This is a genomic window from Pseudarthrobacter sp. efr-133-R2A-89 (assembly GCF_030209315.1).
GTDB lineage: Bacteria > Actinomycetota > Actinomycetes > Actinomycetales > Micrococcaceae > Arthrobacter.
Genome location: NZ_JARVSE010000002.1, coordinates 1 through 740,083, shown reverse-complemented (window position 1 = coordinate 740,083; position 740,083 = coordinate 1). Strand labels below are relative to the sequence as shown.

The 740,083-nt window shown below is 66.2% G+C and carries 685 protein-coding genes, 4 tRNA genes, 8 pseudogenes and 1 riboswitch; of the genes and pseudogenes, 350 read left to right on the top strand and 347 right to left on the bottom strand.

Features of this window, described 5'->3' with window-relative positions:
* The first annotated feature begins 92 nt into the window (after positions 1-92).
* The 4 genes from gcvH to QRM95_RS06190 all read left to right on the top strand — a co-directional run bounded on the left by gcvH (position 93) and on the right by QRM95_RS06190 (position 4,267).
* Entirely contained in the window at positions 93-476 is a 384-nt protein-coding gene (gene gcvH / locus QRM95_RS06205) for a glycine cleavage system protein GcvH (protein WP_018763959.1), read from the top strand.
* Positions 473-1,795, top strand: coding sequence for a serine hydroxymethyltransferase (glyA, locus tag QRM95_RS06200; protein WP_285246924.1), 1,323 nt, complete (start codon positions 473-475; stop codon positions 1,793-1,795). Before gcvH ends, glyA begins: the two co-directional genes overlap by 4 nt.
* Positions 1,796-1,873: 78 nt before the next feature.
* On the top strand, positions 1,874-2,887 hold the full coding sequence (gene lipA, locus QRM95_RS06195) for a lipoyl synthase (protein ID WP_285246923.1): 1,014 nt from the start codon (positions 1,874-1,876) through the stop codon (positions 2,885-2,887).
* A gap of 69 nt (positions 2,888-2,956) precedes the next feature.
* The gene (locus tag QRM95_RS06190) at positions 2,957-4,267 is read left to right on the top strand and encodes an MFS transporter (protein ID WP_285246922.1); all 1,311 of its coding nucleotides are present in this window, start codon (positions 2,957-2,959) and stop codon (positions 4,265-4,267) included.
* A 57-nt stretch (positions 4,268-4,324) separates the two neighbouring features.
* Here the strand turns inward: QRM95_RS06190 and QRM95_RS06185 are convergent, their stop codons facing one another.
* From QRM95_RS06185 to QRM95_RS06175, 3 genes are all read right to left on the bottom strand, one after another.
* On the bottom strand, positions 4,325-6,670 hold the full coding sequence (locus tag QRM95_RS06185) for a glycoside hydrolase family 65 protein (protein WP_285246921.1): 2,346 nt from the start codon (positions 6,668-6,670) through the stop codon (positions 4,325-4,327).
* 153 nt (positions 6,671-6,823) lie between these two features.
* Positions 6,824-7,561 carry an HAD family hydrolase gene (locus QRM95_RS06180; protein WP_285246920.1) on the bottom strand — a complete coding sequence of 246 codons (738 nt, stop codon included), beginning with the start codon at positions 7,559-7,561 and terminating at the stop codon, positions 6,824-6,826.
* A gap of 194 nt (positions 7,562-7,755) precedes the next feature.
* Positions 7,756-8,373 carry an alpha/beta hydrolase gene (locus tag QRM95_RS06175; protein WP_285246919.1) on the bottom strand — a complete coding sequence of 206 codons (618 nt, stop codon included), beginning with the start codon at positions 8,371-8,373 and terminating at the stop codon, positions 7,756-7,758.
* Between the two features lie 173 nt (positions 8,374-8,546).
* Between QRM95_RS06175 and QRM95_RS06170 the strand changes: the two genes are divergently transcribed.
* The 5 genes from QRM95_RS06170 to QRM95_RS06150 all read left to right on the top strand — a co-directional run bounded on the left by QRM95_RS06170 (position 8,547) and on the right by QRM95_RS06150 (position 13,301).
* A complete protein-coding gene (locus QRM95_RS06170) occupies positions 8,547-8,804 on the top strand; it encodes a DUF6458 family protein (protein WP_285246918.1) in 258 nt (85 codons plus the stop codon).
* A 226-nt stretch (positions 8,805-9,030) separates the two neighbouring features.
* Positions 9,031-9,837 (top strand): DeoR/GlpR family DNA-binding transcription regulator, encoded by an 807-nt coding sequence (locus tag QRM95_RS06165; protein WP_285246917.1) that lies wholly within the window; start codon positions 9,031-9,033, stop codon positions 9,835-9,837.
* Positions 9,834-10,856, top strand: a complete 1,023-nt coding sequence (locus QRM95_RS06160) for a 1-phosphofructokinase family hexose kinase (RefSeq protein WP_285246916.1) — start codon at positions 9,834-9,836, stop codon at positions 10,854-10,856. The genes QRM95_RS06165 and QRM95_RS06160 overlap by 4 nt, the downstream gene beginning before the upstream one ends.
* A gap of 2 nt (positions 10,857-10,858) precedes the next feature.
* Positions 10,859-12,955: a PTS fructose transporter subunit IIABC gene (locus QRM95_RS06155; RefSeq protein WP_285246915.1), complete on the top strand. Its 2,097-nt coding sequence runs from the start codon at positions 10,859-10,861 to the stop codon at positions 12,953-12,955.
* 67 nt (positions 12,956-13,022) lie between these two features.
* Positions 13,023-13,301 carry an HPr family phosphocarrier protein gene (locus QRM95_RS06150; protein WP_285246914.1) on the top strand — a complete coding sequence of 93 codons (279 nt, stop codon included), beginning with the start codon at positions 13,023-13,025 and terminating at the stop codon, positions 13,299-13,301.
* Positions 13,302-13,473: 172 nt separating this feature from the next.
* On the opposite strand, the gene QRM95_RS06145 is transcribed toward QRM95_RS06150, so the two are convergent.
* From QRM95_RS06145 to ku, 3 genes are all read right to left on the bottom strand, one after another.
* The gene (locus tag QRM95_RS06145) at positions 13,474-13,905 is read right to left on the bottom strand and encodes an SRPBCC domain-containing protein (protein WP_285246913.1); all 432 of its coding nucleotides are present in this window, start codon (positions 13,903-13,905) and stop codon (positions 13,474-13,476) included.
* Positions 13,906-13,907: 2 nt separating this feature from the next.
* The gene (locus tag QRM95_RS06140) at positions 13,908-14,747 is read right to left on the bottom strand and encodes a class I SAM-dependent methyltransferase (protein ID WP_285246912.1); all 840 of its coding nucleotides are present in this window, start codon (positions 14,745-14,747) and stop codon (positions 13,908-13,910) included.
* A gap of 149 nt (positions 14,748-14,896) precedes the next feature.
* Positions 14,897-15,997 carry a non-homologous end joining protein Ku gene (ku, locus tag QRM95_RS06135; RefSeq protein WP_285246911.1) on the bottom strand — a complete coding sequence of 367 codons (1,101 nt, stop codon included), beginning with the start codon at positions 15,995-15,997 and terminating at the stop codon, positions 14,897-14,899.
* A gap of 40 nt (positions 15,998-16,037) precedes the next feature.
* Here ku and QRM95_RS06130 point away from each other — a divergent pair, with 40 nt between their 5' ends.
* Complete coding sequence (locus QRM95_RS06130) at positions 16,038-18,539, top strand: ATP-dependent DNA ligase (protein ID WP_285246910.1); 2,502 nt, start codon at positions 16,038-16,040, stop codon at positions 18,537-18,539.
* Positions 18,540-18,657: 118 nt separating this feature from the next.
* On the opposite strand, the gene QRM95_RS06125 is transcribed toward QRM95_RS06130, so the two are convergent.
* On the bottom strand, positions 18,658-18,915 hold the full coding sequence (locus tag QRM95_RS06125; protein ID WP_285246909.1) for a hypothetical protein: 258 nt from the start codon (positions 18,913-18,915) through the stop codon (positions 18,658-18,660).
* Between the two features lie 434 nt (positions 18,916-19,349).
* Between QRM95_RS06125 and QRM95_RS06120 the strand changes: the two genes are divergently transcribed.
* A complete protein-coding gene (locus QRM95_RS06120; protein WP_285246908.1) occupies positions 19,350-20,936 on the top strand; it encodes an MFS transporter in 1,587 nt (528 codons plus the stop codon).
* Positions 20,937-21,156: 220 nt separating this feature from the next.
* Entirely contained in the window at positions 21,157-22,299 is a 1,143-nt protein-coding gene (locus QRM95_RS06115; protein ID WP_285246907.1) for an FUSC family protein, read from the top strand.
* Here QRM95_RS06115 and QRM95_RS06110 read toward each other — a convergent pair.
* Positions 22,249-23,040: an SDR family NAD(P)-dependent oxidoreductase gene (locus QRM95_RS06110; RefSeq protein WP_285246906.1), complete on the bottom strand. Its 792-nt coding sequence runs from the start codon at positions 23,038-23,040 to the stop codon at positions 22,249-22,251. The genes QRM95_RS06115 and QRM95_RS06110 overlap by 51 nt on opposite strands.
* An 87-nt stretch (positions 23,041-23,127) precedes the next feature.
* On the opposite strand from QRM95_RS06110, the gene QRM95_RS06105 reads away from it, so the two are divergent.
* Both QRM95_RS06105 and QRM95_RS06100 read left to right on the top strand, forming a co-directional pair.
* On the top strand, positions 23,128-23,478 hold the full coding sequence (locus QRM95_RS06105; protein WP_285246905.1) for a hypothetical protein: 351 nt from the start codon (positions 23,128-23,130) through the stop codon (positions 23,476-23,478).
* 126 nt (positions 23,479-23,604) lie between these two features.
* Entirely contained in the window at positions 23,605-23,925 is a 321-nt protein-coding gene (locus QRM95_RS06100) for a hypothetical protein (protein ID WP_285246904.1), read from the top strand.
* 69 nt (positions 23,926-23,994) lie between these two features.
* Here the strand turns inward: QRM95_RS06100 and QRM95_RS06095 are convergent, their stop codons facing one another.
* The 7 genes and pseudogenes from QRM95_RS06095 to QRM95_RS06065 all read right to left on the bottom strand — a co-directional run bounded on the left by QRM95_RS06095 (position 23,995) and on the right by QRM95_RS06065 (position 31,128).
* A complete protein-coding gene (locus QRM95_RS06095; RefSeq protein WP_285246903.1) occupies positions 23,995-24,324 on the bottom strand; it encodes a GNAT family N-acetyltransferase in 330 nt (109 codons plus the stop codon).
* 15 nt (positions 24,325-24,339) lie between these two features.
* A complete protein-coding gene (locus tag QRM95_RS06090; RefSeq protein ID WP_285246902.1) occupies positions 24,340-25,707 on the bottom strand; it encodes an acyltransferase family protein in 1,368 nt (455 codons plus the stop codon).
* A gap of 85 nt (positions 25,708-25,792) precedes the next feature.
* A complete protein-coding gene (locus tag QRM95_RS06085; protein WP_285246901.1) occupies positions 25,793-26,191 on the bottom strand; it encodes a DUF1304 domain-containing protein in 399 nt (132 codons plus the stop codon).
* A gap of 36 nt (positions 26,192-26,227) precedes the next feature.
* The gene (locus QRM95_RS06080) at positions 26,228-27,079 is read right to left on the bottom strand and encodes a class II fructose-bisphosphate aldolase (RefSeq protein WP_285246900.1); all 852 of its coding nucleotides are present in this window, start codon (positions 27,077-27,079) and stop codon (positions 26,228-26,230) included.
* Entirely contained in the window at positions 27,079-28,545 is a 1,467-nt protein-coding gene (locus QRM95_RS06075; protein ID WP_285246899.1) for a GntP family transporter, read from the bottom strand. The genes QRM95_RS06080 and QRM95_RS06075 overlap by 1 nt, the downstream gene beginning before the upstream one ends.
* Positions 28,546-28,704: 159 nt before the next feature.
* Positions 28,705-29,598, bottom strand: a pseudogene (locus tag QRM95_RS06070) (NAD(P)-dependent oxidoreductase); the annotation flags it as partial.
* 30 nt (positions 29,599-29,628) lie between these two features.
* The gene (locus tag QRM95_RS06065; RefSeq protein ID WP_285246897.1) at positions 29,629-31,128 is read right to left on the bottom strand and encodes a four-carbon acid sugar kinase family protein; all 1,500 of its coding nucleotides are present in this window, start codon (positions 31,126-31,128) and stop codon (positions 29,629-29,631) included.
* Positions 31,129-31,300: 172 nt separating this feature from the next.
* Here QRM95_RS06065 and QRM95_RS06060 point away from each other — a divergent pair, with 172 nt between their 5' ends.
* Both QRM95_RS06060 and QRM95_RS06055 read left to right on the top strand, forming a co-directional pair.
* Positions 31,301-32,005, top strand: coding sequence for a FadR/GntR family transcriptional regulator (locus tag QRM95_RS06060; RefSeq protein WP_285246896.1), 705 nt, complete (start codon positions 31,301-31,303; stop codon positions 32,003-32,005).
* A 115-nt stretch (positions 32,006-32,120) separates the two neighbouring features.
* A complete protein-coding gene (locus QRM95_RS06055; protein WP_018763734.1) occupies positions 32,121-32,333 on the top strand; it encodes a dodecin in 213 nt (70 codons plus the stop codon).
* 84 nt (positions 32,334-32,417) lie between these two features.
* Here the strand turns inward: QRM95_RS06055 and QRM95_RS06050 are convergent, their stop codons facing one another.
* Positions 32,418-32,624: a hypothetical protein gene (locus QRM95_RS06050; RefSeq protein ID WP_018763735.1), complete on the bottom strand. Its 207-nt coding sequence runs from the start codon at positions 32,622-32,624 to the stop codon at positions 32,418-32,420.
* Between the two features lie 150 nt (positions 32,625-32,774).
* Complete coding sequence (locus tag QRM95_RS06045) at positions 32,775-33,689, bottom strand: helix-turn-helix domain-containing protein (protein WP_285246895.1); 915 nt, start codon at positions 33,687-33,689, stop codon at positions 32,775-32,777.
* Positions 33,690-33,886: 197 nt separating this feature from the next.
* On the opposite strand from QRM95_RS06045, the gene QRM95_RS06040 reads away from it, so the two are divergent.
* The 10 genes from QRM95_RS06040 (at position 33,887) to QRM95_RS05995 (ending at position 43,577) form a co-directional block, all read left to right on the top strand.
* Entirely contained in the window at positions 33,887-34,708 is an 822-nt protein-coding gene (locus QRM95_RS06040) for an aldo/keto reductase (RefSeq protein ID WP_285246894.1), read from the top strand.
* Between the two features lie 54 nt (positions 34,709-34,762).
* The gene (locus tag QRM95_RS06035; protein ID WP_285246893.1) at positions 34,763-35,734 is read left to right on the top strand and encodes an aldo/keto reductase; all 972 of its coding nucleotides are present in this window, start codon (positions 34,763-34,765) and stop codon (positions 35,732-35,734) included.
* Positions 35,728-36,750: an NAD-dependent epimerase/dehydratase family protein gene (locus tag QRM95_RS06030; RefSeq protein WP_285246892.1), complete on the top strand. Its 1,023-nt coding sequence runs from the start codon at positions 35,728-35,730 to the stop codon at positions 36,748-36,750. Before QRM95_RS06035 ends, QRM95_RS06030 begins: the two co-directional genes overlap by 7 nt.
* An 81-nt stretch (positions 36,751-36,831) precedes the next feature.
* Positions 36,832-37,554 (top strand): TetR/AcrR family transcriptional regulator, encoded by a 723-nt coding sequence (locus QRM95_RS06025; protein ID WP_285246891.1) that lies wholly within the window; start codon positions 36,832-36,834, stop codon positions 37,552-37,554.
* Positions 37,555-37,682: 128 nt separating this feature from the next.
* Positions 37,683-38,939, top strand: a complete 1,257-nt coding sequence (locus QRM95_RS06020; protein WP_285246890.1) for an acyl-CoA dehydrogenase family protein — start codon at positions 37,683-37,685, stop codon at positions 38,937-38,939.
* 48 nt (positions 38,940-38,987) lie between these two features.
* On the top strand, positions 38,988-40,184 hold the full coding sequence (locus QRM95_RS06015; protein ID WP_285246889.1) for an acetyl-CoA C-acetyltransferase: 1,197 nt from the start codon (positions 38,988-38,990) through the stop codon (positions 40,182-40,184).
* A gap of 40 nt (positions 40,185-40,224) precedes the next feature.
* Positions 40,225-41,781 carry a long-chain-fatty-acid--CoA ligase gene (locus QRM95_RS06010; RefSeq protein ID WP_285246888.1) on the top strand — a complete coding sequence of 519 codons (1,557 nt, stop codon included), beginning with the start codon at positions 40,225-40,227 and terminating at the stop codon, positions 41,779-41,781.
* 48 nt (positions 41,782-41,829) lie between these two features.
* Positions 41,830-42,663, top strand: a complete 834-nt coding sequence (locus tag QRM95_RS06005; RefSeq protein ID WP_285246887.1) for an aldo/keto reductase — start codon at positions 41,830-41,832, stop codon at positions 42,661-42,663.
* Positions 42,664-42,792: 129 nt separating this feature from the next.
* A complete protein-coding gene (locus tag QRM95_RS06000; RefSeq protein WP_018763745.1) occupies positions 42,793-43,056 on the top strand; it encodes a GlsB/YeaQ/YmgE family stress response membrane protein in 264 nt (87 codons plus the stop codon).
* Positions 43,057-43,181: 125 nt separating this feature from the next.
* Positions 43,182-43,577, top strand: a complete 396-nt coding sequence (locus QRM95_RS05995) for a YtxH domain-containing protein (RefSeq protein WP_285246886.1) — start codon at positions 43,182-43,184, stop codon at positions 43,575-43,577.
* A gap of 186 nt (positions 43,578-43,763) precedes the next feature.
* Here QRM95_RS05995 and QRM95_RS05990 read toward each other — a convergent pair whose 3' ends face one another.
* Together QRM95_RS05990 and malQ are read right to left on the bottom strand one after the other, a co-directional pair.
* Positions 43,764-44,606, bottom strand: a complete 843-nt coding sequence (locus QRM95_RS05990) for a putative protein N(5)-glutamine methyltransferase (RefSeq protein WP_285246885.1) — start codon at positions 44,604-44,606, stop codon at positions 43,764-43,766.
* A 65-nt stretch (positions 44,607-44,671) separates the two neighbouring features.
* Entirely contained in the window at positions 44,672-46,891 is a 2,220-nt protein-coding gene (gene malQ, locus QRM95_RS05985) for a 4-alpha-glucanotransferase (protein WP_285246884.1), read from the bottom strand.
* A 285-nt stretch (positions 46,892-47,176) separates the two neighbouring features.
* Here malQ and QRM95_RS05980 point away from each other — a divergent pair, with 285 nt between their 5' ends.
* Positions 47,177-48,223, top strand: coding sequence for an aldo/keto reductase (locus tag QRM95_RS05980; RefSeq protein ID WP_285246883.1), 1,047 nt, complete (start codon positions 47,177-47,179; stop codon positions 48,221-48,223).
* Between the two features lie 167 nt (positions 48,224-48,390).
* Positions 48,391-48,687: a DUF3040 domain-containing protein gene (locus QRM95_RS05975; RefSeq protein ID WP_081624215.1), complete on the top strand. Its 297-nt coding sequence runs from the start codon at positions 48,391-48,393 to the stop codon at positions 48,685-48,687.
* Here the strand turns inward: QRM95_RS05975 and QRM95_RS05970 are convergent.
* The 10 genes from QRM95_RS05970 to QRM95_RS05925 all read right to left on the bottom strand — a co-directional run bounded on the left by QRM95_RS05970 (position 48,598) and on the right by QRM95_RS05925 (position 57,115).
* Complete coding sequence (locus QRM95_RS05970; RefSeq protein WP_285246882.1) at positions 48,598-49,644, bottom strand: DMT family transporter; 1,047 nt, start codon at positions 49,642-49,644, stop codon at positions 48,598-48,600. The two genes, QRM95_RS05975 and QRM95_RS05970, sit on opposite strands and share 90 nt — an antisense overlap.
* Entirely contained in the window at positions 49,641-50,237 is a 597-nt protein-coding gene (locus QRM95_RS05965) for a TetR/AcrR family transcriptional regulator (protein WP_285246881.1), read from the bottom strand. The genes QRM95_RS05970 and QRM95_RS05965 overlap by 4 nt, the downstream gene beginning before the upstream one ends.
* A gap of 73 nt (positions 50,238-50,310) precedes the next feature.
* A complete protein-coding gene (locus QRM95_RS05960; protein WP_285246880.1) occupies positions 50,311-50,853 on the bottom strand; it encodes a gluconokinase in 543 nt (180 codons plus the stop codon).
* Positions 50,850-51,941, bottom strand: coding sequence for an L-idonate 5-dehydrogenase (locus QRM95_RS05955; protein WP_285246879.1), 1,092 nt, complete (start codon positions 51,939-51,941; stop codon positions 50,850-50,852). The genes QRM95_RS05960 and QRM95_RS05955 overlap by 4 nt, the downstream gene beginning before the upstream one ends.
* Positions 51,941-52,711, bottom strand: coding sequence for an SDR family oxidoreductase (locus QRM95_RS05950; protein WP_285246878.1), 771 nt, complete (start codon positions 52,709-52,711; stop codon positions 51,941-51,943). The genes QRM95_RS05955 and QRM95_RS05950 overlap by 1 nt, the downstream gene beginning before the upstream one ends.
* The gene (locus QRM95_RS05945) at positions 52,708-53,649 is read right to left on the bottom strand and encodes a 2-hydroxyacid dehydrogenase (protein ID WP_285246877.1); all 942 of its coding nucleotides are present in this window, start codon (positions 53,647-53,649) and stop codon (positions 52,708-52,710) included. The genes QRM95_RS05950 and QRM95_RS05945 overlap by 4 nt, the downstream gene beginning before the upstream one ends.
* A gap of 45 nt (positions 53,650-53,694) precedes the next feature.
* Entirely contained in the window at positions 53,695-54,450 is a 756-nt protein-coding gene (locus QRM95_RS05940; RefSeq protein ID WP_018763292.1) for an SDR family oxidoreductase, read from the bottom strand.
* A gap of 135 nt (positions 54,451-54,585) precedes the next feature.
* Positions 54,586-55,599, bottom strand: coding sequence for a 5-oxoprolinase subunit C family protein (locus QRM95_RS05935; RefSeq protein ID WP_285246876.1), 1,014 nt, complete (start codon positions 55,597-55,599; stop codon positions 54,586-54,588).
* Complete coding sequence (locus tag QRM95_RS05930) at positions 55,596-56,327, bottom strand: 5-oxoprolinase subunit B family protein (RefSeq protein ID WP_285246875.1); 732 nt, start codon at positions 56,325-56,327, stop codon at positions 55,596-55,598. The genes QRM95_RS05935 and QRM95_RS05930 overlap by 4 nt, the downstream gene beginning before the upstream one ends.
* Positions 56,328-56,329: 2 nt before the next feature.
* Entirely contained in the window at positions 56,330-57,115 is a 786-nt protein-coding gene (locus QRM95_RS05925; protein WP_285246874.1) for a LamB/YcsF family protein, read from the bottom strand.
* Positions 57,116-57,508: 393 nt separating this feature from the next.
* Here QRM95_RS05925 and nac point away from each other — a divergent pair, with 393 nt between their 5' ends.
* Both nac and QRM95_RS05915 read left to right on the top strand, forming a co-directional pair.
* Positions 57,509-58,471: a nitrogen assimilation transcriptional regulator NAC gene (gene nac, locus QRM95_RS05920; protein WP_285246873.1), complete on the top strand. Its 963-nt coding sequence runs from the start codon at positions 57,509-57,511 to the stop codon at positions 58,469-58,471.
* 123 nt (positions 58,472-58,594) lie between these two features.
* Entirely contained in the window at positions 58,595-58,837 is a 243-nt protein-coding gene (locus QRM95_RS05915; RefSeq protein WP_056388231.1) for a hypothetical protein, read from the top strand.
* A gap of 97 nt (positions 58,838-58,934) precedes the next feature.
* Here the strand turns inward: QRM95_RS05915 and QRM95_RS05910 are convergent, their stop codons facing one another.
* Positions 58,935-59,630: a 4-carboxy-4-hydroxy-2-oxoadipate aldolase/oxaloacetate decarboxylase gene (locus tag QRM95_RS05910; RefSeq protein WP_285246872.1), complete on the bottom strand. Its 696-nt coding sequence runs from the start codon at positions 59,628-59,630 to the stop codon at positions 58,935-58,937.
* A 46-nt stretch (positions 59,631-59,676) separates the two neighbouring features.
* Positions 59,677-60,885: an aspartate transaminase gene (locus tag QRM95_RS05905; RefSeq protein ID WP_285246871.1), complete on the bottom strand. Its 1,209-nt coding sequence runs from the start codon at positions 60,883-60,885 to the stop codon at positions 59,677-59,679.
* Positions 60,886-61,284: 399 nt separating this feature from the next.
* On the opposite strand from QRM95_RS05905, the gene QRM95_RS05900 reads away from it, so the two are divergent.
* The 5 genes from QRM95_RS05900 (at position 61,285) to QRM95_RS05880 (ending at position 66,214) form a co-directional block, all read left to right on the top strand.
* The gene (locus QRM95_RS05900) at positions 61,285-61,779 is read left to right on the top strand and encodes a hypothetical protein (protein WP_285246870.1); all 495 of its coding nucleotides are present in this window, start codon (positions 61,285-61,287) and stop codon (positions 61,777-61,779) included.
* Between the two features lie 313 nt (positions 61,780-62,092).
* On the top strand, positions 62,093-63,472 hold the full coding sequence (locus tag QRM95_RS05895) for an MFS transporter (protein WP_285246869.1): 1,380 nt from the start codon (positions 62,093-62,095) through the stop codon (positions 63,470-63,472).
* Positions 63,473-63,734: 262 nt separating this feature from the next.
* Complete coding sequence (locus tag QRM95_RS05890; protein WP_285246868.1) at positions 63,735-64,595, top strand: SDR family NAD(P)-dependent oxidoreductase; 861 nt, start codon at positions 63,735-63,737, stop codon at positions 64,593-64,595.
* Between the two features lie 123 nt (positions 64,596-64,718).
* Positions 64,719-65,018 (top strand): DUF4193 domain-containing protein, encoded by a 300-nt coding sequence (locus tag QRM95_RS05885; protein WP_018763281.1) that lies wholly within the window; start codon positions 64,719-64,721, stop codon positions 65,016-65,018.
* A gap of 125 nt (positions 65,019-65,143) precedes the next feature.
* Positions 65,144-66,214 (top strand): quercetin 2,3-dioxygenase, encoded by a 1,071-nt coding sequence (locus QRM95_RS05880; RefSeq protein WP_285246867.1) that lies wholly within the window; start codon positions 65,144-65,146, stop codon positions 66,212-66,214.
* 53 nt (positions 66,215-66,267) lie between these two features.
* Here the strand turns inward: QRM95_RS05880 and QRM95_RS05875 are convergent, their stop codons facing one another.
* From QRM95_RS05875 to QRM95_RS05825, 11 genes and pseudogenes are all read right to left on the bottom strand, one after another.
* On the bottom strand, positions 66,268-67,503 hold the full coding sequence (locus tag QRM95_RS05875) for a DUF3500 domain-containing protein (RefSeq protein WP_285246866.1): 1,236 nt from the start codon (positions 67,501-67,503) through the stop codon (positions 66,268-66,270).
* A complete protein-coding gene (locus QRM95_RS05870) occupies positions 67,481-69,214 on the bottom strand; it encodes an FAD-dependent monooxygenase (protein ID WP_285246865.1) in 1,734 nt (577 codons plus the stop codon). The genes QRM95_RS05875 and QRM95_RS05870 overlap by 23 nt, the downstream gene beginning before the upstream one ends.
* Positions 69,214-70,095 (bottom strand): fumarylacetoacetate hydrolase family protein, encoded by an 882-nt coding sequence (locus tag QRM95_RS05865; protein ID WP_285246864.1) that lies wholly within the window; start codon positions 70,093-70,095, stop codon positions 69,214-69,216. The genes QRM95_RS05870 and QRM95_RS05865 overlap by 1 nt, the downstream gene beginning before the upstream one ends.
* Before the next feature lie 61 nt (positions 70,096-70,156).
* The gene (locus QRM95_RS05860) at positions 70,157-71,128 is read right to left on the bottom strand and encodes an alpha/beta hydrolase fold domain-containing protein (protein ID WP_350223878.1); all 972 of its coding nucleotides are present in this window, start codon (positions 71,126-71,128) and stop codon (positions 70,157-70,159) included.
* A 135-nt stretch (positions 71,129-71,263) separates the two neighbouring features.
* A complete protein-coding gene (locus QRM95_RS05855) occupies positions 71,264-72,277 on the bottom strand; it encodes a bile acid:sodium symporter family protein (protein ID WP_285246862.1) in 1,014 nt (337 codons plus the stop codon).
* A gap of 92 nt (positions 72,278-72,369) precedes the next feature.
* A pseudogene (locus QRM95_RS05850) lies at positions 72,370-73,933 on the bottom strand (acyl-CoA synthetase).
* A 7-nt stretch (positions 73,934-73,940) separates the two neighbouring features.
* Positions 73,941-75,269: an MFS transporter gene (locus QRM95_RS05845; protein ID WP_285246861.1), complete on the bottom strand. Its 1,329-nt coding sequence runs from the start codon at positions 75,267-75,269 to the stop codon at positions 73,941-73,943.
* Between the two features lie 107 nt (positions 75,270-75,376).
* Positions 75,377-75,832 (bottom strand): MaoC family dehydratase, encoded by a 456-nt coding sequence (locus tag QRM95_RS05840; RefSeq protein ID WP_018763272.1) that lies wholly within the window; start codon positions 75,830-75,832, stop codon positions 75,377-75,379.
* A 43-nt stretch (positions 75,833-75,875) separates the two neighbouring features.
* Entirely contained in the window at positions 75,876-77,090 is a 1,215-nt protein-coding gene (locus QRM95_RS05835; RefSeq protein WP_285246860.1) for an acyl-CoA dehydrogenase family protein, read from the bottom strand.
* Position 77,091: 1 nt separating this feature from the next.
* The gene (locus tag QRM95_RS05830; RefSeq protein WP_285246859.1) at positions 77,092-77,985 is read right to left on the bottom strand and encodes an amidohydrolase family protein; all 894 of its coding nucleotides are present in this window, start codon (positions 77,983-77,985) and stop codon (positions 77,092-77,094) included.
* Positions 77,986-77,987: 2 nt separating this feature from the next.
* Positions 77,988-78,926 carry an SDR family NAD(P)-dependent oxidoreductase gene (locus QRM95_RS05825; protein WP_285246858.1) on the bottom strand — a complete coding sequence of 313 codons (939 nt, stop codon included), beginning with the start codon at positions 78,924-78,926 and terminating at the stop codon, positions 77,988-77,990.
* Positions 78,927-79,056: 130 nt separating this feature from the next.
* Here QRM95_RS05825 and QRM95_RS05820 point away from each other — a divergent pair, with 130 nt between their 5' ends.
* Entirely contained in the window at positions 79,057-79,524 is a 468-nt protein-coding gene (locus QRM95_RS05820) for a MarR family winged helix-turn-helix transcriptional regulator (RefSeq protein WP_018763268.1), read from the top strand.
* Positions 79,525-79,738: 214 nt separating this feature from the next.
* On the opposite strand, the gene QRM95_RS05815 is transcribed toward QRM95_RS05820, so the two are convergent.
* Positions 79,739-80,311 (bottom strand): hypothetical protein, encoded by a 573-nt coding sequence (locus QRM95_RS05815; RefSeq protein ID WP_285246857.1) that lies wholly within the window; start codon positions 80,309-80,311, stop codon positions 79,739-79,741.
* Positions 80,312-81,296: 985 nt separating this feature from the next.
* Here QRM95_RS05815 and QRM95_RS05810 point away from each other — a divergent pair.
* Positions 81,297-81,671 (top strand): hypothetical protein, encoded by a 375-nt coding sequence (locus QRM95_RS05810; RefSeq protein ID WP_285246856.1) that lies wholly within the window; start codon positions 81,297-81,299, stop codon positions 81,669-81,671.
* Between the two features lie 36 nt (positions 81,672-81,707).
* On the opposite strand, the gene QRM95_RS05805 is transcribed toward QRM95_RS05810, so the two are convergent.
* Positions 81,708-82,151 carry a hypothetical protein gene (locus QRM95_RS05805; RefSeq protein WP_109863678.1) on the bottom strand — a complete coding sequence of 148 codons (444 nt, stop codon included), beginning with the start codon at positions 82,149-82,151 and terminating at the stop codon, positions 81,708-81,710.
* A gap of 330 nt (positions 82,152-82,481) precedes the next feature.
* Between QRM95_RS05805 and QRM95_RS05800 the strand changes: the two genes are divergently transcribed.
* Positions 82,482-83,054 carry a suppressor of fused domain protein gene (locus QRM95_RS05800; RefSeq protein ID WP_109863679.1) on the top strand — a complete coding sequence of 191 codons (573 nt, stop codon included), beginning with the start codon at positions 82,482-82,484 and terminating at the stop codon, positions 83,052-83,054.
* A gap of 690 nt (positions 83,055-83,744) precedes the next feature.
* On the opposite strand, the gene QRM95_RS05795 is transcribed toward QRM95_RS05800, so the two are convergent.
* From QRM95_RS05795 to QRM95_RS05785, 3 genes are all read right to left on the bottom strand, one after another.
* Complete coding sequence (locus QRM95_RS05795) at positions 83,745-84,113, bottom strand: hypothetical protein (protein ID WP_285246855.1); 369 nt, start codon at positions 84,111-84,113, stop codon at positions 83,745-83,747.
* Positions 84,114-84,237: 124 nt separating this feature from the next.
* A complete protein-coding gene (locus QRM95_RS05790) occupies positions 84,238-84,573 on the bottom strand; it encodes a hypothetical protein (protein WP_285246854.1) in 336 nt (111 codons plus the stop codon).
* A 108-nt stretch (positions 84,574-84,681) separates the two neighbouring features.
* Entirely contained in the window at positions 84,682-85,389 is a 708-nt protein-coding gene (locus QRM95_RS05785; protein WP_285246853.1) for a hypothetical protein, read from the bottom strand.
* 528 nt (positions 85,390-85,917) lie between these two features.
* Between QRM95_RS05785 and QRM95_RS05780 the strand changes: the two genes are divergently transcribed.
* From QRM95_RS05780 to QRM95_RS05770, 3 genes are all read left to right on the top strand, one after another.
* A complete protein-coding gene (locus tag QRM95_RS05780; RefSeq protein WP_285246852.1) occupies positions 85,918-86,139 on the top strand; it encodes a hypothetical protein in 222 nt (73 codons plus the stop codon).
* Between the two features lie 1,400 nt (positions 86,140-87,539).
* Positions 87,540-88,250, top strand: a complete 711-nt coding sequence (locus QRM95_RS05775) for a DUF2625 family protein (protein WP_285246851.1) — start codon at positions 87,540-87,542, stop codon at positions 88,248-88,250.
* Between the two features lie 73 nt (positions 88,251-88,323).
* Positions 88,324-89,010, top strand: coding sequence for a DUF4304 domain-containing protein (locus QRM95_RS05770; RefSeq protein ID WP_285246850.1), 687 nt, complete (start codon positions 88,324-88,326; stop codon positions 89,008-89,010).
* Between the two features lie 90 nt (positions 89,011-89,100).
* Here QRM95_RS05770 and QRM95_RS05765 read toward each other — a convergent pair whose 3' ends face one another.
* Positions 89,101-89,508 carry a hypothetical protein gene (locus QRM95_RS05765; protein ID WP_285246849.1) on the bottom strand — a complete coding sequence of 136 codons (408 nt, stop codon included), beginning with the start codon at positions 89,506-89,508 and terminating at the stop codon, positions 89,101-89,103.
* Positions 89,509-89,908: 400 nt separating this feature from the next.
* Here QRM95_RS05765 and QRM95_RS05760 point away from each other — a divergent pair, with 400 nt between their 5' ends.
* The gene (locus QRM95_RS05760) at positions 89,909-90,235 is read left to right on the top strand and encodes a hypothetical protein (protein WP_285246848.1); all 327 of its coding nucleotides are present in this window, start codon (positions 89,909-89,911) and stop codon (positions 90,233-90,235) included.
* A gap of 59 nt (positions 90,236-90,294) precedes the next feature.
* Here QRM95_RS05760 and QRM95_RS05755 read toward each other — a convergent pair whose 3' ends face one another.
* Positions 90,295-90,591 (bottom strand): hypothetical protein, encoded by a 297-nt coding sequence (locus QRM95_RS05755; RefSeq protein ID WP_285246847.1) that lies wholly within the window; start codon positions 90,589-90,591, stop codon positions 90,295-90,297.
* Positions 90,592-90,837: 246 nt separating this feature from the next.
* Here QRM95_RS05755 and QRM95_RS05750 point away from each other — a divergent pair.
* Together QRM95_RS05750 and QRM95_RS21085 are read left to right on the top strand one after the other, a co-directional pair.
* Positions 90,838-91,235, top strand: a pseudogene (locus QRM95_RS05750) (recombinase family protein); the annotation flags it as partial.
* Positions 91,236-91,581: 346 nt separating this feature from the next.
* Positions 91,582-91,842 carry a PaaX family transcriptional regulator C-terminal domain-containing protein gene (locus QRM95_RS21085; RefSeq protein WP_109044224.1) on the top strand — a complete coding sequence of 87 codons (261 nt, stop codon included), beginning with the start codon at positions 91,582-91,584 and terminating at the stop codon, positions 91,840-91,842.
* Here the strand turns inward: QRM95_RS21085 and QRM95_RS05745 are convergent.
* The 3 genes from QRM95_RS05745 to QRM95_RS05735 are packed head-to-tail and all read right to left on the bottom strand — an operon-like array spanning position 91,760 to position 96,443.
* Positions 91,760-92,728 (bottom strand): alpha/beta hydrolase, encoded by a 969-nt coding sequence (locus QRM95_RS05745; RefSeq protein ID WP_285246846.1) that lies wholly within the window; start codon positions 92,726-92,728, stop codon positions 91,760-91,762. The two genes, QRM95_RS21085 and QRM95_RS05745, sit on opposite strands and share 83 nt — an antisense overlap.
* A complete protein-coding gene (locus QRM95_RS05740) occupies positions 92,725-93,717 on the bottom strand; it encodes an alpha/beta hydrolase (protein ID WP_285246845.1) in 993 nt (330 codons plus the stop codon). Before QRM95_RS05740 ends, QRM95_RS05745 begins: the two co-directional genes overlap by 4 nt.
* A complete protein-coding gene (locus tag QRM95_RS05735) occupies positions 93,714-96,443 on the bottom strand; it encodes an alpha-L-rhamnosidase (protein ID WP_285246844.1) in 2,730 nt (909 codons plus the stop codon). Before QRM95_RS05735 ends, QRM95_RS05740 begins: the two co-directional genes overlap by 4 nt.
* Positions 96,444-96,591: 148 nt before the next feature.
* Between QRM95_RS05735 and QRM95_RS05730 the strand changes: the two genes are divergently transcribed.
* Positions 96,592-97,422 carry an IclR family transcriptional regulator gene (locus tag QRM95_RS05730; RefSeq protein ID WP_285246843.1) on the top strand — a complete coding sequence of 277 codons (831 nt, stop codon included), beginning with the start codon at positions 96,592-96,594 and terminating at the stop codon, positions 97,420-97,422.
* 103 nt (positions 97,423-97,525) lie between these two features.
* A complete protein-coding gene (locus QRM95_RS05725) occupies positions 97,526-98,182 on the top strand; it encodes an MBL fold metallo-hydrolase (RefSeq protein WP_285246842.1) in 657 nt (218 codons plus the stop codon).
* Positions 98,183-98,204: 22 nt separating this feature from the next.
* Here the strand turns inward: QRM95_RS05725 and QRM95_RS05720 are convergent, their stop codons facing one another.
* From QRM95_RS05720 to QRM95_RS05675, 10 genes and pseudogenes are all read right to left on the bottom strand, one after another.
* Complete coding sequence (locus tag QRM95_RS05720) at positions 98,205-99,704, bottom strand: glycoside hydrolase family 43 protein (protein WP_285246841.1); 1,500 nt, start codon at positions 99,702-99,704, stop codon at positions 98,205-98,207.
* Positions 99,705-99,789: 85 nt separating this feature from the next.
* Positions 99,790-102,144 carry a glycoside hydrolase family 95 protein gene (locus tag QRM95_RS05715; RefSeq protein WP_285246840.1) on the bottom strand — a complete coding sequence of 785 codons (2,355 nt, stop codon included), beginning with the start codon at positions 102,142-102,144 and terminating at the stop codon, positions 99,790-99,792.
* 68 nt (positions 102,145-102,212) lie between these two features.
* Positions 102,213-102,677 carry a DUF8821 family protein gene (locus tag QRM95_RS05710; RefSeq protein WP_285246948.1) on the bottom strand — a complete coding sequence of 155 codons (465 nt, stop codon included), beginning with the start codon at positions 102,675-102,677 and terminating at the stop codon, positions 102,213-102,215.
* 213 nt (positions 102,678-102,890) lie between these two features.
* Positions 102,891-103,400 (bottom strand): annotated as a pseudogene (locus QRM95_RS05705) (family 43 glycosylhydrolase); the annotation flags it as partial.
* A gap of 50 nt (positions 103,401-103,450) precedes the next feature.
* On the bottom strand, positions 103,451-105,742 hold the full coding sequence (locus QRM95_RS05700) for a family 78 glycoside hydrolase catalytic domain (protein ID WP_285246839.1): 2,292 nt from the start codon (positions 105,740-105,742) through the stop codon (positions 103,451-103,453).
* 65 nt (positions 105,743-105,807) lie between these two features.
* Positions 105,808-106,728 (bottom strand): MBL fold metallo-hydrolase, encoded by a 921-nt coding sequence (locus tag QRM95_RS05695; protein ID WP_285246838.1) that lies wholly within the window; start codon positions 106,726-106,728, stop codon positions 105,808-105,810.
* Positions 106,729-106,799: 71 nt separating this feature from the next.
* A complete protein-coding gene (locus tag QRM95_RS05690; protein ID WP_285246837.1) occupies positions 106,800-107,807 on the bottom strand; it encodes an oligopeptide/dipeptide ABC transporter ATP-binding protein in 1,008 nt (335 codons plus the stop codon).
* Complete coding sequence (locus QRM95_RS05685; RefSeq protein WP_285246836.1) at positions 107,804-109,906, bottom strand: dipeptide/oligopeptide/nickel ABC transporter permease/ATP-binding protein; 2,103 nt, start codon at positions 109,904-109,906, stop codon at positions 107,804-107,806. Before QRM95_RS05685 ends, QRM95_RS05690 begins: the two co-directional genes overlap by 4 nt.
* Positions 109,903-110,856 carry an ABC transporter permease gene (locus QRM95_RS05680; RefSeq protein WP_350223877.1) on the bottom strand — a complete coding sequence of 318 codons (954 nt, stop codon included), beginning with the start codon at positions 110,854-110,856 and terminating at the stop codon, positions 109,903-109,905. The genes QRM95_RS05685 and QRM95_RS05680 overlap by 4 nt, the downstream gene beginning before the upstream one ends.
* Positions 110,857-110,921: 65 nt before the next feature.
* A complete protein-coding gene (locus tag QRM95_RS05675) occupies positions 110,922-112,478 on the bottom strand; it encodes an ABC transporter substrate-binding protein (protein ID WP_285246834.1) in 1,557 nt (518 codons plus the stop codon).
* Between the two features lie 218 nt (positions 112,479-112,696).
* On the opposite strand from QRM95_RS05675, the gene QRM95_RS05670 reads away from it, so the two are divergent.
* Complete coding sequence (locus QRM95_RS05670; protein WP_285246833.1) at positions 112,697-113,956, top strand: glycoside hydrolase family 1 protein; 1,260 nt, start codon at positions 112,697-112,699, stop codon at positions 113,954-113,956.
* 111 nt (positions 113,957-114,067) lie between these two features.
* Positions 114,068-115,033, top strand: a complete 966-nt coding sequence (locus QRM95_RS05665; RefSeq protein WP_502934936.1) for a methyltransferase family protein — start codon at positions 114,068-114,070, stop codon at positions 115,031-115,033.
* Here the strand turns inward: QRM95_RS05665 and QRM95_RS05660 are convergent.
* Together QRM95_RS05660 and QRM95_RS05655 are read right to left on the bottom strand one after the other, a co-directional pair.
* Entirely contained in the window at positions 115,008-115,445 is a 438-nt protein-coding gene (locus tag QRM95_RS05660; protein WP_285246831.1) for a universal stress protein, read from the bottom strand. The two genes, QRM95_RS05665 and QRM95_RS05660, sit on opposite strands and share 26 nt — an antisense overlap.
* 146 nt (positions 115,446-115,591) lie before the next feature.
* Complete coding sequence (locus QRM95_RS05655; protein ID WP_285246830.1) at positions 115,592-116,314, bottom strand: AAA family ATPase; 723 nt, start codon at positions 116,312-116,314, stop codon at positions 115,592-115,594.
* Positions 116,315-116,419: 105 nt separating this feature from the next.
* On the opposite strand from QRM95_RS05655, the gene QRM95_RS05650 reads away from it, so the two are divergent.
* Positions 116,420-116,716 (top strand): hypothetical protein, encoded by a 297-nt coding sequence (locus QRM95_RS05650; protein ID WP_285246829.1) that lies wholly within the window; start codon positions 116,420-116,422, stop codon positions 116,714-116,716.
* 51 nt (positions 116,717-116,767) lie between these two features.
* Positions 116,768-118,315, top strand: coding sequence for a carboxylesterase/lipase family protein (locus tag QRM95_RS05645; protein WP_285246828.1), 1,548 nt, complete (start codon positions 116,768-116,770; stop codon positions 118,313-118,315).
* On the opposite strand, the gene QRM95_RS05640 is transcribed toward QRM95_RS05645, so the two are convergent.
* The 5 genes from QRM95_RS05640 to QRM95_RS05620 form a co-directional block, all read right to left on the bottom strand.
* Complete coding sequence (locus tag QRM95_RS05640) at positions 118,293-118,733, bottom strand: SRPBCC family protein (RefSeq protein ID WP_133831267.1); 441 nt, start codon at positions 118,731-118,733, stop codon at positions 118,293-118,295. The two genes, QRM95_RS05645 and QRM95_RS05640, sit on opposite strands and share 23 nt — an antisense overlap.
* A gap of 80 nt (positions 118,734-118,813) precedes the next feature.
* Positions 118,814-119,305: an RpiB/LacA/LacB family sugar-phosphate isomerase gene (locus QRM95_RS05635; RefSeq protein WP_285246827.1), complete on the bottom strand. Its 492-nt coding sequence runs from the start codon at positions 119,303-119,305 to the stop codon at positions 118,814-118,816.
* Positions 119,302-121,071, bottom strand: coding sequence for a dihydroxyacetone kinase family protein (locus QRM95_RS05630; RefSeq protein WP_285246826.1), 1,770 nt, complete (start codon positions 121,069-121,071; stop codon positions 119,302-119,304). Before QRM95_RS05630 ends, QRM95_RS05635 begins: the two co-directional genes overlap by 4 nt.
* Before the next feature lie 34 nt (positions 121,072-121,105).
* Positions 121,106-121,879, bottom strand: a complete 774-nt coding sequence (locus QRM95_RS05625; protein ID WP_285246825.1) for an SDR family NAD(P)-dependent oxidoreductase — start codon at positions 121,877-121,879, stop codon at positions 121,106-121,108.
* A gap of 25 nt (positions 121,880-121,904) precedes the next feature.
* Positions 121,905-122,729, bottom strand: coding sequence for a sugar phosphate isomerase/epimerase family protein (locus QRM95_RS05620; RefSeq protein WP_285246824.1), 825 nt, complete (start codon positions 122,727-122,729; stop codon positions 121,905-121,907).
* Between the two features lie 186 nt (positions 122,730-122,915).
* Between QRM95_RS05620 and QRM95_RS05615 the strand changes: the two genes are divergently transcribed.
* The 5 genes from QRM95_RS05615 (at position 122,916) to QRM95_RS05595 (ending at position 127,550) form a co-directional block, all read left to right on the top strand.
* Positions 122,916-124,253: an MFS transporter gene (locus QRM95_RS05615; RefSeq protein WP_285246823.1), complete on the top strand. Its 1,338-nt coding sequence runs from the start codon at positions 122,916-122,918 to the stop codon at positions 124,251-124,253.
* Between the two features lie 36 nt (positions 124,254-124,289).
* The gene (locus QRM95_RS05610; protein WP_285246822.1) at positions 124,290-125,198 is read left to right on the top strand and encodes a transketolase; all 909 of its coding nucleotides are present in this window, start codon (positions 124,290-124,292) and stop codon (positions 125,196-125,198) included.
* Positions 125,195-126,205 carry a transketolase family protein gene (locus QRM95_RS05605; protein ID WP_285246821.1) on the top strand — a complete coding sequence of 337 codons (1,011 nt, stop codon included), beginning with the start codon at positions 125,195-125,197 and terminating at the stop codon, positions 126,203-126,205. Before QRM95_RS05610 ends, QRM95_RS05605 begins: the two co-directional genes overlap by 4 nt.
* Positions 126,206-126,328: 123 nt before the next feature.
* Positions 126,329-126,988, top strand: a complete 660-nt coding sequence (locus tag QRM95_RS05600; RefSeq protein ID WP_285246947.1) for a GntR family transcriptional regulator — start codon at positions 126,329-126,331, stop codon at positions 126,986-126,988.
* A gap of 112 nt (positions 126,989-127,100) precedes the next feature.
* Positions 127,101-127,550, top strand: a complete 450-nt coding sequence (locus tag QRM95_RS05595; RefSeq protein ID WP_285246820.1) for a transferase — start codon at positions 127,101-127,103, stop codon at positions 127,548-127,550.
* A gap of 34 nt (positions 127,551-127,584) precedes the next feature.
* Here the strand turns inward: QRM95_RS05595 and QRM95_RS05590 are convergent, their stop codons facing one another.
* On the bottom strand, positions 127,585-128,637 hold the full coding sequence (locus QRM95_RS05590) for a LacI family DNA-binding transcriptional regulator (protein ID WP_285246819.1): 1,053 nt from the start codon (positions 128,635-128,637) through the stop codon (positions 127,585-127,587).
* Between the two features lie 161 nt (positions 128,638-128,798).
* Between QRM95_RS05590 and QRM95_RS05585 the strand changes: the two genes are divergently transcribed.
* Entirely contained in the window at positions 128,799-130,727 is a 1,929-nt protein-coding gene (locus tag QRM95_RS05585; protein WP_502934932.1) for a pectate lyase-like domain-containing protein, read from the top strand.
* A gap of 65 nt (positions 130,728-130,792) precedes the next feature.
* Here QRM95_RS05585 and QRM95_RS05580 read toward each other — a convergent pair whose 3' ends face one another.
* The 11 genes from QRM95_RS05580 to arfA all read right to left on the bottom strand — a co-directional run bounded on the left by QRM95_RS05580 (position 130,793) and on the right by arfA (position 140,416).
* Positions 130,793-131,830, bottom strand: a complete 1,038-nt coding sequence (locus tag QRM95_RS05580; protein ID WP_285246818.1) for a HoxN/HupN/NixA family nickel/cobalt transporter — start codon at positions 131,828-131,830, stop codon at positions 130,793-130,795.
* Positions 131,830-132,660: an urease accessory protein UreD gene (locus tag QRM95_RS05575; protein ID WP_285246945.1), complete on the bottom strand. Its 831-nt coding sequence runs from the start codon at positions 132,658-132,660 to the stop codon at positions 131,830-131,832. The genes QRM95_RS05580 and QRM95_RS05575 overlap by 1 nt, the downstream gene beginning before the upstream one ends.
* A gap of 122 nt (positions 132,661-132,782) precedes the next feature.
* Complete coding sequence (gene ureG / locus QRM95_RS05570; protein WP_285246817.1) at positions 132,783-133,400, bottom strand: urease accessory protein UreG; 618 nt, start codon at positions 133,398-133,400, stop codon at positions 132,783-132,785.
* A 42-nt stretch (positions 133,401-133,442) separates the two neighbouring features.
* Complete coding sequence (locus tag QRM95_RS05565; protein ID WP_285246816.1) at positions 133,443-134,111, bottom strand: urease accessory protein UreF; 669 nt, start codon at positions 134,109-134,111, stop codon at positions 133,443-133,445.
* A 150-nt stretch (positions 134,112-134,261) separates the two neighbouring features.
* Positions 134,262-134,741, bottom strand: a complete 480-nt coding sequence (ureE, locus tag QRM95_RS05560; protein ID WP_285246815.1) for an urease accessory protein UreE — start codon at positions 134,739-134,741, stop codon at positions 134,262-134,264.
* Between the two features lie 17 nt (positions 134,742-134,758).
* The gene (ureC, locus tag QRM95_RS05555) at positions 134,759-136,501 is read right to left on the bottom strand and encodes an urease subunit alpha (RefSeq protein ID WP_285246814.1); all 1,743 of its coding nucleotides are present in this window, start codon (positions 136,499-136,501) and stop codon (positions 134,759-134,761) included.
* On the bottom strand, positions 136,498-136,836 hold the full coding sequence (locus QRM95_RS05550; protein WP_285246813.1) for an urease subunit beta: 339 nt from the start codon (positions 136,834-136,836) through the stop codon (positions 136,498-136,500). The genes ureC and QRM95_RS05550 overlap by 4 nt, the downstream gene beginning before the upstream one ends.
* An 11-nt stretch (positions 136,837-136,847) precedes the next feature.
* Positions 136,848-137,150 (bottom strand): urease subunit gamma, encoded by a 303-nt coding sequence (locus tag QRM95_RS05545; RefSeq protein WP_285246812.1) that lies wholly within the window; start codon positions 137,148-137,150, stop codon positions 136,848-136,850.
* A gap of 88 nt (positions 137,151-137,238) precedes the next feature.
* Positions 137,239-138,243, bottom strand: coding sequence for a LacI family DNA-binding transcriptional regulator (locus QRM95_RS05540; protein ID WP_285246811.1), 1,005 nt, complete (start codon positions 138,241-138,243; stop codon positions 137,239-137,241).
* The gene (locus tag QRM95_RS05535) at positions 138,243-138,830 is read right to left on the bottom strand and encodes an HhH-GPD-type base excision DNA repair protein (protein ID WP_285246810.1); all 588 of its coding nucleotides are present in this window, start codon (positions 138,828-138,830) and stop codon (positions 138,243-138,245) included. The genes QRM95_RS05540 and QRM95_RS05535 overlap by 1 nt, the downstream gene beginning before the upstream one ends.
* A 59-nt stretch (positions 138,831-138,889) precedes the next feature.
* Positions 138,890-140,416 (bottom strand): arabinosylfuranosidase ArfA, encoded by a 1,527-nt coding sequence (gene arfA, locus QRM95_RS05530; protein WP_285246809.1) that lies wholly within the window; start codon positions 140,414-140,416, stop codon positions 138,890-138,892.
* A gap of 311 nt (positions 140,417-140,727) precedes the next feature.
* Between arfA and QRM95_RS05525 the strand changes: the two genes are divergently transcribed.
* A complete protein-coding gene (locus QRM95_RS05525; RefSeq protein WP_285246808.1) occupies positions 140,728-141,669 on the top strand; it encodes a GAF and ANTAR domain-containing protein in 942 nt (313 codons plus the stop codon).
* A gap of 55 nt (positions 141,670-141,724) precedes the next feature.
* On the opposite strand, the gene QRM95_RS05520 is transcribed toward QRM95_RS05525, so the two are convergent.
* Complete coding sequence (locus QRM95_RS05520) at positions 141,725-142,738, bottom strand: LacI family DNA-binding transcriptional regulator (RefSeq protein WP_285246807.1); 1,014 nt, start codon at positions 142,736-142,738, stop codon at positions 141,725-141,727.
* Positions 142,739-142,870: 132 nt separating this feature from the next.
* On the opposite strand from QRM95_RS05520, the gene QRM95_RS05515 reads away from it, so the two are divergent.
* Positions 142,871-143,212 carry a YciI family protein gene (locus QRM95_RS05515; RefSeq protein WP_109044036.1) on the top strand — a complete coding sequence of 114 codons (342 nt, stop codon included), beginning with the start codon at positions 142,871-142,873 and terminating at the stop codon, positions 143,210-143,212.
* Positions 143,213-143,376: 164 nt separating this feature from the next.
* Here the strand turns inward: QRM95_RS05515 and QRM95_RS05510 are convergent.
* Positions 143,377-143,449, bottom strand: a tRNA-Lys gene (locus QRM95_RS05510).
* Between the two features lie 210 nt (positions 143,450-143,659).
* Between QRM95_RS05510 and QRM95_RS05505 the strand changes: the two genes are divergently transcribed.
* The 3 genes from QRM95_RS05505 to QRM95_RS05495 all read left to right on the top strand — a co-directional run bounded on the left by QRM95_RS05505 (position 143,660) and on the right by QRM95_RS05495 (position 146,251).
* The gene (locus tag QRM95_RS05505; protein ID WP_285246806.1) at positions 143,660-144,319 is read left to right on the top strand and encodes a hypothetical protein; all 660 of its coding nucleotides are present in this window, start codon (positions 143,660-143,662) and stop codon (positions 144,317-144,319) included.
* Between the two features lie 302 nt (positions 144,320-144,621).
* Positions 144,622-145,239, top strand: a complete 618-nt coding sequence (locus tag QRM95_RS05500; RefSeq protein ID WP_026264994.1) for a DUF47 domain-containing protein — start codon at positions 144,622-144,624, stop codon at positions 145,237-145,239.
* A 1-nt stretch (position 145,240) separates the two neighbouring features.
* The gene (locus tag QRM95_RS05495) at positions 145,241-146,251 is read left to right on the top strand and encodes an inorganic phosphate transporter (protein WP_285246805.1); all 1,011 of its coding nucleotides are present in this window, start codon (positions 145,241-145,243) and stop codon (positions 146,249-146,251) included.
* Positions 146,252-146,276: 25 nt separating this feature from the next.
* On the opposite strand, the gene QRM95_RS05490 is transcribed toward QRM95_RS05495, so the two are convergent.
* From QRM95_RS05490 to pstS, 5 genes are all read right to left on the bottom strand, one after another.
* Complete coding sequence (locus QRM95_RS05490; RefSeq protein WP_285246804.1) at positions 146,277-146,672, bottom strand: hypothetical protein; 396 nt, start codon at positions 146,670-146,672, stop codon at positions 146,277-146,279.
* 94 nt (positions 146,673-146,766) lie between these two features.
* Positions 146,767-147,546, bottom strand: a complete 780-nt coding sequence (gene pstB / locus QRM95_RS05485; RefSeq protein ID WP_018763202.1) for a phosphate ABC transporter ATP-binding protein PstB — start codon at positions 147,544-147,546, stop codon at positions 146,767-146,769.
* Between the two features lie 79 nt (positions 147,547-147,625).
* The gene (gene pstA, locus QRM95_RS05480; protein WP_285246803.1) at positions 147,626-148,738 is read right to left on the bottom strand and encodes a phosphate ABC transporter permease PstA; all 1,113 of its coding nucleotides are present in this window, start codon (positions 148,736-148,738) and stop codon (positions 147,626-147,628) included.
* Positions 148,739-149,671, bottom strand: a complete 933-nt coding sequence (gene pstC / locus QRM95_RS05475; protein ID WP_285246802.1) for a phosphate ABC transporter permease subunit PstC — start codon at positions 149,669-149,671, stop codon at positions 148,739-148,741.
* A 104-nt stretch (positions 149,672-149,775) separates the two neighbouring features.
* Positions 149,776-150,897: a phosphate ABC transporter substrate-binding protein PstS gene (gene pstS / locus QRM95_RS05470; protein WP_285246801.1), complete on the bottom strand. Its 1,122-nt coding sequence runs from the start codon at positions 150,895-150,897 to the stop codon at positions 149,776-149,778.
* 251 nt (positions 150,898-151,148) lie between these two features.
* On the opposite strand from pstS, the gene QRM95_RS05465 reads away from it, so the two are divergent.
* From QRM95_RS05465 to QRM95_RS05455, 3 genes are all read left to right on the top strand, one after another.
* Positions 151,149-152,276 (top strand): FUSC family protein, encoded by a 1,128-nt coding sequence (locus tag QRM95_RS05465; RefSeq protein ID WP_285246800.1) that lies wholly within the window; start codon positions 151,149-151,151, stop codon positions 152,274-152,276.
* Between the two features lie 110 nt (positions 152,277-152,386).
* Positions 152,387-153,760 carry a DNA repair protein RadA gene (gene radA, locus QRM95_RS05460; protein ID WP_285246799.1) on the top strand — a complete coding sequence of 458 codons (1,374 nt, stop codon included), beginning with the start codon at positions 152,387-152,389 and terminating at the stop codon, positions 153,758-153,760.
* Between the two features lie 111 nt (positions 153,761-153,871).
* Positions 153,872-155,560 (top strand): sensor histidine kinase, encoded by a 1,689-nt coding sequence (locus QRM95_RS05455; protein WP_285246798.1) that lies wholly within the window; start codon positions 153,872-153,874, stop codon positions 155,558-155,560.
* A 17-nt stretch (positions 155,561-155,577) separates the two neighbouring features.
* Here QRM95_RS05455 and QRM95_RS05450 read toward each other — a convergent pair whose 3' ends face one another.
* Entirely contained in the window at positions 155,578-155,817 is a 240-nt protein-coding gene (locus QRM95_RS05450) for a hypothetical protein (protein ID WP_285246797.1), read from the bottom strand.
* A gap of 116 nt (positions 155,818-155,933) precedes the next feature.
* Between QRM95_RS05450 and QRM95_RS05445 the strand changes: the two genes are divergently transcribed.
* From QRM95_RS05445 to QRM95_RS05430, 4 genes are all read left to right on the top strand, one after another.
* Positions 155,934-156,422 (top strand): NUDIX hydrolase, encoded by a 489-nt coding sequence (locus QRM95_RS05445; protein WP_285246796.1) that lies wholly within the window; start codon positions 155,934-155,936, stop codon positions 156,420-156,422.
* 105 nt (positions 156,423-156,527) lie between these two features.
* The gene (locus tag QRM95_RS05440) at positions 156,528-157,412 is read left to right on the top strand and encodes a LysR family transcriptional regulator (RefSeq protein ID WP_285246795.1); all 885 of its coding nucleotides are present in this window, start codon (positions 156,528-156,530) and stop codon (positions 157,410-157,412) included.
* Positions 157,413-157,564: 152 nt separating this feature from the next.
* Entirely contained in the window at positions 157,565-158,479 is a 915-nt protein-coding gene (gene kdgD / locus QRM95_RS05435) for a 5-dehydro-4-deoxyglucarate dehydratase (RefSeq protein WP_285246794.1), read from the top strand.
* 38 nt (positions 158,480-158,517) lie between these two features.
* Positions 158,518-160,131: an aldehyde dehydrogenase (NADP(+)) gene (locus QRM95_RS05430; RefSeq protein ID WP_285246793.1), complete on the top strand. Its 1,614-nt coding sequence runs from the start codon at positions 158,518-158,520 to the stop codon at positions 160,129-160,131.
* Position 160,132: 1 nt separating this feature from the next.
* Here the strand turns inward: QRM95_RS05430 and QRM95_RS05425 are convergent, their stop codons facing one another.
* Together QRM95_RS05425 and QRM95_RS05420 are read right to left on the bottom strand one after the other, a co-directional pair.
* Positions 160,133-161,359 (bottom strand): beta-ketoacyl-[acyl-carrier-protein] synthase family protein, encoded by a 1,227-nt coding sequence (locus tag QRM95_RS05425; RefSeq protein WP_285246792.1) that lies wholly within the window; start codon positions 161,357-161,359, stop codon positions 160,133-160,135.
* Between the two features lie 19 nt (positions 161,360-161,378).
* Positions 161,379-162,992 (bottom strand): peptide chain release factor 3, encoded by a 1,614-nt coding sequence (locus QRM95_RS05420; protein ID WP_285246791.1) that lies wholly within the window; start codon positions 162,990-162,992, stop codon positions 161,379-161,381.
* 195 nt (positions 162,993-163,187) lie between these two features.
* On the opposite strand from QRM95_RS05420, the gene QRM95_RS05415 reads away from it, so the two are divergent.
* From QRM95_RS05415 to disA, 3 genes are all read left to right on the top strand, one after another.
* Positions 163,188-163,430: a hypothetical protein gene (locus tag QRM95_RS05415; protein WP_285246790.1), complete on the top strand. Its 243-nt coding sequence runs from the start codon at positions 163,188-163,190 to the stop codon at positions 163,428-163,430.
* Between the two features lie 40 nt (positions 163,431-163,470).
* A complete protein-coding gene (locus QRM95_RS05410) occupies positions 163,471-163,974 on the top strand; it encodes a 2'-5' RNA ligase family protein (RefSeq protein ID WP_285246789.1) in 504 nt (167 codons plus the stop codon).
* 244 nt (positions 163,975-164,218) lie between these two features.
* Positions 164,219-165,295 carry a DNA integrity scanning diadenylate cyclase DisA gene (gene disA / locus QRM95_RS05405; protein ID WP_018763186.1) on the top strand — a complete coding sequence of 359 codons (1,077 nt, stop codon included), beginning with the start codon at positions 164,219-164,221 and terminating at the stop codon, positions 165,293-165,295.
* Between the two features lie 58 nt (positions 165,296-165,353).
* On the opposite strand, the gene QRM95_RS05400 is transcribed toward disA, so the two are convergent.
* On the bottom strand, positions 165,354-166,037 hold the full coding sequence (locus QRM95_RS05400) for a hypothetical protein (protein WP_285246788.1): 684 nt from the start codon (positions 166,035-166,037) through the stop codon (positions 165,354-165,356).
* 148 nt (positions 166,038-166,185) lie between these two features.
* Here QRM95_RS05400 and QRM95_RS05395 point away from each other — a divergent pair, with 148 nt between their 5' ends.
* The 3 genes from QRM95_RS05395 (at position 166,186) to QRM95_RS05385 (ending at position 168,183) form a co-directional block, all read left to right on the top strand.
* The gene (locus tag QRM95_RS05395) at positions 166,186-167,130 is read left to right on the top strand and encodes an iron-sulfur binding domain-containing protein (protein WP_285246787.1); all 945 of its coding nucleotides are present in this window, start codon (positions 166,186-166,188) and stop codon (positions 167,128-167,130) included.
* Between the two features lie 60 nt (positions 167,131-167,190).
* Positions 167,191-167,622, top strand: coding sequence for a DUF3592 domain-containing protein (locus QRM95_RS05390; protein WP_285246786.1), 432 nt, complete (start codon positions 167,191-167,193; stop codon positions 167,620-167,622).
* Between the two features lie 78 nt (positions 167,623-167,700).
* Positions 167,701-168,183 (top strand): hypothetical protein, encoded by a 483-nt coding sequence (locus QRM95_RS05385; protein WP_285246785.1) that lies wholly within the window; start codon positions 167,701-167,703, stop codon positions 168,181-168,183.
* Positions 168,184-168,189: 6 nt separating this feature from the next.
* Here the strand turns inward: QRM95_RS05385 and QRM95_RS05380 are convergent, their stop codons facing one another.
* From QRM95_RS05380 to lysS, 10 genes are all read right to left on the bottom strand, one after another.
* Entirely contained in the window at positions 168,190-168,363 is a 174-nt protein-coding gene (locus QRM95_RS05380) for a hypothetical protein (protein ID WP_285246784.1), read from the bottom strand.
* Positions 168,364-168,432: 69 nt separating this feature from the next.
* On the bottom strand, positions 168,433-169,125 hold the full coding sequence (gene dhaM, locus QRM95_RS05375; protein WP_285246783.1) for a dihydroxyacetone kinase phosphoryl donor subunit DhaM: 693 nt from the start codon (positions 169,123-169,125) through the stop codon (positions 168,433-168,435).
* The gene (dhaL, locus tag QRM95_RS05370; RefSeq protein WP_285246782.1) at positions 169,122-169,754 is read right to left on the bottom strand and encodes a dihydroxyacetone kinase subunit DhaL; all 633 of its coding nucleotides are present in this window, start codon (positions 169,752-169,754) and stop codon (positions 169,122-169,124) included. Before dhaL ends, dhaM begins: the two co-directional genes overlap by 4 nt.
* A 2-nt stretch (positions 169,755-169,756) precedes the next feature.
* Positions 169,757-170,758: a dihydroxyacetone kinase subunit DhaK gene (gene dhaK, locus QRM95_RS05365; protein WP_285246781.1), complete on the bottom strand. Its 1,002-nt coding sequence runs from the start codon at positions 170,756-170,758 to the stop codon at positions 169,757-169,759.
* 238 nt (positions 170,759-170,996) lie between these two features.
* Positions 170,997-171,506, bottom strand: coding sequence for an amino-acid N-acetyltransferase (locus QRM95_RS05360; RefSeq protein ID WP_018763177.1), 510 nt, complete (start codon positions 171,504-171,506; stop codon positions 170,997-170,999).
* Between the two features lie 113 nt (positions 171,507-171,619).
* Positions 171,620-173,746 (bottom strand): S9 family peptidase, encoded by a 2,127-nt coding sequence (locus QRM95_RS05355; RefSeq protein ID WP_285246780.1) that lies wholly within the window; start codon positions 173,744-173,746, stop codon positions 171,620-171,622.
* Positions 173,747-173,833: 87 nt separating this feature from the next.
* On the bottom strand, positions 173,834-176,326 hold the full coding sequence (locus QRM95_RS05350; RefSeq protein WP_285246779.1) for an ATP-dependent Clp protease ATP-binding subunit: 2,493 nt from the start codon (positions 176,324-176,326) through the stop codon (positions 173,834-173,836).
* Positions 176,327-176,670: 344 nt separating this feature from the next.
* Complete coding sequence (locus tag QRM95_RS05345) at positions 176,671-177,003, bottom strand: histone-like nucleoid-structuring protein Lsr2 (RefSeq protein WP_285246778.1); 333 nt, start codon at positions 177,001-177,003, stop codon at positions 176,671-176,673.
* 144 nt (positions 177,004-177,147) lie between these two features.
* Positions 177,148-177,324, bottom strand: a complete 177-nt coding sequence (locus tag QRM95_RS05340) for a hypothetical protein (protein ID WP_285246777.1) — start codon at positions 177,322-177,324, stop codon at positions 177,148-177,150.
* Positions 177,325-177,326: 2 nt separating this feature from the next.
* Positions 177,327-178,865, bottom strand: coding sequence for a lysine--tRNA ligase (gene lysS / locus QRM95_RS05335; RefSeq protein WP_285246776.1), 1,539 nt, complete (start codon positions 178,863-178,865; stop codon positions 177,327-177,329).
* A 68-nt stretch (positions 178,866-178,933) separates the two neighbouring features.
* Here lysS and QRM95_RS05330 point away from each other — a divergent pair, with 68 nt between their 5' ends.
* The gene (locus QRM95_RS05330) at positions 178,934-179,848 is read left to right on the top strand and encodes an alpha/beta fold hydrolase (RefSeq protein ID WP_285246775.1); all 915 of its coding nucleotides are present in this window, start codon (positions 178,934-178,936) and stop codon (positions 179,846-179,848) included.
* Here the strand turns inward: QRM95_RS05330 and atzF are convergent.
* The 5 genes from atzF to QRM95_RS05305 are packed head-to-tail and all read right to left on the bottom strand — an operon-like array spanning position 179,826 to position 188,519.
* Complete coding sequence (atzF, locus tag QRM95_RS05325; protein ID WP_285246774.1) at positions 179,826-181,688, bottom strand: allophanate hydrolase; 1,863 nt, start codon at positions 181,686-181,688, stop codon at positions 179,826-179,828. The genes QRM95_RS05330 and atzF overlap by 23 nt on opposite strands.
* Positions 181,685-185,431: an urea carboxylase gene (uca, locus tag QRM95_RS05320; RefSeq protein ID WP_285246773.1), complete on the bottom strand. Its 3,747-nt coding sequence runs from the start codon at positions 185,429-185,431 to the stop codon at positions 181,685-181,687. Before uca ends, atzF begins: the two co-directional genes overlap by 4 nt.
* Positions 185,428-186,099: an urea amidolyase associated protein UAAP2 gene (locus tag QRM95_RS05315; RefSeq protein WP_285246772.1), complete on the bottom strand. Its 672-nt coding sequence runs from the start codon at positions 186,097-186,099 to the stop codon at positions 185,428-185,430. Before QRM95_RS05315 ends, uca begins: the two co-directional genes overlap by 4 nt.
* Positions 186,096-186,971: an urea amidolyase associated protein UAAP1 gene (locus QRM95_RS05310; RefSeq protein WP_285246771.1), complete on the bottom strand. Its 876-nt coding sequence runs from the start codon at positions 186,969-186,971 to the stop codon at positions 186,096-186,098. Before QRM95_RS05310 ends, QRM95_RS05315 begins: the two co-directional genes overlap by 4 nt.
* A gap of 45 nt (positions 186,972-187,016) precedes the next feature.
* Complete coding sequence (locus QRM95_RS05305; RefSeq protein WP_285246770.1) at positions 187,017-188,519, bottom strand: amino acid permease; 1,503 nt, start codon at positions 188,517-188,519, stop codon at positions 187,017-187,019.
* Between the two features lie 229 nt (positions 188,520-188,748).
* Between QRM95_RS05305 and QRM95_RS05300 the strand changes: the two genes are divergently transcribed.
* Positions 188,749-189,420 (top strand): TetR/AcrR family transcriptional regulator, encoded by a 672-nt coding sequence (locus QRM95_RS05300; RefSeq protein ID WP_285246769.1) that lies wholly within the window; start codon positions 188,749-188,751, stop codon positions 189,418-189,420.
* Between the two features lie 56 nt (positions 189,421-189,476).
* The gene (locus tag QRM95_RS05295; protein ID WP_285246768.1) at positions 189,477-190,313 is read left to right on the top strand and encodes an alpha/beta fold hydrolase; all 837 of its coding nucleotides are present in this window, start codon (positions 189,477-189,479) and stop codon (positions 190,311-190,313) included.
* 16 nt (positions 190,314-190,329) lie between these two features.
* On the opposite strand, the gene QRM95_RS05290 is transcribed toward QRM95_RS05295, so the two are convergent.
* Together QRM95_RS05290 and QRM95_RS05285 are read right to left on the bottom strand one after the other, a co-directional pair.
* Positions 190,330-191,829 (bottom strand): DHA2 family efflux MFS transporter permease subunit, encoded by a 1,500-nt coding sequence (locus tag QRM95_RS05290; protein WP_285246767.1) that lies wholly within the window; start codon positions 191,827-191,829, stop codon positions 190,330-190,332.
* Positions 191,830-191,956: 127 nt separating this feature from the next.
* Positions 191,957-192,523 carry a type 1 glutamine amidotransferase domain-containing protein gene (locus tag QRM95_RS05285; protein WP_285246766.1) on the bottom strand — a complete coding sequence of 189 codons (567 nt, stop codon included), beginning with the start codon at positions 192,521-192,523 and terminating at the stop codon, positions 191,957-191,959.
* A gap of 308 nt (positions 192,524-192,831) precedes the next feature.
* Between QRM95_RS05285 and QRM95_RS05280 the strand changes: the two genes are divergently transcribed.
* Positions 192,832-193,098: a hypothetical protein gene (locus QRM95_RS05280; protein WP_285246765.1), complete on the top strand. Its 267-nt coding sequence runs from the start codon at positions 192,832-192,834 to the stop codon at positions 193,096-193,098.
* 36 nt (positions 193,099-193,134) lie between these two features.
* Here QRM95_RS05280 and QRM95_RS05275 read toward each other — a convergent pair whose 3' ends face one another.
* The 15 genes from QRM95_RS05275 to dacB form a co-directional block, all read right to left on the bottom strand.
* The gene (locus tag QRM95_RS05275; protein WP_285246764.1) at positions 193,135-194,061 is read right to left on the bottom strand and encodes a 4-phosphopantoate--beta-alanine ligase; all 927 of its coding nucleotides are present in this window, start codon (positions 194,059-194,061) and stop codon (positions 193,135-193,137) included.
* Positions 194,062-194,955 (bottom strand): Rossmann-like and DUF2520 domain-containing protein, encoded by an 894-nt coding sequence (locus QRM95_RS05270; RefSeq protein WP_285246763.1) that lies wholly within the window; start codon positions 194,953-194,955, stop codon positions 194,062-194,064.
* On the bottom strand, positions 194,948-196,507 hold the full coding sequence (locus tag QRM95_RS05265; protein ID WP_502934931.1) for a PH domain-containing protein: 1,560 nt from the start codon (positions 196,505-196,507) through the stop codon (positions 194,948-194,950). The genes QRM95_RS05270 and QRM95_RS05265 overlap by 8 nt, the downstream gene beginning before the upstream one ends.
* On the bottom strand, positions 196,504-197,016 hold the full coding sequence (locus tag QRM95_RS05260; protein WP_285246762.1) for a PH domain-containing protein: 513 nt from the start codon (positions 197,014-197,016) through the stop codon (positions 196,504-196,506). Before QRM95_RS05260 ends, QRM95_RS05265 begins: the two co-directional genes overlap by 4 nt.
* Positions 196,997-197,542, bottom strand: coding sequence for a DUF3180 domain-containing protein (locus QRM95_RS05255; protein WP_109044065.1), 546 nt, complete (start codon positions 197,540-197,542; stop codon positions 196,997-196,999). Before QRM95_RS05255 ends, QRM95_RS05260 begins: the two co-directional genes overlap by 20 nt.
* Positions 197,539-198,084 (bottom strand): 2-amino-4-hydroxy-6-hydroxymethyldihydropteridine diphosphokinase, encoded by a 546-nt coding sequence (gene folK / locus QRM95_RS05250; protein ID WP_285246761.1) that lies wholly within the window; start codon positions 198,082-198,084, stop codon positions 197,539-197,541. The genes QRM95_RS05255 and folK overlap by 4 nt, the downstream gene beginning before the upstream one ends.
* Entirely contained in the window at positions 198,081-198,473 is a 393-nt protein-coding gene (gene folB, locus QRM95_RS05245; protein ID WP_285246760.1) for a dihydroneopterin aldolase, read from the bottom strand. Before folB ends, folK begins: the two co-directional genes overlap by 4 nt.
* Before the next feature lie 14 nt (positions 198,474-198,487).
* On the bottom strand, positions 198,488-199,426 hold the full coding sequence (gene folP, locus QRM95_RS05240) for a dihydropteroate synthase (RefSeq protein ID WP_285246759.1): 939 nt from the start codon (positions 199,424-199,426) through the stop codon (positions 198,488-198,490).
* Between the two features lie 6 nt (positions 199,427-199,432).
* Complete coding sequence (gene folE, locus QRM95_RS05235; RefSeq protein WP_285246758.1) at positions 199,433-200,077, bottom strand: GTP cyclohydrolase I FolE; 645 nt, start codon at positions 200,075-200,077, stop codon at positions 199,433-199,435.
* A 9-nt stretch (positions 200,078-200,086) separates the two neighbouring features.
* Entirely contained in the window at positions 200,087-202,150 is a 2,064-nt protein-coding gene (ftsH, locus tag QRM95_RS05230; protein WP_285246757.1) for an ATP-dependent zinc metalloprotease FtsH, read from the bottom strand.
* A 172-nt stretch (positions 202,151-202,322) separates the two neighbouring features.
* Positions 202,323-203,396: a LacI family DNA-binding transcriptional regulator gene (locus QRM95_RS05225; protein WP_285246756.1), complete on the bottom strand. Its 1,074-nt coding sequence runs from the start codon at positions 203,394-203,396 to the stop codon at positions 202,323-202,325.
* 41 nt (positions 203,397-203,437) lie between these two features.
* On the bottom strand, positions 203,438-203,989 hold the full coding sequence (gene hpt, locus QRM95_RS05220) for a hypoxanthine phosphoribosyltransferase (protein ID WP_018762659.1): 552 nt from the start codon (positions 203,987-203,989) through the stop codon (positions 203,438-203,440).
* A gap of 30 nt (positions 203,990-204,019) precedes the next feature.
* Positions 204,020-205,084, bottom strand: coding sequence for a tRNA lysidine(34) synthetase TilS (gene tilS, locus QRM95_RS05215; protein WP_285246943.1), 1,065 nt, complete (start codon positions 205,082-205,084; stop codon positions 204,020-204,022).
* A 123-nt stretch (positions 205,085-205,207) separates the two neighbouring features.
* Positions 205,208-206,338: an Rv3626c family coenzyme F420 biosynthesis-associated protein gene (locus QRM95_RS05210; RefSeq protein WP_285246755.1), complete on the bottom strand. Its 1,131-nt coding sequence runs from the start codon at positions 206,336-206,338 to the stop codon at positions 205,208-205,210.
* Positions 206,339-206,602: 264 nt separating this feature from the next.
* Complete coding sequence (dacB, locus tag QRM95_RS05205; RefSeq protein ID WP_285246754.1) at positions 206,603-208,120, bottom strand: D-alanyl-D-alanine carboxypeptidase/D-alanyl-D-alanine endopeptidase; 1,518 nt, start codon at positions 208,118-208,120, stop codon at positions 206,603-206,605.
* Between the two features lie 154 nt (positions 208,121-208,274).
* Between dacB and QRM95_RS05200 the strand changes: the two genes are divergently transcribed.
* From QRM95_RS05200 to QRM95_RS05185, 4 genes are all read left to right on the top strand, one after another.
* Complete coding sequence (locus tag QRM95_RS05200; protein WP_159823766.1) at positions 208,275-208,763, top strand: inorganic diphosphatase; 489 nt, start codon at positions 208,275-208,277, stop codon at positions 208,761-208,763.
* A gap of 143 nt (positions 208,764-208,906) precedes the next feature.
* A complete protein-coding gene (locus QRM95_RS05195) occupies positions 208,907-210,250 on the top strand; it encodes a carboxylesterase family protein (RefSeq protein ID WP_285246753.1) in 1,344 nt (447 codons plus the stop codon).
* Positions 210,251-210,257: 7 nt separating this feature from the next.
* On the top strand, positions 210,258-211,031 hold the full coding sequence (locus QRM95_RS05190) for a DUF429 domain-containing protein (RefSeq protein WP_285246752.1): 774 nt from the start codon (positions 210,258-210,260) through the stop codon (positions 211,029-211,031).
* A 119-nt stretch (positions 211,032-211,150) separates the two neighbouring features.
* Complete coding sequence (locus QRM95_RS05185) at positions 211,151-211,750, top strand: hypothetical protein (protein ID WP_018762667.1); 600 nt, start codon at positions 211,151-211,153, stop codon at positions 211,748-211,750.
* 99 nt (positions 211,751-211,849) lie between these two features.
* Here the strand turns inward: QRM95_RS05185 and QRM95_RS05180 are convergent, their stop codons facing one another.
* The 4 genes from QRM95_RS05180 to serS all read right to left on the bottom strand — a co-directional run bounded on the left by QRM95_RS05180 (position 211,850) and on the right by serS (position 216,012).
* Positions 211,850-212,434: a histidine phosphatase family protein gene (locus QRM95_RS05180; RefSeq protein WP_285246751.1), complete on the bottom strand. Its 585-nt coding sequence runs from the start codon at positions 212,432-212,434 to the stop codon at positions 211,850-211,852.
* Between the two features lie 60 nt (positions 212,435-212,494).
* Positions 212,495-213,379, bottom strand: a complete 885-nt coding sequence (locus QRM95_RS05175) for an HAD family hydrolase (protein WP_285246750.1) — start codon at positions 213,377-213,379, stop codon at positions 212,495-212,497.
* A gap of 204 nt (positions 213,380-213,583) precedes the next feature.
* Positions 213,584-214,588: a hypothetical protein gene (locus tag QRM95_RS05170; RefSeq protein WP_285246749.1), complete on the bottom strand. Its 1,005-nt coding sequence runs from the start codon at positions 214,586-214,588 to the stop codon at positions 213,584-213,586.
* A gap of 143 nt (positions 214,589-214,731) precedes the next feature.
* On the bottom strand, positions 214,732-216,012 hold the full coding sequence (serS, locus tag QRM95_RS05165; protein ID WP_285246748.1) for a serine--tRNA ligase: 1,281 nt from the start codon (positions 216,010-216,012) through the stop codon (positions 214,732-214,734).
* An 88-nt stretch (positions 216,013-216,100) separates the two neighbouring features.
* Here serS and QRM95_RS05160 point away from each other — a divergent pair, with 88 nt between their 5' ends.
* Positions 216,101-217,189: a diacylglycerol/lipid kinase family protein gene (locus QRM95_RS05160; RefSeq protein WP_285246747.1), complete on the top strand. Its 1,089-nt coding sequence runs from the start codon at positions 216,101-216,103 to the stop codon at positions 217,187-217,189.
* Positions 217,190-217,254: 65 nt separating this feature from the next.
* Here QRM95_RS05160 and QRM95_RS05155 read toward each other — a convergent pair whose 3' ends face one another.
* From QRM95_RS05155 to QRM95_RS05145, 3 genes are all read right to left on the bottom strand, one after another.
* A complete protein-coding gene (locus QRM95_RS05155) occupies positions 217,255-217,461 on the bottom strand; it encodes a hypothetical protein (RefSeq protein WP_285246746.1) in 207 nt (68 codons plus the stop codon).
* 94 nt (positions 217,462-217,555) lie between these two features.
* A complete protein-coding gene (pheA, locus tag QRM95_RS05150; protein ID WP_285246745.1) occupies positions 217,556-218,536 on the bottom strand; it encodes a prephenate dehydratase in 981 nt (326 codons plus the stop codon).
* Positions 218,536-218,862 carry a rhodanese-like domain-containing protein gene (locus QRM95_RS05145; RefSeq protein ID WP_018762675.1) on the bottom strand — a complete coding sequence of 109 codons (327 nt, stop codon included), beginning with the start codon at positions 218,860-218,862 and terminating at the stop codon, positions 218,536-218,538. Before QRM95_RS05145 ends, pheA begins: the two co-directional genes overlap by 1 nt.
* Before the next feature lie 215 nt (positions 218,863-219,077).
* Here QRM95_RS05145 and QRM95_RS05140 point away from each other — a divergent pair, with 215 nt between their 5' ends.
* From QRM95_RS05140 to QRM95_RS05130, 3 genes are all read left to right on the top strand, one after another.
* A complete protein-coding gene (locus QRM95_RS05140) occupies positions 219,078-220,484 on the top strand; it encodes an amidase (protein ID WP_285246744.1) in 1,407 nt (468 codons plus the stop codon).
* A 136-nt stretch (positions 220,485-220,620) separates the two neighbouring features.
* Positions 220,621-220,848, top strand: a complete 228-nt coding sequence (locus QRM95_RS05135; RefSeq protein ID WP_285246743.1) for a hypothetical protein — start codon at positions 220,621-220,623, stop codon at positions 220,846-220,848.
* 483 nt (positions 220,849-221,331) lie between these two features.
* Positions 221,332-221,802 carry a LapA family protein gene (locus QRM95_RS05130; RefSeq protein ID WP_285246742.1) on the top strand — a complete coding sequence of 157 codons (471 nt, stop codon included), beginning with the start codon at positions 221,332-221,334 and terminating at the stop codon, positions 221,800-221,802.
* Between the two features lie 60 nt (positions 221,803-221,862).
* Here the strand turns inward: QRM95_RS05130 and QRM95_RS05125 are convergent, their stop codons facing one another.
* Genes QRM95_RS05125 through QRM95_RS05115 form a run of 3 tightly spaced genes read right to left on the bottom strand, consistent with a single transcriptional unit; the run spans position 221,863 to position 226,025 of the window.
* The gene (locus QRM95_RS05125) at positions 221,863-223,389 is read right to left on the bottom strand and encodes a carboxyl transferase domain-containing protein (protein WP_285246741.1); all 1,527 of its coding nucleotides are present in this window, start codon (positions 223,387-223,389) and stop codon (positions 221,863-221,865) included.
* A 1-nt stretch (position 223,390) separates the two neighbouring features.
* Positions 223,391-224,605: a CaiB/BaiF CoA transferase family protein gene (locus QRM95_RS05120; protein ID WP_285246740.1), complete on the bottom strand. Its 1,215-nt coding sequence runs from the start codon at positions 224,603-224,605 to the stop codon at positions 223,391-223,393.
* 52 nt (positions 224,606-224,657) lie between these two features.
* On the bottom strand, positions 224,658-226,025 hold the full coding sequence (locus QRM95_RS05115; protein WP_285246739.1) for an SLC13 family permease: 1,368 nt from the start codon (positions 226,023-226,025) through the stop codon (positions 224,658-224,660).
* 129 nt (positions 226,026-226,154) lie between these two features.
* Between QRM95_RS05115 and QRM95_RS05110 the strand changes: the two genes are divergently transcribed.
* Positions 226,155-226,853, top strand: a complete 699-nt coding sequence (locus tag QRM95_RS05110; RefSeq protein ID WP_018762683.1) for a FadR/GntR family transcriptional regulator — start codon at positions 226,155-226,157, stop codon at positions 226,851-226,853.
* Between the two features lie 136 nt (positions 226,854-226,989).
* Here QRM95_RS05110 and QRM95_RS05105 read toward each other — a convergent pair whose 3' ends face one another.
* The gene (locus tag QRM95_RS05105; protein WP_285246738.1) at positions 226,990-227,508 is read right to left on the bottom strand and encodes a DUF4190 domain-containing protein; all 519 of its coding nucleotides are present in this window, start codon (positions 227,506-227,508) and stop codon (positions 226,990-226,992) included.
* Between the two features lie 34 nt (positions 227,509-227,542).
* On the bottom strand, positions 227,543-228,139 hold the full coding sequence (locus QRM95_RS05100) for a LysE/ArgO family amino acid transporter (RefSeq protein WP_285246737.1): 597 nt from the start codon (positions 228,137-228,139) through the stop codon (positions 227,543-227,545).
* A gap of 71 nt (positions 228,140-228,210) precedes the next feature.
* Between QRM95_RS05100 and QRM95_RS05095 the strand changes: the two genes are divergently transcribed.
* On the top strand, positions 228,211-229,134 hold the full coding sequence (locus tag QRM95_RS05095) for a LysR family transcriptional regulator ArgP (RefSeq protein WP_285246736.1): 924 nt from the start codon (positions 228,211-228,213) through the stop codon (positions 229,132-229,134).
* On the opposite strand, the gene QRM95_RS05090 is transcribed toward QRM95_RS05095, so the two are convergent.
* Positions 229,094-230,002 (bottom strand): nuclease-related domain-containing protein, encoded by a 909-nt coding sequence (locus QRM95_RS05090; protein ID WP_285246735.1) that lies wholly within the window; start codon positions 230,000-230,002, stop codon positions 229,094-229,096. The genes QRM95_RS05095 and QRM95_RS05090 overlap by 41 nt on opposite strands.
* Before the next feature lie 240 nt (positions 230,003-230,242).
* On the opposite strand from QRM95_RS05090, the gene pgm reads away from it, so the two are divergent.
* Positions 230,243-231,904: a phosphoglucomutase (alpha-D-glucose-1,6-bisphosphate-dependent) gene (gene pgm / locus QRM95_RS05085; RefSeq protein ID WP_285246734.1), complete on the top strand. Its 1,662-nt coding sequence runs from the start codon at positions 230,243-230,245 to the stop codon at positions 231,902-231,904.
* Between the two features lie 84 nt (positions 231,905-231,988).
* Here pgm and QRM95_RS05080 read toward each other — a convergent pair whose 3' ends face one another.
* Positions 231,989-232,594, bottom strand: a complete 606-nt coding sequence (locus QRM95_RS05080) for a malonic semialdehyde reductase (RefSeq protein WP_285246733.1) — start codon at positions 232,592-232,594, stop codon at positions 231,989-231,991.
* Positions 232,595-232,793: 199 nt separating this feature from the next.
* On the opposite strand from QRM95_RS05080, the gene QRM95_RS05075 reads away from it, so the two are divergent.
* Positions 232,794-234,146 (top strand): uracil-xanthine permease family protein, encoded by a 1,353-nt coding sequence (locus QRM95_RS05075; RefSeq protein WP_285246732.1) that lies wholly within the window; start codon positions 232,794-232,796, stop codon positions 234,144-234,146.
* A 12-nt stretch (positions 234,147-234,158) separates the two neighbouring features.
* On the opposite strand, the gene QRM95_RS05070 is transcribed toward QRM95_RS05075, so the two are convergent.
* Positions 234,159-235,076: an SGNH/GDSL hydrolase family protein gene (locus QRM95_RS05070; RefSeq protein ID WP_285246731.1), complete on the bottom strand. Its 918-nt coding sequence runs from the start codon at positions 235,074-235,076 to the stop codon at positions 234,159-234,161.
* Positions 235,073-235,960: a GAF domain-containing protein gene (locus QRM95_RS05065; protein ID WP_285246730.1), complete on the bottom strand. Its 888-nt coding sequence runs from the start codon at positions 235,958-235,960 to the stop codon at positions 235,073-235,075. Before QRM95_RS05065 ends, QRM95_RS05070 begins: the two co-directional genes overlap by 4 nt.
* 350 nt (positions 235,961-236,310) lie before the next feature.
* Between QRM95_RS05065 and treS the strand changes: the two genes are divergently transcribed.
* Positions 236,311-238,587, top strand: a complete 2,277-nt coding sequence (treS, locus tag QRM95_RS05060) for a maltose alpha-D-glucosyltransferase (protein WP_285246729.1) — start codon at positions 236,311-236,313, stop codon at positions 238,585-238,587.
* 60 nt (positions 238,588-238,647) lie between these two features.
* On the opposite strand, the gene QRM95_RS05055 is transcribed toward treS, so the two are convergent.
* Positions 238,648-239,868, bottom strand: coding sequence for an ROK family transcriptional regulator (locus QRM95_RS05055; protein WP_285246728.1), 1,221 nt, complete (start codon positions 239,866-239,868; stop codon positions 238,648-238,650).
* A 226-nt stretch (positions 239,869-240,094) separates the two neighbouring features.
* On the opposite strand from QRM95_RS05055, the gene QRM95_RS05050 reads away from it, so the two are divergent.
* The 11 genes from QRM95_RS05050 (at position 240,095) to QRM95_RS05000 (ending at position 250,812) form a co-directional block, all read left to right on the top strand.
* The gene (locus QRM95_RS05050) at positions 240,095-241,159 is read left to right on the top strand and encodes a Gfo/Idh/MocA family protein (RefSeq protein ID WP_502934935.1); all 1,065 of its coding nucleotides are present in this window, start codon (positions 240,095-240,097) and stop codon (positions 241,157-241,159) included.
* The gene (locus QRM95_RS05045) at positions 241,156-241,986 is read left to right on the top strand and encodes a hypothetical protein (protein WP_285246726.1); all 831 of its coding nucleotides are present in this window, start codon (positions 241,156-241,158) and stop codon (positions 241,984-241,986) included. Before QRM95_RS05050 ends, QRM95_RS05045 begins: the two co-directional genes overlap by 4 nt.
* A gap of 113 nt (positions 241,987-242,099) precedes the next feature.
* On the top strand, positions 242,100-243,425 hold the full coding sequence (locus QRM95_RS05040) for an ABC transporter substrate-binding protein (protein ID WP_018762697.1): 1,326 nt from the start codon (positions 242,100-242,102) through the stop codon (positions 243,423-243,425).
* Between the two features lie 9 nt (positions 243,426-243,434).
* Entirely contained in the window at positions 243,435-244,397 is a 963-nt protein-coding gene (locus tag QRM95_RS05035; RefSeq protein WP_285246725.1) for a carbohydrate ABC transporter permease, read from the top strand.
* Positions 244,397-245,290, top strand: a complete 894-nt coding sequence (locus QRM95_RS05030) for a carbohydrate ABC transporter permease (protein WP_285246724.1) — start codon at positions 244,397-244,399, stop codon at positions 245,288-245,290. The genes QRM95_RS05035 and QRM95_RS05030 overlap by 1 nt, the downstream gene beginning before the upstream one ends.
* A 46-nt stretch (positions 245,291-245,336) precedes the next feature.
* Entirely contained in the window at positions 245,337-246,089 is a 753-nt protein-coding gene (locus QRM95_RS05025; protein WP_285246723.1) for a sugar phosphate isomerase/epimerase family protein, read from the top strand.
* On the top strand, positions 246,086-247,213 hold the full coding sequence (locus tag QRM95_RS05020) for a Gfo/Idh/MocA family protein (RefSeq protein ID WP_285246722.1): 1,128 nt from the start codon (positions 246,086-246,088) through the stop codon (positions 247,211-247,213). Before QRM95_RS05025 ends, QRM95_RS05020 begins: the two co-directional genes overlap by 4 nt.
* Before the next feature lie 19 nt (positions 247,214-247,232).
* A complete protein-coding gene (locus QRM95_RS05015) occupies positions 247,233-248,411 on the top strand; it encodes a Gfo/Idh/MocA family protein (RefSeq protein ID WP_285246721.1) in 1,179 nt (392 codons plus the stop codon).
* A gap of 23 nt (positions 248,412-248,434) precedes the next feature.
* Positions 248,435-249,436: a sugar phosphate isomerase/epimerase family protein gene (locus QRM95_RS05010; protein WP_285246720.1), complete on the top strand. Its 1,002-nt coding sequence runs from the start codon at positions 248,435-248,437 to the stop codon at positions 249,434-249,436.
* Between the two features lie 6 nt (positions 249,437-249,442).
* Positions 249,443-250,333, top strand: coding sequence for a TolB family protein (locus tag QRM95_RS05005; RefSeq protein WP_285246719.1), 891 nt, complete (start codon positions 249,443-249,445; stop codon positions 250,331-250,333).
* Positions 250,330-250,812: a heme-degrading domain-containing protein gene (locus QRM95_RS05000; RefSeq protein ID WP_285246718.1), complete on the top strand. Its 483-nt coding sequence runs from the start codon at positions 250,330-250,332 to the stop codon at positions 250,810-250,812. The genes QRM95_RS05005 and QRM95_RS05000 overlap by 4 nt, the downstream gene beginning before the upstream one ends.
* Positions 250,813-250,838: 26 nt before the next feature.
* On the opposite strand, the gene QRM95_RS04995 is transcribed toward QRM95_RS05000, so the two are convergent.
* Entirely contained in the window at positions 250,839-251,192 is a 354-nt protein-coding gene (locus QRM95_RS04995; protein ID WP_285246717.1) for a hypothetical protein, read from the bottom strand.
* Positions 251,193-251,333: 141 nt separating this feature from the next.
* On the opposite strand from QRM95_RS04995, the gene QRM95_RS04990 reads away from it, so the two are divergent.
* Positions 251,334-251,858, top strand: a complete 525-nt coding sequence (locus tag QRM95_RS04990) for a DUF6328 family protein (protein ID WP_285246716.1) — start codon at positions 251,334-251,336, stop codon at positions 251,856-251,858.
* Positions 251,859-251,890: 32 nt separating this feature from the next.
* Here QRM95_RS04990 and QRM95_RS04985 read toward each other — a convergent pair whose 3' ends face one another.
* The 3 genes from QRM95_RS04985 to QRM95_RS04975 form a co-directional block, all read right to left on the bottom strand.
* The gene (locus QRM95_RS04985) at positions 251,891-253,015 is read right to left on the bottom strand and encodes a glycerate kinase (protein ID WP_285246715.1); all 1,125 of its coding nucleotides are present in this window, start codon (positions 253,013-253,015) and stop codon (positions 251,891-251,893) included.
* Between the two features lie 99 nt (positions 253,016-253,114).
* Positions 253,115-253,579, bottom strand: coding sequence for a hypothetical protein (locus QRM95_RS04980; RefSeq protein WP_285246714.1), 465 nt, complete (start codon positions 253,577-253,579; stop codon positions 253,115-253,117).
* Positions 253,580-253,734: 155 nt separating this feature from the next.
* On the bottom strand, positions 253,735-254,511 hold the full coding sequence (locus tag QRM95_RS04975) for a class I SAM-dependent methyltransferase (protein ID WP_285246942.1): 777 nt from the start codon (positions 254,509-254,511) through the stop codon (positions 253,735-253,737).
* A gap of 208 nt (positions 254,512-254,719) precedes the next feature.
* On the opposite strand from QRM95_RS04975, the gene QRM95_RS04970 reads away from it, so the two are divergent.
* From QRM95_RS04970 to QRM95_RS04960, 3 genes are all read left to right on the top strand, one after another.
* On the top strand, positions 254,720-256,363 hold the full coding sequence (locus QRM95_RS04970) for a sensor histidine kinase (protein ID WP_285246713.1): 1,644 nt from the start codon (positions 254,720-254,722) through the stop codon (positions 256,361-256,363).
* Positions 256,364-256,382: 19 nt separating this feature from the next.
* Positions 256,383-257,933 carry a putative bifunctional diguanylate cyclase/phosphodiesterase gene (locus QRM95_RS04965; RefSeq protein WP_285246712.1) on the top strand — a complete coding sequence of 517 codons (1,551 nt, stop codon included), beginning with the start codon at positions 256,383-256,385 and terminating at the stop codon, positions 257,931-257,933.
* Positions 257,934-258,108: 175 nt separating this feature from the next.
* A complete protein-coding gene (locus tag QRM95_RS04960; protein WP_285246711.1) occupies positions 258,109-259,140 on the top strand; it encodes an EAL domain-containing protein in 1,032 nt (343 codons plus the stop codon).
* Between the two features lie 12 nt (positions 259,141-259,152).
* Here QRM95_RS04960 and QRM95_RS04955 read toward each other — a convergent pair whose 3' ends face one another.
* From QRM95_RS04955 to QRM95_RS04945, 3 genes are all read right to left on the bottom strand, one after another.
* On the bottom strand, positions 259,153-259,968 hold the full coding sequence (locus QRM95_RS04955; protein ID WP_285246710.1) for a glycerophosphodiester phosphodiesterase family protein: 816 nt from the start codon (positions 259,966-259,968) through the stop codon (positions 259,153-259,155).
* Positions 259,969-259,996: 28 nt separating this feature from the next.
* Entirely contained in the window at positions 259,997-260,260 is a 264-nt protein-coding gene (locus QRM95_RS04950; protein ID WP_285246709.1) for a hypothetical protein, read from the bottom strand.
* 106 nt (positions 260,261-260,366) lie between these two features.
* Positions 260,367-261,185: an HAD family hydrolase gene (locus tag QRM95_RS04945; protein WP_285246708.1), complete on the bottom strand. Its 819-nt coding sequence runs from the start codon at positions 261,183-261,185 to the stop codon at positions 260,367-260,369.
* An 89-nt stretch (positions 261,186-261,274) separates the two neighbouring features.
* Here QRM95_RS04945 and QRM95_RS04940 point away from each other — a divergent pair, with 89 nt between their 5' ends.
* Together QRM95_RS04940 and QRM95_RS04935 are read left to right on the top strand one after the other, a co-directional pair.
* A complete protein-coding gene (locus QRM95_RS04940) occupies positions 261,275-261,706 on the top strand; it encodes a LexA family protein (RefSeq protein WP_285246707.1) in 432 nt (143 codons plus the stop codon).
* Positions 261,707-261,732: 26 nt separating this feature from the next.
* A complete protein-coding gene (locus QRM95_RS04935; RefSeq protein WP_285246941.1) occupies positions 261,733-263,013 on the top strand; it encodes a Y-family DNA polymerase in 1,281 nt (426 codons plus the stop codon).
* A 55-nt stretch (positions 263,014-263,068) separates the two neighbouring features.
* Here the strand turns inward: QRM95_RS04935 and QRM95_RS04930 are convergent, their stop codons facing one another.
* The 4 genes from QRM95_RS04930 to QRM95_RS04915 form a co-directional block, all read right to left on the bottom strand.
* Positions 263,069-263,215, bottom strand: a complete 147-nt coding sequence (locus QRM95_RS04930) for a lmo0937 family membrane protein (RefSeq protein ID WP_109044233.1) — start codon at positions 263,213-263,215, stop codon at positions 263,069-263,071.
* 322 nt (positions 263,216-263,537) lie between these two features.
* Complete coding sequence (locus QRM95_RS04925; protein WP_285246706.1) at positions 263,538-264,146, bottom strand: maleylpyruvate isomerase family mycothiol-dependent enzyme; 609 nt, start codon at positions 264,144-264,146, stop codon at positions 263,538-263,540.
* 17 nt (positions 264,147-264,163) lie between these two features.
* Positions 264,164-264,607 (bottom strand): SRPBCC family protein, encoded by a 444-nt coding sequence (locus tag QRM95_RS04920; RefSeq protein WP_285246705.1) that lies wholly within the window; start codon positions 264,605-264,607, stop codon positions 264,164-264,166.
* Positions 264,600-264,956, bottom strand: coding sequence for an ArsR/SmtB family transcription factor (locus QRM95_RS04915; RefSeq protein ID WP_285246704.1), 357 nt, complete (start codon positions 264,954-264,956; stop codon positions 264,600-264,602). Before QRM95_RS04915 ends, QRM95_RS04920 begins: the two co-directional genes overlap by 8 nt.
* A gap of 257 nt (positions 264,957-265,213) precedes the next feature.
* On the opposite strand from QRM95_RS04915, the gene QRM95_RS04910 reads away from it, so the two are divergent.
* From QRM95_RS04910 to QRM95_RS04875, 8 genes are all read left to right on the top strand, one after another.
* Entirely contained in the window at positions 265,214-266,392 is a 1,179-nt protein-coding gene (locus QRM95_RS04910) for an ABC transporter substrate-binding protein (RefSeq protein ID WP_285246703.1), read from the top strand.
* 341 nt (positions 266,393-266,733) lie between these two features.
* Entirely contained in the window at positions 266,734-267,753 is a 1,020-nt protein-coding gene (locus tag QRM95_RS04905) for a VOC family protein (RefSeq protein ID WP_285246702.1), read from the top strand.
* Between the two features lie 7 nt (positions 267,754-267,760).
* Positions 267,761-268,723 (top strand): fumarylacetoacetate hydrolase family protein, encoded by a 963-nt coding sequence (locus tag QRM95_RS04900; protein WP_285246701.1) that lies wholly within the window; start codon positions 267,761-267,763, stop codon positions 268,721-268,723.
* Positions 268,720-269,751, top strand: a complete 1,032-nt coding sequence (locus tag QRM95_RS04895; RefSeq protein WP_285246700.1) for a cyclase family protein — start codon at positions 268,720-268,722, stop codon at positions 269,749-269,751. Before QRM95_RS04900 ends, QRM95_RS04895 begins: the two co-directional genes overlap by 4 nt.
* Before the next feature lie 54 nt (positions 269,752-269,805).
* Positions 269,806-270,930: an FAD-dependent oxidoreductase gene (locus QRM95_RS04890; RefSeq protein WP_285246699.1), complete on the top strand. Its 1,125-nt coding sequence runs from the start codon at positions 269,806-269,808 to the stop codon at positions 270,928-270,930.
* A complete protein-coding gene (locus tag QRM95_RS04885; RefSeq protein ID WP_285246698.1) occupies positions 270,927-272,000 on the top strand; it encodes an amidohydrolase family protein in 1,074 nt (357 codons plus the stop codon). The genes QRM95_RS04890 and QRM95_RS04885 overlap by 4 nt, the downstream gene beginning before the upstream one ends.
* Before the next feature lie 11 nt (positions 272,001-272,011).
* Positions 272,012-273,013, top strand: a complete 1,002-nt coding sequence (locus QRM95_RS04880) for a fumarylacetoacetate hydrolase family protein (protein ID WP_285246697.1) — start codon at positions 272,012-272,014, stop codon at positions 273,011-273,013.
* A gap of 13 nt (positions 273,014-273,026) precedes the next feature.
* Positions 273,027-274,145, top strand: coding sequence for a Gfo/Idh/MocA family protein (locus QRM95_RS04875; protein ID WP_285246696.1), 1,119 nt, complete (start codon positions 273,027-273,029; stop codon positions 274,143-274,145).
* Here QRM95_RS04875 and QRM95_RS04870 read toward each other — a convergent pair.
* The 6 genes from QRM95_RS04870 to QRM95_RS04845 all read right to left on the bottom strand — a co-directional run bounded on the left by QRM95_RS04870 (position 274,085) and on the right by QRM95_RS04845 (position 281,040).
* The gene (locus QRM95_RS04870; protein ID WP_285246695.1) at positions 274,085-274,867 is read right to left on the bottom strand and encodes an SDR family NAD(P)-dependent oxidoreductase; all 783 of its coding nucleotides are present in this window, start codon (positions 274,865-274,867) and stop codon (positions 274,085-274,087) included. The genes QRM95_RS04875 and QRM95_RS04870 overlap by 61 nt on opposite strands.
* 71 nt (positions 274,868-274,938) lie before the next feature.
* The gene (locus tag QRM95_RS04865; RefSeq protein ID WP_285246694.1) at positions 274,939-275,901 is read right to left on the bottom strand and encodes a LysR family transcriptional regulator; all 963 of its coding nucleotides are present in this window, start codon (positions 275,899-275,901) and stop codon (positions 274,939-274,941) included.
* Between the two features lie 55 nt (positions 275,902-275,956).
* Positions 275,957-277,525: a GMC oxidoreductase gene (locus tag QRM95_RS04860; RefSeq protein WP_285246693.1), complete on the bottom strand. Its 1,569-nt coding sequence runs from the start codon at positions 277,523-277,525 to the stop codon at positions 275,957-275,959.
* 16 nt (positions 277,526-277,541) lie between these two features.
* Positions 277,542-279,035 carry an MFS transporter gene (locus tag QRM95_RS04855; protein ID WP_285246692.1) on the bottom strand — a complete coding sequence of 498 codons (1,494 nt, stop codon included), beginning with the start codon at positions 279,033-279,035 and terminating at the stop codon, positions 277,542-277,544.
* Between the two features lie 158 nt (positions 279,036-279,193).
* Positions 279,194-280,003 (bottom strand): hypothetical protein, encoded by an 810-nt coding sequence (locus QRM95_RS04850; RefSeq protein ID WP_285246691.1) that lies wholly within the window; start codon positions 280,001-280,003, stop codon positions 279,194-279,196.
* On the bottom strand, positions 280,000-281,040 hold the full coding sequence (locus tag QRM95_RS04845) for a Gfo/Idh/MocA family protein (RefSeq protein ID WP_285246690.1): 1,041 nt from the start codon (positions 281,038-281,040) through the stop codon (positions 280,000-280,002). The genes QRM95_RS04850 and QRM95_RS04845 overlap by 4 nt, the downstream gene beginning before the upstream one ends.
* A gap of 106 nt (positions 281,041-281,146) precedes the next feature.
* Between QRM95_RS04845 and QRM95_RS04840 the strand changes: the two genes are divergently transcribed.
* Positions 281,147-282,409: an ROK family protein gene (locus QRM95_RS04840; protein WP_285246689.1), complete on the top strand. Its 1,263-nt coding sequence runs from the start codon at positions 281,147-281,149 to the stop codon at positions 282,407-282,409.
* Between the two features lie 27 nt (positions 282,410-282,436).
* On the opposite strand, the gene QRM95_RS04835 is transcribed toward QRM95_RS04840, so the two are convergent.
* Positions 282,437-282,850 (bottom strand): C-glycoside deglycosidase beta subunit domain-containing protein, encoded by a 414-nt coding sequence (locus QRM95_RS04835; RefSeq protein ID WP_285246688.1) that lies wholly within the window; start codon positions 282,848-282,850, stop codon positions 282,437-282,439.
* A 70-nt stretch (positions 282,851-282,920) separates the two neighbouring features.
* Between QRM95_RS04835 and QRM95_RS04830 the strand changes: the two genes are divergently transcribed.
* Entirely contained in the window at positions 282,921-283,910 is a 990-nt protein-coding gene (locus QRM95_RS04830; protein WP_285246687.1) for a restriction endonuclease subunit R, read from the top strand.
* A gap of 63 nt (positions 283,911-283,973) precedes the next feature.
* On the opposite strand, the gene QRM95_RS04825 is transcribed toward QRM95_RS04830, so the two are convergent.
* The 15 genes from QRM95_RS04825 to QRM95_RS04755 form a co-directional block, all read right to left on the bottom strand.
* Positions 283,974-284,978 (bottom strand): sugar phosphate isomerase/epimerase family protein, encoded by a 1,005-nt coding sequence (locus tag QRM95_RS04825; protein ID WP_285246686.1) that lies wholly within the window; start codon positions 284,976-284,978, stop codon positions 283,974-283,976.
* A 13-nt stretch (positions 284,979-284,991) separates the two neighbouring features.
* Positions 284,992-286,179, bottom strand: a complete 1,188-nt coding sequence (locus tag QRM95_RS04820) for a Gfo/Idh/MocA family protein (RefSeq protein ID WP_285246685.1) — start codon at positions 286,177-286,179, stop codon at positions 284,992-284,994.
* Positions 286,176-286,574, bottom strand: a complete 399-nt coding sequence (locus QRM95_RS04815; RefSeq protein ID WP_285246684.1) for a C-glycoside deglycosidase beta subunit domain-containing protein — start codon at positions 286,572-286,574, stop codon at positions 286,176-286,178. Before QRM95_RS04815 ends, QRM95_RS04820 begins: the two co-directional genes overlap by 4 nt.
* A gap of 9 nt (positions 286,575-286,583) precedes the next feature.
* Entirely contained in the window at positions 286,584-287,648 is a 1,065-nt protein-coding gene (locus tag QRM95_RS04810; RefSeq protein ID WP_285246683.1) for a sugar phosphate isomerase/epimerase family protein, read from the bottom strand.
* Positions 287,649-287,668: 20 nt separating this feature from the next.
* The gene (locus QRM95_RS04805) at positions 287,669-288,772 is read right to left on the bottom strand and encodes a sugar phosphate isomerase/epimerase family protein (RefSeq protein WP_285246682.1); all 1,104 of its coding nucleotides are present in this window, start codon (positions 288,770-288,772) and stop codon (positions 287,669-287,671) included.
* A complete protein-coding gene (locus QRM95_RS04800; protein WP_285246681.1) occupies positions 288,769-289,164 on the bottom strand; it encodes a C-glycoside deglycosidase beta subunit domain-containing protein in 396 nt (131 codons plus the stop codon). The genes QRM95_RS04805 and QRM95_RS04800 overlap by 4 nt, the downstream gene beginning before the upstream one ends.
* Before the next feature lie 64 nt (positions 289,165-289,228).
* Complete coding sequence (gene carA, locus QRM95_RS04795) at positions 289,229-290,788, bottom strand: c-glycoside 3-oxidase CarA (protein WP_285246680.1); 1,560 nt, start codon at positions 290,786-290,788, stop codon at positions 289,229-289,231.
* Entirely contained in the window at positions 290,785-291,561 is a 777-nt protein-coding gene (locus QRM95_RS04790; RefSeq protein ID WP_285246679.1) for a TIM barrel protein, read from the bottom strand. Before QRM95_RS04790 ends, carA begins: the two co-directional genes overlap by 4 nt.
* A 32-nt stretch (positions 291,562-291,593) precedes the next feature.
* Positions 291,594-291,965, bottom strand: a complete 372-nt coding sequence (locus QRM95_RS04785) for a nuclear transport factor 2 family protein (protein ID WP_285246678.1) — start codon at positions 291,963-291,965, stop codon at positions 291,594-291,596.
* 5 nt (positions 291,966-291,970) lie between these two features.
* Positions 291,971-292,807 (bottom strand): carbohydrate ABC transporter permease, encoded by an 837-nt coding sequence (locus QRM95_RS04780; RefSeq protein ID WP_285246677.1) that lies wholly within the window; start codon positions 292,805-292,807, stop codon positions 291,971-291,973.
* Positions 292,808-292,810: 3 nt separating this feature from the next.
* On the bottom strand, positions 292,811-293,770 hold the full coding sequence (locus tag QRM95_RS04775) for a carbohydrate ABC transporter permease (RefSeq protein WP_285246676.1): 960 nt from the start codon (positions 293,768-293,770) through the stop codon (positions 292,811-292,813).
* A gap of 54 nt (positions 293,771-293,824) precedes the next feature.
* Positions 293,825-295,123: an ABC transporter substrate-binding protein gene (locus QRM95_RS04770; RefSeq protein ID WP_285246675.1), complete on the bottom strand. Its 1,299-nt coding sequence runs from the start codon at positions 295,121-295,123 to the stop codon at positions 293,825-293,827.
* Between the two features lie 229 nt (positions 295,124-295,352).
* Complete coding sequence (locus QRM95_RS04765) at positions 295,353-296,567, bottom strand: sensor histidine kinase (protein WP_285246674.1); 1,215 nt, start codon at positions 296,565-296,567, stop codon at positions 295,353-295,355.
* 139 nt (positions 296,568-296,706) lie between these two features.
* Positions 296,707-298,206 carry a C-glycoside deglycosidase beta subunit domain-containing protein gene (locus QRM95_RS04760; protein ID WP_285246673.1) on the bottom strand — a complete coding sequence of 500 codons (1,500 nt, stop codon included), beginning with the start codon at positions 298,204-298,206 and terminating at the stop codon, positions 296,707-296,709.
* A 30-nt stretch (positions 298,207-298,236) separates the two neighbouring features.
* Positions 298,237-299,529, bottom strand: coding sequence for a C-glycoside deglycosidase beta subunit domain-containing protein (locus QRM95_RS04755; RefSeq protein WP_285246672.1), 1,293 nt, complete (start codon positions 299,527-299,529; stop codon positions 298,237-298,239).
* Between the two features lie 118 nt (positions 299,530-299,647).
* Here QRM95_RS04755 and QRM95_RS04750 point away from each other — a divergent pair, with 118 nt between their 5' ends.
* Positions 299,648-300,517: a ThuA domain-containing protein gene (locus QRM95_RS04750; protein WP_285246671.1), complete on the top strand. Its 870-nt coding sequence runs from the start codon at positions 299,648-299,650 to the stop codon at positions 300,515-300,517.
* 3 nt (positions 300,518-300,520) lie between these two features.
* Here the strand turns inward: QRM95_RS04750 and QRM95_RS04745 are convergent, their stop codons facing one another.
* Both QRM95_RS04745 and QRM95_RS04740 read right to left on the bottom strand, forming a co-directional pair.
* Positions 300,521-301,456: a carbohydrate kinase family protein gene (locus QRM95_RS04745; protein WP_285246670.1), complete on the bottom strand. Its 936-nt coding sequence runs from the start codon at positions 301,454-301,456 to the stop codon at positions 300,521-300,523.
* A gap of 42 nt (positions 301,457-301,498) precedes the next feature.
* Positions 301,499-302,284 carry an alpha/beta hydrolase gene (locus tag QRM95_RS04740; protein WP_285246669.1) on the bottom strand — a complete coding sequence of 262 codons (786 nt, stop codon included), beginning with the start codon at positions 302,282-302,284 and terminating at the stop codon, positions 301,499-301,501.
* 179 nt (positions 302,285-302,463) lie between these two features.
* Here QRM95_RS04740 and QRM95_RS04735 point away from each other — a divergent pair, with 179 nt between their 5' ends.
* Complete coding sequence (locus QRM95_RS04735; protein ID WP_285246668.1) at positions 302,464-303,492, top strand: hypothetical protein; 1,029 nt, start codon at positions 302,464-302,466, stop codon at positions 303,490-303,492.
* Positions 303,493-303,580: 88 nt separating this feature from the next.
* Positions 303,581-304,798 (top strand): DUF320 domain-containing protein, encoded by a 1,218-nt coding sequence (locus QRM95_RS04730; RefSeq protein WP_285246667.1) that lies wholly within the window; start codon positions 303,581-303,583, stop codon positions 304,796-304,798.
* A 134-nt stretch (positions 304,799-304,932) separates the two neighbouring features.
* Here QRM95_RS04730 and QRM95_RS04725 read toward each other — a convergent pair whose 3' ends face one another.
* Complete coding sequence (locus QRM95_RS04725) at positions 304,933-305,592, bottom strand: GntR family transcriptional regulator (RefSeq protein ID WP_285246666.1); 660 nt, start codon at positions 305,590-305,592, stop codon at positions 304,933-304,935.
* A gap of 214 nt (positions 305,593-305,806) precedes the next feature.
* Here QRM95_RS04725 and QRM95_RS04720 point away from each other — a divergent pair, with 214 nt between their 5' ends.
* From QRM95_RS04720 to QRM95_RS04665, 12 genes are all read left to right on the top strand, one after another.
* The gene (locus QRM95_RS04720; protein ID WP_285246665.1) at positions 305,807-307,021 is read left to right on the top strand and encodes a 4-oxalomesaconate tautomerase; all 1,215 of its coding nucleotides are present in this window, start codon (positions 305,807-305,809) and stop codon (positions 307,019-307,021) included.
* Positions 307,018-308,043, top strand: a complete 1,026-nt coding sequence (locus tag QRM95_RS04715; RefSeq protein WP_285246664.1) for an amidohydrolase family protein — start codon at positions 307,018-307,020, stop codon at positions 308,041-308,043. Before QRM95_RS04720 ends, QRM95_RS04715 begins: the two co-directional genes overlap by 4 nt.
* Positions 308,044-308,062: 19 nt before the next feature.
* Positions 308,063-308,746, top strand: a complete 684-nt coding sequence (gene ligK / locus QRM95_RS04710; RefSeq protein WP_285246663.1) for a 4-carboxy-4-hydroxy-2-oxoadipate aldolase/oxaloacetate decarboxylase — start codon at positions 308,063-308,065, stop codon at positions 308,744-308,746.
* Positions 308,747-308,792: 46 nt separating this feature from the next.
* The gene (locus QRM95_RS04705) at positions 308,793-309,713 is read left to right on the top strand and encodes an amidohydrolase family protein (RefSeq protein ID WP_285246662.1); all 921 of its coding nucleotides are present in this window, start codon (positions 308,793-308,795) and stop codon (positions 309,711-309,713) included.
* 41 nt (positions 309,714-309,754) lie between these two features.
* Positions 309,755-311,161 (top strand): MFS transporter, encoded by a 1,407-nt coding sequence (locus tag QRM95_RS04700; protein ID WP_285246661.1) that lies wholly within the window; start codon positions 309,755-309,757, stop codon positions 311,159-311,161.
* A gap of 157 nt (positions 311,162-311,318) precedes the next feature.
* The gene (locus QRM95_RS04695; protein ID WP_018762744.1) at positions 311,319-312,662 is read left to right on the top strand and encodes an ABC transporter substrate-binding protein; all 1,344 of its coding nucleotides are present in this window, start codon (positions 311,319-311,321) and stop codon (positions 312,660-312,662) included.
* On the top strand, positions 312,662-313,555 hold the full coding sequence (locus QRM95_RS04690; protein WP_018762745.1) for a carbohydrate ABC transporter permease: 894 nt from the start codon (positions 312,662-312,664) through the stop codon (positions 313,553-313,555). Before QRM95_RS04695 ends, QRM95_RS04690 begins: the two co-directional genes overlap by 1 nt.
* A complete protein-coding gene (locus QRM95_RS04685) occupies positions 313,552-314,391 on the top strand; it encodes a carbohydrate ABC transporter permease (protein WP_285246660.1) in 840 nt (279 codons plus the stop codon). Before QRM95_RS04690 ends, QRM95_RS04685 begins: the two co-directional genes overlap by 4 nt.
* A gap of 40 nt (positions 314,392-314,431) precedes the next feature.
* Complete coding sequence (locus QRM95_RS04680; RefSeq protein WP_018762747.1) at positions 314,432-315,514, top strand: ABC transporter ATP-binding protein; 1,083 nt, start codon at positions 314,432-314,434, stop codon at positions 315,512-315,514.
* The gene (gene ggh, locus QRM95_RS04675; protein ID WP_285246659.1) at positions 315,511-316,869 is read left to right on the top strand and encodes a glucosylglycerate hydrolase; all 1,359 of its coding nucleotides are present in this window, start codon (positions 315,511-315,513) and stop codon (positions 316,867-316,869) included. Before QRM95_RS04680 ends, ggh begins: the two co-directional genes overlap by 4 nt.
* Positions 316,870-316,896: 27 nt before the next feature.
* Positions 316,897-318,075, top strand: a complete 1,179-nt coding sequence (locus tag QRM95_RS04670) for an ROK family transcriptional regulator (protein WP_285246658.1) — start codon at positions 316,897-316,899, stop codon at positions 318,073-318,075.
* Positions 318,076-318,119: 44 nt separating this feature from the next.
* Positions 318,120-318,860 (top strand): SDR family NAD(P)-dependent oxidoreductase, encoded by a 741-nt coding sequence (locus QRM95_RS04665; RefSeq protein ID WP_285246657.1) that lies wholly within the window; start codon positions 318,120-318,122, stop codon positions 318,858-318,860.
* A gap of 5 nt (positions 318,861-318,865) precedes the next feature.
* Here QRM95_RS04665 and QRM95_RS04660 read toward each other — a convergent pair whose 3' ends face one another.
* The gene (locus tag QRM95_RS04660; protein WP_285246656.1) at positions 318,866-320,419 is read right to left on the bottom strand and encodes a glycoside hydrolase family 32 protein; all 1,554 of its coding nucleotides are present in this window, start codon (positions 320,417-320,419) and stop codon (positions 318,866-318,868) included.
* Between the two features lie 276 nt (positions 320,420-320,695).
* Here QRM95_RS04660 and QRM95_RS04655 point away from each other — a divergent pair, with 276 nt between their 5' ends.
* From QRM95_RS04655 to QRM95_RS04635, 5 genes are all read left to right on the top strand, one after another.
* Complete coding sequence (locus QRM95_RS04655; RefSeq protein WP_285246655.1) at positions 320,696-322,132, top strand: glycoside hydrolase family protein; 1,437 nt, start codon at positions 320,696-320,698, stop codon at positions 322,130-322,132.
* Between the two features lie 65 nt (positions 322,133-322,197).
* Positions 322,198-323,532: an ABC transporter substrate-binding protein gene (locus tag QRM95_RS04650; protein ID WP_109044155.1), complete on the top strand. Its 1,335-nt coding sequence runs from the start codon at positions 322,198-322,200 to the stop codon at positions 323,530-323,532.
* Between the two features lie 9 nt (positions 323,533-323,541).
* Positions 323,542-324,423 carry a carbohydrate ABC transporter permease gene (locus tag QRM95_RS04645; protein WP_285246654.1) on the top strand — a complete coding sequence of 294 codons (882 nt, stop codon included), beginning with the start codon at positions 323,542-323,544 and terminating at the stop codon, positions 324,421-324,423.
* Positions 324,420-325,325 carry a carbohydrate ABC transporter permease gene (locus tag QRM95_RS04640; protein ID WP_285246653.1) on the top strand — a complete coding sequence of 302 codons (906 nt, stop codon included), beginning with the start codon at positions 324,420-324,422 and terminating at the stop codon, positions 325,323-325,325. Before QRM95_RS04645 ends, QRM95_RS04640 begins: the two co-directional genes overlap by 4 nt.
* 47 nt (positions 325,326-325,372) lie before the next feature.
* Positions 325,373-326,443 carry a LacI family DNA-binding transcriptional regulator gene (locus QRM95_RS04635; protein WP_285246940.1) on the top strand — a complete coding sequence of 357 codons (1,071 nt, stop codon included), beginning with the start codon at positions 325,373-325,375 and terminating at the stop codon, positions 326,441-326,443.
* A 19-nt stretch (positions 326,444-326,462) separates the two neighbouring features.
* Here the strand turns inward: QRM95_RS04635 and QRM95_RS04630 are convergent, their stop codons facing one another.
* The 3 genes from QRM95_RS04630 to uriH are packed head-to-tail and all read right to left on the bottom strand — an operon-like array spanning position 326,463 to position 329,929.
* Positions 326,463-327,431, bottom strand: coding sequence for a ribokinase (locus QRM95_RS04630; protein WP_285246652.1), 969 nt, complete (start codon positions 327,429-327,431; stop codon positions 326,463-326,465).
* Positions 327,428-328,855: a uridine transporter UriT gene (gene uriT, locus QRM95_RS04625; RefSeq protein WP_285246651.1), complete on the bottom strand. Its 1,428-nt coding sequence runs from the start codon at positions 328,853-328,855 to the stop codon at positions 327,428-327,430. Before uriT ends, QRM95_RS04630 begins: the two co-directional genes overlap by 4 nt.
* Entirely contained in the window at positions 328,856-329,929 is a 1,074-nt protein-coding gene (uriH, locus tag QRM95_RS04620; protein WP_285246650.1) for a uridine-preferring nucleoside hydrolase UriH, read from the bottom strand. It abuts the gene before it with no gap.
* A gap of 218 nt (positions 329,930-330,147) precedes the next feature.
* Between uriH and QRM95_RS04615 the strand changes: the two genes are divergently transcribed.
* Both QRM95_RS04615 and QRM95_RS04610 read left to right on the top strand, forming a co-directional pair.
* Complete coding sequence (locus tag QRM95_RS04615) at positions 330,148-331,137, top strand: LacI family DNA-binding transcriptional regulator (protein WP_502934934.1); 990 nt, start codon at positions 330,148-330,150, stop codon at positions 331,135-331,137.
* A 45-nt stretch (positions 331,138-331,182) separates the two neighbouring features.
* Positions 331,183-332,289, top strand: coding sequence for a GTP pyrophosphokinase (locus QRM95_RS04610; protein ID WP_285246648.1), 1,107 nt, complete (start codon positions 331,183-331,185; stop codon positions 332,287-332,289).
* Positions 332,290-332,347: 58 nt separating this feature from the next.
* On the opposite strand, the gene QRM95_RS04605 is transcribed toward QRM95_RS04610, so the two are convergent.
* Positions 332,348-332,689, bottom strand: a complete 342-nt coding sequence (locus tag QRM95_RS04605; RefSeq protein WP_285246647.1) for a YegP family protein — start codon at positions 332,687-332,689, stop codon at positions 332,348-332,350.
* Between the two features lie 38 nt (positions 332,690-332,727).
* Between QRM95_RS04605 and QRM95_RS04600 the strand changes: the two genes are divergently transcribed.
* From QRM95_RS04600 to QRM95_RS21140, 4 genes and pseudogenes are all read left to right on the top strand, one after another.
* Positions 332,728-333,297 carry a 2-oxo acid dehydrogenase subunit E2 gene (locus QRM95_RS04600; protein ID WP_285246646.1) on the top strand — a complete coding sequence of 190 codons (570 nt, stop codon included), beginning with the start codon at positions 332,728-332,730 and terminating at the stop codon, positions 333,295-333,297.
* Positions 333,298-333,327: 30 nt separating this feature from the next.
* Positions 333,328-334,821: an NAD-dependent succinate-semialdehyde dehydrogenase gene (locus QRM95_RS04595; protein WP_285246645.1), complete on the top strand. Its 1,494-nt coding sequence runs from the start codon at positions 333,328-333,330 to the stop codon at positions 334,819-334,821.
* 84 nt (positions 334,822-334,905) lie between these two features.
* A pseudogene (locus QRM95_RS04590) lies at positions 334,906-335,388 on the top strand (GntR family transcriptional regulator); the annotation flags it as partial.
* Between the two features lie 27 nt (positions 335,389-335,415).
* Entirely contained in the window at positions 335,416-335,625 is a 210-nt protein-coding gene (locus QRM95_RS21140) for a TetR family transcriptional regulator C-terminal domain-containing protein (protein ID WP_502934933.1), read from the top strand.
* A gap of 153 nt (positions 335,626-335,778) precedes the next feature.
* On the opposite strand, the gene QRM95_RS04585 is transcribed toward QRM95_RS21140, so the two are convergent.
* The 15 genes from QRM95_RS04585 to QRM95_RS04515 form a co-directional block, all read right to left on the bottom strand.
* Entirely contained in the window at positions 335,779-336,042 is a 264-nt protein-coding gene (locus QRM95_RS04585) for a hypothetical protein (RefSeq protein ID WP_285246644.1), read from the bottom strand.
* Positions 336,043-336,170: 128 nt separating this feature from the next.
* The gene (locus QRM95_RS04580; RefSeq protein ID WP_285246643.1) at positions 336,171-337,208 is read right to left on the bottom strand and encodes an SDR family NAD(P)-dependent oxidoreductase; all 1,038 of its coding nucleotides are present in this window, start codon (positions 337,206-337,208) and stop codon (positions 336,171-336,173) included.
* The gene (gene uidA / locus QRM95_RS04575; RefSeq protein ID WP_285246642.1) at positions 337,205-339,061 is read right to left on the bottom strand and encodes a beta-glucuronidase; all 1,857 of its coding nucleotides are present in this window, start codon (positions 339,059-339,061) and stop codon (positions 337,205-337,207) included. The genes QRM95_RS04580 and uidA overlap by 4 nt, the downstream gene beginning before the upstream one ends.
* Positions 339,062-339,134: 73 nt before the next feature.
* On the bottom strand, positions 339,135-340,175 hold the full coding sequence (locus QRM95_RS04570) for a Gfo/Idh/MocA family protein (protein WP_285246641.1): 1,041 nt from the start codon (positions 340,173-340,175) through the stop codon (positions 339,135-339,137).
* A 78-nt stretch (positions 340,176-340,253) separates the two neighbouring features.
* A complete protein-coding gene (locus tag QRM95_RS04565; protein ID WP_285246640.1) occupies positions 340,254-341,735 on the bottom strand; it encodes a glycoside hydrolase family 43 protein in 1,482 nt (493 codons plus the stop codon).
* Positions 341,735-342,595: an ATP-binding cassette domain-containing protein gene (locus tag QRM95_RS04560; protein WP_285246639.1), complete on the bottom strand. Its 861-nt coding sequence runs from the start codon at positions 342,593-342,595 to the stop codon at positions 341,735-341,737. The genes QRM95_RS04565 and QRM95_RS04560 overlap by 1 nt, the downstream gene beginning before the upstream one ends.
* A complete protein-coding gene (locus tag QRM95_RS04555; protein ID WP_285246638.1) occupies positions 342,592-344,376 on the bottom strand; it encodes a dipeptide/oligopeptide/nickel ABC transporter permease/ATP-binding protein in 1,785 nt (594 codons plus the stop codon). The genes QRM95_RS04560 and QRM95_RS04555 overlap by 4 nt, the downstream gene beginning before the upstream one ends.
* Positions 344,373-345,314 (bottom strand): ABC transporter permease, encoded by a 942-nt coding sequence (locus QRM95_RS04550; protein WP_285246637.1) that lies wholly within the window; start codon positions 345,312-345,314, stop codon positions 344,373-344,375. Before QRM95_RS04550 ends, QRM95_RS04555 begins: the two co-directional genes overlap by 4 nt.
* Positions 345,315-345,428: 114 nt before the next feature.
* Positions 345,429-346,988, bottom strand: a complete 1,560-nt coding sequence (locus QRM95_RS04545) for an ABC transporter substrate-binding protein (protein WP_285246636.1) — start codon at positions 346,986-346,988, stop codon at positions 345,429-345,431.
* A gap of 331 nt (positions 346,989-347,319) precedes the next feature.
* Positions 347,320-347,970 (bottom strand): TetR/AcrR family transcriptional regulator, encoded by a 651-nt coding sequence (locus QRM95_RS04540; protein ID WP_285246635.1) that lies wholly within the window; start codon positions 347,968-347,970, stop codon positions 347,320-347,322.
* Positions 347,971-348,152: 182 nt separating this feature from the next.
* Positions 348,153-349,199 (bottom strand): LacI family DNA-binding transcriptional regulator, encoded by a 1,047-nt coding sequence (locus QRM95_RS04535; protein ID WP_285246634.1) that lies wholly within the window; start codon positions 349,197-349,199, stop codon positions 348,153-348,155.
* Between the two features lie 118 nt (positions 349,200-349,317).
* Entirely contained in the window at positions 349,318-350,139 is an 822-nt protein-coding gene (locus QRM95_RS04530) for an SDR family NAD(P)-dependent oxidoreductase (RefSeq protein WP_285246633.1), read from the bottom strand.
* Complete coding sequence (locus QRM95_RS04525) at positions 350,136-351,368, bottom strand: glycoside hydrolase family 1 protein (protein ID WP_285246632.1); 1,233 nt, start codon at positions 351,366-351,368, stop codon at positions 350,136-350,138. The genes QRM95_RS04530 and QRM95_RS04525 overlap by 4 nt, the downstream gene beginning before the upstream one ends.
* A gap of 46 nt (positions 351,369-351,414) precedes the next feature.
* Positions 351,415-354,087 carry an alpha-L-rhamnosidase gene (locus tag QRM95_RS04520; protein WP_285246631.1) on the bottom strand — a complete coding sequence of 891 codons (2,673 nt, stop codon included), beginning with the start codon at positions 354,085-354,087 and terminating at the stop codon, positions 351,415-351,417.
* Between the two features lie 31 nt (positions 354,088-354,118).
* Positions 354,119-355,474, bottom strand: coding sequence for an MFS transporter (locus QRM95_RS04515; RefSeq protein WP_285246630.1), 1,356 nt, complete (start codon positions 355,472-355,474; stop codon positions 354,119-354,121).
* 183 nt (positions 355,475-355,657) lie between these two features.
* Between QRM95_RS04515 and QRM95_RS04510 the strand changes: the two genes are divergently transcribed.
* From QRM95_RS04510 to QRM95_RS04500, 3 genes are all read left to right on the top strand, one after another.
* Positions 355,658-356,299 carry a TetR/AcrR family transcriptional regulator gene (locus tag QRM95_RS04510; protein WP_285246629.1) on the top strand — a complete coding sequence of 214 codons (642 nt, stop codon included), beginning with the start codon at positions 355,658-355,660 and terminating at the stop codon, positions 356,297-356,299.
* Between the two features lie 147 nt (positions 356,300-356,446).
* Positions 356,447-357,697, top strand: a complete 1,251-nt coding sequence (locus QRM95_RS04505) for an IS256 family transposase (RefSeq protein ID WP_285246939.1) — start codon at positions 356,447-356,449, stop codon at positions 357,695-357,697.
* A 569-nt stretch (positions 357,698-358,266) separates the two neighbouring features.
* Positions 358,267-358,533 carry a hypothetical protein gene (locus QRM95_RS04500; protein ID WP_285246628.1) on the top strand — a complete coding sequence of 89 codons (267 nt, stop codon included), beginning with the start codon at positions 358,267-358,269 and terminating at the stop codon, positions 358,531-358,533.
* Positions 358,534-358,692: 159 nt separating this feature from the next.
* On the opposite strand, the gene QRM95_RS04495 is transcribed toward QRM95_RS04500, so the two are convergent.
* The 8 genes from QRM95_RS04495 to QRM95_RS04460 form a co-directional block, all read right to left on the bottom strand.
* A complete protein-coding gene (locus QRM95_RS04495) occupies positions 358,693-359,598 on the bottom strand; it encodes an acyl-CoA thioesterase (RefSeq protein WP_285246627.1) in 906 nt (301 codons plus the stop codon).
* 401 nt (positions 359,599-359,999) lie between these two features.
* Entirely contained in the window at positions 360,000-363,467 is a 3,468-nt protein-coding gene (locus QRM95_RS04490; RefSeq protein ID WP_285246626.1) for an NAD-glutamate dehydrogenase domain-containing protein, read from the bottom strand.
* Positions 363,468-363,497: 30 nt separating this feature from the next.
* Positions 363,498-364,550 (bottom strand): DUF4392 domain-containing protein, encoded by a 1,053-nt coding sequence (locus QRM95_RS04485; RefSeq protein ID WP_285246625.1) that lies wholly within the window; start codon positions 364,548-364,550, stop codon positions 363,498-363,500.
* 5 nt (positions 364,551-364,555) lie between these two features.
* Positions 364,556-365,842 carry an aminotransferase class I/II-fold pyridoxal phosphate-dependent enzyme gene (locus QRM95_RS04480; RefSeq protein WP_134164248.1) on the bottom strand — a complete coding sequence of 429 codons (1,287 nt, stop codon included), beginning with the start codon at positions 365,840-365,842 and terminating at the stop codon, positions 364,556-364,558.
* Complete coding sequence (locus QRM95_RS04475; protein ID WP_285246624.1) at positions 365,832-366,953, bottom strand: glutamate cyclase domain-containing protein; 1,122 nt, start codon at positions 366,951-366,953, stop codon at positions 365,832-365,834. Before QRM95_RS04475 ends, QRM95_RS04480 begins: the two co-directional genes overlap by 11 nt.
* 3 nt (positions 366,954-366,956) lie before the next feature.
* Positions 366,957-368,270 (bottom strand): MFS transporter, encoded by a 1,314-nt coding sequence (locus QRM95_RS04470; RefSeq protein WP_134164250.1) that lies wholly within the window; start codon positions 368,268-368,270, stop codon positions 366,957-366,959.
* A 143-nt stretch (positions 368,271-368,413) separates the two neighbouring features.
* Positions 368,414-369,886 (bottom strand): aldehyde dehydrogenase family protein, encoded by a 1,473-nt coding sequence (locus QRM95_RS04465; protein ID WP_134164251.1) that lies wholly within the window; start codon positions 369,884-369,886, stop codon positions 368,414-368,416.
* Positions 369,883-370,785 carry an NAD(P)-dependent oxidoreductase gene (locus tag QRM95_RS04460; RefSeq protein ID WP_285246623.1) on the bottom strand — a complete coding sequence of 301 codons (903 nt, stop codon included), beginning with the start codon at positions 370,783-370,785 and terminating at the stop codon, positions 369,883-369,885. Before QRM95_RS04460 ends, QRM95_RS04465 begins: the two co-directional genes overlap by 4 nt.
* Positions 370,786-371,175: 390 nt before the next feature.
* Between QRM95_RS04460 and QRM95_RS04455 the strand changes: the two genes are divergently transcribed.
* A complete protein-coding gene (locus QRM95_RS04455) occupies positions 371,176-372,120 on the top strand; it encodes a LysR family transcriptional regulator (protein WP_134164253.1) in 945 nt (314 codons plus the stop codon).
* Positions 372,121-372,470: 350 nt separating this feature from the next.
* Here the strand turns inward: QRM95_RS04455 and QRM95_RS04450 are convergent, their stop codons facing one another.
* From QRM95_RS04450 to QRM95_RS04435, 4 genes are all read right to left on the bottom strand, one after another.
* Entirely contained in the window at positions 372,471-373,016 is a 546-nt protein-coding gene (locus QRM95_RS04450; protein WP_285246622.1) for a LacI family DNA-binding transcriptional regulator, read from the bottom strand.
* Positions 373,017-373,110: 94 nt separating this feature from the next.
* Complete coding sequence (locus QRM95_RS04445; RefSeq protein WP_134164255.1) at positions 373,111-373,938, bottom strand: DUF6807 family protein; 828 nt, start codon at positions 373,936-373,938, stop codon at positions 373,111-373,113.
* Positions 373,935-374,930 carry a LacI family DNA-binding transcriptional regulator gene (locus QRM95_RS04440; protein WP_285246621.1) on the bottom strand — a complete coding sequence of 332 codons (996 nt, stop codon included), beginning with the start codon at positions 374,928-374,930 and terminating at the stop codon, positions 373,935-373,937. The genes QRM95_RS04445 and QRM95_RS04440 overlap by 4 nt, the downstream gene beginning before the upstream one ends.
* 7 nt (positions 374,931-374,937) lie before the next feature.
* Positions 374,938-376,716 carry a glycoside hydrolase family 43 protein gene (locus QRM95_RS04435; protein WP_285246620.1) on the bottom strand — a complete coding sequence of 593 codons (1,779 nt, stop codon included), beginning with the start codon at positions 376,714-376,716 and terminating at the stop codon, positions 374,938-374,940.
* Here QRM95_RS04435 and QRM95_RS04430 point away from each other — a divergent pair.
* A complete protein-coding gene (locus QRM95_RS04430; RefSeq protein ID WP_285246619.1) occupies positions 376,600-378,162 on the top strand; it encodes a pectinesterase family protein in 1,563 nt (520 codons plus the stop codon). The two genes, QRM95_RS04435 and QRM95_RS04430, sit on opposite strands and share 117 nt — an antisense overlap.
* A 47-nt stretch (positions 378,163-378,209) precedes the next feature.
* Here QRM95_RS04430 and QRM95_RS04425 read toward each other — a convergent pair whose 3' ends face one another.
* From QRM95_RS04425 to QRM95_RS04410, 4 genes are all read right to left on the bottom strand, one after another.
* Complete coding sequence (locus QRM95_RS04425) at positions 378,210-378,953, bottom strand: sialate O-acetylesterase (RefSeq protein ID WP_285246938.1); 744 nt, start codon at positions 378,951-378,953, stop codon at positions 378,210-378,212.
* 280 nt (positions 378,954-379,233) lie between these two features.
* Complete coding sequence (locus tag QRM95_RS04420) at positions 379,234-380,106, bottom strand: carbohydrate ABC transporter permease (RefSeq protein ID WP_285246618.1); 873 nt, start codon at positions 380,104-380,106, stop codon at positions 379,234-379,236.
* Positions 380,107-380,137: 31 nt separating this feature from the next.
* Positions 380,138-381,094: a carbohydrate ABC transporter permease gene (locus QRM95_RS04415; RefSeq protein ID WP_285246617.1), complete on the bottom strand. Its 957-nt coding sequence runs from the start codon at positions 381,092-381,094 to the stop codon at positions 380,138-380,140.
* Between the two features lie 66 nt (positions 381,095-381,160).
* Positions 381,161-382,468, bottom strand: coding sequence for an ABC transporter substrate-binding protein (locus tag QRM95_RS04410; protein ID WP_285246616.1), 1,308 nt, complete (start codon positions 382,466-382,468; stop codon positions 381,161-381,163).
* A 196-nt stretch (positions 382,469-382,664) separates the two neighbouring features.
* On the opposite strand from QRM95_RS04410, the gene QRM95_RS04405 reads away from it, so the two are divergent.
* Positions 382,665-383,423, top strand: a complete 759-nt coding sequence (locus QRM95_RS04405) for an alpha/beta fold hydrolase (protein WP_285246615.1) — start codon at positions 382,665-382,667, stop codon at positions 383,421-383,423.
* A complete protein-coding gene (locus QRM95_RS04400; RefSeq protein ID WP_285246614.1) occupies positions 383,420-385,765 on the top strand; it encodes a glycoside hydrolase family 95 protein in 2,346 nt (781 codons plus the stop codon). The genes QRM95_RS04405 and QRM95_RS04400 overlap by 4 nt, the downstream gene beginning before the upstream one ends.
* 110 nt (positions 385,766-385,875) lie before the next feature.
* Here QRM95_RS04400 and QRM95_RS04395 read toward each other — a convergent pair whose 3' ends face one another.
* Positions 385,876-386,613: a FadR/GntR family transcriptional regulator gene (locus tag QRM95_RS04395; RefSeq protein ID WP_285246613.1), complete on the bottom strand. Its 738-nt coding sequence runs from the start codon at positions 386,611-386,613 to the stop codon at positions 385,876-385,878.
* A 171-nt stretch (positions 386,614-386,784) separates the two neighbouring features.
* Here QRM95_RS04395 and QRM95_RS04390 point away from each other — a divergent pair, with 171 nt between their 5' ends.
* The 7 genes and pseudogenes from QRM95_RS04390 to QRM95_RS21135 all read left to right on the top strand — a co-directional run.
* Positions 386,785-388,170: an L-fuconate dehydratase gene (locus QRM95_RS04390; RefSeq protein WP_285246612.1), complete on the top strand. Its 1,386-nt coding sequence runs from the start codon at positions 386,785-386,787 to the stop codon at positions 388,168-388,170.
* A 29-nt stretch (positions 388,171-388,199) separates the two neighbouring features.
* Positions 388,200-388,454: an RbsD/FucU domain-containing protein gene (locus tag QRM95_RS04385; protein WP_350223875.1), complete on the top strand. Its 255-nt coding sequence runs from the start codon at positions 388,200-388,202 to the stop codon at positions 388,452-388,454.
* Between the two features lie 14 nt (positions 388,455-388,468).
* Positions 388,469-389,347, top strand: coding sequence for an amidohydrolase family protein (locus QRM95_RS04380; RefSeq protein ID WP_285246611.1), 879 nt, complete (start codon positions 388,469-388,471; stop codon positions 389,345-389,347).
* Positions 389,348-389,367: 20 nt separating this feature from the next.
* The gene (locus QRM95_RS04375; protein ID WP_285246610.1) at positions 389,368-390,321 is read left to right on the top strand and encodes an aldo/keto reductase; all 954 of its coding nucleotides are present in this window, start codon (positions 389,368-389,370) and stop codon (positions 390,319-390,321) included.
* 36 nt (positions 390,322-390,357) lie between these two features.
* Positions 390,358-391,203 carry a fumarylacetoacetate hydrolase family protein gene (locus tag QRM95_RS04370; RefSeq protein ID WP_285246609.1) on the top strand — a complete coding sequence of 282 codons (846 nt, stop codon included), beginning with the start codon at positions 390,358-390,360 and terminating at the stop codon, positions 391,201-391,203.
* Positions 391,204-391,221: 18 nt separating this feature from the next.
* Positions 391,222-392,031 (top strand): SDR family NAD(P)-dependent oxidoreductase, encoded by an 810-nt coding sequence (locus QRM95_RS04365; protein ID WP_285246608.1) that lies wholly within the window; start codon positions 391,222-391,224, stop codon positions 392,029-392,031.
* Between the two features lie 498 nt (positions 392,032-392,529).
* Positions 392,530-392,622 (top strand): annotated as a pseudogene (locus tag QRM95_RS21135) (NucA/NucB deoxyribonuclease domain-containing protein); the annotation flags it as partial.
* Between the two features lie 30 nt (positions 392,623-392,652).
* On the opposite strand, the gene QRM95_RS04360 reads toward QRM95_RS21135, so the two are convergent.
* A complete protein-coding gene (locus tag QRM95_RS04360; RefSeq protein ID WP_285246607.1) occupies positions 392,653-393,477 on the bottom strand; it encodes a fumarylacetoacetate hydrolase family protein in 825 nt (274 codons plus the stop codon).
* A gap of 1 nt (position 393,478) precedes the next feature.
* Positions 393,479-394,360, bottom strand: a complete 882-nt coding sequence (locus QRM95_RS04355) for an IclR family transcriptional regulator (protein WP_285246606.1) — start codon at positions 394,358-394,360, stop codon at positions 393,479-393,481.
* 130 nt (positions 394,361-394,490) lie between these two features.
* Here QRM95_RS04355 and QRM95_RS04350 point away from each other — a divergent pair, with 130 nt between their 5' ends.
* The 11 genes from QRM95_RS04350 to QRM95_RS04300 all read left to right on the top strand — a co-directional run bounded on the left by QRM95_RS04350 (position 394,491) and on the right by QRM95_RS04300 (position 404,813).
* Positions 394,491-395,213, top strand: coding sequence for an RraA family protein (locus QRM95_RS04350; RefSeq protein ID WP_285246605.1), 723 nt, complete (start codon positions 394,491-394,493; stop codon positions 395,211-395,213).
* Positions 395,210-395,701, top strand: coding sequence for a nuclear transport factor 2 family protein (locus QRM95_RS04345; RefSeq protein WP_285246604.1), 492 nt, complete (start codon positions 395,210-395,212; stop codon positions 395,699-395,701). Before QRM95_RS04350 ends, QRM95_RS04345 begins: the two co-directional genes overlap by 4 nt.
* Positions 395,702-395,752: 51 nt before the next feature.
* Positions 395,753-396,964 (top strand): ABC transporter substrate-binding protein, encoded by a 1,212-nt coding sequence (locus QRM95_RS04340; RefSeq protein ID WP_285246603.1) that lies wholly within the window; start codon positions 395,753-395,755, stop codon positions 396,962-396,964.
* A 33-nt stretch (positions 396,965-396,997) separates the two neighbouring features.
* Positions 396,998-398,134, top strand: coding sequence for an ABC transporter ATP-binding protein (locus QRM95_RS04335; protein ID WP_285246602.1), 1,137 nt, complete (start codon positions 396,998-397,000; stop codon positions 398,132-398,134).
* Positions 398,131-399,042, top strand: a complete 912-nt coding sequence (locus tag QRM95_RS04330) for an ABC transporter permease (RefSeq protein WP_208324239.1) — start codon at positions 398,131-398,133, stop codon at positions 399,040-399,042. Before QRM95_RS04335 ends, QRM95_RS04330 begins: the two co-directional genes overlap by 4 nt.
* A 2-nt stretch (positions 399,043-399,044) precedes the next feature.
* Positions 399,045-399,941: an ABC transporter permease gene (locus QRM95_RS04325; RefSeq protein WP_134164272.1), complete on the top strand. Its 897-nt coding sequence runs from the start codon at positions 399,045-399,047 to the stop codon at positions 399,939-399,941.
* The gene (locus QRM95_RS04320; RefSeq protein ID WP_134164273.1) at positions 399,934-401,106 is read left to right on the top strand and encodes a mandelate racemase/muconate lactonizing enzyme family protein; all 1,173 of its coding nucleotides are present in this window, start codon (positions 399,934-399,936) and stop codon (positions 401,104-401,106) included. Before QRM95_RS04325 ends, QRM95_RS04320 begins: the two co-directional genes overlap by 8 nt.
* 10 nt (positions 401,107-401,116) lie before the next feature.
* Positions 401,117-402,007, top strand: a complete 891-nt coding sequence (locus tag QRM95_RS04315; RefSeq protein WP_285246601.1) for an SDR family NAD(P)-dependent oxidoreductase — start codon at positions 401,117-401,119, stop codon at positions 402,005-402,007.
* Positions 402,008-402,037: 30 nt separating this feature from the next.
* Positions 402,038-403,561, top strand: a complete 1,524-nt coding sequence (locus QRM95_RS04310) for an aldehyde dehydrogenase (NADP(+)) (protein ID WP_285246600.1) — start codon at positions 402,038-402,040, stop codon at positions 403,559-403,561.
* Positions 403,562-403,670: 109 nt separating this feature from the next.
* The gene (locus QRM95_RS04305; protein ID WP_285246599.1) at positions 403,671-404,522 is read left to right on the top strand and encodes an aldose 1-epimerase family protein; all 852 of its coding nucleotides are present in this window, start codon (positions 403,671-403,673) and stop codon (positions 404,520-404,522) included.
* A gap of 81 nt (positions 404,523-404,603) precedes the next feature.
* Complete coding sequence (locus QRM95_RS04300) at positions 404,604-404,813, top strand: hypothetical protein (RefSeq protein ID WP_285246598.1); 210 nt, start codon at positions 404,604-404,606, stop codon at positions 404,811-404,813.
* A 64-nt stretch (positions 404,814-404,877) separates the two neighbouring features.
* Here QRM95_RS04300 and QRM95_RS04295 read toward each other — a convergent pair whose 3' ends face one another.
* From QRM95_RS04295 to QRM95_RS04285, 3 genes are all read right to left on the bottom strand, one after another.
* A complete protein-coding gene (locus tag QRM95_RS04295) occupies positions 404,878-405,648 on the bottom strand; it encodes an IclR family transcriptional regulator (RefSeq protein WP_285246597.1) in 771 nt (256 codons plus the stop codon).
* Positions 405,649-405,978: 330 nt separating this feature from the next.
* Positions 405,979-407,373: a sugar porter family MFS transporter gene (locus QRM95_RS04290; protein ID WP_285246596.1), complete on the bottom strand. Its 1,395-nt coding sequence runs from the start codon at positions 407,371-407,373 to the stop codon at positions 405,979-405,981.
* A gap of 1,001 nt (positions 407,374-408,374) precedes the next feature.
* Positions 408,375-408,965 (bottom strand): TetR/AcrR family transcriptional regulator, encoded by a 591-nt coding sequence (locus tag QRM95_RS04285; RefSeq protein ID WP_285246595.1) that lies wholly within the window; start codon positions 408,963-408,965, stop codon positions 408,375-408,377.
* Positions 408,966-409,083: 118 nt separating this feature from the next.
* On the opposite strand from QRM95_RS04285, the gene QRM95_RS04280 reads away from it, so the two are divergent.
* A complete protein-coding gene (locus QRM95_RS04280; RefSeq protein WP_285246594.1) occupies positions 409,084-410,193 on the top strand; it encodes an ABC transporter permease in 1,110 nt (369 codons plus the stop codon).
* A 131-nt stretch (positions 410,194-410,324) separates the two neighbouring features.
* Here QRM95_RS04280 and QRM95_RS04275 read toward each other — a convergent pair whose 3' ends face one another.
* The gene (locus tag QRM95_RS04275; protein WP_285246593.1) at positions 410,325-410,504 is read right to left on the bottom strand and encodes a hypothetical protein; all 180 of its coding nucleotides are present in this window, start codon (positions 410,502-410,504) and stop codon (positions 410,325-410,327) included.
* 372 nt (positions 410,505-410,876) lie between these two features.
* On the opposite strand from QRM95_RS04275, the gene QRM95_RS04270 reads away from it, so the two are divergent.
* From QRM95_RS04270 to QRM95_RS04260, 3 genes are all read left to right on the top strand, one after another.
* Positions 410,877-411,281, top strand: a complete 405-nt coding sequence (locus tag QRM95_RS04270) for a hypothetical protein (protein WP_285246592.1) — start codon at positions 410,877-410,879, stop codon at positions 411,279-411,281.
* A 157-nt stretch (positions 411,282-411,438) separates the two neighbouring features.
* Complete coding sequence (locus QRM95_RS04265; RefSeq protein ID WP_285246591.1) at positions 411,439-412,188, top strand: hypothetical protein; 750 nt, start codon at positions 411,439-411,441, stop codon at positions 412,186-412,188.
* Positions 412,189-412,221: 33 nt separating this feature from the next.
* Entirely contained in the window at positions 412,222-412,944 is a 723-nt protein-coding gene (locus tag QRM95_RS04260) for a class F sortase (RefSeq protein ID WP_285246590.1), read from the top strand.
* Here the strand turns inward: QRM95_RS04260 and QRM95_RS04255 are convergent.
* Entirely contained in the window at positions 412,919-413,269 is a 351-nt protein-coding gene (locus QRM95_RS04255) for a hypothetical protein (RefSeq protein ID WP_285246589.1), read from the bottom strand. The two genes, QRM95_RS04260 and QRM95_RS04255, sit on opposite strands and share 26 nt — an antisense overlap.
* On the opposite strand from QRM95_RS04255, the gene QRM95_RS04250 reads away from it, so the two are divergent.
* Both QRM95_RS04250 and QRM95_RS04245 read left to right on the top strand, forming a co-directional pair.
* Positions 413,256-413,495, top strand: a complete 240-nt coding sequence (locus QRM95_RS04250; protein WP_285246588.1) for a cupredoxin domain-containing protein — start codon at positions 413,256-413,258, stop codon at positions 413,493-413,495. The two genes, QRM95_RS04255 and QRM95_RS04250, sit on opposite strands and share 14 nt — an antisense overlap.
* Positions 413,496-413,568: 73 nt before the next feature.
* Complete coding sequence (locus QRM95_RS04245; RefSeq protein ID WP_285246587.1) at positions 413,569-414,099, top strand: YbhB/YbcL family Raf kinase inhibitor-like protein; 531 nt, start codon at positions 413,569-413,571, stop codon at positions 414,097-414,099.
* 25 nt (positions 414,100-414,124) lie between these two features.
* Here the strand turns inward: QRM95_RS04245 and QRM95_RS04240 are convergent, their stop codons facing one another.
* The 6 genes from QRM95_RS04240 to QRM95_RS04215 form a co-directional block, all read right to left on the bottom strand.
* Positions 414,125-415,012, bottom strand: a complete 888-nt coding sequence (locus QRM95_RS04240; RefSeq protein ID WP_285246586.1) for an SDR family oxidoreductase — start codon at positions 415,010-415,012, stop codon at positions 414,125-414,127.
* A gap of 87 nt (positions 415,013-415,099) precedes the next feature.
* Positions 415,100-415,987 carry a helix-turn-helix domain-containing protein gene (locus QRM95_RS04235; protein ID WP_285246585.1) on the bottom strand — a complete coding sequence of 296 codons (888 nt, stop codon included), beginning with the start codon at positions 415,985-415,987 and terminating at the stop codon, positions 415,100-415,102.
* Positions 415,988-415,999: 12 nt separating this feature from the next.
* Positions 416,000-418,354, bottom strand: coding sequence for a beta-galactosidase (locus QRM95_RS04230; RefSeq protein WP_285246584.1), 2,355 nt, complete (start codon positions 418,352-418,354; stop codon positions 416,000-416,002).
* An 11-nt stretch (positions 418,355-418,365) separates the two neighbouring features.
* Entirely contained in the window at positions 418,366-419,682 is a 1,317-nt protein-coding gene (locus tag QRM95_RS04225) for a cellulase-like family protein (RefSeq protein ID WP_285246583.1), read from the bottom strand.
* Positions 419,679-422,987 (bottom strand): DUF5107 domain-containing protein, encoded by a 3,309-nt coding sequence (locus QRM95_RS04220; protein ID WP_285246582.1) that lies wholly within the window; start codon positions 422,985-422,987, stop codon positions 419,679-419,681. Before QRM95_RS04220 ends, QRM95_RS04225 begins: the two co-directional genes overlap by 4 nt.
* Before the next feature lie 85 nt (positions 422,988-423,072).
* Positions 423,073-423,459, bottom strand: coding sequence for a CBU_0592 family membrane protein (locus tag QRM95_RS04215; protein ID WP_285246581.1), 387 nt, complete (start codon positions 423,457-423,459; stop codon positions 423,073-423,075).
* A 258-nt stretch (positions 423,460-423,717) separates the two neighbouring features.
* On the opposite strand from QRM95_RS04215, the gene QRM95_RS04210 reads away from it, so the two are divergent.
* From QRM95_RS04210 to QRM95_RS04200, 3 genes are all read left to right on the top strand, one after another.
* Positions 423,718-424,167 (top strand): helix-turn-helix transcriptional regulator, encoded by a 450-nt coding sequence (locus tag QRM95_RS04210; RefSeq protein WP_133831393.1) that lies wholly within the window; start codon positions 423,718-423,720, stop codon positions 424,165-424,167.
* Entirely contained in the window at positions 424,164-424,583 is a 420-nt protein-coding gene (locus QRM95_RS04205; RefSeq protein WP_285246580.1) for a VOC family protein, read from the top strand. The genes QRM95_RS04210 and QRM95_RS04205 overlap by 4 nt, the downstream gene beginning before the upstream one ends.
* A gap of 92 nt (positions 424,584-424,675) precedes the next feature.
* Positions 424,676-427,066, top strand: coding sequence for an ATP-binding cassette domain-containing protein (locus QRM95_RS04200; protein WP_502934930.1), 2,391 nt, complete (start codon positions 424,676-424,678; stop codon positions 427,064-427,066).
* Between the two features lie 34 nt (positions 427,067-427,100).
* Here the strand turns inward: QRM95_RS04200 and QRM95_RS04195 are convergent, their stop codons facing one another.
* A complete protein-coding gene (locus QRM95_RS04195) occupies positions 427,101-428,072 on the bottom strand; it encodes an alpha/beta hydrolase (RefSeq protein ID WP_285246579.1) in 972 nt (323 codons plus the stop codon).
* A 56-nt stretch (positions 428,073-428,128) separates the two neighbouring features.
* Between QRM95_RS04195 and QRM95_RS04190 the strand changes: the two genes are divergently transcribed.
* Complete coding sequence (locus QRM95_RS04190; RefSeq protein ID WP_285246578.1) at positions 428,129-428,701, top strand: MOSC domain-containing protein; 573 nt, start codon at positions 428,129-428,131, stop codon at positions 428,699-428,701.
* A gap of 125 nt (positions 428,702-428,826) precedes the next feature.
* Here QRM95_RS04190 and QRM95_RS04185 read toward each other — a convergent pair whose 3' ends face one another.
* The 3 genes from QRM95_RS04185 to QRM95_RS04175 all read right to left on the bottom strand — a co-directional run bounded on the left by QRM95_RS04185 (position 428,827) and on the right by QRM95_RS04175 (position 431,595).
* Positions 428,827-430,185 (bottom strand): MFS transporter, encoded by a 1,359-nt coding sequence (locus QRM95_RS04185; protein ID WP_285246577.1) that lies wholly within the window; start codon positions 430,183-430,185, stop codon positions 428,827-428,829.
* Between the two features lie 199 nt (positions 430,186-430,384).
* Positions 430,385-431,257 carry an NAD(P)-dependent oxidoreductase gene (locus QRM95_RS04180; RefSeq protein ID WP_285246576.1) on the bottom strand — a complete coding sequence of 291 codons (873 nt, stop codon included), beginning with the start codon at positions 431,255-431,257 and terminating at the stop codon, positions 430,385-430,387.
* Between the two features lie 134 nt (positions 431,258-431,391).
* Positions 431,392-431,595, bottom strand: a complete 204-nt coding sequence (locus QRM95_RS04175; RefSeq protein WP_285243371.1) for a hypothetical protein — start codon at positions 431,593-431,595, stop codon at positions 431,392-431,394.
* 305 nt (positions 431,596-431,900) lie between these two features.
* Here QRM95_RS04175 and QRM95_RS04170 point away from each other — a divergent pair, with 305 nt between their 5' ends.
* Positions 431,901-433,244: a glycosyltransferase family 87 protein gene (locus QRM95_RS04170; RefSeq protein WP_502934929.1), complete on the top strand. Its 1,344-nt coding sequence runs from the start codon at positions 431,901-431,903 to the stop codon at positions 433,242-433,244.
* Between the two features lie 28 nt (positions 433,245-433,272).
* On the top strand, positions 433,273-434,529 hold the full coding sequence (locus QRM95_RS04165) for a glycosyltransferase 87 family protein (protein ID WP_285246575.1): 1,257 nt from the start codon (positions 433,273-433,275) through the stop codon (positions 434,527-434,529).
* Here QRM95_RS04165 and mptB read toward each other — a convergent pair.
* Both mptB and QRM95_RS04155 read right to left on the bottom strand, forming a co-directional pair.
* On the bottom strand, positions 434,526-436,142 hold the full coding sequence (gene mptB / locus QRM95_RS04160; protein ID WP_285246574.1) for a polyprenol phosphomannose-dependent alpha 1,6 mannosyltransferase MptB: 1,617 nt from the start codon (positions 436,140-436,142) through the stop codon (positions 434,526-434,528). The two genes, QRM95_RS04165 and mptB, sit on opposite strands and share 4 nt — an antisense overlap.
* Positions 436,143-436,228: 86 nt before the next feature.
* The gene (locus QRM95_RS04155; protein WP_018763353.1) at positions 436,229-436,651 is read right to left on the bottom strand and encodes a MerR family transcriptional regulator; all 423 of its coding nucleotides are present in this window, start codon (positions 436,649-436,651) and stop codon (positions 436,229-436,231) included.
* Between the two features lie 184 nt (positions 436,652-436,835).
* On the opposite strand from QRM95_RS04155, the gene QRM95_RS04150 reads away from it, so the two are divergent.
* Both QRM95_RS04150 and QRM95_RS04145 read left to right on the top strand, forming a co-directional pair.
* Entirely contained in the window at positions 436,836-438,335 is a 1,500-nt protein-coding gene (locus tag QRM95_RS04150) for a SulP family inorganic anion transporter (protein WP_285246573.1), read from the top strand.
* Between the two features lie 48 nt (positions 438,336-438,383).
* The gene (locus QRM95_RS04145) at positions 438,384-438,788 is read left to right on the top strand and encodes a DUF1003 domain-containing protein (RefSeq protein ID WP_018763361.1); all 405 of its coding nucleotides are present in this window, start codon (positions 438,384-438,386) and stop codon (positions 438,786-438,788) included.
* Positions 438,789-438,797: 9 nt separating this feature from the next.
* Here the strand turns inward: QRM95_RS04145 and QRM95_RS04140 are convergent, their stop codons facing one another.
* Entirely contained in the window at positions 438,798-439,541 is a 744-nt protein-coding gene (locus tag QRM95_RS04140; protein WP_285246572.1) for a FadR/GntR family transcriptional regulator, read from the bottom strand.
* A gap of 228 nt (positions 439,542-439,769) precedes the next feature.
* Between QRM95_RS04140 and QRM95_RS04135 the strand changes: the two genes are divergently transcribed.
* From QRM95_RS04135 to QRM95_RS04110, 6 genes are all read left to right on the top strand, one after another.
* Positions 439,770-441,134, top strand: a complete 1,365-nt coding sequence (locus QRM95_RS04135) for an MFS transporter (RefSeq protein ID WP_133831404.1) — start codon at positions 439,770-439,772, stop codon at positions 441,132-441,134.
* Positions 441,135-441,232: 98 nt separating this feature from the next.
* Positions 441,233-442,975, top strand: coding sequence for a dihydroxyacetone kinase family protein (locus tag QRM95_RS04130; protein WP_285246571.1), 1,743 nt, complete (start codon positions 441,233-441,235; stop codon positions 442,973-442,975).
* Positions 442,972-443,442, top strand: a complete 471-nt coding sequence (locus QRM95_RS04125; protein WP_018763365.1) for a ribose-5-phosphate isomerase — start codon at positions 442,972-442,974, stop codon at positions 443,440-443,442. The genes QRM95_RS04130 and QRM95_RS04125 overlap by 4 nt, the downstream gene beginning before the upstream one ends.
* Positions 443,426-444,238, top strand: coding sequence for a triose-phosphate isomerase family protein (locus QRM95_RS04120; protein WP_285246570.1), 813 nt, complete (start codon positions 443,426-443,428; stop codon positions 444,236-444,238). The genes QRM95_RS04125 and QRM95_RS04120 overlap by 17 nt, the downstream gene beginning before the upstream one ends.
* Positions 444,235-445,035 (top strand): sugar phosphate isomerase/epimerase family protein, encoded by an 801-nt coding sequence (locus QRM95_RS04115; RefSeq protein ID WP_285246569.1) that lies wholly within the window; start codon positions 444,235-444,237, stop codon positions 445,033-445,035. Before QRM95_RS04120 ends, QRM95_RS04115 begins: the two co-directional genes overlap by 4 nt.
* Before the next feature lies 1 nt (position 445,036).
* A complete protein-coding gene (locus QRM95_RS04110; protein ID WP_285246568.1) occupies positions 445,037-445,897 on the top strand; it encodes a phosphogluconate dehydrogenase C-terminal domain-containing protein in 861 nt (286 codons plus the stop codon).
* A gap of 99 nt (positions 445,898-445,996) precedes the next feature.
* Here QRM95_RS04110 and QRM95_RS04105 read toward each other — a convergent pair whose 3' ends face one another.
* Positions 445,997-447,037: a LacI family DNA-binding transcriptional regulator gene (locus QRM95_RS04105; protein WP_285246567.1), complete on the bottom strand. Its 1,041-nt coding sequence runs from the start codon at positions 447,035-447,037 to the stop codon at positions 445,997-445,999.
* Between the two features lie 295 nt (positions 447,038-447,332).
* Between QRM95_RS04105 and QRM95_RS04100 the strand changes: the two genes are divergently transcribed.
* Genes QRM95_RS04100 through QRM95_RS04070 form a run of 7 tightly spaced genes read left to right on the top strand, consistent with a single transcriptional unit; the run spans position 447,333 to position 454,559 of the window.
* Positions 447,333-448,652 carry an extracellular solute-binding protein gene (locus QRM95_RS04100; RefSeq protein ID WP_285246566.1) on the top strand — a complete coding sequence of 440 codons (1,320 nt, stop codon included), beginning with the start codon at positions 447,333-447,335 and terminating at the stop codon, positions 448,650-448,652.
* Positions 448,653-448,658: 6 nt separating this feature from the next.
* Complete coding sequence (locus tag QRM95_RS04095; protein WP_285246565.1) at positions 448,659-449,561, top strand: carbohydrate ABC transporter permease; 903 nt, start codon at positions 448,659-448,661, stop codon at positions 449,559-449,561.
* Positions 449,561-450,466, top strand: coding sequence for a carbohydrate ABC transporter permease (locus tag QRM95_RS04090; protein ID WP_285246564.1), 906 nt, complete (start codon positions 449,561-449,563; stop codon positions 450,464-450,466). Before QRM95_RS04095 ends, QRM95_RS04090 begins: the two co-directional genes overlap by 1 nt.
* 14 nt (positions 450,467-450,480) lie before the next feature.
* Entirely contained in the window at positions 450,481-451,671 is a 1,191-nt protein-coding gene (locus QRM95_RS04085) for a Gfo/Idh/MocA family protein (protein ID WP_285246563.1), read from the top strand.
* 35 nt (positions 451,672-451,706) lie between these two features.
* Positions 451,707-452,711, top strand: coding sequence for a sugar phosphate isomerase/epimerase family protein (locus QRM95_RS04080; protein ID WP_285246562.1), 1,005 nt, complete (start codon positions 451,707-451,709; stop codon positions 452,709-452,711).
* Positions 452,712-452,760: 49 nt separating this feature from the next.
* Positions 452,761-453,459: a ThuA domain-containing protein gene (locus QRM95_RS04075; protein ID WP_285246561.1), complete on the top strand. Its 699-nt coding sequence runs from the start codon at positions 452,761-452,763 to the stop codon at positions 453,457-453,459.
* Entirely contained in the window at positions 453,444-454,559 is a 1,116-nt protein-coding gene (locus QRM95_RS04070) for a Gfo/Idh/MocA family protein (RefSeq protein WP_285246560.1), read from the top strand. The genes QRM95_RS04075 and QRM95_RS04070 overlap by 16 nt, the downstream gene beginning before the upstream one ends.
* 24 nt (positions 454,560-454,583) lie before the next feature.
* Here the strand turns inward: QRM95_RS04070 and QRM95_RS04065 are convergent, their stop codons facing one another.
* The gene (locus QRM95_RS04065; protein ID WP_285246559.1) at positions 454,584-455,735 is read right to left on the bottom strand and encodes a GGDEF domain-containing protein; all 1,152 of its coding nucleotides are present in this window, start codon (positions 455,733-455,735) and stop codon (positions 454,584-454,586) included.
* A gap of 246 nt (positions 455,736-455,981) precedes the next feature.
* On the opposite strand from QRM95_RS04065, the gene QRM95_RS04060 reads away from it, so the two are divergent.
* The 9 genes and pseudogenes from QRM95_RS04060 to QRM95_RS04020 all read left to right on the top strand — a co-directional run bounded on the left by QRM95_RS04060 (position 455,982) and on the right by QRM95_RS04020 (position 465,732).
* Positions 455,982-457,343, top strand: a complete 1,362-nt coding sequence (locus tag QRM95_RS04060) for a hemolysin family protein (RefSeq protein WP_285246558.1) — start codon at positions 455,982-455,984, stop codon at positions 457,341-457,343.
* A complete protein-coding gene (locus QRM95_RS04055) occupies positions 457,336-458,376 on the top strand; it encodes a hemolysin family protein (RefSeq protein WP_285246557.1) in 1,041 nt (346 codons plus the stop codon). The genes QRM95_RS04060 and QRM95_RS04055 overlap by 8 nt, the downstream gene beginning before the upstream one ends.
* A gap of 287 nt (positions 458,377-458,663) precedes the next feature.
* Complete coding sequence (rsgA, locus tag QRM95_RS04050; RefSeq protein WP_285246556.1) at positions 458,664-459,827, top strand: ribosome small subunit-dependent GTPase A; 1,164 nt, start codon at positions 458,664-458,666, stop codon at positions 459,825-459,827.
* A 23-nt stretch (positions 459,828-459,850) separates the two neighbouring features.
* A pseudogene (locus QRM95_RS04045) lies at positions 459,851-460,129 on the top strand (alpha/beta fold hydrolase); the annotation flags it as partial.
* 49 nt (positions 460,130-460,178) lie between these two features.
* Positions 460,179-461,276, top strand: coding sequence for an agmatine deiminase family protein (locus QRM95_RS04040; protein ID WP_285246555.1), 1,098 nt, complete (start codon positions 460,179-460,181; stop codon positions 461,274-461,276).
* Complete coding sequence (locus QRM95_RS04035; RefSeq protein WP_285246554.1) at positions 461,273-463,045, top strand: amidase; 1,773 nt, start codon at positions 461,273-461,275, stop codon at positions 463,043-463,045. The genes QRM95_RS04040 and QRM95_RS04035 overlap by 4 nt, the downstream gene beginning before the upstream one ends.
* A gap of 180 nt (positions 463,046-463,225) precedes the next feature.
* On the top strand, positions 463,226-464,074 hold the full coding sequence (locus tag QRM95_RS04030; protein ID WP_285246553.1) for a pentapeptide repeat-containing protein: 849 nt from the start codon (positions 463,226-463,228) through the stop codon (positions 464,072-464,074).
* A 59-nt stretch (positions 464,075-464,133) separates the two neighbouring features.
* Positions 464,134-465,384, top strand: a complete 1,251-nt coding sequence (locus QRM95_RS04025; protein ID WP_285246935.1) for a D-arabinono-1,4-lactone oxidase — start codon at positions 464,134-464,136, stop codon at positions 465,382-465,384.
* Between the two features lie 9 nt (positions 465,385-465,393).
* Positions 465,394-465,732, top strand: coding sequence for a hypothetical protein (locus QRM95_RS04020; protein WP_285246552.1), 339 nt, complete (start codon positions 465,394-465,396; stop codon positions 465,730-465,732).
* A 47-nt stretch (positions 465,733-465,779) separates the two neighbouring features.
* Here the strand turns inward: QRM95_RS04020 and QRM95_RS04015 are convergent, their stop codons facing one another.
* On the bottom strand, positions 465,780-466,313 hold the full coding sequence (locus QRM95_RS04015; RefSeq protein ID WP_285246551.1) for a MarR family winged helix-turn-helix transcriptional regulator: 534 nt from the start codon (positions 466,311-466,313) through the stop codon (positions 465,780-465,782).
* A 128-nt stretch (positions 466,314-466,441) separates the two neighbouring features.
* The gene (locus QRM95_RS04010; protein ID WP_285246550.1) at positions 466,442-467,263 is read right to left on the bottom strand and encodes a LysR substrate-binding domain-containing protein; all 822 of its coding nucleotides are present in this window, start codon (positions 467,261-467,263) and stop codon (positions 466,442-466,444) included.
* On the opposite strand from QRM95_RS04010, the gene QRM95_RS04005 reads away from it, so the two are divergent.
* Entirely contained in the window at positions 467,226-467,630 is a 405-nt protein-coding gene (locus tag QRM95_RS04005; protein ID WP_026265045.1) for a DUF5997 family protein, read from the top strand. The genes QRM95_RS04010 and QRM95_RS04005 overlap by 38 nt on opposite strands.
* A gap of 3 nt (positions 467,631-467,633) precedes the next feature.
* Here QRM95_RS04005 and QRM95_RS04000 read toward each other — a convergent pair whose 3' ends face one another.
* Complete coding sequence (locus QRM95_RS04000) at positions 467,634-468,014, bottom strand: VOC family protein (RefSeq protein WP_285246549.1); 381 nt, start codon at positions 468,012-468,014, stop codon at positions 467,634-467,636.
* Positions 468,015-468,168: 154 nt separating this feature from the next.
* On the opposite strand from QRM95_RS04000, the gene QRM95_RS03995 reads away from it, so the two are divergent.
* Both QRM95_RS03995 and QRM95_RS03990 read left to right on the top strand, forming a co-directional pair.
* The gene (locus QRM95_RS03995) at positions 468,169-468,792 is read left to right on the top strand and encodes a hypothetical protein (protein WP_285246548.1); all 624 of its coding nucleotides are present in this window, start codon (positions 468,169-468,171) and stop codon (positions 468,790-468,792) included.
* A gap of 54 nt (positions 468,793-468,846) precedes the next feature.
* Positions 468,847-469,455, top strand: coding sequence for a DUF6919 domain-containing protein (locus QRM95_RS03990; RefSeq protein ID WP_285246547.1), 609 nt, complete (start codon positions 468,847-468,849; stop codon positions 469,453-469,455).
* 21 nt (positions 469,456-469,476) lie between these two features.
* Here the strand turns inward: QRM95_RS03990 and QRM95_RS03985 are convergent, their stop codons facing one another.
* Together QRM95_RS03985 and QRM95_RS03980 are read right to left on the bottom strand one after the other, a co-directional pair.
* Positions 469,477-469,959, bottom strand: coding sequence for a pyridoxamine 5'-phosphate oxidase family protein (locus QRM95_RS03985; protein ID WP_285246546.1), 483 nt, complete (start codon positions 469,957-469,959; stop codon positions 469,477-469,479).
* A gap of 66 nt (positions 469,960-470,025) precedes the next feature.
* A complete protein-coding gene (locus QRM95_RS03980; RefSeq protein ID WP_285246545.1) occupies positions 470,026-471,417 on the bottom strand; it encodes a flavin monoamine oxidase family protein in 1,392 nt (463 codons plus the stop codon).
* A 108-nt stretch (positions 471,418-471,525) separates the two neighbouring features.
* Here QRM95_RS03980 and QRM95_RS03975 point away from each other — a divergent pair, with 108 nt between their 5' ends.
* Entirely contained in the window at positions 471,526-472,266 is a 741-nt protein-coding gene (locus QRM95_RS03975) for a TetR/AcrR family transcriptional regulator (protein ID WP_285246544.1), read from the top strand.
* Positions 472,267-472,281: 15 nt separating this feature from the next.
* On the opposite strand, the gene QRM95_RS03970 is transcribed toward QRM95_RS03975, so the two are convergent.
* Complete coding sequence (locus QRM95_RS03970) at positions 472,282-473,211, bottom strand: NADP-dependent oxidoreductase (protein WP_285246543.1); 930 nt, start codon at positions 473,209-473,211, stop codon at positions 472,282-472,284.
* A gap of 118 nt (positions 473,212-473,329) precedes the next feature.
* Here QRM95_RS03970 and QRM95_RS03965 point away from each other — a divergent pair, with 118 nt between their 5' ends.
* Entirely contained in the window at positions 473,330-474,061 is a 732-nt protein-coding gene (locus QRM95_RS03965; RefSeq protein ID WP_285246542.1) for a FadR/GntR family transcriptional regulator, read from the top strand.
* 107 nt (positions 474,062-474,168) lie between these two features.
* Here the strand turns inward: QRM95_RS03965 and QRM95_RS03960 are convergent.
* A tRNA-Leu gene (locus tag QRM95_RS03960) sits at positions 474,169-474,251 on the bottom strand.
* 396 nt (positions 474,252-474,647) lie between these two features.
* Between QRM95_RS03960 and QRM95_RS03955 the strand changes: the two genes are divergently transcribed.
* From QRM95_RS03955 to pknB, 7 genes are read left to right on the top strand one after another with little or no spacing between them, the layout of a single operon-like run.
* Complete coding sequence (locus QRM95_RS03955; protein ID WP_285246541.1) at positions 474,648-475,397, top strand: FHA domain-containing protein; 750 nt, start codon at positions 474,648-474,650, stop codon at positions 475,395-475,397.
* Positions 475,394-475,876 carry an FHA domain-containing protein FhaB/FipA gene (locus tag QRM95_RS03950; RefSeq protein ID WP_285243413.1) on the top strand — a complete coding sequence of 161 codons (483 nt, stop codon included), beginning with the start codon at positions 475,394-475,396 and terminating at the stop codon, positions 475,874-475,876. The genes QRM95_RS03955 and QRM95_RS03950 overlap by 4 nt, the downstream gene beginning before the upstream one ends.
* 2 nt (positions 475,877-475,878) lie before the next feature.
* Positions 475,879-477,582: a PP2C family protein-serine/threonine phosphatase gene (locus tag QRM95_RS03945; protein WP_502934928.1), complete on the top strand. Its 1,704-nt coding sequence runs from the start codon at positions 475,879-475,881 to the stop codon at positions 477,580-477,582.
* Positions 477,579-478,967, top strand: a complete 1,389-nt coding sequence (locus QRM95_RS03940) for an FtsW/RodA/SpoVE family cell cycle protein (protein ID WP_285246540.1) — start codon at positions 477,579-477,581, stop codon at positions 478,965-478,967. Before QRM95_RS03945 ends, QRM95_RS03940 begins: the two co-directional genes overlap by 4 nt.
* Positions 478,964-480,424 carry a peptidoglycan D,D-transpeptidase FtsI family protein gene (locus tag QRM95_RS03935; protein ID WP_285246539.1) on the top strand — a complete coding sequence of 487 codons (1,461 nt, stop codon included), beginning with the start codon at positions 478,964-478,966 and terminating at the stop codon, positions 480,422-480,424. The genes QRM95_RS03940 and QRM95_RS03935 overlap by 4 nt, the downstream gene beginning before the upstream one ends.
* Entirely contained in the window at positions 480,421-482,136 is a 1,716-nt protein-coding gene (locus QRM95_RS03930) for a serine/threonine-protein kinase (RefSeq protein ID WP_285246538.1), read from the top strand. Before QRM95_RS03935 ends, QRM95_RS03930 begins: the two co-directional genes overlap by 4 nt.
* A 15-nt stretch (positions 482,137-482,151) precedes the next feature.
* Positions 482,152-484,098 (top strand): Stk1 family PASTA domain-containing Ser/Thr kinase, encoded by a 1,947-nt coding sequence (gene pknB / locus QRM95_RS03925; RefSeq protein WP_285246537.1) that lies wholly within the window; start codon positions 482,152-482,154, stop codon positions 484,096-484,098.
* Positions 484,099-484,118: 20 nt separating this feature from the next.
* Here pknB and QRM95_RS03920 read toward each other — a convergent pair whose 3' ends face one another.
* The 3 genes from QRM95_RS03920 to QRM95_RS03910 are packed head-to-tail and all read right to left on the bottom strand — an operon-like array spanning position 484,119 to position 485,724.
* On the bottom strand, positions 484,119-484,760 hold the full coding sequence (locus tag QRM95_RS03920) for an aminodeoxychorismate/anthranilate synthase component II (protein ID WP_285246536.1): 642 nt from the start codon (positions 484,758-484,760) through the stop codon (positions 484,119-484,121).
* A complete protein-coding gene (locus tag QRM95_RS03915; RefSeq protein ID WP_018762796.1) occupies positions 484,757-484,927 on the bottom strand; it encodes a hypothetical protein in 171 nt (56 codons plus the stop codon). The genes QRM95_RS03920 and QRM95_RS03915 overlap by 4 nt, the downstream gene beginning before the upstream one ends.
* Before the next feature lie 2 nt (positions 484,928-484,929).
* Complete coding sequence (locus tag QRM95_RS03910) at positions 484,930-485,724, bottom strand: class E sortase (RefSeq protein WP_285246535.1); 795 nt, start codon at positions 485,722-485,724, stop codon at positions 484,930-484,932.
* Between the two features lie 173 nt (positions 485,725-485,897).
* Between QRM95_RS03910 and QRM95_RS03905 the strand changes: the two genes are divergently transcribed.
* Together QRM95_RS03905 and QRM95_RS03900 are read left to right on the top strand one after the other, a co-directional pair.
* Positions 485,898-486,149 carry a cell division protein CrgA gene (locus tag QRM95_RS03905; RefSeq protein WP_285246534.1) on the top strand — a complete coding sequence of 84 codons (252 nt, stop codon included), beginning with the start codon at positions 485,898-485,900 and terminating at the stop codon, positions 486,147-486,149.
* A gap of 34 nt (positions 486,150-486,183) precedes the next feature.
* Positions 486,184-486,789 (top strand): DNA-3-methyladenine glycosylase I, encoded by a 606-nt coding sequence (locus tag QRM95_RS03900; protein WP_285246933.1) that lies wholly within the window; start codon positions 486,184-486,186, stop codon positions 486,787-486,789.
* A 185-nt stretch (positions 486,790-486,974) separates the two neighbouring features.
* Here the strand turns inward: QRM95_RS03900 and QRM95_RS03895 are convergent, their stop codons facing one another.
* From QRM95_RS03895 to QRM95_RS03885, 3 genes are all read right to left on the bottom strand, one after another.
* On the bottom strand, positions 486,975-487,442 hold the full coding sequence (locus QRM95_RS03895) for a carboxymuconolactone decarboxylase family protein (RefSeq protein ID WP_285246533.1): 468 nt from the start codon (positions 487,440-487,442) through the stop codon (positions 486,975-486,977).
* 539 nt (positions 487,443-487,981) lie between these two features.
* Positions 487,982-488,860, bottom strand: coding sequence for a rhomboid family intramembrane serine protease (locus QRM95_RS03890; RefSeq protein ID WP_285246532.1), 879 nt, complete (start codon positions 488,858-488,860; stop codon positions 487,982-487,984).
* A 9-nt stretch (positions 488,861-488,869) separates the two neighbouring features.
* Positions 488,870-489,415: a peptidylprolyl isomerase gene (locus tag QRM95_RS03885; protein WP_018762802.1), complete on the bottom strand. Its 546-nt coding sequence runs from the start codon at positions 489,413-489,415 to the stop codon at positions 488,870-488,872.
* Between the two features lie 155 nt (positions 489,416-489,570).
* Here QRM95_RS03885 and QRM95_RS03880 point away from each other — a divergent pair, with 155 nt between their 5' ends.
* Together QRM95_RS03880 and QRM95_RS03875 are read left to right on the top strand one after the other, a co-directional pair.
* The gene (locus QRM95_RS03880; RefSeq protein ID WP_285246531.1) at positions 489,571-490,557 is read left to right on the top strand and encodes a hypothetical protein; all 987 of its coding nucleotides are present in this window, start codon (positions 489,571-489,573) and stop codon (positions 490,555-490,557) included.
* A 113-nt stretch (positions 490,558-490,670) separates the two neighbouring features.
* The gene (locus tag QRM95_RS03875; RefSeq protein WP_285246530.1) at positions 490,671-491,546 is read left to right on the top strand and encodes a glycosyltransferase family 2 protein; all 876 of its coding nucleotides are present in this window, start codon (positions 490,671-490,673) and stop codon (positions 491,544-491,546) included.
* Positions 491,547-491,570: 24 nt separating this feature from the next.
* On the opposite strand, the gene QRM95_RS03870 is transcribed toward QRM95_RS03875, so the two are convergent.
* The 12 genes from QRM95_RS03870 to dnaA all read right to left on the bottom strand — a co-directional run bounded on the left by QRM95_RS03870 (position 491,571) and on the right by dnaA (position 504,825).
* The gene (locus QRM95_RS03870) at positions 491,571-492,512 is read right to left on the bottom strand and encodes a DMT family transporter (protein WP_285246529.1); all 942 of its coding nucleotides are present in this window, start codon (positions 492,510-492,512) and stop codon (positions 491,571-491,573) included.
* Positions 492,513-492,594: 82 nt separating this feature from the next.
* Positions 492,595-492,670: transfer RNA gene (locus tag QRM95_RS03865), tRNA-Ala, on the bottom strand.
* A 71-nt stretch (positions 492,671-492,741) separates the two neighbouring features.
* The gene (locus QRM95_RS03860) at positions 492,742-492,858 is read right to left on the bottom strand and encodes a DLW-39 family protein (protein WP_240617712.1); all 117 of its coding nucleotides are present in this window, start codon (positions 492,856-492,858) and stop codon (positions 492,742-492,744) included.
* Positions 492,859-492,929: 71 nt separating this feature from the next.
* Positions 492,930-493,003, bottom strand: a tRNA-Ile gene (locus QRM95_RS03855).
* A 97-nt stretch (positions 493,004-493,100) separates the two neighbouring features.
* Positions 493,101-493,763: a DUF3566 domain-containing protein gene (locus tag QRM95_RS03850; RefSeq protein ID WP_026264877.1), complete on the bottom strand. Its 663-nt coding sequence runs from the start codon at positions 493,761-493,763 to the stop codon at positions 493,101-493,103.
* Complete coding sequence (gyrA, locus tag QRM95_RS03845) at positions 493,756-496,434, bottom strand: DNA gyrase subunit A (RefSeq protein ID WP_109044851.1); 2,679 nt, start codon at positions 496,432-496,434, stop codon at positions 493,756-493,758. The genes QRM95_RS03850 and gyrA overlap by 8 nt, the downstream gene beginning before the upstream one ends.
* Before the next feature lie 55 nt (positions 496,435-496,489).
* Positions 496,490-498,577, bottom strand: a complete 2,088-nt coding sequence (gene gyrB, locus QRM95_RS03840) for a DNA topoisomerase (ATP-hydrolyzing) subunit B (RefSeq protein ID WP_285246528.1) — start codon at positions 498,575-498,577, stop codon at positions 496,490-496,492.
* A 378-nt stretch (positions 498,578-498,955) separates the two neighbouring features.
* Positions 498,956-499,510: a DciA family protein gene (locus QRM95_RS03835; RefSeq protein ID WP_285246527.1), complete on the bottom strand. Its 555-nt coding sequence runs from the start codon at positions 499,508-499,510 to the stop codon at positions 498,956-498,958.
* The gene (gene recF, locus QRM95_RS03830) at positions 499,500-500,705 is read right to left on the bottom strand and encodes a DNA replication/repair protein RecF (RefSeq protein WP_285246526.1); all 1,206 of its coding nucleotides are present in this window, start codon (positions 500,703-500,705) and stop codon (positions 499,500-499,502) included. The genes QRM95_RS03835 and recF overlap by 11 nt, the downstream gene beginning before the upstream one ends.
* Before the next feature lie 45 nt (positions 500,706-500,750).
* Complete coding sequence (gene gnd, locus QRM95_RS03825; protein ID WP_285246525.1) at positions 500,751-501,635, bottom strand: phosphogluconate dehydrogenase (NAD(+)-dependent, decarboxylating); 885 nt, start codon at positions 501,633-501,635, stop codon at positions 500,751-500,753.
* 106 nt (positions 501,636-501,741) lie between these two features.
* A complete protein-coding gene (dnaN, locus tag QRM95_RS03820) occupies positions 501,742-502,866 on the bottom strand; it encodes a DNA polymerase III subunit beta (RefSeq protein WP_018762813.1) in 1,125 nt (374 codons plus the stop codon).
* Positions 502,867-503,403: 537 nt separating this feature from the next.
* On the bottom strand, positions 503,404-504,825 hold the full coding sequence (gene dnaA, locus QRM95_RS03815; protein ID WP_018762814.1) for a chromosomal replication initiator protein DnaA: 1,422 nt from the start codon (positions 504,823-504,825) through the stop codon (positions 503,404-503,406).
* Between the two features lie 466 nt (positions 504,826-505,291).
* Here dnaA and rpmH point away from each other — a divergent pair, with 466 nt between their 5' ends.
* From rpmH to QRM95_RS03775, 8 genes are all read left to right on the top strand, one after another.
* On the top strand, positions 505,292-505,429 hold the full coding sequence (gene rpmH / locus QRM95_RS03810) for a 50S ribosomal protein L34 (protein WP_003800212.1): 138 nt from the start codon (positions 505,292-505,294) through the stop codon (positions 505,427-505,429).
* A gap of 40 nt (positions 505,430-505,469) precedes the next feature.
* Positions 505,470-505,880, top strand: a complete 411-nt coding sequence (gene rnpA, locus QRM95_RS03805) for a ribonuclease P protein component (RefSeq protein ID WP_081624186.1) — start codon at positions 505,470-505,472, stop codon at positions 505,878-505,880.
* A complete protein-coding gene (gene yidD, locus QRM95_RS03800) occupies positions 505,873-506,265 on the top strand; it encodes a membrane protein insertion efficiency factor YidD (RefSeq protein WP_285246524.1) in 393 nt (130 codons plus the stop codon). The genes rnpA and yidD overlap by 8 nt, the downstream gene beginning before the upstream one ends.
* 15 nt (positions 506,266-506,280) lie before the next feature.
* Entirely contained in the window at positions 506,281-507,246 is a 966-nt protein-coding gene (yidC, locus tag QRM95_RS03795; protein ID WP_285246523.1) for a membrane protein insertase YidC, read from the top strand.
* Positions 507,246-507,809, top strand: a complete 564-nt coding sequence (locus QRM95_RS03790; protein WP_285246522.1) for a Jag family protein — start codon at positions 507,246-507,248, stop codon at positions 507,807-507,809. The genes yidC and QRM95_RS03790 overlap by 1 nt, the downstream gene beginning before the upstream one ends.
* A 20-nt stretch (positions 507,810-507,829) precedes the next feature.
* Positions 507,830-508,480: a 16S rRNA (guanine(527)-N(7))-methyltransferase RsmG gene (gene rsmG / locus QRM95_RS03785; protein ID WP_285246521.1), complete on the top strand. Its 651-nt coding sequence runs from the start codon at positions 507,830-507,832 to the stop codon at positions 508,478-508,480.
* Between the two features lie 89 nt (positions 508,481-508,569).
* The gene (locus QRM95_RS03780; RefSeq protein WP_285246520.1) at positions 508,570-509,649 is read left to right on the top strand and encodes a ParA family protein; all 1,080 of its coding nucleotides are present in this window, start codon (positions 508,570-508,572) and stop codon (positions 509,647-509,649) included.
* Between the two features lie 66 nt (positions 509,650-509,715).
* The gene (locus tag QRM95_RS03775) at positions 509,716-510,996 is read left to right on the top strand and encodes a ParB/RepB/Spo0J family partition protein (RefSeq protein ID WP_285246519.1); all 1,281 of its coding nucleotides are present in this window, start codon (positions 509,716-509,718) and stop codon (positions 510,994-510,996) included.
* Positions 510,997-515,596: 4,600 nt separating this feature from the next.
* Here QRM95_RS03775 and trxA read toward each other — a convergent pair.
* The 5 genes from trxA to QRM95_RS03750 all read right to left on the bottom strand — a co-directional run bounded on the left by trxA (position 515,597) and on the right by QRM95_RS03750 (position 521,605).
* Positions 515,597-515,923 (bottom strand): thioredoxin, encoded by a 327-nt coding sequence (gene trxA, locus QRM95_RS03770; RefSeq protein WP_018762822.1) that lies wholly within the window; start codon positions 515,921-515,923, stop codon positions 515,597-515,599.
* 36 nt (positions 515,924-515,959) lie between these two features.
* Positions 515,960-516,916, bottom strand: a complete 957-nt coding sequence (gene trxB / locus QRM95_RS03765; RefSeq protein WP_285246518.1) for a thioredoxin-disulfide reductase — start codon at positions 516,914-516,916, stop codon at positions 515,960-515,962.
* A gap of 211 nt (positions 516,917-517,127) precedes the next feature.
* Complete coding sequence (locus tag QRM95_RS03760) at positions 517,128-518,747, bottom strand: ABC transporter substrate-binding protein (protein ID WP_285246517.1); 1,620 nt, start codon at positions 518,745-518,747, stop codon at positions 517,128-517,130.
* A 164-nt stretch (positions 518,748-518,911) separates the two neighbouring features.
* Complete coding sequence (gene murJ / locus QRM95_RS03755) at positions 518,912-521,044, bottom strand: murein biosynthesis integral membrane protein MurJ (protein WP_285246516.1); 2,133 nt, start codon at positions 521,042-521,044, stop codon at positions 518,912-518,914.
* A gap of 60 nt (positions 521,045-521,104) precedes the next feature.
* The gene (locus tag QRM95_RS03750) at positions 521,105-521,605 is read right to left on the bottom strand and encodes an NUDIX hydrolase (RefSeq protein WP_018762826.1); all 501 of its coding nucleotides are present in this window, start codon (positions 521,603-521,605) and stop codon (positions 521,105-521,107) included.
* Positions 521,606-521,813: 208 nt separating this feature from the next.
* Here QRM95_RS03750 and QRM95_RS03745 point away from each other — a divergent pair, with 208 nt between their 5' ends.
* The 16 genes from QRM95_RS03745 (at position 521,814) to QRM95_RS03670 (ending at position 547,781) form a co-directional block, all read left to right on the top strand.
* Positions 521,814-523,322, top strand: a complete 1,509-nt coding sequence (locus QRM95_RS03745) for a CCA tRNA nucleotidyltransferase (RefSeq protein ID WP_285246515.1) — start codon at positions 521,814-521,816, stop codon at positions 523,320-523,322.
* Positions 523,319-523,903, top strand: coding sequence for a histidine phosphatase family protein (locus QRM95_RS03740; RefSeq protein WP_285246514.1), 585 nt, complete (start codon positions 523,319-523,321; stop codon positions 523,901-523,903). Before QRM95_RS03745 ends, QRM95_RS03740 begins: the two co-directional genes overlap by 4 nt.
* Positions 523,904-524,533: 630 nt before the next feature.
* Positions 524,534-524,665 carry a hypothetical protein gene (locus QRM95_RS03735; RefSeq protein ID WP_285246513.1) on the top strand — a complete coding sequence of 44 codons (132 nt, stop codon included), beginning with the start codon at positions 524,534-524,536 and terminating at the stop codon, positions 524,663-524,665.
* A 48-nt stretch (positions 524,666-524,713) separates the two neighbouring features.
* Positions 524,714-526,177: a glycosyltransferase family 87 protein gene (locus QRM95_RS03730; protein ID WP_285246512.1), complete on the top strand. Its 1,464-nt coding sequence runs from the start codon at positions 524,714-524,716 to the stop codon at positions 526,175-526,177.
* Positions 526,170-527,612 (top strand): phytoene desaturase family protein, encoded by a 1,443-nt coding sequence (locus QRM95_RS03725; RefSeq protein WP_285246511.1) that lies wholly within the window; start codon positions 526,170-526,172, stop codon positions 527,610-527,612. The genes QRM95_RS03730 and QRM95_RS03725 overlap by 8 nt, the downstream gene beginning before the upstream one ends.
* Positions 527,613-527,698: 86 nt before the next feature.
* Positions 527,699-529,687, top strand: a complete 1,989-nt coding sequence (locus QRM95_RS03720; RefSeq protein WP_285246510.1) for a penicillin-binding transpeptidase domain-containing protein — start codon at positions 527,699-527,701, stop codon at positions 529,685-529,687.
* A gap of 25 nt (positions 529,688-529,712) precedes the next feature.
* Positions 529,713-531,395: an ATP-binding cassette domain-containing protein gene (locus QRM95_RS03715; RefSeq protein WP_285246509.1), complete on the top strand. Its 1,683-nt coding sequence runs from the start codon at positions 529,713-529,715 to the stop codon at positions 531,393-531,395.
* A gap of 54 nt (positions 531,396-531,449) precedes the next feature.
* Positions 531,450-532,223 carry a DeoR/GlpR family DNA-binding transcription regulator gene (locus tag QRM95_RS03710; protein WP_285246508.1) on the top strand — a complete coding sequence of 258 codons (774 nt, stop codon included), beginning with the start codon at positions 531,450-531,452 and terminating at the stop codon, positions 532,221-532,223.
* Entirely contained in the window at positions 532,220-533,428 is a 1,209-nt protein-coding gene (locus QRM95_RS03705) for an MFS transporter (protein ID WP_285246507.1), read from the top strand. Before QRM95_RS03710 ends, QRM95_RS03705 begins: the two co-directional genes overlap by 4 nt.
* Before the next feature lie 69 nt (positions 533,429-533,497).
* On the top strand, positions 533,498-534,994 hold the full coding sequence (locus QRM95_RS03700; RefSeq protein ID WP_285246506.1) for a bifunctional phosphatase PAP2/diacylglycerol kinase family protein: 1,497 nt from the start codon (positions 533,498-533,500) through the stop codon (positions 534,992-534,994).
* 149 nt (positions 534,995-535,143) lie between these two features.
* On the top strand, positions 535,144-536,067 hold the full coding sequence (locus QRM95_RS03695; RefSeq protein ID WP_285246505.1) for an ABC transporter ATP-binding protein: 924 nt from the start codon (positions 535,144-535,146) through the stop codon (positions 536,065-536,067).
* A complete protein-coding gene (locus QRM95_RS03690; RefSeq protein ID WP_502934927.1) occupies positions 536,067-536,957 on the top strand; it encodes an ABC transporter permease in 891 nt (296 codons plus the stop codon). Before QRM95_RS03695 ends, QRM95_RS03690 begins: the two co-directional genes overlap by 1 nt.
* A gap of 273 nt (positions 536,958-537,230) precedes the next feature.
* Complete coding sequence (locus QRM95_RS03685) at positions 537,231-538,634, top strand: amino acid permease (protein ID WP_285246503.1); 1,404 nt, start codon at positions 537,231-537,233, stop codon at positions 538,632-538,634.
* A gap of 20 nt (positions 538,635-538,654) precedes the next feature.
* Positions 538,655-539,956 (top strand): M18 family aminopeptidase, encoded by a 1,302-nt coding sequence (locus QRM95_RS03680; RefSeq protein WP_285246502.1) that lies wholly within the window; start codon positions 538,655-538,657, stop codon positions 539,954-539,956.
* Positions 539,957-540,248: 292 nt separating this feature from the next.
* Positions 540,249-542,978, top strand: a complete 2,730-nt coding sequence (locus QRM95_RS03675) for a WecB/TagA/CpsF family glycosyltransferase (RefSeq protein WP_285246501.1) — start codon at positions 540,249-540,251, stop codon at positions 542,976-542,978.
* Positions 542,979-543,167: 189 nt separating this feature from the next.
* Positions 543,168-547,781 carry a DUF4082 domain-containing protein gene (locus QRM95_RS03670; RefSeq protein WP_285246500.1) on the top strand — a complete coding sequence of 1,538 codons (4,614 nt, stop codon included), beginning with the start codon at positions 543,168-543,170 and terminating at the stop codon, positions 547,779-547,781.
* A 157-nt stretch (positions 547,782-547,938) separates the two neighbouring features.
* Here the strand turns inward: QRM95_RS03670 and QRM95_RS03665 are convergent, their stop codons facing one another.
* Positions 547,939-549,126, bottom strand: a complete 1,188-nt coding sequence (locus tag QRM95_RS03665; protein ID WP_285246499.1) for a hypothetical protein — start codon at positions 549,124-549,126, stop codon at positions 547,939-547,941.
* A 440-nt stretch (positions 549,127-549,566) separates the two neighbouring features.
* Here QRM95_RS03665 and QRM95_RS03660 point away from each other — a divergent pair, with 440 nt between their 5' ends.
* The 3 genes from QRM95_RS03660 to QRM95_RS03650 are packed head-to-tail and all read left to right on the top strand — an operon-like array spanning position 549,567 to position 552,947.
* A complete protein-coding gene (locus QRM95_RS03660; protein WP_285246498.1) occupies positions 549,567-550,865 on the top strand; it encodes an O-antigen ligase family protein in 1,299 nt (432 codons plus the stop codon).
* Positions 550,862-551,758 (top strand): Wzz/FepE/Etk N-terminal domain-containing protein, encoded by an 897-nt coding sequence (locus QRM95_RS03655; RefSeq protein ID WP_285246497.1) that lies wholly within the window; start codon positions 550,862-550,864, stop codon positions 551,756-551,758. Before QRM95_RS03660 ends, QRM95_RS03655 begins: the two co-directional genes overlap by 4 nt.
* A complete protein-coding gene (locus QRM95_RS03650) occupies positions 551,739-552,947 on the top strand; it encodes a glycosyltransferase (protein ID WP_285246496.1) in 1,209 nt (402 codons plus the stop codon). Before QRM95_RS03655 ends, QRM95_RS03650 begins: the two co-directional genes overlap by 20 nt.
* Here the strand turns inward: QRM95_RS03650 and QRM95_RS03645 are convergent.
* The 10 genes from QRM95_RS03645 to QRM95_RS03600 all read right to left on the bottom strand — a co-directional run bounded on the left by QRM95_RS03645 (position 552,931) and on the right by QRM95_RS03600 (position 568,086).
* A complete protein-coding gene (locus tag QRM95_RS03645; protein WP_285246495.1) occupies positions 552,931-554,517 on the bottom strand; it encodes a glycosyltransferase family protein in 1,587 nt (528 codons plus the stop codon). The two genes, QRM95_RS03650 and QRM95_RS03645, sit on opposite strands and share 17 nt — an antisense overlap.
* Positions 554,498-555,997 carry a lipopolysaccharide biosynthesis protein gene (locus QRM95_RS03640; protein ID WP_285246494.1) on the bottom strand — a complete coding sequence of 500 codons (1,500 nt, stop codon included), beginning with the start codon at positions 555,995-555,997 and terminating at the stop codon, positions 554,498-554,500. The genes QRM95_RS03645 and QRM95_RS03640 overlap by 20 nt, the downstream gene beginning before the upstream one ends.
* A 30-nt stretch (positions 555,998-556,027) precedes the next feature.
* Positions 556,028-557,152 (bottom strand): DegT/DnrJ/EryC1/StrS family aminotransferase, encoded by a 1,125-nt coding sequence (locus QRM95_RS03635; protein WP_285246493.1) that lies wholly within the window; start codon positions 557,150-557,152, stop codon positions 556,028-556,030.
* Positions 557,149-557,808, bottom strand: a complete 660-nt coding sequence (locus QRM95_RS03630) for an acetyltransferase (protein WP_285246492.1) — start codon at positions 557,806-557,808, stop codon at positions 557,149-557,151. The genes QRM95_RS03635 and QRM95_RS03630 overlap by 4 nt, the downstream gene beginning before the upstream one ends.
* Positions 557,801-558,970, bottom strand: coding sequence for a DegT/DnrJ/EryC1/StrS family aminotransferase (locus tag QRM95_RS03625; protein ID WP_285246491.1), 1,170 nt, complete (start codon positions 558,968-558,970; stop codon positions 557,801-557,803). The genes QRM95_RS03630 and QRM95_RS03625 overlap by 8 nt, the downstream gene beginning before the upstream one ends.
* Positions 558,970-559,962 (bottom strand): NAD-dependent epimerase/dehydratase family protein, encoded by a 993-nt coding sequence (locus QRM95_RS03620; RefSeq protein ID WP_285246490.1) that lies wholly within the window; start codon positions 559,960-559,962, stop codon positions 558,970-558,972. Before QRM95_RS03620 ends, QRM95_RS03625 begins: the two co-directional genes overlap by 1 nt.
* Entirely contained in the window at positions 559,959-561,083 is a 1,125-nt protein-coding gene (locus QRM95_RS03615; protein WP_285246489.1) for a Gfo/Idh/MocA family protein, read from the bottom strand. Before QRM95_RS03615 ends, QRM95_RS03620 begins: the two co-directional genes overlap by 4 nt.
* Positions 561,084-561,111: 28 nt before the next feature.
* A complete protein-coding gene (locus QRM95_RS03610; protein WP_285246488.1) occupies positions 561,112-562,704 on the bottom strand; it encodes a sugar transferase in 1,593 nt (530 codons plus the stop codon).
* A 150-nt stretch (positions 562,705-562,854) separates the two neighbouring features.
* The gene (locus tag QRM95_RS03605; RefSeq protein WP_285246487.1) at positions 562,855-565,542 is read right to left on the bottom strand and encodes a helix-turn-helix transcriptional regulator; all 2,688 of its coding nucleotides are present in this window, start codon (positions 565,540-565,542) and stop codon (positions 562,855-562,857) included.
* A 303-nt stretch (positions 565,543-565,845) separates the two neighbouring features.
* Positions 565,846-568,086, bottom strand: a complete 2,241-nt coding sequence (locus tag QRM95_RS03600) for a PKD domain-containing protein (RefSeq protein WP_285246486.1) — start codon at positions 568,084-568,086, stop codon at positions 565,846-565,848.
* A 431-nt stretch (positions 568,087-568,517) separates the two neighbouring features.
* On the opposite strand from QRM95_RS03600, the gene QRM95_RS03595 reads away from it, so the two are divergent.
* From QRM95_RS03595 to QRM95_RS03565, 7 genes are all read left to right on the top strand, one after another.
* Positions 568,518-569,387, top strand: coding sequence for a glycosyltransferase family 2 protein (locus QRM95_RS03595; RefSeq protein WP_350223874.1), 870 nt, complete (start codon positions 568,518-568,520; stop codon positions 569,385-569,387).
* A 4-nt stretch (positions 569,388-569,391) separates the two neighbouring features.
* Positions 569,392-570,384 (top strand): glycosyltransferase family 2 protein, encoded by a 993-nt coding sequence (locus tag QRM95_RS03590; RefSeq protein ID WP_285246484.1) that lies wholly within the window; start codon positions 569,392-569,394, stop codon positions 570,382-570,384.
* Positions 570,381-571,676 carry a glycosyltransferase family 2 protein gene (locus QRM95_RS03585; protein ID WP_285246483.1) on the top strand — a complete coding sequence of 432 codons (1,296 nt, stop codon included), beginning with the start codon at positions 570,381-570,383 and terminating at the stop codon, positions 571,674-571,676. The genes QRM95_RS03590 and QRM95_RS03585 overlap by 4 nt, the downstream gene beginning before the upstream one ends.
* A gap of 72 nt (positions 571,677-571,748) precedes the next feature.
* Positions 571,749-573,962 (top strand): hypothetical protein, encoded by a 2,214-nt coding sequence (locus tag QRM95_RS03580; RefSeq protein WP_285246482.1) that lies wholly within the window; start codon positions 571,749-571,751, stop codon positions 573,960-573,962.
* Positions 573,943-574,773, top strand: a complete 831-nt coding sequence (locus QRM95_RS03575) for a glycoside hydrolase family 16 protein (RefSeq protein ID WP_285246481.1) — start codon at positions 573,943-573,945, stop codon at positions 574,771-574,773. Before QRM95_RS03580 ends, QRM95_RS03575 begins: the two co-directional genes overlap by 20 nt.
* A gap of 72 nt (positions 574,774-574,845) precedes the next feature.
* Positions 574,846-576,780 carry a hypothetical protein gene (locus QRM95_RS03570; protein ID WP_285246480.1) on the top strand — a complete coding sequence of 645 codons (1,935 nt, stop codon included), beginning with the start codon at positions 574,846-574,848 and terminating at the stop codon, positions 576,778-576,780.
* Positions 576,777-577,784 carry an aminoglycoside phosphotransferase family protein gene (locus QRM95_RS03565; protein WP_285246479.1) on the top strand — a complete coding sequence of 336 codons (1,008 nt, stop codon included), beginning with the start codon at positions 576,777-576,779 and terminating at the stop codon, positions 577,782-577,784. The genes QRM95_RS03570 and QRM95_RS03565 overlap by 4 nt, the downstream gene beginning before the upstream one ends.
* An 18-nt stretch (positions 577,785-577,802) precedes the next feature.
* Here QRM95_RS03565 and QRM95_RS03560 read toward each other — a convergent pair whose 3' ends face one another.
* The 3 genes from QRM95_RS03560 to QRM95_RS03550 all read right to left on the bottom strand — a co-directional run bounded on the left by QRM95_RS03560 (position 577,803) and on the right by QRM95_RS03550 (position 581,604).
* The gene (locus tag QRM95_RS03560; protein ID WP_285246478.1) at positions 577,803-579,290 is read right to left on the bottom strand and encodes an oligosaccharide flippase family protein; all 1,488 of its coding nucleotides are present in this window, start codon (positions 579,288-579,290) and stop codon (positions 577,803-577,805) included.
* The gene (locus QRM95_RS03555) at positions 579,287-580,477 is read right to left on the bottom strand and encodes a glycosyltransferase (protein ID WP_285246477.1); all 1,191 of its coding nucleotides are present in this window, start codon (positions 580,475-580,477) and stop codon (positions 579,287-579,289) included. Before QRM95_RS03555 ends, QRM95_RS03560 begins: the two co-directional genes overlap by 4 nt.
* 131 nt (positions 580,478-580,608) lie before the next feature.
* Positions 580,609-581,604: a glycoside hydrolase family 16 protein gene (locus QRM95_RS03550; RefSeq protein ID WP_285246476.1), complete on the bottom strand. Its 996-nt coding sequence runs from the start codon at positions 581,602-581,604 to the stop codon at positions 580,609-580,611.
* Positions 581,605-581,715: 111 nt separating this feature from the next.
* Positions 581,716-581,868, bottom strand: a riboswitch (cyclic di-AMP (ydaO/yuaA leader).
* A 389-nt stretch (positions 581,869-582,257) separates the two neighbouring features.
* On the opposite strand from QRM95_RS03550, the gene rpsF reads away from it, so the two are divergent.
* The 7 genes from rpsF to QRM95_RS03515 all read left to right on the top strand — a co-directional run bounded on the left by rpsF (position 582,258) and on the right by QRM95_RS03515 (position 586,821).
* Positions 582,258-582,563 carry a 30S ribosomal protein S6 gene (gene rpsF / locus QRM95_RS03545; RefSeq protein ID WP_013602900.1) on the top strand — a complete coding sequence of 102 codons (306 nt, stop codon included), beginning with the start codon at positions 582,258-582,260 and terminating at the stop codon, positions 582,561-582,563.
* A 71-nt stretch (positions 582,564-582,634) separates the two neighbouring features.
* Positions 582,635-583,210: a single-stranded DNA-binding protein gene (locus tag QRM95_RS03540; RefSeq protein ID WP_018762866.1), complete on the top strand. Its 576-nt coding sequence runs from the start codon at positions 582,635-582,637 to the stop codon at positions 583,208-583,210.
* 126 nt (positions 583,211-583,336) lie between these two features.
* Complete coding sequence (rpsR, locus tag QRM95_RS03535; protein WP_005273147.1) at positions 583,337-583,576, top strand: 30S ribosomal protein S18; 240 nt, start codon at positions 583,337-583,339, stop codon at positions 583,574-583,576.
* A gap of 17 nt (positions 583,577-583,593) precedes the next feature.
* Positions 583,594-584,046 (top strand): 50S ribosomal protein L9, encoded by a 453-nt coding sequence (gene rplI, locus QRM95_RS03530; RefSeq protein WP_018762867.1) that lies wholly within the window; start codon positions 583,594-583,596, stop codon positions 584,044-584,046.
* 173 nt (positions 584,047-584,219) lie between these two features.
* A complete protein-coding gene (locus QRM95_RS03525) occupies positions 584,220-585,215 on the top strand; it encodes a YdcF family protein (protein WP_285246475.1) in 996 nt (331 codons plus the stop codon).
* Positions 585,216-585,251: 36 nt separating this feature from the next.
* Positions 585,252-586,100 carry a PhzF family phenazine biosynthesis protein gene (locus QRM95_RS03520; RefSeq protein ID WP_285246474.1) on the top strand — a complete coding sequence of 283 codons (849 nt, stop codon included), beginning with the start codon at positions 585,252-585,254 and terminating at the stop codon, positions 586,098-586,100.
* Between the two features lie 94 nt (positions 586,101-586,194).
* Complete coding sequence (locus QRM95_RS03515) at positions 586,195-586,821, top strand: FMN reductase (RefSeq protein ID WP_285246932.1); 627 nt, start codon at positions 586,195-586,197, stop codon at positions 586,819-586,821.
* On the opposite strand, the gene QRM95_RS03510 is transcribed toward QRM95_RS03515, so the two are convergent.
* Positions 586,818-587,393 (bottom strand): hypothetical protein, encoded by a 576-nt coding sequence (locus tag QRM95_RS03510; protein WP_285246473.1) that lies wholly within the window; start codon positions 587,391-587,393, stop codon positions 586,818-586,820. The genes QRM95_RS03515 and QRM95_RS03510 overlap by 4 nt on opposite strands.
* A gap of 717 nt (positions 587,394-588,110) precedes the next feature.
* Here QRM95_RS03510 and dnaB point away from each other — a divergent pair.
* Entirely contained in the window at positions 588,111-589,493 is a 1,383-nt protein-coding gene (gene dnaB / locus QRM95_RS03505) for a replicative DNA helicase (protein ID WP_109044819.1), read from the top strand.
* On the opposite strand, the gene QRM95_RS03500 is transcribed toward dnaB, so the two are convergent.
* Both QRM95_RS03500 and QRM95_RS03495 read right to left on the bottom strand, forming a co-directional pair.
* The gene (locus QRM95_RS03500) at positions 589,490-590,491 is read right to left on the bottom strand and encodes an acyl-CoA thioesterase (RefSeq protein WP_285246472.1); all 1,002 of its coding nucleotides are present in this window, start codon (positions 590,489-590,491) and stop codon (positions 589,490-589,492) included. The two genes, dnaB and QRM95_RS03500, sit on opposite strands and share 4 nt — an antisense overlap.
* Positions 590,492-590,647: 156 nt before the next feature.
* Entirely contained in the window at positions 590,648-591,082 is a 435-nt protein-coding gene (locus QRM95_RS03495) for a DoxX family protein (protein WP_285243489.1), read from the bottom strand.
* A 107-nt stretch (positions 591,083-591,189) separates the two neighbouring features.
* Here QRM95_RS03495 and QRM95_RS03490 point away from each other — a divergent pair, with 107 nt between their 5' ends.
* From QRM95_RS03490 to QRM95_RS03475, 4 genes are all read left to right on the top strand, one after another.
* The gene (locus tag QRM95_RS03490) at positions 591,190-592,542 is read left to right on the top strand and encodes an MATE family efflux transporter (RefSeq protein WP_285246471.1); all 1,353 of its coding nucleotides are present in this window, start codon (positions 591,190-591,192) and stop codon (positions 592,540-592,542) included.
* A 57-nt stretch (positions 592,543-592,599) separates the two neighbouring features.
* Positions 592,600-593,190, top strand: a complete 591-nt coding sequence (locus tag QRM95_RS03485) for a hypothetical protein (RefSeq protein ID WP_285246470.1) — start codon at positions 592,600-592,602, stop codon at positions 593,188-593,190.
* Positions 593,191-593,290: 100 nt separating this feature from the next.
* Complete coding sequence (locus QRM95_RS03480) at positions 593,291-593,641, top strand: hypothetical protein (protein ID WP_285246469.1); 351 nt, start codon at positions 593,291-593,293, stop codon at positions 593,639-593,641.
* 1,155 nt (positions 593,642-594,796) lie between these two features.
* The gene (locus tag QRM95_RS03475) at positions 594,797-595,648 is read left to right on the top strand and encodes a hypothetical protein (RefSeq protein ID WP_285246468.1); all 852 of its coding nucleotides are present in this window, start codon (positions 594,797-594,799) and stop codon (positions 595,646-595,648) included.
* A 678-nt stretch (positions 595,649-596,326) separates the two neighbouring features.
* Here the strand turns inward: QRM95_RS03475 and QRM95_RS03470 are convergent.
* Positions 596,327-596,872 carry a CGNR zinc finger domain-containing protein gene (locus QRM95_RS03470; RefSeq protein WP_285246467.1) on the bottom strand — a complete coding sequence of 182 codons (546 nt, stop codon included), beginning with the start codon at positions 596,870-596,872 and terminating at the stop codon, positions 596,327-596,329.
* Between the two features lie 71 nt (positions 596,873-596,943).
* Here QRM95_RS03470 and QRM95_RS03465 point away from each other — a divergent pair, with 71 nt between their 5' ends.
* Positions 596,944-597,984, top strand: a complete 1,041-nt coding sequence (locus QRM95_RS03465; RefSeq protein ID WP_285246466.1) for an EamA family transporter — start codon at positions 596,944-596,946, stop codon at positions 597,982-597,984.
* A 96-nt stretch (positions 597,985-598,080) separates the two neighbouring features.
* Here the strand turns inward: QRM95_RS03465 and QRM95_RS03460 are convergent, their stop codons facing one another.
* Positions 598,081-598,347 (bottom strand): WXG100 family type VII secretion target, encoded by a 267-nt coding sequence (locus QRM95_RS03460; protein ID WP_285246465.1) that lies wholly within the window; start codon positions 598,345-598,347, stop codon positions 598,081-598,083.
* Between the two features lie 212 nt (positions 598,348-598,559).
* Here QRM95_RS03460 and QRM95_RS03455 point away from each other — a divergent pair, with 212 nt between their 5' ends.
* The gene (locus tag QRM95_RS03455; protein ID WP_285246464.1) at positions 598,560-598,832 is read left to right on the top strand and encodes a DUF2277 domain-containing protein; all 273 of its coding nucleotides are present in this window, start codon (positions 598,560-598,562) and stop codon (positions 598,830-598,832) included.
* Positions 598,833-598,835: 3 nt separating this feature from the next.
* Here the strand turns inward: QRM95_RS03455 and QRM95_RS03450 are convergent, their stop codons facing one another.
* The 6 genes from QRM95_RS03450 to QRM95_RS03425 all read right to left on the bottom strand — a co-directional run bounded on the left by QRM95_RS03450 (position 598,836) and on the right by QRM95_RS03425 (position 604,257).
* Entirely contained in the window at positions 598,836-601,103 is a 2,268-nt protein-coding gene (locus QRM95_RS03450) for a heavy metal translocating P-type ATPase (RefSeq protein WP_285246463.1), read from the bottom strand.
* A 25-nt stretch (positions 601,104-601,128) separates the two neighbouring features.
* Entirely contained in the window at positions 601,129-601,368 is a 240-nt protein-coding gene (locus QRM95_RS03445) for a heavy-metal-associated domain-containing protein (RefSeq protein ID WP_285246462.1), read from the bottom strand.
* 49 nt (positions 601,369-601,417) lie between these two features.
* A complete protein-coding gene (locus tag QRM95_RS03440; RefSeq protein ID WP_285246461.1) occupies positions 601,418-601,777 on the bottom strand; it encodes a metal-sensitive transcriptional regulator in 360 nt (119 codons plus the stop codon).
* A 297-nt stretch (positions 601,778-602,074) separates the two neighbouring features.
* Positions 602,075-602,587, bottom strand: coding sequence for a universal stress protein (locus QRM95_RS03435; protein ID WP_285246460.1), 513 nt, complete (start codon positions 602,585-602,587; stop codon positions 602,075-602,077).
* A gap of 94 nt (positions 602,588-602,681) precedes the next feature.
* The gene (locus QRM95_RS03430) at positions 602,682-603,437 is read right to left on the bottom strand and encodes a class F sortase (protein ID WP_285246459.1); all 756 of its coding nucleotides are present in this window, start codon (positions 603,435-603,437) and stop codon (positions 602,682-602,684) included.
* 103 nt (positions 603,438-603,540) lie between these two features.
* Positions 603,541-604,257, bottom strand: coding sequence for a hypothetical protein (locus QRM95_RS03425; protein ID WP_285246458.1), 717 nt, complete (start codon positions 604,255-604,257; stop codon positions 603,541-603,543).
* 277 nt (positions 604,258-604,534) lie between these two features.
* On the opposite strand from QRM95_RS03425, the gene QRM95_RS03420 reads away from it, so the two are divergent.
* Genes QRM95_RS03420 through QRM95_RS03410 form a run of 3 tightly spaced genes read left to right on the top strand, consistent with a single transcriptional unit; the run spans position 604,535 to position 606,172 of the window.
* A complete protein-coding gene (locus QRM95_RS03420; RefSeq protein WP_018762888.1) occupies positions 604,535-604,735 on the top strand; it encodes a hypothetical protein in 201 nt (66 codons plus the stop codon).
* A 50-nt stretch (positions 604,736-604,785) separates the two neighbouring features.
* The gene (locus QRM95_RS03415; protein ID WP_285246457.1) at positions 604,786-605,892 is read left to right on the top strand and encodes a WD40/YVTN/BNR-like repeat-containing protein; all 1,107 of its coding nucleotides are present in this window, start codon (positions 604,786-604,788) and stop codon (positions 605,890-605,892) included.
* Positions 605,885-606,172 carry a MoaD/ThiS family protein gene (locus QRM95_RS03410; protein WP_285246456.1) on the top strand — a complete coding sequence of 96 codons (288 nt, stop codon included), beginning with the start codon at positions 605,885-605,887 and terminating at the stop codon, positions 606,170-606,172. The genes QRM95_RS03415 and QRM95_RS03410 overlap by 8 nt, the downstream gene beginning before the upstream one ends.
* 69 nt (positions 606,173-606,241) lie before the next feature.
* Here the strand turns inward: QRM95_RS03410 and QRM95_RS03405 are convergent, their stop codons facing one another.
* The gene (locus tag QRM95_RS03405; RefSeq protein ID WP_018762891.1) at positions 606,242-606,478 is read right to left on the bottom strand and encodes a hypothetical protein; all 237 of its coding nucleotides are present in this window, start codon (positions 606,476-606,478) and stop codon (positions 606,242-606,244) included.
* 123 nt (positions 606,479-606,601) lie between these two features.
* Complete coding sequence (locus QRM95_RS03400) at positions 606,602-607,828, bottom strand: pyridoxal phosphate-dependent aminotransferase (RefSeq protein ID WP_285246455.1); 1,227 nt, start codon at positions 607,826-607,828, stop codon at positions 606,602-606,604.
* A gap of 155 nt (positions 607,829-607,983) precedes the next feature.
* On the opposite strand from QRM95_RS03400, the gene QRM95_RS03395 reads away from it, so the two are divergent.
* Complete coding sequence (locus QRM95_RS03395) at positions 607,984-608,907, top strand: AEC family transporter (RefSeq protein WP_285246454.1); 924 nt, start codon at positions 607,984-607,986, stop codon at positions 608,905-608,907.
* 50 nt (positions 608,908-608,957) lie between these two features.
* Positions 608,958-610,046 (top strand): ATP-dependent DNA ligase, encoded by a 1,089-nt coding sequence (locus QRM95_RS03390; RefSeq protein WP_285246453.1) that lies wholly within the window; start codon positions 608,958-608,960, stop codon positions 610,044-610,046.
* A gap of 106 nt (positions 610,047-610,152) precedes the next feature.
* Here QRM95_RS03390 and QRM95_RS03385 read toward each other — a convergent pair whose 3' ends face one another.
* A complete protein-coding gene (locus tag QRM95_RS03385) occupies positions 610,153-611,472 on the bottom strand; it encodes an MFS transporter (RefSeq protein ID WP_285246452.1) in 1,320 nt (439 codons plus the stop codon).
* 230 nt (positions 611,473-611,702) lie between these two features.
* Here QRM95_RS03385 and QRM95_RS03380 point away from each other — a divergent pair, with 230 nt between their 5' ends.
* The 12 genes from QRM95_RS03380 (at position 611,703) to QRM95_RS03325 (ending at position 623,171) form a co-directional block, all read left to right on the top strand.
* Positions 611,703-612,578: an IclR family transcriptional regulator gene (locus QRM95_RS03380; protein ID WP_285246451.1), complete on the top strand. Its 876-nt coding sequence runs from the start codon at positions 611,703-611,705 to the stop codon at positions 612,576-612,578.
* Between the two features lie 164 nt (positions 612,579-612,742).
* On the top strand, positions 612,743-613,624 hold the full coding sequence (locus tag QRM95_RS03375) for a shikimate dehydrogenase (RefSeq protein ID WP_285246450.1): 882 nt from the start codon (positions 612,743-612,745) through the stop codon (positions 613,622-613,624).
* Positions 613,624-615,492 carry a bifunctional sugar phosphate isomerase/epimerase/4-hydroxyphenylpyruvate dioxygenase family protein gene (locus tag QRM95_RS03370; RefSeq protein ID WP_285246449.1) on the top strand — a complete coding sequence of 623 codons (1,869 nt, stop codon included), beginning with the start codon at positions 613,624-613,626 and terminating at the stop codon, positions 615,490-615,492. Before QRM95_RS03375 ends, QRM95_RS03370 begins: the two co-directional genes overlap by 1 nt.
* A gap of 53 nt (positions 615,493-615,545) precedes the next feature.
* Positions 615,546-616,418, top strand: coding sequence for a protocatechuate 3,4-dioxygenase subunit beta (pcaH, locus tag QRM95_RS03365; RefSeq protein WP_285246448.1), 873 nt, complete (start codon positions 615,546-615,548; stop codon positions 616,416-616,418).
* A gap of 4 nt (positions 616,419-616,422) precedes the next feature.
* On the top strand, positions 616,423-616,980 hold the full coding sequence (pcaG, locus tag QRM95_RS03360; protein WP_285246447.1) for a protocatechuate 3,4-dioxygenase subunit alpha: 558 nt from the start codon (positions 616,423-616,425) through the stop codon (positions 616,978-616,980).
* The gene (locus QRM95_RS03355; RefSeq protein WP_285246446.1) at positions 616,977-618,452 is read left to right on the top strand and encodes a lyase family protein; all 1,476 of its coding nucleotides are present in this window, start codon (positions 616,977-616,979) and stop codon (positions 618,450-618,452) included. The genes pcaG and QRM95_RS03355 overlap by 4 nt, the downstream gene beginning before the upstream one ends.
* Positions 618,445-619,263 carry an alpha/beta fold hydrolase gene (locus QRM95_RS03350; RefSeq protein WP_285246445.1) on the top strand — a complete coding sequence of 273 codons (819 nt, stop codon included), beginning with the start codon at positions 618,445-618,447 and terminating at the stop codon, positions 619,261-619,263. The genes QRM95_RS03355 and QRM95_RS03350 overlap by 8 nt, the downstream gene beginning before the upstream one ends.
* Positions 619,260-619,700, top strand: a complete 441-nt coding sequence (pcaC, locus tag QRM95_RS03345) for a 4-carboxymuconolactone decarboxylase (RefSeq protein WP_285246444.1) — start codon at positions 619,260-619,262, stop codon at positions 619,698-619,700. Before QRM95_RS03350 ends, pcaC begins: the two co-directional genes overlap by 4 nt.
* Positions 619,697-620,911 (top strand): thiolase family protein, encoded by a 1,215-nt coding sequence (locus QRM95_RS03340; RefSeq protein ID WP_285246443.1) that lies wholly within the window; start codon positions 619,697-619,699, stop codon positions 620,909-620,911. The genes pcaC and QRM95_RS03340 overlap by 4 nt, the downstream gene beginning before the upstream one ends.
* A gap of 4 nt (positions 620,912-620,915) precedes the next feature.
* Complete coding sequence (locus tag QRM95_RS03335; protein WP_285246442.1) at positions 620,916-621,605, top strand: 3-oxoacid CoA-transferase subunit A; 690 nt, start codon at positions 620,916-620,918, stop codon at positions 621,603-621,605.
* A gap of 1 nt (position 621,606) precedes the next feature.
* The gene (locus QRM95_RS03330) at positions 621,607-622,287 is read left to right on the top strand and encodes a 3-oxoacid CoA-transferase subunit B (RefSeq protein WP_285246441.1); all 681 of its coding nucleotides are present in this window, start codon (positions 621,607-621,609) and stop codon (positions 622,285-622,287) included.
* Positions 622,288-622,358: 71 nt separating this feature from the next.
* Positions 622,359-623,171: an IclR family transcriptional regulator domain-containing protein gene (locus tag QRM95_RS03325; protein WP_285246440.1), complete on the top strand. Its 813-nt coding sequence runs from the start codon at positions 622,359-622,361 to the stop codon at positions 623,169-623,171.
* Between the two features lie 7 nt (positions 623,172-623,178).
* Here the strand turns inward: QRM95_RS03325 and QRM95_RS03320 are convergent, their stop codons facing one another.
* Complete coding sequence (locus tag QRM95_RS03320) at positions 623,179-623,613, bottom strand: hypothetical protein (protein ID WP_285246439.1); 435 nt, start codon at positions 623,611-623,613, stop codon at positions 623,179-623,181.
* Positions 623,614-623,914: 301 nt separating this feature from the next.
* Here QRM95_RS03320 and QRM95_RS03315 point away from each other — a divergent pair, with 301 nt between their 5' ends.
* The 4 genes from QRM95_RS03315 to QRM95_RS03300 are packed head-to-tail and all read left to right on the top strand — an operon-like array spanning position 623,915 to position 627,840.
* Positions 623,915-625,447: an efflux RND transporter periplasmic adaptor subunit gene (locus QRM95_RS03315; RefSeq protein WP_285246438.1), complete on the top strand. Its 1,533-nt coding sequence runs from the start codon at positions 623,915-623,917 to the stop codon at positions 625,445-625,447.
* A complete protein-coding gene (locus tag QRM95_RS03310; protein ID WP_285246437.1) occupies positions 625,444-626,169 on the top strand; it encodes an ABC transporter ATP-binding protein in 726 nt (241 codons plus the stop codon). The genes QRM95_RS03315 and QRM95_RS03310 overlap by 4 nt, the downstream gene beginning before the upstream one ends.
* Complete coding sequence (locus QRM95_RS03305; protein WP_285246436.1) at positions 626,166-627,407, top strand: ABC transporter permease; 1,242 nt, start codon at positions 626,166-626,168, stop codon at positions 627,405-627,407. The genes QRM95_RS03310 and QRM95_RS03305 overlap by 4 nt, the downstream gene beginning before the upstream one ends.
* A 7-nt stretch (positions 627,408-627,414) precedes the next feature.
* The gene (locus tag QRM95_RS03300) at positions 627,415-627,840 is read left to right on the top strand and encodes a hypothetical protein (RefSeq protein WP_285246435.1); all 426 of its coding nucleotides are present in this window, start codon (positions 627,415-627,417) and stop codon (positions 627,838-627,840) included.
* Between the two features lie 89 nt (positions 627,841-627,929).
* On the opposite strand, the gene QRM95_RS03295 is transcribed toward QRM95_RS03300, so the two are convergent.
* The gene (locus tag QRM95_RS03295) at positions 627,930-629,267 is read right to left on the bottom strand and encodes an MFS transporter (protein ID WP_285246434.1); all 1,338 of its coding nucleotides are present in this window, start codon (positions 629,265-629,267) and stop codon (positions 627,930-627,932) included.
* A 135-nt stretch (positions 629,268-629,402) separates the two neighbouring features.
* Between QRM95_RS03295 and QRM95_RS03290 the strand changes: the two genes are divergently transcribed.
* From QRM95_RS03290 to QRM95_RS03265, 6 genes are all read left to right on the top strand, one after another.
* Positions 629,403-630,242, top strand: a complete 840-nt coding sequence (locus QRM95_RS03290; RefSeq protein ID WP_285246433.1) for a shikimate dehydrogenase family protein — start codon at positions 629,403-629,405, stop codon at positions 630,240-630,242.
* A 90-nt stretch (positions 630,243-630,332) separates the two neighbouring features.
* Positions 630,333-631,115, top strand: coding sequence for an IclR family transcriptional regulator domain-containing protein (locus QRM95_RS03285; protein WP_285246432.1), 783 nt, complete (start codon positions 630,333-630,335; stop codon positions 631,113-631,115).
* Between the two features lie 116 nt (positions 631,116-631,231).
* Positions 631,232-632,413 (top strand): Re/Si-specific NAD(P)(+) transhydrogenase subunit alpha, encoded by a 1,182-nt coding sequence (locus tag QRM95_RS03280; protein WP_285246431.1) that lies wholly within the window; start codon positions 631,232-631,234, stop codon positions 632,411-632,413.
* Positions 632,413-632,721, top strand: a complete 309-nt coding sequence (locus QRM95_RS03275) for an NAD(P) transhydrogenase subunit alpha part 2 (RefSeq protein WP_018762915.1) — start codon at positions 632,413-632,415, stop codon at positions 632,719-632,721. The genes QRM95_RS03280 and QRM95_RS03275 overlap by 1 nt, the downstream gene beginning before the upstream one ends.
* A complete protein-coding gene (locus tag QRM95_RS03270; protein ID WP_285246430.1) occupies positions 632,718-634,091 on the top strand; it encodes an NAD(P)(+) transhydrogenase (Re/Si-specific) subunit beta in 1,374 nt (457 codons plus the stop codon). The genes QRM95_RS03275 and QRM95_RS03270 overlap by 4 nt, the downstream gene beginning before the upstream one ends.
* Positions 634,092-634,165: 74 nt before the next feature.
* Entirely contained in the window at positions 634,166-635,086 is a 921-nt protein-coding gene (locus tag QRM95_RS03265; RefSeq protein WP_018762917.1) for a diacylglycerol/lipid kinase family protein, read from the top strand.
* Positions 635,087-635,107: 21 nt separating this feature from the next.
* Here the strand turns inward: QRM95_RS03265 and QRM95_RS03260 are convergent, their stop codons facing one another.
* The 6 genes from QRM95_RS03260 to QRM95_RS03235 all read right to left on the bottom strand — a co-directional run bounded on the left by QRM95_RS03260 (position 635,108) and on the right by QRM95_RS03235 (position 641,217).
* The gene (locus QRM95_RS03260; RefSeq protein WP_285246429.1) at positions 635,108-635,833 is read right to left on the bottom strand and encodes a maleate cis-trans isomerase family protein; all 726 of its coding nucleotides are present in this window, start codon (positions 635,831-635,833) and stop codon (positions 635,108-635,110) included.
* Positions 635,834-635,841: 8 nt separating this feature from the next.
* The gene (locus tag QRM95_RS03255; protein WP_285246428.1) at positions 635,842-637,266 is read right to left on the bottom strand and encodes an amidohydrolase family protein; all 1,425 of its coding nucleotides are present in this window, start codon (positions 637,264-637,266) and stop codon (positions 635,842-635,844) included.
* Positions 637,267-637,301: 35 nt separating this feature from the next.
* Positions 637,302-638,090, bottom strand: a complete 789-nt coding sequence (locus tag QRM95_RS03250) for an aspartate/glutamate racemase family protein (RefSeq protein ID WP_285246427.1) — start codon at positions 638,088-638,090, stop codon at positions 637,302-637,304.
* The gene (locus QRM95_RS03245) at positions 638,087-638,770 is read right to left on the bottom strand and encodes a GntR family transcriptional regulator (RefSeq protein WP_109044792.1); all 684 of its coding nucleotides are present in this window, start codon (positions 638,768-638,770) and stop codon (positions 638,087-638,089) included. Before QRM95_RS03245 ends, QRM95_RS03250 begins: the two co-directional genes overlap by 4 nt.
* A gap of 81 nt (positions 638,771-638,851) precedes the next feature.
* Positions 638,852-640,207, bottom strand: coding sequence for an MFS transporter (locus QRM95_RS03240; protein WP_285246426.1), 1,356 nt, complete (start codon positions 640,205-640,207; stop codon positions 638,852-638,854).
* A gap of 176 nt (positions 640,208-640,383) precedes the next feature.
* Positions 640,384-641,217, bottom strand: a complete 834-nt coding sequence (locus QRM95_RS03235) for an ACT domain-containing protein (protein WP_285246425.1) — start codon at positions 641,215-641,217, stop codon at positions 640,384-640,386.
* Positions 641,218-641,374: 157 nt separating this feature from the next.
* Between QRM95_RS03235 and QRM95_RS03230 the strand changes: the two genes are divergently transcribed.
* From QRM95_RS03230 to QRM95_RS03220, 3 genes are all read left to right on the top strand, one after another.
* Entirely contained in the window at positions 641,375-642,439 is a 1,065-nt protein-coding gene (locus QRM95_RS03230) for an FUSC family protein (protein WP_285246424.1), read from the top strand.
* Positions 642,440-642,507: 68 nt separating this feature from the next.
* Positions 642,508-643,251 carry an IclR family transcriptional regulator gene (locus tag QRM95_RS03225; protein ID WP_285246423.1) on the top strand — a complete coding sequence of 248 codons (744 nt, stop codon included), beginning with the start codon at positions 642,508-642,510 and terminating at the stop codon, positions 643,249-643,251.
* Positions 643,252-643,373: 122 nt separating this feature from the next.
* Positions 643,374-644,561, top strand: coding sequence for a 4-hydroxybenzoate 3-monooxygenase (locus QRM95_RS03220; protein WP_285246422.1), 1,188 nt, complete (start codon positions 643,374-643,376; stop codon positions 644,559-644,561).
* Positions 644,562-644,598: 37 nt separating this feature from the next.
* On the opposite strand, the gene QRM95_RS03215 is transcribed toward QRM95_RS03220, so the two are convergent.
* Positions 644,599-645,138, bottom strand: coding sequence for a TetR/AcrR family transcriptional regulator (locus QRM95_RS03215; protein WP_285246421.1), 540 nt, complete (start codon positions 645,136-645,138; stop codon positions 644,599-644,601).
* Between the two features lie 55 nt (positions 645,139-645,193).
* Between QRM95_RS03215 and QRM95_RS03210 the strand changes: the two genes are divergently transcribed.
* Entirely contained in the window at positions 645,194-646,234 is a 1,041-nt protein-coding gene (locus tag QRM95_RS03210) for an FAD-dependent monooxygenase (protein WP_285246420.1), read from the top strand.
* On the opposite strand, the gene QRM95_RS03205 is transcribed toward QRM95_RS03210, so the two are convergent.
* Positions 646,209-646,643 carry an acyl-CoA thioesterase gene (locus tag QRM95_RS03205; protein WP_285246419.1) on the bottom strand — a complete coding sequence of 145 codons (435 nt, stop codon included), beginning with the start codon at positions 646,641-646,643 and terminating at the stop codon, positions 646,209-646,211. The genes QRM95_RS03210 and QRM95_RS03205 overlap by 26 nt on opposite strands.
* 66 nt (positions 646,644-646,709) lie before the next feature.
* Positions 646,710-647,213, bottom strand: coding sequence for a GNAT family N-acetyltransferase (locus tag QRM95_RS03200; protein WP_285246418.1), 504 nt, complete (start codon positions 647,211-647,213; stop codon positions 646,710-646,712).
* 155 nt (positions 647,214-647,368) lie between these two features.
* Here QRM95_RS03200 and QRM95_RS03195 point away from each other — a divergent pair, with 155 nt between their 5' ends.
* The 3 genes from QRM95_RS03195 (at position 647,369) to QRM95_RS03185 (ending at position 649,232) form a co-directional block, all read left to right on the top strand.
* The gene (locus QRM95_RS03195) at positions 647,369-647,884 is read left to right on the top strand and encodes a MarR family winged helix-turn-helix transcriptional regulator (protein WP_285246417.1); all 516 of its coding nucleotides are present in this window, start codon (positions 647,369-647,371) and stop codon (positions 647,882-647,884) included.
* A gap of 71 nt (positions 647,885-647,955) precedes the next feature.
* Entirely contained in the window at positions 647,956-648,303 is a 348-nt protein-coding gene (locus QRM95_RS03190) for a hypothetical protein (protein ID WP_285246416.1), read from the top strand.
* The gene (locus QRM95_RS03185; RefSeq protein ID WP_285246415.1) at positions 648,300-649,232 is read left to right on the top strand and encodes a serine/threonine-protein kinase; all 933 of its coding nucleotides are present in this window, start codon (positions 648,300-648,302) and stop codon (positions 649,230-649,232) included. Before QRM95_RS03190 ends, QRM95_RS03185 begins: the two co-directional genes overlap by 4 nt.
* Here QRM95_RS03185 and QRM95_RS03180 read toward each other — a convergent pair.
* Both QRM95_RS03180 and purB read right to left on the bottom strand, forming a co-directional pair.
* Positions 649,229-649,906: a histidine phosphatase family protein gene (locus tag QRM95_RS03180; RefSeq protein ID WP_285246414.1), complete on the bottom strand. Its 678-nt coding sequence runs from the start codon at positions 649,904-649,906 to the stop codon at positions 649,229-649,231. The genes QRM95_RS03185 and QRM95_RS03180 overlap by 4 nt on opposite strands.
* Before the next feature lie 140 nt (positions 649,907-650,046).
* A complete protein-coding gene (gene purB, locus QRM95_RS03175; protein WP_285246413.1) occupies positions 650,047-651,489 on the bottom strand; it encodes an adenylosuccinate lyase in 1,443 nt (480 codons plus the stop codon).
* 167 nt (positions 651,490-651,656) lie between these two features.
* Here purB and QRM95_RS03170 point away from each other — a divergent pair, with 167 nt between their 5' ends.
* Positions 651,657-651,962, top strand: a complete 306-nt coding sequence (locus tag QRM95_RS03170) for a hypothetical protein (RefSeq protein WP_285246412.1) — start codon at positions 651,657-651,659, stop codon at positions 651,960-651,962.
* On the top strand, positions 651,959-653,332 hold the full coding sequence (locus QRM95_RS03165; protein WP_285246411.1) for a hypothetical protein: 1,374 nt from the start codon (positions 651,959-651,961) through the stop codon (positions 653,330-653,332). The genes QRM95_RS03170 and QRM95_RS03165 overlap by 4 nt, the downstream gene beginning before the upstream one ends.
* A 1-nt stretch (position 653,333) precedes the next feature.
* Here QRM95_RS03165 and QRM95_RS03160 read toward each other — a convergent pair whose 3' ends face one another.
* On the bottom strand, positions 653,334-654,239 hold the full coding sequence (locus QRM95_RS03160; RefSeq protein ID WP_285246410.1) for a glycoside hydrolase family 25 domain-containing protein: 906 nt from the start codon (positions 654,237-654,239) through the stop codon (positions 653,334-653,336).
* 195 nt (positions 654,240-654,434) lie between these two features.
* On the bottom strand, positions 654,435-654,860 hold the full coding sequence (locus QRM95_RS03155; protein WP_285246409.1) for a phage holin family protein: 426 nt from the start codon (positions 654,858-654,860) through the stop codon (positions 654,435-654,437).
* A 104-nt stretch (positions 654,861-654,964) separates the two neighbouring features.
* Between QRM95_RS03155 and QRM95_RS03150 the strand changes: the two genes are divergently transcribed.
* The 5 genes from QRM95_RS03150 to QRM95_RS03130 all read left to right on the top strand — a co-directional run bounded on the left by QRM95_RS03150 (position 654,965) and on the right by QRM95_RS03130 (position 660,534).
* The gene (locus QRM95_RS03150; RefSeq protein WP_285246408.1) at positions 654,965-656,083 is read left to right on the top strand and encodes a histidinol-phosphate transaminase; all 1,119 of its coding nucleotides are present in this window, start codon (positions 654,965-654,967) and stop codon (positions 656,081-656,083) included.
* A 150-nt stretch (positions 656,084-656,233) separates the two neighbouring features.
* The gene (pdhA, locus tag QRM95_RS03145) at positions 656,234-657,466 is read left to right on the top strand and encodes a pyruvate dehydrogenase (acetyl-transferring) E1 component subunit alpha (protein ID WP_285246407.1); all 1,233 of its coding nucleotides are present in this window, start codon (positions 656,234-656,236) and stop codon (positions 657,464-657,466) included.
* Entirely contained in the window at positions 657,466-658,446 is a 981-nt protein-coding gene (locus QRM95_RS03140) for an alpha-ketoacid dehydrogenase subunit beta (protein ID WP_285246406.1), read from the top strand. The genes pdhA and QRM95_RS03140 overlap by 1 nt, the downstream gene beginning before the upstream one ends.
* Before the next feature lie 6 nt (positions 658,447-658,452).
* Complete coding sequence (locus tag QRM95_RS03135; RefSeq protein ID WP_285246405.1) at positions 658,453-659,913, top strand: dihydrolipoamide acetyltransferase family protein; 1,461 nt, start codon at positions 658,453-658,455, stop codon at positions 659,911-659,913.
* Between the two features lie 3 nt (positions 659,914-659,916).
* Positions 659,917-660,534 carry a phosphatase PAP2 family protein gene (locus QRM95_RS03130; RefSeq protein ID WP_285246404.1) on the top strand — a complete coding sequence of 206 codons (618 nt, stop codon included), beginning with the start codon at positions 659,917-659,919 and terminating at the stop codon, positions 660,532-660,534.
* Positions 660,535-660,571: 37 nt separating this feature from the next.
* Here QRM95_RS03130 and QRM95_RS03125 read toward each other — a convergent pair whose 3' ends face one another.
* The 4 genes from QRM95_RS03125 to QRM95_RS03110 form a co-directional block, all read right to left on the bottom strand.
* Positions 660,572-660,907: a hypothetical protein gene (locus QRM95_RS03125; protein WP_285246403.1), complete on the bottom strand. Its 336-nt coding sequence runs from the start codon at positions 660,905-660,907 to the stop codon at positions 660,572-660,574.
* Between the two features lie 156 nt (positions 660,908-661,063).
* Positions 661,064-661,492, bottom strand: a complete 429-nt coding sequence (locus tag QRM95_RS03120; protein ID WP_285246931.1) for a universal stress protein — start codon at positions 661,490-661,492, stop codon at positions 661,064-661,066.
* Positions 661,493-661,536: 44 nt separating this feature from the next.
* Entirely contained in the window at positions 661,537-662,829 is a 1,293-nt protein-coding gene (locus tag QRM95_RS03115; RefSeq protein ID WP_285246402.1) for an aminotransferase-like domain-containing protein, read from the bottom strand.
* Between the two features lie 143 nt (positions 662,830-662,972).
* Positions 662,973-663,530, bottom strand: coding sequence for an NAD(P)H-dependent oxidoreductase (locus QRM95_RS03110; protein WP_285246401.1), 558 nt, complete (start codon positions 663,528-663,530; stop codon positions 662,973-662,975).
* 120 nt (positions 663,531-663,650) lie between these two features.
* Here QRM95_RS03110 and QRM95_RS03105 point away from each other — a divergent pair, with 120 nt between their 5' ends.
* The 6 genes from QRM95_RS03105 to QRM95_RS03080 all read left to right on the top strand — a co-directional run bounded on the left by QRM95_RS03105 (position 663,651) and on the right by QRM95_RS03080 (position 671,750).
* Positions 663,651-664,262: a TetR/AcrR family transcriptional regulator gene (locus QRM95_RS03105; RefSeq protein ID WP_502934926.1), complete on the top strand. Its 612-nt coding sequence runs from the start codon at positions 663,651-663,653 to the stop codon at positions 664,260-664,262.
* A 356-nt stretch (positions 664,263-664,618) separates the two neighbouring features.
* A complete protein-coding gene (locus QRM95_RS03100; RefSeq protein ID WP_018763683.1) occupies positions 664,619-665,602 on the top strand; it encodes an ABC transporter permease in 984 nt (327 codons plus the stop codon).
* A gap of 2 nt (positions 665,603-665,604) precedes the next feature.
* Positions 665,605-666,594, top strand: a complete 990-nt coding sequence (locus QRM95_RS03095; RefSeq protein WP_285246400.1) for an ABC transporter permease — start codon at positions 665,605-665,607, stop codon at positions 666,592-666,594.
* Positions 666,591-668,828 (top strand): ABC transporter ATP-binding protein, encoded by a 2,238-nt coding sequence (locus QRM95_RS03090; RefSeq protein ID WP_285246399.1) that lies wholly within the window; start codon positions 666,591-666,593, stop codon positions 668,826-668,828. The genes QRM95_RS03095 and QRM95_RS03090 overlap by 4 nt, the downstream gene beginning before the upstream one ends.
* Positions 668,829-668,879: 51 nt before the next feature.
* Positions 668,880-670,595 (top strand): ABC transporter family substrate-binding protein, encoded by a 1,716-nt coding sequence (locus QRM95_RS03085; protein ID WP_285246398.1) that lies wholly within the window; start codon positions 668,880-668,882, stop codon positions 670,593-670,595.
* Between the two features lie 93 nt (positions 670,596-670,688).
* Positions 670,689-671,750 (top strand): Gfo/Idh/MocA family protein, encoded by a 1,062-nt coding sequence (locus QRM95_RS03080; RefSeq protein ID WP_285246397.1) that lies wholly within the window; start codon positions 670,689-670,691, stop codon positions 671,748-671,750.
* A 71-nt stretch (positions 671,751-671,821) separates the two neighbouring features.
* On the opposite strand, the gene ald is transcribed toward QRM95_RS03080, so the two are convergent.
* Complete coding sequence (ald, locus tag QRM95_RS03075; RefSeq protein ID WP_285246929.1) at positions 671,822-672,940, bottom strand: alanine dehydrogenase; 1,119 nt, start codon at positions 672,938-672,940, stop codon at positions 671,822-671,824.
* Positions 672,941-673,174: 234 nt separating this feature from the next.
* On the opposite strand from ald, the gene QRM95_RS03070 reads away from it, so the two are divergent.
* The gene (locus tag QRM95_RS03070) at positions 673,175-674,395 is read left to right on the top strand and encodes a PucR family transcriptional regulator (RefSeq protein ID WP_285246396.1); all 1,221 of its coding nucleotides are present in this window, start codon (positions 673,175-673,177) and stop codon (positions 674,393-674,395) included.
* Positions 674,396-674,411: 16 nt separating this feature from the next.
* Here QRM95_RS03070 and QRM95_RS03065 read toward each other — a convergent pair whose 3' ends face one another.
* From QRM95_RS03065 to ptsP, 3 genes are all read right to left on the bottom strand, one after another.
* A complete protein-coding gene (locus QRM95_RS03065; RefSeq protein WP_285246928.1) occupies positions 674,412-675,146 on the bottom strand; it encodes an alpha/beta fold hydrolase in 735 nt (244 codons plus the stop codon).
* 83 nt (positions 675,147-675,229) lie between these two features.
* Positions 675,230-675,652, bottom strand: a complete 423-nt coding sequence (locus QRM95_RS03060) for a helix-turn-helix domain-containing protein (protein WP_285246395.1) — start codon at positions 675,650-675,652, stop codon at positions 675,230-675,232.
* 54 nt (positions 675,653-675,706) lie between these two features.
* Positions 675,707-677,392, bottom strand: a complete 1,686-nt coding sequence (gene ptsP / locus QRM95_RS03055; protein ID WP_285246394.1) for a phosphoenolpyruvate--protein phosphotransferase — start codon at positions 677,390-677,392, stop codon at positions 675,707-675,709.
* 160 nt (positions 677,393-677,552) lie between these two features.
* On the opposite strand from ptsP, the gene QRM95_RS03050 reads away from it, so the two are divergent.
* The 6 genes and pseudogenes from QRM95_RS03050 to QRM95_RS03025 all read left to right on the top strand — a co-directional run bounded on the left by QRM95_RS03050 (position 677,553) and on the right by QRM95_RS03025 (position 684,017).
* Positions 677,553-678,281 (top strand): TetR/AcrR family transcriptional regulator, encoded by a 729-nt coding sequence (locus QRM95_RS03050; protein ID WP_285246393.1) that lies wholly within the window; start codon positions 677,553-677,555, stop codon positions 678,279-678,281.
* 88 nt (positions 678,282-678,369) lie between these two features.
* The gene (locus tag QRM95_RS03045) at positions 678,370-680,421 is read left to right on the top strand and encodes a PTS mannitol transporter subunit IICBA (protein WP_285246392.1); all 2,052 of its coding nucleotides are present in this window, start codon (positions 678,370-678,372) and stop codon (positions 680,419-680,421) included.
* The gene (locus tag QRM95_RS03040; RefSeq protein WP_285246391.1) at positions 680,421-681,584 is read left to right on the top strand and encodes a mannitol-1-phosphate 5-dehydrogenase; all 1,164 of its coding nucleotides are present in this window, start codon (positions 680,421-680,423) and stop codon (positions 681,582-681,584) included. Before QRM95_RS03045 ends, QRM95_RS03040 begins: the two co-directional genes overlap by 1 nt.
* Positions 681,585-681,795: 211 nt before the next feature.
* A pseudogene (locus QRM95_RS03035) lies at positions 681,796-682,283 on the top strand (GNAT family N-acetyltransferase).
* 41 nt (positions 682,284-682,324) lie between these two features.
* Positions 682,325-682,762, top strand: coding sequence for a MarR family winged helix-turn-helix transcriptional regulator (locus QRM95_RS03030; protein ID WP_285246390.1), 438 nt, complete (start codon positions 682,325-682,327; stop codon positions 682,760-682,762).
* Positions 682,763-682,790: 28 nt separating this feature from the next.
* Positions 682,791-684,017 (top strand): MFS transporter, encoded by a 1,227-nt coding sequence (locus QRM95_RS03025; RefSeq protein WP_285246927.1) that lies wholly within the window; start codon positions 682,791-682,793, stop codon positions 684,015-684,017.
* 78 nt (positions 684,018-684,095) lie between these two features.
* Here the strand turns inward: QRM95_RS03025 and QRM95_RS03020 are convergent, their stop codons facing one another.
* The 3 genes from QRM95_RS03020 to rraA form a co-directional block, all read right to left on the bottom strand.
* On the bottom strand, positions 684,096-685,538 hold the full coding sequence (locus tag QRM95_RS03020; RefSeq protein WP_285246389.1) for a sugar porter family MFS transporter: 1,443 nt from the start codon (positions 685,536-685,538) through the stop codon (positions 684,096-684,098).
* A 199-nt stretch (positions 685,539-685,737) separates the two neighbouring features.
* Positions 685,738-687,402 carry an MDR family MFS transporter gene (locus QRM95_RS03015; protein ID WP_285246388.1) on the bottom strand — a complete coding sequence of 555 codons (1,665 nt, stop codon included), beginning with the start codon at positions 687,400-687,402 and terminating at the stop codon, positions 685,738-685,740.
* 126 nt (positions 687,403-687,528) lie between these two features.
* Complete coding sequence (rraA, locus tag QRM95_RS03010; protein ID WP_285246387.1) at positions 687,529-688,023, bottom strand: ribonuclease E activity regulator RraA; 495 nt, start codon at positions 688,021-688,023, stop codon at positions 687,529-687,531.
* A 116-nt stretch (positions 688,024-688,139) separates the two neighbouring features.
* Between rraA and QRM95_RS03005 the strand changes: the two genes are divergently transcribed.
* The 5 genes from QRM95_RS03005 (at position 688,140) to QRM95_RS02985 (ending at position 693,275) form a co-directional block, all read left to right on the top strand.
* Positions 688,140-689,423, top strand: a complete 1,284-nt coding sequence (locus QRM95_RS03005) for an MFS transporter (RefSeq protein ID WP_285246386.1) — start codon at positions 688,140-688,142, stop codon at positions 689,421-689,423.
* 137 nt (positions 689,424-689,560) lie between these two features.
* Complete coding sequence (locus QRM95_RS03000; protein ID WP_285246385.1) at positions 689,561-690,169, top strand: TetR/AcrR family transcriptional regulator; 609 nt, start codon at positions 689,561-689,563, stop codon at positions 690,167-690,169.
* A gap of 287 nt (positions 690,170-690,456) precedes the next feature.
* Complete coding sequence (locus tag QRM95_RS02995; RefSeq protein WP_285246384.1) at positions 690,457-691,656, top strand: NAD(P)-dependent malic enzyme; 1,200 nt, start codon at positions 690,457-690,459, stop codon at positions 691,654-691,656.
* A gap of 95 nt (positions 691,657-691,751) precedes the next feature.
* Positions 691,752-692,255, top strand: a complete 504-nt coding sequence (locus QRM95_RS02990) for a DUF456 domain-containing protein (protein WP_285246383.1) — start codon at positions 691,752-691,754, stop codon at positions 692,253-692,255.
* 42 nt (positions 692,256-692,297) lie between these two features.
* Positions 692,298-693,275, top strand: a complete 978-nt coding sequence (locus QRM95_RS02985; protein ID WP_285246382.1) for a tetratricopeptide repeat protein — start codon at positions 692,298-692,300, stop codon at positions 693,273-693,275.
* Here QRM95_RS02985 and QRM95_RS02980 read toward each other — a convergent pair.
* Positions 693,272-693,913, bottom strand: a complete 642-nt coding sequence (locus QRM95_RS02980) for a LysE family translocator (RefSeq protein ID WP_285246381.1) — start codon at positions 693,911-693,913, stop codon at positions 693,272-693,274. The genes QRM95_RS02985 and QRM95_RS02980 overlap by 4 nt on opposite strands.
* A gap of 106 nt (positions 693,914-694,019) precedes the next feature.
* Here QRM95_RS02980 and QRM95_RS02975 point away from each other — a divergent pair, with 106 nt between their 5' ends.
* Positions 694,020-694,475, top strand: coding sequence for an Lrp/AsnC family transcriptional regulator (locus tag QRM95_RS02975; RefSeq protein WP_285245686.1), 456 nt, complete (start codon positions 694,020-694,022; stop codon positions 694,473-694,475).
* 5 nt (positions 694,476-694,480) lie between these two features.
* Here QRM95_RS02975 and QRM95_RS02970 read toward each other — a convergent pair whose 3' ends face one another.
* The 3 genes from QRM95_RS02970 to QRM95_RS02960 all read right to left on the bottom strand — a co-directional run bounded on the left by QRM95_RS02970 (position 694,481) and on the right by QRM95_RS02960 (position 697,176).
* Positions 694,481-695,146, bottom strand: coding sequence for a hypothetical protein (locus tag QRM95_RS02970; protein WP_285246380.1), 666 nt, complete (start codon positions 695,144-695,146; stop codon positions 694,481-694,483).
* Positions 695,143-696,624, bottom strand: coding sequence for a WXG100 family type VII secretion target (locus tag QRM95_RS02965; RefSeq protein ID WP_285246379.1), 1,482 nt, complete (start codon positions 696,622-696,624; stop codon positions 695,143-695,145). The genes QRM95_RS02970 and QRM95_RS02965 overlap by 4 nt, the downstream gene beginning before the upstream one ends.
* Positions 696,625-696,708: 84 nt before the next feature.
* Positions 696,709-697,176, bottom strand: coding sequence for an Lrp/AsnC family transcriptional regulator (locus QRM95_RS02960; protein WP_285246378.1), 468 nt, complete (start codon positions 697,174-697,176; stop codon positions 696,709-696,711).
* Between the two features lie 328 nt (positions 697,177-697,504).
* Here QRM95_RS02960 and gluQRS point away from each other — a divergent pair, with 328 nt between their 5' ends.
* Positions 697,505-698,401 (top strand): tRNA glutamyl-Q(34) synthetase GluQRS, encoded by an 897-nt coding sequence (gluQRS, locus tag QRM95_RS02955; protein ID WP_285246377.1) that lies wholly within the window; start codon positions 697,505-697,507, stop codon positions 698,399-698,401.
* Between the two features lie 9 nt (positions 698,402-698,410).
* On the top strand, positions 698,411-699,028 hold the full coding sequence (locus QRM95_RS02950) for a phosphohydrolase (protein WP_285246376.1): 618 nt from the start codon (positions 698,411-698,413) through the stop codon (positions 699,026-699,028).
* Here QRM95_RS02950 and QRM95_RS02945 read toward each other — a convergent pair.
* Both QRM95_RS02945 and QRM95_RS02940 read right to left on the bottom strand, forming a co-directional pair.
* Positions 699,025-700,341, bottom strand: coding sequence for an ATP-binding protein (locus tag QRM95_RS02945; RefSeq protein WP_285246375.1), 1,317 nt, complete (start codon positions 700,339-700,341; stop codon positions 699,025-699,027). The genes QRM95_RS02950 and QRM95_RS02945 overlap by 4 nt on opposite strands.
* Before the next feature lie 125 nt (positions 700,342-700,466).
* Positions 700,467-701,417 carry an L-lactate dehydrogenase gene (locus QRM95_RS02940; RefSeq protein ID WP_285246374.1) on the bottom strand — a complete coding sequence of 317 codons (951 nt, stop codon included), beginning with the start codon at positions 701,415-701,417 and terminating at the stop codon, positions 700,467-700,469.
* An 87-nt stretch (positions 701,418-701,504) separates the two neighbouring features.
* On the opposite strand from QRM95_RS02940, the gene ggt reads away from it, so the two are divergent.
* Positions 701,505-703,349 carry a gamma-glutamyltransferase gene (gene ggt, locus QRM95_RS02935; protein ID WP_285246373.1) on the top strand — a complete coding sequence of 615 codons (1,845 nt, stop codon included), beginning with the start codon at positions 701,505-701,507 and terminating at the stop codon, positions 703,347-703,349.
* 92 nt (positions 703,350-703,441) lie between these two features.
* Here the strand turns inward: ggt and QRM95_RS02930 are convergent, their stop codons facing one another.
* From QRM95_RS02930 to QRM95_RS02910, 5 genes are all read right to left on the bottom strand, one after another.
* Positions 703,442-704,956 carry an amino acid permease gene (locus tag QRM95_RS02930; protein ID WP_285246372.1) on the bottom strand — a complete coding sequence of 505 codons (1,515 nt, stop codon included), beginning with the start codon at positions 704,954-704,956 and terminating at the stop codon, positions 703,442-703,444.
* An 81-nt stretch (positions 704,957-705,037) separates the two neighbouring features.
* Complete coding sequence (locus tag QRM95_RS02925; RefSeq protein WP_285246371.1) at positions 705,038-706,450, bottom strand: aspartate ammonia-lyase; 1,413 nt, start codon at positions 706,448-706,450, stop codon at positions 705,038-705,040.
* Between the two features lie 7 nt (positions 706,451-706,457).
* Positions 706,458-707,534, bottom strand: a complete 1,077-nt coding sequence (locus QRM95_RS02920) for an asparaginase (protein WP_285246370.1) — start codon at positions 707,532-707,534, stop codon at positions 706,458-706,460.
* Positions 707,535-707,564: 30 nt separating this feature from the next.
* Positions 707,565-708,272, bottom strand: coding sequence for a FadR/GntR family transcriptional regulator (locus QRM95_RS02915; RefSeq protein WP_285246369.1), 708 nt, complete (start codon positions 708,270-708,272; stop codon positions 707,565-707,567).
* A gap of 42 nt (positions 708,273-708,314) precedes the next feature.
* Positions 708,315-708,950, bottom strand: a complete 636-nt coding sequence (locus QRM95_RS02910) for a DedA family protein (RefSeq protein ID WP_285246368.1) — start codon at positions 708,948-708,950, stop codon at positions 708,315-708,317.
* A 308-nt stretch (positions 708,951-709,258) separates the two neighbouring features.
* Here QRM95_RS02910 and QRM95_RS02905 point away from each other — a divergent pair, with 308 nt between their 5' ends.
* Positions 709,259-709,528, top strand: a complete 270-nt coding sequence (locus tag QRM95_RS02905) for a type II toxin-antitoxin system Y4mF family antitoxin (RefSeq protein WP_285246367.1) — start codon at positions 709,259-709,261, stop codon at positions 709,526-709,528.
* 8 nt (positions 709,529-709,536) lie between these two features.
* Positions 709,537-710,772: a type II toxin-antitoxin system HipA family toxin gene (locus QRM95_RS02900; RefSeq protein ID WP_285246366.1), complete on the top strand. Its 1,236-nt coding sequence runs from the start codon at positions 709,537-709,539 to the stop codon at positions 710,770-710,772.
* A gap of 21 nt (positions 710,773-710,793) precedes the next feature.
* Here QRM95_RS02900 and QRM95_RS02895 read toward each other — a convergent pair whose 3' ends face one another.
* Positions 710,794-711,411: a uracil-DNA glycosylase family protein gene (locus tag QRM95_RS02895; protein WP_018763916.1), complete on the bottom strand. Its 618-nt coding sequence runs from the start codon at positions 711,409-711,411 to the stop codon at positions 710,794-710,796.
* Between the two features lie 103 nt (positions 711,412-711,514).
* Complete coding sequence (locus QRM95_RS02890) at positions 711,515-712,396, bottom strand: cytochrome c oxidase assembly protein (RefSeq protein ID WP_285246365.1); 882 nt, start codon at positions 712,394-712,396, stop codon at positions 711,515-711,517.
* Between the two features lie 86 nt (positions 712,397-712,482).
* Here QRM95_RS02890 and QRM95_RS02885 point away from each other — a divergent pair, with 86 nt between their 5' ends.
* On the top strand, positions 712,483-712,989 hold the full coding sequence (locus QRM95_RS02885; RefSeq protein ID WP_285246364.1) for a hypothetical protein: 507 nt from the start codon (positions 712,483-712,485) through the stop codon (positions 712,987-712,989).
* A 15-nt stretch (positions 712,990-713,004) separates the two neighbouring features.
* On the opposite strand, the gene QRM95_RS02880 is transcribed toward QRM95_RS02885, so the two are convergent.
* From QRM95_RS02880 to QRM95_RS02860, 5 genes are all read right to left on the bottom strand, one after another.
* Positions 713,005-713,388 (bottom strand): RNA-binding S4 domain-containing protein, encoded by a 384-nt coding sequence (locus QRM95_RS02880; RefSeq protein ID WP_285246363.1) that lies wholly within the window; start codon positions 713,386-713,388, stop codon positions 713,005-713,007.
* A 35-nt stretch (positions 713,389-713,423) separates the two neighbouring features.
* Positions 713,424-714,536, bottom strand: a complete 1,113-nt coding sequence (locus QRM95_RS02875; protein ID WP_285246362.1) for a sulfite oxidase — start codon at positions 714,534-714,536, stop codon at positions 713,424-713,426.
* Positions 714,537-714,644: 108 nt separating this feature from the next.
* On the bottom strand, positions 714,645-715,505 hold the full coding sequence (locus QRM95_RS02870; RefSeq protein ID WP_285246361.1) for an SDR family oxidoreductase: 861 nt from the start codon (positions 715,503-715,505) through the stop codon (positions 714,645-714,647).
* Positions 715,506-716,510, bottom strand: coding sequence for an aldo/keto reductase family protein (locus QRM95_RS02865; protein ID WP_285246360.1), 1,005 nt, complete (start codon positions 716,508-716,510; stop codon positions 715,506-715,508). It lies immediately after the preceding gene.
* Between the two features lie 40 nt (positions 716,511-716,550).
* Positions 716,551-717,198 carry a hypothetical protein gene (locus QRM95_RS02860; RefSeq protein WP_285246359.1) on the bottom strand — a complete coding sequence of 216 codons (648 nt, stop codon included), beginning with the start codon at positions 717,196-717,198 and terminating at the stop codon, positions 716,551-716,553.
* Between the two features lie 163 nt (positions 717,199-717,361).
* Here QRM95_RS02860 and QRM95_RS02855 point away from each other — a divergent pair, with 163 nt between their 5' ends.
* Complete coding sequence (locus QRM95_RS02855) at positions 717,362-717,763, top strand: YchJ family protein (RefSeq protein ID WP_285246358.1); 402 nt, start codon at positions 717,362-717,364, stop codon at positions 717,761-717,763.
* Positions 717,764-717,784: 21 nt separating this feature from the next.
* Here the strand turns inward: QRM95_RS02855 and QRM95_RS02850 are convergent, their stop codons facing one another.
* The 3 genes from QRM95_RS02850 to QRM95_RS02840 all read right to left on the bottom strand — a co-directional run bounded on the left by QRM95_RS02850 (position 717,785) and on the right by QRM95_RS02840 (position 721,051).
* Positions 717,785-718,621 carry a TIGR04086 family membrane protein gene (locus QRM95_RS02850; RefSeq protein ID WP_285246357.1) on the bottom strand — a complete coding sequence of 279 codons (837 nt, stop codon included), beginning with the start codon at positions 718,619-718,621 and terminating at the stop codon, positions 717,785-717,787.
* A 64-nt stretch (positions 718,622-718,685) separates the two neighbouring features.
* The gene (locus QRM95_RS02845; protein ID WP_285246356.1) at positions 718,686-720,686 is read right to left on the bottom strand and encodes an acyl-CoA dehydrogenase family protein; all 2,001 of its coding nucleotides are present in this window, start codon (positions 720,684-720,686) and stop codon (positions 718,686-718,688) included.
* A 62-nt stretch (positions 720,687-720,748) separates the two neighbouring features.
* The gene (locus QRM95_RS02840; RefSeq protein ID WP_285246355.1) at positions 720,749-721,051 is read right to left on the bottom strand and encodes a hypothetical protein; all 303 of its coding nucleotides are present in this window, start codon (positions 721,049-721,051) and stop codon (positions 720,749-720,751) included.
* 246 nt (positions 721,052-721,297) lie between these two features.
* On the opposite strand from QRM95_RS02840, the gene QRM95_RS02835 reads away from it, so the two are divergent.
* Genes QRM95_RS02835 through QRM95_RS02825 form a run of 3 tightly spaced genes read left to right on the top strand, consistent with a single transcriptional unit; the run spans position 721,298 to position 727,138 of the window.
* Positions 721,298-722,755, top strand: a complete 1,458-nt coding sequence (locus tag QRM95_RS02835) for a DUF3375 family protein (RefSeq protein WP_285246354.1) — start codon at positions 721,298-721,300, stop codon at positions 722,753-722,755.
* Positions 722,748-723,662: a DUF4194 domain-containing protein gene (locus tag QRM95_RS02830; RefSeq protein ID WP_285246353.1), complete on the top strand. Its 915-nt coding sequence runs from the start codon at positions 722,748-722,750 to the stop codon at positions 723,660-723,662. The genes QRM95_RS02835 and QRM95_RS02830 overlap by 8 nt, the downstream gene beginning before the upstream one ends.
* The gene (locus QRM95_RS02825; protein WP_285246352.1) at positions 723,659-727,138 is read left to right on the top strand and encodes an ATP-binding protein; all 3,480 of its coding nucleotides are present in this window, start codon (positions 723,659-723,661) and stop codon (positions 727,136-727,138) included. Before QRM95_RS02830 ends, QRM95_RS02825 begins: the two co-directional genes overlap by 4 nt.
* A gap of 24 nt (positions 727,139-727,162) precedes the next feature.
* Here the strand turns inward: QRM95_RS02825 and QRM95_RS02820 are convergent, their stop codons facing one another.
* The gene (locus QRM95_RS02820) at positions 727,163-727,657 is read right to left on the bottom strand and encodes an FBP domain-containing protein (protein WP_285246351.1); all 495 of its coding nucleotides are present in this window, start codon (positions 727,655-727,657) and stop codon (positions 727,163-727,165) included.
* 353 nt (positions 727,658-728,010) lie between these two features.
* Here QRM95_RS02820 and QRM95_RS02815 point away from each other — a divergent pair, with 353 nt between their 5' ends.
* The 6 genes from QRM95_RS02815 to QRM95_RS02790 all read left to right on the top strand — a co-directional run bounded on the left by QRM95_RS02815 (position 728,011) and on the right by QRM95_RS02790 (position 734,122).
* The gene (locus QRM95_RS02815; RefSeq protein ID WP_285246350.1) at positions 728,011-729,099 is read left to right on the top strand and encodes an iron-siderophore ABC transporter substrate-binding protein; all 1,089 of its coding nucleotides are present in this window, start codon (positions 728,011-728,013) and stop codon (positions 729,097-729,099) included.
* Between the two features lie 10 nt (positions 729,100-729,109).
* On the top strand, positions 729,110-730,192 hold the full coding sequence (locus tag QRM95_RS02810) for a FecCD family ABC transporter permease (protein WP_285246349.1): 1,083 nt from the start codon (positions 729,110-729,112) through the stop codon (positions 730,190-730,192).
* Between the two features lie 41 nt (positions 730,193-730,233).
* Positions 730,234-731,208 carry a FecCD family ABC transporter permease gene (locus tag QRM95_RS02805; protein WP_285246926.1) on the top strand — a complete coding sequence of 325 codons (975 nt, stop codon included), beginning with the start codon at positions 730,234-730,236 and terminating at the stop codon, positions 731,206-731,208.
* A gap of 1 nt (position 731,209) precedes the next feature.
* A complete protein-coding gene (locus QRM95_RS02800) occupies positions 731,210-732,025 on the top strand; it encodes an ABC transporter ATP-binding protein (RefSeq protein ID WP_285246348.1) in 816 nt (271 codons plus the stop codon).
* Positions 732,022-733,074, top strand: coding sequence for a siderophore-interacting protein (locus QRM95_RS02795; protein WP_285246347.1), 1,053 nt, complete (start codon positions 732,022-732,024; stop codon positions 733,072-733,074). Before QRM95_RS02800 ends, QRM95_RS02795 begins: the two co-directional genes overlap by 4 nt.
* A 205-nt stretch (positions 733,075-733,279) precedes the next feature.
* On the top strand, positions 733,280-734,122 hold the full coding sequence (locus QRM95_RS02790) for an SGNH/GDSL hydrolase family protein (protein WP_285246346.1): 843 nt from the start codon (positions 733,280-733,282) through the stop codon (positions 734,120-734,122).
* On the opposite strand, the gene QRM95_RS02785 is transcribed toward QRM95_RS02790, so the two are convergent.
* Entirely contained in the window at positions 734,119-734,424 is a 306-nt protein-coding gene (locus QRM95_RS02785; protein WP_285246345.1) for a YciI family protein, read from the bottom strand. The genes QRM95_RS02790 and QRM95_RS02785 overlap by 4 nt on opposite strands.
* A 59-nt stretch (positions 734,425-734,483) precedes the next feature.
* Here QRM95_RS02785 and QRM95_RS02780 point away from each other — a divergent pair, with 59 nt between their 5' ends.
* Both QRM95_RS02780 and QRM95_RS02775 read left to right on the top strand, forming a co-directional pair.
* Entirely contained in the window at positions 734,484-734,969 is a 486-nt protein-coding gene (locus QRM95_RS02780) for a MarR family winged helix-turn-helix transcriptional regulator (RefSeq protein WP_285244374.1), read from the top strand.
* 44 nt (positions 734,970-735,013) lie between these two features.
* Positions 735,014-735,775, top strand: coding sequence for an SGNH/GDSL hydrolase family protein (locus tag QRM95_RS02775; RefSeq protein WP_285246344.1), 762 nt, complete (start codon positions 735,014-735,016; stop codon positions 735,773-735,775).
* Positions 735,776-735,799: 24 nt separating this feature from the next.
* Here QRM95_RS02775 and QRM95_RS02770 read toward each other — a convergent pair whose 3' ends face one another.
* Genes QRM95_RS02770 through QRM95_RS02760 form a run of 3 tightly spaced genes read right to left on the bottom strand, consistent with a single transcriptional unit; the run spans position 735,800 to position 738,610 of the window.
* Positions 735,800-736,621 (bottom strand): FAD:protein FMN transferase, encoded by an 822-nt coding sequence (locus QRM95_RS02770; protein ID WP_502934925.1) that lies wholly within the window; start codon positions 736,619-736,621, stop codon positions 735,800-735,802.
* Complete coding sequence (locus QRM95_RS02765) at positions 736,605-737,141, bottom strand: FMN-binding protein (RefSeq protein ID WP_285246343.1); 537 nt, start codon at positions 737,139-737,141, stop codon at positions 736,605-736,607. The genes QRM95_RS02770 and QRM95_RS02765 overlap by 17 nt, the downstream gene beginning before the upstream one ends.
* On the bottom strand, positions 737,138-738,610 hold the full coding sequence (locus tag QRM95_RS02760) for a ferredoxin reductase family protein (RefSeq protein ID WP_285246342.1): 1,473 nt from the start codon (positions 738,608-738,610) through the stop codon (positions 737,138-737,140). The genes QRM95_RS02765 and QRM95_RS02760 overlap by 4 nt, the downstream gene beginning before the upstream one ends.
* A gap of 317 nt (positions 738,611-738,927) precedes the next feature.
* On the opposite strand from QRM95_RS02760, the gene rpmB reads away from it, so the two are divergent.
* Genes rpmB through rpsN form a run of 3 tightly spaced genes read left to right on the top strand, consistent with a single transcriptional unit; the run spans position 738,928 to position 739,639 of the window.
* A complete protein-coding gene (gene rpmB / locus QRM95_RS02755) occupies positions 738,928-739,164 on the top strand; it encodes a 50S ribosomal protein L28 (protein ID WP_018763944.1) in 237 nt (78 codons plus the stop codon).
* Entirely contained in the window at positions 739,164-739,331 is a 168-nt protein-coding gene (gene rpmG, locus QRM95_RS02750; protein ID WP_013602737.1) for a 50S ribosomal protein L33, read from the top strand. Before rpmB ends, rpmG begins: the two co-directional genes overlap by 1 nt.
* A 2-nt stretch (positions 739,332-739,333) precedes the next feature.
* On the top strand, positions 739,334-739,639 hold the full coding sequence (gene rpsN, locus QRM95_RS02745) for a 30S ribosomal protein S14 (RefSeq protein WP_015938870.1): 306 nt from the start codon (positions 739,334-739,336) through the stop codon (positions 739,637-739,639).
* 249 nt (positions 739,640-739,888) lie between these two features.
* Here the strand turns inward: rpsN and QRM95_RS02740 are convergent.
* Positions 739,889-740,083 (bottom strand): hypothetical protein (locus tag QRM95_RS02740; RefSeq protein WP_285246341.1); only part of this gene is annotated, 195 nt, incomplete at its 5' end.

Here is a 740,083-nt window from a genome sequence, read left to right as displayed (position 1 = left end):
TCTTGCGGGTACCAACCCAACGCCCGCTCACTTCTTGCGGGTACCAACCCAACGCTTTCTCACTTTCTAAACACGAACCCAAGGAAACACACATGGCAAAAGTTGTAGCTGAACTGAAGTACTCCGCCGAGCACGAATGGGTGGCCGTTGACGGGTCCGGGCCCGCGGGGATCGGGATATCCGCCGTGGCTGCCGATGCGCTGGGCGACATCGTGTACGTGGACCTGCCCGAGGTCGGTTCCATCGTCACGGCCGGCGAAACCTGCGGCGAGGTGGAATCCACCAAGTCCGTCTCCGACCTCTACGCCCCGGTCACCGGCGAGGTCACCGAGATCAACGATGGCGTGGTCTCGGACCCTGCCCTGATCAACAGCGATCCCTATGGTGCCGGCTGGCTCTTCAAGGTGTCCGTCACCGAGGAAGGCCCGCTCATGTCCGCCGAGGAATACGCAGCAGCAAACGGCGGCGAGCTGTGAGCGCCCCGGCAGAAGTGGACGCCTTCGAGCAGGTGGCCTCACCCAGCCTGAACGCCGATCTGTCCATGCTGGACCCGGAGATCGCCGCGAAGATCGACGCCGAGCTGGGCCGCCAGCGCGACGGCCTGGAAATGATCGCTTCCGAGAACCACACGGCCGCCGCCGTCATGCAGGCGCAGGGCTCCGTGCTGACCAACAAGTACGCGGAAGGCTACCCGGGCAAGCGCTACTACGGCGGCTGCGAACACGTCGACGTGATCGAGCAGCTGGCGATCGACCGGGTGAAGGCCCTGTTCGGCGCGGAATACGCCAACGTCCAGCCGCACTCCGGAGCCCAAGCCAACGCCTCCGTGATGCACGCCCTGATCAAGCCTGGCGACACCATCATGGGCCTGAACCTGGCGCACGGCGGCCACCTCACGCACGGCATGCGCATCAACTTCTCCGGCAAGCTCTACAACGTGGTGCCGTACCAGGTCCGGGAAGACACCCACACCATTGACATGGCCGAGGTGGAGCGCCTGGCCCAGGAGCACAAGCCGCAGCTCATCGTCGCCGGCTGGTCCGCCTACGCCCGGCAGCTGGATTTCGCCGAGTTCCGCCGGATTGCCGAGTCCGTGGGCGCGTACCTGATGGTGGACATGGCCCACTTCGCCGGGTTGGTGGCCGCCGGGCTGCACCCGAGCCCGGTTCCGCACGCGCACGTCACCACCTCCACCACGCACAAGACCCTCGCCGGTCCGCGCGGCGGGATCATCCTGAGCAACGACGCCGACATCGCCAAGAAGATCAACTCGGCAGTGTTCCCGGGACAGCAGGGCGGCCCGCTGGAACACGTCATCGCCGGCAAGGCCGTGGCCTTCAAGATCGCCGCCACCGAAGAGTTCCGCGAACGCCAGGAACGTGTGCTCGCCGGCGCGCGCCTGCTGGCAGAACGCCTGGTCCAGCCGGACGTCGCCGCAAAGGGCATCAGTGTGGTCTCCGGCGGCACCGACGTTCACCTGGTCCTTGTCGACCTGCGCAACTGCGAACTTGACGGACAGCAGGCCGAGGACCGGCTGGCTGCGATCGACATCACCGTCAACCGGAATGCCGTGCCCTTCGACCCGCGCCCGCCCATGGTCACCTCAGGCCTGCGCATCGGCACCCCGGCGCTGGCCACCCGCGGGTTCGGCGAGGACGCCTTCCGGGAGGTTGCGGACATCATCGCCGAGGCATTGACGGCCGACGCCGGCGCGGACCTTTCCGGGCTCCGTCACCGCGTCGAGGCCCTGGCCAAAGCCCACCCGCTCTACCCAGGCATCGCGCCCCTGTCCTGACCCTGGTTCCGGCAGGCTCAACGAACGGTCGTTGAGCCTGCCGGGCCCCCTCCCTTTCGAGAAAACAAAGGAACAACGATGACACTGGCACCTGAAGGCCGGAAGATGCTGCGGATCGAGCAGCGCAATGCTGCCGTTCCGGTGGAGCGGAAGCCGGAATGGATCAAGGCCAAGGTCCAGATGGGCCCGGAGTTCGTCGGGTTGAAGAACCTGGTCAAAAAAGAAGGCCTCCACACCGTCTGTGAAGAAGCCGGCTGCCCCAACATCTTCGAATGCTGGGAAGACAAGGAAGCGACGTTCCTGATCGGCGGCTCCGAATGCACCCGCCGCTGCGACTTCTGCCAGATCGACACCGGCAAACCCTCCCCCGTGGACATGTTCGAACCCACCAAGGTGGCCCGCTCCGTCCAGTCCATGCAACTGCGCTACGCCACCGTCACCGGTGTGGCCCGCGACGACCTCGAAGACGAAGGCGTCTGGCTCTACGCCGAAACCGTCCGCAAGATCCACGAACTGAACCCCGGCACCGGCGTGGAACTGCTCATCCCCGACTTCTCCGGCAACCCCGACCACATCAAAGCGATCTGCGACTCCGCCCCCGAAGTCTTCGCCCACAACGTCGAAACCGTGCCCCGGATCTTCAAACGGATCCGCCCCGCGTTCCGCTACGACCGCTCCCTGGACGTCATCACCCAGGGCCGCAACCTGGGCATGGTCACCAAATCCAACCTCATCCTGGGCATGGGCGAAACCCGCGAGGAAATCTCCGAAGCCCTCCGCGACCTCCACGAAGCCGGCTGCGACCTGATCACCATCACCCAATACCTCCGCCCCTCCGAACGCCACCTCCCCGTGGACCGCTGGGTCAAACCCCAGGAATTCGTGGACCTCCAGCACGAAGCCCAGGAAATCGGCTTCCTCGGCGTCATGTCCGGCCCCCTGGTCCGCTCCTCCTACCGCGCCGGCCGCCTCTGGGCCACCGCCATGCGCAAAAAAGGCCGCGACATCCCCGCCGAACTCGCCCACATCGCCGACAGCATCCAAGACTCCGGCACCACCCGCCAAGAAGCCAGCACCCTCCTGGCGGGTTGATCCGGAGCGGGGTTCCGGGCGGCCCAACCAGGGTGGTTGAGCCGGCCGGAACGCCCCTAAACTTGGCCTATGCCCACGCCCAAAGCTTTGCGGCCCTTTGCCCATCGCGAGTACCGTGTGCTGATCGCGGCCCTGGCCATCTCGATTTTCGGGTCCGGCATGTGGGCCGTGGCCATGGTTTACCAAGTGATCCACCTGGGTGGCGGCCCCTTGGACCTCTCCCTGGTGGCAGCGGCGGGCAGCGTTGGCCTGGTGGCCTTCGTCCTGGCCGGCGGGATCGCGGCCGACCGGGTCCCCCAACGCCGCCTCATCATCGCCGTGGAAGGCGCCAACCTCGCCGTGATCGCCGCTGTCAGCGGGCTGGCGATGGCGGGCTGGCTGGAATTGTGGCACGTGGCAGTGGGCGCGTTCGTGCTGGGGGTGGGCGCGGCGTTCTTCTTCCCGGCGTACTCGGCCATCCTGCCGCGCATCCTTCCGCCGGAGGACCTGCTCGCGGCCAACGGCATGGAAGGGTCCATGCGGCCGGTCCTGCAACAGGCGGCCGGGCCCGCAGCGGCCGGCGTCCTGGTGGCAGCGCTCTCGCCGTCGCACGCAGTGACCGCGGTTGCCGGCTGCCACTTTGCGGCGTTCGTCATCCTGAACTTCCTGCGCCCCCAGGAACGCCCGGACACCCACGGCGAAGGCGGGGAAGCGGCGGAAGGCACGGAACGCCGTCGGCAATCCTTTATCCGGGACTTGCGTGAGGGCGTCAGCTACACCGTGCGCACCCCTTGGCTCCTGTGGACACTCCTGTGGGCCTGCATCTCGGTGCTGTTCCTGATCGGCCCCATCGAGGTGCTGCTCCCGTTTGTGGTCCGCGACCAGCTCGGCGGGGATTCAAGCGCGTTCGGGTTCCTGCTCGCCATCATGGGCGTCGGCGCTGCCCTGGGCTCGCTGCTCACCGCGTCCTTCCGGCTGCCGCGGCGGTACCTCACGGTCATGATGGTGTCCTGGGGTGCCGGCAGCCTTCCCCTGGCCGCGATCGGCGTGATGGACAACTTCTGGGCGGTCGGCGCAGCCCTGTTCGTGTTCGGTGCCACCGGCAGCGTCGGCATGGTCATCTGGGGCACCCTGCTCCAGAGACGCGTGCCGCCGCACCTGCTGGGAAGGATTTCCAGCTTGGACTTTTTTGTGTCGCTGGCCCTGATGCCGGTCTCCATGGCGCTGGCAGGACCGGCGGCGGAGGTACTGCCCATCTGGCTGATCTTCCTCGTGGCCGGCGGCGTGTGCCCCGTCGTGGCGGTGGTGGCCATGGCGGCCGCCAACATGTCCCGCGATGAACGCGCGCATCCGCTGGACGCGGCACTCCAGGTGGAACGGGCGGCGACGGCAGGAGACTAGGGCGGCCGGCGCACCGCCGTCTCCTCCCGCCGTCGGACCCGGGTGCCCGGCAGGGGCCTAGCTGTTGCCGCGTACTATCGGGATGCTCGCCGTCGGAAGGCCGCTCGGGAAGACCGTCGGTTCAGGAACTGCCACCGGTTCCAGCGGTACCTGCACGCCCTGCGGGGACGCGAGGACCCGCTGGCCCCGGACGTCAATTTCCAGGGGGTCACCTTCCTGCACGGTGAGGGTGATGGAACCGGACGCGAGCCGGACCAGCAGCAGCCGGCCCCTGACCTTCAGGTGGAAGGCCAGCGAATCCCACTCCGCCGGCAGGCGCGGGTCGAAGAACGGGACCGGCCCTTGGTCCCGCATGCCTGCGAAGCCGCACACCAGGGAGGACCACACGCCGCCGGTGGAGGCGATGTGGACGCCGTCGATCGTGTTGCCGTGGGTGTCGTCCAGGTCGATGAACGCGGCACTGGTGAAGTGGTCCAGGGCTTCCTTCGAATACCCCACCTCGGCGGCCATGATCCCCTGCACGCAGGCGGACAGGGTGGAGTCGCCGGTGGTGATGGGATCGTAGAAGTCGAAGGCCCTCTGCTTCTCCCGTGCCGTGAAGTCCTGCCACTGGAGGAACATGGCCAGGACCGTGTCCGCCTGCTTGAGGACCTGGTGGCGGTAGATCACCAGCGGGTGGAAGTGCAGCAGCAGGGGGTACTTGGACCGTGGGGTGGTCCAGTCCCAGGCTTCCAGGGTCATGAAGTCGTTGTCCTGGGAGTGCACCTGCAGGTCCTCATCGAAGGGCAGTTGCATCCGGTTGGCGGCCTGCTCCCAGAGATCCCGCTCGGCGTCGTCGATCGCCGGGTGGTCCAGCGCCGCGGCGACCCGCAGGTTGAAACGGGCCATTACGTTCGTATAGAGGTTGTCGTTCACCACGGCCGTGTATTCGTCGGGGCCGGTGACGCCGTGGATGTGGAAGAGGCCGTCCTTGCCGAAGAAGCCCAGCGAAATCCACATCCTGGCCGTCTCGATGAGCAGTTGGGCGCCCATTCCATCCCGGAAGGCGGCATCGCCGGTGGCCCAGAGGTACCTGTTGGTGGCGAAGGCGATCGCGGCCGCGATGTGGAACTGGGCCGTTCCGGCAGCGTAATAGGCACTTGCTTCGAGTCCGTTGATGGTGCGCCACGGGAAGAGTGCACCGTCCACGCTCAGTTCCTTGGCACGGATCTTTGCCTCGGGCAGCATGCCGTGGCGGAACTCCAAAACCTGCCGCGCGCCGTCGGGGTTGGTGTAGGTGAGGTAGGGCAGCAGGTACACCTCCTGGTCCCAGAAGTAGTGCCCCTCGTAGCCGGAGCCGGTAACTCCCTTGGCGGGAATGCCGGCAACATCGGCGCGGGCCGTCGCCTGGGCAAGCTGGAAGAGGTTCCACCGGATGGCCTGCTGCAGCCCCGGGCTGCCGCCGCCCACCACAATGTCGGACGTGGCCCAGTAGCCGCGGTAGTGGGCCATGCTCTCGGCGAAGATCTCGTTCACCGGGCGGAGGGCTTCCTCGGCCACCGCGGCTGCATCGACGTTCGGGTCCTGGACGCGGCGGCCGGCGGCGTAGCTGACGCTCTTTTCCAGCCGGAAGGGCTCGTCCGGCTCTACTGCCAGGACATACCGGACGCTGCTGTCGTCCTGGTCCACCAGGGTTTCGAAGGGCTGGTGCCCCGCAGAGGTCCAGTGGTCCACCGCCAGGCCCACACGTTGCTTTGATTCTGCGGCCTCCCACGAGAGGCGCAGCGAACCGTCGCCGCCGTCAAGGCCTACGGGCAGCAGCACCCGCCCGGCGTGGCGGCCGGACCGGCGCGGATCATGCACGGAATGGTCCTCCACCGGCTGGTCCTGCCGGTTGATGACCTGGGAGGTGACGTCCAGCGAAACCTGACGGTCCGCGGCCACTTCCAGCGAGATGCCGAGGCAGCCGCGGGACTCGAAGCCGACAGCGCGCCGTTCAGTGGTTGTTACCGTCGCCCCGGACCGGCACTGCCAGGTGATGCGGCATTCGTAGATTCCGGTTGAAAAGTCCACGGCGCGCCGGTAGTCCAGGACCTCGGACTCGGCGAGGCTGAGGCTTTCGCCGTCCACCACCACCGCGAAGTTGTTGGCATCCGGAACGTAGATGATGCGTTGCCCGGTCCGGGCAAACCCAAAGGCGTTTTCCGCGTGCTTGATGTCCCAAATTTCATGCAGCCCGTTGATGAAGCTGCCGGGCAGGCCGCCATCCGCCGCAGCCCAGTGGGCGCCGCGGATGCCCAAGTGCCCGTTTCCCAGGGCAAACAGTGTTTCAAGGGTTCCGGCGCCACCTGCCTCGTGGCGGGTTTCGACGAGTTGCCAGGGGGTGTCGGGGAACCGTTCGCGGTCCGCGGTAATGACTGCCATGGTGGGGATCCTTTTGGCCTTGCTGGGTGCCGCGGGGGGCGGGCACGAGGTATTCGGGGGAAATGCGCTGCTCGGTTGGGTGCCGCTGGGGGGGGTAGCGGCACCCTTATCCCGGTGGGGACTCGGTAGCCCGGTGGATCGGGCCTCACCGGTTTAGGGGATGAGTTCCTGAAGGTCATTGACCACCAAGGTGGCACCGGCGTCCAGGAGCGTCTGCCGGCCGGCACCCCGGTCCACCCCAATGACGGAGTGGAACGATCCGGCCCGTCCCGCCTGCACGCCGGACACGGCGTCTTCCACCACCACGCACTCGGCGCTGGAGAGGTCCAGCAGTTTCGCGGCGTATTCGTAGGTGGCAGGGCTCGGCTTGCCGGGCAGGCCCTGTTCCGCGGCAACCACACCGTCCACCACGACGGGGAAGTGGTGGCTGAGCCCCGCCGCCTGCAGGACGGCGGGCGCGTTCCGGGAGGACGAGACGACGGCGACTTTGAGTCCCCGCGCCAGCACCGCTTCGAGGAACCGCACCGAGCCGTCGAAAGGTTCGACGCCGGCGCTGACGATGTCGTTGAAGATCCGGTTCTTCCGGTTGCCCAGGCCCTGGACCGTTTCGTGGGCGGGGTCGTCGTCGAGCGAGCCTTCGGGCAGGGTGATACCGCGGGACGAAAGGAAGTCCCGCACCCCGTCGAAACGGGGCTTGCCGTCAATATGGTCGAAGTAGTCGCTTTCGCGGTACCCGGGAACGTCCGGACGCGAGGCCAGGTAGTCGTCGAACAACTCCTGCCACGCGCGCTCATGCACTGTGGCTGTGGGCGTCAGTACTCCGTCGAGGTCGAACAGGATTGCGGCGGCGCCGGTCCAGTCGGTGGTCCCGGGTGACGTGAGGTGTGTCATCAGCGGTGCGGTGTCCTTTCAGTCTGCGGACAGCCGGCCCCGCCGGTGCGGCCACAGGAGGCTCCCGTGCGCACGCGCACAGCAGCATCTCCGTGTCCGCCCACTGCAGGACCGATCATGGCCACAGACGAGTGTAAGCGCTTGCAAATTTGACTGGCAACTGTTTTTTCGGGCCCGGCAGCACCGGGCGGAGTTCAGCGAAGCACGTAGTGGCGCAGGAAGGCGCTGACGTCCACCATCTCGGCTTTGGACATGGCGTGCCCCATGCCCGGGTAGGTCCGGGCCGTCAGCAGGGTGTTCGCAGCCAGCCATTCGGCGGTGTAGGCGGTGGCATCCTCATTGATCACCAGGTCCGCTTTGTCCCGCCCCCAGAAGAACGGCGGCTTGGTGTCGAAGGAGTCCATCGTGGACAGGAGTTCGTTGTTGAGCACGAAGCCGGACAGCCCCACCACGGCCTTGTAGTCATCGGGGTGCAGCCGCAGGAGCGTGCTCGCCATCGCCATTCCTTGGGAATACCCCATCAGGGTGACGCTGCTGTGCTGGTCCTTGACCGATCCGATCCAGGCCCGCACGGAGGTTGCCGCGGAGATGACGTCCGCGAAGTCGTTGGCCAGGAAGTAGTCCAGCAGGAACCACCCCCAGTGGTCGCCGATGGGCATGGGAGCGCGCAGCGCGGCGAAGGTGAACTCCTGGGGCAGGTACTCGAAGAGGCGCACCATCCGGGACTCGTCCGTGCCGTAGCCGTGCATCATCACCAGCAAGGGGGTGCCGGCACGCGACTCTTCCGGCCTGGACCACACAACTGTTTCCACCGGACCAGCCTAGCGAGGCATGCACGCCGCCCCGGCGCGGTGATTGAATCCGGAATCGCGGGGAGGTAGCGTGTCGCCTGACAGACAGCATGCTTATCAGTGGCACCATACGCACCACCATCACCGCAATGCCCTACCAGCGCCGCACAGGACGCGGCTATAAGGAGCACGTCATGAGAATTGGCTCGTCTATCTTCCTCATCGCCCTCGGCGCCATTCTTGCCTGGGCCGTGGCTCCAGGGCTGATCCCGTTCGTGGACCAGCAGCTGGTGGGCTACATCCTGATCGCCGTGGGCGTGATTGGCTTGATCGCCTCGCTGATCCTGGCCTCCCCGGGCCGGAGCCGCCGCGTCAGCGAGTCCCGCTCGGTCGTCGATCCCAACACGGGCGAGCGCATCACCCGGCACGAAACCCGCGACGGCGGCATCTAGCCACAGCGGATCCCGGAACGAGAGTCCGGAGCAAGCCATGAACCCGGAAAGCCGGGCTGGACCACCATAGGTCCGGCCCGGCTTTCCCGCGTCCAAAGGGGTTCTTCCCACCCGATTTTGTTTCGTGTGGGTTTCCATTGACAAACCAACATAAGCAAAGATAAAGTCAAGTAACTCAACATCAATGTGATGCCAGTCACGCAAGAACCTACGCAACGGAGGGTACGTGTTCGCCGAAGAGCGCCAGCAAAAGATTGCCGAGCTTGTCGCCGGCAACGGCCGGGTCAGCGTGACCCTGCTGGCAGAGCGCTTCCGCATCACCACCGAAACCGTACGCAGGGACCTTGCCGCCCTGGAGAACGCGGGGACTGTCCGCCGGGTCCACGGCGGCGCCGTGGCCGCCGACCGCTTCAGCACCACCGAAGAAAGCGTCACCGAGCGTGCCATCCAGCGGCCGGACCAGAAAATCCGCATCGCGGAGGCCGCACTGGCCCTCATTCCACGGAACTCGCCGGCCAGCGTCCTCGTGGACGGCGGCACCACCACCGAGGTCCTGGCGGACCTGCTGGCGCGCCGTACCGCCGTCGAACCGTCCGACGGCTCCGGCCCGCACCACGAACTGGTGGTCATCACCCACGCTGTCCCTATCGCCAGCAAACTCTCCAACGTTCCGGGCGTAGCCCTGCAGATCCTGGGTGGACGGGTCCGCGGCATTACCCAGGTGGCCGTGGGGCAGGCGACGGTGGACGCCGCCGCCCGCATCCGCCCGGACATAGCGTTCATTGGCACCAACGGCATCCACGCCACCTTTGGCGTCAGCACTCCCGATCCTGAAGAAGCGGCCGTCAAGGCAGCCTTCGTCCAGTCGGCACGCCGCATTGTGGTGTTGGCCGACTCCTCCAAGCTGGACACGGAAACCCTGGTCCAGTTCGCCTCCCTGAAAGACCTGGACACCTTGATCACAGACAGTGAACCCGGGCCGGAACTCGCGGCCGCCCTGGAAGACGCCGGCGTCGACGTGGTGATCGCATGATCGTCACCTTCACGGCCAACCCCAGCCTTGACCGGACCGTCGCCCTGCCCGGCCCACTGGCCCGCGGTGAGGTGCAGCGCGCCGTCTCCGTCCGCCAGGAGTCCGGCGGCAAGGGAGTCAACGTCTCCCGCGCCCTGGTGGCGTCCGGCCTCGATTCCCTGGCGGTCCTGCCCGGAGCGGACGGCGATCCCGTCCTGGCCGGACTGCGCGAGCAGGGGGTGCCTTTCGTCTCCCTGCCCATCGACGAGCCGCTGCGGACCAATGTGGCGCTCACCGAACCCGGCGGCGTCACCACGAAGGTCAACGAACCCGGGCCGATCCTGGCCGCCGACCAGCAGGAAGCGCTCATCAAGTTGCTGCTGGAAAGCTCACGCGGCGCCAGCTGGGTGGTCCTGGCCGGCTCGCTGCCGCCCGGATTCCCGGACAACTTCTACGCCATGGTGGCCCGGCGGATCAGGGAGGCGGGCAATGGCACTGCGCCCCTGATCGCCGTCGACTCCTCCGGCGCGCCCCTGGCCGCTTCCCTGACCGACGCCGGAAGCTCCGACGACGGCACGGGCAGCGGCGCAACAACCCCAGGTTCCGGGAAACCGGACCTCCTCAAACCCAACGCCGAAGAACTGGCTGAGCTGGCCGCAGCCGCCGGTTTTCCCCCGGCCACCGGAGACGAGCTGGAAGCGGACCCGGCTGCTGCCGCAGCCGCCGCGGCCGCCGTCGTTCGTTCCGGTGTGGGTGCTGTGCTGGCAACTCTCGGTTCCAAGGGAGCTGTCCTTGTAACGGCCGACGGCGCGTGGCTGGCCACGCACCCGCCGGTCGCCGCAGTGAGCACGGTGGGCGCGGGCGACTCCGCGCTGGCCGGCTACCTGCTCGCCCACGGCCGGGGATCCGCCCCGGCCGACTGCCTTCGTCAGGCGGTGGCCCACGGTGCCGCCGCTGCCTCCCTGCCGGGTTCCACTGTTCCGGCAGTACACCAAACAACCCCGGATGCCGTAACCATCACGGCCCTTCGAAAGGATTGACAGTGACTCAGCTCATCACCACGGAACTGGTCGAGCTCGACCAGAACCTGGGTAACGCGCCCGAAGCGGTGATCCGGCATCTGGCAAGCAAGGTAGCTGCCACCGGACGTGCCTCCGAAGTCGAGGGCCTCTTCGCCGACGCCTTCGCCCGCGAGCAGAAGACCGCCACCGGCATCCCCGGCGGCATCGCCATCCCGCACTGCCGCTCGGCCGCCGTCACGGTACCCACCCTGGCCATGGCCCGGCTGAACCCCAAGGTGGACTTCGGCGCCAAGGACGGCCCGGCGGACCTCGTGTTCTTCATCGCCGCCCCGGACGGCGCGGACCAGGAGCACCTGAAACTGCTCTCCAAACTGGCCCGCTCCCTGATCAAGAAGGACTTCACCGCAGCGCTGCGCAACGCCTCCTCGGAGGCCGAGATCGTGGAACTCGTTGAAGGGGCCCTGGCGGACAAGCCCGCCGCGCACGCTGCCACCGCCCCCGCGGATGCGGTACCGGTGGGTGCCAGCGTTGGCGCAGGTGCCGCTGGCTCCGCTGCCGGCGCCCCCGCCGCCGGTGCGGCCGGGTCCGGCGGACGCGGCCCCAAGCGCCTGGTAGCCGTCACGGCCTGCCCCACCGGCATCGCGCACACCTACATGGCGGCCGATTCGCTCGTTGCGGCCGCCCGGGAAGTGGGCGTAGACCTGCAGGTGGAAACCCAGGGCTCATCCGGCGCCAAGGCACTGGACCCCGCCGTCATCGCCGCCGCGGACGCCGTCATCTTCGCGGTGGACGTGGATGTGCGCGGCAAGGAGCGCTTTGCCGGCAAGCCCGTGATCAACGCCCCCGTGAAGCGCGGCATCGACGAGCCGGACAAGATGGTCCAGGAAGCACTCGCCGCAGCCGACAACCCCCACGCCCGCCGCGTACCGCACTTCGGTGCCGAGGAGCAGGCCGAGCACGAGGCTGAGGAGAAGGGCGAGCATATCGGGCAGAAGCTCAAGAAGGCCCTGCTCACCGGTGTCAGCTACATGATCCCGTTCGTGGCAGGTGGCGGCCTCCTGATCGCCCTCGGCTTCCTCATGGGCGGCTACCTGATCACCAAGTACGCGGACAACATCGTTGTCCAGAACAGCCTGTTCAACCTGCCCACCGAGTTCCCTGACAACGCGTGGGGTCCGCTGGGCGCCTACCTGGGTGCGGTGCTCTTCAAGATCGGCGCGCTCTCGCTGGGCTTCCTGGTCCCGGCGCTGGCCGGCTACATCGCCTACGCGATCGCCGACCGTCCGGGCATCGCCCCCGGCTTCGTCGCCGGTGCCGTGGCCGGATTCATGGGAGCCGGCTTCCTCGGCGGCATCGTCGGCGGCCTGCTCGCCGGTTACATCGCCCACGTGGTGGGCCGCCTGCAGGTAGCCCGCTGGCTGCGTGGCCTGATGCCCGTGGTGATCATCCCGCTGCTTGCATCGCTGGTGGCCTCCGGCCTGATGTTCCTGATCCTGGGCGGCCCGATCGTGGCCATCACCAAGGGCCTGAATGCCTGGCTGTCCGGCCTGACCGGTGCCGGCGCCATCGCGCTCGGCGTGATCCTGGGCCTGATGATGTGCTTCGACCTCGGCGGTCCCGTCAACAAGGTTGCCTACTCCTTCGCCGTCGCCGGCCTGGGGGCAGCAACCATCGACAACCAGGCACCCTGGCAGATCATGGCCGCGGTCATGGCCTCCGGCATGGTTCCCCCGCTGGCCATGGCGTTGGCCTCCACCGTCCTGAACAAGAAGCTGTTCAGCCTCGCAGAGCAGGAAAACGGCAAGGCTGCCTGGCTGCTGGGAGCGTCCTTCATCTCCGAAGGCGCCATCCCGTTCGCCGCTGCAGACCCCCTGCGCGTCATCCCCGCCAGCATGCTCGGCGGCGCGGTGACCGGCGCCATCTCGATGGCGGCGGGCGTCGGATCCAAGGCACCGCACGGCGGCATCTTCGTCTTCTTCGCCATCGACAACTTCCTGATGTTCGTCGTCTCGATCGTGGTCGGTACGGTAGTTACGGCCCTGTCCGTGATCGCCCTCAAACGCTGGGCAGTCAAGAAGACCGTTGATACGGTTGAACCGGTTCCCGTAACCGTCTAAGCCGGCCCCGACCCACCTATCCTCCCGGCGCTGAAACGTCAGCACGCCGAACGACAAAGGAGCAACAATGCCAGAACGCACCGCAACCGTCGCCAGCCGAGTGGGCCTGCACGCACGCCCCGCCGCCATCTTCGCTGAGGCGGCAGGCGAGTTCGACCTGGAGATCACCATCGCCCGTGAGGGAGAGCCGGCAGAGGAAGCAATGGATGCCGCCAGCATCCTGTCCCTCATGAGCCTGGGCGCCTCGCACGGTGACGTGGTGGTCCTCCGCGCCGAGGGCGCGGGTGCGGACGACGCCCTGGAGCGCCTGGTGCAGATCCTGGAAACGGATCACGACGCCGAGTAGCAGCCACGCTGCCTGGCAGCACACAGCCGGCGGCCGCCGTCGGGCTCCCCCCAGCGAGGGGTGCCCGACGGCGGCCGCTTGGCTTTAAGCGCCACCCCACCCAAGCAGGTCGCAGTTGTTGTCGTTTTGAACGCCCAAAACGACAACAACTGCGACCCAGTGGGGCCCGGAGTCAGCCGCGTTCGGCGATGGCCTTCACGTCCGCCACCAGCTTGTCCCACATCGCCTGGGAGTGGGCGGCAGCTTCCTCGCTGGGGTTGTTGTCCTGGGCCAAGGCCAGCCGGGTGGTGCCGTCCTGGTCCTCCAGGGTCCATTCGAGCGTGTGGTAGTTTTCGGGCTCGTCCGGCTGGCCGGACAGCGGACTGAAGTGGGTGTGGACCAATTTCCGCCCAGGTTCCACGGCCAGGATCTCGCCCTTGTCCTGGTACGGTTTCCCTTCCCACTCGCCCTGCCAAATGATGGGGCTGCCAACTTTCCAGTCCGTCTGCAGGGTGGCTCCGAACATGAACTCCTTCACCGCCGCGGGGTCGGTGATCACCTCCCATACACGGTCCGGCGGGGCGTCGATAATGGTGACTGACGTTGCCACGTGGTTTCCGGCCATGCTCAATCCTTCCTCGCGGTGAAGACCAGGTATTCCCAGTCCATTTGGAACGGGATGTCGCCGTGCGCATCCCCGTAGGAGTCCGCCAGGTCCGTGAGCGCCCGGTCCAGGGCTTTGACCTTGTCCGGGTCATCGGCCAGCGATTTGTATACGGAGATCATGGGGCCATAATGCGACTTGAAGTACCTGACGAAGTCCGCCGGCTGGTGGAAGCTCCGGACGGCCAGGTTCTGCTTCCGGGTGCGGATACCGGCGGCCCTGTCCCCCAGGAGTTCGCGGAGGTGTTCCTCGCTCCCCCACAGCGTGGCGGGCTGCGCACCGGGCGCGGGCGGCGGCGCGAAGGGTCCCAAGGCGGCAAACAGTTCCCCGATGAACCCTTCCGGCGTCCAGCAGAGCAGCCCGATGGTGCCACCCCGCTTGCAGACGCGAAGCAGTTCATCGGCGGCGGCCTGGTGGTGCGGCGCGAACATCACACCGATGCAGCTCATCACGGTGTCGAACTCCTCATCGGCAAAGGGCAGGGCTTCGGCGTCGGCCTCCCTCCAGTCGAGGGTGACGCCCCGGTTCGCCGCCTCCTTGCGGCCAGCGTCAAAGAGTTCCGGAGTGAGGTCACTGGCCACTACCTTGGCGCCCATCATGGCAGCCGGAATGGCAGCGTTGCCGGTCCCTGCCGCAACATCGAGGACGCGCTGCCGCGGCTTGATGCCGCATGCCTCCACCAGCACGGCACCCAGTTCCAGGAGCATTTCGTCCGCGAGCGCCGGGTAGTCCCCCGACGCCCACATGGCCCGGTGCTTTGCCTTGAGTTGCCGGTCCGCCTCCGCCGCTGCCTGGTCGTTCATGTCCGCGCCCCTTTACGGGTCCGTTCCCACGGGTCCGTTCCCAATGGGTGACAGCACGCTGTTGGCACAGCGGAGGCTGCGATGCGACTCATTGTGGACGCCATGGCAGCCCCTGTAAAGGCGCAGGAACAGTTCCGGCGGGGGCGGGATCAGGCAGGCTTGCGGGCCCTGGTGCTGGTCTTCGCAGCCGTCTTGCCGTCGGCTGCGCCGGTGGATTTGGTAGCGGCGGACTTAGCGCCCGAGGTCTTGGCGGCGGTTTTGGCCGCCGGCTTCGCGGCAGCCTTCGTGGCAGTGGCCTTGCCGGCCTGCCCCTCGGTGGCGGGCTTTGCGTCATCGGTACCTGTCTTGGCAGCGGCTGTCCTGGTGCCGGATGCTTTGGTGCCGGCGGCCTTGCGTGCCGGCTTGGCAGGTTCCTCGTCCCCCGCGTCCGCGCCGCCGTCTGAATCCCCGCCGGCAGCAGCACCGCCGCGCTTCCGGTCCAAGCTTCTTTTCAGGGCTTCCATCAGGTCGATGACCTCGCCCTTGCCGCCCTCACCGGACTCGACGCCGAAGGTCTCCTCCGTATCCAGCGATTCACCCTGTTCGAGTTTCGCCTCGATGAGCTGGCGGAGCTGCACCTGGTACTCGTCGGTGAAGGAGGTGGGGTCGAAATCAGCGGCCATGGACTCCACCAGGGCCGCGGACATGTCCCGTTCCTGCGCCGAGATCCTGATGTCGGCTTCGAGGGACGGGAAGCTGGCCTCCCGCACCTCGTCCGGCCAGAGGAGGGACTGCAGCACCAGCACATCGTCCTTGATCCGCAGGGCCCCCAGCCGGGTCTTCTCCCGCAACGCGAATTGGACCACCGCCACCCGGTCGGTATCCTCCAGGGCCCGCCGCAGCAGGACGTACGCCTTGGGCGACTTGGAATCCGGTTCCAGGTAGTAGCTCTTCTCGAACATCATGGGCTCAAGCTGCTCGGACGGCACGAACTGCACCACTTCGATCTCGTGGCTGTTCTCGGCCGGAATGGACTTGAGTTCCTCCTTGGACAGCACCACGGTCCGGCCGTCCTCCTCGAACGCCTTCTCAATGTCCGAGTAGTCCACCACCTCCCCGCAGACCTCGCACCGGCGCTGGTAGCGGATCCTTCCGCCGTCGGCGTTGTGGACCTGGTGCAAACTGATGTCATGATCCTCAGTGGCGCTGTAGACCTTCACGGGCACGTTGACCAGCCCGAACGCGATGGCACCCTTCCAGATGGCTCTCATTCCTACAGTCAACATCAGAGCGGGCCGGAGGTGAAGACCTGTGGCCGGCACTAGGGAACGTGTCCGGGTGGCGGGACGCGAATTGACGCTCACCAACCTGGACAAAATCATCTATCCGGAGACCGGCACCACCAAGGCTGACGTGCTGGCTTACTACGCCGCCGTGGCCCACGTCCTGATCCCCGCCGCGGCCAACCGGCCGGCCACCCGCAAGCGGTGGGTCAACGGCGTGGGCACAGCAGGCAAGCCCGGTGAGGTGTTTTTCCAAAAGGACCTGGAGGACTCGGCCCCCGGCTGGCTGCCGCGGGCCGCGATCACCCACAAGGACCGGACCATCCACTACCCCCTGGTCAATGACGTCGCCACGCTGGCCTGGTTCGGACAGATCAACTCACTCGAAATCCACGTGCCGCAGTGGCGGGTGGACGCGCACGGCAACCAGCTGAACCCGGACCGGCTGGTACTGGACCTTGACCCGGGCGAAGGCGCGGGCCTGACGGAATGCCGCGAGGTGGCACTGCTGGCGCGGTCCATTCTGGAGGACGTTGGCCTGGAACCCGTGCCGGTGACCAGCGGCAGCAAGGGCATCCACCTGTATGCCGCGCTGGACGGGGCCCAGACCTCCGAACAGATCTCGGCGTTTGCCCGGGAACTGGCACGGGCGCTCGAGGCGGACCACCCGGACCTCGCCGTCAGCGACATGAAGAAGACGCTCCGCAGGGGCAAGGTGCTGGTGGACTGGAGCCAGAACAACGCGGCGAAAACCACGGTGGTCCCCTACTCGCTGCGCGGCCGGCCCACGCCCATGGTGGCCGCGCCGCGGACGTGGCGGGAAATCGGGTCTCCACGGCTGAAGCAGCTGGACTACCGGGAGGTGCTGCGCCGGGTGCGGGACGGCAACGACCCGTTCGCCGTCGTCGTCAGTGCTGCGGCCCGCGGGCAGCAACTGGAGGACGGGCACGACGACGACCCCCGCCTGGGCGCGTACCGCTCCATGCGGGATCCCAAGGCCACGCCGGAGCCTTTCGCGGGCATCCCGACGGGCGGGAACGCGTTCGTCATCCAGGAACACCACGCCAGCCGGCTGCACTGGGACCTGCGCTTGGAGCACGAGGGCGTCATGGTGTCCTGGGCGTTGCCCAAGGGGGTCCCCGAAACCGGTGGCAAGAACCACCTGGCCGTCCAGACCGAGGACCATCCCATGGACTACCTCACCTTCCACGGGACCATCCCCAAGGGACAGTACGGGGCGGGTGAGATGACCATTTGGGACACCGGCACCTACGAGCTGCACAAGTGGATCAATGGCAAGGAAGTCATCGTCACCCTGACCGGATGGGAGGGTGGCGGCCTGGGAGGACCCACGAAACTGGCGCTCATCCACACCGGCCGCGGCCAGGACAAGGACGGGGAGAAGCAGTGGCTCATCCACCTCATGGACCCGGAACGCCCAAGCGGAAGCCCTCGGCACGCAACGCAGGGAGCAGCAAAGCCGTCGGCGGAACGGGGCGAAGCCGGCGCAGGTGGCGAGGCGGCTGCCGCAGAACCTGCCCGGACCGCGGCCACCGCACCGGATCCGTCCCCGGACCCTGGCGAATACCGCCCCATGATGGCCACGGCGGGCACCGAACCCGACCTGCGCGGCAGCACGTGGCAATTTGAACTTAAATGGGACGGGGTCCGGGCAATCCTGGTGGCCGACAGGGAAAAGATCCGGATCTTGAGCCGCAACGGCAACGACGTCACCAAGACCTACCCGGAGCTTGCGGACCGCGCCTGCTGGCCGGAGCAGCCGTTCGTGGCCGATGGCGAGATCATCGCCGTCGGGCCCGGCGGCAGGCCCGACTTTGGGCTCCTGCAGGGCCGGATGAAACTCACCAGGGCTGCCGACGTCGCCAAGGCCCGCACCGCCATCCCGGTGCAACTGATGCTGTTCGACCTCCTCTTCGACGACGGGAAGGACCTCCGGCGCCTGCCGCTCAGCACCCGGCGGAGGCGTCTCGAGGAGTTCGTCCGCCCCTCGAACTGTCCGGTTCACCTGTCCGTGGTGCTCGACGACCCCGTGGGGTTGCTCTTGGAAAGCGCGCGCGAGCTTGGCCTGGAAGGAATCATGGCCAAACGGACGGACAGCCGGTACGTCAGCGGCCAACGGACCCGGACGTGGATCAAACTCAAGCTTGAGCAAACCCAGGAAGTGGTGGTGGGCGGTTGGCGGCCGGGGAAGGGCGGCCGGGAGGAAACGGTGGGCTCGCTGCTGGTGGGGATTCCCGACGGCGACAAGCTGCAGTACGTGGGCCGGGTGGGCAGTGGCTTCAGCATGCGCGAACTCACGGAACTGCGGCAAACCGTGGAACGGCTGGGCCGGAAGGCATCCCCGTTCCACGAGGTCCCCCGGTTGGACGCAGCAGACGCCCATTGGGTGGCCCCTGAACTGGTGGGCGAGGTGACCTACAGCGAATGGACCGGGCCGGGCAGGCTGCGGCACCCGCGGTGGCGGGGCTGGCGCGTGGACAAGGACCCGGCGGGAGTGGTCCGGGAATGACGCCCCGGTTTGCAACGTACCGGGGAGGCGGCGAGACGGAAATTACCTGGCGCCCACGACATTTCCCGGCCGCCAGGTAATTTGCGTTTCGATCGGTGCGGTGGCCTTCGCCAGGCGGCTACGAGGAGTGCGGCATCTGCGGCCGGCCGGTCCGGTGGACGGCGGTTACTGCCGCCTCGTGGCCCATGCGGCCGTGGCCGGCAGCCCGGTCCTTCAGATGCCGGCGTTTGCCGCCACCGTCCGGCCATGCATTCTGCGCGGCCAGCGGGACAGCCCCCGTTGCTGCAGGTCCCGGCGTGACCGGGGCATCCATGGCTGCAGCAAGGTGGTCCGCCACCTCCGGCCTGATGTGGAACTGGTTGGACTCTTCACCCATGTGTTTCTTCCCTTCTTTCCGTCGTTCTTCGTTGAAACGAGGCGCCGGCTGGGGCGCCCGGGCGTGCGCGGGCGCTCAGCCGAAAAGAAGTGTGTTCATCGCTCTACCATAGGCACCCCGGAGGCTCCTGTGAACCCCTCCGGAGGCCGTGACCGCGCTCACTTCCGCGCCCGCGATCACCCAGGAAAGCGGCTTGAACCAGTTCCCGGCAGAAAATTTTTGGCAACGGAGCCGTTGATCAGCCTGCTTCCCAGTAGTAGCGCGGGAATCCGCGGCGAAAAAAGGTACCGAATGCGGCGTTGCAGGGGTAGAAAAAGGAGCATGCTACGCCATTGAACCGAGCAAACGCCACAGACATCCCGTAAAATTGAAGGCCTGCCCGGAGCGGGGCAGCTACAAGTCGCAAGCAAATGACCTCCACAGGAGTTGCCCAAATGCCCACAGACCGAAGCAGTAACCACTCTCCAGCAGGCGCCAAAAGCGCCCGCGGAACCGACCCGGCGGCCCCCACGGCTGCCAAGAAGCCCAGGCTGCTGCCACGCCGCCGGCTCAAGGAATCCGACGTCAACGTGGTTGACCAGCCCATGCTCAAAAAAGCACTCGGCGGCACCATCGTTGGAAACACGATGGAATGGTACGACGTCGGCGTTTTCGGCTACCTCATCACCACCATGGGGCCGGTGTTCCTGCCGGAATCCGATCCCACGACGCAAAACCTCTTCCTGCTGGGCACGTTCGCGGCGACCTTTATCGCCCGCCCGCTCGGTGGCGTCATCTTCGGCTGGCTCGGCGACAAAGTGGGCCGGCAAAAGATCCTGGCCACCACCCTGATGATCATGGCGGCCAGCACGTTCGCCGTCGGCCTGCTGCCCGGATACGCCCAGATTGGATTGTGGGCGGCAGCGCTGCTGGTGCTCCTCAAGGTCATCCAGGGTTTCTCCACCGGCGGTGAGTACGCCGGTGCCACCACGTTCGTCAGCGAGTATGCCGCGGACAAGCGGCGTGGCTTCTTTGCCAGCTTCCTGGACCTGGGCAGCTACATGGGCTTCGCCATCGGCGCGGCCTTGGTCTCGGTCCTGCAGTTGACCCTGGGCCAAGCCACCATGGAGGACTGGGGCTGGCGCATCCCGTTCCTGATCGCGGGTCCGCTGGGCCTGATCGCCGTGTACTTCCGGAGCAAGATCGAGGAGTCGCCGCAGTTCCAGGCCACCCTGGACGCCCAGGAGGAAAACGCCAAGAACGCCTCCGAAGGCACCGCTACGGCCAAGGGACCTGTCGGCATCGTCAAGGCCTACTGGCGTCCGATCATCGTGGCCATGGTTGTGGTTGCGGCCGCCAACACGGCTGGTTACGCCCTGACCTCCTACATGCCCACCTACTTGACCGACGCAAAGGGGTACGACGAGCTCCACGGCACGCTGTTGACCATCCCCGTGCTGGTGGTCATGAGCCTTTGCATCCCGCTGACCGGCAAGCTGTCTGACCGGATCGGCCGCCGCCCCGTGTTGTGGATCGGTGCCGTGAGCACCATCGTCCTGGCCGTCCCGGCGTTCCTGCTGATCGGTATCGGTGCCGTTTGGTCCACCCTGGCAGGCCTGGCCCTGGTGGCCTTCCCCGTCACCTTCTACGTGGCCAACCTCGCCTCGGCCCTGCCGGCACAGTTCCCCACGTCCAGCCGCTACGGAGCCATGGGTATTGCCTACAACTTCGCGGTGGCGATCTTCGGCGGAACCACCCCCTTCATCGTGGAGCTGCTGATCAAGTCGACCGGCAACGACATGATGCCGGCGTACTACCTGATGGCAACTTCCCTGGTTGGTGCCGTGGCCATCTACTTCCTGAAGGAATCCGCCAACCGCCCCCTTCCGGGATCAATGCCCAGCGTTGACACCCAGGAGGAGGCCAAGGAACTGGTGGAAACCCAGGACCAGAACCCGCTGATCAACCTGGACGAACTGCCGTTCGACACCCAGGACGGGACGGATCCGCACTCCCACCGCGGTGTTCCGGCGGGAGCGTAAGCTTCCGCCTGCCGCCCGGGCATTCTTGTAGCCCACGCTCACAGGCCCGCTCCTGTGCTTCCTGCGGGAAGTACGGAAGCGGGCCTTCGCGTGCCTGCCGGATGTCCTGGTGTGTCACGAGCCCAGCCGGCAACATATGGCTCTGCGGGATGCCTGGTGATACGTTCCCAAGGGCCGTATCAGGCGCCGGCATGGCAATAGCAGGGAATGGATTCGGGATATGAAGCGGGTAGTGGACCAGGTGCGCGCGCTGCACCACCTGGAACCGGCCACCAACGACCATCTTGCGGCGCTCCGGGTTGCCCTTGGCGTCGCAGCCCCCTCCCTGGTCCTGTTGGCCTTGGGCCGGACTGACCTGATCATCTACGCCGTGTTCGGGGCCCTCACCGGGATGTACGGCCGCTCGGAGCCCCACCAGTTGCGGCTCCGGCACCAGGGCCAGGGCGCCTTGGTACTGCTCAGCGGAGTGGCCGTGGGAATCACGCTGTCCAGCAACCACCTCCACTCCTGGTGGCTGGTGGCCGTGGAAGCCATCCTTGCCGGGGTGGGCTCGGTCTACTCGGACCGGGTGCGGCTGAAACCCAACGGACCCTTCTTCGGCATCCTGGCGCTCGGAGCCTGCGCTTCCGTTCCTGTCGCCGTCCCCTGGTATGTGGCGATGCTCATCGCCGGCGGATCGGCCGTGTTCTCCATTGCGGTGGGCTTCAGCGGCTGGATCCGGCGCAGGTCCTGGGAACCCGGCGCCACCAGGGCCGTCCCCTCCCCCACACCGGCGGGGCGGCGTGAACTGTTGGTCCACGCCGCACGGTATGTGCTGGCCGTGGGCGCCGCCGGAACAGTGGGCGTCCTCAGCGGCAGCGGCCACCCGCACTGGGCCATGGCCGCCGCGGCAGTGCCGCTGGCCGGCGCGGACCTTCCCAGCCGTGTCCGGCGCGGCATCCACCGCATCGTGGGGACGTTCCTGGGCCTGGCCGTGACCGCCGTCGTCCTCCTTCCGGCACCATGGACACTGGCCGGGCTGTACCCCGCGTTCCAGGAGCCTGCGCGCCATGCCCAGGTGCTGGCCCTCCTGGTGATCCTGTTCCAGTTCGCCACCGAGCTGTTCATGACCAGGCACTACGGCTTGGCCATGGTCTGGTTTACCCCGGTGATCCTGCTCATCACCCAACTGGCCTCGCCGGCCGAACCAGGGGTCCTGATTCTGGAGCGGGCCGTGGAAACGTTGGTGGGCGCGTTGCTGGGGATCCTGGTGGTGGTGGCCGTCCGCCGCTCCGGGCCGCACTCAGGCACCAGCTTCGAAGGCCCGGTGCAGCTACCCGGGGTTGCGCGCCGGCTTGGGTTTGCGCGCCGGTCCCGCCATTAGCCGCGCAGGCGCCAGCTTAGCGACGGCCGCCACCGCCTTGTAGCGCCTGGAAGGTACGGACACCGCCTTGCCGCGCTCGTTGTCCGCGAGCCCTTCCCGCACCACCCGCTCCGCGCGCAGCCACGTCCAGGACGGAGCCACGGACTTGTCCATGCCCATCCGGTCGTGGAATTCGGTGTGCGTGAAACCCGGACACACCGCGGTGACCTTGATCCCGCGCGAGCGGTACGCCAGGTTGGCCCACCGGCTGAAACTGACCAGCCAGGCTTTCGCTGCCGAGTAGGTGCCGCGGGGAAGGAAGGCGGCCACGCTGGCCACGTTGATGATCCTGCCCTCCCCGCGTTCGAGCATTCCGCCGAGCGCCGCGTGGGTGAGTACCATGGCCGTTTCCCCGTGCAGCTTCAGGTGGTCTTTTTCCACGCTGATCGGGTTGTCTTCGAAGTTGTGCAGCAGCCCGATTCCGGCGTTGTTCACCAGGATTCCCACCGGCCGCGCGGGGTCCTGGAGACGTTCGACGACGGCGGCGACGTCGGCGTCCACAGTGAGGTCAGCGGGCAGCACCTCAGCCGTAATCCCGTAGCGCCGGTGCAGGTCCGCCGCTGTTTCCTCCAGGCGGGAGGCGTTGCGGGCCACCAGGACAAGGTTGTTCCCCTGGGCCGCGAGCTGCTTGGCGAATTCGTGTCCCAGCCCGGCGCTGGCTCCGGTGACAAGTGCTGTGGTTCGGGTGCTGGTTGGCGTCATGCTGCAAGCCTAGCCAGCGGGAGCATGTTGTGGGCCGCTAGGCTGGTACCGCCGGCAGCCGGCCGGGCTGCTGCCTGAGGGGGAAACATGGAACAGCAACACTCCGGGGCGCTCGGATTCCGCGAAGTGGACAGGCACGGACAACCCGTAGCGCCTGAAGCAGACGGTGCTGAGCCGGCAGGGACGCCAAGGTCATGGCCGGCGCCCAACCCGTTCATCGTGGCGCTGTGGCTGCTGTGCGCCGCAATGATTGCCGGCGGAGCGTCGGCGCTGCTGAACAACCCCATGTCCGTGTCCATGGGAGACCGGGCCACGTTCGACTATCTCGTGTTCGCCTTTGCCCCGCAGGGGATTTCCGGCGGCACTGCCGTCCTGATTGCCCTGCTGTTCTGGCACGCCTGGACTTGGCAGCGCCGGCGGGGCTTGAACCGGAGATGAGGGCCCTGACTTGTGCATCAATTAGTAAGCATGCTTTTCTTGTGGGGTAGATGAACCTCCGCAAGCAGTTCGCGGCGGGACTGCCGGCCATGGCGGTTCCGTGAAAGAAGCCCAAGGAAGAACATAATGACCACCGCAATGGATGAGCAGCTGATGGCGTTTGGGGAGCGCCGCGAACCGGCTGAGCAGTTTCTGGCCACCACGGTACCTGTCGACGCAGGACTGCTGGTGACCCTCAATTCGCGCATGCACTGCCGCACGCCGATGCAGCTTGTCGACCACGGGGAACTGCCGGTCCGGCAGCCCGTTTACGTTGACGGAACCTCCGTGGTGGCACTGCGGCCGCAGGCGGCCGAAACCGTCACCACCTACCGCTGCGCCTGCGGCTTCACCATCGACGACCCCGGGACCGCCTGGGCGGTCAGCGATTCGGCCCTGGCCAGCTGACTCTGCTCCGAGCGCGGGCGCCGGCCAGCGGTCAGCGCATGCAATCAGCGTGCGGGGCCGGCGGGCGGGTCAGCGCTCGGGCCAGTCCACGAACTGTTCGTAGCCCTCGTGCTTGCGGAGGTAGCTGGACATAAACGGGCAGTGCGGGATGATGCGTTTGCCGGTGGCCACCACGTCATCCAGGGCAAAATGCGCCAGCACCTTGCCCAGCCCCTGCCCCTCGAAGTCCTGGCCCGTTTCGGTATGGGTGAAGTCGATATGTCCCGGCAGATCGCGGAAGAAGGCCTGGACCGCGAGCCTGCCGTCCACCAGGAGTTCATACCGGTGGTCCGCGTCATTGCGCCGCAGGGTGACGTTGGGGGTGAACTTATCCTCTGTGGACATGGTGTTCTCGGTCATGGTTTGACACTGGCACTACTTCACCCCGCTGGCAATGCCCTTTCGGCCCCGCCGCCGGCGGGGTGCGGTCCCGGCCGCCGGCCCTCGCGCCGGCCCTCGCGGGGGCCTCGTCCCGCCCAATGGCCGGCGCCGCAGCGAAACCCCGCCCAGCAAAAGGATCGCCGCGGAAAAGCACAGCGTGCCGGCAACCAGCAGCCCCAGTGACAATCCGCTGAGGGCGGCGTCTGCCGCGGGAAGGAAGACCACGACGACTGCGGCCGCCGCCAGGGCGGGCCGGCTGCGGTAGGCGTATGGCGCCGTCACCCGGTCCTCAAGGCGGCCGAAGGCGGCAGCGACGGGGAGCAGCAGGAGGACCAAGGCCAGGACCACCACGGGCCGCGACCACCACCATGCGGCGGTGCCGGCGCCGGGCTTGGGGAACGGCACCAGGAGGAGCAGCCCTGACATCGCGCCCAGCAACGGCAGATGCCACAGGTACACCGTCAGGGACCGGCTGCCCGCGACGCCCACGAGGCGGCCAATCCAGCGGACCTCGGCGAGCGACGCGAGGACCGGCCGCGCCAGCTCCATCACGGCCAGTTGGGAAACGCCCAAGAGGACCAGGGTGAGGTTGGGTGGATTGAGGTTCACCAGCATGTTGCTGGTGTACAGGCCCAGCCCCGTCACCAGGCCCAACGCAAGGTTTGCTGCCAGCGCGATGGCCAGCAGCCCGGAACGGGACAGCCGGGACGTCCAGCCGTCTGCCGCCAGGAAGCCCAGTTGCTGCACTGCGCACCACACGAACACCAGGTTCGCGTAGGCAAGGTTCGGCAGCGCCTCGCGGAGGCAATCCACGGCGACCACCAGGCCGAGGAGCAGGCCCAGCGCCAGCCAGGGGGAACGCGCATGGAGCGCCGCCAGGACCGGAATGTTCAACTGCGCCGCGAGGTAGGCGGCGAGGAACCACAGCGGCATGCCGGCGCCGGTGGCCATGAGCTGGACCACCTGAGGGTCCACCCCGAGGGCACGGGCCAACGACAGTCCCAGGACCATCGCCGCAAGCAGCGCGGTGGCCGGACGGACCAGGCGCAGGAGCCGTGCCCGGATGAACTGGGCCGCCGTCCCGCCCCGCGCCTTCAGCCGGCGCCAGGACTGCAGGCCGGTCACACCCCCGGTAACGAAGAACAGGGGCATCACCATGAAGATCCAGATGACGGGGACAAACCAGTCCTGGTCGCCAAGGGTGTTCTCCGTTGTCACGGTCCCGTCCGGGTGCAGGACCGGACTGACCATCATGGAATGGCCCACCACTACCAATGCCAGGCAGACGAAGCGGACAAGGTCGATCGCCGGATCACGGCCTGCCGTGTCCGAGTGCTTTTCGTTCCCTTGACCCCGCCGCACCGCGTGGCCTTACAGCGTCCCGGCCCTGTTCACAGCACCATTCTGCGCCTGTTGCCGGTGGTGTAGAAGGGGCAGCGGTGCCGGACTAGAGCACCGCCAGCAGGCCCAGGACGACGGCGAGCAGCGGCGTTGCGCCCTGGGTGGCGGCCGCACGGAGGTACTTGCGGCCGCTGAGGGCCAGGACCACGGCCGCCAGGAGCATGGAGCCGCAGCTTGAAAACACCAGGGTCCAGCCCGCCACGTGCTGCGCCGGGCCGGCCCCGAACACCACCAGGCCGATTCCAATCAGGGCGCCCACCGCCAGGAACAGGTTGTAAAACCCTTGGTTGTACGCCAGTGGCCTGGTGATCTCCGCATGATCCTGGGATGCGATGCTGAAGCGTTTCCAGGTGGCGGGCCGGGTCCAGGTCACGGATTCCATGGTGAAGATGAAAACGTGCAGCGCCGCGGCGAGGAAGGCAAAAAAGAGGGAGGCCAGGATCATGGCTTGATCCTAGCCTCCCCCGGAGTGGAGCCTTTCCTACCGTGCCAGCGTGGCCAGGGTTGCGGTGGCGAATTCCTTGGCCGAGTGGTTCCACCGGGCCAGCAGGCCCTGCAGGTTTTCGCCGTCCGCACGGTGGGCGGGCAGCTGGTCCTGGAGGGTGGCCAGCACGCCGGACCGCAGCTCGGTGTTGAAGTTGACCTTGCCTACGTTCATGGCCGCGGCTTTCACCAGTTCGCCGGCGGGGATGCCGGAAGCGCCGTGCAGCACCAGCGGAATGTGGACCCGGGCCGCAATGTCCTGGAGTACGTCCCAGCGCAGCCGCGGCTCACCTTTGTACTTGCCGTGGACATTGCCCACGGCAACGGCGAGCAGTTCCGCGCCGGTGCGGGACACGAAATCCTCCACCTGCGCGGAGTCGGTCAGGCCCGCAACGTCGGCGCCGGACTGGTCTGCACCGAAGGCGCGGTCTTCGTCGCCGGCCAGGCCGCCAAGTTCCGCTTCAAGCACCACGTCGGGGCCCAGCAGGGCGCGGGCCGACTTGACCAGGGCAATGTTGTCCTCGTAGGGAAGGGACGAACCGTCGGCGAGGACCGAATCCGCCCCTGCTGCGACGGCGTCGGCCATCACCTTCAAGTCGCTGGCGTGGTCAAGCTGCACGGCCACCGGAACCGCGGCCGCGTCAGCCAGGGTGCGGAGCGCCGCGATGAGCCTGAGTCCGTTCGTGGTGGCGGCGGTCTTGGGTGCCACCAGCAGGATGGCGCCGCGTCCTGATTCCTCTGCGGCACCCACCACGGCCAGTGCGGTGGTGAAGTCGTAGCAGGTGAAAGCCGGCACGGCGGAACCCTGCTGCAGGGCGGAGGTGACCAGGTGGTCCAGTCGGGTACGCATCAGGCTCCCAGGCCTCCCACCAGGATCCAGGCCACGAAGGTCAGCGCGAAGCCGGCCAGGCCCAGGATGGTGGTCAGGACGGTCCACGTCTTCAGGCCGTCCGAGACGGTCAGTCCGTAGTAGCGCACCACCACCCAGAAGCCGGCGTCCGTCACGTGGGACAGGCCCAAGGCGCCGAAGCCGATGGCGATCACGATCACAGCGATCTGGGCCGGGCTGTAGCCGCCGCCGCTGACCGCTGCGGACAACAGGCCGGTGGTGGTCACGATGGCCACGGTGGCCGAACCCTGGGCGGCACGAAGTGCCAGGGAAATGATGAAGCCGAGCAGCAGCAGCGGCACGCCGAGCGTGTCCAGGGTCTTGGAAAGCGCCCCGCCGATGCCGGAGACCTGCAGGACGTTGCCGAACACGCCGCCGGCGGCCACCACCATCAGGATGGAGGCGATGGGAGGCAGGGCCCCTTCGAAGATTTCACCGGTCTCCTTGAAGGACCAGCCGCGGCGGACCGCCAGCAGGAAGAAGGACAGCGCCACAGCCACCAGCAGGGCCAGGAACGGGTTGCCGATGAAGGCTGCCAGGCCGTAGAGGGGATCGCTCTTGGGGAGGATGAGGGTGCCGGCGGTACCCAGGAGGATCTGCACGATCGGTGCGGCGATCAGGAAGATGATCAGGCCCGGGCGAGGGGGTGCGATGGCGGCGGCACCGGGGCCGTCGTGGCCCACCTTGACCAGCGAGTCGGAACCGAACTCCTCCACCTGGGTCTTCACGGCCGGCAGCAGCTCGTAGTCCTTGCGGTTCATGATGGACGCCACCCAGTAGGACAGGAAGCCGAGCGGAATGCAGATGAGCAGTGAGATCAGGGCGATCAGCCCGATGTCGGCACCCAGCACGCCGGCGCCGGCAACGATTCCCGGGTGCGGCGGAACGGCCACGTGGATGGCAAGCATGATGCCGGCCATGGGCAGGCCGAACTTAACCGGGTGGACCTTGGCGATCTTGGCGAAGGCGTAGACAATGGGCACCAGCACGATGATGCCCACTTCGAAGAACACGGGGATGGCCACCAGGAAGCCGACGGCGGTCAGCGCCACGGCCACCCGGCGTGCGCCGAGCTTGCGGGTGAAGTGGTCGGCCAGCGACTGGACACCGCCGGAAACCTCGATCATGCGGCCCAGCACGGCACCGAGCGCGATCAGGATGGCCACCTTGCCCATGGTGCTGCCCACGCCGCCGGACACCACGGTGAAGATGTCCTGGAGCGGGATCGTGGCGGCCACGGCGACCAGGATGCTGACGGTCAGCAGGGCCACGAACGCCTGGATCTTGAAGCGGATGATCATCACCAGCAGGATGGCGATGCCAACGGCGGCGATGGTGAGCAGCAGCGGGGTGCCCAGCTCCACGGCGGGCTTGATGGCCGGAGCATCGGCCGCCCGCTGTATCAGCGGGCTCATCAGGTGGTTCACGGGAAATGTCTCCTTTGACGTGCCGGTCCGGGGCAGACGGGCATCAGGTATCACGGCGGGGATGGAACGCTGCGGAACAAAGCCGCAACGCTGGGAGGTACGACGACGGCGGAGGGGGGACCGCCGTCGTCGTACCGTTTGGGGGGAAGGCGCTTACTTGGTCCGCTTGGCCGGGGCGACCACCTTGATGACGGCGGAGTCATCGGCGGCGGCGAGGCCCTGGGCCTGGCCCAGCAGGTAGAGCTGCTCGGCGGCGGCGGCAACGGGGGCTGCCAGCCCGGCGGCGCGGGTGGCTTTGCCCACGATGCCCATGTCCTTGACGAAGATGTCCAGGCGGGACAGGACCTCGGCGCCTTCTTCGTTGTAGGCCTCCAGGATGCGGGGGCCGCGGTTGGAGAGCATGAAGGAACCGGCAGCGCCGGCTTCGAGGGCGGCGAGGGTCTTGGCCTGGTCCAGTCCCAGCGCGTCGGCCAGGGCCAGGGCCTCGGCGGCCGCGGCGATGTGGACGCCGCACAGGAGCTGGTTGACGGTCTTCAGGGCCTGGCCGTCGCCGGGGTTGTCACCCACCACGGTGAGCGTGGAGGCCAGCAGGTCCAGGGCCGGCGCGGCCTTTTCGCGGGCTTCGGGGGACGCGCCGACGACGATCAGCAGGTCGCCTTCGCCGGCGCGCTTGGGGCCGCCGGACAGCGGGGCGTCCACCAGGTCCACGCCGTATTCGGCCAGCTTGGCCACGGTGGCGGGGATGGCGTCGGTGCCCACCGTGCTGCCGAGGATGACGACGGCGCCCGGCTCCAGGACGGAGGCCACGCCGTTTTCGCCGAAGAGGACGTCGTTGAGCTGCTCGCCGTTGCGGACGGCCAGGAGGACGGCGTCCGCGCCCTTGGCGGCTTCGCGGGCGGTGGTGAAGGTGGCAATGCCGGATTCTTCGGCGAGCTTGAGGCGGGGCTCGGCGATGTCGAAGCCGTGGACAGTCAGCTGGGAGGCCAGGCGGGTGGCCATGGGCAGGCCCATGGCGCCGAGGCCCAGGACGGTGACGGTGTAGTTGCTGGTCATGGTGTTCTCCGTTGAATTTGTTCGGAACTCTTAGAACTTGTTGCTGAGCTTGCGGGTGACCTGGGCCAGGGAGTCGTCGTCGCCCACGTTGCCGGCGAACACGATGTACGGGATGCCCTTGGCGGGGCCGTCCACCGGTTCCCAGAGGCTGACGATGCCCGGGAGCATGGGACCGCGGACAATGCCGTGCCGGATTTCCAGGCCGTGGGCGGCGACGTCGGAGGACGTGATCCCGCCCTTGGCGATGACGAACCGCGGCGGGAAGGTCTTCAGGGTGCGGTTGACCACGTCCACGACGGCGGCGGAGACCGTGCGGGCGATCCGCAGGCTTTCGGCGGGGTCGTCCGTCTTGATCAGCAGGCGGCTGGTGTGGACGATCACGTCACCGGCGTGAAGGGCCTCGACCACGGCGTCCACCGTGCGGTCCAGGTGCTCCATGGCGTCGGGGTCGGCCGTTCCAGTTTCGGCGGCGAGGAGCTTCTCGACGTCGATCTCGATGATGTGCGCCGAGCTGTGTTCGGCGGTGAGGACGTTGAGCTGGCGGGTGGTCAGGCCGACGTGCGAGCCCACCACGATCAGGCCGCCCGCCTCCGACGGGGTGTTGCCCGCGTAGGCCTCTTCGGAAGTCAGTGCGGTGCGGACTTCCTGGCCGATGCGGCCGCGGACGAACGGCGGGCCCACTCGGTACAGGAGCTTCTTGCCGCGGCGTTCGGCCTCTTCCAGGCCCAGCGCCAGGGCACGGAAGTCGTTCTCCGTGACGATGTCCGCCACGATGGGCGTGGAGTCCGTTGCGGGCTCGATGGCGTCCGCGATCGCCTTGGCGGAGATGGCCGGGTCCTGGGCGGCGGCGCCGGCACGGATGATGTTCAGGTCCAGGACGACCACTGAGTCCGCGGGGAACCTGCCCTGGGATTTCTCGGCGACATAGTCGGCCATGACGGAGGTGCTGAAGCCGAAGGACGCATCCCTGGCGAATTCGGTCTCGGAGACGGGGAGCACAGCGCCCTTGGCGTCACCGGTGCCGCGCATGTAGTGGACGCCGCCGATGGTGAGCCGGCCGGCGTCGGGGAATGCGGGGACCAGGACCACGCCGTCGGTCTTCTCTCCGCTGACCTCCGCAACGGTGGCCGCGATGACGTCAGGCTCCAGCGGGTAGTGGCCGCGGAGGGTGGAGTCGCTGCGGCTGACGAATCCCAGCCGCAGGGCGTCGGGCGATCCTGCTGCGGTGAGGGCGTTGCGGACCACTTCCTCATTGCGGGCTGCCGCTTCGGCGGGGTCGAGGGACCGGGTGTTGGTGAGGACGTAGACCGCGGGTTTCCCCTGCGCAAAAGCCCAGGTGAAGTCCTCCACGTCCCACTTGGTGAGCACGGGGAGGTTTGCCACGGACTGGGTGCCGGTGGGGTCGTCGTCGAGCACCACCAGGACGCGGGAAACCTCTGCGTTGGAAGCGGCCAGGGTGCCGGCAACGAGTCCTGCGGGGATCTCGAGGTCTGCCGGATAGGCGGCCAGAAGGTCTGCTTCAAGCGTCAACGTGCACTCCATTGTGTAGCGATCCGGGACCCGGATACTGATGTAAAGGTAACTGTAAGATGTCTGACATCTTGCATTTGAATGTTAGTGTGGCACACGGCATAAAGACGCGCAAGTAGACTTGTCTGACATATCCGCCGGGCGTGGGCCGGAAGCAGGAAGCGGGGGAACCATGGCAAGGAAATCGCTGGTCGGCATCGTGGCCGATGAGCTGCTGGACCGCATCATCGAAGGCGAGTTTCCGCCCGGCGCCACGGTTCCCGGCGAACTGGAACTCAGCGCCCGCCATGAAGTCAGCCGCATGACGGTCCGTGAAGCCATGAAGACGCTCCAGGCCCAGCAGATCCTCAGCGTCGAACGCGGGCGGGGGACGTTCGTCAACCCCCTGAGCCGGTGGACATCGCTGGAAGCGGTGCTGCGGGCGGCATCGGAGGGCAAGAACGACGCCGACGCCTCCATCCAGCTCATCGAGCTCCGCCGGATGCTGGAAACCGGAGCCTGCGAACTTGCCGCCGGACGCATCTCGGAGGAGGACATTGCCTCCTTGTTCGCCTACGTTTCCGCCATGAAGGCCGCCAACAGCATCAACGACGTCGCAGCGTTCGTCGAGGCCGATCTCGGCTTCCACGACGTCATCCTGCGCGCCTCGGGGAATGTCTTCGTCTCGGTCCTGTTCGAGCCGCTGCACCGCGTCCTGGAAAAGCGCCGCGCCGAGACTTCGGCGGTACCGGCCATCCAGGAACACGCCATCGGGCATCACCAGAACATCGCCGTGGCCCTCGAGTCCCGCGACCCGGCCCGCTCCCGCACCGCCATGGACGCCCACATGCAGCAGACCCTGGACGACCTGCGGAACCTGGTCCTGCCCGCGAAGTGAGTCCGCGGGCGGCCTGTATGAAGGGGTTCCGCCCCTCTGGTCAACGCTCTCGCAGTGCCACTAGGCTTCAGGAACGGCCCGCAACCGGGAGCAACGATGATCACGAGGAGCGAAGTTGTCCAACCACACGTACAGCATTTCTGAAATTGTCGGCACCTCCACCGAAGGCGTGGACGACGCGGTCCGGAACGGGATCGCCAAAGCCTCCCAGACCCTCCGGAACCTCGACTGGTTTGAGGTGAAGGAAATCCGCGGCCACCTGGAGGAAGGCAAGGTCGCTGACTGGCAGGTAACCATCAAACTCGGCTTCCGGCTGGAAGATCACTGAGCACTCCAGCCTTAACGCCGGGAGGTCGTGAAGCACTGGCTTCACGACCTCCCGATTTCAAGCTTGGTGCCCCGGGCTCGTGCCTTAGTTGGCTGTTCCCGGGCTGCGGCGCCGCCAGACTGTTGGAACGCCGTCGAACGCGGGGAAAACCTGGCCTTCGAAGAAGGACAGGACGGTGCGGGAATCGGAGTCCGGGCTCCAGAGTCCGGAGGCCGGGCAGTGCGAACCCGTGGCTGTGGACGTGGCGCCGGCGGAAGCCTGGCGTTCCTTCAGCAGTGCGATGCGTTTCATCGTTGAGACCATCCTGGGGTGATAAGAACCGGGCGGGAAAGCTTGCTCTTCAACCCTAGGAAACAGCCGGCCGAAGCCCAATGGGCGGCTGGCCAGAATCGGTGCCATTCGCTGGACGAATGTACAGTTACCGCGCCCTTGCCGCCCCGCTTAGTCCGCCGGGCCGCCGTCGGCCACCGTGGCTGCGTCCCGCAGCGTGCTTGCATCCCCCGCACCAGGAGCACTGGGCGCACCCAGGCTGCCAAGCAGGGCCAACGCGTCCGACGACGGCGAGCCCGGACGGGCCGAATACACCCGCAGCATCTGGTCGGGATCCTCCGGCAGGACCAGGTTCTCAAAGTTCAGTTCCAGGTCGCCCACCGCCGGATGGTGCAGCCGGACAGTTCCCGCCGCCCTGGTGGCCACCCGGTGCCCGGCCCACCACTGGCGGAAATGCTCGCTGTTCACGGCCAGCTCCCCCACCAGGTGGTTGGCCTGGGGATCGTTGGGATGCCGGCCCACGTCGAGCCGAAGGGACCCGGCGGCTTCGGCAGCCACTGTCTTCCAGTCCCTGAAAAGCTCCCGCGCCGCTGGATCAAGGATGGTCCAGCGGGTGAGGTTCCGCTCCGCCGGAGGCAGTGCCGGAAAATCGGTGAACAGCAGGAACGCCATCCGGTTGCCGGCCAGGACATCGCTGCGCCGGCCCAGTACCAGGGCGGGAACCTCCCCCACCGCGTCGAGGAGCTGGCGCAGCGCGGGCCGGACACCCTGCGCAGCCGCCGTGCCGGCCTCGCGCGGACCACCGGCGCAGTTCTCCAGCAGGTCCAGCATGTGCGCGTGCTCGCTGCTGTCCAGCCGCAGCGCCCTTGCCACGGCGTCCAGGACGGTACGTGAGGGGTGGATGTTGCGCCCCTGCTCCAGCCGGACGTAGTAGTCGGTGCTGACCCCGGCCAGCCGCGCCACTTCCTCCCGCCGCAGGCCCGGAACCCTGCGGGCACCGGTGCTGGGACCCGTTCCGGCAACCTCCGGACTCAGCCGGGACCGCATGGCTTTGAGGAATTTTCCGAACTCGGCGCTTTGACCCATGCAGACCATTCTGCCCGGGAAGGGTGCCCCGCTCCACCCAAAGGGTAGGACTGGGAATCCTAGGACAAACAGGAACAGCCTTGCCTGCTGACTTGTCAGGCAAAAGTGCATAGGCTCAAGAGTGAGCCAGCGGAAACCGCTTTCTTCGTCGAGCAGCCGGCACCGATCCACCTCACCATCGTCCCAGGAGCACACCCATGTCAGAGCTGACACTCAACAACGGCGTCACCATCCCGCAACTTGGCTTCGGCGTTTTCCAGGTTCCGCCGGAAGACACCCAGCGCACCGTGGAGGACGCCCTCGAGGCCGGCTATCGCCACATCGATACCGCCGCCGCCTACCGCAACGAGGCCGGAGTGGGTGCGGCGCTGGCCGCCACCGGCATCGCCCGCGACGAGATCTTCGTGACCACCAAGCTGCGCAACGGCGAGCAGGGCCGCGCGCAGGAGGCGTTCCAAAACAGCCGCAAAGCACTGGGCCTGGACTTCGTCGACCTCTACCTCATCCACTGGCCGGTCCCCTCACAGGGATTGTTCGTCCAGGCGTGGAAGGAGATGGAGCGGCTCTACCAGAACAAGGAAATCCGCGCGATCGGGGTCTCGAACTTCTTGTCCGACCACCTGGACACCCTGCTGGAGTCCGCCGAAACCGTCCCCGCCGTCAACCAGATCGAACTGCACCCCAGCTACCAGCAGGCGGACCTCGCCGCAAAGTGCCGGGACCTGGGCATCGCCGTGGAGGCATACAGCCCGCTGGGCCAGGGCGGGGACCTGAACGGAAACGCCGTCACCGCGATCGCCGGCGCCCACGATGCCACCACCGCCCAAGTGGTACTCGCCTGGCACCTGGCCCAGGGAAACATCGTCATCCCCAAGTCGGCCAACCCCGGCCGGATCCGGGAAAACTTCGCGGCATCATCGCTCACGCTCTCCACCGACGAACTGGCCGCCATTACGGCACTTGAGTCCGGTGCCCGCATCGGGTCCGATCCCGCCGTCGCGGCCTTTACCCAGATGTAGGTTTCGACAAGCCCAACCACCGGGCCGACTAGCTCCACACCGAAAGGATCTTCCGTGCAGTACACCCACTTGGGCCGCTCCGGCCTGAAAGTTTCCCGCCTCTGCCTTGGCACCATGAACTTCGGGCCGCAGACGGAGGAAGCGGACGCCCACAGCATCATGGACTCCGCCCACGCGTCCGGCATCAACTTCTTCGACACCGCCAACGTGTATGGCGGGGCAGACCACCGCGGCTGGACCGAGGAAATCATTGGGCGCTGGTTCGCCAAGGGCGGCGAGCGCCGGGAGAACACCGTCCTGGCCACCAAGCTCTACGGCACCATGACGGACCGGCCCAACGAGTCCAAGCTCTCGGCACTGAACATCCGCAGGGCCCTGGACGCGAGCCTCAAGCGGCTGCAGACGGACTACATCGATGTGTACCAGTTCCACCACATCGACCGTGACACACCGTGGGACGAGATCTGGCAGGCCATCGAGGTGGCGGTGCAGCAGGGCAAGATCCTGTACTCCGGCAGCAGCAACTTCGCCGGCTGGCACATCGCCCAGGCCCAGGAGGCGGCGCGGCGCCGGAATTACACCGGGCTGGTCAGCGAACAGTCCATCTATAACCTGTTCATGCGGCAGGTGGAGCTGGAAGTCATCCCGGCGGCGCAGCAGTACGGCCTGGGCCTGATCCCTTGGTCTCCGCTGCAGGGCGGCCTGTTGGGCGGCGTGCTGAAGAAGGAGCGCCAGGGCGTGCGGCGTACCGAAGGCCGTGCCGCCGAGACGCTGAAGAAGCATGAAGACCAGATCCGCCAGTACGAGGACTTCGCCGACGAACTGGGGCACGAACCGGGCGACGTCGCACTGGCGTGGCTGCTGCACCAGCCCGCCGTGACCGCCCCGATCGTGGGCCCGCGCACGCAGGAACAACTGGATGCTGCCATCCGCGCCCTGGACGTCACTCTCGACGCAGACGCGCTCAAGCGGCTCGACGACATCTTCCCCGGCCACCGCACGGCACCGGAAGACTACGCGTGGTAAATCCCCTTGCGGCCGGCACGGTGGCGCCAAGGAACCTCCTCTTCGTCGGCGGCACCGGGGTCATCAGCGCGGCGGCGGCAGAACACGCCGTCGCGCTGGGCCACCGGCTGACCATCCTGAACCGGGGCCAATCCACCAGGCCGGTTCCGGACGGTGCCGAAGTGCTGCACGCGGACGTCCGTGATGCGGCCGCCGTCCGTGAGGTGCTGGGCGGCAGGGAGTTCGACGCCGTGGCGGACTTCATCGCCTATACCCCGGACCAGGCGCAAACCAGCATGGAACTGTTCCGGGACCGGGTGGGCCAGTACGTCTTCATCAGCTCCGCCTCCGCCTACCAGAAGCCGCCCACCAGGCTGCCCATCCTGGAGTCCACGCCGTTGAAGAATCCCTTCTGGCAGTACTCCCGGGACAAGATCGCGTGCGAGGAGCTGTTGTTCCGGGCTTACCGGGAAGAGGACTTTCCGCTGACCGTGGTCCGGCCGTCGCACACTTACGACCGCACCAAAATCGCCATGGTGGGCGGCTGGACGGACATCCACCGGATGCGGAGCGGGCTTCCGGTCATGGTGCATGGCGATGGCACCTCACTGTGGACGCTGACGCACAGCAAAGACTTCGCCAAGGCGTTTGTTGGCCTGCTCGGAAGGCCCCAGGCGGTGGGCGAAAGCTACACCATCACCTCCGACGAATACCTGCCGTGGAACCAGATCTACCGGCTGTTCGCCCGGGCGGTCGGCGTCCATGAACCCGAGCTGGTGCACGTGGCATCCCAGACCATCGCCGCGCACGACCAGGAACTGGGGTCCAACCTGCTGGGCGACCGGTCCCACTCGGTGGTCTTCGACAACACCAAGATCAAATCCCTGGTCCCGGACTACGCGGCCACCATCCCGTTTGCGGACGGAGCCCGGGAAATTGTCCAGTGGTACGACGCCCACCCGGAGCTGCAGCAGGTCAACGAGGCCTATATGCAGCTTTCGGACAAGCTCACGGGCTGGGCCCGGCAGGGCGCCTGATCCGTACCTGCCGTCGTGGCCGGCCCTCCGCACCATCCCGCGGCAGGCCGGCCACATTGCCGCTGTGCTAGATTTCGGCGCATGACCTCACCCCCTCCCAGCCATCCTGCCGACGGGCCTGTTGCCGCCGCCATCGAACTCCTGGCGAAGCAGGGTTTCGATGCAACGTCTGTTGAGGAACTCGCGGAAGCCTCGGGCATGAGCCGCAGCACGTTCTTCCGGAGGTTCGGGTCCAAGGAGGATGTGGTCTTCGCTGACCATGAGCGCATCCTGCAGCAGGTGAACAACCGGCTGGCGGACTCGCGGCTGGAGCCCTTGGCGGCCGTGGCGGACGCGGCACTCCTGGTGTTCGACCACCACGTGCGGAACCGCGTAACATCCCTGGCCCGGTACGGGCTCCTGCAGGCGGTGCCGGCCCTCCGGGACCGGGAACTGGTCACCTCCCACCGGTATGAGCGGGCGTTCCTGCGGTACCTCAATGCCAACCTGCCCAAGGACGGCCGACGCGAGTACGCGGCCGTTGCCTTCGCCGCAGCCGTGGTGGCCGTGCATAACGCCTTCCTCCGGCAATGGCTTCGCGCGTCCCCCGCGCCCGGGGAATCCGGGCAGCCTGACAGGGCGCGGGCGGCAGCCCTGGCCAGTGAACTCGCAGCGCTGGCCGAAACGTTCCGGCCAGCCCTCCTCGGTCCTGGCGCCACTGTTGACACGACGGAGCAAAAGGCGGCCACCGTCGTCGTCACCGTGCTCGCCGGCCCGGCGGACAAAGATGCCATCGCCCAGGCGGTCCGCGATGCCTTGCCCTGACGCCCGGACGCGCATTTGGTACGGAGTTTCTTGACGTGGAACTGCGTTTCAGTGCATTCTTAGTCGATGCGGCGTGAGCCACATCACCCGGGCGGCCCGCAGCCGCCGCTGAACCAGAGGATGCAGACATGACGACGACGTCGCCCAGCCCAGCACCCACCGTCACCGGCGGTGCGCCGGACTTCCCTGCCGGGACGGTGGAACCCGAGTACCTTCTCACCGATGCCCTCGGCACCGATCCCGCCTCGGTCTTTGCCGGCATCGACACCGAAGACCGGAAGTACTGGGACCGCGCTCGCCGCTTCGTCCAGGAGGAAGTCCTCCCTGTCATCGACGGCTACTGGGAGCGCGGTGAGTACCCGCTGCACCTCCTCCACCGCCTCGGTGAGCTGGACCTGCTCCGCGACGGCATCGCCGTAGACGGCTTCGAACCGATGAGCAGCATGGCCGCCGGACTCGTGAACATGGAAATCAGCCGCGGGAACGGATCCGTGGCCACCATGATCGCGGTCCAGGGCGGCCTCGCCCTGCGATCCGTCGCGGAGTGCGGATCCGAGGAGCAGATGGAACGCTGGCTCCCGGCGATCGCCCGCGGAACCGAGTACGCAGCCTTTGCCCTCACGGAGCCCACCCATGGATCCGACTCCGTAGCCCTGGAAACCACGGCGACCCGCACTGACGGCGGCTTCCTGCTCAATGGCGAAAAGAAGTGGATCGGCAACGGCTCCATCGGCGGCGTCAGCGTTGTCTGGGCGCGCGGCGATGACGGACAGGTGCACGGCTACCTGGTCCCCCAGGATTCCCCCGGCTACGCCGCCACCAGGATCGAGGGCAAGCTGGCCCTTCGCGCCATCTGGCAGGCCCACATCCGGCTGGAGAACGTCTTCGTGCCCGAAAGCAACGTCCTGCCGGGCGCACGCACGTTCAAGGACACGGCCCGCGTCCTGTTGGCGACCCGGCTCGGTGTGGCCTGGTCCGCCGTCGGGCATGCCACCGCCTGCTACGAGACGGCCGTCCAGTACGCCAAGCAGCGCAAGCAGTTCGGCCGGCCCCTGGCCGCCTCCCAGATCATCCAGGAGCGCCTGGCGCGGATGCTCAGCGAACTGGCCACCATGCAGCTCATGGTGGTGCAGATGACCCGGCTCGACGAAGCCGGAACGCTGACCCCGGAGCAGGCCTCGCTGGTCAAGTACACCTGCACCCGGACGGCCCGCGGGATCGCCTCCAATGCCCGCGACCTGTTGGGCGGCAACGGTATCCTGCTGGCCAACCGGGTGGCCCGGCACCTGGCCGATATCGAAGCGATCCATACCTACGAAGGCACCGAAACCGTGCAGGCCTTGATCATCGGCCGCGGCATCACAGGCGTCTCCGCCTTCGCCTGACCCCTGCCGGCCGACCTTGGCCGCCCCATCGTCCCGAAAGGACTGTTCTTGAACCAGAACGCCAATATCCCCGTCATCCTCGGCGGCGCCCGGACTCCCTTCGGCAGGTTCCGCGGCGGCCTCACCCCCTTCTCCTCGAGCGAGCTGGGCGCCCACGCGATCCGGGCCGCGCTGGAACGGACGGGCGTGGCCCCGGAACTCATCGGAGCCGTCATCGTGGGGCAGGTCATCCAGGCCGGGGCCGGCCAAGGCCCGGCGCGGCAGGCCAGCCTGGCCGCCGGCATCGGCTGGGACGTTCCCACAATCACCATCAACAAGCTCTGCCTGTCCGGCCTGACGGCAGTCATTGATGCCGCCCGGATGATCCGCACCGGAGAAGCCGACTTCATTGTCGCCGCAGGCCAGGAATCGATGACCAACGCCCCGCACCTTGTGCCCGGGCTTCGCGCCGGCGTCGTCATCGGCGATGCCCCCATGCTGGACTCACTGAACCACGATGGGCTCCAGGACCCGGTGAGCGGCAAACTGATGGGCGAGGCAACCGACGCCGGAAACGTCGAACGCGGGATCACCCGTGCCGAGCAGGACGCCGTGGCCGCCCGCTCCCACCAGCGCGCCGAAGCGGCGCGCGCTTCCGGTGTCCTCGCGGAGGAAATCGCGCCGATCCAGGTACCGCAGCGCAAAGGCCCCGCCGTGACCCTTGAGCACGACGAGGGCATCCGGCCGGACACCACCGCCGAATCGCTGGCGCAGCTCCGGCCTGCCTTCTCAAAGGATGCCGCAGCCACCATCACCGCCGGCTCGGCGTCGCCCCTGTCCGACGGTGCGGCGGCGCTGGTGATTGCCAGCAAGTCCGCCGCCATCGCCGCGGGGCTGGAATGGATCGCCGAGATCGGCGCGCACGGCCAGACTGCCGGCCCGGACGGATCGCTGCACTCCCAGCCCGCCCGGGCCATCGAGCGGGCCCTCAAGGTCGAGGGCCTCAGCACGCAGGACCTCGACTTGGTGGAAATCAACGAGGCCTTCGCCTCGGTCCTGATCCAGTCCGCGAACGATCTTGGCATCGACGCCGAAACGGTAAACGCCGAAGGCGGGGCGATTGCCCTGGGCCACCCTGTCGGCGCCTCGGGCGCCCGCCTGGTGCTGCACCAGGCGCTGGCGTTGAAACGGCGCGGCGGCGGCACCGGCGTCGTAGCCCTCTGCGGGGGCGGCGGCCAAGGCGACGCCCTCATCCTCAAAGCCTGACCCTCCCACCAGCGCGCCACTCCCACCAAAGAAGCAGGCCATGAACACCAACAACTCCGCTGACGGTTTCGCCACCATCTCTGTCGCCGCCATCCTGGCCGAATCGGCACACCGGACCCCGGACAGCATTGCCCTCGTCGTCGGTGAGGACCGGGTCAGCTACCGGGACCTGTGGAGCCATACCCGCGCCTATGCCGGCGCGTTGCGGGCCCGCGGCATAGGTCCGGGAGACGCCGTCGCCGTCCTGATCCCCAACGTTCCGGACTTCGCACGGGTCTACTACGCCATCCTGTCGCTGGGCGCCATCGTGGTCCCTGTGCACGCCCTGCTCAAGGCCCGCGAGATCGAATATGTCCTGCAGGACAGCGGGGCCGGGCTGCTGATCTGCGCTGCCCCGCTCCTGGCCGAGGGCTCGGCGGGCGCTGCTGCCAGCGGAGTGGACGTGGTGACGGTGTTGGCGCCGGACGACGACGGGTTCCCCCGGCTGGAGACGGAGGCCGCGGCCGCCGAACCCATCCGGACCTATGAACCCTGCCGCCCCTCGGACACGGCCACCATCCTTTACACCTCAGGCACCACGGGCAAACCGAAGGGAGCGCTGGGCACTCACTTCGCCCTGGTGGAACAGACAAGCGTCCTGCTCACCAGCGTGATGGATTTCCGCCCCGGCGACGTCCTGTTCGGCGGACTGCCGCTCTTCCACACCTTTGGCCAGACCGTTGTCCTCAACACGGGACTTCGTGCCGGCGCCACGATCGTCCTGATGCCGCGATTCACCGGTGCAGATGCCCTGCAGCTGCTGGCAAAGCACGACGTGAACATCTTCCTCGGCGTGCCCACCATGTACGTGGCTCTCCTGGAAGCCGCCAAGTCAGCGCCTGAACGGCCGAAGGCCCTGCGGTACGGCATCTCCGGCGGGGCCTCCCTTCCGCTGGCCGTGATGGACCGGTTCCGCGACGTCTTTGGAGTGGAAATCCATGAAGGCTACGGCCTCACCGAGACCTCCCCGGTGGCTGCGTTCAACCATGTGGGCACTCCTCCGCGGCCGGGAACCATTGGGGTCCCGATCTGGGGCGTGGACATCGAGATCGCCCGTCCCCAGACGGTGGAAAGCATTGAACTGCTGCCCAACGGGGAACTGGGCGAGCTCGTGATCCGCGGACACCTGCTGATGAAGGGCTACCTCAACCGCCCGGAGGCAACGGCGGAAGCCGTGGTGGACGGCTGGTTCCGCAGCGGTGACCTTGGGACAAAGGACGACGACGGCTACCTCACCATCGTGGACCGCAAGAAGGACATGATCATCCGCAACGGATACAACGTCTATCCGCGGGAGGTGGAGGAAGTCCTGCTGACGCACCCGGCCGTTGTCAGCGCCGCCGTTTACGGAATTCCGCACGAGGTGCATGGGCAGGAGATCGCGGCCGCAATCGTGCTGGACCCGGGAGCCACCGTGAGCGAATCCGAACTGATCGAGTTCGCCAGCACCCGGCTGGCGGCCTACAAGTACCCGCGGGTGGTCAGGATCCTCTCCGAATTGCCCCTGGGACCAAGTGGAAAGATCCTCAAACGGAAACTGGCCGAGGACGCCGGCTAAGCCTGCGGCACCCGGGCGGCCGTGCACGATATGGGAGAGACTGGTGGAATGACACTTGCACCGCTCATCCCCCTCAATGACGGCAACAGCATTCCCCAAATGGGTCTTGGCACTTGGCCGCTGGACGACGACCAGGTGGCTGCCGCCGTCGTACAGGCCGTGGAAGCCGGGTACCGGCACATCGATACCGCGGTGAAGTACGGGAACGAACGCGGCGTGGGCAACGGCATCCGGGCGAGCGGCCTGGACCGCAGCGAGCTGTTCATCACCACCAAGCTTGACGGTGAGTTCCAGGGCCACGACCGCGCCGTTGCGGGGCTGGAAGGCTCGCTGAAGCGCCTGGGCCTGGATTATGTGGACCTGCTGCTGATCCACTGGCCCCTCCCGGGCAGGGACCAATACATTTCCACCTGGCAGACGTTCGAGCGGCTGCAGGCGGAGGGGAAGGTCAAGTCCATTGGGGTGTCCAACTTCAAGCCGCCGCACCTGGAGCGCCTGATGGCGGAGACGGACGTGGTGCCTGCGGTCAACCAGGTCCAGCTCAGCCCTGCAATTACCCGGACCGCTGAGCGCGAATTCCATGCCAGCCACGGCATCGCCACGGAATCCTACAGCCCGTTGGGTGGATCCGGAGCGGGTTTGCTGGGTGCCCCCATTCTGGCGCAGCTGGCCGAAAAACACGGGAAAACACCGGGCCAGCTGGTCCTGCGATGGCACATACAAAACGGATTGGTAACGATTCCCAAGACCTCTTCCCCGGAGCGGATGCGGGAGAATCTGGACGTGTTCGATTTCGCCCTGGATCCGCAGGATCTAGCGGAACTTTCGGTCCTGGACGAGGGTCCCGGCGCCGGCAACGATTCCGACAAAACCGGGCACTAGAAACAGCCTGGACAGCACTTTTCCCAAAACAGGTTGGCAAATAGATAGTAAGCATGATTACTATTGAGCCAGAAGGATGAAGTGCCTCCGGGACCCGGAGGCCTCCTCTACCTAGGAAGAGAGCAACAAATGGGATTTATTGCATTTCTGATTCTCGGACTTATCGCTGGTGCGATCGCTAAGGCGATCCTCCCGGGCAGGCAGGGTGGCGGCTGGGTCGTCACGCTGATCCTGGGCGTTGTTGGTGCGCTCCTCGGCGGCTGGCTGGGCGGAATGATCTTCGGCAGTGGACTGCAGGAGTTCTTCTCCATCCAGACGTGGCTGCTGGCGATCGTCGGCTCGCTGATCGTCCTTGCCATTTACGGCATGGTCACTCGGCGCAGCGCCCGCTAACAGCTCGGGCAAGCCAGGAAGCCGGCTTGGGGACATCCTCCCCAGGCCGGCTTTCATTTTCTCCGGCAACGGGTGCCCCCGCGTATGCCGGAACTGACAACCCTCTCGCAGAGCAGGAGTTCATCGTGAAAAACAAGCTTCTTTTGGGTGTGGGCGTGGCTGTCGGCTACGTTCTCGGCTCACGGTCCGGCCGTGCAGCGTACGACAAACTGAAGGCGCGCGCGGCCGGCATCTGGGACAGCAAGCCGGTCCAGGACAAGGTCGCCGCAGCCACGGAGGCCGTCAAGGATAAGGCCCCTGAAGTGGCCGACCAGCTCGGCGAAGCCGCCCGCAGGGCAGGCACCGTGATCGGCTCCGCAATTCACCGCGACGCTGCGTCCGACGGGAGCCGGACCTCCGCCACCGTTCCCGGCACCTCTCCGACTGACAGCGCGGCGGGGCTGGGTGAAGACCACATTCCCGCCCACAGCACCCACCCGGAGACCACCAACCTTGGCACCTCGGACGCGACCGGACGTTAGGCCTGACTCCAGGTCTTCGCCATAATTCAGTGCTGCAGCCGTGTGACAAGCACAGCCGGCCAGTGTTGTGCTACAACTGAATCGCCTTGCTGGCCGTCGCGATCCTTGGGGGACGCGGCGGCCGGCATTGTTTTAAGCGCGGCGGGGTCATTTCCAAAGGGCAGAATTCCTGCGCCGCGGCGGTACTTAGCCCCTGCCGGTCCCGGTCAGGGCGCGCCCTGCCACCACCGTCGCGTCCAGGTCCTCCGAGCGGACCGTCTGCGTCCGGAAACCGCTCCCGGACAGGATGGCAGCTGTGCCGGCCGCTTGGCGATCACTGGTTTCGATCAGCACGTGTCCTCCGGGTGCGAGCCACTCGATGGAGCCGGCGGCAACGCGTCGGTGGAAGTCCAGCCCGTCCTCGCCGCCGTCCAGTGAAGCCACCGGCTCGTAGAGCCGGGCTTCGGGCGGCATGGTCCTGATGGCCCCGGTGGGCACATAGGGCGCGTTGACGGCCAACAGCCCGACCCGGCCGTGCAGCGAGGAAGGGAGTGCCTCGAACAGATCGCCCCGGTGGACGCGACCGCCAAGGGGCCCGATGTTTCGCATCGCACACCGGGTAGCGGTGGCGTCGATGTCAGCCGCGTGCAGCTCCACACGGGGCAACGCGTAAAGAATGGCCGCCCCCACGGCGCCGGACCCGCAGCACAGGTCAACGACCACCGGAGGTACCGCCAAGGACCAGCCGGACAACAGTGCCACAGCGTGGTTGGCCAGCAGCTCAGTGCGGCGCCGGGGTACGAAAACCCCGGCCTCAACACCAATGCGGCGGCCCGCGAACTCCGCCCAGCCCAGCACGTACTCCAGAGGCACCCCCTCGACGCGCCGCTGCACATTCCGCGCGAGCTCCGCCGGCCCGGACGCTTCCGCCAGCAGCAGCCGGGCCTCCTCCTCGGCGAAAACGCAACCGGCCGAGCGCAGGAGGGTGACGATGTGGTCGAAGGCCCGGGTGGGGTGGCCGGCAACAGCGCTTGATTCAGGAACTGGCATATCGACGCCTCTCAGGTGAATCAGCAGGGAAACCCGCGGCGGGGCCCTTCGTCAATGAAGACCAGTCAGGACCCGTGCAGGGCCCCCTCCACCACCGCGAGCAGCGAATTGAACCTCTTGTTGGCCGGGAGGTCGTCCAGGAAGACCGGTTTGCCGTCGGGGCCGCCCAAGGGCACCTGCCAGTTGGGGTACAGCGCTTCGGTGGTCCCGGGCTGGTTCTGGACCCGCCGCTCCCCCACCGCATCCACCAGGGCCACGCCGAGCAGTACCGAGGGCGCCTGGGCCAGCAGCAGGTGCAGCGCCTCGATGGTGTTCTCCTCGGCACCGGGTTCGCCCGGTCCGGTGGCATTCGCCTCGGTGAGATAGCCGCGTTCGCGCAGCAGGGCGAACATCTTTTCCAGCGACGCGTTGTGTTCGGCCCGCTCGTCCTCCTCGGAGCGCTCCAGCAGGCCAAGACGGCTCCGCAACGCCACATGGTCCCCGGCGAGGTAGCCGGCGGTGGGCGGGAGGTCGTGGGTGTTGACGCTGGCGAGTGCCTGCGTACGGTACTTTTCGGGCGCCAGCGGAGAGTCGCCGTCGTACTCGAACCACAGGATGGACGTGCCAAGGATGCCGCGGGCAGCGAGGTAGTCACGCACCCACGGTTCAAAGGTTCCCAGGTCCTCCCCGATCACCACGGCACCGGCGCGGTGCGCTTCGAGGGCGAGGATACCGATCAGGGCCTCATGGTCGTACCGGACGTAGGCGCCGTCCCCCGGCGCGTTGCCTGCGGGGATCCACCACAACCGGAACAGTCCCAGGATGTGGTCAACGCGGATACCGCCGGCGTGCCTGAGCACGGTGGCCAGCATGTTGCGGAACGGCTCGTAGCCGGTTTCGGCAAGCCGGGTGGGGTGCCATGGCGGCTGGCCCCAATCCTGGCCCTGCTGGTTGTACATGTCCGGCGGCGCGCCCACGCTGGTGGCCGGCGCCAGCACGCCGCGCAGCGTCCACGCGTCGGCACTGCTGTGGTCCACCCCCACGGCGAGGTCGTGCACCACTCCCAGCCGCATGCCGGAGCGCAAGGCTGCCTGCTGGGCTTCTTCCAACTGTTCGTCGCAGATCCACTGCAGCCAGCGGTGGAAACCGATCCGGTCAGCCAACTTCTCCCGCAGCGCCTCCGCCTCGCGTGTTCCGATGGCGCAGGCCGGATCTGTCCAGAGCGGATCGTCCGGCGCGAGGTCCTCCCTGATGGCGGACCAGAGGGCAAAGTCGTCCAGGCCGCTGCCGGAGATACGGCAGAACTCGTCGAACGCCGCCTGCCGGGCCGGCGAGCGCCGGGTGTGGTACAGCATTTCCAGCGCCTGCAGCTTCGCCGCGTAGACGGCATCGCGGTGCAGCCGGGCCCCGTCCCTGTTCAGCCCGGCGACTTCCTCGTGCAGCTTTTCCAGCGCCGCCCGTTTGCGCGGCCGCAGGTAGGCAAGCTCGGGGACCGCCTCAATGCGGATGTACAGCGGGTTGAAGAACCGCCGCGTGGACGGTGAGTAGGGCGAGGGCTGGACGGGCGGAACCGGCTCCGCCGCATGCAGGGGATTGACCAGCACATAATCGGCGCCGCGCCCGCCACTGATCGCCGCCAGGTCCGCCAGGTCCGCGAAATCGCCGATGCCCCACGAACGCTTGGACCGGACCGAATATAACTGCGTGGCCAAGCCCCAGCCGCGCCGCTCCATCAGGGGCGCCGCCGTGTCCAGGCGCGCCGGCGTCACCACCAGCGTGGCGGTGGCCGTGGCGCCGTCGGAGTCGGCGTGTAGGGTATGCCAGCCCAGCGGGAGGTCCGGCGGCAGGGAAAAGGTGGCGCGTCCGGTGGGGATGCCGTCGACGTCCCGGGGCTGGACCCAGACGTCCTGCTGGGCCGCCTCCAGTGAGCCTGCGCCGCCTTCGAGGGTGACCATCAGCCGCGCCGTTGCGCCGTCCCAGACATGGACCGGAACCTGGGCGGCCTCACCCTGCTTGATGACGACGGCGGGCGGCAGCATCCGCCGCCATGGCGCCAGTTCCGCTTCCGCCAGGGCAGCTTCGATGTGCTGGTTCGTATGGGCCTGCACACCCAGGGCGGCGAGCACCTTGATCAGCGTTGCCGCGGCGACGGAGTGCGGGAGCCCGTCCCAGCCTTGGAAGGACGTGCCCACCCCGTGCGCATCCGCCAACTGCTGGAGCAGGTGCGGATCCACCGGCGCCTGGGCGGCGGGCGGGTCTGCGGGCATGTTTGGCCGTGGTGCGTGCTGCTGGTCTGAAGCCGTCATGGGTGTCCGCCTCGTCTGTGATGGTCCCGAACTTACAGTGCTGCCTGTTGCCCCGGGAGCTGACACCCCAGTGCACAACCGTTGGTTCAGATTATTGCAGGGGACGGCCGGGGAGAAACCCGGGTTCCGGGTGGTGGCGGCCGCCATAAAACGTCATCCTGCGGCGCTCCGGTTACTCCATGCGACGAAAAGAGAAGCACTAAGGCGGAATTCTGCGGCCGCCCGCGGAATCTGTGTAGCGTCATGACGATCCACGGCGCGGCAACTATATGGAGGAGACCGGAGATGAGCCTTAGCGAACTGCGGGTGTTCGGACGGTCAGGCACCCCCATCAGCCCGCTCACCCTTGGCACCATGAACTTTGGCGAAGGACCCGGCGGGCCGCCGGGCGCCCCCACCGGCGCGGATGAGGCCATCCGCATCATCCACGCGGCGCTTGATGCCGGCATCACGGCGGTTGATACCGCGGATGTCTATTCCCAGGGCGAGTCCGAGCAGGTGGTGGGCAGGGCCCTGCGCGGCCGGCGGGATGACGTCTTCCTGGCCACCAAGTTCCACGGCCAGATGAGCCCCAATCCGGCGCACTCGGGGAACTCCCGCCGATGGATCACCCAGGCCGTCGAGGGCAGCCTCCGCCGGCTGCAAACGGACCGCATCGACCTGTACCAGGCGCACCGGCCGGACTACAACACCGACGTCCTGGAAACCATCACCACCCTCAACGACCTCATCCGCCAGGGCAAGATCCTCTACTACGGCACCTCGGTGTTTACGCCGGCGCAGCTCGTCGAAGCGCAGTGGCTGGCCACCACCAACCACCTGATTCCGCCGCTGGGCAACCAGGTTCCCTACTCGATGCTGGTCCGCGGCAACGAACGCGACGTGCTGCCCATCGCCCAGCAGTACGGGCTGGGCGTGCTGGCATACGGACCCTTGGCGGGCGGCTGGCTTTCCGGCAGCTTCGTCCTTGACTCGGGGAAGCCGCCCACCCGGGTGCACACGCTGCCGGGGCGGTACGACATTTCCGGGCCCTCCAGCGAGCGGAAGCTGCTGGCAGCGGATTCCCTGGCCCGGCTGGCGGACAAGCTGGAGACGCCCCTGGTGGACCTGGCCGTCGGCTTCGCCCTGACCCACCCCGCGATCAGCAGCGTGATCATCGGCCCGCGCAGCGAGGAACACCTCCAGGCGTACCTCCGCGCCGCGGATGTCCAGTTGGGCGAGACGGTCCTGGACGCCATCGACGATCTGGTTCCGCCGGGGACCAACTTCGTGGAGCGGGACGCCGGGGCAATTGTCCCGTCCATCGAGTTCGCCGAATTACGACGCCGGTAGCGGGCTCATGGGGACGGCAGCACCGTCCGCGTCCGGCAGCACCGTCACGGCCCGGCGTCGAACGACGCCGGCGGGCGGGGCGGGCCGCCGGGGAAACTATTGACTAAGCGGTAGAAGACTTCTACGGTCGATAGCGAAACCGCCTCCCAGGGAATACAGGGGCTGCCATGCCAATGTCCGATGAGGAGCGACGCCTGCTCAAGGAGCTGGAACTGGGGCTGATCGCGGACGATCCCCATCTGGCCATGGAACTGCTGTCCGGCTATCCAGCGCGCCGTTTCCCCACAGCCCTCCTCCCGGGATTGGCGGTGGCGGTCATCGGCCTGGTGTTGATCCTGGCGGGGGCAGGCCTGCCGGCGCCGGGCGCGGTGGTGCTAGGAATCCTGCTGCTGGGGCTGGGCGCCTGCCTGTTGCTGGGCCCCATCGGGTTGAACAGGAGCGCGCGGCGGCAGCCCACCGCCTGACGGCGCCGCTGGTGAACGCGGACCCGGGATCGCTGCCGGCCCTGGTACGGCCCGGGTGCGCGGCGCCAGGATGTACAGGCTGGCCAGGACCGCGGCGGCGCCAAGCCAGCCGAGCGCCGGAAGCCGTTCACCCACTACAAATACCGCCAGTACGGCGGCAACCACCGTCTCGAGCAGCGAGATGCCGGTGGCCGTGCTCGCCCCCACCCGGGCAAGGCCCCAGCCGAACAGGAGATAGCCGGCGAACATCGGCACCACCGCCATGTAGGCGCCGACGCCGATGGTGGTCCAGGACGCCAGGAGTGGGCCGCCCGTGAGGGCAAGGACCGGCATCAGGAAGAGCCCGCCCAGGCCAAAGACCGTGCCCATCGCCGCCCTGGGTGTGACACCGCCCCCGATCAGGCGGTGGGCTGCCCAGGAATACAGGGCGTACGTGCTGCCGGCCAGCAGTCCCAGGGCCACTCCCGCCGTGGTGGTCCAGGAATCCGGGGCGGCGGACCGGGCCGGGCCATGTCCGGCAAAGGAAAGCAGCGCCGCTCCGCCCACTCCCAGCAGCGCGCCGGCAATCCACCGCCGGCGCAGCGGGTGGCTGTCCGCTGCCCGCTCGATGAGGGCCGCCGCAATGGGGGCCGAGCCGATGGAGACCACCGTTCCCACGGCCACGCCGGAGAGGTGCATTGAGCTGTAGAAGGCCAAAGGATAGACAGCCACCGCCAACGCGCCCAACAACACCAGTCGCCACCGCCGGAACAGGCCGGCTGGCTGGCTGGCAATGTGCCGTGCGGCGTACAGCGCCTGCAGCAACCCTCCGGCCCCCATGGCCACCGCGCCGATGGCCAGGGGACTTACATCCGGTGCGAAGGTGGCGGCCGTCCCGGTGGTCCCCCAGAGGACGGACGCCGCCACCACGGACAACGCTCCCCAGGGCAACGCAGGGCGGCGTGGAGTGGAGTTCACAGCGCGTCCAACAGTTGCGCGGCGATGGCCCGGGCTTGCCGCAGCGGCGCGTCGCCGCCCTCCAGGCCTGCCCTGGCCATGGCACCTTCGAGGAGGAAGGCCAAGTGGGCGGCAACGGCGGGCGCTTGCCCCTCCCTCCCGGGCAACAGCGCCGTGACGTGCCGGGCCAGGAGTTCCTCTACTTCCTCCTTGTGGAGCCGCACTGCAGTCCGCCCGGGGTCCCCTGCGGGCAGTTCAGCCGCCGCGTTCAGCAGCCCGCAGCCGCGGAATCCGTGCTGGTAGGCGGCATTTGCGTGGTCCAGGTAGGCGTCGTAGACCGCCAGTGCCTGCTCCGCCGGGGTCCCGGCCTTTTCCAGCCGCGTCCGGTAAAGGCCCAGCCACTCCTCATGCCGTGCTTCCAGGTAGGCGGCCACGAGGTCCGCTTTGGACGCGAAGTTGTTGTAGAGGCTCTTTTTGGCCACGCCCGCCTCCGCAGTGATCGTGTCGATCCCGGTGGCCGCAACGCCGCGGTCGTAGAAGAGGCGGGCGGCGGCGTCGAGCAGCAGTTCCCGGGCGGGACGCCGGCTGGTCGCCGAGGCGTGTGACACAGGCATGGGGCTCCTTGCGGTGGCAGTAGGTAGACCAGTCTACCTACTGCCACCGCCACGCGGAATACCCGTTTGTGGATCAGGCGGTGCGAACCGCCCGTGCGGACAGGCCTTGGAGCTCCGTGGCCAGCCGTTCCACCAGGAGTTCCGGGGGTTCGGTGATATCGGCCAGCACGTGGGCCTCATCCTGGTCCAGTTCCTCCAAGGCTGCGAACTGGGATTCCAGCAGGGTCCGCGGCATGAACTCATGGGCGCGGGCTTCCATCCGCGCGCCAATGGTGTCTGTGCTTCCGGTCAGGTGGATGAACACAACATCCGGCGCTGCGCTGCGCAGCCGGTCCCGGTAGCGGCGCTTCAACGCTGAGCAGGCGACGATCGGCGGGACTGTCGTGACGCCGTCGGCCTTTCCTGCGAGCAACTCCCCCAGCGTGCCAAGCCAGGGCTCCCTGTCAGCGTCCGTGAGCGGTATGCCGGCGCCCATTTTCTGCTTGTTGGCGGCCGGATGGAAATCGTCGCCATCGAAGAACGGCATGTCCAGGCGCAGTCCCAGCAGGGAGCCCATGGTGGATTTCCCCGAGCCGGACACGCCCATCACCACCAGGGGCGGCAACGGGGCGCTCACCGCCCCTCCCCTTTCCCGTCGAAGCTGAGGAGGACTTTGCCGGAGCTGGTGGAGTCTTTGGCCATTTCGAAGGCGTGCAGGGCGTCCTCGACCGGGTATTGGTGGGTGATGACGGGGTCGATGTGCAGTGACCTGTCGGCAAGCGCCGCGATGACCTGGTCGATTTCGTCGTTGAAGCGGAAGGAGCCTTTGAGGTCCAGTTCGCGGGTGATGGCCAGCGAGATGGGTAGCGGCTGCATGCCGGTGGGCAGCAGCCCCACCATGACCACGGTCCCGCCGCGGACCGCGCCGCGGATGGCGGAGGCCAGGCCGTGGTGGTTGCCGGAGGATTCGATCACGACATCGGCCTCCACGGCGGCGATCGCTTCGGTGTCTGCGGCGTTGATGACCTGGTCCGCGCCGACAGCCATGGCGATCTCCAGCGGTTTGGGATGGAGGTCCACAGCGGTGATGTGCGCGGCTCCAGCGCGTTTGAGGACCGCGACGGCGAGGGCACCGATGGGGCCCGAGCCGATCACCAGCGCGGTCTTCCCGGCCACGTCCCCAGCCCGGGAGACCGCGTGCCAGGCCACGGACGCGGGCTCGACCAGGGCGGCCGTGCGCAGGTCGATGCCCTCGGGCAGGGCCCGCAGCATCCGGACGGGCAGGTTCACGTACCGGCTGAAGGCGCCGTCCGTGTGCGGGTAGCGGGCGGCGCTGCCCAGGTACGTGCACCCGGGTGAGAGGTTGGGCCGGTCCGCAGGGTACCGGGCCGCGCCCGGGCCCGGGGTGGCGGGGTGGACGGCGACGGCGGTTCCGGGCTGCGGGCCCTGGCCGTTGGCCGCGGCGCGGACCACCACACCGGAAATCTCATGGCCCAGCACCAGGGGCGCCTTCAGGATGGATTCCCCGGCCGCGCCGTGCAGCCAGTAATGCAGGTCCGACCCACAGATCCCGCCATACAAGACCTCAACGACGGCCTGGTCATCCGCCGGCCGGGCCAGCGGGACCTCATCGACCCGGAGGTCCCCCGCGGCGTGCGCCACCACGGCCGGCCCGGAAACGGGCAACATCTGGGCCCCTGCCTGGACAGGTGTGTTCGCGGGCATCAGACCACCACCGTCATTCCGCCGTCGATAAAAATGGTCTGCCCGTTCACGAAATCCGACCCGTCCGAAGCCAACCACACCACCGGCCCGGCCAGATCCTCCGGCATGCCCCAGCGATGGGCCGGAGTCCGGCCCAGGATCCAGGCATTGAACTGCTCGTCATCCACCAGGTTCTGCGTCATCTCCGTATGGATATACCCCGGCGCGATCCCGTTCACCTGCAGACCGGAAGCGGCCCACTCGGCCGTCATGGCCCGGGTCAGGTTCCGCAGCCCACCCTTGGCCGCAACATACGGGGCAATCGTCGGGCGGGCCAGGTCCGTCTGCACGGAGCAGATATTGATGATCTTGCCCCGGCCCCGCGGAATCATGTGCCGGGCCGCTTCCCGACCCACCAGGAACGCACTGGTCAGGTCCGTGGAAATCACCCGCTCCCAATCCGCCACCTCAAGATCCAGCATCGGCACCCGGTGCTGGATCCCGGCATTGTTCACCAGGATCTCCAACGGACCCACATGCTCTTCGATCCACGCGATACCGCGGGCTGCCGCCTCACCATCGGTAACGTCAAACGCGACACTCGCAATGCGGCCGGCCGGAAAGTCGGCAGCCATCGCCGCTTCGGCTTTCTTAAGCCGCTCCGGGTTGACGCCGTTCAGCACAACCGTGGCACCGGCATCGGCCAAAGCCCGGGCGAGCGAGGAACCAATCCCCCGGCTCGAGCCCGTCACCAACGCAACCCGACCGGTCAGGTCGAACAGGGAGCTCATGCGAACGGTCCCTGCTGCACCAGGTTGACCGGGGTTTCGCCGGCTGCGAGGGCCTCAAGCTGCCGTTTCAGGAGTTTGAGGATCCGCGGCTCGAACGCTGACGCGTTGCCGCCAACATGCGGAGTGATGAGGGCGTTCTCCGACGACCAGAGCGGGTGGCCGGCGGGCAGCGGTTCGGGATCGACGACGTCGATGGCGCAGTGCAGGCGGCCGGACACCACTTCAGCCGTCAGGGCGTCGGTGTCGATCACGGCGCCGCGGCCCACGTTGACCACCAAGGCTCCGTCCGGCAGGGCGGCCAGGACCTTGGCTCCCACCAGGTGGTGGCTCGCCTCGGTGAGGGGAAGGACGGAGACCAGGATGTCGTGGCTGGCGGCGAGCCCTACGAGTTCATCCGGACCGTGGACCTGACCATCCGCATCGGTACGGGCGGCGCTTCCCACCCGGGTCAGTGTGACTTCAAAGGGCTCCAGACGGCGGGCCAACTCCTTCCCGATTCCGCCGATGCCCAGCAGCAGGACCTTCCGGTCGGCCAGCGACTGGCGGCGTTGCGGGTTCCAGCGTTCGGCCTGCTGGTCTCGGACAGCCTGGTCAATGCCGCGCAGTTTGGCGAGGATGAGGCCAACGGCCAGCTCCGCGGTGGCAGCTGCATGGACGCCCGAGGCGTTTGCCACCCCGGCGGCCGGACCTGCTGCCTCGCGGACGCCGTCGAACCCTGTTGACTGTGTTTGCACGAACTTCAGGTCCGGGACGCTGCCAAGGGAACCCAGCACGGCGCCGGCGTCGATGTAGGGGAGGATGACGCCGTCGATCCCGCCCAGGTGGGCGCCCGGTGCTTCCGTCATGTCCCACACCACCCCGCGGAGGCTGCCCGGAAGTGGCGACAGCTGGGCCAGGAGCTCGGAATCGGGAAAACTGACGGTTTGCACGTGCTGCATCGTTGAAGGCCTATCGGTTGGTGGGAAGGTGCTGCGGGCGGATCGTTATGCGTCGCGGCGGTCGAAGGTCAGTCCGCCGGGGACCTGGAAGGTGGGCATGAGCTCGAGCATGCCCACATTCACATGCCGCGGGGTTTCGATGGCGTAATCAAGGGCATTGACGATGTCGTCCGTGGTGAGCGATTCGTAGCCCTCGTAGTAGGTCTGCCAGGCTTCTTCCATGGCCTCGGGGCTGCCGCCCAGGTTGCGGCCGAAGATTTCGGTCTCCACGCGGCCGGGGCAGATTTCGGTGACGCGGATGCGCTTGCCGACCGTGTCGTTGCGCAACTGCCGGGAGATCTGGTGCACGGCGGCCTTGGTGGCGTGGTACGCGGTGTGGCCGTAGAAGTTGTAGAGCCCGGCGATTGAACTGATGTTGACCACGTGGCCCAGGTCCCGCTCCACCATGCCGGGCAGTACCAGCCGGGTGAGCTGCAGCAGGCCGCGGAGGTTGACGTCGATGAGTTCGTCGATGTCCTGCTCGGAGGAGTCCAGGATGTTGCCGGTCCGGGAGACCCCGGCGCAGTTCACCAGGACGTCCACCTTGAGGTCGCGGACGACGCCGGCCAGGGCGGCGGTGTCGGTCAGGTCCACCACATGCGGGACTGCTCCCGTGCGGTCGGCCAGTTCGGCGAGGCGTTCCTCGTTGCGGGCCACCGCGTGCACGGTCAGTCCGCGCTTGGCAAGACGTTCGGCGATGGCCGCTCCCATGCCGGTGGACGCTCCGGTGACGAGGGCTGTGGTGTAGTCGGAAAAAGGCACAGGGACTCCAATAAGTGGTAAGTGGCGGGCTCTTAGGTCCGGCAACGGGCTTGGCGTAGTGGTTGGCAGGGGGTTAGGGATCGCGCGGCAGTTTGTGGGTGCGGTCCCGGGCGTCTGGACGGGCATTCATGATGTTCAGGCTCCTGACGCCGGGCTGAGTTCGTGCCAGCGCTGGCCGGCGCCGACGCCGAGGAGTCCGAAGACCGTGTTCACGGTGTTCCGGAGCCTGTCCAGGTCCAGGCAGGCTGCGCGGTGCATGGCTGTTGCTTCAGCCACGGTTGTCTTTCTGAAGGTGACGGTGTGTCCAGGCCTGGATTGCGCCAGGACATCCAGGGAGCGGCTCGTGACGACCCCCAGGACCGGATAGCCCGCCGTAACGCCGCGTCCCCGGTGCAGGACCAGCAGTTCGTCCCGGGACGGAACCTCGATGGCCCCCACCGGGACACCGCGGGAGAGGACCTCGGAGGTGAGCTGGCGTTCGGGCAGTGCGCCGCCGAGCCGGAGCCCGATGTGGTTGCTTCGGGGGCTCACGGTGTACTGCGTGGTGAAAAGCAGGCCTGCGGTGTCGCCGAATTCGGCTACGTCCGGCCCGTCGGTGACGTCGATGACCGGGTGGGTGGTGAATTCCGGCTTTGCCAGCCCCAACCGGAACAGGGGCAGGCCGAAGTGTGGCTGGGTGATCGGTGCGGTGGTCTTTTGCGTTGCAAGCCGGGTGCCCTCTACAAGTTTCAGTCCGAAGCCCACCACCGTGTCCGGTGCGCAACTGCCCAGCAGGGTGGGGACGGTGAAGGAACCGCGGACGGCGATGTAGGCCCGGAGACCGGTGCGGATTCCGCGGACCGTCACTGTTTCGCCGGCCCGGACGGAGACGGGCTCCCACTGGGGGCAGCCGCGGCCGCCCACAGAGAGGTCCAGCGGCGCGCCGGTCACGGCGATCAGCAGGTCCGTGGTGGCGCGCATCCTGAAGTCCAGGGCGGTGAGTTCCAGCAGCGGATCGTTGTCCCCGTTGCCGGCCAGGATGTTCGCGGCCTTGGCCGAAAACTGGTCCAGGGCGCCGTTGACGGGAAGTCCGAATGCAGGACCCTTCGTCCGGCCAAGGTCGGTGACGACGGAGTGTCCAGGTTGGAGGACGATAAGTGACCCGGTCATGGCCGGGCCTCCAGGAACTGCCCCTCGTACTTTCCGAAGTCCTCCGGGGGAATGCGGTAGAAGCGCAGTTCATCGCCGGGGACGTAGGGCACCAGGGGTTCGCGTGCTGCGTCCAGGACCGTCAGGGGGGTCTGGCCGATGACGCACCAGCCGCCTGGTGCGACGGCGGGCGCGATCACGGCTTGGCGTCCGGCCACGGATACTGCACCGGCGGGTACGGACAGCCGCGGGTCCTTGAGCCTGGGGACGGGGACCGGGAAGTCTGGTCCGTCCATCATGGGCGAGCCTGCCGGCGCTCCGAGGCAGCGGATGACGTAGGTCTTGGCCGTGTGCCGGGCGATCACGTCCTGGACATCCAGGCCCTGGTGTTCTGCCACGCTTTCCAGGTCCGGCCCGTAGCTGCCGCCGTACACGACGGGTACCTCGAAGCGGCGCGGCTCGCGCAGGGTGGTGCCCACAAAGTCCAGCTGGCGCATCCCCAGGAGGATGAACGCCCTGACCTGTCGGGCGGAGGTGAGGTAGGGGTCGAATTCGACCAGGACGGAGTCGTAGGTGGGAACGGCGCCGTGGATGCCGTCGACGCCGACGGTCGCCAGCCAGCCGGCCAGGGAGTGGACGGTGGCCCAGTTGGCTTCTGCGTCACCGGACTGTGCCACCACGCGCAGGGCGGCGTCGCCCGACTCGTAGATCTCCAGCATTGTCCGGCTGGTTGTCGTTGGGGCGGCCATGGTCAGGAAACCTTTTGCTTTGCGGCGAGCACTTGTGCCAACGGGGCAATGGTGACGCCCGCGGCGACCAGTTCGCTGCGAACCAGGCGGGCAAGTTCGACGGCGCCCGGATTGTCGCCGTGGAGCAGCACCGTGTCGGCATGGACGGCGATGTCGCTGCCGGAGACTGTTTCGATGAGTCCTTCGGTCACCATCCGCACAGTGCGCCGGACAATGACGGAGGGGTCGTGGATCACGGCGCCGGGCCGGCTGCGCGGCACCAGAGTCCCGTCATCCTGGTAGGCGCGGTCCGCGATGCCAACGATGGCCACCCGCAGGCCGCGCTCCGCCGCCGCAGTGGCGAGTTCACCGTCCTGCGCCAGGATGATCAGTTTCGGGTCCACCCGGGCGGCGGCATCGGCTACGGCTCGGGCGTAGTCCGCGCGGGTGGCCACCAGGTTGCCCAGGCGGCCGTGGGGAGCCAGGTGGGAGACGGTCCCCCCGTGGTAGGCGGCAAACGCCGACAGGGCACCCACCTGGTAGATGACGTCGTTGCGGACTTCGTCAGCCGTGAGGTCCATGGCCCGGCGGCCGAAGCCGCGAAGATCCGGGAAGCTCGGATGGGCGCCGATGCCGACTCCCGTCCTGACACATTCAGCCACGGTGGCGTCCATGATGTCAGGGTCCCCTGCATGGAAGCCGCAGGCGATGTTGGCGCTGGACACGATGTCCAGGAGGGCGTTGTCGTCGCCGATCGAGTAGGCGCCAAAACCTTCACCAAGATCCGCTACGAGATCAACTGTGGGCATTGCGGGCCTTCCTCTGCTGGTGCTGCGGGTGTAAATCAGTGTGGCATCGGGATTGGAGCCACACAAAGACGAATGCGGTATCACGCTATAGGGAACAGTTATGACCTTTGGAGGCCGCTATTGGCGACCTAAAAACGCAAGCGGTCCTTATTTCGTGACGACAAGAATGGGCCTTTCCAACAAACTATTTCCCTGCTTATGCACAAAACTTATGCCGGCATCAAAACCGGCGATGGCTTGGGTCGGGATAGAATGCTCTGGTCATTGGAAAGTCATCTGCAATTAACCTATGCCCGAGACTCGGATCACACAAAGACGTATTGCCTGTCCCGCCATAGCGCCAACGTATGACCCCGCAGGCTGTGCCGTCCCCGGCTGGAAAAGAGGAGCGCTATGGACACCCGAAAGCTGGCGTACTTCGTGAAGATCGTCGACTCAGGAAGCATCACGAAGGCGGCCGCCGCCCTCCACGTCGCCCAGCCGGCGCTGAGCCAGCAGGTGTCGGCCCTGGAAACGGAACTGAAGCAGCGGCTCCTGATCAGGAGCAAGCAGGGCGTGGAGCCCACGGCGGCGGGCCATACCCTCTACCGGCACGCCCAGACCATCCTGCGCCAAGTGGAGCAGGCGAGGATCGATGTGGCAGCTTCAGGGGCAGCACCTTCCGGGCGCGTCTCCATAGCCATCGCCCCCTACAGCATGGCCTCAAGCCTTACCCCTCGGATTATCCGCGAAGTAGGGCGGCGCTACCCCGACATCGTGCTGCACCTGACCGAGATATATGGCGGCGTACTCAGCGAGGCCATCAAGAACGGGCGGCTGGACATGGCCCTCATCTATGAACCGGGGCCCATCCGGGGTGTGCAATTCACTACCCTCATCGTCGAGGACCTGTACCTGGTGGTCAACGCCGCGCGGGAGCTTCCGGTGGATCCCGGGGCCGGCACGATCGCCCTGGAAGCGGCGGCCACACTGGGCCTGTTCCTGCCCGAACGGATCCACACCCTCCGCCAGGTGGTGGAGTCGGGCTTCGACAGCAAGGGCCTCACGCTGCATCTGGTGGGGGAAGTGGAATCGGTGCCGTCCCTGACCAGGCTGCTGCGCAGCGACCTGGGCGCCACCATCCTGCCCAAGTCGGCCGCGGATGCCCTGTTCCATGAGGAGGACTTCCGGGTCCTCCGGATCACCGGACCTTCACTGCAGTGCAAGATCGCGCTGTGCACTCCGGACCACGAACCGCTCTCCGAGGCCGGTTCCGCCGTCCTGCTGGTACTGAAGGAAATGCTCCAGGAAATGCTGCGCAGCAAATACCAGCCGCTTTCCAGCGGAACACCCTCCGCTGGCGCGGATGCATCATAAGCGGCCCTTATCAGGTCACGCTCCATTAGTCTTATCCATAGATTTTGCTGCGTCCTAGGATAAAAGCCATAAAGGTTCGCCAACGGCGTTTACCCGGCACAAATGATTCCCTTGGAGCCCAGCATGAAAAAGATCACCAGCCTGCAATACCGGAAATCCTCGGAACGAAGGATCCAGCTTAAGGCCAGCACCGGGTCGCATTGCCCCACCAATGGTTTCTGGCGGGCCGAGGACGGCGCTGCCTCGGATCCGGTGTTTGTCTTCGAGGGCAGCATGATGCCGCCGGGCAAGCGCGGATCCACCATGTGGTACCTGGACGACTCCCAGGTGGGGCCGCCTGCGTACCTTCTTCCCGGGATGAACTGAGGTGGCTTGAACCACCGCACCGCCGGCGGCCAACAGAAGGCCCGGAGTTCCAAAAGGAACTCCGGGCCTCTGTGGTTTAAACCCCATCGGCGTGAAGCTACAGCGCGGGCTCCAATTCGGCGTCTTCCACCAGCAGCCCCTTGGACTTCAGGACCTCGGTCAGCTTGCACAACTCGATGGTGGTGCCACCCTCCTTGTAGCGGCGGATGAGGTCGTCCTCAGCGTCCACGCGTGCCTGCGACAGCTTGATGACTTCCTCGATCTCATCCTTGCGGACCACCACCACACCGTCGGCATCACCCAGCAGGACATCGCCCGGATAGACAATTTCGTCGCCGAACACCAAGGGATGGTTGATCGGGCCAATGGTTTCCTTGACGGTCCCCTTGATGCAGACACTGCCGGAGAACACCGGCAATCCGAGTTCAATCAGGTCCTTGGTGTCGCGGACACCTGAATCCGTGACCATACCCGCCAGGCCTTTCGCCTTCATGGCGTTGCCCAGCACGTCGCCGAATGTCCCGGCTTCCTCGTACTCACCGGCTGCCACAAGGACAACGTCGCCCTTCCGGGCGTAGTGGATGGCCACCTGAAGCATCAGGTTGTCCCGCGGTGCACAGACCACGGTGACGGCGGGGCCGCAGAAGGACATGCTGCGGTCAATCGGCTTGATCTTCGAACTCAGGGCACCTTTGCGGCCCTGTGCTTCATGCACTGTGGCAGAGGAGAACTTGGAAAGTCGCTGAACGGCGTCTTCGGAAGGGCGGTCGAATTTCGTTTTGACATGGATCATGAGGTGCTCCTGTTTTGTAGAAAGCGTGGGCAGGGTAGTGGTTGGGTCAGGCAAGCGCCCTGACGGCCTTTTCGATGGCAGCGATGGCATCCTCGATCACCGGCAGCCCGGTGGCATAGGAAATCCGGAAGTAGGGGCTTAGTCCGTACGCCGATCCCTGGATGACGGCAACTGACGCCGCTTCCAGCAGGTACAGCGTGAAGTCCTCGTCGTTGCTGATCTGCCTGCCATCGGGCGTCGTCTTGCCGATGACCCCGGCGCAGTTGACGTACGCGTAAAAGGCGCCTTCCGGCGTCGCGCACTGCAGGCCATTGACCGCGTTAAGCCCGGAGACTGCCGCATCACGCCGTTCGCGGTACACCTCCACGCTTTCGCGGACGAAAGCATGGTCTCCGGTGAGTGCCGCGGCGGCAGCCGCCTGGCTGATCGAGGACGGGCAGGAGGACATTTGGGACTGAAGCTTGTTGATGGCAGCCACCAGGGGCGCCGGACCGCCGGCGTAACCCAGCCGCCATCCGGTCATCGCGTAGGCCTTGGACACCCCGTTGGTGACCAGCACGCGGTCCTTAAGCTCAGGGGCAACGGCCACGAGACCCGTAATGGGCTCTTCGCCGAAGTGGATCTCGTCGTAGATCTCGTCAGTGAGGACATAAACGCCAGGGTGGTCCTTGAGGACGGCGGCCAGGCCTGCCAGTTCTTCGCGGGAGTACACCGCTCCTGTGGGGTTGGAGGGCGTGTTGAGAATGACCCACTTGGTGCGCTCCGTCAGTGCGCCTGCCAGTGCCTCAGGGGTTAGTTTGAAACCGGTGTCCTCACCACAGGAAACGATGACGGGGGTGCCTTCGTTGGCGAGCACCATGTCCGGGTAGGAGACCCAGTACGGTGCGGGAATGACAACCTCGTCGCCCGGGTCGAGGGTGGCCATGAACGCGGTGAAGATGACCTGCTTGCCACCTCCCCCGATGGTGATTTCGACGGCGGTGTAGTGCTGCCCGGTTTTGCGGTGCAGTGTCTGCAGGATGGCCTTTTGCAGTTCGGGCGTCCCGGTGACCGAGGTGTACTTGGTTTCACCACGGTCGATGGCTGCGACGGCAGCGTCCTTGATGTGCTGGGGCGTGTCGAAATCCGGCTCGCCGACCGTCAGGTCCAGGATCCGGCGGCCCTCGGCCTTGAGCTCCCGGACACGGGCCGCCGCGGCAACGCTGGGTGAGGATTTGATACGGGTTACGCGTGATGCGGGCACGAATTCAGGCATGGTGTCTTCCAGGCTTCCGGTACGGATGGGGGTGGTTCATTCGAGCCTAGGGAAGGAGCCGCCCCCTTGGATAAGACCTAAAGTGCGTGGACAGATAAGCAGCCCTTATGACGGAGCACCTAGAACTTTCGCCTATTACTCCACGCACTTTCGGTATTGCCCTGCCGGCTTGCCCGGGGCGTAACCTGCAGGGTGGATCACGGGCCCACTGAAGGCACACCGCCGGCCCCCGCGACGCCTCCAAGGCCGACGGGCCGAACCGCAGGAGGGGTACGCCTGCCGGCGGGGAGCCGCGCGGGCATGGAACACCAACGGAGACAAGGAGCAGAGGTGCCCGGCAGAAAAACTCACGATCGGATACCCCCGCGTTCAGCCAGCGCCGGAAAGGCCTCGGCCGGCGTGGCAGCGTACCGGTACCGCGGCGTCCCGAAGCCGGACCCCGCCACCGCCCGAGCCCAACAAGCCCTGGCCATGCTGGCCCAGCTGCGGACGACCCTGGCACTTCGGTCCAGCAGGGTACGCGCCCTCACCATCGAGTTGGGTGATTGCCTTGCCCAGGCCGTGTGCGATGGCGTGAAAGTTGCCGCGGTCGCGAAGGCCGCCGGACAGCCCGCAGCCTGTATCCGGTCTGCCGCGCTGGCACGCGGCGAGCTGCACCCGTCCGGCCAATCCCGGAGCGGCCATCTTCACCTCATTGCGGGATTGGCTTCGGAGCTGGCGGCAGCCGAAGGCGCCCGGAGTGACGCGGAAGAACAACGAACGCAGGTACTGGCCCGGGCCAGGAAATCCCGGCTCCTTGACGACTACCAACTTGCCGGGGCAAGCGGGCTTAAGTCCGACGAAATCCGCAAAATGACCAGGGGCGTCGGCTTGCGTGTGGCCCAGCCGCAATAATCGTCCCGGCTGATCCCATGCCGGCGGCCCTCCGCTCTCCCATCCCCGTTCCACGGCGAGCTTCCTGTCGTCCAACGTCTACAGGTTCGTCGACTCCAAGCCATAACAAATCGCTATGTAGGTACATAAAAGCCGACTTTGTGTGACCCATACCGCAAACGTTAACTTGATGTTTGAGGCCGGTCCGCAAAGCCGTAAACACGATTTGCGAGAGAGCTCACAGCAGGACCCACAGGACATTCCATTCAAGATCTCTTTCCGAGAGCCCAGGTTTAGCGGCAACCGGTGTTCACCCATCACCCACGGAGACGAAATGACAGAAACCACACTTCCCAGGAAAACCCCGGTCAAGGCCGCAATCGCGGCCTGGATCGGTACGACGTTGGAGTACTACGACTTCGCGGTGTACGGCACCTCGTCGGCGTTGGTTCTGAACGTGCTCTTCTTTTCACCTGAGCTTCCCCAGGGCCTCAGCGTGCTGCTCGCCATGATCACCTTCGCGGTCGGCTACGCGGTGCGCCCCCTCGGCTCCCTCATCCTGGGGCCGCTGGGCGATCGTCGCGGCCGCAAGTTCGTCATGATGATCACGCTGTTCGGCATCGGCGGCTGCACCTTCCTGATCGGGTGCCTCCCCACATACGCCCAGATCGGTCCTCTTGCTCCAGTCTTGCTCGTGCTGATCCGCGTCATCCAGGGACTGTGCCTTTCCGGTGAGCAGCCCAGTGCCATCACCATGAGCCTGGAGCATGCTTCCGAAGGCCGGCGCGGGTTCCTGGCGAGCTTCACCACCTTGGGTTCCTCCTCCGGCACGCTGCTTACCCTGCTGGTCTTCATCCCGATCGCCGCCATGCCCTCGGAGCAGTTGCTGAGCTGGGGTTGGCGGCTGCCGTTCTGGGCCTCCGCCCTCGTCGTCGTCGCTGCCTACCTGATCCGCCGCCACATCGAGGAGCCGCCGGAGTTCGTAAAGGCCCAGGCCGGCAAGGTGAACGTTGCTCCCCTCCGGCACCTTCTGCGCTTCCACTGGCGTGCGGTGCTGCGGATCGTGTTCTGTGCCCTCATCGCGGGTACGAGCTACATGATGCAGACCTTCTCGGTGGCATTCGGTACCGCCGGATACAAGCTGGATAAGCCGACCATGCTCCTGACGACTACCGTCTCGGCCGTGATCGCGCTCGGCATCACGCCCCTCGCAGGATTCCTTGTGGACAAGATCGGCCGCAAGACGATGTTCCTCATCGCAACGGGCGGCGTGGGCGTCACGATGGTCCCCTACCTGTGGTCAATCACGACCGGGAACTGGTCGCTGATCTTCCTGTTCGGCATCATCAACTACTCCCTCTTCTACTCAATGGTGAACGCGTCCTGGCCGTCATTCTTCGCGGAGATGTTCCCCGGCCGCCTGCGCGTCTCCGGACTCGCCCTTGGCACCCAGGTCGGCTTCGCCATCTCGGGCGTCATCGGCCCCGTTCTCTCGACAGCACTCGCTGGCCCCGACCTGAAGGATTGGGTCGGACCGTCCATGGTGGCGCTCGGGTTCATGGTCCTGGCCGGAGCCTCAGCCCTGACCGCCAAGGAGACCAAGAAGTACACCCTCAAGGAGCTCGACGAGGTGCAGCAGAGCGAACGGGAAACGTCCGTCCTCACGGCCGCGGCCATGTCCCCAAGTTCAGCTGCCCGCGGCCTCGCCGGTTAGACCGAAAAGCAGGATGCCGGGATATCTCCCTTGAGATGATCACGGGCTCGCTGAACGTCCCACAACGTTGATTCCGTTGTGAACAGTGAAGACCTCTTAGTGACGGCACCAACAGCCAACCACTAAGAGGTCTTCCTGTTGCCAGGGCCACCGCACCACCAACACACGCGTACCCTGGTTCCAGTCCGGAAGACCCTGGCCCGCCGCCACAATAAGTGCTGGGATAGTGCCTTCAACTGCTGGCGATGTGGAGGCGATGGCGATGGCACGGTTGGACGGGCGGATTGCGGTAGTGACCGGGGCAGCCGGCGGCATTGGACGGGCGGTTGCTGCCGGCCTTGCCCGCGAAGGGGCCGCCGTCGTGGTGGTGGCCCGCAGCCAGGCCCGCGCCCTGGCGGCCATGGCGGATATCCGGACCCGCGTCCCGGCCGCGGAGCTGGAGCCCCTGGCCTGTGACCTGTCGCTGCAATCGTCCATCCGTGAGGCCATGGCCGAACTCCTTTCCCGTCACGGCCGGGTGGACGTCCTGGTGAACACCGCCGGCGTATTCCGGAAGGAACGCCAGGAAACCGCGGAAGGGCTGGAGCTCACCTTTGCCACGAACGTGATGTCCTATTTCCTGGTGACCGGGCTCCTCCTGGATGCCCTCAAGAAGGGTGCCACGGCCGCCCTGCCGTCACGCATCATCAATATCGCCTCCAAATACGGCAACGTCAGGCTCCCTTTCGATGACCTGCAGACCGCCACGGGCAAATACAGCTTCCTCCGTTCCACGCCACCCACCATGCTGGCCCGGATCCTGCTGACGCAGGAGTTCGCCGAACGGCTGCGCGGCACGGGCGTGGTGGCCAATGCGGTGCACCCGGGACTGGTGCGGAATACGGGGCTGCTGCAGGACGTGGGCGGTCCGTTGCGCCGGCTGACCAACACGCTGGGCAAGACGGCGGAACGGGCCGCGGACACGCCGCTGTGGCTGGCAACCTCGCCCGAGGCTGCAGCCGTGACCGGCAGGCTGTGGGCGAAGCGGAAACAACTTCCCACCCCGGGCATGGGCTCGGACCCGGAAGCCAGGCGGCAGTTGTGGGAGGCGTGCGTGCGCCTGGCCGGTACGGATTTCGCGTGAGCGGCTGCCGCCCGGCAACGGACGGGCCGGAGTACCGGGCAGGGAATTTGTTGACGCGCCCCTGCGTTGTCGATCTGTCCAGAACAATCTGGACAATTGCAGCTCGACAGGAGAAAACACCACATGTCAGTTGACTACGACGCTCCGCGGGTTACTCCCGAGGAAGAGCCGAACGTCGCTTTGGAGGAGCTGAAGTCCGATAAGTCCGGCCGCCGGGAGGCCAGTCCCGACATGGACGAGACGGACCTGGCGGACAGCTTCGAGCTGCCCGGCGCGGATCTTTCCAACGAGGAACTCCTTATCCAGGTGGTCCCGGTGCAGGCCGATGAGTTCACCTGCATGTCCTGCTTCCTGGTCCACCACCGCAGCCAGCTGGCCCGGGAGAAGGACGGCAAGAAGTACTGCAAGGAATGTGAGGGATAGCCGGCAGGCAGGCCGGCCAGGTTCGGATTCCAACCATTGGAATCCGGGCTCGTGGACGGAGCGTGTGGAAGCCATGATGTAGGTCACGCTCCGGCAAGGGCCGGCCGACTGGAAAGAAGGAAACCATGTCCCTCAGCGTTGAGGAAATGAACAAGCAACTCCCGGTGGCCAACGCGCTGCCCGGCGAGGCAGTCCCGTATTACATGGCGTCCGGTGAGGGCGCACGCTACGAGATCAACGGCCAGCTGGTGACGGTCATCGCCCGCGCCGCCGATACGGGAGGGATCTTCAGCGCAGCCTACGTTTCCGGCGGCATGGGAGCCGAATCCCCCTTTGTCAGCCACAGCATCGAGCATAAGACGCTCTATGTGTTCGATGGAATCCTGCACGTCTGGCTGCCTGGCGAGAGCCGGATCCTCACGCCGGGCGACTCGGTGGTCATCCCCCCGAACACTCCGCACGCCTACCGGATGGCGAGCCACTACAACCGGTTCCTGAACTGGATGACTCCCGGCGGCGGCGAAGCCTACTACGAGCGGATCGGCACCCCCATCGATTCGCACGTCCCGCCGGCCAGGCCCGGGCACAAGGCCAGCCTGCAGGAGCAGGCCGAGGTGGGCGCCGAGTTCGGCATCACGTTCCCGGACGTTGAGCGCGTGGCGCCGTCGTTCAAGCACGACGCCGGCCTGCCGCCCACGCAGAGCCCCTACTTCCTGAGCGCCGGCGAGGGTGAGCGGCTGGCCAGCTACCAGACGATGTTCACCTACCTGTCCCGGCCCGCCAACACCGGCTCCAACTACTTCGCCGTGCACACCAAGGGCGCCAAATCCCCCTACATTCCGCTGCACTTCCACTCGCAGCACACGGAGAACTTCCTCTGCACCGAAGGCCGGATGTGGCTCTACGCCAACGGCCGCGAGATGCTCCTGACCAAGGGCGACTTTGTGCATGCCCCCGCCGGAACCGTCCACTCGTTCGCGCTCGATGCCCACAACACCCAGATGGTGGGTTTCCTGACGCCCTCGGTGTTCAACGGGTTCTTTGAGTACTTCAACAAGCCCACGGAGGACTACATCTACACGGAGGGCGGCGAACCGTACATGGACATGGAAGGCTTCGGCCGCGCCCAGGCCGAGATGGACCTGACCGTGGTGGGTCCCCCGCCGCAGCGCCGCGCAGCCCTGGACATCCCCTAAGCCGCTCCACAGAAGGCCCGGACTTCCGAAAGGAAATCCGGGCCTTCCCTGTGTTACCGGGTGGTTTGCCTGACGAGTTCCCGGCCGTAGTCATTGCCGTTGGGCGTGCGCACTACGGTGTGCATGTGGAACGGGGCAGGCTCCTCGTTGCTGAGGAACACGCCGGTGTGGTGGTCCAGCTCCAGGACCAGCACGGGGCTCTGCAGCCGGAAATAGAACGCCTCCCCGCCTTCCCAGCCGCCGATCCAGCTGAAGTATGTCTCGCCGTAGTGCTCGCGGATTTCGCGGCGGCGGGCTGCTCGCGGGCCTTCCGGGAGGTAGGCGGTGAAATCGTCCACCACCGCGTCCAGCAAGGCGCGCGCCCCGGAGGGCATGGCAGCAACCCGGATGCCCTCGTACGGGATCACCCGGTTGTCCTGGAAACAGCCGCCCAGGTGCCGTTCGTCCCCGGGGTGGAGGCGGCCTTCCGGCATGGCCGGGTCCACCATGGACCCGTACACAACGGCGCCGGAGCGCAGCTCCGCGGGCAGGGCGCGCATCAGTTCCCGGGCCAGGGCGATGCGCTCCTTGAAGACCTTCACGCCCCGGTGCGGGCCGGCGTCGATCACGTCCGGCTCGGCGCCCATGAACACCGGCGAGATGACCAGCTGGGTGCCTGCGACCAGGCAGTTCAGCGCCGCATGGTGGCCAAAGAGCTGCCACCCCCACGGTTCGGTTTCTGACGGCCCACCGTAGAGGGCGAAGTTGTAGCTGAACTCGTTCATCAGCAGCGGCAGCTCCACCAGGTCACCCAGGAAGCCGTTGATGCGCATCAGGTTCCGCACCAGTTCGAACCCTTCGGCGCTCAGGCTGGCTTCCACCACGCCAAGCACGGCGTCGCGCACCGCGGGTTCCAGTTCATCGAGCCGGAGGCCGGTGTCGTGCTGCATGAACTCCGGGTTGGCCCAGCTCTGCCATTCGGGGGCGTCCACGGCGTGGCTGAGCTTCCGGGCCCGGTCAGCGTCCAAGGTGCCCAGGAGCTTGCGGGCTGCCGCCACCATCTGCGCGGTGGGCGCTTCTTCGCCGGGCCGCGCCGGTGCGAGCGGGTACAGGCCTTCCCGCCGGACGCCGTCGCTGGTGATCCCGGTGAAGGGCTGCGGGTAGAGCTGCTGCCACCCTTCGATCATGGGCCCGGCGAACGAATCGGTCTTGGCGGCTTTCGCGTACGCGCGGGCGTCCAGTCCGCGGATCCCAGCGACGCGCGGGTGGTCCGGGGAGAACAGGTAGTCACGGAAGGACGGCGTCTGCACGGATGCTCCTGGTGGTCTCGAGGGAAGTGGGCGACCAGCCGGCCGCCACGGACAAGGCGGCGCCTGCGGCCGCGGCGGAATTGCCCCGCCACGCCACGTGCTGGTCCGGGCGGACCAGCAGGGTGCCGGCACCCCATACCTGCGAAAGGTGCGTGCCGTCGTCGGCTGGTCCGACGACGGCGATGGTCACCGGGCAGCCGGTGCGGGCAGCCGCCGCCAGCACCGGCTGGAAGGCTTCCGCCGCCGGCCCCCCGGCCAGCGCGCCGGCGTCGGCCAGGAGCGTGAAGCCGGTTCCCAGATGGCTGTACAGGGAGGTGCCGTCCGCCAGCCAGGCGTGCGGCAGCAGGGCGCCGGGGGTGGCTGAGGGAAGGTAGTGGATGGGGTCCTCGGCGGGGGCGGGCAGGGCGTCCGGCACCACCAGGGTTGAGTCCGCGTACGAATAGCCGAGCACCAGGCCCAGGGAGTCGAACTCGCTCTGCTTCACGGCGAGCGCCGCGTTGGCGGCCCGCCGGGCCGCGTCGCCCCGTGCTCCTGGCGCCGCGAGGTGGGTGTCCGCGAAGTGGTAGGCCAGGGCCTTGCCGTTTTCGGCGGCGTCCCGGATGGTGCGGGCAGCCACCGGGCGGCGCTCCTCCCCATAACTGGGCAGGAGTCCGGGGCCGGCCCATCCGTTGATGGTAGCGGCGAGCTTCCAGGCCAGGTTGGCGGCGTCGCCAATGCAGGTGTTGAAGCCGTGGCCGCCCCACGGCGGGTTCAGGTGTGCGGCATCGCCCACCAGGAAGATGCTGCCGTGGCTGTACTGCGGAGCCAGCAGCATCCGTGCGGTCCACGGGTCGGTGGCCACCACGTCAATGTCCACCTCCGCACCCACGAGGGAGCGGACCATCCCGGCGGCGTCTTCCGTGGTGACGTTGACGCCGGGATCCACTCCCTGGACGATCGCCCACCAGGTGCCTTCCAGGTCCATGGGCCCCACCATGCCGGAGGTTTCGGACCCCACCACCCAGTACTGGACGGCCGGGTCCAGTGCGATTGCCGATGCCAGTGACTGCGAGCGGAACAGGATGCTGACGTTGGACAAGGCCGCGGAGCCGCCCTCCAGCCGCAGCCCCAGGCTGCGGCGGACGGTGGAGGACCCGCCGTCGGCTCCGATCAGGTACTGTGCCCACAGCGTGCGGAAGGTTCCTACGGCATCGGTGACGACGACGGCGTGCGGCCCGGTGGCATCGCCGCCCGCAGGGCTGGCATCGGTGACGGTCCACCCGGTGACGAAGGTGACCAGGGGGTTGTCCGTTGCGGCCTTGCGGAGGACTTCCTCGAGGACCGGCTGCGGCACCTGCTGGCCGCACTCGGGTTGCGGGCCGTACCGGCCGGGGACCAGTTGGAAGGCGTTGCGGAACCGGCGCAGTTCGTGGGCGGCGGGGCCGGTGAGCCCGGTGCAGAAGATCACGTCCTGCCCGTAGTCCACCGGCAGCGGCGCCGCGACCCGGAGCGCGTCCGCGAGCCCCAGCCGGCGCAGGTGGGTCATGGTGCGGGCGTTGGTGGTCTTGGCCCGCGGCCGGGTGTGGTCCACGGCGGTCCGGGGTTCGATGACGGTGCTGGCGATGCCGCGGGAGGCGAGGTCCAATGCCAGGAAAAGCCCGCTTGGGCCTCCGCCGGCGATGAGGACCTGCGCCTCCGCCGGAAGGCCTGCAGCGTGATGGGATGCGGTCATCAGGCACGGCTCCGCAGGGAAAGGTCCCCCACCGGCGTGGTCAGTGTGCCGAGCTTCTCGATCTCCACTTCCACGGTGTCGCCGGGCTGGAGGAGCCACTGCGGGGTGCGGGCGTAGCCAACGCCCTCTGGGGTGCCGGTGGCGATGACGTCGCCGGGGTGCAGCGTGAACGTCTGGCTGATGAGGGCAATGATGGCGGGGACGGAGAAGATCATGTCCCGGGTGTTGCCGTTCTGGGCCTCGATGCCGTTGACGCGGGTGCGGACCTGCAGGCCTTCGCGGAGGTCCCCCACCTCATCGCGGCTGACCAGGGGACCCAGCGGCCCGCTGAAATCGCCGTTCTTGCCCAGGGTCCACTGCGAGGTGAGCTTCTGGGCCCTGCGCGAGGTTATGTCGTTGAACGTGGAGTAGCCAAAGACGGCGTCGCCGGCGGCGGATTCGTCCACTGACTCGACCCGGCGGCCGATGTATGCCGCCACTTCGCCTTCCCAGTCCAGGCCGTCTTCACCGGCGGGGACGGGGACCGGGACGTTGCCCACCGACAGGGACGCCGTCCAGCGGGCGAACAGGGTGGGGTACGGGGGTAGTTCCTGGTCCTTGAAGCTGCCTTCGGCAACGTGTGCCTTGTAGTTCAGCCCGACGCAGATAATCCGGGCCGAGGCGGGGACCAGCGGCACCTCGGTGACGCTGCGGCGCTCCAGCCAGGCGCCGGCGTCGGACGTTTCACTGCCTGCCGCGCCGGCAACCAGGCCCGCGGCCTTGTCCTGCCAGCCCTCGGCGTCGGCCCAGAATCCGGGGACGGGTACGAGCGGGAGGACGCGGGAACCGGCGAGGGCGGCTGCCCAGGGTTCGCCGTGGTGGGTGATGCCGATGAACTGCATTGGGGGGCCTTTCAGGTCCGGTTCCCGGAGTGCGCGTGCGCACCGGGCAAGGGTTGGGGAATCAGTGCAGGTCCGCCTGGCGGCGGAAGAACTCGATGGTGGCGGCGGTGGCCTGTTGCGCGGCCGTGGTGCTGCGGTCCGGGAGCTGCCACATGTGGTCCGCGTCCTCCAGCAGGAGGAGGTCGACGACGTTTCCGGCGGCTTCCAGTGCGGCGGCGAAGGCGGTGGACTGTTCCACGGGGACGAAGCGGTCGGCCGTGCCATGGATCAGCAGGAACGGCGGCGCGTCCGGGTGTACGTAGGTGGCGGGACTGGCGGCGCGTGCTTTGGCGGGGGCGTCCGCCGGCTGGGCGCCGATCAGGAGGGATTCGCGGGAGCCGGGGTCGTCCGCGCGTGCGACGGCGTCAGGCCGCGCCTGGGACCCCATGGTCGCAAGGTCAGTGGGCGGGTACCAGGCCACGACGCCGGCCACCTGGCTGTCCCCGTCAGCGTCGGGGCTACGGGCCGGGTCCACAAATTCCGCGCCTCCTGACGTCAGGCCGAGGAGGCTGGCCAGGTGGCCGCCGGCGGAGTCACCCCAGGCGTAGATCCGGTCCGGGTCCACCCCGTACCCGGCAGCGTTGGCCCGGAGCCAGCGGACGGCTGCTTTGGCGTCCAGCAGCTGCGCCGGGAAGGTGGCGGCGTCCGTCAGGCGGTAGTCGGCCGAGGCCACCACGAAGCCGGCGGCCGCGACCTGCTCAATGGGGCTGAGGCGGAAACCGTCCACGCCAGGGCCCAGGGAGGACCGCTCCCCCGTCCGCCAGCCGCCGCCGTGGAAATGGACGACGGCGGGCAGGCCGGCCTGGCGGCTGCCCCCGCCTCCCTGGGGCGCCGCCTCCGGAAGGTAAAGGTCCAGCAGCAGCGGGTCCGCGTTCTGTGGCCGGCCGAACTCGATCCCCCGGAGGATCCGCAGTGCCGTCATCGTTGACTCCATGTGTGCCGCGCCGTTTCTGTCCTGATGCCTCTGTCCCGGCGTTGCCGGGCGCCGGACCAAGGTGGTCCGCGTTCATGGACTCAACTGTGGGGCATGGGCGGGTCCGGATGCGCGGGCGGTTTCACTGAATGAAACTGGTTCGCTGAGGACCTAACGGTGACTGGCAGGAGCCCGGGGTGGACCCGGACGATTCGGTCAGCGTGTTTTCTGCGCCGGTGCCTGGTCCTTCAACGGACGCCTGGCCAGCCACGCCGCAACGATGGCGCCGGAGATGTTGTGCCACAAGGAGAAAACGGCGGACGGGAGTGCTGCGAGCGGGGTGAAGTGCGCGATGGCCAGCGTCGATGCAAGGCCGGAGTTCTGCATCCCCACTTCGAACGCCAGGGCACGGCGGGCCTTGTCGTCCAGGCGGCCCAGCTTGCCGGCCAGGTAGCCCAGGCCCAGGCCGAAACCGTTGTGGAGCACCACGGCAAGGAACACGATGGCACCGGCGTCGAGGATCTTGTTGGCGCTGCCGGCCATCACGATGGCCACGATCAGGGAGATCACCACGGCGGAGGCCCAAGGCAGCGCCGGCAGCACCTTCGCGACGAGCTTCTTGAGGAACAGCCGGGCCAGCAGTCCGGCGACCACGGGCAGGAGCACCGTCTTGACGATGTCCAGCACCATGCCGGCGGCGTCGATCTGCAGGTACGAGCCGGCCAGGAACAGGACCAGCAACGGCGTGACGATCGGGGCGATCAGGGTTGAAACGGAGGCGACGGCGACAGAGAGGGCAACGTCACCCTTGGCCAGGAACGCCATCACATTGGAAGCGGTTCCGGAGGGTGCGCAGCCCACCAGGATGACGCCGACGGCGAGTTCGGGGTTGAGGTTGAGGGCTCCGGCGATGAGCCAGCCGGCACCGGGCATGATGACATAGTGCGCCACGATTCCCAGCGCCACCGCCCACGGCCGCTTGGCCACCGCCGCGAAATCCGGCGGGGTCAGGGTCAGGCCCATGCAGAACATGATGATGCCCAGCAGGTAGGGCACGCCCTGTCCCATGGGCTTGAAGACTCCGGGGAGCAGGAAACCGGCGATGCCTGCGGCCACCACCAGGAGCGGGAATACCGTCACCGCGATGCGGGCGATCCGGCTTTCCGCTTCCAGCGCAGGGTTGGCGGGTGCCCCGTCCGGGGAATTCTGGGGTTTAGTTGCCTCAAGCATCCAATCATGGTGACACCGGCCGGCCGGGCTCCGCCAATTGATGACCGGGAAGGGTAACAACGGCGGGGCCGCACCGCGCCAGGACGTCCACGTCAGAGCTGTTTGCGGAGCTCCATCTTGCGGATCTTTCCGCTGGCTGTGCGGGGCATCTCGGCCACCACCACCAGGGACTTGGGGATCTTGTACCGGGCCAGCCGGCCGTCGAGGAAGCTCCGCAGCCCGTCCGCCGTCAGGGATTCGCCCTCGCGCAGGGTCACGATCGCCTGCGGCACCTCGCCCCATTTGTCATCCGGAACGCCGATAACGGCCACGCTCCCCACGGCGCTGTGCTCGGCGATGACAGCCTCCACCTCGGCCGGGTAGATGTTCTCCCCGCCGGAGATGATCATGTCCTTGAGCCGGTCGGAGACAAACAGGAAGCCTTCCCCGTCCCGGTAGCCCATGTCGCCGGAACGGAACCAGACCGAATCGGCGTAGCTTCCGGCCGTCGCCTCAGGCCGGTTCCAGTACTCCTTGATCACGTTGGGCCCGGAGATCTGGATCTCCCCCACCTCCCCGGGAGCCACGGCGCCGCCCATGGGATCGGCGATCCGGACGTCCGTGAAGAAGTGCGGCAGGCCCGCCGAACCGGCCTTCTCCCGTGACCGCGCCACGGGAAGCATGGTGACTCCCGGCGCTGTTTCGGTCATGCCGTAGCAGCTGGTGAACCCGATACCGCGGTCCTCGTACGCATCCAGGACCCGGCGGGGAATGGCGGAGCCGCCGCACGTGAGCTTGTCCAGGGAGCTGAGGTCCGCCCCCTCCCAGCCCGGGTGTTCGCAGAGCAGCTGGAACGTGGTGGGCACCCCGTTGAGGGTGGTCACCTTGTGCTGCTCGACCAGTTCCAGGACCCTGGCGGGATCGAACTTGGCCTCCAGCACCACGGTGGCGCCCTTCAGGAGCATCGGCAGCAGGCCCATGTCCAGCGATGCCACATGGAAAAGCGGTGAGATCATCAGTGCCACATCGTTGCGGTTCAGGTCCATGTCCACGATGGTGTTGATGCAGTTCCACGTGATGTTCCCGTGGGTCAGGAGCGCACCCTTGGGTTTCCCGGTGGTCCCCGAGGTGTAGAGGATCATTGCCCCCTTCATCGAGCCCCACCGGCACGTCGGGGTGGTCCGGCGCCCCCGCCTGCAGCGCCTCTTCGTAGTGTTCCACCGTGACGGAGTGTTCGACGCCGGCCCGTGGCTGGGCGCCGGAAGGTTCCGTCCCGCCGTCGGCCGCCATCACCAGGCGGTGGGTGACCCCTGTCCCCTCCACCGCGGCGGAAGCGGACGGTTCCAGGGCGGCCGCGTTGACCAGGAGCCGGGCCCCGGAATCCTCAAGCTGGAACTGAAGTTCAGGCGGAGCAAGCCGGGTGTTGAGCGGGACGAAGATGGCGCCCAGCAGGCCGCAGGCGAAGAAGGTCTCCACGAAGGACGGGTGGTTCTCCCCCAGGTACGCCACCCGGTCCCCCTTGGCCACTCCGCGGCCCCGGAGTGCGTTGGCCAGGCGGTCGGCCCGCTCGGCCAGTTCCTCATAGCCAAGGGTGCTGGTTCCGGAAATGAGGGCTGCCTTGGAACCTGATTTGTGCCGGCGGCGCTGCAGCCAGGATCCAACTCCGTTGTTGTCCATGGTTCTCCTAACGGACCGTGGTGAGGTCGTTGTTCTTAGATTCCCGCGTCAGGGCGATGAAGACAATCGAGACGAGGGCCATGACGGACAGGAACACCACCACCGGCAGGATGCTCTGGCCGGAATCCTTGTAGAGGCCGGCGATGATGCCCGGGGTGAAGCCTGCGCCGATGAGGGTGGCCAGCTGGTAGCCCACCGCGGCACCGGTGTAGCGGGACGTGGTGCCGAACTGTTCGGACACGAACGCTGCCAGCGGCCCGTACAGGGATGAGTGCAGGATCAGCGCAACGGTAAATGCTACGAAGACCAGGCCGACATTGCCGGAGCCCAGCATGCCGAACATGGGGAACAGGTAGGCGATGAACAGGGCCAGGCCGGCGATCATCACGGGCCGGCGGCCGAACCGGTCGGACAGGCGGCCGCCCAGGAGGACGAAGATGATGGAGATGGCCGAGGCCCCGGCGAACGCGTACAGCACACCTTGCTGCGGCGCTCCCTTGGAGACGGCATAGGTGACCGAGAAGGTGGGCAGCACCACCTGCAGGCCGAACCCGGCGGCGCCGGCGAACATGATCATGATCAGCGCTTTGGGCCGGCGCAGCACCTCAAGGAGCGGGATCTTGCGCTTGGTGCCGGCCTGGGCCTCCTCCTTGGCCACCGCTTCGGCGAAAATGGGGCTTTCCGAGACCCGCAGGCGGACGAACATGCCCACGATCAGGAGCACGAAGGACAGCAGGAACGGCACACGCCAGCCCCAGGCAAGGAAGGCGTCCTGCGGAAGGGCCGAGAAGGCACCCATCACCAAGGTGCCCAGCACGGCGCCGGTGGGGGCGCCGGCGTTGACGAAGGACGCCGCGAAGCCGCGCCGCTTGGGATCGGCGTGTTCCAGCGCCATGAGGGCGGCGCCGCCCCATTCACCGCCGACGGCGATGCCCTGGCAGACCCGCAGGAGCACCAGGATCACGGCGCCCCACGGCCCGATGACGCCGGCGCCCGGGATCAGGCCGATGAGGGTGGAGGCGATGCCCATCATGGCCATCGAGATGATCAGCATCCCCTTGCGGCCCACCTTGTCACCGAAGTGGCCGAAGATGATGCCGCCCAGCGGCCTGGCCACGTACCCGGCAGCGAAGGTGGCATAGGCCGCCACCACGCCCACCCATTCGTCCGTTCCGGCGAAGAAGACCTTGGGGAAGGCCACCGCTGCGGCCGTGGCGTACAACAGGAAGTCGTAGAACTCGATGGTGCTGCCCAGATAGCTGGACAGGATGACCGTGCGCGCTTCCTTGCGCTTGGCGGCCGTGCCCGCGGGTGCGAGCGTGGTGTGTCCGGACATGGCTGTTCCTAAAGACGGAGGAATGTGGGGTTTTTGGGGTTGCCTGAGGCGGCGGCGCCGGAGGGCGCAGCCTGGGTTTTGGAACTGCTGTTACTGGTTGAAGCGGCTTACTTGTAGAAGCGGGCCAGGAATTCGGCGACGACGGCGGGCCGTTCCTGGCCTTCGATCTCGATGGTGGCGTTGACCTTGATCTGGGCGCCGCCCTTGACCTCGGTGACGTCGGCGATGGTGGCCTGCATGCGGACCTTGGAGCCGACCTTCACCGGGGAGGTGAAGCGGACCTTGTCCAGGCCGTAGTTGACCTTGGTGGTGACGCCGTCGACGTCGAACAGCTCTCCCCAGAACGGGATGATCAGCGACAGGGTGAGGAAGCCGTGCGCGATGGGGGCGCCGAACGGGCCGTCTTTGGCGCGTTCGGGGTCGGTGTGGATCCACTGCTGGTCGTCGGTGGCGTCCGCGAACTGGTTGATCTGGTCCTGGGTGATCTGGCGGTAGTCGGTGGTGCCGAGGTCCTTGCCGGACAGGGTGAGCAGGGTGTCGAAATCGACGACGAGATTGGGCATCGTTGCCTCCTGGGAGTTGTTGGTTGGGTGGGGAAGAAGTGGTTCAGCGGGTGAAGGCGCTTTGGCCCGTGAGGGCGCGGCCGATGATGAGGGCGTTGATCTCGTGGGTGCCTTCGTAGGAGTACACGGCCTCGGCGTCGGCGTGGAAACGCGCGACGTCGGCGGCGAGGGTGATGCCGTTTCCGCCCACCACTTCCCGGGCCAGCGCTACGGTGTCGCGCATGAACAGGCAGGTCTGCATCTTGGCCAAGGCCGAGTCCTGGTCGCGGTAGGTGCCTTTGGTCTGCTGCTCGGTGAGCCTGACCACCAGGGACAGGCTGGCCGTGACGTTCCCCAGCATGCGGGCCAGTTTCTCCTGGACCAGCTGGAAGGACCCCAGGGTGCGTCCGAACTGACGGCGTTCGTTGACGTAGGCGAGGGCTGCCTCGAAGGCGCCGGCGGCAATTCCGGTGGCGATCCAGGCGACGTCCGAGCGCATGGCCCGGAGCATCGCCGCGACGTCCCTGAACGAGTCCACGTTGTGCAGCCGCATGGACTCGTGGACACGGACGCCTTCCAACGTGATGTGGGCGTTCTGCATCATCCGCAGGGCCGTCTTCCCGTGGATCTTCTCCAACGTGACCCCGTCGGCCTCCCGGTCCACGAGGAAGGCCTTGACCTGTCCGTCGGCGGTGTCCCGGGCAAAGACGGCCAGGACGTCCGCGGTGGCGGCGCCACCGATCCAGCGCTTGGCGCCGTCAAGGATCCAGCCGTCCCCTTCACGGCGTGCGGTGGTGGACAGTCCGCCGGCGATGTCCGATCCATGCTCGGGCTCGGTCAGGGAGAAGACGCCTTTGAGCGAGAAGTCGATGACCTTGGGCATCCATGCGGCCTGCTGCTCCTCAGAGGCGCCAACGCGGATGGCTGTCCGGAACAGGCCGGCCTGGGCGGTGTACCAGGTGGCCAGCGAGGCATCGGTGCGGGCAAGTTCGAAGATCCGGAAGCCCTGGTAGATCCCGCGCGCGGGCCCATCTTTGGTGAGCTCCGCAGGTTCCATCAGGTCCAGGTCGATCAGGGGGCGGGCGAGTTGCTCCGGGAATTCGCCGCGTTCCCAGTACTCGGCCAGCAGGGGTTTTGCTTCCCGGTCCAGGAAGTTCCGCAGCCGGGACAGGACCCGGCGCTCGTCTTGAGTGAGCAGGGACTCCGCGTCGTACCAGTCCGCCGCTTGGTAGAGCCGGGCACCCACGCCGGGTGCCGTCGTCGTGCTGCTGGTGCCCATCTCAGCCACCCAGCCCGAGGAGGCGCACCGCGTTGTCCTTGAGGATCTTGGGCCGGACCTCGTCCTTCAGGGGTAGGTCCGCGAAGGCACCGAGCCATTTCTGCGGGGTGATCAGCGGGAAGTCGGTGCCGAACAGCACCTTGTCCTGGAGGTAGGAGTTGGAGGCCTTCACCAGGGACTCCGGGAAGTACTTGGGCGACCAGCCGGAGAGGTCGATGAACACGTTGGCCTTGTGCGTGGCGATGGAGTTTGCCTCGTCCTGCCACGGCACCGAGGGGTGGGCCATGATGATCTGCAAGCCCGGGAAGTCCGCCGCCACGGCGTCCAGGAGGAGGGGGTTGGAGTAGGCGAGCTTGATGCCATAGCCGCCGGGCAGGCCCGCGCCCATGCCATTCTGGCCGGTGTGGAAGATGGCGGGCAACCCCAGTTCCTGGAGGGTCTCCCACAGCGGGTAGAAGCGTTCGTTGGACGGATCGAAACCCTGCAGGGAGGGGTGGAACTTGAAGCCGCGGGCGCCGAGTTGGATGGCCTGGTGCTTGGCCCCTGCGATGGCGTCCTCGCCGGTGCGCGGATCGACGCTGCCGAACGGGATCAGGACGTCGTTGTTCCGGGCGGCGCCGGCGATGAGTTCGGGGATGCTGTTGGGTTCGTGCTTGAGCTGGGTGCGGGCGTCCACGGTGAAGACGACGGCGGCCATGTTCAGTTCGCGGTACACCTCGGCGATGCGGTCAAGGGACGGGGTGCGGTCCTCGGCCTTGAAGTATTTGGCCGAGGCTTCCGTCAGTTCCTCCGGCAGGGAGCCGTGGCCGCAGCTGTCCACCTCGAGGTGGACGTGCATGTCGATGGCGTCGAGCTTGGTGGCGTCGACGCCCAGCTCGTAGCGGTCGGTAGCCATGATCAGCGGGCCTGGGCCGGTTCGGGCTGGAGGTCGGCTGGCAGCGGCAGGAATTCCTCGCCGTAACTTTGAAGCGTCTCCGGTGTGAACAACTGGCCGGCGCTTTCCAGCAGCGCCTCGTAACTCCAGCCACCTTCCCGGTATTCGGTAGTGGCTGCCTCCGGGTGGGTCCACACCTGCAGCCGGTCACCGCCTGCACCGATGGCCTGGCCGGTGATGGTGGCGGCCTCGTCGGAGGCGAGGAAGGCAACCAGCCCGGCGACGTCGTCGGCCGTTCCAAAACCCAGGTCGTGGCGGAAGAAGGACGGCATGGCCTCGCCGCGCTCGTCGGCTTCAACTGCCTTCTGGAAGTAGGGGACGGTCTTGGTCATGGCGGTGGCGGCGACCGGGATGACGGTGTTGACCGTGACGCCGGCCTTCTTCATTTCCAGCGCCCAGGTGCGGACCATGCCCACGATGCCGGCCTTGGCGGCGGCGTAGTTGGTCTGGCCGAAGTTGCCGCGCTGGCCCGTGGGGGAACCAATGGTGATGATGCGGCCCTGGATGTTGTTTTCCTTGAAATAGGCGAAGGCTTCGCGGACGCAGGTGAAGGTGCCCTTCAGGTGGACGTTGATCACCAGGTCGAAGTCCTCGTCCGTCATCTTCAGCAGGGACTTGTCACGCAGGATCCCGGCGTTCGTGACCAGGATGTCCAGCCGGCCGAAGGTGTCGACGGCTCCGGCCACCAGGGCCTTGGCGGCGTCGGTGGTTCCCACCGGAACCACCACCGCGGCGGCCCGGCCGCCGTCGGCCTCAATCTGCGCCACAGCTTGGGCGGCAGTCTCAGCGTTCACGTCATTGATGACGACGGCGGCGCCTTGGCGGGCCAGTTCCCGTGCGTAGGCAAGGCCGAGGCCCTGCCCGCTGCCGGTGACGATTGCAACCTTGCCGTTCAAGCTCATGGCCTGCTCCTTCGCATGCGCCGGCCGAAGCCGTTGGGGTGGTCCCACTGCGGTGTGAGATCCTTGTCGGGATCAATGAAATTACGGATCATTGAAAAAGTCAACGATTGTTTTTTACACCGGAGTTGTGATGGCCACCTTGGGCACCGAAGTTCAGACCCCCCGCCTTGCGGCAGCGAGGATCGGCAGTGATGTGGGTCTGCTGCTGGCCAAACTGCACGCCGCCGGCTCGGTGCTGAACAACAAGGCGCTGGCGGACTTTGGCCTGCGGGAGCGTTCCTTCTCGGTCCTGACGCTGGCGTGCAGCGGGCTGGAGCCGACGCAGCGGGAACTGGCGGACTTCCTCAGCCTGGACCCGAGCCAGGTGGTCACCCTGGTGGACGACCTGGAGCGCCGCGGGCTGGTGGAAAGGGCGCAGGGGAAGCAGGACCGTCGGGCCAAGATCATCGTCTCCACGGCCGAGGGCCGCAGGATGCATACCAAGGCCCGGGCAGCCCTGGACGCCGCGGAACTTCACCAGCTGGCCGGACTGACCGACGGTGAGTCCCAGGAACTGAAGCGGCTTTTGCGCAAGGCCCTGTGGGGCACGGCGGAGTAGGCGTCCGGCTGGATTTCTGTAATTCTCATCGTCCCGCTGTGGCTACCACGACCCCGACGTTTCTTCGACGAGGTTTCGGACGACCCAGAATCCCCTGACGCCTCCCGTCAAACGCCGGGTCCCCACGGCAGAGCCGCCTAGACACGGCCTATGCCGTACACGTCATCCGAGCGCCCGCTGAAGGATCCTTTACCGGGCACCCTGGGGGGATTACCTATCGGGGAAGGTCAATAGGCCCTGGTTCTGTTCGCGACGTCGCGGTTTCGGATGTCTGCCACGACCTGATGAACTCCGGAATGCTTTTGCCATGTTCTGACCGGGACGAAATAGTAATTGGCGGGGATACTGATTCTTTCCAGACCTGGACCAGGTGCTGCTCGGTCGGGGCGTCCACAACGAGGTCAAAAGCTGCATCGCGGCCGGTACTGTGGACCCTTGCACGGTAGCTGCCCTTTTCGTCACCGGTTACGTTGCCAATGTCCTTCATTTCCCAATCCGTGGGGGTATTGAAGTAGGCCCGCCCTTCCGGCAGTGTTAGGGACACTTCGTGGACGTCTTCCCACACAGGAGCCGCGGCTTCCGGACGTTCTTGCAAAACCTCGATCGCCAATTCGACTGGTCCCGAATGCACTCCGGTGAACACCAGAGGCACTCGAAGGGCTTCCGGTTCTTGGCCCCGTCTGGCAGCTTGCAGCGCCGCTATAGGGTCTAAAGGAGGGAACGGATCGACAACCAAATCCACGGCGTGGCCAACGGCGCGTATGACAAAGGCGGCTGACTCGATCACAACCTCAGCCTAGCGTCGGCTGCTTGTGCCGTAAGTGGATCCTTCAGCGGGCGCCGCCGACCCTGAGGTAGTTGTCCTCCGCCGAAAGTGAGTTTTGGTTTTTCAGCCAAGGCACCCAGCTAGATCGCGGTATAGAGCTGGTCAAGGGTAAGTGCTCCAATAACGAGGCTAGCCATGCCGACCATGCCCGATCCGATGGTGCAAAACTTTTTTGCACGGGTCCCAGGACGTAAGAAACTGGCGGCGGACAGACCTAGAGCTAGGACTCCGGCACCCCCAATGCATAGAACTGCAGAAAAAGGGTGGATGGGCAGTCCGTCAGCCAGGAACAAAGTGAGCGGAAACGCCAGAAGGACTAACGCCGCACCTACCACTGCTGTCAAGACCAGGGCGACCCGGCTCCATCGAAAAGCGCTTATCACCTTGCCCCCTAATTGGATTGGACTACCTCTATCTTCATCTCGCCGGTCGCCGCTGGCCACCCTCGACAAACTCTGTCCGCTGGGGGATCCCCACCGGACGCCGCTGCGGAGGATGAAAGAAAGGTCCGCCGACCGGGTAACGGTGCCTGATGTTGTCGGGCTGCCATTTCATGTCGGTCGCGATGTGGCATGGGAAGCTGGCGTGAGCCTGGCGAATCCGGATCCCGATGGACCGCCAATCGGCGCCCTAGCTTGGCCCGGACTTTTCTACATCACATCGCAGCGTCCCGCCGCCGGCACCATCGTCTATCGCTGGGATTCTGTGGCAGTCGAGGTTGTCGCGCACGGAAATGCGGAGTCCAACGCATGGCTGAAGCACCCTGATGCCCCGCCCGCGGGCTCTTCCCATGCCACGACTCCGCAGCCTGAGCAACGCGTCGATCTCACGGAGACGGAGCCTCCATTGGAGTGACCTGCAAGGCACTGAGCAGCGGATATGAATACCGGCAAGGTCGAGCAACGTCTTCAGTTCGGTTTCCCATGCGCCCTGTAAAGGATGGTGCATGGGCCACCTGCTCCCGACTTCGCGGCGTAGGCTCGGGCCTATGCGGATTGTGCGAGCTGCTCCAGATGACTCCGTCGGAGGTGGCGATCTACCGCCGAGCTACAGAGTGCGTTTTTGGTTTCCACCGCCGGCCATGAATTTCGCCTGGCTCGTTGATGAATGGGATATCACCGATGCCAGAGAAGTCACTGACGTTATAGCCTGGGCAAGAAGCAAAGCAGGAGGAAATCCCTTCGAGATTTTCCTCAGCTGGGAGGATCACCATACCTCCAAAAACGATCAGCCAGAGCCGTACTCCCGGTATGCACTGATCTACGGGAAGCCTGCCGTCGAAGACGCGACCACAGAGACCATCTCCTTCGAATCGAAGTAAACCGAGCGACGCTGGGGCGCCCACTTGGGGAACGGCTTACGGGCGCGTGACCGTACCCACAAGGACGTTACTGTGAATTTTGCGCCAGCCGTCTGATTCAAGAGAACGGGTATCGAAGCCGGTTGTCACCAGCTTTACAGTGGGCTGGCCGATGTGGCTAACGGTGACGATTTCACGGTCACCAGTAATCCCATCGCTACAGCCTGTGAACCACTGGTCGGGCTCGTCGACTGGGTAGACGGCAATGCACGCAGTGGCGTGGTCAGAGCTTTCGGCTGCGTAGTACTTCACGCCAGCGTCCTCGGTGAGAAACCGGAAGCCGGACGGCAGGTTGGGGTTTACACTGCCGATTTCGGCGGGAATATCGTCTTTGGCTTCTGCGGTCCTTTGGACGGCGGCGATTCCTGAGTAGCCGGAGCACCCGGTCAGAGAAAGCAGGGCAGAAACGGCGGAAACAGTCGTCAGTGTGCGGTATTTCAATGTTCCCCCAAACAGTTTGAAAACCCTACCCTACCCAAGACAGAAGCGGGACTGGTTCCCTGGTGGGCATAGTCCTCGATAAAGGCACCCACTAACCTGAGCTCCTGAATCAGCGCGGTGTCCGGTGAGGGATCCCTTACCGAACGCTCTGCAACTCGCGTCTTGGTGTAACGCTAGGAACGCTCAGTGACAAGGTGCTCCTTCCGGGCGAACAGCTTCCTTCTCAGTGGGGGGAGCTGGCGCGGATGCCCCACTGGATTTCCCGCTCGCGGCGCTCAAGTCCATGGACCGCAAAGCCATCGAACACTAAACCGTCGGTAGGGTTGGCCCATGGCACACCTTGTCGAGCACCTTGAACAGTATCTGGGGACCATTGCCGTGGGGTGGTCCAAGGATGCAGACGGCCACCCGCAGCATGCGCAGGTCATCAGGCTCGTTGACGGGCCGATAGAGGGTGTGACCTCGTATTCGACTCTGGGTCTCAGCCGGTACCCGCTGGCCGTGCCGGGTAAGGCGTCCGTCCGGATGGAGCTCCTGATAATGGTCCGAAGCGGCCACTTTGAGCGCTTCGTCCCGTCGATCTTGCAGCAGCTCGTGGATGGTGTGATCCACCAGGGGCGGGCGCCTCTGCGGGGTGAGGTCATCGGCCCGTGGGGGCCGCTGGATCCAGACACCGGCCTTGAAGCCTTCTACTTCGGTATCCCCGTCTACCAGCCGAAAGCGTTCGCGACATGTGAGGACCCCGAGGGGCCGATCGTCATCTCTTGGCTCATGCCGCTCTACCCTGCCGAAGCTGGCTTTGTTTCGACGCATGGCTGGCCGGCCTTGGAAGACCTCTTGGCCGAACACGACCCGGACCTGACGGACTGGCGCCGACCTTCGCTGCCAGTCCACACCATATAGATGGTCGCCGCGGCCGGTACAGAATCCTTCTACGGGCGCTCCGATTACTGCCCCGGCGTCCTCCGTCTAATTCTGCGAGTACATGCTCAATGGGGGGGTTGCTACCAAGAAAGACGGCTAGCGCTCCCGCTGAGATCAGCGCGATGAGCCCTGCCGTGACAAGCCCGAGCATCACCCCTGGCGGCGTGTAGCCTCTTTCGTTCAGCGCGATGAAAGCCACCGTTACGAGCGCGGCGAATACGAGCAGGCAGCCGATCACCGCGCCAATCCACCTTCGAATTGATGAGTCCGCTCTATTTCCGAGGGCGCGGCGGACCAGTTCCAGCCCAATCACGGCAATGACTTGCCAACACAGGACCGCGCAGACACCCCAGAGGATTGCCTGGCCAGCGAGAGAACCCACTTCAGGGAAAAGGGAGACCGTCCGCTCCACCGCCGCCGGCCAAACCCACACCTGCACCACGACGGACAAGAGAAGTAAGGCCACCAGCGCGACAACCAGTGCGAATAAGATTCCCCGGCTAAAAAACAGGCTCGGCTGAACGGTGCGTTCTTTAACGTTACCCATGGCCGAAGCGTAACCCTCCGCTTTGAGATGGCGCAGCCACTCGGAATAGGAATCAAATGATGCCACGCCGCCTTCCTCAACCGTCCCATAAGACGATCCCTTATCGGGCGGCGTATCGACGGTCAGGAGCAGATGTTGAGAAAGCCTGTGGCACCGGGAGGAGCAAGAAAGGTGACGATGTGGCCATTGTCGTCCCGGAATATAGCCTTTGAACCGGACACGGTCACGGCGCCGTCCTGATAGGGGTTTCCCCATCCCGGAGGTGGATTGCCCTGACCGTCGTCCAAGGGTGTTTCGGCAACGAAGAATGTGTCCTCCACGCGCAATTCCTTGATTCCGCAGTAGGTATAAAGCCGGCTTGGCATGCCCGAAGCAGCGGGGGTCAGTGTTTCCGGGGAGGCTTTGGTCATCGGCGCGGCAGGAACAGCGCACGCAACCAGGACGGCCGATAGCGCAAGGGCCAATGATGAGCGTCTGATTTTTTCGGTCATGCGACCGCCCCCAATTCCCGATCAGGCTCAAAGAGTATGCCGTGGGAAAGAGCGCGACAATGCTAGGGCTGGTCACATTTTCCTCACGGCCTCCGGTACTGGATCCTCAACCGCGCCGTTTGCGTCAGAGTTGAAAGGTCACTTCGGCGTTCTCGGATTTGAGGGTCAGCGGAGTGCCTAGATCGAACTGGCCATCTGACGGGAAGGCCAGGTAGAGGATTCCTCCGAAGGGGCCGTCTGAAAGCGAGTTGCTTTGCGCGGTCATTAGCGCCGTGCCGTGTCCATCTGTGAGCGTAAATCGCTCATGCACCGCTGCCAGAGTTGTTGCTGCCCTATGGCTGGATGGAATTCGGGCCTCTGATCGGAGGCGAATGAGGAGATGGGTCTCTGTGGTCTCCAAGGTCTGGACCGTGAGATCCATGCCGCTCTTACGGACGATGGTCAAGTTGGACGTGAACATGGTTGCATTCTAGGCACTGAGGAATGAGTGCGATATTGCTTGATGGGCGCTAAGTGTCCGGTGAAGGACCCCTCAGCGGACGCTCTCATGAGGGTTGCGGCCCGTAGATTACTCGATGGTGAGCTTTGCAGGGATGACTGTCCGAAGGTTCAAGGCGGCCAGAAAGGCCACTATTTGGTAATCGCCGGCAGGCAGGTTCTTGAGCTCGGGGTTATTGCGAAACACTGGAAGCATTGTTTCCCGCCCTGGTTGCAAGCTAGGTAACCGTGGGGTGCTTCCTGTGGCGTACCAGCCGTTTCCGATTTGCTCGCCGTGTTGATTCAGCACTAGGCCCTGGACATAGGAGGTGTCTTCCTCGGTGGGCGTCCACTCCCGCAATGATTCGTTTACGAGAACGACGTTGATCTCAGGCATAGATCCCATCGCCATTGAATAGGTTGCTTTTGCCCAGTCCAGACGCAGGCCAATCCGGCGTTCCTCCTTGATGGGAACCGGACCACAGCTGGAGAACGGTGCCGCAAACTGCCACCCGTTGTCGTCTCGGGACAGCTGAACGAGCACCCACCTATCGGGTTCCACCTCAGATGGGGCGCCCAGGATCACGGCCTCGTGGGCCCACTCCGGGTGGAAGGTGTGAACGATTCTCCAGCCATTAGACGGGAAGTCATCCGGAGCTCTCGGTGGAAGCCTGTTCTCAGCCGGCAACCAAGCGGAGACGATTTCGTCCCAAGCAGCCCCCGGCCCTTCCAGCAGCGAGAGCTTAACGTCCCAATTCCCGAGCTGAACTAGTCTTTGCGCCGCGTCGTCATTCCCCATGGTCTACATTCTGCCTCGTCACTACGAGGTACACCGACCGTAAGCCGATCCTTCAGCGGGCGCATTCGGCAAACGACGTGCTGGTTCAAAGGCGTGATGCAGAATAGGGCCAGCTCCAACCTGTGATCGTCCAGTCAACGTGTTGATGAATAATTCGATGTGGCAAGCTGGCGCACATGAGAATAGCCGCCCTAGTCGTAATGATCGGATCTCTGGTCGTGGCAGCAGGGCTCCCCGTGCTTTTCCTGATTAGACACCGCGGCAAGAAGATGGACGAGAATCCCTATAAGCATTGGCTGATAGGGACGTCGGTCGCAGTAGTGATCGGCCTAGCCGCGTTGGTTCTGTACGGAATTTCAGTTTGAGGACGCCAACTGTCGCATCCCGATAGTGGATCCCCCGTCGGCGCAGCTGATTTATTACGTAGCGACCTCTTGAGGGATTTGCCCAAAAACGTTCCCGTGCCTGCAGTTTTGTGAGTGACTATTCACAGGAAGAAGAGCTAACCATACTGCGGGCAGGTAGAGCATGAGCGAAGCATTAGTTTTCGCCGTCGTGGGGACGGTATGGCTCATTTTTAGAAAGCGTATCGCTCGCCGGCAGGCGCAGATCATCACGGTTCTTGTTGGAGGCAAAGAAGTGCCCGGTAGCCGCGTGAAGGGATTGGAACAGCTCGGGCTGGCTTTTTGCGTCTTGCTGTTGGTGGCCGCGGGAGTTATCACTTTCGTCACTCTGGCGGTCAGGACATGACCTGGGGGCCCGGTGTAACGGGGCCATTCTTTGTCATTATGGGCATCTTCCTGCTGCTGAGTGCAGTTGGTCTTTTTTTGATGCTGCGGTGGATGCTTGCCCGCTTCGACGTTTTGCCGCGGAAAGATCTCGCCCGAAGTGGAAGATCAGGAAGGGTTGGTTTCCAGTACAAGCACGTAGTAGCCTCGTCGGTTCTTGTGGGACTCTTGGGCGTCGCATGCCTGGTAATCGGAATCTTGAACCAATAGATCCCCCTGCGCGGGCCCGTAATCCGGTGGTTCAGCAGTCTCCCTGGCGCCCGGTAAAGGATCCCTTCACCGGCCGCCGTTGATGTAGTCAGTTCGGCGAGTCAGGCGTCTCGGTACGCGCAGTTGCGGTTTCGTCGGCTGATGGCTTTCTCCACCGCTGGATTTGGAAAACCAGCCATGCTGTGGCGGCAACCGGCACTAGCGGGAAGACGGGCCTCCCGCTGAATGCTGCTACGGCAAAGGCGATCCAAAGAACACCACTGAGGACCCTCATGGAGATCAATGATTTGCGGGTAACCCGGTAGGAAGGCAGTTCAATCCCTTCGGCGCGGAGCTGTCGGGCCTCCGAAGCTGCGGCCCGGATTAAAGGAACAAACATTGCAGCCAAAACGGCGGCTATAAGCGTGGATCGCCACGGTTCCGGAACGCCGAATGCCTCGAGGGCGGACCCCAGCAGTGATCCCAGGATAATGAACCAAAAAATTGCCCAACCGGCCAAGCGCCTCCGCTTAGGCGGCATTCCCTCTAGGGAATCCGGTGGCCATGACTGCCACTCGTATCTGTTGTCGCTCTTGCCTGCCCCCGTGGCCATGTCCACAGGATAGCCTGCACGGGGGCGCGGGGAGCGAGAGAGTCCACCGTTGAGATTACCTGGCCGGGACGTGCCCCTAAGCCGGTGGCTCAAAGGGCGCACATGTGCCCGATTGCGGATCCTTTACCGGGCGCTGCGCTCTGGTTAGACAAGATGGACTGCAATTATGCTGGCGTCATGGCATCCCGGCGGCTAGGCATATTTCTTCTCTGCGTGGGTGCGCTTAATGCGCTCATCGGGACCATGCTGGCCATCCAGGTCCCTTCGGAGCGAGTCGGCGGCTCGCCGTACGTAATCATTTTCTGCGGGCTCATCCTGATGTTTGCTGGTTATTACACAGGGAAGCGCAAAGCATGAAACCCACAGCTACCGATTAGGCCTTGCGATCAGCGGGAAATCTCCCGGTCCGCGCGAGTAAACACGGTGAACCTGGCTTTATCCGTCCGTTGAGGGATCCCGTTGCGGACACAGAAGGGACCGGCGCCGCCGGAAAGTCCGGGTGGCATTGCGTTCCTAGAGTCGCGGCAGCTGGGAAATCGGACCTATGACAGGATCTTTTTATGACTCCAACACGATCTGCTGACGAGCTTCTTGGCGTCGATTCTCCCGCGTGGCCGTGGCTGGAGGAGCTCTTGGCTGGCGCGGTGGTCGACTTCAAAGTGTTGGCAGCGGACGACGCGTCCAAAAGGAACGTTCTCTTCCGCCTGCAGGTGACAGCCGCGTCGACGCTGGGAGCAATTGCGTCGAACTGCGCGGCTATCGTCATCGACCACGGATGGGTCCGCATTCTCGGCGCTGGCGCCAATGGAATCGAGGACATCGCTACAGTAAACGCTTTAGGTGATCCCGATCCTCGTGCAGTGCCCCCAAGTCATCTCGTCATTGCTTACGACGTCCTGGGTGGCGTTTTCGCTATCAATCACGATGATCTTCGTGCCGAGCCCGGTGAAGTCTGCTACTGGGGTCCGGACACTCTGGAGTGGACGCCCCTCGGAGCCGGCCACACGGCATTCGTCGAGTGGCTCGTAGGGGGCGGAACAACGGAGTTCTACCGCGAACTGAGATGGCCGGGATGGGAAGAAGAGGTCGCAGCGCTGTCCCTCGACGAGGGCATAAGCGTCTACCCGTTCCTCTTCACGAAGGAGGGCCAGAACATCGCAACGGCGGCAAGAAAAACCGTTCCCTTCCATGAACTGCTCTATTTAAATGAACACATGGCCAACAGCCTCAGCGCGAATCAGAATGGAGGACCTCCGCCTGGCGTTCGGTGAGGATCCTCATAAGGACACGCTCAACAGGCTTCCGCGGGCAGGTTTGGGCGTGGACCGGCGATAGATTTGGCCGGTGACGGATTTGACTCCTGAATCTCAGCGAATGCGCGCAATCGTTGACAACCAAGCTCCGCTTTTGAAGGCGGCGGGGTTCAAGAAGCGTCGACACTGCTCCAACCGTCTCGCCAGCGATGGTCTCGTTCACGTGGTCTACTTCTGGATGGCGCCAAAGGAACCACCCGCATGGACGGAGGTCCCCGGCTTGCGCGAGCGTCTCTATGGGTCGTTCCGGCTCGACTTCGGGGTGCATGTGCCGGAGATGACCCGTACTCACACACCTCGACGTCCGTGGATCAATGACTACGACTGCCATCTAAGGCGGACTATCGGTCAACTGATCAGCGGGCAGGATGCGCGTGATAGCTGGTGGAAGCTCGACGACCCCAACGCGTCAGGGAATGCCGACAGTGCACTGCGCCAGGTCGGGCTACCGTGGCTTGATTCCTTTCCCGACGCGCTCAGCATCCCGGTCAGCCTTGACGAGGTCGGTCCGCTCCCATTGGGCCTCGGCCCAGCCGGGTCACTCGACATCGCAGATCTCTGCCGGACCCGGGGAGACGACGAGCGAGAGCGTCGAGTACTGATCGAATATGTCCAACGTCCCGTCCTGCAGTCGCACATTCGATACCTCACGAGCTACCTCGACCGTCACGGCCACCAAGACTTGATCCCAGAAATCAAGGGCCGTCCGCCGGCTTAATGCCAATATCCGAACGGAAGACCAAGTTCCCGTTCAAGGATCCTCAACCGGGCGCACTCGCTCCGGTGAAGATTCTAAGTGTGCAGCGACTCACATGGGGAACACGTTGAAGACGTCCTTCTTCCGCTTTACACCCCAGCGGCGCACTGATCCGTCCGCCCTCCTAACAGCCAAAGACTGTTGCACCTTCAAAATGTCCACGTCTTTTGGGTAGTCCTCGTTGGTGTGCGCGGAAAACTCTTCGGCGAATCGTTGGTTGATGAGGGGTGCAAGCTCCTTCCGCTTCCGCCATCCGTAGATGGAAAATGCCACGAACAGCGCGAATGGGATGAGCCCAAGGCTGAACCACGGAAGGTCCGGAAGATCAGAGCCCCCGAATGAATCGATGCCCCACAGAATCCAGAACACTAAGAAGGAAGCTGTGGCCAAGGTGCTGGCCGTCCTGGTTTTCTTAGCCTCGGGGAAGGCAACTGTAAAAGCGGTACTGCCTTCATCCATAAGACGCTCCCATATCGCAGAAAGAACTTGGCGACAGAGTAACGCGGTTAGAGGCGGAAATGCAGCACAGTTTTCATACGGCCAGCTTGACTTCGCCCGCTCAGGGATCGGCTATCGGGCGCTGCGTCAGGTAAAGACCTGCGTTTCTTGACAAGATCATGGCATGGACTCGATCTTCGTGAATGGAACCGTCGGCGTCGAAAAGTCAACGCTTGCGGATGCGCTAGGCGCGGCTGAACGGGGATGTCATACAGTCATCGATCTGGACGCAATTCGAAGGTTAAGCCCCGCGCCGAGTTCGGACCGGTTCAACCACGAGCTCGAGTTACTCAATCTGCGAAGCCTCGCACGTAACTATCGGACTGCCGTCCGCGACCCGCATCGTGGTGGTCAGTAGCCGATGACTCACCTCATTCGCCTCGAAGCCTGGTTCGCGGCACACCGCTACATCCTGGAACAGCACGGCCAAGTCACATTTATGCTCAGCCCACCGGACATGGATAACCCCTCAGCTCATCTCTTGGTTGCACTCTCCAAGGACTCTGATGTCGAGTTGTTGCTTTGGGAATCCGGGGATGCGGAATTTAATCGTGGACCTTTCACGGCCTCGGTTTTTGAGCACGTGGAACTGGAGTCCCCAGAGGAACTGAGGGATCTACTCACGCGATTCCTCGACACCGTGATTGCAAGCAACGTGTGTGATTCGGCGGATGGAAAAAACATCTAATGTCCAGGACAAGTGACGCACCGAGTCGATTGACACTCATCCGTCCAGCAAGGGATCCTCTAACGTTCAGCCGACTCGCCGTGTGATTTGCCAATGATGGGGCGAAAACCACGAAGGACTCCGATACCGCCTACGAGTGACACCAGGGCCCCCACGATCATGGCGATGCCAAGCACACCACTGCCGATTGCCAAGAAATAGACGCCGAATGCCACCAAAAGAGCAGACGCAGCAAAGCTGATTGAGACTCCGACGATCACGGTTGTCCGTAAACCACTCAAGTGCATTCTCCTGCGTTGTAGGGAAATCTGATTCTGGTTCCTCGTCTTCATCCGCTTGCTGAACGCAATCTTCACTGACACCTCGACTTGAGACAATGCTCCCTATGTACGGCTTTTGAAACTGAGCGCTGTTTCACAGGAATGGTCAAACCACCCCGGGTTACGAGACACCGAGCGCCCGTAAGCCGGTCGTCCACCGGACGTGCCGGCGCTGCCCATCGACTCGTTCCAAATCCGCGTGCATCCGCCAAGGCCGGATTCCCGTATACCCCGCCCGAATTAATGCCCGGTGAAGGGGCCTTATACGCTACAGCCCGAAGCATGCTCATCGGTAATGCCCGCTACTCGACCAGCAACCAGGACCTCACCGCCCAGCGTCATGCCCTCCACGGCCTGGGAGTCAACGACGACATGGTCCACGTCGACCACGGATTTACCGGCACTAAACGAGACCGGCCCGGCCTGAAAAAGGACCCGGCGGCGTGCCGCAACGGCGACACCTTCGTTGTCACCAAACTTGACCGGTTGGCAAGGTCCCTGCCGGACGCAAGGGATATTGCCGACGAACTCACACGCAAGGGCGTAATCCTCAACATCGGAGGCAGCATCTACTACCCCATGACCCGGTTGGAAAGCTGCTGTTCAACGTCCCTGGCATGGTCGCGGAATTTGAATCCGACCTTATTCGCGCCCGGACCCGTGAAGGCATGGCGGTGGCGAACGTGATCGCTTCCCGGCAGTGAGGGCACGGCCTTGGAGCTTTCGTGCAGAAGACTCTCGACCAAAGTGACGCCTCGTGCAGAGGACTTCGAACACTCCGATTCCCATACCCGTCTGCACACATCCGGCACTTTCGGGGCAGCGTGTGCAGACGACTTCGGAAAATGAAAGCCACTTTGATTGCCAGTCATCGAGAGGGATCGTGACTTTTTCGAAGCCGGCATAGTTGGCGTCAGCCTACGCTCTGGCGTCGCCACCCATCTTTAGATCTGGGCCCGCCGCTCTGCGCGGACGGCCGCTGCTTGAGGCGTGGGATCCTGACGACGTCCGCCGGCAGTACACGCCATACATCGATACCTACGGCCCGGTCCCCTGGACCCGCACCAGCTCAGCGGCGAAGAGGCCTTCTGGCTGCGGACCGGGGTCATTGACGCGTGGCGGGCGTTCCCCTGGGAGGACCCCGGCCTGCCGCCGGAACTCCTCACCCGCGAATTTTCCGGGTCAGGGCGTAGGACCCCACCGCCTATGCCGCCCGAACCGCCGCCAGTTCCGCCGCCAGGAAGTCCAGGGCGGGCTGCCCCTCGGGAAGCCCTGCCGTGTGGTTGAGGTGGCCGTGGACGGCACCCCGGGCCAGGAAGGAGGACACCGGAACCCCGGCCCGCTCCAACGAGGAAGCAAAAAGCTCGGTCGAGCCGCGGGCGTCGTCGTATTCGCAGGCCAGGAGCGCTGTGGGCGGAAGGCCGGCGGGATCGGCATACCCGGGCATCGCATAGGACGGCGCCATGCTGACAGGTCCGCCCACGTAGTTCTCCGCCGTGCGGATGCAGTCCTCCAGGGTGAACCGTAAATGCCGGGGCAGGCCGGCCATGACCGCCTCGTCGAGGCCGCCGGCCGGCGGCGGGAGTTCGGCATGAAGGAAGGGGTAGGCCAGCAGGAGCTTGGCCGGCAGCGGCTTGCCCGCGTCAACCAGGTAGAGCGCGGCGCCCACGGCAAGGTTGCCGCCGGCACCGGCACCGCCCAAACAGAGCAGGTCCGGATCCAGCCCCAGGGATGCGGCGTTCTTCCGCGCCCAGAACCATCCCGTCAGGGCATCGTCATGCGGAATGGGGTAGGAGACCCCGTCCCGTGCCAGCCGGTAGTCAACGGACAGCACCGGCGTCCCCCGGTCCGCAAGCACCCGGGCCAGGTAATCAGATTCGGGAATGTCCACGCTGCCGCTGACGAAGCCGCCGCCGTGCAGCCACACCAGGGCCGGGCTGCCGGTTCCGGATGCTTCGCCGTAGATCCGGAGCGACACCGGCCCGTGCCGCCCGTCCGCAGTGACCGTGTGGATGGGGACGTCGGGGCCAGGCGTCCGGACGGCGTCGGGATTCAGGAACCGCGGGCCTTCAGGGCTGGCAAGGTACTCGGCGAAACCGTCGGCGGTTCCCCCCGGGCCGCCGGCCGTGGGAGCCTCCGCGGCAACCGCCACTGGCTCTGTCCGTGGTGTCATGGCGTGCCCAGCTTCCTGGAGAAGTAGCGGACGGCAGAGTCGAGGATGTCCGCCATCCTGCCCTCCGCGCCGAAGAAGCAGTGGTCGGCGCCCTCGATGGTCACCACCTCATGCTCCACCCCCGCCTCGGCGAGCGCGGCGGCCAGCAGGTCGGTCTGCGAATGCGGTACCAGCCCGTCGGAGTCACCGTGGACCAGGAGGAACGGTGCGGCGCCGGCGTCCACGTAGCTGACCGGGCTGGCCGCAGCCAGCAGCTCCGGATCATCCGAGCCGCCCACCAGCATGTACTCAGGCTGCAGGGACATGCCAGGCGGCACCGCCGCGGTCAGGGCAGCGGGAAAGAAGCCCTCAGGCATGGACATGGGAGGGATGTCCACCAGCGAGGAAACACCGTAAAAGTCGACGACGGCGCTGACGCCACTGGAGTGCCCTTGCGCACCAAGTCCGCCTTCAAGGCCGCCGTGGTTGCCGGTCAGTCCAAGGAGGGCCACCAGGTGGCCGCCGGCGGATTCACCCCAGGCGCCGAACCGGTCCGGGTCGACGTTCAGCTCTGCGGCAAATTCGCGCAGGTACCGGACGGCGGCTTTGAGGTCGTGGAGCTGGGCGGGGAAGGGTGCCTCAAGGGAGTGCCGGTAGTCAGCCGTGGCACAGGCAATGCCGGCCTCGTTGAGCAGCCGGAACACCGAGTTGGGTGCGAATGTGGGCGGCAGTTCCCGGCGGTCGCCCAGCTGGAACGCGCCACCGTGCACCCAGAGCACCAGCGGTGTGGGGCCGGACGCCTGGCGCGGCAGCCAGATGTCCAGCTTCAGCGGCCGGAACCCGATGGCCCGGGCATACGTGATTTCCCGGTGCACGGCGGACACGTCCGAGACCTGCTCCGGTGTTCCGGGCGCGTCAAAGACGGGGAACGCCGGAACGTCCCTGCCGCCCGGCCGGGAAACGTCAGGACGGGCGGGGTCGAGAATGCCGGTAGCGTCTTCCACTGTCATAGTGTGCTCCTCATCAGTTCGGGTGTGGCAGCGTCCCCACCGGTGGCGGCAACGAAAGTATGGATTCCCGGCCCGACGACGACGGCCGGTTCGCCGGGCAGCAGCACCTCCGCGGTGGTGCCGGCGGGGATCGTGGCAGTGAGCGTCAGCCCGGCGTCGTGCTGTTTCCCCGGGGACGCTGCCCCCTCCGCCACGGCCCACTCCACCTGGATCAGGCCGCGCGGCCCCAGGTGGGAGGTGGAGGCGGAGGCCAGCCCGGCACCGGGGCGTGGCTCGATGATGATCCGTTCCCAGCCGGCGCTTCCCGGTGCCTGGCGCAGCCCGGCCGTATACCGGTGCAGGAAGGTCACCACCGCGCCCTTGCTGTAGTGGTTGAGGGACTGGTGTGCGGTGCCGGCGGCGTCGATGCCGTTCCACAGCTCCCACACGGTGGTGGCGCCGCGGTCCACCATGGCCAGCCAGGACGGTTCAGTGTCCTGCATGAGCAGCTGGTAGGCCAGGTCCAGTTCCCCGTTGTCGGCCAGGACGGGGAGCAGGTAGGGCGTGGCCAGGAAGCCGGTGCCCAGGTGCGTGCCGGCGTCCCGGATCAGCTCCGCCAGCTGCGCCGTCACGCCGGCGCAGCGGTCGGGGCCAACCAGGCCGAAGGCCAGGGCACGGACGCAGTTGGCCTGGCTCGGTTGGGTGACGCGGCCGTCCGGGCCGAGGTATTCCGTTTCCCAGGCGTCCCGGATCCGGCCCGAGAGTTCTGCCAGCCCTGCCGCCTCGTCATCGCGCCCCAAAACACTCGCGATGCGTGCCATCAGGTCCGTGGTGTGGCGGTAGTAGGCGGTGGCCACGATGCCGTTGTCGGCGCTGCGGGCGGCGAAGAGGTCCGGCTCGGGACCGGCCGGTTCCATCCATTCGCCGAAATGGAAGCCCGTGTCCCACAGGTACTGTTCGTGCGGTGCCGGGGTGGGGTGTGCGGCGGCCCTGGCGGGGTGCCGCCGGGTTTCGGCGGAGGTCTGGACGAAGCCGAGCCAGCGCTTCATCGCACCATAGTTTTCGGCCAGGATCGAGGCGTCACCGGTGGCCAGGTAGACCTCCCACGGCACCATGACGATCGCGTCGCCCCAGCCGGCGGACCCGTTGGTGAAGCCCATGAACTCGGCCGAGGTGACGGCGGGCCCGGCCGACGGTGAAATGTTGGCGATGACGCCGTTCTCCCATTGGTCCGCCCGGACGTCCCGCAGCCACTTGCGGGAGAACCCGGTGACGTCGTACAGGTAGGCGGCGGCGGGGACGAACAGCTGCCAGTCTCCGGTCCAGCCGGCTTTCTCGCGCTGGGGACAATCGGTGGGGACTTCGCAGGAGTTCCCCAGGAAGCTCCATTCCGCGATGTCGTGGAGCCTATTCAGCCGCTCGTCGCTGCACCGGAAGGTGCCGATGCGTTCCAGGTCCGTCCGGACCAGGCAGCCGGTGACGTCCCCGGGATCCAGGTCCCGGCGAAGGCCCTGCACGGACACGTACTGGAAGCCATGGGTGGTGTGGCGGGGTTCGAAGACCTCGCCGCGCGCGCCGGCGGAGATGACCGTGTCCACCTGGCCGGCGTCGAGGAACGCCCCAGGTGAGCGGAAATTGTGCGGGCGCAGGTGGTCCCGGGTGACGTCGCCGTCCGTGCCGAGCGCCTCGGCGTATTCCAGTGTGACGATGTCGCCCGGCGCCCCCAGTTGGGTGAGGCGGATCCAGCCGTGGATGTTCTGGCCGAAGTCCACCACCTGGTTGCCATTTGGAAGGCGGGTGATGGAAACGGGGGTGAGTTCCCGGGTGACCCGGGTGGGCGGGGCGAGGGGCCCGGCCAGTGCGTCCACACTGCCGGGACGGACGACGGCGGGACGGGGCCCAGGTGCCGTGCCGGCGGAAGGTGCGCGGCCGGCGTCGTCCGATCGAAAATCGACGCGCTGGCCTGCCATGAGGTCCGCGCTGGTGATCTCCGTGCCGGACACCTGCCAGGTCGCGTCCGTGCCGATGACCTGCCTGCCCGCCCCGGACTCCAGCTCAAGCTGCGCCAGGAAGGCCGTGTGCGTGCCGTACGTGTCGGCGTCGCGCGTGTAGCCGAAGCTGCCGCGGTACCAGCCGTCGGTGAGGATGGCGCGGATGGTGTTGACGCCCTCGCGGAGCAGGCCGGTGACGTCATGGGTTTGGACCTGGAGGGTGGTGTTGTAGCTGGTGGAGCCGGGGGTGAGCTGCTGGTCTCCGACGCGGCCGCCGTTGATGAAGAGCTCGTAGATGCCGTGGGCGGTTGCGTAGGCGCGGGCCTGCTCCGGAGCAGTCTGCAGGGTGAAGGTTTTTGTGAGGGCCCAGCCGGGCCGCTCCCCGGGGGCGGGGACGTCCTCCTCGCCGGGCCCGATCCACTGCGCCGTCCAGTCGGAGGCGTGCAGGAGGCCGAGCTCCACGGACATCGGTTCGGACCAGCCGCTGGCCGTTTCGGTGCCGGCGGGGTCGATGTTCCAGGTGCGGACCCGCCACTCGAACCGGCTGCGGGAGTCCAGCGCGGGGCCGCTGTAGGGGATGCCGCCGCTTTCAGCCGACTCCACCCTGCCGGTATCCCAGCCGTTGCCGGCCGTGATCCGGTACGCGGCCTGGCGGACGGTTCCGGCGGGCGGTGTCCAGCTGAGCCGGGGTTCGCGGATGGTCAGGCCCATCGCCTCGGACAGGTGTTCGGCCCGAAGCCGGGTGGGGACGGTCATGCGGCGGGACTCCTGGCGTGCGGTTGCTGGGAGTTCCAGCATCGTGTGCCGCCACCGGTCCCCCACAGGGTGCTTTCAATGGTTGGAATAGTATTGTGGTTCAGCTCACTGCGGGCCACCGCAACGATCCACGGCGCGAGGAACTGCCATGACTGCCACCCCGGAAACGGATACCCCGCCGGCCCGCGGCAAGCGGCCGAAACAGGGCGAACCGGTCATTGACCGGGCGCTGAGCCTGCTCGCCGTCTTCTCGGACCGGCGCCGGGCACTGACCCTGTCCGAGTTGGCCCGGTACGCGGAGATGCCGGCGCCCACGGCGCTGCGGCTGATCGCCCGGCTGGTGGCGTGGGGTGCATTGGAACGGCTGGACGACGGCCGCTACGTGGTGGGGGTCCGGCTGTGGGAGGTGGCGTCGCTGTCGCCGCGCGGGCATGGGGTGCGGGAGATCGCGCTCCCCTACCTGGAGGACCTCTTCGAGGTCACCCGGCACCACGTCCTGCTGGCGGTGCGGGACAACGAACAGGCGGTGCTGATCGAGCGGCTGTCCGCGAAGGACGCCACCGAGGTGGCGTACCGGGTGGGCGGCCGGGCACCGCTCCGGTCCACGGCCATCGGCCTGGTGCTCCTGGCCGGAGCGGACCAGCAGTTCCAGGAAACCATCCTGAAGCGGCCGCCGGAGATCGAACCCGGCGTATCCGAGATGCCCGAGGGCCAGCTGCGCCGGACCTTGTCCGATGTGCGGCGGACCGGCATCGCCATGATCCGCCGCAGCCTGCCCTCCCGGACCGTGTCCGTGGCATCGCCCATCTTCGACGCCCAGGGTGCCGTGGTGGCGTCCCTGTCCATCGTGGTTCCGGACGGCTCCACGCCGCCGAACGTCCTGGGCCCGGCGGTCCGCGCCGCCGCCAGGGCGGTGTCCCGCAACCTCGGCTTCCAGGCACAGGCAAGCGCGGACGTCAGGACGCACTCCCAGGGGTAGCGGCTGCCCGGTGCCGGCTCCGGCAGAGGGCACCTCCGCCAAGCCACCATCCGGACCTGGATCCCCGTTGACGTCGGCGGGACCTCGTCGCATCATGATCCCCATGGGCACATCAACCGGCATCTTGATCGTGCCGGCAATCCAGCAGGTTCACTTGCCCGCGGGCGTGGCCGCTCCGACGGAGCTGGACTTCGATGTGCGGTGCTTTCTTTTCGGGACTCCCGGCGGGCTGATCCTCGTTGATGCCGGGCTCGAGGGCAGTGGCGCCGAAATCAGCACGGCGCTGGAGCAAGCCGACGCCGCCTGGGATGACATCACCGATGTCATCCTCACCCATTCGCACCCCGACCACGTTGGCGGGCTCGGAGGGGTGATGGGAATGGTTCCACGCGCCGCCATCTGGTCCGGGGCGGAAGATCTTCGGGAGATTCCTGCGGACAAGCCGGTTAAGCCTCTTTCGGAGGGAGACTACGTCCGCGGGTTGCGCGTCATCTCCACCCCTGGCCATACCAGAGGCCATATCAGCCTGTTTCATGAGGCATCGGGCGCCTTGTTCGTTGGCGATGCGGTGGGCACGATTGGGGGCAAGATGGTGCGGCCTCCATCGCCGTTTACGGCGGATGCAGAGCAGGCTGAACTGTCCCTGCGCAAGCTTGACGAACTCCGCCCTGAAAGAATGCTCTTCTCCCATGGAGATGAAGTGACTGACCCTGCGGCCCAACTCCGGCACCTCCTGTTCCAACGCCCCGAGCCAGGGTGATGGGTAACAGCCGACGCAGCACTTATCCCTGGCCGCAATAGTCCAGGCGGCGAACCACGACGTCTCCTTCCACGGCGTAGGCGCCGAAGGCCCGCCCGGTAAACGCCTTGGCGGTTTCAAACGCCCAGTGCCTGCCGTCCAGTTCGGTGAGCAGCACCTCACTGGCACGGCCATCCGAGGCAGCGTCAGGCGCCGCAGGCCGGGCGAGGAGGCGTATCCTGTCGCCGCCCACGGCCCCGGCCGTGAAATCGGGCGACCGCGGCTCGGCCAGGATCGCCAATTCAACGTCACCGTGCGGGAGCGTTGCCTCCCAGGTACGGTCAAAGCCTGCGACGACGGCCCGCGCGGTGACCGTAACACCTGCGCTGCTGCTGCCGGCTTCAACGCCGAACCAGTTGTCCTCCGCATTGCGCACGGCGATGCCGCCGCTCCCGGCGGTGACGTCCAGGACGGCCCGCAATTCGATGCCGAGGTGGCGCTGACGCTGCCCGAGGAACGCGGGCCGGGGCGCGTCAAGGGTGTTCCCGTCTCCAGTGATGACCAGTCCGCCGTCCGTTGGCGTGGTGAAGTCCGCAGGTGTCCGCCGGACTCCAATCCAGTGCGGGTGGTCCAGGCCGGCACCCGCGGTGAAGTCATACCCGGCCCGTTCGGGCAGGACGGCGGACGGCACCGGCAGGCTTGCGTACGGCCAGCCGTCAACCCAGTCCACCGTGGTCAGGAAGGTTTCGCGGCCCAGCGGGGAGAACGCCTGGGTGAGGCCCACCGGACGGACGCCCAGCAGCACCATGGCGGTGCCGCCGTCGGGAAGCTCCACCAAGTCTGCGTGCCCGGTGTTCTGGATGGGCGAGCCCGTACCGGCTGCGGTGAGGATGGGATTGTGCGGCGCCGCCTCGAAGGGTCCGTCCGGGCGGCGCGAACGGGCCACCGTGACGGCGTGGCCCCTGTCCGTCCCACCCTCGGCCGCCAGCAGGTACCACCAGTCGCCGCGCCGGTAGAGGTGCGGACCCTCAGGCGAGTAGAGGCCGCTGCCCCGCCAGAGCGGCCTGGGCTCCTCCAGGGCTGTCCCGGTCTCCAGATCCACGCGGACCTGCTGGATCGCGTCCGGGTGCCGGGCGAAGGTCACGTACGCGGTTCCGTCCTCATCCCAGGCCAGGTCCGGGTCGATGCCGTCCACCGCGTCGATGACAATCCCGTCGCTCCAGGGGCCGGCGGGGTCTGTGGCAGTGAACAGCACGCAGCCGCGGCCCCCGAGGAAGACCGAGACGATCAGGTGGAACACGCCGTCGCGGTACCGGAGCGTCGGCGCCCAGACCCCTCCGGGCGTCGGGACGTTGGCAACGTGGACCTGCTCCTCACGTGTGGCCACGTGCCCGATCAGCTGCCAGCTTTGCAGGTCCTGGCTGTGATAAACCGGCAGTCCGGGGAGGTACTCGAACGATGATGTCACCACGTAGTAACCGTCCGGGGTGCTGACGATGGTCGGGTCCGGGTTGAAGCCGGGCAGGATGGGGTTGGAGTGCATCCAGCCATCCTTTCGCCTGGCCCGGCGCACCGTGTGGCCCTATTTCATTCGTTGGAACACGTTCCGGGGCCGGCGGCGCAGGCCGCTACGCGAAGCTGCCGCGGCGGAGCTCAACATCCTGGGTGCCGGACAGGCGCACGGTGGTCCGGTGGCCGTTCCAGAGGACCTCCCGGTGGACGGGCGCGGCAGACCGCAGCACGGCGCTGTGCAGGACGCCCCCGGACCAGCGGAGGTCCACCTCGATTCCGCCCACCGCCCGCAGGCCAGTGACCGATCCCTCGCGCCACGATTCCGGCAGGGCCGGCAATAACCGGATGGCGGCCGGGTCCGACTGGAGCAGCATCTCGGCGATGCCGGCGGTGGCACCGAAGTTCGCATCGATCTGGAACGGCGGGTGGGCGGTGAACAGGTTGGGGTAGACCCCGCCGCGCCCCTCGAAGCCCTCCCCCGCCACCCGGAGTGCCAGGTTCAGGCTCTCCTCAGCTTTTGCCGCGTTGCCAAGCCGCGCCCAGAGGGCGACGCGCCAGGCCATGGCCCAGCCTGTGGACTCGAGGCCGCGGAGTTCCAGGGTCCTGGCAGCGGCGGCGGCGAGCGCCGGCGTGGCCTCAGTGTTCCACTGCCGCAGCGGATAGACGGCCGCCAGGTGTGAGGTGTGCCGGTGGTCGGGTGCATGCTCAGTTGCGGGGAACGACCATTCCCGGATTTCTCCCCGGTCACCGGTGGCCGGCCCGGGGAGGGCGTGCACCTTGTCCGCGAGGTCCGCCAGCCAAGGTGGGTCTTCCGCCAAGGCTGCGGCGGCGTGCCGAGCCGTATCCAGGAGCCCGCGGAGGAGGGAAACATCCATGGTGGAGGACCGGCTCACCGACGCCGGCGCCCCGTCCGTGGCGACGTACTGGTTCTCGGGAGAGGTGGACGGCGACGTGTGCGTTCCGGTGTCCGTATCCCCGACGATCCAGTCCAGGGCGAAGAGGCATGCCCCTTCGATGGCCGGCCAGGAAGCGCGCAACCGGCCGGCATCCCCGGTGTAGGCGTAGTGCTGCCAGGCTGACTGGACCAGCCACGTGCCTCCCATGGCCCAGCTGGCCCACATGGAGTCGCCTTCACCGGCGCCGGCGGCAAACGGGTAGCCCCAGGGATCCGTATTGTGGTGGACCGCCCATCCCCGCGCCCCGTACAGGGCCGCAGCGGGCCGGCCGGTGCGGGCAAGCGTGTCCACCAGCTGCAGCAGCGGTTCGTGGCATTCGGCAAGGTTGGCGGGCAGTGCCGGCCAGTAGTTCATTTCCGTGTTGATGTTCACGGTGTAGTTGCTGCTCCACGGTGGCGGCAGTTCCTCGTTCCAGATGCCTTGGAGGTTGGCCGGGAACCCACCGGCGCGGGAGGAGGCAATCAACAGGTACCGGCCGTAGTGGAACAGGAGGGAGACCAGGGCGGTGTCGGTCTTGTCGTCTTCGAAGTCGCGGATGCGCTGGTCCGTTGGCTTACCCGGACCGGAGCCTGCGCCGGCGTCCGGGCCGAGATCCATTCGGACCCTGCCGTAAAGCCCGGCGTGGTCGGCAACGTGGCGTTCCAGCACCGCCTCCGCGGAGTCCTGGAGGGCCCGCGCCACACGGCCGGTGAGGAGTACGGCAAGGTCGTCAGGGGAACCGGCGGTGTTCGCGTGCCGGCCTGTGAGCGGATGCGCCAGGACCGTTCCGGTGGCAATGGCCAGCCGCACGGAACGTGCGCCCGTGACTGCGAGGACTCCCGCGGTGGCGTCCGTAGCCCCGTCGGTGGCGACGCCGGCATGGACTGCTCCGGCGCGCGAGTCGCCGTCGTAATGGATATGCTCGGCAGTCCGCTCAAAGGCGGGCGCCACGTCGCTGGGCAGCAGCAACCGCAGGCGCAGTTCGTTCCCCCACTCATGCTCTGCGACATCCTGTCCAAGGGGCCGGATGCCGTCGGGGTGCAACCCGATCCGCACGGTGATAGGAGCGTCGGCGGTGATCTCGTGGATGATCACGGCGTCCGGGTGGGAGGCGAAGGTCCGGTGCCTGACCTCGGCGCCGTCAACCACGTATCGGTGCTCCGCGATGCCGGTCCGGAGGTCGAGCCAGCGGGCGGGACCACCGTCAACAGCTGCCGCGGACCCGGCAACGTCCACTGCCAGGACAGCGAACGGCAGGTACGCCTGCGAATGCGTGCCCTGGAATGCCAGCAGCAGCTCCTCCGCCCGCCGCACATCCCCGGCATCCACCGCCGAACGGACAGCGTGGAGCGTTGCCGGCCCGGCGGATGGATCCAGTACCGGCGCGGACCGGCTGGTTGGCCCGGACCACGCCGAACCCTCATTGAGCTGGAGGCGCTCGCCACCCACCAGGCCGCGAACCGTGGCCCCTGCGAGTCCGTTGCCCACCGGCAGGGACTCGACGGACCGTTCCGCCTGGCCCCGGTACCAGAGCACGTGGGCGGGATCAGGGCCGGGCGCTCCAACCGGCCCCGCGGATCCAGGCGATGCCCCCGCTTCAGCGCTCAGTACTCGCCCTTAATGACGAAGTAGGAGCCGCGGATGGTGCCCGCAAGCTTGGACTTCTGGCGGGCGAACTTGAAGCTGGACGCCAGTTCCTCCGGAACGTCCATGCCGTCCGAGAGTTTGAACCCGACCGCCCGCTTGCCGCCTTCCGCAATGCCGTACATGACGTTGATGGACAGCCCGGACTCATAGAACACGTACGCCATCCGCAGCCCGTCCACCTCGAAAGAGGACACCTCAAGCGGCTTCGAGGAGATCACCAGGTTCCGCTCGGTGGAGAGGATGTTGTGGACATAGTCAACCGTTTCCGGCGCCTCGTCCGCGGGGACCACGGTGAAGTCGTGGTCGTATTTGTTCTTGTAGTAGCGTGCCTCGTTGGCCCGCAGCCCGGCCAGCGCGTCCGCAACCGGCGACGATTCCAAACCAACGGTGGACACGTTCTTGAAATCCACGGTGTACGGCATGAGTCCTCCTGGGAATGGTCTTTTGCCACATCGTTGCAGATCAGCGCCCCCGCCGCACCTCATCGAAGCAGGCGGAGGCCATTCCCGTCGATTCTTACACCTGTGAGCCGGACCCGTTCGTTCGGTGTGTCGTTCGGCCCCCGCCGGAGGTTCTGTGCCGTCCGGGAGACGAAGCGGCCTGGCCCAGGGGGCCGCGGAGGCCGTGAACAGCAGGACCGGCTCACCAACGGCGGCGCGAAGATCATGGGACAGGCGGACCGCGCACATGCGGCCGTCCGCGGTCCCCGGTTCCTCCCGCGTCCCTTCCGCCCCGCGGCTGTAGACCAGCCACCGGGCGCCGGCGTCGTCCACGTGGAGTGTTCCATCCAGGCAGGGCTGCGCGGCCGGGGTGACCGGTCCGTCGCTCCACGGCCGGTAAGGGCCGATCGCCGCATCGGCAACGAGCACCACAACGCCCCGCGGGCGCGACCGGGACGATGTTGCGAGCGTGGCAAACATGAAGAACCGCCCGTCCAGCGCGTACACCTCCGGAGCCCAGAACTGGGTGTCCGCCCAAAAATCCGCCGGCGGCCGGAAGGCGGCAAAGGGGCCGTCCCAATGTTCCAGGTCCTCGCTGGTGTAGCAGTCAAAGCCGGTGGCCGGTCCGCCCCACACATTTTCATCGCTGGTCCCGAAGAGGACGAACGGGCCGGGAGCGGACTCCAGGATGAACGGGTCCCGCATCCGGATCCCGTCGAGGCGCAGGGCAGGTTCCGCCCGGGCGGCGGCCCCCATCAGCGGGCCACCGACGGTTCCCGCACCGCAACAGGGCAGTCAAAGCGGCGCGTCCCGCCCTCCATGGCGTGCCGCGCGCCGTCCGGAAGCACGACGTCGGCCGCCACCCCGGCAGGGACGGTCGCCTCCAGGCGGAACGCACCGCCGTCGAGCGTCCATTCCACCCGGACCTCACCGTGCGGAGTCTTCAGGGAGGTTTTGGCCCAGCTGATCCCGTCCCCCGGCTGGGGGGCGATGAGCACCCGGGCGTAACCGGGTTCCAGCGGCCGGATGCCGCCGATGGCTTTGTGCATCCAGTCGGCCACCGCGCCCAGGGCGTAGTGGTTGAAGCTGGTCATTTCACCGGGGTTGATGGTGCCGTCCGGGAGCATGGAATCCCAGCGTTCCCAGACCGTGGTGGCGCCCATGGTTACCGGGTACAGCCAGGACGGGCAGCCCTCCTCCAGCAGCAGCCGGTAGGCCTCGTCCACGTGTCCGGTGTCGGTGAGCGCGTGGGTGATGAACGGCGTTCCCGCGAACCCGGTGGACACGCGGTAGTTGTTGTTCCGGACCAGTTCGGCCAGGCGGTTGCCAGCGAACTCGCGGAGTTCCGGGGTCGGCAGGACATCGAAGGCGATGGCCAGTGCGTAGACGGTAGTGCAGTCGCTGCGGATGGCGCCGTCCGCTGCCACGTAGTGTTCGGCAAAGGCGGTCCGCACCCGGGCGGCGAGCGCCTCGAAGGACGCTTCGTCGTCGTGCTTTCCCAGCAGCCCGGCAGCCTGCGCTGTGAGGCGCGCGGTGCGGTACATGCAGGCGGTGGCCACCACGCCGGTGTCCGCCTTGGCCGCCCATGGCTGGTCCGGCGCGGCGTCCGGGTCCAGCCAGTCGCCGAACTGGAAGCCGGAGTCCCACAGGCCTGTGGGCGAGAGCAGCCCCTCCACGCGCCGGGTGTGCGAGGCCATTGACTCGTACTGGTTCCGCAGCACGCTGATGTCCCCGTAGGCCTCCCAGAGTGCCCACGGCACCCACACGGAGGCTTCGCTCCAGAGCGCCGAGGATTCCGGGGCCGGGAATTCCGGCGGTTGCGGGCAGTACTTCAGGGCATCGGGCACGGTGATGGGTACCAGGCCGTTTGCCGCCTGCTGCTCGGCGGCGAGGTCCAGCAGCCAGTCCTGCAGGAAGCCCTTGACGTCGTACAGGTAGGCGGCGGTGGGGGCGAAGACCGCGATGTCGCCGGTCCAGCCGAGACGCTCATCGCGCTGCGGGCAGTCGGTGGGCAGGTCCAGGAAGTTCCCGCGGAGGCCCCAGACGATGTTGCGGTGCAGCTGGTTGACGAGCTCGTTGGAGCATTCGAAGGTGCCGGTGCGCTCAAGGTCTGAGTGGACCACCACGGCCTCGACGTCATCCGCGGTCAGCGTTCCCGGCCAGCCGGCGATTTCGGCGTAGCGGAAGCCGTGGAAGGTCTTGGTGGGTTCGAAGGCGTCTTCCCCGCCGGAGAGGATGAACGTGTCCGTGGCCTTCGCGGACCGCAGGGGCCGGACACCGAGTTCGCCGTTTTCCAGCACCTCGGCATGCCTGACGGTGATGGCCTGCCCGGCCTCGCCCCGAACGGTGAACCGGAGCCAGCCCACCAGGTTCTGGCCGAAGTCCACCAGTGTCCGGCCGCCGGGTGAGGTGAAGATTTCCACGGGACGGACGACGCCGGCGCGCACCACGGGCGGGCCGACAGGCTCAGCGAGCCGGCCGCCGTCGAACGCCAGTTCACGCACGCCCGTCCAGTCAGCGCCGGGCACATAGCCGGGCTCCGCCCAGCCCTGCTGATAAAGGCGGGCGTCGATGGTCTGCCCGTCGTAGAGGTCGTTGAAGGTGGTGGCGGAGGGGCCCGCCTGCCAGGTGGTGTCCGAGGCGATCGACTGGACGTGGCCGTCCTCGAACTCGATGTCCAGCTGGCCGAAGAACCCCAGCTCGCTGCCGTAGAGGTTGGACATGCCGTGCCAGGCCAGCCGGCCGCGGTACCAGCCGTTGCCCAGTTCCACCCCCAGCACGCTGGTGGGCGCCACCAGGGACGTGACGTCGTAGCTGCGGTAGCGGAGCCGCCACTCGTAGGAGCTCCAGCCTGGGCTCAGGACGTCATCCCCCACCGGTGAGCCGTTGATGAACGCCTCATAGACGCCGAAAGCGGTGGCCCGCAGCGTCGCCCTCACCACGCCGCCGTGGCTCTCCTCGAGCGCAAATTCCTTGCGGAGCAGCGGGGCGCCATCGAAGTCCTGCTCGGGCGAAATCATGGCAGCGAGCCAGGGAGTGGAAGTCATGGAAGAAGGGATCCGTTCTGAATAGCGGGTTTCAGGCGTGCAGGCAATGACAGCCCGGCGTTGGGCTAGAGGGGTATAACGTCCAGTGCATTCGGGGCGATGATTTCTCCCTCGTAGCCGACGGTTTCGGCCGCTGGAACCGCCATCGCAAGCCAGGTGGACGGCGGTTGCGCAACAGGCGTGTAGTGGCTGAAGACCAGCTTCTTGGCGTGCGCCGCATGGGCCACAGCAGGCAGGTCAAGGACGCTGGAGTGTGCCTCGAAGAGATGCTTTTTCAGCTCCTCTCCACGGGGGTGGGGAAGTTGGGCAGCGATGCGCTCAATGGCGCTGTTGTCCTGTGTTTCATGGACGAGCACATCACACCCCTTGGCGATGGCGGCAAGATTGGCGTCATGGGCGGCCGTGTCGCCCGAAAACACCACCACCTTGCCTGTGCCCTTGACCGTAAACCGGTAGGCGTAGGCGTTCGCCACTTCCGGGCCATGGAACACCCTGGTGCTATCTACACGGATGTTGGCGTCCTCCATGACGGGGACGATTGCCCGGTCCGGGGGCACCTCGATGTCATGACCATCAGGTGCCATGAAGGCACCGAAGCCGCCACCGGACTCGAAAAGGGCAATCTCGTCCTCGAAGCCGGCGAGGAGGTTCGTTGCTTTTTGCTTGGTTCCTGGTGGACCCCAGATATCCACCGGCGGCAGGGGCGGGCGTGCTGTCCACCCGTGCAGCAGGAGTCCCGGCAGCCCGGAGGTATGGTCCAGGTGGTGGTGCGTGATGAACACGTGGTGAATGCCCCCGAACCCCAGCCCGGCCCTGACGAGCTGTCTTGACGTATCAAGCCCGCAGTCCACCAGATACACCGCGTCATTGACCACCAGTGCCAAGGCGGGTTTGGCTTCGTCGGGACCCACGACGGGACCGCCGTTGACTCCCAGCATGACGATCCTGTCGTTGGATCCACCCGGCCGCTGTCGGTGCTCTGTCATCAGGGCTCCACTTCTGTGTTGAAGGTTGTCTTTGCAGCGATGGGGTGGCGTCCCCTTCGGTGACTAGAAGTTCAGGCGTAGTGGCAGGCGACGTCGGCCGTCCCCACCCGGCGCAGCGCCGGCCGCTCGGTGGCGCACAGGTCGGTGGCCAGGGGGCAGCGGAGCCGGAAGGGGCAGCCGCCGGGTGCGGGCACCGCAGCCGCCCCGGTGCGGACACCCAGTGATTCGCGCGCTTCGCGGCGCGCCGCCTGCTCCGCCGGACGCGGCACCGGGGAGGCCGCCACGAGCGCCTGGGTGAACGGGTGCCTGGGGTTCTCGGTGACGGCGGCGGCGGGGCCGCTTTCCATCACTTGGCCGCGGTACAGCACCACCACGCGCTGGGCCAGGAATTGCACCACGGCGATGTCATGGGCGATGAACAGGTAGCTCAGGCCCCGCTCGTCGCGGAGGTCGGCCAGCAGGTTGAGCACCTGCGCCTGGGTGGAAAGGTCCAGGGCACTGACGGCTTCGTCGCAGACCACCAGCCGGGGATCGCAGATGAGGGCACGTGCCACGGAAATGCGCTGGCGCTGGCCGCCGGAGAACTGGCTGGGGTACCGGTCCACGGCGTCCCGCGGCAGGCCCACGCGTTCCAGCATGTCCTCCGCTTTGGCACGCGCTTCCGCCGCCGACACCCCGCGGAGGCGCAGCGGTTCCGCCAGGGAGGTGCCCACCGTGTTGCGCGGGTTCAGCGAGGAGTTGGGGTCCTGGAAGACGGCCCGCAGTTCCCCGCCCAGGGCCCGGCGCTCCGCGGCGCTGGCGGAGGTGATGTCCTTGCCCTGGTAGGTGATGGTGCCGCCGGAGACTTTTTGCAGGCCAAGGATTGCCTTGCCGATGGTGGACTTTCCGGATCCGGACTCCCCCACCAGTCCCACGGTCTCCCCGGGGGCGATGCTGAAGCTGACATGGTCGACGGCGGCGGGGGCCGCGGCTGCCTTCCGGCCCCGGCCGTAGCGGACCACCAGGTCCTTGACCTCCAACATGGGGGTGGCGGCGGAAGGCGGCGTGGAATCGGGGCGTTCGGTGACTGCGGTGCTCATGCCAGGTCCTTTTCGACGATGGTCTGCAAACTGCGCAGATTCTGCGTGGGGGTGATCTCCAGGGCGCGGGCGGGTACGTCCGTGGCCAGCCAGTCCATGCCTTCGACGGCGAGCTGGTCCGCTTTGACGCACCGCACCACGCCTGTACCGGCGCCCGAGGACAGCAGCGGGACGGGTTCCAGGCAGGCGGAACCGGCGAACTGGCAGCGGGCGGCGAACCGGCATCCGGTAGGCCAGTCCTTGGGCTGGGGTACCTGCCCTTGAATCGTGGCGAGGCGCTCCGGCATGTCGTTTGCGTGGTTGGCGTGCGGGTCGGCGGCAAGCAGGGCCAGGGTGTAGGGGTGCCGGGGATTGGCCAGGATGCTGTCCGTCCTGCCGTTCTCCACCACCTGGCCGGCGTACATGACGGCAACCTGGTCGCAGATGTCCGCCACCACGCCGAGGTCGTGCGTCACCATCACCACGGACATGCCGGTCTCCCTCACCAGGACGCGCAGCAGGGACAGGATTTCGGCCTGCACCGTGACGTCCAGGGCGGTGGTTGGTTCGTCAGCCACCAGCAGTTTCGGCTGCCCGGCAAGCGCCAGGGCGATGGCCACGCGCTGGGCCATGCCGCCGCTGATCTGGTGCGGATAGGTCTTCAGGATGCGTGCAGCATCCACGATCCCCACCTTCTCCAGAAGGTTCCGTGCTTCCTCCCGGGCCTCCGCCTTGCCCATGCCGCGGAGCCGCCGGATGGTGACGGTGAGCTGGTAGCCCACCGTGAACATGGGATCCAGGGCGCGCATGGGTTCCTGGCTGATCAGGGCGATGTCCCGGCCCCGGACAGTTTCCATGGCTTTGTCGGTGGTGGCGGCAAGGTTCCTGCCGTTCCAAAGGATCTGGCCGCCCGTGACGGAGACCCCGGACGGCAGCAGCCCCAGGAGGGACAGCGCGGTCATCGTCTTCCCGCAGCCGGACTCCCCCACCAGCCCCAGGACCGTGCCTTGTTCGACGTCGAAGGAGACATCGGTGACCAGGCGGACGCCGCTGCCCGCACCGGTACTGTCGACGCCGACGGACAGGTTGCGGAGGCTGAGCGTCCCCTTCGCCACGCCATCATGCGTGACGGGAGCGGGGGCTGCTGAAGCGATGGCGGCAACTGCCTTGGCGCGCTGGCGCCGGGCGGCGGCGGAAGGCAGGTGTGAGGCGGTGGCGTTGGGCGCCTTGCCGAGGGCGTTGCCGATGGCGTTGGCCGACAGGACGGTCAGGGCAAGCATCGCACCGGTGGGCACCATCATCCAGGGTGCGTCATAGACGTGCTGGGAGGCGCCTTGGATCATTCCGCCCCAGCTGGGCTGCGGGATGGGCGGCCCGAATCCGATGAACGCCAGGCCTGCCTGGATGAGCATGCCGACGGCGAAGATCAGCGCCGCCTGGACGACGATGGTGTTGGTCAGGCCGGGCAGCACATGGCGCAGGCTGATGCCCGCGGTGCTGACACCGTCCACTTTGGCGGCGTCCACGTACAGCTGCGACTGAAGGGATTTGGCCTGCCCGAGCATCACCCGGTAGATGCCGGCCGAGATCAGCACGCCCAGGATTCCCATGATCATCGGAATATTGGTTCCCACGGCCCCGATCACGGCCAGGATGATCACGGTGCCGGGCAGCGACATCATGATCTCGGTGATGCGGCTGACGGCGTTCTCCACGCGATCGCCGGCGGCTGCGGCCAGCATCGCAAGGAGCGTCCCGAGTCCGACGGCGACAATCACCGTGATCATTGACGTTCCGAGGGTGCCGGCGGCGGAGGCGAAGATCCGGCTCAGGAGGTCACGGCCCAGTTCATCCGTGCCAAGCCAGTGCGCGCCAGTTGGGCCGGAAAGCACGGCGGTGAAGTCCTGGTCCTCGGTCTTGAACGGCAGCCACAGCGGGGCGGTCAGGGAGGCGGCCACGAGGACGGCCAGCCAGGCCACGCCCGCGATGCTCCCGGGCGAGCCGAACAGCTTGCTGCCGGTGAACTTCTTCGGCGCGCCTTGGCGACGTGTCTTGCGAAGGTCCGCGGCCGTCGTCGGCTGTGCTTGATCTGCGGGCGCGGGGGCAACGTTGGGAATCATGAGGCACGCAACTTCGGGTCGAGGAACTTGGTGGCGAGTTCCAGCACCAGGTTCACGGCGACCACCACCACGGTGGCGATCACCACCACGCCCTGCACGGACGGGGCGTCATGGGTGCTGACGGAGTTCTGGACGGCCTGGCCCAGGCCGGGCATGGCGAACAGTTGCTCCGCGATGACCGAACCGCCGAACAGTTGGATGAACTGCAGGGCGATGCCGGCCACAATCGGGAGGCTGGCGTAGCGCAGGGCATGGACGTAGAGGATTTTCCAGGTGGGTGTGGCCGTGGCCCGCAGCGTGCGGATGTGTTCCTGCTGCAGGGCCTCGAGCATGGAGGCACGGGTCTGGCGGGCGATGAATGCCGCTCCGCCCACCGCCAGGGTGATCACGGGCAACGCCAGGGACAGGGCCCAGTCCTGTGGGGAGGCGCCAAAGGGGACATAACCGGTCGCCGGGAAGACGGAGGACTGGACGGCCAGCAGGAACACGAAGATGATGCCGATCCAGAAGGCGGGCAGGGCAACGGCCATGCCTGCCACTCCGCCGATGATCCGGTCCACGACGCCGCCGCGGACCGCTGCGGTGACGCCCAGGCCGATGCCAAGGACCGCGCTGAGGATGGTGGCGCCGGCAGCCAGCGAGGCGGTGACGGGCAGCCGGCTGGCGAGGTCGGCGCTGACCGAGCGGCCGTCGATGAGCGAGACGCCCAGGTCGCCCTGGACCGCGGAACCGAGCCAGGTGAAGAACTGCGCCGGCAGCGGATCGTTCCAGCCCATCCGCTGGTTGACCTCGTCGATCGCCTGCTGGGAGGCGCCTGCGCCGAGGGACACGGCCCCGGGGCTGCCCGGCATTGCGTGCACCAGCAGGAATGCCAGGACCGCAACCACCAGCACGGTGGCCAGCGCCATCAGCAGCCGCTTGGTAATGAATAGTGCCATGGTGACCTCCATCGGTCAGGCCCTCCCCGGACGGCCCTTGCCCTGGTGGACAAGGGCCGCCCGGGACGGTGCGGGTATCAGCTGGCCGGCGTGTAGGACGAGAGGAGCGGGTAGGCGTTGGTGCCGGCGAACTTCACCTGCGCCACCTTCTTGGTGTTGTAGCCCTGGTTGGTCAAGGCCTCGTACAGCGGGATCATCCAACCGGATTCCACCAGCCGGGTGTTCAGCTTCGTAGCGGCGGCCTTCACGGCGGCGTCGTCCTTCGCTGCGGCCAGCTCGCCGGTGGCGGCGCTGAGCTGGTCATCGGTGGCCTTTTGGACGTTGGTGAATCCGTTGAGGATGGCGCCGTACATCACGCCGACGGGGTTGTCCCAGTTCAGTGGTGCGTAGCCCAGGGGCGTGGTGGCGACGGCGGCGAAGGCTTCGTCGGTGGATGCGGCCATCTTCACGTTCATGGTGATGCCGACTGCGGCGAGGTCCTTCTGGACTGCCTGCAGGTCCGTCTGGGTCTGTGCGCCGGCGATGATGGTGAACTCGAACCCGTTGGGGTAGCCGGCCTCGGCCAGCAGGCTCTTCGCCTTGTCCGGGTTGTACGCGAACTTGGTTTCGAGGTCCTTGGTGAAGCCGGCCGAATCCTTGGGGAGGGCATTCCAGGCGGGGATGTCACCCTTGTGCAGGGCGTCCACCAGGGCCTGGCGGTTGATGGCGTACTGGATGGCCTGGCGGACCTTCTCCTGTGCGAACGCCGGGGCGGTCTTGCCGATCTTGTCGAAGGAGATCATGGTGTTGACGGTGCCGCCGATCTGGGAAACGCCGACGCCCTTGGACTTCGCGAAGTCAACGGTGTTCGAGGTCAGCATGGCCACGTCGGCCTGGCCGGAAACCAGGGCGTTGGCGCGGGCCTGGGGGTCCAGGACAACGCTGAAGACCACCTTCTTGTAGGCGTACTTGGAAGCGTCAGCGCTCTTGTCGTTCTTCACCAGGACGTACTTGTTGCCCTTCACGGTGGAGGGGTCAAGGGTGTACGGGCCGGAACCGTCAGGGGTCGCAGCGAGGCTGGAGGTGTCGGCGACACCGTTCTTGCCCACGATCATGCCGGTGGTGGAGGCCAGGTTCTTCTCGAATCCGGGCTGCGGCTTGGCGAAGGTCAGGGCCACCTGGGTGGGGCTGACCACGTCCACGGAGGTGATTTCCTGGGCGCCGCCCTTGGCGACGGCGGAGTAGGCGCTCAGTGCGGGATCGGAGCGGCGGTCCAGGTTGGCCTTGACCAGGGCGGCATCCAGTTTGGAGCCGTCGGTGAACGTGACGTCGTCCTTGAGGTTCAGCGTCAGGACGGTGTTGTCCGCGTTGTAGCTGAAGTCCTTGGCCAGGCCCGGACCTGCGGAACCGTCCGGCTGAAGGGTCATCAGGCTGTCGTAGAGGCCTTCGAAGAACTGGCGCTGGGCTGCGGAGACGCGCAGCGGGTCGAAACCGAAGGAGGCTGAGTCGCTGTCGATGGCCAGGGTGAGGCTGCTGGTATCAGCCTTTGCGGCGGCTTGGCTGGACCCGCCGCCGCAGGCGGCCAGGGAACCCATCAGCAGGGCACCGGCCAGAACGGCGGAGCTCGCACGGGCAGTGGAGTTCGGAAGTTTCATGTAGTGCGCCTTTGCATTCTGATGTGATGACGGAGGAACGGTTGTGGGGGCTGGCTGCTCGCCGGCTCCCTTCAAGAATCAGCCGGGGCCACAGGCACCAAACATGACAATGTCATTGATTGAAAAGGTATTGTGGCGGCGGTCACGCCTGGCGGAAGGATGGGTGGAAGGCAGCGAAGCCTCGGACGCCCAAACGCGTCCATCACGAAAGGAACCCCATGACCAACCCGTTCCCCCGCGACTTCCTTTGGGGCGTGGCCACCGCCGGCCACCAGGTGGAAGGCAACAACGTCAACAGCGATACCTGGTTCCTGGAGCACCTTCCCGAAACGATTTTCGCGGAGCCGTCCGGGGATGCCGTGGACCATTACCACCGCTACCGCGAGGACATCGCACTGATCGCCGGCCTCGGTTTTACCAGCTACCGCTTCTCCGTGGAATGGGCCCGGATCGAACCGGAGGAAGGCAAGTTCTCGGTGGCAGCACTGGACCACTACAAGCGGGTGCTGGAAGCCTGCCACGACCATGGACTCACCCCGGTGGTCACGTTCCACCACTTCACGTCACCGCTGTGGCTCCTTCGGATCGGCGGTTGGGAGGGCAGCCGGACACCCGAACTCTTCGCACGCTACTGCGACCGGGTCATGGCCCACCTAGGTGACCTGATCGGCGTCGCCTGCACCCTGAACGAGCCCAACCTCCCTTGGCTGCTGGAGTCGTTCGGCATCGGCGGGGAAGCCCCCGAAAACCGCGGTTCGGTGCCCATCTGGGCCGCCGCCGCCGAGCGCCTGGGCGTGGCGGCTGCCACCCTCGCGCCGTTCCAGTTCTGCTCCACCGAAGCCGGTTTCGAGGTTAAGGTGGCCGCGCACCGGGCCGCCACCAAGGCCATCAAGGCCCGTCGCCCGGACCTCCAGGTGGGGTGGACCCTCGCAAACTCCGATATCCAGGCGCTGCCCGGTGGCGAAGGGATCGCGGACCGAGTGAGGCGGGACGTCAACGAGCGTTTCCTCGAGGCATCCCGTGGCGACGACTTCGTGGGCATCCAGACCTACGGGCGCACCGTGTACGGCCCGGAAGGCCATGCCCCGGCGCCGGAGGGCGTGCCCACCAACCAGATGGGCGAGGAAATCTATCCCCAGGCGCTGGAGGCCACCATCCGCGAGGCCCACAGGATCGCCGGCATCCCGGTGATCGTCACCGAGAACGGCCTGGCCACCGAGGCTGACACGCAGCGGGTGGCGTACCTGCGGACGGCCGTCGACGGCGTTGCTTCCTGCCTTGCGGACGGCATCGATGTCCGCGGGTACATCGCATGGACCGCGTTCGACAACTTCGAATGGATCTTCGGCTACGGGCCCAAGTTCGGCCTGATCGCCGTCGACCGCTCCACCCAGGAACGAACTCCCAAGGAGAGCGCGCGCTGGCTGGGGAACCTGGCCAGGGAGCACGCTGAGGCCGGGGCGCCGCTGCCCGCCTAGCGCCAACCTCGATGGTCCGGGTTTCCACGGGAAGCCCGGACCATGCCTGTTCCGCCGGAACCGGCGGCGCATTCGCTAGGCTGGGACATGCCGCAGACTGTCGCGGCGAGAATGGATTCGGGGGGATCTGTGCCGCAGTCAGGCCAGTGGGGCAGGGCGTACTTTGCCGTTCAAGCTGTCGCCGGGTGTTTGTGGTGGATTGCGGTCTTCCTGGACCCGGCGGTGCGCCGGGCAACCCTGGGAGGCTTGGACCCGTTCCTTGTTGCCGTGTTCGACATTCCGCTGTTTGTCCTTGCCTCTGCGGCCGCAGCCCGCGGCGTGCGGTCCGCAGCGGTTGCCGGCACGGTGTGGACCACCATTGTTACCGTTGCCTTGGCCGTCTATGCCACGGTAAGCGCCCAGGCGGGCCTCGGCGTGCTGGCCATGGGCGCCGCCACTGCGGGGTCGGTTACCGGACTGTGCCTGGTGCTGTTTGGCCGCATCCCCACGGCGTGGATTGTCCGTGGCCCGTTTGCGTTCCGTCCGGCCCGGAAACGCACGAACGCAGGAGCCCATGTGGCCGCCACGTTCGGACAGATTGTCGTGTTCTGGGGATTCTTCCTGGGGCTGGTCCCGGCCTGCCTGGCCGTTCTCGAACAGCGCTGGGGGTTGGGCCTGGACTTCCCGGCAGTTGCCGTCCCGGCCGGCGTCGCCATCCTCATCCTTGCGAGCGCCTTGGGGATCTGGTCTGCCGCCGTGATGTCCACCCTCGGAGACGGGACGCCGTTGCCGTCCGTGATGGCAAACCGCCTTGTGGTTGCCGGGCCGTACCGCTGGATCCGCAATCCGATGGCGGTGGCGGGCATTGTGCAGGGGGCCGCAGTGGGGCTCATCCTGCAGTCGTGGCTGGTGGTTGGCTATGCGGTGCTGGGCTCACTGGTGTGGAACTATGCGGTCAGGCCACTGGAAGAAGCAGACCTCTCGAAGCGTTTCGGCCAGGAATTCCAGCGCTACCACGAAACCGTCCGGTGCTGGATCCCGACTTTTCCCGGCAGCCGCCGTACCGGCACCGCTAATCAACGGCCGGTTCGCGGATAACCAGCACCGGGCAGTGTGCGTGGTGGATGGTCTGGTGCGAAACGGAGCCAAGCATCATGCCGGTGAATCCGCCGTGGCCGCGGGAGCCCACCACTATGAGGTTGGCATCTTTGGATGCCTCGATGAGCGCCGAAGCCGGGTTCCCCTCCACGATGCGGCCGGTGATGGCAACGTCCTGGTCCTTGACGCGTTCCAGCTCCGCCTCCAGGATCGCCTGCGCGTCCTTCTCGAAGATTTCATAGTCCCAGGCGGTGCCCAGGGCATCAGTGACATAGGGGAAGTTCCAGGCGGTTACGGCCTGCACTTCGCCGTGCCGCAGCCTGGCTTCCTGCACGGCCCAGTCCATGGCGGCCCGGGACTGCTCCGATCCGTCCGTTCCCACCACGATCTTGTACTTTCCGTCACCGGCCATGGCTCCCCTTTTCCGTCCCAGCATTTCAGACCGGGTCAGCCCCGGCCGGGCGCATTGGTCCCTGCCTCCTGATTGCTGCCTGTTCCGGCCCATCAAGTTGACCGCTGGGACCGTTTTCCTGCCTAGGGGCGAAGGTCCTCCGGCAGCTAGAGGTGGCGGAGGTAGCGTTCGGGCGAGTCCATGAACCCTTGCCAGTTCGCCACGAGCTCCAGCTCAGCCCAGGACCGGGACCGCAAACCCCAAGGCCCCGCTTCCAGGATGGTGGCGCCGGGCAATGCGGCCAGCAGCGGCGAATGGGTGGACATGATCACCTGGGATTGGCCGCCGGCCAAGAGGTCCTTCAGGACGGACAGGAGACTAAGGCATCCCGAAAAAGACAGTGCGGACTCCGGTTCGTCCAGGACCCAGAGTCCGGCTCCGCGGAACCGGTCGGCTGCCAACTGCAGGAAGGACTCGCCATGGGACATGTCATGGAACGGAATGTCCGGCGTGAACGTGCTGGGATTCTTTTCCAGGTAGGTGTACAGCCCGTGCATTGTCTCGGCCCGGAGAAAGTAGCCCCGCCGGGTGGCGCCCGGGTTCCGGACCAGCTGCAAATGGTCGCCGAGGACGGACTCGGTAGGCCGGGTGGTGTGCCTGGCGCCCGTGGACCCGCCCTCCGGGGACAGCCCGTAGGCGAGCGCGATGCCTTCCACCAGCGTGGATTTACCCGAGCCGTTCTCACCCACCAGGATGGTGGCCGGGCCCAGGTCGAGCCCCTGGTCGAGGACTTGGGCCACCGGCGGCAGGACGGCCGGCCAGCGTACGCGGTCAAGGACGTTCGAGGGGTCCTCTGCCAGGCGCCGGATCGGGTAGGAGCGCAGGGGCATGGGCCCATTCTTACAGGAAAAAAAATCTTCTCCACTTCACCCATCCATTCCGGGTTCCGCTCCGAAGTCCAGTGGAACAGGTGTAGCAAAGGCTAGGACGGGACAATGGATGCCGTGGACCAGCAAGCCCTGACGGGGGCCGTCATCAAGGAGCACCGGCTGGATATCTCGCAGCTGTGGCTCGAATTCGTGGGGCTCGGCGGCGACGCCTCGGAACAACTCATCCGTGCGTACTGCGCCGGCGAAGCCACCCTGTCGGCGAAGGAACGGGACGCACTGTCGTTGGCCGTCAATGAGCACTGCACTGCCAAGGGCCTGAGGCTCCGGGCACCACTGAGCAGTTCCGCCCTGATCCTCCGGCACACCCGGAAGGACTCCCCGTCGGGAGGCCCGCAAAGCTGAGCAGGTCCCCGCGGCCGCCGTGGGGCGCCCCCACGACGTAACCTGTCAACCATGACCCTTCTCTCCACCCCCGGTGGTTCCCTCCGCGGCACCTCCCTCGGAACTGACGGGACCACCGTCCACCGGTTCCTTGGCATCCCGTACGCCGGGCCGCCGTCGGGCGTGAACCGCTTCCGTCCGCCCGTGCCATTGGAGTCGTGGGACGGGGTGCTGGACTGCACCGCCGCCGGGCCTGCGGCACCGCAAAACCCCGAATCCCCGGCACCTCCAGGTGCCGTGCCGCGGAGGTGGAGCGAGGACGCCTGCCTGAACCTGAACGTCTGGACGCCGGATTCCGGCGGCCAGCCGCGGCCGGTGATGGTTTGGATCCACGGCGGCGCGTACGTGCTGGGCGCCAACAGCGACGCCATGTACGACGGCGCCAGGCTCGCCGCCGCGGCGGGCGCGGTGGTGGTGTCCATAAATTACAGGCTCGGCGCGCTGGGCTTCCTGCACCTGGCGGACCTGCTGGGGGACGGGTACGCCGAGTCGTCCAACGTTGCCTTGCTGGACCAGCTGGAGGCCCTTCGCTGGGTCCGCCGCAACATCGGCCCCTTCGGCGGCGACCCTGGGAACGTGACCATCTTTGGCGAGTCGGCGGGAGCCGCAGCGATTGGCACCCTGCTGGGGATGCCGGCGTCGGAAGGGCTGTTCCGCCGGGCCATCATGCAAAGCGGAACGGCCGAGCGGTACCGCCAACCGGAGGAGTCCGCCCGGATCAGCGCCGCGTTCCTTGACCTGTGCGGCCTGGCCCCCGCGTCCGCAGCGGAACTCCTCACCCTCCCGGTGGAGCAGCTGCTGGCAGCACAAAAGGGCCTGGAAAAGCGTTTCGCCGCGCAGTCCTACGCAGTCCCGCTCCCCTTCCAGCCGACAGTGGGGATGCCGTCATTGCCGGCGCCGCCGCTCGACTCGGTCCGGAACGGAGTGAACAGCGGCGTCGACCTGCTGATCGGAACCAACCTCAACGAGGGCTCGTTCGCGGTGGAGATGCGCCCGCCCTCTCCGGCCGACCCCGGCTACCCGGAGCGGGCCGCCGCAGTCCTGGCCGCGGCCGGGATTCCTGCCGCCCAAGCCGCCGGATACGCGGCCTCGCTGGAAGCGGTGCTGCAGCGTGAACCGGCAGGCAAGGAACTCCTGGAATCCGCCATTGCCGATTCCCTGTACCGGCAGCCCAGCAACCGGCTCCTGGCGGCCCGGCGCGCGGCGGGCGGCGCCGGGAAGAGCTTTGCCTACCTGTTCACGTGGCGCAGCCCGGCCATGGGCGGCAAGCTCGGGGCCTGCCATGCCCTGGAAATCCCGTTCGTCTTCCGGCACCTGGACGCACCGGCGGCGGCTTTCCTCACCCGCGGCAGCGCACCACGCCGGCTCAGCGACGCCATGAGCGGGGCCTGGGCATCCTTTGCGCGGACGGGGTCACCGGACACGGTTCAGATCGCGTGGCCCGAGTACGGGCACGCACGCAGCACCATGGTGTTCGACGACGAGACGCGCCTTGAGGCCGACCCGCGCGGTGCGCTTCGGGCGTTTTTTGAGGCCGTCAGCCCGCTGCCAGCGAGTTAAGGGTGTCCCGGATGCCGTTCAGGGCGGGGTCCCGCAGTGAGTTGAAGGCCGGTTTAAGCAGCGGCTGGATGATCTTGGCCGGCCCGTTGATGCTGAACTCGGCCGTGTACGTGACCACAGAACCTGTCCCGCTGGCGCGGACGTCGATGGAGTCGTACGAGGTGACGGTCTTGTTCTCGCCCCGGAGCTTGATGTGGTTTTCCGAGAGCTCGATGACCTCGTAGGTCAGGGCCTGGCGTTTGCCGCGAAACTCGGATTCGGCGTGGTACTTGTGCCCCACGGCCACCGGTCCCGGCGTGATCTTGTCCATGACAGGGGTGTTGGGGTCCCATTTGCTGGTGTTCTCGAACTCACTCAGGAAGGCAAAGGCCTTCTCCGCGGACAGGTTGGTTTCCACACTTCCGGTGACTGTGATCATCACCCCAGTGTAGGAGGACCAGGCCGTGGAGCGGCGGCCATTCTGCGCCGCGGCCCTGCCCAGCTCCGGGGCAGGGCCCGTCAGCAGGACTCGAAGTCGGTAAGCACCTTCACTTTGCCAGCCGAGGCCGACGCCGGATCGAACGTGTAGCCGATCCATTCCCTGGCGAGGCGGCGGGCGAGTTCGATGCCCACCACCCGCTGTCCCATGGTGAGGACCTGGCAGTCGTTGGACAGGATGGAGCGTTCCACGGAAAAGGAGTCGTGGGCGGCGGTGGCGCGGATGCCTTCGACCTTGTTGGCGGCGATGGCGACGCCGATTCCGGTGCCGCAGAACAGTATGGCCCGGTCAGCGGCGCCGTCCCGGATCATCTCGCCGGCGGCAATGCCCACGTAGGGGTAGGGCCGGGTGAAATCGTCCGGCGAGTCGCTCCGATTGACGCCGATGTCGATGACCTCGCTAACGCGCGGATCGTTCCGCAGGTCCGCGAGGACCTTGTCCTTGTAGTCCACGCCCGCTTCGTCCGCGCCGACAATGAGCCGCAGCCCCATGGTGTTTCCTTCCGTTGTCATGACTCAGCGGCCGTCGCCGCAATGGTGGTGGCGCCGGCTTCGGCCCCGGCGGCGCGGGTGAAGTGCGGCCCCATGACGGCGAAGACCATGGCCAGCGATGTGGCGCCGGGATCCGCCGTACCCAGGCTCTTTTCCGCCAGGGGCCGGGCCCGGCCCTTGAGTGGCAGGAGGTCCGCGGTTGCCTCCGCGGCGATGGCCGCCTCGCGTGCCGCGTCCTGCCATGCCCGGCCCGGTTCCACGCCGTAACCCACCGCCCGGCTGAACCCGGCAACAAACGGCAGCAGGGCGTCCACCATGGTCTTGTCCCCCGCTTCGGCTTTGCCCAGCTGGACAATCCGGTCCGCGAACGCCGTCACTGCTGCCGCCAGCGCACTGGGTGCGGGTGCGGAAGCATTGCCCACCGTCTCTCCGAAGGCCCGCAGCCCAGCACCCCACAGGACACCGGAGGTGCCGCCTGCCTTGTCCGCCCAGGCGTCGCCGGCGGCAGCCAGCACATCGCCGGCGCCGGCGCCGTTGCCCAGTGCGGCGGAGGCGGCTGCGGCGGCCGCGTCCACGCCGCGGACCATGCCCCGGCCGTGGTCGCCGTCACCGGCAATCGCATCCATGCGGCCCAGCCGCTCTTCGGCGTCGTGCAGCGACGCACGGGCGGCGTCGATGGCCGCTACGCAGGCCGCGGCATATCCGCGGGAGGACTCGGTGGCGACGAACTCAGAGACTCCCGCGCCGCCGTCGGCCGTTTCCTCGACGCCCCGGGCCCCGGCCTCCAGGGCAGCGTTGCCGCGGCGGTAGGCAGGCGTCTCCGCAGGGGCAACCCACAGCGGCTCAAGTTCCTCATCAAGCCAGGTGATGGTGAGCGAGACGCCGGCCATGTCCAGGCTGGTCACCAGCTCGCCCACCTCGGGCATCACCAGCGTGCAGCCGGCGGCACGCAGCAGCGGCGCCACGGTCCCCCAGAGGACGAAGAGCTCCTCATGCTTGGTGGAGCCGAGGCCATTGAGGATGACGGCGATGCGACTGCCGGCGTCCGGCGGGGTTTCGGCGAGCACCCGGGACACCAGTTCGTGGCCGAGGTCCTTGGCCGAAGGCAGGTCGGTGTCGTGCAGGCCGGGTTCGCCGTGGATGCCCAGGCCCAGGCCCATCTGCCCTTCGGGCAGGGTGAACAGGGGCGATTCGGCGCCCGGGAAGGTGCACCCGGCAAACGCGCTGCCGATGGTCCGCGTCAGGTCGTTGGCCTTGCGGCCCAGCCGGACCACCTCGGCGAGGTCCGCGCCGTTCTCGGCGGCGGCGCCCATGACCTTGAACACCGTGAAGTCACCGGCGATGCCGCGGCGTTTCGCTGATTCCGACGGCGGGGCGCTGGCGATGTCGTCAGTGACCAGGACGTTCTCCACGGCGATACCCTCGGCGGCCAGGCGCTCGCTGGCCATGCCGAAGTTCATCACGTCGCCGGCGTAGTTGCCGTAGGTGAAGACGACGCCGGCACCGGACTCGGCGGCCTTGGCCACCGAGTAGGCCTGCTGCGCCGACGGCGAGGTGAAGATGTTGCCCACCACCGCGCCATCGGCGAAGCCGGCACCGATCAGCCCGGCGAAGGCCGGGTAGTGGCCCGAGCCGCCGCCGGCCAGGACTGCCACCTTGGGCTGTGCCGGCCGGAAGCGGCGGACGGCACCGCCCGGAACCTGCCGGACCAGGTCCGAGTGGACGTCGCAGAACCCGGCGAGGGCTTCCTCGGCGAAGTCGGAAGGGTCGTTGAAGATCTTGGTCATGGAGGAGCTTTCTGGCTGGCGCCGGGGCCGGCTGCTAGTGGATGTGGCTGCCGCCGTTGATGTCAATGGTGGTGCCGGTGAGGTAGGCGGAGTCCTCGGAGGACAGGAAGGTGATCACGGAGGCCACTTCTTCGGTGGTGGCGTTGCGGCCCAGCGGGATGCCGGCGTTGATGGCTGCTTCCTGTTCCTCGGTGCTGCCCACGCGGATGTTGGTGTCCACCGCACCCGGGGTGATGGCATTGACGGTGACGCCGGTGGTGCCGAGTTCACGGGCCAGGGCCTTGGTGAAGCCCAGGATGGCGGCCTTGGCAGCGGAGTAGGGAACCTTGCCGAAGACGCCGCCGCCGCGCTGGGCGGAGACGGAGGACATGTTGACGATCCGGCCCCAGCCGTTATCGATCATGGCGGGCAGGAAGGCCTTGGTCACCAGGTAGGTGCCGGTGGCGTTGACGTCCATGACCTTGTGCCACAGCTCGAGGGTGGTCTCCAGGAATGGCACCGGGGAGGTGATGCCGGCGATGTTGGCCAGGGCGCCGACGGGCGGGAGGTTGCCGGCTGCCACTTCGGCGGCGACGGCGGCCTGGGCGGCGGTGACGGAGGCTTCGTTGGCGACGTCGATCTCGTGGCCGAACGCGGGGACATTGAATTCGTTGCCGATTTCGGCTGCGACCTTGGCGGACTTCTCGCCGTCGAGGTCCAGGATGGCGATGCCCCAGCCTTCACGGGCGTAACGGCGGGCGGTGGTGATGCCGATGCCCCGGTCCGAAGTTGCTCCGGTGAGGACGGCGGTGCGCTGGATGGTGGTCATGGTGGTGCTCCTTGGATTGTTCAGTTCAGATGAGGTCGGTGATGAAGCTTGCAGCCTTGGCGGCGGCGGCCGGGCGTTCGTCATGGGTGACGTCCCGGGTTTCCAGTTCGAGCGAGAAGTGGCCGGCGTAGCCGTCGGCGGCGAGGCGTATCAGGCCGCCGACGAAGTCGGCGTCACCGTTGCCGATGCTGAGGTTGATGTTCCCCGGCACGGCGTCGCGCAGGTGGACGTGGCTGATGCGGCCCTGGTGCCGGTCCAGGTAGGCCTGGATATCTTCGCCGGACGCCACAATGTGGCTGAAGTCCATGACGATTCCGACGCCGGAACCGGCCAGCCGGTCGGCCAGCAGTCCCGCACGTTCCAGGTTCCAGCAGAACCGCAGGAAGTGCAGGGACTCGGTCCAGAGTTCGACGCCGAAACCTGCAGCGCGCCGGGCCGCAGCCGCGAGCTGCCCGGCAATGAGGTCCAGGTCTTCCTCGACGCTCCGGACCGGGTTGTGATCGAGGGCGCCGCAGGGCAGCACCAGGGCGTTGGCCCCAATGTTGGCAGTGAGGGCGAGCAGGGCGTCAAGGTGGCACCGCCTGGCGTCCTGCCCATCGGCGTCGAGGACTGCGTTCAAGTCCCCGATGTCGCCGTTCACTGAGCGGACCCGCAGACCGGAAGCGACGACTTCCTGCGACACCGCAGCCACGGCGGCCTCGTCAAGTTCGTAGGGGACATGGTCGCAGACCCCGGGCAGGGCGCCCAGATCGATCTCTTCGAATCCCAGACCCTTCATGGTGCCCAGCGCAGTGCCCAGGTCCTGGTGCCGGAAGCTGATGGATGAGCACCCAAGTCTGGAATGGAACATCATTGATCCTTTGAATCGTGCCGAGCGGTAGTGATGGACACCACAGTACCGGCGTTAACTGTCAACAGTCAACTCTGAAAGTCGACTGTTGACAGTGAAGATGAGGTGCGTCACACTGGGTCTTACCAATTTGTTAACAGTCGACAGCGGCGAAACTTCTCAGCCGCTTTTCGAAAGGGAACCACCATGAGCAAAGATGCTCTGACCATGCGCGGCCCGGTCCACGGCACCAAGGACGCCCGCCGAGTTGCCATCGGATCCGGCGTGGGGGCCGTCATCGAGACGTATGACTTCATCGGCTTCGGCACCGCTGCCGCACTGTACTTCGGCACCGCCTTCTTCCCCGGCAGCGATCCCGTCACGGGGACCCTCGCCTCCTTCGCCACCTTGGGCGTCGGCTTTGCGGCCCGTCCGCTGGGCGGCATCATCGGCGGGCACCTGGGCGACAAGGTGGGCCGCAAGCCCGTCCTGGTCTCCTCGCTGATCCTGATGGGCCTGGCCACCTTCGCGATCGGCCTGCTCCCCACCTACGCCGCCGTCGGCCTGTTGGCTCCGGCACTGCTGGTCTTCGTCCGCATCGTCCAGGGCCTGGCCTTCGGCGCCGAATGGGGCGGCGCCATCCTGATGAGCTACGAGCATGCGCCGTGGAAGACCAAGGGCAAGTACACCGGCATCGTCCAGGCCGGTTTCCCCGTAGGCCTGCTGCTGGCCAACCTGACGTTCCTCGCGAGCGCCGGCCTCGGCGGTGAACTTGCCTGGCGCATCCCGTTCCTGGCCAGCATCGTGCTGGTCGCCGTCGGCCTGATCATCCGGTCCAAGGTTCCCGAGTCCCCCGTCTTCGACGAGGTCAAGGACAGCGGCACGATCGTCAAGGCACCCATCGTCGAGGTCCTCAAGACGGACTGGCGCAACATCGTCAAGGGCATCGGCCTGCGCATCGCCGAGACCGCCGGGTACGCCGTATCCATCACCTACATGATTTCCTACCTCAACAGCCAGCACTTGGCGGACAAGACCCAAACCCTTGTCGCCCTCTGCATCGCCTCTGCCATCGGCATCTTCGCCACCCAGGCCTGGGCAGCACTGACGGACCGCATCGGCCGCCGTCCCCTGTACATCTGGTCCACGGCCTTCGCCGCACTGTTCGCGATCCCGATGTTCCTGCTGGTCAACACCGGCCTGTTCGTCGCCATCATCCTCACCATCGCGATCTCCTACGCGGTCTGCCAGAACTCCCTGGCCGGCGCCCAGGGCGCCTGGTTCCCCGAACTCTTCCAGGCCAAGACCCGCGCCTCCGGTGCCAGCCTGGCCTACCAGATCTCCGCCATGGTTTCCGGCTTCACGCCGTTCATCACCACCTTGCTGTTCGTCAGCTTCGGCTGGATGGGCCCGGCGCTGCTCTTCGGCGCCTACGCCCTGATCGGCCTCTGGGCCGCGCTCGCCACTCGGGAAACCTGGGGCAAGCGGGAACGGCAGCTCGCTGACGAAGCCACCAAAAACACCCCCAACACGGTCAACGCCTGAATGACCACCACGCACCAGAGAATCACGGAGCACGCAATGCCTACAGAAACCATCCAGGGCGCCGCCCCGCAGGGGCAGACACAGGCCGGGGCGACCCCGGAGCGGGTGGACAGGATCAGCGCCGCCGCGTACCGCATCCGGCACCACGCCCTGAACATGGGCGAAGTCCAGGGCCAAGGCTACGTGGGGCAGGCCCTGGGGGCCGCGGACATGCTGGCCACCGTCTACGGGGACCAGCTGCGGTTCAAGGCAGAGGATCCGCACTGGGAGGCCCGCGACCGGTTCCTCCTCTCCACCGGCCACTACGCGATCGGCCACTACGCTGCCCTCGCCGAGGCCGGGATCGTCCCGGTCCAGGAGCTGGAAACCTATGGCTCCGATGATTCGCGGCTGCCGATGTCAGGGATGTCCACCTACACGCCCGGCATGGAAATCTCGGGCGGTTCGCTGGGGCACGGGCTGACCATCGCCGTCGGCATGGCTTTGGGCCTGCGATTCCAGGGCTCCAGCGCCCGGGTGTTCAACTTCCTCTCCGACGGCGAACTGGACGAGGGCTCCACCTGGGAGGCCGCCATGGGCGCGCACCACCACCAGCTGGGCAACCTCACCGCCATGGTGGACATCAACGCCCTGCAGGCCGACGGCAAGACCGACACCGTGCTCCGCACCGAGCCGGTCACCGAAAAGTGGGAAGCGTTCGGCTGGTACACCCAGCGGGTGGACGGGAACGACGTCGGCGCGCTGCTCGCGGCGTTCGACAACGCAGCCGCCCAGTCCGCCGCCGTCGGACGTCCCTCCGTGATCCTGTGCGACACCAAGGTGGGCCGCGGCGTCCCGCTGCTGGAGGAGCGCGAAAAAGCGCACTTCATGCGCATCGAAGAACACGAATGGCAGGTCTGCCGCGAGCAGCTCACCGCCGGTTATGAAGGAAAGGCTTCAGCATGAGCACCACCACGACGACGGCCACACCCGCCAAGCCCAAGCTGAAGACCTCGGCGATGATCGCCTCCTTCGCCGACCCGGGCCAGAAGACCTCTTCCGCGCCGTTCGGGCACGCCCTGGTCAAGGCTGCGCAGGAGAACGACAAGATCGTGGGCCTGACCGCCGACCTCGGCAAATACACGGACATGCACATCTTCGCCCAGGCCTTCCCGGAGCGGTTCTTCCAGATGGGCATGGCCGAGCAGCTGCTCTTCGGCGCCGCGGCCGGACTGGCCGAAACCGGGCTGGTCCCGTTCGCGTCCACCTACTCGGTGTTCGCGGCCCGCCGCGCCTACGACTTCCTGTGCCTGGACGCTGCCGAACCAAACCTGAACGTCAACATCGTGGGCGGCCTGCCGGGCCTCACCACCGGGTACGGTCCCAGCCACCAGGCCACCGAGGACATGGCGATCTTCCGCGGCATGCCCAACCTGACCATCGTGGACCCCTGCGACTCAGTGGACATCGAGCAGGCGGTGCCGCAGCTGGCAGCTTCGGAAGGCCCCACCTACCTGCGCCTGCTGCGCGGCAACGTGCCCACCGTCCTGGACGAGTACGGTTACACCTTCGAGCTCGGCAAAGCCAAAGTGCTGCGCGGCGGCAACGACGTCGTGTTCATCTCCTCCGGGCTGATGACCATGCGTGCCCTCCAGGCAGCCAAGGCGCTGGCGGCACACAACGTGGACGTCGCCGTCGTTCACACCCCCACGATCAAGCCGTTCGACGCCGAAACCGTCCTTGCGGAGCTCAATACCGACCGCCTCGCCGTCACGCTGGAAAACCACTCCGTAGTGGGCGGGCTGTTCGAAACCGTCGCCTCCGCCGTCGTCACCGCGGGGCTGGGCAAGCGCGTGGTGCCCGTGGCACTCCCGGACCAGTTCCTGGACGCCGGCGCCCTGCCCACCCTGCACGACCGCTACGGCCTGGCCACGGACCGCATCGTCGCCAAGGTCCTCGCCGAACTCGGCTAAGGCAAGGCACCCCATGGAGAATGCACGGCACCGGTCCCAAGCCGGTGCCGTGCATTCTGCCGTACTATCGAGAAACTACTCCCGACTGTAGACAGTCGACTTATGACATTGAGGACAGAAGCCATGGCCGGACTCACCGCCCCGTTGCTGGGACTGGAAAAGAAAAGCCTGCGCGAGCAGGCGCTCTCGGCGCTGCGGACCGCCATCACCAGCGGAGAACTGGAACCCGGCCGCCACCTGGTGGAAACCGAACTGTCCGAGATGCTGCAGATCAGCCGGGGCACCCTCCGCGAGGCGCTCCGCCAGCTGGAACAGGAGGGCCTGCTCTCCGCAGGCCCCCGCGGCAGGCTGTCCGTCCGGCACCTGGACGAAAAGGAAATCCGCGACATCTACTCCGTCCGCGCCGCCCTGGAATCGCTCGCCGCCCGGACCCTGTGCGAACTGCCTGACCGGCAGCAGGTCACCGACTCGCTGCACAAGGCCATTGACGCCATGGATGCCGCCGCCGGCGGCAGCCTGGAGGGACGGATCGAATCCGACCTCGAATTCCACCGCACGCTGTGCCGGCTCACCGGCAACGAAACACTGCTCCACTCCTGGGAATCCCTGGAGGGCTCCATCCGCATGTCCATCATGTTCGCCGGACTGGAAAAAGGCGTCAGCAACATGAGCGTGGACCGCCACAAGGACATTGTGGCCGCCATCGACACCGGCGATGCCGCGCTGGCCCGGAAGACCATCCTGGAACACATGGACACGGCCGCTGCCAACCTGGTGGCATAGTCCGCCGGCGGCACCAAAAACCGCGCCGCCTGTGCCTGTTTGGGAATCCTCGAAAGCTCCCGGCCGTTAACCTACTGTGCGGTAGAGTGCCGCAGCGTTAACGAGGGACGGTATGACCGCAAAGTTTGTGTCAGTTGAGGACGACGCCGGAAAGGTCACCCGGTATGCCCGCCACGACAACGGCGGCGGACTCATCGCTCCGGGAGCGAAGGTGGCCGAGAGCGCGCGGATCGGCCCCATGACCTACGTAGAGCACGGTGCGCAGGTGGGTTCAGGCTGCAGGATCGGGCACGGCAGCTGGATCGACCGTGACGCACGGATCGGTGACCGGACAGTGATCGGCGACGGCGTGCGCATCGGCCGCGGCACGGTCATCGGCAACCGGGTCCATATTGGCAGCCATTCCAGGATCGGCTCCGGCGTCCTGGTGGAGCACGGCGCCCACCTGGTCACGGACAGCACGGTGCCCGATGGCAGCGAAGTCCTCGCCGGGGCGCACTCGCGCCTGGCCGCCGCCGCGCACCGGCCGCACCGCAAAGCCAAGGGAAAACTCGCGGCGTAGGCCCCGGCCTGTCCTGGCCCGCGCACCGGCGCGGTCAGGGAACCGTACTGGCGCGCACCACCAATTCAGCCGGATAGACCACCGGGGCCACGTGCTCCCCGGGGGAGCCGATCGCGCTGACCAGGAGGTGTCCCGCCGCAGAAGCCATGTCCACCATGGGGTGCGCCACTGTAGTGAGTCCCAAGCCGTTTGATGCCTGGATGGCGTGGTTGTCAAAGCCAACCACCGCCACATCCTCCGGTACCCGCCGGCCCATGCCCCGAAGGGCATCCACGACGCCGAGGGCCATGAGGTCGGAGGCGGCGAACACCCCGTCCACCCCGGGCGCCAGGCCCAGCAGGCGCCCGGCCGCCGCGGCGCCGCCCGTCGTCGTAAAGTCCCCGTGGATGACGGGCCCGGGCTGCAGGCCCGCGTCCCTGAGTCCCTGGAGCCAGCCATCGAGGCGGTCGACGGCGGCCGTCATGTCGGTGGGGCCGGCAACAGTTGCCAGCGTGGTGCGGCCCAAGGACGCCAGGTGCCGGGCTGCCAGCCGGCCGCCCTCGAAGTTGTCCAGGTCCACGTAGGGAATTCCCGATCCCGTGTCCCATGGCCTGCCGATGAAGACGGTGGGCAGCCCCGTGGCACCCAGGGTCTCCACCCAGTCGTCCGTCCGGTGGTGGGACACCACGATGGCACCGTCCACGTGCCCGCCGCGCAGGTAGCGGAGGGTCCGGGCGGAGTCGTCCCCGGCCCGGGACATCAGCAGCACCAGCTGCAGGTCGGTGCCGCGCAGCGCTTCATTCACTCCGGTGATCACGGCGGCGAAGTAGGGGTCCATCATGACCCGGGCGTCAGGTTCAGGGATGACCAGCGCCACCGAACCGGCGCGCCGGGTGACAAGGCTCCGCGCAGCGCGGTTCGGTGTGTAGCCCAACGCCACGATTGCGGCATCGACGGCGGCCTGGGCCTTCGCGCTCACCTTGGACCCGCCGTTGATGGCGCGGGAGGCGGTGGAGCGGGATACCCCGGCGGCCGACGCCAGGTCCTCCAGCGTAGGACTGGCCTGCCCTCCTCGTGGCGTGCCCGGGCGGCTGGAGTTTGCGTTCATTCCAACGACAATACGACACCAAGGGTGCGTGGGAGCGCTCCCGAAAAGCCTTGCCGGGGCAAAAACGCAATGCTACGCTTCCCCGACGGGAGCGCTCCCACCACTCGGCCCGGCTGCCCCTGCCGCCCTGGCCGTCCACCCCATCACCGACAGGACCAGCAATGCCGCTAGCCCCACGCCCTGATACACCCCAGCCCCTACCGTCACCCCGCCTGCACCGGGCCGGAACAATTGCGGCCGCCACCGCCTTGCTCATGGGGCTCTTCGCCGCCGGCGGGGCAGCACCCGCCCAGGCCGCCGCACCAGCCCGGGGCCCTGCAGCCCAGGCACCGGCGTCGCCAATGCCCCAAGCCCCGGCTGCCGCTCCGGCAGCAGGGAATCCGTTCGGACCAAACACCTACGTTTTCGATCCCAGCATGCCGGTGTCCCGGATCAAGGCCACGGTGGATACCATTGCGGCGCAACAAGTGGACGACGAGATGGGGACCAAGCGCTACTCCCTGCTGTTCAAGCCCGGCACCTACGGCACGCCCCAGGAGCCGCTGATCATCCAGGTGGGGTATTCCACCGAGGTTGCTGGCCTGGGCGCTGCCCCCACCGACGTCACCATCAACGGGCACGTGGACGTCTACAACCGGTGCCTGGCCGCTGACAACTGCATCGCCCTCAACAACTTCTGGCGCTCTTTGTCCAACCTCACCATCAACGTCACCGGCCTGGAGGGCTGCCGGAGTTCCGCCAACTTCTGGGCTGCCTCCCAGGCCTCCCCCATGCGCCGGGTCAACATCACCGGCGGCAACCTCTCCCTGATGGACTACTGCACGGCCGGTCCGCAGTATGCCAGCGGCGGTTTCATCGCTGATTCAAAGACGGGCGCCGTCATCAATGGCTCCCAGCAGCAGTACCTGGTCCGCAACAGCAGCATCGGAAGCTGGTCCAATGGAGTCTGGAACCAGGTGTTCTCAGGGGTGAACGGTGCACCTGCCGATTCATTTCCGAACCCGCCGTACACCACCTTGGACAGCACTCCCGTCAGCCGCGAGAAGCCTTACCTGACCGTGGATCCGGCCGGCCAGTACAGCGTCTTCGTGCCGGCTGTCCGCCGGGACTCGGCCGGGACCACGTGGGAGAACGGCCCTACGGCCGGCCGCAGCATCCCCCTGGCAGACTTCTATGTCGCGACGCCCGCCGATTCAGCGCAGGCCATCAACTCCCAGCTGGCCCGCGGAAAGAACCTGCTCCTGACCCCCGGGGTCTACGACGTTGACCGGAGCATTGAGGTCAAGCGGGCCGGAACCGTGGTCCTGGGACTCGGCATGACAACCCTCACTGCCGGCAACGGCTCAGTTCCCCTGACGGTGGCAGATGTTCCCGGAGTGGACATCGCCGCCGTCACGGTGGACGCCGGCGAGGTGAATTCGCCCGCCCTGATGCGCATCGGCAAGGGCAATGGGAGCGGGCCGTCCGACTCATCCGTGCACAATGATCCGGCAAACCCCACCACGCTCCATGATGTGTTCTTCCGCGTCGGTGGACCGCACAGCGGCAAAGCCTCGGTCAGCCTGGAAGTCAACAGCGACAACGTCCTCCTGGACCACATCTGGGCCTGGCGCGCCGACCACGGGAACGGTGTCGGCTGGACCACCAACACCGGCGCGAACGGCGTGATCGTCAACGGCAACAACGTCACCGCCACGGGCCTGTTCGTGGAGCACTACCAGCAGTACAACGTCATCTGGAATGGAGAAGGCGGCAGGACGGTCTTCTTCCAGAACGAGCTGCCCTACGACGCCCCCAACCAGGCCGCGTGGCAGCATGACGGGGTCCTGGGCTGGGCAGGCTACAAGGTGGCAGACTCCGTCAAGGCCCACGAGCTCTGGGGCGGCGGCAGCTACGTTTACACCAACGTCGACCCCGGCATCCACGCAACGAGGGGCTTTGAGGTGCCGGTAACTCCGGGAGTGAAGCTGCACAGCCTTTTGACGGTGAACCTCGGCGCAGGCACGCTGGATCACGTGGTCAACGACACGGGGGCGCCAGTCTCAACCGACGCCGTGGGTGTTCCCAGCTACGTAGCCGATTTCGGCTGACCAGGCTGATTCCGTCCGGTAAGGTCCGGACCTGGCGGGCGCGGTGCCGGTGGTACCGCGCCCCGTCACTTGGTTCGGAATGCCTTGCCCTTCAGCGCTGCGCCGGCCCAGACGGCCAGCAGCAAGGCGACCAGCAGCAGGCCGGCGTCGCCCAGGTCGATCGATCCGAGCCACCCCGTCACAGGGTCGTCAAGGGACAACGCTGAGTGCAGGAATCCGCCCAGCGTGATCACGGCAATGAACAGGGCGGACACTGCCGAGATGCCCGTGACCACGGCGTTGAAACCGAGCTTCCGCCGGGGGTCGTCCAGCGCGGAGCGGTACATCCGCAGCATGGCCATGCCGTTCACGGAGTCGCAGAGGGTCATCGCGGCGGCAAAAGAGACCGGCAGCGCAAGCAAGGCGAACGGCGGCACTCCGGCCAGCGAGGCCGCCGTCGTCATCATCAGCAGCCCGATGGTGGTGGCAGTGTCAAAGCCCAGGCCGAACAGGAACCCGATCACGTAGATGTTCCGCGGCCGGCGCACCCTGGACAGCGGCCGGGCCAGCAGCCGCGCCACCGCGCCCTGCGGTTCAAGGTCCCCGGGCTCGACGGCGGCGCCGCTGCGGGCGCGGCGGTAGGCGCCGGCGGAGCGGACGAAAGCGGAACCGTTGAACAGTCCCATGGCCAGCAGGAACAGGCCGGACACGCCGCTGCCGATCAGGCCCAGGACCAGGTTGCCGGCCGAACCGTCCTGCATCAGTCCACCCACCAGCGATACTCCCGCGATGACCAGCACCCCGGCGAGGGCAACCACGGAGCTGTGCCCCAGGCTGAAGGCGAAGCCAACACTGACCGGGTCTTGACGCTGCGCCACGAACTTGCGGGTGGAGTTGTCGATGGCTGCCAGATGGTCCCAGTCGTAGCTGTGCTTCACGCCGGCCAGGTAGGCGGTGAGGAACAGGCCCCAGGTCAGCGGTTGCCCGCCGCCGTCGGCCGTGCCGGCGAGCAGGAGGACGACGGCGGCGGCGTGCAGGGCGGCCACCGCCCCGAAAGTGAACAGCGCGCGGGTCCGGAGCGGCAGGGAGTCCCGGTCCCGGTAGAGCGCGGCGATGCTGGTCATCAGTGCTTCCTCAGGTCCAGCGGGCCTTGGCCGAACCAGCGGCTGCGCAGGAAGTCGGTACAGGACCGGAGCAGCCGGTTCAGTTCGTCGGTGCTGTTGGAGAGGCTTCGCAGGACCAGCCCGGCAGTCCCCGCAACTGGGCGCGTCAGTGAGATACCCGTCAGCGCGTCGCGGCCGGCGGTAAGCCCGTGCAGGTCGTCGGCGAGCGCCTGGTCCACCCTCGCATCCACCACCACCAGGGACCCGAGGTGGCTGTGGCCTTCCATGAATCCGAGCCCCGTGACGTCGTGCAGCGGTGGCCGGATCAGCAGGTTGTCCAGGGCCAGCAAGTGGGTTCCGCCGTCGGTTTCGACGCGGATTTCGTTGCGCAGCCGCACTTCCCGGTATTGGAAAGCCGAACCGTCCGGCGACCAGCCGGGAGTGACCACCTCAGCCATGACCAGGGACGACGACGGCGGCAGAATCACGGAGGTCCGCTGCCGGTAGCTGGCCTCGCGGTAGGCGATGAGCTGGTCCGGCATGAATTCCAGCCGGGCCCCCTCCCCCAGCCGCACCGCCATCCGCTGCTCGGCAAAAGACCCGGGAGTCCGATAAACCTTGGTAGCGGACTGGGTGGTCAACAGCAGGTCAGCCCCCTCCCCGACCTCCACATCCAACACAAAGAGATCCGCCCCAAGATAAGCCCCACCAGGATTGACGACAACATAACAAACCTGCCCAGAGTCATCGAGGTAATGCGGCCGCAGAACCCGAAGGGCCCCCTCATGGAACTGATGTGAGGCAAGGGACCTCCGCCCGCGCACCTCGACGCCCAGCTCAAGCCGCCCCATAGGTGACGTACCCGCTGAGGCGGCGGAGCCGGATGTAAGGGGCCGCGGCGTGGTGGGCACCGCGAAGCGGGCACGGCCCCTTGCATCCGGTGAAGCCGCCGGTGGCGCTCCCGCCGTCGTGCTCATGAGGCCAAATCGAGCATCAGGACATCGTGCCGGATCCAGTCGATGACCTTGTCCAGGCCCTCGTCAGTTTTCAGGTTGGTGAAGCAGAACGGCTTGTTGCCGCGGAATTCCTTGGAGTCCCGCTCCATGATGGCCAGGTCAGCGCCGACGTGGGGTGCGAGGTCGGTTTTGTTGATAATGAAGAGGTCGGACTTGATCATGCCTTGGCCGGCTTTGCGGGGGATCTTTTCGCCTTGGGCCACGTCGATGATGTAGATGGAGAAGTCGACGAGTTCGGGGCTGAAGGTGGCGGAAAGGTTGTCGCCGCCGGATTCCACGAAGATGACCTGCAGGTCGGGGTGGCGGGTTTTGAGTTCCTCGATGGCGGCGGTGTTCATGGAGGTGTCTTCGCGGATGGCGGTGTGCGGGCAGCCGCCGGTTTCGACGCCTATGATGCGGTCCACGGGGAGGATGCCGTTGGCGGCAAGGATTTTGGCGTCCTCGATGGTGTAGATGTCGTTGGTGATGGCGGCCATGGAAATTTCCCCGCTCATGTGCCGGGTGAGCCGCTCCACGAGCTGCGTCTTTCCTGCTCCGACGGGTCCGCCGATGCCGATCTTGATGGGTTCAGACATGTGTCCTCCTTTGACTCAAAAGCACAGTATTTTCAAGCACGGTCAGCTCATGAACATGCGGGCACGTTGGCGTTCGTGCCTCATTTGCGATATTTCCAGGCCGGGGCTGACGGCCCCAAAGTCGTCCGGCGTGAGGTGCGCGATCCTGGCGATGGCGGCAGCGACGTCGTCGTGCGCTCCCCGCAGCACCCGCTGCCCGGCGTTTTGGCCCAGCGGAATGGCGCGCACGGCATTCTGCGTCAGCGACGTGACGGTGGCGAAAAGGTAGGCGGCGAGCGCCTCCTGGAGCGGAACGTCCAGGGAGCGGGCGACGACGGCGAACGCGAGCGGCTGGTGCCCTGCGGCCCGGCCGTCACCCACCAGGTCCCGGTACAGTTCGAGCGCAGGTGAGGGAAACACCTCAGCACCGATTTCCAGCAACCGGAGCCCCATTTTGCAGCTCGCCTCCCGCACCTGCCGGGGCAAGAGAGAAGCAGAAAGAAGAGAATCCAGCTCCCCCACATCGGCCCCCGCATAAAGAAGCCGAATCGCCAGCCCATCCGAGTAAGTCAGCTGCTGCGACACAAAAGCGGACAGCCACCTACCAAACGAAGCCTCATCTAAAACGAGCTCCCGCTCGATGTACGTCTCAAACCCAAAGGAGTGCGCAAAGGCCCCGGTAGGCAAAGCGGAATCCACCAACTGTTGAAGAGCAAGCTGGTATCTGCTCACCGCAGGCGCTCCCAAGGTGACGAGCCCAAGCGACGCGAGGGGTATGGGGCCGCGGCGTGGCGGGCACCGCGAAGCGGGCACGGCCCCATATCCCTCGCGGCGTCCCAACCCAGCGCACCAACTGGAGCGCGCAGCGCGGCGACAGGATTACTAGTGCGAGTGTTCAGCATGGCGGAAAGGCACAGGCATGACGCGTTCCTGGCGGGTGTAGGGCACTGAGTTGTGGCGGAGGTAGTCCTCGACAGTGTGGTCGTAGGCGCACACCATGACGTCGGCCCCGTATTCGGAGGACGAGTCGAAGAACTGTGCCTGGAGGTGCCTGTTGCCGAGGGAGTGTGCGGTGACGCCCATTTCGTGGATGGTGCGGGGCGCGATGACCAGGACGTCGGTGGGCAGCACCGAGACCACGATCATGTTGGAGTCTTCCACGTGGAGGATGTCGCCGTCGCGCAGGTCCCCGGACCCGGCGGGCAGGCGGATGCCGATCTCCTTGCCGTGGTCCGTGGTGGCGCGCTGGATGCGCTTGACCAGCTGGGCGCAGGGCAGCACCACCTTTTCCTGGTGCAGTCCGGCGTAGGCTCCGGGCTCGGGCAGTTCGTGCAGGTTGCCGAGGACTTTGTCGATGATCATGGGGTTTCTCCGGGGTGCTAGAACAGGAAGTAGCGCTGTGCCATGGGCAGGACGTCGGAGGGTTCGCAGGTGACGTCCTCGCCGTCGACCGTCACTTGGTAGGTTTCCGGGTCCACCTGGATGTCGGGGGTTGCGTCGTTGTATTTGAGGTCGGCTTTGGTGAGGTTGCGGATGCCTGAGACGGGCCGGATGACCTTCTCCAGCCCCAATTCCCCGGGCACGCCGGCGTCGATCGCTGCCTGGGACAGGAAGGTGATGGAGGACTGCTGCATCGCCTTGCCGAACGTGGCGAACATGGGCCGCATGGTGCGCGGCTGCGGTGTGGGAATGGACCCGTTGGAGTCCCCCATGAGGGCGTAGGCAATCTGGCCGCCCTTGAGCACCAGTTCTGGTTTGACGCCGAAGAAGGCCGGGTCCCAGAGCACGAGGTCGGCGAATTTGCCCACTTCCACGGAGCCCACCGAGTCCGCGATGCCCTGCGCGATGGCCGGGTTGATCGTGTACTTGGCCACGTAGCGTTTGAGCCGGAAGTTGTCGCTGCCGGGCGAGCCGTGGCTGCCCGGGCCGGTCCCGCCGTCGCCCTCGTCCAGGGCTCCGCGCTGCTTCTTCATCTTGTCCGCCACCTGCCAGGTGCGGGTGATGACTTCGCCCACCCGGCCCATGGCCTGGGAATCGGAGGAGGTGATGGAGAAAATGCCCAGGTCCTGCAGGACGTCCTCGGCGGCGATGGTCTCGGCGCGGATGCGGGAATCCGCGAAGGCCACGTCCTCGGGGATGTCCGGGTTGAGGTGGTGGCACACCATGAGCATGTCCAGGTGCTCTTCGATGGTGTTCCGCGTATAGGGCAGGGTGGGGTTGGTGGAGGCGGGCAGGACGTTGGGCATGCCGGCGATCTTGATGATGTCCGGCGCATGGCCGCCGCCGGCGCCTTCGGTGTGGAAGGTGTGGATCACGCGCCCGTTGATGGCCCGGATGGTGTCCTCCACGAAACCGCACTCGTTCAGGGTGTCGGTGTGGATGGCCACCTGGACGTCGTATTCGTCGGCGACGGTGAGCGAGGTGTCGATCGAGGAGGTGGTGGATCCCCAGTCCTCGTGGACTTTCAGTCCGATGGCGCCGGCACGGATCTGCTCGGCAAGGGGTTCGACGGCGGACGCGTGGCCTTTGCCGAACAGGCCGATGTTCATGGGCAGCCCTTCGGCTGCCTGCAGCATCCGCTGGATGTGCCACTTTCCGGGGGTCACGGTGGTGGCCTTGGTGCCTTCAGCCGGGCCGGTGCCGCCACCGATCATGGTGGTCACGCCGCTGGCCAGCGCGGTGGGCACCTGGTCCGGGGAGATGAAGTGGATGTGGGTGTCGATGCCGCCGGCGGTGAGGATCTTCCGCTCGCCGGCGATGATCTCGGTGCTCGCGCCGATCACGATGTCCACGTCGTCGGTGATCTGCGGGTTGCCCGCCTTGCCGATGCGGAAGATGTGGCCGTCCTTGAGTGCGATGTCGGCTTTGTAGATGCCGGTGTAGTCAAGGACGACGGCGTTGGTGATGACGGTGTCGGGGATGTCCTGGTCCCGGGTGGCCTGGCCGTTCTGGCCCATGCCGTCGCGGATGACCTTGCCGCCGCCGAACACCACTTCCTCGCCGTAGGCGGTGAAGTCTTTTTCGATCTCGAGGAACAGGTCGGTGTCCGCCAGGCGGATCTTGTCCCCAGCGGTGGGGCCGTAGAGGTCCGCGTACTGCCGGCGTGGAATCTCGAAGCTCACTTGGCGCCCCCGTCCAGGCGGGTGCCGCCGTCGAGCTTTCCGTTGACGGCGTTGCTGAGTCCGTAGACCTCGCGTGCGCCGGCCAGTTCGATCAGCCGCACGCTGCGGGAGTCGCCGGGTTCGAACCGGGCAGCTGTTCCGGCCGGAATGTCCAGGCGCCGGCCGTAGGCCGCCTCCCGGTCGAAGGACAGGGCGGCGTTGGCCTCGGCGAAGTGGAAGTGCGAGCCCACCTGGACGGGCCGGTCACCGGTGTTGGTCACCGCCACCTCAATCGCGTCCCTGCCGGCGTTCGCCGTCACGGGTTCGGGCCGGAGGATGTACTCGCCTGGAATCATTTCGGCGCTCCTTAGCGGATCGGGTTGTGGACGGTAACCAGCTTGGTGCCGTCGGGGAAGGTGGCCTCGATCTGCACGTCATGGATCATCTCCGGCACCCCTTCCATGACGTCGTCACGGCCCAGCAGGGTGGTGCCGTAGCTCATGAGCTCGGCCACGGTCCTGCCGTCCCGGGCACCTTCGATCAGTTCGTAGCTGATGATGGCCACCGCTTCGGGGTAGTTGAGCTTGAGTCCCCGCCCCTGGCGGCGGCGGGCGAGGTCGGCGGCCACCACGATCAGGAGCTTTTCCTGCTCACGCGGCATCAGATGCATGGGGTTCCCTTCGACGGCCTGGGGCGTGCTGCCAGCCTAGGCCGGTCACGTTTCCGCCACGTTTCAGGTCCATCATCCGGACGGAACGCTAGGGCGCGGATTCCCGGATCTTCAGCTCGAACCCCGATTCCATGTGCACGCCCTGCCCGGATGTTTCGCGCCCGCCGATCCGGTCCAACAGCAGGGTGATCGAACGCTCCGCGATCTCGTCCATGCCCGGGGAGACGGTGGTCAGGGACGGGGACGCGAAACGGGCTTCGTCAATGTCGTCAAAGCCGGCGACCGCCACGTCCGCCGGCACGTTGACGCCCTTGATCAACAGTTCGTGCATGGCGCCCAATGCCAGGACGTCGTTCAGGCCGAAGACGGCGTCGAACTGCACGCCTGAGGCCATCAGCCCGGCCACGGCGGCGGCACCTGTGTCGCGGCGCCATTCGGCGGGGGCCACCAGGCCGGCGTCGAACGGGACGCCGGCCTGGTCCAGCGCCTTCCGGTACCCGTTCATGCGAAGTCCCGCGGTCCCGGCGGACTCCCCCGGGTGGGCGCCGATCACTGCAATACGACGGCGGCCGGCCTGCAGCAGGTGCGTGGTCAGCGCAGCCGCGGCTTCCTCGTTCTTCATGGTGACCAGGTCGAAGCGGGGGTCCATGATGTGCTCGCCGAGCATCACCAGGGGTTTGGTGCCGGCGCGGGCGGCGATGGCGTCGGCGTCCAGCACCAGCGGGGTAAAGAGCAGCCCGTCGGTGAGCTGCCGGAACGTCCCGTGCAGGGCACTGAGTTCAACGGAGGCCTCAGCGCCGGACTGTTCCACCAGCACCCGGTAGCCATGCCGTGATGCGGCCTTCATGAGCCTGGACGCCAGTTCAGCGTAGTAGGGCGCCGAGAGGTCGGAGAGCACCAGGCCCAGCATGGACGTCTTGCCCGAGCGCAGGCTGCGGGCGGTGAGGTTGGCCTCATACCCCAGTTCAGCAATGGCGTCCTGCACACGCTGCTTGGTGGCCGGACGGATGAACTCGTAGTCGTTCAGGACGTTCGAGACCGTTTTGAGCGAAACGCCGGCCGCGCGGGCGACGTCGTTCATGGTGACTGCCATTAACGTTCTTTTCCTGCCTTCGCCGCCGCCTTGGCCGCTTGCTTGCTGGCCCGCACCTTAGCCAGGGATTCCGGGTCCACGATGTCCGCCACGGACAGGTAGGAGCCGTCTTCCCCGTAGTGGCCGGCCGCTTCCCGCCATCCGGGCGCGTCAAGGCCCCGCTGCTTGCCCAGGAGGGCCAGGAAGATCTTTGCTTTTTGCTCACCGAAGCCGGGCAGTGCCTTGAGCCGCTTCAACACCTCTGCACCGTCGGGTGAGCCTTTGGTCCAGATGGCTGCGGCGTCGCCGTCCCAGTCGTTCCGGACAGCCTCGGCGAGCGCCTGCACCCTGCCGGCCATGGATCCGGGGAAGCGGTGGACGGCGGGCCGTTCCTTGAAGATTTCCACGAAGTCTGCGGGGTCGTGCCCGGCGATGGCTTCGGGTGTCAGGGTGCCCATCCGGGTCCTGATCTTTTCCGGTCCGGCGAAGGCAGATTCCATGGTGACCTGCTGGTCCAGCAGCATGCCGGTCAGCAGGGCGAAGGCGTCCTCACTCAACAATTTGTCAGCGGCGGGATCGCCCGTGATGTGCAGTTCCATGCCGTCCATCCTCCCACCTGCGGGCCGTCGTCGTCATGGGGACGCCTCCGCCCTGGTACGCGGCCCGGTCAGGCCTCCACGGCGAGCCGGATCATGGACCAGGACACGGCCGGGAGCTCGGCCGTGAGGTGTCCGCCGTCGGCCGTGGCCGTGACGTTCTCCGCCGGCAGGACGGAGCTGGAATCGTCGGCCGTGGCCTGCCAGTAGGGGTCCTTGTTGGAGTAGGTCAGCGCCTCGATGACCCGGACGTTGCCCAGGCCCCCGACGGCGGCGTCCAGGGTGAGTGCCCCGGCGGCCGAGCGGTTGACGGCGAACACCACGGCCTCGCCCTTTGCCGCGTCATAGGTGGCGACGGCGGACAGGGCGGCGAAGTCGGCCGTCGTACCTCCGCTGACAAGGGGGGATTCGACGGCGAGCTGCAGGACCGTGCCGGACGCATGCCGGGAAGTCAGGGCGAACGGGTGGAAGGTGGTCTGCTTCCAGGACCGGCCGCCGGGTTCGGTCATGATGGGGGCGATGACGTTCACCAGTTGCGCCAGGCTTGCCGAGTGGACGCGGTCCGTGTTCCGGAGCAGCGTGACCAGCAGGTCCCCCACCACCACGGCGTCGGCCACCGTGTAGGTGTCTTCCAGCAGGACCGGGGCCACGGGCCAGTCGTTTCCGCTGGGGACTTTGGATTCGCCGCGGCTCATGTGCCAGACGTTCCATTCGTCGAAGGAGATGTTGACCTGTTTGGTGGACTTTCGGACGGACTTCACGTGGTCGATGTGGCTGACGATGTCCCGGATGAAGGCTTCCATCTTGTGCCCGGCGGCGAGGTGTTCCTGGAGGTCGCCGGAGTCTTCGAAGTACTGGTGTGCGGAGACCAGGTCCACCACGTCGTAGGTTTCGGTCAGGACCACACGCTCCCACTCGCCGAACGTGGGCATCGTGGGGCCGGAGCTGCCGCAGGCCACGAGTTCCAGGCCGGGATCGATCATGCGCATTCCGCGGGCGGTGTCCGCGGCCAGCCTGCCGTACTCCTGGGCGTTCTTGTGCCCGATCTGCCAGGGGCCGTCCATTTCGTTGCCCAGGCACCACATCCTGATGCCGTAGCCGTTGGCGGCACCGTTGGCGCGTCGCTGCTCGGAGAGGGCGGTGCCGCCGTCGATGTTGCAGTACTCCAGCAGGTCGAGGGCCTCCTGGACGCCGCGGGTGCCCAGGTTCACGGCCATCATGGGCTCCACGCCGGCCTTGGCGGACCACTTGGCGAACTCGTCCACGCCCACGGAGTTGGGGTCGGTGGAGTGCCAGGCCAAATCCAGCCGGACAGGCCGCTGGTCTACCGGTCCCACGCCGTCCTCCCAACGGTATCCGGAGACGAAGTTGCCGCCGGGATACCGGACCGTGGAGACGCCCAGTTCACGGGTGAGCTCAAGTACGTCCTTTCGGAAGCCGTCCTCGTCGGCCTCAGGGTGGTCCGGCTCGAAGATTCCGGTGTACACGCAGCGCCCGAGGTGCTCAACGAAGGCGCCGAAGGTGCGCCGCCGGACGGGCCCCACGGTGAAGGCGGGGTCGATGGTGATCGTTGCCGGGGTGGATTCTGCTGGGGTCACGAAAACATCCTTGTCTCAAATTTTTACAACGTTATAGAAGCATTGTTTGCGGTTCTGTCCGGCGAGTCAAGGAAACGGGGGTGTCCGTCGCGCTTGCCCTCTCCCGGCACCTTCGCCAGGCGGGCAGGAGCCCACCTGCGGCAACGGCCCAAAAGGCATCGCAGGAGCAGGATTCCAAGTACTGCCCCATCCCAAAAACAGGTACCAGCTACGCATTCACCAGGCGCTTCCCGGCCACTAAATTCTTCCCAGAGGCAATACCAATTCCGGCTTTCGGTACTTGACTCACTAGGGGGGGTGTGGGACTGGCAATGAATGCACCACACCCGCGTACAGGTTTCCCGGCCCGCAGGGCCCGGGTAGCAAGCGGGGCCGGCGACGAGGAGCTCTTTGAGACCAAGGGCTCTCCCCCAGCCGTCGCCGGCCCTCCAACCTCACGCGGCCCCAGCGGGGTTGCCGTCACCGCGCCTGCCTCGCCAGGACCGAAGGGCCGCCGTAATCCGCCCCTCCTGTTGGACCTGGTCAGCGGCGCCCAAACCCTCGCCGACTCCCTGGACCTGCTGGTGGCCGCGTCCGCCGGGCACGTCGCCAGGACGGCCGGGGTTGAGGTGGGTTGCGGCCTGGTGCTGCACCAGCCCAAGCGGAGCCCGGCGCTGTCCGGTACCTCCGAAGAGGTCCTCCGCCTGCTCGGCTGGGAACGCGGGTCCGCGGAGGGGCCGGTGACGGATGTCTTGTCCGGAGGCCATCCGGTGGCGGTGCTTCAACGGACCGGTGACTTCCGCTGGCGGCAGTACTCGGGGCGGTTGCAGTCCGCCGGATACGGCAGCGCCCTGGCAGTACGGCTCCAGCTGGACGCCGGAATTCCGGCGGCGGAGATACGTCCCGCAGAAGCCGACCCCGGCCGGTTGACCGCGGCGCTCGCCTTCTTCGCGCCGGATGCGAAAGCCTTTCCGCTGCAGGTCATCGCCGAGGCCCGCGGGTTCGCCGCCCTGGCGGCCAGGAGCCTTCGCCTGGCCATTGACCTGCACGCCACCCGCGCCCTCGCAACAGACCTGCAGTCGGCCTTGGACAGCAGGACGTCCATCAACGTTGCCTGCGGCGTGATCATGGCCCAGAACAGGTGCTCCTACGAGGAGGCGTTCGCCATCCTCGCGAAAGCGTCGAGCCACCGGAACATCAAGGTCCGCAAGGTGGCTGAGGGCATCCTGGAGCGGCTTCCGGAGGGGCCGCCGCCGCCGCACTTCGGCAACTAGCCGCTTCCGGAGGGCTGTGTTCCCCTGCCTTGAAAGCCGGTGCGGGGGCAGTTTGTTACGCCGGCGCGGCGGTGCTGGCCCGGAATACGAGCTCGGGCGGGACCACCGTGGAACTGACTGCTGCACCGGACTCGATTTCCTTGAGCATGATGTCCATGCAGCGCCGCCCGAGTTCCTCGAAGTCCTGCCGGACAGTGGTCAGCGGCGGCGTGAAGTACCCCGCTTCCGGCTGGTCGTCGAAGCCCACCACGGAGACGTCGTCGGGAACTTTGATGCCCGCTTCCGTGAAGGCGCGCAGCAGGCCCAAAGCCATCTGGTCGTTGCCTACGAAGATGGCCGTGGCTGTCATTCCTTTCGCCAGCCGGCGGCCGATGGCATAGCCGCTTCCCGCACTCCAGTCCCCTTCAACCAGCAGGGAACCGTCCAGGCCGGCATCCCGCAGCGCCGCCTGCCACCCTTCGGCGCGCTGGGCGGCGTCCGTCCATCCGGACGGCCCGGCCACGTGGCCGATCCGCTGGTGGCCTTCCTTGATGAGGTGTTCGACGGCGAGCCTGGCCCCGGCGCGCTGGTCCACCGTGGCGCCGCTGACCGAGTCGCTCCCGGCGGATCCAACTGCAACCACGGGAACGGGAAGGTTCATTTGCTCCAGCACCGCCAGGGTGTCCGCGTGCGGCACCAGCACGGCAATACCGTCCACGGACTGGTCCATGAAGTGGCTCACGGCGTTGGCAATGGAATCCGGGCCCACCTCGCGCAAGGCCGCGATGCTGACGAAGTAGCCTGCTTCGCGGGCAGCCTGTTCCACCCCAAGAAGCGTGTTGGCGGGGCCGTACTGGGAGAGCTCGCTGGCCAGGACCCCAATGGTCTGCGAGCGCCGGGTGACCAGGCTGCGCGCCGCAGTGTTGCGCCGGTAACCCAGTTCGGCGATGGCTGCCTCCACCTTTTCACGGGTCGCCTTGCTGACGTTGGGATGGTTGTTGACCACCCGGGAGACCGTCTGGTGGGAGACGCCCGCCCGCCCGGCCACGTCTTCCAGGCGCGGCATCCGGCCCTTGCTGGTTTTTGCCATGTGCCTATTGTGCCTTTCGGCCGCGGCGGCAGCCTGTTTTGCAGCGCCAGCGGTGGGAACAAATCCTTGCGCGGCCCCTAGGTGGTGGGAAGGATGAAGGTGATCCGCGTCTGCAAAGAAGGAGCCCGACCAATGACCAAGTACCTGATCTCGTTCCCCAGTGGCGTCATGGACATCCCCGACGGCGGGCTGCAGGAAGTTGCCGACGCGGCCCATGCGGTGGTCCAGGAGGCAAAGGAAGCCGGTGTCTGGGTGTTTGGCGGGGGCATCGACGAGAGCGTCCCTCCCGTGATGGTCAGCGGCGACGGAGCAGTGCGCGAGGGCACCTACCCCCAGACGGCGCAGATCGAGGGCGGCTACACAATACTGGAGTTGCCCACGTACGACGCCGCCCTCCACTGGGCCTCCAAGATCGCCACCGCCTGCCGCTGCGCCCAGGAAGTGCGGGCCTTCCAATACGATCCCGCCAGCTGAACGCCGAACACGGCAGGCACCGGGGCCCTGGAGCAGCGGTGGAGCTGGCGTTCCCAGCTCGTTCCGTGGCGGGATACCGCGCAACGGGATAGTCGATAAGTCTGAAACCCAGGCTTAAAAGGAAAAGGCCCGCCTCACAGCGGACCTTCAAAACCTTCTGCGGGTGGGCCCTGTGGGGCTCGAACCCACGACCCACGGATTAAAAGTCCGATGCTCTACCAACTGAGCTAAAGGCCCCTGCCGGTCGGTCAGACACGCTGTGTCGTTCCGCCCGGCCCAATCCATTTCTGGACGTTAATACTCTAACCCATGGTTCCGGCGTCCTCGCACACGTCCCCGCCGCCGCCGTCGGCCGCTTTTCCCGGCCCGCGCTTACCGCGTCCAGGCACCTCCGCCGGGCGCCGCGCATGCTCGATTTACCCCATGGCACAGGAGTAGCGTGGGGGCATGAGCGAGCAAGCAGGAACCAGTCCCTACGGCGGCAGCAACCGGCACCACAAGCCGAAGCCGTTCGCACCGATGGATTTCGAGCCATTCGCCGGCGGGGCCGATCCCGCCCGCGTCTCGGAGGCCGCGCACCTTGCCGCGCAGGCGCTGGTCCGCCACGGAAGGGACAGCGACGATCCCGTCATCACCGAACGCCTGGTGAAGCTCGCCGACGAGCAGGGCTTGGATGCCATTGCCGAGATGTGGGCCGAAAGCCCGGCACGGTCACTGCCCGGCGTGCTTTGGCGGCTCTACGCGCTCCGCGCCGCCACCGTCCGTGACCCCGAACGGATATCGGTCTACTTCCGGGCCGGCCGGGACACGGCGCAGGTGTCCAACGTGGTGGCCGGTGCCGCGGAGCCGCCGGGCGCTGATGAAATGCGCACCATGGCGGACGCCATCCTCTCCGGCGCGTTCGACGGCGATTTCGACGTTGCGCTGGAACGTTCGGCCGCTTTCTGCCGGGTGGTGGCCCTGGGCCAGGCCACGCTCGCGGATGGCGCCGAGCACGCCAATGAAGCCCATGCCAGCAAGCTGACCCGCAACTCGCACCAGTTGGTCAAAACCGCCGAAGACCTGGAACACGCCGCCAACGCATGGCGCCTGGGCGAACTCGATTAGGCGCCGCCCCAGGTTTTCCGCCCCCGCCAACGGCCGGCTGTCAAGATTGACTTGGGCGGGGCGAAGTAGAAGACTGAAGCCGGTGCCGAGCCGCGAAACCCCCGGGCTTCAACAATTAGCCGCCTAGAGCGGCCTACCGCCGAGAGGCGTATCCGGTTCGGCACCATTTTTCTGCCCTCGTCCCTGCAGCCAATTCAAGGCACACTCTTTCGGGCCGGTAGAGTAGGCGACAGTTGCGCGTCGGCGTCAAGTCACACGGCAGCAACGCCCGCCTTGAACAGTCCCCGGAGACCGGTAAACACGTGAAGCTGCGCCTTTTTCCCCAGGAGCCCGCAGGGCTGAACCTCCTATCGCAGATGGCACAACAGATCGTGCTGGCCAGTGCAACCCTGGCCGAAATCCTTGGCGTACCCGCTGACGAACACGGCAAGCTCGTCGATCACATGCACAACCTCGAGGCCAAGTCCGCCGAGCTGCATTTCGCGCTGCTGACGCATATGCGCAGCAGCTTCGTGAACCCCCTCCCCCGCGAGGACATGTACGCCCTGTCCCGCTACCTCAACGAGGCCATGGAGAAGATGGATGCGGCGGCGGAACTGGTGGCCCTGTACAAGCTGGACCGCCTGCCCAAGCGGGCGGCCGACCAGCTGGAGATCATCAGCCGGCAGGCGGAGCTGACGGTTGATGCCATGCGCCGGCTCAATGACCTGGATGACCTCGAGGATTACTGGATCGAGATCCTGCGCCTTGCCAAACGCGCCGAGCGCACGCACCGGGTGTGGGTTGCCGACATGATCGCCGACATGAAGTGGGCGCAGTATTCGCGCAACCGGGACATCGCCAACCAGCTGGTGGAGGTCACCAAGGACATGCGGCGGGTGGCCACCCAGGTAGGCAGCATCATCGTCAAGGAATCCTGACGTGGCGGCAGCCATCTTCGCTGCGGTGGTCCTGCTGGCCGCAGCGTTTGCCTTCCTGAACGGCTTCCGTGACGCCTCCACCTCGGTGGCCCTCGCCGTGCGGAACCGCGCCCTGACGCCCAGCGTTGCGGTGCTCCTGGCTGCGTTCTTCAACTTCGTGGGTGCCCTGCTGAGCGCGATGCTCGCCGTCGCCGCCAGCCGGACCTGGATCAACCTCCCGGCCGGGCCGGGCGGCCTCGCCATCCTGGCGGCCGGCCTGGCCAGCGCCTGCGCCTGGGGCCTGCTGATGTGGCGCCGCGGCATCCCCGCCTCCTCCACCCATGCCTTGGTGGGGGGACTTGCCGGGGCGGGGCTGGCCAGCCTTGCGGTGGGAGGCCCCGGGGTGGCGGGCGTCGACCAGTCGCTGCTGTTCCAGGTGGTCCTGCCGCTGGTGCTTTCCCCGCTCGTGGCCTACAGCGGATCCTTCCTGCTGGTCTATCCGGCCACCTGGGGAGCGCGCTACACCCAACCCAACGTGGTCAACCAGCGGTTCCGCAGGGCGCAGGCGATTGCCGCCGGCGCGGTGGCATTTGGCCACGGCTTGCAGGACGGGCAGCGGGTCAGTGCCGTGCTGTTGCTGGCCCTGCTCGCGGCGGGGTACGCCGACGGCGGGATCCCCATCTGGGTGGCCCTGCTGTCCGCGGTGATGATGACCGCCGGGACGTTGTTCGGAGGATGGCGGATCTCGTACACCATCGGCTACAAGATCACCCGGATCGATCCCCTGCGCGGCTCCGTGGCCCAGACCTTCAGCGCGCTGATGCTCTTTGTGGGCGCCATCGGGTTGCACTGGCCGCTGTCCACCACCCACACCGTCACGGCGGGCACACTGGGCGCCGGCGAGAACCAACACTTCTCCGTGACCAACCGGAAGCTGGTCATCAGGATCATCTGGCTCTGGGTCCTGACGCCGGTGGCCACCTGCGCCCTGGCCTTCGTGCTGGCACTGGCACTGTCACCGCTGGCCAGGTAGCCGGCAACCGCAGATAGCAGTGGCCCTAGATGGCAGTGGGCGCTGCGTCAGGGGCCACCAGGATCGCGGCCAATTCGTCGGCTGACAGGTTAGCCGCCGAGCAGAGCTCATCCCGGGCGGCACCCGCAGAAGAAGCCTTCCGGACCGCCTGGCGCAGCGCTTCCAGGGCGCTGTCCAACTCCCACTGCTTGCCTTCGAGGTAGGAACTGGTCCGCCATACCTCCGTGAGCACATCCTCCGCATCCCCGGCAGCCACGGCGGCCTCCGGATCAATTTGCGGGACGAGAGGCCCACCCCCAAGGGTGGCGGCAAGCCCGGCGGCCGCGTCGAAGTCCTGCACGTGCGCGGCGGGCGCCGGTGCGCCCGCCACGGGTACGGAAACCGTAAGCTGGGGGCCGGGGTTGCTGGCCGTCTGCGTCATGGCAAAACTCCTAAAGCTGGCTTACTACTAGTTTCAAAAGTATCTAGTTCAGCGTACTAAATGCCGTCGGGGTTCGCCAACAGGGAGCAGCCGTTTACCCGAAGCGTCCCGAGACGTAGTCTTCGGTGGCCTTCTGCACCGGGTTGCTGAAGATGGTGTGGGTGTCGCCGTACTCGATCAGCTTGCCCGGTTTTCCCGTGCCCGCGATGTTGAAGAAGGCCGTCTTATCGGAGACGCGGGCAGCCTGCTGCATGTTGTGGGTCACGATCACCACGGTGTACTGGTCCTTCAGCTCATTGATGAGGTCTTCAATGGCCAGCGTGGAAATCGGGTCCAGGGCGGAGCAGGGCTCGTCCATCAGGATCACCTGCGGCTCCACGGCGATGGCGCGGGCGATGCACAGCCGCTGCTGCTGGCCGCCGGAGAGGCCGGAACCGGGCTTCTCCAGCCGGTCCTTGACCTCGTTCCACAAGTTGGCGCCCTTGAGCGAGCGCTCCACCAGGACATCGGCCTCGCCCTTGGAGATCTTCTTGTTGTTCAGCTTGACGCCGGCCAGCACGTTGTCCCGGATGGACATGGTGGGGAACGGGTTGGGCCGCTGGAAAACCATGCCGATCTGGGAACGGACCGTCACAGGATCCACGCCCGGGCCGTAGAGGTTGTCGCCGTCCAGCAGCACCTCGCCTTCCACGCGGGCGCCGGGGATGACCTCGTGCATGCGGTTCAGGGTCCGCAGGAACGTGGACTTGCCACAGCCGGACGGGCCGATGAACGCGGTGACGGACTTGGCCTCGATGTTGATGCTGACGTCTTCCACGGCGAGGAAATCGCCGTAATACACGTTCAGGTCCTTGACGTCGATGCGCTTAGACATGGTGTTCCTTCACTTACTGGGTATGGGTTGAAGTCTAGGATCCGCCGCTGCGGGACGGAAGGCCGGGCCGGGGGCCTGGTTACCGGCCGGTCTTGGGAGCGAAGATCCTGGCGATCAGGCGGGCCACCAGGTTCAGGACCATGACCAGGATGATCAGCACCAGCGCCGCTCCCCAGGCACGCTGCGAGGACGGATCCGGGTTCGATGGCGAGGTGGGGTTCAGGATCTGGGTGTAGATGAAGGTGGGCAGTGATGCCATCCACCCGCCGAACACATTGGAGTTGATGCTCGTGGCAAAGCCCGCGGTGACCAGGATGGGCGCCGTCTCGCCGATGACCCGGGCGATCGCCAGGGTGACGCCGGACGCGATGCCGGAAATCGCGGTCGGGATGACCACTTTGAGGATGGTCCGCCACTTGCGCACGCCCAAAGCGTAGGCGGCCTCGCGCAGTTCGTTGGGGACGATCTTGAGCATTTCCTCGCTGGAGCGGACCACCACGGGGATCATCAGGACGGAAAGGGCGACGGCGGCCACCGCACCGGTCTTGGTGCCCGGGCCCACCACCACGAAGAAGAATGCGGCGGCGAAGAGGCCGGCCACGATGGATGGGATGCCGGTCATGACGTCCACGAAGAACGTGATGGCCTTGGCCAGGCGGCCGTCGTGGCCGTACTCCACCAGGTAGATGGCCGTGAGCAGCCCCACGGGTACGGAAATCACCGTGGCAAGCAGGGTGATCTGCACGGTGCCCAGGATCGCGTGGTAGATGCCGCCCATGACCGGGCCGCCGCTCTCCACGGCTTTGTTGTCGAACGCGCCCGTAACGCCGTTCATGGAAGTGGTGAGGAAGCCGGGGTCCACAAGTCCGGGAATGCCGTTCACCAGCACCGTCCAGATCACCGAAACCAGCGGCAGGAGAGCCACCAGGAACGAGCCAACCACCAGGCAGGTGGCCAGCTTGTCCTTGGCCCTGCGGGAACCTTCCACCGCTGCGCTCCAGGAGACCAGTCCGATGGCGAAGAGGATGGCCGAGACCACGCCCCAGCCGAACGCATTGAAGCCGATCAGGGCAAGGATGGCTGCGCCGACGATCAACGCCGCAGCAAGGACGGCGTATGGGGCGTACTTGGGCAGCTGGCCCTTGGTGAGCGCGGACCGCTTGCTGCGGACCGGGGTAAGGGTGGAGGTCATTTAGTTGGCTCCCGAGAATTCTTTGTGCCGGGTGATGACCCAGCGGGCGATCATGTTCACGGCCAGGGTGATGACGAACAGGACCAGGCCGGCGGCGATCAGGGTACTGACCTTGATGCCGCTGGCTTCCGGGAAGTTCAGGGCGATCTCGGCGGCGATGGTCTGGTTGCCGGACTGGATCAGGCTGGCGGTCAGGGCGCCGGAGGACAGGACCAGCGCAACGGCCATGGTTTCGCCCAGTGCGCGGCCCAGCCCCAGCATGACCGCGCTGATGATGCCCGGGCGGGCGAAGGGCAGCACGGCCATCTTGATCATTTCCCAGCGGGTGGCGCCGAGGGCGAGTGCGGCCTCCTCATGCAACTTGGGGGTCTGCAGGAAGATCTCGCGGGACAGCGAGGTGATGATCGGCAGGACCATGACCGCCAGGACGATGCCCGCGGTGAGGATGGTCTTGCCGGTGGTGGAGGCCGGGCCCTGGAAGATGGGGAGCCATCCCATGTTCTCCGCAAGCCACCCGTAGGCGGGCGAGATCTGCTTGGCCAGGAACGCTGCGCCCCAGGCGCCATAGACCACGGAAGGGATCGCTGCGAGCAGGTCCACGACGTAGCCGAGGCCCGAGGCCAGGCTGCGTGGCGCGAAGTGCGAGATGAACAGCGCCACTCCGATGGCGACGGGCGTGGCGATCACCAGCGCGATGACGGCGGCGATGAGGGTTCCGATCACAATGGGCCAGATGTAGGCGAAGAAGCCCTGTCCGCCCTGGATCTTGTCGGCGGGTGCGGTCAGCGCGGGAATTGCCTGGACCACCAGGAAGAGTGCGACGCCGAAGAGGACGGCAAGGATCAGGCAGCCGGCGGCCAGCGCGGCCCCGGAGAAGACTTTATCCCCGGTGCGTCCGGCGCCCTGTGAACTGGTCAGGGAGGTGGCGGTCATTCGACGGCCCTTCGATTCGTTGCTGGATTAAGGAAGCAGGGTGCAAAGCCAAGTTCCCCGCACTGCCTTCCGGCAGGCGGGGAACCCGGTTTTTGCGGCGCTGGTTAGGACTTGACCTTGATCGAGTCGATGGCCTTGACGGCCTTGGCTGCGAGGTCGGAGGACAGCGGAGCGGACTTGGCCGAGTCCGCGGCGGCCTTCTGGCCCTCAGCGGAAACTACGTAGTGCTCGAATGCCTTGACCAGGTCAACGGTCTCCTGCTTGTCGTACGTGGTGCACAGGACGTGGAAGGACACCAGGACGATCGGGTAGGCGCCGGCGATGGTGGTCTTGCGGTCCAGCTTGATGGAGAGGTCGTTGGCGGCGCGGCCGTCAACGGGCTTGCCGGCGTCCACTGCCTTGGCGGCGGCATCCGCGGAGATCTTGGTGAAGGAATCGCCCACCTTGATCTGGGCTACGCCCAGCTTGCCGCTCACGGCGGAGTCATCGGCGTAGGTCACGGCGCCGGGGGTGTCCGTGACGGTCTTGACCACGCCGGAAGTGCCCTTGGCGTTCTCGCCCTGGAGGCTGGCGGGCCAGACACCGGCGGCCTTGTCGGTCCAGACGTCGGAGGCTGCGGCGGACAGGTAGTCCGTGAAGTTCTGGGTGGTGCCGGAGTCATCGGAGCGGTTCACCGGGGTGACCTTGAGGTCGGGCAGCGAGACGCCCGCGTTCAGGGCGGCGATCGCGGGGTCGTTCCACTTGGCGATCTGGCCGCGGAAGATCTTGGCGACGGTGGTGGCGTCCAGCTTCAGGTCGGTGACACCGGGAACGTTGAAGGCCACGGCGATCGGGGAGATGTAGACCGGGACGTTGATGGCGCCGTCGGGGCCGCACACGGACTTGGAGGAGGCGTATTCGTCATCCTTCAGGTAGGCATCCGAACCGGCGAACTGGGCCGAGCCGTCGAGGATTGCCTTGCGGCCGGCACCGGAGCCGTCCGGGGAGTACTGCACGCTGGCGCCGGAGTTGGCGGAGGCGAAGTTCGTCTTCCATGCGTCCATGGCCGCACCTTGCGCGGAGGAGCCGATGCCGGTCAGCGTGCCGGTGACCTTGGGGCCGGAGGAAGCCTGGTTGCCTGCAGGCGCGGTGCCCGTGGCGTTGTCTGAACCGCAGGCGGACAGCGCGAGTGCGCCCGCAGCGATAACAGCGATAGCCGCGTGGCGGCCGAAGCGAAGTGCCTTCACTAGATGTACCCCTTCCAGGGTTATTCAGGTGCGGGACAGGGACGGAGAACCCTGCTGCGCGATGCGTACGTTGTGTACCTTCAAGAAAGTTATGGGCCGCAGGTAACGGGATGGGCTGTCCAAAGTGAACGGATGATTAACGACGGCGGGATATTGGCTGACAAATGCCGGGTCACCATTGCGCAGATCACACGCGCAGCCGTAGTGGAGCCGTGCCCGGCAGTGGACGGGCACTGAATAGACTTGTCCGCATGGCCATCCCAGCAGGACTCTCAGCAAGCCGGCGGTTCCTGCGCACCCGCATCCGGACCGGGCTGATCCGCAGCCGCAACTCCTTCGTGCCAGCCATCCAGATGACCGTCTGCGCCGTGGGCGCCTACGCTTTCGCGGAGTACGTGCTGGGCCATTCCGGCCCCCTGTTCGCCGCCACGTCCTCGCTGATCGCCCTGGGATTCTCGCGTGAGCCGCGGCTGCGCAGGGTGATGGAGGTGGGGCTTGGCTGCACCATCGGCATCGCCGTGGGCGATTTGCTCCTGCACTGGCTGGGCGGCGAAATCTGGGTGGCCGCCGTCGTGCTTCTCTTCTCCATCCTGCTGGCCCGGTTCCTGGACAGCGGAAACATCTTCACCACCCAGTTGGCACTCCAGTCGCTGCTGGTGGTGCTGCTGCCGGCGCCGTCCGGTGGCCCGTTCACCCGAAGTATCGACGCCGTGGTGGGGGGCTTGTGCGCGCTGCTGGTGACCATCCTGGTGCCCAAGGATCCCCGCCGTGAGCCGCGGCGTGACGTCCAGAAGCTGCTGCATGAACTGGCCGAAGTCCTGCGTGAATGCGCGGGTGCGCTGGTGAACAGCGATTCCACGCAGGCGTGGCACGCACTGATCCGCGGCAGGAACTGCCAGCCCCTGGTGGATGCCATGCGCCAGTCCCTGCGGGCGTCCGGGGAGGTGGCCACGCTGGCGCCGGCCTACCGGCGGCACCGCGACGAACTGGACCGGCTGAAGCAATCGCTGGACTTCATCGACCTGGCGCTGCGGAACAGCCGCGTCTTCGCGCGGCGGCTGACCAGTGCCATCAACCACACCGCGCTCTCGGACGAGGCCACGGACAGCATCGCAGGAGTGCTCCAGGAGACCGCTGCCGCGATTGACGAGCTCTCGCTGGGCCTGGCGGAAACGCACGACGGCGTCCGGCGCGCCCACCTGCGCACGGCCCGGCGAGACCTCAGTGAAATCGCGCTGCGGCTGCACCCGAAGCTGCTGGAGGTCCAGCGGCTGGAGGGCGAAACGGTGGTCATGCTGTTCCGCCCCCTCATGGTGGACCTGCTGGAGGCAACAGGAATGGACGCAGCGGAGGCCCGGGACATCCTGCCCGCGCTGTAAGAACCGGTGGTTGGGCCCGGGCCCACGGCCGGGCCTGCGGGGTCAGGGGGCGGGCGGGAACGAAACACGCGTTGACGCTGGTGTCAGTGCCCGCCACTAGGGTTGAACCCATGGCAACAAAGACTTCCCGGGCATCAAAAGCGCCCGCCTATAAATGCGCCGAATGCGGCTGGACCACCGCCAAATGGGTGGGCCGTTGCGGCGAGTGCCAGGCGTGGGGCACCGTTGAGGAAACCGGCACCGCGGTGGCCCGGACCACGGCCGCCACAACGGTGTTGGAGCCGGCGCGCCGCATCGCGGACGTGGACGCCACCACGGCGGCGTTCCTGCCCACCGGCGTGGACGAGCTGGACCGCGTCCTGGGCGGCGGACTGGTTCCCGGCGCCGTGATCCTGCTGGCGGGCGAACCCGGCGTGGGCAAGTCGACGCTGCTCCTGGACGTGGCCGCCAAGTTCGCCCGGACAGCCCAGGACGTCCTCTACGTCACCGGGGAAGAGTCGGCGGCGCAGGTGAAGCTGCGCGCGGAGCGGATCGACGCCGTCGCGGAATCCCTGTACCTGTCCGCGGAGACGGACTTGGGCCAGGCGCTGGGCCAGGTGGAACAAATTGAACCGCGGCTGCTGATCGTGGACTCCGTGCAGACTCTCAGCAGTGCAGACGTGGATGGCAGCGCCGGCGGCGTTTCCCAGGTGCGCGAGGTGGCGGCATCCATCATTGCCGCGGCCAAGCGGCGGAACATGACCACTTTGCTGGTGGGGCACGTCACCAAGGACGGTTCGATCGCCGGGCCGCGGCTCCTGGAACACCTGGTGGACGTGGTGTGCCAGTTCGAGGGCGAGCGGCACTCCCGGCTGCGGATGCTGCGCGCCGTGAAGAACCGGTATGGCCCCACCGATGACGTGGGCTGCTTCGACCTCAATGAAAATGGAATCGAGGGCCTCGCCGATCCCAGCGGGCTGTTCGTCAGCCGCACCAAGGACCCGGTTTCGGGCACCTGCATCACCGTCACCATGGAGGGGCGGCGCCCCCTGCTCGCCGAGGTTCAGTCACTCTTGGCCGAAAGTCCCAACTCGCAGCCGCGCCGGGCCACCAGCGGCTTGGACAGTTCACGGGTGTCAATGCTGCTGGCGGTACTGCAGCAGCGCGCCGGAACCATGCTGCACAAGGACGATTCCTACGTCGCCACCGTTGGCGGCGTCAAGCTCAGCGAACCGGCCACGGACCTCGCCGTGGCCCTCGCCGTAGCATCGGCGAAGGCCCGCAAACCGCTGCCCATCCGGCTGGTTGCTTTCGGCGAGGTGGGATTGGCAGGCGAGGTCCGTCCGGTACCGGGGATCAACCAGCGCATCCAGGAGGCCCACCGGCTGGGATTCACGCATGCTGTGGTGCCCGCCAGCCACACGGGGCCCGGTCCTGTGCCCGCCGGCTTCTCAGTCCGGGAAGTGGAACACCTGACGGAGGCGCTGAGCCTTTTGATCGGATGACCGCATGCCAATAAACCCGGCGCCCACCGTGAGAACCTGCATTCACCCGGGTACTGTTGCTGCAGGACCTTCTTGCAAACGGGGGCATAATATTTCTGTGCTGGGGGCAGCGTGGTGATCCGGGAAGCGCAGGGCACTACCGATGTGTTCGGCCAGGCGCGCAGTGCGCTGCCCGAACCAGTGGTGTCGGACCGGCTCGACGGGCTCTTCGGCGGCCTCAGCGCCCGCCAGCGGGTGATGGCCAGCCAACTGCCCGTCAGCCTGACCGTGGCACTGGTCGTGGTGGCGGCGGCCATGTTCAGCCCATGGACCTTGGCGGACAGCAGGTTCCTGAACGCATTGCTGTTCCACCTGGCGATCGCCGCAGCGTGCATCGCCGTCCCCTGGGGCCGGCTCCCGTCCGGGGCATTCGCCGTCATCCCGCTTCTTGACTGCCTGGCCATCGGCTTCACCCGCGAGGCGGGGGGCCCGTCCTTCAGCGTCCTGAGCATGACGCTGGTGTTCCCCGTCATCTGGCTATCGGCCCAGGTCCGGCCGTACATGCCCGCCCTCGCGATTGCCGGGACCGTCCTCAGCACCGTGGTCCCGGCCGCAGCGCTTGGGTCGCCGCCGGCTGCCGGCTCGATGATCCGTGTCCTCATCCTCCCCCTGGTCATGTCCGTCATGGCCGTAACCGCGCACGTGGTGGCCACCACCATCCGCCGGCACCGGACCAAGCTGATGGACAGCGAGTACCACCTGGGCCGGACGCTGGACGAAAGCGTCCGGCGCCAGAACCTGCTTGATGCAGTACTCGGCGCCGTGGGCGTGGGCGTGTGGGTGGTGGACCGCAACGGCAACACTGTGCTGACGAACAAGACCCTGCAGTCCGATCCTGCCCTGGCCGGCCTTGTTGAACCAGGAGGCGGGAATACCCAACTGCTGGCGGCAGACCGCACCACCTGCGTTCGGGCCGGGTCACGTCCTGCCGAGCGCGCGGCCGCCGGTGAGACTTTCATGGACGAGCTCTACTGGGCCGGACCCGAAGACAGCCAACGCGCGTACTCGGTAAGCTCGCACGGGTTTCCTGCCGCAGGCAGCCAGGAAGGCGGCGGGGTCATCACCTTCGCGGATGTGACCGACCTGATCAGCGCCCTGGCCGCCAAGGACGACTTCGTGGCCACCGTTTCGCACGAGCTGCGGACTCCCCTGACATCAATCCTCGGCTACCTGGAACTGGTCCTCGACGAGCCCGGCCACGACGATATCCGCGCAGAGTTGCTGGTGGTCCGGCGCAACGCTGACCATCTGATGGGCCTGGTGGACGACCTCATTGCCGTGGCCTCCGAGCGCGTGGAGCTGTGCCTGGAGGAGACGGACCTTGCCCAGCTGGTGACCCGTGCTGTGGACGCCGCACTGCCCCGCGCGGCGGGGAACGGCCTGAGCGTGAAGCTCGAGGTGGAACGGCCGCTCCCGGTGCGCGCCGATCCTGCCAGGATCAGCCAGGTCCTGCACAACCTGCTGTCCAACGCCGTCAAATACTCCCCGGACGGTGGGCTCATCACCGCCACCGCAGCCAGGACCGACGCCGGTCTGGTCTGTTCCATCACGGACACCGGCATGGGCATGAGCGACGAAGAGCAGGAACAGGCGTTTACCAAGTTCTTCCGCTCCGCACGCTCGCGGTCCACCGCCATACCGGGGGCAGGCCTGGGATTGCCGGTCAGCAAGACCATCGTGGAAGGCCACGGCGGATCGATCAGCCTGGCCAGCACACCCGGTGCCGGCACCAGCGCCACCTTCATCCTGCCGGAATCGTGAGCCGCCCGGGGCGGCGATCAGGAACCGGAGCCGGTCAACCAGTTCGAGACGTCACTGCGCAGCACCATAAGGGGCCCGCCGGTTGGGCTCACGTTGCCGTTTGCCACGTAGTAGCCGCGGCCCGATCCTGTTCCTCCGGCGGCGCGGTCCAGCGCCTCCACCAGGTGGCGCGGCAGGTGGCCTTGCGGACCAAGGCTGCGGAGTTCAGCAACTTCCTCCGGCGTAAGCCGTCCCAAAACCTCAGCAATATTGGCCATGACCGGGTCCCTTCGAGCAGAGTGCCTGAAGGAATAACCTAGGGCAGGGCCATGAATACCACGTTAACGGCGGACGGCGATTGAGCGTCATCAACAACAGCCGGGAAGGGACCCAAATGCCGGTTCGAAGTGCAGGCATCCTGCTGTACCAGCGGCATCAGGGCACCGCAGCCGGCCCCGGCGGTGGGCTGCAGGTGTGGATCGCCCACATGGGTGGCCCGTTCTGGAGCCGCAAGGACGCCCACGCCTGGTCCATCCCCAAAGGGGAGTACTCCGACGGCGAGGACGCCCTGTCCGCGGCGCTGCGCGAATTCGCCGAGGAAATGGGCGTCGCCGCCCCTGACGCCGGATACCGCCTGCTGGGTGAGTTCCGGCAGTCGTCGGGAAAAATCATTACCGTCTTCGCAGCCCAGGCCGGATTTGCACCTGAAGCCATCCGCAGCAACACCTTTCCCCTTGAATGGCCCAAGGGATCGGGAAAGATCCAGCACTACCCCGAGATCGACGACGCCCGCTGGTTCCCGGAGCAAGAGGCCCGGCTCAAACTCGTAAAAGGCCAGCTGCCCATCCTGGACGCGCTGCTCCGGGACCTTTCGCCGGCATAGGCGAGGGGGCTTAGAGCTGGTCCCTGGCCCAGCCCTGGTGGCGAGCGCAGACGCTGTGATGCCCGGCTAAGCTAAGTAGTCACCTTTTGATACCCGGAAGGCATCATGTTCACGTTCGACCAACTGGCCGGCTTCATCGCCGTAGCGGAGGAGCTGCACTTCGGCAGGGCAGCCGAGCGGCTGAACATGACGCAGCCACCCCTGAGCCGGCAGATCCAAAAGCTGGAGAAGATCGTCGGGGCAGAGCTGCTGGAGCGGGACAACCGCAAGGTGGAGCTCACCTCCGCCGGCCGGACGTTCCTGGACGAGGCCCGACGGCTCATGGCGCTGGCCGAACGCGCACCTGCAACGGCCCGCCGGATCGCTTCCGGCCGCTCGGGCGTGCTGCGGATCGGCTTCACGGCAGCCAGCGGCTTCAGCATTCTTGGCCCCGTGCTGGACGAGCTGTCACGCATCATCCCCGACGTCGATATCGAACTGCAGGAACTGGTCACCGGCGAGCAACTTGCGGGTCTGCTGACCGGCGAACTGGACCTGGGCCTCGGCCGCCCACCCTTCGACCAGGCCACCTTTGACTCGCGCCTGCTCTACCGGGAATCCATGGTGCTTGCCGTACCTGAAGGTCACCGGCTCTCACTCCTGGATCGGCCGGTCACCGCGGACGACCTCAACGACGAGCCGCTGATCATGCACTCCCCCACCCAGGCCCGATATTTCTACGACCTCGTGATCCGCATGTTCCCCGTCCGGCACGCCAACGTGGTGCATACGGTCAGCCAGATCCTCACCATGGTGTCCCTGGTGGCCGCAAAGCGCGGGCTGGCCTTCGTTCCGCACTCGGCCACCACGCTGGCCATAGACGGCGTCGGTTTCCTGCCACTGGCGGGCGGGAGCCGCGAGCCAGCGGAACTGCACGCCCTGTGGAACCGGCGGATCACCAACCCCGCGCTCTCCCGCCTGCTGCGGGACCTGGAATTCGCCGCGGAGTAACCTCCCGGGCCCGACGGAAGGCACTTGGCGTAAACTCACAATGCCTCAGAGGTATCAAAGCATCCAAAAAAGCACTTGGACAGGCATCAATAAGGGTCCCTAGGCTGGAGAAAACCATCCAGACCCGCCGCGGCAAAACACCGGAGGACCCCATGGCAAGGTACACACCCCAGGAACTGGCGGACACCCTCAAGGAAGGACTGCTGTCCTTTCCCGTCACCTCATTTGATGCAAACTTGGCGTTCGACGAGGAGAACTACCGCAAGCACCTCGCGTGGCAGGCAAGCTTCCCCGTGGCCGGTCTCTTCGCTGCGGGCGGCACCGGTGAAGGCTTCTCCCTCACCCCGGCCGAATCGGAACGTGTGGTGCGCACCGCCGTCGACGAAGTGGGAGCCCGGGTCCCCGTGCTGGCATCGGCCGGCGGGTCCACCGCCCAGGCCATCGAAAACGCCAAGGCGGCAGAAGCCGCCGGCGCAGAAGGCATCCTGCTGCTGCCGCCCTACCTGACCGAAGCGGACCAGGAAGGTCTGGCCGAGCACGTCAGTGCCGTCTGCCGCGCAACCTCGCTCGGCGTCATCATCTACAACCGCGCCAACGCCATCTACAAGGACACCACCGTGGCAACCCTGGCCGAACGGCACCAGAACCTGATCGGGTTCAAGGACGGTGTGGGAGACCTGGAACATGACGCCCGCGTCTACGCCAAGCTCGGTGACCGGCTCTTCTACCTGGGCGGCCTGCCCACCGCCGAAACCTTCGCCCTGCCCCTGCTGCAGCTGGGGATGAGCACCTACTCCAGTGCCATGTACAACTTCGTCCCGCAGTTCGCACTGGATTTCTACCAGGACGTCCGCAACAATGACCGCGCCGCCGTCAACAGGAAGCTCAACGAGTTCGTGATCCCCTACCTGGACATCCGCGACCGCGTGAAAGGCTACTCGGTGTCCATCGTGAAGGGCGGCCTGGACGCAATCGGCCGGTCGGCAGGGCCGGTGCGCACGCCGCTGCAGAACCTGGCTCCGCAGGACCTCGCGGACCTCAAAGCCCTGATCGCCACCGTTTCCTGAGAGACAAACAGCACCACTCCCACCACAGGAGGAAACCCATGAACCTCACCGGACATTCACTCATCGCCGGCAAGACGGTTGCCGGCGACGGCAAGACCACCAACGGCTTCGATCCCGCCACCAACCAGCCCCTGGAACCCGCCTATTCCCTGCTCACCGCGGATCAGCTCAAGGCCGCAACGGCAACAGCCGCCGAAGCGTTCCCGTCCTTTCGCGCCCTGGACCCGGAAACCCACGCCGCGTTCCTGGAAGCCGTCGCGGACAACATCGACGCCATCGGTGATGACCTCATCACCCGCGCCGGCCAGGAAACCGGGCTGCCCGCAGCCCGGCTCCAAGGCGAACGTGCCCGCACCACCGGCCAGCTGCGCCTGTTCGCCGGAGTGGTCCGCCAGGGCGACTTCCGTGGCGTCCGCATCGACCCCGCCATCCCGGACCGCACACCGCTCCCCCGCGCAGACATCCGCCAGCGGCAGATCCCGCTGGGTCCGGTGGCCGTGTTCGGCGCCAGCAACTTCCCGCTCGCCTTCTCGACGGCGGGCGGGGACACCGCTTCGGCCCTTGCCGCAGGATGCCCGGTCGTCTTCAAAGCCCACAACGCCCACCCCGGCACCAGCGAACTCGTCGGCCACGCCGTCACCAAAGCCGTCAAGGACCACGGCCTGCACCCCGGCGTGTTCTCGCTGATCTACGGCCCGGGCTCCAGCATCGGCCAGGCTCTTGTGGCAGACCCAGCCATCAAGGCCGTCGGGTTTACCGGATCCCAGTCCGCCGGCATCGCCCTGATGCGCACCGCCGCCGCCCGCCCGGAACCCATTCCGGTCTACGCGGAAATGTCGTCGCTGAACCCGGTCTTCGTGTTCGAGGGCGCCCTCGCCGGCAGCCCCGAAAGAGTCGACGCCCTGGCCCGGCAGTACGTCGCGTCCGTCACGGGCAGCTCAGGCCAGCTGTGCACCTCCCCCGGCCTGCTGTTCGCCCCCGCAGGCGAGCCGGGAGACAAACTCGCCGCCGCCGTCGGACGCGCCATCGCCACCAGCACCGGCCAGACCATGCTCACCGAAGGCATCGCCTCGTCCTGGAACACCGGAACCGAAGCGCTCAGCTCGGCCGCCGGCGTCGAACTCATCGGCCAGGGCACTCCCGGCCCCACCGAAAACGCTCCGGCACCGGCCATCTACGGCACCGGCGTGGACCAGTTCGCGGGCAACCCCATCCTGCACCAGGAAATCTTCGGCGCAGCGTCCCTGGTGATCCGCTACAAGAGCATCGAAGACCTGCTGCAGGCCGCCTCCCGGATAGAGGGCCAGCTCACCGCATCCCTGCAGCTCACCGAATCGGACTACCCGACGGCGGCACACCTGATCCCCGTCCTCGAACAAAAAGTGGGACGCATCATCGTCAACGGCTGGCCCACCGGAGTGGAAGTAGGCCACGCCATGGTCCACGGCGGCCCCTTCCCCGCCACGTCCGACACCCGCACCACCTCAGTGGGAACCCTGGCCATCAACCGCTTCCTGCGCCCGGTGGCCTACCAGGACCTGCCCCAGGAACTGCTCCCCGAGGCATTGCAGGACACCAACCCCTGGCACCTGAACCGGCGCATCAACGGCGAGGTCACCCCCGCCGAAGCGGCCGCCGCGCTGGGCGCGTAGCCTACGCGCCCGTTATCACCAGGGCCACGCTGTGGCCGCCAAATCCGAAGGCATTCACCAGCCCTGCCGGGGCAAATCCCGGCCGAAGGCGGTGGGTGCCTTCGGTGATGACGTTAAGGTCCACTTCGGGGTCCTGTTCCTCGACGTTCAGCGTTCCCGGCACCTGGCCGGTCCGCAGGGCTTCGAGGACCACAACGGCGGCCAGCGAGCCGGCACCGCCGAGCAGGTGGCCGGTGTGCCCCTTGGTGGAGGTGACCGGCACGTCGGCGCCGAAAACGGCATTGATGGCTTGGCCTTCCAGCCGGTCACCGACGGGCGTGGAGGTGGCATGCGCATGGATGAATCCGATGTCCGCCGGCTGCATCCCGGCGGAGTCAAGCGCCTTCTGCATGACCCGGCGCTGCATGGCCGGGTCCGCGGCCACGATGTCGTTGGCGTCCGAGGTCACGGCCCCGCCGGCAACGGCGCCCAGTACGGCGGCACCGCGCGCACGTGCGTGTGCCTCACTCTCCAGCACCACCACCGCGGCGCCTTCTGACAGCACAAAGCCGTCCCTGCCGCCGTCGAACGGGCGGGAGGCGCGCTGCGGATCGCCGGCTCGCGTGGACAGGGCACGGATCTGCGAAAAGCCGCTGATCACCAGATCGTTCACCGAAGCGTCCACCCCACCGGCAATCACGACGTCGGCCACACCCGAGCGGATCATTTCGGCGGCCTGCACAATCGCCTCAGCCCCTGAGGCGCAGGCGCTCACGGGCGTCCGGGCGCCGCCACGGGCGCCGAGGTCGATGGACACCCATGCGGCGGGGCCGTTGACCATGAGGCGGGTGAGGGTGTGCGGGGACACCTTGCGCGGGCCGGAGCGTCCCAGCGCGCGGTCCTGCTCAAGGGTGGAGCCAAGGCCGCCGTAGGCGGAGCCGATCACCACGGCGAACCGCTCCGGGTCCACGTCCGGGGTGCCCGCTTGGGTCCAGGCTTCCCGCGCCGCGACCAGAACCAGCTGGCCGCAGCGGTCCATCCGCTTCATTTCACGGGTGCCAAGGTGCTCCGAAAGGTCCGCCGTGACCTGCCCGGCGATCTTGACCGGCAACTGCTCCGCCCAGTCCTGGGTCAGCTCCGCAATCCCTGAGCGACCGTCCAGCAGGGCCTCCCAGGTTTCCTTCACGGTGGAACCGAGCGGGTTGATGGTTCCGGCGCCGGTGACCAGGACGCGTGGTTGTACAGGCATGTCAGGCAACGGAGCCGCCCTACTTCGCCGGGTTGTGCGTGCCGATGGGCACGAGCGTCAGGTCCGGATGGTTCTTCTCGATCCGCCGCAGCGCCCAAACGTCGTTGAACAAGGCGAGGTATTCGCCGTCGGACCGCAGAAGCACCTCCGCGCCCGGGACGTTGGCCAGGGCGGGCATGGCATCCGCCGTCGAAATCCGGGCCAGGGAGTACGGCAGGCGCTCCAGGCGCATGGGAGCGCTGAAGTCGTGCGCCATGCGGTCCTCCACCACCTCGAACTGCATCGGTCCGACGGCGGCGAGCACCGGCGCCTGGTCGCCGCGGAGGTCGGAGCGGAGGAGCTGGATGACGCCCTCGTGCTCGAGCTGTTCGATGCCGCGGCGGAACTGCTTGAACTTGCTGGGGTCCTTGGACCGTGCCACCTGGAAGTGTTCCGGGGCGAACAGCGGGATGGCCGGGTATTCCACCGCTTCCTCGAGGAACAGGCTGTCGCCCACCCGCAGCGAGGAAGCGTTGACCAGGCCAACCACGTCCCCGGGGTAAGCCTCGTCGATGACCTCGCGTTCGCGGCCGAAAACCTGCTGTGCGTACTTGGTGGCGAATGATTTTCCGGTGCGGGTCTGGGTGACCACCATCCCGCGCTCAAAGACGCCGGAACAGACGCGGATAAAGGCCACGTGGTCCCGGTGCGCCTTGTTCATGCCGGCCTGGACCTTGAACACGAAGCCGGAGAACGGCGCTTCCACCGCTCGGGGGTTGCCGTCGATGTCCGGCCGGGGAGCTGCGGGCGGGGCGAAATCCACCAGGGCGTCCAGCAGTTCCTTGACACCGAAGTTGAGTGCGGCCGAACTGAACAGGATGGGGGTGGCCTTGCCGGCGTGGAAGGCATCGACGTCGAACTCAAGGTTGGACTCGATGACCAGTCCGGCCTCATCCACGGCGTCGGACCAGTTGCTGCCCTGGTTTTCGGCGGCTTCCTCCGGCGTGAAGTATTCCGTGATGGCGATCTGGGCGCCGGCATTGTTCCGCTGGAACCGGGCAAAGCGGTCGTTGCGGAGGTCCCAGACGCCGCGGAAATCGCCCGAGATGCCCACGGCCCAGGTCAGCGGCATGGGCTGCAGGCCGGTGCGTTCGGTGATTTCATCCATCAGGGCCAGGGCGTCCAGGCCCGGGCGGTCCCACTTGTTGATGACGGTGATGATGGGCAGGTTGCGCTGCTTGCAGACCTCGAAGAGCTTCATGGTCTGGGTTTCCAGGCCCTTGGCGGCGTCCACCAGCATCACTGCACAGTCGACGGCGGCGAGCACCCGGTAGGTGTCCTCGGAGAAGTCGGCGTGGCCGGGGGTGTCCAGCAGGTTGATGACGGTGTCCCGGTAGGAGAACTGCAGCGCCGCAGAGCTGATGGAGATACCGCGGTCCTTTTCCATCTGCATCCAGTCCGAGACCGTTTCCCGGCGGTTGGCCTTGCCGCTTGAGGCGCCGGCCGTGCCGATCACCTTTGCGTGCAGGGCCAGCGCTTCAGTGAGCGTGGACTTACCGGCGTCCGGGTGGGAAATGACGGCGAAGGTCCTGCGGCGGCCCGCTTCCTTGTGAATCTCGGAGATCCGGGCGGGGGTCAGGACATCTTGGGACACGGTGCTACTTTCGCTGCGGTTGTGGCTGCCCAGGGGCCTGTCGGGTAGTGCGCTGCGACTCAAGGGCGGGGAATGTCATTGGCAAGCGGCCAAAGTACAAGTTTATCGCAGGGCCGCAAACGGGAGCCGTTCCGCTTAACGAGTGCGAAACCGGACGTTCAAGGCCACGAAATGCGTACCGGCTAGCTTGGGCGGATGATGCACGGTCCCACCTTCTCCGGCAACCTTTTCTTCGATCCGCTGGCAACAAACCTCGGCAACAACCTCGCGGCAGGCCTGGCCACCGCCGGAACTGCCGACCCGGCTCCCGCCAGGCACCCCGGGGCGTCGCGGAAGCGCGGGGTCCAGTCGGCCGCCGAACACAAGGCGCTCCGGGCAGCTTCCCTCTCCAAAGTCAGCCGTGACTTGGAGCGGATGCTCAGGGAGCGTAAACGCTGAAGTTCCCGCCATCGTGCCGCGGGAACGGCATGATGTGTTCATGCGCAGCATCGAGCTGGTCTTCGATGACCCCACCGATTCCCTGGTCAGGGCCGACTGGGCACGGCTTGCGGCCGCCGGCCTCCCCAGCCTGGCGGCGCACACCTCCCCCAGCAACAGCCCGCACATCACGCTGGCGGCAGGCGCAGGGCTGGAGGCCGGTCCGGATGGGCCCTGGGACCAGCTGCCCCTGGACGTGACGTTCTCCGGGGCGATCATTTTCCCTGCGGGTACGGGGAAGTACGTCCTGTCCCGCTCGGTCCTGCTGGATCCCGCCCTGCTGGACCTGCACCGCGCGCTGCACCGGGACGTGTCCGGGGCGCTTCCGCTGACGCGTCCGGGCGCCTGGACGCCGCACGTCACCATTGCCCGCCGCATCGCCGGTGCCCAGCTCGGAGCAGCGATGGACCTGCTGGACCTGCGGATCGAGGGCCGGTGCACCGGCGCCAGGTTATGGGACGGGAGTACCAGGACCGTGACGCCCTTGGCCGCCGGGTCCTCCTGAGCAGTGCCTGGAGCCCGGGCCAACGGAGGGGAAAGTGCCCTCCCTGGACCGGCTGCGGCGCCCACTTTCCCGGCTGTTCCGTGCACCCCCTAATGAGGCACTTTGGGGCTTGCCCGTGCGGAAGTGGCGTTTCTTACCCCTATCATTGAGCTTGCGGGAATCAGCGCACTTTTTGATCCTGCCGGCCAACTGCGGATGCCGGCATTCCCGCGGCCGGCGGTCCGCACCTTTGAAGGGAAACACCATGGCGCGGAGCCCCGAAGAATCGCTGCGGGCCACTCTGGGCAGGGTAGCCCCCGGAACGCCCCTCCGCGATGGCCTGGAACGCATCCTCCGCGGGCGTACCGGTGCGCTGATCGTCCTGGGCTCCGACCGGACCATCGACTCCATCTGCTCCGGCGGTTTCGATATCGGGATCGAGTTCTCGCCCACCCGGCTGCGGGAGCTGGCCAAGATGGACGGCGCCATCATCTGCGACAAGGACGCCGGCAACATCCTGCGGGCCGCCGTCCAGCTGGTCCCGGACTCAAGCATCGAGACGCAGGAATCCGGAACCCGCCACCGTACGGCCGAGCGGGTGGCCAAACAGACCGGCGTCCCGGTAATCTCCGTGAGCCAGTCCATGCAGATCATAGCCCTCTACGTCAATGGCCTCCGGCACGTCCTGGAAGGCTCCGAGAACGTCCTGGCCCGCGCCAACCAGGCCCTTGCCACCCTTGAGCGCTACCGAGCCCGGCTGGACCAAGTCACCAGCTCCCTTTCGGCCCTGGAAATCGAGGCGATGGTGACGGTGCGGGACGTGGCCGTGACCTTGCAGCGGCAGGAAATGGTCCGCCGCATCTCCGAGGAAATCTCCCAGTATGTCCTGGAACTCGGCGAGGACGGCCGGCTTCTTTCCCTTCAGCTCGACGAACTCACCGTGGGGCGGGGACCCGGCAGCGATGTGATCATCCGCGACTACGCCAGCCCCAACGCCTCCGCGGAGGACATCGAGAAGGCCGTCAGCGAACTGGTGAACCTGGGGCCAACGGAATTGATCGACCTGGGCAAGATTTCGGCGATCGTGGGATTCGCCGGCGGCGAGGCCAATCTCGATGCCGTCGTGCAGCCGCGCGGCTACCGGCTGCTGTCCGGCCTGAAGGCAGTTCCCAAGGCCGTGGCGGACCGCCTGGTGGACCATTTCGGTGGCCTGCAGTTCCTGATGGCCGCCACCATCGATGACCTGATGACCGTGGACGGCATCGGTGACCAGCGCGCCCGCACGGTCCGCGAAGGACTGAGCCGGATGGCCGAAGCAAGCCTCCTGGACCGCTTCCTCTAAACACCGCCCCAACTTCCCCGCACCGGGAAACTTCCCGGAGGTTTCCCCGTCGATGGGCTCAGTTCAGCTGGAACACGGCCTTCGGGCTGGCCCGCGAGCCCAGTTTCGCGGTGAAGATGTAGTACGCCCCGCCACCGCCGGGTGCTGCCGAGACGGGCTTGCAGCCATCGGCGCTGCGGTTCCGGCCCCAGGGGAAGTTGGCGGTTTCGCTGGCGCCGGGGGCAATGACTTTCTCCAGGTCCTCGCTTGACGCCTGGCAGTCCTTGGAGGAAAAGATCCGGTCCGAGCCGCTGGTCACCAGGAACTCCATTTGCGAGGTTCCGATGTTGACCTCGCAAGGCACGGTTCCGCCGTTGGTGACCTTCAGCGTGAGCATCGGGTTTTCACCGGGACCATAGGCGGCCTTGTCCGTGGACGCCGTCACGGTCACCAGGTTCTGGTTGCATGTGGGGGTGGCTGCGGCAGTGGGCGACGGCGTTGCGGAGGGCGTCGCGGACGGGGTGGCGGTCGGCGCCGGGGAAGCCGCCGGATCAGCGGTGGAAGGTTGCGTCGAGGAGGCCTGCTGCGAGCCGCCCTTGAAAGCCCCCGCCAGGGCGAGGCCGCCCAGCACCAGGGCAATCACCAGGAGCAGGGCACCACCGGCTGCCAGCCGGCGGCGACGGTACACGGCCGGGCTCGGCTTCCGGACGCCGCTGGAACCGGATGCCGTGCCGCGTGCTGATGAATTGCCTTGCCTGCCCATCCTCCTAGGCTATGGAACGCCTCAGGTTCTGCACCGCCACCACGCCGCCGGGCCGCCATCGCTCTGGTCACAACCGGTTTTCAGCGGGCCGGAAACGATCAACTACAGTGTTGGAATCGACACTCAAACCACCTCCACCACCCCGGCCGTGCCCGGCCCGGACCGCCTGCAGCTGCTCCATCACCGGATAAACGGCTGGTTCGCCGGCATCGCCCGCGACCTCCCCTGGCGCGAGCCTGACTGCTCCCCCTGGGGCGTACTGGTCAGCGAAATCATGCTGCAGCAGACCCCCGTGGTGCGGGTGCTTCCCGTCTGGCACGAATGGCTCAAGCGCTGGCCCACCCCGGCCGGCCTGGCCGGCGAACCGGCGGGCGAAGCCGTGCGGTCCTGGGGCCGGCTGGGTTACCCCAGGCGGGCACTCCGGCTGCACGCCGCGGCCACGGCCATTGTGCAGGACCATGGCGGCAAGGTCCCGGACACGTACGCGGCCCTGTTGGCACTTCCCGGGGTGGGCAGCTATACGGCGGCGGCGGTGGCCGCCTTCGCGTACGGCCGCCGGGAAACGGTGGTGGACACCAACATCCGCCGGGTGCACGCCCGGCTGATCTCCGGCGTCGCCCTTCCCGCCCCCGCGCTGACCGCGGCGGAGATGCGCCTGGCCGCGGCACTGCTGCCGGACGACGACGACACTTCCGTGCGCTGGAACGCTGCGGTCATGGAGCTGGGAGCGCTGGTTTGCACGGCCCGGGCACCCAAGTGTGCCGCGTGCCCGGTGAAGGACTCCTGTGCCTGGCTCGCGGCGGGTGAGCCGCCGCCGTCGTACGTGCCCAAAGGCCAGGCCTGGCACGGCACCGACCGGCAGGTCCGCGGCGCCGTCCTGGCCGTCCTGCGGCTGGCGGATGCGCCCGTGCCGCCGGAGATGTTCCAGCGCGAACCCGCCGACCTCGGCTTCGCCCCGGAAGGCATCGGCGTGCCGCTGGCCGCCCTGCACCGGCTCAACTCCGCGCCCGAACAGCTGGAACGGGCGCTTGCCGGGCTGCTCGCGGACGGCCTGGCGGAAATGCACGACGGCGGCTACCGGCTCCCGGCCTGAGCCGCCCGGAGTGCGGGACGGGGATGGCATACTTCTTGGTGACCGTAACCGGGGGAAGCCATGAAGATCATTCTGTACATCGTGTGGGCGCTGTTCGTTGCCGCCGCCATCGTCGCGCTGGTGCGCTCCGTGCGCAAAACCAGGCAGCAGGACCAGCGGACGGCGGCCTGGCCCAAGACGCAGGCCACAGTAACCGGCAGCACCACCGGCTGGACCAGTGGCGTGGGCGGCTCCAACCGGAACCTCCGCCACTACCCCACCTACCAGTTCACGGATCCGCAGGGCACCCTCTTCATGGGCAAGTCCGAGGTCTCCCTTGCCGAGCAGCCCGTCCCGGGATCCCTCGTGGAGGTGGCGTACAACCCGGCGAACCCCAACGAGTCGTTCCAGGTTTCCTCATCGTCCCGCGCCGCCCTCGGCTGCCTGATCCCGTTCTTCGCAGTCTTCGCCATCGCCCTGTTCTGGTTCATCGGAATCTTCCCGCTCGGGTGAGCGCGCGGCGCGTAACGATGTTGCCGCGAATCCGGCACGAACCGCCCTGTAACTCCGCCTCGGACGTAGCCTGAAAGCATGGCCAGGCCCGGACTCCTCTTGGTTTTGATCACCGCCGCGGTGTCACTGCCGGCGTGCGGATCCGCCCCCAGCGCGTGCCCGGCGATCGCGCAGGCCACCGCGGTCTCCGTCACGGTCAGCGCCGACTACGCTCCGCGGGTCAGCAGGCTGCATCTTCGCGCCTGCCAGGACGGCTCGTGCCGGGAAGGGGACCTCGAACTGCGCCCGGGCAGCGCATCCGTTGACCAAGGCTGCGCTGGTGCGATCTGTTCCGCCACGGCCTCGCCCGACGGCACCGCGGTGGGGATGCTCATGCTGGAAACCCTGACGGAATCGCCCATGGCCATCACGGCCTCCGGCGCCGCTCCAGACGGCTCCGCGCTGCCCGTGCGGACCCTGGAACTCCACCCGCAGGCGGCGTATCCCTTCGGCAAGCAGTGCGGCAAGGTCGTGTCAGCATCCGTCACGCTGGACAGCTCGGGGCTGCACCCGCGGACCTGAACCGGCCTAGAAGAGTGCCGGCTGGCTGAAAGGTTCGCCTCCCGACGTTCCGGGCACCACAGCGCCGTCCACCGGCTCAGCGGTCCACTCGAACCCGAGTTCCGCGAGCAGCTCCTCCACGGATATCTGGCCGTCCAGCACTTCAATATCCGGTGGGTTCTCTGCAGGCGGCCGTTCCATGGCATCGAGCTTATTCCCAGGAAAGCGCGCGGGCCTCCGGAACACACCGCGAAGCCACGGATTGGAACGTCACGGTTCACCGAAGCCGGACTGCACCAAGGCGCCCACGTAGCTTACGGCCCGTTCGGCATCCAGGCCCCAGGCCTCCACATGCAGGACTGAACCTTTGCCTGCGCCCAGGGTCATCAGGCCGGTCATGGAGGCGCCGTCCACCCCGTTGATGGTCACTTCCGCGTCGAGGGAGGACAGGCCGCCGGCCATTTTCGCGGCCGGCCGCGCGTGCATGCCGGCCTGGTTTACCAGTTCGAAGTCGCCGGTGCAGTCCGGTGGCGTGCCGGCGCCCGGGCCCTCATCGGCGGCCTGACCGGAACCCGGCGCCAGCCGGCGTGCCGGGCCCAACGCCGCCTCCGCAGCACGCTTGACTGCCTGCGCGTCAGCCCCGCCCTGCGCAGCCACCGCCGCGGCCACCAGGCCCTCCACCAGGGGCGCATCTGCGAGCAGGACGCCTTCGGGATCTCCCAGGAACTCGAGAGCCGATTCGGCGGTCATCACGGCCGACCCCAAATCCGTGAGGACCACTGTCCCGTCCCCGCCGGCCTGCTCCAGGGCGGCGAGGACTTTTTCCAGGCTGGTGCCGATCCTGCCGTCGTCGGTGCCTCCGGCAGCCAGGAGTACCACGTCAGGTGCCATCTGGGCGGCAATTTCCCTGGCGCCGTCGGCAATCTTTGCGCTGTGGGAGACCACCACGATGCTTACGGTCACGCGGCAGCCCCGACTGCCGCACGCAGGATCAAGGCGCTGGAAACAGCGCCGGGATCCCGGTGCCCGGCACTGCGTTCGCCGAGGTAGCTGGCTCGGCCCTTGCGGGCAATCAGCGGATCCGTGGCTACGGCACCGGCCTCGGCAGCTTCCGCCGCCGCCACGAGGACGCCTAGGAGGCCGGCGCTCCCGCCGTCCGCGGCGGCCCGCGCAGCGTCAACCGCAGGTGTCCACGCGTCCACCATCGTCTTGTCCCCGGGCTCCGCCTTCCCGCGCGCCACGATCCCGTCCCGGGCGGCTGCCAGCGAATCGGCCCAGGCGGAAGGATCGATCTCGGCAGCATCGCCCACCGCCGTGGCTGCACGCAGGAACGCGGTGCCGTAGAGCGGGCCCGCAGCACCGCCAACCTTGGACATCAGGGTCATTGCCGTCATCTTCAAGGCCGCACCGGGGGTCTCCGGCGTGGATTCGCCGAGCTTGGCCAGGACCGCCTGGAAGCCGCGGTCCATGTTCTCCCCGTGGTCCGAATCCCCGATGGCCCGGTCCAGTTCGATCAGTTCCACCCGGTGCTCGGCCATGGCCTGCGCGCAGAGGGTCAGCCACTTCACGGCCCAGTTCGCGTCCAGCCCCATGGCTACACGCCCCAGCGCAGGGCAGCGGTGTGGACGGGGGCGTCCCACAATTCCGTGAGCTCGTCATCGAGCCGGAGCACCGAGATGGAGCAGCCCTGCATCTCCAGGGCGGTGATGTAGTTGCCCACCAGGGAGCGTTCCACCGTGGCGCCGGCATCGGCAAGCACCTGCACGGCCCGCCGGTACACGATGTAGAGCTCGCTCAGCGGGGTGCCGCCCATGCCGTTGACGAACAGCAGCACCTTGTCCCCTGCACTGATGCCCAGGTCCGCAAGGACGGGTTCCAGCAGGCGGTTGGTGATGCTGTCTGCGTTTTCCATGGGGCTTTTGTGGCGGCCTGGCTCGCCGTGGATACCGATGCCGATTTCGATCTCGTCGTCGGCAAGGTCGAAACTCGGGGTGCCGGCGTGGGGAACGGTGCAGGCGGACAGCGCAACGCCCATGGTCCTGACGTTGGCATTGACCTTCTCGCCGATGGCGGCCACGGCGTCGAGGTCGTCGCCGCGTTCCGCCGCGGCCCCGGCGATCTTTTCCACCAGGACCGTGCCGCCCACGCCCCGCCGGCCGGCCGTGTAGAGCGAGTCCTCAACTGCGACGTCGTCGTTGACCAGGACCGTGCGGACGCTGACGCCTTCGGCCTCGGCGAGCTCGGCGGCGGTCTCGAAGTTCAGGACGTCGCCGGTGTAGTTCTTGACGATATGCACCACCCCGGCTCCGGAGTTGACGGCCAGGGTGGCCGGAAGTATCTGGTCCGGCGTCGGTGAGGTGAACACCGCCCCCGGCACGGCGGCGTCGAGCATTCCTTTGCCCACATAGCCGGCGTGCAACGGCTCGTGGCCGCTGCCCCCGCCGGAAACCAGTCCCACCTTGCCGGCCACGGGCGCATCCTTGCGCGTGATGTAGGTGGGGTCTTCGCTGACCGTGACGAGTTCGGCGTAGGCCAGGCCAAATCCCTGGACGGCTTCCTCGACGACGGATTTGGGATCGTTGATGAGTTTCTTCATGGCGGTGCTCCTGGCTGCGCTCCTGGAGGATGTGTTTTTCGACCCTACTACCGGGGTCGCCACCGGCGGTAGGTTCGTCCGAACCGGTTTTCCCGGACCGCTGCCCCGGACGCAGCAAAGGGACAGCCCCCAATGACTGTCCCTTTCCTGAGGCCCCCCATATCCCGGCCACTCAATAGTTTATCCATCAATTCGAATAATGCAAGGAAAGGTCATTTCCTCTTCGCCGGAACGATGTTCAGAGGATGCGGATCATGCGGGTGTTGCCCAAGGTGTTCGGCTTGACGCGGGCCAGGTCCAGGAATTCCGCAACGCCTTCGTCATGGGAGCGCAGGAGCTCCGAGTACACCTCGGGGTCCACCGCCGACTGGTCGGCCATCACTTCGAATCCGTGGCGCTTGAAGAAGTCCACCTCGAACGTGAGGCAGAAAACCCGGGCCACGCCAAGGGCCCGGGCTTCCTCCAACAGCTTCTCCACCAGGACGTGCCCCACCCCTTTGCCCCGCCATTGCCCGGAGGCCGCGAGGGTGCGGATTTCGGCAAGGTCCTCCCACATGACGTGCAGCGCCCCGCAGCCGATCACTTCGCCGTCGCTGGACTCGGCGATCCTGAACTCCTGCAGGCTCTCGTAGTACGCCACGGTCTCCTTCGCCATCAGGATGCGTTCCTCGGCCAGGGGCGCCACGAGCTTCTTGATGGCCGGGACGTCGCTGGTGCGTGCAGGGCGGATGTGGAAGGAGTCAGTCACAAAGCCATCCTACGAGGCGAAGGAGGCTGGGACATTAGCGTAGCTTGCGTCAAAGCGAGGAACGAGCAGCAAGCGGCAAATGCCCCAGCCTCCGAGCCGGAGTATCGAACAGCCTAGAGGCCGAGTTCTGCGGGCAGCTCGGTCTCTTGGCCCAGGACGTTCCTGGCCAGGAACCACTCCACCACCTGGTACCAGACCTTGGCGTGCTGCGGCTTGAGGATCCAGTGGTTCTCGTCCGGGAAGTAGAGGAACCGGTGCGGCGTCTGCCCGTCGTCGTCCGCGGCCAGCCGGGATTTGGACAGCAGCTCATACCAGAGGCGCAACCCCTCGCCGATGGGCACCCGGTAGTCCTTGTCGCCATGGATCACCAGCATGGGGGTGCTGATGTTTTCCGCGTGGAGATGCGGGGAGTTTTCCAGTGCCATCTCCTCGGTCATTTCCTTCAGCCAGTACTGCGAAGCATCCGTGGTGGGACCAAACTGGTCCAGGGCCCACAGGCTGGCGTGGGTGACCACAGCCTTGAACCGGTCCGTGTTGCCGGCAACCCAGTTGGCCATGTAGCCGCCGAAAGAACCACCCATGGCGGCTGTCCGCTCCTGGTCAATATCCGCGCGCTCCACGGCGGCGTCCGTGACGGCCATCAGATCGGTGAACGGCGCCTTGCCCCAGGAACCCCAGCCGCGCTGGATGTGCGATTGCCCGTAGCCGGTGGACAAGGCCGGATCAGGGAGCAGGACGGCGTAGCCCCTGGCCGTCAGGAGCCAGGGGTTCCAACGCCAGGTCCAGGCGTTCCAGGAGCCCAGCGGACCCCCGTGGATCCAGAGCAGCAGCGGCGCCGGGGACTCGGCAGAGGCCCCCTCCGGCAGCGCAAGGTAGGCCGGGACACGGGAACCGTCGGCAGCGGAGGCTGCGATGCGCTCCAGCCGTCCGGGGCAGGCCGGGCGTTCGGCCGGGGCGGGCAGGGGCGTGGTTTCGCCGGTGGCCAGGTCGATGCGCACGGCCTCAGGTGGGAACGCATAGGAGCTGCGGAGGGCGTACGCGTGGCGTCCCTCCGGCGAGATGACGACGTCGGTGTAGGCGGCGGCGTCGTGCGTCACCCGGGTGACGCCCACTTCGGCGGCAGCGGACGGAACGCTGACCCGGAAAATCGGCGACGCGCCGTCGTCGTCCGCCGTAACGAGGACGGCGGAGCCGTCGGGAAGCCAGGCTGCGGGCTTGGCCCAGCGGTCCCAGTCATGGGCGAGGGGTTGCAGGCCGGAAGCGTGGTCGACGGCGGCGTCACCGGACACGTCGAGCAGGTGCAGCTTGATCTCCGGCGCCTTGCGCGGGGTGGAGTCGGACTCGCTGACCACCACGAGCGTCCTGCCGTCAGGGCTGACGGGCCCCGGAAAGTAGCTCATGCCTTCGTGGTCCAGCAGGACCTTGAGGCTGCCCGAGGCCACATCCACCGCCACGAGGATGAAGCGGCTGTCAGCCTTGGCGAGGGCCCTGGTGTAACTGCTGTAAATGGTTTTCCCGTCCGGGCTGACCACGGTTTCCGCTTCGCGCAGCCGGGGACCGGCGTCGGGCGTGAGGTTGCGCAGGGCAAGGGGGGCGGTGGCGTCGACCGTGGCGGGCTTGCCAGGGGCCGTGTCCTCCCCCGGCTCGACGGCAAAGATGCGCGGCTGGGCCGGTCCCAGATCCGCGTCCCAGTAGCGGACCGGGTATTCGCTGTGCAGGATGGCCGAGACCTTCTTGTCCTTCCGGGACTTCCGCCGCTCGGCGTCGTCGCCTTCGTCGGCGGAACCGGCCAGGACCTCTGCCGTCACGAAGGCCGCGTCGGCGTCCCTGGCCGCCATGATGCGGCTGATGCCGCCGGCCCGGCTGAGGACAACCCGGGCCTCGCCGCCGTCGGCCGGAAGCATCCAGAGCGCGTTGACCGGCTCCTCGTCCGGGCTGTCCGGGTCCGGCCGTGCGGAAGTGAAGAACACGTCACCGTTGGCCGCGAAGGCGGCACCCGCTTCGCCCTTGGCGCTACGGGTGATGCGGCGGGCGTGTTTCTGCCCCGCGGGGTCCAGCTCCCACAGCGCCGTGGCGAATTCGGTGCCCTTGCCGTTCAGGGTGCTGACGGTGGTGACCAGCCGTGAGCCGTCAGGGCTCAGGGCGAGGCCGCTTACCCGTGGGATGGCGAGGTAGTGGTCGAGGTCGTGGAAGGGGGTCAGTGGTTGCTCATCCGGGATCACCGGTTCCAAGTTAGCCATGCCCCGATTCAACACGGTTTGTGCCGCCGATCACAATGCGAAAGCCCCGCCGCTCCGTGGGGAGCGGCGGGGCTTTGGCTGTGGAGGCTAGACGCTCGGGGCGATCTCCGGGATGCGCGGCTTGGCGTTGCCCGCGAAGGTGAACTTCGCTTCGTCGCCTTCGCCCTCGACATCCACCACGACGATGTCGCCGGGGTGGATCTCGCCGAACAGGATCTTCTCGGAGAGCTGGTCCTCGATCTCGCGCTGGATGGTGCGGCGCAGCGGCCGGGCACCCATGGCGGGATCGTAGCCGCGGGTTGCCAGGAGCACCTTGGCGGCCTTGGTGAGCTCGATGCCCATGTCCTTGTCCTTGAGTCGCTTCTCCAGGCGGGTGACGAACAGGTCCACGATCTCGATGATCTCGTCCTGGGTCAGCTGCGGGAACACCACGACGTCGTCAACACGGTTCAGGAACTCGGGGCGGAAGTGCTGCTTGAGTTCCTCCGTGACCCGTGCACGCATGCGGTTGTAGCCGGTCTGCGTGTCGGTGCCGGACTGGAAACCGGTGGCGACACTCTTGGAGATGTCCCGGGTACCCAGGTTGGTGGTCATGATGATCACGGTGTTCTTGAAGTCCACCACGCGGCCCTGGGAGTCGGTCAGGCGGCCGTCTTCCAGGATCTGCAGCAGCGAGTTGAAGAGGTCCGCGTGGGCCTTTTCCACTTCGTCGAACAGCACCACGGAGAACGGACGGCGGCGGACCTTTTCGGTCAGCTGGCCGCCTTCCTCGTAGCCCACGTAGCCCGGAGGGGCACCGAAGAGCCGGGAAACGGTGTGCTTCTCGGAGTACTCGGACATGTCCAAGGTGATGAGGGCGTCCTCTTCACCGAAGAGGAACTCGGCGAGGGCCTTGGCGAGCTCGGTCTTGCCGACGCCGGTGGGGCCGGCGAAGATGAACGAGCCACCGGGGCGCTTGGGGTCCTTGAGCCCTGCACGGGTACGGCGGATGGCCTGCGAGAGTGCCTTGATGGCCTCGTCCTGGCCGACGACCCGCTTGTGCAGTTCCTCTTCCATCTTGAGCAGGCGCGAGGACTCTTCCTCGGTCAGCTTGAAGACGGGGATGCCCGTGGAGTTGGCCAGCACCTCGGCGATGAGGTCCTCATCCACCTCGGAGATGTCGTCCATGCCGCCGGACTTCCAGTGCCGCTCTTTCTCCGACCGCTCGGAGATCATCTTCTGCTCCTTGTCGCGGAGCGCAGCAGCGCCTTCGAAGTCCTGGGCGTCGATGGCGGATTCCTTCTCCATCTTCAGCTTGGCGATGCGCTCGTCCATGGCCTTGAGCTCCGGCGGAGCGGTCATGCGGCGGATGCGCAACCGGGCGCCGGCCTCGTCGATCAGGTCGATCGCCTTGTCCGGCAGAAAGCGGTCAGAGATGTAGCGCTCGGCCAGGCTTGCAGCGGAGGCCAGGGCACCGTCGGTGATGGTGACGCGGTGGTGTGCCTCGTACCGGTCGCGCAGTCCCTTGAGGATCTCGATGGCGTGCGCCACGGAGGGTTCCTTGACCTGGATCGGCTGGAAGCGGCGCTCCAGCGCGGCATCCTTTTCGATGTGCTTGCGGTACTCGTCCAGCGTGGTGGCACCAATGGTCTGCAGCTCGCCGCGGGCCAGCATGGGCTTCAGGATCGAGGCCGCATCGATGGCGCCTTCGGCGGCACCCGCACCCACCAGGGTGTGGATCTCGTCGATGAACAGGATGATGTCACCGCGGGTGCGGATCTCCTTGAGGACCTTCTTGAGCCGCTCTTCGAAGTCGCCGCGGTAGCGGGAACCTGCCACCAGGGAGCCAAGGTCAAGGGTGTAGAGCTGCTTGTCGCGGATGGTCTCCGGGACATCGCCGCGCACGATCGCCTGGGCCAGGCCCTCGACGACGGCGGTCTTGCCGACGCCGGGCTCGCCAATGAGGACAGGGTTGTTCTTGGTGCGGCGGGAAAGGACCTGCATGACGCGTTCCATTTCCTGCTCGCGGCCGATCACCGGGTCCAGCTTGTTCTCGCGCGCAGCCTGGGTCAGGTTGCGGCCGAACTGGTCCAGCACAACGGAACCGGCGGGTGCGCCTTCGGGCTGTCCGCCACCGACGCCTGCGCCGGTGGTTTCCTTGCCCTGGTAGCCGGAGAGGAGCTGGATGACCTGCTGGCGGACCCGGTTGAGGTCTGCGCCGAGCTTGACCAGCACCTGGGCGGCGACGCCCTCACCCTCGCGGATGAGGCCGAGCAGGATGTGCTCCGTGCCGATGTAGTTGTGGCCCAACTGGAGGGCTTCGCGCAGCGAGAGCTCCAGTACCTTCTTGGCACGGGGGGTGAAGGGGATATGTCCGGAAGGAGCCTGCTGGCCCTGCCCGATGATCTCCTGCACCTGCTCGCGAACGCCGTCGAGCGAAATGCTCAAGGACTCAAGAGCTTTGGCGGCAACACCCTCACCCTCATGGATCAGACCCAAGAGGATGTGTTCGGTACCGATGTAATTGTGGTTCAGCATGCGTGCCTCTTCTTGGGCAAGCACAACTACGCGACGGGCACGGTCCGTAAATCGCTCAAACATTTCGCCACACTCCTAGCTACGACGTACTTTGATGCTACGTGCCCGGTCCGGAGTTGTGGAGCGTGTTCGCCACAGGGGAAACCGGGCCGCTTGCGGGAATAACCGCGAAGGCAGGCCGGCCGGAACCGCAACCGGGCGACGCCGGAAGCACGGGGCCCGGATGGGCCTGTTGTTTCAATACCCCGGAGGGCCCAAATTTTTCCTGCCGGGCTTGCGGTCGAAGCGGCCTATATAGCCAAATGGCCAAAGCGGGCGCGGGTGCGGCGGCCGGCTTATTCCACAATGGAAAAACCCCGCTCCGCCTTGCGGCGGTAAGCGGGGTTTCTGCGGAGCTAAAGCCCGGGCTAGGAATTTGCCTTTTGGTAGGCTTCCTGGATTTCGGCCTGAATTCGGCCGCGGCTGTTAACCGTGTAGCCGTTGTCCCGCGCCCATTGCCGGATTTGCGCCGAATCGTGGCCGCGTCCGCCGGCAGGTGCCTTGGCCCGCTGGGCCCTGGCCGCTCCGGAAGCCTTGCGGGCAACGCCAATGTAGCGCTCCAGCGAAGACCGGAGTTCAGCGGCATTGGCTGCCGACAGGTCAATCTCGTAGTTGACCCCGTCGAGGCCGAACTTAACATTCTCGTCTGCGGATCCCCCATCCAGATCATCAACGAGGATGATGTTTACTTTCTGTGCCATTAAAAGTCTTCCTCTTGCTGGAAAGTTCGATTTTTCAGAAAAGCAGGATGTTTCCCTAAAAAGTATGACTCTTATGTTGGCAACGCGTCAAAGCGCCTTTAGGTTCCCGGTGGATAAAGGCGGAAAGTCGGCGGGGGATTTTATCTATTGCGAATCCGGCCGCGGGTTGTCCGCAGGCCGCGCCGGGAGCGAATCCGCCTCGGCCTGGGCACGGGCCTCGGCCTGGCGCTCGGCCTTGTCCGCGTTGAAGATCGCCTTCATGGCAAACCAGAAGATCAGGCCCACCACCAGGGAGGGAAGAATGACGGCTACGTATTCCATGGTCAGTGCCCTTCGGGCTTCAGCAGCGGGAACAGGATGGTTTCGCGGATGCCGGCTCCGGTGAACAGCATCACCAGCCGGTCGATGCCCAGGCCGATGCCGCCCATGGGCGGGGCGCCGTACTCAAGGGCGCGCAGGAAGTCCTCGTCCAGCTGCATGGCTTCGACGTCCCCGGCGGCCGCGTGCAGGGACTGCTCGGTGAGGCGTTCGCGCTGGATGACGGGGTCGATCAGTTCGGAGAACGCGGTGCCGCGTTCCATGCCGCCGATGATCAGGTCCCAGGCCTCGATCAGCCGGCCGTCTTCACGGTGCGGGCGGGCCAGCGGCTGGGCCGAGGGCGGGTAGTCGTACACGAAAGTGGGGTTCAGCAGGGTGGGCTCCACGATTTCGCCGAAGAGCTCAACCACCAGCTTCTCGGCGTCCCACTTGGGATCGACCTTGACCTCGTGCTTGGCAGCGAGCTCGCGGAGCACCTCTACGGAGGTGTCCGGCGTGATGTCCTGCCCGACCGCCTCGGAAAGCCCCGGATAGACGGGCAGCCACGCCCAGTCGCCGTCGAGGTTGATCTCCCCCGCCTCGGTCTGGAGCACGCGGCCGGCCCCCACGGCGTCCGCGGCGTCGAGGATGATCTCCTTGATCCGTTCGGCCATGACGAACTGGTCTGCCCAGGCCTCGTAGCACTCAAGGGTGGTGAATTCGGGGCTGTGGGTGGAATCGACACCCTCGTTGCGGAACACGCGGCCCATGTCGTAGACGCGGTCGATGCCGCCCACCACTGCCCGCTTGAGGTACAGCTCGGTGGCGATCCGCAGGGTCATCTTCTGGTCGAACGCGTTCATGTGGGTCTCGAACGGGCGCGCCAGGGCGCCGCCGTGGACCAGCTGCAGGATGGGCGTTTCCACTTCCACGTAGCGGTGGCGGAACAGCGTTTCGCGGATGGAGCGGGTGATGGCGGCGCGGGTGTAGACCATTTCGCGGGCTTCGTCACGGACCATCAGGTCCACGTAGCGCTGGCGGACGCGGGTTTCCTCGTTCAGGTCCGCGTGCAGGACGGGTAGCGGGCGGAGGGCCTTGGAGGCCATGGACCAGGATTCGGCCATGACGGACAGTTCGCCGCGGCGGGAGGAAATGACCTCGCCCTTGATGAACACATGGTCGCCAAGGTCCACCAAGGCTTTCCATTCCGCGAGGGCTTCCTCGCCCACGTTGGCCAGGCTCAGCATGGCCTGAAGGCGCGTGCCCTTGCCGTCGGTGCCGCCCTCCTGCAGGGTGGCGAAGCAGAGCTTGCCGGTGTTCCGGACGAAGACCACCCGGCCGGTGACGCCCACGGTGTCGCCGGTGGTGTCGTCCGCCTCGAGGTGGGCGTACTTTTCCCGGATCTCGGCGAGGGAATGCGTGCGTTCCACTCCCACGGGGTACGCCTCCGCGCCGCGCTCAAGAAGTTTGGCGCGCTTTTCCATGCGGATCCGCATCTGCTCGCTGGCGTCGAGGGGCTCCGGGGCATTCTTGGGCGCGGGGGTGTTTTGGGAAGTCACAATCATCAAGTTTACCGGGATTTGGCCACCCGGACTTTCAGCTGGCCCGCAGGCTTGCCCCCTAGGATGGGCGGGTGAAAGAACGGGTACTTCCAACGCACGACGGCGGCAGGCTGGCTGTATACAGCTACGGCACCGAGGATGCGCCGGGAGAACGGCGCGTCGTGCTGATCGGCGGCGCATTCCTCACCGCCTCGATCTACCGGCCCTTCTCGGTGGAACTGGCGAAGGGGTTGGGCGAGGGCTGGGCGGTGGACGTGTACGACCGGCGCGGCCGGGGCAACTCCTCAGAGCAGCCGCCGGGCTACTCCATGGCCACCGAAATCTCGGATGTCCGGACCGTGATGGATGCCACCGGTGCCCGGAACATCCTGGGCCACAGCCTGGGCGGGGCGGTGGCCCTCAATGCCGTCCAGGAGTTCACCGGCACCGGCTACGTGCCGGACAAACTCGCGGTGTACGACGCCGCGGTGAACATCGACGGCAGCATCGACACCGCCTGGCTGGACGGCTTCGAGGACGCCGTCAACAACGGCAGGATTGGCCGCGCCCTGGCATACATGAAGAAGGCCACCAGTCCCGGCTCCGTCATGGCACGGATCCCGGATCCCGTGCTGGCGGGCCTGATGGCCGTGCTGTCGCGGACCAAGGTGAACACGTTGTTCCGCCAGGTGATGCCCAGCGGAGTGGGTGAGCTGCGCGCGGCCTTCGACGAAAAGGGCCACGCGCGCGACTTCAGCGTGCTGCCGGCCGGCACGCATTTCATGGCCGGCGGCAAGAGCCCCGACTATTACAAGGTGACCGCGGAGCGGCTGCACGCAGCCGTTCCGAACAGCACCCACCAGCTCTCGCCCAGATGTTTCCACGGTTCCATTCCGGCGGCGGTCAAGGAACTCGTGGCTGATATCTCCGCGTACTTCACCGGCGGGAATCCGGGCGGGCCGCCCCGCCCGGATTCCTCCGGAGCTATCCCCGTTCCCCGCGGCTGAAGCCCGCCAAGGCAGCCTCCCCCAGGTCCCGCCACACGGTCCGCGGCTTCGGCTCATTACGCCGGTCGGCCAGCCAGTCGCCCCAGGCGGTGATGTCCTCCCCGCCCGCAGCGGCCACGGCGTCACAGGCGAACCCGACGGCGGCCGTCCCGTCACGGAGCTGGACCGACCCAAGCAGCATTGGCTCAGGAAGGGCGGCCAGGAACGTCCCCAAAGCCGCGGGCGGCAGCAGCCACCGCTCCCCTGCCAGCTCTGCGCCGTCGTCGGACCGGTACACGCCGGGCTTCGGCGGCACCGTGTCCAGTGCCACCATCCGGTAGCGCGCGGCGGTGCGGACGGGCCCGTCCCAGAAGGCGCCGAGTTCCTCAAGCTCCCGGGCCAGCGGCTGGCCCTTGCGGTGGGCGCCCACCACCACCAGCGGCAGGGCCGTTGCGCCGGCGGCGACCGGCCAGGGAATGGGCGACGACGGCCGGGCGGCACTTGCGGCTGCCTCCAGTCCTGCGACACCCGGCGCTGCCCCGGCCGCGAAGAGTCCAGGCGTCCCCGGAATGGTTTCCAGCCGGCGGGCGATGTCCGCCGCCACGGCGTCATCGAACGCCCTGCCCACCACCGTGACGCCGAACTGGGCGCCGTCCACCTCGGCGGCCGGAACAGCCACGGCACAAAGATCGAACAGGTTGCAGAAATTCGTGTAGGTGCCCATCAACGAGTTCACCCCCACCGGATCCGCGGCCACCTCGGCCAGGGTGGGGTGGAACGGTGCCGTCGGAACCAGGAGGGCATCGAAGCCCTGGAGGCGGGCCATGGCTGTGGCCTTCAATTCCTCCAGCTTGGCGGTGTCGGCGACGTACCGGGAGGCGGACACCGTGCCGGCAGCCCGGATGATGCCTTCCACGGTGGGATCGATGCCTGCACGGCCGTCCGTGCCGGCGTCGTACTTTGCCAGGAAGTCCCCCACTGCAGTATGGCGTTCGGCCACCAGGGCTCCGTCGTAGAGCAGCCGTGCTGCCTGCAGGAACGCGTCGAACTCGATCGCTTCGGCATCCACCCCGCTGGACCTCAGGCGGTCTACCTGCCGCTGGAATTCCGCAGCCCACCCAGGCGGCAGGGCCGGGAGGCTCGCGGGGTAGGCCACCCGGGGCCGGGACGGCGCTGCGAGCTTTGTGTCCGCGGGCCACGCGCGGTCACCGCCGGCCATGATGCCCATGGCGAGCTCGGCCGTGGCCAGGTCCCGGGCGAAAATCGTGACGGCGTCCCAGGACCTGCAGGCCGGCACCACTCCTGCCGTGGAGACGACGTTAAGCGTTGCCTTGACGCCCACAATGCCCTGCAACCCGGCGGGGACCCGGCCGGATCCTGCCGTGTCGGTGCCGATGGCGATGTCCACCAGTCCCAGCGCCACGGCCACGGCGGACCCGGAGCTGGACCCGCCGGAGATCCGGTCCGGCCGGCGGGAATCCCGGACGGCGCCGTAGGGGCTGCGTGTCCCCACCAGGCCGGTGGCGAATTGGTCAAGGTTCGTGGCGCCGAGGACCAGGGCACCGGCGGCGCGGAGCCGCGCCACGGCCTCGGCATCCTGCTCCGGCAGGTAGGCGAAGCCGGGGCAGGCCGCCGTGGTGGGGATCCCGGCCACGTCAACGTTGTTCTTGACGGCCAGCACCAGTCCGGCCAGCGGCAGGTGCGCACCCCGGGCAACGGCGGCGTCGATGGTTGCCGCTTCGGCCAGGACGTCCTCGCGGCCGCGAAGCGTTATCCAGATTTCCGGGCGGTCCACGGCGTCAACCGCGGCCAGTGCTGCTTTGGCGCGCCGCGTGGCGGCGCCGGTGGGTGCCGGGTTCATACCGTTGCCCCTTCCAGTTCCAGGTCCTCAACCTCGAGCAGCGCGATGTCGCTGCCGCCGAGGACAACCACTGCCTCGCCGGCAACCACCTGCGAACCCGCCGCGGGCAGGACCCGGAGCACCACGCCGTCGCACGGCGCCTCCAGGACTGTTTCCATTTTCATGGCCTCCAGTGACACCAGGGGCTGCCCCTTGGCCACGCGGTCGCCTTCGGCCACATCCACTTTCCAGACGCTTGCGGCGAACGGGGCGGAGACCAGGGACCCGCCGTCCGGAACCACCACGTCATCCGCTGCGGGGGCGGCGACGGCGGCGAGCGCCTCGGCACGGTCGAACTCGCCGGCGTCAGCCCAGGCCTGCCGTTCCACAGCGAAAGCCGCACCCTGCTTGTCCCGGAACGCCTCGATGGACACGCGGTTTTCGGCCAGGAACTGTTCGTGCTCAGCGAGCGAGAACGTGCCGTCCTCGATCTCCACGCCGCGGCCGCGGCCGGCCGCCATGTCGGCGCGCAGGTCCAGGAGTTCCTCCGGGCTGACGGGGTACCAGGAAATCCGGTCGAAGAAGCGGAGCAACCAGGGCGATCCGGGTTCGAACGGAGCGGAATCGGCGTACCGGGACCACACCTGGGTGGTGCGGCCCACGAACTGGTAGCCGCCGGGTCCCTCCATCCCGTAAATGCACATGTAGGCGCCGCCGATGCCCACCGCGTTCTCCGGAGTCCAGGTGCGCGCCGGGTTGTACTTGGTGGTGACCAGGCGGTGCCGCGGGTCCAGCGGCGTGGCCACGGGCGCACCCAGGTACACGTCGCCCAGGCCCAGGACCAGGTATTCGGCGTTGAAGACGGTGTCGAAGACGTCATTGACGGAGTCCAGGCCGTTGATCCGGCGGATGAACTCGATGTTCCACGGGCACCACGGTGCATCATCCCGGACGCCGGCCATGTAGCGTTCGATTGCCTCGCGGGTGGCGGGGTCGTCCCAGGACAGCGGCAGCCGGACGGTGCGGCTGGGAACCACCAGCTCGGAGCTCGCCGGCAGGGCTGCCTCGACCTCCTGGACCAGGCCCAGCAGCCGGCGGGTGGACAGGGCGGACGGGTCCACCTTGATCTGCAGCGACCGGATTCCCGGGGTCAGGTCAACGATGCCGGGCACCCGGAGCGCTTCGATGTGCTGGTGCAGGGCGTGGACCCGGGCACGCAGGCCCAGGTCGAGCACCATCTCGCCGTATTCCACCAGCAGGTTGTCATCGCCGGAGCGGCGGTACGTGACCGCGGGCCGGCCGGGCCCTTCCGGCACCCGGCCCAGCACGCCGTCGTCGCCATCTCCGCGGACCGGCCGCGGCGCTGCCGCTGCCCCTGCCGGAAGCTTCAGGGCGGCACTGCCGGACCAGCCGGCGTCGCCCGGGAGGACCAGCTGGCGGCCTGGTCCCAAGTCCGTGGCCGACGGCGTGTGGCTGGCTTTGATGGGCACGAACCGGACCTTGTCCCCCGGACGGAGCTGGCCGAGCTTCCAGCGCTCGGCCGTCACGACGGTGACGGGGCAGACGAACCCGCCCAGGCTGGGCCCGTCCGGGCCAAGCAGGATGGGGGTATCGCCGGTGAAGTCCAGGGCGCCCACCGAGTAGGCGGTGTCGTGGATGTTGGAGGGGTGCAGGCCTGCCTCGCCGCCGTCGGTCCGTGCCCAACGGGGTTTGGGGCCGATCAGCCGGACGCCGGTGCGGGCGGAATTGAAGTGCACCTCGTACTCCGCGGCATACAGTTCCTCGATGTCTTCGCGCTGGAAGAACTCGGGGGCACCGTGCGGCCCTTCGGCCACGGCCAGCTCCCAGGTGGACACGAGGACGGGGCGGCTGTCGTCGGGCACCGCTGCGGCCGGCCCTGCGGCCGGTACCCCGTCCACCGTGACCGTGCGAAGTACGTCGCCGGCGCGCAGCACCCGTCCGGCGTGGCCACCGAACTGGCCCAAGGTAAAGGTGGACGCGCTGCCCAGGTAGATAGGAATGTCCAGGCCGCCCTGGAACAGGATGTATCCGCGCAGGCCCTTGCCGGTGGCCGTGCCGGCGTCGAGCGTTCCGCCTGCCGGGACGGTCACGGGCGTCCAGGCGGGCACCTCCGCGCCGTCCACGGTCACCGTGACCTCCGCGCCGGTCACGCAGACGGTGGTGGCATGCGTGAACACCAGGCTGGGTCCAGTCATGGTGAACTCCAGGCCCGGGGCCCCTTCGGGGTTGCCCAGCGCAGTGTTGCCCAGGCGGAAGGAGAGGTCATCCATGGGGCCGCTGGGCGGAACGCCGATCTGCCAGAGCCCGGTGCGTCCCGGCCAGTCCTGCACGCTGGTCTGCAGCCCGGGGCGTTCCACGGTGATGCGCGGCTCGGGGTCCCCCACGTTGTCCAGGGTGCTCGTGGAGTGCTGGACGGCGCGGACCACGTCCATGCCGCTCACGGCGCGAAGCAGCCCCAAGTTGGTCTCGATGCCATCGATCCGGGTGTTGCCCAGCGCAACGGCGAGGCGGTCGAAGGCCTCGGTGCGGCTTGCGCCGGAGGTGATGATTTTGCCCAGGAGGGGATCGTAGTTGGTGGAGACGTCGGTGCCGGTTTCCACCCAGGCATCCACGCGTGCTTCCGCCGGCCCCGGGTAGGCGGCGTTGGTGACGGTTCCGGCACTGGGCTGGAAGCCCCGCGCCGGGTCTTCGGCGTAAACGCGGGCCTCCACGGCGTGCCCGGATACCGGCAGCGCATCCGGCACGTCCGCCAACACCGTGTGGGCTTCGGCGCCGCCCTGGGCGAGGCGGAGCATCCATTCCACCAGGTCCACCCCCGTGACGGATTCGGTGACGGGGTGCTCCACCTGGAGCCGGGCGTTGACTTCCAGGAAGGAGGCTTCCTTGCGGGCAGAGTCGTAGACGAACTCGACCGTGCCGGCGGAGCGGTAGTTGAGGGAGGCACAGAGGGCGCGGGAGCTGCGGTGCAGTTCCTCGCGCAGATCGGCGGGCAGGTCCGGGGCGGGGGCCTCCTCGAGGACTTTCTGGTGGCGGCGCTGGAGGGAGCAGTCCCGGTCGCCCAGGCTGACCACCCGGCCTTCACCATCACCAAATACCTGGACCTCCACGTGGCGGGCGTTCTCAACATACCGTTCGGCGAAGACCCCTGCCGTGCCGAAGCTGGCACCGGCAAGCCGGGCGACGCGGGGGAAGCTGTCCACGAGTTCGGCCTCCGTGCGGCAGACCGTCATGCCGATCCCGCCGCCACCGCCGGTGGCCTTGAGCATCAGCGGGAACCCAATGGTTGCGGAGGCCGCGACGGCGGCGTCCACGTCTTCAAGCAGGCCGGAACCGGCGATCATGGGCACCCCGGCCGCACGTGCGGCGTCGCGTGCGGTGTGCTTGGTTCCGAAGATCCGCAGCTGTTCGGGCTTGGGACCGACGAAGACCAAGCCGGCGGCTTCCACGGCCTCGGCGAAGGCCGCGTCCTCGGACAGGAAGCCGTAACCCGGGTGGATGGCGCCGGCGCCGGTCTCCTTTGCCGCGGCCAGGATCGCCTCCACCCGGAGGTAGGACTCCTTGGCGGGCGCTGGCCCCAGCAGCACAGCCTCGTCGGCGAGCCGGACGTGCTTGGCGCCGCGGTCGGCCTCGGAGAAGACGGCGATGGTGCGCAGCCCCAGTTTCCTGGCAGATTCGATGATGCGGCACGCGATTTCGCCGCGGTTGGCGATCAGGAGGGTGTCGAAGAGTTCTGTGGTGGTCACAGTGCAGCCTCCGGCCGGGTGACGATCATGCGGACGGGCGTGGGGTTGAAGCCATTGCACGGGTTGTTGATTTGCGGGCAGTTGGAGACGAGCACCAGGGTGTCCACCTCCGCCTTCAGCGCAACGCGCTTGCCGGGGGCGGACAGTCCGTCCACGATCCCCAAGGCGCCGTCCGGGTCCACCGGGACATTCATGAACCAGTTGATGTTGGACACCAGGTCCGGTTTGCCCAGGCCCCAGCGGGAGCCCTCGATCAGGAAGTTCTCCACGCAGGCGTGCTGTTCACGGGTGTGCTGGCCGTAGCGGAGGGTGTTGGATTCCTGCGAGCAGGCGCCGCCGATGGTGTCGTGCACCCCCACTTCGTCCGCCACAACGGTCATCAGGGCAGCACCGGTGTCGGCGCGCAGGACCGAACCGGTGGTGAGGACGATGGACTGCTGTGCGGCGATGGTGGCTGCCGCCGAGTAGCGCACGGTGGTGTCCCCGGCGGCGTAGAGCAGGCAGTCAACGGCCTGGTTGCCCTCCAGGTCCACGATGGTCAGCACGTCGCCGGCTGCCACCATTGCCGACCACGGGCCGCGGGCTTCGACGAATTCATCCAGGATCACGGTGCCGTGGGCGAGTGCCGTGCCTGCAGCGTCCGGGCGGGTCTCAATGGCGGTGTTCATCGGGCGTTCCTTGCGGTGAGATCGTGTTCGGTGTTGAGCAGGGCCTGCAGGTGTTCCGGAGCCAGCGGGCCAACCAGGCGGCCTGCTTCGAGTTCGCGAAGGTCCTGCGGCGCGTGCCAGGCCAGGATGTCTACGGCGGTTCCGGTGAACTCCCGGCGGGGGTCCAGCGGGTGCGCGGTGTTGGCGAGGACCAGGACGGCGTCCATGTGGAGAAGGAGTTCGACGGCGGCGCCGGGTCCGGCACTGCCGGTGAAGGTGATGCTGCCGGCCGGGTCAACGGTGATGCCCTTGAAGAAGGACAGCGACGGAGCGACGTCCCGCGGACCCATCCCGTTTTTCAGGGCTCCCAGCGTGAGCAGTTCGCGCGCCGCCGGGGATGCGCTGTGGACTGTGCCGGCGCCGTATCTCGCGGTGTTGCCGGCGAGGGTGGTGGCGCCCGTCAGGGCATCATGGCGGGTGGAGGTATCGGCGACGATGGTGGCCATCAGCCGGCCGGCGTCGGACAGCAGCGGATGCCCGGCAGCGGGATAGGCCTGCCACGGGACCTTGACGGTGTCGGCGGCGTTCAGTCGTTCGTGGGTGGCGCCGGTCCGGTACAGCAGGGTGTGGACGCAGGCGTCGCCGGCGGTATCGGTGAGCCGGATCCGGGTGCCGCGGGCCAGTGCCATGGTGGTGTAGCGGCCGAAGGCGAGGGACTCCGCCCAGGTGGGGGACGCGTCGTCGGGCAGTCCTGCCAGGAGGCGCCCGGGCGCGGAGGCTGCCGGGACGAAACGCATGGTTTCGGCGGTCTTGCCGTGCTGGTCCCTGGCGTGGGCGCGCGCGCCGGCCGTGGTGGCGGTGCCGGTGGCGGCCGTTTCGATGGTCTGTGTCATGGTCGAGTCCTGGTTTATGTCGGGAACGATAGGGGGACGTGGGCGTCAGGCTTTGCCGGCGGTGTTGTTGCGCCGGACCCAGACGCCCAGGAGCAGGACGGCGGCGACCATCAGCGGCGCGGACCACAGGAGCAGCCCGTTGTCGCCGGAGGGGTCGTACACCTCGGGCCGGGGCCAGGCGAGGTTGACCACCATGACGCCTCCGTAGAGGACGGCGAGGATGTTGACCGGAAGGCCCCAGCGGCCCAGGGAGAACAGTCCGGCAGGCATGGTCTGGCCCACCCGCGCCCAGTCGCCGCGGAGGCGGTTGATCAGCTGCGGGACGGTGACCAGGAGGTAGGCGATGTAGACCATCACGATGCAGACGCTGCACAGGGTGGTGAAGAGGGCGGCGTTGCCGACGTTGATGGCCAGCACGGCAACTGCCAGCGCGCCGATCACGATCGAGGGCCACATGGGCGTCCCGCGGGTGGGGTGGACGGAGGAGAGCAGGGCCGACGCCGGGAGCTTGCCGTCGCGGGCCATCGAGAATACGAGCCGGGAACCGGCGGTCTGGATCGCCAGGGTGCAGACGAAGATGGCGATGGCAACGTCAACCAGCAGGACCTTGCCCCAGAAGGTGCCCAGGACTGCGGTGAGGACGTAGGGCAGGCCTTCGGTGGCGAGGCGGCCGTCGTCGAGGCTGGGGGCGGCCATCAGGGCGGTGATGATCATCAGGGCGCCGCCGATGCCGGAGATGAGCAGGGCGGAGAGGATGGTCCGGGGTGCGGTGCGGCGCGGGTCCTTGGTTTCCTCGGAGAGCTCCCCGGCGGAGTTGAAGCCCACCATGACGTAGGCGGCCATGAGCCCCGAGACCAGGAAGGCTCCCAAGGCGCCGAGGTCCGAGCCCTCAAGGACGGTGGTGTCCGCCACCACGTCCGGACCGCGCTGGGCGGCGCTGATGAGGGCGAGGATCACGGCTGCGACGCCCACGATTTCGCAGGTGACACCGACGGAGTTCACGTGCGCCATGAGCTTGACGCCCAGGGAGTTGATGATGGTGGTGGCCACCAGCAGGACGGCACCCAGGATCACCGCGTTGGATGCCCCGGTGACGGTGTTGAGGGCGGGGTCGCCGCCCACCACCTGGAATCCGTCCCACAGCTGGGGCAGGACGACCTGCAGGGCGATGGCTGCGGCTGCCGCGGTGACCACCTGCGCGATGGCCATGAACCAGCCGGCAAACCAGCCCACGGCCTCCCCGCCGACGCGGCGCGCCCACTGGTAGACGGCTCCGGAGAGCGGGTAGCGGGCGGCGAGTTCGGCAAAATTGAGGGCCACGAGCAGCTGGCCCACCAGCACTACCGGCCAGGTCCAGAAGAACGCGGGACCAGCGAAGGAGTAGCCGAAGGCGAAGAGCTGGAAGATGGTGGTGAGGATGGAGACGAAGGAGAAACCGGCGGCAAAGGAAGCGTAGCGGCCGAGCTTTCGGTGCAGGGTGGGCTGGTAGCCAAGGGACGTCAGGTCTGCATCGTCCTGGTGGACGGTGGGGAGAACGGTGGATGTCATGGGAATCTCCGGGGCTGGAAAGGGATCTTGGGGGCGAAGCCTTCCGGCAGCGCAGCGCTCGGCCGAAGGCTGCGGATTACCGGTCACTTGATAGTTTTCCAGCGCGATGTCCCCAAAGAGTTTCCCCTCTGTAAAAGGCGGATAGACATCTTGTTTCGGGGATATTTCCATCCCCTCACCGTTCCCGCAGGGCACTTTCGGACCCGCTTTGCGGTGCAAGAATGAGTCGGTGACTTACGCCGGACCGGGACGCCCCCGCCACCAACAGCCATCACGGCCAGGCGCCACCGCCCGCGACGAAATCCTCGACGCCGCGGCGGAGCTGTTCACCACCCAGGGTTTCGCCAGCACCTCCACCCGGTCCATCGCGGACGCCGTGGGGATCCGGCAGTCATCGCTCTACCACCACTTCAAGACCAAGGACGACATCCTTGAGGACCTGCTCGAGGGAACGGTGTCCGGCGGCCTGGAGTTTGCCCGGGCCGTGGCAGCGCTGCCCACCGGCAGCGAAGGAACCGAAAGCCCGGCTGGAAGCCGGCTTCACGCCGTCGCGCTTTATGACGGCACGCAGCTGTGCAGCGCACGCTGGAACCTCGGCGTCCTCTACCACCTGCCCGAGGTCCGCAGCACGCGCTTTGCCCGGTTCCTGGCCGACCGGCAGGAACTGCGGCGGCTCTACGGAGAACTTGGCAGCGGCCTGTCCGCCACCGCCTCCGGACCGGACGGCGGCGACTTCACCTTCCGCCTGGTCGAATCGCTGATCTACCTTCGCGCCGATGGAGCCGCCAACGCAGAATCGGCCCTGCAGGCGGCGGATGCCGGGCTCATCCTCTGTGGACTCGGCGCGGAACTCCCGGCCATCCGCACGGCCAGCAGGGAGCTGATCGCGCGGCTCGCCTAAGCCCGGCCACACCGGCCGTGATGCCCGCACCCTGCTTGCTCGGCTAGGCTCGGAACATGACGCGAGAGAACATCAGGACCCCCGACGGCGGCACTGTGGAGCTCTTCTCCACCGGTGCGGAACTCGCTTCGGCGGGTTCGGGCGTGGTGGTGGTGCCGCCCTCCATGGTGACGGCTGCGGATTACACCAAATTTGCCCAGAAACTGAGCGCCGCCCTGGCCCGGCCGGTGCACACCTTCAACCGCCGCGGCCGCGGCTCATCGTCCCCGCAGCCCGAGGATTACACGCTGGACGTGGACATCCGGGACCTGGACACCGTCATGAAGCACACCGCCAGCACGGACGTCTTCGGCCACAGTTTCGGCGGCGCGGTTGCCCTGCACGCGGCACGGACGCTGCCGGTGGAACGGCTGGCCGTCTACGACCCCGCCGTCTCGGTGAACGGCAGCGTCACGGCCAGCTGGATCGTGGAGTACGAGCGCGCCATCGCCGCCGGTGACGACGACCGCGCCCTGGCGGTGATCCAGCGCGGCCTTGAGGCCGGCGGCACGTTCTCCTCGCGCATGCCCTTGTCCATGCTGACGCTCGCCAACAAGCTGACCGCGGGCACAACGGAGGGCAAGCAGCAACGCGAACTGATGCGCACCGGCGTCCGCGAAATCAAGGCGATCATCGCCGCCGACATGCCGGCCGAACCGTTCCAGGCGCTCCCCCTGGAGACGCTGATTGTGGTGGGCGAAAAGAGCCCGGCCTACTTCGGCATCGCATGCGGCCAGATCCACGACGTCCTCTCCGGCTCCAGCTACACCATCCTGCCCGGCTTCGGCCACGACGGCGCCATCAAGGCCCCGGACAAGCTGATCAAGGAACTGAGCGACTTCTTCGCCGGCTGATCCCGGCCCGGTTGGGCTAGTGGGCGCCGTGGCCCGGTCCGGCGCCTTCGGTCTTGCGCATCATTGCGGACAGCACGACGGCGGCAACGGCTATGACGGTTGCCGTCAGGAAGGCGGCGCTCATCCCGGCGACGAGTCCCGACGTCGCACTCACCACCGCGAAGATGGACACGAGCAGTGCCGTGCCGGCGGCGCCGGCCACCTGCTGGGTGGTGCTCATGATCGCGGAGCCGTGCGAGTAGAGGTGCGGCGGCAGCGGGTTCAGGCCGGTGGTGAAGGCCGGGGTGAACAGCAGGGCCAGGCCGAAACTCAGCCCGACGTGCAAGGTGATGATCCACCAAACCGCCGTTCCGGCGTCGAGCATTGAAAACTGCCAGAGCGTCACCACCATCAGGATGGACCCCGTCACGGTGAGCGGCAACGGGCCTACCTTGTCGAACGCGCGGCCGATCACCGGGCCGAGCAGGCCCATGGCCAGGCCGCCGGGGAGCAGCGCGAGTCCGGTTTCCAGCGAGCCGAGGCCCCGGACTTCCTGCAGGTAGAGCGGCAGCAGGATGACCCCGCCGAACAGTGCCATCATGGCCACCACCATCAGCAGGACCGACACCGTGAACATCCGGAACTTGAAAGCACGCAGGTCCAGCAGCGGCGCAGCGGCCTTCTGCAGGCGGACCTGGCGGACCACGAAAACAGCTAGGGCGGCCACGCCGATGACCAGGGCGGCGATGGCTGGGGCGCCGGGGCCGGACTGGCCGCCGTGGCCGCCGCCGATTTGGCTGAGCCCGTAGACCAGGCCGCCGAACGCAGGGACCGTGAGGAGCACGGAGAAGAAGTCCAGCTTGGTCTTTTCCGCCTCGCCCACGTTGGTGAGGAATTTCGCGCCGATGGCCAGGGCAGCCAGGGCCACGGGCAGTACGAACACGAACATGAAGCGCCAGGTGAAGTGTTCAAGGATCAGCCCGGAAACAGTGGGGCCCATGGCAGGGGCGACCGAGATGGCGATGCTGACGTTGCCCATGACCGCGCCGCGCTTGGCCAGCGGCACCAGGGTGAGGATGGTGGTCATCAGCAGCGGGAGCATGATGGCCGTGCCGCCTGCCTGGACGATGCGTGCCAGCAGCAGGACTTCGAATCCGGGGGCCACGGCCGCCAGTGCGGTACCGCCGGCAAACAATCCCATGGCCAGCATGAAGACGGCCCGGGTGGACAGGCTTTGCAGGATGAAGCCGGTGGTGGGGATGACCACGGCCATGGTGAGCATGAATCCGGTGGAGAGCCACTGGACGGTGGGTGCGTCCACGCGGAGGTCCACCATGAGCCGCTGCAGGGCGACGTTCATGATGGTCTCGTTGAGGATCACCACGAACGTCGCCACCAGCAGCGTGCTGATGATGGTCACTGACTCCCGGGACATCTTCTCCGGAGCAGCGGGCCCGGTGCCTGTGCGGGGTTCCGCCACGGTTCCTGCGGCTGGAACGGACTGGCCGCCGGCGTTGGGAGAGACTTCGGTAGACATGGGTGTTCCCTCAGGGGTTTTGAAAGTGATGGGCGGTCGGCGCCGCTGCAGATGCCAACACTCTACCCGCTGGAGTAATTCCCCGGCACGGGAATTTCCCCTAAACCCTGAGGGAACAGTTGGGGCTTTAGGCTGTCTGGCCCGCGTGCCGGCCTTCCGAGATCTCCTCCACGAGCTTGCTGTTGAATGCCGGGAGGTCATCCGGGTTCCGGCTGGTCACCAGGCCCTGGTCCACCACCACTTCCTGGTCCGACCAGTTGGCGCCGGCGTTCTTCAGGTCCGCCTCAAGGGTGAAGTAGGACGTGACGTTCCGGCCCTTGATGACTCCTGCATCAATCAGCAGCCACGGCCCGTGGCAGATGGACGCCACCGGCTTGTGCTGTTCAAAGAAGCTGCGCGTGAAGCTCTGCGCGTCCTTGTCCACCCGCAGATGGTCCGCGTTGACCACCCCGCCGGGAAGGACCAGCGCGTCATAATCGGAGGGATTTGCCTCCGACACCGTGAGGTCGACGTCGAAGGTATCGCCCTTGTCCGTGCCGTTGTAGCCCTGCAGCTTGCCGCTCTTGGGCGCCAGGAGGGTGGGCTCGCCGCCCGCGTCCTTCACTGCCTGCCAGGGACTGGTGAGCTCCACCTGCTCCACGCCGTCAGTCAGCAGGAATGCGACCTTCTTGCCTGCGATGTTGTGCTCCGACATAGCTCCTCCTTGCCTGCAGCGGACCACGCACCAATGCGGTGCCCGGATCCGCTTCCAGAGTTGAATTCCTGACAATTTCCAGCCTAGGAAAGGTGAAAGTAATAAGCAAGCTGACTATATTGGTACCCAAGTGATTCCGGCTTGGCAGTTCCTACTCGGGACCTTCGACTCTGGTGTTGCGGTTACATCCGGAATCGGGGTACAGACAGGACCCGGTTTCCGGCAGTAAGGTTTCACCTACGCGCAGTGCTCTCGAAGCCGCAGCGGCCACCCCACGGGCCACTTCGGATTGGTGCAAGGAGGCCCCGATGACAGTAGAGCGAATGTTCCAAGGCGTCCCCTCGGACCCGGACCCCTGGATGTCCGGCGACACTCCCGAGGACGTACGGCAGTTCGCCATCGAATCGCTCCGGTGGCAGGCGCAGGAGATCATCGATGAGGTGCTCTGCAGCAAGGATCCACGGGAAGAGTGGGTGCGGGACCGGCTCCGCGGGTGCGTGGCCAGGAATCCCGGGCGCCCGGAGCGGGCACTCCTCGAACAGCTCATGAACAGCCCGGACAGGCCAGGCTTGTAGCCCGGGCCACGTCCCGCGGGCGCCAAGCCCCGGTGCTCAGGAATTCAACGGCATGTTGTCGATCAGGCGGACCGGGCCCACCCTGGCCGCAATCAGGGCCAGGGCGTCGCCGCGGAACGGGGTCTCCCTGCAATTCTCCGCCAACGGCTCAAGCGTGCCGGGGTCCACCACGTCGAAGTAGTCCAGCTCCACCATCGGCTGGGATTCCACCATGGCCAGTGCCGATTCCAGGTCAAGCGGTTCGTGGGCATTCGCCCGCTGTTCCAGCAGCCGCAGTGCCCGGGACAGGACCAACGCGGCGTCCCGCTCGTCCGCAGAGAGGAAGCGGTTGCGGCTGGACAACGCCAGCCCGTCCGCCGCCCTTACCGTGGGTACACCAACGATCTCCACCGGGAAGTTCAGGTCCGCCGCCATCCGCCGCACCAAGGCCAGCTGCTGGGCGTCCTTCTGCCCAAAGTACGCCCGGTACGCCGGCAGCCCGCCGGGCAGGGCCGGGTTCGCGGACCCGGCCGGAAGACCGGCAGCGGGCATGCCGTAATGCAGCAGCTTCGCCACCACGGTCAACGCGCCGTCGAAATGGCCCGGACGCGATGCGCCCTCCCACTTTTCGCCAAGGCGGCCCGAGGTGATCCGCACCAGGGGTTCCCCGCCTGGATAGACCTCCTCCACGGAGGGCGCGAAGGCCAGGTCCACGCCCTGTTCCTCCAGCAGGGCGAGGTCCGCCTCAAGGGTCCGCGGGTAGCGGTCCAGGTCCCCGGCGTCGCCGAACTGCAGGGGGTTGACGAAGATGCTCGCCACCACGACGTCATTGTGCTCGACGGCGGTGCGCGCCAGCGCGGCATGGCCGTCATGGAGTGCGCCCATGGTGGGCACCAGCGCCTGCGAGGCACCGTTTTTGGCGGTGAGCAGCCGGGCGCTCCCGGCATGCAGGCCGGCGACGGTGGTGACGAGTTGAATGGACATTCAGTCTTCCTTCGGGTCGAGGGCCTCGCGCAGCCCCTTCAGCTGGTCGGGTTTAAGCAGTCCGCGGCCCTCTGCCCGCAGGGCCGTGGCCCGGGCCATCGCAAGGTAGGCCTCCAGCACGTCACCGTGCCCGCCACCGTCGAACTCCCGGAGGGCTTCCGCGTGGGCCCGGACCGTCCCCACGTCACCGCGGGCCACCGGGCCGGTCAGCGCGGATTCCCCTGAGGCCAGAGCGTTTTCCAGCGTCGCCCGCAGGAGCGGGCCGAGCATACGCTCGGGCAGCTCCACCCCCACCTCGCGCAGCAACTGGGATGCCTGCGCCACCAGGGTGACCAAGTGGTTGGAACCATGGGCCAAGGCAGCATGGTAGAGGGTCCTGTCCGCTTCCGCGATGGCCACCGGCTCCGCCCCCATCTCCACCACCAGCGCCTGGGCGATCGGCAGCATGGCGGCATCTGCCGTTACGCCAAAGGTGCAGTCCAGCAGCCGGGTAAGGTCCAGGCTCATGCCCGTGAACGTCATGGCCGGATGCAGGGCCAGCGGCACGGCCCCGGCGGAACGCACAGGGTGCAGCACGCCTACGCCGAACCGGCCGGAGGTGTGGGCCACCAGCTGGCCGGGCTGCCAGGCGCCGAGCTTCGCCAGCCCCTCCACGAGGCCCGGCAGGGCGTCGTCGGGCACGGCCAGCAGCACCAGCTCGGCGCGCTCCACGATGTCCTGCACCGCCAGGATGGGAACGCCCGGCAGCAGGGCCTCCGCCCGTTCCCGGCTTGCGTCCGAGACCGCCGAGACCCCGACGACGGCGTGCTCTGCTGCGCGGAGGGCCGCACCCAGCACGGCCCCCACCTTTCCGGCGCCGATGATTCCGACGCCGAGGCGTCCGGGTTTAGGCATGCTGCTGGCCTTCCTGTTGGTAAGGGTCGCTGGTGGTCATTGGTCCCGAGGCCGGGGCAACCTGCTGGAGCCACTGCTCCGTGGTTTGCCGTTTCCGGGCCAGCCGGGCACGCGCAGACTGATCGTTGAAGAGCTGCCGTGCCTCATCCAGGCCCGCCTGGGCCAGCCGCGGGGCGACGGGACCGGCGGTGGTGTGCAGCACCAGGTCCGCCACCCGGAACCGCCGCGCCACGGGTCCCTGCTGCAGGGCAAGCGACTGCGTCCGCTGATGGGGAACCACCACCAGCTCAAGCCACCAGCGCCCGGAGCGGATCAACAGGGCCGTGTCCGTGGCGGCAAAGCCGTTGCGGCGCCACGCAAAGGGTGCCAGCAGCCAGGCCCGCCGCGGCGTGGTGGTGAACCCGCCGTCGGAATCCCTGCCGTCCAAGCCGGCGGCAAAGACGGCGGCGGGCTGGTCAGTGCCGGGGTCCGGCAGCACCAGGGAGAGCATGGCCAGGACGTCGGGAAGTTTGCCCACCGGCAGGAGGATGGTCCGGGTATTGCCCTCGACGGCGTTGCCGGACTGCCCGTAACCGGCCACGTTCACCTGCATCCGGTACCAGCCGAACGGGCGCCACAGCGGCGACTGGGCCACTTTTACCGCCTGGATCCGGCCAGGCGGAAGGGTCTGCGCCTGGGTGTCCAGAAGCCCGTACCTCAGCCGGATGCCGTCCGGCGAGACTGCCGCCGTGAAGTTGTAGCCCCTGTTGAAGAAATTCCAGTAGCCGGCCGCCAGGCCCAGCGCCGCCGGCACCAGGTAGAAGTAGAACGCGCGGTTGTCCGTCACCGCGGACAAGACCACGGAGGCGGCGCCGCCCGCCACCACGAAAAAGCTCTGCTCACTCAGCAGCAGCGAACCGAGAAGGCGCGACGGCGGGACGGCAAGTACCGGGAATTCCGGCGCCTCGACGGCGGCCGGGGCCGGCTGTCCGGCCTCGGGAGCGCCGGCCCCGGGCACGGCGACGGCTGCGGCACCGGACGCGCGGGCCAGGATGGTGGCACGCAGTTGGCGCGCATCGTCGATTTTGAGGTAGGCGAGCCGCACCGCGGACTCCCCTGCGTCGGCCACCTCGAATTTGAGTTCGGCCAGGCCGAAGATGCGGGCCAGCAGCGGCTGCACGATGTCGATGGCCTGCACCCGGTCCAGACGCGCCTGCCGGTGCTGGCGGAACAGCAGGCCGCTGGTGACCCGGACGTAGCCGCCGGACACCTGGTATTTGGTGAAGTACCAGGTCAGCACGAACCCCAGCACCGCCACCACCAGCACGGCCGCGCCGCCGCCCAGGAGCCACGGGGCGCGCCGCCCCAGGCCTTCCTCGAAAACGGGCTGGCCCTGCAGGGCCCGTTCAAAGATGTCCCGCCCAAAGAAGAACGCAATGGCGGCCAGGGCAAACCAGCCCCTCACGAACGGTGACGCGGGGTGCACCCGCAGCCAGCCGTCGTCGGACGCTGCTGCGGTGTCCCGGCCGGCCGCTGCGGGCGGCACGGCCGGCAGCTGGCCGTCAGCGGTCACAGCCCGGCCAGCCTGGCTTCGCCGCGTGCCGTCAGCTCTTCCCTGAGCCGGGCGCCCTCAGCCGCCGGCAGGCCGGGAATGCGTGCATGGGTTCCGGGCGAGGCTGTGTGGAGCTTCAGCGTGCACAGGCCCAGGGCCCGCTCCACCGGCCCCACGGCGATATCCACGTACTGCATGCGGCCGTACGGAACGGCCATGGTGCGCTGGAAGAAGATGCCGCCCCTGACCAGCAGGTCCTCATCCCGCTCGGCGTAGCCGATGGCCTGGACCTGCCGCGGAATGAGCACCAGCCGCCACAAGGCCAGCGCCAGCATGGCGGCCGGGACGGTCACGGCAAGCCACAGGGGCGGCCAGGACCACCAGCCCAGGATGACGAACACCAGTGGAGCGGACAGGACCAATACCGCAACCAGGTTGCCGAGGGCCCACTCCGCCAGCCGGACCGTTACGTACTGTGGCGACACCCGCTGCCAGTCAATACCGGGCGGGTCAATCGCCTCGGTACGCATATTCGCCTTCCCCGGCAGCCTCTCCGCGGGCAGGGCGGCCCTTGCCGTCGGTGCTGGTGGTGTCGCCGTCCTCCGGAGGGATCCGGCAGAACCGTTCCACCACGAGTCCCACCACGATCATCACCAGGCCGCCGCCGGCCATGGCCAAGGCAAGCCAGGTGATGCCTTGGTCGCTCCGCAGGCTCCAGATCCTCAACTGGTCCAGGACGATGCCCGCGTGCCAGCCCAGCAGGACTGTTCCGGCATAGGCGCACGCCTGGGCGAGGATCAGCGTCCTCGCGGCCAGCAGCGGATCCAGTTGGGTCTTCTTTGCCTTGCTGCCGGGCTTGAGGCTGTTGCGCCACCGCAGGACCCGGATGCCCAGGATCAGCGTGATGATGACGATGACGCCCATGGTGGCCAGCGCGGTGGCGGGGAGGACAGGAGTGGCAATGCCGTAGCGGCTGGTGACTACGGTCGCCGACCAGCCCGCGACGGCAAGGATGACGCCGATCAGCATCAGGCGCAGCGGGTTGATGGGTTTCATCGCGGCTCCACCGCTCCTGCGGTCGGCATCCCGTCGAAGTCCCCGAACCCGTCGAACGGCGCAAGGTCGCCGAAGTCCGGGGCTCGGACCGCCAGGGCGCTGATCCGCTCCCCGCCCAGCAGGGCGGCGGGTTCGATCAAAGACCACGGGTACAGGACGAAGGCACGGGTGGCGGCACGGGGATGCGGGAGGGTCAGCGCCGGATCGTCGCTGCGCAGGTCGCCGTAGGTGATGATGTCGACGTCGAGCGTCCGCGGCCCCCAGCGGACCTCACGAACACGGAGGTGCTTGTTCTCAACAGCCTGGCAGTGCTCCAGCAGTTCCTGCGCACCCAGGCTGGTCTCCACGGTGATCACCATGTTCAGGAAGTCCGGCTGGCCGGACGGGCCGCCCACGGCTTTGGTCTGGACGATAGGGGAGACAGCCAGGAGCCTGACTTCCGGTGGATCCACGAGGTCGGCCACGGCTTCGCTGAGGGTTTCGTTCCGCTCGCCAAGGTTGCTGCCCAGGGCCAGGACGGCCTTGGTGTATGCGCGGTTCATGCCGGTTCCCCGGACATGCCGCGGGCGGCCGGGACACGGCTCCGGTGGACGGTCACGGCGACGTCGCCAAAGGGCACCTCGATGGGAGCCTGGGGTTTGTGGACCGTGATGTCCACCGCCTGGAGCGGGAATTCGTCAAGCAGGCTCTCGGCAATGCGCACGGCTAGGGCCTCGATGAGGTTCAGGGGTTCCCCGGCGATCCAGTCGGTAATACGCTGCGCCACCTCGCCGTAGTGCGCGGTGTCCCGGACGTCGTCTGACTCCGCCGCTGCGGTGAAGTCAAGATAGAGCACCGCGTCCACCACGAAAGGCTGGCCCTCGCGGCGCTCAAAATCAAACACGCCGTGATGGCCGACGGCGGTCACGCCCGTCAGCGTAATCCTGTCCATGGGGTCCCCCGGCCTTAGTGCGTCTTGGGTACGGCTTGTGGCGTGGGTACCGCTGCCATGCGGGCAGCTACCTTGACGGCGTCAAGGCTTGGCCCGACGTCGTGCACGCGGACTGCCCATGCGCCGCGCGAGGCGCTGATGGCTGTAATTGCCGCCGTGGCACCGTCCCGTTCCTCCGGAGCGGCGGACTTGCCGGCCACGGTCAGCAGCGTGCCAAGGAACCGCTTGCGGGAGGCCGCCACCAGGACCCGGTGCCCCAGGCTGTCCAGCTGGTCCAGGTTCTGCAGCAGCTCCCAGTTCTGGGCGTCGTTCTTGGCGAACCCCAGGCCCGGGTCCACGATGATCTGCTCCTGGGTGACGCCCGCGGCGTAGAGCTTGTCCCGCACCCCCGCCAACTCCGCCACGACCTCGCCTGCCACATCCGTGTACTCAGCGAGCGAATTCATGGTCCGCGCATCCCCGCGGCGGTGCGTGAGGACGTAGGGAACCTTGGATGCTGCCACGAGCTCCGCCATTTCCGGTTCGATGGTCAGCCCGGAGACGTCATTGATGATGGCGGCGCCGGCCTTCAGGGCGGCGGCCGCGGTGGAGGCGTGGGTGGTGTCGATGCTGACCAGCGCACCGGCCTTCACGAGTGCTTCGATGACCGGCAGGACTCGCCGCTGCTCTTCCTCCGGCGTGACGTCCTCGGCGCCGGGGCGGGTGGACTCCCCGCCGACGTCAATGATGTCCGCCCCTCCGTACAACATCCGCAGGCCGGCAGCGATGGCGGTGTCCGCTGTGGGGTGCTTTCCGCCGTCGCTGAAGGAATCCGGGGTGACGTTCAGGATCCCCATGACCAGCGTGCGGCCGGTGGGGAGGTCCTCGAAGCGGGCCGCCGGGCGGGGCTTGCGGAGGATGGGCAGCGGGGAGGTCGCGGGCCCCGTTCCGGGGGCTGCGGCGAGTGAATCCATGGTTTGTTACCTTCCGAGGATGAGGCTCATGGCCTCGGCGCGGGTGGCCGGGTCATGCAGCTGCCCGCGGACCGCACTGGTGACGGTCTTCGCTCCGGGCTTGCGGATGCCGCGCATCGACATGCACATGTGCTCGCATTCGACAACGACGATCGCCCCGCGGGGTTTGAGGTAGCGGACCATCGCTTCGACGATCTCCGTGGTCAGCCGCTCCTGGACCTGCGGGCGGCGGGCGTAGATGTCCACCAGCCGGGCCAGCTTGCTCAACCCGGTGACCTTGCCGTCATGCGACGGGATGTAGCCAACGTGCGCCACCCCGTGGAACGGCACCAGGTGGTGCTCGCACGTGGAGTAGAACGGAATGTCCTTGACCAGGACCAGTTCCTCGTGGTCCAGGTCAAAGGTGGTGGACAGGACCTCGGCGGGGTCGTGGTGCAGCCCGGCGAACACCTCGGCGTACGCCTTCGCAACCCGTTTGGGGGTATCTACGAGCCCGCCGCGGTCCGGGTCCTCGCCGATGGCGAGGAGGATCTCGCGAACGGCTGCCTCGATCCGGGGCCGATCCACTTTTTCACGTTTTGAGGACCGGTGACCGCCCTCCGCCGAGTGATCGGCGGAGGCGGAAACGTCGTCGTCGTCGAAGGAAGTCACAGGGAAAGCTTAGCCGCGAAGGGTGCCCGGCCCCGATTCGGGGGTGCCTCCGTGAAACGGTGCATCCTCCGCAACACCCTGGGAATGAGGCGGCTGGGCGTCCAGCGGCTCGTCCATCCGGGCCTTCTTGGCTTCCTCCTGCGCCTCGCGTTCCGCCCGCTCCAGGCGGCTCTCCACCGGTCCCGCCATCTGCACGGGGCGGGTTTCCTTGGATAGCCACACCTCGCGGAAGTCACGCTTGCGGACGTCACGGAAGATGTCGGCGATCTCGGCCTGGTTCAGGGTTTCCCGCTCCAGCAGTTCCAGGGCCAGGATGTCCAGGATGTCCCGGTTTTCGGTGAGGATTTCGTACGCTTCGTCATGGGCCTGCTCAATCAGGCGGCGCACTTCCTCATCCACGACGTACGCGATCTGGTCCGAGTAGTTGCGCTCGTGCCCGGCGTCGCGGCCCAGGAACGGCTCGCCGCCGCCCTGGCCCAGCCGGACCGCGCCGACCCGTTCGCTCATGCCGTATTCGGTGACCATCTTCCGGGCGGTGCCGGTGGCTTTTTCGATGTCGTTGGAGGCACCGGTGGACGGATCGTGGAACACGATCTCCTCGGCGACGCGGCCGCCCATGGCGTACGCCATCTGGTCCAGGAGTTCGTTGCGGGTCACGGAGTACTTGTCGTTGTCCGGCACCACCATGGTGTAGCCGAGGGCCCGGCCGCGCGGGAGGATGGTGATCTTGGTGACCGGAGCAGAGTTCCGGAGGGCCGCGGCAACCAGGGCGTGGCCGCCCTCGTGGTAGGCGGTGATCTTCCGCTCGTGTTCCTTCATGACGCGGCTGCGCTTCTGCGGGCCGGCCATGACGCGGTCAATGGCTTCGTCCAAGGCGCGGTCATCAATCAGGTTCGCGTTGGAGCGGGCGGTAAGCAGGGCGGCCTCGTTGAGGACGTTCGCCAGGTCCGCACCGGTGTAACCCGGCGTCTTCTTGGCGACGGCCTTGAGGTCGACGCCCGGGGCCATCGGCTTGCCCTTGGCATGGACCTTGAGGATCTGGTCGCGGCCGATCAGGTCGGGTGCCTCCACGCCGATTTGGCGGTCGAAGCGGCCCGGACGCAGCAGGGCCGGGTCCAGGACGTCGGGGCGGTTGGTGGCGGCGATCAGGATGACGTTGGTCTTGACGTCGAAGCCGTCCATCTCCACCAGCAGCTGGTTGAGGGTCTGCTCGCGTTCGTCGTTGCCGCCGCCAATGCCGGCGCCGCGGTGCCGGCCAACGGCGTCGATCTCGTCCACGAAGATGATGGCGGGCGAGTTGGCCTTGGCTTGTTCAAAGAGGTCGCGGACGCGGGAGGCGCCGACGCCGACGAACATTTCGACGAAGTCCGAGCCCGAGATGGAGAAGAAGGGGACGCCTGCCTCACCGGCCACTGCACGGGCCAGCAGCGTCTTACCGGTGCCCGGCGGCCCGTAGAGCAGCACGCCCTTGGGGATCTTGGCGCCGACGGCCTGGAACTTGGCGGGCTCCTGCAGGAATTCCTTGATCTCCTGCAGTTCCTCCACGGCCTCATCGGAACCCGCGACGTCGGCGAAGGTCACCTGCGGCATGTCCTTGCTGACCATCTTGGCCTTGGACTTGCCGAACTGCATGATCTTGGAGCCACCGCCCTGCATCCGGGTCATCAGGAACCAGAACAGGGCGCCCAGCAGGATGACGGGGATCAGGAGCGAGAGCAGGCCGGAGAACCAGTTGCTCTCGATCGGCTGGTCGGTGAAGCCCTGGGCGGGCTTGGCGTCGGTGACAGCCTTCACCACATCCTGCGCGCGGGCGTCCACGAAGAAGAACTGCACGCTCTTGCCTTTATCCTGCCCGTTCACCTGCAGGTTGTCCTTCAGCGTGAGGTCAACGCGGTTCTCGCCGTCGAAGATCTTGGCCTGATCCACCTTGTTGCTGGAAAGCAGTTCCAGGCCCTTGTCCGTGTCGATCCGGGCCGCACCGCCGGGGGCGAGCGTTGCAAAAGCCACGAGGAGCAGACCGACCACAACGACGATCCAGATGCCCGGGCCTTTGAAGAAGTTCTTAGCTTTCATCTGTTCGGGGGCTCGCCCCGTCCCTTCCGGTAGTGCTTCACGGCGAGTAGTCTGCGCGCGTGATGGTGCTGCGTCAGCTTCTAGCTATACACCGTCCGGAGTACATCACGCATAGCGAAAAGCAAAAGTTCCCTGTGGGCGTAGCGGGCCCGGAAGTCAGGGAATGCCCCGGTCAGGGCTGTTCCGGCGGCGCTGCGACGGACCCGCGGGCGACCAGCGGGCAGCCGAGAAGCACCGGGCCGGCTGTCCCGCCGCGGGTGCCGGCGCCGGCCCCTGGGGCTTCGCCGGAGCCGGCTTCGATGGCGTCGATCAACCGGCCTGCCGCCCACGCACCCATTTCGTAGTGCGGCAGGGCCACGGTGGTCAGGCCGGGATGAAGGCTGGCGGCAATCAGTTCCTGGTCATCGAAGCCCACGACGGACAGGTCGCCCGGGATGGAGAGGCCCAGTTCCGCCGCGGCGCGGTAGGCGCCCATGGCCATGCGGTCGTTATAGCAGAAGAGGCCCGACGGCGGGTGGCTGCTTCCCAGCATCCTGCGGGCGGCGGCGTATCCACCGGCAGCATCGGACGACGCCGGTTCGACGGGGGCGGAGGCGCCGTCCAGGCCCGCGCGGGTCAGCGTGTCCCGGAAACCCTGGAGCCGCCGGACGGTGGAGGGAACGTCCTCGGTGTTGTTAATGAACCCGATCCGGGTGTGGCCCGCGGCAAGGAGGGCTTCCACCGCGGCTGCCGCGCCGCCATACTCGTCCGGGACCACTGCCGGAAAGCTGTCATCCGCTGTGACGGCATCCACAAGAACTGAAGGGACCTTGCCAAGGTTGGCGGGCGCCTCCAGGTACCGGTGGTACATGGTGGCGTAGAGGATGCCGTCCACCTGCCGCTCCAGCAGGGACTCCACGTCGGCTTCGCGGGAACCGTGGTCCGCCGAGCCCGCCGTATTGATGATCATCAGGGTGTAGCCGCGCGCGCGGGCCGCTTCGTCGGCGCCGAGGATGATCCGGCCGGCATGCGGCGTGGTGGCCACATCCTCGCTGACCAGGCCCAGCACACCTGACTTGCGGCTGCGGAGGGCCCGGGCCAGCCGGTTGGGCCCGTACCCCAGCCGGACCGCCGTCGCCTTCACTTTTTCGCGGGTTTCGGGGCTGACGCGGGCGTACGGCGCGTCATTGAGGACATGGGAGACGGTGGTGGCGGACACCCCTGCCGCCCGGGCCACGTCCCTGATGCCCACGTTCCTGCTACCCACGGTGGTGGCCCCGGGCAGCAGGGGCTGCTGTCGCGGGCAGCTTATTCGTAGACGTGCGGGGCGAGGGTGCCCACGAAGTCCAGGTTGCGGTACTTTTCGGCGTAGTCCAGGCCGTAGCCCACCACGAATTCGTTGGGGATGTCGTAGCCAACGTACTTGACGTCGATCTCCACCTTGGCGGCGGTGGGCTTGCGGAAGGCGGTGCAGATCTCCACCGAGGCGGTGCCGCGGGACTCCAGGTTGGTCTTGAGCCAGGACAGTGTGAGGCCGGAGTCGATGATGTCCTCGACGATCAGGACGTCCTTGCCCATCAGGTCGGTGTCCAGGTCCTTGAGGATCCGGACGACGCCGGAGGACTGGGTCCCGGAGCCGTAGGAGGACACCGCCATCCAGTCCATGGAAACGTGGCTGTGCAGGGCCCTGGCCAGGTCCGCCATGACCATCACGGCACCCTTGAGGACACCGACAACGAGGATCTCGCGCCCTTCGTAGTCCTTGTCGATCTGCGCGGCGAGTTCGGTGATCCGCTGCTGGATCTGTTCCTTGGTGTAGAGAACGTGCTTGAGGTCTGCCTGGACGTCGTTTGAATCCACCAATGGCTCCTGTTTAGATGCGGGGTGCGACTATTTTTCGGGCGGTTTTTGAGGCCGGAATACTAGCTTCCCACAGCGCGCCCGTTCACGGGGAACGGAACCGGCGCCTCCCGGGCTGCCGGCAGCGGCCGGCCGCTCCAGTTGCGCCAGCGACAACCGGTACACGCTCACGCCGCCCGGAAGCTCCACCGGGCCTGCGGAACCCTGCCGCCGAAGCAGCGCTTCCGCCGCCAAAAGGCGCTGGTAGCCGGGCTGCTGGCCGCCGGCGTCGGCCGCTGCCTTGGCAATCACGCGGAACCTGATGGCGGGGGCCAGGGCCCCCAGCGCCTCCTCCGGCAGGCTGAGGTCCGTGCCGTCCCGCTCCACGAGGGAGGCGTAGGTGCTTTCCGCCACATCCTCGAGGTAGTCGGCGTCCAGCTGCAAAATCGCGGCGGTGCGGGCCAGGGATTCGGCAACGCCCGGGCCCAGCTTTTGCTCAAGGTGCGGGAGCACTTCCACCCGGGTACGCGAGCGCGCGAAGGCGGGGTCGGTGTTGGTGGGGTCGTGCCAGGGTTCCAGCTCCTCGACGGCGCAGATCTCCTCCGTGTCTGCCCGGCGCAGCCCCAGGAACGGGCGCAGCAGCACGCTGTTTCCGGTCCCTGCGCGGGCGGGCCGCATGCCGGCGAGCGACCGCGTTCCGGAGCCGCGGGCAAGGCCCAGCAGGACCTGTTCGGCCTGGTCGTCGAGGGTGTGTCCCAAGAGGATGGCGCCGGCGCCCTGCTGGTCAGCTGCGGCCTCCAGTGCGGCGTGCCGGGCCTCGCGGGCCGCGGCTTCGGGGCCCATGCCGGCCGCCGAGACCGTGACGGTGCGGATTTCGACGGGTTCGAGGCCCAACTCCCGCAGCGCCGCAGCGGTGCGGGCGGCAACCTGGGCGGACCCTGCCTGCAGCTGGTGGTCCACCACCACGGCGCCCACGGCCAGCGGGTGGCCGTCAACGTGGCCGCGCCGGGCGAAGTAGGCGGCCACCGCGGCGAGTGCCAGGGAGTCGGGCCCGCCGCTGCATGCCACGGTGACGCGGCGGGGATAGCCGGCGTCGGCGAGCGTTTGTTGCAGCATTTTGCGTGCGGTGCCGACGACGGGGGCGAGCCTGCCGGGACGTCGCCGTCCGCTGCGGCCCGGGGTTGGGCCGGTGGAGGGGTTCTCAGGCATGGGCGGGTGGTGCAGCTGGGCGTGCGGCAATCAGAGGCCCATCCGGTCAACCCACAGCTTGGCGTCGTGGATCTCCGGCTCCGTGGGCAGGTGGTCCACCGACTCCCAGACTTTGTTGAAGCCTTCCATGCCGGCCACGTCCACCACGGCGCGGACAAAGCGGGCACCGTCGGAGTACTGGCGCATTTTCGCGTCCAGGCCCAGGAGGCTGCGGATGAACTTTTCGATCACGCCGCGGTCCTTGCCGCGGTCGTTGAACCGCTGCCGGATGGTCTTCACGGAGGGGACGATGCTGGCGTCAACGGCGTCCATCACCACGTTGGCGTGCCCTTCGAGGAGGCTCATCACCGCGGTGAGGTGGGAGATGGCGGCCTTCTCCTCGGGATCCTGCAGCAGGTCCAGGATGGCGCCCCGGCCGGGCGTGTTTCCGGTGGCGGAGCGGTCCTTCAACGAACGGGCAGCGGCGGAGGCGCGCTCCATCAGGGAATCGACGTTCCCCAGCAGGTGGCCGCTGAGTTCGTCGATCTGTTCCAGCATGTGGTGGCGCAGCCACGGTGCCGCGGCGAACTGGACCCGGTGGGTCTGCTCGTGCAGGCACACCCAGAGCCGGAAGTCCTCCGGCGCGACGTTGAGTTCGCGCTCCACCGAGACGATGTTCGGTGCCACGAGCAGGAGCCGGCCCGCAGCAGGCGCGGTGGAATTCTCGGCCAGGGCCGCGAAAGGATCGTACTGGCCCAGCACCTTGCTGGAGAGGAACGCGAGCACCGCGCCGAGCTGGCCGCCGGTGATGGTGCCGCTGACGCTGGCCGCGGACGGACTCAAGGTGCCGCGGCGGCTGTCCAGCATCTTCTGCATGGCGGGCTTCAGCATCACCGCGAAGCTCTGGGTGTTGGCCTTGGCCCAGGATGCCCGGTCCACCACCAGCACGGAGGAGTCCCGCAGGTCCCGCGCGGCTTCCAGGCCGGTGATTTCGTGGACATGCGGGACGGACGCGTCCGCGAGCCGGCGGAGGCTGTCCACCGCCTCGCCAATGGCCTTCTCACCCAGCACCGGGCCGGCCGGAGCCAGCCGCGCCGCCGCGGAAGCGGCGAGGTCCCAGTTGATCAGGGACTGGGCCGTTGGGGACATCGTCGGTGCGGACTCGCGCGCGGTGGACTCCATGGTCCCATCAGAACACAGCGCACCGGACAACGTCCTTAAAGTTCGCTGACCGGCGAACTTCCACAGCCACCGCACAGGGTGCCGAAAGCGGCGGCCCAGTCCGCCCGGCCATCGTGGGGGTACAGGCTAAGACCCCTCAGAAGGAGGCCACCATGATCCCCTACCGCCCCATCCCACCCTTGACCACGGGCCCGCGCAAGGGCTGGGCGTCGGTGCTGGCCGCCGTCGTCATGGCCGCGTTGCTGGGCATGCAGCCGCAGTAGGTCAGCGGCAGCCGCACCCGGCCAGCACCGTGGCCGCACGGTCCAGCGCCTGCTTGTTCCCTGCCGCCCCCGGCGTGAGCCCATTGCCGATGAACGAGAACACCAGGAGCCGGCCGTCTGCATCCACCACGTAGCCACTCAGGGCCAGGACGGTGTTCAAGGTCCCGGTCTTGGCGCGCACCAGTCCTGCCCCGCCCGCCGTGGCGGCATCCCCGTACCGGGTGTCCAGGGTGCCGGAGAGGCCGCCCACCGGAAAGCCGTCCAAGGCACCGCGAAGCCTGGCATCGGCGCCGGTGGTAATGGCCCTGACCACGTCCGTGAACTGGCGGGCCGACACCTGGTTGCCCAGGGCCAGCCCGCACACGTCCACCAGTTTGATGGTGTCTGTAGCGACTCCGGCGGCCCCTGCCTCGGCAAGAACCGCTGCCGTGGCGCCGTCATTGCTGCCGGACCGGCCGGTGGCCAATGCCGCCATCCGGCCCATGGTCTCGGCCAGGTAATTGTCCGATACCTGCAGCATCAGGTCCACCTGCTCGGCCACCGTGGCCGATTCAACCTCTGCCAGCACCACGGGCTGTGCCTGCCCGGGGGTGCCTGCCGCTGCGGCCGGGCCGGGTGAACGTTCGACGCCGGCCGCGACGGTCAGGCCTGCTCCGGCACCTGCAGCCCGGAGCCGGGCAGCGAACTCCCCGGCCGCGGCCATGGCGGCGTCCTGGGGCCGCGGGCCCGTGGTGACCGCAGGATCGAAGCGCGCGGAGTTGAGGGCGAGTGGGTAGAGCGGGGCAATTTCGCCGGCTTCCACGTCGCCCGCCAGCCAGGCCGGGTTCAGCGCCGGACCGGTGAAGAGCGAGTCATCCAGCAGCACGGTGATTTCCCCGGTGGTGCCGGCAGCCCGCAAGGCATCCACGGCTTGCGCCGCAAGGGTGGCCAGGCCGGCGTGGCCCACGGTTTGTTCGGGCCGCGAATCCCCGGCCCCCAGCAGGACGTCGCCGCCACCTACCAGCACTACCTGCCCGGGAGCGGGACCGCGCAGCACCTTGGTGGCGAAGCGGTGGTCCGGCCCCAGGGTCCGCAGCGCGGCTGCCGACGTCAGCAGCTTGAGGTTGGACGCCGGCACCCGGCCTTCCGAGCCGCCCCGGTCAAAAAGGACCTGGCCGGTGGACGCGTCCTGCACCATGCCCGTGAAAGTACCGCCGCCGTCGGTGGTCAACAGCGGATCCACTTGGGCCGCCACCGCGGAGGGCGCGGGCACCGGCGCGGACTGCTGGAGCGGCGCGAGGCCCTGCGGGGCGGACAACGTGGCGGGGAGCTGCTGCCAGGCCGGAACCGGCGCGGCCGGGTCAGGCGCTCCCGGGGCGACGAATCCCGGAGCCACCAGCAGGGCCGCCGGGACTGCCAGGACCAACAGCAGCAAGACCACCAGCGCCGGGGGAATGGCCCCCTGCAAGGCCTGGCCCAGGCCTTGGGAGCCCAGGGACCGCCGGCCACGCCGCGATTCCGTGCCGGTTGTGTTGCTCATGCTGGTGCTGGTCCTCAAGTCCTGAAATTTCCCCACAAGTTCCTGATTCCAGGGCCTCTCGCTATATCCTCAATAATAGTCGGCGGTACCGACACTCTCTTTTGTGGGCCGTCAAGTGTGCCGCGCACCCCCTGTAATTGCCGAGGAGCATTCCATGAAGCACGACGTGACCATCGAGATCCCCAAGGGATCACGCGTCAAGTATGAAGTTGACCACGAGACCGGCCGCGTCCGCCTGGACCGCGTCCTCTTCACCTCCATGCAGTATCCCACCCACTACGGGTACTTCGAAAACACCCTCGGCGAGGACGGCGACCCGCTGGACGCACTGGTGCTGCTGCAGGACTTCGACCTGCACCCCGGCGTCATCGTCGAATCCCGTCCCATCGGCGTCTTCAACATGACCGACGACGGCGGCGGAGACGCCAAGATCCTGTGCGTCCCGGTGGATGCCCGCTTTGACCACATCCAGGAAGTCAGCGATGTCAACGAGTTCCTGATCAAGGAAATCGAGCACTTCTTCACCCGCTACAAGGACCTGGAGCCCGGCAAGTGGGTCAAGGCCGAGGGCTGGGGCGACCGCGCCGCCGCCGAAGCCGAACTGGAAGCCTCCATCAAGCGCTACGTGCCCACGGCCCACTAATTCCTGCGGCGGCCCGCCTTGGCGCGGCCCTCGCCACAAATCCCCGTCCACTGGACAATTCCCCGCGTCACGCGAAGGGGAGTTGTCCGGGAGGCGGGGATTTCTGTTGTCCGGCCACCGGCAGTCTGTGGAATCGTGGACCTGTGCCTACCGAGCCGACGCTAAACTCCACCTTGTTGTTCAGTCCGCCGTGCGGACCCGTCACCGGCTGGCGGGACCACGATGTGCTCCGTGCCACCGGGATCCCGTACGCCCGGGCCCCCCGTTTCCAAGCCCCGGCGCCGGTCCCGGACTGGACCAGCGAGTATGCCGCCACCGCCTTGGCCCCGGCCTGCCCGCAAGGCCCGGTCCCGTTCCTCGACGACGTCCTGGGCACCACCTACGGGGAGCTTCCGGGCAGCGAGGACTGCCAGAACCTCTCCATCACCATGCCCGGCGACCTCCAGCCCGGGGAACGGCTGCCCGTCATGGTGTGGATCCATGGCGGTTCCTACACCACCGGATCCGGAGACCTGGCCATCTTCGATCCCGCCAGGCTGGTGGCCGAAAACCGCGTGGTGGTGGTATCCGTGACCTACCGCCTGGGACTGTTCGGGTTCCTGGCCACGCCGGCCGGGCGCCCCGGCAACCTGGGTCTCCTGGACCAACTGGAAGCCTTCCGCTGGGTACAGCGGAACATCGGGGAGTTCGGCGGCGACCCGGGCCGGGTGACCGCCTTCGGCCAGTCCGCAGGCGGCGACGCGATCGCCCACCTCATGGCCACGCCGGACGCGCCCGGGCTCTTCCAGCGCGCCATCATCCAAAGCGCGCCGCTGGGCATTGCCCGGGGACGCGCCCGGATGAACCACGCCATGGGGATCGCCGCCGAAACGGTGACCGAGGAAACCCCGGCCATGGAGGTGGTGGAACGCGAGGCACAGGTAGCCCAGGTGGCGCGGAAGTTTGGGATGCTCGCGGCCATGCCGTTTGGAACGCAGTACGGCCACGATCCGCTCCCGGAGGAGGACGCCATCGAGGCGGCCTGGGACCGCTCCGCCTCCGCGATCGACGTGCTGATCGGGCACACAACGGAGGAAGCCCGGTTGTTCCTCCCCCGCAGCCCGTGGCTCATGCGGTTGGCCGCCGTTCCGCTGGTGGGGGCCGCTGCTGTCCGCGCCATCGACTGGGTGGTCACCGAAACCGTGTACGGCCGGGCCACCCGCCGCTTTGCCCGCCGGCATGCGAAGGCAGGCGGCCGCGCGCACCGGTACGTCCTGGACTGGCACGCCCCCGGCAACGTCTTCGGCGCAGCCCACACCATCGATCTGCCCCTGCTTCTCGGCACCCGGAAGACCTGGGACGGCGTAGGCCTGATCAACGGTGCCCGGTGGGAGGACGTGGACTCCACCGGCCGGTCCGTGCGGGCCCTGTGGGCCGGCTTTGCGCGGGGCGATGACCTGGGCGAGGCCGGCGCTGTGGACGACGCGCTGCACTATAGGCGCGTCTGATCCCGGCATGAAGACCCTCGGCGTGGACCTCGCGGCGGCCACCAAGAAGACCGCGGTGGCGGTCATTGATTGGGGAGCAGACAGCACGGGCAGCGGGGACGCCCGGCTCACCCACCTGGCCCTGGACGTGGACGACCAGCACATCGTGGAGCTGTTCGGCAGCACCGACATGACCGGCGTCGACTGCCCCGTAGGCTGGCCCGATGCCCTGATCCCGTTCCTCACCGGCCATCTCAACAACATCGCGGCCCCCGTCCTTGAACACGACGGAATCGCCGGCCGCCGGCTGCTCGCGTACCGGGACACAGACCGTTTCTGCACGGCACGGACAGGCCTGATCCCGCTCAGCGTCTCCGCAGACCGGCTGGCCCACCCTGCCATGCGCTGCGCGGTCATCCAGGCAAAGATCGCCCAAGTCCACGGCCCGCAACCAAGGGACGGTTCGGGCCGCCTGGCCGAGGTGTATCCGGCGGCATCCCTGAAGATCTGGGGCCTCAACGGCCGCGGCTACAAAGGGCGCGGCGTCCCGGAAGCCGAGCGCCTGGCCCTCCTGCTGGCGGCCCTCGAGGAACAGGCATCGTGGCTGGACCTGGGCGGGCACCGCGACAGCCTGGCCGGCTCGGACGACCTCTTCGACGCCGTCATCGCCTCCCTGACCGCCCGTGCCGCCGCCCGGCGTCGTACCCTCCTGCCGGACAGCACCCACGCGGCGGCCGCCCGCACCGAAGGCTGGATCCACCTCCCGGACTGCCGGCTGGACGAACTCCCCAAAGGCTCCTAGCCGCCCAGGGTCCAGTTCCGGATCTCCCCCCTGGTCGCGTCGGACCCGTTGCAGGGGCGTCACGTCCCCCCAACTTCGGCCGTTTCGTCATTTCTACTTCCGGGTAGTGTGTACCCAGAATGTTCACGCTGACCATCAACCAGACTGACAGCCGGCGCGACGGCGACCAGGTGCCGCAGCTGCTCAAGGCGCTGCGACATATCCCCGCGCGCCTGGATTTTGACCGGTCCGTCGAGGATGAGGTGCAGGGTGTGGTGGACTGCCCGCACCAGGCCGTGGAGGCGGCGCTGATCGCGTTGCGCAGCGGATCCTGGTATGTGGGGATCGGCGCCGGGCCTGTGGACGAGCCGCTGCCCAACCAAATCAAGGACGCCACCGGTCATGGCCTGGTCTACGCGCGGCGGGCCGTGGACCGGCTCCGCAGCAGCAAGGAGCGGATTCCGGTTGCAGTGGAAGGGCCCCTTGCCGACGTGGCCCACGACGCGGAGGCCGTACTGCGGCTGCTCGGACACATTGTCCGGGACCGCTCCGGCGCCGAATGGCGGGTGCTGGACCTGCTGACGCCCGGGGTCCGCGGCCAGCAAAAAGCGGTGGCGCAGGAACTGGGCATCACCACCCAGGCAGTCAGCAAGGCAGTGTCCCGGGCGCAGTGGAACGAGGAACATTCCGCCCGTCCCGCCGCGGCGAGACTGCTGGCCCTGATCCTCGAAGCAAGGTAGAAGGGAACGCCGTGCACTGGGGCAGGCCTGCTTAGCTGCCGGCCAGGAGTCGGCTGGTTGGACTGCCGGTCGGGCGACCGTGGCGGGTCAGGCGGCTGGTCAGGCTCCCGCGGCTGCCATCATCGGTTCACCGTTGAAATACTCCAGCTTCCACCCGTCCACAGCATGGTGGTGTGCCAGGTTCAGGGCGGCGTTGTCCACGCTGGCCAAGGTTTGGCCGATGGCACGGCTGAGGCTGACCCGCAGCAGGGTGCCGTGCGCCACCACCAGTACCCGCTGCCCACGGAATTCCTCCGCCAATGCCTCGAGCGCGGCGAGGCCACGGTCCGCCGCCTCTGCTTCGCTCTCCGCACCCTCGAACCCGCCGGGCACCCGCAGCGCCTCCAGCTCGGGGCCGGCCTGCATTCCTTCCGCCGGGCCGAAGCTGCGCTCGGTCAGCCCGGGGATGCGCCGGGCCACCGCGAGCCCCAATCCTTCGGCGATCAGGTCTGCGGTCTCGGCGGCCCGGCTCAGCGGGGAGGAGACAATCACGTCCCATTCGTACGGGGCCAGGACGGCGACGGCGTCACGCGCCTGGCCGCGTCCGACGTCGTTCAGGGGGATATCGGTGGCACCCTGCAGCCGGCGCTCGGCATTCCAGTCGGTCTGGCCATGGCGGACGAGGGCGAACGTCGTAAGGGTCATGGTCCTATTCTGCCTTGGCGCCGGGTGCCGGCTGGAATCCGGGCTGCCGGAATGGACAGGTCAGAGGAGGCTGCGCAGTACGTGGGCCGCGCCGTCGTCGAACACCGAGTGGGTGACCTCATCGGCTGCCGCAATCACTTCCTCCGGAGCCTGCCCCATGGCAACTCCGCGGCCGGCCCAGCTGAGCATCTCGATATCGTTCCGGCCATCGCCAACGGCCACGGTGCGGTGCTGCTCGATCCCGAGCCGGAGCCGAAGGTTCTCCAGGGCGCTGGCCTTGGTGACCCCTGCCGCTGCGATATCCAGCCATGCGGTCCAGCCCACCGAGTAGGTCACCCCGGCCAGTCCCACGTGTTCGATGGCCTCGTTGAATTCCTCAGGCGTGTTTTCAGTACTGAACACCACCACGCGCACCGCGGTGGCCTCCAGCATGGTGTGGAAGTCGACGCCCACGGCCTCGACGCCGAAACTGGCGTCCTGGAACCGTTCCGTGGAGAGGAAGTTTCCGTCCGCGTCCTCCAAGGCGTACTTGGCCGAGGGGAGCCGCTCCCGGAGGGCCCTCAGGGCAGGCCCGGGGTCGAAGGTGGCTTTGTGGATGACCTCGTAGCCGTTGGCCAGTTCGGGATGGAGCCTGAGGGTCACGCCGCCGTTGCAGCAGACAGCGTAGCCGCGCTCAATACCGATCTTTTCGATGACGGGGAGGGTGGCGTTCAAGGAGCGGCCGGTGGCGATCATAACCTCGTGCCCGGCCGCCACCACCGCCTGCGCCGCATCCCGCACGCCCGGCGTCATGTGGCCGTCGTGGTCCACCAGGGTGCCGTCCACGTCCAGCGCGACCATCAGCTTCTGGCCGATTCCCGAAAAGCCGTAGGTGTTGGTGTTGTCTTGGTTGTTCTCTCGCCGGTCATCGTTGCCGGCGACTGAGGTTTCAGTCAGCGTTGTCATTGAAACAGTGAAGCAGACCCCACTGACAGGCGCTAGGACGCAGGACACAGCTTTATTGAACTGTTGATTAACTGCGGGTTTCCGCACCTCGCGGCGGGTCACCGGGGGTTCCGCGGTACCTTCTGTCAGAGGCTTGATCGCAGAGGACACCCTTCTAGAATCTGATTCGCGAACAAGCTTAGGGATAACCGGGGGTACGGGCGCTCACCTGCTCCGGATGCCGGCAGCCAGGAGTTTGGCGCGTAGCCGGTCAGGATTCTGCAAGTCGGCCCAGCGCCAACGGACGAAGCCATGACCAAGTGCACGGATCCGGTCCTCACGGATCTTCTCCCGGTAGACCGCCTCTTCGGCGGTGATTCCTCCGCGCAGGGCGGCCTGAACATACTTGCTTTTGCCGTCGAATTCGCCAACCACCCCCGGGTTCGGCCACCAGAAATCAGTCCTCCCAATGAAGCCCTCCCGGTCGGCAAATGTGCGCTGAAGGACGGGCTGCTCAAAGCCAAGGAACTCGAACACTGCCCTGCTGTAGGACTCCCCCACAGATTCCGACAACGGGCTGGCAAGGGAAGCGGCGCGTTCGGCACGTGCCGCGGCGGAAGCGTGCGGAAGCGCCCGGATCCCGTCCCGGATGTCCTGAAGCGACCACAAGCTGGCATCAGCGGGCATTCGGCCAGCCTTGTGGAGCTTTCGTGCGGCTCCGTCGGCAACAACCAGGGCCTGGCTCAGGCTGCGGGTTGCCATGATGTCCAAGGTGGTCTCCACCAGCCCGAGACTGAGGAATTCGCCGTGGCGCACAGGTTCATGTACCTGCTTTAGCCGGTATTGGAGGGGGTAGGACCGCACCTCCCGCGCTGCCTGGGCGGCCTTGTCCGTGCCGAGCACCACGAACGGCGACTTCCTGATCCCGCTCCGGCCCGGCAGGCTGGTCGCCAACTCCACACATTGGGGGTCGCCCAGCGTTGGTAGGCCGATGGCCCATGCAGCCGTCTGCCCACAGAGGACCGCGCCGCTGACGGATCTCGCAATCGCCGCCGTCGACCACGCGAAGCGTTCTGCGGGCGTGGCGCTGATCCAGTCATTGATCCGCACGTAGAAGCCTCGCCGGAGCCGTACGAGCTGCCCGGCCTTGAAGGCGCGGTGCATGGCATCAGTGCCGGCGCCGGTGCGGAGAATGGCGGCAGTATCAATCAGGCCAGGTGGTATCTCCATATCCCAAGGATGCGGGGCTGGAGCCTGCCGGACGGATCGCCCGCGGCCGTATGTGGACAGTTCTGGGCGAAACCAAAGCTTGTTCGCGCATCCGATCGGTGAAGGACTGGTTGCGCGAACAAGCTTATGAAAAGGGACGGCCCCTACAGGACCGGCAGAACCTCGAGCCCGCCGAGGTACTTCTGCAGCGCCGTGGGTACGTTGACCGAGCCGTCCGCGTTCTGGTGGTGCTCCAGCAGCGCCACGATCCAGCGGGTGGTGGCAAGGGTGCCGTTCAGGGTGGCTACGGCGCGGGTGCCCTTGGCGACGCCGTCAGCGTTGACCGCGCGCTCACGGATGTTGAGGCGGCGTGCCTGGAAGGTGGTGCAGTTTGAGGTGGAGGTCAGCTCGCGGTAGGCGCCCTGGGTGGGGACCCACGCTTCGCAGTCGTACTTCCGGGCCGCGGACATGCCGAGGTCGCCCGCCGCGGTATCGATGACCCGGTACGGCAGCTCGCACTTGGCCAGCATCTCTTCTTCCCAGGCCAGCAGCCGCTGGTGCTCGGCGGCGGCTTCCTCGACCGTGGTGTAAATGAACATCTCCACCTTGTTGAACTGGTGTACGCGGATGATGCCGCGGGTGTCCTTGCCGTGCGACCCGGCTTCGCGGCGGTAGCAGGAGCTCTGCCCGGCGTAGCGGATGGGCCCGGCGGTGAAGTCCAGGATCTCGTCCGCGTGGTAGCCGGCCAGTGCCACCTCGGAGGTGCCCACCAGGTACAGGTCGTCCTCGGCGAGGCGGTAGATCTCGGCGTCGTGCTTCACATCGAAGCCGGTGCCCTGCATGGTCTCCGGACGCACCAGCGTGGGGGTGATCATGGGGATGAAGCCCGCCTCGATGGCCTGGTCCATGGCCATCTGCAGCAGCGCCATTTCCAGCCGGGCTCCAACGCCGCGGAGGAAGTAGAAGCGGGCACCGGAGACCTTGGCGCCGCGTTCCATGTCAATCGCGCCGATCAGCTCGCCGATCTCCAGGTGGTCCTTGGGCTCAAAGTCCGGGAACTCGCGCGGGGTGCCGACGGTCTTGACCACCACGTAGTCGTCCTCGCCGCCTTCGGGAACGCCGTCCTCCACCAGGTTGGGGACGGTGCGCAGCAGCTCTTCCTGCTTGGTCTGCGCGGCGTCGGCCTCGGCGGAGGCCGCCTTGACGGAGTTGGCCAGCTCCTTGACCTCTGCAAGCAGCGCCTGCTTCTCCTCGCCCTTGGCCTGCGCCACCTTCTTGCCGAAGGCGTTCTGCTCGGCGCGGAGGTTTTCGAAGCGGATCAGGGCTGCGCGGCGCGCGGCATCCGCGGAGATGATCGCGTCCACCACTGATTCGTCGGCGCCGCGGGCGCGCTGGCTGGCACGGAACTTGTCCGGGTTTTCGCTGAGGTCTTTTACGTCGATCACCAGACAAGGGTATCCAATACCGCGCACGACGGCGGGCGGCAGGCCCCGTGCGCCGGGCCGCCGCGCGCCGGGCTACTGTTGAACCACCATGAGCGACTGGATTCTCTACCTGCTGATTGCGGTGGCCCTTGCCTTTGCCACCTCCAGCTGGTGGGGGGTCCGGCGCCTCCAGGCCCTGCACGTGCGCAGCACGGTGGCTGGCGAAGCCTACGATCCGGGCCTGGCGCAGCAGCGGGTGGCCGTTGTCCTCAATCCGATCAAGGCGCGGGCAGAGGAAGCAAAGGCCACCATCCAGCGCGCCTGCCTGGCAGCGGGCTGGGAGGAACCGGCCTTTTTCGAAACAACCGCGGACGACCCCGGCTTTTCCCAGATGCAGGCGGCATTGGCCGGGAAGCCCGACGTCGTGCTGGTGGGCGGCGGGGACGGAACGGTCCGCGTGGTGGCCGAGGCCCTCGCGCACACCGATGTTGCCATGGGTTTGATACCGCTGGGAACCGGGAACCTGCTGGCCCGGAACGTCGACCTTGAAGTGAACGACCTCCATGGAAACGTCCAGACGGCGCTGTTTGGGCGGCAGCGCTACATCGACACCGCCCGCATGGCCATTGAGAACTCCCGCACCGGGCACTACTCCGAGCACGTCTTCCTGGTCATTGCCGGGATTGGCATGGACGCGGAAGTCCTGGCGGACACCAACGACGGGCTGAAGAAGGCGGTGGGCTGGCTCGCCTACACCGAGGCGGGCGTCCGGCACCTCCCGGGCCGGCGGAAAAAGGTGTCCATCTCGCTGGACGGCAGCCCGGAGCAGGTGCGGAACATCCGCAGCGTACTTTTTGCCAACTGCGGGCTGGTGCCCGGCGGCATCGACTTCATCCCGCAGGCAATGATCGACGACGGAATGCTGGACGTGGTGGTCATGAGTCCCCGCAGCGCCCTGGGCTGGCTGCTGATGTACATGAAGATCATGTTCAAGCACAGCGGAAAGCTGCCGATCATGACGGTCTACAGGTCGGTCAAGGTGGTCATCAAATGTCCCGAGCCCATGCCCACCCAAATCGATGGCGACACGTCCGGGGAAGCGACCCAACTCACCGTCCACGTGGAACCGAAGTCACTGCTGGTCAGGGTCAAAGCACATGAGCCGGGCGGCCCGGGGCCGGCGAAGATCCGCGTCTAGGCGTGGGCGGCCCATCAGCGTCTGAGGGAATGCCGGGCCCGGCCTGACCGGCCGGTTCACGTGGATCAGGCGCCGGAGTCCTTCTTCTCTGCCTCAGCGGCTGCTTTGGCAGCGGCATGGGCCTCGGACTGTTCACGGATCATTGCCTGTTCCTCTTCGAAACGCAGGCGGTCCGCGCGGTCAGCATCGTCGCCGTCCCAGTCCTGGTTGTCTGCGGCAGGCTTGGGGTTGACGATCATCCCCTGGCCGTCATTGTCAGTGGTGCTGGTCATGACCCGCTCCCTTCATTAGGGGCCATACCCCGTGTGGATCAGGCAAGCATACGCATTGTGCACACCCCGCGGAAGTACTCCGGAAGGCATTTGCCTACGCTGTGGGCGAAGACCCGGAACCGCTTTCACCTGCGGTGGATGCCGTGTCAAGTATGGATCCGACCCACTCCCGGGCGGCCGAGAAGGCGGCATCGGCAGTATGCGCCGACACCGAGGTGGCCTGCCCGTCAGCCCGGGCATACGACCCCAGGAAACGGGTCCCGGGGCTGATGCGGTGCAGACCCGCCAGGGCATCCGCAACGCGTGCCTCGCCGGCGTGGCCGTCCGCGTCGATGCTGAAAAAGTAGTGGCCCAGGTACTGCCCGGTGGGACGCGATTCGATCCGGCTGAGGTTGACGCCGCGGCTGGCGAACTGGTCGAGGATCTCCATCAGCGCACCCGGACGGTCCTCCGGCAGCGGGACAACAAGCGTGGTCTTGTCCGCGCCGGTGCGTTCCGGAAGGACACCCGGACGGCTCACCAGGATGAAGCGCGTCACGGCGCCCGGATTGTCACCAATGTTTTCCGCCAAGACCTGCAGGCCCGGATGCGCTTGCGCTACGAGCGGCGCACAGATGGCGGCATCGTAATGGCAGTCGCCGTCCAGCAGTCCGATGGCCGCGGCCGCGGTTGAAGACCCCGGAACATATTCCGCACCGGGCATGTTGTTTTCCATCCACATCCGGCACTGGGCCCACGCGTGGCCGTGGGTGGACACGCGCCGTACGTCCTCCCTGCGCACGCCAGGCCGGGTCACCAGGACAAAGCTGATGGGTACCAGGACCTCGCGGATGATCCGCAGCTCCTGGCCGCTCGCTATCGCGTCGAGGGTGGCGGTGACGCCGCCTTCGACCGAATTTTCAATCGGAACCATGGCAGCGTCGGCAGAACCGTTGCGCACTTGGTCCAGGGCGGCATTGACGTTCGACGCCGGCACCCGGACTGCTTCCAGCGCACCAGGCACCTGCAACAGGGCAGCCTCGGTGAACGTGCCCTCGGGTCCGAGGAACGCGTAGGTTGGGGGACTGCCGTGCACTACAGCACCAGCGGCTTGAGTCCGTTGTCGGAAACCAAGGGTTTGCCCGATTCCAGCCACTGGTCCATCCCGCCGGAGACGTTGATCGCCGTGTACCCCTGGCCCGTGAGCCACTGGGCAACACGGAACGACCGTCCGCCGGTGCGGCAGATGACATAAACGTCCTCGTCCGGATCGAGTTCGCCCAGCCGGGCCGGGATCTGGTCCATGGGAATGTGGAGTGCGCCGTCGGCATGCCCGGCGACCCACTCGTAGTCCTCCCGGACGTCCAGGATGACGGCATCAGCAGGGATGTCATGGACGGGCACGGTATCGAAATCGCTCATCGGAGTCCTGTCGTGGCGGATCAGAGTCACATTAAAGCCTAGTCCTTCCGCCGCGGGCGGTGCGGAAAACCGGCAAGCTAGGCTGGTGGCTCCCGAGGAGGTTTCCATGTCCCGTCAGCAGTCTGCCCGCCCGGCGCCACAGCAGTCGTGCCCCGGCCGGTATCCCGGTAGGGATGCCGGACCGTCCACGGCCAAGGAGCCGGAGGGACGGGTCCTTGGCTGAACTCCACGAACTGCCCGCCTTGGACCTGCGGAACCTCCTGCGCGGCGGGACCGTGTCCGCAGCTGAGGCCACCGCACATTTCCTGGCGCGGATCAGCCAGCAGAACCCGCTGCTCGGAGCCTTCATCACCGTCACCCCAGACCAGGCCATGGAACGGGCCCGGACGGCTGATGACCTCCACTCCCGCACCGGTACCGAAGACCTCCCCCTGCTGCACGGCATGCCACTGGGCTTCAAGGACCTCACCGATGTGGCCGGCGTGGTGACCACCCACGGAAGCGCCGCCGTCGAACACAAACCGGCTCGCGCGGACGCTCCCTTGGTGGCACTCCTCACGGAGGCCGGCGCGGTTTCCCTGGGCAAGACCCAAGTACCCGAATTTGGCCTGACGGCCTACAGCGAAAACCGCATCGCACCGCCGTCGCGCAATCCTTTTGCACCCAGCAGGAGCTCGGGCGGGTCCTCCGGCGGCAGCGCTGCCGCCGTGGCGGCGGGATTGCTGCCCTTCGCGCCGGGGACCGACGGCGGTGGTTCAGTCAGGATTCCGGCAGCCGCCTGCGGCCTGGTGGGGCTAAAGCCGGGCCGCGGGCTGGTGGCTGCCGGGGAAAGCGGCGGTGACCCGGCCCTGCTGGTGGTCCCGGGCCCTCTTGCCCGGAACGCCAAGGATGCCGCCCTGATGCTGGACGCCATGGCACCGGGGAACGAATACCTTGCGGGCATCGGCCAGGAGCCGCCGCCGTTGAGGATCGGCGTCACGCTGGACAGCCCTTGGTCCGGCACCTTCCCCTTCAGCCTCGAACCTGAAGCACTCGATGCCCTGCGGGCAGGCGAAAGGCTCCTGGAACACGCCGGCCATACCCTGGCCGAAGCTCCCGTGCGGTACGACAACCGCTATCCGGATGCCTTCACCACCGCCTGGACGGCAGGAGTGGGCTCGGCACGGATCAGCCCCTCCCGCGAAGCGCTGCTGGCGCCGTTGACTCGGACCTTCCGGCGGCGGGCCCAACAACGCAGCCCGGCGAAGCTCGCCGAAGCCCTGGCATTCCTGCGGCAGTTCCAGCACGACACCGTGGCGCAGTACGGCCAGTGGGACCTGATGATGATGCCCGCGCTGGCGCAGACACCCCGCCCCGTGGGCTGGTTCACCGGGACCGGCCACGGCGGCGGACGCTGGCCGGCCGTGCAATGGCCGGGAGATGCGGACGGCGACTACCGGAAGCAGTGCGAATATGCGCCATGGTCCTCAATGGTGAACGTCTGCGGATTGCCGGCCATCACGCTCCCTGTCCACTGGACCGGTGGATCCGCCGGAAGCGGACTCCCAATGGGCGTCCAACTGGTGGGTCCCATGGGCTCGGAAGCCCTCCTGCTGCAGGTGGCGCATCAACTGGACTTCTAGGCGCCGCGGCGGTGTGGTGTTGTTGACCTGAACCTAACGCCCGCTTAACCCGGCGGTAACCCCAGCGGCGCAGACTGGAAAAACCACCTTTCGCACCCTCCGTACGCCTTTCCGCCCAATGAGGAGCTGCACCACCATGAATGCTGAACAGCACGCCACCGGCGCCGGCCCCACCGAAACTGCTGACGACGGGCGGCCGGACCTGAGCAACTCCAACGTCAGGGAGGACCTGGCCATGGCCGGCCGCTGCGGCCTGGTGCACCTGCCCACGGGCCGGGCCTGCCTCCTTCCGCTGCGCCACGGTGGTCCCTGCGAGTTCCACCGCCCGCAGGAGGCGCAGGATGTGGTGACCAGCGGCCGCTGACAGGCGCCTGCCAGCGACAATGCCGGACTATCGACTCCACCGCCGATGTGGAGGACGATTAAAGGGCAGTCACCATGAGGAGGTCTGTGATGTGCTATTCATCCAGCAAGGACTTCGGGTGGGGCGCCAGGAAAGAAACCGGGCGCCAGCCTGAAGAGCGGCCTGAGACCCACGAAACTCCGAAGCCGGCCAAAGCGCCGGAATTCACCTTCTGGGCCTTCCCGACGTGGCGCAGGACGCCTGCGCCGGGAACTCCCTCCGCCGAACGGAGCAAGGAAAGGGTCTGACGTCCGGCTTGCACGGCCGTGGCAGCAGTCCAAGGAGGGGTTCCCGCCGGGGCCCCTCCATCCGCGAGTGCTCCACCTCCAGCCCTGCCCCTTCGTGCAGCCCCAGACCGGGCGAGGCGCGCTCGTTGTGCTGCGGCAACGCGGGCGTCTATGGTTACACCATAAGCATGCTTAGCATTCTGCGAAAGGAACGGGCATGAGCGAAGGACAATCCACGCCGGGACCGAACAGCCAACCGGACCCGAACGTCAACATCACGCCGTCGACCGCAGACCGGCCAGCAGGCGGCCGGGAGGCAACCTACGGCGGTGCGCCGTCCTACGCCCCGGATGCACCGGGTACACCCGCAGTTCCAGCACCGCCGGCAAGCACTGAAAAAGCCGCAGCCGGTGGCCGCACGCCCGAAAGCAAAGTTACCCGCGCGGGCGTCATCTGGGCTGGCGTTGTGGCCTCGCTGATCCTGTTGATCCTGCTGATCATCTTCATCCTGCAGAACCAGGAACAGGCCATGGTGAAGTTCCTGGGCTTTGAGGGTTCTGTCCCGCTGGGCATGGCACTCTTCATTGCCGCCGTCACCGGCGGGGTCCTGGTGGCTGTGGCAGGCGGGGCGCGCATCCTGCAACTGCGCGCCACCGCCCACCGGGCCAAGGTCCGTCAACGCCGCTAGGGCAAACGACGGCCGGGGCCGCCGGGGCGAATACGCCGGCGGCCGCGGCCGTGCGGCGCGTCAGTTGCCGCCCAGGTTCCGGTATTTCCGGAACCGCGCCCCCACCAGCCCTGCCAAGGGGATGTCAGCGACGGACGCGAGTTCGTATTCAATGGCACTGGCCATCCGGGCACAGAATTCGCGCGGCTCCAGGGACGCATCGTCTCGCTCGTCCACGATGTGGTCCACCAGTCCGTTCGCATACAGCGCAGCCACATTGACGCCCTGCGCCTGCGCCATCCCGGGCGCGAAGGCCGTGGTGCGGTGCACGATGGCGCTGGCCCCCTCGGGCGGCAGCGGCGACAGCCAGCTGTGCTGCGCGGCGATGGTCCTGTCCGCGGGCAGCAGCGCCAACGCCCCTCCCCCAGCCCCCTGGCCAAGCAGCACCGAGACCGACGGCGATTCCAGGCCGATCAGTTCATACAAGGAGCGTGCGATCTCACCGGCGAGCCCGCCTTCCTCTGCCTCCTGGGAGAGCGCGGCGCCGGCGGTGTCGATGACCGTGAGCAGGGGAAGCCGCAGTTCTTCGGCCAGCTTCATGCCGCGGCGCGCTTCCCGCAATGACCCGGGCCCCATTCCGGCGGCGTCCTTGCGCAGCGGGCGGGCATGGCCGAGCACAATGCAGGACCGGCTGCCGAACCTGGCAAGCGCCAGCAGCAACCCGGGGTCCTTCTCCCCCTGTCCCGTCCCGTTCAGCGGTAGGGCGTCGCTGGCGCCGAACTTGAGGAGCTGGCGCAGGTCCGGCCGCCGCGGCCGGCGCGAAATCCCGATCGACGTCCAGGCGTCCACGGGGGCCGGCCGCACGGCCAGGGTGGCCGGTGCGGCGGGCCGGACCACCGTCCCTGACGCCGCCTCCCGGCGCGGCGCCAGGATGTCCAGCGCCCGGGCCACCAGTTCTGCGAGGTCCTCGGGCTTCACGACGCCGTCGATCAACCCCTTGTTGAAGAGGTTTTCCGCCACCTGCACGTTGTCAGGGAAGGACTCCCCGTACAGTGCCTCGAACACGCGGGGCCCCAGGAATCCCAGCAGGGCGCCCGGTTCGGCAACATTGATGTGGCCCAGCGACCCCCAGGATGCCATGACGCCGCCGGTGGTGGGATGCCGGAGGTAGACCAGGTAGGGCAGGCCCGCTTGGCGGTGCGCCCGGACGGCTCCGGTGATTTTGACCATGGACAGGAACGCCGGCGTCCCCTCCTGCATCCGGGTTCCCCCGGAGGCGGGGCCTGCCAGCAGGGGCAGCCCCTCCGAGGTGGCCCGTTCGACGGCGGCAACGATCCGCTGCGCCGCGGCGTGGCCGATGGAGCCCGCAAGGAAGGAAAACTCGCTGACGATCAGCGCCACCCGGCGCCCCCGGATCAGCCCGGTGCCGGTAAGCACCGATTCGTCGGCGCCGCTCCGTTCGCGGGCTTTGGCCAGGTCACGGGCATACTCTTCGGACAGCGCCGGCTGGTGCGGCGGCATATCCCAGGAGACAAACGAATCCTGGTCCACCACGGCATCGATCAGTTCAGCTGCGCGCAAGTGCCGCACTTTCTCGGTGGTTGGCATGCTAGTTCACCCCGGCCGCCACGGGAGCCGGCAAACCGAGCCATTCGCGGATGGCAGGCCCGTCCGCGTCCAGCAGCGGCGGCGCGGCGTGGTCCGTCAGGGTGGTTTCGGCTGTGTCCCCCTGTTCGAAGAACCGCAGCGGGGGCCCGGGGAGGCTGACCGTTCCGAGCAATGGATGCTCCACGTCCACCACGAGCCCCTGGGAGGCCACCTGGTCCCAGGCGTACACCTCGTCCAGCGAGCGCACCTTCCCTGCCGGGATCCCGGCGTCGTTCAGTTTCTCCAGCAGTTCCGCCGCGCCGTAGCCGGCGAAAGCGCGTTCGACGGCGGCAATCACCGCGGCGCGGTTCCGCACCCGTTCGGCGTTGCTGGCGAACCCTGGCGCCGCCGGGTCCAGGCCGAACGCGGCGGCGAAGGAAGCCCAGAGCTTCTCGCTGCCAACGCTGATCTGCACGCTGCCGTCCTTGCAGCCGAACAGCCCATAAGGGGCGATGGACGGGTGGTGGTTGCCCTGCGCCTGCGGAACCTCCCCGGCCACGGTGGTCCGGGTGCCCTGGAAGGCCTGGACGCCAATCAGTGACGCCAGGAGGGAGGTGCGCACCACCTGGCCGCGGCCGGTGCGGTTCCGTTCCACCAGCGCCGCCAGCACGCCGAAGGCGCCGTTCATGCCGGAAAGGAGGTCTGCAATGGGGACGCCGACGCGCTGAGGGTCGTCGGGCCCGGAGCCGGTGAGTGACATGAGTCCGGCCTCGCCCTGGAGGATCTGGTCGTAGCCGCTGCGCCGTGATTCGGGGCCGTCATGGCCGAAGCCCGTGATGGACAGGATCACCAGCCGGGGGTTGAGCTCATGGATGGCTGCCGTGGAGAAGCCCAGCCGGTCCATCACGCCGGGACGGAAGTTCTCGATGACCACGTCCGCACGCTCCAGCAGCCCGCGCAGCACCGCCTGCCCGTCCCGGCTCTTCAGGTCCAGGCTGATGGACTCCTTGTTGCGGTTGCAGGACATGAAGTAGGTGGACTGCAGGTCATCTTCCGGGCCCACGAAGGGCGGCCCCCAGCCGCGGGTGTCATCCCCTGTGCCGGGGTTTTCCACCTTGATCACGCGGGCGCCGAGGTCCGCCAGCATCATGCCGGCGTGCGGGCCCGCCAGTGCGCGGCTCAGGTCGACGACGGTGTGCCCGGCCAGGGGGCCTCGGGAATTTTGGGCGGTGCTCATGTGCTGGGTTTCCTTTCTCAAGTACGGGCGGCGTGCAGGGTGGCTGCGCCGGCTAGAGCCAGCCTGGGACCACCAGCGCCAGCCAGGCCAGGATGGGTCCGGCCACGATCACGATGCCGCTGTAGCCGAGGATCTTTTTGTAGAAGCGGTCCTTGTCCACGCCCTCTGGGGCATTGGCCAGGACCAGGGCGCCGTTGGTGGAGAACGGGGAGACGTCCACGATCGTGGCGGAGACCGCGAGCGCGCAGATGACGCCGACGGCGCCGATCTCACCGGTGGAGAGGAAGGGCACGGCCAGCGGGATGAGCGCGGCCAGGATGGCGGTGGAGGAGGCGAAGGCGGACACGATGGCGCCGATGAAGCAGATGATGAGGGCCGCCAGCAGCGGCATTCCCATGCCGGCCACGCCGCTGGAGACGAATTCGATGGTGCCCGCTTCTTCCAGGACGCCGACGAAAGTCAGCATGCCGCAGATCAGCAGCACGGTGGACCAGCTGATCTTGTTGATGGCACCCTTCTGGGCCGCCGGCGAGACCAGCGCAAGGACGATCGCGATGGTGATGGACACGAAGCCGACGTCCATCTTGAAGCCGAGGGCCACGACGGCCAGTACGACCAGCCCTGCAATGGTGACCAGCTGCGGAATCCGTTCCTTGCGCTCCTTGGTGGCGGCAACGCCGTCGCCTGCCGGGTCGCGGGGGCCGTACATGCCGGAGCCGAAGCCCTTGAACGGAACGTCGGTGCCGGCTTTGGCGCCGACGCTGACTGCCATCCGTGCCTCGGCGGCCTGCTCCACGAACTGGCCCACCTTGGAGGACATGAGGTTTTTGCCGCCCAGCACGACAAAGAGGACCAGGGAGATGACCAGGTTGAAGATGAAGCTTGAAAGGAAAAGTGCGGCCGGGCTGAAGGCGAGATCGGTCTTGGCGATGATGCCGTTGACCGTGACGCCGTAGACGGCGATGGGCGAGAAGCCCCCGGCCTGGGCGCCGTGGATCACCATCATGCCCATCAGCAACGGGCTGATCTTGTATTTCCCGGCAAAGCTGAGGGCAATCGGGGCAATGATGGCGACGGCGGCGGGAGACAGCGCGCCAACGGCCGTGATGACGGCGGTGATGGCGAACATGACCCAGGGAATCAGGGCGACGCGGCTGCCCACCAGCTTGACGGCGCCCCTGACCAAGAGGTCGATGGTGCCGTTGTTTTGGGCGATGGCGAACAGGTAGGTGACGCCGACGATCGTCAGGAAGAGGCCGCCGGGGAAGTTGGCAAGGATGTCATTGGTGGACATGCCCAGCACCAGGGAGCCAAGCAGGAAGGCGCCCACGAAGGCGAGGGCCCCCATGTTGAGGGGCAGGACGGTGGCGAGCAGGAACATCGCCGCCAGGATGATGATCGATAAGACAGGAGCGGACATCGTTGGTCCTCCATTGGAACGAAAGAATGTGACGTGAGTTACTGGCTCACTGGACTAGCCTCTTAGACAGTGAGTCTATCTGTCAATAGATGAAGGGGGTATTCTGGTCCGAGAACCTCGGGAGGAACTGTGGAAAAGACGGCACGGGCAGGCCTGGAACGGGTCTCGCGCCCCCGGCTCTATGAGCAGCTGGTGGAGCAGATCCTCGCCTATATCGAGTCGGCCCAGCTCCGCCCCGGAGACCTGTTGCCTGCCGAACGCGACCTTGCCGAGCGGCTGGGAGTTTCCCGGGCCACCCTGGCCCAGGCCCTGGTGGCCCTCGAAGTGCTGGGCGTGATCGACGTGCAGCACGGCACCGGCGCAGTCCTGGCACGGCGCCCCAGCGTGGCATCCGTTATCAAGGGCCTCCGCGAGCACCAAAGCCGGCTGCCGGAGATCGTCGAAGCCCGCAGCACGCTGGAAGGGAAGCTCGCGGCGCTGGCCGCCGAACGCCGGACCGGGGACGACCTCGCCGCCATCGATAACGCCCTCGACGTCATGGCCCGGGAAATCAACGACGGCGACCGAGGCACCCACGGCGATGAACTCTTCCACCAGGCCATCACCGCGGCGGCGCACTCCTCCGTGCTGGCGCAGCTGATGGCCTTCATCGCCGAGATGATCCTGGAAACCCGGATGGAATCGCTGGGCCAGCCCGGACGTCCGGAACAGTCACTGGCGTCACACCGCCGGATAGCCGACGCCATCCGCGCGCAGGATCCGGCCGCGGCGACGGAGGCCATGCTGGCGCACATCGACCTCGTCTCGGATGTGGAGCTGCTCCGCTAGCGGCAGCCGCCGGGTTCCCAGCGGCTAATCCCCCTCGCGTGGACCAGCCCCCCGGCCATGCGCAGGGGAGCTGGTCCATCCGGAGGGGACTTTGCTCGGAGCCGACCGTTAATGGCCTGCGGCGGGGGCAAGGCGCCTAGAAAGTCCCGGAATTCGCACCCGTAGTGCTGGCGACGGTGAGGCCGATGATGAGCAGCAACCAGATGGCGCCGTACCCCAGCAGGCACAGGTAGCCCAACACCAGGCCGGAGATGGACATCCCCTTGCCGGACGGCTCGCGCCTGAGGGCGAGGTGGCCAGTAATAATGGCGGCCAGCTGGGGAAGGAGCAGCCAGCCCATGATGACCGAGGCGATGCCGCAGACCATGCTGGCGATGCTCAGGGTTTTCGGCTCGGCCTGGCTGCCGTAGTAAGCCGGCTGGCCATAGTACTGCCCCTGGCCGTACGAGGACTGGTTGAACTGGCCCTGGCCGTACGGGGACTGGTTGTAGTGGGGCTGGTTGTAGGTTGGGCCGTACTGGAGCTGCCCATACTGGCCTTGCCCATACTGCGTCTGGCCATATTGGGCCGGCGGCTGGTAGCTGGGCCACGGCGCATCGTTGCCCTGGTGGTCGGGACGCTGGTAGTCGGGCCCCTGGGACGGCTGGTCAGTCATGGTTTCTCCCCTGCGGATCTGGCTCCAGCCTACTTCAGTGCAGGACCAGGCGGACGGCCAGCACCAGCATCAAAACACCGATGCCGGCATCAATCCAGCGCCAGGTGCGCGGGCTGCCCAGGATGCCCGCCAGGGCCCGCGCCCCGTACCCCAGCCCTGAGAACCACAGGATGCTTCCGGCCACGGCGCCGGCGGCAAAGATCCAGCGGAGGTCCGGTCCCTGCTGGTTGGCCAGGCTGCCGAGCAGCACCACGGTGTCCAGGTAGACGTGGGGATTCAGGAATGTGAGGGCCGCCGTGGTGGCGAAAACCGAGTGTTTGGACCGGGGCTCCTGCTCCGCCAACACTGAGGGCTTCGCTGCCGCCAGGAAGGACCGGACCGCGAACCACAAAAGGTAGGCGGCCCCGGCCCACCGCAGGACTTCCAGCGCCGCGGGAAAGCGGGTCACCACTGCCCCGATTCCGGCGGTACCGCCCACGATCAGCAGCGCGTCGCCGGCCATGCACACCGCCACCACCACGCCGATGTGTTCGCGGCGCATCCCCTGCCGCAGGACGAAGGCGTTCTGGGCACCGATCGCCACGATGAGCGCCAGCCCGGTCAGCATGCCGGTTATCCACGAGGTCCACATGCCTACGACGGTAGGGTCAGGCAGGATACGTAGGCAAATAAAGGATTCTGCGCAGACATTAGAATTTCTTCATGAATCTGGAGCATCTCAAGGCCCTGGTTGCGGTCATCGACGAAGGAACGTTCGAGGCGGCGGCGGACCTCCTGCGCATCACGCCGTCAGCCGTCAGCCAGCGCATCAAGGCCCTCGAGGGATCCGTGGGCCAGGTCCTGGTCCGCCGGCGGTTGCCCTGCACCACTACGGACGCCGGCGCACTGCTGCTGCGGATGGCACGGCAGGTCCAGGTGCTCGAGGCGGAGACATCGGCAGCGCTCGGTGCGGGGCTGCCAGCCCGCGCCCACCTGCCCGTGGCCATCAACGCGGACTCCCTGGCCACCTGGTTTGTCCCCGTCCTCCAACGGGCCGCCGGATGGGAGGACGCCGTGCTGGACCTGCGTGTCGAAGACCAGGGCTACAGCAGCCAGCTGCTCCGCGAAGGAGACGTGATGGGCGCCGTGACCTCTGATCCCGTGCCCGTCAGCGGATGCCGGGCAGAAATGCTGGGTTCCATGCGGTACATCCCGGTGGCCAGCGCCGGACTGCGGCGACGGTTTGCAGCCTCCGGCGGAGTTGACTGGGAAGCCATGCCGGTCCTGAAGTTCAACGCCAAGGACAACCTCCAGCTGCAACTGCTGGCGGCCAAGGGCATTGGGCAGACTCCCCCTACGCATACCGTGCCGTCGTCGGAGGGCTTCTTCGCGGCGGTCAAGGCGGGCCTGGGCTGGGGCATGATCCCGGAACTCCAGCTCGCGGATGGCCTTTCGGACGGTGGCCTGGTCCGGCTGGATGACGGCTACCAGGATGTGGCCCTCTACTGGCAGGCCTGGACCCTCGATTCTGACGGCCTCAACCGGATCACCCGCGCGGTACGGGCCGCGGCCAAAGACCGGCTGCGGCCCGGCGCCGGACTGGGTGTCAGCGGGCCAAGTAGGGCAGGAAATAAACGGCAAAGATGACGAAGGCCGCCAACAGGGCCAATTTCCCGCCGCTGGTGCCGCTATGCTGCGCTTTGGCTTTCCCGCCGCGACGGCCGGCCGGAATGCCCGCCGCTGCTGCCCGGGATCCGCCCGCCGGCAGGTTGCGGCCGGCCGGATGCCGGGACATGCTTCCGCTGCGGCCCCTGCCATCGACGGGCTGGCGCCCTTCCGCCGCACCCGCAACGGGGCCGGCAGGCGGCAATGCCCCTGCCGGGCGCACCACGGTTCCGGGGCGGACGTTCCGCAGGGCCGTGATGCCGGGCTCCTGTTCATGCGTGAGCTGCTGGCCCAGTTGTTCGTACAACCCCACCACCGCCTGCGGATCCAGCACCGGCGGAAGCGCCTCGATGGTCCGCACCACCCGGTGGGAACCCGCCACGGCTACATCGGAGGCGGTCACCCCGAAGAGATCCGGCTGGGCCGCCATGCAGATGAGCGGACGCACCAGCCGGCGATGCTGGGGGGCCAGCACCGAGGCAACGGCGGCGCACTGTGCCAGCGCTCCCTCCACGGCCTGGGTCCGCGCATAGCGGCCCTGCCAGAGCACGCCGGACACTACCCGCACTTCGCCGGTCCAATTCTTCGAATCAACCACCACCACCCCGCCGGGGCCCACCAGGACATGGTCAAGGTTGGCCTTGGGCCGGCCCGGCCAGTGGACATCGTGCAGCACGTACCAGCCCCGCGGGACCAGTTCGCTGAGCTTGTCTGCCACCACACGCTCCCCCAGGGCTCCGGCGTCCCAGGCCTTGGTGGACCGTTCGGCCTCATCCAGCTGGCGCTTCAGCCTGGCAACGCGTTCGGCAGCGAGCCTGGACTGCTCGGCTGCCCCGTCTCCTGCCCCCATTGGACGTCCCCGCTTCCTTGCCGGACGGGACGATCGGCGGGTCCCGCCGTCGTCCGTTGTTTTCGCTTGCGTGCCTGGAATTTTCTTGAAAATAGCAGGGCGCTGAAGGGCCGGTATATAGGTACTTTCACGGCGCGGTACTCAGGCGCACTACTTGGTTGGTGACGTCATTGCGTGTCACAGCGTCCGGATCCTGGGCAATTCGTTTTGACTCCCGCCAGGTTCTGGCATGCTGGTCCCATGGCTAGCCGCGCGGGTACAGTTGCCCAACCCCAGGACCTTGTTGACATCACTGCGCTCCTTGATGCGTATTACGACATCGCGCCGGACCTGGGTGATCCCGGCCAGCGCGTGGTGTTCGGCACCTCAGGGCACCGGGGCTCCAGCCTCAAGGCGTCCTTCAATGAGCCGCACATCGTGGCGATCACCCAGGCGATCGTGGAATACCGGGCGGCGCAGGGTGTCACTGGCCCACTGTTCCTGGCCAAGGACACCCATGCGTTGAGCGAACCGGCGCAGAACTCCGCCCTGGAGGTGCTGGCCGCCAACGGCGTCCACGTCCTGGTGGACGCCCGCCACGGCTACACCCCCACCCCGGCCCTGAGCCACGCCATCCTCACCTACAACCGCAAGGCCGCGCCGGGAGCCCCGCAAGCTGACGGGATCGTGGTGACCCCCAGCCATAACCCGCCCGCCGATGGCGGTTTCAAATACAACCCCCCGCACGGCGGACCCGCGGACTCGGACGCCACCGGCTGGATTGCCAACCGTGCCAACGAACTGCTGGAGAACGGACTGCGCGGCGTCAAGCGGATCCCGCTGGCCGACGCGCAGGCCGCTGACACGACCGGCAAGTTCGACTTCCTGAGCAGCTACGTTGATGACCTCCCGTCCGTCCTGAACCTGGACGCCATCCGCGAGGCCGGAGTCCGGATCGGCGCCGATCCCATGGGGGGTGCGTCCGTGGACTACTGGGGCGAGATCGCCGAGCGGCACCACCTGAACCTCACCGTCGTCAACCCCACCGTGGACCCGCAGTGGGCCTTCATGACCCTGGACTGGGACGAGAAAATCCGGATGGACTGCTCGTCGCCGTCCGCCATGGCGTCCCTGATCAGCCGGATGTCGGTGGGCGCCGACGGGTCCGTGCCCTTTGATGTTGCCACCGGCAACGACGCCGACGCCGACCGCCACGGGATCGTCACCCCCGACGGCGGCCTGATGAACCCGAACCATTACCTCGCGGTCGCCATCGACTACCTCTACCGCAACCGCAGCGGCTGGAACCCCGAATCCGTGGTGGGCAAAACCCTGGTGTCCTCCTCGATCATCGACCGGGTGGCGGAGAGCCTGGGCCGCAAGCTGGTGGAAGTCCCGGTGGGCTTCAAGTGGTTTGTCCCCGGCTTGCTCTCCGGTGAAGGCGCGTTCGGTGGCGAGGAATCCGCCGGCGCATCCTTCAACAAGCTGGACGGCAGCGTGTGGACCACCGACAAGGACGGAATCCTGCTGGCGCTGCTGGCCTCCGAGATCACCGCCGTGACCGGGAAGTCGCCGTCACAGCTGTACAAGGGGCTGACCGACCAGTTCGGCGCTCCCGTCTACGCCCGCATTGATGCAGCCGCAACGCGTGAACAGAAGTCCAAGCTGGGGAAGCTCTCCGCCGCGGACGTCACGGCCACCGAGCTGGCAGGCGAGGCGATCACCGCCAAGCTCACCGAGGCACCCGGCAACGGCGCTGCCATCGGCGGCCTGAAAGTGGTCACCGAGAACGCCTGGTTCGCCGCCCGCCCGTCCGGTACCGAGGACGTGTACAAGATCTACGCCGAGTCCTTCAAGGGCGAGGAACACCTCAAGCAGGTGCAGGCCGAGGCCAAGGCGCTGGTGGACAGCGTCATCGCCTGACCGGAAGTTCGGCAGCTTAAGCACGAACGCCCCATCACCAAGTGATGGGGCGTTCGTGGTTTAGCCGCGGAAGGTGCCGGGGCGTCAGACGGTGCGGACGGCGTCGTCGTAGGAGTACTTGGGCTTCGCCTCGCCCCAGGCTTCCTCGCCGGGCTGGCCGATATTGACCACCAGGAAGCTCTTCTGGTCGCCGGCCGGGAAGAAGGCGGCGTCGATGGCCTTGAAGTCGGCGCCGGTCATCGGGCCGGCGGCGAAACCGAGTGAGCGGACGGCCAGGATGAAGTAGCCGGCCTGCAGGTGGGCGTTGTTGTTTCCCGTCGCGGCGGCGAGCTCGGGATCGGCGTCGTACATGGCCTTGGGGGCGTTGTAGCCGGGGAGGAAGTTGTCCCACTTGCCCGCCCAGTCGGTGTCATAACTGAGGATGGCCACCAGCGGAGCCGACGCGGTCTTGGCCTGGTTGCCGCGGGACAGCGCATCCACCAGGGTGGCGCGGGCCTCGGGCGAGCGGACGTAGGTAACGCGCAGCGGCTGGGAGTTGAAGGCGGTGGGGCCGAACTTGGTCAGTTCGTAAATGGCCTGCGCCTGCTCCTCGGTCACCTCGCCGGTAAACGTGTTGGCGGTGCGGGCCTGGGCGAAGATCGCGTCCACGGCTGCCGAATCGATAACCGCTTCTTCGTGGGCAATGGTCATTGGCTTACCTTTCGCTGTGCCGCCCGCTTGCCGGGGTGGCCTCTGTGCTTTCCATAGTTGCAACTTCAAGTGCTTGGTTCCTCTTCCCATGACGGCAGGTGACGTTGGCCACACGGGACGGCAGTCAAATACTTGGCGGTATTCTGGACCGAGTTACCCTTCGCCCCCTCGCGGCACCCCCTGAAAGGCATTCCTTCCCATGAGCATGCTCGGAATTAAATGGAAGCTGCACGGCACCGGCAAAACCATCAAGCCCGGCCAGGTGGTGGCCCCGGATGAGCGGCTGGCCTGGCCCCTGACCATCGGCGTAGGCATGCAGCACGTGGTGGCAATGTTCGGCGCCACCTTCCTGGTGCCCATCATCACGGGGATGCCGCCGGCCACCACGCTGTTCTTCTCCGGCATCGGAACACTGCTGTTCCTGGTAATCACCAAGGGCCGGGTGCCCAGCTACCTCGGCTCCAGCTTTGCGTTCATCGCGCCCATCACGGCCTCGCAGGCACAGTTCGGCATCCCCGGCGCGCTGGGCGGCGTCGTGCTCGCCGGCGCCACCCTGGCCCTCGTGGGTGCCGTAGTGCAGAAGTTCGGCGCGGGGTGGATCAACCGGCTGATGCCGCCCATCGTCACCGGTGCCATCGTCGCGTTGATCGGCCTGAACCTTGCCCCCGCAGCCAAGCAGAACTTCGACGCCGCACCCATCACCGCCGTCGTCACGCTGGCCACGATCATCCTGGTCAGCGTCCTGTTCCGCGGAATCCTCGGCAGGCTCAGCATCCTGGTGGGCGTCGTGGTGGGTTACCTGGTGGCCATGCTCCGGGGCGAGGTGGCCTACGACAAGATGGACGCCGCAGCCTGGGTTGGCCTGCCGCATTTCCAGACCCCCGAGTTCCACATCGGCGTGCTGGGGCTGTTCGTCCCCGTAGTCCTGGTGCTGGTGGCAGAGAACATTGGCCATGTGAAGTCGGTCGCCGCCATGACGGGGCAGAACCTCGACGGCGTCTCCGGCCGGGCGCTGATGGCCGACGGCGCGGCAACAGTCCTCGCCGGCCTCGGCGGCGGCTCGGGAACCACCACCTACGCCGAAAACATCGGCGTCATGGCGGCTACCAAGGTCTATTCGACGGCGGCCTACTGGGTGGCCGGCATGTTCGCCGTCCTGCTGAGCTTCTCCCCCAAGTTCGGCGAACTGATTGCCACCGTCCCGGCCGGCGTCCTGGGCGGCGCGGCCACCATGCTCTACGGCATGATCGGCATCCTGGGCGTGAAGATCTGGGTGCAGAACAAGGTGAACTTCGCCAACCCCGTAAACCTGACCACCGCGGCCGTGGCCCTGATCATCGGCATCGCCGACTACACCTGGACCATCGGCGACCTCAAGTTCACCGGCATCGCCCTCGGTTCGGCAGCCGCACTGGTGATCTACCACGGCATGCGGTCCATCGCCAAGGCGCGGGGAACAGCAGCCGAGCCCGAAACCGAGCAGACGGGACTGCCACCGGCCGTCAAGGCTGCCATGAATGCAGCCTCGAAGCGGACGCCCAGGAAGCGCTGATCCGGACCGGCGTCAGGCCACCCGGCCCGCCCTCCCGTCCGGGCCGCCGGCTGCCGCGCCGGGGCCCGTCGCAGGCTCCGTGGCCGGGTGGCCCGGCGGGAAGGGACCGGGAAGGCCTTGGCCGAAGACCGGCCCGGCCTGCGGCCGCTTGGCCGCCAGTGCGTCGGCCTGGCGCGGCCGCAACTGCTTGAGTACCCAGGGCATGAAGTACTGCCGCGCCCACACCAGGTCCTCCGCGCGGGCCTGCGTCCACCCGTGGGCCGGCAGCGGCCTTGGCTGCAACGGCTTAAGCGCATGCTCCACTCCCAGCGCATCCAGGGTTGCCACAGCGACGACATGGTGGCCCAGCGGCGACAGATGCAGCCGGTCCGGGTCCCACATTGACGCGTGCTGAAGCTCCGGCAGGCACCACAGGTCAACCATGATGGCGTGATGCCGGGCCCCGATGGTGTGCAGGTGCTCGTTGTAGATGGCCACGCGGCCGCGGATTTTGCCGAAGACCGGCGTGTTGCCCCAGTCCGGGCCCGCAAACAGGAGCACGGTGGCACCGGTGGCCGCGAGCGTGCCGATGGCCTGGTCCAGCTTCCCGGCCAGTTTGTCCGGATCGCCGTGCCTGAAGATGATGTCGTTGCCACCGGCGGCAATGGCGACAAGGTCCGGCTTCAGGGACAGCGCTGCGGCCAGTTGCCCGTCGAGGATCTGCCGCAGCAGCATTCCCCGGATGGCAAGGTTGGCGTACGCAAAGTCGGGACGGCCGGACGCCAGTTCCTCGGCCACACGGTCCGCCCAACCCCGGAGGCCGCCCAGGCTGAGCGGTTCCGGGTCGCCGATTCCTTCGGTGTAGGAGTCTCCCAGCGCAACGAACCGGTGCCAGGGGTGGCTGTCCGGCCCGGCAGCGATGAATCGCGGCTCCTGCTTCTGGATGGTCATGCTGTCCTCCCCTCTGCGGGAGGCGGGGTTTCCGTCTTCACCGCAGCGTTCCTGCGGGGTTGCTTTCCGGTTGGAAAGCCCCGCCCCGCCGCCGACGGACGCGGCAGCTCCGCGACGCCGTCGTACGCTTCCTGCCGCAACGCGGACGGCGGTGCGCCGCTCCGGTCCCGGCCGGTCCCCGGGGCCACGACGTTCAGGGCCGCGTCCCGGAGGCCAAGCTCATGGTGCAGTGCCTGCGTCTGCAGGAAAAGCAGCGCCGCCTCCCTGCTGAGGCCGTATTCGCTGGTGAGGCTGCGCACGGCCAGGTCCACCAGGACCAGGGAGCTTTGGACGACGGCGAGGCCGGCCGTCGCTTCGGCCCGCTCGGCCACGCGGAATACGAGGCGAAGGGCCCGGGCCATCTGGCGCGCAAAGCCCTGAATCCTGACCAGGTCGTCGCTGGCAAACGCATGCGGCACGCCCGCGTAGAAGGTGATGGCGGCGCTCGTCCCGCCTTCAGACATGATGGGCACGGAAAGCATCGACTGCACCCCGTGGCCCGACGCCGCACTCGCGTAACCAGGCCACCGACGGTCACGGCTGAGATCGGATACCAGGACGAAGGACTCGGTGCGCATGGCCTCCATGAGGGGCCCGTCGGCGAACGAGCACTGTTCCCGGTCCGCCTCCTGCGCCTGCTCCGTGCTGGCCGCAAGGGTGTGCCCCTGGCCCAGGTGGAAGAGCGTGGCGGCCCAGCCGATACCGCGGCGTTCACCCTTGATCTCGCTCATGAAGTCATGGGTGACTTCCCGGAGGAAGGTTTCGACATCCTTGCTGTCGAAGACCGGCTCCGGGGTAACTGGAAGCAGCCCCCAGCCAACCTGCCCCGAAGGTTCAGCCGCCATGTTCCAGCCCTGTTCGAAGCGCTTCGGCCTACTACAAAACCTGGTTCCCAGAATACGTCCGAACCGGGCCCTGGCGGGAGTGGCAGCAGGAATAAGCCAAAAAGAGGAAGAAATTGTTCGCTGATAGGGTCCCTGTACGGCAACAGCTGCACCGCAGCACAGGTCCGGCCGGCAGATCGGCCAAGGCATCCGCCAGCCCGGCACGTTTGTCCTGTCCACCGGTTGCACCGCCCAGTAGCATCGGGAGAGGGAACACCGAATACTCCCTGTCCGGCTGGGTACCTTTCCACGGGCAAGGGGCTACGGAGCATCCATGCCAGCACGGAGACGAGCAGTGGAAAGAGGAGCTTATGCGGGAGCCGGGGACCAGCGAGCGAGTTTCGGATGCGGATAACACCGCCGGAGTGGGTGAAGGGGAGGCGGCCGCCACGGAGCCGGCAGCGGACCTGGAAGTCACTTTCGACGAACAGTTCTTCGCCGCCCGGCCAAAAGCGCTGCGGCCCGTAGCGCGGCGGCGCCAATTCGTGGGCAACAGGCCCTCCTTCGAATTCGACGGCCGGAACGCTGCGTACGTGGATTGGCTGCGCAACCAGGCCATGCTCGGTGACGCCAACGTCCTGGCCCGGCAATTGTCCGGCCAGGCCAGCATGTGGCAGAACTCGTACGCGCATCCGAACCCCCGGGCCGCCGTCGAACGCGCCCCTGTCTGGTTCACCGCTTACCCGCTGTCCTTCATCACCGAGCCGGGCCGGTCCTTCCTGTCCGCCTTGGGAGACAAGGCCATGTGGGAAGCCTTCCGCGAGATCGGCATCCGCGGCATCCACACCGGGCCGGTGAAACTGGCCGGCGGCATCAGCGGCTGGTCGCACACGCCCAGTGTTGACGGGCACTTCGACCGGATCAGCATGGCGATCGATCCGGTCTTCGGCACCGAAGAAGAGTTCCGCAGCATGTGCGAGGTCGCTGCCGAGCACGGCGGCACGGTCATTGACGACATCGTCCCGGGCCACACCGGCAAGGGCGCCGACTTCCGGCTGGCCGAAATGAACTTCCGCGACTACCCCGGGATCTACCACATGGTGGACATTCCGGAGGAGGACTGGAACCTCCTGCCCGATGTCCCGGAGGGGGCGGATTCGGTCAACCTCAGCCCTGATTCTGAACAGGCGCTGCAGAAAGCCGGGTACATCATCGGCAGGCTCCAGCGCGTCATCTTCTACGAACCCGGGGTGAAGGAAACCAACTGGAGCGCCACCCGGCCCATCGTGGACACCACCGGCAAGACCCGCCGCTGGGTCTACCTGCACTACTTCAAGGCCGGGCAGCCCTCCATCAACTGGCTGGACCCCACCTTCGCGGGCATGCGGCTGGTGGTGGGCGACGCCCTGCACTCCCTGGTGGACCTGGGTACCGGGGCGCTCCGCCTCGACGCCAACGGGTTCCTGGGCGTGGAAAAGAGCGCCGAGGAACAGCCCGGCTGGTCCGAGGGCCACCCGCTGTCCGAGGCAGCCAACCAGCTGATCGGATCCATGATCCGCAAGGTGGGCGGGTTCTCCTTCCAGGAACTGAACCTCACCATCGACGACATCAAGGCAACCTCCGAATCGGGTCCCGACCTGTCGTACGACTTCATCACCCGGCCCGCGTACCACTACGCCCTGGTCACCGCGGACACCGAATTCCTGCGGCTGACGCTGCGCCTGTCCATGGAGATCGGGGTGGACCAGGCGTCCCTGGTCCATGCCCTGCAGAACCATGACGAACTGACCTACGAGCTCCTGCACTTCGCCGCCGGGCACCGGGAGGAGATGTTCGAACTCAACGGTGAGGAACTCACCGGCGCACAGCTCGCCGAGCAGGTCCAGCAGACCCTGCGGGACCGGCTGACCGGTGAGAACGGACCGTACAACGCCGTCTTCACCACCAACGGCATCGCCTGCACCACCGTCAGCTTCATCATGGCCGCCCTGGGCATCCAGGATCCGGACGCCGTGACCCCGGAGCAGGAGGCACAGATCCGGGACGTCCACATCCTCCTGGCCATGTACAACGCGCTGCAGCCGGGAGTCTTCGCCCTCTCCGGCTGGGACCTCACGGGCATCCTGGCCCTGGACCGGAGCAGCGTCCGGGAACTCACCTCCCAGGGCGACACCCGCTGGATCAACCGCGGCGCGCACGACCTCATGGGGACCAGCCCGGACGCCACCACGTCCTCGGCGGGCATGCCGCGGGCGCGCAGCCTGTACGGCACGCTGCCGGAGCAGCTTCAGGATGCGAACTCGTTCGCGCGCAGGCTGCAGCGGATCCTTGCCGTCCGCGAGGACAACGGCATTGCCACGGGCACGTTGCTCGATGTCCCCGAGGTCTCCAACCGCGGGGCACTGGTGCTGGTCAACCGGCTCCAGGACGGCGCCTTGCAGGTCACGGCGCTCAACTTCTCCGGGCAGGACATCGCCGGCAGCATCCAGTCCAACGAGCTGCCCTCCGGGGCCAACGTCAAGGACCTCTTCAGCGGCGAGACGGTGGGGCAGGTGGATGACCTGCACAGCTTCTTCCTCGAACTGCCGGCCTACGGCGGGACGGCACTGCTCCTTACCGAGGCACCGGAGCCGGACGCGGAGGCTTAACGGAGGACGCCGGGCGGTGCCGGGGGATTCGTTCCCGGCGCCGCCCGGCGCGGCTCCTTGCTACCCGGCGATCGCGCCCGAAAGCGTGGCTTCGATGATGGCCGGTGAGAGGACGTACTGGGTAACCAGCTGGCTCGCGCCGAGGACGGCCGCCTGGTCGCCTGCCCGGGAGACATTGATGCGCAGGTGCGAAGTGGCCAGCGGCGGGGAGCGCCGGTACACCACCTCACGGATTCCCGCCACCAGGTGCTCGCCCGTTTCGCCGAAGCTGCCGCCCACCACGATGACGGACGGGTTGAGCAGGTTCACCGCGGTGGCCAGCACCTCACCGATGTCCCGGCCTGCCTGCCGCAGCGCCTGGATGGCCTGCAGGTTGCCGTCGGCGGCGAGCCGGAGCACATCGGCGCCCCTGGCGACGTCCACGCCCTGGTCCCGGAGGGAGCGTGCGACGGCGGGCCCGGACGCGAGCGCCTCAAGGCACCCGTAGTTTCCGCAGGCACACAGGACCTCCGCTCCGCGGGCCACCTGGACGTGGCCAAGGTCGCCGGCCGTGCCGTTCGCGCCGCGCTGCAGCTCCCCGTTGCTGATGATGCCGGACCCGATGCCGGTGGCCACTTTCACGAAGAAGAAGTTGTTGTGCTCGGGCCAGTGGGCGGACTGCTCCCCCAGCGCCATGATGTTCACGTCGTTGTCGACGAGCACATGGACGGGCAGGGACCGCTGGACGTAGCTGACCACGTCGAACCCGTCCCAGCCAGGCATGATGGGCGGCTTGACCGGTTTTCCGGTGTCGTGTTCCACCGGCCCCGGAAGCCCGATGCCAATCCCGGCGAGTTCGGTGACGCTGCGTCCCGCGGACGCCAGCAGTTCCTTGCCCTGCGCAACCACCTGGTCCAGCACAGCTTCCGGCCCGTCTGCCACCTGCAGGGACAGCCGATGCTCGGCGAGGATTGTCCCGCCAAGGTCGGTGACGGCGACAATCACGTGCGTGGCACCGACGTCGACGGCCAACACCAGGCGGGCGGACGGGTTGAAAGCAAAGCGCGACGGCGGCCTCCCGCCGCTGGAGAGTGCCTCACCGGCAGGTCCCACCAGGCCGGAGAGCATGAGCGCGTCGATCCGGGAGGCAACCGTGGACCTGGCGAGGCCCGTGCTTAGGGCGAGCTCGGCACGGGTACGGGCCCTGCCGTCCCGCAGCAGCTGGAACAGGTCCCCCGCGCGCGACAGATTGCCGGCGTCGGATTCCTTTCCGAGCTGTTTCCCGGCGGGTGGAGAAGTCATGCACTAAGTCATAACACTCTTACTTAGCACTGTCATCACGCCAGAAGAATAACGAGAAACAAGCAACTTTTGCTTGACGCGCGGCAAAAGTAGTTCTACCTTGTGACTCAGGGCACATTCGTGAATCCGATGGCTGGTATCCACCACGGTGATCCCACCACTGCAGAGTCCGCTTACGAAGAGGTAATTGAACTTGTCCCATCACACCGCGCCGACAGACCAGCCCTTGGGGGTTGGCATCCTGGGGGCAGGACCGGTGACCCAAGCTATCCACCTTCCCGCCCTGGCTCGGCTCCGCGATGTCCTCGAGGTACGGCACATCATGGACGTCGACGCAGCCGTTGCGGCTTCCGTGGCGGCGCGCGTCGGGGCAACGTCCAGCACCAGCATGGACGAGCTGCTGGGCGATCCGGCCGTGGACATCGTCGCGATCTGCAGCCCCCACCAGTTCCACGCGGACCAGGTCATCGCCGCATGCCGGGCCGGCAAGAAGGCTGTCCTCTGCGAAAAGCCGTTTGCAATGAACGCCGAGGAAGCCACCCGCATCTCTGCGGTCAGCACCGAAACCGGGGTCCCGATCGTCGTCGGCGCCATGCACACCTTCGATCCGGGCTGGCTCGCCGCCGAACAGAACTGGGGCGACCTTCCCGAAACGGCCCACACCATCCGTTCCTCCATCGTCCTGCCACCGAACGCCCGGTTCGAAGACTTCGCCACGGAAATCCTCACCCGCCCCGCCGCCGGCCGGCCGGACTACTCGGACATCGAGGTCCTCAAAGCCGCCCTCCAGGGCGGGATCATGGGCCTTGCCATCCACGACCTTCCGCTGGTGCGCCGGTTCACGCCCGATTTCGAGCACGTCGAAGTCCTGCAGGCGCGGCACGTCCGCCCGTTCGGCTACGCCGTCTCCCTCCGAACCCCCTCCCGGGTCATTGAACTGCGGGCCGTTATGAACGGCACCTGGAAGCCCGAGTGGACTTTCGAGGCCATCGCCGACGATTCCGCGCTCCGGATCGACTTCACGCCCTCCTACGTCCAGGCCGGCTCCGCCGTGGCCACCTTCACCCGCAATGACGGCAGCGAGACCTCCAGCTTCGGCCCCTTCGGCCACAACGGCTACGAGGGCGAGTGGCGCGAACTTGCCGGGCTCGCCAATGGAACCCGGCAGGCCCCGCCCGCCCAAACCCTGATCGACGACCTCACGTTTGCCCTGGCCATCGCCGGGGCCACGGTGGAAAGCGCCGCCCGGGACCATGCGGCCCCAGCCCACACGGCAGGAGTTTCCGCATGAGCGCCCACTTCACGGTGCAGGCCACGCCCGCAGCCCGGGCGGCAGGCGCGGTCACCGAGACGGTGGCATCGCTGCCTGCAACGTTCGGACCCATGCCGGCCGGCCATTCCGGCCACGCCGACGTGCTGGTGGTTGCGGGCAGCAGGGGATGGGCCGCCGAAGCCGCCGGCGCCGTGCAGGCAGGGGCCCGCGGCATTGTGGTGGCCAACCCCGAGCCCGAGGACACCTCGGAACTCGCGGCTGCGGCAGACGCGGCGGGGGCCGTCGTCGTCCTCGATCTCCGTTGGGCCGCGAACCCGGCCCTGGCTGCCGAAGGTTCCGGACCGGATGCCCGCGGCGCAGTGCGCAGCGGGCTGGGGACCGCCTCGCTGCTGGACAGCGTGGCGACGGCGGCGCCCGGCACCGATCCACGGCAGCTCCTCAGCGACCACCTCGCCGCCTTGCTTGCCGTGGCAGGCCGCCTGGACGGCGTGGCCGTCCTGCGCCTGGACACCTCCGGTTACACGGCAAGCGGCAGGCTGGCGAACGGTGCGCCGTTCACCGCCCAGGGCGTGCTGACCGCCGCCCGGCCGGCCGGCGTCGACATCCGCCTTTACACCGCCGACGGCGGGGTTGCCGTCCGGGTCCCCGATCCGGACGCCGCCTGGCCTGCGGAGGTCCGGGTCACCGGGCCGCACGGCGACCTCCTGCTTCCCACCCTGTACGAATCCGCCCACCGGTTTGCGTGGCGGCGGCTGAAGGAGCACCTCAGCGCCGGCACCAGGCCGGACGATCTGGCCGGGTTCGCCCGGCTGACCGACCTCTACGCAACCCTGACCGCCACGTAACCAGCCTTTAGATACGCAACCGAAAACAGCAGTCCAGTCCCACCTCCACTCTCAAAGATGAGCAGGACCGTACCAACGGCACACTGCGCCCGACGGTCCCGAAAGGACACACCATGAATGCATCTTCCGAACCACGCCGCTCCTTCTCCCGCCGCGGCTTCCTGGGCCTGACAGCTGCCGCAGCCTCCGTGCCGCTGCTGGCAGCCTGTGGTGGCGGCTCGGCGTCGCAGGGCGGCGGGGGCGGAGCCGGCGGGACCGTCAAGTTCTGGGACATGCCTTGGGCAACGCCGGCCTACAATGATGCCGCCAAGAGCATCGCCGAGGGCTTCTCCGGTGCCAACGGCAGCAAGGCCAGCTACCAGATCATCCAGTGGAACAACTTCTACCAGACCTTCTCCTCCGCGATTGCTTCCAAGACCGGTCCCGCGGTTTCCACCGGCGGCGGCTTCCAGGCGTTCCAGTTCGAGCAGCAGGGCCAGATCGCCTATGCGGACAAGGTGATCGACAAGCTGAAGGCGAACGGCCAGTTCGACGACTTCCTGCCCGGCGTGCTGGACCCCTTCAAGTCGGACAAGGGCTACGTGGCTGTTCCCTGGCAGCTGGACATGCGCGTCTTCTGGTACCGCAAGTCCCTCTTCGAGAAGGCAAACGTTGCCCTGCCCACGGACTGGCCGTCCCTCCTTGAAGCCGGCAAGGCCCTGAAGAAGGTCGGCGCCTTCGGCTTCACCACCGGCGCAGGTGCCGGCAACAACTACGCCAACCACTCCATGATCATGATGATGGTCAACAACGGCGGCGGCGTGTTCAACAAGGACGGCGAGCTGGACCTGTTGAACGACCGCAACGTGGAGGCCATGGAGTTCGTCCTGGAGCTCGTGTCCAACGGCATCGTGGACCCCGCCGCGGTCAGCTACACCACCGACAACATGTCAGCCCAGTGGAAGGACGGCAAGGCAGGCTACGGCCTCTTCCAGGTGAACGTTCCGCAGCGCGTGGGCGACACCTCAGGCGACCTCCTGGTGGCTGACCCGATCAAGGGCCCGCACGGGGACAAAGCCACCATCGTGTTCCCGAACAACATCATGATGTACACCAACACCCCGTCCCAGGACGCCTCCGAGGAGTTCCTGGTGTACTACCTGGGCCAGCTCAAGCAGCTGTGGCAGAAGAAGCTCATGTCCGCACTGCCGGTCTTCAAGTCCATCACGGAGATGCCCGAGTTCGCGGACGACCCCAACAACGTCAAGATCGTCAAGGACTGGCAGCCGATCGCCAAGACCTTCGCCTCCCAGGGCAGCAAGCTGAACGCCAACCTGGCCGCCCTCGACGGCGGCCAGGCCCTGAACCAGTTCAGCCAGACCATCATCACCGGAAAGGCCGACGCCAAGACCGCCCTGCAGACCTTCCAGTCCGGCCTCGAGTCCGTCCTGAAGAAGTAAGCGCCCGCCATGTCCTCCACCACTGCACAATCCGGCCTCGCCCGGGCCCGCCGCGGGCTTGCCCCCGGCGGGTCCGGGGCCGCCCCCGGCAAACGCAAGAGCAAACTCTCGGCCCAGGCCACCAGGACCTTCTTCTGGCTCCTGCTCCCCTCTGTGGTCCTCCTGGTCCTGATCCACGGCTACCCGCTGATCTATGCCGCGGTCCAGGCGACGCACGACGGCGACCTGCTCCAGACCGGCAACTTCGTCGGCGTCCAGAACTTCACCACCGTCCTGACCTCGCCGGCGTTCTGGAAAGCCGCCCAGTTCACCCTCTGGTTCACCATCGTCGGCGTGTTCGGATCCTGGCTCGTGGGCCTGGGCCTGGCCCTGCTCCTGCGCACCAAGATCCCCGCCGGCAACACGTTCAAGGTCCTGCTGCTCCTGCCCTGGGTGGTGCCGATCGTGGTGTCCTCCACCGCCTGGAACTGGCTGGTGGCCACCCCGGACAGCCTGATTCCCGCACTGTTCCGGAACCTCGGCCTGGGCACCCCGCTGTTCCTGGCAGACCCCACCCTGGCCTCCATCACCGTGATGGTCTTCAAAGTCTGGGTCAGCTTCCCGTTCATGATGATGATGATCTCGGCCGCCCTGGCGTCCGTGGACACCACCGTCTACGAGGCCGCCAGCATGGACGGCGCCAGCCGCTGGCAGCAATTCACCCAGATCACCCTGCCGCTGATCGCCCGCTCCACCTACATCAGCTGGATCCTGATGACCATCTTCTGCGTCAACGACTTCCCCACCATCTACCTGCTCACCGGCGGCGGCCCGGTCAACGCCACCACCTCCCTGGTGGTCCTGGCCTACCGCACCGTGTTCCAGGACTTCGCCACCGGCCCCGGCGTGGCCATCGCCTTCCTCATGACCATGACCCTGGTGGTCATCTCGGTCATCCTGTACCGCCAGATCCGAAAGTCGAGTGTCGAATAATGAGCGCAGCAGTCCACGCCCATCCCCAGTCCGGCCCGGCCCTCGGCGTCGACCAGGCAGGCAACACCCGCCGGGTACTCTCCGAAGCCGGCCAACGCGGCCGCTGGTGGCGGTTCATCGCCATCCTCATCATCACCGCGATCGTGCTGGTGCCCATCATGGTCACCATCGTGCTCGCGTTCACCCCTGGCCCCAACAGCACCGCCACCGGCCTGACCTTCGAGAACCTCAGCAACGTCTTCTCCAAGACCCTTGCCGCCACCTGGCTGAAGAACAGCCTGGTCACCACCCTCTCCACCGTGGTGGTATCGGTCGCGGTGGCCGCACCCGCCGGCTACGTCCTCTCCCGCGGCCGGTCCAAGGCCGTCTCCGGCTACTCCCTGCTCCTGTTCGTCATGCAGTCGCTGCCCATCATCACCTCGGTGGTGCCGCTGTTCATCCTGTTCGCCGGGATGGGCCTGGTGGACAACCTCCTGGGCCTGACCATCATCTACGTCGGTTCCACCATGACGGTGGCCACCTGGATGATGGCCGCGTACTTCGACTCCATCCCCATCAGCCTTGAGGAAGCGTCCTGGATCGACGGCTGCTCCGTCTTCGGATCCTTCACCAAAGTGGTCCTCCGGAACTCCCTCCCCGGCGTCCTCTCCACCGCCATCTTCGCCTTCCTCCTGGCCTGGAACGACTACCTCGTGGCCATCGTCTTCCTCCGCTCCAACGAAATCTTCACCCTTCCCATGGGCGTGCAGTCCTTCTTCCAGCAAAACGCGACAGACTGGACCTCAGTCATGGCCCTGGCCGTGGTCATGATGCTCCCGCCCGTCATCGTGTTCGCCGCCCTGAACAAATACTTCAGCGTCGGTGGCATCGGCGGCTCCCTCGCGGGCCGCTGACCTCCGGCTGTCGTCCAACCGCTTCCCAACACCGTTAAGGAAACCCATGTCCTACTCGCTTCAGCTCTACACGCTCCGCAATGCCATCTCCGAGGACCTGCCCGGCACCATCAAGAAGGTTGCCGATATTGGCTTCACCCAGGTGGAGCCCTACAACTTCGTGGCCACGGCCAAGGAACTCGGCGCAGCCCTGAAAGAGAACGGCCTCACCGCACCGTCCGGCCACGCCCCGCTGCTGAGCCAGGACCAGGACGAAATCTTCACCGCGGCCAAGGAACTGGGGATCAGCACGGTCATCGACCCGTTCCTGCCCGCCGAGCACTGGCAGAAGGCCGAAGACATCCAGGCCACCGCCGAAAAGCTCAACCAGGCTGCCAGGAAGGGGGCCGAGTACGGCATCCGGGTGGGCTACCACAACCACGCCTGGGAACTGGAGTCCACCATCGAGGGACGCACCGCCCTGGAATACTTCGAATCCCTGCTGGACCCGGAACTCGTCCTCGAAGTGGACACGTACTGGGTTGCTGTCGGCGGGCAGGACCCGGTGGACATCCTGGCCAAGCTGGGTGACCGGGTGAAGTTCATCCACATAAAGGACGGCCCCCTCACCAGGGACAACAAGGCCCAGCAGCCGGCAGGCCAGGGCAAGGTGCCGGTCATGGACGTGATCGCCGCGGCCACGTCGCTTGAAGTGGGAGTGGTGGAGTTCGACGACTACGCCGGTGACATCTTCGAAGGCATCGCCGAATCCCTCGCTTTCCTGAACAGCAACACCGCAGCCGAAGGAGCCACCGCGTGAGCACCCCCGCAGCAAAATCTCCCCGCAAGGGCCCGGTGGGCGTCGGCGTGATCGGCGCCGGCGTGATCAGCAAGCAGTACCTGGACAACCTCACGGCGTTCCCGGACCTGAAGGTCCACGTCATCGCGGACCTCTTCGAGGAAGCCGCCGAGGCGCGTGCCAAGGAGTACGGCGTCCCCGAGTGGGGCGGGGTGGAGAAGGCCCTGAACCATCCCGACGTCGAAATCATCGTCAACCTCACCATCCCGGCAGCACACGTGGAGGTGGCCACCGCCGCCGTCAACGCCGGAAAGCACGTCTGGACCGAAAAGCCCTTTTCCCTGGACCGCGAGTCCGGGCTTGGCCTGCTCAAAACGGCGGACACCGCCGGTATCCGCCTGGGCTGCGCCCCGGACACGTTCCTCGGTGCCGGGATCCAGACCGCCCTGCGCCTGATCCAGGGCGGCGACATCGGCACCCCGCTGACGGCAATGACCACGTTCCAGACCCCCGGCCCGGAGTCCTGGCACCCCAATCCGGCGTTCCTCTTCCAGCACGGTGCCGGCCCGCTGTTCGACATGGGCCCGTACTACCTCACCACCCTGGTCCAGGCGTTCGGCTCCATCCGCAAGGTGGCCGCCGTCGGGTCCAAGGCCAAGGATGTCCGCGTGATCGGTTCCGGCCCCAAGGCGGGCGAGGAATTCACGGTCGAGGTGCCCACGCACGTCTCGGCCATGGCGCAGTTCGAGTCCGGCGCCTCCTCGCACAGCGTCTTCTCCTTCGAGTCCCCCCGGACCCGGATGGGCTTCGTGGAGATCACGGGCACCGAAGCGACCCTGTCGCTGCCGGATCCCAACTACTTCACCGGCGACATCAAGCTCTGGCGCGCCGGCGACGAGGACTGGACCACTGTTCCGGCCACCGGGCCTGCCAACGGCCGCGGCATGGGCGTCCTGGACATGGCACGGTCCATCCGCGCCGGCGTCCCGCACCGCGCCACCGGAGACCTGGCGTACCACGTGCTGGACACCATGGTTTCCATCAGTGAGTCCATCGACTCCGGCACGTTCATCGACGTCGAGAGCTCCGCCCCGGCATCCTCCGCCATCCCGGAGGACTGGGCTCCGGAAACCGCCACCCTCTGACAGGCAGCAGGAACGCATCATGAGCACACCCGCACACCCCTCCGAATCCACGCCCTCCCGCCCGTTGGGGGTCGCGGCGATCGGTTACGCCTTCATGGGCAAGGCGCACTCCAACGCATGGCGGAACGTGGCCAGCTTCTTCGACGTCCCGGCCTTCGAGCAGAAGGTCCTCGTGGGCCGGGACGCCGGCGCCGTGGCCGAGGCCGCGGCCGCGTATGGCTGGGCGGAGTCGGCCACCGACTGGCGCACCGTGATTGAACGAGATGACATCGACATCGTGGACATCTGCGCGCCGGGCTGGATGCATGCCGAGATCGCCATCGCAGCGCTGGAGGCGGGCAAGCACGTGCTGGTGGAGAAGCCCCTGGCCAACACGCTGGCCGAGGCCGAACTCATGACGGCCGCGGCCGCCAAGGCACGTGCCCGGGGAGTGCAGTCGATGATCGGATTCAATTACCGGCGCGTCCCGGCGCTGGCCCTGGCCAGGGAACTGATCGCCGAGGGCCGCCTGGGCACGGTCCGGCACGTCCGCGCCGCCTACCTCCAGGACTGGCTCGCCGATGCGCAGGCGCCCATGACCTGGCGGCTGCGGAAGGAAACCGCCGGGTCCGGCGCGCTCGGGGACATCGCCAGCCACGCCATCGACCAGGTCCTCTTCCTCCTTGGCGACCAGGTCAGCGAGGTCAGCGGCCGGCTGCACACCTTCGTGGACCGCCGCCCCGGCACAAGTGGTCCCGCAGGCGGCCTAGAAGAAGTGACGGTCGACGACGCCGCCTGGGCCACGCTGTCCCTCACCTCCGGGGCGGTCGCCTCAGTGGAGGTGTCCCGGGTGGCCACCGGCAGGAAGAACTCCCTCCAGATCGAGGTGTACGGCGAGAAGGGCAGCCTCCTGTTCGACCTGGAAAACCTCAATGAACTCGGCTTCCTGGACGCCACCCTCCCGGTCCGTGAGCAGGGCTTTCGCCGCATCCTGGTCAACGAACCCGAGCACCCCTACCTGGAGGCGTGGTGGCCGCAGGGCCACATCATCGGCTGGGAACACACCTTCACCCACCAGGTCCGCGACTTCCTGCTCGCGGTCCGGGACGGAACCCAGCCCTCGCCGTCGTTCGAAGAAGGCCTGAACGTCCAGTACGTCCTGGACGCCGTGGAGGAATCCGCAGCCAATAAGAGCACCCTCACCGTCGTGCGCCACTAGCACCCCACCACCAAGGAGCCCCCATGCCCCGCCCCTTCACCCTGTTCACCGGCCAGTGGGCCGACCTGCCCTTCGAAGAAGTCGCGCGCCTGGCCTCCGGCTGGGGCTACGACGGACTGGAAATCGCCGTCTCCGGCGACCACCTGGACGCCTGGCGCTGGGACGAACCCGGCTACGTCGAGTCCAAACTCGAGATCCTGGACAAGTACAACCTCAAAGTCTGGGCCATCTCCAACCACCTCAAAGGCCAGGCCGTCTGCGATGACCCCATCGACTTCCGGCACCAGGCCATCGTCGGCTCCAAAGTCTGGGGCGACGGCGACCCCGAAGGCGTCCGCACCCGCGCCGCCGAGGAAATGAAACACACCGCCCGGCTCGCCAAAGCACTCGGGGTGGACACCGTCGTCGGGTTCACCGGCTCCGCCATCTGGCAGTACGTGGCCATGTTCCCGCCCGTCCCGGAAAAAGTCATCGACGCCGGCTACCAGGACTTCGCCGACCGCTGGAACCCCATCCTGGACGTCTTCGACGAACAAGGCGTCCGGTTCGCCCACGAAGTCCACCCCTCCGAGATCGCCTACGACTACTGGACCACCGTCCGCACCCTCGAAGCGATCAGCCACCGCGAAGCATTCGGCCTGAACTGGGACCCCTCGCACATGATGTGGCAGGGCATCGACCCCGTCTCCTTCATCTGGGATTTCAAGGACCGGATCTACCACGTGGACTGCAAGGACACCAAGATCCGCCAGACCGGACGCAACACCGTGATGGGCTCCCACCTGCCTTGGGGCGACCCCCGCCGCGGCTGGGACTTCGTCTCCGCCGGACGCGGCGACGTCCCGTGGGAAGCCTCCTTCCGCGCCCTGTCCGCGATTGGCTACAACGGCCCCATCAGCATCGAATGGGAAGACGCCGGCATGGACCGCCTCCACGGAGCCCCCGAAGCCCTCGCCGCCTTGAAGAAGTACGACTTCCCCGCCTCCCAAACCAGCTTCGACGCCGCCTTCAGCAGCAACGACTGACGCCGCATGCGAACCCTCCTACCGGGCCAGCAGTGCCAGGTGTGGATCGCGTCGTTGACCGGGGAATCGACACTGCTGTTCAGCACGGACCGAATCCTCCTTGAGGCGCCCAACTGGTCCCTCGATGGATCATCGCTGATCCTGAACGGGGATGGGAAACTCTGGAGCCTTAACGTTGCCTCCGGCGGGCTTGCCGAGGTCCCGCTCACGGGCATCCCCGAGATCAATAACGACCATGTCCTGGCCCCTGATGGCGAAACCATCTTCCTGTCCGCCAATGACGGCCACATCTACCGCGGCGCACTCAACGGCGGCGCCGTCCAACGCATCACCAGCGACGACGGCTCACTCCACTTCCTGCACGGAGTGAGCCCGGACGGCAAGGATCTGGCCTACGTGGGAATCGAGGCGGGAGACTTTACCCGGCCCGGCCGGCTGATGACCATGCCGTCTGCCGGCGGTGCCGCCACCGGCGTGGACGTCGGGCCGGGCCACTGCGACGGGCCCGAATACTCGCCGGACGGGAAATGGCTCTACTTCAACACGGAGTCTTTCTCGACCACGCACGGTCATGCCCAGCTCGCCCGCATCCGTGCAGATGGCACCGGCTTCGAACAACTCCTCGAAAGCCGCACCGTCGACTGGTTTCCGCACCTTTCCCCCGACGGTCGCTGCGCCACGTATGTCCGGTTCCCGGGCGGTACGGAAGGCCATCCTGCAGACCGGCCGGTCGCCGTCGTCCTTGTCCCGACAGATGACTGGACCACTCCGCTGCACACCTGGCCGCTGTCCGGCGGCCAAGGAACCCTCAACGTCAACAGCTGGTCCCCGGACTCGACGCGCTTCGCGTTCGTTGCCTACCCGCTTGCCAGCCCCACGGAGGCCGATACAGCATGACCGAATCCCAGCGGCTCACCGAATTTCGCCGGCAGGAAGAGGAACTCGTCTTCGAAAGCTTTGACCACCATGCCGCCTGGCGGCTGGGATCGTTGATAGCCGGCCGTGCCATAACGGAAGGCTTCGGCGTGGCCATTGATATCCGCCGCCACAACGTGGTCCTCTTTCGCTGCATCCTCCCCGGCGCTACGGCAGACCAGGAGGAGTGGATCCGGCGGAAGTCCAACTCCGTGCTGCGGTTTGAACACAGCACCGCTTTACTCGCGGAGCAATTTTCGGACCGCAACCCGCTTGGAGGCGGCTGGCTGGACCCCGCCGACTACACCCTGGCCGGCGGCTCTTTCCCCCTGCGGGTGCGTGGAGCCGGCGTCATCGGCGCGGTTACTGTGTCCGGGCTGGCCTCCGATAAGGACCACCAGTTGGTGGTTGGCGGGATCCGGAACTACCTCAAAACGGTGGCCCCTGGAACCAGTACCTGATCCAAGGGCCACCGTCTTAGGTCGCTTTATCCGGCGTCGAAGCTCTCGTCGTCGTCATTGGGCGATTCCTCCTGCGGGAGGTCGTTTCCGCTGCCGTCCGGAAGGCCCGTGGCTTCCTCGCCGGATTCGGAGGAAACCGGCGACGAGCCCTGGGAATCGTCATTCGACTCATCGATTTCCGCGGCACTGGAGGGGAGGTCCATGTCGTGCGGGACGGGTTCCTGGCCCGCTTCCTGCTGGGGTGAGTTGGTGTCTGCGCCGGCGGAAGACCCGCCGCCGGACTCCTGGCCCTGCGTACCGGCCGCTTCCTGCTCGGCCGTGGGGGTGCCGTAACCGCCCGGGGCGGACTCGGGTTCAGCCTGCTGGTTTTCCTGCGTCATGCTTCCTCCTGCGTGCCAACTTCGGGTGATAATCAGCAAACTTATCAAATATGGGTGCAAGTGCAACGGGGGCGCCTTGTTTCCGGGTACGGGAGGAGTAGAAAGAAGACCTGGGACGTGGCCTGCGAGGAAGGAGGACCGGTGTCCGATGTGGAGGACTATACGGGCCGTACGGGACGGAATGAGACCCGCGAGGAGCAGCTGGACCGCAACTGGGCAGAACTCCTGCAGGAGCTTCGTGTGCTCCAGACCGGGGTGCAGATCCTGGCCGGCTTCCTGCTGACGCTGCCGTTCCAGCAGCGGTTTGCAACGCTTGATGGCGTGGAGGTGGGCCTCTACCTCGCGAACGTCGTGGTGGCGGCCCTGACCACCGCCTTCATCCTCCTGCCGGTCAGCGTGCACCGCAGGCTGTTCCGGAAACGACTGAAGGAAACACTGGTATCCAGCGCGGACACCATCACCAAGATTGCCCTTGGCGGCATCGCCCTGCTCAGCGCGGGCACGGCAGCCCTCGTCTTCGACGTCGCGGCCGGACGTTCGGCCGGAGTCACCGCCGGTGGAGCTTTGCTGGGCGTCATGGTGGTGCTGCTGGTATTCGTTCCGCTCCGACTCAACAGGCGGGCTTCGGCGAAGCCCGCCCCGCTCCCTCCCGGCGAGGCGCAGTAAGGCGGACTTGGGCCCCCTTAACCCCTGGCCGGTTAGGCGCCTTCGAGCACCTGGCTTGTTGCCCAGGCGAGGTACTTGCCCGCGTTGGCGACGGCGTCGTCCGGGCTCGCTGCGACGTCCAGCAACTGCGCCGCTGCCACCACGCCATGCCCGGCGAGGTCTTCCATGGTGACCAGGATCCGGCCGGCCACCACGATTACCGGAATCCCGCGCTCCCGGGCTGCATCCGCGAGCGCAATGGGCGCCTTGCCGGTCAGCGACTGCGAGTCCATGGACCCCTCGCCCGTGATCACCAGGTCCGCGCTGTCCAGCTGGCCGGCCAGGCCGGTCAGGCCGGCCACCAGCGCGAAGCCGCCCTCCAGCGTGGCGTCGGTGAAGGCAAGGAACGACGCCGGGAAGCCGCCGGCGGCGCCCGCTCCGGGGACGTTCACGTCCCGGCCCGTCACTTCCCGCAGTATGGACGCCCAGTTGCGCAGGCCGGCGTCGAGCAGTTCCGAAGCCTCCGGGTCCGCACCCTTCTGGGGGCCGAAGACGTGGGCTGCACCGGACGGGCCATACAGCGGGTTGCGGACGTCCACGGCGATCCGGAACGTGGTGGCCGCGAGCCTCGGATCCAGCCCGGACGTGTCCAGGGATACGACGTCGGCCAGCGACCCGCCGCCCAGCGGCACCACATTCCCGGCGGTATCCAGCGGCTTCAATCCCAAGGCACGCAGGGCACCGCTGCCGCCGTCGGTCATTGCCGAACCGCCCAGGCCCAGGACGATCTCGGTGGCCCCTGCGTCCAGGGCAGCGGCGATGAGCTGGCCGCAGCCGTAGCTGTGGGCTCGCAGGGCGTTGGGAGGGGTCGGTTCCATGTCGGCCAGCCCGGACGCCTGCGCCGTCTCGATCACTGCCGTGACCTTGCCGCCGGCCCTTTTGTGGATGGCCCAGGCGGCGCCGACTGGAGCAAGGATCGGTCCCACCACGGCGTTGAGCCGCTCCTCGTAACCGGCCGCTACGGCGGCCTCCAAGGTCCCCTCCCCGCCGTCGGCGATGGGGAACTGGGTGGCCACGGCATCCGGGTAGACCCGCAGCGCCCCCTCAGCGATGGCGGCGGCCGCTTCCGCCGCCGTGAGGGACCCCTTGAACTTGTCCGGAGCAATAAGAATGCGCATGCGCTCCATCATGCCAGCATGCGCTGGGAAAGCGCTTGCCGTAGCGTAATACGGACGCCCCGGATGCCGGAAATGCGGCCCGCCAGGCGGGTCGGCAGGTCAGGCGGGTCGGCGGAGTTCCGGCTCGAAGGACCCGTCGGTGGCGCCGGAGCGCCCACGTGGTCCGGTGGCGAGGCCGGGCCGGTTCTCGGGCACGGCCATCAACGGGACGGCGAATGTCACCACGGGCCGGCTGGCGTCATCCTCGGACCTGACGGTCAGGCTCCTGGTGCCGGGAGGCACCGACGGGGTAAAGACCTGCAGGTTGCGGGTGCCCACCGTGGCCGAATCCTGAAGGGCGTATTCGGTCCCGAAGTGATCCTGGAGAATGAGCCGCGGCTCGGGCGCACCGTCCGCGGGCAGATGGATGTTGACCACCAGCCCGGCCCCCCACACCTCCACGGACAGGATGGTGAATTCGGCAGCGGCGGTGACGTGCCACCCGTAGGTGGGCGGCAGCAGCAGCCTGCGGAGCGCCCCGGACGGAATGAACTTACGGGTGCTGTTGCCTTGGTCCCCTGCCACAGCTGCTTTCCTTTCCTGCGGCCCAATTGATAAGCGCACTTACCATGGAGCCCCCGGATCCGCCCCATGTCAAGGACCCGGGCGAGCACTGTGTGGATGGACTGCGGAGATGCGCACAGGCCTGCGGAAACGTGCGGAAAAGCAGGGCCAGCGCGCTACCGCCGGGGCCGGACCACTGCGTAATATCCGGGCACCCGGTCCTGCCCGGGGACGCCCGTCACCGGATTGGTTTCGATGGCAACCTGGCCGTCTTCCAGGACATCCCAGTCCGACGGCGGGAACGCCCGTTCGCGTTCTTCGGGGCCAAAGTGGCCGGGCATCGGCAACCCGCGGATGGCCAGTTCCAGCGGCGCCGGGATGCCGCGCGTGGTGGCACCAAGGTGGGACACGTACTCCACCGGGTTCCCGTGGAAGTTGGTTTCCGCCATGAAGACGGTGCCGCGGTTGCCGGCAAGGGTCCCCAGGTTCCTGACGAGCGCCTTCTGGTGGGCGGGATCGAGGACGTGCAGGACTCCGCGAATGAAGACATTGGCGCCATCAGCACCCGCCTGGATGGACTCTGCCAGGGCAGCGCCGGCGCCGGGAGCTGTCATATCGCGCGCTTCGAAAGCGGGGTTGGCAGTTCCCGCGGACTGCCGCCGCGCCATATCAACCGCGTGCGGTGAAACATCTACGCCAATAACCCGCGGAAAGACACCCGCGAGCGCCCGGGTGAAACCGCCGTGGCCGCAACCGGCGTCCACCACCGGGAGGGCCGGGTCCAGATAGCGCAGGAGATTGTCCTGGTAGCCGAGGAACTCGTGGTCGCTGCCCGAATCCCACAGGACCTCGCCGCCAGGGCCCGTGGCGGTGATACCAGCCCAATACTGGTCCCACGCCTTGTGCCGGTCCTTGGGAGCGCTCCGCGACAACCTGACGAGCTTGGGGATCATCAGGTACTTCCGCCAGGCGGACGGCGTCGATTTAGTTCGGGAGGACACGGCTCAAATATATGTTCCCGCCCCCGCAGGCGGCGCACCTTGCGCTACATTACGGCGCGCCCCGGCCCTGGGCGGCCGATTCGGCCATGGAACGGCCATGGTGGCCCCCGGCACACCGCATCCCCCTACAATGTACTCAACTGGGAGGGAAGGGAGCACTGTGACGGCTGTCCCGAGTGACGCGCGCCTGCCCCGCACCGCCGTCGTCGCCGATCCCGACGCCGGGCGCCTGGCCCTTAACGCACAGGCACTGCGGGAGGCCGGCTACACCGTTCTTGAAGCCGCCGACTCCGCGTCCCTGGCCCGGCTGCTGGCTGCCGGCGAGCCTTCCATCATCGTCGCCGACGCGCCGCTGTCAGCGGTCCGGACGAATGCCCCGGTCCTGGTGATGGTGGACCTGGACGATCCCGCGGACATCGAGGCGGCGAACCCCGCCGGCATCCACGACTGCATCACCAAGCCGCCCGCACCCCGGGAGCTGGTCCACCGCGCGTCGGTCCTCATCGAGCAGGTATCCCGCCGCCGCGCGTCACGGCAGGAGGCGGAGGGGCTCCGCGAGCAGCTGCGGGAAGTTTCCGCGGCAGTGCGCGCCACCAACGATCCCCAGGAAATTGCCAACCACGTCGTGGCCGGATTCGGCCGGACCTTCAAGGCCGACTACGTTGTCCTGGCCACCTTCGAGGACCACAGGGTCCCGGTGATCACGGCCACCTGGCGCCGGCGCGGGCTGGTGGAGCTGCGCCCCGAAGCCCTGCCTGGCGAGGACGAAGCCCGAGCCACGGCAGATGCCCTCTGGGCGGGCACGGAAACGCTGTCTGCCGACGGAAGCGAGGCCGCCGCGGATCCCGCCGCCAGGCCGGCACCCGCCGTAGCCGGCGCCGCCTCCACCCTGGCGGTTCCCATCGGTGAAGGTAACTCGTCCCTGGGCATCATCTGGATCGCCACGATGGAGCGGCCCAGGACCTGGTCAAGCGCCGAGCTCGGGCTGATCCAGCACGTCGCGGGCAACGCCGCGTACGGACTGATCCAAAGCCACCTGATTAACAGCCAGCAGCAGGTGGTCAAACAGCTGCGGGAACTCGACAAGGCAAAGACGGACTTCCTAGCCACCGTGAACCACGAGCTGAGGACGCCGCTGACCTCGATCATGGCGTACCTGGACATGATCCAGGAAAGCACTGAGCACCCGGTATCCAAGGAAGTCCACCAGATGCTGGACATCGTGGTCCGCAACACCGAACGGCTGCGGACGCTCATCGAAGACATGCTCAGCGTCTCGCGTGGCGGACTCGATGACACCATGATGCACTTGGCGCCAGTACGCCTTGGGCAAACCCTTGACCTGGTGGCCGCCGCGCTGCGGCCGCTGGCCACGCTGCAGAACGTCACCATCGACGTCGACCCCGTTCCAGAGGATCCGGAGATCCTGGCTGACGAGGTGCAGCTCCAGCAGGTCTTCACCAACCTGGTGTCCAACGCCATCAAGTTCACGCCCAGCGGCGGACGCATCGAGGTGGGCAGTGAGTCCCACGCCGGTGCCGACGGATCCAAATGGGCCACCGTCCGGATCGCCGATACCGGCATCGGCATTTCCAGCGACGAGATCAACCACGTGTTCACGCGCTTCTACCGGGCTTCCAATGCCATGAGCGGGGCCATCCCGGGCACGGGCCTGGGCCTGGCCATCTCCAAGGACATCGTGGACCGCCACGGCGGCAGCATCGAGGTGGCCTCCACCCTGGGTGCCGGGACCACTGTGACAGTCAGCCTTCCCCTTGGCACCGACCACGTCCAGGTCAACTAAGCGGGAAGGAGGACTGGCGATGTTTGCCGACGACGACCCCCGGCTTTCCCAGCTGCTGGAAGGCATTGTCCGTCTCGCTTCCGGCGACCTCACCTCCCGGATCGAGGTCTCCCCCGCCCGGGACGAACTCGACGCCATCATCATGGGCACCAACCTGCTCGCCGAGGATTTGGAGATCATCTACCAGGAACTCGAACAGCGGGTCCAGGTCCGGACCCAACTCCTGCACGAGGCCCACCTGGAAATGCAGAAAATGGCGATGCAGGACCCCCTGACCGGCCTGGCAAACCGGTCCGCCCTCATCGAAGCCCTTCGGACCGCCCTGCTGGCCGCGGACGGAAGGGGCCTGGAACCGGCCGGGGAGTGCCCGGCGATCCTGCTGATGGATCTGGACTCGTTCAAGTCCATCAACGACAGCCTGGGACATACCGCCGGCGACCAGGTGCTGGTGACTGTGGGCGAACGGCTGCGGGGCGCGGTGCGCGTTTCCGACGTCGTTGCCCGCCTGGGCGGCGACGAATTCGCCATCGTGATGCCCACGGCATCGCCGGACCAGGCCGCCATCGTGGCACACCGCATCCTGGCGGCGCTCAGCGAACCCATCGAGCTCCCCGGCCGCAGCGTGCGCTGCGGTGCCAGCATCGGGCTCAGCCTGGGCAGCGAGGGCCAGAGCCCGGAGGACATGCTGATGGAGGCCGACGTCGCCATGTACGCCTCCAAGGCGGAGGGCCAGAACAAGCTGCACCGGTTCGAACCCGCGCTGCTGCTGATGCGGCGCCTCCGCAGCCAGCTGGTGGATGACCTGCGCGCAGCCATCAAGGAGGATGGCCTGACCCTCTACTACCAGCCGGTGGTTGAGCTCAACACCGGACGCGTCGAGGGCGTGGAGGCGCTGGTCCGCTGGAACCATCCCACCCGGGGCTTCATCATGCCGGACGAGTTCATCCCGCTGGCGGAGGAGGCGGGGCTGATCTCCGAGCTGGGCCTGTGGGTCCTCAGGACCGCTGTGTGGCAGCTGCGGGAATGGATCGACAGCTCGCTGGTGGACAGCGATTTCTCGGTGCGGATCAACATCTCCGCCACGGACCTCCAAAGCCTGCAGTTCATCGAGGACGTGCGCAACGTCCTGAAGGAAACCCGCGTCCGGCCCGACCAGGTGGTCCTGGAACTGACGGAAGTGGCAATCGTCAAGGGCAATGAGCTGGACCGATACTCGCTGGGCGGCCTGCGGGGCCTGGGCGTAGGCATTGAAATCGACGACTTTGGCACCGGCTACTCATCCATCAGCTACCTCCGCCGCTTGCCGGTGGACCGGGTCAAAGTTGACCGGTCGCTGATCACCGGGCTGGAGAGCGACCCCAGCCAGCCTGCCCTGGTGGCAGCAGTCCTCCAGCTGGTGCGTGCCTGCGGGCTGGAAGCTGTCTGGGAGGGGGTGGAAACGGCGGAGCAGGCGGAAATCCTTCGCAGCCTGGACTGCCGCAGCGCCCAGGGCTACTACTTCGGCCGGCCGGTCCCACCCGACCAGATTCCAGGTTTATTGAAAGAGCGGGCGGAAAGCGCTAACCAGTAGTGCGCAAACTACTGCGCTTTTGTGGCCGCCGTTATACGATCAGCGTGCGGTGTCCGGCTTTTTCGTCGCCGCGGAATTTCAGGTCTCACAGCAGCACCGGACTCTAAAAGGCGTTTTTGAAATTGAACATTAATGGGCCAATGGGTCATTACTTCGTCAACTGGGGGCGTAGCTAATGTCGGTTCGTGTACAAGCATGGGGAATTATCGCCGCAGTACTCTCGGATACGGATCCCGCGGGGGCCGCTGTCCGGCAGCGGCTGAGCGACAGCCTCGACGAGAATCCCGGCGTGCCCGAGCGGGCCCTGCTGGAATATCTCCTGGAGGCCCGGAAGAGCGACGCCAACACGGCGGAAACCATTGAATCCGTACGGCAGATGCGCCTGGCGCCGCCCGTACTGCCACCGAAGCTGGCCGAACAGCTGGACGCCATCCGCAGCGCCTCCCGGATCAGCGCCCTGCTGGAAAACCACATGCTGATGACCGCCTTCCAGCCCATCTACGGGCTGGAGGGAAAGGCCGTGGTGGGTGTGGAGGCGCTCTCGCGCTTCGTCAGCGACGACGGCGCCACCGCCGAACTCTGGTTTGCCGAGGCAGAGGCCGTGGGCCTGGGCGCGAACCTTGAGTTCTCCGCCCTGGGCTCGGCTGCAGCAGCTGCCCGTGACCTGCCCGGTTCCCTCTACGTGTCCCTCAACATCTCCCCCACGTCCTGCATGGACCCGCGGCTGCCCGAACTGTTCGAGCACATCGAGCTCCCCATCGACCGGGTGGTGCTCGAATTGACGGAAGACATTCCGGAAGAGGAATACCTTCAGTTCATCTCCGCACTCAATCCCCTCCGCGAAAAGGGCCTCCGGATCGCCGTGGACGACACCCACACCGGAGCCGGCGCCCTGAGCCGCATGATCCACCTGCGCCCGGACTTCCTCAAGGTGGGCCGCAACGTGATCGGTGACGTGGACAAAGACGGCGTCCAGCGCGCCCTCGCCGCTTGCCTGGTGGACTTCACGGACCAGATCGGCATCACCCTGGTGGCCGAAGGCATTGAGACAGTGGGCGAGCTGAAGGTCCTGACGGAACTCGGCATCAGCGCCGGCCAGGGCTACCTGCTGGGCCGCCCCTCGGTACGGCCTGAGGACTGGGCCAACTGGAACACCCGCCTGGACGTGGACGGCCTGGAACGCCACCTGGCCAGCCCCGGCGAGTAGCCGGCACGGAACCTACCGGGGTTCCTGCGCCGGCGGCCACTGGCCGCGTGCACTGAGCACCTCGCGCAGCAGGTCCGCACGGTCCGTGACGATGCCGTCCACTCCGAGCTCGAGGAGGCGGTGCATCTCAGCGGCCTCGTTGATGGTCCAGACATGCACCACCAGGCCAAGGTCGTGGGCGCGGCGGATGAAGCCTGCGGTGACCACGGGGACCCGTCCGTACCGCACGGGAACCTGCAATGCCTGGATATCGCGGAGCGGCCGGCGCATGATCCGGCGGAAGGCCGCCCGCGGAAGGACAGGTCCCAGGAGGGTGAAGAGGGCATTCGAGGCCACGCCGGCGGAGGAGGCCACCGGCCGGCTGAGCAGCTTCAGCACCGCCCGCCGCCGCCGGTCCGAAAAGCTGGTGACCAGCACCCGGTGGTGCACCTGGTGCCGCTCGATCGCGGCGGCAGTGCTCCGCACCGAATCCCAGTCCTTGACGTCGAGGTTCAGCCTGGCCTCCGGCAGGCCGGTGACCAGCTCGTCGAACGTGGGAATGGGTTCACGGCCGTCGATCCGCGCCTTCGCCACCTCTGCGGCGGCAAGGTCCCCGACCCTTCCTTTGCCGTCGGTCACCCGGTTCAGGAATTCATCGTGGAACAGCAGCAGCACGCCGTCCGCCGTGGTGTGGACATCCGTTTCGAGATAGCGGAAGCCGAGTTCGATGCCGGCGCGGAACGCGGCCATGGAGTTTTCCAGCCCGTCCACCGAGAAGCCCCGGTGGGCCATGGCGATGGGAAGCTGCCGCCCGGCGTCGTCGGGGTGTTGAAAAAAGGGCAGGGTCACCCTGCGAGCGTACCCGAGGCCCGCACCGTCAGTCCCGGCAGTCGGTCTCGCCGCAGGGCAGGATGTCCACGCCGTCGCCGCAGTGCAGCAGGACGCGTCCGCGGCCGCCATCCAGGTGGACCCAGACGGCGCTGTGGTCTGCGGTGATGGTGTCCACTACCCCGCTCGCTTGGAAGCCGGGTGACAGCAGGACGCGGACTCTGTCGCCCTGGCGCAACTGCTTCCAGTGCGGATCAGGCGTTGCCTTGCGCAGCGGCGCGTCTGCTGCGCGCTGTTTGACGCTTCGTGCCATCGGAACCCCCTGTGAGCCGGCCGGTGAGGGGCGAACCCTCCACGCTTGACGCTACAGGCGAAAGGTAAACGCCAGGTGAGCGCCAGCTGGAAGTATGGGGCGGGAGTCAGGAAAACTGGACGCCCAGGGCTGCCAGCCTGGCCTCGAGGACCTGGGCCACGCCGTCGTCGTCGAAGTGCGGTGCCTGCCGGCCCGCCGCTCTGATGGCCTCGGGGTGGCCGCTGGCCATCGCGTAACCGTGCCCGGCCCAGCGGAGCATCTCGATGTCGTTGGGCATGTCGCCGAAGGCGACCACGTCGGCGGCATCGATGCCCAGTGCGGCCGCGTACTCGGCCAGGGTGACGGCCTTGTTCACGCCCGGAAGGGACAGTTCCAGCATGGCGACGCCGGGCGAGGAGTGGGTGGCGGCGGCCAGGTGTTCGACGGCGGGCGCCACCTCGGCGAGGAAGTCATCCGGGGTGCCCTCCCGGACAATGGCCAGGAATTTGACCACGGAATCGTCCCCCGTGAGCGTTTCATGGAGCGGCGCCGGAGTGAATTCGGCGAGGAGTTCGCTGGATTCGTTTTCGATGAAGCCCGGCTCAAGGTGGAACCCGGTGAGCGTTTCCGCTGCGAACAGCGCGGCGGGCCGGAGTTCCTTGATGATGCGCCGGATGTCCAGGACGGAAGCGGTGGCCAGCGCGCGGGCGGATACCAGTCGGTCCGCTTCCAAGTCCCAGACGACGGCACCGTTGGAGCAGATCACCCGTCCGGCGTGGCCCAGCTGCTCCTCGAGCGGGTGCAGCCAGCGCGGGGGGCGCCCGGTGACGAAGACCAGTTCGACGCCGGCATCCCGGCAGGCGTGGAAGGCGCGTATGGTGCGCGGGCTGATTTTTCCGTCGTGCCCAAGGATCGTTCCGTCAATATCGCTTGCAACCAGCCGCATCCTGCAAGTCTACGTTGGCCGCCGGGTCCCGTTGTCGGCCTCCGGCGCTACACTGAAGTATCGAACATATTTTCGAATAAGGGTGTGTTGTGGGCGTTGTTATCGGTCCCCGCGTGATAGATGCGGGCGCCTCCTTGTTGTCCGTGCTGATCGCGCCCGTGGCAGTGGCGGCGGGGTTTCCGTCGCCCGCACAGGACTATTTCGATGGCCGGATCGACCTGAACGCCCACCTGATCAAGGACATCACCAGCACGTTCGTGGTCCGGGTAACCGGGGACTCCATGGAAGGCGCGGGCATCAGCGACGGCGATGAACTCATTGTGAACCGGGCCCTGGAACCGCGGGACGGGTCTGTGGTGATCGCCGTCCTGGACGGAGAACTGACGATCAAGCGCCTTCGCATCACCGTCAACGGAGTGGTGCTACAGGCGGAAAACCCGCGGTATCCGGACATTCGGGTACCGGCCTTGTCCGAGCTGACCATCTGGGGCGTTGCCACCCGGTGCCTGCATCATGTGTGAGGTGCCTCGTGGCTAAACCGGCTCCCATGCGGCGCATGCCGCAGATCGCCCACGTGGACGTCAACTGCTTCTACGCGTCGGCGGAGCGCGCCTTCGATCCCTCCCTGGAAGGCCGGCCGCTCGTCGTCCTGTCCAACAATGACGGCTGCGCGGTTACCCGGTCCCCCGAGGCGAAAGCCCTCGGCATCTCCACCGGGGAACCCTGGTTCAAGCTCGCGCCGCGGGCCAAAGAATGGGGCCTGGTGGCCAGGTCCAGCAATTATGAGCTGTACGGGGACATCAGTGCCCGCGTCATGGAGCTGCTGGGCCGCTACTCGGCGTGGCTGGAGGTGTACAGCATTGACGAGGCGTTCCTCGGCGTCAAGGGCGGCCCGGACCAGTTGCTGGTCCTTGGCCGCGGGATCAAGGAGGCCGTGCTGCGGCATGTCGGGGTTCCTGTGTGCGTAGGGATAGCTCCCACCAAAACACTGGCCAAGCTGTGCAACAAGTGGGCCAAGAACAATCCCGCATTTGGCGGAGTGTGCCTCTGGGAGTCAGTGCCGCCGCCGGTGCGGGAGGGTTTGATGGGCCGGTTGCCCGTGGACGAGATCTGGGGCGTCGCCGGGCGCCTGGCCAAGCGCCTGAATGCCATGGGGGTCTTCACCGTGCTGGACCTGATGCACGCCGACCCGGTGGTGATCAGGGGAAAGTTTTCGGTGGTGCTGATGCGTACGGTCCTCGAACTGCGCGGCACTCCCTGCATTCCCATGGAGGAGGAGCGCGTTGGCCGCGACCAGTTGATCTTTTCCCGCTCCTTCGCCACCCCGGTGACCACGCCTGCCGGTTTGCGGGAGGTGCTGGGTATTTACAGCCAGCAGGCGAGCGCACGCCTGTCCAAACATGGGCTCCAGGCAAAGGTGCTGACGGCGTTCGCAGCCACCTCGCCGTTCCGGAACCAGGAGCAGGCGTACCCTTCGGTGTGCGTCCGGCTTCCCGTGCCCACCGCGGATCCGCTCCTGCTCACCAAGGCCGCGCACGCGCTGCTGCCGAAAATCCGGGAAGGGCTCAAATACGCGAAAGCAGGCCTGATGCTGACCGATCTTCGGCCCACGGGCAACCAGCCGCCGCTGGAGCCTTTCGAGAACAGGCACGAGGAACGCGGCATCGGGCCGCTGCTGGAGGATGTCAGCCGCCGCTTTGGGCGGGGTTCCATCGGATTGGGGTACGCAGGGGTCAAGTCCGGCCTTGACTGGACCATGAAGCGCAATATGCGTTCACCCCGGTACACAACGCATTGGGACGAACTGCCGCTGGTGAAGGCCGCCTGACCCTTGGGGTCCCCGCCGGCGGCACCACGGCCGGCGGCAGGGACCCTTGTGCCCATCAGGCGCGGGACCTGCCGCGGACGAAATGGAAGATCAGGACTACCACGGCAACAACCAAAAGGATGTGAATGAGCCCGCCGCCAATGTTGGCGAGCAGTCCGAGGAGCCAGAGAACGGCGATGATAATAGCGATCCAAAGCAACATGATTTTCTCCTGCATTGTTATTCGTTGGAACTGGTGCACGTGCAGTACGGCGCCTTAGCCGGGCCTACTGCAAGGAATACTCCCCTACCTCCCACTCCAGGCCCCCATGCCGCTTCCATTCATCAGCACGGCCGGTAAAACATCGCAGTGACCTGCTGAATCCCCACACCTAAATTGCGTGGCAAATCCCAGACTATTTCAGGATGCCCCTGCTGGAAATGGCAGGGCATCAAAAAATAAACGTGTCCCCTTTGCGCGGGATTTCGCGCCAGGATGCAGTATCCCAACAGTTCGCAGCGAACACGCCGGGGCCGGGGCAGGATCAGGCGGTGGTGAACCGGGCAGTTGCCCCGCCGGCGAGGGCACCGTTGGGCAGCCGGCGGTCCATGAGCACCATCAGGAGATGATGAGCGGCGCCGCGGAGGGGTTCGCCGTCTCCGAAGGCCCAGTCCAGATCGGTGGCTTCGAGCCGGACGCCGGACAGGTCAAGGCGGAAATGCTTCCGGCTGAGCGGGCTGGCCGCGTGGTCGAGGACCGTGAGGAGGCTTGCGTCGCTGACCGGATGTTTGAGGCCGAGCGGGATGGTGATGTCCAGGCCATGGACGATGTCGTGGGTAAGGGCTCCCTGGAGTCCACCGCCTGGTGGCTTCCACAGCGTGTCCTCGTTCGCCCGCCAACGGTGAAGCAGGGTGCTGACCGGCTCCTGGGCGTCGTGGCGCGCGACCCGATCCGCCATGCGGGTGAAGTTGCCGCGGGAGCGGAGCAGCTCGCCGATGAACCGCGGGGTGGAGAAGCGCAGGGGCATGGCCATGTGCGCGACGACTTCCCGGACACGCCAGCCGGCGCAGAGCGAGGGGGCGTCCCACGCCTGCTGGGGCAGCAGTTCCAGGGTCTTGGTAAACGCCCGCCGCTCGGCTGCTATGTTCGCCATGGGCTGGCGGTCCGCACTCATCGGTGAGCTCCGGCGTGCTGGGCCAGGTAGGTCTCGAAGCGGTCCAGTGAGGTGAGGAATCCGGCCTGGGCTGCGGGATCCAGCATTGGTGCCGGAACGTTCGTTTGTTCGATGTCGACTTGGGTGCGGCGTGTTCCGAGCTCGGTGAAGGTGATGGTCACGGTCAGCCCCGAGTGGTCCTCAATCCACGACAGGCGCTCGGGCGGGTTCACCTCAACGTACCTTGCGCTGGTCGGGTAGGTGCTGCCGTCGACGTCGTTGACCATGACGGTGGTGAAGGCACCTCCGACCCGGGCATCCACGGTGATTGTGTCCAAGGGCGTGGTGACGCCGGCCGGACCCCAGAAGTGGGTCAGGTGCTCGGGTTCGACCATGCAGCTGAAGACCAGCTGCCGTGGCGCCTCGAAGATGCGGGTGAAGCGGAGGGTGTTCTCATTCATGGCGGTCTCCATTCGGGGGTTCCTGCAGGTTGCGGAGGTGTTGGTCGAGCTTGTCGAAGCGCTCAGACCAGAGGCGCCGGCTCTCCTCGATCCAGCCGGCAGCCACGTCGAGGGCCTGCAACTCCAGGTGGCAGGGGCGGAACTGGGCTTTCCGGCCTCGACTGATCAATCCCGATCTTTCGAGGACCTTCAGGTGCTTGGAGATGCCCGGAAGGCTCAAGTTGAACGGTTCCGCCAGTTCGTTGACGGTGGCGTCGCCGGCGGCGAGCCGGACAACGATGGCCCGGCGCGTCGGGTCGGAAAGAGCGCTGAACATCGCGTCGAGCCGCTGATCTTCCACAACTGTCATGTAGGCCTCCGAAATTTCTCCATCTCAGTATTTTACTGAATGGCTAATTAACCGTCAAGCAAAATACAGTCCTGGCATCCGCCGCTGCGGGCCGGCGGGGCCGCACGCAAAAAGACGCTTCACGACGTTTTTTGACGCCGCGCGACGCCGCGTTGCGCCTTCGCGTCGCCGGGTGAACCAGTGCGACACGAACGATTGTGGCCCCGGAGAGCGCTCCGTAACCTCGTCTCAGCATCCGCCCCAGCAAAGGAATCCCCATGACCAACCCGCAGGACAACGGTCCGCAGAACCCGCAGAAGTCCACGCGCATCGTGGCCGGCCAGCCAGCCAAACCCAAGCGCCCCTTGGGCCTGAAAATCGGCATCGCCGCCGCAATCCTGGCCCTGGTTGGCGGTGGCGCCGCCGTCGCCTCCGCCGTCAACAGTGGCGCCCCGGCCGCAACCCAGGAAAGCGCCCCGTCCGGCAACCCGGCAGCCGAGCTGAAACTGGGCTACTTCGGCAACGTCACGCACGCCCCGGCCCTGGTGGGCGTCAGCAAAGGCTTTATCGCCGACGAACTGGGCAGCACCAAACTCAGCACCCAGGTTTTCAATGCCGGTCCGGCCGCCATCGAAGCCCTGAACGCGGGCGCCATCGATGCCACCTACATCGGCCCCAACCCGGCCATCAACTCATTCGTCAAGAGCCAGGGCCAATCGGTGAGCATCATCGCCGGAGCTGCCGCCGGCGGAGCGCAGCTCGTGGTCAAGCCGGAGATCAACTCCGCCGCAGACCTCAAGGGCAAGACCCTCGCATCGCCCCAGCTGGGCGGCACCCAGGACGTCGCCCTTCGGGCCTGGCTCTCATCGCAGGGCTACAAAACGAATGTGGACGGCAGCGGCGACGTCGCCATCAACCCCACCGAGAACGCCCAGACGCTCAAGCTGTTCCAGGACGGAAAGCTCGACGGCGCGTGGTTGCCGGAGCCCTGGGCCTCCCGTCTGGTGCTGAACGCCGGCGCCAAGGTGCTGGTGGATGAAAAGGACCTGTGGGACGGCTCCCTCTCAGGCAAGCCGGGCGAGTTCCCCACCACCATCCTGATCGTCAACCAGAAGTTCGCGGCGGACCACCCGGACACCGTCAAGGCGCTGCTGAAGGGCCACGTGAAATCGGTTGAGTGGCTGAACAGCGCTTCTGCCTCCGACAAGGCCACGGTGATCAATTCCGCCTTGAAGGAAGCCGCCGGCGCGGAGCTGAAACCGGATGTCATTGACCGGTCCCTGAAGAACATCGTCTTCACCGTGGACCCGCTTGCCGGAACCTACCAGAAGCTCCTGGCCGACGGCGTGACCGCCGGCACCACCAAGCAGGCCGACATCAACGGCATCTTCGACCTGCGGGCGCTCAACAGCGTGTCCGGCGGGAAGACCTCGGCTGCCGGCCTCGGCAAGGAATAGTCCCGCCGCACGCCCGCTCACTTATTACCCCTTTTAGGTCAACGCCCGCTCACTCCCTTCAGGAAAGTGAGCGGGCGTTGCCGTTTTGGGAGCAACAAGTGAGCGGGCGTCGCCGTTTTGGGAGCATGAAGTGAGCGGGCGTTGCCGTTTTGGGAGCATGAAGTGAGCGGGCGTTGCCGTTTTGGGAGCAACAAGTGAGCGGGCGTTGCAAGGGGAGGGAGTATCAGCGTGGCGGATATCTGATATCGAAAACCTGCCATTCCCCGGATATATGAAGTGCCTCACAGTGGTAACAGGACCTGCACCAAACCGCAGCCGGTAAAACCCAGAAGGACTTCAACGTGGAAACTCCCCTCTCCCATCTTGCCCACCTCGAAATCACCAGCCCGGACGTCGAAGCGTCCGCACGGTTCTACGAGGAAAAGTTCGGCATGCGCATCGTCGACCGCGTGGACGGCAACGTCTACCTCCGCTGCTGGGGCGACTACTACCGCTACAGCCTGGTGGTCACCGAAGGACCGGAAGCATCGCTGGGCCGGATGGCCTGGCGAACAAACTCGCAGGCCGCCCTCGAAGCAGCCGCCCAGCGCATCGAAGCGACCGGAGTGCAGGGCACCTGGACCGCAGGCGGCCACGGCTACGGCAAGGCCTACGAATTCACGGGCCCCTACGGCCACCACATGCGCCTCTTCTACGACGTGGAAAAGTTCGTCGCCGAGCCCGGCTTCGAATCCACCTACCCGGACCGGCCGGAGCGCCGCAGCAGCCACGCCGCAGCACCGCGCTTCCTGGACCACGTCACCGTCGCAGCCTCCGACGTCCGCGGTTTCGCCAAGTGGTACGGCGACGCCCTGGGCTTCCGCGTGATGGCCTTCGTGGACCTGGACGAAGCACCCATCACCGTGTTCTCGGTCCTGACCACCAACGAAAAATCCCACGACCTCGGCGTCGTCAAGGACACGTCCCAGCGTGCCGGCCGTGTCAACCACATCGCCTTCTGGGTGGACACCACCGAGGACCTGCTCCGCACCGCGGACGTCATGATGGAAAACGGCACCGCCATGGAATACGGCCCCTCCATCCACGGCGTGGGCGAGCAGAACTTCCTCTACTTCCGCGAACCGTCCGGCCTGCGCGTCGAGCTGAACTCCGGCGGCTACCGCAACTACGTCCCGGACTGGGAGGCCAACACCTGGAAGCCGTCGGAGGGCTCCAACAACTTCTACAAGAACGGCGCCATGCCGCACTCCATGACCGAATCGTTCCCACCGGCTGAAGGCTTCACGGCCACCGAGGAAGGCGCGTCGCCGGAGATGAAGGAAGCCCTCCTGAACCCGTACGCCAAGCAGGGACGGGGCTAACGGCACCATGGCCGAAGCACCTTACGCACTCATCCGGTTCCAGGAGCCTGGCGGCAGCAAGGCCCGCGCGGGCCTGCTGGTTGATGACAGGGTCCTGCCCCTGGACGGGGACATCAACTCCCTGATCGAGCACTGGGACACCACGGAAGGCCAGCTGGATGCCCTGGCTGCCTCTGCGGGAAAGGACACCGGCCTGGCGATGGCCGACGTCGAAATCCTTGCCCCGGTGGAGCCGGCCCAGATCCTGCAGACCGGCGCCAACTACCGCAAGCACGTGGTCGACCTGGCCGTGGCGCACCGCGAGCCGGGCGAAGACGCGGAAGAGGTGCGCGCCAAGACTGCCGCGATGATGGACAAGCGCGCGGGGCAGGGCACGCCGTACTTCTTCATCGGGCTTCCGACGGCGGTCGCGTCCGCCACGGACGACCTCACCCTGCCCGCCTACAGCAAGTCCCACGACTGGGAGCTGGAACTGGCCGCGGTGATCGGGAAGACGGCGTTCCGGGTCACCCCCGAAGAAGCCCTGGAGCACGTCTTCGGGTACACCATGGTCAACGACATCACCACCCGCGAGTACGTCTTCCGCAAGGACATGCCCGCCATCGGTTCGGACTGGTACCGCGCCAAGAACGCCCCCGGCTTCCTGCCCACGGGACCGCTGCTGGTGCCCGCCAAATTCTTCGGCGACCCGCAGGACGTCCAGGTGACCCTGAAGCTCAACGGCAAGGCCATGCAGGACGAATCCACGCAGGACATGATCTTCGGCGTTGCCAAACTGGTCAGCGAAGCCTCGCAGATCATGCCGCTGCGCCCCGGCGACCTTGTCCTCACCGGCAGCCCGGCCGGCAACGGCCAGCACTGGGGACGGCTGCTCCAGAACGGCGACGTCATGGAAGGCACCATCACCGGGCTGGGCACCCAGCTCATCCACTGCAAGGACGAAACTCCAACCGAAAGCAGCAAGCCGTGACCACCCAGGACACAGCAACCGGCGCCGGGGAATCCATTGATTCCCCGGTTATCCGGCGTGAGGATCCGCTCGGCAGCATCCGCGCCATGGCCCGGGAACACAGCAACTGGGGCCGTTGGGGCCAGGACGACGTCCTGGGCACCCTGAACTTCATCGACGCCGCCAAGCGGATCGAGGCCGCCGCGCTGGTCAGCACCGGGGAGGCGTTCTCCCTCTCCCAACCGTTCGATACCAACGGCCCGCAAAAAGGCTGGCGCCGCCGCACCAACCCGGTCCACACCATGACTGACACGGGCGTTGACGCCGAACGCGGCAACCAAGGCTTCCCGCACGGCTTCGGCGGCGCTGACGACGTGATCGCCATGCCCCTGCAATGCTCCACGCAGTGGGACGGCCTGGGCCACATCTTCGACCAGGGCAACGCCTGGAACGGCCGGGCCGCCGGCGACGTCGTCACCTCCGAAGGCGACCTGGTCACCGGCATCGAAACAGCCGCGGCGAAGATCGTCACCCGGGGCGTCCTGCTCGACGTCGGCCGGGCGCTTGGTCCCGACCTGGGACGGAACGACGGCGAACTGCCGGACGGTTTCGCCATCACCCCCGAGCACCTCGAGCGGACCATTGAACTCCAGGGGCCCAGCTCCGAGGTGCGGCGCGGCGACATCGTGGTGATCCGCACCGGGCAATACACCCGGGTGCGCCGCGACGGCTGGGGCGACTATGCCGGCGGTTCCGCCCCCGGGCTGTCCTTCACCACCGCGCCGTGGCTGCACCGCAGCGAGATCGCCGGCATCGCCACCGACACCTGGGGTTTCGAAGTCCGGCCCAACGAGTTCGACGGCGCCTTCCAGCCCCTCCACCAGATCGCCATCCCCAACCTTGGCCTGTTCCTCGGCGAGATGTGGGATCCGGACGCCCTGGCCGAGGCGTGCGCGGCGGACGGCAGGTACGACTTCCTGCTGACGGCCGCTCCCCTCCCCATCACCGGTGCCGTGGGATCACCGGTCAACCCGATCGCCGTCCGGTAGCTTTCACTACAACAAACCACCAGCAGTAACGCCGTCAATACAAAGGAGTCAGCGATGGCAGCAGTACAGAACGTCGGAATCGTGGGGGCGGGAGCCGCGGGGCTGGCCGCCGCCATCCTCCTGGCCGACGCCGGAATCCGGGTGGAAGTCCTCGAGAAGGCAGACGCCCCGCAGACCCTTGGGTCCGGCATCACGCTGCAGGGGAACGCCTTGCGCGTCCTCCGCCAGCTCGGCGTCTGGGACCAGGTGGAGGCCAAGGGCTACGCCTTCAGCACGCTCGGCCTGCGGGCCCCGGACCCGGCCGGCACGGTGCTCGCCGTCCTGGAGGACATCCGCACCGGCGGCGACGACCTCCCGGCCACCATGGGCATGTACCGGCCGGACCTTACAGCCATCCTCCGTGAACGTGCGGAACAGGCGGGTGCCCGGATCAGCTACGGCCGGACGGTCACCAGCATCACGGACGACGACGGTTCGGTCACCGTGGGCACCACCGACGGCGGCACGGCCACTTACGACCTCCTGATCGGCGCCGACGGCCTGCACTCGGCCGTCCGCAAGGCCATTGGCATCGACGTGGAACCCCATCCAACCGGCATGGGCATCTGGCGGGCGTTCGTGGAACGGCCGGCGGAGGTGGTCCGGACCGACCTCACCTACGGCGGCCCCTGCTTCATTGCCGGCTACTGCCCCACCGGCCCGGACACCATCTACGCCTACCTGGTGGAGAAGGCCCAGGAACGCAAGCACGAGGACGGCCCCCGCATCATGGCCGAACTCGCAGCAGCCTATGGCGGGCCGTGGAACGAGATCCGCGCCAACCTGGACCACAGTGCCCGCATCAACTACACGTGGTTCACCACCCATCTGGTGAACGGACCCTGGAACCGCGGCCGCACGGTGATCATCGGCGACGCCGCGCACAGCTGCCCCCCAACGGTGGCACAGGGTGCCGCCATGGCCCTGGAGGACGCCGCCGTCCTGGCCGAGCTGCTGATCAAGGCCGACGACGTCACCGAGACTCTGTTCAAGGAGTTCAGCGACCGCCGGCTGGACCGCGCCACGGCAGTGGTGAACGCCTCGGCCCAGCTGGGCCAGTGGATGCTCGACGGCGTCCGCGACGCCGATGTGCCCGGCCTGATGCACGGTCTGTCCGTCATGTTGAAGGAGCCGGCATGAGCACCCGTCCCGGCCCGAACCCCACGGTGGATGTGCACGCCCACATCCTGCTGCCGGCCCTCCAGCAGCTGGTGGCCGAGGCCGATCCGGAGGGCTTCGGCGCCCAGCAGGCCCTGGAGGTGCGCCGCAACGGACCCGAATCCATGGCCGCCTCGGGCCGGATGATCAAGGAACGCTGGCCGCAGCTGACGGACCTGGACCGTCGGCTGGCGGACATGGACGCCCAGGGCGTGGACGTGCAGCTGGTCTCGCCGTCGCCGTCGCACTTCTACTACTTTGCGGGCGAACAGCTCGCCCTGGACGTGGCACAGGAGGCCAACCAGGCGGTGCGGGCGTTCGTGGACCGCGCGCCCGCCCGGCTCAACGGGCTGGGCCTGGTCCCGCTCCAGCACCCGGGCCTGATGGCGGATGCCTTGGAACACGCCGTCCTGGAGTGCGGCCTGCTGGGCGTCGAAATCGGGTCCTTCGCCGCCACTCCCGGGGACCCGGAACGGAGCACCGTTGAACTCTCGGACCCCCGGCTGGAACCGTTCTGGACCCGCGCCGAAGAGCTGGGCGCCGTGGTGTTCCTGCACCCGTTCGGCTGCTCGCTCGATGAGCGGCTGGACCGCTTCTACCTGGCCAACACCGTGTCCCAGCCGGCCGAGAACGCGGTAGCCCTGTCCCACCTGATTTTCAGCGGTGTCCTGGACCGGCACCCCGCCTTGAAGGTCCTGGCCGCCCACGGCGGCGGCTACCTGCCCACCACGCTGGGCCGGTCGGACCGTGCCTGGAAAGTGCGTCCGGAGGCTCATGGGTGCGCCGCGCCGCCGTCGTCCTACCTGCGGAAACTGTACTTCGACTCACTCGTCCACAGCCCGGCTGAACTGCGGGCCCTTGTTGCCGCCGCCGGGCCGGAGCAGGTGCTGCTCGGCTCGGACTACCCGTTCGACATGGGGTCCGACCTTCCGGTGGACGAAGTGGAAGCCGCCGCACTCCCGGCCGACGACGAGTCCCGGGTCTTGGGCGGCAACGCACGGGCCCTGGGCATCACCGCGGCAGCCGCCCTGGCCACCCGCCCCAACGCATAAGGAAACCCCACATGGTCAAGATTGCCCGTTGGAACCACGACGGCGGGACGCGGTCCGGCTTCGTGGACGGCGAACACTGCTACGCGCTGCCCGCAGGCCAGTCCGTACAGACACTGCTCGATGCCGGCCTGCAGGAGACACTCGACCTTGCCCGGAAAGTCACCGCATCCGCCGCACCCGTACCGCTGGCGGAGGTGCGGCTGCTGGCCCCGCTGGAACCGGCCACCATCCGGGACTTCGTGGCGTTTGAAGAGCACGTGGAGGGAGTGCGGAAAAGCATCGACGGCGTGGCCGGCGTAGTGGCCGAATGGTACGAGGCACCCACGTTCTACTTCACCAACCCGCACACCGTCACCGGTACGGGCGAGGTGATTGGGATTCCCGCAGGCTGCACGGACCTGGACTTCGAAACGGAGGTTGCCGCCGTCGTCGGGCGCGTCCCCGGGAGCGACGGACGGAACCTGGACGCCGAGCAAGCCCACCGGCACATCTTTGGCTACACCGTACTCAACGACTGGTCCGCCCGGGACCTCCAGCGCCGGGAGATGAAAGTCAGCCTGGGTCCGTGCAAAGGCAAGGACTTCGCCAACACGCTGGGGCCCTGGATTGTCACCGCCGACGAATTCGAGGCCCTGCACGACGCCGAGGGCTTCCTGCCGATCTCGATGTCCGTCGAAGTCAACGGGCATCTGATCGGGCAGGACCTGCTCTCCAACATGGGCTGGCCGTTCGCCGAGCTGGTGGCCTATGCGTCGCAGGATTCCGTGGTGCGGCCCGGGGACGTGCTGGGCTCCGGCACCTGCGGCAGCGGCTGCCTGGCCGAGCTCTGGGGCCGGAACGGGGCACAGACTCCCCCGCCGCTGAAAACCGGCGACGTGGTCCGGATGACCGTGGAAGGCATCGGCAGCATCGAGAACAGGGTGGGTGACCGCCGCGAGGCCGTGACCCGGGTTCCGGCCCGGACCCGGCCGCGGAACCGCAGCATCCAGCCAGCCCCCGTGGCCTCCCCCTAAAGGAGAACTGAGAATGACAGGTCAACCGTTGAGGGTCGGCATCTTTGGAACCGGCGGCATCGCCGAACGGGCCATGGTGGAACCCTCCACCCTCGTCGACAGTGTGCAGGTCATCGCGGTCGGCTCCCGCGACCCTGAGCGCGCCCGGGCCTTTGCCGACCGGTTCGGGATTGAGGCGGCCGGTGACTACGCCAGCGTGATGGCGAATCCCGACGTCGACCTCGTATATGTGGCACTCCCGCCGACGGCCCATGCGGAGTGGGCGGTTGCCGCGCTGCGCGCAGGCAAACACATTCTTTGCGAAAAGCCGCTCTCCGCCAACGGAACCGACGCGCGGGCCATTGCCGACGCTGCCGAGACCACCGGTCGCTCGGCGTTCGTCGGATTCCATTACCGACTTCACCCGTTCACCCAGCGGCTGCTCGACGTGATCGGATCGGGTGTGCTCGGCGACATCGACGACGCCTCGATCGACTTCAGCATCCCCCATTTTGTGGTGAAGCCCGGCAACATCAGGCTGAACGGCGACCTGGGCGGCGGGGCCGTGATGGACGTCGGCTGCTACGCCATCGACCTCCTGCGGGCGGCGTGGGGTGAGGCGCACGTCGTATCGTCGTCGGCCCGGCTGTACGACGGCGATCCCCGCGTCGATATGCAGACCGATTTCGTGCTGGCGTTCGATACGGGCATCAGAGCACGGGTCCGGGCCTCGTTCCTGGGCGATGACAAAGGTCAAATGTCGCTGACCATCGTCGGCTCCGCAGCAACCCTGCACGCGACAAGCGTCATCGTTCCGCAGTGGGGAGCCACACTGCGCGTCACTGCCGGCGAGAACCTGCTCATCGACGAAAAGGCCATGGAGGGTGAATCGAGTTACGTCGCCCAGCTTGAGCACCTCGTGGACGTGCTCGCCAGCGATGGCCCGTCACCCCTCACGGCAGCGCACGCCACGGCCACGATGGCCCTCGTCGACGACGTCTACCGCGCAGCGGGGCTGCAGCCCCGCTGCGGTGCCGCCCAACTGGCACCCCACCTTCGCCACGGTCATGCCGTGCCCCTGCAGCCCATCTGTCAGCCCGGCAGCACAGCCGACCAGCCGCCGTCCACCATCAGGTTCGCTCCCGTCACATAGGACGCCTCGTCGGACGCCAGGAACAGCGCGCAGGCGGCCACTTCCTCCGGCGCGCCAATCCTGCCCAGGGGAATGCTGCCGGCGATGGTCCGCATGGGGTGGTCGGGAGCGAGGAGGTTGCCCTCGGTGGCGGCGGTGCGGATCATGCCTGGGCTGACGGCATTGACACGCAGCCCGTGCGGCGCCCCTTCGGCCGCCAGCTGTTTGGTCATGGCCACCACGGCTCCCTTGGTGGCGGTGTGCGCCAACCGGCCATTGGTCATGGAGCCCGTCACCCCGGCGGTGGAACCCACCAAAACGATGGCGGCGTTCCGCGCGGCGATCAGCTGCGGCCAGAAGTACTTCACGGGCAGGAACACCACGTCCATCTCGTGCTCCACGTTCCACTTCCAGTCGGCGAACGTGAGCCGCTCCACCGGCGCGAAGCGCGTGACGGCCGCATTGGCATAGAGGATATGGACCTGCCCGTGGGCTTCCGCGACCTCCCGGGCCCAGGCGGCCACGGCGGCCTCGTCCGTCAGGTCCACCCGGCTGCTGCCCATCCGGCCCCCGGCCGCGGTGACCGCCGCGACCGTGGCTGCCGCGCCTTCGTCGTCCATGTCGCAGCCCACCACCACGGCACCCGCCGCAGCGAACGCGAGCGCCGCGGCCCTGCCCTGGCCGCTGGCCGTTCCGGTGATGACGGCGGTCTTGCCGGCCAGGCGCTGGCTGGAAACGGGCATGGAGTTCCTTCCGAAAGCATGTTTCTTCGACTTTCGCAGGAACCGGCCCAGCGCAGAACGCCGTCTTGGGTCTAGATGGTATCCGCCTCGTTGATGGTCAGGGGGTGGGCGGCGGCGGGAAAGAGTTCGTGCAGCCGGGCGCAGGAGCGCTGCACCACCGAACGCAGCCAGACACCGGCAGGGTCCTCCGCCTGCGAGGGGTGCCAGTACATGGCCTCCACCAGGGACGCTTCTGCGTCGTCGTCGAACTGCAGCACCGCAATGTTGGCGCCGCGCTGGGCCCGGGCCGCCAGCATCCCGGGCACCAGGGCCACCAGGTCCGTTCCCTCCACCAGCAGGGGCAGCGACAGGAACCCGCCCACCACGGCGGCCACCCGGCGCTGGATGCCGCGCGATTCGAACAGCTTGTCCGCGGGAGTGCTGATGCCCTCCCCGAAGTAGCCGACGGCGTGGGGCACCTTGGCCAGGTCGGCAAGGGTAAGGCGGGGCTGCTGGAGCAGGGGGTTGCCAGCGTCGGCAACGGCCATGAAGCTGTCCCTGAAGAGTTGCCGGCTGGCCCCCTGCATCTGGTACCCGGTGGGCCCGACGAGCAGGTCGATCTTGGAGTAGTCAGCCATCTGGCCCTGGATCCCGGACTTTGACGTGGGAACGAAATCCACGGAGACCCCGGGCGCCTCCTCCCGCAGGATGCCCCGGAGCGGGCCCACGATCAGCGCCGCCGCATAGTCGGAGGCGGCAATCACGAACTCCCGCTCGCTGGACGCAGGATCGAACCCGGAGCGAACGCGCGTGGCCCGCTGGATGTGGAGCATGGCTTCATCAACCAGCGGGACCAGGGACTGGGCGAAGGGCGTCAGGTCGTAGGTGCGGCCATTGCGGACCAGGAGTTCGTCGTCGAAATGGCGCCGAAGCCTTGCCATTGCGGCGCTGGTGGCAGGTTGGCTGAGCTGGAGGCGCTCAGCAGCCCGGGTGATGTTCCTCAGCTCCAGCAGGACCTGCAGGTGGGGCAGCAGGTTCAGGTCCAGGTTCTTCATACCCACAGGTTAGCCGCGCCCGGACGCCCGGAACCGCCGCCGGACCGCCGGCGCTTCAGGATCCCAGTTCTTGGGCGACCCGCCGGGCACCGCGGACGGCGATGGCCACGCTCATCAGCGTGGGGTTCATGGCCGTGGCCGTCGGTATGAGCGCGTTCCCGCCCACCACCAGGTTCTCGTAGCCCCACACCCGGGACCATGGATCGGCAACGGAGCTGCCGTCGTCGGCCGCTCCCATGCGCATGGTGCCCTGGTAGTGCAGGCTGGAGCCGTTGGGCATCAGCCTGGGTTCGGCCACAAAGACGCCCAAGGCCTTGCCAGCACGCCGCAGCCGGTCGGTGGCCTGGGCAATTTCCGCCTCCTCGCGTTCGGTTAGTGCGTACTCGATGGTCATGTTGGGGAAACCGCGGTAGTCGGGCTCATGGTCGTCGAAGCTGACGGCGTCCTCGTAGCGGGGATGCTTGCGCATGCCGTAGCCCATGTTCACGTAGCCCCACCGGTTGTCCGAGTACGGGGTGCCCGGTTCCATTGGGAACGGGGTGGACTCCGAGTACATGACCTGCACGGAGAAGGGGTGTTCGGGTTCGGAGAAGGGGATGCGGTTGACTGCGGCCACGGGGTCGGCGGGATTCTGGGCGCGCCGGGCCAGTTCCGCGTCAAGGTCACCCTCGGCGGCAAAACGGAGCATCTTGTCGGCGTCAAGAGCCACGGTGGAGATCACCACCGGGTGTTCGGTCAGGTAGTGGCCCAGCGCTTGGGGGCGGATGCCCGAGGCCCACAGGAGCTGCGGCGAGCGGAAGGCATCGGCCGCTACCACCACCACGTCCGCCGGAACAAAGGACTCCGTACCCCTGCGGAGATCCTGCACGGTGACCCCGGTGGCCCGGTTTCCATCGAGTTCAACCCGGCGGACCAGGGTGAGGTCGCGGAGTTCGAACCGCTGTGAGAGCGCGTTGCCGGGGTCGATCAACGGCCCGAGGACGACGTCGGCCCCCGCCCAGCGCACGGACCCGTCGGGTTGCGGGTCACCGGCCACCGGAAGGGTGCCCACCCCGTAGCCGTCGGGCAGCTCCGCGCCGAACTCTTCGTCCAGGAGGGAGCGGATGGCTTCGCCGACCTTGGAGTCCGCGAAGGCTGCACTGTGGACGTGCAGGAGGCCCTTGGCCACTTCAATCAGGCCGTCCCACTCGTCGTCGGCGATGAAGGGGATCTTTTCGCTGAAGGCGGGCGACGGCGTCGCGCAGGTCCAGTGCGCGCCCTGGCCGCCAACGTTGGTGGCGGCAGCCGCCGCCGGGAACGAGGGGGCGTGCGCTGACCCTTCTCCACCGAAGTCCAGGAGGTGCGTGCCCTGGCGCGCGGTGAACATGCCCTCGGTGACTGTTGCTGCCGGGATGCCGAGGGACTCCCGGAACGCCCCGGCCTGAGGCCCCTGCGACATTTCCCGGGCGTGTGCTTTCTCGGCCGGGTCCGGGATGTTCCGGACGCTCTCGCCGGGAACGGCTGTCAGTTGCGGCCCGGCTTCGAACATCACCACCCGGGCGGTGGGGACTTGCTCCAGCAGCAGGCGGGCGTAGGTGGAACCGATGGGTCCGCTGCCGACGACGGCAATGGTGGGGTTGGACATGATGTCTCCTTTGAGATCAGGCCGGGAGGGTTTCGGAAGATGCGTGGGCGGGGACGGGTTCGTCGGACAGGCGGCCGTGCGGGAGCAGGACTGCCGCCAGGATGCCCAGGGCGTAGGCGCAGGCAAGGGCGATGAAGATGGGTGTGAAGACGGATGAGTAGATCTGGGCGACGTCGGCTTGGACCGCCGGTGACGCTTGGTGTACCTGCTGCGGGGTGAGGGTGGAGGCGTCCAGCCCCGCCGGCAGGAGGGCCGCGACTCCGGAGCCGATGACGCCGCCGATGACCGCCGTCGCCACGGTTGATCCCACCTGCCGGACCAGGTTGATGGTTGCGGTGATGGTGCCGGTCTGGCCTGCGGGGACGGCGCCCTGGACCACGGCCACGATGAGGCTCATGAACGCCCCGGTGCCCAGGCCCACAGCACCCATCACGATCATGGGCGCCCACAGCGGGAGGCCGGCCGGGAGCAGCGCCATCACTAGCAGGGCCACGGCTCCCAGCACCGTTCCGCCGACCGGGAAGATCCGGTAACGCCCGGTGCGGCTGGCCAGCCAGCCCGTGAGGAGGTTGCTGATCAGCATGCCGAAGACGGTGGCGATGGGAACCAGCCCGGACACCGTAGCCGAGGTCCGGTAGGCCATCTGGAAGTAGGTGGGCAGGTAGGCGGTGATGGAGAAGAAGCCGACGCCGATGATCGCCGAGAGTGCCGTACCGGCAGCAATGGTGCGGTTGGCGAAGAAGTGCAGCGGAATGATGGGCTCAGGTGCCCGCCGCTCGATCAGAAAAAAGGCGATAAAGCCCGCGATGCTGGCCGCGAGCGCGCTCCCGGCCGCAGGACCGCCGTCCCTTTCCGCGGCCCAGGAGGCGGCAAGGACGAGCGCCACCAGCGCGGAGGTAAAGACGGCGGAGCCGGCGATGTCGAAGTGCCGGGGCGCCGGGCCCGGTTCCAGGTGGGGAACGGCCACCAGTGCCAGGGCGAACGCAGCGGCGCCCACCGGGATGTTGATCCAGAAGACCCACTGCCAGCCCCAGTAATCGGTGATGGCACCGCCCACCACCGGGCCCACCAGGATGGCGATGGGAAAAGCCGCCCCGATGATGGCCATGTAGCGGGGCCGTTCCCGCTGCGTGGTGACGCGGGCGATGATGGTCTGCGACATGAGCTGCAGGCCCGCCGAGCTCATGCCCTGGAGGACTCGGGCGGCAATGAGCCACGCAATGTCCGTGGCAAAACCGCAGGCCAGGGATGCGGCCAGGAACATCACCAGGGAAACAAGGAAGATCCGCCGGGCGCCGAGGACATCGCCGAGCCTGCCGAGCACGGGCAGCAGCACCGTGCTGGCCAGGGTGTAGCCAACCACCACCCAGCTCATCAGCTGCAGGGCACCCAGCTCTCCGGAAATGGTGGCGAGGGATGTGGAGACCACTGTGTGGTCCAGTGCCCCGAGGAACGAGACAGTGAGCAGGGAGGTGGTGAGGAGGCGAAGTTTTACAGGTGATAGTTGCATAGTGGTCTGTCCGAACGATCGGACCGTCGACGCGACGTGGTGTGCCCCCGGCGCACCAACACGACGGGGAACGGGTCCGGATGGGACCCCGGCGCCACTCCCCACCCTACAACCACTTACGTCTAAAAACAACAAAAGATTGCACGAAATCGACGGAGTCACTGGGCGGCCCGCGCGCTCGCCACGTCGTGCGCCAGCCGTTGGTCTTCCAGCAGTTCTTCCAGGTCAGCCACCTCCCTGCCGCTCGAGGCGGCTTCGATGGCGCGGCGCAAGGCCAGCCGGGCCGGAGCCTCGTAGCGCTCCGGCGCCCTAAGCGCCCCCTCCACCGTCGATGTCCCCAGCTTGACCCGGCCGGCAGCAAGGTCAATGGCAACCTCCGTCCTGACCTCGCCCAAGGCCAGGACCTGGAGCAAGCCGCCCGCAGCGGGTCCTTCGAGGACGGTGCCCACCAGGGTGGACGAAAGGCGGCCCCCGCCGGCCATCGGCGAATCCAGCAGTCCCATGATGCCCTGCCCGGCCGCCATACCCGCCCGGAAGGTCAGCTGGGAACCTGCCAGGGACCGGGCCCAGCCGAGGCCGTCACGGATCACGGCATCCAGGAGGGCGGCGGGGGCGGTGCACTCCACGGTGACCACCCTCGGCAGGGTCCCGCGCCGCGCCCGGACCGCGTCCGCCACCATGTCGGCGCGGAGGCCGGGGCGGTCGACGACCACCGGGATACCTCCGGACCAGGCACCCGCTGCAAAGACCTCCAGAGGCGGGGCCGCGGGATCCGCGATCACCACGGCCGCCGCTCCCTGGTCCCGGGCATCCAGCAGCCCGGCCCACCAGTTGCCGGAGCCGGGGATGACGGCAACAGCACCGCACACGTCCTCCGCCAGCCTGGCACTGGCGGGAAGCCCGGCCGCGGCCGCCACGTAGGCGGGCAACCGGGTAAAGACGCCGGCACGGGGCCCTTGCGGCGTCACTGCCGGCCCGCTTCGAGGATCTTTGCGGCGGCAGCATCAGCCAGGTCGATTGCGTAGTGCGCGTCAGCCAGCAGTTCGTCGTACTCCACCGGGACCCCCGCCTCAAGGCGCGATGCCAGGGCGCGCCACTCAGCCACATAGCCGTCAACGGGATCCCTCCCGTATCCGGTCCACTGTCCATCGTCCGCGCGTACATTGATGACGGCGCTTCCCGCATGGACGAAGGCCGGCGGGAAGGTGACCTCGATCCGGTCATGGGAGGTGGCGATGGCCATGCGCCAAAAGGCGTCGGGGCCTTCCGGAAGCATGGTGAGGGCGAGTTGGATCAGGACACTGCCTGCCCGGTACCCCACCAGGTAGCCGATGGGCGGGGCGAGCCGTGCATAGACGACCTCGTCAAGGCACGGCGCGATGTCCCTGACCGCAGGCAGGTCATGGATGGCCAGCCCGGTCAGCAGCTGCCGCAGGACTCCTGCCGCCACCGCCGGATCGCCCAGGTCCGGGCGGCCGTGGGCTGCGGCCTGGAACGGGCCGCCTTCCGCCACGAGCCGGTGGTACCTGTCGTTGGGCGGAAGCGCCAAAGTGACCGATACGGCCCGCACCCCGCCGTCGAGCGCAGCAAGGTGGCGCCTGGCGCGGTCCCAGGCGGCATCAAACACGTGGTTTGTGCCCACCAGGAGGATGGCGCCTGCCGCGCGGCAGGCATCGATGGCGCGGCTGGCATCTTGCTTGGTGGTGGCCAGGGGCTTTTCGCAGAAGATGGCCCGCTTGCCGGCCGCCACTGCCGCCAGGATATGGCGGGCGTGTTCTGACGGCGGGCTGCAGACAGCCACCACCTGCACCTCCGGGTCTGCCAGCAGCTCGCGATCCCCGCTGGACCAGCGCGCACCACACGTTTCAGCAAGATCCCGGGAACGGCCGCTTCCGGCATCGGCGATATGGACCACAACAAACAGGTCCGGGAGCCCGCGCAACACCGGCAAATGAAGGGCCGCAACGCCGGGTCCGGCTCCGAGTATCCCTATCCTCCAAGGCATCGTCGCCTCCTTCTTATGTCTCTATTATTCATAAGTCAGCGAATTTTTAGCCATAGTTGATCTAATTTCGCGCCTTAGTCGCGTGCAATGTGTGAGAATTGGTGCCATGACGACAGACTCCACCCTCCGTTTCGGAGCACAAACGGACGAAGTGACCAGCCTGCTGCGGATCGTCAACCTGGTGCGGACAGGCGAGGCGACCACCCGGCCGGAAATCGGCAAGGTTACCGGGCTGGGCCGGGGCGTTGTGAGCCAGCGGGTGGACCAGGCCATCGCGATTGGATTCCTGGGTGACGGCGACTTCGGAGCCTCGTCCGGAGGCCGCGCGCCGCGGACCCTCCGCTTTCGCTCAGAACAGGGGCGGATTGTCATCTGCGCCCTCGGCGCGGCACACATCAGGGTGGGCTTCACGGCGCTCGACGGCGACATCATTGACCACGCACACCGCAGCTGGGACATCGCCCAGGGGCCGGAGAAGACGATCGATGCCGTCATGTCCCTTGTTGAGGATGTGCTCAAGAATCATCCTCCCGTGCCGGTATGGGGCGTCGTGGTTGGCCTGCCGGGACCGGTGGACTTCGCCACCGGACAGCCCGTGGCTCCGCCGATCATGCCCGGGTGGAACGGCTTCGACGTCCGGACGCCCTTCGAGGAACGCTTCAACGCGCCGGTATGGGTGGATAACGACTCCAACCTGCTGGCCCTTGGTGAGCGGGCCCGCCGTCGCGACATGCTCACGGACCTGATCTACTGCAAGATCGGCTCGGGCGTCGGCTCCGGCCTGCTGTCCAAGGGCCGGATCCACCGTGGTGCCAACGGCGCTGCCGGGGACATTGGCCACGTCCGGGTTTCCGACTCCAACGAGCAGTGCCGCTGCGGCAAGGTCGGATGCCTCGAAGCCGTGGCCGGCGGATGGGCCCTGGTGCGGGACGCAGAGCAGGCCATCAAGGAAGGCGCCACCACTTCCCTGGCCGGCCGGGCAAAAGAGCGGGCGCTGACGCTGGAGGACATCACGCTGGCGGCACAGGCCGGTGATTCGCTCGCCATCTCGCTGGTCCAGAAGTCCGCCCATGTAGCCGGCGAGACCATTTCAGCCCTGGTCAACATGTTCAACCCGGGGGTCATCGTCATCGGCGGTGCCATTGCCTCTGCAGGCGAGGTGTTCCTGGCCGAGGTACGCCAAAGGGTGTATGAGCTGTCACTGCCCCTCGCCACCCGCGACCTCACCATCACGTTGTCCGTGAACGACGAGCGCGAACCACTGCGCGGCGGAGCCGAGCTTGCACGCGAGCAGTTGTTCGATGTCACCTTCCCGCGCTGGTTTGCCGAAGGCCGGCCATCCCCCGAACGCACGGCAGTGCCGGCCTGACCTGGCATTCCCGTGCGGCGGCGCCGCTCACGCCACGTCGCGGGAAATGCCCGGCACCACGGCAGGACGTACAGCCAGCCGGGCCTCAACGTGGAACGGGAGTACCAGCGCCGACCCTGATGGGGCCTGGAGGTAAGGCACCATCAGGGTGAAATCGACAGCGATGGTGTGGACGCCGGCGGAGATTCCGTGCGGGACCGCCAGGACAAGCCTGTCCTGGATGAACCACCAGCCGGATTCAGCCTGCAAGGCATCGGCAGGCACGCGCCTGGCACCGAGCACCACCGACACCAGGCCCGCCGCCACCGGCACTGAATCCACCTCCACAGCCAGGCCCGCCACACTGGAGAGCGGCATCGAACGGATCCACGGCAAACCGAGCCGGAGCTCGAAACCGGCGGGAACGGCGGTCAGCGCATCGTCACGCAAAGCGGTTTCCAATCCAACATCCTTCCTTTATCCTAAAACTGACATAAGTTTGTCAGTTAAGTGCATAAAAGGAAAGGGAGCCATGGCTAACGAAATTCCCGGCGGCTGGACCCTCTGCGCCAGCTCATTCAACTGGGCGCCCGACATCGTGGCCGCCCGGCGGACGGCCAGGGACATCGTTTCCGGCATTGCGGACTCGGTGCGGACGGTGGAGCTCGAACCGGGGCTCGTATGGCGGTCCTTTCCCGCTCCGCAGGACGATGAGGTGGACGCCCTCCGGGAATCCCTGGCAGCGAAAGGGGCCCGCATCAGCATTGTCGGGGCGAGCCTGGACGACTTCACCTCCCCCGGCACCAGACGGTCCCAGAAGGAGCGGCTGGACTTCCTGGTGCCCCAACTGCACGCTGCGCATCGGGTGGGAGCCCACGGAGTGCGCCTGCCGATCGGGCAGGCGGGGCCAGGACTGCTCACCCTGCTCCAACCCCTGCTGCACCGGCTGGACCTGGTGTTGTACGAGGAAATCCAAGGGCGGCAGGCCCCGGGGAGCCCCGGCGTCGACCCTGCACTTGAGGCGATCGCCACACTGGCGGATGACCACGTGCGGGTGCTCGTGGACATCAGCATGCTCATGCCCGCCCTTCCCCCCACCTACCTCGGGGAACTTCGCCAAGGCGGCATTCCCGCGGACCTCCTGGCACGCCTGGAACACGACTGGCTGGATCCCGCCACCCTCGACGCCGTCACGGCCCTGCTCCGGTCGGGGCAGGTGCCGCCGCGGATCCACACCCTCTACATGAACCTGTTGATCCGTTTCGGCCGCAGCCAAGCAGGAGACCTGCAGGGCATCATGCCCCTGGTGGGGGCCTTCCACCTGAAGTTCTGGGACCTGCACGACGACGGGGGGCGGGTATCGCAGCCGCTGCGGGACCTTGCCGGCCTGCTCAGCCGGAGCAGCTTCACCGGCACGCTGACCAGCGAGTGGGGCGGCCACGAGTGGCTGCAGGACGATCCCACCGACATGACGCAGCGTCACCTGGCCCTGGCGGAGGCAGCCCTTTCCACGGGTGGTTGAGCCTGGGAACACAACACAACGGCCGGACCGGAAGCTTCCGGGCCGGCCGTTGTGTTGGCGGTGCTATTTGGTGCTGAAGGCGGCGTCGAAGGCGGCCGCAGATGGCTCGTAGCCGGAAAGCCTGCGGACAAACTCAAGCGCTTCGGGAGCGCCGTCCAACCGGTCCATGCCTGCGTCCTCCCATTCCACTGAGAGCGGTCCGCGGTAGCCGATCGAATTGAGCATCCGGAACGCGTCCTCCCAGGGCACATCGCCGTGGCCGGTGGAGATGAAATCCCAGCCGCGGCGCGGGTCGGCCCACGGCAGGTGGGACGACAGCCTGCCGTTGCGTCCGTTGACCAGCCGCTTCTTCGTGTCCTTGCAGTGCACGTGGTAAATCCGGTCCTGGAAGTCCCACAGGAATCCCACGGGATCAATGTCCTGCCAGACCATGTGGCTCGGGTCCCAGTTCAACCCGAAGGCTTCCCGTTGCCCGATCGCCTCCAGGGTGCGCCGGGTTGTCCAGTAGTCGTAGGCAATCTCGGACGGGTGCACCTCATGGGCAAACCGGACGCCCACCTCGTCAAAGACGTCGAGGATCGGGTTCCACCGGTCGGCAAAGTCCTGGTAGCCGGCGTCGACCATCTTCTCCGTGGCCGGCGGGAACATGGCAACGTACTTCCAGATGGACGATCCCGTAAAGCCCGTCACCGTCTTCACGCCAAGCTTCGCAGCCAGCCTTGCGGTGTTCTTCAATTCCTCGGCGGCGCGCCGGCGGACGCCCTCCGGATCGCCGTCGCCCCACACCACGTCCGGAAGGATGCCCCGGTGCCGTTCGTCGATCGGGTCATCGCACACTGCCTGGCCCTTGAGATGGTTGGAAATGGTCCACACCTTCAGGCCGTTGCGTTCGAGGATGTCCAGCTTGCCCTGCACGTAGGCGTCGTCATCCCAGCGCCACGGATCCAGGTGGTCACCCCAGCAGGCGATCTCCAGGCCGTCGTAGCCCCACTCGCCGGCGAGGCGGGCCACTTCCTCGAAGGGCAGGTCGGCCCACTGGCCGGTGAACAAAGTGATCGGTCGTGCCACGGATGTCTCCTCCCTATACTGCCGGGGCGGGTACGCCGGCGGCGACCCGTGTCCAGGCGGAATCATTGTCGGAACTGCGTTCAACTGCCTCCAGTACCTGCTGCACCTGCAGCCCGTCGGCGAAGGTCGGTTGCGGGTGGGCACCGTTGGCGATGCCCTCCACCAGGTCCTTCACCTGGTGCGAGAACCCGTGCTCGTAGCCGAGCATGTGGCCGGCGGGCCACCACCCGGACAGGTACGGGTGCTCCGGCTCGGTGACCAGGATCTTCCGGAACCCTTGGCGGTCCGGGGAAGCAGTCCGGTCGTAGAACTGGACGCTGTTGAGGTCTTCGAGGTCGAAGGCGAGGGCCCCCTTGTCCCCGGAAACCTCGATCTGCAGCGCGTTCTTCCTGCCGGTCGCGAACCTGGATGCCTCGAAGGAGGCCAGGGCGCCGGATTCGAAGCGGCCGGTGAAAATGGCGATGTCATCCACCGTTACCTTGCCGTATCCCGCACCCGCGGTTCCGGACAGCCCAGCGCCCGATTCGAGCAGCGGCCGTTCCTTCACGATGGTCTCGATTACACCGGAGACCGTGCGGAGGGTGAGGCCGGTGACGAACTGGGCGAGGTCGATGGCGTGGGCTCCGATGTCGCCCAGCGCACCGGATCCGGCGTGTTCCTTCTGCAGGCGCCACGCGAGCGGCATGTCCGGGTCAACCAGCCAGTCCTGCCGGTAGGAGGCCCGGACCTGGCGGACTGTTCCCACCGCACCTTCGGCAATGAGATTGCGCATGAGGGTTGCCGCGGGGACGCGGCGGTAGGTGAACCCCACCATCGCACGAAGGCCGCGGGCGGCGGCCCTTTCCGCAGCTTCGGCCATTGCTTCGGCTTCGGCCACGGTGTTGGCCAGCGGCTTCTCGCACAGGACGTGCTTTCCCGCCTCCAGGGCAGCAATGGCGATCTCGGCGTGGGAGTCGCCTGGGGTGACAATGTCGACGACGTCGATGTCTTCCCGCGCGATCACGTCGCGCCAGTCGGTGGCCGCCTCAGCCCACCCCCACTTCCGCGCCGCCTCATTCACCGCTTGGGCGTTCCGGCCGACAATGACCGCCATGTCCGGCTCGGCGGGAAGGTCGAACACCCGCGGAGCCGTGCGCCAGCCCTGGGAATGCGCGGCGCCCATGAACCCGTACCCGATCATGGCCACGCGCAGGGTGGTCATGCCAGCACAACCCTTCGGTCCACGGCCACCCGGTTCCCGACGTACCGCATTGGAGCGATCTGCATGTAGAGGAGGCGGAGGGTCAGGATGACCTCGACGTCGATTTCCTCGCCGGCGTCGGGAACACGGTCCAACGGGATGATGATGTCCGGCTTGTCAGCCACGAACCACAGGGTGTCCCACTGCTCCGGAAGCTCCGCGATGGAGTAGGAACGGCCCTGCAGTTCGAAGCGGAGGGATTCCTTGGAGATCTCCACGCCGTTGACGGTTGCCGCGACGTCGTCCACGGCGGACAGCCAGAGACTCCGGTACCACGGGAGCTGGACGGCTACGGAGATGCCTTCCGGGTGCCGGCGGACGTCGGCGTCCTGGAACAGCGAATTGTGAGTTGCCATGGGCTTTCCTTACTTAGCAGTCTCGACCAAGGTCGGGTGGGAGTCGGATGCGTTCGGTACCACTGATTCTTCGATGGCCTTGCGCATGAGGGCGTGCTGCTTCTTGACGAGCTCGATGGGGTCGGATTCGCCGAGGTCGGCAAACGCGTGGCCCTCCCACTCGCTGGACAGGAAGCCCTGGTAGCCGCCCTTGACGAACTGGCGCACAATCCTCGGAATGTCCATGGCGGGTTCGTTGCCGTTCTCGTCGATGTCATAGAACTTGGCGTGGACGTGGAACATCTGCGGCATGATGTCCAGCCATTCCTCCGGTGGAACCAGGCCGTGCATGTTGAAGGCCAGCCGGGTGAAGGGACCAAGCTGCGCCGGATCGAAGTTGTTCTCCCGCAGGTAGTCCTCAAATTCCTGGTTGCGTTCCTGCATGGGCAGGGGCTTGCGCCAGATGTCCTGCATGACGGCGAAGTGTTCCTGCGGCAGGCCCATCTGGGTCAGCGTGCGGAACAGGGTGGGAGAGAGGCTGTGCATGGTGGAGCTGAAGTCAGCGGTGAAACCCAGGCGATCGCTGTCCAGCTCGGCGTACATCTCCCGGATCTGCAGGATCTTCGGATCGTTGGGGCCCTGGGGGGCGTGGATCTCGTAGCCCAGCTTCTGGTCGTACTTTTCGGCCAGGGGAAGAAGCCGTCGCAGCAGTTCCTTGCCGGCGGACCGGATCACGATCTTGTTGAAGCCGAGCGTGTTGGCGGTCTTGAGTTGCCTGGCGAAGAAGTCGAATTCCTCGTCCGGCGTCATGTCCCGGTCCTTGCGCCGGCCCATGTCCAGGTTCGTGCCGACGGCGCTCGGGGTGAGGCCGTAGCGGTCGATGCTGTCGCGCCACAGTTTCACGAAGTCGTCATCCACGTCGGGATAGGTGCGCAGCATTTGCGCGATGTTGAATTCGACGCCGGGACCCAGGCCTTCGTCGGCGACGGCCTTGATCAGGGTCTCGGGGGTGTACAGCCCGGCAGCGAATTCGGAGGTGAGTGAGTAAAGGGTGATGCCAAGCTCGATGCCGGAGCCTGCGATTCCTTCTGACATGTTCTGTGATCCCTTCGGTGTCAGCCGCGGACGGGCTGAGCGAGGTGGCTGTTGAGGATGCGTCGCGCTTCGGCGGCGTCGGTGACCATGGCTGAGCCGGCGTCGGCAGCGGCGGAGCGCTGGACGGCCTGCTCGCCGCGGATGATGTCGAACGGGTCCTGCCAGTTGTTCCAGTGCCAGCCTTCGTATTCGCTGGAAATCGCACCGGAATAGCCGTTCTCCACCAGCTGGCGGACCAGGCCGCGCACCGGCACGGACGGCTCTTCGCCGTTCTCGTCGATGCCGAAGAACTTTCCGTGGACGTGCCGGACCCACGGCATGATTTCCAGCCAGGTGTCCAGCGGTGCTGGGCCGAAGAGGCCGGTTCCATTGATGGCGAAGTCGATGCCCAGGTCCGGGCGGCCGTTGCGTGCGGCCAGGCCGATAAAGGCGCCGAACCGCTCGCCGTGGACTTTCTGGGTGTTGGGCGGTCCTTCCGCGTAGAAACCGTTCCACAGGTCCACCACCTGCTGGAGCAGGTCCTCGGATGCTCCGCGGCGGCGGTATGCCTCCAACAGCGAAGGGGCGAAGCCGGTGACGGTGGCGCCCCAGTCTGCGGTGAAGCCCAGCAGTGGGGAGTCGAGCTTCTCGTAGCGGTCGCGCAGCGCAAGGACGCGTTCGTGTGCCCCGTGCTGGTCGGCGTGGACTTCCAGCGCCAGTGTGACGTTGTACTTTTCTGCGACGGGAAGGAGGCTCTCCATGGCATCGGGTGTCAGCGAGATTTGAACCCGGGCGATCGGGAAGCCGAGCCTTGCTGCCACTTCGATCTGCTTGCGCATGTATTCGACCAGTTCATCGTGGTTCATGAGCCGGTCGCGGCGGATTCCGGTGTCAACGTTGACGGCGAGCGAGGTGGGCACCAGGTCCACCTCCGCCACAAGGTCCCGGAACTGCCCCACGAAATTGTCATCGACGTGGTCGGGGAAGCCGCGCAGGGTGGAGAAGCCAATGACTTCGAGCCCGGGTCCAAAGCCCTCCGCCGCCACTTTGCGGATCAGGCCGTCGAGATCGTACTGCCGGCCGTGGAAGGCGCGGGTGAAGCTGTAGAGGGTGACGCCCTGGATGGGCGTGCCAAGGCTGGTCATCGTTGTGCCACCTTCATGGTCTTGGTGTCGTGCTCTTCGATGTGCAGCACGCCGTGGTCGGTGATGATGTACGGAATGTAGAGCTTCAGGTCCACCCGCACCTCGTGCCCAGCCTTGGAAGGATCGACGGGAAGGTCCCCGGAAAGCACGGCGGAGTCCAGCGGGAACCACCATTCGCCGGTCTGTTCCACGAGCTCCCCGAAGCTGAATGTGCGGTTGTTCATGGTCCAGCGCAGCGATTCCTCCGGTGCGGCAACACCGTCAATGGTGAGGGCGGCCCCGGCGATGCATGATCCCGGGAGGGCCCGGTACCAGGGAATGCGGACCTCGACGGCGGCGCGGCCGTCCTGGCTGGTAAGTGTTCCTTGCTCGATTATGCGGTCGGCGATCATCGAGACCTCCTTGTCTGCGGCATGCCTTGCCGGCATCGGAATAGCGGCAACGTGCGCTTATTCATTATTTAGTCATTCTATTGTCTGAATCAGACATAAGTAAAGCGTCGGCGAGTTCCGCCGCGATTTTTGCTGCGCCTCGGACCGCGAGCGCCACCGATGTCAGGGTGGGGTTGCACGCCGTGGCGGTGGGAATCACGCCATTGCCGGCCACGAAGAGGCCTGGGACCTGCCAGACCTCACTGTCCGGGGAACACACGCTTCCGCCGTCGTCGTACTGCCCCATCCGCGTGGTGCCCTGGTAGTGCAGCGAGGCACCCGGCGGGAGGACGAACGGCCGCTCATCGATCGGCTCTCCCACGGCCCTGCCGAGCCGCACAATCTCCTCCTTGGCCCGTTCAAGCACCTCCCGGTCCTTGTCGGTCAGGCTGTAGTGGATGCGCAGGGCAGGCATCCCATAGCTGTCCACGGCGGCGTCGTCGAAGGCGACCCTGTCGTCCCGCTGGAGGTCCTTGGCGCAGAACAGCCCCAGCCCCACAATCGATCCGGGAACGACCGGGTCGTCGTCGGCAAGGGGAATGGGTGAAGCATCCAACTGCATGATCTGGCCATGGAACGGCATCTCATCCGTGTACGGCACCCAGGTCACCCCGCTCTGCTCGCTGAGGGCTCCGTCCGCGCCGGACTGCCCCTCCTCGGCACCGACGCCGCGCAGCCGGGTGGCGAACACCACCTGGGCCTGGTCATTGAGGTACCGGCCCAAGGCCTCCGGCCGGATCCCGGAAGCCCACAACAGTTGGGGGGTGCGCAGCGCGTCACCACCCACCACCACGTAGCGCGCGGCAATCCGGTGCGTGCCGCCACCGCGGCGGTCTTCCACCTCGACCCCGGCGGCGCGGCCGCCCTCAACCAGGACCCGCCGGACCAGGGACTCGTCGAACAGGTCGAACCGCTGGTTTTCCCGGGTGGCAGGACCCATCACGACGTCGGATCCGGACCATACGAGGCGGCCGTCGGCTCGCCGGTGCACGGCGAGGGGCATGGGCTGGACGCGGAAGCCCGGGCTGCGGCCGTCGTCGACGGCGGCCGCGAGCCGATCGTGGACGAGGCCGGAGAACGGTGCCGCCTCAAAGGCAGAAGTGGTGACGCCGAGGAGGCGGTCGGCTTCGTCCAGCAGCTGGTCCAAGTCCGGCAGGAACCCGATGCGTTCCTTTCCGCCGGGGCGCGGGCAGGCGGCGGTCCAGTGGGCGGCCATGCCGCCCACGTTGCTGGACATTGCCGCGACGGGCATGCCGTCCTCGCCCGGGAAGGCGTAGCCGTCCTGCAGCAGATACGTTCCGGGACGGGCGCGCCGTTCGCCGCTCTTCACGGCGCCGGGGGAATTGACCGTTTCAGCCCCGGGGCCGGGGCCTTCCGAAGCCCGTTGGGCGGCTGCACGGCGGCCCTGGTCCTCGATGTTCTTGACGTGGGCGCCCGGCGGAGAACTGACGGTGGGTCCCACCTCGAACATGGCGATGCAGGCGCCAGGGGCCCGCTCACTGAGGATGCGGGCGTACGCGGATGCGGTGGGCCCGCTGCCCACGATGGCTACATCGACAGAGGCGGGGTAGCGGCTGGTGCTCACCGTCCTGCCGCCAGTTCCTGGATCCGCCGGACAGACTTGGCGGACTCAATCGTGGGGTAGTACTCAAGCCCGATGGGGCCGGCGTAACCGCTGTCCTGCAGGTCGGTGAGCCTGGCGGCCCAGTCGATGGAACCCGACCCCGGTTCGCCGCGGCCCGGCGCGTCGGCAATCTGGACGTACTTGACCAGCCGGCCCGCGTTGGCGAGCTCTGCCGCCACATCCTCCCCTTCCACTGTTGAGTGGTACAGGTCGTAGAGGACGCCGAAGTTGGGCGAGTCCACTCCCCTGGCGACATACACGGCCTCGGAGGTCCGGTCCAGCAACGCCCCGGGGTGGTCCACCCGGATGTTGACCGGCTCCAGGACAAGGGTGATCCCCGAGCCTTCGATGTGGGCAACGCCCTTGGTGAAGATCTCAATGAGTTCATCGAGCTGGTCCTGCCGCTTGCGGCCGCCGAAGCCGGTGCCGCTGCCTACAACGATCCGCGGGCAGCCCAGTTCCCGTGCCACCTTTACGCCGGCATCGAGGCCCTCGTAGAAGGGCTCGTGGTTCTTGGGCGGAATCATGAACTGCATCCGTGGCTCGGCCAGCTGGGCGGTGAGCTGGACCCCGGTTTCCTCAAGTGCCGCCTTGAGAGCCGGGATGTCCTTGCCCGTGGGACCCCACATTTCCACGGCATCGAAGCCTGCCGCGGCGGCCGCGCGTACGCGGTCTGCGGCGCTGTCGCCTGCTTCGGAAAACAAAAGGTCGATATTGGGTGCGAGCTGGAACATGGCAGTCTCCTGGAATTCTTGGAAAGGGGTGGCTAAAACATGGGGTGGTCGTGCACCGGGTGGTCCGGGACGGGCTGGAGCACATCCCAGTGCTCCACGATGCGCCCGGCTTCGAAGCGGTAGATATCTGCGACGGCGGCGTCGGGACGCCCGGGTCCTGATGCCCGGACGTGCACCATGGCCAGGTCTCCGTCAACGAGGATCCGCTGAACCTCGAAGCGCGAGTCCGGTGAACCGTCGAACTTCGGCGTGAGCATCCGGATGGCGGCCTCCGGACCGTCCGGGATGGTGGGATTGTGTTGCTTGTACTCATCGGCAACAAGGAACTCGAAGGCTTCCCGCACCCGTTTTTGGGTGTAGAAGATCTCCACGAAGCGTTCAAACGCTTCGCGGTTGCCGGCCATGCGGGTCAGCCTTTGAGTCCGCCGGAGAAGCCCTGGATGAAGCGCTTTTGCGCGAACAGGAACAACGCCAGGATGGGAATCATGGACACGATGACGATCGCGAAGATGGAATTCCACTTCGAGACCAGCGACCCGATGAAGTAGTACATGGCTACCGGGAGCGTCTGGTTGGCTGATCCGCCGAGGAAGATCAGCGAGGTGAAGAAATCGTTCCACACGATCAGTCCGGCGAAGATGGTGACCGTTCCGGTGGCCGGGGCCATCATGGGAAACACCACCTTGGAGAAGACCTGGGTCTTGCTGGCGCCGTCGATCGTGGCGGCTTCCTCGTAGTCCGTTCCGAGGCCCCGGAAGAAGTTTGAGTACAGGAAGATCGAGAGTGGCAGCAGCATCCCGGTATACAGGACGATCAGGCCCCAGGCCGATCCGGTGAGCCCCAGTCCACGGGCGCCCATGTACAGCGGCACTGCGCCGAGCTGTCCCGGAAGGATGATGGCTACCAGGAAGAGGTAGTACGCCGCCTTGCTCCATCTGCGCGTGCTGCGGGAAATGACGTAGCCGGTAATGGAGCCCAGGGCGATCAACCCGAGGATGCTTCCGGTGGTGATGATGACGCTGTTGACCAGTCCGGCCATGACGTTGGAATTGCCGGTTGCCGTGAGGACCTTGACGAAGTTGCCAAAGTCCGGATTGCCGGGAAGCGCCAGGGCGGAGGTGGTGTACATTTCGCTGTCCGGCTTCAGCGCCGTGGTCACCAGGAAGTAGAACGGGGCGAGGAAGACCAGGGCCAGGGCCCACAGCCCGATTTCGCGGATCAGGGTGAATTTCGTGTAGCGGAACATGGGTTAATCCTCAGGATTCGATCGCGTCAGCCGCTGCTGGATCACGGCGAAGACCAGGATGATGAAGGCGAGCACCAGGGCCAGGGCAGCGCCGCCGCCGAAGTTGCCCAGCGCGAATGCCTGCTTGTACACCTGGGTGGCCAGCGTTTCCGTGGCCCCTGCCGGGCCACCGCCGGTAAGCGCCATGATGGGGTCGAAGACCCGGAGGCCCTGGACAATGCCCAGCGTGGTGGCGATTGCGACGGCGGGACGGATGGCCGGCAGGGTGACGTTCCGGAAGCGCTGCCACAAGTTGGCGCCGTCGATTGCCGCGGCTTCTTCCACCTCCACCGCAACACCCGTGAGTCCGGCCATGAAGATCACCATGGCGAAGCCGGTGGAGGACCACACGAGGACCACCAGGACTGTCCAGATGGCCCACTGGGGGTCTGCGAGCCAGGGCTTTGCCAGCTCACCGAGGCCCACCGCCTTCAGCAGGACGTTGATGGGACCGTTGAAATCGAAGATGTACTTCCAGATGTAGGCGGTGGCGAGTGGGCTGAGGACCACCGGCATGAAGAACAGAGTGCGGAGGATGTAGCGCGTCTTCACCACACGGTTGAGTCCCAGCGCAATGATCAGCCCGGCGATGTTGCCCAGCAGTACCGATCCGAACGCGAGGAACAGTGTGTTGGAGAGGGCGCCAACCTTGGTGGGGTCCTTGAAGATTGCCTCGAAGTTGTTCAAACCGGTGATCTTGAAGGAACCGATTCCCGTCCAGTTGGTAAAGGCGAAGAACCCGCCGATACCGGTTGCCACGTAGTGGATGGCGATGACGAGGGCGATCCCGGGGAGCGCCCACCACCAGTGTCCAAATTCCAGGGAGCGGCCCCGGGGACGGGCAGGCCTGCCCGTCCCGGGGGCGCGCTTGCCTCGCCGGGATGCTTCTGCTGCTTCGCTCTTGGGTTGCATCGTCGCAGTCATGATAATTCCTTGCTTGTCCCGTTGAGTCGTTGGAACGGTAGTGGAGTGGAAGACTTACTGTCCCCAGGCGGCATCCATGGCCTGCAGGACCTGGTCAGTGGTCTTCTGCCCGGTGATCAACCCCTGGACGCCGGTGGCCAGGGCGTCGTAGACGGACGAGTTGGGCCACTGGCTGTTGGGCAGGGGCCCGTACTTTCCGCCCTTGATCAGGTCGGCTACGTTCTTGTAGGCACTGCCGCTGAAGTCGTAGCTGTCCAGTCCGCTGACAGGAAGGGCGCCGTCAATCTCGGCAAAGGCCTTGGTCTGTTCCGGCTCAGCCGCCCAGTCGAGGAAGGCTTTGGCAGCGTCCTTGTTCTTGGAAGCAGCATTGATGGAGAACGCGTAGTTGGCACTGGCGAACGTGTAGGCCTTGTCCGAGGCCTGCTCGGCCGGGAGGGCGCGGACATCGAATTCCGAACCGGCGGCGGCGGTCTTCAGCTGCTTCCAGCTTGGGGCGGGGATGAAGCCGGCAACGGATGTTCCGCTGGCAAGGCCCTGGGTGATGGCATCAAATCCGGCGCCGGCGGCACCTTGCTGGAAGCAGCCCGCATCATTGAGCTTCTTCACGGCGTCGAGGGAAGACTTCCACCCGTCCGAGCCGGCAAACGTCACCTGGTTTGCGGTCCGCTTGGCATTCCAGTCAGGATCGCCTGCATAGACCCGGCTGGCAGCAAGGGACATGGCCATCAGCCCGGTGTTCGGGGCAGCCGCGCCGGCCAGGGCGAAGAGGGACTTGCCGGAAGACTGAAGGTTCTTGCACTGCTTCTCCAAGGCGGCGAAGTCTGCGGGGAAGTCGGTGATGCCGGAGGCCTTGGCGGCCGTTTCGTTGGCCACCAGCCCTACGACAGTGATCTCCATGGCCTGCCCGTAGACCTTGCTGTCCGCGCCGAAGAGGGCGTCACTGCCGGAGGGAACCAGTTTCTTGGCGGCATCGTCCAGCGGCTCCAGGAAGCCTGCCTGTGCGAGGGGAAGGATGCTGCGCCCCTGTCCGGAACCCGGCGTCGTGACCACGACATCCGAGGCGTTGCCGGCCTGGAGTTGGGTCCGCAGGGTCTGGTCGTAAGAATCATTGGGCTGCGGGTTGAACGTGATCTTCACGTTCGAGTGGGACTTCATGTAGTCCTCCGCCAGCGTCTGGAAGGGGCTCTCGATGTTGTTGGAGGTGGCGAAGGAGAGGGAAAATTCCTGGGATCCACCGGAAGAAGAGGTGCTGCTGGCGGAGGTGGAGCAGCCAGAGAGGGCAAGGGCCGCAATGGTGGGAACGGCGAGGGCGCCGACCACCTTCAATCCCGCGGGGCGACGGTGCTGTGTCATGTCCAGCCTTTCAGACTTCGTTGTCGAGGAATCCGGGGTCGTGACCCCGGTCACTCACAAGTATGCGGGAGATGTGTAGAAAAAGCACATAAGTATTGCAGATGACAGACATAAGTTTCACGAAGGTTCGCAGAAGGATCGCATAGAGAGCCGTGATGGCGGGGCGGGTCCAGCACGCCCTGTGCGGGCTGCCTTTCGACGCCGGCCCAGGCCGGGGCGCAGCGGCTGCTTAGCTGCCCGGTCCCAGGTGAACGGTGACGACAGTCCCGGATTCAGGGGCGGGACCGAGGTCAAGTCGTCCGCCGGCCGCGGCGGCAATCCGGGCACAGGTTGCCAGGCCCAGGCCGGATCCGGGCGGGTCGCCCTGGCGGTCGAGGCGTACCAGCGGATCGAGCACGCGTTCACGGTCGCCGGAGGCGATGCCCTTGCCGTTGTCGATTACGCGCAAGACCGCACCATCTTCGCCGCGGTGACCGGTGATGTGGATGACCGGCGGGACGCCAGGCCGGCGGTAGGCCAAGGCGTTGTGGATGAGGTTCTGCAGGAGCACCCGGGTCTGGACCGGGTCCGCCGTAAACAGCAGCTCCCCCGAGTCCACGGACGCTCCCGACTCCTCCACGGCGGTGGCCAGGTCCACGATGACATCCCCCACCAGGTCCGCCAGGGAAACCGCGGCCGGCTGCAGGTCACCGCCGATCGTGGCGAAGGCCAGGACATCCTCAACCATTGCCAGCATGCGCCGCCCGGTCCGGCCCACAATGCCCAGGTACTCCGGAAGCCGGGCTTCGTCGCCTGCTTCTGCGTCCATTTCGCCCAGCTCCACGAATCCGAGGATCGAAGTCAGCGGGTTACGGAGGTCGTGGCTGATCCGGCCGGCAAACTCCGCCAGGAGGGTGTTGCTCCGCTCGGCTTCGGCCAGCGCATCGGCCAGGCGGCGTGCGCGGTGTTCCAACTGCAGGACGTCGACGATTTGGGCGGCGAGGATTTCAAGGCCCCGGAGTTGTTCGCCGCTGAGCCGGCCGGTTTCCCGGGCGCCGGCACAAAGGGTGCCAAGGACAAACCCGTCGTCGGTCACCAGCGGAATGGAGGCGTAGAACCTGACACTGCTGCGCCGGCCGTCCACATAGGGGTTTTCGCGGTACCGGGGGTCCAGGGAAGCGTCCTCAAGGACGGTGGGTTCACCGCTAAGGAACCCCACCGCGCACATCGAGTCTTCCCTGGTGCACAAATACGGTTCCATGCCCGCGGTGGCCGCCTGGTACTGAAGGTCTTCGGTGATGATGTTGATGGCTGTCACCGGCTGGCCACAGACCGTGCGGGCGAGTTCAACAAGATTCTGCAAGCGTTCAGACGCAGCCGGAACTTCGACCTGTCCGTCCGGACCTGGAATGGGCAGTCCGGTTCCGGCGAGGACTGCGTCGCGAACCATCTCGTTCACCGTCATGGCCGGCGGCCCTTGCCATCAGGGCGCTCGAACCAGCGGCCATCCGCACGTGCGGTGGCCAAGCCTTCCATGCCGGGATCGTCCACCGGTCCAGCATCCCACACAGGCGCCGCCGGGCAGGGAGAACACGGAGGGCTTGCTAAATCGAGGAGCCGGCCCTCGATTCCGCCTTCGGCGCGGAACGCATGCTCTTCCGAATCAGGTCATGCTGCCTGCGCACCAGCAGCAAGGGGTCCACCTCCCCCAGTTCGGCGAACGCATGGCCCTCCCATTCACTTGACCAGTAGCCGCGGTAGCCGCCTTCGACGAAGACGCGCACCAGCTCCGGATAGTCGATTGCAGGCTCGTTGCCGTCGTCGTCGATGTCGTAGAACTTGGCGTGGACGTGCAGGATCTGGGGCATGATGTCTGCCCATTCCCGCGGACTGACATGGCCGTGCATGTTGAAGGCGAGATGGGCGAAGGAGCCAAGCCGGGCAGGATCGAAGGCCCGGCCCTTCAGGTATCCAATGAACTCCTCCTGGCGGGCCCGCATCGGTGCATCAGTGGCCCAGATGGCCTGCAGCTTCTCCACTGCTTCGCTATCGAGCCCGGCACGGCGGACGGCCCGGAGGAGCGTGGGCGACATGCTGTGCATCGTCGAGGAAAAATCGGCGACAAAACCCAGCAGCGGCGAATGGAACTCTGCATACACGTCCCGGACCTTCATGATTTCCGGCGAGTTCGGCCCCAGCGGGGCATGGATCTCGTACGCGAGCTGAAGGTCCAGTCTTTCGGCCAAGGGCAGGAGCCGGCGCAGCAGGTCCGGCTTGGCGCTCTGGATCCGGACCAGCGGGAAGCCAAGTTTCTTGGCCCCGTGGAAAAGAGTCTCCGTGAACTCGTACTCCTCGTCCGGGGTCATGTCACGGTCGCGCCGCCGGCCCATGTCCAGGTTGGCCCCAAAGGAGCTGGCGGTGAAGCCGTGCTTGTCGAAGGCAGCGTGCCACGACCGGGCGAAATCATCCGTGACGCGCGGATAGGACGGCAGCACCTGGGAAGCCACAATTTCGATGCCTGGCCCGATTCCCAGCTCTGCAACGCGGTTGAGGAGGCCGTCGAAGTCGTACCAGCCGGCCCTGAATTCGGCGCTTGCCGAGTAGAGCGTGAGGCCCAGCGAGAAGGGGTCCCCGGCAGCCGCGGGCGGAGGCGGCGTGTCCGCCGTCGCCAACGCAGGTGCGGGTGCCGGCCTGTCCGTGACGCTCAATTCCAGCGTCTGGTTCACAAAGTTGGGGACGTACATGCCCGGACCGCCATCCGGGCCCGGGGCAATCTGCATGTACGGCAGCCTCAGCTCACCGATGAGCTGGACCGTGTGCCGGCTGCCCAAGGTGGCGGCAGTGGCCCTTTTGGCGATGAGGAGGGGGTGGTCCTGGAGGTACCAGAGGGTTTCGCTTTGGGCGGCCAGATCCGGGAGTGCGTAGCGGATGCCACCAAGTTCCAAGGACAAGTCCCCGGCGGGGACTTCCTCGCCGTCGATGGTGAGCCTCAGGCAGGTGACCGAGGAGAGCCAGAGGCTCCGGTACCACGGCAGGGTCAGGGAGAGGGCAAGGCCCGCCGGGTGGGCCCGGAGGCTGGATTGGTCAAGGAGTCCGTTCGGCATGGGTGTCTCTTTACTGGGAGCAGGAATAGGTCAGACGAGGTCGGAGGTGATGCGCCGGATCAGGGCGTGCTGGCGCCGCACCTGCTCGATGGCCCGCCACGGAGTCCGGTCGCCCTCGTACTCGCTGGAGAGGAAGCCGGTGTAGCCGGAGTCCTTGAGGGCTTGAAGCACCGGGCGCCACGGAATCTGCTGGTCTTCCAACTGTTCGTTGATGTCGTGGAATTTCGCCTGGATGAACACCACGTATGGTGCTATGTCCTTCAGGTCTGCGGGGTCCACGCCGATCCCGTCCAGGAAAGCGGGGCGTGCCTCCCGGGTCTCGCCTTCACGCAGCGGGATGGGGCGGTCCTGGAAGATCCCTGTATCGATGAGCAGGCCGAAGTTCTTGGTGCCAGTGCGCTCGATCAAGCCAATGTAGTCATCCACCACGGGATGTTTGATGGGTGTTGGTGAGTGGATCTCGGGGCAGATGACCACGTCCAACTCATGCGCCAGGTCCAGCGAGCGCTCCACGGATTCGGTCCAGATGGGGTCCGGTACAAGGTCACCGGAGATAACGCCGATCTTGGGCCGGACAAAGCTGAAGCCCAGCATGCCGGCAAGTTTCAGGTCGCGCTGGAGCGCTTCCGCCCCTTCCGCAGCGGTCATGGACCGGCCCGGGTGCAGCCGGGTGTCGATCCATGACCCGTAGTTGGTGGGCTCGAGGGAGTACTTTTCCAGCAGGTTGAACCAGGTGTCGATCCAGGCCGGCGAGGGTTCCGGATAGCCGGGGACATGCGCCTCGCCGAGAATCTCCACCCCCGTGGCGCCGACATCGGCAACGTGGGCCAGGGCGGTTTCCAGGTCCAGGACCGTTCCGTAGTCGCCCATGTAGCTGTAAAGGGAGACGCCGTAGCGGAACGTACCCTCGCCGCCTTCGGGGGCCAGCGTGACCTTTCGGCTGACCCGGTGGATGGTGGGCTGGTGCTCCACCGGAATGTAGGACATCCGGAGGCGCAGTTCAACGGTAAGGTCGTGCACTCCCTGCGGCAGGCCGCCGTCGAACGGCACGGTGACCACCGCCGCTTCCTCCAGCGGCCAGCGGACGCCGTCGCTGTCCCATAGCTGCTGCAGGGTGAACGTGCGGCCACCGAAACTCCACAGCGGGACGTCCGGTTCCACATCCACCAGGCCGCCGACACGCACCGCGACGCCGTCGATGAGGGACGCGGCCATGCCCCGGTAGGAGGGCATCCGGAGCCGGAACTGGAAGCCCGTGACGCGGCCGCCTTCGGTGACATTACGGAAGCCGGCCGACTGGATGAGGTCTCTTTCGAGAAGCATCGTTGCTCACTCTCTCTAGGTTCCCAACGAGCATACACGCATTATGTCGCTTTTCTACTAAAGTATGTAGACTTCCATCCTAACTTCCCCACTTTTCAAGAATCGAGGCGTTGATGCCATGACCGAGATGTTGAATGCCCTCATCCTTTCCGGGCACATGACCCGGGAGCACGACAACGAGGTCCGCAGCTTCCGCCAGCACAACCAATGGCTCACCACCGTCCTTGAGGACACCGGCCGGTTCCGGGTCAGGGTGGTGGAGGAGCCCCGGGGGCTGGGGTCGAACATCATCGACAAATACGACGTTGTCCTGGTGGTCTTCGAGGGCCGTGACGGCTACCACGACAAGGCGGTGGGATTCGGCCCGGAGACCGACGCCGCGTTGCTGAAGTTCGTGCACCAGGACGGCAAGGGCATCGTTTGGTTCCATGGCTCTGCCGTGCAGGAGGACGACTGGGGCTACCCCGAGGAGTACAACATCATGCGTGGCGCGAAGCTCAGCGTGCCCACCGGACTCCGCCCGCGCCCGTGGGGGGAAGCCTTGCTGCAGACCGCCGAGCCCCGCCACCCCATCACGGAAGGCATCAGCGGGACCTGGACAGTGACCGGAGACGACATCCTGACCGGCGTCCACCTCTACGAAGGAGCAGAAGTGCTTCTCTCGGTATTCGACGACCTGGAATCCTACGAGCACGCACCCATGTGGCCGATGCCCCACTATCCCGTGGCCATCCCCCCGGAAGGACCAAGCGGCCTTCCGGGCATTAATACGCAGCAGCCGCTGGCCTGGATCAACAGCTACGGCGAGGGCCGCAGCTTCACCATCACCATCGGGCACGATATCGACACTTTTCGGCGGATTGAGTTCATCCGGATGTTCCCCCGCGGCGTTGAGTGGGCCGCGACGGGGAAAGTCACCCTGGAAGGGCCGGACCGGCGCGGTGAGCGCCGCTTCCTGCCGTGGCCGTACTACAACCACGAAGGATAGCGGCTACCCGCCCACTGTGTTCAGTTCGGTTCGGGTGGGCGGGTTGGCGCCGGGGCGCGACACCGTGACGGCAGCTGCGCGGGCAGCGTGCGCCAGGAGTTCGGCCAGCCCTTCGGCGGGCAGGTCGCGCAGTTCCTCGCGGTTCTGCGCGCCGTCCAGCTCGCGGTCAACCAGGCCGGAGAGGAGCGCGGCCATGAACGAGTCGCCGGCGCCCACGGTGTCCGCCACCTCCACTTTGGGCGCGGGTACTGACGTTTCGCCGGCGCGGCAGACACCCCAGGGCCCGTCCGCGCCGCGGGTGACCACCACCAGGGCAGGGCCCTCCTCACCGCCAAGCGCCAGCCAGGCGCGCGCGGAGTCCAGCACATCCCGGCCGGGGTAGAGCCATTCCAGGTCTTCGTCGGAGGCCTTGACCACGTCCGCCAGGGTGACGAACTTCTCCGCCTGCCGGCGCGCGTAGTCCACATCGGTGATGATGCTGGGACGGCAGTTGGGATCGAAGCTGATGGTGGCGGACGGGTGGGCATGCTCGACGGCGGCCAGCACCTCGGCGGCGCCCGGCGCCAGCATAGTGGCAATGGAGCCGGTGTGCAGCAGCGTGGTGCCCTGCAGCATGAAGCCGAGCCGGTCCACGAGGCCGGGCAGTTCCCAGGCGAGGTCGAACGTATAGGTGGCGGCGCCGTCGTCGTCAATCAACGCGGTGGCAACGCTGGTAGGCAACCCGTCCGGAGGCAGCGGCAGCATCACGGAACTGGCGCGAAGGTGCGCGGCCACGGAGTCGCCGTAGGCGTCCCGGCCGTAGCGGCCGATGAACTGCACCGGATGATCCAGCCGGGCCAGGCCGACCGCGACGTTGAGGGGGCTGCCGCCCACGTGCGCCTCGATTCCCGAGGCACGCTGGACGACGTCGACAAGGCCTTCGCCAATAACTGTGAGCATGGTCATACTCTGCCAGAAAGCGGGCCTGGCCAGCAGTTCATGTCAGCCCAGCAGCCGGGCCACCAGCTCGCGGCACACCTCATACGCCGGGGACTCGGGATTGATCAGGTCGAAGTGGTCACCGGGCACCATGACCAGTTGCGCATTCACGCCTCCGGCCCCGCTGGCGTCCACGTACAGCGCAGACATGGCCAGCGGCACGTCGTCATCCGCCTCAGCATGCACCGCGTAGACCGGGACATCCAGCGGCAGGGCGGCCATAGGGTCGGCGCGGCGGTAGCGTCGGGGAAATTCCGACGACGGACCGCCAAGCAGGTTGGCCACCGCGCCGTTGCTGAGGTTCAGGCGTTCGGCCTCGGCCACGTTCAGGACGCCCGATTGGCTGACAACCCCCGCGAGGCGGACGCCGCCGGTGTCCGCGGGCTCCCCGCCCGGCCCCAGCCCGGCCAGGCGCCCGCGGCCCGCGGCCCAGACGGCAAGATGACCGCCGGCAGAATGGCCCAAGGCCACCACTTTGCCGAGATCAAGCGAGTGCTGCCCTGCCAGGTCGGCGAGTTTGTCGATCCCGGCCAGGACATCCTGGAAGGTGGCGGGCCAGCCCCCGCCGTTGCCGGCGCGGCGGTACTCAAGGTTCCAGGCAGCCATCCCATGTTCGGCGAGATCCAGGGCAAGCGGCTCCCCAAGCTCCGCCCCATACGTTGAGCGCCAGTAGCCGCCATGGATCACCACCACTACCCCCCGCTGCCCGGCCGCGGGAAGATCTGGCAGGAAAAGCTCACCCCATTGGCTGGGGTCCGCTCCGTAGGAGTACTTCAGCCGCTGCACCATGTGCCAGAGACTACAGGGACTGGGAATGGGCGGAGGCCGCGCCGGTGATTGGCCCGGACGATCCGCCGTAAGCGAAAGTTCCCTCTTGTTTAATTCTTCTATTCACTGGACTTGGCTTCCCACCTGTGCCTAAGCTGGGTGTTGCTTGTAAGAGCAATCTCTGGGGGGAGGCGTTCTGAGTGAAGTCACATCTTGATCCGTGGGCTTTTCTCCGCCCCCTCCTGCTTGCCCTCGCCGCTACTGCCGCCTGGGTAGCCCTGTCCGCCGCCGGGGCCTCTGCCGATACCGGAGCTGATGATTCGGACGCCCGGCATTCCCTGCTGGGATCGGTCGGATCATCCCTTCGCTCGGCCACCACCAACGTTGCACATCAAGCCAAAGGTGCCTTGGAACCGGTGGAGGCCTCCATCAAGGGCGGTCCGGATCATGCGCCTGTCTCGAGTGTTCCGGCGCTGATCCCCACGCCATCCCTGGGCCCGGCGGTGAAAGACGTCACCGGACTTGCCGACCAGGTGGTGCAGGCCGTACCTGTAGCCAACATGGTAGTGCCGGCCGGCACGGTGGGCACAGTGGTGGACCCGGTTGCCGGCACGGTGGATACCGTGGTGGACCGTACAGTGAAAACCGTGGCCCCAGTTGCCGGCGCTGTCCTTGAGCCGCTTGACCCCGTTGTGGAACCGGTCATCGACTCAGTTCCGCTTCCCGGCGTAAACCCGGCTGACTCCGGCCCGGTTCCGCCCGTGGCCACCGACGCCATCGACATTGTCACCCCTGAACCGGCGGGGACCACCGCCCCTTCCGCGGCCGGCCTTCCGCAGGCGGGCCAAGAGACGGATGCGTCGGTCACGGTCGCGAACACCGATGCCGGCGGCACCGCGCCGGGTCGAGCCGCGATGAGTCAGCTGGACGCCCTGCCAGTAACCGTCCTGGCCTGTGATACCCGAATGGATTCGGCGGCAAATGCGCCGTCACTTGCCGAAGCCGGCCCGGACCACGCTCCAATCCATGAACCTTCGGATGCCCTCCCGGGCATGCCGGGTGCCACTACCGGCGGAAGCAGCCCCTCCGGCGGCAACGGCCCGGCCGTCCCCGCGTGGCTCAACGCCCACCATTTCTTTATTCCCGCGGCGGGTACCGCCGCCATCGAAGGCCGCCTGCTGGCGGCCCCCGCACCGGTGTCCTTCGACCCCGGATCTTCTCCTGACTAGTTGAGCCCCTCCGCGCATTCACGTGCGGAATCTGAGCCAATTCCGGGCTAAGCAGTACGCCCACTTCAACTTTTCAGGAGAACTCAAAATGATGCATCGCAACATTCGCAGGTGCCTGCTCGGCACCGCATTTGCCGGTGGACTGCTGGCTTTCGGTGGTGTCGCCGCCAACGCAGCAGACACCACAACCTCGGGAAATGACGGGCTGCTTTCAGGAACTCAGGTGGTGGCCCCGATCAACATCCCGGTCATCCTCGGAGCCACTTCGCTGGGCCTTGTTGGCGACTCTGCAGCGAGCACACAGAATGCCGGAGCACCGGCAGCACCCGCTCCGGCACCCGCCGCATCCACAAACGGCGGCGACGGGATCGCATCCGGAACCCAGGTAGTGGCGCCGATCACCGTTCCCATCACCCTGGGGGCAACCTCAGTGGGCGCCGTAGGCGACTCGGCAGCAAGCACACAGAGTCCCGCAACTTCGGGCACGGCACCGGCAGCACCCGCTCCGGCACCCGCCGCATCCACCGGCGGCGGCGACGGCATCGCATCCGGAACCCAGGTGGTGGCGCCCGTGACTGCGCCCATCAACCTCGGGGCCACGTCTGTTGGCCTCGTCGGGGATTCAGCTGCCAGCACCCAGAACCCAGCCACTTCGGGCACGGCACCGGCAGCACCAGCTCCGGCACCCGCCGCGACCACCACCGGTACTGACGGCATCGCATCCGGAACCCAGGTGGTCGCCCCGATCACCGCGCCGATCAACCTCGGGGCCACGTCCGTGGGCCTCGTCGGGGATTCAGCCGCAAGTGTTGAAGGCGCCGGCACCACAGGCACCACGACGGCACCCGCTGGACCCATCACCACCGGCGGAACCGACGGACTCCTCTCGGGAACCCAAGTGGCGGCCCCGATCACTCTTCCAATCTCCCTTGGTGCCACCTCCGTGGGCGTGATTGGTGATTCGACAGCCACCGTAGTGAACCCTCCGGTTGTCACGCCGCCTGTTGTAACTCCTCCTGTGGTGAACCCCCCGGTGGTTACTCCTCCGGTCGTGAACCCTCCGGTAGTTACCCCTCCGACCGTCACCACCCCTACGGTCACCACTCCGTCCACCGAGGTTCCGGCGGCCCAGCCGGCGGCCGGCGCCTCTGACGTCCGCGCCGCAGCGGCTCCAATGCAGGCCAACTATGCTGCAGCCCCGGCCCTCGCCAACACGGGAGCAAATACCGGCATGTTGCTGGTGGGCCTGCTGTTCCTGGCCTTCGGCGGTCTGCTGACGCTGGTCCTGCGCCGGAAGCAGTGCTGACCTAATCCCGAAGTGCGGTGGGCTGCCCCAGGCAGCCCGCCGCACTTTCCCGCGCCCAAAACCTAGGGCCGCCGAGCAAGCCACAGCGGAACGGCGGCCGCAGAATCACGCGGGCAGGTAGGTGCAGACGGGTGTCAGGAATGCGTTGAGCGGATGACGTCCGCGACGCTCTCTAGGTGCACCCGCATCGCGTCAGCGGCGGCATCCGGATTGTGCGCGCAGACAGCGTCGATGATCGCGAGGTGTTGGGGCAGCGAAACTGCCGGCCGGCCGGGCTGCCGGGCGAGCCGGAACTGGAAGCGAACGGCCTGGCCGCGGAGCCGGTGGATGGTAGCTGCGGCCGTTTGCTGTGCGCTGATGTCGATGACCCTGGCATGCAGGATCTGGTTGCACTCCGAATAGGAGTCCCGGTCGCCGCGTTCCACGGCGTCCTTCATCCGCCCGGCAAGCTCCTGAAGCTCGACGGCTTCATCGTCCGTGATCCGTTCGGCCGCCTTCCGTGCGCAGAGCGCCTCGAGGGCGGCACGGACCTCGGTGATCTCCACCGCCTCTTCCACGGAAACAGCGCGCACGCGGGCGCCGCGGTTCTGGACCCGCTCCACCAAGCCTTCGACCGTCAGTTCTGCCAACGCCGCCCGAATGTTTCCCCGGCTGGCTCCATATTCGGCGGCCAGGTCCGCCTCCACCAAGCGCTGATTTGGCACCAGGTCTCCGCCCACGATGGCAGACCTCAGCATATCCACCAGTTCGGCAACCGTAAGGGACCGGGCCGTGGTACCTCCCAGGGTTTCCATGCTTCGCCACCTCCGTGCGCCTGTCCAAGGCAAGCAATATTGTCAACAACTTTGTACCAGCCTACTTGCCCCTCCTTCCAGGGACATCCACGGCAAAGCGGACCGTCAACATAAATGTATAAGAAATTGTTGACAATCTTGAATGTAACTTGGTTCACTTGAGGCGACGGCGTCGCAACCGAGGGCGCCCTCCCACATCACCGAAGGACAGACCATGGATGAGGGCATTCCCTTGACGGCGAGCGCAGGCCGAGTGGACCCAGTGGCTCCGCATACCACGCCCGCTCACGTCGGACACCCCGCCGGAGACCAAACCCCCGTACCCTGCTGGCTTATGCGGGGCGGGACCTCGAAGGGTCCGTTCTTCCGTGCAATCGACCTGCCCGCCGACATTCCAAGCAGGGATGCGGTCCTGCTGGCGGCCATGGGCTCACCGGACCCGCGACAGATCGACGGACTGGGCGGCGCCCACCCACTCACCAGCAAAGCCGGGATCGTCTCGACCAGCGATCGGGACGGGGTGGACCTAGAGTTCCTGTTCGCCCAGCTCCAGCCGGACAGCGGCCAGGTGGACACCACGCCCAACTGCGGGAACATGCTGGCCGCCGCGCTCCCGTTCGCGATTGAGTCAGGCCTTCTGACTCCCGACGGCGACACCACCACGGCGCGGGTCCTCACCGTGAACACCGGCATGGTCGCCGAGATTACGGTCCGGACGCCCATGGGGCCGGCAGGACGGTACGTCGAATACGCCGGAGACACCCGGATCGACGGTGTTCCCGGCACGGCCGCGCCAGTGACCATCAACTTCCTGGACACGGCGGGCTCGGTCTGCGACTCACTGCTGCCCACCGGCAACCTCCGCGACACCGTGGATATCGCCGGGGTGGGGGCGGTGGAGGTGACCTGCATCGACAATGGCCAACCGCTGGTGATCATCAACGCCGGTGACCTGGGCCGCACGGGGCGGGAGTCCGTCGTCGACCTTAACAAGGACACCGAACTCAAGGGCCGCCTTGAGGACCTGCGGCTGGCATGCGGAAAACTCATGGGCCTCGGCGACGTGACGGGCAAGAACTACCCCAAAATGACCCTGGTCTCAGCGCCGGCCTCCGGCGGTGCGGTCAATACCCGCAGCTTCATCCCGCACATCTGCCATGAATCCATCGGCGTGCTCGCCGCGGTCACGGCCGCCACCGCCGCAATCCTCAAAGGGACTGTGGCGCACGACGTCGCCGTACTGCCAGACGGAACCGCGCCCACGGTCGCAGTTGAACACCCCAGCGGTGAATTCACCGTCGAGCTCGGCCTGGACGCCCACGACCCCACCAAAGTGGTCAAATCCGCGCTGATCCGCACGGCCCGGCTTCTCATGGCGGGCGCCGTCATGGTCCCCGCCCATCCCTCATTCCAGGAGCACACACTGTGATTATCGACATCCACGGCCACTACACCACGGCGCCGGCCGCCCTGGGGCAGTGGCGGGACCGGCAGGTCGCCGCACTGCAGGATCCCGCCTTGGCGCCGTCCCCGGCAGATTTGAGAATTTCCGACGACGAACTCCGGGAGAGCATCGAAGCGAACCAGCTGCGGCTCATGGACGAACGCGGGATCGACCTCACCGTCTTCTCGCCCCGGGCTTCCTTCATGGCACACCACATCGGTTCCTTCGAGACCTCGGCCGAGTGGGCGGCGATCTGCAATGAGCTCTGCTACCGGGTCAGCCGGCTCTACCCGGACCGGTTCGTCCCGGCCGCGATGCTTCCCCAGTCCCCCGGCGTGGATCCGGCCACATCCATCCCGGAACTCACACGCTGCGTTGAGGAATACGGAGCCGTGGCTTTGAACCTGAACCCCGACCCTTCCGGCGGGCACTGGACCGCTCCGCCGCTGACGGACCGGTACTGGTACCCGATCTACGAAAAAATGGTCGAATTCGACATCCCCGCCATGGTCCATGTCAGCACGAGCGTCAATCCAGCCTTCCACACCACGGGCGCGCACTACCTCAACGCTGATACCACCGCCGTCATGCAACTCATCCAGGGCGACCTGTTCACCGACTTCCCCACCCTAAGACTCGTCATCCCGCACGGCGGCGGTGCCGTCCCGTACCACTGGGGACGCTTCCGGGGCCTGGCCATGGCACTGGGCAAACCGGCCCTCGAAGAACACCTGCTGCGCAACGTCTTCTTCGATACCTGCGTCTACCACCAGCCCGGGGTCGATCTGCTCCTGGACGTCATCCCCACCAGGAACATCCTGTTCGCCTCCGAAATGATCGGCGCCGTCCGGGACATCGACCCCTGCACCGGCCACAATTTCGACGACACTGCCCGCTACCTCGACGCCGCCGGGCTGAACGAAGCCGACCTGGCCGCCGTCCACGAACAGAACGCCCGCACCGTCTACCCCCGCCTCAACGCCCTGCTCAAGCAGCAGGGCCGCTAGCCATCCCAGGAGCCCGAACATGCAGGAACTCGGCGTGGTCCACACCACCATCACCCGCGCAGCGGAACAAGACGTCAAAGCCCTCTCCGCCTTCGGCGTCAGCACCATCCACGAAGCCATGGGCCGGCTGGGCCTCATGCGCCCCTACCTCCGCCCCGTCTACCCCGGCGCCGCCATGTGCGGCACCGCCGTCACCGTGCTGCTCCAGCCCGGAGACAACTGGATGATGCACGTCGCCGCCGAACAGGTCCAGCCCGGGGACGTCGTGGTGGCCGCGTGCACCACCGAAAGCGAAGACGGCTTCTTCGGCGACCTGCTCGCCACCTCACTCAAAGCCCGCGGCGCACGCGGATTGATCATCGACGGCGGCTGCCGCGACGTCGCCGCGCTGGAGGAGATGGACTTCCCGGTCTTCAGCCGCGCCATCAACTCCAAAGGCACCGTCAAAGCCACCCTCGGATCCGTCAACATCCCCGTTATCTGTGCCAACGCCCTGGTCAACCCGGGCGACGTAGTGGTCGCGGACGTCGACGGCGTCGTCGTCGTCCCCGCCGCGCGCGCCGCGGACGTCGCGGAGGCTGCGCGGAAGCGCGAAGACAACGAAGAGGCGAAACGCCTCCGTTTTGCCAACGGAGAACTCGGACTCGACATTTACAACATGCGCGGACCCCTCGAAGCGGCAGGCCTGCGCTATGTCCACTGACGCACGCGGGACTGCCGCCCATTCACCTGCCGGCCAAAGGAACCCCATGGACAGCACCTTCACCAAGTCACCCGGCTGGCTCGACTGGTACAGCAACCCCTCCACGCCACGCTTCACGCTTCCGGCGGGCACAGTGGACGCGCACTGCCACGTCTTCGGGCCCGGGAACGAGTTTCCGTTCGCGCCGGAGCGGAAGTACACGCCCTGCGACGCCGGCAAGGACCAACTGTTCGCCCTGCGGGACCACCTGGGCGTCAGCCGCAACGTGATCGTGCAGGCCACCTGCCACGGCGCCGACAACAGCGCCATGGCGGACGCCGTCGAAGCCTCCGGGGACCGGGCCCGCGGAGTGGCCACCGTCCGCCCGGACATCAGCGACGCCGAGCTGGAACGGCTGGACGCCGCAGGCGTGCGTGGTGTCCGGTTCAACTTCCTGAAGCGGCTGGTCAACGCGGCACCGCAAGAGGAACTGGCCGCAATCGCCCGCAGGATCGCCCCGCTGGGGTGGCACGTAGTCATCTATTTCGAAGGCCAGGACCTCGAAGGGCTCGAAGGGTTCTTCGGGTCGCTGCCCACTCCGCTGGTGGTGGACCACATGGGGCGCCCCGACGTGGCCAAACCATCGACCGGACCGGAGTTCGGCCGGTTCCTGCGCTTTGTGGAAAACAATGACGTCTGGGTCAAGGTCAGCTGCCCGGAACGGCTCAGCATCTCCGGCCCGCCCGCGCTGGACGGAGAGCCCGCCCCGTACCGGGACGTGGTGGCGTTTGGCCGCACCGTCGTCGAGGAATTCCCGGACCGTGTCCTGTGGGGAACCGACTGGCCACACCCGAACCTCACCCACCACATGCCGGACGACGGCCTGCTGGTGGACTACATTCCGCACGTGGCCACCACCCCGGAGCTTCAGCACAAACTGCTTGTCAGCAACCCCATGAACCTCTACTGGCCCGGCGAAAACGCCTAGCCCTCCCCCGGATCCTCCGACCTCTTGCCCCAAGGATTTCAATGATGCATTCCAACGCCGCCAACCGCCTCGACCGGTTGCCAATTTCCAAATTCCACAAGATCGCCCTGGTGGCCGTCTCGTTCGCCTACTTCTTCGAGTTCGCCGACATCAACAGCTTCGCCACCACCGTGCCCAAGCTGATCAAGCTGTGGGGTGTCAGCGTCAACGAGGTGGCGTACGTGACGTCCGCATCCTTCGTTGGCATGTTCTTCGGCTCACTCATCGCCAGCTGGATGGCAGACCGCTGGGGCCGCAAGAACGCCCTGGTCATCACCACCCTCTGGTACGCGACCTTCTCGCTGGTAGCCGCGTTCTCCTGGGACATCGTGTCGCTGGGCCTCTTCCGGATCCTCACCTCGGCCGGGCTCTCCGCCATGACCGTGGTGGCGGTCATCTACGTCAACGAACTGTTCCCCGCGGCCAAGCGCGGCAAATACCAGGCGTACGCGATCGTCATCGGCATCTGCGGGACACCGGCCACCAACCTCATCGCCAGCCTGGTGGTTCCCCTGGCGGACTGGACCTGGCGGCTGGTCTACGTGTGGGGCGCACTGGGCATCCTCTTCATCCTGTTCACGCGGCGGCTCAAGGAATCCCCGCGCTGGTATGAAAACAAAGGCGACTACGCCAAGGCGGACGCCATCCTCAAGGAAATCGAGGCTACCGTCAGCGCAGAAAAGGGAGCACTCCCCGCGCCCGCCGCCCCGGTCGAGACTCCAGCCGCCACCAAGGCACCCCTGACGCTGCTGCTGCAGAAGAAATACCTGGCACCCACCCTCCTGCTCACCGTCCTCTGGGTCACCCAGACCATCGGCTTCTTCGGCTACTCCAGCTGGGCACCGACGCTGCTGGCCAAGGAAGGCTTCAGCGTTGAAAACTCCATCTTCTACGTGGCGCTGACCACGGTCGGCGCGCCCCTCGGCTCATACCTCGCATCCCTGGTCACGGACCGCTTCGAGCGGAAGTGGTGCCTGGTGGTCTTTGGCACCGTCATCGCCGTGTGCGGCCTCCTCTACGGCCTCACGTTCAACCCGGTGCTGATCGTCCTGTTCGGTTTCCTGGTCAACTTGTTCGAGCGCGGCTACACGGCTCTTGCCTACGCCTACTCGCCCGAACTGTTCGACACCAACGGACGCTCCATGGGCACCGGCGTATCCTACGGACTGGGCCGGCTTTCAAATGCCGCCGGTCCGCTGATCATCGCCGCCCTCTATAACGGCAGCGGCTACCAGAGCGTCTTCTTCTTCATCGCCGGCACCTGGCTCTTCGGCGCCGTCGCCCTGGCCATCTTCGGCCCCGCAACGCAAAAGGCCCGCTTGTTCGCGGCAACGGGGGCAGACCCCGCAGCCGGGCCGGTGGACGGAACCGCCGCGGTCGGGACGCACGACGGCGGCATCCACCACTAATCCGCGCGATCCAGAGCCCGGTGCCGCACGGCGGCACCGGGCTCTTTCCGTTAACTCCGGGGCCGCACGCTCCCCACGGAGGGTTGACACTGCGCCACTTATGTCTAATGCTTAAACGAAAGTTTGTGCAGTGGCGCACATCCGATGGGAGCAGTCAATGACAGACACCACATTCCACCCCCGGCGCAGTGCCGTTTCCCGCAGAAGCCTCCTCCTGGCCGGATTGGGAACGGCCATGTCAGCGCCGTTCCTGGCATCCTGCGCGGGGTTCGACACCAGCGGCGCGGCCGCAGGCCAGGGAACCGTAGGGTTCCTGTCCACCCAGTTCACCCCGGTGGAAGAAAAGCAACGGTACGAAGCGGTCCTCAAGAAGTTCGCCAAGGTGCCCATGGCCTACAACTCCGTGGACCCCGGCGTTTTCTCCTCAACGGTGAGCACCCAGGCGGCCGCCGGGAACGTGAAAACCTCCCTTCTGGGCGGCCTGCACGGTGAACTGGCCCCGCTCGCCGACTCCCTTGAGGATGTCGACGCCCTCCTCCGGGACCTGGCCGGGCGCGGGTTCACCAAGGAAATGCTTGACCTCACCAAGGTGGGCGGCGCCACCTCGCGCTATGTCCCCTGGATGCAAGCCACCTACGTGGTGGCCGTGAACAAGAAGGCCCTGGAGTGGCTGCCCGCGGGCGTGGACGTCAACGACCTGACCTACGAGGGCTACCTGGCCTGGGCCAAAGCCGCCAAACAGGGTGCCGGCAGGCCGGTATTCGGGATGCCCGCCGGCCCCAAAGGCCTGCACCACCGCTTCTACCAGGGGTTCCTGCTGCCCAGCTTTACCGGCGGCCAAATCACCACGTTCCGCAACCAGGATGCGGTGGCCGCGTGGTCCTATATGCAGGAACTGTGGTCCGCCATGGCCCCGGCCTCCACCAACTACGACTACATGCAGGAACCCCTGGCCCGCGGCGAAATCCTGGTCGCCTGGGACCACGTTGCACGCCTGGTCAACGCGCCGGCAGACAAACCCGACGACTGGCTCATGGTCCCGGCGCCCCGTGGGCCGAAAGGGCGCGGATACATGCTGATCATCGCGGGTATGGCATTGCCCAGGAACGGCAAGGACCGCGATCTTGCCGAGAAGGCCATCCGGGCCCTGACCGAGCCGGCCTCCCAGATCGAGACCCTGCGCAGCAACGCGTTCTTCCCTGTGGTCCAGACCGAACTTCCCTCGGACCTGACCGGTGCCATCGCGCTGGAGGCCGCAGCGGTACGCCGGCAACAGCGATCCGCCGGGGCGTTGCTGGCACTTCCGCCGGTAGGGCTGGGCGCCAAGGAAGGGGAAGTTTCACAGATCTTCAAGAACTGCTTCCAGCAGATTTGCCTGGAAACCCGGCCCATCCAGCAGGTCCTCGATACGCAGGCAACCCAGCTGAACACCATCCTGAAGGGCCTGAATGTTCCTTGCTGGGCGCCCGATCCGATCTCGATGAAATGCGAGGTAGCGTAATGGCCGTAGAGGCACCCCCCACAGCAGCCGCAACAGTTGCTCCACCGCGGCGGCGCAGGATACCGCCCGCGGTCCTGCTGATTGCCCCGTCCGTCATCTTCATGGCCCTGCTCCTGGGCTGGCCCGTTATCCAGGGCGTCCTGCAGGCCTTCAAGGATGACCAGGGCTTCACCCTCGAGTTTGTCAGCCGCATGGTGCAGGACCCGTACTTTTGGCCGGCAGTCCGCAACACGCTGCTCCTGATCGTTGTGATGATCCCCCTGCAGTTCGCGCTTGCGATCGCCATGGCCCTGATGCTGCGGAGCAATCCGCGGCTGCACAAGGTCCACTTCTTCATCTGGGCCATTCCCCTGGCCCTCAGCGACCTGGCGGCCGGTTTGGTTTGGCTTGCGATCTTCAACGACCGCGGATACCTGAACTCGGTGCTCTCATGGATGGGCCTGCAGGGCACTTCGTGGCTCGCCTACGACAACCAGACCAGCATGTTCATCTGCGTCCTCATCGCCGAACTCTGGCGGGCAACCTCCCTGGTGCTGATCATCGTCGTCGCCGGGCTCCAAGGCATCCCCAAGGACTACGACGAGGCCGCGCAGGTATTTGGTGCCACGTTCTGGCAGCGCCTGCGGCACGTGACCCTGCCGCTGCTGAAACCCAGCCTCCAGGTGGCCTTGATCCTCCGGACCATCCTCGCTTTCCAGACGTTCGCCGTGGCGCAGGCGCTAACCGGCCAGAACTTCCCCCTGGTGGTGGGCGAAACGTACCGCTGGTACACCGGGCTGCAGAACCCCAACGTGGCTGCCGCACTGGCCCTGGTCATCCTCGTCGTCTCGATGGCCACGTCGATCTTTTACCTGCGGGCGCTCCGCGACAAGAACCAGGGAGGACTCCGATGAGCCCCACAGTGGACACCACACCCATCGCCCGGCAGAAGCGGAACCGGTTCCTGCTGCAGGCGGCATGCATCGCCGTCTCGCTGTTCATGCTGATTCCCATCTACCTGATCTCCCTCGCAGCGCTTTCCACCAGGGCGTCGCTCAACGACTTTCCGCTCTCGCTCCTTCCCACCAACCTCTCCGTGGAAACGCTCAACGGCTTCCTGGGGGCGACGGGCATTTTCGGGGCACTGGGGAACTCGCTGATCGTCGGGGCCGGAACGCTGATCCTGGCGGCGCTGATCGGCGTACCCGCGGGATACGCGCTGGCCCGCTTCAGCTTCCGGGGCAAGGACCCCTACCAACTCTTCCTGCTGTTCACCCGTGCCCTGCCGATCGTGGTGCTGTCCGTCCCGCTCGCCAGGCTCTTCCTCACGGTGGACATCTACGACACGACCTATGCAGTGATCCTCCTGCACACCGCGCTGGCGCTGCCCACCACAATCCTGATCTCCGCCAGCGTTTTCCTCAGCGTTCCCATCGATGTCGAGGAAGCGGCACGCCTTTTTGGCTGCTCACCGCTCGGCGCGTTCGGCAGGGTGGTGCTGCCCATGGCACTGCCGGGCCTCGCCGCGGCGTCGATCTTTACCTTCGTCATGTCCTGGAACGAAGTGCTGGGTGCATCGATCCTCACCCTTGACCACCGCACCCTCCCCGCCCAGGTCCTCAGCTCGCTGTCCGACTCCCCGCTGGCGTACCGGTTTGCGGGCGGTTTTGCCCTGGTCATTCCGTCCATCATCTTCATCGCGCTGATGCGCCGCTACCTCACCAACATGTGGGGCTCAACCATCCGTTAGGCCGCGCCGGCCTGCCCCCACTTCCCCAAAGGAGCCGATTGTGGCTGATATCCAGATTTCCAACCTTGTGAAGACGTATCCAGGCGGATCCGAGCGCGCCACGGACGACGTGTCCCTCTCCATCCGCGACGGCGAGTTCACCGTCCTGCTCGGACCGTCCGGCTGCGGAAAGACCACCTTGCTGCGGATGATCGCCGGACTCGAACTTCCGGACTCCGGCTCGATCTCCATCGGCGGCCGTGACGTCACCTACCTGCCGCCAAACAAGCGCAACCTCTCCATGGTGTTCCAGTCCTACGCCGTGTTTCCGCACCGCAAGGTCCGCTACAACATCGGCTTCGGGCTGCGGATGGCGAAGGTGCCGGCCGACGAGATTGAGCGGAAGGTCCAGTGGGCCGCCGACCTTCTCCAGCTGGGTCCATACCTGGACCGGCTTCCGGCCAACCTCTCCGGCGGACAACGGCAGCGGGTGGCCGTGGCACGGGCCATCGTGATGGATGCCGATGTGCTGCTGATGGATGAACCGCTGTCCAACCTCGACGCCCTGCTGCGCCTGACCTTCCGGTCCGAGCTGAAGAAGATCGTCCAGGACCTCGGCACCACCACGGTCTACGTCACCCACGACCAAAGCGAGGCGTTGTCCCTCGGCGACCAGGTGGCCGTCATGCGCAAGGGCCGCATCGTCCAGCTGGGAGATCCGCTGGACGTCTACGACGCGCCTGCCGACCAGTTCGTGGGCGGCTTCATCGGGTCCCCGCCCATGAACTTCCTGGATGCCGCGGTCAGCCACGACGGCGGCACGCTGGTCCTGGGTGAACAGCAGCTCATGGCGCCGTCCATCCTGCGCTCCTTTGCGGGCAAGGACGTTCTCCTGGGTGTCCGGGCGGAGAACGTGACAGTCAGCAACCAGCGCTCTTCAGGCGACGTGGCGGCCACGGTCCTCGTCGTCGAACCGATGGGATCCACCGTCCTTCTCACGGTGGACGTGGACGGCCACAGCCTCAAGGTCCAGGCACCGCCCACTTTCAAGACGGCTCCCCGGCACACCATCTGGCTGGGCTTTGCCCCGAACACCATGCGCGTCTACGACCGCGAAACATCAATGGCACTGGAGGCCAAATGAACCCGACCCGCTCCCTGTCCAGCGAAGAACTGCGCTCAGCCGCCATCGACGTCCTGAAGATCAACGACCTGGGCACCATGACCAGCGCGGCCCCCAACCTGTACCCCCATATGTGGAGCTGGGACGCGGCATTCGTTGCCATCGGGCTTGCCCGCACCAACGTCCCCCGCGCCGTCACGGAACTGCGCAGCCTGCTGGGCGCGCAGTGGTCCACGGGGATGATTCCGCACATCGTCTTCAGCGACAATGACACCGGCTACTTCCCGGGCTTCGACCGGTGGGGAACAGCAGACGCTGCAGCACTGCCCGCAGGAATCCGCAGCAGCGGCATCTGCCAACCGCCCGTGCACGCCATCGCCCTGCGCCACATCGTTGACCGCGGGCGGGAAAACGGCGGCGCCGACCAGGAAGCGGCCGAGGAGTTCCTGGCCGAGTCCTTTGACGGTTGGCTGGCGTGGCACCGGTGGCTGGCCACGGTCCGCGACCCGGACGGTGTGGGCCTGGTCGAAATCCACCACGGCTGGGAATCGGGCTTCGATAATTCACCCCGCTGGGACGGCCCCTACTCAAGGATCGCGCCGGGGGCCGTTCCGGCCTATACCCGCCGGGACGTCCTGCACGTCGCGGACGCCAGCGAACGGCCCGACGACGCCGAGTACACCAAGTACCTCTGGCTGGTGCAGCAGATGGCAGAGGTTAAATTCGATGACGCCGCAGTGCAGGACGTGGTCGATTTCCGGGTCCGGGACGTTTTCTTCTCCGCCATCATGGCGGCGTCCAGCGAGGTCCTCGCCGGACTGGCCATGGAACTCGGACGTGAACAGGACGCCCTGGAGCTGCAGGGAATGGCAGCGCGGTTCCGTGCGGGGGTGGCGTCCACGGTGGACCCGGAAACCGGGCTGGCCAGGGACTATGACGTGCTCGCCAAGGAATGGATCGGCACTGAGACGGTTTCCGGCTTCGCCCCCCTCGTCGCCGGCGGCGATCCTGCCCTCCTCGCGGCCCAGCGGGACCTCCTGCGCGGACCGCGCTGGATGGGTTTCCCGGAGCTCCGGTTTCCGCTGCCCCCTTCGACCTCGCCGGCCAGCGATGCGTTCCGGCCGCGGACCTATTGGCGTGGACCGGTGTGGCCCTTCCTGAACCTGCTGCTGGGCTGGGCCAGCGCACGTGACGGTGCTACGGGGCTCTTCGAGGAGCTCCGGTCCGCATCACTTCAGCAACTCTCCGACCTGCAGTTCGGCGAGTACTACGAGCCCTTCACCGGCGAACCGCTGGGGAGCCTCGCCCAGGCATGGACGGCGGCAGCAGCGTTGGAGTGGATGGGAACCGCGCGGGAGGACGCCTCGGGCAAGTAGGCTTGTGGACCGGGAGAAGGGGGCCGCGTGACCGTTGAGAGAGTGCCTGCCAGCTTGGGTGGAGCGACGTCGCACGGACACCTGCTGGAGCTGATCCGCGCCGCGGACGGATTGTCCCGCCAGCAGCTCCTTTCCACCACCGGGATGTCACGGGCCACGTTGTATGAACGGCTGGATACCCTCACCCGCCGGGGCTACATCTATGAAGCAGAACCGCTGGATTCAACCGGCGGGCGCCCTTCGCGGAAGATCCGCTTCGAAGACCGGGGCCGGGTGGTCCTGGCCATCACGCTCGGCCAGACCCACGGCACCGTGAGCATTGCCGACACCACGGGCAGGCAACTGCGCTCCGTGACCAGGGGGCTCGACATCAGTGAGCCCGCCGCGTCCGTCCTGGATCCCTTGATCCAGGACGGACGTGCGCTGCTGGCGCAAGGCGCGGATGAGACCCTCCTGGGCATCGGTGTCAGCCTCCCCGCGCCGGTGGAGGCAGTCACCGGATTCGTGAAACACCCAACCACCATCCCGGGCTGGGCCCCGGACTCGGTGGTGTCGGCCGTGAAAGCGGCATGGGATCTGCCCCTTGTCATCGAAAATGACGCGCGCGCCGCCGCCCTGGGCGAACGGAACAGCGACACCGAAACGGTTGTCTACGTGAAGGTCGGGACGGGCATCGGCTGCGGCATCGTGGTGGAGGGATCAATCCTCCGCGGCGCCCACGGGTCGGCCGGCGACATCGGCCACATCCGGATGACACCGGACGGACCGCTGTGCCGGTGCGGGCGCCGCGGCTGCCTCGCAGCCTACAGTTCCGGCCGCGCCATCCAGGACCAGCTCGGTCACCTGGCCTTTTCGACGACGGGCCAGGTCAGCGATGCTGCGATGGCCGGGAACGCCGAGGTGCTGAACGCCCTCGACTCGGCTGCGGACGTCCTGGGGCAGGCGCTTGCCGCCACCGTCACCACGCTGAACCCGGACCGGCTGGTACTCGGCGGGCAACTGGGTTCGCTGGCGACGTTCGTGGAGCGGGTGGCGCACCGGGTCCTCGCCGACGTCGTTGACCGGATCGCCGAAGGCATGGTGGTGGAAGCAGGCCATCCGGAAGATCTGGCGGCATGCCACGGACTCACCACACTGGTGATGCGCGAAATCTTTGCCCCCCGCGCCGTTGACCGGATGTTCTCGGATGTGACGGCCCTGGCGTGACTCCTCTTCCGGACCATCACCCATCATCGAAGGAAAGGCTGACAGTGGCACGCATCTTCATCACCGGCTCCACTGAGGGGCTGGGCCTGGCGACGGCGGAGGCGCTGCTCCGGGACGGCCACGAGGTGATCGTGCATGCGCGGTCCTCCCGGCGGCTCCCCGCAGTACAGCACCTGCTGGACCGCGGGGCGCAGAGCGTCGTCGGTGACCTGGCCGTCCTAACGGACGTCAGGCAACTGGCGGCGGACGCCAACGGAATCGGCGGCATCGACGCCGTCATCCACAACGCCGGCGTACTCAGCGGCCCGGCGCTGCTGCCCGTCAACGTGGTTGCCCCTTACCTGTTGACGGCCCTCATGCCCGGTCCGCGCCGCCTGGTCTACCTGAGCAGCGGCATGCACCGGGGCGGGGACGCCGGACTGGCCGGCCTGGACTGGGAAGGGCGGACGACGACGGCCTCCTACTCCACCACCAAGCTCCAGGTCACAGCGCTGACCTTGGCGCTGGCCCGGCTGGTGCCACACGTCGCCAGTAACGCCGTCGACCCCGGCTGGGTGCCCACCCGGATGGGTGGCAGGTCCGCGCCGGACAGTCTGGAACTGGGCCACCGCACCCAGGAGTGGCTTGCCACCAGCGATGATCCGGAGGCCGTGTCCAGCGGCGGCTACTGGTTCCACCAGAAGCGGCAAACCCCGCATCCGGCGGCCGGCGATCCCCGCTTCCAGGACACCTTGCTGGCGCAGCTCGCGGACTACACCGGCACCACCCTGGAAGCGCTCGGCTAGACCGTTCAGAAGGCACGGATGGTAATTCCGGAAAAGACGGCCGGTCCCCCGTCGCTGTAGAACGAGATGCCGGTATCGCCGTCGGTGAACTGCACCTGCTGCGACAACACCGTGTGCCCGGCGTTCACGAACACCTCCACGCTCTGGGTGTCCACGAAGATGCGCAGGTGCACGGACCTGGCGGCGGCGTCAATGGGGGCCGCGGCACGGGTATACGGCACCAGTGAGTAGCCGGCAAGGTCCGAGGGTGCGCGGTCGACGTAGAGCTCAGCACCGTATTTGCCGATATTTGTGTGGCGGGCACCGTCCGCGGAGCGGCCGACGGACACGCCCACATTTGCCGCGGCGCTCCAGGAGATGTCCAGCTCCAGCTCATAGGCCCTGCCATTCCAGGGCAGGACGACGCTGCCGTCCACCGTCCGGTCCGGGAGCACCGTGGTGGAGGTGGCGTAGCCTGCCAGCGCGGGAACCGGGCTGCCCAACAGGCTGTACCAGCCTCCGCCCTGGCGCACCAGGCGAATTTCGCGGACGATCGAGTTTTGGCCGTTGTACCCGTCGGTGGCGTCTGTGGGAACATCCCGGGCCGCGTATTTCCAGTTGTTCATCCAGGCGACGGCGTACCGGCGCGTCTCCGGCGCATCCGGCACCGGCCAGGTCACCGCCGCATACCAGTCCCAGCCCCAGTCCAGCCATTGCGGATTGTCCACGTCGTCGGCAAGGAACTGGTTTCCGTCCCAGGTTCCGGTCCAGTAGGCGTACGTCATGGGCAGCCCGATGCTGTAGGCGTCCATGCTGGCGCCCAGCACCCAATGCCAGGTGCCGTCGTCGGCCTTCATCTGGAACAGGTCCGGACACTCGATGCCGCCCAGCGCATGGTTGGGGTAGTCGAAGTTGCGTTTCAGCTGCCAGTCCCGCAGGTTCACGGATGTGTAGAAGGCGGCATACCGGGCGCGGCCAATCACGCACACCCATTCGTTGCGGGCAGCGTCCCAGTGGATCTTCGGGTCCCGGAACCATTCCGCGTTGTCGATCTCTGCCTGTGTGGTGGCCGCCCGGCCGTCCGTGTTGACGATCACCGGGTCCGCGAGGGCCGTGAACGTGTAACCGCCGTCGGTGGACCAGTAGAGGTACTGCTCCTGGTATTTCCTGATGCCGTCCGTGGGCTGCGTGGCGAGCACGACGATCGCTCCTGCGCCGAAGCCCGCGGTGTTGGCGGTGTCCACCACTGCGGATCCGGACCACACGGGAAAATCGGGCCGCAGCGGCAGCGCCACGCCATGATGGGTGAAGGCCACGGCGTCGGTGGTGCTGGCATGGTCCCACCCGCCCTGCCCGTTGTTTTGCGTGGAATGCAGGTAGTACAGGTGGTGGGCCCCGTTGATGAACACCGGCCGCTGGGGGTCGCACAGCCATCCCGATGGCGGGGTCATGTGGAAGACCGCGCGCAGGGAATCCAGGGCGTGCGCGGGTGGGGCGGAGATGGCTCCGGCCGCCAGGAGGGCGAACGCTCCTGCTCCGGTGCCTTGCAGGATGTGGCGGCGGGACATGGCATGGGTCATCATTGACTTCCTCTCGCGGGGGCGGCGGCTCCGCCGCCGGGCGCTCAGTGGGGAACCCTCGTTGGTCCGCACGGTCACCGGAGTGATTAAGCGCTTTAGCAGGACAAGATACCCAGCCCCGGCTGGATTGGTCAAGCGTTTCAGCAAAGTGGCCCACGTCATAAATGGAGCCTTGGGCCCCTCGGAAAGTAATTTTGCTAAAACGCTTGATCAGTGCCTGCTTTCACGCTAGCTTCTAGGTGATCAAACGCTTTAGCAGAACGGACATCACCGCTGATGAGCTACCCAGTCTTCTTCCAGCCCACCGATGCGTGGGTTGGAGACCTTATCCCCTTCCAGAAGGATGGCGAGTTCTGGCTCTTCTATCTTCATGAAGTGCGCGCCGATCCGAAGCCCGGTACGGCGTGGAACCTGGTGACCACCAAAGACCTCACGCAGTTCCAGGACCATGGCGTGGCCCTCCCCCACGGCACCGCAGACGACCTCGACTTCAACTGTTATACCGGCAGCATCGTCGCCGACGAGTCCGGCGTCCACCACCTCTTCTACACCGGCCAGAACCCGGCCAACCTGGGCCCCGGCGGCCTGCCCCTGCAACTGGTCATGCAGGCCACCAGCACCGACGGGATGGCCACCTGGACCAAGCACCCCGAACTCACCTTCGGCGCGCCGGACGGGTACGATTCCGCAGACTGGCGGGACCCTTTCGTCTTCCGCGATGAGGCAGCCGGCGTGTGGCGGATGCTCCTCGCCGCCAGGCACTCCACCGGACCGGACCGCCGCCGGGGCGTGATCGCGCAGTGCGTCTCCACCGACCTGCAGACCTGGTCCCATGCCGAACCCTTCTGGGATCCCCGCCGGTACATCACCCATGAGTGCCCCGACGTGTTCCAGTGGGGCGGCTGGTGGTACATGGTCTACTCGGAGTTCTCCGAAACCTTCACCACCCGGTACCGGATGGCCACGAGCCCCGACGGCCCGTGGACAGTTCCGGCCCGGGACAGCATCGACGGGCGCGCCTTCTACGCTGCAAAAACGGCGGAGCGGGACGGCCGGCGGTTCTTCTTCGGCTGGATCGCCAGCAAGGAAGGAAATTCCGACGACGGCGCCTGGCAATGGGCGGGAACCATGGCCGTGCTGGAGGCCCGCCAAAACGCCGACGGGACGTTGGCGTTCGGGTTCGCCGACGAACTCGTGGACAGCTTCTGGGACGATGTCCCGCTTGGGCTTGGGAGCGGGCTGCCCCTCCGGCTGGACGTCCCGGACGGCTACGCTGCCGCCATTTCCGCGAATCCGATGCCCACGCAGTTCTACGCCAAGGCGGTGCTGGACATCGGTCCCGGCACCACGGAATGCGGGCTGCTGCTGCGGTCGACTGCGGACGGGGACCACTCCTACGTCCTCCGCCTCGAACCGAAACGCGGACGCCTGGTGTTCGACCGCTGGCCACGAGCCATCACCGGCGACGCCCAATGGCACGTCTCGGGCGACGTTCCCTACGCCATAGAACTTGAACGCCCGTGCGACCTCGCACCCGGAAGCCACACGCTGGAAGTGGTGGTGGACGGCGATCTGTGCGTCGCCGTCGTGGACCGGCAGGTGGCCCTGAGTGCCCGCATCTACGACCTCGCCGCCGGCGCACTGGGCGTGTTCGCCGGCGAAGGTTCGGTCACTGTCACAGATCTCGAAGTCCGCAAGCGCACCGACAACTGAATACCCATCCTCCGTTCCATCCGACCCGTTCCAACGATCCGTTCAATCAAGGGAGATTGCCCCAAATGAAAAACCTGCTCCGCGCTGCCGCCGTCGCAGCCGCCACCGCCCTGGCACTGACCGCCTGTGGCGGCGGCAGTTCCACGAATTCCTCCGACGTCAGCCCCACCGGCGAGATCAAGCCCCATGAAATCTCCTGGCTCCTCTCCCGCCCGGCAGATGGCGCCGTCATCAACATCATGAAGAAGCTGGCCGACGAATACGCCGCGGACCACCCCGGCTTCAAGCTGAACCTGATCACCACCCCTGACCGGCCCTCCTACATCCAGAAGCTTGAGACCCTGGCCGCGGCCAACAAGCTTCCCGAACTTTTCGACACCGATGCCACCCCGTTCGCCCAGCAGCTGGCCAAACAGGGCAAGATGCTCGACGCCGAGAAGCTGCTGAAATCCCTGGACATCTACGGCAACTACCGCCCGGGGGCACTGGACTACCAGCGCTTCGACGACGGCTCCCTCTACATGATTCCGTTCCAGTTCGAGCTGGAGTTCATGTGGTACAACAAGGCGCTGCTGGCGAAGGCCGGCGTGGCCGTACCCAAGTCCCTGGACGATATCCCCGCCATGTGCACCGCCCTGCGCAGCAAGGGAATCACCCCCATTGCCATCGACGGCCAGGACCAGTGGCCGCTGGAGCGGTACGTCGCCTACCAGCCGTTCCGCGAAGCCGGCCCCGACTTTGTGCAGAAACTGAAGAAGGGCGATGCCAAGTTCAGCGATGCCGCCGGGCAGAAGACCGTCAACTGGATGGCCGAACTGGGCAAGGCCAAGTGCTTCCAGGACGGCTTCTCCGCCCAGGGCTACTCCGACGCGCAGAACCAGTTCACCTCCGGCCAGGCCGCCATGTACAACATCGGAACCTGGGAGCTGCCCAGCCTGGCCACCGACAAGCTTAACCCCGCCGTCCGCAACGATGTCGACTTCTTCACCCTGCCCACCACCGCAGGATCGGTGACGGCTGCGAACGAGTTCGTCTCGCCGTCGGGCATTGGCATGGCCGTCAACGCCAAGACCTACGACCCCCTGGTCAGCGACTTCCTGAAGTTCGCCCTGAAGAAGTACCCCGCCCAATACGCGGCCACCGGCGCACTGTCGCCCACCACCGACGTCCAGACCACCGTCCCCGCCAACGCCACGCCGCTGTTCCAAAAGGCCCTGGACCAGGCAAAGGACCTCGGGTCCAAGCAGGCCATGCCGTGGGACACCCAGCTGGACCCCACCACCAACGGCCGGCTCCAGCAGGAACTGGTCCTGCTGGTCCAGGGCGAGGTCACTCCCCAGCAGTTCACGGAAACGCTGGACAGCACCATCGCCCAGAATGCCCCCAAGTTCTTCAAGTAAAGGTCCGCCATGCTGCCCAACAGGTCACGGACATCGGTCCTGGTCTTCCTGCTCCCGCCGCTGCTGCTCTATGGCGCTGCGGTCCTCTTCCCCATCCTGCAGTCCCTGTTCCTGAGTTTCTTCTCCTGGAACGGCATCAGCGAGATGGAATTCGTCGGCCTGGCGAACTACTTCCGGATGTTCGTCGGCGATGACATCTTCTGGCGGGCGTTCCTGAACGCGCTGATCTACCTGGCCATCTGCCTGGTGCTTCAGCTCGGCGGGGCCCTGGCGGTCGCCAGCCTCCTCACCTCCCTCCGCCGCGGACGGGAGCTCATCAAGACCCTCTACCTGCTGCCGGCCGTGATTTCCACGGTGGCCATTGCCTTCCTCTTCGTCCGGATCTACTCGCTGGAACCAGTGGGGCTGCTGAACCAGCTGCTCCACTGGATCGGACTGGGCAGCCTGGAACGGCCGTGGCTTTCGGATGTGAACACGGTCCTGGCGGCCGTGTCCGCACCGGAAGGCTGGCGGTTCACCGGGTTGTACATGCTGATCATCTACGCGGCACTGCTCGCGGTGCCCAAGGAACTGGAGGAAGCGGCCGTCCTGGACGGCGCCTCCCGCTGGACCCTGTTCAGCAAGATCCGGTTCCCGTACATCCGCCCGGTGTGGATCACCACCACCATCATGGCCACCACCTACGGCCTGCGGGGTTTCGACATCCCCTACCTGATGACCAACGGCGGTCCGGGCCAGTCCTCCGAACTGCTCACCACGTACATGTACAAGACCGCGTTCACCAGCACGGACTTTGGCTATGCGAGCACCATCTCGGTGTTCATCGTCATCGAGTGCCTCGCCGCCGTCGGCCTCATCCTGTTCCTGCTGAAGCGAAAGGCAGACGCATGATCACCCAGGCAGCCCCGCCCGCCCAGCCGCCCGCCGTCGTACCTCCCGAGCCCGCCGTGAGGCGCCGCAAGCGCCGGCCGGACCTGTTCCGCACACTCTCCCGGGTGCTGATCATGCTCATCGTGATCGTGCAGGTGTATCCGCTGGCCTGGCTGTTCCTGACCAGCCTTCGCAGCGAACACGACTTCGCCACCGGCGACCCCTTCGCGTTGCCGAGTTCGCTGACGTGGGAGAACTACGCCCGGGCCTTCGAAACCGGCGACCTGGGCCGGAACATCCTGAACAGCTTCGTGGTAACCATGGGCGCCAACGTCCTGATCGTCCTGCTGGGGATGATGGCCGCCTATGCCATCCAGGTGCTCGGGTTCCGGCTCAGCAAGCTGGTCCGCGGGCTGTTCCTCATCGGCATCATCGTCCCGGTGCAGATCGCGCTGGTTCCGCTGTTCATCGACTACTCGCAGGTGAACCTGCTGGATACGTACCAGTCGATGATCATCCCGCTGGCCGGTTTCTCCCTGCCCATGTCCGTCTATCTGTTCTCCTCGTTCTACGAATATATTCCCAAGGAGACATATGAGGCGGCGTCCCTGGACGGGGCGGGACCGTACCGGATCTTCGGCCTGATCACGCTGCCACTGTCAGTGAACACGGTGGTCACCGTGGTCCTGGTGAACAGCATCTTCATCTGGAACGACTTCATTTTCGCCAACACGTTCGTGCTCTCCGCGGACCTCAAGACCATCCCCCTGGGCCTGCAGAACTACATCGGCGCCATGGGCAAGGTGGACTGGACGGCAACCTTTGCGGCCGTGTGCGTCACCATCACCCCGCTCCTGCTGGTGTTCCTGGTGCTCAACAAGGCCATGATCCAGGGGCTCGAGAGCGGAGCGACCAAGGGATGACGGCACCTGCTGCTGGATATACTCCTGAAGGAGGGCAGATGAGTTCAATGGAGAATGGTGCGGGCGCGGCCGGCGGCGTGCCGCAGGATCCGCCGCACGCGCCGGAGCGGGCCCACCCCGTGACCCTCCGCGAGGTCGCGGAAGCGGCCGGTGTTTCCACCGCCACGGTATCGCTGGTGGTCAACAAGAAGAAGGACGCCCGCATTGCGGAGGAAACCCGGCGGCGGGTGAAGGAGGCCCTCCGCACCTTGGGCTACCGGCCCAACGCGATGGCAAAGACCCTGGTCAGCGGCACCTCCAAGTTCATCGGGCTGGTGGCCGACGGCGTGGCCACCACGCCCTTTGCCGGCCAGATCATCCACGGGGCGCAGGACGAGGCGTGGAAGCACGGGTATGCGCTGCTCATCGCCAATACCGAGGGCAACGGCGAGCTGGAGCAGGACGCCATCAGCATGATGCTCGAATACAAGGTCCGGGGCATCCTCTACTCCACCTGGTTCCACCGGGCCACCGATATTCCGGCCCCGTTGCGCGAAGCCGACTTTGTGCTGGTGAACTGCTTTTCGAACGAGCCGGGCGCCCGGGCCGTCGTCCCGGACGAGGTCCAGGGTGGCCGGTCTGCCACGGAGATCCTGCTGCGGAACGGCCACCGGCGCATCGCGTTCATCAATGCCACCATTCCGGCGCCGGCCAAGGATGGCCGGCTGGCCGGATACCGGCAGGCCCTGGAGGAGGCCGGCGTCCCGTTCGATCCGGCCCTGGTGATGGAGTCCTATCCGGACCAGGAAGGCGGCTACCGGGCCACGGCGGAGCTGCTCAAACGGGATGTCACCGCCGTGTTCTGCTACAACGACCGAATGGCCATGGGCCTCTATGACGGCCTGCGGGAACACGGCCTGGCCATCCCGGACGACATGGCGGTGGTGGGGTTCGACAACCAAGAAGTGATTGCCGCCCACCTGCGCCCGCCGCTGTCCACGGTTGCCCTGCCGCATTACGAGTTGGGCGCGGCTGGTGTCCGCATGCTCCTGGGCCTCGACCCTGCCGTCGGCGGGGCGGCGAAGATCCACTGCCCCGCCGTCGAACGGACCTCCGTCCAGACCAAGGCCCGGGCGTAGCCCGCGGGCTGGAGAAGGGTCAGGACGCGCGGAGGCGGCGTTCGACGTCCGCCGTCTCCGGATAGGCCGCCTGGGTGCCTTTCCGGGTGGTGGCCAGGGCGGCCGCCACAGAGGCGAAGGCGGCGGCTTCGGCGAGCGCGTCTCCTGCGGCCAGCCTGACGGCAACCGCTCCCGTGAAGGCGTCGCCGGCCCCGGTGGTGTCCACGGCGTCCACGCGCGTGGGCGCCACGAAGGTCACCTGGGCGCCGGGAGGCGCCTCCGAATCCAGCACCACGGACCCGTGCGCGCCGAGGGTCACCAGGACCTGCCGGATCCCCCGCCCGGCAAACCGCTCCCGGACCGTATCCCATTGCGCCGCGTGGGCGTCCGCGCCCGGGACCGAAGCACCGGGGCCAAGGAACAGCGCCGCCTCGTGGGCGTTCACCAGCAGGACGTCTGTCAGTTCAGCCAGCTCCGCCGGAATGTGCGCGTACGGTGAGAGATTCAGCAGAACCGTTGCGCCGGCGTCGTGCCCTGCCTGGGCTGCGGCCAGCACGGTGGGCATGGCCACCTCCAGGCAGAGGCTGACGACGGCGGCACCGTCCAGGACGTCCGCGGCACCGGCGACGTCGGCCGGGGACAGGGTGCCGTTGGCTCCGGCGGAGATGATGATGTTGTTCTCGCCGTGGGCGTCCACGGCGATCACCGCGACGCCGGTGGGTTCGCTGGAGGTCCGCACGTGCCCCACGTCCACCCCGGCCCCGGCCACCGAGGCCTGGAGCATGTTGCCGTTGGCGTCATCCCCCACGGCACCCACCAGGCTGACGTGTCCGCCCAGCCGGCCCGCGGCCACGGCCTGGTTGGCGCTTTTGCCGCCCGGGTTCACGGCGAATCCGTTGCCGTGCACCGTCTCGCCGGGCTGCGGCAGGCGTTCGCAGTAGATGGTCAGGTCTGCATTCAGGGAGCCGACGACGACGATCCGGCCGGTGTTCTGCGCCGCGGCACTCACGGGGCCACCTCGGCCTCAACCGGCTTGGGAATCAGCAGCGAGGCGGCGAACGCCGCGACGGTGAGGGCCAGCCCGACAAGCACCACGGTCAGGTAGGAGGCCTTCGCATCGCCGAGCGACTGCGTGGCCACCAGGACCGCGGGCAGGATGAGGAAGCTCAGGCCCGCACCCAGGTTGAAGGCGCCGGCGTTCATGCCGGGCAGGAAGCCGGGGTTGCCGGCGGGCGAGAGGACAACACCGAGTCCGTTGAGCATGATGTTGACGGTACCGGCGTACATGATGCCCAGCAAGACGGTGCCGGCAATCATCATCGGCAGGCTGCCCAGGCCGAGGAAGGCGATGACGGCCAGTGCGGCGATGCTGCCGAGGAGCCCGATCCGCAGCACCCTGGTGTACCCGAGGACGGGGGCCAGCCGCCCGCTGAGCGGACCCACCAGCCAGCCGAGCAGGGCGTAAGGGGTGAGGATGATCAGCGACATTTCGGTGGGGCCGATGCTGAAGCCGGGCGCCGCGGCCTGGACGTAGGCCGGGACAATGCCGTTGATGACGGCGAAGATGCCGGTCATGGTCAGGGTGGTGGTGAGCAGGGGGGCCCAGGTGGCGCGCTGGCGCAGGTGCACGGTTTCCACCATCGGCTGGGCGGCCCGCTGTTCGGTGCGCCAGAAGGCGAAGAAGGCGACGGCGGAGACGAGGACCAGCGCAATGCTCAGCATCAGCGTGGCAGCGGAGAAGCCGGCCACGAGCTTGGAGCCTTCGTTCAGGGCGGTAAGCAGGGCGCCCACGGCCACGACGATGAAGAAGACGCCGCGCCAGTCCATGGTGGTGCCGGCGGCAGGCTTGCTCTCCCTGGCAAGGACCAGGACGAGGGCGGTGGCGGCGGCGGCCAGGACCACCATCAGCCAGAAGATGCTGCGGAAGCCGAAGTGCTCGGCGAAGTAGCCGCCCACGAAGGAGTCGACGCCGGCCACGCCGCCGTTGACGGCGGTGATCAGGCCCATGAGCGTGCCGTATTTGCGCGGGTTGCTGACGGCGGAGCGCAGCATGATCAGGCAGAGCGGGACGGTGGGTCCGCTGACGCCCTGGATGATGCGGCCCACGAAGAGCCAGGTGACGTCAGGGGCGAGCGCGGCGATGACGGAGCCCGCGGCCATCAGCACCATCATGCCCACCAGGACCTTCTTGCGTCCCACAATGTCGCTCAGGCGGGGCAGGAACAGGGAGAAAAGGGCGGCGGCGGTGAAGAACCAGGTCTGGGAGAGGCCGATGACGGCCTGGTCGGTCTTGAGTTCCTCACCCATGGTCACCAGGGCGGGGCTGAGCATGGAGGCGTTGAGCTGGAACGCCACGCAGGCGGCCAGCAGGGCGGTCATGAGGGCTGCGGTATTGCCGCGGCCGGTGGTGGTTTCGGTGGTCGTGGCAGTCATTTACTTGACCCCTCCGGCGGTGAGGTGGGCACTGCGGCCGGGTTCGACGTCGGACGCGGTGCCATTGTCCTTGTGGTCACCGGTGCCGGGCTCGCCGATGCGGACCAGTGCGTCGGTGACGAGGTCCCAGAACCGGCCGTGGTCCAGGTCCACGGCCACGCTGGTGTGGCAGTCGGCGGGCGCGGGGGCGCGGAAGTCGGCCACGGTCATGCCGAGGGTGAGGGTGCCCTGCAGTTCGATGTTGACCGGAACCTTGCGGGTGCTGACGATGCTGGGATCGATCACGTAGGCCACGGCACAGGGGTCGTGCACGGGCGGGTAGTCGAAGCCCTGGGCGTCCTTGTAGGTGTGGGCGAAAAAGTCCATCAGTTCGGTGACGAACTTCGCCGGGGCGGTGCCGATGGCGGCGATTTTCGCCACGACGTCCGGGGTGGCGAGCGCCTGGTGGGTGAGGTCCAGGCCCACCATCACCACGGGCCACTTCTCGTTGAAGACGATGTGGGCTGCCTCGGGGTCGATGATGATGTTGAACTCGGCCACGGCGCTCCAGTTGCCCACGTGGTAGCCGCCGCCCATAAGGACCACTTCTTTGACCCGTTCCACGATGCGCGGTTCCTTGCGGGCGGCCAGGGCGATGTTGGTCAGGCCGGCGGTGGGGACCAAGGTGACGGTTCCGGGTTCGTGGGCCATGACGGTATCGATGATGAGGTCGACGGCGTGGCGCGGGTCCAGTTCGATGGTGGACTCGGGCAGGGCGGGGCCGTCCATGCCGGACTCGCCGTGGATGTCCGGGGCGGTCTCGATGCTGCGGACCAGGGGCCGCGGGCAGCCGGCGGCGAAGGGGACGCCGGTGATGCCGGCGATGGTGCCTACGGCCAGGGCGTTGCGGGTGACTTTTTCGAGGGTCTGGTTGCCCACCACCGTGGTGACGGCCAGCAGTTCGATGTCCGGGTTGCCGTGCGCGAGCAGCAGGGCCACGGCGTCGTCGTGGCCGGGGTCGCAGTCCAGGATGATCTTCCGGGGCTGGTGCTGACTCTGTTGCGGGTTTGGTTCCACGATGGTTCTCCACGTCATTGGGGCCTGCCGGGGAGGCAGGGGTCCAGTATTCCGGGAGTGATCATGGCACCGTTTTGTGGTCTACGTCAAGCGCTTAACGTCGCGATGGCGTTTGCCCACGTCAAACGCTTGATGCCTTGCCATCTCTTGCGGCGGCCGGGGGCCGATAAGATCGAGGCATGGATTCCGGGGAACAGGTGCAGCAGCGGGCGCGGCCCCGGAGGGTGACGGCGGCCATGGTGGCCGCGCGGGCCGGTGTTTCGGTTGCCACGGTGTCGCTGGTGGCCAATGGCAAGACGGCCGGCCGGGTCTCCGAGGACAACATTTCCCGGGTGCAAGAAGCCATTGCCGAGCTTGGCTACGTGGTGGATGGCATCGGCAGTTCGCTGGCCAAGGGCGTCAGTTCGATCGTGATCCTGGTGGCACCGGATATCTCCAACCCATTCTTCGCCAAGGTGATCAGCGGGGTCCGGGAATCGCTGGGGCCCAATTACCAGCTGCTCCTCTCGGTCACGGACTCAGGTGAATTTCCCAAGGCTGCGGACGTCCGGAAGCTGATGTCGCTGCGGCCGGCAGGGCTTTTGGTTGATGCCCCGAATGCCGGGTTCCTGGCGGACCTTTCCGTGGCCGGCCCCCTGGTCCTGCTGGACGCTCCCGGCCTGGAGTCACTTGCGCCGGCCGTGAACCTTGACGTCGCCCAGGGTGCGCGGGAGCTGGCTGCGCACCTTGCCGGGGCGGGCCACCGGCGCGTGGCCTACCTCGACAGCGTTACCGGAACCGCCACGTTCACCATCCGCCGGGAGGCCTTCCTGGCCGAAGCCGCATCACTGGGCATGACCGTGGATCCGGACCATATGCCCGCCACCACCATCGATGTGGGTGCTGCCGCGGCTGTCTTCGCCGACGCGTGGCCGGACTGGCAGCGCGCGGGGGTAACCGCCGTCGTCTGCGCCACGGACACCCATGCGTACGGGGTGCTGCAGGAAGCCCGCGTGGCAGGGGTGCGCATTCCCGCGGAGCTGGCCGTGGCGGGGTTCGATGACCTGCCGTATTCGGCGACCAGCAGTCCGGGCCTGACCAGCGTGCACCTTCCCGCGGCGAGCCTGGGGCTGAAGGCTGGTGAACAGCTGCGCCGGCTGATGGAAGGGCGGGCGTTGGAGCAGGAGGAACTCGTCCTGGAAAGTTCCCTGGTGGTGCGCGGCTCCACGTCGGCAGGCGAAACGTAGCGGCGCCGGCGGGTTCCTGTCGGACCCCGGCCGTAAGCTGGGATTATGCCGAGTAACTGGGAGAGTCTGGACGCGCCGCAGCGTGAGTCGGTACAGCACAATGTGGAGATCTACGAGCGCGTCCGCCCTGCCCTGAAGCTCATCACCCGGGACGTCCTCCTCACCCTTCGGGACATGCTCAAGGGCACCGAGGTGACGCCGCTGTTCGTCAGCGGCCGCACCAAGACCGTGGAGTCCTTCAAGGAGAAGATCTCGCGGACCGAAGAGCCCCTGGAGCCCGGCGGCCCGCGACTGCTCAAGTTCCCGGACCCGTTCCGGACGCTCAATGACATGGTGGGCATCCGGGTGATCACCAAGCTCCCGGCGGAGAACGCCGTGGTGGCCAACATCATCAAGCGCCAGCGGCAACTCTTCGACTGCCGTGGCGATCGGGAGAAGGACATCGGCTCCATAGAATCCGGCACCTACGGATACTCCAGCCGACACCTGATCCTGCGGACCATCCAGAACGAGGCCGTCAAGGAGTACCAGCAGGTCTTCAATCCGGACGCAGTGCCCAACGGCAGCTACTTCTTCGAGTGCCAGATCCGTACCATCTTCGCCCATGCGTGGAGCGAGATTGAGCATGACATCCGCTTCAAGGCCGAGGATCCGCGCGCGTGGACACCGCACTTCGACCGGCAATTCACGGCCACCGCCGCCATGCTGGAGACCGTGGAGACGGCTTTCGCGGACCTGCATGAACGGTACGAGGAAGTCCGCAGCTTCTGGGACATGGACGGGGAAGGCGCGGCAGCCCTCACCCCGAACCGGATCCGCGACGTCTGGCGGACCCTGCTCCCGCACGTTGACCGGAAAGTGGACGACGACTGGGGCTGGGCCGCGGAACTCCTGGCCGCCCACGGCCTCAACCAGACCGTGCAACTGGCGGGCCTGCTCAGCGCCAACCGCATCACCGAGGTCCGCAAGGCCCTGGACCACCGCTACTCCCCCGGCCCCGACCGGCTGATGGATGACCTCCTGCTGTGGCAGTACGGCACCAAGCACATCGACCTCACCGCAGAACCGGCCGACGCCGTCCCGCACCCCCGGCGCGACAGCCTCCTGCGGCGGCTGCGGCAGATCGAGCGGTACAGGATGACGAAGACGTAGGGGTTCGTGTTAGGAGCATTTGGCTGCTCCATGGGGCGAAACCCTCTTCCCAGGCCGTTCAGGAAAGGTTGTGGACTGCCCCGGCCCAGCGGGGGCCGGAGACGGCCCGGCGGACAGCCCGGGCGCGGGCGTGGAAGTCGATCTTTGGCATTCGCGGAGAAGGGTCAGCGCGACTGCCGGGATCATTCAAGGTGGGGGGCGGTGCCGCTTTGGCGGCTGTTGTGCTGTGGTCGGCGATCAGTCCCATGCCGGCGTATTCGCGTACAGCGGCGATGCCGGCAACGGCGTCGGTCTTGGTATCGAAGGGCTTGGACACTGCCATAACGGTTCCATCGGGTGCTGTCAGCCGGAACCTGAACGCTGATTCTGCGTCGATAAACAGTTCGAACATTCCTGCCATTGCGATCCTTTCGTCTGCGGGATCTTTAGGCGGCGCCGTTGCCGCACCTTACCCTCCGGAAACAGGTCAACGAATCGGCAACGCGGCGGATTACGGTCAACGACCTCATCGTCAAAGCCGTCGGGCTGGCGCTGATGGACACCCCGGCAGCTAACAGCACGTGGACCGACGAAGCCCAACTGCAGCACACCGCGGCCGATATTTCCGTGGCAATTGCCGTTGACGGCGGGTTGCTGACGCCGGTGGTCCGGTCCGTTGATAGCCAGTCCCTCAGCGCAGTCAGCGCAGCGATCGGGGACTTCGTGGAACGGGCAAAGGCCGGGAAGATCCGCCAAGAGGAACTCACCGGTGGAAGTTTCTCCGTCACCAACCTGGGCATGCTTGGCACCCGGCAATTTTCCGCCATCCTCAACCCGCCGCAGTCAGCCATCCTCGCGGTGGGAGCAGCTGAACCACGCGCCGTCGTCGTCGATGGTGCCCTGACGGTGGCCACGGTTATGACCTGCACCCTTTCGGCTGACCACAGGGTCATCGATGGGGCGGTGGCTGCCCAGTGGATGCAGGCCTTCAAGGCCCGCATCGAAAATCCCTTGACCATCCTCATCTGAAGCCAGTCCCACGTGAATCCGGAGACCCGAATGTCCACACCAGCACTACTCGCCGCTAAGCGCGAAAGCAGCCTTCTGGCCTCTGTTCCTACGCGCTTGTTAATCAACGGTCAATGGCGTGCGGCCCTTTCCGGGAAGACCTTCGGCATTGAGGATCCCGCCACCGGGGAGGTGCTGGCCAGCGTCGCCGACGCCGGCGCCGAAGATGGCGCGGCGGCGCTGGACGCTGCGGTGGCTGCGCAGGAGTCCTGGGCGAAGGTTCCGCCGCGGGAACGCGGTGAGATCCTGCGGCGGGCTTATGAGCTGGTGACGGAGCGTGCGGAGGACTTCGCCCTGCTGATGACCATGGAGATGGGCAAACCGCTGGCCGAGGCCCGCGGCGAGGTCACCTACGGCGCGGAGTTCCTGCGCTGGTTCTCCGAGGAAGCGGTCCGCGCGTTCGGCCGCTACTCGGTCTCCCCGGACGGGAAGTCCCGGCTCCTTGTCACCAGGAAGCCCGTGGGCCCGTGCCTGCTGATTACCCCGTGGAACTTCCCGCTGGCCATGGCGACCCGCAAGATCGCCCCCGCCGTGGCCGCCGGCTGCACCATGGTGCTCAAGTCCGCGCGGCTGACCCCCTTAACCTCGCAGCTGTTCGCGGCCGTGATGGTGGAGGCCGGCCTGCCGGCCGGTGTTTTGAATGTCATTCCCTCCTCCACGGCGGGTGCCACGACGGGTCCGCTGATCAAGGATTCCCGGCTGCGGAAGCTTTCCTTCACGGGCTCCACCGAGGTCGGCCGCCGGCTGCTCGCGGATGCCTCCGAGACCGTGCTGCGGACCTCGATGGAGCTCGGCGGCAACGCCCCGTTCGTGGTGTTCGAGGACGCCGACGTCGATGCCGCCGTCGCCGGGGCGTTGCTGGCGAAGCTGCGGAACATGGGCGAGGCCTGCACCGCGGCGAACCGGTTCATCGTGCATGAGTCCGTCGCGGACGAGTTCGCCAAGAAATTCGCCGCGAAGATGGCGGGTATGACCACCGCCCGGGGCACCGAGGTCGAGTCCAAGGTGGGCCCGCTGATCGATGCCAAGAGCCGGGACAAGGTCCACGAACTCGTCACCGACGCAGTGAGAGATGGTGCCGTCTTGATTACAGGCGGGGCGCAGGTGGACGGTCCGGGCTACTTCTACCAGCCCACCCTTCTCCTCGACGTGCGTGAGGGCACCCGGATCCTGTCCGAGGAAATCTTCGGACCCGTCGCGCCGATCATCACCTTCGACACCGAGGAGGAGGCTATCCGGCTGGCGAACAACACCGAATACGGGCTGGTGGCCTACGTCTTCACCCGGGACCTGAGCCGCGGCATCCGGATGGGTGAACGCCTCGAGACCGGCATGCTCGGACTGAACGCCGGCGTCGTCTCCAACGCAGCCGCCCCGTTCGGCGGCGTCAAGCAGTCCGGCCTGGGCCGTGAAGGCGGGCTCGAAGGAATCGAGGAGTACCTCTACACCCAGTACATCGGCATCGCCGACCCCTACGCCAACTGACCTCGTACGACACGTGATAGTCCAGGCGGGTGATCCGCCTGCCCTATTGGTCCAACATGAGGCGCCTTCTTGTGTTGGGAAGCCCAAGCGGGTCGGGGCACGCTTCGCGAAGCCCTGCGCCAGCTGGAACAGGAAGGCCTGCTCTCCGCAGGTCACCGCGGCCGCCTCTCCGTCCGCCACCTTGACGAGAAGGAAATCCGGGACATCTTCGCCGTCCGCGCCGCACTGGAAACTCTGGCTGCACGCACCCTGTGCGAACTCCCAGACCACGCTCGGGCCATCGATTCCCTGCACCAAAAAGTCGACCTTATGGAGGCGGCTGAGGATGCCTCCCTTGCGCAGCGAATCGAATCCGACATGGAATTCCACCGGGCGCTATGCCGCCTCACCGGCAACGAAACGCTCATGCATTCCTGGGAGTCGCTGGAGGGGTCCATCCGAATGTCCATCATGTTCGCCGGACGGGAAAAAGGCGTTAAGAACATGAGCGTCGACCGGCACCACGACATCGTCGCCGCCATCGAAACCCGGGACGCTTCCCAAGTACGCAAGACCATCCGCGAACACGACTTTTTCATTTCCCGGCGGGAAAAGATGCGAGATCACTTCACCAGCACTCGGCTCGCCACAGGGCAGGACAGTGCGGAGCTCAACGCAGACGACAAAGTAACCATGGTGATGGCGATGATCGACGGGCTCCGGATCCAGTCGCTCCTCGATCCCGAACGGCCGACACTCCATCTCATGGAGAAGCTCATGCGCTTTATCGCCTCCCCCGAGGATGGCGAAGACCGGTCCGGCTAGAGCACACCCCAAACTTACAAACCCGAGTGCTAGGTCGGACCTTCCTCTGAGAAGACCTTAGAACACTGTCGGAAAGGACGAGGGTCGGAGGCTGTGGTCAACCGCTGCCGGCTTGGCCTGAGGCGATGTTGGTTGCCGAGGAAAGGTCATCATTTAGGCTCTGGCATGAAGGACCTTGACGCGCCTTGTAGGTGTCTTCTCGATGAGGCGTCGGTGCTGTGGGCCTTCCATCGTCAGCCAGAGGACGTGCCCGTTTGTTGTCACGTCCTCCACGTGGCCTTTGTCGAGGATCTTTCCCTGTTCGTAGATCTCAATGTGCTGGCCAACGACCACCGTCCAATCGTCTTCAGGTTGCCACATGGTGAAGTCACCCGTCGTGGGAGCGTGCTGGGAATGACTGCGGGAGGTGGTGTCCATGAGGATTCCTGGTAGTCGATGCCGTGCGGAGCCTGTGGGGCTTCCCGGCCTTTGGGGACTCTGTTGTGCAGCGGGAAGGGCGCCGGCAGCCTTGCGGGCACCTCCCCGGAGCCTTCCGGAACTGGCTCTTATTGCACGGACCAGGCACCGTCTGAGGGCAGGACAGCGCCGGAGATGTTCGTTCCGTCATCACTAAGCAAGAAGGTAATCGATGCGGCTAGCTGGGACGCCTCTGCCACGGGAGGAATCATCTGCATGAACGGGCCGAGGCGTTTCGCGCCGAGCTCTGAGCGGAAGGTGGCTTCGATTCCCGTCGCGACCGGGCCCGGGGCTACTGCATTGACCCGGATGCCTTGCGGGGCGTACATGAAGGCGGTACTGCGCGTCATGCCGAGAACGGCATGTTTGGAGGCGGTGTAGGCCACTCCCGCGGAGTTGCCGCGCAGGGCGGCCTCGGACGCAACATTGACAATTGATCCCTGCCCTGCGGCGATCATCGCGGGGATCACGGCCCGGGTCAGGCGGAACATCCCATCGACGTTGACCGCGAACACTCTGGTCCAGACGTCGTCGGACACTTCATGCAGCGGCGTCATGTCGTCCATAATCCCTGCGACGTTTGCGAGGGCGTCAATCCGTGCTCCGGCTGCGTTGATGATCCTGGCAATGTCCTGATCCTGGGTGATGTCCGCCTGCACCGGGACGAGGTCCGCCTCGGGGTGGGCACTGACCAGCGCGTCGAGCCGGTCAGCGGCGATGTCTACAGCGACGACCCTCCCCCCTTCCCGCGCGATCCTGGAAGCGGTGGCGCGTCCTATGCCCGAAGCGGCCCCGGTGACGATCACGGTCTTGCCGGAGAACCGCCCGTCCGAGATCCGTTCAGCCCACTGCCCTGCCTGCGCAGTGGCGTCGTCGTCTTCCGTGTCGTTTCCCGGGAGTACTCCCGCGTTGACTTCGCGCACCAAGTGATCCAGGTCTGCTTGCGGAAACTGGGCCCCGCCCAGTTCGACCAGCTTTTGGAGGGCGAAGTGTTCGATGGGTTTGAGGGCTGTTTCGTCCTGCCCTGCAGCCGCGAGCATTCCCCTCAGCAGCGGGCCGCCCGCCGGATGGTCAAGCCATTCCCGGATGGAACGGGAACCAGTCAGGGCTTGTGTGGTTTCGGTCATTTTGCTCCTTCCAGAGCGTGTACGGAGGAAGTTGTTGTCTTTTCGTTGTCGGGTGCTGCTGTTTGGTTGGCTGAGGGTTTGGTGCCGGCGAGTCCGGTCCAGCGGGCACGAAGGGTATGGGCTGCGGCTTTCGGCTTGCGGTCCCTGGTGAAGATTCCTTTTCTGTTGCCATCCACACGGTGGATGCCGTTGGAGGTTTGGAAGTCGGCGAAATTCCAGACGTGTTCTCCGATGAAGGCATCGATCCTGTCAAAGACGCGGTGGTTCATAGTGAGGTAGGACTGCTGGTATTCCTCGCTCCAGGGCATGTCCCACACCGAGTGCTGCCCTGGCATGGTGTCCGCCCCGTACTCGCTCATCATGACGGGTTTGCCGAACGCCTCCACCCATCCGCGCAGATCGGCTTCGAGGTACTGCTCGGCCGTTGCAAGGTCACCGGTGAATACGTACCAGCCGTAGTAGCGGTTGATGCTGAGGACGTCGAAGAGGTCGGCGATCTTGTCGTTCTGGAAGGTGGCGAACATAACCGCCGCGTAGGTCAGCGGACGGGTGGGGTCCAGTTCCCGCGCGAGCTTCACGAGAGGTTCGAAGAATTCCCGGGCTCCTTCCTCGTTGGAGGCCGGCTCGTTGGCGATGCTCCACATCACCACGCTGGGGTGGTTCTTGTCCCGGGCGATCACTTCACGAAGGTGCTGCGCGTGCGCGGCCTGGGTCTCATGGTTGAAAGTTTCGGGAGAGAAGGTCGGCTTGGGGCCTATCCCGGTGAGTCCGCCCTGGACTCCCAGGTTCAGGCCGACGGCAGCCGTCTCGTCGACGACAACGATGCCGTGGCGGTCCGCGAATTCCAGCACTTCCTCGGCGTAGGGGTAGTGCGAGGTTCTGAACGAGTTCGCGCCCACCCAATCCAGGAGCTGGAAGTCATGTACCAGGTAGGCGTTGTCGTGACCCTTGCCACGGACTGCCGTGTCCTCGTGTTTGCCGAACCCGGTGAAGTAGAACGGTTTGCCGTTGATGAGGAATTCGGTCCCACGGACCTCGAGGGTCCTGACGCCAAACGGTTCAGTGTAACTGTCAATCACCTCGTTGCCCTCGACGAGCTCGACCACAAGGTCGTAGAGGTAGGCGGCTCCCGGCTGCCAGAGATTGACGCTGTCGATGGCGAGAGTTCCGCTGCTTCCGTGCGCCGTGGCGACTTCATGTCCTGCGGCGTCAATGGCGCAGACACGGACGCCGGTTTCGTGGCTGGCCGTTACGGAATAATCGACGATACCGGTCTGGCCGATGACACCGGTGACGATGGTGATGTCGCTGATGTGGCGTCGTGGTTTGCTGTAGAGCCACACCGACCTTGCCAGGCCGGCGTAGTTGTAGAAGTCATGCAGGTAGGTTTGCTGGCGCCGCCCGTCCCGGGTGGCGGTGATGCTGCCCGGGGGAATGGTCTCGCTGGTCAGCTCGTTGTTCACCCCGACCGTGAGACGGAATTCCCCGCCGGGGGTGACGTGGTCGGTGATGTCGGCTTCGAAGGGCGTGTAGCCACCGACGTGCCGGGCGACCAAGACGTCGTCGACGTAGACTTTTCCTTCGTGGGTGGCTGCGTCCAGGCGGAGAAGCACGCGCTCCCCTGCCCAACCCCGCGGCACACGGACTGTTCGCTGGTACCACACCCATCCCACGTGGTCGCGGATCTTCTGGTCGGTGAAGAGGTCGTTGTAACTGGCCGGCACGGGGGCCTCAAGCTGGGTTTCCAGGGTCCCGGTCCAGGGCTCGCGGACATCTGCGTCGGCGACGGCGAAGCGCCAGAGGCCGTCGAGGTTTACAAGTTCTCGGGTGGTGGTGGGGCGGGGTTTTAGCACTGGGTGTCCTCCTGGGATCGTTTGTACGGGTTGATGATGGGGTGGTTCGCGCAGCAGCGGGCCATCCTTCGATTCAGGCGTGTGTGATGTGGCCATCACTTTCAGAGGTTGCGGCGGCTTCCTCAACCTGATGGCGGATGGTGTCCAGGGTTCGGAATACGGCAATGGTGTGGGACGCGGGGTGTGTCGGGTGCTGGGTTGCTCCGGAGCGGATCGCTTCGCCGGCGGCGCGGAGCATGGGGACGTATCCGTTGCCTTCGCGGTGATGTTGTATCGGGTCCGGGGCGAACATTGTGGCCCAGGATCCCCCATGGACAAGGAGGGTTGTCGATGTCCAAAACATGCCCGGGAGTGTGATCCATCCCTTGGTGCCGCTGATCGCAGCGGACGGATCGAGGAATTCGGTCATTGAACTCGCGCATTGGGCGAACCGGCCGTCCTCGAACTCAAGGGTGAAGTGTTCGGCGAAGTCGAGGCCGTCGGCTCTGAGCCGTCCGCGGGCGTTGATGCTTGCCGGTTCACCGAAGATGGTGTGGGCCAGCGTGACAGGGTAGATGCCCTGATCCAGAAGTGTTCCGCCGCTGCGTGCCACGTCCCACCTGCTGCCGCCGTCGGGGATCAGGGGAAAGCCGAACCCGGCACGCAGGCTTGCTGGTGTTCCGATGATCCCGGACTCCAGGAGTTCAACAAGGTGCTGGAACGCGGGGTTGAACTTCATCCACATGGCCTCCATGAGGAACAGGCCCCGGTGTTCAGCGAGGGCGAAGAGTTCCTGGACCTCGTGTGTGTTCGTGGCCATGGGCTTTTCGATGATCACATGTTTGCCGGCGTTCAGCGCTTGGCGGGCCATCGCAGCGTGGGTGGCAAAGGGCGTGGCGAGATACAGCGCGTCAACCAGGGGATCGGTGATCAGTGATGTGTAGTCGTTGGTCGAACGCGGGAGACCAAATTCCTCGGCGAACCGGGCCGCCTTGGTGTGGTCCCTGCTGAACACAACCTCTATGTGGTTGCCGGGAATGAGCTGCAGATCGGGCACGATGCTGCGGGAGATGCTGCCGGTCCCGGCGATGGCCCACCGCAAAGTGCCGTGGAAATGAGACGATGTTCCGTCCATGGGTTTCCCTATCAAAGTCGGGGGTTTATGGGTTGAAGAAACTCGTTAGGAAGGGCACCTGCTGCCCGACGTAGCCGCCTATGACCCGGCAGAGGGGTCCGTGGCATCTGCCAGGTATTCGAAGCGCTCCACGCGCGCCGGTCCGTCAAGGGCTTCCAGTCCGATGACTCTTCCCGTGAATCCGCCGGCGACTTCCGTGGACAGGTACCGGCCATCAATGGTCGCCAACACGTGGAAGTTGTCCGCTATGTAGCCCAGCTCAACCCGGTCCGGCCCTGTACGGACACCATGCTGCTGCGGATTTCCTCGTGTCCGGAGCGCCAAAGGCGCTGTCGGCGGGATCCCGGTCGCTGATGCGAGAGTCTGGTCCAGAGGCCCAATGACAGCACGGGCGGATAGGACGTCACTGCGGCGCTCAACCCCCGCCCAGTGTGAGTCGTCGATGCGGAGGATGAGGGCCAGGTCACCGGCGGGCGCGTCCACGGTCACCTGCCACTGGGCGTCCTGTGCCCTGACCGCGAGCAGCCGTTTGGCTTCCCTGTCCTCGGCCCTGCGTCCTGGGTCCAGGGCGAGGCCTCCGTTTCCGTTGGACCGGCAGAAACTGCCGGGAGGAACGCCCGGGGAAATCCAGCGCGGATGCAATTCCGGCTCGGTGAAGTCGTCAATGAAAGAGGTGGTTGTCTGGGGTTCCGGGTAACGGTCCGGGATGATTACGGGCCACTCGTTGGACCAGTCCACGCCGCAGAGGAACGTCTCGCGTCCGTTGACGTGGAAGCGCGGAAATTCCCCTCGTGGACGGACGCCCAGATAGACCATGGCCCAGGTGCCGTCGCGGAGTTCGACCAGGTCGGCGTGTCCGGTGTTCTGTACCGGGTGGGAGGTGCTGCGGTGCGTGAGGATCGGGCCGTCAGGATGAGCCTCGTAGGGCCCCGTGACCGTACGGGCGCGGCCTATGGTGACCGCGTGGCCGGGACCCGTTCCGCCTTCTGCGACGAGGAGATACCACCACCCGTTCTTGCGGAACAGGTGAGGGCCTTCCGGGGAGGAGAGCCCGGTTCCCCGCCAGATCAGTTCGGTTTCGGACAACAACTGGCCGGTGAGCGGATTGACCAGGGCGTGCGCGATGCCGCCCCTTGGGTCAGCCCAGGCGAGGTGGCAGTTGCCGTCTTCATCCCAGGACAGGTCCGGGTCCCAGCCGATGGCATCTGTGGTGTAGACGGGGTCACTCCAGGGGCCGGACGGGTCCTGGGCGTGAACGATGAGGTGCCCCTTGGCAACGTCCGTGATGTTGGTCGTTGTCATCCAGAACCTTCCGTCGTGAAAACGGATGGTGGGCGCGTAGATGCCTTTGCCGGCCCCGGAGAGGCCGGGACTGACATTGAGCTGGCTTTCGCGGTCCAGGACGTTACCGATCTGTCGCCAGGTGCGCAGATCCCTGCTGGTGAATATTGGTACGCCCGGGAAGTACTCGAAGCTGGAGTTGATGAGGTAAAAGTCATCACCTACCCGGCAGATCGACGGGTCAGGGTGGAAACCCGGGAGTATGGGTGCTGCCCCCATTATGCGACTCCTGCCTGGACGTTCTGTTCGCGGTGGAGCTCGGCGAGCCGGTGGCGTTCGGCGCGGCGTTTCTCCTGTTCCACGGGGTCTGCGATCGGGGCCGCGAGCAGCAGTTTCTGTGTATACGGGTGTTCCGGGGTGGACGTGACCAGGTCCGCTGGTCCTGTTTCGACGATGTCTCCCCTGTAGACGACACTGACGCGGTGGCTGATGTGGCGTACGACTGCCAGGTCGTGGGAGATGAACAGGTAGGCGACTCCGGTCTGGCGTTGAATGTCGATAAAGAGGTTCATCACCCGGGCTTGGGTGGAAAGGTCCAGGGCCGAGACGGGCTCATCGCAGACGATGAGTTTGGGTTCGGGGGCCAGGGCGCGGGCGATGGCGACTCTTTGACGCTGGCCGCCGCTGAACTCCCGCGGCAGGCGCTCGGCAGCGTCGCGCGGGAGACCTACCTGGTCCAGCAGCTTTTGGACGCGGGTTCGTGCTTCGCGGGCTGCTGCTCCTTGGACTATGAGGGGTTCGCTCAGGGTATCCCCGATGGTCAGTGAGGGGTTCAGCGAGGTATAGGGGTCCTGGAAGACGACCTGGATGTCTTTGGACAGGATTCGGCGGTCTTTAGGGCTGGCGTGGGTGATGTCGGAGCCTTGAAAGGTGATCCGTCCCCCGCTGGGCTTCACCAGACCCAGGACCGCCCGGCCGATGGTGGTTTTCCCGGATCCGGATTCGCCCACGACGCCTAGCGTTTCTCCCTCGCCGATGCTCAGGGAAACCCCACGCAGGACCTCGATGGACTTGGGACGGAATCCGCGGCCGGTGAATGCGACGCGAAGGTCAGTCACGTCCAGGAGTGGCGTCGTCATGATTTTCTCTCCCCAGAAGCCGCCGCGACGGGCACGGGCGGGTCGGTTCGTACGGTGTGTTCGTCAAGGATCGAGCCCAGGAGCAGCTGGGTGTATGGGTGCTTGGGTTCGCGGAGCAGCTCCATGGCCGTGCCCGACTCGACAATCTGGCCGTCCTGCATGACGGCGATCCGGTCGCAGATGTCCGCGACCACGCCGAAGTTGTGGGTGACGAGCAGGACCGCCATGTTCAGTTCGGCCTGGAGGTCCCGGAGCAGGTCCAGGATTTCGGCCTGGACTGTCACATCGAGCGCGGTGGTGGGTTCATCGGCGATGAGAAGCTTCGGACGGCTTGCCACCGCTCCGGCAATCAGGACGCGCTGCGCCATTCCGCCGGAAATCTGGTGCGGGTAGGACCCGAACGTTCGCGGGGGATCCTGGATTCCGACGCGCTCTAATAATGCGATCACCCTGGCTTTCGCTTCCGCCCCGGAGATGCGGGCGGATGCGCGGAGGCCCTCCACGAGTTGCGCGCCGACAGTGTACGAGGGGTCAAGGTTCGACATGGGTTCCTGCGGTATGTAGGAGATCCCGCGGCCGCGCAGGGCGCGCAGGTCCTGCTCCCGGAGGCCGAGCAGTTCCCGTCCCTCGACCTGAATGGAGCCACGGACCACCACCGCCTCCGACGGGAGCACCCCCAGGACAGAGAAGGCGGTTTGGGTCTTCCCTGAACCGGACTCACCGACCAGGCCGAGGATCTCCCCTGCGCGAAGGTTGAGGCTGATCCCTTTTACGACCTCCTTCAGTTGCCCCGACGGCGTGGGGTAGGCAATTGCCAGGTCCTTCACGGACAACAGCTCTCCTGAACCGTCGCTGCCGGCGCCCTGTGTTGTGTTCTGAACTTGGGGCCTGGCTGATTTTGCGGGTTTCAGTTTCACACCCTCGAAGGCGTCCCGCAGGGAGTTGCCGAGCAGGACGAGGGATGCTGTGAGGGTTCCGAGCAGGACGCTGGGCCAGATGAATTGGGTCGGGTCCACGTACAGGTTGGTGAAGCCGTCCGCGATCATCGCGCCGAAGCTGGGAACGAGGTGCGACCCGACTCCCAGGAAGGCCAGGCCGGACTGGAGGCTGATGGCGGACCCGGCCAGGAAGGCGGCGGCGATGATGATGGGGCCGCGGACCACGAAGAGGACGTGGCGGCCGAGGATGCGGAGGTTGGAGAGCCCGGACACTCGGGCGGCATCCACGTACAGTTCATTCTTCACCCCGACAACGAGGTTTCGTACGAGGCGGTAGATCCCGGGTGAGAGCAACACACCAAAGATGAGCATGGTGGCGCGGTAGTCGCCCTTGGTGATCGGCATCAGGACGATGAGCAGCAGCAGCCCGGGGAAGGTCATAATGAGGCTGAAGACCCATTCTGTCGCGCTGCGCAGCCGCCGTCCGAAGTAGCCCCCGATCAGGCCGAAGGTCACCCCGATGACGAGGGCGACGCTCGCGCCGATGAGGGCTGCGATGATGCTTGTGTTGATTGAATGCAAGAGCCGGGACGCGATGTCGCGGCCGTTCTGATCAGCGCCCAGCGGGTACCCGGGCGTTCCTGGCACTGCGTTGATCGCGTTGAGTTGGGCCTCGTTGGGGTCGTGGGGGCCAATCCATGGGGTCAGGAGTCCGAGGACGATGATGACCAGCAGCAGCGCGGAGGTGATGACCGCTTGGGGGTCCCTGAGGAGTTTCCGCAACGGAGATTTCCTTGGCGGGGTTGCCAGCCCGGGGTCGACGCTGAGTTCTTCGATGCTCAATAGATTCTCGCCTTCGGGTTGAGCCAGCCGTTTGCTACATCGGTAATGAGGTTCACCGTCACCACGAGCATGACGCCGAACAAAGTGATGCCCATGATGACGGGGATGTCGCCTTGGAGGGAGGCGTTGAACGCGTACTGGCCGTACCCGGGCAGCGCGAATACGTTTTCGATGATGAGCGCGCCGCCGAGCATTTGGATGAATTCGAGGGACAGGACGGTCAGTGCCGGGCTCGCTGCGTTCCGCAGCGCGTGGCGGAGCACGATGGACCGCGTCCGGATTCCACGTGTTCGCAGCGTGCGTACGTAGTCCTTGCGGAGTTCACCGATCATCGATCCGCGTATTTGCGCGGCCATGTTGGCCACTCCCCCGATGACGAGCACGATCACCGGAATGGTGATCGAAGCCGCCCACTTTGCGGGGTTTTGCGCGAAGGGGGTGAACCCGGTTGCCGGAAGCAGCTTCATGTTCACGGCGAGGACTGCCACGAGGGCGATGGCAATGAGCAGCCCGGGAACGATGTGGCCAATCAGTGACAAGCCCTGGGATACTTTGTCGGCCACGCCGCCGCGTGAGGCTGCCCAGACCCCCAGGGCGACGCTGATGATCACCGTGATGATCAGCGCGGTAACGACCAGCGAAAGGGTGACACCCAAACGCGAAGCGACTGCGGGTGCTACGGGTTGGCTGGTGAAGAGGGAAGTGCCGAAGTTGCCAGTCAGGACTGATCCGAGCCAATCCAGGTATTGGACAAGGGGGGGCCGGTCGAAGCCGAGCTTGGTCATAAGGTCTTTGATGGACTCGGGAGTCGCTGCGCTCCCCAGCCGTTCGCGGGCCACGGATTCCAGCGAGCCGCTGAGGAGGAAGAACGTGATCATGGTAACCAGCAGCGCGAGGACGATGCCTGCGCCAAGGCGGCGCAGCGCGTACCCGATCATGCGCTGCCCCGGGATGTTTCCACTGGCATCTTTGAGCTCCTTGTGGTGGGGGTGACGGAAACGAGGGATGGCTGGCAAGGCCCGGCCGGCGCCGGGCCCCGCCAGGTTGTGGAGCTAGTGGCCCGATACCGCGAAGTCACGGACGGTAGGCAAAACGACCACCGAGGGGAGGAAGTCGACGCCGGGGGCGGTCGCCCAGAGGGTGCCGACATAGGCGATAGGGGCGTTCAACGCGTGCTTGACGGTGTATTCGCTGATCTTTTTGTAGAGGTCCGCTCGTACGCCGTCATTTGGCTCGTTGGCGACGTCTTGGAGCAACTTGTCGAATGCAGGGTCCTCCCACTTGAAGGGGTTCAGGAACGCCTGGGGGGTGTACATGTCCCCTACTTCCCGGCCCGCTTCGTTCAGGCCCGCGAACCAGAGCACGGCGGGATACTTTTTGGAGGCAACGGACGCGGCGGTGTTCTGCGGGGGCACCGGCTCCCACGTGACCTTGATCCCGATGTCAGCCAATGCCTGGGTAATGACTGGCTCAAAGTTCTGCGAGACGACGGTGCTGGGCATCGTCATCGAGAACCCGTCCGGGTAGCCGGCTTCTGCGAGAAGTCTGCGCGCCTTCTCCTTATCGAACCCATAGGTGCCCTCGAGGGCGGAGTTGTATGCGTCCCCGTTGGGGTTGAATACCTGGTCCGTCGGTTTGCCGACCCCGTTCAGGAGCGCTTTCACGATCTGCTCCCGGTCAAAGGCCAAGTTGATGGCCTGTCGGACCCTCTCATCTGCCAGTGCCGGGACGAGTTCGCCCTTCCGGTCAGCCAGGACCAGCACGAGCGCAGCAGTCGCCTGCACCTCCTTCACCGTGAACCCGGCGCCTTCGGCCTGTTTCCGCTGCGGAGCCTGGATCAGAGCAGCTTTGACTTCGCCTGCCTGGAGCGCGTTGTATTGTGCGGTCCGGTCCGCGATGACCTTCACCTTGACCGTTTTGAAGGGGAATGCTGCCGCGTTCCAATAGTCGTCGCGCCGCTCCATGACGTACTCGGTACCGTCAGTTGTGGCGTCGGACAACACGTAGGGACCCGACCCGGTCGGGCGAAGCTTCGTTGTTGCCGAGGACAATGATTGAGCATCCCCGATGACGCCCGTCGCCTGTGCCAGGTAGTTCAAAAGGGACGGCTCCGGTGAGGACAGTTGAAGAACAACTGTTGAAGCGTCGGGCGCCGAAACGGATGTCACTTTTGCAAGCTTGGACTGCTGCTGGCCAGGAGTGGTCCGTGTGCGTTCGAGGGTGGCGACAACGTCCTTGGACGTCACCGGAGCCCCAGTACTGAACTTCAGGTCGCCACGAAGTTTGAGGGTCAAGGTGCGCAGGTCATCCGAGTATTTCCAGCTTTCAGCCGCGTTGGGCTGGACCTTTCCGTTCTTGTCAACCATCAGCAGTGTGTCGAAGATCGACGCCCACACGTAGGACTGCTGCCCCTCGGCAAGTTGTGATGGGTCCAGGGACGCCGGCGGCGCCTGCACGGCAATGCTCAGCTCTTGATCACGGGACGGTGCCTGCTGCGGGGACGAGTCAGCGGCGGGCGATGAGCAGGCCGCGGTCGCCAGCAGCGCAGCAACAGCCGTTGCGGCGGACGCCGCGCGTGTCAGCGATTTCACTCGGGACAAGATGGAAATCATGTCGGGAGACTCCTTTGTCATTTGGGGTGTAAGGACAGTGCGTATTTGTGGGCCAAAGTCGGATCATGGAATTTGTGGTGAGCCGCATCACAATGAAAGCATTCAAAGATCTTTAAGACAATCGGTTGCCAACAAATTTCAGCAAATTTTTTTCCGTGTCATAAACAGTGCCTAAAAGATTAGTTGGGCGCAGCAAAACAGCCCACAAGGCGCGCATTTGCACGGCGCAGCGCAGGCCACCAGAAGAAATATTGGAGAATTATGGCAACGGCTAAGGTTGCCCGGCCGGGTTAACTGGGTGCCCCAATTGCACCAGCAGGGCATGAAAATACTAGATTTGGGATATTACCTCTGTAATTTTTCGCTGAGCTTCCATTACGGGCTGCCCCGTCAGCGCTTTAAACGCTTGAGAAACTTCCGACGCCACGTCGAAGGTGGGATTGATCAGCCATTGCAAGCGCAGCCCTCTCCAAACGGCCACCACCTGGCGGGCAACGACCTGAGGATCCAAGCCCGGCAGTGCAAAACCGTCGGCCTGCCGCCTCTGGATACTCTTGGCGAACTCGGCAACTGCGCGCTCCTGGTGGTCTTTGAGGAAGTTGTGTGCCGGATGGTCGGGGTTCACCGCTTCGGCGCTGAGCGCGAAAAAGAGCCGCGTCACGGCAAGATCCTCCGAGCTAAGACCTGCAAGCGCCGGCGAAGGCCACTCATGCCTTTGCCCGTCACTGCCCAGGAACTGCTGCGTCAGCAAGGCCCGACTGTCCTGATTGGCCAACTCCATGGCCGCAACGAGGATGTGATCACGCGTAGGGAAGTGGTACAGCATTGCGGTCTCGCTCATCCCGGAACGGGACGCAACTTCGGACGTCGTGAGGGCACGATGACCCTTCTCAAGAACGATGTCCAGGGCGGCGCGCGCAATGGCCGACCGCCGTTCAACTGTCTTGGCGTAAGGCTTTCGCGTCCGCGTCGTCGACTCCATAGCTGAATATTAGCGGAAAACCAAGCAGCACACTATAGTTATCCGTTTCCAATCCAGATACAACGCACTGGAGAGTACCTCTGAAGCTAAAAACAGAACCGCACTCAGAAATAGCGCTCCGAATGACGGCGCCGGCGTTCGCCAGCTGCATACCTTCCTGACCGCGGCAGCCCGAGCGAACCCTATGCTGTCAGGAGGCGCCCACTGGAGCCGCGCAGGACCAGCTCCGTTTCAGCGAGGAGTGTTTGGGGCTCGCCTTGAGATCCGCCCAGGAGGTCCAACATCAGCCGGGTCGCCAGAGAACCACATTCGCCCAAGGGAGAGCGAATGGTCGTCAAGGCCGGGGTGGTGAAGTCGGCGCCAAAGATGTCATCAAACCCCACGATGCTCAGGGCATCGGGCACCAGGATTCCCGCAGCCTGCAGCTCCTGCATCAACCCTATGGCCAGGAGATCGTTATAGGTCATGACAGCAGTGGCACCGCTTTCCAATACCGCCCGGGCGGCCCGACGCCCACCTTCCAGGGTGGGCTTCGTCGACTCCAGCCGTGTGGCCGCCAGCCTCGACCACTCACACGCCGCCTGAATTCCCTCCCACCGGCGGTCAGACATCCAGGAGCGGGGAGGACCAGCAACATACACCAGCTTCTTATGGCCATGGAAGGCCAGGGCCCGGACAGCTTGGCCTATCCCCTTTGCTGTATCCGGGACAACGCAGGTGACGCCTTGAATCTCCCGGTGGATCACCACGACATGCTTGTCACGGGCAAGACCCCGAATGTCCTCGTCTTCCATGCGGGGACTGGCGAGGATGATGCCATCCACAGTTCCAAGCATGCGGCGCGCCGACGTCAATTCCGCGACCCCGGACTCGTCCGATTCGGCAAGCACCAGGGTGTAATCCTGCCCGGCAGCAGACTTTGCCGCACCCCGGATAATTTCGAAGAACGTTGGATTGGTAATATCAGCGACGATCAATCCCAAGTTTTTGGTCTGCCCGGACTGAAGTGCACGAGCAAAAGGGTTCGCGCGGAAGTCTAATTCTTGAACCGCGTCCTCGACGAGTTTCTGTGTTTTCAGACTGACGCGGCCGGGCTTATTCAATGCCCGGGAAACCGTTGACGGATTGACGCCTGCCAATTTAGCAATGTCGTAAATTGTTACCGACGCTGATCCTCCGCCCCCGCTCGCCTGCGTTCGATCGACCTCCGATCCGCGGTCAGGGGTCATAGCAAAGCGGGGCCTTCCTGAAGGCGGAATTTAGCCCGCCGCGCGAAGAGCAAAACTCCGGTTCCATGACGCTCATCCAATTCTTCTCCGAGTGGTTTTTCGAATGGTTTTCTATTTATCAGATGGTTTGTCCTGCGTCGGCGAGGAGTGTGCTGCCGGTCATGATGGTTGACAGATCGCTTGCGCAGAAGAGGACGACGCGCGCGATGTCATCCGGGGTGCCCATGCGGCCGATGAGGCTGTTGGTCATCACCGCCATGGTCTGGCCAGAGTCTTCGCGTGGCGGGTGTGCTGCTGCCGCGGCCATATTGCCCTCGGTGGGAACGAAGGTGGGTGCGACGCCGAGGACGCGGATCCCGAGGGGCGCGAATTCCAGAGCCATCTGTTTGGTCATTCCACGGACGGCGTGTTTGGATCCGACGTAGGCGGAGAGCCCGGGAGCTGTCCCGGTGAATCCTGCGGTGGAGACGATGTTGATGATCACCCCGCCACGGTTGTCGCCGCTCATGTGCCGTGCTGCTTCCCGGGAACCGTTGAAGACACCGCGGGTGTTCACGGCGAAGACCTGTTCCCAGATGCCGTCCGGTGTTTCCAGGACCGGAAGGCTGGGAAAGATTCCGGCGTTGTTCACCCAAATATCGATCCCATCAAATTCTTCGGATGCTGTCTTAGCGGCGGCGCCGACCGATTGTGAGTCGGTAACGTCCATGGCTACCCCCAGTGAGCGCACCGGGAAGCAGGCAGCAATATCGTCGGCACTGGCCTGGGCCCGTTCGGCGTTGATGTCGCCGATGAGGATGTTGGCACCGGCTTCTGCCAGCCGGAGCGCGATCGCTTTTCCGAGCCCTTGCGCCCCGCCCGTGACAACGGCGTTCCGGCCGGCCAGTGAAAGGAGGTTTGCCAGTGGTGTTGCGGATACGTCCGCGAAGGCGGTTGTCATGAACGTACCCCGGCATCCAGTTCGTTGTGCTGGGCCACGCGGCCGAGCCAGGCGAGGCTTGGTTTGGGGGTGCGGACGAAGGAGTCCCGGTCCACGGATACCAGGCCGAAGGTGGGCTCCCAGTGTCCCCATTCGAAGTTGTCCAGGAGTGACCAGTGAAGGTAGCCGCGCACGTCGATGCCCTCAGCGATGGTTTCGTGAAGGCCGGCCAGCGCCTCGGTGGTGTAGCGGATCCTTTGGTCGTCATTGGCGGTCGCGATCCCGTTCTCAGTGACAAGGACGGGAACGCCTTCGGTAATGTCCCAGGCGTGGCGGACAGCCATGCTGAGTGCGTCGGGGCGGTAGGCCGTGCCGACCAGAGTGTTGTCGGGGCGGGGCGGGTGCGGGACGAGGCCGTTGGCGTCCACTTCCTGGCTGGAGTAGGCCTGGACGCCAACGAAGTCGTCGCCGCGGCTGCCCTCCCAGTAGACGTCCTCTTTGCCATACCGGATTTCACGGAGCTTTTCCTCCCCGCCGGGGGCCGGGGTGAGGGCTCCGGCGGCGATGGTCCATCCGACCTTGGCGGTGGTGCGTGCCCGAATGATGTCCCGGGCGGCATGGTGGATCGCGGTGAAAGTACGGCCGATTTCGGGATCCGCGTACGTGAGGAATTCACCGTGCGACTGTTTCTGCTCCCCTTCACCTTCAACGGTGGGGCTTTGCCATTGGGCTCCTTGGGTCTGCTGCATCCGGCGCATGGCGGTCATAATCGCCGCCTGCATGTTCGGCTCGTTCATAGTCACCACCCACTTGACGCCCTCCAGGATGCCTGTGGCTGCGGTGACGTAGCGCTGGAACTTTTCGGAGGCATCCGGTGCCAGCCAGCCGCCGTCGTTCGCGAACCATTGCGGAGTGGTGAAGTGCTGCAGGGTGACCACCGGCGTAACGTTCTGCTCGAAGCAGTACTCGATCATTCGCCGGTAGTGGGCGAGCTCGGCCTTGGAAAAGTGCCCGGGGACCGGTTCGATCCGGGACCATTCAAGGCTGAACCGGTAGGACGTCAAGCCGGCGTCGGCGAGGAGCGCGATGTCCTCCCGGTAGCGGTGGTAGCTGTCGCAGGCGTCGCCGGAGAGCTCCATGCCGGGCATGGTCAGTTCGCGGGCCCACCAGTCACTGTTGACGTTGTTGCCTTCAATTTGGTGGCCGGCAGTCGCCGCGCCCCACAGGAAGCCGTCGGGGAAAGTAGTCATATCATCCTCTTCGTTCAGTGTCATGCCGCCCTGTCGGGGGCAGTTTTCAAACTGTTGCCGCTGAGCGGCGCGGGTCTGCTGTGCTTGTTTGCGCGAAAGCGCCGGCCGCACGAAACCGGCCGGGGCCAGCAGCGTATTCGGTGCCGTTGGGGAAGACGATGCGGGCGGTAGTGCCCGCGGGTATGTCGGCGTCGATACGTATTTCGTCACCGTCGAGCTGCCAGCCAACGCTGATGGTCCCGTTTGGCGTTTCGTGCGATCCGCGAGCCCACGTGAGGCTTGGACCAGGGGTTGGGGCGATGACGATGGACCGCCAGGCCACCGATCCGGAATCCTGCCGCAAGCCGAGCGTGTATTCGTGGAGGAATCGGAGAACGGTGCCCTTGCTGTAGTGGTTCAGGGAATCGTGGGCGTTACCCTCATGATCGATGCCTTCCCAGGATTCCCAGATGGTGGTGGCGCCCTTGTCCACCATGTACAGCCACGACGGCGCGCTGCTCTGCAGGAGCAGCTCGTACGCGACGTCTTCCCGGCCGGCGTCAACGAGCATCGGCAGGAGGTCCCCCGTGGAGAGGAAACCCGTTCCCAGATGCGTGTCCGCGGACCGGATCAGGTCGACGAGGCGGCTGGCGGCAGAGGCCCGGGCTTCGTAGGGCAGGAGGTCGAATGAGAGCGCCCGGACATAGCTGGCCTGGCTGTCCGCGGCAGTGGTGCCGTCCTCGCGAAGGTAGGCGGCCTGCCAGGCCTGCCGGACGGACTCCGCAACGGCCGCATACTTTGCCGCGTCGTCGATGCGTCCCAGGACCTGGGCAGCCCGGGAAAGTGTTGCCGCGGACCGGTAGAGGTACGCCGTGCCGACTTCGCCTTTGTCTTCCATGAACCAGGCCATCGGGTTGTCCTGGACGGGGTCGATCAGATTCCCGTCGGCGTCGCGCTTTTTCGGTTCGGTCCATTCGCCCCAGTGGAAGGTACCGTCCCAGAGGTACTCCTCGAAGGGTTCCGGTTCGCGTGCCGCCTGGGCCCGGGTGTGGTGGCGGCTGATGCGTGCCTTATCGAGGGCCCAATTGACCCAACGGGTCATGGCGTCCCAGTTCTCTGCGAGAACCGCCTCGTACCCATACTCCTTATATAGGGCCCACGGAACGGCGACGATCGCGTCCCCCCATCCGGCGGAACCGGTCATCATTGCAAACTGGTCATCGAGATTGTTCTTGATGCGGCGACCGTCGGGGGAAAAGTTGGTGATTCGTCCGTCCTCAAGCTGGTCGTCGCGCACGGACCTGAGCCATTTCCGGCTGAAGCCGAGCACGTCCCGCAATCTGGTGGCCGTGGAAATGAACACCTGGTAGTCCCCCGTCCAGGCCAACCGTTCCCGGGTGGGGCAGTCGGTCGGGACGTCGACGGCGTTCCCGAGGAAGCTCCATTCCCCGATGCTGTGCAGGCGGTTGAGGTCCTCGTTGCTGCACGAGAAGTCACCGGTAGGACGAAGGTCCGTATGCACAACCTGCATGCTCAGGGCTGACGGGTCCAAGGTGGCTCCGACACGGCTGATGCGTGCGTATTGGAAGCCGTGGATCGTGTGACGGGGTTCGAACACTACGGCGGAGGGTCCTGCTGTTACTTCGTCACGCTGCCGGAAAACTCGCGTCGGTTCTCCCGGCCGGTGGGAATCGAGGTGGGAAGTTGAGAGGTCCCCGTCCGGGCCGAGGTGTTCGCCGTACTCGATCACGGTGCGCGTGCCGTCTGGTCCGAGGTTCCCGAGGCGGATCCAGCCGGACGCGTTCTGGCCGAAGTCGGCCACCCATACACCCGGCCTGATCTCAGAAATGTGTTCCGGCGGGCGGGAGTCAATGACTCGGACCGGCGGTGCCGGTGACCAGTCGATGGGTGGTGTCTCTACCTGGCCGACGAGTACTTTTGACGTTGGTTGAGCAGGCTTGCGGAAGTCAACGCTTTGACCATCCATCAAGTCGGCGCGGGTCGTGGTCGAGGAGGCGCTCGTCCAGGTGCCGTCCGTGAGGATCACCCGGCGGGTTCCGTCGCTGAGTTCGATATGCAGTTCTGCGCGTGTCCCGAGGGTGGTGCCCCAGCCGGCGGGCAGCCGGAACGCGCCGACCTGGCCGCGGTACCAGCCATCGGACAGCTCAAAATCCACCTGGTTGTGCCCCGGCACCAGTGAGGACGCCACGTCGAAAGCCTGCGCGTAAAGTGTGCGGTCATACGACGTCGACCCAGGGGAAAGTTCCGCGGTACCTGCCCGCTCGCCGTTGACAAACGCCGTGTAGACGCCGAGGGCTGTGGCGTAAAGCCGGGCTGATTTCACCTCAACCGGCAAGTCGAAGTGGGTACGGAGGATGTATGCGGGCCGGTGGCCGTAGCCCGGGTCCACCGGCTCAGCCGGGGAGATCCAGGATGCGGTCCAGTCTGCGTCCAGCAGTCCGGCTTCGAAAGCGGACCAATCAGACCAGTCATCCGAGGCTGCTGCCCGAACCCGCCACTGGACCCGCTGTCCGCTGCGAAGAGGCCGCCAGGGCCAGAAGACGTACAGTCGCTGGTCCGTCGTCATGGTGGGCTGGGGTACGCCGTCGATGGTCGATTCGAGTTCGTACGGAGCGGTGGTAGCCGCCGGAATTTTCCATGACAGCCTGGGGGCAGGTCCCGTGACGGGGAACTGGTCTCCACCGCTGTCGACGGCAAGATCGTAGGGCACTGCGCCCATGGGTGGTCCTTCTTCCTTGGTGCAGCCGGTGCTACCGGACTGATTTGACCTTGAGTGCGATCACTGTGCCGCCCAGCAGGGCCAAGACGGCGCCGCTGAGGTAAAGGAGCGTGTAGTTCTTCTCCGCCCCGATGGCGCCGAACGTGATAACCACGGACGCGATGAGGGGTGCTACTGCGCTGGGGATCTTCTGTGCGAAGGCCACCACCGCCATGTAGCGGCCAGTTTCGGTGCGGTCGGGCAAGATGGCGAAAATAATGGCTTGGTCAACTGTTGCGAACACGGCGATCGAGGTCTGCATGAGCACCGCGCCGATGATCAGCTGGGGCAAGGACCATGCGGTTGCCTCCGCCAAGGCTCCCCCCACAAAGAGGACCGCGGAGATCACCACGAACAGGCGGCGGCGCCGCAGTTTGTCTGACAGGAAACCGCCCAGCAGAGCGCCCGCCGCGGCAGCGACCACGCCCAGCATCCCGATGGTGGCCACGACCCCGGCCACTTCCCGGACGGGGAGGTTGAGGCGCTGTGCGTAAAAGAAGGTGCCGAACGTGGTGTTGAAGTACAACCCCATGAAGAACACGAACCGGCCCAGCCAGTTCCAAGCAAAGTCGGGGTATTTGCGCACGTTGAAGCCGTAACTGGCCACCACCGACTTCGCAGTGACCTGCGAAGTTACGGCAAGGTCCTTCGAGCTGCCCTCGGGCTTGATGATCGGAAGCAGGGCCAGGAGCACCGCTCCAATCACGCCAGGGATAACGAAGACGAGGAGGGTGTTCGACGAAACGGCGTATGCGACCCCGATACCCAGGACGGGCGCGATCTGGGTCATGAGCCCCGTGAGTGCAGAGACCTTTCCACGCTGTTGCTCCGGCAGCTTGTCGGCCATCAGGTTCTGGATCGCTGCGCCGGAAATGGACCAGCCGGACATGCCCAAGACCCAGCCCGCTCCCACGATCAGCAGGTCCGGGGCAAGCCCCATCATCACCAGACCCGCCAGACCGATGCCCGTCCCCAGGAAGATGAACGGGGTACGGCGGCCGAAGCCGGAGCGCATGCGGTCGCTCCAAATTCCCACCATCGGGCTGATGACCAGATAAATCAGTTGGGCCGTGCCGGTGATGTAGCCCAGCACCTCTTCGTGGCCGGGAGCCAGCTCGCTGATCCGCACCGCGATGCCATACGAGAGGGGCACCATCATGGCAATGGATGCGCCGAAGCTGGCGAGCATCAGCCAGAGAATGTAGCTCCTGCTCACAGGTGACTGAGGTTCCTCGGGGAGGGCCTTAACACCGTCGGAGGCTTCGCCGGGGTTTTGGTTGCCGGGCACCGGCTGCGCGGCCGCAACCCCGCCAGCGAAACGAGAAGCCTCGTGTTCGTTCGTAGTCACCTATGACTCCTTAATCGAATGGCTTCCAGCCCTGCGACAACGCAAAATCCGGGCGACAACTGTGTCGAAAGCCAAGTAAATAGTAACCACTGTGGTTAGTCTTCGAGAAATAGTAGTCACGATGGTTACAATTGGCAATACCCTCACCAAGGAAAAGCGAGCATCAGAAATGAGACGATCTCCGTGACCACGACCGCAGAGCAAGAGAACGAGACGAAGGCAGCCCCACGACGGCGCGGCCCGTACTCGTCAACGCCCGCACGACGGACGGAAATCGTCAGGGCCGCTTCAGCAAGCTTCGCCGAACACGGCTACGAAAGGGCATCCCTGCGGGATATTGCTGCCCGGGCAAACCTGACCCACGCCGCATTGCTCCGCCACTTCGCCACGAAGGATGACCTTCTCTTGGCCGCCCTCGCCCAGCGCGACGCCGACGACGAGGAATTCGCCCGACGCATCCTCGAATCCAAGGTGCCCAAGGAAAAGGTCATGAGCAACATCCTTCAGGAGGAATTTGCCAGGCCTGAACAGCTGCGGAACTGGCTGGCCATCACCATCGCAGCAACAAACCCCAACCACCCCGCGCACGATTTCTTCATCGCCCGCCGAGAACGCATGCGCCAACACTTCACGAGCAAGAGACTCGCGACCACGCAGGACAGTAAGGAACTCAGCGCAGACGACAAAGTGACCATGGTGATGGCGATGGTCGACGGCCTCCGGATACAGTTCCTCCTCGACCCGCAACGGGCGACACTGCACCTCATGGACACCCTCATGCAGTTCATCGCCTCACCAGAGCAAACCCAAAGTCAGTCCGATTGATCCAAGGAATACCCGCTCGGGGAGCTGATTGATACCGACGGGAGAGTTCCGCGCACGGAGGGACTGTCTGAATAACGGTGTGTGGGGTCCGGCCTGATCCGAAAGGAGACGGCCGTGTCAGAGTCCACGACCGACATGACAGGGGTGATGATCGATCCTGTGACGGGAGAGATCATCGATCAGAAGGAGCTTGCGGAGCGGTTGCTCGCGCAGGCCAAGGAACAGGGCGTGAGCCTGGTGGGCCCGGGCGGGCTGCTGAACGAGCTCACGAGAAATGTGCTGGAGACCGCGCTGGAAGCGGAACTGACCGAGCACCTGGGCCACGAGCATGGCCAGACGCCGGTCGGCGCTAACATGCGGAACGGCACGAGGTCCAAGACCGTGCTGACCGAGATCGGCCCGGTCGAGATTGAGGTGCCCCGGGATCGGGACGGGTCGTTCGAGCCGGTGATCGTGCCCAAGCGGAAACGGCGTCTGGACGGGATCGACCAGATCGTCCTCTCGCTGTCCGCCCGGGGTCTGACCACCGGTGAGATCGCGGCGCACTTCGAGGAGGTCTATGGGGCAAAGGTCTCCAAAGACACCATCAGCCGCATCACGGAGAAGGTCGCCTCGGAGCTGGCCGAATGGTCGGCCCGGCCTTTGGATCCGATCTATCCGGTGCTCTTCGTCGACGCGGTCGTGGTCAAGGTCCGTGACGGGCAGGTGCGCAACACCCCGTTCTATGTCGTCATGGGTGTCACCACCAGCGGGGAGCGGGAGATTCTGGGCATCTGGGCCGGCGACGGTGGCGAGGGTGCCCGGTTCTGGCTGCAGGTCTTCTCCGAGCTGAAGAACCGGGGCGTGGAAGATGTGCTGATCGCCGTCTGCGACGGGCTCAAGGGCCTGCCGGAGGCGATCACCACCACTTGGGAGCGAACGGTCGTGCAGCAGTGCATCGTGCACCTGATCCGCAACAGCTTCCGCTATGCCGGACGCCAGCACCGCGACGGGATCGTCAAGGCCCTCAAGCCCGTCTACACGGCCCCGTCCCAGCAAGCGGCGAAGGACCGGTTCGCCGAGTTCACGGCGGAGTGGGGCCAACGGTATCCGGCAATCGTGCGGCTCTGGGAAGCCTCGTGGGCTGAGTTCGTGCCGTTCCTGGAGTACGACATGGAGATCCGGCGGGTCATCTGCACGACGAACGCGATCGAGTCGATCAACGCCCGCTACCGCAGGGCGGTGAGGGCCCGCGGGCACTTTCCGAACGAGGCCGCTGCGCTGAAATGCCTGTATCTGGTCACCAGGTCTCTTGATCCGACCGGCGGTGGCCGGGCACGCTGGGTGATGAGATGGAAGCCTGCTCTAAACGCGTTCGCGATTACCTTCGCGGGCCGGTTCGAAAGAACCACTCAATAATGAAACCGGCCGGACTCCACACACCGTTTATCGGACAGTCCCCGCACGGACGGCGAGCTAAAACCAAGGCTCTGTCGGGAGTCGGGAGTCGGATGACGCGGGACAAACCGTCTGCCGACGTCCGGCCAAAACCAAGGCACGGGACACGGGCACCGCCGAAGAATGTGTGAATGTTTCGTTCCGCACGGGGCGGCAAACTGCACTTCAACCGCCGCAGGTGCCGTAACGGGGGCTCCGACGCTAAGGTTCAGGCTGCTCTTCTGGCGGGGTCAGGGCGTGTGGGCCAAGAACCGTAGAGTTGCGTCCACCCGAATGTCGTCAGATGGGACTCAGAGCCACGCAGGTTGCAAGGGGCGGGAGGCTGTGCCAAGGGGATCACCTTTGAGCGCTTGCCCTGGGCGATTTCAGGGCTGGTACAGAAGCGACTCTCTTCTTTGGCCCGGTCGTCCGCGGATGGACCAAGTCTCAGTCGTCATTAGAACGGTCCTCATAAACGGTGTACCTGCAGGCAACATCCGCAGCGGTTTCGACAGTGTATTTTCCCGGTCCTCGTCGGGTACTCTGATGCCATGTTTCAGATCGAGGGCATCGGGGATGACTTTGCTGACAGCCGAGTTCAGAAGATCGTCAACTTGGGAGGCGTCCGTCGTCGTAACGCGGCAGATCGTGCCAAGGTTTTGAATCATTGCTCTTTCTTATCTTTTTCGCCAAAGCTTTTGTGCCTTCAGGCGGCACCCGGGTCTTTGCCGCGTCTTATCATCCAAAGGATGCTTCGGTCTGCTGCGGTCATGTTAACCGTGCCGGGGATGGTCGGGCGGTTAGGCGAAATCACCTGAATTGTGTCTTGGCGGCCAAGCGTCGACCAGTTGGGGGTGGGAGTGGTCATCTCTTTTTCGCGCTCCATACGCCTGGGTTAACCAGAGGGATGACTGTTTTACCACTTCCGACTCTGCAACCGGTTCTGTTGAAGCTTCGGCCCTTGAAATGCTTTTGCCCTACTCTTGACAGTGCTCCTTTGCTGCGCGAAGAAGATGATCGCCTATTCTGGTTAGTTCACTACGGAGTCTGATGATTTCTCTTGCATGGGCGGCCAGCCTCCGATCTTCCGCTGTTTGTTCGGGGATTGCCGTTGGAACAGTCTGGCGCTGGTCGACCGTAAAGATCATCATGCAACGTGTGGTCAGGGAGAGTTTGTCTGGACCCTGTTGAGGGGCTGACCTCACGAGGATGCTGATGTGGATGTCGCGGCCGTTGACCAGAATGGCACGGGCATCAACTTCGACGATGTCTCCGATGCGTATTGGGTGGTGGAAGTGGATGCCTCCCGAGTATGTGGCATGCACCCCTTCTGGGCTGCAGAGCACGGCACAGGTTGCAGCTGCCTCGTGGATCCACCGCATGACGGTCCCCCCGTGGGCGTTCCCTGCCCAGTTCGCGGTGTCAGACCCGGCAACGAACCTGAGGGTGCTTCTGGATGCGGTGCCTTCTTCGGAGTAGTGCTCGGCCAGCATTGCGTCTTTGATCCGGGTTCGCACCGGTATTCGTTCCAAGGCGAGTTTCTGCCGTGCGGAGTCTTCGAGGCTTTGAGGTTTCCAGGGCCTGACGCGGTGTGGTCTGCCCTGTTCGTTCACGGCGACGAGTACCAGGATGCAGTGCATGGCGCGGCTGAATTCTGACTCCTGGAGTCCCCGGGCGTGTACGGAAACCAAGACGTGGATGCTGGAGCTGCCGGTGTGGATGACTTTGGCGTCGACCTCGACCACATCGCCGGGGCCTATGTTCCCGTCGTAGTGGACGTTTCCGACATATGCGGTGACGCAATAGCTAGTACTCCAGGCAGCGGCGCAGGCGTAGCCGGCCCGGTCTATCCATTCAAGAACGCGGCCTGCCTGCACATGCATACCGGTGTGGTCCATGTCTTGGGGTGAGGTAAGGAAGCGCAGCGTCAGCTGGTCTTCTGCGGCCGGCCGGTCGGGGGTTGTTGTGCTGGCAGTGATGGTCTTGTCCGTTCTCGTGGCCGGTCAGCCAGAGCGGCTGAGATGGGCGCGGATGGCACGTGCTGGAGGTTATTGAAAGCGTTGGCCCATCATGGAGGTGGGCCAACGTTGATGGGCGGGATCCCCGGTTGGTTTAGTCTGTCTCGGGCGCCCGGCGGTAGTGGCAGTCAGGGTCGCATGCCTCGGCCGGCGCGCCTTGGGGCATAGTTCGGTTCCTTGCTGGTTGGGCGGGTGCTGTGCGTGGCAAGAGTCCTGGTCCTGGTCCTGGTTATGTTTTTGGTCTTATTGTGGTGGAGGCGGCCCGCTCAGCGTGTCGTAAAGGCTGCGGTGCGCAAGCTCCGCAGGGCACGCAGGACGATGGTGAGGATTTCAAAGTCCCTGTTCGTTGCTGTTTCGCTGGCGCTGAGTTCTGAGAGGGCGTCCGAGATCAGCCTGAGTCGGTTTTCAATGACCAGATGGGTCACCTGGGTCGAGCTGACCGCTTGGGGTAGGGCCAGCGCGACGGAGGCACTGGAAAGGACATCATAGAAATCCTCGCGCAGGGCAGCCCGTGCCATAGTTTCCCAAAGGTCGTTGCGAGGCAGCGAATCAATCCTGCTCAGCAGGCGGCTGCCTTCGATTTGCTCGAAGAGATCAAAGTACGTGGTGGCGAGCAGGGACGGAACAACACCTGTTGCCGCCGCTGCATCAGCTATGTCCAGCAATGGGTACTGGTAGAGCAGCGCTGCACTCTGCCGCGCAAAATCCTCTGGCACTCCCCTGGCCTTGAGTTCGGCGGCGCTTTCCTCGATCCCCTGAACCTGGCCAGGATGCAGAAGCGCCTCCAGCTGAGCCGACAGTTTTTCCACCGGACGACGGTATTTTTCGATCTCCGCCAGGACGTCGAGAGTTTCGGTCTGGTGTTTGAGGAACCACCTGCTTGATCGGTCGAGCAGGCGCCGCATCATGCGGTCCATCCGCTCCTGCACGATGGCCGGGACCTTGCCGTCCAGTCCTCGGATATAGCTGAAGAAGGCTGGCTGGTTCCAGATTCCGGCAGATATGAAATATGCCCTAACCGCGTCTGCTTCGCTGGCACCCGTTTCCTCGCACAGGCGGAACACGAATGTGATGCCTGAGTGGTTGAGGATCCTGTTTGCCAGGGAGGTCGCGATGATCTCCCTCTTCAGGGGATGGCCTTGGAGGTGCTTACGGCCTTTTTGCAGAAGCTGGTCAGGGAAGTACTCCTCAAGTTCCTGTTGGGCCCACGCTTCGTCGGGTATGGTGCTGGCGAGGATTTCCTGGCTCAATGACGATTTCATGTGGGCGAGGAGCAAGCAGACCTCAGGCCGGGTTAGGCTCTTTCCGCTGTCCAGCCGGCGAAGGACTTCCTCGTTGCTGGGCACGGTGTCCAACTCACGGTGAAGGCGGCCTTTGGCTTCCATGAAGTCTATTGCCCGCAGGTACACCTGTGTCATGGACTGGGTGTGGTCGACAGTCGTTCCGAGCGCGAAGTTTTGCTCGTAGTTGTTGGCAAGGACCGATTTCGCCACATCGTCGGTCATGGCGCGCAGGAGGCCTGCGCGTTCGGATACGGCGATGTCCCCTGCGGTTACGGCGGAGTCAAGCAGGATCTTGATGTTCACTTCATGATCAGAACAGTCCACGCCCGCCGAGTTGTCGACGGCGTCGGTATTGATCCGAACCCCGGCCAACGATGCCTCGATCCGACCCCGGGGAGTGACTCCTAGATTTCCGCCTTCACCGACGATGTCAACCCTGAGCTCGTTGGCGTCGATGCGCACGGAGTCATTGACCTTGTCCATCACGTCAACATGGGATTCGCGGCTGGCTTTGACGTAAGTTCCCACGCCCCCGTTGAACAGCAGGGTCGCCTGGGCTTTCAGAATCGCCTTGATGAGCTCCTCGGGTGTGAGGGTGACGGGTCCTTCATACCGCAGGGCGTGCGCCGCTTCGGGTGAGATGCGGATGAGTTTGGCCTGGCGGGAGAACACTCCCCCACCAGCGGAGAGTTTGGTGCGGTCATATTCGTCCCAGGATGAACGTTCGAGGTTGAAGAGACGTGAGCGTTCCTCATAGGACTGGGCCGGGTCAGGGGTTGGGTCGAGGAAGATGTTGCGGTGGTCGAAAGCAGCCTTCAGCGCGATTTTGTCGGTATAGAGCATGCCGTTGCCGAAAACGTCACCGCTCATGTCGCCGATGCCGATGGTGTCAATCGCGGCTGTATCCCATGGGAAGCCCGCTTCCATGAGGTGTCGTTTCACGGACTCCCACGCTCCTCTGGCGGTGATGCCCATGGCTTTGTGGTCGTAGCCGACCGTCCCCCCAGATGCGAAGGCGTCGTTGAGCCAGAATCCGCGTTCGGCGGCGACTGCGTTGGCCAGGTCCGAGAAGCGCGCGGTACCTTTATCTGCCGCGACCACGAGGTACGGGTCCTCTGCGTCATACCTGACGACGTCAACCGGGGGCTGGATCACCGTCGCGTCGCCTGTGGCCACCACATTGTCGGTGAGGTCCAGCAAACCATTGATCAAAGTTGTGTAGGCTTCCCGCCCGGCGTTCGCGGGGTCGGTTCCTGCTGAACCTTTGACGTAGAAGCAGCCCTTGGCCCCTGTGGGCACGATGACGGCGTTTTTGACGACCTGTGCTTTTACAAGATCGAGCGCCTCGGTGCGGAAATCCTCCCGCCGGTCACTCCAGCGAAGGCCACCCCGTGCGATGGATCCAAAACGCAGGTGGATGCCCTCGACTGTGGCGGCATACACCCAGATTTCGTGTTCCGGGCGGGGCTCGGGCAGCAATGGCAGATCGCCGGAGGCAAGTTTCAGTGCGATGTAGGCTTTGGGTTCGGCATTGAGGCCGCGCTGGTAGAAGTTGGTTCTGACGGTTGCCTTCATCGCTGCCAGGTAGGAGCGGATGATCTTGTCGTCGTCCCGGGCGGTGATGTCGTCAAGGGTTTCCAAGATGCCGGTCAGCCTCGCCTGGGCCACGCTGCTGTCAGGGGTTTTGCCCGGGTTGAAGCGGCTGTCAAAGTACGCGATCAAGCGCGCGGCGATGTTGCCGTGGCCTGCCAGCACGTGGGCGACGCGTTCCAATGAGAACCCGAGCCCGCTCTGCCGAAGGTAGCGGAAGTACGCGCGCAGCAGCAGAGCGTCGCGGTAAGAGAGACCGACCGCGGTGATGAGGCCGTGGAAGGCATCGGACTCGGTCTTTCCGGCCCAGACTGCCCGGATCGTTTGTTCGATCTGGGCGTGGTTTCCTTCGCCGGTGGTTTCACTGTCGGCGCTGTCAATGCCAAGGTCGTAGATCCAGGCCGGCCGCTCATCCTGCGTGACGACCCGATATGGCCTCTCATCCAGGATGGCGATGCCCAGATCGCGGAACGGCGGCACAAGGTCCTCCAGGGACAGTTCCACCGGACTGATGATTTTGAGCCGTTGACGGCCTTCGCCCGCTCCCGGGCGGTAGAACTTAAGAGTGTACTCCCCGGCCGCACCTGACCAGTCCTCAATGGCAAGGCAGTCCCGGACTGCTTCCGCGGCGCCGAACACTTCACGGTAGGACAGCGGGATCGCCCCGAGCCAGCGGCCAGTCAGAATATCTGCCTGGCCGGCTCCAAGGGCGCGGCGGGCCTCAGCCGTGAAGGAGGTATTCCATTCTGCGACCCAGTCGGCCAGGTTCGTCGAAATGCCGCCGGGAGCAGCGTTAGGTGGTGGTGTTTCTTCGCCTTCGCGGGGGCGGTTTCGGGCTTGGTCTTCGGTCAGGGGCGGCATGGGGAGCTTCTTTGATCCTTGCTTGGGGGCCTATGCGACGGACAGGCCCGGCCTGATGAGGGCGGAGAGGAGTTCCACTACGGCCAGGTGCGTGGTGACGTCGATGTTGTCGACCTTGGGGTCGACGATGCCAACGACGGAGTTGATGAGCCCGACGTCGACGCCCCTGCGCAGGAGTGCGGCTTCCAGATCGGGGGTGTGGAGGATTCTCGGGTTCCGCAGGCGCGCAGCCAAGGCTGCCGTGATCGCGTAGCAGCCCCAGTTGGAACATGCTGCCGTCACCAGCGCCTGGACCTGGGTTGTTGCCCCCAGGCCGCCGCCGCATGCCGTAGACCCGTCGGCGCCGTGTGGGATGTGGGCCGCGACGGCGTCGGCGACGTTGCCCATGCCGATTTCGTTGCCTCCGTCTCCGACGGCGACCGTGGGGATACCGCGTTCGAAGGCGAGGTCGAAGACGCGGTCTACGCGGGCGCGGTCCTGGCCGAAGTTGATCCCGCGCATGTTGTAGTAGAACCCGTTCTTGTTCCGGCCGACCCGTTCGGTGGAGAACAGCAGGGAGGGCTTGTACTCGTCGAGGACCTGCTGCGCGGCGGCGGGTGCTTCATCATCGCTGGTGGTGAAGGGAACGAGTGCCACGGCCAGCAGTGTTCCGCCGGTGTTCGCTTCGATGGCTTTTCCCGGGGGCAGGACGGTCAGTCCGGCTGTTTCGAAAATAGGGCCAAGGGCGGGGATGAGGGTCTCCTCGGCCAGGACGACGGGTGTGGCCCCCTTGCCGAGCGCCAGTGCACGTGCAATGACAGCCGCGCCGGCGGGGCCGTCGTTTTCGCCGATGGTCGGGGAGATCCAAGCGCGCGAGACTGAGCCGGTGGTCATCAGGACCGAGGATTTCTCCGGGACGGCTGCGAGAAGTTCCGCGGCGCGGCCCACGAGGGACCAGCCGTCCTGACGCTGCAGGGCTGCCTCGAAGAGGTGCTCGACGCCGCGGCCGCCGAAGTCGATGTTGACGATGCGGTCCAGCCGGTTATCCTGGGCGGCGAGTGTCCGGCTCAGGGCGCTGGGTTCGTAGGTGGTCAGTTCAGGCATGGGTGTCAGCTCCCGAGGATCAGGGTGGAAATAGCGTTGGTGTCGTGAAGTTGGGCGGCCAGGGCGTCCAGTGATTTGTCGACTGCGGCGGCGACTTTCAGTGGTCCGCCGGTCCGGCGAAGGGCGTCCAGGGTGGGTTTCAGACGAAGGGACACCCTTGCTCCCGGCTGTCCGTGGGTGTTGACGGTGAGGATGCCGTGGTCCCGGAGCAGGAGGGCGCCGAGCGCGGAGGCGGTCTCGGAGGGAACCAGGGTGCTTTCTTCCCGGCCGGACCGTTGCATGGCGATGGCGTGAATGTCGTCTTCGTGGACCATCGGGCCCAGGTCGCTGCGTTCCACGACGGCGCCAAGGAGTGCTTCGAGCGCGTCGGAGATCTGCTGCCCGGATATGGATTCGGTGCGCAGATCCTCCGGGTCGAAGCTTTGCAGGGACCGGAGGGCGCCGGCGGCAATCGGTGCGCGGGCTTCGGCGCCGACTTCCGAGGCCTGGGCTGAGGCAGCTGCGACCAGGGGCGGGCGGCCGACCAGAATCCCGGCGCGCGGTCCGGCGAGGCCGGCCTTGTCGCAGTTGGTGATGCTCAGGTCGGCGCCGAGTTGCAGCGAAGGCTTCCCTCCGTGCAGGACGGTGCGCAGGCGGGCACCATAGGCTTCATCGAGCAGGACCACAGCATTTTCGGCCTGGGCGAACTTGACCGCGGCGGCGGTACCTTCATCTTCCAGCCGTTCCAAGCTGGACGTGACGGTGGTGACGACAACCAGGGCAGGCTTGTGGGTTCGGATCAGATCCTGCCAGTCCCCGTCGATTCCGGATTCAAGGCAAGGGACGCCGGCGAGCCGGGAACCGCGCGGAAGTGAGGCGTGGGAGCGGGCGTTAACGGGAACGATCGAGATCACCGGTTTGCCGGCCGAGAGGGCGCAGATGACTGCGATGATGCCTGCTGTGGTGCGGTTGAACACCGCGGCCGCATCGTCTGGGCGACCGCCGAGGTGGCCGATGGCTGCCTTGCGCAGTTCTTCGGCGAACAGGCCGGGGCCCACCCATTCCTCGGCGTAGGTGGCAAGGTCTTCCACCCGGAGAGGAAGGTCCCGCTGGTTGCCTGTGTAAACGGCGACCGCGTCTGCACCCGCGGCCCGGACGCGTTCGGCGGCGACGGCCTGTCCATGGCGGAGGCGGCGGCCTTCGGCGATGCTGGAGTCGATGATGGCACCGCGGGCGTAGCCGACCATGGGGTCGATGGGGTTGCCGAACCGGTCGGTCCTGACCGATGGTGACGCGGACTGGCTAGCAGACAAGACGAGGGCCTTTCGTTGTGGCGGTGTTGAAGATGTGGATGGGTTGGGGCTCGACGGTCTGGGCGCGGGAGGCGGTGGTCGCCGCGACAGCCTCCATCAGTGCTATGACGTGCTGGTGGGTTGCCAACGGAATACCATCGGTCTGCAGTGCCGATGTGCCCGTTGCACCGTCCCGGGCGCCGGCCTCCAGGCAGGCTTTGAGGAGGATCTCTTCGGCGGCGCCTGTGTGGCAGGCCTCCGGCAACCGAAAGCTTGCCGCCAGTGCCGCGGCGAGGGCGTAGGCTCCCCAGTTGGAGACGGAGGCGCTGACGGTGACCTGGGTCTTGGTCACCGTGTAGATGCCTGAATCGCATCCTGCCCGGCAGATCCCGTCGCCAGGAAGGCGGCTGGCGATGCGGCGCCGGTGGGCGCCGAATCCGATCTCATTCCCGCCGTCGCCGATCCCGATGGTCAGGATTGAGGACCTTGCAGCGAGGTTGGCCAGGTGATGCAGCTGGGCGACATCGTCGGCGGACCGGCAGTCCCCCCGCACACCGTGGAAGCGGCCCCGTGATCCTGGACCGTCGCGTTCGACGAAGACCACCGCTGCGGGGTGATAAAGGGTGACCAAGCGTTGGGACGCCTGGCGTCCTTCGCGTTCCCCGGGTTCCACTAATTCGATTTCGGGTTTGAAGCCTGCCGGATAGGTCAGGGCATCCACTGCCGCCCTGACGGCGGGAGCGTGGCGGGCTTCGGTAACCATGACGACCTTGGCGCGGAGGGTCAGGGTGATTGCCCTGCCCAAGGCTGCTGCGCCCATGGGTCCGTCCGTCTCGCCCTGGGGCAGCCATGGGCCGATGCCTGCCCCAGTGGCGATCAGGACTGTTGAATTGTTTGCTACGGATTCCCGCAGGCGCCGCTCGGCGACACCTGTGAGGGGCTCCCCGAAATAGTCCCGGCAGGCACCGTAGAGTCCCGCGACGATTCCGGCAGGGAGTTTGCCGTCAGCGGGCCGGATCTCGATGCTCATGAGCCGGTCAAGGCTCTCCATGATTGCGGCGAGGTGCCGCTCGTCTGCCACGGGGGCGGCGGTTGGTGCTTCTGCGCTGTGGGTTTTCGGGGAGGTGTTCATGATCTAAACGTCAATCCGGCTCTTGTAGGTCTCTTTCAGCAGGAAGGTGCAGGTGACGCTGATGACTGCTGCGATGATCACGTACACAGCGACCAGCTTTGACTGGCCGGTGGTGCTGACCAGCCAGGCTGCCACGATCGGGGTCGGTGCGCTGGAGATGATGCCTGAGAGTTGGTAGGCCAGCGAGGACCCGGTGTAGCGGTACCGGGACGGGTACTGCTCGGCGTAGATCACTGCGTGGAGGGAGCCGGTTGAGGCGTGGCCGATGCCGAGGCCGAGGATCAGGGCCAGCCAGACCAGGGGCTCGGAGGCTGACTCCAGGAGCCAGAAGAAGGGGAAGGCGTAGAGGCCGAGGAACAACGAGCCTGCACCGTAGACCTTCTTGCGGCCAAAGCGGTCCGACAGCCAGCCGAAAACGGGCTGCAAGCAGAGGTCCACGGCTGCGGCGATCAACAGGCCGGTTACCGCCCAAGTCCTGGGCAGGTGCAGGTTTTCGGTGACGTAAACCAGGGAGTATACGGTGATGAGGAAGTAACCAACGTTGGCCGCGCTCTGCAGGAAAACAAGGTTCAGTGTGCGGCGCTTGTCGTTGGCAAAAACCTCGCGGATGGGAAGCTTGGCGATCTTGCCTTCCTCCTGGACCTTCTTGAATGCGTCAGATTCGGTCACGGCCAGACGGATGTACATACCGATAGCGAGCAGGAGGAAGCTTGCCAGGAACGGGATGCGCCAGCCCCAGCTGAAGAAGTCCTGGTCAGGCATGGACGAAACGGCTGCGAAAGCACCGGTGGAAAGTAGCAGACCAGCCGGAACACCCATCTGCATGGTAGCCCCGAACAGTCCGCGGCGGCCGGCGGGTGCGTGCTCGACCGACATCAGGGCTGCACCGCCCCATTCACCGCCGAGGGCGAAACCCTGGAAAACGCGCAGGATGATCAGCAGGATGGGGGCCCAGATCCCGATGGTCTGCTCCTCGGGAATAAATCCGATAAGCCCGGTGCAGAGTCCCATCACCGACAGCGTCAGGATCAGCATCTTTTTGCGGCCGAGCTTGTCGCCGAAGTGCCCGATGACGACGCCGCCGACCGGGCGCAGCAGGAAGGCCACGGCGAAGGTTGCCAGGGAACTGAGCGTGGCAACCGAGGGCTCCATGTTGGCGAAGAAGACCTTGGGGAAGATCAGTGACGCCGCGGTGCCGTAGAGAAAGTAGTCGTACCACTCGATGGTGGTTCCAATGAAGGAGCTGGCAGCTGCCTTGACGGAAACCCTGCCCTTGGTGTCGACCGGTACCGGTTCGATTACACCTTGACTGCTCATGATGGGTCCTTTCGGTTCCGGCGTCGTTGCCGGAACACCTGATGGAGGATCTGGGATGGCCAAGCACCTTTTGTGCATGGATCTGGTGGTGGATGGCGAGAGAAGGCGGTTGCGAGAGTCCTGTCGCCTTCTCCCGCCGGCTATTAGAGAGCGATGGTGATGCTCTTGCGCTGGGTGTAGCTTTCGAGTGCTCCTTCGATGGAGTACTCGGCACCGATGCCGCTCTGCTTGCGGCCGCCGTAGGACATTCCGGGAAGCTGGCCGCCGGCGCGGTTGATCTGAACCCATCCAGCGTCGATGTTTTCCGCCATCCGGAGGGCGGTGTTGAGGTCCTGGGTGAAGACGTAGGCGGCGAGGCCGTAGTGGGTGTCGTTCGCCCAGGCGACAACGTCGTCTTCGGTCTTCCACGGGATCGCCACCAGGACCGGGCCGAACACTTCTTCCCGCGAGATTCGCCAGTTGTTGTCGACGCCGGCGATGACCGCGGGCGTCAGGCGCAGCGGTGTGTCCGCGTCCAGGGCCTCCGAAGGACCGCCGGCCAGGAACTGTGCTCCCTGGTCCGCTGCTTCCTGGACGAATTCGGAAATCTCCTGGTAGCGGGTCGGGTTGATAACCGCGCCCATGTCGGTGGCCTCATCGAGAGCGTCGCCGATGACGAGTTCGTTCACGGCGGCGACGACCTTAGGCATGAAGTCATCCCAGATGTCGGCGTGGACGAACAGCCGGGAGCCTGCGGTGCAGGACTGGCCCTGACGTGCGAACCGCATTGCGGCAACGACGTTCTTGGCAGTTTCGTCGGTGTTGCTGTCCGGGAAGACGATGGCGGGGCTCTTGCCGCCGAGTTCCAGCGTCGCGTGGCCGATACGGTCGGCGACCGCGTGCAGGACACCGCGTCCGACTTCGCTCGATCCGGTGAAGGACACCTTGGCGACATCCGGGTGCTGTGACAGTGCGGCGCCTGCCTCGGAGCCGCGGCCGGTGACGACGTTCAGGACGCCGGTCGGCAGGATCTCGGCGGCCAGTTCGCAGACGCGGATAACGGCCAGGGGCGCGTCTTCGGCGGGCTTGAGGATCAGGGTGTTGCCGGTGGCCAAGGCCATGCCGATCTTCACGGCCCCCAGGACCAGGGGTGAGTTCCACGGAATGATGGCCGCTACGACGCCCAGCGGGTCGCGGGTGGAGTAGCTGAACAGTCCCTGGCCCAGCGGGAGGGTTTCTCCCTTTTGCTCGGAGGCGGTGCCGCCGTAGTAGCGGAGCACTTCGGCGGTGGAGGCTACCTCTCCGCGGGACTGGGTGCGGATCGCGTTTCCGGTTTCCGCGGCGAGGAGGCGGGCGATGTCTTCGGCGTTGTCCGCCACCGCATTGCCCAGACGGGTCAGGAAGGCCCCACGCTCCCTGGCCGGAAGCTGCCGCCAGGTGCGGAACGCTTTCTGGGAGGATGCGACTGCCTGGTCCACGTCCGCTGCGGTGCTGCGGCCGATCGTGGTGATGATGCTCCGGTTGCTGGGGTTGTGGACGTCGAGGGTGCCGCCGTCCTTGGGATCAATCCACTGGCCGTCGATCAGGAGACCGGTTGAGCCCTTGCTGGGGAGCACGAGGGTGGGCTGGGTCGTCATGCGTTGTTCTCCTTCGCGTCGGCGCGCAGTTGCAGGCCGAACAGTTCCTCGTAGATTTCGTTGACTCCGGTGGAGTCCTGTCCGCCAAGCCCTTTGGCACGTGCGGCGTTGTAGGTCTGCATGACCAGCTGGCTTACCGGCATCGGGAACTGGCCAAACTCCTTAAGGCACAGGCTGATATCTTTGTGCATCAGGTCCAGCGCGAACAGCGGTGGCCGCTCTTCGGTGAACAGTGTCTTGCCGAAGTGGTCCAGCATCTTGCTGCCGGCAAGACCGGCGCTGTAAACCTCGGTGAGGGTTTTCAGGTTGCCGCCGGCCTTGATAGCTGCGGCGAGAACCTCGCCCGCTGCAACCGTGTTGATGGCGACAAGCATGTTGTGGCTGAGTTTGGTCAGCTGACCGGCCCCGACCGGACCGCAATGCACGATCCGGGACGAAATCTGCTCCAGGTACGGGCGGACCTTCTCCAGGTCCTCCGGGCTGGCTCCCACCATCAGCAGGAGCGTCCCGGCAGCTGCAGCAGCGACGCCGCCGCTGACGGGCGAATCCACGAAGCGGCCGCCCTTTGCCTCTGCAGCGGCCGCCAGGGAACGAGCGGTTTCCGGGTCGACCGTGCTCATATCGATGATCGTCACACCAGCGAGGTCGGCTGCGAGGACACCACCGGGGCCTTCAATGGCGTCGCGGAGGATCGCCGGGTTGGGCAGGCTGGTGAAAACAACATCAGCGCCTTGGGCTGCCTTTGCCGGAGACTGCGTCGCGATAGCGCCCTGCCGGACAAGTGCCTCCACCGCCGCAGTATTAGGGTCGAAGATCTGGACGGCGTGGCCGGCTTCGAGAAGCCGGGCTGCCATGCCGGACCCCATGCGGCCGACGCCGATAAATGAAAGTGTCGCCATTCTAGTGTCTCTTTCTTGTCCGTATCCCTGGAACGGTGCATTGCAGGGACAGCAGAGCGGGTATTTCAGTACCGACGTCCCCGAGGCTGAATTTGGACACCCTGTTGAAGTAAGGAAAGCGGTACTTACGATTTGCGGAACTTTGATGAGTTGATCCAGGTCACATCATCGCCGCCTAGAAAAAGGTTACGCATCAAAAACAGTCGGTACAAGCTTCTTTTAGTTGCACTAAGGGAAAGAAAGTCTTTCCTCTACCTGCGGGTGCCGCGGACTTCCCCAATAGTCCGCCCGTGAGCGTCAAGACGAGCCACCCGTAAGGTAGAGTTCGCTGAAAGACGCTCATAGGGGGAGTTTTTCTGACTCTCCGAAGATGAAGGTCGAACAGGCACAATGATCAACGTTCAGCGACTGAGGCTGCTGCGGGAGCTGTCCTTCCTAGGGACGATCTCGGCCGTGGCGGACTCACTGGGCCTGACTAGGCCAGCCGTCTCACAGCAGCTGTCCCAACTGGAAAAGGACACCGGACTGGTCCTCGTGGAGCGCGCCGGACGTAGCGTGCAACTTACGGGCGCCGGGATGCGGCTCGTCGAGCAAAGCCACGAGGTTTTCGAGTCCCTCGAACGCATAGATGCGGAACTCGCCGTGACGAGGGAATCCATTTCCGGTGACCTGCGAATAGCGGCCTTTCCGTCTTTTTCGGCGACGGTACTCCCCGGCGCGATGTCCTTGCTGCGTTCCTCGCACGCGCAGCTAAAGGTCTCCATGGTTGAGCATGAGCCCGCCGAAGCCATTGTGGACCTGATGACCAAACGGGCCGACGTAGCGGTGCTTGACAACCTGTCCCGACACGACCCGCGCAACGAAGCGGTGATGTACCAGCCCCTCTTCGGGGATGACTTCTACGTGGTGATGCCAGAAAAGCACCCATATCGCAAGCTCGACACCGTGCCCTTGGCGCATCTCGCAGAAGAGGACTGGGCCCTGAACAGGTCGGCCCGGGTCTACCACTCGCTGGTCTCCGACGCCTGCCTCGCCGAAGGGTTTGCCCCTAACATCACCTGCGACTGCAAGGACACCACAACCGTCCTGCAAATGGTGAGGGCCGGTTTGGCAATCTCTATCCTGCCCGGACTGGCTCTCACCGGGCACCAACAAGGAATCGCCATACGACCCCTGGAGCCACTTCTCAAACGTGAAGTTCTCTTCGCCACCCTCAAAGGCCGCGCCGGCCATCCAGCCATCCAAGAATGCTTCCGCGCCATGAGGTCCTCATACGCCCGTAGGAGCCAGCCCAGCCTTCTGGGGCTGTCCAACGAAACGTCGGAGACGGCATGACCTTCCTGCCGCCAGCATTCGGGATCGGCCCGAGCAGCTTTCTGAAGGCAGCCCGGCGGCAAGTAGATGCCACGATCTGAGACCCAGGCGAACCGGACGGGGTTCATAACAAGGGCCGCATCGCAACAGGTGTCGCCCGTTTCTCAGGGAACCTGCTGCGAGCCTGAGCACATGAAGTACACCGAAATCTGTCGTCCGAGCGCTCGACCAGGGTGGATGTCGCCTGTCAGCCCGGCCTAGTCTTGCATGACACGGCTATTGACCGAATCACCCTTGTAGCCATTTATGCAACAGGTGTAGAAAGTAGCTCCGAGAACTCCCAACCCCTAGCGGATTCTAAACGCGGAACATCAGCGCATCCCCACCCGCGCAGCGGGACACAGCTGGCCGCTGAGGTGGTTAACGAGGGGCAGCATTGCTGCTTTTGGTTCACCGGCTCCGGAAATCCATTCGATGTTCCAGTTTGTGCTAGCTTGGCGCAGTTCAACACAGGGAAGTGACGCACCGAGGGTGGCCATGAGTGACCGACTGAAGGAGCAGGGTGCGGGCAAGATAATCAGTCCGTCCACCCTTCGAGCGATCATGGAGCGGATGGCGCGGCCCTCTTTGTCAGCGTCGCTCCGTGAGCAGCTCAGGATTAGATGGACTCCCTTGGGGGTCAGAAATCCTTCGACTTCCTGAACTAGCTGGCTCACGTTGGAATGCACGATTTCCGGGACGATGATTCCCAATGCACCGCTTCGTGAACTGCGCAAGGCGGCTGCGACCGCGTTGCTCGTGTAGCCCAGTTCTTGTGCTGCGCGGGTCACAGCTGAATGAAGTTCAGGGGAGACGTAGCCGCCACCGTTTAAAGCGCGTGACACTGTTGCCGTTGACACCCCTGCCTGCTCGGCCACAGTTTTGATAGTTATGGCATGCCTGCGTTTGTCGCGGTTGTGCGCCTCGACGTCCGCCCGCTCAGGCTTTCGCATAGCTTTCCACCCCTCCCCATTAGATCGAGGATTTGTCAGGCGCGGGGCGGGCCAGGTCATCGATAGCAGCCATCAGCCATTCCGGATTGGCTCGACCATCACAGACGGCAACTCGCATTTCTAGTACAAGATCCTCGTTGACAGGCAGGCAGCGCCGTCCGTGGACGGCAATTGCCGGGCAGAAGCCAACATAGTCTTCGTCTCGGGCAAACCAAGGAAACCCCGAGGGATTCCAAGCGACCAGCGTTGCGACATCGGTGATGACGGCCAGCCACGGCGAAGTCGACCCATGGGCGTTTTGAATTCCTTCCCCGTCTGTTGTGACGAAGTCCGCGTACACAAAAGGCGTGCGCCAAAACAGGCCGCCGTAAAAGGCCCCCTCTTTTCCATTCGTATGAGGGCTGCCAAAAGTGACATCATCGCCGCACGCAGAGAGTGTCGAACGCCAGTCAAGCCTCCAGCCGGCATTGGCTTGGCGTAGGACTAGCGTCCGCTTTTCTCTCAGCAAAACAGTGCTATCCGGGGCGACCCACTCAATCAACTCATCAATCGTGTCGTCGGACTTCCTCCGTTCGACCACGGCCTGGACTCCATGATTGTCAAGCATCACGGAACCGACCTCGCGAACAAAGGTTCGACCGCCCCAAAAGCTGACACCATTAACATCGGGCAGGGCAGCACTGACCCCAACATGATGGGCATGGTCCGGGGCGAACAGTTGCGTAACGGCGATCCCACCAGTAGTCCTAGCCTGGAGATAGGGACGGGGCGAGAGATGCCGTGGCATGTTGGTCCCCTCCTCATATGTCGCAACCTCGAATTCGGCTAGGCGCAAGGTGCTGGTCATTGCCGTGGCCCCGTTGTTTGTCGGCTCATGAGCTCGGGGCGAAATATGGCGGGTGCGACGTGGGCTTCACCCTTGAGCTCGGCTCGAAGAGCGACCCAGGCAGCTTCACCTATGGATGGCTTCGGAAGTTTCATTGTCGTCAGAGGGGGCGAGGCGAACCGGGCGAAGTGAATGTCGTCAAAACCGGCGATCGAGACGCGTCCAGGCACTGGGACGCGATCTTCATTTAGTCGGCCGAGTAAGCCCAAGGCGAGAAGGTCATTGAATGCGAGGACTCCCGTGACGGTGGTGTCCTTTAAGGTATCCCACGCATAGTAACCATCTGAGAGCGACGAACCGCAGGGCACTCTCCTGATGGTCACTCCGGGGTGGGCCATCTCGACCTCACGGAAAAGGGTATCGAGAGTGGTTTGTGAGTTTCTGATGGCTGGACCGTCAAGGTAGGCAATCCGCGTGTGCCCGAGTGCTATCAGGTGTTCCGCAAGGGTGCGAATGCCGAAGATGAAGTCAGCGGAGACAGATGCCTCCGTTTGGAAGTGGGCTTCGCGTGTGATCACAATCGCTGGTTTCACTGTGGGCAGTAGTTCAGCCAACTGTTCCTCGGACATTCTCGGCGAGCACAAGAGGACAGCGTCGGTCCGGTTGCGGGCGTCCAAGACGAGTGCGGCCTCGTCGTCTACCTCTTCGTGGCTATCGGTGACGAGGATGCGATACCCATCGGCGGCAGCTGCGCTGTTGAAGCCTTGAAGGATCTGCTGGAAAGTGGGGTTGGAGAGATCTGGAACTAATACACCCACGGTTTTGCTCTGGCCCAGAGAAAGAGATCGAGCTGTATCACTGGGTGAATAGCCAAGTTCTCCCACGACAGTCCGGACCCTGTCGGCAATCTCGCCGTTCACTGTCGGGACGCCATTCATCACGCGTGAGACGGTGGCGCGGGAAACCCTGGCAGCAGCCGCCACATCAGCTATGGTTACGGCACGAACAGTCACAGTGTGCCTACGTTGCGTCCCCATGCGCCTTCCCTTCGTCTTCAAAAACAATGATGTCGAATGGACCGAACCGGCCGCTGGCCGGTTCGGTCCCCAGAGGCGCTGCTGCGAAAAGACCCAGTTCCGCGCCAATCCACTGGCCGGATTCTGCAGTGAAGATATCGCACAGTTCCTTCTGAAAACCGTCGGTCTCAAGCACGATCGAAACATTGGCAACAGCGTCTGTGGATAGGCGAACCGTTAGCGAGGTCGACTTAAGCGGCTCATCCAGGATCGTCGAGTCAAGTCGCTCGCCGCTTCGGCGCCAGGCGACAACCGCACGAAGGCCGTCTTCGCTTTGCCGCAGGCCGGCCCATAGATAGTCGCGACCCAGCACTACAACACCGGCACGAGAGCCTATTCCTCCCTCCAGACCGAAGGACACGCTGGCACGGCAGGGCAGACCCGGCAAAGGCTGGCCAAGTACTTGTGGGACGTTACGAAGATTGCCCGTATCTGTCGACGCGCCACGGAGGATCAGCTCACCTCGGCTGCCCCCTGACAGCCAGTCAGGCTTTGGGTTGGCCTGCCAACTCCACTGGGGGCCGGGAGTTCCGCTGCGAAAGTCATCAGACTGCGTGATCGTTCGGCTACCCTGTCGTGTACCGAAGGGTGTTGGGTACTCGGTCACGGGTTCAACGGGTCCACCATGTACGGCCGCCCCCATGAGGGGCCACCCTTCGTCACTCCAGCGCATGGGCTGAAGATGGAGCACTCGACCAAAGACGCCGCGATCCTGAAAGTGAAGGAACCAATCTGATCCGTCTCCGGTATCCACCCAGGCCCCTTGGTGAGGTCCATTGATGGGCGATGACCCCTGCTCAAGCACGATTCGGCCTTCATAGGGACCGTAAGGGGACCGCGACCTGAAGACAGACTGCCAGCCCTGTGCCACTCCTCCGGCGGGAGCGAAGACCCAGTACCATCCGTCGCGCTTGTAGAACTTGGGCCCTTCCAGCGTGCGGTAACCGGCAAGTAAGTTTCCGTCAATGACGTCGACATCAGCACCCAGAGTCCTTGTCAGTCCCGGGTCAACCGGGATGACGCTGAGGACGTTCTTGCGCGCCGCTCGAGTGCCCGCCCAACCGTGCACCAAGTAGGCGCGTCCGTCTTCATCCCACAGCGGGCAGGGGTCAATCAACCCTAGCCCGCTCATCAACAGCCGTGGAGCGCTCCACGGACCGGCGGCATCTTCCGCGCTCACCACAAAGATTCCCTGATCAGGGTCCGGATAAACAATGTGGAACTTGCCGTCATGGTGCCGAATGCTTGGCGCCCACACGCCTGCCCCGTGACGGGGCAGGCCGAACCACTCAGCTGGTTCGTTCCCTGGGAGCGCATGGCCGACGCGGTGCCAGTTCACCAAGTCCTGAGAAGAGAATACGGGAAGCCCCGGTGCGCGGTTAAAGCTTGAGCAGACCATATAGAAACTTCCCCCGACGCGGATCGCATCCGGATCGGGAAGATCGGCGTCGATGATCGGATTGCGATACTGGGGCGTTGACTGGGAGGAACTGGCCATTATTTTTTCATCTTTCGAGAAACCGGTTACTAGGTACGACAGTACAGCATGCAAAATTTTGTGGGTTCGCGCTATATCGTATCGGAAACCGGTTACTAAGATCGAGTAATGACCAAAATTCTTTACGTTGGCGATGATGCCGATTGCCTTCCCACGCTGGCTTGCGCTCTCGCTGATACGGACGCCGCCGAGATTGTTCTCGAGCCCGGAGTGTACGTCGAGCATGTAGTTGTTGCTCCGCGAAAGGGTCCGCTTCTTATCCGGTCGAGCACGAACGACCCGGCCGACGTCACAGTTACTTTCGGTCTCCGCCAAGGTGACCGTGACCGTACGGGAATGGAATATGTGCAGTCGTGCGCGACGCTGACGATTGAGTCGGACGACGTGACACTTCGTGCAATTACCGTAGAGAACACTTTTGATAAAACCAAGCAGGTCGGCGTGCCCAACACTCAGGCTCTTGCTCTGCGCACCACGGCTGACCGTTTTGTGGCGGAAAGGTGTCGATTCCTGGGACAGCAGGACACTGTACTCCTGGATGCGCCAAGCTGGGCAGCCATCCGTCGAGTTCATTTGCGTGATTGCGAGATTGTGGGAGATGTCGATTTCATTTATGGCCGCGCTACGGCTCTCATCGAAGGTGGTTTGATTCGAAGCGTTGGACCGGGATACATTGCTGCACCCAGCACCGCGCTAGAAAACCTGCGCGGATTTCTGTTCTGGGAGGTCGACATTGTGGCAGATCTGCCGGCGGGAAGTGTCAAGCTTGGCCGTCCCTGGCACCCTGGCGGGAAACCGGATGCGGTAGGGCAGGCCATCTTCGCGCACTGCACCCTCGGCGAGCACATCTCGCCAGAACCTTGGACGGAAATGGGAGGTTTTGACTGGGAGGACGCCCGTTTTGCCGAATACGAGAACACCGGTCCCGGTGCGGCACCCGGTGTGGGGCGGCCGCAGTTGGAAGCAGCGCCGGATCGGTGTGGCTGGTTAGACGGCTGGGATCCCATTCCCGTAGAGGTTCGACGGATCGTTGTGGTGTCCGATTCCACCGCCAGCCACTACGGGGTGGAGCATGCACCGCGTACCGGGTGGGCCCAGCAATTGGAGGAACTTCTTCACGTTCCTGTCTGCAACTTGGCCGTTTCGGGGGCCAGTTCCCGGAGCTTCATCGCCAGCGGTGCCCTTGATCATGCCCTGGGGGGCCTCTCTGCTGGGGATTTGTTCCTCATAGCGTTCGGGCACAATGACACCAAGCCGGACGAACGCTTCAGCGACGTATTCACGCAGTACGAGGCCAACCTTCGCCGCTATATCGTGGGCGCGCGCGCAAGGGGGGCGCTCCCTGTCCTGCTCACACCGGTTGAGCGCCGCCGTTTCGTAGACGGGCGGGCCCGGGGCACGCACGGCGGTTACCCGGCGCGGGTTCGCGCCCTGGCCCAGGAGGAGCGGCTCATGCTGGTTGACCTGACAACGGCGACGAGGAATCTCTGGCAGCAGCAGGGCGAAGAGGATAGCAAGGAGTCGTTTCTGTGGCTGGAACCTGGCACTTGGCCGGGATTTCCTGATGGAGAGCAGGACGATACTCATCTGTCCGTTTCGGGTGCCACCGCGGTTGCCCGAATCGTGGCGGAAGCAATCGGCACGTTCATTTTGAGGCAGCCGGAAGGATGACGAAAGGGGCGGGGCGACGTCTTCACCCCGCCCCTTTCGATTGCTGGTCAGCCGTCCAGCAGACCTTGGTAGGCGCGGAAATAGTTCGCCCCAAGGATGCGCTGTCCCGCCGCAGTTAGGTGGGTGGTTTCGTCATTGACGTGTCCTGACGGGGGTGCTTCGGCGTATCCGGTATTAGGCACCCGTTCTGGAGTGTGTCGCAAGGCATCCGCTACGCCTTGGTGGTCCGGATAGGCTCGCCGTCGTTCCTCAGGTAACTGGCCAACAAGGAATGGCGCGTTGGCTGCCTGCGGAAGCTTCTGTCGAAGGCTTGTGATGAGTTGGTCCAAGTCCGCGGCGTACTCGTCTTCAGCGCGGCCGCCGTCAGTCTCCCCTTGGTGCCAGATGACGGCATCGATGGTGGCATCAGAGCCAGCTGCTTGGAGAGCACAGTGAGCATGATCGATCGTTTTGTCGAAAAGATTTAGCGCACCTCTTTTGACAAAGCCAACCTTCCACACTCCCGGGTAGCTGGTGTGTCTGCGCATCCCGGTCCCTCCCATGGTGATCGGGACAATCAGGACACGGTCTTGAGCCGGCAATGAGGGCAGCAAACGTGCGGCGAATGGCCCGCCCGGACCCATCCCGCCGGGGGGATGCCCCCCGATTGGGGCTAAGGGTTCCCGGGCCGGGACGATCCGTCGAATATCCGGTCCGGAGCCGGGAAAGGTATGGATTCGCGGGTCCCGCACATCCAATCCGTCCGGTTCGTAGTCCGTGTTGGAACCATTGGCATTCGACTGACCCATCACGAGAACAAGGTGGTATCGGCCTGCGTTCACTGTCGGACTTCCTGATCAGACCATTCCCCCGGTTTAAGGACGATGCGGCAGTCTCCCAGGTCCGCCGGAGGCTGAGTGTCAAATGAGTCGTGGGTGGCGACAGCAAAATTTCCGGTCCCGAGACCGTCAAGATGCCCGGCTTGTCCTTTCACCGTTCCCTCCGCCGCCCCCGACGACGTCATCCAGGAGGATGCGGTCGCCGTCACCGTCTGAACACGCCGCTTCGGCACGCGTTGCCGCTTCGTGGCCGTCATTTCATTCCTGTAGTTGCGATGCCATTAATCAGATAGCGCTGGCCCATGAAGAAGAAAGCAACAACAGGGACCAGTGAGACTACGGACATGGCGAACATCGGACCCCAGGCACTTGCGCCCGTCGAGGAGATGAACTGCTTCAGTGCCAGTGGGACGGTAAAGAGATTTGGATCAGTCACGTAGAGCAGGGGGCCAAAGAAATCACCCCAACTGGCAATAAACGTGAAAATTGCCACCGTTGCCATGGCTGGCGTGGTGAGCGGCAAGATGACGCTCCAATAGGTTCGGAAAGCGCCGGCCCCGTCGATTTTTGCCGCCTCCTGCAGATCCATGGGCAAATTGCGCATGAACTGGATTAGGAGGAAAACGAAAAATGCATTGGTTGCAAAGAAGGCAGGGACCGTAAGCGGCAAGTACGTATTCATCCAGCCCAACTTGGAAAAAATGATGTACTGAGGGATGAGCACAACTTGGCCCGGCAGCAGCATCGTTCCCATCATGACCGAGAAGAGGAAGTTCCGGCCACGGAAGCGCAACCGGGAGAAAGCGTAGGCGGCCATTGAGCATGAAATCATATTGCCTAGGATGTTCAGCCCTGCAATCAGCAGTGAATTGACCAGATAGACATGAAACGGCTGTTCCTGGGCCGTCCAACCCTGCGCATAGTTGCTGGCATCTAGGTGCGCGGGAATCAGGCCAGTATCAGTGAACACCTCGGTACTGGGCTTTATGGATGCGGACAGCATCCACAGCAGCGGATACAGCATCACGATACCTAACCCGATGAGTACCACATGGCGCAGGAAGCGGCTGGCCGGGGTCCCGGCAACCTCCTCCTCATACTTTGCAAAATTGATGCGCTTGATCATGCTGCGCATTCCTGGGCGTGCGAGAGTCGTTTCAGTCATCGTAGAAAACCCAATACTTGGAGGCGAAAAAGTTTATGGCTGTGAAAACGGCTATGACGACGAACATGACCCATGCCATCGCCGACGCATAGCCCATGTCAAACCGCTGGAATCCCTGCTGGTAGAGGTAGAGGTTGTAAAAGAGCGTTGAGTCGGCAGGGCCGCCGCTGCCGCCGCTGAAGACGTAACCCTGGGTGAACACCTGCAGGGAACCAATAAGTCCTAGTACGAGATTAAAGAAAATGACTGGGCTCAAGAGCGGCAGGGTGATCGAGCGGAACTGTCTGACTGGGCTCGCGCCATCAATTGCGGCGGCCTCATAGTAGCTGCGCGGAATTTGCCTTAGACCCGCGAGAAAAATCACCATTGATCCGCCAAACCCCCAGATGCTCAGGGTGACCAGGGTTACCAGGGCCCAGTTTGGATCAGTCACCCATCCGGGGCCTTGCAGGCCCACCGCACCTAGCACTTTGTTGATGACTCCGTCATAACCAAAGAGGGCGCGCCAGAGCATGACCACGGCAACGCTTCCGCCAATGAGGGAGGGCAGGTAAAACACGGACCTATAGATAGGCAGGCCCCTCACCCCACGGTTGAGAAGCAGAGCGACACCGAGTGCAGCGGCCATGCCGATCGGCACGGCGAATAGGGTATAGGACAGCGTCACGCTGGTGGCGGTGGCGATCTTTGGGTCCTGAAAGAGTCTGGTGAAGTTTTGGATGCCGACGAACTTTGGGTTCTGCAGAAGGTTGTAGTCCGTGAAAGCCAGCCAAAGCGAAACCCCGAACGGAATCACGGTAAACAACGTCCCAATGATCCACGGCAATAAGAAGAGGTACGCTGAGCGGCTATCGTCTAGTCTTCGACGCCGCTTTCCATGTCGCCGCTTCACCTCCCGGACGAGGCCCTGTCCATCAGGCCTGACTCGTACTTCTGTTGGTGCACTCATGCATCAATTCCTTAGTTGATTGGCGATCCCGGGAGTGTCATTTTGACGCTCCCGGGATCGATGGGTTCAGCCCTGGCTGAGAGTTGAATTGGAATTAGCGATAAACTTCTTCGCCGCGTCCTGCGGACTCAACCGCCCGAATGAAACCTCGGTCACAATTGACGTCAGGTCCTGAGTTACGGTTCCTGCCTTGGCTGGGTCATTGATCAAAGCAGGCAGCTTTTCGTTGCCGAGATCGGTTACAAAGCTTGTGAACTTCTGCTCCGAAGGGGTGAGGTTCTTTTCGACTTCGGCTGCAACTTCCGCATTGACAGGAACTCCAAGGAACGTTCCACGGTCGGTGTACGACGCCTTGTTGTTAGTCAGGAACTCTACGAGTTTGGCGACTTCCTTAGGATGCTTTGTGTTCGCTGGTGAGGTCCACAGCAAGGTCGGAGTCACGAGTTGTCCCCGTTGTTTATTGGTAGTCTCACCCGGAAACCGCAAGAGTTTGACGTTATCGTCACCGAGCACCTTGGCGTAGGCGGGCAGGCCGTTGGACGGAATGACCGTGGACGCAATTTTCTGAGCGCCAAAAGGAGACTGCTCGGGTGAGAACGAACCGGTCTGGTCCGCCGACTGGGCCGGAGCGAAGGCCTTAGTGTCGTAGAGGTTCTTGGTCATCTCGAACCATTTCGCGACCGTCTCTTCCTTAACCCCGAGCTTGCCGTCCTCAGTGAACAGGTTCTCGCCCTGCTGACGCACGTAGGCGGAGAAAGTCGGCGGCCAGGACATATCGATGGCCGAACCGTTGACCACACCTCCCGAAGCGTCGGTAATGGACCGCGACCATTTGGCGAAGTCATCCCAGCTCCAAGAATTGTCGTCAGGTACTGGCACGTTGTATTTCGCAAGGAGTCCTGTGTTTACCACAAGCGCAGCAGCCGTGGACCCAGTAGGGATCGAGTAGATGTGACCGTCGGTGGTATTGGCTTTCACCATAGCCGGGTCAATGGCATCGAAATTGATGGTGTCCTTGTATTGGGCATAGTCCAAAAGGGCATTGCGCGAGGTGTACTCGCCGATCCACCCGCCGACCATGAAGAACACGTCCGGAGGGCTGCCGGCCGCGAACTTGGTATTCAGTTTGTCCTTGTAGGTGCCGACATCCGTGTACTCAAGCTTTACGCTAATGTCTGGATTTTCCTTGTGGAACTCGTCAAGCACCTTGTTGTACATCTTCGATTCCTCGGCGTTAGCCCAGGCCATCATTGTCACCGTGGTTTCCCCGTTGGCGTTCGGACTTGAGCTGGGAGCGCATCCCGAGAGCGCAGCCGCGCCCAGAACCGTGCTGACTAGGGCACCGACCATCCGAAGTTTGACTGGTGTCTTCATTGACTGTCCTCTTTCATATGAGAGCTGCAAGCAGGTGCCAGCTCCGAGGAACCGGTTTCTCACCTGACTGCGATCATGTTACGGCGTGCGCAAAGATTTGGAAAGCGTTTACTGAAGTTTCGCTCGTGGTATTCAGTAACCGGTTTCTCAGTGCTAGCCTATGGTCGAATCATTAGGTGCTTCAAAGGAATATTGGATGCTAACCGACTCAGTACCGTTCACCTCCAACGGCGACCGGCTGCGCTGGATAACCGTGCCAGGCTCCGGGGAGCCCGTGTTCTATCTACACGGGCTCGGATGCCACGGTGCGGCGTCATGGACCGACACGGCCGTCCGCCTCGGCCGCCCGGGCATCGTCATTGACTTGCCAGGGCATGGCCGCAGCGATCGCCCTCCGGAATTCAGCTACACTCTCCCGGCGACTGCGGAAGCAGTGTCCAGGGTCTTTGAGGCCGTTGCCGGCGGTGACGCTGTGGATCTTGTATCGCATAGCCTCGGCGGTTCCATCGCAATCATTCTCGCCGCATCCCGTCCCGACCTCGTTCGCCGCTCGGTACTCGTCGAACCGGCTATAGACCCAATGCAACCACGCCCCGGAGACCTGGCCGCCGTAAGCGAAAGCGCCATCTTTGCGGGTGGTTGGGAGCTGGTGCTGGCCGCCGAACAGGATTGGCGACGCTGCGACATGCGCTTGGGCGACCCGATCGCCATCCGGCGCCTGGCTGTCGCATTGTCAAACGCCATGGGCGGGACGGTTCACGACCTGCTCCGTGACACCACGGTTCCTACGACACTTGTCCGAAGTGAACTGCGCTCCTACGACCGAGCCGACGATTTCGTCTTGGCAGGAATCCTCGACGTCGTCCTCGAGGACGCTCAGCATTTTGTGATGCTTGACCAACCGGATGCCTTCCACCAGGTACTCCGCCACGCCTTCTCGAAAGATGCCCCATGAAACTTGGATATGACCAACCCGCAACTCGTTGGACGGAAGCCCTCCCCCTAGGCAACGGCCGGCTCGGGGCCATGGCTTTTGGCGGCACCAGCCAATCCCGTTACCAAATTAACGACGACACTTGCTGGACGGGAAATGCCGGAACGGCCCATGGGCGGCTGGACGAGCTCGGGTCCACGGGGCCGTCTCACCTTGCAAAAGTCCGTGACGCCTTGGAACGCGGCGATATCAAGGGCGCAACTGAGGGGGAGTATCGGCTTCAAATGGGTTGGAGTCAGGCGTATCAGCCTTTGGCTGACGTATGGCTGGAATCCGACGAGCCTGCAGCCGGCACCTATCGTCGATGGCTTGACCTTGATACAGCGACGTGTGTCATCGAGTGGACGGCCGGCGGCCGCCGACAGCAAGAACGATCATGGGTCAGCGCCCCGGATGGGGCGCTGATTATCGAACGTCTCGTTCTCGATGGTCCCGGCATCGACGGGGGCGTGGTTCTCACGAGCCCACATGCGGGGGCTCAGTGCGAACTTGCTCATCAAACCGGGTCCCTCAACGTGCGGCTGCCTTCCAGTATCGGCCGGGAGCAAAATACGCAGCGTGTCATCTACGACCCGGCGCCTGGAGCCAGTGTCACGGCAGCAGTTGTAGTCCAGCTCAACCACGATGGAAGGCCTGAAAGGGGTCTGACCTTCACTGCCGCCCGCCGCATCCTGCTCGTCGTCACATCGGCAACAGACTTTGCGGGGGCACGCGAGGTTCTGCATGGAGAGGCAGCCAGAATGCTGGCCGACGCGGAAACACGGGCTCAAACGGCCGCGACCCTGGGAAGTGCCGAACTGCACAGACGTCACGTCGCCGATTACACCGCCCTCTCTGATCGTATGCGACTTGACCTAGGCGTGAATACAGACGAAGTCGATGTCAACAGTCTTCTTTCGAAGACATCGAATGACTGCGACTCGCGGGCGCTTGCAACTGTAATCTTCGCCTATGGCCGATATCTGACCATAGCGGCATCCCGTCCCGGCAGCCGAGCGATGAACCTGCAGGGGATCTGGAACGAGAATCTTCTACCGCCGTGGCGCAGCAACTACACCACGAACATTAACCTGCAGATGAACTACTGGCCGACAGAAGCCATCGGTTTACCCGAATGTCACGAACCATTGCTTGACTGGTTGGGTGAATTGGCCTCCAGCGGAGCGCGGACTGCACGGGAACTGTATGGGATGCCGGGGTGGACAGCGCACCATAATTCCGATATCTGGGGCTTTTCCGTTCCGGCCGGTGACGGGGACTTTGATCCTGTGTGGTCTATGTGGCCGCTCGCAGGAGCGTGGCTATGCCGGCACCTCTGGGAACGGTGGGAATACTCCCAAGATGACCGCGAACTCCGCGACCGAAGTTGGCCAATCCTGCGCGGCGCTGCCGAGTTCGCTCTCCATTGGATTGTTGAAAATCAGGACGGAACCGTTGGCACGTCCCCCTCTACATCGCCAGAGAACCACTTCATGCTCAACGATGGCACTAGCAGCGGACTGACCACTTCGACGACCTCCGACTTGGCCATGCTCCGGGACCTCTTTGCGTCCGTGGTCCAATGCAGTGCCGTACTCGGAATCTCCGACGATGTGACAGAGGCGGCGCAGGCTGCATTAGATCGGATTCCCACAGAACGCATCACGGCCACCGGCAGGCTTGCTGAGTGGTCCGAGGACTTAAGCGACGCGGATCCCAAGCATCGACACCAATCTCATTTATACGGCGTGATGCCGGGTGAAGGCGTGCTCGCGTGGCGCGATTTCGAACTTGCCGCGGCTGCGCTGCGCAGCCTCGATGACCGGGGTGATAGGACGACAGGATGGTCTTTGGCCTGGCGCACGTTGCTCAGGGCACGGCTGCGCGATGTGAATGCCGCACATGAAGCGCTTCTCGCCTTCCTCGCGCCTGTACCGGATCCCGATAACCCAGGCCCGTCAGGCACTGCCGGTCTCTACGCCAACCTCTTCTGCGCCCACCCTCCTTTCCAGATTGATGGGAACTTTGGTATCACAGCGGCCATCCTCGAGATGATTGTCCAGTCGCACGGGGGCCGTATAGCTCTGCTGCCGGCATTGCCGCGCTCTTGGGGCACCGGTCATGTCCGCGGTGTTCGCCTGCGTGGGGGCGTCTCACTCGACCTCGAATGGGAAAACGGTATCGTCCGCTGCGGAACTTTACACAGTTCCCCCGGGGCATCTTTCGTTGTAGAAGTGGGCAACGAAACATTGAGGATTGAGATACCTCAGACAGGCCACGCAAGCATTCCAGTATCAAAACATCCGGTGATTAGACCCTTCTAGGGAGAAGAGGCCTCTAAGGCCGGCGACCGCCGAACACCCCATCGCCCGGGGCAGACGACGTGGACTTGGTCCTGAGCCTGACGAGACTGCTGGCGACGTACCCAAAGCACTTAGATCTGATCATCCAGCGTGGGCCCGGAAATGGCCGTGACATAGTCCTCTACTGCGTAGAGGTGGTTCGCCATACGTGTCCTCGCCCGGTCCACATCGTGCCGGCGCAAGGCATCCAGGATGCCCAAGTGTTCACCGTGTGTCGCCAGCAGGCCGTCCTTGTCATGCATCGACCGCCACATACGCCCACGAATCGTGTTCGTAGAGACGGTTTCAATGAGTGCGGAAAGCACTTGGTTGCCGGAGGCACCGGCAATGATCTGATGAAACTCAACATCGCACTGCATCGCGGCGCTATGGTCGATTGGCGTCGAATGGATGGCGCTGTGAGCCCGCTCCAGGGTTTGCTCTGCCTCCCTCAGTTGCTGGTTGTCGATACGGATCGCCGCCACTGCCGCGGCTTCCGTTTCGAGTGCTCGCCGTACCGTATGTACCTGGTGCACCCGCTCGCCGTCCTGCAGACTCACCCAGAATTCCATGGCAGAAAGGAGGGCGGAGGGCTCCATCCGGGTCACAAACGTTCCGGCTCCCTGCCGCGTTTCCAGAATGCCCATCGTGGACAAAGCCCGGACGCCTTCACGAAGCGAGCCGCGGGAAACCTGCAGCTCCATGGCCAGGTCCTTTTCTATCGGCAGCCGATCCCCTGGCCTAAGCCGGCGCGATGAGAGCATCCCTTTGATCGCCGAGATTACTACGTCGGTCTGGGATATCGAGCCGTTCGATGGGCAGTGGGGCATGTGCAGCCTTTCTTAGAGCTTCGGCAGTTAAATCCCGTTAACATCAGATGTATTGATGGATATATCTCAGGATTTCCTATATTGTCTTCAAAAAGTTCAACATACATCTGATGAAATTCAGTATTGCGCTGGAGCCTCATCTTCCTCGCCTGTGATCCTGGAGGGCTTAGCATGCCACAAATAACCGGATTCGATGTGTTCGATGTGCGGTTTCCGACGTCGTTGTCGGCAGACGGCTCTGATGCGATGAACAAGGACGGTGACTACTCCGCCGCTTATGTCGTGCTGAATACGGACGACCCTGCACTGTACGGCTGCGGATTCACGTTCACGATCGGCCGCGGCAACGATATCTGTGCGGCCGCCATTGAGCTGAGGGCCCGGCCCCTTATAGGACGGGATACGGACGAGCTCTGCGGCGACCTCGGAGACACCTACCGCAGCCTGAAACGGGATTCGCAGCTGCGCTGGCTGGGACCCGATAAGGGGGTGGAGCATCTGGCCCTCGGAGGTGTTATGAATGCCGTGTGGGACCTTGCTGCGCGGCGGGCAGGAAGACCCCTGTGGCGGTTACTGGCGGACATGTCTCCGGAGGCAATCGTTGACGCCGCCGACCTAAGCTATCTTTCGGACGCCCTCACTCGCGAAGAAGCGCTGGGCCTGCTGACGCGCCTTGCCCCAACCAGGGACGAGCGCATCCGGCAGCTGGCTGAAAACGGCTACCCCTGCTACACCACCTCTGCCGGCTGGCTGGGCTACTCCGACGAGAAGCTCCGACGTATGTGCCAGGAGGCACTTGATGACGGCTATCGCCACATCAAGCTCAAAGTCGGGGCGTCCCTTGAGGACGACATCCGCCGCCTCGCAATTGCACGCGAGGTCATCGGTCCCCGCGCCAACTTGATGATCGATGCGAACCAGGTGTGGGACGTACCGCAGGCTATCGACTGGGTAAAGCAACTGTCCGAATTCAACCCCCTGTGGATTGAGGAACCAACTAGTCCGGACGATGTCTTGGGCCATGCCGCGATCCGAAGGGCAGTACACCCCATCGGAGTGGCCACGGGCGAACACGGCATGAACCGGGTGCTCTTCAAGCAGCTTTTCCAGGCCAGCGCGATTGACTACTGCCAACTGGACGCCTGCCGGCTGGCAAGCGTGAACGAAGTACTCGCCGTCCAGCTGATGGCGGCCAAGTTCGGGATTCCAGTGTGCCCGCACGCCGGTGGTGTGGGCCTGTGCGAACTGGTCCAGCACCTCTCGATATTCGACTTCATCGCAATATCAGGCGACCTTACCGGGCGGGTGACCGAGTTCGTCGATCATCTGCATGAGCATTTTGTGGACCCGTGCATCGTCAAGGACGGCTTCTACGTCTTGCCCGGAAATCCCGGATATTCGGCGGAACTCAAGGAGCAAACGCTGCAAGAATACGCATTTCCTTACGGTAACTACTGGGCAGGAACCTCCGCCGGCCAGGCGGAACAGGCTTGGAGGGAAGGAAATCAACCGGGGCGGATTGCCTTCGCAAGCGCGCGGCTCGGGTCGCATTCATGATCAAATACACACTCACCCATCCAAGACTCATGGCCGGACTCGCAAAGTCCGGCAACGGCTCACAGATCCTAGTCGCAGACGCCAACTACCCGCACAACACCGGAGCACCCGCAACCGCCCGTCGAGTCGCCCCAAGCCTGCGGCCCATTACGACCTACCAGCGCTTCGAGTCCTACGACGCCGCACGCTCATCTAATACGGCCGTCGTCATTGCCGACGGCGAGACCCGGCACTACGCCAACTTGTTGCTCACCATCGGAGTGCGGCTCGACGGCACGGCCTGATGGGAGCGGCTTCCGTGCAGCTGGTTGACTCCCATGTCCACATCTGGGACCCAACCGTGCTGGACTATCCTTGGCTGGCCGATGCGTCGGGCTTAAACAGGCCGTTCCTGCCCTGGCACCTCCCGCATACCAGCGCGAACACCCGGGCGGCCGTCTTTGTCCAGGCTGACTGCAGCGATGACCAGGCGCTGAAGGAAGTGGACTGGGTGTCAGGCCTTCGGACGGACTGGCCCCTGCTCGCCGGGATCGTGGCGTTTGCGCCAATCAGCAAGGGTGACACCGTCGAGCAGGACCTTGGCGAACTGCTGGAACGCCCCTTGGTTCGCGGCGTTCGGCAGCTGCTCCAGAACCGCGAGGAATCCTTCATTCTGCACCCGAGCACCCTGGCGGGCGCACGGCAGGTAGCCGCTGCCGGACTGGTCTTCGATGCCTGCATCCACGCCGGACAGCTCGGAGCCCTGGTCACATTTGCCCGCTTCGTCCCCGACCTGCCCATTGTGCTGGACCACATGGGAAAACCACCCATCGCCAGCGGGGAATTCACCGCCTGGCGCCGCCGCATGCAGGAGCTGGCCCGGTGCGGCAACATCGTCGTCAAAATCTCGGGCGCCGGAGCCGAGGCTGATCCCAACAAACCCTTGGAGTCCCAGGCGTTGCCGTTCATCCAGGAGACGCTGCGGCTCTTCGGTGGGGAGCGGTGCATGTTCGGAAGCGACTTTCCCGTCTCACTAGTGGGACCCGCCGGATACGAGGACTGGATGAGCATCGTCGAAAAGGCGATGACCGGCGCTTCGGACGCCGAACGGGCCGGTGTCATGCACCGGACGGCAGCCCGCGTTTACCAGCTCGGTGAAGACCTAAGACAAGCGGTTACCGACCAAGAGAAAGACTGATAATGCAGGCAGAAACCCGTATGATCCCCCACACGGAGGTCCAACTTCCGGTGCTCGGCTTCGGCGCGGCACCCATCGGCAATCTCTCCCGCCAAGTGTCGGAGCAGGAAGCGGTCGACGCCGTGACCACGGCATGGGAAGGCGGCGTGCGCTATTTCGACACCGCGCCGCACTACGGGCTGGGGCTTTCCGAACGCCGCCTGGGTGCCGCTCTGGCAGGGAAGGACCGCGACAGCTACGTGCTAAGCACGAAGGTTGGGCGGCTGCTGCAGCCCAACCCGGCACCGCAGGGTAAGGACACGGAGGGATTCGACGTCCCCGACAATCTGCGACGGGTCCGCGACTACTCACGGGACGGCGTGCTGCGCTCCATAGAGGAGAGCCTGCAACGGCTGGGCACCGACCGGATCGACATCGTCTACATTCACGACCCGGATGACTACTGGACGGAGGCCGTCGAGGGCGCGGCCCCGGCCTTGTCCGCGCTACGCGACGAAGGAGTGATCGGCGCCTGGGGTGCCGGCATGAACCAGTTCGAAATGCTCCACCGCTTCATCACCGAGACCGACATCGACGTGATCATGCTCGCCGGCAGGTACACGCTTCTGGAGCAAGGCGCTGCCCGGGACCTGCTCCCGGCGTGCCTGGAACGCGGCGTCGGCGTGGTGAACGTGGGCGTCTTCAATTCAGGCCTGCTGTCCAAGGAACGCCCCGCCACCAACGCCACCTACAACTACGCACCCGCCCCTCAGGAGCTGCTGGACAGAGCAAACCAGGTGGCGGACATCTGCGAATCGCACGGGACCACCCTCCCGGCAGCCGCCCTCCACTACCCGCACCAGCACCCCGCTGTGACAAGCGTTGTCCTGGGCATGCGGACGCCGACGCAGGTGAAGCAAAACCTTGACCTGGCCGCCCAAAGCGTCCCGGCCGATTTGTGGGCTGACCTGCGCGTACGCAGACTAATCGCCTAAAGGCTCAACCGCATACAACCGAGGAAGAAGAGACGAATGCAATTTGCGCGTATAGGTGCCACGGGCAAGGAAATTCCCGCCGTGCTCCATGACAAGAAGTACTACTCCCTGCAGCCCATGGCTCAAGACATCGACGCCGACTTCTGGGTATCCGGTGGTCCGGGACGCGCCGCAGCAGCACTGGCCGCCGGCGAACTGGCCGAACTTGTCGTTGACGGAATCCGAATCGGCGCTCCGATCGCCAGACCGTCCTCCGTGATCTGCGTGGGCATGAACTACGCAGCGCATGCAGCGGAATCCGGTTCCGCACCCCCGTCGGTTCCCATCATCTTCCACAAGGCGCCCAATACGGTGGCCGGCCCGTTCGATCCGGTGGCCATTCCACGCGGTTCTACTAAGACTGACTGGGAAGTGGAACTTGGCGTGGTCATCAGCCGGCGAGCCTCTTACCTTGACTCCCCGTCCCAGGCCCTCGACTACGTCGCCGGCTTCGTCACCGTCAACGACCTGTCGGAGCGCACGTTCCAACTGGAGGTATCCGGTGGCCAGTGGTCCAAGGGAAAGAGCTGCGCGGGTTTTTGCCCCACGGGCCCGTATTTGGTGACCCCGGACGAGGTGGAGGCCAGCGACCTGCGGCTGCGCAGCTGGGTCAACGGTGAAATCCGCCAGGACTCCTCCACCCGCGACCTGATCTTTGGGGTGGAGCACGTGATCTACGACCTAAGCCAGTTCCTGGTCCTGGAGCCGGGAGACCTCATCTGCACCGGCACCCCGGAGGGAGTGGCCCTGTCCGGGCGTTTCCCCTACCTAACGGCTGGAGACGTCGTCGAACTGGAAGTGGCAGGCCTTGGCCGCCAGCGCCAGGAATGCTTCCAAGTCTAATTACGAAAGGACCAAACAATGGAGTTTGCAGGAATCAAGGCGATCGTAACCGGCGGAGCCTCGGGGATAGGGGCTGCCACGGCCCAACTGTTGCAGGAGCGCGGGGCTGAGGTCGCGGTGCTGGACCTTAATCCTCACCAAGCACCACCCGGGACTAAAGCCATCCACTGCGACGTCTCCGACGACGCCACCATCCGCCGCGCCATCGAAGAGGCTGCGGAGCTACTTGGCGGGATCGACGTCGTAGTCAACAATGCCGGGGTGGGTGCCCAAGGCACCATAGAGGCCAACGACGACGATGAGTGGCACCGGGTGTTCGACATCAACGTGCTGGGCATGGTCCGGGTGTCACGGGCCGCCCTGCCGCACCTGCGCCGATCCAGCCACGCGGCGATCGTCAACACCTGCTCCATAGCAGCAACCGCCGGGCTCCCCCAACGCGCCCTCTACAGCGCAACTAAAGGAGCCGTTCTGTCACTCACCCTGGCCATGGCCGCCGACCACCTGCACGAAGGCATCCGCGTCAACTGCGTTAACCCGGGGACAGCCGACACTCCCTGGATCGGAAAACTCCTCTCCACCGCAACGGACCCGGCCGCGGAACGGGCCGCACTGGTAGCACGCCAGCCACATGGCCGGCTCGTCTCCGCCCAGGAGATCGCAGCAGCCATCGCTTACCTTTCCAGCCCGATCTCCGGCTCCACCACCGGCGTGGACCTGGCAGTAGACGGCGGCACGCAAGCTCTTCGGCTCCGCACCCGGCGGGCCGGTGGGCCGCAAAGCGCCTCAACAGCAAGTCGGCCTGCCGCTGGCAGGCCAGCAAACTGATTTTAGTCAGCCTGGAGAGAGGAACGGACATCAAAGTCCCGACCACATTCGGGGAAAACTCATTAGGGTGGTCATGGACATGATGTTACGGGCCCTCCGCATATTCGGCCCTCGGGTCAGGCCGCCCATGCCGGCAACCAGCCAGTGAAGCTTAAAAGCTGAATATGTCCACGTTGGCAGTAAATACGGAAAAGAGTGGGGAATTCGGCTACGGAACAACTGCTACGACGTCGGCAGCGTTGGGTACACCGGTAGCGAATGGACACTCACGTTTCAGGCCCCCAAGGCCTCAAACCCGGTCTCTTTGGCTGAGCCTTCGACAGATGTCCGATACGACACCGCCGTACCCGGCAAGACCACGACAGGCTGTGTGATTCCGGGCATCACGTATAACTCCGCCTACTACCCGTCCTTCCCCGGGCACATCTCAAAGGCTCAGAAGAGCGGCCTTCCAGGAGGCTGGGATGGAATTCCCCTGCCCGGCTCGTCGACACAACGTTGCAAGCTGAAAACAAGAACAATGCATGCCCTTCGTCTTGCATCCGACCTGAGGGTCAATCATGTGATGAGTATCCGTTCGCCAGCACATTTAGCGGTGCTTATCATTGGGCCGTGCGAAAGTCATGGCACCGGCAGGGATGCCGCTGCTACCGGGTTGGTAAGGCTTCCGATTCCTTGGATCTCCACCGTGGTCTCATCGCCCGGGGCGAGGAACCTGGGAGGAGTCATGAACCCGCCACACCCGGATGGGGTACCGGTGAGAATCACGTCTCCGGGGCACAGGGTGAAGTGCCTGCTCAGGTAAGAGATAAGCGCCCTCACGCCGAAAACCATGTCCGCTGTGTTTCCGTCCTGAACGATGTTCCCGTTGACCCAGGTCCTGATCCGGACGTTCTGCGGGTCGGGAATTTCGTCGGCAGTGACGATGACAGGGCCGATGGGACAGAATGTGTCCAGTCCTTTGCCCCGGACCCATTGGGGATCAGCCCGCTGAACGTCCCGGGCCGAAATGTCGTTCGCCGCCGTGTATCCGAAGACGAATTCCAGGGCGTTTTCTTCCGGGATGTTGCGGGCCGTTTTGCCGATGATGACCGCGAGCTCGCCCTCCCAGTCAGCCTCTGTCGTCACGTCCGCGTCAAGAATGATGGGGTCTCCGGGCCCGACGACACTGGAGGAGAGTTTCGGGAAAAGATACGGCGTCTCTGGGGTCGGGAATCCCATGTCCCTGATGGTGTCCCTGTAGTTGAGGCCGATCCCGAAAATGGTTCCTCCCGGATACGGGGCCAAGAATGCGTGGTGGGTCAGGGGTTCCTCGGCGGTATCTATTTCAGGTGCTTCCCCCGCCGTGATGGCGCCCAGGTCTGTCTGGGTTAGGACCCGCCATTCCCCAGCATCCTCGACAGCGATGCGGGTGCGTTCCTGCAGGGATATTCGTGCAATTCTCAAGCTATTTTCTCGTTCCTGCGGTAGGAGATGTGGCGTAGTTGATCGCCGGGTCATAGCCGAGACGGCGAGATATGGCTTCGGCGGTGCTGGCAACTACGGCGCCGATACGCGAAAGTTCAGGGCTGATTCGATCGGTTACCCCGGCAACGCTGATGGCGGCCACGGGCCGGCCCATGTTGTCGCGGATGGCGGCACCGCAACAAGTGCTCGACGGATCGATTTCACCATGGTCCTCGGACCAGCCGCGTTCGATGGTGCGTCGAACCTCTTCCTCCAAAGCCTGACGCGTGGTGATGGTGTGGGGTGTGAAGCGGTGATAGATCATCTTGGAAAGGATCTGCTCCCGCTCCTCCTGCGGCAGCGCGGCCAGGTATGCCTTGCCGACGGATGTGCAGTGCATGGGCCTCCGCGCCCCGACGTCGCCATGAACGGCGACAGTCTGGGGTCCTTTATCCCGGTAGATGAAGACCATCTCCGTACCGCGGGGGACGCCCAGATTGACTGACTCGCGGGTCTGCTGGACAAGCATCCTCAGATATTCAGGCGCGACCTGAGCGACATCACTTGACTGCACGGCGGCAAGCGCCAGGCGGGCCGCAGCCGGACCCAGGTGCCAGACCCCAGCATGGCCGATGTCATCAACGTAGCCACGCTGCCGCAGGCGCTCCACCAGTCGGTACGTGGTGCTGCGACTCACGTGAACGGCTGCGGCGATCTCCCCGGTAGTCGCTCCCCGGGTCGTCGCCAAGAAATCAAGAATGGAAAGACTCCGGTCCAGGGCCGAAGCAGCTGCTTGGTCCTTCGCCCCACTCACACCCTCCTTCGTCTCACTGGATGGGACTTCGCGGTGGGTACTGTCCCGCTCCTCGATAAGTTCGCTCATTCCGGTGCTTCACCTCACAATCCGCTAGGTATTTCCTCGGTCTCTTGTCTAGCATCGATCCTAACAGGAATCCCGATAAACGAGACAGCTTCCCAGAAAATGAAACTTTTGAAGCGAAAAGGAGCAGGAATTGAGCATCCAATCCCAGCAGGTGGACCTGCAGGTCCTGGAAACCCTTAAGAAGGTCAGCACCGCGACGCTGGCAACCCAGCTGTTCAAGCACGGCCTGCGGCAGCAGTTTCTAGTCGGTGTGGCATCCGTGGGCCAGGTCAAGGAACCGTTCGCCGGAGAGGCGTTCACAATGCGCTTCATCCCTGCCCGCGAGGACCTGGACACCCTTGAGGGGCTCGCCGATGAGGACAACCTTCAGTGGGCCGGAGTTGAGCAGCTTCAGCCGGGCCACGTCATGATCATCGACAGCCGCAGCGACATCAGCGCCGCCTCCGCCGGTGACATGCTTGTGACCCGCGCCATGCACCGGGGGGCGAAGGCCTTCATCACCGATGGTGCCTTCCGTGACGGCTATGTCCTGGAAACCCTCGACATTCCGACCTATGCCCGGGCCATCACCGCAACCACTCGCCTCACCAGCTTTCACGTGGCCGATCTCCAGGTTCCCGTCGGTTGCGCGGGCGTCGCCGTCTATCCCGGCGACATCGTCGTGGGGGACCCCGACGGCGTGATTATCGTTCCGCGGTCATTGGCCCCGATCATCGCCGAGGACGCCCTGGAGCAGGAGACGCGCGAGGCCTACCTTCATACCCGCGTACACAACGGAGAGTCCCTGCTCGGCCTCTACCCCCCGAACGAGAAGACGATGGCCGAGTACCAGGAATGGAAGGCATCACGATGACGGCACCCGCCAACCTCGCCACCCAGTACGAAGCCCTCATCAGGACCTACTTTGATGGCTGCAACGAAGCCGACGTGGAAAAAATGGCCGGATGCTTCACCGAAGATGCTGTCCACTACTTCCCCCCGAGCATGTACGGCGGGGCCTGGCACGGCCACCGGCTGATCGCCGAACGATGGGCGCATTTTGTCGCTACCAAGGGCTCGGCATGGACCATCGACCGCCTGGTCGTCGCACCCGAATCACACCAGGCCGTCATCGAATGGACCCACTACAAAACCCTCGAAGGCACCATCCTTCGCGGCGACGAATGGTACGTCTTCGACGAGAAGACCGGCCTGATCAAGGAAATTCGCGCCTACTACGCCGCGGCCCAACACCCCGGTGTCGCCGTCACAGAGCTCGAAGGGTTCGACTACGCCGGCCGCGGCTATTACCTCACCTGCCCAGTCCCCCGCCCTGCAGCCTCCGAGACTGCTGACGCCTAAATCCCACTTCAGCCCGCCGAAGGCGACGGGCACGAGACAACGGAGACTCCAATGAAGTACTTGAAGACCCTTGCCGCCATCTCACTGGCCGGTGCCATGCTGGTCACCGGATGCGGCGCACCTAAACCCCCCGCCGCAGCCGATGCTCCCGCCGGTGCAGTCGCCTTGCCTACTGAGCCGCTGACCATCAACGTCGTGGACGTCGCAGGGAACCTCCAGCTGAGCCAGAAGATCTTTGACAACTACCAGAAGGAACACCCCAACCTGGTCAAGGAATTCACTTTCCAGAAGGTCAACGCCCCCGAACTTGTCGGCAAGCTTCAGGCGCAGCAAAAGGCCGGACGACTCGACATCGACCTGGTCCTGACAGGTTCTGACGGGATGGCCTCAGGCCTGAAACAGGACGTTTGGTACGACCTCCTCGGACAGCAGAAAGCCAACCTTCCAGACACCGCCACCCTCTACGACGCGAACGTCAGTAAGTTTCAGAAGCTCGCCCAGGGCAAAGGCCTTTCCTTCGTCTTCTACCCCGGCGGTCCCCTTCTGGAATTCGATCCCGCCAAGGTGCCTAACCCGCCCAAAACACCCGAGGAACTTCTGGACTGGGCGAAGGCCAATCCCAACAAGTTCTTCTACGCCCGGCCTGCCAACTCAGGCATAGGACGAGCGTTCCTTATGGGGCTGCCCTACATGCTTGGCGACAAGGACCCCAAAGACCCCGTCAACGGTTGGGAAAAGACGTGGGCCTACCTGGCGGAACTGAACCATTACATCGACTACTACCCCACTGGCACCGCCCAGACAATGAGCGAGCTGGCGCAGGGAAACCGGTGGATGGTTCCCACCACGACGGGCTGGGACATCAACCCACGTGCCATCGGCCAAGTACCCGCTGAGATGCAGGTCAGCGCATTCAAGAACTTCACCTGGGTCGGTGACGGCCATTTCATGACCGTACCGAAGGGAATCGAAGGCCAGCGCCTGGCCGTCGTCCTGGACTTCATGAAGTATGCGCTGAAACCTGAGCAGCAGGCCCTCACCTACGATTCCGGCTACCTGTACCCGGGACCTGCCGTCAAGGATGTGCCGTTGTCCATGGCTCCCCAGGAGAGCCAAGACCTGATCAAGAAGTTCGGCCGCCCCATCTATGACGAGCTGATCAAGAGCCAGCCGCTGGAAATCCCGCTCGAAGCTGATGCCATGGTCTCTGCCTTTGACCTCTGGGACAGGAACATCGGCGGCGCCAAGGTGCAGAAAAAGTAACCGGCGAAGTATTAATCCCTAGGAGACAACGACGTGACCAGCATTAATACCAAACCCCAGCTCGGACAACTCCGGCTGCAGGGCGTCACCCGAAAATTCGGGCCCATCACAGCCCTGGATCATTTGAACCTGACCATCGAAGGCGGAGAGTTCATCGCTCTCCTCGGCCCGTCCGGCTGCGGAAAGTCCACGGCTCTGAGCTGCCTCGCCGGCCTGCTGCCGCTCAGCGAAGGCGCCATCTGGGCCGACGACGTCAGGATCGACACCCTGCCCTCGGAACGACGTGAATTCGGCATGGTGTTCCAGAACTACGCGCTCTTTCCCCACCTCAGCATCCGCGACAACGTCGGCTTTGGCCTGAAGGTCCGGGGAGTGAACAAACAGGAAATGCGCTCCCGGGTCGATGAGGCCCTGGCGATGGTGGACCTGCAGGAGCACGCTTCCAAGCTCCCCGGCCAACTATCGGGCGGCCAGCAGCAGCGCGTGGCAATAGCCCGCGCCGTGGTCCTCCGGCCCCGCCTCGTTCTCATGGACGAGCCCCTCTCCAACCTGGACGCCAAGCTCAGACTTCAGATGCGCACAGAAATCCGGCGGCTGCATCAGAGCCTGAAGCTCACCACGATCTACGTCACGCACGACCAGGAAGAGGCACTGGCCCTCGCTGACCGAGTGGTGGTTCTGCGCCGTTCTAAGGTCGACCAAGTGGGGCCGCCCGAAGAGGTCTACAACCGGCCGATCAACACCTACGTCGCGTCCTTCATGGGGTTCCGGAACCTGTTCTCTGTCGAGGCCTCCTCACCAACGGGTCAGCAGGGAATCGTAGACGCCCGCTCCCACGGCAATTCCTTCCAAGTCATGGCCCAGCGCCCGATCCAGGGAGGCAACGCCATCATGGCCATCCGCCCGGAAGATTTCCAGCTTGGCCCCGTGGACGGAAACTCATTGCGAGTCCGTGCGGTAGTCGTGGAGTTCTCCGGACACAGCTTTGTCGTCGAAGGCGTCACGGAGGCCGGAGAGGTCATCCACCTCCGGCTCAAGGACCGCGTCAGCGCCGGTGACACGTTCGAAGTAGGGTTCTCCCCCTACAGTGCGCTGCTCTTCACCGGCGATGAATGCTCTGATGACGTCGTCCAGGCTGCGGCAGCCGTCCAGGTCGAGGTCTTCTCGTGACCACCACTACCAACCGCACGGACGCCCCTACGCTGAATTTCCGGCACAAGCTGGCGGACCGCGGCATCGACCCTTTGCTGGTGTTGTTGCTCCCGGCCGTTCTGCTCCTCGGCGGACTCTTCGTGTACCCGATGTTCTACGGCGTCAGCATCTCGATGGACCCGCTCCAAGGCGGCGGGCCATTCGTCAACTACGTGAACTTCTTCACTGACCCGTTCCAGTCCTCCACCATTTGGAAGACATTGGGGCTGGCACTGCCGGCCGCGCTGATCAACGTCGGCGCATCCGTCCCCATTGCGATGCAAATGCGCCGGAAGTTCCGCGGCAAGCGGCTCCTCACCGCAGTCCTGGTACTGCCCGTCAGCCTCGGCACGGTGCTCGTCGCCGATGGCCTGCTCCGCTATTTCTCCCCCACCGGGTGGTTCAACCAGGCACTCCTGGGCCTCGGGCTCGTCGATGAACCGGTACGGCTGATCTACAACTACGCAGGCGTGCTCTTTTCCCTGATCATCACCGGCTTTCCCTTTGCCTTCCTGCTGACCCTGTCCTACCTTTCCGGCATTGACCCGACACTGGAGCGGGCCGCCGCCACCCTCGGTGCAACCAAGTGGCAGCGCACCAAGTACATCGTGATGCCGCTGCTCGCACCGGGTCTGGCGATGACCTTCTGCCTGACGTTCGTCCTGGCATTCGGCGTCTTCCCCTCAGCGAACCTCGTGGGCGAACCGACCGGTTCGACACGCGTGTTGTCCATCGCGGCATATCAGGCAGCGTTCGAACAATACGACTTCTCGCTCGCCTCGGCCATTGCCGTCATTATGGGTGTAGTGGAGATGGTCATCATCGGCGCGGTCCTGTTCCTGCGCAGCCGCTTTTATGAAGGATCCACAGCAGGAGGCAAGGGCTGACCATGACAACCACAACAACCCCCTCAAGCACGTCCCGCAGGGCCAGCGAGGCGCCACCGGCACCTGTAAAGAACAAACGCTCGCTGCTCCAGATCACCGTCTGGGTCGCCGTCGGCTTCTTCCTCCTGAACCTCGCCGGGATCATCCTCTCCGTCATCGTCAACGCCCTCGGAACAACATGGTTCAAGGGACCGCTCCCCGAAGGCTTCACGGTCCAGTGGTTCGGCCAAGCATGGCAGGATTTTAACCTCGCCCAGGTGCTGGTTACCACGCTCCAAGTGACCTTCAGCGTGCTGGCACTGTCCCTGGCATTCGGTGTGCCGGCCGCCTACGCCCTCGCCCGACGGGACTTCCCCGGCAAGAAGCTGGTCATGCTGCTGATGCTGCTGCCGGTCATGCTCCCTCCCATCACCTACGGCGTCCCCCTGGCGACACTGATGTACCAGCTTCAGCTGACCGGCTCCCTCACGGGGGTCATCCTCGTGAACCTCGTTCCGGCCCTGCCGTTCGTCATCCTTGTCATGACCCCATTCATCGGCCAGCTGGACAGGAACCTGGAGTCCGCGGCCCGCATGTGCGGGGCCAACACATGGAAAATGTTCCGGATGGTCCTTGTCCCGCTGCTCACCCCAGGCATCCTGGCGGCAGGCGTGCTGATCCTCGTCCGGACCGTGGCCATGTTCGAACTGACGTTCCTTGTCGCCGGGCCCAAGAGCGAAACGCTCATCGTCGCCCTCTACTCGGCTGCATTCTCCACCGGAATCCGGAGCGCCCAGACTATTGATGCGATGGCCGTCATCTACACCGTTATGACTTCGGTGCTGCTGATGATCGCGCTTCGCTTCGTCAACCCCACCCAGATTGTCGGTCAAGTGAAGGGTGCCGCAGACGATGACTAGGCCGAGCACCATCGAGCGGATCGAAATTTTTCCGCTCGAGCACAAGCTGAAGGACGGCGGCTTCGGCACCTCCAAGGTCCGGGTTGCGGCCAGGACGGCGACCCTGGTCAGGGTCACGACCTCGGACGGGATCATCGGCTGGGGCGAATCTTTCGGGCCGCCCCGCGTCGTCGCGGCCCACCTCGAAGATCTGGGCCGGGCAGTCATCGGCCAGCCACTGGAACTCAGGGAAGGTGCCTGGCTGAGCCGGCTCAACGCCGGGTACCACCTGACCAAGGGCGGCCTGCACGTTGCAGCCATCAGTGGCCTGGATACCGCGATGTGGGACGCTGCCGCGCGAACGTACGGTGTTGCAGTTTCGGCCCTGCTCGGTGGACGGATCCGTGATGAGGTAACCGCATACGCCTCCACCGGCTACTACCATGAATCGGACGACATCGGGATCCTCCGGGACTACATCGAAGAAGCCGTCGACGAAGGTTTCACTGCCGCGAAAATCAAGGTCGGTTCGGGCGTCCATGACGATGTCGAACGCACAGGCCTCACCAGGGACCTCTTGGGGCAGGGGGGGCTGGTCATGGTGGACTACAACGCCAACGCCACGGTGGACACGGTCCTGGCTTCACTGCGTGAGGTAAAGGAGTTTAGTCCCTCCTGGATCGAGGAGCCCCTGCCGCCGGACGAAACACACGGGTGGGCCATGCTGCGCAACAATACGGACCTTCCGTTGGCGGCAGGAGAGGCCCTTTACACCCGGTTCGGGTTCCGCGACTACATCGCGGAAAAGCGCGTCGACATTGTCCAGCCCAACCTTTCCGTCTGCGGGGGGTTCACGGAGGCGAAGGTCATCGCACAAATGGCCACCGCGTGGAACCTCCGCGTCACCCCCCATGTCTGGGGGACCGGCGTTCTGATGGCCGCCACCTTGCAACTGCTCTCCACCCTCCCGGCATCACCTTTCGGTGAAAGGAACGCCTACCCGCCACTGCTTGAATACGACCGGGGAGAGAATCCCTTCCGTGAAGGCGTTCTAGAGGAGCCGATACTGGCTCGAAGCGGCCAGGTCACCATTCCGACAGGGAACGGCCTTGGCGTTGACATCAACGAAGATGCAGTGAGGATGTGGGCTTTGCCCACACACACACTGGACATCACCTCCCCGTGAAAGAGAAGGCATGAACAACCAGCAACCCACCACCTGGGCTTCCCCCGGCATCACCACAGGGCACGGGGCCCTCACAGCCCGGACCGCGTTCGTCACCGGAGCAGGGCGGAACATCGGCCGTGCCATTGCGATCCGGTGCGGATCCGAAGGCGCGCGCGTCGCCGTCAACGACGTTGATGCGGCGGCAGCTGAGGCCGTCGTACATGAGCTGCGGGACGCCGGCGTGGAAGCATTCGCCGCGATTGGCGATATGTCCGACTTCACTCAGGTCGACCGGGTTTTCGCGGAAACCGAGGAAGCTCTGGGTACAGTCGACATTCTGGTCAACAACGCCTATGTCCGCTGTGGTGACACCGCATGGGGCAATTTCCTGTCAGTGGAACCAGCCGACTGGGAACTGTTCGTGAGTAAGAACATGAACATGCTCTATGGATGTACGCAGCGCACAGCGCGCGCCTTGGCCGCCCAGGAGAAGAAGGGGTCGATCATCAACATCAGCTCCCACGGAGCCGAACGCGCCCACCGCAATCACATCCCCTACGACTCGGTCAAAGGCGCGATGGAGTCCTTCACCCGCGCCGTCGGCGTCGACCTCGCCCCGTGGGGCATCCGGGTCAACGCCCTGCGCCCCGGCGCAATCGCCGTCGAGGGAGAACCGCCCATGTGGGACGGCAAGAAGGACCTGCGCGCCGCCCAAATCCCATTGGGGAGGGCAGGAACACCCGAAGACATCGCAGCCGGAGTCATCTTCCTGGCCTCCAATGAATCAGCGTTTGTCACCGGACAGGCCTTCAACATCGACGGCGGCATGCTGGCCCAGGGACGTGCACCCCAGGTCGAAGGCGTGCCGGTAATGCACCCGGGAAACGCCACGCCGGTTCCCCCCGCACTCTTCCACTGACCCGTCCCCAGAGCCAAGGACCCCAGCATCATGACCACCATCGCAGGCACCAACCCCTACACCGGAGCCCTCCTGGACCCGGTAGCAGAAGAAAGCAACCCCGCGGATGTTGACCGCATCGTCGAGAGCGCGGGCAAGGCCTTCGCCTACCTGGAGGGCATCGGCAGGGTAGGCCGGGCCGGGCTGCTTCAGGTCCTCGCGGACAGCCTGGACCTGAACGCGGAAGAACTGATCCAGGCCGCTGACGAGGAGACCGGAATCGGCCCGACCCGGTTGACCGGGGAACTGAAAAGGGCGAGCTTCCAGATGCGGTTCTTCGCCGAAGTACTGCTAGAGGGCAGCTACCTCGAGGCGACCATCGACACCGCCGGCGAGACTCCAATGGGACCGCGCCCGGACCTGCGCCGGATGCTCCAGCCTATCGGCCCGGTGGCCGTTTTCGGATCCAGCAACTTTCCCTTCGCCTTCTCCGTCATCGGCGGCGACACAGCATCGGCCCTCGCCACAGGCTGCTCCGTGGTGCTCAAAGCGCACAGCTCCCACCCCCGAACCTCCAAAATCTCCTACGAGATCATGGCCGCAGCGGCCATCAACTACGGGGCGCCTGAAGGGACCCTGGGAATGGTCTTCGGCCAAAAAGCGGGGACAGCGCTGGTCAGTCACCCCCTCATTCAAGCTGTCGGGTTCACAGGGTCCCTTGGCGGCGGCGACGCCCTCATGGAAGCGATCAACCGCCGGGAACAGCCCATCCCCTTCTACGGCGAACTCAGCAGCATCAACCCCTTGGTTGTCGCCCCGGGCGCCGCCGCCGAACGGGGCGCGGACATCGGTGCCGGCCTTGCCGCCTCCATCACGACCTCCGCCGGGCAGCTGTGCACGAAACCCGGCGTCGTGTTCGTGCCGCACGGCCCCGAAGGCGACAGCCTCGTCTCCAGGCTCACGGAAGATCTGTCGTCCACCAGCGTCTCACCCCTGCTGAACCGCAGGATTTTCGAAAGCTACGCCGCCATCACCCGGGCACTGGAGGACCAGGAGGACGTGGCCAAGGTCGCCACCGGCAAAGTCCCCGACGAAGGCGGGTTCCGTGTTTCTCCCGCCGTCTACAGCATCGACGCCACACGGCTGCGCCGGGAGACGGTCGAGGAATGCTTCGGCCCCTCTGCTATCATCGTCCGCTACGGGACGCTGCCCGAACTCGAACAGGCACTGTCGATGATCGAGGATTCCCTAACCATGACCATCCACTTGGGCGAAGACGACGACGACCTGGCCCACCGGCTCACCGAACTCGGAAGGGCCCGGGCCGGCCGGATCATCTACAACGGCTACCCGACGGGCGTCAGCGTGGCCTGGGCCCAAACCCACGGCGGGCCTTGGCCATCGACTAACTCCCTGCACACCTCCGTCGGAGCAACCGCCATTCGCCGCTTCCTGCGCCCGGTCACCTACCAGGACGCCCCGGTCAGCGTCCTCCCGGACGAGCTCAAGGACGGAAAAATCACTATTCCCACCCGAATCAACGGGCACCTTAGCCTGCCCCAACCATCGGCCTGACCATGACCACAGAACTCCTGCTGACCCGGCAAGAAGACAGCGCCTACCAGGCACAGCAATGGCAGTGCCCGGATAACTGCGACTACTGCACCAGCCCGGAAACGGACTGATGAAGGTCCACCTCCAGACCGACCAGCTCCGCGCCGTACTGGACTCCCTCGGCGCGGAGCTGGTCTCCCTCCAAAACAGCACTGGCAAAGAACTGCTCTGGTCAGCAGGACCCGAATGGCCCCGACACGCCCCCGTACTGTTCCCAATCATCGGGCGGGTCCCCAGTGAAGTCCTGCACTACGAGGGCCGGAACTACCCGATGACACAGCACGGATTCGCACGGGACAACCATTTCACGGTCCTGGAAACCACTGCCCACACTGCCCGCTTCCTTCTGCGCAACAGCCCGGTAACAGAAGCGATGTTCCCGTTTCCCTTTTCGTTGGAAAGCAGCTGGTCGATCTCCGGGCCCTCCCTCGACCTCACCATCTCTCTCACCAATACGGGCACCGGACCCATGCCAGCATCCCTCGGCTGGCACCCGGCTTTTCGGTGGGATCCATCCCCGGGATCGCAGCTACTCTTCGACAAGGAGGAAACTGCTGACACCCGGCGGGTTGATGCCCACGTGCAGCTCACAGCTGCCCGGTTTCCGACACCGGTGCACCAAAAGGTCCTGACGCTGACCGAAGACCTGTTCGCCGACGGAGCGATCATTTTTGAGTCAATGAAAAGCCGTACCGTCCGGTACGTCTCGCCTCAAGGCCCGGTACTTGACCTGGCTCTCGCTGGCTTCGCGCAGTTCACGGTGTGGAAGCAGCCCGGGGCGGACTTCGTGTGCCTTGAGCCTTGGGCAGGCCTGCCGGCACCGGCGTCCTATCGCGGAGAAGTACTGGCAAGCCCAGGACAAATGCTGTTCCAACCAGGCGAGGAACGCAGTTTTAGCTGCCGGCTCACTACTCATCCGTAATCGCTCACAGGATCAGCAACAAGCGGTTACCAACAAACGATGCAGCAACAGAGATGGATACATGGAAGGCCTGTGATAACAATGACCCTTGATATGTCCCATTGGAGAAGCCTCAGCCGCGGCGAGGAGATTGAAGTCTTCGATGACGCCCTCGTCATCGCACTCGGTGTGGTCGATGATTTCACTCACGATCGGCGCATTCTCTGGCTCCACCTGACTTATGGTGGCGGCAGGCGGATGTTTCACCACGAAGACGGCTGGCACGTCCGGGCCGCACGCCGGGAACAGTAGCGCCGCCCGATCATGGCTTCCTCAGAGACTCCATCAGAAGGTTGAACAGCCTGTACGTCGTTCACTAATTGCGACGTTCGTATCCCAGTTGGCGGGAAATGGCGGCCGCGGTTGCCGAGACCAGAGGACCAAAAGTAGCCGTCTGCTCCTGCATTCGATTGGCAGGACCGGCGACACTGATCGCTGCCACGACGTGCCCGGAGTGATCGAAAACCGGGGCGCCGCAACAGGTGCTGGAGAGATCGAACTCCTGGTGTTCCTCAGTCCATCCGCGCTCCAACGAGAGCCTGATGTCATCCTCCAGCCTCGCCTTTGAGGTGATCGTGTGGGGAGTGTGTGGGCGGAGCTCGAGCTGGCGAATCAGCACTGAGCGCTCATGCTCTCCCATCCCCGACAAGTAGGCCTTACCGATGGAAGTTGCGTGCAGCGGGCGGCGAGCTCCCAGTTCGGCACTAACCCGAACTGACTGAGGTCCAAGCTCGCGGTAGACGAAGACAATTTCCTGACTATTGAGTACGCCGAGGCTCACACTCTCACGTGTTTGCTGAGCCAGCGCCCGAAGTAACTCCGGAGCAACGTCCATCACTTCGACCGATTGCACCGCAGCCATGGCCAGGCGGGCGATGGAAGGGCCGAGTCTCCACTGGCCGCCGGGGGTCTGGATGATGTACTGATCTTCATGCAAGCGCTCCACGAGCCGGTAGGTAGCACTGCGGCTGATTCCCAGCGCTTGGACCAAGTCGGCCGTGGAAGCTCCTTTGGTTCGGGCAAGGTGGTTGAACAGTTCCAATCCGCGGTCCAAAGACCCCTTTCCCACCGTCGCAGTGGATGCCATACCGTTTCCTCTCCCGTGGTTCACGCCCTTCGGAGAGTCCCTATGGACTCGGCATAGAGCGAGAAACCAATGGGTCCTGAACCTAGGGGCCGGATTGTCGTCCTAGTCCTTGGAACATCCTAGTCCCGATCAATGGGACTTGTTGCCGCTGTACCCTATGAAGGCTTCGAGGCATCCCGGGCAGGCTTGACGGCTCCTTTATAAACCAGGCGTTCGGTTTGAGGGATGGCTCTCCTCCGTTACCGCTGATGGGTGAAGCGAAGAAGAAGAGTGCTTTTGACCTCCAGGGCCCGTCTCGTCATGATTCGGTCGAGGTGGTCGGACGTGTGATCAATGAGTAGTCGCAGCGACTTTCGCGTCATGGCGGTCGTGGAGGTCCTGTTCAATCTGCTCCAGGCTGCGACCCTTCGTTTCAGGGACAAACTTGAGGCAGAACAAGAATCCGACGATATTACATGCCACGAAAAGCACCATCGTCCCGGCGAGACCGATCGACTCCCGCAACAGAGGGAAGCCGAAGGTAACTGCTAGCGTCGCGAACCATGTGACCATGCTGGCCATGCCCATGGCGGCGCCACGGACGCGGAGGGGGAAGATCTCTCCGAGGACAACCCAGTTAACCGGGCCCCAGGTAAGGGAGTAGCTGACAAACATGACGGACATAGCGATCAGCATTGACATCGCGTTAACCTGATCGCCTTTACCCGCCTCGAAGGCCATTGCGGCCATGCAGATGGCCATGCATGCGCTGCCACCGACCAACAGGGTCCTGCGGCCGACCCGGTCGATGAACTGCAGCCCGATGGCCACGGATACCACCTTGATCGTTCCAAGAATAATCGTGAATACCAGCGCATTCTCGTGCGGCAAATTCAGGCTTTCGAAAATCGTGGGTGCGTAGTAGGTCACCATGTTCAGCCCAGTGGCCTGGCACAGGACGGGAATGCCTACACCGACGATGACGGCCGGGCGTACCCATCTGGCCAGGAGTTCTCTATGCGAGCTTCTGGCGTCTACTCGGCTGATCGCTTCAATGTCGGAAGCCGCTTCCTCCGCGGAACGGGTGGCATAGAGCAGGCGCGCCGCCTCCTCTGTACGCCCCTTGGTCATCAGCCAACGCGGGCTCTCAGGCAGGACGGGAAGGCCGGCGACGAGCAGCAGTGCCGGGAGCGCGCCGCTGGCGAGCATGAGCCGCCAGTTTTCGGTATTGGCAAGGAGGAAATTTACACAGTAGCCAAGCAGTAAACCGGTGACGATCATCAACTGGTTGAGGCCTGCGAGGCCGCCGCGCGCCTTCGCAGGCGCCATCTCTGACAGATATACAGGCACCAGCGCTGAGCATCCACCCACCCCGAGTCCGAGGAAGACTCGCCCGGCAATTAGTGCACCGCTGTTCGGTACTACGGCGCAGACCACTGAGCCGACAATGAAAACAATTCCCAGAGCCAGGAGTACGCGGCGACGGCCGATGCGGTCCGACAACCGGCCTGCACTAACCGCTCCAACTATTGCACCAATGGAAATCCCACCGACGATCAAGCCGGTGGTGAGGGCATCTTGGGAGAACCCCGGAGTCTTATAGATGTAGGACAAAGCTCCGGCGATGATCCCGGTTTCATACCCAAAGAGGATGCCTCCTAGGGCCCCGAAGAAGTAAATCAGGGCGGGCTTAGGTACCGGGCTGGTCCGTCCCACGGTGGAGGGCCCTTTGGTAAGAGATGACATTGAAAAACCTTCCGGGGCCGAGCGGTGGCCGAGGTACAACGGATCAGCATCCCGGTAAGCGGGATATGCGTACGCTCACTGGGATTGTGCCATCGAATACGCTAGCTTAGTGTTGCGCCCATCACAAGTATTAGCGACGAGCAGAACCCGCACCAAGGCTTGGGGATTGCAGCCAGTGTCCGCGCCACGCTAGCGGGCTCGCGCAATGGGAGCGTTCGCGATTGCTTTCAGGCATAAGCCGGCGCCTCTCAAGCAGGGCGACCTCCCGCCGCCATGTTCCTTGGCAGGGGCGCCTAGTTACTCGGAGGTCGTAGGGTGAGATCTCGGTCCGCCAGCCGTGGCTGCGGAAGGAGTCGAGCCAGAACTGACGACTTGCAGCAGCACAAGAGGAGAGAGCCGATCGAGAAGCTCCTCCCCATCGCAGGGATACCGTGCTGGCCCATCGGGCAGCGCCCCAGAGTGTCGCAAAGTACACGAAAGCCTGCACGTTATGGTGACGGACGTAAACCGGGCTTAAGGAGTATTTACGGTGGTCTGCCAAGCAGTGCGGCCCAACCCCTACAAATGCAAGGTCGAGATGGGGCACACCCCAACCGGACGTCAGTGAGGAACGAAATATGCGTCTGCATAGGGTTCAATCCAGCTATCTCTGACAGGTCGGCCGCAGGGTCCTAGGCCCTAAACTGACGATTCGCATATGGACGGCGGCGCAAACGAAGCTGTGGAACCGCCCGCCACCAGCCCTCCGGCGCAGCGCAACGGATTCCCTCCAGCGCCAGTACAACTCGCCGGATAGAAGCCGCAGAGCCAATGGTCACCGAGGGCGACTGCTGGCTGCGGCTCATGGAGCGGGATGGCACCAGCGAGACTGCAACCGATACAGCCGGCCGGGCAACCGAACGGCGAGGCTATCACCCGGCCTGAGGGACTGGACAGACAACAACCGGGGGGCCGTATCCCGAAACCCACGGCACCCATCGCGGCGAACGCCAGGTGTTTTGCTAGAGAGCGGCCAAGAGGGTTCGGGCGGAGTCGAGGTATGCCGTTTCGGCGTCCTCTCCGGCCAGGGCGGACTGGATGGCGCAGCCCTGGATCAGCCCCATAACTGCCGGGGCGAGGCGGCGGGCCTGTAATTCCGCGTCTTCGGAGGGGCGAGCGGCGCGCAGCCACGCCTCCAGATAGGTCTCGATGTGCCCCCGAATTTGGGTAAGGATGCTGCGCGCCACCTCTCCAAGGCGCTCGTTGCGGACGGCTTCGCCCCACACCTGGACCGCGACCCCGGGAAAGAAATCCATCTGCATCAGTCCGGCCATGAGCGCCACAATGGCCTGCTCAGGCGGCGGGACTGAGTCGTGCCCGCCAAGCCCCTCCAGCGCTGCCATCCGTTCGGCGAAAAGCCGCCGGCCCGCATCAACAATCAGTTCTTCTTTGCTGCGGTAGTACACGTACACGGCGCCAGCAGAAAGGCCCGCTTCCGCGATGATGTCCCCCATCGAGACATTCGAAAAGCCCTTTTCCGCCACGCACTCCAGCGCAGCCTGCTGGATACGCTCACGCATGGCAAGCCGGTGTTCTTCGCTCACTTTCGGCATGGGTACATGCTATGACAAAAGAAAACGAATGATCATTCTTGACGATTCGGCGAAGATGGATCCAGAATGAAGAACAAACATTCTTTTTCACCATTACACCTCGAGGGGCAGCCACTCCATGTCCACACTCACCGAACGCAGCCAGGCTCCCGACCACCGGCAGGCCCCCACGCCAGGCACTCACACCCCATGGCCGCATGCGCTGCGGACCGCCTTGCTCGCCGCAGCTGCCGTCTGCATCGTTCTGCTGGCCTTTGCCTGGCCGAGCGTCACCGCAAAGGTTCAGAATCTTCCTATCGCGGCGGTGGGAAGCCCAGACCAGATTTCCCAGATCACCGCCAAGGCTCCCGCCGGGAGCCTCAACGTGCGCACGGCTTCAAGCCGCGATGAGGCTTTAAAGCTCATCGAACAGCGCGAGGTGTACGGCGCGATTGTCCTGGGTGCTTCACCCGAGATCCTCGTCGCCAGTGCAGGCAGCCCGGTCGCATCGCAGGCACTGACCCAGATGGGCGCCCAGATGCAGGCCCAGATCCAAAGCCAGGCCATCGCCAAGCTTCAGGAGGCCCTCACCCAGGCGGCAACGATAGCTCAGGGCGGCCAAACGGGGCAGGCCCAGCAAGGCGCACCGGTCACGGTCCCCCAGGTAACCGTGACCGACGTCGTACCACTCTCACCTGACGACGCGCGCGGCACCGGACTCGCCGTTGCAGGCCTTCCGCTGGCCATGGGCGGCATGATCGGGGGCGCGCTCATCTCCCTCCTCGTCTCCGGGACATGGAGACGACTCGGCGCGATCCTCGCCTACGGCGTTATCGCAGGCGCTGGCCTCGCCGGAATCCTGCAGGCCTGGTTCCACACCCTCCAAGGCAGCTACTGGACGAATGCGGGCGCGATCGGACTGGGAATCGTTGCAACGGCCGCCATCATCGTGGGCCTCAATGCACTCATCGGGCAGCCGGGCATTGCGGTTGGCGCGATCATCACCCTCTTCATCGGCAACCCGCTTTCCTCACTGACCCAACCCAAGGAGTTCCTCCCCGCACCGTGGGGTGATGTCGGCCAATGGCTGGTCCCCGGCGCCTCCGGGACGCTCCTGCGCGACCTCTCCTACTTCCCCGACGCTGCCACCGCGTTCCCATGGCTCGTACTGGCCGGCTGGGCCACTGCCGGGGCGGTCCTGATCGCCGTAGGCCACTTTCGCAACGCTCCGGCCATCGCCGACATCTAGGACTGCCCGGCTCTCCACGGGAACAGGACGGACCAAACGGCTTGAAATTCCCGCCCGCGATCCTTTTGCACTAGCGTCACAAGCCGGGCTCAGTGGTTGCCCCGGGAATGCCGGATGCACAACTCGTGCAACTATTCGGAACCGTCGTCCGCTGCTTCAAGGTGCTTGGCCATGGCTTCAACTGCCTGGTTCCACCGTAGGGTAAGAGCTTGCCTGCTCAGTGGTTCGAACATGCCGGTCAGGACTTTCTCCAGCGCATCATAAGCGGCGTCTTTGACGCGTTCCTGAGCCGCCGGGCTGTAATAGTTCATACCAATGATTCGAGACTCCCCCCGCGAAGGATGGCCGCTTGCGGCCATCGGCCCTGGACCCGTCCGCGGGGGCAGCGGGCACGAATCATCAGTAGAGAGGGCGATACCGTATCGGCCAAGACCTTTTGGAGGGGTGTACTCGTGCCGCAACGATTAACCCAAGCGCCAGCATCGCCCTCACGCCGTCCCGTGATGACGGTGGTCGCGGCCGTATCGATGTTCGCTTTGGCAGGATGCGGTGCGGGTCCTGGTAACCCCGTGAATGGTCCAGGCACGTCGGCAGCGGCCCCAGCTGTTGCAAGCTCCTCACCAGCACCAGCGCCGTCCGATATTCCCGCTACGGACGCTGGTGGGCCGTCGGGGGCTGCGTTGATGGTCTGCGGCGACGAGACGCGGGGCAACATCAGCCGGATTCTGGCCCTTTCCTCCGCTCCAGGGACCACCGCATCCTGGGCGGAAAAAATCTACACCTGCACCTATGCGCTTCCGGCCGGGTCCCTCGTACTCTCTGTCAAAGAAGCAGCGGACCCGGATACCGCCCGCGCTACGTTCCAGGACCAACAGCGGACCACACCGGCTGCCGCCCCAATCGAAGGATTGGCCAACCTCGGATTCCCGGCATTCCAAACGCCCGCCTCCGCCGTCTTCGCGAAGGACAACTTCGTGTTAACCGTGGACGCGGCAGCCCTCCCGGAAACAGTGGGACCAAACCAAGTCACGCGCGCCGCGTTCGCCTACCAGGTGGCGACGACAGTCCTTGCCTGCTGGTCCGAATAGCACCGCATTCCCCGGCAGGAACTCCATGGCCGCCTGTTGGGGAGAAGAGTTTCCCGGCAGTGACCAATCCGTGATCTGGGCCACAACGAATTGCTGAAGTCACAGTCATGGGCGTGCCCATCAGGGGAGCGTTCACTGTCAACGGAGGAAACACGTCATGAAGAAATCCGCTTTCCTTATTGCCCCGGTCCTGGCCCTGGGCGCCCTCGCGCTCTCCACCAGCCCGGCCCTCGCCGCAGACAACACGATGTACCAGGCAAACCTCGCAGCTATCAACGGCAGCAATGCCTCTGGAACCGTCATGATCACCGTCAACGGCGACCAGGCCACCGTGACCGAGAAGGTTTCCGGCCTCGCTGCGATGTTCAACGGCAGCCCCTACCCGCACGTCCAGCACATCCATATCGGTGCCAAGGGAACCTGCCCGGACATGTCAGCTGATACCAGCAAGGACGGCGTCATCAGTACCACCGAGGGCGCCCCCTTCTACGGCGGGATCGGCACCACCTTGTCCACCAGCGGTGACACCAGCCCTGCTGCCGGAACCGACCTGAAGGTCGCCGGTATGGGTGCCTCCTACACCTATAACCGGACCTTCACCCTGGACGCAAAGACGGCTGATTCGCTCAAGGCCGGGACCGCCGTCGTCGTCGTCCATGGCTTGGATCCGGCAACCCTGCCCGCCGCCGCGCAAAAAGAACCCAGCGATCTGGTCCCGTCCCTGCCGCTGGCCGCTACCTCGCCGGCCCTTTGCGGGACGCTGAAGGCAATGCCTGCCGGAGCCCCGGGCACAGGCCTCGCCACCCCGGCCCCGGCCGGCCCGGACCTGGGACTCCTCGCCGCCGGTGGCGGCCTCGTCCTGGCAGCCGGCGGAGCCTACGCGCTGCGCCGCAAGATGGCAGCCTAAGGGCCGAGAAGCAAAGGGAATTTCAGGGCTCTGATGGGATCTGAAACGAGCAGCCGCCGCGGACGCCTTGTCGCGTCTGCGGCGGCCGCCATGCTCCTGGCCGGCGGCATCACCGCCATCGGCCTGGGCCTGCACGCCGAACCACCCAACCCTTCTCCAACCAGCAGGGTGACGGCTGCAGCATCATCTCCCGACCCAACGATTCAGGCGCCCCCTGCGTCGCAGGCGGCTGTGGATCCGGCAGCGACCGACCCGACCATGCTTCCCGCGCCGCCGGACGCCGCCCTGCCGGCCTCCGTCCCGGTCCGGGTCCAAGTCCCCTCCATCGGGGTCGATGCAGGCCTGATTCCACTGGGCAAGCAAGCGAACGGCGAAATCCAGACCCCCACCGGTGAACCCGGCTCTCCCGGCGGCTGGTACCAGGACTCACCCACCCCGGGCCAAACGGGGTCCGCGATAATCCTTGGCCACGTGAATGCCACCAACAGCGATGTCGGGCTGTTCTACCGGCTTCACGAAGTCACCCCAGGCCAGGACATCACCATCACCCGCGCAGACCACACAGCTGCCGTGTTCACCGTGGACAAGGTCGATGTCTACCGCAAAGCCACGTTCCCCACGATCGAGGTCTACCAAAACGCGGACCGCCCCGAAGTCCGGCTCATCACATGCGGCGGCTACAACCCCGCCACGAGGGAATACCTGGACAACACCGTCGTATACGCACACCTCACCTCCAGCCACCCCGCATCCTGATGCCTGCACCGCCCGCCCGCTCGCGGTCGGCCTCGGTCCCGGGCTCTCCGATGCCGATCCCAAAGGCCAACTCCATGAAGACCATCAAGACCAGCCAACGCCTCACCCTGACCCTGATAGGCGCGACGATCATTGGGGCCAGCGCGTGCGGAACCGCCAGCGGCACAAGTTCATCGCCGGCGTCGTCAACAGCGGCCGGATCCGCCAGCGCCTCCATGGATCCAGGCATGAACATGGGCTCCTCCCCAGTGGCTTCGGCAACACCGTCGTCAATGGGAGAGGCCAGCAGTACCGCCGGGACGGCGGCTGAGATGACGATCCACATCAAATCATTTGCCTACACCGGCGCGGACAGTGTCCTCGCAGGATCAACGGTGACGGTGATGAACATGGACAACGTGGCCCACACCGTGACCGCGGACGACGGATCCTTCGACGCAGTCGTCAAAGCCGGGACCAGCACTACCTTCACCGCCCCGGCAAAGCCTGGCACCTACACCTACCACTGCACCTACCACTCCAACATGCACGGAACACTGAACATCAAATGAGCCGCAGCTTGCCCTATCGCGGGGCCCTAAGCATACTGATGAAACACCACTGAATGAGTGCGACAGGAGACACATGAATCTCGAACAGGACCCCTATTCCCGGCTGCCTCAACTTCCAGAGTTCACGCTGTCCAGCACAGACATTTCCGACGGCGAGACGCTTCCGGTGGCGCAAGCGAGCGGCAAAATGGGAATAGAGGGGGGCAAAGACCAGTCCCCCCAGCTCACCTGGGAAGGATTCCCTCCCGAAACCCGCAGCTTCGCAGTTACCGTTTATGACCCCGACGCTCCCACCGGCAGCGGGTTCTGGCACTGGGCGGCGTTTAATCTTCCGGCATCCACCACGTCCCTGCCCTCGGGTGCGGCGGATTCCGGGCTGCCGGCCGGCGCCGTCCAGTTGGCCAACGACGCCGGCATGCGCGGTTTTGTGGGGGCTGCTCCCCCACCGGGGCACGGCGTGCACCACTATCACGTCGTCGTTCATGCCGTTGACGTCGAACACCTGGACATTCCGGCCGATGCCAGTCCTGCCTACCTCGGTTTCAACCTCTTTACCCACGCCATAGCGCGGGCCCGGATGGTGGCAACCTTCGAACAGCCCTAGCAGGCGGCCGGGCGAACGAACCAGGTCACTCCTGTGGGGCAGCCACCCAGCCCGCGGTCAGGCCGGTGACCCGGCTGCCGTCCAGGTCGGCCAGTTTGGTGGCCACGAAGTCGTGCGCCCAGGACGAGGTCTGGATCCGAAAGGCAGGCTCGGCCCCCTCCATGATGTCCAGCACCACCGCTGCAACGTCAGCCGGTTGCTGCGCGTTGCTGCTGGCGAACTGTGTGCTGGTTCGTTTCAGGTAGGCCGAGATGGCAGGGGTGTAGGAGCCGGCCGTTTCCAGCAGGGCCGGGACATCGATCCCGGCGTTCGCCACGAAATTGCTGGAGACGGCACCGGGTTCAATGACGTGCACCCCGACGCCAACGGTCCTGGCCACGGGTTGCAGGCTTTCAAGGAATCCTTCAACGGCGAATTTGGCGGCGCAATAGGCTTCGTTGAAGGGCTGGCCCACTATCCCGCCCACCGAACTGATGGTTACGACGCGTCCGCCACTCTCACGCAGGTGCGGCAGGGCGGCGCGGGTCAGGGCCACCACGCCAAAGAAGTTAACTTCCATGGCACTGCGGAAATCTTCCAGACCCAGCATTTCCACCGTACCCACCGCCGCACTTCCGGCGTTGTTGACCAGGACGTCCAGCCGGCCGTAGGAACTGATGCAATACGCAATCTCACGGTCGATGTCCGCTGTGTCGGTGACGTCAAGCCGACGAACGTCCAGGGATACTCCGGCCTCATCGGCCGCGGCCCGAAGCGCGTCCGCGCGCTGCAGGTCGCGCATGGTGGCAATGGTCGTCCAGCCTGCCCGCGCGGCCTCCACCGCGGTGGCAAGGCCTATCCCCGTGGACGTTCCGGTAATCAGCACCACACCCTTGGCCGGCGTAGGTGACGGGGCAACGTTCTGTTCGCTCACGGGCGCTCCTTGGTGCTGCTGGTGCTTGGGCCATTGGATGCCTTCAGTTTCTCCGGCGTCCCCGGATCCAGCAAGGTGCAGGCTGCCTTACCCCTTCCGCTCCGCCCGGTACGCGCTGGGGCTGACCCCGTGCAGCCGGCGGAACTGGCGGGAGAAGTAGAACTGGTCCTGCAGCCCCACCTCGCGGCCCACCTGCGCGATAGTCAGGTCCGTGGTATCCAGCAGGTGCCGCGCCCGCGCCATTTTCAGGGCCGTGTGGTGTGCCAGCACTCCCCCGCCGGTCGCTTCCCGGAACAGCTTGCTTAAGTGCGACGACGAGATACCCACCAGCGCGGCCAGGTCAGCCAGCCGGATGGCGCCGTCCGCCCGTTCCTCCAGGTAGTTCATGGCCTGCTGCAGCGGCGTCCCCTTCTCCGGAACCCGGCGGTCCACGGCCAACGTGGCCAGCAGCTTCCATGCCATTCCTGCCGTGGCAACCAGGCGGGCGGGTGACTGGTCCTTCTCAAGGGCGCTGACGATCTCATCCAGCATCGCTGTCAGCCGGTCTGCCGCCACCACCGGAACAATGCACCGGCCGGGCCTGACCCCGGCTCCCTCAACCAGCTCCGCCGCATCCGTTCCGCGGACGTGGCACCACCAGATCGTCCATGGATCATCCGCGGCGGCCCCATACGCGTGGGCCTCGCCCGTGCCGCCGGGAAGGACGACGGCGGTCCCCTTGCCGACGTCGGTCCGCGCACCGGCGGTTTCCACCCACCCGCGTCCGTCAACGCACAGGATGACGATGGTTTCGTCCGCACCCTGTGGCCGGTAGCGGCCATGGTCCGCGGCGGCGGGAAATAATCCTGCGTCGGTGACTACCAGGCGCCGGGTGATGGGACGGTTGAGGGCTTCGAGGACCAAGGGCCGGGGAACCACCACCAGCCGCTGGTTCTGGAATCCATGCGCCCGTTCCACCTGCGTCCCCTCCGTCACGAAACGTCCATCCTACGACGGCGGGTGGGCTCGGCCCAGGTCTTCCCGCCAATCGGACCAGCACACCAGCTGCACCCTTTCAACGGCAAGCAAGTCCCCCGATGTGGCGTCCCGCAGGCGCTGGGCCGCGGCGGGCAGCCCCACCGCGGCATCCTTGGAAAGCGGCAGGACCTGGAGCAAGACCTCCGAGCCGGCGCGGATGCCGGCATCACCGGTGTCGATGACCCACGCCGATCCGTCCCAGAAGCGGTCGGCCACCACCCGGCCGTCCACGAGCAGCCGGGCAACGTCACCCGCCCAGGTGATCTCCAGCTCGGTGGACGCACCGCCGGTGGCGGCGTCCGTCGTCGGAAGTTCAAGCCTGTACTCCGCGGAGAGCTCCGCCATCGCTTCCCGGCCCGGCGCGGCAGCCCGGCCCGCCAGCGAGCCGAAGGACGCCGGAATGGCGGCGGCAGCGCGGACCGGCACCAGGGGAACGTCGCGGCGGGCAGGTGCCCTCAACTGCACCGCGGCAGATACAGCCTCAAACCGCCCGGTTTCGCGTGCATACCGCCGGACCGAGGGCGCGCCCAGCGAGCGGCCCGCCAGCAAGCCGCCGGCGTCAATCCACACCGGTTCGGCGGACAGCACCAGCTCCCGGCCGCGCGGCGTCTCCAGCACCCACGCCTGGTCCGCCAAGGAAGCGGGGAGGACCAGGATCTTCAAAGCACCCCCGGAACCCGTCGCCGTCACCGGAGCCAGGGAGGGGCGGACAGCCCAGGTATTCCCGCCCAGCGGAGCAGCCTCACCTTCCAGCACCGCTCCCTCCGGCAGGCTCAGCCGCGGTTCGATGCCCGCTTCCGCGGCGAGCACCAGCGTCGGCAGTCCCCCGGAATCGAGCACTGTCAGCGCGGACGCCGTGGCCCAGAGCAACCGGACGCCCCCAACCTCCAGGTTCACCGGCCAGGCGGCGATGGTGCCCGGGGGGATGTCGACCGGCACGTCCGGAACCGTCACCGGCCCATCTGCCAAACCCAGGCGGAACCGCGCCCCACTATATGCCGGAAGCGGTATATGCGGCTGGTGCCAAGTAAGGAACACAAAGCCGGACGTCCCGTCGGAGCGCAACGCCCAGCGCAGCGTCTCCGTGTCCTCCACGCCGGACGGCTCCCGGTCCGGCAGCGTGGACGGCATCGGCGCCAGGAGCTCCCCGAACGCGGCGAGGAACGCGTGCTGCCGGCGCAGCAGGGCAAAGCCCGGCGCCAGCCGGCCGGATGCGCCGATGGGCGCATGGAAGTCGTAATCGAACTCCGGGAGGTCGTTCGGGTAGCCCGTCGCCTGGGTCTCCTGCAGGCCGGCCGCGGGATTCGTCCCGCCGGCGAACATGTAATAGCCCTGCCAGCCGGAGCCGCTGCCGATCTTGTTGTTGGCCACGGCCGCCACGTCCTTGCCCCCTGGCCATGGCCGGCGTTGATAGGCCGTGGCCATGCCGCCGGTCAGCTCGCAGGTGGCCGCCGGATAAAGGCCGGAGGTGGGCCGGGCCGGCGCGGCCTCGTTTCCCGACAGGTGTTCGCGGAGGTCGGCCCCGATGCCGGGATCGTCCCACTGGTGGCTGAAGAAGTAGTGCTGGCGGAACGTCGGATCCCACGGCGCGCCGGCATCCACCCAGAATCCGTCCCCGTAACCGCCGAAGACCGGCAGCACCTCGGCCTCGGGCAGGTCCGCCCCGCCCCACGCGGTCGCGGTCCAGAGGGGGGCGCCGAGCCCGGCCGCCCGGGCCAGCTCCTTCAACCGGGAAAGATGGGCCGGCTGGTCGTAGAGCTCGTTTTCCAGCTGGATGCCGATCACGTTGCTGTCCGGCCCGCACAAGCCGCGCAGTTCGGCCCCCAGCCGGTTGTACCAGCGCTCCACCATGACCAGGTAGGCCGGATCATTGGTGCGGTGGCGGACGGGGGCCGCCTGCACCCAGTCCGGAAAGCCGCCGTTGCGGACCTCGCCGTGGGCCCAGGGCCCGATGCGCAGGACGACGTCCAGGTCCAGCGCGGCACAGAGCCGGACGAACGCCGCAACATCGAGGTTGCCGTCAAAGCGCGGATCACCTTCCACCGGCTCGTGGTGGATCCAGAAGACGTAGCAGGCCACGACGGTGATACCGCCGGCTTTCATCAGGCGGAGCCTGTCCTCCCAGCGGTTCCTGGGCAGCCGGCTGAAGTGGATTTCCCCGGAGACCGGGATGGCCGGGCGTCCGCCACACTCCAGGTAGTGGTTGGTGACCCGCCACCTGCCGTGCGGATCCTCGGTGTTGCTCATGGCCGGCCGCAGCAAGGCGTTGTTGTGCGGCCGGTGGGTGGCGGTCAGGAGGTCAAGGGCCGTGTTCGGGGAGGGCATGGCGGCGTCTTTCAGGTCACGGGTGCGGTACGGATCAGGTGGTTCATGCGGCGCTGCCAGTCTTCGTCAGCCCACAGGGGGTGGTGCGGCGCAGCGTTGGAGCACAGCACCATGCCCCACACGCCGTGCTCCAGGGCGGTGCGGATGCCGTGTTCGGCGAGGTCGCGCCCCACCGGCCCCTCCTCGAAGGTGCCCAGCAGCGGTGTATAGCCGATCCAGCCCTCGCCCACCACCGCGGGAACGTCCTTCCAGCGGGCCCACGCGGCGATGGCGGTCACCCGCGATTCAATCTCACGCCGCATCACTTCCCGGTAAGGCCCGTATTCGTCGTACAGCCAGGTGTCCCAGGCATCGGGATCGATCCAGTCGTAGCCGTAGAACATCTGGCCGGTGACCACGGTGGCTAGGTACTTCCATTCCGCCAGGCGGCCATACTCCGCGAACGACGGAGCGCCAGGCTTCAGCAGAGCCCGCAGTGCCCGGTTGGGAAACCCGCCGCTCCCTTCGGAACGGATGTCGATCTGCTGCTGGAGGGCGTCCAGCGCCCCGTAGCTGTACACGTGAAACTGCGCCGCACCCAGGCCATCGGGCAGCGTATGCATGGCAAGGTGTGGCGGCTTGCCGTAGCTGGCCGTGATCAACAGGTCCGGATGCAGCGAGCGCAGCCGCGCCACCTCACCACTGCCGTTGGCGAGCGGCGGGAGGATGGAGAAGTCCACCTCGTTGTGCAGCTCCACCAGGGCGATGCGGTCCCGGTACCCGGCATCTGACACCTCGCCGATCAGCCGGTCCCAGGCGTCGGCCAGGACACGGTACCGGCCTTCCAGCGGGACGGCGTCGATGGCTTCGAACCATTCCGGCGATTCTGCGAAGGCGGGTGACTGCTGGTACTCCCAGCTGGCCAGGACCACCACCAGCCCGTGCCGGGCGGCGGCCTCGAACAGGTCCAGGAGCCGGGTCCGCAGGTTGATCCGGTACCCGCCGGGAACGTCATACCAGCGGGTCCCCCTGCCGTATATCCCGCCGTCGGGCGCCGTTCCCAGTCCTTCGATCACCAGGTCCTCCGCGAGCGCCTCCAGCCCCAGCCCGCCATGGAGCAGCAGCGGCGCAGCGCAGATGCGGACGGCGTTGTATCCGAGCCCGGCGGCCCGTGCGCAGGCGGCGTCCAGGTCCGCGTAGGGTCCGCCCGCCTCGGCGCGGGTGTACCAAGAGAAGTCCCAGAGGCTGATGGCCAGGCGGGGCGGAAGGTGCGACGGCGGTGCGCCCGTCAGGGAGCGCGTGTCGCCGTGCACCGTGCCGGACCCGAGGTAGCGGGGTTCTTCCGTCACGGGGCACCGGTTCCTTCCAGCTGCGGCTTGCGGGTCAGCAGGCGGCCCTGCCCGGCCAGGTCCCGCAGTGACGCAGCCGCCGTGCGGCGGGACGCCGCGGTGTCGGTGGCGAACAGCAACAGTTCCGGCAGCGACGTGGCGAAGTAATCGGGCTCGGCGGGGGCTTCTTCCAGTTCGTCGGCCCGTTCCTCCAGCCTGCGCCATTCGTCCTCGGCGTCGCCACCCCTGCCCAGGCGGGACATGGCGACGCCGCGCCAGTAGTCGGCCGGGCCGGGGTCAACTGCCAGGGGGCCAGCCTGCCTGCAAGCCCGAGTCCAGGCCTCCACCGCGGCCTGAGTGTCCCCGGCACGTTCCAGCGCATCGCCGAGCGCCACGAAGCGTTCAGCCATGCTGTCCCGGGGATGCCGGCCTTCGCCCAGGTTCGCGGGCGCTTCGATGCCTGTGCGCAGCAAGCTGGCGGCCGCCGTCGGGTCCTGCTCCATCAACGTCCGCGCATGCTGCACCGCTGCCCGGTCGTAGGCGGCAAGCACCAGGCCCTCGCCCCCCTCGAACGGCTGGAACGTGCGGGATCCCAGGAGCACCAGGGCCTCCTGCGGCCGCCCCACGTCGGTCAGCAGGTTGGCGTAGAGGACGGCAAGATCATCCCGCGCCAGGACGGCCGGTCCATGCTGCTCGATGGCGGCGAGCCGCTCCTTCGCAGGCAGCCCGCGCAGCTCCGACAGGACGGACCGTTCGAAGACGAGCCGCGCGTCATCCGGGCTCAGTTCCAAGGCCCGGGCAAAATACGCATCAGCGGCGGCGGGGTCGCCACCGGTATTAACCGTGGCCAGCGCAGCATTGCGCCACACCACGGGATCGGCGGACCCGTGGATCATCGCTTTCTGCAGGTGGCCCAGAGCATCCTTGGTCCGTTCCGCGTCAAGCAGCCAGCAACCCAGCAGCCCGTGCGCAACGGGGTCACGCGGGTCGGCTTCGAGGGCCCGGTGCAGCGCATCGAACTCGTCCAGGCCGTACGGGAAGGCATGCGTGGTGTCCGCCCGCCGCGCCTTTGTCCGTTGCGCGGCAGCTTCCTGCGGGTCCAGCAGTTCTTCCAGCCAGCCGGCGCGGAGGTAGTGGCGGATGGGCGCGGGGTTGCCGAAGGCCGGGTCAGCACCTGCGGGCGGCGCACTTTCGGTCAGGTCAAGGGCGAGCTGCCACTGGCCTGCGCGGGCCAGCCAGCAGGCGACGGCCAGGCCGGTCTTGGGGTCTGCGACGTCAAGGGATCCGGCGAGCGAGAGGGCCACGGGATCGAGTGGATCCATGGCCAGGATGTCCTGCAGCAGCCGGGCGCTGTCAGCCGTGCGGCCCAGGTTTTCCAGGGCCAGGTACCGGAGATGCCTGGCTTCCGGGCTGATTGATTCCAGGGCCAGCGCGGCATCGGCATGACGGAGCGCGGTGGCTGGCTCACCTTCCCGGAGGGCCAGCCGGGCCAAGGCCAGGCGGGCAGGGTGCGCCCAGGCCCTGTCCCAGGCGGCCTTCCCGAAGCGTTCACGGGCCTCATCGAGCCGGCCCGTTCGTTCCAGGACCAGGCCCAGCCGGTAGCTTGCCTCCCCGCTGGGAGGGTTCAGGTTGCGGCCGGTCAGCCGGTCCAGGGCGGATTCAAGGAGTTTCCGGGCCCCGGCATAGGCCCCGGTCCGGTACTGGGTGGCGGCAAGGGCGGTGGCGGCGCGGGAATCCCCGGGGTCCCGGCGAAGCATCTCCTCAAGGTAAGGCTGGGGCCTCCTGGTGGGGTGCCGGTTTTGGGCCAGGTGGGTTGCGGTGACATGGAGCTCGTCAGGGCTTTCGATCTCCCGCGGAGGCGCTGGTTCGGTGGCTGCCCAGGGCTCTGCGGGACGGTCCGTTGGCTGCCGTGGGGTCCAGGAGATGAGTTCCCTGGCGCCGTCCATGACGCTGAGGGTCAGGTCCGTTTCCTCGGCCGGGGCGGGTAGCTGAACCGTGGCGGTGAAGGGCCGGTCCGGGGACAGTCCGGCGGTCCACGTGTGGAGTGTTTCGCCATGCAGGGCCAGGACCACCGTGGCATTTTCGGTATGGCCCGTGCCGGCAACACCCACCGTGGCGGTCCGGCCGGCGTCGTCAAGGGAAAGCGCGACGGCGGCCTCCAGGTTCGCCTGGTGCGCCGGGCCGATGTGCCGGATGGGGTACCAGTACTGGCTGAAGGTGCGCGTCTCGCCGGGGGCGAGGTAGCTGAAGTCCGGCTGGTTGTCGGTGAAGACGCCGGCCATCAACTCAACGTACGGGCCGTCGTCGTCCGTGAGGTGCTTGTCCCAGGCCTTGCCCACGGAACCGTTCCCCCACGTCCACTGTTTCTTGCCGGGCGCAATGCTGCGGTCCGCCCAATGGACGAAGCCGGCTTCGGCGTCGTGGTCGTATCCGCCGAAGAAGCTGTCAGCCGTGTCTGTGACCATGTAGGACGTAGGGACGGGGATGTTGGCGTAGAAATCGAGCCGGTCGGCATCCGGGGTTCCATGCTGTCCGGCGAGCGCGGGGTAGTCCACGCCGTAGTAGGGCCCGTCGGCGCGGGGGAAGGCCGTGATGGCGCGACGCGCATGGTCCGCCACGTGGGACACGTCGGTGGGGAAGAAGGACTGGTAGTTCCCGTGCACGCGGGCGGCGGCATTCGCCCACCACAGGAAGGTTTGGGGCTCGTCAGTGCGGTTGTGGAGCCGGGCCTCCACCTCGATGAGGGAGCTGCCTGGCCGGAGGCGGACGCCATGGGTTCCGCGCATCCGCTGCAACGGGTCCAGGTCCGTGTGCCAGGCGGTGACGCTGCCATCGCCGGCATGCTCCACGGCGGTTTCCACGGGCAGGAACGTGCCGGGCCGGTGGTGCTGGGGCCAGTTGAATTCCACCCCGCCGGAGATCCAGGGCCCGGCCAGTCCCACCAGCCCGGGCTTGATCACGTTGTTCCTGTAGAAGACGTCATAGCCTGCGGTCTTGTCATATCCCACGTGGATGCGGCCGCCGATTTCGGGCAGCAGCATCAGGCGGACGTACCGGTTTTCCAGGTGGATGGCCTGCCACAGCCTGGGCTTCCTGTCCGGTTCGATCCTGTCGATGAACGGCATGGGGTACACCTTGCCGCTGGAACCCTGGTACACCCGCCGGTCAAGGAACAGCGGATACCGGTCCGGCTCCCCTGGCGCGTAGGTGTCGATAAGGACGGGTTCGCTCCAGCAGGCCACGCCGCCTGCATCCAGGATGTCCTGCTGGTCCTGCGGCGCATCGGGCAGCACAATCCTGCCCGGCTGGGTAAGTTCGTTGGTCACCCCCCAAGGCTATGAAGGGGCCCTAGGCGGTGGCCATGGCAAAAACGCGCAGTTATATGGACGATCGTGTACGCACCCGATGAGCCTACAGCGCCAGACGCGCCCCGTCCCCGGCGGGATGTACCGACGGGATGACCGGCAGGGACCCGGTGAGGGCTTCCACCACAGCGAGCTGGCCGGTGCCGTCCGGAACCCCCGGGTACTGGACCTGCGCCGGTTCGAGGGAGGGGGCTGGGTCTTCCTGCCGCATCCGGACCAGCGCCACCGCGGAGATCAGGAACCAGGCCACGTTCGTGACAACGGACGGCCAGGCCCCGTGCAGGGTTCCGTTGATGATGAAGGCAACGGAACCGAACAGGTTGGCCGTCTGGAAGCCCTTGCCTGCCTTCAGCCAGCCCATGGAAACGGCCAGGTACGCACTGAGTATCGCAACCGCGCCTGCCCAGCCGGCAATTTCCCACAGCAGTTCCATGGCGTCCTTCCAAGGTGGTGCCTGCGCAGTATCCGGGCAGGGCTCAAGATGGTGAATCAAGGTTTGGTTTCGCCGCGTGCCGGACCCGCAGGACCGCTCACATCCAGCTCTGCGTTGCCTCAAGCCCTGTTCGGGCGAGGACCTCATACGCTGGCCGGCGGCATAATCATACCCCGCACCCCGCGGCACTTTTGACGCCCGTTTCCCCGCCGCCGAGGAGGGTGGACAAGACCCCCGCGGCGTAGCACGATCGGAGCTGTGACCAGCAGTCCAGCCGCCGATCCCTACCTCCGGGAACTCACCCAACTCCGCCGTGTCAAGGACCGGATGGACCGGGAGTACGCGCAGCCGCTGGACGTCGAATCCCTCGCCAGGGACGTCCACATGTCCGCCGGCCACTTCAGCCGCCGATTTAAGCTCGCCTACGGGGAATCCCCGTACAGCTACCTCATGACCCGCCGCATTGAGCGCGCCATGGCGCTTCTCCGCATGGGGGACCTCAGCGTGACGGACGTGTGCTTCGCCGTCGGCTGTTCCTCGCTGGGGACGTTCAGCACCCGCTTCAGCGAACTGGTGGGGATGCCGCCCAGCGTCTACAAGCAGGAGGCAGCGAACTCGACGGCGGGGATTCCGGCATGCGTGGCGAAGCAGGTCACCAGACCGGTCAGGAATCGAGAAGCGCCCGCCCCTGAGCCGTTACTAGCATGACTGCCATGGACATCAACATTTCCTCAACTTTCCTTCCCGCCACCGATCCCGACGCCTCGCTGGCGTTCTACCGCGACGCCCTGGGCTTCGAAATCCGCAACGACGTTGGCAGGGGGACCATGCGGTGGATCACCGTGGGACCGTCCGGCCAGAAGGACGTCTCCATCGTCCTGCATCCACCGGCGGTGGACCCCGGCATCACCGACGACGAGCGCCGCACCATCGCTGAAATGATGGCCAAAGGCACCTACGCCACGATCGTCCTCTCGTCCCCTGACGTGGACGCGGCGTTCGCCAAGGTGGAGGCGACCGGCGCGGACGTCGTGCAGGAACCCATTGACCAGCCCTACGGAATCCGCGACTGCGCCTTCCGCGACCCGGCCGGCAACACCGTGCGCATCAACCAGCAGCCTTAGGCATATAACCAGCAACGTATATAACAGACGACGCCGCGGGAGGCTGCCAACGCAGCCTCCCCGCAGTGCCGCCCAAGACACAGGGGGACACCTTGAGCACCGACACCAGCACCGACGCCGCGCACACCGAAATGCATCTGGCCGACAGCCACGACCTCATCCGGGTCCAGGGCGCACGGGAAAACAACCTCAAGGACGTCAGCCTTGAGCTGCCCAAGCGGCGGCTTACCGCGTTCACGGGAGTATCCGGCTCGGGCAAGAGCTCCCTGGTGTTCGCCACCATCGCCGCCGAATCGCAGCGCATGATCAACGAGACCTACAGCGCGTTTGTCCAAGGCTTCATGCCCAGCCTGGCCCGGCCGGACGTGGACCGGCTGGAGGGGCTGACGACGGCGATCATCGTGGACCAGGAGCGCATGGGCGCCAACCCGCGGTCCACCGTGGGTACCGCCACTGATGCCAACGCCATGCTGCGGATCCTGTTCAGCCGGCTGGGCCAGCCCTACGTCGGGCCGCCCACCGCCTTTTCCTTCAACGTGCCCACCCGCAAGGCCAGCGGCGTCATGAGCACCGAAAAGGGCGGCCGGGTGGAAAAGAACGTGGTCCGCCAAGTGACCTACCTCGGCGGCATGTGCCCAAGGTGCGAGGGCATGGGCAACATCAGCGACATCGACCGGACCGCCCTGTACGACGATTCGAAGTCCCTGGCCGAGGGCGCCCTCACCGTCCCCGGCTACTCCATGGACGGCTGGTACGGCCGGCTGTTCGAGGGCATGGGCCTGCCCATGGACAAACCGATCGCGACGTTCACGGCGAAACAGCTGGACACGATGCTGTACGCCGAGCCCACCAAGATCAAGGTGGAGGGCGTCAACCTCACCTTCGAAGGGATCATCCCCAAGATCCAAAAGTCCATGCTGTCCAAGGACGTGGAGGCCATGCAGCCGCACGTGAAACGGTTCGTGGAACGGGCGGTCACGTTCGCCACCTGCCCGGACTGCGGCGGCACGCGCCTCACGCCGGAGGTGCTCGACTCACGGATCAACGGCAAGAACATCGCGGACCTGTGCACCATGCAGATCAGCGACCTCGCGCACTGGATCCGCGGCCTGGACGAGCCCACGGTCCGCCCGCTCCTGGCCGGGCTGCGGGACCTCCTGGACTCCTTCGCGGAGATCGGCCTGGGCTACCTGTCACTGGACCGTCCCGCCGGCACCCTCTCCGGCGGCGAAGCGCAGCGGACCAAGATGATCCGGCACCTAGGCTCGTCCCTCACCGACGTCACCTATGTCTTCGACGAGCCAAGCATCGGCCTGCACCCGCACGACATCGAGCGGATGAACACGCTCCTGCTGCAGCTGCGGGACAAAGGCAACACCGTCCTGGTGGTGGAGCACAAACCGGAGATGATCGCGATCGCCGACCACGTCGTCGACCTCGGTCCGGGCGCCGGTGCCGGCGGTGGTGAGATCGTCTACGAGGGCGACGTCGACGGGTTGCGTGCCAGCGGCACCATCACCGGGCGGCACCTGGGTGACAAGTCCCGGCTGAAGGACTCCGTCCGGGCGGCCCGCGGCGCGCTGGAGGTCCGCGGCGCCTCCACCAACAACCTGCGCGACGTGGACGTCGACGTGCCGCTGGGCGTGCTGTGCGTGGTGACGGGCGTCGCCGGATCCGGCAAGAGCTCCCTGATCCACGGCTCATTGGCGAAGCGTGACGGGGTGATCGTCATTGACCAGGGCGCCATCAAGGGGTCCCGGCGCAGCAATCCGGCCACCTACACCGGGCTGCTGGAACCCATCCGCAAAGCCTTCGCCAAGGCCAACGGGGTCAAGCCCGCGCTGTTCAGCTCAAACTCCGAGGGCGCCTGCCCCACCTGCAATGGCGCCGGCGTGATCTTCACCGAACTCGGCGTCATGGCCACGGTGGAGTCCACCTGCGAGGAGTGCGAGGGCCGCCGGTTCCAGGCCGCCGTCCTGGAGTACACCCTGGGCGGGAAGAATATCGCCGACGTCCTGGACCTGTCCGTGGACGCGGCGCTGGCGTACTTTGCCGACGGCGAGGCCAGGACGCCCGCGGCGCACAAGGTCCTGGAGCGGCTTGCCGATGTCGGGCTGGGCTACATCACCCTGGGCCAGCCACTGACCACGTTGTCCGGCGGCGAGCGCCAGCGGCTCAAGCTCGCCTCGCAGATGGCCGAGGCCGGGGAGATCTACATCCTGGACGAGCCCACGGTGGGCCTGCACCTGGCCGACGTCGAACAGCTCCTTGGCCTGCTGGACCGGCTGGTCGACGCCGGGAAGTCCGTTATCGTCATCGAGCACCACCAGGCGGTCATGGCGCACGCGGACTGGATCATCGACATCGGACCGGGAGCCGGGCACGACGGCGGCTCGATCGTTTTCGAGGGTACGCCGGCGGATCTGGTGGCCGGCCGGGCCACGCTCACCGGGCAGCACCTGGCGGCATACATCGGAGCTTGATGCGGGCGGTGCCGGTGGTTGAGCTTGTCGAAACCTAGCTTCGCTGGAGCTGCCCGAGGAAGGACACGGTTGCTGCAGCGATCTGCTGCTGGGCGGCCTGCCGGCTGATGCCGGGTTCGCCGTCGCCGGGCTGGGCCCCGTAGTCGCCAAAGAACGCGTGCACCCCGCCCTGGACCGCGGCGAACTCCGTATCCACGGGGAGGAGCTCCCGGGACGCCTGGATCTTGGCGGGGGTGCTGAGTCCGTCCTGGCTGCCGGAGACGGACAGGACGGACAGTCCGGTCCGCCCGCGGAGGGATTCGATCGGGTAGGAAGCGTAGAGAACAAGCCCGCTGACATCGGTGTTGGCCAGGGCGAAGGACGACGCTGACACCCCGCCGAGTGAGTGGCCGCCCACGGCCCACGTCCTGATGTCCGGGTTGTCGGCCATGGCGCTCCTGGCCTGGCTTCCGTCCAGCAGGCTGAGCCCCAGCGGTTCCTTCAGGATGACCACCCGGTACCCGGCCCCCACGGCGGGGGCAAGGATGTCCTGGTACGCCTTGGCGTCAACCCGGGCACCAGGGTAGAAAACCAATCCCTTGGTAGCAGTCCTGCCCTCCGGTGACAGGGTGATGGCGGTGGCCGACTCCGTGACGGCGAGGTCCGACGTCGGGCCCGCCTCAGCTGCCTGGCCCGGCTGGTAGGCGAAGGGGCTAAGCCAGGCCAGGCCGGCCGCGAGCGCCAGCACGGCGATCCTGCCCGCCCAGGCACCGACGGCCCGGACACGGGAGCGCGGCCGCGGAACGTCGCGCCGCAGCCACAGCAGGATGGCCCAGACGACGCCGGCCGCAGCGGCCGCCAGCAGGAGGCCAGGAAGCAGGGGGTGTCCGTCCAGGACCGCGGGATTGCCGGCCAGCATCCACGCGGGAACCAGGATGAGGGCGGCGGCACAGGCCACCGACGCCCAGAAGAGGACGGTCCTGTGCCTGGCGGGCAGCACCCGGGCTGCGGCTGGTGAGGTATCCATGGGTCTGATCTTTCCACTGGGCGCCCGGATTGTGGTGAACGGCATACGCTGGCGGTATGGCTGAAAGCTTCCGGTACGACGTCGAGATCCTGCACCTGCTGGTGTCCCCCGCGCACGCCTACTTCGGCCGTGCCCGGGACGGTGCCGCCGATGTTCCGACCGAAGATGCTGCGCAGGCTGAGGTGGTGGCCGGGAAGGGCATCGTGGGTGACCGGTTCTTCGGCAAGGCCGCCCACATGGACGCCGCGGTGACCCTGTTCGCCGTCGAATCCCTTGAGGCGATCGCGGCCGAGCTGGGCTCGCAGCCGTTCGATCCCCTGCTGACGCGGCGGAACGTGGTGCTCCGCGGGGCGCAGCTGGCGCCGCTGCTGGGACACGATTTTGCGCTGGAGTCCGGCGGGGACGTGGTGGAGTTCCACGGCGGCAGGCATGCCCAGCCCTGCGCGTGGATGGACGGGATGCTCGCCCCGGGCGCTCACCCGGCCATGCTGGGCCGCGGCGGCATCCGGTGCCGGGCCGTGACCGGCGGGTTCCTGCACCGGGGCCCTGCCGTGCTGGTCAGTCCGGTGCCGCTGGATCCAGGCCGGGCCGGGGAGTCGAGTTTCCTGCGGCCGTCGCGGCTTCCCTAGTTACGCGGACGACGGCGTCACGCACGGCACGCTTTCGGCCCACCATAGGTGGGGAAGCCCCGGAAACCCGGCCCACCGCCGTCGTCCGCTGCCTGAAAGCGTGCCCCGCGTGACGCGGGTACGGCCTAGCTGGCTTTTTGCCCCTCGAGGTCCTCGAGCGACTTGCCTTTCGTGTCCGAGGACATCAGGGTGGCCACCGCGGACACCAGGCAGATCCCCAGCGTGGTAAAGCCGATGGTGAGCGGCACGTTGGTGGAACCGGGAGGAGCGATCGCAGTGAAGATGCTCGGGAAGAATGAAGCGATCATCAGCCCGATGTTCTGCGAGACGGCGAAGCCGGTGACCCGGATCCGCATGGGGAACTGCTCCTGGAAGAACGTGGCGAACGTGGCGTTCCACATCTGGAAGAAGATGCCCTGCACGATCACGACGCACACGAAGACCAGCGGCAGGCTGTTCTGCTGGATCGCCCACAGGTACCCGGTGACCAGCACGCCGCCAATGACGCCGCCGGCCGCCATGAGCATCCGCCGGCCGATCCGGTCGGACAGTGCACCGAAAAACGGAATGGTGATCACGGCAGCGATGTTGGCCACCAGGGTCACCCACAGGAACTCGCTGCTGGAGAAGCCGTTGCCGTAGCCCTTCTGGGTGGCGTAGGAGACGCCGAAGATCAGCGTGGCCATGCCGATCACGTTGGTGAACGTCATGGCGACGCAGCGAACCAGGACGCCGGGGCGGGTGCGGAGGAGTTCTATGAGCGGGAAGCGCTGTTTGGCCGGGGTCGCTCCGGACTGCGCGGCGTACGCAGGGGGTTCGGTCACGCGGCGGCGGATCAGGTACCCGGCCAGGATGACGACGGCGCTGAGCAGGAACGGGATGCGCCAGCCCCAGGAGCTGAACTGGTCCGCCGGGAGGAGGGCGGCGAGCGGGAGCAGGACGGCGGTGGCCAGGATCGAGCCCACCTGGGTGCCCTGGAGGCTGAAGCTGGCGAAGAACCCGCGCTTTGCGTCAGGGGAATGCTCCACGATCATGGCGCTGGCACCGCCCAGTTCACCGGCAACGGCGAAACCCTGGATGAGCCGGAGGATCACCAGCAGAGCAGGCGCCAGGAGGCCCACCTGGCCGTACGTGGGGAGCAGGCCAACAGCGAACGTCGCGAAGCCCATGAGCAGCATCGCGAAGACAAGCACTTTCTTGCGGCCGTGCCGGTCACCATACGCGCCGAGCACCACGGCGCCGATGGGACGGGAGACGTAACCGACGGCGTAGGTGGCCAGGGAGGCGATAATGGCGACGGTCGGGTTCCCGGACGGGAAGAAGATGGCGGGAAAGACCAGGGTTGCCGCCAGGGAGTACAGCGCGAAGTCGTAGTACTCGAGGGCGCTTCCGATCCAGCCGCTCATCGCGGCCTTCCTGGGGTCCCTAACGCCGGCTCCAGCCCCTTGGCTGGTGAGGGGCGCGCGGGTTGGGGTGGTGCTCATGTGCTTGTCCTTCGTCTTCATTGGCAAGGAACCGGAACCGCTGGTGGGCAATGTTCAGGGTTTGATGTGCTGCGCCGGAGCCGGACCGGGGCAGGAGCGGCAACTCTTGAATCGATTCATCCAATATAGAAGGTGATGCGGATAACGTCAACGGCAAGCGCTATCCCGGCGGGCCGGGGCGCCCTGGAAAGGAGCCCTGCTACCTGCTGGCGTGATACGCGGCGGCCATGTCCTGCTTGGCGCGGCCCTGGTCCGCCACCCGGTCAAGCCGGGCGGCAGCGGCCTCGGCTCCGTCGAGTTTCAGGCCCTCAGCTGCGGCGGCATCGACAATGAGGTGGGCGTCCTTGCGGGCGGTGTCCACGGCGAAGGACGCCGGTTCCAGCCCGTCGTCAAGGATGAGTCCCATCTTGGTGCGCAGGTAGGGCAGGTCCAGCGGACCGCCGTCGAGCACGTTGAGGAACTGCCCGGGATCGACGCCCAGCGCCCGGGCAAGCGCCACCACCTCGCCCGCGGCGTTGGAGGCGGCAATGACCCAGCTGTTGACCACCAGCTTGAGCCGGGCAGCCGAACCCTTGGCGGGGTCGTCGCCGGTCCAGATGGTACGGGCGCCGATGGCATCGAGGACCGGCGCTACGCGGGGGCGGATGGCTTCGGGGCCGGCGGCGAGGACCAGCAGCTGGCCCGCCTCGGCGGGGGCGCGGGTGCCGGAGACAGGTGCTTCCACCAAGTCCAGGCCGAGGTCGGCGGCCAAGGCGGCGAGAACTGGAACGTCCTGCACTCCCACGGTGGTGGACTGGATCCAGGCCGTGCCGGCGCGAATGCCGGGAGCCGCCTGCCGCATGACCTGCACCACCGCGGCGGCGTCGTACAGCATGGTGAGGACAACGTCGGCGGCTTCCACCGCTTCGGCAGGGCTGGCCGCCCGCAGGGCACCTTCGGCGGCGAGCGGCCCGGTTTTGGCCGCGTCCCGGTTCCACACCGACACCTTATGGCCGGCCCGGAGGAGGTTGCGCGCCATGGCAGCCCCCATGATTCCGGTCCCCAGCACCGCCACGCTCATCCTGTTGTCCATGCGTCCATTCTCCTGACCCTGCCCTGCTCTCAGGGCAGACGAACAGCAGGTACCCATGCCGGGATGAGCCCAAACGCGGGAGAATGCGCGTCACATACGGGAGAGGCGCCGCAGGATTGGCGGCAAAGAAGTGGCTACCAGGCCTGGTGTTCCCGGGTGAGGCCGAAGGGGACCGTCTCGCTGAGGGCAACGGTGAATTTGTCCACGCCGTGCCGGGTGACGAGGATACCGTGCCGCTTGCCGGTGAGGGCGTGGGCCTTGGCGGCTGCGACGGCGGCGTCGAGTTCGCTGTCCATGCTCTGGCGGTCGGACACGGTGAGGGTCAGGGGGAAGTTCATGGAATGGTGCCTTATGTCTTTCGTGGGGTTGGGGTGGTCATACGACGCCCTGCGCTCCCCCTGGCTGCATAGGCGGTGGGCACTCACGTGCCTCGCACCATGGTGCCTGAGCAAATAAGTGCCAGCAACTTTAGATAAAGGCCGCAGGTCAGGCGCGTGGAGTCCGGGGCTTGTCCTGACAATTATTGGCGGAGATGCGCCGTGAATTAGAGTTGAACGGGACTGGAACCCGAAATCCAAGGCCTCCAATCTCCATGAGACCCGCTTCGGGGCATGACCCGAGCCATTTTGCGCCGCCGCTGACTGTGCAACGACCTGACAAGGAATCCGCCATTTCCACCGACGCTCTCTTCGGCAACCTCACCCGGATCCGCGACGTCATCCTCCCGGCGAGGGTGCGTACGGCGTTGAACAGCGGGCGCGGGCTGCTGGGCGGTTTCATTGTGGTGCACCTGGTCTTCCTGGTGTTCGGCGCCTCCTTGTCCCTGCGCGGCGAGGCCTTCAGCGACACTTTCATCTACCGCGAGTGGGCCATGGCCGGCTTCAACGACGCGAACCTCTCCGGCGGCCCCAGCCCCTGGGTCTACCCCATCCTGGCCCTGATCCCCATGGCCATCGCGGGCGTGGCAGGGCCGGGCCCGTTCTTCTTCCTCTGGGTCCTCATGACCACGCTCCTCAACGGCTGGGCGCTGCTGAAACTCACGGAGCGGGGCCGCAACACCAATGCCATCCCCGCCGGCTGGTGGTGGCTGGCATTCACGTTCCTGATGGGCTGGTTGGGATTCGCCCGCGTGGACGGACTCACCGCCCCGCTGGTCCTGGTAGCCCTGGCGTACGGGGTCCAGCGCCCGTTCGTGGCCTCGGTCCTGCTGGCCATCGGCACCTGGGTGAAGGTGTGGCCCGCAGCCATCATGCTTGCCCTCTTCGCGGTGGTAAAGAACCGCCTGCTGGTGGTACTGGCAGGAATCGCGACGACGGCGGGCGTCGTGGCGCTGGCGGCCGCCCTGGGCAGCGTCCCCAAGCTCCTGAACTTCCTCACGCAGCAGGGCGACCGCGGCATGCAACTCGAGGCCACCTTCACCACCCCTTGGCTCTGGCTGTCCGTCCTGAACGCGGGCGGTTCCCGGATGTACATGAACACGGACATCAACTCCATGCAAGTGGACGGCCCGGGCACCGCCACCATGTCCGTGCTGATGCAGCCGCTCCTTGTCCTGGCCGCCCTGCTGGTGGCAGGCCTGGCCTTCTGGGCGCTCCACAACGGCAAGCAGCACAAGGTGGCCGGCGGTGTTGACCGCACGGAACTGCTTCTCGCCGGCGCCCTCGCCCTCGCCGCCGCCTTCGTGGTCTTCAACAAAGTGGGCTCCCCGCAGTTCATGGTGTGGCTGGGACCCGCCGTCGCCGTCGGCCTGGCCCACAGCTGGCGCGAATGGCGCGTTCCGGCGGCGATGCTGATCGCCATCGCCGTGGCCACGTACTTCATCTACCCGCTGTTCTACGACGCCCTCAGCCACAACAACCCGTGGATGGCCCTCGTCCTGACCATCCGCAACGTCCTGCTCGTGGTCCTGTTCCTGTGGAGCGTCCGGCGCCTGTACTCCCTGGGCAGGAAGACCGCAGCACCTGCCCCCGCGCTCAAGGAGACCTGAAATTTCCACGAGGTTCTTTGACCGCCTGGTGACGGTCCGCAGCAAAGTCCTCCCGGCCGCTGTGGTGGACTGGTTCGCCCGCCCGTCCAGCGTCTGGTGGGGCTTCGCCGTCGTGCACGTGTATTTCCTGGGCTGGATGGCGTCCTTCTTCCTGAACGGCAATACGTTCAGCGACACCGAGCAGTACCGGCAGTGGGCCATGGCCGGCTACAACCCGGCGGACCTGACCGGGAAGATCAGCCCCTGGGTCTACCCGGTGCTGGCGCAGATCCCCATCTTCCTTGCCAACATCGCCGGGCCCGGCCCCTACCTGCTGGTCTGGTTCCTGATCATCACGGCGCTGAACGCCGTCGGACTGCTCTACCTGACCCGCGGACCGCGGACCGTCACCGGCGTTGCCCCGGCCTGGTGGTGGCTGTTCTTCACGGTCTTCATGGGGTACCTCAGCTTTGCCCGGGTGGAAGGGATCACCGCCCCGATCGTCCTGATCGCGCTGCTCTATGTGGCGGAACGGCCCGTGGTGGCAGGCGTCCTGCTCAGCATCGCCACCTGGATCAAGGTGTGGCCCGCAGCCGTGCTGGTGCCTATCGTGATCGCCAGCCACAAGCGCGTCCAGGTGGTGCTCGCCGGCGCCGCCGTGACCGCCGTCGTCGGCCTGGGAACCTGGCTGACCGGCGGCCTGCCGCACATCATGGACTTCCTCACCAACCAGGGCGAGCGCGGCATGCAGCTCGAAGCCACGTTCTCCACCCCCTGGGTGTGGCTGAGCGTGTTCCAGATTGCCGGCTCGAAAATGGCCGACAATACCGCCATCAACTCCACCGAGGTCTACGGCCCGGGAGCCAGTACCGCGGCGTTCCTGATGCAGCCGCTGCTGGTCCTCGCGGCCGTCACCGCAGCCATCCTGCTGGTGCGTGCCCTCCGGCGCGGCGCCGAGCGGGAAGAACTGTTCCTCGAGGGTGCCCTGATGATGGTCACCGCGTTCATCGTCTTCAACAAGGTGGGCTCCCCGCAGTTCATCATCTGGCTGGCGCCGGTGATCATCGCCGGCCTCACCCACGACTGGGAGCGCTGGAAGGTCCCGGCAGCGTTGCTGATGGGCATCGCCATGACCACGTTCGTGATCTACCCGCTGTTCTACACGCCGCTCATCCACGCCCACCCGGTCATGGCGGCCATCCTCACCACCCGCAACGTTCTCCTGGTGGTGCTGCTGTGGTGGTCGGTGAAGCGCACCGCGGAGCTGGGCCGGAAAACCACCGCGCAGGTACCGGCAGGAGCCTAGGGCGCCTCGGAGCGGTCGACGGCGGCGCGGGCTTCAGCCCGTCGCGCAGCCCGGCGTTCCAGTGCCCACGCCCACGCCCGCCGCGCCACATCCAGCGGCCGGCCTTCGATCAGCAGTTTCCGGGTGTGGACATCCAGGACCAGCAGGTAGAACGTGAAGGCCAGGGCGGTGAAGAACGCCAGGGACGAGGCGTCGATGGGCAGCTCCACGAAGGACCAGACCGAAAGCTGGTCCTGGGCGCCGAACACCACGAAGAACGTCACGCCCACGTACAGCGAGCGGATCTGCCAGTCGTCCCGGATGCCGGTGACGGCCAGGAACGGCAGGAACCACAGGATGTACCACGGCTGGATGATGGGGGAAAGCATTACGACGGCGGTGAAAGCCAGCGCCATCCGGCGCACCGCCCGCGAGTAGTCGCCGCGGAACATCAGCAGCAGGACCAGCCCGATTGCCGCCCACTTCATGCCGGTCCGCAGCAGGGTGGCCAGGGTTCCGCCCGGCAGGCCCAGGGCGTTGGCCAGCATCTCCACCTGCTGGCCCAGGAAGCCGGAGGGGGAATAGCCCGTATAGCCGGGGGTGGGGTCCATGATGGCCCAGGTCCAGCCGATACCCAGGTTGAACGGGATGCCGCTGAGGGCCAGGACGCCAAAACTGATGCCCGCCGTGGCCGCCCACATGAGGAACTTCCGCGGCCAGGTGGCCCCCGGGCCGGCCCACATGAGGCCGATGAAGGGCAGCAGCAGCACCGTGATGGGCTTGATGCCGATCGAGGCGGTCACCAGGAGGATGCCCAGGAGGTACCGGCGGGTGGCGGCCAGGTACACGCCGGCGACGGCGAGCCCCACCATGAGCGCGTCGTTGTGCGCGCTGGCGATGAAGCTGATGAGGAACAGCGGGTTGGCCACGGAGACCCAGAGTGCGCGCGCCCCGTTGATGCCGTGCAGCTCGGCGAGCTTGGGCACGTAGATGACGCAGAGCAGCACGCCGACGCCGGCCAGCAGGCGGAACAGCAGGACGGATGCGTCCGGTTGGGCGCCGGTCAGTCCCACCACCCCGCGCGCCAGCCACAGGAAGTAGGGGCCGTAGGGTGTCCGGTTTTCCGCCCAGGCGGGGTCGGCGCCAAGCGCGAACCAGTTGTTGAGGGTGGAGATGCCAACCTCGTACGGGTTTTGGCCTTCCATCACCAGCCGGCCCTGGCCCGTGTAGGCGTAGACGTCGCGGGAGAAGACCGGGACACAGAACAGCAAGGGCAACGACCAAGCGGAGACGGCCACCACCACGGACCGCAGCGACGAATGGCCCCAGTCCCCCAGCCGCTGGCCCAGCCGGAGCCAGGAGCGCATCAGCAGCATGGCCCCGGCGGTCAACAGGACGGTGGAGACCGCCACTCCCCACCCCTCGGTGCGGAGCGCGATCACCACGGGCTGGCGGATCATGGGCGAGCCGTTGGCAATCCAGCCCGTGCCGATCGAACCGACGAACATCATCAGCGCGCCGATGAAACCTTCAATGGTTGCCAGGTAGGCGCGGCCCTTGGCGGGCACGGAAGCATCGGCCGGTTCGCCCGGCCGGCTGTCCGATGTCCTGAGGTGTGACCCGCCTGCCGTCATGATGTGTGTGGTCCCCTACCTTGTTACGGCCCTGGCTCAAACAGCTTCAGGGCCGCCCTGCAACCCGGCCATTTTATCAGCCATGCTTATTGCTGCCCCGGGCCATCCTGCCGGGCACGAAGCAGCGCAAGGAATTCGTCGGCCATGCCAAGTTGTTCCTCCAGCTTGGCCCGGCGCCGGGCAGCCTCCTCGATGAATTCGTTCAGTTCGGACCTGACACTTGCGTCCTCCACGCCCGGTTCGGCCGCCTCCAGCGCGTCGATGACCCGCAAGAGGCCGGACATGGCCTCAAGCGTGAACCCGAGTGGCTTCATCCGGCGGATCAGGAGCAGGCGCGTGAAGTCTCGCTCGGTGTACAGGCGGAACCCGCCTTCGGTGCGCCCCGATGGTTTGAGCAGCCCAACCTCGTCGTAGTGGCGGATGGTCCGTAACGACATCTGGGAACGGTCGGCCAGCTCCCCGATATGCATCGTGGCCACCACTTCTTCAGCGGTCATTTCGTTCACCATCACGTCACCAACCCGGCTCAACCCTCACGTTAGGGTAGTGTTGCAGATGCAGCCGAGCGTTCCCGGCGCATTCTCTCTCCATCCCCATTGTCTTCCATGACCGGGCTGGACCCGCGCGCACCGTGGCGCGCAAAACGTTAACCACCCACCCTCGCTTGAGGGCCCACGTCCCTGGAGCCGCCCCTTGTCCGTCGCCGACAATCCCCGCCTTCTTCGGAAGCCGGTCACGGTCCTGACCGCGCTGCGCTCCCCGCGGCAGCTTTCCCGCGAGGTCCTTGCCGGCATGGTGACCACCCTTGCGCTGGTCCCTGAAGTCATTTCGTTTTCGATCGTCGCCGGTGTCGATCCGATGGTCAGCCTGGTGGCCTCCATCGTACTGGCCCTGACCATGTCGGTCCTCGGCGGCCGTCCGGGCGTGGTGACGGCGGCGGCGGGCTCCGTAGCCTTGGTGATCGCACCGCTGGTCCACGAGCACGGCGTCGAGTATGTCCTGCCCACGGTGCTCCTCGCCGGCGTCATCCAGATCGTCTTCGGACTGGCCGGACTGGCCCGGCTGATGCGGTTCATCCCGCGTTCGGTGATGATCGGCTTCGTCAACGCCCTGGGCGTGCTGATCTTCATGGCACAGGTGCCGCACGTCCTCAATGTCCCCTGGCTCGCCTACGTCCTGTTCGCCCTGACGTTCGCGATCATCTTCATCCTGCCGCGCTTCACCAAGGCGGTCCCGTCGCCGCTGGTGGCGATCGTCGTCGTCACCGCCATCGCCATTATCGCGGGCCTCGCTGTTCCAAACGTCGCGGACGAGGGCCCGCTCACCGGCAAGATGCCCGGGATCACCCCGTTCCTGTTTCCGCTGACCTTGGAGACATTCCAACTGGTTCTGCCCACCGCGCTGAGCGTGGCGTTCGTCGGCCTCATGGAAACCCTGCTCACGGCCAAGCTCGTCGACGACATCACGGACACCCCGTCGCACAAGGGCCGCGAGTCCTGGGCCCTGGGCGTCTCGAACATCTTCGCCGGCCTCTATGGCGGGATCGCCGGCTGCGCCATGATCGGCCAGACCGTCCTCAACGTGAAGACCGGCCAGGCCCGCACCCGCATCTCGACGTTCGTGGCGGGGATCTTCCTTTTGGCCCTGGTGACGGGGCTCAGTTCGATCATGGGACAGATCCCCATGGTGGCACTGGCGGCCGTGATGATGGTGGTTGCCGTGACCACCGTGGACTGGCACAGCGTCAAACCGTCCACCCTGAAGCGGATGCCGGTCCCCGAGACGCTCGTCATGGGTGTCACGGTCGCCGTCGTGGTCTTGACCGGGAACCTTGCCTATGGGGTCCTGGTGGGCGTGATCCTCGCCATGGTGCTGTTCGCGCGCCGCGTGGCCCACGTCATCACGGTTGAGCGGACCTTGGCGGTCGACGGCGGGAGTGTCCGCTACGAGGTGGTGGGGCCGTTGTTCTTCGGCAGCAGCAATGACCTCGTGGAGCACTTCGCCTACGCCGACGACCCCGCTTCCGTGACCATCGACCTCAGCCGGGCCCAAATCTGGGACGCTTCAACGGTTGCCGCCCTGGACTCGATCGAGACGAAGTACGCCGATCATGGCGCCGAAGTGGCCATCGAAGGCCTGGACGAGCGCAGCACCGGGTTCCACCGCCGCCTCACGGGGCATTTGGGCGCCTGACCAGCCCGGTCCTGCCTGGGGCGTGGCGTCGTGGGTCTACCCTGAGCCATGAGCCTCCAACAAAAGACCTGGCACGAGAAACACAAAGCTTCCCTGAGCAAGGGACAGCGTGCCGCTGACATCATGCGCAACGGGATGGGAAGCTGGCCCTTCGTTGGCAGCTTCATCGGCTTCATGCTCATTTGGGCCGCCATCAATACCGTGGCACTGGCCGCCAACGCCTGGGATCCGTATCCCTACATCCTGCTGAACCTTTTGCTTTCCATGCTCGCCGGACTGCAGGGCGCCATTTTGCTCATCGCCGCCAAGCGGCAGGACGCCATTGCCGCCGCCATGGCCCAACACGACTACGACACCAATGTCGAGGCGAAGAAGGAGATCGAGCTGCTGATCTCCATGAACCGGGTTCAGCTGGAAATCCTGCAGGAATTGAAGAAGGCGGCTGCCCGGTAGGCCGGTGCCCTACTGGGCGGCGTCGTAGCCTGCCAGCAGGCGCCGGGACGCTGTCTGCATGTGGGAGCGCATGGTGGCGGTCACGGCGTCTGCGTCACGGGCCGCCAGGGCTTCGTGGATCATGGCATGCTCCTTGAGGGCGGCCGCAGCATGGCCCTCATCAGTGAGGGCGCGGTCCACCCAGATCCGCAGCAGCGAGCGGATACTTTGCAGGAGCTCCTGGAGGACCTGGTTGCCTGAAGCCGCAGCGATTTCGCGGTGGAAGGCTGCGTCCGCCTCGACGAAGGCGCCGAGGTCATCCAGGGTGCGGGCCATGGTGTCCAGATTGTCGCGCATCCGTGCCAGCGCTTCATCCGTAATGCGCTCCGCGGCCAGCTGGGCAGCCTGTACTTCCAGTCCGCTGCGCAGCTCCACGAGCTCGCGCGTGCGTGGGGCGCCCAGCATCATGCCCCAGCTCAGGGTGCGGGGCAGAAGCTCCGAGACGCCGTCCCGAAGATAGGTGCCGGACCCCGGCCGGACCACCACAATGCCCAGGATTTCCAGCGCAGCGAGGGCCTCCCGCACCGCTGACCGGCCCACGCCAAGGGAGGCAGCCAGCGTGCGCTCGGCAGGGAGCCTGGTTCCCGGTGCAATGTCACCGCTCGTAAAGAAAGCCAGCAGGCGCTCGGCCACTTCCGACACCACTGAACCCTGCCCCAGAGAACCCAGGGCGGCGCTGATCTTGGCCGTCGAGGCGGCGGATTCTACGGACACCACCCAAGCGTAACAACTGGTTGACCACGCCCCGCCGCGCGCGGCGTCCACATGACCGCCGCCATCCAGAAACAATAACTAGTCAACCGGTTGACCAATTTGCGTTTCGGTCCTATGGTGGAACTCACAGCTTCACGCACCGCGGCGCCTCCCAGTCCGCGCATATATGAGACAACCCCACGCCTCCAGTGACGGATGCGGCCGGGGCACCAACATCTAGGAGTCAATGTGGACACCACACAATCGGTGGTCGAAAAATCCGCAATCAGGAAAGTGGCGATCCGGCTTGTCCCGTTCGTCGCACTGATGTTCTTCATCAACTACCTCGACCGCACCGCCATCTCTTTTGCCGGCCCCAACGGCATGAACAAGGACCTGGCGCTCAACGCCGCCCAGTTCGGTTTCGCCTCGGGCGTCTTCTTCATCGGCTACATCCTGCTTGAAGTCCCCTCCAACCTGGCCCTCCACAAGTTCGGCGCCCGCCGCTGGCTGGCCCGCATCATGGTCAGCTGGGGCATCGTCTCCCTGCTGTTCACCTGGGTGGCCAACGTTGAACAGCTCTACATCCTGCGCTTCATCCTGGGCGTGGCCGAGGCCGGCTTCTTCCCCGGCGCCATCCTCTTCCTGAGCCTCTGGGTTCCCGCACGTCACCGCAGCAAGATCCTGGCCCTGTTCTACCTGGCCCAGCCGCTGACCACCGTGGTCGGCGCCCCGCTGGCAGGCCTCCTGATCCAGCAGCACGGCCTCTTCGGCCTTGAAGGCTGGCGCGTCATGTTCCTCGGCGTGGCCATTCCCGCCATCCTGATCGGCATCATTTCCTGGTTCTACCTGGCCGATTCCCCCGCGAAGGCCAAGTGGCTCTCCGCCGAGGAAAAGACCTGGCTGACGGGTGCCCTGGAAAAGGAAAAGAACGAAACGGCCGCCGGCAACAAGCACGTCAGCGTCCGCACCGTGTTCGGCAACGGCCGCGTCTGGATGCTCTCCCTGATCTACTTCGGCTTCATCTACGGCCTGTACGCACTCGGCTTCTTCCTGCCCACCATCATCTCCGGCTTCGAAGGCATTTACGGCACCAAGTTTGACGTCCTCCAGAAGGGCCTGATCACTGCCATCCCGTATCTGCCGGCAGCCTTCGCCCTCTACTTCTGGTCAAAGGACGCCACCAAGCGCGGCGTCAAGACCTGGCACATTGCGGTTCCGGCACTGGTGGGTGGACTGAGCATCCCGCTGGCACTCTTTGCGGGAAGCCCGGCAGCCACCATCGCCGTCATCACCATCACGGCCATGGCCATCTTCGCGGCACTCCCCAACTTCTGGACGGTTCCCACTCAGTTCCTGACCGGTGCGGCAGCGGCAGCCGGCATCGCCCTGATCAACACCGTGGGCAACCTGGCAGGCTTCAGCGCCGGCTACATCACCGGCTGGCTCAAGGACTGGACAGGCGACTACACCGTGCCGATGTTCGTCGTGGGCGGGTTCATGCTCCTGTCCGCCGTCCTGATGGTGGCCCTCAGCCGTTCCGGCCGTGCCAGCGAGGGCGTCCGCACTGAGGCACTGGACCCCGCCGGCGCCGCACAGCACGCCGAACCGTAGCAGGCCCGGGGGCATCCGCCTCATCCGCGGATGCCCCCGCACCACCCCCCCGAACCAGATCGTCCCCCCCCCCCCCCGTTAGGCCCAGGAGCTTTCCCATGACCCGCCTCTTCAACGAACCTTCAGCCTTCGCTGACGAAATGATCGAGGGCTTCGTCGCCTCCCACGGACGCTGGGTCAGACGCGTTTCGGGAGGCGTGGTCCGCAGCACCAAGAGCACCCCGGACACGGTGGCACTGGTGATCGGCGGGGGCTCCGGCCACTATCCGGCATTCGCGGGCCTGGTGGGCCAGGGCCTGGCGCACGGCGCAGCGATGGGCAACCTGTTCGCGTCGCCGTCGGCACAACAGATTTACAACGTGGCCAAGGCGGCCAACAACGGCGCCGGGGTGCTCTTGGGCTACGGCAACTACGCCGGCGACGTCCTGCACTTCACCCAGGCCAGGGAGAAGCTGCGCAGGGAAGGCATCGATTGCCGCAGCATCGCCGTCACCGACGACGTCTCTTCCGCCCCGATCGAAGAGCACACCAAGCGCCGCGGCATTGCCGGGGACCTGACCGTATTCAAGGTGGCGGCCGCCGCCGCGGAAGCACGCTACGGAATGGACGCGGTGATGGAAATCGCCGAACGCGCCAACCACCGCACCCGTTCCTTCGGGGTGGCCTTCAGCGGCTGCACCCTGCCGGGAGCCACCCGGCCCCTGTTCTCTGTCCCCGAGGGTCGGATGGCCGTCGGCATGGGCATCCACGGAGAGCCGGGCATCGACGAAACGGCGATTCCGACGGCGGATGAGCTCGCCGGACTCCTCGTCGCCAAGCTCTTGACCGAGGTGCCGGAGGGCGTGGACCCCAAGGGTGCACGCGTGGTCCCCATCCTGAACGGCTTGGGCAGCGTGAAGTACGAGGAGCTGTTCGTGGTCTACCGCCGCGTGGCGCAACTCCTCGCCGAGGCCGGCCTGCAGGCAGTGGATCCGCAGGTGGGCGAGCTGGTCACCAGCTTAGACATGGCCGGCACGTCCCTGACGCTCTTCTGGCTCGACGACGAACTCGAAGCCCTCTGGAACGCCCCCGCCGACGCCCCGGCCTTCCGCCGCGGTGCCGTCACGGCCGAAGCGCTGGAAGAGACCGTCGACGAGGTGGTCGACGTCGAACTTCCCATTCCGGAGGCGACTCCCGCGTCCCGTGCCGGGGCCGTCCGTGTCCTCGCAGCGCTCGGCGCGGCCAAGGACGTGGTGGACGCCAACGCAGGCGAACTGGGCCGCATCGATGCGGTCGCCGGCGACGGCGACCACGGCATCGGCATGGAGCGGGGCGTCGGGGCCGCCGTGAAGGCCGCGGCAGACGCCGTCGCCCGCGGCGCTGGGGCTGCCACCACCCTCTACTTCGCCGCAGACGCCTGGGCGGACAAGGCCGGCGGCACCTCCGGCGCCCTGTGGGGCATGGCCCTGCGCGCCGTCGGTGACGCTGTGGGCGATGACAAAGCTCCCGACGCCGGTGCTGTCGCCACCGGAGTAGCCGGCGCCGCCGCAGCCATCATGGACTTCGGCAAGGCCAAGCTGGGCGACAAGACGCTGGTGGACGTGCTGGTTCCCTTCCGGGATGCCCTCACCGCCGGCGTGGACAGCGGCAAGCCGCTGTCCGGAGCCTGGGACGCTGCCGCCACCGCCGCGCAGCAGGCCGCCGAGGACACCGCCAACCTGCTGCCGCTGATGGGCCGGGCACGTCCGCACGCGGAGAAGAGCCTCGGCACCCCGGACGCGGGCGCCGTCTCCATGGCCCTGATCGTGCGGGCCATCCACAACACCCTCAGCCGGAACACCACCATCAAGGAGAACGCATGAGCGCCAAACTGCGCCTGGTCATCGGAGCCGACGACGCCGGTTTCGACTACAAGGAAGCCCTCAAGGCCGACCTCGAGGCCTCCGACCTGGTCGAGTCCGTCACCGACGTCGGGGTGGACGCCACCAGCCACACCCCTTATCCCTCCGTCGCCATCGCGGCAGCGGAACTCATCGCCGCAGGACAGGCCGACCGCGCACTACTGGTCTGCGGAACCGGACTCGGCGTCGCCATCGCAGCGAACAAGGTCCCCGGGGTCCGCGCGGTGACCGCCCACGACTCCTTCTCGGTTGAACGGTCCGTGCTGAGCAACAATGCCCAGGTCCTGACCTTCGGCCAGCGCGTCGTCGGACTGGAACTCGCCCGGCGCCTCGCCAGGGAATGGCTCACCTACACCTTCGACGAAACCTCCGCCTCGGCAGAGAAAGTTTCCCTGATTAAGGACTACGAAGGTGTCACTTCCTGCTAAGCCCCGCACCGGACCCACGGCCATCATCGGCGTCAGCCTGAAGATGTACTTCGGCTACGCCCGCTCCGTGGACTACTGCCGCGACGTCGCATCCCTCGCCTTCGCCCACCCCGCGGTGCAAAGCGGCGACATCGAACTCTTCGTCCTGCCCATCCTTCCGGCACTCCCGGAAGCGGCACGAATCCTCGGTCCGGCAAGTGCTGCCACCGGAGCGCAGGACATCTTCTGGGAAGACGAAGGCGCGTTCACCGGCGAAGTCGGCGGCAAAACAGTAGCTGAACTCGGCGGCCGGTACGCCGAGGTGGGCCACGCTGAACGCCGCCGGATCTTTGACGAGGACCAGCGCGTGATCGGACTGAAGACCGCCGCGGCCTACCGCAACGGCCTGACCCCCGTCCTGTGCGTCGGGGAACTGCACCGCGGATCCGTTGAGGAAGCCATTGCCCAGTGCACGGCGGAAATCGATGGCATCCTCAAACGCGCGTCATCGCTGGCAGCGGCCGCCAGGACCATCGTGGCATACGAGCCGCAGTGGGCCATCGGCGCTCCGGAGCCGGCCACGCCCGGGTATATCAACGCCGTCATTTCGGGCCTGGACGAGCACCTGCGCAGCCTCCCGGGGCAGGAAGACAGCCGCGTCATCTATGGCGGCAGCGCCGGGCCGGGCCTGATCACCCAACTCGGTCCCGCCGTCGCCGGCCTGTTCCTGGGCCGCTTCGCCCATGACCCCACAGCACTGAAGGCCGTCCTTGACGAAGCCGCGGCGCGGCTGCAAACGATGGCGGTGCCGGCATGACCTCACGGATTGGGCTGAGCAGTTACGCCTTCTTCTGGCAGCTTTCGGCCAAGGTCTCCCAGCCGCTGAGCCTTCATGATGTCCTGGAGCGGACCGCGGAACTGGGCGTGGACCTGTTCCAGGTTTGCGACTACGCACCCCTGGAAGCCATGGCTGACACGGAACTCCGAGCCGTGCGGGACACCGCGGACAGGCTGGGAATCTCCCTGGAGCTGGGCACCAAGGGCATCCGACCGGACCACCTGCGAAGGTTCCTGCACATCGCCGGCATCCTCGGCTCGCCGCTGCTGCGCACCATGTTCAACGCCCCCGGCCACAGCCCCACCACCGAGGAAGCGGTGGCGATCTTCAAGGGCGTGCTGCCGGAATTCGAAGACGCCGGCGTGAAGATCGCGGTGGAAACCTACGAACAGGTCCCCACCGCCCGCATCCTGGACGTGATCCGCGGCGTGGACAGCCCGTACCTGGGGATCTGCAGCGACCCCGCCAACACCGTGGCAGCGCTGGAAATGCCCCGCGAGGTGATTGACGCCGTCGCCCCCTACGTCCTGAACATGCACATCAAGGACTTTGCCTTCAGCCGCAAGGACGGATGGGTGGGTTTCACCTACTCCGGCGCGCCGCTTGGCGAAGGCCTGCTCGACTACGCGTACATGGTCGAAAAAATCCGGCCGCACGAAAGAAACATCAACCAGATCGTCGAACACTGGCTGCCCTGGCAGGACACCGAGGCGGACACCATCCGGCTCGAAAACCAGTGGACCCGGCACAGCATCGAATTCCTAAGGAGCAAGTGAAATGTCAGCAGAAACTTTGACCGTCGCCGTCATCGGAGCCGGAGGCAAGATGGGGATGCGCGTTTCCCGCAACCTCCAGAAGTCCGGCCACACCGTCTTCTACAGCGAGAACTCCCCCGCCGGCCAGGAACGCGTCCAGGCGGAAGGCCGCCAGATCACCGCCACAGACGACGCCGTCAAGGGCGCCGACGTGGTGATCCTCGCCGTCCCGGACACCGTCCTGGGCATCGTCTCCGAGGGTGTGGTGCCGCAGATGAAGGCCGGCGCCATCCTGCTCACCCTTGACCCCGCCGCTGCGTACGCGGGCCTGCTGGCCAAGCGCGCCGACGTCGTCCAGGCAGTCGCGCACCCGTGCCACCCGTCGGTGTTCCTGGAGCGCACCACCAAGGAGGAATGGGCAGACACCTTCGGCGGCGAGGGCGCCCCGCAGAACGTCGTCGCCGCCATCGACGACGACGCGCCGGCAGCCACCCGCGACTCCGCGGAAGCCGTCATCCGCACCATCTACGCGCCGGTCATCGACGTGCACTGGGTCACCGTCAAGCAGCTCGCCATCCTGGAGCCCACCCTGGTGGAAACCGTGGCCTGCATGATCGGCACGCTGCTCAACGAGGCGCTGCACGAGACCGTCCACACGGCCGGCGTGCCGGAGGCGGCGGCGAAGGCCATGCTGTTCGGCCACGTCCAGATCGCCCTGACCAACGCCCTGCGCGGGTCCAATCCGTTCTCGGAAGCCTGCGAAATCGCCATCCAGTACGGCAAGGACACCATCATCAAGGACGACTGGAAAAAGATCTTCGACGACTCCGAACTCGACGGCGTGATCGCCAAGATGCTCAAGCTCGAAGCCGTCAAACGCTAGGAATCCCACCCACACGGCGGCTGCCACCCCGGTCTTTTCGGCCGGGTGGGCGGCCGCCCGTCGTTTAAATCCTGGACCGGCCAGGCCCCGGGCTTGCCGTCAGTCCGCGGGAGGTGCAGTGGATTCCCGGACGATCACCTGCGTGGCCAGTTCCACGCGGTGCGAATCCAGGACCTCACCGCGTGCTTGCCGCAACAGCGACCTCAGGGCAGCCCGGCCCATCTCCTCCAGCGGTTGGGCCACGGACGTCAACGCCGGCACGGACTCTTCACCCTGGATGGTGCCGTCGAACCCGATGAGGCTGATGTCCCCCGGGACCCGGAGGCCGTGGTGTGCAGCTTCGGCCAGAACCCCCAGGGCAATGCTGTCGCTTCCGGCGAAGATGGCCGTGGGTCGGTTTTCGAGGCGGAGCAGTGCCTTCAGGCCGGCAACTCCGCTGTCCCGGCGGAACCTGCCGCCGGCGACGATGTATTGGGGGTCCACGGGCACCCCGTGGGCCGTCAAGGCCGCCATGTAGCCGTGCAATCGGGCCTGGTTGCACTCCGCCCGCTCGATTCCGCCGATGTAGGCAATGCGCCGGTGGCCCAGGTCCAGGAGGTGCTCGGTGGCGGCCTTCCCCCCGGCCCAGTTCGTGGCACCGATGCTGACCACGTCCGCCGGCGGCGGATTGAGCGGATCGATGACGACGACGGGAATGTGGCGCCGCCGGAAGGCATGCAGCTGCGCCTCGCTGAAGGCCGAGGTCACCACGATCATTCCCGCCCTGCCTTCGTCGACCATGCGCTGGGCCCGGCGTTCGGCGCTTTGGGCGGAAGGTGCCGTGGGGCCCGTAACGCTCAGCATGACTTCGACGTCCTCGGCTGCGGCGAAGTTCAGTACTCCCGCCAGGACCTCGGAGGTATAGGCGGACGTGAGGACATCCACCACCACTTCGATCACCGTGCCTGCCCTGGTGGCGGTACGCCGCTGCACCGGCGACTGGTATCCGGCTTGTTCAAGGGCCCGGAGGATCCGTGCCCGGGTCTCCGGTGCCACGTCCTCACGGCCGTTGACCACCTTCGAAACCGTGGGAGTCGAAACCCCTGCCTGCAGGGCAACTGCCGCCAGAGTCGCCTTTTGCGTGCGCTCAGTCCTTACCAAGGGACCATCCCATCCTTCGAAACATTTCGACTACGGCAATCTTGCACCCAATAACCCGAGGGGTCAATGAAGTCCCCGTAAGAATGCAAAAAGAGGCTGCGTGTGGCCCTTGACTGTGATGCGGCTCACCGATACATTTTGACAACTGGCCGCAAGTTTTCGAAATATTTCGAGCTATCGTCGGTGCGACCATTAACCGAATCGATGTGGGTGATCCGCCTCGGAGCCGAGGCAAATGCCTGCTTCATACGTTACCGGGACCCAGCGTTGAGCCCGGAGGATGAACGGAAACGACATGACATTTCGAAAGTTGCGTTCGGCAGCCGTGGCAATCACTGCGGCAGGACTGGCAGTCAGCCTCGCCGCCTGCGGTTCTTCAGGACCGGCTGGTTCCAGCGTCAGCAGCGACTCGGCCAGCATGTGGGGCCTGACCGGCGGCAACCAGCCTGTGCTGCAGAAATCGGTGGACGATTGGAACCAGGCAAATCCGGACAAGTCGATCAAGCTCGATTTCTTCGCCAACGACGCGTATAAGACGAAGGTCCGCACGGCCATCGGCGCCGGCGAAGGACCCACGTTCGTCTACGGCTGGGGCGGCGGCGTGCTGAAATCATACGTCGATGCCGGTCAGGTGGATGACCTGTCCACGTTCGTCAAGGACAACCCGCAGGTCAAGGACCGCTACCTTCCATCGGTGCTTAAAAACGGTGAAGTAAACGGCAAGACCTACGCGTTGCCGAACAACAACGTCCAGCCGGTCGTCCTCTACTTCAACAAAGACGTCTTCGACAAGGTCGGCGCCCAGCCACCCAAGACCTGGGACGACTTGATGGCCCTGGTGCCGAAGTTCAAGCAGGGCGGCATCGCTCCCTTCTCCCTGGGCGGCCAATCGAAGTGGCCGGACCTTATGTGGCTCGAGTACCTCGTGGAGCGCATCGGCGGCCCTGAAGTCTTCGCCAATATCGCCGCCAACAAGCCTGGTGCCTGGTCTGATCCTGCCGTGAAGGAAGCGCTCACGAAGATCCAGGAGCTGGCCGGTGCCGGCGGGTTCATCAACGGCTTCTCTTCGGTGGCTGCCGACAGCAACGCGGACCAGGCCCTTATGTACACGGGCAAGGCAGCCATGATCCTGCAGGGCGGCTGGATCTACCAGGGCATGAAGAAGGACGCCGCTGACTTCGTCAAGAGCGGGAAGCTTGGCTACACCACCTTCCCCACCGTCTCCGGCGGCAAGGGAGACCCGGCGAACGTCGTCGGAAATCCCTCCAACTTCTGGTCCATTTCAGCCAAGGCGACTGACGCCCAGAAGAAGGCCGCCTTGGACTATGTCAAGGACGGCATGTTCACCGATGCGAATACCGACGCCCTCATCAGTTCCGGCGCTGTGCCGGTGGTCAAGGGAATTGAAGACAAGCTGGCCGCCTCGCCGGACAAGGATTTCCTGACCTTCGTCTATGGCCTGGCCAAGAACGCCCCCAGCTTCACGCTCTCCTGGGACCAGGCGCTCAGCCCGGCCCAGGGAGACGCCATGCTGTCGAACCTGGACCAGATCTTCCTGCAGAAGATCAGCCCGGACCAGTTCATCAGCACCATGAACGCCACGATAGGAAAGTAAGCGGCCATGGCGGTTCTTGGTTCTACCAACCGGGGGGTCCGTGACTCGGGCCCCTCGGGGTGGCTCGCGGTCCCGGCGCTGGTCTTCTTCCTCGCCTTCGCCGTCATCCCACTGATCGGCGTTGTCTTCCTCAGCTTCACAAGCTGGAACGGACTGGGCGAGATCAAGCTGCAGGGCCTGGCCAGCTGGACGACGGTACTGACCGATCCGGTAACGGGCAACGCGCTGGTCGTGACTGCCAAGGTCATGTTCTTCTCGTTCATCGTCCAGGCTCCCGTCAGCCTGCTGCTGGGGGTCTTCACCGCTGGCGGCCAGAAGTACCGGGCGGCCCTCGCCGTCCTCTATTTCCTGCCGTTGCTGCTGTCGTCAGCGGCAGTTGCCATCGCCTTCAAAGCCCTGCTCGATCCCAACTTCGGCCTTGGCCCCGGATTCAACCTGCCCATCCTCGCCCAGGACTGGCTTGGCAACTCGGATCTGGTCCTCTTCGTGGTGGTCTTCGTCATTGCCTGGCAGTTTGTCCCGTTCCACACACTGATCTACCAAGGCGGCGTTCGCCAGATCCCGGCCTCGCTCTATGAGGCAGCCGAAATCGACGGCGCGGGCCGGTTCCGCCAGTTCTGGAACATCACCCTGCCTCAGCTGAAATACACCATCATCACCTCCTCCACCCTGATGGTGGTGGGCAGCCTGGCCTACTTCGACCTGATCTTCGTGCTGACCGGCGGCGGACCGGGCTACAGCACCCGGCTCCTTCCGCTGCATATGTACCTCACGGGCTTCAAGGCCAATGACATGGGCGCGGCGAGCGCCCTCGGCGTCATGCTGATCGTCATCGGCTTGGGACTGGCGCTCCTGCTCCAGCGCCTCGGCGGAAAGAACCGCAACGCGAGCCAATTGGAAGGTGCCTGATGGCGTCCACGACACAACTCCCGATTCCCCCGTCGCCGGCCACCGGAACCATCGCGGAAAAAACGGCTGTCCGGCCAAAGGGGCCGGGCCGGATGCGGCCAAACCTCCTGGGCGGCTTGGGCGGCTGGCTTTGGCTCGCCGTCATCATCGTGCCCATCTATTACGTGGTGATCACCAGCTTCAAGAACCAGGCGGGGTTCTTCACGTCCAACCCGATGCTGCCGGCAACGGAACCTACGCTGGATAACTACAAGCTGGTGCTGGACAACAACTTCGCCAGGTACTTCACCAACAGCCTGATCGTCACGCTGGGCACGGTGCTGCCGGCGCTGCTGGTCTCCTTCATGGCCGCGTATGCCATCGTCCGCGGACGGGGAAAGTTCCTGAGCCTGACGAACAACCTTTTCCTCCTGGGCCTGGCCATCCCGCTGCACGCCACGATCATCCCCATCTACTGGATGATCACCAAGGCCCACATGTACGACACGTTGCTGGCGCTGATCCTGCCGTCCGTGGCCTTTGCCATCCCGGTCAGCGTCCTCATCCTGTCCAACTTCATGCGGGACGTCCCCAATGAGCTGTTTGAGTCGATGCGCCTGGACGGTTGCTCGGACTGGGCCATGATGTGGCGGCTTGCGCTTCCCATGACCAAGCCCGCCGTCATTACGGTGGGCATCTACAACGCCCTCCACGTCTGGAATGGCTTCCTCTTCCCGCTGATCCTGACGCAGAGTCCCGCCACCAGGGTGCTGCCCCTGTCGCTGTGGACCTTCCAAGGCGAGTTCAGCGTGAACATCCCCGCCATTCTCGCCTCCGTCGTGCTGGCCACCCTTCCACTCCTCGTGGTGTACGTCATCGTCCGCCGGCAGCTGCTCAGCGGCCTGACCGCCGGCTTCAGCAAGTAGAAAGGACCGATGCCATGAGCACCGCCAAACCCCTCCGCGTGGGCATGGTGGGCTACGCCTTCATGGGTGCCGCCCACTCCCACGCCTGGCGCACCGCGCCACGGTTCTTCGACCTGCCGCTGCAGCCACGGCTCACCGCAGTGGCCGGGCGGAATGCCGACGGCGTCCAGGCGGCCGCAGACAAGCTGGGCTGGGAGTCGGTGGAGACTGACTGGCGCCGCCTGATCGAACGCGACGACATCGACCTCATCGATATCTGCACGCCCGGCAACACCCATGCGGAGATCGCCATCGCGGCCCTCGAAGCAGGCAAGCACGTGCTGTGCGAAAAGCCGCTGGCCAACTCTGTGGAAGAAGCCGAACGGATGACCCTGGCCGCGGAGACCGCCGCCAAGCACGGCGTCCTCTCCATGTGCGGCTTCAGTTACCGCCGCACCCCGGCCCTGGCACTGGCCAGGCGGTTTGTGGAGCAGGGACGGATCGGCGACATCCGGCACGTCCGGGCCCAATACCTGCAGGACTGGCTTTCGGACGCCAACGCCCCCATGACCTGGCGGCTGGACAAGGCCAAGTCCGGGTCCGGGTCCCTGGGCGACATCGGAGCGCACAGCATCGATGCCGCCCAATGGGTCACGGGACAAAACATCGGCGGCGTTTCGGCGCTGCTGGAAACCTTCGTCCCGGAACGCCCGCTCGCCGGGGACCTGGTGGGCCTGGGCGGCCACGGCGACGTCAGCAGCGAGGCCCCGCGCGGGAGGGTCACCGTCGATGATGCGGCCATCTTCAGCGCAAGGTTCGACGGCGGCGCCTCCGGAGGCGCGATCGGCGTCTTTGAAGCAACCCGGTACGCCCTGGGCCGGAAGAACGCCATGCGGCTGGAGGTGAACGGCACCAAGGGGTCCCTCGCCTTTGACTTCGAGGACATGAACGTCCTCTCCTTCTACGACGCGGCCGAATCGCCCGATGCAGGATTCCGCCGGATCTTCGTCACCGAGCCCGAGCACCCGTACGTCGGAAACTGGTGGCCCACCGGTCACGGCCTCGGATACGAACACGGCTTCACCCATCAGGTGGTGGACCTTGTCACCGCCATCGGCGAGGGCCGGCAGCCTGAACCGTCCTTCGCGGATGCCCTGCAGGTACAGCGGGTCCTCGCCGCCGTGGAGTCCAGCGCCGCGAATTCGAGCCAATGGCAAAAAGTCTGAGCGATCCACAGCTCCAAGAACCCAAGGACCACCCAATGACACGACCAATCACGCTGTTCACCGGCCAATGGGCCGATCTGCCCTTCGAGGAAGTGGCCCGGCTTGCCGGCGAGTGGGGCTTTGACGGGCTGGAAATCGCCTGCTGGGGCGACCACCTGGACCCCCGCCGGGCAGCGGAGGACGACAACTACCTCCAGGGCCGGCTGGACATCCTCGAAAATAACAACCTCCAGGTGTTCGCCATCGCCAACCACCTGACCGGCCAGGCCGTCTGCGACGACCCCATCGATGAGCGCCACCAAGGCATCCTGTCGGCGGAAGTCTGGGGCAACGGCGAGCCTGAAGGGGTACGCCGCCGGGCAGCGGAAGCCATGAAGGACACCGCGCGGGCGGCCGCACGGCTTGGCGTCAAGACCGTGACGGGGTTCACCGGTTCCTCCATCTGGAAGGCCGTCGCCATGTTCCCGCCCGCCACGCAGGCAATGATCGACGCCGGCTACCAGGACTTCGCGGACCGGTGGAACCCCATCCTGGACGTCTTCGACGACGTGGGAGTCAGGTTTGCCCTGGAGGTCCACCCGTCCGAGATCGCCTACGACTACTGGACCGCGAAACGGACCCTTGAAGCAATCGGGCACAGGGAGAATTTCGGCCTGAACTTCGATCCCTCCCACTTCATCTGGCAGGACCTGGACCCCGTGATGTTCCTGCAGGACTTCGCGGACAGGATCTTCCATGTGCATGTGAAGGAATCCGTCCGGCAGCTGGATGGCCGCAACGGCCGGCTGGGTTCGCACCTCGCCTGGGCGGACCCGCGCCGGGGCTGGGACTTCGTCACGGCAGGACACGGTGACGTGCAGTGGAACCGGATCTTCCGGACCCTGAATGCCATTGGCTACGGGGGTCCCACCAGCATCGAATGGGAGGATGCCGGAATGGACCGCCTCGTGGGCGCCCCGCAGGCGCTTGCCATGGTCCAGGAACTGGGCCGCATCGCCCCGCCCGCTGCCGCTTTCGACGCCGCCTTCGCCAGCCGCTGACCAATGCTTGTCCGGCCTGCAAAGCCGGTAGCCAAACAAAGGAAATTCCATGACAGAACGCAAGAATGCACTGGTGGTCCGCGGCGGCTGGGACGGACACCAGCCCTATGAGGCCACCGAGCTCTTCATTCCCTATCTCAAAGACCACGGATACGACGTCCGGGTGGAGGAATCCCCCAAGGTCTACGCAGACGCCGCCTATATGGCCGGGGTGGACCTGATCATGCAGTGCATGACCATGTCCACCATCGAAAAGGACGAGTTCGCCGGACTGCGGGCCGCCGTGGAGAACGGCACGGGCCTGGCCGGCTGGCACGGTGGAATCGCCGATTCCTACCGGAACACCTCCGACTACCTGCACATGATCGGCGGCCAGTTCGCCTGCCACCCGGGCAAGCACCCGGATGAGTGCATCGGCGAGCAGTCGGACAACTATGTGCCCTATACCGTCAATATGCTGCCTGCGGCCGCCGAACACCCCATCACCCGGGGCATCCAGGACTTCGACCTGGAGACCGAGCAGTACTGGGTCCTCTCGGACGACTACATCGATGTCCTGGCCACCACCACCCAAAAAGTCCGCGAGTGGGACCCCTGGACCAGGGAAGTCACCTCCCCGGCCATCTGGACCCGCCAATGGGGACAAGGCCGGATCTTCGTCTGCACCCCCGGGCACCGGGTGGAAATCCTGCAGGACCGGAACGTACGAACCATCATCGAAAGGGGCCTGCTGTGGGCAAGCCGTTGACCGTGGGGATTATTGGCTGCGGAGCCATCATCGCCCAGTACCTCACCACTTTCCGCCGGTTGGATGGCATCCGGCTGGTCGCCGTCGCGGACCTCGATCCGGCGCGTGCGCAGGCCGTTGCTGATGGCTACGACGGCGTCCGCGCCATCTCAGTGGACGAACTCCTCGCCGCGGACGACGTCGAACTTGTCCTGAACCTGACCATCCCCGCCGCGCATGCGGAAATAGCCCTGAAAGCCATTGCCGCCGGCAAGAGCGTCTACGGCGAGAAACCCCTTGCCGCCACGACTGGGGAGGCGCGCCAGGTGCTGGACGCGGCACGCGAGGCCGGCGTCGCCGTCGGCTGTGCTCCCGACACCGTCCTGGGCACTGGAATCCAGACCGCGCGGAAGGCGATCGACGACGGGCTGATCGGCGCACCCATCTCGGCCACCGCCACCATGGCGACTCCCGGGCACGAACGCTGGCACCCGAACCCGGACTTCTACTACCAGCCCGGCGGCGGGCCCCTCCTGGACATGGGGCCCTACTACGTGACGGCCCTGGTGACGCTGCTGGGACCGGTGGTGTCCGTGGTGGGTGCCGCCAGCCATACCCGGAACCAGCGAACCATCGGGTCCGGACCGCGGCAGGGCGAGAAGGTAGCCGTGAACATCGACTCCCACGTCACGGGCGTCCTGGTCCACGCCTCCGGTGCACTTTCCACACTGTTCATGAGCTTCGACGCCGTAAAAACCAAGAGCCCCAACATCGAGGTCCATGGCGAACGCGGATCGCTGGTGGTACCGGATCCCAACCACTTTGATGGCGACGTCAAGGTTTTTGCCCTCGGTGCCGAGGACTGGGAGACCCTCCCGGCCTCCGCCGGATACATCGAATCCGGGCGCGGTTACGGCATCGCCGACCTCGCTGCCACCCCGCCGGACAAGGAACCTCGGGCGGGAGGTGCCCTTGCCTACCACGTCCTGGAAGTCATGGAATCCATCCTCGAGTCGGCCCGCAAGGGCGCCGCGGTGGCCATCCAGAGCACCGTCGACCGGCCGGAAGCCGTGGCCCTGACGCTTCTTGCCGGCCAGGCGGACGCCCTGCAGCCGCACTGACCGGTTGTCCGGAGCCGCGCCGTCCTACAGCATCTCGTCGCTGCGGGCGGCGCGGTTCCTGCCCAGCGACTTGGCCCGGTAGAGGGCGGCATCGGCCGAAGCGATGAGGCGGTCCACGCTGGAGGTGCCGGCGTCGTAAACGGAAATCCCGTAACTGGCCGTGGGCAGCTCCAGCGCGCCCGGCGCGGCGGCATCGGCGAGCCGCCTGCTGATTTCTTCTGCGATTGCCTCCCCCCGCTCGGCGCTGGCCCCTGGAACCAGGATCACGAACTCCTCCCCGCCGTACCTCCCGGTCAGGTCTGTGGAACGCACGGTGGCCACGCAGGCGTCAGCGAACGCCTTCAGGGCGAAGTCGCCGGCAGCGTGCCCGTAAGTGTCGTTGACCGTCTTGAAATGGTCCAGGTCGGCAAGGATCAACGCCCCGGACCCGCCGGTGATGGCGCGGTCGGCGAGCTGCTCGGCGGCAAGGTCCAGGAACGCCTTGCGGTTCAGGAGCCCGGTGAGGTCATCGCGGGTGGCCACCACGCGGAGGGCACGCGTCTGCTGTTCACTGCTCAGTGCAGCCATGCTGAAGGAGACCACCACCAGCAGCACCATGGTCACCAGGGTGGTCACGGCGGAACCGAAGACCGTGACGAACACCGGACCGTCCTGGCCGTCGAGGAGGAAGGCCACCCACCGGAACAAGTAGAAGACCGAAAGCCCTCCCGCAGCCACGGCCATGGGAATGCGGACCCTCGAGTAGCCGGGTTCCAGGCGCCACAGCTCATGGGATGCCAGCCCGATGGTGGCGCTCATGGCGGCGAGGAACACGGCGCCGCCGGACCACGTGTTGGTGGCCGGGTGGTCCAGCACGGAGGCAACCAGCGTGATCAGGGGAATGCCCGTGAAGGCCCACTTCGGCGGCGGCGCCGTCCGCAGGGAACGTGCCCCGGCCCAGACCGCCACCGCACCGTACACCAGCACTGTGTTCCCCAAGGGGTTGGCCCAGACCTGGTGGGGGGTGCCGTTCAGCAGGAAGCAGCCCGACCCCGCCAGGAAAAACACCAGCGCAACGCACCACCAGCCGCTGTATGGCGAGCGCGTCACCCGGTAAGCGGAAAAGTAGAAGAGGACCACCAGCGCCAGGGCCATTAGGCCAAACGCGATCCGCAGGGTTGCGGTGTCCAGAACCATATCCAGGAAGTCCCCCCAAAAGCCCGAATGCTGCCGCAGCAAGTATCACACCCCGTTGCGCCTGGCAGAAGAACCCGCACCATGATTAAGCGCTGAACCCCGCACTGGACGGCAGCTGGGGGCCCGCTGGGAACTTCGCCGGGGGAAGCGGAGTTGAACCGAATATGGACGACCCTCCTTCACATATGCCCTGGCCCCTCTGCCGCCTGACCGGATCACCGGCCACCACAGGAGAGGGGCGCCCCAATGTATGAATGGATCATGCTGGGCATCGGCCTGGTCCTGACCGTCGGCACCGGCTTCTTCGTCGCCTCCGAATTCGCCCTGGTGAACCTCGACCGGCATGACCTCGAGTCCCGCCAGGCCCGCGGCGAGAAGCGCCTGGGCCCCACCATCAAAGCGCTGCGGATCACCTCAACCCACCTTTCTGGTGCGCAGCTGGGCATCACGCTGACCACCCTCCTCACCGGCTACACCTTTGAACCGGCCATCAGCCGGTTGCTCAGCGCGCCGCTCACCTCGCTGGGTGTTCCCGAAGCGGTGGTTCCCGCCGTCGGCTCCGTTGCCGGGATCTTCCTGGCCACGGTCTTTTCCATGGTGGTGGGCGAGCTCGTCCCGAAAAACTTCGCCCTGGCACTGCCCCTGGCTACCGCCAAGGTGGTGGTCCCGTTCCAGGCCCTTTTCACGGCTGTGTTCAAGCCGGTGATCCTGCTCTTCAACAACACAGCCAACCGGATCATCCGGGGGTTTGGCATCGAACCGAAGGAGGAGCTCTCCGGTGCGCGCAGCGCGGAGGAACTGAGCTCCCTGGTGCGCCGCTCCGCCGTCGAAGGGGTCCTGGACCTTGACCACGCGACCCTCTTGCGCCGCACCCTGCGTTTTTCGGAGTACAGCGCAGCGGACGTGATGACTCCGCGCGTGCGCATGGCGGCTGTCGCGTCCGGTGACACCGCCGAGGACATCGTGGCCCTTGCAACGGCCACCGGTTACTCGCGCTTTCCCGTGATCGGCCGCGACCGGGACGAGGTGCTGGGCCTCCTGCACGTCAAGCAGGCGTTCGCACTTCCCCTGGACCAGCGCGCCGGGACCACTGCGGCCGGGCTGATGGTTGAACCGCTCCGGGTCCCGGAGTCGATGGGCGTGGACACCCTCCTGGGGCTCCTCCGCCGGCAGGGGCTCCAGGTGGCCATCGTCTCCGACGAGTACGGCGGTACCGCCGGAATCGTCACGCTCGAGGACCTGGTGGAGGAGATAGTGGGTGAACTCGAGGATGAACACGACCGCGCACGGGCGGGTGTGGTCCGGGTTGGCCGGTCCGTCACGTTCGACGCGGCGCTGCGCCCCGATGAACTGCTGGACCGCACCGGCATCGAGGTTCCGGACGGGGAGGAGTACGACACTGTTGGCGGGTTCGTCACGGACCAGCTGGACCGGCTGCCGGAGCTGGGCGACGAAGTGGCGGTCGACGGCGGCACCCTCCGTGTGGAGCGCGTGGCGGGGATGCATGTGGAGCGGCTCCGCTTCACTCCCGCCGGGGCCGCCGAACCGCCGCAGAGCCCGCATGACCGGATGATCGACAACCTGACCCAGGAGCTGGCCCATGAGTGACTACCTTCCCGGCATCATCTGGCTGGCCGTGCTCCTGCTGGTGAACGGCTTCTTCGTCGGTGCCGAGTTTGCCGTGATTTCCGCACGCCGGTCACAGATTGAGCCCAAGGCGGAGGCGGGGAGCAAGGCGGCCAAAACCACCCTCTGGGCCATGGAGCACGCCACCCTCATGCTGGCCACCAGCCAACTGGGCATCACTGTCTGCTCGCTGGTCATCCTGAACGTCTCCGAGCCCGCCATCCACCACCTCCTGGAAATCCCGCTGGGCCTGACATCCCTGTCCTATGAGGCGATCAGTATCATCGCGTTCGTTGTGGCGCTGCTGCTGGTGACGTTCCTGCATGTGGTGGTGGGGGAAATGGTGCCCAAGAACATCTCCTTCTCGGTTCCCACGCGGGCGGCCCTGTTGCTCGCTCCCCCGTTGGTCCTGGTGGCCCGGGTGTTCAAACCGGTGATCTGGTCGCTGAACGGGATTGCCAATGCCGTCCTCCGCCTCTTCCGGGTGGAGCCCAAGGATGAGGCCACCAGCGCTTACACGCTGGACGAGGTCGCCACCATCGTGGAGCAGTCCACCAGGGACGGGATGCTGGCTGACACCAGCGGCACCCTGACCAACGCGTTCGAATTCACGGCCAAGACCGTGGCGGATGTCCAGGTCCCCATGGCGGAGATGGTGCTGCTGCCGGAGTCGGCCACGCCTGCTGATATCCAGCTGGCCGTGGCCAGGCACGGCTACTCCCGGTACATCCTGACCAACGCGGCCGGAGAACCTGGCGGCTACCTCCACCTGAAGGACGTCATGGACCTGACCACGGCCGCGAAGTTCCAGCAGCCTGTGCCGGCCAAGCGGATCCGACGCCTCGCCTCGGCCTTTGCCGGCGCCGACCTTGAAGATGCGCTGGCCGCCATTCGCCGGACCGGGGCCCACGTGGCCCGGGTGTTCGACGCCGGCGGCAGGACCACCGGGATGCTCTTCCTCGAAGACATCATCGAGGAGCTGGTGGGCGAGGTCCAGGACGCCACCAGCGCCTAGCGGCCGGAAGGGGGCGGATTCACGGGAGTCCGCCCCCCTTGTGGTCCAGGCTCTGGTGCCCGACGCCGGCGGCTACTAAAGTGGGTCCCGGCCCCATCCTGCCGTTCCCGGCAGGGTGAAGGGACCCGCACGAGGGAGAGGAGGTGGCTTTGATGACTGCAACTGCCGCGCGCCGTGAGCGCCCCGCATCAATACCATCAACCATCCTTTCCCGTTGCACGCGCCATTCCTGAGATTCCTGTCCGGTACCTCGCGCCTGCTCTGGGATCCTTTCCAAGGAAACCAACGTGCATATTCCTTCAGGCAACGCCCTGGACAACCCTGGCATCAACACCCCTTCAACAGCCGAGGGCCCCTTCGCCTACGGCTACACGCCCGCCGTCGCCCGCCATTTCGCCGCGCACCCCAACCCCGAGGCCACCGGCACCGGCCGGGTGGTGCGCGTGGACCGAACGCTGCTTCTGGTGGCCGTCGCTGACGGGCTGCTCCACCTGCCCTACCCGCTCACCGGCGACCAGCCCGTTACCGGTGACTGGGTCTGGATCGGCCCCAACCGCGCCGGCGGGCGGCAGATCCTGGCCATCGTGCCCCGCCGGTCCGAGCTCAGCCGCAAACGTGCCTTCGAGGACTCGTCCGCCGAGCAGGTCCTGGCCGCCAACATGGACACCGTCGGCGTGGTGGTGCCTGTGGACCGGCCGCTCACCCACAACCGGCTGGAACGGACCCTGGTGGCGGTATGGGACTCGGGCGCCACTCCCCTGGTGATCATCACCAAGGCTGACCTTGCGCAGGTGGCGGACGACGTCGTCGGGAAGGTGGTCCTTCAGGCGGCAGGCGTGGACGTGGTGACCACCTCAGCCGAAAACGGCGACGGCATCGACGAACTGATGGGCCGTATTCCTGCCGGAGGCACCATTGTGCTCCTGGGGCCGTCCGGAGCCGGCAAGTCCACCTTGATCAACGCCCTGGCGGGGCAGGAAGTCCAAGAGACCGGTGCGGTGAGGTCCGGTGATTTCAAGGGCAAGCACACCACCACCGCGCGCGAACTGGTGCCGCTGTCCAACGGCACGGTGCTGATGGACACACCCGGCGTGCGCGGTTTCGGGCTGTTCGACGCCGGCGAAGGCCTGGGCGGGATGTTCGGCGACGTGGAGGAACTGGCCGCGGGCTGCCGGTTTGCGGACTGCGCGCACGGAACTGAGCCCGGCTGCGCAGTCCGGGAAGCCATAGACGGGGGCTTCCTGGAGGAGCGGCGCTGGAATTCGTACCTGAAGATGCAGCGTGAACTCGCAGCCCTGGCCCGCCGCTCCGACGCTGCTGCCCAGCGCGCTTACCACCGGGAATGGCAGCAGAAGGTGGTCTCCGCGGGAAAGTCGCAGCGCTCCGCTGAGCGCGAGGCCTTCGAACGCGGCAGCCGGAACGCCGGGAAAGGCCGGAACCGGAAGCGGTAGCGGCCCTTGGCTCCGACGCAGGGGTCCTGGTGGGGCATTCGGGAGGTGGCACCATCATCCACGGTGCCGTTGACGCACGGCCGGACAAGGTGGAGCGCGCCGTCTACGTGGACAGCGGCCCCCTGGGCGAAGGGGGTGTGATCAATGACGAACTGCCCGCCGAGGGTGACGACATTCCCCGTCCGCCCTGGGAAAGCTTCGACGACGCCGACCTGCCCACCGGCCACTGGCCGCAATTCACCAAGCCGGCGGAACTGGCACGGGCCATCCTGGCAGCAGTTGACCGGTCAGGTATGGACTGAATCGGCGTAACCCTTGCGCACGACGCATCCGCCTCCCCATAATAAATGAATGTCATTCATTTATTCGACCGCCGTTGGGGCCGCCGCCGCCCCCAACCACGTTTCCCCCTCCGCCGCCGGGATGCCCGCCGAATGGGAGGCCCACCAGCGCACCTGGATGGCATTTCCGCCACCCAACGAAACATTCGGTCCAACAGGCAGCCCAACCCTTGACCGCGCCCGCGCCGCGTGGACCAGGGTGGCACAGGCCATCGCCAGGTGCGAGCCGGTCACAGTGGTGGCCGATCCCCGGGACGCCACCGCCGCAAGGGAATGGCTTGGCACGGGCATCGACGTCGTGGAGGTCCCCCTCGACGACGCCTGGCTTCGGGACAGCGGGCCTACCTTTGTCCACCAACCGGACGGATCAGTGGCCGCCGTGGACTGGATCTTCAACGGTTGGGGCGCCCAGGAATGGGCGGCCTGGGGCAAGGACGAAGCCGTGGCAAAGGCCGTCGCCGCCACAACCGGTGCCCCCGTCCGGGCAAGTTCGCTGGTCAACGAGGGCGGCGGATTCCACGTGGACGGCGAAGGGACAGTGCTGCTGACCGAGACCGTCCAGCTTGATCCCAGCCGCAACCCCGGCGCCACCAAGGAATCCGTGGAAGCGGAGGTTTCCGCGGCCCTCGGGACCAGCAAAGCCATCTGGCTGCCGCGCGGACTCACGCGCGATTACGACGAATTCGGCACCCGCGGCCATGTGGACATCGTGGCAACCTTCGCTGGACCCGGCACCATCCTGCTTCACCGCCAAGACGACCCCGCACACCCGGATCACGCCGTCTACCTTCAACTGAAGGCGGTCCTTTCCGGCCAAATGGACGCCCAGGGCCGGCCGCTGCGCATCATCGACGTTCCCGCACCCACCACCCTCAAGGACGACGAAGGCTGGGTGGACTGGTCCTACATCAACCACTACGTGGCCAACGACGTGGTGGTGCTGTGCAGCTTCGATGATCCCAACGACGCCATCGCCGCGGGCATCCTCGAGCGCGCGTACCCGGGCCGGACGGTGGAACTGGTGGACGCCCGCGACATCTTCGCCTTCGGCGGCGGCATCCACTGCATCACCCAGCAGCAGCCTGCCCCGAGGGAGGAGGCCGCGTGAAACTGGCCGAGGAGCAAAAGTCCGCGCCCGCAGCCCGCCCATTCAACGTCGTCGAGGCCGGCATCAGCCGGCTGCGTGCGGCGCTCGAGTCCGGCGAGGTCACCAGCGAGGAGCTGGTGGAGCTGTACTTGGAGCGGATCAGAAAGTATGACTCATCAGGCATATGCCTAAATGCCATGGTGGTCATGAATCCGGAGGCGGTGGCCGAAGCTCAGGCGTCCGACCGGCGCCGGGCGGCCGGCTTCACGCTGGGCCCGCTGGACGGCATCCCTTACACGGCCAAGGACAGCTACCAGGTCCGCGGCCTCACCGTGGCCGCCGGCTCCCCGGCGTTCAAGGACCTGGTGGCGCAGTGCGACGCCTTCACCATTGAACGGCTCCGGGCAGGCGGCGCAGTCCTGATCGGGCTTACCAACATGCCTCCCATGGCCAACGGCGGGATGCAGCGCGGGGTCTACGGCCGGGCAGAAAGCCCCTACAACGCAGGCTACCTCACGGCCGCATTCGCGTCAGGTTCGTCCAACGGCTCCGGGACCGCCACCGCCGCCAGTTTCGCGGCGTTCGGCCTCGCGGAAGAAACCTGGTCCTCCGGTCGCGCCCCGGCGTCCAACAACGCCCTCTGCGCCTACACCCCCTCGCGCGGGGTCATCTCCGTCCGCGGAAACTGGCCCTTGGTGCCCACCATGGACGTGGTGGTTCCGCACGCCCGGACCATGGCCGACCTGCTCGAAGTGCTGGACGTCGTGGTGGCGGACGACGCCGAGGCACGCGGGGATTTCTGGCGCGTCCAGCCGTGGGTGCCGGTACCCAAGGCATCAAGTGTCCGCCCGCCGTCGTACGTTGACCTGGCCGTGCCTGACGCTTCCGCAGCGAGCGGCGTCCTCGCGGGCAAGCGGCTGGGTATCCCCCGGATGTACATCAACGCCGATCCCGACGCCGGGACGTCGGACCATCCGGGCATCGGTGGTCCCACGGGGCAGCGGATCAATACCCGGGACTCGGTGCTGGACCTCTGGAACGCAGCCCGGCAGGACCTCGAGGCCGCAGGTGCGGAGGTCATCGAGGTGGACTTCCCCGTGGTGTCCAACTACGAAGGGGACCGGCCGGGCGCACCCACCATCGCCACGCGGGGATTCGTGTCCCCGGAGTATCTGCGGCGGGAGATCGTGGACCTGTCAGCCTGGGCGTGGAATGACTTCCTTGATGCCAACGGTGATCCGCGGCTGAACCGCCTGTCTGACGTGGACGGCTCCGCCATCTTCCCAGCCCCCGAAGGTTCGCTGCCGGACCGCTACGACGGGTTCGATGACGACATCAGCGACTATCCCGCCTGGATCCGGCAACACGGCGTACCGGCGCTGGCCGATATACAGCACCTGCCCCAAGGATTGGCGGGGCTGGAGGAAACCCGCCGTGTCGACCTGGAGGAATGGATGGACCGGCTGGGACTGGATGCCGTGGTGTTCCCGGCAGCTGCCGACGTTGCACCCGCCGATGCCGACAGCAACGAGGCTTCCGCAGACATCGCGTGGCGCAACGGCGTGTGGGTGGCCAACGGAAACCTGGTCCCCCGGCACCTGGGCATCCCCACGGTCACGGTCCCCATGGGAATCGCGGCCGACCTTGCCATGCCCGTAGGCCTGACCATCGCCGGAAAAGCCTACAGCGACACGGACCTGCTCCGGCTGGCTGCAGCCTTCGAAGCCACCGGCAGCCGCCGCGTTCCGCCGCCGCGCACCACGCAGGCAGGAGATACAGGGGCCTCCTGACAGAGCAAGCCCGGAATGGCTATTCTGGTCGCAGTGACTTCCATGCATTCCCTGTGACCTCCCGCCGGCAGTTCTTGTCCTTCCGTACAGGAACGGTGATTCCGTGCGCCCCGGAGGGGAACCCAAACCCGGGTTCCCCTCCTTTCCGCACCCTTATCGGAACCACCCCACGGAGCCCCCATGGAACCCACTACCCCAAGCCTCACACCTGACTGCACCCAGTGCTTTGCACTGTGTTGCACCGCCTTCGGATTCACCCGCTCCGCGGACTTTGCCATCGACAAGCCGCCGGCCACCCCGTGCCCCAACCTGGCAGGCGACTTCTCCTGCACCATCCACCGCAGCCTGCGCGCCCGCGGGTTCGCCGGCTGCACTGCCTTTGACTGCTTTGGCGCGGGCCAGGCAGTCAGCCAGCGGCTTTTCGAGGGGACCAGCTGGCGCGACGACCCACGGTCGGCCAAGGACATGTTTGCCGCCTTCAAGGTCCTGCGGCAGCTCCACGAAATGCTCTGGCAACTTGACCGGGCGGAGTCGATTGCATACAGCCCGGAGACTGCACGGGAGGCGGGACAGGCGCACAACCTCGTGCAGGGAATCGCCGGGGGAAGCCTCGAAATGGTCCTTGCAGCCGACGTCGGGTCCCTCCATGAGAGTGTTGGCGCGGTTCTGCGGGAGGTCAGCGAGGAAGTCCGCGCGGGTTACTTCGACCCCGATCCGCGCGTGCGCCGCCTGGCTCCCGGTGCCGATCTGGCAGGCGCCGACCTCCGCGGTTGGCGGCTGTGTGGTGCGGACCTGCGCCGAGCGTGCCTGATCGCCGCCGACCTGCGCGGTACGGACCTGACGGCTGTGGACCTGCTGGGCGCCGACCTGCGGGATGCGAGGCTGGACGACGCCGACCTGGCGGAAGCGCTGTTCCTCACCCAGGCTCAGGTTGCCGCGGCGCGGGGCAGCGCGTCCACCAATCTCCCGTCGGGCCTCGGACGGCCCGGACACTGGCGGGCCGCCGCCCGTACAGCGGAAGTGCCTTGACAGCCCACTTTGTTAGCGCTGACAGTGGGATGACCCCAACACCAAGCGAAAGCCACTCAATGAAGAACTGGGCAGGAAACCTCGAATACTCCTCCGCCGATGTCCGGCGGCCGGAATCGGTCAGCGAACTGGCTGCCATCGTCGCCGGATCGACGCGGGTCAAGGCCTTGGGGTCACGGCACTCCTTCAACAGCGTCGGCGACACGGACGGTGTACACGTCCTCCTCGATGCCCTCCCCCAGCAGGTCGAGGTGGATTCGAACCGTTCAACGGTCCGGGTCAGCGGCGGGGTGAGCTACGGGGCCCTGTGCCGGAAGCTCGAAGAGGCAGGCGTTGCCATCCACAACCTGGCATCACTGCCCCACATTTCGGTAGCCGGCGCGGTGCAGACCGGCACGCATGGTTCCGGCGTCAACAACCCCGCACTGGCCGGCGCCGTGGAATCGATTGACTTGGTTCGGGCCTCTGGCGAGCAGGTCACGCTGTCCCGGAAGGACGGGGACGATTTCCTGGCCAGCGTGGTGGGCATCGGCGCCCTCGGCGTCGTCACCGGGCTGGAACTGGCGGTACGGCCAAGTTTCAGCATGCGCCAGCGCGTCCTGGAAGACCTTCCATGGGATGCCGCGCTGGAGGACTTCACCGCCATCGTGTCCAGCGCCTACAGCGTCAGCCTCTTTACGGACTATGCCGGTGACACCGTCAACCAGGTCTGGCTCAAAGCCCTTGCCGGGGAAGAGCCACTGGCCAACCTGTACGGTGCCACACCGGCCGAGCGCCCGCGCCATCCGCTGCCGGACATGTCAGCCGAGAACTGCACCCTCCAGCTGGACCAGCCCGGGCCCTGGCTGGACCGGCTGCCGCATTTCCGCCATGAATTCACGCCGAGCAACGGGGACGAGCTGCAGAGTGAGTTCATCCTGCCCATCGGGCAGGCCCCCGCGGCCCTCCAGGCGGTCCGGGCCCTCGCGGACGAGCTCGCGCCCCTGCTCTTCGTCTCGGAGATCCGCACCGGCGCCGCCGATGAGTTTTGGCTCAGCCCGTTCTTCCGGCAGCAGAGCGTGGCCTTGCACTTCACCTGGAAGCCGATGCAACCCGAGGTAGAGGGATTCCTTCCGGTCCTTGAAGAAGCCCTGCGGCCCTTCGGGGCGAGGCCGCACTGGGGGAAGCTGTTTACCGCGGACGGTTACGACTGGGAGAAGTTGTATCCGCGCTTCGCAGACTTCCGCGCCTTCGCCGCCGGGCACGATCCGGAGGGCAAATTCCGGAATGGGCTGCTGGACGGCATCCTGGGGGTTCCCGCCCGCCGGTAGGCTGGAACCATGATCCGCCGCCACGCAGCCCTCACCGCCGTCCTGTCCGCAGCTTTATTGTTGACCGGATGCGGCGCGGCAGGGGACGCGGCCGGCAACGCGGCCAGCGCCGCCGCTTCCCAGGCCGCCTCCGCCGTTGCCCAGGAGGTCACCAAGCAGATCTGCGCCAGGGTCCAGGACGGACTTGTCAGCGTGGACGATAAAAAGGCGCTGGCAGGGTTGGTGTCCGCGGCCCGGGAGGCCGGGGTCCCTGCGGAAATCACGACGCCGCTGGGCGAGGTGGCTGCATCCGGGGACCAGGTGCCGGCGGACTCGGTCAAGGCCCTCAAGGACGCCTGCCCGGCCTGACCGGCACGAGGGTTCCGCGGGACGTTCGGCACGCTCCCCGCGTGTGATCAGTTCTGCCGGGGCTGGTCCCAGCCGCGCATCCCGCCAGCTCGGCTGGCCTGGCCGCGGTGCCCCGCACGGTGTTCGGGCGGGGCGAAGGGAACCACTCCGGAGTCGTGGCCGGGCGGTACGGCGTGGACGAACTTTGTCAGCTCCTCGCGGAGGGCCTTCCACGAAATATCGGAGTCGTGCGGGTAGGCGTTGACCTCCGCTTCCCGTGCGGCTTCGACCGCGGCACTGCCCGCATCGGTCAACTCAACTTTGAATTGCCGGCGGTCCGTGACCTGGCGGGTCCGGGTAATCAGGCCGGCCGCTTCGAGCCGCAGGAGGACCCGGCCCAGCGTCTGGCTCTGGACCCTGATTTCCTCGGCAAGTTGTTCCTGGTTCAGCGGACCCTCCGTCAACCCCTCCAAGGCAATGACGGCGGCACGGGTGAGGCCAAGGTGGGCCAGGGCATCGTCCTGGCGCCGCTGGATCAGGCGCGCCGCCAAGGCGATCAGGCGGTAACTGCTCCGGGCATCAGGATCGAGGTTGCTGGTCATCGGGCCGCGGCCTTCCTGCAGGTGGCAAGGTGCTGGTCACCCCGCGTCGCTACCCTCCTACAATAAGCATGCTTAGCAACATATTCGCAAGTAGACTTATTATTTGGCCGAGACGGACCGGCAAAGGGTTATCTTTTGCCCTTTTTCCGCGATCCCCTGCCGCGGCCTTTGTCCGGGTTGGGAGCATAGCGCTGGGCTACTTTGGGAGCCTTCTTGGTACCGGTTCCCCGCCGGTCCGGCTTGGGGTCCTTCTTTTCCTTGACCGGCTGGGCGGAGGGCTGCCGCGAACTGTGGGCAGTGCGCCCGCGGACGATGCCGATGAACTCCTCAAGGACCTCGTCCGTGGCATCGACGGGCCAGGCCAGCGCGATTTCCGTCCCGTCCAGCCCGGTCAGCCGCCGCGCCACCGTGTCTTTGACGTTGAAGTGGCGCGCCACCGGCATGGGGAGGATCACCAGCCCGGCGCCGGCGGCAACCACCTGGAGCGCCGCCTCCGGTCCACCCAGTGCGGCCACATCCAGGATCGATTCCTGTTCCAGGTCGCCGAGCGCCACGTCCTCGAAGACGGAGATCTCATGGCCCTTGGGGGCCACCACCACGGGCTGCTCCTCATACAGCGGGATGACACTGAGGCCGGTCCGGTCCACCGGAAGCCGAACGAAGGACATGTCCGCCCTGCCGTCGCGAAGCACCTCAATCTGGTCGCCGTCGTCCACCATGGATGCGCGCAACGGAATATCCTTCATCCGCTCCTCCCACCGGCGGATCCACTTACCGGGCGTCACTCCTGCCACGTAGGAGATGCGTAGCATCCGCGGCTCTTCGCCGGCAACGGCATCCGGGGCGTCAGGGGCAGGGGTATTGTCGGCGGGCACGTCTTCACAGTACCCGCCGCCCGGATACCCTTGAAGCATGACCTCTGCAAACTCCCAGTCCATGAAGCCGGCCACCGTTGCCAAGAAACTTGGCATCTACCTGCCTGCCGCACCGCAGGAGTTCCAGGATTCAACCATCACCCGCGAGGAGTTCGCCGAGCTCCAGGCCAACCCGCCGGAGTGGCTCGCCGAGCTCCGCCGCAACGGCCCGCACCCCCGCCCGGTGGTGGCACAGAAGCTGAACGTGTCCATCAGCGGCCTGGCCCGCGGCGGCGTGGAGGAAGCGCTTACGACGGCGGAAATCACCGCCCTGCTGCAGGCACCGCCGCAATGGCTGGTCACCGAGCGTTCCACGCACGCAGCCGTCCGCGCCGAAGCCCAGCGGGTCAAGGAAGAGGCTGCGAAGAAGCAGGCCAAGAAGGACCGCGCGAAGGCGGAGTAGCCCTCAGTCCTGGTGGATCTGGATGTAGTTGCCGCAGCCGTCGTCGAACACGGCACTGGTGCCGAACGGATCCGTGGTGGGCGGCGTCTTGAAGCTGACGCCTGCCGCCGTCAGCCGTTCGAATTCGGCCTGGACGTCCGGGACGCCGAAGACGATGGCGGGCAGGCCCGCTTCACGCACGGCGTTCATGTAGTCCGCGCCGATCGGGTTGTCGCTGGGCTCCAGGAGCAACCCCGTGGAACTGCCATCCGCGCCGGGGTCCTTGATGATGTAGAGATTGTACTCAGGCATGGCCATGAGTGTGTCGAAGCCCAGGGTCCCCGTGTAGAAGGCATGGGCCGCTGCGGGATCCTGGACATGGATGCTGCACATTTTGATACGCATGGGTCCACGCTACCCACGTCCAGAGGCTTTGCAGTACCCCCTTTGGCTCTTCCCTGACGCCATTGACGCAGTGCCCGGAAGAGGATGCAATGGAATGACCAGCCCGGGCGTTCCGGCCGGGGCCCGCGGGCGCTGGAGGTGCAAAATGTCAGCCATGGCCGAATTCCTGTTCCAGGGACTGCATCAAGGCGCATGGGCGGTCCTGTTGTGCGGTCCGGTCCTGGTTGCCAGCGTGGCCACCACAGTTTTTGCCGTGCGACGCCGGGCGCTGGGAGCCAGGGGTCGCGCCGCGGAGGTGCCGGACCAGCTGTTCTGGGACCTCTTCCTGGGCTCGTGCGTTGCACTTCCGGCCTTGATCATCCCTGCGATGGTGTCCCCCTGGTCCGGTCTTGTCATGGCGGGCGCGGCTGTGGCCGCGGGAATTGCCGCCCACCACGCCACCCCCCGGTACCTGGCCTGGCATGCGGGCCGCCGCGAGCACCACCGGCAGCTCTCTGCCCATCAGGCCGCCGCGACGCGGCACGACGAGCTTTTGCTCCGCTGGCGCCGCTATGAGCTCGATCCGGCCAGCATCATTGACTACCCTGCCTTGACAGATGTGCGCCTGCCGGAGACCTCCGCCCTGATCAAGGCGATGCGCACGGCGGACCAGCTGCGCACTGCCGCGCACGCCACGTACCCGGACGCCGTCGGAAGCCTGGCGGCAACCCTGGCGGCGGCCGAACGGGCGGCGGGAATTCCGTCCCGCCGGCCGGCCGAACAGGCCGGCCGACATTAACTGCTGTGTCGGGGGCGGTGGATCGGGCCGCCGCACCGGCGATAGCATCCGAAGATGAAGCCTGAGGAAGTGCCGGTCCATGACAAGTTCGGCCGGCTGTTGGAGGACCGCGGAGTCTGGCGCCAAGCCACCACCCTGGAGGCCGCCGGGGAACTGACGGCCCGGTGGCTGGAGGGCGGGAGTTCTTACCAGCCCGGACACTTTGCCCCTGGCTCCGACGACGAGACCGGGCCCATTGCCGGAGCGTTGGCCGAGTTGAACCGGCACGGGCTGTTCACCAAGGAATCCCAACCGGGCATCCGGGACGGCGCGGCGGCGCAACGCGAATACGTCACGGGCTTCTGCAGTGCCGAAACCGCCGGAGAACTGCTGGCCCTGTCCACCCGCACCGAGCTGGTGACCGTGGCGCATGCACCGGGCGAGGCCAGCAGCGCAGCCATCCCGGTGACGCTTGCCGGATCGGAAGTGACCACGGTGCTGGGGTCCAGCGAAAACCCGGTGGAGGAGGAGCAGATCCGGGACTGGGCCGTGGAAACCAACGATTCCCTGGCCCTGCTCCTCGCGGACGCCTGGTACGTGGAAATCCTGGATCCGCTGTGGGGCCGCAATGACGTGCTGCTGCCGGCAGTCTTGCAGGCATTGAAAAGGGCGGAGCAGCCGTAGCCGCTCCGCCCCCCGGTACTGCTAAAGTTCCACAGTTCCGTTCTCGCCAACGCTCATCCGGCTGTTGGTGACCTTCGACTTCACCCACTGCAGCACGGTGGCCGCCGTGCCACCGGGGCTGGTCCAGTACTCCGCGGATTCCGATTCGACACGGAGCAGGCACACTTCGGGGGTGTCCGGACCATCAGGGAACCACGCTTCGACCACCTGGTTCCACATGTCGTGGATCTTGGCCCGGTCCGTGACCACCTCGGCGGTTCCGGCAACAGAAACCCATTCGGTGTTCTTGCCAAAGGCGACGTTGACGCGCGGATCGGCCCGGACGTGCGCCACCTGCGAGGTGCCCAGGCCGGTGAAGAACCACATATCGCCGTCGTCCATGACCTCCTGGACTGCCAGTGGCCGGCTGACGAGGGCGCCTTCTTCGTTGATGGTGGTGACCATCCCGATCTTGGCATCGTTGATGATCTCAGTAACCTTGCTGATGCTCTGCGCGTCAGTCATGCCTCACCTCGTTCGTCTGAAGTCGGGGACGCTCCCCGCCGCCAGCCTATTAGTAAGCATGCTTATTTACCAGCCGGCAGCGACCGGCACCTTTGCCACCTCGGCGATGCGCGCCGCGGTCAGGCGGCCCATCCGGACAGCACCGTCGACGTGCTGGTAGCCTTCCGCAGCCAGGTCGGACGAGGACCAGTAGATGGGACCCACAGGTGCCAGCTGGTCCTTGCCGTAGCGGTGCAGGCCGCCCAGGTCGTAGCTGGCAGCGTAGGCGCCCCGGGTCCATTCCTCCGAACCCCAGTCGGATTCGTAGTAGACCTCCGGAGCCAGGGCTTCGTCACCAAGGAAGCCGGCAATGGATTCCAGGATGGCCTTCTTCCGGGCGTCGGCGCTGAGTTCAAAGACGGCGTCCGCCTTCTCATCCGAGACGAAGCCCACCAGGGTGCCGCGGGAATCTCCGTGGTTGGTGTTGTCGTAGACCTCCTGCACCAGGGCATCCGCGCCAAAGCCGGTACCGGAAAGTCCCTTGTCCCGCCAGAAGGGAGTGGCGTAGACGGCATGGACCTTGATGACCAGGCCCAGGGACTGGTGCTGGTGCATCTGGTGCTGGCGTCGCGGCAACGGCGGGTTGAACGAGACTCGGGAGTAGAGGTTGGGCGGCACGGCCATGACCACAAAGCGGGCATTGACGGTGGCGCAGTCAGACTCGACGGCGACCCGATAACCGCCGTTGGCATCCTGCTCCCAGTTAATGGTGCGCACCGGGGAGTCCAGGACGACGTCGTCGCCCAGTTCCTGCGCCTGGAGCAGCGAAACCTGCTGCATCCCGCCCACCACCCGCCGGTCCAGGATGAAGTCCTCGTCTGTCAGGTGGGTGAACGAGCCGGCGGAGGCGGCCATCAGGACCGCCTGCAGGGCGGAGAAGGCGTGGGCCGGCTTGGTGAGCATGCCGCCTGCGATGAAGAGGCCGATGTTCTTGCAGGCTTCCTCGTTGGCCGAGTGTTGCCGCAGCCAGTGATGGAAGGAGATGGTGTCCAGTTCGCGGGCTTTCGGGTGGGCCCACGGCTCCGTGGCGCCAATCTCGGCAGCCAGTCCGTCCAGGAGGGCCACCAAGCGGTCCATTTCGACGGCGGTGTCCGCGTCCACGGGGAAGGAGTCGCCGGTGTACCGCACGGGAGTGCCGTCCGCACCGATGTAGATGGACTCGCCGTCGCGGTAGCGCGGGTAGGTCTCCAGGTTCAGTTCCCGGAGGAGTTCCAGGAGGGCGGTCTGGTCCGGGGAAACCCACTGGCCGCCAATCTCGAGCATGGCGCCGTCCACGGTGTCCGTCCAGGTGCGGCCGCCCACGCGGTCGCGGGCCTCCAGTACGGCAACGGTGAGGCCCGCCTTCTTCAGTTCACGGGCGGCGGTGAGTCCGGACGGCCCGGCTCCAACGACCACGACGTCGCGGTTCAGGTTCAGCATGATGTCCTCTCTTCGGCTTCCTTAGTGACGGAAACCACTAAATGAATGGCATTCATTTAGTAGAACTATAACCGGTGGCATCCGGGAGCGGAAGTCCCGGATGGAATAATGCTGGAGACCACCGACGAAAGGGCAGGAATGCCGGCACTATCAGCCGCACAGGGACGCGCCGCCACCAGCGGGGGCGCGCAGAGGAGGCGGGCGGGCAGGCCGTCGGCGGCGGTTCTGGACAAAGCGGGGATCACCTCGGCGGCGCTGAAGCTGGTCAGCCGCAAGGGCTATGACGGACTGACCATGGCCGCCCTCGCGAAGATGCTCGACGTTGCGCCGTCCGCCCTTTACAACCACGTGGCGTCCAAGCACGACGTGCTGCTCCTGGTGGAGGACCATCTGATGTCCTTGGTGGATGTCTCCGGATTTGGCCACGGCAGCTGGGAAGACGCCGTGCGCACCTGGGCCTGGAGCTACCGGGATGTCTTTGCCGAACACACCCCGCTGATTCCCGTCATCGCTGTCCTGCCTGTAACCGATGCCCCGCAGACCCTCGCCATGTACGAGACCGTCAGCAAGGGATTTTCCGACGCCGGGTTCCCCCAGGACCGGATCGTGCCATCCATAGTGGCACTGGAGTCCTTTATCTTCGGCTCCGCCTACGACGTCACTGCCCCCGAGGACATTTTCGACGCCGGTTCCATGGCGGAATCCACGCCCTATTTCACGGCCGCCGTGCGACATTCCGCATCAGGGCAGGAGGCCTCGGCCGGGCAGGAACGCGGCCGCCCGGCCGACACCGCCTTCCGCCTCGGACTCGAGGCGCTGATTGCAGGCTTCGGCGCAATCAGGAAATAACGGGCACTTGCGGACTCAGACTGTGTGATCCACCGTCACCACGATCTTGCCCCGGGTATGCCCCTCCATGTTGAGCCGGAATGCATCCGCGGCCCGGGCCAGGGGAAACACCTCGGCAACCTCCACCCGCATCTTCCTGTCGTCCACCAGGTCAGCCAGTTCCTGAAGCTGGGCGCCAACAGGACTGACCCACATCCAGGTTCCGCCATGCTCTTCAACGTCGCTGTCGGCGATAGAAGCATGCCGTCCGCCTTCGGCAAGCACGGCGAGGGTGGCCGCCAGGTTGCCGCCGACAAAATCGGCAACCACCTCCACTCCATCAGGACGGAGGGACCGGACCCGGTCGGCAAGACCCTCACCATACGTGACGGGGTGCGCGCCCAGGGAGCGGAGGAAATCGTGATTCTTTTCCGACGCCGTCGCAATCACCTCGGCGCCCAGTGCCACCGCAATCTGGATGCCCAGGGATCCCACTCCGCCGGCGCCGCCGTGGATCAGTACGGTCTCGCCTGAGCCGAGGCCGAGGCGCTTTAGCACCTGGTAGGCAGTCAAGCCCGCCAGCGGAAGGCCTGCGGACCCGTTCCAGTCAAGGGTGGCGGGCTTCCGCGCCAGGAGCCTTTCGGGCAACGCAATGTATTCGGCGAAGCTGCCGCCGTGGACGTAGTCCTTGCGCCCGTAGGCGATTACTTCGTCGCCGGGCTTGAACTGCGGGGAATCGATGCCCACCGACTCCACCACGCCGGCAACATCCCATCCCGGGATCGCCGGAAACTGCAGGTCCATGGCCGCATCCAGGTAACCCGCCATGATCTTCCAGTCCACCGGATTGACTGCAGCCGCCTTCACCTTGACCAGGACCATCCCCGGGCCCACCTTCGGCATGGGCTGCTCGGTGAGCTCGAGGACGTCGGGGCTGCCGTATTCGCTGTAAGTAATTGCCTTCATGCCTGGGTCAACAGCATCCCGGCCCGGCACTATTCCTGCGGCAGCGCCGGAGTGGGTTGCCCCACAGAACGGCAAACTTGTAATACAAGTTATCTACTCCGGCGCGTAATCTTGACCCATGAGCCGGAACCTCACCGCGGATCTCGCCGCTGACCTTCGAAACCGCATCGTCGACGGCGTCATCCAGCCGGGCGAGAAGCTGCCCAGCGAGAACACGCTCATCAATGATTTCGGCGTCAGCCGCACGGTGGTCCGGGCAGCCCTGACACGGCTGCAGGCCGAGGGACTCGTTGAAACCGAACGCGGACGCGGCAGTTTCGCCCTCACGCCGCCCTCGGACGCGCCGCCGGCCATGCCGGGTGGACGTCCGGTGGCCAGCACCGAGGACAGGCTCCACCTGCTGGAATTCCGCATGGGCGTGGAGGCGGAGGCCGCGGCATTGGCAGCCCGCAACCGCACCGACAGGCAGTTGCGGGCCGTCGGCACGGCATTGGAAGCCTTTACCGAAAGCTCGGGCCACCCTGCCCACGCCATGAAGTCGGACTTCGAATTCCACCGTGCCGTGGCTGCGGCCTCGTGCAACCCCTATTACTCCGACTGCCTGGCAGCACTGGGGCAGACCATGATCGCGATGCCGCGCACCCGCCTGATGACCGGCGTCGAGCATTATGCCCGGGACCATTTCGACCAGGTGGTACTGGAGCACCGCTCCATCCTGGAGGCCATTGCCGATGGTGACGAGGCGGCCGCGGCAGCTGCCATGCGGAGCCACCTGGCCAATTCACGACGCCGGTTCAAGGCGTCCGCGCGCCCGGCCACCCCGCAGGTCGCTTCGCCGTCGGATTCCTAAGCTTGTTCGCGCATCCGCTCTTTATAGGGACGGATCCGCGAACGGGCCCATGACTGGCCGGGAACACAAAAGAGCCCCGGTCCAAGACCGGGGCTCTTCCATTTGCGTGCGCGAGGGGGGATTTGAACCCCCACGCCCTTTCGGACACTGGCACCTGAAGCCAGCGCGTCTGCCGTTCCGCCACTCGCGCGCAACTTCTTCCATTCGGTCGGCCCGGATTTCCGTTCCTGCACCTCGTAAAAGCAGCGAGATCAAGCATAACGGACACATGCGGCAAATTACCAATTGGCTGCCAGGCAGCCGCCTCCGTCACCCCCGGACCCGGTTGGCGGCAGCGCAAAACCTGCGTAGGAACGGGCCGGGGAGGCCGCCGAGAGCCGGGCCGGCGGCACCGATGCCCGGTTGCGAAGACGAACTTTTGCCGGCGCCCGGCCGTTGTGGATTAAGGTCATTCACAGGGCTGGCCAGTAGTATCGGATACAGGAGCGGCTGCCGTCGGCGGCCACCCCTCAATGCACTGCACTGCACTGCAGGTGCTGGTCAGGAACAACCGTTGCCCCGGAACCGGGGAGAAAGGAGAAGAACCATGGGTCTGCTGGACAGGGTCGAACGCGGCATCGAAAAGGCCGTCCGCGGTGTCTTCTCCACCGGTTCCAAGGCCCAGGTGGAGCCTGTGGAGATTGCTAGCAGGCTCCGCCGCGAAGTGGACCACAAGGCCCTTACCGTAGCTGCCGGCCGCACATTGGTGCCCAATGTTTTCGATGTCCAACTCAGTGACGAGGACTTCCGGCGGGCACAGGAGTGGGGTACTCCCCTCGCCGAGGAACTCTGCGACGTCGTCATCAACCATGTCCGCGGCCAGGACTACATTCTCCAAGGGCCGGTCAGGATTTCCTTTCGCCGGGAGTCCGGGCTTCGGGCCGGTGACTTCGAGATCGCTTCCTCCACCGAGAAATCCCAAGGCTCCCCAACTCCGGCACCCGCCCCGGCGCGGCCCAACGTTCCCGCAGCACCGAGCCGGCAGCCCGCGAGGCTCCAGCCTGTGCTCGATATCGACGGCCAGCGCTATTCGCTGAACGCTCCGTCCATCATCCTGGGCCGGTCCTCCGAGGCAGACATCCATATCGAGGACACGGGGGTCTCGCGCCGCCACCTCGAAATCCGCACGGCCGACGGCGTAACGAATGCGGTGGACCTTGGTTCCACCAATGGCAGCTACGTCAACGGGCAGAGGGTCTCCGGGAGCACCGAACTCACGGACGGCTCCACCATCACGATGGGACGGACAAAGATTATCTTCCGCCTGCTTCCTGCCAGCCCGGGTGGCCGCGCATGAGCGACCTCACCATCACCGCGCTGCGGTTCGGCTTCCTGCTGCTCCTCTGGGTGCTCATCTTCAGCATCGTCTCCGCCATGCGCCGCGACCTCATGGTGGGCCGCAAGGCAGCGGCCGGCGCACCCACGGCACGCCAGGTCCGGCGGAACCCGGAACTGGCCGAACCGCCGCAACAGCCTGTGAAGCAGCAGGCCCGGCAACTGGTGGTCGTGGAAGGCCCGCTCAAGGGCAAGACCCTTCCCCTGGCCGCCAGCCCCATCCTTCTGGGACGCGCCCAGGAAGCCACCCTGGTCCTGGAGGACGATTACGCCTCCGGCCGCCACGCCAGGCTGTTCCCGCAGGGAAGCCGGTGGTTTATCGAAGATCTTGGCTCCACCAATGGAACATACCTGGGAGACCAGCAACTGACCCGCGCCTTGCCGGTTGAGCCAGGGGTACCCGTGAGAATCGGCAAGACGGTCATCGAATTGAGGCCGTAGCCGTGGCCGTGACTGAAAAACCCGCACCCGGATCCGATCCGGCGGAGCGGCCCCTCATCATGCGCTACGCAGCGCGTTCGGACGTGGGCCGGATCCGCTCCAAGAATGACGACTCCGCCTATGTCGGCCGGCACCTCGCAGTGGTGGCCGATGGCATGGGCGGGCACGCAGGTGGTGACGTCGCCTCCGCCGCCACCGTCCTGGACATGATCCACCTGGACCGGCCCGACTACGGCGACGATGCCGGCACCATCCTGGCCGACGAAATACAGACCGCCAACTCCCTGCTCTCCGAACTGGTGCACATCAATCCCAAGCTCGCGGGAATGGGCACCACCGTGACCGCCCTGCTGCTGGCCGGGGGAAAGCTGCACTTCGCCCACATCGGTGATTCCCGCGCCTACCGGCTCCGCGACGGCGAATTCAAGCAAGTCAGCGTGGACCACACCTTTGTCCAGCGGCTGATCGACGAAGGCCGCCTCCGGCCCGAGGAAGCCGAAACGCACCCGCACAAGAACGTCCTGATGCGTGTCCTGGGTGATGTCGACGCCAGCCCCGAGCTGGATCTGGACACCCTCGAAGCGCGGCAGGGCGACCGCTGGCTGCTGTGCTCGGATGGACTGAACTACGTTGCTGGGCATGCCGTGGAACGGACAATCCGGGAAACCAAGGACCTGCGCGAGTGCGCGGAAACCCTGGTTGACCTGACCCTTGAGGCTGGCTCCCCGGACAACGTCACCGTAGTGGTGCTGGACATCGTTCCGGAAACGCCCGACGACGTCAGCACGGCCGCCGTCGAGATCATCATGCCGCCGCCGGGCACCAAGTCCGCTGCCGCGGCAGCTGCCGGAGGGACCGCCAAGCCTGCAACCCCCGCCGCGGATCAAGCCAGCCAAGCTCCCGCACCGGCGGATAGAGGCACCGGCGACGATGCGAACGGCTCCGCATCCACCGCCCCCGGGGACGGCGACGCCACCGACCCGGACTCAAGTTCCGCCGAGCCCGGCAGCACGGACCCGCACCTGGGCGAACACCTGTCCGCCGAGGTCCTCCGCGAAGAGCTCGCCTCCCGTCCACATGAACTGGTGGGCGCGGCTGCTTCCGCCGCTGAATCCGGGTCCATCCCCACGGTTGCCGGCCGCACCGTGGCCAGGCGCGCAGCGACACTGCTCACCCACAAAGCGGAACCTGCCGGCGACACCGCGGACACCCTTGTTCCGCTTCGTCCACGCCGCTGGATCGCGTGGTCCGTTGCGGCCGCCGTCGTGGTCGTGGTGGCGATCGGCCTCTGGCTGGGATACGCCTGGACGCAAACCCGCTATTACGTGGGCGAGTTTGACTCCCGGGTGGCCATCTACAACGGGGTTTCCCAGCGGCTTGGCCCCATCCAGCTCTCGTCCCTCGAAGCTGTGACTGATATCCGGATGGATTCCCTGCCGCCCTTCTCGCAGCAGCGCGTCCGCCAGACCGTGCCGGCGAACGACCTCTACGACGCCCAGCGGATTGTCAAGAACCTCGAGCTGACGGGCAGCACCTCACCGGAAGAGGAATGCCCCAGGCCGTCCGCGTCCGCGTCGCCGCCCGCACCAACCGACAGTGCGGCTCCCCCGCCGGCATCAGGAGCCCCAGCTCCGGCTCCCGTACCCACACCGACGGCACCGTCACCTTCACCCACACCCACCGTCACCTGCCAGGGGGCCAAATGAGCCAGGTCAATACCGCCCCCAAGCCCCGCCGCAATGTTGAACTCCTCCTGCTGGTGCTGGCGCTGATGGTGGGCATCGGCGCCAACATGCTGGTGGGCGTGGACCAGGAGAAAGCCTTCGACTCCGACTTCTGGTTCCAGTCAAGCCTGCTCGCCGTTGCCGCCTTGGTGTTCCACGGAGTATTGCGGTTCCGGGCAAAATATGCCGATCCTGTAATACTTCCAATCGTTGTTGCCCTCAATGGCTTGGGCCTCGCGATGATCCACCGCCTGGACGCTCCCGGCGAGGACACCGGCAACAACCAGCTCCGGTGGACCCTCATCGCCATGGCGGTGGCCATGGCGGTGGTCTTCTTCCTTAAGGACCACCGCGTCCTGCGACGGTTCACCTTCATCTCCTTGGCTGCCTCGGCCCTGCTGCTGATCCTGCCGCTTGTCCCCGGGATTGGCGCCGGCGAGATCCTTGGCGCGCAGGTGTGGATCAGGGTGGGTTCCATGACCTTCCAGCCGGGCGAGGTAGCCAAAATCACCCTGGCCATATTCTTTGCCGGGTATCTTTCCTCCAACCGCGACCTCATCCTGCTGGCTGGCCGCAAGATCGGCCCCATGCAGTTCCCGCGGTTCAAGGACATGGGACCCATGATCACGGCATGGCTGGTCAGCATCGGCGTACTTGTCTTCCAGCGGGACCTGGGTTCCTCCGTGCTGTTCTTCGGCCTGTTCATCGTGATGATCTACGTAGCCACGAGCAGGATCAGCTGGGTTGTGATCGGGATGGCCCTGCTTCTTGGCGGCGGCTTCATTGCTGCGCAGGTGTTCTCCCACGTCCAGCAGCGCGTCTATGGCTGGCTCAACGCGTTCTCCCCCGATGTCTACGAGAACGGCAGCCGGCAGGTCATTGAGGGGCTGTTCGGCATGGCCAACGGTGGGCTGGTGGGCACCGGCCTTGGCCAAGGGCGGCCGGACCTTGTTCCCTTCGCCAACAGCGACATGATCGTCGCCTCACTGGGCGAGGAGCTTGGCCTGATCGGCCTGTTCGCCGTGGTCCTGCTGTACTTGCTGTTCATCACCCGCGGCTTCCGTGCCGCCCTGGGCACCCGTGATTCATTCGGAAAGCTGCTTGCCTGCGGCCTTTCCTTCGCGATCGCCCTTCAATGCTTCGTGGTCATTGGCGGCGTCACCCGGCTCATTCCCCTGACCGGGCTCACCACACCGTTCCTTGCTGCCGGAGGTTCCTCGCTCTTGGCCAACTGGATCATCGCAGGAATTCTCCTGCTGATTTCGCACGCGGCGCGCGGCCCTGTGGACACAACTCCGCTCCCTCCCACCGGAACGGCGGCGGCAATTGGCATTGATACTCCAACCGAGGCGGTGAAACAGGCATGAACCAGGCGATCCGACACTCCTGGGTAGCCGCAGTGGCTATGTTTGCGCTGATCTTCGGCGCCATCAGCTTCGTGCAGGTGGTGGGGGCCGACGACCTCAAAACCAATCCGTTGAACCAGCGCGCCATTCTCCAGAACTACTGCAACGACCGCGGCGCCATTATCGTGGGCGGGACGCCGGTGGCGGAGTCGGTGGATACCGGTTCGGAGACCTGCAAGTTCCAACGTACCTACGCGCAGCCGGAGCTCTACGCCGGGCTCACAGGATACTTCTCCAAAAACTACGGGGCCACAGGGCTGGAGCAGTCCATGGGCGCCGAACTTGCGGGCAATTCCGACCAGCTCTTCCTGGACCGGGTGGGCCAACTCTTCTTGGGTAACCAGCCCAAGGGCGCGTCGGTGGAGCTCACCATCGACCCCCAGCTCCAGCAGCTCGCCTACAGCCTGATCCCGGACGGCCAGCGCGGTTCGATCGTGGTCACCAACCCCAAGACCGGCGCCATCCTGGCCATGGCATCCAAGCCGTCCTATAACCCGAACCTGGCAGCCACGCAGAACGCCGCCGCGGAAAGCGCCAACATGAACGAACTGGTGAAGGTCCCCGGCATCAACTTGAACCAGAACGTCAGCGGCCCCACCGGCGAACTCCTCGCTCCGGGTTCGGTATTCAAGCTCGTTGATACGGCGGCCGCCCTGGCTTCCGGAAAGTACAACAAAGACAGCGTCCTTCCCAACCCCGCGGAAATGCCGTTCGATGGCATCCAGTACAAACTGCCCAACTATGCCGGCGGCAACTGCTACACCAAGGACACCGCAAGCTTCGCTTTCGCGCTGCAGCAGTCCTGCAATACGCCGTTCGCCAGCATCGCCTTGGACCTTGGCCGCGACGCGATCGCGGCCCAGTACAAGAAGTTCGGGTTCGGCGAGGATGTTGGGGGGCTGCTGAAGCTGGGCCACGCGACCGGAAATGGGTTCCCCGACAACCTGGACAAGCCCGGGCTGGCCCAGTCCGCCATCGGCCAGAAGGACGTCCGGGTCACGCCGCTGCAGGTCAACATGATGACAAACGCCATCGCGAACGGCGGCGTCCAGATGGCGCCGAGCCTGGTCAAGACCCTGCGGTCCCCGGATCTGCGCGTCATTGACGAGCCCCAGCCGGCACAGCTCAGGACGTCCACCACCCCGGAAATCGCCAAGCAAATCACCGACTGGATGACCAGCGTGGTGACTGACGGCATCGCCAAGGGCGCCGCCGTCCCCGGGGTACAGGTCGCGGGCAAGACCGGCACGGCCGAGCTCGGAAACGGAACCAACAATTCGTGGTTCACCGGGTTCGCCCCCGCTGATAACCCGAAAGTCAGCGTCACGATTGTCATGGAAGGCGTAGACATCTACGCGGGAGCAAAGCTGACCAGTCCGAACGCGAAGAAGATTTTTGAGGCGGTGTTGAATAAGTGAGGCCTACAACCGGAATCACCCTCGGCGGCAGATTCCAGCTGACCACGCGGATCGCGATCGGCGGTATGGGCGAAGTCTGGAAAGCCAAAGACCTCGTCCTGGGCCGCATCGTCGCGATCAAGGTGCTGAAGGAGGAATACACGGGCGACCCCGGCTTCCTGCAGCGTTTCCGCGCCGAGGCCCGCCACACGGCCCTGCTGAACCACGTGGGCATCGCCAACGTCTTCGACTACGGCGAAGAAGAGGGTTCCGCCTACCTGGTCATGGAACTGGTCCCGGGCCAGCCGCTGAGCAGCATTATCGAACACGAACAAGTGCTCTCGCCGGACCGTACGCTCTCGATGATCGCCCAGACCGCCCGGGCGTTGGCCGTTGCCCACGCGCAGGGCCTGGTCCACCGCGACGTCAAGCCGGGCAACCTGCTGATCACCCCCGACGGCCGGGTGAAGGTCACCGACTTCGGTATCGCCCGCCTCGCCGACCAGGTTCCCCTGACCCAGACGGGCCAGGTCATGGGGACAGCACAGTACCTGGCGCCGGAACAGGCCACCGGGCAGACGGCTACCGGTTCATCGGACATCTATTCCCTGGGCGTCATCGGCTACGAGTGCCTCACCGGCCACCGGCCTTTCTCCGGTGAATCGCAGATCGCCATCGCCCTGGCCCAGGTTAACGACGCACCGCCCCCGCTCCCGGAGTCCCTGCCCACCCCGGTCCGTGCGCTCCTGATGTCCATGCTGGCCAAGGATCCGAAGAACCGCCCGGCCAACGCCATCAAGCTGGCCGAAGCCGCGGAGGCCATCCGCAACGGCGACATCAACGCAGCGCGCGCCGCCGTGCCGGGCATGCTGCTGTTCGATGCCGAGACCGGACCCATCACCGCCCCGGTGGAAACAGCTACTGCGCCCACCGGCGTGATCGGCGCGGAGCATGATTCCGCTCCCACCGCAACGTCGGCATTGCCGGTCCTGGGCGCCGGCGCCGCCGGCGCTGCGGCGGGGGTTGCTGCAGGCGCAGCGGCGGCCGGCTCGGGCGGACCGCAGGGTCCCCTCGCGCGCGCCAACGCCTTGGCGGCGGAGCGGAACTGGGACCGGGAGGAAGAGACGTACGACGACGGCCCCGCCGACGAGCCGCGGCGCAAGGGCCGCAGTCCCTGGACCTGGCCTTTGGTCGCCTTAATCCTGCTGCTCCTGTTTGCCCTGGTGGGTTTCCTGCTGAACCAGGTGGGCCTCTTCTCGCCGGCCGGCAACCCGACGTCCGGCACCAGCACCAGCGCCAGCGCCAGCAGCAGTCCTTCCCCGTCGGCCACCCCCACCCGCACCACCCAGTCGGCCACACCCACGCAGACCCGCAGCACACCGACGCCCACGCCCACCCAGGACACGGTCAACGTGATCCCCGCGGCCTACCTGGGCAAGGATTACCGACAGGTCCAGGCTTCCCTGGCAGGCCTGGGTCTCCAGGTGACGGTCCTGCCGCAGGAGAGTACCGCCACCCCGGGAACCGTCCTGGAGCTCAACCCCACCGGAACGGTGCCCAAGGGTTCGCTCATTACCGTCATCTACGCCACGGCTCCTAAACCCGCCCCCACCACGGCGGCCCCGACGCCTGCGCCCACCACCTCACCCGTGGCGGGGCCGACGCCCATCTCACCGCTGCCAACCTGTGCGGCCGGCCAAACGCCCGGAACGCCCCCAACCTGCACTCCCTGACCGCCGGGACCACCAGTGAATGAGTCATCACGCACACCGCTGCACCGGGAGGACAACCTGCCGGTGGATAACCGGCGTGTCCTGAGCGGCCGGTACGAGCTCGGCAGCCTCATTGGCCGCGGCGGCATGGCTGATGTCTACCGGGGAACCGATACCCGCCTCGGCAGGACCGTGGCCATCAAGCTGCTGCGCCCTGACATGGCCAGGGACCCCCAGTTCCAGGCACGGTTCAAGCGCGAGGCCCAGGCGGTGGCTGCCTTGAACCACCCCTCCATCGTGGCCATCTTCGATACCGGCGAGCACCTGGTCCACGACGGCTCCGCCGAGGACGTGCGGGTGCCCTACATCGTGATGGAGTTCGTTGAGGGCAAGACCCTGCGCGATATGATCCGCGCCAAGGAAGTGACCATAGATCACGCCATCGATTACTGCCTGGGGGTGCTGGCGGCCCTGGAATACAGCCACAAGGCCGGGATCGTTCACCGGGACATCAAACCGGCCAACGTAATGTACTGCCCGGGAACCAATTCGGTGAAAGTGATGGACTTCGGCATTGCCCGGGCCATTGCTGATTCCTCTGCCACCATGACCCAGACCCAGGCGGTGGTGGGCACGGCGCAGTACCTGTCTCCGGAGCAGGCCAGGGGCGAAACAGTCGACGCCCGCAGCGACCTCTACTCCGCAGCGTGCCTGCTCTACGAAATGCTGACCTCCCGGCCGCCGTTCGTTGGGGACAGCCCGGTATCCGTGGCGTACCAGCACGTTCGGGAAATTGCCGATCCACCCAGCAGCCTGAACCCCGACGTTTCCCCCGCCTTGGATACGGTCATCGCCAAGGCCCTGCAGAAGAACCGCGACGACAGGTTCCAGGATGCCGCAGCTTTCCGGCGAGCCCTGCGGGCTGCGAAGGCCGGTGTGGCCGTGCCGGCCGTGGCGGCTTCAGAGGCGCCCACGGATCCCAACGACCATGTACCGGATGCCCAGCCGCGCACCGAGGCATTCGCGGCGACGGGCGCAAGCTTCCTTGATGATGCTCCCACCGGACGGCTGGCTGCCGCCGGGCTGTACCACGACGACGACCCGGCCGGTCCGCTGGAAGTGGCGGACGCACACACCGCGGCTGAGCCGCTTCCGCTCGGCCTCCCTCCGGAACGCGAGCCCAGCAAACGCCAGAAGTCCCGTCGTCGTGCGTGGATTGCCACCCTGGTGATCTTCACCCTGCTGGTCCTGGCAGGGGCCGGCCTTTGGCTTTATGAAACAGTCAACCGCCCGGCGCCGGTTGCCAAGGTGCAGATACCTTCGGTGGCGGCCATGACGGAGAGCGCCGCGCTGCAGACGCTGTACAACGCGAACCTGCGTCCCAAGATCACCAGGCTGCAGAACGATACCGTTGCCAAGGGAACGGCCATCGGCACCGACCCCACGGCCGGGGCGTCGATGGATCCAGGTGCCGAGGTTGTCCTCAACGTCTCGGACGGGCCCAGCGCGGTGAAGATTCCTGACAGCCTCCCTGGCAAGACCGAGGCTGCCGCACGGGACATCCTTCGCCAGGTGGGCCTGGTGGGCGCTCCATCGACCACCACGGCCAACAGCGCCACGGTTCCGGCCGGAATTGTCATTACGTCGAACCCGGCTCCCGGGCAGAGCGTCGGCGTGGGCACCAGCGTCGAGCTGGTGGTGTCCACGGGCAAGGTGGTGGTTCCTGAACTGCGGGGCCTCTCCCGCGAGGAAGCCGAGGCCGCGCTGAAGGGGATCGGTTTGGTCCCCCTGGTGGTCGAGGTGGAGAACTCCCAGGTGGAACCGGGCAAGGTGACGGATCAAAGCGACCCCGTCAACGCCGCCGTCGAACAGGGAAAGACCATCACGGTGGTGGTTGCCAAGGCTCCCGCCCCGGCGCCGTCTCCGACGCCGACCCCCTCCGACACGCCGACGCCCACGCCGAAGCCCACCAAGAAGGGCTGAACGGCCGCCCGGCGGTCCTGCTAGTGCTGGATGAGGGGGCTTAGCTTCGCCGCACGCGCGGCGGCGCCCGTCATGCCCAGGGACTCAAGCCAGTTGCCAAGCATCTGGTAGCCGCCCTCGGTGAGGACCGATTCGGGATGGAACTGGACTCCGCAAAGCGGTGCGGTCTTGTGCTGCAGTCCCATCACCACCCCGGAAGCGGTTTGTGCCGTGACCTCCAGGACGTCGGGAATGGATTCCCGGACCGCCGCCAGCGAGTGGTAGCGGGTGGCCGTGATGGGGGAGGGGAGGCCCGCGAACACGCTGGTGCCGTTGTGCTCCACCTGCGAGGTCTTGCCGTGCATCAGCTCCGGGGCATGGGTGACGGTGCCGCCGAACCCTTCCGCCAGTGCCTGGTGGCCCAGGCACACACCGAACATCGGAACGCCGTGTTCACCGCACCACTTGATCAGCTCGATGCAGACGCCTGCCTCGGCGGGGTTGCCGGGCCCGGGTGAGATCAGGACGCCGTCCCGGGCGCCGGCGAGTTCGATCGCCTCGGCCAGGGTGACGTCGTCGTTGCGGACCACCGTGGTTTCTGCGCCGAGCTCCTGGAGGTAACCCACCAGGGTGTAGACAAAGCTGTCGTAGTTGTCCACTACGAGGATCTTGGTTGTGGTCATGGCTGGTCTGCTGAACCAATCGTCGAGTCGGTGAATTGGGTGAAGTGGGACATCCAGGGGAACAGGAACTGGACCATCAATACCAGGGCAAGGGCTACCAGTACCAATGAGAAGACAATCCTCAGCCAGAGCGGACCGGGGAGGTGGCGGAAAATCCAGGCGTACATGCTCAGCCCTTCCCTGTGGCGGCTGCAACCTGTGCCGCGATCTCAGCCGGCGGGCCGGCGGATGCCGGACGCCAGCTGTCCAGCAGGGCATAGGCAATGATGCGTTCTTCGGCGCCGAAGCGGGGGTTGCAGCTGGTCATGGTCAGGTAACTTTCCGTGGGTGCCACACCGGGTTGGGTGGGTACCGGTTCCAGGACATCGGTGCGGGACGGCAGCACTATCTGGTTGTTGCGGAAAACGTAAACGTAGAAGCCGTCCCTGGTCTGGACGTAGATCTTGTCGCCCGGAACCAGGGTATGGATATTGTCCAGCACCGCGCCGTGCGTCTGCCGGTGGCCGGCCACCGCGAAGTTGCCCACCGCGCCGGGCATGGCCGTGTTGCTGTAGTGTCCCAGCCCCAAGGTGTCCAGCACATCCTGGCTGGTCCCCTGGACGATTGGACGGGTGTAGGTGGCGCCGAACCGGGGGATGTACATGATGCCGATCGTGCCGGCGTGGCCCGGGGCGGTACCCACCACGGGCTTGCCGAAATCTTCCCCGCCTGCCGGTGGCGCGGCCGGTGCCGTTGCTGCCGGGGACGGCGCGGCGGTGCTGAGGTCCTGGGCAAATTCCTTGATGACCTGGCTCTGCTTGGCGTCGGATTCAACATTTGTCCACCACAGCTGCCACGCCACGAAGAGCAGGAGGATGATGCCTGCGGTGATCAGCAGTTCGCCGATGACCTGGATGGTTCCACGTAGCAAGGAGCCACGGCGGGCGGGCGGGGCCACGGGCCCGGCCTTCTCCTGCAATACCACGCGTTCTCCTCCGGGCGTCCACCCCGGGCACCGGGTGCCCATCAACTGCGGCTAGAATTGGCTGCTAGTAAGAATCCAGATTTGACCAAGATCGCGCAGACCGCTGGCAATTTCCTTCTTGCAGGATATCAAGCCCGGGCCGCCGAGCTTGCCCAGCCCGCCAAGGAGAGCCAGTGCCCGAGTCGAAACCTCGCAAGAAGACCGCCAGCACCGCCCAGCCGGCTTCCACCGAGTCCTACAAGCCCAACCCCGTCTGGTTCAAGCCGGTGATGTTCGGCCTGATGATCATCGGACTCTTCTGGATCATCACGTTCTACATCAGTGAGGGACGTTTTCCGGTCCAGGCGTGGCAGTCCTGGAACATCGTGGCAGGCTTCGGCATTGCCATCGTGGGGTTCCTGATGACCACCCGCTGGCGTTCCTGACGCGTTCGCAACGCTACTTTCGAGGAGGATCAAGCTGTCTCCCGATTCCGCCGGCGTAATCATTGGCGACGACGGCCTGGCCCGGCCCGCGTGGGCATCCACAGATCCGCTGATGCGCGCCTATTACGACCAGGAGTGGGGGCTGCCCGTCACTGACGAACAGGGCCTCTATGAACGTATTTGCCTGGAGGGATTCCAGGCGGGGCTATCGTGGGCCACCATCCTGCGCAAGCGTCCCGGCTTCCGTGCCGCCTTTGCCGGTTTTGATCCCGACGCCGTGGCCTTGTTCGGCGATGCCGACGTGGAACGGCTGATGCGGGACCCGGGCATCGTCAGGAACCGCCTGAAGATCCATGCCGCGGTCAAGAACGCCCGGGCCACCCTGGAGCTTCGGAACGACGGCGGCCTGGTGGACTTTGTCTGGAGTTTCCGCCCGGCGAGCACGCCGCGTCCGCGTGTAGCCTCGGACATCCCCACCCAATCGGCGGAGTCGGTCGCATTGTCCAAGGCTTTGCGGAAACGGGGCTTCTCGTTCGTTGGCCCCACCACCATGTTCGCCCTGATGGAAGCCGTGGGAATAGTGGACACCCACCTCCTGGCGAGCCACCGTCGGGGTTCTTCCGGGATCTGGGCCGAGTAGCGCCGCTTCGGCTGCCCCCAGTTGTGGGCAAGGTTATCCACAGTGTGGATAACCTTGCCGGTATCGTGCATCAGCGTTCTCCTGTGGCGCCCGGCTGCCCGACCGGGCGGAAATTGGCCCGGCAGATGTGGTTATTAACAGTGTGGAATACCTGTGGATAACCAGCGTCCCGGCCGGATCCGCCGCTAGGGGCGGTTGCGCCTGACTGGATGGTGGCTGGTGATGGAAACCCGGTTGAAGGCATTCATGGTCACAGCCACCCAGCTCACCGCGGAGAATTCATCCGCAGTGAGGCTCTGCCTTGCAAAGGCTTCTTCCCTCTCGCGCGATTCCTGGTCGGGCAGTTCCGTAATGCTTTCCACCAACGCCAGCGCAGCCCTTTCCTTGTCCGTAAACAGGGCCGTTTCCCGCCATGCCGGCAGCACCGCGAGCCGCTGGGAACTTTCGCCTGCCTCCGTGGCCTTCCGCACGTGCAGGTCCAGGCAGTAGGCGCAACCGTTGATCTGCGAGATCCGCACGTTGAGGAGCTCCAGCAGGCCGGCGCTCACGCCTGCGGCTTCCGCTGCCTCCTGCACCTTCAGTCCAAGGCCGCTGATCGCCCTCCACAGGGCTGGGTGCTGCTTGTCCAGGTACAGGTGCTCGGTGGCGCTCACGGGAGTCCTTCAGGGTAGAACGGCTGGGCAGGGCTCCATCATAGGCAGAGCCGCAGGCGGGGCCGGCGACGCGGTTATGCACTTAACAACATCCGGATACCCACAAGTTATCCACAACTGTGGGTAACGGCGTGGAAATAACACGCGGTTGGGCGGTCTGGCCTACTCGCACCGCGAATTTGGTGCGGGAAACTACAGGGTTGTTACTTATTAACAGTGTGCATAACGCTGTCGATAAGTGCGGGGATTGCCTCGTACGGGGCGGCCCAGGGGGGCCCGTGGGGGCAGTTATCCACATGTTGGCCCAGGATCGTCTGCTTATCCACTTACACACACCCCTATCCCCACAGGTTATCCACAGGTGTGGACAAATGGACGTTGTCCGGGGACGAAAAGGAAATTGAAGGCCACCCTCCGGGAAACTGCGTCTGAACTACACGCCTGTAAGTTACCAACATTGTGGATAAGGTCTGTGGAAAACACGAATGCCCGGCACCTGTGGTGCCGGGCATTCCGGGTTGCTGGTGGACCGCCGGGAGTTACAGGGCGACCCGCAACCACGTCAGGGCTACAAGCAGGGCCACCACCGCGGCGAGCCCCGCGGCTTGAATGAGGCCCTGCCGGGGTCCCCGCGGGGTGTAGGCGAGGACGGCTGCACAGAGCCCGCCGGTGATCAGTCCGCCCAAGTGGGCCTGCCAGGCGATTTGGGGGACCAGGAAGCCGATGACGCCGTTGATGGCGATCAGCGCCCACAGTTGGCGGGTATCGCCTCCGCGCTGGCGCTGGACCAGCAGCATGGCACCGAAGAGGCCGAAGATCGCTCCGGATGCCCCAACCACCCCAAAGAGTTGTTGGCCGGGAACGTAGAGCGGTGTCAGCAGCAGGTACCCCACGGAACCGCCCAAGGCCGAAACTGCGAACAGCGCCAGGAACCGCAGGCGGCCCAGGATTGGTTCCAGGGCCTGGCCGAAGATCCACAGCGTGTACATGTTAAGCAGGATGTGGAGGAGGTTGTCCGGCGAGTGCAGGAATGCCGAGGTGAGCATCCGCCATGGTTCGAACTCGTTGTACTTCGGTTCTGCGTAGATGTTGGCAAAGGCCAAGGCCCGGTAGACGCCTTCGTTGGGGATGACGAACTGCAGGATCTGGAGGAGCGCGCAGACTGCAATGATGGCAAAGGTCACCCTCGGCCGGCCGGTGGCCACGGCCCCGCCGTAGACCGTCCGGACTTCCGGCGTCGTCCGCCGGGTTTCGTTGACGCAGTCAACGCACTGGAATCCGACGGCGGCCGCCCGCTGGCAGTCCGGGCACGCCGGGCGGCCGCAGCGCTGGCAGCGCACATAGGAGGGCCGGTCCGGGTGCCGCGGGCAGACCGGAACCTGCGCGGACGGCTCAGCCGACGGAATTCCGTAACTCATGCTGTGGTGTTAGAGCTGTTCGATGTCGATGCTGTTGATGGTGACATCCTCAACGGGGCGGTCACCCATGCCGGTGCGGACGCCCTCGATAGCGTCGACCACCTTCTTGGACTCCTCGTCCGCCACCTCACCGAAGATGGTGTGCTTGCCCTGCAGCCAGTCCGTGGGAATGGTGGTGATGAAGAACTGTGAACCGTTCGTGCCTTTGCCCATCTGGATGCCGGCGTTGGCCATGGCGAGCTTGTAGGGCTGGTTGAAGCTCAGTTCCGGGTGGATTTCGTCATCGAAGCGGTAGCCGGGGCCGCCGGTTCCACGGCCCAGGGGATCGCCGGCCTGGACCATGAAGTCCTTGATGATGCGGTGGAAGATGGTTCCGTTGTACAGCGGAGTGCCGGTCTTGTCCTCACCGGTTTCCGGGTGGGTCCAGGCCTGTTCGCCGGTGGCAAGGCCAACGAAGTTTTTGACCGTCTTGGGCGCGTGGTTTCCGAAGAGGTTAACGACGATGTCGCCGAGGCTGGTGTGGATGGTTGCTTTTGCAGTTGCGATGGCAGTCATAAGCCTCATTCTTCCATGTCGCCTATGGGCGGCAACGGCTGCGGCAGCAGTTCCGCGCTGGGTGAAATCGGCCTAAAATCCGCAGAGTGAATAGCCCGGGGTGGTCCGGGCACGTAGGCTAGCGACAGAACCGTCACATTAATCGGGAGGTAGTTGTGAAGAAATCGGATCGTATTGCCCGTGACCTTGAGCAGTCGGTCACCAGTGCGGTGGAAAATGCCAAGGACTGGGCGGCCCCCCGGGTGGAAGCAGCGGTGGACTGGGCTGTTCCGCGGCTCCAGCACAGCCTGGATACCGCATCTCCCAAAATCCAGGAAGGCCTGAAGACCGCAGCGCACAACCTGGCTGACGGTGTTGCCACCGTGACTCCCAGGATCCAGGACGGACTGGCCCAGTTGGCGCCGAAGATCAACGACGTCGTGGAAAACGCATCACCCAAGCTCCACGACGCCCTGGACAAGGCAACGCCGGTGGTCCTGAACGCCCGTGACCGCGTGGTGGTGGACTACCTGCCCAAGCTCTCCGACCAGATCGGCGTGGCTTCGGACGCGGTGCACCGCACCCTTGAAGGCGCACCTGCCCGCGTCGACGCCGTCGCCCAGAAGCTCGGCGACGCGGGAATCGTGCATGCCATCCAGGAGCAGGCACAGGCCACCGGAACGCAGCTCAAGGCCGCCGCAACCGAGGCCGGCCGCACGGTCGGCCTCCAGCTGTCCCAGCCCGAGCCCAAGAAGAAGCGCGGCTGGCTGGTCTTTGGTGTGATTGCCGCGGCAGTGGCCGCCGGCGTTGCCGCCTGGAAGGCTTCCAAGCCCGTGGAGGACCCCTGGAAGACTCCGTCGCCGGTTACCCCCACGCCTGCTCCGGTGCCGGCCACCACCGTCAGCGAGGTCAAGGAGCATGTGGCCGACGCCGCCGGTAAGGCTGCAGATGCCGCAGGTTCCGCAGCGTCCGCCGTCGCGGACAAGGCAGCGGACGCCGCCGAAGCGGTCAAGGACAAGGCTGCGGACGCCGCTGACAAGGCCAAGCATGTGGCCGACGACGCAGCGGAGGAAGCATCCACCGCCGCAACTGATGCCAAGACGGCCACCAAGAACATCGCGTCGAACATCGGCAACGACGGCAAGGGCACCACCGGGGCCTAGTTCTTCACCACGCATAAGGGGCTCCGTTTTTTGAACGGGGCCCCTTTTGTGTGCCCGCGTAAGCTCCGGGCCCGGCCGCGGCAGGACACCGCCCGGATGCTAGATTTGAACTGATGTCAGCCGATCGATCCTCTGGGGATGCCTTGAACGACGCAGCCGAACAGCTCCGCGTGTCCATTGTCATTCCGGCGTACAACGAGGAAAGCGTCATCAGGCAGTGCCTGATCGCTGCCATCTACCAGTCGGTTCCGGCCCACGAGATTATCGTGGTGGACAACCTCTCGAGCGACCGCACGGCCGCGATCGTCAGCCAGATGCAGCTCGAATACCCGGAAAGCCCCATCATCCTGCTCAGCCAGGACCGGGAGCAGGGCCTGATCCCCACCAGGAACTTCGGGCTCAATCACGCCACGGGAGATGTCCTTGGGCGGATTGACGCGGATTCCATCGTAGAACCCGACTGGGTGGAACAAGTCCAGAAGGCCTTTGCAGATCCCGTCGTCCAGGCCGCAACCGGGCCCGTGGTGTATTACGACATGCCGATGCGCCGTTTTGGGCTGAAGGCGGACGACAAGATGCGCCAGCTCATGCTGAAGCTGGCCAAGCACCAGTACCATTTCCTGTTTGGCTCCAACATGGCGCTGCGCGCCAGCGCCTGGGAGACCATCCGGGCCGAGACCTGCCGGGACGAGAAAGACGAGATGCACGAGGACATCGATTTGTCCTTGCACCTGGCCGACCATGAGCTGCCGGTCCGCTACTGGCCGCAGATGGTGTCCGGCATGTCCGCGCGCCGGCTTGAGGACTCTCCGCGGGACTACCGCTACTACGTCACCCGGTTCGACCGGACCTACAAAGCCCACAATGTGCGCAAGATGGCATTGAAGGCCCCCATGGTGGTCTTCTTTTCCGTGTATTTCCCGGCCAAGCTCCTTCGGGCCATCCACACCGTCAACACCGCCCAGCCCGTCCGCCGCGGCGGACAGTAGGGCCCGGCGGCGGCAGGCTTCCTGTCAGTCAGTTCCCAGTTCGGCCAGTGGACGGCCCGACGGCGGTTCCTCCCCGGGCGGCAGCGGCGGCTTCCCTGCCCTTCCGGACCGTTGCCCCAGGACGACGACGGCGAGTCCCGCCAGGATGAGGCCCAGCCCGGCGTAGGTGCCCGCCGGAAGGGTCTCGTGCAGGAAGACGGCAGCCAGCAGCGCGGCCCCGGGAATTTCCAGCAGGATGATCATGGAGACGATGAGGGGGCTCATGGTGGCCAGCAGGTGGTTGAAGGCCGTATGGCCCACCAACTGGGCGCAGACCGTGATGGCAGCGATACCCAGCCACCCTGCCGGCTCGAACCCGGCCAGGGGCTGGCCGGCCACCACGGCCAGCACCGCCACGAGCAGCGCGCACATCCCGTAGCAGAGCGTGGTGTACGTCCCCGTGGTCATGCTCTGCCGGGCCTTGCCGCCGGCGAGCGTGTAGAGCCCCGCCAGGGCGCCACCCGCCATGGCCAGCAGGTCTCCGGTGAGTGCCTGCGGAGAGGTTCCCAAATCGAAGCCGGTAATCGCGACAACGCCGCCGAAGGCAATGCCCAGGCCGGCAAGGACCTGCCAGCGGTGCCGGGTTCCGCGGATGAGTTGGAAGACGGCTATCCAGCCGGACTGCAGGCACACCAGGGCTGTGGCCGCGGCAACGGAGGTCAGTTGCAGCGATGTGATGAAGCAGGCGAAGTGCAGGGCGAGGGCGACGGCGGCCAGCAGGGACCAGCGGAACTCGCGGGCAGTGATGCTGCCGAACTGGCGGGGCTCCCGGATAAGTGTGGGCGCAGCCATGACCACGGAACCGATGGCGTTGCGCCAAAAGGCGATGGCGAGGGCGCTGACGCTGGTGGCACCCAGGGTTGCAGCGATGAGGGGGCCCGACGAGGCGACGCCGAGGACACCCAGGGCCGCGAAGAAGAAGTTCATTGGATACCCCCTGGTGCCGTCCCCGGAGGGAAAGGAGAACAAAAAATCCCGGCCGGCGTTTCCGCTGACCGGGACTTTCTTATGGTGGAGGCACGGGGACTCGAACCCCGAACCCCCTGCTTGCAAAGCAGGTGCGCTACCAATTGCGCCATGCCCCCATAAGAAGCAACCCGTCCATCATACCCCAGGAAATACGAGGCCTTGACGGCTTCCGTACCTGGCGTTCAGGCTAGTCAACCGTGTCGGTTGACTTGCTCCAGACTGTTTTCCGGGCTTCGGATTCCTGTGCTTTCCGGAAGACCAGGAAACCTGCGATCGCCGCTGCGAGTACCAGCAACTTCTTCACATGCTCCCCGTTCCGGCCGGGTACCGGACGGATCCGGACCAAACCTCCGTTTGAAACCTGCACAGGTTCCGTGGGCGTACCAGGACTTGAACCTGGGACCTCTTCGTTATCAGCGAAGCGCTCTAACCGCCTGAGCTATACGCCCCGATGCCTCATCGGGCCGAGATATGACTTTACAGCACATCCCGGCCCGATCTCAAATCGGGCATTTCCACCGGATTAACCCCGGTGAAAGCGGGTTCTTAATCGTCCGTCAAGGTAACGCCAATTCCACCCACAAGCGTGGCGGAAATGTTGTAGAGGACGGCAGAGAGCATGGACAGCGCCGTCAGCAGCACAACGTTGACCACAGCGATGATGGTGGCAAATGAAGCCACCTGCCCCAGCGAAGCCACCTTCTTCAGTTCGAAGCCGCCGCTTTCGGAGCCGGCGAGCGTTCCCAGCAGGCTGTCCACCTGGTCGAAGATTCCGGTCAGGTCCAGCACCGTCCACAAGACAATTGCTGCCACCACGGTGACGATGCCAAGTGCCACCGACAGCAGGAATGCCATCTTCAGCACCGACCAAGGGTCAACCTTGCTGATCAGCAGCCGGGCCCGCCGTACCTTTGCCTTCGGTGCGGGCTTCACCAGGCCGGGATTGCCTTGTCCCTGGGCCGGCCGCTGGCCGGAGGCTGCAGGGCGTTGGCCGGGCTGGCCCTGGAAGGGCCGCTGACCGGGCTGCGCGGGGCGGTCGCCCTGTTGCGGGCGCTGGCCCGGCACCGCGGGACGCTGCCCGGGGGCACCTGCGGCCGCTGCCGGTCGCTGCTGCGGACGGACGGGGGCGTTCACGCGGGGCGCCGCTGAAGGCCGGTTCCCGTCAGGAACAGTGCTGTTCGGCTTGGGAAATGAGTCGGAATTACTCACTCGTTACCTCCGTGTTGTCTTCGTTCGGCTCAGCGTCGCCCGAGGCGTCCTCTGACTCAACGGCCGGTGATTCTTCTGCCATTGCTGGCTCGGCGGAATCCCCAGCGGGACCGCCATCTTCAGCCAACGTTACGTCATCCTCGGCGGATTCATCGTCCTCGAGGCCCCGCTCGCTGTTACGCGCCACCTCGATGATCCGGTCATTCTTGTCCGGTTTGGCGAAGATGACGCCCATCGTGTCACGACCCTTGGCCGGAACACCGGCCACGGAAGACCGGACCACCTTGCCGCCCTCCATGACCACCAGGACCTCATCCTCTTCCTGGACGATGAGGGCTCCCACGAGGTGGCCGCGTTCTTCCTGGTACTTGCCTACCTTGATGCCGAGCCCGCCACGGCCCTGGAGGCGGTATTCCTCCACCGCCGTCCGTTTGGCATAGCCACCTTCCGTCACGATGAAGACGAACGAGCCGTCAGTCACCACGTCGGCGGCCAGCAGTTCGTCGTCCTCGCGGAACTTCATCCCGGTAACGCCGGAGGTCGCGCGGCCCATGGGGCGCAGGGCGTCGTCCGTTGCAGTGAAGCGGATGGACTGGCCCATGCGGGAGACCAGGAACAGGTCGTCTGTTTCCGAAACGAGCTGCGCCGACACCAGTTCGTCGCCATCGCGCAAGTTGATCGCAATGACGCCGGCGGAACGGTTGGTGTCGTAATCCTCGAGCCTGGTCTTCTTCACCAGGCCCCGCTTGGTGGCGAGCACCAGGTACGGCGCCTGCTGGTAGTCCTTCAGGTCCAGCACCTGGGCAATGTGTTCGTCAGGCTGGAACGCGAGCAGGTTGGCCACGTGCTGGCCCTTGGCGTCCCGGCCCGCTTCCATCAGCTCGTACGCCTTGGCACGGTATACACGGCCGAGGTTGGTGAAGAAGAGCAGCCAGTGGTGCGTGGTGGTGACGAAGAAGTGTTCCACGACGTCGTCGCCGCGAAGCTGGGCGCCCTTGATGCCCTTGCCGCCGCGCTGTTGTGAGCGGTAGTTGTCGCTGCGCGTCCGCTTGACGTAGCCGCCGCGGGTGATGGTGACCACCATTTCCTCTTCGGGGATCAGGTCTTCCATGGACATATCGCCATCGAAGCCCATGAGGATCTTGGTGCGGCGGTCGTCACCGTGCTTGTCCACGATTTCGGCCAGCTCGACACTGATGATCTCGCGCTGGCGCTGTTCGGAGGCCAGGATCGCGTTGTACTCGGCGATCAGGGCTTCAAGTTCCGTGTGCCGGTCCTGGATCTTCTGGCGTTCCAAGGCGGCAAGGCGGCGCAGCTGCATGTCCAGGATGGCACGGGCCTGCAGCTCGTCGATATCGAGCAGTTCCATCAACCCGTCGCGCGCGGCTTCGGTGGTGTTCGAAGCGCGGATCAGGGCGATGACCTCGTCGAGCATATCCAGTGCCTTCAGCAGGGCACGGAGGATATGGGCTTCCTCCTCGGCCTTGCGCAGGCGGTACCGCGTGCGGCGGGCAATGACGTCCATCTGGTGGGTCACCCAGTGCCGGATGAACGCATCCAGGCTGAGCGTCCGGGGCACGCCGTCAACGATGGCCAGCATGTTGGCGGAGAAGTTGCTCTGCAGTTCGGTGTGCTTGTAGAGGTTGTTCAGCACCACCTTAGGTACGGCGTCGCGCTTCAACACGATCACCAGGCGCTGGCCGGTGCGACCGGAGGTTTCGTCGCGGAGGTCGGCAATGCCGGAGATCTTGCCGTCCTTGACCAATTCGGCGATCTTGATGGCCAGGTTGTCAGGGTTGGCCTGGTACGGCAGTTCCGTGACCACCAGGCAGGTGCGTCCCTGGAGTTCCTCCACGGCAACCACTGCACGCATGGTGACGGAACCGCGGCCGGTCCGGTAGGCGTCTTCGATGCCCTTGTGTCCCAGGATGGTGGCACCCGTGGGGAAGTCCGGGCCCTTGACCCGCAGCAACAGTTCTTCGAGGAGTTCCTCGCGGGTGGCACCGGGGTTGGCCAGGTACCACTGGACCCCGTCGGCCACTTCCCGCAGGTTGTGTGGCGGAATGTTGGTGGCCATGCCGACGGCAATGCCGGAGGAGCCGTTGACCAGCAGGTTGGGGAACCTGGCGGGCAGGATGGTGGGTTCCTGGTTCTTGCCGTCGTAGTTGTCCTGGAAATCGACGGTTTCCTCGTCGATGTCGCGGACCATTTCCATGGCCAGGGGCGCCATCTTGGTTTCGGTATACCGGGGTGCGGCGGCACCGTCGTTGCCGGGTGAACCGAAGTTACCCTGCCCGAGCGCCAGCGGGTAGCGCATGGTCCAGTCCTGGATCAGGCGGACCAGGGCGTCGTAGATGGCGGTGTCGCCGTGCGGGTGGTACTGGCCCATGACTTCGCCCACCACGCGGGCGCACTTGTTGAAGGAACGGTCGGGGCGGTATCCGCCGTCGAACATCGCATAGAGCACGCGGCGGTGGACGGGCTTGAGGCCGTCGCGGACGTCCGGGAGGGCACGTCCTACGATGACGGCCATGGCGTAGTCCAGGTAGGACCGCTGCATTTCCGTTTGCAGGTCCACCTGTTCAACGCGGTCGATCAGCACGTCGCCTTCAAGAACGGTGTCCGGTTCTCCGGCCTCGGGGGCGGGAATCTCGGGGGTTTCGTCGCTCATTCTTTATTTTCCGTTTCAGGTATATGTCTGGTTCCGAATACTTTGGAGCGGGTCCTTAGATGTCCAGGAACCTGACGTCCTTGGCGTTCTGCTGAATGAAGTTACGCCGCGACTCCACGTCTTCGCCCATGAGGACGGAGAAGATCTGGTCGGCGGCAAGGGCGTCATCCATGGTCACCTGCAGCAGGGTGCGGTGGTCAGGGTCCATGGTGGTGTCCCAGAGCTCGGTGTAGTCCATCTCGCCCAGGCCCTTGTAGCGCTGGATGCCGTTGTCCTTGGGGATGCGGCGTCCGGCCGCCTGGCCAGCCACCAATTTGGCGTCGCGTTCGCGGTCGCTGTACACGTAGTCGTGCGGTGCGTTGGACCACTTGATCCGGTACAGCGGCGGTTGTGCCAGGTAGACATAGCCGTTCTCGATCAGGGGACGCATGTAGCGGAACAGCAAGGTCATCAGCAGGGTGGTGATGTGCTGGCCGTCCACGTCGGCATCAGCCATGAGCACGATCTTGTGGTACCGAAGTTTGGCGAGGTCGAAGTCCTCGCCAATCCCGGTGCCAAACGCGGTGATCATGGACTGGACCTCCGCGTTGCCCAGGGCTTTGTCCAGGCGTGCACGTTCCACATTCAGGATCTTGCCGCGCAGGGGCAGGATGGCCTGTGTTTCGGGGTTGCGGCCGCGCTTGGCGGAACCGCCGGCGGAGTCGCCCTCCACGATGTAGACCTCGCACTTCTCCGGGTCCTTGGAGGAGCAGTCGGAAAGCTTGCCCGGCATGCCGAACGATTCCAAAGGGCTCTTGCGCCGGGCGTTGTCGCGGGCCTTCCGCGCGGCCATGCGTGCCTGGGCCGCCGAAATGGCCTTGCGGATGACGTCACGGGCTGGGCCCGGGTTGCGCTCCAACCAGTCACCCAGTCCGTCGGTGACCACGCGCTGGACGAATCCCTTGACCTCGGAGTTGCCCAGCTTCGTCTTGGTCTGTCCTTCGAACTGGGGCTCCGCCAGTTTGACGGAGATGACGGCGGTGAGGCCCTCGCGGATGTCGTCGCCCGTGAGGTTGTCGTCCTTTTCCTTGATGATGCCCTTTTCCCGGGCATACCGGTTTATCAGGGACGTCAGTGCGGCACGGAAGCCTTCTTCATGGGTGCCGCCCTCGTGGGTGTTGATGGTGTTGGCGTAGGTGTGCACGCTCTCGGAATAGGCGCTGGTCCACTGCATCGCCATTTCCAGGGCAATCCGGCGTTCGGTGTCCTCGGTTTCGAAGGCGATGACGTCCTCGTGGACCACCTCCACCTTCTTGCCCGAGTTCAGGTGCTTGACGTAGTCCAGCAAGCCTTCGTCGTACTGGTACACCACGGTGCGGTGTTCGGCGCTGATCTCGCCGTCGGTGCTGAGGTCGTCGAGGTCGAGGTCGCCGTCGGCTTCATCGCCGTCGGCGGCACGCTCATCCGTCAACGTTATGCGCAGGCCCTTGTTGAGGAAGGCCATCTGCTGGAAGCGGGCACGGAGGGTCTCAAAGTCGAACTCGGTGGTTTCAAAGATCGCCGGGTCCGGATAGAAGGTCTGGGTGGTGCCGGTGGCATCGGTCTCTTCACCTTGGACCAGGCTGCCCTGCGGCTTGCCTCCGTCGGCAAAGGACATCCGCCAGACGTGGCCCTGGCGCCGTACCTCGGTGTCCACCCTGCTGGAGAGGGCGTTGACCACGGAAATGCCCACACCGTGCAGGCCGCCGGAGACCGCATACCCGCCGCCACCGAATTTGCCGCCGGCGTGCAGGATGGTCATGACCACCTCGACGGTGGGCTTGTGCTCGGTGGGGTGCATGTCCACCGGGATTCCGCGGCCGTCGTCGACTACTTTGACGCCGCCGTCGGCCTGCAGGACCACTTCGATATGGCTGCAGTACCCGGCAAGTGCCTCATCCACGGAGTTGTCCACCACTTCATAGACCAGGTGGTGGAGTCCCCGAGGACCCGTAGAACCGATATACATGCCCGGGCGCTTGCGGACAGCTTCGAGGCCTTCAAGGACAGTGATGTCGCTGGCACCGTACTCCCTTGGGCTGGTAGACGCAGCCGGGGTGTCAGGGGTACGGCCATCCTCGACCGCTGTATCTGCTGCCAGAATATCTGTATTGTCGTTAGCCACAGGCGCTGCGACTCCTCTGTTCTCGATGATGGCCGGCTGATTTCTTTTCGCAGGGAAAAGTGACCCGCCAACAGGCACAAACCTATGGCGCCGGTGACTCGATGACGGTCGGTGATCCGCGCTCTGCGTGCGGGACGCGCGCGGAGAACGGACTGAAGTCAACGTTTCATCCGCGCCCAGTTATCTCGGTCAATTCTACCGCGAACACGCCCATATCCTCGCATTCCAGGGGCGTGGGCGGACGGTGAATGTGCCTGTGCGAGGCTCTTGGCCCCGCCTAGGGCGGCCCAGTGGTACGCCCTCCGGGTGCCTATACACGCCGCGGCCCTTACCGGCCTCTATACGCCTTTGGGCGAAGTTTCAAGAGCTGGGGCCCGGCTATCCGTAAGTGTCCCGGGGGCCACGCCCGTTGACGCTGCGTCCGCCCTTGCGCCAGCTGGGCGCTGTGGGACCGAGGACCTGTATCTTCGTAACCACGCCGTCACCCAGTTCCCGGCGGAATTTCTCCAGCAAGCTGTTGCTCAGCAGCCTAAGCTGGGTGGCCCAGGCCGTGGAGTCACACCGGACATGCAAGGTTGTGTCGGTAAAGCTTTCGGGCGTGCAGTGCGCTGAAATCTCCGGGCCCACCAAGGTGGCCCATTCCGCCATGACGGAACCCACCGCCACCGGGGAAGTCCAGCCGCGTTCTGCAACCAGCCGCCCAACAACCTTGCCCAGGCCGAGCGGGTCCCGGCCGGTGGCGTGGAACTGGCTGAAGCCGCGGGTGTCACGGATACTGCCCTTGGCCTTTTGGGAACCGGGCCGGGGCGCCTTCCTGCGGACTTCGCCGCGGGCGGCAGCCGCCTCCCGCATCCGGTTCAGTGCCGCCTGCGGGGCATCGATGTGGTCAGGTTCGCGGCCGGGCTGCAGCCCGGCATCCTCGTCACTGCTCATCGATTCCTCCCGGGATGACCTTCACCCGCCGTCCGGACAGCTCTTCCGGAATATCGGCGTCGACGGCGGCGGTCACCAGGACCTGTTCCGCGCCGGAGACTATAGCCGCCAGTTTACGCCGCCGCTGGACGTCGAGTTCGGCAAAGACGTCGTCCAGGATGAGGATCGGGGCGGACCCTCCGGTGCGGGCGTCATCAAGCATCACGTAATACGACGCCAACCGCAGGGAGAGGCACATGGACCAGGTCTCCCCGTGCGAGGCATATCCCTTCGCAGGTGCCTGGCCGAGGATGAGCTCCAGTTCGTCACGGTGCGGGCCGACGAGTGAGATTCCACGTTCCAGTTCCTTCTTCCGTGATTCCGCGAAAGCCTGGATGTAGCGCTCGGTCAGCTGTTCGACACCGAGCAAACGCAGGTCCTCCTGCGCGGCGGACGAAGCCACGGCCGTGGTGCGCTGGGCACGTGCGGCCGGAACGCCGTCGTCGTCCATCTGGTTCTGGAGCGTGGAGCGGTACAGGGCATCGGCGGGCTTGGAAGCATCCGTCAGCTCGGCGTAGGCACGGGCGAGGTGGGGGCGGAGCCGTTCCACGAGTTCAAGCCGGGCGTGCAGCAGCTGTGCTCCAGCACGGGCCATGTGCTGGTCCCAAACATCCAGGGTGGCTTCATGGGCAGCCGTGAACCGTCCGGCCCGCGCTGATTTGAGTAGGGCGTTGCGTTGTTTCAGGACGCGGTCATAATCGCTGCGGGTAGCTGCATGATGCGGAACGAGGCTGGCGAGCAGTTCGTCCAGGAAGCGCCGGCGGTTGGCGGGATCCCCCTTGACCAGTGCCAGGTCCTCGGGAGCGAACAGGACAGTCTGGCATATGCCCAGCAGGTCGCGGGCGCGGACCGGATTGCTGCGGTTGATCCGGCCGCGGTTGGCCCGGCCGGCATTAATTTCCAGCTCAAGCACCGTGGTCTGCTCTCCGCGGACCAACCGGGCCCGGACCAGGGCGCGCTCCGTACCGAACCGGAGCAGGGGGCCATCGGAACTGACCCGGTGGGAGCTGAGTGTGGCCAGGTAGCCGATGGCCTCCATCAGGTTGGTCTTGCCGATGCCGTTGTATCCCACCAGGACGGTGACTCCCGGGCCCAGGCTGAGGTCAACCTGGGCGTAGCTGCGGAAGTCCGTCAGGGAAAGATGTTCAAGATACACGCGGTGGTCGGCAATTCTGGAACCGGTGGCGGTTCCCGGTGGATGCTACTTGGCGGGACGGGTTGCATGGCCGCCGAACTGGTGGCGCAGCGCAGAAACCATCTTCATCGCGGGGGACGTGTCCTCCCGGGAAGCAAAACGGGCAAACAGGGCAGCCGTGATGGCCGGGGCCGGAACAGCATTCGCGATGGCCTCTTCAACGGTCCAGCGGCCTTCGCCCGAATCCTCCACGTAGTCGTCGATGGACTCCAGCCCTGGATCTTCATCCAGGGCTTTGACCATGAGGTCGAGCAGCCAGGAACGGACCACGGTTCCCTTCTGCCAGGCGCGGAACGTGCCCGGCAGGTCCGTGACAATGTCCTTGGCAGCAAGCAGTTCGTACCCTTCGGCGTACGCCTGCATCAGGCCGTATTCGATCCCGTTGTGGACCATCTTGGCGTAATGGCCGGCGCCGATTCCGCCAACGTGGACAAAGCTGTCGGCCCTGTCGCCGTCGGGCCGCAGTGCATCAAAGACCGGCATGGCGCGTTCAATGTCGCCGGCGTCCCCGCCTGCCATCAGGCCATAGCCGTTTTGCAGGCCCCAGACCCCGCCGGATACCCCGCAGTCGGCGAACCGGATGCCCTGGGCGGCAAGCACCTCACCGTGTTTTTGGTCTTCCGTGAACCGCGAGTTTCCACCGTCGATCACGAGGTCGCCGGGCTCGAGTTTGCCGGCCAATTCGGTGATGACGGCGTCCGTGACGGGGCCGGCCGGGACCATGATCCAGATGACCCTCGGCGCCGGGACGGCGGCGATCAGGTCATCGACGCTTGCGGCATCCGTGACGTGGGGATTCCGGTCGTAGCCGGTGACCTCCACGCCGCCCTTGCGCAGGCGTTCACGCATGTTGAAACCCATTTTGCCGAGGCCAATCAGTCCAATGTGCACGGTGGAACTCTTTTCTGCGCTGGTGTGTGAAGGCTAAGAGCCGGTGGGTGGGCCCACGCCGCCCGGGTTCCCTGGCCGAGTTTGCGGGGCAAGGGGGCGGTGGGGACTAGTTGGGGAGGCGGACAGGCATCACCAGGTAGCGGTAGTCATCCTGGTCTTCACCGTCGGCATCTGCCTGTGCCGTGATCATGGCGGGCTTGGGTGCCGTGGTGAACGAGAACCGGACAAACTTCGTCTCGATGACACTGAGGCCTTCGATCAGGTAGTGCGGGTTGAAGGCCACGGTGATGTCCTCGCCGGACAGCTGCGCCTCAAGCTCCTCCGACGCCTGGGCGTCCTCACCGGTCCCGGCATCGAGGTTGAGCAGTCCGCTGCTGAATGCCAGGCGGACCGGGGTGTTGCGTTCGGCGACAAGTGACACGCGGCGGACGGCCTCCACCAGCTCTTGGGTTTGGACCGTGGCATGGATCGGTGTGGACTCCGGGAAGAGGGACCGGATCTTCGGGTAATCCCCATCCACCAGCAGCGACGTGGTGGTGCGTCCGCCGCTTTCGAATCCGATCAGCCGGCTGTCATCGTCGGAGAGGGCGAGGTTGATGTCGCCGCTGTTTCCGAGGGTTTTGGCGACTTCGTTGAGGGTCTTGGCCTTTACCAGTGCACTCGTGGAGATTCCGGGGGTCACAGGCTTCCACGGCACTTCGCGCATGGCCAGCCGGTACCGGTCGGTGGCAAGGAGGGTGATCAGGTCATCTTCGATCTCCATCCGCACGCCCGTGAGGATGGGCAGGGTGTCGTCCTTGCTGGCGGCGATGATCACCTGGGAAACAGCTTGCGCGAAAGCGTCGCCGGGCACTGTGCCGCTGATGGCGGGAAGGGCAGGCAGCGGCGGATATTCGGCTTCCGGCATGGTGGCCAGGTGGAAGCTGCTTCGGCGGCAGGTGAGCGTGACCTTGTTGCCGTCGGTTTCGACGTCCACCGGTGCTGAGGGCAGGCTGCGGCAGATATCCGCAAGGAGCCGGCCGGAAACCAGGATGGTTCCTTCGTCCCTGATATCGGCGGCAATTTCCAGCCGCGCGGAGGTTTCGTAGTCAAAGCTCGAGAGGCTGACTGTTCCCGCTTCGGCTTTCAGGAGCAGGCCGGAAAGGACGGGGACCGGCGGCCGCGGAGACAACGAGCGGGCTGTCCAGGTGACGGCTTCGGCCAGGACGTCCCGATCGACTCTGAACTTCACGGAAGGGTGCCGCCTTTCATTGCTGCTGCCATGTAAACCCGGGAACTTCGCAGTGAAACTCCGGAAGATGTTGTGCGCGCCGCGGCCGGTGCATGGTCCGTGCAGACGGAAACCACACAAAACCCGGGGATGGGAGCGCTGCTGACAGCTTAGCCGGAAGATCCGCGATTAACCCATCCCCAAGCACCCGGCCCGGCCCTTCCAGGGGCCGGAGGGCCCGCCCCGTGGAGGTGCGGATGGATCTTGTTGTTTGAGGGAATTCAATTTTTTGGGATTCGTAGTGTTAATAACTGCTGTGGAAACTGTGGATAACCCGATCCTGACCCACGTTTCCGGGGTTAAGCCCTGTTCACGGACTGTGCGTTACCTGGGTTTTAAACAGGGTGTGGATGGGGACAACCCAAAGGGCCGATTTTGATGATCCACAGACGCCTTAAGGGTTTTAAGCCCATTAAGCGCGCTTGTCCCCTTAAGTATCCACAGGCTTATCCACATGCCCCTGTTAATAAGGTATAGAGTGCGTGGCCAGGTGTGGATTCAGGAGTCGCGCTGTTGCTGCTTGATCCGGTTGGTCAGTTCCGTCACCTGGTTGTAAATCACACGGCGTTCGGCCATCAGCTCACGGATCTTGCGGTCGGCATGGATCACCGTGGTGTGGTCGCGGCCGCCGAGTTCCTGGCCGATCTTGGGGAGCGACATGTCCGTCAGTTCCCGGCAGAGGTACATGGCGATCTGGCGTGCGGTGACCAGGGTTCGGGTGCGGGACTTGCTGCAGAGCTCTTCCATGCTGAGCTTGAAGTAGTCAGCGGTCTGCTGGAGGATCTGCGCTGAGGTGATTTCCTGCGCACCGTCGTCAGTGATCAGGTCCTTGAGCACCATTTCCGCCAGCGCAACGTCCACCGGTTGGCGGTTCAGGCTGGCGAAGGCGGTGACGCGGATCAGCGCACCCTCAAGCTCGCGGATGTTGCTGGAAATCTTCGACGCGATGTACTCCAGGGCGTCATCAGGTGCCGACAGTCCCTCGCTGAGTGCCTTCTTCCGCAAGATCGCGATACGCGTTTCAAGTTCCGGCGGCTGGATGTCCGTCAGGAGTCCCCACTCGAACCGCGACTTCATCCGGTCTTCGAATCCGGCGAGCAGCTTGGGCGGCTGGTCCGAGGTGATGACCACCTGCTTGTTGTTGTTGTGCAGTGAGTTGAACGTGTGGAAGAACTCCTCCAGCGTCCGGTCCTTGCCGGCCAGGAACTGGATGTCGTCGATCAACAGAACGTCCACGTTGCGGTAGGTGGTTTTGAAGCTGGCGCCTTCGTCGTCCCGGATGGAGTTGATGAAGTCGTTGGTGAACTCTTCGGAGTTGACATACCGGACCCGGATGCCGCTGTAGAGCCGGCGGGCGTAGTGCCCGATGGCGTGCAGGAGGTGCGTTTTGCCGAGGCCGGAGTCGCCGTAGATGAACAGCGGATTGTAGGCCTTGGCGGGTGCCTCGGCAACGGCGACGGCGGCTGCGTGGGCAAAGCGGTTGGAGGAACCAATCACGAACGTGTCGAAGACGTACTTGGGATTCAGCCGGCCGAACTCATGCGATGTGCTGGGCAGCATGGGCTGCGGCTTTTGTTCGATCAGCTGGTCCGGTGCGAACGCAGGTTCGACGACGGGCTCGGGCTCTTCGTGGATGGGCACCAGATCGGTGTCGACGTCGATGGCGCAGCGGATGTCCTCGGAGAAGACATTGTGCAGAGCGTCGTCCAGGGCGTCCTTGACCTGGGTCTGGAGCACTTCCCGGGTGAGTTCGTTGGGGACGGCCACCAGGAGGGTGGAGCCGATCAGGCCTTGGGCTTGGGCGAGGATGACGAACCCCCGCTGGCGCGGTGAAACACGGTGGTCCTGTTCCAGCAGGCTGACAACCCGGCGCCAGGAACTTCCGACAGTATTGGCGTGGTTGGCTTCGTCTACTGTCATCAATCGGTTCCCTCAAAACTTGCTATGCCTGCATTGCCTGCAGCCAAGTCCGGAACCAGGATGCTGGCCCAACTTAATCCACAGGGTTATGCACAGCCCGTGGATAATCGGCTACTGGGACACTCTAGGGGATCAAAAGCCTAGAAGATAGCTGGCTATCCGGCTGTGGATAATTACACGGTTGTGGTTCCCGGGAGGCCCCCGTGAGCCACTTCATCCACAGCCTGTTGGGGATACTTAGGCACAGCTGGGGATAGCACCCCAGGGGCTTCCCGGTTTGACTCCGGCCCTCAAATTGCCCTAACGTTGTGAAGTCCTTTGTGTCCGCTTTTTGGCCCCATCTGAACTTCCAGGCGCAGTGCGCTTGGACAGCCGGGGGAAGCGTGCATATACAAAACTTAGCGTCGGCCAGTTCTTCCCCATATTGATCGGGTGGGCGCACCTTTGATCCACTGGAGTAACTAACGTGAGCAAGCGGACTTTTCAGCCGAATAACCGCCGTCGAGCCAAGAAGCACGGCTTCCGCCTTCGTATGCGTACCCGTGCCGGCCGCGCCATCCTGGCAGCCCGTCGTGGCAAGGGCCGTACCGAGCTTTCGGCCTAAACAACTGACTTGTCGGTAGACATCCCTTTGCGAGTTTAAGGTGCTGGCCGCCCGCAACCGCCTGAGGACTGCAACCGATTTTTCAATAACCGTACGTTCCGGTGTCCGCAATGGACGCCGGAACGTAGTGTTATATGCGGCAGCCATCGCTGCCGACGAACCCAGCCGGATCGGGTTCATTGTTTCCAAGAGTGTAGGGAACGCCGTGGTCAGGAACCTCGTTAAGAGGAGACTGAGGGAAGCGGCTGCCGCCTCACTGAGCGAACATGCAACTGGACTCGCCATCGTGGTGCGGGCACTCCCCGCCTCCGCGTCTGCCAGTTGGGATCAACTGCTGGCGGATTACAACGCAGCACTGGAAACAACGCAGAACCGGCTGGCCGGACGGCCGCCACGGCCTGCCGCAAAAGGTTCGGCCGGTACAACACGGGAGGGGACAACGCGTGCCTAGCACCACTGCCGCCGTCGCCCGTTTCCGCGACGTGACTGCCGCCGTCGCAAAGTTCCTCTGGAACCTGCCCCGGAACATCCTCATTCTTTTGCTGATGGCCTACCGCAAGGTGGTGTCTCCCTTGTACGGCCCCGTCTGCCGATTCTTCCCTTCATGCTCGGCCTATGCCCTTGAAGCGGTCACCGTCCACGGCGCTGTCAAGGGAAGCTGGCTCGCAGTCCGGCGCCTTGGCCACTGCCACCCATGGAATGCCGGCGGAGTGGACCACGTCCCCGCCGGCGGCCGGGAATGGCCTGCGGGCCGAACCCCCACAATTGTTGTGCTGAACAATCCGGACAAGTACCTGGTTGCTCGGACTGATGAAGAAGGCCGCAGTGCGGCCTGACGAATAGGGATAAGTATGGACATCTTTGGAGCAATAATCGGCCCGTTCAAGTGGCTGGTTTCGTTCATCATGGTGGCGTTCCACGACGGGCTGAGCAGCATCGGCATGCCCGCCGCGAACGGCTGGACCTGGACGTTGGCCATCATCGGGCTGGTGCTGGTGATTCGTGCCGCGCTGATCCCGGTATTCGTCAAGCAGATCAAGGCCCAGCGCGGCATGCAGTTGCTGCAGCCGGACCTGAAGAAGCTGCAGGAGAAGTACAAGGGTAAAACCGACCAGCTGTCCCGCCAGGCCATGGCCCAGGAACAGATGGCCATGTACAAGAAGCACGGCACCAACCCGTTCTCCGCCTGCCTTCCCATGCTCATCCAGATGCCCTTCTTCTTCGCACTGTTCCAGGTGCTTTCGGGCATTTCCCAGGCCAAGGACCAGGGAGCCGGCATCGGTGCGATGAGCCACGAACAGGTGGTGGAGTTCGATGCCTCCAGCATTTTCGGTGCGCCGCTGTCCGCCGCCCTGCTGCACGGCGGTGCCGGGAACACAGCCGTGGTGGTGCTCTCGATCGTGATGATCCTGGCCATGACGGCGTCCCAGTTCATCACCCAGAAGCAGATCATGGCCAAGAACATGTCTGAAGAAGCCATGGCCAGCCCCTTCATGCGGCAGCAGAAGATGATGCTTTACATCCTGCCGGTGGTCTTCGGCGTGGGTGGCATCAACTTCCCCATCGGCGTCCTGATCTACTGGACCACCACCAACCTCTGGACCATGGGCCAGCAGTTCTTTGTGATCCGTCGCATGCCGACGCCGGGATCCCCCGCTGCCAAGGCCCTCGCCGAACGCCGCGCCGCCAAGGGCCTGCCCGCCTTGTCCGTCCTCACCGGCAAGCGGGATGAAGCAGCCGACGCCGCCGCGGCTGCCGCCGTCGAAGCCAAGGGACAGCGCGTCCAGCCCCAGCGTAAGAACAGGAAGAAGAAGTAATGTCAGCCGAGAGCACAGAGCACGTCCTTGCCGAAGAGATTGCAGACCAGGACGAGTCCGTGAACCAGGACGGGTCCCCCACCAAGGCTTCTGCGGCCAGCCGCCTCGAAGAAGAGGGCGACGTCGCCGCAGACTACCTGGAGGAACTGCTCGACATCGCCGACATCGACGGTGACATCGACATCGAGGTCCGCAACGGCCGCACCTACATCTCCATCGTCGCGGAGGAAGAATCCGAGGGCCTCGAAGGCCTGGTAGGAGAAGACGGCGAGGTGCTTGAGGCTCTCCAGGAACTCACCCGGTTGGCTGTACTCTCGGCTACGGAGAACCGTTCACGGCTTGTGCTGGACATCAATGGCTACCGCCAGGAACGTACCGGCCACTTGCAGAAGATTGCCGAAGACGCGGCAGCATCCGTCAAGGAGACCGGCAAGCCGGTTGCCCTTGAGCCGATGAGTGCCTATGAGCGCAAGATCGTGCACGACGCCGTGGCTGACCTTGGATTGGTCAGCGAATCCGAGGGCGAGGGCTCCGGACGCCACATTGTTGTTTCCGCAGACTAGAGAATGCCAGCACGATAACCATGGTTGATATCACGGCAGCAGAGCTTCGGGCTGCTGAGAAGATTTTCGGGGACCGCCTGGACCTGGCCAAACGCTATGTTGAGCACCTGGCCACGTCCGGGACCGAGCGCGGGCTGATCGGGCCCCGCGAGGTTCCCCGTCTGTGGAGCCGCCACGTACTCAATTGCGCGGTCATCGAAAGTGAGATCCCCCAGGGAAGCCACGTTGCCGACGTCGGAAGCGGGGCCGGCCTGCCGGGCCTGTGCCTTGCCATTGCCCGCCCCGACCTCGAACTGACGCTCATCGAACCCCTCGAACGAAGGGTCATCTGGCTCCAGGAAGTGGTGGACGACCTCGGCCTGGACAACGTCACCGTCATGCGTACCCGGGCCGAGCTGGCTGTGGGCCAGGTGGACGCCGACGTCGTGACGGCCCGTGCCGTCTCAGCCCTGACGAACCTCGCAGGCCTGACCATTCCACTCCTCGCCGGACACGGTGAAGTGGTGGCCATCAAGGGCCGCAGCGCCGGGGAAGAGATCGAAAAGGCCGCCAAGGTCATCCGCAAGCTTGGCGGTGTGCAGACATCGGTGGTCACCGTGGGTGACAACCTCCTTGAGGAGCCCACCACTGTGGTGCGCATCGTAGTGAACAAGTCCCAAAAGAAGTCCTAAAGTGGGCCCACTGACGGTGGTCAGACGGGTGGAGCAGTTAGGCTAGACAACGGCAGCAAAATTGGCTGAACGAGAGTGAGTGTGCCCCAGTGACGAGTAGTGAAGCCTCCGCACAACGGATCCCGCCGTTTGTGTCCCTGGGGTCGGCACGTTCCGTCGCTGGGTCCGGGTTGGCCGGTTTGGGAATGGCCCCGGCCCGGGGCGGAACCCATCCACGGCCGGCCACCAGTGCCGTTGGAAGCGCAGTTTCACGTGAAACAACCTCTTCCGGTAGGTCGAACGTGATCGATGCCATTGACGATTCGAGTCCTATCGCCCGCGAGCTCGCACACGAGACCAAGCGCCGGGAACGCCTGATGGGGCGCCAGCTCCCGCGTCCGGAGCAGACCCGGATCTTCACCGTCTCCAACCAGAAGGGCGGCGTGGGCAAGACCACGACGACCGTGAACATTGCCGCAGCCCTTGCGGCCGCCGGGCTCAACGTCCTGGTCATCGATATCGATCCCCAAGGAAACGCCTCCACCGCCCTCGGCATTGAACACCACGCCGATGTGGACAGCATCTACGATGTCCTGATCAACGACATCCCGCTGGCGGATGTTGTTGCCCCGTGCCCGGATATCGGGAAGCTGATCTGCGCTCCGGCCACAATCCATCTGGCCGGTGCCGAGATCGAGCTCGTCTCCCTGGTTGCCCGGGAACAGCGGCTGCGGCGCGCTATCGACGTTTACGCCAAGACCCGCGAAAAGAACGGCGAAGAGCGCCTCGACTACGTTTTTATCGATTGCCCGCCCAGCCTTGGCCTCCTGACGGTCAACGCCTTCTGCGCGGCCAGTGAAGTGTTGATTCCTATCCAATGCGAGTACTACGCCCTGGAAGGCCTCAGCCAGCTCCTCAAGAACATCGAGATGATCCAGAAGCATCTCAACGCGGACCTCGTTGTTTCAACGATCCTGCTCACCATGTATGACGGCCGGACCAACCTCGCCGCCCAGGTTGCTGCCGAAGTACGCCAGCATTTCCCTGAACAGGTGCTCTCCGCTGTTGTTCCCCGCTCGGTGCGGATCTCTGAAGCTCCCAGCTACCAGCAGACGGTCATGACCTACGACCCGTCCTCGAGTGGTGCCCTGTCCTACCTGGAAGCCGCCGCTGAAATAGCGGAACGCTAGAATCTTCAATACCGCAACGCATGGAGGCCCGGGTCATCCTGGCTTCACCACTGGAGGGATTTACCCATGAGCGATAAGCGACGGGGCTTAGGCCGCGGTCTTGGCGCGCTGATTCCAAGTTCCGCCGCAGCCAATGGTTCTGCCAACGGCGCAGCGGTATCGCGGCCAGTGGACTTGTTCTTTCCGGAAGGCAGGAAGAAGACCGAGCCCGTAGAGCAACCTGCACCGCCGGCTGCAGCCAGGGCTCAAGAAAAAGAAGGCCAGGCTCCCTCGGCCCGGAGTTCTGCAGCGAAGACAACCTCCGCAAAGGCGGCAGCCAGCGACAAGCCCGCTACTGCGACAGCGGCTGCCAACGGGGCAGCTGACAAGAAGGTCCCCGCCAGGAAGGCGCCGGCCTCGCGCTCGAAGGCTGCGGATGAGCCCGCCCCCGCAGCGGCATCAGCTGAGGCAACCCAGCCGGTTGTTGCCGCGACAGCTGATACCGTACAAGAATCAGTAGTCCCGGACTCCGGTGTTGAGCTGGTTGAGGTGCCCGGCGCCCGATTCGCCGAATTGCCGGTGGGCGACATCCACCCCAACCGTAAGCAGCCCCGAAATGTCTTCGACGAAGACGACATGGCCGAACTTGTTCACTCCGTTCGCGAAATCGGCGTCCTCCAGCCAATTGTTGTCCGTACTTCAACCGAATCTGGTAGCGAACCCTATGAACTGGTCATGGGTGAGCGCCGTTGGCGGGCTGTCCAGGCCGCGGGGCTTGAAACCATCCCCGCCATCATCCGCGACACCACCGATGATGACCTGCTTCGCGATGCCCTCCTGGAGAACCTGCACCGCAGCCAGCTGAATCCGTTGGAAGAGGCGGCGGCATACCAGCAGCTGCTTGAGGACTTCGGTACCACCCACGAGCAGCTCGCTGACCGGATTGGCCGTTCCCGTCCGCAGGTGTCGAACACGCTCCGCTTGTTGAAGCTTCCTCCGCTCGTGCAGCGCCGCGTAGCCGCCGGTGTCCTGTCGGCCGGCCACGCCCGCGCCCTTCTCTCGCTGCCGGATGCAGCTGCCATGGAACGGCTCGCCCAGAAGATCGTGGCCGAGGGCATGTCCGTGCGCGCCACCGAAGAAGCAGTCACGCTCTACCAGGATCCCGCTAAACCTGCGAAGAACAACATCCCCCGTCCCGGGGCGAGGCATGAGCGGCTGGACTACTTGGCGTCATCGCTTTCGGACCGCTTGGACACCAATGTGAAGATTTCCCTTGGTGTTCGAAAGGGTAAGGTCAGCATTGAGTTCGCCAGCGTTGAGGACCTCAACCGAATTATGGATGTGCTCGCGCCGGGAGCAACCAACTAGCGCTTCCAGTTACTGAATTCTAAAGGGGCCCGATTCACTGCGAATCGGGCCTCTTTTCATTTCCGGGACTTTACGTTCATCGGCTGGCCCGCAGTACTGGGTCCCTGGAAGCGAATTTTCTGAAGCGGTAGAGGATGGGTTCGGTTGGGAGGTGTCTTGGTGCGTATTCGTCTACCTGCATATTTCCTCCCGCTGCGAAGAATTGTCTAGTCCTCCAGTTTGATGTGGTTTAGGCACGTTTTTCGACGTGCAGCGCGGGTATTTTGTCGGGCTGCACGCCTTCCGTGCGCGCTGAGGGCGTAGGTGTGGCACTTTACCGGCTTTCGTGGCTTGTAAGGGATCATTTCCTCGCAAATAGTCAAACCATCGCTTTAGTACACCTGCGCTCTTTGGTACGCCCGCGAAGGCGGTCCCTGTGGCCTCGACGCGCCGGGCCACCATAGGAAGCGCTTGACGCTGGCCGCAGCCCGTCAGCGGCTCTTCTGCTGCCTCCGGGCGGTCTTCTTGGAGATTGTGCAGGTGCCTTGCGGACGCTGGAGCGTAGGAATGTTTAGCCGGAGGCGAGTTGAAACGGGCCAGGCCTCTATTGGCGACGCGGTCCGGTCCGTTGTTTCACGTGAAACGGGATCGGCGATTAGCGCTTTTTGGAGTTTCGTCGCACTACTTTGGGTGCAAGTTATCTTGGAGTGTTTCCGATTATTGGCCCCAAAAGTGCTTCCGGCCCAGGATGAAAATTCCCCGGGTACGCGGGAGCATTTTGCCCTGTGCGGCCCGAAATCCACTGCGATGAATAACGTCAGCTGTTGATCATTTTCGAGTACAAATCTTCGACACTGCCGTCTGCGCTTGTGGTTTTTCATATTCGACAAAAAGGTCATATCCGAAACCAGGCACCGCGCCATTTCTGCGGTTCCCGTGCGCTGCTTGTACGAACAACGTCATCGTATAAGCAGCATTGGAGGTGTCACCAGCTGGCAGTCGGACGTTGTCCCCACCTCAATCGGTGGTTGGCAAACCGGTCTTGGCCTAGGCGGGCCATGCTCGATGTATCAGTGTTTTCCTGTCTTGGGCTTTGAACCAGCAGGTCGCAGGTCTCTGATTCCTACCTTTAGTCAGCTCTCTGGCAATATCTACGCTTGCAACATGGACGAGATTCGTGAACTGGTGGTGCGGCCCGCCTCTAGATATCGGAGATCAAATACTGCTCGAAGGTGCTTTTCTGAACGATTGACGGATTATTGGGGTGTGCCTGAGTGGGACCACTGTTGGGTGCGGAGAGATGGTGTGCCCTGTGTTGCTGGCCGCGCTCATTGCAGTCGCTGTTTCACGTGAAACAACTCACCGCGGACCGGTGCTTCTAGCAGAGCAAGCCCTGTTTCACGTGAAACAGGGCTTGGTCCATGTCTATTTCACTTGCGACGCAAATGCAGGTTAGTGCGAGACAGAAAACGATGAGCGTCCATCACAACGCGGCTCTGCGGGTGTGCCTGATTGAGGCTCAGCAGACGTTGGCGGCGAGGTGGGTGGTGATGCCTCGTCCGTCTTCCAGTTCATTTGGCGGGACGGGTCTACCTGAGCTGTTCCCTACTTCTCGTAGACTTGTGAGGGGACTCCCCCGAGCACTCGGTCCCCCCATGGGTTCCCCGCTTACTCTTGAGGAGCAGTAGCCGCTCCCCCATCTTCGCCATCGCAGCCTACTGAGCATGGTGCACCGCGGATATCAGACGCAGAGATTCGGCGGCGCATGGCCCGCAGTGTCGAAGAGCGGCACTTACCGTTGGCCTCTGATATTGAGTTCGCTCGAGGTCAGACATGCGTAGCCTAAGCCTGGCATCGCGTGGGCGATGATCGGACCTGCCTAAAGTACCATCCTGGCTCTTGCCGGGCTGCCCAGGGACCACCTCCTCTCCCAACGATGAGCCGCCCTTTCGGTGACGGGATGCTTGCGCGGAATACGGAATACGGAATATGTGACGCCCCGATCCCGCGGGGAAATTTCGATGACTGGTTGAATGACCCTCCATTGCTATGACCCGAGGGTAAATGGACATGCGGACGAACCTCATCTGCTGACACCAGAGAGGGCCACAACTGGTCGTTGGCAGCCAATGGGCATCTTGGTCGGAAATTCAGACCGGCGGGTTCTGCATGGTATCCAAGAAGGTGGTGGGCCTGCTCGCGCCAAACACGGATTCTGGCGCAGTTGACGTGGTCACGGTTCGATTTGTACGGCGTGTACCTGGGGTCCGTGGGGGTCCAAGCTGCTGTTGGACGGCACGCGAAATGGGCAGCCACCAGCGTCTGGAGCAGCGGTGTTGCACCGGGAACGCCCGCCGAGCTCGGCAGTACGGTTCCAGCTCGAGCTGGCTGTAGGCGCATGCTGTCCGGAATGACCGATCCCAGAAGGGACCCAATAGCCGGACGCAGGCATCGGACTGCGGTGGATATTCCTGTGGATAACTTTGTGAATAAGTTGACTCCCCGCCCCACAGGCCGGGCTCATCTCGCCTGCCTCTTGGAGCGCAGGGTAGTTACTCACTGGACGACGGAGCGCCCTACAAGACTATCCTTACTCACGGTGTTTCACGTGAAACATCCTGAGGTACTTTCCAATTGAGACAAGTAGACAATTTTTAGTTGAATAGACGCGATTTTCAGCGTCTGAAGAGTTGACCTGCGTCCAGACTGTCCGCCCTCACTCCCGCCCAGTCGCTGTCCCGGCGTTGGCCTGATCGCCGTAGATGTCGAATTGGTTCTGGAGAATCCACCGTGACCCTCGGTAGACGCTTGGCATGCCTGTGGATATTGCTGTGCATAACTTGACGTGGCTGCTGTGGATAACATGTGAGTATGCGCACGGTCGGCAGACCAAGTATGGGATCGCGGTCAGGCTAGAAGCTCTCGGCGGAGGTGCTGGAGCGTTCGGTCTGATGCGTAGGATCGCGAATCCGAAGCCAGTTCGAGGCCCATGACATGTCCGAGTTTCCATTGCACGGTCCGGGACCCATTTGGCGGCGCATACCTTTACGCTCCCCGATTCACGGGGACCTGCCAGGCCTCCCAGGAGCGGTGCCCCCCCTCGCTTACCTGTTGCAGATATTCTTGGTGTTCACCACCGATAGGTCCTGGATCTTCCAGCTCGCACACGAGTCGTCAGCGTGCAGTGGCGTACTGATCCTTGCTGTCCCCTACCAATTTCTAGCGGTCATCTGTGCGGGTTCTTGTTTCACGTGAAACATCGAACCGAACCTCCACTTCGGGCGGGCGTCGACGGCTTCACGGGAGTTCTGAAGGCGCAGCATGAAAGGTCGTGTAGGAGTATGCGGCGTGAAATGGGGACCAATCACGACGAACCAGAGGATCTCCTACGCCCGATGCCGATCCAGATAGCTGGAGTGGCAGTGCGTTCCTAGGCGCGTTACATCGGGCAGGCCGCAGAGCCAGTCCCCTGGCACTGGGCTGATGGTGCGAAGCCTCGTTCGGGGTCCCGGTCAGCCTGCGCATCAGGGGCAGTGTGGATGGTTGACTCTACTGACTCAGGGCACGTTATGGACGACATCAAATACCGGATCTGGTGTGCGCCTTCACACGGCTGTGTAGGCAGGCACGCTGGACCGGGAGGGCTGACATCTTCAGAACTCCCCTCTCCTGGGCGCGTGACATCTGCGTGGATTACCCCGGGGCATCTATGCAGGGACGATGGCCATGGGCTTGGTTGGACATTTTCCTCTTCAGAGGGCTTGCGTAGAGGTGTGATGCATTCAGACCATTCCTCGTGAAACGGAGTGGACTCTCGTTCTGTGGGTTCGTGTAAGAGTCGTTGATCGCTAATGGGAGTGATGGTCCTCTGCTCGACTGGTAGACATTAGATCGCAGACGCTCAGAAGGCGGAAGTCGGCTTCCTGGTCCCGCTCGCTTATCGTGAGCCGCTGGATTAGCTCACTGCCACCGGTACACCACACTGTCTGTGACCGGGATTGGCCCAGAAGGGTAAGCTGTTTGGCCGGTTGAAATCATCCCAAGAGAGGCTTCCCAGTTAGCTGGGTGATCACAGGTGGACGCCAGACCGCTTGAGCGTACATTGTCTGCTCCCAGCGTGACATCGTCAGCAGTGTTTCACGTGAAACATGCTTACGCCTCGCCGGACATCGGTGCGCTTCCCGGTACGTTGTTCGGTGCCTACCAGGATGCGCACCGGCATATTTCGACGGCAGATCGTGGGCAGTGGACAACTGGAGTCAAAGTCCGACGCTACGAAGTAGGGCGCCGGCGAGGTATGCAGCTAGCCGAAAATATCAGATTCGGGGTAGACACCATGCCGCACCTAGGGTCTAAGTCTCACCGGTATAGCCAAGGAGTGTGGCCGCACTAATTGGTATTGAACCCTGTGGTTGGCCGAGCGAGATGGAAAATGGGCGAAGAGTGTTTCACGTGAAACGCACCTGTCCGGTACCGGCAGCTGTTATCCATGCAGCGCTGAAATCTTGAACTTATGAAATTGCTACCGAAGAACAGCAGGGAACACATAGAAAAGTGGCCCCCGCCAGGCGACGGGAGCCACTTTCAAATAACTTCAGGTCAGACCCATTAGGCCTGCAACTCAGGAGAGAACGTCAGAGAATTCCTTCTCAAAGAACTGCTTCGGCTTTGCACCGATAACCGTGCTCTTCACTTCGCCGCCCTGGAACAGATAGACGGCGGGGATTGAGGTGATGCCGTATTCGGCAGCAATTGCCGGGTTGTCATCCACGTTTACCTTGACGACGTCGACCTTCTCGCTGTACTCGACCGAGATCTCGTCGAGGATCGGGCCAAGCTTACGGCAGGGACCGCACCACTCAGCCCAGAAGTCGACGATGACGGGCTTTTCGGAGGACAGAACGTCAGTGCCGAAACTTGCGTCAGTTACATCTTTTGCGTTGCTCATAACCTTGTCTTTCTCTTCGGATAACAGTGGCGCGGATTAGGCGGGCAGATCGGCCAGATAGTGTTCGACGTCAATAGCCGCAACACATCCGGAACCGGAAGCAGTAATTGCCTGGCGGTAGGTCGGGTCAACAACGTCGCCGGCCGCGAACACACCCGGGACGCTTGTCCTGGAACTCCGGCCCTCCACGGCGATGGTGCCCTCGGGCGTCAACGCCAGGACGTCTTTAACGAGATCGGTCCGGGGATCGTTGCCGATGGCTACAAAGACACCCGTAACGGCAAGCTCAGACACGGATCCGTCCAGCAGATTCTTCAACCGCAGTCCGGTGACTTTGTCCTCCCCGAGGACATCGTCCACGGTGCTGTTCCACGCAAAGGAAATCTTCTCGTGGGCGAGTGCACGGTCCGCCATGATCTTGGAAGCCTTGAGCGAATCACGGCGGTGTACAACCGTTACAGATTTCGCAAACTTTGTGAGGAAGAGGGCTTCCTCCATTGCGGAGTCGCCGCCGCCAATGACGGCAATGTCCTGGTCCTTGAAAAAGAAACCATCGCAGGTTGCGCACCAGCTGACTCCATGGCCGGACAGGCGCTTTTCATTGGGGAGCCCGAGTTCCCTGTACGCCGATCCGGTGGAAAGGATGACAGCCTTCGCCCTGAAGGTCTCCCCCGTGCCGATGGTGACTGTCTTCACCGGTCCGCTGAGGTCGAGCCCGGTCACATCCTCAAACTGGATTTCAGTTCCAAACCTGGCGGCTTGCTTCTCAAAGTTTTCCATCAGGTCCGGCCCCATGATTCCTTCAGGGAAGCCGGGGTAGTTTTCCACGTCCGTGGTGTTCATCAACTCGCCGCCTGCAGTCACTGAACCTGCGAGCAGCAGGGGCTTGAGGTTTGCCCGTGCGGTGTACACGGCTGCCGTGTAACCTGCCGGGCCCGAGCCCACGATGATGACATCACGTACGTCGGACGCCGTGTTTTCTGCGATGGTCACTGGAACGTGAACCTCTTCCTTGTTCGACTCGCCTCCCCTTGGAGGCCGGCCACATGGCACAACCGTGCCCGCGTGCTGAATATTCCAGCGCCCGGACAAGGTGAACCACCGCAAAAGGTACAGGACTAGCCTTCGCAGGGCGCTCTTTCCAGAGTACATTCCCCGCACGGGGCGCCTGTCGCGGCTGTAACAGCCGCGGCGTCGAGGCGGCCTACTGGACCTTGATTTCCGCCAGGCGGAGACCGTAACCGTACCGGGTCTTCGGGGCCGCCAGCTTGGGAAGCGAATTGATGGAAACAATCACGTATTGCGCCTGGACCGGCTCGGAAAGGGGCATGTTCAGGTCCGTGGACGTGAAACTGCTGGTGCCAACGGACTTGGCTCCATCCAGGGATGGCTGGTCGTTGGTGTAAACGGTGATGTTGCCGCCGGATCCGCCGAGCTGGGAGAGTGTGACGGAAGAAACCGTGGCCTTGCTCTTCAGCTTTACCACCAGCGGAACGCCCTGCGGGGCCAGGCCGCCCCAGTTCTCCGTGGCGAATTCCATATCGGACCAGTAGCTGGCGTTGTTGCCGTCGTAAGCCTTGACCAGGTCGCCATCGAATGTCGCAGCAAAGTCGAAGTTCCCCTGCCGGGTCACACTTTCAATAGCGGGCGGCACCGCCGGCGGCGCTGACGGGGCCGCCTGGGTGGCCGGCGCGGACGCCTGGGGTGCGCTGGTGCTGGCGGGCGGAGTCGACTTGGCCTGGGGCTGCCCTGGGGTGAAGAGGCTGCCAAGGTTGGTGACGGCGAAGATCAGGCCTGCAATCAGCACAACGGCCAGGAGGCCGCCAACCAACCAGCGCATGGAACGTGGCTGGTTGTCGGACTCATCACGGTCGTCGTCGTCCTGATCGGCAAATGCGGTACCGGCAGCCGCCGGGGCCGCCGCACGGGCAAACAGGGCGGACCTGCCGCTGCCGCTGCGGGGCTCTTGGGGGGCGTCGCTGTCCTGGTGATAGTCCTCGTCGGCCGATTGGGCGTAGTCGTCATCAGACCACAGGGAAACCTTCGGCTTGGCGTCCGAAGCGGACTGCTGGGGGTGTGCCTGGGTGGTGTCGGTTGGACCGGTGTCCGTATCCTCAGTGTTTGCCGGCTTGAAGCCGCCGTGCTCGGCTGCAGGCTGTACGGGCTGGGCGGCAGTGGCATCGGGATCCACATTGGCGGGTCGTCGAGCCGCCGCGGCGGCACCGGCTGCTGCTGCAGCACCTGCCGCACCGGCGGCTGCTGCACTTGCGGCACCAGTGCGGCCTGAAGCCGGAGGTACCGCGGGAGCCTGGCCTGCAGGCCGGACCGGGGGCCTGGGCGGTGCGGCCGGCGCGGAAGGATAAGGATCAACCTGGCTCGGGTGCGAGTCGGCGTAGTTGATGTACCCGGCGTCGACGTTGTCTTCCTCGTCGTAGGGCTCGGGTTCGTGGGAACGGGCCTGGCCGAAGATCTCACTGCCCAGCGTGTCCGTGAAGAACGGTTCGACGTAGGGCGGGTTGGATGCCACCACAAGGTCCAGGAGGTCTGCGGCGGAGGTGTGGTTGGTGATGAGGTAGGTGGTGTCTTCGGTAACGCCGAGGTCCAGAACCTGTACCGTGCCGGGACGTTCGCCGGTGGCCACTTCGCGGGCGCTCTGGGCAACCTGCTCGGTGTTTTCCGGGCCCGCCACCAGGATGCTGACCGGCCGGTTGAGGACCTGGTCCACGCCGTCCAGCACCAGATCGTGGTCGTGGGAGGCCAATACCGTGGCTGTGACCTTGTAACGGCCACCCAGTACTGATCCGACATCGATCGGGTTGGACACGTGTTCCTCCTAGACTGTCCGGGATTGCCGGCCTCAATGACGCAACCGCCGTTCAGGCGCCGCGCACGGCCGAACCCTGAATGCAACTACCCCTGTACCTGTTCGATCCTAGCCGATCAGCCCCGGACGGCCGTGGAGAAGACCGGCGCCAGACCGCAACGGCATCACTTTTTCCGTGGGCGGCGGTTCTTGAAGTAAGGGTTCTCGCCGGCCTTCCCCTGGTACGTCCGGCGGCCCGGAAGGGGAATCTGTTCGCTGAGCAGGCCCCCACGCGCCGTGGCGGGCTGCTCCTCACCGGGCAGGTACTCTGCCGCCGGCTCCTGCCGCCTGCCGTCGTCGTGCACGTCCTGGCGGCGCACCCCGCGCTCCGGATCCGGGCCCGCCCGGAAGGAGACGGCATCGAACTCGCCGGAAATCCGTGGGATGAGGCCGGTGTCCACGGAGGTGGTGGCCCGTTCAGGACGGTGCCCGGAGGAATCTGTGGCGGGAGCGGACGACGGCGCGTCCCCGGTTTCGGCAGCGGGGGCTTGGTCCCCGCGGCCCAGCCGGCCCAGCAGCGGCCGGAGCATATCGCCCAGTTCGGTGACCCGGAACAGCCGGAGGAGGACGAAGTAGACGGCGAGCATGACCGGCCCTGCCACGGCGACCGTAAGCAGGGCCTGCAGGCGGCCGCTCCAGGCGAAACCATCAGGGTTGTAGCTGCCCATCAGCCAGAGCGCGGCCGAACCGGCGAACGCCGAACCAAGGGCCGCATACCCCATGCGGATGTACGAGTTGGCGATCCGCGGACCGTCCAGGCTGCCCAGCATGCGCCGCAGGAAGACCGCGCTGATCACCACCGAGAGGATGTTGCCCACCATATAAAGGACGGCGATGGCGTAGATGATCTGGCCCACTGGCAGGAACTGGATGGCGAACGCGCCGGCTACATAGACAACGGCGAGCAGCAGCTGCACGTAGAACGGCGTCCGGGCGTCCTCGTTGGCATAGAACACCCGGGACATCATGAAGTTGGCACTCATGAAGGGGGTGCTGAGGGCAAGGATGGTGAGCGTCTGGGCCAGCATGACGCCGTCCTGGCGCGAGCCGCCGGAGAAGAACATGCCCAGCGGACCTGCCAGGGCAAACAGCGCCAGGGCGCCGAACACTGTGGCTACGGCCATGGTCCGCAGCCCGTGCGAGAGCGCGTCACGAAGCTCCGCACGGTTGCCGTCCTGCGACGCGCGCGTCATCCGGTTGAACAGGACGGTGGCCAGCGATAGGGCAATGATCGAGTGCGGCAGCAGGTACAGCTGGCTGGCCACCTCCAGGACGGCATTGCCGGGGAGGGTGGAGGCGGACGGGTCCCCCGCCTCCTGCAACCGGATGCGTTCAGCGCCGGGGATGGTGGCGATGCGCATGACGTAGAGGAAGGCCAGCTGCCCGACGGCGGCCGTCAGGAGGGTCCATACGCTCAGCCGTGCAGCGTGCCCCAGCCCCACGCCCCGCCAGCCGAACCGGGGCCGGAGCCCGAGCTTCAGACGGAAGACCGGTACCAGCAGGATGGCTGTTTGGGATAGCACGCCGATGGTGGAGAACCCGGCCACCAGCAGCGTCTGCGTGGATCCCCAGTTGTCGATTGTGTGGCCGCTGAACTCGTTGGTCCCGAAGATCCAGATGAACATTCCCAGGCCGGCGATGGCAACCAGGTTGTTCAGGATGGGTGCCCACATGGCTGGGCCAAACGCGCCGTTGGCGTTCAGGACCTGGGTGAGCAGGGCGTACAGGCCGTAGAAGAAGATCTGCGGCAGGCACCAGAACGCGAACGTGACCGCGAGAGCCTTCTGTTGCGGCGAGTACCCCTGTGTTGTCAGCTCGATGACCCCCGGCGCGGCCAGTGTTACCAGCGCCGTCAGGCCGAACAGGAGCAGGACAGCAAGCGTCAGCAGCCGGCTGATGTAGTCCGCTCCCCTGTCCGGTGCCTTGCTTGCCTTGATGATCTGCGGTACGAGCACGGCGTTGAAGACACCGCCGGCCACCAGGAGGAAGATCAGGTTGGGCAGGTTGTTGGCGTTGATGAACGTGTCGTTGACCGTCGAGCCCAAGCCCAGGGCGGTGCCCAGCATCCAGGTCTTGCCGAATCCCAGGAAACGGGAAACGAGCGTCCCTGCGGCCATGATGGCGCTGGAACGGGACTCGCTGGGACCCGCGGCCGCGGGCTGCGCGGTCTCCGGTGCTGCCGCCTCGGCGGTAGCATCGCCGGGTGCGGCATCATCGGGCCGGCCGGACCGGTCGGAAGGAAAGTTGGTAGCTGACATCGAGTTCATCGTCTCACCCACCGGCCCGTAACACCGCAATGACGACGGCGGGGTCCGGGCTTAGAGGTGTCCGGGCAGGACCTCGCGGGCAAGGTCCGCGATGCGGCGCTCGTTCGGGAAGGACAGCTTGCGGGCCAACTCCTGGATGGGCACCCAGGCCACATCCACGGCTTCCTGGTCGGGATCGTTCTCGATGGTGAGCTCGCCGCCGGTGGCCCGCAGGAGGTAGTGGTGCACGGTTTTATGGACCCGGTGGCCGCTGACCGTGAACCAGTAGTCGATGCTGCCCAACGGCGCCAGGATGTCTCCCTCGATGCCGGTTTCCTCGGCAATTTCGCGGACGGCAGCCTGCTCGTTGTTTTCCTTGCCCTCCGGATGCCCCTTGGGGAGGCACCATTCCAACCGTCCGCCGCGATTAAGGCGGGCGATGATCGCAACCCTCAATTCGGCGTCGGACGTGTCCACCACAACGCCGCCGGCCGAGACTTCCTCAACCGTTGGCAGCGAGGCCGGTGCCGATTGCTGGGCAGGGGCAACGTGCGCCCCGATTGCCGATGGCAATGGTGCGTTCGTCCTCCTGCCGGGAGCGCTCGGTACTGGATGGGCCATGGAGTCCACTCTAACGACTGTTGCCCGTTCGTGATGACCGGAACATGACACCAACATGGACGGGATGTGACGCACTTTGAGGCCGGGAACGTCAATCAGCGCTGATCTTGACGCTTTTTTGGACTGCCGCGCCGCTGGTTTCTGCCAAGCTTAAGGAACTATGTCGCATGCAGATCACAAGATTGATTCCCACACCGTTGACTTCAAGGTGGACCCGGTGGTCCTGGAGCTCGGTCAGCGGTTCGTGGATGCCGGCCACGAGCTGTCCCTTGTGGGTGGGCCGGTGCGCGACCTTTTCCTTGGCCGGGTTTCGCCCGACCTCGACTTCACCACGGATGCCACGCCGGACCAGACGGTGGCGCTGATCAAGAAGTGGGCGGACAACTTCTGGGAGATCGGGCGTGCGTTCGGCACGATCGGCATGCGCAAGGGCGGCTTCCAGATCGAGATCACCACCTACAGGGCCGAGGCCTACGATCCCGACTCCCGCAAGCCCGTGGTGGCGTTTGGTTCCTCCCTCACCGACGACCTGCTGCGGCGCGACTTCACCATCAATGCCATGGCGTTGAAACTGCCTTCCCTGGAACTGGTGGATCCGTTCGGCGGGGTGCGGGACCTGCATGCCTCCCTGCTGGCCACTCCCGGGGCGCCGGAGGCCTCCTTCTCCGATGACCCGTTGAGGATGATGCGGGCGGCCCGCTTCGCCGCGCAGCTGGGGGTTTCAGTCCGCGACGACGTCCGCGAGGCCATGACCCACATGGCTGACCGGATCAAGATCATTTCCGCGGAGCGGGTGCGGGATGAACTGGTCAAACTGATCTGCGGTGCCCGGCCTCGCGTGGGCGTGGACCTCCTGGTGGACACGGGGCTGGCCGAGTATGTGCTGCCCGAGGTCTCCGCCCTCCGGCTCGAAGCCGATGAGCACCACCGGCACAAGGATGTCTACCAGCACTCCCTCCAGGTGTTGGAGCAGGCAGCGGAGCTTGAAACGGACGCCGAAGGCCCTGTGCCGGGCCCGGACTTCGTGCTGCGCTTCGCGGCGTTGATGCACGACGTCGGCAAGCCGGCGACGCGCCGGTTCGAACCGGGCGGGGCGGTGAGCTTCCGCCACCACGACATGGTGGGTGCCAAGCTCACCTCCAAACGGATGAAGGCGCTGCGCTTCGACAATGACACCACCAAGGCCGTTGCACGGCTGGTGGAACTCCACATGCGCTTCTATGGCTACGGCGATGCCGGCTGGAGCGACTCGGCTGTCCGGCGGTACGTCACCGACGCAGGCCCGCTGCTGGAACGGCTGCACCGGCTTACCCGGTCCGACGTCACCACCAGAAACCAGCGCAAGGCCGACCGGCTGTCCTTCGCTTACGACGACCTTGAGTCCCGCATTGCGGCGCTCCGGGAACAGGAATCCCTGGACGCAGTACGCCCGGACCTGGACGGAGCCCGGATCATGGAGCTGCTGGGCCTCAAACCGGGCCCCGTGGTGGGCCGCGCCTACAAGTTCCTCCTTAATGAGCGGATGGAACACGGACCGTTGCCCGCGGACGAGGCCGAGGCGCGCCTGCTCCGCTGGTGGGCCGAACAGCCTGAATCAGCACCTGCCGGGACCGAGCCCGGAACCCCTCCCGCCGACGTCGAACCTTCACCCGCTGAGGAGTCCAAATGACCAATCCCGCCTTCGCTCCGCGCCCCCAGCTGTGGATCCTCCGCCATGGTGAAACCGAATGGTCCAAGAGCGGGCAGTACACGGGCCTCACAGACCTCCCCCTGACAGTGGAAGGCGAACAGCAGGCCGTGGAGGCACGCAAGGTCCTGGACGGCGTCGACTTCGACCTGGTGCTCACCTCGCCGCTGCGGCGTGCACGGCGCACTGCCGAGCTCGCCGGTTTCCCGGATGCCCGGCACGAACCGCTCGCGGTGGAGTGGAACTACGGGGACTACGAAGGCATCAGCTCGGACCTGATCCGCAAGGACAATCCCGACTACCTGATCTGGACCCACGGCGTTCCCAACGGTGAAACCCTAGATGAGGTGGCCGCGAGGGCGGACAAGATCATCGGCCGGATCCTGGAATCCGGGATGGACAATGTGCTGATCGTGGCGCACGGTCATTTCTCCCGGATCCTTACCGCGCGCTGGCTGGAATTGCCGCCCATGGAAGGCCGCCACTTTATCCTCGGCACTGCCAAAGTGTGCACCCTGGGCTGGGATAAGAAGACGCCCGCTATTGTGCGCTGGGGCCTGTGAATCGCCTTTAGATAAAAACTTTTCCGTATTTCCCGGGAATTGCTGGCCTTTCGCGGATTCCTGGGGTAGCTTTATTCCTGACCACGCGGCAATCTGCCCGGGTCCAAGACCGCATTGCACACCACGCAGCGGACAGCAGAAAAGGAGGTTGGGAAAATGATGACTTTGACTGGCGAATGGAACACCCCCATCAATGCATTCCCGGCCTTTGCTGGTGCTGCGCGCGTGGCTACGGTAGGCACCGGGTGGCGGTCTGCCGCCCTCCCCGGTTCTCCACGGCGCCGCTAGCCGGAACCATGTTCCCCGGGACTCCGCCCTCTCAGGGCCAGTCCCCGGGATAACGGCCGGTACGCCGCACCTCCTGCGCTGACTCCCCGGAGCAGCACCTGCCCGAGCCCACGCTTCGCTGACGCCTGAAACCGCGTCCGCGCAAGCGAGAGTTCAAGCTCCGCGCCAGGTGCTTGCTGTCCGGCATTGCCGGCGTCCCCCGGAATTGTGTTCTTTTACGCAATTTCAACATATTTCCGCCATGGAATTCACGCGCCTTCTTTCCGCGCTTTTACGCGCCGAAAAGCGGCGCTAATTCGTCATGCACTTTTGTGACTCATTAAACGAAAGGAGGTGCCTTCCTTGATGCGAAAAATCCTGGGACTCCTGTCCCTCGCCCTGCAGCGACGCAGCTCATTCAACAGTGACCTGCTGGAGCAGCATCGAAACGAAGTTTTCGTGCTCATGCACCAGCAGCTCGGCGGCTTGCGCTGACTGCCGGCCCCCGCGCTTTGCGCAGGGGCCGGCTGTAAGCTCGACTCCATGCACGAGACCCAGCCGCCGGAGGGTGGACGACGGCCCCGAATCGTGGTGCCAAGCCGCAGCGATAAACTGCTCCGGAATTTTACGGAGGTGATCGGCGGGCCGCTCGGGACCAAGGCGGATCCCGGCGTTGCCTCCCCCGGGATCTACACCGTGCAGCGTGTGCTGGTGGTCCTGACGGCACTGGCCGCCCTGACGGGCATCCTGCTTAAGGGCTACTGCCGGGTCAACGGCTGGGAGACACCAACCCAGTTCTACGCCACGTGCTACTCGGACTTTCCGGAGCTGTTCCGGAACCGCGGCATGGCACAAGGGGTCTTCCCCATCCTCGGCAGCGGCAGCCAGTTTGAATACCCGGTGCTCATCGGCCTAATTGCGGGGCTGACGGCCTGGCTGGTTCCCGGAGGAGACGCCAACGCCAGGGCCTTGGCCTACTTCGACATCAATGCCGTGCTGCTGGCGGCCGTGGCCATGGTCACTGTCCTGGCAATTGCCCGCATGCCCGGCCGCCGTCCCTGGGATGCCGCCATGGTGGCGGTCGCCCCGGGGATTATCCTTGCCGGAACCATCAACTGGGATCTCTGGGCAGCCTGCCTGCTGGCTGTGGGCATGTACTTTTTCGCCAAGAACCGCCCCGTGCCAGCCGGCATCCTGATCGGGCTGGCCACGGCAACCAAGCTTTACCCGCTGCTGGTCCTCGGGGCCATCCTGCTGCTTGCCATGCGCACCGGCCGGTGGCGGCCGTTGCTGGTGACCGCCGGAAGTGCCGCCGCCACCTGGCTGGTGGTCAACCTGCCGTTCGCAGCGGCCAACCCGTCCGGCTGGGTCTATTTTTTCCAATACAGCGCGGACCGTGGCGCCGGGTACAGTTCCCCGTGGTTCGCCTACAACCTGGTGGCCGGCAGGCTGGGCTGGTCCGGGCTGGCACCGGACGGAGTCAGCGCACTTTCAGCCGGACTGTTCGTCCTGTTGTGCGCCGCCATAGCAGCCGTTGCGCTGACCGCTCCCCGCCGCCCCCGCCTGGCGCAGCTCGCTTTCCTGATCGTCGCGGCCTTCATCCTCACCAGCAAGGTCTACTCACCCCAGTACGTCGTGTGGCTGATCCCGCTGCTTGCCCTCGCCAGGCCGCGGTGGCGCGACTTCCTGGTCTGGCAGGGGATCGAAGCCCTGCACTGGGCCGCGATCTGGATGTACCTTGGACAGGTGACCAGCTCCGGTTCGTCCCAACACAACCTGGACATGCCGTACTACGTCCTCGCTGTCGCCGCTCACATGGCCGCGGTGGCCTACCTCATGGCGCGCATCGTGTGGGATATCTACGACCCCGCCTATGACCCCATCCGCCGCCACCACGTTGATGATCCGCACGGCGGGCCCTTCACCAACGCGCCCGACTGGTTCCGGCTGGATCCCGCCCGGCACTCGGAATCGGTGATCCCGTGGAAAGCAGGGGCCCGTGCCTGATGTCGCGGTAGTAGGCTCCGGTCCCAACGGACTCTCTGCAGCGGCCGTCATGGCAAGGGCAGGGCTGTCGGTGGAAGTCTTCGAGGCAGCCCAGACCATCGGCGGTGGCACGCGCACCACCGAACTCATGCAGGCCGGACACTTCCACGACGTCTGCTCCGCGGTGCATCCCATGGCGTTGGCATCCCCGTTCTTCCGTGCCTTCGAACTGACCCGGAGGGTGGACCTGATAACGCCCGAGGTGTCTTTCGGTTCCCCGCTGGACGGCGGCCGGGCTGCCTTGGCCTATACCTCGCTGGAGCGGACTGCGACGGAACTGGGCCGGGACGGCGCTGCGTACCGCCGGCTCATGGAACCGCTGGTCCGGCATATTGGCGACATCATGGATTTCACCCAAAACCAGCTCCTGCGGATCCCCCGCAACCCGGTGATGGCGGCCGTCTACGGACTGCGGACGCTGGAACAGGGAACCGGATTGTGGAACGCACGGTTCCGGGAAGATCTTGCACCCGCCCTCCTGAGCGGGGTTGCCGCCCACGCCATCTCGCATTTACCGTCCCTGGCGGCGTCCGGGGCCGGCCTGATGCTCGGTGCCCTGGGACATGCGGACGGTTGGCCCATCCCCCGCGGCGGTTCCGCCTCCATCGCGGCAGCCCTCGCCGACGATATCCGCGCCCACGGCGGCGTCATCCACACCGGCACCCCCATCGACCGGCTGGAACAACTGCCGGCAACCCGGGCCACCCTGCTGGATGTGGCACCCCGCGGCCTGCTGGACATGGCAGGCGATGCGCTGCCGGGCCACTATCGAAGAGCCCTCGAGGCGTTCCGGTACGGAAACGGCTCCTGCAAGGTGGACTTCATCCTGTCCGGTCCGGTGCCGTGGCAGGCCGGCGGACTTGCCGACGCCGGCACGGTCCACGTGAGCGGGACCAGGGCCGAGCTGGCGGCTTCGGAGAACGAGGTCAGCGCCGGCCGGCATCCCGGGCGGCCGTATGTCCTGGTGGCCCAGCCCTCCCGGTTCGACCCCGGACGGGCGCCGGACGGGCGGCACACACTGTGGACCTACTGCCACGTCCCCGCAGGTTCCACGCGGGACATGACCGGCGAGGTGATGGCGCAGCTGGAACGGTTTGCCCCGGGATTTCGAGACCTCGTGGTGGACTCGCACGCTATCACGGCGGCGCAGCTGGCGCAGTACAACCGCAACTACATTGGCGGCGACTTCAGCGCCGGAGTCATGGACGTACGCGGCCTGGTCCAAAAGCCCGTGGTGTCTCCCGTCCCGTGGCGGACCCCGCTGCTGGGCGTCTATCTCTGCTCATCGTCAACGCCGCCGGGCCCGGGCGTCACGGGAATGCCCGGGATGCACGCGGCAACGTACGCCCTGAAGGACATCTTCAGGCTGCCGCTTCCGGACCTTTCCCTCGGCTAGGTCCCGACGGCCGGCGGCCCTGCCACAACCGCCTGGCCTGCGACGGCACGGCGCAGCACGGTGCCGGGGCGGGGGATAATGGCCACATGGGGAAATCAACAAAACTTTCGCTTGCCGTAGCTGCGCTCGTCCTGGGTACCTCCCTGGTGGCCTGCGACGACGGAAAGAGCGGGGCTGAAGCCGCCGCCCGGCAATTGGCCGGCGCGGTCTCAACGCTGGACGTTGGCTCGGTGGCCTTTGACGGCAAGGACGCCGCCGCGGCCAACGACCAGCTGCACCAGGTCTTCGCTGCCCTGGATCCGCAGAAGCCCGAGGTCCAGGCAGGCGGACTCACCCTCGACGGCGATAAAGCATCCGCGCCGCTGAGCTACACCTGGAAGTTCGGCGACGCCGAATGGAAGTACACCAGCTCGGCGAACTTCAAGAAGTCAGGGGACAAGTGGCTGACGGTGTGGGACCCCGCCCTCCTGGCACCCGGCCTGACGGACAGCGAGATTGTTACCAAGGGCTCCCAGTCCCCCCAGCGGGCCGACATCCTTGGTGCCGGCGACGTGCCGCTGGTCACCTACCGTCCCGTGGTGAATGTCGGCATCGACAAGCCGCAACTGGGCGCCGCAGACCCCTCCGAGTCCGCCGGGAAACTGGCCGCGCTGGTGGGAGTGGACCCGGCCGCGTATGTGCAGCAGGTCAAGGCTGCCGGGGCACAGGCTTTTGTCCCCGCCATCACGCTGCGTGAAGAAGGCAGGAACATCTCGGATCAACAGATCCAGGCCATCCCCGGCGCGCGCGGTATCCCCGCGTCCATGCCGCTGGCTCCCAGCAGGACGTTTGCCCGCGCCGTGCTCGGATCGGTCGGCGAAGCCACGGCAGAACAGATCGATGCATCCAACGGTGCCCTGGACGCCGGGGATGTCACGGGCATCGGCGGGCTCCAGCAGCAGTACGACGCACAGCTCCGCGGATCAGACGCCGTGGTCATCCGGGCGCAGCGGGCCGACCTGACGCGCGAACAGATCCAGTCCGCCGGCACCGACCCCAGGCGCGTCCTTTTCGAGGTGGCACCCAAGCCCGGCACTCCGCTGAAGACCACCCTCGATCCGCGCCTCCAGACCCTGGCTGAGTCCACCCTGGAGGGTGTGGGCCCGGCGTCGGCCATCGTGGCACTCCGGCCCTCCACCGGGGCCGTGCTTGCCGCGGCCTCCGGCCCTGGCAGCAACGGCTACAACACGGCCATGCTGGGCCAGTACGCCCCGGGCTCGATCTTCAAGATGGTGGATTCCCTGGCCATGTTCCGGAACGGCATGAATCCGGACTCCACCGTCCAGTGCACCCCAACCCTCACGGTGGACGGGCGCACCTTCAAGAACTCCGAGGGCTACCCCACCACCTCCCTGGGCGCGGTAACCCTCCGGGATGCCTTTGCGCACTCCTGCAACACCGCCTTCATTTCCCAGCGCGACTCGGTATCCCAAAGCCAACTCGAAGCCGCCGCCACCTCCATGGGCGTCGCGGTCGAAGCGCCGAAACTCGGGGCGGAAGCGTTCTTGGGTTCGGTGCCGGGGCAGGCCCAGGGCACCGAACACGCGGCCTCCATGATTGGCCAGGGCAAGGTTTTGCTCTCCCCCCTGGCCGCCGCGATCATGGCCGGCTCTGTTGCCAAGGGCGCCCCCGTTTCGGCGCAGCTGGTCCTCAACCCTGACGCCGCTGCCCCCGCTGCGGGAACCACCCCGGGGTCCACCGCTCCGGCGGCCGAACCAACTGCCACGGCCACGGCCGAAGCACCGTCCACGGCATCGGACAAACCGATCACGGCAGCGGAGGCGGCATCGCTGGCTGACATGATGCGCGCGGTGGTCACCTCCGGCCACGCGGGGTTCCTCGCCAGCGTCCCCGGGGCTCCCGTGGGTGCGAAAACGGGGACCGCCGAATTCGGCACCGAAAATCCGCCCAAGACGCACGCGTGGATCGTGGCCGTCCACGGCGACCTGGCAGTGGCAGTGTTCGTGGAGGACGGCGGCCTGGGTGCCACCACCTCGGGTCCGCTGCTGAAGCAGTTCCTCACCGCCGCCGGCTAGGTTCCGCCGTGGGAGGATTGACGGCGTGGCCCATATTGACGTTTCCGGCATCGACTACTTCCTCTCCGACGGCACCCAGCTCCTGAACGGAGTGACCTTCAAGGTCCCGGACGGTACCAAGACCGCCTTGATCGGGCCCAACGGCACAGGAAAAACCACACTGTTCCGGATCATCGCCGGAGACCTGGTCCCGGACGAGGGCGTCATCGGGCGGTCCGGGAACATGGGCATCATGCGCCAGTTCGTGGGGCAGGTCCGAGACGGTTCAACAGTCCGGGACCTGCTGGTGTCCGCTGCTCCCCCGGCTTTGGCGGCCGCTGCCCGCGAGGTGGATGATGCCGAGCTGGCCATGATGGAGCACGACGACGAGCCCACCCAGATGCGGTACGCCCAGGCCATCGTGGACTGGGGCGACGCCGGCGGTTACGACGTCGAGACGGTGTGGGACGAAGTCTGCATGGCCGCTCTGGGACTGCCGTTTGACCGCGCACAGCACCGCCCGGCGTCCACCCTTTCCGGCGGCGAGCAGAAGCGCCTGGTGCTGGAAGCACTGTTCGCAGGCCCTGACGACCTCCTCCTCCTGGACGAACCGGACAACTATCTCGACGTTCCGGGCAAGCGATGGCTGGAGGAAAAGCTCAACGAGTCGAAGAAGACGGTCTTCTTCATCAGCCACGACCGCGAACTCCTGAACAACGCTGCCGGGAGGATTGTCACCCTCGAGCCCGGGATCAACGGGGCCGCAGCCTGGATCCACGGCGGCGGGTTCGGATCTTACGTGGAGGCCCGCGCGGACCGGAACGCGCGCTTCGAGGAATTGCGAAAGCGCTGGGACGAGGAGCACATCAAGCTCAAGGAACTCGTCAACATGTACAAGAACAAGGCGGCCTTCCGCTCTGACATGGCCAACCGGTACCACGCCGCCCAGACCCGGCTGGCCAAGTTCCTCGAAGTGGGGCCGCCGGAGACGCTGCCGATCGAACAGAACGTCCAGATGCGGCTCAAGGGCGGCCGCACCGCCAAGCGCGCCATCGTTGCCGAACGGTTGGAACTGACCGGCCTGATGAAGCCCTTCTCCACCGAGGTCTGGTTCGGCGACCGGGTCGGCGTACTGGGCTCCAACGGCTCCGGCAAGAGCCACTTCCTGCGGCTGCTCGCCACCGGTGGCACCGACCCCGAACGGGAACACCTGCCGGTTTCCGACGTGGAAATCGCCGAGGTCCCGCACGAAGGGACCGTCAAGCTCGGTGCGCGGATCCGGCCCGGATTCTTTGCCCAGACCCATGTCCGGCCGGATCTCCTGGGCAAGACGCTCCTGGAAATCCTGCATCGCGGCGACGAACACCGTTCGGGGCTGGGCCGGGAGGCGGCCGCCGGCGCCCTGGATGGCTACGGCCTGGCGGGACAGTCCGAGCAAAAATACGAGTCGCTGTCCGGCGGCCAGCAGGCGCGTTTCCAGATCCTGCTCCTGCAGCTCAGCGGAGCCACCCTGCTGCTGTTGGACGAGCCAACGGACAACCTGGACCTCCACTCCGCCGAGGCGCTGGAGCGGGCCATTGACCACTTTGAGGGCACAGTCCTTGCCGTCACCCATGACCGCTGGTTCGCTCGTACGTTCGACCGGTTCCTGGTATTCGGATCGGACGGGAAGGTCTACGAATCAGCGGAGCCGGTCTGGGACGAACAACGGGTGGAACGCGCCCGCTGAGGAGCCACTGAGCAGACTTATGAGCAAATGATCATAAATTGATAGCATTTGATCATGAAGACGGATGAGCGGCACAGAACCATTGCCGAAATCCTCCGGCGGCAGGCCGAGGCGAGCGTCGAAGAGCTGATGCTGGCCTGCGACGCTTCCGGGGCCACGATCCGACGCGACCTTGAGGCGCTGGCAGGCAACGGCGTCCTCCGGCGGATCCACGGCGGAGCCAAGAGCCTGATCGGGCAAGGGCAGCACCCCGGTTACGGGCTCCGGGAGCTGGAGGACCGGGACGCCAAGAGGCGCATCGCCGCCGCTGTCGCCACGCTGCTGCTGGAACGCGAACACGTCTGGCTGGACAGCGGGAGCACGGCAACCGAGGTGGCCCGTGCCGTGACCGGCCGGGAACTGACCCTGATGCCGATGTCCCTGCCGGGACTCAATGCGGCCGCCGGCGGGGACACTGCCGCAGGCTCCAGGCCTGCACTGTTGCTGCCAGGAGGGAGCCTGGTGCCCGGTGAGCTATGTTTCCGCGGGCCACTCGCGGAGTCCAACATCAGGTCGCTGCGTTTTGATACCGCCGTGCTCACCCCCTGTGCCGTTGACTTCACTGATGGCCTCCTGGCCCACGACCTGGACGATGCCGCGGTCAAGAGGGCCGGCCTGGACGCGTCGGCGCGGGTGGTGGTTGCCGCATCGGCGGCTAAATGGCAGGCGCACGCGAGGGTCCTCATCGGCGGCCTGGACCGGGTTGACGTGATTGTCACCGACCGGAAATTCAGTGGCCAGGAACAAGCCCAACTCGACCAATACTCTGTGGAAGTAGTGAACGTATGAGCATCAACGCCGGCACCGAACAGCATGCTGGACTGAAAGCGGCGGCCGCGGCCACGTTCGTGGTCTTTGGCATTAATGGGCTCGTGTTCGCCAGCTGGGCAGCACGGATCCCCGCCGTCACGCAGACGCTGCACATCACCTCCGGCCAAATGGGCACCCTGCTGCTGTGCACGGCCGTAGGGTCGCTTCTGGCACTCCCCACGGCGGGCATGGTGGTGGGCCGGATCGGAACAGCCAACACCGTCCGCTTCGCCGGCCTGCTTGCTGCCGCCGCGGGCATCGGCATCGCCACGGCGCTGTCAGCCACCTCCATACCCGGAACCGCGGTCTCGCTGTTCTTCTTCGGAATCGGCATCGGCCTGTGGGATGTTGCGCAAAACATCGAAGGCGCCGACGTGGAACACAAACTCCGCCGGACTGTCATGCCGCAATTCCACGCGGCCTTCAGCGGCGGCGCGTTCGTGGGCGCACTGGTGGGCGCCGGCCTGTCCAGCCTGGGCGTGGACCTTCCCCTGCACCTGATGGTCATTGCCGGTGTGGTGGTGCTGGTGGCCCTGACCGCGCCGCGCTTCTTCCTCCCCCACATTTCCACCGCAGCCGCGCCCGGGGAACCCAAAGCCGCCAAGGGTCCCTCGGCATGGCGGGACAGCAGGACGTTGCTGATCGGCGTCGTGGTCCTGGGAGCCACCCTCACCGAGGGGGCCGGCAACGATTGGATCGCCAAAGCCTCCGTGGACGGCCTGGCCACTTCTGAGTCCACGGGCGCACTCATGTTTGCCCTCTTCGTCCTTGCCATGACGGCCATGCGCTTCCTCGGCGGCCGAGTGATCGACAAGTACGGCCGGGTGGCCGTGCTGCGGGCCAGCATGGCCGCCGCAGCCGCCGGGCTGGGCCTCTTCGTCCTGGCGCCGAATATCTGGCTGGCCGGTGTCGGTGCGGCTCTTTGGGGCGTCGGTGCAGCGTTGGCCTTCCCAATGGGGATGTCCGCAGCCTCCGACGACCCCAGGCATTCGGCAGCACGTGTATCCGTTGTATCCACTTTGGGTTATATATCGTTCCTGGCCGGACCGCCGCTGCTCGGCTACCTCGGCGACCTCACGGGCATCCACACCGCGCTGCTGGCGATCATGGCACCGATCCTCGTCGCACTGCTGCTGGCCGGTGCCGCCAGGCCCCTGCGGCTCGAAGGCACCAAAGAGCCCTGACGGGATACTGCCGCCGCGCAGGAGGACGCGGAGCGGGATGCGAAAGCGCCCTGGGTTTAGGGTGATCACATGGAAAGCACGAGGCACCGCCGCCGGAGTTTGCCCAGCCGCATCGACAGATACCTTCTCCAGCATGTTTCGAACCTGCCCGGCGGCAGCTACGACGTGTTCTTCAGACGGCTCTCGGCCTCAGCGAACCAAGGGAAGCTCTGGCTCGGAATCGCAGCCGTCCTGGCCTTGTTCCCCGGCAAGACCCGGCGGGCCGCCGTCCACGGACTGATCGCCCAAGGCGTCGCCTCTGCCGTTACAAACCTGGTGTTCAAGACCCTGCTCCCCCGGAACCGGCCGCAGCCGGAACACCTCCCGGTGTTTCGCTTTGTCCATCCCCAGCCCCGGAGCTCGTCCATGCCTTCGGGCCATTCAGCGTCCGCCGTCGCCTTTGCGGTGGGCGCCGGCCTGGTCCAGCCCGCGATTGGGGCGGCCTTGGCTCCCGCGGCCCTCGGCGTGGCCTATTCGAGGGTCCATACCGGCGCGCACTGGCCGTCGGACGTGATTTTCGGCTCGGTACTTGGTGCAGGCGCCGCCGTGCTCACCCGGCACTGGTGGCCGGTCCGGCCACCCATTCCGCAGACAACCCGGACCTGGGCCGAAGCGCCCGGGCTGCCCGATGGCGAAGGCCTCAGCATCGTGGTCAACACGTTGGGAGGGTCCTTCAAGGAGGAAACTGCCTCCGCCCTCAAAGAAGTATTCCCGAAGGCTTATATAAATACCGTGCAGCCCGACGAGGACCTGGTGCAGGAGATCAACGCGACCGCGGACGTCCCTGGGACCGGGGCCCTGGGTGTCTGGGGCGGCGACGGAACCGTCGGTGCTGCGGCCGCTGCCGCCGTCGCCCGTTCCCTCCCCCTGCTGGTACTGCCCGGTGGAACCCTGAACCATTTCGCGCGGGACGCAGGGACCGGAAACCTCAAGGATGCAGTGGAAGCGGCCACCAGGGGTGAGGCCGCACTGGCGGACATCGGCCTGGTGACCGCGGAGCGTGGCCTCGCGGGCAGTCCCGAGGTGTCCGAACTGGTCATGCTTAACACGTCCAGTGTGGGCCTCTATCCCAATCTCGTGCGTCGCCGGGAGCACCTGCAACCCGCGCTCGGAAAGCCGCTGGCCGGCGTCGTGGCCATGTTCCGCACGTTCGCCGCTGGAACCCCCATCACCCTGTCCGTCGACGGCATCCGGCACAAGGTGTGGATTGCCTACCTTGGACGGGGCCGCTACTACCCACGGGACCACGCGCCGCTGATCCGTCCCGTCATGGACGACGGCGTACTGGACGTCAGGCTGATCACTGCCGACGAGTCCTTCGCCCGCGTGCGGCTGCTCTGGGCCGTCCTGACCGGCACGGTGGCAAGTTCCCGGATCACGCACCTGCGCGAGGCCTCGACGGTCACCATCGATGCAGGCGGCGCACCCATGGCCCTTGCCGTGGACGGTGAAGCACTCGCCGGAGTGCGCCGGGTCGCCTACACCGTGCGGCGCAAAGCGTTGACGTACTACTCTCCACGCCCCTGAGCAGGGATGGCGTTGTTCCGGAGCAACCCTGATTCTCCCCTGAATCATCCCTGAGTACGGCGAAAAGCGGTGATGGCCCCGTTAGCGTAGGGAGTGAACTCCCACAGAACGCCATCCGCAGCCGCGCGCTGCCGTCAAAAGGAATATTCATGATCGAGGCAAACGGGCTGACAAAGGTCTACGGGGCGAAGACCGCCGTAGCCGGCGTCAGCTTCACCGTCAGGGCAGGGCAAGTCACAGGATTCCTGGGCCCCAACGGGGCAGGAAAGTCCACCACGATGCGAATGATCATGGGACTGGACCGGCCGACGTCGGGCTCAGTCACCGTGAACGGCCTCCCCTACGTCAAGCACACGGCTCCGTTGCGCCAGGTGGGTGCCCTGCTGGACGCGAAAGCGGTCCACACCAGCCGCAGCGCCTACAACCACCTGCTGGCCATGGCAGCCACGCACGGGATTCCCAAATCCCGGGTGCACGAAGTGATCGAGATGACCGGCCTTGATGCGGTGGCGCGAAAGAAAGCCGGCGGCTTCTCGCTGGGCATGGGCCAGCGGCTGGGCATCGCTGCGGCGTTGCTCGGTGACCCGCAGACCCTGATCCTCGACGAACCCGTCAACGGGCTGGACCCGGAAGGCGTGGTCTGGGTGCGAAACCTGGTCCGCTACCTCGCCGGGCAGGGACGGACGGTGTTCCTCTCCAGCCACCTCATGAGCGAGATGGCCCAGACCGCCGACCACCTCATCGTCATCGGCCGCGGCCGGGTGATCGCCGATGCTCCCATCCGCGACATCATCACCGGCAAGGGCCACGCCCGCGTCCGCGTCCGCACCGACCAGCCGGACCGGCTGCAGCAGCTGCTGGCCGGCCGCGGCGCCTCGATCGAGGTCGCGGAACGGGAGCTGCTCGAAGTGACCGGCCTCGAACCACGGGCGATCGCTGCGGCAGCCCTGGAAAACCAGGTCATGGTCTATGAACTCACTCCCCTGACGGCCAGCCTCGAGGAAGCGTACATGGAACTGACCAAGGACGACGTCGAATACCACTCCCTGCCCGCTGCGGAGGTAAGCAAATAATGAGCGCCATGACCACAGAATCAACGGCTTCGCCCGAACCGGCATCATCGCCCGCTGGCCACAGCCACGGCCACGGAAGGTCCCTCCCGGGCCCCACGTTCGTCCGGGTGCTCAACTCGGAAGTCATCAAGTTCCGGAGCCTGCTCTCAACGTTGATCCTGCTCGCCGCCACAGCGGTTGTGATGGTGGGCTTCGGTGCGCTGTCCGCATGGGGCACGGGCCAGTTTGCCAACGCGGCATCGCGGGATCCTCAGGCGGCCGTGCGGGCAGCCTCGCAAGGCGGGGATCTCGCCATCAGCGTGCCCACCTCGGGGATCGCCTTCGCCCAGCTGATCCTTGGGTCCCTGGGTGTGCTCCTGATGAGCTCTGAGTTCACCACCGGCATGGCACGGTCCACGTTCGCGGCGGTGCCCAAGAGGCTGCCTGCGTTCACGGCCAAACTGGTGGTGGTCATGGTTGTCTCCTTCGCGGTGACGGCTCTCTCCACCTGGGTGGCCGGACTGGTGGCGGTTCCCATCCTGGACAACTACGGACTGAAGCTGGACCTGTCCAGTTCCGAATCCGTGAAACTGCTGCTGGTCAACAGCATCTACGTGGCAGCCGTAGCCGCGATCGGCATGGCCCTGGGCACGCTGCTCCGGAACTCGGCCGGCGGCATCATGAGCCTGGTGGGCATCTTCTTCGTGGCGCCCATCGCTTTCCAGCTCATTCCAGGGGACTTCTTCAAGGAGGCCAGGAAGTACCTGCCCGGCAACACGGTTGAGCCCCTGACTGCCGCCCAGCACGTGCCGGACACCCTCGAAACATGGCAGGCGGCCCTGGTCCTGGGCGCCTGGGTGGTGATCCCCGTGCTGATCGCAGCCGTCCTGCTGAAGCGCCGGGACGTCTAGGAGGATTGACCTGCGCCGGCCGCCCGAGCGTGGCCGGCGCGTGGTTTCCGGCACATTACAAAAGTGCCTGGTGGGAAACATTATTTGCCTACGGTGGTTCCGCCTTGGAGTGCTGTCCTGTTGGGCGCAACCAGATCTGTTGGAGTGCACAAAGCAAGGCGCATAATGGCGGACCTAGGGTGAAACGACGATGTGGTGCACCACACGGCCTCCCGGTGGTGCATCAACGAACGTCGCACAACCTCTGCAATTTCCCAACAGGACGGCACTTCCATGCATGCTGACCAGCAACTCTCAAAGTCCCTGAAACCCAGGCACCTGTCCATGATCGCCATTGCCGGCGTCATCGGTGCAGGGCTCTTCGTCGGCTCGGGGGCCGCGATCCAGCAGGCCGGCCCGGGCATTCTTGTCGCGTACGCAGCCGCCGGCCTCGTGGTCATCCTGGTGATGCGCATGCTGGGTGAGATGGCCGCCGCCAACCCGGAAACGGGTTCCTTCTCGACCTATGCGGACAAGGCCCTGGGCCGCTGGGCAGGGTTCAGCATCGGCTGGCTCTACGCCTGGTTCTGGATCATCGTCCTAGGCATCGAGGCCACCGCCGGTGCGGCCATCATGCACCGGTGGGTGCCGGGCATCGACCAGTGGGTCTGGGCCCTGGCCCTGATGATCCTGCTGACCCTGACCAACCTCGGCTCGGTGAAGTCCTACGGTGAGTTCGAATTCTGGTTCGCCTCCATTAAAGTCGCCGCCATCGTCCTCTTCCTGGTCTTCGGCGCCGCCGCCATCCTGGGCCTGATCCCCGGCGTGCCGGCTCCCGGCCTGAGCAACCTTCTCGACAACGGAGGGTTCATGCCGAACGGGCCCGGCGCAGTCCTGGCCGGCATCCTCGTGGTGGTCTTCTCCTTCTTCGGCGCCGAGATCGCCACCATCGCCGCCGGCGAATCCGAGAACCCCGTGGACGCCGTCAAGAAGGCCGTGAAGTCCACCGTCTGGCGCATCCTGGTGTTCTACATCGGCTCCATCGCCGTGGTGGTCACCCTGCTGCCCTGGAACTCGGCCTCCGTCGCCAAGAGCCCCTACGTTGCGGTCATCGAACTGTTCGGCATCCCCGGTGCCGGTACCATCATGGACGTCGTGGTCCTGACCTCCGTCCTGTCCTGCCTCAACTCAGGGCTCTACACCGCAAGCCGCATGCTGTTCTCGCTCTCCACCCGCGGGGACGCCCCACGCTCCTGGACGAGGATCTCCCGGCGCGGCGTCCCCGCCGCCGCCGTGCTTGCCTCCACGGTGGTCGGCTTCATCACGGTAGGCCTGAACTACATCGCACCGGACACCGTATTCCTGTTCCTGGTCAATACCTCCGGTGCCATCGCCCTGTTCGTCTGGCTGGTCATCTCCGTGTCCCAGCTGATCCTCCGCCGCCGGATGGGTGCCGCCGCCCAGGACCTGCAGCTGAAAATGTGGCTGTTCCCCTACCTCACGTGGGCAGCCATCGTCAGCATCGTGGCCCTGCTTATCGGCATGGTGATCGTGGAATCAACCCGCGAATCACTGCTGCTCTCCATCGCGTTGGCCGTGGTGGTGGTTGCCGTGGGCGTGCTGCGCTACCGGCGCAAGGACGCGGCCAACGCGGCAGAACCTGCCGTGGCACCCGAGGTCGCCGCACCGGTGGAGTAGGCCGCACTAGACTCGGGACCATGCCTTTGACTTCCTCTGCCGCAGACCACATCCAGGACCTTGGCGCCTACGTCAGCGCATCGCCGTCGAGCTTTCACGCCGCCCACGAGGGCGGCCGGCGGCTGGAGGAAGCCGGCTTCCTCCGCCTGGACGAGCTGCAGCCGTGGGAAGGCGGGCCCGGCTCCTTCTTCATGATCCGCGACGGCGCCCTAATCGCCTGGGTGGTTCCCGAAGGGGCCGGACCCGCCACCGGCTTCAATATCCTTGGCGCGCACACCGACTCGCCGTCCTTCAAACTCAAGCCAAAGCCCACCACCGGCGCCCACGGCTGGCTGCAGGCCGGAGTGGAAATCTACGGCGGGCCGCTGCTCAACTCCTGGCTGGACCGGGAGCTCCGGCTCGCCGGCCGGCTGGTGATGCTCGACGGCACCCAACACCTGGCCGCCACCGGACCGCTGCTCCGCTTTCCGCAGCTGGCCATCCACCTGGACCGTGCCGTGAATGACGGGCTTACCCTGGACAAACAGCGCCATATGAACCCGGTGTGGGGGCTGGGAAACCCCACCGATGCGGACCTGTTGAGCGTCCTCGCCGCGTCCGTTGATGGCGCCTCCGTTGATCCGGCCGGCATTGGCGGGTACGACGTCGTCATTGCGGACACGCAGGCGCCTGCGGTTTTCGGGGGCAAGGGGGAGTTCTTCGCATCCGGGCGGCTGGACAACCTTTCGGCCACGCACGCCGGGCTGGCTGCCTTGGCCGCGCATGCCGCGTCCGGCACGGCCGGCGGACCCATTGCCGTGCTCGCAGCGTTCGACCACGAGGAAATCGGCTCCAACTCCCGCTCCGGTGCCTGCGGACCCATCCTTGAAGACGTGCTGGTGCGCATCTCCGACGGCCTGGGTGCGACGGTGAGCCAACGGCGACAGGCCCTTGCGGCGTCGTTCTGCCTGTCAGCCGACGCCGGGCATGCGGTCCACCCCAACTACGCCGAGCGGCACGACCCCGCCAACCACCCCGTGCTCAACGGGGGACCGCTCCTGAAGATCAACGCCAACCAGCGCTACGCCACTGATGCGTTTGGCGCGGCCTTCTGGGCCAGGCTTTGCGGCGAAGCGGGCGTGCCGTACCAGGAATTCGTCTCCAACAACATGGTGCCCTGCGGTTCCACCATCGGACCCCTCACGGCCACAAGGCTGGGCATCCGGACCGTGGACGTGGGCGTGCCATTGCTGTCCATGCATTCAGCACGGGAACTGTGCGGAGTGGAGGATCCCCGCCGCCTCGCCGCCGTCTCGGAGCTGTTCTTCCGGACTGCGGCCTAGCCAGGCAGTTTGTGGCACCACAAAGGTTCGTGCGGGTACCCACATAGGTAGCCTGCCGGACTCCGGATAGAGGGTTCCCCCGGCCTACGGTGGGGAAACACGGATGCCGTTGGGTGTCCGGCCCACGGTTCCGGGCCGGACACCAGGTCCTCGCAGTCCTGCCAACGATGGCATCCGTCGACCACTGACAGATGCGACAGGTGCCGTGCCGGGTGACCGGTGCGAGGCTGAAACGGGGAGTGCAGACCCCTTTCCAGCCGACGTGCTCCTGCGCTGTGACCATGGAGCCGGAATGACATCTGCACTTGGACGCCTGCCCCGCCGCATCCACAAACTGGGGATGGCCGGGTTGGTGGCACCGCGGGGAACATCGGCCCCCGGAGGCCCATTGAAGCGGGCTGTCACGCTGGGTGGCGTGAGGGTTGACCTGATGAGCCGTGAGGACGCCCTGGCCGCCATCATGGCACGAGCCGCGGGTTCGCCCGAAACCCCCTTGGGGGTGCTCTCCGCGAACCTGGACCATGTCAACCACTTCGGGACCGGCAGCCGCTGGGAAGGAACGCTGGAGATCCCGCAGCTGGAGTGGCTGACGTTGCTGGACGGCGCGCCCCTGGTGGCCAAGGCGGCCGAACTCACCGGCCAACGCTGGTCCCGCCTCGCCGGAAGTGACATGATCGGCCACATCCTCGATGACGCCGCCGCACAAGGACGGACCGTCGGTTTCCTGGGCGGGAGCCCGGAAGCCCAGCAGTTGGTTGCCACGCGGCTCGGGGCAGAGCGCCCCACCCTGCGCGTGGCCGGCTGGTGGGCGCCGCCCCGCCAGATGCTGGGCGATGCAACCGCGGTCACGGAACTGTGTGCAGACATCCGTGCCGCCGGAGTGGACATCCTGGTGGTCTGTTTGGGTAAACCACGGCAGGAACTCTGGATCGGGGAGTACGGGGCGCAGACCGGGGCGAAGGTCTTGCTGGCGTTCGGGGCCGTCATCGATTTCCTCGCCGGCCACATACGCCGCGCGCCGGAGCAGGTCAGCACCATGGGCCTTGAATGGGCATGGCGGCTGGCCCTGGAGCCGCGACGCCTTGCCAAGCGGTACGTCGTGGAGGGGCCCGAGGCCTACCTGAAGCTCCGCCGGTACAGTGCCAACGTCGCGCCCGGGGAAGGTGCCGGCAGTGCCCCCCGATCCGCTTCCGGTCCCACCGGAAGGGCCGGCGCCACGGCAGGCGGCTTCACCCCAACCGACCAGCACGCCGATGTTGCCGCGCTGGTGGTGACCTACAACAATGGCGCGGACGTCTGCGGGTTGCTGGAGACCCTCCGGCTGCAGACCCGGGAACAGTCCATCAAGGTGGTGGTTGCGGACAACTCGCCGAACCCGGAGACGCTTTCCTGCCTGCAGGAGTTTCCGGCCGTGGCCGCCTTCCCCACGGGCGGGAACCTCGGGTACGCGGGCGGCATCAATGCGGCCTACGCGAAAGCGGGAAGTGCGGATTCATACCTGGTCCTCAACCCGGACCTCAGGCTCTGCCCCGGCGCGGTGATGGCCCTGCGGAAATCCATGGCGGCCACCGGTGCGGGCGTGGTGGTTCCCTTGTTGCGTGACGACGACGGAAGCGTCTACCCCTCGTTGCGCAGGGAACCGAGCATCTCGCGCGCACTGGGCGACGCCTTCCTCGGAAGCAGGTTCCAAGGACGCCCCGGATGGCTGACCGAAATGGACTTCGACGCCGAAAGCTACGCCCACCCGCACAAGGTGGACTGGGCCACCGGTGCCGCGCTGCTGATCCGCTCCGACATCGCCAGGCAGGTTGGCGGCTGGGACGAGTCCTACTTCCTGTACTCGGAAGAGACCGACTACCTGCACCGTGTCCGCCAGCTCAAGGCCGACGTCTGGTTCGAGCCCCTTGCGGCCATGGTCCATTCCCGTGGTGCGTCCGGGAGCTCGCCGTCCCTGGATGCCCTCATGGGGGCGAACCGGATCCGCTATGTCCGGAAATTCCATCACGGAAGCTACGCACGCATCTTCCGTGCCGCCGTCGTACTTTCTGCCCTGCTGCGGGCGCCGCTGCCCGCCCACCGGGGAATCCTGGGACTGGTCGCCAAGGAGTCACGATGGGCCGACCTGCCGCACGCCGTCGCCTACCCGGGTGCCCCCGGGCAGGAAGGGGACTTTCCCTCCGGCACGGTCATCATTCCAGCACACAACGAGGCCCCGGTCCTCGGGCGGACGCTGGCCGCACTCACCGCACCCATCGCGAGCGGGAACGTGGACGTGGTGGTTGCCTGCAACGGTTGCACCGACGGAACTGAAGCCGTGGCTGGTTCCGTGCCGGGCATCCGTGTTGTCTCCGTGGACACCGCGTCCAAGACCGCTGCCCTCAACGCCGGCGACCAGGCCGCCTGCGGGTGGCCGAGGCTGTACGTTGACGCCGATATCGAGGTGCCGCCGGCCGCGCTGCGTGCCACCCTGCAGACACTGTCCGACGACGACGGTCCCCTTTGCGCCCGCCCCGCCTTCACCTATGACACGGCGGGCGCCTCCTGGCCGGTCCGCGCCTACTACCGGGCGCGCAATCGGCTTCCGCAGGCATCGGCGTCGATGTGGGGTGCCGGCGTTTACGGCCTGAGCCGCAAAGGGCACGAACGGCTCGGTGAATTTCCGCCCGTCACGGCCGACGACTGTTACATCGACCGACTGTTCGACGCCTCAGAAAAAGCAGTCGTCGCCTGCCCGCCGGTCACAGTCCGCACGCCGCGGACCGGAAAGGCCCTGCTCGCCACCCTTAAGCGCGTGTATCGCGGTAACAACGAACTCCGCGACATCCCGGGCGCCCGGGCGGGACGCACGGCCAGGCAACTGGCGCATTCAATCAAGGGTCCCGGCTCCGCTGTGGACGCCGCAGTCTATGCCGCCTTCGCCCTTGCAGGCCGTGCGGCCCGCCGCCGAAAAAACCCCGCCTGGGAGCGGGATGACAGCAGCCGCAATTATGAATTGCATTCTTGGGGAGTGGGTTGGGGATAAATTCCCTGAATAACACGCCGAACTAATCTCCGCATTCCTCAACAGCCGCCTATTCCTTGATCCGGGTAGTGCAGGCACCTGGCGCTATTCACGTCTCGAAATGGAGTTAAAGTGTTTGCGAAATCAAATCCCGTTGAAAACAGGCTGCGCGCGGCAGCAAGTTTTTCCGTATTGTTCCTTATCGCCACGATGCTGTCTTTCAGTTCCACTCTTTACCAGGCGCCGGCGGCCCACGCCGATGCCTGCACGCCCCCCGTTGCCAGCGCCGTCGCCTGTGAAAACTCACTGCCTGGCACCCCGTCCTCGGACTGGGAGGTTTCCGGATCGGGCGACTCGTCCATCCAGGGCTTCGGAACGGCGATGAGCGTCAACCTGGGCGAATCCATCAGCTTCAAGATCAAGACCACCGCCAGCGCCTACCACATCGACATTCTTCGCTTCGGCTACTACCAGGGGGACGGGGCCCGCAAGATTGCTGCCAGCATTCCGCTGACGGCCAAGCTGCCACAGGCCCAGCCCGCCTGCCTGACCCAGTCCGGGACGGGCCTGGTGGACTGCGGAAACTGGGGAGTATCCGCGTCGTGGACAGTCCCGGCGTCCGCAGTCTCCGGTGTGTACTTCGCCCACCTGATCCGCAACGACACCGGCGGAGACAGCATGATTCCGTTCGTCGTCCGCAACGACGCAGGAAAGAGCGGCATCGTGGTCCAGACGTCCGACACGACGTGGCAGGCCTACAACACCTACGGGGGCAACAGCCTCTACCAATGCACTGTGGCATGTCCCACCGGCAATCCGCAGGCCTACAAGTCAGCGTTCAAGGTGTCCTACAACAGGCCGTTCCTTTCCACGGGCGACCAGGGCCACAGCTGGCTCATGGACACCGAATACCCGATGATCCGCTTCCTGGAAGCGAACGGCTACGACGTCAGCTACATCAGCGGCCTGGACACTGCGACGCGCGGCACCCTGCTGCTCAACCACAAAATGTTCATGTCCTCCGGACACGATGAGTACTGGAGCGGGACACAGCGCAGCAATGTGGAAGCCGCCCGGAACGCAGGCGTCAACCTGGCCTTCTTCAGCGGCAACGAGGCGTTCTGGCGCACCCGCTGGGAGGCCTCGATCGATGGCAGCCAGACCTCCGGGCGCACACTCGTTTCGTACAAGGACACCCACTACAACACGCCCGTAGACCCCGTGGAATGGACCGGCACCTGGCGCGACCCGCGCTTCGGCACGTCCACCGGTGGCGGAAACCCGGAGAACTCGCTGACCGGCCAGTTCTTCCTGGTCAATTCCGGCTCCGCGGACATCAAGGTCCCCGCGCAGTACGCGGGCATGCGGCTGTGGCGCAACACTGCGGCTGCCAAACTGACGGGAACCCAATCGCTCACGCTCGGGAGCGGCCTGGACACCCTCGGTTACGAATGGGACATCGACGCCGACAACGGATTCCGGCCTGCCGGTGCATTCAAATTGTCCTCAACCACTGTTTCGGTGCCTGAGGCATTCACGGACTACGGCAGCACCACTGCTGCCTCCAGCCAAACACACAACCTGATCATGTACCGCGCGCCCAGCGGCGCACTTGTCTTTGGCGCCGGCACCGTCCAATGGGCCTACGGCCTGGACAACTTCACCATTCCCACAAGCACCCCCGATAAGAACATGCAGCAGGCAACCGTCAACCTGTTTGCCGACATGGGTGTCCAGCCGGCCACCCTGATGACGGGGCTGGTAGCGGCGGCAAAGTCCACCGACACCACCGCCCCTGTTTCGACTATCACATCCGGGCTCAACGGCCAGACCCTTGCCGACGGCTCCAGCGTCACCATCTCGGGAACGGCCACCGACGCCGGCGGGGTAGTGGCCGGCGTCGAAGTATCCACCGACGGTGGAACCACCTGGCACCCGGCCACCGGGACCACCAGCTGGTCCTACACCTGGACAGTGCACGGCAGCCCGACAGTGACCGTGAAGACCCGCGCCACTGACGACTCGGGGAACACCGAGGTGCCAGGGTCCGGGGCTGCGGTCAACGTTTCCTGCCCGTGCTCCATCTTCGGGTCCAGCATGATCCCCGACATGCCCGATTCCGGCGACGGCGGAAGCGTGGAAGTCGGAATGAAGTTCACCGCCCAGGCGGCAGGAACGGTCACCGGCGTCTCTTTCTACAAGTCAAGCCTGAACAAGGGCACTCACGTCGGCAGTTTGTGGACATCGGGCGGTACCCGGCTGGCCACAGCAACCTTCACCGGTGAGACGGCAACCGGCTGGCAAACGGTCAACTTCGCCACACCCGTGGCCATCACCGCAAACACCACCTATGTGGTCTCCTACTTCGCTCCCCAAGGGCATTATGCGCAGGCGGCTGGCTTCATGTATCCCAACCCGTCGCCCATGCCGGCCGGACACTCGTCCCTTGACAGCGGCGTGCTGCACGGGCTGAGGAACACCCCCAGCTCTGGCAACGGCGTCTATACCTACGGGGCCAGCAGCGTCTTTCCCCAGTCCTCCTACAACGCCGAGAACTATTGGGTGGACGTCAAGTTCGTTCCGTCGGCTTCAGTGCCGCCGACGGTTTCTTCGACCGACCCGGCCAATGCGGCCACCAACGTCGCAATCACCAAGGCGCCGTCGGCCACCTTCAACCAGGCCGTAACAGCAGGCAGCATCACCTTCACGCTGAAGAAGCCTGACAACACGGCAGTGGCCGGCAACGCCGCCTACAGCTCGGGCACCGTCACCTTCACCCCCTCCGCCGCGCTGGCGTACAACACCACGTACACGGCGACCGTCAGCGGCGCCACCAATGCGGCCGGGCAGGCTATGGCGAGCCCCTACACCTGGACGTTCACAACCGGGGCACCACCTCCCGCTCCGGCGGTCAGCAGCACATCACCGGCAAACCAGGCCACGGGCGTACCCGTCTCCGTGACCCCGTCAGCGACCTTCAACCAGGCAGTGGTGCCCACCTCGGTGGTCTTCAGCGTGCTGGATCCGTCCCTGAACTCGGTGCCCGGAACGACCAGCTACAGCTCCGCGACCAACACCTCCACCTTTGCGCCCGGCAGCCCGCTGGCGTACAACACCACCTACACGGCTACGGTCAGTGGTGCCACGAACAGTTCCGGCCAAGCGATGGCAAGTCCGTACTCGTGGACCTTTACCACCGCCACAGCACCTGTCCCGCCCGCGGTGGCGTCAACGCTGCCGGCAGACAAGGCGACGGCGATTGGCGTCAATACGGCACCAAGCGCCACGTTCAACCAGGTGGTTTCCGCCAACAGCATTACCTTCACCCTCCAGGCCGGAACCACCAGCGTGACGGGTACCAGCAGCTACTCGGGGACCACCGTGACGTTCACGCCGGGCTCAGCCCTGGCCTACAACACCACCTACACGGCGACCGTCAGCGGGGCGACGAATGCGGCGGGACAGGCAATGACCGCGCCCTACAGTTGGACCTTCACCACGGTGGCCCAACCTACGGCCAATTGCCCCTGCAGTGTGTTTGCCGCGAACGCCCTGCCCGGGACCATTGACCAGCCGGACGGATCGTCGGTGGAACTCGGGATGAAATTCCGCTCGGATATTGCCGGGAACGTCACCGGCGTCCGCTTCTACAAGAGTTCCGCAAACACCGGGACGCACACCGGAAAGCTCTGGACCAGCGGAGGGCAGTTGCTGGCCAGTGTGACCTTCACCGGAGAGTCGGCGTCCGGCTGGCAGCAGGCAAACTTCTCCACACCCGTGGCCATCCAGGCGAACACGACGTACATCGTTTCGTATTACGCACCCAACGGGCACTATTCGGCGGACGGAGCCTTCTTCACCAAGGGCGTGGACAACTATCCGCTTCACGGCCTGGCCAGCGGGGTGGATGGACTCAACGGCGTGTACCGTTACGGCACCTCCGCGTTCCCCTCCAGCAGCTACAACAACGCCAACTACTGGGTCGATGTGGTGCTGAACGGGTCGGCGTCGGTCAGCGTGCCCACAGTGTCATCCACATCACCGGCTGCCGGTGCCACCAACGTGGCCACCACCACCACGGTGAAGGCGACATACGACAGGGCAGTTGACCCCAGCACCGTGGTTTTCAACGTCAAGGACGCTGCGAACGCCAACGTGCCGGGGACCCTCAGCTATGACACGCTGACCAACACCTCGGTGTTCACCCCCGCGGCTGCGCTGGCCTACAGCATGACATTCACGGCTACGGTATCGGGTGCCAAGGGAAGCAACGGACAGGCCATGGCGTCGCCCTACACCTGGTCGTTCACCACGGCTCCGCAGCCAACGGCCGGCTGCCCGTGCAGCGTCTTCGCTCCCACCGCGGTTCCATCCACGGTCACCGCCCAGGACAACTCATCGGTGGAACTGGGCATGAAGTTCACCGCTGACACCAACGCCACCGTCACGGCGGTCCGTTTCTACAAGGGAGCGCAGAACACCGGTACGCACGTTGGCAAGCTCTGGACCTCAGGAGGCCAACTGCTGGGCTCGGTCACGTTCACCAATGAGGGCGCATCGGGATGGCAGCGGGCAACGTTCGCGACGCCGATTCCGATCAGCGCCAACACGGTCTACGTGGTGTCGTACCTGGCGCCCAATGGTTACTACTCGGCAGACGGCGCGTTCTTTGCCGGCAAGTCGGCGGACAGCGGCGTCCTCCACGGTTTGGCTGACGGCACCAGCGGTCCCAACGGTGTCTACGCCTACGGCGCCGGGGGGTTCCCGAGCAACACCTGGAACGCCACCAACTACTGGGTGGATGTGGAAGTCACCACCCCCTAGCAGGCGGGGACAACCGGCGGGGCAGCCACAGGGGCCCGCGACGCAATCCAGCGTCGCGGGCCCAACCCGTGCCAGGGGTGGGATGCCGGGACATGATGCTTAGCCTGCGGAGCCGTCTTCCACGAGGTCGGCCTCCACAAGGACCGGGAACGGGGCCTCAGCCAAGGCCGCAGGTGTTGCCACCGTTGAGGCGGTAGATGTGCACCGCATTGCCGTCGCCGAAGGTGTCCGTAAAGGCATTCTCCGACACCGGCACCGAACGGTTTTCATCCAGCACTTCTGCCTGGTCCGGCCCGCCGCACCGAACGGAGAAGGTCACCGACTGGGGCCCGGGGCGCGTGGCTGCCGCCAAAACATAGAAGTGGCCCGCACTGGCCTTCACGGAGAAATCAACGTCCTTGCTGCTTGACGTCACGAGCCCTGTCACCGAACCCGTGTTCAGCGCCGGAGCCAGGGCGGTGACGAGCTTATTCACAGCCGCTACCGTAGGACGGATCTCGGTGCCGCATTCATCCCGGAGCACATGCTGGGACTGGCACTGGCCGCCAAAATTGTGGTTGAAATAGACGATTCCACGGGCGCCGTGGATGATGCTGCTCCAGACCGCGGACCGAAGCTGGGCGGGACTGATGGTGAGTGAATCACTTTCGGAAAACGGATGGCCCACCTCAACAAATGCCCAGACGGGTTTGGATCCCGCGGGCTGGACCAGGGACCGTACCCGGTCAACCGTCCAGCCGTAGTGGGCTCCGGTGCGGCATTCCGCGTCAGTGAGATCCCGCCCATCCGCGAAAACGGCCCCGCCCTCGACATGGCTGCAGATATAAGGATCCGTAAACCAGTAGTTATCCGCGGAGACGACGTCCTGGTAGCTGTTGACGAATTGCGCGGCCTGCGGATTCTTGAGTTGGAACGTAACGCCCTTGCCGTAATTGGAATAGAGCAACGCCCGGGGCGGGAAGAGTTTCACCAGCGCCTCCTGGACGGTGTAACCGCATTCGGAGTCCGCAGGCTCGCAGATCACACCTTCTCCTTGGGACTTGCCGGTCCACGAGGAGTTTCCCCCGCCCGCCCACATGTCCACTTCATCGGACACGACGAACCCGGAAGCGCCGGGGACCACCGTGGAAGGGAGGGCATGAAGGCCGCTGCTCCGCACCAGCTCCACATTCGAGTCATCGGTGAGTTGCACGTAGGTATTAAGGCCGGCACCGCGGTCCGCGGCGATATCAGATTCCTGCAGGACGCTTTCAAACCACACGCCCAAGGGAAAGTAGTTTGGCTCGGCCGGCAACGTCGGCGAGAACTTCCCGTAGAAGTCGGGGCCGCCGTCGACACCCAGCACGCTGACTCCTTCAGGAAGCGGATCTTGAGCCGATCCTGAGGACGCGGAGAAGGCGCTTGACGACAGGCAGGACGTTCCTAAAAGGCAAGTCAATAGAATTGCGGTTTTCTTGATAGATTTTGTGGAATTGCGCATGTCCCGGACGGTTTTTCCAGGTGCTTCGAACAGGGTTTTCATGGCAATTCCTGTCGTAAAATCATGGGTCAAATGTCATACTGGATAAAAGGGAAATATGCGGCGACAAGCAATGATTTTGGAGCTACGCTATCACCCTGAACATTGGGTGTATAAGGGTATTTCAACCCCGGCAGGAAGATTGGGGGGATGTGGGAAAGCATCTGCCAGCTCCATCCGTGCTGGGCCCGGAAGTCCGACTGGACGCCCCCTTGCGCGTTGATGGCGAGGAGCAAAAGCCACCGCTGCTCCTGCGGGTGACAGCTGTGGCCTGTTTTGTTTTCCCGTCCAACCTGGTTCTGGAACCGCTGGGTGCCGCCGGCTATGTGGCGCACATTCTTGCGTTGCTGGTTTTCGCCCTGTGGGTGACGTCAGTCATGCTCGGCCTCCACAAAACCATCGACCGGGAGCACCCCGGACGCTTCGCGCTGGCAGCCCTTTTCGCGGTGTCGTGTGCCTCCTACGCCGCGATGTACGTGGGTATCAGCGGGGGCACGACGGACGCGACACGTGCGAGTGCGGACCGTTGGATGTTGTTGATGGTCGCCTCGTCCGGCCTCGTGCTGGTAACCACGGAGACAACGCGGACCGTGGACGCGGCGATGATGCTGGTGCGTGCGCTCCTGCGCGGTGCCGTGTTCTGCAGCATGGTGGCGGCAATCCAGTTCACCACCCACGTGGATCCCATGGCATGGTTCCAGGGGGTCCTGCCCGGGTTCAAGGACAACGGCGGGAACCAGCCGTTCCAGGAACGCGGAAGCTTCCTCCGGGTGGCCGGCAGCACCTTCCATCCCATCGAGCTGGGGGTTATCGCCTCGATGCTCCTTCCCCTCTCGCTGTGGCGCGCACTGTATGACAAGTCGGGCCGCGCCTGGATGCATTGGACGGGGACGGGCTTCATCGTGTTCGCCATCGCCGCCACGATCTCCCGCTCGGCGGTCCTGGGCGTCCTGACCGTGGCACTGGTCTTCTTTCCGTTCCTTCCCTCCAGGTCCAGGCAGTGGACCGTCCTGGGGTTCGCCGGGGCTGCCACACTGCTCTTCCTGGCGGTTCCCGGATTTGTCGCAACGCTGTTTGGCTCCGTCACCGCGGGGACGGCCGATCCTTCCATCACCGCACGGCTCGAGGACTACCCCAGGGTGGAAGCCATGGTCTCGGCCCGGCCGTGGCTTGGAATAGGCCCTGGGGCGTACCTGACACGGAACGCCATCGAGGTCCTGGACAACCAGTACCTGAAAACCATCGTCGAACTGGGCGTGCCGGGGTTCCTTGCACTCCTGCTGTACATGGTTGTTCCCGGGATCGCGGCCTGGTTGGCGGCCTTCAACGCCAAAGAGGAACGCTTGAAGACACTTGCGGCCGCAGTCGCGGCCGCCTGCCTGGTGGCCGCCCCCGCGTCAGCCGCCTTTGACTCGCTGGGCTTCCCCGTCCTGGCACTCGTGTACCCGATATGCGTCGGGCTCTCCGGGACGGTCTGGCTGCTCGTAGCCGGCGAACGGCGGGCACTTGGCCCAACTACCAAGGAACAAGGCGCCAGCCTTGCAGAATCTGAAAGGCTCCCATGACTCCCGTCTCGGTTCTCAAAATCCTGTGGCGCCACAAGGTCTCAATGATTACCGTCCTGGTACTCACCCTTGCTGCGGCAGCCTACGTCTTCTTCTTCGCGCCCCGGAGCTACATGGCGTCGACGGTGTACGTCCTGGTGACTCCCCGCGTGCCCAGCGCGGAAGAAATGCGCACCGACCCCGCCGTTGCCGCCGCAAACTCGGACAACCCCTACCTGCGCTCGGCGGACAGTTCCCTGATCACACAGGTGATGGCGACGAAGTTGAGCTCAACCGACGTGGTCGACTCACTCAAGGCCGCCGGGTTGTCACCCGATTACACGGTGACGCTGCCGGCCACCACGGGGGCGGGCCAACTCATCAGGATGGAGGCCACGGGTCCCAGCCCGCAGCTGGCCATCACGACGGCCGAGGCCCTGGGCCAGCATCTCACCGTCAAACTGCGGGATGCGCAGAAAGTCAACGGGGCAGACGACCGCTACCTCTTCACGGCCCTCCAGATTGATCCGCCCAGCAAAGCGACAGAGCAATTCTCCAGCCGGCTCCGGTCGATGATCGTGGTGCTGATTGGCGGCGTCATCCTCCTGTTCGGCGCCGTCTCGATCGCCAGGATGGCGGAAAATTCGCGGGCTGCCCGGAACGACGCAGCAGAGAAGGGCAAGCCTGCGTCCCGGCGCAGGCGCTCCGCCGACCGCCACACCGAACCGGTGACAGTTGCGAACGAGGATCCGGACGGCGAACCCGGTGGCGGCAGCGATGTGGCGGCGCGGGCGGCGGGGGACAGGAAGCCCGCAAGGTATGCGGTGGATGAGCCGCCCTTCCTGTTGCCGCAGCCTCGGCTGGAGGACCTTTCCTTTGAGGAGCGACGCACTGATGTGCCCGTCAAACGCTGACCGGGAGGGGCGGGTCCCGGTCTCTGTCGTCTGCGTCTTCAACAACCCCGCAGTGCTCCAGGAGTGCCTTACGGCTTCCGTCGAGGCCGGCCTCCCTGGTGCCGTGGACCTCGAATACCTGCCCATCGACAATACGGCAGGGCAATTTTCTTCCGCCGGGGCGGCATTGAACCATGGCGCTGCCTTGGCGCGGAACGATGTGGTGGTCTTTGTCCACCAGGACGTCTTCCTGCACTCCATCCCGGCCTTGGAGAAGATCGCCGCCGCATTGATGGCAGATCTTTCACTTGGCATGGTGGGCGCAACCGGGATGACCGGAGAGGGCCGCCTCGTGGGGCGGATCCGCGACCGCATCGTTTTATCCGGCCATCAGGAATCCGGGCTGGCGGACGTGGACAGCCTGGATGAAGTGCTGTTCATGGTGCGGCGGGACCACATCCGCCGGCAGCCGCTCAGCGAGGAGCCGGATCTGTCCTGGCACGCTTACGCCGTGGAATACGGAGCCCGGCTCCGGTCCACCGGCCACCGCGTGGCGGTAGCCAACATCCCCCTGACCCATAACAGCCTCACCATCAATCTTGACCGTCTGGCCGAGGCACACCAGTGGATAGCCGGGGCGTATCCCGAGCAGTTGCCGATCGTGACGACGTGCGGGACAGTGCAGCAACGGCGCCGCGTACCCTCCATCCTCTCCGGCCTGGTGGACTCGCAGAAGTGGCGGTACCGGTGGCTCCGGGAATCGGTATCGGCGCACAAGCTCCGGAATAAAGCCCCGCTGCGCCCCGTCACAGTCCTGGGTGACCTGCGCCGCGACATTGACGATATCTGTGCCGCAGCGGGCGCAGGCGCTGCCACCGTGATCAATGTGCTCCCCGGCGGACCCGGAGGGCATGAACTGGGCGAGCCCCTGGAGCTGGGGCGGCGAGGTGTCCGGTTCCGTTTCCTTGCAGCGGACGAGCGGGCCGTCGCTGCCCTGGTGCGCGCCCAAGGGCCGGACGTCACGGTCGCCGTGACCAACATCAGCTTTGACACCGCCGGCGAAGTGGCCGGCGCCCTGTCGGGCCGGAAGGTCATCCTGGGATTCCACGAAAATACAGGGCCATGGCTGCTCACCGGCCCGGCGGTTGATGCGGCCGGGGAACACTACAGCACTCCCCGCTCGACACCCCTCGCTATGAGGGTTGGCTAAGGCGCCTGCGTGAGTCCGACACCCACGCGCGGCTATGGTCCGGTACCAACTGTGCCAGGCCCACATGGGGTGACTTCCGCCAGGCCGTCCACTGCCTGATGCGCTGGGCCGTTCCGAGGAAGGGCAGGATGTCCGCCCAGGCCGCATCCAGGCCGGCGAAGCCGGTCTCCTGCTGCACCAGCCCCACCAGCTGGTCCAGGGGTCCGTCCGCCCAGGGAGTAGGCCCCGGTGCGATCGGTCCGCTTCGCGCCAGGGCGGCCTCGGTGTAGACACGCTCCGCTGTCTTCCGCCAGGCTGAGGGGCTGTGACCTTCAACGATTGCCCTGCGGGTGTCCGAGCCCCGTGCCCTCCTGATGGACACCGCACCTGCCAGGTCCGCCAGCGTTGAGACGAAACCCGCCGGAGTCGAGGGCGTCAGGAGGAGGTCATCGAGGCCTGGTGAATCCGAGCCAAGGACCGCACATTCGGCCGGATGGCCCCTGTACGTCACCAGCGGCAGCCCGTGGGCACCGGCCTCCAGCATTGAGGTCAACGAAGCGAAGGGAAACGAGTCAACGTAGGCATCGGCGATGGACAGAAGCGACGAGATGTTGGCAAGCCGCCCGACGGCCCGGATCCTTCCATTGGTGGCAGCCGCCGCGGCAGCCCAGGCCCCGGTGGGGGAGGGGCCGGCCACGAGGAGGTGTGCATTCGGGCGCCGGAGCAGGAAGGACCGGAAGAGGCCTATCAGCGAGTCCGGGCCGACGGGATCGTATTTGCTGGCTGCCGCGGCGGACACCACGACGAAATCCGTTGCCGGGACCCCCCATCCGGTCCGCGCGGCCAGCGCCTTAGATTCCTCTGCGGGCCCGGCAGGCGCAAGTTCGAGCGGCCGGTTGGCCACCACACAGCGGCCGGCATCAACCCCGCGGCGGCGGACGGTCAGCTCCCGGCCGCTGGCCCGCAGGCAAAGGACGACGGCGGCCGCCGAGGTTCCCTGCCAAAAGACGTGGTCGGCATGGTTGACGTAGACGGCCGGAGGCGCTCCGGGGACACCCAACGCAAGGGAGGGGACGACGTCGTGTGGATGCGCGTGCACGACGACGACGCCAGCCGGGGCGATGACCCGGCGCAATGCTGCCGCCCGATTCATGAGCCCCCCGGGCCGGCGGTCCAGCAGGACCAGGTCACGGGGATCCGGCAGGCATGCCGCAATCTTGGCTGGACATTCGGTGCTGCCCTGGCGGGTGAGGACAACTTGGTGCCGCGAGCCAGGATCCTGGCTGATCCAGTGCGCAATGCTCTGGGTATGGCCGCCGGTCCCGTACAGCTGGGTGGCCACGTGGACCACAAGGCGCCTGGCATGACCTCCCGGGTCCGCGGGCGGAAGCTGGGGAATGGAGGACCGGAGCGTGCCCAGGACCTCTTCGAGTCCCTGGTGGCCGAAATACCCGGTGTGGTCGGTCCAGGCGAAACGGGCGGCAAGCTGTGCCTGCACCGCTGCCTGCTCCCACAGCCCTGCTGCTGCCAGACGGCCGGCAACCGCCACCAGGCGTTCAAAGATTTCCCGGTTACCGCTGATGCTCTGCAAGGCCCCCGCTCCTTCCCAATTTCTTCAACGTGGCAACGTCGGCCCGCTTGAACCAGAGCAGGCCGGCCATGACGGAGCCGGCAGCTGCCCCGGAGAGCAGGAGGGCCCAAGGGACGCCGAGGTCCATCCGGCCGATGAGGGCAGAGGCGGCCAGCAACGCTGCCGAAGCGGCCGAGGGCAGCAGCAGTTGCCGGATCACCCCGACAGGTGGGACACCCACGGCCCGCAACCGCCAGAGATACAAGGGCAGGACCAGCGCGGCGACGACGAAGAATTGGGCCATGGCCACCCCGGCGATGCCGGTACTGGCGCCAAGGAACAGGGCCGGTACCAGGGCCACCAGCCAGCACACTTGGATGGACATGATGGAGCCTGTCATTCCCGCAACCACCAGGTAGTCGTAAATCAACTCGAAGAGGATCCGGAATCCGGCCACCATGGCAAGCCAAAACAGGGCGCTGCTTGCACCCGCCCAGACGTCGCCGTACACAATGCGGACGACGGTTTCGGACTCTGCAGCCAGGAATGTGACGGCGGGGAAGACAACGCAGGACATCACCCCGATCAGGGCCGTGACTGTGGAGCGCATCCTTGCGGGGTCATGCTGCAGCCGGGCCAGGACCACCGGAGCCACGCTTCGGAGCGGCTGGGAGAACATGGTCACCGGCCAGCTCGACAGGTTGAAGGCCAGCACGTACATCCCCAGCATGACCGGACCGAGCGTACTGCCCGTCACCAGTTGGTCCAGGTAGCCGACGCAGAAGACTATGATGCTGGTCCCTGCCAGGGGCAGCCCGAACCGCAGCAACGGCATCAGGACGGTCCGGTCAAGGCCCAGCCGCAGGGGAAGCGGCGACCGGAGGACGAAGAGCACGCCCCCCGCCACCGTCCCCGCCAGCCGGCCAACAGCAAGGCTCATGGCACCCATGCCGGCCAACACCAGGCAAATCGAAACGATGGCCCCCACCCAGACATTCACCTGGTCGATCAGCATCTTCGTCTTTTGGTCAAAGGCCCGCTGCATCAGCGCGGCCGGTGTGGCGACCACCCCGCTGACCAGGACGCAGCACACCATGACCCGGACCACGTCGGTGGCGCCAGGGTCGCCCATGCGGTCCGCGAACCAGGGGGCGGCGGCAAGGCCGGCCCCGCAAAGCACCGCACTGGAAAGGATCGAGATGGTCGTCACGGTGGGCGCGATCCGTGCGGGATCCTCCGGCCACCTCACGATCGCGAGGCTGACCCCCAGCTCGTTGACGGTCAGGACCGCGAGCAGCGCCACCATGGCCACCGCGAAGCTGCCGTATGAGTCGGGACCCAGCAGGCGGGCCAGGACGATTCCGATTCCCAGCGTGCCGAACCTGGCCACCGCAGTGTTCAGCAGGCTCCAGCCCAGTGCGGAGGTGGCGCCGGACGCATGCCGCGACCCGCCCGGTTGCTGCCCGGCCTCCTGGACGGATGCCAGGCCGGGGCGCTTCACCGCCTTCCCCGCACTGACGACCTCAACGGACTACGGCTTCGTCACTGCGCATGACAACGCCCCAGCAACCCGTTCCTGCTGTTCGGCGGTGATATGCGGGAAGAGCGGGAGGGACAGGATCCGGCCGGCAGCATCCTCGGCCACGGGGAACGAGCCGGATGTCCGGCCCGCGTACGCCCCGCTGCGGTGCACCGGCACCGGGTAGTGGATTCCCGCCTGGATCCCGGCCGCGTGCAACGACTCGAGGACGGCGTCCCGGTGCCGGACACGCACCACGTAGAGGTGCCATACATCCGCGTTCCCCGGCGCCTCCTGGGGCAGCTCAACATCCGGCACATCCGCCAGCAACTCCGCGTAGCGTTCCGCCGCCGCCCTCCGGCGCATGTTCCAGCCCTGCAACCTCGCCAGCTTCGCTTTCAGGACCACCGCTTGGACGGTGTCCAGGCGCGAATTGAAGCCGATGGCGTCGTGCCGGTACTTCACCGAACTCCCGTGCGCACCCAACAACCTGACCTGGGCATCCACACCGGGGTCGGACGTCAGCACCGCTCCCGCGTCCCCGGCCGCGCCAAGGTTCTTGCCGGGGTAGAAGCTGGTCCCGGCGGCAAGGCCCCAGGTGCCCGCATGCCGGCCGAACCTTGTTGCGCCCTGGGACTGCGCGGCATCCTCGATGATCACCGCGCCGCAGGAGTCCGCAATAGGGATCAGTTTTTCCACGAACGCGGTTTGCCCGAACAGGTGCACCGGCACGATCGCCTGCGTGCGGGAGGTTACGGCGGCGGCGACGGCGTCGGGATCGACCAGGAGGAAGGAAGGGTCGACGTCGACAGGCACCGGGACTGCCCCGATCCGGCTGACCGCCTCGGCTGTGGCGATGAAGGTATTGGCCGGCAGGATGACTTCCCCGCCCGGCCGCACGCCTCCGGCACGCAGGGCAAGTTCCAGGGCATCCGTTCCGTTGGCAACGCCGGCGCAGTGCCGTGCGCCCAGGAAGGCGGCGTACGCCGCCTCGAACGAAGCAACGGCCGGCCCGCCAATGAAGGAGGCAGAACTCAGGACTGTGTCCAGTTCGGCCATCACCTCGTCATGGATCTCAGCCTGCTGTGCTGCCAGGTCCACCAGCGGGACTGCCTGTACCTCCACGTCGTAATTCATGAAATCCCCCCAACACTGAATCTTTCGCCGTCAATTTCGTGGGCCGGCACCCCAACCCACGTCTGTCCGTCAGGCACGTTGCTCAGCACCGCCGCTCCCATCCCTACGGTCGCGTAGGCGCCCACTGAAGTGCGTTCGCGCACGCTGGCGTTCATTCCCACGTAGGCTGCCCGGCCAATCCGGACTCCGCCGCCCAGCGAAACACCCGCGGCGAACGTCGCGAAGTCGGCCACGTCGTCGTCGTGCGTGAAGGTCACCGAGGGCATGGCCACCACGTGCGCTCCCAGGGTGACGGAGGCGGTGAGCGTGACGTTGCGGAGCAGGATGCTTCCCCTGCCCACCCGGCACCCTTCCGGGTACTGGACCGAGGGGTCGATCGCCGTCGCGTAGCGTGCCTCGGTGAGGCCCATGGCCGTAAGCCGCTCCACCACGGCTTCCCGGATCCTGCCGGAACCAATGCACACCAGGACAAACGCATGCGTGTACTTCGCGGCGTCATCGATGGTCCCCAGGACGGGTGCCCCGTCCACGGTGACGCCCGCCATCTCCTTGTCGTCGTCCAGCAGGCCGACGACGTCGTACTGGCCGCTGCTGCGCACCATCGCCAGGACTTCGCGGGCCAGGCCGCTGGCAGCTATCAGGATCAACTCACTCACGGGCGTATCCTGCTGCCGCGGCCCGGATGGTGCCGATGATCCGGTCCAGCCCTTCGTCGTCCAGCTCGTGGTAGACGGGAAGGATCAGGGTCCTGTCGTTGAGCCGCTCGGTTTGTTCTAGCAGGGAGCCGCCTGAGTTCCGCCACCGGTAGGCCGGCTGGCGGTGGGCGGCCATGATGCCCCGCCGTGCAGAGATCCCGGCGTCTGCCAGCCGCTCCATCAGCCCGTCCCGCGTGGTCCCGAAGCTGGGCAGCACCTCCACCCAGAACGACTGGAAGTTGGTGGTGCCGTACGGCGGGTCCGACACCAGCCGGAGGCCCGGCACCCGGGAAAGGCCGGCCACGTAGCGCGCCGCGATGCTCCGCCGCCGCTCCAGCACCTCAGGCAGCCGGCTTAGCTGGACTATTCCGACGGCGGCCTGCAGGTCCGTCATCCGGTAGTTGAACCCCACTTCCAAGTACACCTCCGGCGGGGCCAGGAGCGATCCGTGCCGGTCCGCGGCGGAGACGCTCATGGAGTGCTCCCGCAGGGTCCTGGCCCTTGCCGCCCAATCCGCCCTGTTGGTGGTGAGCATGCCGCCCTCACCGGTGGTGAGGATCTTGCGCGGATGGAAGGACCACACCGCCACATCCGCGCCCGCGCCCACCGGCCTGCCCTTGTACCTCGACCCCACGGCGCAGGCGGCGTCCTCGATCACCATGATCTCGTGCCGGTCGCAGAGTTCGCGGATGGGGTCCAGGTCCAGTGGCACGCCGCCCTGGTCCACCACAATCACGGCCCTGGTGTCCAGGGTGAGGGCCGCGTGGAGGGTTTCCGCCGTCACGTTGCCGGTGGCCGGGTCCACGTCGCAGAACACCGGCCTGGCACCGACATAGGTCACCGCGTTGGCCGTGGCAATGAAGGACAGGGAAGGGACCACAACGTCATCTCCGGGGCCGATTCCGGCCACGACCAGGGCGAGGTGCAGGGCCGTGGTGCAGCTGGAGGTGGCCACCGCATGGCGGACACCCTGGTATTCCGCGAATCGTGACTCGAACTCCTTGACCTTGGGCCCCTGCGCCACCCAGCCGGAGGCCACCACCTCGGCCAAGGCCCTTGCCTCCTCGTCGCCGAGCCAAGGCTTCATGACATTGATCCGGGCGAGGACTGGTTCGGCAGTCATCAGGCACCCACTTTCCGTGTGGCGGCAATTTCGTTGCGCAGCGGCATCCACCAGCTGACGAGTTGGCGCAGTCCTTCGTCGAGTTCCACTTCCGCCTTGAAGCCAAGGTCGCGGGCGGCCGCGGACGTGTCGGCTAGCCGGCGCACCACGCTGTTCACCTGACGTGCAGGGCCGTGCTCGACGCTGAGCTCCGAGCCCATGACCCGCAGCAGCGTGCGGGCCATGTCCAGCAGGCTGGTCTCCGTCCCGCTGGCCACGTTGTACGTGCCTTCGGCAATGCCGCTGCCCGCGGCCAGCACGTTGGCCCGGGCCACGTCCGCCGTGTAGATGAAGTCCATGGTCTGGAGGCCGTCGCCGAAGATCAGCGGCGGCTGCCCGTCCATGATCCGTTCCATCCACCGCACCAAGACCTCCGTGTACAGGCCGTGGACGTCCATTCGCGGCCCGTAAACGTTGAAGTAGCGCAGAATCACGTAGTCCAGGCCCGTCATGGCACGGAAGCTCCGGGCCATCCCTTCGTTGAAGGATTTTGCGGCGCCGTAGAACGTGTCGTTGTTGGCGTGGTGGTGCCGTTCCGTGGTCGGGAACTCCTCGGCCATCCCGTAAACCGACGCGCTGGAGGCGGCCACGAGCTTGGCAACCTTGTGTTCCGCAGCGGCCTCCATGACGTTGAAGGTGCCGTCCACCAGCACTTCCAAAGCCAGCCGGGGTTCCTCAGCGCATTGGGTGATCCGGATGGCCGCCTGGTGGAATACCAGGTCCTTGCCTCGGGTGAGGTCATGGACCAGGTCGCGGTCCTGGATGCTGCCCTGCACCAGTCCGACCTGCCCGGTGGCCAGGGCGCCGGAGAGGTTGTCCAGCCTGCCGCGGACCAGGTTGTCCAGGACGTCGATGCGGCGGACTCCCGCGGCCAGCAGGGCGTCCACCAGGGTGGAGCCGATGGTGCCGGCACCGCCGGTGACCAGGACGTTGGCGCCCTCCAGGGTGCTCACCGGGCCCCCTCCAGTTCAGCGCCGGTGCCGGCCATCGCGGCACCCGCCACGGGGGTTGGCCGGCCGTCCAGGGTCAGGCTGCGGGTGACCGCTTCGAGGACGGACAACACCCGGAGCCCGGAGGCGCCGCCTGTCCGAGCCTGCCGTCCGGTGCGGATGCAGGAGGCTAGTTCCTGTACCACCTGGCCGAGGGCCTCACGTTCGGGCAGCGCCGGGGACCACGTGTCCCCCAGGCGGTAGGAGACGGCGGTGGACGCCTTCTCGCCTGCCGTTCGCGGTTGCCGGTCCAAGCTCACCCCGCGGTCGTAGACGCTGAGCCGCTGCTGGGGGTTCAGGTCGTCCCACACCAGCGTCCGCAAGGATCCGCCGATCACCATCTGGCGGATTTTCGTGGGACTGAGCCAGTTCACGTGCACGTGGGCGGTGGCATCGTTGAGGAGCCGGAAGTTCAGGTGCCCCACGCAGTCGCGGCCGGTCCCCAGCGGGTCCGCCCCGAACGCCGAGACTTCGGCGGGGTTGAGGCCGCCCGGGAGGACGAAGTCCAGGATGGACAAGTCGTGCGGGGCGAGGTCCCAGAAAACGTCGACGTCTGGCTGCACCAGGCCCAGGTTGATCCGGGTGGAGTCCACGAACAGGATCTCGCCCAGGGATCCGGACTGCACCAGCTCCTGCATCTTCAGCACCGCCGGGGTGTAGCAGTAGGTGTGGTCCGCCATCAGGACCAGGCCGTTCGCCCGTGCTTCGGCCACCATTTCCAGCCCGTGTTCCCTGCTGTCCGCCAACGGCTTTTCCACCAGGACGTGCTTTCCGGCGCGCAGTGCCGTCATGACCGCGCCATGGTGTGTTCGCGCAGGCGTCGCGATTGCCACGGCATCGACGTCGAAGCTGTCCAGGAGTTCGTCCATGGACTCGACGCAGGGTATCTGCCCCAGCGTGTCCGCCAGCTTGCGGGCCCGGTCGATGTCGAGGTCGCAGATGGCCACCAGGTCCCAGTCCGGGCTGGCCTGGAGGTTGCGCGCCAGGTTGGGACCCCAGTAGCCGGCTCCGACGACGGCGATGCGGAGTTTCGGTGCAGGTTGCGGGTGGTTGGCGGAGTGGAAGGGACTGCCGAATTTTCTCATGTCATTTTCTTCCCATTTTGTGAGTGTGTCAGTAAGCGCCGGACGGCCGGACGACAGCCCGGAACGTCCGCCAAAGAATCAGGAGGTCACCGGCAAGGGACCAGTTTTCGACGTAGTAGAGGTCCAGCCGGACCGCTTCTTCCCACGCAAGGTCTGAGCGGCCGTTGATCTGCCAGAGGCCGGTGATGCCCGGCTTGATCAGCAGCCGGCGGTGGGTGTGGCGTTCGTAGCCGCTGACCTCCCGGTCCAGCGGCGGGCGGGGACCCACCATGCTCATGTCGCCCAGCACCACGTTCCAGAGCTGGGGGAGCTCGTCGAGCGAATATTTGCGCATCCAGCGGCCGCAGCGGGTGACCCTTGGATCGTCCTTCATCTTGAAGAGCACCCCGGCACCCTGGTTCTGCTGGTTCAACCCTGCCAGCCGCGCCTCGGCGTCGACCACCATGGACCGGAACTTGTACATCCCGAAGACGTGGCCGTCCTTGCCTATCCGGGCCTGCCGGAAAAGGACCGGGCCGGGGCTGTCCCGTTTCACGATCAGCGCCAGCACCACGAGGACGGGTGAGAGCACCAGGAGGGCCGCCAGCGCCGCGGCCACATCCATGATCCGCTTCATGGCGTGTTTTGCCCCGCCATACTGCGGGATGTCCACGTGCATGAGGGGCAGGCCGTCCACTGGCCGCCAGTGGATGCGGGGGCCGGCAACATTGGTGAGCGTTGCTGCGAGGATCAGCTCCGCGGAGGACTCCTCAAGTTTCCAGCCAAGCTCGCGGATAAACCTGTTGCCGCCCGGCAGGGGGCCGGCGATGATCACCGAGTCCGCGTCGGCGAGGCGGACAGTACGGGCAATATCGTCCGTCGAGGACAGGACCGGCACCGTGCAGCCGTCCACCCTTAGTCCTGCGCCGCGGCGCGCCCCCGGAAGGCAGGCGCCCAGGATCTCGTAGACAGCCCCGGACTTGCGGACCTGCTGGACCACGTACCGGACGTCCTCCGGCTCGCCTACCACCACGGCACGGGAGAGGTGGCGGCCCTTGGCCTTTTCGGCGGTCAGGCGGCGGCGGAATGCCCGCCTGTTGAGCGTCAGGGCCGCCAGGCCAAGGGGAAGGGACACGGTCACGAACGCGCTGGCACCGTGGACGGAAAAGATCACGGCGGCGAGGGCCAGGAGGCCAAAGATGCGAAGCGTGGCAGCGGCCACCCGCTTGTACTCGTCAGCGCCGATTCCAAGCACTTTCGGATCCCTGGTGTGATAGATCTCCAGCGCCGCCAGCCAGGTGGCCGTCAGCGCGGCGGCCGCGGCAGCAGCGCCGCCGTCCCTGGGACCCTCGGGCGAGAATCCCGCCTCGGACAGCAGGAAACCGGCATAGGCGGAGAGCATGACAAGCACCGCGTCCGCGGCCCGGAGGAGGTTGGTGTGCCGGTTGATCCAGGCTGCCGTTGCCTTGCGGGGCCGGGCATGCGCTGCGGGAAGAATGGGGGCTGCCGGTGGCAGGGGAAACCGGGTTCCTGCGGTTTCCCCTGCCACCGGCTGCTGTGTTGCCACCCGCTGTGCAGCAGCGGGCGGAACAAGCCAGTCGAAGGCTGAACGTCGGGTCCTGACAACTGGTATCTCTGCCATGATTACCCTTTCGGTCGTAGCGCCTGTCCCCTGGCTGTGAAGCAAAACTAGCCGCGGAAAGTCGGCTTTGAAGGGGGCCGGCGCGGCCTTTGTGGGTCTTGCAAGGGAAGGCTGCGGAAACTGCGGGTACCGCAACCGAAGGGATTTTGGCTACAAAACGGGCAGCACGTAGGGTTCCCTGGCGGCTGGCCCCTTGTCCGCCGCGAGGGCGGTGAGCTGGGCCCGGGACTCGACGCCAAGCTTTCGGTAGATGGCAGTCAGGCGTACTTCCACGGTGCGCACCGAGACGTACAGCGTGGCGGCAATTTCCTTGTTCCGCATGCCGCGGGCCACCATTTTGGCCAGTGAGCGCTCGTGGTCTGCGAGCATCAGCAAGGCCGGGTTGCCCTGCTGCCGGACCGGTTCCACGCGTTCGTCCAGGAGCAGGGCATCCACGTGCTGGGTCCAGGCATCCGCCCCTGCCTCGTCGAACATCACCTTGGCCCGGAGCAGGGCGTCCCGTGCGTCGCGCAGCTTGCCGAAAGCATGGAGCCGCTCCGCGTAGCACATCAGTGTCCTGGCGTGCTCCAGCATGTGCCCGTTCCGGCCCTGGAGGGCCTGGGAGAAGAGCTGCAGCGACTGTTCGCCGTCGGCCAGCATGGCGCGGCTCCGGGTTACGGCCATCATCAGCCAGGGGGAACGCAATCCTGCGGACCGGCCCTCGAGGCGCATTAACGCCTGGGTGGCCTCATGGTGCCGGCCAAGGCGGATGAGCACTTCCACCAGGTCGGCTTCGCACCGCAGGAGGGTGGGGTTGCCGAACCCCATGCCGATCTCGACGGCCCGCGACAACTGGGCAACGGATTCCGCCAGGTCACCGCGGAGCAAGGCGAAATGGCCCTGGCAGGCGGCGAGCTGGGCGGTAAGGGCCGGGTGGCTGTCCGCGCCCGCGTACCGGTGGGCCTCGACGGCGTGCGCCTGGGCGCGTGCGGCATCGCCTGTGGCGTAGGCGCGCCATACCCGGTAGTAGTGCCGTATGCCACGGTGGTATTTGATTTCCGGTTCGGTGCGCTCCAGGTCGTCGATCAGCGTGACTGCGGCGCGGACATTCCCTGCCCTGATTTCGTTGTCGACTGCCATCAGGGCTGCGGTTTCGCGCCAGTTGACGTGACCGGGTTCCGCCGAGCCCCGGAGCATGGCAAAAGCCTCCTGGGCGCTCTCATAGTGCTCGGCGTAGGTCAGCGCGCGGCCTTGGACCAGGAGCCCGGCGACCCGCGCGGTGCCGGATTGCTCATACTTGGAGGCAAGGTTCGCGGTGTTGCCGCTGATGGATTCCACGAGGGTGGCGGCCCGGCCGGCAATGGCCAGGCACTGTGCGGAGGCGGAGCCTTTGAAGCCGCTGCCGCACCGGAGGAGTTCGGCGGCGTCCTTCAACTCCCACCGCTCGGCGTAGTAGAGGGCTCCAATGGCCAGCAGGCCCGCCGCGTAGGCGGGATCGTGCTGGCCGAACTCCTTCACGAGGCGCAGCACCATGCTGGAGCGCACGGCGGCGCCCTGGGCGAACTGGATCTCGAAGGACAGGCCGGTCAGCCGCAGGATCAGCGCCGGATTCCGGGTCACCCGCTGCGCCCATTCCAGGTAGCGCCGGGCATAGACGAATTCACCCCGGTTGAACAGGAGTTCCGCCAGCGTGGTGAGGCGTGCCGCCGTTTCGGCTTCCCAGGGGTTGATGGTCAGTGCCCGTTCGATGTACTCCACCGCGAAAACCACCTCGCCGCCGCGGATCAGGTCGACGGCGTGCCGGAGCAGCTGGAACGGGGTTTTGCGTTCCAGGGCGGTAAAACTCAGGTGCCACCTGCGGGCGTAGGGGTCGGTGTTGTTGGATGCTTCCGCCAGGGCACGGTGGTTGGCGGTGCGCACCGCAGGGGTCATTGCGTTGAAGACGGCTCCACGGAGCAACTGGTCGCCAATCCCAAGGTGCGGCCCGGTGCGCTTGACCAGGCCGGCGCTGAGGAGCTCGTCCACGCTGGTCCACACCTCGTGGTCGATCTTTTCGATCGTGGAAATATCGCTGCGGTAGGACAGCGCCAGCAGGTCCAGGACGCCGCGGGCGCCGGGGGTCAGGGCACCCACCACTGACGCGTACTCGGCGTCAAAAGTTCCCACCGATGCGAGCGGGACGGGCAGGGCGTACTTTCCTTCAGCGTGCCTGTCCATGAGCTGTTTGTAGAGTTCGACGGCGGCAAGCGGGTTGCCGCGGGTGGCTGCGGCCACCGCGTGGGCGGCCGCCGTCGTGGTCCGTTTCGTGGGGATGCTTTCCAGCACCCGCACGGTGTCGCTGTAGGTGAGCGGGCCAAGCTGCAGCACGGGCAGGCCGCTGAACGGGCCTTCGGGCAGGTCCGCCCGGAGTCCGAAGACCAGGACGACGTCGGTGCCGGTGAGGCGGCGGGCCAGGAACCCAAGGACTTCCTGGCTGCTGTGGTCCAGCTGGTCGGCGTTGTCGATCACGATCACGGTCCTGGACGACGAGCGCTGGTGCAGGCCGTTCAGGAGCATGCCGGACACGGCGGGTACGTTCAGTTCTCCGGCGGTGTCGCGGAGAAGATCGTCGGCGATCCGGTTGAGGACGGGATCATCCATGTTGTTCAAGAGCGCCGTCAGTCCGGACAGCGGCCAGTCCGATTCGGCGGCGCTGGCGGCCATGAAGACGGTCCGGTAGTCGGACAGGGTGGGGATTTCGGCAAGGAGGGCTGATTTTCCGGTTCCCCTGCTGCCGGCGATGGCCAAGGCAGCTTCCTTGGGTCCGCGGACGACGGACAGAATTCGGTCCAGTTCTTTGTTCCGGCCCACTAGCGGCATGGCGTTCCCCATTCGTCGAAGAAGGAGACCGCATTCTTGCACTGCCAATTCAAGGTTGATTCACGCGCCCCAGCGCGGGTTCATCCGGTATGAGTGAATATAGCCCGGAGCGAACTATTCCACCACAGTGTAAACGCTGGATTTCATCAAGATTTAATGCAGCTATTGCTCAAGAATGCATATAACTCGAGATGTAGCGAATTTACTTCGCCATTTTCTGTATTTCGTCAAACGGCAAAGAGCGGCCCCGGGGCCCGGTATGGTGCCCCCGGAACCGCTTTCCTTGTCGCTCGTCGGGTATGCCTAGGCTGCAGGCTTGAGCGCCGTCCGCCAGGCAACAACCGCGCGGGCGGCACTCAAGCTCCAGGTGGCCGTCCCGCTGGCCCCCGCCGTGGCCTGCGGTTTGTCCGCCTGCTCGGCAATCTGGCCGGCAGCGGCCTCCCAGCGTTCGGTCCAGCCCGATGGCGCGGTGACCACCGGAGCACTGCAGTCGCAGCCCACTCCGCCGATCAGCATGGCGCCATTGGTGGCCGTGGTGATGCTGCCCACCGTGATGCTGGTGGCGGAGTAGCTGGTGTCAGCCGCCGTCACCACCGGGCTGTCCAGCGGCGTGGTGTTGTTGACCCCGCGGTATGCGGTGATGCCGCCGCCCCACTTTGCCGCCGAACTGAGGGTCCAGTTGTAGGTGGCCGGGTCGGAGGCACCCACCACCTTGTAGAAGGCGTAAGCCCGCGCTCCGGAGGTGGAGGATGCGTTGATGGACTGCCCGTTGACGAGCGCCGTCCAGCCGGCCGGCGCCGTCAGGCCGGGGTTGAGGTCCACGGTGATGGCTGCAACCAGGACGTCACCGGCGGAAGTGCCGGCGGGAACCGCCAGCGAAGCCGTGGTCACGGCGGTGCCCGAGTTCGCCGTGTTGGCGTTCACCACAGTGATCCCGCCGGATGTCGGCGGCGGTGGTGTGCTGGTGACGCTGATAGTGGCCGTCGCGGAGGACGAACCCGTGCTGTTGGTGGCCGTGAGCTTGGCGGTATAGGTCCCGGCCGCCGCGTAGGAGTGGGCGGGATTCTGGACTGTTGCCGTGCCGCTGTCGCCAAAGTCCCACGCCCAGGATGTAGGCGTGTTCGTGGACGTGTCCGTGAAGGTGACGTTAAGCGGCGCCGTGCCGGTGGTGGGGTTGGCGGTGAACGATGCCACCGGTGCCTGCCCTGCCGGCGGCGGAGTGCCGCCCAGGGGCCGGTCGGAGAACCAGTAGCGCTTGGCCACGTTGTCGCTGGCCATGACAACCAGGCCGGTGGTGTTGTTCACGCTCTGCTTGCTGGTGGTGACGTCGTTGATGTTCGACGACGACGCAGCCTGCATGATCGGCGTCCCGCGGCCCGACCCAAAGACAGGATTGTCCATGGAAGCGGTCTTCTCGTAGATGCTGCCGGCAACGCCGGAAAACGCGCAGCCGGACGCCGAGGTGGGCGGTGCCGTGTGGAATGCCCGCACCAGGTTGTTCTGGGTATCCAGGACGATCTGGGGGCGGGAGACGCAGTCCCCGGTGGTGGCAATGGTGGACTGGGTGAAGGCGCCGGTGCCCGGCTTGAAGACCAGCAGGAGCAGTTGCGGCAGTGTCTTGTTGGAGGACGTGTCGTTAAGGCTCGTCTTCACCGCGGCGAAAACCCGGCCCGAGGTGTCTGCCTGCAGGGTCTTGAGGTTCAGGTGGTCATCGGCCTGCCCGTTGCCCCTGATTGCCGGCTGGAGTTTCCAGTTGGAGTTTGCGGGTTTCCCGTCGGCGTGCGTGGCCCACCACATGGTGTCCGTCCGCTGGTCGCTCCACATGACGCCGATCTGGCCGCCGCCGAACGCCACCACCGCCGAAATATCATCAGGCGCCGGATTGGGACTGGCCACCGGGAGGACGAACGGGGTACCCCACGTGGCGCCATTATTGCTGGAGTAGTTCACGTAGACGGTGTTGGTGAAGCCGGACGTCGAGTTCCCGCCCACCTGTGTCCAGGTCGCCCAGATTCCGCCGATGGAGTCCGCGTCGATCGTCATGGATTCACTTGAATTGTTGGTGATCGTGGAGGGAAAACCGCTTTCCAGCGTGTACTTGCCGCCGGAATAGCTGTACCGGTAGAGCTTTGCCGGCTGGCCGGAAAGCGAGGGTTTGGGAGTGCCGTCGGTGCTGACGGTTACAACATGCGAGGCGATGAACAGGTGGGTGCCGTCCCAGAATGTATCCGCGAGCGTGCTGCCCCTGGTGTCGTTCACGGTTCCGGTGTCCACCCAGCTGTTGGAGGTCCGGTCCAGCCGGTAGATACTCCACCCCGTGCCGGTCTTCCACATGTCCGCCCACCAGGAGCCGTCGTTCCACCACAGCTTGCTCTGCGGTTTGTCCGATGTGGGTGGATTCGCCACCCCGGAGTAGGCCATGCCTTGGGTGCCGTAGACGGTGTCGGCCACAGCGGCCCCGGGTACGCCGAGGATGGAAGCTGCGAGAACGAGTGCGACGACGAGGGCCTGGCCCATCCGATTGGGGAAGTGTCTGAGCTTCATAAGGGAACTCCTGGGGCATGAGGAAAAGTTCAGGGGACGTCTGCCCGTTGGCCCAGAAACAAAGAGCTCAAGCCCCCAAGTACCGAGAAGCGTAAGCCCGAACGCCGCCGCGGGCAATGCGGGTGGCATACCTAAATGGGGGTTATTTGCCCTCCCCTACCTAATGGATTCGGGTGCGCAGTAATCCCCTATACCTAATCCGAACGGCAAACACCGAGCCCTCTACTTGCCTAACAGGGGGTAAACACCGGGTAAAAAGTGAGTACCTACTACTCGTGATACCCGGATTAGGTAGGGGGTAGTCTTCCGGGAACGGCCAGAGGATTGGCGATGGGTTGCTGGGGGATCAGCGACCAGACCATGACCGGATCAAGCGTATGTGCCGCGGCGAAACCGCCGGCGGCATTGTCCAGAATCCGAACTGTCATGAAGTGGTGAGGCAATTGTCGATTTCGCCCCAACTGCCGGCTTTGTTTTCCCAGCCGGGACTCTTATTTCCACAAGCTTCAATCAGCGTTGTTATTCCCACGTTGAACGAGGAAAAGAACCTTCCCTGGGTTCTGCGCCGGATGCCCTCTTATGTCGATGAAGTGGTGATCGTGGACGGGCGTTCGCAGGACAACACCGTCGAAGTGGCCAGGGCACTTCGCGCGGACGTAGTGGTGGTCAACGAACCCCGGAAAGGCAAGGGCGTGGCCCTTCGTTCCGGGTTCGCGGCCGCCAGCGGGGACATCATCGTCATGCTGGATGCCGATGGCAGCATGGATCCGCAGGAGATCGGGTGGTTCGTGGCACCCCTCCAGCACGACTTCGATTTCGTCAAGGGATCCCGGCACGTCACCGGCGGCGGGTCCGAAGACCTGACCCGGCTGCGGAAGGCAGGCAACCGGGCGCTGACGGGACTTGCGAACGCCGTCCTGCACAGCAACTACTCGGACCTCTGCTACGGCTACATCGCCTTCCGGCGCGAATGCCTGGAGGTGCTGGAGCTTGAGTCCGACGGTTTCGAAATCGAAACCGAACTCATCGTCCGGGCCGCCAAGGCGGGACTGCGGATCGCCGAGGTCCCCAGCCTGGAGCTGGACAGGATCTCCGGTGCCTCCAACCTCCAGACCTTCCGGGACGGGTGGCGCGTGCTGCACACCCTGGCCCGGGAATGCGCCGTGTGGGAGGCGCCGACTGCCGGCGCACGCCCCGAGGCCCTCCGCCGCGTGAAGTACACCTATTCCAACGTCCGCTTCCCGCGCCTGCCCGTGGACCCGCATAGCGTCCTTACTCCGGCGGTGAGCCATCATGCTTGATCGCATGAAACCCCTCTCCGTGACGGTGGTGATCTGCGCGTACACCTCGGCGCGGTGGGGGATGTTGCTCGATGTCATCGAATCGGTGCGCCAGCAAACACTGGCCCCGGACCAGGTGCTGGTGGTGGTTGACCATAACGAGGACCTGTACGAGAGGCTCGTCGAGATCGTCGACGACGTCACGGTGGTGGAGAGCACCGGCCAGGCCGGTCTGTCCGGAGCCCGCAATACCGGCGTCGGGCTCGTTGAGTCGGACATAGTCGCCTTCCTTGACGACGATGCCGAGGCAGCGCCGGACTGGCTCGAGCGCCTGGTTGCGCTGTACGACGATCCGGACGTCCTGGCCGTGGGTGGCAAGGTGGTCCCGCTGTGGGAGGCCGGCCGGCCGGGCTACTTCGCCGAGGAACTGGACTGGATCGTGGGCTGCAGCCACCGGGGCATGCCGCGGGTGGCATCCGAAGTCCGCAACGTCATCGGCGCCAACATGTCCTTCCGGCTCGAGGTCCTGCGCCAGGTAGGCGGATTCAACCTCTCGCTGGGACGCAAGGGCACCTTGCCGCTGGGCTGTGAGGAGACCGAAATCTGCATCCGGTCCCAGATGGGGTCGCCCGGTTCCCGCATCGTGTACGAACCGGCGGCGCTGGTCCGCCACCACGTCCCCGCCTCCCGCGGAACGTTGAGGTACATGATGTCCCGCTCCTGGTCCGAAGGGCTCTCCAAAGCCCAGGTCAGCCAGTTGGTGGGCCACAAACGGGCCCTCGGGCCCGAGCGCCGGTACGTGCGCAGTGTCCTTCCGCGGGCGGTGTTCACCGGGCTGCGTTCCTGGGGCCGCGACGGCAGCCCCGACGGCTTGGGCCGTGCGGGCGCCGTGATTGCGGTGCTTGCCTGCACCGCGGCCGGGTACTTCCAGGGCCGCCGCCTCCAGCACTGGACGGGGCCCGATGAGTCCGACGACGCGCTGGTTCCGGCCGGCGGACAGTGGAGGGAAGTGCAATGAGCGAGGGCGCCAGCCATGTGCTAGAGGGGCTTCAAGGCGAAGCACTGATCCTGGTGCCCGCCATGGAATCCGCGTTGCCTCCGGTCTGGCCGGGGGCCCGGTGGATCGGGTCGGTGGACCTGGAGGATCTTGCGGATTGCTCGCATTTTGAACTGGAGAACCATGCCGGATACGAACGGGCACGGCTGTTGGTGCGCGCGTCGGGGGTCGTGCGGGGATTCGTCGACGTGCCGTCGCCGTCGGGAATCGTGGATCGGGTTGTATTCGAGGACGCCTTGGCGGCCTTGCCACGTGTCACTTCATTCCCGCCGGCGGTGACGGCCCCGCACATCACGGTGGTCGTGTGTACCAGGGACCGCACGCCGCAGTTGAGGGGGGCCCTGATGACCATCCTTGCGCTCGACTATCCCCGTTTCGACGTGGTGGTGGTTGACAACGCACCGGCGACGCACGACACGGAAGAACTGGTGCGCCGCGACTTCAGGGACAAGCGCGTGCGCCTGGTCACCGAACCCGCTCCCGGCCTGTCCAATGCCAGGAACACCGGCCTGGAACACGCGAGGGGAAGCCTGGTGGCGTTCACGGATGACGACGTGGTGGTCGACAGGTCCTGGTTGTGGGAGATCGCCGCTGCGTTCGAAGCCGCTCCCGAGGCTGCCTGCGTCACGGGCCTCGTCCCGGCAGGGGAGCTCAGGACCCCCACCCAGGGCTACTTCGATGCGAAGGTGAGCTGGTCGCGGAGCCTGGTGCCGCGGGTCTATTCGCTGGCAGACCCGCCGGCGGGGTTGCCGAAGTTCCCCTTCAGCCCGGGGGCTTTCGGGACCGGAGCGAATTTCGCCCTCAAGCGCCACGCCGCCCTCACCCTCGGCGGATTCGACCCGGCCTTGGGCGTGGGCACCCCCACGGGCGGCGGCGAGGATATCGACATGTTCACGCGGGTCATCCTGGCCGGATACGCCCTGGTGGTCCAGCCGGCAGCGATCGTGTGGCACCGCCACCGGGACGGACTCGAAGACCTCCGGGTGCAGGCCCGCGGCTACGGAACCGGCTTGGGCGCCTGGATGACGAAAGTGATGACAGATCCGCACACCGCCAGGCTGGCGCTGGCCAGGAGCTGGGGCGTGGGGATGGAATACCTGGCCCACCAGCACCAGGCCCGGCCGGCCCTCCAAGGTCCACCGGCCCACGGTTCCCTCGAAGCCCAGGTGGCCAGGCTCGCCTGGCTGCAGCTGTTGGCCGTGGCCGTCGGCCCCTACAAGTACCTGCAGTCCCGCCGGACAGCCGGCAGATAACAAACAGTCCACCCAGTGCTGGTGCGGAGAACCCCTCCGCCAGTGGCAAGCCAACCCAGGAGTTGAAACAGTATGGCGCTTCTTATCAGGGGTGACGTCTCCGGTCCCATGAACTCCCACACGTCGCGCCGGCGCAGGCCCGGATACGTCGATTACGCCCTGGCCTTATTGAGCGCAGTGACGGCGGCCCTGATCCTGTTCGACATAGGGGATGAGTCCTTTGCCGGCGCCAAACTCCTGGCGTGCCTGGTCCTGCCCGGCTGGGCGCTGGCGCGATGGCTCCCCAGCGTGGAGCCGGCAGCCCGCCTGGTATTCACGGTCGTTGCTGGCGCTACGGCCTTCGCCCTGACCGCCGCGGCCATGGGTTGGCTGCAACTCTGGAATCCCCGGCCGGCCGCCGTCGGGATCATGCTGGCAGCCGGCGTCGCCCTCCTGGTTCCCGGCCCGGCACGGATCCGGGCCGCTTCCGTCCCGCAGCCCCGCCCGCAACCCGGCACCTATGTGCCGTGGCTGGTCCTGGTGGCCGCCATGGGCATGTGGGTGGCCTCCCTAGCGGCCACAAACCCGCGCCTGGGTGACTACGGGCTGATCACTGCCTTCCCGGTGACCTGGTACGCCTCGCTGGCTCTGGTGGTGGCCCTCTGCATCTGGAGCATCTCGCGTCAGCGGCTGCATTCAGGCAGGCTCGCGGGAGCCTCCCTGACGGGGCTGGTGGTGATGTTGTACGCCTCTGCCGGCTTGCTGACCGCCGTCCCGCGGCTGCCGTGGACGTACAAGCACATTGCCGTCACGGACCTGATCCAGACCACGGGGCATTTCGATCCCAGCATCGATATCTACAACCGCTGGCCCGGATTTTTCCTCTTCAGCGCCTTCCTTGGCGAATCCAGCGGATACCAGGACCCCATGGCGTACGCAGGCTGGGCTGAACCGGTCTTCGCGCTCATGAGTGTTGCGCTGGTGCTCGCAATCGCCAAGACCCTGACCCGGAACCCGCGGATCTACTGGACCGCCGCTCTGGTCTTCACCCTCACCAACTGGCTGAACCAGAACTACTATTCACCGCAGGCCTTTGCCTACACCCTGCACCTGACGATGTGCCTGGTGATCCTGACGTTCCTGCGCGGCACACCGGCCGGCTGGGTACTCAAGCTGGAGCGCCGGGTGGCGGCCAAGCTCTCCAAGTCCGGGGCCCAGGTGGAGGAACCCAAGACGTACAGCGGCCGGCAGCAGGCACTGGCAATCGTTGCGGTCCTTGTCCTGCAGGCAATGATCGTGATGAGCCACCAGCTCACTCCCTACCTGGCCATCCTGGGACTCTTCCCCCTGTTCCTGACCCGCTACTTCAAGCCCGCGTGGGTTGCACCGGCACTCCTCCTGATGGCTTTGCTCTATCTCCTGCCCAACGTCGATTTCGTGGCGGGCAAGTACGGTCTTTTGAGCGGCTTCGATTTCTTCGCCAACGCCGGCTACAAGGCGTCCAACGGAAGCCCGGGCCCCTCCCTTCTCTCCGGGCGGTGGCTGGCCCGCGAGGCGCTCGCCCTGTCCTTGTTCACCGCGCTGCTGGCCGGTCTTGGATTCATCCGCAACATCCGCCTGGGCAACATCCGCACCACCCTGATCGTGGGGACTCTGGCGGCAACGCCGATCCTGGGGCTTTTCGGCACCTCCTACGGCGGCGAGGGCAGGCTCCGCGTGTTCATGTTCGCCCTTCCGTGGCTGGCCCTCGGCGTGGCCTGGTTCCTCTGGGGCGGCAGGGTGCCCACCCGGAGGGCAGTGGTCGGGGCGGCGTCGGCGGTTACGGTCCTGGCGGTCATGTTCACTGCGGTGTATTTCCAGAATGAGGCCAACGTCAGGGTGCCTGCGGCGGATGTTTCGGCCAGCCGCTGGCTGGATGCGAACATCCAGAAGGGCGATGCGGTGGTGGAGACCAACTACCACCTGCCGCTCCTGATCGGCCCTCACTATTCCTTCTACCTCCACACCGGCCAACTGGTTTCGGTCGCCTCCAAGCTCCACAGTTCCACCCAGCCCTTCACCGGCGACGACATGGTGGCCTATGTGGACAAGACCCGGGCCGGAGCGAATTTGCGGGCCTCGGACCGGCTGTTCGTTGTGGTCTCGGACCTCCAGCAGCGGACCTCGACCGGTGTCCCGCGGCAGTTCCCCAAGGACGCGATGGTCCCGTTGGAGCACGACCTGAACGTATCCAAGGCCGCCCAGGTGGTCTTTGAGAACAAGTCGGTGCGTATTTATGAGGTTTCCCGTGCTGACTGGGGCAACTAGCGGCCGGGTGTACCAACTGTCGCTCGTAACGGTGACGTCCCTGTCCCTGCTCGGCGCGGCCCTGCTGGCCCTGCACGCGGATTCCTCGCAGGTCAGCGGGGCGCCCCGCGGGGACCTGCCGTCCTGGCGCCAGACCATGGTCCAAGACTTCAATGTCGCTGCGGCAACAGGGGCCGTCGGCGGCGTCTACGGCCCGGACATGCGCGGCTACGACGGGCTCTCCGATTCCTCGGGGTTCGGAACGTACACCCCTGACGAGGTCCTGTCGGTCCACGACGGCTACCTTGATTTCCACCTCCACTATTCGAACAACAGGCCGCGGGTGGCCAGCGTCATCCCGTTCGGGTATTCGGGCCAGACCTACGGAAGGTACTCTGTCCGGTTCAGGTACGACTCCCTTCCGGGCTATAAGGTGGCATTCCTCCTCTGGCCGGCCAGCGACGACTGGAACGAAGGAGAGATCGACTGGCCGGAGGGCGCCCTTGACGGGTCCCTCTATGGAAACTCCGCGATCAAGGGAACCCGGACGCCGGCCGGCATGCAGTTCGACCCCGGTGACAGGCGCTATTCGGCGGCCCGGCCGGGCCAGTGGCACGTTGCCACCATCGAATGGCGTCCCGGCCTGGTCCAGTGGTTCCTGGACGGGAAGTTCGTGGACCAGACCACCAAGCCGGCGGGAGTGCCGGACACCCCGATGCGCTGGACGCTCCAGGTGGAAACGGCCGACGACGCCTCCAGCGCCTTCCCCGCCCCCGGCACGGCCGGGCACCTCCAGGTCGATTGGGTGGTGCAGTATGCCTACACACCCTAGGCCTGGGCCCTCCGAACAGCTTTGCACCGTACCCCCGGAGTTCGCTCCGGCAACCGATTGGAGGGTGGCGCCGTGGACGTCCTGAACAACCTGCCTGGCTCCGGTACCGCTGCGGAAATCCTGCGCGTCCATCCCCGGCTGGCCGCCATGTTCGATGCCCTGAATGCGTCCGACTGGCCGTGGCTGCTGCTCCGCGGCGAAGATGACCTCGCCTTGCCGGCCGGCGACGTGGATATCCTCGTCGATAGCCGCGTCCTGCCCGTGCTGGATGAACTGCTGGCTGGCGCCGGGTTCTGCCGGGTCCGGGCGCCGGGCCACGGCAGCCACCGGTTCTACTTCTTCTATGCGGTGGATGACGGAGCCTGGATCAAGCTCGACGTCGTCTCCGACCTCGCATTCGGGCCCTACCAGCAGTGGCGCACCCCGTGGGCGGCCCGCTGCCTGCGCCGAAGGGTGCGCCGCGGCACGCACTGGATGCCGGACCCGGCCGACCAGGCATGGCTGCTCCTGCTCCACCTGTTCATGGACAAGGGCAGCATCTCCCCGGAACGGCAGCCGTTGGCGCTGGCCGCAGCAAGGACAGCGGCCGACGGCGGGCGCATCGCGGAATCGGTCAGGCGCCGGGTGGGTGCCGGGCCGGTGGCCGAAATGGTGAACCTGGTCCTGGACGGACGGTTCGACGAGGTTCCCGCGACGGCGGCCCGCATGCGTGCCGCCTGGCGCGGCGGCATGAGTCCGCGCCTGATTGCGGGAATCAACAGGCTGCTGAGGCGTGCCGGGGCCCAGGTGCGCGGGCACACTCCGCTGCTTGGCGTCATGGCACCGGACGGGGCAGGCAAGACAACGTTGCTCAATGGCCTGCACGCCGACGTTCCGCTGCCTACCAAATACGTTTACATGGGCCTGTGGGGAGCCGGCCCGTGGGACAAGGTCCTTGGCCGGATTCCCGGCGGACGGACCGGGAAGAAAATCTACCGGCTGGTGCGGGGCGGAGTGCTGGCCAGGTTCTACCGGCGCATGGGCAAAGTGGTGCTGATGGACCGCGTGGCGTACGACGCGCTGCTGGGCGGGTCCGGCGGCGGACCCCTGGCCGGGATAAGCAACGCACTCGCGCTGGCGGTGATCCCGGCCCCGGACGTCCTCCTGGTACTGGATGTACCCGGCCCTGTCATGTTTGAGCGGAAGGGCGAGCACAGCCCGGAGCTACTGGAATCGTGGCGGCAGGACTACCTGCAGCTGGCCGGGCGCCTCCCCGGCGGCCGGGTGGTTGATGCGGCGCAGCCGGCGGAGGCCGTCCAGCGGGTGGCCACCGGCATTGTCTGGGAAACGTTGTCCCGGGCCGGCACCCGACCGGCCAACCGACGTCGCCATCCCGTTAACGGCAAGACTCCTGCCGCACCGGAAAATGGGGCCCAGGCGGCCCCTGGACCCGGCGCGGCGGAGGCCTTGGCCCTGCACCTCTGGCGCCTCCTGGACTGGCGCTTCCTGATTCCAGTCTTGCAGCCCCGCAACCTTGGTTTCGCCGGAGAGGTGAGCCAGGAAACGGAGGCGGCGCTGCGGCTCCTGGACCCGGACGCCGTCAGCCTCGCCGGCCCGGCCGGCGCGTCATGTGACGTGGTGCTGCTGGCATCTCCGGGCCGCGGACATGTGGAAGCCGCCGGCCTGGCGCTGGAACCCGGAGGATGGATTTGCGTGGAAGCCAGCCGTTCGTTGCTCCAGCGTTCCGGCCCCCGGACCCTCCGGGGATGGAAGCGGACACTGGAGCGCCGCGGATATCAGGACGTCACCCTCTACTGGAATGCCCCCAACCGTGACCGCACCGCCAGGCTGGTTCCGGTCCGGTCCGCGGTGGCCATCCGTGACACCCTGGCGTTGAGGAAGGATGTGCGGTTTGGAGCGCTCAAAGCTGCCGCGGCCCACCTGGCCCTGGCATTTCACGTCTTCGACCTCATGGTTCCGGAGGGCACCGTCACGGGCCGGCGTCCGGAAGGGGGCGGCCGGCCATGAGCTTCGTCGACCAATTCCTCCGGGAACACTTCGAGGATTTCGCCCTTGACCGCTACGGCCTTGGCCGCGGGTGGGAAACCTTGCTGCTTACCCCGCGCTTCACCACCTCCCGGCACGTGGTGGCCCTCGTCTTTCCGGCCCGCGGAAGCGAACCCGCCCTGGTGGTGAAGATCCCGCGCCAGCCCGGAGACAGCAGTGGAGTCAGGCGCGAGGCCGCCATGCTGGACCAGCTCTCGGCCGTCGTGGACAGCCCGGGTGTTCCGCGCCTGGTGGGAATCCGGGACGAGGGGCCGTACACGGTCCTGGTCGAGACGGCATTGACCGGCATTCCCCTTGATCCGCGGAAGGTGGCCGCGGACCTCCCCGCCGCCGTCGCGGCCGGGACCGGCTTTGTGGGGTCCCTGCCCTGCACCCATGCTGCAGCGGATAACCTGGACTGGTACCAGCGCGCCGTCACCGCCCCGTTGGCGGCCCTGGAGCGGCTGGCCGGACCGGACGCCCAAACCTGCCGGCTGGTTGAACGTACCCACGAGCTTCTCGAACCCCTGCGTGCCGCCCGGCTCCCGGCCGTCATCGAGCACGGCGACCTGAGCCATCCCAACCTGCTGGTCAAGCCCGGGAGTGGCCTGCAGGTCATGGACTGGGAACGCTCCCTGACGGACGGCGTCCCCGGCCATGACCTGGTGTTCTACCTCCAGTACCTCAGTGAGTCCAGCGAGCAGGCGTTCGCCAGGGACGCCCAGATCGCAGCTTTCGACAAAGCGTTTGGCCCCGGCGGCTGGGCGCTGGACCCGCTGTCGCGCCACCTTGGCACGCGGGGAGTGGAGTCCTCGCTGCTGCCGCTGCTGGTGATCACCACTTGGGCGAGGTCCACGGCAACGCTCGCCGACCGCCTGGCACAGGAAACTGAGGCTGATCCGTCGCAGGGCAACGACAAGGTCCGTGCCGCACTCCAGGCGGACCGGGACTACTGGCTGTGGCGCCACGCCGTCGCAGCCGCCTAGGAAATGGCGCCGCCCGGCTCAGGACACGGGGTCGTGCGCAGGACCTGATGGTTCGTGGCGGTGCTTGAAGAGCCCCAGGATCTCGTCGTGCAGGTCCCGGTAGCCGAACCGCAGGACCGCGTAGACCAGGCCCACGCCCGCAACAACCATGACGGCGAGCGTCAGCACCGGTCCCAGCGCGGGCCGTGACAGGTTGAACAGGCCTACCAGGGCGACGGCAGCCCCGCACGCCAGGCCGGGTCCCGCGGCGCGGAGCATCCGGCGCATCCTTGTCCCCATGACCTTGGCGGCCACGGCCTGCATGCCGAAAGCGAAGACCACCGCCACCACCATCTGGGCACACGCGACACCAACAATGCCCCAGCGCGTGGCGAAGGCCAGCGCCGGGAGCAGGACCACCAGTCGGACTACGGAGATCCAGATGGAAAGCCCTGGCCGGCCCAAGGCTTTATAGACGTCATTCGCGCCGGCACCGAGCGACCGTGCCGCCGCGTACAGGGCAAGGAACACCAGCGGCGTCACTGATTCCTCCCACTGCTGCCCGAACAGGACCGGCACCAGGACCGGGGCCACCACGGCAAGGCCCACCCCCGCCGTAATGCCGTAGAGGGCCTGTACTTTGACACTTTTCAGGTACCCGTCGCGCAGCCGCTGCTGGTCCCCGCGGACTTGCGTATAGAGCGGGAACAAGACGGTGGAAAGCACGAAGAACACGTTAAGGATCAGGGCCTCCGGCAGCCGGAAGGCGAGCGTGTACAGGCCGAGCGCATGGGCCCCCAGCACGATCCCGATCACCAGGTAATCGACGTCGAAGATGGCCCGGGCCAGCATGTTGCTCCCCGCAACGGGAGCACCGAAGCGGATGTTCTCGCCCAGGGCGCTCCTGCTGACCCGCCAGAGTTGCCACGGCGCCTCGTGGCGGATCAGGAACCAGCAGGTGGCGGCGTAGGCCACCGAGCCTGCGGCGGTTCCGACGGCGAGCGACCACGCGCCGTGGCCGGTGAAGGCCAGGTACAGGGTCACCGTCCCCATGGTCGCGGCGCGCAGCACGGGGGCGGCGGTGAGTTGACGGAATTTCAGGTCCCGGCGCATGATCGCTTCCGGAACGGCGCCGCAGGCGGTGGCCAGGACGGAGATGCCGAGCACCTGCACCAGGGGTGCCACGCCGTCGAGCCCGATGAGGTCTTCCACAGCGTCGGCCGCGAGCACGGCGGCCAGGGCCAGGGCGGCGCCCAGCGCCACCGAGAGCAGGAGCGCTGAACGGGCAATCACCTTCGTTTTGGGCAGATACACCAGTGCCTGGCCCACCCCGGCATCCGCGATGGTCTCCGCGTATGCCATGAGCACCAGCGCCAGGGCTACGAGGCCATACTCCTCAGGAGAGAGGAGCCGGGCCAGCACCACCGTGGTGACCAGCACGATGACCCGTCCGGAGGCGAAGGCCAGCCCCTGCCACAAGGCTCCCCGGACTCCCTTGCGTTCCAGCTCGCCGGGCGCGTAGGTCACAGTTGCCTTGATGTGCCGGATAAGTCCCCGGCGGGGGATGACGCGGCCACGGCCGCCCGCACCTCTGCCAGGTACTCCGCGGCCACCGTGTCCCAGGACCGGACGGCGCCGGTGCCGTGGCCCGGTGCGCCGCCGGGAGTCACGTGCGGGGGCCGCGGTGCCCTGAGCTGTTCCACGACCTTGCGGACCATCGCGTCCTGGCCGGCCTCGACGGTGAGCAGCGGGTGCGGCGGGAGTTCCCGTGCCGCCACCGGGGTTGCCACCACGGGCAGTCCGGCGGCAAGGGCCTCAAGCACGGAGTTCCGGACGCCTACGCCGTGCTCGTCGGGGAAGACGGCGACGTCGGCCCCGTTGAAGACATCCGGGAGTGAGGGCACGTTGGCCTGGATTTCAATTTGCGGACCGGCCAGCGCCTGGACTGCCGCCGTGGGTTGCCGCCCTGCGATGACAAACCGTGCCTCCGGGACCTCCCTCCACACGAGGGGAGCGATCCGGGTGGCCAGGACTGTGGCGCTGTCCACGTTGGGGGCGTAGTTGAGGCTGCCCGCGAAGCAAACCACCGGCGCCTTCCGGTCCGGACGCGGCCCGGCGGCCACGCTGGTTCCGTTGGGGACGCTGTTCACGGCCCTGCCGAGTTTCGCCGACCAGGCTGCAGCGTCCTTTGCCCCGACGGTGAGCAGCCGCGCTTTGGGGGGCAGCGACCGTTCCGCCCGTTCGGCGAGGAGTTCGCGCAGCCGGTAGGCCGGCCGGAGGGAGTGTGCAATATCCGTGTCCATGGCGGCCCGGATGGACCAAGGGTCCACCGTTTGCAGCACCACGGGACCCGCCACATGGTGGGAGAGGAAGAGGGCGTGCGGGCCGTGGATGAGGGTGGCGTCATTGTTGCGGGACAGGGTGGCTGCTGCTGCCCGCGCTGACGGGGTGGAGCGCCGGTGTTTTCCCAGGCCGGCAAGGCCGCCGAGGGAGCGGACGAATGCGGCGGGGTCGTTCCGCGGGGCTATCTCGTGGACGGTTTCGCAGCGGGCCCGGACCTCCGGCGGAAGCGGGACGGGGCCGGAAAACGTCAGCAGCGTGACCGCAACATCTGCGGGAAGGTGAAGGATCACTTCGTACGGGATCATGGAGCTTCCATCACCGAGCTGCGGGTCCCGGTTTGGCACGCTTTCGGTCACGTACAGGAGCTTCATTGCAAGAGTGTACTGGATCATACTCGGGTGGCAGGGTTGCTTTGGGCAACTTTGTGGGGAACCGCAGGAAGCCAAAAAGGGCGACGGCGGGAAGTCCCGCCGTCGCCCTTTTCAACGGGCCGTGCGGCCGGCTACTGCCAGGCGCGTACGTAGTCCACCAGAAGCTGGGACTGCGGCCCGTACACCGGGTTCGTTGACGAAGCGCCGACGTTGAGCACGATGTACTGCGGGGCGTTTCCGTCGTCCGTGGGATAGGACTTGACCTTCACGCCGTCGAAGTAGACGTCCGTGGAGTTGGCCATCCGGTGCATGCCGAAGGTGTGGTACTGATTGGCCCAGTCACCGCCGACGGCCCCCTGGTTGTGTGACCCGGAGCTTGAGTGGTAGTTGACGGTCATCTTGCCCTGGAGGACCTCTGCGATGTCGTTCTCGCCGGTTGCGGGCCAGGACTGCCCGGTGGTCCAGAACGCGGGCCAGTTGTAGAGGCCGTTGGCGTTGCCGGGGAACTTGATGCGGGCCTCGACGTACCCGGTGGTGAACTGGTAACCGGTGCCCGCTCCACCCTTCGGGTTCGTGGAGACCAAGGACCCGGAAGACGAGGAGCCAAGGCTGAGGGCGAGGTTGCCGTTGGCCACGGAGACGTTGGCGGGGCTGGTGGACACCTTATTCATGCTTCCGCAGCTGGGGGCGAACCAGCAGTTGGACCACTTTCCGCTGTCCAGGCCTGAACCATTGAACTCGTCGGCGAAGGTCATGGTCCAGTTCCCGGGGACCCCCGCGGGCATCGGCGTTCCGCTGTTGGCCAGCGGTGCCGAGGCGGGCGCCACGGCGATGGGGGACTGCGGGGCAGGAGCCGCGGCGGCGGGCGCCGGAGCGGGTGCCGCGGGAGCCGGGGGAGCGGCGGGAGCCGGAACCTGCTCAGGGGCAGGAGCGGCGGCCGGTGCCGGGGCTGGGGCCGGAGCGGACGACAAGGTGGCGGGCGGGGATTCCTGCTCCTGCACGTCACTGCCGGCCTCGGCGGCGCTGGCTACGCGGGAGATATTTGCCTCTTCATTGCCGTTGGCCAGGCCGAGGCCCAGGGAGGCTGCGCCGAGGATGGCTGCTGCCAGGCCGGCGGCCAAGGGCAAGCGACGGCGGGAATCTTTGGTTGTCAGAAACTGCCGGCGTCCGGCCGGCGTGGTCTCATTTTGATAACGGCGCGCACGTTTGGCGCTCAATTTAGGGGATGCGGGCATGGGGAATTTACCTCTCAACGCCTGCGGAGTTAGCTGTCGGGTTCGAATGCTGCCATCCGGCCGCGCACTGCGGCTTCACCCCGAGGGCAGGCGGAAGCCATACCCGTGACGCTTGGGTCCCCCGCCTCTGCCTTGAAACCTTGGGGATCGCCGGAAGCGGCAGAGTTGGGCGTCTTCCGGGATTGGGGCCGGCTGGGGCGGCCCACCCGAAGACCGTACACGACAATCAACGCGGAATCACAATTGAGTAACGGAAGTACTGTCCTGGGCGTGGCGCGCCGCTGTGTGCCCGAGTTGACGTATAGGGGCGGCCGGCGCACTCACGCGTTTTCCACATACGCGTCCGGTCGGGCTGCCTCTGCCGCATCACGCGGCTAGCCTTGAGTCAAGCGCGAATCGCCTATCAGGTCCAGATGCACTAGGATATTGAAGTCTGTGCTGCGCCCTGCCTCCGTACTGGTGGCAAGGCACTGCGCGGAATCGCAAATGAACCTCCTGTTACGGAAATGCCGTAACCGCTTAGCCCAAAGGAGGTGGGTTCACATATGCGTCCTTACGAATTGATGGTAATCATCGACCCCGAGGTCGAAGAGCGTACCGTTGAGCCGTCGCTTCAGAAGTTCCTGAACGTCATCACCAACGATGGTGGAACCATCGAAAAGGTTGACATCTGGGGCCGTCGCCGTCTGGCTTACGAAATCAAGAAGAAGTCCGAAGGTATCTACGCCGTGGTGAACTTCACCGCCAAGCCGGAAACCGCCAAGGAACTTGACCGCCAGCTGTCTCTTAACGAGACCATCATGCGCACCAAGATCACCCGCCCCGAAGAGCAGAAGGTTGTTGCTGAGTAATCAGCACCAAAATTCATTCTTTACCCCGCAGGAACGCACTCTTCACCCAGGATCGAACAAGGAGGCAGTAGATGGCAGGCGAGACCACCATTACGGTCATCGGTAACCTCACCAATGACCCGGAATTGCGGTTCACACCGTCCGGTTCCGCAGTAGCGAACTTCACCATCGCTTCCACCCCCCGCACCTTTGATCGCCAGTCCAACGAGTGGAAGGACGGGGAGACCCTGTTCCTCCGCGCCGCTGTATGGCGTGAAGCTGCCGAGAACGTCGCCGAATCCCTGACCAAGGGCATGCGCGTGATCGTGACCGGCCGCTTGAAGAGCCGTTCCTACGAAACAAAAGAAGGCGAAAAGCGCACCGTCATCGAGCTTGAGGTTGACGAAATCGGCCCCAGCCTGCGCTACGCCAACGCCAAGGTCAACCGCACCCAGCGCTCCGGCGGACAGGGTGGGGGCGGCTTCGGCGGCGGCAACGGCGGCGGTGGCTTCGGAGGCGGCAACCCTGGTGGAAACCAGGGCGGCAACTCCGGTGGAGGCTGGGGCGGCGGCAACCAGCAGGCTGCACAGGACGATCCCTGGGCCACGCCCGGCGTGTCCAATGCAGGCGGCTGGGGCAACGGCCCCGATTCCGAACCTCCCTTCTAAAACCCAAACAACGGCCCGACTCCGGGACTGCCCGGGAGCCGCAAGGCACCCAAGGTTTTGCCGCCGTCGGACCACCACCATCCCGTGGATCAATATCCACGGGCTCCCTAGAATAGGAGCTCCACGATGGCTAAGGCTGAACTCCGTAAGCCCAAACCAAAGTCCAACCCCTTGAAGGCCGCTGACGTCACTGTCATCGACTACAAGGACGTAGCATTGCTGCGCAAGTTCATCTCCGACCGCGGAAAGATCCGCGCCCGTCGCGTCACTGGCGTCACGGTGCAGGAACAGCGCAAGATCGCCCAGGCAATCAAGAACGCCCGCGAAGTTGCTCTGCTGCCTTACTCCGGCGCTGGCCGCGGCTAAGGAAGGGATTAACTAACATGGCAAAGCTCATTCTGACCCACGAAGTAACCGGTCTCGGTGCTGCTGGCGATGTTGTCGAGGTCAAGGACGGTTACGCACGTAACTTCCTGCTGCCCCGCGGCTTCGCCCTGACCTGGACCAAGGGTGGCGAGAAGCAGGTTGAGTCCATCAAGGCTGCCCGCGCCGCCCGTGCACACGCTTCTGTTGAAGCGGCACAGGCCCAGGCCCAGGCTCTGTCCTCCAAGAAGGTCAAGCTCGAGGTGAAGGCCGGCGAGTCCGGTCGTCTCTTCGGCACCGTCAAGCCTGCTGATGTCGCTGCTGCTGTCGAGGCTGCCGGCCTCGGAGCCATCGACAAGCGCAACGTTGAACTGCCGAACCACATCAAGTCTGTCGGTTCGTACACGGCCAACGTCCGCCTGCACGAGGATGTTTCCGCTGTCATCGACCTTGAGGTCGTTGCCGGAAAGTAGTTTCCGCACCGCAGTTGAATGGCCCCCGCCCGGGATTCCGGTGCGGGGGCCATTTGCGTGCAAAGTCACCGCCGGGGCTCACGGCGGCGGGCTGCGTGCGCCATTAGCTTAGGGAAAAGGCCACCGTCTCTGGCCTGCAGCACTCCACCGTCTCCACGGAAGGTCACCCAGCATTGCCGTTCCTCGTCGTCAGCTGCATCCTCCTGGTGGCCGCAGTCATCAGCTTTGCGACCGACCGGAGGCGCCTGCGTAACGGAGTCTTCCTTGTCTCCGGGGCGGTCATCGGCTGGCTTGGGCTCCTCCTGGTCTCCGGCAACAATTCCCTCCCCGTCCTTCTGACCTTGGCCCTGGGCCTCCTGCTCATCGTCTCAGTGCCCGTCCTGTCCGTGTTCCTGGTCCTCAACGGTCTCATCATGCTGCGCCGCGAAGGCCGCAGCCTGGCAAACCTCTTGTCCCTGCTGGCGGGGCTGGCCGTGGTGGCCATTCCCCTCGTCCTGGCCGCCCTGCAAACGGCCGTACCCGCGCTCAGGGCGCTCACGTCGGCGGCTGCCTTGCTGTCCGGCTACGTGGGCTTTGTGTTCGTCAGCTACCTGGTCTACTCGCTGATTTACTCGACCCTGCCGCCGCGCCGCCACCCCGAATACGTGGTGGTGTTGGGTTCCGGCCTGGCCGGCAGCTCCGTTCCGCCCCTGCTGGCCGCCCGGCTTGACGCGGCAGTGCGCCTGTACCGGGGCAAGCATGGCGGGTCCATCCGGGCGCTGATTCCCAGTGGCGGGCAGGGCTCCGATGAACTCCTCGCCGAAGGGACAGCGATGGCCCGCTACCTGCAGGAGAAAGGTATTCCTGCCAACAGGATCATCGTGGAGGACCGGGCAGCCACCACCATGGAGAACCTGCACTTTTCGCGCGCGCTGATGGAGCGGCCGGACGCGCCCGTCACGGTGGTCACCAGCAGCTACCACGTGTTCCGCGCGGCCATGTTCACCCGGCGCGCGGGTCTGCGCGCCCATGTGGCCGGGGCCAGGACGGCGGGCTACTTTATCCCCAGCGCGTTCCTTCGGGAATTCGTTGCCATCCTCGCAACCTACCGGTGGATCAACCTGGGCTTCTGTGCTGCGCTCATCGCCGTTCCGTTGGCCGCCATGGCCCTGCCACTGCCCCCTTCCTAGGGCGGTCCGTCCTGGGGCCGGTGGTAGCCTGCTCCGGTGAATCCGACTCCCAGAAACCGTCCCTTCCACCAGGTGGATGTCTTCGCCGGCAATGCCTACCGGGGCAACCCGCTCGCCGTCGTTCTCGATGCCCGGGGCCTTGACGCGGCAACAATGCAGCACTTTGCCAACTGGACCAACCTCTCCGAAACCACCTTCCTCCTGCCTGCGGAGGATCCCCGTGCCGACTACAAGGTCCGGATCTTCACGGGGAGCGAGGAGTTCCCGTTCGCGGGGCACCCCACGCTGGGATCAGCACATACCTGGCTGCAGGCGGGTGGAGTTCCGAAGTCCAGCGATTTCCTGGTCCAGGAGTGCGGTGCCGGGCTGGTCAGGATCAAGCGGGACGCCGGCCGGCTGGCTTTCGCCGCACCGCCCTTGACCCGCTTTGGGGCCGTGGACGAGCCCCTTCGGCAACAACTGGCCCACGCCTTGGGGATCCCGGCCGCTGACATCGTGGACGCGTCCTGGCTGGTCAACGGCCCGGAGTGGATCGGTGTCCTGCTGGGCTCTGCGGACCAGGTGTTGGCGCTCGTGCCGGATCCGGTGGCCATGGGAAGCCTGAAGGTCGGAGTTATCGGTCCGCATGCTCCCGGCACGGATGCCGACTTTGAGGTGCGGACGTTCATCCCTGGCGACGCGATGGTGGAGGACCCGGTGACGGGCAGCTTCAACGCAGGGGCCGCCCAGTGGCTGATTGGAAGCGGGAGGGCACCCCGGCGCTACATCGCCGCGCAGGGCACCGTCCTGGGCCGGGCAGGCCGCGTGCATGTCACTGCCGAGGACGACGATGTGTGGGTGGGCGGAGAGTCCACTACCTGCATCCAGGGCACCGTCCTGCTTTGATCCGGGTCCTGGGAATACTTGAGGGGGTACCACCGTTCAGGGATATAGATGCAAATGCATGTATGATGAAGTGAACGAGCACCAGGAGAATGCCATGGAAACCCGCCGTATTACTGTCCTCTCCGCCGGACTTGGCGTCCCGTCGTCCAGCCGGCTTCTGGCCGACCAGCTCGCCGCCGCTGCCGGGCGGCGGCTCAGCGCGGGTGGCCACGAGGTGGTGGTTGACGTCGTAGAACTCCGGGACCTGGCCGTGGACATCGCCAACAACTTCGTCACCGGATACGCAGCACCCCGCTTGGCGGAAGTCATCGCCGGAGTGGAGGCCTCGGATGGGATCATTGCCGTGACGCCGGTCTTCAGCGCCTCCTACAGCGGCCTCTTCAAATCGTTCTTCGACGTTCTGGATCCCAAGTCCCTCGACGGCAAGGCTGTCCTGCTGGGTGCCACCGGTGGCACGGACCGGCACCAGATGGTGCTGGATTACGCCCTGCGCCCGTTGTTCAGCTACCTGCGCACCCGCACGGCCGCTACAGGAGTCTTTGCCGGGCCCCAGGACTGGGGGACGTCGGAAGAGGGGGGCTCTTCGCTGGCCGACCGCATCGAGCGCGCCGCCGCCGAATTTGCCCTTCTGCTGGAGGGTCCCCAGCCCGGCCGGAAGCCCGCACCCCTGGAGTCCCTGCCGTTCGAGCAGCTCCTGGCCGGAATCGCCGGATCCCGCTAGTCGTCCAGCAGCGCGATGAATTCCCGGGCCTGGACCGGGGAGATGTCCGAGTGGCGCGTCAGGGCGGTAACGGCAGCCTCGGTGTCACCGCTGCGGGCCAAGGAGCGGATCCGGCCGTAGATTTCGTCGTTGAGCATATTGCTGCTCACTTCACGGGTTACGTCACCCTTGCTGGCGATGGCCCGGTAGCGGTAAGGGAAGCGTTGTGGCTCGTCGTCCTCCGGCACCGCCTCCACCGGCTCCTGGTGGCGGTAGGGCTGGGGGTGGGCCGCCAGGGCGCCGACGGCGTCGCGCGAGGCCCGGAGTCCCTCGCCGGTGACCTCCCGGTACAGCCTGATGGCGGCCAACGGCTGCCCTTGCGCGATCATGGCGTACAACCGCCGGTGTTCGCTTTCGGACAACTTGCCGGCCGCGGCGCGGGCCAGTTCCGGTGCCTGCGCTTGTGCCGGTCCGGCCGGTCCGGACGGGGTACCTCCGCCAGCCGCCCTGCGACCCTGGACTGCGCGGTAGGTGACGATGACCCCCGCAACGACGGCGAGCAGGATAAGGACCGGGACCACTAGGGATTCCATTTTACGAGCCGTTCTGTGTACTTCCTGGCGGTCGCCAAGGCGGTTGCATTGCCGGCTGTCCGTCCAGCCATGGCCATACCTAGAGCTTAATCCAGAACCCGGTTATCCACAGCAATATTCACCGTGCTGCATACTGCAGCGTTCCACTGCCGGTCAAGCTCCGCCAACGGAATATGAGCAGCGCCACGCGGCCTGATGCGGGCATGGCACGACTGGCCCCCGGCCGGTTCCGGCCCGCTGGTGCACGCGCGGACCTGTGGATGAAATTCCTGGAAAGAAATATTTACTCCACATGCTGGTGAAGATGTTTCCGCAGGTCAGTGCACTTTTGACCAATAAAAAAATCCTGTATCCACAGGCTTCCCCACAGGCTGTGCACAAGCTATGCCCCGTAGTGCACAGGTTATCCACAAGTGTTCCGGCCTACTGGCTTTGTCGCTGGACCGGTGGCGGCTACCGTAGCGGGGTACCTGTTTTTCACGGCCGGCCACGGCCCGTAATCCGCGATCCAGGGCCTCTCCCATCGCCCTTTCCGGGCGCTCTGTGGAAAAGCTGTGGAAAGTGGGGATAACTCCTGGCCGGAGGCGGCATCCGGCCCGCGGGTGCCTCTTTGTCAGAGCCTGCGGGTAGTACTGGACGCGTAGAGGTTCCGTTTCGGATCCGCACACAGGATGGATCACCGGGCGCCTGGCCCGGAACAAATGGAGGACGGCAACTTTGACAATCGCGCATCTGGACCCGGTGGAAGCGACCCGCGGATCGGACGCGAGCCGGAAACCTCCCCAGGACATCCCCGCTGAACAGTCGGTCCTGGGCGGCATGATGTTGTCCAAGGACGCCATTGCCGATGTCGTGGAGATCCTCCGGGGCCAGGATTTCTACCGCCCCGCCCACGAGACCATTTATGAGGCCATCATCGACCTCTACGGACGCGGGGAACCGGCGGACGCCGTCACGGTGTCGGACGAACTGACCAAACGCGCCGAAATCAACAGGATTGGCGGCCCTGCCTACCTGCACGAGCTCATCCAGACCGTACCCACTGCGGCCAACGCCGGGTATTACGCCGAGATCGTCGCCGAACGGGCCGTACTGCGCCGGCTGGTCAACGCCGGCACCAAGATCGTCCAGTTGGGCTACGGCTCGGACGGCGAAGTGGAAGACCTGGTCAACCAGGCGCAGGCCGAAGTTTACGCCGTTGCGGAACGCCGCACCGCGGAAGACTACGTGGTCCTCAAGGACGTCATGGAATCCACGGTGGACGAAATCGAGGCGTCCGGCCACCGCGGCGAGGGCATGACCGGTGTTCCTACCGGCTTCTACGAACTCGACGAGCTGACCCACGGCCTCCACCCGGGCCAGATGATCGTCATAGCGGCACGCCCCGCCGTCGGTAAGTCAACCTTCGCCCTGGACTTCGCGCGGTCCGCGGCCATCAAGAACAACCTGTCCACCGTCATGTTCTCCCTGGAAATGGGCCGCAACGAGATCGCCATGCGCCTGCTGTCCGCCGAGGCCACCATTGGCCTGCAGGACCTCCGCAAAGGCACCATCAAGGACGAGCAGTGGTCCAAGATTGCCACCACCATGGGCAGGATGAATGATGCCCCGCTGTTCATCGACGACAGCCCCAACATGTCCCTGATGGAAATCAGGGCCAAGTGCCGGCGCCTGAAGCAGCAGCACGACCTCAAGCTGGTCATCCTCGACTACCTGCAGCTGATGAGCTCGGGCAAGAAGGTGGAATCGCGCCAGCAGGAAGTGTCCGAGTTCTCCCGTGCGCTCAAGCTCCTCGCCAAGGAACTCCAGGTGCCAGTGATCGCCCTGTCCCAGCTGAACCGTGGCTCGGAACAGCGCCAGGACAAGCGGCCCATGGTCTCTGACCTCCGCGAGTCCGGCTCCATCGAGCAGGACGCCGACATGGTGATCCTGCTGCACCGCGAGGATGTCTACGACAAGGAATCACCCCGTGCCGGCGAGGCGGACATCCTGGTGGCCAAGCACCGTAACGGCCCCACCAAAGACATCGTGGTGGCGTTCCAGGGCCACTACTCCCGATTCGCCAACATGGCGGGCGACTCCGGGGGCGGCGGCTTCTAGGCTCCGTTCGCGGCGGTGGCGGCAGGAGCCGCGCCTGCCAGCAGGTGGTTGGGCAGCCGGTTGCCGGGCGCCGTTCCCCGGATCTCCAGGAGTTCGCGGGCGTGGGCATGCAGCCGCTTGTCCTCGTCGCTGACCGGGACCCAGGGCGGGACGGGCACTGAATTTCCCTCGTCGTCGCGCGCCACCATCACGGTAAGGCAGTAGGTGGTGAGGTTAAGCTCACGGCCCTTCGGGTCCCCGGAGCGGACGTGGACGGCGATGTGCATGCCCTTGTTGCCGGTGTACACCAGCCGGGCCTCCACCTCCACCACATGGCCGATCAGCAAGGGCCGGTAGAACCGGACGCCGCCGGAGAAGACGGCCACGGTGTCGCGGCCGCAGTAGCGTGAGGCGCACAGGTACGCGGCCTCGTCGATCCACTTCATCACGATGCCGCCGTGGACCTTGCCGCCCCAGTTCACGTCGGTAGGGGCGGCCATGAACCGGAGCGTGACGCGTTCGGCGGTGCCGGCGTCCGTATATTCCTGATGGTTCATGGCTTCCACGATCTGTTCGCGGACCTTGATCCTTGCCAGCGCGTGGTCGCGCTGCTCAACCTCGGCGGGGGTGCCGGGCTCAAACTGGGGCACCGGGATGGGTTTCCCGTCCGCCCCTACGGCCACGAAGATCACCATGCATTGGCTGCGCATGGTGGCCGCGCCGCCTTTCGGATCCCCGGATGAGACTACGGTGCGGATATGCATCGAAGAGCGGCCGGTGTAGACGATGGTGGCTTCAACCTCCACCATGTCGCCGCTGTTGACGGGGTCGGCGAAGTGGATGTTTCCCACGTAGGCGGTCACGCAATAGGACTTGGCCCAGCCCACCGCCGCCGCATACGCGGCCTTGTCCACCCATTCGAGCACCGTTCCTGCATCCACGGAGCCGCTGTGCCCCACATCGGTGGGGGCGGCGAGGAAGCGGAGGGTCACGGAGTTGGGGTGGCCGGTCTCAGTCATGCTGCGATCATACTGAGGGTCCGGGTTACCGGCCGGTTCAGGCCGCAGCGGCCCGGGCCGGCGTGCAGCCGCCGGGTAAGCGCCGCTTAACGCCCGACGGCGGCCGGTCACCATGGCGTGGCCGGCCGCCGTGAGGCGTGTGGGGACGGAAGCGGACTAGGCGAGGACGGCCAGCCGTGAGGTGCGCCGGCCGAAAAGCGCCCGGTCGACGGAGAGCCGGCCGGGTCCGGCCAGTGCCAGCGCGAAGGCTGCCGCGGCCAGGAGGAGGACCAGTTCGTAGCCTCCGTTCGCCGCGAAGACGCCTGCGGGAGCGTGGACAAGGAAGAGCGCCCCGAGCATGTCGAGGACCAGGAGGGCTGCCACCACGCGGGTGAGGATGCCCAGGATCAGGGCTGCGCCGCCTGCCAGTTCAAGGACGGCGACGGCCGGGGCCATGACGTCCGCGGCGGGGACGCCCATCTTGGCGAAGGAGGCCTGGGTGCCGGCGATGGTCCATTCATTGAACTTCTGCCAGCCGTGGGCCGCGAAGAGGAAACCCAGGATGACACGCAGGACGGTAAGGGCAACTGTGGTCAGTCGTGACTGGTTCATGGAGTCAACCCTTTCCCACATATGATTGAAGAGTCAACAAAATCCGGGCGATTGTGGGCTTTGTCATGCTCTCTTCCGGAGTCATTGCGCCCGGTTAAGCTGGCACGGTGCCAACAGAACCCTCCTCCGCCGCCACGGCCCCTCCCCGGAGCCATTCCCGGGAGATACTCCGCCTCGCCGTGCCAGCCTTCGGAGCCTTGGTTGCCGAGCCGCTGTTCCTGCTGGCGGATTCGGCCATCGTAGGGCACCTCGGCGTACCCCAGCTCGCAGGCGTGGGCCTGGCCTCAGCAGTGCTGCAGACCGTCGTCGGACTCATGGTGTTCCTTGCCTACTCAACCACCCCGGCTGTGGCCCGCGCCGTTGGCCGGGGCCAGGTGGGGAAGGCCTTGGCCGCCGGGCGCGACGGCGCCTGGCTGGCATTGCTGCTGGGCGTGCTGCTGGCGGTGGCAGGGTTCGTCGCCGCGGAACCGCTCATCGGCCTGCTCGGCGCCGAGGGCAGTGTGCGCAGCTTTGCCATTGACTACTTCCGATGGTCCATGCCCGGACTCGTGGCCATGCTGCTGGTCTTCGCCGGGACCGGTGTGCTCCGCGGGTTGCAGGACACCAGGACGCCGCTGGTGGTGGCCACCGCGGGGTTCGGCGTGAATATCGCCTTGAATTTGTGGCTCGTGTACGGGCTGGGGTTGTCCGTGGTGGGTTCGGCGATGGGCACCAGCCTGGCGCAATGGGCCATGGCTGCCGTCTACCTGGTGATGGTTCGCAGGTACGCGGTCCGCCACGGCGTCACCCTGGTGCCCAGCTGGCGGGGCATCCGGAGCATGGCGCGCGTCGGGTCCTGGCTGATGCTGCGCACCCTCAGCCTGCGCGCAGCCATTCTGACCACCGTGGTGGTGGTGACGGCCCAGGGTGAGGTCAACCTTGCCGCGCACCAGTTGGCCATGACCATCTTTTCCTTCCTGGCGTTTGCGCTGGATGCCCTGGCCATTGCCGCCCAGGCGCTGATCGGCAAGGAACTGGGCGCCTCCAATGCGGCCAAGGCCCGGGAGTTGACCCGGACCATGGTCCGTTGGGGGGCGGGGTTCGGGGTGGTGACGGGCCTGCTGCTCGCCGCGGTGGCGCCCTGGGTGGGGATCTTGTTTACCCCGGATGCCCACGTGCAGTCGGTGCTCGCCGTTGCCCTCTGGGTGCTGGCGGCGGGCCAGCCCATCGCCGGGTATGTCTTCGTGCTGGACGGGGTGCTGATCGGTGCCGGCGACGCCCGGTACCTGGCGCTGGCCGGCTTGGTGAACCTTGCTGCCTACCTGCCGCTGCTGGCGGCGGTGGCGCTGTCCGGTGGCCCGGGCGCTGCCGGGCTGGGGTGGCTTTGGGCGGCTTTCGCCCTGGGCTATATGGCGGCGCGCGCCGTCACCCTCGGACTGCGCGCCCGGTCAGACCGCTGGATGGTGCTTGGTGCGGCCTGAATCACCGGCTGCCGGGGCCCGGTTCGACCTTCCAGCTGCCCCCACTAAACTGGACCGGTGACGCAACCATCGACTCCAGCGGGCGCAGTTCCCGGAACCACACCCCGCCCTGAACTCTGGAAGCCAATCCTGCTCCGTTCCGCGGTGGCGCTGGTGTTCGGCGCCGTAACGGTTTTCTGGACCTCTCCGTCCGTGGAGGTCATGGGCTGGGCGGGAGGGCTCTACCTGCTGGCCGCCGGCGTCGTGTCCCTGCAGGCCATCCCGGCCGCCGGGTTTGCCCGGAACTCCGCTCCCGGCAAGCTGCTGTCCGCGGCGGGGTCGGCGCTTGCCGGCGCCGGTGTGGCAGTGATCCTGCTGCACAGCGACCTGCTGTTTGGTGTCATTGCCGCCTTGGGCCTAGGCGTGGCCGGGGTTCTTGAGCTGGCGTGCGGCCTGCGGCACCGGGGGTGGCACGTCCTGGCGCGGGACTGGATCGCATCCGGGGCAATCGGGATCGGCACGGCGGTGCTGCTGCCGTTCTTCATCAACCTTGGTGCCCATGCACTGCTGGGCGTGGCCGGCGGCGGCGCGATTATTTCGGGTGTGCTGTGGGTGCTTTCCGGCCTGACGCTTCGGCACGATGCCCGCGCCGGTGCCGTCAAGCCGTAAACTAGGAAGAGCGCCCTTCTACTAGTTGTAGAAATTTTGGTGCTACACCGCAATTCGTGAAACCAGGCCGGCCGCGTGCCGCCTGCAGGGAGGAACCACAGTGGCTGACCAGCATCCAGGAAAACCGCGCAAGCTGCGGACCTCGGTGAAGGGGCCGCTGATGTTCTCGGCGTTCTGGGCCGTCGTCGCTTTCGTTGCCGTGCTGATCTTCGCCTCCGGCGGCAGCGCCCGCGCCCCCCGCTTCGATCTCGCCTTCACCGCAGCCGGGATCGCCTTCATCGTCACCCTGGTGGTGGCCGCCATGTTGTCCATGAGCTACAAGGAAAACGCCGAACACCTCGGGAAGGGATCCGGCGTGAACCTCAGCTCCGCGCCCAAGCCCGGCCATGGTTTCGGTGCTCCCACCACCCAGGACCCCGAGGGCAACACGGACGGCACCGCCCAGCGCTGACAGTGTCTCCGGCTGGTGAGCGGGCCCCGCTGACTATGCTGCCGAGGGCAATGCCTGGTCCTCGCGCTGATCCAGCCCTCGGCATTGGAGATAGGAACGGCCGTTGGCGGTCAGATCCGTCGCAGGTCACGCGGCTCCCTAACGCACGCCTGCAGGCGCGGTCGATGTGACCGGTGTCGTTCTGCTTCCACCTTGGAGGGATACCGCGCAGGGGTTCGCAGTTCCGACGCAATGCGGTCAAGACGCTTCGGATCGCGGAACCCCTATCGTATCCGTGGCATCCAAGGTAGCGGTGGAATCTGGGACGGGCGTAGACCTTGGTCGCTCAAACTGGCTTCACGCTGATTGTTAGGCACTTCTTGGCTACAATCCGGAGTATGCGGAAGCTGCTGGGGCGTCGCTCGGCATAGGAGGTGCATTCTGCATGGTATTCAAGATCGGCGATAGAGTGATGGCCCATCGGGACATAAACGTACAGGGCCGACCTCCGGTCGTCCGGACCAACAAGGGCATCGTCCTCGACGCTACGATGTCAGGCTTCTTTACCGTGACTACTCGCTACCGGGTTGTTTTCAATTCCAGCGACCCTGAAGCCAAAGGTTATCCCGTGATTCTTGACTCCGTGGGAGATGAGCAAATAACTCCGCCACCGCCCGAGGACGGACCACTTCGACGCTGACCTTGATGTCACTGCGCGACAGCCCGGACAGGCTCCTTCAAGGCGGGATAAGCGGCCGCCACTCCAACGGAGCGTCGCATTAGAGCTACCGGAGGCGCCTTCCGGCGCTGCTGTTCCCCCGTCGTTCAACGAGCGCTGGGAGTCCTTGGCTCCTTCTGTGCGCCACAAAGCTCCCAGGGGGCTTTCCGGCTTAGGAAACAAGTCGCGCCGAATGTGTCTCACCGCCAAGTAGTGGTGTCGTGAGGCGACGGAATCCGGCTGACAGGACCTAGGGACGGCGATGTCTGTGGATCGCTGTGCGTTCAGTCGTACGGTGACGCCGGACTTGAGGACCAGGGTAGGGCGGCAAATATCAGTCGCCTTTTTCCACTGAACAGACTCCAGCCGCCGGCACGTCATAAAAGTTTTATGCATCCCACGCTGACATAGGTTATCTTCACCGGGTCGATTCCGGCAGAAGCGGCCAGGAGGCATGGATGAATTACGACACGACGGATTCTGACGGAATCGCCGTGAGCTACGGCGATCCACGCGACCTTTCCGATATCGTCACCAACCTTGCGCGGGTGACTGCAAAGGGTCGTCGAAAGTTGGCTAACGATCCCTTGACGAAGGCGTTTCTTGAATCGGCTCTGCTCTTGACGGAGGAGCTCTTCATTTCGCCTTCCAGTGATGACGAGGGAGTCCGCCCGACCTTGTCTTATCTGTCGCGACCGAAAGTACTTGCGCAAACAATCACCAGTGCACCGGCGCTCGTACCTACCGCCGGAAAGTTCCGAGACCGGTGGACCTCCCACCAAGACTTTCTGGCTGACTTTATTTCGTATGCGCTCACCGCCCGGCACTGGAGCCTACACATAGCTCTGTCGCAAAGTGCCGAAACGATGCTGAGCTCTCCCGAGGACTTCTCAAAGTCGGTTCATCGAATTGCCTATGAAGATTTGAAACTAGTCCTCGAGCTTCCCGCTTACAGATTTCAGCTCTTGGCAGTTGCATCGGCAACGTCGGATTCGGTGGCCTCGGAAGCGCTGGCCAAAATGTACTCAACGCTCACCGACGCATGGACCGCGCTGTACTCCCAAGTATTCCTTGCACACGGAATCCGGTTCCGGCCAGGTGTGACTCTCGACATTTTCAACATCATTCTTCAGTCCACCGCTGAGGGCCTTGGCATGAGGCTACTCGCTGGCGTCCATGAACCGATATTGGACCACGAGCAAAAAAAGACAATCCTGGGCACAGCCGCCTTGGCCCTGTATCTCGCCTTCGTAGATGCCGGGGACGGGCTGACCGTTGAGGAAGCGGCACAGAAACGCATCCTTACCTAGGCGTAAAATCACCTCCCGCGCGGGAGGACGTATCTCTGAGGACTTTGCAAAGTGCCCCCGGTTTGGCCACTAGCTTGCGACTTTGCGTGCTGATCGAATAGGTCTACCCGCACAACTCAGCAAGGGAGTCCACATGAAACGCAAGATCGCGTCAATGGCTGCAGCAGCCACCCTCGCGGCCACGGTTGTATTGCCCCTGACGGCTGTCCCAGCGTCAGCTGCCCCGAACGGCTGCCGGGCCGGAGGCGGATTCACCTATTCGACCGCCTACTGCTCGGGCGGCACTGGCGCATACCAAGCCTACGCCGTATGTTTTCAATCCTATTGGCCCTACTATCGAGCGTTCGTAGAGAGTGATTGGAAGCGCGCAGGAAGCGGACAAACTGCATGGGTTTGGTGTCCTTTTGGCTACAACGTTTGGTCGCGCGGAGTAGGTATCCGAAATTAAGGCAGAAGGGTCGTCAAAATCCCCGGTCGGATTTCTCTCCACAGCGTTTCTTCTTCGGCTGAAGCCGGCACCTTGGCAGGTGTCGGCTTTAGTTTGCTCATCAGTCCTGGTTTGGGAATTCGGAAAAGTCAACAGATATCTGCCGGCCGTGCCCACAGCATCCAGCTTCAATTCGCCCAAGCGGGGAGAGAATGCCGGCGGCCAACAACGTCTGGCGAGCCCTTGCTCTCCTAACCCGCCGCTGCCTGCCTGGCACGGTAGGCGGCAACGTGCGCACGATTGGCGCAGTTGCCGGTATCGCAGTACCGCTTGGAACGGTTCCGGCTCAAGTCCAGTACGGCAGCATCGCAGTCTTCCGATTCGCATGTCCGCAGGCGGTCCATCTCCTTGCTGCGGATCACATCTGCCAGGGCCATGGCGGCCTCGGTGCTCATCCTGTCCGCCAGCGGGGCCTCGGGAGCCGTGGCATGCAGGTGCCAGTCCCAGCCGTCGTGCTTCATCAGCTGCGGGAGGGCGTTGGCGTCCCGCAAGAGCCGGTTGACCGTGTCCACGGCGGCGTCCTCGCCCGCTGTCCACACCCCTGCCAGTAAGCCCCGCAACTGCCGGACGCTCTTCAATTCCGCGGCGTCCCGTGTCCTGGCCCCCGAAAAGCCCTCGGCCGCCAGGAAGCTGTCCAGGTCCCCGACCGAGGCCAAACCTTCCCTGCCGTTCGCGGCCGTATTGATGAGGTTCACCACCGTGCGGAGGGCCACCTCCGTGTCAGGGGCGAAAACCATGTTGACTCCTTACAGTGCGGAAGCGTACTGTCATGACCATTACCCCACTTTACTCCTGACAGGAGGCGACGGTGCCTGCCGCCACGAACCATACACACCCCCAAGCGCCCTTCAGGCGGCCCGGTTTCCTCGCCTCCGGGCTTGGCATCGCGCTTTTTTCCTCCGCTGTCTTCGGCCTGTCCGGGTCCTTTGCCAAAGCGCTCCTCGAAACCGGCTGGTCCCCCGGGGCGGCCGTCACCGCCCGCCTGACAGGCGCCGCACTGATCCTTGGCCTGCCGGCGGTCTCCGCGCTCAAGGGCCGCTGGCACCAGTTGCGGGACAACTGGCTCACCATCGGGCTGTTCGGGCTGATCGGCGTGGCGGCCTGCCAGCTGTTCTACTTCAACGCCGTGGCCCGGCTGTCCGTCGGGGTTGCGCTGCTGCTCGAATACCTTGCCCCGGTGATCATCGTCCTGTGGCTCTGGGCCGCAAGCCGGCGGCGCCCCCGGGTGCTGACCTCCGGCGGGACGCTGCTGTCCCTGGCCGGGCTGGTGCTGGTCCTTGACCTCACCGGCGCCGTCAAGGTTGACCTGGCAGGTGTCCTGTGGGGTATGGCCGCCGCCGTCTGCCTTGCCATCTACTTCTTCATTACCGCCAAGGAAAACGACACCCTGCCGCCCATCGTCCTGGCCTCGGGCGGACTCCTCGTGGGGGCGGCTGTGATGTGGCTGGCGGGTGCCGTGGGGGTGTTCCCCATGGTCTTCAGCACGGCGGACACCCGCCTGGGCCCCTGGACTATGCCATGGTGGGGGCCGCTGGCGGGGCTTGTGGTACTGGCCACCGTCCTGGCCTACACCTCAGGCATCATGGCGGCACGGGCGCTGGGCTCCAAGGTGGCATCCTTCGTGTCGCTGACCGAAGTGCTGTTCGCCGTCGTCTGGGCGTGGCTGCTGCTGGGCGAGCTCCCGGGTGCCATCCAGCTGCTGGGCGGCGCGCTGATCGTCGGCGGCGTGATCCTGGTGCGGCTCGACGAGCTCCGCGCCGCGGCCGCGGTGCCGGTCGGGGCAGCGCCCGCAGCACCCGTTCCGGCGTCGCCCCTGGAGCACGCGAACGACGTCGAACCCGTGCCGTAGCCGCTGCCATAGCGGAACCCACGCCTTCAAAGAGAACGGCCCGGGCACCTTGCGGTGCCCGGGCCGTTTGGGCAGCACATCGTGCCGCCAAAGGCATTAGCCGTTCGAGGCCTGGCTCTGCTGCTCAGCGTTGCGCTTGGCCTGGCTGCCGGCGTCTTTCAGTGCCTCGGCAACCTTGGTCAGCATGGTGACGTGCTGGCCATCCCATTCGCCCTTGAACTTGTCCGCGTCCGGGCCCTTCCAGTCGGTCCCGTGCAGAAGTTTGGTAAGTGTGGATTTCTGCGTCTCGATCTCGGACGCCCCTGCCTGAAGCTTGCTGCCGAGCTGGCGAAGCTGCTCAACGTCTGCACCCCAAATAGCCATCAGTTTCTCCTTGTTAGAACGTGGATCCGAACCTGGTCGGCATCCCCAGCGGCCCCCCGGCTCATCCGGAAGATCCATTGCCTAAAACCTACCCCGGCCCGTAAAACGGTGTCGATGGGCAGCCCTGCCCATGCAGGCCTCCCCATGGCGCCGTGGCTGGATCCGGGAAAAAGGGGTCGATCCCAGGCGTTCGAAGAGCCTAGCATGGCGGTATGTGCCGGAATATCCGAACCCTTCACAACTTTGAACCGCATGCCACCTCGGAGGAAGTCCATGCTGCCGCGTTGCAGTATGTCCGCAAAATCAGTGGCAGCACCAAACCGTCCAAGGTCAACCAGGATGCCTTTGACGATGCGGTGCACGAGATTGCGCACATCACGCAACACCTGCTCGACGCCCTGGTGACGCAGGCGCCGCCCAAGGACCGGGAGGCCGAAGCGGCCAAGGCCAGGGCGCGCGCGTCCGTGCGGTACGGAACCGCCTGAGGCTCACTGCTGTGGTTTCCCGAAGCCGCGCAACCGCAGCGAGTTGGTAACCACCAGGACCGAGCTGGCGGCCATTGCGGCTCCGGCAATCATCGGGTTGAGCAGGCCGAAGGCCGCCACCGGGATGCCCACCGCGTTGTAGAAGAATGCCCAGAACAGGTTGGTCTTGATGGTGGCCAGGGTCTTCCGGGACAACTCGATGGCCTGCGCCACCTGGCCCAGGTCGCTGCCCATGACGGTCAGGTCAGCGGCCTCGATGGCGACGTCGGTTCCGGACCCCATGGCAATCCCCAGATCCGCCTGCGCCAGGGATGCGGCGTCATTCACGCCGTCGCCGGCCATGGCCACCGTGGCACCACCGGCCTGGAGCCTGCGCACCGCTTCGACCTTCCCTTCGGGCAGGACGCCGGCGTGGACATCGTCCGCGGCGATACCGACGGCGGCGGCCACGCGGGCGGCGACCGCGGCATTGTCCCCGGTCAACAGGATGGGCCGCAGGCCCAGCGCCTTCAGCCGGGCGACGGCGGCCGCGGAACCTTCCTTGACGGTGTCCCGGAGGCTGATGATCCCGGCCGGAGTGCCGTCCACCGCGACGCAAACAGCCGTGGCACCGCTTTCCTCGGCGGCCGTCAGGTTGGCCTGCTGGGCGGCGTCCAGGATGACGCCGTTCTGCCCCAGCCAGCCGCTGCGCCCCGCCAACACAAACCTGCCCTCTACGGTTCCGGACACCCCGCCGCCCGGGGCGGAACTGAACCCTTGCACTGGCGGCAGGCCGCCTTCGTCGGTTGTGCCCGCAGGATCCTGTGTGGAAGCCGCAGTTGCAACGGCCCGGCCCACGGGGTGCTCGGAGGCGGCCTCGACGGCGCCGGCCAGCCGGAGGATTTCCTGCCGGGTGAACCGGGGGAATGCCAGCACGGCGTCCACGGCCAAGGCGCCGGTGGTGACGGTGCCGGTCTTGTCCAGCAGGATGGTGTCCACGGTGCGGGTATCTTCGAGGACCTGCGGGCCCTTGATCAGCAGGCCCAGCTGCGCTCCGCGGCCGCTGCCCGTCAACAGCCCGGCCGGGGTGGCCAGGCCCAGGGCGCACGGGCAGGCAATCACCAGCACGGCGACGGCTGCGGTGAAGGCCTGCCGAAGGTGGCCGCCGTCCGCGTCCGGACCGGCGAGCAGGAGCCACAACACGAACGTGAGGACGGCAACGGCCAGGACCACCGGAACGAACACCGCACTGATGCGGTCCGCGAGGCGGGCGATCGGTGCCTTGCCGGTCTGGGCCTGGGATACCAGGCGGGCCATCTGGGCCAGCGTGGTCTGCGACCCCACCCGGGTTGCCCGGACCAGCAGGCGGCCGGAAGTGTTGATGGTGGCGCCGGTTACGCGGCTGTCCGGTGACACCTCCACGGGAACGGATTCGCCGGTGACCAGCGAGGTGTCCACGGCAGAATCGCCGTCGATCACCACGCCGTCGGTGGCGATCTTCTCGCCCGGCCGGACCACCAGTACGTCGCCCACCTGCAGGTGGTCCGCGGGGATCTGCTGTTCGCGTCCGCCGCGCAGGACCGTGGCGTCCTTGGCGCCCAGGTTCAGCAGGGCCTGGAGCGCGTCGCCGGCCTTGTGTTTGGCGTTGGCCTCCAGGTAGCGGCCAAGGAGCAGGAAGGTGGTGACCACGGAAGCCACCTCGAAGTACAGGCCGCCGGACATGGCTTCCATGCCCGGGTGCTCCGTCATGCCGGGGTCGGCCACCAGCTGCCAGGCCGAGAAAAGGTAGGCGGCGGCTACGCCGAGCGACACCAGGGTGTCCATGGTGGAGGCCAGGTGCCGGGCGTTGACTGCGGCCGCCCGGTGGAAGGGCCACGCCGCCCAGGTAACCACGGGAAGGGACAGCAGGGCCGCCACCCAGCCCCAGTTGGGGAACTGGAATGCGGGGACCATGCTCACCAGGAAGACCGGCACGGTCAGGACGGCGGCGAGGATCAGGCGCGGGCGAAGCTGTGCGGCGGCGTGTTCGACGCCGGGGTCCGCCGTGCGTGGCACGCGGACGCTCGCCGTGTACCCCGCGGCGTTGACCGTGTCCACCAACTGCTCGTCGGTGATGCCGTCCGGTGCCGTCACATAGGCCTGCTCCAGGGGCAGGTTGACCGTGGCTGCCACGCCGTCGAGCTTGCCGAGTTTCTTCTCCACCCGGTTGACGCAGGAGGCGCAGGTCATCCCCTGGATGTCCAGTTCCACCACGCGGGTGCCCGGCGGGTGCAGCAGTTCTTGGTGGCTCATGTCCGCTTTCCGGTACGGGAGGCTTTCAGGCCTCGTTGGCGACCATCAGGTAGCCGGCCTCAGCTACGGCCTCCCCGAGGTCCTGGGGCGAGAGGTCGCCGCTGGACGTGATGGTCACGGTGGAGATGCCGCCGTCGTTGAGGTCCACCTTCACGGCTTGGACCCCGTCCAGGGCTTCGATTTCTTCGCTGACCGCGGATACGCAGTGGCCGCAGGTCATGCCCGAGACGCTGATGGTGGTGGTGGCGGGGGAGGTGGTGCTCATGGCGTGCTCCTTCTTTTTGCCGGCGCTGGCCGGGTCGGGGGTTCTGTGGTCAGCGAAGCAGGCGGCCGATGGCGTCGGCGGCTTCCTTCACCTTGGCATCGATCGCCTCGGCGCGTGCGGCGGGGTCCGGTTCCGAGGCCGCCCCCACCACGCAATGGCCGATGTGTTCCTCGACCAGGCCCAGGCTGACGGCATGCAGGGCCTTGGTGACGGCGGAAACCTGGGTCAGGATGTCGATGCAGTACTTGTCTTCATCCACCATGCGGGCGATGCCCCTGACTTGGCCTTCGATGCGCTTCAGGCGCCGAAGGTAGGCCTCCTTGTTCCCCGTGTACCCGTGCTGGGGTGCTGCATCTCCGGCCGGGCGGGCGTGCTCCACCGCCACGACAGCTTCTTCGGTTGGGTCCATATACTCACGCTATACCCCATGGGGGTATCTTTCAAGTACCCTATGGGGGTATCGGCCGCCTTTGGGATTCTTGCTTGGCCGGCTGCTAAAAGGGCACAAAAAAGCTCCGGAGTGCGTTATTGGGGGATACGCACTCCGGAGCAGCATTTGGGCAGTTTCCCGTTTCCGCCTCCGCGGAACCGGCCTGCTTGAACCAGCTTACTGGCTGGTAGGGCACCGCGCCAGCTACGCGAATAACTACTTTCGCTTTACTTTAGGCGGTGGCCCGACGGGCTGTTTTTCGTTGGAATCTGAGGGTTACGGAGCGTCCTCATGGGCTGGCATCCGGTAGGGGACCACCAGGACGGGGCGGCTCTGGTGATGGCTGAGCCACGTGCCCGCCGAGCCGCTGAGGGCTTCCGAGAGGCGGTGCGAAAAGCCGCGTTCGGAGGTTCCGACGATGATCATCGGAGCGTTCAACTCGGCGGCGAGCTGCCCCAGGGCGCGGGCCGGATCCCCGGCGAGCGTGCGGAGCGACCACTCCGGCGCGCCGCCGCCGGACGCCGCCTTGTCCACGGCAGCCCGGATCTGTGCCTTCAGTTCGGTTTCAAGGCCCGGGAGGTCGCTGTCGTCGTCCGGATGCAGGGAAAGCCGGTGGGCGGATCGGGCAGGGTCCCACTCCACCAGGTAGCTGGCCTCATCCACGTAAGCGCACACCAGGGGCGCGGCCAGGCGGGTGGCAAGGTTTGCCGCGGTCTGGAGGACCTCCGGGTGCTGTTTGGGCGTAACCCCCACCAGCAGCGGTGCACCGTCAGTGTATTCCCACGTCATGCTGCCCATTGTCCGCCCACGGGGTGCGGCGTCAACAGGTACCTTCGGCCTGTCGCATGGAGTCGTTCGCCCTGCGCTGTGGCCGGTTTCGGAGCTAAGCCACCGCCGGGTAGGCAGTGACCACAACATTCTTGCCCCATGGATCTTCCGTGTAGCAGCTGATCAGGACCAGCCGGTTGGGCACCATGTCCCAGACCGGGCTGTCCTTCAGGGTGGACTTCTTGTAGGTGGTGACGCTGTCCACCTTGTAGGTGATGGTGCCGGCAGCGGTTTCCACCTCAAAGCGGTCGCCCGCGGCCGCCGCTGAACTGAGGTGGTTGAACGGGGCGTCCGCACCCTCCCAGCTGTGGCCGATCACGTATGTGGTGTTGCCGGAGCCTTTGCCCGGGATCCCGAACGGTGTCAGCCAGTAGCCGTCCTTGGTGGCAGGCGGCTCGATGGTCCGGCTGGACTGGGCCGCGCCATCGAGGTCCAGGGGATGGATGGCCACATCGAAGTCAGCGGAGGGGTAGCGGATGTGGACGGGTTGCGCTGCGGCCGGAAGCTGGGGTCCTGCCGGGGCCGGGATTGCGGCCGGGGACGCCTGGACGGGGGCGGGCGTGGCATCCGGCGTGCCTGTGACGGCCATCGGGGCGGCCGCACTTCCGGACGGTACGGCGCCTGGCGTCATGGGGGCGGTGACCGCGGAGCCGGTGTGGGGCGCCGCTTGTCCTTGGGGGAACAGCGGACTGCCAAAGGTGAACGACAGGAAGGCCACCACGCCGCAGGAGAGGATGGCCAGGTCGCCCCGGTTCACGCGCCGCCACGGCCGCCGGGTCCGGGCAGCGTGCCGGCTCCGTTGCTGTGGCATGGCACTCCTCCTGCGTTGGTTCGGTGGTGGAAGGAAGGCGTCCTGCCGGGCACTGGCAGGACGCCTTCCTTGTCGCGGGGCCGCTGCGAGCGGCCTGTACCGGCTAGCCGGCGGTGTTCACGGAGCGGGACCGGCGGCGTACTGCCACCGCGGCTCCGGCGGCCGCCAGTGCTCCCACGCCGGCGAGCCAGGCCGGGCCGCCGTCCCTGGCGTCAACCGCCGTCTGGGCGTTGAAGCCCTGGTTGGTTCCCACACTGACGGGTGCTGCCACCGGAGCGGGCTGGGCTGCGGTCTGCGGGACCGCGGCAACCTGCTGGGCGGGAGCGGGCTGGGCAGGAGCGGCCGCTGCGACGACGGGGGCCGGCGGGTTGACCACCGGAGCGGCGGCCGGCGGCTGCACCACGGGCTGATCGACGACGACCGGCGGGGTGACGACCGGAGGGGTTACGACCGGCGGGGTCACCACCGGCGGGTCGACGACGACCGGCGGGGTGACGACCGGCGGTGTCACCACGGGGGGATCGACGACGACGGGAGGATCGATGACCTCGCCCGGGGGCAGCGGCGCGCAATTGGCGACGTAGAGGATCTTTCCTGCGTTGGTCCAGTTCTTTCCCTGTGGAAGTTTGGGCGTCGGCGGGATGATGTCTTCTGCATGCTGGGCGTGTCCGCCAATCCCGTTGACGTTGAACGACAACGGCGACAGGCCGCTGCCGTCCCAGTGGCAGACCACCACTTGGTCGGAGGCCGCCATGGCGGGTGCTGTGACGCTGAGCAGGCCCAGGCCCATCACCCCCAGTGTGGCTAAGGTGCGTTTCATGTTTTCTCCCCATATATATGTGTGAAACGGACCATGGTGAGGAAAGGCAGCGGTGGCGCCAAGGGCCCCAGCAGCACGGTCAGCTTGCGTGAGTTTTCAGGCTAGGGGCGCCCCCCGAAGGCAGTCGCGAGTAGCGGCTACTCGTCTTTTCCGCGGCCGGGGTGGCCAGGTTACTTGCGGGTACCCTAAAAGCCGCATGGCCCACCTGCTTCCGCTGCGAAGCCTTGTCCGCCACCTGCGCCGCGCTTAACGTTTTAACTGACGCAGGGAGGTGAACATGGAAATCTTCATGTGGTGGCTGGACCTGGACCTTGCAAGCAAGGAGTGGCTCCGGGAAAACCTCTATGCGGAGGAGCTGCCGCTTCCGGTACTCCAGGGCATTGCGGAGGCCGGCGGACCCCACCCCGGTAATCCGGCGGCCGTCCTTAACGCCGCCGATTGGGACTTCATCCAGACCCAATCGGAGTTTGTGGACTGAAGGCCTTCGGGACCCTGAAACCGTTGCGCGCTGGTCCATCGGGTGGTTGCATGGTGCGCATGGCAACGGCGCAAACATACCTCTTGGCGATCGGCACTAAAAAGGGGCTGTGGCTGGCCACAAGCCAGGACCGGCAGGAGTGGTCTTTCACCGGGCCCCACTTCCTGATGGCAGAAATCCCCAGCATCGGCATCGACACCAGGGAGGGCCGCACCAGGATCATGGTGGGAGTCAGCAGCCCGCACTGGGGACCCACGGTGGCGCACTCCGATGACCTCGGCGCCACTTGGACCGAGCCTGAGCACGGGGCCATCAGGTTTCCGGAAGACACGGGCGCGGCCTTGGAGCGCGTCTGGCAGATCTATCCGGACACGGAGTCACGCCCCGGTGTGGTGTGGGCAGGAGCCGAACCCATCTCGGTCTGGAAGTCCACGGATGGCGGCGAACACTTCGAGCTGAACCGCGGTTTGTGGGACCACCCCCACCGCACCGAATGGGGAGCAGGCTACGGCGGGGCGGCGGCGCACTCGATCGTGGTCCACCCCGGAGGTGACACCGTCCACGTGGCCATGAGCACCGGCGGCGTTTACCGCTCGCTCGACGGCGGTACGTCCTGGGAAGCGCGCAACAAGGGAATCTCCGCGTACTTCATGCCGGATCCCAACCCCGAGTTTGGCCAGTGCGTTCACAAGATCGCGGCGGACGCGGCGGTGGACGGGCGCCTCTACGCCCAGAACCATCACGGGGTCTACCGGACGGACAACAATGCCGAGAGCTGGGACTCCATCGCCGAGGGCCTGCCGGCCGATTTCGGCTTCGTCATGCTGGCCCACCCGCGCAGGGCGGGGACGGCATGGGTGGTTCCGCTGAAGGCCGACGGCGAACGCATACCGCCCGGGGGCAAGCTCGCCGTGCACCGCACGGACGACGCCGGGAACACCTGGACGAGGCTCGATGCCGGCCTGCCGGACGAGGAATACAACAGCGTCCTCCGGGACGCGGCGTCGGTGGACACCGCCGAGCCGGCAGGGGTGTACTTCGGCACCCGGGGAGGGACCGTTTACGCGAGTGCGGACGAGGGCGGAACGTTCACGGAAGTGGCCACCCACCTGCCGGACGTCCTGTGCGTGCGGGCGGCAGTGGTGGCCGGTGCCTGACATTTCGTTGGTGCTGCCCAGTGTCCTGCAGCCCCTGGCCGGCGGGCAGTCCGTCCTGACTGCACCCGCCGACGGGCCGGTGACCGTGGGAAAGCTCCTTGATGCGGTGGCCGCGGACTATGCCATCCTGGGCAGGCGGCTCCGCGACGAGACCGGCGCCTTGCGGCGGTTCGTCAACATTTACGTGGGTGGCGACGAGGTACGGCGGCAGCAGGGCCTGGACACCGAAGTCGCGCCGGGCCAGGAGGTCCTGGTGATCCAGTCGGTGGCCGGCGGCTGAAAGGCAGGCCCGGTCGGCCTGGCGGCGGGCAGTCCTGACTGACTGCGCCCGCCGCCAAACATCCAGTGCCTAAGCCACGCGCCACACGCTGCATTCGTCCGTATTGATGGCTTTCCGGACCCCCGTGATCCGGTCCAGGATCCAGACCACGCCGATCCCGGGGGCGGTTTCCTGGACGCTGCCGCGGCGGATCACCACGTCGTCGTAGGAGGGCCCCACCGAGAGGCGGGCTTCGATTTCGTCACCGCGGTGGAGCTGGTCCAGTGCGCGGACTCTGGTTACATGCGTGGTCGCCTTCTTCAACATCGCGGGGCCTCCTGGCTGGAGCTGGTGCCGGCTCTTGCCTGCGTTAACCAGTGTGGGCGCGGATTGTTGCGTGCCGGTTTCCTCGCGGTTAGGGCGCGGTTAGTTCTTCGCGCCGCGGCGGTTTCATGCCGCTGTTCCGCCCCGGTAGGCGGCGAGGAAGCTGGAGATCCGCCGGACCGCTTCCTCGATGTCCAGTACCGAGGGGAGGATCACGAAGCGGAAGTGGTCCGGTGCGGGCCAGTTGAAGGCCGAGCCGTGGGAGACGAGGATTTTCTGGTCCCGGAGCAGGTCCAGGACGAACTGCTCGTCGCTCTTAATGGGGTAGAGCTCCGGATCCAGGCGGGGAAAGAGGTACATGGCGCCTGACGCCGGCACGCAGGTGACGCCGGGGATGGCCGTAAGCAGCTTATGGGCGAGGTCGCGCTGTTCCCGGAGCCGGCCCCCGGGCTTCACCAGGGCCTCGATGCTCTGGTAGCCGCCCAGGCAGGTCTGGATGGCGTGCTGGGCGGGTACGTTGGCGCACAGGCGCAGCGAAGCGAGCAGTTCGAGGGCTTCGCGGTAACCGGCGGTGGCGGCCAGCGGCCCGGTGACGGCCACCCAGCCGGCCCGGTAGCCAGGCATGCGGTAGGCCTTGGACAGTCCGCTGAAGGTCAGGCAGCAGATGTCCTCGGCGACGGCCGCGGTATGGATGTGCTGGGCGTCCGCGTACAGCACTTTCTCGTAGATCTCGTCAGAGAACAGGACCAGGTTGTGCTTCCGGGCCAGTTCCGCGAACTGCTCCAGGACGTGGCGCGGGTAAACGGCGCCGGTGGGGTTGTTCGGGTTGATGATCACGATGCCCTTGGTGCGGCGGGTGATCTTCGCTTCCACATCGGCCATCTCCGGCCACCAGTTCTCCGCTTCGTCGCAGAGGTAGTGCACCGGCTTGCCGCCGGTCAGGGTCACGGCGGCCGTCCAGAGGGGATAATCCGGTGCCGGGACCAGGATTTCGTCGCCGTTTTCCAGGAACGCCTGCAGGCACATGTTGATCAGTTCGCTGACGCCGTTGCCGATCACGATGTCCTCGACGCCGATATTCATCAGGCCCCGGGTCTGGTAGTACTGCGAGATGGCTGTCCGCGCCGTGAAGATGCCCTTGGAATCGCTGTAGCCCTGGGCGCCACGGAGGTGGTGGATCATGTCCACCACAACGGACTCCGGCGCTTCCAGCCCGAAAGGTGCGGTGTCCCCGAGGTTCATCTTGAGGATCCGGTGGCCCTCGGCCTCCATGTTCTTGGCCGCCTGCAGGATCGGTCCCCGGAGTTCGTACCGGACGTTTTGGAGTTTGCTGGAATGTTGCATGGCTCGCATGGTTGATTTTTTCACACACGCCGGTCCGCGGCGTGTGGCAGCCCACGTCGTGGCCGCCTGCCGACCGGAGGCCACTTGTTCGATAAGTTGGATACTTGTAGTCCCACTCGTCCCGCGCCGGGCAGCACAAGGGGGACCGGAAGGAAGTGCCTCCTATGGGCGGAGTGCTCATCGGCCTCGCCGTGATCGGCGTCGTCATCGCCGTCGGATACCTTGCTGCACGCTGCGGCCTGGGCGACGAACCCACCATCATGGCACTGACCCGTACCGCTTTTTTCATCACCAACCCGGTGCTCCTCTTCACAGTGGTGTTGAAATCGGATCTGTCAGTGGTCTTCTCTGCCTACGTACCGCTGGCCGTGATCACGGCCGCCGCCACCGCGATGCTGTATGTGGCAGCCAGCCGGATCTGGTTTCCGCGGCCGCTCGCGGAGACGGCCGTCGGCGCGATGGCGGGGTCCTACGTCAACGCCAACAACATAGGCATCCCCATAACGCTCTATGCGTTGGGGGATGCCACACCCGTGGCCCCCGTGCTCCTGGTCCAGCTGCTCCTGTTCGCCCCGCTGGTCCTCACTCTCCTGGACCTGTCCGCCGCGGGACGGTTCTCTCCGCGGCTGATGCTCACCCAGCCTTTCCGGAACCCCATGATCATCGCCTCGCTGCTGGGCGTGGTCCTGGCCGCGCTGCACGTGGAGCTCCCGGCCCCGGTGATGGCCCCGCTGACGCTCCTGGGCGGGGCGGCTGTCCCGGTGGTGCTGCTGGCGTTCGGGATGTCGCTGCGCGGAACCACCATGCTTCGAAGTGCCGGCCACACCCCTGAAATCCTTACGGCCACGGCACTGAAGTCCGCGGTGATGCCCCTGCTGGCCTTCGTCGTCGGACGCTTCCTGTTCAACCTTGACCATCACATGCTCCTGGGCGTGGTGCTCATGGCGGCGCTTCCCTCCGCGCAGAACGTGTTCCTGTTCGCCAGCAAGTACGGCCGCGGCGTGGCCGTGGCACGGGAAACCATCCTGCTCTCCACTGCCGCCGCGGCACCGGTGCTGGTGCTGATCGTCTGGCTTCTGGCCGCCTGAATCCGTGCCGCCCTACCGTCCGGGGGCCCGGCCGGGCAAGAATGGGCGCTATGGAACTTCCCGTGATGCCGCCCGTCCCGCCCATGCTCGCCAAGGCCGTCAGCGGTATCGATGGGATTCCAGGCGGCGGGGACCTCAGCTACGAGCCCAAATGGGACGGCTTCCGGTCCATCATCTTCAGGGACGGCGACGACCTGGAGATCGGCAGCCGCAACGAGAAACCGATGACCCGCTATTTCCCGGAACTGGTGGCCGCCCTGAAGGAGAACCTGCCGCCCCGCTGCGTGGTGGACGGCGAGATCATCCTGGTGGGCGCCGCCGGAGACCGGCTCGATTTCGATACCCTGCAGCAGCGCATCCACCCCGCCGCCAGCCGGGTGAAGCTGCTGGCCCAGCAGACACCCGCCTCCTTCGTGGCGTTCGACCTCCTGGCCTTGGGCGATGACGACTACACCGGCAGGCCGTTCTCGGAGCGGCGGGCAGCCCTGGAGAAGGCGCTCGCGGGCAGCTGCGCGCCCGTCCACCTGACGGCAGCCACCACGGACAAGGACACCGCGGCACAGTGGTTTGAGCAGTTCGAGGGGGCGGGTCTGGACGGCATCGTGGCCAAGCGCCTGGCGGGCCGGTACGAACCTGACAAGCGCGTGATGTTCAAGGTCAAGCACGAACGGACCGCTGACTGCGTGGTGGCCGGCTACCGGCTCCATAAGAGCGGGCCCGACGCCATCGGTTCCCTGCTGCTGGGCTTGTACAAGGACGACGGCGGCCTGGCCAGCGTGGGCGTGATCGGCGCCTTCCCGATGAAGCGGCGCAAGGAATTGTTCGACGAGCTCCAGCCGCTGGTCACAGACTTCGACCACCACCCATGGGCCTGGGCCAAGCAGGAGGAGGGCGAGCGGACGCCGCGGAACGCCGAGGGCAGCCGCTGGAGCGCCGGCAAGGACCTGTCCTTCATTCCATTGCGGCCCGAGCTCGTGGTGGAAGTCCGCTACGACCACATGGAGGGCGAGAGATTCCGGCACACCGCGCAGTTCAACCGCTGGCGGCCGGACCGGGATCCGGAATCCTGCACCTACGCCCAGCTCGAGGAGCCGGTGAACTTCGACCTCGCCTCGGTGCTGGAGACCGGCCGTCCGTAGCGGACTGCTGCCGAAGCAGCCCATCTTTCACAAAGGGAAGCCCGCCATTTGGGGGAATGGCGGGCTTCCCGACTCCAAAACCGGGCTGGTTTGACGCTTTCGGCGCCTACTTCATGCCCAGCAGCCTGGTGGGGGTCCGGAAGGACTCCTTGGCGGTCAGGGCCGAGACGGCGGCGATGGCGCAGATGATGCCGGTGAAGACGGAGATCTGCACCCAGCCGCCGGGCTGGATCCCGCCCATGGCTGCAACGATGGCGGGGGCGAAGCCTGCCATCAGGAAGCCGAGCTGCGTGCCGATGGCCAGGCCGGAGAAGCGGACCTTGGTGCTGAACATCTCGGCGTAGAAGGACGGCCAGACGGCGTTGGCTGCCGCGTAGCCTCCGGAGAAGTAGCCAATGGCGGCCAGGAACATCAAGGGGATGCTGCCGGACTCCAGGCTGAGCAGGAACACCGGCGTCAGGATTGCGCTGGCCACGGCGCCGTAGATGAAAACGGGTTTGCGGCCAATCCTGTCCGCCAGCATCCCGAAGAGTGGCTGCGTGCCCAGGGCCACCAGGTTTGCACCCACCACGAGCCACAGGGTGGTGGTGCCGTCCACGCCGGCCACGGTCTTCGCGTAGCTGATGGCCAGGGTGCCGAAAACGGTGGACACGGCGGCGATGAACGCGCAGCAGATGACGCGGAGGACGTCGCGCCAGTGACCCTTGAGCAGATCCGCGACGGGCAGCTTGGCGATCTGGGCGGTCTTGCGGGCTTCTTCGAACGCGGGCGGTTCGTGCAGGGTGCGCCGGATCAGGAACGCCACCACCACCACAACGGCGCTGAGCCAGAACGGGATGCGCCAGCCGATGCCGAACTTGATCTCGTCCGGCAGGGCCAGGACGGGGATGAAGACGAGGGCGGCGAGGATCTGGCCGCCCTGGGTGCCGGTGAGGGTCCATGAGGTGAAGAAGGAGCGGCGGTTGTCCGGGGCGTGCTCGAGCGTCATGGAGGAGGCGCCGGCTTGCTCGCCTGCGGCCGAGAGGCCCTGGCAGAGGCGGGCCAGCACCAGCAGGACGGGAGCCCACCAGCCGACGGTCTTGAAGTCCGGCAGGCAGCCGATCACGAACGTGGAGGCGCCCATCAGCAACAACGTAAACATCAGCACCTTGCGGCGGCCCACCCGGTCACCGAAGTGGCCCAGGATGATGGCGCCCACCGGCCGGGCCACGTAGGCGAATCCGAACGTCGCAAAGGACATGATCGCGGCGTTGGTGTCGGCGTCGGGGAAGAAGACCTTGGGGAAGATCAGGGCGGCCGCGGAGCCGAAGATGAAGAAGTCGTAATACTCGACGGCGCTGCCGAGGAAGCTGGCAAGGGCTGCCTTCTTGGGCGTCCCGCCGGAGGTGAGGGCACCCGCCCCGGCGGACGGAAGTGTCTGGCTCATGGTGTTCCTTTGGTGTGACGACATTGTCGCGGATGGATCTGGTGGTCGCAGCCGCCGCTGCCTGGGTGCGGGCGGCGAGATGCGGCTGGAGTCCGGAAAGACCCGGCAATTCGTAGCCACATGGTGAGAGCTACTTTTGCGATACAGAAACTATGTCTGTGAGGGCAGTCACTTGTCAAGAAAATACTCACGATCTAGAAATAGCTCTCACATTGTGGCAACATCGAGTTATGAGTGTGAACCAAACCACAGTGGCCGACGACGAATCCACTGGTCCCGGCCCGGCTGTCCCCGGCCAGGCGCCCGTCAATGCCCTGCCTCCCGAACCCAAGGCCGCCACCAAGGCTGCCGAGCGCCCGGACATGGTGGGCAAGGCACTTAGCCTGCTGGTCCTCCTGGGGGACGAACCCCGGGGGGCAAGCGCCGCCGAAATCTCGCGGCGCGCGGAGTTGCCGTTCAGCACCACGTACAGGCTGCTGGGATCGCTGGCGCGCGACGGCTTCGTTGATTATGAGCCTGAGGGTCGCCGCTACCACCTGGGCCTGCGGATCTTCCAGCTCGGCCAGCGGGTCTCCAACCATCACGGCTTCGCCGGCACCTCCCTGCCCATCCTGCGGCGGGTGACCGAGCGGACGGGGGAGGCCACCATCCTCAGCGTCCGCGACGGCCTGCACCACCTCACGGTCAGCAAGGTGGACGGCCCGCAGATCTTCCGCGTCACCAGCGACCCCGGCCACCTGGGCTCACTTTCCACCACTGCCGTAGGGAAGGCCCTGGTGGCTTTCGCAGACGATGCGGAACGCGAGCGGCTGCTCTCGGAGCTTCCGCTGGAGGCCCTCACCGAACGTTCCATCACGGACCGCGACGCCTTCCGCAAGGAAATCGATGAGGTGCGCCGCCGCGGCTACGCGGTCATGGACGAAGAGAACGAGGCCGGTATGCGCGCAGTGGCCGTCCCGCTGCTCAACAGCCAGGGGCACGCCTTCGCCTCATTGGCCACGGCAGTCCCCGTGTTCCGACTCAGCCTTGAAGAGCTGGAGGTGCATGTTCCCGTCCTGCAGGAGGCGGCTGCGGAGCTGGCTGACCGCCTGCCGCAGCGCGCCTGACCGCTTCGATCCGCGCCAACCAAGCCTGCGATCCATCACCTTGTTCGTATCTCGAACTAGAGTGCGCAGAGTGAACAATTGCTGTACTGTAATCCCTATCACCGGACAAGCCGCTCCCCGCGTGGAAGCAGTTCCCCGGTGCCGTTACCAAAGGAGCTGCACGGATGAGTAATCGAACTGAGTCCTACCTCGTGGGACTGGTCGGAGACGGCGTCACGCCATCACTCACCCCTCCCATGCATGAACGCGAAGGGGACGTGCAGGGCCTGCGCTACCTCTACCGGCCCATTGACCTCCTCGAACTGGGCCTGTCCGGCGAATCCGTCGGCACCATCCTGCAGAGTGCACGCACCCTGGGCTTCAACGGCCTGAACATCACCCACCCCTGCAAGCAGCTCGTCCTGGAGCACCTTGATGAGATCTCCCCGGACGCCCGCCGCCTGGGTGCCGTCAACACCGTGGTTATCAGGGACGGCCGCTTCATCGGGCACAACACCGATTTCTCCGGTTTCGCCGCCGCCCTGGCATCCGGCCTCCCCGGAGCCCGCCTGGACCGCGTGGTGCAGCTGGGCGCCGGCGGAGCCGGATCCGCCGTCGCCTATGCCCTGCTCACTGCCGGCGTGCGGACCCTTGACCTCGTGGACATGGACCCGGCCCGGGCGGCTGACCGGGCCGCCGAGCTGCAGGGTTTCTTCCCCGAGAACACCATCACGGCAGGCACGCCGGCGGACCTGCCGCGGCTCATGCCGCTGGCCGACGGCCTGGTGCACTGCACCCCGGTGGGCATGGCCGCGCACCCCGGCGTGCCGCTGGACCTGGACCTGCTGGAGCAACGCCACTGGGTCGCGGACATCGTCTACCGCCCCATCGAGACCGAACTGGTCCGCGGGGCCCGCGCCAAGGGCTGCGAGGTCCTGGACGGCGGCCGGATGGCCGTGGGCCAAGCAGCGCACGCCTTCCGGATCTTCACCGGCCAGGACGCGGACCCGGACCGGATGCGGGCACACTTCCTGGAGCTTGTGGCCGCCGAGGAGGTGGCAGCCTGATGCGTACGGGAATCGCCACCGTCTGCCTGTCCGGCACGCTGAAGGAAAAGATGCAGGCCTGCGCGATCGCCGGGTTCGACGGCATCGAGATTTTTGAACAGGACCTGGTCACCTCGCCCCTCAGCCCCGAGGACGTGCGGAAAATGGCAGCCGACCTTGGCCTCGGCCTGGACCTCTACCAGCCGTTCCGGGACTTCGACGGCGTCACCCCGGACCTGCTCAAGGCCAACCTCCGGCGCGCAGAGGCGAAGTTCAAGCTCATGTCCCGCCTGGGCATGGACACCATCCTGGTGTGCTCCAACGTTGCCACGGCCACCATCGACGACGACGCCCTGCGCGCCGAACAGCTCGCCGAGCTGGCGCAGCTGGCCGGGGACCACGGCGTCAAGGTGGCGTACGAGGCACTCGCCTGGGGCAAGTACGTCAACGACTACGAGCACGCCTACCGGCTGGTGGAGACCGTGGACCACCCCAACCTGGGGACCTGCCTGGACTCCTTCCACATCCTCTCCCGGGACTGGGACACTGCGCCGATCGAAAGCATCAACCCGGACAAGATCTTCTTCGTCCAGGTTGCAGACGCCCCCAAGCTCTCCATGGACGTGCTGTCCTGGAGTCGCCACTACCGGGTTTTCCCCGGCGAAGGCCAGTTCGAGCTGGCAAAGTTCATGGGCCACGTGGTCCGTGCCGGGTACACCGGCCCGGTTTCCCTGGAGGTCTTCAACGACGTCTTCCGTCAGTCCGACGTGGACCGCACGGCCGTCGATGCCATGCGGTCGCTCATCTGGCTGGAGGAACAGAGCGCCAACTGGCTCGCGGACGCCCCCGCCGCCGGTACCGTTCCCGGCGGCGGCGCGCCCCGCCGTCGTTATCCCATGGAACTGGCCACCCTGCCCAAGGTCAACGAACCTGCCGGCTTCAACTTCGCCGAGGTCAAGGCGGACGATACCGCGCAGCTGGAGAAGCTCCTGGGCCAGCTCGGCTTCGCGTTCGAGGGGCGGCACCGCACCAAGGACGTCCAGCTCTGGAGCATGGGCCAGGCCCGCGTGATCATCAACGAACAGGCGGCCTCGCACGCCGAGCCCGCCATCGCCGCGCTGGGGTTCGACGTCGATTCCCCCGTGATTGCCTCGGCCCGGGCCCAGCAGCTCAAGGCCCCCGTGGTGGCCCGCAAGGTCCAGGCCGACGAGGAAGTCTTCCAGGGCATCGCCGCCCCGGACTCCACCGAAATCTTCCTCTGCCAGGGCAGCCCGGACGGCACCGCCGCCTGGACCCACGAATTCGGCGAAGGCCTCGAACACCCCTCCGCGGGAGCCCGGGCCGTGATTGACCACGTCAACCTCGCCCAGCCGTGGCAGCACTTCGACGAAGCCGTCCTCTTCTACACCAGCGCCCTGGCCCTGGAACCCCAGCCGTTCGCCGAGGTGCCCAGCCCCAGCGGCCTGGTGCGCTCGCAGGTCATGCAGACCTCCAACGGCGCGGTTCGCCTGGTGCTCAACCTCGCCCCGGTGCAGCAGGCGCACGGCCAGAAAACGTACCAGGAACACATCGCCTTCGCCGTGGACGACCTCGTGGCCACGGCCCGCGCCGCCCGCGACAAGGGCCTCGAGTTCCTGCAGATCCCCGCCAACTACTACGAGGACCTGGACGCCCGGTTCGACCTTGAACCCGGGTTCCTGGCCACGCTGCAGGAACTCAACCTGCTCTTCGACCGGGACGCGGACGGGGAATTCCTGCACTTCTACACCGCCACCGTGGGCAGCGTGTTCTTCGAAATGGTGGAACGCCGCGGCAGCTATGACGGTTACGGCGCTCCCAACGCCCCGGTGCGCCACGCGGTTCAGTACGACTCCCTGCACCGCACCTGAGCCAACCCAGACCACAGACACTGCAAACCCAACAGATGAGAAAGGAGCCAGCCATGCCGGAAGACATCACCGCGGAGCTGGAGTCGGAGGAACTCGTGCCCCCGGCCGAACCGAAGGCTGCCCACCAGCCACTGGACAAGGCCATCGAATCGCAGGCGGACCTCAGTGCAGAGATCAACGCCATCGGCGAGGCATACCAGCGGGCCCTCAAAGACGGCGGCCTGCCGGAGACCCAGCCGCGGCTGGACTACCCGCCGTACCGCAGCAGCATCCTGCGCCACCCCACCAAAAGCCTGCAGCACGCCGACCCCGAAACCATTGAGCTCTACTCGCCGGCGTTCGGGCACCAGGACGTGCACGCCCTGGAGTCCGACCTGACCATCCAGCACAACGGCGAACCCCTGGGTGAGCGGATCATCGTCTCCGGCAAGGTCCTGGACGGCGAGGGCCGTCCGGTGGCGGGACAGCTGGTGGAGATCTGGCAGGCCAACTCCTCAGGCAGGTACATCCACAAGCGTGACCAGCACCCGGCCCCGATCGACCCCAACTTCACGGGCATCGGCCGCTGCATCACGGGCCCGGACGGCTCGTACCGGTTCGTCACCATCAAGCCCGGTGCCTACCCCTGGAAGAACCACCTGAACGCGTGGCGCCCGGCGCACATCCACTTCTCGCTGTTCGGCACCGAGTTCACCCAGCGCATCATCACCCAGATGTACTTCCCCGGCGACCAGCTCTTCCCGCTGGACCCGATCTACCAGACCATCGTGGACCAGGACGCCCGCGACCGGCTGGTGGCCACCTACGACCACAGCCTCACCGAGCCCGAATGGGCGCTGGGGTACAACTGGGACATCGTCCTGACCGGGCCCAAGCGGACCTGGACCGAAAACGAAGCGCTCGGCGCAGAAGGTGACGAGGAATAGGAAAATGAGCACCAAACTTGTTCCCACCCCGGGCCAGACCGTCGGCCCGTTCTATGGCTACGCGCTCCCGTTCGACAAGGACAACGAGCTCCTGGCACCCGGCTCGCCCGGCTCCATCCGCCTCCAGGGCACCGTTTACGACGGCGCCGGCCACACCATCCCGGACGCCATCCTTGAAATCTGGCAGCCCGACGCGCGCGGCAACGTCGTCCAGCGCACCGGTTCCCTGGTCCGTGACGGCTACACCTTCACCGGCTGGGGCCGCGGCGCCGTGGGCAACTCCGGCGTCTTTACGTTCACCACGGTGAACCCCGGTCCCACCAAGCCGGGCGCGGCCCCGTTCATCTCCGTGGCGATCTTCGCCCGCGGCCTGACCAACCGCCTGTTCACCCGCATTTACCTGCCGGAAGACACCGAGGCGCTGGCCAACGACCCCCTGCTGAGCTCGCTGGATCCCGAACGCCGCAAGACGCTGATTGCCCGCCGCGATGAAGACGGCGGCCTCACCTGGGACATCCGCCTCCAGGGCGAGGGCGAGACGGTCTTCCTGGACTTCCAGTGACCAACGCCGCCCTGGGAGATCTGCACGGCTTCGCGGAAGAGGCCGACGCCGGACTGCTCAGTCCCGTGTCAGCGTCACCACTGGTGGCAGCGCTGACGGGGGACCGGGCAGTGCTGGCGGCCATTCTCGCCGTCGAATCCGGCTGGGGCGCCGTGCTGGAAAGGGCCGGGCTGGCGCCTGCCGGTTCCGCCGCCGTCGTCGCCTCCGCTGCCGAGGCGGGCCGCTACGACCTCGCCGATATCGCGCTGCGCGCCCAGGGTGGCGGCAACCCGGTGATCCCGCTGCTGTCCGACCTCCGGAAGCACGTGGTGGTCCTGGATACCGCCGGGGTTGGGGCCGGAAAGGCCGTCCATACCTCCCTGACCAGCCAGGACGTGCTGGACACCGCCCTCATGCTGCTGGCCCGCAATACCGTCCACGCGGTGCTGGCGGACCTGAAAGGCACCACGACGGTGCTGGCGCAGCTTGCGGGGCAGCATGCGGACACGCTGTGCGTGGGCAGGAGCCTGACGCAGCATTCGCTGCCCTACACCTTCGGGCTGCGGGCTGCGCAGTGGATCCAGGGCGTGGCCGCCGCGGGGCGGCAACTGGAAAATTTGGAGTTCCCGGTCCAGTTCGGCGGCGCGGCAGGAACGCTGGCCGCCGGAACCGTGCTGACCGGTGGCTCCGCTGCCACCCCGTTTACCCTGGCCGATGCCCTGGCAGCCCAGCTGGGACTGGCCCCCGCGCCGGCCCCCTGGCACACCAACCGGCTGGCCATCACGTCCCTGGGGCACGCCCTGGCTTCCGTCCTGGATGCCTTCGGCAAGATTGCCGCTGACGTCCTGTTCCTGAGCCGGCCCGAGGTGGCCGAGGTCGCAGAGCCGCGCGCCGCCGGCCGCGGCGTGTCCTCCGCCATGCCGCAAAAACAGAACCCCGTGCTGTCCGTTTTGGTTCGCAGCGCCGCACTCCAAGCCCCCGGCCTGGCTTCCCAGCTGCACCTGGCCGCCGCCACCTTCAACGACGAGCGCCCGGACGGGGCCTGGCACACCGAATGGCCCGCACTCCGCCAGCTCCTGTCCCTCACCCTCGGGGCCGCCGGCCACCTCCGCGAACTGGCGGAAGGACTGCAGGTGTTCCCGGACGCCATGCGCCGCAACCTGGACCTCGCCGGTCCGCTGCTGTTGGCGGAGGGCATCAGTGCCGCCATCGCGCCGCTGCTGGTGGAGAACGCCGGCCGCAGCGGCAAGCAACAGCTGCAGGACGTGGTGGACCGGACCCTGCAGGCACCGGCAGGGGAGCAGGCGGCAACCTACCGGAAACTGCTCCGGGAGGCAGTCCCCCCTGACGCCGTCCCGGACGTCCGGCTGGAGGAACTCCTGGATCCCGCCGGCTACCTGGGCCAATCGGCGGAGATTTCCCGCCGCATCCTCGCAGCCTTCCCCGAATTTGTCACCCGCACCCCCAACGCGAACGGAGCTTCCCGTGGCTAAACCGGCCGTCAAAGCAGCGCTGCTCTCACCCCAGCGACCCTTGGGCGACCACCCCCTGCTGGTGGTCGGTCCTTCCCTGGGCACATCGTCCATCCTCTGGAACCGGGCGGCGTCCCTGCTCGGCAACGACTACGACGTGGTGGCCTGGGACCTGCCCGGGCACGGCGTCTCACCGGCCGCAACGGAACCCTTCGACGTAGCGGCCCTGGCTGACGCCGTCGTGGACCTGGTGGATTCTATCGCCCCGGACGAAGCCTTCCACTACGCCGGCGTCTCCCTGGGCGGCGCCGTGGGGCTGCAGCTCGGGATCAAGCACGGTGGACGGCTCAAGAGCCTCTCCGTGCAGAACAGCGGCGCGAAGATCGGCACCCCCGAAGGCTGGCTGGAGCGCGCCGAAACGGTCCGCACCCAGGGCACGCCCGTGATGATCCAGGGCTCCGCCCAACGGTGGTTCGCCCCCGGCTTCATGGACCGCGAACCGGAGTTCAGCAGCCGGCTCCTGCATTCACTGCGCGATGCCGACCGCTTCAGCTACGCCTTCTGCTGCGAAGCGCTGGCAGCCTTCGACGTGCGCGGCGAACTCGGCGGCGTTACCGTCCCTACCCAGGTCATTGCGGGCGCACTGGACGCCGTGGCCACGCCGGACATGGCGGACGAAGTGGCCACCGGCATCACCGCCGGGGGCGGCACTGCCACCGCCGTGACGGTGGAAGGCATCTCGCACCTCGCTCCCGCGGAAGCCCCCGCCCACGTCGCGGACCTGATGCGCAGCCTGATCAGCTGGGCCGAATCAAGGGAGGCCGCCAAATGAGCGCCGCCGAACACACCGGCCCGGAGCGCCACGGCGTGGTCCAGCCCGGCGCCACCAGCCAGGAAATTTACGACGGCGGCATGGTGGTCCGGCGCGAAGTCCTCGGAGACGCGCACGTGGACCGGGCCAACGCCAACAAGGACGAATTCACCGAGGACTTCCAGGACATGATCACCCGCATTGCGTGGGGTGGCATCTGGACCCGGCCCGGTCTCCCGCGCCGGATGCGTTCCGCGGTGACCATCACTGCCATGGTGGCCCACGGCCACTGGGAGGAGCTGGCCATGCACATCCGTGCGGCCATCACCAACGGCCTCAGCAGGGACGAGATCAAGGAGATCCTGCTGCAGACCGCAATCTACTGCGGCGTCCCTTCCGCCAATACCGCCTTCAAAACTGCCCAGCAGGTCTTCAAAGAAATGGATGCCCCGTCATGAACCAGGCTTTTGTGTACGACGCTGTGCGCACCCCGTTTGGCAAGTTCGGTTCCGGTCTTGCCGGGGTGCGTCCGGATGACCTTGCCGCGCACGTGATCAGGGAGTCCGTGAAGCGGGCTCCCGGGCTTGATGTTGAGCGGATTGATGAGGTGGTGTTCGGCAACGCGAACGGCGCCGGTGAGGAGAACCGGAACATCGCCCGGATGGGCACCCTTCTGGCCGGTCTTCCGGTATCGATTCCGGGCACCACGGTGAACCGGCTGTGCGGGTCGTCGCTGGACGCGGCGATCATCGCGTCCCGGCAGGTCAACGCCGGGGACGCGGACCTCATCCTGGTGGGCGGTGCGGAGTCGATGTCGCGTGCGCCGTGGGTGCTGCCCAAGACCGAGAAGCCCTATCCGGCAGGGGACATGACCCTGGCGTCCACCACGCTGGGCTGGCGCCTGGTGAACAGGGCCATGCCCAAGGAGTGGACCATCTCCCTGGGCGAGGCCACCGAGCGGCTCCGGGAGAAGTACGGGGTGACGCGGGAGGCGCAGGACGAGTTCGCTGCGGCCTCGCACAATCTGTCCGCCGCGGCGTGGGATGAGGGGTTTTATGACAACCTGGTCGCCCCGGTGCCCGGGACGGACCTGGTGCGGGATGAGGGCATCCGTGCGGGTTCGTCGGCCGAGAAGCTGGCCGGGTTGAAGACGGTGTTCCGGGCGGAGGACGGCACGGTCACTGCGGGGAACGCGTCGCCGTTGTCCGACGGCGCGTCCGCGGCCTGGGTGGGGAGCGAGGCGGCCGCCGGGCTGCTGGGGCTGGACCCTTTGGCCCGGATCGCGGGGCGCGGGGCGCACGGGAATGATCCGCAGTATTTCGGCTACGCCCCGGTGGAGGCGGCGAACAAGGCCCTCGCGAAGGCGGGCATCGGCTGGGACGAGGTGGGCGCCGTCGAGCTTAACGAAGCCTTTGCTGCGCAGTCCCTGGCCTGCATCAATGCCTGGGGGATTGACCCCGGAATCGTGAACCGGCACGGTGGGGCGATCGCCATGGGCCACCCGCTGGGCGCTTCTGGCACCCGGATCCTGGGCACCCTGGCCCGGTCGCTGCAGGCCTCCGGGCAGCGCTGGGGCGTCGCCGCGATCTGCATCGGGGTGGGCCAGGGCCTGGCTGTGGTGCTCGAGAACGTCACCGCCGCCCTGCCGGCAAAACCAGTGAAGGGCTAGGAAAATGCTGACTTTTGTTGATTCGGTCCGGGAGGCCGTGGCCGGGATCAAGGACGGTTCCACGGTGATGATCGGCGGGTTCGGCAATGCCGGGCAGCCGTTCGAATTGATCGATGCGCTGCTGGAGTGCGGGGCCACGGACCTGACCGTGGTGAACAATAACGCCGGGCAGGGTGACCAGGGCCTGGCCCTGCTGATCAAGGAAGGCCGGGTGCGGAAGATGATTTGTTCGTTCCCGCGGCAGTCCGATTCGTGGCACTTCGACGCCAAGTACAAGGCCGGGGAGATTGAGCTGGAGTTGGTGCCGCAGGGCAACCTTGCCGAACGCATCCGTGCCGCGGGTGCGGGGATCGGCGGGTTCTTCACGCCCACCGGGTACGGCACCATGCTGGCCGAGGGCAAGGAAACCCGCATCATCGACGGCCGCGGCCAGGTCTTCGAGACCCCCATCCACGCCGATGTGGCCCTGATCAAGGCCCTGAAAGCGGACGGCAAGGGCAACCTGGTCTACCGCAAGACCGCCCGGAACTTCGGCCCCATCATGGCCGCGGCGGCGAAGCACACCATCGTCCAGGTCTCCGAGATCGTGCCCACAGGCGGGCTGGACCCGGAGAACGTGGTCACTCCCGGCATCTACGTCAACACCGTGGTTAAAGTTGCCCGCAGCGGCAGCGCAGCAGAAAAGGTGGCCTGAGATGAGCCTCACCGGAACCAGCATCAAGACCTCCGAGACGCCCTTGGGCCGTGATGACCTGGCCCGGCTCGTGGCACGGGACATCGCCCCGGGCTCGTTCGTGAACCTCGGGATCGGCCAGCCCACCCTGGTGTCCAACTACCTCACCGAGGAACAGAACATCACCCTCCATACCGAGAACGGCATGCTCGGCATGGGCCCGGAAGCCACGGGCGGGGAGATTGATGAGGACCTCATCAACGCCGGCAAGATCCCCGTGACCGAACTGCCCGGCGCCTCCTACTTCCACCACGCCGATTCCTTCGCGATCATGCGCGGCGGGCACCTGGACATCTGCGTCCTGGGCGCCTTCCAGGTCTCGGCCACCGGTGACCTCGCGAACTGGCACACCGGGGCGCCCGGGGCGATTCCCGCCGTCGGCGGTGCCATGGACCTGGCCACCGGCGCCAAGGACGTCTTCGTCATGATGACCCTCCTGACCCGCGACGGCGCCTCCAAAATCGTCGAGGCCTGCACCTACCCCGTCACCGGCGTCGGCTGCGTCACCCGCGTCTACACCGACAAAGGCGTCTTCCTCACTGGCCCGGACGGTGTCACCGTCCGCGAAACCTTCGGCACCACCCTCGAAGAACTCCAGGAACTCCTCCCCATCCCCCTCAAAGCCGCAGCCGCCGCTGGTTGAGCCGGCGCCCACCACCGCTCCGGCCGGTGGTGGGCCTGTCGAAACCCCCAGCGCCCCTAAAATTGGTGACCATGACCGACGCCGTCCGCACAGACACCCAGGCCGCACCGCAGGCCAGCGACCAGTACGTCCAGTCGCTGGCACGCGGCCTGGCGGTGATCCGCGCCTTCGATGCCGACCGGCCGGTGATGACCCTCACCGAGGTGGCGGGCCGGACCGGCCTGACCCGGGCCACCGCGCGCAGGTTCCTGCACACCCTGGTGGAGCTGGGCTACGTGCGGACCGACGGGAAAACGTTCGCGCTGACCGCCAAGGTGCTCCAGCTGGGATACGCATACCTTTCCGGGCTGTCACTGCCGCAGCTGGCCCAGCCGCACCTCGAGGAGCTCTCCCTGAAGCTGGGCGAGTCCACCTCCGCTGCCGTACTGGACGGTGCGGACATCGCCTACATCGCCCGGGTGACCACCCGCCGCATCATGACCATCGGGATCACGGTGGGCACCCGCTTCCCGGCGTACGCCACGTCGATGGGCCGCGTCCTGCTGGCCCACCTGCCGGCGTCGGACCTCAAGGCCTACCTGGCGGCGGCCGACGTCAAGCCGCTCACCCCCCGCGCCCTGGGCAGCGTCCCGGAGTTGCTGGCCGTGCTGGAGACGGTCCGGGCCCAAGGCTGGTGCCTGCTGGACCAGGAGCTTGAGCTGGGCCTGATGTCCGTGGCTGCCCCCGTCTATGACGGTTCCAAGGTGGTCGCGGCGGTCAACGTGTCCCTGCAGGCCCAGTCGGTGGAAGCCAAACCGGACCGTGACGCCTACCTGGCCTCCGTGGCACAGGAAATCGTGGCGACGGCGAAACTCATTTCCGCCGACCTCACCGCCCGCGGTTAACAGGAAATTAGCTGGTCCGGGTCTGTGCGAACAGCCGGCGGAGTGTGAAGAAGCAGCCCAGCCCGCTGAACAGCAGGGCCATCAGGAAGTCGCCGCCGTACCCGTCAACGAGTTCGCGGTTGGTGGCCAGGTTGAAGAACAGGAGGTCCCAGGTTTCGGCATCCGCCAGCATTGTCAGCGGAGAGCCGCCGCCAAGGAACTTCGCCGCGTCTACCAGCATGCCGCCCCAGAACGCCAGCAGCACGGTCCCAACGGTCACGACCGCAACAACCCAGGCGCCCCGCCGGCTAATCAGTCCTCCGGTTCCGAGGACGTACAACCGGGCAGCCAGGGAAGCGGCGATGAGCGCGACGATGGAGGCCATCCAGCCCATGTTCCACAGCACCAGCCACGCCACTACGCCAACGGGTACGGCCGCAAGGGCATAGACAGCCCCTCGCACCACATCTTCCCGTGCGGCCGGTTGCGGCAGCGGGGGCTGAAAATGACCCGCAGGAGGTACCCACGCATCGGAAGATGTCTGGCCGTACTGCGGCAGTCGAGCTCCATGCCCACCCTCCCGGCCGGACGGTGTGGAATCGAAATCTGCGCGCTCTGACATGGGTCCCCCAAAATGTGTGATGTGTAAATCCCGCCTATTGTCACACAACCGCCCCCGGAGCGGGACGACACAAAAGGTCCGAATCGCCCTGCTCCCACCATTTTCACGGCATTTCTTCAGGTGCCCCTTTTAAGGTCCAGCCATGACCTCAAAATCCCTTGTTATCAACCTGGGCCTGGGCGCCGTCATTCTTGCCCTCGGCGCAGGCACCTACCTCACGGCCACGGCGGCTGGCTCCACCACCCCGTCGGCGGCCGCGCGCACGGTAACGGTGGGCAAGGCGGCCATTTCTTCGGTGGCCACGGCCTCGGGCAATGTCGCCCCGCAAACCACCACGGTGGTCAGCGCCCAGAACTGCAGCGGCGTGATCCAATCGGTGGCAGCGACGTTGGGCCAGCAGGTCACCGCCGGGCAGTTGCTGGTGTCCATTGATCCCACCAACGCCCAGAATGCCCTGAACGCGGCCCAGGCCCAGCTGGATTCGGTGACGGCACAGGCCAACCAGCAGCAGGTATCCGCCGCCGGGCAGGTGGCGACGGCGAACCAGACCCTGGTGAACGCCCAGCAGTCCGCCGGCCTGGACTCCTCCCAGCAGTCCGCTGCGGTGGCCGCGGCCCAGAAAGCTGTGGATGCCGACAACGCTGCCGTGACCGCCGCCCAGGCCGTGCCCGCCCCCAACCCGAAGCCTGCCAACTGGACGGACCCGGTGGCGGCGGCCCAGAACCAGCTGGCCAAGGACCAGGCCGCGCTGACCCAGGCGCAGAACCAATCCGCCTCCACACAGCTCAAGGACAAGCAGCAGGTTGCCTCCGCCACCACTGCCCTGGGCAATGCCCAAAACGCGGCGGCCTCGGCAGGGGGGACCAACGTCACCAGTGCCCAGCTCGCCGTCGAGACGGACAAAGCGAACCTCGCCGCGTGCAACCTGACCTCGCCGGTGGCCGGAACCGTCACGTCGGTGACCGCAACGGCCGGCGCGCTGACGGGATCCTCCTCGGGGTCCCCGGCAGCGTCGTCCGGGTCCGCCGCCAGCGGGGGCACCGGAGCGGCCACGTCCGCGTCCTCCGGGGCAGCGTCCTCCGCCGGGTCAAGCTCCGGCAGCGGCCTGGTCACCATCAGCGACACCGGCCACCTGCAGGTGGTGGCCGGGTTCTCCGAGTCCGATGTCACCAGCATGAAGCCGGACCAGACGGCCCAGTTCACCTTCCCCGCCCTGGCCCAGGATCCTGCCGCCCCACCCGTCACCGGCAAGGTGGTTTCCATAGCCCAGACCTCAAGCACCACCAACGGCGTGGTCACCTATCCGGTGACGGTCTCCATCGCGAACCCGCCTGCCGGACTGCGCCTGGGCCAGAGCGCCAACATTTCGGTCACCACCGCCACGGCCGACGACGCCCTGGTGGTGCCCAGCCTCGCCATCACCACCACCGGGAACCGGCAAACGGTCGACGTCCTCAAGAACGGCACCCCGACGCCGGTGACGGTCACCACCGGGATCAGCGCCAACGGGCGCACCCAGGTCCTGACCGGGCTGGCTGACGGGGACCAGGTGGAGCTTCCGGCCATATCCAGCACGCTTGACACCGGCAGCACGTCCACCGGCGGCGGATTCGGCGCCGGCGGACTGGGCGGCGCGGGCACCCGCGGCGGCGGCACCCGGAACGGCGGCCAGTGACCGTGGCAGCCGTCATCGAACTGTCCGGCGTCAGCAAGGTCTACGGCAAGGGTGAGGCAGAGGTGCGCGCGCTGGACGCCGTGGACATCGCGATCGAGCAGGGCGACTTTGTGGCCATTATCGGAGCCTCGGGGTCCGGGAAGTCCACGATGATGAACATCATCGGCTGCCTCGACGCGCCCAGCACCGGAAGCTACCACCTGGACGGCATCAATACCCGGGAACTGGACGAGTACCAGCAAGCGCAGATCCGCAACCGCAAGATCGGCTTCGTGTTCCAGAACTTCAACCTGATCTCCAGGACCCGGGCGGTGGACAATGTGGCCATGCCGCTCGCCTACGCCAAGGTGGGACGCCACGAGCGGCGCAGCCGCGCACTGGCCATGCTGGACACCGTGGGGTTGTCCAGCCGCGCCGGCCACAAGCCGTCACAGCTCTCCGGCGGCCAGAAGCAGCGCGTGGCCATTGCGAGGGCCCTGGTGACCAACCCCGTCCTCCTGCTGGCCGATGAGCCCACGGGGGCGCTGGACTCGCGGTCCTCGGCTGAGATCCTGGACCTTTTCGGGAACCTGCACACCAGCGGGCGGACCATCGTGATGATCACGCACGAAATGGATGTCGCCGAGCGGGCCGGCAGGGTGGTGCGGATGCAGGACGGCCGGATCGTCTCCGATGTCAGGCAGCAGCCGGTGCCCGCGGGAACCTTTGCGGTGGCGCCGTGAACCTCCTCGAATCGGCGCGCTTCGCCCTCTCCGGGGTGGCCGCCAACAAGATGCGCTCCGTCCTCACCACGCTGGGGATCCTGATCGGCATCGCCGCCGTCATCATCCTGCTCGCGGTCGGCGCGGGGACAAGCAACAACATCAAAGCCCAGATCGGCAAGCTGGGCACCAACGTCCTCACCGTCAGCCGCTCCACCAGCGTGGGCGGCCGCAGCACCGGCGGCCAGGCCGGGGCAAGCCGTACCCGCAGCACCAACCTCACCCTTGAGGACGAGCACGCCCTCACGGATGCCGTCCTGGCCCCCGATGTGGCCCGCACGGCGCCGATCGTCCAGGCGCAGGGTGTCACGGCAACGTACACCAGCGCCACCCACTCCGTTGCCAGCTTCCTCGGGACCACGTCCTCGTACTTCGATATCACCAACAGCGCCATGGCGTCCGGGGCGTCCTTCACCGAAGCCGACCAGCAGGCAGGGAACCCGGTGGCCGTCATCGGAAACACGGTGGCCAGTGATCTCTTCGGCGCCACCACAGGTTCCGCGGTGGGCCAGACCATCCAGCTGAACGGCCAGAATTTCACGGTGTCCGGAGTGCTCGCGGTCAAGGGCTCCACCGGCTTGAACGATCCCGACGACATCGTGGTGGTGCCGTTCTCCGCCGCGCAGAACAAGTTCACCGGCTATGCGCCCACACTCGCGTCCATTACGGTGCAGGCAGCCTCCGCGGACGTCATGAACCAGGCCCAAAACGAGATCCAGATGATCCTGGACGCCCGCCACCACGTCGACTCCACCAACCGGGACTACCAGGTCCGCAACCAGGCGCAGATCCTCACCACCGCCACCAACACCACCCAAACACTGACCATCCTGCTGGGCGCGGTGGCTGCCATCAGCCTCCTGGTCGGCGGCATCGGCGTCATGAACATCATGCTGGTCACCGTGACGGAACGGACCCGGGAGATCGGCATCAGGAAGGCCATCGGCGCGTCCCGGGGCAGCATCGTGACGCAGTTCCTGATCGAATCCCTGGTGATTTCGGTCATCGGCGGGGTGGCCGGGATCGCCGTCGGCTTCGCGGGCAGTGCGTTCCCCGTGCTCGGCGTCCAGCCCGAGGTGCAGGCCTGGACAGTCTGGCTGTCCCTGGCGGTATCAGCCGTCATTGGCCTGGTTTTTGGGGTCTACCCCGCCAACAAGGCTGCGAAGCTGCGGCCCATCGATGCCCTCCGCTATGAATAGGAAACCCGTGAACAGCTCGAGCCCATACAACCCGGACACCGACGCCGCCACCGAAGCGCTGCCCGCTCCCGTTCCCCTGACCGCCCCCGGCGAGGACCACGGGTCCTTCCCGGGCCAGCCGGCCGAAATCCACGCCGACGACGAACCCTTCATTCCCCGGAAGCGGTACACCCCCGGCCGCACCACGAAAGTCCTGGTCTGCGTACTGCTGGTGGTGGCTGGATTCTTCGGCGGCTCGATGGTGCAGAAGCAGCTTGACCTCGGCGCCCGGGCCGGCCGGGCCAACGTGGGCAACTTCCAGGGAACCAACGGCCGTGCCGGGGCCGGTGCCGGCAACACCTCCGGCACCCCAACGCCCGGCCAGGGCCGCCGCAACGGCAACAACGGTGCGACCGCCCCGGCCGCCGCGCCCACGGGTGCTGCCGGCCAGTAGGGCGTGGGGCCCGCAAAGGTGAGGCCGACGGCGGGAGTTGCGTCCCGTCGTCGGCCTCGCTTTTCGCTGCGGGTCCGGGCAGTCCGGGTCTACCCGACCGGGTTGCCGAGTTCACGCAGCGGGGTCTTGGCGGTTTCCCGGGCCCACAGGGCGCCGGTCACGGCCAGGATGGATGACGCCGCAACGATCCAGGCCGCAGGGCCCCAGTTGGCCTTCTCGGCACCCACGAGGGCGGTTCCCAGCAGCGGGGTGAAGCCGGCGCAGAGGATGCCGATCTGGAGGCCGATCGCCATGCCGGAGTAGCGGACCTTGACGTTGAAGAGCTCGGAGAACCACGCCGGGTAGATCGCGTTGGACATGGCGTACGTTCCGGCGGTAATCAGGGTGCTGGTCAGGAAGATCATCGGGATGTTGCCCGTGGAGATCACCGAGAAGTACACGAAGATCATGGCGCCGGAGCCGAGGACCCCGGCGATGAAGATGGGCCGGCGGCCATAGGTGTCGGACAGCCGGGCCATCAGCGGCTGGCTGGCCATGGCCAGGACGTTTCCGAGGATGCTCACCCACAGCATGGTGGACGCGGGCACGCCCACGGACACGGCGTAGGCCAGGCCGAACGATTGCATGAAGGTGTTGGTGACCGTCTCGAAGGACATCAGCGCCACCTGGAAGAACTGCGCGGGATGGGTCTGGAACATCTTGGCGAACGGCAGCTTCACCAGTTCGCCGTGGTCCTGCTTTTCCTCGAAGACCTCAGGTTCTTCCAGTGAACGGCGGACCAGGTAGGCGACGATGAGCACCACGATGGACAGCCAGAAGGGGATTCGCCAGCCCCATGCGAGCCGGTCTGCCTCGCTCATGGCGGCCACGGGCAGGAACGCCAGGGAGGCGAGGACGATGCCGGCAGAGATGCCGCTCATCGAGAAGCTGGCGAAGAAGCCGCGGCGTCCCTCGGGGGCTTCCTCGGTGGACAGGGCCGAGGCGCCGGCGGTCTCCGCGCCGGCTGAGAGGCCTTGCATCAGGCGCAGCAGAACCAGCAGGGCTGGCGCCCAGTATCCGGCGGCGTTGAAGTCGGGCAGGGCGCCGATCAGGAACGTGGCGCTGCCCATGAGCACCAGGGTGAGCACCAGCGTGTTCTTGCGTCCGATCTTGTCACCCAGGTGGCCGAAGACGACGGCGCCGAACGGCCTGGCGACGTAGGCCACACCGAACGTTGCGAACGAGGCCAGCAGGGCGATGGTCGGATCGCCCGCCGGGAAGAAGATCTTCGAGAACACCAGGGAGGCGGCGGTGGCGTAGATGAAGAAGTCGTAATACTCCAGGGCGCCGCCAAGGAAGGCAGCCAGCGCAGCCTTCCTGGCGCGCTTGAGGCGGCGTTGGGCGTCCGGGGTGTACTGGGCCTGGGAGCCTGCTGCGATGTCTGTCATGGGGTGTCCTTCCGCGCTGAAGGTAAGCGTGAATTCTCATTTTGTGCGCATACCGAACAAGTGTGCGATATGCGTTTGAATAGAGGATACTAGCCAGTGAGGCCAATCACAATGGCACTACGCGAAAGGTGCGTCATGACGAATCCTTCTGTGGAGGCATCCCGCCTGGTCCTGATCGGGTCCGCTGCGTCCGCGGCCATGTCTCCCGATCTGTGGAACCCCGTCCTGCAGGAACTCGGCAACGGTTGGACCTATGAACCCTGGGACGTCCCTGCCGGCGGTGACCTGGTCCGGACCCGGCGCAGGCTCCTGGAACCGGACATCCTGGCGGCCAATGTCACCATGCCGCACAAGCACTGGGCCGCCGAGGCCGCGGACCGCATCACCGGCCCGGTCCGGCTGAGCGGCGCCTGCAACCTCCTGGTCAGGGAGGGCGGGGAACTGGTGGGGCACAACACCGACATCACTGCCGCGGAGGTGCTGCTGGGGGGCGCCACCCACCGGCACGCACTGCTCCTTGGCGCCGGCGGAGCGGCCAGGGCGGCGCTGATCGCCCTGCGCGGAAACGTGGGTGCCGTGTCCATCACCGACCAGGACCCCCGCGCCGCCAATGAGTTGACGGACCTCGGCCTGGAACTTGGCATCGAATCCCGGTCCGTCTCATGGTGTGCGGCGCAGGACCTCGCCGCGGACGCATCACTGGTGGTTAACGCCACCCCCATCGGCAAGGACAGTTCGGACGGGCCCGCGTGGGGCAGCGCCCCGCTCGCACCGGACGCCGTCCTCTACGACTTCGTGTACGCCCGCCACGCCACCCCAAGCGTGGCCCGGGCCCGCCGCCTGGGGGTCCGCTGCATTGACGGATGGGACCACCTTCGCGAGCAGGCAGTGGCCATGGTCCCGCTGCTGGACCTGGACGGGCGGGTCCGCGGGCTGCTGCAGGAAACGCTGGCGGATCTCCGGGCGAGGTCCTGACAGCCGCCACCGATATGATCGGACAGGCGCTGAAGCCCGGCAAACCTGAGCGGTGCGCCACCGACGTCCGGAGAGGAAACCGCAACGCCCATGGAGGAGCAGGCAGGCTACTTTGTGAAGTCGGTGGAGAAGGCCTTCGACGTCCTGCTCGCCTTCACCCCGGACCAGCCAAGGCTCACCGTTTCCCAAGTGGCGGCCGCAACGGACATGACGCGCGCCTCCGCACGCCGGTTCCTGCTGACGCTGGCCGATCTTGGCTATGTCCGGGCCGAAGGGTCCGCTTTCGAACTGACCGCCCGGTCCCTCGACGTCGGCCGTTCCTACCTGGCCGGCCTGACCCTGCCCAGGGTGGCAGAGCCGCACCTGAAGGAACTCGCGGAGCACCTGAACGAAACCACGGCCCTGTGCATCCTCGACGGCGGCGACGTGGTCTACGTGGCCTGCGTGCCCTCCCCCCGCCTCCTGAGCGTTTCCATCACCGTTGGCACCCGCTTCCCGGCCTGGGCCACCTCCATGGGCCGGGTCCTGCTCGCCGGCCTGCCCGCCGCGCGGCTGGAGGACTATCTCCAGTCGGTCCAGCTGCACCGCTTCACCGACCGCTCACTCGGCAGCGTCGAGGACCTGAGGGCCGAGGTGGAGGCCACGCGCCGGAAAGGCTGGTCCATGGTCTCGCAGGAACTCGAAGAAGGCCTCCGCGGCGTCGCTGTCCCCGTGATGCGCGGACACGAGGTTGTAGCGGCGGCCAACGTTTCCTTGCAGACGCACCGAGCCGCAGCCCAGGACATCGAGGCGACAGTCCTCCCCGAGCTGCTGGAAGCCGCGCGGCGGATCGCCCTGGATTACGGCGGGTCGGCGGGCGCTGCCGCGAGGTAACTGTTTGCCATCCAAGCCGGCCACCCTACTCCCGCCGCGGCGCGCAGGGCTCTAGACTCAAGCCAACTGCGTGCAGCAGAGCCGCTGCCACGCCCTTCAGGAAGAGGAGGCAGCGGGTGAAACTGGGCATTCCGCGGGAACGCCGGGAGGGCGAGCGGCGCGTGGCCGCCACCCCCGACACCGTCAGGCAGTTGACCGGAATGGGCCTGGGCGTCCTGCTCGAGACCGGGGCCGGGACCGCCGCGGGCCACTCCGACCATGACTACCGGCAGGCGGGCGCGGAGATCGTCGCGGAACTGGACCACGGCGCCCTCGACATCCTGGCCCACGTCCGCCCGCTGGACCCGGACACCGCTGCAGCGTTGAAACGGGGAGCGGTGGCTGTGGGGCTCGGATCGCCGTCGTCCGAACTGCCCACGGTGCAGGCGCTCGCGGACAACGGCGTCACCTCCTTCGCCCTGGAGCTGGTGCCCCGCATTTCCCGGGCCCAGTCCATGGATGCGCTGACCTCGCAGGCGCTGGTGGCCGGCTACCGCTGCGTGCTCGAAGCGGCCATCCGGCTGCCACGGTTCTTCCCGCTGTACATGACCGCCGCCGGGACCATCCCGCCGGCCCGCGTCCTGGTCCTCGGGGCGGGCGTGGCGGGGCTGCAGGCCATCGGGACGGCAAAGCGGCTGGGGGCGCGGGTGTTCGCCAACGATATCCGGCCCGCCTCCGCTGACGAGGTGGCTTCCATGGGCGGCACTTTCATCCGGCTGGACCTTGAAACCGCGGAAGCGGCGGGCGGCTACGCGCGGCAGCTGAGCTCCGATGCCGGCACCAGGCAGCGCCAGCTGCTGGCCCCGCACGTCGCCCAATCGGACGTTTTGATCACGACGGCGGCCGTCCCGGGCCGTCCCGCGCCCCTCCTGGTGACCCGCGAAATGGTGCAGGGCATGCGCCCCGGATCTGTCGTCGTCGACCTCGCCGCGGAGTCCGGCGGGAACGTGGAAGGATCCGTGCCCGGCCAGGACATCCCCATCCCCACCGCGGACGGGTCCGGGCAGATTACCCTGGTGGGCCTGAAGGACCCCGCCTCTGCGATGGCCTCCGACGCCTCCCGCCTGTACGCCAAGAACGTGGCCAACCTGCTGGCGCTGATGGTCCGGGACGGCGCGCTGGCCCTGGATTTCGACGACGAAGTGGTGGCCGGAGCCTGCCTGACCCACGACGGCGTGGTGCGGCACCAGCCCACCGCCGCGCTGCTGGCCGCACGGACCGGCGCAGCCGCCACGGCCCGGCAGGACGGAGCACTCTGATGGACGGGACAGCCCTGCTGACCATTACCGTACTTGCAGTGTTCGTCGGCTTCGAGGTGGTGTCCAAGGTCTCCAGCACCCTGCACACCCCGCTGATGTCCGGCGCGAATGCCATCCACGGGATCATCCTGGTGGGTGCCATCATCGTGGCCGGCCAGGCGGCAGACCCGTGGGTCCTGGCGGTGGCACTGCTCGCGGTGGTCCTCGCCACCGCCAACCTGGTGGGCGGCTTCGTGGTGACGGACCGGATGCTGCACATGTTCCATGCGAAAAAGGATGCCGGGCAAGCCAAGGGCGGCAGCAAATGAGCATCCTCGATCCCGTCTGGACCGCCCTGCTGTACCTGGCCGCAGCGGTCTTCTTCATCCTGGCGCTGCGCGGACTCAGTTCGCCCCGCACCGCCCGCCGCGGAAACCTGGTGGGCGCCCTGGGTGCCGTGATCGCCGTCGTGACCGTCTTCCTGTCCGCCCGGCTCGAGAACATTCCGTGGATCCTGGGCGCCATCGTGGTGGGCTCCGCCGTCGCCGCCCCCGTGGCGCGGCGGGTCAGGATGACGCAGATGCCGCAACTGGTGGCCCTGTTCAACGGGGTGGGAGGCGGCGCTGCTGCGCTGGTGGCCCTCCTCGAGCTGGGCCATGCGGGGGAACCGTGGGTCCGCGTGGCCATCGTTTTCACGCTCCTGGTGGGGGCCGTTTCGTTCGCCGGCTCGGGCATCACGTTCGCCAAGCTGCAGGAGCTGATGACCACCCGGCCCGTGGTGTTCCCGGGGCTGCCCGTGGTGATGTCGGTGGTACTGCTCGCGGCGGTGGCCTCCGGCGTCGCCGTCGTCGTTTCCGGGTCGCTGCCCCTTGCGGTCCTGCTGCTGGTCCTGGGCCTCGCCGCGGGCGTCCTGCTGGTCCTGCCAGTGGGCGGCGCCGACGTGCCCATCGTCATCTCGCTGCTCAACGCCTTCACCGGCCTGGCCGTCGCGGCGTCCGGCGTGGTGCTCGGCAACGTCCTGCTGGTGGTGGCCGGCACGCTGGTGGGCGCCTCGGGCACCATCCTCACCCGCGCCATGGCGGCGGCCATGGGCCGGAGCGTAGCGGGCATCCTGTTTGGCGCCTTCCGCGGAGGGTCGACGGCGGGGTCCACGGCAGTGAGCGAGCGTCCGGTCCGGTCCTCCTCGCCGGAGGACGTGGCGGTCCTGCTGGGCTACGCCCAGCGCGTGATCATTGTTCCCGGCTACGGCCTGGCCGTGGCGCAGGGGCAGCACACCGCCGCCGAACTGGCGCTGGCTTTGGAGGCCCGGGGCATCCAGGTGGACTTCGCCATCCACCCGGTGGCCGGCCGCATGCCCGGCCACATGAACGTGCTGCTGGCGGAAGCCAACGTGCCCTACGAATCGCTCAAGGAAATGGGCGAGATCAACCCGGAGTTCAAGACCACCGATGTCGCCCTGGTGGTGGGTGCCAATGACGTCGTCAACCCGGCGGCCAAGACATCCTCAGGGTCGCCGATCTACGGGATGCCCATCCTGGAGGTGGCGGAAGCGCGGCAGGTGGTGTTCCTTAAGCGTTCCATGCGCCCTGGGTTTGCCGGCATCGAGAACGAACTCCTGTTCGAGCCGCAGACGTCCCTGCTGTTCGGCGACGCCAAGGAGTCCCTGGCCCAGGTGCTGGGTGCCGTCAAGGCATTGTAGGCGCTGAACTGCAGCCGCTTCGGGTTACTCTTCTCTCAACAGCCTGCTTGCTTTCCACCCCACCAGAGGACGCCATGACTGACACCAGCTCCACTTCGCCCAAACGTGCCGCCATCATTGTCAATCCTGCCAAGCCGGTGGACTTCGACGTACGCGGCCTGGTGGCCAAGCACTGCGTCGAGAACGGCTGGGGCGAGCCCATCTGGCTGGAGACCACCAAGGAGGATCCCGGCGTCGGGCAGGCAAAGGAAGCCCTGGCTCAGGGGGCGGACCTCGTCATCGCGGCCGGGGGCGACGGTACCGTCCGGTGCGTCGCCGAGGTCCTGGCCGGCGGTGATACGCCCATGGGCCTGCTGCCGCTGGGGACGGGTAACCTGCTGGCGCGCAACCTGGGCATGGACGTGACCGATTACGACGGCGCCATGGCCGGCGCCCTGACCGGCGCCGAACGGAAGATCGACGTGGTCCGCGCCAAGCGGAGCGATCCGGACCAGGACCAGCTCTTCCTGGTCATGGCGGGCCTCGGCTACGACGCCACCATCATGGGCGACACCAACGAGGACCTCAAGGACAAGGTGGGGTGGCTGGCCTACGTGGATGCCGGCATCCGGAACCTGCCCGGGAAGCCCGTGAAGGCCACCCTCGCAATTGACGGCAAGACCGTGATGCACCGCGGCGTGCGCAGCGTGATGGTGGGCAACTGCGGCAAGGTCCAGGGCGGCGTGGAGATCTTCCCTGACGCCAAGATCGACGACGGCCTGCTGGACATCGCGGTCCTGGCACCCCACCACGGCAAGCTCGGCTGGCTGTCCGTGCTGGCCGGCATCATCGGCAAGGGCCGGAACCGGGATACGGCGGTGGAGTATTTCCAGGGCAAGACGGTTGAGATCACCCTGGAGCACAAGGACGACTACCAACTGGACGGGGACCACGAGGGTGAGGGCAAGCACGTGCTGATGAGCATCGAGCCCGGAGCCCTGACCCTGCGGATGTAAGCGCCCGGCGGGGCACGCCGGCTAGGCCAGGAGCCTGCCCCAGCACGGCTCCAACAGCGGAGCCCCCGCCAGTTTCAGGGCGTGCCAGAGGGTGACCGCCACGGAGTCAAGGACCGGAACGCCGGTGCTCTCCTCGATCTCGGCGGTGATGTTGGCGCCGTAGAGGTTGGTGCACAGGTACACCAGGGCGTCGGGCGCGGCGGCGGCGAGTTCCCGCGATCCCGGCAGCATCTCCGCGTCCGTGACCCTGGCGAACGACTCGTTGTCGCTGAGCCCGAGCGCCCGGTGGTCCACGGTTTTAATGCCTTCGCGCTCGTAGGAGGCGATGACCTGATAGTTCACATCGCCTGTATACGGCGTGAACAGGCCGATCCGTTCGGTGCCGAAGGCCCGGAACGCCTCAAGGTAGGCCAGCGTGGAGGTAGTTGCCGGGATGCCCGTGGCGCCGGTAATTTCCGCCGCAAGCTCCCGGTCGTGGGCCGAACCCAGCCACGACCCCGAGGTGCCGTTCCAGGCGATGACGTCCACGTCCGCCGTCGCCAGCAGCCGTGCGGCCTCCCGCATGACGGCGGGGTCGAACTGGCGGTTGGCGGAGTCGTCCAGGGCGATCCGGGTGACGGGAATGCGGGTGAAGTGGACCGTGACGTCGCTGCGGCCACCGAGGATCCGGTAGGTCTGCGGCTCCAGGCAGGTGTTGGAGGACGGCACGATCATGCCGATCCGGCGGGGGCGTGTGGTTGCAGGCATGGGAACTCCTAGAGGGCGGCGGCAGGCGCCGCGGCGGCGGAAAGGGACTGGTGCTCGCGGAAGCCGTTGCGGTTGATGAACCGGCCTGCGGGGCCGGGATCGTGGAAGCCGTCCGCGTCCAGCACCACCCGGCCGTTGGAAACCACGACGGCGGGCCAGCCGGTGAGTGCCTTCCCGTCGAAGGGCGAGAAATCGGTCCCCATGTGCAGGGCGGCGCCATCCACGGTCCGTTCCTCGGTGGGGTCGAAAACCACCAGGTCGGCGTCGAACCCCTCGGCGATGCGGCCTTTGCCGGGGACCGCGTTGATGCGGGCGGGGCCGGCCGCGAAGGCCTCGACGAACTGCTCCACGGAGGCGCCGGCGGAGGTCATTGCGGTGAACGTCACCGGCATCCGGGTCTCCACGCCGGGCAGCCCGTGCGGCATGGCGCGCACGTCATCGGTGCGCTCGCGCTTCTGGGACAGGTCGTAGCAGGAGTGGTCCGAGGACATCGTGTGGATGGCCCCGGAGGCCAGCCGCTCCTTGAGGGCGGCCACGGTTTCCGGGCTGCGCATGGGCGGGCAGCAGGCGAACCATTCGGGAAAAGCGGACGCGTAGACAGTGTCGTCCAGGGTCACGTAGTGCGGGCAGGTTTCCGAGTACGCCTGGAGCCCGCGCCCGCGTGCCTCCGCGACAAGGTCCACGGCTCCGGGCGTGGATTGATGGACAAAATACACGGGCGCCCCGGTGTATTCGGCCATGGCCAGGGTTTCCTTCACCGAAATTTCCTCGGCCAGCTCGGGGCGTGTCCGGTGCAGGTGTTCGATCCCAATCCGGCCGTCCTGGGCGTGCTGTTCGGTGCAGTCGGCGATGATGGGATCGTGTTCGGCGTGGATGTAGGCCAGGCCGTCCAGCCGGACCAGTTCCCGCATGACCTTCAGGATGGTGTCCCCGTCGGCCATGGTGGTGCCGCGGTTGGTGGTGTACATCTTCACGGAGCGGACGCCTTCGGCGGCAAGCTGCTCGAGCTGCCAGGGGATGGTTTCGTCCCAGGCGACCACCGCACCGTGGAGGGCGACGTCGCACCGGGATTCGGTGGCGAGTTCCTTCTTGTGCAGGGCGGCGGCGAGCGGGGTTTCCTGGGCGTCCCGGGGGATGCCGAAGTCGATGATGGTGGTGGTACCGCCCCACAGTGCTGCGGTGGACGTGGTCCGGAAGTCGTCAAGGGTACGGAAGCGTCCGGTGACCTGGGCGACGTGGCAGTGTCCGTCAACGCCGCCGGGGATGACGAGTTTGCCGGCGGCGTCGATGGTGCGGCCGGCGGCAGGGACCGGCTGGTCAACGTCGATGAGGGCGGCGATGCGGCCGTCCTGCACCACGATGTGGGCGGCCTGGCGGCCATGACTGTTGACGATCGTGGCGTTGGCAATGACAAGTTCTGGCTGGTGGGACATCGGTGTCCTCCTTGTGGGTGTGGTGGCGTCTGGCTTTAGGCGGCAGGCTGGGGCGCGCCGGCGTGCTCCTGGCGGGCCGCAAGGGTTGCGTCCAGGGTGCCGGAGAGGCCTTTGCGGTCCTTCGCCGGGGGAGGGGCGAAGGCGCCCGCGCGGTGCGGTCCGGACTGCAGCCCGGCCACCGCTTCGGCCATGCGGATGCCGGCGGAGATGCCGTCAACCACCGGAACGGGGATCTGTCCTTTGAGCTCGCGGGCGAGTCCTGCCAGCGGGGCGCCGGCGAGGATGACGACGTCGGCGCCGTCCTCCGCCACGGCCTGCCGGCTGAGTGCCAGCAGGGTTTCCTTGAAGTCCTGCTGGACCGAGCCGATGCTGGTGAGGGAGTCGTTGATGGAGCGGATGGAGGCCAGCCGGCCGGCGAGCCCGAAGCGTTCGACGCACTCGCGGTACCAGGGCCTGATCCGGTCCGAGATGGCGATGATGGAGAAGCGGTGGCCCTGCAGCGCCGCCGCGCAGAGTGCGGCCTCGGTGATGCCGATGACCGGGACGTCGGCCAATTCCTTCAGGGCGGGCATGCCGGGGTCGCCGAAGGCTGCCACCACGATGGCGTCAACCGGGTCCGCGCCGGGGCGGGTGTGCTCGGCGACGATTTCGGCGACGGCCCCGGCGGCGATGAGTGATTCGAACCGGGTTTCGATGTATTCGACGCCGTGGCCGGCGGTCCGCACCAGCAGGTCGGTGCCGGGGGCGGCGGAGCGGAGCGCCTCGGATTCGATCAGGGCCGTGACGTCGGCGCTGATGTTGGGGTTGATGACCAGGAGTTTCATTTTCTCTTCCGGTGGAATTCTGGTTCGGTTTTCTGGAAGTCCTCGGGGAACTGTTCCCGGTACTTTCCGATGTGGGAGGCGGATTGGGCGGCCGCCCGGTCGGGGTCGCCGCTGGCAATGGCGGCGTAGAGCTCCCGGTGTTCGCGGATCAGTTCGGGCAGGTCGCTGACGTGCCGGAACAGCCAGTGCATCCGGCCCTGCAGGGGTTCCAGGGCCGATTTGAGGAAGTTGTTGTCCGCGATCCCGGTGATGGCGTCGTGGAACTCGCTGTTGGAGCGGTGCGCTTCCATCACCGCTCCCTTGGCAAGGAAAGCCTCTGCGTTGTCCAGCAGCCCCTTGAGGTAGGCCAGGTCCTCAGCGGTGGCGCGGCGGGCGGCGAGCCGGCAGGCCAGCACCTCGAGGGACTGGCGGACGTCGAAGAGGTCCTCCACATCCTTGGGGCTGAGGCTGCTTACTTCCGCCCCGCGGGCCCCGCGGTCGCTGATGAGGCCTTCCTGCCGGAGCATGCGGAGGGCTTCGCGGACCGGCAGGCGGGAGACGGAGAATTCGGCGGCGAGGTCGCGTTCCACCAGCCGCGTGCCGGGAGCGTAGTGCCCTTCGAAAATGCGGGTGCGGAGGGTGTCCCGGACGGTCTCGCGGAGGGGGCGGTCCTTGTCCTGGGTCTCTTCTGCGGTCAGCATGGTGCTCCATTTTCGATTTCTTGTATGGCACTGCTCCCGGCTGCGGGGGCGTGGTTTGCAAGTTTCCTTGCGAGGGCCAGCTTAGACAGGAAGCCGCTTGTTGTAGTTCAGGGTGAGGACCGATGCGCCCATGATCACCGCGGAACCGACAAAGTACAGCAGCGCCCAGGTGTAGGAGCCGGTGGCCCCGACGATCAGGCCGACGACGATGGGGGTCACGAAGCCGGAGATGTTGCCGCTGAGGTTCATGGCGCCGCCCAGGACCCCGGCGTTGGTGCGTCCGCCCAGGATGGAAGGGATGCTCCAGAACAGGCCCACCCAGCGCAGGAAGAACAGGACAACGGAGAGCAGGACGACGGCGGTGGTGGCGTCGGGGACCACGGTGACGCCTACCAGGCCCGCTACGACGATGGCGCTGGAGATGCCCAGGAGGGTGCGCATGACGAGGTTGGCGGAGGCACCGGAGGCCCGCCACTTGTCGGCGATGGTGCCGCCGATGATTTCTCCGACGAACCCGGCTCCGAAGATCACCAGGGTGGACCAGCCGATGGTCTTCAGGTCGAAGCCCTTGGCTTGGGCCAGGTACAGCGGCCCCCAGGTCAGCAGGCCGTAGAACACTCCGTTGAATCCGAGCCATCCCAGGCACATGGCCCAGAAGGAGCGGAACTTCAGGTAGGGGAGGAGGCCTCGTTTGCCTGTGCTGCCGTCCATGGTGGCTTCGGCGTCCTCGGCGGCGTGCGAGGCTTCGATGTAGGACGCTTCGGCTTCGTTGACGGCCCGGTGTTCCCGGGGGTTGTCCCGGACGTACCACCAGACGGCAAGTCCCATGAGGACGGTGGCGGCGCCGGCGATCACGAAGGACCAGCGCCAGCTGCCGGTGGTGGCAATGAGGCCGGCGATGATGATGCCGCCAAGCCCGGCACCCAGGGGTGCGCCGGCGTCCAGGATGGTGGCGCCGCGGCCGCGTTCGGACCGATGCATCCAGATGGCGTTGAGCTTGCCGCCGGCGGGCATCACCCCGGCTTCGGTCACGCCGATTCCAAGCCGGGCGATGAACATGCTCAGGAATCCTCCTGCCATGCCGGAGGCTGCCGTGGCGGCGCCCCAGCCGAGGCAGGATGCGGTCATCACCTTGCGCGGGCCGAACTTGTCGATCAGCCAGCCCACGGGAACCTGCATCAGGGCGTAGGTCCAGAAGAAGGCGGACAGCAGCAGGCCCACCAGCTCGGGGGCGAGGTTGAATTCCTTTTGGATGACGGGCAACGCCACGGAGATGGAGCCGCGGTCGATGTAGTTGACGGACACGAGGACCAGGAGCAGCAGGAAGAGCCGCCACCGGACGGAACTGCGCCGTTGCAGTCCATCCTTGCGGGGCTGGGTGGTGCGGGATGCGGACTCGGCGGATGGCGCCGTTGTTTCAGTGTTTGGGACGGACACAGCTTCTCCTTCACGGGGAAGTTCACGAATGGGGGAGATTCGATTTTGGGATCCCAATTTGGGATCCCAAAAACAAAGGTAGAAGTGACTCCCGCCACTGTCAAGGGTTTTTTGCCCGGCAGCGTTCCGCGGCTCCTCCGAACGGATTGTGACTGGCGCCAGCACGGCCTCGACCGCTAGGCGGACGAGCCGGTCCGGCGGTGGGACAGGGTTTCGGCCAGCTCGGCGAGGCGGTGGGCCCGTGCGGATTCGGCCGGGGTAAACGGCTCGCCCGGCCGGGAAAAGGTGATGGGTCCCTGCCAGGCCGTGGGGATCTTCAGCCGCGTCCCGTCGTCGGCCGGTGACCCGGCATCGTGTGGCGGCACGATCTGCGCATGCAGCAGCTCCGCCACCGCCAGGGGCAGTTCGTCCGGCGCGGCGGCGATCCGCGCCGCGAGGCTGAGCGCCTTCGTCTGCCCGTCCGCCATGGCCAGGGACGTGGTGGGCCATACGTGCGAACGGCTGCCGCCGCCGTCGTGCAGGGCCGCCAGCAGCTCGCGCTCGCCCACCTCGCCCGGGACCGCGAGGACGAATTCGTCCAGGACCCCGTCGGGGGCGGGGTGCACGTGCAGGCCCAGGATGTTGGCGTCCAGCCGGGCCAGTGCCCGGGTCATCCTCTGCAGCGAACCGGGCTGGTCCGCCAGCAGGGTCCGTGCCCGCCACAACGACGGGGCTGCCGCCAGCTGGCGGCGGTGCCGCAGTGCCGGCGCATGGAGCCAGCTGCGCAGGATCCTCGCCGCCGACGGTTCGGCCACCCAAATCACCAGGACTGTCGCAGTGAACGTCAGGACCAGCACCTTGGCCACGTAGGGAAGATGGGTCTCCACCACGAGGGCATGGACCAGGAGTTCGATGGGCAGCATGACGGCCACGTTGGCAACGGTGAGCCGCGCCTTGGGCGGCTCGGGCATCCGGCCGCAGACCTCGCAGCTCAGGTCGGCAGTGGGCGTGTTGTGCGGAGGACGCTTCATGACTCAAGCATCACCGGGTGCTGTTTCCGCCCCGTTGCTTCCTGATTCCATTCATGGGAACGTACCGGGCGTCCCCGGTGCCTCCCGCCGTAGGATCTAGCAGGAACGTCAGCGCGGCCGCCCGACATAACCCACCCCCAAGGAAGGCGCTGCCCACGTGAAGATGTTTGCCGAGATGTTCAGCATTGGTCCCGGCAACAAGGACCACCATCCGGCGCTGAGGTGCGCCGTCGGTGTGTTCGTGCCGCTGATCACCCTGGTGCTCCTGGGCCGGCTGGACCTGGCAATCTTCGCGTCCTTCGGGGCGTTCACGGGCATCTACGGCCGCGGCGAGCCGCACGCGGTCCGGTTCATGCTGCAGTTGCGGGCCGGACTGCTGATGCTGCTGGTGATCTTCCTGGCGGCGCTCGCGGCACGAATGGAATCCGCCTTCGGCCTTGACCGCTCCACCACCACTTGGCTCCTGGTCCTGGCCACCACCCTGGTTGCCGGGGCCTGCTCGGTGGCCATCTCCTGGTTGCGGCTTCGCCCAGCCGGGTCCCTCTTCCACATCTTCGCCTTTGCCGCCATCGCTTCCATTCCCAACCAGCCGCCGCTGTGGCAGGGGATGCTGGTGGCCGTCCTCACCACCGTGTTCGCCCTGCTCATCGGGTTCTCATCCCGGATCCTTCCCAGCCACCGGACACCCTGGATCCGGCCGGTCCCGATCCGCCGCACCCCCGCAGAGAAGCGCGCAGCCCGGCTTGAAGGCTTCGGCTACCTGGTGGCTGCCGGACTTGCCGGGTCACTGGCCACCTGGGCCGGCAGCCGCCTGGGATTCGGCCACAACTATTGGGCCATGGTGGCGGCGGTGGTGCCCCTGGTGGGCCACTCCACGCGGCACCGGGTGCGCCGGGGTATCCAAAGGATCATCGGCACCGTCCTGGGCCTCTTGGTGCTGGCCGCCGTCCTGCTGCTCGGCCTGCAACCCTGGCAGACCGTGCTCGTCATGGCGCTGTGCCAGTTCGGCGCCGAAATGTTCATCCTCCGCCAGTACTTGCTGGCCCAGGTGTTCGTTACGCCCCTGGCGCTGGTGTCAACGCTGCTGGTGGTCCCGGCGTCGCCAACCCTTTTGCTGCGCGACCGCATCATCGAAACCGTCATCGGTGCCGCCGTCGGCATTGCCGTGGTGCTGGCTCCCGGCGCGTGGCGCCGCCTCAGGCAGGGTTCGACGACGGCCTGACCGCCTTCCCGCGCGGGTTCCGCCCGGGCGCGGTACGCTGGACTTCCCGTTGAACGGAAGGACTGGCGGTGGCAAACTCGAGCTCGGGCGACTCCGTGGTGGACCGGATCGTGCGCCTGATCTCCGCGTTCCCCCAGGACGTGGGCGCCCTGCGGTTGTCTGAGCTCGCGGAGCGGGCAGGCCTTCCGCTGACCACCACGCACCGGCTGGTGGGGCAGCTGGCAGGGCACGGGCTGCTGGAAACCGCTCCGGGTGGAATGGTCCGGCCCGGGCTCCGGCTCTGGGAACTGGTCAACCGCGCCTCACCCGCGCTGGCGCTCCGGCAGGCCGCCATGCCGTTCATGGAGGACATCCAGCAGGTGCTGAACCAGAACGTCAACCTGGCCGTGCTCGATGGCTGGGAGGCCCTCTTCGTGGAACGCCTGTCCCGCCGGGGCTCGGTGGCCAACCGGGCGCAGGTGGCGGGCAGGATGCCCATCCATATCTCGTCCGCCGGACTGGCACTGATGGCCCACCAGGACAAGGCCATGCAGGCCAGGTACCTCGCGGGGTTCGCCGACCCGGACGGCAAACTTACCGCGGATGGGGTCCGGGCGCTGCTGGCCGAAACCTCCCACCAGGGCTTCGCGCAGTTGAAGGGTGTGGTGGACCCGGACACCTGGGGAATCGCGGTTCCGGTCCTGGACCGCCGGAAGCGGGCGGTGGCATCGCTGGGCGTGGTGGTACCGCTGCAGGAGATGCGTCTCCAGGCCTTGGTTCCCGCGCTGCAGACGGCCGCCCGGGGCATCGCGCGAGGCCTGGCCGGAGCCTGACTCCCACCGCCTTTCTGTTGAACGGAATTGTTGTAACGCCAGTCACCCCTGCGGGGCCACACTGAATGCCAGGCAACCACTCCGGCCCCCACCCGGGCCCCGCAACGAAGCGAGACGCAGTCATGGCACGGAAGATCATCACCACGCAGGTGGCCATCATGGGCGGCGGCCCGGCCGGCCTCATGCTCTCCCACCTGCTGGCCACGGCCGGAATCGAGTCCACGGTGGTCGAGGTCCGCAGCCACGAGGAAATCTCCCACACCGTCCGGGCCGGCATCCTGGAGCACGGCACGGTAAACCTCCTCGTGGACAGTGGGGTCTCGGACCGGGTGCTGCGGGACGGGGACCGGCACGACGGCATCGAGCTGCGGTTCAACGGCGAGAGCCACCGCATCGATTTCAAGGACCTGGTGGGCGAGTCGGTGTGGCTCTACCCGCAGACGGACGTGTTCCTGGACCTGGCAGCGCGCAGGAAGGACGACGGCGGCGATGTCCGCTACAGCGTCAGCGACACATCGGTCCATGACCTGGAGGGCAAGCCGAAGGTCTGGTTCACCGATTCCGAGGGGGTTGAGTTCGAGATCCAGGCCGATTTCGTGGTGGGGGCGGACGGCTCGCGCAGCCACTGCCGCTTCCAGATCCCGGAGGCGCACCGCAAGTGGTACTTCCACGAATACCCCTTCGCCTGGTTCGGCATCCTGGCCGAAGCCCCGCGCAGTTCCGGCGAGCTGATCTATGCCAACTCCGCCAACGGTTTCGCCCTGATCAGCCAGCGCACCGAGACCGTCCAGCGGATGTACTTCCAGTGCGATCACAAGGAAAACGTGGCCGAGTGGGATGACGAACGGATCTGGGCCGAATTCCGTGGCCGGGTCAACGGCAACGGGTTCGAGCTCAAGGAGGGGCCGGTCCTGGAGAAGATGGTGCTGCCGTTCCGCAGCTTCGTCCACACCCCCATGCGCCACGGCAACCTGTTCCTCGCCGGCGACGCCGCACACACGGTGCCGCCCACCGGCGCCAAGGGACTGAACCTGGCCATCAACGACGTCAAGGTCCTTTTCGAGGGGCTGGACAGCCACTACAACGCCGGATCGGGACATCTGCTGGACACCTACAGCGACCGCGCCCTGGACCGGGTGTGGAAGGCGCAGCAGTTCTCGTACTGGATGACCACCATGCTGCACACCCCCGCGGACGCAGACGACTTTTCCCGGGCCCGCCAGCTTGGCGAACTGAATTCCGTGGTTTCATCGCGGCACGGCATGGCCTACCTTGCCGAGGCGTACACAGGCTGGCCCGCCGCGTCCTAGCGGCCCGGGAGGACGACGACGGACTGCCGGGTCCGCTTTACGGGGCCAGCAGGCGGCGGATCGCCGCTGCGGTTGCGGCCGGGTCGGGCTGCTGGTCCCGGCGGACGGTGAGCAGATGCAGCAAGAGACCGTCGGCGTAGTCGGCGACGTCCCGCGCCCGCCCTGCCGCGCCCGCCACTCCCAAACCATCCAGGGCCTGCTCCAGCCCGCCCACCAGCAGGTAGTGGCCGGCGGTCACCGCCTCGGGCCGGTCCAGCGACAGGGCCAACCGCGCCCGCGTGAGGCCGGCGTGCTGCCGGGCCAGGGCGAGCACCATGGCGGCCAGCTGGTCGGCCAGTTCCGGAATGCCCGGCGGCGGTCCGGCGGGACCGGCATCGCGCAGCAGTCCGGCATCAAGCTGCAGGAGGCGGTCCAGCGCGGCCTCCACGAGGGCTGCCCGGCTCCGGAAGTAATTGGACGTGGTGCCTTCCGGGAGGCCGGCGGCGGCGTCGACGGCGCGGTGGGTCAAGCCCTTCATTCCCTTGTCCGCCACCACCCCCAGGGCGGCGTCCATCAGTTCCGTGCGGCGGTTGGGCATGCGCCCAGTGTAAGTGCCTCTTCCATGCCACTACAAAAGTAGTAGAATCGCCTGCATGGAAGCGATCTCGATCGTGGGCGGCGGCATCGCGGGCTTGGCCCTGGCGGCCAGCCTGGACCCTTCACGCTACGACGTGTCCATCTTCGAGAAGCGCCCCGAACTGCCCACGGTGGGCACCGTGCTGGCCATGTGGCCCAATGCGCAGCGTGCGCTGGCGCGGGTGGGGGTCCTCGCCGGGGCGCGTGCGGCCAGCCCGGTGCTGGGAAACGGATCCATCCGCAATGCCGCAGGCAAGCCCTGGGTCACTGTCCGCGGCGGGGAGTTGTTCGGCATTTCCCGCGTGGACCTGTTGCGGCTGCTGGACGGAGCCGTGCCCGGAAGCGTCCGCAGGGTGGCTTCCCATGTGCGGCAATTGCCTCCGGTGGAGGGGCTGCTGGTGGGTGCCGACGGGGTGCACAGCGTTGTCCGCCACGAGGTGTGGGGTGCTGCAACGGATGCCAGGCTGACTTCCGCCCTTGCTGTCCGCGGCACCATTCCTTCCCCGGTAGAAGCCGGCGAGGTGGGGGAGTATTGGGGGCGGGGCGACCTGTTCGGCATTGCCGCGGCCCCGGGTGGAACCAACTGGTACGGGAGCTGGCGGTCAACGCTCGGCCCCACGGGAATCGACGTGGAAGAGGCGCTCACGCAGGCGAGGCGGCGCTTTGCGGACCACGCACCCGCCATCCGGCAGGTGCTGGCCGCCGCGAATCCGGAGCTTTCGTTGGCCCAAAGGATCTGGACAGTGCCCCCACTGCGCTCCTATGTACGGGGTGCTGCCGTGTTGGTGGGGGACGCGGCCCACGCCATGACGCCCAACCTCGGCCGGGGCGCCTGTGAATCGCTGGTGGATGCCGTGGTCCTGGCGGATCTGCTAAACAGCCTGCCGCGGGAAAAGGCGCTCGCCGCCTATGACCGGCAGCGCCGGCTGCGGACTCGCGCCCTCAGCATAGGGTCCGCTGCGATGATGAAGGTGGCGTTGGCGGACCGCGCCCAACCTTTCCGTGACGGCCTGCTCAACCTCGCCGCCCGGCTCAGTCCTGCTGCCGCATATCCGTGAGGTGGTGGGTGGGGATCCGGTCGCGGTCGTAGGTGATCTCCGTGTAACCGTGCGGTTCGGGTTTGCCGGCGGCGTTCAGGTTGACGAAGACGATCTCCTCGATGGTGAGGATGCTTTGCCTGGTGATCATGTTGCGGACTTCGGCCCGCATGGTCAGCGAGGTCCGGCCAAACCGGGTGGCCGTGAGGCCCATTTCGATGAGGTCCCCCTGCACCGCGGAGCTGACAAAGTTGATTTCTGAGATGTACTTGGTGACGGCCCGGCCGTTGCCCAGCTGCAGGATCGCGTAGATCGCGGCTTCTTCGTCGATCCACTTCAGCAGGCTCCCGCCAAACAGCGTCCCGTTGGCGTTGAGGTCCTCGGGCCTGACCCACTTGCGGGTGCGGAACGTGATGTCTGCTGTTTCCATAGGCTGAGGTTAGCCGAACGCACCGCGGGCGCTCCCACTGTGACGGGCCCGCGGTGCCGTCCGTTCCTAGGCCATGGCCGTGTGGGCGGCGCTGCGGGCGTTGATGCTCTTGGCGTAGCAATAAGAGTGCTGCAACCCGATATATGGCCCGAAATTCGGAATCGCCTCGAAGCCGGAATTTTCGTAGAAATTCCTTCCGTCGGGCTGGGCAGAGCCGGCCTCCGCCTTGATGCGTGTGATGCCTTGCCTGAAGGCCTCTGCCTCAAGGGCTGCCAGGATGGAGCTGGCCACGCCCGAACCGCGCGTGTAGGGCAGCACGTAGAGCCTCTTGATCTCCGCCGTCGACCCGTCCAGGAGCCGCAGCCCGCCGCAGCCCACGGGCTGGCCCGAGCCCTTGTCGTAGGCCACCAGGAAGACAGCACAGTCGGCGCCCGACGGCGGCGGGCCGGGTTCGTGGTCCGGCCGGCCAAAGCGGGCGTCGAGTTCGGCCTGCTGGGCGCGGCGAAGATCGGCGCCCACGGGGTTGGACCAGGGGACCTGCCTGATGTTCAGCCTGGGGTTTGTCTGCATATCTGCCTCGATTCGCCGGAGGGGTATGCCTGACAAGGCTAGGTGCCGGGGATTACGCGGGTGTTTCCTGGCGGTAAGCACCTGGATAACGCCGTTCCGCTGCATAACGGCAAGTTGCTTGGCAGGCTAGTTATCAGGTGGTCTAAAATGATTTCATGGTTTCTACGGGCAATGAAGGCTCCGGCTACTGGTATGGACCTGACGGGCAGCTGGACTACAGCGCGGCGGTTTTGAAGTCGCTCCGCGACTACCGGTCGGCGGAGACGGAAATCCGCCGCACCACCAGGGACTCCATGGGTATGGGCGAAACGGACATCCTCGCATTGCGGTACCTGCTCCGGGTGCAGGCGTCCGGCAAGAAGGCGGTCCCCAAGGACCTGAGCCAGTTCCTCAATATTACGAGCGCTTCCACCACGTCGTTGATCGACCGGCTGGTAGCCAGCGGCCATGTCCGGCGTGAACCTCACCCCACCGACCGGCGCTCCGTGGTGGTCATCGCCACCGGGGAATCGGACAAGGAAGTCCGCGAAACGCTGGGAGCCATGCACCGCCGGATGATGGCCGTGGCGGAAGGCCTCTCGGCCGAGGAAGCACGCATCGTGGTTGATTTCCTGCGGCGGATGACGGAGGCCCTTGCTGCACACGACGGGGAAGAGAAAAAGATTAGCTAGGCGGACTAGCTAGATCAACTAGTTATATGTAAGCTTACGATTGTTCCCCGAAGCTGCTTCCCAACGGAGTCGTGAGTGAGTTGGTTACTTTCACCGAATTTTCACCGCCTGATCCGCGCGACGATGCGGCCGCGCTGACCAATAACCTCCTGCTGCGACCCTCCCTGGACGGCAATTCCGCGCCGCAGGGAAAGTCCGCGGTCCACTGCGGGACGGCAATGCAACTGGTCACTCCCGCCGTGGGATCCGATGGCGCCAGCTACACATTCGCGCCGGCCGGCGGCGACGGCATTGAACTTCCGCCCGTGTGGCGCTGCGGCTGCGGGTTCCAGCTCGATGCGTGGCCTGCGAGCGGTGACCGCAAGCGATCAGCGGGTGCTCCCCGCCAGGGATCCTTCCCGGCTGTCGTTCCGGCATGACCGCCGTCGGGACGGTGATGCCCGCGGCACTGCAGCAGCCCCCCAATCCCGCCGCAGGCATGCTGTTGGCCGGCCGGTACCGTCTTGGCGAACGGCTGGGCCGCGGATCCGCCGCAGAGGTCTTCCGGGCAATTGACCTGGAAGGAGGCCCCGATGCCGCCGTCAAGATTGCCACAGCCGGCCACCGAAAGCACCAGCAGCGGATCCACAACGAGGCGGCAGTCCTGGCCGGGCTGGACCACCCGTCGATCGTGAGGTTCATTGCCGGAGGTGCAGTGCCTGCCGGTGGCCCCTCCGCCGGGCATGCCTTCCTGATTGAAGAACTGGCCCTCGGGACAAGCCTCGCGGAGGCCATCCGGATGCAGAGCATGCGCCAGGCAGATATTGCCGTGTGGGCGCGCGGTCTCTTTGGTGCGCTCGCCCACCTTCATTCCAGGGGCCTGGTGCACCGCGACATCAAACCGGCCAACCTGATGCTGAGCGGCCTGCGGCGGAGTCCGGTCCGGATCATCGACTTCGGAATTGCCGCGCCTGCAGGCTCCGCCCCCGAACCGGGCATCTCCTCCGGTACGGTGCACTACATGAGTCCGGAGCAGGCTTCCGGCCACGTAGCGGACCCGTCGTGGGATGTTTATGCCATGGGCCTGGTCCTCCTGGAACTCCTCACCGGGACCAAGGCGTTTCCCGGCACGGCGATCGAGTCCCTCGTGGCCCGGACCTTGAGGTCCCCGAAGGTCCCGGACCACCTGGGCGACTGGGGCGTCCTGTTGCGCGCCCTGACGGCGATGGATGCCGCGGAGAGGCCGACGGCGGCGGACGCAGCGGCCATGGCGGCCCAGCTTGTCCCCGCGGTTCCGCGGGGCAGCCAGGGCAATCCGTGCAGGACGCGGCGGATCTTCCCCGGCCGGCGGCACCGGCAGCAGCTCTAGGGAGCCGTGGCGTCCCGGCCGGTCGGATCCCCTGCGGCCGGGTCGGCCAAGGCAAGGCCGCCTACGGGGCTGCCATCCCAGTGGATCAGGTCCCACCCGCCATTCAGGCTGCCTTCGACCGCCACGATTCCGGTGTTCGCCAGGATGTGCCGGGCCGCAAACTCGTGGCCTGCGCCGCGGGCCCGCAGGCCGGCCCACGTGCGGATGGCGGCGCCGTGGCTGACCACGGCCGCCGTGCCGTGCTGGTCCCGCATCGCCCGCTCCACCACGTTCGCGATCGCCGCGTCGAAGCGGTCGAAGAAGGCATGGCCGTCCGGTCCCGCCGGCATGCGCTGGTCAAGGTCCCCTGCGGCCCAGGAGATAACGGTCCCCATGTAGCGCTTGTGCGATTCGTGGTCGGTGAGCTTCTCCAGGGAGCCTGCCTCGATTTCGTGCAGGCCGTCCAGGACCTCGACGTCCAGGGAGTGCAGCCGGGCCAGCGGGGCCGCGGTGATCTGCGTCCGGATCAGCGTGGAGGCGTAGAGTGCCCCGATGCGCTCGTTGGCCAGGGCCCGTGCCATGGCCTCGGCCTGGCGTTCACCCAGTTCGGTCAATCCAGGACCGGGGTGGTCGGTGTCCAGTTGGCCCAGGACGTTGCCGGGAGTCTCGCCGTGTCGGATCAGGAGCAGCCTCATGGTTCCAGTTTCCCACCCGATCGGACACTCGCTCGCACCCGCTGCAGCGGCAGGCCGGCACGCGGGCCGGGATGCACGGACGGCGCCGGACCCTCCCGGGCCCGGCGCCGTCGTCGTGCGTTGCTGCCCTGCTGCGGGCCTTACTTCAGGTGGTCCACCAGCTGGTCCGCGATGCCGGTGTACTTGCCGGGCGTGAGGGCCAGGAGCCGGGCTTCGGCCTCGGGGGACAGGCCCAGGCCCTGCACGAATTCCTGCATGCGGGCGGCGTCCACGCGGTGGCCGCGGGTGAGGTCCTTCAGCCGTTCGTAGGGGTTCTCCATGCCTTCGACGCCGGCGATCGCCTCGGCGCGCATGACCATCTGGATGGCCTCGCCCAGGACTTCCCAGTTGGTGTCCAGGTCCGCTGCCAGCACGTCCTCGGCAACGTCCAGCCGCTCCAGGCCCTTGGCAACGTTTGAGATGGCGAGCAGGGAGTGGCCGAAAGCGACGCCGATGTTGCGCTGGCTGGATGAGTCGGTGAGGTCGCGCTGCCAGCGGGAGGTGACCAGGGTGGAACCGAGGACGTCCAGCAGGCCGGAGGAGATCTCCAGGTTGGCTTCGGCGTTTTCGAACCGGATGGGGTTGACCTTGTGCGGCATGGTGGAGGAGCCCGTGGCGCCGGCAACGGGGATCTGCGCGAAGTAGCCGATGGAGATGTAGCTCCAGATGTCGGTGCAGACGTTGTGCAGGATCCGGTTGAAGCGGGCCACGTCGGCGTACAGCTCGGCCTGCCAGTCGTGGCTTTCGATCTGGGTGGTCAGCGGGTTCCAGGTGAGGCCCAGCCCCTCAACGAAGGACTTGGACACCTGCTGCCAGTCAGCACCCGGGACGGAGGCTACGTGGGCGGCGTAGGTACCGGTGGCGCCATTGATCTTGCCCAGGTATTCGGTCTTGGCGATCCGGTCCAGCTGGCGGGTCAGGCGGTGCGCGATGACGGCCAGTTCCTTGCCCAAGGTGGTGGGGGTGGCAGGCTGGCCGTGCGTGCGGGAAAGCATGGGAATCGCACGGTTCTCCTCTGCCATCGTGCTGATTTGCGCCACGAGCCTGCGGGCAGCGGGGAGCCACACGTCCTCCACGGCACCCTTCACGCCGAGGGCGTAGGACAGGTTGTTGATGTCCTCGGAGGTGCAGCCGAAGTGGACCATGGCGGTCAGGTTTTCGATGCCGATGGCGGGAAGGCGGCGGCCGATGTAGTACTCCACAGCCTTCACGTCGTGGACCGTGACGGCCTCGATCTCTGCGAGTTCGGCCACCGAGGCGGCGTCGAACTCCGTGACGACAGCGCGGAGCTGCTCCTGCTGTTCCGTGCTCAGCGGGCCGGCGCCGGGGAGGACGTTGTTGCTGGTCAGGTGGATGAGCCATTCCACTTCAACCGCCACGCGGTCCCGGTTGAGCGCTGCCTCGGACAAGTAATCGACCAGGGGCGCGACGGCGGGCTGGTAGCGGCCGTCGAGGGGTCCGAGCGCGATTTTTTCCGGCGACGCGGCGAGGGCCAGGCGTCCTGAGGGCGTACGGGTGTCAGCTGTGGCGGCAGTTTCAGGCATGTGTTGATTCTTTCACGAAGTCGGGCGGCGCCTTAAGCGGGCAGCGCACGTTACTTGTCCACATAGCCGACGGCGGCCCTTATGCGTCGCGGCCGGTGTTCCTAGCGTTGGGGTTGGCAGATGGCGGGGCGGGGAGCTATGAGTCCGGAAGGCAGGCAGGAAAGGGCATGGGGAACGATTTGACGGAGGGGATCTGGGGCAGTGCGCAGCGCACCGGCGGTGAGCTCGAGCAACTGACGGGCCGGATCTCTGGCTGTGAGGACCTGGTTGAACAGGTCCTGGCAGGCATCCGCGATACCCAGTTGCTCAACTGGGAGTCGCCGGCTGGCCGCGCCTACCGGGATGCGGTCTCAGTCCAGGCTGCCGCGTTGCACTCCGCAATCAGGTGGCTCGAGGATGCCAGGCATGCGGTGGGCCGCCGTGCGGGCGAGCAGGTTGCCCTCCTTCCCACCGGTTCGGGGTGGCCGGGATGACCACAGACTTCCCGCCCGGCGCCGAGGGCATAAGGCTGTCCCGCTCCTCGAGGGACGGGGACCTGACGGTGCGCGGCGGGGTCGGCGGTATCAGCGTCCAGCTCGAGGAACTGACAATGGGCGCCCGGAGGATTGACGACCTTGCCGGAGATCTCGTCAGGGCGGAGGCGGAGATGGGTCGTGTCCTGGATAACCTCTGCCTGCTCGACCATCAGCCCCCGTGGTCAGATGCGCCGCACGTGGGGGCTGTCCGGGAAAGCCACTCCCGGCTTCGCACGGTGCGCAGCGGGATGCAGGAGATTGCCGCCCACGTTCGGGCCTGTGTACGTGACTACGCTGACGCCGAGCATTGGGCCGCAGAGGGCCGGCGGATTGGCATCAACTGGTCCAGCGACGCCGGACCTTCCCTCGGACTCATGACCCAGGCCCGCGCCGTGGACCGTTCCGCGATGGAATCGATCATCGTGGGCTTGGGACTTGGGGCACCGGAAGTGCAGAGGCGAATCGAGGATGCACCCTATGCCAGGGACCTGGCCATGAAGCTCTTTGCCGGGAACGCGGTTCCACGGGCCATCTCTGTTCGGCAGGAGGAATCGGTGCAGGTGGACCTTGATACGTCACCTGCCGGTCTCCTGGAACAGATCCGCCTCATCGACGCACGCGGGGCCGGTTTTATCGAGGTCATCCAGGTCGAAAACGGCGGTCAAAAGACGTTCGTCGTCGTGATTCCGGGAACCCAGGCCGCCGGAAAGTACGCCGGCGGTTCAAACCCCTTCGATGAGGCCGGCATCGCCGAGGGAATGCTCTACGACTCCGAGCAGATCAACGCAGCCGTGCTCCAGGCACTGGCTGCCGCCGGGGCCGAACCCGGCGCACCCGTGGTGGCCGTGGGATACAGCCAGGGTGGCATCCACGCCATGAACTTTGCCTCCGACCCGCGGGTTGGGCAGGAATACGACGTGAAGTATGTGCTGACGGCTGGATCGCCGGTGGCAGGAATCAGCGTTGACGATAAGGTCTCGGCCCTGCACCTGGAGCACCAGGCCGATTGGGTCCCGGGCGCGGACGGTGCGGCGAACCCCGAAACCCGCAATCGCGTTACCGTCTCCGTCGACACTCCGCTCCGTGAGGTGGAGGGCGAGGGCGCCCTCGGGCTGGGCCACGGGTTGACCGGCTACGAGGACGGGGCTCGGCTGGTCTCGGCAAGCAGTGATCCTTCGCTCGTCCAGTCCACCGCTGCTTTGGGCAGTGTGTTGGGAGCGGGCGGGGTTGCCACCGCCACACGGTTTTCCTTGACCCGGGCAAAAGCGCCGTCATCCCTGGTTCCCCCTGATGCCCGCGCCAGGGAGCGCCACCTCGGCGGCCGCTAGGTCACGAGATCTGGGCGGCGTGCATCGCGGCATAGGCATCCAGCGGGGCCGGGGCCGGGTCCTGCGGCTGCAGCGGCGGCGGAGCCGCGGGGGCCGGGGCCGCGCCAGGGCACCGGTAGTTGTAGTCGAGATCCCCGTCAGTGAACTGGGTGAGGGCGACCGTGCCGCCGGGCGTGAGGGGAGCGGTCCCGCACAGCTCCTGCGCCGTGGAAGTGGATTCCGCACCCGCCAGCCAGCTCTTGAGCCCGGACAGGTTGCTGCCCGGATTAATGGCGCCGACGATTTCGCCGAATTGATAGGCCGTGGAGTAGATCCCCACCTCCGCGCCCGTACTTTCCAGGTACGCTGCCATGCCTTCCAGTTCCGCGGCGTTGGCGGCCTTGTCCCAGAGCCAGCTGTTTCCGGTTTCGACGTCCAGCCACCAGGTACGCCGCTCTCCGCCGCCCGCCTCCTTCAGGACCACCACGTCATTGAGGGCCATGGCGTATCCATGGACATAGGCGCAGGCCGGGGATGCCGAGCCGTCGCACACTCCGTAGGGGTTTCCCACTTCCTTGCCCTGGTAGGTGTTGCCCGCCGGCCACCACAAGGGTTCCCCCGGCCCGGTGGCGGCGGTGTTCACGTACACCGCCGCCGGAGTTCCTGCGATGGCATCGGAGGTGCGCTCCGCCCAGGCCAGTTGGGCGGACAGGCAGGGATTGACCGTGTCCGGGCGCCCGCCGTTGATCCCCACGACCGCGAAGGCCGGCGGTCCGGGAAGGCCGCCGCCGCATTGGGGCCAGGAGATGTCGTTGCCGAGCGCGGCCCCGTCGGCAGGGGCGGGCCCTGCCGTGACTGCCCCTTGTGCCGGGCCCCCCTGCCAGGCGAACAGCAGGCAGGCGGCAACCAGGATCCTTATGGCCTTCACAGATGGCCCCCGTTCCAGTTACTGACAGCAACGGGCCGCACGGCGGCCCCACTGGCAGCAGCCTAGGAGGCCGGGTCCTGCGGGTCATGGGTGGCCGGTACTGCATTTCCACCGGGGTTCAGCGGGAGCGCACCTGCGGTGTACTTGGTTCGGGGTGTATTCCTACTTGGGCGGGAGGGCCCGGACGGCCGGGGATCAGCGCCGTCCGCCCGGCAGGATGCCCGCCACCATGGAGACCAGGGAGATGATGACGGCGGCCAGCACCGCGGTCCAGAAGAAGGAGTCAATGGTGAGGTGAACGGGGGTGTAACTGCTGATCCATGCTGTCAGGTAGAGCATGGCGGCGTTGATGACGATGGCGAACAGGCCAAGCGTCAGGATGGTGATGGGCAGGGCCAGGAGCCTTACCAGTGGCCGCACAAAGGCGTTGACCACCCCGAAGATGAGGCCGATAAAGAGATAGGCCAGGACAATCCCGATGGTGCCGGTATCCTGCGATATCCCGGACCGGGCCACCGCATCGGACGTCGCGGTGCTTGAGATGTCCATTCCCGGCAGTATCCAACTGGCCACCCAAAGGGCTGCTGCGTTGACGATGACGCGAAGGATGAAGGAACCCATGCCACCATGCTTCCACATGGCCCGGGGCGGCGGCTTGCAGCAGGGCGTGGATTTTCGGGTTTGCCTCCCGGGTGCCCCCGGCAGCCGCGAAGTAGGCTGGAACCATGACCTCATCTGAGACCAGGGCAGGCGGAATAGCGCCGCGCCCGGTGCTGGACCGGCTGCCCCGTTACGCCGCAGGAAAACCGCCCGCCGCCGTCAGCGGACTGGCCAGTTACAAGCTGTCATCAAACGAGAACCCGCTGCCGCCGATCCCTGCGGTGTTGGAGGCCATCGCGCGGCAGGATGACTTCAACCGGTACCCGGATCCCCTGAGCAGCAAGCTGCGGGCAGCACTTGCCGGATTCCTTGGCGTACCGGCCGAGGACATCGTGACGGGCGCGGGAAGCCTGGGGGCCCTGGGCCAGATCCTTGCGGCCTTCGCCGGTCAGAATGAGGACGGCAAAGCCGACGAGGTGATCTATGCCTGGCGGTCCTTTGAGGCCTACCCCATCAGCGTTGGCCTTGCAGGTGCGGAAAGTGTGCGCATCCCTGTGCTCCCGGACGGCCGGCACGACCTGGACGCCATGGCAGCCGCAGTCAGCGCCCGCACCAGGGTCATCCTCCTCTGTACGCCCAACAATCCCACCGGGCCCGCCCTCACGGCAGCCGAGGCTGAGGCTTTCATCCGGTCCGTCCCCGCCGATGTGGTGGTGGTGATCGACGAGGCCTACCAGGAGTTCGTTAGGGCGGTAGGTGCGGTGGACGGGATCGACCTCTACCGCAAATACCCCAATGTCGTCGTGCTCCGGACGTTCTCCAAGGCCCACGGCCTGGCAGGACTCCGGGTCGGCTACAGCGTGTCCCATCCCCAACTGACCCAGTACCTTCGCATCGCGGCAACACCCTTTGCGGTGTCCCAAATTGCGGAGCGCGCGGCAATTGTTTCGCTCGAAAACTATGGCCAGGTTGTGGAAAGGGTACAAAAGCTCGTCGATGAGAGGGACCGTGTCACCGCCGGCCTGCGCGATCTGAGGTGGGATATTCCCGATGCGCAGGGAAACTTCGTGTGGCTGGCCCTTGGCGCCGAAAGTGCTGCGTTTGCGGAGCTGGCCGGGACGCGTGCCCTCTCCGTGCGGGCGTTTCCCGGCGAGGGTGTGAGGGTAAGTATCGGGGAGGTCGAAGCCAACTCGCGTTTCCTCCAGTTGTGTGCCGACTATACAAAGGCACCGGCCAGTTCCTAGCACTTAACAAGTAGCCCTTCCGCTACCTACCGAAGATAAAGTTAGGATCAGTAAGCCAATGTATATGCCGCAAGCGGAATGTATTCCATGTGCGGCATATATCCCAGCGACATTTGCATTGCATCCGGATGCGGCAAGCAAGGAGACGGTATGGGCACTCATCTGCCTTCCACCGAGTTCGACGGAACAGCGGTGGACGACCAGCGCGAAGCTGATGCGGAGGCCGTCTTGGGCGAGCCCGCGGCCCCGATGGTTCAGCTGCTCGGCCCCGATGGAAAGCTGGGCGCCGATCCGGTGTTCAGCAGCTATGCGGACAAGCTCACCCCGGACGCGCTGCGCGGCCTGTACGCCGACATGGCCGCGATCCGCCGGTTCGACGTCGAAGCCACCGCCCTCCAGCGCCAGGGCCAGCTGGCGTTGTGGGTGCCCCTCACCGGCCAGGAAGCTGCTCAGATCGGCTCGGGCCGTGCCAGCCAGCCGCAGGACTACATCTTCCCCACGTACCGTGAGCACGGCGTCGCCCTGACCCGCAACGTGGACCTTGCCGAACTCCTTCGCCAGTTCCGCGGAGTCTCCAACGGCGGCTGGAACCCCAAGGACACCAACTTCCACCTGTATACGCTGGTCCTGGCCGCACAGACCCTCCATGCCGTTGGCTACGCGATGGGAATCCAGCGCGACCAGAAGCTCGCCGCCGCAACCGATGGCGCAGGCAAGGAGCCGGACGCCGCCGTGATCGCCTACTTCGGCGATGGCGCCAGCTCCGAAGGCGACGTCCACGAATCAATGGTGTTCGCCTCCTCCTACAACGCCCCGGTGGTGTTCTTCTGCCAGAACAACCACTGGGCCATCTCCGTGCCCACCAACGTCCAGACCCGGGTCCCGCTCTCCAACCGGGCCAAGGGGTATGGCTTCCCGGGCATCCGGGTGGACGGCAACGACGTGATCGCCGTGCACGCGGTCACCGAGTGGGCGCTGGAGCATGCCCGCCAGGGCAACGGTCCGGTCCTGATCGAGGCCTTCACATACCGGGTGGGAGCGCACACTACCGCCGACGATCCCACCAAGTACCGCCAGTCCGCCGAAGAGGACGCGTGGCGGGCCAAGGATCCGCTGGCGCGGCTGGAGAAGTACCTGCGCGCCGAAGGCCTGGCGGACGACGACTTCTTCGCCAAGGTCAAGGCCGACGGCGACGAGCTCGCCTCCTACGTCCGGCGCACCGCCCACGACCTCCAGGACCCGGACATCCGGCAGGCTTTCGCCAACGTCTATGCCGAGGCGCACCCGCTGGTGGCCGAGGAACTGGCGTGGTTCGAGGAATACAGCGCAGGATTTGCCGGCGGGGACGAGTCCGCCGGGCAGGCAGCAAAGGCAGGCCACTGATGACCACCATGACCATCGCGAAGGCCATCAACGAAGGCCTCCGCGCCACGCTGGCGGCCAACCCCAAGTCGCTCCTGATGGGCGAGGACATCGGCCCCCTCGGCGGTGTCTACCGGGTAACGGACGGCCTGATCGGAGAATTCGGCCCCGACCGGGTCGTGGACACGCCCCTGGCCGAGTCCGGGATCATCGGCACCGCGATAGGCCTGGCCCTGCGCGGGTACAGCCCGGTGTGCGAGATCCAGTTCGACGGCTTCGTCTTCCCCGGCTTCAACCAGATCACCACCCAGCTGGCCAAGATCCATTCGCGCAGCAGCGGCAACCTCAGCGTGCCCGTCGTCATCCGGATCCCCTACGGCGGCGGTATTGGCTCCATCGAGCACCACTCCGAGTCTCCCGAGGCGCTGTTCGCGCATACGGCCGGCCTGCGGATCATCACCCCGTCCAACCCGCATGACGCCTACTGGATGATCCAGCAGGCCGTGGAGTGCAAGGACCCGGTGATCATCTTCGAACCCAAGCGGCGCTATTGGCTCAAGGGCGACGTTGACGTCCAGGCCCCCGGACCCTCCGCAGACCCCTTCAAGGCCCACGTCCTCCGCGAGGGGACCGACGCCACCGTGGTGGCGTACGGCCCCCTGGTGCCGGTTGCCCTGGCGGCCGCGAATGCCGCGGAGGAGGACGGCCGGAGCCTCGAGGTCATCGACCTCCGGTCCATTTCCCCTATCGACTTCGACACCGTCACCGCCTCCGTCCAAAAAACCGGCCGGCTGATCGTGACCCACGAGGCCCCCACATTCGGCGGAATCGGAGGCGAAATTGCCGCCCGGATCAGCGAGCGGGCATTCCACTCCCTCGAGGCGCCGGTGATCCGCGTCGGCGGCTTCCACATGCCCTACCCCGTTGCCAAGGTGGAGGAAGACTACCTTCCGGACATCGACCGCATCCTCGAGGCGCTGGACCGCGCCCTCTCCTACTAGGACACCATGACCCTTAACAAGTTCAACCTGCCCGACGTCGGCGAGGGCCTCACGGAGGCGGAAATCGTCTCCTGGAAGGTCAAGCCGGGCGACGCCGTCGCCATCAATGACGTGATCTGCGAGATCGAAACCGCAAAGTCGATCGTGGAACTGCCGTCCCCCTTTGCCGGGACCGTCAGTGAGCTGCTGGTGGCGGAGGGCGTGACCGTTGACGTCGGCACGGCCATCATCAGCGTCAGCGACGAAGTCTCCGGCGATCCCACTCCTGCCGATGTCCGCGCGCCGGAGGCCCCGGCGCAGCCGCTGTACGGCAAGCTCCCGGTGGACACGGCGGAAGAGCCGACGGCGGCCGGCAGCGGGAGCTCGCCCGCCAATGCTCCCTTGGTGGGTTCCGGACCCAAGGCCGACGCCGTCAAGCGGCGCCCCCGCAAGAACGCACCCGCCGCCTCGGTGACGCTTAACGCTCCTGAGGTTGAGCCGGTGCAGCCGCGGACGCCAGCCGAGGTGACCGGCAGCGAGACTGCCGCCGTGGACAACCGTCCCACTCTGGGCGGCACCATTACGGGCCTGGTCAACCGGGTCCTGGCCAAGCCGCCGGTCCGCAAGATCGCCCGCGACCTCGGCATAGACCTCGCAGATGTGGTGGCCACCGGTTCCCGCGGTGAGGTCACGCGAGAGGACCTGGTCAGCTACCAGGCGCAGCGCGATGCGGAACTGGACAAGGCTGACGGCTTCTGGGGCAAGGCCGGCAAGCCACAGGACCAGCGCATCGAGCGGATCCCGGTCAAGGGTGTCCGCAAGGCCACGGCCAAGGCGATGGTGGAGTCGGCTTTCGCGGCCCCGCACGTCAGCATCTTCGTGGACGTCGACGCCAGCCGCACCATGGAATTCGTCAAGCGGCTCAAGGCTTCCCGCGATTTTGAGGGCATCAGGGTATCCCCGCTCCTCATCCTGGCCAAGGCCGTTATCTGGGCCGCTGCCCGCAACCCCAGCGTGAACGCATCGTGGGTGGACAACGGAGACGGCAGCGCCGAGATCCAGGTCAAGCACTTCATGAACCTGGGTATTGCCGCCGCCACCCCGCGCGGTTTGATGGTGCCGAACATCAAGAACGCCCAGGACCTTTCGCTGAAGGAACTGGCCCTGGCGCTGAACAACCTGGCCACCACCGCCCGGGCAGGCAAAACCCAGCCCGCGGAAATGCAGGGCGGCACGCTCACGGTCACCAACATCGGCGCACTGGGCATCGACACGGGAACGCCCATCATCAACCCGGGCGAGGTGGCTATCGTCGCGTTCGGCACCATCAAGCAAAAGCCGTGGGTCCTGGACGGCGAGGTGATTCCGCGCTGGATCACCACGCTGGGCGGGTCCTTTGACCACCGCGTGGTGGACGGTGACTTGTCAGCCCGCTTCATGGCCGACGTCGCGGCCATCCTGGAAGAGCCCGCGCTCCTCCTGGACTAGGCCGTGCCTGTCAACACTGTGCCCCTGAGGGCGAAGAACCGCGCGGCCACCTGGATCACGGAGGTGTTCCAGCCGCCGGTGGTGGTCAGCATCCAGCTGCTGATCAGCCCGCTGGCCGAGCCGGGGTTTCCGGGAACCATCGGCTACGGCGCACTCGCGGCGTTGTTTGTCTGCGTGCTGCCGCTGATCGTGCTGCTGGTCCTGGTCCGCCTCGGCAAAGTCACTGACCACCACGTGAGCGACCGCAAGCAGCGCGCGCCCGTGCTCCTGATGGCGCTGGCGTGCATCGCCGTCGGACTGCTGGTCCTCGCGGCCGCAGGTGCGCCGCACAGCGTGATTGCCATGGTCCTGGCGGTGGTGGGCGGCGTGGCGGTGTTGGCCGCTGTCAGCCCGTTCTGGAAAATGAGCGGCCATGCCGCCGCCATGTCCTGCGCCGCCGTCGTATCGGTGTTGATGCTCGGTGCCGCCTGGGCACCGCTGCTGGTGCTGGTTCCGGCGGTCTGCTGGTCACGCGTGGTGCTCCGGGCGCATACGCTGGCCCAAGTGGTGGCCGGTGCCATCTTTGGCGGCGTGGTGATGGCCGGGATCTGGTGGCTGCTGCGCGGCTGGCTCGTGGGCTGAATGCCCCTCCCGGGGGCGGGGGAGCGCGGCGTGCGGCCTAGTAGGCGGCGTAGACCGTGAAGGCTTCGAGGACGGCCGGGTCGGCGCTGGTGCCGAGGAAGACGGCGGCGGCCGTCATCAGGCCTCCCAGCAGGGCGGCTGCGCCTGCCCAGGCGCTGAGGAGTTTCCAGTCTTCGCGCAGGACGCTCCGCACGGTCTGCGGCAGCTGCAGTCCGGGGGCGATCAGGTTTGGCGCGCTGTCCAGGCTGCCGTCGTCGAGCAGTGCCACCACCCTGCCGTTGCTGCGGTCCACCCGCATGGAGGAGATGTGGTTCCCGTGGCGGGCCAGGAGGATGTCGTGGCCGACGAGCTGACGGCGCTGCAGAGTAATCAAGGGAGGCCTTTGCTGGAGGTGAATGGACGTGTCCACGCCTTTGGGGGCCTCTCCAATTTTATCGTTGCAGACCGTGCCTGGCCGCCGTTTCAGCGGTGAGAACGGACACCCCCCGCAGCGATGTCCGCCACCACGGGGAGTGTCCGCCGTTACGCCTCAGTCGGCGTCGTAGGTGTTGGCGATGTAGACGTCGCAGGGCGCGTTATGCGCCACGCTGTTGGCCACGCTGCCCAGGACCCGGCCGATTCCGTGCATCCGCCGGTTTCCCACCACGATCATGCGTGCGTCCACACGCAAGGCTTCCTTGATGAGGGCGTCGGCCGGCCGGCCGCGCGCGGCCGAGTATGTCACCGTGATGTCCCGGCCCAGGGATTCCGCCACGGTGCGGGCAACCTGTTCGGCGGCATCGGCGTCGGACACGATCCAGCGGTCGCTGCCGCTGCCGAACACCTCAGTCTTGTCGCTGTCGAACGCGGACACCACGTGCAGCGAGCCGCCCAGCGCCGCCGCCAGGTCCTTTGCCGACTCGGCCGCTTTCTTTGCCGTTGCGCTGCCGTCGACCCCTACAACGATGATTCCACCCATATGCATGCTCCCTTGCTCGGTTTTCGGCACTCGTGAGCCTTACGCTACAGCGCCGCAATCGCTTCCTGAAGCACCGGCGCCAGTCGGCGGACACCCTCCGCGATGGCGTCCGGGGGAACGGCGCTGAAGGCGAGCCGCAGCTTGTTGGACGGCTCGTCCGACGGCGTGAAGGCGGCTCCGGGGATGAAAACCACGCCGGCGTCGATCGCTTTGTGCAGCAGCGGGTAGGTGTCCACGCCCTGGGGCAGCGTTACCCAGACGAAGAATCCGCCCTGCGGGCTGGTCCAGGTGGTTCCGGCCGGCATGTATTCCTCGAGGGCGGCCAGCATGGCCCGGCAGCGTTCAGCGTAGAGGACCCGGTAGGTTTCGATCTGGCCCTTCCAGTCATACTCGCGCAGGTACGCGGACACCAGCATCTGGTTCAGGGCCGGCGGGCAGAGGGTGACGGACTCGGCGGCCAGGTAGTAGCGCCGCTGCAGGTGTTCCGGGACCAAGGCCCAGCCGATCCGCAGGCCCGGGGCGAAGATCTTGGAAAACGAGCCCAGGTAGATCACGTCGTCGGGATTGGCGGCGCGCAGGGGTGCCTGCGGTTCGCCCTCAAAGCGGAGGAGTCCGTAGGGATTGTCCTCAAGCACCAGAATATTCGCCCTGCGGCATATATCCACCACCTGCTGCCTGCGCTCCTTGGCCAGCGTGATGCCGGAGGGGTTGTTGAAGTTAGGGATCGTGTACAGGAACTTGATGCTTTTGCCGGCGAGCTGGAGGGCCGCGATCCGGGCTTCCAGCAGCTCCGGGACCAGGCCGTACTGGTCCATCTCCACCGTTTCCACCTGGACCTGGTAGGCCTCGAACGTGTTGAGCGCCCCGACGTAGGTGGGGTCCTCCACCAGGACGACGTCGCCTGGGTTGCAGAAAAGCTTGGTGGCCACGTCCTGTGCCGACTGCGATCCTGCGGTGATCACCACATTCCGCGGGTTTGCATCCAGGATGCCTTCCGCGGCCATGACCTCGCAGATCTGTTCCCGGAGCTCCTCGGTGCCCTGGCCCGCCCCGTATTGGAGCGCCGTCAATCCGTCGTTGGCGATGATTGCGGCCGCCGTGTCCGCCAGCCGGTCCAGCGGGAGCGACTGCAGGTAGGGGCTGCCGCCGGCCAGCGAGACAAGGCCCGGGCGCAGCGAGATGTCGAAGACATCCCGGACGGCAGACTGGCGGATGTTCGCCGCACGTTCCGAGAAGAGCTCCTCGTGGCGGTGTGCCGAGGTGGCGGCACGCTCGATCGCATCGATGGCCTCCGCGGGCAGCGTGCCGGCGGACGCGTCAAGTGTTTCGTGGGTCACAGAGCCAGAATACAACCAGCTGTTGCTTGAAGGGCAACATCTGTTGATTCCTTATTTACGCTGCGGCGGGATGTGGAACGCCGGAGACGCCGGTGCCCGGCACGCGTGATGCGTACCGGGCACCGCAAGGAGGCCAGGCCGGCCTAGGCTGCCGGGGTGGAAGCGGCCAGCGAGTCGAAGATGCCCTTGATCTGTTCCACGATCTCCGCGTCGTCCTTGGGGTGGACTTCGGCGAAGCGGACCATGGAGCCCGGCACGGCAAGCTTGACGTCTTCCAGGACGCGGGCGCCGGCGATGCCGGCGGCCTTGCGTGCTTCGTCCTGGGCCCAGACGCCGCCGTACTGGCCAAAAGCGGTTCCGACGACGGCGGTCGGCTTGCCTGCCAGCGCGCCGGCACCGAAGGGGCGGGACAGCCAGTCGATGGCGTTCTTCAGTGTTGCGGGAACCGTGCCGTTGTATTCCGGCGTGACCAGCAGGACGGTGTCGGCCTCGGCGGCTGCGGCGCGCAGGGCGGCGGCAGCGGCCGGCACCTCGCCTTCGACGTCGATGTCCTCGTTGTAGAAGGGGATGTTGCCCAGGCTCTCGTGGATTACGACGTCCACCTGCTCCGGTGCGTTGAGCTGGATCGCCTCCGCCAGCTTCTGGTTGGTGGACTCGGCGCGGAGGCTGCCGACGAGGGTCAGTACGGTGCTCTTGGTCATGGGAACTCCTGGCTAGGGGCGCGGCGGGGGCCGCGATCGGTCAGAGGTCAGGCTCAGGGAGCCTTCACCAGACTAAACGGACCGCGGTCCGTTTCTATTCCCTATGGCTACACTGTCTTTGTGAGTTCCATCCCAGTGCGGCCGGGAATGACACCGGTGACGGCCGCGGAACGCAGCGATGCTGCCCGCAACCGGGAGCGCCTGCTGCTCGCTGCCCGCGACCTGATCGAACAGGGGGGCGCGGTGGCGCTCACCATGGACCGCCTGGCGGAACACGCCGGAGTGGGCAAGGGGACGGTCTTCCGGCGTTTTGGGAGCCGTGCAGGACTCATGCTGACGCTGTTGAACGACTCCGAGGCCGCCTTCCAGGCCCGCTTCCTGTTTGGGCCGCCGCCCCTGGGGCCGGGCGCTGCGCCCGTGGACCGGCTGGTTGCTTTTGGTATCGAAAGGATCGCCTACGTCGTCGAGTACGGGGACTTGGTCCTGGCTGCCGGAAACGCCTCCCGGGGCAGGTTTGAAGTTCCGGCGGTGGCCCTCTGGAACCAGCACGTGGAAATGTTGCTGCGCGCTGGTGGTGTTGTGTCCAGGGAACCGGGGCTGCTGGCCGGTTCCCTGACGGCGACCCTCGACCCTGAGCGGCTCCTGCACCTCATCCGTGAACATGGCGTCACGAGCGACCGCCTGGCTGCATCGTGGTCCGAGCTTGTCACACGGGTGGCGGGGTCGGCGTAGATTACGCGGATGAGAGCCCTTTCGTCCAGTCAAGCCAACTTCACAGAACTATTCATAACGATCTGATACGGCCCGCGGTATTTCGGGGGATTACTGCGCTTTCCGGCTGATGGCTTGTGATAGTTTCCTCTGGAATGTGACCCGCAACATAGTCCACCAGGACGTGCCCCAGAGGCGGCGGGAGGCCAGCTATCCGCTGGCCGCAGGTCCCGGGGAGGCCGGCACAACCCGTGCTCGCCCGGGGAAGACGGAAGGATCCAGCAGTGATGGTTGATGTGGGCGGCATGGCATACCAGCGGACACCGGAGTGTTTTTCCATCCACCGCACGGCGGCGCCGCGGAAGAAATAGCGCCCCATGCTCAAATACCTCGCCAAGCGCGGCATTACCTACGTGGTGATGATCTTCCTCACCACGTCCGCTGGCTACTTCCTGGCTGTCAGCTCACTCAAGCCGGCACTCCTCGAGCAGGAACGCATCCCCCGTCCCACCCCCGAACAGGTCGCCAACTCCATGCGGCTCAAGGGCCTGGACCCGGACCTCAGCCCATGGGAGCGCTACGTTGACTGGCTCACCGGCATCATCACCCGCTGGGACTGGGGCCGGAGCCCCAACGGCGCCTACATCAACGCCGAGTTCGGGGACCGCGTCTGGATCTCCACCCGCCTCTTCCTGGCCTCGATCATCCTGACCCTGGTCATCGGCGTCGCCCTGGGCGTGTACTCGGCGGCGCGGCAGTACAAGTTCCAGGACCGGGTCATCACGTCCTACAGCTACCTCGCCTACATCGTGCCCGCACCCATCGCCTACTTCCTGGTGCAGCTGGGTGCGATCAACATCAACGAATCCGTCGGTGACCGGATCTTCTTCGTCACGGGCATCTCAACCCCGGGTGTTGCACCCGGCTGGCCCCAGTTCGCCGACCTGATGGCGCACTACGTGGTGCCCACGGTGGCCATCACCCTCGTGGGCTGGGGCGCCTACCAGATCGCCCAGCGGCAGTACCTGCTGGACAACGTCAACGCCGATTTCGTCCGCACCGCTCGGGCCAAGGGCCTGAGCCGGAACCAGGCCATCGCGCGGCACGCGCTCCGGGTTTCCTTCATCCCGGTGGCCCAGAGCATCGCCTTCACCATCCCGGCCATCTTCGCCGGCGGTTTCTTCGCCGAGAAGATCTTCGCGTGGCCCGGCGTGGGGTCCTGGAGCATCGACGCAATCTCGCTGCAGGACGTCAACGCCGCCACCGCCACGCTCGCTTACGGCTCAGTGATCTTCGCCCTGGGCGCCATCCTGGCGGACTTCGCCACCACGCTTGTCGACCCGAGAGTGCGGGTGCAGTAGCCATGACCAACCTGAACGCCGTTGACCCGGCAGCCGTGGCACAGGACGCGCACCTGGAAAGCGCTGACGTCGTCATTGGCAAATCCACCATCATCATCCGCCGGTTCCTGCGCAACAAGACCGCTGTGACTGGACTGGCCATCTTCATCGCCCTGACCGTCTTCTCGTTCATTGGGGGATTCTTCACCCAGTGGGACAAGGAGACCATCGACCCCTTCAACATCGGGATGCCGCCCTCCGGCGAGCACTACCTGGGCACCTCGCAGGCGGGGATCGATCTCTACGCCATGACGGTCGAAGGAACCAGGATCTCCATCCTGATCGGCCTGGTGGTGGGCCTGGTGTCCGTGCTGATCGCCGCCGTCTACGGCTGCAGCATGGCCTACTTCGGCGGCAAGGTGGACAAGGTCATGCTGTTCATCCTGGAAGCGCTGATCATGATGCCGGCGCTCCTGGTGGTGGCCGTTGCCACCAGCGGAGGCGGGGCGGGACTGAAACGCGACCTGCCGTCCTGGCTGCTGCTGATCATCGTCCTGCTCGTGTTCAGCTGGATGGGAACCGCCCGGTTGATCCGCTCCATGTCCATGTCCCTCATGCAGCGGGACTTCGTCAAGGCGGCCCAGTACATGGGCGTCCCCCCGCGCCGGATAGTCTGGCGGCACCTGGTGCCCAACATCGGCTCGCTGCTGATCCTGGACATCACCCGCGGCGTCACCGCAGCCATCCTGGCTGAGGTCGCCTTCTCCTTCATCGGCATCGGCATCAAAGTCCCCGACGTGAGCCTGGGCGTGCTGATCGGCCAGGCCACCTCCCAGGTCTCAACCTTCCCGTGGATGTTCTGGGTTCCGTTGACCGTGATGTTCCTGCTGACCGGCTCCCTCGCCATGATGAACGACGGCTTGCGCGACGCCTTTGACCCCAGCTCCACTTCCAGCGGCAAAGCCAAAAAAGCCAAAGCCCGGACTACCCGTGCGGAGAAGAAGACGCCATGAGCAGCGAAACCACCACCGGAGCCACGGACCCGTCCCAGTCGACCGTGGAGCGCCTGCACGTGGCAGGGCTGCACGCCCCCGGCGACGCCGTCCTGTCCGTCCGGGACCTGAACGTTCGCTTCAATACCGAAAACGGTGTTGTGCACGCCGTCCGGGGCATCGATTTCGACCTGCTGCCCGGCCGCACCCTGGGAATCGTGGGGGAATCGGGCTCCGGCAAATCGGTCACGTCCCTGGCCATCATGGGCTTGCTCGCGCCGACGGCGGAGGTCACCGGGTCTGTCCGGCTCAAGGGCCGCGAGTTGCTCGGGCTGAGCGATAAGGCCATGTGCGAATACCGCGGCAACGAGCTCGCGATGGTCTTCCAGGACCCGTTGTCTTCCCTCACCCCGGTGTTCACCGTGGGCACCCAGATCATCGAAGCGCTCACCATCCACAACCCGGCGATGAGCAAGAAGGCCAAGGAGGCCCGCGCCGTCGAACTCCTGGCCATGGTGGGTATCCCCAGCCCCAAGGACCGGCTGAAGGCCTTCCCGCACGAATTCTCCGGCGGCATGCGCCAGCGCGTCATGATCGCGATCGCGATCGCCAACAACCCGCGCGTCCTGATCGCGGATGAGCCGACGACGGCACTGGACGTCACCATCCAGGCGCAGGTCCTCGAGGTGCTGCACAAGGCGCAGGAGGAGACCGGCGCCGCCGTCGTCATGATCACCCACGACCTGGGCGTGGTGGCCGGAATGGCCGACGACATTATGGTCATGTACGCGGGCAAGCCGGTGGAAACCGGGGCCGTGGACCACATCTACTACAACCCGCGGATGCCCTACACCATGGGCCTGCTCGGCGCCGTCCCGCGCGTGGACGTGGCCGAGAAATCCTCGCTCGTGCCCATCGAGGGGATGCCGCCGAACCTCCTGCACGCCCCCACCGGATGCTCGTTCGCGCCCCGCTGCCCGCTGGCGTCGGACGCCTGCCTGGACGGCGAACCCGCCTTGGCGCCTGTGGCCGACGAGGGACTGCACCGCGCCGCCTGCATCAAGTCCGACTCCCTGGGCGGGACGGTGGATGTGCACGATGTCTTCGCCGCCCCGCCGGTACCCGTCTCCCGCTTTGACGCCATCCCGCGGGCGGAACGGGCCACCGTCCTGCAGCTCACGGACGTCCGCAAGCACTTCCCGCTGACCAGGGGCGCCCTGATCAAGCGCAGGATCGGCACCGTCAAGGCGGTGGACGGCCTGAGCTTCGACATCCGCGAGGGCGAATGCTTCTCCATCGTGGGCGAGTCCGGCTCGGGAAAGACCACCACCCTCCTGGAAATCATGGAATTCCACCCGGAACAGGATGGTGAGGTGGTGATCGGCGGCCTGAGCAACAAGCAGGCGGCCGATGCCAAGACCAAGGGCAAGATGCGCCGCGAACTCCAGATGGTCTTCCAGGACCCCACGGGTGCCTTGGACCCGCGTTTCACGGTCTATGAGGTCCTGGCCGAACCTTTGCAGAACGCGGGCATGGACCGGACGGCCATCAAGAAACGGATCATGGAGCTGATGAAGCTCGTGGGCCTGCAGCCGGACCACGTCAACCGATTCCCCAACCAGTTTTCCGGTGGCCAGCGGCAGCGGATCGGGATCGCCCGGGCCCTGGCCGTGAACCCCAAACTGGTAGTCCTGGATGAACCCGTCTCCGCCCTGGACGTATCGGTCCAGGCCGGCGTCATCAACCTCCTGGACCAGCTCCGCGCGGAACTGGGCCTGAGCTACCTGCTGGTGGCCCACGACCTGTCGGTGGTGCGCCACATCTCCAACCGCGTGGCCGTGATGTACCTCGGAAAGATCGTGGAAATCGGGGCTGTGGACCGGGTGTTCGACAACCCCCGCCACCCCTACACCCGCGCCCTGCTGTCCGCCATCCCGGTCCCCGATCCGCAGCTGGAACGGACCCGCGAACGCATCATCCTCCAAGGCGACCTGCCGTCCCCGCTGCAGGCCCCTAAAGGCTGCAACTTCGCCACCCGCTGCCCGGTCTTCGCCGCACTGCCGCCCGCGAAGCAGGAAAAATGCCTCACCCTCGAACCGCTCCTGGAAGCCGCAGCACCCTCGGCGGCCGTGCAGGTCCTCCAGCAGGCTCCCGTGCCCGCGCCGGACCAGCAGTTCGCCTGCTTCTACCCGGACGGGGAAATTGATGAGGACATGCTGGTGGTCCACGAACCGGCGGACCACCTTGCACCCTAGGATTTTTTCGACCCACCCGCACCACCACTCGCACCAATCGAAGGGAAAACCATGAGGAAACTGAACAGGATCGGCGGGGCAGCAGCCATTGCTGCCGCCCTGACGCTGACGGCCTGCGGCGGTGGCGGTGCCAGCGGCCCCGAAACAGCCAAGGGGCAGGAGGCAGGCAGCGACCTGTCCAAGCTGATCAGCATCAACGAGAAGCCAGCAGCCGACCTCCAGCAGGGCGGCAAGGTCACCCTGCCGCTGGGCAACATCGGCCCGGACTTCAACGGCTTCTCCAACAACGGAAACAGCGCAGACAACTCTGCCCTGCAGATTCCCATGAACCCGGTGGCCATGAACAGCGGCGGCATTGGTGGCTGCTGGAAGGTGGACTTCAAGGGCAAGGTCACCCCGAACACCGACTTCTGCGAGTCGGTGAAGAGCGAGGTGAAGGACGGCAAGCAGACCATCACCATCGAGGTCAACCCCAAGGCCACCTACAACGACGGCACCCCGATTGACGTCAAGGCCTTCAAGAACACCTGGAACATCCTCAAGAGCCCGGACGCCGGCTACGACATCGTCAGCTCCGGAGCCTACGAATTCGTCGATTCCGTTGAGGCCGGCAGCAGCGACAAGGAAGTCATCGTCAAGACGTCCCGCCCGGTCTTCCCGGTCGATTCGCTGTTCTTCGGCCTTATCCACCCCGCCGTGAACACCCCGGAGATCTTCAACGAAGGCTTCAATGGCAACATGCACCCGGAGTGGATGGCGGGCCCGTTCAAGCTGGACCAGTACGACACCGCGGCCAAGACCGTGACCCTGGTTCCGAACGACAAGTGGTGGGGCCAGAAGCCGGTCCTGGCCAACGTGACCTTCCGCCAGTTGGAGACCAGCGCACAGATCGCCGCGTTCAAGAACGGTGAGATCGATGCCATGTCCGCCAACACCATCTCGCTGTACAAGCAGCTGGACGGCACCAAGGATTCAGACATCCGCCGCGGCCAGCGCCTCTTTGCCGGTGGCCTGAACCTCAACGCCCAGCGCATCACCGACGTCAACGTCCGCAAGGCCATCTTCGCCGCCGTGGACCGCGAAGCACTCCGCAAGGTCCGCTTCAACGGCCTGAACTGGGAAGAGCCCAGCTCCGGTTCCATGATGCTGCTGCCGTTCTCCGAGTACTACCAGGACAACTACCCGGTCAAGGAAACCGGCCCCGACGCCGCCAAGAAGGTCCTCACGGACGCCGGCTACACCGCCAACGCCAGCGGCGTCATGGAGAAGGACGGCAAGCCCGCCTCCTTCAAGATCAGCAACTTCGGTGACGATCCCACCACCCTGGCCGTGGCGCAGACCCTGCAGAAGCAGCTCCAGGCCGGCGGCATGGATGTGGGCATCGACCAGCGCGCCTCCGCCGACTTCGGCAAGGTCCTGGGCAGCCGCGAGTTCGACCTGAGCATCTCCGGCTACACCGTGGGCCCGGATGCCACCGACGCCGTCAAGCAGTACTACGACTCCAAGGTCAACGAGAACAAGCTGGGCGACGCCGATCTGGACAAGAAGATCGCCGACCTCGCCTCCATCGAGGACAACGCAGCGCGCAACAAGGCTGCCATGGACGTGGAGAAGGAGCACATGGCGAAGTACTACTCCATGGGCGTGGTCTTCAACGGCCCGCAGATCTCCTTCGTCCGCACCGGCCTGGCCAACTACGGCCCGTCGCTCTTCCAGAGCACCTCGCAGGTCCCGGACTGGACCACCATCGGCTGGGTAAAGAAGTAACCCACCGCGGTCCAACCAAAAAGCCGGCACTCCTGGTTCACCAGGGGTGCCGGCCCCGTTTAACGCTGCCCACCCCGCGATAGCGTAGCTTCCATGACTGGAGCTGAAGGCCACCCCCGCACCATCCGCACCGCCGTCGTCGGCTACGGGCTGGCAGGGAGCGTGTTCCACGCGCCGTTGCTGGCAGCAAACGGCCACTATTCGCTGGACGTCATTGCCACGTCCGACGCCGGGCGGCAGGCGGCTGCCGCATCCCGGCTGCCGGAGGCGGACGTGGTGCGCGACGGCGCCGCTGTCCTGGGGCGGGCAGCTGACCTTGACCTGGTGGTATTGGCCACGCCGCCGGACACGCACTATCCGCTGGCCCGGGCGGCCCTGGAGGCCGGACTGGACGTGGTGGTGGATAAACCGTTCACGGTGACCAGTGCGCAGGGGCAGGAGCTGGTCCAGGCGGCCCGGCAGCTGGGCAGGGTATTGACGGTTTTCCACAACCGGAGGTGGGATGGTGATTTCCTGACCCTGCGGAAGCTGCTGGCCGCCCGGTCCCTGGGCCAGGTGACACGCTTCGAGTCCCGGTTCGAACGCTGGCAGCCCACTATCGCCAAGCCATGGAAAGCACGGGCCACCGCCGCGGACGGGGGAGGGGCACTGTTCGACCTTGGCAGCCACCTGGTGGACCAGGCGCTGCAGTTGTTCGGTCCCGCCACGGTGGCCCACGCCGAGCTGGCGGCGCGCCGGTCCGATGAGCGGGCGGACGACGACGTTTTCCTGGTCCTGCGGCACGAATCGGGCGTCATAAGCCACCTGACCATGAACATGCTGTGCGCGCAGCAGGAGCCGCGCTTCCGGGTGCTCGGTTCGGTGGGCGGGTACACGAAAAACGGCGTGGACCCGCAGGAACCGTACCTTGCCGCCGGCGGCAGCCCCCTGGACGCCGCGTACGGGCAGGAAGCGCCTGGATGGGCGGGGCTGCTGGGCCGCGACGGCCACCTGGACGCCCTGCCCACCGGACGGGGAGCCTACCCGGAGTTCTACCGGATCCTGGCGGAGAAGATCCTCGACGGCGGTGCGGCGTCACCCCTGCCCGTCCCGGTAGACCCAGAGGACGCGGTGGAGGTCCTGAAAATCATAGAAAAAGCGCGGGAACTGGCTTAGAACCGTCGATTGCTCCGTAGATGCCGTTTTGAGGGCTCAAAAGGACAAGTACGGAGCAATCGATGAAGGGCTTAGGCGGAGACCAGGTCGTGCCAGTCGGCGACGAGCGGCAGGTTGTGCGCCTCGGACACGGAGTGGTGTGCCACGTGGCCGGCGGCGATGTTGAGGCCGGCGGCCAGGGCGGGGTCGCGGTCGAACGCGGCCTTGACGCCCAGGTTGGCCAGGGACACGGCGTAGCGCAGGGTGACGTTGGTCAGTGCGTACGTGGAGGTGTTGGGTACGGCGCCGGGCATGTTGGCCACGCAGTAGAAGATGGTGTTGTGCACCTTGTAGGTGGGTTCCTGGTGCGTGGTGGGGTGGGTGTCCTCGAAGCAGCCGCCCTGGTCCACGGCGATGTCCACCAGCACTGAGCCGGGCTTCATCCGGGCCACGAGGTCGTTGGTGACCAGCTTGGGGGCCTTGGCGCCGGGGATCAGCACCGAACCAATTACGAGGTCGGCGTCCACCACTGACTTTTCGATCTCGTACTTGTTGGAGGCAACCGTCTTCAGCCGGCCCTGGTACTGGGCGTCGAGTTCGCGGAGCCGGTTGATGTTGATGTCCAGGATGGTCACGTCGGCACCCAGGCCCAGGGCCATGGCGGCGGCGTTGGTTCCGGCCACGCCGGCGCCCAGGACAACCACCTTGGCGGGACGGACGCCCGGGACCCCGCCCAGCAGCACGCCCTTGCCGCCGGCCGGTGCCATCAGCGAGGTGGCGCCCACCTGGACGGACAGGCGTCCGGCCACCTCGGACATCGGGGCCAGCAGCGGCAGCGTGCGGCCTTCCTGCACGGTCTCGTAAGCGATCGCGGTGACGCCGGAGTTGATGAGTTCCTGTGTCAGTTCCGGCTCGGCCGCGAGGTGCAGGTAGGTGAAGAGGATCAGGCCCTTGCGGAAGCGGTGGTATTCGGCCTTCACCGGTTCCTTGACCTTCATGACCATGTCGGCGCGGGACCAGACGTCGTCCGCGTCATTGACGATCTCGGCGCCCGCGATCGCGTATTCCTCGTCCGTGATGCCCGAGCCCAGGCCGGCCCCGCGCTCCACCAGGACGGTGTGGCCGTGGGTGCGGAACTCGTGGACGCCGGCAGCGGTGATCGCTACGCGGAATTCGTTGTTCTTGATCTCTTTGGGGACGCCGATGATCATCGTCTGCTCCAAGGTGTGGTCCCGGCGGGCCGGGAAAAGTGGAAGGATTTTCGTGTTTCAACGATAATTCCGCCTGTGAGCCAGACGACATGGACCGGTGCGGGGCCGGCCGGCGGAGCCGCGTAATTCCGGGGTTTTTGCCGCGTCGCGCTCGACAACTGTCGACTCCTGAAGCGTCAGGTGTCGCCTCGTGTTGGTTCGTGGGACCGGCTGCGCAGGCAGTAGTGTGAGCCCATGCAGCAGCAGGGTGTGGAACAACTCGTCGAACAGGTGGCACAGAAGCTCGGCCGCGGCCTGTCCCTCGAGGACCTGGACGGCCTGCTGCTTGCCTACAGCTCCAACCAGTCCCACGCCGACCGCGTCCGGGTGAACTTCCTGCTGAGCAAGAAGGTCCCGGCGGATGTCAGCGCCTGGCAGCTCTCCCACGGGATCGCCACCGCCGTCCGGCCGGTGGTGATCCCGGGGAACCCGGACCTGGGCATGCTTGGCCGGGTCTGCGTCCCGCTGATGGTCAGGGGCTTCCGGGTCGGCTACCTGTGGGTGCAGCAGGACTCGGCAGAGGAAAGTCCGACGGCGATCCTCACCCAGTTGCCCGGCGTCAACCACGAGCTTGAGCTGCTCTCCGGCCTCCTGCTCGACTCGAACACGGCGGAATCCGAATTCCGGCGGGGCCGCGAGCGTGAGTTCCTGGCAGCCTGCGCCGGGGAACCCAACGCGGTGGCGGCGGTGGCGGGCTGGAAGGAAGTCCAGGGCCGCGGCCCCTGGCAGATGGTCACCATCCTCGACGCGGACGGCTGGGCCAGCGGGCCGGACCCCATCGCATCGGCCCTGATCCACCGTTCAACGGCGCTGCAGGCAACGGTGGGTGTGGATGCCGCCCTCTTCAGCGCCGGCACCGAAACACATTCGGTGGTGCTGTTCCGCGAATCGACGGGCAGGGCCAACCACGCCCGGGTGCTGGTGCACTACCAGCTGGAGCTGGCCAAGCGCTCCGGCCGGCCGGTCCACCGGATCATCCTGGGGATCAGCGAGGGGTTCGCCAGGACGCGCCAGCTCGCGGAGGCTTACCGGCAGTCCCGGCTGGCAGCCCAGGCGGCCGCCGTCGACCCGCAGCTGGGCGAACTCGTGGACTGCCGCGCCACCGGCGTCTACCAGCTGCTCGCGTCGGCCGGCGGGGGAGTGGGTGCGTGGGCGGACTCCGGGTCCGTGTACTTCCGGATGCTTGAGGACCACGACCGCAACGGCGAGCTCATCCCCGTCCTGGAGCTGCTGTATGACAATGATGGCTCCGTCCAGGACGTGGCCACCCGGCTCCACCTGCACCGCAGCAGCATCTACAACCGGCTGGGGCGGATCCGTCAACTGCTGGGGGTGGACCCGCTGAAGGGGTTGCCGCGGCTGGAACTGCACGCCGCGCTCAAGATGCGGCGCTGGGCGGCAAGGCCCAGGATCTGACGCCGGGAATCCGGGGTTAGCGGGAGGGTGCCCCGACGAAGGACCGGATGGCCTCCGCCACCTGCCGCGGGCGCACATGCTGGACCACGTGGCCTGCCTGCGGTATCTCTACGAAGCTTCCCTGCGGCACGGCCTGGGCGAGCCGAATGCACCACTCCGGCCCGGCCACCTGGTCATGGTTGCCGCGCAGGACCAGGACGGGCACGTTGATGCCGCCCAGCCGCCGCTCCGTGGGGTATCCCATCATCACCGGCACCTCGGTGAAGTACCAGCGCGGGCCGCAGCGGAAGTAGTCCGTGAGGACAATCCAGTTGGATGAGGGAGTTTCCCGGAGCAGCGCGTCCAGGGAGAGCGCCACACCCTGCCGCAGGACGCTCCGGTGCCGGGAGTCCACCACAGGTCCCATCAGGACCAGCCGGCGCACCCGTTCTGGGGCGTAGAGCGCGGCCTCGATGGTGAACTGCACGCCCATCGAGTGTCCTACCAGGATGTAGGAGTCGATGCCGCTTGCCTTCAATGCCTGGGCGATGAAGGCGCCGTAGTCCGCCGCGGAGAGCTGCCTGCCGGGCCGGGGGGTGCCGGCGAACCCCGGCAGGTCAAGGGAGTAGGTGGGGGCGCCGGCCAGTTCCCCGTGCAGCCGTCGAAGGTAGCGGTGGGAGACGCCGATGCCGTGGATGAGCACATAGGCCGGTCCGGCGGGGTTGCCTGCCGCGCGCTGTCCGGGTGCGGGCGTACCGCCAGCCCAGAACAACCTCCCCGTCAAACCATTGGCGGCCACCTCCGTAGAGCGCAGCCCGGCGTCTTTCCGGCTGAGCAGGCCACGGGGAAACCGCACTACTCCGCCTCGCCGGCGTGGCCGCCGTCGGCCTTGTCCTGCCTGCGCTTCCGGTCCTCAAGCTTCTGTTGCTCCAGCCACGCAAGGATGTCGGCCTGCCGGATCCTGCGGTGCGAGCCGCGGTACTCCACCGGGATCTCGCCGCGGTCCGTCATGTTGCGCAGGTACGTGTGCGAGATCCCCGCCAGTTCCGCGGCCTGGGAAGTGGTCAGCATTTCCTCCACGCTGCTCACAGTCACCGTTTCGCCGCGGCCAAGCCGTGCCAGGAGATCCACGACGGCGTCCCGTGCCTGCGCGGGCAGGCGGTGGACGGTGCCGTCAACGAAGACGGTGATGTCGTTGCTGTCCTTCAGGGCGCGCGCAAGGCTGCCGGCCTCGCCTGCGGGCAGGCCGGCCGTAACGCGGGGGGCTATCAATGCCATGGACGTAGCCTATCCCGCGTCCGGGTGCCGGCAGGCGAGGCCGGTTCCTCCGGATCAGAGCCCCAGTTCCTCCAGGACCGGCAGTTTCTCCCGTACCCATGCCCGGGCTTCCGTGGCGCTCGGCGCGGACAGGGCAAGTTTTGCCAGTTCCTGGGCCTCGGAGAGGGTGACCGTCTTCAGCACGGCGGCCACCGCGGCGAGCGAGCGGGCCGTCATGGACAGGGTGGTCACGCCAAGCCCGGTGAGGACGACGGCGAGGGCGGGGTCCGCGGCAGCCTCACCGCAGACGCCCACGGGCTTGTTGTGGCCTTCGGCCCTGGACCCTTCAACGGTGAGCCCGACGAGGCGCAGGACCGCGGGCTGCCACGGGGTGTTCAGGTTGGCCAGGGGGCCGAGCTGGCGGTCGGCGGCCATGGCGTACTGGGTGAGGTCGTTGGTGCCCAGGCTGGCGAAGCCCACTTCGCGGAGGATCGCTTCGGCGGTGAGGGCGGCGGAGGGGACCTCGACCATGACGCCGGGGGTCTTGATGCCGGCGTCCGCGCACATGGAGGCGAAGCGCGCGGCTTCCTCGGCGGTGGAGATCATGGGGGCCATGACCCAGACGTCGGCCTCGGACTGCTGCTGGGCCAGCGCGATGGCTTCCAGCTGCCGGTCAAGGACGCCGGGGGTGGTGAAGTCGGTGCGGTAGCCGCGGACCCCCAGGGCCGGGTTGGGTTCCGTGGAGTCGGTCAGGAAGGGCAGGGGCTTGTCGGCGCCGGCGTCCAGCGTGCGCAGGACCACTTTCTTGCCGGGAAACGCGTCGAAGACGCTCTTGTAGGCAGCTGCCTGCTCTTCGACGCTGGGTTCGGTGTCGCGTTCCAGGAAGCAGAACTCGGTGCGGAACAGGCCCACGCCCTGGGCTCCGAGCTTCGCAGCGGCCTCGGCGTCCTTGCCGCCGCCCACGTTGGCGAGCAGCGGCACCTCGTGGCCGTCCGCCGTCGTGCCCGTGCCGTTGAATTCTGCCAGCAGCGACGCCGTGGCAGCCCAGGCCTCGGCTGTTGCCCGGAGGGTCTCGTCCGGTTCGGAGGTGATGCTGCCGGCAGCGCCGTCGACGTACACCTCGGTGCCGTCCGCGAGTTCGTCAACGCCGACGGCGGCAACGACTGCCGGGAGACCCAGGGACCGGGCGATGATGGCCGTGTGGGACTGCGGGCCACCCCCGGCAGTGACCAGCGCCAGGACCTTGTTGGGGTCCAGCGTGGCGGTGTCTGCCGGCGCCAGGTCCTCGGCCACCAGGACGAACGGGGTGTTGGAGGCGGGGATGCCGGGGGCGGGAACCCCGCGGAGCTCCGCGACGATCCGGGCCCGGACGTCCAGGACGTCGGTGGCGCGTTCGGCCATGTAGCCGCCCAGGTTGTGCAGCATCTCGGAAACCGAGGAACCGGATTCCCAGATGGCGCGTTCGGCGGAGGTCCCGCGGGCCACAAGCTTGGCCGCGCCCTTGATCAGCATGGTGTCCTTGGCCATCAGCGCGGTGGCTTCCAGGACTGCCTTGCCGTCACCCACGGCATGGGTGGCCCGGTCCTTCAGTTCGTCGTGCACGGCCTGGGCCGCGGCCTTCAATGTTGCAGTCGCTTCTTCGGCAGTGGTGCCGGCCGCCAGCTGCTCGCCGGCCGGCGGCTCGCTGATTGGTTTGGGCATCTGGCGGATGGTGCCGATGACGCGGCCCGGACTGACGCCTACTCCTGGGAAGTTCTGCACTGAAGGTCCTCATTCTCTGCCGGTAGACAGGCCCGCCAAGGTCTCCGGCGCCGTGCCGGGGCTGCCGGTGGACTGCTACGTCCAGGGCAGGAAACGTGCCTGAAAAAATTGTATGTGATTCAGTTCATATAGCAACGCTATAGGTGCTAGGGTAGCGGTTATGAGTTTGGATGGCCAGCTTCCCCCCAAAATGCGGCTGCTCCGCGCAGCCGCGGAGTTGCTGGCAAATTCCGCGGGAGCGCCGGTGTCCACCCGCCAGATCACCCAGCTGGCAGGCGTTTCGGCGCCCACGCTGTACCACCACTTCGGTGACAAGGAAGGACTGTTCGACGCCGTCGTCGCCGCAGGGTTTGAGGAATATGTCGCGGGCGAAAGGGATTTCGCCCCTTCCGGACAGCCGCTTGAGGACATCCGGAGAATGTGGGACAACCACGTCCAGTTCGGCCTGAACCAGCCCGAGCTGTACCTGGTGATGTTCGGCAACATCCGCCCGGAAAGCCGGCCCGCCATCGTGGCGGACGCCGAGTCGCTGATGGAGGAGATGCTGAACAAGGCAGCGGCGGCGGGCCAGCTGAACGTCCAGCCCAGGGAAGCGGCCAGGTCCATCCTGGCGGCCAATGTGGGCGTGACGTTGATGCTGATTGCGGAGTCCGTCGCCGAGAGGAACCTCGAATTGTCCACCATGACCCGGGACGCCATGATCTTCGCGGTGTCCGCCGAGCCCGCCAGCGGCCCGGCCGCGGGCAGCACCGGAAAGTCCTCGGTGGTGGTGGCAGCGATCGCCCTGAACGCCGCACTTCAGGCCTCGCACTCTGACCAGCTTTCCAGCTCGGAACTCAAGCTCTTTCTCGAATGGCTGCACCGGATCTCCACCAGCACCGCCGGCTAAGCCCCAATCAGCGCATTACCCAGCACTACGTCGTCGTAATCATTCGGACCATCCTGCGGAGCAGCAGGAATGACGGTTAGGAAATCACATGGCAACAGAGACAGTTGCAAAACCCCGCACCAGCGCGCGCGTGCACGTCCAAAAGTTCGGGACATTCCTGTCCGGCATGATCATGCCCAACATCGGTGCGTTCATCGCCTGGGGCATCATCACCGCCCTCTTCATTGAGAAGGGCTGGCTGCCGGTGCCGCAGCTGGGTGGTTTCGGCGAAACCGACGGGAAGCCCAACATCGGCCTCGTTGGCCCCATGATCACCTACCTGCTGCCCCTGCTGATCGGCTACACGGGCGGCAAGATGGTCTACGACGTCCGCGGCGGCGTGGTGGGTGCCATCGGCACCATGGGTGTGATCGTCGGTGCCGGCATCCCCATGTTCATCGGCGCCATGATCATGGGCCCGCTGGGCGGCTGGACCATGAAGAAGATCGACTCCATCTGGGACGGCAAGATCCGCCCCGGCTTCGAGATGCTGGTCAACAACTTCTCCGCCGGCATTTGGGGTGCCTTGCTGGCCCTGCTGGGCTTCTATGGCATATCGCCGCTGGTCACTGCGTTCAGTACGGCTGCAGGCAACTTCGTGCAGTTCCTGGTCCACAACGGACTCCTGCCGCTGACCAGCATCTTTATCGAGCCCGCCAAGGTCCTGTTCCTGAATAACGCCATCAACCACGGCGTGCTTACCCCGCTGGGCGTGCAGCAGTCGCTGGAGCAGGGCAAGTCCATCCTGTTCCTGCTGGAAGCCAACCCCGGCCCCGGCCTGGGCCTGCTCCTCGCGTATGCGTTCTTCGGCCGTGGTGCCGCCAAGGCTTCAGCCCCCGGCGCAGCCATCATCCAGTTCCTGGGCGGCATCCACGAGATCTACTTCCCGTATGTCCTGATGCGCCCGCTGCTGATCCTGGGCACCATCGCCGGCGGCATGACCGGCATCGCCACCCTCGCCGTCACCAACTCCGGCCTCGTGGCGCCGGCCGCCCCGGGCTCCATCTTCGCCGTGCTGGCGCAGACCTCCCGCGACAGCTACTTCGGCGTGATCCTGTCCGTGGTCCTCGCGGCGGCAGTTTCCTTCCTGGTGTCCTCGGTCATCCTGCGGACCACCAAGCACAGCGATGAGGCGGACCTCGGCGACGCCACCGCCCGCATGGAGGAGATGAAGGGCAAGAAGAGCTCGGTTGCCTCAACCCTCACCGGAGCCGGCATGGGAACTGCCGCCGGTGCGGCCGGCCGCGGCGGGGTGGGCGTCCTGGCCGGCCCGGTCCGCAACGTGGTGTTCGCTTGCGACGCTGGCATGGGCTCCAGTGCCATGGGAGCCTCGGTGCTGCGGAACAAGATCAAGGCCGCCGGGTTCCCCGACGTCAAGGTCACCAACGCCTCGATTGCCAACCTCACCGACAGCTACGACGTCGTGGTGACGCACCAGGACCTCACCGAGCGTGCCAAGCCAGCGACGTCCAGCGCCGTGCACTACTCCGTGGACAACTTCATGAGCAGCCCGCGGTATGACGAGATTGTCGAGCTGGTCCGCGAGAGCAACACCGAGCGCGATGGCTCGGCCGACGCCGGCGCCACCCACGGCGCGCACGCCGCCGAGGCTCCGGTGGACGCTGCGCCCGCTGCCGCGGCAGGAACCGCAGCCTCCGCTGCCGGGACCTCCGAGATCCTGGCACGGGAGAGCGTGGTCCTGACGGGTTCGGCCACCACCCGCGACGCCGCCATTGACGAAGCCGGCAGGCTCCTGCTGACCCGGGGCGCCGTGGATGAGGGCTACATCGCAGCCATGCACGAGCGCGAGGAATCGGTGTCCACCTACATGGGCAGCTTCCTGGCCATCCCGCACGGCACCAACGCCGCCAAGGACCACATCCGCAAGTCTGCGGTGTCCGTGATCCGCTACCCCGAAGGCATCGACTGGAACGGCAAGGAAGTGAAGTTCGTGGTGGGTGTCGCAGGCATCAACAACGAACACCTGCACATCCTGTCCTCCATCGCCAAGGTCTTCACGAACAAGGAGCAGGTGGCCCGGCTCGAGGCTGCCACGTCCGAGGATGAAGTCCTGGAGCTCTTCGGAAAGGTCAACGCATAGTGAAGGCTGTACATTTTGGCGCCGGCAACATCGGGCGCGGCTTCGTGGGCCTGCTCCTGCATGATGCCGGCTACGAGGTGGTGTTCGCGGACGTGGCCGAGGAACTGATCACCCGGCTGGCGGTCGCGGACAGCTACGCGGTCCACGAGGTGGGTGAGAACCCCGCCGTGCGGACGGTGGACAACTTCCGGGCGCTGAACTCCAACGCCCAGGAGGCTGAGCTGGTCGCCGAGATCGCGACCGCGGACATCGTCACCACGGCGGTAGGCCCGCACATCCTGAAGTTCGTGGCGCCCGTGATCGCCAAGGGCATCGTCGCCAGGGAGCCCGGCCGGGTGCCCCTGCAGGTGATGGCCTGCGAGAACGCCATCAACGCCACGGACATCCTGGCCAAGGAAGTGGCCGCGCAGCCGGGCGCCGCCGCCGGGGCCCTGGACGGGAAGGTGGTCTTCGCGAACACCGCCGTGGACAGGATCGTGCCCAACCAGGAGCCCGGCCAGGGCCTGGACGTCACCGTGGAAACCTTCTACGAATGGGTGATCGACAGGACCGCCTTCGGCGAGTCCGCCCCCGTGATCCCCGGTGCCACCTTCGTGGACGACCTCTCGCCGTACATCGAACGGAAGCTGTTCACCGTGAACACCGGGCACGCCTCTGCGGCCTACCTGGGGTTTGAGGCGGGGCTGGAAAAGATCTCCGACGCCATGGCGGACCAGGATGTGGCCGAGGATGTCCGGGCGGTGCTGGAGGAGACCAAGCAGCTCCTGGTGGCGAAGCACGGCTTCAGCAACGACGAGCAGGAGGCGTATGTCCAGAAAATCCTGGTCCGGTTCTCCAACCCGTACCTGCCGGATACGGTCAACCGGGTGGGCCGCGCCCCGCTGCGGAAGCTGAGCCGGCACGAGCGGTTCATCGGCCCGGCGGCGGAGCTGGCAGAACGCGGCGTGGTGCCGGAGGCCCTGCTGGGCGCCATCGCTGCCGCACTCCGCTTCAACGATCCCGCAGACGCGGAGGCCACCGAACTCGCGGGCATCCTCGGCTCCGCCGGTCCGGCTGACGCCACGGCCAGGATCACCGGACTCGAAGCCGACCACCCGCTGTTCAGTGCCGTCGCCACCCTCGTGGAGGAACGGCAGGCTGAACTGGCAGGCGCCCCCGCCTGACGCGCGCCATCCAAACGACGCCGGCACCCACTTCATCGCAGGAGCGGGTGCCGGCGTCGTCCGTCGTGCAGCGCCCCCCAAACCCCCGCTCACCTTTGGCGGGCTTTCCCTAAACCCCCGCTCACCTTTTGCCGGGTTTCCCCAAACCCCCGCTCAGATCCTGTGCCAAGCTGGGCAGGTGACCGATACCCAACGTGCCGTGACTCCTTTGATGATTGCCGACGTCGGCGGCGGTACGTTCCGCCTCCGCCACGCCACCCCTGCCGACTCCCGGCCATCGTGCAACTGCTCGCCGACGACGCCATGGGCGCCGGCCGCGAGACCGCACAGGACATGGAGCCGTACCAGCGGGCCTTTGGCGCGATCGACGCCGACCCAGCCCACCTCTTGATCGTCGGCGAGACCGTGCCGGCGGGGGACCCGGACGGCACCGTGGTGGCCACCTTCCAGCTCAGTTTCCTTCCCGGCATCTCCCGGCGGGGGGCGTGGCGTTCGCAGCTCGAGGGCGTCCGCGTTGCCGCGTCCCTTCGCGGGCAGGGCCTGGGGAAGCTCATGGTGGGCTGGGCCATCGCGGAGTCCCGGCGCCGGGGTTGCACCCTGATGCAGCTGACCACGCACCACAGCCGCTCCGCCGCGCACCGGTTCTACGGGCAGCTGGGCTTTGAGGCGAGCCACGTCGGGATGAAGTTGACTCTCTAAGCCTTGACTGTTAGGTACCCTAAATGTTAGGCTACCTAACGATGAACGACGAAAACGCACTCCAGGAACTTGCCAGCGGATTCCGCGAGGCCCTCCGCCACAGCGTCTACCTGGTCCGGCGCCTCGACGCCGACGGTGAACTCAGCGCCGCCCAGCTCAGCACCCTCAAGATGCTGCTTGACGAGGGCCAGCGCGTCGGCGAGATCGCCCGCAATCTTGGGGTCCGCGTCCCCAGCGCCACCGAGCAGATCATCAAGCTCGAGCGCGCCGGGCTGGCCCGCCGTGAACCGGATCCGAACGACTCCCGCGCTGTCAGGGTGATCCTGACCCCCGAGGGCCGGGACGCCGTCGACTCGGCAAACCGGCGCCGCAACCAGGTGATGGCAGGCATCCTGAGCACCCTCAGCGACCAGGACCGCAAAGCCCTGGCGGACGCGCTGCCGGTCATCGACAAAATCAACGCTTACCTCCAGAACTGAACCAGTGACGAATTTAGGAGTACCCTCCATGGACGGCCAGCTCGCAGAAACCCTGCCGGCACCAGAAAACACCTTGCAGGCTGAAAAGGCCTCATTCCTCAAGCAGCCGAAGGCGGTGTGGGCCACCGCGCTCGCTGCAGTGTTCGCCTTCATGGGCATCGGCCTGGTGGACCCCATCCTCCCCGCCATTGCCACCAACCTGCAGGCGAGCCCCAGCCAGGTCTCGCTGCTGTTCACCAGCTACTTCCTGGTCACTGCCCTCGCCATGCTGATCACCGGGTTTGTCTCGTCCCGGATCGGCGGCAAACGGACCCTGCTGATCGGCCTGGCCGTCATCGTCGTCTTCTCCTCGCTCTCCGGCCTGTCCGCCAGCGTCAGTGAGCTGGTGGGCTTCCGGGCCGGCTGGGGCCTGGGCAACGCCCTGTTCGTGGCTACGGCCCTCGCCGTCATCGTCGGCGTCGCCAGCGGCGGCGCCGGGACCGCGATCATCCTCTACGAAGCCGCCCTGGGCCTGGGCATCTCGCTCGGCCCGCTCCTGGGCGCCCTCCTGGGCGGCTGGCAGTGGCGCGCACCGTTCTTCGGCACCGCCGTCCTCATGGCGGCCGCCTTTATCGCCTTGATCGCCCTGCTGCCCAAGACGCCGCTGCCCGAGCGCAAGGTCCGCCTGCGGGACCCCTTGCTGGCCCTGGGCCACAAGGGACTGCGGACGACGGCGGCGAGCGGCTTGTTCTACAACTACGGCTTCTTCACCATCCTGGCTTTCACCCCGTTCATCCTGGGCATGAACGCCTACGGAATCGGTGGCGTCTTCTTCGGCTGGGGCGTGGCCGTGGCCGTGTTCTCCGTCTTCGTGGCACCGCCGCTGCAGGCCCGCTTCGGTGCCGTCAAGGTGCTGACCGGCACGCTGTTCCTGCTCATGCTGGACCTGGCCGGGCTGGGCCTGGCGGCGGGGCATTCGGTGCCGGCCGTCGTCGTCCTGGTGATCGTTGCCGGCGCCCTGCTGGGCGTCAACAACACCATCTACACGGAACTGGCCATGGGTGTTTCCGATTCGCCCCGCCCGGTGGCGTCCTCCGGCTACAACTTCGTCCGCTGGATGGGCGGCGCGCTGGCCCCGTTCGCGGCTGCACAGCTCGGTGAGCACTTTGGCCCGCAGATTCCGTTCTTTGCCGGCGCGGCGGCCATGGTGGTGGCCATCCTGATCGCCTTCGGTGGCCGGGCCTACCTGTCCTCACACGAACCACACGTGGTGTAAGCGGCCCGACAACAAACAAACCCTCCATCACGCCAGGTGATGGAGGGTTTGTTGTTTCCAGCGAAAGCCGGGTTGGCGTTACGAGGCCTTCTTGGAACCCTTGGGCACGAACAGCGTCTCGGCCTGCTCCAGGGACATTCCGTTGGTCTCCGGCACCTTGAACATCACGAAGAAGAAGGAAGCCGCCGCGAACAGCGCGTACATGGCATACGTCAGGGGCAGCGAGCCGGCGGCCATCACCGGGAAGCTGAGGGTGATGGCGAAGTTGGCAACCCACTGCGCGGCAGCTGCCAGTCCCAAGGCCCGGGCACGGATCTTGGACGGGAAGATCTCGCCCAGGAGCACCCAGACCAGCGGCCCCCAGGAGGCGCCGAAGCTGATCACGAACACGTTGGCTGCCACCAGCGCCACCGGACCCCAGGCGCCCGGCAGGGTGATGTCCTCGCCGCTGCCCGTTGCCGAGGAGAATGCGAGGGCCATGGCACCCAGGGACAACGCCATCCCCACGGACCCGGTGAGGAGGATGGGGCGCCGCCCAATACGGTCCACCAGGGCGATGGCCACCAGGGTGACCAGGATGTTGGTGACGGCCGTCGCCACCGAAATGGCCAGCGAGTCCTTTTCCTGGAATCCGACGGCCTTCCACAGGGTGGTGGAGTAGTAGAAGATCACGTTGATGCCCACGAACTGCTGCAGCACGGACAGGATGATGCCCACCCACACCACCGCCTGCAGGCCGAAAGCCTTGCCGCGGAGGGAACCCTTTTGACCGGCCAGCTTGTCTTCCTCGATGGCTTCCCGGATGTCGCGGATGTGCCGGTCGGTGTCCTCGGCGGGCGCAATCGAATCGAAGACCTTCCGTGCCTGGTCCTCCTTGCCCTGGAACACCAGGAAGCGCGGGGATTCAGGCAGCGTGAAGGCCACCCAGCCGTAGACGACGGCGGGAACGGCGGCGGCAAGGAACATCCACCGCCAGGCTTCGATACCGAGCCAGAACGACTGGTCCGCGCCGCCGGCGGTCGTGGCCAGGAGCGCATCGGAGAGCAGGGCCGCGAAGATACCGGTGGTGATGGCCAGCTGCTGCAGGGAGGCCAGGCGTCCCCGGACCTTTCGCGGTGAAATCTCTGAGATGTAGGCGGGGGCGATCACCGATGCCAGGCCGATGCCCAGGCCGCCCACCAGGCGCCAGAAGATCAAGTCCCAGACGCCGAAGCAGAAGCCCGTGCCCACAGCGCTGACCAGGAAGAGCAAGGCGCCCAGTTTCATGGCGGGAATGCGGCCGTAGCGGTCCGCCACCTTGCCGGCCAGGAAGGCCCCGGCGGCGCAGCCAAGCAACGCGATGGCGACGGCGAAGCCGGTCACGGCCTCGGACAGGGCGAATTCTTCCTTCATGGCGTCCACGGCACCGTTGACCACGGACGAATCGAAGCCGAAGAGGAATCCGCCCACCGCCCCCGCGAGCGCCAGCCAGATCACCCGCCGCGGAATCCGGGTGGTTGTCTGCTCCTGTGCAGTGGGCATGGTTCTCCCTGGTGTTGGGGGTTTATGGATGCGGTGCGGACGTCGTCGGCTGCGGTACCGGCCCAACTGGCCGGCGCACACGCGCTAAACAGTGTGGCACGTCACCGCCGCAGGTTCCACTTGGCGCCCCTTGCCCCACAACGAAAAACGACGACGGCGGGCCGTGCCGCCGTCGTCGTTTGTCCGTGCTTTTCCGGGCCTAGTGGGCCGGAATCTGCATGTCGTCCTTGTCCTGCGGCGAGGCTTTCTGGTCCGTCAGCTTCTTCCGCGGCAACGCAAAGCTGATGAGGAACGCCAGGCCCGTCAGGGCGGCAGCGGTCAGCATCACGGTGTCGATCGAGGTGGCGAAGCCTTCGGTGATGGGCCTGGTCAGGGTGGAGTTGGCGCTGTGCAGCCAGCTGGTGTCGTTCAGCGAATCGTTGGAGGCGCCGTTCTTGAAGAAGTCATACAGCTTGGCGTTGGCAGGATCGGACGCGACCGCCGGGTCCTTCAGGACGGCGAGGTAGGCGGGGTCCGTGGTGGCGCTCTTCATGCCGTCGGCGATCCGGCTGGCGGCCAGGCTGAAGAGCATGGAGATGAACACGGCGGTCCCCACGGCGCCGCCCATGGAGCGGAAGAAGGCCGCGGAGGAGGTGCCTACGCCCATGTCGCGCGGCGGAACGGAGGTCTGCATGGCAAGGGTGAGGGGCTGCATGCAGAAGCCCAGTCCGATGCCGAAGAACACGGCGATGAGGCCGGGAACCCATAGCCCTGTGTCCACGCCCAGGGAGAAGCCCATCACCAGCGCGGCAGCGGTCAGGATGCCGGTGCCCATGATGGGGAAGATGCGGAACGTTCCGGACGCGGAGATGGTGCGGCCGGCGGTGATGGAACCGAACAGGATGCCCACCGTGAAGGTGATCATCATCAGGCCCGCCTGCGTGGGGGTGAGGCCCTTCACCAGCTGCAGGTACATGGGAAGCATGGCGATGGCGCCGAACATGCCGATGCCGATGATGAAGTTCAGCAGCGAGGACAGCCCGAACGTGACGTTGTGGAAGAGCCGCAGCGGGATCAGGGCGTAGTCGCCGGCGCGCTTCTCGGCGAGCAGGAACCAGGCAATGCCCACGACGCCCAGGCCATAGCAGAGGAAGGAGTTGACCGAGGCCCAGCCCCAGGAACGGCCTTGCTCGGCCACCAGCAGGAGCGGAACGATGGCCACCGTGATGGCCGCGGCGCCCCAGTAGTCGATCTTTTGCTTCAGGTGCTTGGCCGGCAGGTGCAGGAACAGGAACACCACCGTCAGGGCGGCAAGGCCGATGGGGATGTTGATGAAGAAGACCCAGCGCCAGCCGTCAAAGCCCAGGATGTTCGCTGATCCGGCGAACGCGCCGCCCACCACGGGACCGAGAACCGAGGAAATGCCGAAGACGGACATGAAGTAGCCCTGGAACTTGGCACGGTCCTTGAGGGAGACGATGTCGCCGATGATGGTCAGCGCCAGGGCCAGCAGCCCGCCCGCGCCGAGGCCCTGGATGCCGCGGGCAATGGCCAGCTCGGTCATCGAGTGCACAGAGCCCGCGTAGAGCGAACCCACCAGGAAGATGGCGATGGCCGTCAGGTACAGCGGCCGGCGGCCGAAGATGTCGCTCAACTTGCCGTACAGCGGGGTGCTGACGGTGGACGTGATCAGGTACGCGGTGGTGGCCCACGCCTGCAGCGAGAGCCCGTCGAGATCGTTGGCGATGGTGTAAATGGACGTCGAAACGATGGTCTGGTCCAGGGATGCGAGGAACATGCCCAGCATCAGGCCAACCATTACCGTGACGATCTGGCGTTGCGTCAGTGTTTCTCCGGCGCGGGGCGCGGCAGAGGCTTTAGACATGGGGGCTCCAGGGGAAGAAAAGGATATAAGCAGCGATAGTTGCTTTCAGTAACTATCTTACTCGCACTTTTTATTCCCTGCCCTGCCAATTTTTCTGCGGCGGGCGGTGCCGGGTGCGCTCCCTGCCTAGGCCTCCACGAGGATGCCGTCGGGGTCGCACCAGATGCCGGCCCCGGTACGGATGGTGACGCCGTCGATCACCACGTCCACGTCGACCTCCCCGGCGCCGGCCTTCAGGCTCTTCTTCGGGTTGCTGCCGAGCGCCTTGACCCCAAGGTCCAGCCGGGCAAGGGCCTCCCGGTCCCGGATGGCGCCATTGATCACGACGCCGGCCCAACCGTTCGCCACGGCGCTTTCGGCGATCATGTCCCCCATCAGGGCCGTCCCCAGCGATCCGCCGCCGTCCACCACCAGGATGGCGCCGTTCCCGGGGGATGCCAGCGTCGACTTCACCAGGGCGTTGTCCTGGAAGCACCGGATGGTCCGGGCCGGGCCGCTGAAATGCGTCCGGCCGCCCAGGGACTGGAACTGCAGGGAGATCGATGCCAGTTCGGAGCCGCGCTCGTCATAGAGGTCTGCAGTGTTCACGGGTGCGTTTCCTGCGGGAGTGGGTGCGCTCATCTGTTGCTCCTTGGTCTTCAGTGACGGGGCGGCCGGGGCGGGGCCCAGCGGCCAGGTACGGCCCACGATAGTCTGATTCCCACCGCCAACCGGCCGCACCAGGGGGAGCCAAGCCAATGAGTCTGTCCAAGAAGCCTCTGCCGCCGGGCGGCCCTCCACCGGAAAGTGCGACGGCGGCGCTCGCCGAGCCGGTGCAGAAGGTCACCGCGCGGTGGGTAACCGGCCTGGTATTGGTGAACGTCGGCATCAACGCGGCCTTCTTCGGCCCGATCAACGTGTTCATCGGCCAACAAGCCATCAGCATCGACGCGCCCAGCAAGGAAGCCATCCTTTCCCTGGTGACGGCCTGCGGTGCCGCCGTGTCCTTGGTGGCCAACCCGCTTTTCGGCGCCCTCTCGGACCGGACCACCTCAAGCTTTGGCCGCCGCGCCCCATGGGTTTTGGCAGGGGCGGTCCTGGCGACGGCGGCCCTGCTGGCCATGTCGTTTTCAGGGGCCGTGGCGCTCATGGTGCTTTTCTGGTGCCTGGTGCAACTGGGCGCGAACGCCGCCTACGCCGCCATCACCGCCGCTGTCCCGGACCGGGTGCCGGTCGCCCAGCGCGGCGGTGTGGGTGGACTCGCGGCGATGGGCCAGACCCTGGGCATCCTCACCGGCGCCGTCTTCGGGGCGGTGGTTGCAGGCAACTTCATGGTGGGCTACTGGCTGTGCGCCGCGGCCCTCCTGCTGTCCGTCCTGCCGTACCTCTTCCACCGGAACGATCCCGCCCTGCCGGCGTCGGAACTGGAAGCTTTCCGCCCCCGCGCCTTTCTCAAGGGATTCTGGATCAGCCCGGTGCGGTATCCGGACTTCGCCTGGGCGTGGCTGACGCGTTTCCTGGTGAACGTGGGCAACCAGCTCACCATCGTCTACCTGCTCTTCTTTTTGCGGGACGTCATCGGCTACCCGGATCCGGCCACCGGGGTGCTGGTCCTGACTGGCATCTATGCGGTGATGGTGATGATCACCGCCGTCCTGGCCGGTCCCTGGAGCGACAGGGTGGGCCGGCGGAAGCCGTTCGTCATCGGTTCGTCCGCCACGATCGCCATGGCCGGGGCCATCATGGCGTTCTTCCCGGTGTGGCCGGGCGCCCTCGCCGGGGCGGCGGTCCTGGGCATCGGCTTCGGAGCCTACCTTGCGGTGGACTTCGCACTGCTGACCCAGGTCCTCCCGTTCGCCGTCAGCCGCGGTAAGGACATGGGCGTCATCAACGTGGCCAACTCCCTGCCCCAGGTGGTTGCCCCGGCCTTGGCGCTGGTGGCCGTGACGTATGCGGGCGGCTACCGGACCTTGTTCCTGACCGCCGCCGTCATCGGGCTTTTGGGCGCTGTTTTCGTCGTCAAGATCAAGGGTGTGGACTGACCCCAAGACGGCGGAAGGTAAGCCCGCTGACCAACCTGCTCGGTGCGGTTGCCGTATAGTTGAACCGGGCTGCAGGGTGGTACGGAAGTGGGGGCACTCCTGGCCGCAGTCCCCTAAAACACAACCCCGGAATGCTGATGCCCGAGACTTTTTCAGACCATCCGCCCATGGCCGCCCGGCCTTCCGCTCCCCGCCAGCGCCTCCGTTACGCGCGGATCCTCGATACCGCCGCAGGGTTTGCCCGCAAGGGGCTGGACGCCGTGGAGCTGTCCGAAGTCGCAGAAAAAGCCGACGTCCCGCTGGGGACGCTCTACCGGTATTTCCCGTCTCCCACCCACCTGATGCTCGCGCTTTTCCGGCACCAGCTGGATGAGCTGCAGGCCGGTGCCCGTGGATCATCGCCGCGTTTCCGCGGCCGTGCACTCTCCGGCCTGGTGATGGAGATCTTCCACATGCGCGTCATGCAGCCTGCCGTGGAGCAGTGCCTGAGCCGGAGTGTCTACCTGCCGGAGCGGGATACCACGGAGCTCCTGCGCGAGATCGACGCGCTCAGTGAGAAGCTCGTTGCCGGCGCGTGCGGCGATGCGGTGGGCGCGCGGGTCCTCCTGCTGACTGTCACTGGTCTGGTCCAGTCCGTACGGAACCGCCGGCTTTCCCTCTTCGAAGCCGAGGAAGACCTCAAAAAGGCCTGCGGGCGCTTGTCTCCGGACGCTGAATCCGGATTAACAGTGACCAAAACGGCGTAACTGGTCTAGACCAGTAGGCAATTAAATCCGCCATAATGCCGTGATCTGGGTCACTAAAGCACCCGCTTAAACCTTTTGGCACTGCTTGAGTGGCTCTTTGAGGTTCAGGGCGGCCGTTCGGGGATGCCTACCATGGTCGCACCGGAGCGGCAGGGCGGAAACACCCCCGGCGTTCCCCCTGGACCCGCCACCCCTGGGTTTCCGGTCGCACTACTTTCCCCGCTGGGCCCGGCCGGGTTCCAGCTCCATGTGCCGTGCGCCCACGGCGAGCACCAGGAGACAACGACGTGTCCATTGACGCAGTTACCGCCACCGACAACTCAGCAGCGACGGCCCTGACCGAAGACGAGATCTTCGGCGCGCACCGGGGCGGCAAGCTGTCCGTGACCAGCACCGTTCCGCTCTCCAACAAGCGGGACCTGTCTATCGCCTACACCCCCGGTGTTGCCGAAGTCAGCCGCGCCATCCACGCCAGGCCGGAACTGGCCCGCACCCTCACCTGGGCCGAGCGCCTGGTGGTCGTGGTCAGCGACGGCACGGCCGTCCTGGGCCTGGGAAACATCGGCGCCAGCGCCTCCCTGCCCGTCATGGAAGGCAAATCGGCGCTCTTCAAGACCTTCGGCGACCTCGACTCCATTCCGCTGGTCCTGAACACCACCGACGTGGACGAGATCGTGGAGACCCTGGTCCGGCTGCGCCCCAGCTTCGGCGCCGTCAACCTCGAGGACATCTCCGCACCCCGCTGCTTCGAGCTCGAGGAAAAGCTGATCGAAGCGCTCGACTGCCCCGTCATGCACGATGACCAGCACGGGACCGCCGTCGTGGCCCTCGCAGCCCTCACCAACGCCGCCAAGGTGACAGGCCGGGGCCTTGAGGGCCTCAAGGTGGTGGTATCCGGTGCCGGCGCCGCCGGCATCGCCGTCGCCGAGATCCTCCTGGCCGCCGGCATCACCGACGTCGTCCTGCTGGACTCGCGCGGCATCATCAACGGCAGCCGCGCCGACCTTGCAGCCGACACCGCCAGCAAGAAGGCGGACATCGCAGCCCGCAGCAACCCCCGCGGCATCACCGGCGGCCCCGCCGAAGCACTGGCCGGCGCGGACGTGTTCATCGGCGTCTCCTCCTCCAAGCTGGCCGAGGAACACCTGGCACTGATGAACCAGGACGCCATTGTGTTCGCCCTGTCCAACCCGGACCCCGAAGTCCTGCCCGAGGTAGCCGTGAAGTACGCCGCGGTGGTGGCTACCGGCCGCAGCGACTTCCCGAACCAGATCAACAACGTCCTGGCCTTCCCGGGTATTTTCCGCGGCGCGCTGGACGCCGGCGCACGCCGCATCACGCCGGCCATGAAACTGGCCGCCGCCCGCGCCATCGCGGAGCTCGCCGCCGAGGACCTGTCGGCCGACTACATCGTGCCCAGCCCGCTGGACCCCCGCGTCGCCCCCGCGGTCACCGCAGCCGTCGCCGCGGCGGTGGAAGCGGAGTAGGCCCGCGCCTGGGGACAGGCAACGACGGCGGTGCCTCCTTCGCGGAAGGAAGCACCGCCGTCGGGCGCTTAAGGAGCGCCCCTAGACTGGGGACCATGACCTCCGAAACCGTGGTGACCATCCTGTGCGGCCTGGGAATCCTGGTGGGCGTGGCCGGCACCATCATCCCCGTCCTTCCCGGCAGCGTCCTGGTGGGCATCAGCCTGCTGGCCTGGGCCATCTGGGGCGGCGCAGGCACCGTGGGATGGGTGGTATTCGCGGTGGCCATGATCTTTGTTGCCGCGGGCATGACCGCCGGCGCCGTGCTCACCGGCAGGAAGCTCAAGCAGCACGCCATCCCCAGCCGGAGCGTCGTGGTGGCGCTCGTGGCGGCCGTTGTGGGGATGTTCATCATCCCGGTGCTGGGACTTTTCATTGGATTTGCCGCCGGCCTGCTGGTCAGCGAGTTCCTCCGCACCAGGGATTTTCCGACGGCGGCCAGGTCCAGTTGGGCTGCCCTGAAGGCCACCGGCCTGGGGATGCTCGCCGAGTTCGGGCTGGCCTGCCTGGCCGCCAGCACCTGGGTGGTCGGGGTATGGATTACGGCCGCCGGTCGCTGACCGCCCGGCGGGGCCCCACCCCTTCCCGGCTAGCATGGAACGATGAGCGCCGGGGACACCGCACCGATCTATTGGGACAGCCGTGACCTCACTCCGTTCGGGCACGCCCAGCTGCGGACGCCGGTCCACGACCTTGCCGGCGGCGTGGGCGGCCTGCTTACCGGCGTGCTGGGCGGACGGAACCCGGCCCTGCTGTCCATCGACGGCGAGGTTCCGAGGCTTAAACGGTTGCCGTCAAAGCCCGCCAGGGCCGTTCACGAGGCGGTTTTCTCCAGCCGCGAACCCGAGCGGCTGATCTACCTGGCGCGGACCTACCCCGGCTGGGCCGGGCTGTGCTACCTCATGGCGGGCCTCCTTGAGTACAAACATGGCGGCTACCTCCGTGCCTCCGAACTCCTGCAGCGCGGGCTCGCCACCCGGAACGATGAGGAGGCCAACCGGTACTCCTCCACCTACCTCACCAGGATCGTCACCCGGGTCGAACTGGCTGAACGGGTGGAAATCCCGGTGCTGTTCAGCGAGGAGTCGGTGTTCCTGGCCCTGGCCCATGCGTTGCGCGAGACAGGCCGCACGGAAGCTGCCCTGGACGCCCTGGCGGGGTTGCCGCCGTCACTTCCCATGGCCTTGGCCCGCTGCTCCCTGGCCCTGGGCCTGGGCCGGAGCCGCACCGTCATCGACTGGACGGAGGGCTTGCTGAATGCCGACGACCTCTCCGCGGCCCTGCTCCTGGTCCGTGCCCGGGCGCTGCGCCGGGAAGGGCGGCTGGATGCGGCGCACCAGGCCATCGCCGAGGTCCTGCGCCGCCGCAAGACCCACCTGGCACTCCGCAATGACGCCCTGACAGACCGTGCGCTGCTGGTGTTGGAGTCAAGCCGGCGGTCCCTGAACCCGCGCGACTGGGGACGCCGGCGCGGGGACCCGGAGCCGCAGCGGGAAATCGGGGCGCCGGTGCCCATCCGCAAGGATGAGGAAATGCGGCGGATGTGGGAGCAGGACTGGAAGGAGCTCAGCGGGGACTAGGAGCGGCCGGCCAGCAAGGGCACCAGCTGTTCACCGAGCAGGACGGTCCCCAAGGCAACCATGATGATGCCGCTGGCAAGGGTCACCACGCGCGCAGCACCGGGCCGGCTCTGCAAGAGCGTCCTCGAGAGCAGTGCCACCGCCGTATAGACCAGCCCCGCCAGGGCCACGAACGTCATACCCAGCAGCCCCGACTGCACCGGCACCGGCAGGGAGGCGTCCGCGCTGACGAACTGCGGAATCAGCGCCACATAGAACAGCAGCCCCTTGGGGTTGATCCCGCTGGTTCCCATGCCCTGCAGGAAGGTACGCAGCTGCGTTCGGGAGCCGCCTGCCGCCGCGGCACCAAAGCTCGCATCCCGCCAGGACCGGAGGGTCCCAATGCCGAGCCAGAGAAGATAGGCCGCACCGGCCAGGGTGATCCAGCCCAGGAGGCCGGGCATTCCGGCCAACAGCGCCGCCAGGCCCGCCACCAGCAGGACCGTGTGGAGGACGTAGCCGCCGCAAAGCCCCGCCACCGCCGGCACGAAACTGCGCTGCCGGAGGCCGGCGGCAATGGTGTAGGCCCAATCCACTCCCGGCGTGCAGGCCAAAGCGGCGGCCACCACGATGAAGGCCAGGAACAGCTGGGGATTCACGGGGTTCTCCTGTCGACGGTCTCTCAAGAGCAACCATAGGGAGAATCACGCCATAAGTGCTGTCCGGTTTTCGCCCGCCTCGCGGTGACGGCAGTATGTTTATTGCGTGATAGATCGAATTGACAGGAATATTTTGCGGTACCTCCAGGAGGATGGCCGGATGACTGCCACGGCACTCGCTGCAAAGGTGGGCCTGACCGTGGCACCCTGCCACCGCCGGCTGCGTGACCTGGAGCAGTCAGGTGTGATCCGCGGCTACAAGGCGGACATCGACCCGGCGGCGGTCGGCCTGGGTTTCGAGGCGATCGTGTTCGTTACCCTGCGCCAGGTGGACCGTCCCACCATGGAGATCTTCGAGAACAGGGTGGCGGACAATCCCAACATCGTGGAGGCGCAGCGCTTGTTCGGCTCCCCCGACTACCTGCTGAAGATCATCGCCGCAGACCTGCCCGCCTACCAGCGTTTTTACGACACCGAGCTGACATCGCTTCCCGGGGTGGAACGGTTGACGTCGACGCTGGTGATGAAGAACCTCAAGTCCAACGCCGGTCCGCCCGTGTAGGAAGGCTACGTCAGCGGGTTGATGTGGACGATGATGACCTGGAGGTCCTTTGAGCCGTCGTAGCGGAGGTCGTAGTTCACTTCGAGTCCCGTGCTGGTGCCGGATGTGATGGAGAAATCGCTCTTGGTGCCCGGGTTGCGTTCAGTGCTGCTGATCCACCTCTCCGCGGCGGCAGAATCCACCCCGTACTTTTCAACCCCGTCCCGGATCAGGCCGGTGTACTCCTCCAGCGACCCTGCAGTCAGGAAATAGGTCACCTCGCGGAAATCGGGCTCCTGGTCCGTGGTGCTGAAGCGGATGCGGTCTGTTTCGGCCTGCACGTCTCCGGTGGGACCGGCAATGGTCAGGGAAATCTTGCCGAGGTCGCGGGTGTTGATCTCCGGGCCAAAGCTGTCGTCGGTCAGCCGCACTGACGCTTTTTGCAGCCTGCCGGAGCGCATGTCCAGGCGGGCCGTCTTCGTCTCGCGGATGGTGTCTACGCCGGCGGCGTCAAGGGTGGAAAATTCGGAAGTTTGCACGGTGCTCCCTGCGGAAGGTGATGAGGCGGACGGCGGAGTGGAGGTGGGGGCGGCGGGCACGCAGCCCGCCAGCGCCACAGCGGCCAGGAGGACCAGGACGACGCCGGCGCGCAGCCGCAGTGTGCGGCCTGCAGAAAGAAGGGTCGTCGTCACTGGTGCACCTCGGCGCCGAAGCCATCAAGGAAACGGCCCATGATGGCGGGGATGTTGTTGGTGGGCCGGTACTGGTCCACCCGTGCATCGAAGTCGGAGCCGATGATCCCGGCCGCGCGGGCCGGATCTGTTGCCAACAGATGCTGATAGGCCGGCAGCGTGTCCTGCTTGATGAGGTTCCAGCGCTGGTCCGCGTTGGCGATGTTGCCGTCCGGGAAACCGGTGGTGAAGTCGGTACGGAACTGGGCGGGGTTGTCCCAGTTGGTGAACGGGATGTTCTGCGGGCCGGGACTTTCCACGCTGAAGCTGTACGGAAACACCTCCGGATAGCTCCTGGCACCCGGGATGGAGGGTTCGCCGGCGAGGGTCACCATGTACGTCACGGCTTCACCGCCTGGGTGGCTGCGCATGGTGTCGTAGTCGTCCGCGATGATGTCGTTCTGCTCACGGTAGAGGAGGGCCGTATTGCCCTTCCGAACTTCATCCGGATTGCCGGAGTCCACTTGGGCCCATGCACGCGCCGTCTCAGGATCGATGGCACCTGAGTCCCGGAGCCGGTTGATTTCTTCGATGCCGCCGTTGAGGTAGGCCTGGTGCTGGCGGCCCTGGTCCAGGAAGATTTCCTTGTTCATGTCCAGCATGCGGGTTTCATAGAAGCGGATTTCGTTATCGGTCATGCCCGCCAGTTGCTCCAGCTGGTCCAGGACCGGCAGGGGAACATCGGAGGCCGGGTTGTCCGCGATCTGGCGGGCCAGGTCCCGCAGCATGGCCATGTCCCGGAAACCGCCGGCGAACGATGGCCCGATCATGTTGGCCATTCCAGCCCACTGGAGGTCGGGGTTCGCGAGGTAGGCCTGGCCGTAGTAGTCATAGACGCTGCGGATGGTATTCCAGTTGTATTCGGTCCCCTTGGAGGTGTCCCAGGTGGAGGGGTCGATCCCCATCTGCAGCATCGCCTGGTTGTTCCAGTACGAGCTGAGGAAGTCCGCATATTCCGGGGACTTCTTCTCGATCAGCCCGGAGTCTGCGGCGGCGTCCATTGCTGCTTTGGCTGCCTCCGGGTTGGCCAGCGCCCACTGGCGGAACTCCGCGCCCTGCAGGTACTGCAGCCGCTCCGAGGGGGACATGCCGGCCAGCAGATCCGTCAGCTCCTGCGCCGTACCGCCACCGGACGTGCCGGAGCCTCCTGTTCCCGTCCCGCCGGAACTGCCGGCACTGGCTTTCTCCTGCTCGTCCGCGTTGGCCAGCAATGCTTTGGACGCCGATTCCAGCCCTGCGGTGGCAGACCTCAGCAACCTGGCGTGGGAGGAGGTCCACTCGCTGCGGAACCGGTCGCCGTCGTGCCCCTTCCACAGCCCTGAAGCGATGCTGCTGGAGAGCTGCCGGCCCAGGGACTCGAGCCGGCTGGCACTCCTGGAGAGGTCCTTGGCAAGCTGCCGGAGCTGTGCCACATCACCGCCGTAAAAATTCCCCGCCATACTTTCCCCCTGTTGGATCCCGTGCCAGCCTAGCCGCAGCCGCTGACCGGCGGCCATGGGGAGAGCTGCCCTGTGGGCGCCAGGCTACTCCTGCCCGTCCTGCAGGAGCCCGGTGGTCCGGTACGGAATGACCTCGCGCAGGAACATGCTCGTTGAGGTGCGGACAATGCCCGGGCAGAGGCGGATCTCCTCGGACACCCGGTAGAGATCGTCAGGGCTTTTGGCCACTACGCGGATCAGCAGGTCAGTGTCCCCGGCAGGGGCATGGCATTCCAGGACTTCGGGGATCTTGCGCAGCGCGGCGATCGCCTCGTTAAGGTGGCTTTGGTCCAGTTCTGCGCTGACGGCTGCGGCCACGCCGCGGCCGAGGGCGGAGGGCAGGACCCGGCTGCTGTTGGGGCGAAGGGCGCCTGAGGCAGCCATCCGCTCCAGGCGCGACTGGACGGTACCGCGGGCAAGGCCCAGTTTCTGCGCAAGCACCATGATGGGTACCCGTGGATCGTTATCAAGCGCGGCCAGGATGCGCCGGTCGGTCGAATCGAGTTCCTGCAATCTGACCACTTCCTGCTGTGCTGCGCGTCATCAATTAGTCAATCTGACTACTTCGGATCGCTCCGGTTGCGCCTACTGTAGGCCATCTGCTGAAATCATGGCAATAAGGGATGCAGGCTACCGCCGCAGTCCCGCAGGCTACAGGATCCCCGGCACACCTCCCGGCCCCTGGACCAGGCTTCCCGCAAGGACGCTGCCGCAGATTGACTCTTGTTCACACCAATGTCATTCCGCATCACACGGCAAGAGCCCCTGAGCTACCGACGTCGGCATTCCCGAAGTCATCGGTAGCTGAGGGGCTCTTGTGCTGTCCGCTTAGGGTGGATCCATGACCTCCGCCGGACGTTTCGCTCCCAGTCCCTCCGGTGACCTGCACGTCGGAAACCTGCGGACCGCCATCCTCGTTTGGCTCTTTGCCCGATCCACGGGGCGGGCGTTCCTCCTGCGGGTGGAGGACCTGGACCGCGCCCGCGCCGGATCAGAGGAGGGACAGCTGCGGGACCTTCAGGCCGTCGGCGTGACCTGGGACGGCGACGTGGTGCGGCAGACGACGCGCGGGCCCCTTTACGCGCGGGCCATTGCCGGGCTGGAGCAGGCGGGGCTGACCTACGAGTGCTTCTGCACCCGCCGGGAAATCCAGGAAGCCGCCTCTGCGCCGCACGCTCCCCAAGGCGCCTACCCGGGGACCTGCCGGAACCTGGGCCGGGCAGAGCTGGAGTTCAAGCGCTCCACCCGGCCCGCCGCCCTCCGGCTGAGGGCGGACGTCACCGAATTCACGGTCCATGACACCCTGCTCGGCGAGTTCACCGGGGTGGTGGACGACCTTGTGCTGCGCCGCAATGACGGTGTAACCGCCTACAACCTCGCGGTGGTGGTGGACGATGCCGCGCAAGGCATAGACCAGGTGGTCCGGGGTGACGACCTCCTGCCGTCCACGCCACGCCAGGCCTACCTCGCGTCCCTGCTGAATATTCCTGTGCCGGAATATGCCCACGTACCCCTCGTGGTAAACCGCGACGGCGCCCGGCTGGCGAAGCGCGACGGCGCGGTGACCCTGGCGGACCTGGCCACCGCAGGCGTGGACCCCGCCCGGGTCCGGGACACCCTCCTCGAGTCGCTGGGCCTTCCGCCCGGACCACTGGCCGATGCCCTCGGGTCCTTTGACCCCCGCTCGCTCCCCATGGAGCCATGGACATGGCCGGGTGTCCCCGGGGCGGGCGCGTAGGCTGGACCCATGCCAGAAACAGGAACCGCGGACGCGAGCCTCCAGGGCCCGCGATTCACGGTGGAGACTGCCAAGGTCCTCGCCGAAGTTGCCCACAACCGCCAAAAGGACAAACTCAAGCGGCCGTACCGCGAGCATGTCCTGGCCGTCGGCGACGCCCTGGCGGACTTCGACGACGACATCCGGATCGCCGGCTACCTCCATGACATCGCGGAAGACACCCCGATCACCCGCCAAGCTCTGCTGGACATGGGCGTCTCCGAGCGCGCCGTGCGGATCATCGAGCGCGTCACCAAACGGCTGCAAGACAACCCGGACGACTACCAGGCCGGAATCCACTTCATTGCCGAGGACCACGACGCGACCCTGGTCAAAATTGCCGACAACGCCCATAATTCGCTGCCCGAACGGGTGAAGGCCCTCGCGGAAAAGTGGCCGGACAAACCGCCCGTCACCCGCTACGACGACGCCCGCCCGGTGCTCTACGCCGCGGTTCCCGTGGAGGAAACCCGCAAGATCCTGGCCCGGATCAACCCCTGGCTGCTGGAGGAATTCGACGCCATGCTGGACGAGGACGACGACACCGACTACGAGAACCTCTCCTACGACGACGTTTCCGGGGATTAGACCCGGCCCAGCGAGCCGATGTCCTCCAGGAAATCCGCCTGCACTTCAGCGCTGACGGTGGTGCGCGTTTCACCGATCGCATCCAGGTAGTCCTGGGTGGACGGGCCTTTCCGCACCGCCTCACGCACCGAAACGTCACCGCCGGAAGCCAGCCCGCCGTCGTCGTACACTGCCTTTTCCAAAGCCCGCTGCGAAGCGCTGCGGGCAGCGTATTCGATGTCCGCCGGCGAAAACCCTTCCGTGCGTTCCACCAGCAGTTCCACGTCCACCGCGTCCACCACGGCCGCTGGGATGAACCGCTGCCACATCGCCTCGCGTGCCTGCCGGTCCGGCAGTCCGATGGGTATGACATAGTCGAACCTGCCGTGGCGCAGGAAGGCGGAGTCCAGCGCCCGGATGAAATTGGTGGCGCACACGAGCAGCCGGCCGGGCTGCTCGCGGAATGCCGGAATGATCTTCAGCAGCTCATTGGTGACGCCCTGCAGCGGGGACGGCGGATCACCGGCCCGCTGGGACGCGATCTCCTCCACCTCGTCGATGAACACCACGGCGTGCTCCAGCTCCGCGATCTCCAGGAAGGTTTCCCGCAGCGCACCGGCCAGGCCCTGCGGGTCGCCGGCCAGCCGGGACGGGAACACCTCCACGAACGGCCACTCGAGCCGGGAGGCGATGGCCTTCGCGAAAGTGGTCTTGCCGGTGCCCGGCGGGCCGAAGAGGACGACGGCGCGCGGCGGCACCACGCCGAATTCATCCGCAAGGTCCGCCTCGGCCAGCGGGAGCACCAGGCGGCGTTCCAGCAGCTCCTTTTCCTTGCGCATGCCGGCCACGTTCTCCCACAGGTCCCGGGCGAGGACGCGGCCGCCCAGCTGGCCCAGGGCCCCCAGCTCCTGGCGCTGCACCGGAATGGTGCGCTCGAAGTACCGCAGGTTCTTCTTCAGCGCAAAGCCCCTCCCCAGGAAGGCCTCCACCCGCGTTTCGGACTCCGGCATCAGCGCTGAGAGCTTGTTCAGCCCGTGCGGGGCCATCCGGTTCTCGACCGCGGCCAGCAGCGAGGTGCCGATGCCGCGGCCCCGGTATTCGGGGAGCGTGGCCAGGAACACGATCCACCCTTGGTCGTGCGCGGCGCGTCCGACCGCGGCGCCCACCACCTGGTCGCCCTGCACCGCCACCACCGCGTGGTCCTTCTCGCAGGACGCGAGGACCTCGGAGAGCGCATACACAGGTTCGACGTTGTTCGCCTTCAGGGTCTCCCAAAGGTGCAGGATCCCGTCGAGGTCAGCTGAGTGGAAATCCCTGATCCGCCAGTTGGTCATGGGTTGCTCCTGTTGGTTCGTCGTTGAGCCAGTGTGGACATCTCAGGTGAGCATATGCGACCCGCGCAGCGGGCGGGGTTGCGGCGGCGTTGCATGACGCCGGCCCCCCGCGCCCCTGGCCCCGCTCAGATCCCCAGCCTGTCCATCGTGTTCCGCAAGGTGTCAGCGGAAAGCTGCAGGGCTGCCAGTTCGCCGCTGTCCATGGGTGTGTCCAGGACCCGGTGCACCCCGCCGCGGCCCACCACGCTGGGAAGCGACAGGGCCACTCCCGAGATTCCGTACTGCCCGGCCAAAACCGTGGAGACGGGGAGGACGGCATTGTCATCCCGCAGCAGCGCCTCGACGATGCGGGCGCCGGAGAGGCCGATGGCGTAGTTGGTGGCCCCCTTGCCGGCGATGACCTTGTACGCGGCCTGCACCACGTCCCGGGCAGTGGCGGCCAGGTGGTCGGAGGTGAAGACCTGCCCGCCGCCGTCCGTCCAGTCGCGGATCGGGACAGGCCCGATCGTGGCCCCGGACCACAGCGGAAATTCGGTGTCGCCGTGTTCGCCCACCATGCTGGCATGCACGCTGGTGACGGAGACACCTGCACGCCGGGCCAGCAGCCAGCGCAGCCGGGAGGTGTCCAGGACGGTGCCGGAAGAGAAGATCCGCTCCGGTGGCAGCCCGGAGATGCGCTGGGCCGCGACCGTCAGGACGTCGCACGGGTTGGTGACCAGGACGTAGACGGCGTCCGGCGCCCGCTCCAGGAGCTGCGGCATCAGCTGTTCAAGGATCCGGACGTTGGTGCCGGCCAGGTCCAGGCGGCTCTGGCCCGGGTTCTGCTTGGCACCCGCGGTAATCACCACGACGTCGGCGCCCTCCGTGACTGCGATGTCCCCGCCACCGGCCACCGTCGCCGACGCCGCGGCGAACTGGCTGCCATGGGCAAGGTCCAGGGCCTCCGCTTCGGCCTTGGGCGCATTGACGTCGAACAGGGCGATACTGCTTGCCGAGCCGCGGATCAGCGCGGCGTAGGCCAGCGACGTCCCTACGCTCCCGGCCCCCACTACGGCGAGTTTGGATCCACCAGGCATGGTGCCCTTCCTTTCGGAATCGTTGAGTGTGTCCTACCCGAAGAGTAGCGTGGCCACCATCACACGAACCCCCACTAAGGAGCCACCATGCCACATTTCGGACGCCGGCTCGCTGCTGTGACGGCGGCGCTGGCCATCGGCGTGACCACCGGGGCCATCAGTCCCGCTGCAGCGGACCCCCGGCAGACCGACAAGAATCCCACGGCCACCGGGTACGGCGGCGCGGTCAGTACGGTGGACCCGGAAGCGTCGGCAGCGGCAATCGAAGTCCTCCGGAAGGGTGGGAACGCCGTGGACGCCGCGGTTGCCGCCGCAGCCACGCTGGGCGTCACCGAACCCTACAGCGCCGGCATCGGCGGGGGCGGCTATTTTGTCTACTACGACGCCAAGTCCGGGAAGGTCAGCACCATTGACGGCCGCGAGACTGCGCCGGCCGGAATCAAGCCGGATGCCTTCATCAATCCCGCTACCGGCAAGCCCTACCCGTTCACCCCGGAACTGGTCACCAGCGGCGTTTCCGTGGGCGTGCCCGGCACCCCGGCCACCTGGGAACGTGCGCTGGAACGCTGGGGCAGCATCAGTCTGGGGGAGGCCCTGAAACCGGCCATCAAGGTGGCGGACCGAGGTTTCGTGGTGGACGAGACATTCCGCAACCAGACCCAGGACAACCAGAGGCGGTTCGCGGCGTTCACCTCCACCAAGGACCTGTACCTCCAGGGCGGCAAGCTGCCGGAGGTGGGCTCGGTCTTCAAGAACCACGACCTCGCGGACACCTACCGGCTGCTTGCCCGCAACGGCATGGACGCGTTCTATAACGGCCCGCTCGCCGACGAGATCGCCAACACCGTCCAAAAGCCTCCCGTGGATCTGACCATTGACAAGAAGGACCGGCTTCCCGTTCCCGTTGGCTCCATGACGGCGGAGGACCTGGAACACTACAAGGCCGTGGACCAGGACCCCACCCACGTGAACTACCGCGGCTATGACGTCTACGGCATGGCCCCCTCCAGCAGCGGCGGCACCACCGTCGGGGAGTCCCTGAACATCCTGGACGTCTTCGACCTGCCGGCCTTGAAGGCAGACCAGCCGGCCGTCCTGCACCACTACCTCGAAGCCAGTGCCCTGGCGTTTGCCGACCGCGGGAAATACGTTGGCGATCCCGCCTTCGTGAAAGTCCCCACCAAAGCCCTGACGGACCCCGTCTTCGGCAAGGAACGCGCCTGCGAGCTGGACCCAACCCATGCCGCAACCAAGCCGGTCCTGCCCGGCGACGTGACCTCCTACGACGGCACCTGCCCGGCCGGCCCGGCTGCTGCCGCCGAGGAGAAGGACACCGAAAACATCTCCACCACCAACATGACCGTCTCCGATAAGTGGGGGAACGTGGTGGAGTACACGCTGACCATCGAACAGACCGGCGGGTCCGGCATGGTGGTCCCCGGCCGTGGCTTCCTGCTGAACAACGAGCTCACGGACTTCTCCACGGTGTACAGCGCCACCGATCCCAACCGGATTGAGCCGGGCAAGCGGCCGCGGTCCTCGATGTCGCCCACCATCCTGCTGGAGGACGGCAAGCCGTTCCTGGCCCTGGGCTCCCCGGGTGGTTCCACCATCATCACCACGGTGCTGCAGACCCTGGTTAACAGGATCGACCTGGGTATGAGCACCCCGGACGCCATCGCCGCGCCGCGTGCGTCGCAACGGAACACGGCCAGCGTCACGGCCGAGCCTGCCTTCATCGACAAGTACGGGGCAGCCCTGACGTCGCGGTTCGGCCACACCCTGACCCCGTCCGGCGACTCCTTCACCTCCGCCTCGGAGATCGGGGCGGCCACCGCCATCGAATTCCTGAAGGACGGCCGGACCCTCGCCGCCGCGGAGCCGGTCAGGCGCGGCGGCGGCTCAGCCATGGTGGTCAAACCGTCGCAGTAGGAGAACCACCGCATTAAACGCCCGACGGCGGCACCCGGGTTCGGGGATTCCAGAACCCAGGTGCCGCCGTCGGCGGTTAAGCCCGAAGGCTGTTACTTCTTGAAGGTATTCGCCGGCGCGTTGGCGATGACGGGGGAGGTGCCGGTGTAGCCGTCGCGGGTTTCGGCGATGTGGCGGATGCGGGTGCGGCAGGCGTACCAGCCGGCGGTCATGAGGATGGAGGCGATGGCGGTGACGAGCATGGTCAGGGGTGAGTCGATGAAGACCATGATGAGGACGCCGATGAGGAAGAGGAGGGAGAGGTAGCCGGTGTAGGGGGCGCCGAACATGCGGAAGGTGGGGCGTTGGACCCAGCCTTTGTCGGCCCAGCGTTTGAGTTGGATTTGGCACAGGACGATGGTGGCCCAGGTCATGATGATGCCGACGGAGGCGATGTTGAGGACGATTTCGAAGGCGTCGGCGGGGACGAGGTAGTTCAGGGGGACGCCGAGGAGGGAGACGGTGGCGGTGATGGCGATGCCGCCGTAGGGGACGCCTGCTTTGTTCATGCGGGAGGCGAAGCGGGGGGCGGAGCCGTTGACGGACATGGAGCGCAGGATCCGGCCGGTGGAGTAGAGGCCGGCGTTCAGGGAGGACAGGGCGGCGGTGAGGACGACGAGGTTCATGATGACGTCTACGCCTTGGACGCCGATGGAGCCGAAGAAGGTGACGAAGGGGCTGACGCCTTTTTGGTAGGTGGTGTAGGGCAGGAGGAGGGCGAGAAGGATGACGGAGCCGACGTAGAACACGGCGATGCGGAAGACCACGGAGTTGATGGCTTTGGGCATGATTTTTTCGGGGTTTTCGGTTTCGCCGGCGGCGGTGCCGACGAGTTCGATGGAGGCGTAGGCGAAGAGGACGCCTTGCATGAGGATGATCATGGGGAGCAGGCCGGTGGGGAAGATCCCGCCGTGGTCGGTCAGGAGGCTGATGCCGACTTGCTGGCCGGTTACGGGGGTGCCGAAGATGACGAAGTAGGTGCCGATGATGAGGAATGCGACGAGGGCGGCGACTTTGATCAGGGCGAACCAGAATTCCATTTCGCCGAAGACTTTCACGGAGACGAGGTTCAGGGCGAGGACGACGATGAGGGCGGTCAGGGCCCAGGCCCACTGCGGGACGTCGGCCATCCAGGGGATGTAGTTGCCGAAGAAGTGCATGTAGAGGGCGGCGGCGGTGATGTCCACGATGGTGGTGGTGGCCCAGTTGATCCAGTAGAACCAGCCGGAGACGAACGCGGCTTTTTCGCCGAAGAATTCGCGGGCGTAGGAGACGAAGGAGCCTGAGGAGGGGCGGTGCAGGACCAGTTCGCCCAGGGCGCGGAGGATCAGGAACGCGAAGAACCCGCAGACCGCGTACGCGATGACCAGGGACGGGCCCGCGGCGTTGAGGCGGCCGCCGGCGCCCAGGAACAGGCCGGTACCGATCGCACCGCCGATCGCGATCATCTGGATCTGCCGCGGCTTGAGGTTCTTGTGGTAACCCTTGTCCTCCGCGTGCAGGGAAGTCTCAGACGCATGCGCGTGACCACCATCAATCAAATGGTCCGGAAGGGGGGAATTTGTCATTGGAGTGTCCTTTGGGGGGTGGTGGGCCCACGCCTGCCGGGTGCCCTGGCCGAGCGTGCGAGGCGAGGGAGCAGGTGGGGACTACTTGCTGAGGTTTGCCAGGCGTTCCGGGCTGAGGAGGTCCTGGAGCTGGGCATCGGTGAGGAGCCCGTGTTCGAGGACCAGTTCAGCCACACCCTTGCCGGTGGCAAGTGCTTCCTGCGCGATGGCGGTGGCGGTGGCGTAGCCGAGGTGGGGATTCAATGCGGTGACCAGGCCGATGGACTGCTCCACGGTACGGCGCAGGTGTTCGGTGTTGGCGGTAATCCCATTGATGCAGCGGGCCGTAAGGGTGCGGCAGGCGGCTTCCAGGTGGGAGATGCTCTTGTGGAGGCTGTGGACGATGATCGGTTCGAAGGCGTTGAGCTGGAGCTGCCCGGCTTCGGCGGCCATGGTGATGGTGACGTCGTTGCCGATGACCTCATAGGCCACCTGCGAGACCACCTCGGGGATTACCGGGTTGATCTTGCCGGGCATGATCGAGGAGCCGGACTGAACGGCGGGAAGGTTGATCTCCCCGAATCCGGCGCGGGGTCCTGACGAGAGCAGGCGCAGGTCGTTGCAGATCTTGGACAATTTGACCGCAACACGCTTGAGCACGCCGGAGAGGTGCACGAAGGCCCCCACGTCCTGGGTGGCTTCAATCAGGTCGACGGCGGTGACCAGCGGCAGGCCGGTGATCTCCGCCAGGTGCCGGCAGGCCGCTTCGGCGTAACCCGCCGGGGCGTTCAGGCCGGTGCCGATGGCGGTGGCGCCGAGGTTGATCTCGTGGATCAGCAGTTCGGCCTCCGCCAGGCGGAGCCGGTCCTCGCCGATGGTGACGGCGTAGCTGCCGAACTCCTGCCCCAAGGTCATGGGGACCGCGTCCTGCAACTGGGTGCGGCCCATCTTGACCACGGTGCGGAACTCCATGGCCTTGGCGGCGCAGGCGTCCTCGAGTTCTTCGAGTGCGGCCAGCAGCTCGCGGGCGGCAAAGATGGTGCCCAGCTTCACGGCGGTGGGGTACACGTCGTTGGTGGACTGGCTGAGGTTGACGTGGTCGTTCGGGTGCAGCCTGGCGTAGTCGCCCTTGGGGTGGCCCAGGATTTCCAGGGCACGGTTGGCGATGACCTCGTTGGCGTTCATGTTCGACGACGTCCCGGCACCGCCCTGGACAACGTCCACCACGAACTGGTCGGCAAGCCGGCCGGCCATGACGTCCTGGCATGCCTGCTCGATGGCCTCGGCGCGGTCGGCGTCCAGGAGTCCCAGCTCACGGTTGGTCCGGGCGGACGCGAGCTTGACGGCGGCCAGCCCGCGGACCAGGTGCATGTTGGAGGACAGTTTTTGGCCGGTGATGGGGAAATTCTCCACGGCCCGGAGCGTGTGCACGCCCCAGTAGGCGTTCGCCGGCACGTCGCGGTCGCCGAGCAGGTCGTGCTCGGAACGGACGTCGGCAGTGTCAATGATGGTCATGGGGTCCTCACAGGGCTTCGTTGTCGGGCGTGGACGGAGTGGAATCCAGGAAATCGGTGGCCAGAAGTTGCCCCACTTGGTGGCCGCCGCCCAGGACGGGGGCGGTGGCGATACCGGCGAGCGGTTCGATGTCCACGCCCAGCGCCTCCAGCAGGCGGACGGTGGCGGGCATCCGGGCGCGGTCACCGCCGTCGGAAATCTTGACGGCTGCGGCACTGCCGTCGGCCAGGCCCACCAGCTGGACGCCCTCGAAGCCGTCCTTGGCCACGGCGCCCGGGAGCAGCCGCATCAGGTCGGTGACGTCCCGGCCTTCACCGGCAACCATGCCAGGGTGCTGCTGCATGGCCAGACCGACGGCGGCTTCTGCACTTCCGGAACCGGGCCGGCCGTCGTCGTCCGTGGCTGCAAGGGAAGCCGCCCGGGCGATCCGGCCGAACGCGCGGGCCATGCCGCCCAGGGTGAGGGCGAACAGCGGGGTGCCGCAGCCGTCGGTGCTCAGTGCGGCAGGTGCCTCTCCGGTCAGCTCGGTGACGGTCCGCGCCACGAGCTGCTGCAGCGGGTGGGAGGGATCCAGGTAGCCCCGGACGGGCCAGCCGTTGATGACACAGGTCGCGGCCATGGCGGCGTGCTTTCCGGAGCAGTTCTGGGTGGTCTGCGTGGGCCCGCCGCCGATGCGCAGCCAGTCCTCACGTTCGGCGGTGCCGTAGGGCAGGTCGAAGCTGTTCTCCAGGTCGGTGGCGGCCAGCCCGTGCAGATCAAGGATGCGCCGGGTGCCGTCGCGGTGGGCCGCGGAGCCCGAGTGGCTTGCGGCGGCGAGGGCCAGGAGGTCGGCTGGAAGGTCCAGGCCGGCCCGGACCATGGCGACGGCCTGGAGCGGCTTGAGCGCGGACCGCGGGTAGAAGGGGGCCTGGGGATCACCGGCGGCTGCCGCCACGGACCCGTCAGCCGCGAGGGCGATTGCCGAGCCGTAGTGCACGCTCTCCACGAGGCCGTCACGGACGGCGGCCACCAGCGGGGTGTGGTGCGGCAGGGCCGCCCCATCCGGGGCAGCGGTGTGGGCAGCGGAAAACACGGGGGATGGCATGGCGTCCTTGGAAGGGTTGGTTGGATATGTCTAGTTGTTGAGGATGGAGTCCAGGGCGGCGCCCACGGCTTCCAGGTGGTGGGCCATGGCGGCGCGGGCGTTGTCCGCGGAGCCTGCCTCGATGGCGGCCAGGATCTGCTGGTGTTCCACGTCGGAGGCGTGCTGGCGGTCGGCCACCATGTTCAGCGTCTCGGACTGGTGTGCCAGTGCATCCCGGATGTCCGTCACCACGCTGGCGAAGACCCTGTTGCCGCTGGCGCGGGCGATGGCGGCGTGGAAGGAGGAGTCCAGGGCCACCCAGGACTCGGGGTCGGTTTCCGTGGCCATGGCCGCCACGATGTCACGGAGGGTATCCAGTTCTTCAGCGGTACGCCGCTGTGCGGCCAGCCCGGCGGCCGGGACCTCGATGTGCGGGCGGGCCTCGGTCAGGTCACGCGCCGAGTACTGCCCCAGGGTGAGGTCGTTGGCTACCTTGCCGGCAATGACGAACGTGCCCTTGCCGGTCCGGGTAACCGTCAGGCCCAAGGCGGTGCAGGAGCGGAGCGCTTCCCGGATGACCGAGCGGCTGACCCCGTATTGCTGGGACAGGGTGGCCTCCGAGCTGAGCTTGCTGCCCACCGGCAGGGTGCCGGACTCGATGTCCGCGCGAAGGGTGTTGAACACCGCCTCGGCAGCACTCAGCCGGGCAAGGGGACGGTAAGCAGGCTGTCCTGCTGTCCGGCTGTCTGACAGGTTCACGCCTTAAATATGGCACCCGTCACAGTCACTGTCAAGCCCTCCCTAGTCCCGCTGCTGCCCCGCGGCGCGGCGGTCCTGCCGCCGTCGCCGTGAGCGGAAGTGCCAGGCAACCAGCGCGGCCACCGCCACCGCGGCGATGACGACGGCGATGTCCCGGCCGGCTGCCTGGGCCACGGCTTCATAGGAGTTGCCCGCCAAAAAGCCCAGGAGGACGAAGCCGATGCCCCACACCACGCCGCCCGCAGCGTTGTAGACAAGGAAGCGGCCGTACGGCATCCGCGAGGTTCCGGCCAGGGCGGGCATGACCGCCCGGAAGAACGCGGTGAAACGCCCGAGGAAGACGGCAGAGCCGCCCCGCCGGCGCAGCAGGTCCTGGGCATTCTGCAGCTTTTCGGAGTGCCGGGCCAGCGCCCTGGTCTTCAGGATGCGGCTGCCCAGGTGCTTGCCTACCTCGTACCCCACGCTGTCGCCCACGATCGCGGCGGCGACCACCAGGGCCATCATCGCCCCCAGCTGGACTTCGCCCCGGCTGGCCACCACTCCGCCCAGGACGGCCGCGGTTTCTCCCGGGATGACGAAGCCGATGAACAATGCGTCCTCGGCAAAGACGAGGCAGAACACCGCGATGTACGCCACCAGGGGGCTGACGTTCATGAGGCCGTCGATGAACCCGGTCATGGCAGCAACCCCGGCCCCGCAACGCCGGGCTGAACACCACACCGGCGAACGGGGGCCGCGGCAGGTGCCGCGGGCACAGCGGCGATCGGGCGGGTGGGGGCGGACGTCACGGTGGAGCCTTCTTTGGCCGGCGGTCAGGTACGTACGAGTATGCGCCTTCGCGCCTGGAAATTCCCTGACAGTTTGGTCCCGCTTGGCTATTACGCTAGTCGGCACGAACGTACCGCCTGCCAGGCCCTGGGCCTTATCTTTTCACTCCCAAGGTGCTAACTTGGCCATAATCGGCACGATCGTGCCTGGGAGGTGTAGTGACTGATTCCCTGATGGGGCAGGTGGCCCTGGAGGTACGCGCGCGGCGCAAGGCCCTGCGGCTCAACCAGCGCGACCTGGCGGACATTGCCGGCGTCTCCGAGCGCTTCGTCCGGTTCGTGGAACAGGGCAAGCCCAGTGTCCAGGTGGACTCGCTGCTTGCCCTCTTGGATGCTTTGGGGCTCCAACTCGAGGTCGTGCCACGGGCCAGCCACGCCGCCCGGACGCTCGCACGGTCGGCGGCCGGGGACGGTGGAACCGGCGAATGAGGCACCGCGTGGCAGACGTGTACAAGGCCGGGGTCCTGGCCGCCCGGCTTGAGCGGCACCACGGCGGCACCCGCTTCAGCTACCTGCCCGCGTACCTGGCATCCGGCAGGCCCGCCGTCGCCAGTTCGCTCCCCCTTACGGACCAACCCGTGCTGTCCGCCGCCGGCGCCGCTCCGCCCTACTTCACGGGGCTGCTGCCCGAAGGACGCCGCCTCAACGCGCTCCGGCGGTCCATCAAGGCCAGCGCCGACGACGACCTCACCCTGCTCATCGCGGCCGGCGGAAATCCGGTGGGCGACGTCCAGGTGGTTGGCCATGGGGAGCCGCTGGACCCGGACGAACACGCCGTGCGCCTGGATCCAGGGCAGCCGGTGGATTTCGACCAGCTCATCGGAGACCCCGACCTGATCGATCCCGTAGCGCTCGCCGGGGTGCAGGACAAGCTGTCCGCAGGAATGATCTCGCTGCCGGTGGCTACTGCGGGGAAACGGTACATCCTTAAACTCAATGCACCCGAGTTCCCGCATGTGGTGGAGAACGAGTTCATCATGTTCCGCTACGCCGCGAAGCTCCGGATTCCGCTTAGCCGGGTCCGGATGATCCACGATGTCGCCGGACGCCCCGGGCTGTTGGTGGAACGCTTCGACCGGGTTCCGCTCGCTGGCGGCGGTCCGGACGACGTCCAGCGCCTTGCCGTTGAAGACGGGGCGCAGGTGCTCAAGCTCTACCCCGCGGACAAGTACAACGTGGGGTACGGGCAGGTCTGCCGCGCGCTGGCGGATCACTGCGCGGCGCCGCTGCCTGCCCTTCGGAACCTCGCCCTGCAGGCCGCCTTTGCATGGCTCACGGGCAACGGCGACTTGCACGCCAAGAACGTATCCATGGTCCAGGACCCGGGCGGGGAATGGGGAATTGCCCCGGTGTACGACATCCCCTCCACCGTGGTTTACGGGGACAAGACCCTGGCGCTCACCCTGGGCGGCAAGCGGATCGGCATCTCCCACCGGCATTTCCTGGCCTGGGCAACGGCATTGGGTTTGCCGGCGCGTGCGGCCGCCGCGGTGGTGGAGTTGGCGCTGAAGGCTGCCGGGCCGCTCCTGGCCGACCTTGAGGCAGGGACGGCCTTCGCCGTCGGGAACGCCTCCACGGCGGGCGGCGACGGCGGATCACCCTTTCCGGCGATGGTAACCCGGGCGTGGATCAAGGAGTTGAAGCACCGGCGTCGCCTGTTTGAGGCGCCGTAGCCCGACTTCGATGATCCAGCCCTAGAGGTGCTGGATGCCCGCCCGCTGCATGGCATCACGGTAGGTTTCCACGCTCTTGGCGAGCAGCTCTTCCTGCTTGGCCTCTGAAACAGCAAAGGCCCTGCCGCCGAGGGCGGAGGCCTTGTAGATTTTGATGCCGCTGTTCTTCAACGACGAGTGGTAGGTCTTCTCAAAGAGAGTCAGGAACGTCGAGGCGTCCGTACCGTGCGCGATGACGGCCGAGACGCGGGAATTGATCTTGAGGAACTGGCGGAAGGGGCGCAGGCCGTCGGTTTTCTCCTGGACGCTCAGCGCCGACGGGCTGCCGCTGTCGCGGATCCAGGGGTAGGCGTTCCACGGCATGACGTACTGCGGATCCAGTTCGGCGAGTTCGTAGATCTGGGTGGCGCGGCGGGCTGCCTCGTCGTCGTTGTAGAGCGAGACGAACCCTGATTCGGTGCCCTTGCCCGGGCTGGCCTGGAGGCTGATGATTCTGCACTCGTCTTCGTCATGGACGGGGTCGATGTAGGGGACGGTGGAACCGGGCTTCTTTTCCATCAGTTCTTCGCAAAGTTGGGTTACCTTCGCGATGTTCGGTTCCTGTAGCAGGGCCTTTTTTTCGTCCCAATCAATTGTCACGATTTCTCCCTTTGCAGCGAGGCGTCCAGAATCAGGCGTCCTATGTCACTCTACGCTTCCGCGGCGAGCGGTGGGCACACTTGATTTTTTGGCCCGGGCCAGCCTAGTGGCGGCCGCGCAGGTGCTGGTTGTGGAGCTCATCGAGCTGCTCGTCGGTCAGTTCATCGAAAGCCACGGCTTCCCGCTTGTCGCTGCGCGAGAAGCGGATGAACATGAGGATGATCAGCGGCAGGTCCACCACCTCGCAGATGAACCAGAGCAGATTCCCTGCGAACTGCTGGTCCTGGAGGGCGTCCCGGAACCACCACTGGGGATCCGGGACGGTCAGTGCATGGTCGAGGACCTGGCCGTTGAGGCTGAGGAGGATGCCGGGGACGGCGTCGATGAGCAGCTCAATGAACACGAACATGAATTCCAGGGTCAGGTAGGCGCTGGACCGTTGGAAGTTGGATTCTTCGATGATGGGCAGTGCCATGAGCATGCCCAGCAGGGGGACGCCGAGCGTGAGCAGTGCGTCGGCCGCGGGGTTGGTCCGCAGCGTGTAGAAGGCGGGGGTGAGGAAGGTGGAGAAGAGCGCCAGCCCCAGCAGGGGTGCGCCGAATGAATTGCTGACGAACCGCACCGGACGGCTGGAGAGTACGGCGTCAAAGACCCTGATTCCGTGGTCCGGCAACGCCGCACGCGCCAGCGTCAGCGGCTTGCCCAGGCCGATGAGCAGCGGAACCACAAAGAGCAGCAGGGAAATCTTGAGGGTGAAGGCCCACCGTTGCTGCGGGCCGTACACGCCGGTGAAACCGCAGGTCAGGATGACGAATGTACCAAGGCCCAGGACGTAGAACGCCACCGCGCGCCAGGCCGGCCACCGGTGGCCTTTCCGTCCGGCTGAACGCATCCCCCACCCGTACAGGGCTGCGGCGGCAACGACGAAAGCCGTGGCGGCCCAGTCCAGGCGCCAGGAGGAAACAAGGATCTCAAGGGGTGGCACGGGGCAATGGTAGCCAGTCTTCCTGGGAGGAGGATGGGCGTTTACCGGAAACCGGGGCTGTACTGCCGGGATGCTTCAATGTGAGGATGCAGTTCACCAGGAAGGGCCTGAAAGACGACGGCTTCTTGGGCTTCCGGCCCCTGAAGGACCTTGACGCCATGCGGGTCCCGCGGGGAACGGGTATTTTCGCCGTGATGGCGCCGGACACGTTCCAGCCGGAATTCCTGACAAAGAGCACCGCCGGTGTCTTCAAGAAGAAAGATCCCTCCCTGCCGGTGCAGGACCTTCGAGCTTCCTGGCTGGACACCGCAGCCGTCCTGTACCTCGGCAAAGCCGGCCCGGGCAGCAAGGGCAACCGCGGGCTGAGGCGGCAGATCCAGGAGTTCCTGGACTTCGGACACGGAAAGCCACCGGGCCACTGGGATGGCCGGCTCATCTGGCAACTCAGGGATGCGGGCACGCTGCTGGTTGCGTGGAAGGAATTGGCCGCCGAATCCCTCAACCAGGCCGAAGCGGATTACCACACGGGCTTTGTCGAGGAATACGGGAAACTGCCGTATGCGAACCTCGTGCGGGCACGGACCAAAAGCTGACCCAGGGGCGAACGGTCAGGCCGGCCCCTTGAGGCGCTCCATCTCCCGGCGGTCCTTCTTGGTGGGCCGCCCGGCACCCCGGTCGCGCTGCGGCAGACCCAGCGCCGGCAGGACGGGCCGCGGGGGAGTGTGGTCCGTAAAGCAGTGGGAGGCGGCCTCGGCTCCCACCCGTTTGGCGATCAGCCGCCGGACCTCAAGGATGCGCTCGTACCCGGACATGCGCACCGTCACCGTATCTCCCGTGACCAGCGTCGCGGAAGCCTTGGCGGGACTGCCGTTGAGGCGGACGTGCCCGGCGCGGCAGGCTGCGGTGGCGGCCGACCGTGTCTTGTAGGCGCGGATGGCCCACAACCACGCATCAATTCGGACGCTGGCGGGGGAGGAAGGGAGGCTGGTCATGGTTGGCACCGAGTATAGCCCCGGCCCCGCCGGCTTCACTCCACCGTGACCGTGACCCGCTGCACCACGTTGTTGCCCATCCCCTGGTAGTTCCAGTTCTGCTCCAGCGGCTGGGTGGCACCGGTGGTGTCGGTGGCGCGGCAGGCCAGGACATGCTCACCGGGTGCGGCCTCCCACGTCATGCTCCACCCCCGCCACGCGTAGCCGCCCGCGGGCTTGTCCAAACGGGCGGGCAGCCAGGTGCCATCGATGGCCACCTCGACGCCGGCCACGGCACCTTCCCCGGACCACGCCCGGCCCTGCAGGATGACCGGGCCTGGGCGGACAAACCGCCGGCGGGTGAAGAAGTCAGGGATACCCGGCGGAACCATCAGCGAACGCACCCTGATCCTCGAAACCGGCCTGCCGGCGTCGTCCGCGGTGGCCTGGTACCTGTAGGCCGACTGCTGCTGGAACCCGGTGAACGGCTCCCTCGCCACTTCGATCGACTCCAGCCACTTGACGCTCGCCATCCCGTACCAGCCCGGAACCACCAGCCGCAGCGGGTAACCATGCTGCGGCGGCAGTTCGGCGCCGTTCATGGCGTAGGCAAGGACGACGTCGGGACGCAGGGCTTCGCGGACCGGAAGGCTGCGTGCGTAGTGGTGCGGGACGCCGCCTTGAACCCCCGCGTCCGCGCCGGTGAAGACCACTTCCAGGGCACCGGGCTGTATTCCCGCTTTATCCAGCAGATAGGCCAGCGGAACACCGGTCCATCGCGCCGTGCCCACCGCTTCCAGAACCCACGGCTGGCTGAGGGGCCGCGGCTCCAGCAGCGACCTGCCGTTGCCCGCGCATTCAAGGGTGACCGGGACGGTGATGGCCGGGGCCCTGCGGAGGGCTGCCAGGTTAAGCTCCAGGGCCCGTTCCACCGCTCCCCGGATTCGCAGGTGCCAGGAGGTGGCCTGGATGTCCGGGATATCGAAATGCGTGAGTACGTAGTGCAGCCCGGGAGGCGTGAGGTCTCGGCGGAGCGCTTCGAGCGGCATTGAATGGTTGCGGGCGGAGAGCTGCAGTTCCTCGGGAGTAAGGGGACCCTCCGACGGGCCCGCGGATACCGGAGGGGCTTCCGCGGCCACTGGCTGGCTGTGTTCTCTGGTCTGTGTCATGGCGCCGGGATTCTGTGGGCCGTGCTCCGCCGGGGTGGCGGCGCCTAGCCACTGGTCTACGCCGGGATCCCCGGTCCGTCAACAGCCCACGGACCGGGGAGCGGAACGCTACAGGACTGGCCGCGTCAGGAACTCGGCCAGGCTGATGGGGTCCTGGCCGGTCAAGCCGTGCACGTCAGGTGAAAGCCCTGCCATTTCGCCGGCCGCCATTGCGGTGTAGGTGCTCACCCATGCGTCCAGCTGCCATTGCGGAGCGCCGTAGGACGCCCGGGAGGCGTAGGCTTCCTCCACGGTCTCCGGGTGGTAGCTGACCGTCCGTCCGGTTCCGTCGCTCAGCACCCGGGCGGCCTGCGCCATGGTCAGTTCTTCCGGTCCGGTCAGGTTGTAGGTCATTCCCTTGTGGATCGCCGGGTCCCGGAGCACTGCGTGGGCGGAGCGGGCCACATCCTCCCGTGCCACCCCGGAAAACAGGCCGTCTCCGGCGGGGCCGCGGATCACGCCGTCCTCTCCAGCCATGAGCGGCAGGAAGTCCAGGTAGAAGTTGTCCCGCAGGAAGGTGAAGTCCATGCCGGAGGCCTTGATCCGCTCCTCCGTGGCGTAATGGTCCCGCGCCAGGGTGAACGTGGCATCCGGGGCGGCGCCGTAGAAGGACGTGTACACCACATGCTGGACTCCCGCGTCGGCGGCTGCGTCAACGAACGCGTAATGCTGCTGCAGCCGGTCTTCGGCCTCGGCAGCGGACACCATGAACAGGAGCTTCACGCCATCCAGGGCCTGCCGGGAGGCTGCGCCGTCGCCGTAGGAACACACCATGGCGGAGGCGCCTGCCAGTTCCGGAGCCCGGGCGGGGTCGCGCACCAGCAGCCGCTGGGCGAATCCGGACCCTGCAAGTTGCCGCGCCAGCATGCCGCCCAGGCCTCCGGTGGATCCGGTGACCGCCAGCTCGGGGAGATCGGCCGGGGTGGCCATTCAGGCTTCCCGGGTGGCCGGCGACTTGGTCTGGGCCGGGTCGCGTTCGGCCAGGCCGCCGATGGCGTCGTCAATCTTCTTGAGGACCTCGGCATCCAGCCGCACCCCTGCCGCCGCAACGGTATCCGCGATCTGTTCCGGCCGGGACGCACCCACGATCGCGGACGCCACGTTCGGGTTCTGGAGGACCCACGCAACGGCGAGCTGCGGCATGGTCAGCCCGGCTTCGGCGGCAATCGGCTTCAGGTCCTGCACGCCCGCCAGGACGTCGTCGCGCATCCACCGCTCGATCATCTTGGCGCCGCCCTTTTCATCGGTGGCGCGGCTGCCTTCCGGGGCCGGCTGGCCGGGAAGGTACTTGCCGCTGAGGACGCCCTGGGCCATGGGCGACCAGACGATCTGGGACACCCCCAGCTCCTCCGACGCCGGGACCACTTCCGCCTCGATGACCCGCCACAGCACGGAGTACTGGGGCTGGTTGGAGATGAGCTGGAAGCCGAGTTCCCTGGACAACCGGTGGCCTTCACGGAGCTGGTCGGCGGTCCACTCACTGACGCCGATGTAAAGCGCCTTGCCTTGCCGGACAATGTCCGCGAACGCCTGCATGGTCTCTTCCAGCGGCGTCTCGAAGTCGTAGCGGTGGGCCTGGTAGAGGTCCAAGTAGTCCGTCTGCAGCCGGCGCAGGGACCCGTTGATGGATTCCATAATGTGCTTGCGGGAGAGCCCAAGATCGTTCTTGCCCTTGGGGCCGGTGGGGCCGAAGACCTTGGTGAAGATTTCCAGGGACTCGCGCCGTTCGCCCTTCAAGGCCTCGCCCAGGACGGTTTCCGCTGCGGTGTTCGCGTAGACATCCGCGGTGTCGAAGGTGCTGATGCCGGCGTCGAGGGCTGCCCGCACGCATTGGCCGGCAACGTCGTTTTCCACCTGCGAGCCGTGGGTCAGCCAGTTGCCGAACGTGATTTCCGAGACTTTGAAGCCACTGTTTCCGAGGTATCTGAATTCCATGGGTTTCACGCTAACCCAGTTGGTTGCTCAGGGTAAGGGCTTAGCCGTTCTCCGGCGCTTTGCCCTTGGGGACCTGCTTGGGGCCGGCGAGCGAAACGAGGGACCCGGTATCCAGCGGCGGTACCGGATGCGGCGGCACGGGCTTCTTGAAGGACCTTGGCATTTCATGCGGCGGCCGGTGGTTGTGCAGCGCGGATTCCACCAGCGGGGCTACCTGGGCAACCTTGTCGGCGGGCGCCGCCGGGTCCGGAAGGTCCCGCACCGAGAGCTTGATTTCCGGCGCGGCGGCCCGCGCCCTGGCTTCGGCGCGTTTGTCGGCCTCGGCCACGGCTGAGGCCCAGTCTTCGGCCAGGACAGGCGGCTCGGGCCGGGCTGCGGCAAGTTTGGGGTGGCGTACGACGACGGTGCGCAGCGACTCCCTGAGCCGTGCCGGCTTCAAGGCGGCGGCACGTTCCCGCCAGGATGGGCGGCCCCCCGGGCTGTCGCTCCGTGCCGCCATCAACAGCGCACTGCCCTTCCGGGGGCCCTTTCCGAACAGGGCCATCACCACGAGGCCCGCCAGCCGGCCCAGTCCGGCAAGCACCAATGTAAGCGCCCCAAGGAGGAAGAGGACCAGGAACATCAGGAGGGCCACGCCCATGGTGCCGAAGAAGGTCAGGTTGAGGACCAGAGTGTCAGGTTGCTCCACGTCATCACTCCTTTCCACCAACATCCCGGGCCCGCTGCCGGCGCACAGCGCCGGGGCAAAGCTCCTTCTCAACCATACGGATTTTTGGCGTGCCATGCCGCCGGGCGCGGTGGCGTGGACAGGGTTGTAGCGAAGCTGTTACCCGATGTGGCAGCATCACCGGATGACCGAATCGAATGAGTCCGCAAACTGCGTGTGCCTGTCCGGCGAACCGTACGCCGAGTGCTGCGGCAGGTTCCATTCCGGCAAGGCCGAAGCTTCAACCGCGGAACAGCTGATGCGGTCCCGCTACAGTGCGTTTGCCCGGCTGGATGAGGGCTACCTGTTGCGGACCCAGCACCCGTCAACGGTCCCGGCCGGCCTCGACCTGGATCCGGCCATGCAGTGGCGGCGCCTTGACATCGTCGCCACCAGCCAAGGCGGTCCCTTCGACACCGAAGGGACCGTCGAGTTCAAGGCCTATTACCGGCACGGCGCGGACCGCGGGGTTCTGCATGAAGCCAGCAGGTTTGTCCGCGAAGGCGGCCGGTGGCTCTATGTGGATGGCGACATCCTGTCCCCCTAGCAGCGGCGCGCCGCCTGCGGGCTACTCGCCGTCGTCGTAATACTCGCTGTCCGGGGTGAAGCCGGCACGGTCAACCCTGCGGTGGAACCGCATCCCCGCAAGGCCGCCGAGGACGGCGCCCACCAGGGCCACGGCCGCCACCACCACGGCTGCGGTGATGCTGGTGGTGGTCAGTTGTCCCTCGTTGACGGGGATCCGCGGGAAGCTGTTGAGGTTGGCCAGGACGTTGAACTGCTGCCCCAGCACGAGGCCCAGGATGGCGACCACGACGGCCGCGATCAGGGCCCAGATCCACACCATGAGACCCTGCCTTGCGCCGTTGAAGCGCGCCATCCGCCCGGCGACGTAACCGCCGCAATAGTAGGAGAGGAACAGGATCACCAGCAGGACGATGATGCCCACCAGCCCCACGGTGCCGCTGTTCTGCGCGGCCTGGTTCACGGCCGCGTTGACGTCCGTGTTGTTGGCCAGCCCCACGGCGGTCCCGGCGGCAGCCACCAGTGCGGTCAGCAGCACGGCCATCCCGGTGGCGGTGAGCCAGCCGAAGAACGCTGAGCCGGCCTTGATGCCGCCGAACCGTTCCTTTTGGCGGGCGACCGCGGTTTCCCTGTCCGTGAGCGCCGGGTCCACCACGGGTGCCGCTGCAGTGGCAGAGGCGGCCCGGTACTCCCGCTCCGCGGACGGGGCGGCGACGTAGTCCCGGTCGCGTTCCCGCTCGCGCGGACGGGCCGGTGCCTGGTCGATCGACCGCGTGGCGGGATCCTCCGCTGCGTCCGCGCGGGAGTTGCCGCGGCGGGAAGTCTCATCCTCCCGGGCATGGCGGGGAGGCAGGTTCTCTGGGTCCGTTGAGCTGCTCATGAACTAACTCAACCACCCGCCACCACCGATAGCAAGCGTGCTTATTACTTTGTGACCTGCGGTTTTACCGGTATTTGCGGTGCAGGTCTTCCTTCCGGGACGGCCCCGCAGAGGCGTCGGCGATCCACGGGCCGGTTCCCTCGGACTGGTCAAGCACGCCGGCTTCCAGCCAGGTGTAGTCACCGGCGAGGACTTTGCGGGTCAATGCGTGGTCGGCGTCGTCCGTGTTCCGCCACAACTGGTCGAAGGACTCGTCCACCCGCACTTTTGCCTGCTCGCAGTAGGCATCCGCGAGTTCGTAGGCGCCCGCGGCCGTACCGGGGGACGTGCGAAGCAGCATCTCAGCGCGGGAACAGCAGGCGGTCATGGCGAAGAGTTCGGCGCCGATGTCCACGATGCGGCCCAGGAAGGCCTGCTTCCGCTCCAGCTTTGCCTGCCACCGGCCCATGCCGTAGAAGGTTTGCCGTGCCAGCCGGCGCGAGGAGCGTTCCACGAAGCGCAGGTGCTTCGCCAGCCTGCCGAAGTCGCTGTAGGAGCGGGGGTCCATGCCGGCGCCCGCCACCAGCTTGGGCAGCCATTTTGCGTAAAAACCGGAGGCGCCGACGGCGGCCTTGGCCTTATCCGCAAGGCTCGCATCGAGGGACGCGAGATCGCCCGCGGCTGCGAGATGCGCGTCCACGGCTTCCCGGGCAATCAGAAGCCGCATGATCTCGGAAGACCCCTCGAAGATCCGGTTAATCCGCATGTCGCGCAACTGCTGCTCGGCCGGTACCGCGCGTTCACCCCGGGCCGCCAGCGATTCCGCCGTTTCAAATCCGCGGCCGCCGCGGATCTGCACCAGCTCGTCCGCGATCCGGCAGCTGATCTCCGTGGCCCAGAGTTTGGCGAGCGCAGCTTCGATGCGGACGTCCTTCTGCCCGGCGTCGGCCAGTTCGGCGGCGAGTTCAAAGACCGCGTCCAAGGCGAAGGCGGACGCCGCGATGAACGCGATCTTCTTGCCCACGGCCTCGTGTTCGCCCACGGGCCGGCCCCACTGGGTACGGGCGTTGGACCATTCCCGGGCAATCTTCAGGCTCCAACGCCCCGAGGCCACGCACAGCGCCGGCAGCGCCAGGCGGCCCGTGTTCAGGGTGGTCAAGGCGATCTTCAGGCCCTGGCCCTCGCGGCCCAGCCGGTTCGCGGCGGGAACCCGCACCTGGTGGAAACGGGTCACGCCGTTTTCGATGCCGCGCAGGCCCATGAAGGCGTTCCGGTTTTCCACCGTGATGCCGGGCGAGTCCATCTCCACCACGAACGCGCTGATGCCGCCTTTGTGGGTGGTGCCTGCGGCGTCGGTGTGGGCGGGAACCAGGGCCATCACCACCACCAGTTCGGCGATCACGCCGTTGGTGGTCCACAGCTTCACGCCGTCCAGGAGGTAGGCCTCGCCGTCGTCCGTTGGCGTTGCCGTGCTGCCCATCCGGGCAGGATCGCTGCCGACGTCCGGTTCCGTGAGGAGGAAGGCGGTGACGGCGCCGGCAGCGCAGCGGGGAAGGTATTCGCGTTTCTGCTCTGGCGTGCCGAAGACTTTGACCGGCTCCGGAACGCCGATGGACTGGTGGGCTGAGATGAGCGCCCCCAGGCTGGGGTGGACGCTGCCGAGAAGGGCAAGTGCCCGGCCGTAGTACACCAGTGAGAGGCCCAGGCCGCCGTACTCCTCCGGGATCTTCATGCCGAAGACGCCCAGGCCGGCCAGGTCCTTGATGTACTCGTCAGGAATCTTTGCGTCCCGTTCAATGACCCGCCCGGACATGCTCCTGGCGTATTCGGTCAGGCGGGCCATGAAGGCCTCGCCCTTTTCCACGGACGCCGGATCGGCGGCCGGCCAGGGGTGGACCAGGCCGAGGTCGAAGCTGCCCAGGTAGAGGCCTTTGGCGAAGCTGGGGCGGTCCCAGCCGGTTTCCCGGGCGGCCTCCGCGACGGCCCGGGCGTCCTCGGCGGTAGCACCGGCCCCGATATTGCCGGCCGGAACGGGGATTTCCTCAGCCGGGGCGTCTTTGGCCTGGCTGTCAGTTGCGGAGCTCATGGGTTATCTCCTCGGGCCGGAATGGCCGGTGTAGCCACGGATCCGCCGGGTTGGAGAACCCTTCAGCTGTCACTCAAGATTACCCGCGGGTAGGTTCCCGTGCCAGGGGCCGTTTGCCCCTGGAAATCGCCGGACAGATCGACGGCGGCCGCGCGGTGGACCAGCTTGTCCCACCCGGCGTTGATTCCGTGGACCACTGCCAGGAGCGTGGTGGACAGCACGGTCCACGTGAGCTTTCCGGCGCCCAGCACCACCAGGGCAACCAGCCCGGCGGCCAGGACGAATCCGGCCAGGACCGCGCCGAACACCAGCGTCCCGATGAAAACCAAGGTGGCTGTTTCCACTGTGCTCAGATCGAACTGCATGAATCCCCCTGCTGCGGCGTTGCGGTGGCGAAAGACTGCTGTGGTGAAGACCGGTAGTTGAAGCGTAGGGGGACTGCCTCGCCGCCAGCCAGAGGCGCGTGGGGCTGGAGGGACTGTTGATACGGGATCGAAACACTACCCGGAGGTAGGTCACGGAGTGGTCGCGGCGGCCTGCGTTAACCTTGTAGTTGGCAGTTTTCCGGTCCGCCCTCTGCCGCCCCCGCCACCCGAGCCCAAGGAGAGTGCGTGCCCCGCTCCGCCAGGTCATCCGCTGATGCCATCAGCGCCCGGCTTCGGGACCTCGAACTCCTCACCAAGGGACCGGCGTGGGCCTTGACGCGTTCGGCGCCGTGGGTGATCGCGGTGCTGCAGGCTTCCTTCACCCGCACCCGGCCGCAGCTGCCGTTGGAAGAATTCCATGCCGACGTCGACTCCTTCCTTGAGGAGCTGCGGCGCCAGGAACCCGGGCTGGGCGGAGGGGCCAACGGAAAATCCTTCGGTGACGAGTGGACCCGGCGGCAGTTCCTGACCCGCCGCAACCAGTCGGGCCAGATCGTGTACGAGGTCACCGAACCGGCAGCGCGCGTGCTGGCCTTCCTGGACAGCCTCTCCAGCGAACGGTCCACGCTGAACGGCTCCCGGCTGGGAACGTTGCTGGGGGACGTGGAGAAGCTCGCCAACGAAACCAACCCGGACCAGAGTGCGCGCCTTGAGGCCCTGGAAGAGGAAATCGGGGAGCGCCGGCAGCTCATCCAGGACATCAGCACCGGCGAGTTCGACGGCCTCCTGGACGATGACGAGGCAGTGGAGGCCGCCGGGAACATCCTGGACCTGGCCGCCAGCCTGCCCGCGGATTACAAGAAGATGCGCGACAGGATCGAGGAACTGGTGGGCGGCCTGCGCAACCAGATCATCGAGGAGTCGCTGACCAAGGGCGCCACCATGGCGCAGGTGCTGGAGGCGGACAAACGGCTCCGCCAGAGCCCGGAGGGCCGGACGTTCCGGTCCTTCACCGCCTTCCTGGAGGACCCGCAGCAGCAGCTCCGGTTCCGGTCCGCCATCGGCGAAGTCCTGAGCCGCCAGTTCGCGGACGACCTCTCGCCCGAGGACCGGGAGACCCTGAAGAACCTGGTGGCGGAGCTCCGGCAGCAGCACAGCCAGATCCAGCGCATCTACGGCAAGCTCAGCGAGAGCCTCAACACGTACGTCCAGAGTGACGATTTCCGCCAGTCGGTGCGGCTCCGGCAGGTGCTGCGGGAGGCGGAGCAGGCCATCCGGTCACTGCCGTACGAGCGTGAACGCCCCGGCCTGGTGCCTGGCCCGGTCTTGTACAACGCGGGCTTCGAGTCGCTGTCCATGGTGAAGCTGTTCGATCCCGACGAATTCGCGGCTCCGCCCCGCCTGGCCGATCCCATCGCCTTCACCGACTCGGACCGGGTGCGCTCGCCGAGGACCGGAAAAGCCAAACCCGCCGTGGTCCGCGCGGCCATGGCGGGGGCCTCGACGCTGGCCGACGCCTGGCAGCAGTTGCCGCCCGAAGAGCAGCACATCAACACCATCCGCGCCCTCCTCTCCGAAGCCCTGCATCGGGGTGCCGACTTCAACCGCGGGGCCTGGGACGGCCTGGACTTCGAACAGATAGACGGTTCCACCCGCAGGGCCTACCTGCCCGTGGTCACGCTCGCAAAGGATTCAGATGACTGATGAAATCACGACAGCCCTGGACGAGCCGGTGGTTGAGCCTGTCGAAACCCCGACGCCGCCGAGCCCCATCACCGGAGTGTTCTCCCCCCGTGACACCTTCGTGGACGGCGCAGCCCTGTTCCCCGGCGATACCGGCGTGCTGCCCATGAAGGTGCGGCAGGCGCTGGTCAAGCTCCTCAAGGGCCCGTACATCGATGGCGGCCGTGACGAGAAGCTGTGGACGGTCCTGTTGGACAACCAGTTGATCCTGCGGAGCCGCCTCTCCGAGCTGTTCCTCACCCTGCAGCTGGACCATGAGCGGAAGATCGCGGTCCTCCGTCCCGTTGACCCGGAGGTCATCGGCGGCAGCACCCGGTCCAGCATCCTGCGGCAGCAGCGCGCGCTGAGCCGGGTTGAAACCATCGTGCTGCTCCGGCTCCGGCTGCTCCTGGACCGGCACGTCACCGCCCAGACGGACCCCACCATCACCCGGGAGGAAATCACGGACCTGGTGGCGCACTACCAGCCGGCGGGCCAGCAGGATGCCCTCCGCGACTCGGATGTGGTGACCCGTGCCATCACCAAGCTCCTGGCCCGCCAACTCCTGCTCCCCACCGGCCTGGACGATGTCTACACCATCTCCAACGCCTTGCCCCTGGCGCTGCCGTTCGAAAACATCGGCGACATCCCGGCCCACATCGAAGCGCTGGTGGCGGCCTCGGCGGACGCCACGGGCACGGAAGCACTGTTGGAGTTTGACGCCCAAGGTGGGGACGAGAATGACGACGACGGCGCTGCCGCCCCGGGAGTGGCATCGGGCCTGTCGGAGCCGGGCGCATGGTCCGCAGGACCAATGCCGCCCGGCGAAGGGGCGGGGGCGGCAGCGCTGTCGTTGTTCCCAACCACAGCTAAGGAGGCAGGACAGTGACCATCGCAAGCATGCTCCCGCTCGGGGACGCGACCAACCCGGGCCAGATGCGGCTTGCCTTGGTGCAGGTGGTCAACTGGGGAACGTTCCACGGCGCGCACACCATGCATGTGGACCGGAACGGCACCTTGCTGACGGGTAACTCCGGCGTGGGAAAGTCGACGCTGTTCGATGCCATGCTGCGGGTGTTCGATGCGCGGCCGCGGTCCAACGAGGCGGCTGCGCAGCGGTCCGGCGGTGCGGTGGAGGACAAGCGCACCACCTTCACCTATATGCGCGGCAAGGTGGGGGACAAGGCCGTGGGGGACGGCTCGGCGAGCGCGTTCCAGCGCCCGGGTGCCACCTGGTCCGCCGTCGCGCTGACGTTCGACAACGCCGCCGGCACGCGGGTGACGGTCTCTGCGCTGTTCGACCTGCCCAAGAACGGGACCGAGTCCAGCGTGGGCCGGTTCTACCTGATTGACAACGTCCCGCTGGACCTGGAAGCCGTGGAAGGCATCGCGGACAAGCGCTTCACCAAGGGCGCCCTGGAAACGATCTTCCCGCACGCGCAGGTGTTCGATGTCCACAAGGCGTTCGCTGAACGTTTCCGCCGGCTGCTGGGGATCAGCTCGGACCAGGCGCTGCCCTTGCTGCGCGTCATCCAGGCGGGGAAGGGGCTGGGCGGCAGCGTCAACACGTTCTTCCGCGACCAGGTGCTCGATGCCCCTGCGACTTTGGCCGCCGCAGATGACGTGGTGGAGGAGTTCAGCAACTTGATGTCCATCCGCCAGCGGCTGGAGGACGTCCGGCAGCAGCGCGACCAGCTGGCCCCGGTGCCGGGACTGAACCGTGAATACGCGCAGTCCCTGCTGGACGCGAACCGGCTCAGGGAGCTGGTGGGGGAGGAGTTCGAGGCCTACAAGCAGAAGCTGGCGGTCGAGGTCCACCAGAAAACCCTGGTCCGGTTCCGCGAGCTGGCGCAGGCGAAGGCCAAGGAGCTCGGCGCCGAACGTGCTGTCCGTGACGGCCTGGCCAAGGACCTGCGGCAGCTCGAAACCGACTACAACAACCAGGGCGGCAACGCCATCTCGGCGATCGAGCAGTCCCTGGAAAACGCCCGGGTGGGGCTGAAGCTTCGCCGCCAGGTGGAAGAGGCGGCCCAGCAGGCACTGTCCGACGCCGGGCTGCAGCTTGAGTCGAGCGCGGCCGGCTGGGAGCAGGCCCACGAACAGGCGGCGGCGAGGTCGGCCGAGCTGAAGGATGATTCACAGGCCCTGCAGGAGCTGCGGTTCGAGGCGTTCGATGCCCATGCCACCCGCAAACGGGAGCTTGCGGCCGCCGAGCAGGAACTCGTGTCACTGAAAACGCGCAAATCCCTCCTGCCGCCGTCGAGCATTGAAAACCGCGCCGCGATCGCCGCAGCCACGGGCATTCCCGAGGACCGGATGCCGTTCGCAGGCGAGCTTATGGACCTCGCCGACGGGGAGGAGCGCTGGCGCCCGGCGGCGGAGCGCGCGCTCCGGAGCCTGGCCACCACCCTGCTGGTGCCGGGGGAGCACTTCGGTGCCGTGACCCGCTACCTCAACGACCACAACGTCCGCGGGGCATTGCGGGCGGTGGACGTCTCAAAGCCGCTGGCCGGCGGCGCGCTCGCCGTGGAGGACGTGCGCGACGGCGACCTGCTGGCCAAGCTGGACATCCTCGCCGCCGGTGCGGTGGCCGAGGCCGGCGAATGGGTCCGCGAGCGGATCGCACTGGACTTTGCCTATCCCTGCGTCGAGGATCCGGACGAACTCGCAGCCCTGGAGAAGGGCCTGAGCCTGGGCGGCGTGGTCAAGCGGAACCGGCACACGGTGGAGAAGGACGACCGCTTCACCAGCCGCCAGGACTACGTGCTCGGTTTCGACAACGCCGCCAAGCTCGAACTGGTTGCCGCCCAGGTGGAGGACCTCCGGCAGGAAGTGGCCAAGGCCGCAGAACTGGCCCAGAGCCGCGAGGACTCGCACCAGGGCATGAGCCGCCAACTCGATGCCCTGCGCCGCATCGCCGAGGACGACCGTCCGTGGGAACAAGTGTCCGCGGCTGTCGCGGCGGATGAGCTCGCCCGGATCGAGCAGCGGCTCAAGGATGCCCTGGCCGCCCAGGCGGACCTGGAGCCGCTCCGCGCCACCATCGAGGAGGTCCGGCAGAAACACCAGTCCAGCACCGAGTCGGCAGCCGTCCTACAAAGCGAATACAAGGCCCTGGACCGCCAGCTGACGGGCGCGGACGCGCTGCTGGAAGCCGCGCGCGTCCGCCTGGCCCAGGCACCGCCGTCGGACGCCACGGCCGCAGCGCTCGAACCGCACTTCGCGGAATTCGGCGACGTCACCGAAATGCATGAACTGGACAACCTGGCCAACCGGGTACGGACGGCACTGCTGGGCGAACTGCACGCCGCCGAGTCGCGGGGACAGGCCATGGCCGAGCGGCTCACCCGCATCTTCGAAGGTTTTGTCCGGGAGTGGGGCAGCGCCATCTCCGCCGACCACGGGACCAGCATTGGCGCCGCCAGTGAATTCGAGGCCCGCTACCACGCGATCGTGAACGACGGCCTGCCCGCGCAGGAGGCCGAATTCCGGCAGTTCTTCAACCAGCGCACGCACGAGTCCTTCAGCACCCTGCTGCACCTGCTGGACGAGGAACGGCGCTCCATCACCAGCCGCATCCTCCCGCTGAACGGCATCCTGTCCCAGGTGAACTTCCATGAGGGCAGCTACCTGGAACTGGACATCAAGCAGACACTGCCGCCCACTGCCAAGCAGTTCAAGGACGCCATCCAGAACGCGCTGAAGGCGCGGCACACCCGGCCCGCGAAGGCGGAGTCAGGCCGCGCAGACGGTCACGGCCCGGACAGGGACGACGACGGCGAGCTCACCGCCCGCTACAAGTCCCTGGAGACGCTGGTCAAACGGCTGGGTTCGCAGGCGCCGGAGGACCGGCGCTGGCGCGCCGAGGTCCTGGACGTCCGCGGCCACTTGTTCATCCAGTGCAAGGAACACCGCGAAGTCGCCGCCCCCACCTCAGGGAAGAAGGGCGGCAGCAGGAAGACAGAGGTGTTCATGCACGCCGACACCGGGTCGATGTCCGGTGGCGAGCGGCAGCGGTTCACGGCGTTCATCATGGCCGCCGCCCTGAGCTACCAGCTGGGAATCGCCGAGCAGGGCTTCACCACCTACGGCACGGTGATGATGGACGAGGCCTTCGTGCTCGCATCCGAGGAGTTCGCAGGTGCCGGGATCAAGGCGCTGCACGAATTCGGGTTCCAGTTGCTGCTGGCTGCGCCCGAAAACGTGATCGACCTGTCCCGGCACCTGGGCTCCGTCACCGAAATCCTGCGTGACAAACGCACCAACCGTTCCGGTGTCCTGACTGCACCCGTCATCCGCCCCCGCCCGGGGGAAGAAGGCGCCTGGCGGTCCGAGGCGAACCCGGTGGATATCGTCCTGCGGTAACCGGCAGCACGGTGACTGCGCCGGCTACTTCGACTGCACCCTTGCCAGGAACTGCGCCGTGCGGTCCTGCAGCCCCTGGATTTGGCGCTGTACGACGACGGCGGGGTCCGGGTTGATCTCGTTGGCCGGCGGTTCCCTCCGGACGTTTCCGCAGCAGACGAAGTCGGCGCAGATCAGGGTGCCGACCGTGTTGCCGTCGCGCCCCGATTGGCCCGAGCGCTTGGCGACCCAGAGCAGGACGTCCTCCTTGGAGAAGACGTCCCGGCAGAGTTCGCACAACACGGAGCGGTTCTTCCGGGTGCCTCCCTCGGGGGCCCGGAGCATGATTCCGGTGAGGCCTTTCGGGCCGGGGACCACCAGGTAACCGCGCAGCGGCATCTTTCCGTCCCGCCAGCCCAGGAACTCCAGGCTGTCCCAGTCGAGGGAATCGAAGTTTTTGGGAAGCGTCAGTTTCGCGGCTTCCGAGCGGCTGGCGTTGACGAAGGATGAGCGGATTTGCTGGGGCGTGACTGATTGCATGGCTGAACTTTCGTAGCAGTGGGCGGCCCGGATCCGGGCCAAGGTAACAGGGGAGTCAGTCAGTCTCCGCGGAGCAGGCCAAAGCGGCCACCCCGCTCTCCATGGCAGCGGCGGCCGTGTCAGCCCTCTGCATGCGCATTTCCTGTTGTCCTGTCCGATGTTCAGTGTTCCGGTGCGGCTTCGGCCGGCCCGGCAAGGCCATCCTGCCAAATTGGGAGTCAACTGTCCAAGGATTGGCATCTGGATGTGGCGTTGGTCACCGAATTCGGATTAGGTGACAAAAATGTTGCGTAATGATGATTTACATAGGTTAGCCTTACTTAAGTTTTCATCCGCCCCCTTGAAGGAGCCCCGTGACGTCCCCCCTTTTCCCTGGTCCCCTGCCCACCCGCCGGAGCCTCTTCTCGTCCGCCGGCAAAGCGGGAGCCGTCCTCGCTGCAGCTGCGCTCACGCTCTCTGGCTGCTCCACCGGCCCCGCCTCCTCCGTAGCCGACGCCACCAGCGCCGGCGGCAGCACGGCGTTCCCGGTCACCATCGAGCACGTGTTCGGCAGTACCACCATCGAGAAGCAGCCCACCCGGGTAGCGACCGTTTCCTGGGTGAACGACGACGTCGCCATCGCGCTGGGCGTGGTGCCCGTCGGCGTCCCCAAAAACGAATGGGGCGGCAACAGTAAGGGCTCCACCCCGTGGAAGGACGCCGCCCTGGAACAACTGGGCGCCGGATTCGGTTCGGCCAAGGCACCGGTCCAGTACTCCGAAGCCGACGGCATCAACTTCACCGAGATCGCCAAGCTCAGCCCCGACGTCATCCTCGCCGCCTACTCGGGCCTCACCGAGGAGGACTACAAGAAGCTCAGCGAGATCGCCCCCGTGGTGGCCCACCCCCAGGTGGCGTACGGGACCTCCTGGCAGGACTCAACCACCATCATCGGCAAAGCCCTGGGCAAGGAAGCGCAGGCAGCACAACTGGTGGCGGACACCGAAGCCACCGTCAAGGACAAGGTCGCCAAGTACCCGCAGATCTCCGGCAAGAGCTTCATCTACGGCAACCTCGAGCCCGCCAAGGGTGACGGCGTGAACGTCTACACGGCCAACGACAACCGCCCCCGGTTCCTCACCGAAATCGGCATGACCCTGGCACCGGTGGTGGCAGAGAACTCCAAGGGCTCCAAGGAGTTCTACATCCCGTGGTCCGCGGAAAAGGCCAACGAGCTGGCCTCTGACATCTTCGTCACCTGGGTCCCCGACGCGTCCACCAAGGACGCCATCAGGGCCGACCCCCTGCTGGGCCAGATCCCTGCTATCAAGAACGGCGCCCTGGTGGCCGATTCGGACAACACCCTGACCCTTTCCATCTCGGCATCCTCGCCGCTGAGCCTGCCGTGGTCGCTGGACACCTTCCTGCCGCAGCTCGCCGGCGCAGCGGATGCAGTGAAGTAGGTCCAGCGCCATGAGTACGACGACGGCACGTCCCGCAGCGGACACCGGCACCCGGGTGCCGGCCCGGGCGGGGGCCGCTCCCCGCCGCGGCAACGCCCCGGAAAGGAAGCGGGCCGCCTGGCTGGCTGCCGCCGTCGTCGTGCTGGTGCTCATGGCCGCGGCGTCGCTGGCGGTGGGTGCCCGGGATGTTCCGCTCGGCACGGTGTGGCAGGCGCTCGCAGCGTTCGATCCCGCGAACGGCGACCACGCCGTGGTCCAGGCGCGGATTCCGCGGACTGTCCTTGGCCTGCTGGCCGGGGGCGCCCTGGGCCTGGCCGGCGCGGCCATGCAGGGAGTTGCCCGCAACCCGCTGGCCGATCCCGGCATCATCGGTGTCAACGCCGGTGCAGCCCTGGCGGTGGTGACCGGCATCTACGTCTTCGGCGTAACCGGCCTTTCCGGATACATCTGGTTCGCCTTCATCGGTGCCGCAACCGCCGCCGTCGTGGTGTACCTCATCGCCTCGCTGGGCCGGGAAGGCGCCACGCCGGTCAAGCTCGCGCTCGCGGGGGCTGCCCTGAGCGCCGGGCTCTCCTCCCTCATGAACGTCATCCTGGTCTCCAGCCAGGACACCCTGGACAGGTTCCGGTTCTGGCAGGTCGGCGGCATCGCCGGCAGGGACTGGTCCGTGCTCCTTCCCGGCCTGCCCTTCTTGGCTGCGGGCGCACTCATTGTGCTGCTGAGCGGCAGGATCCTCAACAGCCTGGCCCTGGGCGACGACACCGCCCGCGGGCTTGGGCAGCGTGTTGGCGCCGCCCGTGCCGTGACCGCACTGGGAATTGTCCTGCTGTGCGGCACGGCCACGGCTTTGGCGGGACCCATCGGCTTCGTGGGCCTGGTGGTGCCGCACGCCGTCCGTTTCCTCACCGGTCCGGACTACCGCTGGATCCTTCCCTTCTCCCTGGTAGCCGCTCCGGCGCTGCTGCTCGCGGCGGACATCATCGGGCGCGTGGTGCTGCTCCCGGGTGAGGTCCCGGCCGGCATCATGACCGCCCTCGTCGGCGCCCCGGTCTTCGTCTGGCTGATCCGCCGCGGGAAGGGAGCCGGGCTGTGAGGGTCCACCGGACTGCCGTGCTGGCCTCCGCCGTAGTGGTGATGTTCTTCGTGTCCGTCCTGCTCGGCAGCTACACGGTCACCGTCCCCGACTTCTTCACCATCGTTGCCAACCATCTCACCGGCGGCCCGAAGATTCCGGGCGCCAGCTTCATCGTGATGGAGAACAAGCTTCCGCACGCCGTCATCGGAACCATGATCGGAGTTGCGTTCGGACTGGCCGGCGCCCTCTTCCAGACGATGCTCCGGAACCCGCTGGCCAGCCCCGATGTCATAGGCATCAGCTCCGGGGCCAGCGCGGCGGCCGTTGTTGCCATCGTCGTTTTCGGCGCGTCCGGTACCACGGTGTCCGGGGCGGCGCTGGCCGGTGCGCTCGCCGTGGCCGTCCTGATCCATGCGATCTCCAGCGGCAGGAACCGCGGGCCCGTCCGGGGGAACGCGGCCGGGAACCGCCTGGTGCTGGCCGGGGTAGGCATCGCCGCCGCCCTGCAGGCAGTGGTGAGTTTCCTGATGACCCGCGCCGATATCCGGACCGCCGCCGATGCCCTGGTCTGGCTGAACGGCTCGCTGAACTCCGCCAACTGGGACCGGGCCGGCATCCTGTTCCTGGCGCTCGCGGTGCTGGTCCCGGCCGTCGTTTTCCTTGCCGGGCCGCTGCGCATCCTGGAACTGGGCGACGACGCCGCCGGCGGACTGGGGCTCCGCGTCGCCGGCACCCGCCTGGCCCTCGTGGTCGTTGCGGTATCGCTCGCGGCGGTGGCGACGGCGGCGGCCGGGCCGGTCGCGTTCGTCGCCTTCCTGGCCGGGCCCATCGCCCGCCACTTCACCGGCAAGCCGGGCCTGCCGGCGTCGGCCCTGGTGGGTGCCCTGATTGTCCTCGCGGCGGACTACTTCGCCGCCAACCTCGCCCCGCTGCTGCTGGACGGCACCGTCCTGCCGGTGGGAGTGGTCACCGGCGCGCTCGGCGCCCCGTTCCTGCTGTGGCTCCTGGTCACAGCCAACAGAAAGGACGCCTGACGTGCCCGTCCTGGAAGCACACGGCCTGACACTGCAATACGACCAACGCTGCGTGGTGGACCGGCTCAGCATCCGGATCCCCGAAGGCAGGGTCACCATGATCGTTGGTGCGAACGCCTGCGGAAAGTCCACCCTGCTGCGCGGCCTGTCCCGGCTCCTCAAGCCAGCAGCCGGAGCCGTGACCCTGGATGGCAAGGACATCCACGCCCGCCCGGCCCGCGAACTGGCCCGCACCCTTGGCCTGCTTCCCCAGCATCCCGCGGCCCCGGACGGAATCACCGTCCGCGACCTGGTGGGCCGCGGCCGCTACCCGCACCAAGGCCTGTTCCGCAGTTGGAGCGGCAACGATGAGGCCGCCGTGCAGCGCGCACTGGAAGCCACCGGGACGCTGGACCTGGCCGGGCGCCAAGTGGACGAACTCTCCGGTGGCCAGCGCCAGCGCGCCTGGATTGCCATGGCGCTGGCGCAGGAAACGGAGGTGCTGCTGCTGGACGAACCCACCACGTACCTTGACCTGGCGCACCAGGTGGAAGTCCTTGACCTGGTCACGGACCTGAACCGTACACGGGGCACCACAGTGGCCATCGTCCTGCACGACCTCAACCTCGCCGCACGCTACGCAGACCACATCATCGCCATGAAGGAGGGCGACGTAACGGCCGCAGGCACCCCCGCCGGCGTGGTGACCGAACACCTGGTCCGCGAGGTCTTCGGCCTCGAAAGCCGCGTCATCCCCGACCCCGTCTCCGGGACCCCGCTCATCATCCCCATCGGCCGCCACCACGCCACCGCCAACGAACTGGAGTCCGTCGCATGAAGACCCGCGAAACCGCCGCCACCCAGCCGATGAGCCTGGCCTTCGAGGTCAGCGTTACCGCGGTCCGCGACCTGGGCCCCAACTTCCGCAGGATCACCTTCGGCGGGTACTCGCTGCGCGGCTTCGGCGTCCACGGCGACACCCTTGACCTCCGGATCAAACTGCTGATCCCCTCGCTCGCCGCCGACGGTACCCACCTGCCGCTCCCGGCCTTCAACACCAGCCAAGCGGGCTGGTACCGGGACTGGCTCGCCATGGACCCGGCCGTCCGCGGCGCCATGCGGACCTACACCGTCCGGGAGGCCCGGCTGGACGCGGTGTACCCGGAGATCGACGTTGATTTCGCCCTGCACGGCCATCACCGCGGGCTGCCCATGGAAGCCTCCGGCCCCGCCGCGTACTGGGCAATGAACGCCAAACCGGGCGATGCCCTGACCATCATCGGCCCCAACAACCGCGCGGCCCACTGCGTCACCGCGGAAACCTACTCCGGCATCGAATGGCGTCCCGGGCTGGCCCAGCGCATCCTGCTCGCCGGCGACGAAACCGCCGTCCCCGCGATCTCCGCGATCCTGGAAAACCTTCCCCCCTTCATGAGCGGGCACGCGTTCCTCGAGGTCCAGCAGCCTGCGGACTTCCTGGAGCTCAGCTCTCCGGCGGACATCGAGATCACCTGGCTGGCCCGCGGTGCCGCCATCGGCAGGTCCAGGCCGCACGGCCAGTTGCTGCAGGAGGCAGTGCGCCGGGCCGTCCCCGTGCCGGGCTGGGTGGGTATCACCGCGGACGACGGCGGCGCGGGGCCGGAGCCCGAAGACGTCAACGTCGACGTGGACATCCTTTGGGAAACGCCTGCCCGGATGGAAGCCGCCGCCATCACCGCCTCCAGGAATCCGCAGCTGCCCGCCGGCGCCATGCCCTTCTACGCCTGGATCGCCGGCGAAGCGGCCGCCATCCGCGACCTGCGCCGGTACCTGGTCCGCGAGGTAGGCATCGACCGGAAGCAGGTGGCGTTCATGGGGTACTGGCGGCAGGGCAAAGCCGAAGGCTGAGTCTTCCTGCGCCTGGGTGCGCCGGCGACACTATTTCGCCGTCGCTTAGACACCTTCCTTCGCTCCATTCGGCCGCGGGCGGCCTCTCTCCGCTCCGGTCGGCGATGCGCTCCTACGCGAAACAGCGTCGCCGGCTTAGAGCCTCTCCGTCACCCAAGCTTTACCTCGGCTTTCCCTGCGCTTACTTTGTTGTGGCTAGGTTGGCGTGGTGCCTGAATCCTTGCTTCCTGACTCGGGGCGGCGGGTGTTTGTTGCCTTGGGGGACTCTTTCACCGAAGGGGTGGGGGACCGGGATGAGCGGCTGCCCAACGGGGTGCGGGGCTGGGCCGACCGGGTGGCCGAGAAACTGGCCAAAGCGCAGCCCGGCTGGAAGTACGCCAACCTGGCCATCAGGAGCAAGCGGCTCAGGCACATCATCGACGAACAATTGGAGCCCGCCCTGCGCATGCGGCCCACGCTGATCACGCTCTACGCCGGCGGCAACGACATCCTGGACCTGAAGACGGACATGGGCGCGCTGATGGCGGACTACGAGCAATTCGTCGCCACACTCGCAGGGACCGGGGCTACCGTGGTCCTCTTCACCGGGTTCGACGTCAAGGTTTCGGCGCTGCTCGAGCCGCTGAAGAAGCGCAATGCCTACTACAACCAGCGGGTCCGGGAGATCGCCGCGAAGCACGGGGCCCTGTTGGTGGATTACTGGTGCCTGGACGCCTTCCATGACCGGAGGATGTGGGACTCGGACCGGCTCCACATGTCCAAGGCCGGGCACAAATACCTTGCCGGGCAGGTGCTGGACCAGTTGGGCGTCACGCACAAGATCAAGCGCAAGGACTGGGAACCGGCCGCCCGGCTCAGCGTGCGCGAATGGGAGCGGCAGCAGCGGCGCTGGGTCCACGACTGGGTCCTGCCGCTGTTCGGGCGCAAGCTCCGCGGCGTCACGCTGGGGGACACGCTCACCCCGCGATGGCCGGAGCCGGTGAAGGTCCCGCGCAAAGGGTTGAAGAAGCTTGCGGCGAAAGCGCCCGACGACGGCCCGGCGCCTTAGCCGGCCTGGGCGGGCGGGGTGTCCAGCAGGTTTTCATACCCCGGTGCCACCCGGCCGGCATGGAACTCCAGCACCTCGAAATCGGCCACCCCGTTGGAGTAGAACGGGTCCTGCGCCAGGCTGGCGTCGAGGGTGGCACGGTCCGCCTGCGACAGCAACAATCCTCCGGTCCGCGGAATCTTGCGGCCCGCGGCGATGAACACGCCGTCGTCGAAGGCCTTTTGGAGCCAGGCGATGTGGGCGTCGTTATGGAAGTCGACGATCTCCTGGGGCACACGGTAGGTGAGGGAGACAACATACATGCGCCAAGCCTACCGGCGCCGCAACAGGCTACTTGAAAGATCAATCGTAGAATGGGGTCATGACCGAACCCCGATGGCTCAACGCAGACGAACGCCGTGCCTGGCTGGCGCTGGTGAGCATCAACACGCTGCTGCCTGCGGCACTTGACACCAGGCTGCACAGCGCGGGGAAGTTGTCCCTTTTCGACTACACCGTCCTGGCCATGCTCTCCGAAGCCGAGGACCGGTTCCTGCCCATGAGTGAGCTGGCCGCCCGCAGCAGCGCTTCCCTCTCCCGCCTCTCCCATGTGGTGACGAAGCTCCAAAAACGGGGCTGGGTGGAGCGCCGCCCGCACCCCCACGATGCGCGGGTCACCACGGCGCACCTCACCGAGGAAGGCATGGCGACCATTGTGGGGCTGGCGCCGCGCCACGTGGAGGATGTCCGGGACCTGTTCCTCGATGCCCTGACCGAACAGGACGTCCTGGACCTGGCGCGGATCGGCGAAAAAGTTGTCGGGCGGCTGGACACCGACCACTGGATCCTGCGCGAAACCAAGGGCTGAGCCGCCGATTGGTTGCTTCCGGCAACGGATGGCAAACTTACCGCATGGATTTCACTTCCCGGTTCGTCGCCCTGGGCGATTCTTTTACCGAGGGCGTTGGCGACGACGACCCCGCCCGCCCCAACGGTGTCCGCGGCTGGGCTGACCGCCTGGCCGAGCAACTGTGCGCTGCCGATCCCGGCTTCGGCTACGCCAACCTGGCCATCCGCGGCAGGAAGCTCCGCCAGATCCTGGCCGAGCAGGTGGACGCCGCCGTCGAACTCAAGCCCACACTGGTGAGCATCTACGCAGGTGCCAATGACATCCTCCGCCCGCGCGTGGACATCGACGAACTGCTGGTGGAGTACAACGACGCCGTCGGCAGGCTGGCTGCAACCGGCGCCACCGTGGTGATCTTCACCGGCTTCGATGCCCGGGGGTCAAAGGTCTTCGGCACCATGCGCGGCCGGACGGCTATCTATAACGAGCTGGTCCGCGGCATCGCGGGGGACCACGGTGCGCTGTTGGTGGATTACTGGCGCTTCAGCGAGTACTACGACTGGGGCATGTGGGCCCACGACCGGATGCACATGTCCGCTGCGGGCCACGCCAACATGGCCAAGCGTGTGCTCGAAGTCCTCAAATATGACCACTCCATCGACATCCCGCCCATGACGCCGGTCCCCGAACTCAGCGGCAGGGAGGCGCTCCGCGCCAACGCCCAATGGTTCCGGGAATATGCGGCCCCGTGGGTGGTCCGCCGGGTCACCGGCAAGTCGTCCGGGGACAACCTCCAGCCCAAGTACGCCCAGCTCACGCGTCTCTGACCCCGCAGTGTCCGGCCGCCGTCCTCAGGCGTGCCGGAACGCCGGAGTGGCCAGCATCGAGCCGTCGGCGCAGATCGCCAATACGGCAACATCCCAGGTGTCAGCGGCCAGGTTCAGCATGGGCGTACCGCCGGAAACGATTGCGGTGGCCAGCACATCGGCGGTGACGATGTCCGCCGCGGCCACGGTGACCTGGACGAATTCCGTCCCGCCGCCCAGCCGCCAGATGTGCTCGCCCCGCTCGGCGGAACCTGAGGTTGCAAGGGCTGCGTGCTGGCCGCCCGCCCCAAGCGCATACCCGGTGATCAGCGTGCGGCGGTCCGCCGGATCCACAATCCCGGCCTTCCACGGCTCCGTGCTGCCGGGCCCGGGCGAGCCGCTCACCAGGACGTCGCCGCCGGCGTTGAGGCACCAGTCTCGCCGGCCCAGGGCCAGGAGCGAGGTCCCGGCCTCGCGGATTGCGTGGCCTTTGACGAGGCCGGACAGATCCAGGACGCCGTCCGGCCTCTCGGGGGTAAAAGCGCCTTCCGTGCGCAGCCGCCATTCGTGCGCTTCCGCGTACCGTTCCCGCATCTGCGCAGAGGCCGTCCGCAGCGTCAGTTCCCCGCGGGCCAGCCGGCTGGCTTCGGAGTCCGGGCGGTACAGGCTGAAGGTTTCGTCGAGTTCCCGGAAAAGGCGTTCGACGACGGCGGTGGCGGCGGCGAGCTCGTCAAGCCGAGGCTGCCCTTCCGCGGCCATTCCGACGGGCATGGTCAGGCTGATGACCGTACCCATGCACTCGAAGGTGCGGGCTTTCAGGGCCGGGGTGCCGGTTTCCGCCGGCAACGGGCTAGAGGTGCGCTGCATCGATCGCTGCCTGGAGTGAGGTGAGGTAGGCGTTGCTGGTGACGGTGGCGCCGCTGATGGTCTTGATGCCGGCCGACTGGGCAGCCAGCGCCTCGCTGCGGAGCAGGGGGGCGGCACGGTTGCTGATCTGGATCGACTTGCCGTCGGTGTTGGTCAGCTGGAGGGCCGTGACATCCGTGATCTTGCCGTTCGCCACCGTGATCTGGACCTGCACGGGGCCGAACCTGGTCTGCACCGTGGTGCCCTTGTAGGTGCCGGAGGCGGTGGAACCAGACGAACCGGACGAGCTCGAGGAGCCGCTCGTCCCCGACGTGCTGGACGAGCCTGTTGTGCCGGAGGAACCCGAAGCGGTGGAGGAACCCGTCCCGGATGCGCCGGTGCCGGTGGCGCCCGTGGTGCCTGTCGCCGTCGTGCCTGTAGCGACGGTGCTGATGCCTGATACCTGCGTGCCGGCCTGCCAGCCCGCCAGGAGAATCCCGGCGGAGGCAAAGGCGGCAGCGGCGAGTCCGCGTATTTTCACCAGTCAAACCTTTCGTGATGGATCTGGTCCTCGCGGACGCCGGCCTTCGCGGCGTCCGCGATGACGTTGGCCGCCCAGGTGGCCGGTCCGCAGACGTAGACGTCGGCGTCCTTGATGTCCGGGACGTAGGAGGTGAGGCTGTAGCCGTTGCGCACGGCGTCCTCGGGGAGCCAGGTGGAGCGGCCATGGGACCGCGGCCCGGTGAGGTGGAAGAGCCTGACCCCGCGTTCCTGGCAGAGTTCCAGGATTTCGCCGCTGAGGTAGAGCTCCTGCTCCGTGTGGCCGCGGAGCAGGACGGTCGCCTCCCCGGGGCCGAACGGCGTGGTTTCCAGCAGCGCGCGCAGCGGCGTGATGCCGATGCCGGCTCCGATCATGACCACTTTGTTCTTGGTGCGGGCAGCGGTGCTGAGCAGGCCGTAGGGTCCCTCCAGCGCTACTTTGGTTCCCTTCCGGAGCCGGAGGAGCCGGGCCGATCCGTCGCCGAGGTTGCGGACGGTGATCCGCATGGTTCCCTGGCCGTCGGGGCCAGTGAAGACGGGCTCGGCAGAGAGGCTGAACGGGTGCGGATGCCACCACATTCCCGGGGCCAGGAACCGCCAGATGAAGAAGCGTCCGCCGGTCCCCGCCAGCTGGTCCAGCTGCCGGCCGCGCATGACGATGTTCACGACGCCGGGCGCCACGGACTCGACCTTGGCAACAGTGAGCTGGTGCCGGAAGGTGGCCAGGACCGGTTCCAGGATGCGGAAGTACACCAGGGCCGTTCCGGTGGAGATGCAGATGGCCAGCCAATACCAGCGCTGCCAGGTCCCCGCGGCGAACAACCCGCCAACGCTGAACTGGTGCGGGATTGAGGTGGCGACGGCGGCATACGTCAGCAGGTGCACCACGTACCAGAACTCGTACGGGAAGCGGCGCCGGACGGCTACCAGGGACGTCACCACCACGGCGATAAACAGGGCCATGGAAACGAACGCCAGCCACATATCGGGCACCTGCACCCAGAGGTTAATGGACTCGGTGACAGGGTCGAGTCCCTCCGCCATGCCGTACCCGATGGCGATCAGGACGCCGTGGGCCAGGAGCAGGTAGAGGGAGGGCTTGCCCAGCTTGCCGTGGAATTCCAGGGCGCGGTCGTGGCCGATGGTCCGGTCAATGAAGGGGATCCTTGCGGCCAGGAGCAGCATGAGCAGGACCAGGTCCATACCCGCCAGCCCAGCCACGATCCCGCCCGCGGTGAACAGCCCAGCGGGGGAGGTGATGTTCGAAGCACCGCCGTCCGCCAGCCAGAGGGCAATTGCCGCGGCAACGGAGGCCCAGGCAATCACGGTCAGGAGGTCGGTGCGCAGCATGCGCTGCTTGTGCTGGCGGGCGAACCAGCCGCGGACGGGCCGTGGTGTGGACAGGGAAGGACGCTCCGGTCGGCCGGAGCTGCTTGCGGCCGGTGTTGTCGGCAGGAGCTGAGTGTTCATGCATCCAAGATTGCTTTGGGAAGCTATGTCCCTGCTGTGAAAATGGGGAACACGCTGCTGTGACCTTTCGCTCCCGCTGCCGCCCTTATACACCCGATTGGTCTTTAATTGCGTCAACTCGTAGACTTGGTAGGCGCTAAGTGCGCGGAGCGTGCGCAATTGCTCCGGTTGCCCGGTATTTTTCTCCAGGGTGGCCGGTAGTTAGGGGCTCAAGTTGCGTGACTAACCGTTGCCCTTCTTCACTTTTGGGTCGCCCTTAGCAGCATGGTCCAGCAGCAGATATGCGGATCATTACTTTCAATTCTTGAGGAGAAGTCATGGCAGCACACTGCCAAGTGACCGGAGCCGAGCCGGGCTTTGGGCACAGCATTTCGCACTCGCACCGCCGCAACAAGCGTCGGTTCGATCCGAACATTCAGAAGAAGCGCTACTGGGTTCCGTCCCTGCGCCGTAACGTCACGCTGCAGGTTTCTGCTCGTGGCATCAAGACCATCGACGTGCGCGGCATCGATGCAGTCGTCGCCGACATTCTGGCTCGTGGGGTGAAGCTCTAGTGGCTAAGGACAAGGACGTACGTCCGATCATCAAGCTCAAGTCGACTGCGGGCACGGGTTACACCTACGTAACCCGCAAGAACCGTCGTAACGATCCTGACCGCATGGTCCTGAAGAAGTACGACCCCAAGATCCGCCAGCACGTCGAATTCCGAGAGGAGCGCTAAACATGGCTAAGAAGTCCAAGATTGCTCGCAACGAGCAGCGCAAGGTCATCGTTGAGCGTTACGCTGCAAAGCGCCTCGAGCTGAAGAAGACCCTGGTTGACGAAAACGCAACCGACGAAGCACGAGAAGCAGCCCGCCTGGGCCTGCAGAAGCTGCCCCGCAACGCGTCCCCGATCCGTCTGCGTAACCGCGACATCATCGACGGCCGTCCCCGCGGTACCTTCCAGAAGTTCGGTATCTCCCGTGTCCGCTTCCGCGACATGGCACACCGCGGTGAGCTCCCGGGCATCACCAAGTCTTCCTGGTAATCCAGCACTGCTGACACCAGCTGCTTGAGAAGGGCCGGCAACCTCAGGGTTGCCGGCCCTTCTGCGTTTAACCCGCTCGGCGGATGGTGGTTGGGCATGTCTCCGCCCTGTGCGGCAGCACACACAGCGGAAGTTACGACGGCGGGAGGCGGCCTGGGTGCCTGTTGGCCCGTTTCGCCGCGGAATCCCGGGGATGTTCTCCGCTGGGAAGGCCGGTTTGCGGTGGCGCCGCAGGGCGTGTATTGTTTTCTAAGTCGCCGCGGGGGAGACAGTGAAGAACTGATCACCGGGCGGCCAAAAACCCCAAATCAAAGCCAAAATCTGGTTGCCTTCAGGGCGCTGGAAATCGGTGTGGGGGCGGTCTTCTTTTCGATTCGGGTCCTGGAAGTTGGATTTGTGTTGGGGTGGGGGATCGGGTAAGTTTGGAAAGTTGCTCCGGAGCGA

What these genes read in the sequence shown, in the direction of transcription:
- gcvH (WP_018763959.1), top strand. Translation starts at nt 93, where the DNA reads ATGGCAAAAGTTGTAGCTGAACTGAAGTACTCCGCCGAGCACGAATGG.
- lipA (WP_285246923.1), top strand. Translation starts at nt 1,874, where the DNA reads ATGACACTGGCACCTGAAGGCCGGAAGATGCTGCGGATCGAGCAGCGC.
- QRM95_RS06190 (WP_285246922.1), top strand. Translation starts at nt 2,957, where the DNA reads ATGCCCACGCCCAAAGCTTTGCGGCCCTTTGCCCATCGCGAGTACCGT.
- QRM95_RS06185 (WP_285246921.1), bottom strand. Translation starts at nt 6,670, where the DNA reads ATGGCAGTCATTACCGCGGACCGCGAACGGTTCCCCGACACCCCCTGG.
- QRM95_RS06180 (WP_285246920.1), bottom strand. Translation starts at nt 7,561, where the DNA reads ATGACACACCTCACGTCACCCGGGACCACCGACTGGACCGGCGCCGCC.
- QRM95_RS06170 (WP_285246918.1), top strand. Translation starts at nt 8,547, where the DNA reads ATGAGAATTGGCTCGTCTATCTTCCTCATCGCCCTCGGCGCCATTCTT.
- QRM95_RS06160 (WP_285246916.1), top strand. Translation starts at nt 9,834, where the DNA reads ATGATCGTCACCTTCACGGCCAACCCCAGCCTTGACCGGACCGTCGCC.
- QRM95_RS06150 (WP_285246914.1), top strand. Translation starts at nt 13,023, where the DNA reads ATGCCAGAACGCACCGCAACCGTCGCCAGCCGAGTGGGCCTGCACGCA.
- QRM95_RS06145 (WP_285246913.1), bottom strand. Translation starts at nt 13,905, where the DNA reads ATGGCCGGAAACCACGTGGCAACGTCAGTCACCATTATCGACGCCCCG.
- QRM95_RS06140 (WP_285246912.1), bottom strand. Translation starts at nt 14,747, where the DNA reads ATGAACGACCAGGCAGCGGCGGAGGCGGACCGGCAACTCAAGGCAAAG.
- ku (WP_285246911.1), bottom strand. Translation starts at nt 15,997, where the DNA reads ATGAGAGCCATCTGGAAGGGTGCCATCGCGTTCGGGCTGGTCAACGTG.
- QRM95_RS06125 (WP_285246909.1), bottom strand. Translation starts at nt 18,915, where the DNA reads ATGGGTGAAGAGTCCAACCAGTTCCACATCAGGCCGGAGGTGGCGGAC.
- QRM95_RS06120 (WP_285246908.1), top strand. Translation starts at nt 19,350, where the DNA reads ATGCCCACAGACCGAAGCAGTAACCACTCTCCAGCAGGCGCCAAAAGC.
- QRM95_RS06115 (WP_285246907.1), top strand. Translation starts at nt 21,157, where the DNA reads ATGAAGCGGGTAGTGGACCAGGTGCGCGCGCTGCACCACCTGGAACCG.
- QRM95_RS06110 (WP_285246906.1), bottom strand. Translation starts at nt 23,040, where the DNA reads ATGACGCCAACCAGCACCCGAACCACAGCACTTGTCACCGGAGCCAGC.
- QRM95_RS06105 (WP_285246905.1), top strand. Translation starts at nt 23,128, where the DNA reads ATGGAACAGCAACACTCCGGGGCGCTCGGATTCCGCGAAGTGGACAGG.
- QRM95_RS06100 (WP_285246904.1), top strand. Translation starts at nt 23,605, where the DNA reads ATGACCACCGCAATGGATGAGCAGCTGATGGCGTTTGGGGAGCGCCGC.
- QRM95_RS06095 (WP_285246903.1), bottom strand. Translation starts at nt 24,324, where the DNA reads ATGACCGAGAACACCATGTCCACAGAGGATAAGTTCACCCCCAACGTC.
- QRM95_RS06085 (WP_285246901.1), bottom strand. Translation starts at nt 26,191, where the DNA reads ATGATCCTGGCCTCCCTCTTTTTTGCCTTCCTCGCCGCGGCGCTGCAC.
- QRM95_RS06080 (WP_285246900.1), bottom strand. Translation starts at nt 27,079, where the DNA reads ATGCGTACCCGACTGGACCACCTGGTCACCTCCGCCCTGCAGCAGGGT.
- QRM95_RS06060 (WP_285246896.1), top strand. Translation starts at nt 31,301, where the DNA reads ATGGCAAGGAAATCGCTGGTCGGCATCGTGGCCGATGAGCTGCTGGAC.
- QRM95_RS06050 (WP_018763735.1), bottom strand. Translation starts at nt 32,624, where the DNA reads ATGAAACGCATCGCACTGCTGAAGGAACGCCAGGCTTCCGCCGGCGCC.
- QRM95_RS06045 (WP_285246895.1), bottom strand. Translation starts at nt 33,689, where the DNA reads ATGGGTCAAAGCGCCGAGTTCGGAAAATTCCTCAAAGCCATGCGGTCC.
- QRM95_RS06040 (WP_285246894.1), top strand. Translation starts at nt 33,887, where the DNA reads ATGTCAGAGCTGACACTCAACAACGGCGTCACCATCCCGCAACTTGGC.
- QRM95_RS06025 (WP_285246891.1), top strand. Translation starts at nt 36,832, where the DNA reads ATGACCTCACCCCCTCCCAGCCATCCTGCCGACGGGCCTGTTGCCGCC.
- QRM95_RS06020 (WP_285246890.1), top strand. Translation starts at nt 37,683, where the DNA reads ATGACGACGACGTCGCCCAGCCCAGCACCCACCGTCACCGGCGGTGCG.
- QRM95_RS06010 (WP_285246888.1), top strand. Translation starts at nt 40,225, where the DNA reads ATGAACACCAACAACTCCGCTGACGGTTTCGCCACCATCTCTGTCGCC.
- QRM95_RS06005 (WP_285246887.1), top strand. Translation starts at nt 41,830, where the DNA reads ATGACACTTGCACCGCTCATCCCCCTCAATGACGGCAACAGCATTCCC.
- QRM95_RS06000 (WP_018763745.1), top strand. Translation starts at nt 42,793, where the DNA reads ATGGGATTTATTGCATTTCTGATTCTCGGACTTATCGCTGGTGCGATC.
- QRM95_RS05990 (WP_285246885.1), bottom strand. Translation starts at nt 44,606, where the DNA reads ATGCCAGTTCCTGAATCAAGCGCTGTTGCCGGCCACCCCACCCGGGCC.
- malQ (WP_285246884.1), bottom strand. Translation starts at nt 46,891, where the DNA reads ATGACGGCTTCAGACCAGCAGCACGCACCACGGCCAAACATGCCCGCA.
- QRM95_RS05980 (WP_285246883.1), top strand. Translation starts at nt 47,177, where the DNA reads ATGAGCCTTAGCGAACTGCGGGTGTTCGGACGGTCAGGCACCCCCATC.
- QRM95_RS05975 (WP_081624215.1), top strand. Translation starts at nt 48,391, where the DNA reads ATGCCAATGTCCGATGAGGAGCGACGCCTGCTCAAGGAGCTGGAACTG.
- QRM95_RS05965 (WP_285246881.1), bottom strand. Translation starts at nt 50,237, where the DNA reads ATGCCTGTGTCACACGCCTCGGCGACCAGCCGGCGTCCCGCCCGGGAA.
- QRM95_RS05955 (WP_285246879.1), bottom strand. Translation starts at nt 51,941, where the DNA reads ATGCCCGCGAACACACCTGTCCAGGCAGGGGCCCAGATGTTGCCCGTT.
- QRM95_RS05950 (WP_285246878.1), bottom strand. Translation starts at nt 52,711, where the DNA reads ATGAGCTCCCTGTTCGACCTGACCGGTCGGGTTGCGTTGGTGACGGGC.
- QRM95_RS05945 (WP_285246877.1), bottom strand. Translation starts at nt 53,649, where the DNA reads ATGCAGCACGTGCAAACCGTCAGTTTTCCCGATTCCGAGCTCCTGGCC.
- QRM95_RS05935 (WP_285246876.1), bottom strand. Translation starts at nt 55,599, where the DNA reads ATGACCGGGTCACTTATCGTCCTCCAACCTGGACACTCCGTCGTCACC.
- QRM95_RS05930 (WP_285246875.1), bottom strand. Translation starts at nt 56,327, where the DNA reads ATGGCCGCCCCAACGACAACCAGCCGGACAATGCTGGAGATCTACGAG.
- QRM95_RS05925 (WP_285246874.1), bottom strand. Translation starts at nt 57,115, where the DNA reads ATGCCCACAGTTGATCTCGTAGCGGATCTTGGTGAAGGTTTTGGCGCC.
- nac (WP_285246873.1), top strand. Translation starts at nt 57,509, where the DNA reads ATGGACACCCGAAAGCTGGCGTACTTCGTGAAGATCGTCGACTCAGGA.
- QRM95_RS05915 (WP_056388231.1), top strand. Translation starts at nt 58,595, where the DNA reads ATGAAAAAGATCACCAGCCTGCAATACCGGAAATCCTCGGAACGAAGG.
- QRM95_RS05910 (WP_285246872.1), bottom strand. Translation starts at nt 59,630, where the DNA reads ATGATCCATGTCAAAACGAAATTCGACCGCCCTTCCGAAGACGCCGTT.
- QRM95_RS05905 (WP_285246871.1), bottom strand. Translation starts at nt 60,885, where the DNA reads ATGCCTGAATTCGTGCCCGCATCACGCGTAACCCGTATCAAATCCTCA.
- QRM95_RS05895 (WP_285246869.1), top strand. Translation starts at nt 62,093, where the DNA reads ATGACAGAAACCACACTTCCCAGGAAAACCCCGGTCAAGGCCGCAATC.
- QRM95_RS05890 (WP_285246868.1), top strand. Translation starts at nt 63,735, where the DNA reads ATGGCACGGTTGGACGGGCGGATTGCGGTAGTGACCGGGGCAGCCGGC.
- QRM95_RS05885 (WP_018763281.1), top strand. Translation starts at nt 64,719, where the DNA reads ATGTCAGTTGACTACGACGCTCCGCGGGTTACTCCCGAGGAAGAGCCG.
- QRM95_RS05880 (WP_285246867.1), top strand. Translation starts at nt 65,144, where the DNA reads ATGTCCCTCAGCGTTGAGGAAATGAACAAGCAACTCCCGGTGGCCAAC.
- QRM95_RS05870 (WP_285246865.1), bottom strand. Translation starts at nt 69,214, where the DNA reads ATGACCGCATCCCATCACGCTGCAGGCCTTCCGGCGGAGGCGCAGGTC.
- QRM95_RS05865 (WP_285246864.1), bottom strand. Translation starts at nt 70,095, where the DNA reads ATGCAGTTCATCGGCATCACCCACCACGGCGAACCCTGGGCAGCCGCC.
- QRM95_RS05855 (WP_285246862.1), bottom strand. Translation starts at nt 72,277, where the DNA reads ATGCTTGAGGCAACTAAACCCCAGAATTCCCCGGACGGGGCACCCGCC.
- QRM95_RS05845 (WP_285246861.1), bottom strand. Translation starts at nt 75,269, where the DNA reads ATGTCCGGACACACCACGCTCGCACCCGCGGGCACGGCCGCCAAGCGC.
- QRM95_RS05840 (WP_018763272.1), bottom strand. Translation starts at nt 75,832, where the DNA reads ATGCCCAATCTCGTCGTCGATTTCGACACCCTGCTCACCCTGTCCGGC.
- QRM95_RS05835 (WP_285246860.1), bottom strand. Translation starts at nt 77,090, where the DNA reads ATGGGCACCAGCAGCACGACGACGGCACCCGGCGTGGGTGCCCGGCTC.
- QRM95_RS05830 (WP_285246859.1), bottom strand. Translation starts at nt 77,985, where the DNA reads ATGGCTACCGACCGCTACGAGCTGGGCGTCGACGCCACCAAGCTCGAC.
- QRM95_RS05825 (WP_285246858.1), bottom strand. Translation starts at nt 78,926, where the DNA reads ATGAGCTTGAACGGCAAGGTTGCAATCGTCACCGGCAGCGGGCAGGGC.
- QRM95_RS05820 (WP_018763268.1), top strand. Translation starts at nt 79,057, where the DNA reads ATGGCCACCTTGGGCACCGAAGTTCAGACCCCCCGCCTTGCGGCAGCG.
- QRM95_RS05810 (WP_285246856.1), top strand. Translation starts at nt 81,297, where the DNA reads ATGGGCCACCTGCTCCCGACTTCGCGGCGTAGGCTCGGGCCTATGCGG.
- QRM95_RS05800 (WP_109863679.1), top strand. Translation starts at nt 82,482, where the DNA reads ATGGCACACCTTGTCGAGCACCTTGAACAGTATCTGGGGACCATTGCC.
- QRM95_RS05795 (WP_285246855.1), bottom strand. Translation starts at nt 84,113, where the DNA reads ATGACCGAAAAAATCAGACGCTCATCATTGGCCCTTGCGCTATCGGCC.
- QRM95_RS05790 (WP_285246854.1), bottom strand. Translation starts at nt 84,573, where the DNA reads ATGTTCACGTCCAACTTGACCATCGTCCGTAAGAGCGGCATGGATCTC.
- QRM95_RS05785 (WP_285246853.1), bottom strand. Translation starts at nt 85,389, where the DNA reads ATGGGGAATGACGACGCGGCGCAAAGACTAGTTCAGCTCGGGAATTGG.
- QRM95_RS05780 (WP_285246852.1), top strand. Translation starts at nt 85,918, where the DNA reads ATGAGCGAAGCATTAGTTTTCGCCGTCGTGGGGACGGTATGGCTCATT.
- QRM95_RS05775 (WP_285246851.1), top strand. Translation starts at nt 87,540, where the DNA reads ATGACTCCAACACGATCTGCTGACGAGCTTCTTGGCGTCGATTCTCCC.
- QRM95_RS05765 (WP_285246849.1), bottom strand. Translation starts at nt 89,508, where the DNA reads ATGGATGAAGGCAGTACCGCTTTTACAGTTGCCTTCCCCGAGGCTAAG.
- QRM95_RS05760 (WP_285246848.1), top strand. Translation starts at nt 89,909, where the DNA reads ATGACTCACCTCATTCGCCTCGAAGCCTGGTTCGCGGCACACCGCTAC.
- QRM95_RS05745 (WP_285246846.1), bottom strand. Translation starts at nt 92,728, where the DNA reads ATGACACCACGGACAGAGCCAGTGGCGGTTGCCGCGGAGGCTCCCACG.
- QRM95_RS05740 (WP_285246845.1), bottom strand. Translation starts at nt 93,717, where the DNA reads ATGACAGTGGAAGACGCTACCGGCATTCTCGACCCCGCCCGTCCTGAC.
- QRM95_RS05735 (WP_285246844.1), bottom strand. Translation starts at nt 96,443, where the DNA reads ATGACCGTCCCCACCCGGCTTCGGGCCGAACACCTGTCCGAGGCGATG.
- QRM95_RS05730 (WP_285246843.1), top strand. Translation starts at nt 96,592, where the DNA reads ATGACTGCCACCCCGGAAACGGATACCCCGCCGGCCCGCGGCAAGCGG.
- QRM95_RS05725 (WP_285246842.1), top strand. Translation starts at nt 97,526, where the DNA reads ATGGGCACATCAACCGGCATCTTGATCGTGCCGGCAATCCAGCAGGTT.
- QRM95_RS05720 (WP_285246841.1), bottom strand. Translation starts at nt 99,704, where the DNA reads ATGCACTCCAACCCCATCCTGCCCGGCTTCAACCCGGACCCGACCATC.
- QRM95_RS05710 (WP_285246948.1), bottom strand. Translation starts at nt 102,677, where the DNA reads ATGCCGTACACCGTGGATTTCAAGAACGTGTCCACCGTTGGTTTGGAA.
- QRM95_RS05700 (WP_285246839.1), bottom strand. Translation starts at nt 105,742, where the DNA reads ATGACTTCCACTCCCTGGCTCGCTGCCATGATTTCGCCCGAGCAGGAC.
- QRM95_RS05695 (WP_285246838.1), bottom strand. Translation starts at nt 106,728, where the DNA reads ATGACAGAGCACCGACAGCGGCCGGGTGGATCCAACGACAGGATCGTC.
- QRM95_RS05690 (WP_285246837.1), bottom strand. Translation starts at nt 107,807, where the DNA reads ATGAGCACCGCAGTCACCGAACGCCCCGATTCCACGCCGCCTTCCGCC.
- QRM95_RS05685 (WP_285246836.1), bottom strand. Translation starts at nt 109,906, where the DNA reads ATGATTCCCAACGTTGCCCCCGCGCCCGCAGATCAAGCACAGCCGACG.
- QRM95_RS05680 (WP_350223877.1), bottom strand. Translation starts at nt 110,856, where the DNA reads ATGGAGGTCACCATGGCACTATTCATTACCAAGCGGCTGCTGATGGCG.
- QRM95_RS05675 (WP_285246834.1), bottom strand. Translation starts at nt 112,478, where the DNA reads ATGAAACTTCCGAACTCCACTGCCCGTGCGAGCTCCGCCGTTCTGGCC.
- QRM95_RS05670 (WP_285246833.1), top strand. Translation starts at nt 112,697, where the DNA reads ATGACCAACCCGTTCCCCCGCGACTTCCTTTGGGGCGTGGCCACCGCC.
- QRM95_RS05665 (WP_502934936.1), top strand. Translation starts at nt 114,068, where the DNA reads ATGGATTCGGGGGGATCTGTGCCGCAGTCAGGCCAGTGGGGCAGGGCG.
- QRM95_RS05660 (WP_285246831.1), bottom strand. Translation starts at nt 115,445, where the DNA reads ATGGCCGGTGACGGAAAGTACAAGATCGTGGTGGGAACGGACGGATCG.
- QRM95_RS05655 (WP_285246830.1), bottom strand. Translation starts at nt 116,314, where the DNA reads ATGCCCCTGCGCTCCTACCCGATCCGGCGCCTGGCAGAGGACCCCTCG.
- QRM95_RS05650 (WP_285246829.1), top strand. Translation starts at nt 116,420, where the DNA reads ATGGATGCCGTGGACCAGCAAGCCCTGACGGGGGCCGTCATCAAGGAG.
- QRM95_RS05645 (WP_285246828.1), top strand. Translation starts at nt 116,768, where the DNA reads ATGACCCTTCTCTCCACCCCCGGTGGTTCCCTCCGCGGCACCTCCCTC.
- QRM95_RS05640 (WP_133831267.1), bottom strand. Translation starts at nt 118,733, where the DNA reads ATGATCACAGTCACCGGAAGTGTGGAAACCAACCTGTCCGCGGAGAAG.
- QRM95_RS05635 (WP_285246827.1), bottom strand. Translation starts at nt 119,305, where the DNA reads ATGACAACGGAAGGAAACACCATGGGGCTGCGGCTCATTGTCGGCGCG.
- QRM95_RS05630 (WP_285246826.1), bottom strand. Translation starts at nt 121,071, where the DNA reads ATGACCAAGATCTTCAACGACCCTTCCGACTTCGCCGAGGAAGCCCTC.
- QRM95_RS05625 (WP_285246825.1), bottom strand. Translation starts at nt 121,879, where the DNA reads ATGACCACCATCCAGCGCACCGCCGTCCTCACCGGAGCAACTTCGGAC.
- QRM95_RS05620 (WP_285246824.1), bottom strand. Translation starts at nt 122,729, where the DNA reads ATGTTCCATTCCAGACTTGGGTGCTCATCCATCAGCTTCCGGCACCAG.
- QRM95_RS05615 (WP_285246823.1), top strand. Translation starts at nt 122,916, where the DNA reads ATGAGCAAAGATGCTCTGACCATGCGCGGCCCGGTCCACGGCACCAAG.
- QRM95_RS05610 (WP_285246822.1), top strand. Translation starts at nt 124,290, where the DNA reads ATGCCTACAGAAACCATCCAGGGCGCCGCCCCGCAGGGGCAGACACAG.
- QRM95_RS05605 (WP_285246821.1), top strand. Translation starts at nt 125,195, where the DNA reads ATGAGCACCACCACGACGACGGCCACACCCGCCAAGCCCAAGCTGAAG.
- QRM95_RS05600 (WP_285246947.1), top strand. Translation starts at nt 126,329, where the DNA reads ATGGCCGGACTCACCGCCCCGTTGCTGGGACTGGAAAAGAAAAGCCTG.
- QRM95_RS05595 (WP_285246820.1), top strand. Translation starts at nt 127,101, where the DNA reads ATGACCGCAAAGTTTGTGTCAGTTGAGGACGACGCCGGAAAGGTCACC.
- QRM95_RS05590 (WP_285246819.1), bottom strand. Translation starts at nt 128,637, where the DNA reads ATGAACGCAAACTCCAGCCGCCCGGGCACGCCACGAGGAGGGCAGGCC.
- QRM95_RS05585 (WP_502934932.1), top strand. Translation starts at nt 128,799, where the DNA reads ATGCCGCTAGCCCCACGCCCTGATACACCCCAGCCCCTACCGTCACCC.
- QRM95_RS05580 (WP_285246818.1), bottom strand. Translation starts at nt 131,830, where the DNA reads ATGACCAGCATCGCCGCGCTCTACCGGGACCGGGACTCCCTGCCGCTC.
- QRM95_RS05575 (WP_285246945.1), bottom strand. Translation starts at nt 132,660, where the DNA reads ATGGGGCGGCTTGAGCTGGGCGTCGAGGTGCGCGGGCGGAGGTCCCTT.
- ureG (WP_285246817.1), bottom strand. Translation starts at nt 133,400, where the DNA reads ATGTCTGAACCCATCAAGATCGGCATCGGCGGACCCGTCGGAGCAGGA.
- ureE (WP_285246815.1), bottom strand. Translation starts at nt 134,741, where the DNA reads ATGATCATCGACAAAGTCCTCGGCAACCTGCACGAACTGCCCGAGCCC.
- QRM95_RS05550 (WP_285246813.1), bottom strand. Translation starts at nt 136,836, where the DNA reads ATGATTCCAGGCGAGTACATCCTCCGGCCCGAACCCGTGACGGCGAAC.
- QRM95_RS05545 (WP_285246812.1), bottom strand. Translation starts at nt 137,150, where the DNA reads ATGCATCTGATGCCGCGTGAGCAGGAAAAGCTCCTGATCGTGGTGGCC.
- QRM95_RS05540 (WP_285246811.1), bottom strand. Translation starts at nt 138,243, where the DNA reads ATGGCAGTCACCATGAACGACGTCGCCCGCGCGGCCGGCGTTTCGCTC.
- QRM95_RS05535 (WP_285246810.1), bottom strand. Translation starts at nt 138,830, where the DNA reads ATGGACGGCATGGAACTGCACATCACGGGCGATCCCGCCGCTGACAAA.
- QRM95_RS05525 (WP_285246808.1), top strand. Translation starts at nt 140,728, where the DNA reads ATGAATGCACCACACCCGCGTACAGGTTTCCCGGCCCGCAGGGCCCGG.
- QRM95_RS05520 (WP_285246807.1), bottom strand. Translation starts at nt 142,738, where the DNA reads ATGGCAAAAACCAGCAAGGGCCGGATGCCGCGCCTGGAAGACGTGGCC.
- QRM95_RS05515 (WP_109044036.1), top strand. Translation starts at nt 142,871, where the DNA reads ATGACCAAGTACCTGATCTCGTTCCCCAGTGGCGTCATGGACATCCCC.
- QRM95_RS05505 (WP_285246806.1), top strand. Translation starts at nt 143,660, where the DNA reads ATGAGCGAGCAAGCAGGAACCAGTCCCTACGGCGGCAGCAACCGGCAC.
- QRM95_RS05490 (WP_285246804.1), bottom strand. Translation starts at nt 146,672, where the DNA reads ATGACGCAGACGGCCAGCAACCCCGGCCCCCAGCTTACGGTTTCCGTA.
- pstB (WP_018763202.1), bottom strand. Translation starts at nt 147,546, where the DNA reads ATGTCTAAGCGCATCGACGTCAAGGACCTGAACGTGTATTACGGCGAT.
- pstA (WP_285246803.1), bottom strand. Translation starts at nt 148,738, where the DNA reads ATGACCTCCACCCTTACCCCGGTCCGCAGCAAGCGGTCCGCGCTCACC.
- pstC (WP_285246802.1), bottom strand. Translation starts at nt 149,671, where the DNA reads ATGACCGCCACCTCCCTGACCAGTTCACAGGGCGCCGGACGCACCGGG.
- QRM95_RS05465 (WP_285246800.1), top strand. Translation starts at nt 151,149, where the DNA reads ATGGCCATCCCAGCAGGACTCTCAGCAAGCCGGCGGTTCCTGCGCACC.
- radA (WP_285246799.1), top strand. Translation starts at nt 152,387, where the DNA reads ATGGCAACAAAGACTTCCCGGGCATCAAAAGCGCCCGCCTATAAATGC.
- QRM95_RS05450 (WP_285246797.1), bottom strand. Translation starts at nt 155,817, where the DNA reads ATGGCCAATATTGCTGAGGTTTTGGGACGGCTTACGCCGGAGGAAGTT.
- QRM95_RS05445 (WP_285246796.1), top strand. Translation starts at nt 155,934, where the DNA reads ATGCCGGTTCGAAGTGCAGGCATCCTGCTGTACCAGCGGCATCAGGGC.
- QRM95_RS05440 (WP_285246795.1), top strand. Translation starts at nt 156,528, where the DNA reads ATGTTCACGTTCGACCAACTGGCCGGCTTCATCGCCGTAGCGGAGGAG.
- kdgD (WP_285246794.1), top strand. Translation starts at nt 157,565, where the DNA reads ATGGCAAGGTACACACCCCAGGAACTGGCGGACACCCTCAAGGAAGGA.
- QRM95_RS05430 (WP_285246793.1), top strand. Translation starts at nt 158,518, where the DNA reads ATGAACCTCACCGGACATTCACTCATCGCCGGCAAGACGGTTGCCGGC.
- QRM95_RS05425 (WP_285246792.1), bottom strand. Translation starts at nt 161,359, where the DNA reads ATGCCTGTACAACCACGCGTCCTGGTCACCGGCGCCGGAACCATCAAC.
- QRM95_RS05415 (WP_285246790.1), top strand. Translation starts at nt 163,188, where the DNA reads ATGATGCACGGTCCCACCTTCTCCGGCAACCTTTTCTTCGATCCGCTG.
- QRM95_RS05410 (WP_285246789.1), top strand. Translation starts at nt 163,471, where the DNA reads ATGCGCAGCATCGAGCTGGTCTTCGATGACCCCACCGATTCCCTGGTC.
- disA (WP_018763186.1), top strand. Translation starts at nt 164,219, where the DNA reads ATGGCGCGGAGCCCCGAAGAATCGCTGCGGGCCACTCTGGGCAGGGTA.
- QRM95_RS05400 (WP_285246788.1), bottom strand. Translation starts at nt 166,037, where the DNA reads ATGGGCAGGCAAGGCAATTCATCAGCACGCGGCACGGCATCCGGTTCC.
- QRM95_RS05390 (WP_285246786.1), top strand. Translation starts at nt 167,191, where the DNA reads ATGAAGATCATTCTGTACATCGTGTGGGCGCTGTTCGTTGCCGCCGCC.
- QRM95_RS05385 (WP_285246785.1), top strand. Translation starts at nt 167,701, where the DNA reads ATGGCCAGGCCCGGACTCCTCTTGGTTTTGATCACCGCCGCGGTGTCA.
- QRM95_RS05380 (WP_285246784.1), bottom strand. Translation starts at nt 168,363, where the DNA reads ATGGAACGGCCGCCTGCAGAGAACCCACCGGATATTGAAGTGCTGGAC.
- dhaL (WP_285246782.1), bottom strand. Translation starts at nt 169,754, where the DNA reads ATGGGGCTGGACGCGAACTGGGCCGTGAAGTGGCTGACCCTCTGCGCG.
- dhaK (WP_285246781.1), bottom strand. Translation starts at nt 170,758, where the DNA reads ATGAAGAAACTCATCAACGATCCCAAATCCGTCGTCGAGGAAGCCGTC.
- QRM95_RS05355 (WP_285246780.1), bottom strand. Translation starts at nt 173,746, where the DNA reads ATGGCTAACTTGGAACCGGTGATCCCGGATGAGCAACCACTGACCCCC.
- QRM95_RS05350 (WP_285246779.1), bottom strand. Translation starts at nt 176,326, where the DNA reads ATGTTTGAGCGATTTACGGACCGTGCCCGTCGCGTAGTTGTGCTTGCC.
- QRM95_RS05345 (WP_285246778.1), bottom strand. Translation starts at nt 177,003, where the DNA reads ATGGCACAGAAAGTAAACATCATCCTCGTTGATGATCTGGATGGGGGA.
- QRM95_RS05340 (WP_285246777.1), bottom strand. Translation starts at nt 177,324, where the DNA reads ATGGAATACGTAGCCGTCATTCTTCCCTCCCTGGTGGTGGGCCTGATC.
- lysS (WP_285246776.1), bottom strand. Translation starts at nt 178,865, where the DNA reads ATGATTGTGACTTCCCAAAACACCCCCGCGCCCAAGAATGCCCCGGAG.
- atzF (WP_285246774.1), bottom strand. Translation starts at nt 181,688, where the DNA reads ATGAACCCGGCACCCACCGGCGCCGCCACGCGGCGCGCCAAAGCAGCA.
- QRM95_RS05315 (WP_285246772.1), bottom strand. Translation starts at nt 186,099, where the DNA reads ATGAACACCGCCATTGAGACCCGCCCGGACGCTGCAGGCACGGCACTC.
- QRM95_RS05310 (WP_285246771.1), bottom strand. Translation starts at nt 186,971, where the DNA reads ATGACACAGACCATCGAAACGGCCGCCACCGGCACCGCCACCACGGCC.
- QRM95_RS05305 (WP_285246770.1), bottom strand. Translation starts at nt 188,519, where the DNA reads ATGACATCCACCGTTCTCCCCACCGTCCACCAGGACGATGCAGACCTG.
- QRM95_RS05295 (WP_285246768.1), top strand. Translation starts at nt 189,477, where the DNA reads ATGACGCGAGAGAACATCAGGACCCCCGACGGCGGCACTGTGGAGCTC.
- QRM95_RS05290 (WP_285246767.1), bottom strand. Translation starts at nt 191,829, where the DNA reads ATGTCTACCGAAGTCTCTCCCAACGCCGGCGGCCAGTCCGTTCCAGCC.
- QRM95_RS05285 (WP_285246766.1), bottom strand. Translation starts at nt 192,523, where the DNA reads ATGTCGGAGCACAACATCGCAGGCAAGAAGGTCGCATTCCTGCTGACT.
- QRM95_RS05280 (WP_285246765.1), top strand. Translation starts at nt 192,832, where the DNA reads ATGACAGTAGAGCGAATGTTCCAAGGCGTCCCCTCGGACCCGGACCCC.
- QRM95_RS05275 (WP_285246764.1), bottom strand. Translation starts at nt 194,061, where the DNA reads ATGTCCATTCAACTCGTCACCACCGTCGCCGGCCTGCATGCCGGGAGC.
- QRM95_RS05270 (WP_285246763.1), bottom strand. Translation starts at nt 194,955, where the DNA reads ATGCCTAAACCCGGACGCCTCGGCGTCGGAATCATCGGCGCCGGAAAG.
- QRM95_RS05260 (WP_285246762.1), bottom strand. Translation starts at nt 197,016, where the DNA reads ATGCGTACCGAGGCGATTGACCCGCCCGGTATTGACTGGCAGCGGGTG.
- QRM95_RS05255 (WP_109044065.1), bottom strand. Translation starts at nt 197,542, where the DNA reads ATGAAACCCATCAACCCGCTGCGCCTGATGCTGATCGGCGTCATCCTT.
- folK (WP_285246761.1), bottom strand. Translation starts at nt 198,084, where the DNA reads ATGAACCGCGCATACACCAAGGCCGTCCTGGCCCTGGGCAGCAACCTT.
- folB (WP_285246760.1), bottom strand. Translation starts at nt 198,473, where the DNA reads ATGGACAGGATTACGCTGACGGGCGTGACCGCCGTCGGCCATCACGGC.
- folP (WP_285246759.1), bottom strand. Translation starts at nt 199,426, where the DNA reads ATGGATTCACTCGCCGCAGCCCCCGGAACGGGGCCCGCGACCTCCCCG.
- ftsH (WP_285246757.1), bottom strand. Translation starts at nt 202,150, where the DNA reads ATGAAAGCTAAGAACTTCTTCAAAGGCCCGGGCATCTGGATCGTCGTT.
- tilS (WP_285246943.1), bottom strand. Translation starts at nt 205,084, where the DNA reads ATGCTGCAACAAACGCTCGCCGACGCCGGCTATCCCCGCCGCGTCACC.
- QRM95_RS05210 (WP_285246755.1), bottom strand. Translation starts at nt 206,338, where the DNA reads ATGGAGTCCACCGCGCGCGAGTCCGCACCGACGATGTCCCCAACGGCC.
- dacB (WP_285246754.1), bottom strand. Translation starts at nt 208,120, where the DNA reads ATGAGCAACACAACCGGCACGGAATCGCGGCGTGGCCGGCGGTCCCTG.
- QRM95_RS05200 (WP_159823766.1), top strand. Translation starts at nt 208,275, where the DNA reads ATGAAGCACGACGTGACCATCGAGATCCCCAAGGGATCACGCGTCAAG.
- QRM95_RS05190 (WP_285246752.1), top strand. Translation starts at nt 210,258, where the DNA reads ATGAAGACCCTCGGCGTGGACCTCGCGGCGGCCACCAAGAAGACCGCG.
- QRM95_RS05185 (WP_018762667.1), top strand. Translation starts at nt 211,151, where the DNA reads ATGTTCACGCTGACCATCAACCAGACTGACAGCCGGCGCGACGGCGAC.
- QRM95_RS05180 (WP_285246751.1), bottom strand. Translation starts at nt 212,434, where the DNA reads ATGACCCTTACGACGTTCGCCCTCGTCCGCCATGGCCAGACCGACTGG.
- QRM95_RS05175 (WP_285246750.1), bottom strand. Translation starts at nt 213,379, where the DNA reads ATGACAACGCTGACTGAAACCTCAGTCGCCGGCAACGATGACCGGCGA.
- QRM95_RS05170 (WP_285246749.1), bottom strand. Translation starts at nt 214,588, where the DNA reads ATGGAGATACCACCTGGCCTGATTGATACTGCCGCCATTCTCCGCACC.
- QRM95_RS05160 (WP_285246747.1), top strand. Translation starts at nt 216,101, where the DNA reads ATGAGCGACTGGATTCTCTACCTGCTGATTGCGGTGGCCCTTGCCTTT.
- QRM95_RS05155 (WP_285246746.1), bottom strand. Translation starts at nt 217,461, where the DNA reads ATGACCAGCACCACTGACAATGACGGCCAGGGGATGATCGTCAACCCC.
- QRM95_RS05145 (WP_018762675.1), bottom strand. Translation starts at nt 218,862, where the DNA reads ATGAGCGATTTCGATACCGTGCCCGTCCATGACATCCCTGCTGATGCC.
- QRM95_RS05135 (WP_285246743.1), top strand. Translation starts at nt 220,621, where the DNA reads ATGAATGCTGAACAGCACGCCACCGGCGCCGGCCCCACCGAAACTGCT.
- QRM95_RS05130 (WP_285246742.1), top strand. Translation starts at nt 221,332, where the DNA reads ATGAGCGAAGGACAATCCACGCCGGGACCGAACAGCCAACCGGACCCG.
- QRM95_RS05125 (WP_285246741.1), bottom strand. Translation starts at nt 223,389, where the DNA reads ATGCCAACCACCGAGAAAGTGCGGCACTTGCGCGCAGCTGAACTGATC.
- QRM95_RS05120 (WP_285246740.1), bottom strand. Translation starts at nt 224,605, where the DNA reads ATGAGCACCGCCCAAAATTCCCGAGGCCCCCTGGCCGGGCACACCGTC.
- QRM95_RS05115 (WP_285246739.1), bottom strand. Translation starts at nt 226,025, where the DNA reads ATGTCCGCTCCTGTCTTATCGATCATCATCCTGGCGGCGATGTTCCTG.
- QRM95_RS05105 (WP_285246738.1), bottom strand. Translation starts at nt 227,508, where the DNA reads ATGACTGACCAGCCGTCCCAGGGGCCCGACTACCAGCGTCCCGACCAC.
- QRM95_RS05100 (WP_285246737.1), bottom strand. Translation starts at nt 228,139, where the DNA reads ATGTGGACCTCGTGGATAACCGGCATGCTGACCGGGCTGGCGCTCATC.
- QRM95_RS05095 (WP_285246736.1), top strand. Translation starts at nt 228,211, where the DNA reads ATGAATCTGGAGCATCTCAAGGCCCTGGTTGCGGTCATCGACGAAGGA.
- QRM95_RS05090 (WP_285246735.1), bottom strand. Translation starts at nt 230,002, where the DNA reads ATGGGGGCAGGAGACGGGGCAGCCGAGCAGTCCAGGCTCGCTGCCGAA.
- pgm (WP_285246734.1), top strand. Translation starts at nt 230,243, where the DNA reads ATGGCTAGCCGCGCGGGTACAGTTGCCCAACCCCAGGACCTTGTTGAC.
- QRM95_RS05080 (WP_285246733.1), bottom strand. Translation starts at nt 232,594, where the DNA reads ATGACCATTGCCCACGAAGAAGCGGTTATCGATTCGGCAGCCGTGGAC.
- QRM95_RS05075 (WP_285246732.1), top strand. Translation starts at nt 232,794, where the DNA reads ATGAGCATGCTCGGAATTAAATGGAAGCTGCACGGCACCGGCAAAACC.
- QRM95_RS05070 (WP_285246731.1), bottom strand. Translation starts at nt 235,076, where the DNA reads ATGACCATCCAGAAGCAGGAGCCGCGATTCATCGCTGCCGGGCCGGAC.
- QRM95_RS05065 (WP_285246730.1), bottom strand. Translation starts at nt 235,960, where the DNA reads ATGGCGGCTGAACCTTCGGGGCAGGTTGGCTGGGGGCTGCTTCCAGTT.
- treS (WP_285246729.1), top strand. Translation starts at nt 236,311, where the DNA reads ATGCGGGAGCCGGGGACCAGCGAGCGAGTTTCGGATGCGGATAACACC.
- QRM95_RS05055 (WP_285246728.1), bottom strand. Translation starts at nt 239,868, where the DNA reads ATGACTTCTCCACCCGCCGGGAAACAGCTCGGAAAGGAATCCGACGCC.
- QRM95_RS05045 (WP_285246726.1), top strand. Translation starts at nt 241,156, where the DNA reads ATGAGCGCCCACTTCACGGTGCAGGCCACGCCCGCAGCCCGGGCGGCA.
- QRM95_RS05040 (WP_018762697.1), top strand. Translation starts at nt 242,100, where the DNA reads ATGAATGCATCTTCCGAACCACGCCGCTCCTTCTCCCGCCGCGGCTTC.
- QRM95_RS05035 (WP_285246725.1), top strand. Translation starts at nt 243,435, where the DNA reads ATGTCCTCCACCACTGCACAATCCGGCCTCGCCCGGGCCCGCCGCGGG.
- QRM95_RS05030 (WP_285246724.1), top strand. Translation starts at nt 244,397, where the DNA reads ATGAGCGCAGCAGTCCACGCCCATCCCCAGTCCGGCCCGGCCCTCGGC.
- QRM95_RS05025 (WP_285246723.1), top strand. Translation starts at nt 245,337, where the DNA reads ATGTCCTACTCGCTTCAGCTCTACACGCTCCGCAATGCCATCTCCGAG.
- QRM95_RS05015 (WP_285246721.1), top strand. Translation starts at nt 247,233, where the DNA reads ATGAGCACACCCGCACACCCCTCCGAATCCACGCCCTCCCGCCCGTTG.
- QRM95_RS05010 (WP_285246720.1), top strand. Translation starts at nt 248,435, where the DNA reads ATGCCCCGCCCCTTCACCCTGTTCACCGGCCAGTGGGCCGACCTGCCC.
- QRM95_RS05005 (WP_285246719.1), top strand. Translation starts at nt 249,443, where the DNA reads ATGCGAACCCTCCTACCGGGCCAGCAGTGCCAGGTGTGGATCGCGTCG.
- QRM95_RS05000 (WP_285246718.1), top strand. Translation starts at nt 250,330, where the DNA reads ATGACCGAATCCCAGCGGCTCACCGAATTTCGCCGGCAGGAAGAGGAA.
- QRM95_RS04995 (WP_285246717.1), bottom strand. Translation starts at nt 251,192, where the DNA reads ATGACGCAGGAAAACCAGCAGGCTGAACCCGAGTCCGCCCCGGGCGGT.
- QRM95_RS04985 (WP_285246715.1), bottom strand. Translation starts at nt 253,015, where the DNA reads ATGCGCATTCTTATTGCTCCGGACAAGTTCAAGGGGTCCCTCACGGCG.
- QRM95_RS04975 (WP_285246942.1), bottom strand. Translation starts at nt 254,511, where the DNA reads ATGATCCCCAAGCTCGTCAGGTTGTCGCGGAGCGCTCCCAAGGACCGG.
- QRM95_RS04965 (WP_285246712.1), top strand. Translation starts at nt 256,383, where the DNA reads ATGTTTGCCGACGACGACCCCCGGCTTTCCCAGCTGCTGGAAGGCATT.
- QRM95_RS04960 (WP_285246711.1), top strand. Translation starts at nt 258,109, where the DNA reads ATGTCGGTTCGTGTACAAGCATGGGGAATTATCGCCGCAGTACTCTCG.
- QRM95_RS04950 (WP_285246709.1), bottom strand. Translation starts at nt 260,260, where the DNA reads ATGGCACGAAGCGTCAAACAGCGCGCAGCAGACGCGCCGCTGCGCAAG.
- QRM95_RS04945 (WP_285246708.1), bottom strand. Translation starts at nt 261,185, where the DNA reads ATGCGGCTGGTTGCAAGCGATATTGACGGAACGATCCTTGGGCACGAC.
- QRM95_RS04935 (WP_285246941.1), top strand. Translation starts at nt 261,733, where the DNA reads ATGCGGCGCATGCCGCAGATCGCCCACGTGGACGTCAACTGCTTCTAC.
- QRM95_RS04930 (WP_109044233.1), bottom strand. Translation starts at nt 263,215, where the DNA reads ATGTTGCTTTGGATCGCTATTATCATCGCCGTTCTCTGGCTCCTCGGA.
- QRM95_RS04925 (WP_285246706.1), bottom strand. Translation starts at nt 264,146, where the DNA reads ATGGCGAACATAGCAGCCGAGCGGCGGGCGTTTACCAAGACCCTGGAA.
- QRM95_RS04920 (WP_285246705.1), bottom strand. Translation starts at nt 264,607, where the DNA reads ATGAATGAGAACACCCTCCGCTTCACCCGCATCTTCGAGGCGCCACGG.
- QRM95_RS04915 (WP_285246704.1), bottom strand. Translation starts at nt 264,956, where the DNA reads ATGACAGTTGTGGAAGATCAGCGGCTCGACGCGATGTTCAGCGCTCTT.
- QRM95_RS04910 (WP_285246703.1), top strand. Translation starts at nt 265,214, where the DNA reads ATGACCAACCCGCAGGACAACGGTCCGCAGAACCCGCAGAAGTCCACG.
- QRM95_RS04900 (WP_285246701.1), top strand. Translation starts at nt 267,761, where the DNA reads ATGGCCGAAGCACCTTACGCACTCATCCGGTTCCAGGAGCCTGGCGGC.
- QRM95_RS04890 (WP_285246699.1), top strand. Translation starts at nt 269,806, where the DNA reads ATGGCAGCAGTACAGAACGTCGGAATCGTGGGGGCGGGAGCCGCGGGG.
- QRM95_RS04885 (WP_285246698.1), top strand. Translation starts at nt 270,927, where the DNA reads ATGAGCACCCGTCCCGGCCCGAACCCCACGGTGGATGTGCACGCCCAC.
- QRM95_RS04880 (WP_285246697.1), top strand. Translation starts at nt 272,012, where the DNA reads ATGGTCAAGATTGCCCGTTGGAACCACGACGGCGGGACGCGGTCCGGC.
- QRM95_RS04875 (WP_285246696.1), top strand. Translation starts at nt 273,027, where the DNA reads ATGACAGGTCAACCGTTGAGGGTCGGCATCTTTGGAACCGGCGGCATC.
- QRM95_RS04870 (WP_285246695.1), bottom strand. Translation starts at nt 274,867, where the DNA reads ATGCCCGTTTCCAGCCAGCGCCTGGCCGGCAAGACCGCCGTCATCACC.
- QRM95_RS04865 (WP_285246694.1), bottom strand. Translation starts at nt 275,901, where the DNA reads ATGAAGAACCTGGACCTGAACCTGCTGCCCCACCTGCAGGTCCTGCTG.
- QRM95_RS04860 (WP_285246693.1), bottom strand. Translation starts at nt 277,525, where the DNA reads ATGTCCAACCCCACCATTGCCGTCGTCGGCAGCGGACCCATCGGTTCC.
- QRM95_RS04855 (WP_285246692.1), bottom strand. Translation starts at nt 279,035, where the DNA reads ATGCAACTATCACCTGTAAAACTTCGCCTCCTCACCACCTCCCTGCTC.
- QRM95_RS04845 (WP_285246690.1), bottom strand. Translation starts at nt 281,040, where the DNA reads ATGCCTTGGAGGATAGGGATACTCGGAGCCGGACCCGGCGTTGCGGCC.
- QRM95_RS04840 (WP_285246689.1), top strand. Translation starts at nt 281,147, where the DNA reads ATGACGACAGACTCCACCCTCCGTTTCGGAGCACAAACGGACGAAGTG.
- QRM95_RS04830 (WP_285246687.1), top strand. Translation starts at nt 282,921, where the DNA reads ATGGCTAACGAAATTCCCGGCGGCTGGACCCTCTGCGCCAGCTCATTC.
- QRM95_RS04820 (WP_285246685.1), bottom strand. Translation starts at nt 286,179, where the DNA reads ATGACCACCCTGCGCGTGGCCATGATCGGGTACGGGTTCATGGGCGCC.
- QRM95_RS04815 (WP_285246684.1), bottom strand. Translation starts at nt 286,574, where the DNA reads ATGGCAACTCACAATTCGCTGTTCCAGGACGCCGACGTCCGCCGGCAC.
- QRM95_RS04810 (WP_285246683.1), bottom strand. Translation starts at nt 287,648, where the DNA reads ATGTCAGAAGGAATCGCAGGCTCCGGCATCGAGCTTGGCATCACCCTT.
- QRM95_RS04805 (WP_285246682.1), bottom strand. Translation starts at nt 288,772, where the DNA reads ATGACCAGCCTTGGCACGCCCATCCAGGGCGTCACCCTCTACAGCTTC.
- QRM95_RS04800 (WP_285246681.1), bottom strand. Translation starts at nt 289,164, where the DNA reads ATGATCGCCGACCGCATAATCGAGCAAGGAACACTTACCAGCCAGGAC.
- QRM95_RS04790 (WP_285246679.1), bottom strand. Translation starts at nt 291,561, where the DNA reads ATGTTCCAGCTCGCACCCAATATCGACCTTTTGTTTTCCGAAGCAGGC.
- QRM95_RS04785 (WP_285246678.1), bottom strand. Translation starts at nt 291,965, where the DNA reads ATGGCCGGCAACCGCGAAGCGTTTGAACGCTTCGTGGAGATCTTCTAC.
- QRM95_RS04780 (WP_285246677.1), bottom strand. Translation starts at nt 292,807, where the DNA reads ATGTTCCGCTACACGAAATTCACCCTGATCCGCGAAATCGGGCTGTGG.
- QRM95_RS04775 (WP_285246676.1), bottom strand. Translation starts at nt 293,770, where the DNA reads ATGACTGCGACGATGCAACCCAAGAGCGAAGCAGCAGAAGCATCCCGG.
- QRM95_RS04770 (WP_285246675.1), bottom strand. Translation starts at nt 295,123, where the DNA reads ATGACACAGCACCGTCGCCCCGCGGGATTGAAGGTGGTCGGCGCCCTC.
- QRM95_RS04765 (WP_285246674.1), bottom strand. Translation starts at nt 296,567, where the DNA reads ATGACGGTGAACGAGATGGTTCGCGACGCAGTCCTCGCCGGAACCGGA.
- QRM95_RS04760 (WP_285246673.1), bottom strand. Translation starts at nt 298,206, where the DNA reads ATGCCGAACGGACTCCTTGACCAATCCAGCCTCCGGGCCCACCCGGCG.
- QRM95_RS04755 (WP_285246672.1), bottom strand. Translation starts at nt 299,529, where the DNA reads ATGCTTCTCGAAAGAGACCTCATCCAGTCGGCCGGCTTCCGTAATGTC.
- QRM95_RS04750 (WP_285246671.1), top strand. Translation starts at nt 299,648, where the DNA reads ATGACCGAGATGTTGAATGCCCTCATCCTTTCCGGGCACATGACCCGG.
- QRM95_RS04745 (WP_285246670.1), bottom strand. Translation starts at nt 301,456, where the DNA reads ATGCTCACAGTTATTGGCGAAGGCCTTGTCGACGTCGTCCAGCGTGCC.
- QRM95_RS04740 (WP_285246669.1), bottom strand. Translation starts at nt 302,284, where the DNA reads ATGGTGCAGCGGCTGAAGTACTCCTACGGAGCGGACCCCAGCCAATGG.
- QRM95_RS04730 (WP_285246667.1), top strand. Translation starts at nt 303,581, where the DNA reads ATGATGCATCGCAACATTCGCAGGTGCCTGCTCGGCACCGCATTTGCC.
- QRM95_RS04725 (WP_285246666.1), bottom strand. Translation starts at nt 305,592, where the DNA reads ATGGAAACCCTGGGAGGTACCACGGCCCGGTCCCTTACGGTTGCCGAA.
- QRM95_RS04720 (WP_285246665.1), top strand. Translation starts at nt 305,807, where the DNA reads ATGGATGAGGGCATTCCCTTGACGGCGAGCGCAGGCCGAGTGGACCCA.
- ligK (WP_285246663.1), top strand. Translation starts at nt 308,063, where the DNA reads ATGCAGGAACTCGGCGTGGTCCACACCACCATCACCCGCGCAGCGGAA.
- QRM95_RS04705 (WP_285246662.1), top strand. Translation starts at nt 308,793, where the DNA reads ATGGACAGCACCTTCACCAAGTCACCCGGCTGGCTCGACTGGTACAGC.
- QRM95_RS04700 (WP_285246661.1), top strand. Translation starts at nt 309,755, where the DNA reads ATGATGCATTCCAACGCCGCCAACCGCCTCGACCGGTTGCCAATTTCC.
- QRM95_RS04695 (WP_018762744.1), top strand. Translation starts at nt 311,319, where the DNA reads ATGACAGACACCACATTCCACCCCCGGCGCAGTGCCGTTTCCCGCAGA.
- QRM95_RS04690 (WP_018762745.1), top strand. Translation starts at nt 312,662, where the DNA reads ATGGCCGTAGAGGCACCCCCCACAGCAGCCGCAACAGTTGCTCCACCG.
- QRM95_RS04685 (WP_285246660.1), top strand. Translation starts at nt 313,552, where the DNA reads ATGAGCCCCACAGTGGACACCACACCCATCGCCCGGCAGAAGCGGAAC.
- ggh (WP_285246659.1), top strand. Translation starts at nt 315,511, where the DNA reads ATGAACCCGACCCGCTCCCTGTCCAGCGAAGAACTGCGCTCAGCCGCC.
- QRM95_RS04660 (WP_285246656.1), bottom strand. Translation starts at nt 320,419, where the DNA reads ATGACCCATGCCATGTCCCGCCGCCACATCCTGCAAGGCACCGGAGCA.
- QRM95_RS04655 (WP_285246655.1), top strand. Translation starts at nt 320,696, where the DNA reads ATGAGCTACCCAGTCTTCTTCCAGCCCACCGATGCGTGGGTTGGAGAC.
- QRM95_RS04650 (WP_109044155.1), top strand. Translation starts at nt 322,198, where the DNA reads ATGAAAAACCTGCTCCGCGCTGCCGCCGTCGCAGCCGCCACCGCCCTG.
- QRM95_RS04645 (WP_285246654.1), top strand. Translation starts at nt 323,542, where the DNA reads ATGCTGCCCAACAGGTCACGGACATCGGTCCTGGTCTTCCTGCTCCCG.
- QRM95_RS04640 (WP_285246653.1), top strand. Translation starts at nt 324,420, where the DNA reads ATGATCACCCAGGCAGCCCCGCCCGCCCAGCCGCCCGCCGTCGTACCT.
- QRM95_RS04635 (WP_285246940.1), top strand. Translation starts at nt 325,373, where the DNA reads ATGGAGAATGGTGCGGGCGCGGCCGGCGGCGTGCCGCAGGATCCGCCG.
- uriT (WP_285246651.1), bottom strand. Translation starts at nt 328,855, where the DNA reads ATGACTGCCACGACCACCGAAACCACCACCGGCCGCGGCAATACCGCA.
- uriH (WP_285246650.1), bottom strand. Translation starts at nt 329,929, where the DNA reads ATGACGTGGAGAACCATCGTGGAACCAAACCCGCAACAGAGTCAGCAC.
- QRM95_RS04615 (WP_502934934.1), top strand. Translation starts at nt 330,148, where the DNA reads ATGGTGGCCGCGCGGGCCGGTGTTTCGGTTGCCACGGTGTCGCTGGTG.
- QRM95_RS04610 (WP_285246648.1), top strand. Translation starts at nt 331,183, where the DNA reads ATGCCGAGTAACTGGGAGAGTCTGGACGCGCCGCAGCGTGAGTCGGTA.
- QRM95_RS04605 (WP_285246647.1), bottom strand. Translation starts at nt 332,689, where the DNA reads ATGGCAGGAATGTTCGAACTGTTTATCGACGCAGAATCAGCGTTCAGG.
- QRM95_RS04595 (WP_285246645.1), top strand. Translation starts at nt 333,328, where the DNA reads ATGTCCACACCAGCACTACTCGCCGCTAAGCGCGAAAGCAGCCTTCTG.
- QRM95_RS21140 (WP_502934933.1), top strand. Translation starts at nt 335,416, where the DNA reads ATGCGAGATCACTTCACCAGCACTCGGCTCGCCACAGGGCAGGACAGT.
- QRM95_RS04585 (WP_285246644.1), bottom strand. Translation starts at nt 336,042, where the DNA reads ATGGACACCACCTCCCGCAGTCATTCCCAGCACGCTCCCACGACGGGT.
- QRM95_RS04580 (WP_285246643.1), bottom strand. Translation starts at nt 337,208, where the DNA reads ATGACCGAAACCACACAAGCCCTGACTGGTTCCCGTTCCATCCGGGAA.
- QRM95_RS04570 (WP_285246641.1), bottom strand. Translation starts at nt 340,175, where the DNA reads ATGGACGGAACATCGTCTCATTTCCACGGCACTTTGCGGTGGGCCATC.
- QRM95_RS04565 (WP_285246640.1), bottom strand. Translation starts at nt 341,735, where the DNA reads ATGGGGGCAGCACCCATACTCCCGGGTTTCCACCCTGACCCGTCGATC.
- QRM95_RS04560 (WP_285246639.1), bottom strand. Translation starts at nt 342,595, where the DNA reads ATGACGACGCCACTCCTGGACGTGACTGACCTTCGCGTCGCATTCACC.
- QRM95_RS04550 (WP_285246637.1), bottom strand. Translation starts at nt 345,314, where the DNA reads ATGATCGGGTACGCGCTGCGCCGCCTTGGCGCAGGCATCGTCCTCGCG.
- QRM95_RS04545 (WP_285246636.1), bottom strand. Translation starts at nt 346,988, where the DNA reads ATGATTTCCATCTTGTCCCGAGTGAAATCGCTGACACGCGCGGCGTCC.
- QRM95_RS04540 (WP_285246635.1), bottom strand. Translation starts at nt 347,970, where the DNA reads ATGGAGTCGACGACGCGGACGCGAAAGCCTTACGCCAAGACAGTTGAA.
- QRM95_RS04535 (WP_285246634.1), bottom strand. Translation starts at nt 349,199, where the DNA reads ATGACCCCTGACCGCGGATCGGAGGTCGATCGAACGCAGGCGAGCGGG.
- QRM95_RS04530 (WP_285246633.1), bottom strand. Translation starts at nt 350,139, where the DNA reads ATGACAACCGCCTTCGCGGACGTATCCGCAACACCACTGGCAAACCTC.
- QRM95_RS04525 (WP_285246632.1), bottom strand. Translation starts at nt 351,368, where the DNA reads ATGACTACTTTCCCCGACGGCTTCCTGTGGGGCGCGGCGACTGCCGGC.
- QRM95_RS04520 (WP_285246631.1), bottom strand. Translation starts at nt 354,087, where the DNA reads ATGGGCGCAGTGCCCTACGATCTTGCCGTCGACAGCGGTGGAGACCAG.
- QRM95_RS04505 (WP_285246939.1), top strand. Translation starts at nt 356,447, where the DNA reads ATGATCGATCCTGTGACGGGAGAGATCATCGATCAGAAGGAGCTTGCG.
- QRM95_RS04500 (WP_285246628.1), top strand. Translation starts at nt 358,267, where the DNA reads ATGTTTCAGATCGAGGGCATCGGGGATGACTTTGCTGACAGCCGAGTT.
- QRM95_RS04495 (WP_285246627.1), bottom strand. Translation starts at nt 359,598, where the DNA reads ATGCATGTGCAGGCAGGCCGCGTTCTTGAATGGATAGACCGGGCCGGC.
- QRM95_RS04490 (WP_285246626.1), bottom strand. Translation starts at nt 363,467, where the DNA reads ATGCCGCCCCTGACCGAAGACCAAGCCCGAAACCGCCCCCGCGAAGGC.
- QRM95_RS04485 (WP_285246625.1), bottom strand. Translation starts at nt 364,550, where the DNA reads ATGCCTGAACTGACCACCTACGAACCCAGCGCCCTGAGCCGGACACTC.
- QRM95_RS04475 (WP_285246624.1), bottom strand. Translation starts at nt 366,953, where the DNA reads ATGAACACCTCCCCGAAAACCCACAGCGCAGAAGCACCAACCGCCGCC.
- QRM95_RS04470 (WP_134164250.1), bottom strand. Translation starts at nt 368,270, where the DNA reads ATGAGCAGTCAAGGTGTAATCGAACCGGTACCGGTCGACACCAAGGGC.
- QRM95_RS04465 (WP_134164251.1), bottom strand. Translation starts at nt 369,886, where the DNA reads ATGACGACCCAGCCCACCCTCGTGCTCCCCAGCAAGGGCTCAACCGGT.
- QRM95_RS04460 (WP_285246623.1), bottom strand. Translation starts at nt 370,785, where the DNA reads ATGGCGACACTTTCATTTATCGGCGTCGGCCGCATGGGGTCCGGCATG.
- QRM95_RS04455 (WP_134164253.1), top strand. Translation starts at nt 371,176, where the DNA reads ATGATCAACGTTCAGCGACTGAGGCTGCTGCGGGAGCTGTCCTTCCTA.
- QRM95_RS04445 (WP_134164255.1), bottom strand. Translation starts at nt 373,938, where the DNA reads ATGACCAGCACCTTGCGCCTAGCCGAATTCGAGGTTGCGACATATGAG.
- QRM95_RS04430 (WP_285246619.1), top strand. Translation starts at nt 376,600, where the DNA reads ATGACCAAAATTCTTTACGTTGGCGATGATGCCGATTGCCTTCCCACG.
- QRM95_RS04435 (WP_285246620.1), bottom strand. Translation starts at nt 376,716, where the DNA reads ATGCTCGACGTACACTCCGGGCTCGAGAACAATCTCGGCGGCGTCCGT.
- QRM95_RS04420 (WP_285246618.1), bottom strand. Translation starts at nt 380,106, where the DNA reads ATGATCAAGCGCATCAATTTTGCAAAGTATGAGGAGGAGGTTGCCGGG.
- QRM95_RS04415 (WP_285246617.1), bottom strand. Translation starts at nt 381,094, where the DNA reads ATGAGTGCACCAACAGAAGTACGAGTCAGGCCTGATGGACAGGGCCTC.
- QRM95_RS04410 (WP_285246616.1), bottom strand. Translation starts at nt 382,468, where the DNA reads ATGAAGACACCAGTCAAACTTCGGATGGTCGGTGCCCTAGTCAGCACG.
- QRM95_RS04405 (WP_285246615.1), top strand. Translation starts at nt 382,665, where the DNA reads ATGCTAACCGACTCAGTACCGTTCACCTCCAACGGCGACCGGCTGCGC.
- QRM95_RS04400 (WP_285246614.1), top strand. Translation starts at nt 383,420, where the DNA reads ATGAAACTTGGATATGACCAACCCGCAACTCGTTGGACGGAAGCCCTC.
- QRM95_RS04395 (WP_285246613.1), bottom strand. Translation starts at nt 386,613, where the DNA reads ATGCCCCACTGCCCATCGAACGGCTCGATATCCCAGACCGACGTAGTA.
- QRM95_RS04390 (WP_285246612.1), top strand. Translation starts at nt 386,785, where the DNA reads ATGCCACAAATAACCGGATTCGATGTGTTCGATGTGCGGTTTCCGACG.
- QRM95_RS04385 (WP_350223875.1), top strand. Translation starts at nt 388,200, where the DNA reads ATGGCCGGACTCGCAAAGTCCGGCAACGGCTCACAGATCCTAGTCGCA.
- QRM95_RS04375 (WP_285246610.1), top strand. Translation starts at nt 389,368, where the DNA reads ATGATCCCCCACACGGAGGTCCAACTTCCGGTGCTCGGCTTCGGCGCG.
- QRM95_RS04370 (WP_285246609.1), top strand. Translation starts at nt 390,358, where the DNA reads ATGCAATTTGCGCGTATAGGTGCCACGGGCAAGGAAATTCCCGCCGTG.
- QRM95_RS04365 (WP_285246608.1), top strand. Translation starts at nt 391,222, where the DNA reads ATGGAGTTTGCAGGAATCAAGGCGATCGTAACCGGCGGAGCCTCGGGG.
- QRM95_RS04355 (WP_285246606.1), bottom strand. Translation starts at nt 394,360, where the DNA reads ATGAGCGAACTTATCGAGGAGCGGGACAGTACCCACCGCGAAGTCCCA.
- QRM95_RS04345 (WP_285246604.1), top strand. Translation starts at nt 395,210, where the DNA reads ATGACGGCACCCGCCAACCTCGCCACCCAGTACGAAGCCCTCATCAGG.
- QRM95_RS04340 (WP_285246603.1), top strand. Translation starts at nt 395,753, where the DNA reads ATGAAGTACTTGAAGACCCTTGCCGCCATCTCACTGGCCGGTGCCATG.
- QRM95_RS04325 (WP_134164272.1), top strand. Translation starts at nt 399,045, where the DNA reads ATGACAACCACAACAACCCCCTCAAGCACGTCCCGCAGGGCCAGCGAG.
- QRM95_RS04320 (WP_134164273.1), top strand. Translation starts at nt 399,934, where the DNA reads ATGACTAGGCCGAGCACCATCGAGCGGATCGAAATTTTTCCGCTCGAG.
- QRM95_RS04315 (WP_285246601.1), top strand. Translation starts at nt 401,117, where the DNA reads ATGAACAACCAGCAACCCACCACCTGGGCTTCCCCCGGCATCACCACA.
- QRM95_RS04310 (WP_285246600.1), top strand. Translation starts at nt 402,038, where the DNA reads ATGACCACCATCGCAGGCACCAACCCCTACACCGGAGCCCTCCTGGAC.
- QRM95_RS04305 (WP_285246599.1), top strand. Translation starts at nt 403,671, where the DNA reads ATGAAGGTCCACCTCCAGACCGACCAGCTCCGCGCCGTACTGGACTCC.
- QRM95_RS04300 (WP_285246598.1), top strand. Translation starts at nt 404,604, where the DNA reads ATGACCCTTGATATGTCCCATTGGAGAAGCCTCAGCCGCGGCGAGGAG.
- QRM95_RS04295 (WP_285246597.1), bottom strand. Translation starts at nt 405,648, where the DNA reads ATGGCATCCACTGCGACGGTGGGAAAGGGGTCTTTGGACCGCGGATTG.
- QRM95_RS04290 (WP_285246596.1), bottom strand. Translation starts at nt 407,373, where the DNA reads ATGTCATCTCTTACCAAAGGGCCCTCCACCGTGGGACGGACCAGCCCG.
- QRM95_RS04285 (WP_285246595.1), bottom strand. Translation starts at nt 408,965, where the DNA reads ATGCCGAAAGTGAGCGAAGAACACCGGCTTGCCATGCGTGAGCGTATC.
- QRM95_RS04280 (WP_285246594.1), top strand. Translation starts at nt 409,084, where the DNA reads ATGTCCACACTCACCGAACGCAGCCAGGCTCCCGACCACCGGCAGGCC.
- QRM95_RS04275 (WP_285246593.1), bottom strand. Translation starts at nt 410,504, where the DNA reads ATGAACTATTACAGCCCGGCGGCTCAGGAACGCGTCAAAGACGCCGCT.
- QRM95_RS04270 (WP_285246592.1), top strand. Translation starts at nt 410,877, where the DNA reads ATGGTCTGCGGCGACGAGACGCGGGGCAACATCAGCCGGATTCTGGCC.
- QRM95_RS04265 (WP_285246591.1), top strand. Translation starts at nt 411,439, where the DNA reads ATGAAGAAATCCGCTTTCCTTATTGCCCCGGTCCTGGCCCTGGGCGCC.
- QRM95_RS04260 (WP_285246590.1), top strand. Translation starts at nt 412,222, where the DNA reads ATGGGATCTGAAACGAGCAGCCGCCGCGGACGCCTTGTCGCGTCTGCG.
- QRM95_RS04250 (WP_285246588.1), top strand. Translation starts at nt 413,256, where the DNA reads ATGACGATCCACATCAAATCATTTGCCTACACCGGCGCGGACAGTGTC.
- QRM95_RS04255 (WP_285246589.1), bottom strand. Translation starts at nt 413,269, where the DNA reads ATGTGGATCGTCATCTCAGCCGCCGTCCCGGCGGTACTGCTGGCCTCT.
- QRM95_RS04245 (WP_285246587.1), top strand. Translation starts at nt 413,569, where the DNA reads ATGAATCTCGAACAGGACCCCTATTCCCGGCTGCCTCAACTTCCAGAG.
- QRM95_RS04230 (WP_285246584.1), bottom strand. Translation starts at nt 418,354, where the DNA reads ATGCCCTCCCCGAACACGGCCCTTGACCTCCTGACCGCCACCCACCGG.
- QRM95_RS04215 (WP_285246581.1), bottom strand. Translation starts at nt 423,459, where the DNA reads ATGGAACTGCTGTGGGAAATTGCCGGCTGGGCAGGCGCGGTTGCGATA.
- QRM95_RS04205 (WP_285246580.1), top strand. Translation starts at nt 424,164, where the DNA reads ATGACTGCCATGGACATCAACATTTCCTCAACTTTCCTTCCCGCCACC.
- QRM95_RS04195 (WP_285246579.1), bottom strand. Translation starts at nt 428,072, where the DNA reads ATGGATACCTCACCAGCCGCAGCCCGGGTGCTGCCCGCCAGGCACAGG.
- QRM95_RS04190 (WP_285246578.1), top strand. Translation starts at nt 428,129, where the DNA reads ATGGCTGAAAGCTTCCGGTACGACGTCGAGATCCTGCACCTGCTGGTG.
- QRM95_RS04185 (WP_285246577.1), bottom strand. Translation starts at nt 430,185, where the DNA reads ATGAGCACCACCCCAACCCGCGCGCCCCTCACCAGCCAAGGGGCTGGA.
- QRM95_RS04180 (WP_285246576.1), bottom strand. Translation starts at nt 431,257, where the DNA reads ATGGACAACAGGATGAGCGTGGCGGTGCTGGGGACCGGAATCATGGGG.
- QRM95_RS04175 (WP_285243371.1), bottom strand. Translation starts at nt 431,595, where the DNA reads ATGAACTTCCCCCTGACCCTCACCGTGTCCGACCGCCAGAGCATGGAC.
- mptB (WP_285246574.1), bottom strand. Translation starts at nt 436,142, where the DNA reads ATGACGGCAGGCGGGTCACACCTCAGGACATCGGACAGCCGGCCGGGC.
- QRM95_RS04155 (WP_018763353.1), bottom strand. Translation starts at nt 436,651, where the DNA reads ATGGTGAACGAAATGACCGCTGAAGAAGTGGTGGCCACGATGCATATC.
- QRM95_RS04145 (WP_018763361.1), top strand. Translation starts at nt 438,384, where the DNA reads ATGAGCCTCCAACAAAAGACCTGGCACGAGAAACACAAAGCTTCCCTG.
- QRM95_RS04130 (WP_285246571.1), top strand. Translation starts at nt 441,233, where the DNA reads ATGACCCGCCTCTTCAACGAACCTTCAGCCTTCGCTGACGAAATGATC.
- QRM95_RS04125 (WP_018763365.1), top strand. Translation starts at nt 442,972, where the DNA reads ATGAGCGCCAAACTGCGCCTGGTCATCGGAGCCGACGACGCCGGTTTC.
- QRM95_RS04115 (WP_285246569.1), top strand. Translation starts at nt 444,235, where the DNA reads ATGACCTCACGGATTGGGCTGAGCAGTTACGCCTTCTTCTGGCAGCTT.
- QRM95_RS04110 (WP_285246568.1), top strand. Translation starts at nt 445,037, where the DNA reads ATGTCAGCAGAAACTTTGACCGTCGCCGTCATCGGAGCCGGAGGCAAG.
- QRM95_RS04100 (WP_285246566.1), top strand. Translation starts at nt 447,333, where the DNA reads ATGACATTTCGAAAGTTGCGTTCGGCAGCCGTGGCAATCACTGCGGCA.
- QRM95_RS04095 (WP_285246565.1), top strand. Translation starts at nt 448,659, where the DNA reads ATGGCGGTTCTTGGTTCTACCAACCGGGGGGTCCGTGACTCGGGCCCC.
- QRM95_RS04090 (WP_285246564.1), top strand. Translation starts at nt 449,561, where the DNA reads ATGGCGTCCACGACACAACTCCCGATTCCCCCGTCGCCGGCCACCGGA.
- QRM95_RS04085 (WP_285246563.1), top strand. Translation starts at nt 450,481, where the DNA reads ATGAGCACCGCCAAACCCCTCCGCGTGGGCATGGTGGGCTACGCCTTC.
- QRM95_RS04080 (WP_285246562.1), top strand. Translation starts at nt 451,707, where the DNA reads ATGACACGACCAATCACGCTGTTCACCGGCCAATGGGCCGATCTGCCC.
- QRM95_RS04075 (WP_285246561.1), top strand. Translation starts at nt 452,761, where the DNA reads ATGACAGAACGCAAGAATGCACTGGTGGTCCGCGGCGGCTGGGACGGA.
- QRM95_RS04065 (WP_285246559.1), bottom strand. Translation starts at nt 455,735, where the DNA reads ATGGTTCTGGACACCGCAACCCTGCGGATCGCGTTTGGCCTAATGGCC.
- QRM95_RS04060 (WP_285246558.1), top strand. Translation starts at nt 455,982, where the DNA reads ATGTATGAATGGATCATGCTGGGCATCGGCCTGGTCCTGACCGTCGGC.
- QRM95_RS04055 (WP_285246557.1), top strand. Translation starts at nt 457,336, where the DNA reads ATGAGTGACTACCTTCCCGGCATCATCTGGCTGGCCGTGCTCCTGCTG.
- QRM95_RS04040 (WP_285246555.1), top strand. Translation starts at nt 460,179, where the DNA reads ATGTCATTCATTTATTCGACCGCCGTTGGGGCCGCCGCCGCCCCCAAC.
- QRM95_RS04030 (WP_285246553.1), top strand. Translation starts at nt 463,226, where the DNA reads ATGGAACCCACTACCCCAAGCCTCACACCTGACTGCACCCAGTGCTTT.
- QRM95_RS04025 (WP_285246935.1), top strand. Translation starts at nt 464,134, where the DNA reads ATGAAGAACTGGGCAGGAAACCTCGAATACTCCTCCGCCGATGTCCGG.
- QRM95_RS04020 (WP_285246552.1), top strand. Translation starts at nt 465,394, where the DNA reads ATGATCCGCCGCCACGCAGCCCTCACCGCCGTCCTGTCCGCAGCTTTA.
- QRM95_RS04015 (WP_285246551.1), bottom strand. Translation starts at nt 466,313, where the DNA reads ATGACCAGCAACCTCGATCCTGATGCCCGGAGCAGTTACCGCCTGATC.
- QRM95_RS04005 (WP_026265045.1), top strand. Translation starts at nt 467,226, where the DNA reads ATGACCTCTGCAAACTCCCAGTCCATGAAGCCGGCCACCGTTGCCAAG.
- QRM95_RS04000 (WP_285246549.1), bottom strand. Translation starts at nt 468,014, where the DNA reads ATGCGTATCAAAATGTGCAGCATCCATGTCCAGGATCCCGCAGCGGCC.
- QRM95_RS03995 (WP_285246548.1), top strand. Translation starts at nt 468,169, where the DNA reads ATGGCCGAATTCCTGTTCCAGGGACTGCATCAAGGCGCATGGGCGGTC.
- QRM95_RS03990 (WP_285246547.1), top strand. Translation starts at nt 468,847, where the DNA reads ATGAAGCCTGAGGAAGTGCCGGTCCATGACAAGTTCGGCCGGCTGTTG.
- QRM95_RS03985 (WP_285246546.1), bottom strand. Translation starts at nt 469,959, where the DNA reads ATGACTGACGCGCAGAGCATCAGCAAGGTTACTGAGATCATCAACGAT.
- QRM95_RS03980 (WP_285246545.1), bottom strand. Translation starts at nt 471,417, where the DNA reads ATGCTGAACCTGAACCGCGACGTCGTGGTCGTTGGAGCCGGGCCGTCC.
- QRM95_RS03975 (WP_285246544.1), top strand. Translation starts at nt 471,526, where the DNA reads ATGCTGGAGACCACCGACGAAAGGGCAGGAATGCCGGCACTATCAGCC.
- QRM95_RS03970 (WP_285246543.1), bottom strand. Translation starts at nt 473,211, where the DNA reads ATGAAGGCAATTACTTACAGCGAATACGGCAGCCCCGACGTCCTCGAG.
- QRM95_RS03965 (WP_285246542.1), top strand. Translation starts at nt 473,330, where the DNA reads ATGAGCCGGAACCTCACCGCGGATCTCGCCGCTGACCTTCGAAACCGC.
- QRM95_RS03955 (WP_285246541.1), top strand. Translation starts at nt 474,648, where the DNA reads ATGGGTCTGCTGGACAGGGTCGAACGCGGCATCGAAAAGGCCGTCCGC.
- QRM95_RS03950 (WP_285243413.1), top strand. Translation starts at nt 475,394, where the DNA reads ATGAGCGACCTCACCATCACCGCGCTGCGGTTCGGCTTCCTGCTGCTC.
- QRM95_RS03940 (WP_285246540.1), top strand. Translation starts at nt 477,579, where the DNA reads ATGAGCCAGGTCAATACCGCCCCCAAGCCCCGCCGCAATGTTGAACTC.
- QRM95_RS03935 (WP_285246539.1), top strand. Translation starts at nt 478,964, where the DNA reads ATGAACCAGGCGATCCGACACTCCTGGGTAGCCGCAGTGGCTATGTTT.
- QRM95_RS03920 (WP_285246536.1), bottom strand. Translation starts at nt 484,760, where the DNA reads ATGACCACAACCAAGATCCTCGTAGTGGACAACTACGACAGCTTTGTC.
- QRM95_RS03915 (WP_018762796.1), bottom strand. Translation starts at nt 484,927, where the DNA reads ATGTACGCCTGGATTTTCCGCCACCTCCCCGGTCCGCTCTGGCTGAGG.
- QRM95_RS03890 (WP_285246532.1), bottom strand. Translation starts at nt 488,860, where the DNA reads ATGAGTTACGGAATTCCGTCGGCTGAGCCGTCCGCGCAGGTTCCGGTC.
- QRM95_RS03885 (WP_018762802.1), bottom strand. Translation starts at nt 489,415, where the DNA reads ATGACTGCCATCGCAACTGCAAAAGCAACCATCCACACCAGCCTCGGC.
- QRM95_RS03875 (WP_285246530.1), top strand. Translation starts at nt 490,671, where the DNA reads ATGTCAGCCGATCGATCCTCTGGGGATGCCTTGAACGACGCAGCCGAA.
- QRM95_RS03870 (WP_285246529.1), bottom strand. Translation starts at nt 492,512, where the DNA reads ATGAACTTCTTCTTCGCGGCCCTGGGTGTCCTCGGCGTCGCCTCGTCG.
- gyrA (WP_109044851.1), bottom strand. Translation starts at nt 496,434, where the DNA reads ATGAGCGACGAAACCCCCGAGATTCCCGCCCCCGAGGCCGGAGAACCG.
- QRM95_RS03835 (WP_285246527.1), bottom strand. Translation starts at nt 499,510, where the DNA reads ATGAGCAGTGACGAGGATGCCGGGCTGCAGCCCGGCCGCGAACCTGAC.
- dnaA (WP_018762814.1), bottom strand. Translation starts at nt 504,825, where the DNA reads ATGACAGTAGACGAAGCCAACCACGCCAATACTGTCGGAAGTTCCTGG.
- yidC (WP_285246523.1), top strand. Translation starts at nt 506,281, where the DNA reads ATGGACATCTTTGGAGCAATAATCGGCCCGTTCAAGTGGCTGGTTTCG.
- QRM95_RS03790 (WP_285246522.1), top strand. Translation starts at nt 507,246, where the DNA reads ATGTCAGCCGAGAGCACAGAGCACGTCCTTGCCGAAGAGATTGCAGAC.
- rsmG (WP_285246521.1), top strand. Translation starts at nt 507,830, where the DNA reads ATGGTTGATATCACGGCAGCAGAGCTTCGGGCTGCTGAGAAGATTTTC.
- QRM95_RS03775 (WP_285246519.1), top strand. Translation starts at nt 509,716, where the DNA reads ATGAGCGATAAGCGACGGGGCTTAGGCCGCGGTCTTGGCGCGCTGATT.
- trxA (WP_018762822.1), bottom strand. Translation starts at nt 515,923, where the DNA reads ATGAGCAACGCAAAAGATGTAACTGACGCAAGTTTCGGCACTGACGTT.
- murJ (WP_285246516.1), bottom strand. Translation starts at nt 521,044, where the DNA reads ATGTCAGCTACCAACTTTCCTTCCGACCGGTCCGGCCGGCCCGATGAT.
- QRM95_RS03745 (WP_285246515.1), top strand. Translation starts at nt 521,814, where the DNA reads ATGTCGCATGCAGATCACAAGATTGATTCCCACACCGTTGACTTCAAG.
- QRM95_RS03740 (WP_285246514.1), top strand. Translation starts at nt 523,319, where the DNA reads ATGACCAATCCCGCCTTCGCTCCGCGCCCCCAGCTGTGGATCCTCCGC.
- QRM95_RS03730 (WP_285246512.1), top strand. Translation starts at nt 524,714, where the DNA reads ATGCACGAGACCCAGCCGCCGGAGGGTGGACGACGGCCCCGAATCGTG.
- QRM95_RS03720 (WP_285246510.1), top strand. Translation starts at nt 527,699, where the DNA reads ATGGGGAAATCAACAAAACTTTCGCTTGCCGTAGCTGCGCTCGTCCTG.
- QRM95_RS03710 (WP_285246508.1), top strand. Translation starts at nt 531,450, where the DNA reads ATGAAGACGGATGAGCGGCACAGAACCATTGCCGAAATCCTCCGGCGG.
- QRM95_RS03705 (WP_285246507.1), top strand. Translation starts at nt 532,220, where the DNA reads ATGAGCATCAACGCCGGCACCGAACAGCATGCTGGACTGAAAGCGGCG.
- QRM95_RS03700 (WP_285246506.1), top strand. Translation starts at nt 533,498, where the DNA reads ATGGAAAGCACGAGGCACCGCCGCCGGAGTTTGCCCAGCCGCATCGAC.
- QRM95_RS03695 (WP_285246505.1), top strand. Translation starts at nt 535,144, where the DNA reads ATGATCGAGGCAAACGGGCTGACAAAGGTCTACGGGGCGAAGACCGCC.
- QRM95_RS03690 (WP_502934927.1), top strand. Translation starts at nt 536,067, where the DNA reads ATGAGCGCCATGACCACAGAATCAACGGCTTCGCCCGAACCGGCATCA.
- QRM95_RS03685 (WP_285246503.1), top strand. Translation starts at nt 537,231, where the DNA reads ATGCATGCTGACCAGCAACTCTCAAAGTCCCTGAAACCCAGGCACCTG.
- QRM95_RS03680 (WP_285246502.1), top strand. Translation starts at nt 538,655, where the DNA reads ATGCCTTTGACTTCCTCTGCCGCAGACCACATCCAGGACCTTGGCGCC.
- QRM95_RS03675 (WP_285246501.1), top strand. Translation starts at nt 540,249, where the DNA reads ATGACATCTGCACTTGGACGCCTGCCCCGCCGCATCCACAAACTGGGG.
- QRM95_RS03670 (WP_285246500.1), top strand. Translation starts at nt 543,168, where the DNA reads ATGCTGTCTTTCAGTTCCACTCTTTACCAGGCGCCGGCGGCCCACGCC.
- QRM95_RS03655 (WP_285246497.1), top strand. Translation starts at nt 550,862, where the DNA reads ATGACTCCCGTCTCGGTTCTCAAAATCCTGTGGCGCCACAAGGTCTCA.
- QRM95_RS03650 (WP_285246496.1), top strand. Translation starts at nt 551,739, where the DNA reads ATGTGCCCGTCAAACGCTGACCGGGAGGGGCGGGTCCCGGTCTCTGTC.
- QRM95_RS03635 (WP_285246493.1), bottom strand. Translation starts at nt 557,152, where the DNA reads ATGAATTACGACGTGGAGGTACAGGCAGTCCCGCTGGTGGACCTGGCA.
- QRM95_RS03625 (WP_285246491.1), bottom strand. Translation starts at nt 558,970, where the DNA reads ATGACTGCCGAACCAGTCCTCGCCCGGATCAATGTCATGAAGCCTTGG.
- QRM95_RS03615 (WP_285246489.1), bottom strand. Translation starts at nt 561,083, where the DNA reads ATGAGAAAATTCGGCAGTCCCTTCCACTCCGCCAACCACCCGCAACCT.
- QRM95_RS03610 (WP_285246488.1), bottom strand. Translation starts at nt 562,704, where the DNA reads ATGGCAGAGATACCAGTTGTCAGGACCCGACGTTCAGCCTTCGACTGG.
- QRM95_RS03605 (WP_285246487.1), bottom strand. Translation starts at nt 565,542, where the DNA reads ATGCCGCTAGTGGGCCGGAACAAAGAACTGGACCGAATTCTGTCCGTC.
- QRM95_RS03600 (WP_285246486.1), bottom strand. Translation starts at nt 568,086, where the DNA reads ATGAAGCTCAGACACTTCCCCAATCGGATGGGCCAGGCCCTCGTCGTC.
- QRM95_RS03590 (WP_285246484.1), top strand. Translation starts at nt 569,392, where the DNA reads ATGAAACCCCTCTCCGTGACGGTGGTGATCTGCGCGTACACCTCGGCG.
- QRM95_RS03585 (WP_285246483.1), top strand. Translation starts at nt 570,381, where the DNA reads ATGAGCGAGGGCGCCAGCCATGTGCTAGAGGGGCTTCAAGGCGAAGCA.
- QRM95_RS03580 (WP_285246482.1), top strand. Translation starts at nt 571,749, where the DNA reads ATGGCGCTTCTTATCAGGGGTGACGTCTCCGGTCCCATGAACTCCCAC.
- QRM95_RS03565 (WP_285246479.1), top strand. Translation starts at nt 576,777, where the DNA reads ATGAGCTTCGTCGACCAATTCCTCCGGGAACACTTCGAGGATTTCGCC.
- QRM95_RS03555 (WP_285246477.1), bottom strand. Translation starts at nt 580,477, where the DNA reads ATGAAGCTCCTGTACGTGACCGAAAGCGTGCCAAACCGGGACCCGCAG.
- rpsF (WP_013602900.1), top strand. Translation starts at nt 582,258, where the DNA reads ATGCGTCCTTACGAATTGATGGTAATCATCGACCCCGAGGTCGAAGAG.
- QRM95_RS03540 (WP_018762866.1), top strand. Translation starts at nt 582,635, where the DNA reads ATGGCAGGCGAGACCACCATTACGGTCATCGGTAACCTCACCAATGAC.
- rpsR (WP_005273147.1), top strand. Translation starts at nt 583,337, where the DNA reads ATGGCTAAGGCTGAACTCCGTAAGCCCAAACCAAAGTCCAACCCCTTG.
- rplI (WP_018762867.1), top strand. Translation starts at nt 583,594, where the DNA reads ATGGCAAAGCTCATTCTGACCCACGAAGTAACCGGTCTCGGTGCTGCT.
- QRM95_RS03515 (WP_285246932.1), top strand. Translation starts at nt 586,195, where the DNA reads ATGGAAACCCGCCGTATTACTGTCCTCTCCGCCGGACTTGGCGTCCCG.
- QRM95_RS03510 (WP_285246473.1), bottom strand. Translation starts at nt 587,393, where the DNA reads ATGGAATCCCTAGTGGTCCCGGTCCTTATCCTGCTCGCCGTCGTTGCG.
- QRM95_RS03500 (WP_285246472.1), bottom strand. Translation starts at nt 590,491, where the DNA reads ATGACTGAGACCGGCCACCCCAACTCCGTGACCCTCCGCTTCCTCGCC.
- QRM95_RS03495 (WP_285243489.1), bottom strand. Translation starts at nt 591,082, where the DNA reads ATGAACCAGTCACGACTGACCACAGTTGCCCTTACCGTCCTGCGTGTC.
- QRM95_RS03475 (WP_285246468.1), top strand. Translation starts at nt 594,797, where the DNA reads ATGAATTACGACACGACGGATTCTGACGGAATCGCCGTGAGCTACGGC.
- QRM95_RS03470 (WP_285246467.1), bottom strand. Translation starts at nt 596,872, where the DNA reads ATGGTTTTCGCCCCTGACACGGAGGTGGCCCTCCGCACGGTGGTGAAC.
- QRM95_RS03460 (WP_285246465.1), bottom strand. Translation starts at nt 598,347, where the DNA reads ATGGCTATTTGGGGTGCAGACGTTGAGCAGCTTCGCCAGCTCGGCAGC.
- QRM95_RS03455 (WP_285246464.1), top strand. Translation starts at nt 598,560, where the DNA reads ATGTGCCGGAATATCCGAACCCTTCACAACTTTGAACCGCATGCCACC.
- QRM95_RS03450 (WP_285246463.1), bottom strand. Translation starts at nt 601,103, where the DNA reads ATGAGCCACCAAGAACTGCTGCACCCGCCGGGCACCCGCGTGGTGGAA.
- QRM95_RS03445 (WP_285246462.1), bottom strand. Translation starts at nt 601,368, where the DNA reads ATGAGCACCACCTCCCCCGCCACCACCACCATCAGCGTCTCGGGCATG.
- QRM95_RS03440 (WP_285246461.1), bottom strand. Translation starts at nt 601,777, where the DNA reads ATGGACCCAACCGAAGAAGCTGTCGTGGCGGTGGAGCACGCCCGCCCG.
- QRM95_RS03435 (WP_285246460.1), bottom strand. Translation starts at nt 602,587, where the DNA reads ATGACGTGGGAATACACTGACGGTGCACCGCTGCTGGTGGGGGTTACG.
- QRM95_RS03430 (WP_285246459.1), bottom strand. Translation starts at nt 603,437, where the DNA reads ATGCCACAGCAACGGAGCCGGCACGCTGCCCGGACCCGGCGGCCGTGG.
- QRM95_RS03425 (WP_285246458.1), bottom strand. Translation starts at nt 604,257, where the DNA reads ATGAAACGCACCTTAGCCACACTGGGGGTGATGGGCCTGGGCCTGCTC.
- QRM95_RS03420 (WP_018762888.1), top strand. Translation starts at nt 604,535, where the DNA reads ATGGAAATCTTCATGTGGTGGCTGGACCTGGACCTTGCAAGCAAGGAG.
- QRM95_RS03415 (WP_285246457.1), top strand. Translation starts at nt 604,786, where the DNA reads ATGGTGCGCATGGCAACGGCGCAAACATACCTCTTGGCGATCGGCACT.
- QRM95_RS03405 (WP_018762891.1), bottom strand. Translation starts at nt 606,478, where the DNA reads ATGTTGAAGAAGGCGACCACGCATGTAACCAGAGTCCGCGCACTGGAC.
- QRM95_RS03400 (WP_285246455.1), bottom strand. Translation starts at nt 607,828, where the DNA reads ATGCGAGCCATGCAACATTCCAGCAAACTCCAAAACGTCCGGTACGAA.
- QRM95_RS03395 (WP_285246454.1), top strand. Translation starts at nt 607,984, where the DNA reads ATGGGCGGAGTGCTCATCGGCCTCGCCGTGATCGGCGTCGTCATCGCC.
- QRM95_RS03390 (WP_285246453.1), top strand. Translation starts at nt 608,958, where the DNA reads ATGGAACTTCCCGTGATGCCGCCCGTCCCGCCCATGCTCGCCAAGGCC.
- QRM95_RS03385 (WP_285246452.1), bottom strand. Translation starts at nt 611,472, where the DNA reads ATGAGCCAGACACTTCCGTCCGCCGGGGCGGGTGCCCTCACCTCCGGC.
- QRM95_RS03380 (WP_285246451.1), top strand. Translation starts at nt 611,703, where the DNA reads ATGAGTGTGAACCAAACCACAGTGGCCGACGACGAATCCACTGGTCCC.
- QRM95_RS03375 (WP_285246450.1), top strand. Translation starts at nt 612,743, where the DNA reads ATGAGTAATCGAACTGAGTCCTACCTCGTGGGACTGGTCGGAGACGGC.
- QRM95_RS03370 (WP_285246449.1), top strand. Translation starts at nt 613,624, where the DNA reads ATGCGTACGGGAATCGCCACCGTCTGCCTGTCCGGCACGCTGAAGGAA.
- pcaH (WP_285246448.1), top strand. Translation starts at nt 615,546, where the DNA reads ATGCCGGAAGACATCACCGCGGAGCTGGAGTCGGAGGAACTCGTGCCC.
- pcaG (WP_285246447.1), top strand. Translation starts at nt 616,423, where the DNA reads ATGAGCACCAAACTTGTTCCCACCCCGGGCCAGACCGTCGGCCCGTTC.
- pcaC (WP_285246444.1), top strand. Translation starts at nt 619,260, where the DNA reads ATGAGCGCCGCCGAACACACCGGCCCGGAGCGCCACGGCGTGGTCCAG.
- QRM95_RS03340 (WP_285246443.1), top strand. Translation starts at nt 619,697, where the DNA reads ATGAACCAGGCTTTTGTGTACGACGCTGTGCGCACCCCGTTTGGCAAG.
- QRM95_RS03335 (WP_285246442.1), top strand. Translation starts at nt 620,916, where the DNA reads ATGCTGACTTTTGTTGATTCGGTCCGGGAGGCCGTGGCCGGGATCAAG.
- QRM95_RS03330 (WP_285246441.1), top strand. Translation starts at nt 621,607, where the DNA reads ATGAGCCTCACCGGAACCAGCATCAAGACCTCCGAGACGCCCTTGGGC.
- QRM95_RS03325 (WP_285246440.1), top strand. Translation starts at nt 622,359, where the DNA reads ATGACCGACGCCGTCCGCACAGACACCCAGGCCGCACCGCAGGCCAGC.
- QRM95_RS03315 (WP_285246438.1), top strand. Translation starts at nt 623,915, where the DNA reads ATGACCTCAAAATCCCTTGTTATCAACCTGGGCCTGGGCGCCGTCATT.
- QRM95_RS03295 (WP_285246434.1), bottom strand. Translation starts at nt 629,267, where the DNA reads ATGACAGACATCGCAGCAGGCTCCCAGGCCCAGTACACCCCGGACGCC.
- QRM95_RS03290 (WP_285246433.1), top strand. Translation starts at nt 629,403, where the DNA reads ATGACGAATCCTTCTGTGGAGGCATCCCGCCTGGTCCTGATCGGGTCC.
- QRM95_RS03285 (WP_285246432.1), top strand. Translation starts at nt 630,333, where the DNA reads ATGGAGGAGCAGGCAGGCTACTTTGTGAAGTCGGTGGAGAAGGCCTTC.
- QRM95_RS03275 (WP_018762915.1), top strand. Translation starts at nt 632,413, where the DNA reads ATGGACGGGACAGCCCTGCTGACCATTACCGTACTTGCAGTGTTCGTC.
- QRM95_RS03270 (WP_285246430.1), top strand. Translation starts at nt 632,718, where the DNA reads ATGAGCATCCTCGATCCCGTCTGGACCGCCCTGCTGTACCTGGCCGCA.
- QRM95_RS03265 (WP_018762917.1), top strand. Translation starts at nt 634,166, where the DNA reads ATGACTGACACCAGCTCCACTTCGCCCAAACGTGCCGCCATCATTGTC.
- QRM95_RS03260 (WP_285246429.1), bottom strand. Translation starts at nt 635,833, where the DNA reads ATGCCTGCAACCACACGCCCCCGCCGGATCGGCATGATCGTGCCGTCC.
- QRM95_RS03255 (WP_285246428.1), bottom strand. Translation starts at nt 637,266, where the DNA reads ATGTCCCACCAGCCAGAACTTGTCATTGCCAACGCCACGATCGTCAAC.
- QRM95_RS03250 (WP_285246427.1), bottom strand. Translation starts at nt 638,090, where the DNA reads ATGAAACTCCTGGTCATCAACCCCAACATCAGCGCCGACGTCACGGCC.
- QRM95_RS03245 (WP_109044792.1), bottom strand. Translation starts at nt 638,770, where the DNA reads ATGCTGACCGCAGAAGAGACCCAGGACAAGGACCGCCCCCTCCGCGAG.
- QRM95_RS03235 (WP_285246425.1), bottom strand. Translation starts at nt 641,217, where the DNA reads ATGAAGCGTCCTCCGCACAACACGCCCACTGCCGACCTGAGCTGCGAG.
- QRM95_RS03220 (WP_285246422.1), top strand. Translation starts at nt 643,374, where the DNA reads ATGGCACGGAAGATCATCACCACGCAGGTGGCCATCATGGGCGGCGGC.
- QRM95_RS03215 (WP_285246421.1), bottom strand. Translation starts at nt 645,138, where the DNA reads ATGCCCAACCGCCGCACGGAACTGATGGACGCCGCCCTGGGGGTGGTG.
- QRM95_RS03210 (WP_285246420.1), top strand. Translation starts at nt 645,194, where the DNA reads ATGGAAGCGATCTCGATCGTGGGCGGCGGCATCGCGGGCTTGGCCCTG.
- QRM95_RS03205 (WP_285246419.1), bottom strand. Translation starts at nt 646,643, where the DNA reads ATGGAAACAGCAGACATCACGTTCCGCACCCGCAAGTGGGTCAGGCCC.
- QRM95_RS03200 (WP_285246418.1), bottom strand. Translation starts at nt 647,213, where the DNA reads ATGCAGACAAACCCCAGGCTGAACATCAGGCAGGTCCCCTGGTCCAAC.
- QRM95_RS03195 (WP_285246417.1), top strand. Translation starts at nt 647,369, where the DNA reads ATGGTTTCTACGGGCAATGAAGGCTCCGGCTACTGGTATGGACCTGAC.
- QRM95_RS03185 (WP_285246415.1), top strand. Translation starts at nt 648,300, where the DNA reads ATGACCGCCGTCGGGACGGTGATGCCCGCGGCACTGCAGCAGCCCCCC.
- QRM95_RS03180 (WP_285246414.1), bottom strand. Translation starts at nt 649,906, where the DNA reads ATGAGGCTGCTCCTGATCCGACACGGCGAGACTCCCGGCAACGTCCTG.
- purB (WP_285246413.1), bottom strand. Translation starts at nt 651,489, where the DNA reads ATGCCTGAAACTGCCGCCACAGCTGACACCCGTACGCCCTCAGGACGC.
- QRM95_RS03170 (WP_285246412.1), top strand. Translation starts at nt 651,657, where the DNA reads ATGGGGAACGATTTGACGGAGGGGATCTGGGGCAGTGCGCAGCGCACC.
- QRM95_RS03165 (WP_285246411.1), top strand. Translation starts at nt 651,959, where the DNA reads ATGACCACAGACTTCCCGCCCGGCGCCGAGGGCATAAGGCTGTCCCGC.
- QRM95_RS03155 (WP_285246409.1), bottom strand. Translation starts at nt 654,860, where the DNA reads ATGGGTTCCTTCATCCTTCGCGTCATCGTCAACGCAGCAGCCCTTTGG.
- QRM95_RS03150 (WP_285246408.1), top strand. Translation starts at nt 654,965, where the DNA reads ATGACCTCATCTGAGACCAGGGCAGGCGGAATAGCGCCGCGCCCGGTG.
- pdhA (WP_285246407.1), top strand. Translation starts at nt 656,234, where the DNA reads ATGGGCACTCATCTGCCTTCCACCGAGTTCGACGGAACAGCGGTGGAC.
- QRM95_RS03140 (WP_285246406.1), top strand. Translation starts at nt 657,466, where the DNA reads ATGACCACCATGACCATCGCGAAGGCCATCAACGAAGGCCTCCGCGCC.
- QRM95_RS03135 (WP_285246405.1), top strand. Translation starts at nt 658,453, where the DNA reads ATGACCCTTAACAAGTTCAACCTGCCCGACGTCGGCGAGGGCCTCACG.
- QRM95_RS03120 (WP_285246931.1), bottom strand. Translation starts at nt 661,492, where the DNA reads ATGGGTGGAATCATCGTTGTAGGGGTCGACGGCAGCGCAACGGCAAAG.
- QRM95_RS03110 (WP_285246401.1), bottom strand. Translation starts at nt 663,530, where the DNA reads ATGACCAAGAGCACCGTACTGACCCTCGTCGGCAGCCTCCGCGCCGAG.
- QRM95_RS03100 (WP_018763683.1), top strand. Translation starts at nt 664,619, where the DNA reads ATGCTCAAATACCTCGCCAAGCGCGGCATTACCTACGTGGTGATGATC.
- QRM95_RS03095 (WP_285246400.1), top strand. Translation starts at nt 665,605, where the DNA reads ATGACCAACCTGAACGCCGTTGACCCGGCAGCCGTGGCACAGGACGCG.
- QRM95_RS03090 (WP_285246399.1), top strand. Translation starts at nt 666,591, where the DNA reads ATGAGCAGCGAAACCACCACCGGAGCCACGGACCCGTCCCAGTCGACC.
- QRM95_RS03085 (WP_285246398.1), top strand. Translation starts at nt 668,880, where the DNA reads ATGAGGAAACTGAACAGGATCGGCGGGGCAGCAGCCATTGCTGCCGCC.
- QRM95_RS03080 (WP_285246397.1), top strand. Translation starts at nt 670,689, where the DNA reads ATGACTGGAGCTGAAGGCCACCCCCGCACCATCCGCACCGCCGTCGTC.
- ald (WP_285246929.1), bottom strand. Translation starts at nt 672,940, where the DNA reads ATGATCATCGGCGTCCCCAAAGAGATCAAGAACAACGAATTCCGCGTA.
- QRM95_RS03070 (WP_285246396.1), top strand. Translation starts at nt 673,175, where the DNA reads ATGCAGCAGCAGGGTGTGGAACAACTCGTCGAACAGGTGGCACAGAAG.
- QRM95_RS03060 (WP_285246395.1), bottom strand. Translation starts at nt 675,652, where the DNA reads ATGGCATTGATAGCCCCCCGCGTTACGGCCGGCCTGCCCGCAGGCGAG.
- QRM95_RS03050 (WP_285246393.1), top strand. Translation starts at nt 677,553, where the DNA reads ATGAGTTTGGATGGCCAGCTTCCCCCCAAAATGCGGCTGCTCCGCGCA.
- QRM95_RS03045 (WP_285246392.1), top strand. Translation starts at nt 678,370, where the DNA reads ATGGCAACAGAGACAGTTGCAAAACCCCGCACCAGCGCGCGCGTGCAC.
- QRM95_RS03030 (WP_285246390.1), top strand. Translation starts at nt 682,325, where the DNA reads ATGAACGACGAAAACGCACTCCAGGAACTTGCCAGCGGATTCCGCGAG.
- QRM95_RS03025 (WP_285246927.1), top strand. Translation starts at nt 682,791, where the DNA reads ATGGACGGCCAGCTCGCAGAAACCCTGCCGGCACCAGAAAACACCTTG.
- QRM95_RS03020 (WP_285246389.1), bottom strand. Translation starts at nt 685,538, where the DNA reads ATGCCCACTGCACAGGAGCAGACAACCACCCGGATTCCGCGGCGGGTG.
- QRM95_RS03015 (WP_285246388.1), bottom strand. Translation starts at nt 687,402, where the DNA reads ATGTCTAAAGCCTCTGCCGCGCCCCGCGCCGGAGAAACACTGACGCAA.
- rraA (WP_285246387.1), bottom strand. Translation starts at nt 688,023, where the DNA reads ATGAGCGCACCCACTCCCGCAGGAAACGCACCCGTGAACACTGCAGAC.
- QRM95_RS03005 (WP_285246386.1), top strand. Translation starts at nt 688,140, where the DNA reads ATGAGTCTGTCCAAGAAGCCTCTGCCGCCGGGCGGCCCTCCACCGGAA.
- QRM95_RS03000 (WP_285246385.1), top strand. Translation starts at nt 689,561, where the DNA reads ATGCCCGAGACTTTTTCAGACCATCCGCCCATGGCCGCCCGGCCTTCC.
- QRM95_RS02990 (WP_285246383.1), top strand. Translation starts at nt 691,752, where the DNA reads ATGACCTCCGAAACCGTGGTGACCATCCTGTGCGGCCTGGGAATCCTG.
- QRM95_RS02985 (WP_285246382.1), top strand. Translation starts at nt 692,298, where the DNA reads ATGAGCGCCGGGGACACCGCACCGATCTATTGGGACAGCCGTGACCTC.
- QRM95_RS02965 (WP_285246379.1), bottom strand. Translation starts at nt 696,624, where the DNA reads ATGGCGGGGAATTTTTACGGCGGTGATGTGGCACAGCTCCGGCAGCTT.
- gluQRS (WP_285246377.1), top strand. Translation starts at nt 697,505, where the DNA reads ATGACCTCCGCCGGACGTTTCGCTCCCAGTCCCTCCGGTGACCTGCAC.
- QRM95_RS02950 (WP_285246376.1), top strand. Translation starts at nt 698,411, where the DNA reads ATGCCAGAAACAGGAACCGCGGACGCGAGCCTCCAGGGCCCGCGATTC.
- QRM95_RS02945 (WP_285246375.1), bottom strand. Translation starts at nt 700,341, where the DNA reads ATGACCAACTGGCGGATCAGGGATTTCCACTCAGCTGACCTCGACGGG.
- QRM95_RS02940 (WP_285246374.1), bottom strand. Translation starts at nt 701,417, where the DNA reads ATGCCTGGTGGATCCAAACTCGCCGTAGTGGGGGCCGGGAGCGTAGGG.
- ggt (WP_285246373.1), top strand. Translation starts at nt 701,505, where the DNA reads ATGCCACATTTCGGACGCCGGCTCGCTGCTGTGACGGCGGCGCTGGCC.
- QRM95_RS02930 (WP_285246372.1), bottom strand. Translation starts at nt 704,956, where the DNA reads ATGACAAATTCCCCCCTTCCGGACCATTTGATTGATGGTGGTCACGCG.
- QRM95_RS02925 (WP_285246371.1), bottom strand. Translation starts at nt 706,450, where the DNA reads ATGACCATCATTGACACTGCCGACGTCCGTTCCGAGCACGACCTGCTC.
- QRM95_RS02920 (WP_285246370.1), bottom strand. Translation starts at nt 707,534, where the DNA reads ATGCCATCCCCCGTGTTTTCCGCTGCCCACACCGCTGCCCCGGATGGG.
- QRM95_RS02910 (WP_285246368.1), bottom strand. Translation starts at nt 708,950, where the DNA reads ATGACCGGGTTCATCGACGGCCTCATGAACGTCAGCCCCCTGGTGGCG.
- QRM95_RS02885 (WP_285246364.1), top strand. Translation starts at nt 712,483, where the DNA reads ATGCAGTTCACCAGGAAGGGCCTGAAAGACGACGGCTTCTTGGGCTTC.
- QRM95_RS02880 (WP_285246363.1), bottom strand. Translation starts at nt 713,388, where the DNA reads ATGACCAGCCTCCCTTCCTCCCCCGCCAGCGTCCGAATTGATGCGTGG.
- QRM95_RS02875 (WP_285246362.1), bottom strand. Translation starts at nt 714,536, where the DNA reads ATGACACAGACCAGAGAACACAGCCAGCCAGTGGCCGCGGAAGCCCCT.
- QRM95_RS02870 (WP_285246361.1), bottom strand. Translation starts at nt 715,505, where the DNA reads ATGGCCACCCCGGCCGATCTCCCCGAGCTGGCGGTCACCGGATCCACC.
- QRM95_RS02865 (WP_285246360.1), bottom strand. Translation starts at nt 716,510, where the DNA reads ATGGAATTCAGATACCTCGGAAACAGTGGCTTCAAAGTCTCGGAAATC.
- QRM95_RS02855 (WP_285246358.1), top strand. Translation starts at nt 717,362, where the DNA reads ATGACCGAATCGAATGAGTCCGCAAACTGCGTGTGCCTGTCCGGCGAA.
- QRM95_RS02850 (WP_285246357.1), bottom strand. Translation starts at nt 718,621, where the DNA reads ATGAGCAGCTCAACGGACCCAGAGAACCTGCCTCCCCGCCATGCCCGG.
- QRM95_RS02845 (WP_285246356.1), bottom strand. Translation starts at nt 720,686, where the DNA reads ATGAGCTCCGCAACTGACAGCCAGGCCAAAGACGCCCCGGCTGAGGAA.
- QRM95_RS02840 (WP_285246355.1), bottom strand. Translation starts at nt 721,051, where the DNA reads ATGCAGTTCGATCTGAGCACAGTGGAAACAGCCACCTTGGTTTTCATC.
- QRM95_RS02830 (WP_285246353.1), top strand. Translation starts at nt 722,748, where the DNA reads ATGACTGATGAAATCACGACAGCCCTGGACGAGCCGGTGGTTGAGCCT.
- QRM95_RS02820 (WP_285246351.1), bottom strand. Translation starts at nt 727,657, where the DNA reads ATGCAATCAGTCACGCCCCAGCAAATCCGCTCATCCTTCGTCAACGCC.
- QRM95_RS02810 (WP_285246349.1), top strand. Translation starts at nt 729,110, where the DNA reads ATGAGTACGACGACGGCACGTCCCGCAGCGGACACCGGCACCCGGGTG.
- QRM95_RS02805 (WP_285246926.1), top strand. Translation starts at nt 730,234, where the DNA reads ATGTTCTTCGTGTCCGTCCTGCTCGGCAGCTACACGGTCACCGTCCCC.
- QRM95_RS02795 (WP_285246347.1), top strand. Translation starts at nt 732,022, where the DNA reads ATGAAGACCCGCGAAACCGCCGCCACCCAGCCGATGAGCCTGGCCTTC.
- QRM95_RS02785 (WP_285246345.1), bottom strand. Translation starts at nt 734,424, where the DNA reads ATGTATGTTGTCTCCCTCACCTACCGTGTGCCCCAGGAGATCGTCGAC.
- QRM95_RS02780 (WP_285244374.1), top strand. Translation starts at nt 734,484, where the DNA reads ATGACCGAACCCCGATGGCTCAACGCAGACGAACGCCGTGCCTGGCTG.
- QRM95_RS02775 (WP_285246344.1), top strand. Translation starts at nt 735,014, where the DNA reads ATGGATTTCACTTCCCGGTTCGTCGCCCTGGGCGATTCTTTTACCGAG.
- QRM95_RS02770 (WP_502934925.1), bottom strand. Translation starts at nt 736,621, where the DNA reads ATGCAGCGCACCTCTAGCCCGTTGCCGGCGGAAACCGGCACCCCGGCC.
- QRM95_RS02760 (WP_285246342.1), bottom strand. Translation starts at nt 738,610, where the DNA reads ATGAACACTCAGCTCCTGCCGACAACACCGGCCGCAAGCAGCTCCGGC.
- rpmB (WP_018763944.1), top strand. Translation starts at nt 738,928, where the DNA reads ATGGCAGCACACTGCCAAGTGACCGGAGCCGAGCCGGGCTTTGGGCAC.
- rpsN (WP_015938870.1), top strand. Translation starts at nt 739,334, where the DNA reads ATGGCTAAGAAGTCCAAGATTGCTCGCAACGAGCAGCGCAAGGTCATC.